Source organism: Corynebacterium jeikeium, assembly GCA_003955985.1.
Lineage (GTDB): Bacteria > Actinomycetota > Actinomycetes > Mycobacteriales > Mycobacteriaceae > Corynebacterium > Corynebacterium jeikeium_D.
This window is the reverse complement of record CP033784.1, coordinates 692,058-1,614,803: the sequence shown is the minus strand read 5'-3', so window position 1 is coordinate 1,614,803 and position 922,746 is coordinate 692,058. Positions and strand designations below refer to the sequence as shown.

The following is a 922,746-nucleotide window of genomic DNA, read 5'->3' as shown; positions in this document are numbered from 1 at the left end:
ACGACTCCCAATTAAGGCTCTCAATGCAACTGTCTAAGCCTCGGACATCTAGCCCGCGCTCGCCGCGGAGTAAGAAAGTCGACTCCACAGAGCTGCTCCAGGCCATGGTGCTGGGAGATGAGCCCAAGTTCGATCCTTTTACCGGCGCCGACCTCGAAGCTGGTGAAGTGCGCGAACGTTCCTATGGTGCAAAGGCTGGACTGGAGGCGCCTCGGTTCTGCCAGCTCTGTGGGCGCCGGATGGTGGTGCAGGTGCGTCCGGACGGCTGGACTGCAAAGTGCTCGCGCCACGGCGAAGTGGACTCCGTTATGTTGGAGCAGCGATAAAGGCGCTGATTGTGCTAGTGCGCCATTCGGGCACGCTAGTACTGGATGTGCGCCGTGAGGTAAGTTAGTCAACTATGACCATGAAAAATACCCGAGTCCCGCACGTTGAAAAGCAGAGCGTGGCAATGGCCTCGGGTATTGTTCTCTTCTCCGTTGTAACGGGAACGATAGCCGGAGTGGCCTGGGCATTCCTGCGCCCCAAGCAGCAGGTGCAAATGCTCCCAGATAACCAACTGGCGATTATTCAGGAAACCGTTGACGCTGGTTTTATCGGGCTGCTCTGGTTTGTTGCTGTCAATGCCATCAGCGGCCTGGTGCTGGGAATTACTACCTTCCGAAACCGTGCCATCACGACTCCTGTGCAGATGCTCACGGCAATTGGATGGGCAGGTTTCTCCGCGTTGATGAGCGCAGCAGTGACGTACCTCGTCGGTCAGTCGGTTGCGGCATTGCTCCAGCCGGATCTGGCGGGAATGCAGCCGGGCGATAAGTTCTCGGTGATTCCAGACTTCAAAACCTATGTAGCACTGCTGGTCGCGCCACTGGTTGCCATGCTCGCACTGTGGTCCCGGGTGCTGTTCCAAACGGACTTCACGGAAGGCAACGAGAGCGCTGCAGACAATGCTGCGGACGCAGATTCGGTCACTAAGTGAGACGGTGAGGTTCTGCGCGGGAGCCGTCGTAAAGCACTAATTCCTACTGAACAGGGGTAGTTATTGGGAAATAGGCTTATACAAGCCTTACAATTTTGGGAAATAGGTTCGTCCTCGATGTCAGTATTCGCCCCGATTAGGGGCTTTTTCGATATTGTGTGGCGAGCTTAGGTCTCTTGCACTTGCCCGTTTGAGTCCGCTGCGAATGCCTCCGGGGACCGTTGCCGGTAACGGTGACGGCGTTTTCTCCGGTCGTAGCCACAGCCCATTGAAGTAAGGACGTAGTTTTCCGTGAATACCAGCCTTGCGGCCAATGCTTCCAGCCTGCCGCGCCTTGAATCGGATCTGTACGAATCGGTAGTCGATAAAGATGGCCGCTACGGTGGCGTAATTGCAGATGAGCGCTGGGCCCAGGAGATTAAGCGCCTCGCCCGCGAACGCAATGCCGTAATTCTTGCGCACAACTACCAGCTGCCGGAGATTCAGGATATTGCCGATTACACAGGCGACTCCCTCGGACTTTCCCGCATCGCTGCGGAAACCGATGCCGACGTCATCGTCTTCTGTGGTGTCCACTTCATGGCGGAAACCGCCAAAATTCTGAGCCCAGAGAAGACCGTCCTTATTCCGGACGAGCGCGCCGGCTGCTCCCTGGCGGACTCCATCACCGCAGATGAACTGGCCGAGTGGAAGGCAGAGAATCCCGGCGCACTGGTAGTCAGCTACGTCAACACCACGGCAGACGTAAAGGCTCTGACCGACATCTGCTGTACTTCCTCCAACGCCGTCGACGTGGTCAAGTCCATCCCGGAAGACCAGGAGATCCTGTTCAACCCGGATCAGTTCCTCGGCGCACACGTCCGCCGTGAGACCGGCCGCGACAAGATCAAGGTATGGGCTGGTGAGTGCCACGTCCACGCCAACATCAACGGTGAGGAACTCGCGCACCGCGCGGAAGAGAACGCCGATTCGCAGCTGTTCATTCACCCGGAGTGCGGTTGCGCGAACTCTGCGATTTACCTCGCAGGTGAAGGCACCATCGAGCCCGAGCGCGTGCAGATGCTCTCCACCGGCGAGATGCTGACCGAGGCGCAGAAGCTGAAGGAGAACAAGCCCAACGGCAAGGTGCTCGTGGCCACTGAGGTGGGCATGCTCCACCAGCTGCGCAAGGCCGCGCCGGATGTCGACTTTGAGCCGGTCAACGACCGCGCTTCCTGCTCGTACATGAAGCTCATCACTCCGGCGGCTCTGCTGCGCTGCCTCGTTGAGGGCACTGATGAAGTCGATGTCGAGCCGGATGTCGCCGACAAGGCGCGCGCTTCTGTCGAGCGCATGATCGCCATCGGTAACCCAGGCGGAGGCGAGTAACACGTTTGGTCTGCGCCCATCATTCGACAGTTGGACACTGACGTGTGACTTCCTCGTCATCGGCGGGGGAGTCGCAGGGCTCAGTGCTGCGCGTCGGGCCCTTGAGCTCGGCCTCGACGTGCTGGTTATCGACAGCGTCGAGTGGCGCGTCGGTGCCCGCAAACAGCTACGTTTCGCCGATGCGGCCACGAATCTCGCACAGGGCGGGCTCGCGGTCGTCGGGCTTGACGACGACCCCAGCGGCCATGTGGCCAATGGGTTCGATGACACCACTGATTCCCACATCGCGGATACTCTCGATGCCGGTGCCGGCCACTGCGATGAAGGGGCCGTGGCTTCTATCATCCGTGCTGGCGCTGCGGCGACCGAGTGGCTGATAGGGCTAGGCGCTACATTCGACCCGGCGCGGGATAACCCGGCCGTATATTCCCGCACCAAAGAGGGCGGACACCACGCGCGGCGCATCATTCATGCCGGCGGTGACGCCACTGGTGCTGAAATCGAGCGCGCCCTAGAAGCCTCAGTTACCGGCGTGCGAGTACTACAAAACGCCACAGCGCGCCAGCTCATCGTTGGCAAAGACGGCCGCGTGCTGGGGGCGCTGGTAGCGGATCCCCGTGGGGGTGGAGCTATTCGAGCAGGCGCCACTCTGCTGGCTACCGGCGGCGTGGGCCATATTTACCGCGCGACCACGGCCCCCTCGGGTGCCCGCGGTGAGGCTATCGGCATGGCCTCCGATGCTGGCGCGGAGATTCGGGACATGGAGTTTATCCAGTTTCACCCGACGGTGCTCTATGACGAGCGCTCGGCATCAGATGGCACCGGCCGACGCCATCTCATCAGCGAGGCTGTCCGTGGTGAAGGAGCCATTCTCGTCGACTCCCGGGGCAACAGTGTGACCGCCGGCGTTGACCCTCGCGGGGACCTGGCTCCGCGCGATATCGTCTCGCGCGCCATCGCGACTCGCATGCGCGAGCTCGGCGAGGACCACGTCTTCCTCGACGCACGTCACATCGACAACTTCGCCGCCCGCTTTCCGACGATCACAGCGGGCCTGACCGCAGCGGAGATTGATCCGACCAAGGACCTCATTCCCGTGGCCCCGGCGGTCCACTACACCTGTGGTGGTATTGCCGTCGACCCATTCGGTGCAACTAGTGTGCCGGGCCTCTATGCGGCCGGCGAATGCTCCGCAACAGGGCTCCACGGTGCCAACAGGTTGGCCTCCAATTCGTTGCTGGAGGGCCTGGTCGTCGGCAAGCGGGTGGTCGAAAAAGTCGCTGAAACACACGCTGTGCCGGTCGGGGACGAGGAATTCGCAGCGGCCGTTGAAAGCCTGCCTCAGCCACGGTCAGAACTGGAACCACGGCAGCTTTTCCGGTTGCAGACGGCGATGCAGGAAGGCGCTGGTGTAACGCGTAATGAGCAGAGCTTGCGGCAGGCGTTGGCGGTTATCGATCGGCTCCCGCAATCGGTTCAGGTCGTGGCCGCAAGGAAAGTCGTCGAAGCAGCATTGGCACGACCATATACTTTGGGGTGCCACACTTGGTTTGAAAAGGATGGGGATTAGCTAACCATGACTCTTGAGAAGGACACTCTGCGCGGGGTGCTGAACGAAAACATCACCCGTGGCCTCATTCGGACGGCACTACAGGAAGACATGAGCTTCGGGCCGGATGTGACCTCGCTGTCGACAGTCTCGGCATCTGCGCAGGCACTCGCCCGCCTGGTGGCCCGGCAAGAGGGCGTTATCGCGGCAATCGATGCGGTGGAGTGGACGCTGCAGGAGGTCATCTCGGGTGAGTTCACCGTCGAAAAGCACGTTGAAGATGGCACCCTGGTGCGTCCTGGCACAGTGCTGGCAACGATTTCTGCGCCGACTCGGGGGTTGCTGACTGCTGAGCGGACAATGCTGAATATCCTCACGCACGCCAGTGGTGTAGCTACTGCGACGCGCCAGTGGGCTGACGCGATTATCGGCACCGGTGCGCGGGTGCGCGATTCCCGAAAGACGCTGCCGGGGCTGCGCAACCTGGAAAAGTATGCTGTGACCTGCGGCGGCGGAATTAACCACCGCTACGCTTTGGGCGATGAAGCACTGATTAAGGACAATCACGTGGTGGCTGTCGGTTCCGTGTCCGGTGCGTTGAAGAGGGTGCGGGATCAGTACCCGGAGCTGCCGTGTGAGGTGGAAGTCGATACCCTCGCACAGCTCGATGAGATCCTGCCGATGAAGCCGGACATCGTCATGCTGGACAACTTCGAGGTCTGGGAGACCCAGATTGCGGTGCAGCGCCGCTCGCAGATTTCTCCGGCCACGCAGCTTGAGTCCTCTGGTGGACTGACCATCGATGTGGCTCGTGAGTACGCGTCCTGTGGTGTCGATTACCTGGCTGTGGGCGCGCTAACCCACTCGGCCAAGGTGTTCGATGTCGGACTCGACTTCGACGAGCAGTAGCTGAATCAGCCCCCGGTATCGCTTCGCAGCTTCGCCTACAAGCGACGGGCGATTTCCGCGCCAATCTCGCTTAGTGCCGACCCCCAGCGCTCCCGCGATTGCTCATCACAGGTTTCCTGTGCGCGGTAAAGCGCCTTCTCTGCAGCAGCGACATCGCCCAAATGCAGGTGGCACTGTGCAATTTGTGCAAGCAGAGGCACGGCCTGGATATTGAGGTTATCGGACTGGAAAAGTCCCGCCGCCAACTCCAGGTGATCAATGGCGCGCCCTTGATGTCCTCGACGAATCTCTGCCTGGCCGTTCAAGGTGTGCCACATCGCCCAGCGCAAGTGGCGCGGAGGGGTGTCCGCAGTCGGCTCGAAGCCGTCTTTCTCCAGGTTATCCAGCAAATCCAACCAGTCCGCGGCCTTGTCCATCAGCTTCGGTGCAGAGCCACGGATGGGGCGCCCCAGACTGTCGGTCTGCGGAGCATCCGCCTCGTCGCCGAGCTCCTCGAACCCCTGCATCAGAGTTAGGGCTGCTTCCCAGAGGTTGTTTTCCTCAGCCAATGCCGTGGCGGCGTCGAAAAGCTGCTGCGGGCTAGAAGTCGCGGAATCACCAGAAGTAGTCATGACCTAACACTCTACTTTGTGCCACCGCCAGCACCGAAGTGGGCGGGGCGCTAGTATTCGTCGTCAAGCGATTGAATGATGATGACGTCAAGGGCATCGAGAACAGGATGGCCTTCCCACACGTCGCGGGGCAGAAGCTCTTCGACGCGCCGGGCGTAGGCGGCGGCACCGTCGGAATCACCCGCGTCGAGACGGTATCGAACCCCCGCCAGCAGCGCGCGGGCGGCTTCCTCGCCATCGCCGGACTGCAGGTAGCCCTTCGCGGCGGCTTCCACATGGTTGATGGCCAAAGTGTCGCGGCCAGCGGAGTAGAAGACGTAGGCGGCATCGTCGTGCCAGTCGGCGAGTGACCAGTCGTCGGAGATGAGCTTCTGAGAACGCAGCAGAAGGTCCTCAGCCTCGTTGAGCGTGTGGTCAATGACGGCGGAAGCGTCCTCGGAGACGATCTCGGCGGTGAATTCGGAGCCCTCTTCGGAAATGACCAGGTCAATGACATGAATGATGGAACGTGCAGCCTGGCGGTAGGCCTTGGCAGCGCCCTTGGTATCGCCGTTGCGTTCAAGGTGCTCGCCGTGTTCGATGAGCAGCTTTGCCGCCTGGCGGGGATTATTGCCGAGACCCGCGGCTGCGGAGGCAATAGAAAAAGCCGCGTCGGTGCGTTCTTCATCGGCGGTAAATGCTGACCAGTGCGCAACTGGTTCGGCAAAGCGCAGCGCCTCGTCAACCTCGTCGGCGTCGAGGAGACTGCGGGCCAGAACGAGCTGGATATCCATGGTGATGGGGTTGACCGGAATGCCTTCGGCGCTGGCGAGCGCGCGGCGGGCAATTGCGGCGGATTCCGCGAAATCGCCGTGGGCGTTGAGAAGCGCACAGAGCAGACGCACGCTGCGAAGCACCGCGACCGTGAGTCCTGCATCGAGACCAGCCTGCACGATTGGGCGTAGCTGGCGGATTGCCTCCGCTTCCTCACCAGCTTCCAGAGAGAGGAAAGCCAGGAATTGGCGAGCTTCAATCGTCGTGGTGACGGGTTCCGACTGAGGGGCTGCCGCGACGCTGGCTGCGATGCGGGCGGCCCTGCGCAGCTCACCACGGCTGTGCGCGAGCTGCGCCTCCAATAGCTTGCGGTCATCAAAACTGCTTCGCTTTGGTGCCCAGCGTGCGGACCATTCAGAGAGTTGACCGGCGATTTCCGCCCGGCGCGCCAGCGATGCTGCGGCACCAGCAACAGCCGCGCTGACCAGGTAGTAATAGGCCTCCCCGGGCTGTGGAGTGGTGGCGACGATGTCCTTAGTAAGCCTGATCAGCTCGGGGATTTCGGAGTCCTCGGGGCGCCGGCCGGTGATGGCATCACCTGGGTTGGCGTCGATGAAGGCCTCTGCCTCGGCGAATGCTCCGTAGGAGCGTGCGTGCAAGATCGCGGGGCGGATGTTGGCCTCAGTTGCCCAGCGCAGCCACTCGGCGCGTGCAGCAGCGGCTTCTTCTACTAATTCCAGTTGGTCGGCGACTGCGTGCCTGAGTGCGTGGAATTCGCCAACGACATCGGGGGAGTTGGTAGGCGCGTCGGCTAACCAATGCGTGTGGGCGAACTTGGTGACAGCGCGCCAACTGGTGACGTGGTCGAGCGTGGCACCGGCCCTGCGGGAAATAACCAGCAGCTCCGGAAGTGAGTCCGGTAATGCCTTTAGCGGATTGGGCAGGGGAGGAAAGTCCAGGGGTTCGGACGAGTTCTCCGTTGCTGATGCGTTTTCTGAATTCCCTGACGCGTAGTCGGCCGCGATGCCGGTATCCCAATCGCCAACTTGAATTCCAGACTCAGAGTTTTCTTCTTCCCACCAGACCATTGGACTATCTTCGCCCGTGGCATCGGGAAGATGCAAAAACTGCTTTGTTTTTCAGACCTGTGCAGTCGGGTGCGCTGTTAAGCCGGGTTTGAAAAGCTACGCATTAGTCCACGAACTTCATCGCGCACCGGGTGATCCGGGCCGACTAGGTCGCCGATGCGAACCGCGAACCGGCGGGCGCGTTCCTCATTGTTATCACTAGCAGCAGCACGCACCGCGATGGTCAGTGTGCGGGCGGCGTCGGCAGGGGCGTGGGCTTCTAAGAAAAGCTCGGCAGCTTCGTCGGCGTACTTGTACACGCCGTCGTTGTCCCACACAGACCAGCACAACAGCGCCTGTGCTTCATGCCACTTGGCCGATTCCCAGGACCCAACCACGTAGCCACGTGAGCGTTCCATCAGGTGGTCAGTCAGTTCACTTGTAGCGCCCACGTTACTGAGTGATAGTGCGGCATCCATCAGAGTTTCCGCAGGCGAAATCGGGGACGAGTATCCGGCACGAATATCGGCCAGTGCGTCGAAGAGTACTGCGGCATGCTCAGTATTGCCCTCTTGGACTGCCGATTCCGCCGCAATGGCACAGGAAAAATCAGTACGTGCGGAATCCTGGGTAGGCTCAGACCACTTTGCAACCGACTCCGCTTCCTGGCCGGCATGGTGGAAATCTCCGAGCTCGTACAGTGCCGTTGCCTTCAGCAGCGCGATTTCCATGGTGACTTCACAGTTGGGGTAGTCTGCCGACACATCCTGGGCGCGCTGAGTTAGCTTCAGCATCTCCCCGGCATCGGGCTTGTTGTGTGCCACCTCGAAGTTGATGTCTGCCATCTCACGAACCGCGAGAATATAGTCAGTGTCCAGTCTGTGCTGGTCCGCGACTGCCACGTTGTTTGACAGCATTCGGAACGCGGTATCGCTATTACCTGTCTCTATCGAGTACCGTGCCAAATTCTGCCTCAGCTCAAGGCCCGCGATTACGGAGCGGTTACCGATTGCATTGAGCTGTGAGGCGCAAAGTCGCGCTGCGTCGACGACTTTCCCGGCTCGGTGCAGCAGTGATGCCTCCGTCAGAGTCTTCGCCAGCGCAATCGACTCAAACTTATCCTCATTTGGCAGTGCACGAATCATCTCGTGCAGCTCCCGTGCCAAGTCCTCGCGGTTGACCTTTCGCAGGGCGCTTGCAATCCGAATCAGCGCGTCAGTCAGTGCCGCCCGCTTCTTCCACTGGCGTGGGCTAAACGGCTCCTCCGCTTCTTCGCTTGCCGACGATTCCTGCGGCCGCGGCCCATCCGCATCCGTGGTCACCGCGCTGTGACTGCTGGTTGGGGCATCCAGATCGTCGGCAAGCACGAGTGCCCGGTACGAGGTGATCTCCCTGCTCATGCGTGCGATGAGTGGGATTTCGGTCTCTGCGGCAGCAGAGGTGGGGCCATCGGCGATAAAGGTGGTGTAGCGGCGGGCTTCATCCGCCGCTAGCCGTGCCCGGGCGCGCCAGTACTCCGGGACGTTGTCGTTATCGGATGCCCATACCATCCAGTTCAGGGCGGCATCGTGCGCAGCCGTCATCATGCCGAGCGATTCGGTGACCTCGCGGACTATGCGGTAAAACGCGCCGACGTGTTCGGTAACGCCGTGGGCTTCCGGGTCAGAAAAGAGCTGTGGGTTGTAGAAATGATGCGCGAAAACTGATTCCAGTTGGCGCGTGGCCAGGGAATTGTCGGCTGCGGTCGCGTCTGCATAGGCTGCGACGAGCTCCGGCAAATCCGGGCTGTTTCCTTCCTGGTTCAACAGCTGACCTTTCTACGACTGGTTACTACTTTCCTTAACACTGTAATGGGTCACTGTGGCGGAGCTAACTTGCGCCACAGTATGAGGGGTTAAATGGGGCAATCGGTATGAACCTAACGTGAGAAAGATATGCTTAGTTCATACTCAAGGGTGCCTTTAAGGGCGAATAGTAGCGAAAACCGTGGATAAAGTCTTTGGCTTTGACCCAGATTTTCAATACTTTGTTGTCATTTCTTTGTCACTCTGAAGTGCTCACGTATGAATCCATCGTGCGAATAGGCGGTTACTAATTAATTATGTTGTCCACTATTGATCTTCGCGGTCAGACTCCCACCACCGCCACTCTGCGTCGAGTGTTGCCGCGTGGTGCGGCAGACGTTGATTCGATGATTCCCACGGTCAAGCCCGTTGTCGATGACGTGGCAGTCCGTGGTGTGGAAGCGGCGATGGAGTACTCCGAGAAGTTTGACCGTATTCGTCCGGCATCCATGCGCGTTCCAGCGGAGGTTATCGATGCCGCGGAAGCTGCGCTGGAAGACGATGTCCGCTCTGCTCTGCAGGAGTCCATCGGGCGCGTGCGCGCGTTCCACGCTGCTCAGAAGCCGAATGATAAGACTGTTGAAATTCTGCCCGGCGGCATTGTCCGCGAGAAGTGGATTCCGGTTTCGCGCGTCGGTCTTTACGTCCCCGGGGGCAACGCCGTCTACCCGTCGTCCGTATTGATGAACGTCATCCCAGCTCAGGAAGCTGGTGTGGAGTCCCTCGTCGTCGCCTCTCCGCCGCAGGCCGACAACGACGGCTGGCCGCACCCGACCATCCTGGCTGCCTGCAAGCTGCTTGGCGTGACCGAGGTGTGGGCCGTCGGTGGTGCACAGGCCGTCGCACTGCTCGCATACGGCGATGAAAACGAGAGCCTCGAGCCGGTCGACATGGTCACCGGTCCGGGCAACATCTTCGTTACCGCCGCCAAACGCCTGTGCCGCTCGGTCGTCGGTATCGACGCCGAAGCTGGCCCGACCGAAATTGCCATTCTCGCAGATAACACCGCTGATCCTGTCTCCGTCGCCTACGACCTGATTTCCCAGGCTGAGCACGACGTCATGGCCGCCAGCGTGCTTATCACCGACGACGCCGATTTCGCCGCCACCGTCGACCGCGAGGTCGAAAACCGCTACGAGGTCACCATGAACGCCGACCGCGTTCGCGAGGCGCTCACCGGCGATCAGTCTGGCATCGTGCTTGTCGACGACATGAATATCGGCATCCAGGTTGCAGATGCCTACGCCGCTGAGCACCTGGAGATCCACACCGAAAACGCGCAGGCCGATGCCGAACGCATTACCAATGCCGGCGCAATCTTCATCGGTCGCTTCTCGCCGGTGCCACTGGGCGATTACTCGGCCGGCTCTAACCACGTGTTGCCGACCTCCGGCACCGCCCGCCACGCCTCGGGCCTGTCAACGCACACCTTCCTCAAGTCGGTCCACATGATTGACTACAACGAGGCCGCGTTGAAGGAAGTTGCCGACAGCGTAGTAGTCCTGGCCAACGAAGAACGACTGCCAGCGCACGGCGAGGCCATCCGTGCCCGCTTTGAGACGCTTCTCGGCTCCGAGGACAATGGCGCAGAAAAGGGGAACAACTAATGAGCAACCAGCCTGAGAATCAGCCACAGCCGTCGGTAGCCAAGTTGGCGCTGGCAGATTTGCCACTGCGCGACGAACTGCGCGGCGAGGAAGCCTACGGTGCCCCGCAGCTCGACGTCGATGTTCGCCTGAACACCAACGAAAACCCGTACCCGCCATCCGATGACCTCATCGCCGACCTGGTGGCGCAAGTGGAGAAGGTCGCCTCTGACCTCAACCGCTACCCGGACCGTGACGCAGTAGCACTGCGCAGCGCACTCGCCGATTATGTCACCCGCCAGACCGGCGTGGACATCACCGTCGACCAGGTATGGGCCGCCAACGGCTCCAATGAGATTCTCCAGCAGCTGCTGCAGGCATTTGGCGGGCCGGGGCGCAGCGCAATGGGCTTTGTGCCCAGCTACTCGATGCACCCGATCCTCTCGTCCGGCACGCAGACGGAGTTCATCGGCATCGCCCGCGACCCGGAGACCTTCGACATCGACATGGATAGTGCGCTCGCGGCCATTGCCGAGCACCGTCCTGACGTCATCTTCATCACGACTCCGAACAACCCGACTGGCAATCTGACCACGCTCGCTGACCTGCGCCGCATTATTGAAGCCGCGCCGGGCATCGTCATTGTCGATGAGGCCTACGCCGAGTTCACTGAGGAGCCGTCGGCGACAACGCTGCTGGCTGAGTTCCCGTCGAAGCTGGTTGTCTCCCGTACGATGAGCAAGGCTTTCGACTTCGCCGGAGGCCGCCTCGGCTACTTCGTTGCTAACCCGGCATTTATTGATGCTGTGATGCTCGTACGTCTGCCATACCACCTGTCGACGTTGACGCAGGCCGCTGCCACGGTTGCACTTCGCCACTCGGATGCGACGCTGTCGACCGTCGCAAAGCTTGCCGACGAGCGTGATCGCGTCGTAGCCGCCCTGAACAGCTATGGCTACGACGTGATTGACTCGTACTCCAACTTCGTATTCTTCGGTCGTTTCGCCGATGCCGCGACGGCATGGCAGAGCTTCTTGGATGAGGGAGTACTCATCCGCGATGTTGGCGTGCCCGGTCGTCTCCGTGCCACTATTGGTCTGCCCAGCGAAAATGATGCGCTGCTGGCGGCGGCCAAGAAATTGGCAGCGACCGCGCTGGCTTAAGCGAAATGCTGCCGGTACATCCCACTACAAGGAGAGATCTGACTTATGCACTTCAGTGATAAGGACCATCTGGAGGCAGAGCGCACTGAGCGCGTTGGCCGTGTCGAGCGCGCCACCCGCGAATCGAGCATCGTCTGCTCGGTGAATCTCGATGGCACCGGCAAGACCGATATTTCGACCGGTCTGCCGTTCTTCGACCACATGTTGACCGCTTTCGGCTCCCACGGCAGCTTCGACCTGACTGTGCACGCCAACGGCGACACCGAGGTCGATGCGCACCACACGGTGGAGGATACCGGCATTGTGATGGGGCAGGCCTTCGCCCAGGCGTTGGGGGACAAGTCTGGTATTCGTCGCTTTGGTGACTGCTATATCCCGATGGATGAAACGCTGGCACACGCAGTGGTTGATGTGTCTGGTCGCCCGTACTTCGTTGGCACTGGCGAACCAGAGCAGATGTTGACTGCCGTCATTGGTGGTCACTACGCAACGGTTATCAACGAGCATTTCTTTGAGTCCTTCGCCCTAAATGCCCGTATTGCGCTGCATGTTCGCTGTCTCTACGGGCGCGATCCGCACCACATCACCGAGGCTGAGTACAAGGCTGTGGCCCGTGCCCTGCGTGCTGCCGTCGAGGACGACCCGCGCGTCCACGGTGTGCCGTCGACCAAGGGCACTCTGTAGGTCGCAGCTGAAGTAGACGGCCACTGTAGGAAACCGGAAAATCCGCCTTAGCTGGCATTTTAGGGGAATCGATGGTAACAACGTCTGTAGACGTGCTTTTAGCGCAGGTGTCTACCGCATCGACGCTGAGCACTTATTTTTTGTTCATTGTCGCTGGTCTGCTGGTGGGCGGAACATGGTCACTCTATAAATCCGGATCGAGGGTCGGAACAATTGTCCTTGGTCTCTTATCTGTGATCGCGCTCGCCGGCGCAATTTTGTGGTTGATAGGAGTGATGGAGTAAATGGCGTCCCGGGTGATGGACCGCAGGCAGTTGGACGAACTGGACAGCATGTGGAAAGCGCCCGGACTAGTACCTACGCTAGTCGCCGTGATGGCCGCCTTCGGTGGCTGGTCACTCCTCATGCCTGTCATTCCGCAGGCAATTCTTGACGATGGCGGTGGAACCTCGCTCGCCGGTGCCTACACCGGTGTTTTTATGGCCGCTACCGTTCTCACACAGACGCAGACTCCACGTATGTGTCGCCGTCTTGGCTACGGCATGACCATGCTGATTTCAGGTCTGTTTCTGGGCTTGCCGACGATTCTGCACATCTTTGGCACCGATGCTGCTTTGGTGCTCATCATTGCGGTTCTCCGCGGTATGGGCTTCGGTGCGTTGACTGTCGCCGAGTCCGCATTGATTGCCGAGCTAGTGCCAATGAAATTTCTGGGTAAGGCCTCTGGCGTTCTCGGTGTGGCAGTTGGTTTATCTGAGCTCATTTTCTTGCCACTAGGACTAATCATTGCGGACAAGACGGGTTCTTACACCCCTGTTTATGTCTTGGGCGCCGTCATCTCGCTTGTCGGTTCGTTGATGGCACTCTTTATCCCGAAGATTAAGCCAGCGCCGAAGGAGGGCAAGGGCGGCAAGGAAGACGTCGGCGATCCTGTGCCCGGATCTGCAGCAACTCAGCCGAGCCCCGTTGAGCACGTTGCCACATGGAAGCTGGTGGCCATTCCCGCGCTCGCAATTTGCACGATTGCGATGGGCTTTGGTGGTATTTCCGCATTCCTTGCCCCGGCAGCTCGCGAAATCGATCTGGTCTCCGGTGCGGTTGTGGCTGGCCTGTCGCTGTCTGTTCTCGGTGGCGCGCAGATGGTGTTCCGTTATTTCGCAGGAATCTACGCCGACCGGAAGTCGGAGGCTGGAATTCTGCTGATTCCGGCATTGATCAGTGGTTTTATTGGTCTGCTGATGATGTCCGGCGTGGTTCTCTTTGATTTGTCGGCCTGGCTGCTGCTGGTTGCGGCCGTTTTCTACGGCGCGGGCTTCGGCATAGTGCAAAATGAGGCTCTGCTGCTGATGTTTGCCCGCCTGCCGCGTGACCGTACTGCTGAGGCCAGTGCCTTCTGGAACATGTCCTTTGACTCGGGCACTGGTATCGGCTCGTTCGTTCTGGGAGCCGTAGCCGCGGCTGCACTCCGTCCGTACCCGGCTGTCTTTGCCTTTGCGGCAGCTCTGCTGGCAGTTGGCCTCATTGGTGCGGTGCTCGACCGAATCATCGGAAAGCACCGCGTGGCGGAGTACCAGAACACCCGCGCTACGCTGCGTCGTCTGGGGGATGCCGTGAAGCGTCGTACGCCGGAGGCCGCTGTGCGTGTTGCCCGCCCGGCAAAGAATGCAGTGACGCGTTTGACGGTTCGGGACCGCAAGAAGAAGTAACTACATACAAAGAGACGTTTGAAAAAGAGTGGCTGCGCAAGTTCTTGCGCAGCCACTCTTTTGGTTATTAGATGCAACCCCCGGTGTGGGGTCAGCCGTGCCTGTTTATGCGACGGCGACGTCCATCTCGGTGAAGAGAGCCCGCAGGCGGGTTTCGATATCGTCGATAAGCGACTGCAGCTCATCGTCTGTGAGACTGTCCGGATCTGCGACATCCCATTCCACGTAGCGGTCGCCGGGGACTGCTGGTGTCTCGTCGATGCCCATGAGCACGACAACATCGGCGCGGTGGGAAACGCGGGGAGTAATCGCCTTTTGGGTGAGGCGTGAGGTGTCCACGCCACGGTCGTGAAGAGCCGCGACGACGCGAGGGTTCAGGCCATCCTCTGGATTGAGGCCGATAGTGCGGATAAAGACTTCGTCACCAACCAGGTGGTAGGCCAGGGCAGTGGCAATCTGGCTACGGCCGGAACCGCGACTATCGGCAAAGAGAATCTCTTGGCGCGGGGCGAAGTCCTTGCATCCGCTCGCGGCCTTGATGCGTTCGGTGGCCTCGCGTTCGGCGAGGACGGGGAGGAAGTTAGTCACCTTCGCAGAGTTGGACAGCTCTGCAATGACATCGTCGAGGATGGAATCGATGGTCGCAGCATCGCAGGCTGCACCGTAGAGCCGGTGAAGGTCCTCGCGGACAATGGCAAATGATTTACTAAGAACGGATGCGGTAGTCATGGCGTCGGAGCCTCTCTGTGAAAAAGTAATCAGGGGTATTAGGGATAAATCAATAACTTAGTTAACCTGTTGTTAACCTTGAGTTTACCAAAGTATTCGGTAGTTGTATACCAGTGCTTCTGCCTATCCAGGCAGTTTTCTTGGGGTAAGTGGCAAACATCGATTCCCAGCGCCTTAAAATGTCCAACTATGGAACAAGTCTCACCTTCGACGAAGACCCCGACCGTTGCCATCCTTGATTACGGCTCCGGTAATTTGCGTTCAGCTGAGCGCGCTGTGGCCACCACGGGTGCCGAGGTTATTGTGACCGCCGATCCGAAGACCGTGATGGAGGCCGATGGTCTGCTCGTTCCCGGCGTCGGCGCCTATGCCGCATGCATGGAGGGTTTGCATCGAGTACAAGGGCCGCGCCTGATCGGCTCTCGACTCGCAGGTGGTCGACCAGTGATGGGAATCTGCGTCGGTATGCAGGTGCTCTTTGACCGCGGCGTCGAGTACGCCGACGGCATCCACGCAGCGGAGACCGACGCATCCGCAGCTGTCACCGGCACCCCGGGTTGTGGTGAATGGCCCGGTACTGTCGAGCGTCTCGAGGCGTCGATTCTGCCGCACATGGGCTGGAACACGGTTGAAGTACCGGAAGGCTCAAAGATGTTTAAGGGACTGGAAGATCAGCGTTTTTACTTCGTCCACTCCTACGGTGTGCGCAAGTGGGACCTTAATACGGATTCTCGCATCGCTCCGCCGCTGGTGACGTGGTCTGCCCACGAATCCGATCGGTTTATCGCAGCCGTGGAAAACGGTCCGCTGTGGGCCACGCAGTTCCACCCTGAGAAGTCTGGTGAAGCAGGGTTGAAGCTGCTGCAGAACTGGGTGGACACGCTGTAGTTGCCCAATCGGTAGTATCTGCCCTAACCGCACTACCTGGTAGGTGGCGGAATTTCGCCACCTAGACCACCTATACTGAGATAACTAGCAACAAGCGTCGTGGTGACTATGGCCACAACGCCCAAAGTCGAAGAGAGTAGAGCCCCCATGAGTTTGACCCTGCTGCCCGCTGTAGACGTAGCCGATGGCCAGGCTGTGCGCCTTGTTCAGGGTGCTGCTGGAACCGAGACTTCCTACGGTGCACCGCTGGAAGCTGCCATGAATTGGCAGAACGCAGGCGCTGAGTGGATCCACCTGGTCGACCTCGACGCCGCGTTTGGTCGCGGTTCGAACTACGACCTGCTTGCCGACGTTGTGGGCAAGCTCGACGTGAAGGTAGAGCTCTCCGGCGGTATCCGTGACAACGCTTCGCTCGAAGCTGCGCTGGCCACCGGCTGCGCCCGTGTCAATATTGGCACCGCCGCACTGGAGAATCCGGAGTGGTGCCGCGAGGTTATCGCCAACTACGGCGACCGTGTAGCCATTGGTCTGGATGTTCTTAACGAAGAGGGGCAGTGGCGCTTGCGCGGCCGCGGCTGGGTCTCCGACGGCGGTGACCTCTGGGAGGTGCTGGAGCGCCTGGATGCTCAGGGTGCATCCCGTTTCGTGGTGACTGACGTCTCCAAGGACGGCACCCTGCAGGGGCCGAATGTGGAACTGCTGCGCGAGGTCGCTGCTGCTACCGATGCTCCAATCGTCGCTTCCGGCGGTGTCAGCAGCCTGGACGACATTGCAGCTATTGCCACACTGGTCGATGAGGGCGTTGACTCCGCAATTGTGGGTAAGGCGCTCTACGCAGGGCGTTTCACCCTGGAAGAGGCCCTGGCAGTAGCTCGCGGCTAAAAAGAACACTTTCGTGGCCGGACCGGGGAGACGTCGTCAAGCGAAAGCGTTAACGAGCAAACGGCACCCCGGCTGAGACGGCGGATGAAGGACTTAGAAAAGTATGGATGCCCTGGAACCGCGGGCGATGCTCGCTATTGCTGAAGCGGCGCTCGATGAGGTTGAAGGCCTGTTCACGCAGCAGGTGGGCGCGGACCCGGTTGTCATGAAGCCGCGCGGAGATTTCGCGACGGAGACTGACCTGGAAATTGAGCGTCGTCTGCGCAAGCTCCTCACGCAGTATTCTGGGCTGCCCGTCTACGGCGAGGAATTCGGTGGCAAAGTCCCCGAGGAACATACCGCCTGGGTCATCGATCCGATTGACGGCACCACGAACTATTCCAACGGTTTTCCGCTGTGTGCCATGCTGCTCACACTCATGCATGAGGGGGAGCCGGTGGTTGGAATTACCTCCATGCCTCTGCTGCGCCGTCGTATCACCGCAGCTAAAGGTGGCGGAACGTTCGTCAACGGCCGTCGCGTCAACATCGACGCCGAGGCCGGCCGCCCGGTTTCGATTGCCTTCGGGTCCGTCATCGCGAGTACCGACGGCACACTCCCGCGCAAGTGGCGTCAACTGCTGCTGTCAAAGGTGGGCGAACGCTATCCGACGATCCGAATTACTGGCTCTGTCGGAGTGGACTTGGGTTCCACCGCGATGGGGGCATTCGGCGGCACCGTGACTTTCTCACCGCATGTGTGGGATAACGCAGCTGGTGTACTTCAGATTTCCGAAGCCGGTGGCGTGGTCACAGACTTGGCGGGCAATCCTTGGCGGCATGATTCCGTAGGCGTGCTGGCGGGAACTCGCGATGTTCATGCCACGCTGCGGTCGATTATTGACCAACTGGGTCGTCCGGAGACTTTCCGGAGCTAAACCGTGGGCGACGTCCCGAGCTGGGTGGTTGCGCAAACCGTCGATCCACAACTTTGAGCTAACACGAGGAGAACTTAAAAACTATGTCTCTGGCAGTACGCGTGATTCCTTGCCTGGATGTCAACAATGGGCGGGTCGTCAAGGGGGTTAACTTTGAGAATCTCCGTGATGCCGGCGATCCGGTGGAGCTGGCTCGCCGCTATGGCGAGGAGGGCGCTGATGAGCTGACCTTCCTGGATGTCACGGCTTCCAAGGATGGCCGTGGCACCATGCTCGACGTGGTGCGTCGCACCGCAAGTGAGGTCTTCATTCCGCTGACGGTCGGCGGTGGCGTGCGCAGCGTCGAGGATGTCGATCAGCTGCTCCGCGCCGGAGCTGACAAGGTCAGTGTCAATACCGCTGCGATCGCACGTCCAGAACTGCTCAGCGAGCTGTCGCGCCGCTTCGGTGCGCAGTGTGTCGTCCTGTCGGTGGATGCCCGCCGCGTTCCCGAGGGAGGCACGCCGCAGCCGTCGGGCTTCGAGGTGACGACGCACGGTGGTTCACGCTCGGCGGGGATCGACGCCGTCGAGTGGGCACGCCGCGGCGAGGAGCTCGGGGTCGGCGAGATTCTGCTGAACTCCATGGACGGCGACGGCACCAAGGACGGTTTCGACCTGGAGCTTCTGGAGAAAGTCCGCGCTGCCGTCGACGTCCCGGTGATTGCCTCTGGCGGTGCGGGCAAGGCAGAGCACTTCCCGCCAGCAGTGCGCGCCGGCGCCAACGCGGTGTTGGCCGCATCCATTTTCCACTTCGGCGAGGTCAGCATTGCTGAGGTTAAGGAAGAGATGGCCCGCGAGGGAATCGAGGTGCGCCAGTGACTGGTCTAGCCCCGGGCGCTGCAGCTCACGGCGCCGGCGACGATCCGCGTGAGTACACGCTCCCAGCAGATATCGCGAACATCGCCAAGTTCAACGCTGACGGCTTGATTCCCGCTATTGTGCAGGAGGAATCCACTGGCCGCGTGCTCATGATGGCGTGGATGGATTCCCACGCACTGGCATATACCATCGCTACCAAGCGCGGCACCTACTGGTCGCGCTCCCGGTCCGAGTACTGGATTAAGGGGCTTACTAGTGGCCATTTCCAGACCGTGACATCGCTGGCGTTGGACTGTGATGGCGATACCGTGCTGATGCAGGTAGTGCAGGACGGCGCGGCATGCCACACTGGCTCGCATAGCTGCTTTGACGTGCATCCCGTGTTCGAGGGCTAATCAGTCGATCCGGGTTGCCGAGGTGGGGAATTCGTCGTCAAGCGCGACTACCTCCGGTGAAGTCCGGGGTTAAGTGATGTGCAATCCGGGGTGCGTGGCACAATAGCGGCTATGACTCGTATCACCATGACCACGCGTGAGCGCTTTCGTGAACTGGCTGCACACCATCGGGTCGTGCCCGTGGTTCGCAAGGTTTTGGCGGACGGCGAAACGGCGCTGTCGGCCTACCGCAAGCTCGCGGCCGATCGTCCCGGCACTTTCTTGCTGGAGTCCTCCGATGTGGGGCAGTCGTGGTCGCGCTGGTCATTTATCGGTTGCGGCAGTCGCGCCGCGCTGACGGTGGATGATGCGGGGGAGGCAACCTGGATTGGCAATGCGCCGTCGGGTGCGCCAGAGGGCGGAAATCCGTTGGATGCTCTGCGTCGTACGCTGGAGCTGCTGCACACGGAACTTCCGCTTGCCGACGATGCCTCGGTGCCCAAGCTCACCTCTGGTCTTGTCGGCTACTTCGGGCATGACATTGTCCGCTACATCGAGCCACAACTGCCGGATACCACTGACAATGATTTGCAGATTCCGGAGCTCATGCAGCTGCTGGTGGAGGACCTGGCTGCTTTTGACCACCACGAGGGTGTGCTGTGGCTGATTTCCAATGCAGTCAACTGGGATGGCTCGGACGAGCGGATTGATCAGGCGTATGACACCGCCTGTGATCGTGTCAATGCGATGGTGGAGCGGTTGTCAGAGCCTTCTGATCTGCGTCCGGCGGAAGTTAGCTTCCCAGAGCCAGTGATTCGTCGCCAGCGCGCCGCCGAGGACCACATGGATCGTATTGAGCGATGCAAAGACCACATCCGAGCTGGTGATGCGTTCCAGATTGTGCTCTCGCAGCGGTTCGAGATGGACACGCAGGCCTCCGCCTTTGATATCTACCGCATCCTGCGGGTTTCCAATCCGTCGCCCTACATGTTCCTGGTCAACGTTCCAACCAAGAACTTCTCCGATACTGCTTTCCAAATTGTCGGTTCCTCCCCGGAGTCACTCGTGGCAGTCCAGGGCAGTGAGGTCATCACCAACCCCATTGCGGGCACACGGCCGCGCGGTGCCACGGTGGAGCAGGACAATGCGCTGGAAGCTGATTTGCTGGCAGACGAGAAGGAAAATAGTGAGCATTTGATGCTCGTCGATCTTGGTCGCAATGACCTCGGACGTGTCTGCCGCCCGGGCAGTGTTGTTGTGCACGACTTCCGTCATATTGAGCGCTACAGTCACGTTATGCATCTGGTCTCTACCGTCACTGGCGAGCTTTCCAGCGACGCCACGGCTGTCGACGCATTCGCGGCCACCTTCCCAGCGGGAACGCTCTCAGGTGCGCCGAAGCCTTCCGCGCTGAGCATTATCGACAAGTTCGAGGACACGCGCCGGGGTGTCTACGGCGGCACCGTTGGATACTTTGACTTCCGGGGCAATACCGATCAGGCAATTGCCATCCGCACGGGTGTGAAGAAGGGTGATACGGTCTACGTTCAGGCTGGCGGCGGAATTGTCAGTGACTCTGACCCGGCGGCAGAGGATGAAGAGACCCGCAACAAGGCCGCGGCCGTGCTGCGAGCTGTCGCGGCAGCTGAGACACTAGTCCCAGCGGAAAGGAGCTAGGTTTTCGATGAAGTCGACAACGATGCTCTCCGGTGGCCTCATTGGTGTGGCCGCGGCGGGAATGTGGTTGTGCAGCCGAAGTGCGTGGCTGACGGTCGATACTGTTGATGACAAGTCTGGTCCGGCGACCACTGATTTGGTGGGCGCTGTCTGGGCTCCAGAGTTGACGTCGATTGCACTGGCAATGGTGGCTGCGCTGTTTGCCACCACCATTTTGGGCGCACTCGGCCGCCGTATCGTCGGTGGTCTCGCGGCGGTGCTCGCAATTGCGGCGTCGTGGACTCCGATGACTTTGCTTGCCAGCGGAGAAGACGGTGTGGACTCCCAGCGGGCACTGGATTTGTTGACATCGGGAAGCGCCTCACAGCGCGCCAGTGATGCGGTGACTGTGGCAGACTGGGCGCAGATCTCAGCGATTGAAGTGCATGCGATGGGGCCAGCCCTGGCCTTGCTGTGCTGCGCATTGGCGCTGGTCGGGGCGGTATTGTTGGTGCGTCGACCGGGTACTGTGAAGAAGCAGAAGTCCAGCGCGTATGAGACCCCGGAGGTACGCCGTCAGCGTATCGCCGAGGACCTGGAGGAAGACCCACAGTCGGGTCGAGTTCTGTGGGATGCTTTGGATGCCGGTGTAGATCCTACGGATCTGGATAAGGAGTAAGGCCGTGGCTAACGTTCTGGACAAGATTATTGAGGGCGTGCGGGAAGATCTCGCTGCTCGGGAAGCCAAGATTTCCTACGGTGAAATCAAGGAGCTCTCGCTGAAGGCGCCGTCGCCGATTGATGCCGTGGCGGCACTGGCTAAGCCCGGGGTGCAGGTGATTGCAGAGGTCAAGCGTGCCTCTCCGTCGAAGGGAGAGCTGGCTGACATCCCTTCGCCGGAGGTCTTGGCGGCAGAGTACGAGCAGGGTGGCGCGGCTGTCATTTCCTGTCTGACTGAGGAGCGCCGCTTCCGCGGTTCGCTCGCCGACCTCGATGCCGTGCGCCGCGCGGTCAACATTCCAGTGCTGCGCAAGGATTTCATCGTCACTCCGTACCAGGTCCATGAGGCCCGCGCACACGGTGCCGACCTGGTGCTGCTGATGTGCTCCGCTTTGGATCAGCCGACGCTGGAATCCCTGCTGGATCGCACCGAGTCGCTTGGCATGAACGCTCTGGTTGAGGCGCACACCGAAGAAGAGGTCGAGCGCGCCGAGGCCGCTGGTGCCAAGATCCTCGGCATCAACGCCCGCAATCTAAAGACCCTCGACGTGGATCTCTCCGTGTACGAACGCCTTGCGCCGATGTTGCCGGATCATGTTGTGAAGGTGGCAGAGTCCGGTGTCAAGGGGCCGGAGGAACTGCGCTACTACGCCTCCCACGGCGCCGACGCGGTACTGGTGGGCGAGGGCCTGGTTACCGCGGGCAAGCCGGGTGAGGCTTGCCGACGTCTCGTTGCCGCCGGTGTCCACCCGACACTCCGCAGCGAGTAGTGATAGACCGCAGTTGCGATAAGCAGCTGTACCGCGCTGCGAACTGCGCCTAGTTTAGTTGCGTGTCACACCTGTTGTGCTGGCACACCACAGTTTCTTAGGCCTTATGTCCCCGCAACCGGTGGGGATAGTCCACAATAGATAACTGTGAGTGACCAAGATTTCAAGAATCATGATGCCCGCGGTGACCGCCTGCCCACGATGGGTGAGGTTATCGCGGAGACAACGAACCACGAATCAGATGCCATTGGGCACTGGGGTAAGTGGGGCGGCCAGTTTGTGCCGGAGGCGCTGATGGCCGTTATCGGTGAGGTCACCGATGGCTACGCGAAGGCCCGCGTTGATCAGGATTTTCTCGATGAGCTCGACCGGCTTCAGCGTACTTATGTCGGACGTCCCTCGCCGCTGTACTACGCGGAGAAGTTCTCCGCTGATATCGGCGCTGACGTCTGGCTCAAGCGCGAGGATTTGAATCACACCGGTAGCCACAAGATTAATAACGTCTTGGGGCAGGTTCTGCTTGCTAAGCGCATGGGCAAGAAGAACATCATTGCCGAGACCGGTGCCGGCCAGCACGGTGTCGCAACCGCGACTGCCTGTGCGCTGCTCGGCCTTAACTGCCGTATCTACATGGGCAAGGTCGACGCAATCCGCCAGCGCCTCAATATCGCCCGCATGCGCCTGCTTGGTGCCGAGGTTATCGAGGTCGAGATTGGTTCGAAGACTCTCAAGGACGCGATCAATGAGGCCATGCGTTTTTGGGTTTCACACGCCGATGACACCTACTACTGCTTCGGCACTGCAGCCGGCCCGCACCCGTTCCCAACAATGGTGCGCGACTTCCAGCGCATCATCAGCGCCGAGGCACGCCAGCAGATTCTCGCGGAGACCGGCTCGCTTCCCGACGCTGTCGTGGCCTGTGTCGGCGGCGGTTCTAATGCGATCGGCGCGTTCCACCACTTCATCGATGATGAATCGGTTCGACTGATTGGCGCTGAAGCTGGCGGTGACGGTGTTGAGACCGGTCGCCATGCAGCACCGATTTCGGCCGCCGGTAATCCGGGTGTGTTCCAGGGCTCCTTCGCAGCCCTGATGCAGAACGAGGACGGTCAGATTACAGAGTCGCACTCGATTTCCGCGGGTCTGGATTACCCGGGCGTGGGCCCGGAGCACTCTTACCTGGCTGATATTGATCGCGCGTCCTACCTGCCGGTGACCGATACCCAGGCGATGCAGGCATTCCAGGATCTGACTCGGATGGAGGGCATCCTGCCCGCTATCGAGTCCGCACACGCGGTAGCTGCCGCCCGACTCATCAGCGATGATCTGAATGAAGAGCTGGGCCGTAAGCCGCTGATTATCGTCAATGTTTCCGGTCGCGGTGACAAGGATGTCGACACCGCTGCTAAGTGGTTTGATCTGATGGAGGAGTCCTAAATGAGTCTGAGTGACGTCTTTGACAAGGTCCGTGAGGAAAACCGCGCAGCATTTATCGGCTACTACCCAGCGGGTTTCCCGACCACCGATAAGTCGATTGAGAACATCAAGGCGATTGTCGACGCTGGCGCCGACATCATCGAGGTTGGTCTGCCTTTCTCCGACCCGATGATGGATGGCCCAACTATTCAGGATGCCGCCAACGTGGCTCTGGATGCGGGCTTCCGTACCCGTGAGATTATGCGGGTGGTTCGCGAAGTCACCGAGCACGGCGGTACCTGTGTGGTCATGAGCTACTGGAATCCGATTCTCCAGTATGGTCCGGAGCGTTTCGCCGAGGACTTGGCCGCCGCTGGTGGTCGGGGCACCATTATCCCGGATCTCATCCCCGAGGAGGCCGGCCAATGGCAGCGTGCAGCTGAGGCCAATGGTCTGTCCAACATCATGTTGGTGGCCCCGTCATCGACCAACGAGCGTCTGCAGCTAACTGCCACCGCGTCGACCGGCTTCGTCTACGCCACCAGCCACATGGGTGTCACAGGTGCCCAGGCTAGCGTCGACTCGGCCGCCGGCAAGTTGGTTGCCCGCACGCGCGAGGTCACCGATACACCGGTGTGCGTCGGTTTGGGTGTCTCCAATGGGGCACAGGCCGCGGAGATTGCCGAGTTTGCGGATGGCGTAATCGTTGGCTCGGCACTGATCAAGGCCGCGATGAAGAGCACCGATGACCTGGTAACGCTCGCCCGTGAACTCGCCGCGGGCGTACGAGGAGAGAGCTAGCGCATTTATGAGTTCCACCCTTGTTCTCGCTGAAACTGCAACGACGTATCTGGCCAACATTCCCTCTCCGCCGCAGGGGGTGTGGCAGTTAGGACCGCTACCACTGCGTGGTTACGCGATTTCCATCTTGGTTGGCGTACTCGTCGGCATTTATTGGATGCAGCGCCGCTACGCGGCCAGGGGTGGAGACCCGGAGTTGGTCCACGACATTGCCATTGCGGTTATTCCTGCGGGCATTATCGGCGGCCGTCTCTACCACGTCGCCACTGACTGGGAGAAGTACTTCGGCCTCGGCGCCAATCCCGCCGATGCACTGAAAATCACCAATGGTGGCCTCGGCATCTGGGGAGCGGTGGCGCTGGGGGTGCTGGCCGCGTGGGCGGTCGCTAAGTGGCGAAAGGTGCCGTTTGCGCCAGTTCTTGACGCGGCCGCACCCGCGATCATCCTTGGACAGGCCATTGGGCGTCTGGGCAATTGGTTCAACCAGGAACTCTACGGTGGCCCAACGTCACTTCCGTGGGGCCTGGAAATTTACCAACGAGTTGATGAGTTTGGCCGGGTTGCCCCCGTCACCGGAACGTCGACAGGCGAAGTGCTGGCCGTGGTGCATCCAACGTTTCTCTACGAGATGGTGTGGAACGTCCTCGCCTGTCTGGTCATTGTGTGGGCGGACCGAAAGTTCAAGATGGGCGGAGGACGCGTCTTTGCGCTCTATGTCGCGGCCTACACTTTGGGGCGTTTCTTCATTGAACTCATGCGCGTCGATGACGCAACGCTGATATTCGGTGTGCGTATTAATAACATCACGTCGCTCGTGGTCTTTTTCTGCGCTGTCATTGCTTTGTGGATTCTGCGGTCCAAGAGCCGCGAAACCGCAGCTGAAGTCGGGGGAGAGCGCGAGGCTGCTGAAGCTCACAGTGCTTCCAACTGACGCATAGCCCGTTAAGGGACTAGGCTGGAGGCCGTGCTTAGACGAACGAAGATTGTATGTACCCTCGGTCCAGCAGTTGCTTCGCTGGAGGGGATTACCGGGCTGGTCAACGCCGGCATGGATGTTGCCCGCCTGAATTTCTCTCACGGTGAGCATGAGGACCACGCTCAGAACTACCACTGGGTGCGTGAAGCATCCGACGCTACGGGACATGCCGTCGGTATTCTCGCCGACTTGCAGGGACCAAAGATTCGCCTCGGTCGTTTTAAGGAAGGCTCGACGTATTGGGCTGACGGCGAGATTGTCCGCATCACCGTCGACGATGTCGAAGGCACGCACGACCGCGTCTCCACCACGTACAAGAATCTCGCTGACGATGCCCGTCCGGGCGATCGCCTGCTTGTCGACGATGGCAAGGTGGGCCTGGAGTGCATCGAGGTAGATGGCAACGATGTGGTGTGCCGTGTCATCGAGGGCGGTCCGGTCTCGAACAACAAGGGTGTTTCCCTGCCGGGGATGAACATCTCGGTGCCGGCTCTGTCAGAGAAGGATATCGCCGACCTGCGCTTCGCTCTGAAGCTGGGAGTCGACTTCATCGCGCTGTCCTTCGTCCGTTCGCCTTCCGACGTCGAACTGGTCCATGCGGTCATGGATGAGGTTGGCCGTCGTGTCCCGATTATCGCCAAGCTGGAGAAGCCAGAGGCAGTCGAGTCTCTCGAGGCCATCATCCTGGCTTTCGATGCCGTGATGGTCGCCCGTGGTGACCTTGGTGTTGAGGTGCCGTTGGAAGATGTTCCGCTGGTTCAGAAGCGCGCTATTCAGATTGCCCGCGAGAACGCCAAGCCGGTCATCGTCGCCACCCAGATGCTCGACTCCATGATTTCGAACTCGCGCCCGACTCGTGCGGAGGCCTCCGACGTGGCCAACGCTGTGCTCGATGGCGCAGATGCCGTGATGCTCTCGGGTGAGACCTCGGTTGGTAAGTACCCGCAGTCCACGGTTAAGACCATGGCTCGCATCGTCACCGCCGCTGAGCGCGAGGGGGAAGTTCCTGCGCTGACCCACATGCCTCGCACGAAGCGTGGTGTGATTTCCTACGCAGCTCGCGATATCGGTGAGCGCTTGAATGCCCGCGCTATGGTTGCTTTCACCACCTCGGGTGATACCGCTCGCCGTGTGGCACGCTTGCACTCTCGCCTGCCGCTGCTGGTATTCACTCCGAATCAGCAGGTTCGTTCGCAGCTTGCGCTGACGTGGGGTGCGGAGACCTTCTTGGTGCGCGAGGTTAACAGCACGGATGAGATCATGCAGGTCATCGATGAGCAGCTCTTGACCATGGAAAACTACAACGCTGGCGACACGCTGGTCGTTGTTGCTGGTACCCCTCCAGGAAATGAGGGCAATACCAACATGATTCACGTCCACGTTATTGGCGAGGACGCACGCTAGCTCTCTGGCGCGTTTGAAAAAGCCGGTAAGTCCTTTTGGGGCTTACCGGCTTTTTGTAAGAGCCTTTCGACCTGGGGGGTTAAGTAGCAAAACTGACAACCCGAAAACTGAGCTGTCTTTTTTGGCGCGGTGCGCGGTGGCAAGCGGCCGGCACACAGCCCTTACTTTGCCAAGTAGGACAGCACGGCGGCAGCGGCGGCAGAAGTCGCGGAGGTAGCCGTCGGCTTGAAATCCGGGAGGAATGTCGGCATGTGGTTCGACGGTACGTCTTCGACCACGCGGTCGGCAGCAACGGCGGCTTCCCACGTATCCCGAGGTGTGGCGCCAACGGTCCAGTAGACATATGGGCAGTTCAGTCCACGCGGCAGGTCTGAGAAGTCCTCCGATGCGGTCCACGGCACAGCGTCGGTGGAATCGTCGCCGAGCACAGCGTCCATGACCGGGCGAATCGTGGCAAACGCCTCCGGATCATTGTCAGTGACTTCGCCGTGATCGGAGTACTCAATCACAGGCTCAACCTCAGTGCCGGAAGCCAGGCATTCGCCACGAACAACGCGCTCAATGCCCGCAATGAGCTTCGCGCGCACATCGTTGGAGTAGTAGCGAATGTTCAGCACAATCTTGGCCTGGCCAGGGATTGTGTTATTCGAATTGCCGGACTGCAGCGTGCCGACGGACAAAACACCAAACTCGTGGGGAGGAATCTCGCGCCCTACAATTCCTTGCAAGCGCAGAACGACTGCGGCAGCCAAGTATGTCGGGTCAATGGCGTTGTGCGGCATAGACCCATGTGCGGAGCGACCTGTCAGCGTGATGCTAATAGTGTCACAACCAGCAAGTGCCGGGCCGGGCATGGTCATTACCTGACCTGCGGGGCCGGGAACAATGTGCTGGCCGAAGCACACATCTGGGGTGGGGATGAGGTCTGCCAGGCCGTCGTCAATCATGGCCTGTGCACCGCAGGCCAGTTCCTCGGCGGGCTGGAACAGGGCAATGTAAGTACCCGACCACTCAGACTTAGTTGCTGCCATCAGGCTAGCCAGACCAAGACCGGCCGTCATGTGCATGTCATGGCCACAGGCGTGCATGACGGCGGTGGCAGAACCATCGCGGGCGGTACCGGTAGCAGAGGAAGCGAAGTCCACACCTGTTTCCTCGAAAACGGGAAGCGCATCGATATCAGCGCGGAACAGCACGGTAGGGCCGGGGCCATTTTCCATGACACCAACGAGGCCGTGACCACCGATTCCCTCATGCACTGTGTAAGTGCCCATGTCGCGAAGAGCACCGGCCAGATACGCGGCAGTTTTCTCCTCCGCCTGAGATAGCTCCGGGTGCTGGTGCAGGTAGCGGTAGATTTCCCACTGCCGGTCCAATGGCACTCGATGGGCGGCGATGAGGTCGCGAATGCGGCTCAGTCGTGCTTCATTGTTGCTCACCTGGTTTAAGACTCCTAACTTCTCTCTACTCTGTGCCAGAGAACTACAGCCGCGACCCGTCTTCAACGAGCGGGTTGTATTTCAGCGAGTTTGGCTGGCACTGGCACTCGGTCGCAATGTGGATGCTGTCCGAGATCTTTCCGGTCTCCCGTAAACGGTACATCTCCGGGACAACGCGGTCTCGCAGATCCCATGGGGAGATGGTGTTCAGATAAATCTTGGTGCCACCTTCAAAGCCGGCCAGGTTCGAGGTGCGCCACTTAATCATTACGCGCCACGGCATGCGGGCATCCAAATCGACAGGGCGGTGGTGCCATTCCTCGTTACACGGAATAGTGGGGCCGGCAGCTGCATGACATGCGTGAATCAGGTCCGACATTGCGTCGATCTCAGCCCGGGTTTGCAGCCACGGTTCGCAGACATCTGACTTCGAGAAGATCTCCAGCGTCGGGTACCGGTGTCCGAATCCTGCGAAAGCCACCGCGTGCTCGTTTTCCGCGATAACCAGGTTGTGGCGGGCCGCATAGTCCACTGCGTATTCGTTGTAGATATTCGGGTTCTTGCGCACCGCCTGTACTTCGCGCTTGAGCTGCTCACCGTGCTCATCGATGGCCACAAGCTGCTTGTGCAAGTGATCGAAGCTTGCGCCTGCCGGTTTTAGCCAGTTTTGGAAAGCGGCCACATAACGCACGTAGCGGTTACGTCGGTACAGGTCAGCAATCGACTCGACGGTAAACGCAATAAGTGCGCGGTGCTCGGCAACACTCAATGTGCCAGAAGAAGCCAGCTGATTATCGTGGGTAGCGCCGTCGACAAAGTGGCGACGGGCAACAATCACATCGTGGCCGCCGGCGAAATAGCTTGGGGCGCGGCGCAGCAATTCCTCGTCGGAAAGCGCGCTGATTTCCTCTTCACTGCGTCCAGCGGCGCGGTAGCGCGTGCGAATGATATTGAGCACGTGCTCGCGGCCCTTCGGGTCATCGAGGTAGGCCTCCATACGTTGCTGAGTTTCGCGGTCGGGCTCGAAGCCATAGTTTTCCGACCAATAGTCATAGGAGACGATCTCGAACAGGTTGGGCACGCGGCGGAACTCCGCGGTGGTGTCGAAGAGCTGGTCGGGCAGTACTCCGGTCACCGTGCTGTAGCCGCCGAATACCGATTCGTCGAGGACAACGCGGGCCTTCTCCGGCGGGGTTTGCAGCAGGTTGTTCCAGCCAAAGGAGTCGCGGGATCCAAAATCCTCCTCGCTCAATGGCTGCGGATCCGTGTGCTTAATTCCCAACGGCCGATTGCCACGACCTGGGACTGTCCACACCTGGGTACCGGAAAAAGGATTGACTTGCTTCACCGTGCCGTCGGCAAGCGTGATGAGGGGATTGCTGAAAGCCTGCATAAGTCCAACACTACGTCTTTGCTGGCGGTCGGCGCGCCAATGTAGGGGGACAGGGCTTGACGACGGTTAGCTATTGTCTGGCCGTCTCGCGTGGCTTAGCCTGTGAAGTTATGTCGAAGATTGTTTTTCACTGCCTGGTGAAGCCGACCGAATCGGAGGCGCTGGCCGAGGCATTTCGTACCAAGTTGAGTGAGTTTGACCGCGCCGGGCGAATTAGTGACGTGGATGTTTCGGTGGCGTCGGCGGACACTGACGCGCAGTTGGTGGAGCAGTGGGAGCGTGAGAACCCGAAGGAGCCGTTGGGGGATAGGAAGGTATTCCGTTATCTCTTGAGCTTCGATCAGCACGGCGGTTCTCTCAATGAACTCGCTATGGACCTCTCTGAGCTACTGACTCCGCGTGCAGAATTGCCCCCGGACCCAGTGCTGCGTGAGTTCGACGAAATGCTCGAATCTGTTGCGACGTATCCCTGGAATGTTGCCGTATTTAGGTAATTTCCTACCTAATTCGTGAAAAGTGTAAGCCTCCACAGAGTCAGTGATTGGCTTGGCCAACGGGTGTAGCGCAAATCGCTACGAGTTTTCCCAGCAATATGCCGTTGTATAATTATGTCCGCTTCAATATCTACAGTTGCCCAGTCCTTGTGCACACAACCTGTGCCACCGAGTTACGGCAACCGGGAAGTGGTTTACAACCGCTGACGGTTTGTTCTTCGTGGGCGCCATAATGGTTTCGCAGAGAGGTTTATTTTGAATATCGAGCAGAAGGTTTCGGGACTCTATGACCAGATTCTCACCCGAAACGCCGGTGAGCCGGAGTTCCACCAGGCAGTGGCAGAAGTTCTGGAGTCGCTGAAGGTCGTCCTGGAAAAGGACCCACACTACGGTGACTACGGCTTGGTTCAGCGTCTGTGTGAGCCGGAGCGTCAGATCATTTTCCGCGTGCCGTGGGTCGATGACCAGGGGAAGGTCCAGGTCAACCGTGGCTTCCGTGTTCAATTCAACTCTGTGCTGGGCCCGTACAAGGGTGGTCTGCGCTTCCACCCGAGCGTGAACCTCGGCATCATTAAGTTCCTGGGCTTCGAGCAGATCTTCAAGAACTCCCTGACCGGCCTGCCGATCGGTGGCGGCAAGGGTGGCTCCGACTTTGATCCGAAGGGCAAGTCCGAGCTAGAAATCATGCGCTTCTGCCAGTCGTTCATGACTGAGCTGCACCGCCACATCGGTGAGTACCGTGACGTCCCGGCCGGTGACATCGGCGTCGGCGGCCGCGAGATTGGCTACCTGTTCGGTCAGTACCGCCGTATGGCCAACCAGCACGAGTCCGGCGTTCTCACCGGTAAGGGCCTGACCTGGGGCGGTTCCCTGGTTCGTACCGAGGCCACCGGTTACGGCTGTGTCTACTTCACTGAAGAGATGATGAAGGCCAACGGTGCTGACATCAACGGTGCCAAGGTCATCGTTTCCGGTTCCGGTAACGTCGCCATCTACGCCATTAAGAAGGCTCAGGAGCTCGGCGCTACCGTCGTCGGTTTCTCTGACTCTTCCGGTTACGTCTCCACCCCGAACGGTGTCGACGTCGAGCTGCTGAAGGAAATCAAGGAAGTTCGTCGTGCTCGCGTCTCCGAGTACGTCGCTGAGGCTGAGGGCGCTGAGTTCCACGAGGGTGGCAACATCTGGGAGCTCAAGGCTGATGTCGCACTGCCGTGTGCAACTCAGAATGAGCTCAATGGCGAGTCCGCCAAGCTGCTGGTCGACAACGGCTGCCGCTTCGTTGCTGAGGGCGCAAACATGCCGTCCACCCCGGAGGCTATCGAGGTCTTCAAGGCCAACGGTGTCCACTTTGCGCCGGGCAAGGCTGCCAACGCTGGCGGTGTTGCAACCTCCGCTCTGGAGATGCAGCAGAACGCTACCCGCGATTCCTGGTCCTTCTCCTACACCGATGAGCGCCTGAAGCGCATCATGACCAACATCTTCAAGAACTGCGAAACCACCGCCGCTGAGTACGATCACGAGGGTAACTACGTGCTCGGTGCCAACATCGCAGGCTTCAAGAAGGTCGCTAACGCAATGCTGGCTCAGGGCGTCATCTAGTCTGCTAACGTTTCCGCTTTACGACGGATCCTCGGCGACCCCGCCCGTCGAATAGCCGAAAAGCCCACGCTGTAAACTCCCTCCCATGGAGTTATCAGTGTGGGCTTTTGTCTTTATCGTGGCAACGATTTTTGTCGGGGCCCTGATGCAGCGAATAGCCGGTATGGGGCTCGGACTGTTGGGAGGTCCGGTCCTCTCACTGGTTGCAGGTCCCGTAGCAGGAATTTTGATTATTAACGTGCTCGCATCGGTCAATGCGATCATGCAGACCATCTCGGTGCGAGAAAACGTCGATTGGAAGAAGTTCTGGCTGATTGGCCCGGTGATGGCTCTCGGCGCGCTCCCCGGCGCTTGGGTGGTTCACAACACGCCCAGCGGTCCACTCCAGGTGCTGGTCGGCGGGCTCGTGCTACTCGCGCTGCTAGTGACATCCGTTATGCCTCAGCGCATGCGTGTCGACGGCCCACAATACGCCGTTGCCTCAGGCGTGGCCGGCGGTTTTATGAATACCCTGGCCGGCATTGCGGGCCCAGCCATTACCGTTTACGCACAGGCTTCCCGTTGGCCAGCGCAGACATTTGCAGCCACCCTGCAACCGCTCTTCTTTGTTTCCGGCGCGTTGTCCTTGCTGTTCAAGGAAATCAGCGGTGACGTATCTGTCTTCGCCACCACACCGGTTATCCTCTGGCCGCTGTGTTTGGTTGCCATGATTGTGGGTATATTTTTGGGCACTCGCGTTTCCCGACGAGTGCCCATTGTGCAAGCCCGAAAGCTCGCGGTCATTCTGGCGACTACCGGCGCGGCAGTCACTATGTTTCGCGGAATCTCCGCAACTTTTGGCGCTTAGGCTTGCTGTTCCGCTTGCCAGCCTCTCCTTGCTGTTACTTCAACAGCGAAGACAGGAAGTTGCGGGTGCGCTCGTGCTGCGGATTACCCAGCACCTCATCCGGGGTGCCCTTTTCCACGACCACGCCGTCAGCCATAAACACGACCTGGTCGGCGACTTCACGGGCAAAGCCCATCTCGTGCGTCACGACGACCATGGTCATGCCCTTATCGGCCAGACCACGCATGACGTTGAGAACCTCACCGACGAGCTCGGGGTCAAGAGCGGAAGTCGGCTCATCGAAGAGCATTAGCTTCGGCTCCATGGCCAGGGCTCGAGCAATGGCAACACGCTGTTGCTGACCGCCCGAGAGCTGAACAGGGTAGGCATCGGCCTTGTGCGCCAGACCAACAGTCTCCAGCAGCTCCATGGCACGCTTTTCAGCCTGCTCCTGAGAGACACCCTTTACCAGCACCGGTGCCTCGGTGATATTTCCCAGCACCGTGCGGTGCGGGAACAGATTGAAGTTCTGGAAAACCATACCGATATCGCGACGCTGACGGGCAGCTTCTGCGGCGGAAATCTCGTAGAGGCTGCCGTTCTTTTCGCGGTAGCCAATCAGGGAACCATCGACGTAGAGACGGCCGGCATTGACCTTCTCCAGGTGGTTGATACAGCGCAGCAGCGTGGACTTACCGGAGCCCGAAGGACCAATGAGGCAGGTAACCGTACCGCGTGGAACTTCCAGGTCGATGCCCTTGAGGACCTCGAGACGGCCGAAGTTCTTCCGAACCTTTTGCGCCTCAACCATCAAATCTTTGGTAGTCATTTACTGCGGATCCTCTCGGTAGAAGTGCTCTTCGTCCTTATCGACAACGCGAGCATTTGCAAGCGGCACACCTTCGGCGTCGGCAAGCGCGGCCAGCTGGCGGGCGGTGAGCTGACGGGTAGCGCCGCGGGCGAAGTAGCGCTCAAGGTAGAACTGTCCGACCATCAGAATTGATGTGATGACCAAGTACCAGGTGGCGGCGACAAGCAGCATCGGCACCGGCAGGAACAGCGCATTGGCGATGTCCGTGGAGCGGCCGTAGAGTTCCAGCGAGAACGGCACTGCGATGACCAGCGAAGTGGTCTTCAGCAGGGAGATGAACTCGTTGCCCGTCGGCGGGATGATGATGCGCATAGCCTGTGGCAAGATGGTGCGGCGGACAGTCTGCCACCAGCTCATACCCAGTGCCTTCGATGCTTCGGTCTGGCCCTCCGGGACAGCCTGGATGCCGGCACGGACAATTTCAGCCATGTATGCGGACTCATTCAAGCCGAGACCGACGAACGCCAACACAAAGGTATTGGACAGGACGGTGCTGAGATCAACCTCGGCAACGCCCAGGTCAATCGTCGAGTAGATAGTGCCGAGGAGGCCCCAAAAGACCAGCTGCACGTAGACCGGAGTTCCTCGGAAAACCCACAGGTAGAACCAAGCAACAGTGGACAGCACGGGGTTGTCCGACATGCGGAGTACGGCGACGATAGCACCGCCGACGATACCGATGAGCATGGCCAAGACCGTCAGTGCAATGGTCCAGCCAGCGGCAGCGGCTATTCGTGTGTCGAACAGGTACTGGAAGTAAACATCCCAGTGGTAGGCCTCGTTGCGGGCGGCACCGATGATGAACCACAGGAAGAGCACCAGCAGCACTGCTGCGGTGATCCAGCGACCCGGGTGCGGCAGCGGTTTGGCCTTAATTTCTTCGTTGAGTTCCGCCTGTGTGGCCTCGTAGCGGGCGCCAGACGCAGATGAGTCGCTCACTTAAAGTTCCTCTCCGTTAATAGTGGCGCGTTCCAAAGCACCGTCTTCCAAACCCCATGTGGTCAGGATTTGCTTGTACTGGCCGTTGTCGATGAGGTACTGCAGTGCCTGCTGCAGCACTGGGCCAAGTTCTGAATCCTTCGGAATAGCGAAGCCGAACGGGGCACCATCGTAGATATCTCCGGCAAGCTCGAGTTTGCCCTCAGAGCGATTGACCGCATAGGCACTGACTGGTGAGTCAGCTGCCAGCGCGTCAGCACGCCCCAGCACCACAGTGGTAGCGGCGGTACCGGCATCCTGGTAGGCCAATTTGTTAATTGGTGGCAAACCGCGATCCAGACAATCCTGATTCTTTACCGGCAGGTCCTCCATGTCCGCGACGGTATTGCGCTGAACGGCGACAGTTTTGCCACAGTAGTTGTCGGAGCTGGCGTCGCTGCCCGGGCGACGTGCCCACTGCAGGCCGGTATCCAGGTAGTCGACGAAGTCGTAGGTCTTGCGGCGCTCCTCATTTGAGGTGAAGCCGGAGGCGCCAACATCAACTGCGCCGGCCGACAGGGCCGGAAGAATCAGTGCGAAATCCTGTTCTTGGATTTCCAGCCGCAAATCCAGGACGCTGGCCATGGCCCGCATAAGGTCAATGTCGAAACCGATGATGGAACCGGCGGAATCCTTAAACTCTGCCGGGGCGAATGTTGGGTTGGTGCCGATGCGCAATACTTCGCGCTTACGAAGATCTGCTGGGACCTGTTTCGCCAGTTCGGGGACCGCTGCCGGTTTGATCTCTGACCAGCCCTCCGGGTTACCGCTTTCGTCATTGGTGACACAGCCTGTAAGCCCTAAGAACAAGGTCGCAGTCAGCGTGGCAGCCGCCAATGCGATGGGTCTTTTCATATCTGAATATGTTACCTAGGCACAGGGATACCTTAAATTCGGTACCCCTATTCAGCTGCGTCTTAGGCTGGTGCAGGAAAACCGCACACTTTTCAGACCTCCCGAGGGATAGTCAGCGCGGGTTTTCTAGTTCGCTTCAGCTGCAGCAAAGCCATTGCCAGTGACATCGAGCGCGCCGACCGCGCCGGAGGCCAGGTCGCTCAGCGCAGCATCGCGGACCGCCTTCGCCACGGCTGGCATGACGCGCGGGTCCAGCGCCGACGGGATAATGCGGTCGGCACTCAGGTCCTCTACGCCAACATTTGCGATGGCCTGAGTAGCAGCCAGCTTCATGGCCTCGGTGATCCGTTTGGCACCCGCCTCCAGTGCGCCACGGAACAGACCCGGGAAGGCCAGCACATTATTAATCTGGTTCGGATGATCCGAGCGGCCAGTGGCCACGACGGCTCCGTACTTGCGGGCGACTTCCATCGGAATCTCCGGAATCGGGTTGGCCAGCGAGAACAGAATCGGGTCAGCGGCCATTTGGCTAATCGCATCCTCGCCGATACGGCCGGCAGAGACGCCGATGAACACGTTAGCGTCGACAAGCGCATCGTTGATCGCGCCGGTGATACCGCGCGGGTTAGTCATGCCGGCGACCCACTGCTTGATGTCGCTCAGTGGCTCGCGGTCTGGGTGGATGATGCCGCGCGAATCGACGACGACGATGTCGGACATGCCAGCGGACAGCAGCATCTTCGTCGCAGCGACACCAGCGGCACCAGCGCCGGAGATGACCACGCGGAGATCCTGGAAGCTGCGACCTGTCAGCTTGCAGGCGTTGATCAGGCCGGCGGCGATGACGATGGCGGTGCCGTGCTGGTCGTCGTGGAAGATGGGGATGTCGAGCTCTTGGTCGAGACGCTGCTCGATCTCGAAGCAGCGAGGCGCGGAGATGTCTTCGAGGTTCACTCCGCCAAACGACGGCGCCAGCGCCTTGACCGTCTGGATGATTTCCTCTGTATTGAGGGTATCCAGGACGATTGGCACAGCGGAGATGCCGGCGAACTGCTCGAAGAGCTGGGCTTTTCCTTCCATCACCGGTAGCGCGGCCTTGGGCCCGATGTCGCCAAGGCCAAGCACGGCGGTGCCGTCGGAAACCACTGCGACGTTCTGGCCGGTCCAGGTGTAGGTGCGGGCCAGAGCCGGATCTTCGTGGATGGCCTCACAGACGCGAGCGACACCTGGGGTGTAGCCGATGGAGAGGTCGCGAATTGTCTCGAGCTTCATGGTGGAGTGGGAGCGGAGCTTGCCGCCTCGGTGTGCCTCAAAGATTTCCGCATCGGTGATGGTCGACGGATCTGTGGGGGCGGTGTCCTCCGGTACTGCGTGAAGTGGCGTCTTAGCGGAGTTCGCGTTCGCAGTGTGGGCGGAGGAGCTAGAGGGGGAATTCGCAGCAGGCATGATGACAGTCCAAAACGTGTTGAGTACTGAGTACTTTGTACTTTGAGAAAACTCGACCGCGGCGTGAGCTGCTGGTGGGCAGTGCGTAAAGCCGGGAGCAAAGCTTGGCAGGTGATACGTAGTGGTGTGCGTAAAAACTAAACCAGTCTTGCTATGCGGGATTGGTATCTCATTATATGGACAGTGGGGTGGAAAATAAAATCTTTGCGGTTGGGGGAGCGGGGATTTGGGAAGTGTCGTGGGGCTGGCGGCCGCGGGCGTGATGCCGGAACCCCGGCTTTTGCCGAGTTCGACGAGTCCTGCCATGGCATCGTTTGTGTTAAGGGCTACTCAGCTGCGTCGTTTGTGATGAAGGTGTGCATCGAGCTTGCTCGGAAGCATCTTTGTTAGGAAGTGCCTTCGGTGGGGTGTCTATGTGCTGTCGGGTTCCATATGGGCGGCTGTCGTTGGAGGGGCTCCATGCCTTGGCCGCTTTTGGCCTTCTATTGGTTTGGAAAATGTTGGCGATATTATTTGCCGATATTGAGTAAGCGCTGGCCGGGGTTGAAGGTTAGTTTTTAAAGAGATTAACCAGTTCCAAGCCCTGTTCTATGGGGTAGAGGCCTGGTTTTTTCTTACCTTCAGTGGTGCCTTATGGTTCGCGAATCGAAAATATTTGTGTAGTGCGGAAAGTTGAATCCGGAGTTCCTGGGATAGTTCCAACTGACGACAGAGAGCTGTTCGTTTATTGCAACTTCTACGCAGGAGGCTTCTTACGATGTCCGATTCCACTTTCCCCCAGAACCCGCAGAGTCCACAGAACCCGTATGGCTCCCAGAATCCGTACGGCTCCCAGAATCCGCAGGATTCGCTGGGGCAGCAGTCCTACCAGCACAGCCCGCAGGATCCGCTCGGCCAGCAGCCCTACCCGCAGGGTCCGTCGGCAGCGGGGCAGATGCCTCCGGCTCCGAAAGAAAAGAAGAAGGGTGGCTGCTTCAAATGGGGTGGTATTGCCGCGGGCGCTGTCGTGGTCCTCGCTGTGGCGGCCAGCTTGACTGGTGGCGGTGACACTGAGTCGGGTTCCGATTCTGAAGCTGCATCTCTCTTTGGTTCGGAGACTGCCGTTGCGGCTGATTCTGGGACTGTTGAGAATGCCGATTTCGCTGAGTCTTCCGAGGCAGGTGTAGATGAGCAGCAAGGTCAGACGGGGGAGCAGCAAAAGCAGGATGAGAAGGTCCCGACCGAATACAAGAATGCTCTCCGCAAGGCAGAGATTTACGCGAATCGCATGCACATGTCGAAGGCCGGTATTTATGATCAGCTGACCTCGGAGTACGGCGAGAAGTTCTCACCGGAGGCAGCCCAGTATGCAATGGACAATCTCGATGCGGACTGGAATAAGAACGCACTGGAAAAGGCGAGAATCTACCAGGATTCGATGGCGATGTCCCCGGATGCGGTTTACGAGCAGCTGACGTCGGAATACGGCGAGCAGTTTACTCCGGAGGAAGCTCAGTACGCGGTGGATAACCTGTAGCAGCGGGCTTCGTTTGTTGATGACGCCAATTGGCCAGAGTCCAGTTGGATGCCTGCTGCAAAAGAACGGCTTCCGCTTCACCAGAATGCATTTGCTGCACACTGAACGGCTGTTGGTGAAGCGGAAACCGTCTCGGCAGTTTTTAATGCGTGACCGGGCAGTTGAGCGAGTGTCTGCAGCACAACTTCGGCGCGGTACAATTCGTGCCGTTTATCAACCGCGCCCGCATCGGCGACCGCGGCGGCAAATCAGAAGTAACCGCGGCACTGCGCCGCTACGCAGTCGCAGCCACCTATCTTGCAGAAGACATCGCTGAGTTTCGAGTCTCCATCATAGAAGAGCAGCGGCAAGCTTTGTTGAGTGGGATGTCCGAGTACGTCGATGGCGATGAAGAAGTTTTCAGAGCGTATGCTCGCCTGTTGAAATCAACGGACTCAAAAGCCATGGAGTAGCCACATTCGCGGGGTGCGAGTCCCCGCCATGGCACTGCCCCGTTCACTCAATCGGTAGTGGCGGGGTTTTCTTATGCCCAAAAACAGATTCACCCAGGAGTTAACGCAGGATTCAGCAGGCAATACGTGGCTCTTTTTTGGCTCATTTTTGGTGCAAAATACCCGTGAAAGTACGTGAAAGTGCGTGAAAAAGAGTGAAAGATAGTGAATACTAACCCAACCAAAAACCCGCCCCCACCAGGCTAAAAGTCAGGTGAAGGCGGGTTTTAAAATCGTGCCCCCGGTGAGACTCGAACTCACACTGGACGGGTTTTGAATCCGTTGCCTCTGCCAATTGGGCTACAGGGGCGCAAAGCCGTCGATAAGCGAAAATGCTCTATCGAAGCGACTTTGACTAGTTTAGTCCATCGACCCCGAATTAGAAAAACGGCGCTGCGCATAAGCGACGACGCTGACGATTGCGGCGCCGAGAATGAACAGTCCGAGGGCGAGTCCCCAGTCGGAGCCGATGCCCTGGAGCTCGTTGTTTTCGGTCTGCCACGGCCAGAGAGCGCGCAGTGAACCGAGCATGAGGCCGGACATGGCGACCAACGTGAGCGCCTGGTGCGTACTCAGCAGCCATTCGAGGAGGCGGATGAACAGGACGATGCCGATCAGCGCGCCGACGAAGAACGTGCCGATGTAGGCGAAGTCACGGTCGTGAATTGCGCCCATGGTCGGTGCGTAGAGTCCGATGACCAGTAGGAAGAAAGAGCCCGAAACGCCCGGCAGAACCAGTGCGCACACGGCAATCGAGGCGGCGATGAGTACGAGCCAGAGAGGCGGCTGCGTCGGTGCGGCCTGTGGCAGGGAAGTAAGCGCGAACAGGGCGATGCTGAAGAACAGGAAGACGGCGATGGCCTTGCCGCGCATGCCCGGCTGACGCAGAGCGCCTGGCGGTAGCTCGTTCAGCGGCATGGTGATCGAGGCGGCGATCATGCCCATGAACAGTGCTCGGGAAGCGACTGGTTGGTTGGTGACGAAGTTCTCCATGACGCCTGCCATGGAGAAGACCATGGCAACCATGCCGATAGCCACCGGAATGAGCAGCCACCAGTCGATCCTGCGTAGGTCCTCCTTGAAGGTGCCCTTCGACATTGCCCGCGGCAGATCGGTGATGCGCTTGGCCGATTCAATCAGGCGTCCGTAGATGCCCGTGATCAGCGCAAGCGTGCCGCCGGAGACCCCCGGAATCGTCTCGGCGAGACCAATGAGGCCACCGCGAACTGCGTTGGCGATGACACCCAGCGGGGTCGGCTTCGGGATTTCAGAGTAGGGGCTCGTGGTCGGCAGCGTGGTCGACTCTGCGCCAGGAGCGCTCGTATTTTCAGTAGACATCGCAGGCCATTGTATGTCTTCCACCTGAGAAGAAGCGTATTTCCGTGTGTGTATTAGTGGCTTCGGGGTGCGATTAAGGACACAAAACAAAAAAGCAGCGCCTGGGGTGGCGCTGCTGATTCAGTGAGTTACGCAGGAGTAGTCGGTGGCAGTGGGTGGTGGCAGTAGGCAGTGGGCAGTGGAGCTGCTTCCTTGGCCGTGCTCAGTTCTTAGCCGTGCTCGATGATTTGCTGCAGGCAGCTGCCCAGGGCCTCAACCGAAATCCTCGGCGCGTTGGCCTCATCAATCAGACCAGTATCAGAAAGAACTAGGTATCCGACGCAGAGGGAAATAGCCATCTGGCTGCGGTGCACAGCAGCGTCGTGGCTAACGTCTTCCGGTCCGTCCTCTTCGACGCGGCGAATCAAGTCATCTGCAACAGCTTCATTGAACCGCTCGGCAATGACTTTTGCGGTTTCCTCGGAGTCGAGGGATCCGACAATCAGCGGAATCATGGACTGTCCGGCCATTCCTTGACCAGTCAAAATAGCGCTGGCCATCCGCTGGCCAAGTTCATTGAAGGGAGCTCGGCTGAGTGTGCCTTTGAACTGGCTGAAGTCAATCAGTTCGGCCATGAGACCTTCTTTGGAGCCGAAGTACTTGATGATGAGCGGCGCGCTAACGCCCGCATCGCTGGCAATTTCCTTCAGCGGCACGCTTCGCAAAGGCTTGCGCGCGAAGTGCCGAGCTGCAGCCGCGATGATGCGCTCGCGGGTGGACTGGGCGCTCCGTTGGAAATCGGTCGAATCGAACTCACTCATGCTGAAGAGTCTAAAGCCATGAAAGCGTAACTACGCCAATTGATTTCAGAGGCATGCGCAGGACGTGGCGATATGTTTTCGCGGCCACCTCAAAGAGGGGGTAATTTCGAGGTGCCTCATTTGGGGCAGGTTCCGTGCATGTTGTTGACCAATCGCTGGAAAATATGGAAAAACTCCAGGAAAATAAGGCGAATATTAAAGTTGGATTACAGCATTTCGGAAACTGAAACCAGGTGCCAAGCGACGCTCGAGAGGCTCACTCTTGCGAATCACTGTTCAGGTGGACTAAGGGGCTGCTGAACTCGTTTCAAAATACAGCCTGATTACCGTAATTATTGTTCACTGAAGCTGACTGGCCAACAGCTCATCCTCCGCAGCTCGCGATTCCTCAGCGCGTATCTCAGTTTTCCTACGCTGTTCAATATTTTCCTACACTGGGATGTCATGAAGAAGACCCTCATGCTTATCGACGGTCATTCCATGGCCTTCCGCGCGTTCTTTGCCCTTCCGGTGGATAATTTCTCAACTACCGGTGGTCAGACAACGAACGCGGTGTACGGCTTCCTTTCTATGCTGTCCAATATCCTCAGCGAGGAAACGCCCACGCACGTGGCGGTCGCCTTCGATGTCGCCCGCGAGACCTTCCGCAACGAGATCTTCCCGGAGTATAAGGCTCAGCGTGAGAAGACTCCTGAGGAATTCCGTGGTCAGGTGCCGCTTATTCAGCAGGTGCTGAAAGAGATGGGCATCGTCACGCTGGAAAAGGACAACTATGAGGCCGACGACATTATCGCGACGTTGGCTACCCAGGCCAAGCCTGAGGGCTTCGAAACGCTCATCGTCACCGGGGATCGCGACTCGTTCCAGTTGGTCAACGACACCACCACGGTGCTTTATCCAATGCGCGGCGTCACCACGCTGCATCGCTTCACGCCTGCTGCTATCGAGAAGAAGTACGGTCTGACGCCGACTCAGTACCCGGACTTCGCGGCTCTCCGCGGCGACCCCTCCGACAACCTCCCGGGCATTCCGGGTGTCGGGGAGAAGACAGCGACGAAGTGGATCGTTCAGTACGGCACGCTGGCAAACCTCATCGACCACGCTGACGAAATCCGCGGCAAAGTCGGCGATAACTTCCGCGAGCGCGTCGCAAACGTCCAGCTGAACCGCGACATCACCGAAATGGTCAAGGACCTGCCCTTGCCGTATGGTCCGAACGAGCTCGAGCTCCGTCCCGCCGACGCCCAGGGCATCATCGACTTCTTCGACCGCCTCGAATTCGGCGACAACCTTCGCGAGCGCGTGTTCCGCACCCTTTCCATCGAAGGCGCGGGCGTCACCGCCTCCACCAGCGACAGTGCGACAAAGCTCGAGGCTGTTTCGCTTGACGACGGCGCCCTGGCTGCCTGGCTCGATAATCTGCACGAGCCGGCCGCGTTGCAGGTCGGGGAGCACACCCTGATGATTGGCTCCGCAGATGAGAAGGGCAAGACCTCCGGCCAGGCTGTTTCTCTCGACTTGGGTGATCTTTCCGCCGAAGATGCCGACGCACTGCGCGAGTGGCTCGCTGGCGACCATCCGAAGCTGGTGCATGACTCTAAAACGGCCATGCATGCACTCTGGAACTACGACTTCGAGCTGGCCGGGGTCATCCACGACACCTTCCTGGCTGCGTATCTGCTGCGCCCAAGCCAGCGCAGCTACAGCTTGGACAACGTCGTCCAGCGTCACCTGGGCCAGACTCTTTCGCAGGCCGAGGGCCAGATGACCCTGCTCGATGGCCCGGCCGAAGACGCTTCCCATGTCGCCGCCGTCATCGACCTGGCTGAGCGATTGGCTGTCGAACTCGACGAGGCCGGGCTCTACAGTGTGTACGCCGACCTGGAAGTCCCGCTCGCCCCAGTGCTGGGTCGGATGGAGCGTGCCGGTATCGCTGTCGATGTTGATGCGCTCGAGGAGCTCCGAAAGCAGGCGCAGGCGGCTACCGATGAGGCGGAGAGTGAGGCTCGCAACCTCGTCGATAAGCCTGAGCTGAATCTCGGATCGCCGAAGCAGTTGCAAGAGGTCCTGTTTGACCAGCTGGGAATGCCCAAGACAAAGAAGACGAAGACGGGCTATTCCACGGCGGCGAAGGAAATTGAGGGGCTGGCGAAGGTCAACCCGCATCCGTTCCTGGATTACCTGTTGAAGTTCCGCGAGTCGCAGAAGATGAAGTCGACCGTGGAGGGGCTGATTAAGGCTGTCGCTGATGATGGCCGTATTCATACGACTTTTAATCAGGCGGTCGCGGCGACGGGGCGTCTGTCGTCGACGGAGCCGAATCTGCAGAACATCCCGGTGCGCACGGAGTTCGGGCGACGGATTCGTGAGGCGTTCGTGGTCGGCGATGGCTATGAGCAGCTGATCACCGCGGACTACTCGCAGATTGAGATGCGCGTGATGGCGCACCTATCGCAGGATCCGGGGCTGATTGAGGCCTACCGCCAGGGCGAGGACCTGCATAACTACGTCGGCTCGAAGGTCTTCGGCGTCGGCATCGATGAGGTTACGCCTGAGCTGCGTCGTCGTGTAAAGGCGATGAGCTACGGATTGGCTTATGGTCTGAGCGCTTTTGGTCTGGCTCAGCAGCTCGACATTCCGCAGCGCGAGGCGAAGAAGCTCATGGAGGACTACTTCGAGCGCTTCGGTGGTGTGCGCGATTATCTGCACAAGGTTGTTGAGCGGGCGCGCAAGGACGGCTTTACGGCCACGATGTTCGATCGTCGTCGCTACCTGCCGGAACTCAACGCCGACAACCGCATCGCTCGCGATAACGCGGAACGCGCGGCATTGAACTCGCCGATCCAGGGCTCGGCGGCAGACATTATTAAGATTGCAATGCTCCGGGTCGACGATGCTTTACGACGGGGCGGGTTGCGCTCACGTGTCCTCCTGCAGGTTCATGACGAATTGGTTGTTGAAGTTGCAGATGGGGAAGAGGCGGCCATCAAGGAGCTGCTGCATCGGGAGATGGACTCGGCGGCTGAATTGTTGGTGCCGTTGGATGTTTCTATCGGTGCTGGTGTGAATTGGGATACTGCTGCGCATTAGTGGTGCGAAGGTCGGGCCGTAGTGCTGGTCGGCGGACTTGTTGCGGGCTTGCCGCGGATGTGTTGCGGACTTGAATGTCGCAGCTCAAATCGGTATTGTTCGCTAGGTATGCATTAGCGTGCCGACTTTGCAGCCTCGAGCTTCATGGACATCGGGTTAACTAATTGCCAATGGTGAGATTCGCCGAAAGCGGATTTGGCCCGGTTGTCCAGGGGTTTCTTTGAGGGGCAAGGCCGAAATTGTCCGTTTTTCGATTTCTATCCGCTTCGGAGCACATCTTATATGTCCACTTCTAACGTCCCTCAGGTTGCCATCAACGACATTGGCACCGCTGAGGATTTCCTGGCCGCTGTCGACTCGACGATGAAGTACTTCAACGATGGTGACATCGTTGAAGGCACCGTCGTTAAGGTTGACCGCGACGAGGTTCTTCTCGACATCGGCTACAAGACTGAAGGTGTCATTCCTTCCCGCGAACTGTCCATCAAGCACGATGTCGACCCTGACGAAGTGGTCGAAGTTGGCGATGAGATCGACGCGCTGGTCCTGACCAAGGAAGACAAGGAAGGCCGCCTCATCCTGTCCAAGAAGCGCGCTCAGTACGAGCGTGCTTGGGGCACCATCGAGCAGCTCAAGGAGAACGACGAACCGGTTACCGGTACCGTCATCGAGGTCGTCAAGGGCGGCCTGATCCTCGACATCGGCCTGCGCGGCTTCCTGCCGGCTTCCCTCGTCGAGATGCGTCGTGTCCGCGACCTCCAGCCGTACATCGGCCAGGAGATCGAGGCCAAGATCATCGAGCTCGACAAGAACCGCAACAACGTCGTTCTGTCCCGCCGTGCATGGCTCGAGCAGACCCAGTCTGAGGTCCGCTCTGAGTTCCTGCACCAGCTGCAGAAGGGCCAGGTCCGCAAGGGTGTCGTTTCCTCCATCGTCAACTTCGGCGCATTCGTCGATCTCGGCGGTGTTGACGGCCTGGTTCACGTTTCCGAGCTGTCCTGGAAGCACATCGACCACCCGTCCGAGGTTGTCCAGGTTGGCGACGAGGTCACCGTCGAGGTTCTCGAGGTCGACCTGAACCGCGAGCGCGTTTCCCTGTCCCTGAAGGCTACTCAGGAAGATCCGTGGCGCGTCTTCGCCCGCACTCACGCAATCGGCCAGATTGTTCCGGGCAAGGTCACCAAGCTGGTTCCGTTCGGTGCGTTCGTCCGCGTCGAGGAGGGCATCGAGGGCCTGGTTCACATCTCCGAGCTGGCTTCCCGCCACATCGACGTTCCGGACCAGATTGTCTCCGTCGACGAGCAGGTCATGGTCAAGGTCATCGACATCGACCTCGAGCGTCGTCGTATCTCCCTGTCCCTCAAGCAGGCTGACGAGGACTTCACCGAAGAGTTCGACCCGACCAAGTACGGCATGGGCGACTCCTACGACGAGCAGGGCAACTACATCTTCCCGGAGGGCTTCGACCCGGAGACCAACGAGTGGATGGAGGGCTTCGAGACCCAGCGCGCAGAGTGGGAGGCTCGCTACGCAGAGGCAGAGCGTCACCACCAGCTGCACGCTGCCCAGATCGAGCGTCACCGCGCTGCAGCTGCCGAGGCTGCAGAGACCGCTTCGAACTACTCCTCCGAGTCCGGCGAGGCAGCTCCGGCTGCTCCGGCCGCACCGGCTGCAGACAATGCAGGCGGCACCCTGGCTTCCGACGAGCAGCTCGCTGCTCTGCGCGAGAAGCTGGCTGGCAACTAAGCTAGACCGCTAAGGGCTTACACGTCCCTTTGAGAAATTGCCCCGGCGAGGTTTTCCTCGCTGGGGCTTTTTCGTGCCTTCTTTGCTTTAGGGTTAAGTAAAGAAAAGTGTGTCTTTTCCGGGCGTGTTGCGGTTATTTGATCCAGCCTTTTTGGATGCCGAGGTTGTGTTGGTAGCTGGTGTCGATGGCGGTGTCGTATTCTGCTGGTGCACCGATGTCATTGGTAGTGGCTGTGGTGTTGTGGGTGATCAGGTCTGTTGCTGTGGAAAGTGCGTCTTGACCCCATCGTTGGTCCCTGGCGATCTTGACTGGATCGTCAGGGACTTCTGTATGTAGATACAGCCACCAATCCATCACTGTGCGTTGATGCGGTAGTGATAGTCCGCGGTGTCTGCGGGCTAGTTCTTTTATGGGGGCGTTGATGCCACCTTCGAGGCTGTTTGTTGTTGCTGCAAGGTTGTCGGGGTCGATGGTTGTTGGTGGGGGTTGCAGGTAGGTAAACAGCAGGTCTCTGCGGTGCAGAGATAGCAATGATTGATAGGCCGCTCGGACGCGTTGGTGGGTGTAGACCTTGGTGTAGGCGCCGGTAGCGGGGTCTTTGATGGTGGTTTTCTCGTTCATCCATTCCCGGTAGGTGTGGTCGAATTCGTGCAGGTGGGTGACCCATGTGGATGCTTGGTCAAGGTCGGTGATGCGAGTGAGTTTCAGGGCTAGGCGGTAGAGGGTTTTGCCGGCATCGGTGCGGGGGTTGCTGGTGGTGTGGCGGCGGACTGTTCGTTGGGCGTGGACGAGGCAGCGTTGGATGCGTGTTGTTGGCCAGCAGTGGTGGATGGCTGATTGGGCACCTTGTCCGCCGTCTGTGACTGCGATTAGTGGTGCGGCAATGGGGCGTAGGAGTTCGGTGTAGGCGGCGGTGGTTTCGTGTCTGGCCCAGGTCCAGTTGATGACGTGGGTTTTACTGGCTGCGATCAGGAGGCATCCGGACTTTAGATAGGTCGCGTCGAGGAAGATTTGGTCATGGATGCGGAATGAGCCGATGGTGGGTGTGGGGATGATCCACCAGCACCATCGGAATCGGTGGTGCATGGTTTGCCTGGTTACGCCATGGTGTGCGGCGAAGGTGGTTAGAGATTGGGTGCCGGTGGCCCATTGGATGAACAAAGCCATGGTGGCGGTGTTTTTGTTGTGGGTTTGGGTGTTGCGGGTAAAGGAGTGTCCGCAGTGGGTGCAGCGCCAACGGGTGGTTGATTTGCTGGTGGTGCCGTTTTTCTTTGTGTTGTTGCCGCATAGTGGGCAGCTGGGGCGGTTGGTGGTCATCCTTTAATCCAACCGGTGTGCGGTTAGCACAAATGTGGCCGGAGGTGCGGGATGGTGTGGGTAATAGCTTTCGGGGAGCTATTCTTTGGTGATTTGTGGTGTGTGGTCTGGGGTTATGGTGGCATGCGGACACACTTTTCTTTACTTAACCCTTGCTTTACGACGGGCACCTGCTCGGCCTTGTTCTTATAGCGGCGGCTTGGGGGCTTGCTGCATTTTTGGTCCTGGTGTTGGGGCTTTGGGCCATAAAGGTGGCGCCGCTGTTGCCTAAAGCGGGCTTACGCTTCACCAGAAGTAGTTTGCTGCACAGTAACCGGCTGCTGGCGAAGCGCAAGCCGTCCTAATGGCCCTAATGACTCTAATGTCCTGGTGGCCCTGTCGATTTTGGTGGCTCTGGCGGTCTTTACTGCCGTTGACAGCCTATCTTTCTGCCCATATGATTGGTGACATGACAACAAAGGACGAAGCCAAGCAGGTAGATAACGCTAACCAGGTAGAGGATTCCTCCCACTCCACCGGTGGTGTGTACTCCCAGGAGGGCAAGGACTTTAACCGCGACACCCGCTATATCAACGACCGCATTGTTAAGAACGGTCGCGAGGTAGGCGACGGAATTAAGACGTGGCCCGTTGAAGCCGGTCGCTACCGCCTTGTTGCAGCTCGCGCCTGCCCGTGGGCGCATCGCACACTTATCGTTCGCAGGCTGCTCGGCCTGGAAGATGCAATTTCAGTCGGAATTCCAGGGCCAGTGCACGATGCCCGCTCCTGGACATTCGACAAAGGCCCAGGTGGCCGCGATGAAGTACTCGGCTACGAGCGCCTGCAGGAGGCATTCCTCAAGCGTTTCCCGGACTACCAGCGTGGCATTACTGTTCCGGCCATCGTCGAGATCGAGTCGGGCGAGGTCGTGACCAATGACTTCCCCCGGATCACCTTGGACTTCATTACCGAGTGGACCGAGTTTCACCGTGACGGCGCCCCGGATCTCTACCCGGAGGAGCTGCGTGCGGAAATGGATGAGCTTATGCAGTTCATCTACACCGAAATCAATAACGGTGTCTACCGCTGCGGCTTCGCGGGCTCACAGGACTCCTACGACAAAGCTTACGACCGACTGTTCAGTGCCCTAGACAAGGTATCTGAGCGCTTAGAGACCCGCCGCTACCTCATGGGCGACCACATCACTGAGGCCGACATTCGCCTTTACACGACCCTCATCCGCTTCGATGCGGTCTACCACGGCCACTTCAAGTGCAACCGGAATAAGATCTCCGAGATGCCGGTTCTATACAACTACCTGCGTGATCTCTTCCAGACTCCGGGCTTCGGCGACACCACTGACTTTGTCGATATCAAGCGCCACTACTACGAGGTCCACCGCGACCTCAATCCCTTAGGTATTGTCCCGAAGGGCCCGGAGCTCTCCGACCTGCTCCAGCCGCACGGCCGTGAGGCCCTTGGCGGCAGCCCATTCGGTAACGGCACCGCGCCGACCCCAGTCAACCCGGATCCCGTCGAAGAGGGCCACCGCATCGAGGATCTCGTCGTAAAGCACTAACGTGCCGGGGCGTGTCCACGTACCCTTAGAGACATGCTCAAAGTAGGACTAACCGGTGGCATGGGCAGCGGAAAATCTACGGTCGCCCGTAGGTTCGCCGAGCTCGGTGCCGTCATCATCGACGCTGATCAGATTGCTCGTGACGTCGTCGAACCCGGCGAACCGGCGCTGGCCGAACTCGCCGAAGCTTTCGGCGAGGGCATTGTGCTTGACGACGGCTCCCTCAACCGCGGCGAGCTTGCGAAGCGGGCCTTCGTATCCGCGGAGAAGACGGAGCTGCTGAACTCCATCACTCACCCGCGTATTGAGCAGCGCACCGAAGAGCAGTTCAACGCGGCAGGTGACGCCATCATTGTTTTTGACTCTCCGCTGTTGATTGAAATGGGGCAGTCGGAAGCACAGGACCTCGTCGTAGTTGTGCATACCCCGGTGGAGGTCCGTCTCGACCGTCTGGTGGAAAGCCGCGGTGTAGACCGAGAGGATGCGAAGCAGCGCATCGCTAAGCAAATCAGCGATGACAAGCGCCTGCAGTTCGCCGACGTGGTTCTGGAAAACTCAGGCACCGAGGAGGACCTCGTGCGCCAGGTCGACCGGATTTGGGAGCGGATTATTCAGCCGCTGAATCAGATTCGCCAGCTGCAGGCCGGGCAGCAAGATAATCCCGCAGCCGGATGATAGCCTCCTCAATCACCTCGGCGCGCTTGCAGAAAGCGAACCGCACCAGGTAGCGGTACTTTTCTGACTCTGGGTCATCCACAAAAGCGGTGACGGGGATGGCTGCGACGCGGCATTCCTTGACCAGGCGGGTGCAGGTCTCCAGGGCGTCGCCAAGCCCCCAGCTCGAGACATCGGCGACGACAAAATACCCTGCCTGCGGCGTGAAGGCATCGGCGCCAAGGCCCTCCAAGCCCTCGGCGAGGAGCCGCATGTTGCCCTCGAGCTGACCTGCCAGCTCGTCCACCCATGGGGCACATTCCTGCAGGCCACGGGCGACTGCGGGCTGAAGGGGAGTGGCGCCGACATAGCTCAAGAACTGCTTGGCCTTGACGACGCCATCGAGTAGCTCAGTCGGGGCGAGCGCCCAGCCAATCTTCCAGCCGGTGACGTTGAAGGTTTTTGCGGCACTGGACACGACAATGGTCCGCTCGCGCATGCCGGGCAGAGCGCTGATGGAAGAGTGTGACAATCCGTTGAAGTACAGGCGTTCGTAGACTTCGTCGGCAAGCACGAGTAGATGGTTTGCGATGGCGACATCGGCGATGGCCTGCAAGTCCTCGTCCGCGAGGACGGTGCCGGTGGGGTTGTGCGGCGAATTGATGATGATCATGGCCGTTTTGGCGGTGACGGCATCGGCAAGCGCGCTGCGGTCGAGCGACCAGGAGCGTGCCGTGCCGGAAGCTGCGGGGATGAGCGGCACCGCGGTATATGTGCAGTTAGCCAGTGCGATGGCGGCTTTGTACGAGTCGTAGTACGGCTCGATGACGATGACGTGGCTGCCGGGTTCGAGATGCCCCAAGGTGGTGGCGGCAATCGCCTCCGTGGCACCGACCGTGACGAGGCATTCGGTGTCGGCATCGTAGACCTGCCCCGTGCGGCGGGCGCGATCGGCGACGATAGCCTCGCGGAGCACCTTCATGCCGCGGCCGGGGCCGTACTGGTTGTTTCCTCCAGCTATCTGATGTCGCGCCTCCGCGAGCACCTCGTCCGGCCCATCCCAATCCGGGAAGCCCTGTCCAAGATTGATCGCCTCGTGCTCGGTAGCGAGGCGGGACATGGTGGCGAAGATGGTCTCGCCGAAGGGGCGCAAGCGGGAAACTGTCATGGTTTCACTGTAGGCGGGAGTTTGCGGGCTTGTTGCGATTCCCCATCGGCGAATCGCGGCTGGCGGCCAGCAGTTGCACCGACTGCCGACCGCCACCTGGTGCGCTAGTACATGTAAATCTTCGCGTTGTTGCCGCCGGTGCACACGACAACGTCGTCTTGTGTGCTGCAGCTGAGGTCGTAGGTCTTCCCGGTCGCGGGGCTCTTGGCCTTGATGTTTGGCTGCAGGCGGTCGCGGATATTGTCCTCCGAGGCGTTAAGCCCCTCGGTCTGCTGGTTGAATACGGCCTTCGCAAAGTCGCAGCTGGTGTTTGGCCCCGCCGCGATGAGGTTGAGGCCGTACCCATCGCCGTAGATGCAGGTGGTTGCCTGTTCGCCCGCCGCCGTGAAGGTGGATCCCGGCGAGGGGTTGTTGTAGATCTCAGCGGTCATGTCCTGACGAAGCTCGCTCCCGTCGCCGTTGTCGCCGCTTTCGCTTGACGACGTCGACGTGCCACCAGTCTCCGCCGTCGTTGTGTCGCCTCCCTGGTCCGGTGCGGAACCGGTTGGGTTAGGCGTGTTGCCCGAACCCTTGTCAGATACGCCATCCTCGGGCTGAGTAACGGTGGTGGTTTCAACCGGAGTAGCAGATTCGGACGCTGCTTCGGTTTCCTGTGTTGAGCAGGCGGTGAAAGCCAATGCGGTGGTGGCGAGGATACCGGCCACAAGGGCTCGGTGTGAGGTTGCTTTTCGAGTGGTGGAACCTGGGCGAGTCGTAGCGTGCGTGTGGACTGGTGTGCGGCGCGAGGTGTTCATAGGCGCCAGGCTAGTTGCTGTGCGGGCAGTTTTCATTACAAAATAAATAACAATTCGGCAAATGGATGGCGGTTTATTTTGCGATATCGGCTGTTTATCGCTGCTTATTGGCGTAGCCAACCGTTGGATTCCATTCCCAAACTTTCTGACAGGCAGGCCATCCTGGTTTATAGTCCACGCGGGGACGGCGCTTTTGTACCCATCGGATTGCCTGCTCGATCTCGTCGAGGACGCTGTCGAGATTCCAATTGATGCATGAGTCCGTGAACCGCAGGACTATCCAGCCGTGCAGCGTGCCGGAGTTGGTCTTCCAGCGATCTGTGATGAACGAGTCCTCGTTGGCGTGGTACTTCTCTGAGTCAACTTCGATGGCTATTTTCCACTGGTCAAGCAGGATGTCGAAGCAGTAGGGGCCGATGTACTGGTTCATTCGGATGCGGTACCCGCGCTTGATTAGTGGACGGGCCAGCTTGCGCTCGAGTTCGCTGCATGAGCCAATCGGCGTGGTAGCGATGGTTTCACGCAGCCATGCAGGGACCTTCCGCATCCGGCTGAGGTCGTGGTTGAGTCGCTTCTCGCCGTCCCGGCCGGCGTAGTGTGTTTCCAGGATTCTGTGTGCATAGTCTTTTGAAGCGCGTGCTGCCCAGAGGGCTTCGACAACTGGTATGCCATCGATTCTGGTGCAGGCCGGCAGGCGGCTGTGCCTAATGGAGAAGGTCTCGGCCTGAACTGATCCCGCGCCCTCTGCCTGGATAGGAAGTGTCAGGGGAAGTCTCAAGTGGATTTGAGCTGCGCTTTTACCGCTTAGCGCAATGCTTTTGTAATGCCCCGTGATTGCTCGGGCGACTGAGGCGGGAGAGTGGTCGTCAATGTAGAGGCCCCGTACCAATTTAGTTAGCCTGCCTTGTTGTAGGAGGGCTCTGGTCTTTTTCTCTCCGATGCCGAGTGCACGCAACTCGGCCGTGGTGAAACTTCCCATGGTCGGGACTCTAAGCTTTTTCGGCCCAGGGACTTCGCTGCGAGAGAGGCTCCACGTCCAATCTGTGGACAACTTTCAGGGTGTGGATAACCCAGGCCTCCCGCAGCCTTGCAGCCTCGCAGCCTCGCAGCCGCAGCCGCGGACCATCGATAAGACGGCTTGCGCTTCACCAGGAGTCAGTCCATGCGCACTAAGGGCCAGCTGGTGAAGCGGAACCCGCCTTTGCTGGCCTGGCACCGACTTTATGCCAGCCTTGTCCAAATCTGTGCCGATTTTAATGTTGGACCGGAACTCGACAGCCGCTCCTAGGCTCTGGACCCTAGCCCTGGACAGCCCAAAGCCCCAGGAAGTAACGTAACCAGCCGCTTTCAAGACAGCCTTCGCTACGCTGGGAACTATGGCATTTGCAGCAGAGCAACCCGTCCTCGCACACTCGGAGTTCCGTCCCGTCGGTGAAGTCGAGCGCGCTGAGGGAAACTTCGAGGTCATCAGCGAGTTCGAGCCCTCGGGCGACCAGCCGCAGGCAATCGCGGAACTGTCGGAGCGCCTAGATAGAGGCGAGCGCGAGGTAGTCCTGATGGGTGCCACGGGCACCGGTAAGTCAGCCACCGCAGCGTGGTTGATCGAAAAGGTGCAGCGGCCAACCCTCGTCATGGCACCGAACAAGACGCTTGCGGCCCAGCTGGCCAATGAGCTCCGCAGCCTGCTGCCAAACAACGCGGTCGAGTACTTCGTTTCGTACTACGACTACTACCAACCCGAGGCCTACATCGCGCAGACCGATACCTATATTGAAAAGGATTCCTCCATCAACGAGGACGTGGAGCGCCTGCGCCACTCGGCTACTTCAGCGCTGCTGTCGCGTCGCGACGTAGTCGTCGTCAGCTCTGTTTCTTGCATCTATGGCCTGGGTACCCCGCAGTCATACCTCGACCGTTCGGTGTGGCTGAAGGAGGGCGAGGAAGTCGACCGCGACCAGTTCCTGCGCCTTTTGGTGGACATTCAGTACGCCCGCAATGACATTGCCTTTACCCGCGGCACCTTCCGAGTAAAAGGTGACGTGGTCGATATCATCCCGGCCTACGAAGAAAAGGCCGTGCGGGTGGAGTTCTTCGGCGACGAGATTGATTCGCTGTACTACCTCAATCCAGTCACAGGCGACGTCATCGACCAAGTCCCTGAGCTGCGCATCTTCCCAGCTACGCACTACGTCGCAGGCCCGGAGCGGATGGAACGGGCCGTCGCGGACATCAAGGCCGAACTCGCCGAACGCCTGGCGGATCTGGAAAACCGGGGCAAGTTGCTGGAAGCACAGCGTCTGCGCATGCGCACGGAGTACGACCTCGAAATGATTGAACAGGTCGGCTTCTGCTCCGGCATTGAGAACTACTCGCGCCACATCGATGGTCGCGCGCCGGGCTCGGCCCCCGCGACGCTCATTGACTATTTCCCGGAGGACTTCCTCACCATCATCGATGAGTCGCACGTCACCGTGCCGCAGATTGGCGGCATGTTCGAGGGCGATGCCTCCCGTAAGCGCAACCTCGTCGACTTCGGTTTCCGCCTCCCATCGGCGTTGGATAACCGCCCGCTGACGTTCGACGAATTCGATGCCCGCGTGGGCCAGGTCGTGTTCATGTCCGCAACGCCGGGTGACTATGAGCTCGAAAAGACCGGTGGCGAGTATGTGGAGCAGGTTATTCGTCCGACTGGGCTGGTGGACCCCAAGATCGTCGTTAAGCCTACTGAGGGGCAGATCGATGATTTGATCGGCGAGATCCGAAAGCGCACCGAGCGTGACGAGCGCGTTCTCGTCACAACCCTGACGAAGAAGATGGCGGAGGATCTGACCGACTACCTGCTCGAAAATGGCGTGCAGGTGCGGTACATGCATTCGGATGTGGATACGCTCAAACGCGTTGAGCTGCTGCGGCAGTTGCGTCTCGGCGAGTACGACGTGCTGGTCGGTATTAACCTGCTGCGCGAGGGGCTGGACTTGCCCGAGGTTTCGCTGGTGGCAATCCTCGACGCCGACAAGGAGGGGTTCCTGCGTTCGGAGCGCTCGTTGATTCAGACGATTGGTCGTGCCGCGCGAAACGTCTCCGGCGAGGTGCACATGTACGCCGACAAGATCACCGATTCCATGCGGTTCGCCATCGACGAGACGGAGCGCCGCCGCGAAAAGCAGATTGCTTACAACACTGAGCATGGCATCGATCCGCAGCCGCTGCGCAAGAAGATCGCGGACATTCTGGATCAGGTCTACGACAACGCTGACACCGATTACGAAGGCAAGACCGGTGCGGCCGCTGATGCGCTGCTCTCGCGTGCCGACGGCTCGGGCGCGGCCGATGGTGCCAGCGGTAAGCAGATGCCGAGGGCGGAGCTCGAGGCGCTTATCGCGGACCTGTCGGAGCAGATGGCCGCGGCTGCGCGAGAGTTGAAGTTCGAGCTCGCGGGGCGCTTGCGCGATGAGATTTTCGACCTCAAGAAGGAACTTAAGGGGATGATTGAGGCCGGTGTCGAGTAGTTTTTTGCTACTGTTGTGGGAAGTAAAACAGTGTATTCGCGAAAGTGGCTCTGGCCAGTGGGTTCGGGGCAACGACGGCGTTACGCACGATGAACTGTTTTAATGCAACTTCCACAGTGAGGGATAGTTTTCATGAGTGATTACAAGACCATTGTTGTCGGCACGGATGGTTCTAAGTCGTCGCTGCTCGCAGTAGAGCGCGCTGCCTCGATTGCCGCGGCTTTCGATGCCACCCTGGTTATCGGCTGCGCTTACTACGAGACTGCAGAGGATGCGTCCAAGACCCTGCGCCAGGATTCGGTTCAGGTCCTCGGTGATGACCCGGCTCAGAAGAACCTGGCTGCTGCTAAGGAGGCCGCAGAGGCCGTCGGCGCTACCAAGGTTGAGACCGAGGTTCGTTCCGGCTCCCCGGTTGAGGCTCTGATGTCTCTGGTCACTGACCGTCGCGCTGACCTGCTGGTGGTTGGCAACCGCGGTATTAACTCGCTGACTGGTCGTCTGCTGGGCTCCGTGCCGGCTGATGTTGCTCGTCAGTCGGACTGTGACGTCATGATTGTTCACACTGTGAGCTAACAAAACGGTGAGCTAGTAAGACCGTCAGCTAACAATTTAGCTTTCGTTTTAAACCGGCATCTCTTAGTTGAGGTGCCGGTTTTTCTATTGTCGGCCGGTGATAACCCCTTCTTCAACTACAAAAGGCCAGCTAATTCCGTTTCTGGTTAAGACCTGGTTGCGAAGGGATTCAGGAAGAACTTCGGTACGGCTGCCATAGCCCATGAGGTACTCGTCAAAAGCGGGCAGTCGAAGCGTCAGTGAAAGCGCGGCTTCAAGCTCGGCCTCAGCTACGTTCTGCTGCCATGCCGGCATGAAGTACTCATTTTGTGCGAGTCCTTCGCCGGTGAATTCTGTGTCAGTTGGCGTGTGCGGAGAGGCAGAGGAATCGAGGGAGAAAGGAGCTATTAAGTGGTCGATAAGCTTAAAGGCCTTTTTCGCTTGAGTTTTCGTCAGCCCCAGCCACCACGCGAAGTCAGCTACACAGATAGGTCCGCGGGAATTAACATAGCGCCAGGCAATGTCGGCCAGCGTGGATTCAGCTGAGTGTTCTGTGCTGGAGCCCTCCGTGGTATTTGCTGAGAGGCCGCCTTTGAAAGTTACGTCGGCAAGCAGGACGAAGGTATCTTCGGATCCTTTTCGTGGCCCTTGGACGACAGCGCCTTCGCCGCCGAATGTGCGCAGTAGGTGAGGACCTCTTTGTTCCGTGGGGTCTATTCCATGATCTGCGAAAACCTCATAGGCTTCAGTCCGAGTCAGCGGGTCGGACAGGCCACGTGAGCGCAATTCGGAATGAAATGCTGCCCTTGCGGTCTGCACATCATCTTGAGAAAGCCCGAGTGTCGTACGACGTCTTGCTGCTGCCTTTTCGATGCGCGGATTCGTCAACCTCATAATTGCTCCCGCGTCTTGCGCTGAAACAAAGTGCAGGGTGCCTCGTTGAGACCAACAGCGAACGATGTCGTAAGAAGAAATGGCTGCTAAAACATCGTCGGTGGTGCTGCCACTGCGTAGGGCGATGGCATTAACACCGTTCGAATAATTCTGCCCTTGTAGAGCGACCATGCCATGCGTTGCTGATAATGCAGGCGAGTTGAGGTTTGTATTCCAATCGCTGCGTGCTTGACTTGCAGCTAACCTCTGGGCAATGAGACGGCGTGCGCGAAGTTCAGCTAGCTGAGGTAGATAGTTTTGGGACATAATGTCTCACTCATTCTGTACGGCACTATCCTCGTCATTCTAACCATTGCAGCTCCGGCAAAACGCTCGACTGCTGAGGCGCCACAACAATTAGCCCCTGGGTCGCACGAGTCAGTGCAACGTACAGGTCCTGTAGCCCCTGTGGGGATTGCGCCACAATCTGGTCGGGCGCAACGACGATGACCTCGTCGAATTCCAGGCCTTTTGAGGTCGTGATGTCGTAGACCGCGCAGTTGGTGAGTTTGCTGGGGCGAGTAGCAGGTGCGTCATCGGCGGCACTAGCCCCGCCAGCACCATCAGGGTCACCATCTCCATCAGCTCCACCACCGAGAAAATCCCGCACCTCCGCGCGCGTGGCTTCGAGCAACTCGGCGGGCGCGATCACAGCGACCAGGCGGTCCGGCTGCGCAACCTGCTCCACATGCGCCAGAGCCTCCGTCACGGTGCGAGCCTGGACAGGCTTGCGGCCGGTCGCGCGGATCGACTGCGGTGCCTCCAGCTCCGGATCAATCTCGGCCAGGACGCTGGCGGCGACCTCCATCACCTCAGCTGGGGTGCGGTAGTTGACGGTCAGCTCGTGGAGATGCCACCTCGAGCCGATGATGGGTTCCAGCACATCATCCCAGGTCGCGGCACCTGCGGGGGAGCCCGTCTGGGCCACGTCGCCGACGAGGGTCATCCAGCCGTTGGGGCTGCGGCGGCGCAGCATTCGCCAGGCCATCGCGGAGAGTTCCTGAGCCTCGTCGACGATGACATGGCCGTAGGCCCACAGGCGATCCGCCGCCGCCCGCTCGGCGGTGGATCGCAGGTCGCGCTCACGGTGGCGTTCGGCCAGTGCCTCGGCATCGATGACGTCATACGCTGACAAGATCTCGGCCTCGAAGCCGTCGTCAAGATCCTGGGACGCAGAACTGGACAGGGTATCCAACGCGCCCTGCGCTTCCTCGACGCGGGCCTGCCAATCCTCTTCATCGGCCTCCGCGTCACCAACTGGGCCGAGGAGTTCCGCCAGCTCGTCGAGAAGCGGGGCGTCGGAAGGCATCCAGTCGGTGCCTTCCGGCCGGTAGAGAGCCTCGCGCGTCAGCTCGTCGTAATCGGTGGCGGCGTAGTCGATGGCCTCGCGAGAGCTCAGCAGCTCCGACAGCACCCGCTCGGGCGTAAGCGCAGGCCACAGCTCATCGAGGATGTCGGCAACTGCTCCGGATTCGTCGATTTCGTCGCGTAGATCGGCAATGTCGGTCACGGACAGGAGGTTTTCGCCGCCCAGCGGATCGGCACCGATGACCTCGGCCATCTGCGCGGCCAGGAGCTCCACCACGTGATCGCGGAAAATCGGCCGGGCCAGATTGTGGGGTTTCCGAGTCCGCCGCGCACGCGTGCGTGCAGCTTTCACCATGTCAGGTGTGATCGTCAGGGTGATGTTGTCGTTCCGGACTTCAAGAGGTTCCGCGGGGAGCTCCTGGTAGGCCCGCACGGCTTCGCGCAGGATAGTGAGCATCTCAATCGAGCCCTTAACTTCCTGCGCAACCAGGGGTTCGGGGTTGTGTCCGTCGATAAGCGCGTTGGAACCGCGCACGCCGGGGTAGAGATCGGCAATGGTGGTCAGTACCACGCCCGTTTCGCCGAGGCTCGGCAGCACGCGCGAGATGTAGTCGAGGAAGGTTGTGTTCGGGCCGATGATGAGGACACCGGTTTTCGCCAGTTGATTGCGGTAGGTGTAGAGAAGCCACGCGACGCGATGCAGCGCCACCGCCGTCTTGCCCGTGCCGGGACCGCCCTGGACGACCAGGGTGCCGCGGGTGGAGTCGCGGATGATGAGGTCCTGCTCGCGCTGAATGGTCTCCACAATGCCGCGCATATGGCCGGTGCGCGCTTGATTCATGACCTCCCGCAGCACCGATTCGCCACCGACGCCCGCTTCAACTTCGGTCTCGTGTGCGCTGTCGGCTTCCTCGCCGGAGAGCCATTCGTCGTCAATGCTGCGGACCTTCCGGCCGTGCGTGCGCAGGTGTCGGCGCAGGCTGACTCCCTCGGGATGCGCGGTCGTGGCCAGGTAAAACGGGCGCGCGCCGTCGGCACGCCAATCCATGATGACCGTGCGGTAGTCGTCGTTTTCATCGGACAGGCCGATTCGCCCGATGTATCGCTTATCGACGGTCGCCCCCGGCCCTTCCTCTGCCAAAGGATTGTCGGGATCTGTGTCATCGATATCGATTCGACCAAAGACCAGGCCAATCTCGGCTGAGCGGTAGCGGTCCAGATTAGCCTGTAGTCGGTGGTATTCCACCTCGCGTTCAACGCGGGCTTGCGGGTCTGGGTCGTCGATGAGCATGACCTGGCGCAGGTACTCTTGGTCGCGCTCGCGTGCCCGGTCGAGGAAGCTGAACGCACGGTCGACGTAGGCCTGTTCGGCAGCGAGGGTACTCTCTTCTTCTCGCTGTGGTGCTGAACTTGCTTGGTCCGGCAGACCTGCCTGGCCAGTGTGGCCAATGCGGCCTGTCTGGTCCTGCCCGGGCTCGGATGCGCGCGACGCCAACCTGGTCTCCTCAACGAATCGCTGAATTAGTGCTAACTGATGTGCTGAATGAATATAAAAATATGAAAACGCTCCCGCACGCGTAGTGGCGTGGGGAGCGTTTAAGTATACCGCCTTAACTGCGGCAGCAAACTTACTGCAGGCGCTTCTGCGCCTTCTTTGCGGACTTCTTGGCCTCCTTGGAAGCCTTGGCTGCGCGCTTGCGCAGTTCCTTGCGCTGCTTGCGAGTGTCCTTCTTGAGATCCTTGCCCAGGTCCTCGGCGTAGTCGCGAGCGTCCTCAGCGAGCTCGGTAGCCTTGGCAATCCAGTCGTCCTTGTTGTCCTCGACGTAGCTCTTAGCGGTGTCGAAGGCGTCGGTGAGCTGCTCGCGCCAGCCGTCCTTGTTGTCCTCGACGTATTCACGAGCCCCATCGGTGGCCTCAGAAGCGCGGTCACGGAGCAGGCCAGCCTTTTCGCGGACGTTCTCGCCGGCGGAAGCGAAGGCTGCGCTGATTTCCTCAGTGCGCTGCTCGGTTTCAGACTTGGTCGGCAGGGCAGCCTGAACCTTCTTGTTCAGCTGCTTGCCTGCCTTCTCAGCGCGCCAAGCGACACCCGGCTTGCCGTCGGTGTCAGCGGTAGCCAGGAAGAGGCCACCCAGCAGACCGATGTCGGTCAGGAAACCAGTGCGGCGAGCTGCCTTCTCCTTCGAATCCTGGGTCTCCCAGAATGCGTGGCGAGCCAGCATCGTCGGAACCTGTGCAGCGACCAGAGCGGTGGCGGACAGGCGTGGAGCCTTACCCAGAGCGTAGAGGGAACCTGCGGCAACCTTGGTGCCAGCGACGACCTGGACAACCAGCTTCTCGCTATTTGGCACGTACTTGTTGTACTGGTTCGGGGTTACGGAGCGGACGCGGGCAATCAGGTCGCGTGCGCCCTCTTCATGATCCTTCTGGTTCATCAGCGTGTCGACACCGTCGGCAACGAAAACCGAGGCCAGCATTGGTCGGGCAAACTTGCGAATCATCTAAATTCCATCTCCTTTGTCGTCCAGGTGAAACCGTGTTTTTGGCCATCTGGTCGCTGTAATTCACTATTAATCCTACGCAGCCCGGCCTATTTATGTCGCGGGAATGACGAGTTTTTCAGAAGCTCCGGCTGCATCCAGCGCTGCCAACCACACTCATCCAGCACTACCGACCACGCTCATCCAGCGCTACCAACCACGCTGGCGCCAGTTCTCGACCTCGGGGCTCTCGACACCAACTGTGGTGTCTTTGCCGTGGCCGGGGTGAATCACCGAGTCGGCGGGGTAGACGTGAAAGAGGCGGCTCTCGACATCGTCGATAAGCTGCGTGAAATCCTCGGGCGAGTACGTTTTGCCGACACCGCCTGGGAAGATGCTGTCACCGACGAAGAGGTGGTGTGACGGGGTGCCCTCGGAAAGCGCGCCGGCTTCTTTGGCGGACAGGTCGAGGCAGAGACCGCCCTTGGTGTGTCCGCGCAGGATGAACGTGGGCAGCGTGATGTCCTCGCCGAACGTGATGGTCTCGCCGCCGTCGAGCTGCTGGTCGGCGGGCTCGGGAATGTCGGCAGCGTCGAGGCTGGACGTGATGTGGCGGGCCGGGAATGACTGCAGGAGCTCGCCGAGCGCCTGAACGTGATCGCCGTGGGAGTGCGTGGTGACAATCGTGCGGACCTGCGCGCCGACGTGCTCAACCAGGCGGATTAGATGGTCGGCGTCGGTGGCGGCGTCGATAAGTAGGGAATTGTCGGGCTCGCGGGAGTCGACCAAAAGGTAGACGTTGTTGTCCATCGATCCGACGGAGGTCTTATAAATAGTGACATTGCCGTAGTCAATGCGCTCAACGCCGCGCGTTCTCGGCGAGTTGGAGTAAGGGCTGATTGTAATGTCGTCGTTCATGCGCCCCAGGGTAATGAGGTGTCTGTCGGCGCGCTAGGAGCGCAACGTAACCACGAGTCTCTGAACACATGTGCGAAAAATTGGTTATGGACTGTAGACTAGTCGGCAGTGAATCGTCGACGAATTGAGGTTTCCCACTGTGGCTGAACGTCTAGTGGTCAGAGGCGCCCGCGAGCATAACCTGCAGGGTGTTGACATCGATTTGCCCAGAGACAAGATGGTGGTTTTCACAGGTCTGTCGGGGTCGGGTAAATCGTCACTGGCATTTGACACAATTTTCGCCGAGGGCCAGCGCCGTTACGTGGAGTCGCTGAGCTCCTATGCGCGCATGTTCCTGGGGCAGATGGAAAAGCCCGATGTAGAGATGATTGAGGGGCTCTCGCCGGCGGTGTCGATCGACCAGAAGTCGACGAACCGCAACCCGCGCTCGACCGTCGGAACCATCACTGAAGTGTATGACTACCTGCGTCTTCTCTACGCGCGCACCGGTACACCGCACTGTCCGACCTGTGGGGAAGTAATCTCCTCACAGACTCCACAGCAGATCGTCGATCAGGTCATGGAAATGCCGGAGGGCACCAAATTCCAGGTCCTCGCACCCGTCGTGCGCACGCGCAAGGGTGAATTCGTCGACCTGTTTGAACGCCTCGCATTCGAGGGTTACGCGCGTGTCATCGTCGATGGTGAAATGCACCGTCTGACGGATCCGCCGAAGCTGAAGAAGCAGGTCAAGCATGACATTGACGTGGTCATTGACCGTCTCCAGGTGAAGGAGTCGCAGCAGCGCAGGCTCACCGATTCCGTCGAAACGGCGCTTCTGCTTGCCGACGGCGTCGTGGTCATCGACGCCGTCGGGCTAGAGGCGGACGACCCGCGTCGAACCCAGCGGTTCTCGGAGAAGATGGCCTGCCCGAATGGGCACCGTATTGCTATCGATGAGTTGGAGCCACGGTCGTTTTCCTTTAACTCGCCGTATGGTGCGTGCCCGGAGTGTGACGGTATCGGTACCAAGCTGGAGGTGGACACGGACCTGGTGATTCCAGATCCGTCGCTGCCGACGATTGAGGCGATTGCGCCGTGGCGGCAGACGCTGAACAAGAAGTACTTTGAAAAGCTGGTTGAAGGCCTCGCCACCGAGATGAGCTTCGACCCGACCACGCCTTTCGAAGACCTCACAGCGCCGCAGCGCAAGGCCCTGCTGCATGGTTCCAGCCACAAGGTCACGGTGCGTTACCGCAATCGCTACGGCCGTACTCGCCAGTACACCGCACCGTTTGAAGGCGTGATGCCGTACCTGCACCGCAAGCTGTCACAGGCGGAGAGCGACTCTCAGAAGGAGCGTTTCCAGGGGTACATGCGTGAGGTGCCGTGCCCGGCATGTAGCGGTACTCGTTTGCGTCCGGAGATTCTTTCGGTGACGTTGGATTCGGCGGAGTTCGGGCAGAAGAATATTGCCGAGCTGACAGAGCTGTCGGTCCACGATGGCTCGGCATTCCTGAATTCGCTGACTTTGGGCAAGCGCGAGGAAATGATTGCCGGGCGTGTTCTGCGTGAGGTGCAGGCTCGTCTGAAGTTCCTGCTGGATGTGGGGCTGGACTATCTGTCCCTGTCTCGTTCGGCGGGCACGCTGTCCGGTGGTGAAGCGCAGCGAATTCGTCTGGCCACCCAGATTGGCTCGGGGCTCGCCGGCGTGCTCTATGTCTTGGATGAGCCGTCGATTGGTCTTCACCAGCGCGATAACAGTCGTCTAATCAAGACTCTGAAGAACCTGCGCGACCTGGGCAATACCCTGATTGTGGTCGAGCATGATGAGGAGACGATTCGCGAGGCCGATTGGCTGGTCGACATTGGGCCCAAGGCCGGTGAATACGGTGGACAAATCGTCTACCAGGGTGAACCGTCGGGCATTGTTGACTGCGAAGAGTCGCTGACAGGTGCGTACCTCTCGGGTCGTCGGGTGTTGGCGGTGCCGGAGAACCGTCGTGCGATTGATAAGTCGCGCATGGTGACGGTCAAGGGCGCTCGCGAAAACAACCTGAAGAAGATTGACGTGAAGTTCCCCCTCGGCGTGTTGACCTGTGTGACGGGTGTTTCCGGTTCAGGCAAGTCCACCTTGGTCAACGAAATTCTGGCCAAGGTGATGAGCAATGAGCTCAACGGTGCTCGTCAGGTGCCGGGTCGACACAGCCGCGTGGAGGGGCTGGATCAGCTGGACAAGCTGGTGCAGGTTGACCAGTCGCCGATTGGTCGCACCCCGCGTTCCAACCCAGCGACGTACACCGGCGTGTTCGACAAAATCCGCAACCTCTTCGCAGAGACGCAAGAGGCCAAGGTTCGCGGTTATAAGCCGGGCCGGTTCAGCTTTAACGTCAAGGGCGGTCGCTGTGAGGCGTGTAAGGGCGACGGCACCATCAAAATTGAGATGAACTTCCTGCCGGATGTCTACGTGCCTTGCGAGGTTTGCCATGGCGCGCGCTACAACCGCGAAACGCTGGAGGTTCGCTACAAGGGCAAGACCATCGCTGAGGTGCTGGACATGCCCATCTCCGAGGCAGCGGAGTTCTTCGAGCCGATTCAGTCGATTGCGCGTTATCTCAATACGCTTGTCGACGTCGGCCTGGGCTATGTCCGTCTCGGGCAGGCGGCAACCACGCTCTCGGGTGGTGAGGCTCAGCGCGTGAAGTTGGCCAGTGAGCTGCAGAAGCGCTCCAATGGCCGGACGGTCTACATCTTGGATGAGCCGACCACGGGGCTGCATTTTGAGGACATCCGCAAGCTCATGTTGGTGTTGCAGGGCCTGGTGGACAAGGGCAACACCGTCATTGTCATTGAGCACAATTTGGATGTCATCAAGTCTGCGGATTGGATCATCGACATGGGGCCGGAAGGCGGCTCCGGCGGTGGCACCGTGGTTGTAGAGGGCACGCCGGAGGATGTCGCGAACTGTTCCGGCTCCCACACCGGGCAGTACCTGAAGCCGCTGCTTAAGTAGCTTAGGTAGTCGGCTCGTTTCCGTCGGAAATTCCAGGACCGTCGGTGCGGGTGATGCCTTCCATTCTGTCAGCAGCGGGGTCGGCATCTGCTGCGCCGCTCGCACCGGCAGCGTCGGCAGCAGCGCCGGCAGCGTCAGTATCGCTGGCGGTGCCGTCACGCTCCGGTGCCGCCGGCTCCTCGGCACTCTTCTGCTTCGCCCCGGAGACCGCCATGGCCAGCAGAATCAGACCACAGCCGAGGAACGCCAAGGCGCGGATAACGCCATCGAGCGTTGCCATGTCGTAGAAGATCAGCTTGACGATAGACAGCGCCGCAATCGTCAAACCCGCTGCCAGTCGCGCCGGAATGTGGTGGAACCTCTTCGATAGCACCAGCATGCCGGCAATCGTGGCCCAGAAAATACTCAGCAACATGTGTGCGGCGTTGAAGCTCACGCCAATAGTCGTGAGCAGCACGATAAATGGCATACCCAGTGCAGCCAGGCCAATCAGTGCAAAAGCTGGCGGTAGCTGCGACCTCGCTGCCGTCACGGCCAGGCCGACATCGGCGCACAGCAGGAACAACAGCGAAAGCGTTTCTGCCCACGTTGCCGAGTAATCAGCTGCGGCACCGGCATTCAACGCTGCGGGCAGGATGTAGAGGTGTACTACCGTTGCGCCGAGCAGCCAGGTCAGTGCCGCAATCTTTGTATATGGTGCCACGGCATCCTGGGTTGGTTCAGGAGCCTGTAGTCGTGCGCCAATCGCGCCGTGCTTCGGTGCTGTGGCCAGCGCCCAGACAAAGAGCGCGGCACCGATGGAGATTGGGATGAGACCCCAAGTGTGGGTTCCAGTATCGGCTCCTGAGCTCCTTTCCGGGCCTGCCACCGCGAGCGCTAGCCAGGGCAGAATTGCCGTGGCCAAGGCCATTGGGGCGAGATAGCGGAAGATGGCACGGTTCCAAAGGAATACTGCAGCAATTGCGATGAACAGCACGAATCCGCCGTAGAACAGCAGCCAGAGGCTGGAGGCGGACTGTGTGGCGTTGACCATTGGGACTGCAGCTACAACCGGAGTCGAGAAGGCAACTACTGACGTGATGGTGACCAGATCGTCTTCCCAGGTGCTGGTTTCCGAAGGCTCGTCGTCAAGCTCGGGAGTGAGTTGGCGAGCCATCGCCAGCGGGCCGAACTGGGCAAACACGAAAAGGGCAATGGTGAGTGCGGCGATTGCGGGCATCACCAGTGCATTGTTGGTCGTGATTACGCCGATGAGAACGTTTGCGCCGAGCAGGAATGCGACTACGTACTTCCGGAAGGGGACGTTCAGGAGGCAGACGATAGCGGCGATGACCATCAGTTGAAGGGTGATTTGCGCGAGCGAGGAGCTCAGCGGGCGGGCGTGGAAGTCGAGGCCGATCGTCGCCCACAGCATTAATCCGGTGTTGATTGTGATGGCCCACGCGGCGGTTGCACTCGACTTTGTCCACCGCGCGCCGTATAGGCCGACGGCGGCGAAAGGCAGCATGATGACCAGCGTCGCCGCCACCGGAATCCAGTCGAGGAGGTAGGACATCGACATCGTTGTCAGGTGCGCAGCGGCTAGCGACGTCGCAATCAATGCCGTTACGCCAGCAAGTGGTGCTTGACGACGGTGCGCTCGCACAGCCGCGACCGCGAGCACGGTGGCCAACAAGTAAGCCAGAACCACACGACCGGCCGGTCCAATCAGACCGGATTGGATTGCAACCGCGACGAAGAACGCGATACCGGCAGCGGTAATGAGACCACCGAAGATGGCAATAATCTTGATGATCGCCTTCTCGTTGCGCCACCAGGGTTCGCGGGGCTCGCGAGGTTCACGCGGTGCCTCCGGCAGCTTCGGCGGCGGGGCCGAGCCGGTTGGGGAAGACTGTGGCGAGGGGGAAGACTGCGGCAAGGGAGAAGACTGCGGCGACTTCGAATCCCGCCGCCACTGGTGGGCAGAGGGGAAGCCGAACATCGGCTGCGCAGTTGCGCCGCTCTGTGGCAGGGGAGCTGGTTGATTCCGCCAGTCCGCTTGTGTTGGCGGTGGCTGCGGATTGTGTTGAGGTGCCCCTTGGGGTGCAACATGGGGCGGCGCTTGAGGTGTCCGCTCAGGCGCCGATTTAGGTACCGCTTTAGGTACCGACGCAAACTCCGTTCCCGTAGTTTGAGGCGCGCTCGGTGCAGTCGGCGCTTGCCCGCTTGCCTGCGAAAGGCGCACCTGCCAGGTACGGGTGAGCTGAGCCAGTCGAAGCGAGCTGGCCTCCAAATCTGCCAGAGCATGGGAAAGCTCTGAGACGGAGTCGCCGGTCAGGACAAAATCGCCGGTCGGAGGCTTGTCGTATCGGGCGGAGTGCTGATTAGGATTGGTGTTCTCGGCTTTAGGGCCAAAGCCGTTGGAGCCAGTATTCATGGTGACGACTTTAATCGTGTTTGGCCTAAAAACTATGGAGAGAATCTACCAATCTGATTACAATTCGGATTGCAATTTTTTTGACGCTTGGTATCGCGTCGGGTGCCGATGGTGAATAACCCGGAGTGAGAGCCGGTTTTGGTATGCGAGAACAGCTGTGTTAACATCTCGTCTACGACCGCCAGAATGCGATGCTTGCTGCCTTCGGGGAGCATTTAGTTGCATTCGGCAGCGAAGAGGATTTAAGTCCCACCCTAGGTGCGCCAAAGAATTACGGTAGCGCCGGGGTCCACCCTAATCGGTGATGTCACATCGCACGATTGGAAGGCGTCCTTATACAGTGTGTAGTAATCCGCTGTAGACGCGTGGCTTTTCTTCCTTTCCCGCTTGCTATCGCGGTTTGAAACGAAGATTGTTCAGGTTCAACCTAGGAGGCCACATCAGCGCTGAAGCTCGTATTAACGAGGATATTCGAGTACCGGAAGTCCGCCTTGTAGGACCGAATGGTGAGCAGGTGGGCGTTGTCCGCACCGGTGACGCACTCAAGCTCGCTTACGAAGCAGACCTTGACCTGGTTGAGGTTGCTCCGCGAGCAAAGCCGCCGGTCGCCAAGATTATGGACTACGGCAAGTTCAAGTACGAACAAGCCCAGAAGGCACGCGAGGCTCGAAAGAACCAGCAGCAGACTGTGGTCAAGGAGCAGAAGTTCCGTCCGAAGATTGATGACCACGACTACGAAACCAAGAAGAACAACGTTGTTCGTTTCTTGGAGAAGGGTTCGAAGGTCAAGGTCACGATTATGTTCCGTGGCCGTGAACAGTCTCGTCCAGAACTGGGATTCCGCCTGTTGGAGCGTCTGGCCGCCGATGTCGAAGAGTACGGCATTGTCGAGTCTCGCCCGAAGCAGGACGGTCGCAACATGACTATGGTCCTGGGGCCGGTTCGGAATAAGGGTAAGAAGTAACCGACCTGACCAGAAATGGTTGTAAACGAGATTTTTGCGCCACGAGCGTCAAAGATCGGTAGGGGAGAGTTTTAACATGAAGCAGAAGACCCACAAGGGCACCGCAAAGCGCATCAAGGTTACCGGTTCCGGCAAGCTGCGCCGCGAGCAGGCTAACCGCCGCCACCTCCTGGAGGGCAAGCCGTCCACTCGTACCCGTCGCCTGAAGGGCACCACGGACGTTGCTAAGTCGGACGTCAAGCGCGTCAAGCGTCTGCTGGGCAAGGCTTAATTTTTCAAGCCTCGTCCCAGGGGCAATCGCCCTCTTAATTTCACTAGTTCTTAAAGACAACGAAAAGGAAGTATCACCGTGGCACGTGTGAAGCGGTCTGTTAACGCTAAGAAGAAGCGTCGCGAAGTTCTCGATTCCGCAAAGGGCTACCGTGGTCAGCGCTCCCGCCTGTACCGCAAGGCCAAGGAGCAGATGCTCCACTCCAAGACCTACGAGTTCCGCGATCGCCGCCACCGTAAGGGTCAGTTCCGTCGTCTGTGGATTCAGCGCATCAACGCTGCTGCCCGCGCTAACGACATCACCTACAACCGCTTCGTCCAGGGCCTGAACCTGGCTGGCGTTGAGGTTGACCGTAAGAACCTGGCTGAGATGGCTGTCAACGACCCGCAGGCATTCGCTGCTCTGGTCAAGGTCGCTAAGGACGCTCTGCCGGAGGACGTCAACGCTCCTGCTGCTAAGTAAAGCAGCTACGAGGTAACTCGTACGTAGCGTCGGCAAGCGCCTGCTTACTGGCAGTGCGCCTGCCAACATCTTTGAAAAACCACCGTCGATTGGGTTAACGAATAACCTCGGCGGTGGTTTTTCGTATCCGCACTGGCTTGCTGGCGGTTATGAATCCCGAGCCGCATCACTAGGATTAATCACTATGAACTCTGCGCTGTACTTCAACGACGAGCCGTTTACTCCCCGCACTCCACGCGTCTCGGCGGCTATTCAGCTCCACCGTGCGGCCAAGCGGAAGAAGTCCGGGCGCTTCCTCGTCGAGGGCTTCAATTCCGTCGATGCGGCTATCCGCGCAGAGGCTGTCGTAGAAATTTTCGTCACCGCTGCCGCCGCCGAGCAGTTCCGCGAGCTGCTCACGGGGTATCTCGAATCGGGGACGCAGCGTAAGTCTGTTTCGCTTATCGACGCCGCCGCCGCCCGCTCTTTAAGTGAAACTGTCACCACCACCGGACTCTTCGCTGTCTGCGACACAGGTGCGGTGTCCATTTCGTTGGAAGAGGCCATTGAGGTTGGAAAGCAGTCCGGCTGTCTGGTGATTCCGGTGGAGTGCAATGACCCGGGTAATGTCGGCACGATTGTGCGTATGACTGATGCTCTCGGAGCTGGTGCGGTTATCCTTGCTGGCGATTCGGTTGACCCGTTGAATTCTAAGGCCGTGCGTTCGTCGGCAGGTTCTGTTTTTCATACCCCTGTCGCACGCGAGCGCGATATTGATGTCGTTATGGAGAAAGTCAGGGAAGCGGGCTTTACCACCCTCGCCACGGCGATGGATGGCGCTCTCACGCTCGGCGTTGATGCGCTTCCCGACGGTCCCGTCGCCTGGCTTTTTGGCAACGAAGCACATGGCCTGTCGGAGGAGATTACGGCCTCGGCGGGGGCGAGTGTGGCCATCCCGATTAAGGGCGAGGCGGAGTCGTTGAACCTCGCCACCGCAGCGGCTATGTGCCTGTGGGAGACGGTTCGGGGTAAGTAGGAAACCTCGATGGTGAGGTGCGTGCACGCGTGCAGTTATCCTCGACTATGATTGTTCCATCACAAGAACTGATAGTCCTATATAGAAGTGGTTGACACGTGAGCGATTCGCCAAATCCTATCGATCTTTCCGAGGACGCCCTCCAGGCGGCTGCGCAGAAGGCCACGGATGCCTTTGACGCTGCCGGCAACCTGGATGAGCTTTCTGCCGCCCGTCGTGAGCACTTGGGGGATGAAGGTTACATTCCGCAGGCTCGCCGCGCGCTGGGCTCTATTCCGAAGGCTGAGCGCAAGGATGCTGGTCGTCGCGTGAATGTTGTTCGCGGAGCCGTCGAGAAGCACTATGCAGAGCGTCTTGCGGTGCTGGAGGAAGAGGAAAACGCGCGCCGTCTGGTCGCGGAGCGCATCGACGTGTCGGTGGACACCACGCGAGGCCAGCGTGGCGGTATGCACCCAATTACTATCCTGTCCGAGCAGATCGGTGACATCTTCGTGGGCATGGGGTGGGAAGTTGCCGAGGGCCCGGAGGTCGAAGCCGAGTACTTCAACTTTGACGCGCTGAACTTCCTGCCGGATCACCCGGCTCGTACCCTGCAGGATACTTTCCACATTGCGCCGGAAGGATCCAAGCAGGTGCTGCGTACGCACACCTCTCCAGTTCAGGTTCGTACTCTGCAGTCGCGTGACCTGCCAATTTACGTTATCTGCCCGGGGCGTACCTTCCGTACCGATGAGCTCGATGCCACCCACACCCCGGTCTTCCACCAGGTCGAGGGGCTCGCTGTGGACAAGGGCCTGACCATGGGGCACCTGCGCGGCACGCTGGATCACATGGCAAAGGCGCTGTTCGGTCCGGAGACCAAGACCCGCATGCGCACCAACTACTTCCCGTTCACTGAACCGTCCGCTGAGGTTGACGTCTGGTTCCCGAATAAGAAGGGCGGCGCAGGCTGGATCGAGTGGGGTGGCTGCGGCATGGTCAACCCGAACGTGCTGCGTGCTTCCGGTATTGACCCGGAGGTGTACTCGGGCTTCGCGTTCGGCATGGGCCTGGAGCGCACCCTGCAGTTCCGCAATGGCCTGACCGACATGCGCGACATGGTCGAAGGCGACGTCCGCTTCACGCAGCCGTTCGGTATCCGCGGCTAATTCACTGACCTACAGATAGGAGTTTTACTTACATGTTCATTCCACAGTCGTGGGTCACTGAAATCGTTCGCGGCCCAGAGAACACCATCAACCCGGACTGGTCCGTTACCCCGGACGAGTTGGATGAGGGCTTTGTCCGCGTTGGTTTTGAAACCGAGGGGCACGAGCCGCTGGAGAAGGTCGAGGGGCCGCTGGTTTTCGGTCGCGTCGACCACATTGAGGAGCTCGAGGGCTTTAAGAAGCCAATTCGCTTCTGTCAGGTCAATGTCGGTGATGCCAATGGCACCGGCGAGCTGCAGGAGATCATCTGTGGTGCCCGCAACTTCGAAGAGGGCTCCATTGTTATCGTCGCGCTGCCGGGCTGCGTGCTGCCGGGTGGGTTCGAGATTTCCGCACGGAAGACTTACGGCAAGATTTCCAACGGCATGCTCTGCTCCGAAGCTGAGCTGGGTATGACCGATTCCTCCGCCGGTATTCTGACGCTGCCGTCGGCCCCAGCTGAGCTGGGTTCGTGCGCCAAGGAATTCATCGGTCTCGATGACGAGAAGTTCGAGGTCAACATCACCCCGGACCGCGGTTACGCGCTGTCGGCCCGCGGTCTGGGCCGCGAGATCTGCTCCGCCTTCAACCTCGACTTCGCCGATCCAGCCAAGGTCAACGAGCTGCCGGTCGAAGGTGAGGTCCTGAACGTCACTATCGACGAGGACACCGACACCCGCCGCTTTGGTCTGCGCCGAGTCACCGGCATCGACCCGAACGCCGAGACCCCGTGGTGGATGCGTCGCCGCCTGCTGCTGGCTGGTCAGCGTCCGGTCAACGTGGCCACGGACGTCACCAACTATGTGATGCTACTGCTCGGTCAGCCGATGCACGCTTTCGACGGTTCCAAGATCGCTGGTGGCCTGCACATCCGCAACGCTAAGGCCGGCGAGACTCTGACCACCCTCGACCACGTGGACCGCAAGCTCGACCCGGCAGACGTTGTCATCTGCGACGACAATGGTATTCAGTCGCTGGCCGGCATCATGGGTGGTCTCACCTCCGAGATCGCCGACGACACCACCGATGTGGTCTTCGAGGCCGCCAACTGGTCGCCGCTGCATGTCTTCCGCAGTGGTCGCCGCCACAAGCTGAGCTCCGAGGCTTCACGACGTTTCGAGCGCGGCGTGGACACCGCTCTGGTCGAGCCGGCTCTGGATCTGGCCTGCCAGCTGCTCGCTGACATCGCCGGCGGCACTATCGACACTGGTCGCACCCTGCTCGGTGAGGTTGCCACCATGCCGACTATTGACTTTGCTGTCAACCGCGCCAGCGAAGTTGCGGGCGTTGATTACCCGCGTGAGACCGTCATTGGACGCCTGCGCGAGGTCGGTTGCGAGGTCGTCGACAACGGTGACCGCCTGGCTGTCACTCCGCCAACCTGGCGCTCGGACCTGACCATGTCCGCTGACCTGGTTGAGGAGATCCTACGTCTGGAGGGCCTGGAAGACATTCCGGTTATCCTCCCAATCGCCCCGGCCGGTCGCGGTCTGACCGAGCGTCAGCTGCGTCGCCGCTTCGTCGGCCACGCGCTGGCTCACAATGGCTACCTGGAGATTCTGCCGACACCGTTCATTGCCAACGATGTCTTCGACGTCTGGGGCCTGGACGCTGATGACCCGCGTCGTAACACCGTCAAGGTCATCAACCCGTTGGAGTCCGACCACGCTCAGCTGGGCACGACTCTGCTGCCGTCCATGCTTGAATCGCTGAAGCGCAATGTTGCTCGCGGCCAGGTCGACCTGTCGCTCTACGGTGTGGAGCAGGTATCCATCGAGCGCGGTAACGGTGTCTCGCCGATGCCGTCTACCGCGGGTCTGCCGAGCGAGGCCGAGCGCGCCGAGCTGCTGGAGTCGCTGCCGGAGCAGCCGCTGCACGTCGCCACTGTCGCCTGCGGTCGTATCCGCCTGGATAGCCCGTGGGGTGACGAGGCCGCGTACACCGTCGCCGACGCCATCGAAGCCGCGCGCATTGTTGCCCGCGCTGCCAACGTCGAGCTGGAGATCCGTAACGCTGAGGTGCTGCCGTGGCACCCGGGCCGCTGCGCTGAGCTGCTTGTCGACGGCGAGGTCGTCGGCCACGCCGGTGAGCTGCACCCGAAGGTGTGCAAGGATGCTGGTCTGCCGGAGCGCACCTGCGCTATGGAGATCAATCTCGATGCACTGCCAGTGACGGAGCACCTGCCGGCGCCGGTACTCAGCCCGTTCCCGGCCGTCCACCAGGACGTCGCGCTTGTTGTCAGCGATGAGGTCTCTGCCGCAGAGGTGGAGAAGACTCTGGTGGAAGGTGCCGGTGAGCTCCTCGAATCCATCCGTGTCTTCGATGTTTACCGTTCCGAGCAGATGGGCGAAGGCGTTCGCTCACTGGCGTACTCCCTGCGTTTCCGCGCACCGGACCGTACGCTGAAGGAAGAGGAAGCTTCCGCAGCTCGCGAGGCGGCCATTGAGTTGGCCACTACCCGTCACGGCGCTCAGCTGCGCGGCTAAAAGGGGAGGCCCCAGGGAGAGATACCCATGATTGGCATCTTGCGGCACCGCGACAACAGGCTGAATAGCGCAGAGGCACGAGAGCAGCGCGTCGGAGCGCGCGCTGTGAGCAGTGCGAAGCCTGCGGCGACTGTGGCTGCAGCTGCTGTCACGGCAGGTCTATTGCTCACCGGCGCGCCGAGTGCGGCTGCGCTGGTTGGTGGGGAGGCTGCTGCGCCCAGTGCGGCGGCGGACTCCGTGGTGTCGGTCATGGTCCGGACCAGTCCCCATACCGGAAACTTTTGCACGGGAACTGCAATCGCCCCGCAGTGGGTAATGACCGCAGCTCACTGCGTGCGTGATGTCCCGCAGCAGGTTGGGGAAGTCGAGGTCGGTTCCGGCCCGGATGCCCGGCGTGTACCGATTGATCGCTGGGAGATTGCGCCCAGCGGTGACGTAGTGCTTATTCACCTTGCGGGCGATGCAGCTCTTCGGGAGTATCCCGCAATGGAACGTCGTCAAGCGTTTTCGGAGCAAGAAACGGCAGGCACGGTCTATGGGCGATCGCTGCTCGGCGATGTTGCGGATGGCGCGCTGCCGATGGCGACCGTCACCGCGTCGATGTGCCCGGTGAAGTATCAGCAGTGCGTGCGGGAAGACTCAGTGTTGGCGCACATGGAGCGACCCGCGGCGTTGCAGGTGGGCGATTCGGGCGGACCACTCTTTATCGACGGCCAGCTGGCCGCGGTGTTCTCGGGTGCGGTGGCTTTTGATGGCAGCGTCGCACCGGAGGAGTCGGGTTACTATCTCTACACCACGACGTCATCGGTGGCGCAGTGGGCAGATGGTGTGATGAGCCAGGAGTCAAGCGTCGTAGTTGAATAGTCCGGCGTTGAGTAGCCCGGCGTTGAGTAGTCCGGTGTGCTGGTTGAGCGAAGTGTATGTACCGACGACGGCGTTATATTCATAAATCACTCACGTCACATTGGTAGGATTCCAGCACTTTGGCAACGAATTCTATGAATATCTTGCAACGCAGTGAATAAAAGTGTTGAATGTTTGACATGAGTATTTCCGTTGCCATTGCCGGTGCGACCGGTTACGCAGGAGGAGAGATCCTCCGCATCCTGCTGTCGCACCCGGCGTACCTTTCCGGCGAGCTAACCATCGGCGCACTGACGGGAGCATCCAACGCGGGTGCTCGTGTGGGCGACATTATGCCTCATGTGGCACCTTTGGCTGACCGTCGTATTGAGCCGACTAATGGTGACACACTCGCTGGACATGACGTGGTGTTCCTCGGGCTGCCCCACGGTCATTCGGCTGCGATTGCAGAGCAGTTGGGGGATGACACGGTGATTATTGACTGCGGCGCGGATTTCCGCCTGCAGGATGCCGCTGAGTGGGAGCACTACTACGGCTCGGAGTACGCCGGTACCTGGACTTACGGTATTCCAGAGCTGCCGGGCAACAGGGAAGTAGTGGCTGCTTCGAAGCGCATTGCTGTGCCGGGTTGTTTCCCCACTGGGGGGACAATTACGGCGCTGCCGGCAGTTGCAAAGAACCTGGTTAAGCCGGACCTGTCCGTTGTTTCCATCACCGGTACCTCCGGTGCGGGCAAGAAGGCGGCTGTGCCCCTGCTCGGGTCCGAGGTTATGGGCAATCTCCGCGCCTACAACACTGCGGGCAGGCACCGCCACACCGCAGAGTTCCTGCAGAACCTCAAGCCGTACGCAGAGGATCTCACCGTCAGCTTCACGCCCGTACTCGCCCCGACGTCGCGCGGCATTCTCACCACTATTACCGCCCCGCTTGTCGACGGGGTTACGGAGGCAGCCGCACGGGAAGCCTACCTCGAGTTCTACAAGGATGAGCCGTTTGTGCAGGTGTTGGCCGAAGGGCTGCTGCCGCAGACACAGTCGGTAATTGGCTCTAACTTGGTTCAGATTCAGGTCGAGGTAGATGAACGCGCCAAGCGCCTGGTGCTGACCTCGGCGATTGACAATCTGACAAAGGGCACCGGTGGTGCCGCAGTTCAGTGCATGAATTTGGTTACTGGACAGGATGAAACTGCAGGACTTCCACTGGTAGGAGTTGCCCCATGATGAAGGAAGAAAAAGAAGGTCTCGTCAACGTCGCCGGTGACGAAGGCGGCGTATGTGCACCTCAGGGGTTCGCGGCCAGCGGTGTCATTGCAGGCATCAAGGTCAGCGGAAACCCGGACATGGCGCTCATCGTAAACCAGGGGCCGGAGAAGACCGCGGCGGCTGTCTTTACCACCAACCGTGTCCAGGCTGCGCCGGTGGCGGTATCCAAGAAGCACATCGCTGACGGCAAGCTGTCGGCAGTGGTGCTGAACTCCGGCAATGCCAACGCCTGCAATGGTCAGCCGGGTATTGCCGACGCCCTCGAAGTCTGCCAAAAGGTCGCAGATGGGCTCGGCGTCGACGTTACCGAGATTGGCGCCTGTTCCACCGGCTTGATTGGTGACCGGTTGCCGATGGACATTGTGCTGGCGGGTGTGCCGAAGCTGATTGAGAAACTGGGCGCCGATGCCGCCGCAGGTACGGCTGCAGCAGAAGCCATCTTGACCACTGACTTGGTGGCAAAGCAGGCCGTTGCGCATGGTGACGGATTCACTGTCGGCGCTATGGGCAAGGGTGTTGGCATGATTAGCCCGTCGATGGCCACGATGCTCGGTGTGATTACGACGGATGCGTCGGTAAGCGCAGAAATGGCGCACGAGGCTATTGCCAAGGCGAGCGAGGTTACGTTTAACCGCCTAGATATTGATGGCTCCACATCCACCAATGACACCGTCATCATTTTGGCCAACGGTGCCTCTGGTGTGAAGCCCTCGCAGGAGGAGCTCGACCAGGCAGTGCTCAGTGTGTGTGATTCCATCGCGCGCCAGATGCAGTCGGACGCCGAAGGCGTGACCAAGCGTGTGTCCGTGACCGTGCGTGGCACCGGTGGTGCTGAAGATGCTCTGGTAGCTGCTCGAATCATCGGCCGCGACAACCTCTTCAAGTGTGCGATGTTCGGTTCGGACCCGAACTGGGGTCGTGTGCTGGCGGCTGTCGGCACTGCACCGGTGGATATGGATCCGGAGCACATCACTGTTTCCTTCAACGGTCATGTAGTCTGTCGCGATACCGGTGGCACGCCTGATGCTCGTGAAGTGGATCTCTCCGGCAAGGACATTGCCGTGGAGGTTGACCTCGGTACTGGTAATCCGGAAGAGGCCACGATTCGTACGACTGACCTTTCCCACGACTACGTTCACATCAACTCGGCATATTCGTCGTAAAGGTTTTGAGGAGACTCTGCAATGGTTCACCAGTTGACCGAAGGGCTGTCCTTCGAACAGCGGGCACATGTGCTGGCGGAAGCACTGCCGTGGCTGCAGCACCACCGCGACAAGATTGTGGTGGTCAAGTACGGCGGTAACGCGATGACCGACCTGAAACTGAAGAAGGCCTTCGCGCAGGACATGGTTTTTCTGCGCACCGTGGGGGTGAAGCCGGTGGTTGTCCACGGTGGCGGCCCTCAGATTTCGTCGATGCTCAAGCGCCTGGGGCTGGAGGGAGAGTTCCGAGGCGGTTTCCGTGTCACGACTCCGGAGGTCATGGAAATTGTCCGCATGGTGCTCTTCGGGCAGGTCGGCCGCGAACTGGTGAACCTCATCAACGCCTACGGCCCCTATGCAGTGGGTACCTCTGGTGAGGACGGTGGCCTGTTCACTGGTACTCGACGAACGGTAAACGTCGGCGGCAAGGAAACAGATATCGGGCTGGTCGGCAATATCACCGAGGTGCACTCGGAAACGCTATTGGACCTGATTGATGCCGGACGTATTCCGGTGGTCTCTACGATTGCGCCGTCCGCTGATGGCAAAGAGGTCTACAACATCAACGCCGACACGGCAGCAGGTGCACTGGCATCGGCAATTAACGCGAACCGTTTGGTGATTCTGACTAATGTCGAGGGTCTCTACACGGATTGGCCGAACCGCGATTCGCTGGTGTCAAGGATTTCCACTTCGCATCTGCGAGAAATCCTCCCGACGCTGGATTCCGGAATGATTCCGAAGATGGAGTCCTGCCTGAACGCAGTGGATCAGGGAGTGCCTGCGGCCCACGTTATCGACGGCCGCCAGCCACACTCGGTGCTGCTGGAGCTGATGACTTCCGGCGGTATCGGCACAATGGTAGAGCCCGGATAAGGCAGAAAAGACGGACAAGAATTTACCGACATACATGTTAGGCAGGTCGAAAGACGACATGAGCGACTTCAAGCAGCAGTGGCAACACACGATGATGAACAATTACGGCACGCCGCGCATTGAGCTTGTGCAGGGTAAGGGCGCTATTGTCACGGATTCCGAGGGCAAGGAATACCTGGACCTGCTCGCCGGTATTGCAGTCAACGCGTTGGGTCACGCACATCCGGCCATCGTGGAAGCTGTGTCCAAGCAGATTTCCACGATGGGGCACGTGTCCAACATCTTCGCCTCTGAGCCACCACTGGCACTGGGCGAGAAGCTCATTGAGCTCACTGGCTGGGACACTGATGACACCCGAGTTATGTTCTGCAACTCCGGCACTGAGGCCAATGAAGCCGCGTTCAAGCTGGCGCGGTTGACGGGGCGCAATCGCATTATCGCTACCCACCACGGGTTCCACGGCCGTACCATGGGCGCACTTGCCATGACCGGTCAGCCCGACAAGCGCACCCCGTTCGAACCGATGCCGGGTGGAGTCGAGTTCGTGCCGTACGGTGACATTGACTTCCTCACCAAGACCATCGAATCCGATCCGTTGGGTGTCGCTGCGGTGATTCTGGAACCAATTCAGGGTGAGACCGGTGTGGTCGCACCGCCAGAGGGATACCTCGCTGCCGTCCGCGAACTGACCAAGCGCTTCGACGTTCTCATGATTGTCGACGAAGTACAGACCGGCATCGGCCGTACCGGCCAGTGGTTTGCCCACCAGCACGATGGCATCGTGCCGGATGTTATGACCCTGGCGAAGGGGCTCGGCGGCGGCCTGCCGCTGGGTGCTGTCATCGCCAACGGCCGCGCAGCGGAACTGTTTACTCCTGGTGCGCACGGCACCACCTTTGGTGGCAATCCGGTCTGTGCCGCTGCCGGCCTGGCCGTCATCGAGACGCTGGAAGAGGAAAAGCTGCTCAACCGAGTCACTGAGAAGGGCAAGGTGCTGGCTCGCAAGCTTGCGTCGTTAAGCCATGTCGATCACGTGCGTGGTCGCGGTTTCATGCTTGGACTGGTGCTGTGCGAGAACCTGGCGAAGGAAGCGGTTAACGCCGGTTATGAACGTGGTGTCATTCTGAACGCTCCGCAGGCGAATGTGCTGCGTATTGTGCCGCCGTTGAACCTCAGCGATGAGGAAGTCAACCGCGCCGTCGAGTTGATTGATGCCTGCCTGAACGACGCCGTTGAGGCTGTCGCCAACAAAGGAAGGAATTAGAAACTGATGCTCCGTCATTTTCTCGCCGATGATGACCTGACTCCACAGGAGCAGGCTGAGGTGCTGCAGTTGGCTGCAGAGCTGAAGGTAGCGCCGTACTCCCGACGTCCGTTTGAGGGGCCACAGTCGGTTGCGGTGCTGTTCGACAAGACGTCGACTCGTACCCGTTTCTCCTTCGACGCTGGTATCGCAGCTCTGGGCGGCAACGCGATTGTGGTCGAAACCGGTAACTCGCAGATGGGCAAGGGCGAAACCTACCAGGACACCGCTGCTGTGCTCAGCCGCTTTGTCTCGGCAATTGTCTGGCGCACCTACGCGCAGTCCGGTTTGGAGGCCATGTCTGAAACCGCGACGGTGCCGATTGTCAACGCGCTTTCCGACGAGTTCCACCCGTGCCAGATTCTCGCTGACCTGCAGACCATCATCGAGCACAAGTGCCCGGAGGAAGGCCAGACGGGACTGCGTGGCAAGAAGGCTGTGTACTTCGGCGATGGTGCCAACAACATGGCCAACTCCTACCTCGTGGGCTTCGCCACCGCAGGTCTGGACGTCACCATCTGTGCACCGGAGGACTTCCAGCCGGAGCAGGTCTACGTCGACCGCGCCAAGAAGGTTGCGGAGCAGACCGGTGCGGCCGTGTCCGTGACCGCGGACGTCGATGAGGCCATTGCCGGTGCCGACGTTGTCATCACCGACACCTGGGTCAGCATGGGGCAGGAGAACGACGGCCTGGATCGGCGTACTCCGTTCCTGCCGTACCAGGTCAACGCTGAGCTGATGGCCAAGGCAAATGAGGATGCCATCTTCCTGCACTGCCTGCCGGCATACCGTGGCAACGAAGTTACTGCCGAGGTCATCGATGGCCCGCAGTCGGTAGTCTTCGACGAGGCGGAAAACCGCATGCACGCTCAGAAGGCGTTGCTGACCTGGCTGGTGGAGAGGCAGTAAGGTCATGACCGCAGCACAACCAGGATCTCGCACAGCTCGGCAGACGCGCATCGCTGACCTGCTGGCGCAGCATCACGTGTCCAGTCAGGTTCAGCTCGTCGAGCTGCTTGCCGACGAAGGCATTGAGATTGCGCAGGCGACGTTGTCCAGAGACCTCGATGAGCTGGGAGCCCGAAAGATTCGCGATGGAGCCAACGGTTCGCGGTATTCCATCGTCGAAGATGCACTCGCTGTCTCCAGCGGGGCAGTGGCCAGGATGCGGCGCGTTTTAGACGAGCTGCTGGTCTCCATTGATCATTCGGGCACCATCGCGGTTGTGCGTACACCACCGGGAGCCGCACAGTATCTAGCCAGTGTGATTGACCGTGCGGGACTCAAAGAAATCGTTGGCACAATTGCGGGAGATGACACCGTAATGTGCCTGGCTAGAGAACCACTTTCCGGCGCTGACCTAGCCCAGCGTCTAGCCGCCGGAACGAACCAGTAAACTATTCCACGAAATGCTTTAAAGCACCGATTAAAGGAGCGCTTACCCTATGACCAACCGGGTTATTCTTGCTTACTCTGGTGGCCTCGACACCACCGTTGCTATTCCGTACCTCAAGGAAATGACCGACGGCGAGGTCGTCGCAGTTTCCATCGATGTCGGACAGGGCGGCGAGGACATGGAGTCCGTGCGTCAGCGCGCTCTGGACGCCGGCGCTGTCGAAGCTGTCGTTGTCGACGCTAAGGACGAGTTCGCCGAGGAGTACTGCCTGCCGACCATCAAGGCCAATGGTCTCTACATGAAGCAGTACCCGCTGGTTTCTGCACTGTCTCGCCCGCTGATTGTTAAGCACATGGCGAAGGCCGCAGAGGAGTTTGGTGGCACTCACGTCGCACACGGCTGCACCGGTAAGGGCAATGACCAGGTCCGTTTCGAGGTCGGTTTCGCCAACACCGCACCGGATCTGAAGATCATCGCACCGGCTCGTGACTTCGCGTGGACCCGCGATAAGGCCATCGCCTTCGCTGAGGAAAAGGGGCTGCCAATTGAGCAGTCCAAGTCGTCGCCGTTCTCCATTGACCAGAACCTCTTCGGTCGCGCCATTGAGACCGGCTACTTGGAGGATCTGTGGAACGCACCGACCAAGGATGTCTACGCGTACACCGAGGATCCGACCCTGAACTTCAACTCTCCGGATGAGGTCATCATCTCCTTCGAGGATGGTAAGCCGACTGCCATCGACGGCAAGAAGGTTTCCGTGCTCGAGGCCATCGAAGAGATGAACCGCCGCGCTGGTGCTCAGGGCATCGGTCGTCTGGACATGGTTGAGGACCGCCTGGTCGGCATCAAGTCCCGCGAGATCTACGAGGCACCGGGTGCTATGGCCATCATGGCTGCACACGCAGCGCTGGAGGACGTCACCGTTGAACGTGAGCTGGCTCGTTACAAGCGTCAGGTCGAAGGCGAGTGGGCCAACCTGGTCTACGACGGCCTGTGGTTCTCGCCGCTGAAGCGCGCGCTGGATGCCTTCATCGAGGAGTCCCAGAAGGGCGTTTCCGGTGACATCCGCATGGTCATGCACGCAGGTCACTGCAACGTCAACGGTCGTCGTTCGAACACCTCGCTGTACGACTTCAACCTGGCTACCTACGACGAGGGCGACACCTTCGACCAGACCCTGGCTCGCGGTTTTGTCGAGCTGCACGGCCTGTCCTCGAAGATGGCCGCAAAGCGCGACTTCAAACTGTAAAGCTTCTCCAGAGCGACTAGAGCGAAAGGCCTATTGGAAAAGACAATGGTCGAAAAGCACGGTACCAACGAAGGCTCCCTGTGGGGCGGCCGCTTTGCCGGTGGCCCGTCCGAGGCGATGGCCGCATTGAGCAAGTCCACCCATTTTGACTGGGTGCTCGCGCCTTACGACGTTCTTGCGTCCAAGGCCCACGCCCGAGTGCTGCATGCCCGTGGGCTGCTCAGCGATGCCGACTTTGACACCATGATCGAAGGCCTTGATCAGCTCGGTCGCGACGTTGCCTCCGGCGAATTTGGTCCAGAGCCGACAGATGAGGACGTCCACGGTGCCATGGAGCGCGGTCTGATTGATCGCGTCGGCCCGGAGGTCGGCGGTCGCCTGCGCGCTGGTCGTTCCCGCAATGACCAGGTGGCAACTCTGTTCCGCATGTGGCTGCGCGATGCCGTGCGCGGCGTTGCACTGGATGTCACTGACCTGGTTGCCGCCCTGGTGGCTCAGTCCAAGGCACATCCGGATGCCATCATGCCGGGCAAGACCCACTCCCAGGCAGCGCAGCCGGTATTGCTGGCCCACCAGTTGCTGGCTCACGCGCATCCGCTGCTGCGCGATCTGGACCGCATCCGCGATCTCGACCGTCGACTGGCTGTGTCCCCGTACGGTTCCGGTGCGCTCGCGGGATCTTCGCTGCACCTGGATCCGGAGGCCATCGCGGAGGAGCTCGGCTTCGACTCTGCCACGGACAACTCCATTGACGGCACTTCTTCGCGTGACTTCGCCTCTGAGGCGGCTTTTGTCTTCGCCCAGATTGCTGTGGACATGTCTCGCCTGGCAGAGGAAATCATCTACTGGGCCACCCCGGAGTACGGCTACGTCACTCTGGCTGATGCCTGGTCGACTGGATCCTCCATCATGCCGCAGAAGAAGAACCCGGACGTGGCAGAGCTGACCCGCGGTAAGACCGGTCGCCTGATCGGTAACCTCGCTGGTCTTATGGCCACGCTGAAAGCGCAGCCGCTGGCCTACAACCGTGACCTCCAGGAGGACAAGGAGCCTTTGGTGGACTCGGTTGAGCAGCTAACCTTGCTGCTGCCGGCCCTGACCGGCCTGGTGGCAACGCTGACCTTCCACGAAGACCGTCTGCGCGAGCTCGCTCCGGCGGGCTACACCCTGGCCACGGACTTGGCTGAGTGGCTGGTCCGCGAGGGCGTACCGTTCCGCGACGCTCACGAGGCATCCGGCCAGTGTGTCCGCATCGCAGAGTCCAAGGGCGGTATCGGTCTGGACGAGCTTTCCGACGAGGACCTCGCCGGTATCCACCCGGCACTGACTCCGAAGGTCCGTGAAGTGCTGACTATTGACGGTGCTGTCGCTTCCCGCGATACTCGCGGCGGCACCGCGGGTGTCCGTGTTGCAGAGCAGCTCGCTCGCGTTGACGAGAAGAATACCGAGCTGAAGCAGTGGGCTGAAAAGCCGGTTCGCGGCTAAAGCTGCTAGAGCTAGCAAACCTGCTAGCCCAGCTAACGCAGCTAATTAATCGGTGTGCGGTCAATCGACCGCACGCCGATTTTTTACAGCCCGGGGAGAAAGTAGAAAAACCAGCAACCCGACAACTGATGACCCGACAACTGGCAACCTCGGTAACTGGCAACCCGAAAAATTACGGGCTCCACGTGCGAATACGGGCTGCAAATGTGAAACTGTGTAAGTTTATGACACTTTCAGGCCATTTTTCAGGCCATTTTTGTCATAAACGTAGTCAGTAACTCGGATTGACCCGCCGCCGCCAGTCATAAACGTAGTCAGTAACTCGGATCGACCCGCCGCCGTCAGTAACCCAGTAATGCCAGGGTGCCCCTGAAGTGACGCAGATTACTGATTATTTCTATATCTGTTGCCAGGTTTGTCCGGGTCTCTTACCATAATTTCATGGTGGAAAGTACGCGGTCGAGCGGTGGAAATCGCAGCTCACGAGATAAAAATAAAAATCAGAGTGGTAGCAAGAAAGGGTGCATGGGCCCGGGGGCAATTCTTGCAGTCATTTTGATTGTCATCGCGGCTGTTGCAGTCTATGTCGGTCGTGGCGGTAGTATTCCAGGTTTTTCTGGTGGCAGCTCCGGAGGAAACCGTGTTTTCTTCGGTGGTGAAAAGACCGTCGTCAAGGCGATTGTTGGCTCTGAGAAAAAGCCCTTCTTCGAAGACAAAGAGGTCCAGAAAGCTCTTGCCTCTCACGGCTATGTGGTGGAAGTAAAGACGGCGGGTTCGCGTCGGATGGCCACGGATGTGGATCTGGATTCCTTCGACTTGGCGTTTCCGTCGTCAGCACCGGCAGCGGAGAAAATTGCCGAGAAAATGAGCGGCGCTGAGCGGTACGACGTCTTCTACACACCGATGGCGATCGCTACTTTCGACAACATCTTGCAGGCATTGGCGCGGGAAAATGTTGCTCGCCAACAGGGCACTACGTGGCAGGTAGATATGGCAGCGCTGGCCACGATGCAGCACGACAATGTCCGCTGGCGTGACTTCGCGGAGAACGATTATCCGTCGCCGCGCACGGTGCAGATGTCCACGACGGACATTCGTTCGTCGAACTCGGCCGCAATGTACTTGTCGCTCATGTCTTGGATTACCAATGAAGGCCGGATTGTGTCCGACAATGGGCAGGTTAATGCGGTCTTGCCAGAGCTCACCCCGCTGTTCACCGGCCAGGGGTACACGGAATCCTCATCAGCTGGGCCATTTTCGGACTACCTCTCGCAGGGTGTCGGTTCAAAGCCAATGGTGATGGTCTACGAGTCGCAGTTCCTGGGGGAGAACAGCGCCCCGAACAGCCGGTTGAAGCCGGAAATGCGCCTGGCGTATCCATCTCCGACGATTCTGAGTACTCACGTGGCGCTGGGCTTTAACGACAATGGAGCTGCGGTCGCACGGCTCCTCGCCGAAGACCCTGAGCTTCAGAAGCTGGCGGCCAAGCACGGTTACCGCTCCAGCCAGCCTGAGGCGATGGAGGAATTCCAGACGCAGTTGAAGACGGGCCAGGAGGTTTCCACCGATTTTGTGGACTCCATTGATCCGCCGAGTTTCGACATCCTCGAGCAGCTTATTGAGGGTGTTTCCCGTGGATACCAGAGCCCGCCGAGGCCGGAAACGGAAGAGGGGTAAAGCCGAATGAACATGTATAAGGCACTAACTGCCCTCCGCAAAATGCTTCTTGGCCTCGTCGGTGTGCTCGGCATCTTCGCTGTCGCGGCCTGCTCCGACGGTGGCCTGAACCTGCCGCTGGGCTCCGACGAGGAGAAGACCAACAAAGTCGACGTCGATTCTGACCTCAAGGGCTCGACCATGCGTATCGCCGGGGCCACGGAGCTTGCAGAGCTCCAGCCACTGGTGCAAAAGGCCTCCGACGACCTCGGTTTTACGATTAACCTCGAGCTTGTCGACGGCACCGTGAAGAACAGCCACGCCCTTGTCGCAGACGAATTCGACAACCAATTTGATGCCACTTGGTTTGCTACCAACCGGTACGTTGATCTGCTCGGTGGGGCTGACAAGCTGGGCGAAGCCAAGAAAGTCGCCACCTCGCCGGTAGCCTTTGGTATCCATTCGGCGAAGGCTCGGGAGCTCGGTTGGGATACCAAGCAGCCGACGTGGGCTGAGATCGCGGAGGCTGCGTCGTCAGGCAAATTGACCTACGGCATGACCAACCCCGCGGAATCGAACTCGGGCTTTTCCGGTGTGGTGTCGGTTGCGACCGCGTTCGCCGACACCGGATCGGCGCTGACTACGGGGGATATCAACCGCACCACGCCTGAACTGCAGAAGTTCTTCGAGGGGCAGAAGATGACCTCGGGTTCGTCGGGGTGGCTGCGTGACAAGTTCCTGGATGAGTCGGACTCCGTCGATGCGCTCATCAACTATGAAGCTGTGTTGCAGCAGATGAATAAAGAGGGCGCTGACCTGGAAGTTGTTGTTCCGAGCGACGGTGTCATCAGTGCGGATTACCCGCTGACGCCACTAGCACAGCCCGCTAATGATCTCGCCGCGCGGCAGACGGAGGCACTCGGACAGTGGCTGGAAGCAAACTCGCAGGTTCTCGCCGACCACTTCCTGCGCCCGGTCTCCGATGACGCCAACCTGCCGGAAAGCATGACCAACAGCGTGATCATCGAGCTGCCTTTCCCGGGTGATCGCGCAGTCACGGATCGTCTCATTGAGGCGTACGACAACGACTTGCGCGTGCCCGGAGAGTCGGTCTTTGTTCTCGACACTTCCGGTTCAATGTTCGGGGAGCGCATCGCCGATCTACAGGCGACGATGCGCGCAATCGTCGACGGCAGTGCACGCACCGAAACGGGAAGCGTGGGATTGCGAAACCGTGAGATCGCGACGATCCTGCCGTTCAGTACGAGCGTCGGCGAGCCCACGACCACGACAATTGACGGCCCGGAATCGCGCGCGCAGCTCACCGCCGCCGTCGATGGTCTGTACGCAGAGGGCGAGACGGCGCTTTACGACGCACTGATTCAAGCCTTCGACCTTCTCGGCAGCTCGGATAAGAACTCCATCCCGTCTATCGTGGTGTTGACCGATGGTCAGGTGACGTCGGGCAAGAGCTTTGCGGAATTCCGTGATTTCTACCAGTCCAAGGGCGGGAATCTGCCGCCGGTATTCGTCATCCGCTATGGAGAGGCGGATCCGGGAGAAATGCAGGAACTTGCGAACCTGACCGGTGGTAAGGTCTTTGAATCCCGTGAGACCGAGCTTGCTGATGTGTTCAAGGAGATTCGTGGCTACCAGTAAATCCTCCGGCACTTCCTCTGGCGGTGGCTTTCTCAACAGTCCCGCCAACATTGTCGGGCTCATCCTTGCCATCGCCGTCGTGCTGCTGCACCTGACCGTGGGGCTTGGTTTCCTGTGGCCGGTTGTTGCGATTGCCGCCTGGGGCGCGTCGGTTGCTTTGTTGCCGAGGCAGAGCAAAGGGGCTCAGAAGTCCGTTAGCTCGGCGCCGAAGCCTGAGATCCCACAGCGTCGCCCGCTCAATCCATCTGAGCTGCGTAGGAATCTTCACCGGACATTGGGCAGGCTTTTCGATGCCCAGCCTGGCGAAGCTCTTGGCAACGCCGCAAATGACCTGGGTGCGACGCTGGAATCCGTCCTGAGCGAGTGGAAGTATCTCAAAGATTATCCCGAGCAGAAGGTAGTCATCGGCGGCATTATCCAGGAGTACTTGCCGCAGACAGTCAACTCCTACCTCGCGGTCCCGGAGCGTCTGCGTCACAAAGCCGAGAATCCGGCTCGGGAGTCCATCGACCTGCTGCATTCCGCGGTGCAGAAGATCCAGGATGCTATCGGCCAGGACAACCTGATTGCTTTGGAAGGTCAGCGTGACACCCTGGCAATTCAGTTCGGTAAGGTAGTGGACTATGAGCCTTGATCCGAAACTCCTTGAAATCCTCGCATGCCCGCGTGACAAGGGGCCGCTTGAATACCTCGAAGACGAGCAGGTGCTGGTCAATACTCGCCTGAAGATTGCCTACCGCATCGACGAAGGCATTCCGGTCATGCTTTCCGACGAAGCTATCGCCTGGGACAAGTAATTGCCTTTCCCGCTTGCCGACGGTTACCGCGCCCTCGACCGCACTGTGCTGTCGGGAGCTCCCATTGAGGCTGCGAAGACACTGCTCGGCTGCGTAATTGTCATCCCCGCTGAGGATGTTATCGCCACCATCACCGAGGTCGAGGCCTATGGTGGCCCAGTTGACCAGCGCTATCCCGACCCGGCCGCGCACTGCTTCATGGGGCCAACCGCACGCAATCGCGCCATGTTTGGCCCGGCGGGACATTGGTATATCTACCGCTCCTATGGCATTCACTTTTGTGCCAACATCACCAGCGCTACGGACGGCACGGGTGGGGGAGTATTAGTCCGCTCCGTACGCATTGAGCAGGGCCTGGATGCGGTGCGCCGTCGCCGCGGTGAAAAGCCAGCAGTTGCGGGTCTCGGACGTGGTCCAGGAAATGTTGGTCAGGCGCTTGGCCTTGACTTAAATGACTATGGGGCAGATGCGCTGGATCCGTCGTCACGCGTGTTTGTGGCGCAGCCAGCGAACGCCGATTCGGTTAGAGACATCCACGCAGGCCCGCGCGTGGGCGTTCGGCGAGCGGCGAATCGGCCGTGGCGGCTGTGGCTTCCGGACGATTCCGTCTCAGCCTATCGGCGCCACAAGAAGGCGGTTGAGGAGTTCTAGGTCACCCTCGCGGTGAACGTCGGCAAGTGAAACGTTACGATAGGGGACGTGACTGAACAGAACATTATCGACGAACTACAGTGGCGTGGCCTGATTAATCAGTCCACCGATGTTGACGCGCTGCGCGAGGCGTGCGAAAACCCCATTACTCTGTATTGCGGTTTTGACCCAACTGGCGATTCGCTGCACGCGGGCCACCTGGTTCCGATGATTATGCTGCGTCGTTTCCAGCTGGCCGGTCACCACCCAATTGCGCTGGCCGGTGGCGCCACGGGCTTCATCGGCGATCCGCGTGATGTCGGTGAGCGTTCGATGCTCAGCCAAGACGCCATTGAGCACAACCTGGAGGCCATCAAGGGCCAGCTGCGTCGTTTTATTGACTTTGAGGGCGATGCCCCGGCGACAATGGTCAATAATGCGGACTGGACTATGAACATGTCCGTCATTGACTTCCTTCGCGATGTCGGCAAGAACTTCTCCCTCAACACCATGCTCGACCGCGACACCGTGAAGCGTCGCCTCGAGTCTGACGGTATCTCCTACACCGAGTTTTCCTACATGCTGCTGCAGTCCAACGACTACGTGCAGCTGCGCCGCAACTACGATTGCGTGCTGCAGATTGGCGGCGGCGATCAGTGGGGCAACATCGTCTCTGGCGTCGATTTGAACAGGCGTATCGACGGTGCCAAGGTGCACGGCCTGACGGTGCCGCTGGTGACCGATGCGCAGGGTCAAAAGTTCGGTAAGTCCACCGGTGGCGGCAAGTTGTGGCTGGACGCTGAGAAGACCTCGCCGTACTCCTGGTACCAGTACTTCCTCAATGCCGGTGATTCGGTTGTTATTGACTACCTGCGTTGGTTCACCTTCCTGTCTCAGGAGGAGATTGCGGAGTACGAGGTCGCTGTTGCGGAGCGTCCATTCAAGCGTGAGGCGCAGCGTCGTCTGGCGCAGGAGATGACCAACCTGGTCCACGGCGAAGAGGCCACCAAGGCAGTTGAGCTGGCAGCGCAGGCCCTGTTTGGGCGTGCTGAGCTGACCGAGCTGGACGAGGCCACCCTGGCAGGTGCCGTCTCTGAGACTGAGGTTGCGGAGATCGCTGAGGGCGAGCCGCGTACTGTTGTCGACCTTCTCGTCGCTGCGGGTCTTGCCAAGTCGAAGGGCGAGGCACGCCGCACCATTAAGGAAGGTGGCGCGTACGCTAATAACCAGCGCATCGAGGACGAAGCGTGGGAGCCAGCTGCCGAGGACCTGCTGCACGGCAAGTGGATCGTGCTGCGCCGCGGTAAGAAGAACTTCGCTGGTGTGAAGTTCGTGTAGGTGCTGGTTGGTCTTTGTGTAGGCGCGCTGCTGATCTCTCAATCAATTGGTGTTTATGCAGCTTGATTCTTTTTAGGTAGCTGGGCTAAGGCTCCGGGCAGGCGAAGGGTTCGATGATTTCAGAATCATCTGCTCCTGGTCAGCTTGGAGCCTTAGTTGTTTTAAAGGGAGCGTAGAAGCCGAAGCAAAGGTGGTAGCGATGAGTCCAAGACATGAAAACCGTGCTGGACGGGGAGGCTCGTTGATGGGTCGGATTATCGCGCGTTTCTCGAAGAAGTCTCAGCGTGCGTCAGAAACGGGCTCCGAACAAGCCCACGATTTTCAGGGTGAGGTTGCTTCTCGGCGGGTGAGCCCGCAGAGCACGCCAGGCCGATTGACGGTTGAAAACCCAAATGTGTTCTACACCGTTGAAGATAGGCAAAATGAAATCGTTATCCGTGAATATGATGCCTTCATCGGTGGCCTTTCCGACATGGTCGGACTGGAGGATGAATTCCAGCGGAATTTTTACGACCGTGAAGTCATTGTCAGGAAAACCACGGACAGTCAGCGAAAGGAGCGAATACATTCTTCCAGAGAAGCCTTCGAGGATTATCACCGAAGACTTCGTGGACAGTAGCTGTAGCTCTTCTTGGGTTTCATCAAAGGAGAGGACTGGCAGCTTCTGGTTAACAACTCTTTTGAACAGATGGGACGTTGATTCACGTCTGTCGACCTGGGGTTTTGTGTCTTTGGGTGGGGTGTGTGTAATGTATTCGGAGGTCAGCGTGGCCAGGCAGTTTATGTGTTTGGTTGGCTGATGTGGGGGAAATGTTTTCGTGCGGTTAGCCGCTGGGAGTCGTTGGTTTGACTTTCTGGTTAATTGTTTGTTAATGTTTTCTCTCGCTGCTCACGTGGTGGTTGCCCTGGTTTGGGGTGGTTGTCTTCGTGGGTGTGTGTTGTGTGAGAACTCAATAGTGTGCCGATGTACTAACTAATACTTTTTTGGGAAAGTGCTTGTTTGGTTGTCGTTTGCGTGTGTGTTGCTGGTGGGTGCCGGGGGCCTTTGTTTGTTTTGGGTCCTTTTGTGCTTGCGGGTGATGGATTGCGTGGCGGCGCCTTTGTTTGGGTGCTTTTCGCGTGGTTTTTTCATTTGTGGGAAAGATCATGGTTGTTCTCTTCTTTTTTGGCCTCGTCGGTTCGAAGGGGAGAACGTTTTATTTTTGGATAACGGCCAGGCCGCATGCATTGTTTGTGTGTGGTGGTTGTTTGTCTGTTTTTGTCAGGTTTTTGGGCCTTTCATTGTTTTTTTGATTCTTCTGATTTGAAGGGTTTTTGATGGAGGGTTTGATCCTGGCTCAGGACGAACGCTGGCGGCGTGCTTAACACATGCAAGTCGAACGGTAAGGCTCCAGCTTGCTGGGGTACACGAGTGGCGAACGGGTGAGTAACACGTGGGTGACCTGCCCTGCACTTCGGGATAAGCCTGGGAAACTGGGTCTAATACCGGATAGGACCGCACCGTGAGGGTGTGGTGGAAAGTTTTTTCGGTGTGGGATGGGCCCGCGGCCTATCAGCTTGTTGGTGGGGTAATGGCCTACCAAGGCGGCGACGGGTAGCCGGCCTGAGAGGGTGGACGGCCACATTGGGACTGAGACACGGCCCAGACTCCTACGGGAGGCAGCAGTGGGGAATATTGCACAATGGGCGGAAGCCTGATGCAGCGACGCCGCGTGGGGGATGACGGCCTTCGGGTTGTAAACTCCTTTCACCATCGACGAAGGGTTTCTGACGGTAGATGGAGAAGAAGCACCGGCTAACTACGTGCCAGCAGCCGCGGTAATACGTAGGGTGCGAGCGTTGTCCGGAATTACTGGGCGTAAAGAGCTCGTAGGTGGTTTGTCGCGTCGTCTGTGAAATTCCGGGGCTTAACTCCGGGCGTGCAGGCGATACGGGCATAACTTGAGTACTGTAGGGGAGACTGGAATTCCTGGTGTAGCGGTGAAATGCGCAGATATCAGGAGGAACACCGGTGGCGAAGGCGGGTCTCTGGGCAGTAACTGACGCTGAGGAGCGAAAGCATGGGGAGCGAACAGGATTAGATACCCTGGTAGTCCATGCCGTAAACGGTGGGCGCTAGGTGTGGGTTTCCTTCCACGGGATCCGTGCCGTAGCTAACGCATTAAGCGCCCCGCCTGGGGAGTACGGCCGCAAGGCTAAAACTCAAAGGAATTGACGGGGGCCCGCACAAGCGGCGGAGCATGTGGATTAATTCGATGCAACGCGAAGAACCTTACCTGGGCTTGACATATACAGGATCGCGCCAGAGATGGTGTTTCCCTTGTGGCTTGTATACAGGTGGTGCATGGTTGTCGTCAGCTCGTGTCGTGAGATGTTGGGTTAAGTCCCGCAACGAGCGCAACCCTTGTCTTATGTTGCCAGCACGTTGTGGTGGGGACTCGTAAGAAACTGCCGGGGTTAACTCGGAGGAAGGTGGGGATGACGTCAAATCATCATGCCCCTTATGTCCAGGGCTTCACACATGCTACAATGGTCGGTACAGTGGGTTGCCAGTCCGTGAGGGCGAGCTAATCCCGCAAAGCCGGTCTCAGTTCGGATCGGGGTCTGCAACTCGACCCCGTGAAGTCGGAGTCGCTAGTAATCGCAGATCAGCAACGCTGCGGTGAATACGTTCCCGGGCCTTGTACACACCGCCCGTCACGTCATGAAAGTCGGTAACACCCGAAGCCAGTGGCCTAACACATTTTTTGTGGGGGAGCTGTCGAAGGTGGGATTGGCGATTGGGACGAAGTCGTAACAAGGTAGCCGTACCGGAAGGTGCGGCTGGATCACCTCCTTTCTAAGGAGATTATTTTTTCTTTGTGTCATGTGTCATCGTGTTGGTGGCGTGTGGCTATTTTTTGTTTTTTGGGTGGAACACCTACTGGTTAGATCACTGAAGTGGTGGTCTGCGCGTGCGTGTGATGACTTTAAGCGTTTGTGCTTTCCTTTTTGTGTTGGTTGGTTGTTGGTGCGCTGTTGGGTGTCTGGGATGACACATGTTGTTGTTCCTGTTTACAGGTTGCTGCGTGCTGCGGGCAGGCTGCTGTTGTGGTGGTTTGTGTGTGGTGTGTGGGTGTTGTGTGAGAACTGGATAGTGGACGCGAGCATCTTGTTTTTCTGTAAGTTCGATTTTGTCAAGCAGTTTTTCTGTTTGTGATTGTTCTTAGTTATTTGTTTGTGTGTTGTGTTGTAAGGGCGCATGGTGGATGCCTTGGCATAGTAGGCCGATGAAGGACGTGAGAGGCTGCGATAGGCCTCGGGGAGCTGCCAACTGAGCGTTGATCCGAGGGTGTCCGAATGGGGAAACCTGGCCGTCGTTGTGGGCGGTCGCCGTTAGATGAATTCATAGTCTAATTGGTGGTTACGCGGGGAAGTGAAACATCTCAGTACCCGTAGGAGTAGAAAACAATTGTGATTCCGTTAGTAGTGGCGAACGAACGTGGATGAGGCTAAACCGCGTGCGTGTGATACCTGGCAGGGTTTGCGTGCGTGGGGTTGTGGGGATGCACTTTGCAGGGTCTGCTAGCCCTGCGTTGTGTTGTGTGGGTGTAGCGGAAGTGGATTGGAATGTCCTGCCGTAGACGGTGAGAGTCCGGTACGTGAAACACCCGTGCGTGCAATTGGTGTGTTGCCCGAGTAGCAGCGGGCTCGTGGAATCTGCTGTGAATCTGCCGGGACCACCCGGTAAGCCTAAATACCTGCTTATGACCGATAGCGGATTAGTACCGTGAGGGAATGGTGAAAAGTACCCCGGGAGGGGAGTGAAATAGTACCTGAAACCATGTGCTTACAATCCGTCAGAGCCCTTTTTTGTGGGGTGATGGCGTGCCTTTTGAAGAATGAGCCTGCGAGTCAGCGGCATGTCGCGAGGTTAACCCGTTTGGTGGGGTAGTCGTAGCGAAAGCGAATACTAACTAGTGTGTTGTCAGTGGCATGTCCTGGACCCGAAGCGGGGTGATCTACCCATGGCCAGTGTGAAGCAGAGGTAAGACTCTGTGGAGGCGCGAACCCACTTAGGTTGAAAACTGAGGGGATGAGTTGTGGGTAGGGGTGAAAGGCCAATCAAACTCCGTGATAGCTGGTTCTCCCCGAAATGCATTTAGGTGCAGCGTCGTGTGTTTCCTCCTGGAGGTAGAGCTACTGGTTGGTTTAGCGGGACTATCATCTTAGCGACATCAGCCAAACTCCGAATGCCGGTGAGGTCAGAGCACGGCAGTGAGACTGCGGGGGATAAGCTTCGTAGTCGAGAGGGAAACAGCCCAGATCGCCGGCTAAGGCCCCTAAGGGTGTGCTAAGTGGAAAAGGATGTGGGATCGCGAAGACAACCAGGAGGTTGGCTTAGAAGCAGCCATCCTTGAAAGAGTGCGTAATAGCTCACTGGTCGAGTGGTTCTGCGCCGACAATGTAGTGGGGCTCAAGTACACCGCCGAAGCCGCGGCAATCACCTTTTGGTGGTTGGGTAGGGGAGCGTCGCGTGACTGCTGTGAAGCGCTGGGGTAACCCTAGTGTGGAGTGTGCGCGAGTGAGAATGCAGGCATGAGTAGCGAATGAGGAGTGGAAAACTCCTCCGCCGAATGACTAAGGGTTCCTGGGCCAGGTTAATCCTCCCAGGGTGAGTCGGGACCTAAGGCGAGGCCGACAGGCGTAGTCGATGGATAACGGGTTGATATTCCCGTACCCGTGTGTCCGCGCCCATGGTGAATCAGGGATACTAACCCACCTGAACACGCGCCGTTTACTAGCCTTTTAGGTTGGTTGGTGTGTGTGATGCTGGGGACCTGAACTGGTAGTAGCCAAGTGATGGGGTGACGCAGGAAGGTAGCCGTGCCACGTGATGGATATCGTGGTGTAAGCGTGTGGCCCGTGTTCTAGGTAAATCCGGAGCACATATAGGGTGAGGCGTGATGCGTACCCGTATTTGGGGAAGTTGGTGATCCTATGCTGCCGAGAAAAGCCTCTAGCGATGTGGATATACGGCCCGTACCCGAAACCGACACAGGTAGTCAGGTAGAGAATACTAAGGCGATCGGGAGAACTGTGGTTAAGGAACTCGGCAAAATGCCCCCGTAACTTCGGGAGAAGGGGGGCCATGACTGGTGACCGACGTGGTTGAGCTGGTTGTGGCCGCAGAGAATAGAGGGAAGCGACTGTTTACTAAAAACACAGGTCCGTGCGAAGACGGGTAAGTCGATGTATACGGACTGACGCCTGCCCGGTGCTGGAAGGTTAAGAGGACCTGTTAGACCCCTTTGCGGGTCGAAGCGGAGAATTTAAGCCCCAGTAAACGGCGGTGGTAACTATAACCATCCTAAGGTAGCGAAATTCCTTGTCGGGTAAGTTCCGACCTGCACGAATGGCGTAACGACTTCCCTGCTGTCTCAACCACAGACCCGGCGAAATTGCAGTACGAGTAAAGATGCTCGTTACGCGCGGCAGGACGAAAAGACCCCGGGACCTTCACTATAGCTTGGTATTGGTGTTCGGTTCGGTTTGTGTAGGATAGGTGGGAGACTGTGATGCCTCAACGCCAGTTGGGGTGGAGTCGTTGTTGAAATACCACTCTGATCGTATTGGACATCTCAACCTCGGCCCGTGATCCGGGTTAGGGACAGTGCCTGGTGGGTAGTTTAACTGGGGCGGTTGCCTCCCAAAGAGTAACGGAGGCGCCCAAAGGTTCCCTCAGCCTGGTTGGCAATCAGGTGTTGAGTGTAAGTGCACAAGGGAGCTTGACTGTGAGACTGACAGGTCGAGCAGGTAGGAAACTAGGGACTAGTGATCCGGCACCGGCTTGTGGAAGCGGTGTCGCTCAACGGATAAAAGGTACCCCGGGGATAACAGGCTGATCTTCCCCAAGAGTCCATATCGACGGGATGGTTTGGCACCTCGATGTCGGCTCGTCGCATCCTGGGGCTGGAGTAGGTCCCAAGGGTTGGGCTGTTCGCCCATTAAAGCGGCACGCGAGCTGGGTTTAGAACGTCGTGAGACAGTTCGGTCTCTATCCGCCGCGCGCGTAGAAACTTGAGGAAGGCTGTCCCTAGTACGAGAGGACCGGGATGGACGTACCTCTGGTGTGCCAGTTGTCCCGCCTGGGGCATGGCTGGTTGGCTACGTACGGAAGGGATAACCGCTGAAAGCATCTAAGCGGGAAGCCTGTTCCAAGATTAGGTTTCTTTTGAGGTCCCCTATAGATGATGGGGTTGATAGGCCGGATCTGGAAGCATCGTAAGGTGTGGAGGTGACCGGTACTAATAGACCAAACATTCAACACACAAAGTGTGAATTACAGGGTTTTTGCTCGCGTCCGTTATTCAGTGTCTGGCATGACACCACCCACCCAAAGTTGTGGTGGGGATGGGTTGTTGCCTGGTTTTTGTCGGTGGTGTTAGCGGTGGGGTCACGCCCGGTCCCATTCCGAACCCGGAAGCTAAGTCCACCAGCGCCGATGGTACTGCACTCGGGAGGGTGTGGGAGAGTAGGTCGCCGCCGGCATAAAAAGTTTATTGTGTGGGTCGTTGTTGCCTTGCCCCTTGTGTGGGGTTGGGTGCTGCGGCCCACTTTTTGTTACCCACGAGTAAACGGGATTAAATAGGGGTTGGTCTGCTCGGTAGCGGAAGGCGGGCTTACCGGTGTCTTGAGGCTTAAGGGGGCAAAGGGTGTCCGGGTTAATGGACACAGGCGTGTCCGCTTAGAGGATCGCCCGGTTGGCACCTTTCGCTGCTTACCTCAATGTGAGTTACTGACTGCCTTTATGGCTGTCATTGGCGGGTGAATGCGGGGTTAGTTCCTGGGTCTATGGCAGCGGCTGTGGGCTAATTAAAGTTACTGACTGCGTTTATGACAGAAATAGCGCGAAAGATCGCTTGAAAGTGTCATAAACTCATACAGTTTCACGTTTGCAGCCCGTATTTATGCCTGCAGCCTGTACTCACACGTATAGCCTCCAATCGCGTGTACAGCCCGTATTCAAGCGCAGCCCATTCTCGCAAGCAAAGCTCGCAAGCTCATTGTCAACTAGGCCCAACTAGGCCCAACTAGGCCCAACTACGCCCAGCGAGACCCAAACATACGTCGATAGTGCACATGTTACCTTCCGTAGGGCACAAGTTACCCCCGTTAGCGAACGCTGCAATTGTGCCTTTACCAGCACAAATTAGCCAACGCTAAGCCAAGTTCGAAATATGCCCTAAATATTGCGTAATTTCATAACGTATTTACTTGTTAAATAGGGAACCCTAAGCTAATGTTTCACAGGTAATGATTACCTAAGTAAGTGATTGGGTAACGGCGTCTAAGTGGCGTTTGTTTAACAATCCTACTGTGACCGAAGGGATGCCTTTAAGTGGCGCGTTCTAACTCCGGCCGTATTCGCAATATCGTAGTTGCATCTGTTGCGAGCCTTGGACTTGTTCTTGGTGCTTGTTCTACTGATGCCGGTAACGAGGATAAGTCTGCAGCTGCAGGCAACGAGTCTACTATTACCGTTACTGATAATCATGGTGAGCAGACCGTACCTGCCGAGATTGACTCTGTTGTGGCCACGGATAACCGTTCCTTCGAGATGCTCGATCAGTGGGGTATTAAGCTGGCTGCAGCTCCTAAACCGATTATCCCGTTCACGGTTTCCGACTACAAGGACAATCCTGACGTTCAGGACATCGGCAATCACCGCGAGCCGAATCTCGAAATTGTTGCTGCTGCTGACCCGGACCTGATTGTGAACGGTCAGCGTTTCGGCAAGTACTACGATGACCTGAAGAAGCTCGCTCCGAACTCCGCGATTGTGGAGTTTGAGCCGCGCGAGGGCAAGCCGCTGGACGAGGAGCTCAAGCGGCACGCTAAGGGCCTGGGCGCCATCTTCGGTAAGGAGAAGGAAGCCGATCAGCTCATCGCAGACTTTGACAAGGCTCTGGAGCGCGCTCGCAAGGCTTACAACCCGGACGTGAAGGTCATGGCGCTGAACTCGTCGGGCGGCACCCTCGGTTACATTGCTCCGACTGTTGGTCGTACCTTCGGCCCGCTGTTCGACCTGATTGGCATGAAGCCGGCGCTGGAGGTCGACAAGGCCAGCGATGACCACCAGGGTGATGAGATTTCCGCCGAGTCCATCGCTGAGGCAAACCCGGACTTCATCATGGTGCTTGACCGCGATGCTGGCACCTCTGTCCGCGGTACCGATGAGTACCGTTCGGCACAGTCTGTGGTCGAGGAGGCTGCTCCGCTGAAGAACGTGAAGGCAGTCAAGGAGGGCAAGATCTACTACGCCCCAGAGGACACCTACACCAACGAGTCCATTATCACGTACACGGAGATTCTGAACGGGCTTGCCGACGCCTTCGAGCAGGCCTAATAGTTCTCTGACCAGTCACAGGAGTACCTCACCAACTCTATGCAGAAGTTACTGGATTCCCGACTAGCCATCGGGATTGCCTTTGTGGCAGTCCTGGTGGCTATGTCGCTGTTTGTAGGCCAATACGACATCCTGGGCGCCGACGACGGCTGGGAGATGTTCGCCACTACGCGTATACCGCGCACCATTGCACTAGTGCTCTCGGGTGCCGCGATGGCGATGTGTGGCTTGGTCATGCAGCTACTTACGCGCAACAAGTTCGTCGAACCCACCACCACGGGAACCACGGAGTGGGCTGGTCTCGGCCTGATTTTCGTGATGTATTTCTTTCCTTCGGCCTCGATGCTTGGTCGGATGGGCGGGGCAATCATCTTCGCTTTCATCGGCACGGCAGTGTTCTTCCTGTTCTTGCGCCGTGTCGCTTTGAAGTCAAGTCTGGTTGTGCCCATCGTGGGCATCATGTTGGGTGCGGTAGTCAGTTCGATTTCGACTTTCTTTGCGTTGCAGACGGACATGCTGCAGTCGCTAGGCGTGTGGTTCGCAGGCTCCTTTACTGCCATTTATAAAGGGCAGTACGAATTCCTGTGGCTGGTCGTCATCGTGGTTGCAATCGTCTTCGTATTCAGCGATCGGTTAACGGTTGCGGGGCTTGGTGAGGACATTGCCACCAACGTCGGTCTGAACTACAAGCGAATCGTGTTCCTGGGAACGGGGCTGATTGCAATCGCAACAGGTTTGGTCACCGTCGTGGTGGGCAACCTCCCATTCCTGGGGCTCATCGTCCCGAATATCGTCTCCATGTTCCGTGGAGATGATCTGCGCTCCAACCTGCCGTGGGTGTGCCTGGTGGGAATTGGCACCGTGACGATTGCGGACCTGATTGGCCGCGTCATTATCGCCCCGTTCGAGATCCCGGTATCGGTGATTCTCGGCATCCTGGGAGCTGCCATCTTCGTCTATCTGATTGTGGAGCGGCGTCGTGCTTAATCTCAGTTCAACTCACACGGTGGCCGACCAGGCCGGGCCGCAAACGACGTCGTTTAGCACGGCCGCCGCGGCGCGCAGGTACTGGATTATCATTGCTGCGCTGGTGGGCCTGGCGGTGTTGTTTACGGCGGGCCTGCTCGCGTGGGATAACCCGTTGCCGTTCGGTACGGATGGTTTTTGGCTGATTGCGCGCCGGCGTCTTGATGCCGTAATTGCCATGATCGTGGTTGCCTGCTGCCATGCCGTCGCGACGGTGGCGTTCCAGTCGATTGCGAATAACCGAATTATTACGCCGTCGATTATGGGTTTTGAGGCGCTGTACGTGGCTATCAGTACCACTGCGGTGTACTTCTTCGGTGCGACCGGCCTGATGAAAGCTGGCTCGGTTGGCGCGTTTGTGCTGCAGCTCGCGCTGATGGTGGGGCTGTCGCTGGTGCTGTATGCGTGGCTGCTGACCGGGCAGGGCGCGGATATGCACAGCATGCTGCTGGTGGGCATTGTCATCGGTGGCGGACTGGCTTCGCTGTCGACGTTCATGCAGCGCATGCTGACGCCTTCGGATTTTGACCTGCTGACGGCGCGGCTGTTCGGCTCTGTCAACAACGCGGACCCGGAGTTTTTCCCGGTGGCGATCCCGCTGGTGATCGCGGCAATCGTGGTGATTGCGCTGCATTCGCGGGCCCTCAATGTCATGTCGTTGGGGCGTGAAGTCGCGACGAATCTGGGCGTGAATTACCAGGTTCGGTCCATCACCGTGCTGGTTGCGGTGTCCGTGCTGATGGCAGTATCGACGGCTATGGTCGGCCCGATGACATTCCTCGGCTTCCTGGTCGCGACCATTGCGTACCAGGCTGCGGATACCTATGACCACCGCTTTGTGCTGCCGATGGCGGCGCTGATTGGCTACGTCACGCTGGCCAGTGCGTATTTCATCCTCAATCACGTTTTCTATGCCCAGGGCGTGGTGTCCATCATTATCGAGCTGGTTGGCGGTTCGATCTTCCTCTACGTCGTTTTGAAGAAGGGACGGCTATGATTCTCCTCGACAGTGTAAGCAAGAGCTATACCAGCGAGGTGTCAATTGGCCCCGTTGACCTGGAAATTCCAACCAACGCAATCACGGCTCTGATCGGCCCGAACGGCGCGGGCAAGTCCACGCTCTTGACTATGATTGGCCGCCTCCTTGCCGTCGATTCCGGTGACATCAACGTCGGTCCATACAACGTGGGGAAGACCAAGTCGAAGGATCTGGCGAAGGTGCTGTCGATTCTGCGCCAGGACAACCACTTCGTCACGCGTCTCACCGTGCGCCAGCTGGTCAGTTTCGGCCGCTTCCCGCACAGCCAGGGGCGCCTGACCGCTGAGGACGAGCGCATCATCTCCCAGTACATCGAGTTCCTCAATCTTGAGGCGCTCCAGGGCCGCTACCTCGACGAGCTCTCCGGTGGGCAGCGTCAGCGCGCGTATGTCGCAATGGTGCTCTGCCAGGAGACGGATTACGTGCTTCTCGACGAGCCGTTGAACAACCTGGATATTTCTCATTCGGTCGACATCATGTCGTACCTGCGCACTGCAGTGCGCGATTTGGGTCGAACCATGGTGGTGGTGTTGCATGACATCAATTTCGCGGCTCGCTACGCCGACTACATCTGTGCGGTCAAGGATGGCCAGATTGTAGAGCACGGCCTTACCGCAGAGCTGATGCGTTCGGAGGTTCTGAGCCCAATCTTCAACACTCAGATTGACATCGTCCAGGGCCCGCACGGCCCGGTCGCCTGCTACGGCTCTTAAGGCAATTCCTGGCCGGACCCACGCAGCCGATACAATCTAGCCTCATGACTATTACTGCTGCCGTTGACGGTTCCGCCCTGCACAACCCCGGACCTGCCGGGTGGTGCTGGTATATCGACGACAGCTGCTGGGCCGCCGGCGGATGGAAAGAGGGAACCAACAACCGCGGGGAGCTCACCGCTCTTGCCGAGCTGCTCCGCGCCACCGCTCACATCCCCGATGAGCCACTGTTCGTCCTGTGCGATTCGCAGTACGTGATTAACTCCGTTACCAAGTGGATGCCGGGATGGAAGCGCAAGGGCTGGAAGAAGCGCGACGGCAAACCCGTCCTCAACGTGGACATCTTGCAGGACATCGACAAGCTGCTCATTGGTCGCAACATTCATCTCGAATGGGTCAAGGGCCACTCTGGCCACGACATGAACGAAGCTGCAGATCAGCGCGCCCGAGCCGCCGCCACCGCGTATCAGAAGGGCACCGCAGTGCCCGAGGGGCCAGGTTTCGCTGGTGCGGGGAGTCGCGGGCAGACGAATGCAGCACAGACGAATGCAGCGCCGACAAAAACCACGCCCGCCACGCCTTCTTCCGACTCCAAGGCACCCAAGACCGCAACCTTCGAGCAAGAAGGCCTCTTTGACCTCGCTGCCGACACCACCGTGACACCCGAGGACGCAGCCAAGGAAGCGCTCACTGTTTTCCGCCGGGCCGCACATCGCGCTGAGCAGGGTAATGCCCGCGCCCTCAAGGCATTGCTTAACGACGCCCTGGGCGCCAACCTCGCCGTGCCAGACGGGCTTTCGGATGCCGAGCATGAGCTCCGCGTCGAGGGAACCACCGCTACTGCGCAGTTCACTACAGACGACTGGGTTGGCCTGGCTGTCTGGGATTTGTCCCAGGCAGTGGGGAAAGCCACAGGTTCTGCGCGTTTGTTGGGCTGGAATGTAGGCAGGTCTTAGCAGTAGTATGAAAGTTTGGTCTTTTAGGTAGACCACCAGGCAATCCGGGGTTACTGGTAGCCTAAAAACACATAAATTCTTTTACTCATTACATATAAGGAGCTCCGACTTCATGGCTGAGCACGAAGGTCCTCGTTCCGGCGAAGGCCGAGGAAATCGCGGAAACCGCGGGTCTAACCGTTCCCATGGTCGTGGCGAGGGCGGCTTTAACGGGCGCAACCGCAACGATCGTCGTGGACAGGGCGGTGGCCCAGGTGGTCGTGGCCGTGGTGGTCACGGTGGTCATGGCGGTAACCGCGATTCCCGTGGTTCGCGGGGCTTCCGTCGTGATGATCGCGACGATCGTGACTTTAACCGCGGTGACCGCAATGAGCGCGGTGGTCGTGGCGGTCGTGGTTACAACCGCAACAATCGCGATGATCGTAATGAGCGTTTTAACCGCGATGACCGTGGTGGTCGCGGTGGCCGCGGTTACGACCGCAATGATCGTAACGAGCGCAACGACCGGGGCGAGCGCAATGATCGTCGCGGCCCGGGCGGACGTGGCGGCCAGGGAGGTCGCAACTTCGACCGTCGTGGTGGCAAGCCACGTCGCTCTAACCGTGGTGGCCGCTTCCAGGATGAGAAGCGTACGCACCGCACCGGCCCGCAGCGCCCAGGTTTCCGCGAGGAGCGCATTGAGGCCCGCAAGAACGAGCCGAAGCTGCCAGATGACATTCGCGCAGACGAGCTCGACCCGAGCGTCCGCCAGGATCTGAAGAGCCTGGCTAAGGACAACGCCGACAAGGTTGCTCGTCACATGATTATGGCCGCAATCCTGATGGCTGAAGACCCGCAGCGTGCCCTGGAGCACGCCCGCGCAGCGAAGGACCGCGCAGGCCGCGTCGGTGTCGTTCGTGAGACAGCTGGTGTCGCCGCTTACCACGCAGGTGAGTGGAAGGAAGCCCTGGCTGAGTTGCGTGCTGCTCGTCGCATCTCCGGTGGTCCGGGCATGCTCGCAGTGATGGCGGACTGTGAGCGCGGCCTCGGCCGTCCGGAGAAGGCCATCGAGCTGGCTCGATCCGAGGAAGCCAAGCAGCTGGATAACGAGTCCAAGACTGAGCTGGCTATCGTCGCCGCAGGTGCTCGCCGCGATATGGGCCAGATTGATGAGGCTCTGGTTGAGCTGGAGACCCAGGATCTGAACCCGGACCGTGAGGATTTCGAAGCAGCTCGTCTGTTCTACGCCTACGCCGATGCGCTGGTGGAGGCCGGCCGTAAAGACGATGCCAAGGTGTGGTTTACCCGCTGCGCCAAGATCGATGTCGACCAGATGCTCGATGCTCGCGAGCGCATCGAAGAGCTGAGCAAGTAAACAGCCCAGCTGCCCGACTCGCAAAACCATCCACCGCTGGCGCGATGCGGCTGCGCATCTACAATTCGTCGTAAAGCGTTCCTATTTTCGTAAAAGGAGAAATGCACCTCATGGCTTCTGTCGCTTCTTCCTATGATGCCGCTCTGTTGGATCTGGATGGCACGATTTACGAGGGCGGCGCGGCGATTCCGAACGCGCTGGAGGGGCTGACCGAGGCAGCGCTGCCGATGGTGTTCATTACGAACAACGCCTCCCGTGCGCCGCAGACGGTGGCGGATCAGCTCAACGGGCTGGGCTATGACGTTCACGCGGACGATGTGATGACGTCGGCGCAGGCGGCCATTGAGATGGCGGCGGAGGTCATTGAGCCGGGCTCGAACGTTTTTGTGTTGGGTGCGGAGTCGTTTAAGCAGCTGGCTCGTGAGGCGGGGTACACGCTGGTGGATTCCGCTGATGACAACCCTGCGGCGGTGTTCCAGGGGCTCAACCGTGAGATGACGTGGAAGCAGATGTCGGAGGCGGCGCTGGCGGTGTCGCGAGGTGCGCGCTTCCTGGTGTCGAATTTGGATACGACGCTGCCGTCGGAGCGCGGTTTTTTGGTCGGCAATGGTTCGGTCGCTGCGGCGATTTCGACGACCACGGGTGTTGCGCCGCTGTCGGCGGGTAAGCCGAAGCCGCCGATGTTCATTAAGGCTGCGGAGCGTATGGGCGCGAAGAGTCCGCTGGCGATTGGGGATCGTCTGGATACCGACATCGCAGGTGGAAATGCTGCGAAGATGGACACGTTTATGGTGGTCACGGGCGTTTCCACGCATATGGATGTCGTCGCAGCGCCGCCCGAGCACCGTCCGACGCTCATCGGTGCTGACATGACCGCGCTGAACCGTGAGCTGGATCAGGCACGCCCGGCTCCGCAGGCTGGTTTCACCGCGCGTTACGACGACGCGGAGGCCGGTGTCATCGTTCTTTCTGGCGGTGACACGGAGGATCCTCGGTTGGCGAACCCAGCGGAGGCCGCGGTGGCGGCGCTGCTGACGGTCGTGGATGTGGTGTGGAACTCTGAGGCTGGTCGTGCTGGCGCAGTCGAGGTTGCGGAGGTCCGCGCGGAGGGCCCGGCTGCTGAGGCGGCGCTGGCTGCCTGGCGGAAGTGATAGCCGATGAGTGAGGTCGCACCGAAGCCAGGGCAGGGGCAGGGGTCTGGTCCTGTGCCGGGGCCGAAACCCGGCCCTGCAATTGCACCCGCCCCTGCCCCCAAACCCGGACCCGGTCCCTCGTCCGCTCCTAGCCCGGCGGCAATGCCCGGAGCGCGCGAGGTAACCCCGGAGGATGTGCGCGGGCAGGTTGCGGCCGCACTGTCCGCGCCTGCGCCGACTCCGCAGGAGAGAGTCGCGCAGTTCGAGCGGGCGCATGAGATTTTGTATGAGGCCCTGGGCTCGTCACGCAGGGAAGGAAAGTGAACGCGGTGGCAAAGAAAGCTCCTAAGCGCAGGCTCGATGCGGAGCTGGTGCGAAGGAAGATCGCTCGCTCCCGTGAAGCGGCAGTGGACATGATTAAAGCCGGCCGAGTGGAGGTCGGCGGTTTTGTCGCCTCCAAGCCTGCGACTGCGGTGACAGGCGACGTGTCCATTCGCGTCAGTGGTCTGGAAGAAGATGAGAACTGGGCATCGCGCGGGGCTCACAAGCTGCTCGGCGCGCTGGAGGCTTTCGAGCCGCAGGGCCTGGACTTGAAGGGCCGGAAGGTGTTGGATGCCGGTGCCTCCACGGGCGGCTTCACCGATGTGTGCCTGCGCCGCGATGTCGAGACCGTCTACGCCGTCGATGTCGGTTACGGTCAGTTGATTTGGCGCTTGCAGGATGACCCGCGGGTGGTTGTGCTCGACCGTACTAACGTCCGCACGTTGACGCCGGAGATTCTCGGTGGCACGGCCGATGTAATGGTCGGCGATTTGTCGTTTATTTCTTTGAAGCTGGTCCTGCCTGCGATTGTCTCCTGCCTCGACGAAGGCGCTGACCTGTTACCAATGGTCAAGCCGCAGTTCGAGGTTGGCAAGGAGCGCCTTGGCTCCGGTGGTGTCGTGCGCAGCGATGCGCTGCGCCAGGAAGTTGTCCAGGAAGTCGCCGAGTACGCCCGCACGCTGGGGTTGTCCTTCCGCGCGGCTGTGGCCAGCCCGCTTCCGGGTCCGAGCGGCAACGTAGAGTTCTTCCTGTGGCTGGTGAAAGACGGCGGCGCCAGCGATATTGGTGATGAGGCTATGGCTGCGGCCATCGCTAAGGCCGTTGAGGAGGGGCCGCACAATGACTAGCTCACCGACTAGCGCGAAGACTCACTCACGGGATAGCAAGCCCAAGACCAGCGCCGGCAAGCGCGAGATCCTGCTGGTCCCGCACACCGGCCGCAGCGCCAACCTGGAAATGGCCGCCGAGGCTGCCGAGCTGCTTGAGGCCGCGGGTATCGATATCCGCGTGCTGGCCGGTAAGAACCCGGAGGCGCTGGCCGCGCACCCAACGCTCGGTAAGTACCCGCGTTACTGGCATTCCCCGCAGGCGGCGTCGGGATGCGAACTCGTCCTCGTCCTCGGCGGTGACGGCACCTTCCTGCGCGCCGCAGATATCGCGCACTCGGCTGACCTGCCGGTGCTCGGCATCAACATGGGGCACGTGGGCTTCCTCGCCGAGTGGGAGCAGGAGTCCATGACGGAGGCGATTAGTCGCGTCATCAAGCGCTCCTGGCGTATCGAGGACCGCATGACCATCCGCGTCACCGTCCGTGACACCACCGGCCGCGTGATTGGCTCCGGTTGGGCGCTGAACGAAGTCAGCATCGAAAACGTCAACCGCCGTGGCGTGCTGGATGTCATCTTGGAAGTCGATGGTCGCCCGGTGAGTTCCTATGGCTGCGATGGCGTGCTGATTTCCACGCCAACCGGCTCCACCGCCTACGCCTTTTCTGCAGGTGGGCCCGTACTCTGGCCGGAGCTCGATGCCATGCTGGTCGTGCCTAACAACGCCCACGCGCTGTTCTCCCGCCCGCTGGTAATCTCTCCGCATTCGACCATCGCTATTGAGACCAACCACGACACCGCCGAGGCGATCGCGGTGCTCGACGGCTTCCGCAACATCACCATGCCGCCGGGCAGCCGCATCGAAATCGAGCGCGGCGCGCAGCCGGTGCGCTGGGTGCGTCTGGACGATCAACCGTTCGCCGATCGTCTGGTGCACAAGTTCCGCTTGCCGACGTCCGGGTGGCGCGGCCCTGCCGAGGCCCAATAGCCCCTAAACACGGCAGACAAGAGCCGTCACGAGACTCCACAACCGGGACCGTGCCCGCGGCCCCCAACTTCAACGGAAGGACTGATTGCAGGCGCCATGCTGACTGAGATTTCCATCCGCGACCTCGGCGTTATCCCCGACGCGACGCTTGAATTCAGCCCAGGCCTGACCGTTCTCACAGGTGAAACCGGTGCGGGTAAGACCATGGTGGTCACCAGCCTCAAGTTGCTCTGTGGCGCGCGTGCCGACGCCGGCCGCGTGCGCACCGGCGCAGACAAGGCCCTGGTGGAAGGTCGCGTTTCCACTGAGCACCTCTCGGAGGAAGAATCAGCCACCATCGATGCTGTGGTTTCTGAGCTCGGCGGCGAGCGCGATGAAAATGATGAGTACCTGCTTGCCCGTCAAGTCTCTGCGAAGGGACGCTCCCGGGCGTGGGTTGGGGGCCGCAGTGCCTCGGCTGCGGCATTGGCGGATGTCTCCACCCGTCTGATTGCCATTCATGGCCAGAACGATCAGCTGCGCCTGCAAAGCGCCGATGAGCAGCGTGCGGCCATCGACCGCATGGATGCCGACACCATCGCACCTACCTTGGAAACTTACCGGCAGCAACGCGCACACTGGCGCACCCTGGTCAAAGAACTGGAAGAGAAGACCTCTAAGCGACGCGAGCTGGCCATGCGTGCCGACCAACTCAGCTTCGCCATCGAAGAAATCGACGCAGTCTCGCCCGAACCAGATGAGGACCAGGACCTGGCCTCCCAGATCCGCCGCATGCAGGATCTGGATGGTCTCCGCGACGCGGCGGCCGTGGCGCTTGCCGCCATCGATGGCGCCGCTGCCGTGAGCACGACCGGCATGGATGCCGCCACCGAGGAATCCGGCGCCGCCGAACTGCTCGGTGCCGCCGCCACTGAGCTTGCCGCCGCAGACGACGAGGAACTCACCGAGTTTTCCAACCAGCTCAATGAGCTGACCAGCCAGCTCTCCGAGATTTCTGCTGGCCTCGGCGCGTTTCTCTCTGGCCTGCCGGAGGAAACCGAGTCCCTGGACAAACTCATGCAGCGCCAGCTGGAGATCAAGAACCTCACCCGTAAGTACGCCCCGAACATCGCAGGCGTGCTGGCTTGGCGGGATAAGGCGGAGCGCAAGCTCGCCACGCTGGATGTCTCCGGCGAAGCCCTGGACAAACTCACCGTGGAGATTAAGACCGCGGAGAAGAAGCTCGGCACCACCGCACGCAAGCTCTCCAAGGCCCGCGCAAAGGCCGCGAAGCACCTGGAACAGGCCGTGACAAAGGAACTCAAGGGCCTGGCCATGCCCCACACATCGCTGGTGGTCGAGATCACCAAGGCCGACACCTTTGGCCCCGCTGGCGTGGACAACATTGAGTTCAAGCTCCGCGCCCACGAGGGTGCCGAGCCACGCCCGCTGGCTTCCTCCGCATCCGGCGGTGAGCTCTCCCGCATCATGCTGGCATTGGAAGTTGTCCTCGCCGAAGGACAGGCCGGACACACGATGGTTTTCGATGAGGTCGATGCCGGTGTTGGTGGGCGCGCGGCTGTGGAAATTGGTAAGCGCCTAAAGCAGTTGGCGGTGAATAACCAGGTGATCGTCGTCACGCACTTACCTCAGGTGGCGGCGTTTGCGGATACCCACTTGGTGGTCAGCAAGGATGCGCGCTCGGGTGCGGTGTCGTCGAAGGTGACGAGCCTGGGCGATGAGGAGCGGATTGACGAGCTCGCGCGGATGATGGCGGGCTTGGACGATTCGGAATCCGGACGCGCGCATGCGCAAGATCTTCTGGATCAAGCTCGGCGCGCCTTCGCGGCCAAGTAGCTGCACTTATGTTTCACTAAGTGCCATGAGTCTGTTCTCTCGGAACGAAAAAGATCTTCCTGGCATTTCGGGGACCGTGCGGGACGGTTCCCGCCTGGATCGTGCGCTAAAGCGCATGGGCGAAGGCGACATCGTGGTGATCGATGCGCCGGATATCTCGCGTCCTCTGGCACAGCAGTTGATTGATGCCAAGGTCGCCGCAGTGGTGAACACCGGCGCGTTTACCACGGGTTTTGTACCGAATTACGGCCCGCAGATGATGCGCGATGCCGACATTGAAATGGTGCAGAACGTCGGCGACGAGGTCTTTGAGAAGCTCAAGGACGGCAAGAACGGCAGGCTTGACGACGGCAAGCTCTACCACGGTGACCGCCTGATTGGTCAGGGCGACGAGGTCGACCAGGACGAGCTCGAGCGCGCCTTCGACGAGGGCCGCACCAGCATGGTCGACCGCCTGGAGGCGCTTTCCGGCAACTTGGTGGAGTTCGCCAAGACCGAGTCTCCGCTTTACATCGATGGCCTGGGCATTCCGGACGAGACGGAGCCGCTGCGTGGCCGCAAGGTCGTTGTTGTTAGCCCTGGTGAGGGACACCGCAAGACGCTGGAAGACTTAAAGAACTTCATCCGCGAGTACGAGCCGCTGCTCATCGGCGTCGACACCGGTGCCGACACGCTCTTCGACCTGAAGTACGAGCCGGACTACATCATCGGTGATCCGGAGAACATCAACTCTGAGGCACTGCGGTCTGCCGGATGCGTGATCCTGCCCGCTGATCCGGACGGTCACGCGGTAGGCCTGGAGCGCATCCAGGACCTCGGCATTGGTGCCATGACCTTCCCGGCGCTGTCCGATTCCGCCACTGACCTGGCGCTGGTATTCGCCGCGCATCACGACGCCGACATGGTCGTCTCCGTCGGCGCCCCGCAGAACATCGACAGCATCTACCACGCTGAGAACCAAAGTGGTGTGCCGTCGGCGTTGCTGTCGCGTTTGAAGGTCGGGGAGAAGCTTGTCGACGGTCGCATGGTCGCCGACCTCTACCAAGTCAATAGCCGTGGTTTTGGCGTGGCCTGGGCAATCCTGGCTATCTTTGTCGCCGTTGCGGTGATTTTCGCTATCGCTGGTACTTCCGGTGATGGTTCTGTCAGCGAGAATCTGATTGATACCTGGAACTCCATTGCACTGTGGTTCCAGGGGCTGTTTAAGTAGTTTTAGCGGTATTCGAGCACTATGAGCGCCTGAGTTTTCAGCTGTCAGTGCTGATTGAGGCGTCGGCGAAAGGAATGAGGGACGGGCGATGGGGAAGAAGCGCAGGAGCGGGAAGTTTACAGCCGGTGTTACAGGTGCTGCCCTCGGTGTGGCGGCAGGTGCTGCACTGGGTGCTTATGTGCTGAACCCCGCTGGTGCTGGCATTGATTTCGGCACCGGTGCCGCCTCTGAGCGCGATGCCGCTGTCGCACGTGCCGATGCGCAGCAAGCGCGTGCCGATGAAGCCAATCGCATCATCGAGCCCATCGTCGGGGAGATCGTCAAGGACTCTTTGAAGGACGTGCCTGTCCTTGTTATCGTGACTCCCGATGCCACCGATGAGCAGCTTGCAGGGGTTTCCGAGACCTTGCGCGCTGCTGGTGCCCCGGATGCCGGCGTGTTGAAGTTGACCGATAAGTTCCTCTCCTCCGCTGGTGCGGACGAGCTGAAGGACACGGTTTCTACGTCGCTGCCGGCTGATGTGCAGCTGGATCCGGAGCGTCGTGAGCCGGGCCGTCAGGCTGGTCAGGCGCTGGCTCCAGTGCTAGAGCTGGATAAGGATGGGGGAGAGCGGGCTACCGCTGCTGACCGAAAGCTGCTGCTGGAGGCTCTGAAGGGCGGCGGGTTCGTCGAGTACGACGAGGGGACTCTGCGCCCGGCTGCTGGCATTGTGATTGTTGGTAATCACGGGACTGTGTCGCGCGCTGCTATTGACAAGGGCGAGGATCCGGAGTTCGGTGCTGGGCTGGTTGCAGATCTGGCGGTGGCGCTGGCTGAGGGCTTTGGTGCTGGTGAGGATGCAGCTGGTCACGTTGTGGTGGGGACTGACAGCTTCGGCCGTGAAGGTGTTGGTGCCTTGCCTGACGAGCGCTTGGGCGCCGACCCTGCCGTGAAGCGTGTGGACGCGGTGTCTGACGCTGCGGGGCAGGTTGGGGTTGTTGGGGACTTGAAAAGGTAAAAACACATGGAAGTTAGTCGGGAAACAGTAGAGCAGCTTTTCAAGTTCTCTTCTGACAGAAAGTGGGAGGTTTTTCATACTCCTGAGAATCTTGCTAAAGCGATCTCAATTGAGTCTGCTGAGTTGCTCGAACTTTTTCAATGGGACGCAAAATACGAAAAAGCCGATCTCGAGGATGAGCTTGCAGATGTGCTGAGCTACTGCCTTTTACTGGCTCGTAGGGCTGAAATCGATCCTAATGAGGCGATTGCGAAGAAAATCGCCTTAAATGAAGTGCGCTATCCGCGTAGTAAAAGCACGGGAAGTTCGCTTAAGCACGACAGGTTGTAACGTGAGCAAGAGAAAACTGCTTCCAGCCCCAAGGGCATTTGTTGAGCGAGTCGACTACGCAAGTAGTGGCATCGACGAGCTAAAAGGCAAAGACATTCCTTACCGCCGTTTTATTATTGACTACCCTACGGTCTACATCATTTCATTGCGGGACAACAAGGGATCCTATCGAGTCTATGTGGGGGAAACGAACTCGATTGTCCAGCGAACGACCCAACATCTCGAGGGGGATACAAAGGCATCTAACTCCAAGCGAAATCTCTGGATTGATTTACGTGATGGCGCTGGGACCCAGATGTACGTGATTGGGCACTCTCTATTTAATAAGTCGTTGACTCTGGATATTGAGAATCGACTTATGCAGTACTTGCCTAGCAACGAATCGGTGAAGTCTGCCAGTGAGACCAGTGTTGCTACTGAGAATGCGCGAACAAATGCGCAAGGTGATTACTTCACCAAAGAGCATTTAGACAAATCTTTCACCCAGATTTGGTCTAAACTACATGCGCTGGATCAACAGCTATTTCCAGCTGAACGTATTATCCGCGAATCTGCACTTTTTAAAGCATCACCTTTCCATGAGCTAACTACAGAGCAGTCTGATGCAAAGTTTGAGATAATTAATGCAGTTGTAGATCAAATGCAATCAATCGGCGACTCTAGGCTGATTATGGTCTCAGGCGCTGCTGGAACCGGCAAAACAGTATTGCTTAGCAGCGTTTTTTATGACTTGAATCAAAAACTCCCAGCTATCGAAGAACATCTTGGGAAATCGACCCTTGACGCGTATATGCTAGTCAACCACGATGAGCAGGTTACTGTTTATCAGCAGGTTGCTGAAAAACTCGGTATTTCGAGTACCAAGAATCTTAAAGTCATGAAGCCGACATCCTTTATCAATCATCGGAATCCTGGGGAAAAGGTAGATGTCGTTCTAATCGACGAAGCTCATTTGCTATGGACGCAAGGAAAACAGTCGTACAGGGGTAAAAATCACCTCAAAGATATTCTCGAACGTGCACATGTAGTGGTAGCAGTATTTGATCCTGACCAGATTCTTGCCGCAAATCAGGTGTGGGAGCCGGCGGATTTGGAATGGATGGAGCAACGAGTCGATAAAAGTATTGATTTAAAGCTTCAGATGAGGATGCTTGCCTCGGAGGATACCATTCAGTGGGTACGCTCTTTTGTCGATGACGGTATTATCCATAAAATTCCGGAGGATAATAAATATAGTATTAAGATTTTCGATGATCCTAACCAGCTTTACGAGTCAATTAAGGACAAAGCGTCGAATGTAGAGGAAGGATTATCTAGGTTAATAGCCACGTATGATTGGCAGTTTTCGAGTGCTCGGCCACCTGCGGAGAATGAACTCTGGCGGGTTCGAGTCGGTGATTTTTCAATGCCATGGAACAATCAAAAGAAGAGTACTGAGAAGAAGACTGCAGGTCTACAGCTGAGCTGGGCAGAGCGCCCACAAACTATTGATGAAATTGGTTCTATTTTTACTATCCAGGGTTTTGACCTGAACTATGCTGGTGTCATTATTGGCCCCTCTGTCAAATATCGTGATGGAAAGATTATCTTTGACCCATCTGAGTCGTGGAACCCAAATGTGAAGAATAAACGAACGTTGAAAGACGGGTCGAAACAGTCCTTCGCTGAAGAACTGTTGAAGAATCAGCTTAATGTCTTACTTACTCGAGGGGTACACGGGCTACATATCTATGCTGTGGATCGCGAGCTTCGTGAAGCGTTGGTTGCTGCCGCATCTGGAATAGCGGATGATTAACCGGGTTTAGTTTCAGTATATTTAATTTTCCAAAAAATGCAGCGTTTCGCTGTTTCATGTTCTCAATTGTTTCGAAGGATGGACTTCCAGGGCTATTGAATAGGGAATTGAAACTGGGATTATAACCCGCTGTTGAATTGCTATTAGAAGCTGTGATTCGTTTTGGATGTTGGTTTTCGAGAATATTTATTGACCACCTATAATCTCTTATCCAATGAAGTCTTTCATTTCAATGCCCTAGAAAAGGTTTTTCGCAGTTCTCCTCTGAGATAGGTAACAGCCTTGGTTGAAATTCTTTCTGTTGCGTACCTTTTCTTTCCAGCGGTTGCTAGGAAAACGTCACAGTCGCTCTCAAATACATATCCTGCACCGCCTCCACCTCCGCAGGCACATCCTCTAGCGCAATTGGTGCCGACACAGCCGTGTCCCAATCAATCTGGGAGTCAGCAAGGAACTCTACTGCCTGCGCAAGATGCCGTGGCTCGTAGTTATGGACACCGGTGATGGTGCGCCAGCCACGGACGAGCCACTCCGGATCGAGGGCATAAGCCGGTGACGTGGCAACACTTCCGGCCAGCACCGCTCGACCACCTATGTCGAGGCTGCCGATGCAGGTAGTGACTCCGAATTCGCTACCGGAGAACTCGAGGGTGATATCGAAAGGCTCTGGTTCGGAATCGGCACCAGCAGCCGACGGGTCGGGCACAACCGCACCCAACTGTCGTGCCCATTCAAGCCGAGTCTGGTTACGGTCCATGGCCACAACCTCAGCGGCGCCACCACAAACAGCTGCCTCAACAGCGATGAGGCCGAGCATGCCGATGCCCATAACCAGGACTCGTTTACCTGCAAGGGGTCCAGCCTGTTCCATACAAGCGATCACTGTGGCGCCGGCGCAGGTCGCGATGGAGGCAGCGACATCGGGAAGCGAGTCGGGGACTACTACCACTGGCTGATGGTTGCGCAGCACAATATGGGAAGCATAGGTCCCTGAAAGAGGCCAGTCGCTATCGAAGGCCTCGTGACCAGTCTTTTTCAAAATCCGGCACTTGGCGGTCATGCCGCGTTCACAGCGGTCGCACTCCATGCATGGCGCGGTGACAGAGAACACAACGCGCTGGCCAACCTGCAAATCTGGGTTGCGGGTAGCGCGGACGACTCCGACTCCCTCGTGGCCGAGGACGCTGGGGCAGGGCGCACTGCGACGACCGAGAGCGGTGTGACGGTCGGAGCCGCAGATGGTGGCGGTGGTGATTTCCACTAAGGTTTCGCCTTCGTGCAAAGCAGGGATAGGAACCTCCTGCATGCGAAAGTCGCTACCGCCGTGCCAGACAAGCGCCTGGGCCTTTTCCGTCGGCGCAGTTGAAGGGGCGGTGGTTGGGGGAGTCGGAGTCGTCATCAGCGTTGTGTACTTACCAGGTTAGGTCTACAGGGCAGATTCTACTTTTCAACAATGTCCAGCAGGTTCGCGGACGAATCCAGGACGTAGTCGGCACCGAGGGACTCGAACTGTTCGCGAGTCAAGTGGCCGGTGAGCACACCCATGCTGGTGACGCCAGCGGCCTGGGCGGAACGGACATCAGCCTCGGTGTCCCCGGAGCTAATGACAGCTGCCTTGTCGGTCACACCGAGCTTCTCCATAACAGCCAGAATCAGGTCGGGCTCGGGGCGGCCGTGCTCGACTTCGTCACCGGCGACAACGGTGTCGATAATCCCGTTGTCCCACCCCATAGAGGAGACAATGATATCGACGATTTCGCGCGCAAAGCCCGTCGTCAAGCCGACTTTGATGTCCTTATCGTGCAGCGCCTTCAGCATGTCTTCGACGCCTGGCAGCGGGGTCGGCGGGTTTTCCTTGTACGTGCGAACAAGCTCGGCGCGGAAGAACTCCCAGGCGTGATTATGGACCTCTGGCGTCGGCTCGATTCCACCTTCACGGAGCAGATTGCCAATCGCCCAGAACTTCTCGGTACCCATGTAGTGCTGGAAAGTCTCATCGGAGTAGCGGGCACCTTCGCGTTCGGTGGCTTCGCGGAGGACGCGGTAGACCTCGTCACGGTCGTCGATGGTGGTGCCAGCCATGTCGAAGATAGCGAGCTGGTAAGTTATGGAGTTTTCCTTTTCGGTAGAAGGGGACGGGGACTGGGGTGGAGGGGACTAGCGGACGGCGGCACGCAGCCGCATGGACAGCGCCTCGACGACGAGGACGACAGCGACCATGAGGATGAGGATGTAGGTCACGACGTCGAACTGGTTGACTCGAGAGGCATTGAGCAGCTGGAAGCCAATGCCGCCTGCGCCGACGACACCGAGCAGCGTGGCCGAGCGGATGTTGGTGTCCAGCAGGTAGAGGCAGTGGGCAATGAAAGACGGGATTGCCTGGCGAACGGTGGCGGCGAAGAAGATCTGCGACTCGGTTGCACCAGTAGTGCGCAGGGCTTCCTGCACGTCAGTGTCGGTTTCTTCCAGCGAGTCGGCGATCAGCTTGGATAGCAGACCAACAGCACCGAGAGCCAGCGCGAGCGTACCGGCGACCGGTCCCAGACCCGAGATGACCACGAAGATGATGGCCAAAATCAGTTCCGGGATGCCGCGGATGATCACGATGAGCACGCGGAAGAAGCCGTGTACCCACTTGTTGGCAACCACGTTGGAGGCGGCCATGATGCCAATCGGGATGGCGAGGATGGCGCCGAGGAAGGTGGCGGCGAAGGCGATCTGCAGGGTATCGAGAAGCAGCTTGAAGATCTCGCCGGCAATACCACCGGAGGACGGCGGCAGGAACAAAGCCATGGTCTCTGGCAGGTTGGCCAGGCCGGTGAAGAAGTTCGAGGCGGAGATTTCTGTCTCGGCAAATGCGGCGATGGTGATGACCACGAGTGCGATGGTGGTCAGCACGCGGGAGACGCGAGCTGCGCTCCATGGCGGGTTAATCGACGGCTTGCCGTCGGTGGCATCCTGCTTGGCTGCCTTGCGCTTGTCCTTGACCTTCGTGCCCCACATGCGGTCCACCCAGGTGCCGCACAACAGGGAAGAGTCGGACTTGCGCATCATATCTCGTGGAAGGCGGCGGGGTTGCCTAATTCAACATCTCGCGACACTCTTCCTCGGAATGGCCAGAGTTCAGGCAATCGGCCCAGTCGATTTGGCCTTGAACCCACGGGGATGGCTCGTTGTTCTGAGGTTCCGGGGCAGTGTTCATGGAAAGACCGTCATAGAAATTGTTGGCGCAATACTGCGTCCAGCCGGAGGTGCCGTCGGTAAACCAGGTGGTGCCTTGTTCGTAGAGTCCCTGCGAGGATTTCGCGCAATGCGAAATCGTTTTGTTTATAGCTGTCGGCTCGCCGTTGGGTGCGCCGGCGTAACCGGTGGGGCTCGAGCTTTCCGTCGTCCGGGTCGGGGGTGTCGACGGGTTAGGGGCCTGGTGGTGGATTGTGTCGTCGATTCTGTGCTGCTTTCTGGGCTGGTGACAGTTTTTGTAACCGTAGTTGGTTCCGGTGCTTTTTCCGGTTCTCCGTTGGAGCAAGCCGAAAGGCATAGCGCTGGAATGGTCAGTGCGAGGGTGAAAACGTGTCGTTTGTGCATGTGAAATACCATACTGTACGGGCAGGTGAGAGGGTGTTCTCTAAGTTCTGCTATTGGTGACTCAGTTTCCTCGCTGACGATATCAAGCGTCCGCATCACTGGTTGTTTGAAATATTCGTGGAGCAGGCGCTTATCCTTAATGGCGATGTCAGTATCAGCGATGCTCCTGTGGTGCTGCGAGGGGGTCTCGCCTCGTTTCGCGCTGTGGTCGATATCACTTTAAAAGCTTGCAGGCCTGTAAATGAATAGCGTTATAGTTATATTTAGTTCACTTTCTATTCACCCTTTTGAGGGGCTTTCATTGATTTCCTTTCAGAGTACGATAACGATTCGTAGCCTGATTTTTGCTCTTGCCCATGTCGTAGTTCTTATTGGAAACGTTTTACTATTCACTGTTCTAGGCAAGGAGTAATCATGGGCACTCATCGAGCATTCGCAAAGCTGGCACGGTCAGCCACAGCACTGTTGGCTGCGGCTGGTGTCGCTCTGGCGGTGGCTCCCATCGCGGCTGCCGCACCGGCTTCGGCAACTGATAATGATCAGGTCCTGTCCTGGACCGAAATGGGTGACTGGGGGCCAAAGGCAAATGATTTCCCCACTGTCATGGTCAACCAGGGGATGACGGAAAACATCAGCCCAGAGGGCACGAATGTGCAGTGTGTTCCTGCTCCTGGTGAGAATCCGGTGGTCATGATCCACGGCATGAACTCGAACTCGTACCAGACCTATGCCCGCATGGCACCGGAGCTAAAGGCAATGGGGAAGTGTCTGTACGCATTTAACGTCGGCAAGCTGGGTCCTGACGAGTTTTCGGTGCTGGGCTCTATTCCAACCATGCGCAACATGACCCCGCTGGATACCGCGTTGGCTGAGCTGACTGCGAAGATTGACACCCTCAAGGCGGAAACTGGTGCTACCGCCGTCGATATTGTTGGTCACTCTGCCGGTGGCGCCTTGGCTGCCGCCTACGCCAAGCAGGAGCAGGGGCGGGGAATCGGCACCGTCGTTTCCCTGGCGGGCGTGCTGCATGGCACAACTCTGCTGGGCGCTTCCTATGGTTTGGAGCAGCTCAACCAGTTCGACAATGCCGGTGACAAAGCTGCGGGGTACATTGTCAGCCCCAGCCTGGTGGATCTGATGCAGCACGGCCAGTTCATGGCCAAGATCAATGAGGGCGGCTTGGAGCAGCCGGGCGTCAACTACGTTGCAATCTCTACTCAGGTTGATGAAGCCGTCACGCCAATGGCTGCAAGCCAGTGGAGCGCACCGACTTCCAACAACATCCTCCTACAGGATGGTTGCTCTGCGGACCTGTCGGGCCACATCGGGCTGACTTTCTCGCCTCGGGCAATTGCACTTGTGGCCAATGCGCTCGGACGTAATGTTGAGGTTCCGTGCGTGCCGGTAACCGCCGTTTTTGAAGGTGGCATCAACGACAATGCCAATGTGCGCCCAGAACACGTCAATGCCGTCTCTGACGGAATCACGGAAATCGACGGACGCATCGCTCAGGCTGCAGGGGCGCGGTAGCGATAGTCGTGAGCAGTAGCTCTTGATAAAAGGCGCGAGTCGACAGCGATAATAGCTAGTCGGATTGCGCCTTTTTCGCCATCAAATCCAGGGCAATGGCGGCACCAATGATCGCCGCGCGCAATTGTGGTGGCAAATCATCCTTGAGCTGCAGCACATAGCGTTCATTGCCGGATAGGAGATTCGCAAACCCCGACCACTTGCGTGACATCTGTGCGACTCTGACGTCATTGATCATAAAAGTGGCGTCGTAATGCCAGACGTCGCCGTCGACCTCGCAATTGGCAAAACCGGGGATGGAAATCTCCAGCCGCCGCTTAAAGAACGCAAACTTTTGCTGAATAGTGGCCAGAAGGCGCGATGACTCTGCTCCACCTTGCTGCTTGCCTTCGGTATCAGTCGCATGCGGGTCGGGGTAATAGACCTCGTAGCGATCAAGGGTGAAATCGGTCGGGTCGGTGATAACGAATACCGGAGTGCCGTCCGGTTCGGACACTGTCAGGCGACGAGAGCCCATAAACATTCGGCTCAGCGTGCTGCCCGTAGTTTCGATCTTTCCGATGCAGTGGCCCTCGGTATCCAAAATGTCGAAATCATCCGCCATGAAGTTTCGAATCTGCTGGATAACGATGCTGTTGTGCGAGAGCAGTCCCTGGTAACGCCCTTGCTGTGGCGGAAGCTGTGCGGCCGCGGGAGGCTGCTCCGGCGCGGAAGGTTGCTCAGGCGCGGCAGGCTGTTCCGGTGCGGGAGGCTGCTGCCCGGAAGCATCTTCCTGATCGTGCTGTGGAATCTGATCCCACAGCGACTTTGGGTTATCCCAATATGAACTCATGACAACAGCCGTCCTTTGGTGGTGCTAAAAGCCGAGTGGCTTAGAAGTTCTCTACGAGTGCCTTGTTGAAAGCCTCAAGGTCGGCCGGGGTGCGGGAGGAAATCAGGTTGCCGTCAACGACAACTTCCTCATCGACCCAGTTGGCGCCAGCGTTAATCAGGTCAGTCTTGACGCTGATGTAGGAGGTAATAGTGCGGCCCTTCAGCACATCCGCATCGGTGAGAATCCAACCGCCGTGGCAAATCACGCCGATTGGCTTGTTAGCTGCGGCGAACCCCTTCACTAGCGCGACGGCATCCTTATCGATGCGAATCTGGTCTGCATTCACGGTGCCGCCAGGCAGAATCAGGGCATCGTAATCATCGGCAGAAACGCTGCTGGTGAGCTTATCGACGTCCACCTTCGTGCCATTCTTGCCCTCAATGGAGCCTTCCTCCGTGGAGATAACGTGCACGGTCGCACCGGCATTCTTCACGGCCTCAGCCGGGCTCGTCAGCTCGGAGTCCTCAAATCCATCGGTGGCCAAAACTGCAATGGTCTTATTCGTTAAATCAGGCATAGCCCCGAGGGTAACGACGTGATCGCGTTTATGCATCCGCCCGAGTATTGTTTTGCGTGCAATATTGAAAAATACTTTAACGGAGGGCGGAAAATGCCTCATTATGAAGTTCTTCAGGTGGTTCTGAAGGAAAAGTTCATCGGTACCGGCTCAGCTAATCTGACAGAGCTTGAGAGGGTAATCAACGACAAGGCTTCGCAGGGGTTTCGGCTGCACACGATTACTACTGCCTCTTCGGGCAGTAAGGGGCTGATGGGCGGGGACCGCATCCAGGCGACCATGATCTTCGAGAGTATCGCGTAGTTCGCATTTGTCGCTGCGTTCCTGCTGGCGGATGGGGCGCAACTCCGAAAAAGTTACCCAAATATGAAGAAATTATCCGCCATTATGAAAAGGCGCTTGCGCTTGCACCTGCGCAAGCGATATTCTGAAGTCCCGTGGTTACGAAATACATCATCGTTACGGGAGGCGTAGCCTCCTCCCTCGGCAAAGGCTTAACCGCGGCTTCGCTCGGCCGCCTGCTCACCTCGCGTGGTCTGAAAGTGACTATGCAGAAGCTCGATCCCTACCTCAATGTGGATCCGGGCACCATGAACCCCTTCCAGCACGGCGAGGTCTTCGTCACCGAAGACGGCGCAGAAACCGACCTGGACCTCGGTCACTACGAGCGCTTCCTCGACCGCAATCTCTCCGCCGGCGGCAACGTCACCACCGGCAAGGTCTATTCCTCGGTCATCGCCAAGGAGCGCCGCGGCGAATTCCTCGGCCAGACCGTCCAGGTCATCCCGCACATCACCGACGAGATTAAATCCCGCATCGTCGCCATGGGGAACGCGGACGCGAACGGCGAAAAGCCCGACGTGGTCATCACCGAAATCGGCGGCACCGTCGGCGATATCGAATCGCAGCCCTTCCTGGAAGCCGCGCGTCAAGTGCGTCACGACGTCGGCCGCGAAAACGTCTTCTACCTGCACGTGTCGCTGGTTCCGTACCTCGGCCCTTCCAAGGAACTGAAGACCAAGCCCACCCAGCACTCGGTGGCTGAGCTTCGCTCGATTGGTCTGGTTCCCGATGCCGTCGTTTTGCGATGCGACCGCGACGTCCCGGACTCCCTCAAGAACAAGATTGCGCTGATGTGCGACATCGACCGCGAGGGAGTGGTGTCCTGCCCGGATGCGCCGAGCATCTACGACATCCCGAAGGTCCTCTATGAAGAGCACCTGGACACCTTCATCATCCGCCGCCTCAACCTGCCGTTCCGCGACATGGATTGGGCCGTGTGGGGAGACCTGCTCGAGCGCGTCCACAACCCGAAGGGCGAGGTCACGGTGGCGCTCGTCGGTAAGTACATCGATCTGCCGGATGCCTACCTATCCGTCGCGGAAGCCGTGCGTGCCGCCGGTTTCGCCCACCGCGTGAAGGCGAACATCCGCTGGGTTGCCTCCGATGACTGCGAAACCCCCGAGGGGCTGAAGCAAAACATGGCCAGCGTGGACGCGATCGTCATCCCCGGCGGCTTCGGCGGTCGTGGCATCGAAGGCAAGATCGCGACCATCCGCTACGCCAAGGAAACCGGCACGCCACTGCTGGGAATCTGCCTGGGTATGCAGTGCGTTGTCATCGAGGCGGCGCGCACCGCAGGCGTTGAAGGTGCGTCCTCGACCGAGTTCGACGAGAACGCGGCCGAGCCGGTCATCGCCACGATGGAGGAACAGCTCCAGGCCGTCTCTGGAGAGGCTGACCTGGGCGGATCCATGCGCCTGGGCTCCTACCCGGCGAAGCTTGCCGAAGACTCCGTTGTCGCCGGCCTCTACGGCACCACCGATGTCACCGAGCGCCACCGCCACCGCTACGAGGTCAACAACGCCTACCGCGCGCAGCTCGAAGAGGCAGGCCTGGTCATCTCGGGTACCTCGCCGGACGGCAAACTCGTCGAATTCGTCGAATACCCCACGGACGTGCACCCATACCTCGTGGCCACGCAGGCGCATCCGGAGCTGAAGTCACGCCCCACCAACGCCCATCCGCTTTTCGACGGCCTCATCGCCGCAGCCCTCAAGCGCGCTTAGCTTAGCTCCGCGAGGGCGAATCCGGCCTACCTATTAGAGTGAAGCTCATGGCGCACCAATTTGACGTTGTTGATTCCGAGATTGTTCTCGAGGCACCTATCATCGCGGTCCGCCGCGACCAGGTGCGAATGCCAGGCGGGAATGTATCCGCCCGCGAGATCGTGGAGCATTTCGGCGCTGTCGCAGTCGTTGCCACAGATGAGGATAACCGCCTCTACCTGCTGAATCAGTGGCGGCAGGCAGCGGGGCAGCGCTTGGTGGAGTTGCCGGCCGGACTTCTCGATGTCGCGGACGAGGACCCACTGGAGGCCGCCAAGCGTGAGCTGGTCGAGGAAGCCGGACTGGAGGCCGAGTCTTGGTCCCTGCTTACCGATATGTTCAGCTCGCCCGGCTTCGCAGAGGAAGCGGTTCGGATCTATCTGGCTCGGGGTCTCCGTGCCGTCGATAAGCCGGAAGCCCACGATGAGGAAGCGGACATGACTGCGTCGTGGATCGCAGTGGATGAGGCAGTGGCGATGGCGCTGCGCGGAGAGATCCTCAACGGCATCGCGCTGTCCGGCATTTTGCTGGCGGCGGAGGTGCTGCTGAGGGGTGCCACGCCACGCTCGGTCGCGGAGCCGTTCGAGATTCGACCGACGGCCCTGGCGAAGCGTCGGGCGGAGCAGCTCGGCACCGGCGCGGACCTGAAACGCATCCGATGAGTTCGATCGATCCGCTTGTCGACGCCTTCGTCACCTACCTCGCGGTGGAAAAGGGGCTGTCGGCGAATACGCTCGCCAGTTATAAGCGCGACTTGGAGAAGTACCGCACCTATCTGCGGGAGATTGGGCGTACGGAATTGGCGCAGGTCACCGAGCAGGATGTGTCAGAGTTCCTGGCGTATCTGGCGCGGGGAGATAAGTCGGCGGGAAGGCCAGCGCTGGCCCCGACCTCGGTGACGCGGTCGCTGTCGGCCGTGCGGAGCTTCCACAAGTTCGCGGTGGGTGAAGGCGCGTTGGATGCGGATGTCGCCAAGCGGGTGGCGCCGCCGAAGCAGCCCTCGCGGTATCCGAAGGCGCTCAGCATTGATGAGGTCACCCGGCTTATCGAGTCCATCCCCGACGATGAGACCGCCGACGTGACGGATTTGCGCAACCGAGCGCTGGTGGAGTTTCTGTACTCGACAGGTGCGCGCGTTTCCGAGGTCACCGGCCTGGATATCGATGACGTGGACCGCGAAACCAACCTCGTGCTGCTGCGTGGCAAGGGCGGCAAGGAACGCATCGTGCCCGTGGGATCGCCGGCCATGGCGGCGCTGGATGCGTGGCTGACACGCGGGCGGCCGAGCTGGGTGCGGGCGAACTCCGGGCCGGCGCTGTTTATTAACTCGCTGGGGCGCAGGCTGTCTCGGCAGTCGGCGGGAAATACGCTGGCGGAGCTAGGCGAGCGCGCCGGGCTGAGCGTGAAAATCTCCCCGCACACCCTGCGCCACAGTTTCGGCACACACCTCATTGAGGGCGGTGCCGATGTGCGCGTGGTCCAAGAGCTGCTGGGGCACGCCTCGGTGACGACGACCCAGATCTACACCATGATTACCGCGGAGAATATGCGACGAGTCTGGGCGGGGGCTCACCCACGGGCTGAATACTCGCGGTAATATGTGGCGGTAATATATCGCGCAGTAGAATTGATGAGAAATCTTCAAGGAAGAGGGATTGACTGTGGCTGAAGAAGGGTTGTTTGAGGCCGATCGAGTTGAACTCGGTCTCACCGGTCGCCCGGCACGTGAGCTGCCGGAACCCGCACCCCTGACCAGTCACGGCCCCGCGGTCATCCTGGCAATGTGTAACCAGAAGGGCGGCGTGGGGAAGACCACCTCGACCATCAACCTGGGCGCGGCACTGGCGGAGTTTGGCCGTAAAGTCCTGCTCGTTGACTTGGACCCGCAAGGCGCACTATCCGCCGGTCTCGGTGTTCCCCATGAGGAACTTGACCTGACCGTCTACAACCTCATCGTCGACGACACCACCGATGTCCGCGACGCCATCCACCACACCAAGGTTTCCGGCCTGGATCTCGTCCCGGCCAACATCGACCTGTCGGCGGCGGAAATCCAGCTTGTCAACGAAGTCGGCCGCGAACAGGCCTTGGGGCGCGCACTGCGCCCAGTGATGAATGACTACGACTTCATCATCATTGACTGCCAGCCGTCGCTAGGCCTGCTGACCGTCAATGCGCTGACCATCTCCGAGGGCGTCATCATCCCAATGGTGGCGGAGTACTTCTCCCTGCGCGGTCTGGCACTGCTCACCGACACGGTGGCCAAGGTCCGCGACCGCCTGAACTTCAACCTGGAAGTCTCCGGCATTTTGGTCACCATGTTCGACCGCCGCACGCGCCACGCCAAGGAAGTCATGGAACGCCTCATCGAGGTCTTCGGTGACAAGGTCTTCGACACGGTCATCACCCGTACCGTCCGCTTCCCGGAAACCTCCGTCGCCGGCGAGCCCATCACCACCTGGGCACCGAACACCCCAGCTGCGGCGCAGTACCGCAACCTGGCCCGCGAGGTCATCGAGCGCAAAGGCCGCAAATAATAGGTGACTTCCCCGGATAGTTACACTCCCGAACCGTCGTCAAGCGAGGGCGTGCAGGAAGAGATCACCGGCTTCCGCGTCGCGCTCGCGAACTTCAACGGGCCCTTCGACCTGCTGCTGCAGCTCATCAGCAGCAAAAAGATGGACGTCACCGAGGTCGCGCTGGCGGCGGTGACGGACGAGTTCATCTCGTACACGCGCAGCCTCGACGCAGTCAGCGATCTCGACGAAATCACCGAATTCCTCGTCGTGGCAGCGACGCTGCTCGACCTCAAGACCGCACGACTTCTGCCGCGTGGCGACGTCGACAGCGAAGAAGACCTCGAACTGCTAGAAGCACGCGACCTGCTGTTCGCCCGACTGCTGCAATACCAGGCGTATGGCAAGGTAGCCGACCAATTCGAGGAGTGGCAGAAGACCGCGCCGCGGCGCTATCCGCGAGCTGTGGGGCCGGACAAGCAGTTCGAGGAGCTGCTGCCGCCCGTGCGCCTGGGCATGACGCTTGGGGAGTTCGCCGAGTTTGCGGCCGTCGTGATGCGGCCGAAGCCGCCGGAGGAAGTCGGCGTCGGGCACATCCACGGTGTGCCCGTGTCCGTACCGGAGCAGGCGGGCAAAATTCTGGACTCGCTGCGGCTGGCCGGCGAGGGGACCTGGTTGACGTTTACGCAGCTGACCTCGGAGTGCCGCGTGTCCATGGAGGTTGTCGGGCGGTTCCTGGCGCTGCTGGAGCTCTACCGAGCCAAGGCGATCGGTGTGGAGCAGGAGGAGGCGCTGGAGGAAATCCACGTGGCCTGGACCGGGCTGGACGTGGACCCGGCCGTCGTGGCGGCGGCGAACTGGGAGTAGGTGGCTGGGGCTGGCTGTTGGGGCTGGGCTTGGTCGGGCGTGGGCTTGGTCGGGCTGGTGCTAACAGCTGATTAGCGCCCGGCCAATTAGCGCCCGGCGCGGGAGGTTGCGTAATCTGACCCGCATGAGCGAAACCAGTTCCGGACCATCCGAGCAGGCCGTGGAGCCCGCGTCTGCTTCTTCGGCTCAGTTGCCGCCCATTGACCCGTTGCGAGCAGGCGTTGAGTCGATTCTGCTGGTAGTCGATACGCCGGTGGCGGCGGAGGATATGGCGCGGGCGCTGGATGTTTCCGCAAGTGATGTCCGTGACGTGCTTCGCGAGATCGAGTACGAATACCGTGCACGTCGCAGCGGCATTGAGCTGCGTGAAACGGATGAGGGCTGGCGCTTCTACACGGCTCCCGCGCACGCCAGCGCGGTGGAGCGATTCTTGCTGGATGGCTCGCAGTCGAAGCTCTCACGTGCAGCTATGGAGACGCTGGCAGTGGTGGCTTACCGACAGCCGGCCACGCGTGCGCAGGTCTCCGGTGTACGCGGTGTCAATGTCGATGGGGTGATGCGCACGCTGGTCGCGCGCGGTCTGATTGCGGAGTCCGGAGAGGACCCGGCAACCGGCGCGCATTTGTACGTTACGACGACGCTGTTCCTGGAGCTTTTGGGGATTGATTCGCTGGACCAGCTGCCTGATTTGGCTCCGCTGCTGCCTGAAGTCGACTTGATCGACGAGCCGTTGGACTAGGTGGGGTTCTGGGGCGGTTGGACAGGGGGCCTAGCTGGGCCGCGGGGCTGCGGGGCTGCGGGGCTCGCTCCATCGGCTAACCCACTTCACGACACGCGTGTCACCTCATGCCACCTCCACAGCTGCCACGAGGTGACGTGGGTGTCGTGAAGTCGCATTCCGGGCTGGGTATGCTGCTCGCTACAGCTCACTGCGAGCCTTTGCACCCACCACACCCACACCGCACACCACACCCACCACACGCATTGTGGATAACTCCCGAAAACTGCAAACTATCCACAGTCGATGCCAAATCGATGCCTCCTGAGTCTCCGTGTGAGCCCAAAAATGAGAACGTAGCACTCGCAAGCACTCGCAAACACTCACAAACCCACAAACACTCACATCACCACCCACCAACCAGCAGTTGCCTGGACCTCAGGAGCGCAATCCGATGCCGCAGTGGATCTACGACGCCGACGACATCATCCGTACCGGCCAGCAGCGCGAATGCGCCCGCCCCAGCACATTCGCAATTTCCCGAATCGGCCAGCACTCCGACCGAGATCTCCTCCGGCGGGCCAAAAGCGGCAGCCTCCTGTGGCTCGCATACGGCGCGTACGTGCCTGTCGACAGGTGGCTCACCCTAAACAGCACCGAACGTTACATCCTGGAAATCAAAGCGCTCGTCCATCGCGGCACCACCACCGTAGTCACCCGCGATGCCGCCGCTGCTCTCCACGGTTTACCTCTACTCACGCACAACACTCCCATCGCAATCGCCAACTCCGGCCGCACGCGCGGGCAATCGCGAAGCACACCGAATGGCCCGTACCAGCCGCACAAACGCCTCATCCGCGTCTCCGGCCGGATTCTCCCCGAGGACATCGTAGAAATCGATGGCCGCCTCGTCACCGATGTCCCAAAGTCCGTCATCGACGTCTGCCGTTCCCGCACCCCGCACAATGCACTAGTGCTTGCCGACGCCGCCCTCCAGCGCCACACCGACACCGAGGAGCTGTTGGCCACGTTGGCTGCATATCCGCGTGCTCCGGGAAATGCACAGGCCAGGAGATTGTTGGGGCAAGCGACAGCGTCGTCGGAAAGCATTGGGGAATCGCTCACTAAAGAAGCAATCGTCCAGGCGGGGCTAGCTTCTGTCGACGATTCTCGTACTCCGTTGCTTCAGCAGGTGTCCTTTCGGGATGATCGTGGCTTCATCGCACGCGTGGACTTCTACCTGCCCGAGCTTGGGCTGATCGTCGAGTTCGATGGCCGTATGAAATACACCGATGGCGGGGTCGCGGACACGCAGGTGGCAATCGCAAAGGAGTTGGAGCGCGAAAAGCGCCTGAAGAACCTCGGGTTGAATGTCATCCGGATCGTCTGGTCACAGCTTTTCGACGGCTCCGCCGTAGCCACCTTGCGGCAAGCGGCCGCAGACATCCGGCGTCACTTGGCAAATGGTGGCAGTTGCTATCGCGGAAACTACGCCTTCGCGCGGCAGCCCATCACAATCACAGGTAAGGCGGCCGAGTTGGCCATGCGTCGCCGACGAGTGTGGAGCCAAGCGGGGCGGCTGTACTAGCTGGCTGGCTCATCGGGCCCACCCCAAAACCCCACTTCACGACACAGGTGTCACCTCATGCCACCTCCGCAGCTGCCACGAGGTGACATGGGTGTCGTAAAGTCGCTGCGACTGTCTGTAATCCTTGCGAGAAGCTCCACCACCAACCCCGAACGGCGTTCAAGTCCGGTGCTGTACAGGTATTATGCTGAGTATCATGACAGCCTCGGAAACCGCCCAGCCGCACACCCCGCAGCACTCCCAACCACCCGCCCAACCACCCACCCAACCACACACCCAGCCAGCCATCGCCAACCTCGCCCAATTCGATGCCGACCACATCTGGCACCCATACGGCCCCATCCCGTCGCCGGTTGCGCCCAAGCTGGTCGAGTCCGCCGAGGGCGTCAACCTCCACCTCGCCGACGGCCGCACCCTCATCGACGGCATGAGCAGCTGGTGGGCCGCCTGTCACGGCCACTCGCACCCGAAGCTGGTCGCAGCCGCGAAGAAGCAGGCCACCACGATGTCGCATGTCATGTTCGGCGGACTCACACACCGTCCGGCCATCGAACTGGCGGAGAAGCTCCTAAAGCTCGCAGGCCCCGGCTTCGATGCCATTTTTTACTCCGACTCGGGTTCGGTCTCCGTCGAGGTGGCGATCAAAATGGCGTTGCAGTATCAGCAGGCCAAAGGCCATCCCGAGCGCACCCGACTGGCCACGTGGCGCGGCGGCTATCACGGCGACACTCGCGCACCCATGACTGTCTGCGACCCCCAGGGCGGCATGCATTCGCTGTGGACGGGGCAGTGGACTCCGCAGGTCTTCGCCGACAAACCGCCCGCCCGCGGCGCAACCGAAGAGGAACGCGCACGCTATCTCGCGCACTTCGATTCGCTTATCGACGACTCCGTCGCCGGCATCATCATTGAGCCGGTAGTCCAAGGCGCTGGTGGCATGCGGTTCCATGACCACGAGCTGCTTGTGGGGCTCCGGAAGCTGTGTGACAAGCACGGCATTCTCCTTATTGCGGATGAGATCGCCACCGGCTTCGGCCGAGCTGGCGACCTGTTCACGACGCAGGCGGCCGGGATTGTGCCGGATATTATGTGTGTCGGCAAGGCGCTGACCGGCGGCTTTATGAGCTTCGCAGCCACCCTCGCCACCGCCGACGTGGCTCGCAACATTTCCAGTGGCGCAGGCGGAGGCATCATGCACGGCCCGACCTTCATGGGCAACCCGTTGGCCTGTGCCGTGGCCTGCGCGCAGCTCGACCTGATTGCAGAGGGGCAGTGGCGTGAGGATGTCCCGCGCATCGAGTCCCGACTCCGCAACCAGCTCCAGCCCCTAGCCAGCAGCGATGCCGTGGCCGATGTGCGGGTTCTTGGCGCAATCGGGGTCGTGGAGATGCAGCGCCCCGTGGACATGGGTCTGGCCACTGCAGCGGCTGTCGATGCCGGGGTGTGGCTGCGGCCATTCGGCAAATTGGTGTACACCATGCCGCCGTACATCAGCACCAATGACGAGGTCGACCGTATCTGCGAGGCCATCGCCGCCATCGTCGCCGCCGAGGAAGAACGCAAGTAGCGCAACCAAAAAGGAGCACCACCCACCATGAGCATCGTCCTTGTCACCGGCACCGGTACCGATATTGGAAAGACCATCGGCACGGCAGCCCTGGCGGCGGCACTTCGCGAGGAGGGAAAGGAGGTGCACGTCGTCAAGCCAATTCAGACCGGTTTTCCGGGCCCAAATGGCGGTGATTTGGACACTGTCGCGGAGCTGACGGGGATTGACAACCTGCATGGCTTCGAGCGTTACCCCGAGCCGATGGCGCCGGTGGCGGCGGCGCAGCGCGCGGGAATGCGCCTGCCGAACGCCACGGAGATCGCGGAGAAGATCAAGCTTATCGACGGGCCGAACCGCGTTGTCCTCGTGGAGGGCGCGGGCGGCTTGCTGGTGCGACTCGGCGAGGACTGGGCGCTGCCGGAGCTGGCGGGGTTGTTGCCGGGTAGTCAGATGGTGGTCGTGACGCGGTTGGACCTGGGGTGCCTGAACGAGGCGGAGCTCACCGTCGAGGTGGCGCGGGGCCGTGGGGTCAATGTCACGGCGCTGGTGGGCGGTTCGTTGCCGGCGGAGGTCGACCCGATCATTGAGACGAACCTGGAGGAACTGCCGCGCATCACCGGGGTGCCGCTGCTGGGGTCGGTGCAGGCGGGAGCTGGCGCGCTGGACCGGCAGGAGTTTGTGGCGAAAGCTACGCAGTGGCTGCCGGGCGTGCGAGAGTGGGCCGCAACGCTGTAAAAGGCGCTGTAGGTGGAGGCCGCGCAGGACGTCGTTAAGCTGGTGTTTTGCGAGAAACGTGCTAAGGTGACTAGACGACAAGGCGCGAGGCTTTCTCTGTAATTCTCTTTATTAACCTGCTTCCACCGGCCATTTTGGGCCCACGGGGGAGAGAACAGCGTCGCCTGGCGCTGAAGTTCTAACAAACAGAACAATCTCCAACGCTTGAAAAGGATGTAGGTCAAGTGGCTAAACCCGCTCGCCGAGAAGGCACACCGGCACACAAGAACCGTAACAATCACTCCAACCGCGCACATGGCTCCACTAACGCCCAGCGCAATCGCAGTCGCCGTGACAGCGGCGCGAAGATGGAGACCTCCAACGTCCACGCGAAGGACATCTACGTATCCAACGCCCGCCCGGCGCGCCACCAGCACGTGGACTCCGACCGTCGTAGTTCGGGCAAGCGCGCTCACAGCCAGGCAGGCGAGGGCGTGCGCTTGCAGAAGGTGCTCGCGCAGGCAGGCGTGGCGTCGCGTCGTATGGCGGAAAAGCTTATCGACGAAGGCCGCGTCGAGGTTGACGGCAAAATCGTGACGCGACAGGGCGTGCGGGTGGACCCGAACACGTCTGTGATTCGCGTTGATGGTTCCCGTGTCATCGTCAATGAGGACATGCAGTACTTCGTCCTGAACAAGCCGCGTGGTGTGCAGTCGACCATGCACGATGACATGGGCCGCCCGTGTGTGGGCGACATCATCGGTGAGAAGATCAGCGCTGGTCAGCGACTCTTCCACGTGGGTCGCCTGGATGCGCCCACCGAGGGGCTGCTGCTGCTCACCAACGATGGTGAGCTGGCCAACCGTCTGATGCACCCGAGCTACGAGGTCACCAAGACATACATGGCCACCGTTGTCGGCGAGGTCGACCCCAAGGTCATGCGTGAGCTGGAAAAGGGCATCGAGCTCGATGATGGCATCGCCAAGGCGGACATGGCGCAGATCATCGACGTTTGGCAGGGCCGCTCTATCGTCCGCATCGAGCTGCACGAGGGCCGCAAGCACATCGTCCGCCGGATGCTCAAGACCGCGGGCTACCCAGTCGAGCGCCTGGTGCGCACTAAGATTCACACTGTCCAGCTGGGCGAGCAGACCCCGGGCGCTCTCCGCGCACTCAACCGCGCTGAGCTGACCTCCCTCTACAACGCGGTGGGGCTGTAAATGGCACTAGTGAAAAAGAACGAAGAAAACCAAGGCGCTGAAGGAGCCCACATGAGCGAGCAGAACACTGACGACATGCTGTTGGTTGCCATCGATGGCCCCTCCGGCACCGGAAAGTCGACCGTCTCTCGGATGGTCGCAACCGAGCTGGGTGCAAAGTACCTGGACACCGGCGCTATGTACCGCGTTGCCACCCTGTGGGTGCTGCGCCAGGGCATCGACCCGACCGACGAGGAAGCCGTGGCCAAGGCGACGGCCGCCCTGCCGCTGGAAGTCTCCGATGACCCGAACTCCACCGCCGTCCTCCTCGACGGCGAGGATGTTTCCGGCGAGATTCGCGGCCCGGAGGTCACCCGCAACGTGTCGGCGGTCTCGGCGATTCCAGCCGTGCGCACCAACCTGGTCGCACTCCAGCGCTCGCTGGCCGCATCGGCGGTGCGTTGTGTGGTGGAAGGCCGCGACATCGGCACGGTCGTTCTCCCGGACGTTCCGGCGAAAATCTTCATGACCGCATCCGCAGAGGTCCGCGCTCGCCGCCGCTACGACCAGGACATCGCTGCTGGTCGTGAGGCTGACTTCGACACCGTGCTTGCCGACGTCATCCGCCGCGACGAACTCGACAGCAACCGTGCGACCTCTCCGCTGAAGCCAGCCGAGGATGCGTTCATTCTGGACACCTCTGAGATGGACATTGAAGAGGTCGTGGAAAACGTCCTCGATGTCGTTGAGGCCGGCTACCCGGGGTCCACCATGGACTGGGACGATGTCGACAACGAGGAGTTCGAGGAATCTTACGAGGGCTCTTACGACGATTCCGAAGACGATACCGCCGGACACCTGGTCGCAAACGTGGAGAGCGAAAACGCGCCGGGCACCGCAGGCAGCCACACCAGCGCAGACGAGTTCATCGACCGCACAATCGCCGACCACGAGACGATCATCTCCGAAGCCATCGAGCGCGCCGAAACCGGTCAGATCGACGACGATGCCGACTGGGAAGAACTGGAAAACGCCTTCGCAGCGCTTGGCGTGAGCGACGAGGAGGAAGAAGCTCTTCCGACCGTGGCCATTGTGGGACGACCGAATGTTGGTAAGTCCACCATGGTTAACAGGTTCATTGGCCGTCGTGAAGCAGTTGTCGAAGACTTCCCGGGCGTGACCCGCGACCGCATCTCCTACCTGGGTGAATGGGGCGGACGTCGCTTCTGGGTGCAGGACACCGGCGGCTGGGACCCGGATGCCAAGGGTATGCATGCGGCGATTGCTCGTCAGGCGGAGACCGCCATGGAGACCGCCGATGTGATTGTCATGGTTGTCGACACCACCGTTGGCATCACGGCTACGGAAGAGGTCATGGCCCGTCGCCTGCAACGCGCGGAGCAGCCAGTTATTCTCGCTGCCAACAAGTTTGAGTCGGATTCGCAGCTTGGCGACGTCGCGGAGTTCTGGGCCCTCGGGCTCGGCGAGCCGCACCCAACCTCGGCCCTCCACGGTCGTGGCAATGCCGACGTGATGGACGAAGTGGTGTCCTCCTTCCCGGAGGTGCCGCGTGCGAAGTCGCTGCCGACCGGGCCGCGTCGTGTGGCGCTGGTGGGCAAGCCGAATGTGGGCAAGTCTTCGCTGCTGAACAAGCTCTCCGGTGAAGATCGCGCAGTGGTCAGCGACGTGGCCGGTACCACGGTTGACCCGGTGGACTCCCTGGTGCAGATGGACGAGGCGCTCTGGCGTTTTGTGGATACCGCTGGTATCCGCAAGAAGACCAAGACCGCCAAGGGCCACGAGTTCTACGCCTCGCTGCGTACCCGTTCGACGATTGACAACGCCGAGGTCGTGATTTTCCTGGTCGATGCCTCCGAGCAGATTACCGAGCAGGACCAGCGCGTGCTGCGCATGATTCTCGACTCCGGCCGCGCACTTGTGGTCGCCTACAACAAGTGGGACCTCATGGATGAGGACCGTCGCGATCTGCTCGAGCGCGAAATTGAAGAGCAGCTGGCACACGTGCCGTGGGCTCGTCGGGTGAACATCTCCGCCAAGACTGGTCGCGCTGTGCAGAAGCTGGAGCCGGCCATGCTGGAGGCCGTGGAGTCGTGGGATAAGCGTATCTCCACTGGTCGCCTGAACACTTGGTTGCGTGCGATCATGCAGCAGAACCCGCCACCGCTGCGTGGTGGCCGCCAGCCGCGCGTGCTGTTTGCCACCCAGGCATCCTCGCGCCCGCCGGTAATTGTGCTGTTCACCACCGGGTTCCTGGAGCACGGCTACCGTCGCTTCTTGGAGCGCAAGCTGCGTGAAGAATTCGGTTTTGAGGGCTCGCCGGTGCGCATCGCGGTGCGTGTCCGCGAGAAGAAGAAGCGCCGCTAGGAAGCTCCGCCAGTTGCGCGTGGCGAGCTGAGAAAAGCCCAAAATGTGATTTAGGCGATTGCATTTTGGGCTTTTCGTTGGCATTTTAGAGTTTCAGTAAATTAGCGATAAGGAGAACTGACAATGGTCAGGCGCGGCAACAACCGTGACGGCTCTCAGCACGATGGCCGAGACAACAGCTACGGACGCGATTCCTCAAGCGCATACGGCGATGACTCCGCGACTCGCTACATTCCGCGGGACGAGGGATACCGCGGATACAACCCAGATGCCGACTTCGCGGGCGAGCAGCCGACCGAATACTTCGGTGGCGACTCCTCTGAGACACAATTCCTGCAGCGTGGCGATGAAACACGTTTTGAGAACTCGCGAGGTGCCGGAGCCGGTGCAGGTGCTGGTGCCGCCGGTGCACAAGGCAGTGGCGCACAGGGTAGCGGCCAGTACTGGGCCCCGCTTTCTGAAGAAGAACGCGGCTATGGTCAGGCGGGCCAGCAGGCAGGTGCAACCCAGCAGTACTCCGCAGGCGGCGCAGGCGGTTACGGCGACATGAATAACGGCAACAACCGCGGTAATAACCGTGGCAACAGTGGCAATGATGACTCTAAGAAGGGCTGGGGCAAGCCTGTCGCCATTGTGGCCATCGCCGCCATGGTGGCCGTAGTCGCGCTGGTAGCCCTGGTCTTGTCCTTTACTTCCGGAACCGAGGACAAAAACGACAATACTGCGGAGCCGACGCAGGAGACGTCGTCAAGCCCGACGCCGACGACAACCTCGCCGGAAGAAACCACGACAAGCCCAACCGATCGTTTGGACCCGTCGGGCACGATTAACGACACCCGTGAGCGCCTTGAGCAGGAGCTCGACCAACTTCGCGAGTCGCCGCCAGCTATCCCTGGCCCCGGTGAGCGCAGCAGCGGTTGGGGCACCATCCCGCAGGGCGTGGTGGGCAAGAGCCCGGCATCGGTTGAGGTGGAATTGCGTACCAACGGCTACCAGAATGTGACTGTCGTCGACGCCGAGGGCAATCCGACCAACTCTGTGGCCGCGATTATGGGTAAGGTTGCCTCGATTGATCCGCCGGAGGGACAGATGGCGGAGACATCCACGCCTGTGACCATCTACCTGCAGTAATGCGGTAGGCAGGGCAGGGGTCTGGGGCGATTTTCGCCTTCAAACTCCAATGATGTAACCTATAGCTCGTTGCACTTTCGTGCACGCGGGCTGTAGCGCAGTTTGGTAGCGCACCTCACTGGGGGTGAGGGGGTCGTCGGTTCAAATCCGGTCAGCCCGACAAAAATAGCCGCCGTCTTCTGGAAGATTCCGGGAGGCGGCGGCTTTTGTTTAGGGTTAAGTGACAAAAAGTGTGTCCGCTCGGTGTGTCGCCGGGTGGGCCCTTTTTATCTCATGGGCCCTTTCCGGATTCCTATGTTGTGTTGGTATTCGGTTGGGATAGCGTTGTCGTAGAAGGCTGGTCGTCCTGTTTCGTGGTCGGCTTTGTTGTGGTCTTCTGGGACAAGATCGTTGACTTTGGCGAGTTGATCTTGTCCGTAATTGCACTGCCTGGCGATCTTTAGCGGGTCGTCAGGCAGCTGCGTTTTCGAGTGCAGGTACCACTCGAGCATTTTGCGTTGGCGCTCCCCGGACCTGCCGCGATGCGCGTCGGCGATGCGTTTGAGCTGGGCGTTGACGCCGCCTTCCAGACTGTTGGTTGTTGATGCCCAGCGCTGTGGTTCGAGTGCTTCTGGTGGTGGCTGCAGGTAGGTAAACAGCCAGTTATTGCGCGATAGGTGCAGCAGTGAGTTGTATGCCTTGCGAACTCGCAGGTGGGTCCATTCCCACTGGTTGTTGAGGGTGCGGCGTTCTTTGGGGAGGGGTGTTTTTTCGTTGAGGAATGCTTTGAATACCTGTCCGAAGTCATGCAGGCGCAGCGTCCACTCCCGTGCCTGGTCGAGTGTGGTGATACGGGTCAGTTTCAACGCCAGGGCGTAGATAGCTTTGCCTGCGTCGGTGCGTGGACGGCTGGTGGTGTAGCGACGGACCACGCGTTGGGCATGGACAAGGCAGCGTTGGATGCGGGTGGTTGGCCAGCAGGTTTTGATTGCTGAGTAGGCGCCTTGGCCACCGTCGAGGACAACGCATAGTGGTGGGGCGATGTTTTTGAGTAGTTGGGTGTAGGCGTGGGCGGTTTCGCGTTGTGTCCAGTGCCATGCGATGACGTGGTCGTGGCTGGCTGCCACAAGTAAGCAGCCAGCGTCGGTGTAGGTGCCGTCGATGAAGATTTGGTCGTAGACCCGGTTGGGATCGGGGGTGTTAGGGACATCGATAAGCCACAATGAGGTGAACCGGCGGTCGAGTGTGCGCCGGGAGACATTCAAGGTGTCGGCCACCTTGGTTAAAGAAGCAGTGCCGGTGACGTAGGTGTGAAACGCTTTGAAATCCCGGGTGTGGGTCTGATCGGGGCGGTGTCGTGTTGTTGAGCATCCGCAGTCAGGGTTTTTGCATCGCCACCTGGTTGTCCCTTTGGTTGTGGTGCCGTTTTTCTTCATTTGCCCAGCGCATATAGGGCATCGGGGTCTGTTTGGAGTCACCCAGAAAGACAACCAGGCCCCTGTTACCACATGCAGGAGCCATTCCGGTGGATTGAGCAAGAAACGGGCCTGAATAAGGTCTGGAACCTTATATAAGCCCGTTTTATGCGGCCTGACCAGCAAATAGGCTGAAAATCAGACACACTTTTTGTCACTTAACCCTTTGTTTACGGCTATTGCTTGCGGTTTTGTCTGCCGTCTAGCGCACAAGCGCACTAGCGCACGACAATACCGTCGGAGTCAGCGTAGAGCGTCTCGCCCGGAACGAAGTCAATGCCGCCGAAGGAGACAACGACGTCGCGCTCGCCCTCGCCGGTCTTGGTGGACTTGCGCGGGTTGGTGCCAAGCGCCTTGCAGCCGAAGTCCATCTCGCCAATCAGCTTGGAGTCGCGAATCGCGCCGTTGACGACCACGCCAGCCCAGCCATTGTCCTTGCCGAGCCCCGCAATAACGTCACCGACCAGAGCCGTGTGCACAGAAGCGTCACCGTCGATGACGAGGACACCGCCTTCAGACGGCTCGGAGAGAACCTTCTTCAGCAGCGCGTTGTCCTGGAAGCACTTGACCGTGGAGATCTTGCCGCAGAACTCCAGGCGACCGCCGAGGTTACGCATCTGGGTATCGCAGGAACGCACGTCCGGGCCGATCTCGTCAACCAGGTCAGCGGTGGGGATGAATTCGATTGCCATAGGGGATTCAAGTCCTTCCGAAAATTGCTCGCATCAAGTGTTAAACCCATTGTTTCAAACTCAAGATGTGACTAAAGACATATGGTGCAAATTCGCTGGCGGCGATTGACACTCCGAAGGCCGGCCCAGATTGATTACTCTGGTGAGTCAGAACGCGCCGACAACCACACGCGCGCAGGAAGGGTAGAAGATGGCTGGGTTTAATTGGTTTTGGAAGGCTCTTAGCGGCAAGCAGGGGCGCAACCAAAAACGCAGCGTAGGGCTGGTGGCACGCGCCGCTGAGCTCGAGTCGCAGGTACAGGCGCTTTCCGACGTCGACCTCGCCGACTTCACCCGCCAACACGCCACCGACGCACCGGAGCTTTTAGCCGCGCTCCGCGAAGTCTCCCAGCGCACCCTGTCCATGCGCCCCTTCGATGTGCAGCTGCAAGGCGCACTGGCGCTCATGGAGGGAGACGTCGTCCAGATGGCCACTGGTGAGGGCAAGACCCTCTCCGGCGCCCTGGCTGCAGCAGGGTTCGCGCTGCGTGGCCACCGCGTGCATTCGGTGACCGTCAACGACTACCTCGCAGGCCGCGACGCGCAGTGGATGCAACCTCTGTTCGGGTTCCTAGGCCTCTCGGTGTCGGCTATTTCGCCGCAGGAGGGACCGGGGGAGCGTCGTAAAGCATATGCGGCAGACATCGTCTACGCCGCCGTCAACGAACTCGGCTTCGACGTTCTGCGCGACCGCTGCGCGCCGACCATCGAAGACCGCGTGCAGTCGCCCGCTGATGTCGCGATCATCGACGAGGCCGACTCCGTGTTGGTCGATGAAGCGCTGGTCCCGCTCGTGCTTGCCGGCAATGAGCCGGGCACAGCACCGACCGGACAGATCACCGACGTGGTGCGCCGCCTGCAGCTCGGCGACGACTACACCGTCGACGAAGGTCGTCGCAACGTCTTCCTCACCGATACCGGCGCCGCACGCGTCGAACGGCTGCTTGGCATCGGCTCACTGTACGACGCCGAACATGTCGGCACCACCCTGGTTCAGGTCAACGTTGCACTGCACGCCCACGAGTTGCTGCAGCGCGATGTCGACTACATCGTGCGCGACGGCAAGGTACAGCTCATCGACGCCTCGAAGGGACGCGTGGCGGAACTGCAGCGCTGGCCGGACGGTCTGCAAGCAGCGGTAGAGGCCAAGGAGGGGCTGCAGGTCTCGGAGGGCGGTCGCATCCTCGACTCCATGACCATCCAGCAACTCGTCGGCCGCTATGACATCACCTGCGGCATGACCGGCACCGCCACCTCCGCAGGAGACCAGTTCCGCGAGTTCTACGGACTTCACGTCTCCGTCATCGAACCCAACGTCCCATGCATTCGTGACGACGAGCCCGACCGCATCTACGCCACCACCGACGACGCGTTCGCCGCGCTTGTCGACGAGGTCGTGGAACTCAACGGCACTGGTCGACCAATACTCGTAGGCACCCGTGACGTGGCGGAATCGGAACGACTAGCCGATGCGCTGGTCCTGCGCGGCATCGAATCCTCGGTGCTGAACGCGAAAAATGACGAGCTGGAGGCCCAGGTCATCGCCAATGCTGGCGATATTGGCCGCGTGACGGTGTCCACCCAGATGGCCGGACGAGGAACCGACATCCGCCTCGGTGGGGCAGATGAATCCAACCGAGATGCGGTGGTCGAACGCGGTGGACTATGCGTTATTGGCCTGGGCAAGCACCGCACTGACCGACTGGACAATCAGCTGCGTGGCCGCGCCGGGCGCCAAGGCGATCCGGGCTCGTCGGTGTTCTTTGTCTCCCTGGATGATCCGGTGATTTCCGAGGGCGCTGCTGGCGAGACGCTGAGCGTGCTGCCCGAGGATGATGGCCGTGTCCGGGATAAGAGGGCATACCAGTTCATCGACCGCGCACAGCGAGTGACAGAGGCGACCATGCTGTCGATTCATGCGACGACGTGGAAGTACAACAAGCTCATCGGTGACCAGCGCGAGATTCTGGATGAGCGCCGGGAGAAACTGCTGACTACTAATGCAGCCTGGGAAGAACTGTCCAAGTTGGCATCGGCGCGGGCCAAGGAAGTCGAATCCGTAGTCGGGCGCGATGTCGCCGAGGATGCTGCCCGGGAAATCATGCTGAGCCACCTGGATCGCGGATGGTCAGACCACCTGGCGGATCTGGATGACCTGCGGGAGTCGATTCACCTGCGCGCGCTGGCTAAGGAAAGCCCCATTGATGAGTTCCACCGCGCCGCCATCGGCGCCTTTAAGAACCTGGTGAACAATGCCGTTACCGAGTCGGTGCAGACCTTCCAGGAGGTCGAAATCGACGGCGAAGGCGCACATCTGGAGGACACGGGTCTTGCTCGCCCGAGCTCGACGTGGACTTACATGGTCAACGACAACCCATTGAGCAATGGTGGTGGCTCGGTCGTCGGCTCGATTGCCGCGATGTTTAGGTAAGCCGTAACCACAAGTTTGGTAACAATTTGAAAATATTTCTCAGGTGACCGGCCTAGGTACACCCACAGAGAAAGCTCTCAGATGTCGGTATTTACGCATATCAATCATGTTGTACATACCCTGTCGGTGAGCTGCGTCACAACATGGTTGGGATTAGATAACAACATGAAAGCGGTTGGGGCGCTATTATCTAAAAAGTAACGAGTAAATCGCCCAAGGTTATCCCGGAGGGAAAGATATGACTAGCAATAGCGGCCAGCCAGAGGCATCGGTCGAGACCACCTCGGTCTTCCGTGCAGATTTGCTGAAGGAAATGGAGTCCGGCTCTAACACGGACTCCACGGTCTCCGGTGTTGAAGGACTTCCGGCGGGCTCGGCACTCTTGGTTGTCAAGCGGGGGCCAAATGCGGGTTCGCGTTTCCTGCTCGATCAGGCAGTCACCACCGCTGGTCGTCACCCGGACAGCGACATCTTCCTCGATGATGTGACTGTTTCCCGTCGTCACGCAGAGTTCCGCAAGAACGGTGACTCCTACGAGGTCGTCGACGTGGGATCGCTGAACGGTACCTACGTTAACCGCGAGCCGAAGAACTCCGCGGTTCTGGCTAATGGTGACGAGGTTCAGGTCGGTAAGTTCCGCCTCGTCTTCCTGATCGGTAACTAATTCGACATCGGTTAATGTCGGCACCTGTCGGCATTAACCCCTTATTTTTGTAAAGGCTCGGAAAAGACCAGTGGCAGCAGTACGCAAATCAGCAGTTTCGCAGCCGACTTCGTCGGAAAGCACTGCGAAGCAAGCACGCTCGGTGGGCAAGAAGAAGACCATCGGTGCTGTGCTGAAGGAAGTCAAGGTTGAGTTCCCTGATGTAACGCTGTCCAAAATTCGTTTTCTCGAGTCGGAAGGGCTGCTGTGCCCGTCGCGTAGTTCCTCGGGCTATCGTCGCTACAGCCAAGCGGACATTGACCGTCTGCGCTACATTCTGACCGTTCAGCGCGATAACTACTTGCCGCTGAAGGTTATTAAAGAGCAGCTCGACGAAATTGATGCGGGCAACGCTGGCGGCGACGGTCTGGCTTCGGTTACTCCACTGGTGACGGCGGATCAGTTCCGCGAAGCTGCAGTGGTCTCGCTGACGCAGGCGGAGCTGGCAGAGCGCACCGGCGCTAGCGAGAAGTTCATCACTGAGCTGGTCCGCGTCGGCCTGATTACTCCGGATACGCTGAACATGTTCGACGGCGATGACCTGCTCATCACTGAGACGGCAGTCAAGCTGGCTGAGTTCGGCCTGGATGCCCGCCACCTCAAAACTGTGCGTACCGCTGCGACCCGTGAGGCTGATTTGGTGTCGCTGGCAGCTAGTCCGCTGAGTAAGTCGCGTGCGGCTAGTGGCAAGCAGAAGGCTGTGGAAATGGGCCGTGAGATGACCGCGCTGATGGTCACGCTGCACGGCACGTTGGTCAAGCGCCAGGTCAACAAAGATCTGGGGAAGTAGTCAGTAGTCGCGCGTGAATAGCGGCTCGCTACAATTATCGCTGTTATGGACGAAAAACTCGTAGAAGTCAAGTTTCTAGACTGGATGGCGCATCCTCCTGAGGACGATCCGGTACTGCTCCTGCATGCCGAAGAGACTAACCGGATTATCCCGATTTGGATTGATTTGGCGACGGCGACGGAGTACTCCGCCCGCGAGACCGGCGCTACGCAGCGTCGCCCGGGCATGCATGACGTCTTTGTCGACACGCTGGACATGGTGGGGCAGAGCGCCCTACGTGGCCAGATTACGGGCGTGCATGAGGGCGTTTTCATCGCCAGCCTGGTGCTCGAAGGTGGCGCAGAGATTGATATGCGCCCCTCCGACCTAATCCTTATCGCCAGCGAGCTTGAGGTCCCGCTGTATGTTGCGCGCGATGTGCTCGACGCCACGTCGGTGTCGGCGCGTCTTGTCGCTACCAATGGCGGTTCGCTTACCGACGATACGGAGACCGACTCTGTCGAGGCATCGGTGTCGGAGTTTGCTGAATTTCTCGACAGTATTGATGCTGACTACTTCGCCGAGCCGCATGGTGATGCGGAGGACAAGAAGTCTGATGGTGAAGCCGACGGTGGCGCCGATTCAGCTTCCGATGGCGACCGTTAAACGTGTGACTGGAGTGAATAACTGGCTACTTTTGGGGTAGTTGTGACGCTTATTTCCTCCGGCGTGTCGCTGAATGACCCCATAAAAGGGGTAACTTTTCGGAAGTTATAGTTTCATCCCGTCCTGTGGTTTTGCTCCAGGGTTGTGCTTGAGCTGGGGAAACTGCGGCTCCAAACTCTAAACCTTAACTTTAGGTTTAGAGATTCGGCGTGTCGTGCTGTGATGTATTGACAGCCGATTAGCCTTGGCGAAAGATAAATAACGGCAGTGAAACTACCTCGGGAGAATTTATATGGTCGACGACAACAGCGGTTCGCTCTTTGGCGACAATGAGCTCCGTGCGTCGGACTCGCAAGAGCCGCGCGCGGTCCAGGAATCCCTGTTCGACATGGGACCGGACGAGCAGGTTGGCTACCGCGTTCCTATCGCATGTCAGGTAGCGGGCATTTCTTACCGCCAGCTGGACTACTGGGCACGCACCAAGCTGGTGGAGCCTTCTATTCGTACCGCCAAGGGGTCAGGTACCCAGCGTCTGTACTCCTTCCGTGACATCCTCGTTTTGAAGATTGTCCGCGGTCTGCTGGACACCGGTATTTCCCTGCAGAACATCCGTCTGGCTGTCGATCGCCTGCGTGACCTCGGCGTCGATGACCTGGCTACCATCACGCTGGTTTCCGACGGTCGCACCGTCTACCAGTGCCGCTCCAATGAAGAGGTCATCGACCTGCTCAACGGTGGCCAGGGAGTGTTCGGCATTGCTGTCCCGGGCATTATGAAGGAACTGACTGGCACCATCGCCTCCTTCCCGTCCGAGCGTATCGACGGTACTCAGGAGAACCCAGGTACTGGCATCGATGAGCTGGCTGAGCGTCGTCGCCGTCGCATCTCCTAACAGGCAATTGTATGGCTGAATAGCGGCGTCGCTGTTATGGCCTCCGCTCAAATAGCCGAAACAAGCTAAACAAAAACCGCCTTCCACAACTGGTTCCGTTTTTCCTCTCCCGAGGTTGGACCAGATGGAGGCGGTTTTTTGCTACTTACTCCGTACCGATAGCCGCAGCCAGCTGAGAGGCCAGGCCAGCGCCGTAGTCGGCCGCAATGCGCAGAGAGCCAGTAGTCATATTTGCCACTTCCTGCAGCTCGGGGCTGGAGCTGTCCCCGTCGGGAAGCACGATGACCTCAATCGTTACCGGGCGGTCCGGGCTAATGAGTTCCTTGATCCTCTCGACAGACTCGGCGGCATCGGCGCCCGAGGCATCGCGACCAGAGGTGAGCACGACGAGACGGTTCGGCTTGTCAGGGGAGTAGGTGTCGCGGGCGGCCTGGTAGGCATCGATAAGCGCTGGCCAGAACTGTGCCTCACCACCAGCCGGAAGTTCGGCCAGCGACCCCTTTACGGCGTTCGCGCCGTTGTTGGCCTCGTCATCGGGCGCGGGAAGTTCCGCGAGACGGTTCACCTCAGGTGCGAATGTCCACAGGCCGTAGCGGCCACCAGGTGCCGCATCGATAGCGCCGGAAAGTGCCGCAGACAGCGCCCCAACATCGACGCCCTCGGAGGTGTCAGCGAGCAGGAGCGCCGAACCCACCGCAGTTGCGGGCTGTTGCGCGTCCGGCTGCTCCAGTGCTGGCGGCAGCGCAAAAGAATCCGTCTGAATCTGCGAGAGCACTCCAAAGTTCTCCGCTACTTCAGGGCTGAAAGTGCTCTCAGCAGCTTCGCCGTCGGCGCCATGATCTGCTGCGAAGTTCCGGAAGTCCTCGGCCGCGCGAGCCGTGTTCTCGTCAATCTTGCCGCCGGAGCCAAAGGTGACAACTGGCGCGTGCAACTGGGGTGCATCCGCAGGGGAGACCAGCTTCAGCCCCTCGCCGGCCATCTGCAGCATGGGCTGGGTCGCGGCCACGCCGTCGAAATCAGCGACGTTCTGGCTGAGCATGGTCAGCAGAGTATTGGAGGTGTAGACCTCACCCAAGCCCGCGCGTTCGCGAGCGACATCCGGGCCACCGCCAAGTCGAGCACTGATCACCGCAGACAGTGCCGCATCGGAGCCACCGGGGGCGGCCACGCGCAATCCCGCAAGCTCTTCCCAAGTGGCGTTGTTCAGCTGGTCAGCACGATTGGTTGTGAAGGCCACGCCGCTGGCAATCGGCGGCAACCACGTCTTGGGGTTGTTGACCTTGACCTTGTCCGAGTTCTTCGCCTGGTCCACGAAAGAGATATCGGCGGGAATCCAGACGCCCGGAGTCATAATTCCGGTACCAGCTTCATCCGCAGCGGGGTCCTCCGGAGCTCCCTCACCAGCTTCAGCACCGCCAGCCTCAGTCAGGGCGTTCACAACCTCCTGCGAGCCCGCCACCGTAATCTGTGGCCGCACACAGAAGTCCCTCACCACGGGATTCGACTCGCCATAGTCCTGCACAAGCTTCTGTGCCGAGCCCACCGCAGCAGGATCAGCGGTCACCACCAGCGTCAGGTCACCCTTCGTACACCGTGCACGGTCAGCATCAATCGACGAATCGTTGCTCTTGCGCAGATTAACCCAGGCAAAAACCGCAGCCACCAGAACAATTACCACCAAGACGGCAATAAAAGGCCCCTTAGCCACTCGATAGTTGTTCTCTCCCGAGGCGTGTCGTCCCATGTCGTTCTAGCCCTTTCTATGCTGAGTGTGCTCGGCACTGTCGACTCGCAGCAGACCTCGTCGTAAAGCACAAACGCGCACGTAACTCCTGCCAACTTTACTGCGTGGACAAGGCGACATCTACCACTTCGAGAAGACGGCCGCGCAGAACATCGGCACGCGCGCTGAGCTCACGCTGGCGGCGGACGTACTCGGCCTTGCCTTCGGGCGTTTCGATGCGAATGGGCGCAAAACCCCAATCCCGCAGATCGTAGGGAGCGGCGCGCATATCCAACTCACGGGCACTGCACGCGAGCTCGAAAGTATCCAGCCACAGGTCGCCGGGGACCGCCTCGCCGAGCTTGGTCGCCCATTTATACAAGTCCATGTTGGCGTGCAGACACCCCATCTGCTCACAGTGCGGCTGTGTCTCGCGCGTCGGGGCAAACTCGTTGAGCGGCACGGCGTCGGGCGTGAAGAAACGGAAGGCGTCGAAGTGCGTACATCGAACCGTGTGGGCCTCGACGACCTCGTCCGTGCCTGCCTGACCCAGCCGCAGGGGCTCCGGGTGACGATGCTCGGGCTGGCGATACACCATCGCCCATTCATGCAGGCCAAAGCAGTCAAAGTGCGCCGGATTCGCGCGCGTCGAACGCAACAGATTGCCGATGTACGCCACCGTCGTACCTCGCTTATCGACGTACGCCGAAACATCCATGCGCGCCGTCCCAGAGGCGGTATCGGTGGGCTCCTTGCGGGCAGGGCTATCGGTAGTGTCGTCCGTGTCGAGGGTAAAGAACTTCAGGTGACTGATGTCTTTGGCCGTCGCACCGGGAAGATCTACGCCGATGCCCGGTGACCAGCGGCGGAGTTGGCCGGGTTTAACGGGGTAGTACTCGAAGATGAAGTCCCAGACCGGGTGGCGCTGGCCGCGACTGCGACGGGACAGGCGGTCGCGGGTCAGGACATCGACGCGGGCGATATGCCTTGCTTTGGCTTCACGCCAATCGAAAGACGAATCGGGCGTAGGCGTCACGGCTGGCGCCCCTGCGTGCTGCCCGGTCGGGTCCGGGGCTGGTTCACGGTCGAGTGCTGCTTTGGCGCACCGCTGCGACGCGGGGAGACCTCGTGGGTCCAGTCGCGCACGACACCGACCTGCTCCTCGATGAGGTCCTCCAGAGCCACGATGCCGATCTGCTCCGCGCCGGAGAAAGCACCAGTCTTCGGAGCGATGCTTGCCGGGGCGTTTGCGCGCAGGTGCGGCTTTGGCATGCGAGCGCGTACAGCCACTGCCATGTGGGCGCTGTAGCGGCGCATGATGCGCAATCCCTCATCCAGCGTGGCATCGATCGGAATCTCAATCATCGGGCGAATCTCGTCATCGGGGATGGCTGTCTCTGGGCCGGAGGCAGGATCCATGACGCGGTCGAGGACATCTTTCACGTGAACATAGCCGCGGTACTCGTTGGGTTCATTGTTGGCTGCAGCGACGGGGAACCGGGAGAATCCAGTTTCGGTGACCGCCGTCTCTAGGTCGCCCACAGTCGGTGCGGTGGGGAGGCGCCGAATTTGCTCGTGCGGAATCAGTACCTCCTCAATGGTGCGCGTGGCCGAAGCCAGTGTGCGACGAAGGCGGACGTGCTCCTCGCTGTCAAGGAGCCCCTCTTGACGAGACTCCGCAATCATCGATGCCAACTCAGTGGAATCGACAGTGGTGTCGAGCTCATCGCGCTGCTCAATGCCGAACAGCTTAAGCGTATGGCGAGCCATCCAGTTAAACAGCAGCAACAGCGGCTTGGTCAAGCGGTAGAAGACCATGTGAACAGGAATAAGCAGCATGGCCATCGTTTCCGGTCCTGCCAGCGCGATATTCTTCGGCACCATCTCACCGAGCATGATGTGCAGCACTGACACCAGCATCAATGCGATGGCAAAGCTCAGCGGGTGCAGCAGCGACTCCGGAATACCCATGGCGTGGAAAGGAGCTTCCAGCAGATGTGCCAGCGCCGGTTCAGAGACCTTACCCAGCAGTAGCGAGGCAATGGTGATGCCCAGCTGTGCGGCGGCGAGCATCATCGACAGGTGCTCAGAAGCATTGATAACTGTGCGTGCGCGCTTCTTTCCCTGAGCCAGCAGCGCTTCCAAACGGTCACGGCGCGCAGCAATAAGTGAGAACTCCGCGCCCACGAAAAACGCGTTGACCAACAACAAGAAGAAAGTCAGGAGGATTCCAAACCAGTCACTCATAGGTTGAACATCTCCTTAGCGCGCTCGTTGGTCACAGGAATCAAAATGGCACGGTCCACGCGGCGGTCATCCATCGCCAGAATGCGGGCGTACCAGCGTCCGGCGATACCCGATTCGAACTCGTCCATGAAGTCGCGTTCGGTCTCTGGCAGCAGGACGACGTCACCGACCTCCGGGATGCGACCGAGCGCAAACATAATCAAGCCACCGAGCGTTTCGAAGCTACCTTCTGGGGCGAAGTATCCGACCTTGGTCGGCAGCTCGTCGGTACGCACAAGGCCAGAGCAGTTCCAACCTTCGATCGCGCGTTTGACTTCCTGCTCGGACTCCTTGTCGTCGTACTCATCCCAGACCTCGCCAAGAATTTCCTCGACGACATCCTCGATGGTGACAATGCCGGCGATGCCGCCGTACTCATCGGCGACCAGCGCAATCTGCGAGCCGGCCGAACGCACGGCCTCCAGTACGGCATCGCCGTCCAGCGACTGCGGCAGCGTCGGCACAGGCCGTGCAATCTCCCGCATGGTGGTGGTTGAGCGCTTCGCCGCAGGCACCGCAAATGCGTCCTTGACGTGGACAACACCGACAGTGGCATCGAGGTCCCCGTCAGTAATGGGGAAGCGGGAATGCCCCGATTCGATAGCGACAGCCAGCAGATCCAGCGCCGTGTCATCGACATCGAGGGAGGTAATCGTCGACCGCGGCGTCATTAGGTCCTCCGCCGTCGTTTCGCCAAAGCGTAACGACGACTCGAGTACAGCGGCCTTCGACTCATCCAATGCACCCTGCTCCGCAGAATTACGTACCAGTGCTTCCAGCTCCTGAGGGGAACGCGCTGAAGCCAACTCATCCGCCGGTTCAATACCGAGCTTGCGCACCAGCCAGTTCGCCGTGGCATTCAGCGAATGGATGAAGCAGTGGAACACCCAGTTAAACGCCATCACCGGACGAGCCGTAACTCGCGCTACTGCCAGCGGCTCTGTAATCGCGACATTCTTTGGCACCAACTCGCCATAGACCATCGACAACATCGTGGCCACGATGAGGGCAAGAATCAGTGCGGTCGGTCCCGCTGCAGACTCGCTGAGCCCCATCCAATGCAACATCGGCGTGAAGTACTGTGCCAGCACCGGTTCCGCGAGGAAACCAGTTGCCAGCGTGGTCAACGTAATGCCCAGCTGTGCACCGGAAAGATGGAAGGACAGTCGATTATGCGCCTTGTGAACGGCCTCAGCAGGTGCATCCGCTGAACGGGCGCGGTCGGCGTCAATCGTAGATCGCTCCAGTCCCGTCAGCGCGAATTCAAACGCCACAAAGAGGCCGGTGCCAGCGGTTAGCGCGATAAAGCCGACAACCGCGACAATATTGAGAACAATATCCACTGATTATCTCTTCTTCTTTTTCCCTCGCTTGGGGCGGTGTACGCGACCGCCAGCACGATTCTTTCCGCTTGCCGACGGACCGCCGCGCCCGCGGTAACCGGCACCACCAGCACCGCCTGCCGATTGGCTCTGATCTTGACGAGCCCGGCGCGGACGCCGTGCGCCCAGTTCCTTGACAAATCGCGGCAGTCCCGGAGCGGCGCGCAGCTCTTCAGCTTCAACGCCGGCCCCTGCCAGCAGCTCGCGGGCCTGATCAACCTGGCGGTCACGCACAATCATCGCTACCGTGCCGGAAGCACCTGCACGAGCCGTCCGACCCGAGCGGTGAATATACGTCGCGGAATCCCTTGGCGGATCCGCGTGCACAACCAAGTCAAGAGCATCGATATCAATGCCACGAGCGGCCACATCCGTGGTGACGAGGACATTGATTTCACCCTCGGCAAAGGCCTTGAGGACCGCGCGACGAGTTGCCTGGCCACGATCGCCGTGGAGGAAACCTAACTTGATGTCGTAGAACTGTAGAAACTTAGCCAGCTGCACGACACGCGCCTTAGAGTTGGCGAAGATGACGCACTGATCCTTGCGGGAGGCAATCCAGGCGACCACTTCGTCGGCTTCGTTGTTGTCCTCCACCCGAAGTAACAGATGCCGCATATTGCGCATGGTCAACCGGGAGGCAGTGACCTTGTGCTTCGCAACTTCAGTGCTACTTGCGCGACGATCGCGAATAAGCCCCGCGGCGTCGTCGTTAATCGTGGCGGAAAAGACCATGCGCTGTGCCGACTTCGGGCACGCACGGACCAGGCCCAGAACATCGGGCAGAAAGCCCATGTCAGCGAGCATGTCCGCTTCGTCGACGACGACAGCGAGGACGTGCTCAAGGCTGAGTAGACCGCGGCGGCGCAAATCGTGTGCGCGACCCGGTGTGACCACAGCGATATCGACTGGTGCCGCGAGCAGAGTCTGCTGCTTGGCCACGGAATCACCGCCGACCAAGCTCAAGACACGCAGACCTGCAGCGGCACCGATGTCAGCCAGGACATCAGCAATCTGATCTGCGAGTTCGCGCGTTGGCGAAATAATTAGCGCGCGCGGGTAACCGGGAAGCGCTGGAGAGGCGTTATTGAGTAACGCGACCAGCGGAATGCCGAATGCGAGCGTTTTGCCCGAGCCTGTAGGGGCCTGCGCAAGAACGTCCTTGCCAGCGAAAGCATCTGGCAAAGTCGCCACCTGCACGGCAGTAGGCGAAGTTATGTGCTGGGCACGCAGAATACTCACAATCGCTTCCGGCGTGCCCAACTGTCTGAAATCACTGGACTCAGCAGGAGGGGGCATGCTTGTTAGAATACCGCTATCCCCGGACAGCCATGCAATAGGCACGTCCGGTGAACTGGAAAACTACCGTCCCATGACATTTACCAACCGCGACCCGGTTGCGCATAGGCCTCGCGCTCGAGAATGGCGGCTCGACGGAAGATGTTGCGGATAGATTTGAGCTCCGCATCGCTGGCCGTAGACATATTCTCTTCAAGGACCTCGAGAGCCTGCTGAACACTGTCAACATACTCGGGGTCGGAATACACCTCCACCCAGTTCGCGATCGCGGAATCCTCATCAACCAGCGATTTTCCTTGCAGAGTCAGCTCGGTTGCAATCCACATTTCGGCGACGATACTGGTTACGGCGACCCGATATGGGTTGAAAGCGCTACAGGAAGAATGCACGTCCAGCAAAAGCTGTGTGATGGTTGTCGGCTCGATGTCCTCGAGCGCCGAAGAAGTCTCTTCCAGCCCGTTATTGCTCAATTCCAACGCACGCACCAGGGCTTCCTGTGCGAGTGACGACCACAGAACCTGTTCCTTCGGGCAGGGTGCTTTGGTTGCCAGATGCGACAGGACTGGGAAAACTTGGTGCAAGTACCAGGCCTCTTGCGCTACGAAGAAGTTGGTTTCGTCCGAGGAAAGGTCGCCGCGGAGCATCGTGGGGACGCTGAACATTCCGCCAATCTCGGCAACGATGTCCTCGATGTCCCGCCACAGCTGGGAAGTAAAAGGACCAGCCGGAGCAATCTGGAGTGAGTGGCCGAAGAAAGATTCCAGCTCCTTCGGCGGCTGCTCAGTATCAGTGCCTTCGACGGCCTCCGGGTAAAAACTGGAGTTCAGATGCACTGGTTGCATTCGGCGAAGCGCGACCTTTTCCAGGCGACGAGCCCTGTGGCCGTGGTCAATGGGGCCGTGCCCCTGGCCGACGTTGAGGTTATCCGCGAAACGAATGGACTCGCTGAGCCAGCGCGTAGTCCAGCGCAGGGCGTCGTTGATCGCTGAGCCCCCACCAATCCGTGTGGCTAGAGCAGCGGACAGCGAACAACCCGTGCCATGGGTGTTCTCAGTGTGAATGCGGGGAGAAGAGCTGAAGAAAACCTGGCCATCGGGGAAGGCCACGGCATTGCCGGCTTCCTCATCACTTAAGTGACCAGTCTTTGCAATCACGATGACATCGTTTTTGCTCGCGAACTCCAGTGCCTGTTCAATCAGCTCAGTGAAGTCGCTGGCCTCCGGGGCGTCGGCAAGCAATGCCAGTTCGGGAACATTCGGCGTGATGACGGTGGCTTCCGCGACCAAGTCGCGCATTGCGTCCATGGCATCTTCGTCAAGCAGACGGTCGCCAGAGGTGGCGACCATAACCGGATCGAGAACAACCACGGCTGGCTTGGTCTCCCGAACCCAGTTGGTGACGGCCTGCGTGAGTTCGCGTGAACCCAACATGCCAATCTTCACCGCGTCGATGGTGACATCCTCAGTTACAGCAGCCAGCTGCTCGACGAGGAAGCCAACAGGTGGGGTGTGGACGGCACGAACGCCCACGGTGTTCTGAGATACCAAAGCGGTGACCACGCCCATGCCATAACCACCGGCGGCGGCGATTGATTTTAAATCGGCATGGAGCCCAGCGCCACCTGTTGGGTCTGTGCCGGCGATGGAAAGAACTCGTGGCACAAAATCAGGCTTTGCCTTCTTGGGAAATGGCATCTCAGACCCCTTTTAACTTCAAGAGCGTGAAGCGACAGACTTCAAGACTACGCTTCAACCTCGGAGCGGTCGCCAGACCAGAGGGTGTGGAAAGCACCCTCGCGGTCAACACGCTGGTAAGTGTGCGCACCGAAGTAGTCACGCTGCCCCTGAACCAGTGCTGCCGGCAGACGCTCCGCACGCAGGCCGTCGTAGTAAGCCAGCGAAGAGGAGAACACCGGAGCCGGGATACCCATCTGTGCTGCAGTGACGACAACGTCGCGCCACGCGTCGAGGCACTCGGTGACCTGGTCACGGAAGTACTCGTCGAGTACCAGCGCCGGCAGCTCCGGATTGCGGTCGTACGCTTCCTTGATGCGGTTCAGGAACTGTGCGCGGATGATGCAGCCACCACGCCAGATGGTCGCCAGCGCACCGCGGTCAATCTCCCAGCCGTACTCCTTGGCACCAGCGTTAATCTCATCGAAGCCCTGCGAGTAGGCAACGATCTTGGAAGCGTAGAGCGCCTTACGGACGCGCTCCACAAAAGCATCGCGATCTTCCGGTGCCTTAGCCAGGCTTCCCGACGGCAGGTTGCGGGCAGCCTCACGCTGAGCAAGGGAAGACGACAGGGCGCGAGCGAACACGGCCTCGCCAATACCAGTTACTGGAATGCCCAAGTCCAAAGCGGCCTTGACCGTCCAACGGCCGGTGCCCTTCTGGCCAGCAGCATCAACGATGACATCCACCAGCGGCTTGCCTGTCTTCTCATCGGCCTGAGAGAGAACCTCAGCGGTAATCTCGACCAGGTAGGAGTCCAGGTCGCCCTTATTCCACTCGCGGAAGATATCTGCAATCTCGGCAGGGGTGAGGCCAGCGGCCTCACGCAGCAGGTGGTAGGCCTCGCCAATGACCTGCATATCCGCATACTCGATGCCGTTGTGGACCATCTTTACAAAGTGGCCAGCGCCATCGGAAGAAATGTGAGTACAGCACGGAACGCCATCAACGTGAGCGGAGATGGACTCCAGCAGCGGGCCGAGGGACTCGTAGGACTCCTTCGTTCCACCCGGCATAATGGATGGGCCAGTCAGAGCACCTTCTTCACCACCGGAAATACCAGTGCCAACGTAGTGCAGGCCACGGGCGCGAATAGCCTTCTCGCGACGGATGGTGTCCGTGTAAAGAGAGTTACCGCCATCAATGATGATGTCGCCGGGCTCCATCACGTCGGCAAGCTGATCGATGACCGCATCAGTAGCGGCACCTGCCTGAACCATGATCAGAGCGCGACGCGGGCGCTCCAGCGAAGCGACGAACTCTTCAATGGTCTCGGACGGGATGAATGAGCCTTCATCACCGTGTTCAGCGATGAGGGTGCGAGTTTTCTCCGGACTGCGGTTGTACACGGCAACGGTGTGTCCCTTGTGGGCGAAGTTGCGTGCGATATTCGAGCCCATGACGGCGAGCCCGACGACACCAATTTGTGCGAGTTCATTGTTATCGGTCATGCCCACCATCTTAAAGCCTGGCCGGGGTTCGTTGTATCTGGGACTCAGAAATTGTTACTGCTTTTAACGTTGAAACTGCCACGAGTGATGGCGTGCGCTGGCACAATGTTTGGCATGACTGACGAGACTATTGCGAATAATGGCAGTTCACAGGACTCTAACTCTGCAGCTTCCGTCGCCGAGCAGGCGAAGAGGAAGGCGCTGCGCGATTATATGACACTGGCGACGAAGGCTAGCCAGGAAGCGCTGAGCGATGAGGAGCTGGCTGTTTTTAACAGCACCTTGGGCGATAACGGAATCGGCGGTCTAGATACCTTGCTGGGCACGAAGTTTGTCCATGTCGGGCCGGAGCGAATTCAGATGGAGCTCGAGGTCGGGCCCGACCACCTGCAACCGTGGGGCCTAGCCAATGGCGGTGTTTATTGCTCGCTAGGTGAGACTGCTGGCTCTATTGCTGGTTTCGTTGCCTGCGGTGCGAAGAAGCCGGTCGTCGGTGTGAACAATAACACCGATTTCTACCGCTCCGCCCGGGCTGGCGAGGTAATCGTTACCACGGCGGAGCCAGAGTACCTGGGGCGCACCATGCAACTGTGGCGCATTGAGCACACCCGCAAGGCAGATGAAAAACTGTTGGCCCGCACCAACCTACGAATTGCGGTACTCGACAAGCCGCTGTAGCAAATCGTTATAGGTGGTAACGGGCCTGGTAGGAAGCTCGCAGGTGGCTTGTCGTGATTAGCTGTTTTCTAATCTGGCCACCTGCAAGTTAACTACTTGTTCCTTTTTGCGCGGTGCTCGCGGCGAGTGTCGCGAACCTCCAGCGGCAGATCCTGCTCAGCCTTGTCCTTGTTGAACTCGGCCAGGCGGTCGATGGCGTTGCGTGCGTACATCTGCTGGCGGGTGGAAACCATCTGCCAACGGTTGCGATCCAGGACGTTCAGGCCCCAGCTGACGCAGGAGACGAGGCGGTTGCGGAAGCCCACCAGGAACATCAGGTGGACGGCCAGCCACAGAATCCAGCCGATGAAGCCGGTAACCTCAACCTTGCCCATCTTCACCACTGCGGAGAAGCGGGAGACGGTTGCCATGGAGCCCTTATCGAAGTACTCGAACGGCTGACGCTCTGCGACATCGCGGCCGTCGGCCTCAGCTGCAATGTTGGCGGCGACGTACTCGCCACCCTGAATAGCAACCTGAGCAACACCCGGCAGGTTCTCGCGGTTGGACATGTCGCCCACGACGTAGACGTTCTTGTAGCCACCAGCTGTCATGTCCTCGTTGACAACGACACGGCCAGCGCGGTCGGTCTCGGCGCCAGTCTGCTCGGCAATCATCTTGCCCAGCGGGGAAGCGGACACGCCGGCGGACCAAATCTTGCAGAACGACGGGATGAACTCCTCGGTTCCATCCTTCATGTTCTTGTAGGTGACTCCCTCTTCATTGACGTCAGTCACCATCGCGCCCAGCTTGACGATGACGCCCATCTTCTCCAGGGACTTCTGAGCCTTGCGGCCCAGACGCTTGCCAAACGGCGGCAGAACCTGTGGTGCGCCGTCGAGCAGGACGACGCGTGCAGCGTGCGGGTTGTAGCTGCGGTAGGACGATGCGAGGGTGCGGTTAGCCAGCTCGGCCAGCTGGCCAGCAAGCTCAACACCAGTCGGACCAGCGCCGACAACAACGAAGGTCAGCAGGCGCTCGCGCTCAGCCGGATCGTTGGTCAGCTCGGCGCGCTCAAACGCGCCGATGATGCGGGCACGGATTTCGAGTGCGTCGTCGATGTTCTTCATGCCCGGAGCAAACTCGGCAAAGTGATCATTGCCGAAGTAGGACTGGCCAGCGCCAGCGGCAACCAGGAGGTGATCGTATTCCCACTTGGAAGTCTGGTGACCCAGTTCCGAAGTCACAACCTGCTTTTCGACGTCGATGTCGGTGACATCGCCCTTGACAACACGAACGTTCTGAACACCGTCGAAGATCGTACGAGTGGACGGAGCGATTTCGCCCGAGGACAGGATGCCCGTTGCTACCTGGTAGAGCAGTGGCTGGAACAGGTGGTGGTTAGTGCGGTCGATGAGAGTGACGTCGACCTCGGCGCCCTGCAACTTCTTCGCCGCGAACAAGCCACCGAAACCCGAACCGATGACGACCACGTGCGGGCGTCCGGAGTGCGGGCGGTACGGAGTCTCGGTCATGTATTTTCTCCTCACAGACTTGAAAGTTCTCGAAGTTTTAGATTCGGCTTTTAGCCGGCAAGCCACAATAGTAATCCTCTCGGTGCGCCACCGCCTATTCTGGGTCCCTGCGCGGTAGGCTGCGAGAGCAAACTCAGTTCGTTATTCGTACCTTTATGCGGCGCGATTGTTAGGAGGTTCGGGCAGGGTGAATTCGGCAAGCCGGCAGGCAATTGACGCAGAGCGATGGCCTCGGGTTGCGCGTATTCCAGAGGGGCGTTTTCTAGCGAAACGTGCCGAAATGATGGAACGCTCTTTTGAGCGACTCTGCCAGGATAACGGCATTGAACTGGTTGAATCCGGTGAGTTTGTCGGGGAGTCTTTCATTACTCGGTCGACGGGTGACGCCGATTTGGCTATCGACGGAGTCGGTGGTGCCAGCTCTAGCGGCGGCAGTGAATCTCCCACTAGTTCTGAATCGTTTCGTCCAGTCGTTTTCAGCGTCATTGATCCTGTTTTCTATTCTCGACTAGCTGATTCAGAATGGCTCGGATTGGGGGAGGCCTATCTCGCGGGCGAATGGTCCAGTGATGATTTGCCAGAGCTTCTCAGCCGACTGCTCAGCGCCGAGCTTGATATTGCTTCGTTGGGGCCGCTGGCACGTGGTCTGATGAAAGTCGCGCGTTCACGTCCGCGTCTCGATGGGCCAGATATGGCGGGAGAGTTGCCGACCTCATTGCTCGAGCTCTATTCCGGCGAATTGCTGATGGGCGGTTCCGGCCTGTTCGCCTCCGGAGTGCGAACCTCGTCGCGGGAACAGATTCAAAACTATGCCCGTGGTGCTGGCAAGGGTGGGGTTCCCTCGCACTGGTCAGTTGACGTGACTTATGTCGATGCCCCGAAATCCGTCGCGCGTGCCGATTTTCTGCATGCCCAGGTGCGCAATATTGAGCACATCCTCGATCTTGCTCGAGTCCGGGCCGGAGACCGTGTCGCCGAATGGCCGTCGGCAGGCGGAGAAATTTCCCTTCGGGCTGCAGAAAGAGGAGCGGGCGCGGAGGTTATTACCGTCTCTGATGACCACACCGAAACGGTGCTGGAACGGGTGGAAAAAGCCGGATTGCGCGGCGCGGTCGATGTGATCCAGATGGATCGCAACATTCCGTCGCCACGCGAATTCGAGTCCGACTTCGAGGCGGTTATCAACGTCGGGCGTCTGGAGACCTTCGGTCGTGCAGGTGCGCTGCGCTGGCTGAAGAGCGCCGAGCGTCTGCTTGTCGACCGCGGCACCATCGTCGTCCAAATGGTGGTAGCGACGGACAAATTCGATGCGCTCGCCGAGCGCAGCTTGGACCTCGTACGCGCTTATGTGTGGCCGCAGCTGCAGCTTTTCACCATGGAAGAGCTGCGCAAGATGGTGGACCGGGAAACCTGCCTGCGCATCGCGGCGGAAGAGTACATTCCGGCGCACTTCGCGACGACCTTGCAGCTCCAGCGAGATTTCTTTGCGGCGCATGCGCGCGAAGCCGCTGGTATCGGCTACGACAGAGTGTTCCGGAGGATGTGGAATTACTATCTGTCGCTGTTTGAAGCGCTCGTGCGCGCAGAGAAAGTCACGCTCGTGCAGGTCGAGCTCGTGCATGCGCCACGCAGGCCTCACTAGCAGTGGGCAGCTCCGGGCGCGTTGGAAATTCGCCAGATAAATAAAGCCTGTAAAAATAAATCACGTTTTTAGGCAAAACCACCTCAAAGGCGATGTTTAGGGTCTAAAAACGAAACTATGAACGCACAGAGCACCACACGTACTGCAGACATTGTTGTCGTCGGCGCCGGACTTGCCGGATTGGTCGCGACGTATGAGGCCACGCAGGCCGGCAAGAAGGTCATCCTTGTCGACCAGGAGAATGCCAACAACCTCGGCGGACAGGCTTTCTGGTCGCTGGGAGGAATCTTTCTCGTCGACTCGCCAGAGCAGCGCCGCCTGGGAGTCAAGGACAACCGCGAGCTCGCTGAAGCTGACTGGTTCAACTCCGCGCAGTTCGACCGCGAGGAAGACAACTGGGGACGCAAGTGGGCCAAGGCCTATCTGAACTTCGCGGCAGGGGAGAAGCGTGACTACCTCCGCAATCTCGGCGTGAAGTTCCTGCCTGTCGTCGGGTGGGCTGAGCGCGGTGAAGGGCGTGCCGACGGTCACGGTAACTCGGTACCCCGATTCCACCTCACCTGGGGCACAGGCCCCGAAATCGTCCGCGTATTCGCAGAGCCGGTCGCTGAAGCTGCGAAGAAGGGGCTGGTGGAATACTGCCATCGCCACCGCGTTGACGAGGTGATTGTCGAAGATGGCCGCGCCGTCGGCGTGCGTGGCAAGATTCTGGTTCCCTGTGAATCTTTAGAGCGAGGAGTGGCGTCGTCACGTGAGGAAACAGGGGAGGACTTTGAGATCCTCGGGTCGGCCGTGTGCATTGCGACGGGCGGTGTTGGCGGCAACCTGGAAGCCGTGCGTAAGTGCTGGCCGACCGAGCGCCTGGGCGAGATGCCGAAGGACATGGTCTGCGGTGTGCCAGAGCATGTTGACGGCCGTGGTATCGAGATTGCAGAGCAGGCCGGCGCAAACCTCGTCAACCGTGACCGCATGTGGCATTACACCGAGGGCATGAAGAACTGGAATCCCGTGTGGCCGAATCACGGTATCCGTATCATCCCGGGGCCGTCGGCCATGTGGTTTGACGCAGAAGGAAATCGCCTGCCAGCGCCATATATTCCGGGCGCGGATACTGTCGGCACGATGAAGCACATTCTGGCCACCGGACACTCGTACTCCTGGTTTGTGCTGAATAAGAACATCGTGGCCAAGGAGTTTATTTTCTCTGGCTCAGAACAGAATCCGGATCTGACCGACAAGGAGATCAAGAAGCTGATTGGCAAGGTGACCTCTGGTGTCGCCGCACCTATTCAGGCGTTCATGGACAACGGCGAAGACTGGGTGGTTGCCGACGATCTGCCAAAGCTGGTCGAGGGGATGAACGAGATTGTGGAGGCGAGCTCGGGCGGAGAGTCCGGAGCCGCAGCGCCGAAGATTGACCTGGAGAAGCTCGAGGAACAGATTCGTCAGCGCGACATGCAGACCGGTAATCCCTTCTCCAAGGACTACCAGGTCAATTACGTCAACGTGGCCCGGAACTTCCTCGGGGACAAGATCATCCGCTCCGTGCCGCCATCACCGATTTTGGATCCGAAGAACGGCCCACTGATTGCTATTCGTCTGCGCATGCTGACCCGCAAGACGCTCGGAGGCATCGAGACCACCCTCGACGGCCAGTGCTTGCACCCGGACGGAACTCCCTTCGAGGGGCTCTACGCCGCAGGCGAGGCCTCTGGCTTCGGTGGCGGCGGCGTCCACGGCAACAACGCGCTGGAAGGTACATTCCTGGGCGGCTGTATTTTCAGTGGCCGCCAGGCAGGCCGCGCGATGGCGGAAGTGGTTAAGTAGCTCCCGCATACCGCACGGCTCGGTGGAAGAAACCGCGCCTACTCCAGCCCGATGGAGAATGCACTTTCCAGGTCGTGCTGAGAGTAGGTGCGGAAAGCCAGCTGAGTCTGGGTGCGAATAACACCGTCGACCTTGCTGATGAGATTTGGAATGATTTCCGCCAAATCATCGTGATTAGTTGCGCGCACCACGACGACCAAGTCCCAGTCACCAGTAACGGAGTAGACCTCAGTCACGCCGTCGATCTCGACGATGGTCTCGGCGGCCTCCGGAATCTTGTCAGCTTCGACATCGATGGACACAATTGCGGTAATCAAACTCATGGCTGCCTTTCCTCGGAGTTTAAACGTGGGGCCCGCTTGAATAGCGTGGCCCGGACCGCAAGGTACGCAAGATTGCTCAAGATACTGCGGCCCGGAATTTCATTTCTGTCACGATTCTACTGATTTCCAGAAAACAGCCTGGAGGATCCGGACGAAAGGCGGTAAAAAGGGCGCTATGACACAAACCGCATTTCAGTCCAACCCAGTCCAGCTTTCCGGAGACCTGCCCGAGGTGGGCAACAAGGCTCCGGAGTTTACCCTCACCGGTGGCGACCTCGGGGAGGTCACCAACGAGACCTTCGCTGGTAAGAAGGTCGTCTACAACATCTTCCCGTCGGTAGACACCGGTGTTTGTGCAGCTTCGGTGCGTCACTTCAACGAGGACGCTGCTGGGCTGGACAACACCGTCGTGGTTAATGTTTCGCGTGACCTGCCGTTCGCTCTCGGCCGCTTCTGCGCTGCAGAAGGCCTGGACAACGTTGAGGTTGCCTCGGACTTCCGCCACGGCTTCGGCGAAGCCTTCGGTGTTGTCCAGCAGGATGGCCCGCTCGCTGGCCTGCTTGCTCGTGCCGTAGTCGTCACTGACGAAGAGGGCAAGGTCATTTACAACCAGCTGGTCGATGAGATCACCACGGAGCCGGACTACGACTCCGCACTGGCTGCACTGAAGTAATTAGCTAACTAGCTTTCAGCAGCAAGTAACCAGCTGGAATCGACGGGGCTCGTCGGCGCGCTCGCTAGGCTGTTGCCTGGCGGACTTCGCCGACGAGCTCTTCTAGTACGTCCTCCAGCGCAACGATTCCGTTGACAGAGCTCTCCGAAGTACTATTTTCCTCCGTCACCAAGGCGAAGTGAGCCTGCTCGCGCTGCATCAGCCGCATGACCGTCTGGAGCTTGGCATCCGGGCTGACGCTTGCAAAGGTGCGAATCAGATTCCGCGGGAAGGGTCGGTTGCGGTGACCGTCGTCAAGCGAGAGCAAATCCTTGACATGAAGGTAGCCGATGAAGCTGCTGTCGGCATCGGTGATGGGGAAGCGGGAAAAGCGCGTGCGTGCGCTGAGCTCTTCGATGTCGGCGACGGTGGCGTCGGAGCCAATGGTGACGAGGGTGTCGAGTTGCATAGTGACATCCGCGGCGGTGAGATGCTCGAAGCCGAGAGCTTTGTGGAGGAGCGCGAGCTCGTCATTGTCGAGAAGGCCCTGACGCCCGGACTCGGCGACGAAATCTTGCACCTGACTAGCGGTGAAGGAGGAATCGACCTCGTCCTTCGGAGTGGCGCGAAGAACCTTGCGAACCACGATGTTCGACGTCGTATTCATCGCCCAGATAACCGGATTGAGCACCCGCACAATCACATACAGCGGAATAGCCACGAACTTCGCCGTCGGGCTGGGAGCCGCAATAGCGATGTTCTTCGGCACCATTTCGCCGACAACCATGTGTAAGAAAGTGACAATCAGCAGCGCCAACGCCAGCGCAACCACGTGGGCGGTGCCCGCGGGGAGTCCCAGTGCTGTCATGTAGGGCTCGAAGAAGTGCGCAATCGCAGGCTCGCCGACGGCACCGATGAGCAGGGAACAGGCGGTAATGCCCAGCTGTGTTGCCGCCAGGGAGACCGACACGTTTTCGATACCGCGCAGCGCGTACTTTGCGCTGGTAGAGCCGCTGACGGCATCCGGTTCAATTTGATCGCGGCGAGCCGAGACCATCGCAAATTCAGCGGCGACAAACCAGGCATTGAGGGCCAACAGCAAAATAAGAGTAAGTAGTGGCATGTTCTAGCCCTCCTTTTCGCTGTTGTGCTCGACGTGGTTGTGACTGGTTCCGTCCTGGTGAGCGCCTTCATCCGTGCGCGTGACCTTGTTGCCGGCGCGGTCCACCTGGACACGAATACGGCCAACGCGGTGACGCGCCATGCGCTCGACTCGAAATGCAACTTCAGCGGTGGTAGGCAAGTTCTCCTCATCGAGGTTTTCGTGGTCGGTGGCTTCGACCGTAATCGTGTCGCCGAAGCGAGGCATGCGATCCAAGCGTTCGGTGATAAATCCACCAATAGTGTCGGATTCTTCGCCCTCCGGCAGGACCAGGTTTAGGATCTCTCCCAACTCATCAGGGCGCATGAGACCGGAAACAATCACCGTATTGGGGCTAATCCGGCTGTAGAGCAACGAACGATCGTCCTGTTCATCGTCAATTTCACCGACGATTTCCTCGACGAGATCCTCCAACGTCACAATGCCGTCCGTGCCGCCGTACTCATCGACAACCACCGCGAACTGGTATGCATCCTCACGCAGTTGACGCATCAGCGGATCAAGTGTGGTCGAGTCATTTACCACGAGTACATCTTTGGCCAGGCTCGCAGCCGACGTCGTCAAGCGTTGTGCGTGTGGCACGCTGAGCAGGTCGGTGTAATGCACCACGCCGCGAATGTCGTCGACGCTATTGCCAACGACGGGGAAGCGTGCATGTCCAGAATCTGCGACGACCGTCAGCATCTCTGCGACGCTCTGATCTTCGATAAAGATGATCTGTGTGCGTGGCGTCATCACATCAGCCGCCGTGCGCTCGCCGAACTCGATCGATCGCGCCACCAACTCGGCGGTCTGCGGGTTAATTTTTCCTTCATCGCTAGAGCGCGTGACGACGGCACGGAGTTCCTCCGCCGTCCTGGCACTGGCGACCTCTTCCTCAGGGGAGAAGCCGAGCCGTTTTAGCACCCAATTAGCCGCGCTGTTGAGTAGCCAGACCAGCCAGCCGAATGCGAACATGAAGGCATTCTGTGGCCTGACCACGAGGTTTGCGACTTTAGTGGGCTCGGCGATGGCCCAGTTTTTGGGGACGAGTTCGCCAAAGACCATTTGAGTGAAAGTCGCGATAATGAAAGCGCCCGTAGTGCTGATTGCAGTGACGGTGGCGGGAGAGATGCTAGTGCCACCAAATGCGGCTTCGAGGAGGACGCCGAGGGAAGGCCCGGTCAGGAAACCAGCGACGAGGCTGGTGACCGTAATTCCCAGCTGTGCGCCGGAGAGGTTTGTAGAGGTGCGTGATAGAGCACGGTCTACTAAATATGCGGACTTTGAGCCGGCGTTTGCGGCGTTCTTGACATCGTTCCTATTAACCGTGAGGTAGGAAAACTCGACAGCAACGAAAATTGCATTGGCGAAAACGAGGAAAAGAAAGACCGCTAATACGATAAGCGCGGATACAATCACGCGGCATCACCTGAAGTGTTCGCTGCGTTCGCTGGGGATGCTGCGGTGATTGCGCTTACTGCGGCTACAGAGAGCCCGTCAACGTTGGCGCGAGGCTCTGGGTCGTCGGACGAGCCAGATCTATCTGATGTGTCGGACGCATTGGGTCTGTCTGAGCTGCTGGATGTGTCTGAGAGTTCAGGCATGCGAGAAATCTTACTAAAAATTCCTTAGACCTGACGGCAATGGCGCATCGGCGGTAATGGGGAGGACGGGATCCTAAGGCCAAAATGTCATAATGTATATTATCGGACAAATAATGAAAGTGGTTGGCCCTGGGGTTTTCTGAATTTCCAGGACTGTCGCCTTTTTCGCCGCCGCTTTTTCTGCTGCCGTGTTCTATCTTGGCGCTTGATCTATGCCGTCGGGATTATTGCTCATTGTCCTTGGCGTTCGCTGCAAGCTCATCCGCGTTGCGGACGGCGATCTCTTCCCGCAGCCGCTTGTTCTGCCATAGCGTCATGCCAATCAGGAGTATGCCGACAGCCACGAGCCACCACACGCCCTTGTAGGCCACGAATGCAATGAAGATAATCAGAAGTACCATTCGCACCTTTCGTGCGAGCAACATTGCTTCGTAGGTGTTCATATCGTTGTGACTCCCAACTGGCCTACCAAAATTGTTTTTGGCAGGACTTCTGTGGTGTGTGGCTAAATGGCTTTATTGCGTCACAGTGACGAATCGAGGTGTATTTTCGCTGGCTATAAGCCTCTTTGGATTAGCGCTACTGCGATTCTCTTTAGAGCGCTACTGCGATTCTCTTTAGATGGCTGTGTCTGCCAGCCGCGAAACCTACGCGTCCTACGCGTCCTGCTTCTCTGCGACAATGCGCAGATTGAGTTCGCCGTTCTCCTCGATAGATGCAGCTACAAACTGTGGCAGGCGCACGTTGTAATCCAGGCGGTTGATTGGCAAAGTGCCCGACAGCAAAACCAGGTTTTCGGTACGAGCGGCCTTCATTGGCACGGTGACATCATTGGTGACACCGCGAATGGTCAGGCGTCCCGGAATCTCGATATTTGCCCATTGGCCGTTATCTGGAATGCTTGAAATATCGAGCGGCTCTGCAAGCTCAAACTTAGCTTCTGGGTACTGCTCAACGCTGAAAATATTGTTGCGGACATTGATGTCACGACGTTCAATATCGCTAGTCAGAGTTGCCATATCAACAACAACGGATGCGTCCTCAAGATTGTTGTTAGCAACCTTCAGCTCGCCGGTGACATCGTGGGTGGAACCGGACGTCGTCCGCCTGCTGCCCGGCAGTACCTCATTAAAAGTAAAACCAACGGAGGTGTTCTGTGAGTTATCGCCACCGACAATCTTCCAGGTGCCATTCGCATCAGTCGTTGCTGCAGGCAGCTCCGTGGCCTCGAAATCCCCAGTACGCACCCCTTCATGCGTGAAAACGCGATACAAAACTGGCCCCACAATAACAATTGCGAGCGCAACAACTGCAACGGCTATCAAAGTAATAATTGACTTACGGACACCAGAATTCATAGTGCTCATCCTATCCTTTTAATCCGCTATGGGATAAACCGTTCCACCTCGCGCGTTTTCATAATCAATTCCTGCGTAATCTCCTGCAGGACGGCAGTCTCCATGCCGTCGTCAAGCGCGGTGCGCAAGTCTTCGGCGAGACAACGTACTTCGAAGAGCCCGTCCCCTATTCGCTTTACGACGTCATCGCCCGCCGGCCTGCTCGTGGCATCGGTGGCGGTCTTTAGCGTGAGATCCGAATTGATTCGCTCGGCAATCGGCCTGGAAGCGCCTTTTGCTACGCCAGTGCGTTTTTCGTACGCGCGCTGCCGGCAGGCTTGGCTGCAGAACTTGCGACGGCGACCGCGGATGGCGACCTCCATTTCGCGGCCACACCACTGGCAATTGGCAGTAGTTGTGCTCGGCTTTTGATCTGACACAGAAGTCAATTATGGCATGAATACAGATTAAGGCGTTATAATGTGTGGTCTAGTATTTCTACCAAAGGGGGCACGTTCCACATGGCAGATCGAGTTCTTCGTGGCAGTCGCATGGGCGCCGTTTCGTATGAGACCGATCGCGATCATGACCTCGCGCCGCGAATGATGGTCCGCTACCGCACTGAATCCGGTGAGATCTTCGAGGTCCCATTCGCGGATGACGCGGAAATTCCAGGTGAATGGCTGTGCAAGAATGGCCAAATTGGTGAGCTGGTTGAAGGCGAAGGCACTGAAGCCAAGCCGGTGAAGCCGCCGAGGACTCACTGGGACATGCTCCGTGAGCGCCGCTCCATCGAGGAGCTCGACGTGCTGCTGGATGAGCGTGTTGACTTGCTGCGCAAGCGTCGTCGTAACGCCGCTCGCCTGCTGAAGGCTCAGAAGGAAGCCGAAGAAGCAGAGAAGAACGCTTAAGGTTTGAGCTGGCTTGCGCTAGTGAGCTTTAGGGCGCTGCAGCTGTGAATTACATGCTGCAAAATGGGTCCGGATAAGGTTTTGCTCCTTATTCGGGCCCGTTTTTTGTTGGTGCCTGGCTGCGGCGGGCCGATCCGAGTTACTGACTGCGTTTATGACAAAAATGGCCTGAAAAATGGCTTGAAACTGTCATAAACTAAGACAGTTTCACATTTGCAGCCCCCATTCATACAGGCAGCCCGTATTCACATTTGCAGCCCGCAGTCATACAGGCAGCCCGTCTCCACACAGGTAGGCCGCAATCTTTGGGGCTGCCCTAGCCCTACTTGCGGAATCGCTGCTTAAACTCGTGACCAGCCAGGCGACCAATCTCCGACCCCAGGTTTTTTACCTGCTGCGAGCGGTGCTTGAATCCCCACTTGGTGACCTGCAGCAGAGACTGCTTCACAAAGCTGCCATCCATCTTGGACTCGCCGTACTCGCGCTCAGTAAAGGTGATCGGAACCTCCTCCACCAAGAAGCCCGCCTGTACAGCCTCAAAAGCGAGCTCGGTCTGGAACAGGTACGCAGCCTTGCCAATGTTCTCGAGGTCAAGGGTTTCGAGAACTTCCCGTCGATAAGCACGGTAGCCAGCGGTGATATCCGAGATGCCCGCGCCGAGCGCCAGCGAGATGTAGAGGTTGCCGCCGCGGGAGAGAACCTGACGGCTCATTGGCCAGTTGACGGTCTTGCCGCCCGGAATGTAGCGGGAACCGATGACGACATCGGCACCGTCCTCGAGCTTCTCCAGCAGCAGATGGAACTGCTCTGGTGCGTGGGAGCCGTCGGCATCCATCTCGCAGAGAACCTCGTAGTCGCGCTCGAGACCCCAAGCGAAGCCCGCGCGGTACGCACCCCAGAGACCGCCCTTGCCCTCGCGGTGCAGGACGTAGATGTGCTCTTCGCCGTTGTCCGACTTGTCAGCGGCAGCGATTTCATCGGCGAGCTCACCGGTGCCGTCTGGTGAAGAGTCATCGACAACCAAAATGTCGACGCGAGGCTCCGCTGCGCGCAGGCGTGCAATCACGCCCGGCAGGTTTTCCCGCTCGTTGAAAGTGGGAATGACAACCAGCGTCGACTCATTTAGGGCAGTCACTCGTGATTCTCCTTAGTGCATGTTCTGCTCAGTATCCCGGCCATCAACTTCATCTGCGCCTGCCCTGGCATCTCCGCCACGGCGACGCAGGACGGCACCAACCACACAAAGAATACCGAATGCGGTCAGTAGACCTTCAATCCACGTCCCGAAGCGGGCTGCAAAAGTCAGGTGGGCGTACTGAGGCAGAGTTTCAGTGAGTACCTTCTGCTCGAAGATTTTGCTCCGCTTTACGACGTCTCCGTGCGCATCCACAATCGCGCTCACACCGCTGGTTGCGGCGACGGCCGTGGAGCGTTGGAACTCCATGGCTCGCATGCGGCTCATGGCCAGCTGTTGGTAGGTCATGTCGGTGAAACCGAAGGTGGCGTTATTTGTGGGCGTGGCCAGCATGGTTGCGCCGTGTTTGACTGCGTTGCGGAAGGCACCATCGAAGACCACTTCGTAACAGGTGGCCACGCCTAGATTGACCTTCTTTAAACCATCGGTGCCTGGCGTTGTAACCACGGCATCGCCGCTGCCCGGAGTCATGTCTCCGGCGTGAGCGACCATGTCGGAAAAGTGACGTAGCAGTTCGCGGAATGGCATGGTCTCGCCGAAGGGCTGGAGATAGATTTTCTCGTGCTGGTCGCCGGGGCCGGTCTGCGGATCCCAGACCACCATGGTGTTTTGCACCCCATTGGTGTAGGTAAAGGTGCCGACCACGATGGGAGCGCCAATATTCATCGCGGCGTTTTCGATAATGCGTGCCGCTTCCCCATCCGTAAACGGGCTGACATCGGAGGAGTTTTCGGGCCAGATGACGATGTCCGGCTGCTCTTCCTTACCTTGGTGGACACGTCGGGCCAGCTCATTGGTGGCATCGGCGTGGTTTTGCAGGACTGCGCGGCGCTGGGCATTGAACTCTAAACCGAGGCGCGGAACATTGCCCTGGATAACCGCGACACGGGTGTTGTCAGCGGCCGTAGGCTCAGGCAGCGGTTGGGTCCACGCAGGAAGAACCCAGCCGACGAATAACGCTCCCACCAAAAGCGCAGCGGAGGTTGCATAGGAACGTAGCGTGAGCGCGACCAGTCCCGCACCAACGCAAGCAGCGAGGAAAGTGACCAATGCAGTGCTGCCGATTGCCACTGCTGGGGCCAGCGGGCCGTCGACCTGCCCCCAGGCAACGCGGAGCCAGGGGAAGCCTCCGAAAGGCCAGCGGGCTAGCAGCGCCTCCCCTGCCACGAGCGCAGCGGCCATGCCAGGGAGCTTCAGCGCGAGGGGGAAACTGGATTGGGCAATCAGCCACATCGCAAGCGCCGCCGGAATTGCGAGCAGTCCCAGCACAATTGAGAGCGCCACGTAGGGGCCAATGCCGACGAAGGAGCCGATCCACGGCAGTGAGAAAAGAGCCGTCGCTGTTGCCCAGCTGAAGCCCACCACTACGCTGGATTTCCAATCGGCTGCGCAGAAGAAGGCAAAAATGAGCAGGGCGAGGCCGATCCAGGCCGTCCACCACCAGCTCATGGGCGCATAGCTTAAGAACTGCAATCCACCAGCGAGGATTGCAATGAAGGCGAGAACGAGGCGCTGCTTTAGTGGGGTAAGCGCGCGAAAGCGCGCCTGCCAGCGATTCGGATTCTCCAGAATGTCTTTCGAAGCGTCTTTCTGAGCGACGTTCCCGTGCTCGCTGGAGCGCGCTTGGCGGTTAGTGTGCACTTGTATAAGAGAACTCTCTACGTTTGCGAGTTTTTGAGTTAGCGCTTGTCGCTGTCGTCCTGGTCATCATCCCAGGCGTTGTCCGGTGCCGGTGGGACGATTTTATCCTGTGGGAAGGCCTTGCCATCCGCACCCGGGAAACCACCAGAGAATCCAGGGAAACCCGAAAAACCGCCAGCACCAGCGCCAGTTCCTGGAGCACCCGGGTTCATGCCGTACTGAGAGACCACCATCATGCTGCGGTCACTGAAGTTGCGGAGTCCGTTGAGCAGTGCCACCGATCCGCTCTTACGAATCAGCCAGCGAGTCGGCGGTAGCACCATGAGGAAACCAACAACCGTGGAGACGACGCCCGGCAGGGCAATCAGCCAAGAGCCAACCAACAGGATTGCCGAGTCAGCCACAAAGTGTCCCGCGCCCTTTGCCGAGCGCTTGATTGCCTCCTCCGGATGCTTCTGTCCGTACTCAGTAAGAGTACGAGAAGTATCCAGCAGCAACTTCTGGTAGATGCGCTTGAACTCGATGGCGGCGAAAACCAATCCCAGAATGAATAGACCCAGAACCAGCAGGACGGTCCAGCCATAGCCAATCCATTCACCAAGTGCGATAAAGGCCGCAATCTCGGCGATGAGGTAAATAATTGTGAACCACTTGCTCATAGTTCCCCAGTGTAACCGCCACTAGATGAGCAAGTGGTTACGGCTATCGGCCGGTTAGACCACGACTAGCGGTCGCCTACCGGTCGCCTAGCGGTTACCTACCGGTCAGCGCGCTCCTCCAAGTCGCCCTCTGTATCCAGGTAGGTCTGGCGCAGCAGATCCATGCGTTCCTGGTCGGGGTTTTCCCACATACCGCGCTCGGCGGCCTCCATCAGGCGCTCGGAAATATCGTGCAAAGCCCACGGATTCGACTGTTCAAAGAACTCGCGGTTTTCCGGGTTCGCAACGTACTCGTCGGTAAGCGTTTCGTACATCCAGTCATCCATGACCTGCGCCGTCGCGTCGTAACCGAAGAGGTAGTCGACGGTTGCGGCCATTTCGAAGGCGCCCTTGTAGCCGTGGTTACGCATGGCCTGCATCCAGCGTGGGTTGACTACGCGGGCTCGGAAGACGCGTCGAGTCTCCTCGTGCAGGGTGCGGGTGCGCACGGCGTCCGGGCGCGTGGAATCTCCCACATACGCCTCTGGAGCGGAACCCGTCAGTGCACGGACCGTGGCGATCATGCCGCCGTGGAACTGGAAGTAGTCATCGGAGTCGGCGATATCGTGCTCGCGGGTATCGGCATTCTTCGCGGCAACCTGAATACGGCGGTAGGCCGTCTTCATGTCGTCAGCTGCCTCTTCCCCATCGACGCCGCGGCCATAGGCGTAGCCACCCCAGGTCGTGTAGACCTTTGCCAAGTCCGCGTCATCGCGCCAGGAACCGGAATCGATCAGCTGCAGCAGGCCAGCTCCATAGGTGCCCGGCTTGGAACCGAAGATGCGACGCGGGCGCTCCTGCTGGTCGGCCTTCGCATGGGCGCGCACGTAGTTGTCCTCATCGGATTCATCAAGCTTGACGACGAGCTGAAACGCGTCATCCAAAAGGTCGATAACATGCGGAAACGCATCACGGAAGAAGCCGGAAATACGGACGGTCACGTCAATGCGCGGTCGGCCCAGCTCCTCCAGCGGAATCGGCTCAAGGCCGACAATACGGCGAGATGCGTCATCCCACACCGGATGCACACCAATCAACGCGAGCACCTCGGCGATGTCATCGCCCGAGGTACGCATGGCGGAAGTGCCCCATACCGACAAGCCAACCGACTTCGGGTACTCGCCGTGGTCGGCGCGGTAGCGTTCAATCAGGCCATCGGCGAGGTTGACGCCGGTTTCCCAAGCCAGGCGCGACGGCACCGCCTTGGGGTCGACCGAGTAGAAGTTGCGGGCAGTTGGCAGCACGTTGACCAGGCCGCGCAGTGGTGAACCGGAGGGGCCAGCCGGAACGAATTCGCCATCGAGAGCGGAAAGAATGCGCGGGATCTCCTCGCTGGTAGCAGCCAGGCGCGGGAGAATTTCGTCGCGGGTGAACTGCAGCAGCTCGACAACCTGATCGAGGCCGTTTGGTGCCGCGATATCGGCGAATTCCTCGGAGCCGAGCACATCAGCCGCGATCTGTGTCACTGGTTGGTCGGGATTCTTCACCACGGCGGTTACCAGTGCCGTAGCCAGTGCATCGATAGAGTCCACAGCGTGGCGTTCATCGGTGCCGTCCTCGGCCAGGCCGAGAGCTTCGCGCAGGCCCGGCAGGGTCTGCTTGCCGCCCCACAGCTGGCGGGCGCGCAACATGGTGGTCACAGTGCCGATTAGAGATTCGTCTTCCGGTGCCTGGCTGAGCACGTGGAGGCCACCGCGGATGGCGACGTCCTTAATCTCGCAGAGCCAGCCGTCGACATGCATGAGCATGTCATCGAAGACCTCCTCGTCCGGGCGCTCGTCCCAGCCGAGGTCGCGGTCCATCTTCGCGGCGGTCAGCAGCGTCCAAATCTCCTGGCGGATGGCCGGCAGCTTGGCCGGATCCATGGCGGAGATGTTCTGGTGCTCGTCGAGAAGCTGTTCCAGACGGGTGATGTCACCGTAGGATTCGGCGCGGGCCATTGGCGGAATGAGGTGGTCGACAAGCGTGGCGTGAGCACGGCGCTTGGCCTGTGTGCCTTCGCCCGGGTCGTTGACCAGGAAGGGGTAGATCATTGGCAGCTCGCCGATGGCAGCATCCGGGCCGCAGGAAGCGGAAAGGCCGACGGTCTTGCCCGGCAGCCACTCCAGGTTGCCGTGCTTGCCCATGTGAACCACGGCATCGGCGCCGAAACCGCCCTCCGCCTGCGGCAGCGACAGGAAGCGGTAGCAGGCCAGGTAATGGTGCGTCGGCGGCAGATCCGGGTCGTGGTAGATACCCACCGGGTTGTCACCGAAACCGCGCGGTGGCTGCACCATGACCACGACATTGCCGAAGGTCAGGCCCGCAATGTAGATGTCCTGGGTATCCGGGTGGACGTACAGGGTGCCCGGCGCGGCACCCCACTTGTCCTGCATGTCGGAGCGAAGTTCTTCCGGCAAGGTAGCGAAGAACTTCTCGTAGGTGGCAGCGGGCAGGCGAAGCTCGGCTGCCTCCATAACCTCTTCGGTCAGCCAGTCCGGGTCCTGGCCGCCGGCCTCGATGATGGCGTGCATGAACGCATCTGGTTCATCGGCACCATCCTCGGCGGTGGCATATCCGGGGATTTTGGTGGTGTCGCCGAGGTTGTATCCGGCGTCGGCAAGCGCGTGCAGCACCTTCAACGTGGATGCTGGTGTGTCCAGACCGACAGCGTTGCCGATGCGGGCGTGCTTGGTCGGGTACGCAGAGAGCATGACGGCGACGCGCTTGTCAGCGTTGTTGATGTGGCGGAGCGCGGCGTAACGGGTGGCGATGCCGGCCAGGCGGTCGCAACGCTCGAGATCCGGGACGTAGGAAATGAGCTCGTCGGAGTCGATTTCCTTAAACGAGAACGCGACCGAGATGATGCGGCCGTCGAATTCGGGGACGGCGACCTGTGTTGCGACGTCCAGCGGCGACAGACCTTCGTCGTTGTCCTCCCATGCCGCCTTGGACGAAGTCAGGGCCAAACCCTGGATGATGGGAATGTTCAGGTCTGCGAGTGCGGCGACATCCCAGCCGTCATCGTCCTGGCCGGCCTGCGCGAGTGCCGGGCGGTTGCCGCCAGCGGCGAGCACCGTGGTGATGAGCGCGTCGCAGGAAGCTAGCTCTGCCAGCAGTTCATCGCTGGCGGTGCGCAGGGACGCGGCGAAGATAGGCTTGGCGACGTAGCCGCGAGCCTCGACCGCGTCAGCAAGCGCCTCAATGTAGTGCGTATTTCCCGCCAGGTGCTGGGCGCGGTAGTAAATAATGCCGACGGTGCCGCGGGAATCTTCCGTGGCCACCTTGGAGTCGCGCTCCAGGAAACCCCAGGCCGGCATGCGAGTGGGCTCTTCAAAGCCAAGACCGGTCAGAAGCAGTGTGTCCGACAGGAAATTGTGCAGCTGTGCGAGGTTCTTTGCGCCGCCTTCCGCCAGGTAAATGTGCGTTTGCGTGGCAACGTTTGCGGGAACTGTCGAATACTCGGTGAGTTCGGCATCGGGTGCCTGCTCACCGGAGACGAGGACGGTGGGAATACCGGAGTTCACAAAGTAGTCGATGCCGGATTCCCAGGCGCGGCGGCCACCGAGAAGTCGGATGATGACGACATCGGCGCCGTCGGCAAGCGTGGGCAAATCATCGTCGAGCAGACGCGCCGGGTTTGCCCAACGGTAGGACACCTCCGGGTTGGCCTGAGCGGCCGCGCGGGCGGACAGAAGGTCGGTATCCGAGGTCGACAGCAGCAGAATCACGGTGTAGTCATTCACTTCCTGGGGAGCAACGCGTCCCCGGTCGGCGGGAGTCTGCCTTCTAACCGATGACGAGGTCTGACTGTGACAGTGGCGCGACCGTGCGGATTTTCACCGAGCTTCTCGTCAGCGGCATGGCAGTGGATTTCTCCATCACTCTACTGCAGGGGCTATTGCTAGAGTTCCAGCGACTGCTCCGCCGGCTGATCTGGGAAGTGGGACCAGAGGAAGTCGGTGGCATTAGTCAGTTCCGCGAGCATCGGAACGATATGGTTAATGCCCGTCTTCGGTAGCACCGGTGAAGTCGTGTTTTCGACGTACTCCAGGTCGGTGAAGCCGAGATTCAGCCAGGAATCGCGCAGCTTGCGAACCTGGTTGATGGGGATGATGTCATCATGCTCACCCGAGTAGAGGTACACCGGCGCATTTGGGACGAAGTTGCCGACGCGCTGGCGTGCGAGTTCCTTCTGTACCGGCTCGTAGCGCTTAATCATCTCGCTGAGTGACTCACCGCTAGTCGTGTACTGGTCAGTGGTTTCAAACGAGTGATGGAAACCCAAGCCACCCGCGCAGTAGTTGCCCACGTTGTCCAGCAGTTCTTTGCCTTCGGGGCTGATTTCTTCCTTGAGGACTCGGCGCAGCTCCGGATCCTTATCCAGGACAGAATTGATTGCGAGTGCAATCGCGGCGGTCAGCGTAGTGCCATCAATCTGGTCGAGGACGTTTGCAAGATCGGACGGCGGGCCACCGGCGGCAGATGCGGCAACGTTGAGCTCCGGAGCGTAGACACTTGCACGCTCAGCAGCTGCAGCGGCTGCGGAGCCACCCTGGGAGTAGCCATAAATTCCCACGGGCGCATTTTTGTCCACGCCGAGCTCGTGTGAGGCAGACACGGCATCAAACAGCGACTGTGCTGAGGCGATGTTGTCGACGTAGTCCTGGTTACCCTGGGCATTGCGGTGGTGGTCGATCATCACCACAGTCGCGCCTCGCTTCAAGTTCGCGACCATCGGAATCGTCTCGTATGGAGCAATAATGTCCAACGGACCGAACTCAATCTTTAGGCCGGTCTGTGAGGAGATTGATGGGTCGCACTTTTCCGCGCCACCCTGCGTGCCCGGAGCGATTGCCACGACCGGACGCGGACCGCTGCCCTTCCACTCCGTCTTCGGAGTCACCACAAGGGCTGTGTCCACACTGGGATTGCCGAGGGAATCCGTGGAGTTGTAGTGAATACGCTTGGCATCCACATTCCACAGCTTGTCGTTCACCATCATCTCGGCATCCTCACTGCTGACCAGCATGCCGGCATTTGCCGTGCGCGACGGGGTCAGCGGCAGAGAATTCAGCGGCGAGGCTGCGGCCACGCGAGCCTGTTCCGGGGTCAGCTGCCTGCCTGCGCCCTCGCTACCAGACTCCTCATCGTCCTTCTCGATGCCGAGTAGCCTCTCCATATTCGGGTTCGGTACATGGCCGAAACCAGGCAGTTCGCGGTTTGCGCTTGACGACGACACCTTATCCGCCAGCCCACTATCCGATAGGCCCGGGATGTTTAGTGGCTGTGCGTTTGCAGGTGTAGCCAGGCCGATGGGCATAAGACCTGCTAGCGCTACCCCGATTCCCGTTCGGATTGTGCGACGGTTTCGTCGTGAAGCAGAGCGTGTCTGTGTCGAGGCACGGCCGGTGCCGACGGTGTCGTGTGCCTCGTGCGTGAGTGCTTCAGCGTCGTGATGTGGCATGAAATCTCCTGAATAACCCCAGATTGAAAACCCAATGAAAACTCCCCTTAATTCAGAGGAAGTTAGGTTATGAAAACAATAAGGTTTTAAAAAGGTAGATCGGTGGATTTTCAGTGAAGAATTTGTATGTTTTTGCGGAGGGGTATGAAAACTCCACTTCAGGATGGTTTCGTTGGGCTGGAAAGGGGCTGGATAATGTGCCCCTGTTTTCGGGGGCTCAGCTCTGTGTGTGTTTGCGTATTCTTGAGAGTATGACTGCATCTGATCAAGGAACCCGCACTCGTCAGGACGGTTGCCCCGGCAGCCGCAAGGTTCATATCGCAGCTGATGGCGCAATTGGTCGTCTGCGCTTCCCCGGAGGCTTTCTTCCCGCGCCGGGCTTCGCCGTACTCGCCGATTTGGCCGAGAATTTCGGCGACGGTGATATTCACTTCACTTCCCGCGGCAATGTTCAGATCCGTGGCATCACCAACACCGGCGCATTCGCCGATGCCGCGGAAGAAGAGAAGCTGGTTCCCTCCACCAGCCACGACCGCGTACGCAACGTTCTTCAGTCGCCGCTGTCCGGTCGCGTTGGTGGTAAAGCTGATGTTCGTGACCTGGTTCAAGAGTTCGACAAGGCTCTCATCGCGGAGCCGTCGCTGGCAACACTGCCAGGTCGCACACTCATGGCTTTCGACGACGGCCGCGGTGACGTGCTCGGTGAGCGCCCCGACTTCGGCGTTGTCGCCCACGATGAGGGCACGTTCGAACTCATCATTGGCGGCGCGACCTCGGGGCTTGTCGTCTCGCGTGACGACGTCGTGGAGGCTCTCATCACCACAGCGAAGGTGTGGAATGACAGCCGTGGTTCAGCCTGGCGCATCGCGGAAGCCAATGCGGCCGAGCGCATTGCCGATGCTGTAATCGAGGAATTGGGCGCCCGAGTCCGTCGCCAGGAGCCGACCCCGGCTGAGAGCTTTGATGCCACCGCCGGGCTGTCCCGCCAGATCGGTTGGATTGACCAGCCGGATGGCCTGGTTAGCCTGGCCGCTGGCCTGCGCTTTGGCGTCCTCCCGGCGCGTCTGGCCCGTGCGATTTCGCATACGCAAGTTCCTGTGCACGTCACTCCGTGGTACTCGCTGATTCTGCACGATTTGGAAGAGGAAGTTGCCGAACAGGTCGTCAAGGTATTGGCGCCCAATGGCCTGATCTTCGACCGGAAGTCCACCTGGCTGCGCGTCAGCGCCTGCACCGGACGCCCCGGCTGCAAAAAGTCTCTGGCTGACACCCGCGGCGATGCTTCTCACGCAATTGCTGATGGCCGACTGCCCGAGGGGCGCGTGCACTTCTCCGGTTGTGAGCGTCGCTGCGGCAAGCCCAAGGGCGGTTACTTCGACTATCTCGCCACCGGGGACGGAGAATACGAAGTCACTGCTGTGGACTAGGCTTTAAGCCTATGAAGCGCTTTGAGTACAACACCGACGGTGCGGATATTTACCGTAACTCGTTTGCCATCATTCGCGAAGAAAGCGATCTTTCCCGCTTCGATGCCGATGAGGAAACCGTCGCTGTCAGAATGATTCACGCAGCAGGTCAGACCGACCTGACCAAGGACATCGTCTTTTCCACGGGAGCTGTGCGCGCAGCTCGCCAGGCTCTCGAGGAAGGCGCTCCTATCTTCACCGATGTCAACATGATCGCCTCGGGTATTACCCGCAAGCGCTTACCTGCTGACAACGAGGTCATCTGCCTGCTGCGTGATGAGCGCGTCCCCAAGCTGGCTCAAGAACTCGGCACCACGCGCACTGCTGCCGCCGTGGAGCTGTGGAAGCCACGCCTAGAGGGCGCGGTTGTCGCCATCGGCAACGCTCCCACCGCCCTCTTCCACCTGCTCAACCGCATTAATGAGGGCTCCTTCCCCATGCCCGCTGCCATTTTGGCCATGCCAGTGGGCTTCGTCGGTGCCGCGGAATCAAAGCAGGTCACTATCGACTCCGGTGCCGAAAACCCAGAGCTGAAGTACATCACCGTCACCGGCCGTCGCGGTGGCTCGGCTATCACCTGTGCTGCCCTCAATGCCATTGCCACCGCAAAGGAGATCATCTAAACCATGTCCGGCTCCTACAGTGCTCAGCCTGGTCATCTCTACGGCGTCGGACTCGGTCCCGGCGACGCAGGTCTCATTACACTCCGCGGTGCCGACATCATCCGCACAGCCGATGTCATCGCCTACCATGCCGGCACTCACGGACGTTCCACGGCGCGCTCAATCGCCGCCGAACTGATTGACGCGCGTGACGACGCTGCCGTGGAAGAACAATTGCAATACCCGGTGACCACCGGGCGCCCAGCCGACTATCGCGAGCAGCTCGCCGGTTTCTATGCAGAGGCCACTGCTCGCCTGCACAAGCACTTGGCCGAGGGACGAAGTGTTGCAGTGCTTTCGCTCGGTGACCCGATGCTCTATAGCTCGTACCAGCATCTGCACCACGCTCTCAGCGAGGGCTTCCCCACTGAGATTGTCCCCGGAGTGGCCAGCATTACTGCGGCGGCAGCAGAGATTGGTCAGCCGCTCGGCGAGGCTACCGAAATCGTCAGCGTTGTCCCAGCCACCGCCGATTCCGAGCGCATCGCTGCGGTTCTTGACGCCTCAGACTGTGTAGTCATTATGAAGCTGGGGAAAAACGTTGAGAAGGTGCGCACAGCGTTGCAGTCCGCAGGCATGCTCGAGCGCGCCTACGTTGTCGAGCGAGCAACGATGAATGAGCACACCAGCTACCCGCTGGTCGATGCAGACCCGGAGAAAGTTCCGTACTTTGCAGTAGCCGTCGTGCCTTCCGCTGTCTACGGCACTGAACGGAGCGTATCTGGAGCATCAGAGCCAGCTAATGATGTGGCGACCGGTGTAGCCACCGATACGGCGACTGAGTCGGCTACCCCAGCGGTCGGTGAAGTTATCGTTGTCGGCCTGGGCCCGGGTGCGGAGCGCTGGACCACCCCAGAAGTCACTGAGGAACTGGCCCGGGCCACGGATCTGGTTGGCTACTCCACCTACATCAACCGGGTTCCTGAGCGCGCCGGGCAACGCCGCCACCTCTCCGACAACCGCGTAGAGGCAGAGAGAGCCACTATGGCGCTGGATATAGCCAAGCGTGGAGGTCGAGTTGCGGTGGTCAGTTCCGGTGACCCGGGGGTCTTCGCCATGGCGGCCGCAGTGCTGGAAGTCGCTGACGACGATATGTGGCGAAACATTCCAGTTCGAGTCGTGCCGGGCATGACTGCTGCTCAGGCTGTCGCAAGTCGAGTGGGTGCTCCCCTTGGCCATGACTTTGCGATGCTCAGTCTCTCCGACAGGTTGAAGCCCTGGGAGGTCGTCGTTAAGCGAGTGCGTGCTGTAGCCGGTGCGGACATGGCGTTTGCTGTCTACAACCCGGCCTCCAAGTCGCGGAGATGGCAGATTCGAGAGCTGCGTGCCTTGGCTTTGGAATACCGCGAGCCGACAACGCCTGTGATTGTGGCGCGGGCAGTCGGCTCGGAGCAGGAACACGTCACCGTGACCACGCTGGCGGAGTTCGACCCGGATGTCGTCGATATGCGGACCATGGTGATTATTGGTTCGTCGTCGACAAAGGCGTATCGTGCCGGCAAGACCACTCGGGTCTACACCGCACGCCACTACGGTGAGGGCGGCACCAGCGGAACTGGCGAGTTGCTGCGTTAGCCGCTATGCCCGGCGGATGACGGCGTTGTACGCCTCATCCACCGTTGTGGCGACGGTGGCGATATCCGCGCCGGGCAGCTGCGGGCGCTGCACGATAACGACCGGCTTCTTCAGGTCGCGGGCTGCCTCAATCTTGGCGTAAGTAGCAGCACCACCGGAGTTTTTGGTTACCACGCAGTCCACGGCGTAATCCCGCATGAGCTTGCGCTCCGCTGCGACATCGTAAGGCCCACGGCTGAGAATAATCTTCCGATTCTTCGGCAGCGGCGGCGCGGGCTGTTCCACACAGCGAATGAGGTAACGGCCGTTGGAATCACCGGCAAATGGAGCAAGCTGCTGACGGCCAATAGTGAGAAACGGGCTGTAGAAACGGTCGGCAACAACGTCCGCGGCCTCCTGCATGGAGGACACCTCAATCCAGTTGTCGCCAGGCTGCTTCTCCCACGCAGGGCGATGCAGCGCAACAAGCGGAATACCGGTGGCTCGGGCAGCTTCAGCAGCAGATTCGCTGATCTGTTCTGCATACGGATGCGTGGCATCGATGATGACTTCAGTGGCATCGGAGATGAGCCACCGAGTCAGTCCTGCGGGACCGCCAAAACCGCCAATGCGGACATTGCCGACGGGCAGCTTCGGGTTAGAAACGCGACCGGCCAGTGAAGAGGTGACAAACCAGCCCTCGCCCACTAAGCGCTTGGCCAGGGCGCGGGCTTCAGCAGTTCCACCCAGAATTAGTGCACGCATGGAATGGTCCGTCCGTGTTCATCGCGTGGACGATCATCGCTGTAGAGGTAGCTATCCGGGAACGCCTCGGCGGTGAGCACCTTGCCGACAATGATGACAGCCGTACGAGTCACACCTGCATCCTTGACCTGCTGCGCGATATCAGACAGCGTGCCGCGGAGAATAACCTGTTCCGGACGGGATGCGAAAGCCACGACTGCCACCGGACCGTGCTCACCATAATGCGGGGTGAGCTCCTCGACCACACGATCGATGTCGTGGGCGGCCAAGTGAATGCACAGAGTTGCGCCCGTGCGGCCGAAGTTCTCCAGGGTCTCGCCCTCCGGCATCTTGGAAGCGCGCCCGGAGATACGAGTCAGCACCACCGACTGGCCAACAGTTGGCACCGTGAGCTCGTGGCCCAGAGCGGCCGCCGCCGCGGAAAATGCCGGCACACCCGGAACGATTTCGTAGTCAATGCCGAGCTCGCTGAGACGACGGACCTGTTCTGCCAGCGCCGACCACACCGACGGGTCGCCGGACTGCAGGCGTGCGACATCCTTGCCCGCCGCATGCGCTGCCTGAATGGTTTCGATGATGGTATCCAGCGGCATTCGCGCGGTGTTGATGATCTCTGCGCCTTCGGGGCAGTGTTCCAGCACCTCAGGCGGGACAATCGATCCCGCGTAAAGGCACACTGGGCAGGAACGAATAAGCCGGTCCGCGCGCAGCGTCAGCAAATCCGCTGCCCCCGGGCCTGCACCGATGAAATACACAGTCATTGTGAGTTACAGAGTCCTCAATATTTTCTAGACAGAGAAATTACGTCTATGGTAGCGCAGGCTCTACTGGCTTCTCCGCCACCCACTGCACCACCGGCAACGTAGGGCGCCACGCAGTGAAACTGCCGACTGCACCTGCGCGCTCCACGGAAAGCCGGGTGACATCCCCGCCATAGTCGCGACGCGCCTGCCACAGCAGAGCCTCCGACTCCAGCGTCACGGTGTTTGCGACGATGGTGCCTCCCGGGGCAAGGCGTTGCCAACAGGTTTCAATCATTCCGTCAGCAGTGAGACCTCCGCCGATGAAAATGGCATCTGGGCGAAGATTCGAGTCCGCCAACACCGCTGGTGCCGCTCCGCGGTGGACGGTCACATTGCCAGACAGAGCCGCCACATTCTTAGCAATTCGCTCTGCACGAACAGCATCGCGCTCGAAAATTTCCGCACGTCCGCCGTGCCGAGCCCACTCAATGCCAATCGACCCCGTGCCACCGCCGACATCCCACAGCAGCGCTCCCGGCCGCGGATCCAACGCAGCGACCGTCATTTGGCGAATCGGCGCCTTCGTCAGCTGGCCATCTGAATCAAAGTCACCGTCGCGCAGCCAGCCGCGCGCGCTTCCCGACGGCTCCACCGCCAGCACCGTGAGGTTGCCAGCTGGAACTGGTGGGTTCGCCACCGTGCCTGCGGCAACGGACTCCGGCAGCCCTGTAGCTTCCGTGCCGCCGAGATTGGTCAGCGCGGTGAGCTTGGTGTCTGGGCGGTCGGCTAAAACCGTAGCGACCTCTTTCACTGAGTCCGCGTTTCGGCACAGCACCAGGAAGGGCCGTAGTGAATCCGCTACCGGTACGACACGCGCGGCACCAGGTAGCCCCGGCTCGCCTGTCACCAGCGAAATCACCGGAGTGTCATGCAAGGGCCAGCCGAGGTAAGCGCAGGCCAATGAGGCTGACGATGGCGCTGGAATAACCTCCACGGCGCCACGGCCGAGCTCCCGGACCAGGGACACGCCGACACCGTGGAACATGGGATCGCCACTGGCGAGGATGACATCGACTGCGGGGTCAATATCTGCCAGGGTGGCCCGCCAATCCTTCCAGAAGCCACCTGGCCAAGGTGAGAGGTCGGCGTCCAGGTTGACGTCGGCAAGCAAATGGAGCTGACGGGGAGAGCCAATGATGCGGCGAGCCGACGACAACGCCTCGACAGCGCGGGCGGATAGGCCAGGGTACCCGTCGCAGCCGATGCCGACGACGCGAAGCTTTGGGCTCATCGGGGCATCTTCCGCCAAATCCAGCGCGGAGTCAGATGTGTGGCGCGTGCGAGCAATGCCAATTTACGCGGCACCCAGACGTGGGGCTTCCGACCGTCGAAAGCAGTGACGGCGGCCTCCGCGACCTCGGCGGGGCGCGAGGACATCGGCGCTGGCTTCATGCCTTCGGTCATGCGGCCGATGACGAAGCCCGGCCGGACAATCGTCAGCTGAATATGGCTCCCGTGCAGGCGGTCCTGCATGCCCTGGAGGAAACCGTCGAGGCCGGCCTTCGCCGAACCGTAGACGTAGTTGGCGCGGCGCACGCGGGCACCTGCGATAGAGGAAAAGGCCATGATGCGGCCCGCGACCTTATCGCGCACAGGCAGCGTGCCGGAGGCGATGTCGGACTCCATGCGCGCGACAATCTCAGTGAGAATCGATGCCTGTGCTGTGAAGTCGGTATGAATGACTGCCGCAGCAGCCTCGCCGGACTCCTCACACTTCCGTTGATCACCGAGGATGCCGAACGCGACAATCACCGTGTCGATGGGACCGTGCTGCCAGGCGTGCTCAACAAACTGACGGTGTGCGGCGATGTCATCGGCATCAAAGTGGATGCGGTGCACCGCGACGGCACCGGAGTCGATGAGCCGACCGGCAATGCCGTCGAGCGCCTCAGTGCGGCGCGCAGCGAGCGTGAAGGTGTTGTGGTTGGCCAGTCGCGCGGCAACTTCCCCGCCGATCTCGCTGGTGGCACCAAGAACGAGTACGTGTCCCATGCGCTAGAAAATACCTTTCCTCTAAGCCTTGATTAGACGGTAATTAAATCGTGCGGACCATTATTGACCGATTCTCCGCCGTCTTCGGTGACAACGATGATGTCTTCCAGGCGCATACCGAACTCACCCGGCAGGTACACGCCCGGCTCCACCGAAAACGCCATGCCAGGCTCGAGCTTGAGCTCATTGCCAGCCATAATGAACGGTTCTTCATGCGTGGACAGGCCAATGCCATGACCAGTGCGGTGAATGAAGTACTCGCCGTAGCCCGCAGCGGTGAGGCTATTACGCGCAATCGCATCGATCTCTGCGGCCGTCACGCCGGGGCGCACCGCCGCCACGGCAGCTTCCTGCGCCTTGCGCAGAGCTGCCCACGCTGCAGCTTCCTTCTCCCCCGGCTTGCCGACGACATAGGTGCGCGTGCAATCGGAGTGGTAGCCAAGCGGCAAGGTGCCTCCGATATCGACGACCACCACGTCGCCTTCCTCGATGACGCGGTCGGAGAAATCGTGGTGCGGATTCGCGCCATTTTCAGCGGAGCCGACAATGACGAAGTCAATGGCGACGTGCCCCTCCTCCAGGATGGCAGCCGAGATCTCGTCGGCGACCTCGCGCTCAGTGCGACCTGCGCGCAGCATGCCCGGCACTCGAGCGTGAACGCGGTCAATAGCGGCGCCGGCCTCGCGCAGCTGATCAATCTCAGCGGCGTCCTTGCGCATGAACAGTTCCTTCAGAAGGTCTCCGGCCAACACAGTCTTGGCTCCGGTGAGATCCTGGATAGGAATCAAGTGGTCAGCGGTCAAAGAGGCTCCCACTGCGAGGGTGCCCACGTGGCCCACCAAGTCGGCGACAATGCGGTGCGGATTCTGGCCGTCTTCCCACAACACCACATCGGCGTTGAGATCACCGATTGCACACAGTGGCAGGTCCCCGCGCTCCACGGCGGGCAGTACCAGTGTGGTGGTGCCGGATGCAGTGACCACCAGCGCGGTGAGACGCTCATGCGAAGTGACCGCAGAACCAATGAGATACTGCAGGTCAGCGCCGGTTCCAAAGACTGCAGCGTCCGCATCGCGGCTGCGGAGTAGCTCCGCAGTGCGATCCAGACGCTGCTGATAGATGTCAAAGCTAAAGATACCGTTGCTCATAGTTGCCAACTGTACCCGTCGGCCTGTGCCCGTCGCCGGTTGAGTGGCCTCGGGGCGGCGAGGCTTCGGCTGACCAACGTAACCGGCAACTAATTGTTCAGCGCCACTACGCCCCTGCGAATTGCCTGAATAGCCTCGGCGGACTTGTCGCGAATGTCCGTGGAGTAGCCGGTCTTCTTGATCTGCTGCAGCAGGTCAATGACCTGACGGCACCAGCGGACAAAGTCGCCCGGGGTCAGCTCCGCGCCACTCTCGGCGGCGGCTTGCAGGCAGTACCCCAGCGGTGCACCCGCAGTCCACTGATGAATTGCGGTGGCAAAAGCCATATCCGGCAAGTCCGTTACCGGCAGCCGGTAACGGCGCTCGTCCTCCGACAGTTCCTCCCAGATGCGGTAGGTGTTCCCCAGCGCCTTGGCCAGCGGCTCGGTAGGCACCTCGTCACTGCCTTGACTGGCCTTGCGGTTTTCAAAGACCAAACTCGACACCGCACCGGCCAGTTCCGCGGGGTCCAGATCATCCCAAATACCGCGGCGCAGACACGTGGCCACCAGCAAATCCGAGCCGTTGTGAATCTGCGCCAGCCGCAGGCCTTCCTCGGTAATTGTCGGCTCCGCGCTCTCCGGCCATTCCACGTAGTCCATTTGTGTTAGCAACTGCAGCATGCGGTCGAATGTGCGCGCCAATGTATCCGAGGCGGAATCGACGCGCTTTTGCAGCTTGGCCACATGCGCCTCGGCCTGCCGTAGCGTATCGGCGTGACGAGCCATCGTCTCCACCGCAGGATCGCCATGTAGCGGATGCTCGCGCAGCTCCTGTCGCAGCTTCCTCACCGCCGGCGAGTTGCCACCAGTGCGACGCTTCAGCCGCTTTGGTCCCTTTAGCCCCTTGCGGCCAATCTCTGCGCGCACAATTCCGAGCGCACGTCGCGGATGCCGGTCCGCATCCCGAGGCAGCTTAATCGCGCCGACCGTCTGCGGCGCCGCTGGGAAGATATGCGGCTCCACACGCCCCACGAACCCGCCGACACTGATGACACCGGGACGTGGATTTGACTTCGAATGGTCCTCTCGGTACACCACCGCCAGCTGCACCTTCTTACCCTTCGGCAGCGGAATAACCTCGCCTCGACGGAGTCTGCGCAGCGCGGTCACCGTTTCTGTGTGGTGGTCTTCAATATTGCGGCGCTTGGCGTTCTTCTCCTCCTGGGTCAGCTTCGCGCGCAGATCCAGGTATTCAAGCATCTGGGTCAGGCGCTCGTCGTCACGCGAACTGCCTTCCTCGCTTGACGACGACGCTTCAGCCTCCGACCCTTCAGCGTGTGCGTCGGCTCCCCTGCCGAGCAATTCCGCACGCAGGGCCGCGGCTTCCTGCTTGGCCTTGGATAGTTCGGCGGCAACTCCGACGATGTCGCCATCCGCCTGGAACTGGGCGAATGAGCGCTCCATGACGCGCTTCGAGCCGTCGTAACCGAGCGTCTGCAGGAGGTTGACGCTCATGTTGTAGCTCGGCGCGAAGGTGGAAATCAGCGGATATGTGCGCGTAGATGCCAGCCCTGCGACAGCCTTCGGATCCATTGCCGGGGCCCACTGCACCACTGCGTTGCCGACAGTGTCGATACCGCGGCGGCCAGCGCGACCGGTCATCTGCGTGTACTGACCCGGCGTGAGATCCACGTGTGCTTCGCCGTTGAACTTGACCAGCTTCTCCAGCACGACCGTGCGGGCAGGCATGTTGATGCCCAGCGCAAGCGTCTCGGTGGCGAAGACAACCTTGACCAGGCCTTCGTTAAAGAGCTCTTCCACAATGTGCCGGAACGCAGGCAGCATGCCCGCGTGGTGCGCCGCAAAACCACGGATGAGAATGCGGCGCCAGCGCAGGAAACCGAGAACCTGCAGGTCTTCCTTCGGAATGTGTGCAACACCGTCATCGATGATCTTGGCGATGCGCTCCTGCTCATCCCGGTCAGTGAGCTCTGCGCGCGTAGCACCGACCTGCGCCAGCGCGCCTTCGCAGCCCGCGCGGGAGAAGATGAAAACGATCGCGGGCAGCATGTTCATGGAGCCGAGCATGCGGATAACATCGCCGCGCTTCGGCGGACGGAACTTGCGCTGCCCCTTATCGCCCCAGCTATACGAGCGCCCACCGCCCTTGTGCTTTTTGTACTGGTAGCGCTCCCTGGCCCCAGCGTCGCCGTAGCCGAACTCGGCACGACGGCACGCCTCCAACAGGTCCTGATTGACCTTGTCCGACTTCGCCTCGAAGAGTGGATAGAGCCGGTTTCCCACCAGCATGTGCTGATGCAGCGGAACCGGGCGCAGATCCGTGACAATAACGTCCGTGTGCCCGCGCACCGTGGAAAGCCAGCGACCGAACTCCTCGGAGTTGGACACCGTCGCCGACAAACCGATGACGGCCACGGATTGGTCGAGGTTCAAAATAACCTCTTCCCACACAGCGCCGCGCTCGCGGTCAGCGAGGTAGTGAATCTCATCCATCACCACATGCGTGAGCTTCTTCAGCGTCGGCGAGTTCGCGTAAATCATATTGCGCAGCACCTCGGTGGTCATCACCACGATGTCCGCGTCGCCGTTAATCGAAGTGTCGCCAGTGAGCAGGCCCACGCGGTCTTCGCCGTAGTCCTCGACTAGGTCGTGGTACTTCTGGTTGCTCAACGCCTTGATAGGTGTGGTGTAAAAGCACTTGCCGCCACGCTCAAGAGCTGCATAAATAGCGAATTCGCCAACAATAGTCTTGCCCGCGCCGGTGGGTGCACAGACGACAACGCCCCGCCCTGCCTCAATTGATTGGCAGGCGCGGAGCTGAAAGTCGTCAAGATCGAAATCCTGTTGGCTGACGAAATCGCCGAGAAGAGTCATGCCTCTAGAGTGTCATAAACCGCGCTAGAGAACATCATCAAAGTCGCTCGTCGGACGATTTCGCAAGTCCTGCGTCGGCATCGGAGTCTCCGGAATCATGCCCTGTGGCCGTGGTGGACGCGAATTGCGAGTAGGACGCATCTGGGATGCCCGCGTCGGCGTCGGCGCGTTCACTGGCGTGGGACCAGAGACCGGAGAGGTCGTCGGGGCCGCTGATGCCGTCGGCATGCCGCCCGGCTGAATCGACGTCGGCGCACTTACTGAAGTCGGGGCGTCAATGCCGCCCACGTCACCGATACCGCCGGCGGAGCCAATCGGGCCGGACGCTGTAATGGGTCCGGAGCCTTGCTCGTCATCGACGTCCAACCAATCAGGTCGCTCATTTGCTTTACGACGGTCATGGAGACGACAAATCTGGATTGCGATTTCCACCAGCAACGTCAGTGCCGTTGCCATTGCGACCATGGATATTGGTTCCTGCCCCGGAGTCATGAAGGCCGCAAAGATGAACAGCGACATAATGATGATGCTGCGCTTGTCCTTGATGCTCTCGTAGGTAACGACACCGGCCATGTTCAGCATGACCAGGAAAAGCGGAACCTCAAAGCTCACGCCAAAGCAGACGATGAGCGCCAAGAGGAAACCGAAGTATTGCGAACCGGTGAGTGCAGAAATTTGCGTCTCTTCACCAATCTGGAGCAAGAACTCCAGACCGATGGCGACAACGTAGTAGGCCAGGACGGAACCCATGACAAACAGCAGCGCGGCGGCAGTCACAACTCTGCGCGTGGTGCGGCGTTCCTTCCGAACCAAGCCGGGAGTGATGTAGGCCCAAATCTGGTAGAGCCACCATGGCGACGACATCACCAGACCGGCCAGCGCACCGACCTTCAGACGCAGCATGAACATTTCAAACGGACTGGTCGCCAGCAGACGACACTCCGCGCCCTCACCGCCGCCGAGACGCATCTCGGGTGGAAGCTGACAGTACGGATCCTTGAGCAACTCACCCAGGGACTTAAAGTGCACAGGGCCAACATTGACCGAGGTAAGCGGTATGCGGAACTGACCAATGGTAAAGGCTGTCTGATACCAGATAAAGCCCACAACAGTGCCAACGGCAATACCAGCGAGGGCGAGAACGAGGCGACGCCGGAGCTCTTGAATGTGCTCGACAATAGTCATCACGCCCTCGGGATTGCGCCTACGCTGGCGCTTCCGAGGACGTGATGTGGATGTAGCTGAAGTCACGCTTCAACCGGCCTTCTACTACTGCTGCGGCTGGCCAGGGTTGTTCTGGCCAGGCTGCGGCTGGTACGGCTGCTGCGGCTGAGCCTGCGGTGCCGGCTGCTGGTACTGCTGCTGCGGCTGGTACGGCTGCTGTGGCTGGGCTTGCGGAGCCTGCTGAATTGCAGCCTGCTCCTGGTGCTCGTCATCGTTGCGCATTTCCTTGACTTCGGACTTGAAGATACGCATGGAGCGGCCGAGCGAACGTGCGGCATCCGGCAACTTCTTTGCACCAAAGAGCAAGACAAGAACGACCAGGATAATGATGATTTCCCAGGGACCTAGGTTCGGCATCCGCTTAGAGACCTTTCGAATGAATACAAATACAAGTGGCAAGTTGCCACATCGTGCGCGATTAAAGCTTTGATTTAAGCCTTGTCGTTTCGACCATACTCTGCCAAAGCTTCGCGGGCTCGCGCAACAACGGCGTTTTTCAATTTTAAGGGCTCAGCGACCGTTACGCTCGGTGAACGGCGGAGCACAAAGGAGACTGTTGCGGCCAAGTCGGACATCGGCACGTCAGCGACATATTCCGACTGCCCTAAGCCTTGGTCAGAGACCAGTTCGGTATCCTCTTCTTCTCCCTCATCTTCGGTAAAGAAGACCGGTTCATAGTCTGCGATCCAGGTGGCGTCGGCGTCGATAAGCACACTTGCCCATTCGGACGTTCCCGTTTCCGCACCAAAGGCGTGGGGATCACGGATATCGAAAGGCTCGGGGCGGTGGAAACCGGCGGGAGTGTCGAGGACCTCGGCGGCCTCCAGGCGGTCGACGCGGAAGCTCTTCTGGCGACGGTCTTCCTGCGCACGGTCCACAGCGCGGAGGTACGTCGTGGATTCAACTGTATAAACGTTGACACAGTCAAGCTCACGGACTGTAATCTGCCCTGAGGCATTCCGGTAGCGCACCTTCAACACCTTGCGCTGATGCAGCGCGGAATAAATCTGCTCAGAAAAGGAAAAGGCCTTGCCATTTTCCGCAGCGGTCGAGTCAATGATGGGGACGTTTATTCCCAGAGCACTGCGTAGTTTTGTCGCGGCCGTCTGCGCGGCCTCGGAGGAAGTGGTGGCTGCGGAGTCCTCGATGGTTTCCAGGATGAGCAGCAAGGTCGCGGTTTCTTCGGCTGTGAGCGCACGTGGCTGGCTGAGCACCGTTGCCTGAGGCCGAATGCGGACATCAAAGCTGTTGCGGTAATCAACTTCAAAAGCCCGCACTCCGAGGAGTCCCGGCTGGTCGATGTCGGCAATCTGCTCCACGATTGCCCGAATTCGGGCAAAAGGTATGGCCAGCTCGGTAGCGGCCTCTGTCATTGAACGGTGCTGCGAAAAGTACGGTACGACCGCCAACAACTCGTCGACACTGACATTCGCGTCAAGTTCCCGGGCTGCATGCACTGTCATTAGTTGCCCTCCAAAGCGTTCTTCGCACCATTCGATCCGCCATGGCGAGCGAGTACCTGCTCCAACCGAGCAATAATCTCCGACCGTGCCTCTTCAGGTGATTCCACAATCAAATCCGGTGCGTAACTCAAACCTGTGGACACAATCTCACTCACAGGTGCCGCTGGCAGCTCGTAGCGCCCATCCCCCAACGCGGTCGCTTTCATCACCACATCAGCGCAGGTATTCGGAGCGATACGAACAACCGCCTGATAGGTCTTGCCACCGCGGTGCAACATGTTTTCCGCAATCTGTTGCAAGTCACCATCGGGCATTGGCTGGGTCGCCGACGTCCCTGTATCCGACACATCGCGGATACGGCTGAGCCGGAACATACGCGCGGCCTCACGCTGCGGATCAAAGCCCAACACATAAAAGCGCCCGCGCAGGTTAATCAGACCCCACGGCTCCAGCATGCGCAGTTCATCATCCACGCCGTACTGGCGGGAGTACCACATCTCCACTGTCCGGCGCGGCGAGGTCATCGCGGTCAGCAGTGTGCTGAAATCCACTCGACTCATATCCACCGCATCGGCCACCACCACCGACTCATCCGGCTTCGCAATGGCGCTGCGCTGCGCAAACGATGCGAGCTTCCGCCACGCCGCCACAGCCGTCGAGCTCAGCTCCTCCGAACCAAACGCCGCATTCGCCGCCTGGAAAACCACCGAAGCCTCCGCTTCAGTGAACTCGGGGTCGTGCTGGGGCCACCGTAGTCTGTTCAGGCGCAGACGTTTGACCTTATCGCCCGCGCTTGACGACGAAACCTCCACCGGGACCCCGGCTGCCAGGAGTGCCGCGGTGTCCGCACGTAAATAACGAGCCCGGGAATCCTCGGAAACACGGGAGTAACCCTCGACATGTTTGGAGATCCACGACTCGCTGACCCACCCGGTGTCGTCGGCAAGCGCCAACAGCAGCTGAACCTGACGTTGGTTCTCACTGATCGCAGCGGATCCGGGGTTTTCCGATACCGGTGAGACAGACACGACTGTGGGGCTCCTTTTCCTGGGGCAGTTTCCGGGGACGGAACTAGTTATTCGAATCCGTATCCGAGGTCTTCTTCGCGGCCGTCAGAATCTCGATCATCTCATTGACCTCATCGTTTTCCGTGGCAAAGGGGTCGCCGAGCATAGTGGAGATGGGATCGTCACCGGAAATCTTCAGGTGTGTCCAGTCCACTACGGTCTTCAAACTGGAGTCTTCAGCTGCAACGAGGAAATCACCGCGCAGCTTCGCACGAGTAGTTGGCGGTGCGATGCGGACTGCCTCAGCGACCTGCTCATCGGTGATCCACCGCGAGGCAATGCCACGGGCTTCCAGCGCACGGAAGATGCCTCGGCCGGGACGGATGTCGTGGTAGGCCAAGTCGATTTGATGAAGCTTGGGGTCCTCCAGCGTTAGACCGCGATCCAGGTAGCGTTTCATGAGCGAGTACTTAATGGCCCAGTCAATGTCGTGCTCAATGAGAGACCAGTCACCGGTTTCCACGGCATCCAGCGCGCGACCCCACAGCTCGACGATGCGGCCCATTTCCTCGTTGGACGTGCCGGCCCCGGCAATGCCCTTGTCTTCATTGACCATGTTTTCTTCGCGGACCTTCAGCCACTCCGTCGCAGCGTCCAGGAACTCGCGTTGAATCTGCAGTGCGGTGGCAGTTTCGCCACTGCGCAGTGGAATCTCGGCCTTGCCGGTCATATCGCGGCTCACCGCACGGATGGACTTGATTTCGTTGGCGACTTCGAAGTCCGGCAACTTCACGCCGGCTTCAATCATCTCCAGTACCAGCTGAGTGGAGCCAATTTTGAGCGCAGTCGTCGTCTCACTCATGTTGGAGTCGCCCACGATGACGTGCAAGCGGCGGAATCGGTTGGAGTCCGCGTGTGGCTCATCGCGAGTGTTAATAATCGGCCGGGAGCGCGTCGTTGCACTGGAGACGCCCTCCCACACATGATCCGCGCGCTGCGAGAAGCAGTACTGAATCGGATCGTTGTGATACGGCGAGGTTGGGTACGGCAGGAAAATCTTCCCCGCGCCACAGATGAGCTGTCGCGTAACCAAGAAAGGTAGCAGCAGCTTGGACAGGGACTTCAGTCCCAGTTCACGTCCAACCAGGTAGTTTTCGTGACAACCGTAGGAGTTACCGACGGTATCAACGTTGTTCTTCAGCAGGTAGACCTTGCCACCGATGCCCTCGTCGGCAAGCTCTGCTTCAGCCTTTTCAGCGAGTTCATTCAAGATGACCTCGCCCGAGCGGTCGTACGCTACCAGCTGCGAGACCGAATCGCACTCAGCGGTAGCGTACTCCGGGTGGCTTCCGACATCGAGGTACATACGACCAGCATTGGGGGTGAAAATGTTGGTTGCCCCGTACTTAGCGATCACCGGGCGGAACATGTAGCGGGCAATCTCATCCGGTCCCAGACGGCGCGAGCCATCCAGCGTCAGAGTGATGCCGAACTCGGTCTCAATACCGGTGATGCGTCGGGTCAACGCCTGTGCCGGTACCGGTGTCGGCGTTGCTTCCGGCTCCTGCTGCCCTACCTGCTGGTCAGTCACTTTTTACTGGCCACCCTTCTGGACATACGAACGCACGAACTCCTCGGCGTTGTTCTCCAGCAGACCATCAATTTCATCCAGCAGGTCGTCAGCAGCTGCAACGTGCTCCTGAGCCTGACCGCCGCCAGCGACCTCGCCGAACTCTTCCTCGTCGCCTCCGCCGGAACCGCCGCCGAAAACCTGAGTGTTACCAGCCATGATATTGCTCCTTAAAAATGAACTTTTGAGTATTACTGCTCTATTACTGCACTATGTGTGCCTATTGTTCGCGGATAGCCCCGAGAGTACGCAGATGCTCAACCACCTTGGCCACTGTCTCCGCAGACTCCAACACGTCACCGCATTCTGCGGCAGTGAAACGGTCAACTTCATCCAGCGTAATGTAGGCCAGCGTAATTCCAGGCGACTCCACGTCACGAGTGCTCCGATACACCCCCGCGGTGTCCACCACCAAGCTGGTCCAACTGCCCGCGACGACATCCTTGCCAAAGCGGCGCAGAATGCCACCGCGTACATACGCACGCGTAGACTCCGGTGCGTATTCAACCGCTCGGTCGACTTCTTCCTCGGTCACGAGTGTGCGCATCGAACCGCGGCGCACCAGCGCATGGTACAGCCCACGAGCAGGGTCAATATCCGAGTACTGAATATCAATCAACGCCAACTTCGGGTGGTCCCAGCCCGCGCCCAGGCGGGTACGCAGGCCCTCCATGAGGTTGTATTTCGCCACCCAATCCAGCAGATGGGCTGCCTTGCGGGGGTCGTCGGAAAGCACGTCGAGCACTTCACGCCAGAGCTTGACGACGTCGCCCTGCTGGTCGTAGCTCTCCACGCGACGCAGGTACTCGTACTGCATTTCCACTGCGGACATCCACGTGACATGGTCTGCCAGCTGCAGCTTCTCGGTGCAAGTCAAGTCTCGGGAGACCTTATGGACGGCCTCGACGGGGTTGCGGAGCTGCAGGTCGTCGAAACGCACGCCGTCCTCGATGGCGTCGATGACCAAACCTGTGGTGCCCAGCTTGAGGAAGGTGGCGACCTCGCTCATGTTGGCATCACCGATGATGACGTGCAGGCGGCGGAAGCGATCGGAGTCTGCGTGTGGTTCATCGCGGGTGTTGATGATGCCGCGGTTCAAAGTGGTCTCCAGCGAGACCTCAGTCTCGATGTAGTCCGCGCGCTGCGAAATCTGGAAACCCGACTCCTGCCCCGTCTGCCCCAGACCTACGCGACCAGCGCCCGTGAACACCTGGCGGGTGACGAAAAACGGCGTCAGACCGGCGACGATGTCATCGAACTCGGTTTCTCGGGAGAAAAGGTAGTTCTCGTGGGCGCCATACGAGGCGCCCTTGCCATCGACATTGTTGCGGTAGAGCTTCAGCATCGGGCCTGGATTGCCCTCAGCATCGGTGGCTTCGGCGGCAAGCTGAGCTGCGCGCAGCATAATCTTGTCACCTGCGCGGTCAGCGATAACCGCCTCGCGGGCGGTTGCCGTCTCCGGTGAGGAGTACTCCGGGTGCGCGTGATCGACGTAGAAACGGGCACCATTTTGCACCAGCAGGTTTGCAGCGCCGACGGCATTCGGGTCAACAATCGGTGGCTGGTGGTAACGGCGCAGGTCGAAACCACGGCTGTCGCGCAGTGGCGACTCTGGTGCGTAATCCCAGCGGATGCGCCCCGACAGGCCCTCCTCCTGCTCATGCGCGAAAGCGAGCACGGCCTGCGTGGAGGTGAGAATTGGGCTGACATCCGGGTTGTCCGGGCTGGAAATGCCGTACTCAATCTCCGTGCCGAAGAAGCGGTTCGACTGTGCAGAACTGGCGGCGGATTTAGCCATGGCGAATCACCTCGACCGAGGCAACGCGCGCCGCTGGACGACCGGAGATGCGAGCCCACTCATCCGGGTTCGAGGTGTTTGGCAGGTCCTCGTTCTGCGCGAACTCCTCCGCCACTGCAGACAGCAGGTGATCCAAGCTAATACCAGCCTCGCCGCCAGCGATAACCGACTTGATGGCGGACTTCTTCGCACGGTCGACGATGTTGGAAATCATCGCGCCGGAGTTGAAATCGCGGTAGTACATAACTTCGCTGGTGCCATCGGCATAGCGAATCCGCACGTACTCGTTTTCTTCCGTCTTGGCGTACATCCGCTCAACAACCTGGTCAATGAGGTGTGCGACATTCTGCTCCACCCCACCGCGCGCTTCCACCTCGGCTGCTTTATACGGCAGCTCTGGAGTCAAGTACTTGCGGAAGATATCCTTCGCCGCAGCCTCATTCGGGCGCTCAATGCGGATTTTCACATCCAAGCGTCCTGGGCGCAGAATTGCCGGGTCAATCATCTCCTCGCGGTTGGTGGCACCAATCACGATGACGTTTTCCAGCCCCTCCACACCGTCAAGTTCACTGAGCAGCTGCGGGACCACTGTGTTTTCCATATCCGAGGAGATGCCCGAACCACGAGTGCGGAAAATCGAGTCCATCTCATCGAAGAAGACAATTACCGGCTTGCCATCCTCGGCAATGTCGCGAGCGCGGTCAAAAATCAGGCGAATCTGACGCTCGGTCTCACCCACGAACTTGTTCAGCAGCTCCGGGCCCTTGACATTCAAGAAGTACGATTGCGCCCGCTGCGCCTCCGCCTCGCTCTTGCCTCGGGATAGCGCAATCTTGCGTGCCAACGAATTAGCCACAGCCTTGGCAATCAGCGTCTTACCATTGCCGGGAGGGCCGTAGAGCAGCACACCCTTCGGCGGACGCAGGTTGTACTGTTCAAACAGTTCTGGCTGCAGGAACGGCATCTCCACGGCATCGTGAATCTGCTCAATCTGACTGTCCAAACCACCGATATCCGTGTAGGTGACATCCGGTACCTCTTCCAGCACCAGGTTTTCCACCTCGGACTTCGGAATGACCTCAAACGCATAGCCCGACTTGCGGTCAATCATCACCGAGTCCCCCGGCTTCGGCGACAAATCCCCCGCCAGAGACACCACGAATTCCTCACCGTGAGTATCCGAGGCCAAAATGCGCTCCCGATCCGGCAGCACCTCACGAACATTGGCGATGTCGCCGCTTTCCGGATAACCGCAGTCCTCCACGATTATCGAGCCCTCATTCAGACGCACCTGCGCACCCGGCCGAAGCGCCCGCTCATTAATCTCCGGCTGCACCCGCAGGCGCATCCGTCGATTTCCGGTAAAAACCTCTGCGGTGCCTTTCTCCGGCCCCGGCTTAAGGAAAATACCGTACGTGCTAGGCGGCTCCAGCATGTCCTCCATGTCTTGGCGCAGTAGCTCTAGCTTGTTACGGGAGTCCCGCAACAGCTCAACCAGGCGATTATTACGAATGCCGAGGTTGTAGTTCTTCTGCTCAAGATCACGGATTTTGTCAGACGGCGTTGTCATGTATCCCAGATTACCCATAGGGCCAGATGCCGTTGTTGCTTGGTCGATTTAGACCGTGTGTCGCATCACGCTTTACGACGGCTACACCTCCCAGCGCGAAGCGGCGGGTCTAGAGCTTCTTTTGATTTCGTCGCTGTGGGCGCGGAGGCACCGTGCCGTCGGCAAGCCTGCGTGCCCACACCAGGAATGCGGTATGCGCCTGCATACGGTGCGCCGGGCGGACGGAGAGATCCTGAACATTCCAGTCGCGGACCAGGGATTCCCAGGCGCGTGGTTCGGTGAAGCACTTCTGCGCGCGGATGCCCTCCATGACTTTCATTAGCTGCGGAACAGTGGCGACATAGACCATGAGCACGCCGCCAGGCTGAAGCACCTTCGAGACGGTATCCAGGCATTCCCACGGAGCGAGCATGTCCAGAATGACGCGGTCGACCGGGCCGCCGAGCGACTCGATGGAGGCCTCGTTGAGATCGCCCAGGCGCAAGTCCCAGTTGTCGGGCTTGTGACCCATGAAGTCGACAACGTTGCGTTCCGCGTGCTCGATGTGGTCCTCGCGGACCTCGTAGGAAATAAGCTGCCCGTCAGCGCCGATGGCGCGGAGCAGGTTGAGGCTGAGCGCGCCGGAGCCAGCGCCGGCCTCCAACACGCGCGCACCTGGGAAGATGTCGCCCTCGACGATGATCTGTGCAGCATCCTTCGGGTAAATCACCGCAGCACCGCGCGGCATGGACAGGACGTAATCGACCAGCAAGTGACGCATGGCCAGGTAGACGGTGCCTTCGCTGGAGGTGACGGTGGTGCCTTCCTTGGCGCCGATGAGGTCGTCGTGGAGGATGGTGCCGCGGTGAGTGAAGAACTTGCCACCCTCCTCGAGGATGACGGTGAAGTGGCGATTCTTCGAGTCAGTCAGCTGGACTCGGTCGCCGACTTGGAATGGTCCGCTCAATGCCATAGGTGTGTGGGCTCCTTTTGGGGTTTGGTTGGGTCGGGTCATGTCGGGTGCAGCCAAATCCGGGCGGTACTCTAACCTGGCTAGTATGCCCGACAATGCCCAAAGTTCTAAGTCAGCAGTTCAACCTTCCCGCCGCTCTAAGTTGGCGCTGTCGCCGTCGAGAGCTAATGACTACCGCCAGTGCCCGCTGAAGTACCGGTTCCGTGCGATTGACAAGATTCCGGAGCCGTCGACTGTCGCGCAGGTCAAGGGCACGTTGGTGCATGCTGTGCTCGAACAGATGCATGCCTGGCCCCGTGAAGAACGCACTTACCCCGCAGCGGTGAAACGGCTGAAGCCGACCTGGGAGGACATGCGTGCAAAGGACGAGGAACTGATTGAGCTAGTTCCGGAGGATGATTACTACGACTTCCTGGTCGAATGCCGCGGCCTGCTCAAGGGGTATTTCATGATGGAAAACCCCATGGGCTTCGATGCGGCCGAGATGGAAAAGTTCGTTCAGCTGGTTATCGATCCGGATGCGGATCAGACTGTGCCATTGTCAGTGCCACTTCGTGGTTTTATCGACCGCGTCGATATTGCCCCGACCGGTGAGGTCCGGATTGTCGACTACAAGACGGGCAAGAAGCCCTCTCCTCGCTTCCAGGATGAGGCGCTCTTCCAGATGCGGTTTTACGCGCTGGTGTGGTGGCGGCTCACCGGTCGTATCCCGGAACAGCTGCGGTTGATGTACCTGAAGGTTGCCGATGACCTGGTGCTCAGCCCCACCTCGGCGGAATTAGAGGCCTTCCAAGCGGAGATTGCCGACTTGTGGTCGGCGATCGTGCGCGACGGTGAAAACGGTGACTTTGTGCCGAAGAAGTCCAAACTCTGCGGATGGTGTTCTTTCCAGGAGCTGTGCCCTGCCTATGGCGGGGTCACCCCGGAGTACCCCGGTTGGCCGGGTGCTGTCGGCGATGGTGGCGCTGAGTAAAAGCTGCGGATGGCGGTGGCTCTCGCGGCGATGTTAGCTTTCGCGGGGTGCCGCCGTCGGCGGTAACGGTGCCAGTAAAAGTTACTGACTAGGTTTATGACAGGTGAATGGAATTCACAGCTTCGATTTTGTCATAAACCTAGTCAGTTTCTCTATGCGGTGTTTTAGGTAGTCCCCCACTACAGCAGTGCGCTGCCGAAGGCGAATCCGAACGCGACGGACAGGGCAATACATAAGGTTCCTGGGATGATGAACGAGTGGTTAAACACGTATTTGCCAATTCGGGTTGTGCCAGTGTCGTCCATCTCCACCGCGGCAAGGAGCGTCGGGTAAGTAGGCAGTACGAATAGCGCGGAAGTCGCTGCGAAGGAAGCAATCGCAGTGATGGGAGAAACTCCCACCGCGAGTGCAGCGGGCATGATGGCCTTTGCCGTGGCCGCCTGCGAGTACAGCAATGCGGCCGCGAAGAAGAGCACGATTGCCAGCATCCACGGCATTGTGGTCAGTAGGCTGCCGGACGCGGCCTTAATGTCGTCGATGTAGTGGTTGATAATTGTGGTTCCCAGCCACGCCACACCGAGAACGCAGACGCTGGCGGACATGCCCGATTTGAACACCGGTGTGTTCAAAATGGTTGCCGCGTCCAACTTGCAGGCCAGCACGATAACGGTGGCGGCGGTCAACATGATTGACATGATTGCCTCGTTTCGTGGGAGCGTGGGATCAGCGATGAGGCCGACCTGTTCAGTGCTGATGGTCGCATAGACCATCACCGCGAGAATCGAGAGTAGGAAAACCGCCACGGACCACTTGGCCGACTTGGTTGGCACGTATTCGCTCATCTGGCCACGTGGCTTGGAGACTAACCCCTTTTCCAAGCGGCTTTGATACTCCGGATCGTCGTCAAGCTCTTTGCCTAGGTGATTCGTGACAAAGGCGGTCGGAAGGATGGCGAGGAACGTCGAAGGAATGACAATCGCCAGGAGTGTGAGATAACCAACGCCGCGGGGTTCCATGAGCGAAGCCATGAGTACCACAGCCGCTGAGATGGGTGATGCCGTAATCGCCAACTGAGATGCGATGACCGCCACGGACAGCGGGCGGGACGGGCGAACGCCTCCCTCCTTGGATACTTCGGCGATAACTGGGAGGGTGGAAAATGCGGTGTGGCCGGTGCCGGCGAGCAGTGTCATCAGGTAGGTGACAACCGGGGCCCAGTAGGTGATGTGTCGCGGATTCTTGCGCAGCAACCGTTCGGCAATGTGGACGAGATAGTCCATGCCTCCGGCCTTCTGCATAGCGGCAATTGCCGCGATTACCGACATAATGATGCCGATGACATCGAACGGAATGTCGTCTTTGGTGACCGGAACCCCGGTGATGCCCAGCGCCAAAACGCCCAGCCCACCGGCGAACCCGATAGCAATTGAACCAAGACGCGCGCCAAGGAGGATCGCTGCTAGAACGATAGAGATTTGGACGGCAACTAACATGTGTATCTCCGAAAAGTCACTCGTTAGACTTGTTGCCGCTTAGGACAAATCGTCGAGGCGAGACTCCCCTGCCACGTAGCGCTTCCCCCGGTATTCCGGGTGCATGAGGTTCTCGGTGCTCAGGACCTGGTTGAGCTCCTTCTCGTCCATCAGCCCGCGTTCGAGGACAATGTCCCGGACGGAGCGGCCAGTGCGAGCGGCTTCCTTGCCAATCATATCGCCCTCGTGGTGGCCAATGACCGGATTCAGGTAGGTCACGATACCGATGGAGTTTTCCACATAGCCGCGGCAAACTTCCGGGTTAGCGGTGATGCCGGTAATGCACTTGTCGCGCAGAGTGTCGGTAGCACTGCGCAGCAGTTCAATCGACTCGAAGAGGCATGCGCCGATGACAGGCTCCATCACGTTTAGCTGCAACTGGCCAGCCTCGGCTGCCCAGGTCAGGGTCACGTCGTTGCCGAAGACCTTGAAGCAGGCCTGGTTCGCGACCTCTGGGATTACCGGGTTAACCTTTGCCGGCATAATCGAAGACCCAGCGGCGCGCTCCGGAAGGTTGATTTCATTCAGTCCGGCTCGTGGACCCGATGCCAGCAGGCGCAGGTCGTTGCACATCTTGGAAATCTTCATGGCCGCGCGCTTCAGGGATGCATGCACGCTGACGTAGGCGCCGGTATCGCTGGTGGCTTCGATTAGGTCCTTCGCAGAGGTCACCTTAAAGCCACTGACCTCACGCAGCGCCTGGGTCACGGCCTCGCGGTAGCCTGCCGGCGCATTTACACCGGTACCGATAGCGGTTGCTCCCAGGTTGATTTGCAGCAGGCGTGCCGACGCAGTTGCGATGGACTCCTGCTCTTCCTCAAGGTTGTGGGCAAATGCGTGGAAAGCCTGTCCCAGGGTCATGGGAACGGCATCCTGCAGCTGCGTGCGCCCCATTGTGATGATGTCGTTGAATTCATCACCCTTGGCGTGTAGAGCCTCAACCAGGGAGTCGAAGTGCTTCTGCAGGCTCAGCAGCGACATGTGGATGGCAAGACGGAAACCTGTTGGGTAGGCATCGTTGGTTGACTGGCACTGGTTGACATCATCGTTGGGGTGAATGACGTCGTATCGGCCCTTTTCCAGGCCGAGCAGTTCTAGAGCGAGGTTAGCGATGACCTCGTTGGTGTTCATGTTGAGACTGGTGCCAGCTCCACCCTGGAAGACATCGATTGGAAACTGATCCATGCAGCGTCCCTTTTCCAGGATTTCATCACATGCGGCGACGATGATGTCTGCAACATCGCTGGGCAGCGTGTGGACGCGCTGGTTGGCAATGGCCGTGGCCTTCTTCACCATCACCATGCCACGAATGAATTCGGGCACGTCGTTGATGGTCTTGGCTGAGATTTGGTAGTTGTCGATTGCGCGCAGGGTGTGGATGCCGTAGTAAGCCTCTGCCGGGACCTCCATAGAGCCAAGCAGGTCGACCTCGGTACGTGTTGCGGACATGTGGAAGCAATCCCTTCTAGCCTTTTAGCAGACCTAGTAGACGCAGCCTTGTGGGCCACATTTAGTGGCGATGATTGGTTACACCGCCAAAACTACAGTGCTGGCGTATGTGCCGCATGTACAGGCATAAAGTTACTGCTTCGGTCCGGCTAACGCCGTGCGCACTCTTAGTGTCAATATTACTACCTACGCTAGCGTAGGTAAAGGGTGGATTCAGCTAGGAAGCTCCCACTGGATAGCGTGTAAGGTTCGCGTGACTTAAATACGCGCGATACGGATATTCGAAGCCAAGATCGCCTCGGCACCAATCTTTGCCAGTGCGTCCATGAGCGGGTTGGCCTCTGCCTTCGGAACTAGCGCGCGAACTGCTACCCAATCCTCGTTAGCCAGCGGCGACACGGTCGGGCCGGACAGCCCCGGGGTGAGCTTGGATGCCTCTTCCAGCGCGGACGCACGGATGTTGTAGTCAATCATCAAGTACGTCTTGGCATGCAGAATGCCGGTCATGCGACGCAGGAACACCTGCTGCTCCTCGGTGACCTCTACGCCCTTGCGTCCGACAACAACTGCCTCAGAGCTGACCAAAACATCGCCGAATGGCTTCAATCCCTGCTTGCGCAGGGTACGACCGGTGGAGACAACATCGGCGATTACGTCGGCAACTCCCAAGCGGATGGAAATCTCCACTGCACCATCAAGGCGAATAACGGTGGCGTTAATGCCACGAGCCTTCAGATCCTCGCGCACCAGGTTCGGGTACGAGGTGGCAATGCGCTTGCCCTCCAGAGCTTCTACGGTCCACTCCTCATCGGCCGGAGCGGCGTAGCGGAAGGTCGAGGCGCCGAAGCCCAGATTCAGAACCTCATCGACCGGAGCCAGCGAGTCAGCGGCCAGGTCGCGGCCGGTGATGCCCAAATCCAGATGGCCGTTGCCAACGTAGATGGGAATATCCTTCGGGCGGAGGAAGAAAAACTCAATGTCGTTGGCTTCGTCGTGGATGGTCAGGCTCTTGGAGTCGCCTCGACCCGGGTAGCCAGCTTCCTTCAGGATTTCGACTGCCGCCTCGGACAGCGATCCTTTGTTGGGCACGGCAATACGCAGCATGGTGTTGATTTCTCCTACAGGTACTTGTAAACATCCTCGGGGCTCAGCCCGCGACCGACCATGACCACCTGCAGCCAGTACAACAGCTGCGAAATCTCCTCTGCGAGGGCTTCGTCAGATTCGTGCTCAGCTGCAAGCCAGACCTCACCGGCCTCTTCGACAATTTTCTTGCCCTGGAAATGCACACCAGCGTCCAGCGCCTTGACTGTGCCCGATCCCTCGGGGCGCGACTGTGCTTTTTCCTTCAGCTCTGCAAACAGGTCATCAAAGTTCTTCACCCGGTCTATTGTTCCATGTCGTCTACTCGCCCGCGAAAGCAGCCCGCAATAAGCCCAAATTCGAGGTATCCAAATTGCCCGAAATGAAGCGCGCCGGGGGTACTAACGTCCCCACATCAGCCTGCGAAACGCTCACATCCGGCATTGGATTCCACACCACCGTGCATCCCGCAGCGAGTGCAGAGCGCACCCCCGTTGAGGAATCTTCGATAGCCAGGCAGTCCTCTGGCGCAAATCCGGCTAGCTCTGCGCCACGCAAGTACGGATCCGGTGCCGGTTTGCCGTTGGCCACCTCATCGCTACACACTGTTGCGGCGAAGTGCTGCTCCCCCATGACATCAATGCAGGGTTGCGCCACGTGCCGACGGGTATTGGTCACCAACACCACCGGAATGTCAGCAGCCCGGGCCTGGTCCAAAATCGCCGGCACACCCGGGCGCCACTCCACCCCATGTTCTAGAACCAATTCAGTGAAGCGACCTTCGACGAATTGGGAGCCCGAGGCAAACAGCTCGTCGTCAAGCGTGCGTCCCGCATGGTCAGCACAAATCGACAGCGTATCCCAGAGTGTGTTGCCGACGCACTGCATGCGCAACTCCGGAGTCAGGCGACGGCCTACGAATTCCGAGAGGTCGTACGTGGCAATCTCCCACAGAGGTTCCGTGTTGATGAGGCTGCCGTCCATGTCCCACAAAATTGCTTTCACACCATGCGACTATGCCAGGCAATCAAGCATTTAGCGATTATGTCAGCAAAACCGTCGGATGAAGGTTTAGAGTTTCAGGAAGGAAAGTATGTTGCGGTGCTGCATGAAATCACCGCATGAACGTGTCCCGCGTGAATGAAAGGCATCGACTCGCTATGACAACCACTGAAGATTCGCTCGCCCAGGCTATCGACCAACCCGAGGCATACTTCATTCCGCTAGGGACGGTCACCGAAGGCGAGCTCAGCTACGAGCGCTTCATGCCCACCAGCTTCACTTATGGGGCGTGGGGGCCGTTTCAGCACGGTGCGCCGCCGTCGGCGCTGCTGACGCGCATGTTGGAGCGCCGCCGTCTGGAAAGCGAGGGGATGCGTATTACTCGCATCGCCGTGGATCTGTTGTCGGCTGTACCGTACACGGAGCTCCGCGCGCGCTCATGGGTCTCGCGCCCGGGGCGGCAGATCGCCAAGGTCGAAGCCGAATTGCTTGCCGACGTCAAGGGTGCCTGGCGACCAGTTGCCACCGCGTCCGCATGGATGATGGCCACTGCGGATACGCGGGATATTGAGCGTGCATTCGACAAGCAGGTGCCCGGGCCCGAGGAATGCAGCGCCGAGTACATTCCGCTTACCGACGATTGGAGTGGCGGCTACATCGAATCAATTGAAGCCCGCGCCGGCGCGACGGAAGAGCTGGCCGAGACGCAAATTCACTGGGTTCGCGCGCAGTACCCAATCGTGCTCGGGGAGGAGCCGACTGCGGTGGAGCGAGTCATGCAGGTAGCTGATACCGCCAACGGTATCGGGGCCACGCTGAGCCCGCACCAGTGGGCGTTTATGAATACCGACTTAGTGGTTCACCTGCACCGACTCCCCCAGCTCGGCGCCTCGGAGAAGTCGGCGGAATCGGAGTTGCAGTCGGAAGACGGCGGCTGGGTGGGCATCGCCGCCCGCGGTTCCATTGGGCCGGACGGAATCGGCATGACCGCGGGCGAGCTCTACGATGTGCACGGCCCCATCGGCCGCAGCATGCAGACCTTGCTGGTGCGACCGCAGGGATAACGCGAAGCTACACGTTAAAGTACTTCGCTTCCGGGTGGTAGAGCACGAACGCATCGGTGGACTGCTCTGGGTGCAGCTGGAGCTCCTCAGAGAGCTCCACGCCGATGCGCTCCGGCTGCAGCAGGTCAATCATGCCCTGACGGAAGGTCAGATCCGGACAGGAACCATAGCCGAAGGAGTAACGAGCGCCGCGGTACTTCAGGTCAAAGAAGTCCTGGGTATCGTCGGAGTCTTCCGCGCCAACACTTGTGCCGTCGGAGAACGCGAGCTCGGAGCGAATGCGCTGGTGCCAGTACTCGGCCAGCGCCTCGGTGAGCTGCACGCCGATACCGTGAACCTCCAGGTAGTCGCGGTATTCGTTCTTGGCGTAAATATCGTTGGCGAAGTCAGCGATGGGCTGTCCCATGGTCACCAGCTGGAACGGCATGACGTCGGTCTGTCCTGCGGCGATGGCATCTTCGCGCGAGCGAATGAAGTCAGCAATGCATAGGAAGCGACCACGCTGCTGGCGCGGGAAGGTCCAGGACACCACTGGCTCTGCCGCGGGGTCGGGCTGCTCCCCTTCCGCAGGTAGCGGCAGTACGTGTACGGTATCGCCCTCAGAAACTGCTGGGAAGTAGCCATAGACGACAGCCGCATGCTGGAGGATGTTCTCGGCGCGCAGGCGCTGCAGCCATGCGCGCAGGCGTGGACGACCATCGGATTCGACCAGTTCCTCGTAACTCGGCCCCTCGTCGCCGCGGGTGCCGCGCAGTCCCCACTGCCCCATGAACAGAGCGCGTTCGTCGAGGGTGGTCAGGTAGTCGTCGAGGGGCAGGCCCTTGACAATGCGGGTTCCCCAGAACGGCGGTGTCGCAACGGGGACATCAGCGGCGACATCGGAACGCTCCGGCACCTCGGGGGCTTCAGCAGCAGCCTTGGCGGCGCGCTGCGCGGCGATGCGCTTGGAGCGCTCACGGCGGGCGCGGCGAGCTTCCTTCTTCTCGCGGGCAGCAATGGCCTCTGGCGAATTCTCGTCTGGGCCGAGGCCCTTCTTAGCTGCCATCAGCTCGTCCATGATGCGCAGTCCTTCGAAGGCATCCCTGCCGTAGTAGACATCGCCGTGGTAGAGCTCGGACAGGTCGTCTTCCACGTAGCTACGCGTCAGCGCGGCGCCGCCGAGCAGTACTGGGAAGCGGGTGGCATCGCCGGCGGAGTTGATCTCCAGCAGGTTGTCCTTCATCACCACAGTGGACTTCACCAGCAGGCCGGACATGCCGATGGCGTCGACATCCAGTTCCTTGGCGGCGGACAGAATCGTAGCGATTGGCTGCTTAATGCCCAGGTTATGCACGGTGTAGCCGTTGTTGGAAAGAATAATCTCCACCAGGTTCTTGCCGATGTCGTGGACATCGCCCTTCACCGTGGCCAGCACAATCGAGCCCTTGGAGCCCGTGGCATCCTCGGCATCCATAAAGCCCTCGAGGTAGCCCACCGCGGCCTTCATCGTCTCGGCCGACTGCAGCACGAATGGCAGCTGCATCTGGCCGGAACCGAACAGGTCACCAACGGTCTGCATGCCACGCAGCAGGTCCTCGTTAACAATCGCCAGCGGTTCCTTTTCCTTCATGCCCTCATCGAGGTCAGCCTCGATACCCGTGCGCTCACCGTCGATGATGCGCTGCGCCAGGCGGTCGAACAGCGGCATGGCGGCAAGCTTTTCGGCCCGGGCGTCCTTCGCGTCAGCGGCGGAGACTCCTTCAAAGAGCTCCATGAATACCTGCAGTGGGTCGTACTCCCCGTCGGGGTGTCCCGCTTCACGACGGCGGTCGTACACCATATCGAGAGCGACTTCGCGCTGCTTGTTGTCAATCTTGTTCATCGGCAAGATCTTGGAGCTGTGGGCAATGGCGGAGTCCAGGCCGGCCTCGATGCACTCGTTGAGGAACACCGAGTTGAGTACCTGGCGAGCCGCCGGGTTCAGACCGAAGGAAATGTTGGACAGACCGAGCGTGGTGTGCACGTTCGGGTGGCGACGCTTAAGTTCGCGGATGGCTTCGATGGTTTCGATGCCGTCGCGGCGAGTTTCCTCCTGGCCAGTGGAAATCGGGAAAGTCAGACAGTCGACAATAATGTCCTGCTCGCGCAGTCCCCACGTGCCGGTGATGTCGGCGATGAGACGCTCGGCGATCTCAATCTTCTTGTCCTTTGTACGCGCCTGACCTTCTTCGTCGATAGTCAAAGCGACCACGGCAGCACCGTGCTCAACAACCTGGCGCATAATGCGCTGGTAGCGCGAGTCCGGGCCATCGCCGTCTTCAAAGTTCACAGAGTTGACCGCGCAGCGACCACCGAGGTGCTCCAGGCCAGTCTTCAAAACCTCCGGTTCCGTGGAGTCCAGCATGACCGGCAACGTCACCGAGGTGGCGATCTGCGATGCCAGGGTTGCCATGTCATCGCGACCGTCGCGCCCCACGTAGTCCACACACAGGTCAATCATGTGTGCGCCATCGGTGACCTGACCGCGGGCGGTGTTAAGGCACTTCTCCCAATCGCCGGCCAGCATGGCCTCGCGGAAAGCCTTGGAACCGTTGGCGTTGGTGCGCTCACCAATCATGGTGATGCCGGTTGTCTGCGTCAGCGGGGCTGCCGAGTACAGAGAAGCGACCTCATCGATTGGCTTTGCATTCGGATCCGTCGATGGGCGTGCTGCCTGAACAGCAGGGCCCTGCTCAGCGTAAGCGCCTGCACCGGTAATAGCATCGCGAACAGCGGAAACATGCTCCGGTGTGGTACCACAGCAGCCACCGACCATCGCCAGGCCAAACTCTTCAACAAAGCCGCGCAGCGCTGTGGCCAGCTCTGGGGCGGTCAGCGGGTAGGTCGCACCGTTCTTACCCAGCACTGGCAGACCCGCATTCGGCATGACCGATACCGGGATGGAGGCGAAGTTGGACAGGTAGCGTAGGTGCTCGCTCATCTCGTCCGGGCCGGTCGCACAGTTTAGGCCAATCATGTCGATACCCAGCGGCTGCAGCGCTGCCAGGGCTGCACCAATCTCCGAGCCCATCAGCATGGTGCCTGTGGTCTCGACAGTCACGTGGACGACAATCGGAATCTTCTTCTCAGCCTGTCGCATGGCGGCCTTGACGCCATTGACTGCTGCCTTGACCTGCAGCAAGTCTTGACAGGTCTCAATCAAAAACGCATCCGCGCCACCGGAAATCATGCCGAGTCCGGCCTCCGTGTAAGCGTCGCGAAGCTGAGCGTACGGAGCGTGCCCCAACGATGGCAGCTTCGTGCCCGGGCCCAGCGAACCGAGGACAAAGCGTCGCATACCCTCGCGCCCCGGCCCCATTTCGTCAGCGACCTTGCGGGCGATTGCGGTGCCCTTGTGCGCTAGCTCCTGGATACGGTCTTCAATGTCGTAATCCGCGAGGTTCGGGAAGTTGCAGCCGAAGGTATTGGTTTCCACCAGGTCGGCGCCGGCCTCGAAATAACGCCGGTGAATCGTCTCGATGATGTCGGGACGAGTGTCATTGAGAATCTCATTACAGCCCTCGTAGCCGAGGAAGTCCGCGTCAACGTCGAGGTCAAAAGACTGCAGCTGGGTACCCATGGCGCCATCGCCAATGAGTACACGGCTGTGCAGTGCGGTGAGGAACTCGGAAGAGTGGCGATCAGTCATGAATAGACACCTTAGTCTACTTTCATAACCGCGCCGTTAATCGGGCTGGTTATTCCATCTCAAAGTAGCTTTCCGCCTTCACCGCAGGCAGGTCCAAACCGACAGCCTTCGTTGCGGAATTGATAATCGCGAGAATCTCGTCGAGCTCCTCATCAAAAATCGAGCCACCGTGCTCATGCTCAATCGCAGCCACGCGCTGTAGGCAGTTCTCTACCGCCTGCGTTGCGGCTTCTTCTCGCTTATCGACGGCCAGTTCCGCCGCCTGATCAATACCAGCGGCGGCCTCACGGAGGGCTTCCCCGACCTGGTCGGCTACCGATTCGTCAAAAAGTGGCTCCCAGAACTCGCGTTCCTCGGGCTGCAGGTAGCTGCCGGTGGCAAACATGCGCAAATCGGCAACTAGCTTATCGATGTTCTCTTGCGTTACTTCGACAGCAGACAGATCTGAGTTGCTCATGCTCAAATTTTAACGCCAAGCAGCGCGTCCAGCGCGGCGGCAACGAATTCTCCGGCACCCGCTGCGCCGGTTACTGTGCCAGCATCTGCCTTGTTGCTGGTATCCGAGGACCACTCCGCAGCCCAGGCATCGATAGCGGCCAGAGCAGCCGGCGTATCCAGGTCATTGGCCAGGCTTGCGCGCACATCGGCAACCAGTGCCGCTGCTGCGCTCACAGCCTTCTCATCGGTGGCAGTCTTTGTAGTTGCGCAAGCCGCACGCCAGGCCTCGTGACGTGCCTTGGCCGCCTCCAGCACCTCGTCCGACCAATCGCGATCAGAGCGGTAATGGCTGGCGAAGACGCCAATGCGAATAGCACTCGGGTCGACGCCGGCGGCCACCAGCTTGGAGACAAACACCAGGTTGCCCAGCGACTTGGACATCTTCACGCCGTCGAGCGCAATCATGCCAGCGTGAACATAATGGCGCGCCATACGTGCACAGCCAGTAGCGGCTTCAGCGTGAGCCGCCGAGAACTCGTGGTGCGGGAACGCGAGATCCGAGCCACCGCCCTGAATGTCGAAGCTCTTACCCAGGCGGTTGGTGGCAATCGCCGAGCACTCAATGTGCCAACCCGGCCGGCCCGCACCAAAAGGAGCCTCCCAGCTTGGCTCCCCGGGGCGAGCGGCACGCCACACCAGCGCGTCCAGTGGGTCCTCCTTGCCCGGGCGATCCGGGTCGCCACCGCGCTCCGCAAAGAACTCCGCCATCTGCTCTGCCGAGTAATTGGACTCGTAACCAAAGTTCTCAGTGGCACTCTTGCGGAAGTACACATCCGGGTACTCGTCATCGGTGAGCTGGTAGGCCGAGCCATTCTCCAGCAGCTTCTCGACCATTTCCACGACCTCGCCCACGGACTCAATGGCGCCGATGTAGTCGCGCGGTGGAATCACCGACAGGTTTTCCATATCCGAGCGAAACAAATCAATCTGCGAGGTGCCCAGCTCGCGCCAGTCCACCCCATCGCGCTCCGCACGTTCGAACAACGGGTCATCGACATCGGTGATGTTCTGCACGTAATGCACCGAGTGTCCATTATCCAGCAGCTGACGGTAAATCAGATCAAAGGTGAGGTAGGTTGCTGCGTGCCCCAGGTGCGTGGCGTCATAGGGTGTGATGCCACACACGTACATGGTCGCCTCCGGTCCCGCTTCCACCTGGGAGACCTTCTGATCCGCGGTGTCGTAGAGGCGTAGGGGTACCGATGTTGAGTTTTCGTCGTCAAGCGAATGCGCCTTACCTGTATTGCTGGCGCGGTTGAACACATCGAAACGCGCATCGCCGAGACTGGGAACCTGTGGTTGGGGCCACGAATGCATTAAATACTCACTACCTCACTAAACAGCGTTGATCGTGCCGAAGCCGAGCAACACCATAACAATCAAACCGACCGGGATGCGGTACGCGGCGAACCAAGCGAAGGAGTGGTTCGACACGAACTTCAGCAGCCATGCAATAGACGCATAGCCGACGACGAAGGCAATCAGCGTACCGATGGCCAATTGCGCTCCACTAGCGGCCTGTCCCGCCGCAGGGTCAAACGCGTCTGGAAGCGAAAAAATTCCAGCAGCGAAAACAGCGGGGATAGCCAGCAGGAAGGAAAAGCGCGTTGCAACCTCTCGGTCCAAGTGCAAGAACAGGCCGGCAGACACCGTACCGCCCGAGCGCGACACACCCGGAATGAGCGCCAGGCACTGCGCGAAACCCATGACGATGGCATCTCGCATGGTCAGCTCTTCATAGTTGCGCTCACGACGGCCGAACTTCTCTGCGGCGATAAAGACAAAGGAGAAAAGCACCAACACAGCGGCTGTAATCCAGAGATTGCGCAGGTTATCGCGGATGAGGTCCTTCCCCAGCACACCGATGATGGCAATCGGCAGCGTACCGACAATCACCATCCAACCCATGCGGTAGTTGAAACCGCGGGCTTCCTTATTGAACAGACCGGCAAACCAGCCAGTGAGGATCTGCCAGATGTCCTTGGCGAAGAACACCAACACAGCCAATTCGGTGCCAAGCTGCACCACAGCGGTGAAGGATGCACCGGCGTCCTGGCCCCACAGCAGCTCGGAGACAATCCGAAGGTGCCCCGAGGAACTCACCGGGAGAAATTCCGTCAGACCTTGCACTACGGACAGGATGATTGTCTGCGCCCAGGTCATACCGGTGCCGGCGGTATCGGCAGCGGTATCTGCTGAGGCGCTTAGTGTCGTCATGATAGTCACGGGTGTATAGGCTACTCGTCCGGTTTGTGTTGTGGCTATAGCGAGGTTTCGGTGCGGCGATAGCGAGACCTCTCCCGCGGAACTTTTCCCGCGACCGCACACGGGTGTCCTAAAGTAAAAATCGTGCAACAACGAATTCTGGGCAACAGCGGTTTACGGGTCTCCGCCTTGGGGCTGGGTACGGCCACCTGGGGTGCGGGTACCAGGCAAGACGAAGCCGGACGCATCCTGACGGACTTCCTCGACGCCGGAGGCAACCTTGTCGACGCTTCCCCACTCCACGGCGGCGACACTGTTGCCGACATGCTGGGTGCAGTCATCGCAAAGCGCGGTGTCGCCGACGAATTGGTGCTCTCGGTCGCATCTGGCATACACCCCGAGCGGCCCGTCGGCAGGCGCGTGGACTGCTCGCGTAAGACACTGCAAAAGGACCTCGACGATACGCTCGCACGCCTCGGCGTCGAACACATTGATCTGTGGTCGCCCGGCTACTGGGATGGGCTGACCCCACCGGAAGAGGTCGCCGATACCCTGGAATGGGCTGTGCTCACGGGGAAAGTACGTTACGCCGGAGTGCGTGGATACAGCGGTTGGCAGGCGGCGGTGACGCATGCCGCCGCGGATCGAATCGCTCCGGTGTTCGCACAGCATGAGTACTCGCTGCTCCAGCGAAGCCCTGAGGCTGAACTACTGCCCGCCTGTGAGCATTTGGGGCTCGGCTTTATCGGTGGCGCCCCACTGGCCCAAGGCGTTTTGACCGCCAAATACCAGCACATCATTCCCGAGGACTCCCGCGCTGCTTCCGAACACGCCGACGCAGAGGTGCAGGACTATCTCGACACGCGCGGCGTCACGGTTGCAGGCGCGCTGACCACCGCAGCCAAGGGGCTCGGCGTCAGTGCTGCCGTCGCAGCGATTTCCTGGGCACGCGATCGGCCGGGCGTCACCTCGATCCTCGTTGGCGCTCGAGACCGCGCTCAGCTACGCGAAAACCTCACCGCCGAACAACTCACGCTGCCACCGCAGATTTGCAACGCGCTTGACGACGTCACGCTGTAATCAGTAACCGCATTCTTATAAAGACTTATAAGGCACAACGAATGCGAGAGCCTCCCACGGCTGGAGGCGTCCACAAAGTAATCAGGCCGGGGTGGTAGTTTCTATAGCGTGAGTGAAAACAGTCGTCGACGTGTCATAACCTCCCTTCTAGCGGGGCTTTCCGCTAGCGCAGTGGTCCTGGCAGGGTGCTCCTCCGATGTGGAAGGAGACATCGATGCCGGAATGGGCAACGCCACGCCAGTGCCGGCCGCTTCACCCGCTGCTCCCGATACTGCTATCGGGAGGGCCAAGAAGATTGATGAGGACGTTACCGATGCCGTGCTTGTCGGCGACCGAGTTGTCCTGAAGGCCGGGGACAAGATCTTTGCCGGTCCGCTGAATAACCCAATTGAGCGATCAATGAAGCTGGACGCGAAGTGTGGTGAGCTCGCGCCGGGCGGCCCTAACGCTCTGCTGCCGTGTGAAGATGGCATCCACGTCATTACTGACCAGGCTACGGAAACGGCCGTTGTCGGCCGTGGCACCAACTACTCCGCCGCAGTTGGACTGGAAGGCGGTCGCATCATCGGTGCCCATGCGGATAGCAATGTCGTCGATGTGTTCGGCGCTGATGGCGAGTTGGCCAGTGACTTCAAGGCTGCCAATAACGGTTCGCAGCTCGTTGAGATTCCCAGAGCGGACAATGACGCGGACGTCAAGCTGTTAGAGGTGAACCGTCCGGAGACTTCGGTGCATGAGCTCAAGCTCGATGAGTCCCGCGCTGGCTCTGCGCTGCGTGCGGGTATCGGCGTCGGCAAGGTAGCTTCCGGTGATCATGTCATTGCTGCCGCAGACACCAAGGGCAACCAGCTTCTTATTTACACTGCCACTGACGTCATTCGCCTCCACCAGGCAGCTCCGGCCCCGGAGGCTCCGTGGGCGGTAGCGGTCGATGAATCGCGCGGAATTGTCTGGGTGACTTCGACGAAGGTGAACAAGCTGACTGGCTACGACATCAGCTCGGGTACCCCAGTCAAGGTCGCGGACATCAACACGGTTGCAGATCCACAGTCGATTGTTGCCACCGAGGATGGCCAGATTGGCGTCTTCTCGGCTACCGGTGACGGGGCCCAGATTTTTGACTCCGCGGACGTCGATAAGGCAATTGCTGATTTCAAGCAGGATGCAGAGAAGATTCGTGAGGAGATGTCGGTTCGGGAACCAGCCGATAAACTACCGACCGGTGCAGGTGACACCAAGGGAGCAGACGACTCCGAGGGAGAGACTAAGTAGATGCCTTCGAAACTTCGCGCCAAGTCCTATCAACTCGCGCTAAAGGCAATGTTCCAGGTCCCACCGGAGCAGATTCACGAGGCCATCTCGAAGACCCTGAAGGGGCTGCAGAAGTCGGAGAGTCTACAGCGGGCGGTGAGCAAGTTACTCGTTGTTGACGATGCTGTGCTGCGTCAAACCGTGTTCGGCGTGGACTTCCCGCGTCCGCTGGGGCTCGCCGCAGGCTTCGACAAGGCTGCTATTGCTCCGGATTGCTGGGGGCCAATTGGTTTTGGCTACGCGGAACTGGGAACCGTGACTGCCAAGCCGCAGCCGGGCAACGATCGCCCGCGTCTGTTCCGTCTGAAGGAAGATCGCGCCATTTTGAACCGCATGGGTTTCAACAACCCCGGCGCCGCTGCTGTAGCGGAGAACTTGCGGGCGCGTCGCAGTGACGACGTGATTGGTATAAACATTGGTAAGACCAAGGTGACTCCGCTGGAAGAGGCCGTCGATGACTATCGAGAATCGGCTAGCCAGCTCGGCGGCTTGGCGGACTACGTTGTTGTCAATGTCTCCTCACCGAACACGCCGGGTCTGCGCGACCTTCAGGCAGTGGAGTCACTGCGCCCGATTCTGGCAGCGGTGACTGAGGAGACCGACTCGCCGGTGCTGGTCAAGATTGCTCCTGATCTCTCCGACGATGATGTCATCGCAGTTGCTGACTTGGCGGTTGACCTGGGGCTGGCGGGCATTGTGGCTACCAACACCACCATTTCTCGCGAGGGCCTGCGTACGCCCGCGGATGAGGTCGCGGAGATGGGGGCCGGTGGAGTCTCGGGTGCTCCTGTGGCAGCTCGGTCACTAGAGGTGCTGAAGCTGCTGCACGAGCGCGTCGGAGACAAACTAGTTCTCATCAGCGTCGGCGGCATAGAAACGGCTGAGCAAGCGTGGGAGCGGATTGCCAACGGCGCTTCCCTACTGCAGGGCTACACACCGTTGATTTATGGCGGTCCGGACTGGATTCGTGACATTCACCAAGGGTTGGCTCGCCAGATTCGAGCTCAGGGATTCTACTCCATTTCGGAGGCAGTCGGCTGTGGTCTGCCGTGGCGTGGTTAATTGCTGAAAGCCGTTGAGGCTTCCTAACCCAATAAACACGTGACCCCGGGGCCAGCGGCCATGAAGGCGCTGGCCCCGGGGTTTTCTGTATGAGTAGCGTGCCCGGTCGGTTGAGTTGCCCGTGTGGGCGTCGTATCCCTACTCCCCGACGTTCTCCCACCACGGCGTGATGATGGCACGCGCAATCGAGTGGAAGTACAGATTGAAGCCAAGCACGGTCGGCGTCGCATCTTCCGGAACTTCAAGCTTCTCCACGTCGACCGCGTGCACCGCATACATGTAACGGTGTGGGGCATGCTGCGCCGGTGGGTTAGCTCCGTAGTGACCACGCATGCCCGAGTCGCCGACAAGCTGGATAGCGCCTTCTGGCAGCTTAGAGCCGTCTTCGGAGCCAGCTCCCTGTGGCAGACCCTTTTCGGTCGCTGGAATGTTGAAGACAGCCCAGTGCCAGAAGCCCGAAGCGGTCGGAGCATCCGGATCGAAGCAGGTCACGGCAATGGACTTAGTGCCCTCCGGCAGATTTGCCCAATCCAGTTGTGGGGAAACATTCGACGGAGCGCGGAATTCATCCGCAATCTTCTCGCCGTCCTTGATATCTGGCGAGGACAGCTCGAAGGTTGGCAAATCCTTCAGCGGTGCGTACGGATCTGGTCCCGGGAAAACCGGAGCATTTGCAGTGTCGTTTGCGGTGTCGTTGGAATTCGTAGTCATAACTACCAGTGTGCCTACTTTATGAGCGCGCTGCAGGGACTTTACAAGACTCCCTATCTGCAGGGCCTGATTCTCAGTGCGAATCCAAGGCGGATGCGGGGCTAACACCGCTGATGTAATTACACCCAGGTTTGGCGCGCTAATGCCCCTCTGACCTGCCAATTTGTGTTTCATTATGTAGTCGGGATACAGTATCACAGGTCAGCACGGAAGTGCTTCCTACCCGGTCCGGGTGGCGGAATGGCAGACGCGCTAGCTTGAGGTGCTAGTGCCCTATTAACGGGCGTGGGGGTTCAAGTCCCCCTCCGGACACAAGATAAATCCCGAGAAACTGCAATTAGTGCAGCTCTCGGGATTTTTGCTTTGTCTGTCGGACCAATGGGACTGCCCTATTGCAGCGCCGAGGTCAAGCGGAAAACAGAGTCCAGGTAGCGCTGACGAAGGGGCCGGTCATTCCATTCCTCCTGGGTGAGCAGGAAAGATTTGTCGCGGTACTCGTCGGCAAGCATGATCAGTTTGTCCACGATGGAACCGGCGGCGGAAAGAAGCGTGATCTCGTAGTTGAGGCCGAACGAGCGCATATCCAGATTGGAGGAGCCGAACATGGCCATGCGGTCGTCGATAACCATGAACTTGGAGTGCAGGACCGCAGGCGCCGGATAGCGGTAGATCTTCACGCCAGCGGTTAGCAGTGCCTGGTAGTAGGACTGCTGCGCGTGGCCGACCATGAACTGATCGGACTCTTCGTTGACGTAGAGCTGGACGTCGATGCCTCCATATGCGGCAGAGGTCAGCGCCATGAGCATGGATTCGTCGGGGACGAAGTACGGGCTGACGGCGATAATCCGCTCGTGTGCCTGGTAGATCATGTTATTGAAGACGCGCAGGTTCGGCTCCGTGCTGAAGCCCGGACCCGACGGCAGCACCTGGACAACGTTGTAGTTGTCGTTGACTTCGGTGTTGTGGAGTGAATAGTCCCTGGTGGCGTCTGGGGTCTTGTATAGCTCGCTGGTCCAATCAACCGCGAAAATTGCGTCGAAGGCCAGCGCAATATCGCCCTCGAGCTCAATCCACGTGTCCACCCAGCGACGGCCGATCTTATGGTTCTTTTTCTTCTGATATTCGGGCTCAATCAAATTCTGCGAGCCCATGAATACAATGTCGCCGTCAACAACTACGAGCTTGCGGTGATTACGCAGATCCAGGCGGCGCCAGGTGAGCTTCAGCAAGCTCACGGGCAGCATCGGGTGCCAGGAGATTTTAGCCTGGTCCAGGCGCTTTTTCAGCTTGTAGTAGCCGGGGTACTTCCACGAACCAATTGGATCGACCAGTACCTTGACCTCTAGTCCCCTGTCGTGCGCGCGTTCAAGAGCCTGTATGAAAGGCTCCGTGCTGGAATCCAGTGCAAAGATGTAGGACTGCACGTGGATTGATTTCTGGGCCGCATCGATGGTCTCAATCATGCGGTCAATGGAGGCGTCGAATTCGGTGAAAAGTCCCTTTTCCGCGCTGGCAATTGCCGGCATTCCCGTGAGCTGGCGCGAGAGCTTGAATACGTTGACAACGTCATCTTCTATCTCGGCATCGTCCGGTACGTCTGGCAGATGCTCGGTACGTTCCGCAATGAGCTCCTGTGCCAGTGCCTGTACCTCATGCCGACGGCCCGTAATCTGCTGCGAGCCCAGGAAGAGGAACAGAGGTAGGCCGATAAATGGAATCAGCAGAATCAGCAGCAGCCACGCCGTCGAAGCCGATGGGCTTCGGTTTTCCGGCACCCACCCAATCGCGATGAACTTAATCGTGTAGTCGAGTGCGAAAAACAGTACTTGCCACCACGTTAAGTCCTCCACCAGCCACGGGAAGGTACCCATCAACCAATCCATGCAGATGATATTACTGAAGGATTTTTCAGTACCTTTGGTCGCTGCCCCTTAGGTGCACTCTCCTTTTTTTCGTGACAGCCTAATGTGACATCTGAAATTGAATACTGGTATCAATACGTAGTAATGTTCAACTTATTGAACATAGTAAGCGTTTGGCATGTCGACTTCGAAAGGACTAACCCCTCCAAATGACTGAGAAGGCTCCTACGAGCACCGAGCTCGACGTTGCCACTAGCGTACTGAAGTTGATGGCAGACAAGACGCGTCTCTCCATCCTGTCGCTCCTTCGTGACGGGGAGATGACCGTCACCGCCATCGCTAGCGCGCTCAATCGCCCCGTCCCCGCGATTTCTCAGCACCTTGCGAAGTTGCGCATGGCCAATATGGTGCAGACCCGCAAGGAAGGCACGTCTAGCTTCTATTCTCAGCCCGACGAGCACCTCACCAACCTGGTGGTCAACGCTCTCCACTTCGCCGAACACACGCTCTACAGCGATCCGCCCCATCACCGCGGTCAGTAGGCGCACACGGATACGCTCGCTTTACTCGCTTTACGACGAAACCCCGCACCCTTCGGAACCTAGTTGGCGAGCCCGGCGTTCGATGCCCTTCCCTGGTCAAATGCCTCCATGATGCGCTGGGCGGCGAGCGTCGGTGTCAGCTGCCCCGAGCGGAGTTGTTTTTCCACCAGGGTGCTCTCTGTCTGCACAGCCTCGTTGGTGTTGAGTCGCTGCAAAAGCGTCTCGTGCACCATGGACCACATCCACTTAATCTGCTGGTTAGCGCGGTTTTCATCAAAGAGATGATTCTCATGCATAGCCTCGACATGGTCTTCGATGGCCTGCCAGAACTTGTCGATGCCGTCGTCTTCCAGTGCCGACATAGTCAGTACCGGTGGCGTCCAGACTTGGTCTGAGGAGCGAACCATCTTCATGGCCGTCATCAGATCACGCGCAGCGCGCTTTGCCGGGCGCAAGTTCTTACCATCCGCCTTGTTGATAGAAATCACGTCGGCCATCTCCAGCACACCCTTCTTGATGCCCTGGAGTTGGTCACCAGCGCCGGCGAGTGCCAGAAACGCAAACGTATCCACCATCTGGGCCACCGCGACCTCGGACTGACCGACGCCGACAGTTTCGACGATGACAATGTCGTAGCCTGCGGCCTCGAGCACCACCATGGCCTCACGCGTTGCCTTGGCGACACCACCGAGCGTGCCCGCAGAGGGCGACGGACGGATGAAGGCCTCATCCGCGGCCGAGAGCCGGGACATACGGGTCTTGTCGCCCAGAATCGAGCCACCGGACTTCGTCGACGACGGGTCGATGGCCAGCACCGCAACGCGGTGGCCTTCCTCGATCAGCTTTAGCCCGAGGGTTTCAATCGTGGTTGATTTACCGACGCCGGGGACGCCGGTAAGTCCGACGCGCATGGCCTTGCCGGAAAATGGCAGCAACTTCACCAGTAGCTCTTGAGCCAGCACCTTATGCGCCGGAGCAGTCGACTCCAGCAGCGTGATTGCCCGAGCCAACTTAGTGCGGTTTCCAGCCCGCACGCCCTCAAAGAGGTCGTCGACATCTATCCGTCGTCGCGCACGACGGACGACTTCGGGGGCTACAGCGGTCTTTCCCTCAACGACCGTGCCAGCGGTAGTGACGAGGGTGCCCAGGTTTTCTTCAAGATACTCGTTCATCGCTAGTTCTCAATTCCGACAACGCGCTGAGCTGAACAGTCAGCCCAGCGCGGATGCGGTAGTTATTTAGGACTCTTCGTCAACGGCAAGGTCGAGGCCCAGCTCGTTAGAGAGCTTGGTCATCATGTCGATTGCCGAATCAGCGATGACAGTGCCCGGCGGGTAAATAGCCGCGGCGCCGGCATCGTAGAGCTCCTGGAAGTCGCCCGGTGGGATAACACCACCGACAACAATCATGATGTCCTCGCGCCCCAGCTTTGCCAGCTCATCGCGCAGGGCAGGAACGAGCGTCAGGTGTCCGGCGGCTAGTGAAGAAACACCGACGACGTGGACATCCGAGTCGACTGCCGATTTGGCGGCCTCCTCCGGAGTCTGGAACAGCGGTCCCACGTCAACGTCCATGCCGAGGTCCGCGTAGGCGGACGCGATGACCTTCTGGCCACGGTCGTGACCATCCTGGCCCATCTTGGCCAGGAAGATACGGGGACGGCGACCTTCCTGCACTTCGAACTTATCGGCCATGGCGATGGCCTTGGAGACGTTGGACACGGCTCCCTCCTTGCCAACTTCGTCCTTGTAGACGCCGGAGAGAGTACGGATCTCGGCCTGGTGGCGGCCAAAGACCTCTTCCATGGCGTCGGAGATTTCACCGATGGAGGCCATGGCGCGAGCACAGTCGACAGCGAGCTTCAACAGGTTCTTGTCCAGGTCCCCCGGTTCACCCGGGTTACGGCAAGCGTCGGTCAGAGCGGCCAGTGCCTTCTGAACCTCTTCCTCGTCGCGCTCGGCGCGCAGGCGAGCCAGCTTGTCAATCTGCTCTTGGCGTACGCGGGAGTTCTCAACCTTGAGAACCTCGATGGCCTCGTCCTCTTCGACCTGGTACTTATTCACGCCGATGAGAGCCTGACGACCCGAGTCAATACGGGCCTGCGTACGAGCTGCGGCCTCTTCAATACGCAGCTTCGGAATGCCTTCGATGGTGGCCTGTGCCATACCGCCGGCCTCTTCGACCTCGTCGATGTGCTGGCGTGCACGCTTGACCAGCTCATTAGTCAGCCACTCGATGTAGTAGGAACCAGCCCACGGATCAACCGGACGCGTGGTGTTGGACTCCTGCTGAAGCAGCAGCTGAGTGTTACGAGCAATACGGGCTGAGAAGTCAGTCGGCAGTGCCAGGGCCTCGTCCAGTGCGTTGGTGTGCAGCGACTGGGTGTGGCCCTGTGTTGCGGCCATAGCCTCAACAGCAGTACGCGCGACGTTGTTGTAGACATCCTGAGCGGTCAGCGACCAACCGGAGGTCTGCGAGTGAGTACGCAGGGACTGCGACTTCGGGTTCTTCGGGCCAAACTTGCCAACTAGCTCAGACCAGAGGATACGGCCTGCACGCAGCTTGGCGATCTCGGTGAAGGTGTTCATCGAGATGCCCCAGAAGAAGGACAGACGCGGAGCGAACTTATCAACTTCAAGGCCAGCGTCAATACCGGCCCGCAGGTACTCGATGCCGTCGGCAAGCGTGTAAGCGAGCTCAAGGTCGGCCGTCGCGCCGGCTTCCTGAATGTGGTAGCCGGAAATCGAAATCGAGTTGAACTTCGGCATCTTTGCCGAGGTGTACTCGAAGATTGAGGAGATGATTCGCATCGAAGGCTTCGGCGGGTAGATGTACGTGTTACGAACCATGAACTCCTTGAGAATGTCGTTCTGGATCGTACCGCGCAGCTGCTCGGTCGAAACGCCCTGCTCTTCAGCGGTGACAATGTAGAAGGCCAGAATCGGCAGCACAGCGCCGTTCATGGTCATAGACACCGAGACGCCGCCCAGGTCAATGCCCTGGAAGAGCTCACGCATGTCGTAAATCGAGTCAATTGCCACGCCGGCCATACCGACGTCGCCGGACACACGCGGGTTGTCCGAGTCGTAGCCACGGTGGGTAGCCAGGTCGAAAGCGACCGAAAGGCCCTTCTGGCCGGCCGCGAGGTTGCGGCGGTAGAAGGCATTGGACTCAGCTGCGGTGGAGAAGCCAGCGTACTGGCGAATAGTCCACGGCTGGTTGGTGTACATGGTCGGGTACGGCCCGCGCATGAATGGGGCGATACCCGGGAAAGAATCTACCGGGTGGCCCTCGGCAGCAGCGGCGTCGCGGTCAGCGCGATCGTAGACGCGCTTGACATCGATGCCCTCTGGAATGGTCCACACTTCACCAGCTTCCGCGGCAGCTGCCTTGTTAGTGGCAGCGGCTGCGTCGTCGGTGTTGCGGGAGATGTCAGCGAAATTTGGGATGGTGGTCATTACTTCCTTCACGCTCCCAGTTCGTTCAGCAGTCGGGACAGCTCCGCGACAGCATCGATGGTCATGTTCAGGTATCCGTCGGGACGAGCGTCCTCAGCGGCATTAGCGAAGCTCTTCTCGGAGCCGGCCACCAAGACCTCCTTAGCGCCGGCGGCGCGGGCGGCCTTGACAGCGTCCTGGCCCGAGGTCTCGTACTCGCTGTCGGCTGCGCACAGCACGACAATCGGAGAGGCCTTCACTGCCTCTTCGAAACCGGCCTCGCCCGGCACAACCTGGCCGGGGTTGGCGACGGCGATACCGCCGGAAGCCAGCAGGTTGGAGGTAAAACCAGTGCGGATGTTGTGCTTGGCCAGCGGACCCAGCGGCAGCATGGCAATCAGCGGACGGTTGCCCTTTTCAGCCAGGAAGTCATCGGAGCGGTTGCGCAGCGCCTCGAAGTCGCTGGCCCAACGGCGAATCGGGTCGCCCTCCGGGCGGGCCTCAGGAGCCAGTGGGGCTTCAGCCAGGTTCGGGAACTCGTTGATAGCGGTGACCTTGGTGCGGCGGTGTGCGATGTCGGCGCGGCGCTTTTCCCAGGTAGCGTCCAGGGCGGCGCGAATATCGGCCTCCGCGGAGGCGAAACCGCCGCCGGCCTCAGTGGCGGTAAAAATCTCCCATGCCTTGTCGGCCATTTCTTCGGTCAGGTCTTCGACGAAGTAGGAGCCACCTGCTGGGTCGGCGACGTAACCAAGGTGAGACTCTTCCAGCAGCAACAGGTTGGTGTTGCGAGCGATGCGAGCCTTGAAAGTCTTGGAGACGTTCGGCATGCCGCCGACAACTGCGTAATCAAACGGCAGAACCTCAACTGAGGAGGCACCGCCGACACCTGCGGCGAAGGAGGCGACAGTCACACGCAGCATGTTGACCCACGGATCGCGCTGGCTGAACATGACCGGGGCTGTCACGGCGTGCATCGGAGCGCGGCCAGCTTCAGGGGCGCCGATAACCTCAGCAACGCGGGCCCAGAGAACGCGAGCGGCGCGGAACTTCGCAATGGTGTCGAACTGGTCGTCGGTAGCGGCAAAGCGGAAAGCGATCTGGCCGAGGGCTTCTTCAGCGCTCAAGCCCGCGTCGGTCAGCGCACGCAAGTAGGCGACACCAACGGCGAGACTGTAGCCAATCTCCTGGATGTTGTTTGCACCCAGGTTGGAGAAAACAACGCCGTCGACAAGCAGGGCACGGACGTCGCCCGGCTGCTTAGCCGCCTTGACGGCCAGCTGCGTGGCCTCGTCGAGAGAAACATCGTCAATACCGGCAAAAGCGGAGGTCAGCGGAGCCGCGGAAAGCTCGACTGCGACGGCGTCCGGATTAGTCGGGTTTGCCTGCTCGATGTAGGACGTCAGTGCTTCCGCAACCTGCGCAGTCTTCTTACCGGCATGCACGGCAATCGGAGCAAGGTCGACGTAGACGTTGTTGAGCAGAGCCGGCACATCAGCGGCTTCGAGGGAGCCGGTGAAGTCCAGGCGGATGTCCGTGGTGCCGTTTTCCAGGGCAGTCAGCAGAGTCTCGTTGACGGCCTTTGGGTCAAGTGCATCCTCACCTGGGTACTGGCGACCGAAGGTTTCCCGAACGCCCCAACCGTTGGTGTTGTCCGAAGTGACCTTTGCGCCACGGACGAATGGGAACTGGCCCGGAGCTGGGCTTTCCGCGAGCTCGTCCGCGCGGGTGTAGAGCGGGCGAACATCGACACCGTCATAGGTGGTCTGAATCAGTCGTTTCCAAATATCGAGCGGTACATCTGCAACGTCTTGCTTGTGCACCCGCGCGAATACCTTGGCCACGCCCTGATACCAGGAATTCTGCAATTCCTCGAAGTTTGGTGGCAGCGTGGAAGGTGATTCGGGGGTCGTTCGGTCAGTCACGACAGACCTTCTCCCTTACATGTTCTAAGCAACGCCCCTATCAATCCACGGCCGAGGAAATTCGGCTGCGACAATTTCCGAATTCTCCGCGACGGAAAGGGATCTAAAGGCGTTGGCTTCCTCCAATAGTCAATAAGAGCCACTAGTCAGACGCTAAGACTCACCCGAGTGTCCATGCACTGAACTTTTCAGCTATTTGTGCAATACCCTTACGTTCGGTTTTGTGCTGACGGGCACGTCAAGTGCTCGAGCTAAGGCATAGTGACCTTGATTCCCATCCTAGTGAAATAATGGGCAAACGCCTTTAGCCGCTGACTAGCCCTCCTCGCAGAGCCTCCAATGCGCAGGTCACACGCTTCCCCGCAATCCCCGGTAACCTCAAATGGGTGAACGTATCCGATGTGCGAATTACCCCTACACTCAAAAAGGTTCTACTGGTGCTAGCCGTAGGTGTGGGGGTCGTCGTCACGCTGTACGTCGATGTTCCCACGGTCGCTACCATCCGGCAGTGGTCCATCGATGCCGGTGACTGGTTCCCGCTCCTCTACTTCCTCGCATACGTTGCACTGACTCAGTTCCCAATCCCCCGCACCGTATTCACTTTGGCTTCCGGAATCCTCTTCGGGCCAGTGCTCGGTTTCCTGCTGGCAATTACTGCGACGACGGTTTCTGCCCTTCTCTCCCTATGCATTGTGCGGTTTTTGGGGCGCGATTGGTTTCGCACGCACCTGACCAACCGCCGTCTTCTCAGTCTCGACCATCGGTTGGAGCAACGCGGCTGGCTCACAGTGCTCAGCTTGCGCATGATTGCTGGCGTGCCATTTTCGTTTCTCAACTACGCCTGTGGGCTGTCGTCGATACGCATCGTGCCGTATATCATCGCCACTGCCCTAGGTTCGGCGCCGAACACACTCGCCGTCGTTCTGCTTGGCGACGCGCTGTTGGTCGGCTTCGACGTGCGCTTTGCGGTGGCCACGGGAATTCTGCTCGTGCTTGGTTTGCTGGGACTTCTTGCGGACGCCAAGTTCCCTGTCGTAACCGGTTCTTCGAAACGTTAAAACACCGCTTGGCGCTCTTGAGCTAGGCGTGAGTTTTTCGGCGAGCTGGTGTTGGTTGCCTGTGAGTTTGCGGAGCGAAGGAACGTGTCTTAGCCCAACTGTCAAGGGGTGGGGCTAGACTAGAGCGTATGTACTCAGTCTTTGCCAGGTATCGCGGTCGATCTACTCGCAGGGCAGATCACGTTCAGGCCTCTGCGCAGGCACTTTCCGGCCTGGAAGGCGTAGGAACTGTTGAGGTTGCAGGTATCGAAGAGCTTCGCGCAGCTCCTGAAAATGCTGTGGGAGTCACCACGCTTGTGCTGGCGCTATTGGCCGCAGGTGACTGGGCGATAGGTATCGGTGTTTGTCCTCAGGACGACATTGAGCAAGCGCATCTGGCATCGAGCTCAGTCGTCGGTAAGGGAGGCAGAGCCGGTACGGTAAAAACCCGCATTCGGACTAACGATCCGCGTGGTAAGGACTACTCGGAGGATATTGGTGCAGCATTCACATTGCTGCACCACGTTATCTCTCGCAGGTCCCCCGAAGGGCGCGAGGCAACTGGTTTGGTTCGCGCTGGTTATTCACAGGTAGAGGCCGCGGAAGAATTGGGAGTTTCTAAGCAGGCCGTCAATCAGCGCCTCGCAGCAGCTGGCTGGCAGGCGGAGCTGGCCGGATGGAACCTGGCCGTCCACCTGCTTCAGCGAGCTGATGAGTTATAAAAGCTTACTGCCCATTTTCTGGGGCGTAAGGGTCACGTGACCATCCTGAAAAATCTGGACGCTCGGCGGAGTGTGTACCGCCGCCTGCATTGGTATTGCCGGTGCCAGGAGCCGAGGGCAGGTCACGTTTGCCGGAAGGAACTGACGGCGCAGCCGGTGTGGCCGGCGCAGCGGGCGCAGCCGGTGTCGCAGGTTCAACCGCTGCCGGGCCGTTCTGGCCACCCAACTGTTCAGGCTGAGCGGGCTGAGCCGAATCAGCGCGGCGATTCTTCTTCCTCTCAGGGGTATTACCAGCTGCTGCAGCTACCGGATCATCAACCGGGCGGTTAGCGACCTCGTTCGCCGCGGCAACTGCACGAGCCAACTCCGGATTAGTCGACATGTCGAACCAGTTCTCGTCGCGGCCCTGCTCAGCCTCTTCCTTGGTCTCTCGGCTCACGGCCGGAGGCTCATAGCGGAAGACACCGTCGGCATCCTTCTTGCCGAAAGCCCTAGCGAAGCTCTCGAGACTGTCGCCAAACTGCGACGGAATCATCCAAACAGTATTGCCGTCCTTATTTGCCAGCTCAGGCAGCTTCTCCAGGTACTGCCAGGCAAGAATCTCAGGTGTCAACTGTGAAGCCTTAACAGCTGCGTTGACCTTCTGGATAGCGCGAGCATTACCCTGTGCCTCAAGGTAGGTAGCGGCGCGAGTACCCTCAGCGCGCAGAATGGTTGCCTGACGCTCAGCTTCAGCAGCCAGAATTGCTGCGTGCTTGTTACCTTCGGCGGCGAGAATCTGTGCCTGCTTACGGCCCTCAGCAGTTTTAATGTCGGCTTCGCGGGTACCTTCCGCAGTCAGAATCATGGCGCGCTTCTCGCGATCGGCCTTCATCTGCTTTTCCATCGACTGCTGAATCGACGGTGGCGGCTCAATGGCCTTCAGCTCCACACGAGCGATACGAAGACCCCACTTGGCAGTGGCCTCGTCCAGCTCGCCGCGCAGACGGCGGTTGATGTAGTCACGGGAAGTCAGTGTCTCTTCCAGTGTCAGGCCACCCACGACGTCGCGAAGCGTTGCGGTGGTGATCTGTTCGACGCCGAAGATGTAGTCGTCGATACCGTAAATTGCCCGATCCGGTTCGTTGACCTGGAAGGTCACGACGGTATCGATAGCCACAGTCAGGTTGTCTTCGGTGATCACTGCCTGTGGCGGGAAGGTAACCATACGCTCACGGGTATCAACCTTCTCGCGCACTCGGTCAATGATCGGGATGATGAAGTTCAGGCCGCTGTTCAGTGTCTGCGTGTATCGTCCCAGTCGCTCTACGATTGCCGCTTCACCCTGAGGAACCAGGACAATCGCTTTGAGAACCAAGGTAACAACCACGAGAATGAAAACGACGAGGATGATAAAGCCTTCCATGAGATTCCCCCGTAGCTAGAAACTGTGTGGTCAGTTATTTAATGGTCAGTAACTAAGAGTGCTCCGAGCGCCCTTTAAGTGAGTTGACTGCTCAGAGCAGCTTGTCCACTACTGCGGTATTGCCCGAAATCTCTACAATCGTGACTCTTTCCTTCGCATCGAAGGTCTGCGCAGTCAGAAGACTGCGCGCGCTCCACAACTCGCCGTTGACCTTAATCAGACCCGCTGACGAAGAAACTGGCTCGATGACCTCAGCATGACGGCCCGCTAGCAGTTCCGGACGCGACTCCAGTTCGGCGGACTTGTCCGGTTTTGCCATCTTTTTGCGCAACACAGGGCGAACTGTCAGCACAAGTGCGGCGGACACAACGGCGAAGATAACCACTGATAGCCAAAGCGGCGCTCCAAGCTGGCTCGCACCGGACGCTGCCAGTGCACCACCTCCGAGCATTAACAGTGCTAAATCTCCGACTGCGAGTTCACCGAGAACCAGTAGGAGGCTTGCTCCGAGCCAAAGGAGAGGAATCACGCCCTCACCCTACCTACTTTGCAGAACAAATGTGGGGCGAGTGGAGCCAGTATTCCGGGGTCAGTACTGCATATGTGGCTCAGTTACGAAGTCGACCAGGCGCTCAACTGCGCCAATCAAATCTGACTCCAGATCACGGTAGGTGTGTACACCTGCGTAGACACGTCGCCAGCCCTCCTTGGGGTCGTCTCCCCAGCCCAAGCGACGGCAGATTCCTGTCTTCCAGTCCTCCCCGTAGGGAACTTCCGGCCATGCCTCGATGCCTACCGACGAGGGTTTGACCGCTTGCCAGACATCGATAAACGGGTGGCCTGTGACCATCACGTGCGGGCCGAGCTGCTGAGTCATGCGGCTTTCCTTACTGCCCTCCACCAAGTGGTCTGCCAGGACTCCGACGCGGCGCTTCGGACCCGGACCAAATTCGGCCAAGCGTTCTGGAAGGTTGTCCAAGCCCTCCAGATACTCCACGACTACGCCCTCAACACGCAGATCGTGGCCCCACACCTTCTCGACGATTGCCGCGTCATGAATACCCTCGACCCAGATACGGCTGGGGAGAGCAACCTTGGCCTTGACGTTGTGGACCTTGCGCGAGCCCGATGCCGACAGATCCTGCGAGGGCTTTTTGGGTTGTGCTTTCGGACGCACCAGAGTCACAGGTTTGCCGTCGATGAGAAAACCGCGCTCGTGCATGGGAAACAGCCGAGACTTGCCGTGGCGGCCCTCCAGCCGGACGCACCAGCCGTCGAAAGTTTTCTCCAACCCGATAATGGCACCGACGAATCCGTCATAGGACGCCTCGACGACAACACCATTTTCTGCTGTCACCTCGCGTGCCGGCTGTGGGATACGGCGGCGGTGGCCACGTGCGCCAGCGAACACGTCCTGATTGCGGTACGGGTCTTGAAAGCTCATGGGTACTGAGATTAACAGCATCGGTTACGGGACCAACGACACGCTGCACTAGGATGAGCTGCACTATGCAGCGCAGTGTTCTCGACCAGGTCTGGAGTCCAACTCAGCACATCGCCCTTTGGCTGGGCGCGTGGTTGTCGGGTTTGGAAAACTACGATCATCTCCTCGACGCGCTAGACTCGCTCGGCGGACCCACGTCAGTTCCGGGGACGTTCGTGCTTGCCGACGCCACGGTTCCGAATGTCATCGATTGCGACGCTGATCTCGATCGAAGCGACATGCTCCGCCTTCTTCGAGCGGTTACTGAAGCGGGAGATTGGCACAGTGACCACCGTCCCCTCGTCCGCCTCATTCTCTCCGGGCCCGGTGATGCACCTGCACTGCCTGCGGGAACCGACGCCGCTGAAGCTGCACGCGCAGCAGGCTCGGCCATTGTGATTGCGGATGCGGAGCCGGGCTGGAACCATGTGCTCATACCAGTGACAACGCCGGTGCCAGGCCTACCGCAGTGGCATTGGTACACACTGGAAGGCCACATTCCCGAGCCGGCCTATCTCTCCCCTGGCGAGGCGGATTTACAGCTGGCAGATGCGGCGCGGGTTGCGGCTGCCACGATTGCGGCGATGCCGCGTTCACCGCTGACGTCGTCAAGCAGTGGTGCCCCGAAAGTGGATCCCCGGCTGATGGTCGGCATGCTCGATGACCACCTGGACATGGCCTTTGTGCCGGATGATGTGCCACGCCGTGCACTGGGAGTGCTCGCCAGAGCTGATCGGGTGTCGTCGATTCTGGCGGTGGCACAGGGCAGCGAGTCGGGGCACGGCAGCGCCGCGTTTGATGCGCAGCTCATCCCGCTGTGGCGGAAGATTCGGCAGGCGCGGATGAGCGCGGTGGAATACGCGATTCAGGAGTGGACTCGCTAGGGATTTGCCTTGCCCCGCGGCCCCATTGCCGCCAAAGGAATCAGTGTGGGCGGCGCTTTGCCGGGGTACAACAGGATGCGGCGCAGGGGGCGCCGTTGCAGGCCGAGCCGAGTAGCGGTTCACTTCCCAGACGGCGGGGCTTGACATCTGCGATGCGCTCTTCGATGAGCTCCACGAGCATGTCGGTGAAAGTAGCCGTCGGACCAGGCGTTGCGACCCGCTCGATGACGATGTCGTGATGAGCCATTTCATCCTGAAGCTCAGCATCCAAATCCCAGGCGACCTCAACATGATCCGAGATGAAGCCAATCGGGCACACTATTGCGGATCGGAGGCCGTTGGCGACCTTCGCTTCAACGTGGTCGACGATGTCAGGCTCCAACCACGGCACGTGCTCCGGGCCAGAGCGGGACTGCCAGACGACGTCAAAGTCGGTGATACCCACTGCGTCGGCGACGAGCCGTGCTGCTTCGTTGACCTGGCGGGAGTAAAGATTTCCGCCGAGCTCTACCGGCCCGGATGCCTTGTCCGCAGAGACCGGAATAGAGTGAGCGGTGAAAATAAGCCGGGTGTCCTCACGGCGGTCATCCGGTAGCTTGGCAAACGCCTCACGCACTGCGTCTGCATAGGCTTTTATAAAGAGCGGATGATCGTAGAAGCTCCGGATTTTCTCCATGTCAAAAGCACGGTCGCCCAGAGATTCGCGCATCCGAGCAATGTCTTCGTGATACTGGCGGCAGCCGGAGTAGCCGCCCCAGGCGCTAGTGGCGAAAACGAGCGCTCGCTTAACACCGTCATCAGCCATCTTTGCCGCGGTGTCTTCAGCCATCGGATGCCAATTGCGATTGCCGAAATAAACAGGCAAGTCATAGCCACGGCGAGTGAGCTCAGCCTTAAGGTTGGAGACAATTTCGCGGTTTAAATCGTTGAGCGGGGACTTACCGCCAAAGTGCGCGTAGTGTGCACCGACTTCGTCCAACCTCTCCGGCGGAATTCCGCGGCCGCGGGTGACATTCTCCAGGAAGGGACGCACATCGGCCATCTTTTCGGGACCGCCGAAAGACAACAGCAAAATAGCGTCAAAATTATCAGAAGACATAGCTAATCATGTTAGTAGCGCAGTCTGAGGACTCCATAAGACGACTGCTCAATGCCCCCGGCGTCTCCTGCCAATCGGGTTCCATACAAATCGCTTTACGACGGCACCCTAACCCAGCCCTACTGCGGAATTCGACGATTGGTCACAAGCAGTGAGCCCACGGTCACTAGCAGCATCGCGAAGGCTGCGATCAGATAGGGCCTCGGATTCTCGGCCCGCTTGAGTTCGTAACCGATGTCATCTTCCAGTGAGCCATAGGCATCGCGGAGCTGCTCGAGGGAACCAGCGCTGAAGAACTCACCTTTTGTTCGACGGGCGATCTCTCGCAGCGAATCGTCGTCGTTAGGCACTGGAATTAATTCGCCCTGAACCGTGATTGCGCCTTGCGCGGTACCGAACGAAATCGTGTTGACTGGCACCCCGGCCTTGGCGGCTTCGGCGGCGGCGGTATATGCGCCGCGGGGATCGTCGAGTTCTTGTGGGACGGTCTGTTTGCCGTCGGAAAGCAGCACGATTGTAGCTGGTGGGGCGCCTTCTCCCCCGCCCTGAACTGAGTCGCTGAACTGATTGATGGCATCGAGCGCGGCTGCGATGGCATCACCGGTCGCAGTCGCCTGATCTAACTCAGCAGCCTGGAGCGCTCGATTCACGGTGTCATGGTTGGTAGTCGGGCTAACAGCAGTGCGAGCGCGACCAGAGAACGTCACCAGGCCGATATTGAGGTCGTCGGGAAGGTTCTCCACGAACTCTTGGCCGGCTTCTTTAGCGGCAGTGATGCGGTCTGGCGCAACATCTGTCGCCGACATAGACAGCGAAACGTCGACCACCAGCATGACCGTCGCTCGGTTGCGGGCGACTTTGGTCTCCGAAATCGGACCAGCCAATGAAATGATGACCAGAACTAGCGACAACAGCGCATTGATAGCCACGACATGGCGCAGGCGTGCCGACGACTTATTCCCCAGTGACCCAACGATGGTGAAGTTGCCAAAGGCAATGGCACGTTGCTTTCGCTGCTTAGTGCTGATCCAATAGGCCACGGCTGCCACGAGAGGCAGAGCGAGTGCGAGCAGCCACCCTGGGTGCGCAAAAGTTGAGTTTAGGAACGTCATCGCGGTATCAGTTTCCTCACATCCAGTCGCCTAAACAGTCGCGTATAAACCAGTGGCTATAGCCGGTTAGTCGGTGGCCCAAAAAAGATAGCACTAACAAGCGGTTACTCAGACGCTAATGTTGGCCAATTTGTCGAGCAAAATCCAGTACCCAATCGGAATCCGTACGCAAGGTAATAACGCGAGCACGGCATTTGCGCAGTTCATTGATTACACGCTCGTGGTGGGCACGAGCCTGAGCTGCATACTCGGCGCGGGTCTTGTCGTTGATGTTGAGTTCAATGGTCTCGCCGGTAGCTGAATCCGCCATGACCACCGGGCCTTCGCCGGGTAAGGCTTCATCGGCTGGATCTACCAGGCGAATCGCCATAATCTCTGTCGAGGCCGAGGCAACGCGCAGCGGGCGCGCCCAATCGAGTGATCCAAGGAAATCCGAGATGACAACCAACAGCCCAGCGCGCGGAGCCTGAGTCATTACTGTGTCAATATCCGCTGCGAGGTTATGCTCAGCAGTCGCGTCAGCCAACTGCTTGAGCAGCATCAAGCTGTGGGCACGGCCCTGGCCCGCGGGCACTGGAGTGCCACCGGCGATTAATCCAGTTCGGGACCCCGGGGCGTCGTTAAGCATAGTCACAGCGCCGGCAGCGGCGGTGAGCAGATGTCGTTTGGTGGTATCGGCCAATCCCGTGGACAGACGTGCGGCGGGTTCGGCGACAATCCAGCACTCCAGCTCACGCTCGGCCTCGGAGGTGCGAACATGCGGCACTCCAGTACGGGCTGTCACTGCCCAGTTCATCTGGCGAACATCATCGCCGATGACATATTCGCGGGAGCCAACCGGCTCAGAGCCATCTCCAGTAGCGGTGGAGAGAAAGCTGCCGCGCAAAAGTCCGTTGAGCTTACGCGTAACAGTTAGCTCTAAGTACGCCAGGACGCGTGGAAGATCGTCTTCACGAGCTGACATTAGGAGGCAGTGCCCTCATCGGAGCCAGTGCTCGCGCCTTGGGGAAGGCGCACGTGAGACAACACGATGTCAATAATCCGTTCGGGAGTAACGCCATCGGCCAGGCCCTCATAGGACAGGACCAAGCGATGACGCAGCACGTCGGGAAGCACGGAAACCACATCGTCCGGCACGACATAGTCGCGACCGGAAAACAGCGCGTGGGCGCGGGCAGCCGCGACAGCACCAAGAGTTGCACGCGGTGATGCGCCATAGGAAAGCCAGCGGTCGACATCCTTCAACTCCGCCCGCATCGGATTGCGGGTGAGTTCGATGACGGCCACGATGTAGTCAATCAGTGTGTGGTGGACAAAGACTTCGCGGGTAGCGCGCTGCAGTTCCCGAACACTCTCTGGGGTGAGAATCTGCTGCGCGACTGGAGGGGTGGCTCCCATGCGGTAGACAATCTCCCGCTCTTCCGCCGGAGTGGGGTAACCCACGAGGACCTTAAATAGGAAACGGTCCCGCTGGGCCTCCGGCAGTGGGTAGACACCCTGGTTTTCGATTGGGTTTTGCGTGGCCAGAACCAAAAACGGCTCCGGTACTGGCGTGGACTCCCCTGCGATGGACACCTGGTGCTCTGCCATGACTTCCAGCAGAGCCGACTGCACCTTCGCCGGTGCGCGGTTGATTTCATCAGCGAGCACGATATTTGACATGACCGGGCCGGGCTCGACAATGAACTCCGAGGTGTCCTGGCGGAAAATCCGGGTGCCGACAATATCTGATGGCACCAAATCCGGAGTGAACTGGATACGGGAGTAGGACCCACCCATCACTGTGGCAAAAGTAGACACTGCCAGAGTTTTCGCAACACCCGGAACACCTTCGAGCAGGACATGACCTCCTGCGAGCATCGCGATGAAGAGCTGCTTAATCAGGTGCTCCTGGCCAACCACAACCTTCCCCAGCTCCGCGTATGCGCGCTCGAGGTCCGTGTGGTCAGTGGGCGTTGGGTAGGTCACAGAGAAACCCTTCTTTAGGTCGGTCGCCCGACCTGTAGAACACGTCGTTAGAAACTAGACGAGGCGGACAACGTTCGGTGTCATTCCGTTATAACGGACTGGCGAAATCTTAACCACAGAACCGGACTGCGGTGCCTCAATCATCTTGCCATCGCCCAGGTAGATAGCGACGTGGCCATGACCATTCGGGCCCCAGAACAGCAGGTCACCACGCTTCATCTGAGATGCCGGGTAGTGCTTTCCGCGCTGGTACTGGTAGCCGGTGTAGTGAGGCAGGTCAATGCCGACAGCGGCGTAGGCGTACAGAGTCAGGCCCGAGCAGTCGAAACCAATCTTGTTGTAGTCGCCGTGGGAGTCAGCTACTCCGCCGTCACGGATGCCCTTGGTCGGGCCGTTGGCGTTGCCGCCGCCCCATGCGTATGGGACACCGAGCTGCCCCATCGCGCGTGCGATGACAGTCTCGACCTTCTGGCTGGAAGAACCCGAGGTGCTCTGACCAGTCTCTGGATTCGTCGGCGCCACAGTCTGCGCCGGGGTGCCGCTTGACGACGAGCTGTCGGTGCTAGAAGATTCCGAGGTCTCGGTGGACTCAGAGGAGTCCGAAGATTCGGTCGTCTCAGAGGAACTGGTGGAGCCAGTGGAGTCGGTCGAGCTGCTAGAACCAGTCGAGCCAGTGGAGCCCGTAGAACCAGTCGAGTCGGTAGAGTCAGTGGAACCAGTCGAGTCAGTTGAGCTAGTGGAACCAGTCGAGCCCGTAGAACCAGTGGTGCTAGAGCTTTCATCTGTGGACTCAGAAGAGGAATCCTCATCAGTCTGGTTCGACTGCGCCTCGGCGCGAGTCTTAGCTGCGGCTTCCTCAGCGGCCTTCTTGGCAGCGGCGTCTTCCGCTTCCTTGCGGGCCTGCTCGTTCTCGTAATTCTGGCGCTGGGAGTTCAGCTCGTTGACCGCGTTTCGGGCTGCATCCAAAGATGCCTTTGCGGCATCGCGATCGACCTGAGCCTGCTGGTAATCAGCTTGCTCCTTTTGAAGCTCCTCGTTTGCCTCGGAGTACGCGTTCTGAGCATCGGTGTTTCGCTGGTTTGCGGTGGCTTCCGCCTGCTGAGCCTCGTCACTCTTCTTGCGAAGCGTGGACTCCTGGTTAGCAGCCTCGGTTCGATTCTTATCCAGGGAGTCAACGGTCTGCTCTTGACGATCAGCTTCGCGACGCAAAGCGGACAGGCGGTTAATAGCCTCGGATGCATCTCGCGCACCTTCGAGAATCGAGCCGCTGGAACGTCCCTGGCGCATGATGGTGCGTGCTAGCTCGTCGAACTGCTTCTGGGCACTAGCGAGCTCAGCGCGGGAACGGTCGAGTTGGATCCGTGCCTCGTCGACCGCCTCGCGCGCACGGTTAGCGGCATCTCGAGCGTTCTCAAGGTCTACCATGGCCTTGTTGACATCCTCGCGGAGAGTGCCCATGCGTAGCTCGAGGTCAGATACCCGGCGCTCGCTGGAAGTTACCTCGGCGACCAGGGACTGCAAGTACGACTCGGCGTTAGAGGCCGCCTCGCGCGCTTGACGGATCTGGGCGTCGCTCGGATTTAGTGGTTGTGCAGCTGCGACCTGAGTGTTCGTCGCCAGAAGACCCGCCGTGATAATACCGGCAATTGGACGAGTCCAATATGATGCACGGACTTTGCGATTACTCGGCACCGCGTTACTCCTACATTTCTCCTATGGGTGCGTTCACGCCTCAGAATCGACACCAGCGACTTCCCCATCGTTGGATATCTTCCTGTTGTTGCCTCCAGGTCTTGAGTGGAACTTCGAAAAACGTCGAACCGAAACCAGAACCAAAAGCAACAGCGGCGCTCCCGCGAGTTTTTCATTGGTCAATACTGGACCCTTGAGTCCACTATTGGCATCACGAAGCACTTTACGGGTCAAAAAGCTCTAAAAAAACATAAGTAACAAAATTACCAACTGTCCCCCTCTTTGTGACCGTTTCGTTATATGTCGTGGCCTGCGGTTATGGTGAGCCCTGGGTTTCTATGTGAATTATGTCACTATTAGATGACTTATCGGCGTGCCGGAGTGTCGTGGGCCTTTACCTGGGGTACCGGACATAAGAAAAGGTCAAGCTTTAATGCTTGACCTTTGTGAAAATCGTTGACACGGTTACGGTGGCTGCAACAGTGTTATCCAATTCAGATAGTGGCTGATTTCTCCACTGCTACCAGTTTTTGGGGCATTTGCCCTGTCTTTCGCCTGGGGGTGGAAAACCGGGGACGGTGAATGTATTCAGTGAGACCGTTAGCTTCAGCGTCCGTCGTAAAGTGAACTCTTAAGCGGTTGGGCGTGTGCGTAGCCAGTAGAACGTCAGTCCGACGAAGAGTGCGACGATAACGACGCCTGCGATGAGGCTGTAAAGAGTCCACGGAACGACGTAGTTAGTGAGCTCGTGCAAATAGGCATCGAGGCCCGCCGGATAGTCTCGTGGAGTCTCCATCATTGCGTGGTCGGCGCGTTCAATGGCTGCGCGGGGGAAATCGGCAGATGCGGTGGCCACATTGCCCGGTGTGCGCACGACAGTGGTGCCGCCGACTTGGTTCGCTACTTGGCGGGCAAAGGAAAAGATGTCGGTGTTCTTTTGTTCGGCGACGGGGTAAATCTTCTCGCTATCTAGGTAGATGATATTGAAATTGGGTACCCCCCGATTTGCTGCATCGTCGACAATTGGCTGGACCGCTTCTCGGAGCTGTGGGTTATTTGTCACGATGTTGTCGGTGCGTAGCTGAGCGACCACCTTCTCGACGGTTTCTTTCGCTGCCTGTGAATCTGCTGGCGTATGCATTAATTGCCTTCCGTATCGTGCTCCTGTTTTGCGTGAGAATGGTTTCCACGCGCCCCAATTTGGCGGAGATGCTGCTTCGTTTGTCCTATCTATAATGGCCTGCTCTGGATGTGAACGGGGGTAGCGTGACTCGGCGCGCCGCGAGCAATCTACATACAGAACGTTCGTACTGTTATTGTTGATGCAAGGACGGTAACGCTTCCTTAAAAACGTGTGTGTGGGCTCGTGTGCCCCGCGTCGTGATTATTGCTTTAATTGGTTGATAAGGGGCGGCGTGATCGCACCTATGCCTTGTGGAGAGCCGAAATTCGAGTGCCGGACTCTTCAGTTAAGGCGACAATTCACCCGAATAGAAATGGAGCTGACTGTGGCTGAAAGCAAGAACTCTTTCAACGCCCTGCGCAAGCTTGAGGTCGGAGACAAGTCTTATGACTACTTCGCTCTTGACGCCGTGCCGGGTATGGAGAAGCTGCCTTACTCGTTGAAGGTTCTCGGTGAGAACCTGCTGCGCAACGAAGATGGCGCCAACATCACTGAGGAGCACATCAAGGCTGTCGCCAACTGGGTTCCTTCGGCTGATCCGTCGATCGAGATTCAGTTCACCCCTGCTCGCGTTATTATGCAGGACTTCACCGGCGTCGCCTGTGTTGTTGACCTGGCTACCATGCGTGAGGCTGTTAAGACTCTCGGCGGCGACCCGGATCAGGTTAACCCGCTGAACCCGGCAGAGATGGTCATCGACCACTCGGTCATCATCGAGGCCTTCGGTAGCGAAGACGCTCTGGCTAAGAACGTCGAAATTGAGTACCAGCGCAATGATGAGCGCTACAAGTTCCTCCGTTGGGGTACTGGCGCATTCTCCAACTTCCGCGTTGTTCCTCCGGGAACCGGTATTGTCCACCAGGTCAACATCGAGTACCTGGCTCGCGTTGTCTTCGAGAACAACGGCCTGGCATACCCGGACACCTGTGTTGGTACTGACTCTCACACGACCATGCAGAACGGCCTGGGCATCCTGGGCTGGGGTGTCGGTGGTATTGAGGCTGAGGCCGCAATGCTTGGCCAGCCAATCTCCATGCTCATTCCGCGCGTCGTTGGCTTCAAGCTGACTGGCGACATTCAGCCGGGTGTTACCGCAACCGACGTTGTGCTCACCGTCACCGATATGCTGCGCCAGCACGGCGTCGTCGGCAAGTTCGTAGAGTTCTACGGCGCTGGCGTCTCCAAGCTGCCGCTGGCCAACCGTGCGACCATCGGTAACATGTCGCCAGAGTTCGGTTCCACCGCCGCAATCTTCCCGATCGACGATGAGACCGTCAAGTACCTGGCCCTGACTGGCCGTGACAAGGAGACCCTGGAGCGCGTCGAGGCTTACGCCAAGGCTCAGGGCATGTGGTTGGACGAGAACACTCCGGAGGCTGAGTACTCCGAGTACCTCGAGCTGGACCTGTCCACCGTCGTTCCGTCCATCGCTGGCCCGAAGCGCCCGCAGGACCGCATCGAGTTGGCTTCCGCCAAGGAGCAGTTCCGCAAGGACCTGCACAACTACTCCGACGGCGAGATTAAGGGCGCTGTCAAGGCTTCCGCACCGACCTCCGAGCTGGCCGCAGACTACAACGAGTCCCGCGAGGGCCACGGCGAGTCCGCCGCTAACGGCGCTGAAGGTCGCCCGAGCTCCCCGATTACCGTCACTTCCCCGAAGGGCGGCGAGTACACGCTCGACCACGGTATGGTCGCTATCGCTTCCATCACCTCTTGTACCAACACCTCCAACCCGTCGGTCATGATTGGTGCTGGTCTGTTGGCACGCAAGGCAGTCGAGAAGGGTCTGCAGGCTAAGCCGTGGGTCAAGACCATTTGTGCTCCGGGCTCCCAGGTTGTTAACGGCTACTTCAAGCGTGCTGACCTGTGGAAGGACCTCGAGGCTCTGGGCTTCTACCTGTCCGGCTTCGGTTGTGCAACCTGTATCGGTAACTCCGGTCCGCTGCCGGCTGAGATTTCCTCCGCCATCAACGAGGCCGACCTGGCTGCTACCGCGGTTCTGTCCGGTAACCGTAACTTCGAAGGCCGCATCTCCCCTGACGTGAAGATGAACTACCTGGCCTCCCCGATCCTGGTTATCGCCTACTCGATCGCCGGTACCATGGACTTCGACTTTGAAACCGACGCCCTGGGTCAGGACGCAGAGGGCAACGATGTCTTCCTGCGCGACATTTGGCCGTCCACCGAAGAGATCGAAGCAACCATCGAGGCCTCCATCTCTTCCGAGCTGTACGACGAGGACTACAAGGATGTCTTCGCTGGTGACGAGCGCTGGCAGAACCTGCCGACCCCGGAGGGCAAGACCTTCGCTTGGGACGACAAGTCCTCCTACATCCGCAAGGCACCGTACTTCGACGAGATGGAAATGGAGCCGGCACCGGTTTCCGACATCAAGGGCGCTCGCGTCCTTGCTGCCCTGGGTGACTCGGTGACCACCGACCACATCTCCCCGGCTTCCTCCATTAAGCCGGGCACCCCGGCTGCTCAGTACCTCGACTCCATGGGCGTTGAGCGCAAGGACTACAACTCCCTGGGTTCCCGTCGTGGTAACCACGAGGTCATGGTGCGCGGCACCTTCGCTAACATCCGCCTGCAGAACCAGCTGCTTGACGGTGTTACCGGTGGCTACACCCGCGACTTCACCCAGGAGGGTGGCCCGCAGGCCTTCATCTACGACGCTGCCATGAACTACAAGGAGGCTGGCACTCCGCTGGTCGTCGTTGGTGGTAAGGAATACGGCACCGGTTCCTCCCGTGACTGGGCAGCTAAGGGCACCCTGCTGCTGGGCGTCAAGGCTGTTATCGCTGAGTCCTTCGAGCGTATCCACCGCTCGAACCTCATCGGCATGGGCGTTGTTCCGCTGCAGTTCCCGGAGGGTGAGTCCTGGAAGTCCCTGGGCATCGATGGCACTGAGACCTTCGACATCGCTGGTCTGGAGGAGCTGAACAACGGCTCCATCCCGAAGACCGTCAAGGTTACGGTTACCAAGGAAAACGGCGAGTCCTTCGACTTCGACGCTGTGGTCCGCATCGATACCCCTGGTGAGGCTGACTACTACCGCCACGGCGGTATTCTGCAGTACGTCCTGCGCAACATGATCAAGGGCAACTAGTTTCCCTTTGACTCGTGCGCGCTAGGGCTTGTTACAAGCAGCGCTTCTAGAGGCCGGTAGGTAGCGCTAGCCCGCGGATTCATACCCCACGGGCTAGCGCCCTGCCGGCCTCGGGTTTCTCTACCCCAACCAAAATGAGGCTTGGGAAGTATAGGAATGGCGCTGCCACGTCATGCAGTGAAACATGTCCCTGGGCGTCGCCGGCAAGAAAAGAGTTTCCTTATGCCAAAAGTGAGTAACCAGGATTTAGCTCAACGGCGGCACGAAATTCTCGACGGCGCTCGGCAGTGCTTTGCAGAATTCGGCTACGACGGCGCAACGGTCTCTCGTCTGGAGTCCGCTACCGGTAAGTCTCGCGGTGCTATTTTCCATCACTTCGGATCCAAAGAAGGTCTGTTCTTAGCATTGGCCGAAGAAGATGCCGCAAATATGGCGGAAGTCGCGGAGGCTTCCGGCTTAGTGGAAGTAATGCGTGACATCGTGGCGAACCCAGACAAGCATGGCTGGCTGGGAACTCGCCTTGAGATTGCCCGTCGCCTTCGCAGCGATCCGGAGTTTAAGGGCCAATGGTTGGGCCATCAGGATCAATTGGATGACGCTGTTGCCCACCGATTGACCCAGACATCCTCATCCGGCTCCCTACGGTCGGATTATTCGGTTCGCACGATGCAGCTTTTTCTCGAGCTGATGCTCGATGGCATCATCGTTCGTCTGGCATCTGGTCGCACTGTCGACGAATTGGATTCCGTGCTTGATTTAGTTGAAGACAGCTTACGGCGCAAGGACTAGCCACTCAGGCTAGGCCTGATAGCGTTACGTACCACCCGCTCCCCTAATACGGGAGCGGGTTTCGGCTTTCTGCCGTGCATTTACCCCGTTTGACCGGTGAAGATGCATAGATTTCACTCAATATGGACTAAGCTGTCTATTTATGAGTGTGGGTAAGTTTTTGTTGGTGGCGCTCCGCCCCGCAGATTGTGCGGGGCAAGCCGAGTACCAGGACTTTCTGGATTCCACCGGGCTTGAGCCCAGCCAGTTGGATCTGTTTACCATCGACGCTGTCGGCGCTAAGTTGCCCGACCTGACCTCCTATGACGGCGTATTCGTCGGAGGCAGCCCATTTAACATCACCGACCTTGAGCATTCGGGGCTGCAGAAGTATTCGCACGATGTGCTTTACGACGTACTTAGGAGTCCTGTCCCCGCACTGCTTATCTGCTACGGCGCTAGCTACACGGCCTTTACTTCGGGCGGTTTGGTTAACCTGCGTCACGGCGAAGTAGCGGGTTCTACCCGGGTAGAGCTCACCGAAGCCGCCACTCAGGATCCAATAGCTTCGGTGTTGCCTCCGGTTTTTTATGCGTTGACTGGCCACAAGGAATCCGTTGCGGAACTTCCAAATCACGCGACTTTGCTTGCCACAGGCCCAACCTGTCCGGTGCAGATGTACTCGATCGGATCGAATAACTGGGTTACCCAATTTCATCCGGAGATGAATGCCAACGGACTGCTCCGCAGAATGTCTTTCTACACCGACGTCGGTTACTTTGACCCGGAGGAAGTCGATGCGATTCGACTAAAGGTATCTGATGTGGACCTCCAGGCCGTCTCGTCAATCATCCCCCGATTTATGCACGTATGTACGCATGCAGCCAATCCGAGCCTGCTAGTGGTGCAGTAGTCTCCGTCCCCCTCTAGCTCCCTTTTTCACGAAATTTGTTCCCGCAAATGTCTACCTCCGCCAAGCCCTTCCTCTTGCTTTCCACACGCGGCGAAGATGCCGCAGCTCACGCTGAACATCTCTCATTTGCCAGGAGGTGTGCATTGGCGCCGGCAAAGTTGCATCAAATTCGCCTGGAACAGTCTCGTCCGGGGAATCTGAATCTAGATAACTACTCGGGCGTAATCGTTGGCGGAGGTCCCTTTAACGCCTCTGATGACGATAAGAGCTATCTACAGAAGGAAGTCGAAACCTGGTTCGAGGATTTGTTGGCAGAAGTGCTCGAACGAGACTTCCCCTTCTTCGGAGCTTGTTATGGCGTCGGCCTGCTCGGTACTGCTGGCCATGGCCGTGTCTCCCGCAAGCACGGGGAGCAGGCAGCTGTAATCGAAGTAGCTGCAACTCCAGATGGCGAATCAGATCCAATTCTTGATGGTTTACCGGCCCACTTTCACGCCATCGTCGGCCACAAGGAGGCCATCGAAGAACTGCCTGGCGACGCTACGTTGTTGGCAACTGGAAAGGACTGCCCCGTACAGATGTTTCGGTTGGGCCGCAATGCATATGCGACGCAGTTTCACCCGGAATTAGATGCCAACACGTTTGCCCAGCGTCTCCAGATTTACGCAAATGAGGGCTACTATTTACCAGGAACAGATCTTGAAGCGGTGTCGGCCGCGCGACAGTTGGATGTTGCTCGAAGTGGGCGTATTCTTCAGAATTTCGCTCGGCTTCATACCGCATGTAGAGACTAATTAGTTTTATCTAGTGGCAATAAGCAAAAGGAATGTGATTGTCGCATGGAGAGGTGGAATCCCGATTCGGCACTTGCCGGACAGTCACCATCAATTGAAATGTCTGTGCTGCGATCCGGCGCGATTATTATTGCCGTCACCGGCTTTTTGTGGCAGGTTGAATCGGCTGTTCGTTCTGTCCCCTTTGAAAACTTTCTGAGCCACTGGTTCCCTTTTGCATCACTGCTCATATTCATTCTCAGCGATATGTTGCTGATTTGGGCTGTGATTAATAATACGCGGCGAGGCCTTATTACCGCACTGCGTGTGCCGATGTACATCATGTTGGTTTTCCTGATGTTGGTTTCAACCTATTGGGATCTCCCTCATAACGTCGTTGGAAATGCGCTCTGGTATAGCCCATTTTCAGGTTTAGCCCTCGCTGCATTTGCTCTGACAGTGCCACTCCACATCAGTTTGTCCGTGATGGTATTTGTTCCCGGACTTATTGCGGTCATTAATTCGTGGTTGCTGGGACACACTTTTTGGCTCGACATGTTGTCGGATGTCGGATTCAATCTCATCAACACTTTTCCATTTGTGATTATTGCGGGCTCTGCACAACCCGTCGCAAGACTTATTGACTTCACCTACGAGAACTCTCGAAAGGTGAATGAGAGAGCGGAGCGCATGCGTGTCCGCGGCGAGGCGATGAGCAGCTTCAACGCCTATGTCCATGACTATGTATTGGCCGCATTGTCTGCAATTGGTAAGGGCTCTAAGATTGACTTCTCGCTAGACGAGCAGACCGGGCTGTTTTTCTCGCCTCGGCAAACAGTAAGCGGTAGAACTTTTGCGGAGTCCGTACGAGCGCAATTGATGTCGGTGAGCCCCGACATTGGGGTAACGCTAGATACCAGCGAAGAAGGCGGTCCAGTTCGGCTGCCAGGAGAAGTTGCTAACACGTTCCTATTAGCCGCAACCGAGGTGGCAAATAATGCCAAGCGTCACGCAGGTGCCGCAGCGGAAAAGAAATGCCACATTCGTGTTGCCTCGGGAGAGGTGTCTATTGATTTTCGTGACGATGGCACCGGGTTCGACCCCGAGGGAATTGACCCGCATCGTGCAGGTATCCGGTTGAGCGTTAAAGGGCGAATGGAGGCCCTTCGCGGTGGAGATGCTCTCGTTAATTCAAAGCCTGGGAAAGGTACTCAGGTTATTCTCAAATGGCACGGTAATACCTCTCCTGTGGAAGAGGAAGATGTAGTCGATTCCTCCGCTCACACGACATCGCTGTATGACCTCATGGGAATGTCAATTGTTTTTTCCTGGCAGTTCTACGGCGCGATCGTCGGCGTGTTGTTCATGGTTCTAGTCAGTAATGGACAATTATTTACCGCGGCCGGGCAAATCAGTCTGGCATTAGCGATCGGCCTTCTCGGGCTGATTATGTATGGCCGCCATTCACAATTGCCGTTAGCCCGTGCAATTGTAACTGGTGTCGCGATCGTTGTATTAGCTGTCGTGGGGCTCTACCAGCCCATTCCAAATAATTTGGAATGGTCGTATTTCTGGCACTTTAGCTTAATTTCTTTTGCATCTGCATTGCTCGCCATCCGCGGCCGCCCCTGGGTTGCGCTGAATTCAGTGCTCGGTGGCGCGATCATGGTGGAACTTCTCAAGTTCTTCCCCTTTGCCCCCTCGGATACGACCCACATCAGTATCTCTGGAGTTGACCTGTTAGTTCGCTCCGTGATGTTGGTCGCGGGAATTTTGACGTCCATCATGGTCCGCTTTTTTATGCGCACCGTTCCGCAGTCTATTCAGGATTATAATCGTGCGCTGTACGCTGCCGGGGCCGCAAAAGAGTACGAAATTAGCAGCCAGAGTAACTACGAATGGCTGCAGCGCCGGGTCGGCCCCATTTTTAGCGCCGCTGCAGTTTTGGAAGAACCGACCCCGCGACTGCAGTTGCGTGCGCGGCTTACAGAGCAGCTTCTCCGAGACGTCCTACGTTCGCCGCATCTAAATGTTGGGTCCCTTCACCAAGCTGTTTGGGATGCCCGCGCAAGAGGTGTTCATGTCCGGCTCCTCGATGACCGCAATCACACGCAGGCCGTTTCCGATAGCACCGATGTGCGCCGTATTCCGCTTGTCGACGACGATTCCGCGGTGGCCAAGTTGATGCCGAACTTCCTCGAAGCAATCGATAACGCCGAAGAAGGATCGGTAACAATTCGCCTATTGCCCCCGGGCAGACGTGCATTTGCATCTATTTCTGATGACAATGGAGTGCAAAGGTTTGATGAAGCCGGTGAGAGGATAGTGATGTCACGTGACTAGGGAGAATATTGCGGGAATGAGCAATGCTTCCATCGACGTCTCGGCTGCAATTGACTCCGACAACATCGGAGATTACAGCGTGCAGTCGGATCGTTTGCTTCGCGTTGCTGCGATTGATGATCATGCCTTGACTCTGCAGGGGCTCGAAACCCTGCTTTCTGCAGAGCCAGACTTTGAGCTCGTCGGCTGTTATCAAACTGTGCCGGAGCTACTGGCCGATGTGGGCACCGATGACCGCCTGGATGTGGTCGTGCTGGATCTACGGCTGGCGGATAATTCAGATCCAGCGCAGAACGTTCTGTCGCTGGAATTGGTTACCGATCACGTGCTCATCCTTTCGTCAGCTGAAAGCCCATACCTTGTCCGAAAGGCAGTGCGTACCGGAGTGATGGGGGTTGTGCAAAAATCGGAAACCCCGGAGACAATCGTGTCTGCAGTACGGCTGGCGGCACTTGGCAAGGGCGCGCTGACTACAGAATGGGCATCGGTAGTTGACTCTGATCCCCTGCTCGACTCTGTCGATTTGTCAGAACGCCAGCGTGAGGTACTGGAGCTTTACGCCTCCGGTGAGTCGACGAAGCGAGTCGCGTCGATGACAGGGCTGACACCGAACACCGTGTTGGACTACTTGGGTCGTATTCGAGCCAAGTATGCGGCAGCTGGCCGGGCCGAGAACAGCCTTAACAAGTCGGAGATGTATAGGCTCGCTCAGCAGGACGGTTACCTGCCAGGGCCAATGGATCCGTCTTAAGCCAGCTCGACGATTTCCATGTAGTCGTCGCTCCAGAGGTCTTCGGTGCCGTCGGGAAGCACGATGACGCGCTCGGGCTCTAGCGCCTTGACCGCACCTGGATCGTGGGTAACCAGAACGACGGCCCCGGTGTAAGTGCGAAGTGCATCGAGAACCTGTTCGCGGGACTGCGGGTCGAGGTTGTTAGTGGGCTCGTCGAGAAGCAGGACGTTTGCGCGGGAGCTAACCAGCGTCGCCAGCGCCAGACGCGTCTTCTCACCACCGGAGAGGGTTCCCGCTGGCTGCTGCAGCTTGTCGCCGGAGAACATAAAGGCACCGAGCAGGCTCCGCAGCTCCGGCTCGTTGACGTCAGGGCAGGCGTAGACGGTGTTTTCCCAGACAGTCTTGTCCGGATCAATCGTGTCGTGCTCCTGGGCGAAGTAGCCGATGCGCAGGCCGTGGCCGGAGACAATGCCGCCTTCGCCATCGGTGCGCTCCACACCGGCGAGTAGCTTCAGCAGCGTCGTCTTACCAGCACCATTGAAGCCGAGGACAACCACGCGGGAACCCTTGTCAATCGCAAGATCAACACCGGCGAAGACCTCCAACGAGCCATACATCTTGGTCAGTCCCGTGGCGTTGAGCGGAGTCTTGCCACAGGGCGCCGGCTCGGGGAAGGAAATGTGGGCGACCTTATCCTCGACGCGGACTTCGTCGAGACTGTCCATCATGCGCTCAGCACGAGCCACCATCTGCTTGGCCGCACGGGCCTTCGTCGCCTTCGCGCCTAGCTTCTCGGCCTGCTTGCGCAGTGCGCTGGCTTTCTTCTCCGCGTTAGCGAACTCACGGCGACGTCGAGCCTCATCGGTCGCGCGTGCCGACAGGTAGTTCTTCCAGCCCATGTTGTACACATCAGCTTCGGCGCGCACCGCATCGAGGAACCAGACTTTGTTACACACGGCCTCGAGCAGCTCGACATCGTGCGAAATCATAATCAAGCCGCCCTCATGCTTACTGAGGAATTCGCGCAGCCAGGTAATCGAATCCGCATCGAGGTGGTTCGTCGGCTCGTCGAGAAGCAGCGTCGTGGCGGACTTGCCCGAGCCTTCGGTAGCGGCGAAGAGAATCTGAGCAAGCTCGACGCGGCGGCGCTGACCACCCGAAAGCGTCTTCAGCGGCTGGTCGAGTACGCGCTCCGGCAACCCCAGCGCGTCGCAAATGCGGGCTGCCTCGGCGTTCGCCTCGTAGCCGCCGAGGTCGTGGTAGCGCTCCTCGAGACGCGAAAACTTCCGAATCGCCGCATCGCGTTTCGTGTCAGTGGTCGCGGTCTCCATGATCTCCTGTTGGCGATCCATGCTGCGGCGGATTTGGTCAAGACCTCGCGCCGACAGCACACGGTCGCGGGCGGAGATGTCGATGTTGCCCTCGCGCGAGTCCTGTGGCAGGTAACCAATCGAGCCAGAGCGCACTACTGAACCGCCATAGGGTTCAGTTTCACCGGAGAGAATACGCATAGTCGTCGTTTTGCCAGCACCATTTCGCCCGACGAGTCCAATCCGGTCTCCCGGCTGGACGCGCAGCTGCTCACCCGGCGCAGTGAGCAGGGTACGGGCGCCGACTCGGACTTCAAGGTCATGGGTCACAATCACGAACGAGTAGCCTACCAGTTATGACTTCATTTCCCGTGACCGCCTCCGTCGTCGGCCTCGGGCCCGCCGGAAGAATCGCCGCCCACCGTGCATCCGCTCGCGGCTGGGATGTCACCGCTTATGACCCAGCCGGTGGCACACTGCCCTCGACGATTGGTCTCTGGTGCGACCAACTCCCCGACTGGTTGCCCAGCGACTTCCTTGCCGCCACCTTTCAACCCAGCGTCATTCTTGCCGACGGCACCGAACGTCAGCTCGCCCGCAACTACGGCGTTGTTAACAAGGACTGCCTGCAAAAACTGGGCGGTTTCCACATCGAACGCCGCGCGCTCACCGATTCCGAAACCACGGGTACTGACATCACAATTGTCACCACCGGGCGCACGCACGCCGCAGTCGGGCGAGGTGGGCAGGTACGGCAGCTCGCCATCGGGCACATCTTTTCGCTTGACGACGTCCCCAGCGCCCACCGCCGCGCAGTTTTCATGGACTTCACTCCGGCTGAACCGGTTGACCCAGCGACAGAGCCGGCTAGTTTCTCCTATCGCATTTTCTTGGATGACAGGACCTTCCTCATTGAAGAGACCATTCTCGCTACTCCGACTCCTATGGTTGACGGGTATCGTGGCGAAGCCGGTGCGCCAGTCGGCAGCGGCGGTGAGGCCGATGACTCCGTACTTCTAGCGCTGTTGCGTAGACGCCAAAGTGCACGGTTGAAGTCCCTGGGGCTTTCGGAAGATCTGGCCATCGACGAAGAAGTGGTGTCCTTTCCCCTACTGGCAAACCTTCCCTCTCGCCGCGGTGACGTGACGCACAGTGGACCATCCATGGGCACTCTCTTCGGCTTTGCTGGTGGTTGGATGCATCCTGCCACTGGTTACTCGGTGGGTTCGGTTATCGAAGATGTCGACCGCTTCTTGGCCGATATGGAAAAGAAGGGAAGCCGGACGCTGGGGACGTCGTTAAGCATGCGATTGCAGCGATGGCTACGCGAACGTGGGCTCGCGGCGTTGCTGGGGTTCGATGCACGACAGACGGGTGCGTTTTTCCGGGCGTTCTTTTCGTTGCCGGAGAAGGACATTTTTGCCTATTTGATAGGGACATCCCCACTGACGACGCTTCGCGCTATGGCGAAAGTGGCCGTGCCTTTGCTGAAAATGAGTCCGCGTACGTGCGGAAAGCTCATCGCTGGGTTTGTGCGGGGACCTGGGAGATGGAGAACTCGTTGACCGGGAGCATATACATCAGCCGATTTGTGGGGTGATACCAACAATTAAAGCGGTGTGGTTTTTGCATTCACCGGAGTACAAACGCTTATGATAAATGAATGACTTCGACGCAATCTGAGGAGACTTCCTCACAAAACCATAAGCTTCAGCGCAGGCTGAGAGCTCGCCACCTGAACATGATTGCCATTGGTGGTGCCATTGGTACGGGCCTGTTTGTTGCCTCCGGTGCGACCATTTCGCAGGCCGGTCCAGGCGGTGCGCTTATCGCTTACGCTCTTATCGGCATCATGGTGTGGCTGGTTATGCAGTCTCTCGGCGAGATGGCCGCTTACCTGCCGGTGCCCGGTTCCTTCCAGGAGTACGGTCGCCGATACGTCTCAGAATCCTTCGGCTTTGCCATGGGCTGGAACTACTGGTTTAACTGGGCGATTACTGTGGCCGCAGAGCTCGTCGCTGCTGCGCTGGTGATGCGCTATTGGTTCCCGGATGTGCCTTCAATCATCTGGTCCGCGCTCTTCCTCGCGATTCTATTCGGGCTGAATGCCCTGTCCGCACGTGCATTCGGCGAGGGTGAGTTTTGGTTTGCGACCATCAAGGTCATTACCGTCATCGTCTTCCTCGTTCTTGGTGTCGGCATGATTTTCGGCATCTTGGGCGGGTCCTCCCCCGGCTTCGAAAACTGGACCACGGGCGACGCCCCATTCGTCAATGGCGGAATGGGACTGTTGGCTGTCTTCGTCGTAGCCGGATACTCCTTCCAGGGCACCGAGATGGTTGGTGTAGCAGCAGGTGAGGCCGAGGATCCTGAGCGTACGATTCCCCGCGCGATTCGCACTATCTTCTGGCGTATCCTGCTGTTCTACATCGGTGCCATCGCTGTTATTGGTTTCCTTATTGCGTACACGGACCCGAATCTTCTGAACGCCGCCGAGGACAACATTTCCATTTCACCGTTCACCCTGGTCTTTGAACGCGCAGGTATCGCGATTGCCGCTGGCCTGATGAACGCTGTCATTCTGACTTCGGTCTTGTCCGCGGGTAACTCCGGTATGTATGTGTCCACTCGTATGCTGTTTTCCCTGGCCCGCCAGGGACACGCTCCGCGTTACTTCGGCAAGCTTTCCGGGCACGGCGTTCCGCTGCGCGCTCTGATTGCCACCGCTGTGATCGGTATGGCTGGCTTCATTACTTCATTGGTAGGCGATGGCGTGGCGTACACCTTCTTGTTGACACTTTCTGCGCTCGCGGGCTTTATCACCTGGTTTGGCATCTCTTACAGTCACTACCGCTTCCGCAAGTGTCTGAAGGCCCAGAACATCCCGTTGGGTTCGCTTCCCTACAAGGCGAACTTTTTCCCTGCCGGTGCTGTGCTGGCACTGATTATGTGCTTCTTTGTGGTGGCCGGACAGGCACTTGATCCGATCCGCACTGGCGAAAATATCTTCGCTATCCTCACTCCGTACCTGGGTATTCCGGTATTCGTCCTGCTGTGGTTCATCCATAAGAAGGTCACGGGCTCCAAGCTCGTTGACCCGGCCACCGCAGACATGAGTCGCGAATAGCTGCGAAGAGCTGTGAATAGATGCGAGTAGCTATGCATCTCGCATCTAACTCTCACAACTTGGATTAGCAGTCGAAGACAATAGCGACCCCGCTTGGCACTTTTCAGCGCCAGGTGGGGTCGTTTTTAGCTCCGAGTCGGACAGCTCGAAAAAATTGCGGGGATGCTCGTGTGAATACGGGCTGCAGATGTGAAACTGTGCAATTTTATGACGCTTTCAGGCCATTTTTTGAGCCATTTTTGACATAAATGCAGTCAGTAACTCGCATCGCCCTACCGATCCCGGCCATAAACGCAGTCAGCAACTCAAAAAACAAACGAAAAAGTGCCTAGCTGAACGAGCCAGGAGCTCGTCGCCAAGCACTTTTAGCGTAGCGGTTCCCTAATCACCGCTGTCACTGATCATCTAGACCGAGAAACCGAGAGCGCGCATCTGCTCGCGGCCGTCCTCAGTGATCATGTGTGGGCCCCATGCCGGGGACCAGACCCAGTTGAGGCGGAAGTCGCGGATACCCTCGACCTTCATAACCTCGGAGGCAGTCTGGTCGGTGAGCATATCGGTCAGCGGGCAGGCCGGGGACGTGAGTGTCATGAAGATAGCGGCAATGTCGCCTTCTTCAATCCAGATGTCATATACCAGGCCCAGGTCCACGACGTTGACTCCAAGTTCCGGGTCAACAACCTCGTACATTGCCTCTTCAACCTGGATAGCCAGCTTGTTATCGGCTTCGGTCTGCTCCGGTGCCGGCGGGACGGTGATGGACTCGTACGCATCCCCCTCATCAATGGGAGCACCAGTAGTCATGGTGTCCTCGTCGACAGCATCAGGCTGTGCGGGCGAGGTGGCGTCATTAGCGATTGGTTCAGTCATGGCGATGGCCTTCCTCGTCATTGGTAACGGTTACAGTCGCGGTACCAACGCCGTTGCCTTCAGCAGCGTTGGCCAGGGCCTCAGCGGTTGCGGCCTGGAAAGCTTTCCATCCGAGAAGTGCGCACTTCACGCGGGCGGGGTACTTAGAAACTCCAGCGAAGGCAATCCCATCGCCGATAATGTCCTCATCGCCCTCAATCTTGCCTCGGGACGTGACCATCTTCTCGAACTCGGCAAGCTTGGCCATGGCCTCGTCGACAGTCTTGCCGACAATCTCCTCAGCCATAACTGAGGTGGAGGCTTGCGAGATAGAACAGCCCACGGCGTCATAGGAGACGTCATTGACGACGGTGAGGTCGTCGTTCAGAGTGACGCGAAGCGTGAGTTCATCGCCACACGACGGGTTGACGTGATGCACTTCCGTATTGAAAGGCTCCCGCAAACCCGCATGCTGCGGATGCTTGTAGTGATCCAGGATAACTTCCTGGTACATCTGCTCGAGCTTCATGTCCTTCTCCTTTCTTAAAGCTACGGGGTGACACCGAAGAACTTCTGTGCATGGCGCACTGCGTCGGCAAGCGCCTGAACGTCCTCTTCCGTGTTGTAGATGTAGAAGGATGCCCGGGCGGTCGACTGGGCGTTGAGGATTTGGTGAATTGGCCACGCGCAATGGTGACCGACGCGGATGCACACGCCCTGGTCGTCTAAAACCTGGCCAAGATCGTGCGGGTGAATGCCCTCGACCTTGAAGGAGACTGCAGAGCCACGCTGTTCTGGAGTAGTCGGACCGATGATGGTCACGCCATCAATTTCCTGCAGCTTCTCCAGTGCGAGCGCGGTCAGGTGGTGCTCATGAGCAGCTACCTTATCCATACCGATGGCATCCAGGTACTTCACCGCAGCACCCAGGCCGACGACCTGGGAGGTCATCATGGTACCCGCCTCGAAGCGCTGCGGAGGCGCCGCGAAGGTGGTCTTCTCCATGGTGACGACCTCAATCATCGAGCCACCAGTGAGGAACGGCGGCAGTGCCTCGAGCAGTTCCCGGCGACCGTAGAGCGCGCCGACCCCGTTGGGGCCGAGCATCTTGTGGCCGGAGAACGCCAGGAAGTCCACATCGAGCTCCTTGACGTCGACAGGCATATGCGGCACCGACTGGCAGGCATCGAGGACTACCAGCGCTCCGACCTCGCGAGCACGGCGCACCATTTCCTTCACATCGGTTACTGCACCGGTGACGTTTGACTGATGGGTAAAGGCCACAACTTTGGTCTTCTCGCTGAGCTCCAGCGAGTCCATATCAATGCGGCCGTCTTCAGTCACGCCATACCAACGCAGTGTCGCACCAGTGCGGCGAGCCAGCTCCTGCCACGGCACCAAGTTCGCGTGATGCTCCAGCTCAGTGACGACAATCTCGTCACCCTCGCCGACCTGGTACTGACCTGCGCGGTCGTCGCCAAGCACGAATGCCACTGTGTTCAACGCTTCGGTGGCGTTCTTGGTGAAGACCAGCTCGTCATAGTCGGCGCCGATGAAGCCTGCAATGGCTTCGCGGGCATCTTCGTAGGCGTCCGTGGCCTCCTCAGCAATCTCGTAGGCACCGCGGTGCACCGGTGCATTGTGGTGGGTTAGGAACTCCACCTCAGCATCGATGACTTGCTTGGGGCGCTGCGAGGTCGCTCCGGAATCCAGGTAGACCAGCCGCTTTCCGTCACGGACAGTGCGCGACAGAATCGGAAAGTCCTCGCGGAGTGATGGGCTGAGTAGTTCGGCGTTAGGCATTGATGTACTTCTCGTAGCCGTGCTCTTCCAGCTCGTCTGCAAGCTCCGGGCCACCGGAGGTGATGAAGCGACCATCGTGGAAGACGTGGACGAAGTCCGGCTTCACGTAGTTCAGGATGCGCTGGTAGTGAGTAATGATCAGAATGCCGCCGTCGTTTTCGTCCTGGTAGCGGTTAATGCCGTCAGAGACAACGCGCAGAGCGTCGACGTCCAGGCCGGAGTCGGTCTCGTCCAGGATGGCGAACTTCGGCTTCAGCAGGTCGAGCTGCAGAATCTCGTGACGCTTCTTCTCGCCACCGGAGAAGCCCTCGTTGACGGAGCGCTCGGAGAACGACGAATCGATCTCCAGGTCAGCCATTGCCTCACGGACCTCCTTGACCCAGTGGCGCAGCTTCGGAGCCTCGCCGCGGACAGCGGTTGCTGCAGAGCGCAGGAAGTTGGACATGGACACGCCGGTGACCTCGACCGGGTACTGCATTGCCAGGAAGAGCCCAGCGCGAGCGCGCTCGTCGACGCTCATCTCCAGCACGTTTTCGCCGTCGAGGAGAATCTCGCCCTCGGTGACTTCGTAACGCGGGTGACCTGCGATGGTGTAGCTCAGGGTGGATTTACCAGAGCCGTTCGGCCCCATCACAGCGTGGGTTTCGCCGGAGTTGATCGTCAGGTTGACGCCCTTCAAAATCTCCTTGGGCTCGGCGGACTCATCGGTCGGCAGCACCTGCGCGTGGAGGTTACGGATTTCCAAAGTGCTCATAGTGAAATCTTTTCCTTTAATCGGTGTAAGTGGCCTGTCCCCGGCACTTCCGGGTTGACAGGACGGAAAGGGTGAGAAAGAAGATAAGCGGTTAGAAGCCAGCGGTGTTGAGCTCTTCGTCAACGAGCTTTTCAAGCTTCTCGCGAACGGACTCGACCGGAATCAGGTTGATGACCTCGCTGAAGAAGCCGCGAACCACCAGACGGCGAGCGGCCAGCTCCGGAATACCGCGCGAGAGCAGGTAGAAGAGCTGTTCCTCGTCGAAACGGCCAACGGTGGCAGCGTGCCCAGCACCGGCAATCTCACCGGTTTCAATTTCCAGGTTCGGAACTGCGTCGGCACGCGCGCCTTCGGTGAGCAGCAGGTTGCGGTTGAGCTCGTAGGTGTCGGTGCCCGTCGCTTCTGCACGAATGAGCACGTCTCCCACCCACGCGGTGCGGGCCTCACGATGAGCGACATTCGGCTCGCCCTGCAGCGCGCCCTTGTACATCACGTTGGAGCGGCAGTTCGGCACAGCGTGGTCGACCAGCATGCGGTTTTCAAAGTACTGACCGGCATCGGCGAAGTACACGCCCAGCAGATCGACGTCGCCGCCGGGTGCCGTGAAAGCAACGCGCGGAACGATACGGACAACCTCGCCGCCAAACGTTGCGACAGTGTGGCGCAGCGTAGCATCCCGGCCGACATGAACGTGGTGCGCCGAACCATGAACGGCATCTTCGTTCCAGTTCACCATGGTCACGACACCCAGCTTGGCGCCGTCGCCGATTACGAACTCGATGTTGTCCGCGAACGTGCCACTGCCTCGGTAGTTAATGACGCAGACGGCCTCGGCGTGAGACTGCACGTCAATGACGATATGGCCGTAGGACACGTTGTCCTCGCCCGGACCGTCGATGTCGATGACGACAGGCTCCTTGGAAACCGAGTTCTTCGCGAAGGTCACGATGTGCGCATCGTCGAAGTTGGAGTACGCCTGTGCTGCCACGCGGTCCGTTGGGGCGCCGGCGCGACCAAGGCGCTCGTCGTCACGCTTGACGACGTCCACAGCGACGCCATCCTGACCAGCAGTCTCGACCGAAATTGAGGCTGCAACCGGCTCTGCTGCGGTGCCGTTGTGGAGACCGCGGAGCTTACGCAGCGGCGTGAACTTCCACTCTTCATCCTTGCCATGCGGCACGGCGAAGTCCTCCACGTTGAAGGATGTGAAAACGTCGCCCTTGTTCGCCAGCACGCGGCGGCTATGAGCAGCCTGGTTTTCGTTGTTAATCGTCGTAGTCATTGGTATTAACCGACCGAACCTTCCATCTGCAGTTCAATGAGGCGGTTGAGCTCGAGGGCGTATTCCATCGGGAGCTCCTTGGCGATGGGCTCGACAAAGCCGCGCACGACCATGGCCATTGCATCTTCTTCCTCGATGCCGCGGCTCATCAGGTAGAAAAGCTGATCGTCAGAGACCTTGGAAACCGTTGCCTCGTGGCCGAGGGTGACGTCGTCCTCGCGGACATCCACGTATGGGTACGTGTCCGAACGTGAAATCGTGTCCACCAGGAGTGCGTCACACTCGACGTTGGAGTGCGAGTGCTTGGCACCCTTGTTGACCTGCACCAGCCCGCGGTAGGCAGCGCGGCCACCGTTGCGGGCCACGGACTTGGACACGATGTTGGAGCTCGTGTGCGGAGCCATGTGCACCATCTTGGCGCCGGTGTCCTGGAACTGGCCCTCGCCAGCCATAGCCACGGACAGCACCTCGCCCTTGGCATGCGGACCGGTCATCCACACTGCCGGGTACTTCATGGTGACCTTGGAACCGATGTTGCCGTCAATCCACTCCATGGTTGCGCCCTCTTCGCACTTGGTGCGCTTGGTAACCAGGTTGTAGACGTTGTTCGACCAGTTCTGGATCGTGGTGTAGCGGCAGCGGCCACCCTTCTTCACGATGATCTCCACAACAGCCGAGTGCAGCGAGTCGGACTTGTAAATCGGAGCGGTACAGCCCTCGACGTAGTGCACGTAGGCATCTTCGTCGACAATAATGAGCGTGCGCTCGAACTGTCCCATGTTTTCCGTGTTGATACGGAAGTATGCCTGCAGTGGGATGTCCACGTGGACGCCCTTCGGCACGTAAATGAAGGAGCCGCCGGACCAGACTGCGGTGTTAAGAGCGGAGAACTTGTTGTCACCGGACGGAATGACGGTGCCGAAGTACTCCTTAAACAGCTCCGGGTGCTCCTTGAGAGCGGTGTCGGTGTCCAGGAAGATAACGCCCTGGGCCTCCAGATCCTCGCGAATCTGGTGGTAGACAACCTCAGACTCGTACTGAGCGGCGACACCTGCGACCAGGCGCTGCTTCTCAGCCTCCGGAATGCCGAGCTTGTCGTAGGTGTTCTTAATATCCTCCGGCAGGTCTTCCCAGGTCTGGGCCTGCTTCTCGGTGGAGCGAACGAAGTACTTAATGTTGTCGAAGTCGATGCCCGACAAATCCGCGCCCCAGGTGGGCAGCGGCTTGCGGTCGAAGATTTCCAAAGCCTTCAAGCGACGTTCAAGCATCCACTCCGGCTCGTTCTTCTTAGCCGAAATATCGCGAACGACCGCTTCAGACAGGCCACGCTTCGCGGAAGCGCCAGCGGTATCCGGGTCGTGCCAACCGAACTGGTAGGCACCAATGGACTCGATAATCTCTTCGTCAGTCTGCGGAGTGGCAGCCTTCGTGGATTCAGCCACGTCGGTGGAGTTCTCATGGGCGAGGGTCATTCTCCGCTCCTTTCTTGTGGCGATTCAGTAAGTGTCTTTGTTACGGGAGTGAGTGGGATATTCGTAGTGCAGATACCGTTTCCATCAGCGATAGTCGCCAACGGTTGGGTGTGCTGACCTAATAATTTACTAACGGCTTCATGCTCCGCCGCGCAGAGCTCCGGAAACTCGGAGGCTACGTGGCTAATTGGGCAATGGTGCTGGCAAATTTGCACGCCGCCAGTGTTCTGGTTGATAGTTGCCGCGTACCCGGCCCGTCGGAAAGCATCGACGACGGCCTCTACGACCTCTTCCTTCTCTGCGTCCTGCCCCACTGGCGTGACGCCGAGCAGAATGTCATCAATGCGCTGACGGGCAAACTGGGCAACTGCCTGCTCACCACCGGCCTTGCGCAGTGCGGTCAGTGCTGCACTGGCAAGATCGTCGTAAGCGTGCCCGAATCTAGCGCGGCCCCGATCTGTCAGGCGATAGGACTTTGCTGGCCTGCCTCGGCCCCGGGGGCCGGTGCTGGGTGCCGGAGCGGTTTCGGCAAGACCTTCGTCCACCAGAATGTCAATATGACGGCGGACGCCTGCAGCGGATAGTCCCAGGGTGTCTGCGATAAAAGTCGCGGACGCCGGGTTGTGTTCCAGAAGCAATTGGAGAATGCGCTTGCGCGTATCACCATCATTGACTGTCGGCTTCCGATCTGCCATGACTGGTGAGTCACCTCCTGCGATTGGACTGCTGGATAATAATGGGTGTCTAGGTGGCTCAGCGAGGCAAGTATCCCACTTGCGCCGCTGGTGTATTAGACAACATAATTGTGTCGTAATTGGGTCACAATGTCCAACGCATTTAAATATCAATGCAACGTCGCTGATTAGAACGCCCTTTCGGCGTGTCGAATCGTCTACTATGTGACCTTGTGAAAACTAACCGACCTACCCCGCGCCGCTCGTCCACCTTCGACGACGCTCTCGGGGTGCGTGACGCCATTCCGAAGATTGGTCTGGCCGGTTCTAGGTCGGCAACCCTCCACCAGGGCTCAGAACAGCCGCTCCAACACCGCATCAATTACCGCGAACTCCGACGCTTCACCTGGCTGCGTTGGCTGGGTGCTCTCGGGGCGGTCTTTATTATGGTCGCCGGGATCGGCGCAGGCGCGACACCGGTGGTTGGAAATGAGTTTTGGGGTACACCACTTGGGCTAATCCTCGGTCGAATGTTGGTGGCAACGACAATCGTCACCTTCGTGGGCATTGGCATGTTAGTCACAGCCTGGTTGGGTGTCGGCGCTTTCGTTCTGGCCGGTGCGCGGACTCGCGTCACCGCAGTGACTACTCCGATGCTCATACGCACCTACGCGGCATGGGTATTGCCCTTGATGTTTACCGCTCCCCTGTTTACGCAGGATATCTATTCCTATTTGGCGCAGGCTGCAATTGTGGAGCGGGGTATGGATCCCTACCTCGCAGGGCCTGTTGACCTATTGGGAGCCAACGACCCACTTGCCCGATCGGTGCCATTGATTTGGTCGCACTCTCCGAGCCCATACGGCCCCACAGCCCTCGCAGTGGCATGGGGTATCGCCAAAATAACCAGCGACGGGGTGATCGCTTCCGTCTTTCTGCATCGACTCGTCGCCATTGTTTCGCTTCTCGTGGTGTCCTGGGCGCTGGTGCAGCTTGGTCGCCGCTGCGGCGTTAGCTCTCAGTTCACGCTCTGGCTGGGCACGCTCAATCCGCTGGTATTGCTGCACCTGGTGGGCGGTATCCACAATGAGGCCCTGCTGCTGGCTCTCCTGCTCGTTGGTCTCGAACTGTGTCTGCGAGCTATCCACGGCCCTGCGCAATCGATGGTGCCCGATGAGCTGCCAGAACCCGGACCGATCGGACACGAGAACCAAAGCCGAGGTAGATCGTGGGCGCTGTATGCAGGCGGTATCGTGCTCATCAGCCTCGCCGGAATGGTCAAAGTCACCGGTTTCGTGGCGCTCGGCTTTGCCGGCATGTGGCTGGCCCGAAAGTTTGGCAGCACCTGGAAGGCCGTTGCTCTTTCCGCGGTAGTGACGGGCGCAATAACCGTCGTCACGGCAGTCGTTGTTTCCTTAGCAACTGGTCTGGGCTTTGGTTGGATCACCGCGCAGGGTGGCGCCGCAACGGTGCGCAGTTGGATGTCGTTGACTACCCTGCTCGGGATTATCGCTGGTTTCTTCGGCAGGCTTCTGGGGCTCGGCGATATCAGCGACAGTGCTTTGCTGTTTACCCGCGGCATTGGCGTAGTGCTGGTGGCTGCCTGGCTCCTGCGCATGCTGTTAGCGACGTTCCGTGGGCGCATTCACCCGCTCGGCGGCTACGGCCTCGCGATGTTCGCTCTAGTAATCCTCTTCCCCGTCGTGCACCCCTGGTACCTGCTATGGGCCATCGTGCCCCTGTCCGCTTGGGCCAACCGGGTACAATTTCGCATTGCCGTGGTTCTGTACTCGGCAATTTTCAGTTTTGTAGTACTACCACGCGGCCTGGGGTTGCCTCCGGGCACCGTCGCTCAGATTTACCTACTGGCGTTGGTATTCTTCGTCGCAGTCATGTTCGTCATCTTGGCGTACTCGACGCGATCTAAGGTATTTCGCCTTCATTAAAACTGTGAGATTAGACTGACTAACCGTGAATAACGCTGCCAATTCTCCTGCTCTGCGCCTTGAGAACGTAACGAAGAAATTCGATGACGTTGAGGCTGTATCAGACCTTTCGCTTTCCCTGGATCGAGGTAGGGTTCTTGCGCTCCTCGGCCCCAACGGTGCTGGTAAGACCACAACCGTTGAAATGTGTGAGGGCTTCATCAAGCCGGATGAAGGGCGAATTCGCATTCTCGATCTCGACCCGGTCGCTCAAACCACAGCACTGCGCAGTCGCATTGGCATCATGCTCCAGGGCGGAGGCGCCTACCCCGGTGTTCGCGTTGGCGAAATGCTGAACCTCGTTGCCAGTTACTCCGCAAACCCGCTGGACACTGATTGGCTTCTTGAAGTCGTTGGCCTAGAACGCCATCGTAAGACGAACTACCGCAGGCTCTCTGGCGGTCAGCAGCAGCGACTGTCGCTCGCATGTGCCCTGGTCGGACGCCCGGAGCTTGTGTTCCTCGACGAGCCGACAGCAGGCCTCGATGCTCAGTCCCGTCTAGCCGTCTGGGATCTCATCTCGTCGCTGCGCCGTGATGGGGTCACCGTGGTCCTGACAACGCACCTCATGGACGAGGCCGAATCGCTTGCCGACGACGTTGCGATTATCGACCGGGGCCATTTAGTTGTGGCCGGTACCACCGAGGAGATCACTAGCGCAGGCGCATCGGCTCTCCAGGGAACGTCGTCAAGCACTGCTATGAAGATCAGCGTTCGAGGCAGCCTTGACTTCGAAGAGGTCAACCGCAACTTCAGCGAGTCCGGTCTTCCACAGCGTCTGCAGCGTTCTGGCGGTGGAGAGTTTTCCCTGATTGGTGAGGCTTCACCGCGCGCCTTGACTGTCTTGGCGCAGAGTTGCGAGCAGCAAGAGGTGTTGATCACCTCGTTGAATAGGGCGACGCAATCGCTTGAAGATGTCTTCTTGCAGATCACTGGAACGGAGATGAGGAGCTAATGACTACCGCACCGAGGGCCGATGCTTCCCGCTTTGCAAAGGGCACTTTCGCCCCAGCGCCACAGCGTTCGGACATGGCGAAGTTGGTCATGTCGCAGGCGTGGTTGGAAACGAAGCTCTTCTGGCGACATGGTGAGCAAATGCTCCTCACCATCATTATCCCGTTGGCGATGCTCATCGGCCTGGTGATGGTGCCGGTGTTGGAGCTCGATGATCCGCTCGAGCGTATCTTCCCTATGGTGCTGGCGATTTCCGTCATGTCTGCAGGGTTTACCGGACAGGCAATTGCCGTGGGCTTTGACCGCCGTTACGGAGCCCTGAAGCGCATCGGCGCCTCAGGCGTGCCACCCTGGGGCATTATCGCAGGCAAGATTGTGTCGGTCTGCACCACCGTCACGTTGCAGTACGTACTGTTTAGTCTCGTGGGGCTCGCCCTTGGCGCAGAGCTGTCGATTGGCGGCTGGCTGCTGGCTTATGTGGGGATGCTTCTGGGAACGTTCGTCTTTACCTCATTGGGCTTGCTCATGGGCGGTACGTTGGGAGCCGAGCTAATCCTAGGTCTGGCCAACCTGATCTGGTTCATCCTCATTGGTGCTACTACGTATGTGGCCGTTGCGCCATCGTTAGATGACATCAGCTCTGTACTGCTACACCTCTTGCCGTCCGTCGCGCTTACCGACGTGATCTCCGCGGCATTGGCCATGTCCGTCCATTGGTCAGCTGTCGGGGTGCTACTCGTGTGGGGCGTCCTTGGCGCTGCATTCGCGGCCCGCTGGTTCCGTTTTGATATGCCGAATGACTAGGAATCTGTCGGGGAATCTGCATAGAAAAGCGCAGCCCAACGCAGGGGTTTCGCTTATTACCATTTTCCGCCAGCATGGGTAGAATTTCTTAATGTGAATACTGCAGATCGAAGTTTGCCCCTATCGTTTTTGCCGCTGACACCAATCGGGCGCCAGAAGCTCTATGCCCTGCTGGTTTTGATTGCACAGGCGGCAATTGCGGTAACCGGTTCTATCGTCCGTGTTACTGGTTCAGGTCTCGGTTGTGCTTCGTGGCCTGAATGTCACCCAGGCAGCTTCGTTCCTGTCGCGGGGGAAGCAGAAATGCTCCATCAGATTATTGAGTTTGGCAACCGGCTGCTCACCTTTGTGCTGGTTGCTCTGACACTTCTGCTCTTCCTTTCGGTTATGCGTGTCGGTCGCCGTCAGGAAATCAAGTTGCTGGCCTTCCTCAACGGTCTCGGCGTTATCGTCCAGGCTGTTATCGGCGGTATCTCCGTTTGGGTTGACCTGAAGTGGTACGCCGTAGCGCTGCACTTCCTGCCTTCGATGATTCTGGTCTGGCTCGCTGGCATGCTTTTCGTCAAGATTTCTGAGCCTGATGACGGCACTGCTACCCGCATGTACCCGCGCTATCTGCGCTATCTGGCTGCCGCCTCCGGCCTGGCCCTGACGATGACGCTGATTACCGGAACTATGGTCACCGGTGCGGGACCACACGCTGGAGATGCTTCGGTGCTCCCGGAGGATCGCCTCCAGCTACCGATTGTTGACCTGGCACATATCCACGCTGGTTTTATGTACCTCTACCTTGGCCTGGTTATCGGCCTCATTTTCGGTCTGCTGGCCTCGGAAGCCTTTGCACCTGTGCGTAAGGTTGCCATCGCACTCGTTGTGTTCATTTTGGCTCAGGGCGTAGTTGGAATGATTCAGTACTGGTCCGGTGTACCGGAGGCATTGGTGCCGGTTCACGTTGCCGGATCTGGTATCTGCACCGCTTTGACTGCAGTACTTTTCCAGCACGGTTACCGCACTGTCGGTGGGAGCGCAGAAGTCACTGGCTCGCTTGAAGGCGATGCGGCTGCCGCCACTGTTGCTTCGGAGAAGAACGTCGAGGTTACCGCGTAGCTAGCTGCCGGTCAGCGGCTGTGTTAACGACTGTGGTTACCGGCCGTTGATTCCTGCTCGAACCGCCTAAACACGCGCTTTGGTTGTGCGTGTTTAGGCGGTTCTGCTGTCTGCTCGGCTCCGTGTGCTCGGATGTGCGTTTCCCAGTGGCTAGCGGGCTGCGCGGGCGGTGCGGGCTGCGCGGGCGGTGCAAGGGGGCGGTCTGCCCACTTATCGATCCGAGTTACTGACTATGTTTATGACAGAAATCGCGCGAAAAATGGCCTGAAAGTGTCATAAACTCGCACAGTTTCACATTTGCAGCCCGTGCCCATCTCCACACACAAAAAGAGACCCTTCCCGCAACCGGAAAGGGCCTCTTCAAAGGAGCTCAGCAACTGCCCTAGAACATGCTCGAAATTGTCTGCAATCCGAGTACGGCATCGAGAGAAAGCGCCACACAGACGATAGACAAGTAGTTGTTCGACATGAAGAACAGCTTCATCGGCTTGATCTTGCCACCGGTCTTAACGTGGCGGTGCAGGTCAATGGCGCCCCACAGGAACCAGGCACCAGCGCCAACGGCGCCAATCAGATAAATCCAACCAGCGTACGGAACCAACAGCAGAGTGGTGATCACGGTCGCGGCGGTGTAGTAAATAATGCGCTTGGAAACGACGATTGCCGGCTTGACCACTGGCATCATCGGCACGCCAGCGGCCTTGTAGTCCTCCTTGTAGCGCAGGCCCAATGCCCAGGTGTGCGGCGGAGTCCAGAAGAAGATAAGCAGGAACAGGATGAATGCCTGCCACCAGTGAGCCAGCCCCGTAATCTCCGGGTTGTTGTCAGTGATTACGGCCCAGCCGACCATCACCGGCATACACCCCGCAGCGCCACCCCAAATTACGTTCTGATCAGTACGGCGCTTCAGCCACAACGTGTAGACGAAGATGTAGAAGGCAATCGTAATCAGAATGAAAACGGCGGCCAGCAGCGAGTTACACAGCAACCACAGCCATAGGAACGACGCAATCATCAAGACAGTGCCGAAAATCGCTGCCGCTCGACGGCTAACCTGGTTGCGCGCGAGCGGGCGACGGCGAGTACGGCGCATCTTCTGGTCAATGTCGTAATCCATGACCATGTTGAAGGTGTGCGCAGCCGCTGCACCCAGCCAACCACCGAACAAGGTGAGAAGAATCAGTCCAACGTGAACATGACCGCGATCAGCCTGAAGCATTGCGGGAATGGCCGCGACGAGCAGGAGCTCGATAATTCTTGGCTTAGTCAGTGCAATATACGCCTTGACTGTTTCCAACAAAGCAATGTCCCTTTCACGCGCCATAAACAAACCCCCCGTTTACAGATAGTCGGATGTAACGGTCGGAAAGTTCCCGACGAGTTTTTCCGCAAAATTAAATGAGGGGCAGGCAATCAGTTTACCGGTAATCATAACGGTTCCAATAATGACCGTCGTAAAGCATGTGCGGCGCGCCCTCTGAGACTTATCTCTCAGCTATTCGGCCCGGTTTGAACCCGGAGCGCGCAATCCTAGTTAGTATGGAAGAGAATTTTACTAATCCATTTGGATACTAGGAGTCATTCACGTGACACTATCGACTGAGCATGAAGCACGGGTTGTGCGCAACTACCCCTCGGACTGGTCTGACTTGGATACGAAGGCCGTAGATACGGCCCGTGTGCTGGCTGCAGACGCCGTTGAAAAGGCAGGTTCGGGGCACCCCGGCACTGCGATGAGCCTCGCACCGCTGGCTTACTCTCTTTACCAGCGCGTTATGCGCCATGACCCGAAGGATACGAAGTGGATTGGCCGTGACCGTTTCATTCTCTCCTGTGGTCACACCTCTCTGACGCAGTACGTCCAGCTGTACCTCGGCGGTTTTGGCCTGGAGCTCGATGACCTGAAGGCGCTGCGTACGTGGGACGCTCTCACCCCGGGTCACCCGGAGTACGGCCACACTGACGGCGTGGAAATCACCACTGGCCCGCTGGGTCAGGGGCTGGCGTCGGCTGTCGGTTTTGCCATGGCTTCGCGACGGGAACGTGGGCTGTTCGACCCGGAAGCTGCTCCGGGTGAGTCTCCGTTTGATCACTACGTGTACGTCATCGCTTCTGATGGTGACGTTCAGGAGGGTGTCACTGCCGAGGCCGGCTCGCTGGCCGGCACTCAGCAGCTGGGCAACCTGATTGTCTTCTGGGATGACAACGGCATCTCCATCGAGGACGACACCACCATTGCTTTCACCGAGAATGTCGCGGACCGCTACCGTGCTTACGGCTGGCAGGTCATTGAGGTCGACGGCGGCGAGGACGTCGCAGCACTCGAGGCTGCTGTCGAGGAGGCCAAGAAGGATACGGAGCGTCCGACCTTCATTCGCGTTCGTACTGTGATCGCTTACCCGGCTCCGACGAAGATGAACACCGGCGCATCGCACGGTGCTGCTCTTGGTGGCGAGGAGATTGTCGGCATCAAGGAAGCTCTCGGCTTCGATACCGACAAGAGCTTTGACGTCGCTGACGAGGTCATTGAGCACACTCGCAAGCTAGTTGAGCGCGGTGCTGAGGCTCATGCACAGTGGCAGGTCAAGTTCGACGAGTGGGCTGCGGCTAACCCGGAGCGCAAGGCTCTGCTGGACCGTCTGACCGCTGGCGAGCTGCCGGAGGGCTTCGACGCTGAGCTGCCGACTTGGGAGCCGGACGAGAAGGGCGTTGCTACCCGCAAGGCCTCTGAGGCCGCGCTGCAGGCACTGGGCAAGACCCTGCCGGAGCTGTGGGGTGGCTCGGCTGACCTGGCTGGCTCCAACAACACCGTCCTGAAGGGTGAGCCGTCCTTCGGCCCGAAGTCCATCACCACCGGTACCTGGACCACCGACCCGTACGGCCGCAATCTGCACTTCGGTATCCGTGAGCACGCCATGGGCTCGATCCTCAACGGCATTCTGCTCCACGGTGGCACCCGTCCGTACGGCGGCACCTTCCTTATCTTCTCGGACTACATGCGTCCGGCTGTCCGCCTAGCATCGCTGATGGGCATCTCCCCTATTTACGTCTGGACTCACGACTCCATTGGTCTGGGCGAAGACGGTCCGACGCACCAGCCTGTTGAACAGCTGGCTTCGCTGCGCGCTATCCCGGGTGTGTCCACTGTCCGCCCGGCTGACGCTAACGAGACCGCTCAGGCTTGGGCCGCTGTTCTTCAGGGCGAGGCAGGCCCGAAGGCTCTGGCCCTGACCCGCCAGAACGTTCCGGTCCTGGAAGGTACCAAGGAGAAGGCCGCTGAGGGCGTCCGTCGTGGTGCGTACGTGCTTGTCGACGGTGCCAAGGAGACCCCGGACGTCATCCTGATGGCTACCGGTTCGGAAGTTCACCTCGCTGTCGAAGCTGCTGACAAGCTGGCTGAGGAAGGCGTCAGCGCCCGCGTTGTCTCCGTTCCGTGTCTTGACTGGTTCGAGCAGCAGGACGATGCCTACCGCGAGCAGGTTCTGCCGAAGTCCGTCCGCGCTCGTGTCTCGGTTGAGGCCGGTATTGCAATGCCGTGGTACCGCCACCTGGGTGATGCTGGTCGCGCTGTCTCCCTGGAGCACTTCGGTGCATCGGCTCCGTACAAGGAGCTGTTCGAGAAGTTCGGCATCACAGCAGAGGCTGTTGTCGATGCCGCCAAGGAGTCCATCGAGGCTGCTAAGTAAGTTTGTTAAAACCTGGCGCTATCGGCCGTTGTCGGGACGGGATTTGTGAAAACCGTACCGCGCTCCGGTAGCGCCAGTATTGTTTGTGACGCACAGTAGTTTAAGGACATACAACTTTTAGCGAAGTCTTTAGGCAACGAAGCGGTATTGACAGAAAGGCGTTAAACACTATGGGAAACACCACGATGGAAGCGCTCGCCAAGGTCGGGACTTCGGCGTGGCTCGACGATCTTTCGCGCCAGCGCCTCACCTCGGGCGATTTGAAAAATCTTATTGAAGAGCTTCGGGTTGTCGGTGTCACTACTAACCCGGCAATCTTCTCTTCGGCGATGACCGCCGGTGAGGATTACGACTCTCAGCTGGCGCAGCTCACTGCAGAGGGTGCGAACCCGGCAGATGCTGTGTTCGCGATGGCAATCGACGACGTCCGCGATGCCTGTGACCTTTTCGCTGGTGTATCCGAAGAAACCGACGGTGTCGATGGCCGTGTTTCCATCGAGGTCGATCCTCGCTACGCCGACAACTACGAGGCCACGATTGCGCAGGCCCGTAAGCTCTGGGAGCGCGTCGGCAAGCAGAACGCGATGATTAAGATTCCGGCGACCGATGCTTCCCTGCCGGCTGTCACCCAGGCTCTGTCCGAGGGAATCTCGGTAAACGTCACCCTGATTTTCTCGGTGGAGCGTTACCTGCAGGTCATTGATGCGTTCATCGAGGGCATTGAGCGTGCGAAGGACAACGGCGTGGACCTGGCTTCGGTTCACTCTGTTGCGTCGCTGTTTGTTTCCCGCGTTGACACCGAAATCGATGCTCGCCTGGACAAGATCGGCTCCGTGGAGGCCCTGGCTCTGCGCGGCAAGGCTGGTCTGGCCAATGCCCGTGCAGCTTACGCCAAGTTCGAGGAGACTTTCTCGGCGCAGAATATTCGCTGGGCACAGCTGGAAAACGCCGGTGCTAAGCCGCAGCGCCTGCTGTGGGCTTCGACCGGTGTGAAGAACCCGGCTTACCCGGACACCCTCTACGTCACTGAGCTGGCTGCACCGCAGACTGTGAATACCATGCCGGAGAAGACGCTGCGTGCTACTGCGGGCTTCGAGGGCGAGGTTCGCGACGCCGTCAGCGGCCAGGGGGAAGCAGCCAATGCCGTTATGACTCAGCTCAGCGAGATTGGCATCGACCTCGATGATGTCTTCGCTGTCCTGGAGCGCGAGGGCGTGGAGAAGTTCGTGGACTCCTGGCAATCCCTGCTTGAGTCGATTGCACAGCGCATGGAGCAGCTGAAGTAAGCCTGCTGATTATCTATGTGCCTGTTGGTAGTGGCTGCGTTTCTGGCTGGCGCCAGCAGGTCGCCTGGCGATCCGAGTTACTGACTGCGTTTATGTCAAAAACGGCCCGAAAAATAGCCTGAAGGTGTCATAAACTTGCACAGTTTCACATTTGCAGCCCGTAACTTTTGGGGTTGTCAGTTTCGGTTCGCCTGTTGTGTTACTTAACCCGCATTTTCAACGTTGGACATGAAAAAGCTCCCCGCGCAGGGGAGCTTTTTTGATGGAGCTAGGACGCGGCGAAGGCGGGGCGCACAGTGGGCAGCGGGCGTTTCTCTTCCTTTAATGCCCAGGCCATCACGAACGCAGAGATTACGGTGATGATTGAGGCAAAGATCGGCACAGCCGGCCAGGGGGCGCCCGGTACGGAGTCGGTCACGTCCAGCAGATAGCTAAAGAGGAAGAGCGTGACCAGGGCCAGGCCAATGGTGATCGATCCTGCACGAGTGCCCTTCGCGCCGGCGACGGTGCCGACTGCGGTGCTCGCCACGGTAGCCATGAGGAAGCTCAAGAAGACGCACAGCGCGGTGAGCAGAACTGTGGTGTAGTTTTGCCCGGAATCCTCAATCATGTACAGCTCCCCGTTAGTGTCCGGAAACAGGGCCGGTCCGGAGGTGACAATGAAGCTATCGAATCCGCGGTAGTAACCGGACTTGTTCTGTTCGATGACCATCGCCGTGACGATGAAGGCGGTAGCCACCAACGATGTGCCCAAGATTGCGATGATTGCGGAGCGTACCCAGCGGGCGGTGCTCACGCCGTAGTCACGCAGGGTGACCGAACGCCGGGCTGTGATGAGGAAGAGGATGCCCAGCGCGATAATGCCAAGCAAGGTGTTGCCGGTTCCGCTGCCTACGAGCATGCGCCCGAAGGCCGAGTACAGGATGGCCACGGCGGCAACACCGAGGAAGGTTTTCTTGTTGGTCGCGATGAAAGCTCCGGTGCTCATTTCTTGCTCCGTTCGATGTAGGAGGAGGTGCTTGCGAGGTCGATGAGGGCCGCGGGGTCGAGGTAGCTCACCTCAACGCCGAGGGCGCGGGCATGCGCAGCGGCAGACGAACTGAGCTCTGTAGCCAGGATTGCCTCGCAGCGCTCGCCGAGGGTTTTCTTAGCGAGCACTGGGCCGGCCACCTGCGCCACGAGATCCGTAGGGCCTCGCAGCACCGGATGGCTAGCGCGCAGCTTATCGACGTCATAGGGCCCGTACGCATCCTGCTTGTGGATGACAATCAAGGTGTCGACTAGGCCGGCTAGATCCTGGGAGTGCTGCGAGGTGACCACAATGTTGGCCGATTCGGCCGAGTCGATAAGCATGCCGCGCAATGTGGCGCGGTGCTCGACATCGAGGCCGTTGAAGGGCTCGTCGAAAAGCAATGCTTCCTTGCCCGATGCCAGGGTGGCAGCGGCGATGAGCAGCTGGCGCTGGCCCAGGCTGAGCTTTTTGATAGGGGTGTCAGCGGGGAAATCGAGGAGGGACTCCGCGTGGGGCACATCGAGCTGATCCCAGCCGGTGCGCAGGATCTGGAAATATTCGCGCGGGGTGGCACCGAAGACCTGGGTGTCGGGTGCAGCCTTCGCCAGGGCCGCCGTAGGCATCTGCGCGAGGGTACGCAGGTAGTAAGTCTTGCCGGCGCCGTTGGGGCCAATCACGCCGTAGATGCTCATTTCTCCTCCTCCAGCATGGCGATGATGTCGTGGAGCGTGAGGCCGAGAATGCCGGCCTCCGCTTTTAACGGCTCGATGTAGGTGCGCTGGAACGCTTCACGACGCTCAGCGCGAATGCGCTCACGGGCATCTGGAGTGACAAACATTCCGAGTCCTCTTTTCTTCTCCACAAGCCCCACCATCGACAGTTCCGTCATGGCCTTGGCGGCCGTGGTTGGGTTGACCTGATAAAACTCCGAGAGCTCCTTGGTTGAAGGGGCACGATCCTCAGCCGAGAGCTCCCCGGACAAAATCATTGATTTCAGATCCTCGGCGATCTGGACGTAGATGGGCCGAGGGTCCGCCTCCTTCGCCTGCATATACACCTCCGTGGTTTATGGGTATACCACCTAGGTCATAAACCTAAGGCAGAAGAAAGGGACCCGTCAAGGCCCCATCGGAGGAATCGGAAACGATTCCACCGGACTTTTCTCGATATGACATTATGTAAACCGTGAGTGATTCTCTGCAACGCAACGATTCGAACTCCCCTACTGCCAGCTCTCCGCACAACGGAGACGACAGCACCAACCACGACGGATACATCAACCCGCTGCGCGACCCACAGGATAAACGCTTGCCGCGTATTGCGGGCCCGGGCGGCATGGTGATTTTCGGAGTGACGGGCGATCTGGCCCGAAAGAAGCTTCTGCCTGCCATTTACGATCTGGCCAACCGCGGTCTGCTGCCTGCCTCCTTCGCGTTAGTTGGCTACGGTCGTCGCGAATGGTCGAAACAGGACTTTGAGGATTATGTGCGCACCGCAGTGGAACAGGGCGCCCGCACAGACTTCCGTGAGAGTGTCTGGCAGCGCCTGGCTGAGGGCATTCACTTTGTCACCGGTACCTTCACCGATGACGAGGCCTTCGATCGCCTGGCCGCACAACTTGAGGAGCTCGATCGCTCCCGCGGCACCGCTGGCAACTGGGCCTACTACCTGTCCATTCCGCCAGCTAACTTCCCCGATGTCTGTCATCAGCTCGATCGTTCGGGGCTGGCGCAGTCGGGCGAGGATTATTGGCGTCGCGTGATTATTGAGAAGCCATTCGGACACGACCTAGCCTCCGCTCAGGAACTCAACCGGATTGTGAACTCGGTCTTCCCAGAAGACGCTGTGTTCCGCATCGACCACTACCTGGGCAAGGAAACCGTCCAGAACATTCTGGCCATGCGTTTTGCCAACCAGTTGTTCGATCCGATGTGGAATTCTCACTACATTGACCACGTCCAGATCACCATGGCCGAGGACATTGGTTTGGGCGGTCGCGCCGGCTACTACGACGGTATCGGTGCAGCTCGTGACGTGATTCAGAACCACCTACTCCAGCTCCTGGCGCTGGTGGCAATGGAAGAGCCCATCGCCTTTACCCCGGAAGAGCTGCAGGCGGAAAAGATCAAGGTTCTGCGTGCCGTCGAGCCAGTGCGTCCGTTTTCGAAATACACCGCTCGTGGCCAGTACACGGCGGATTGGCAGGGCAGCAACTTCGTGCCGGGGCTGCGCGATGAGGAAGGCTTCGACCCCGAATCCACGACCGAGACCTACGCCGCCTGTACGCTGCAGATCAACTCCCGTCGTTGGGCCGGTGTCCCCTTCTACCTGCGCACCGGCAAGCGCCTCGGCCGTCGCGTCACTGAAATTGCGCTGGTCTTTAAGTCCGCACCGCACTTGCCTTTTGCGGAGACGATGACTGCCGCTCTCGGCCAGAACGCCATGGTGATTCGAGTCCAGCCAGACGAGGGCGTGCTCATGCGCTTCGGCTCGAAGGTTCCGGGCTCGGCCATGGAGGTACGCGATGTCAACATGGACTTCTCCTACTCCGAGGTGTTTACCGAGCAGTCGCCAGAGGCCTACGAGCGCCTGATTCTGGATGCGCTTCTCGACGAGGCCAGCCTCTTCCCCACTAATGAGGAAGTCGAGCTGTCCTGGAAGATTCTTGACCCCATCATCGAGTACTGGGCCAAGCGCGGTCGTCCCGAGGGCTACCCCGCAGGTTCGTGGGGGCCTTCCTCCGCTGACCACATGCTCGAGCGCGACGGTCGCGCTTGGCGACGGCCATAGGTTGCCGACCTCTCAGTTCTTAAGAATTTTCTGACAGAAAGAACACTTTCATGATTGTCAATTTGCCAGACACTGACACCGCGAGCATTGCTCGTCAGTTGGTGCAGCTTCGAGAGCAGGGCGGCATCGTCACCACGGGCCGTGTCCTCACCCTGATTGTTTTGGCCAAAAGCGAAGACGACCTGGAAAACATTATTTCCACGGTCAACTCCGTTTCCCGCGAGCACCCATCCCGTGTGCTGGTATTGGTCTCCGATGATCCACGCCTGGACAATCGCCTTGACGCGGAGCTCCGCGTCGGTGGTGATGCCGGTGCCGCTGAGATCGTCGTTATGCATATGTCCGGTGAGATTGGTCAGCACCACAGCTCTGTGGTGACTCCCCTGTTGCTACCGGATACGCCGGTCGTGGCGTGGTGGCCGTCTGAGGCGCCGCAGGTCCCAGCGGCGACACCAATCGGCCGGATTGCCCAGCGCCGTATCACCGATTCACTCTGTGACCCGAATAGCAACGCTATCTACACGCGCCGTACGGGCTACACGCCCGGCGATTCCGACCTGAGCTGGTCGCGGCTGACGAACTGGCGCGGTGTGTTGGCATCCGCTTTCGACTTGCCGCCGCACTCGCCGGTGACCTCCGTGTCCATCTACGGCCCACAGGACTCGCCATCGGTCGAGGTCGCCGCCGGATGGTTGGCAGATCGCCTGGGGCTGCCGGTCAACCGTTACTCCACCGGTGAGAAGAAGATTCCGGTGGACGAAAAGGGCCGCGCCAAGCCACCGGTGACCTCCGTCGCCTTTGAGCGTGAAAATGGCCAGACTTTGCGTATCGATATTGAAAGCGCCACCACTGCATCGGTCACCAACGGAGAAAAGCCCCCGTTCAAGGTTGCAGTATCGCGTCCAACACGCTCCGAATGTTTGGCAGAGGAGCTGCGTCACCTCGACCACGATACTGCCTACGGACGTGCCCTGCGTGGCCTCAGTCAGATTCACACGGTGGGAATGCAATCTCCGACGTCCACAACAACTAGCTTCGCTAACGAACCAGGAGTCTCTGACAAGTGACCACCGATAACGCCTCGAATACCGTCCCTGCCCCTCAGTTCCACCGCGCCGCTGACCAGGCGGGCATCGTCGAGGCTGCACGTCAGCGCTTCATCGATGCGGTTGTCGCCGTCCACCATGGCAACGCCTCTCCGGTCACCGATGACGGTTTCGTACGCGTCGTTCTCACCGGTGGCGGCGCGGGTACCGCTTTGCTCAGTGCGCTTGCCGACGATTCCGGAGACATCGACTGGAACCGAGTCCTGGTGTTCTTCGGAGATGAACGCTTTGTCGCTGCCGACTCGGCAGATCGCAATGCGTTGGCTGCTCGTAAGCGTCTCTTGTCCCCTGTCGGCGTGCCGGAGGAAAACATCTTCGAGTTTGCCGCTGCCGACAGCGGCGTGACCACCACGGAGGCCGCCGAAAGCTACGAAGCGATCGTTCGGGAGAAGGCTCCAAATGGCTTTGACCTTCACCTTCTCGGTATGGGCGGAGAGGGACACATCAACTCGATTTTCCCACATACCGCAGCGCTGGCTGAGCAGGAACGCTTGGTCGTGGACGTGCATAACTGCCCGAAGCCACCGCCGACCCGCATCACGCTGACGATGCCGGCCATCGCCAGCTCTCAGCGTGTGTGGCTACTTGTAGCGGGCGGCGAAAAGGCTGAGGCAATTGCAGCTATCGCTCAGCAGGACGACCCAGCGCAGTGGCCGGCGGCCGGGGTTCGCGGTGTTCAGGAAACCGTTGTCTTTGTTGACGATGCTGCGGCTGCGCAGCTCTAGGCTTCCGCTTCACCGCTAACAGCCCAGAACCAGCAAATTCCCGTCGATAAGCGAAATGCTATCGACGGGAATTTTTATTGCTTAAAGGGGCTCATCGTAAAAATGAGTGTATTTTGGTTCGGAATCCGCCGGTGTCCAGCAGTGCTCTGGTGATGTAGTGGGTGAGGTTGCGGAAGCCTAGGGCGGTACCGCGCAGGTGTTCGATTCTGCCGTTGATGGCTTCGGTGGGACCGTTGCTGGTGCCGATATGATCGAAGTAGGCCAAGATGTCATCAGCCCGGCGTTTCATCGTCCGGCCCAACGTCTGCAGCTCTTTGAGCGTGTTGGGGACCCCGTGGCTGATGGAAGCAATGAGTTTGCGGAACCGTTTTTTGGCTTGCTTCTTGTTGGGGTTGCGGTAGGCGGCGACAATCTTTTGGTAGATGTCATAGGTGGTCTTGACCGGGGCATGGTCCGGGTTGGCAAACACGGCATCCCGGCGGGCTTGTTGTTGTTCGGTCAGATACTCTTTGCCGGTTTTTAGCACTTTGCGGATCCCATACAATGGGTCCCCGTTGCGACCACGCCGGCTCAGGGTGGCTTGTTGGATGCGTTGTCGAACCTTATCCACGGCCTGACCGGCCAGGGCCACCACATGGAAGGGATCCATGACCGTGGTGGCCTCAGGCAGGGTTTCAGCTGCTGCGGTTTTATACCCGGTGAACCCATCCATGGCCACGATCTCAATGCCGGCCCGAAACGCGCTGGTTTGCGCTTCTAACCAGGTGATGAAGGTTTGTTTGGACCGGCCCGGGACCATATCCAATAACCGTGCCGGGCCTGTGCGGTCTGCCACGGGGGTCAAATCGATGACCACGGTGACATACCGGTTACCCCAGCGGGTGTGGCGCCACACGTGCTCATCGACCCCCAACACTCTGACCCCATTGAGCCGGTTGGGATCGTCAATGAGCAACCGCCGACCCGTGGTCAGCACCGCGTCGTTGGCGGTATGCCAGGACACGCCCAGATTGGCCGCCACCCGGGCAATGGATAACCGGTCGATGACTACCGATTTCAACGCCCACAACGCGGCAGCATGCGAGAGTTTGGCCTCTGGAGCCACCACGGATGTGGTGTCTTGTTGCCAGACACGGGCACAGGTATCGCACCGGTAGCGGCGTAACCGCACATGCAAGTGGGTGGGCCGCCAACCCACCGGCACATGCGTGACTTTGCGCACCACACTGCCTCGCACTGTGGCTTCAGCACCGCAATGCCGACAGAACTGATCGGCCTCCACGACTCGACATTCCAGCACGGCTTGCTCGGCGGTGACGTGTTGACCGGTCACGGTGACGCCGGAATTGCTCAGCAGGCAAAAGGCATCAAGATCTGGGCGCGAGAAGGTAAGCTGGTGCATGTCGAGGTCTTTCTTCAGATGTGTGGTTTCGTCACTTCCATCTTCGGAAGACCTCGACTCTTTTTACGCCTTCAACACACCCCGATCACCAAACCCATCTACACCCAAAATTCCGAAGAGCCGGATATCTCGTGGGGGTTTCCTACACCCACTGGGCGGTTTTTGATATCAAACCCGAAACCGATATCTACTGGACGGCCGCCGATATCGGCTGGGTCACCGGGCACTCCTATATCGTCTACGGGCCGCTGGCCAATGCGACCACCTCGGTGCTGTATGAGGGCACCCCGGATACTCCGCATCGGGGGCGCTGGTGGGAGATCGTGCAGAAATACGGCGTGACGATTCTGTACTGTGCGCCCACCAGTATCCGTACGTTCATGCGCTGGGGTCGCGATATCCCGGCCGAATATGACCTGTCGTCGCTGCGGTTGTTGGGCAGCGTGGGTGAACCGATCAACCCCGAAGCGTGGATGTGGTACCGCGAGCACATCGGGGGCAATAACGCACCGATCGTGGACACCTGGTGGCAGACCGAAAACGGCCATATTCTGATCAGCCCGCTACCCGGGGTGACCGCCACGAAACCCGGGGCCGCGATGCGCGCCCTGCCCGGCATTACGGCCGATATCTATGACGAAGCCGGCGTTCCGGTAGAACCCGGCAACGGTGGCTATCTGGTGATCACCGAACCGTGGCCCGGCATGCTGCGCACCCTGTGGGGCGATGAGGAACGGTATCAGAAAACCTACTGGTCACAGTACCCTGGCGTATATTTTGCCGGTGACGGCGCGAAATTCGATAAGGACGGCGATATTTGGGTCCTGGGCCGGGTCGATGATGTGCTCAATGTTTCCGGGCACCGGATGTCGACGGCAGAAATTGAATCGGCGTTGGTCGCCCATGCGATGGTTGCTGAGGCCGCTGTGGTCGGGGCCCAAGATGAAACCACCGGGCAGGCGATCGAGGCGTTTGTGATTCTGCGCGAAAGCGCTCAGCAACTCGACGACGCCGTCGGGGTCCTGCGTGATCATGTTCGTGCCGCGATCGGACCGATTGCGACACCGCGATCAATCACCGTGGTCACTGACCTCCCCAAGACCCGCTCGGGTAAGATTATGCGCCGTCTGCTCAAAGATCTCGCCGAAGACCGCGAGATTGGTGATACCACAACCTTGGCCGATGCTTCGGTCATGGAGACTATCCAGCAGCAGGTTCGCGCCGCTCGGGCCCAATAGCGCTTACCCCAGTTCGACGAGCACCACCCCCGCCATGATCAGCACCAGTCCCAAGATCATGCGCGGGGTTAACGGCTCTTTCCAGATGATCCGCGCCAGCACTGCGATGAGCGCGACACCGATAGCTGACCAGATGCCGTAGGCAATGGCCACCGGCATGCCGTAGGAGATAGTAACCGCTAAGAAAAAGAAAGCGAGCCCGTAGAACACCACGAGTGGCAGGATCCAGATTTTCTTCCGAAAGCCATCCGAAGCACGCAGACTCAGGGTAGCGATAATTTCAGAAACGATCGAAAAGGACAGAAACAGCCAGCTCATGATTCCAACACCTCAGCTTTGCCTGGATCGCGCTGGCCGGTTTGGACAATGAAGACGCCGGCCATGATGGTGACAATGCCGATGATCGCCGTTAAGCTGAGCGTTTCATGGAATAACACGGCACCCAGAACCGCGACCAGGGCAACTCCGGCTGCTGCCCAAATTCCATAGGCAATGCCGATTGGAATACCTCTTCCCAGGGCGAGTCCCAAGAGGGTGAAAGCAATGATGTATCCGATGACCACCCCGATGGCATAGAGCGGTTGATCAACGGCTGCACGCAGGCACATGGTGCCAAGCGCCTCGGCAACAACCGCCCCGATCAGTAACAGCCAGCTTTTGAGCATGTGGGATTTCCAACTTCCGTAATGAGTCCGGGCTTACTCTATCAATCGCGTCCGACCACTTCAACACACCCCGATCACCAAACCCATCTACACCCAAAATTCCGAAGAGCCCTTAAAGGCCTGCGGTGGGGCGTGCTGCGTGCGGAACCTACCAGCCGAAGGTATTGAACAGCAGCAACAGGACAATGCAGAGCAACCAGATAATCACGGTCACGATAGTGACGCGGTCAAGGTTCTTCTCCACCACAGTCGAACCGGACAGATTCGACTGCATGCCGCCACCAAAGAGGCTGGACAGTCCGCCACCCTTACCCTTGTGGAGCAGGATGAACAGCGTCATCAGGATTGATGTGATGACCAGGACAATCTGAATGGCGAGGTACACGCGCACTTCCTTTTGAAACGTCGCTTCTTTAAGAACTCCAACTATACTAGCGCAATTGCTCCGCTGGCTAGGTATCCCTAGCCGTATCCCTAGGCGAATTCCTAGCCGGAGTTGCGCAGTGCAGTTGCCAGACCATTCATGGTCAGCTGAATGCCCCGACGCACCTTGTCGCGATTATCGCCGGCACGGTAACGACGCAGCATCTCCAGCTGGATGATGTTCAGCGGCATAAGGTACGGGAAGCGCATGTCCACCGAGCGCCTGAGCAGCGGGTTGTCCTCCAGCAGGTGCTTGTACCCGGTTACCTTCAGGAACATCTCCAAAGTCAGGTCGAACTCAGCCTTGATGATGCCGTAGATGCGCTCACCGTCGGCCTTATCTTGGCACAGGCTAGCGTAGGCGCGCGCCAGGTTGAGGTCAGCCTTGGACATGACCTGCGCCATGTTCGACAGCACCGAATTGAAGAACGGCCAAATCTCGTTGAGCTGACGGAGCTCAGCCAGGCGGGAACCGTCTTCGTCCTCGCCGATCCACTCCTGCAGTGCAGAGCCGACACCAAACCAGCCCGGCACCATAGAACGCTGCTGCGACCAGGACAGTACCCACGGAATTGCGCGCAGGTCAGAAATGGTCTGGGTCTGCTTGCGTGAGGTCGGACGCGAACCGATGTTCAGGCTGCCGATCTCATCGACCGGGGTCGACGACGTGAAGAAGTCAATAAAGCCCGGGTCCTCGTGCATGAGCTTCGAGTAGGCCTCGCGAGACAGGTCGGAAATCTCCGACATAATCTCGTGGGCGCGAGCCGGGTTCTTCAGATCATCGACGTCGAGCAGAGTCGACTCAATCGTTGCCGAAACCAGCGCGGCGAGGTTCCTGCGTGCCGCTGCAGGGTGACCGTACTTGGCAGAGATAATCTCGCCCTGCTCGGTGATACGCACCGACCCCTGGACTGCGCCGGAAGGCTGCGCCAGGATTGCCTCGTAGGACGGACCGCCACCACGGCCGACAGTACCTCCGCGGCCATGGAAGAGACGCAGGCGAATGTCGTTGTCCTTCGCGGCTGCCACGATTGCGACCTCCGCGTCGTAAAGCGCCCAGTTTGCAGCGAAGTACCCGCCGTCCTTGTTGGAGTCGGAGTAGCCGAGCATGACTTCCTGCAGATCTCCGCGTGCGGACACGTATGCGCGGTAGACCGGAATGTCCCACGCAGCACGCAGCACGTCGGCACCAGCCTGCAGGTCTTCGATGGTTTCGAACAGCGGAATGACGTCAACAGAACCGGTCGGCTGGGAGCCATTCGGGCGAATCAGACCGACTTCCTTGAGCAGAATCATCGGCTCCAGCAGGTCGGAGACCGATGTACACATCGAAATGATGCAGTGCGGTACCGCGTCGTGACCGTACTTGCGCACCGCACGAGATGCCGCACGCATAATGCCTAGCTCGCGAGCCGTAGCTTCGGAAAGATCTGCGGAAGTCGAAACCAGCGGACGGGAGGACTGCAGTTCCTTGGTCAGCAGCTCGACCTTGTCGGCTTCCTTCAATCCCGCGTAGTTGTCCACCACACCGGCAGCGGAGAACAGCTCGGTGAGAATTTCCTCTTGAGAGTCCGAATTCTGGCGGAGATCAATCGAGTACAGGTGGAAACCAAATACCTCCACTGAATCCATCAGGTCGCGCAGGCGGTGATCGGCGATGAGGTCATCGTGGCTGGACCGCAGGGAGTCGTCGATAATCGAGAGCTCTTCAAGTAGCTCCTCGGCGCTGTCATACGGAGTGAATTCCGACCAGTCGCCCTCAATGATGGACTCGTCGAAGAAGTTCACCGCTGTTGCCGCCACGCGACCGCGGATACCGTGAACCGCACGACGGTACGGTTCATCTTCGCGGTTTGGTACGTCATTGTGGCCTCGGCTGGCCAAGGCGACTAGATCCACGGTGACCTTGGTCAGGCGATCACTGAGACTGAGCTCGCGCTCCAGCAGATGCAACTGCGAGAAGTAGTGACGCAGGATGGTACCCGCTGCCCTATCGGAGGCGTAGCGCAGCGTCTCCTCTGTCACGTACGGGTTACCGTCGTGGTCGCCGCCGATCCACGATCCCATGCGAATCGTTGGGTTAGCCGGCAGCTTGTTGCCGCCGAGCTGACGCAAGTGCTTGACGACGTCTCGGTTAATCTGTGGCACAGCTTCCAGCAGAGAAAGCTGGTAGTAGCGAAGACCAACTTCGACCTCGTCGCGAATATCCGGGCGGTTCATGCGAATCAGAGCCGTTTGCCACAGCGTCAGGATCCGGCGACGGATATCGGCATCAATCTCAGCGAGTCGGTCCGCGGTGCGCGCATTCATCGGGGCTGCCTGGATCTCGTGGCGGCGCCGCATTGCAGCCGTGATGTGCTTCTGCACATCGAACACTGTGCGACGACGAGTTTCCGTTGGGTGTGCGGTCAGAACCGGGACGACCTCAATGTGGTCCATCATGTCCGCAATGGCGCTGCCGGAAACCTTGGCGTCGCGAAGCTTCTGCCATGTTGCTTCCAGCGTGGAGTCCTGCGGCGGATCGCCAGCATCGAGAGATGCCTCGATGCCCAGCTCCTCGTGCAAATCCTCAGCGAGGTTAGCTAAAAGTGCGAAGTGCGTGAAAGCACGGATGACAGGGCTTGCCTCGGCAGGGTCAATATCGCGGAAGAGGCCGGTGAGCTTCTCGATGTCGCCATCGCCACGATGGAGTTCGAAGGCTGCACGGCGAGCATTTTCGACCAGGTTAAAGACCTCGTCACCCTCTTGCTCGCGGATTACCTGCCCAAGAATTCGACCCAGGTGGCGAATATCCTCCCAGAGCAAGTCCTGCTGCTTCGCGGTAGCGGTCGATGAGGATTGCTCATTGCTTGCAGTGTGTCGGTCAGTGTCACCATGTACTTGTTCGTTCATTGAGCACGTCCTTTGAAAATTGCCGGGCATTCCAAGTGGAAAGCCTCGGGAAATGTATCGCGCTAAAACATTGCCAGTCGGTGTGCCTGGATTGAGTCCGCCTAAAGGCAATAACCCCGAATCGGTTTTATGAGAATCAATAAAACCAATCCGGGGTCGCGCATGGCGCCTATCTTATCAGTTGTTCTGAATTTATATGCACTTAGGCGTTCTGAGCGGCATCTGCAGCAAGTGCGCAGAGCTTCGCGAATGCTTCACCGTCGAGCGAAGCGCCACCGACGAGGCCGCCGTCGACGTCGGGCTTGCCGACGATCTCAGCGACGTTCTCGGCCTTGACGGAACCACCGTAGAGGATGCGCATCTCCTTTGCGATGTTCTCGTCCGCAATTTCTGCGACGGTCTCGCGGATAGCTGCACAGACTTCCTGCGCGTCTGCAGCCGATGCGACCTTACCGGTGCCGATAGCCCAGACAGGCTCGTAAGCGATGACGGTCTTGGCCAGCTCAGCGTTGGTCAGGTTAGCCAGGGAGCCCTTGACCTGAGAGACAACGTACTCGACGTGCTCTTCGGCCTCTCGGACCTCCAGCGGCTCGCCGACACAGACGATTGGGTTCATGCCCTCGCGCAGTGCTGCCTTGGCCTTCTTTGCGACCAGCTCATCGTCCTCTGCGTGCATATCGCGACGCTCGGAGTGACCGACGACGACCCAGGTGCAGCCGAGCTTTGCCAGCATCGATGCGGAAATCTCGCCGGTGTAAGCGCCGGACTCGTGGACTGAGACATCCTGCGCGCCGTAAGTGACGCCGAGCTTATCGCCCTCAACCAGAGTCTGGACCGAACGCAGGTCGGTAAACGGCGGGATGACAGCGACGTCAACCTTGTCGTAGTACTCCTTTGGCAGAGCGAACGCGAGTTTCTGCACCACACCGATAGCTTCGAGATGGTTCAGGTTCATCTTCCAGTTACCAGCAATAAATGGTGTACGTGCCATAGTGGTGGAATTCACTTCCCTATCAATTAGCGGATTTTTAAGCGATGAAAATCCGGTGGTGGAAAAATCTTAGTCTTCCAGGACGGAGACGCCCGGCAGAGTCTTACCCTCGAGGAACTCCAGCGAAGCGCCACCACCAGTGGAGATGTGGCTGAAGCCGTCCTCGTTCAACCCCAGAGTACGTACTGCTGCTGCGGAGTCGCCGCCACCGACGACGGAGAAGCAACCGTTGTTAGTGGTGGCATCGATGATGGCCTGTGCAACCTCGCGGGTGCCAGCTGCGAAAGCCTCCATCTCGAACACGCCCATCGGGCCGTTCCAGAACACAGTCTTGGACTCAGCGAGCACCTTGCCGAATGCCTCGGCGGAAGCCGGTCCGATGTCCAGGCCCATCCAGCCTTCCGGAATCTCGGTGGCATCGACGACCTTGTTTTCAGCGTCAGCAGCGAACTTGTCGGCCACGACTACGTCGGTTGGCAGAACAATCTTGTCGCCGTAGCGGTCCAGCAGATCCTTACAGGTGTCAATCATCTCTTCCTGCAGCAGGGATGCACCAACGGCGTAGCCCTTGGCAGCCAGGAAGGTGAAGCACATGCCGCCGCCGATGACCAGGGAGTCAACCTTCGGCGCGAGAGCCTCAATAACGCCCAGCTTGTCGGAAACCTTGGAACCGCCGAGCACGACGGTGTACGGCTTCTCCGGGGTCTCTGCAACCTTGCGCAGAACTTCAAGCTCAGCCTGAACCAGGTTGCCGGCGTAGTGCGGCAGCTTCTTAGCGACGTCGAAGACGGAAGCCTGGGCGCGGTGAACAACACCGAAACCGTCGGAAACAAATGCTCCGTCCGGAACAAGTGCGGCCAGCTCGGCTGCGAATTCGGCGCGTTCTGCCTCGTCCTTGGAGGTCTCGCGCGGATCGAAGCGGACGTTCTCCAACAGGAGTACATCGCCCTCGGTCAGGCCATTAGCGCGCTCGTGCGCGTCCTCACCGGAGACATCACCGGCGAGCGCGACGTACTGCTCCAGGCGCTCAGATAGCGCCTCAGCGACCGGGGCCAGGGAGAACTCGGACTTAACCTCGCCCTTCGGGCGACCCAGGTGAGCCATAACAACGACCTTGGCGCCGGCCTCGACAAGCGCGGACAGGGTGGGCAGCGAAGCATCGATTCGACCCGGATCGGTGATAACGCCGTCTTTCAGTGGGACGTTAAAGTCGGAGCGGACGAGGACGTAACGGCCTTCAATACCTTCGTTGATCAGGTCTTTGACAGTCTTAACAGTCATCTCAATGAAATCCTTGTGAAAGTGTGTAAAAAACGGGCCGTGGGTGGCGTGCCCTACTCAGGCACAACCACCCCGGCCCGTTCGGGGTCTGGGATTAACCAGGTGAGTTATTAGAGGCGCTCACCGACGTAGACAGCCAGGTCGACGAGGCGGTTGGAGTAGCCCCACTCGTTGTCGTACCAGGAGACAACCTTGACCTGATCGCCGATGACCTTGGTCAGCGGTGCGTCGAAGATCGAGGAACGCGGGTCGCCCTCGATGTCCTTGGAAACGATTGGGTCCTCGTTGTAGCCCAGAACACCCTTGAGCTCGCCCTCAGCAGCTTCCTTGATGGCAGCATTGACGGACTCGACGGTGACCTCGCTCTTCGCAGTGAAGGTCAGGTCGGTGACAGAGCCGGTCGGGGTCGGAACACGCAGTGCGTAGCCGTCCAGCAGGCCCTTGAGCTGCGGCAGAACCAGAGCGACTGCCTTTGCAGCACCGGTGGAGGTCGGAACAATGTTCAGTGCAGCAGCGCGGGCGCGACGCAGGTCCTTGTGCGGAGCGTCGTGCAGACGCTGGTCACCGGTGTATGCGTGAATGGTGGTCATGAGACCGCGCTCGATGCCGAACTTGTCGTCCAGGACCTTAGCCATCGGAGCCAGGCAGTTGGTGGTGCAAGAAGCGTTCGAAATGATGTTGTGCTTCTCCGGGTCGTAGTCAGTGTGGTTAACACCGACAACGAAGGTTGCGTCTTCGTTCTTAGCCGGAGCGGAGATGATGACCTTCTTGGCGCCAGCCTCGATGTGAGCCTTGGCAGCGTTGGCATCGGTGAAGAAACCGGTGGACTCAATGACGATGTCGACCTCGTGCTTGCCCCACGGCAGGTCCTTCGGGTCGCGCTCAGCGTATGCCGCGATGCGCTTGCCGTTGACGGTGAGGGACTCATCGTCGTAGGTGACCTCTGCGTCAAGCTTGCCCATGATGGAGTCGTACTTGAGCAGGTGAGCCAGGGTCTTGTTATCAGTGAGGTCGTTTATAGCAACGACTTCCAGGTCAGCGCCCGCAGCGAGCAGGGAGCGGAAGAAGTTGCGGCCGATGCGACCAAAACCGTTAATACCTACACGAACCGTCACAATAATCTCCTTAATGGATTGGCGAATCGATGCCACTTGTCAGGGCGCTGATTGCGCTCCAACAGGTTCACTACAGAAGTGTACGTTGGGTTTTTCATTCGCGCAGCGGTGGTTTGGTGCGAAAATCCCAAATAAACGGAGATTTATCAAAAATTACGCACCTGACTAGGCATAACAGGTGCTTTACTCGTCAACTTCTTTGTCAAAAAGTTCGTCTGTAACGACTGCAGTTGTGGGGGGAATTCCGAGTTCGTTTGCTCTTTTGTCCGCCATGGAGAGCAAACGGCGGATGCGTCCTGCGACGGCGTCCTTGGTCATTGGCGGATTTGCCAGCTGCCCAAGTTCTTCCAGTGAAGCCTGCTTGTGCTCGATGCGCAGCTGTCCTGCAGACACCAAATGGTCTGGTACATCGTCACCGAGAATCTCTAAAGCACGCTCTACTCGCGCTGCTGCAATAACGGCCGCACGAGCCGAGCGCCGCAGGTTGGCATCGTCGAAGTTTGCCAAACGAGTGGCCGTCGCTCGCACTTCACGACGCATTCGCTGTTCTTCCCACTGCAGGCGAGTAGTCTGGGCTCCCATTCGCGTCAGCAGCGCACCGATTGCATCGCCCTCCCGGATGATTACACGATCGCCACCGCGGGATTTATTCTCCTTGCTCTTAGCCGTAATTCCGAGTCTACGAGCACATCCCACCAATGCAAGTGCCGCTTCTGCAGAGGGAGCAGTGACTTCCAAAGCTGAGGAACGCCCCGGCTCAGTCAGTGAACCATGTGCCAAAAAGGCACCCCTCCATGCAGCTTCTTGATCGATCTTCTGTCCCATGATCAGCTTGCGTGGTAGCCCACGTACGGGACGTCCTGCAGAGTCGATCAGGCCAGTTTGCCTAACGACGAGTTCCGCGCCATCAGTTACCCGCACGATGTACTTCGAGGTCTTTCGCAAGCCGCCGGGAGACAAGACATTGAGGCTGGCTTTGACATCGTAGAGTTCGGCCAGCATGGAGCGCAGGCGGCGTGCGACAGCGCCGGAATCCAACTCAGCCTCCAGCACAATCGAACCTGCCACCAGGTGGAGTCCTCCTGCGAAGCGGAACAGGGTCGAAATCTCCGCTGCCTGAGCGCTTTCCTGCGAAACTGACACGCGGGCTAGTTCGTCTTTGACCTTCGCCGTCAATGCCACGATGCTGTCCATCCTCATTTCATGTGTGCGAGCTGGGTTTGGGCCTGGTTAATTTAGGTAAAATTAACCCCATTTGAGCTTTAGCAATAAACCTCAAGGATAGTATCCGGTACCAATCGAGTGGCAATTAGTTGATTGTCTATTGCATCCTCGCAGGAGAATGCATTAAAACCCTCGACTGGCCGGACGCTTTAGAGGAACTGACGAAGTGCGACAGCTAGTTTCTCCGGCGAATGCCGACCCGTCAGAGCTCCGTGGTCATCAACTTCTTGCACATCGGCGAAGACAACCTGCGCGTCTAGGCTATCCGCCGCTCGCTGCAGGTATTCTCGTTCGGTATCCGCGAGCGGCGTGTTGTCGTCGACAAGCACGTAATTGAGCTTCAAGTTAGGTGCATGCTGCGTGAGCATATGGATGTGCCGTTCGGAAGAAAAACCGGCGGTCTCCCCCGGCTCGGCGACAAGATTCAGCACCACGACGGTTGTGGCATTGGTTTCTTGCAGAGCATCCCGCAGCCCGGGCACCTGAAGATGTGGCAGAACCGAAGTAAACCACGAACCCGGACCCAGCGTCACCAAATCGGCATTGAGGATAGCTTCAATGGCCTCCTCGGATGCCGGCGGAGTCTCAGGAATCAGCCGGATTCGGCGCACCTGGCCAGGTGTCGTGGCCACTGCGACCTGGCCACGGACCTGGCGCACAACGCGAGCATCCTGCTCCAAGCCAACGACTTCGGCCTCAATCTCTAGCGGGATCGGCGACATGGGCACGACTCGACCCCGGATTTGCAGCAACCGGCCAATTTCGTCAAGCGCGTCGACTTCATTTCCCATCACACTGGTGAGGCCAGCGATAATCAGATTGCCAATCGCATGCCCTGCCAGTGCGCCAGTTCCGCCAAAGCGGTGCTGCAGTGTCTTTTCCCACAGATCGCCTTTTTCCGTATCTGCGGAAAGCGCGGCGAGTGCCATGCGAAGGTCTCCAGGGGGAATCTGCCCCAGCTCACGACGAAGGCGACCCGAGGATCCGCCGTCGTCGGCAACTGTGACCACCGCTGTGACATGGTCCGCAACCTGACGGTCAGCTCTCAGCGTGGCAAATAGACCATGACCGCCACCCAGACTGGTAATTGATGTCAATTTCTACACCTCCACTAAAACCGCTAGTTGCGGTCAATATCGCGGTGGACGACGTTGACGTTGATCCCGGAAACTCCCTCGAGCTTCTTAGCCAGCGCCTCCGACATGGCCACACTTCGGTGATGGCCTCCGGTGCATCCCACAGCGATAGTCATAAAACCCTTGCCCTCACGGCGGTACCCGGGCAAAACCAATTCAATCAAGTTTGTGACGTTGTCCAAAAACCCCTGAGACTCAGGTTGGGACAGCACGTAGTCGGCCACGGCTTTGTTGGTACCGCGGCCCGCACGCAGCTCAGGTACCCAATAGGGATTGGGGAGAAAACGGACGTCGAAAAGCATGTCGGCATCGCGCGGCGCACCGTGCTTAAACCCAAATGATTCGATGGTGATCTGCTGAATCTTGCTAGCGGTATCCGACAACTGATGCTCTAACTCACGGCGCAAATCGTGCACGCTCATGTCAGAGGTATCCACTACTAAATCCGACATGCCCTTTATTGGCAGCAACATCTGACGTTCAGCGGCAATACCCTGTGAAAGCGTGCCATTTTCCTGCAGCGGATGGGTGCGGCGGACAGAGTCGTAGCGGGCGATGAGGGTGTCGTCGTTGGCATCAAAGAAGATGACATAGGGCTGGCGCCCCTCATTGCGGAGTCCGTCGAGCACCTCCCCCAAACTGCCGGCGAACGCGCGCGAGCGCACGTCGGTGACGATAGCGAGGCGCTCTACTGGAGAGTCCGCTTCAAACGACAACTCGACCATGCGCATAATCAACTCCGGGGGCAGGTTGTCTGCGACATACCAGCCCATCTCCTCCAAGACGCTGGCGGCCGTATTGCGTCCGGAACCGGACATGCCGGTAATCAACACAAGTGACTTTTCAGCCTGAGGGGAATAACCCGAAGTAATCATGCCATCACTCTAATACAATTCCGCCCAACCGCTCTCGGTTTTACTAGCGGAAGTAAACCCCCTAGCACTGTTTCAAGTGCGGTTTTAGCCACTTGTTTACCTACTTCTACGCCTACTCTCCCGGACCGACATCCGAGTTTGGCTCTGACGACTTCTCGTCTGGATGGAGGTAATCGTAAACAGTTTTCGCGAGCATCGGCCCGAAACCAGCCACTTCTTCGATCTGCTCGACGCTGGCCTTCTTCAGCGCCGCAACGGAACCAAAGTGCTTGACCAACTCACTGCGGCGTGCTGGCCCCAGCCCCTTAATGCCATCAAGCACCGACGAGCGCATGCGTTTAGATCGCTGCTGACGGTGATAATTAATGGCAAAGCGGTGCGCCTCATCACGAATTCGCTGGATTAGGTACATCGCTTCCGAATTACGCGGCAGAATGAGCGGCTCATCATCGTCGGGAATCCACAGCTCTTCTAAGCGCTTGGCAATTCCCACCAACGTCACATCGGTGACCTCGAGTTCATCGAGGACCGCCTGTGCGGCTGCGACCTGCGGTGCACCACCGTCGACGATGAACAACTGTGGCGGGTAGGCAAACTTGCGGTTACTCCGCGACTGCTCATCGACGGCATCAGTCGTCTCTTCGACGAACATCTCGCTTGCATCATCGGGCATGGCGAGCTTGTCCTCGTTATGGCGCAGAAAACGACGGCGCACCACCTCAGCGATAGAACCGACGTCGTCCGAGCGACCGTCACCCGCTGCATCTTTGATTCGGTACCGGCGGTAGTCGGACTTCTTGGGCAATCCATCCTCGAAGACCACCAACGAGGCCACCACATCGGTGCCCTGAATATGCGAGATGTCAGTGCACTCGATGCGCAGCGGCGCTTCATCCATAAATAGCGCGTCCTGGAGTTCGGAGAGAGCCTGCGATCGAGTAGTTAGATCTCCACTTCGCTTTAGCTTGTGCTGGCGTAGCGCTTCAGCTGCATTTTTCTGCACGGTCTCCATGAGCGTCCGCTTGTCACCGCGTTGTGGGACGCGAATATCTACATTGGTGCCACGAATATCGGCCAAAAATGCAGTAACCTCGTCAAGATCGTCGGGCGTGGCCTGAACGAGAATTTCGCGTGGCACAACCTGGGCGGCAGTGGTTGATTCATCGCCGTCGACATCCGCGTGCTTGGCGGCGTCGCCATAGAACTGTGTCAGGAACTGCGTTAGCAGCCCACCCAAGCTGGGGTCGGTCTCTCCCTCTCGAAACTCCGTAGTCGCGTATTCGCCGGACTTCTCCACTACCCAGCCGCGCTGACCGTAAATACGTCCCGCCCGAACATGGAAAATCTGCACGGCCGCTTCCAGTTCGTCGGTTGCTAGCGCAATAAAGTCGGCATCAGCGGCGTCGGAAAGCACGACTGACTGCCGCTCCATGACCTTGTCGATGGCAGCGAGGTTGTCGCGCAGACTAGCGGCGCGCTCGAAGTCTAACTCGCCGGCAGCTTCCTCCATTTCCTTCTTCAAGCGCCTGGTGACCGGGCCCGTATTTCCCGACATGAAGCTGGTAAAACCACGGACAATTTCGCGGTGTTCCTCGGCACTGACACGGCCGACACAAGGCGCCGAGCATTTGTCGATATAGCCGAGCAAACAGGGCCGCCCCAGGGCTTGCTGCCGGTTGAAGACTCCCTTTGAACAGGTGCGGGCTGGGAAAACTCGTGTAAGCAAGTCGAGCGTTTCTCGGATAGCCCACGCGTGTGAATAAGGCCCGAAATAACGCACGCCCTTCCGGCGCGGTCCTCGGTAGAGAAAGAGCCGCGGGTACAGCTCTCCAACGCTGACGGCCAACATCGGATACGACTTGTCATCGCGGTACATCACGTTGAACCGCGGATTAAAGCGCTTGATCCAGGTGTACTCCAACTGCAGCGCTTCGACTTCATTGTGGACGACAGTCCACGTCACCTTCGAAGCGGACTGCACCATCTGGCGGGTGCGGGGATGAAGCCGAGTTAAGTCCTGGAAATAGTTAGACAAACGCGCACGGAGATTCTTCGCCTTGCCGACGTAGAGAACGCGCCCGGTTGAATCGAGAAAACGGTACACCCCCGGCTCCGTGGGAATGGTGCCGGGGGCGGGACGGTACTGAGAAGGGTCAGTCACTTACGGTGTCCTTAAAACGTGTCCTTGGGTTAGTCCTCCGGCATGAACTCGTCTTCAAGTTCACGGAACCGGCGGATGTCTTCCACGACGCGGCTGCCGTCGGCCGACTGGATCGCGAGCATCGGCACAAACTCAAAGTCAGGCAGCTCCAAGCGAGCCCAGCGGGACTTCTTTGGAAAACTCAGGCCGTAAATATCGACCCACGGGTAAAACTTCGCATTGAGTAGATTGCGGACTTCCACACCCCTGGCATTTACGCGAACGCGAGCCCGAGTCAGCAGCAGGATTACCCCGGCGATGATCAAACCAATCATTGGGAAAGCCAGCTGGTCGATAGCGGTCACCGAAGCTCCGGTGTTACCAAAGTCCACCACGATACCCATGAAGATATGGATAGCGAAAACCACAACTGCAGCGATAATCGCCCACAGACACAGCTTTTGCGAGGTGATTTCCAACAGCCATTTGTCTTCGCTACCGGTGTCGACGGCAGTCGAATTGCTGTGGCGTTCGGAGTTACCCATTCTTACTCAGCTCCACCTTCACGAAGGGACTTCAACACTGCGACGGTGTGCAGCGCTGCGGCCATGGCCTCGCGACCTTTATTCTCCGCGGCGCCCTTACCGCCGGCACGATCAATTGCCTGCTGTTCAGTGTTGCAGGTCAGCACACCATTGCCAACTGGCGTTTCACAGTCCAGTGCGATCCGCGTCAGGCCCTCAGTCACCGAGTCGCAGACATAGTCGAAGTGCGGCGTACCACCGCGGATAACGCACCCCAGCGCCACCACGGCGTCGTGAGTTCGGGCGAGCTGTTGCACCACAACCGGAATCTCCAGAGCACCGACGACAGTCACATCCGTAACTACAGCGCCGACCTCCTCGGCCTGGGCCAGCGCTTCACGACGAAGCTGTCCAGTAATCTCCTCGTTCCAGTGAGAGGTGACCAGACCGACGGTCACACCAGTGGAATCGGGAACGGAAATTTCAGGAAGACCTGCGCCACTCATCTACTGTGCTCCTTCTGTCGAAATGCCGTGGGTCTCCATGTACTCATCCAACCAAGGGAGCTCATGGCCCATGCGTTCGCGCTTTGTCAACAAGTATTTCAAGTTATCCTCGTTGACCTCAACTGGCACCGGTACCCGGCGGCTCATCTCCAGTCCATAACCACCTAGGCCGGCACGCTTGGTCGGATTGTTCGTCAGCAGCGCCATAGTGGTGACTCCAAGATCCTGCAGGATCTGTGCACCAGTGCCGTACTCACGGGCATCCGACGGCAAACCGAGCGCGAGATTGGCATCAACGGTGTCAGCGCCTTCATCTTGCAGATGGTAGGCCTGCAGCTTCGGCATCAAACCAATGCCTCGGCCTTCGTGACCGCGCATGTAGAGGATGACGCCACGCCCCGCTTCGTGAACCATGCGCATGGAGTTGTGCAGCTGCTGACCGCAGTCGCAGCGGCGAGATCCCAGTGCGTCGCCGGTGAGGCATTCGGAGTGCACACGCACGAGGACGTCCTGACCATCGTTGGAAGACACATCCCCCACAACGAGAGCGACATGCTCGACACCGTCGATAAGGCTCCGGTACCCAATGGCACGGAACTCGCCGTAGTCGGTCGGCAGCTTGGTTTCGACAACGCGTTCAATCAAGTGCTCGTTGTGGCGACGGTATTCGATCAGCTGCTCAATGGAGATCAGCGCTAAATCGTGCTTGTCGCAGAAGCGACGCAGTTCCTCCGCGCGCGCCATACCGGTCGGGTCTTCCTCGGAGACAACCTCACACAGCACGCCGGCAGGACGAAGCCCTGCCAGGCGGGCGAGATCGACCGCAGCCTCGGTGTGGCCGGCACGGACTAGGACGCCACCATCGCGAGCTCGCAACGGGACCACGTGTCCTGGTCGGGTGAAATCGTGCGGGCTCGACGTGGGGTCAGCGAGAGTACGAATGGTGTTCGCACGATCTGTGGCGGAAATACCGGTCGTACCGGTGTTGGCATCCACGGTCACTGTGTATGCGGTACCGCGGGCATCCTCATTCTCTGACACCATCGGTGGCAGATTCAGACGCTCGCAGTCCTCGGCGGTCAGCGGCGCGCAGATGTAACCAGAGGAATAGCGAACCATAAAGGCAACAAGTTCAGGCGTTGCCTTCTCGGCGGCGAAGATGATGTCGCCCTCGTTCTCACGATCTTCATCGTCGACGACGACCACGGCCTTACCGGCTGCGATGTCCGCAATGGCCCGCTCTACAGAATCGAACTTAATCACAGTCTTGTAGCTTATCTTTCCAACATTTTCTCGACGTACTTGGCTAGCACATCGACTTCCAAATTGACCTTGGCGCCTACCGCGGTCGAACCAATAACGGAGTCCGTCAGCGTCGTCGGTATCAGGCTGACCTCAAAGAACCCCTCGCCTACTGCAGAGACGGTCAACGAAGTACCATCCACGGCAATTGAGCCCTTTTCCACGACATACTTGGAGAGATGCTCCGGCAGCGAAATCCGCACTACTTCCCAGCGCTCCCCTGGCGTGCGCGAAATAACCTCGCCGGTGCCATCGACATGTCCCTGCACGATATGGCCGCCGAGGCGTTGACCGACTGCGGTTGCACGTTCGAGGTTGACCTTGGAGCCGACCTCAACCTGGCCGAGGCTCGACCTAACCAGAGTCTCTTGCATGAGATCAGCGGTAAAGAAATCATCGCCAAACTCCACGACGGTCAAACAAACACCATTGACAGCAATGGAATCACCGTGGTGCACGTCGTCAAGCACGGTGGTCGCGCGAATGGTCAGAGTAATGGAATCGGCTTCGCGGTGGATTTCGCGAATTTCGCCGAGTTCCTCAACAATTCCCGTAAACATAGTGGTCAGGAAAATCCTTTACCGTTTGTTATAAATTGAAAGATTTTTACAAAATTAACTCTAGCCGGTCTACCCGCGATCTTTGCCACTGCGGAGAGCCGTAATCAAAATGTCATCTCCCAGAGTCTCGACCGCGACGGTACGAAAGCGCGAGATGTCAGTGATGGTGGTCTCATGGTTGGCCGATGTCACCGGCAGACCAGCTCCGAGAAACGCCGGGGCAATGTAAGACTCAATCGCGTCGACAGCATCGGCTTCTAAGAAAGCGCTGGCGAGCCGTGGGCCGCCTTCTACCAGCACGTCAATAAGTCCCATATCCGCCATTGTCTCCAGCGCCACTTCCACATCGTGAGTGCGAATGTGGCGGAAGTTATCGCCGCGGATATTCGCATCGGCGGCGACCTCCGAGGTGCCGATCGCGATGCGCAGGGGTTGCGTTGACAGCTCCTCGCCGTCTGGTGTGCGCGCGGTCAATCGCGGATTGTCAGCGAGCACTGTTCCCGTTCCGACGACAATCGCTTGCCGACGTGCACGATCGATATGTACCCGTGCCCGCGCCTGCTCCCCCGTAATCCACTGCGAGGTGCGGTCGGTAGCGGCGGCGAAACCATCCAGCGTGCCCGCCGTCTTCAGCGTGATGTGTGGGCGCCGAGTGCGCTGCCAGTGTAACCATGGACGCAGATAGCCATCCGCCACACGATTGCGTTGGAACTCCTCGACCACGTCGATTCCCTTGTATCGCAACCACTCGCTGCCGCCAGCGGCCACGGGATTAGGATCGGCGACCGCAAATATGACGCGGGAAACTCCGGCTGCCGCAAGTGCCTCGGTGCACGGTGGTGTACGGCCGATATGATTGCACGGCTCTAGTGTGACCACTGCAGTACCGCCCTGAGCTCGTGCCCCCGCCATTTCTAATGCTTGTGGCTCTGCGTGTCGGCCACCTACCGGCTCAGTTCCGGCCACTCCTACCGCAATCCCTGCGGTATCGAGGATGACGCAACCAATCGGTGGATTGGGATAGGTGGTGCCCCGAACTCGCTGGCCGGCTTCTATGGCCAATGCCATAGCTTGAGCGTCAGTCAGCGGCTGTGCGGAGACGAGATCCGGAAACTGTGCCACCGTGCTTCACCGCCGTCTACTTAGTTGCAGCAGTAGTGGCCAATGCGCGCAGCTCATCGACAGCCGCCGCACGATCATCAGCGCCGAAAACGGCCGACCCTGCAACGAAGGCGTCGCAACCGGCGGCGGCAGCGGATTCGATGGTCTTGGCGGAGATACCACCGTCAATCTCGATCAGAGTATCCAGACCTTCGGCATCAATGCGCTGACGCAGCTTCTCGACCTTGGTTAGCTGATCCGGCATAAAGGACTGGCCCCCGAAACCGGGTTCGACACTCATGACCAGCACCTCGTCGAATTCGGCGAGGTGATCCAGCCACGGCTCAATTGGGGTACCCGGGCGCAGCGAGAACCCGGCCTTCACGCCCTGGGAACGAATGTGGCGTGCCAGTGCGATGGCATCGTCGACGGCTTCCACATGGAAAATAACGGAGCTCGCCCCCGCCTTAATGTAGGTGTCGACCCACTTCTCCGGGTTCTCAATCATGAGATGGACATCCAAGTACTTGTCCGTCACCGCAGCTACGGCCTCCAGCACCGGAGCGCCGAAGGACAGGTTGGGAACGAAGTGGCCATCCATGACGTCGATATGCAGCCAATCTGCATTGGCTACAGCCTCAACCTCGCGGTCGAGGCGAGCGAAGTCAGCAGCGAGAATGGAGGGGGCAATAATTGGTGCGCTCATAACCTCTGAGCCTAGTCGTTCTTGCGCAAAACTGAGAAGAACATCGCATCGGTACCGTGGCGGTGTGGCCACATCTGCACAGATGGATACGGTCCGACATCAGTCATCGGCGCTACCAACTCGTGTGCATTCAGCTCCGTCACCGGCAATTCCGTCACTGCCCTATCGACAATGCCCCTGGTTTCCCGCAGATGCGGAGAACACGTGGAATAGACGATGATGCCACCCGGCCGTGCCAGACGCACAGCTTCACTGAGCAGTTCAAACTGCAGCGCAGTCAAGGAGTTCAGATCGGACGGCGACTTCCGCCAGCGCGCTTCCGGGCGACGGCGAAGCGAGCCCAAACCAGAGCACGGCGCGTCTACCAAAATGCGGTCAAAGCCTGCCTCCAGCCCGGTATCGCGACCATCCGCAACGGTTACAGTCACTGGCAGCCCGGCCGTGGCCTTCTTCACCAGTTCTGCGCGAGTCGCAGATACCTCAACAGCGTCGAGCTTCGCGCCCTCAATAGCTGCGATGCCGCCGATGAAAGCTGACTTACCACCGGGGCCGGAACACAAATCTAACCAGCGGCCGCTGTCTTCACCGGCAACGGGTGCCATGGTGACGGCACGCGCAATGAGCTGAGAACCCTCGTCCTGCACCGCAGCCAAGCCCTGTCGGACCGGCTCCAATTCTCCTGGGGCACCGGAATCCAAGCGCACGCAGTACGGCGACCACGGTCCCTCTTCACCGCCGGTGATCAGTGCCAATTCCTCAGCAGTAATCTCGCCCGGACGAGCGACCAAGTGCACCAACGGGCGCGCATCGTCGGCAGCGAGTGCCTGCTGCAGCTCACCGGCTTGTGCACCGAGTGCGCGGGCAAACTCCATCGCAATCCAGCGCGGGTGGGCATGCTTCATCGCTACGTAGCTAATCGGATCGGTCGCAGGATCCGGCGCGACCTCAGCCACCCATTCGCCTTCGGTCTTCGAGGAAACTTTCCTCAAAATGGCATTGACAAAGCCGCGCGCACCAGGTCCCGCTACCTTCGCCACCGCCCGCACCGAGGTATCGACCGCCGCGTAGGCATCGACGCGCGTACGCAGCAGCTGGTACGTGCCCAGGCGCAACACATCCATCACCGGTCCAGCAATATCGTTTAACGGGCGTGACGACGATGCCTCAATCACGGCATCCAACAGGCCTTCCGCCCGCAGTGTGCCGTACGTCAGCTCAGTTGCAAAAGCAGCATCCCGACCCTTGAGCTTGTGTGCCTTCAGCAACCTGGGCAGCAGCAGGTTCGCGTAAGCATCATTCTCGCGAACGTCGGCTAGTACCTTCAGTGCGACCTTGCGCGGTTGGTCAATGCCACCGCGATTGTCCCCACCTCTGTTGTCACGGTTACGGTTGCGGTCATTGCGGTTCTGTCCGCTGCGGTTGCCGCGCTGCCGTCCGCCACCGGTGTGGCGGGGTTTGTCGTTGCCCATTTACTCGCAGACCTTTCCGCCGGGTTGGCTACCTCGCGCCCAGTCGGACGCATCCATCATCTTCTTACCCTGTGGCTGCACCTTCACCAGCTGCACATAGCCATCGGCACAACGCACAGATACTCGGTGCTTCTCCACTACCAACTCACCCGGTGTGGCGGCTGCCGCCTCCGGAGCAGCTGCCTTTCGCACCTCGTCGACCGCGGCGCTGTCCTCGTCGGAAAGCGGGGTGAGCTCTCCGACCTTCAAACGTGCGCCGTCGAGAGTTGTCCACGCACCTGGGGCAGGCGTGAATGCACGAGCGCGGCGGTCAAGAAGATGTCGCGGCTGAGTCCAAACGATTCGGGCATCCTCCGGCCCGAACTTAGCGGCGTAACTGACATCCTGTTCTGGCTGAGCGGTCGGACGCAACGCACCGGCTTCGATGCCGTCCATGGTGGCGGCTAGAAGATCCGCGCCGGAGTATGCCAGGCGGGTCAAAAGGTCGTCGGCATTATCGGTCGGGCGAATCGCTTCGGTGACGGTACCGAAAACTGGTCCGGTATCCAGACCCTTTTCAATCCGGAAAGTACTGGCACCCGTGACTTCATCGCCGGCAGCGATAGCTGCCTGCACCGGCGCGGCACCTCGCCAAGCAGGAAGCAGTGAGAAATGCAGATTGACCCAGCCGTGCGTCGGTACATCGAGCAATTCCTCCGGCACGAGATTGCCGTAGGCGACCACCGGGATGCAGTCGGCGTTTAATTCGCGGATCTGCTGCTGGATCTCTTCATCGCGCAGGGTCGTCGGGGTGAGCACGGGAATGTCGTGTTCCAAGGCCAGAGCCTTCACCGGCGAGGGCGAAAGCGACTTACCGCGGCCACGGCGGGCATCGGGGCGAGTGAGAACAGCGACGATTTCATGACGGGAGTCTTCGAGCAACTTCTTCAGTGCAACGACAGCAGGTTCCGGGGTTCCGGCAAAAATCAGGCGCACAGTAAGTGGATTCCTTCCTGGTGGACCTAGTTGTTCTAGTTAATCTAGTAATGAAACTCGGGGCGCCACACCCAGGGGTCTAGGCGCAGGTGAGTTAACCGCGGTTGAGGAACCAGTCCTGCTCACGCAGAGAACGCATCGCGGTCTTGCGCTCGTCGCCCTCGAGACGCTTCAAAAACAGCACACCATCCAGGTGGTCGCTTTCATGCTGCACACAGCGAGCCAGCAAATCATCAGCTTCGAAGCTCACCGGTGTGCCGTGGCGATCCTGGCCAGTAACGCGCACACGTGCGTGTCGAGTCACGGGTCCATTAATACCCGGGATAGATAGGCATCCTTCGATTTCGTGGACAGTCTCGTCGCCGATGGCTTCCCATTCCGGATTGACGATGTGCCCGCGGGTGCCGTTGCAGTCGTAGACGAAAACGCGCTGCAGCACGCCGACCTGGTTTGCCGCGAGCCCGACGCCCTGTTGCTCGTCCATCGTGTCGAACATGTCATCAATCAGGTGCGACAGCGTCGCGTCGAAATCAGTGACGGTATCCGCCTTGGACAGCAACACCGGATCGCCGAAAAGACGTACCTCACGAACTGCCATGAACTTAGAGCCTCCAAGAAAACTGGTGTGAATCAAGCGATAACGCGCTCATTTTAGCAGCTAGCCGAAATTAATCGGATCGACGACAACGCGCACCGGCGTCGGGTCCTTCCTGGTCGCTCGAACGACCTGTGCTGCCTTCAACGCCGCTCCCACCGCCCGTGCTTGCCGACGGTCACAGCGCACCAACATCCGCTGAATAGGTGTACCCGGTTCCACGCCTGCTGGTGGTCTGGCGTTGCGGGGAAGGTCTACCGGCCCCAGGATTTCCGCGCCCGATGGAACCTCCAGGGACTCCATGAAGTTACGCAGGCCCTCTTCAGTCCCGTCCACCGCTGCCACGTGAAAGGCCGGAGGCAGAGTGGCGGCTGTACGGTCGGCCAATTCCCTGTTCGCAGCGCCTACCGCGTCCCATGCCAGAAGATCGGCCACAGTCGGGACTGCAGCATCCGCATCGATAACCACTGCCCCTCCTCGCTCCCGCGGTCGCGCAAGCGTGACAGCTCGAGACCAATGCGCATAGGCCTCTTCATGAGCGCGCAAGTCCTGCCGGCCGAGCATCGCCCAAGTGTCCAGCAGCATCACTGCACCGTAGCCCTCCGGCGCATAAGGCTCGGCTCCCGGCGTGGCCACCACGACCCTCGGGCCTTCGGGAATGTCGTCAACAATCCGTTCGCCAGAGGAAGCGACGACTGGGAATGGACTGAAAATACGACCAAACTCTTCCGCCGTACGTTCACTGCCGACCACGACTGGCCGAATCTTGGTGGAACCGCAGCTATGGCAACGGTGGTGGATGTCGATGCGGCCACACCACCGACAGGTCGGCGGCGCCGGATCGTCCGGGTTATCGGACGGTGGAATTCCCAGTGGACCGTTACACCAGCGACAGCGCGCAGGAGCACCACAGGAACGACACGACAATGTCGGTACATATCCCTTGCGGGGTACCTGGACCAGAATCGGAAGCTCTTCGCGCAGCGCGGCTTTTGCCCGTCGAAAAGCGATGGCAGGAAGGCGTCCCCTACTGACGTCATCCGGGTCTTCGGAAGTGTCCGTGGAGGCAATCATCTCCGGCATGGATTCAGCCAGGGCGTCGGCGCCTGCAACCAGATTGTGCGCCCAACCTGAGGAGACCAGCAGCTGCACCTCTGCTGTACGGCTATACGATGCAAAAATAAGAGCGCATCCCTCCTGCGCACTTCGCGTGACCAGCACCTCGCGAGAGTGGACGTAGGGTGCGCGGGGGTCTACGAGGTTGTCATCGCCATCATCGACAATCACTGCTAAACGCAGATTCTGCACTGGGGCGTACGCTGCCGAACGCGTGCCGACGACTATGCGCCCCTGGCCGTGCAGGATATCCAGGTACCGGCGATAGCGGGACTCGGGCCCGAGACCAGCCCCGAGAAGAGTGAGCTGACGGGCAGAAATGAGCTCGCGAAAAGCGCTCTCGAAGCGCGCCTGCATGCGTGCGTCCGGCACAATGATGAGAACACCGCCACCATCGCGGGCGACCGAAACGCTGAGCGCGGCGAGCATGGCTGCCACCTGTTCCCCTGGAACTGGCTGCCACGCTGCGCGTGCCGGGGCGCCCTTGCGGACGGAATCGACAAAGGATTCGCCGAAGACATAGTTGCCCCAAGCGGAAAGATCCGGATCCTCGGTGGCAAGCTTTCCCAATTCCTCCCACGTCGGGGGCATGTTCTCCTTGCGGGCACGTTCGGCCCGTGCATGGCGGGTTGGGATGGCGGAGCGAATGATGTTTGAGCGTGTTGCGCCGTAATACTCCGCCAGAGAATCCACCAACCGTCGAAGCTGTGGCGGATAGACAACCTCAGTGCTGATGACATCCTTGAGATAGGACAGTTTGCCGTCGTGAGTGGGCGTGGCACAGCGCTCCAGCACCAGCGCATTGACCAATTGGCCGTGGAATCGAATCCGCACCCGGCAACCGACAACCGCTTCCTCCGCTAGCGCGCGCGGAACCAGGTAATCGAAGGGGCGATCCAACTGCGGCAGCCCCAAAAGTGGAAGCACCCGCGCGACTGGCAGCTTCTCAGCTGCGGCGGCGGGTGCGAAGGGGGCGTCGGTCATAGAGTCTTACTCTACTTCCCCACCCCAGGGTCATGCTGGCGGGTGGTGTTTATCCCAGGCCAGCGGCTGCGCGGAGCTCTTCAACACGGTTGAGTTGCTCCCACGGCAGGTCCAAGTCAGTTCGGCCGAAGTGACCGTAGGTGGAGGTCTGCGCATAAATCGGGCGCAGCAAGTCCAGGTCACGAATAATAGCGGCCGGACGAAGGTCGAAGACCTTGTTGATAGCCTCGCGGATGGCGTCGTCTGAAACGTGACCGGTGCCGAAAGAGTCGACGTAAAGGCCTACCGGGCGAGCGCGGCCGATAGCGTAGGCGACCTGAATCTCCAGGCGGTCAGCCAGACCCGCAGCCACGGCATTCTTCGCAACCCAACGGGTGGCATAAGCGCCGGAGCGGTCCACCTTTGACGGGTCCTTACCCGAGAATGCGCCGCCACCGTGGCGAGCCATACCGCCGTAGGTGTCGACGATAATCTTGCGGCCGGTCAGGCCGGCATCGCCCATCGGCCCACCGATAATAAATTGGCCAGACGGGTTGACCAGCAGCTTCAATTCATCGGTAACAAAGCGCTCGCGCAAGTTAGCGTCGTCGAGCACCCAATCGACTACGTGAGTCTTAATCTGCTCGGTAATCCACTCCTGGGTCACATCCGGGTCGTGCTGCGTGGACACCACAACAGTGTCCAAGTACACCGGGTTATTGTCTTCGTCGTAAGCGAAGGTGACCTGAGTCTTACCATCCGGTCGAAGCGATGGGACGATGCCTTCCTTGCGTACCTGCGTCAAGCGGCGAGCCAGGCGGTGTGCCAGCGCAATCGGTAGCGGCATGTACTCCGGAGTTTCGTTGGTAGCGTAGCCGAACATCAGCCCCTGGTCGCCAGCGCCCTTGAGATCTTCTGCTTCGACTTCGCCATCAGAGCTGCGTGCTTCCAGAGAAGTGTGCACACCGTCGTGAATATCTGAGGACTGCTCACCGATCGAAACGGAGACGCCGCAGGTCTTGCCGTCAAAGCCCTTTTCAGAAGAATCGAAACCGATCTCCTTCAGTCGACTCCGGACAATACCGGGGATGTCAACGTAGCTCTTCGTGCGAACTTCGCCAACAACATGGACTAAACCGGTAGTCACCACAGTCTCAACGGCGACCATCGATGCAGAATCCTGCGCGAGCATAGCGTCAAGGATGGAGTCCGAAATCGAGTCGCAAATCTTATCTGGGTGCCCCTCGGTAACAGATTCACTGGAAAACAGCCGAAGATTAGAGGCCACGAGCAGTACAACTTTCTTCTAGATCATTTCCCCACGCCTGCGGTGTCGCTGCGGCGTGGGTTTTCGTTTGATTCGATAATTATAGACCAAGCGGTTCAGTCGCCGTAGTAGGCCTCCGCTACTCCGCTGGCTGAGGTTCCTGTCGCAGCTCGGAAACTGCATCCAAAATCGAACCGGCCACCGAGAATTTTGAGCCCCGCGGCACGTCCCACTGCTCGCCATCGAGAGACAACAACCATCCGACATTGTCCGTCGCACCGAAAGTTTGCCCACCTGAGACGTCGTTACACATGAGCAAATCGCAGCCCTTGCGCACAATTTTCTGCTTCGCAAGCTCGAGTGGCGTCGTCGTCTCGTCGCCGGTCTCAGCCGCAAAGCCCACCATCGTCGTGGTTGCCGGAATCTCGCCCGCTTTACGCCGCTCCACAGTGGTAGCCAGAATGTCAGGGTTTTCTACGAGCTGGATGTTGCTCAAAGCGTCGTCTGCGACGCCCTTCTTCATCTTGGCCCCAGCGGTCGATGCCGGACGGAAGTCGGCGACGGCAGCGGCAAAAATGCAGACATCGGCCAACTTGGAGTGTTCGTGGGCGGCCTTGGCCATCTCCAAAGTGGAATCAACCTTTACAACATTCGCGCCCAGCGGTGTCGGCAACTGATCTGTATGTCCTGCCACCACAGTGACCTGAGCGCCACGCTGTGCTGCCATCTCAGCTAGCGCGAAGCCCTGACGCCCTGAGGAGTGGTTGCCGATAAAACGTACCGGGTCGATAGCCTCACGGGTGCCACCGGCAGTAATCATGAAGCGCACGCCCTCGAAGTCGCGGCGGAAGTGGCGCGGATTCTCGACTGCCGCTAATGCCAGCGAAACTATCTGCTCTGGCTCCGGCAGACGACCTGGACCAGTGTCCTTACCAGTCAAACGGCCATGGGCCGGATCGAGGACAATAGTGCCATGGCGACGAAGAATCGCGACATTATCGCGCGTAGCTGGATGGTTCCACATCTCAGTGTGCATGGCAGGAGCCAGAACCACCGGGCAGGTCGCCACAAGCAAAGTTGCGGTGAGAAGGTCGTCGGCACGCCCGTGTGCGGCACGCGCCATAAAGTCGGCAGTCGCGGGAACCACGACGACGAGGTCGGCCTCCTGCCCCACGCGGACATGCTGAACTTCATCGACTGCGTCAAAAACCGTAGTCGACACCGGGTTCCCCGACAGCGCCTCGAAAGTAGCCGCACCTACAAAATTCAATGCGGACTCGGTGGGAACGACGCGAACATCGTGACCGAGTTCCTTGAAGCCACGAACAACGTGTGCGGCCTTATATGCAGCGATGCCGCCGGCAACCCCGACGACAACCTTTAAACATTCGGATACGTCAGCATTACCGGCGGCATGCATACAGATATCTCCCCTTAAGGAAATGCTCTAGCCCTCAGTGTGGTCCAGCAGACCAGCGTTGATTTCACGAAGAGCGATGGACAGAGGCTTCTCAGCGACCCCCGGAGTAACCAGCGGGCCAACGTACTCCAGCATGCCTTCGTCAATCTGCTGGTAGTAGTCATTAATCTGGCGTGCACGCTTGGCAGCGAAGATAGCCAGAGCGTACTTCGAAGAAGCCTTACCAAGCAGCTCATCGATCGGCGGATTGGTAATACCAATTGGCGGGTCGAACACTGCCTCGGTGGCGGTATTTTCCTGGGTCACGAGAAATCTTTCCTCAATAGAACGTGAGTTACTGGGGTGACAATAGAAACCGTCGGAGCAATAGAAACACCATTGCTTGGAAACGATTTCTACTATCGATGATGTGGAGTCGCCCTGTTACTTGCCAGTAGTCAGCGCCTGAGCGATGGCCGCCACAGCATCATCGACATTGTCGTTGACAACAACCTCATCGAATTCGTGCTGAGCATCCATTTCCACTCGCGCGGTTTCCAGGCGACGCTTGACTTGCGCCTCGGTTTCCGTGCCACGACCAGTGAGCCTGCTGACGAGAATCTCCCAGCTTGGCGGAGCCAAGAACAGCAGGTGAGCATTCGGCGCTACCTTACGGATGGAGCGGGCTCCCGCCAGATCCACCTCAACGAGTACCGGACGTCCCTCGGCGAGAGCTTTATCCACCGGGCCACGCGGCGTACCAGAACGCTGCAGACCACCGTGGATTTCAGCCCACTCGAGCATCTCTCCTGCATCAATATGCTGTTGGAACTTCTCCGGGGTCACGAAGAAATAGTCGCGGCCATCGACCTCACCCGGCCGTGCGGCGCGGGTGGTCATGGAAACGCTGAAGTACAGTCCGGGAACCTCGGCACGGAGCCGACTGACAACAGTGGATTTTCCCACACCGGCAGGGCCGGCAAGGACTACCAGCTGACCGTTTTCATTCCCGGCCACTGCGACTAGTCCTCCACTGCGTAGCCGAAGCGCTCCAGCAGAGCGCGACGCTGACGGTCACCCAGGCCACGCAGGCGGCGGGTCTGAGCAATCTCCAGGTCATTCATGATGTCCTGTGCCTTGACCTTGCCGACCTTCGGCAGAGCCTCGAGCAGAGCGGAGACTTTCATCTTGCCGATGATCTCGTTCTCGTCAGCCTGCTTGAGAACCTCTGGCAGGTCGATAGCGCCACGCTTCAGCTTGTCCTTGAGCTCTGCGCGTACCTTGCGGGCCTGAGCTGCCTTCTCGAGTGCTGCTGCACGCTGCTCCGGGGTCAACTGCGGAAGGGCCACGTGTTCCTCCGTAAAAATAGATTGGTTAGCTTCTTATTTACTTGCACGAGCCTCGCGTCCACCAAGGGCAGGCAACGACACCGTGCTTAACGATTGGAGACCGTACCGCACTTACCGGTTGTTGAGGCAAATGCTGACGGGGTGTCGATAAAAATGACACCAGGGCTTTATCCGCCCCACCTTTCGGTCGTGGTCAACCAACTCCGGCGATTGTAGCACCGTTTGCCCAGGAGAATGGAAATTGACCACGGTTTTTGTACGAAATCTCCCAGGAATCGTCACAGTAACTTGCCTATACCTACTCCGCCGCCACCTGAGGCTCATTAGGAAAATCTCGGCAGCTAGGTACGGAAGAAGCCCGCAGGGGCACCTGTTCTATGAGGTGCGCCCTGCGGGCCTCTGCCAAATTGTCGATTCGCTGTTAACTCTCGGATAGGAACGGAGCCGCAGCTTCAATAGTTGCGCGCCGCAGCGCAGCAGGATCAGGCCCAGCGGAGAGAATTGCACGCGAAATACTTGGCAGTGCAAGCCCCTTGGATTCCCCTGCCAGACGATCTACATCGGCCGGGGTTCCACCCTGAGCTCCCACACCGGGCATGAGAATGGGACCACGCAGGTCACTGAGCACCGGGGCGTCGTCAAGCGTTGCGCCAACAACAACGCCGATGCTGCCCGCCTTTGCACCAGCGTCAATCTGGCGGGCATTAATAGCGGCTGCCTGGTTGACCATGGTCTGAGCCAGACTCTCACCCGAAACCGTCGCCTTCTGTACGGACGCACCTTCCGGATTGGACGTTGCGGCCAGCACGAACAGGCCGCGTCCGTTCTCCAACGCCAACGAAAACGCCGGATCAAGAGCACCGAACCCAAGGTACGGAGATACCGTCAGTGCGTCGGCGGCTAGCGGCGAGCTATCCGACAGCCAGGCATCAGCGTATGCAGCCATCGTCGAACCGATATCGCCCCGCTTGGCATCTGCAATCGACAGCGCACCGGCGTCCTTCAGATCCGCCAACGTCCGCTCCAGGACGGCAAAGCCCTTGGAACCGTAGGCTTCGAAGAACGCCACCTGGGGCTTGACGACGGCAACGATGTCACCGAACGCCTCGACGCATGTGGCGGCAAAACGCTCTAGACCGTCAGCCGAATGCGGCAACTGCCAGGCATCCAGCAGCCCCGGGTGCGGGTCGATGCCCACGCAGAGCCGACCGCGCTCGGCGACAACCTCGCTGAGGCGATCGCCGAAACCTTTGACTGTCCGCACTGCGGAACCTTCAGCCTTCGCGGTCATGTTAGGCCTGCTCCTGAGCAGCCAACTCTGCCGGGTGGAGTTCCTGCAGAGCCTTAACGCTCATCTCACCGTTGCGCAGTGCCAGAATGCCCTGCAGTGCGGCGACGGCCCCCTGAGCGGTGGTCACACAAGTTACGCCCTGGCTCACAGCAGCAGCGCGAATCTCATATCCGTCAGAGCGTGCGCCAGCAGAACCGGACGGGGTGTTGATAATGATGTCAACCTCACCGTCGCGAATCATGTCGACGATGTCGCGCTCGTCCGTCGGCGCATCGGAATCAGTCGTACGCTTTGCGACGACCTCACACTCAACACCGTTGCGGCGCAGCATACCGGCCGTACCCTCCGTTGCCAGGATGCGGAAGCCCATATCCGCCAGCGTGAGGATCGGGAAGACCAGAGTGCGCTTATCGCGGTTGGCCAGCGAGACGAAGATCGTGCCCTCGGTCGGCAGCTCACCGAAACCGGCCAGCTCGCCCTTGGCGAAAGCGGCACCAAAGTTGTCTGCCAAGCCCATGACTTCACCGGTGGACTTCATCTCCGGGCTCAGCAGGCTGTCGAGAGCGCGGCCCTCGAAGTCGCGGAAGCGGTTGAACGGCAGGACGGCTTCCTTAACCGCAATCGGAGCGTCAGCAGGCAGAGAGCCACCGTCGAAGTTGGACGGAATCATGCCCTCTTCGCGCAGTTCCGCGATAGTAGCGCCCATCATGACGCGGGACGCGGCCTTAGCCAGCGGAACTGAGGTTGCCTTGGAGACAAACGGTACGGTACGAGATGCACGCGGGTTGGCCTCGATGACGTAGAGCGTCTCGTCCTTGAGTGCGTACTGAACGTTCATCAGGCCCTTGACACCGATGCCGTGTGCCAGTGCCTTGGTGGATTCACGCACCTTGTCGATGATGCCTGCAGACAGAGTCATCGGAGGCAGCGCACACGCGGAGTCGCCGGAGTGAATACCGGCTTCCTCAATGTGCTCCATAACGCCGCCGAGGTAGACCTCTTCCCCATCACACAGTGCATCAACATCAATCTCGATGGCGCTGTCCAGGAAGCGGTCAACCAGTACCGGGTGCTCATTGGACAGCTCGGTAGCGCGGTTGATGTAGTCCTCCAGAGTGGCCTCATCGTAGACGATTTCCATGCCACGGCCGCCGAGGACGTAGGACGGACGGACCAGCACCGGGTAACCGATACCAGCGGCAACCTGGCGAGCTTCTGCGAAGGAGGTGGCGGTACCGAACTCCGGCGCCGGCAGCTTCGCCTCAGCCAGCACCTTGCCGAACTCACCGCGGTCCTCAGCCAGGTCGATTGCCTCTGGGCTAGTGCCGACAATCGGAACGCCTGCGGCCTGCAGACGCTCCGCCAGGCCCAGCGGAGTCTGGCCACCGAGCTGAACAATGACGCCTGCGACCTTTCCGGACTGGCTCTCAGCGTGGTAGACCTCGAGGACATCCTCGAAGGTCAATGGCTCGAAGTAGAGGCGATCTGCGGTGTCGTAGTCGGTGGAAACCGTTTCCGGGTTGCAGTTGACCATGACGGTCTCGTACCCAACCCGGGAGAGCTCGAGCGCCGCGTGGACACAGGAGTAGTCGAACTCAATACCCTGGCCGATGCGGTTAGGACCGGAACCGAGGATGATGACCTTTTCCTTCTCGGTCTGCGGGGCGACCTCGGACTCAGCAGCCGGGTCCAGCTCGTATGCCGAGTAGTGGTACGGAGTCTGTGCTTCGAACTCGGCGGAGCAGGTATCGACAGTCTTGAATACGGGGTGGATGTTCAGGCGCCAGCGCAGCTCGCGCACGCCGTCTTCCCCGGCCAATTCCGGACGCAGCGCAGCAATCTGGGCGTCGGACAGTCCCCAGTACTTAGCCTCACGCAGCAGGTCGGAGGTCAGCACCGGAGCGTCGATAAGCTCCTTGCGGATATCCTGCAGGTTTTCCATCTCGGCGATAAACCACGGATCCAGGCCGGAAGCTTCGTGGATCTGCTCGATGGAAGCACCCAGACGCTGAGCCAGCTCAACGTCGTAGATGCGACCTTCAGTCGGACGCTTCAGATCCTCAAGGACAGCGTTGACATCGTTTGCGCGCTCACCTGCGAAGTCCTCATCCGGAACAGTCCAGAAACCAGCTGGCTTGTTCTCCAGCGAACGCATGACCTTACCGAGCGCGCCGATGTAGTTACGGCCGATAGCCATGGCCTCACCGACGGACTTCATGGTGGTGGTCAGCGTATCGTCAGCACCTGGGAACTTCTCGAAAGCAAAGCGTGGAGCCTTGACAATCACGTAGTCCTGCACCGGCTCAAACGCTGCCGGGGTTTCACCGGTGATGTCGTTGGTGATCTCATCGAGGGTGTAGCCGATAGCCAGCTTGGCAGCAATCTTTGCAATCGGGAAACCAGTTGCCTTGGAAGCAAGCGCCGACGAGCGGGAGACACGCGGGTTCATCTCAATGGTGATGATGCGGCCGTCATTCGGGTTGATGGCGAACTGGATGTTACAGCCACCGGTGTCAACGCCGACCTCACGCAGAATTGCGATGCCTTGGTCACGCATGGTCTGGAACTCGCGGTCGGTCAGAGTCATCGACGGGGCGACAGTCACCGAGTCACCAGTGTGGACACCGAGGGCATCAACGTTTTCAATGGAGCAGACCACGACGACGTTGTCGTCGCCATCGCGCATGAGCTCGAGCTCAAATTCCTTCCAGCCGAGGATGGACTCCTCGATCAGAACATTGGCCTCGGGCGATGCGGCCAGGCCGCCACCTGCAATACGGTCGAGGTCTTCCTGGTTGAAGGCCAGACCGGAACCCAGACCGCCCATGGTGAACGAAGGGCGAACAACGACCGGAAGACCGAGCTCTGCAACAGTCTCATGGACTTCTTCCATGTTGTGGCAGACGCGGGAACGAGCGGATTCGCCACCAATCTTGGCGACGATGTCCTTGAACATCTGGCGATCCTCACCGCGCTGAATGGCCGGAATATCAGCACCAATCAGCTCGACATTGTACTTCTCCAGAATGCCCTCGCGGTCCAGCTGAATAGCTGCGTTCAGTGCAGTCTGGCCACCGAGAGTTGCCAGGACAGCGTCAATCGGGTTGCCCTCTGCAGCTTCCTTGGCCAGAATCTTTTCGATGTACTTGGTTTCAATCGGCTCGATATAGGTGGAGTCTGCGAACTCCGGGTCAGTCATAATCGTTGCCGGGTTGGAGTTGACCAGCGTGACTCTCAGGCCCTCTTCGCGCAGCACGCGGCAAGCCTGGGTGCCGGAGTAGTCGAACTCGCAGGCCTGACCGATAACAATCGGGCCGGAGCCGATAACCAGTACGTGGTTGATGTCTGTACGACGTGGCATGGTGTTAGGTCCCTTAGCCCTTTCCTACTTGTTCGAGTTTCCGGTTGCGGACTTGTTGAAATCGACCTTCTGGATCAGCGCCAGGAAGTCATCAAAGAGAGAGTGCGCATCGTGCGGGCCGGCTGCGGACTCCGGGTGGTACTGCACAGAAAAGGCCATGCCGTTCTTCAGTGCGACACCTTCCACGACGTCGTCGTTAAGGCAGGTGTGCGTAACCTCTGCCTCGCCCCACGGGGTATCGAAACTCTCGCCGGCCTTGCCTTCAAGTGCGAAACCGTGGTTCTGAGCGGTGATAAAAATACGGCCAGTGCGGTGGTCCTTCACCGGAACATTGACGCCGCGGTGACCGAAGACCAGCTTGTAGGTATTCAGGCCGAGTGCGCGACCAAGAATCTGGTTACCGAAGCAGATACCGAATAGCGGCATGCCGTCATCGAGGGCAGCCTTGGCGACCGCAACCATCTCATCAGCAGTTGCCGGGTCACCCGGGCCGTTGGACAAGAAGACACCGTCCGGCTGGTATTCCTTCTTAATATCTTCGTACGGAGTGTTCGCCGGAACAACTACGACTTCCAGGCCACGCTTAGCCAGCTCACGCGGGGTGTTGGACTTGATGCCCAGGTCGTAGGCCACAACACGTGCCTTCTTCTCCCCCTGCGGTTCCACGACATAGGCCTCATCGGTGCTGACCTCGCGAGCCAGATCCGCGCCCTTCATCGCAGGCTGAGCGCGAACGATTTCCACCAGCTTATCGACGGGCTGCTGTGCGTCCTCACCGGAGAAAATACCAGCGGCAATCGAGCCATTGTCGCGCAAATGGCGAACCAGCGCGCGGGTATCAATCTGGCGGATACCGATGATGCCCTGTGCCTTCAGTTCATCTTCCAAGCTGCGCTCCGAGCGCCAGTTGGAGGGAATGCGCGACAAATCGCGGATAATAAAGCCAGCTGCCCAAATCTTGTTTCCGCGGGACTCGTAGTCCTCATCGTTCCAACCGGTGTTGCCGATCTGTGGTGCGGTAGCCACAATCAGCTGGCGGTGGTAGGACGGGTCCGTCAGGGTTTCCTGGTAGCCCGTCATAGCGGTGGTAAAAACTGCCTCACCCAGGGTTGTACCGGTGGCGCCGAAACCGCGTCCGCGGAACACTCGGCCATCTGCCAATACCAGGACTGCCGCTGTAGCGGCCGCGGCCTGCGACTCGTTGCTCACGTTATTGCCTTTCAGTTGGGTAGCGTGCGAGGAATTTACATTAATCATACGGGACGCATGTGAATTTTTATGCGTTGACATGAATATTATCCAGCGACCTCTCCGTTAAGAGCGGTCACCTTACCGCGCAGCACGGTAGCTGCCACGGACACGGCCATCTCCATTTCCTCATATGGAGTGTTCTCAGACTTCGACGCCAGGTCTTCGCCGCGGACCGTCCACTTTTTGCCCGGGTCAACAACGGTCAGGTTGGCAGGCTCACCGACAGCAATCGGACGGCCGTGCCCCGGTAGCTTCACGATTTGAGCGGGACGCTCACTCATGACCTTGGCCAGCCAGCGCCAATCACAATCGCCCTTCAAAACGAACTCTTCGGCGATGATTGGCATCGAGGTCTCCAGACCAAGCATGCCGGGCTTAGCGTGCTCGAACTCGCAGCACTTTTCTTCAGAGCCGTGCGGAGCGTGGTCGGTAGCGACACAGTCAATGATCCCGTCAATCAGAGCCTGACGCAGAGCCAGGGTGTCGCGCTGCTCACGCAGCGGCGGATTGACGCGGTAGACGCCGTCGTAGGTCTCCAACTTCTCATCGGTGAGGATCAGGTGATGCGGGGTAACCTCGGCGGTCAGCGGAATATCATGCTCCTTTGCCCACTTGACCAGCTCAACCGTGCCTTCGGTGGAAGCGTGGCAGATGTGCATGCGTCCGCCGTAGTCGCGAGCCATAATGGCATCTCGGGCCACGATGGACTCCTCAGCTACGCGCGGCCACCCGGTCAGGCCGAGTCGTGCGGCGGTCGGACCTTCGTGAGCCGATGCATCTGCGGTCAGACGCGGATCTTCGCAGTGCTGCGCCAGCAATACGTCTTCGCCGCGGGCGTATTCAATCGCGCGGCGCATAATCAGCGGATTGTCAACGCACTTACCGTCATCGGAGAACATGCGTACCTTCGCCTGCGAGTCTGCCATCATGCCGAACTCAGTCAGCGTCTCGCCCTTCAGCCCCTTAGTAATGGATCCGACCGGGTGAACGTCGCAGAGGTTCAGCGCCTGGCCCTTGAGCCACACCGACTCAGCAATCGAGGGGTCATCGGTTACCGGCGCGGTATTGGCCATAGTGAACACTGCGGTGAAACCACCGCGTGCTGCGGCAGCGGAACCAGTGGCCAGGGTTTCCGTATCTTCACGGCCCGGCTCCCGCAGGTGCACATGGATGTCAACCAGGCCTGGCAAGAGAACGAGGGAGTCGAACTCCAGGACCTCTACCCCGTCCTCGGCCGTGAGATTTTCTCCAATCTCAGCGATAACGCCATCTTCAATCAAGACGTCGACGTCTTCGCCTTCACCGTAGGGACGCACACCCTTCAGCAGCAGCTGTCCCCGTGCGGGTGCTGCCAATGGTCCTACCTCGGGGTACGAGGCTTCGTCATACTCATTGCGATTCGACATTTATGCCTGCCCTTCCAAGTTGGCGGAAACACCTGAGGTCAGCAGTGTGAAAAGAACTGCCATGCGGACGTGGACACCGTTGGCTACCTGCTGCAGCACGGCAGTGCGCGGCAAATCAGCGACGGCATCGTTAATTTCCATGCCACGAAGCATCGGGCCTGGGTGCATCACAATGCAGTCGTCGCGAAGCATCTTCTCGCGAGCCTTCGACAGCCCGTAGCGAGTGGCGTATTCGCGATGGGATGGGAAGAAGCCTCCGTTCATGCGCTCCTGCTGAACGCGGAGCATCATCACGGCATCAGCATCGCGAATCTCGTCTTCCATGCGGTAGGCAACACGCACCGGCCAGGTCTCGATGCCAAACGGCAGCAGCGTCGGTGGCGCGACGAAGACGACCTCGGCGCCGAGCTTGCTTAGCAGATCGGCGTTAGAGCGAGCGACGCGAGAGTGCAAAATATCGCCAACGATGACGACCTTGCGCCCCTCAATTCCACCGAGGCGCTGACGCAACGTCACCGCGTCCAGGAGAGCCTGCGTCGGGTGCTGGTGCTTTCCGTCACCCGCGTTGATGATCGATGGGCCGTTGCCAAATTCCTCAGTCCACTTGGCGATCAGCTGTGCCGCGCCCGACGATGGGTGCCTAACGACGATGGCATCGCCGCCGATAGCATCCAAAGTCAGCGCGGTGTCTTTCAGACTTTCGCCTTTCTTCACAGAGGAAGAGGAAGCCGAGATATTAATAACATCGGCGCTCATCCACTTACCCGCAGTCTCAAAAGAAGAGCGGGTACGCGTGGAGTTCTCGTAAAAGAGGTTATAAATAGTGCGGCCGCGCAGGGTCGGCAGCTTCTTAATTTCCCGACCGCGGATGACCTCCTTGAAACGATCGGCCTCATCCATCAGGCCGACAATTTCATCCTTGGTCAAATCCGCAATGCTAATCAGGTGTTTCACTGTTCCTCCGCCCGGGTGAGAATAACCGCGTCACGGCCGTCAAGTGCCTCTACCAGCACATCGACGTCTTCGTCGCGGGAAGTTGGCAGATTCTTACCGACGTAATCGGCGCGAATTGGTAGTTGACGATGACCACGATCAACCAGCACTGCAAGCTGAATTACTCGCGGGCGACCGATGTCAGCAATAGCGTCGAGTGCGGCACGAATTGTGCGACCTGAGAAGAGGACATCGTCTACGAGAACAACGGTGGTGCCGTCGATTCCGGAGTTTGGAATGTTCGTGGGCTGCAGGGCGCGGTGCGGGCCCTTGCGCAAGTCATCCCTGTACAGGGTGATATCAAGCGATCCAGTTTCCGGGCGAATGCCGGAGAACTGTTCAATCAAATCGGCTAGCTTCTCCGCCAGCGGTACGCCACCAGATGGAATACCGAGGAGAACTACGCGCCCAGCATTTGGGCTATCCAGCGCAGTTTTTTCAATAATTTGGTGCGCGATGCGCGCGATGGTACGTGCAACTTCGTCTGCATTGAGCAGCTCGGTTGTTTGCGGCGTTCCTTCGCTCATCGTGACCTCCTTCCCCGCCTCTCAGTGCGGTCCGTTAAAGGATGTCTTGATTGTGGATATTTGATTATCAGTTTGCATGACTCGCAACTACGGGCGCGGTGCAAACTTCCGCTGACCAGAATAGCACTCACACTTAAATTGCCTCTAAATGCAACAAAACTCCAAGCCCCCAAAAAAGGGACTTGGAGTTTCAGACAATCCGCGAGAACCGACTGTGATCGGCTCGCAGTGAGCCCGGCCGCTTTGATTGGCTAGGACCCGTTCTCGCTCTTAGCCACGTCTTCAGCCACCAGCTTGGCAATATCGCTCATGTCCAGGCCGGTAATCTTAGCCATCTCATCGGAGTCAGCCAGTGCCTTGTCAGCTTCCTCATTTGCAGCAGCCTGTGCCTGAATAGCCTCGTCGAACTGGGACTCGCCCACCGAAGTGCTAACAGCTGCTGCTGCCAGGCGTGCCTGGTCGGCAATCTTGGCCTCGGCATCGAGAACTGCGTTGATGTACGGTGCCGCCACATCAGTGGAGTATTCCGATGCCAGCTCAACGCCTTCCACCACGGCCACACGCGGAGGCACGTCGGAGTTGTAGAACAGCTCCCAGGTGGAAAGACGCAAGATAGCACGGTCGACTGCCGGTAGGCGACGCAGCGGCCACTCCTCCGTCAGGTACGAAGAAATCGTCGAGTCGATACCGATAATTTCCGCAGCTACACCGCGCACGATCTGCTCGGTGTACTCCGCAATTGGATTCACATCCAGATCGGGATTACGGACCATTTCCAGCCGCTCTTCAAGAAGCTTGACGACGTCGACGCCTCGCTGCTCGGCCTCAAATAGCAGATCTACCGCACGACGGCGCGCACGGTAGCGCGCGCCGTGGCGCTTGTAGTTAGGTTCGCGAACTTTCGCGGACTCCTGCGCATCCGGGGTCTCGACGGACTTGTGATCCTTTTCAGTCATGGATGTGTATGTATCGCTCTCAACAAAAGGGTGAACTAGATGAGGGAATTAGTGGTTGACGCGGGACAGGTAGGAGCCGTCACGGGTGTCGACCTTCAGTACGTCGCCGGTTTCGATGAACAGCGGCACCTGAATCTCAGCGCCAGTCTCCAAAGTTGCCGGCTTGGTGCCACCGGTGGAGCGGTCGCCCTGCAGACCCGGGTCGGTCTGCTCAACCTTCAGTTCAACCGAAACAGGCATTTCAGCGAAAAGAACGTTGCCCTCATGGAAGGACACCTGGCAGGTGGTTTCCGGAAGCAGGAACTTAGCACCCTCCGGCATCTGAGCGTCCAGGATGGAAATCTGGTCGTAGGTCTTGTCGTCCATGAAGACGTATCCTTCACCGTCGTGGTACAGGTACGTCATGTCGCGACGGTCGACGGTAGCAGTCTCAATCTTGACGCCAGCGTTGAAAGTCTTGTCAACAACCTTGCCGGTCAGAACGTCCTTCAGCTTGGTGCGGACGAATGCCGGACCCTTACCTGGCTTGACGTGCTGGAACTCCACGATCTGCTGAAGCTTATTGTCGTGCTTGATAACTAGACCGTTTTTAAAATCTGCGGTGGTAGCCAACTAAACTCTCCTGAAATTGTTAAAAAGCTCTCTGACGAAACCACGATACTCCGTATCTCATCGAGAGAAAAATAAAACGCCGTGATGTTAGGCCCGCGGTTTCGGCAGCTGCGTAATAATTTCCGGCTCGGTGTCGGTGATAATCAACGTATCTTCGATGCGCACACCGCCGAACCCCGGCACATAAATACCAGGCTCGATGGTCAACGTCATGCCAGCTGCCAACTTCCCCTTGCCGGTGCGAGCAGCAAATGGAGCCTCATGCACCTCAATACCGATTCCGTGGCCGGTGGAATGAACGAAGTGCTCCCCATAACCAGCCTTTTCAATAATGTCCCGGCATGCTGCGTCTACAGCCACAACATCAGCCCCTGGCACGGCCGCTTTTACGCCAGCCAGCTGGGCTTCCAGCACGACATTGTAAATCTCTCGGGCCTTCTCGTCTGCGAACTCCACCCCGGCAACAATCGCGCCGTCCAAATCTGACGACGTATTGTTCGGATCGTTTTCGCTTGACGACGTTCCCGCCTCACCGGCAAAGAGGGTACGTGTCATATCTGAGTTGTAGCCCCCGGCAAAGGCGCCAAAGTCAATAGTGACCAGGTCACCTGCCTCGATTACGCGATCTTCCGCCCCGTGGTGTGGCTTGGCGGAATTCGGGCCGCTCGCGACAATCGTGTCGAAGCTAGGCCGATCGGCGCCATGCATGCGCATGCGGTACTCCAACTCTGCGGCGACTTCGCGCTCCGTGCGGCCGGCGACCACGATGCCGTCGTGAAGCAAGTCCTCGAATGCGCAGACCGCGATGTCGGCGACATGGCGCAGAGCGACGAGTTCCGTATCGGACTTGACCTCCCGCAGTTTAGAGACGACGCCCGTAGTCGATACCAGCTCGAGTGCCTGTGGCCGGGCATCCTCTAGCTCTTGATAAGCGGCCATAGTGAGGAACTCAGATTCAACACCAAGACGCGAGATATCCAGCTTTCGGCATTGACCGACGAGTGCCACGCCGGTGTTGCGGGCGGTGAGTAACTCCACGTCCGGTGCCTGTTTGCCAGCCTGAACCGTATAGCGGCCGTCGGTGGAAAGCAGCGCTTCCCCACTGGCCGCAACAATCAAACCAGCATTCGAGCCGTGGAAACCTGTAAGCCAACCAACATGCGTCGGATCGACTGTGAGGAAACCGTCGCAGTCGTTGTCGGACAATGCGTCGATAAGAGCGGCTCGGCGGGCGGCGTAGTTCGTGGAGATATCTGTCATAGTTTCGTACTCACCCTTCTCAGTGCCATGGAATACCCATCAGTTCCGCATCCGACGATAACGCCCGCGGCAAGCGCCGACAGGTACGAGTGGTGCCGAAAATCCTCCCGGGCGTGAATGTTTGAAATATGGACCTCGTGGAAGCCCGCGCCGTCGGCAATTTCGGCAAGCGCGTCACGTAGGGCGACGGAGGTGTGTGTCAACCCCCCTGGATTGATAATGACTGGCCAACCGTAGTCGGCAGCTTCATGAACCCACTCGATGAGTTGACCTTCATAGTTGGATTGGCGGCAATCCACCACGACGCCAAGCTCCTTGGCTAGGGTGCGAAGTTCAGATTCGACATCGGCCAAAGTAGTGGCACCGTAAATTTCTGGCTGACGCTTGCCCAGACGATCGAGGTTCGGGCCGTTCAGAACAAGCACGGTCGGAATCGCCGCTGTGGCATCAGTTGCTGCGCGAAGAGAGGTCATGAGCGGGCTGACTCCTCCGATGCGGCGTGCCCATTGTTGCAGAGCAGTTCGTATGCACGCTCGAGGTCATCCATTCCCGGGCCTTCAAGACGGGCTGTTTCACCGGGGTTTTCTAGAATAACGAATCGGATCGCACCGTCGCGGTTCTTCTTATCCCTGGTCATCGCATCGTAGAGCTCGGTAAAACGACCTGTCTGGTAGGTCGTTGGCAGACCAATGGACTCTAGGATGCGACGGTGGCGGTCTACGAGTTCCTGATCAATATGTCCGGTGATCTTGGCCAGCTCGGCAACATAAACCATGCCTACAGCTACGGCATGGCCATGGCGCCAGCGGTAGTTTTCAAAGTGCTCAACGGCATGACCGAAAGTGTGGCCATAGTTCAGGATCTCACGGAGGCCAGATTCCTTCAGATCCTCAGCGACAACGCGTGCCTTGACAGCAATCGCGCGCTCGACCAGTTCTGGCAGGTCACCGTCAACATCGAGGCAGGCCTGCGGGTTTGCCTCGTAAAGATCGAGAATCTTCGTGTCCGCGATAAATCCGGCCTTGATAATCTCTGCCGAGCCCGCGATCAGCTCGGCCTTCGGCAAGGTGCGCAGGACATCAAGGTCACAGAACACCGCGGCAGGCTCGTGGAAAGCGCCGACCAGGTTCTTGCCGGCTGCAGTGTTGATACCGGTCTTACCGCCGACAGCTGCGTCGACCATGCCGAGCAGCGTCGTCGGGACCTGGATAACCTTCACTCCACGCATCCACGCGGCGGCGACGAATCCACCGAAGTCTGTAGCTGCACCGCCGCCAATCGCGATTACCGCGTCACGCCGGCCCAGACCGCGTTCACCAAAAGTGTCCCAAACTGTTTCAGCAACTGCGAGCGTCTTGCCCTCCTCCGCATCCGGAACCTGGATGCTAAAGGCGTCGACTCCTTTGTCCGCCAGAGCCTTGATGACGCCGAAGCTCAGCTCTTGAACGCTCTCCTGGTGAATCACCGCAACCTGGGAGGCAAACGTAGCGGCCTCCGCAATCTGCTCGGTGAGTCCATGCCCCATGGCTACCGTGTACGGGGATGGGCCTTCAACACGGATTGTGCGGGTTGAGTTCATTGTCAGTCCCTAGTCGTTAGCGTAAGAAATGTATGGAGTTGCTGGTTATACGGCAGTGATTAGCTGCCGCCTTTTAAGAGTCGCCAGTTAAGCCTCGTCGCAGGTTTCATCGAGGTAGCTGAGGATCTCGGCCACAACGCGCTGCGGGGAACGTTCGTCGGAACGCACCTTGAAAGTGGCTGCATCTTCGTAAAAAGCTCGGCGAGCCTCATAGAGCGCGCGGTAATGAGCCTCAGGATCATCCGCCTGGAGCACCGGGCGCGAATTGTTACCCGCTGTACGACGGACACCCTCTGCAATGCTGATCTCGAGGTAGACGACGTTATGGTCTGCCAGCAGGTCACGGGTCGCCTGCGAAATCACGGCACCACCGCCAAGTGAGACGATTCCGTCGTGGGTCAGAGCCTCCGCCACGATTTGTTCCTCGATACGGCGGAATTCCGGCTCTCCCAGCTCGGAAAAGACTTCCCCACAAGTCTTGCCCATGCGCTGTTCAATCATCTCATCGGTATCGGTGAGTTTTGTGCTCAATGCACGAGACAGTCGACGACCGATGGTGGACTTTCCCGATCCGGGCGGTCCGACAAGGACAATAGTAGGAACGGACATTCCCCTCGTTTTACCCTTCTTCGTGTGCGCGACTGTGGCGCTATTTCCAATCAAGGCGACGTCGAGTCTGCTCCAAGTAGCCCTCAACGTTACGCTTGGTTTCCTCCAGGCTATCGCCGCCGAACTTTTCCATCACTGCACGCGCCAGTACCAGCGCGACCATTGCCTCTGCGACAACACCGCCGGCCGGGACCGCGCAGACATCAGAGCGCTGGTGGATTGCGGTAGCTGCATCGCCGCTGGCCATATCGACGGTCTTCAGCGCACGCGGAACGGTCGAAATTGGTTTCATCGCAGCACGCACAACGAGAGGTTGAGCATTAGTCATGCCACCCTCCAGGCCACCGGCGCGGTTAGTTTCCCGATCCACGCCGTCGTCGGTACGCACCATTTCATCGTGAGCCTCGGTGCCACGGCGACGGGCTTCCTCAAAACCGTCGCCGAACTCCACGCCCTTGACGGACTGAATTCCCATCAAGGCAGCCGCAAGCTGCGAATCCAGACGGGCATCACCGGAAATGTGCGATCCCAGACCCACCGGCAGACCGTGGACAACGACCTCGACGATGCCACCGAGGGTGTCGCCCTGCTTCTTGGCGGCCTTGATTTCGTCAATCATCGACTCCTCCGCAGCTGCGGAGAATGCACGCACTGGCGACTCGTCAATCTTGTCCTGATCAGCGAAGGTCGGCAGTGGCCCCTCGCAGGGCTCCGAACGACCGATGGAAATAACGTGGCTGACAACTTCCACACCGAGAGTCTCACGCAGAATTGAGCGTGCCACAACCGATGCCGCCACACGTGCTGCAGTCTCGCGAGCCGATGAACGCTCCAGGATGTTTCGAGCATCGGTGTGGTTGTACTTCAGCATGCCGTTGAAATCGGCATGCCCCGGGCGCGGGCGGGTTAAGGTGGCGCCACGAGCTGTATCCAAAACAACTGGGTCAACTGGATCCGGGCTCATGACCTCAGTCCACTTGGGCCATTCGGAGTTGCCGACCATAATGCCAATCGGCGATCCCAGCGTCTCACCATGTCGAATGCCAGTCAGCAGGGTGACCTCATCAGCCTCAAACTTCATTCGCGCCCCGCGACCATAGCCGAGGCGGCGGCGTGCGAGGTGGCGTGATACGTCATCTGTAGTCAGGGGAAGTCCGGCTGGCGCGCCTTCTACGAGAGCGATAAGCGCTTTGCCGTGAGATTCACCCGCGGTAGTCCAACGAAGCATAGGTATCATAATGTCATGTTTGCCGTACTTCTTGTGCATTTGGGGGCATACAAGTTTCAAATATGCCCCAATTCATCGCCCCTGGTCTACCGCTTCAGGGGACTTGTAGGTACCCTCCGCTTATCCCCCACACAATGGCGGTTGCTGCAAGCATCGCAGGCCCATGAGGCACGCTCGCCGGTACAGGCGCTGTTTTTGCTTTACGACGGTCACCCCAGCCCCGCTTTCCCGCGGTGACTCCTGCCATGAGGAGAGTGAGTCCGGCAGCCAACAGAATTGCCACTGCAATCCAAATTGCTGTCGCCACTGGCTCGCCCGATACCAGACCGACACCGCCCCCGAGAATTGCTGCGAGCTTCACATCTCCAGCCCCCATAGAGCGTGGGTTGAAGATGAAGACTGCTACATAGAGGCCAAACCAGAGGCCTATTCCTGTTCCTATGGCTGCGACTGCACTGGCGAGATTGTCAGCCAAGGTGCTCTTTTGCTGGAGCACCATTCCAGTGGTTGCTATCAGACCCACTGCCCCTAGCACTAACCACCAGTTCGGTAGTCTTCGCCGAGTCACATCCAACCAGCAGCCAATACCGCCCCAGCCGAGTACAAGCATCACGACTAGGAAATAGAAAACCCGGTCAAGGTAGACCGGGGCAATCCTGTGCTGTCCAATCGGAGACAGCCCTATCTCAGTTATTCCCCACCCCATAACTTTGGGATTGTAACGGTTGTGAGCTAGTTCGGCAGCGCTGCACGCATCGCCTCGACATCGGGAGTGCGTCCAGTAAACTGCTCAAACTGTCCCACCGCTTGATGTAGCAACATGGACAATCCACCGACCGCCTGTGTCCCTCCGCGTTCCGCTGCTTTCACAAGTGGGGTTGGCCAGGGATTGTAAATGACGTCGAGAATCTTCGGTGCTCGAGCGAGGTAGCCAGCAACCGACTCAATTGCGGCTGACGGCACCGTAGAGACCAGCACGTCGGCATTACCAGCAATATCTGCCAGGTTTGGAACATCAAAAGTCACCCAAACAAATTCCATCCCCAGCGCGGCAGCTAATGGTTCAATGTCATATGCGCGCTCGGAGCGCGCTACCACGGTCACATGATTGACCCCCAGCTGCGACAGCGCCCAAAGTGCCGGCCGTGCTGTGCCACCGGCACCAACAACAACGGCGCGGCCACGTGGTGCGTTCGTGCAGTCTATCTCGCGCAGTGCTCCCAGTACGCCGTCGCCATCGGTGTTGTCGGCAAACCAATCCGAATCGCGACGGACCAGAGTGTTCGCTGAACCTATGAGCCTCGCGCGCTCACTGACTTCATCGGCGAAGTCCAGCGCGGCAAACTTGCCGGGCATCGTGACGGAAAACCCCTGGAAACTGGGGTCTGCGCCACCAACGACGTCGGCAAGCTCTTCGGCGTTGCATCGGATGCGGTCATAGTGCCAGTCATTCATTCCCGCAGCGCGGTAACCGGCGTTGTGAATAGCCGGCGAGTACGAGTGATCAATCGGATCTCCCAGCACGGCTGCGCGATGAGTTATAGGCATAGGAGTTCTACCTCTTAGCGGTTGGAATCCAGCACGCCATTGTTGCGTGACTCGTCGATAGCGGCCTCGTGCTCTTCGAAGGTCGTGCTAAAGACAGTATTTCCTTCCTTGTCCACCGTGACAAAGTACAGCCAGGTGCCGTCAGCCGGATTTTCCATGGCACGAATCGCCTCGATGGAGGGCGAAGCAATGGGGGTTTCCGGCAGCCCCTCCTTGGCGTAGGTGTTCCACGCGGTCTTTCGCGCGCGGTCCTCATCCGTGGTTGCGATTTCCTGATCTGGCAGGTCGTAGTTGACTGTCGAGTCGAACTGCAGCTGCATCGGTTCGTCGAGACGGTTGAGAATAACGCGAGCGACCTTATCGAAGTCGCCATCTGGCGCCTCCATCTGGATCAAAGAAGCTGCGGTAATCAGCTCGTATGGAGTAAGACCAACCATTTCCGCTGAAGCCATGAGACCCGTGTCCTCATAATTCTTCACCGATTCCTTGACCAATTTTGCAAGCATCTGTTCGGGCGTCTGCTGCGGGTCAAGGTGATGAATACCCGGCGTAATGAGTCCCTCAAGACGACGAGGGTCGTTGCCACGCGCAGCTACCGCGTCCCGTGCCCATTCTGGAACACCCAGCGCGGCCAAATCGGCCTCGCCAGCAGCACGTTCGAGATCGGCCTTGGATACGCAGTCATTGTCTTCAACACAAGTGGCCTCAGAAATAAGCGAGAAAATTCCCTTACGTACATCCGATGAGGACACAATGCGGGTATCGGCGAAACGGGCGCCAGTCGGAATGTCAACGGTACCGACCTGATTTTCGACATCCAGAAGAACCTCGACGGTCTCGTCGGCCTTCATCCGCTGATGGAGTCGGTAGAAACCAGGCTGCAATTCACTTGAATGAAAGTTCTCATTCGCGGCCTGGATGAACGCACGGGAAGACTTGACGACGCCGCTTTCCACCAACTGGTTGGACAAATCAGTAAGTGACGTGCCTTCACTGACCTCAACAATCGTCAATGGACCCTCAGCTTTGCCATCGTAATCGTCAACAATGCCGCCACGGTTCCAGACGAGGCCAATCACTCCGAGGACCAACACGCATAACAGGACAGAAGTCACATTGATTGCCACTGCCGTTTGGCGGTGACGAACTCGAGACTTTGTCCCACCGCTGCGAGCACCAGCGCGGTCCCGGTCGGCACCGCCGCTATCAGTGCGGCGCGCAGTCTGCGCGTCTTTACTCATCAATAATCTCCTCGAATGCAGCTCACTCTCCCATCGGTATCAGCAAGGAGTCTTCCCGTTCGGGTACGACACGCGACTGATAACGACTGGTGCGACATAGCTTTACGACGAAGTCGTAGCACTAGGTTGCATTGTAGGTGTGAATCGCCACTTCAACTTTTCAAATCCTATGCACGCGACAAACGTGCTTAGGTATTACACACTTAATAATTGCGCAAAGGTGGGTGAATTGTCACCTTTCGGTAACTTTTGTGTGCCCCCTTAGTCGGTATTTCCGTCCAAAGCTTTTGCCCGTCTGTCCAACCAGGACTGCAGAATTTCTACTGCCGCAACCTGGTCAATAATCTTCCGCCCGGACTTAACATCAATACCTGCTGCGTGCAGCCGTGATTGGGCCATTACCGTCGTCATCCGCTCGTCGGCGTAATGCACTACGACTCGGTCACCGAGTCGGCGCTGCAGCCGGAATCCAACGTCAGTAGCTTTCCGCGCAGAAGTCCCGAACGAGCCGTCGAGCATGAGGGGCATGCCGAGAACAATCTCGACGACCTCAAGTTCAGTGGCAAGTTCCACGAGCCGGTCAATATCCGGCCCGTCAGGATCTTTTCGCCCCGTTGCTCGAGTGACTGTTTCAACCGGGGTCGCCAGGATACAGTCGGGGTCAGAGACCGCGACGCCAACGCGGACATCGCCGACGTCGATTCCGAGCCGTCGACCCCGACCGGGATCATCCTGACCGGGGGTATCAATACGGGGCTTAGCCATTGTTTACTGCTCTTCCGATAGCACAGCCGTTAATTGGCTACTTGGACAGTTCGGCCTCAACCGCGGCCAATGCTGCGTCGATTCCGGAAGCATCAGAGCCGGAGCCCTGTGCCATTGCCGGTTTACCGCCGCCCTTGCCGCCGACCTCAGCGCCCATCAGCTTCACCAAATCGCCGGCCTTAATACCGCGATTGACGGCTTCATCCGAAACCGAGGCCACAAACGGAACCTTGCCGCCAGCGTTGGAAATCAACGCAATGACGCTTGGGCGATCCGCAAGGCGCTTCGCCAAGTCATTAGCCAGCGAACGGATGTCCTTCATCTCCGTACCGTCGGGAAGCTTAAGGCCGAGGTAGGTGACATCGCCGATGGTGCGAGCGGACTCCAGGTGAGACGCGGCATTGGCCAGCAGCTGTCCGGCCTTGAAATCAGCGAGCTGCTTCTCTGCAGCCTTGAGCTTTTCAGCCAGTGCTGCAATGCGGTCTGGCAGCTCAGCAGAAGGAGCCTTGAATTCAGTGGCCAGTCGTTCAGCCAGGAGACGCTCGGTGGACAGGTAGCGGAAGGAATCCATACCCGAGTAAGCCTCAATACGGCGCACGCCCGATCCGACCGAGGACTCGCCCAGCACAGCTACCGGACCAATCTGCGAAGAATGCGAAACGTGGGTACCGCCACACAGCTCAATTGAGAACGGGTCACCGACCTCGACAACGCGGACGATGTCGCCGTAGTTCTCGTTGAACAATGCCATGGCACCAGCTGCCTTGGCCTCTTCCAAAGGCATCTCGGCAGTATTGACAGCCCAGTCGTTGTCGACAGCCTCATTGGTGATCTGCTCAATCTCACGGAGCTGTTCCGGTGTGAGCTGCTCACCGTACTTGAAGTCGAAACGGAGGTAGCCCGGCTTATTCATGGAACCAGCCTGAGTTGCAGTATCCCCCAGTACCTGACGCAGAGCACCGTGAATCAAGTGAGTTGCAGTGTGCGCCTGACGAGCACCGTGACGCCACTGCTCGTCGACCAAAGCTTCAGCGGAGACACCCGGAGTGAATTCACCAGCGGTGACGATGCCCTTGTGCAGCCACAGCTTCTTGCCCACCTTTTGAACATCGTTGATGTGGACCACAGCGCCGGAATCAGTCACGATACGACCACGGTCAGCCAGCTGACCGCCGGCCTCGGCGTAGAGCGGAGTGCGATCGAGGATAACCTCAATCTCATCGCCCTCTGCGGCAAACGCCTGCTTCTGGCCATTGGCAATGATGCCGAGAATCGTGGATTCGTCGGCAAGCCGATCGTAACCAGTGAAGGACGTCGGGTGTTCATCGATGAACTCGCGGTAGACATGCAGGTCGGTGTGAGACTGCTTCTTTGCCTGGCTGTCGGCCTTTGCGCGCGCACGCTGCTCAGCCATCTCGCGATCGAATTCCTCGCGGTCGATGGTCAGGCCGGCCTCTTCGGCCATCTCGATGGTCAGGTCGATTGGGAAGCCGTGGGTGTCATGCAGGGTGAAGGCGTCGTGACCGGATAGAACGGTTTTACCCTCTGCCTTGGCCTTGGTGGCAGCACGTTCGAACAGCTCCTCACCGGCGGACAGAGTCTTGGTGAAGGTCTTTTCCTCGGCGACGGCGACGCGGCGAATACGGTTCCAGTTCTCCGCGATCTCTGGGTACGACGGGGTCATGGTCTCGGCCGCAATACCAATCAGCTTCTCCAGCACTGGACCGTTAGCGCCGAGCAGACGCGCAGAGCGGATGATGCGGCGCAGCAGGCGACGCAGGATATAGCCACGATCGGAGTTCGAGGGGGTGACACCGTCGAGCATCAGCATCAAGCCGGTGCGGCTGTGGTCGGCGATGACGCGGAAACGGATGTTGTCCTGGTGGTTGGAGCTGTACTTCGAACCGGTGAGCCGCTCAGCTTCGTCGATAACCGGACGCAGCAGATCGGTTTCATAGACGTTGTCGACACCCTGCAGCAGAAAAGCAACGCGCTCGATGCCCATACCGGTATCGATGTTCTTCTTCGGCAGCGGGCCAAGAATCTCGAAAGAGTCCTTGCCTGTTCCTTCGCCACGCTCGTTTTCCATGAAGACGAGGTTCCAAATCTCGATGTAGCGATCCTCGTCCGCCTCTGGGCCACCGTCAGCACCGTACTCCGGGCCGCGGTCGTAGAAAATCTCTGAACACGGGCCACACGGGCCAGGCACACCCATGGACCAGTAGTTGTCCGCCATGCCTCGGCGCTGAATGCGCTCTTCCGGCACACCAACCTTCTCGTGCCAGATGTCATGAGCCTCATCGTCATCGAGGAAAACCGTCACCCACAGCTTCTCAGCCGGGATGCCAAAGCCGCCGTCCTCAACAGCACCAGTCAGAAGGCTCCATGCATGAGTGATGGCACCTTCCTTGAAGTAATTTCCGAAGGAGAAGTTACCCGCCATCTGGAAGAAGGTGTTGTGGCGGGTGGTGATACCCACCTCTTCAATGTCCAGTGTGCGCACGCACTTCTGAATTGAGGTCGCGGTGGAGAAGTCCGGAGTCTCATTGCCGAGGAAGTAGGGCTTGAACGGCACCATGCCGGCATTAACGAACAGCAGGTTCGGGTCATCCAAAACCAGGGAGGCACTGGGGACCTCGGTGTGTCCCGCCTTTACGAAATGCTGGATGAAGCGATTTCGAATTTCATGAGTCTGCACGGTGTTCTACTTCCTCGTTTCACGTCGAGCGTCCGAGATGTTTAATACAAAACTAGCAGTCTACCCGCTCGGTTCGAGCAACTTTAAAACCACCCCACCGGCACCCCGTAGATCCCGACCGATCTCGCCTACTTCGATTTCCGGCGGCTCCCCCGGATAATTCGGCGAATGCGTCCGAGGTACTCAGCCATGCCGTTTTCACGACCGTGATTGGATGGAACGAAATAATCAGTGCCCACCAACTGATCTGGTGGATACTGTTGGGCGACGACACCCATGGGGTCATTGTGCGGGTAGATATAGTCCACCGCGTGACCAAGGTCCTTAGCCCCGCTGTAATGTCCGTCCCGCAAATGTGGTGGCACCGGTCCGGTCTTCCCGGAACGAACATCCTTCAATGCCCCGTCGATTGCGCTTATGACCGAATTCGACTTCGGTGCTGTTGCCAAGTGAATCGTGGCCTGCGCCAGCGTCAGCCGGGCTTCCGGCATCCCTATCAAGGCAACTGCCTGCGCCGCGGCGACGGCGGTTTGCAGAGCTGTCGGGTCGGCCATACCGATGTCTTCGCTGGCCAGAATAACGATTCGGCGGGCAATAAACCGAGGGTCTTCCCCACCCTCAATCATCCGCGCCAGGTAATGCAGGGCAGCATCGACATCAGATCCGCGAACGGACTTAATAAACGCGCTGGTGACGTCGTAATGCTGGTCGCCGTCGCGGTCATAGCGAACCACGGCTCTGTTGATCGAATTGGCAAGCGACTCAGCGGTAATCTGCTCACCATCGGCGACGGCTTCTGCGGCTGCCTCGAGGTACGTGAGGGAACGACGAGCATCACCAGCTGCCAGCGCAATGAGCTGTTTACGTGCATCGTCTGTCATACTGACGCGACCATTCAGGCCGCGCTCATCGGTAAGTGCTCGATCAATGAGCGTGCCGACGGCTTCGTCGTCCAGTGACTGCAACTGCAACAGCAGTGACCGACTGAGCAGCGGGGACACCACTGAGAAGGATGGGTTTTCCGTCGTTGCCGCGACGAGAAGGACAATCCGGTTTTCCACGGCACCCAACAGGGCATCCTGCTGGGTCTTGGAAAAACGGTGCACCTCGTCGATGAAGAGCACCGTTTGAATGCCCTGGTTAACGAGCGTGCGACGAGCAGTGTCGATAACCGCACGCACTTCCTTTACCCCGGCATTAAGCGCGGAAAGCGCTTCAAAGTGTCGTCCAGTCGCCGCGGAAATCAAACTGGCGAGAGTGGTCTTGCCAGTTCCGGGAGGGCCAAACAAAATAACGGAGGTGTCGCCGCCACCTTCGACCAGACGGCGCAACGGTGCTCCGGGGGCTAACAGGTGGTCTTGACCAACGACTTCATCGAGGTTTCGCGGTCGCATCCGAACCGCCAACGGCGCGTGTGCACCTGGGTGAAAATAGGCGCTCGCATCGGAGTTCAGGCCAGTGCTTGCTGGCCCCGCACTCCGACCTTGGCTCTTGGCCGCTGTAGGTCCGGCGACCGAAGGCTCGTCGAAAAGCCCTGGAGCGTCATCGGCGGAGCCGTTTGCACCGCCTGACGGCAGCTTATTCGGATCCGCCACGTGTGCCCTAGCCTTCCTCTTGCTCTAAGAAATCGATGACTGCATGCGCGAACTGTTCCAGCTCGTCGGCACGATCGTCCTCACACTTATGGGCGAACTGTGCAATCGCGCGAGCCGTGTTAGCCATGTCGCGCCGCTCCAGTGCTGAGCCGCCAACTTCCGGCTTCAGGTCCGTGCGTCCTTCATGCCCCACCCACAGCGCTTGTTTTGGAGAACCGAAGAAGGAAACCGTTGCGGAGATGAAAAACCAACCGAGCAACGCCGCAGCGATGAACGCCATCAAACGGCGGTCGCTCGTGCCGCGATACCAATGGTCACGAATCTCTTCCATCCAGGCACGGACAAACACGTCGACCTCTGCCTCCGATGGACGCTCCACGAAAACGTGCAGCGGGAAGCCTGCGACGACGCTGGCCACGTCGAAGATGACATCGCGGTAACCAGCCCACTCATAGTCGAGGAACTGGACCTTATCCGCCAGCAGAATGTTGTCCGGGGCGAGGTCAAACGGAGTAAACGCCCTATGCGTGCCCTTCTCAATTCGACGAGCAGCATCCTCACCGAAAGAGCGCACAGCGTCGGGAACAGGAATGCCGGACCCCTCGACAGCTCGCATACCAAAGCGAATCCCCGACACAATGCCGTGGTCACGCGCCTCGAGAGCCTCGCGATCGACCTTGTTCTTCACCCACATACGACGACGCAGGGTCTCAAATCCCTCTTCACGAGTATGCGTGTGAATATGCATCCGACCCAGCGAAGCGCCGAGGCTGCGGAATGCGCGCAATCGTCGCTCTTCATCGCCACGAAAGAGTACGTCCGCAAGAGTGTCCACGACACCGACGTCGCTGAGAACCAATAGCTGCTTTGAAACATCGTAAGCAAGAAGCTGAGGCCCCGGGCGGACGTCGTCAGGCAGTGTATTGATGAACTGGTACGCCACGACTTCCCGTAAAACGGCGGGATCGACGCCTTCAGTCGTCGTAGGAATTTGCTTTACGACGACCGTGCGTTCCTGCATAAAGGGATTTGTGGCGACCCGTACGCGGACAACAAGAGCGTTTGACTGACCTGTAAGTACTTCTGGATCCGACAACACTGGAGTGCCGCCGAATCGTGCGGAAAGCAGTGTCTCTGCATCTTTAACTACGCTGTCAACTTCTGCTGCAGCGTCGTCCGAGTACTCCATTGAATGCCCTTTCAATGAGCCAGTTTCAGTCAGGCGATACGGATGTTGCGTTGTGGCCAGTACCGCCTTGGTTAGGAGGAATTGGCGCCACTCGCGCTGTTCACGCTGGAGTGGCAGATCACATTCCTCGCAATGTGATTTCTTTGTTTACTTGCTGTCGCCTGCGTCGGCTGCTGCCTTAACGCCGTCTGCCTTCTGCTTTGGCTTCGGCTTGAAGTCGATACCGGTCTCCTTGCGCTGCTGAGCGGTAATCGGAGTCGGGGCGTCAGTCAACGGATCAACGCCGCCACCGGACTTCGGGAAGGCGATAACTTCGCGAATGGAGTCAACGCCGGCCAGCAGGGAAACGATACGATCCCAACCGAATGCGATACCACCGTGCGGCGGAGCGCCGTACTGGAAGGCATCCAGCAGGAAGCCGAACTGCTCCTGTGCCTCTTCCTCGCCGATGCCCATAACATCGAAGACGCGCTTCTGGACATCTGGGCGGTGAATACGAATGGAGCCGCCACCAATTTCGTTACCGTTGCAGACGATGTCGTAGGCGTAAGCCAGTGCGTTGCCAGGATCCTTGTCGAAGGTATCCATGTGCTCTGGCTTCGGCGAGGTGAAGGCGTGGTGCACAGCAGTCCACTGCGAGTGGCCCAGGGCAACGTCACCGGAAGCGGTAGCGTCGGCAGCCGGCTCGAACAACGGTGCGTCGACGACCCAGGTGAATGCCCAGTCGCCTTCCTTGATAAGGCCGAGCTTCTTGGCAATCTCTCCACGAGCAGCACCCAGCAGTGCACGGGAGCTCTTAGCGTCACCTGCAGCGAAGAAGATGCAGTCACCCGGCTTCGCGCCTACGTGCGCCGCGATGCCTTCACGCTCTGCGTCAGTAATGTTCTTGGCAACCGGGCCGCCCAGAGTGCCGTCCTCCCCAACAAGGATGTAGGCCAAGCCCTTTGCGCCGCGCTGGCGGGCCCAATCCTGCCAAGCGTCGAGCTGACGACGAGGCTGCGATGCGCCACCGTCCATAACAACTGCACCGACGTAATCGTTCTGGAAGACACGGAAAGTGGTGTCCTTGAAGAACTCGGTGCACTCCACCAGCGGAATGTCGAAGCGCAGGTCCGGCTTGTCAGAACCGTACTTCTCCATGGCCTCCTTGAAGGTCATGCGTGGAATCGGGGTCTGAACAGTGACACCGGCCTCGGCGAAGATAGCAACCAGAATCTCTTCTGCCAGCGCAATGACATCGTCCTGCTCGGCGAAGCTCATCTCAACGTCGAGCTGAGTGAACTCCGGCTGGCGGTCAGCGCGGAAGTCCTCATCTCGGTAGCAGCGGGCGATCTGGTAGTAGCGCTCCATGCCAGCGACCATAAGCAGCTGCTTGAACAACTGAGGGGACTGCGGCAGTGCGTAGAAAGTGCCCGGCTTCAAACGAGCCGGCACCACGAAGTCACGAGCACCTTCCGGCGTAGAGCGAGTCAACGTCGGGGTCTCGATTTCGGTGAAGTCGTGGCTGTCCAGCACCTTACGGGCTGCGCGGTTGACAGCCGCACGGAGACGCATAATCTTGGCCGGGCCTTCACGGCGTAGGTCTAGGTAGCGGTACTTCAGGCGGGCTTCCTCGCCGACAGTGCCAGAAGTTCCAACATCCTCGAGCTGGAACGGCAATGCCGCCGACTCGTTGAGGATGGTCAGCTCCGTAACATTGACCTCAATTTCACCCGATGCCAGGTTCGGGTTTTCGGAGCCCTCCGGGCGCTTCTCAACGACACCGGTGACCTGAATGCAGTATTCGCTGCGCAGGTGGTGTGCACGCTCAGCAACTTCGCTGTTGCGGAACACAACCTGGGCGTAACCGGAGCGGTCACGCATGTCGATGAAGATCACGCCACCATGGTCACGGCGGCGTCCTACCCAACCGGTCAGGGTTACTGTGCTGCCGGCGAGGTCAGCGCGGAGGTCTCCGGCAAGATGCGTACGAAGCACTGCGAATTGGTCCTTCCAAAATTGGTGCTATAGGGATTAACGCTGTGGATAGCGGTTTCGTCCGTGTAGTCTACCTTGAAGCCAGAAAGGTGAGAAGAAGACCCCGGCTATTTTGCTTATTACCGGTCATCGCCTTGGGCCTACCTCGGGCTTCATGTACTCACTTAGACAAAGTTCTCCGTAGATCCTGACGTTGATTTACATGCGGATACTATGACGCAGCGCTATTCAATGGCCCGTTTTCCGCACCTTATGCAATAGTCTTACTCCTATGACCTTCCGGAATGACTTCCAAAAGAGCTCGGCTCGTGCCGAGCGACGCTCGGGTGGTGGCCGCGCTATCGCCGTAGGCGGTGGCGGTATCGGCGGCCTTGTCCTCATCGGCCTGTACTTACTTCTCGGCGGCGACCCGGGACAATTGGGACAGCTGACAGGTGCCCAGAACAACCAGTCCTCGCAGACTGCACAGCAGTCCCCTGGCGAGGATCCCTGCAAGACCGGCGAAGATGCCAACAGCCGCATCGATTGCCGGATGGAATTCACCGGTATTTCGGTCGACCGAGTCTGGGAAGAACAACTCCCCGCACAGGCCGGCATCGAGTACACGAACCCAGGCTTAGTCCTCTTTGAAGGCTCCACTCAGTCGGGCTGCGGCGCAGCGTCCTCGTCCACCGGCCCGTTCTACTGCCCCGCCGATCAAACGGCCTACTTCGACACGGAGTTCTTTAGCACCCTGGAGCGCATGGGCGGAGGCAACGGACCGCTCGCACAGGAATACGTCGTGGCCCACGAATTCGCCCACCATATCCAAAGGTTGGAGGGCACACTCGGCCGCAGTAACTACAACGAACCGGGCCCCGATTCCGACGCTGTAAAGATCGAGCTGCAGGCCGACTGCTACGCGGGTATCTGGGCTCATTACGCGGACAAGGGGCCGGACGCAATCCTCGAACCGCTTTCCGACGAGCAAGTTGCCGATGCCCTCAAAACTACGAAGGCCATTGGCGATGACACCATCCAGCAGCATTCCGGCGGTGGTGTTCAACCGGACTCCTGGACCCACGGCTCGGCCGAGCAGCGTACGAAGGCATTCCTCACCGGCTACAAGTCAGGAAAGATGTCTCAGTGCGACACTCTCGAGCGCGGCGTCTACAGCTAGACTCCGCACTTAACAAATGCGCGTTTCCTAGATGCGCGACTGCAACTCCTGAACCAGTGCATCTAGGGCGACTGCGTGCTGCTCGTGGGACTCAAGGTTCTTCAGCTGAACCTCGCCCGCGGCCAATTCAGACTCGCCGAGGACCAACGCAAATCGGGCTCCAGCGCGATCGGCACCCTTCATCGCGCCCTTCAGACCGCGGCCGCCGTAGGACATATCTGCGCGGATACCCGCTTGGCGCAGCTTATTGATCTGCACCGCCATAGCGTGAGCGGCTTCTTCACCGAGCGCAACACCATACACATCGACGCGTCGACCATCGCTGGCATGCTTGCCCTCTGCTTCCAGTGCGAGCAGCGCGCGATCCACACCCAAACCAAAGCCAATTCCAGACAGCTCTTGGCCGCCTAGCTGCGCCATCAGCCCGTCGTAGCGACCACCGCCGCCGATACCCGACTGAGCACCAAGGCCGTCGTGAACAAACTCGAAGCACGTCTTGGTGTAGTAGTCCAGTCCGCGCACCATTCGAGGATTGATGACATAGGGCACCTTCATGTCATCCAACAGTCCAGTCACAGCTTCAAAGTGACCGCGAGCGCTGTCAGAAAGGTGGTCCAGCATCAGCGGCGCGTCGGCAAGCATTTCCTGCATTTCCGGTCGCTTATCGTCGAGGACGCGCAGCGGGTTGATGTTTGCACGGTGGCGCGTTTCCTCATCCAGAGGCAGGTCAAACAAGAACTCCTGCAGCTTAGCGCGATATTCAGGGCGGCAGGTGTTGTCGCCAAGGCTTGTCAGTTCAAGGCGGAAGCCTTCGAGTCCGATACCGCGGAAGCATGCGTCGGCAAGCGCGATGACTTCAGCGTCCAGCGCAGGATCATCGACGCCGATTGCCTCTACGCCCACCTGCTGCAACTGACGGTAACGGCCTGCCTGCGGGCGTTCATAGCGGAAGAATGGCCCCGCGTAGGAAAGCTTGACCGGCAACTGACCGCGATCCAAATTGTGCTCAATGACCGCGCGCATCACGCCCGCGGTACCCTCCGGGCGCAGGGTGACGGAGCGGCCGCCGCGGTCGGCGAACGTGTACATCTCCTTGGTGACGACGTCCGTCGATTCACCTACGCCACGTGCAAAAAGCCCGGTGTCCTCGAAAATTGGCAGCTCAATGTGCTCATAGCCCGCAAGTCGTGCGCGGTGCTGGAATGAGTTTCGCACCGCCTCGAATTCGCGGGAGACCGGCGGGACGTAATCCGGCACGCCCTTGGGCGCGGAGAATGGCTTCAACTTCTTTGGCTTCTGGCTAGAGTTCACCCCGCTAACTCTACCTGCCAACTCTCACGAGGTGTCAGCCAGGCTAGGTGAGGTTTTGCAGGAACGGGTTGGTCGCGCGCTCCTCGCCTATCGACGATGCGGAGCCATGGCCCGGAAGAATCATGAGGTCATCCGCCAGCGGGAGGACCTTATCCTTCAACGACTGCTGCATGTGCTCCGGACTACTGCCCGGCAAATCTACGCGACCGATAGCCCCCTTAAAGAGGACGTCCCCGCTGAAGACAATCTCATCTTCCCCATCGGAAGCGCGCAGCATCACGCATCCCGGAGAGTGACCCGGAGCGTGAATGACTTCGAAATTCAACCCTGCCCACTTTACTTCGTCGCCATCCTCGAAGAAATCGGCTTCCGTATAAGCCTGCATAGAATCGATGTCAAAGAGGTGTCCGAAAGAAGAACCGCCGAGCTTCGGATTGGCCAGCAACACATTGTCGCTTTCGTGAATGAAGACGGGGATATCCCAGAAGTCGGAGGCCTCCGCGACATCGCGGACATGGTCGATATGACCATGGGTCAGCAGAATTGCTTCCGGCTTCCAATCTCGCTTCTCGACCTCGCCGCGTACTACCTCGAACGCCCCCATGCCCGGGTCAACAATGACGCATGGGGTGGACAGGCCGTCCATTTCCGGAGCGCCTGTTGCCACGTAGCAGTTGGTCTGAAAAGGGCCGGCTGCAAAACCAAATATCTCCATGGCGCTCCATTGTAACGATTGTGTACAGCCCCCGGCAGGCTATTTGCGCCTTCCAACAACGGGAAGAGAGCACCTTTCCCCTTGCTCGTTGGCCTGTCATCTCGCAAATGGGAAGCAATCCCGGGCATAATGGTCGATTGTGTACGCGACGGTGACCGACTGAGCTGTTACTTCAAATGCGGTCACTATCAATGGGCAAAATCGTCCGCTGGTGTTCCGTCACCAGCAATAGATGACTAACAGATACGGAGAAAGACTAGTGGCCAATAATGAGCAAAGGCGCAAAGATGCGATGCGGACGCTCGAGCGCGAACTTAAGCGCCGTGCACGTGCCGAGAAGCTGAAGCCACTGGGCGTTGTCGTAACCACCTTGGCTATCCTGCTCTTTATCGGTGGCGGCATCTACTTGCTGACCACGGCTGGCGGCGCTGACGACAATGAGGCCGCTGATGAATCCACGACTCCAGTCGAACCTGCAGCTCTGACAGCTACTCCTGTCAGCGGTGAAAAGGTTCCAATGAAGCGCTCTTCCCCACTTCCGGAAACCGTGACCTGTGACTACCCGGATGATGGCGAGGCATCGAAGGACATAGATAAGCCAGCTACCGACAACGTTCCCGCCACTGGCACTGTAACCATCACCCTGAAGACTAACCAGGGCGACATTCCGATGGAGCTGGACCGCGCTATTTCACCTTGCGGCGTCAATGCAATTGAGCACATGGCCAAGTCCGACTACTTCAATGACACTGTGTGCCACCGTATTACCGGTGGTGGCCTGAACGTTCTGCAGTGTGGCGACCCGACTGGTACCGGTACCGGCGGCCCGGGCTTCAAGTTCGCTGGCGAATGGCCGGTCAAGGATTCTGGTCTGGATCAGAATACCCCGTTGGTGTACCCGAAGGGCTCTATCGCCATGGCAAACCCGAGCGACCCAGATGCCAACGGCAGCCAGTTCTTCCTCAACTGGGCAGATTCTCAGCTGCCTCCGCAGTACACCGTGCTTGGCTCCATGACTGACGAGGGCACCAAGACGGTTGCGGACATTGCGAAGAACGGTATCGAGGGCGACGGTACCTCTGACGGTAAGCCAGCTAAGGAAGTCCGTATTGAGAAGGCGGAAGTCAAGTAGCTGACTCAACTGACTGATTCAGAAATTAATCAAAAACAGGGCCAAGGTGTTTCACCTTGGCCCTGTTTTAATACCTACGCGGCCTCATCCTTTTTCACATATCGATGGGCTGCTAAACCGCCTACTGACCAGAAGTAATGCGGTAGACATCGAAGACTCCCTCGACACCGCGCAGAATGTTGAAGATATAGCCCATCTGCTTAGTGTCCGAAACCTCGAAGCTAAAACGCATTACGGCAACGCGGTCATCGGAGGTATGGGAGGACGTCGACAGGATTGAGACCTTCTGATCGGAGAAGACGCGAGTAATCTCCGAGAGCAGTCCATGACGGTCAAGTGCTTCGATTTGCACCGTAACCATGAAGACCGCACCGGAGGAATCTGTTGCCCAGGAGACCTCGATAATGCGCTCCGGCTCCTGGTGCAGCTTCTCCGCATTAGTGCAGTCCGTACGGTGCACACTGACCCCACCGCCGCGGGTGACGAAGCCAAAGATGGCATCGCCCGGCACAGGCGTACAGCATTTGGCAAGCTTAGCGGCCATATCCGCGCTGCCTTCTACCAACACACCCGTGCTGTCAGCGCGGCGCGGAGTGTTGTGCACGTTCATCTTTGAAATTGGCGTGCGGGAGACCAACTGCTCTTCGGCATCGTCCGCGCTCGAGAACTGCGCCATCAGCCGGTGAGTCACATGCTGCGCTGAGACCTGCCCCTTACCGATAGCGGTATAGAGCGCATCGACATCCGCATAGTGCAGCTCGGAGGCAATCTGCTTGATGGACGCCGGAGTGAACAGGCGGTGCATCGGCAGACCGCCGCGCTGTACCTCTGCAGCCAGCGCGTCACGGCCGGCATCGAGTGCCTCCTCGCGGCGCTCTTTGGCAAACCACTGACGGATCTTTGCCCGCGCACGTGGAGTTTTAACAAACTTCTCCCAGTCCTTAGACGGACCGGAATCGGCATCCTTGGACGTGAAAATCTCGACGCGGTCGCCAGTTTTTAGCGGTGATTCCAACGCCACTAGCTTGCCGTTGACTTTGGCACCAATACATCGGTGACCTACTTCAGTATGGACCGCGTAGGCAAAGTCGACCGGCGTGGAGTCCGCAGGCAATGTGATGACATCGCCCTTAGGTGTGAACGCAAAAATTTCAGTGACTGAGAGGTCATAGCGCAGGGAGTCCAGGAACTCGTTAGGATCTGCGGCCTCCCGCTGCCAATCCAGCAGCTGACGCATCCACGCCATCTGATCGACTTCGGCGGAATCTCCCTTGTGAGAGCCCTTGGTTTCCTTGTAGCGCCAGTGTGCGGCAATGCCGTACTCAGCGTTGTAGTGCATCTCATGGGTGCGAATCTGCACTTCTAGCGGGGAGCCACCTGGACCGATGACCGTTGTGTGCAACGACTGGTAAACCCCGAAACGCGGCGCGGAAATATAGTCCTTGAATCGCCCCGGCATAGGTTTGAACAGCGAGTGGACGGCACCCATCGCGGCATAGCAATCCTTGGTCGTGTCCACCAGAACTCGAAGTCCGACCAGGTCAAAAATCTCGTCGAACTCATGGCCGCGGACAATCATTTTCTGATAAATCGACCAGTAGTGCTTCGGCCTGCCCTGTACCTCAGCAGCAATGTGCGACTCCTTCAGATCCTTCTGAATCATCTCGGAGACTTCCTGGATGTACCGGTCCCGCTGCGGCGCTCGATCTGCGACCAAACGCACAATCTCGTCGTACTTCTTCGGGTACAAAATGGCGAAGGAGAGATCTTCCAACTCCCACTTCACGCTGGCCATTCCCAAACGATGCGCCAGCGGTGCAATCACCTCGAGGGTCTCACGGGCCTTCTTAGCCTGCTTTTCCGGCGGCAGGAAGCGCATTGTGCGCATGTTATGCAGCCGGTCAGCCACCTTGATAACCAGCACGCGCGGGTCCTGGCTCATGGCGATAATCATCTTTCGCACGGTCTCTGCCTCGGCGGCGGAGCCCAACGCGACCTTATCCAATTTGGTCACGCCGTCGACCAGTCGTGCGACTTCTGGGCCGAAGTCCCGCTCCAGGTCCTCCAGCGTGTAATCGGTATCTTCGACCGTGTCATGTAGCAGCGCTGCCACCAGCGTGGTGGTATCCATGCCGATCTCGGCGGCAATAGTGGCGACTGCAAGCGGGTGAGTGATGTATGGCTCGCCGGATTTCCGGTACACGCCGTCGTGAAGGCGCTCGGCGGTATCGTAGGCACGCTGAAGCACAGCCAAATCTGCGCGCGGATGCACCTGTCGATGCACCGCGACAAGGGGATCTAGCACCGGGCGGGTTTTCGTTCTGTTGCCGGTAAGGCTTCGCGCTAGGCGGGCACCATAACGGCGTGCGGGCCCTTCAGCCATGACTCATTCACCCCTTATTAACCACGTACAAAGGCAGATCAGCAAGCTTCTCCCGAGCTCCCAGCCCTTCAACCTCCAGCACGGTGCACAGCCCGGTTACCTCGACTCCAGCTGTCTCCAGCAGGGCGCGAGCTGCACACAGGGTGCCACCAGTTGCCAACACATCGTCGACAAGTACGGCCTTCTTGCCCTTCAGCTCAAAACCACTAGCCGGAATCTCAAGCGCGGCCGTACCATATTCCAGTTCATAGGTCTCGGTCAGCACAGGCGGTGGCAGCTTACCCTTCTTACGAATAGCGAGCACTCCCAGTCCGAGCTTGTACGCCACCGCAGAACCCAGCAGGAATCCACGCGCATCTAGGCTGCCTATAACATCAGCCCCGAACTCTTCCACCTTGGCGGAAATCTCGTCCACAATCAGGGCGAACGTCGTGGCGTCGGCAAGCGCCGGCGTCAGGTCCTCGAAGAGTACGCCCTCAACTGGAAAATCGGGCACGAACCGAATCTGATCGGCTAATGCCTCACGCGCGTGTGCATACGACACAGGTTTAAGCTCCTTTTCGGCGAAAAGAAAAAGTGCGGGTACCTGTCAACGATACCCGCACAATGCGCTTTTAAAGTAGTTTCACCCGAACCACTGGGAGGCGCTACCTCCTACTGCCCCGGACGCCAGGACAGCGGCTTGTCTTCATCGCCCTCAAGCTTCGGAGTCGTCACCGTTCGTTTCGACGTCGACTGCTCCATCTCGCTTGCCGACGGCTCCTTCGAGCCCGAGTCCTCCGCAACATCAGTGGTGGCGGAATCGGTGCCCGATCCTGCCCCCTCAGAGGCCTTTGCGCGAGCAGACAGTACCGCCTCTTCATGCTTGCGGTATTCACGCTGCCGCGACTTGAGAGACACCAACAGCGACGAAGCCAGGAAGATCGAAGAGAACGTACCTTGAATAATGCCGATGAGCTGAACGAGTGCAAGGTCCTTCAGCGTTCCGACCCCCAGCATGCCCACGGCGATGACCATCAGTGCCAGGATTGGCAGGAGCGTCGACACCGTGGTGTTGATAGAACGCATGATGGTTTGGTTGACCGCCAGGTTCACCAACTCGGCGTAACTTCTACGGGTCGATGAACGATAGCCTGCCGTGTTCTCGTCGACCTTGTCGAAAACCACGACGGTGTCGTACAGGGAGAACGACAGCACTGTCAGCAAGCCGATAATGGTTGCCGGGGTGACGTCAAGACCAATGAGCGCGTAGATTCCCATAATCACGATTGCATCCACAACCAGGGCGAGAATTGCGGCAATGGCCATGTCGCGCTCGAAGTGAATGGTGATGTAGATGAACACCAGACCCAGGAACACCACTGCAGCCAGCAGCATTCGGTTGGTAATCGAAGAGCCCCACGACTCCGACACGGTCGAGTCACCAATGGCATCCGGGGTCTGCTGCCCCTGCACATCGACGGGCTTGAATGCATCATTCAACGCGATACGAGCACTATTAATCTGGTCCTGAGTCAGCTTCTCAGAGGTGATCTCCAGGATTCGGCCCTCACCAGAACCGATAATTTGCACCAGCTCCGGCTTCACGCCGGTCGCCTCGGTGAAAACCTCCTCGGCCTGCTCAGTTGTCACTGAGGCCGGCGGCATAGTCATCTTGGTACCGCCCTCGAAGTCGATACCGAAGCTGAACCCGCGAATCAGCATCGCTGCGAAAGCAACAACGATGATGGCGACGGCAATCTGGTACCAGCGCTTCCGCTTGCCGACGATGTTGATTCCACCCTCGCCGGTGTAGAGGCGGCGGAAGAAGGAGTCGTCATTCACGCTTTCTGGCTCAGTGATTAGCGCCGGATTCGTCTGAGTAGTATTCATGGATTCCTACTTCCCCTCATTCGCGCTGGAGTGAGCTGCACCGGTGTCGGCAGCCGTACTGGCGGAGGCATCGGAGGCTCCGGCCTTCTTACCGGCAGCTACAGTCTTATTCCTCTGTGCAATCTCCATGACCGAGCCGAAGCCGTTCATCGACGGCTTGGACAAAGCTGGCCACTTACGAGTAGCCAGGATGACCAACGGCGCAGTCACGAGGAAAGCCGTCACAATGTCGAATGCTGTGGAGAGACCAAGTGTGAACGCGAAACCGCGGACATCGCCAACGGCCAGGATGTAAAGAACCACAGCCGCAATGATGGACACAAAGTTACCCGATAGGATGGTGCGCCGTGCTCGTCGCCAAGCGTGCGGAACCGCGGAGCGGAAAGTTCTACCCGCGCGGATTTCGTCCTTAATGCGTTCGAAGAAGACGATGAAGGAGTCAGCCGTTACGCCGATAGAGATGATGATGCCGGCGATGCCAGCGAGATCGAGCGAGTAGCCAATCCAACGACCAAGAAGGACAAGGACGCCGTAGACCATCGCTCCAGCTGCTGCCAGCGAAACCAGCGAAATCACGCCCAGGCCGCGGTAGAGAGCAATCGCGTAGACGACAATCAGGGCGATACCGATAATGCCGGCAAGCAGACCGGCTTCCAAGGAAGCCGAACCAAGCATGGCCGGGATAGTCGTGGTGGTGCCGCCCGGCTCGCCGTCCTCACCTGCGAACGACAGCGGCAGTGCACCATAACGCAGGTTATTGGCCAGCCCCTGTGCCTCGTCGATTGAGAAGTCGCCCGTGATGCGGGTGGCAGAACCAACTGGGGTTGCCTCCTGAATCACCGGGGCGGAAATGACCTTCGAGTCCAACACGATAGCGACCTGCCGCTGCAGGTAGTCATTGGTCAACTTGGTCCATGTGCGAGCGCCGGTGTCATTCTTCCCGGACTTGAAGCTAAAGGAGACCTGAATCTGACCAGACTGCTGATCGTAACCACCGTTAATCGGCGCATTGGTATCAATAGCGTCGCCGGACAGACGCTGGCCCTTGGCCTCGTCCTCCTGCCCAATCAACAGCGGAGCCTTGCCCAGGAAGATGGCTTTACCGCCTTCGGGCGCACAGGTCACCAGCGGCTTGGCCGGGTCATCGGCCCCCTGTAGCGGATCAACTGCATCGCGGTTATCGCAGGTCATCAGCGCAGCGGCTGCAAACTGTGTCGTTGGGTCTTCGGACTGGCGAGTCGCCAACAGCACGTCACGAACCTTCGTACGCAGCTCGGCCGCTTCAATTGAGTTCGCCGGCTTTGCCGGAGCTGTTGCGTCCAACTTCGGGGCCTCGCCCAGCGACTTGGACAGCTCCTCGGGAACCGGCTGATCTGGGTTCTGTTCCTTGAAGGCATCAATTGCACGCTTCTGCGTTTCGTTCATGTCCTTGTAGAGGTCATCAACACGCTTGGTGGCGTCCTCCTTCGACAGGACACCGACTGACACCCAATCTTCAGCAGTCTTCTTAACTACCTCGCCAAAGGCAGCTTCATCAGGGCCCTGGGTGGGCTGTTCTACCGGACGGAAGAAGAGCTGCGAAGTCTGGCCGAGCGTACGCGCCTCCTGTGAGTCTTCACCCGGCACGGTAATGACCAGCGTGTCACCGTCGGTGACAACTTGAGCGCCGCTGACGCCCATGCCGTTTACGCGGTTCTCCAGAATCTTGCGAGCCTGGTCCAGCTGATCGCGCGTCGGCTTTTCGCCCTGCGGCACCAAGGTTACTCGGGTACCACCCTGCAAGTCGATGCCCAACTTTGGCTTGGCTGATCCGCCGCCGGTGAAAAAGACGAGTGCGTACGTAAGGATGAGGAAGCCAACAAACAGTGCCAACAGCCACTGCGGCCAGTTCCTCTTGAATGTATTCGCACCGGATCTGGATTTGCTGTTCAAAGCAAAGTCTCCTGAATCGTGACGTTTAGGTACTTAAGCGCTTCGGGTAGAAACGCAGGTCTATAACCGCACCGCGAAATCGCGCGATACCAGGAAGAGGCATTGCGGGCGTCGCTAAGCAAAGCTATAAACACCAACCGCTAGAGAATAACCGATTTAGCGTAGTGCGCCGGTTTTGACTTGTACCTATTTAGTGAAAATCTTGCCCACGCTTGCCGACGGCGAAACCTGGGACGCGCCCGCTAGCCTCACGGCGCACGCTACAGCTTGGATGCATGCAAACCGACGGGGCGTGGGCGTGCAAAAAACTGCTACTGCTTTTCGGTGGAAGTGGAACCGTCTGTACCCGGGTTATCCGGGGTACTCGGAGTATTCGGGTTCTCGACCTGCTCATTGACGTCCGAAGCTGCATTGTCAGCCGGGCCGTGGCCGGTGATTTCTTGGACGTCGCCGACGTGGTCATCTGGCGCATCGGAAACACGGCCACGTCGGTCACGGTGAGCGTAGCTAGCTCCGGTACCGGTGGTGAGGTTGCGGGCAATGGCGCCCTTTTCCCAACGGGTCACGATGCCGTCAGCGATAATCAGGTCGACGGTTGTTTCGGTCGTATCAACGACCACACCATGCATACCGGAACCGGTGATGACCTCTGCGCCCGGGGCCAACTTATCCTGCATGTCCCGAATGGTGCGCACCTGCTTGTTCTGCTTGATGATCTGCCAAATTGGCAGCGCCAGGAACAAGAAAATAAGTAGGAGGAGAATAGTTTGATCCATGTCTGCCGAGTTTAACGAATTGCCAGCTAGCAATTCCACACTGCCCCGGCCGGGTCGATGAGAAAGCTATTCTCCGATAGTTCCCTCCGGCGGCTGCAACCCCAAGTGCCGCCATGCTCGGGCAGTTGCCACGCGTCCGCGCGATGTACGCGCAATCATCCCGGCACGGACCAGGTAGGGCTCGCACACTTCTTCCACAGTCGAGGGCTCCTCACCGACTGCCAACGCCAGGGAATTCACGCCCACCGGGCCGCCACCGTGCCCCTTGACCAGGGCAGTCAGCACTGCGCGGTCCAAGCGGTCCAGCCCAAGCTCATCGACATCGAAGACAATCAACGCCGCCTTGGCCGCACCAAGATCAATAACGCCACCGGAGTGAACATCTGCGAAATCGCGAACGCGACGCAGTAGGCGGTTGGCAATTCGCGGGGTACCTCGCGAACGCGAGGCAATCTCCACTGCAGCCTCTGGGCTGATATCCACCCCGAGGATCCCAGCGGCACGGGTAACCACCTTTGTCAGATCCTCGACCTCGTAGAACTCCATCTGCGCAGTAAAACCGAAACGGTCACGCAGTGGGCCAGTCAGCATACCCGAGCGCGTCGTTGCGCCTACCAGCGTAAAAGGTGGAATCTCGAGTGGAATTGACGTAGCTCCAGGCCCCTTGCCCACGATGACATCAATACGGAAATCTTCCATTGCCATGTAGAGCATTTCCTCCACGGGCCTGGCAATGCGGTGGATCTCGTCAATGAAGAGTACATCGCCCTCGAGCAGGTTCGATAGCATTGCTGCCAAATCGCCAGCGCGAATAAGCGCCGGACCGGACGTCATTCGCAGGGACGACCCCATCTCCTGCGCAATAATCATGGCCATGGTGGTCTTACCCAGGCCGGGAGGTCCCGACAGCAGAATGTGGTCCGGAGTCACATTTCGTCCCCGTGCCCCGGAGAGCACCAAATCCAGCTGCTCGCGGACCTTGGGTTGGCCGATAAACTCCCCTAACGACTTTGGTCGCAGGTTCGATTCCGCATCGACTTCCTCGACCTGAGCGCGGGCATCGACATCACGTTGTGCACCATTTCCCCCACCGCCAAAATGGTCGTTGGCTGCTCCATCTAAAGAGTCCCTGAAGGGATTGCCCGACACGTTAAACTCCGTGCGCTCGATATCGCTCATAGTCCCCTCATCCTAGTGCACTGCCATTTTTCATCATCAATGTAGCTGCAGGTCCTCGACCTGGATTTACTTTTCGCCCAATGTCTTTAGCGCCGCCTTCAGCGCCATTGATGTATCCAAGGTCGGATCAATCCGAACAACAGTCTCCGCTGCCTCATTCGCATCAGCTTCCGGGAACCCAAGCCCGACCAAAGCACCAACGACCTGATCCAGATCTGCCTTCAAAACAATGCCAGGCGCTGCTCCGCTTGCAGCTTCCTCCGGCTGGGATACCGCCCTATCCGCGAAAACCTCGACCTTATCCTTCAACTCAACCAACAGGCGCTCCGCCAATCGCTTGCCGACGCCGTTAGCCGCCTGGAGGGCCTTGGCATTCTTTGAGGCAACCGCATTGGCAATCTCGGCCGGCGACAGTACCGATAGAACAGACATCGCTACTTTTGGCCCCACTGTTGAGACAGTGCGCAAGAGCGCAAACATCTCACGTTCCTGCGAGTTGGCAAAACCAAAAAGCGTAATCGCATCTTCACGAACCGCCATTGTGGTCAACATGAAAGTCTGCTCATGCCTCACCAACTGAGAAGCTAACCTGCCCGTAATGGTGACCAAATGCCCGACACCACCGCACTCGATAACGCAATAGTCCGCACCGAGATCGATAACCTCACCGCGTAGAGATGCAATCACTTCTCACAATTCCTTTCACTACGGCTTCCCGAAAGACACCGAGATAAACGCCGAACTCACAAGTGTGCTCTAGCAGGCTCCCCTACCGCGAGGGATTCTCACGGCGAGAAAGCTCCAACTCCCGCTCCTCGTGTTGCTTAGCAAGCGCAGCCAAGGTATCGCGCTGGCGTTGCAGAACCGGACCACGCCAACAGTGGCAGATAGCGATGGCCAACGCATCCGCTGCGTCCGCAGGTTTTGGCGGAGTTTCCAACCCGAGGATTCTCGTCACCATCATGGTCATCTGCTTCTTATCAGCCCGACCGTTGCCGGTAAGCGCCTTCTTTACCTCCGACGGCGTGTACATATGCACTTCCAAACCGCGTCTCGCCGCAGCGAGGACAAGGACACCAACCGCGTGCGCAGTCTGCATTACGGTGGACACATTGCCGCGCTCGAATACCCGTTCCATCGCAACCACGTCCGGCTCGTACTCATCCATCCACTGCTCCACGGCATTGGAAAGCCGTAGAAGACGATCCTCCAACGATGCCGTGGTTGGTGTGCGGGCGACCCCCACCGCAATGGGAATGACTTTCCTGCCCTGAGCACCTTCCGCAATGGAGAGACCACAACGAGTAAGGCCAGGGTCGATACCCATCACCCGCAGAGATCCAGCTCGATAATTCACCTCTCCACTAATACCACATTTCGAACAGCTGTTTGTATCGTAGCTACACGGGGTACCAACCGTTGATTCTGATAGGTTTAACACCATGAATTCACCGAAGAAGCTCTACGGCGTTCTCGCTGCAGCTGAAATGGTCACGTGGGCTCTGCTGCTCTTGGGGCTGGCACTGAAGTACCTGTTCAAAGTCACTGACATCGCCACCACCATCTTCGGCGGCATCCACGGTTTTACGTTCCTGTGCTACGTAGTCACCACCATCATGGTGTGGATCAACCAGCAGTGGAGCTTTGGCCGCGGTGTCATCGGCCTCGCCTCTTCTATCATTCCATTCGCAACCTATCCGTTTGAACGAAACACCCTGAAGGCAGGCCTCTTGGATCGGCCCTGGCGCTTTACCGACGAATCCGAGGAGCCACAGGACATTTTCGAGTGGGCACTCGCGATGATTATTCGCCGCCCGTTTATCTCGGCATTCGTCATCCTCATTGTTCTCGTCGTGGTCTTCACACTGTTGCTGATGGCCGGACCTCCGACTCAGTGGTTCTCCTAAAACGGTTCAACTAAAGCTTTCAGAAACCAAAATCGGTTTAATAGACAAAAATATGTCCGCCTGGCGTGTCGACCGGCGCGTCGGCGGGCGGGCACCCTTCGCTACTTACCCCAATGCGAGTTACTGACTGCGTTTATGACAAAAATGACCTGAAAAATCGTCTGAAAGTGACATAAACCTGCACAGTTTCACATTTGCAGCCGTATTCACACGCGCAGCCCGTAATTTTTTGAGGTTGCCAGTGTGTCGGGTTGTCAGTTTTTCTCCTTAACCCCAGGGTGTGGAGCTACCCGCAGGCGGGCTCTGACCAGTCGCTATCCTGAGGATCAGACACACTCTTTGACTCTGTCTGTCTCTCTCCCCCCAAAAAAATCCCCATCGGACGACTCTCCGATGGGGATCTTCCATTCACACCAGCTCGCCGCGCAATTCAGCGCTGCAGACTACCCTGCACGAGCATCCTTTAACGCCGGGAAGCCGGTCAGCGGAACCGTCGCCAAGCAAACGCCTAGTCTTCGAGTTCGGCGATAACCTCGTCGCTGATGTCGGCGTTCGAGTAGACGTTCTGCACGTCGTCGGACTCTTCGAGAGCGTCAATCAGACGGAAGAGCTTGCGTGCACCGTCAGCATCGAGAGCCACCGTGGTAGAAGCGCGGTAGTCCTGATCTGCGGAGTCGTACTCCATTTCGGCATCGACAAGAGCGGTGCGGACATTCATCAGATCGGTAAAGGCGGAGACAACCTCGAACTTTTCGCCCAGGTCGTTGACCTCCTCTGCACCAGCATCGAGAACCGCCATAAGCAGGTCATCCTCGGTCAGCTCGCCCTTCGGCAGCTCGACGACACCCTTCTTTTCGAAGAGGTACGCCACGGCGCCGTTGTCTGCCATGTTGCCGTTGTTCTTGTTGAACGCCGAGCGCACATCGGAAGCAGCACGGTTACGGTTATCGGTCAGGCACTCCACAATCAAAGCGACACCGCCAGGTGCGTAACCTTCGTAGACAATGGTCTCCCAGTCAGCACCGCCGGACTCCTCGCCGGAACCACGCTTGCGGGCACGCTCAATGTTGTCGTTGGGAACCGAGGCCTTCTTGGCCTTCTTAATCATGTCATCGAGGGTGGGGTTACCAGCAGGATCACCGCCGCCGGTACGAGCCGCGACCTCGATGTTCTTGATCATCTTTGCCCACTCTTTGGCGCGCTTGGCGTCATTAGCAGCCTTCTTGTGCTTTGTGGTTGCCCATTTTGAATGACCCGCCATGTGCTAGTTCCTACCATTCCTCTCGTCAATACCCATGTAGATGGGAATTCGTCAGGTGTTCATTATACAAACCGGGGATTTAAATGCCGACAAGCTCTCGCAAAAAGAACTCGTGGAGCCGCGTCTCCCCCGTCGACTCCGGGTGAAAGCTGGTGGCCATCGCAGCCCCCTGCCGTACTCCGACCACTGTACCTGCGGTCTCTCCAGCCGATTCTGGCACCCGCGCTAGCACCTCAACATCATCACCGACACGCTCGACCCACGGTGCGCGAATAAAGGCGGCGTGTACAGGCGGCTGGTCACCACTGATCGCCAGCTGCGGAATATCCAAGTCAGTTTCGAAGGAATCCACTTGCCGGCCAAATGCGTTACGACGGTCGGTGATGTCAATCGCCCCCAGGCTAACGGCATCCGGACGGGTATCGAGCACTTCGTCGGCAAGCAAAATCATGCCGGCGCAGGTGCCATATGCCGGAAGGCCATCGCGGAGGGCTTCCCGCAGCGGGTCTTCAAGCTCATTGAAGACCATCAGCTTGCTCATGGTTGTGGACTCGCCGCCGGGCAAAATTAGGCCGCTAAGCCCTTCCAGATCACGGGGCAAGCGCACCTTTCGGTGCGGGACGCCGAGCTGGTCAAGCACATATCCGTGTTCGGCAACGTTGCCCTGAAGAGCGAGGATACCGATTGTTTCCTGTGTCATTAATCTAGGTTCTCACTGCGAGCATCGAAGTTCGTCGCCACTGGCACGGGCTCGACACCCGGGGCCAGGCTTCGGGTCAGCCCTTCCTGCGTGACGACGGCCACGAGCTCGCCCTTTTGGTTAAAGATGCGACCGTGAGTCAATGCGCGACCCGCGTGCGCCGATGGCGAAATCTGGTCGTAGAGCAGCCATTCATCCGCACGGAACGGACGCATAAACCACATCGCGTGGTCGAGGCTGGCTTCCTGGACCTCAACGCCTGGATGCGGAACGAGTGCCGATGACAGCAAAGTCATATCCGACATATACGCCAGCGTGCAGACATGGAAGGTCTCGTTATCCGGCAGGCGATCCTTGCACCGGAACCACACCAGCTGCTGGGACGGGGTGTACTTGTTGTGTTCGAACTGATCATTCGGCACTACCCGGATATCCCAGTCCGCCCACTCGCGCATTAGTAGACGACGTGTGTTCGTCATCTCAGAGGTGTCGGTGACCACGTCTTCAGGATCTGGCACCTTGCGCATCACGTCAGAGTGCTCGAGTCCCTCATCCCCCTTACGGTGGAAGCTGACCTGCATGACGAAAATCGTACGGCCATCTTGCACAGCTTCGACGGATCGGTGGCAAAAAGACCGGCCGTCGCGAATACGCTTGACCATGTACACCGTCGGGATATGGGGGCGGCCCGGGCCTACAAAGTAGGCGTGGAGGGAGTTCACCGCGAAGGTATTACCCACCGTGCGCGTCGCCGCGACGAGGGACTGGCCGGCAACTTGGCCACCGAAAGTGCGCTGCAGGATTGACTTAATGACTGGGCCACGGAAAATGTCCCGGTCAATCTGCTCCAGATCTAATACCTCGCGGATGTTAGCCATTTTTACCAGCCACGCTCAGCGAGTCGGTGCGGCTGCGGAATCTCGTCGACGTTGATGCCGACCATTGCCTCGCCGAGACCGCGGGAGACATCAGCGATGACCTTCGGATCATCGTAGTGCTGGGTTGCCTGGACGATAGCCTTGGCGCGCTTCTCCGGATCACCGGACTTGAAGATACCGGAACCAACAAAGACACCCTCGGCACCGAGCTGCATCATCATTGCAGCGTCAGCCGGAGTTGCAATGCCTCCTGCGGTGAACAGCACGACTGGCAACTTACCGGTCTCAGCGACCTCGCGTACCAGCTCGTACGGTGCCTGCAGCTCCTTGGCGGCAACATAGAGCTCGTCCGGAGCCATAGAACGCAGACGGTTAATTTCAGCGCGGATGGTGCGCATGTGAGTCACAGCGTTGGAGACATCACCGGTACCGGCCTCGCCCTTGGAGCGAATCATGGCAGCGCCCTCGTTGATGCGGCGCAGAGCCTCACCCAGGTTGGTCGCACCACAGACGAAAGGCACGGTGAATTCGAACTTGTCGATGTGGTTCGAGTAATCGGCCGGGGTCAGAACCTCGGACTCGTCAATGAAGTCAACACCGAGGGACTGCAGAACCTGTGCCTCAACAAAGTGGCCGATTCGGGCCTTGGCCATAACCGGAATGGAGACGGCATTGATAATGCCCTCGATCATGTCCGGGTCAGACATACGCGACACGCCACCCTCTGCGCGAATATCGGCGGGGACACGCTCCAGCGCCATCACGGCAGTTGCGCCGGCATCTTCAGCGATCTTGGCCTGCTCCGGCGTAACGACGTCCATAATGACGCCGCCCTTCATCATCTCAGCGAAACCGCGCTTCACGCGTGCGGTGCCCTGCCCGGAGTTGTTCTCAACCGTGCTCAACGAACCCTACTTCCCTAATAAAACTGGTGAATGTGACCGTTTGTAGTCGTTTAACACTATAACGCCTGAACTAGACAGTGCTGTTCATTGAGTCACAAAACACGGCGAACTTCCAGCACAACAGCGAATTTTCCCACAATTAAGCAGTTGTCAGTCCGTCTGCAACATCGAAATATTCCGGTTCGGGTGCAGTGCCCGCCAGCCGCAGCGCGCGTACTAGCGGCCTGGCTCGCAGTGCTTTCGTATCCGTCACCGCATCATTGTAGAAACGGCGGGCGAGCTCGAGCCGCGTGTGGGCGTCAGAAAGCTCAATTGCCATCGTTCGGTCCACGGGCTGTTCCTCATAGAGCGCCACAATTTTCCTAGTCAGTTCGTTTTCCACGTCTGCGCGCTGTCCAGTGTTGTTGGCTCTAAGTGGTGTGGCTTCCACCTTCGTCACTACGCCGGCGAGTTCCGGGTAGGCGGCACGAGCGACTGCGGCCCTTCGCCCCAACGCCGCTTCCAGTGAAGAACGCGCCAAGTCCGTGCGAATGTGCATACGGTTCAAACGCGTCGCTGTCGATGAAGCCACCAAACCGCTAACGAGTACGACAATCAGCGCAATGACTAGGACAACGACCCAGATTGGAACGGTTACGTCCACCGAAAACCCACTTTCACTCCGCTGCGTTTAATCAGCTAACACGACGGAAATCTCTATGGCGCAATGACGACCTTTTCGCCATCCATGCGCACCGTATCGTACACACGCAGAACGCCGTCGGCGACCTGCGACCAGTCATACTCCCAAGCCCGTTTATGCCCGAGTGCGCGAAGCTCCTCCCCCAACTTTGACTGCGTCAAAAGGCGTACGACTGCATCCGCAAGGTCTGCGGAGTTACCGTTTTCAAAGTGAAGCCCGTAATGGCCGTCGTCAAGCACGAGTTTGAACGCATCGATGTCGCTGGAGATCACCGGCGCACCCGCCGCCATCGCCTCTACCAGCACGATGCCGAAACTCTCTCCACCACGCTGCGGGGCAATGTACGCATCCGCATCGGCGAGTATTGACGCCTTAGCATCCTCCGACAGTCTGCCGACGAAATGCAGGACATCTGCGTTTCTGCCCGCTTTACGACGAGCTGCCGCGACATCACCATCACCAACAACACAGACCTCAAGCTGTGGAATCTCTGCACGTATTGCCGGCAGCGCGTCGAGCAACACGTCAAAGCCCTTACGAGATTCGTCGAAGCGTCCGAGGAACACGAGCCGATAGACCCCCTCACGCCGTGGCGGGATCTCAGGCAACGATGAGGCGGCCGGGCAGGACTCAAAATCTCCAACACGGACACCATTGGGAATGAGAACCGGGTCGCCGCCGAGTTGCTCAACCTGCCAGCGACGAGCCACTTCCGAGACAGCGATGCCTCCCCGAATGCGTTCAAGGTACTTCCGCAAAAATGGCGTGGCCAACTTCAATGCTAGGGAGTCCGTCGCCGCAGAGTGATAGGTCGCGACAATTGGCCCGACCGAGTTTACTAACGACAGCATTGAAAAACTGGGCGAATTCGGCTCATGGATATGAAGAATGTCAAAGCTACCTTCCTCGATCCATGTGCGGACTCGACGGCTCGTGCGGGGACCAAAAGACAGCCGAGCGACTGAGCCGTTATACGGAATCGGGATGGCGGCACCACCTCGAATAACGAAATCCGGCACATCCGCCTGCGCGCTAGCCGGGCCGATAAGACTGACCTCGTGGCCGCGGCGGATGAACTCCTCACACAAGTCAATCGCGTGAGCTTGAACCCCACCTGGAACATCGAACGAGTACGGGCACACCATTCCGATTCGCACGGCTACTTTGACCTCTTCTTATCTGCTGGCCACAGTGGCTGCATCATGTGCCAATCCGCTGGATGCTGAGCAATATCAGATTCAAAAACAGTAGCGATGTCTTGGACAATGTCAGCTAGATTGCGCCCCTCAGTCGGCACGAATGGATGCGCTACAAAGCGCCAACCATCGCGCGTGTAGGACAGGCCCGCGGGCATAAGCCGAGCGCCCGTGTCCTGTGCCAGCTTTGCCGCGCCGACCGGCATTGTCGTCTGCTCGCCGAAAAAAGTGACCGGGACCCCGTGGCCGCCGAAGTCACGATCAGACAGCAGGCACACAACGCCACCGTCTTCCAATCGCTTCTGCAGTTCCGGCATCGCGGGTTTGCCACCGGTAAGCGGGAGAATGTGGAATCCGAGGGATTCGCGGTACTCCACGAAAGCGTCGTAAAGCACCTCTGGCTTCAGCCGTTCCGCCACGGTACTGAACCGGCCATGGCGGGAAACGAGCCACATACCTGCCATATCCCAGTTACCAGAATGCGGCAGTGGGATGACGATGGAATCTCCGGCCTCGAGGGCCTCAGCAACTCGTTCGAGCCCATCGCTGGTGGATTCGACCGTGTCTGCCAGCTCTGGAGAGGCGATGGAGGGCAACCGGAATGCCTCCACCCAATAGCGTAGATAGGAACGCATGGAAGCCCGAATAAGCCCTTGCGGCACTTCCTCAGGCGGACAGCCCATAACGCGAGCCAGGTTCTTGCGAAGCTGGCGGGTCGTCGTGGGATTTGCTGCTACCCGATCGGCGGCTATGTTGCCGATGCGGTAGGCCACGCGTTCCGGCAGCAGACCAAAAATCTTCCACCCGGCCATATAGCCGAGCGCAACGAAATCATCTTTCGAGCGAGGCAGGAAGAAACTAGTCATCGTATCCTCCTTTAGTTGTTGGAATCAGCCGAACCCGTGGACTTCGTAGCAGAGTCAGGGTTGATAGATGAACTATCAGCTGCGCCTTCTGGCGGGGCGATGGGATCCAACGCTCCTGGCTGCTTAGCCACCATGTACAAGCGCTGAATGACGGTGAATACCGACCCAATCGCCAGGAGCCACATTGCGACGTAGAGGGCATAGTCCACGCCAAGCCCCTGGAGCCCAATGCCGATTAGACCGATAATCAGGCGCTCCGCACGTTCGACGAGACCGCCGTTGACCTTGAGGCCGCTAGCTTCTGCCCGAGCCTTAACGTAGGAAATGACCTGGGAAGATCCCATAGTGATCAGTGTCAGAATAAGCAGCACTGAATCCGCGTCATGGTGATACACCACCCAATACGCTATCGCCCCGAACAGTGCAGCATCCGTAATGCGGTCACAGGAAGCATCCAGCGTCGCTCCGTATTTCGTTCCCTGCCCTCGAAGTCTGGCCATCGTGCCATCGAGCAGGTCAAAAGCAGTGAAAATAGCGATTGACACCGCAGCTGCGAAAAGATGGTTGGTAGGAATCAGGATTACCGCAAGCAGAACGGAAACTACCGTTCCCACCAGGGTGACCGTGTTCGGGCTAATGCCGACCCGCAAAAGTGCAGCGGCAATCGGTTCAACTACTGGGCGGATTGGAGCCCTGCCACGGACACTCAGCATGCTGCCCCATCCTCTTGATTAAGGGCACGCCAGCCGTCGGCAAGCAACTCGCGAGTCTGACGAAGAGCCTGCGGTAACACTTTGGTGCCATCGATCACGGTCATAAAATTGCTGTCACCCGACCAGCGCGGTACGACGTGCATATGCAGGTGATCGGCGACCGAACCGCCGGAGGCCTTGCCTAAGTTGAAACCTACATTGACGGCGTGCGGGCGCGAAACCGATTTGAGAGTACGAACCGCATGCTTGGCAAATCGCATCATCTCGGCTGTTTCTTCGTCGGTCAAGTCCTCAAGGTTGGCGACTTCGCGATATGGAACCACCATGAGGTGCCCTGGGTTGTACGGGAACAGATTCAAAACGGCGTACACCCACTCGCCGCGAGCGATAATGAGTGCTTCCTCATCGCTTTGCTTCGGCAAATCAACGAAGGGGTTACGAGATGGCTTGGAGTTATGCACACCACGCTTGACGATGTAGTCCAGCCGGTAGGGTGCCCATAAGCGCGTGAGCCGATCCGGTTCGCCGTAACCGCTGTCGACGTATACGCCATCAGACGATTCCTGCTGGCCGGCATTGCCCTGCTGCTGCGGAGGCAACTCTTCACTTCCCGACTGATTCACTGCCATCCCCTTCGTTGCGTGGCCGGGACCCCATTCGAGCCCCGACCACATATATTTCTCTGCTGTAGTTTACGACCTCGCGGTCAACTTCTTTGGATTACCACGCGTGGTTCACCAGTTAAAACAACGCGGTCGAATTAGAGAGCGTTAACGACCTCTAGAGAGCAGAGACATTCTCCTTGTTCGGCTGTTCGTTATTCCGCGAAGCAACCCAATCACAGATGATGTCGACAGCCTTCTCAACTGCCATCCCGTTAATCTGAGTGCCATCGAGGAACCGGAAGCTGACGGCTCCTGCCTCAATGTCGCGGGCACCAGCCAGAATCATGAACGGAACCTTGGCCTGGGTGTGGTTGCGAATCTTCTTCTGCATGCGGTCATCGGACGTATCCACGTGGACGCGGATGCCACGAGACTTCAGCTGTGCAGCAAAGCCCTCCAGGTGTGGGATACAGTCATCCGCAACCGGAATACCAACAACCTGTTCCGGAGCCAGCCAAGCCGGGAAAGCACCTGCGTAGTGCTCCAATAGGACGCCAAAGAAACGTTCGATGGAGCCGAAAAGCGCACGGTGAATCATAATCGGGCGCTTCTTGGTTCCGTCAGGTGCGGTGTACTCGAGCTCGAAGCGCTCCGGCAGGTTGAAGTCGAGCTGTACCGTCGACATCTGCCAAGTACGGCCGATGGCATCGCGGGCTTGGACGGAAATCTTCGGACCATAGAAAGCGGCTCCGCCCGGATCAGGAACGAGCTCGAGGCCAGAAGCATCGGCAACGCGCTGGAGAATAGCTGTGGACTTCTCCCAAATTTCATCCGAGCCGACGAACTTCTTTTCGTCCTTCGTAGACAGCTCCAGGTAGAAGTCATCCAGGCCGTAGTCACGCAGAAGCGAAATGATGAAGTCGAGGACATTAGTGAGCTCTTCTTCCAGCTGATCCTCGGTGCAGTAGATGTGGGCATCGTCCTGCGTAAAGCCACGGGCTCGGGTAAGACCGTGGATAACGCCTGATTTCTCGTAGCGGTAGACGGTGCCGAACTCGAACATACGAATCGGAAGTTCACGGTAGCTGCGACCACGCGATGCGAAAATGAGGTTGTGCATCGGGCAGTTCATCGGCTTGACGTAGTAGTCCTGCGGAGCCTTGGTGCAGTTGCCGTGTTCGTCATATTCGCCGTCGAGCTGCATCGGCGGGAACATGCCATCCGCGTAGAAGTCCAGGTGACCAGACTTCTTGAACAAGTCACCCTTAGTTACGTGCGGCGTGTTCACAAAGTCATAGCCCGCTTCGATATGACGGCGACGGGAGTGCTGCTCCATCTCGTTGCGGATGATGCCACCCTTGACATGGAATACCGGGAAACCAGAACCAATCTCATCCGGGAAGCTGAACAAATCCAGCTCGGAGCCCAAACGGCGGTGATCGCGCTTCTCAGCCTCGAGCATGCGGTCGAGGTACTCGTCTAACGCTTCCTTGGACTCCCACGCAGTGCCGTAAACACGCTGCAGGTTATCTCGAGATTGGTCACCCCGCCAGTACGCAGCGGAAGAACGCATGATCTTAAAAGCAGGGATGTAGCGGGTGGTCGGCACGTGCGGGCCGCGGCAAAGATCAAACCACTCGGTCTCACCGGTACGCGGATTGACGTTGCGGTAGCCGGTCAAGGTCGTGCCTGCACCACCGACGTCGACATTGGCCTCATCATCTTCGGCCACCTTGCCGGCCGACTTTTCAACAATCAGCTCGAGCTTATACGGCTCGTCGGCAAGCGCTTCCTGCGCCTGATCGGCAGACTCGAACGCGAAGCGCTCGAATCGCTGACCAGACTTGATGATCTTCTTCATACGCTTTTCGATGCGCTTGAGATCCTCCGGCGAGAAAGGCTCATCGACACGGAAGTCGTAGTAGAAACCATTGTCGATGGCAGGGCCAATGCCCAGCTTCGTCCCAGGGAACTCCAACTGCACGGCCTGAGCCATCACGTGAGTCGCAGAGTGGCGGATGACATCGCGACCGTCCGGAGTATTCGCCGGAACGGGCTCGAAGACGGTTTCCACTTCTGGCTTAAAGGACAGATCCTTCAAATTGCCTTCAGGGTCGCGGACACAAACGATGGCGTCAACGCCCTTGTTCGGGAAACCCAGGTCTCTCATCGCCTCGCCCGCAGAAACTCCTGCGGGCACGGAAAACGGTGCTGGGGTTGCAAATTCTTCTGACACGGCGTGCGTGTACTCCTTTTCAAAGTGTCTTCGAAAATCACATACCTGGTGACCTTCGTCAGTCGTTCACACACTTTACCGCACGGTCAAAACTCAGGCCCCGAAAAGGTCCTGGGCCCAGTACTCCTCCTCAGAAGTTCCTCGTGGCATAACAAACACGGCGGATCCAATGTGGAAAATCCACTGATTGAGACGGTCGTTCTTGGACAGCCGCTCTTGAATCGGATTGAACTGCTCCAACGGGTCCTTCTGGAAACAAATGAATACCAGGCCGGTGTTGGTCTCGAATCGACCATTCGGTTCCGGTGGCAGGTCATAGTTGTAGACCCGTCGCAGAATCCGCTGATTAGGTTTCTCTTTCGGAGGCATTGACAGCGCAACATGGCTGTTCGGATCCGTCAGAGGCAGACCATATTCATCAGTCTTCGCCAGGTCGACGGTCTCAAACTCGTCCTTACCTCCAATTGGCGCGCCGGTGCCGATATCTCGGCCGGTAATAACAGTGCGGCTTTCGCGGTCCAACACATCCCAGCCTGGAATATCCATTTCGATACGGCGGACAACCATCGCTGTACCGCCCCGCAACCAATCCGGACCACTATCAATCCACACCTGCTTGTCGAATTCTTCACGAGTGCGCGGGTTGACCGTACCGTCCTTCTGACCGAAGAGATTGCGCGGGGTCTCGCCTTCCTGCGTAGAACCATTGGCGTGCTGGAAACCAGCTTGCACCCAGTGAACATCCAAATAAGAACCTGCATTTCGGATCATCATTCGGGCCGCATGGGAGACCATTACTGGGTCGTCCGCACAAATCTGCAGGCACAGGTCTCCGCCGTTCCACTCCGGGCGGAGCTCATCGTTAACGTACTTTGGCAGATCTCCCAGCCACTCAGGCTTCTGGTCTTCCCTATCGATGATTGTGAAGAAATTCTCCCCATATCCAACTGTGATAGTCAGATTGGCCGGACTCCCCATGAGCTCGGGTTCCAAATCCGTTCGAGTAGCCTTGCCGGCTGTCATTCGGCGGGCGTCATCCGTCCAGGCACGCATGAGGTTTTGGAGGCGATTGCGATCGACCCCCTTCTTCACGTTGAAGGCTATTAGCCATAGATTCGCCTGTGCGGGCGTCGCAATCCCCGCCTGGTGAGCGCCATCAAAAGGTACGGTTGCTGTCTGCAAAGGCGGTTTCGGTGGCTCTTCCTGTGGACGTTCCAACCCAATCGCCTGGGCTTCCGGCGCCCCCAGGGCGAGCGCTGAGGCTCCTGCGGCGGTGCCGAGCCCGCCAAGAAAACGTCTTCTGGAAAAGCCTTCGGACATGTTGTGCACTCTTACCTTTCTGATTACTTCGAACTGGAGCACATGAGGTGGCTGGGAATCCGCCAATTTTTCAATGGCTTCAACGCAACCACTGGCCTATCCAATTCGACCGTATCGAAAACCTTTTTCGGAAAAAGAAAAGCGCCGGAGTTCGTTGCATATGCTGCAATAACCTGCCAACTCCAGCGCTTCTGCCACCATTAGATTCCAGTTAGTCAATTCCTCGACGTACCTGAGCTCACGCCCGCTTTACGACGAGCGATTACTTGACCAACTTGTCACAAGAATTAGTGACCCGAGTGATCCATCTCACCGCCGCCCATGTGCTCTGGGTTGTTCAGGTCACCGTCATTACCGTAGTCCTCTTCACCCGCTGGCTGGACGCGAACCTCAACGTCCTGGGTGATGCTAGAGCCGTCGGAAAGCTCAATGACGAGCTTGTATTCAGCTCCCACATCCATAGCTTCATCATTGTCCATAATCATGAAGTGAGTGCTACCCGGTTCGAGAACGAGTTCGCCATTAGCCGGAATCGTCAAACCTTCCGGCACCTCGAACATTTTGCCGTCCTTGGTGTCGTGCTGCTCGAACTTCGTGCCTTCCTTCAGTCCCTCAAGCTTGAAGGAGGAAACCTTGATGTCCTTATCGGTGTTGTTGGTCAGCGTACCGAAGATGGCGGTCATGCCCTTGTCAGCCGGCTTTTCCTTGATGTAGGCATCGGCCAGCTGCACAGCAGCATCGCTCTTCTCCATCTGAGAGGTAGCTTCGGTCGCCGCGGAAGTTGCGGACTCAGTCACCTCAGCAGCAGTGTTATCGTCGGACGAGCATCCTGCCAGAACAAGGGTCAGAGCTGCGGAACCAGCGATCAGTGCAGTTGCAGTGCGATTGAGCTTCATGTGTCTATTTTGCCTTTCGATTAATAACGATGACGACAGCGGCGATGATGACGATGAGTCCACCACCGAGGCCATAAGCCCATAGCGGTATTGACTTCGTTTCCTCGGCGTGCGCACCGGTCTGACGAGATTCTGCCCCGGCTTCGGCTGCGCCAGCAGCATCCGGATCAGCCACTGAGAAAGAGGTCTTTCCTCGGGTGGAGTGACCATCAGAGGAGGTGATTTGGAAACCAATGATGTAGTTACCAGGGCCTGGATTAATATCCTCAGGGATATCCAAAGAGACCTCATTACCCACTACCTCTGGCTCGTGGGAGTACAGGACTTCCTTGGCATCTGCATCACTAATTGCAACGGTGTTGAAATTGTTCTTGGGGTTGCCGGAGAACTTGAGAGAAACGTGGTGCGGAAATTCATCGAGAACCTGCTTGTCGCCTGGGTTAGACGACAGCACGGAATCGTGAGCATGCGCGGGGCCAGCATTAATAACTGACGCACCTGCAAAGACTACAAGCGCCGCAGCGGCGGCTACTGCACGCCGGAAACCCGACTTTGAGAACCGAAACGTTTCGCCTGAAGCGACCCGGGGACTCACTAGAACAGTTCAACTCCTTTAAGCGGGACAGTTCGAGAAGAACAGCAGTAGTCTGACCGCTGCCCTTATACCTATTGTCGGATGGTAGTCCAGAAAAGTTCCCGAGAGGGACGAATATAGTTCAGGTCACACAGCAAAACCCCGGCCGCGCAGTTTTTATACGATGCGTCGACCGGGGTTTTAAATGGTAGTCCCAACTGGGTTCGAACCAGCGACCTTTCCGGTGTGAACGGAACGCTCTTCCACTGAGCTATGGGACTCGGACAGAAAAGCACTAAGCCTTTGCTGCTCTGCGGAATAAGTTAGCACGCGTTTTGGAAGTTTCCCTAATTGGGTTGCATTGCGTTTGCGATTGCGCAGTTCGACGATTTATTACCCCACCGATGGAACTCCATGACGATAGCGACTCGATAGCCCCCAGTAACCAACCCACGAAAGCGAATAAATGACATCGTTGCGATTCAGAGGCATCAAAGGTTGGTCTTTAGCCCTACGCCCACAGGCACAATACAGATGTTCACCTGGTAATTTGTAATCAATCGCACAAGCACGCTAAAGTATCTTTCGCACCGCAAGAGAGCAATTGAGATTCTCCTTCGCTCTCCTTGCAACGTGATGCGGATGTAGCGCAGCTGGTAGCGCATAACCTTGCCAAGGTTAGGGTCGCGGGTTCGAGTCCCGTCATCCGCTCTGGTTTCTCAAGAAGTTAAGCTCTGTGGTATAACTTCGAGGCAACCACTGAGGCGGCAGCCTCACGGTGGAATGGCCGAGTGGCGAGGCAACGGCCTGCAAAGCCGTGTACACGGGTTCGATTCCCGTTTCCACCTCAGCAGAGATTCCTTACCGGTTTCGATGTAATGCGCGTTTAGCTCAGCGGGAGAGCGCTTCCCTGACACGGAAGAGGTCACTGGTTCAATCCCAGTATCGCGCACCACGTAAGCCCTTATGGGCGAGCGTATTTGCGGATGTAGCGCAGCTGGTAGCGCATAACCTTGCCAAGGTTAGGGTCGCGGGTTCGAGTCCCGTCATCCGCTCAGTGCAAAACCCCCTTCTCCTGGAAGGGGGTTGCGCTTGAAAGCTTCTATATAGCTTTTACCCCAGCGCGATTAGCTCAGTGGGAGAGCGCTTCCCTGACACGGAAGAGGTCACTGGTTCAATCCCAGTATCGCGCACCACGTAAGCCCTTATGGGCGAGCGTATTTGCGGATGTAGCGCAGCTGGTAGCGCATAACCTTGCCAAGGTTAGGGTCGCGGGTTCGAGTCCCGTCATCCGCTCCACGCTAACTCCCTTGTGGTCCTCCACAAGGGAGTTTTTTGGCGAATCAAGGAAAAGGATGCTGCAGTGGATAGCTATTGCAGCATCCTTTCGTTTGAAGGATAATCCCTGATTAAACACCTTGTTTTCCGAGAGAAAGAACCACCTGCCATGTCAGAGTTCACAGCACAGGTTCAAGCACTTCGCTCGTTGATCGAGGCCGGAGAGTTTATCTCCGAAGACACTGATGGCCTCATCCAACTTGCTCAACCAGGCGTAACCCTTCCCTACTCCAACAGCACTCCCACCGACCATGGTTCGTACTTCGGTGGCAGGCCGTATCTTCCGGAAGGTGCGACATGGCCCATCGCAAAGAGCGGTCAGCCACTGCTCCACATCATTCAGCTGAATTTTGCGGATATTGTCGGTCATGTGCGTGCGGAGGGGGCGTCGACAAGCGAAGCAACTCTCGACGGATTGATTCCCGAATCAGGAATTTTTCAACTCTTTGTCGGCGCTGATCCCCTCAGCGGCGGATTTACTTCAGATTCGCCAGGAAACGGCATGGAGATTCGCTATATCCCTGAGCCTGCGGAAGGCTTTGGCAACCACAGCTTCCCTGGACCTCATACCGCGGAGCCAGCAGCCTTCGATGAAGAGCACGAGGATTACTGCTCCCCGTTCAACGAGGATATTGGGACGGTTATGAACTCTCCGATTTCCTTGTCTAGTGCAGTGGCAATGATCCCTCCCACTGACCAAGCAGTGTACGAGGCGTTGGAGTCCGAAAAGGACGATGACTTTCTTGATAACGATGACTACTTTGACGAGCTAGTTGAGTTGCGAGCCGCAGCCAGTAACCAAAGCAACATTATGCTTGGCGGTTTCCCCGCTTTCGCGCAAGACCCTTTTCAGCCTGATGGGTACGTTCACTTCCTAGAGATCGATTCCACATATCTCGAAGAAGAAGAGCTCCCCTTCGAGGCCATGTGGGGCGATCTAGGTGTGGCCCACGTATTCCTTCACCCAGACGCGTTGAAGAAGATGCACGCCGGCGAGGCCGTGGTGTACCGCTCCGAAAATACTGGCACGACCGATGGTGCTGTTTTCTACTGGGATTGTGGCTAGGTTTGTTTTCCACAATCGCCCCATTTGGTTTGCCTTTAATCCAAACCACAGTTTCGACCATTACCTGGAGTAAATAAAGTGGTAGGCGACTTTCTTATATTCGCAGTTATTATCGTATTTGTATCCCTTTTAGTATTTTTTGTTGAATTCCGCGGATCCGATAAACCTGTGGAGTGGCCACAGGCGAATATTGGTGTTGGACAGATCGAATCCTTCAGCGTCACCGGCAAGCCCGATAAGAAGGGTTACTACACGGTCATCATGCAGATGGCAGTCGAGGCACAAGATGGGAGCCACTTTAAGTCGGTTTTGACCCGTCAACTACCGGAACATAAGCACTCCCTCCTGCAGCAAGGCATACTCGTCCCTGTGATGTACCGCCCAGACCGACCGGAGAAGGTCAAGATTGCCCGCGGCAGGCATGAGAAACGGGCTCAAGATTTCCTGAACCAAGTCAAGATTCGCGATGGAATTCTTGATCGCGAAATGTTAGAGGCTGATCTACGAGGACGTCCGACTTACTCACAGGTGAAATACATCAAAGACACCGGACGAAAAGTTCGTGGCCTCAATGAATATGAACTTGGACTGTCTGTCTTCCCGGCGCATGGTGAGCCCTACTCTGTCACTAAGACAATGGTGTTAATGAATTACGAGGCGGCAGCGATAACCCCGGGGACCATCCTGCCGACACGATACCTTCCAAATCAACCAAACGCACTGGTAGTTAGCCTGCGTCCTAAGAATGAAAAGGCCGATGCAAAATGACGAACTATGAGTCGTGGGAAAACGAAGAACTAAATGAGCTGGAAAAATATCGGCGAACTGCAGATGTTGGCGGCCATAACCGTACCGGTACAGGTGCGAGCACCGGTGGCGACGGCAGCATTCCGGACTATTTCGACCAGTCGGACTTTGACTGTCCATTCTCTGAAACAGGAAGTTTTACCAACGGTTGGTGCGACGCTCTAAATTTCGGTGACGGCAGCGACAGCGGAGACGGCGGGGACTCGAACAACAACAATAACAATAACAATAACAACAACAATAATAATGGCTAAGACAATACTTCCGTTACCGACGATTCCTACCGTCGGCGTGCCAGCACTTGATGAGACCGCTGCTGCGGACAACGCCACTTTTCAAGCAGCTGTAACCACTAAAGCTGGATTCAGACTTCACCACAAAGCAATTAAGCTGGCCTTTGTTCCTAACCAGTATTGCAATCTTGGGTGCAGTTACTGCTACCTGGGCGATCTCACCGAGAACAAAGACAATCCTTCGGATGTAGTGTCACAATTCAATCGCATTGCGAACCATCTGGATCACCAGGGAATCCTCATCAGCTCGTTACTTTTGCACGGTGCGGAAATTTCGACTTTGCCAGCATCTGTATTGCGCGACCTGTTCAACGCATATACGGAGTATCGCTCTAAGTATCGCTTGCAGCTCAAAGCTTTAGGCAGCAACGGCGCAGCGATCCACATTAAAACCAATCTGTACAACTTCGATAAATTAAGGCCCCTCTACGAGGAGTTCGAAGTTTCCATTTCAGGCAGCTTTGATTTGCCATTTAGCCTGCATGAGAAACTGCGTACAACCAAGGCGGGGAAATCGACCCTCAAGCGAACAATTAACAATGTTTTGCTCCTTGGTGAATATCCATTCCGCAAGCAGATAAGCTGCGTAGTTGGGAAAGAACACCTCGAACGCATCGACGAGTTTATTCATGATATTGAATGGCTCGATGAACATGGTTTTGACATGGTTACCGACTTCTACATCATGTTTGCCTACGATAGCGTGAAGTCGGACTACACTTCCCAGCTCAACCAGCAGGAAATGGTTGAATTCTTCGAAGCTTTGCGGCTCCATTTCGAAGGCACAAAGTTCGAACAAGCCATTTATTATGAGTGGTTCAAGGAATTTACCCACGGTTACTGCACTAATCAGATCAATTGCGGCACCAATAACTTTCTAGTGCAGAAGGACGGGGACGTTTACCCGTGCCACAGAGGTCAGGCAGAACCTGACTTGAAGTTTGGCAATATTCTCCAACTGGGAATGCCTGAGTTGATTACGCGCGGCGGCGATGCCATTCGCGCTTATGAGCGGGCCAATCCTGCTCTATCCAGTGACTGCATTAGCTGTGAGTATTTCTATCTCTGCCATGCCGGGTGTCCAATTCAACGCAACAACACCCAGCAGGACAAGGCCTATACCTGCGGTATCCAGAAGGCGCTTTATCGCGCCCAACCACATCGCTTTCCGCCCAAGCCGGAAGTTTCGCGCCGCCTTGTTGACTCATTCATTCGACAAAACCAGCCGCGTATTTACGATGACCTGTCAGTTCCTCGAGTAATTGAGTTTAATCCCGAGCTCTTCGAAGAGAAGAACTCGATTACATCGATTATCAACCGCGATTCTAATTTGGCAACGTTGTTCCGAAAAGGTGCGATACGTCTCCATGTCAACGAGGCGTCCTGTGACTTGTTCTCCAGCCGACTCTATGGTCGCATCACCCAGGCCAATATTTCGCCTAGCGATAGCATCAAGGTGTTTGTCGCAGACGACCTTTGGGCACTGAATGCAGGCGACGGCGCAATTAACGCGGTCCGGGTACAACTCTTGCGTGACAATCTCGTTGTCTATGGAGACGAGGCCCGAACAAAGATGGAGCACGTCGCCACGACCGATTTTTATGCCGCAGAACTGACTCGCGCGGAAGGTGGTTGGATTTTGGATTTAACCGGGTTTTTCAAGCAGTACGCACACACGTTCCTTCCCGATTATGGCAATCTCTTATCGATCACAACGATCAAAGCTCGTGAATACCACTACGCAAAGCACGCCAAAAACGCGTTCTACCACCTGGAAACGGTGAATCTTCCCTTCCACGAATTTCGGTTTGATTGGAAGCCAGATCCGTCAATTGATATTCAGGCTACATAGAAACGACCGCCCCAGGAACTTCCCTGGAGCGGTCTTCTCTTTTCGAACTCACAAATCGAGTTTGACGTTAAGCTGCGTCGCGAGCGCCAAGCTCCCGGTCGATACGCAGCAGGCCAGCACCGTTGTCGCCAACAATCTCCAGGCGACCGATGATGCCACGCACGGTGTCCTCTTCCTCAATCTGCTCAACCACGAAGCTGTCCAGCAGCGGGCGGGAGTCGAGATCACCCTCGCTATCAGCAAGCTTGCGGAGGTTACGGATAGATGCCGAAACCTTCTCTTCATGCTCGAGAGCAATGCGGAATGCATCGATTGCGGAAGTGACCTTCACCTCCGGTGCGTCGACAGCACCAATCTGCGGGTGGTTGTCGCGAGCATCGAGGTGTGCGATGAACTGGTTCGCGTGATCAACTTCCTCATCCGCCTGTGCACGCATCCACTCTGCCATGCCGGAGAAATCCAGCAGGTCCAGTTCGATTGCCAGCTGGCGGTAGACGTGGGAAGCGGTGAGCTCCATAGTGATCTGGTCGTTGAATGCCTTCTCAAGAGTATCTGTTAGTCGCATGCCCCTACTATAAGTCCAATCCTTATAAATGACAACGATTATAATACTTCCCTTATAAGCCAGGCCTTGCCTATTCTGCAATCGTCGGCTTAACCTCGGCGGTATGGCTACACTCACCTCCGTAAGCCCATCGACCGACGAAATTCTGCAGTTTCTTTCTCGACCTGCGCAAACGACACATGATACAGCGGCGGTGTCTCACAACACCTCCACCGTCACGGCCATCGCCGTCACCAGCTTGGACGGACGCGGCGCCGTCGAAGGCACCTCTGGCCAGCTTGGCAACGACACCGATGCCACGGTTTTCAACACGCTTCGCGCGCTTGCCGACGTCGTTTTCGTTGGTACAGGCACCATCGTGGCTGAGGGTTACGGGCCAGTTGAGATACCGGAGTACCTAGAGACCGTTCGACAGAAGCTAGGTCGCTCCAAGCACGTGACGATGTCCACACTCTCGCGCTCGTTGGATTTAGATATAAAATCCGACTTTTTCGCGAATGCAGAAGTCAATCCTCCGATAATCTTCACCCAGACTGAAGATGCTTTTAATGATGAAGAGGCAAAGACCGCTCACAAGGACAAAGCTAGAAAGATGGAATCGGCCGGGGCTCGCGTCGTTAAGCTCCCTGATCCCTCGGTGAAAGCGGCGTTTGCGTGGCTGGCTGAACATGGGTATCGAGACATTGTCGTAGAGGGTGGGCCGACGATATTTCGAGAAGCATTCAAAAACGGGTGCGTCGACGAACTGTTCCTGACGTTGTCGCCGATGTGGGTGGGTAACGGTCCCCTGACTTTCGGAGAGAACGACCCTGATGAGGACTCGAACTCGACGAACCCGCAGGCTTTTGAAGTGCGGGATATCCTGCATTCCGACTCACACATCTTCCTACGCTATTCCCGCAGCTTCACCCAGTAGGGTGGAGTATTGTGAGTAAACCAAAAATCGACGTGAGCGCAAGCGCAACGGCATTAACGCAAACGTCCAAGGACACGCCAGAGACAAATTCGGTGGCAACACGCCCTCTGTCTCGGCACGTGTCGCGAGGACTCAGCGCTTTCTTGTGGCCTATCGCAGCTGTGGTGGTTTTTCACCGCACCTGGGTTTTGCCGAAAGACGTTTCTGGCACAGATGACTTTACGACGGTCTGGTCGGCAATTAATCGATTCGTATCGCAGGTACCCGTTTATTCGGAAGACTACGTAACAGCCGATCCGCACTATCTGTATTCCCCAGGCGCTACCCTACTTTTAGCCCCGATTGATTTGTTCGGCTCGCTTGAATCGGGCCGAATCTGGTTTGCGGTATTTCAGTCAGCTGCAATCATTGCGGCAATTGTGTTGTTACTCAGGTGGCTTGGTATTGCGCGCTCTGGCCCCATCATTCCAGCGTCGATAGCACTGCTCTACCTCACGGAACCCGTTACCAACACCCTTGATTTTACGAACGTCAACGGTTCACTGTTCCTTGCATTAGTGCTGTTTTTTATTGCACTGACCGAGCGACGCAATATCCTAGCCGGCCTGATTATCGGTATCGCAATCACCATTAAGCCCGTATTCTTGCCAATGCTGTTCCTACCGTTTATGCGCAGGCAGTTCTCTACGGTACTGACCAGTATCGGGGTGGTAATTGCAGCCAATGTCATTGCGTGGCCGCTCATGGTCCAACCACGTGACTACCTAGATATCACTATCCCCTACCTGGGAGTTGTCCGTGACTTTGCAAATGCTTCACTGACTGGACAGCTTGTTTGGCTGGGCGCCCACCCGACACTGATTTTGCTGTGGCAAATCTTTTTCGGCATTTTCGTCTTGGTATCTGTCGTGCTCCTTCTTCGCTGGCTCGAAAGGGATGAGATATTCTGGATTGCTACGACTTCCGGAGTTCTCTTCACCGGCGCGTTCTTCCTTTCCAGCCTGGGACAGCAGTACTACTCGATGACGCTCTTGCCAATGGTTCTCACCGTGCTTCGCCCATTGGTTTTGGCTCGCGACAATGAAGGAAATATTGGTTCGACTGTCATGTTGAATTGGGGCGCAGGACTTGGAGTCGTACTCTGTTTCTTCTACGCCAATTGGTGGATTGATGAAGATGACCTCTTTTTCCCGTGGTTCACGGTTGCAATCGGCGGTATTGGATGGGCCGTTCTTATACTCTCCATCACGGCAGCACTCATTCGAATGACGATTGTGGATGCCGTCAATGGGCGTAGCTTTGCATCCGGCTTCAGCTGGCTGAGCGGCTGGAAGATAGCAGGCAGGAAGCCTAATCACGAATCTGATCTCAAGTCTGAGGAGGCTATTCAGAATGGTTGATTCGCATAGCGAAGACTGGAATCTGAGCGAAGAAGAATGGCGCGAACGCCTCAGTGCCGCGGAGTACCAGGTTTTGCGTCAGGCAGGTACTGAACGCGCCTTCACCGGTGAGTACACCGATACCAAGACTCAAGGTGTCTACCGCTGCCGGGCCTGTGGTTACGAGCTGTTTCGGTCGAACGAGAAGTTCGACTCTCACTGCGGTTGGCCATCCTTCTTCTCTCCACTAGCAGGAGACCGCATTATTGAGCGCCGAGACACGAGTCTCGGCATGGTCCGTACCGAAGTGCTGTGCAGTCGTTGCAAGTCTCACCTCGGCCACGTCTTTGAGGGTGAGGGATACAATACTCCGACCGACCTGCGTTATTGCATCAATTCAATTTCACTCACGCTGGAACCGGACAAGACGGCTGAATAACTAGATAGAGAAGCAGCGCCGCTGGTCAAAATCCCGTCAGTTAACGGGGCTTGACCAGCGGCGCTGCTGATTCTCTCGTTGATTGCGTGAGCTACGGCAGAACGTTGATGATCTCTGCGATGTCATCGACGCGACGTCCCGTGTGGAACGGAATCTCTTCGCGGACGTGCAGACGAGCCTCGGTGTAACGCATCTTCCACATCAAGTCCACAATGCGGTCGAGCTCCGGCCCCTCGAATGCAAGGATCCACTCGTAGTCACCGAGTGCGAACGCCGGGACAGTATTGGCGCGCACATCCGGGTAGTCACGACCGGCCATACCGTGTTCAGCAAGGATGCGGCGTCGCTCGGTCGGCTCCAGCAGGTACCAGTCGTAGGAACGAACGAAGGGGTAAACCGCAATCCATCGTCCCGGCTCTTCACCCATGATGAACGACGGCAGGTGCGACTTGTTGAACTCAGCTGGACGGTGCAGCGCAGCGTTCGACCAGTGCGGAGTGGATGCCTTGCCCAGCGGAGTCTCGCGCAGGAAGGCGTTGTAGAACGCCTGCAGGTCTTCCAGATTCTCTGCGTGGATCCAGAACATGAAGTCGGCTTCAGCACGCATGGCCGAAACATCGTAGAAACCACGGATGATCAGATCAGTGTCTTCGTAACGAGCCAGGAATTCCTTGGTCTTAGCCACTGCCTCTTCGCGGTTATCACCGAGTGCACCTGGGGTCACCTTGAAGGCAGACCACATGGTGTAGCGGATGGTGTCGTTGAGCTTCTTGAAATCGAGCTTGGTCATTAGTTGTCTCCTAGTTCGGTTGAAAGGTTTGTTTAAAAACGATGGGTCAGCGCCAGTTTCGTACTCAGCACCAATCTCGCAGCTTTATGCCAGCTCCGCAGCAATCTTGCTGGCCGCAGCCTTGGCGTTGGAGATACATTCCGGAATGCCCGGGCCACTGAGCCACGCCCCTGTTGCTGCAAGCTTAGGCACCTCGGCCAAATCCTGGCGAGCAAAATCCATCAGGCCTCCATGCCCCATATCGAAGCGTGGAATCCCCGCCCACCAACGCTGGACGAAAACCGCTGTCGGTTCGGCATCAAAGCCAGTCGCCTTAGCCAAATCTGCTTTTGCCCTGGCGATGAGGTCCTCGTCGCTACGATGCACGTGCGAGTCATCATCAAAACGGCCGAAGCTTGCCCTCACAACGGCACCGTAGCGCTCACCAATATGTGGCCACTTCCGGGACGACACTGTAAAAGCTTTCGCGGACAGGTCAGCACCAATCTCGCACAACACGCCGTTGATCTCCGGCAGTCCTTCCGACGAGTCGAAACACATACCGACCACCGCCGAGTTCGACGTGTCTACCCCACCAATGAGCTCGGCCGCCTCTGGCGCAAGATTGCTCAACAGCTCCGATGTGGTTGCAGAAGGTGCCGCCACGACAACACCGTCGACGTCGATAGTGCTAATGCTCGTGCCGCTTTCCGACGGCAGTTCCACTGTCACCTCAAAGCCGTTGTCATGCTGCCGCAGACCAGTAGCCTTCGTCGACAAGAGGAGTTCGGCTGCCGATTCGTCGACAAGCGTGTTGTAGAGAACCTCGAAGCCATCGCGGAACGTTTGGAAGACCACCGGCCGCTTCGTCTTCGTCGAGTCTGTCGCAGCCTCACTGCTCAGACGCGCCTGCTGCGCCTGCTTACGTGCTTCCAGAACGCGCTGGACAGCGCCGGTGAGGCTGACATGATCACCGGCACTGGCCATTTCATCAAGCGCTGCCGCCAGCTGTGGGATGGTCGCACGCAGGCCCAGGTCGTATGCGGTGGTTGAGTAGACGCCTCCGAGCAGCGGGGAGACGATGCGGTCAACGACTTCCTCACCGAGCCGCGCCGCGACCAGCTGGCCGACATTCATGTCGTCTCCCAGTACCCAGTGCAAGGCTGGAGTGAGCTCGGGGTTCGACTCGGCATCAATCTTGGCGAGGCTGGCCTCGCTGAGGAGGTAGCCCAACCCTTCTGAGCTTCCTGGAATACCGGTGACCGTGTTACGCGGAAGGTCCTTGAGTTCACCGCCAATGTAGAGCTTGGAAGGCAGCCCCGAAGGGGCGACTAGCTGATCTGCCAAACCGAGTTCCTTGAAAAACTCGGTGGCATCGTGACGGAACGCAAGGTACGCCTCAGCGCCCGCTTCAAGAGGGCCGTTAGCTCCTGGTCGAGTCTTCAGCTTGCCGCCAACCTGTGAACTGGACTCGATGACAATTATTCTTGCGGCGGGTCCGAGCTCTTTACGCAACTCATACGCTGCGGTCAGGCCGGAGATACCGCCACCTATGACGGCAATGGTAGAAGGTTGTGCAACCACGGTATTTCGTACGCTTTCTCTATGCCCGCGCCTCGAGCGGGCACGGTCGATAAGACTTGTAGGAAATTAGCTAGTGCGTGTTTTACACGCCTGTTGCGTCGGCTTTTACGTTGCGTGAATGATCTCAACGGCGCGCGTAATCGCGTCGGCATCGGTATTCGGTAGCACCCCGTGACCCAAGTTGAAGATATGTCCACGGGCGTCACCACGCTTAATTGCACGGTCCGCCTCAGAGCAGATGCGCTGAATCTCTTGGGTCATTGCATCTTCACCGGCAAAGAGAATCGCCGGGTCAAGGTTGCCCTGCAATGCAAGGCTGTTTTCCGCCGGGTCTGCGCCTCGGTGAACGTCGGAAAGCGTGGCACGAATGCGGTTGGCAGCAACGTCCAGTGGCACGCGCCAGTCGACGCCCATGACTTCTGGGCCGGCTTCAGCCATCGCACCGAGAAGCTCGCCGGTGCCCACACCGAAGTGGATGCGCGGAATGCCGGCGTCGGCGACAGCCTGGAAGATTTCCTTCGAGTACGGCAACACAAAGCGGCGGTAATCACGCTCGGTGAGATAGCCAGCCCAGGAGTCGAAGAGCTGAATAGCGTCCACACCAGCGCCAATCTGCGCGCGCAGGAAAGCAATCACCATCGGAGTGATTTTCTGCATCAGGTGATCCCACAATTCAGGGTCCGAGTGCATCAGCGCCTTAGTGCGCTCGTGATTGCGGGATGGACCGCCTTCAATCAGGTACGACGCCAAGGTGAACGGTGCACCGGCGAAACCAATGAGTGCCTGGGTATCAGTCAGCTCTAGCAGAATGAGGCCGATACCCTCGGCCACCGGAGCGAGTTGCTCTTCCGTGACTTCCGGTAGAGCCTTGATGTCTGCTTCCGAGCGCACCGGAGTATCCATTACTGGACCGCGGCCAGGAACAATATCCAGGTTGACACCCGCAGCCTTCAGCGGCACGACGATATCGGAAAAAAGAATCGCAGCATCAACGTCGTGCCTACGTACCGGCTGCATAGTAATCTCAGCGAGCAGTTCCGGACGGAAACAGGAGTCCAACATACCGATGTCCTTGCGCACCTCACGGTATTCGGGCAGTGAACGACCGGCTTGCCGCATAAACCACACCGGGCGGCGCGAAGGAGTTCGACCGTAAGCTGCATCAAGAATCGGGGCATCAGTCAAAGTGCGACGATTGTTCATACTGACAATCATGCCCCACTTACCTTAAAAATTGATGTGTGGGGTACTAAGAGCAGGGAAATCACTCGCCCTGCTGTGCGTTTTCAACAAACCGCTTGGTCGCTTTCCGCTCTTTTCGGCGCGCCTCCCACTAACGCATGCGTCATATGGCTAAGTTCAGGCGCGTGAATGGAACCGATTCAACGCCACAGAACTTCCGCGCCGCGGTCGAGTCAATGCACTCTGCTGAACTGCGACCTGAGATTGCTCTGGGCACCGTTCGGCCACCGCAGAAGCTGGCACCGTTTAGCCACGCTGTCTCGCTTGAGGTCACGCAGCCCGAAGCTGATATTGTCCCTGAGTCCTCGGACGACGATGCCTTTGGTCGTTTAATTTTGCTCCATGACCCCCGCAGTGAGGAAACCTGGGACGGTGACATGCGCTTGGTTGCATACATCCAGGCGGATATGGACGCCTCCCTCGCGGAAGATCCGCTGCTTCCCCAGGTTGCCTGGCAATGGCTCACCGAGGCTCTGGCTGAGAACAACGCCGAACTGTCGAACTTGGGTGGCACGGTGACTACTACGAACTCTGTCCGCTATGGCGAGATCGGCGGCAAGCCACAGGCCTTTCAATTAGAAATGCGCGCATCGTGGACTGCTCGTGGCACCGACCTGCGCACTCACGTTGAATCCTTCGCTCAGGTACTAGCGAACGTCGCTGGTCTGCCACCCGTCGGCGTTTCTCTGCTGGGCTGATACCGGCGACTGCTGATACCGACGACCGAAGAGGCGTGCGATGAGCTCCGACGTGGAAACTAGTCCCGACGTAGAAGTAAGACTTGCCCCAGCCGAGGGAACTCCACGCGTGCTTTCTGCCATCGACGACATTATTGACGCCGGTGAGCAGCTGGCCAAAGGACACGGTTGGCTCGCAGTCGATACTGAACGAGCCTCAGCATATCGCTACGACGACCGCGCCTTCCTGCTTCAATTTCGCCGCCGTGGAGCGGGCACCTTTCTCATCGATCCCGAAGATGGTCGCAAGGCGATGGCCGTTTTCGGTTCCTCAGTCAACGACCTGACCTGGATTATTCACGCCGCTCATTCTGACCTTCCCTGCCTCGCAGCTCTGGGTCTCTACCCCACCAAAGTCATTGACACTGAGCTGGCCGGCCGCCTTCTCGGCCTGGAGCGAGTCAACTTAGCAGCTCTGACAGAGCGACTCCTCGGAGTTGGACTTGCCAAGGGGCACGGTCGAGAGGATTGGTCTACTCGTCCACTGCCAGCAGATTGGCTGGACTACGCAGCCTTGGATGTCGAGCTGCTCATCGAACTCGCCGAGGTTCTTTGTCAGGCGCTGACTGAGCTCGACCGTTTGGAATGGCTGGAACAGGAATGCGAACGCGAACTCGCTCTAAACCGTAAATACCTCGATGGTCTGCACGTCGGACACTCGTGGCAGGGGCTCAAAGGGATTGGGAAGCTGCGCACTCCCGAACAACTTCACGTCGCCCGTGCACTGTGGACTGAGCGTGACGAAATCGCGCAGCGCCGTGATGTCTCCCCAACACACGTCATGGGGCACAGCGTTCTACGTACAATCGCAGAACAACTCCCCGGTACGCAGCGTGAACTGACTGCAATCCGTGGATTTCCACGTCGCCGTCGCGGTGCTGCGGACGCTTGGTTGAAGGTCGTTAATGAAGCCCGTCAGGAACCTAGGTCGTCATGGCCGAAGCCCCAGAAGCAGGCTCCCAACCAGATGCCCCACTTTCGGCGTTGGGCTGAACATGCCCCACAAGCCGCCGAGATTTTCGAAACCACGCGAGACTGCATCGACAACGTCTGTGCCCAAATACATCTGCGCAAAGACACACTCATCACTTCCGCGCAGACACGTGAACTGGTGTGGTGGATTCACAGCCGCGCAGTCGACTCATTCGTTTTCCGCCACCACGACAACTACGCTGGCGGCCTGCCAGCCGTTACCGAAATCTCCGCTCACCTCAGCGAACAGGGTTTCCGCCCATGGCAGGCACATTTGCTTGCCGACGTGATCGGCGCCAACGTTCTTGCGCCCATGCGGCAGCCACTCTAGCTACAGCTGCTCCAGCACTGCGATGGTTTCAAAGTGATGCGTTAGACCAAATGCGTCCACGACCTCGAGGTGTTTGAACGCGTAGCCGTAGTCAGCCCAGTACCGGGCATCGCGGGCAAAAGTCGCCGGATCGCAACCGAAATGTACAACCACGCGTGGCTTTGCCTCAGCAATAGCGGCAATGGCATCCTTACCAGCACCGGAGCGCGGAGGGTCGAGAACAACGATATCCGGGTTTGGAGTTTCCTCATTAGCAACTTCGCGACGCACTACTTCGGCGACATCCCCAGTAACGAACCGGACTGGTGCCGCAGGCGACGTATTCGCACTGTGGTCAGCTGCAGTGAAGGCCTTGCGCCCCGCCGTCGCTGCCGCTGCAAAACCCTCGACAGAGAGAATTGAGCCCTCTGCGTCAACAAGCTTGCGAAGTGCCGCCGACAGAACGCCTGCGCCACCGTAAAGATCCCAACCACAGGAGAAAGACTGACCAGCCAACAGGTCAATGATGCGCGATCCATAGAACTCAGGGGCATGGCAATGGGCTTGCCAAAAACCGGTAGTCGGCACATCGAAAGTAATTCCGTGAACAGTGTGCTGTGTGGTTGGCTCGCCTTCAATCACCGTTTGCTTGCGGTTCCTGCCGCTGCCGGAAACATACACAGCACTTCGGTTACCCTCCGTGTCCATGGCCACATGGAGTTCTCCTGGCTTCGGCTTCTTGCTCCCTCGACCGCGAGCAGGCTTAGCGGCGGGGATGGTTCCGGCCGTCGAAAAGCCAGCGATGAGATTGGGAACTGTTTGGACGCACTCGGAGCCGATGACGAGCTCGTGGGAACGGGAACGACGTAATCCCGCTCGTCCCTGGGAATCCACACCCAGCCGCACGCGCGTGCGCCAACGGGAGGTCGGAGCCAGTGGAAGAACATCGATAGCTGGCAGCTCGTCGGCGGTGAAACGTCCAAGACGGCGCAGGCAATCGGTCAAGACATCAGCCTTGAGACGCGCCGCGTGCTCAGGATCAATAAAACCCCAGTCGCAACAGCCCGCGCCCTGCTGAGCTGCTTCGCAACGCTGCGAAATTCGATGCTCTGAGGCATCCAAAACCTCAACGACATTGCCGCGCCACAGCTTGGCATCAGGTTTGGCAATTTCGACAACAACGCGTTCGCCGGGGATACCGCCGGTGACGAAACCGATTCGTCCGTCGTAGCTGGCAATGAATTCTCCGCCGGCAGCGGGACGGTCAATAGTCACTTCGATGTTCACGCAGTGTGATACTACCCGCTGACAAGAGAAAAGCCGCCGTCGGGTGACGGCGGCGGGCAGTGCACAGTGGCGCCTGCAGATCCTTTTCTAACTGGTCAAGTAGCTAGCTTCTCTCTGCTGGCGGGTTGACCAAACTAATTGGTGGAGCCATCCGGGTTGATACCAGTAGCGCCTGGCACCTGCCCGGGTTCACCTTCAGCTTGGGCAGCCTGGGTCTGCTGCTGGTATGCCTGACGAATCTGCTCGGCCATCTGGGACGGCAGCGTAACCGGAAGCGGCTGACCTGCTGGCATCGGGTTTTCACCGCGAGAGACGAAGCTACGGGCAAGGAGACCGCGGGCGAGATCTGCGAGTTCCTCCGCCCGATCAGCCGGACCGGAAGCCGTCATGCGAAGCATCCAACGCGGGCCGTCGGCGCCGATGATTCGCATTTCCATATCGGAGGTGCGACCTACGACCTCAGAACCCCACGGCCCCTGCTCGACGTGGACATCGAGGCCATCGGACTCAAGACCGTCCTTGATTTCCTGAGCGGACTCCTCCCAGAGGCCGCCCGACGTCGGAGCAGCGAATGCTACAGGAGTTACGCGGCCATGCTCAGTGGCGACGTGCAGCATGGTTGGACCTGTCGGCCCCATCTCCACCTGAATATCACCAACGTGAGGAATAGGCAGCAGCATCGAACCGAGGTTCAGGCTGGCCTTCGCGAAGTCCGAAAAATCAAACTGCGTCGGGCTAGCGCTGTTGATGTCGAAGGGGCCGTTTGCTGGTGCGTTCTCCGCGGCGGTTTCCGACGCGTCGTCATGCACGGTTGCGGTAGCCTCCTCAGAAGCTGGCGCCGCAGAGTCGGTGGTAACGGCCTCTGCCTCAGCAGCTGGTTCTTCTGGCTGGTTCTTCTTTCCAAATGGCCACATGGTGGTTTATTGACACCTCGCTAAAAAGAAATCTTTGTATACGCTTTTGTAAACGCTTTATTGAGCTCTTCACGCATTGAACCACACTTGGTAGGGTCCCCGCGCTGTCAGAGGCGTTTTAAAGCGTCGTGGACACTCCGGTTGACCCGTGACCGCCCGCGCCGCGTTCAGTTTCATCGAGCTCATCGACTTCCACCAGCGGGCTGAGCTCGACCTTCTGCACAACCAATTGGGCAATTCGATCGCCCTTGGCGATCTCCACCGCGTTGGTGGGGTCCAAGTTGATCAGGCAGACTTTAAGCTCACCACGGTAACCGGCATCAATCGTGCCGGGAGCGTTGACGATGGACAGCCCCTTTTTGAAAGCCAATCCGGAGCGAGGATGAACCAATCCCACTGTGCCCGCCGGCAAAGCAATGGCAATACCGGTTCCCACGAGCGCCCGCTGCCCTGGTGCTAGGATGACATCCTCCACTGAGCTCAAATCCACACCGGCATCATCGGCATGCGCACGCTGGGGAATCACAGCGTCTTTAGCGAGCTTTTTCACTTGCACCGGGGCATAAGTCATCTCTTTGTATATCCTTCGCTGTCGCGTCTTTTAAGAACCGCACTTCGGCCTTGTCAGTACCGAGCATAGCCGTGCCCTAGAATGGATAACCGTGAGTGGAAAAGATAACCTGCAGCCTCGTCGCGACGACAGCTCAGCATCCGTCTCTGAAGGTGCGGCAATAGCAATGAGCTCGAGCGGAGATTCATCGATTGTCTATTCCGAAAAGCTCTGGGTTCCCTGGTGGTTCTGGGTACTCGGCGCTGCTGCCGTTTTTGTATGCACGGCCCAGATTGGCTTTAACCGTTCACCGATTTGGCTTGTCATCGGCGGCATTATTTGTCTGGCCGTGGGCGTGTGGGTGCTGTTGACTATGTCGAAGACCACGGTGTCCGTGGAAGTGGACAGCACTGGTGAACGCTGGCTTCACGCTGGCACGGCAGTTTTGCCAGCATCGGTTGTTGCCAAATCCCTGGTGGTCCCGAAGTCCGCGCAGCGCAATGCGTTGGGCCGTCAGCTCGATCCAGCAGCGTTCCTGGTTACACACACGTGGATTCCCACGATGGTGCTGCTAGTCCTCGACGATCCGGACGACCCCACCCCCTATTGGCTGGTCTCCACCCGCCACCCCGAGGCACTGCTTGACAGTCTCTTCGACCGCTAGGTCAAATCTCTCACCGCCGCTACACGCTTGCCGACGGCCCCAGCGCCGCCAGAACCGTGGTAGTGGCGGTTTTCCTTTTTCCTAGGAAGCTATCCCGGCTGTGCGGGGATTAGGCACAGTCCTGACAGATGGGGAATCCATCGCCGTTATCGATTGCGATCATTGAGCGGTGCATCACCATGAAGCAGGAGCCACAGGTGAATTCATCCTCCCCCTTCGGGGCAACATCCATATCGAATTCTTCACCCGCGATGTCGGCAACCGGCAACTCGAACGGCTCAACAATTTCGCCGTCGTCAGTGTCGTCGATTTCCTTCTCAGCAGATGCAGCCTGAAGGCCCTCGAGGGAATCGGTCTCCAGCTCTTCGGTTTCACGAGTACGCGGGGCATCGTAGTTTACAGCCATGTCCCAAACCTTCTTTCTGGACCTTTGCTAGACATTGTGAACTGACTTTTTCTCGGAGAATACAACGCGTTGAGACGATTGACACCCTGTACTCTCCAGTGCCTTTCTCAGCGGATATTAAGGCAATTCACGCAATCTGTCATCTCTGCAGGTCAGAATAGGTTTCTATGCCTATTAGACGAGGAGACGATAACATGATGGCTATGAGTTCAGGCCCCGCGAGCATTACGAGCGCATCACATCGACGAAAAATTGTTCCCTACGTGGCGGTTTCCGTCGTTGCTGTAGTTATTGCCGCTACGTTGTGGGTGTTGGCATTCCGCAGCCAACCGGCAAGTTATCCGGTGTCCTGTTCCCTCCCCGCGGCTGGGACCCCTGTTTCCTCCACCACGCTAATCGGAGAGCACGTCGTTCCACCGTCGGATGTTCATGTGCGCGTTTATAATGCCAACGGCAAAGTCGGCCAGGCTACAACCGTCGCCGAGCAATTGCGGCAGCTCGATTTTGTCCTCGATGAGCAGGTTCCCTACGGCAACGACCCTATTGTGGAAAACCAAGACCTCGGTTGCTTCGGCCAGCTGCGTTATGGCGAGGACTTCAATGGCCACGCCGCGGCGCTTCACGCTCTTTTCCCCTGCTTTGAGCTCATCCACGATGGTCGGCCGGATGCAACCGTCGATGTGTCGTTGGGTAAGGGGTTTAAGGATCTCGAAGTAGCCAGCCAGGTTGAGGAAACGATGTCCGCATTGAACCGTGGCGAACAAGCCGACCTAGAGGGTTTGAGCTCGTTAGGCTCGAGCACCTGCTCCTAGACCGACGCACTAATTCCTAGCCTTCGCGATAGCACCATCCAATGCCTCGAAGAACGCATCGGCAACTTCAGAGTTCGCCGCACCGACACCAAAGTCGAGCGGGTCTCCCTCCGGCCGGCCAGTAACGTTGGCACACTGAGTGAATTCCGGGACCCTAATCCTTGCGCCTGCTTCAGCCGCAATCAGAGCACCAGCTGCATAATCCCAAACCTTGATGTCGTGTTCGTAATACGCATCAACACGGCCGTGCGCCACCATGCACAAATCCAGCGCCGCCGATCCCATGCGCCGAATATCTCGACACTCCCCCAGCAACTGCGACGCTATCCGGCCCTGCACCTGCCGGAGACTAGCGGAATAGCTGAATCCCGTTGCCACAAGTGTCTTTTCCAGCTCGGCCGTTGGGGAACAACTAAGCGTCTGCACAGTGCCGTCCCGTCGAGAAACCTGAGCGCCCTCTCCCTTAGCTGCACTGTAAATCTCTCCCGAGGACGCATTTGCCACTGCACCCGCCACTACCTCATCGCCTACGGCGCAAGCGATACTCACGGCACAATTGGGCAGGCCGTAAAGGAAATTCACCGTGCCATCAATGGGGTCTACAATCCAGGTCACCGCTTCGCCCTCGTTGGCAGCCTGCGCTGGGGAACTCGCGCCGTCGTCAAGCCCGCCTTCTTCGCCCAAAATGCGGTCAGAGCTGCTAAACGTCTTGATAAGCGAACGAATGAGCTCCTCAGATTCACGGTCGACGACGGTGACGGGGTCAACAGCTGAGGACTTCGTTTCGGAACTTGCTAAAACGCCATCGGAGCCGAGTTCGACCCGACGACTGGCGATGTGCGCCGCGGCTGCGCGGGCGATAAGTACCGCGCGGTCACGCAATTCCCCGACGCTGGGCCGCACGGACCCGGGGCTATTCGGTGCAGCAGACCCCCTATTATCCGCGCTGTTAGCGAGTTGTTCGGTGCCATGCGAGTTATTGCTCATGCCCCCATTGTGTCTGTTTCGTACAATTTGAGCTATGGGACAACGAATTGGATTTGGCATCGACGTGGGAGGCTCTGGAATCAAGGGTGGCCGCGTAGACCTTGAAACTGGGCAGCTTATTGGCGACCGCATTAAAATTTTCACGCCACAGCCGGCAACTCCGGAAGCGGTTGCGGAGACCATTGCAGAAATTGTGGACATTGCGAAGTGGGATTCCGATGTCGGCATCACGATTCCGTCCGTCGTACAGAATCAGATTGCCTTGCTGGCCGCCAATATTGACGGTTCTTGGGTTAATACGAACTGCCAAGAGCTCTTCGCTAAATACCTGCCCAACAACAAGGCGCACGTGCTTAACGACGCTGACGCTGCCGGCCTCGCTGAAGTCCAGTTTGGCGATCCGGGCAATAAGACAGGCGCCGTGTTGTTGCTAACTTTTGGTACAGGCATCGGCTCCGCGCTTATTCATGACGGACTGCTCTACCCCAATTCGGAGTTAGGCCACCTCATCATTGATGGCATGGAGGCCGAACACTTTGCATCCGCGAGAGTTAAGGATGTGGAGGGGCTCGGCTTCGAAGAGTGGGCTGAGCGCGTGAGCAAGGTGCTTAAGACCTACGAGGCGCTGTTTTGGCCGTCACGGATCATCGTCGGCGGCGGAATCAGTCGCGAACACGAAAAGTGGATTCCGCTGTTGACATGTAAGACTCCAGTTGTCCCCGCAAGTTTGGATAATAATGCGGGTATTGCTGGCGCCGCCTTTGCAGCTGACCAGGGGCTTTACCCTTAACCACTTTCATTTCTTATATGGGGATTGGTAGCTACGTGTCGGGCGTGACACGTGCTTGAAGCCATGCCCCGTGGCGGCGATTTTAAGAATTGGTTTACAATAAGAAGTTGACTCACGGCAAGGTTGAATAATCAACAGGCTCGAGGAGGATTGGGAAAATCGAATTCCAGCGCACTGCTTCGATGAGGATTTTCACCGATTACTTCTTCGCTAGGAGCCAGAAAGCAACACTGATGACCGTGGCACGAAAAGGTCAGCTCTGAATGTTTTCCATTCGGCTAGTTGGCTATAGACGAAGTAAAGGCGCACCACTGGCGCGTTGAGCTTCTCTTCGACCGAGAGAAGCTGGCGGCGGCTTTGGCGGCGCACACAACGTACATCGTGAAAGGGCGTTCGTGGCAGGCAACGAACTGGGGCAAGCTCAGGACCAATCCACCGGGAGTGGCACCGGTTCAGCTACTCCTGCAAAGAAGGCTGTAAAGAAGGCCATCAAGAAGGCAGTGAAGAAGACTGCCGCGAAGAAGACTGCTGCCAAAAAGACGGCTGCTACCAAAACTGCGGCGAAGAAGACGACCGCTAAGAAGGCAGCGGCCAAGAAGACCGTGAAGAAGGCGGCCAAGAAGTCCGTCGCTAAGAAGACCACGCGTAAGGCCGCCGCCAAGAAGGCAACTAAGCGGACAACGGCTGCGAAGGCCACCGCGGCCAAGGCTGCTGCAGCGAAGGCGAAGGACGCGCAGGCTCTCGACGCAACTGAGAACGAAGAGCTCGAGGACGAGGAACTCGACCACGACTTGGAGCAGGAGCAGGACTACGACCCGGATCTGGATGATGATCTCGAAGACGATGATCTTCACGACGATCTGGATGATGACGACCTCGAAGACGACGACCTCGACGATGATGAAGAAGAGGACGACGAGGACGAAGACGAAGACGAGGATGAAGAGGACGAGGGCGACGAGGTCTGGAACGAGGACGAGTCCGCTCGTCTGCGTCAGGCCCGCAAAGATGCTGCCCTCACCGCCTCCGCCGACTCTGTCCGCGCCTACCTCAAGCAGATTGGTAAGGTCGCGCTGCTGACTGCCGAGGAAGAAGTCAGTCTGGCAAAGCGCATCGAGGCCGGTCTGTATGCGCAGTACAAGATTGACGAGGCCAAGGAAGCCGGCGAGCGCATCGCTTACGCCCAAAAGCGCGACTTGCGCGAGATTTCTCGCGACGGTCAGCGCGCCAAGAATCACCTGCTCGAGGCCAACCTCCGTCTTGTGGTGTCCCTGGCAAAGCGCTACACCGGCCGTGGCATGGCTTTCCTCGACTTGATTCAGGAAGGCAACCTCGGCCTGATTCGTGCGGTCGAGAAGTTCGACTACACCAAGGGCTACAAGTTCTCCACCTACGCAACGTGGTGGATTCGCCAGGCCATTACTCGTGCAATGGCCGACCAGGCTCGAACCATTCGTATTCCGGTTCACATGGTCGAGGTCATTAATAAGCTCGGTCGTATCCAGCGCGAGTTGCTCCAGGATTTGGGCCGCGAGCCCACTCCGGAAGAGCTCGCTAAGGAGATGGACATCACCGAGGAAAAGGTTCTCGAGATTCAGCAGTACGCTCGTGAACCCATTTCGCTGGACCAGACCATCGGTGACGAGGGCGACTCCCAGCTCGGTGACTTCATTGAGGACTCAGAGGCAGTCATCGCTGTGGACGCCGTCAGCTTCACGCTCCTCCAGGACCAGCTTGGCGACGTTCTGGAGACTCTCTCCGAACGTGAAGCCGGTGTCGTCCGCCTGCGCTTCGGCCTTACCGACGGCATGCCGCGTACGCTTGACGAGATTGGCCAGGTCTACGGTGTGACACGCGAGCGCATCCGTCAGATTGAGTCCAAGACGATGTCCAAGCTGCGTCACCCATCGCGTTCGCAGGTTCTGCGCGACTACTTGGAGTAAAGCTTTAACCTGAAGTTGTTCAGGGGCTAACAGCTAGCCCCAGAGAATCGGGCTTGAATGAGGTTTCACACCTTATTCGGGCCCGGTTTTTCTTTTGGTGTCAGCGCTAGTGAGTTACTGACTGCGTTTATGTCAAAAATGACCTGAAAAATGGCCTGAAAGTGTCATAAACTCACGCAGTTTCACATTTGCAGCCAAAAGCCCCGAACCACCAAAGTGGAACGGGGCGAACGGGCATCTAAGCAACGCTAGGCGGAGAAGCCCGGTGGCGGTTCAGCGCACTGCCCCACCATCCACTACGGGCTACTACCTACCCAGCTAGTACACGACGCCGAATACCCACTGCAGGAGCGTCAGCGATGCCACAGAAATCACGATCAGTGCGACGACGTTCAGCCAGACACCGGCCTTGACCATGTTGTCCATGCTGACGTAGCCGGAGCCGTAGGCGATGGCGTTCGGCGGTGTTGCAACCGGCATCATGAATGCCGAAGTAGCTGCCAGTGCAACTGGAACTGCGAAGATCATCTGGTCGTGGCCCAGACCGATTGCCATCGCACCAACCAGCGGCAGGAAGGTCGCGGCCGTCGCGGTGTTAGAGGTGAACTCGGTCAGGAACAGCACAACGGCGCCGACGACAACCACGAGTGCAGCCACTGGCATCCAGCCGAGAGTAGACAGCTGCTCGCCAATCCAGTCCGACAGCCCAGAGGCACCGAACTGTGAGGACAGCGCCAGGCCACCACCGAACAGCAGCAGCACACCCCACGGCAGCTCCAACGCATTTTCCCAGCGCATGAGCTTCACGCCATTAGGGCCACCCGGAATAAGGAACAACGCAATACCCACGGTCATTGCGATAACCGCATCGGCAATCTTGGTGTCGGGCAGCAGCACCGGAACAAAGACCCACGCCAGTGCCGCCGCGATAAACACCAGGAGCACTCGGCGCTCTCCAGTCGACATACGGCCAAGGCGCTTCAACTCGTCACGCATGAGTTCGCGCCCACCTGGAATATGCGTAATCTCCGGCTTAAACAGAACATTTGTCAGCAAAAACCATGCACAGAGCATGAGCACAACCGCCACCGGGACACCCAGCAGCATCCACTGGCCGAACCCAATGTTGACACCCTGCTCCGCCATGTAGGCCGCCAGCATCGCGTTCGGCGGAGTACCAATAATCGTGCCCAGCGAGCCAATCGATGCCGCGTAAGCGATACCCAGCATCAGCGCGATACCGAAGTTTGACTTTGGCATCGGGTCATAGCTTGACGACGACTCCTCGGCCTCCTCCAGCGCATCCCCACCGGGGGTTTCAGCGACGGATTCACTCGCAGAGCCCGTATCCTCTGCAGGAACCTTTTCATCGTGCAGCATTCGGACAATGAGGCTCAGGACGGACACACCGATTGGCAGCATCATCACGGCCGTGGCCGTGTTGGAGACCCACATCGACAGGAAGCCAGTAGCCACCATGAAGCCGAGAATCAGCATCTTTGGTGACGACCCCATGAGCACCAGAACCCACAATGCGACGCGCTTGTGGAGGTTCCAACGCTGCATCGCCAGCGCCAACAGGAAGCCGCCCATAAAGAGGAAGATGGTCGGGTCTGTGTACTTGCCCGAGAAATCCTTAATCTCCGCGAGGTTGAGAATCGGGAATAGAGCCAGCGGCAGCAGAGCCGTAACGGCAATCGGAATAGCCTCGGACATCCACCACACGGCCATAAGCACTGCTACACCTGCGGTTGCACGCAGGTTGTGATCGAGCTCAGCCGGCATAAAGAAGTACACGAGCAGGGCCAAGATGATACCGAGTCCTAGACCGGTGCGCTTACGGAAAAGCTCCCGGCTCAGGTATCCACGGTCTTGTTGGCCAGGTGACAGTTCCGGGGAGTTGTCGCGCGTAGATGTCGCTGCCACGATTCACGCTCCTATTTAATAATCAGCAGACATCCTGTATTGCACGCATGTTCAAACGTTTACCGCATGTAGGGGATGCCAAATGTGGGTACTTTCTGACACCAATATCATTACCAACACTCGGCCAAATATGAGATTTCACTAAGAAACCCCCGGCCGAAACTGCAGGCAGTTGGGCTTCGGGGGTGGATTACGGGGTTAGCTCATTTCCTGATTGCGTATCTGGCGTTGACCGAAAACTCCGGGCACAAAGTAAGACCGCTATTGATGTCGCTTCCGAGCTCACTCCGATTGCTTCTTTGGCTGATCAGTACCCATCTGCTTAGAGATGCACTCGGCATACTCTCCAGAGGTGCGCTCGAACTTCTCACACTTCGACATCGCATCTGATGTCGACGAATACAGCATCAGCGACACCACGGCGGCTGCAATACCCGTCACAATGCCGACCACGCCCAATCCGAACGAACCGCTGATGACCGCGTCTCCCCCGGCTGCCTGCACGCGTTTCTTGGCACTCATTGCCTTCGCCATCGCGATGATGCCCAGAACAATGCCAAAGACACCGAGGATGCCACCAACAATCATCCAGGACATCAAGAGTCCGCCGACGCCAAAGATCAGTGCCAGCACGCCAATAGTCCGACCGTCATTGCCTGGTACAGCTGACAAACCACCGCCGGTCAATTCCGACGGCCTCGACTTATCACTGCTTGCCGACATTCTTCTCTCCACCATAGATTGCTCAGTTCGTTTGAAACCCTACCAATTACGCAGGTAGCTGATGCGATCACGCAACTGTTCCTCCGTACATAGCGCAGTCGGCGGGCCACCACAGGCGCGCCGAACCTCGTTATGCACTTGACCATGTGGCTTACCGGTTCGCGCCGCTGTCATCGACACCAGCGTATTGAGCTCCTTCCGCAACTTCGGCAACACCTCACTGGCCACCTTCTGCGGCCTTGGGTACGCCGATCCTTCAATGCGGTGCACCGCGCCCCCTTCGCCTCCGCTTGACGACGATTCCCTCGCCTCCTCGCGGGCTTCCTTCTCTCGGGCACTGGCGGCTTTAAGCTGTTCATCCTGCCGCTGACGCAGCAAGAGTCGCATCTGATCGGCGTCGAGAAGCCCTGGCAAACCCAGATAATCGGCCTCTTCGGCGGAACCGGCAACGGTTGCGGTGCCGTAGGAGGAGCCGTCGTAGATGAGGTAGTCAAGTTCAGCATCCGCGCCAATGGATTCGTAGGCCGGCAGCAATTCGTCGGGCTCATCCTTGCGGCGATTGGCCTCAGCGACCAAGTCATCTTCCCAGCCTTCCGAAGGCCGATCCGGCTTGCCGAGCACGTGGTTGCGCTGCACCTCCATCTGCGAGGCCAAGTCGAGCAGCACCGGGATCGACGGCAAGAAGACCGAAGCAGTCTCCCCTGGCATGCGGCTTCGCACGAATCGTCCGATAGCCTGCGCGAAGAATAGTGGAGTCGAGGAACTGGTCGCGTACACGCCGACCGCCAGCCTCGGCACGTCCACGCCTTCGGAGACCATGCGCACGGCCACCATCCACTCATCGGTGGACTCGGAGAAAGTCTTGATTCGTTCCGACGAGCCCGGTTCATCCGAGAGCACCAACGCCACCGGCGTAGAGGCAATCTGCTCGAGAATGCGTTTGTACGCACGGGCAGTTGCCGCGTCGGAGGCGATAACCAGGCCACCCGCGTCCGGGATATGCTGCCTCATCTGCGAGAGCCGGGTGTGCGCTGCCCGCAGCACAGATGGCATCCACTCGCCCTTTGGGTCAAGCGCGGTGCGCCAAGCACGCGTGGTCTCCTCTGGACTCATCACGGTGCCCAGACGCGCAGCAAACTCATCGCCCGCACTATCACGCCAGCGGGCTTCACCGGAATAAGCCAGAAAGACCACCGGGCGGACAACGCCGTCGGCAAGCGCATTGGAATAGCCGTACGTGTAATCAGCGACGGAACGCGAGTAACCATCGCCGTCCGGCGAGTAGCGAACAAACGGAATCGCTGCGTCATCGGAGCGGAACGGCGTACCAGTTAGGCACAGGCGGCGTTCGACATCGCCGTAAGCTTCGGAAATACCGTCGCCCCAGCTCTTGGCATCGCCGCCGTGGTGCACCTCGTCCAGAATCACCAATGTCGGCCGAGCGGTGGCTACGGCATGGTGCTTAAACGGATGCACTGCGACTTGGGCGTAGGTCACAACAATTCCCTGGTAGGAGGGGTTTACCACACCCTTGGCGTTGGTGAATTTGGGATCCAACGCAATCCCCGAACGAGCAGCGGAAGCAGCCCACTGCACTTTCAGGTGCTCAGTGGGAACCACGACGATGATGCGCTCGACGATCCGGCGCGACAGCAACTCACTGGCGATACGCAAGGCGAAGGTCGTCTTACCTGCGCCCGGTGTCGCCACTGCAAGGAAGTCCTTGGGGTTAGTCGCCAGGTATTTGTCGAGGGCCTCCTGCTGCCATTTACGAAGCCCGCTCACTTGCGACGCAGGGACTTGTAAATCCGCTCGCAGTCAGGGCATACCGGTGAACCCGGCTTCGCTGACTTCTTCACAGGGAAGGTTTCACCGCACAGAGCAACGACGTAGGAGCCGTTGACCGCGGAGTTCACGATCTGGTCCTTCTTGACGTAATGGAAGAACTTCGGGGTATCGTCCCTCGTCGACTCATCGACGCGGGTATCGGTGCGTTCAATCGTCTTTGTCGTCTTCAATGGAGTGCTCACAGATTCCAATTGTGCCCCATCGGTCAAATTATGCCCAGTGACCCAGGTGCTGGCCGCTGCTGACTGCTGCCTTCCACAGCCATCCACAACATCGCTACGACTACGCGAGCATGCGGCTGCAACGGACATAGCTAGTTGAGACGACCCCACGCCACAGGCGTATGCTAGACAACCATGGCGCGAATCAATGACCGTCGCGACTCCGCGCTGCCGAAACGCGGAAGTTCCCGGCGACGCAAGAAAGACGCGGCGTTGATTACCGACGCCCGCGGCTCTCGGATTCGCAACTATGACCACCGCCGCCACGTCTACGCGGCTCTGCAATGGTCTCGCATTCCGCTGCTGCTTCTTTCCGGCGCTTTTTATCTGTGGTGGGATGTGCCGTGGATTGCAGCGATTCTCATGGTCGTCTCCGTACCCATGCCGTGGATCGCGGTTGTCATCGCCAATGGCGTTGGAGAACCCGCTGACAAGCGTAAGCCGCGCGTCTACAAGCCTGGAGTTGTACGCGAGCAAAACCGCAAATGGGAGGAGCAGCAACGCCAGCGCGCCCTCAAGGAAGCAGAGATGCGCGCGCTCGGTTCTGCCGCCAGTACCGAAGACACCGACGCACCGACGCAGTCCGGTAACGAGACCACCTCAAATCCCTTCGATGACGCAAATGTCATCGATATGCCGGAAGACGACGATTCGTCGTCAAGCTCCCCTAACTAGCCCCTCCGCCCCGCTTTACGACGAAGGTAGTGCCTACGATGACCTTTTCCCCCTCCACCTTCACCCCACCGACTGATCAGCAGCTTCGTGATTTTGTCGACTGTGCGGAGGAATTTGCCACCGCGCTCAGGCGCCTTGAGTTTTCCAGTGAGTCACTGCGTCGAGTCCTAGGCGCCGAGGGACTGGCCGCGCTGGACCGCGGTGAGCCCGGCGTTGTCGATGTTCTACTTACCGAAACTGAGGGCGTTTCTGCGGACACTGTGACCGCGTTGCGTCTTTTCATCCTGGGCGATTTCGCCGACGCACAGCAGCTATTTGGGGCTGAGCTGACAGCCAAGTTACTGGGCAGCGGCATACTTGCCGGCACCGCCACCAACGCACAGGTGTGTATCGATGTGCGCCCGGTCGAGATTGCGGGAGTCGACCGTATTGTCTTTTCCGACCGCGATGCCTCTATGAGCGATCACGTTCCTGGACCCGATCATGTCTTGGGCGTAGGGCGGGCTTCCCGCTCCCTCCTCGATATTTCGCCGACCTCGGCGGTGGAATCCGTACTCGACCTCGGTGCCGGTTGTGGCGTCCAGAGTCTTGCCCAGCCGGATGCAAAGTCGATTGTCGCGACGGACATTCACCCCCGGGCGCTGTTTTTTGCCCGCGCTACTTTCGCCGCAAATGGCTTCGACCAGGCGCAGGCCGTCGAAGGTTCGTGGTTTGAACCGGTTGCAGGCAAGAAGTTTGACCGCATTGTGGCGAACCCGCCGTTCGTCGTAGGGCTGCCAAGTGTGGAACATGTTTACCGTGACTCAGGATTGAATCTGGACGGTGCCACCGAACTTATGATCCGCGGTCTGGCCGACCATCTCACCGACGGCGGCACGGCGCATCTGCTCGGTGCTTGGGCCCATATCGAAGGCGAAAGTTGGCAACAGCGCATCGCCTCTTGGCTCCCTGCTGAAGGCCTCGAAGTGTGGGTAACACAACGAGATGTCGCCACGCCGGCGGAATACATCGGCACCTGGCTTCGAGACGAGTCCATCGACCCCCGCAGCCCAGAAGGCTGCGAGCGCTCCCGTGCCTGGCTGGAGCACTTCCGCAACAGCGGCGTGACAGGCATCGGGTTCGGCTACATCACAGTCCAACGCATTGCCGGCCCGACTTCCGCCGTGTGCGAAGAAATGCCGCAGCCTTTGGCCGCTCCCTTCGGCGCCGAAGCCCAGGAGTATCTCGGCCGCGCCGAATGGCTTCGCGCACAAACTGCTAACACCATCCTCGAAGCTGCCTTTACTCTGCGCCCTGGCGTCGCCTTAGAACGCGTTTCGCTTGCCGACGTCGACAGCGGCCAGGGCTTCACTGAGTTCGATACGCGCATCTCACGCACCGACGGCCCCGCCTGGACACACTCAATCGATGAGTCCGTGGCAACCATTCTGGGTGCGCTGCATCCCGAAGCTGCTCTGGGCTCCGTCATCGACATCATGGCAATGTTTGGAGCCTTTGATGAGTCCGAAGTCCCTGCAATCAAGGACGCCCTAGTTCCCATCGTCGTTGACCTGGTTCGCCATGGTCTGATTCTCCCCACCGAGCTCTTGGAGGATAAACAGTAAATGAAAGCCGTTCTCACCCTAGTTAAATCCGCGTCAGTCACTGTCGACGGCTCCGTTGTTGGCCACGTTGACGGAGGCGATACCGGCGCCATTTTGGCGCTCGTAGGTGTTGGCCGCGAGGACACTGCCGATGCTTGGGAAACGATGGCCCGCAAGATCGCGGAGCTGCGCATTCTGGATGGCGAGCTCAGCGCTGTCGACGCTGGCGCCCCGGTGCTCGTTGTTAGCCAATTCACGTTGATGGGGGCGACAAAGAAGGGACGGCGGCCGTCGTGGGTAGACGCGGCTCCGGGCCCAGAAGCCGAACCCGTCATAGAAAAAATTGTCGAGAACTTGCGCAATCGTGGCTTGACGGTCGAAACGGGACAATTTGGAGCAATGATGGAGGTCGCATCCGTCAATGATGGACCCTTTACAGTTCTCGTAGAATGCTAGTCGCGGCAGTTTTTCTAAACATTATATTTGCATGGCAAAATTACCCTATTGACATTCATCAACTTTCACGGGAACATTTCCGTAACTCCGTGCGTTGTAGTTATTGAGTCCACTTAAAAATCCAGGAGGCAGATTCATGAAGAGTGCCGATATTCAAAATGACGAACTGGAAGGTCAGCCACGGGACAAGGGGCGCCGCACTGGCAATAACTCCAATCCGTCCGCCGATTTGGTTCGTGTGTATTTGAACGGCATCGGAAAGACTGCTCTTCTCAGCGCTGAAGAAGAGGTGGAACTTTCTAAGCGCATTGAAGCCGGTGTATACGCCGAGCATTTGCTGCAGACCGGCGCGAAAATGACCCGCGCAAAGAAGCGTGATGTCAAGATTTTGGCAAAGGAAGGTAAGGCTGCACGCGCCCACCTACTCGAAGCCAATCTCCGTCTTGTGGTCTCGCTGGCGAAGCGCTACACCAACCGCGGTATGCCTCTGCTGGATCTAATCCAGGAGGGCAACTTGGGCCTCATCCGCGCCATGGAAAAGTTCGACTACACCAAGGGCTTCAAGTTTTCCACTTACGCAACGTGGTGGATTCGCCAAGCTATTACCCGCGGTATGGCTGATCAGTCGCGCACTATTCGCCTCCCCGTCCATTTGGTTGAGCAGGTCAACAAGATTTCTCGTATCAAACGTGAGCTCTACCAGCAGCTCGGCCGTGAGGCTACGAATGAGGAATTGGCAGAGGAATCCGGCATTCCAGAGGCCAAGATCGAGATGCTGCTGCGTCAGTCCCGCGACCCGGTGAGCTTGGACATGCCGGTGGGCACTGATGAGGAAGCTCCTCTGGGAGACTTCATCGAGGACTCAGAGGCAACTGATGCCGAGGAGGCAGTTGTCGCTTCCCTGCGTCACCACGATGTCCGCAAGGTTCTGTCCACTCTCGAGATTCGAGAGCAGGAAGTTATTAAGCTCCGCTACGGTCTCGACGATGGCCTGCCCCGCACGCTGGATCAGATTGGCCGCCACTTTGGCCTGTCTCGAGAGCGCGTCCGCCAGATTGAGCGGGAAGTTATGTCCAAGCTCCGCGAGGGTGACCGTGCTGACAAGCTGCGTGAGTACGCAAACTAACGCCACATGGCGGTGACATCGATAGGGTTCCTAATTTCAGCCCTGAGATAGAGCTGGACTTCAATGCCGACCCCGTGCCGGAGTTTCATCCACACTGGCGGTCGGCGTTTTCGTCTGCACGTCGAACTTTCGACATCGCGTACGCTCCCTTCCGTCTCAGCAGCGCCCACCGAACCAAGCTTTTCGCTGCCTAATCAGCACCAAAGCCACTAGATTTGCGAGCCCTAACATCTTTCTTGCGCAAGTGTGGTTATCCTAATACTTGAGTGAAAACTTTTAAGACTGTGTTATCGGAGGAAAACCGTGAGGGATTTGGTTGACACCACGGAAATGTACTTACGTACGATTTTCGAACTCGAAGAAGAGGGCATCATTCCTTTGCGTGCTCGCATTGCCGAACGCCTTGAGCAGTCGGGGCCGACCGTTAGCCAAACCGTTGCGCGCATGGAGCGCGATGGCCTTCTCGTAGTTGCCCCAGATCGCAGCTTGCAGCTTTCCGACGAGGGCCGCAGGCTGGCCACGGCTGTCATGCGTAAGCACCGCCTAGCTGAGCGCCTACTTACGGATGTCATTGGCCTCGAATGGGACAAGGTTCACGACGAAGCCTGCCGCTGGGAGCACGTAATGAGTGACGAGGTCGAGCGCAAACTTCTCGACGTGCTTGACTCTTACACACGCTCCCCATTCGGCAATCCGATTCCCGGTTTGGGAGACCTCGGTGGGACTCAGTCACCAGAGTCGTTAGAGAACGTTCGCCGACTGTCCGATCTAAACCCCGGCGAGTACACCGTTGAGATCGTCCAGATTAACGAAATCCTGCAGGTCGAGCAGAGCTACATGAAGCGTCTCCACAAGGCTGGAATTATGCCGGGTACTGAGGCACTTGCCGAGGTTGCCGCCGGCCGCGTGACTCTCGCCCGTGGTGATCATTCTCTTGACATTCCGGATACTCTGTCTCACGCAATCATGGTGATTATCAAATGAAACTCCTCGTCACTGGTGGTGCCGGCTACGTCGGTAGCGTGTGCTCGGCAGTATTGATTTCTCTTGGCCACGACGTCACCATTCTGGACAACTTCTCTGTTGGCAACCGTGATGCGGTGCCAGAGGGCGCGACCCTAGTCGAAGGCGATGCGGCGGACAAGGCCTACGAGGTTCTGTCCTCCGACAGCTTCGACGGCGTCGTTCATTTCGCTGCGAAATCGCTTGTTGGCGAGTCTGTTGAGGTTCCTTCCGACTACTGGCACAACAATGTGGGCCAACCCCTGAAGCTACTCGACGCAATGCGTGATACCGGTACGAATAACCTGGTGTTCTCTTCGACAGCTGCAACCTACGGTGAGCCAGAGAAGACACCAATTACCGAAGACATGCCAACCGCACCGACCAACCCTTACGGTGCCACCAAGCTGGCCATGGACTACGCCATCTCGTCTTACGCCAAGGCATACAACATCGGCGCTACCAGCTTGCGTTACTTCAATGTGGCGGGTGCCTGGGGCGGTTTTGGCGAAAACCGTGAGGTGGAAACTCACCTCATCCCCCTGGTACTGCAGGTTGCGCTCGGTCACCGCGACAAGATTATGGTCTTTGGCAATGACTGGCCGACTCCGGACGGCACCGCGGTTCGTGACTACATCCACATCAAAGACCTCGCCGATGCGCACGTCTTGGCACTGGAGTCCAACACGCCGGGAACCCACCGTATCTTCAACCTCGGTTCTGGCGACGGCTTTTCGGTTCGCCAGGTTATTGAGACCTGCCGTAAGGTCACCGGTCACCCGATTCCTGCTGAGGATGCACCGCGTAGAGCCGGTGATCCGGCAACCCTTATTGCCTCTTCTCAGCGCGCCATGGACGAGCTCGGATGGAAGCCCAATCATACGGAGCTGGAAACCATCGTCGCCGATGCATGGGAGTACACCAAGAACCTCGGCGACCGAGCCCACTCGGCGCACCGCTAGGTACTGCAGCACAGCTTGCAGGGTCGCTAATCAATACGCGGCATTTTCACCTTGTATACCCTGCGCAGCACCTCTTGTGCCGCACCAAGAATTGTGCCAACGCACCTCGGCACAATTTGATTGGCGACCGCAATTTCCAGCAACTGAGTCAGTGAATGATTCGGTTGCTCCCCCGCTGCCTCATCGAGAGCTGTTTGCGCATAGTTCTCCAGCCCAGCCGCGAACTTTGCGATGGCAAAACACGCTAAAGCGTTAGCACGCAGGCTGCCGCGGTGGACGATTGCGGCCTCGCGCCAGATTTCTCCCATTGATTGCGCCAACTGCGTAGTAATGAAAATCATGGACATATCGCGCAAGGTGACGTTGGTCAGTGCTGCAGCAATGGCATATCCCGCGGTTTCATCGCGAACCGCCTCATGTGCATCCATCACACCATCGGCCACGTTTTCCACGGCGGCTTTTAGCATGTCGAAATGCTCGATGAGCGCGGGATTGTCCGAACCAATTTTGAGCTTCCTAGGCTGCTCAACGGCTGTCGCTCGTTCCCGGAGGCGTTCAATCAGAGCCCTGTCTTTACTGTCGCGGAATTGGCCACCTCGAAAATAGCTGCGGTACTCCTCATAGTTTTTGAAAATCTGCTCTCCCTGCCGAGAGATTAGATTTGCATTGTCGGTCATCAGACTGTCACCGACAATGCCGACGATCTCTCCCTGCTCGTCCGTGACAACTTCCCCCGCAGCAATAGTGGCAACGCCCGCCAAACGCACCTCATGCAGGCCGCCTTCTCGCAGCCAGCCTGTAATAGGTGTGGAGTCCTTTTCAATCCCCCAGGATTCGTCGATGATAAACACATCTGCGTGAGTGCATCCTTCATCGAGCAGGAAGTCCGCGGCTGCCCGCACCAAGTCAGGATTGTTCTCCATCGAGGCCACATCCTTAATCAGCATCGGGCCAGCATGCGCTGTCGGATCAAACTCGACCTTGCCATCGATGAGATCTTCGACCTGCTGACGATACAACGCCGCAATCACTACCTGCCCCCGCGGATAGAATCCAACGATTCCCGGCAGGTTCGTCAGAAAAACACTCGGCTCAATTTCAGGCTTTTGTCCTGCACCGAAGTTCTGTTTGTTTCCCATTAATTCCTTACCCCTTTTCCCCCATTGGAATAGCTCGACAGCGGACAATCCTCTCGCCATCTGGTGGCTCTCATTGTTATCGAATCCGCAACAGCCTTGCTTGTGCGCGACCGGAAAAATCGGCCCATCTGTGGACTACTTTCTACTTGTGGATAACTGGAATAGTTTCTGCGGTATCGTGGTTGTTTACTTCAAATGACGAAAAATGTGATGCAGGAGGTAGTCGTACGTGAGTGATCCGACCGACAAGCCTCAGGGCAATATGTACGAGGTAGTTTTTCCGGTTCCTGACGTAACGGGAAGCGAGGGCCATCTGACCCTGGTCATTGCACTTAGCGGTTATGCGGATGCCGGTAATGCCGTCTCGGAATCAGCTAGTTTCCTCTTGGATGCTCTCGAGCACCGTCCATTGGTGAACTTTTCTATCGACGAGCTGATTGATTATCGTTCTCGCCGTCCCTCTGTGACGATGAACCACGACCAGATTGTGGATGTATCCGATTTGAACCTGTCACTCAATGTGGTTCGCGACAACGTCGGTAAGCCGTTCTTGCTGCTTTCTGGCCCTGAGCCAGACATGCGGTGGGAGGCTTTCTCGACTGCCGTTGCAGAGTTGGCGGAGCGCTACGATGTCGGTCGGACTGTGTCGCTGTACTCGGCTCCGATGACGGTTCCGCACACCCGACCACTGGGCATCATCGCCCATGGCACAGATAAGCGGAAACTCGGTGATATGCATACCTGGGGAAACCGCGTCACAGTTCCGGGTGCTGCGAGCCTGAACATTGAGTACGAGCTCGCAAGCCGCGGTTGTGATGCCTTTGGTTTCACCGCACAGGTGCCACACTATGTCGCGGCCTCTGAGTATCCGCTGGCGTCACTGCGGCTGTTGCAGGAGGTAGCAAAACTAGCCAAGCTCGAGCTCCCGCTTGAGGCGTTGGAGAAGGAATCCGCGCGGGTGGCGGAGCTGCTCAATACGCAGACGAATGATTCCGGCGAGGTCTCTCAGCTGGTCAATCTTCTCGAGGAACAGTACGACCAGGAAGTTCAACGTCGTCAAGAGCTGGAGACTTCTCCCCTGCTTGGACCTAACGGCGAGATGCCTTCGGCCGACGAGATTGGCGCTGAGTTCGAAAGGTTCCTCGCTTCTCAACCGCTGCGCCCAGTAGAGGATTCTTCCTCGCTTGACGACGAGGCGGAGACCCCGGCCAGCTCGGATTCCTCGGCAACTACATCAGAGGACACTGACGCACACTCGGAAGAATCCGAGTCGGCCTCGGCGGATGATAGGTCTGCGGAGTTTTCTGCAGACGGCACTGCCGAACAGCCTGAGTCAGAACAGCCTCGGGAAGAGCAGGCGGAAAGCGAAGAATCCGGTGAACCGGAACAACCTCGCCGTCGGCGCGGCTGGAAGCCCTGGTTCCGCTTCTAATCCGGGGTTACCGCTAGGGTGGGAAGCGTGTCACTATCTGAAATGCTTCCCGACCTAGCTGAGGTTCCAGAGTCCCTTTTCGACGATGCGATTATGGACTCGTTCATTGCCTGGACCAGGGATCAGGGCATCACGCTCTACCCGGCCCAGGAGGAGGCCGCTATTGGTCTCGCTGGTGGCGACCACGTCATCCTTGCCACTCCGACAGGTTCGGGCAAGTCCATGGTGGCTATTGCTGCCCACTTCTGCGCCCTCGCTCGTGGCCAGCGCAGCTTTTACACAGCGCCTATTAAGGCCTTGGTCAGCGAGAAGTTCTTTGCCCTCTGCGAGGTCTTTGGCGCTGAGAACGTCGGTATGATGACCGGCGATGCCACCGTCAACGGTGGTGCACCCATCATCTGCGCAACTGCGGAAATTGTCGCCAATATCGCCCTGCGCGACGGGGCCGACGCCGATATTGACCAGGTGGTAATGGATGAATTCCACTTCTATGCGGATCCCGATCGCGGGTGGGCATGGCAAGTGCCCTTGCTCGAGCTTTCCCGTTGCCAATTCCTGTTGATGTCCGCCACTCTCGGCGATACTCAAAAGTTTGAGACGGATTTGAAGGAACGCACGGGACTCGACGTCAACCTCGTTACAGGTACGACGCGCCCGGTACCGCTGGATTTCCACTATGTCTACACACCAGTTCATGACACGCTGGCGGAGTTGCTGGAATCCGGCAAAGCCCCAATCTACATCGTCTTTTTCTCCCAGCGCCAAGCAGCTGAACAGGCTCAGGCACTGACCGGTCTGAAGCTGCTGACGAAGGAGGAGAAGGAGCGGATTCGCGAAGAGATTGGCGATTTCCGGTTTACCACGGCCTTTGGTCGAGTTCTTTCCAAGTTGGTGCGCCAGGGCATTGGCGTCCACCATGCGGGAATGCTGCCGAAGTACCGTCGTTTGGTTGAGCGTCTCTCTCAGACTGGTCTGCTGAAGGTCATCTGTGGCACGGATACCCTCGGCGTCGGCATTAACGTGCCTATTCGCACGGTGCTGATTACCGGTTTGGCCAAGTTCGATGGCCGTCGTAGCCGTATTCTCAAGTCACGCGAGTTCCACCAGATCGCTGGACGCGCCGGCCGTGCTGGCTACGACACCGAGGGCACCGTAGTTGTCGAAGCACCTGAACACGAAATCGAAAACGCCAAGCTGCGGCGCCGTGCCGGCCAGGATGAGGCCAAACTGAAGAAGTTGCGGCTGAAGTCCGTTCCCAAGGGCGAAGTGACATGGTCGGAGAAGACCTTCGACAAAATCGTTTCTCAGCCACCGGAGCCGCTGACCAGCCGCTTTGCAGTTACCAACGGTATGTTGCTCAACGTCATTGCACGTGGTGGCGATACCTACGAACACATGCGTCATCTGCTGCGCACCAATCACGACACCCGCCACCAGCAAAATGAGGCTATTCTGACCGCAATTGAGCTCTACCGCGGTTTGGTCAACGCGGGAATCGTCGTCATGCATGGCGAGGGCGATGACTGCCGCCCCGAGCTGACAATGGAGCTGCAGCGTGACTTCGCGCTCAATCAGCCGCTGTCGCCTTTCGCCATCGCCGCGCTCGAACTGCTGGATAAGGACAGCCCGAACTACGCACTCGATGTCATCAGTGTGTTTGAGTCAATTCTGGAAGACCCTCGCCCACTGCTCATCGCGCAGCAGAAAAAGGCACGCGGTGAAGAAATCGCCGCGCTCAAGGCCGAGGGTGTTGATTACACCGAACGTATGAACATCGTCGAAGACATCACATGGCCGATGCCGCTTGCCGACGAGCTGGAGGGCGCATTCGACACCTATGCTCAAGGTCACCCGTGGGTGCGTGAGTTTTCGCTGTCGCCCAAGTCTGTGGTGCGCGAGATGGTGGAAAAGGCCATGGCTTTCTCGGACGTGGTATCTGAGTATGGAATTGCCCGCTCTGAAGGTATTTTCCTGCGCTACCTCACCGATGCCTGGCGCACTTTGCGACACACTCTCCCTCCGGAAGCCGCTAACGAGGAACTCCGGGACATTGTGGAATGGCTCGGCGAGCTCGTTGTGCAGGTGGATAACTCCCTGGTGGATGAATGGGCGCAGATGGCCGATCCGGACAAGCCATTGGACGAGGAAACTCTCAAGGAAGCGGCTTTTGGCACCGACGAGTCGCGGCCCCTTACAGGCAACGAACGTGCATTTACCCGTATGGTGCGCAATCTCATGTTTCGCCACGTGCAGCTCTTTGCCTTTGAAAAGGAGGAGGAGCTGGCCGACCTGGACAACTACCTCGACGATGCGCCAGATTGGCCTGCCGCGATGGATGACTACTTCGATGAATACGATGACCTAGGGATCGATGCAAAGGCTCGCGGCGGCGATATGATTTCGATTGACCGCAAGGCTGGTGAGGGCCTATGGCATGTGATCCAGATACTCGATGACCCTGAGGGCGACCACGGCTGGCGCTTTGAAGCGGGCGTTGACTTGGCTGCATCTGATGAATACGGCGAGGTCAGGTTGGCATCGCTGCGAATTATTCAGGGATAAACGCGAAAAACCGGGCTGGAACTACGGGTTAAGTGACAAAAAGTGTGTCCGCTCGGTGTGTCGCCGGGTGGGCCCTTTTTATCTCATGGGCCCTTTCCGGATTCCTATGTTGTGTTGGTATTCGGTTGGGATAGCGTTGTCGTAGAAGGCTGGTCGTCCTGTTTCGTGGTCGGCTTTGTTGTGGTCTTCTGGGACAAGATCGTTGACTTTGGCGAGTTGATCTTGTCCGTAATTGCACTGCCTGGCGATCTTTAGCGGGTCGTCAGGCAGCTGCGTTTTCGAGTGCAGGTACCACTCGAGCATTTTGCGTTGGCGCTCCCCGGACCTGCCGCGATGCGCGTCGGCGATGCGTTTGAGCTGGGCGTTGACGCCGCCTTCCAGACTGTTGGTTGTTGATGCCCAGCGCTGTGGTTCGAGTGCTTCTGGTGGTGGCTGCAGGTAGGTAAACAGCCAGTTATTGCGCGATAGGTGCAGCAGTGAGTTGTATGCCTTGCGAACTCGCAGGTGGGTCCATTCCCACTGGTTGTTGAGGGTGCGGCGTTCTTTGGGGAGGGGTGTTTTTTCGTTGAGGAATGCTTTGAATACCTGTCCGAAGTCATGCAGGCGCAGCGTCCACTCCCGTGCCTGGTCGAGTGTGGTGATACGGGTCAGTTTCAACGCCAGGGCGTAGATAGCTTTGCCTGCGTCGGTGCGTGGACGGCTGGTGGTGTAGCGACGGACCACGCGTTGGGCATGGACAAGGCAGCGTTGGATGCGGGTGGTTGGCCAGCAGGTTTTGATTGCTGAGTAGGCGCCTTGGCCACCGTCGAGGACAACGCATAGTGGTGGGGCGATGTTTTTGAGTAGTTGGGTGTAGGCGTGGGCGGTTTCGCGTTGTGTCCAGTGCCATGCGATGACGTGGTCGTGGCTGGCTGCCACAAGTAAGCAGCCAGCGTCGGTGTAGGTGCCGTCGATGAAGATTTGGTCGTAGACCCGGTTGGGATCGGGGGTGTTAGGGACATCGATAAGCCACAATGAGGTGAACCGGCGGTCGAGTGTGCGCCGGGAGACATTCAAGGTGTCGGCCACCTTGGTTAAAGAAGCAGTGCCGGTGACGTAGGTGTGAAACGCTTTGAAATCCCGGGTGTGGGTCTGATCGGGGCGGTGTCGTGTTGTTGAGCATCCGCAGTCAGGGTTTTTGCATCGCCACCTGGTTGTCCCTTTGGTTGTGGTGCCGTTTTTCTTCATTTGCCCAGCGCATATAGGGCATCGGGGTCTGTTTGGAGTCACCCAGAAAGACAACCAGGCCCCTGTTACCACATGCAGGAGCCATTCCGGTGGATTGAGCAAGAAACGGGCCTGAATAAGGTCTGGAACCTTATATAAGCCCGTTTTATGCGGCCTGACCAGCAAATAGGCTGAAAATCAGACACACTTTTTGTCACTTAACCCGGAACTACCAGCCCGGTTTTGCTTATTTCATACGCTACTGCGGCATGCGCCAAGAGAGCTTTAGGCAACAGCGTCTATGTAGGCCTGCCGTACCAGTTCAGCAATTCGATTGAACTCGCCGCCGCGTACCGATGATGCGCGGTGAACCAGCCCAATGGTGCGTCCCGGCCGTGCCGGACCTTCGAATCGCGCAACAGCCAGGCCGGGACGGTCGGCCTCAATCTTGACAGCCGATTCCGGTACAAGCGACTGCCCCAACCCACCGGCAACACACTGCACGACGGTCGATAGAGAAGCCGCCCGTGTTTCCAAGCTGGAGGTCTCGCCGTGAACAGCATCGACCTTGCGACAAATATCCAACACTTGGTCGCGCAGGCAATGACCGTCGTCAAGCAGAAGCAAGTCCAAGTCTCTGATTGCCTCAAGCTTTACCTCTTCCTTACCTGCCAGCGGATGATCCTCTGGCACGACGATGTAGAACTCTTCGTCGTAGAGGTAGATCTCTTCAAAGGAAGGCACATCGGACGGCAGTGCCATGATGGCTGCATCAATGGTGCCGGAGCGAAGTGATTCGATGAGGCGCTCGGTCGGCTCTTCGACGATCCTAGGCTTTAGATCTGGCAGCTCGTCACGAACCAACTGGAGGAAGTTGGGCAGCACGTATGGAGCAACCGTAGGGATAACACCAATGGATAGTGGTCCGGACAAATCATCTGTACGGCCAGAGGCGCGAGCAACGATCTCGTCAACAATTTCAGATGCTTGGCGGGCATATGGAATCAGACCGCGACCGAGTGGCGTCACCAGCACTCGGCGAGTCGAACGCTCTACAAGCTGCACCCCCAGTCCCTGCTCAAGGGTGGAAAGCGCTTGTGACAGGCTGGGCTGTGAAATGCCGAGGCGGGCAGCGGCTTGACCGAAGTGACCGGTATCGGCAATCGCGACAAAGGCACGTAACTGAGGCAAAGTGGGCCGATAATCTCTATTACGCATACCTATAAGCCTACACGAGCTTATTAACTTTTTCCTCTTGACGGTTCGGGAATCCATAGGCATAATGGTGGGTGACCCCCAAAAGGAATACATTCAGGAGGATTCCATGGCAATTTTGACTGTTGGCGACAAGTTCCCCGAGTTTTCTCTGACCGCTCTGAAGGGCGGCAACCTGCGTGATGCAAACGCTTCTTCTCCGGATGACTACTTCGAGCAGGTAACCAATGAGTCCTACGAGGGTAAGTGGAAGGTCGTCTTCTTCTACCCGAAGGACTTCACCTTTGTCTGCCCGACTGAGATTGCTGCATTCGGCAAGCTGAATGAGGAATTCGAGGACCGTGACACCGTTATTCTCGGTGGCTCTGGCGACAACGAGTTCTCCCACTTCAACTGGCGTGCAACCCACGAGGAACTGCTGGACATCCCGTTCCCGATGTTCTCCGACATCCGCCATGACCTGATGCGTGCACTCGGCGTCGAGAACGCTGACGGTGTTGCAGACCGCGCAACCTTCATCATTGACCCGGACGGCATCATTCAGTTCGTTTCCGTTACCCCGGACGCTGTCGGTCGTAACGTTGACGAGGTTCTGCGTGTTCTCGACGCTCTTCAGTCTGAAGAGGTCTGCGCATGTAACTGGCAGAAGAATGACCCGACCAAGAACATCGACAAGATGGACGTTCTGAAGCAGGAGCTGAAGTAACTCATATGAGCATCGATAACCTTCGTTCCGGTCTACCGGAGTACGCCAAGGACATGAAGCTGAACCTTGGCACTCTCACCCGTTCTACGGAACTCTCCGAGCAGCAGCTGTGGGGTACCCTGCTTGCATCCGCTGCTGCCACCCGCAACGAGACCGTTTTCTCCGAGATCGCTGAGGAAGCCAAGGAGCACCTGTCTGACGAGGCTTTCGAGTCTGCGCTTGGTGCGGCCACCGTTATGGGCATGAACAACGTTGCTTACCGCACTCGCCACATGCTCGGTGATGACTACGCACAGGTCAAGTTCGGCCTGCGCATGAACATCATCTCCAATCCGGGTGTCGAGAAGGAAGACTTCGAGCTGTGGTCTCTGGCAGTTTCTGCCATCAACGGCTGTGAAGCTTGCGTGACTTCTCACGCAAAGGTCGTCCGCGATGCTGGTCTGACCAAGGAGCAGGTCTGGGAAGCTGTGAAGATTGCAGGCACCGTCTCTGGTGTTGCACAGGCTGTCTTCGCTGAGGCTACCCGCTAAATATTCAGAGCTTAGGTTCGGCTTTTGATAGCCGAACGCTCCCCCGCAGGATTACCTGCTGACGAAATAGCGCCCGAGGAACCAATTTTTATCGGTTCCTTGGGCGCTTTTTCTTGTACGTTTTTGGCTACTGCTGTGGCGGGTAATAACCCGGATTCTCCTGGGCTTCATTAACTACTCGACGGCCACCGATGAGCTGACGGTAGATATGTACTTGCACGAGGAGAGCAAGCGGGACTGTGTACAACATACCGATATAGAAGAGCATTGCACCTGCGGAAGAAACAATTGACGTCAGAATGAATGCAACGAGCATCGTCCAATACTGAGGCTTCACCAAGCGCCATGCGACGACCGGAGCCTCAAGTGCTGTTGCTCGACCATCAAAAACAAGAAGCGGCATAGTCGCTGTGATTGGCATGATGAAGATGGACAGCACAAGTACCAACAGGTAGCCGATGGGAATCATCGCAGCTGCAGCTTCACTGCCGTTGGCAGACAGGGATACTCCAGCGATGAAGAGCACCATCCCCGGAAGCATGGCGAGCAGCCCCACCAGGAACGTGACAATGTAGGCACCGATAAGAGATCCCCACCGGTTTACACGGAAGAAAGTACCGTAGCTCGGCACTCGGCCGTCGACAGCTTCGAATGCACCGCGCAGCATAAATGCCTGCATCGCGAACATGCCCACGGCAAATAGGAGTGCCATCGCGCCGAGAGTCGCGAACATTGACCCTAGATCCTCAAACGGAACATCGCCTGGATAGTTCGGCTCAAAGTCCGGATCGAAGTCACCAGTCGCAAAGAGAATTGCCGCTGCGCCAACAATCAGTGCGACTAGTACGGCGAAGAACGTCAGCATGATGCCAAGCCAGGAAGCAAAATTGCTGTTTAGACTACGAAACGCCGCGGAAAAGGCACTTCCAATGTCGACCTTCGTCGGCCCCTGTGCCACAGGCTTCACCGGCGGCTCATCGCCACCTGGCATGTTGACTCCGGGAGCAAGTGCACCGGCTGCAGAAGCCCCGCTGGACTGGTGCTGCCAGTAGCTCGAGTCCGCACCATAGGGTTGCCCGCCGTAACTATCGCGCGACTCGCCAGTTCCATAAGAAGGAATTTCGCCATAAGCCTGTTCACGGCCGTAAGTCTGATTCCACTGTGGCGAATCCTCTGGTCCACGCGGGCCATGTTGTGCGTCCGAATCGAACCCGTAAGGGTTGTAGTCCTGCGAACCATTGTTGGGAAAACCGTGACTCTGGGAGTCATAGTTATTGGACTCATTGTCCCGGCTGCCGTCACCGTAAGAATCGTTGTTGCTATATGGATCGTTTGAGGTATTCATGAAGCAAATTGCTCCTGCCAAATTGACGGATACATACAAATAACGCGCACAACGGACTATACGTGAGACAAGCCCTTGATGAGTTTTTAAAGGCCGAAGTATAAGTCACATTGTGCGCATGGACGTATTTAATTGGACGTTCTTACACGAGCTCCACCGCGGCGACTCCCTCGAACTCGTTCAGCGAATCACCGGCACCCAACGCGCTACCACGCACGATGATGTCATACTTGCCCGGCGCGACTCCTCCGGTCTCCCAAGTGACCTTGGCGGTGGTGTAATTACCGTCCTTGGCAAATTCAATGACAGTTGCCTGGTCCCAGTCGTCAGAAACGATCTCACCGCGGTCATTCTTGATGAGTAGGTAGCCGTCTTCCAGTCGCAAGTCGTTATTCGGATTTGCCGCGACGAATTGGGCAACGGCCTTCTGCCCTACCGTGACGCTTGCAGTCGATTCGAGCACGTCACCAAAATTCTTGCCCATTGGTGCGGAATCGATAATCTTTCCTCCTGCTGGCGACGGCGGGATGATGCCAGTGAGATCACCTGCAGCACTACCCGGGTCGACAGCCATGCCGTCGGCAAGCGCGTGGGCGAGATCGTGATAGATGGAGATCATCGCACTGAGCGTGTACTTGCCGAAAGCCGTCGCGCCGCCCTCGTAGTCCTGCTGATCGTATTCCTCTGGGGTAACGACGTAGTGTCCATAGCTGTTGGTGTAGCCCTGGCAGATGACAGTGTCGATTGGAACGCCGAGGACTTCGGCGACGTGCTGACGCATGCGGTAACCCGACATCGTGGTGGGTTCAAGGCCGTTGGTGATCAAGGTGAAGCCACCGATGCGGGTGATGGAGAACATATGGGTCTGCTGGAGAAGACCATCGATGTAGCCCACTGGCAGCAGGCACTCTTTCTCGCCCTGAATCTCCCCGATATTTTTCGGGAGTACGACGTTATTGAGCTGACGTACCCACGGTGTGCCTCCACGCTGGCCCTCGTTGAAACCTAGGGCTGGTTCGCCGCCGCCGTCCTCCTGGCTACTGGCTGCGAAGGCCGCACCGAGGATTGCAGGTCCAGTGCGGTGCGGCTGGCCGTCGGGCGTGAATTGGCCGTCAATGTCGACATCGCCGAGGTTGACCCACTTGTGGACGGTAGAGATTCCGCCTCCTGGCAGTGCAATGGTCTGACCCTGGGTAGCGTCAATCTGACGCTGACCGAGAATGCGGGCGGACTCTGCTTCGTCTCCGTTGCCGGGACCCGAATTTGGCACGAGCCCCATGTTCGGGCTGATGTCACCCGGGCACGACATGGTAAATGCGGCGACAAAGGGGGCATCGGCCGGCTCACGGTGGGTAACCCCGCGGTCGACCTCAACCTTCCATGCTGCATAGCCCTTGTTGTCGCCGTCGATGATGGTGTGCTCGGGGCCGAAGGTGGTCGGATGAATTCCATACCAGTTAATGAATCCGACTTCGCGACCACCGCGACTCACGTGCAGTGTATGGCTTTCCGGGTTGACTCCGTCGGGGAAAAGACGCTGTTCTTCCTCGGGGTTACGCCTGAATGCCTCCAGGGAGCGGTTAACACCCGCATCCTTGGCAATCCCCTTGGTCAGGTGGATAGTCGACGGCTGGTAATCAGCGTGTGCACGTTCAATAGCCTTGACCACACCGACGACCACAGCTTCGAAAGTGACGGGACGGAAACCGAGAGTAGTCAGGTCGACCATAAGATGGCCCGATGTACCACCCGGCGCGACATGCGTATGAGATGCGCAGATAAGCACGTTGCCCTCGTGGTAGAGGTCTCCGAAGAGAGCTCGCAGTCGCCGCAGAACTTCCATCTGGATGGACTGGAACATGAGCCCCATATCTGCGGTGACGTGGACGACACGGTTGTCGTTGTCATCACCGAAGATGAATGCACGCGCCATCTGGCGAAGACGCAGACCCGAGGTGGTCTGGTCCATGACCGCATACCCGTTCATGCCAGCGCCGAGTGGCTCGCCTGTCATGTCAGCCATTCCTCGACCGACATTCAAAGTGGTGGTCGAATTCCCCGCGGCGGCAGAAGCCCCGTTTGCAGGAGCGGCGTTTGCCTTTGATGCACCATTTACGGCAGGCATCATACTCGCAGCTGACACGGCAGTTGCTCCGACGAGGAAGCCTCGCCTGCCCACTTGGTACGGGGCGCGTGCGGTTGGTTCTGCCGAATTCGACGATGATGCCATCTGGGGATCGAGCATGTCACATCCTCTTCATATTTCTTTTTGAATATCAATATGTTGGACTTTAATCAGACAATCCCCTACGCGTGGCCTAATAAGCCAAAGTTCCCAAAATTCCCCCCGCGACAGCAGTAACCGATACGACATTCGCAAGGCAGTATCACTACCATGGACACAGTAGAATTTCGCAAGCTTTAGCGCGCTCCTCGCAGACACAACTTCAGAAAGGGCACCATGGCTCAGGCTGTCGGTTTTAACCGCGAAAAGTACATCGAAATGCAATCCGCTCATATTAAGAAGCGGCGCGCAGACATCGCAGGTGAAGGCGGCAAGCTCTATCTCGAAATGGGCGGCAAGCTATTTGATGACATGCATGCCTCGCGCGTGCTCCCCGGCTTCACGCCTGACAATAAAATCGCTATGCTCGATCGCCTCAAAGACGATCTGGAAATCATGGTGTGCATCAATGCCAAGGATTTGGAGCGCCACAAGGTCCGCGCTGACCTCGACATCACTTACGAAGACGATGTGCTGCGCCTCGTCGATGTCTTTCGTGAACGCGGGTTTCTAGTCGACAGCGTCGTCGTCACGCAGCTTTCCGACGACAACACCCTGGCAAAGAACTTCATTGAGCGCCTGCAGCGACTCGGATTGAGCGTAATCCGCCATCGCAATATCGAGGGCTACCCGACAAACACGGAGAAAATTGTCAGTGAAGCCGGCTTCGGGCTGAATGAATGGGCGCAAACGTCGCGGGACTTGGTCGTTGTTACAGCGCCGGGCCCGGGCTCTGGAAAGCTGGCGACCTGTCTATCGCAGATTTATCACGATCACAAACACGGAATTCGTTCCGGTTACGCAAAGTTTGAGACCTTCCCTATCTGGAACCTGGCACTCGAACACCCGGTAAATCTGGCCTACGAGGCGGCAACAGCTGATCTCGATGACATCAATCTCATCGACCCTTTTCATTTGGCCGCCTATGACACCAAGGTCACCAGCTATAACCGTGATGTCGAGGTCTTCCCACTGCTGCGCACTCTGTTGGAGAAGCTCGCGGGCGAGTCGCCGTACAAGTCACCGACCGACATGGGCGTCAATATGGCCGGTTACTGTATCGACGATGACGAAGTGTGCCGAGAGGCATCCAACCAGGAAATCGTTCGCCGTTACTACAAGGCTCTTGTCGACGAACACAAGAACAGCGCAGACGACGAAGTCTCACAGCGCATTGCCATGATTATGAGCAAGGCCAACGTGTCGACAGCCGCCCGCCGAGTCGTCGCACCAGCACTTGAAGTTGAGAAATCTACCGGGGCACCGGGTAGCGCAATCGAATTGCACGACGGCACAATCATCACGGGCAAGACTTCTGAACTACTCGGATGCTCAGCAGCAATGCTCCTCAACGCTCTCAAGAAGCTCGCCAATATCGACCCGGACTTGCACTTGCTCTCCCCAGCTGCCATTGAGCCAATTCAAACGCTTAAGACGCATCACCTGGGCAGCCGCAACCCCCGCTTACATACCGACGAGGTTCTTATCGCCCTTTCCGTGTCGGCGGCCACCAGCGACGATGCCCGCGCAGCCCTCGCCGAGCTGAAGAACCTTCGAAACTGCGATGTCCACACCACCACCATTCTGGGCAGCGTGGACGAAACAATTTTCCGCAACCTCGGTGTGCTAGTGACTTCGGAGCCTAAGTACCAGAAGAAGGCTCTCTATCAGAAGCACTAAGCCATACCAGCAGCTCACGCCGAAAATAGGATAACTGAGAGAGCAGACTAGAATAGTCCCCGTGAGCATCAGCAAGATTCTTCTGTACTACCAGTTCGCCCCACTGTCCGATCCGCGTGCCATCATGCTATGGCAGCGCGATCTTTGCGAGTCGTTAGGGCTCAAGGGCCGCATTCTGGTGTCCGAGCACGGCATCAATGGCACCGTCGGCGGTGATCTCGATGCCTGCAAGAAGTACATCAAGAAAACCAAGCAGTACCCCGCTTTTCACTCCATGCAGTTCAAGTGGAGCGAAGGCGGCGCTGATGACTTTCCAAAACTCTCCGTCAGGGTTCGCGACGAAATCGTCGCTTTCGGTGCTCCGGGTGAGCTGAAAGTCGATGTCGATGGTGTCATTGGCGGCGGCACACATTTGAAGCCGGAAGAGGTCAATAAACTGGTCGAGGAACGCGGCGACGATGTCATCTTCTTCGATGGCCGCAACGCAATGGAAGCCGAGATTGGCAAGTTTAAAAACGCTGTCGTCCCGGACGTAAAGACCACGCACGACTTCATCGACGAACTGGAATCCGGTAAGTACGACTGGATGAAGGACAAGCCGGTTATCTCCTACTGCACCGGCGGCATCCGCTGCGAGATCCTCTCCGCACTTATGAAGAACCGCGGTTTCGAAGAGGTCTACCAAATCGACGGCGGTATTGTGCGCTACGGCGAAAAGTTTGGCAATAAGGGGCTGTGGGAAGGCTCCCTATATGTCTTCGACAAGCGCATGCATATGGAGTTTGGCGATGGCATCGAAGACGAGGACTACGTACAGCTCGGGCACTGCGTCCACTGCGGCAAGCCCACAAACACCTTCCAGAACTGCATCAACGAAGATACCTGCCGTCGTCAGGTGCTTATTTGCGATGATTGCTGGGAGCACACCGAGACACAGCACTGTGGGCGCGAGGACTGCAAGGAAGTTGCCGAAGAGCTAGCAGCCGCAAAGTAGGACGCTCCCTGCTGCCATCGGACTATCTCGAGCACCTCTTAATCAGCACAGATGTGGGTTGTCTCCCCAGACGCGGCTAATCTAGTAGGCAACCATGAGTACTCCTAGCCGTTCTGATAAACCAGCTCCACGTGCCCAGTCGGGAAACCACCACTCCGGCCACCGCAATTCCGCCAGGCCACAGCGCTCTGGCAAACCTGCTAAGGACACGCGTAAAAAGGAGCTCTACCAGCTCGCTGATCAATTGCCGATTCGGGAGGCTCAGTCCTTCCGACGCCGGCTAAAGCGAGCATCCGCGCCGAAGGCGCTGTCTGCAATCTCTGCAGACCTCGACTTTGCGCTGGAGCGGTTAGAAGATCGTCGTAAAGCGATTCCTCGCATCACCTACCCTGCCCAGTTGCCGGTGTCCGCGCGCCGCGACGACATTGCAGAGGCAATTGAAAACAACCAGGTCGTCATTATTGCTGGTGAGACTGGCTCTGGTAAGACTACGCAGATCCCGAAGATATGCCTCGAACTGGGACGCGGCGTGCGGGGCAAGATTGGTCACACTCAGCCACGTCGTATTGCGGCGCGTTCCGTCGCGGAGCGCATCGCTCATGAGCTGGGCGAAAAGATTGGACAGCACGTCGGCTATGCAGTGCGTTTTGACGATCGCGTGGGCAAGGATACCTGCATCAAACTGATGACCGACGGTATCCTGCTGGCCGAAATTGGCCGCGACCGGCTGCTGCGCGAGTACGACACCATCATCATCGATGAGGCGCACGAGCGCAGCCTCAACATCGACTTCCTGCTGGGATATTTAAAGCATATTCTGCCGCAGCGTCCAGATCTGAAAATCATTATCACTTCCGCGACGATTGATCCGGAACGGTTCGCTCGTCATTTCGCGCCTGACGACGAGCACCCTGCGCCCATCATCGAGGTGTCAGGGCGCACCTACCCGGTGGAAATCCGCTATCGCCCGCTGGTGCGGACCGTTGTTGCGAAGAATGGGCAGGAAAAGGAAGTCGCCATCGAGCAGATCGATGGTGTTATCGCTGCGTGTGAAGAGCTGATGCGGCTTGGCGGCGGCGATATCCTGGTGTTCTTTTCGGGTGAGCGAGAGATCCGAGAAGCTGCCGAAGCCATCGAGGGCAAACACTGGAAAGGTGTAGAAGCCGTTCCACTATTCGGTCGGCTATCTAATGCAGAGCAGCATCTGATCTTCACTCCGCATTCCGGGCGTCGCATTGTGCTGGCGACCAACATTGCGGAAACGTCGCTGACGGTCCCTGGTATCGAGTATGTCGTCGATACTGGTACCGCACGCATTTCCCGCTACTCCACCCGCACGAAGGTGCAGCGCCTGCCAGTTGAGGACATCAGCCAGGCATCTGCGAATCAGCGCTCTGGACGCTGTGGCCGTGTAGCTGATGGTGTGGCGATTCGTCTCTACAGCGAAGAGGATTTTCTCTCGCGCCCCGAGTTTACGGATCCGGAGATTCTGCGCACCAATCTCGCTTCGGTTGTACTGCAAATGATTTCACTGCGGCTTGGCGCGATTGAGGACTTCCCCTTTGTCCAGCCACCAGAGCACAAAGCAATCCGCGATGGCATTAACCTGCTCACAGAGCTTCAGGCTATTACCACCACGTCGGGGTCTGATGCCCCCGAGCTGACGGACATCGGCCGACAAATTGCCCGTATCCCAGTCGACCCGCGTCTTGCCCGCATGCTGGTCGAAGGGTACGAGAACACCACTCTTGGGGCGGTAACCGTCATTGTCGCCGCTTTGTCTCTGCAGGATGTTCGCGAACGTCCACTGGAGTTCCAAGCTCAGGCAGATCAGCTACATGCCCGTTTTAAGGACACCACCAGCGACTTCAACTCCCTACTGAAGCTCTGGGAGTACCTGGAGGAAAAGCGTCGCGAGCTTAGCGGTAACCAATTCCGCAAGATGTGCAAGCGCGAGTACCTCCACTATCTGCGCGTTCGCGAGTGGCAGGACTTGGTGCGTCAGCTCCACCAGGCAACGGCCGAGCTGGGCTGGCATCTTTCGGCCCGCAGCTCAACCAACGGTGTCGACAATCCCGACGAGGTGGCAAAGTCACTGTTACCGGGTCTGTTATCGATGATTGGTACGCGCGAGGGCGAGGGCAAGGAATTTACTGGCACCCGCAACACTAAGTTCCTCATTCACCCCTCGTCCGCGTTGGCAAAGAAGCCGCCTCGCTGGGTGATGGCTGCGGAAATCGTCGAGACCTCGCGCACTTTTGCGCGCAACGTCGGCACGATTCAGCCGCAGTGGCTAGAGAAGGTAGCCCCTCATCTGCTCAAGCACCAGTACTCAAAGCCTCACTGGTCTACTAAGCGCGGTGCAGCGATGGCTTACCAGAAGTCGACGCTCTACGGCGTGCCCGTGGTGGTTGACCGTTTGATGCCTTATCACCGAGTCAATGCCGACGCCGCCCGCTCGATCTTCATTCGCTCTGCGCTTGTCGACGGCGAATGGAACACACATCACGAGTTCTTTAAGAACAATCAAGACAAACTTGCCGAAGCCGAGAAGATCGAGGAAAAGCAGCGTTCCCGCGGCATTGTCGTCGATGACGACGTGCTCTACGCGTTCTACGACTCCAAGCTGCCCGCCTCTATCACCACGGCCACCAATTTTGACCGCTGGTGGAAGAAAACTAAGCCCAAGCAGCCAAATCTACTGGACTTTGATCCCAATAAGCTGCTCAACCCCGAAGCCGGCGACATCGACGACAACGCCTTCCCCGAAATGTGGCAGCAGGGCTCGGTCGATTTCTCTCTGTCCTATAAATTCGAACCGGGCGCCCCTGATGACGGTGTGACTCTCCGTGTCCCCGTGCCTCTTCTTGCAGGTCTGCGTGAAGATGGCTTCGACTGGCAGGTACCAGGTCTTCGCGCTGAGCTCGCGGAAGCCTACATTCGCACTCTGCCGAAGGCACTGCGGAAGTCCGTTGTCCCCGCCCCGGATTTCGCACGCCGCGCGCTGGAGACGATGACTCCGTACTCAGGCCGCTTCGTCGATGTTTTTGCCGATGCTTTACGACGACTCGGAGGCTCGGGCATCAATGGTGCAGACTTTGCCCCTTCGAAGCTGCCAGCACACTTGCGCTTTAACTACGCAGTGGTCGACCGCCATGGAAAGATCGTCGATCAGAGCCGAGATCTTGCTGCGCTTCGAGACAAGCATGCCTCGACGGTCTCAACTGCTGTGTCGAAACGTTCGAAGTCTGCAGCACGCGAAGCTGTGAAAAAGTGGACTTCAGAGAACTTGGGCGCCGTCTCATTAACGGTCAAAAGTAATGTCGACGGTCAGTCCGTCACGATGTATCCGACGCTGGTGACCACCAAGGATGGCGTGGCCATTGAGGTCAAACCAACTAAGGCTCAGGCTGAGGCGACGTTGGCGACCACAAACTTGACAATGCTATTGCGGGATTGCCCAGTAAATGGTGCACAAATGACTAAGGGGCTTCCACTCCAGCAACGTGTTGGCGTGGACGCATGGCCACATGGGGGCGCCGATGGGCTTGTCGAGGACTGCCGTGTCGCAGTGATTCGCGACCGTATGATGGCTGCCGGCGGCCCGGTCCGCGATCCGAAGGAATTCGACAAACTACTCGAACACGTTCGTTCTGGAGTCGCCTCAGAGGTGCGCCAATTGGTCGTCGGCGTTGCCCAGGCAATGCCTCGTTATGTCTCGGTGGTAAATCAGCTAAACAAGTGGGAAGGCGATGCTATTGACGATATGCGTCGCCAGCTGGAGTTCATGTTCCCTAAGGGCGCTGTGGCAAGGCACGGTTGGCAGCACCTACGACATTTGCCACGTTATCTCCAAGCGATGGAGATTCGGCTTGAGGAAATGAACCGTGACCCGGACCGTGATGCCGAACGTGAAGATGAGGTGACTGAGGCCCGCGAATACTTGGCGGCAAAGCTTCAGCAGCTGCCTAAGGCACGTTCGAATTCCGCGGAGGTACGGGATATTCAGTGGCTCATTCAAGAGCTGCGCGTCAGCCTTTTCGCACAACGGCTGGGTACCGCCCAGAGCGTATCCCTGACTCGAATAAAGAAACGTGTGGATAAACTGCGTTAGTTCTTTTTAACCTCGTTGCCATTAGCCTGCGGTCCTTTCCCCTTGCGCATGCTGGCAATCTCTTGCGCGAAATCGTCCGCGGAGGAAAAGGACTTGTACACCGAAGCGAAGCGGAGATAGCCAACTTCGTCCAGTTCTTTGAGCGGCTCAAGGATGGCAAGGCCGATATCGTTTGAGTCCACCCGGGGCGTGCCTTTCTCGCGGAGGCTCTCCTCCACTTTTTGTGCAAGTTTCTTCAGCTGAGACTCTGATACTTCGCGCCCCTGGCACGCACGTCGAACACCCTGGATAACCTTTTCGCGGTTGAATTCCTCAGGGATTCCATCCCGTTTAACGACCATCAGCTGCGAGCGTTCAATCGTAGAAAAACGTTTGCCGCAATTCAGGCATTCCCTTCGGCGACGAATCCCCATACCGTTATCTATCAACCGTGAGTCCAAGACTCGTGTCTGATCATGATGACAAAACTGGCAATACACGGTCTCCAGTCTACGTCCCACCCCAACACCGGAAACTGGAATGATTATTGCGCGGAGTAGGAAGCGTACGTAGACGTAAAGGTGCTTTCGACCGCCTCACTTTGTCCCTGTTCAAAGACCATGCTGCCGAAAACTCCGAAGAAAGCACCAAGCCCTAGAGCCCATACCGCCATCAGGCGAGTCAGGTTAGTGCCTGCGGATACATCACTACGATTGGACTGCTGCGCCCTGCTAACGGATAGAGACGGACGCCCGTAGTTGACCGAGACATGACTGGGCCGCGACCTGTCCCTCCGCATTCGCGCCGATGAAGCCCCATTTCGATTGCGCTGTGCAATACGTGCACGCTGACCGGGCCGAACGATGTGCTGTGTGCAAGACGCACTACGTTCACCCCACACCAACGGGGCTTTCCGTGTCGTCCGAGCAGGGAGCTCGGAAACTTGAGAAAAGTCAATATCAGATGTGCTGCTAACACCAAGTGCGGTTGAAACCGTAGACATCATGTTTTCTCCCTTTCCAACGTTGACTCTCCCACCGTTGCCGGCCTGGAGAGAATAAGAGTTGTACGACCGTTTCCCGACGCTGTGGAGACTATGTCCAAGGGCGGATGCGGAGAATCCGTCTAGACCCTTTCATCAAACGACTGTTCGAGTAACTTGTCATGTTCGATTTATAACACCATGTTCGAATATTGTCTACTGCTATCCGGATTTATTTTCGATTTTCGACATCATCACCGCCTCCGAGCACGGATAATGTACACGTTTTCTAAAGAATTCAAGGGCGCACAGTGTTCGATGCTCGACGATTCGAACAGTTTTGAGTTATGATTCATTCGAAAGAGTTTGAGAAGGGATGTTCCATGGCTCAAAAGAAGAAAGCTAACCCTAAAACACTCACCGATCGGCAGCGTCGGATTCTTGACGTCATTTCGGATGCCGTCGTACTTCGCGGATACCCACCGAGCATTCGAGAAATTGGGGATGCTGTGGGCTTGAATTCCACCTCGTCGGTGGCATACCAACTCAAGGAGTTGGAGAAGAAGGGCTTTCTCCGCCGCGACCCACACAAACCCCGCGCGGTAAACGTAAGGGATTCGAAGTCCTCCGCTGGCACTTTCACTCCGGTAAAGCCTGGGCCAAAGGCTACTGGCACCACCCAAACTCCCGAGATGCCAGAGGACATGCCAGAGCCAATCTTCGTTCCTATCGTTGGACAGATTGCGGCTGGCAACCCTATTTTGGCGGAGCAGCATGTGGAAAGTCACATGGCACTTCCGATGGAGATTACGGGCTCTGGTCAGCTATACCTACTCAAGGTCGTGGGTGATTCCATGGTTGACGCGGGCATTCTCGACGGAGACTGGGTGGTAGTCCGTTCCCAAGACGTGGTCGAACAGGGAGATTTCGTTGCAGCCCTGTTTGAAGATGAAGCAACAGTCAAGGAATGGCACGAAGACGCTGCTGGCAAGTGGCTCATGCCCCATAATCGCGCCTTTGACCCACTCCCCGCGGAGCACGCCAAAATCCTCGGCAAGATTGTCAGCGTCCTACGCAGCCTCTAATTTCCCACATTTTCGTTGCCCGAAACAGACATAAACGGGCATACTGGGAACAGATAGTAAAGCTGAAATTTCTTAACAGCTAAGGAGCGGGGAATGTACGCAGAGGAACGCCGCCGGAAGATTGCGTCTTTGACAGCAGTCGAAGGGCGCGTGACGGTCGCTGATCTTGCGGAAGCTTTCGATGTCACAGCAGAGACGATTCGCCGTGACCTAGCTCAGTTGGATGCAGAGGGCGCAGTTCACCGCGTACACGGTGGCGCTGTGGCTACTCGTTCTTTTCAGACTGTTGAGTTTTCAGTTGCCGCTCGAAAGAACGCGCAAAAGGACGCGAAGCTCTCTATTGCCCGCTGTGCTGCGGATTTTCTGCCTGACTCTGGTGGTGGAATTTTTCTCGATGCTGGAACTACCACCGAGGCTCTTGCAGAGCTGATGGTCCACTCCCCTGATAACCGCCGTTGGTCGGTTGTCACAAACTCTCTTCCCAACGCCATCACACTCGCAGGATCGAACCGCATTGAGCTTCAACTCCTTGGCGGCCAAGTTCGCGTCATTACTCAGGCGGTTGCTGGCGATACGGCACTCCGCACTCTCGCGGTTATGCGTGCCGATGTCGCTTTCATTGGTTCTAATGCCTTGACAATTGACCACGGTCTTTCTACTGCTGATCCGCAGGAAGCGGCGGTAAAGCGCGCGATGATTACGAATGCGCGCAAGGTCATCGTTATGGCGGACTCGACGAAACTTGGCCGCGACTTTCTCGTCAGCTTTGCAGCATTGGAAGATATCGACGTCGTGATTACAGATTCCTCTGCCCCGGAACAGTTCGTCAACGATCTCAGGGAGCAAGGTGTCGAGGTTGTGGTTGCTTCATGATCCTGACCTTGACTGTAAATCCGTCAATCGATCGACTTGCTCGACTCGATACGGAGCTCAAGCGAGGTGGCGTGTTCCGCCTACCAATGGCTGAGGACATGGCTGGTGGCAAGGGAATTAATGTGTCCAAGGCGTTGCACTACGCCGGAGAAAAGACGCTCGCGCTCTACCCGGCATCGGACTCCGGAAAATTCACGCGCCTGTTGGAAGTCTCTGGCATACCCCATGAAGCCATCAACACGACTAACGAAGCCCGCGTTAATCTCACACTCGCAGAGCCAGATGGGACGACCACCAAGCTCAATTCCCCTGGCATGACATTGACGAAAGCGCACCGTAGGCGTGTCCTGGAGAAACTTATCCACCATGCTAAACACGCCACGTGGGTAGTTTTCGCAGGTTCATTGCCCCCTGGTGTCCCCAGGGATTTTTACGTTCAATGCACCGAGGCGGTGTATTCGGTCAACCCGAATATTCGTGTTGCTATGGATACGAGCGACGGCCCACTGACTGAGGTCGTTCGCGCATTTCCAAAGGTGCGACCTTTTTTGATGAAGCCGAACGCCTACGAACTTGGTCAAATCATTGATCAGGACGGCGAAGAACTTGAGGCCGCTGCAGCCGAAGGGAACTATCTTCCCGTAGCGCAGGCTGCTCGTGCGCTGAACGAGCTTGGCGTTTCCGAAGTCCTGGCCACTCTCGGCGAAGCAGGGGCGGTGCTTTCAGTGAAGTCAGGCGGTTGTTTCGCTGCTACCTCCCCCTCGATAGTCGCTCAGTCGACGGTCGGTGCTGGAGACTGTGCTTTGGCCGGCTACGTTATGTCCCGCGAACGCGGTGATAGCTACCAAGATGCACTAACCACCGCCGTAGCTTATGGGGCGGCGGCAACCAGTCTTCCCGGTACGACCATCCCCTATCCAGAACAGGTTCACCCCGAGGCCGGCCGGTTATGGCAGCTCGACACTTAGCTTTTCGATGCCTAGATAAGGAGCATTAGAAAACCATGTCTTCTTCGGCAGATTTTTCCGCTATTGCATCAGACCTAGCCGATGAGTCGACAGTGTTCCTTGACCTAGATATCGGTCCGCAAAAGGAGAAGATCCTTAACTATCTCATCGCTAAAGCTGTAGAGACCGGCCGCGCCACCGACAGCAACGGCATCGTCGCAGCAGCCCTCGAACGCGAAGAGAAGGCCCCGACAGGTCTGTCGGGAGGGATAGCCATCCCCCACTGCCGCCATGAGGACTGGTCGAAGCCGACCCTGATGTTTGCCCGCTTAACCAGCGCTACAGAATTCACCACACCAGATGGGCCGGCGGACCTGCTCTTTTTCATTGGTGTCCCATCTAGTAACAGCGATGTCCACGTCGATATTCTGGCCGCACTCGCAAAAGCACTTCGCGATAAGGGGTTTCGCGCAGCTCTTCGCGGTGCTGAAAGCGATGAAGAGACTGCCCGGATCATTAGCGAGCACGTCACCAAAGCGCCTCGTCGGAAAGCGAAAAAACCTCCGGCGAAGACCAATATCGTCGCCATCACGGCCTGCCCCACGGGCATCGCACACACTTATTTGGCAGCCGAAGCGCTTACTGGCGCGGCAGAAAGCATGTCTGATGTCACACTAACTGTAGAGACGCAGGGCTCGGCAGGAACCCAGGAAGCCCCCGCAGAGGCAATTGCCCGGGCCGACGTGCTAGTAATCGCAGCCGATATTGGGGTTACGGGGCTTAAGCGCTTCAGCGATAAACCACAGGTCAAAGTGCCAATTCGTAAGGCAGTCAATGAACCTACTGCGGTTATTGAACAAGCGAAGGCAAAAGCAGAACAATCACGGGTTCGCGCCTACGACCGAAAGGCGCCGCAACCTAAGGATGACCACGACAAGGAGGCCGGTCCGCAAACCGGTACTACCGGCGCGGACCCTTCATCTGAGAGGGTACAAGCAACTACCAAGGTGGGGGCACATAAATCATCCTTAGGCGGTGACAAAGCCTTCGGACACTGGGTTCGTGATGCCATTATGACCGGTGTCAGCTATATGGTGCCGTTCGTGGCCGCATCGGGGTTGTTGATTGCGCTGGGATTCCTCGTCGGCGGTCATCAGGTTGGTGTAGTAGCTGACGCCGTGACTAGGGATTTGCGGCTGCCGGAGATTATCGGACTCGATGCCCCGATTGCTGTGCCGACAAAAGATCTCGGCACCGTGCTAATTGATCGTAGTGGGCTGTGGCTGTATCTCGGCTCGGCGCTTTTTGCCATTGGCAACCACGGCATGCAGGTCATTGTGGCTGTAATGAGTGCTTATATCGCCTTTGGCATGGCTGGCAGAGCCGGCATTGCACCAGGCTTTATTGGCGGTGCCATCGCGGTCACGGTTGGCGCCGGCTTCCTTGGGGGCCTGGTGACAGGCATCCTGGCGGGACTAGTTGTAGCCCTACTGTTGAGGATGAAAGTCCCGGACTGGCTGCGACCGCTGATGCCGGTTGTCGTGATTCCTATGCTCGGAGCTATGGCCGTTGGGCTCACCATGTACCTGCTGCTCGGGATGCCGCTGGCTTGGCTGATGACGGCTCTGCAGCAGTGGCTGCAATCACTGGATACGACGGCGGCGTTCCTGTTCGGTGGTCTTCTCGGCGCAATGATGTGCGTGGATATGGGCGGAATGATCAACAAGGCTGCTTATCTTTTTGCCGTCGCAAACATCGCCTCAGCAGATCCCGCATCATGGAAGGTCATGGCCGCTGTGATGGCGGCGGGCATGGTACCTCCATTGGCTACATCTCTGGCAGTTGTGCTCCGACCAAAGCTGTTCAGTTCGGCGGAGCGTCAAAACGGCAAAGCGGGCTGGGTGCTCGGTGCGGCCTTCATTTCAGAGGGAGTAATTCCCTTCGCCGCCGCAGATCCGCTACGTGTGATTCCGCCGATTGTGATTGGCGGTGCCGTCACCGGTGGCACCTCAATGGCTTTGGGTGCGGCCACACGTGTTCCGCACGGAGGTATTTTTGTGCTGTTTGCAATCGACAACCCTGTCGCATGGCTTACTGCAATCGTCTTGGGCAGCATAGTGGCAGCAATTCTCGTTGTGGCAGCTAAAAGCCTGTGGCCGCGGCAAGTCAGCACCGATAATCAAAACCTAGAAGCGGACGTTTCAGCGGAAGCGTAGTTTTTACCGCACCGGCTGGTTTATCCCAACGAGCATTTCTACGATTTTCAGCAAACATTCCCCAACCCATCCGGGCAACCTATTAAGCTCAGAAATGGCATCGAGGAAATCGAGAAGCAGAAAGGCAGGATGCCGCTCGCATGGTTACTCAACATGTCCACGTCGGCTCCAAGGTGGGTATTCATGCCCGCCCTGCAACGGTCATCGCTGAGCGTGCCTCCCGTTTTCAGGAAGAAATTCTGGTCGAGCTCCTTGACTCAGACGAGCCCGACAACGAACCGGCCGATGCTTCATCCTCGTTGATGCTCATGGCACTCGGTGCCGAATTCGGCGATGAAGTCACTGTGACCAGTAGCAACGCGGTTGCGGTAGAGAAAATCGCCGAACTCATCGCCCAAGATCTGAGCGATTAAAAGCAATCAGCTTAACGACGAAACATTGTGGCAACGGTCACGTGGTTCCGTCGTTAAGCATTCGTGCGAGATTCTGCCCTGGACGGGTGGCCTACGAGCGGTTCTCGCCGATGCGGTTGTAGAGCCAGTTCAAAATTGGATAGCCGATAATAATGCCGACCGACCCCCAAGCAATACCCTCCAGCGTCAGCGAACCAGTGTCGAGGGTGAGGTTGCCGATACCCGCGATCAGCGCGGTAGCGGCAGCGGTGAGATTAACCGGGTTGTTGAAGTCGACCTTTTCGTCCATCCAGATGCGCACACCGAGCAAACCGATTAGGCCGTAGAGCACCATCGTTGCCCCACCGAGCACGCCGGTAGGAATGGTCAAGATGAGTGCGCCGAACTTTGGAATGAAAGCCAGTGCAATGGCGGTGAAAGCTGCCACCCAGTAAGCTGCGGTCGAATAGACACGGGTAGCGGCCATAACACCGATATTTTCAGCGTAGGTAGTGGTACCAGAACCACCAGCTGAACCGGCGATGGTGGTGGCTAGACCGTCTGCAATAAGAGCATCGCCAGCGATGTCATCGAGGTTTCGGCCGGTCATGGCAGCAACAGCCTTGACGTGACCGACATTCTCTGCGATGAGTACTACGATGACGGGCAGACCAATCAGCATCGCATTGAAGTGGAACTCCGGCGCGTGGAATGCGGGCAGACCAATCCAGGCGGCATTGCCGACAGTTTCTGTAGCCTCGGGCGAGAGATTTCCAGTGGCAGCGGCGAAGACCCAGCCGATTAGTACGCCGATAAGGACACCCAGACGGCTGACCATACCGCGGCCAGCGACGGTTGCGAAGACAATGGATGCCATCGTGACAAATGCGACCAACGGCTGAGTGGCGAAGTTCTCCGTGGCGGCAGGCGCCAGGTTAAGTCCGATGAGAGCGACGATGGCACCGGTTACTGCAGGTGGCATCACTGCATCGAGGACACGCTTGCCGGCGAACTTTACAACGCAGCCAACGAGCATGAGCGCGATGCCGGCGCAGAGCACGACACCGAGCTGAACACCAATACCCTGCGCCTGTGTCGCGGTCAGTGGTGCGATGAAGGCAAACGACGAGCCCAGGTAAGAGGGCAAGCGGTTTCGGGTGATTAGCAGGAAGACAATCGTGCCGATACCCGAGAACAGCAGTGTGGTATTGACTGGGAAACCAGTCAATAGCGGCACCAGAAGAGTTGCACCAAACATGGCAATGACGTGCTGTGCGCCAATGCCAATTGTGCGAGGCCAATCGAGGCGTTCGTTGGGAGCCACCACGGCTCCCGGTGCAATCTTTCGACCGTCACCGTGAATATCCCAACCGAAAAGACGGCCACGTTCGGCGTTTTCAGCAGGCGGATTTGCGGAGGTTCCCTGTTGGGTCTCCGCGTCAGAAGTAGAATTCATGGTTGTAATGCTAGTGGATGCCCACCGCAGTTCCCGCTACGGTTCGAAGTGGTATGCCGACAGTTCATCCGCGAGGCTAGTGGGCAAACGCACGTCCATCTGGGTGCCTTGCTCCGTCCATGTTTCCGACAGCACGGTCGCATCTTCGTGGAGCATGGAGACAATATTGCCCTTGTCATAGGGGATCAACATGTGAACGTGAGACTCCAGCTCATTGAGAGCAAGCTCGAGTCGGGTCTCCAGTTCACCAATCCCCTCACCCGTTCGCGCAGAGACAAATATCGCATCATCGAGCTGGTGGCGTAGCTGGGCCAGAGTGATGCCATCGGCCTTGTCAACCTTGTTGACTACCAACAGTTCGGGCGGAATCTCGGCGTTTTCTTCCTCCGCGATTTCGTTGATGACTTTGTTGACAGCCTTAATCTGCTCCAGCGGGAATGGGTCAGAGGAGTCTACGACGTGCATGATGACGTCGGCTTCGAGTACCTCTTCCAAGGTCGAGCGAAAAGCTTCAATGAGCTGCGTCGGCAAGTGACGCACAAATCCGACCGTATCGGTCATAATCACCGTGCGACCGTCGCGAAGCTTGGTGCGACGAGTCGTCGGATCTAGCGTTGCAAACAGCGCGTCCTCCACCAGCACACCAGCGCCTGTCAGTGCGTTGAGCAACGAAGACTTCCCCGCGTTGGTGTATCCGACAATTGCCACGCGCGGCAGGTGACCAGCCTTACGACGTGCGCGCTTAATCTCACGCGCAGTTTTCATGCCAGCCAATTCCTTGCGAATCCGCGCCATATCTTGGCGTAGTCGCTGACGATCGGTTTCAATCTTAGTTTCACCTGGACCACGCAGACCCACGCCGCCGTTGGAGCCCGCGCGACCACCAGCCTGACGCGACAGGTTGCCACCCCAACCGCGCAGACGCGTGTACAGATACTGCATCTGGGCCAGCGAAACCTGCGCCTTGCCCTCCTTGGACTTCGCGTGCTGAGCGAAGATATCCAGAATCAGCATGGTGCGGTCAATAACCTTGGCGTCAAGCCGGTCCTCCAGCGCCACCAATTGGCCAGGAGACAGCTCACCGTCGCAAATAACTGTATCTGCGCCGGTAGAGGCGACAATATCGCGAAGCTCGTTAAGCTTGCCAGATCCCACGTACGTACCAGGGTCTGGCTTATCGCGGCGCTGCAGCACCATCTCTAAAACGTCCGAACCTGCAGTCTCCGCCAGCGCAGCGAGTTCATCCATCGCCACTTCGGCTTCCTGTAGGGTCCCGGATGTCCAGACACCGAGCAGCACAACGCGTTCCAGTCGGAGCTGACGGTACTCGACCATCACCTCTTCAGACTCAGTATGCGCTACTGACCTGGTCAGCCGGCGCAGAGAGGATCGCGCCTCCAGATCCAAGTCACCGACGGTAGGTTCCCTTTGCGTGCCGACGTTCGTCGCGAACGCATCCCCGGAGGCACTATCGGCGCTTTTGTCAGCATCATTAGCGTCGATGAAAAAATCGTCCATCTCGTGCGAGGTGCTGGCTTGCTGCGACATTTCGTCGCTGACCTCATCAAAGCTGTTGGAAAAATTCGTCATACTAGCTGCTATTGTCGCATGACAAGCCAAATTCTCCGCATTGTGTGCGGAGAATACCGAGCCGAAGCTCAAGACTTAGGCTGCAGAAGGTGGCCTGCGAGTCAGAACCAGTGCGACCGGACCACTATTAGAACTACCGCCAGCACACGTACCACTGTCGGACATTCCGCAGTTGGAGCAGCCTCCGCCTGGGCACATGCCGCCGAGGGATTCCCTTCGCAGTTGGCCGGTGTGTTCCATTCGGTCAAGGATGAGGTCTACCGTTGTTCGCTGCAGGCCGGTGATTTCGCAGATTTTGCGTCGGGAGCTAATACCCTGCGCAATTGCATCTTGGACAGCTTCTGAAGGCCGACGAGTAACCGTCGTATTCTTCCTGGCTCTAAAGAGTCCCACGGCGATAGCTCCTTTCCGTATCGGAATTCTTGTTGGACCTGATTTCTAGTTCGCAAGTGTGACTTAGTAGCTTGGCCGAAGCTACTAGGAATTTACGCGGCTTTACAGGAACAGTTTCAACCCTTGGAAAACAATCACGGCCAGTGCCCATGCTACGACCAGCTGCGCTAGCAAACCGAAGCCCGTCCACTTCAAGCCGATCTCGCGACGTTGTGCCGCGAGCGTAGCCACGCACGGTGTGTAAGCCAGCAGGAAGATCATGTATGCCCAGACTGCTGCCAATCCGTGCCCATCGGATGCATTGTCAAAGTCACGTCGAATATTGTCCGCGAGTGGGCTGGAGGCCTGTTCGGTCGAATCCGAGTCGGTGACGTCCTCTACTGCATAGGTCTGTGCCCAGGTAGAAATGACGGCTTCCTTGGCCACAAAGCCCGTCACCAACGGACCTGTCAGGGACCATGTGCCGAAACCTGCCGGGTTAAACACAGGAGCAATAGTTGCGCTGACTGCACCGTATGCGGAGTCCTGCGGTGCCAGGTCTTCATCGGCAAAGGAGTGCCCGGAGACAACCGGGATAGACATCAGTAGCCAAACGACGATGACAGTGCTGACGATGATTCCACTAGCGGTCTGCAGGAAGCCCTTCAGTCGCATCCACATCACAGATAGTGCCAGTCGTGCGGTCGGTAACTGATAGGTTGGCAGGTCAATGACCAGCGGTTCCGACGGCATGGTGCGCCACAGGGTCTTACGCAGTGCAATGCCGGTTAGGACAATCAACAGAATCGAGATCACGTACATAGCGAAGACAACTGTGCCCGCGTGTTCCGGGAAGAACACCGCACCCAACATGACATACACGGTTAGGCGCGCCGAGCAGGAGGTAAACGGAACCAGTAGTGCCGTCAATATACGGTGGCGCGGATTACTCAGCACACGTGTCGCCGAAATCGCTGGCACGTTACAACCAAAGCCGACGATGAGCGGAATAAATGCCTTCCCCGGAAGACCAATTGCACGCATGACACGGTCGGCCACCACGGCTGCACGCGCCATATACCCTGAATCCTCGAGCACCGCGAGGCACAGGAACATGAGTGCCATCAGAGGAACGAAGGTCAGTACCATACCGACACCGCCAATAATGCCGTTGACAAGCAGCCCCGTGACAATCGGATGATTCCATCCCATCGCTTCCAAGCCGCGGGTAACCAAATCTGCGAAGTTACCGGTAATAAGGGTTTCCAAACCGTCCTGGAGCGGAGCCGCTACCGTGGTCGTGATTTGGAAGACTGCCCACATGACCGCCAGGAACACAATCGGTCCGAGCACCGGATGAAGAACCACGTTATCAATGCGGTCGGAGAACGTCTGGCGATCCTCTACCCCGCCTGTTGAGGCCGCGACGGCTGCATCGATAGCGGCAAAGCGTGCCTCGTCCAAGCTTTCAATCGATTCGCCATCCGCCTGACGAATCGGCGACAGCACCGAACTACATCCGTCCAGAGCTGCTGCTACTGCGTCGGCCAACCGTGTCATTCCCGCTTTACGACGGGGATCTAGCGCCACCACCGGCATACCCATAGCTGACTGCAATGCGTCCGGATTCACATCGATGCCCTTGGCCTCAGCCGCATCGAGTTTGGTCAGGGCCAGAACGATGCGCTGAGGCTGTTCCGCCAATTCCGCAGCCATATAGAGACTACGCCCCAAAGCCGTAGCGTCGACCACAACTACGACGAGGTCGGGGCGTTCTCCCTCTGGTTTCTCGATGAGCATCTCGCGAGTGAGCTCTTCGTCCGGGCTCATGGCATCCAGCGAGTAGGCACCAGGGAAATCAATGACATCGTACTCAGCGACATCAGTCTTCCATGCGCCACGGCTGACCTCCACGGTCGTGCCCGGCCAATTGCCCATCTGCGCTTTCGCGCCAGTCAAACTATTAAACAGCGTTGACTTACCGGAATTCGGTGCGCCAACAACTGCGACAACAGGTGCACCATCTTTTGCTGGCGCTCCACCACTACAAGCATGACAGCTCGGCGTGGATGCGAATTTTCGCGTTGAGGAATCCGTAGGTGTTGTCATTGTGAACTTTCAGGAAGAATGTGAGGAAAAGGAATGTAGGGTACTAACCCGCGACGGACATCTTGCGCAGCGTGCTGGCATCGATGGCGTAACGCGTTGCGCCAGCATGGACGATACGTCCACCGCCACTGGTGCTCCGTCCGACAGTGACACTCATTCCGGGGCGAAGCCCGAGTTGTGAAAGCCTGCGGCACAGGCGCTCATCCACATGCGACGCGCCCAGAGTGACGGTTGCCCCCACCGGGACGTCAGCAAGCGACTGAACGTCATCCGACTGTTTTCGAGACCGCAGTCCAAGCATGAGAGACCTCGCTTATATCGATAAGAATTAAGCTAAACAAATGATGTTTATGAAGGCCAGCCTACTCTTAGGTACGCCTAAATGCAATAAACCGGGTACACCTAAGGAAGGTTATTTATCTCACACTTAACATTTGCCTATTTAGGATGGCAGAACCGTTAGCCTCGTTCGAATTGTCGACGCAGTGTGGACGCAGTGTGAGGACTTGGGGCCAGGTGAACTGCGGAACTTAACTTACTCCCATGCGATTCGTTAGTTCGCAGTTGAAGATATGGGAAGTATCATCGGAAGTTATGACTACTGACTTGCGAAGCATTGGCATGGACTACCCAAGCTGGCGAGACGCGATGGAGGCCGCGATTGCCAGCGACAATCTCTCGGTTATCGGCGAGGTACGCGGTGGTCAGCTGGTCCGTTTCGAAGATTCCTCTGGCGCGCGCTTGCACATCCTGGGTGTTGAACCATTTTCTACCTACGCAGGTTTCGCGGGCAGCCCGACCGTCACTGCGCATGTCTCCAGTGTGGACGATGTCCTGGCGCTGGTGGAGATTGTCGAGGATGACCCGTCTTCGGACGATTTTGACAAGGTCATCGAGGTCGCCTGCTGTCTACTGTCGCAGGGACCGATGATCGTTGATGCCGGCACACAGACCTTCGAGCATGTCGCACTGTCCGCGTTGGCAACTGAATTCACTCTCGACGCATCTTCTGAGGATTACGAGAAGCGCACTGGCAAAACTCCGACAACCCTCGACTTTGCAGGTGCCAAGGCGATTGTCGGCGACCAGGTTGGCAAGGCCTCCCCCAGCGCCACTGTCAAGCTGGCTGGTGTTATCAACAACTCTCGCAAGCATGTAAATGAGCTAACTGGAAAGAAGTTCTGGGTGCTCAACCTTGCGCTACCGACTCCCATGGATGTGCTCGTCCCCGGTGGCGACGAAGCGCCTCAGCCGGGCATGGTTGTCTCGGGCACTTTCTTGCTGACGGGTGAAATCATCCCGCCACAGGGCTGCGGTGGCGGTTGCGGTGAAGGTGGCTGTGGTTGTGGCGAAGGCGGTTGCGGCGGACACTAGTTCGCTAACTCGCGCCCGCTTCGACTAACCCGCCAGCCCCGTTGCGCTAGCTACCATTCACAGGGCTTCCAGCTCAATTTTGCCAAGCGTGTGAATCACGCTCGGACCGGTCAAGATCGCCGAGAAGGCGCCATCGGTATTGCTGGCCTCGTGGACATCCACGGTCACCACGCCACCGGGCACCTTGACCGTCACCGCTCCCTCGGTGCGGTCGGCATCGGTCAGCGCAGCAATAGCCGCTGCAACCGTACCGGTTCCACACGAGCGGGTCTCACCCACTCCCCGTTCGATCACTCGCATGGATACCGAATCAGAGGCATCCAGCGGGGTGACAATTTCCAAGTTGAGGCCGTTCGGGAACATGGCTTCGTCGGCACGCACCGGCTTGGTGGCACTACCCGCCGCCTCTAACTCAAGCTGTGCCAAAGTATCGGCATTCAGACCAGGCATAACGCAGGCCAAATGCGGATTTCCCACGTCAACACCAATCCCGGCGAATTTCTGTGCAGTCTCGCCCGAACCAATGAACGCAGTAGCCACACCGAGCACCTCCGGTTGCCCCATGTCTACCCCGACAACCGCGTGCCTGCGGCTGAGCTCATCAATCGAGACAGCGCGCAGCCCTGCTCGAGTGCCCACCCGCAGAGTTCCGTCGACGACACTATCCGGACTGTGAATTGCGGCAACATAGTGCGCAAAGACGCGGACACCGTTACCACACATCTCGGCGATGGAGCCATCGCCATTGCGGTAGTCCATAAACCAATCGTCGGCTTCAACCCCCTCCGGCAGTGCCGCCAAGATACCGGCATCCACGAGTTTCCCCGCACGGGCAACTCGTAGAACGCCGTCAGCGCCAAGACCACGCTGTCGATCGCACACTGCCGCGACCAGCGACTCGGTCAAATCGAGCGACACCGAATCATCTGGGAAAATTAGAAAATCGTTTTGCGTACCGTGGCCTTTGGCGAATGAAACCATGCCCTCGATGCTAGCGGGACAGCCGAACCGGCTAAAGCCCAAGCGCAGAAAAAGCCTGCCCCGGCACATCACCGGCCGCGTCAAGCCACATGATTCGATGATCACGGTTGAACCAGGAACGCTGCCGCCGCACATACCTCCGAGTCCCAGTAATCGTGCGTTCACAGGCCGTATCCAGGTCGTAAACGCCATCGAAATAGTCCAGTACCTGCGCGTAACCAATCGCACGGCTAGCAGTTACGCCTTCGCGCAGCCCCTGTGCAATCAAACCCTCAGTTTCCTCCACCAGGCCGGAGGCAAACATGCCTCTGGTGCGCTGTTCAATCCGCGGATTCAGCCATTCCGCCTGCGTGCGTAATCCCAGGATGCGAGTGTTCCACCGCGGGGGCTTATCTATCGACGGTTTCGACGCCGCAAAAGGTTTTCCTGTTAGCTCGATGACCTCCAACGCCCGGACGGTGCGCCGCGGGTCGTTGGTCTCGATAATCGCCGCCGCATCCGGATCGATCTCGGCGAGCCGGTCATGCAACGCCGCCGGCCCGATCTCGTTCTGCACCGCCTCCCACTTCGCACGCACCTCAGGGTTCGTAGGTGGGAACTGCCAGTCGTCCACCAACGCCTGTACATACATCATCGACCCACCGACAAGGATGGGGACTTTCCCCCGCGCACGAATGGCCTCAACATCCGAGACTGCCTCACGCTGATACGTCGCCACGCTCGCCGGCTGCATCACATCCAGCACATCGAGCTGATGGTGCGGAATCCCCCGCCGCTGGTCCACCGACAGCTTCGCGGTCCCGATATCCATCCCTCGATACAGCTGCATGGAATCGACATTGACGACCTCACCACCAAGCTGCTCCGCGAGCACCAGCCCCAAATCCGACTTTCCCGACGCCGTCGGTCCGACCACCGCAATCGGCACCGGCAAGCTCTCACTCTCGAAAGCCGTCACTACTCAGTTCACACTCCTGCACAAACTTGAAAACGCACGCTATTACTTCGCAACACACAGCCAGCTGGCCACGTGGTAACCGATGCCGTAGGGCGCGCCGTCATAGTACACACGCTTTACGACGGCCATTCCTACCCCATTCCAGCTTTCAGCAGCTTTGCTCAGCTGCAGCCATAACTCGGCCGCGTACTCGCCAGGAGCTGGAAACTCAGCATTTTCCACGTTAACGGTGGAGCACTCCTGACCCGCAATCTGGCTGCACAGCGCATCAACTTCCGCTGCGCCCTCAATTGCGCCGACCGGGGATTCGTCCGCAAGACCGAATGCGCCGTCGACAAGCACGAGCAGACGCGTGTAACCGGCACCGAGCGCCTCAGCGATGGATTCGAAGCACGCTGACTGAAGAATGTGGCCAGTGTGACCGGCAGGAATACGTCGCGCGTAGTCTTCGATGAGCCAGCGTCCCAGCAGCTCTGGCAATTCGGTACCGCCGGACACCGTGACATCAACCCCATACGGGCGGAAACTTCCCGGCTTGTTGGGCTCATGCGATGGCTCCTCCGGCAACGTGCCGGTGATGATGGCGACCGCGCCGGGCTCCGCGGGTTCGTCATGTGCCCACAGCGTTGCGACGGCCTGTCGGGCACACTTCCGCAGTTCCGTGGCAGTGGGTGCAGAACCGCCCAGCTCCTCGACGATGAGGAGCGCACGCGGAACGATAACAAGCCGAGGAAAACGGAAATTCACGTCCTCAACGCTACCGTGAGGGGCTAGCCGATGCCTTATTCCGGCGGGGTTACGCGCGCTGTGCCAGAATTTTTGGGATACTCGAACTGATACCGCAAGTGTTTGATGGCAGCCGTGTCGCGCGGCAGTTCTGCATGAAGATTGGAAGAGGTTTACCTACTATGACCGGTACCAGCAATTCCCCTAAGCCAGGTCCACGCCCGGGTCCACGTCCAGGGCCTCGACCAGGCGCGATGCCGGCTCATCGTAAGGCCCCTGGAGCTGCTGCAGCGCCCGCAGGATCGGCTGTTGCGGCACATACTGTCCACAATGACCCGAAGAAGTTTGGCCGTATTGACGAAGACGGCACTGTTTGGCTAATCACCAGCGCCGGTGAGCGCAATATTGGTTCCTGGCAGGCCGGCACCGTGGAAGAGGGCTATGCCCACTACGGCAAGCGCTACGAGGATCTGGCCACCGAAGTCGAGCTGTTGGAGTCTCGCATTGCCTCCCACCCACAGGAGGCACAGACCATTTCCCACAACGCCGCTGAACTGCGTGAAAGCCTCGCTACTGCCACGGTTCTTGGCGATATCGATGCGCTGGATAAGCGCCTTGCAGAGGTTATCGCCTCCTCCCATGTCGCGGAGGAGAAGGTCGCACATGACAAGGCAGAACGCCGTAAGAAGGCCATCGCTCGCAAGGAGGAGCTCGCTGCAGAAGCCGAAGAATTGGCGGAGAACTCCACCGAGTGGAAGGTCGCCGGCGACCGTATCCGCGAGATTCTCACGGAATGGAAGCAGATCCGCGGAATCGACCGCAAGACTGATGACCAGCTCTGGCGCCGTTACTCCCGTGCACGCGATTCTTTTAACCGCCGCCGAGGTTCCCATTTTGCGGAGCTGGATCGCAACCGTGCTGCAGCTCGCCGCGCGAAAGAGGACATCATTGAGCGAGCTGAAGCGCTAAAGTCTTCCACTGATTGGGGTGGCACCGCTGCTGCTTTCCGCGACTTGATGGCTGAGTGGAAGGCTGCTGGTCGAGCCCCACGCGAGGTGGACGACAAGCTCTGGGCACAGTTCAAGGCCGCCCAGGACGAGTTCTTTGGTGCTCGTAATGCGGTCAACGCCGCCCGCGACAAGGAGTTCGAGGAAAACGCCGCAGCCAAGGATGCCCTGCTGGCCGAGTACGAAGACCGCATTGATCCGTCCAAGGGCCTCGAGCACGCTCGCAACGAACTACGTCATCTGCAAGAGAAGTGGGATGCCATCGGCTTTGTACCGCGCGGTCGTGTGCGCGAGTACGAAAACCGCATTGGCGCACTGGAAAAGCGCGTCTCGGACGCGGCCGATTCGCAGTGGCGCCGCACCGACCCCGAAGCGCAGGCTCGCGTCCAACAGTTCGCCGACCGCGCGGCCGAGTTTGAGCAGAAGGCTGCCGAACTCGAGGCGAAGGGCAAGACTTCTCAGGCCGCCAAGGCCCGTGAACAGGCCGAGCAGTGGCACCAGTGGGCAGAGCAGGCCGCGGAGACTCTCAAGGAGCTCTAACAGAAGCTAGTTGTGTGTCGGGGGAAGCAGGTTCTCGCTCTCCGGCGTCCGCAACAGAATCCTGGCTCAGCTACGCGCTGGCAACGCGTCGATGGTTAAAAGTAAGGGGCTCTCTTCCGGAATGGAAGAGAGCCCCATACTTACTGCGCTAGTTAAAAAGTCTCACTACTCGTCGCTGACCTGTTCGTCCTTTTCGCCGGTCTGCTGAGAGACATTATCCGCGCTACTGCCCTGCTGGACACGATTGCGTCGGCGAGCGCGTTCACGGCGGTCGTCGACGACCTCAACATCCGTAGTCGTATTCGGGGTCAGGCCCGCCCGCAGGTAAACCTGCTGCGCGCGCAGTACCGGATCGGTGTCAGCGTGCTTGCGACGTTTCGTCGCGATTGCGAGCTGCTCCTTACTACGTCGGAAAGCGATGAAAGTCACGGAGATGGCCAGTAGAAAACTGCAGAAAATACCGAGCATCAGGCCGAAGGAAATACCCTCGCCGGCCAGTTCCTGTGGACGAGACTGACGCATCCAACCAGCGAAGACTGAGTAGACCATCTGAATACAGGCAAAAAACCAGGTGACGAATGCGAGAATCGTCGTCCGCGTAATCAGCGTGGCAATAGCTAGCAAGACACCTACCACCACGAGAATGGAGTAAATTCGCTCCGGTCGAGTCGTGAAGTACTGATGCGCAACATCCGTATCCAGCAACACATCAAAGCCCAAAACAACGCCCGAGTGCGGAAGGAAGAAACTCGTAATGAGGCCGATGACGGCAACCATCATCGGAATCTCCGCACGGCCGAGGTCCAGCTCGCCAGCGGCCTTGCGCTCCTGAACCCGCAACGCCTGCGCGGATTCCACCGACTGCTCGCTAGTGGATTCCATATCACTTTCCGGCGAAGCCTTGTCACTACTCACAGCCGCATCCCTCACTTACACTCGTTTTCTCCGGGCGTCCAATCTTTGGCAAGCCCAGACCAACTCCAATCGGAGCGGTCGTCGGAGTCTGACCGACCTCTACATTATCCCCCGCCTTAGTGCGGCGGTGTGTGAGCACACCGGAGTCAGCAATGAGGAAGTGCGGTGCGGAGTCGGTCACACGCACTGTCACGTAATCACCTGGGCGAATCTTGCGGTCGACGACGCCTGGTTCGCTTTCCGACGGGCTGAAGTGCACCAGGCGGCCATCCCGACTCCGACCTGACATGCGATGAGTCTCCGCATTTTTACGCCCATCGGACTGGCTGACCAGCAGCTCAACTTCCCGACCGACGAGCTTGGCGTTTTCTTCCTCGGAAATACGCTCCTGAAGCGCTAGCAGCCGACCATAGCGTTCTTTCACAACCTCTGGTGGAACCTGATCAGTCATGGTCGCCGCCGGAGTTCCCGGGCGAGGCGAGTATTGGAAGGTGAACGCCGAGCTAAAACGAGCCTTTTCCACCACGTCGAGAGTTTGCTGGAAGTCCTCTTCGGTCTCGCCTGGGAAACCGACAATGATGTCAGTGGTAATGGCCGCGTCCGGCATTTTTTCCCTAACCTTCTCCAGAATTCCCAGGAATTTCTTGGTGCGGTAGGAACGGCGCATGTCTTTCAGCACTCGGTCGGAACCGGACTGTAGTGGCATGTGTAGCTGATGAACCACATTCGGTGTCTCCGCCATAGCGTCGATGACATCATCGGTGAACTCAGCTGGGTGCGGAGACGTAAAGCGCACGCGCTCCAACCCCTCAATCTGGCCGCAGGCGCGCAACAACTTGGAAAAAGCCGAGCGGTCGCGTTCCATGTCAGGGTCGGCGAAGTTAACACCATAGGCGTTGACATTCTGTCCGAGGAGGGTGACGTCAGTAACGCCCTGCTCCACGAGTGCCTGTACCTCAGCGAGAATCTCGCCCGGACGACGATCGCGTTCCTTACCACGCAAACTGGGGACGATGCAGAAGGTGCACGTGTTATTGCAGCCTACGGAAATACTCACCCAACCTGCGTAAGTGGATTCACGCTTGGCCGGCAGCACCGAGGGAAATTCTTCCAGCGCGTCCTTAATCTCGACTTCAGCCCGGTCATTATGAGCGGCGCGTTCCAACAAAGCTGGCAACGAACCCAAGTTATGCGTGCCGAAGACTACGTCCACCCATGGGGCCTTCTTTACGACGACGTCCTTATCCTTCTGGGCCAAGCAGCCACCGACGGCAATCTGCATGCCTGGGTGAGCATCCTTGACCGGTTTGAGCTGTCCCAATGTGCCATAGAGGCGATTGTCCGCATTCTCTCGAACGGCACAGGTGTTGAAAACGACCAGATCAGGATTATCGCCTTCTGCAGCCGCTACATAACCGTTTTCTTCCAGCAAGCCAGACAGTCGTTCCGAGTCATGGACGTTCATCTGACAACCGAACGTACGTACCTCATATGTGCGAGGCGAAGACTGCTGCTGAGAGTTCAAAGAAGGGGTAGTCACGGCAGTTTAGGTTAGCTGTTTATGGCCCATTTCCCCAATCAGCGACCCCTTTAAACCTGACGGGTCCGCAGCCGGCGTGCTAATCCGGCGTGCGGTGGCACCGGCGCTAATCTGTGTCCTCTTCGAGTTCCCGGTATCGCTCTTCTAACTGATCCCGAGCAATGCTCATGGACAATTCAGAGGGGAAACCGCGCCGCGCCAGCACACCGACGACTTTGCGTAAATCCTTTTGCTTGGAGTTGAAGTCAGGTGCCACTGTTTTAATAGTGGCCGCTTTCTTCGCCGCTAGCTTCCGGGCGACTTCTTCTTCCGCGTTGTGCGTAATCTGCTCCAACGCATCTGCACGAAGAGAAGCATCAATGCCTTTTTCCTGCAGCTCCCGGTTCAAAACCATCTTCGACTTGCCGCGACTGGCAAAGCGCTGCCGCACCCATTCGGATGCGAAAAGCTCGTCATTAACCAATCCACTTCGGGTCAGGTCATCAACGACTTCTTCAATCATCGAGGTTGGAAACTCCTCGACTGCCTCGAGCCTTTCTACGAGTTCCTTGCGGGAACGCATTCGCTGATCGAGCAAGCGCAGTGCCTTAGCACGAATCGGGGCCTTGGATTCCTCACGACCCGCATCGTAGAGCGAACCACCGTCAGCTTCCGCAATCTGCTGAGCAAGCTTTTCGATAGTCTCCCGCACATCGCGGCCGTTACGATCCTCCACGGTCCTCTCTTTTCGTGTGTCGCGGCACTACGCCGTGAGCTAGCTAGTCTTCCAAATCATCGAAGTCGATGTCCGGCACGACATCGACAGGGGCATCGATATCGGTCTCATCCTCGACCTCCGCGAATTCCCCGACACCGAGCTTCTTCTTAATCTTGACTTCGATTTCCTGGGCAATTTCTGGATTCTCGCGCAGGTGCATACGAGCCTTTTCCTTGCCCTGACCCAACTGATCGCCCTCGTAGGTAAACCACGAACCGGACTTCTTGACAATGCCGTTATCAACGCCCATGTCAATCAACGAGCCCTCACGCGAAATGCCCTCGCCGTAGATGATGTCAAACTCTGCCTGCTTGAACGGCGGCGACACCTTGTTCTTGACTACCTTCAAGCGCGTGCGGTTACCCACCGCATCCTGGCCGTCCTTCAACGTCTGAATTCGGCGTACGTCACAGCGAACGGAAGCGTAGAACTTCAGTGCTTTACCACCCGTGGTGGTCTCAGGAGAGCCGAACATGACGCCAATCTTTTCACGCAGCTGGTTAATGAAGATGGCAGTGGTGCCGGTGTGGGACAGCGCACCAGTCATCTTGCGCAGCGCCTGACTCATCAACCGCGCCTGCAGGCCAACGTGGGAATCGCCCATTTCACCGTCGATTTCAGCCTTCGGAGTCAACGCGGCCACCGAGTCAACCACGATGATGTCAATAGCACCGGAACGCACCAACATATCTGTAATCTCAAGTGCCTGCTCACCGGTATCTGGTTGGGATACCAGAAGGTTGTCCGTATCTACTCCAAGCTTGCGCGCATAAACCGGATCCAGCGCATGCTCCGCATCAATAAATGCGGCAATACCGCCCTGCCGCTGCGCCTCTGCAATAGCATGCAGTGCGACTGTGGTCTTACCTGAGGATTCTGGACCATAGATTTCTACGATACGACCACGCGGGAACCCGCCCAGGCCCAAGGCCACGTCGATAGCGATATTGCCGGAGGGAATAACCTGAATTGGAGGACGATTGTCGTCCCCCAGGCGCATAACTGCACCCTTACCAAAGTCCTTCTCAATGTTCGCCAGAGCTACATCGAGCGCCTTCAGGCGATCATTGCCCTGGTTCGAAGCCGTAGCCTTCTTACGAGCCATAGTTCGTTGTTCTTCCTCATTGTCATTGTCGCGGTCATTGTCGCGTACGGTATCGGGTTCTGGAGCCGTACTCAGAGAATGTGTCTCCCGATTTTCATCCAAAACAGAAACTTCGCTCACACTTAATTAGGCGCGAAACTAGCCGTTCCGGTTCCAAATTGGTCCGCGACACCTCTACTGCCGGTTACACCCGGAAGTTATACCGAATCAGACGGATTGACTTCATCAGCACTTTCGATAATATGCGAAACCCTGTTCGAATGGCAACGACACGCAAGAGCCGTCGGCAAGCATTCACCGTCGTCTACGCCGGAACCTATTCGTCAGGACCGTACCAGCGGTCTTCAGGAATATCGTGTTCCCTACACAGCGCCCACCAGATATCCCGAGGTTCGACCCCGTCCTCGAGCAGTTCCGCGGGAGTTTTTCCATATTCCATCAGTACGTGGGAATGCAACAGCCACGGACCGTGCTGAGGCCCAAATTCGTGGTTGACGAAGTTGTGAAAATCGGCCAATCGCATGAGACCAACGTACAAGATACCTGTCACTGATACCTACCTGGGCGCCTTTTTGCATAGACGAATCCCCGGCCCCCTGCCTGAACAGTGCTCAACTCAGGGGTTTAAGATGAGAGCTGTGAATAATTCCAAGGTGTATGACCTCACTATTATCGCTGCTTTCGCAGCACTAATCATCGTGCTCGGCGGCATTGCCATTCCCGTTGGCGGCCTCGGCGTGCCAATCGTGCTACAGAACATGGGCATCGCACTGGCCGGGATGATTCTCGGATTCAAACGTGGCGGCCTCGCCACTACCCTGTTCCTGGCTGTTGGTCTCGTGGGTGTCCCAAACATGGCGGGCTGGAAACCACTTCTCGCCGCACTCCCCGGCCCTACCGTGGGTTACATTGTCGGCTATTTAATTGCCGGTTTCGCAATCGGCGCGATTGCCCAGCAAGCACCACGGGCGAAGGTTTCACGAATCAGCGTCTTCATCGGCGCAGGCCTCGTCGGAGTTCTACTACAGTACTTCTTCGGATCTGTCGGATTGACTTGGCGTATGGGACTTAGCTTCACCGACGCACTGATTACCAACGTCCCGTTTATCCCAGGCGACGTGGCAAAGGTTGTCGTAGCCGCGCTTATTGCTACTGCCGTACTGCAGGCTTTCCCTGATTTGCTTCCCGACGCTGCCAACCGTAAGCAAAGTCGTTTGGTTAAGGAAGCAGCCACCTCGGGCAATTAACCCCACAGAATTAGAAAGGGTCTCGAGTCGCACTATGCCCACCATCGCTTTTGACCGCGCGTCCGCAACCTATTCGGGACGCCAGATACTGAAGCCGACCACGCTAACTCTCACAGAGAACCGCATTGGCATTATCGGCGAAAACGGTGGCGGTAAGTCCACGCTGGTGCGACTCATTAACGGCCTGGGCCCGGTCACTGGTGGCACGGTCACGTATGAGGGCATGAATGTCGCAAAGCAGGCAAAGGCAATTCGCAAGAATGTCGGCTTCATCTTTTCTGATGCGGATAACCAAATTGTGATGCCGACAGTCGCAGAGGACATTGCCTTTTCACTACGCAAGCGAAAACTGCCAAAGGATGAGCGCAACCAGCTGGTGCAGGAAGCTCTTGAGCGATTTGGGCTCGCCAATCATGCTGACGCCTCGCCACACTTGCTCTCGGGTGGACAAAAACAGCTACTGGCGCTGGCGGCAGTGTTAATTCTTAATCCCACGACCATTATTGCCGATGAGCCCACTACGCTCCTCGACTTGCGCAATCGTCTCCACATTCGGAGTATTTTCGCCCAGCTTGAGCAGCAAATTATCGTGGTCACTCATGATCTGGATTTTCTTATGGACTTCGACCGGGTTATCCGCGTAAGCGCAGGAGAAATCGTCGACGACGGTGCGCCGAAGGAAGTTATTGACCGATACGTCAGCGATATGACTCGTGCGGAAGAAGGCCGCTCATGATTCATCCGGCCGATGTCCCGTTAGGGCTTTACCTCAACCATAAGTCGCCTGCGCACAGGCTCCCGACGGCCCCCAAACTAATCATAGTCATCGCATTTTTATTGCTCACCGGGATTCTCGTGGATACCTGGCTAGGCGGGGCGATTGCCCTGGCAATTGTCACCCTCGCTTATGCGGTGGCCAAGGTGCCACCGATGGTTGCTTTCCGACAGCTCCGTGGAGCCGTAATCATTTTGGCGCTGCTTTCCCTTCTCCTGTGGTGGCGCGCCGGGGGTGAGCAAGCGCTGACGACCTTCCTCGCGCTTCTCGCCGCAATCGCAGCGGCAATATTGCTAACGCTGACGACCCGCGTCAGCGACATCATGGATACTTTGACCACTGCGATGAAGCCGTTCGCCCGTTTCGGCCTACCAGTCGACACCATCGCGCTCGCACTATCGCTGACGCTGCGTATGATTCCGCTTCAGGTTATGGCCGCTGCCGAGGTACTGGAGGCTCGAAAAGCACGAGGGGCTGCCGGCTCAATCATTGCCTTCGGCGTACCTGTGGTCATCCGAACCATTAATCGCTCGAAGGCAATGGGTGATTCGCTAATCGCACGTGGCGAAGGTGAGTAGGAGAATTAATTGCCCTCACGCAGCTGGCGCATGCGCTCAGCAACAGCAGGGTCAACGTTGGAGGCAGCGCTTCCCTCGATGGACTTCTGAGCCTCGCCACCAGAGAGCTCGTTGCCACCGTTCATTTCTGCGCGGATTTGCTCCAGGCGAGAGTGCCCAGCAAGCTGAACGCCTGCGGCCTCTACCTCAGCCATACGCCCCTGAACCGAGTTCTGAGCCAGCTCAGCCTGACCAAGAGCGTTAGCGTAACGACGCTCAATCTTGTCACGAACCTGATCCAGATTAGGTGTAGCCCCCGAAGAAATCTGATTCATCGACTGCAGGGACTCAGAGACCTTCTCCTGCATCTTTGCTTGCTCCAGCTGGCTGAGGAGCTTTGCGCGCTCCGCGACCTTCTGCTGCAGCTGCATGGAATTACGCTCGACGGCCTTCTTAGCCTGGGCTGCCTGCTGCAGCGACTGATCGTGCAGAGCCTTCAAATCTTCTACCGACTGCTCAGCAGTAACCAACTGAGCTGCGAAAGCCTCAGCTGCGTTCTCATACTCCGTAGCCTTGGCGGTATCCCCCTCAGCACGAGCCTTGTCAGCGAGCTGCAATGCCTGACGAGTGTTCCCCTGCAGCTTCTCAATCTCAGCGAGCTGACGGTTAAGGCGCATTTCCAGCTGGCGCTGATTACCAATCACCGCCGCTGCCTGCTGCGATAGTTCCTGGTGCTGCCGCTGGGCATCCTCGATAGCCTGCTGAATCTGCACCTTCGGATCAGCGTTTTCCTCAATCTTGGAATCAAAAGCGGCCATCAAGTAATTCCACAGCTTTACAAATGGATTAGCCATAGCGTCCCATACACCTTTCTTATTGCAACTACCTCAAAGCAGGTCTGTGCTTATCGCGCACCCAATCTTAACTAAAGCCGAGCGTCTTCGGGTGCTAAGTACCGGAGCAATGGAATGAAATTCCACCGCCGCAACCAATTTCTACATCGCTGCCAATTCTGGGCTCGCCGAATGCAGGGCCATCGCTGTGGCTGCTTCCATCATCAAATCCGACACCGTCACACCAAGCGCCGCGCATACCGACGCCAGCAGCTCAGATGAGACTTCTTTCCGTCCACGCTCAAGCTCAGACAAATAACCAGGGCTAATAGCCGCATTTTCAGAAAGCTCACGCAGCGTCTGTCCACTGCGCGAACGGATATCACGCAGCGTCTCCCCCAGTGCCTCTCGCAGGAGTGGCTCACGGGATTCTCCCCGTTCCGCCAAATCCTGTGCCGTTAACTTTGCAACCGATCCAGGCTGCTCCCCTACAGCCACCCGCGCCGACGGTGCTGTGGCATCCATGGAAGCTTCGAAAGCGGCAGCGCTATCTACCTCTGGGTAGCGAATGGTCATAAGTGCAGTATTGTTGGTCATCACTTTCTCTAACGCTTTAGAAGGCCGACCTGTTCCCAATTTTCAAAAATTCTACTCACCGTCGAGATTCTGCAACAACAGTTCTAACGCCAATACCACTGCTTGACGACGAATCTCCGCGCGCGACCCCTCTTTATTCACCGGCAACCTAACAGCAGTTACCCCATCAAGGTACGAAACTCCCGGCGGTTTCAGACCACACCAGACTTCACCTACTGGGTGCCCATCCTGCATCGCTGGACCAGCAACGCCAGTTAGCGAAATCCCCCAGTCCGCCACTGCTTTATTTGCCACTCCAAGTGCCATATACCGGGCCGTCAACTCGGACACGGGGCCATATGCGGCCAAAGCATCCTTTGGCACGTCGGCAAGCAACGCCTTCGTGTCAGTGGCGTAAGTGACCACGCCACCGCGGAGAACGGCGGAGGCTCCCGGTACGGAGGCAACTGTAGCGCAGAGAAGACCTGCGGTAAGTGATTCTGCGGCTGCAAAAGTCTCGCCACGAGCCGTAAGCGTTTGGACGAGTTGAAGCGAAACGCCATCGACACCGTCAGCGTTTTCGTCGCTCTGGGCGAGGCGTTCGACTGTGTTCACAGCTTTACCCTCCACTTAATTTCTCTACGAGACCTTTCGCGCATCCACAATGTACTGGATACCAGTACCGACGGTGACGACAATGGCGGCAACCATCACAATCCAGGACGGCCAGAACAACCAGTCCACTGGCATCAGGAAGAGCCCCACTGCTACAGACTGCAGGACCGTCTTTATCTTGCCGCCCCGAGAAGCCGGAACAACACGCCCCTGACGCAGGGCGAACATACGCCAGATGGTGATACCACCTTCGCGAATCACGATGATGACAGTCACCCACCACGGCAGAATGTCGATGATGTTCATACCAATCAGCGCAGCCAGCATTAGAGCCTTATCGGCAATCGGATCGGCAATCTTGCCAAAGTCGGTAATGAGGTTACGGCTACGTGCGAGGTGCCCGTCCAACTTGTCAGTCGCCATCAGAAGCGCGAATACGACAAACGACCACCAGCGCCAATTGGTGGCTTCGCCGCCCTCCTGAAGAAGTACCCACAGGAACACCGGTACTCCGAGGATGCGAAGCACGGTCAGGAAATTGGGCAAGTTCCAGTTGGAAACACGGCTTGTATCAGCACTTGGAGCAGTCACAGTTGTTACCTTATCTCACAATCGTGTTCGATTAACGCCCAGGCTCGTTCTTACCGGTGTGTGAACCGTTAGTTTCGCTGCCGGCCGACGCTGACCCCTCACTGACAGAAGTAGAGGAAGCGTGAGAGCCGAGGCCATCGCGGCTTCCATCATCATCGTGGTGAACACGCGGAAAGGCAATCGCACCCATGTTTTCATCACGCTTGATCTTGAGCCACGATGCCAGGACAGTCACCACCAGAACGATGACGATGACCGCCAGCGACGCCCAGGTCGATACTTCAGGCACCGACACGTTCTCACCGCTGTTGATAAACGGCAGGTTGTTTTCATGCAGTGCGTGCAACAGCAACTTCACACCAATAAAGGCAAGGATGACACCCAGGCCATAAGCCAGGTACACCAAGCGATCCAGCAGACCGTTGAGCAGGAAGTACATCTGTCGCAAACCCATGAGAGCAAGGGCATTTGCAGTAAAGACAATATATGCCTCATCCGTCAGGCCGTAGATAGCCGGGATAGAGTCAAACGCAAACATCACATCGATAAAACCGATGGACACCAGCGCGATGGCAAGTGGAGTCAAGTAACGCTTGCCGTTTTCCTTAACGGTCAGCTTGTCCTTGTTGTAATGGTCCGAAATTGGGACGATTCGACGCAGCCATTGAATCAGCTTCATATCCGACGGATCGGGTTCCGGCTTATCGACGGCTTCGTCGTACACCGTCTTGATAGCCGTGTAAATCAGGAAGATTGCAAACAGGTAGAAAACGTCAGACCACTTGGCAATAACTGCCGCACCAGCCCAAATGAACAGGCCTCTGAATACCAGCGCCATCGCAATACCGAACAGCAAAACCTTTTGTTGGTACTGGCGCGGAATCTTGAATGCGCCGATGATGAGTGCAAAGACAAATAGATTGTCTACGCTGAGCGCCTTTTCGGTGATATAGCCCGATAGAAACTCAATGCCTCGGTGGTGATCCCATAACAACCACACCATTCCGCCGAAAATTAATGCCAAGACTACGTAGAAAGCGGTCCAGATGCCGGCTTCCTTCATAGTTGGGTTATGCGGCGTGCGAACGTGTGCATAGAAGTCAAAGGCGATAAAACCCATGACGACCACAATGGTGATAATCCATACCAATGCGGGGACATGCATATTAAAAAAGACCTCCGGTCGTGCGAACATGAACCGGAGGTCTCTCCTGCTTCTGCCATAGTGGCAAAAGTGACGGCACCGGGATTCGATGTGCGCAAGACGAGTCTGTGCGTCCAATCCGTGCTGACGATAACCGTCACGGGCTAGCGGAAAACATCCACTTTTACCGGGGATACTCCCCTCCACGTGTGCCGACTATACACGCAATCAGAAACGGCGGTAAGGCTGGGTCGTCCTACGCCATAGACTGATTCGGATCAGCGTCGACTACGTTTACTTCTTCCTTAGGAGCATCCTCCGGGTTTGCGCCCTTGATCATCCACTTAATGGTTTCGAGCTCCTCTGGTTTGACCAGCACCTCACGTGCCTTAGATCCCTCTGACGGTCCAACCACTCCGCGAGTTTCCATCAGATCCATCAGTCGACCGGCCTTGGCGAAACCGACTCGCATCTTGCGCTGCAACATCGAGGTCGATCCGTGCTGTGCGGTGACCACCAGCTCGACTGCCTGAAGCAAATCTTCCAGGTCATCTCCGATATCGGGGTCAATGTTGCGCTCAGCCTCAGCACTCTTATCCTCCGTGACACCCTCGGTGTAATCCGGCTCGGCCTGCGCCTTAGCTGCATCGACTACTGCCTGAATCTCTTCGTCTGTGACGAAGGCCCCCTGAAGACGTCGCGGCTTGCCTGCACCCTGTGGGATGAACAGGCCATCGCCCATACCAATGAGCTTTTCAGCACCGCCCTGGTCAAGAATGACGCGGGAGTCCGTGAGCGACGAGGTAGCGAATGCCAGTCTCGATGGCACGTTCGTCTTAATCAAGCCGGTGACCACATCCACAGACGGACGCTGCGTAGCCAGCACCAAGTGGATACCGGCAGCACGGGCCTTTTGCGTGATGCGCACAATCGCATCTTCGATATCGCGGGGTGCGGTCATCATCAGGTCTGCCAACTCGTCAACGACACAGACAATGTACGGGTACGGACGGTACTCGCGCTCCGAGCCAAGTGGGGTCGTAATCTCACCGGACTTGACCTTACGGTTGAAGTCCTTGATGTGACGGACGCGGGCGGCCTTCATGTCCATGTAGCGCTGTTCCATCTCTTCAACCAGCCACTGCAGAGCCGCCGCGGCCTTCTTCGGCTGAGTGATGATTGGCGTAATCAGGTGAGGAATCCCCTCATATGGAGTCAGCTCGACCATCTTCGGGTCCACCAGAATCAGGCGGACATCCTCCGGGGTCGCACGAGTCAGCAGCGAAACCAACATCGAATTTACGAACGCGGACTTACCCGAACCGGTCGAACCGGCAACGAGAAGGTGCGGCATTTTCTGGATGGAGTGCGAGATAAACTCGCCCTCAATATCCTTACCGAGACCGATCAGCATCGGGTCATCGTTCGCAACGGTCTTGGGCGCGTTGAGTACGTCGGCAAGCCGAACCATCTCACGGTCGTTGTTCGGCACCTCGATACCAACGGCCGACTTTCCCGGAATCGGAGTCAGTAAGCGGACATTGTCGGTCGCTACCGCGTAGGCAATGTTGGACTGCAGGTTCGTGATCTTCGAGACCTTCACGCCCGGGCCAAGCTCGACCTCGTAGCGAGTCACCGTCGGACCGCGAGAGAAACCAGTCACCGCAGCATCGACCTTGAATTCTGCGAATACTTCAGTAATCGCCTCAATCATGCGGTCGTTCGTCGCCGTACGTGTCTTGGGACGCTCACCTGGAATCAACAAATTAGTCGATGGCAGGTGGTAGTCAGATTCCGGCGTGCGTGCCGACGAACCGGAAGTACCCTCGGCATCCTTTTCCAATTCAGACTTCGGAGTTGTGGCCGGAATCTTAGAGGCATCGATACCAGAACGAGCGGCAATGGCATCCATTGTGCGGCGGGTAGCCTCAGACACTGCATCCCGCGAATCATCGACAGACGACTCGCCCTGCGGCGCGCTCGCCGGCTCTACGGCCTCAGGTTGAACAGCGGGCTGTTTCGGAGCTCGGGAATCGGAAACACAATTCCGTTCGCTGTTATTAGCTGCAGCAGCCTCCTGCGTCGGGTACTCGGAGTACTCGTCATAATCCTCGTCGACAGCGTGGTAGTTCGTGCCCCCGACAGCTGGAATAGTCGATTCTGTCTCAGCGGTGTCGCGATGTACTGCATCCGACTGAGCTTCCTCCACGTACTCAGCTGCCGGAAACGCCGGCTCCACTGGGGAAACTCGATTGGAGTGCGGTGCCCCATTCCGGACATCGAACACTGTGGTCTTTGCCGAATCGTAGTCGACATCCTCAACCTGACGGGCACGTCGCGGAGCCTGTCGGTTCCTCTGCGGCTCTTCGTCCAAAAGATCGTAGAGGTTACCGTCAGTATCCGGTTCGTCGTAAGGCGCGGGTTCGGGTGCGGATATACGGCTATCCGCGCCACGGCGGGACGCTCGGTAAGCAGGGCGACCGGTCGAACGAGACGAGGAATGTTGCGTGCGGCTGCTGTGGCTTGGGCGACGCTCAATTAGCTGCGTCGGCTGGTCAAAGTCCTCATCGGCATATGCGGTATCGGAATCCCAGCTCGCACGACGTTCCAGCATGTCATCGACATTGCCGTAGGGATCGTCCGATTCCGGCTCGTCGCCGGCACGACGCGAAGACCACTCGGAAAAGTTGAAGTATTCCTTAGTGGCATCGATAAGCTGGCGCACCGTCGCGCCAGAGAGCACCAGAGCGCCGTAAAAAACGATACCCAGCAACAAAACCACGGCGACCCACGAGGTAAACCCGGCTGCTAGCGGCGAACCGATATAACCACCAATTGCGCCACCAGCTGCACGTCGCCCCTGCCAGTCCGCAGGACGACCCGAGCCGATATGCACAATTGCGAGCAGCCCCACCACGATCAGCGAAGCTCCAGTGATGGTAGGTGTCAGACGTTCACGGCGCGGCATAGCATCCAGCATCATTAATACGGAAACAACACCGAGCAGCACCGGAAGTACAAAAGCGCCGATACCAATGAGCGTGCGCACTGCCGTTTCAATGAACTCCCCCACTGGCCCTGCCAGGTGGAACCATGTCGAGCCAGCGAGCACAATCGCCAACGCCAGCACGAGTAGTGCGAGGCCATCCTTCGATCCCGGTTCGCCACCCTCATCGAAGTCTGCGTCGAACTCGTCAGCTGGCACGGAGGCCGGTGCCGGCGGTTCAATTACATCGTCATAGCCGCTAGCTGCTTTACGACGCTTCCTACGGGGCTTCGTCGAAAAATCGGCGTCTCTTTCGCGCCGCGACATATTCTCCTCTTCGTTTCGCTTATTTTTGCGACCGCTGACCCGCCGGGCAAGACCGGCCACGCCGCGGGCAGTTTCAGTCCAGGCGCTGGCCAAGCTATTGGCCACGAACGACATGGCGCTAGGAGTGCGCTCGAATTCCTCCGTGGCGCTGTGCACGGGGTATCGCCGCGTGGCATCTGTCTCCGCAGAGCGGGAAGATCCACGACGATTGTCAGTTCTGGTTCGGCTGGTCGCAGACATGACCATTACCTTACAGCTAACACCGGATCGTTTTCACATTAGTCACACGCGTGTCATTGTTTAACAGGCGTGCTGTCGCGACCGTCCAGAACTGAGAACGTGATTTTAAAGACTGTTGCGCTTGATGCCCGATTCGTCACCGTCGATGGTGACGCGTACCTCGTCACGGCCATAGAGCCACAGCACCAGTTCCCCGACGCTTCCGCGGACAGTCACAACTGGAGCACCTTTAGCACTGTTGTCGATTAGGGTCACCGCAACTCCGTCGTCACGCATTAGCACCACGGTCGAGGTCGAACCGCGCAACATCATACGGCCGGCAGTAGTGACCAGACGCCACAGGTCCGACACTCCGGAGGGCGGCAGCTGACGAACGGTCCAGCCTTCCTGGGCACGACGGACATCCTCGTGATGGACGAAGTTCTCCGCAGCGTTGACGTAGCGGTCTGCCCAGTTCATTGGATTCCATCGCGGAGCACCACTACCCCACTTCCCCACCACTTCGACGTAGGGCATTCGATTGACCTCAGCGGTAACAGCATCGAGGCGGTCCGAAAGCGCCTTGACGAACATCCCGCCCGCGGCATCCAGACGGTTTTCACGAATGTACAGGTGGTTGGCAAGATCCCGGGTCGTCCACCCCTCGCACAAGGTCGGGGCGTCGGGGCCGACGCTGAGCAGTAGATTAGCTAGGTCTTCACGTTCCCGTTCAGCAAAAGTCATAGCTCCAGCCTAGACCAGGCACGGAGAAGCCCGCATCCACACGGTTGTAGGTGGATGCGGGCTCTTACGCTAAAAGACGCTCTAGAAATTTAGATACTTTCGCGCGACTCCTGGATTTCCTCATCGGTAACCTCTTCGGCTGCCTCAGAGGACATCGGCACGATTGTCGGAACAACCATCGGGCTGCGACGCCACTTCTGGTTAATGACACGCTCGGTGCGGCGACGAACTTCCTGAGCCATACGGTACGGGTTGTTCTCGCCACTGCCAGCCAGGTCAAAGAGAGTATCGTCAACGACCTGCTCGACGGTTTCGAGCACTTCCTTGGCGTCGTCCGAGTAACCGCGAGCCTGAGCCCGTGGCTTCTCCAACGGGCGGCCAGTGCGGTTATCAATGACGGCTGTGACGGTGATAAGACCACCTTCACGCATTTCAGCACGGTCTGCCAGCACGTCAGCGTCGACGTCACCCATGGTGACGCCATCGACGTAGAGGTTACCGACCGGAACCTGGCCAACTACACGAGCGCGGCCATCAACGAGGTCGACTACCACACCGTTCTGAGCCAGGACAACGTTCTCTGGCTTCACGCCAGTGGACACAGCCAGCTCCTTGTTGGCACGGAGGTGGCGCCACTCACCGTGAATCGGCATGACGTTCGACGGACGAGCTGCGTTGTAGAGGAACAGCAGCTCGCCGGCAAAGCCGTGACCGGAGGTGTGAACCTTCGCATCCTTACCGGTGATAACCGTGGCACCAATTTGGGCCAGCATGTTGATAACGCCGAAGACTGCCTCTTCGTTACCGGGCACCAGCGAAGAACTGAGGATAATCAGGTCGCCATCACGGACGGTGATCTGACGGTGCTCACGGCGGGCCATGCGAGACAGCGCAGCCATTGGCTCACCCTGCGTACCGGTAGTCACCAGCACGACCTTGTGGGGCGCCATGCGAGCGGCCTCGTTCATTTCCACAATGGTATTTTCCGGAGCGGTCAGCAGCCCCAATTCCTGCGCGATGCGCATGTTGCGAATCATAGAGCGACCGTTGAAGGCAACCTTGCGGCCAGCCTTAACAGCTGCGTCGATGACCGCCTGCACGCGGTAAACATTCGATGCGAAGGCCGCGACGATAACGCGCTGCTTGGCATCCATAATCAGACGGCGCAGAGTTGGAGCCAGCTCCGCCTCGGATCCCGAGAAGCCCGGAATCGTAGCGTTGGTGGACTCACACAAGAAGAGGTCGATTCCCTCATCACCGTAGCGGCTCAGCGCCGGCAGGTCAGTCGGCTTTCCGTCCGGCGGGGTCTGATCCATCTTCACGTCACCGGTGTGGACGACCATGCCGGCTCCGGTCTTAATGACGATGCCAAGGCACTCCGGAATCGAGTGGTTGACATTGAAGAAACGCAGATCGAACGGGCCACGCTGAATGTGGCTGGTGTCGTTGACCTCGATGACCTTCGGGCGCTGACGGTGTTCCTGTGTCTTGGCCTGAATCAGTGCCAGGGTAAAGCGAGAAGCAATAATCGGGATGTCCGCGCGCTGCTTGAGCAACCAAGGGATAGCACCGATGTGGTCCTCGTGACCGTGGGTGACCACGAGAGCTTCCACGCGATCCCACTTGTCTTCCATGTAGGAGAAGTCAGGCAGGATCAGGTCAACACCCGGCTCATCCGAGCTCGGGAACAGCACGCCGCAGTCGACGATGATCAGGCGGTTCTTGTACTCCAACACGGTCATATTGCGACCGATTTCGGAAATACCGCCCAGTGCAACCACGCGCAGGCCGTCCTTGGGGGCCTTCGGCGGTGCAGGAAGACGCTGGGTCAAGTCCGCACCCTGCATCGACTGGACTACGTTACGACGGTTGCCACCGCGTCCGCCACGGCCACCCCTCGAACTATTTCCGCGATTACCTCCACGGCCACCGCGACCACCGCGGGAACCGCGGTTGGAAGAATTCGAGGAACCTTGGGACTTCTTAGCGTTACCGGAGTTCTTACGCTCACCGGAACGCTGCGAGGACTTCGAGCCGTTGGATTTAGCTCCACCCTTGTCGGAACCCTTGGATGCAGAGTTATTGGACTGCTCTGCTGCAGCCACGTCGGACTCGGAAGGCGGACCAGCCTTACGAGTTACCTTGCGGGCGCGATTGCGTCCTTCAGCCACTACAGAACACCTGCCTTCCGCATAGCTTCTTCAAGCACCTCAAGCTGCTGGTCATTTGCTGCAATTTGCGGCAAGCGTGGATCTCCTATCTCAATGCCCTGCAGACGCAGAGCGGATTTAGCAAAACTTACACCACCAAGTGCAGCCTGAGCGGCAAACAGCGGAGTCATCTTCGCGTGGGCAGCCTGCGCACCAGCAAGGTCTCCCTTGTCAAAGCAAGAGCGCACCTCAGCCAGCAGCTGCGGGGCTGCATGTCCAATAACGGAAATAAACCCGGTGGCGCCAATAGACAGCCACGGAAGGTTCAGCACATCGTCACCGGAGTACCACGCCAAATCAGTATTAGCGATAATGCCGGCGGCAGCTCCCAAATCCCCCTTGGCGTCCTTAACAGCCTGGATTCTCGGGTGCTCCGCCAACCGGTAAATGGTATCAACTTCAATCGGAATAACCGAACGCGGTGGAATGTCATACAGACACACCGGCGCCTCGGTTGCGTCAGCCACTGCCGTAAAGTGACGGTACAGCCCCTCCTGGGACGGCTTGGAGTAATACGGCGTGACGACGAGCAGCGCATCCGCGCCCGCCTCCACAGAAGCCTTTGCCAGCTCGATGGACCCGGCCGTGTCATTGGTGCCGGCACCGGCCACGAGCTTAACCTCGTCACCCATCTCTGCACGGACAGCTCGGAGAAGCTCAAGCTTTTCCTCAACCGTCGTAGTAGGCGACTCGCCGGTAGTACCGGCCAGAATGAGTGCATCGCAGCCACCGTCTACAAGATGACCAGCGAGCTGCACACCCGCCTTGACATCGAGGTTTCCGTCCTTATCAAAAGGGGTCACCATAGCTACGGCGACGGTGCCGAAAATGTCAGCACCGCGAGTTGACGCAATTCCTGTGCTCATTGTTGACTACCTTTTCTTAAAAATCTCAATCGACTATATCTTCACACTGTACGTGCGATTACCCCTCGAAGGCGTAAGGACTCGACGCGACGACCGACCCATCCTTCAGAGTGTTAATCTCAAAATCCCCAAAAGCAACAGGAGCACAGCGCTGCAGCTCCCGCAGGCAAGCCACTGCCAACTCCCGAATTTCAGCATCGGCATGCTCAGTCGCACGCATCGAAATGAAGTGGCGCCAAGACCGGAAATTACCAGTAACCACGATTCGAGTTTCGGTGGCATTGGGCAAAACCGCCCGGGCTGCCTGGCGTGCCTGCTTTCGCCGCAAGATAGCGTTGGGCTCGTCGGCCCACTTCTCTTCCAGTGCGTCTAATAACTCACCATAGGCGAAACGGGACTGATCAACCGCGCTTTCGAAAACTCGCAACAGATCCGGGTCCTCCGCAATTGCGGGAGGAACCACAACATTGTTGGAACTGGCCGGCACAAACCGCTGCGACAACTGCGAAAAGGAAAAGTGGCGGTGCCGTGTGAGTTCATGTGCACACGAGCGCGACAGCCCACGAACATAGATGCTTGCACTTGCGTGTTCAAAAAGTGAGGTGTGGCCTACCTCAAGCACATGTCGCAGATATCCCCTATTCGTCGCCGTTCGTGGATTGGGCTTGTCCCACGTTTCATAACAAGCCCTGCCGGAGAACTCAATCAATGCTTCCCCACCATCGGCATCGGTATCAAAGTCGATGTCCTCCGGCGGGAAGAAGTTGGTCGCGGCGATTAGCTGCGCCTTGAGAGTGACATTTTCAGACATTTTCAGTTAACTCCCGGCCATTAAAGTCCCAGGAACGGCTCCAGTCCCACAGTCAGGCCCGGAAAATCCTCAATCTTGCGCACACCCAGCAGAACGCCTGGTACGAAGCTGGTGCGCGAGTAGGAGTCCTGCTTGATGGTGAGCGACTGCCCTTCTGCACCAAAGATAACGGTCTCGTGAGCCACCGAACCGGTCATACGGACTGCGTGCACCGGAATGCCCTCGACCTCAGCACCGCGAGCACCATCGAGAGTTTGCTCAGTGGCGTCCGGCTGCTCCCCCATGCCGGCTTCCTTGCGAGCACGAGCAATAGCCTCAGCAGTGTGGATAGCGGTGCCCGAGGGGGCATCCTTCTTAAAAGGGTGGTGCATTTCGATAACTTCAGCGGAATCGAAGTACGGAGCGGCTAGCTCCGCCATCTTCATCGTCAGTACCGCGGAGATTGCGAAGTTCGGTGCAATAAGAACATTGGCCTCACCGGCGGCGTCGTCAAGCCAGCGCTGCACCTGATCGAGGCGCTCCTTGGTAAAACCCGTAGTACCCACGACGGCGTTGATGCCATTCTTAATGCAGAACTCAAGATTGCCCATCACAGCGTCGGGCTGAGTAAAGTCAACAATGGTCTGCACACCAGCGGTGACAAGTTCATTCAGGTCATCGCCAGAGTCGAGACCCGCTGCCAGCTCCAAATCGTCGGCGGCTTCGACTGCCTCGCAGATGGTGGACCCTACCTTGCCCTTGGCGCCAAGTACGCCGACCTTGATATTGCTCACAGCTATTGTCCTTTCCCAACGGGTTTATCTTTCTCCCTTACCTTAGAATGTGTTGGCCAACTTGTGTGCCAATGCCCCCGTCCGCTTTGCCTTTTTGTCGACTTACGACGGGGTTTTTGTTGCGCTAAGATTCCATATCTTCGACAATTACCTATTTCTGTACCGATATATAGAAAGAGACTTCAATTGGTTTCTGAATCTGAAGATTCCGAACTCAGCCCAAGTTCGGAGGCACCACAGGCCGATGCGCCCAAAAGTGCTTATATGGCCATTTACGTGCTACTAGCTGCGGCATTCATGGCTATCTTGAACGAGACGGTCATGAGCGTCGCAATTCCCGTCGTCAAGGCGGACCTCGGAATCAGCGCAGCTACCGCAGGCTGGCTGACAACATCGTTCCTACTGACCATGGCAGTTGTCATTCCGGTCACTGGATTTCTCATTTCGGCAGTGCCGTTCCGCATTCTTTTCGCGGTCAGTCAAGGACTATTCGTCGTGGGCACTCTCATCGGTGCTTTCGCGCCAAACTTCGCGATCGTTCTGCTCGCACGCATTGTCCAAGCGTCCGGTACCGCAGTGCTGCTGCCGCTGCTGATGACCACGGTGCTCAACGTAGTACCGGAGCATGAGCGCGGGCGCATGATGGGACGAATGAGCGTGGTCATCGCTGTCGCGCCTGCTATCGGACCGACCATCTCCGGTCTCATTCTGGAGATTGCCAATAACAATTGGCATGCGCTTTTCGACACGATGTTGCCGCTCGGCCTAATTGTGCTGGTAGTGGGCGTCATCCTCGTTCCCAATATTGAGGAAAACTCCGCGAAGCCCATCGATATCCTCTCGGTGTTCCTCAGTGCCGGCGCATTCGGCCCGCTGGTGTACGCGCTGAGCCGCGTAGGCGCAGAGTTTTCGCTTATCGACGGAATCCTGTGCGCAGTCGGCATCGTGCTGTTGGTGTTCTTCATCATGCGCCAGCGCCGTTTGGCACCGCACAACCGAGCTCTGCTGGATCTTCGAACCTTCCGCACAAAGAGCTTTAGGCTGTCCACAATCATTCTGACCATTGGTTTCATGCTGATGTTCGGTGTGATCATCATTTTGCCGCTCTACCTCAATCTGCGAGGTGTCGACGTCAAGACTATTGGTTTGATTGTGATGCCTGGTCCACTGGTTATGGGTCTGATGGGACCGGCTGTCGGCCGGCTCTTTGACAGCTATGGTCCGCGCCCACTGGCAATTCCCGGCTCCATTGTCCTTGCCCTCGGTCTTTTCGGGCTCGGCTTCATCTCAGCATCGACTCCGCTATGGTGGATTGTCGCCTGCCACATCGTCCTTGAGATTGGCCTGGGGCTGCTGTTTACTCCGCTGTTCACATTCGGTCTTGGTGATCTTCCGAAGCGCCTCTACCCGGATGGCTCAGCAATCATGAACACGCTACAGCAGGTTGCCGGCGCTGTCGGTACCGCACTGTTTGTGGCGCTGTCAGCTGTTATTGCCACTGGCCTGTCCGGCACTGGTGCAGCAGCTCCTGCCGCCGACGACTTGATTCGTGGCTATAGCATTGCGATGTTTACCGCCGCGGGATTTGCCGTGGTGCTAATCTTCCTCACCACGCTGCTCAAGCCGCAGCGGAAGAAGATTGCATTACAGTAGCCCCCCCCAAGACCGGGGGGAATACCGCCTAAACTAGGCGGCTTGCTCCCGGCCCGGGATTTCCAACGAAAAACTCCGGTTCCGGCATTCCTCTGTCACGGAAGGCCGACGCAACTGCATTCGCTGCAGCACTGACACGGTCGTGTGGCAGCAGCGCAATGGCACTGCCGCCAAAGCCACCGCCAGTCATTCGGGCACCAAGCGCCCCCTGCTCAAGCGCTACGTCCACAGCAAGATCCAGCTCTGGACAGGAAACTTCGTAGTCATTCCTCAGCGAAAGATGGCTTACCACCATCAACGTGCCAAAGGCCTCGAAGTCCCCCTCGGAAAGCTTTTCAATCGCCTGTGCCGTCCGGTCAATTTCGGTAACAACGTGACGTACTCGGCGCGCCACGGTATCAACCCATTGATCCCTATCTGCCTCAGCTGGGACGTTCTCCTTCGCCCAATTGATAGCAGCACCAACTGCATCATCCAGACCGCGGAAATCAGATACCCCAAGACCATTTGTCACGGCATCGATGATTCCGCGACGCGTCGCATACTGACCATCCGAGAGACTATGCCGAACGTTGGTGTTGATTACCAAAACCTCTAGGTCCTCGTCTGCGAAAGCAGCCTTTACAAGCTGGTCAGAACTCTTCGCAAAATCAATGACCAGTGCGTGGTTTTCCTTGCCCTTGATGGAAATACGCTGATCCAGACCGCCGGTAGAGGCACCAATGACCTCATTTTCTGCGCGGATAGCCGCCTCAACAATTCCCTGCTGCTCTTCATCGTTTGGTGCGCGCCCGTGGACGAGCTCAAAGGCTGCAACGCCGACAGAACACTCCAGAGCGGCGGAGCTGGAGAGCCCGGAACCGATCGGAACATCGGAGGAAATCGCAATGTCAAGGCTTGGACAATCCGCGGGCAACAGCCCTGCCTCACGCATAGCCCAGATAGTGCCAACTGCGTATCCCGTCCAATTTGCAGGAGAGTTCGGACCGACATCGGACATTGCGATAGCAACCGGCTTGTCACCGTCTGCGGCGTCGTCCTTGTCCATCAAGTCCGAAACAACTCGCACTGTCCACGAGTCACCAGCAGCCTGGGCACCCACCGCTGCGAAAGTACTCTGTGCCAACGCGAATGGCAGACAGATACCACCGGCATAATCGACATGCTCGCCAATCAGGTTGACTCTGCCTGGGGCGCGGAAGACGCCCTGTGGTTCCGAACCGAAACTGCGGCGGAATTGCTCAGTTACGTCAGATACCGCCTGTTTATGGGAGCGAGTGGGAAGCCAGCGAGTCTGGCCAACTTCCCGGAAGCGGTCAGCGATTGCCTCCGGGGTCGTGTCCGAAATCCAGGCTCCTTGCCCGGACTCTGAACCCGCGAGGAACTTCATGCGTCCTGCAGAGCGCATCATGGAATAGAGCTGCAGGTGGAGGCGGCCAAACTGGTGATCCTCGCCTACCGGAGCTTGGTTCCATGCTGCGATGTACGGCGTTTTGTCGATGCCGGGGAAGAATCGGTCAATACGTCGCAGCAGGTCAAGGTACATTGCTGTCAGTTCGTCCTTCTCCGCATCGGTCAGCTCCTGAAAACTACCGACAGCGCGGTTAGCCATAATCATGACTTCGACTGGCCACTTAGCTGCAGCTGGGACGAATGCGGTGAAGTACTCCCCTTCTGCGATGATCCGTCGACCTGAAGCCTTTTCGGCCTCCAGGACATCCTCAAAGAGGTCACGACCGGTGGTTTCGAAGTGGGCTTTCGCGCGTGAAACAATGGCTGCCGCACGTGGGGGCAGATACGGGTACGAGTAAATCTGCCCATGAGGATGCTGCAGCGTTACCCCAATTTCCTTGCCCCTGTTTTCAAAGGGGAACACCAACCTCACACCTTCGAGCTTGCTGAGTTCCGCAGTGCGGTGCGCCCACGCTTCAATAACGGTGCGAGCACGAGTAAAGGTCAGATCCCGGAAGGAGTCCGAAACATTCGGGGTAAAGCAGACAACCTCGCACCGAGCCAAGGCCGGCTTCCGCGGGAAAATCTCGGCGCCGTCGACAGTTTGGGCAAAGTCATCCGGAACTTCCATGTGCATGGAAAGCGAAGGGAAGCGGTTTTCAAAAACCACCACGTCGTAGTCACTGGCAGGCACCTCTGTGGGAAGTTGTTCCGGCAGCGTCGGAGCTAGTGGGTTCTCACCAGCAGGAGGCATAAAGGTGCGGTTCATGCGGTGCGCCGCGTAGCAGTACCAATCACCTGTCAGCGGATCTTGGCGCAGCTCCGACTCCGTAATCGCCTGTGGCAAATCACGTTCGTCGGTTAACTTTCGAGTCTTTTTGCCCGAGACATAGTCCGGTTCATCGTCGAAGTAGATTAGCTCGCGACCGTCGGCAAGCGTAGTGCGCGTTACCGAAAAAGCGTGAGAAGGCTGGTCATCGGTTGTCATTTTTACTCCTTATGATTCTTCGACAACCGTTGGGCGCAGTTTTGCCCAGGCATAGAAAACGATTGCAAAGAGAAGCAGGGCTATGCCGCTGTACAGGTTATACATCGGCTCTTTGGCAACACTGGTCTCCGGGTTAACTCCAGGATCGAGGAACAGCCACGACAGCAACAAAATGATGCCGTAAAGACCAAGCAGCGCCCCAATGACATTGCGAATGTCAAAGGCACCTGCTTTCTTATTACCGGTGCTGATAGTCGCTTCTACAGTTGAATTGTTGTGTGTCCGTGACATGATTTCTCACTAGCTCCTATGCGAAAACGATGTTAAGAACTACGGCCATCACCAGGCACAAAATACCCAGCGGAACAGTTCGCTGTAACAATGGCAGCTCTGCCTCAGCAGCGTCTGTGAAGTGAGCCTTCGGCGTGACGGACTTGACGAAGCCCACCAGCTCCTCATCGGGTTTCGGCGTTGTCATGAGCGAAACGACCACAGCCACCACAATATCGACGACGAATGCCACGGAGGCGGCAGCGAACGCAGTGCCTTGCCCCGGCAGCTCAAAGATGGTTGCGCTTGCCGACGTGAACTCGGAGATGTACCAGTACAAAATCGCAGCACCCGTTCCTGCGAGCAGAGACGTCCAACCTGCTGTCGGCGTCATGCGCTTCCAGAACATACCGATAAGGAAGGTAGCGAACAACGGTGCGTTGAAGAAGCCGAATAGCGTCTGCAGGTAGTCCATGACGTTGCCGAAATTATCGGCAATCAATGCGGTGAACACTGCGATGCCGGTCGCGCCAATGGTAGCGATACGACCAACCTTGAGGTAGTAATCATCTGCTCGATTTTTGACGACGTAGGTCTGCCAAATGTCGTAGCTAAAGACTGTGTTGAACGCGGAGATATTCGCCGCCATACCTGCCATAAAGGCTGCTAGTAGCCCTGCAATAGCGATGCCCAGCAGGCCGTTGGGAAGCAAATCTCTCATTAGGTACAGAATTGCGTCGTTAGGCTTGGCAGTCTGATCCATGATGGGTGCGACAGTCGCGCCGGCGATCATGCCCGGCAGCACCACGATGAACGGAATGAACATCTTTGGAAACGCGCCGATAATTGGAGTCTTGCGTGCGGCCGACAGCGAATCGGCTGCCATGGATCGCTGAACCTCCACGAAGTTCGTTGTCCAATAGCCAAAGGACAGCACGAATCCCAAACCGAATACCAATCCGATGACTGAAACTACCGGGTTGTCAAAACCAGAAATATCCGTGCCCGGCCAGGTGTGGAAGTGCGATTCAGTGGCAACTTTTTCCTTAAGCCCCGACCAGCCGCCGACGCTGTGCAGACCGATTAGAGTCAGTGGCATTAGAGCTGCGACAATCACGAAGAACTGAAGTACCTCGTTGTAAATCGCTGCGGACAGTCCGCCCAACGTGATGTAGGACAGCACAATGACTGCAGCGACGACCAATGTCAGCCACAGTGGCCAGCCGAGTAGCGCATTGACCACTTTGGCCAGCAGCAAAAGGTTGATACCCGCGATGAGCAGCTGCGCGACGGCGAATGAAATCGCGTTGACAAGGTGCGCTCCGGGACCAAAACGACGCAGCATGAATTCTGGTACTGAGCGAACCTTGGAGCCATAGTAAAAGGGCATCATGACAATGCCCAGGAACACCATGGCGGGAACCGCACCAATCCAGAAGTAGTGCATGGTCTGGAAACCGTATTCCACACCATTTGCGGACATACCGACGATTTCCACTGCGCCTAGGTTGGCTGAGACGAACGCCAACCCTGTCACCCAAGCCGGCAGTGAGCGCCCAGAGAGGAAGAAGTCAATGGAGCTGGACACTTTGGCTCGTGCAGCCCAGCCAATGCCTAGGACGAATAGGAAGTATAGGGCAACAATGGAGTAATCCACCCATGATGCCTCGAGCCGTAGGGCTGATTGCGCCACTATCACGACGGCCTCCTCACAATTAGGGAGTCAAAACGTATTCAGGAAATGCACGAATTGGGATTTCTTTTTCTCGGCACCTGGCTGGTGCACGCCCATCAAGGCCGTGAAAGTGGCTCGACCTACCCCGAAGTGTGGGGCCAGATAGCCACTATCCGGAACAAAAGGAAGACCTATTCTTTTACATTCGTCCCCAAGTGTATTTTCCATTCTTAATTCCAGGTGAATTAATTAAGAAGGTTTTAACCCGATTGAGGGGGCTGCACTCTTCTGCGCTGGGAAAACTATTTTCCGCCCGTTTCCGCGCGCAGTCCCATGGCAAGAGTTGTTGTCTCTCCAGCCTGAACTCGCAGCAAACCGGTACCGGAGCGTAGCGCATCCGGCGGACATGTCATTGGCTCCACCGCAATCGCATTCCCGTGCCCAGGAAATCCTTCTCGTCGTCCAGCGTCGGCAACATAGACCTGGAAGAAGCGGAATTCATCATCGGCCCAGAGCACAGCACCCTTGCCATTTGGTCCAACCAAATGTGCTTCACGACGGCACGGTGAGTGACTCCCCGCTGCCTCCGCGGCAGCAAAGAAGCAGTGATCCAGCCACAGTCCATCCAGGGATACCCCCTCTCGAAGGCTGGGAACCACTGTCTCCGCTGGCACCGCTGGGCCGGCGGGCAAGTTTCGAATTGGCTCCAGTGGCAGGTTGTTATCAACGGGCAACCGTAGTGTGCAACTGCCGAAGTCAGCGCCCAACGCGCTTAAATAGGGATGCCAGCCCAGACCAAACGGGCACTCCCTATCGCTGCGATTATGCACTGTGAACTCCGCCGATAGGCCATCTGCAGACGTGACTTGCCAGCGCACGGTCATACCGAGTTCCCAAGGCCAGCCCGGTTGCGGCTCAACTTCCACGCCCAAGGTGACGCTGCTGTCATCAGAATCGACCACAGACCAAACGCGATCTGCAACAAATCCGTGAATAGCATTCGCCCGGGACGGCTCCGAAATATCTAGTCGATGGACTTCCCCATCAAAGATGAATACTCCGTCAGCGACCCTGTTCGGCCACGGAGCCAGGAGCGTACCTGCGGACAACGGTGGATTGAACCCTTTGGGATAGTCAGTCAGCAGTGGCAGGCCACAGTACTCCAGTGATCTCGGTCCACCACCGAACTGGGAAATACTTGCGACATAGCCACCGGCCGCAATGTCGATGAATTCATGATCGTGCGCGACAAGTTGCATGCGCAAATTACCTTCCACGTGGGTTCGAAAATTAATCCCTTCGAAACCCGAGATTAACCCAAAACAAAAGCGCGGTTAGGTCAATTTGTGACCTAACCGCGCCATCGCTACACGCGTTGTTGGAGGCTACCTAAAGCACATCCTCCGTCGCCAAGCATTAATCGTCTTCGACCGGAACCAGCGAGATCTTGCCGCGGTTGTCGATATCAGCGATTTCGACCTGAATCTTGTCGCCGACATTGATGACATCCTCGACCTTCTCGATGCGCTTGTCGCCACCGAGCTTGGAGATGTGGATCAGACCGTCACGGCCCGGAGTCAGGGAGACAAAAGCACCGAAAGCGACAGTCTTCACGACAGTGCCCAGGTAGCGTTCGCCGACCTTCGGCAGCTGCGGGTTAGCAATGGCATTAATCTGCTCGATTGCAGCGTCCGCGGCCTTACCGGAAGTTGCCGAGACAAATACGGTGCCGTCGTCCTCGATAGAGATATCAGCACCGGTTTCCTCGGTGATGCCGTTGATGGTCTTGCCCTTCGGACCGATGAGCTCACCGATCTTCGAAGCCGGAACCTTAACGGTGGTGATCTTCGGAGCGAGACCACTCATCTCGTCCGGAGACTCGATGACCTCAGCCATGGTGGACAGGATGGCCAGACGTGCATCACGAGCCTGGGACAGAGCATCGGCCAGAACCTTCGACGGAATACCGTCGAGCTTGGTGTCCAGCTGCAGTGCGGTAATGAAGTCCGCAGTACCAGCGACCTTGAAGTCCATGTCACCGAATGCGTCTTCGGCACCGAGAATATCGGTCAGTGCGACGAAGCGGTTCTCACCGTCAACCTCGCCGGAAACCAGGCCCATGGCGATACCGGCAACCGGAGCCTTCAGCGGCACACCGGCGTTGTACAGCGACAGAGTCGAAGCACAGACCGAGCCCATGGAGGTCGAACCATTGGATCCAAGAGCCTCGGAGACCTGGCGAATGGTGTACGGGAATTCCTCGCGGGACGGCACGACCGGCAGCAGAGCGCGCTCAGCCAGTGCCCCGTGACCAATCTCGCGGCGCTTCGGAGAGCCAACACGACCGGTCTCGCCGGTGGAGTACGGCGGGAAGTTGTAGTGGTGGATGTAGCGCTTGGAGGTAACAGGAGTCAGCGAGTCAATCTGCTGCTCCATCTTCAGCATATCCAAAGTGGTGACACCCAGAATCTGGGTCTCGCCGCGCTCAAACAGCGAAGAGCCGTGGGCACGCGGAATCAGACCGACCTCAACGCCCAGGTCACGAATGTCGGTGACACCGCGACCATCGATGCGGAAGCCCTCAGCCAGAATCTTCTCACGGACAATCTGCTTCATCACTGCGTTGTATGCAGCGCGAATCTGCTTAGATGCAGCTTGCTCGTCGACATCATCGGATACGAAGCGCTCCAGCAGCTGCCCCTCGACGTCCTCCATGTACTCATTGGTGGCGTCATCTCGTTCCTGCTTACCCGGAATGGTGAGCAGCTTGGCCAGCTTCTTAGCGGACTTCTTCTCGACTGCGTTAAAAATCTCATCGCTGTATGCCGGGAACAGCGGGAACTCCTGCGTTTCCTTCGCTGCGCGCTCAGCCAGACCCTTCTGTGCCTCACACAGAACCTTGATGTGCGGCTTTGCTGCCTCGAGGCCAGCGGCGACGATGTCCTCGGTCGGCGCCGGTGCACCGTCAGCAATACGCTTGACGACGGTCTCCCCTGCTCCGGCCTCCACCATCATGATGGCGACATCTTCGACGTTCTTGCCGCGACGCTTGCGGGTGACGATACGGCCAGCGACGACCATCTCGAACAGAGCCTGCTCGTGCTGCTCCTCGGTCGGGAAAGCGACCCATGCACCCTCTGGGTGCTTGTCATCAGCAACAAGCGCGATGCGGACGCCACCGACAGCGCCGGAGACCGGCAGCCCGGAAAGCTGAGTTGCAGCTGACGCGCCGTTGATTGCGACAACGTCGTAACGGTCCTTCGGATCCCAGGACATGACGGTGACAACAACCTGTACCTCGTTGCGCAGGCCCTTGACGAAGGTCGGACGCAGCGGACGGTCAATCAGACGACATGCCAGGATGGCATCGGTAGACGGGCGGCCCTCACGGCGGAAGAACGAACCCGGAATCTTGCCCGCAGCGTACATACGCTCTTCAACGTCGACGGTCAGCGGGAAGAAATCAAAGCCCTCGCGGGGCTGGTTGGAAGCGGTGACGGTGGACAGGAGCATGGTCTCCTCGTCCAAGTAGGTGGTCACCGAACCATCGGCCTGACGAGCCAGCTGGCCCGTTTCAAAGCGAATGGTGCGGGTGCCGAAATCACCATTGTCGATGGTGGCAACGGCCTCGGTAATACCGAAATCCTCATCAAAGAAAAATTCAACAGCCTTGCTGTTGGCCATAGGTTTCTTACTCCTAGAAATAGCGGCGATCATCGATGTCGCCTGTAAAAGATCGAATGAACTTCGTTTGCGTCACGCATTCTACCAGCTAACGCGGAAAGTTCTCGTATTGGACGGATCGGAGATCTCTCACTGCATCTGGGTTCTTGCACCTACGCGGGGTTCTAGGAGTTTGCGGGGCGGGGGGCACTTATCGATGACTTTTCTTGACTCATCGATGGTTTACCGTGTCTTATCGACGAATTACCGTGTCTTATCGATGGTGCCCCGGCACTTATGCGCACGCTTTCGATCAGCCCCTCCACCTGTCGATGAGGTATTCACTTGTGGCCACGCTACAGCGCATCGATGAGTGAATACCACAACGACAAGTGATCAAAAAAAAAGACCCGCCGTGAGCTTCCATCCAATGGAAACCCAAACGGCGAGTCTAAAAAGCTTAAAAGCCTTGAATTAACAGAGCAACTTACACCAATGAAGCTCTGACAAACAGGACCTTAAGGAGAACCTTAGCGACGCAGACCCAGGCGCTCGATCAGCTTACGGTAGCGCTCAACGTCGTTGTCCTGCAGGTACTGCAGCAGGCCCTTGCGGCGACCGACCAGCAGCAGCAGACCACGACGGGAGTGGTGATCGTGCTTGTGGAACTTCAGGTGCTCGGTCAGCTGACGAATACGTGCGGTCAGCAGTGCAACCTGAGCCTCCGGGGAACCGGTGTCGGTCTCGTGCAGGCCGAACTCCTTGAGAATCTCAGCCTTTTCTGCAGTGTTCAAAGCCATGTAAATCTAACTCCTTGAATCAAATTATGGTCGTTTTTTCAGTCCACATTCTCGGCTTTCCCGGAACCAAACAGCGTCTGGCAACTGGTTCCTCGCAACTGCTTGTGGACCGCAGTCACAGCCGACGTTTTACTTTAACAGCTAATCGGTCTTAGCCAAAATGGCTTCGGTGTCTGCCACGTCCTGGTTCATCCGGTCAATGAGCTCCTCGACCGAGTCGAACTTCTCCATGCCGCGAATCCGGTCGACAAACTCAACCTGCCCAGCGGTGCCGTAGAGGTCCGCATGACGGTCAATCACGTAGGCCTCGACCGTTCGATCAGTGTCTCCAAAGGTCACATTAGTGCCCACCGACACGGCCGCTGGGTAGCGCACCCCAAACTCGATATCGCCCTTCGGGTCCGGCTCCGGGCGGGCTGCCGTCGGCTGAACCGTGAACCATGCCGCGTAGACACCATCAGCCGGGATTGCCAGGCCCTCAGCGAAGTCAATATTGGCGGTCGGAAAGCCCAGCTGCGCTCCTCCACGCCCCTGACCTGGAAGAACATCACCATCGACACGGTAGAAGTACCCGAGACACGAGGCGGCTGCGGACACCGCACCGTCGGCAAGCAAACCGCGAATACGTGTCGACGAAACACGTTCGGTCGAGTCCGCGGCAGTGACGTCGAGAAGGTCGACGATGGTGACGTCGACCCCACACTTACAGCCGTGCTCCGGCATAGTCTCGGCGGTACCTGCGGCCTTCTGCCCATAGGTGAAGTTCTGGCCAACGAAGACGGCCTGTGCATTCAGCTTGTCGCGGACAACGGTGCGTACAAAGTCTTCTGCGGGGATGCTGGAGAAGTTCTTGTCGAAAGGCACGACAAGCATGGCATCGATTCCCTCCGCTTCTGCCAGCTCGGCGCGACGGGACACGGTGGACAGTGCCGGCGGCACCTTATCCGGGGCAAACAGCGCTACGGGATTGGGATCGAAAGTCATCAACAGCGACTTCACGCCACGAGCGCGAGCGTCACTGACCGCAGCAGCTATCAGGCGCTTATGCCCAAGATGAATACCATCGAACACTCCGATGGTTACGACCGTGTCCCCCAGGTCTTCGGGTGCATTGTCCAAGCCATACCAAATCTCCACAAAGAGCCAGTGTAACTGGTCACCGTTTAACACACCGCATATAGCGCAACATAGGATTGCGTCTATGACCGACTTCGATCCGATTGCAGACTCCGGCATTGTTATCGTCGACAAGCCCCAAGGCTGGACAAGCCACGATGTAGTGGGCAAACTCCGTCGCATCTTCCGCACCAAGAAGGTCGGCCACTCCGGTACCCTCGACCCAATGGCCACCGGTGTGCTCGTCCTCGGCATCGGCCGCGGCACCCGTTTCCTGCCACATGTCCACGCCGACACGAAGTCCTACCAAGCCACCATTCGACTCGGCGCTGCCACGCTTACCGACGACGCCGAAGGCGAGTTGCTCTCCGAATCCTCGGCGGCATCGGTGACTGATGAAATGGTTCGAGCGGAAATTGCGAAGTTCACCGGCACAATCATGCAAAAACCCGCGGCGGTATCAGCGGTGAAGATTGACGGTGTCCGCGCCTACGAGCGCATCCGCCGTGGTGAGAAGGTCGATATCCCTGCGCGCCCAGTGACGATCACCCGCTATGAGGTTCTGGACATCCGCCACGACTCCGATCCTTCGCGCCCCGGGGAGTGCATCGATATCGACGTGGAGGTCGACTGCTCTGCCGGCACTTTCATCCGCGCCCTAGCTCGTGACTTGGGGGATGCACTGAGAGTCGGTGGTCATCTCACTGCTCTGCGGCGTACTGCCGCCGGCGTTTTCACTATTGATGAGGCGTTGACTATCGACGAGCTCACGGCGAAGGCCGAGCAGTTCGACACCGCCCATCCAGAAATTGCGGAGATGCGACGCCCAGTCCCGGAGCGCGCCGCTTCCTTGCTGCCGATGAGTCTGGACGAGGCCTGCCTGCGTTGCTTTGATACCCGCGAAATTACTGAACAGCAGGCGGCTGATTTGGCTCAGGGCAAGTGGCTGGAGCCGATCGGAAAACCTGGAGTCTATGCGGCGGTGTCACCAACGGGAAAGGTTCCGGCGCTGCTCACAGAATCTGGCAAACGGGCTAAGACGGTCTTCGTGGTGCGCCCGGCCACGCTGTGACTACCTCTCAAGGATTTTAAGACTGCTCGAGCCACACCGCGGTTGCAACGATGCCTGCACCGCGAGCCCAGAAGCCTTTTACTCCGCAGAAGGCGTCGGGAATCTCACGGTGAAACGTTAGCTGTAAAGGTCCGCCTGTGAGTCCTCGGGAAAAACCTCGCGCTGCTATCCGTTTCTTTCGCAGTTGGACGGAGACTTCGTCGAAGTCTAGCCACTGCCCGACTATCGGCTCCCAGAGTTTGTACATTGATTCCTTGGCGCTAAATTGCACCAGCGGGTCAAGGCGTGCTTCGTCAGTGCGCAAGACTGCCTCGATGATTCCTAACTCTAGAGTCTGCTCGACCTCGACATCGATGCCAATCCCCTGCAGCTGTTCAGCGCTCGCGGACACGGCTGCCACGGCCCCGTCGCAATGGCTAATTGACCCCACGACTCCTCGCGGCCACAGCGGCGCTCCGGTGGTCGACATGCCAATCCCATGTGGGGCAGGCTCTCCTAGCCGTTGCACCGCCTCATGCGCAGCGAGGCGCCCTCGGGTGAAATCACGGATTCGAACAGGTGCTGCACTATCAGACAGCCTCAACTCAGCGCTACGGAGCTGCTGCAATTCCGCATCACTAAACGGACGCTCGGCATTGGAGTCAATAACTAGCCGGCTACCGGCGGGCAAATGCCTGGCCAGATACTCCTGGACGTCGGCAAGCACACTCATGCGCTGATGCCGTACCATTTCTCTCCACGGAAACGGGTAGCGACAAAGATTAGTCGCAGAATCATGAAGGCCAAGAGACCGCACCACACGCCGGTCAGCCCCCAGCCAAATGCCTGCGCCAGCCAGACCGGTGGGAGGAATCCGCACAGGACCGCGCTAACGGTGGCGTTACGGAGGAAGGCTGCGTCGCCGGCGCCGAGCAACACGCCATCGAGCGCGAAGACGACACCGCCGATAGGAATCATTGCGACAAGAATCCACCATGGTCCGGCGGTGACTGCGTCAATCACGCCTGTTGCGTCGGTAAAAATGCGGACGATGCTGGCATTACCTACTGCGAAAACAGCCGCTAGGCCGAGGGCAATGACGCTTGACCAGACCGTCACGCGCTTGCCAGTCCAGCGGGCAACGGCCGTGGAGCTACCGCCCAACGCTGCACCGACGAGCGTCTGTGCAGCAATCGCTAGCGAGTCGAGCACCAACGAAATCAGATTCCACAGTTGCAGCATGACCTGGTGCCCACCGAGCGTGGTCGGCCCAACGCGGCCAGCAACCGCTGCGGCGGAGAGGAACGCTACCTGGAAGGACAAGGAGCGAACGATGAGATCGCGGCCGAGGACCAGCTGGCTTTTGATAATGGCGCCATTCGGGCGCATGGAAAGCTTGCGGCTAGAGCACTCTTTGAAAAGACTGCGGAGGAACAGTCCGCCGGTAATCAATTCGCCGAAGAGAACGGCCAGCGCAGAGCCCTCGAGACCGAAGGCGCGGACCAGCGGCACAATCACAATGGCGGCCGGAACAAGGCCTGAGAGCACAAATAGCAGCGGCGCGCGGGTGTTTTGGATACCGCGCAACCAACCATTTCCAGCCTGCGCAATCAACGTCAGCGGAATGGCGAAGGCAGCAACTCGCAACCACTGCCCGGCATCATGAGCGACCTCCGGATGAGGAGCTAACCAACCGGTAAATACTGGTGCCAACCCCACGATGATGGCAAAGAGGCTAAGGCCCACAAAGATGGCGACCCACGTCGCTTGCAGTCCCTCTTCAACCGCCTCGTCCACGTTGCCCCTGCCAAAGGCTCGCGCTGATCGGGCGGTCGTGCCGTAAGCCAAGAAAGTAAGCTGCGTAGTTACCACAGAAAAAACCGTCGAACCAGCGGCAAGCGCCGCAAGCTGAACAGCTCCAAGCCGACCGATGACAGCCGTATCCAGCAGCACATAGAGTGCGGGCGCGGCAAGAACACCCAACGCTGGCAGCGCCAGCGAAACGATTGCGCGAAGGCTGACATCTGACTTCGCACTGTGCCCGGTTCGCTCTATGCCGGTTCGCTCTATGCCAGTTTGCTCTATGCCAGTTTGCTCAATCTCAGTGCGCTCCTGAGCTTCTCGCGAGTCCGACAATCCCCTAGGCCTCGCTCGTGCCTCGGCGTGCCTGGGCTGCGACATCGCTGGTGTCCAGGATGGCCTGCAGCAGCTCATCCTTGCTGCACTCCCGAGTCAGACCGGCGGCACGCTCGTGGCCACCGCCGCCAATTTCCAGGGCGACCTGGGAGACATCGACAAGCTCGCGAGAACGCAGCGAGACGGCCCACTGGTTTGGCTCATACTCCTTAAGCACGGCACAGACGTCGGCCGCATTAGTCGTACGCACAATGTCCACGACCGATTCAATCTCATCGTGGCCAACTTCGGCGGTCTGGTCGTGCTCAATGACGACGTGGATTAGGCCAGCGCCGTCGCCCCACTCGGGCACCAATGTCGCGGTGGAAAGCACCTTGCCCAGGAATGGAAGGTAGGCAAACGGATGTTCTTCCAGCAGCTGTGCACCAATCGTGCGCGGATTGAGCCCCTTATCCAGCAGGCGCGCCGCTGCAGTGTGCATGCGGGAATGGCCGAACTGGAACGATGCGGTGTCCGTCAACAGCCCTGCATAGAGAGCATGAGCCATCGGCGTGGTCAGCTTGATACCCCAGACACCAAAGAAGTCCAGGAGCACCATGGTCGAGGACTCTGCGCGTTCGTCAACCATGTTGACGGACCCAAAGCGAGTGTTGGTCGCGTGATGGTCAACATTGATAACGCGGTCGGAGGCCATCACGCGATCTTCCAGCGCACCGAGGCGCCCCGGGCTTGCGCAGTCGACAGTCACCCACGTGTCAATGTCTTCATCCAAGTCCGTGTACTCGACAAATCGCTCCCATCCGGGGATGGTCAACAGCGACTTGGCTGGCAAATCGCTCTCACCGTAGCTGGCTACAGCCGAAATGCCACGCTGTACAAGTGCCATGACCATCGCAGATGCAGCACCAATCGCATCCGCATCGGGGTGAACATGGGCAATGACGCCGACCTTCTTGGCGTCGGCAAGCATATCCTGCATCTGCTGAATCGGCTTGGACATGCGGCGATTAATCGCCTGGGAAAGCTGGTGAGCTGCCTGCTCCTGAGCCTGCGGAGAAGTGGTCACGTGGGTGCCCCTTTCATCGATAGATGTGGCCGGTGGAGAGTTTTACTCCTCGTCGCGGTATGGGTTGGCATCGCCTGCGGGCTTTGCGTTTCTCGCCTGCTCAGCCAATTCCGCGTCGCGCGCGCGAGTCTTATCGAGCAGCTCCTCAAGGTGCGCGGAAATCTCCGGCACCGTGTCAACCTCAAAAGCCAGCGTCGGTGTGTAGCGCACACCAGTGCCACGACCGACCAGGGAACGCAGCTGCCCCTTCGCCTTTTCCAGCGCTGCTGCTGCCGACTCGTAGTCCGGTTCCTCGTCGAGCGTACGTCCGCGCACAGTGTAGAAAACTGTGGCGTCGTGCAAATCGCCGGTGACGCGGCAGTCGGTGATAGTCACAAACTCTAGCCGCCGGTCCTTAATCTCACGCTCAATTGCGCTGGCGACAATCTCCTGAATACGCTTGGACAGCCTGCGCGCGCGTGCTGGATCTGCCATTTTTGGCTACTCCCTATCTATCTCTACCTGTGCGTAACGATTCGTAGCTAGACCCCATTTAGCGTGGGGCTTGAAGTGCCCCTTCGCTGACAAAGACCCATTTGGGATCCGGCAAAACGGTTCAATACAAAGGACTGCTAATACTAACACGCAAAACACTACTCAACTTCGAACCGCATGTTTCGCGACTTCGCCCGCACCCGTTTACCGAGTGCAGTCAATTGCTTCGCCGCACGCTCGCCCTTTGTTATTAACCCATTAATCATCACGACAACACTGCCACCACCATCGATGTCATCGACGGCATGGGGAGTCGCTACTACGGAATTGCGCAGCTGAAACGCAGCCTACCCGTACGCTCTTAACGGCGCTCCACGAAGTTGTACATCGGTAACCCATTAACATGGGAGCAGTCAGGCAGTGAATCCATCACACTGTCCTGCAATGGTGTTTCTCCCTCGATGCCGAAAATCCATTTAACCGCAGCATTACCTAGCTCCAGCGGATGGAAAAGGTAACTTACCTCACCATTTTTATCCTTGGGCGCCACACTGCCATGGGTTTGTTCCCATTCAGCCACATCCGTCGGATGTAGTACCTCGACGTGTTCACCGTTAGCGAACGGTACCTCAAAATCCAACAGTCGTCCAGAGCTGAAAAACCGCTGCATGTCAAAATCATAGTCTTCGCAGCTTGCTTCTAATTCCCTGGTAGGAGTCTTATAGTGGCAGAAATCGACAACACTATTGATGCACAGTGACCAACTTTCGCGAGGATCGTTCGCCAACGCTGGGTCCTCAATAAGGTCGTATACGTCGTCGGTCCCGAAAAGCAGCGTTGGCCCAAACGCTACCGCGTGGAAGTACCAATTATGACCATCCTCAATGGTTTCTTCGGAATCAAAGGCGAATTTCCCTGGCCAAATCTTGTCCAATTGCGCAAGAGTCTCCTCTGCGCTCGCAGGAGGATAATTCAAAATATTCGTTCGCGGCAGTTCATCTGAGAGTGCAAAGAGATTAGTTTTGAAGCCCATAACGAACACGATACGCAAAAAGGCGCTCCCCGAAGGGAGCGCCTTATCAAAGTTCACGCAGTGTTTAGCTTACGTTGCTACGTGCGCGGAACCTCGACCATCTCGTAGACCTCGATAACGTCGTCCACCTGGATGTCCGGGTAAGACAGCACCATACCGCACTCGTAACCGGCTGCGACCTCGGTAGCATCGTCCTTCTCTCGCTTCAGCGACTCGATAGTCGCCGAATCCGTAATGACGTTGCCGTCACGAACCAGGCGAGCCTTCGCGTTGCGGCGGACCTTGCCGGACTCGACCATACAGCCGGCGATGAGGCCAACTGCGGAGGACTTGAAGATGGCGCGAATCTCTGCACGACCAATCTCCTTCTCCTCGTAGACCGGCTTGAGCATGCCCTTCAGAGCAGCCTCAACATCCTCGATAGCACGGTAAATCACCGTGTAGTAGCGGATGTCAACGCCCTCAGCGTTGGCAACCTCTGTGGCCTTACCCTCGGAGCGAACGTTGAAGCCGATGATGACGGCGTCAGACGCAGCAGCCAGCGTGACGTTGGTCTGAGTAACAGCACCGACACCACGGTCGATGATGTTCAGTGCGACCTCGTCGTCGACCTCGATCTTGAGCAGGGCTTCTTCCAGTGCCTCGACGGTACCGGCGTTGTCGCCCTTCAGGATCAGGTTGAGGGTGTTGGTCTCCTTCAGGATCTCGTCCAGGTTCTCCAGGGAGACGCGCTTGCGACGACGTGCTTGCAGCGCATTACGACGACGTGCGTCGCGGCGGTCTGCAATCTGGCGGGCCGTACGATCCTCGTCAACAACCAGGAGGTTGTCACCAGCACCCGGTACGGAGGTCAGGCCGAGCACCTGAACCGGACGGGAAGGACCGGCCTCATCGACGTCGTTGCCGTACTCATCGACCATGCGGCGAACACGACCATATGCGTCACCGACAACGATGGAATCACCGACGCGCAACGTACCGCGCTGAACGATAACGGTTGCCACCGGACCACGGCCACGGTCAAGGTGAGCCTCAATGGCGACACCCTGAGCGTCCATATCCGGATTGGCGCGCAGATCCAGCGAAGCATCGGCAGTCAACAGCACTGCTTCGAGAAGCTGATCGATGTTGAGACCTTGCTTAGCGGAGATATCGACGAACATAGTGTCGCCGCCCCACTCTTCGTCAGTGAGACCGTATTCAGTCAGCTGACCACGAATTTTCTGCGGATCTGCAGTTTCTTTATCAATCTTGTTGACTGCAACGACAATCGGCACATCAGCGGCCTTGGCGTGGTTAATAGCCTCAACCGTCTGCGGCATGACGCCGTCATCAGCTGCAACAACCAGAATCGCGATATCGGTCGACTTGGCACCACGAGCACGCATGGCGGTAAACGCCTCGTGACCCGGGGTATCCAAGAAGGTAACCTTGCGCTTCTCACCGTCGAGCTCCACCGGCACCTGGTAGGCACCGATGTGCTGGGTAATACCACCGGACTCGTGGCCACCGACGTTGGCCTTACGAATCGTGTCCAACAGGCGCGTCTTACCGTGGTCGACGTGACCCATCACAGTTACCACTGGCGGGCGCTGCTCCAGGTCCTCATCGTCGCCCTCGTCCTCACCGAACTGGAGGTCGAAGGACTCGAGGAGCTCGCGGTCCTCATCCTCAGGCGAGACGACCTGGACCTTGTAATCCATCTCGTCGCCGAGCAGCTGCAGGGTCTCGTCGGAGACCGATGCAGTTGCCGTCACCATTTCGCCGAGGTTGAACAACGCCTGGACCAGCGATGCTGCATCGGCGTTAATCTTCTCAGCGAAGTCAGACAGGGATGCACCACGTGCGAGGCGAATGGTCGTGCCCTTACCGTTGGGCAGCTTAACGCCGCCTACCACGGATGGTGCCTGCATTGCCTCGTACTCGTTGCGCTTCTGACGCTTCGACTTACGTCCGCGACGCGGGGCGCCTCCTGGTCGCCCGAATGCACCTGCAGTTCCACCGCGACGTCCGCCGCGACCACCGCGCGGTCCGCCACCCGGGCCACCCGGGCCGCGACCACGGCCGCCGAAGCCACCGCCACCGCCACCGCGGCTTGCCTTTGCAGGCATCTGCCCCGGGTTCGGGTGCGAAGGCATCATTGCCGGAGTCGGACGATTGCCGCTCGGCTTATTACCGCGGCCCTGTCCACCCTGCGGGCGAGGGCCACCCTGGCGTGCTCCCGGTTTCGGGCCCGGACGGCCGTTTCCACCCTGCGGGCGAGGGCCACCCTGGCGTGCTCCCGGCTTCGGGCCCGGACGGCCGTTTCCACCCTGCGGACGCGGCATGTTGGACGGCCGCGGTGCCGGACGGGAGGATCCGCCGGTCGAGAATGGGTTGTTCGCCACACGCGGTGCGCGTGCGCCTGGCTTCGGCCCTGGCTTCGGGCCAGCAGGCTTCGGCGGGCGTGGCATTTCTTGTCCCGGCTTCGGCGAACGGGACGGTGCAGCTGGCTTGGCACCCGGCTTTGCCGCCGCTGGTGCAGCAGGCTTAGCGCCTGGCTTAGCTGCTGGCTTGGCACCCGGCTTTGCCGCCGCTGGTGCAGCAGGCTTGGCACCTGGTTTTGCAGCTGGCTTGGCACCCGGCTTTGCCGCCGCTGGTGCAGCAGGCTTAGCGCCTGGCTTTGCAGCTGGCTTGGCACCCGGCTTTGCCGCCGCTGGTGCAGCAGGCTTAGCGCCTGGTTTTGCAGCTGGCTTGGCACCCGACTTAGCAGCAGCCTTGGTAGTTGGGGCCTGGGCAGACGCGTCAGCACCTGCGCCAGCATTCTTCTCTTCGTAGACCTTCTTCATCTTCCTGACGACGGGTGGTTCCACCGTCGAAGAAGCGGTCTTAACAAACTCGCCCTGAGCCTTCAGCTCGGCGAGTAGTTCTTTGCTGGTGACCCCGAGCTGCTTAGCGAGCTCATGGACACGTAGCTTTCCGGACACTGCTCTCCTCACTAGTGGGGGCCGAGCAGCGCCCGATGGCGGATTTGTCCGCGCACCGAGAGCGCCTGCAGGGCTCCCTCTTATCTATTGCCGTTCATCGCTGATGCTTCATCGTGTGCTCATCAGTGTTCAGGTCTTTCTGTTGTCATTTTTCCTGCCTCCCTGCTTAGCGACACGCACATCGTCAGCGGGGGCGAAACCCTCCGCCGCTTCGTAGTGCGTGGCGATAAACTGTTTAACCGGAAACGCATCTACCTGCGTAGATACCTTCAGTGCGCGGCCAAATGCACGGCGCTTGTCGGCGATCTCCCAAGCCTTTAGTGTTGGGGTGATCCAGGCACCTCGCCCCTGCATCCGACGATGCGGATCAGCAACGACGGCTACTGAGCCATCTGAACGGGTGGTGGCGACAATGCGTAGCAGCTCCGAGCAATTGTGGCGCTGCTTAGTTGCAATACAGGTACGTGTGGGTGCAGGCGTATGAGTTGTCGAATTCGGGTTTAGCACCCGCGAAGTCGTCATACTCCTGACGCACCCACCTTCCTGCTAAGAAATTCAGCGCGAAAATTCGCATAGGAAAATCACGCCTTGTCGTTTGGCCACCTCCCAGCATAACCCGAAAAGGCGGAAAAGTGCCAACCCCCTAGGCACTTTCCCGCCACTTTCGCAACCGCTGGGACGCTGACGTTGTGTCTACTCCGCGTCGGAGTGGATATCGATTCGCCAGCCGGTCAGACGAGCCGCCAGACGGGCATTCTGTCCCTCCTTGCCGATAGCAAGAGAGAGCTGGTAGTCGGGCACCACAACGTGTGCACGGCGCTCGTCCATGTCCAGAATCTTGACACTAACTACCTTGGCGGGCGCCAGCGAGTTACCAACGAACTTCGCCGGATCCTCGTCGTAGTCGATGATGTCAATCTTCTCGCCCTTGAGCTCATTCATAATCGAGTTCACACGCTGACCGCGGGGCCCAATGCAGGCGCCCTTAGCGTTGAGGCCCTTGACCGTGGGGCGTACAGCAACCTTGGTGCGGTGACCGGCCTCGCGCGCAATGGAAATCAATTCCACTGCCCCATCGGCAACTTCCGGAACTTCAAGTTCGAAGAGCTTACGAATGAGCTCCGGATGCGTGCGTGACAGGTGAATCGCAACACCGCGCGGTGTCTTGTTCACACCGACGACGTAGCACTTGATGCGGTCACCGTGCTTGAGTTCCTCACCTGGCAGCTGCTCAGCCGGCATCAGAATACCGTCTCGGCCGTTGGCCTCCGAACCGATGTGGACGACGACAATGCCCTTTTCATTGGCATAGACATCGCGCTGGACCACGCCGGAAATGACCTGATTAGACAGGTCTGCGTATTCGTCGAGAACCTTATCGCTCTCCGCATCCCGCAGACGCGAAAGGATGGTCTGACGAACAGCGAATGCAGCGGTACGCTCGAAGTCCTCCGGAGTGTCGTCCCATTCGGAGATGAGATTGCCCTCGTCGTCTCGCTCCTGGGCAAAGACTATGACGTCACCGGTCTCACGGTCGATTTCGACGCGCGCATACTGTGCCGGTGCGGTGGTGTTACGGTAGCTTTCACGCAATGCTCGGGCGACCAGTCCCAGCATTTCGTCGACAGGAATACCCTTTTCCTTTTCCAAGGTTCGCAGGGCAGCTAGTTCAATCTTCACTTGTTATCCTCCAGCCTGGTCAAGGCATCGTCATAGTCTAGTCCCGCAAAATCCTTCTCGGCTGCGGGCGGATTAGAGAATTCAACTTGTACCACTGCACGGGCCACATTGGTTAATTGGACACGCTGGCCAACAGCCTTCAAACGTCCCTTTGGCCCCTTAGAGGTAACGAGAATGATGGATTCTTCATCCGGCGACAGCGCACCAATGCGGGCTGCAATCGCGGAACCGTCGGCAAGCGAAATCTCCGCAATACGACCACGGTTACGACGCCAGTGCCGAGGCTGGGTCAGCGGTGCGTCAATACCAGGAGTGGAAACTTCCAAGGTGTAGCCCTGAGCGCCGAAGTCCGCTTCACCACGTGCCTCCGCGGCATCCAGAGCCGAAGATACTTCATACGTGGCCTGTTCCAGAACATCGAGGTCAGGACGCTCATCTGCGTCAACTAACACAATGACCTGTGACTTTGCGCCGGCGCGAACGACCTTGACATCTTCCACATCCAGGCCGATTTGTGCGAGCGCCGGGCTCACAAACTGTTCAATTTTCTCGGGTGCGGGTATCGCCATAGTCGTAGAGTCTACAGGTCAAGTACTAGGAATTGCGCACCTGGGCGCTTTCCACATACCGCATTGACACAAAGTGCCGCCCGCCGTGGCACCATAGTGAGGTGATTGTTGAACCTCCCTCCCCCAGTTTTGCTTCCGCATCGCATCGCACTCGTACTCTCTCGCGCCGTGGCTTCCTCGCTGCTGCCCTCGCCGTGGGATCACTTCCTGCGCTTTCCGCGTGCTCGCATCTGGTGGCACCGCGCCCCGATTACGCCATTGAGGTTCTCCATGCGCTGGCGGCGCGCGATGCACAGTCGCTTAGCGACGCCAATCCTGACCTCGCAGCGGTGCGCTCCGCGCAGGTTACCGAACTGGATAAGGAAATCACACGCGCCTGCGGCACCCACAAGGACGGTAAACCTGTCGATGAATGTGGCTCGGACGTAGCAGTCCCAGGATCCCTGGTTACCGGTTCCGACGCGAAGCTACTGCTCACGGACTCGCGAAACAATCCCGTACTGACGAATGCCCTGGATTCACGCACTGCATTGCGGGAGGAGCACACTGCGCGCCTCGCCACGGCTGTCGATGGCGGTATCGTCCTCGCTCTGCGTGTTGCGGGCGCTGAGTGGGAGGAGCTTGTCCCATTGATTCCCAGTGACAGGGATGAAATCTCGGGTGCCGAAGAACAGATGACTAAGGCACTGCAAGCCGAATACATGATGATTTACGGTGTCGGCGTAGCCGCACCACGTGTCGGAGGCGATACCACTACTGCACTTTTGGCCCGTGGCGAGCGCCACCGAATTTTGCGCGATCGTGCCCGACTAATTTTGGAGGATTCCGACGTTGAGGTGCCGGAGAGCGCACCTGGCTATATGCCGGAAGGCGCTCCTTCGCCAGATACGGCACCCGTCGATTACATGATTGCATTGGAGCGCTATTGTGCCCAGGCGTGGGAAGACGTATTGCTCGCTGCTAATAACCCTCGGATGCGTATGTTCGCGCTGCAGGCAGCTGGCGTGGCTGCCGCCGGAGCGGCAGCGCTAGGTGGCAACAACTTGGAGCCGTTGCCCGGGCTCTAAGCCTTGCGAACCAGCTCCGCGACGTGAGCTGCAATGCCGTCAGCGGCGACCTCGTCGGTCTCGTTGGTCAGGCGGTTACGCAGCTCCACCTTGCCGTCCGCGTAGCCACGGCCAAAGATGACCACAAACGGCATACCCAGCAGCTCGGCGTCCTTGAACTTCACACCGGGGCTGACCTTCGGACGGTCGTCGAAAAGCACCTCAATGCCCTGCTGGCTGAGGTCTTCCGCCAGCTGTTCAGCGGCCTCAGCTGCTTCGGCGTTCTTGCCGGCCACAGCGATGTGAACCTTGTACGGTGCCGCGGCAACTGGCCACTTGAGGCCCTTTTCATCCAACTGCTGTTCCGCGAGGACAGCGACCAGGCGGGACACGCCAATGCCGTAGGACCCCATCGTCGGACGAGCACGCTTACCGTTGACATCGAGGATGTCGATTTCAAAGGCGTTGGTGTACTTGCGGCCCAACTGGAAAATGTGACCGATCTCGATTCCGCGCTCGATCTTTAGCGTGCCATGCCCCTCCGGAGCCGGGTCGCCGTCACGCACCTCTGCGACATCGCAAATACCATCAATCTGGAAGTCGCGACCAGCGACCACATCGACGATGTGCTTGCCTTCCTCGTTGGCTCCTGTAATCCAATTTGTGCCCTCCGCCACGCGGGGGTCAGCTAGGACCTTCACACCGCGATCGGCGAGCCCCTGCGGGCCGACGTAGCCCTTGATCAGGAAGTCATTGGCTGCGAAGTCCTTGTCCTCCAGCAAGCGCGCCTCACCCGGTTCAAATGCGACTTCAAGACGCTTTTCATCGACCTCACGGTCACCGGGAACCAGGATTGCGGTGAGCTGTTCCGGCAGGGCGTTGCCCTCCTTATCGACCTTCTTCGGGTCGACGGCGACGAGAACGCACTTCAAAGTATCGGCAGCAGTGACCTCGCGTCCGAGGTCCGCACCATTGGCCCAATCAACAAGTGCTGCGATTGTGGTGCAGTTCGGAGACTCGTAAACCTTCGCCTCCGGTTGTCCCTCAATCGGCTGCGGTTCAACTGCCGGAATCTTCACGGCTTCCACATTGGCGGCGTACTCACCGTCGGTGGAGACTACGAAGGAGTCTTCGCCACTTTCGCTAACAGCCAGGAACTCCTCGGAGGCCGAACCGCCCATAGCGCCGGAGGTGGCGTGGCAGATTTCGTACTTAATGCCCAGCCGGTCAAAAATTCGCTGGTAGGCACCGCGGTGCTGCTGATAAGAATTCTCCAGCCCCTCGTCGTCCATGTCGAAGGAATAAGAGTCCTTCATCACGAACTCGCGGCCACGCAGAATACCAGCGCGCGGGCGAGCCTCGTCGCGGTACTTGGTCTGAATCTGAAACAGCGTCGTCGGGAAATCCTTGTAGGAGCTGAAAAGATCCTTGACAGCCAGCGCGAACATCTCTTCGTGCGTCGGCCCCAGCAGGTAGTCCGCGCCCTTGCGATCCTTCAGACGGAACAGCTCGGGGCCGTATTCGGTCCACCGATTCGTCGCCTCGTACGGTTCACGCGGGAGCAGTGCAGGGAATGCCAGCTCCTGTGCGCCAATGCCTTCCATCTCCTCGCGCACAACCTTCTCTACGTTGCGCAGAACCTTCAAGCCCAGTGGCAGCCAGGAGTACACACCAGGGGCAGTTCGCCGGATGTAGCCGGCACGGACGAGCAGCTTGTGGCTAGGGACCTCGGCGTCAGCTGGATCCTCGCGCAGTGTGCGCAGGAACAGCTGGGACATTCGCGTAATCATGAATGCTGATTTTACCCGTCGATCATTCTTCGCAACATGCGGGGCATTACTATTGTGCCCATGCTCGTAGTCCTACCCCCCTCTGAAACCAAAGCCACTGGTGGCAGCCATCCCGCAGTAGACTTTTCCTCGCTGAGCTTCGGCTCCCTCAACCCCATCCGCGAGCGCATTGCAGCCGATCTCGTGGCGCTAAGTGCGAACAGGGAAGCCGCGATGGAAACACTGAAGCTGGGGCCACGGCTTGCTGACGAAGTCACAGCTAATGCCGCGCTCCTAGAGTCGCCGACCATGCCGGCTCTCGAGCGTTATACCGGGGTGCTCTACGACGCACTCTCCCCCAGCGATTTGCCGGAAACCGGCCGTGCTCGACTCGCCATCGGGTCAGCGCTCTTCGGTGTCATTGGCGGGGACGACCTCATCCCCCACTACCGTCTCTCTGGTACGGTCAAGCTCCCCTTCGCGGATCAGCCTGCCGACGCGGCTCCCACAATGAAGCGCCGTTGGGGTACCGCCATCACCGAGGCTCTCAATGATGTCGACTTCCTCATCGACCTTCGTTCCGGCACCTACGCCAATTTGGGCAAAGTCAAGAGCGCGACAACGATGACCGTGCTCACCGCCGAGGGCAAAATCGTCAGCCACTTCAACAAGCACTACAAGGGCCTATTTGCCCGCGCCATCGCCCTTTCCGACACGACACCGACCTCCCCCACAGAGGCCGTCGACATCGCACGCGCCGCAGGATACGACGTCTCGCTTGACGACGACACCCTCATCTTCCGCGTCCCGGAAAACTAAATGTCGTCGTTGTAGCGCTTTCGGCCTGCCACAATGGCGGCAATCAGAGCGATAATAGCGATGAAAATGCTGTCGTATCGCGATCCTTCTCCGCCGAGGAGAAGGAGTCGGAAGATGATCATGGTTCCGAGGTAGAACACCAGGAAGGTCGCAGCGCCCATCCAGATGGCGCTACGCAGCTGATCGTCGGCAAGCAGTCGGGTAACAAGCCCTGCCTTTTGCTGCTCTGGCTCACGCTTCCTCGACTTGTTGTTGCTCAACTTGTTGTTCTTACTCATCGCCCTCATCCAGACCGGCGACTTCACCGATGACGATAACCGCGGGCGGCTTGATTGCCTCTTCGACCATTTTCTCGCCAAGCTCGCCGAGTGTGCAGCGTAGCGACCTCTGATTCGGCAGCGTGCCGTCCTGGATGACCGCAGCCGGAGTCTTCGGGCTGCGGCCGGCCTTCATCAGAGCCTCGGCAATCTTTGGCCCGTTCTTAACTCCCATAATGATGGCAATAGTGCCGTGCATCCGGCCCAGCGCATCCCAATTGACCAGCGATTTCCTGTGCCCCGGTGGGACGTGACCGGACACAACAGTGAATTCATGGTTGACGCCACGCATAGTAACTGGGATGCCAATCGTCCCCGGTACCGCCAGTGCTGAAGTAATACCCGGCACAACGCGAACCGGTACCCCAGCCTTCTGCAGCTCCTGAAGCTCTTCAAAACCGCGGCCGAAGATGTACGGATCGCCACCCTTGAGCCGGACCACAAAGTAGCCCTCACGGGCACGATGAACTAGCAGTTCATTGATGCGCTCCTGAGCCATGGCGCGGCCGTAAGGAAGCTTGCCGGCATCAATAATCTCGACATCCGGCTCCAAGTCACCGAGCAGCGACAGTGGACCGAGGTGGTCTGCAACGACAACGTCGGCAAGCCGGAGCAAGCGACGCCCCTCAACGGTAATCAGACCGGGGTCGCCCGGGCCACCGCCTACGAGTGCGACCTGACCAGCGAGGTCCCCAGCGCGCGACGCGCGACGGCCGGTCAGCGCCACAGGAGTAAGCGGGCTGGAAGCCCCGGTTTCATCGTCGACGAGAATACCTCGGCGGTGTCCCTCTAGAGTCACCTCACGCAGCAACGCCTCGTCACAGCAGACCATGAGAGCCTTGCCCCAGCTCATCGCCTCGGTAAAGCCGGTGCGGGTCAAAGTAATACGGCCGTCTGCAGCCCAGGCCTCAATCGCAGTTGTTACTTCCCCACCTTCACACACAGTGACATCAGCGCCAGAGTCCAACAGCCGAGGAATCACGCGCTCTGCAGCCGTGGAACCGCCAATCACCAACACACCGTAGTCTTTGAGAAGCAAACTCATAGCTAACACTTTACCCGGCGCACGAAGCGACAAAGCGACTGACGTTCCCCGGCGCACCCGCCGGATGAACATGCAGGTAACCGGCATGAATCCGCCCAGACTCGGAAACGAAGCCGTCGCGAACTGTTTCGCCTTGATATCCACGCCAACCCCAGGCTGGTTGCCACCCGGCCGCAGCAGCGACACTTGCGGTGTCATCGGTTAGGGCTGTCTTGTGGAACTCGTGACCGCGCACGCGCGTTCCTACCGGGCACAGCACAGAATCAGTCAGCGCCACAGCCTCCCGGTACCCCAGCTTCAACCGTGCCATGTGCGCTCGCCCCGGGATGATGCCACACATACGGCGCCCACCGAGATCTTCAAGCAGCCAGAGCAGCCCCGCGCATTCGCCGTGGATCAGCGCACCATCGTCGGCAGCCTGACGTAGATCGCGGCGAATGTCATCACGAATAGATAGCGCGTCGGCATGCTCTTCTGGGAATCCACCGGGCACGATGTAGCCTTCGGCTTCCGGCAGTTCGTCAACCAATGGGTCGAAATCCACGACCTCGGCTCCAGCGGCCTGCAATAGCTCACGGTGCTCTGCATAGGTAAACGAGAACGCAGGACCCGCCGCGACCGCTACACGCACGCGGCGCTGAGTAGCCAGCGGTGCAACGAACTGTGCAGGGTCCCATGGTTCAGCTGGATAGGGCTGCCGGGCAAGCTGGATAATCCGGTCGATGTCGATGTAGGTTTCCACCAAGTTGGCCATCGATTCAATGACCGCTTCTAGCTGCTCCCCCTGCTCGACTGCAGTGACCAGCCCCAAATGCCTGCTGGGCACCTCGATATCAGTCACTCGCGGAATAGCGCCGAGCACCTCGACCCCCATGGCCTCCACAGAACGGGTAATGATGTCCGCATGCCGCGGGCTGCCCACCTGATTAATAATCACGCCACTGACACGGACGTCAGTGCGAAGCGTGGAGAAACCGTGGACAACAGCCGCAGCCGACTGCGACATATGCCGGGCATCAATCACCAACACCACCGGAAGTCCCAACAGTGAGGCAATCTCAGCCGTCGAGCCCTCCACCGATAGCGGGTCGTCACCAATGCGGCCGTCGAAAAGCCCCATAACCCCTTCGACCACCGCAATATCGCTGTCGGCAGCTCCATGTGCGTAGAGCGGCCCAATCATCTCAGGCGCGCACATAAAGGAATCCAGATTGCGGCCGGGACGACCAGCGGCTACCCCGTGATAGCCAGGATCAATATAGTCGGGTCCGACTTTGAAAGGTGCCACCGCGTGACGGCGCGACAGTGCACGCATCAGGCCCGTGGAGATTGTCGTCTTTCCCGTGCCTGAAGCTGTCGCCGCGATGACAATTCCAGGCGCTACCACTCGATGCCCTTTTGTCCCTTACGTCCGACATCCATCGGGTGCTTAATCTTGGTCATCTCCGTCACCAGATCCGCGACCTCCACGAGCTTCGGATCCGCATCGCGGCCAGTCATCACCACATGCTGGCGGCCGGGACGGTTCCTCAATGTCTCCACCACATCGTCGACATCAATCCAACCCCACTTGATTGGGTAGGTGAACTCGTCGAGGACGTAGAAGTCGTGCACCTCATTTTCCAGGCGCCGTTTAATCTCCTGCCATCCCTCGGCAGCAGCTGCCGCATGGTCCTCCTCAGTGCCCTGCTTACGCGACCAAGACCAACCTTCGCCCATCTTGTGCCATTCGACCGGGCCGCCTTCCCCCGTGTCGTCGTGAAGCTCGCCCAATCGGCGCATGACAGCTTCCTCGCCAACCTTCCACTTTGCCGACTTCACAAACTGGAAGACACCGATATTCATCCCCTGATTCCACGCGCGCATCGCCATACCGAATGCCGCGGTGGACTTGCCCTTACCTGGGCCCGTATGCACCGCAGTAATCGGAATCATGCGACGCTGCCTGGTGGTCAGTCCATCGTTGGGAATTGATTTGGGGTCAAGCTTTCCTTGTGCCATGGTCTCGATGATAGGCATGGACCACGCCCGCCACGGCTTCGGCATTGAGTTCGGAGAGATTTATGCAGGTCGCACCCAATTCCACGCTGAGTTCCTGTGCCAGCCCCAGCCGCACGCGAGAGCGCTCACAGTCGATAACCACCGTCGCCGCCAACGCTTGACGACGGATCTTTGCGGCCACAGCCCTCGCCTGCTGCAGGCCATTTTTACCCGTTGCTCGGCCGTCGGAGAGCAAGACCATGATTGCGCGCCGTGTGGGCTCCCTATGGGCTTCCCGAACTACCACTTCGTGTGCCTTCAGCAGTCCTTCGGCCAATGGAGTTCGGCCACCAGTGCGGACATCTGCGAGGCGACGTACTGCGGTGTCGATAGACTTCGTCGGCGGTAAAACTAATTCGGCGTTATTTCCGCGGAAAGTAATGACAGCGACTTTATCGCGGCTTTGGTAGGCATCACGCAGCAGCGATGTGACTGCGCCGGTGACGGCTGCCAGACGGTCGCGTGCTGCCATGGAACCCGAGGTGTCCACGACAAAGACGACCAGATTGGACTCCGTTCCCTGTCGGATAGCGCCGTGAACGTCCGCCGGTTCCAGGGGAATCATGGAGTCGCCCATGCGGACGCCACGATTGGCCGCCGCCAGCACTGTCGCCGGCACGTGAAGACCATGGCCTCCCCGCTCGGCACCAATGGTGCTGCCCCGCGGGCCAATGGCCTTGGAACGCCGACCGGAATCCCCTTGGCCGACACCGTCGACGCTGATTTTACGAACGGCGAAAGGGGGCGCCTTCAGCGGCGCGACCTCCCTTCGATCCCGAGGAATTCGACTGTTGTGGCTCCTGAGGTTCGGAGTTGGAGTCGAACTGGGAGACCTGCTCAGCATCGGGCTCTGGATCCGACTCCGGACTCGACTCTGGCTGATTCTGGTCATCCCGGAACTGCTCCTCTGCATCCTGCAGAGCATCGTCGAGCTGCTCCTGGTCCAGTCCTGGTTCATCAAAGGGGTCACGGCGACGACGGTGCGGCAGTGCCATTTCCGCAGCTACCTTAATGTCTTCCGCAGTGATCTCAATTTGATTGTCGGGTGCCGGCTGCGCCGACTCGTCCCCGGCTACTCGCCAGGCAGCGTGAGCGCGGGCGGTACGTGCAATGACGATGTCGGCACGCATCCCATCCACATCAAAAGCAGCGCACACAGTGGCAATTTGACCGAGAATGCTGGGAGTTAATTCGACGTCGTCAAGCAGTGCGCGTGCGCGATCGATGCGAGCGTGTAGCGCATCGTCGTCGGCGGCGAACCGCGTGACAAAGCTCTCCGGGTCGGCGTCAAAGTCGAGGCGGCGGGCGACGATTTCCGCGCGGACAGCCGGATCCTTGGATGCGGTGACGTCGATGGCGAGACCAAAGCGGTCGAGAAGCTGGGGACGCAATTCGCCCTCTTCCGGGTTCATCGTGCCGACCAACACGAACCTGGAGGTTGCGGAGTGCGAGATACCATCGCGTTCAACAACCACGCGACCGGTGGCTGCGGCATCGAGCACGGAGTCAACGAGATGATCCGGCAGCAGGTTAATCTCGTCGACATAGAGAATGCCACCGTCAGCCGCGCTGAGTAGTCCCGGATTGAACTGTGCGTGTCCGGTAGTCAGGACGGTCTCCACATCGATGGAGCCTACGACTCGATCTTCCGTAGCGCCGAGTGGCAGGTTTACCAACGATCCGCTGAGAAATGGCGCCAACGCGCGAACCGTAGTGGTCTTGGCTGTGCCCTTCTCACCGCGGATGACGACACCACCAATCTCCGGGGATAGCGCGGTCAGAATCAACGCAAGCTGTAGTCGCTGCTGCCCGACGATCGCAGTAAAAGGAAAAGTGGGCTCTGTTTGTGCAGTGGTCGCTGACGTGATTTTTTCCATAAGCACAGTTCTACCCCACTGCAAGCGGATGGCTCACAGCGGGGTAGAACAATGTTGGCTTAATTGAACTCTTTGAAGCTCTTCAGCGAGTTACTAGCGCTCCAGCTTCAGGGCCTTCTGGGAAGCCTCCCAGACCTCCTTGAACAGAGCCGGGTCATCAGCCAGGTGCGTACCGTAGGACGGGACGAGCTCCTTCAGCTTCGGAGCCCACTTGCCCATGTGGCGACCGAAGCAGCGCTCAATCAGGCTGATCATCACGGCCGGAGCGATGGAAGCGCCCGGGGACGCACCCATCAGGCCGGCAATGGTGCCGTCCCACGAGTTGATGACCGCGGTACCGAACTCGAGGGTACCGAAGACCGGAGCCTTCATCGGCTTAATGACCTGGACGCGCTGACCAGCGACGATCAGCTCCCAGTCCTCTGGGCGAGCGTTCGGGACGTACTCACGCAGGGACTCAATACGTGCGTCGAAGTCCTTCAGAACCTCAGTAATCAGGTACTTGGTCAGCCCCATTTCCTGGACACCAACACCCATCATGGACGGCAGGTTGGCCGGACGCAGGGACTTAATCAGGTCCAGGTTGTTACCGTTCTTGAGGAACTTCATGTTCCAACCGGCGTACGGGCCAAAGAGCAGGCCGCGCTTGCCGTCGATAACACGGGTGTCCAGGTGCGGAACGGACATCGGCGGCGTGCCGACGGAAGCCTTACCGTAGACCTTGGCGTCATGCTTAGCAATGACTTCCTCGTTGGTGCAGCGCAGCCACTGACCGGAGACCGGGAAGCCACCGAAACCGCGAATCTCGTTAATACGAGCCTTCTGCAGCAGCGGCAGTGCGTCACCGCCGGCACCGACGAATACGAAGTTGGCAACCAGGGTGCGAACGTCCTTGGTGTGCAGGTTCTTCACGGTGACGATCCACTTGGAACCGTCGCGCTTCAGACCGGTGACCTCGTGTCCGTAGCGAATCTCAGTACCCATATCGGACAGTGCGGCCAGGTACTGCTTGGTCAGTGCACCGAAGTTAACGTCCGTACCATTCGGGTTACGAATAGCGGAGACCGGCTTGGAGAAGTCACGACCCTCGGACATCAGCGGAAGGTACTCAGCGAAACGGTCCGGATCCTCAATGAGCTCCTGACCGTGGAACAGTGGTTCCTTCTCAAGTGCCTCATAGCGACGACGCATGAACGCCATCTGCTCCGGACCCTGAGCGAAGGTGGTGTGATCAACTGGGTTGATGAATTCCTTCGGGTCAGTCAGGGTGCCGTTTTCAATCAGCGAGGTCCACAGCTGGCGGGAAACCTGGAACTGCTCATTAATGAGCTTAGCCTTGGTGACATCGACCTTGCCGTTCTTCTCCGGCGTGTAGTTCAGCTCACACAGAGCAGAGTGGCCGGTACCAGCGTTGTTCCACGGGGAGGAAGACTCCTTGGCGGGCTGATCGAGACGCTCGAACAGAACCTGTGACCAGGATGGCTCGAGCTCCTTGAGCAGCACACCCAGCGTCGCACTCATTACACCTGCACCAATGAGGACGACGTCTACCTCGTCGCCACTGGAAGCAGGAAGCTTGTTATCAGCCATTTTGCTGTCAACATCCTTACTAACTTGATTAGTGATTCAAACTAGCGCTCGCTCACATGCGCGCACACAACTAAAGACGCAAAAGAGAGCTACCGTCTCAGTCCATAATCTATTGTGGCACACATTCCCACTACCCCCGGTAATCGGCGCTAGGCTTGACCCTGTGACTACCGATATTCCCGATTTCGTTACCCCCACCTTTAACCCCGATAACCTAGGCGAAGACTACAGCCAACATGTCATCGAACTCGGCCAGGACCCCGACGGTGAGGGATCCGTACACGCGGTATTGGTCCGCTACTGCCCCGACTCGTCGGCAAGCGACTTCCAAAAACGTCCGGCGGTTCTATGGATTCACGGGATGTCGGACTATTTCTTCCAGAAGCACGTGGCGGAGCGGTACCACGCCGAAGGCTACGCCTTTTACGCTATTGACCTGCGTAAGTGCGGGCGCGCGCACCAACCGGGGCAGACTTGGCATGGCTGCAGCGATTTAACGAATTACTTCGAGGATCTCAACAGGGCACTCGCAGTGTTAGACCACGCCGGTCATACAACTGTCACAGTTAATGCGCACTCCACTGGTGGTCTCATTGCCGTGCTCTGGCTCGATTGGTTACGAAGCACAGGCGGCCATTGCCCGCAAGCACCCAATATTTCCGTCACAGCTGCCGTCTTGAACTCACCGTGGCTGACTCTGCACGTTTCCCGGGCAAAGGCTCCCGTGTACTCGCTAGTGACTCGCGTTATGTCGCGGATTCGCCCTAACAGTCTCATTCCGATGCAGTCTGCGGGCGGCTATGGCAAATCCATTAGCGCCGACCACCAGGGACGCTGGGAGTACAACCGCACTTTCAAGCCGCTGGCTGGCCATGACAAGAACTGGCGTTGGCTCAATGCCATCATCGTCGGCCAGCAACGTGTCAGCCGCGGTATCGATACCGGCGTGCCGACGCTCGTCCTCCACTCGGACAACTACCTTCTCGGCTCCGACTACACCCCGGAGCTCAGCCGCGTTGACTCTGTCCTCAACACTGAGCAAATTGCCGATGCCACTGCCCACTTGGGACCGCAGGCTCGCAACGTCGCGATTCCGGGTGCTCTCCATGATGTCTACCTTTCCGCACCCGAAGCACTTGACCGCGCTTTTAATGAGACCTTTCAGTTCCTTGCCACAGTCAATCCAGGAGACAGCTCAAAATAGGAGCACAGAATAGGAACTCGGAATAAATCAGCATTCAGTACGGTTGAACCAAACTAGTTTGACCAGAATGCTAGGAGTGCTTGTGACCACTGAGAATTCGCCTGAGACTACCCCACGCCACTACGACGTCATCATTATCGGAACCGGGTCCGGCAATTCCATTCCAGCCCCAGCCTACGACAATGTCCGTATCGCTCTGGTGGAGGAAGGACGCTTCGGCGGTACTTGCCTCAACGTTGGGTGTATTCCCACCAAGATGTTCGTTCTGGCCGCTGATGCCGCCCGCAACATCCGCGAGGCCAGCCGCCTGGGTGTGCACGGCACCTTCGACTCCGTTGATCTCAAGCAAATCCAGGATCGCGTTTTTGCCCAGCGCGTCGACCAGATTGCCGACGGCGGCGAGGCATACCGCCGCGGGGACGAGACTCCCAATATCGATGTCTACGACCGGCACGCAACGTTCGTCGGCCGCCGCACTATTCGCACTGGCATCGGCGAGGAAACCGTCGACATCACAGCCGACAACATCATCATCGCTGCAGGCTCCCGCCCTCACGTTCCGGGCCTCATCGCAGACTCCGGGGTCGATTACTACACCAACGAGAACATCATGCGCGTCGACAAGCTCCCGCGCGAAATGATCGTCGTCGGCGGCGGCTACATCGCTAGCGAGTTCGCGCACGTCTTCGCCTCCTTCGGTACGAAGGTGCACATGCTGGTGCGCTCCGATGTCATGCTGCGTGGCTCAGACGCCGCTATCTCCGAGCGCTTCCACGAGGTTGCCGCCCGCGACATTGACATCCGCATGAACACCTCCATCACTGAACTCTCCCAGGAGGGCGAGATCGTCACGGCCACGCTTGACGACGGCACGGAGATCGCAGCCGATGCCCTGCTCGTGGCAACCGGACGCATTCCCAACGGTGACCGTATGGACCTTGCAGCCGGTGGTGTGGAGATGCACGACGATGGTCGCATCAAGGTTGACCAGAACGGCCGCACCTCTGCCGAAGGTGTGTGGGCGCTGGGCGATGTCTCTAGCCCGTACCAGCTGAAGCATATTGCCAACCATGAGGCCAAGGTTGTCTTCCACAACGTGCTGAACCCGTCGGACCTGCGCGAATTTGACCACCGCTACATTCCGTCGGCAGTCTTCTCACATCCGCAGATTGGTCAGGTCGGTATGACCGAGGATGAAGCTCGCGCCTGGGCTGCGGAAAATGGCACGGAGATTACCGTGAAGGTACAGAACTACGGCGATGTCGCCTACGGCTGGGCGCTGGAGGATCGCGACGGCTTCGCTAAACTGATTGCGGACCGCTCCACCGGCCGCCTGCTGGGTGCGCATTTCATCGGCGAGCAGGCTGCCACCCTAGTGCAGCAGTGCATCCAGATGATGAGCTTCGAAATGGATGTGCGCGAAGTTGTCAAGGGCCAGCACTGGATCCACCCAGCACTGCCAGAGCTGATTGAAAACGCAATCCTGGGCCTGGAGTTCGATAACTAGCCCAGCTGTTCAATACCTGTGGCCTGGGCCAATGCGGGCCCAGCCAGGTACTTCTCGACTGCATTGGCCAACAGGTCGACCTGCAGCAGCCGTTCTCCGGCAAACAAAGTATTAGGACTGACCTCAAAGCCGTCCCGACCGACGGCAACTGCAACTTCCATCAGCAACTCACGGCGCGCCTGATCATTTTCCAGGTAGCCGTGGCGGTGCGTGCCCATCACCATGCCACGCCGCGCCCCTTCTTCAGGCTCAGTGATAAAAGGCGCCTCGCTGCTTCGCACAACCTGTCCATTGTGGACTTCGTAAGAGCCATCCGGGTGGCTCACCAGCGTCTTCGTCCCCGCGAATTCAATGTCGGTATCGAACACGCCAAGCCCGTTCACTGTCCCGGCTACCGACTCCACCGAGTCAGTGATGGTGGTGCAGAGCATTTGGAACCCACCGCAGATGCCAATCAGCGGCAGCCCTCGGGCGGCTCGGTTCTCCAGTACGTCGTCAAGCCCACGCTCGCGCAACCACTTGAGATCGGCGACCGTCGACTTCGTCCCGGGCAACACGACCAGGTCGGCGCGAGCAACGACCGACGGATCGACCGTCCACTGCACGTGTACCCCTGGTTCACAGGCAAGCGCTTCGATATCGGTGGCGTTGGACACGCGCGGCAAGCGAATGGCGGCCACGGACAACGTTTCCGTACCCAGCGGTGCGTTCGCCGGCCCTACCGACGCACCAGCGACTGTGCCGAGCGAATCCTCCGCATCGATCCACAGCCCCGGAATAAAAGGCACCACGCCGAGTACGGGCACGCCGGTGTGCTCGCGCACCACGTCCAATCCCGGTGTCAACAGCGAAACATCGCCCCGGAACTTGTTGACGATAAAACCGGTAATCCGCGCGCGGTCTTCGGGGCTCAAAATTGCATGCGTGCCGACGAAATGTGCAAGCACCCCACCGCGGTCAATGTCACCGGCGACCACAACCGGCAGATCAGCGAGCTCTGCCAACCCCATGTTGGCGATGTCTGACTCTCGCAGATTGACCTCGGCAGGACTGCCAGCGCCTTCGCACAGGACGACATCGAACTGCCCCCGCAGCTCTTCCAATGTCTCCGCAACTACTCCGCGCAGCGCTTTTCTCCGCGACCGGTACGTCAGAGCGCTCACATGCCCATCGGCCTTGCCCTTCACCACCACCTGACTAGTGTGGTCCGAGCCCGGCTTGAGAAGCACCGGGTTAAAGGAGACATCCGGCTCCAGACCACAGGCGAGCGCCTGCAGAGCCTGCGCGCGCCCAATCTCGCCGCCGTCGAGCGTGACAGCGCAATTGTTGGACATGTTCTGTGCTTTGAAGGGTGCGACCTTCACGCCGCGGCGCGCGAGCAGCCGACACATGCCGGCGACCAGAACCGACTTACCGGCATCTGAGGTGCAGCCGGCAATCAGAGCTGCAGGGGCCTGCACGGGTTAGGCCTCGGGCTTCCAACCAGTTTGGAACTGACCTGGCACGTTCTGCTCATCCGGCAGAGTGAGGATTTCATAGCCGTCGGAGGTCACCAGCACCGTGTGCTCGAACTGGGCGGTGAACTTGAAGTCATCATTCTGCACAGTCCAGCCATTATCCCAGATGTGGTACGGCAGCTCACCGAGGTTAATCATCGGCTCGACAGTCAAAGTCATGCCCGGCTCGAAAATGGTGTCCTGGCTCGGCTCATCGTAGTGGAGAACGATCAAACCATTGTGGAACGTGGTACCGACACCGTGACCGGTGAAGTCACGAACGGTGTTGTATCCAAAACGCTTAGCGTAAGACTCGATTACGCGGCCGATGACATTAATCTCACGGCCTGGCTTAATGACCTTAATGCCGCGCATGGTGGCGTTGTAAGTGCGCTCCACCAGCTGACGGTGCTGCTCCGAGACATTGCCCGCGAGGAAAGTCGCGTTGGTGTCACCGTGGACGCCGTTCTTGTATCCGGTGACATCGACATTGACGATATCACCGTCTTCAATAACCTGAGTATCCGGAATACCGTGGCAGACAATCTCATTAAGAGACACACAGCACGACTTCTCGAAACCGCGGTACCCCAGCGTGGACGGGTAGGTGTCGTGATCCAACAGGTACTCGTGCACCACCCGGTCAATCTCATCCGTGGTCACGCCCGGAGCTACGGCCTTGCCGGCCTCCACCAACGCGTTGGCAGCAATGCGAGAGACCTCTCGCATATTTTCAATATCTTCCGGAGTCTGTACCAGCGGCTCGCCGACGCCTTCCTGAACCTCGTCCTTCCAGGCGTACTCCGGCCGTTCAATATGTGCCGGAACAGTGCGAATTGGCGTGGACTTTTGCTGAGTAAGTGGAGAACGCTGAGTCATGGAACATACTCTACCCCTACCCCCGGATTAGCCTTTCGGCCTGTGCCGGTTTCGAAGCCAGAAATGCTCTAGCCCTCGTCCCCCGACCCTTCATCCATATTGGCGAAGAAGGCATCGGTAATCGCCACGGCATGCTCCGAACCACCACCTCCGACGATGAGCGTGGCAAAGGCCAAATCATCGCGGTAGCCAGTAAACCAAGCATGCGAGCCGCCTGCGTACTCGGCCTCACCGGTCTTTGCGTAGACTTCACCTCGACCAGCAATGGCCGAACCAGTACCAGAGGTCACCACCGCCCGCATGAGTGAGCGAACCTCGTTCAAAACCTCAGGTGGAAGCGGTTTCGATGTCTGGGACTGCCACGTTCCCGCGCTTGGCACGAGTGACGGCGTCGGAGTGCGCCCGGCCGCCACCGTCGCGGAAACCAGCGCCATGCCAAACGGGCTGGCCAAGTCATTGCCCTGTCCATAGCCCGCATCGATACGCTCGACTTCATCACTACCGTCAGACACGCTGCCGGTAATAGTGTCGAGGCCCGCGATGTGATAGTTGATTCCGATGCCGAAGTTCTTGGACTCCTCCTTGAACTGCCCTGGTTCCAACTTGTGGGAGATGTTGCCGAACGTGGTGTTGCAAGACCGCGCGAAGGCATCGCTCAGCGAGGTATCCCCGACACCACTTCCGTTGTAGTTGGTGACAATTCGCGGCCCGATTTCCATCGAACCTGGGCACGGCACAGTCGATCCCGCATTTAGCCCCTCGTGCTGCACACCTGCAGCGGCAGTGACAATCTTGTACGTCGATCCCGGCGGGAACTGTCCCATCAGCGCAAGGTCACCGTCCTTGTCTGCTTCCGCCGTCTGGGCTACCGCCAGAATCTTGCCCGTAGACGGCTGCACAGCCACCAGCATAGCCTTCGCATCTTGCCGCGTATCGACTGCCTTCTGCGCTGCGTCCTGCACCTTTTTACTAATCGATGCCTGCACCGCCGGGGCTACATCCGGAGACACCTCATAGAGCGTGCCGACGACTGCTCCGCCCTCGTTGGCCGCCACGATATTCCAGCCATCGGCACCGTGGTCACCAGTGTCCACTAGCCTTTCCACACGGCTCATCAAATCAGGCGCAAACCCCGGGTCGGGTCGCACCATCGCTGCTTCATCGTTAACAGAAATTCCGTCAATGTCCGCGAGCTCATCCTTGACTCGCTGCGGCGTGGATGCCGGCAGCACAATCAGCGAAAAGTTACCCTTCCCACCAGCTGCCTGCTCCCCCACTGCTCGGGCGTCGAGCTTCGGACCATCTTCCGGCATTTCATTATTGATGACCGTCGCCGCCCGGTTAATCGACGACTGCACATTCTCCGCCCCATCACGGTTGAGAATTACCCGGTGCACAGTCCCTGGCTCGAGCAGGGCCGCACCGTCCGAACCAACCACAGACGGACGTGGAGCTGCGATAGTGCGCAATTCTGGGTGCTGATTACGCCCCAGCTGTGGATGCAGGGATGCTGGCGACCAGCGCAGTGCCCAATCACGCTGCCCCGACTCGGTCTTGGTCAGCGTGAAAGTGGTGTCATATCCCCAGCGTCGCTGATGCGGCAGCTGCCAATTCATGGTGACTTCGGCCGAGGACTGATTCGAACTGGAATCGATACCCGCAATTTCATACTCAAGCCCCTCCGGCTGGAGGCCGGCAGTGGCCGCCTTCAGATCTCCTTCAGCGGAATCCGGATGATCGGTCAGCGCCGCCGCCTTAGCGACATCCCCTCCCGCCAGCGCCCCCAGGAATTCCTCAAGCACCTCGCGCCCGGTGTCAGGCCGCGGCGTACACGCGGCGGACGACAACACCAGACCCGTGATTGCCACAGCCGAGATACTGCGAAGCAGGGGCTTGCGGCGCGAAGTTTGTTCCATGTGGGCTGACGTTAGCACCGCTTTGCTTTACGACGACGCTGGCGCGCCGCAACCTGCTATCAGCGGTTCAGCACAATTGGATTGACCACGTCAGCAGCCATAACCAGAACGCCGAAGACCAGCAAGACTGCGGTAAAGGCCATAGTAATTGGCATGAGTTTGGTGTAATCGGCAGGCCCAAGCGCAGGCTTACCGAACGCCTTGCGAATCAGGTCGCGGATGCGCTCATAAATAACAACGGCGATGTGGCCACCGTCGAGTGGCGGCAACGGCACGAGGTTGAACACGGCCAGGAAATAATTGAGGTTAGCCAGCAACAGAAAGAATGAAGGCCACTGGTTCATCTCCACCAATTCACCACCGGCACGCGACGCGCCGACGACACTCATTGGGCTGGCCGGGTCACGCTGAGCACCAAAGATAGAGGCGACCACGCCGGGAACCTTCTCCGGAATGGAGAGCAGCCCGTTCCAAACCGCCCCGAAAAGGCTGCCTGTGAAGCTGGCCGCACCGCCGATGGCAGTCACTGCGTTGTACTCGTGAAGGATGGTCTCTGGTCGCTGGAAGGCGATACCAATTGCTGGCTGGTCGATGTCCTGCCCGTCGTTAGTCTTGCGCTTGACGACTTCCGGGGTGACCGTGACCGTCTGGGTGCTGCCATTGCGGTCGATGGTCATTTTGATGTCGCCACCTGCAGAGCTACCGATGAGAGACACAGCCTCGGGGTAGGACGTGATCTTGGTGCCATTGATCTTCTCAATCACATCTCCGGCACGTAGCCCTGCGCGCTCTGCAGGACCGGAACCAGTGCAGGGCTCCAGCGTGCCGTCGGCACGCTGTGCCGGCGAGACGCACTGCACCGCCTGAATGCGTGGCGCCATTTCCTTACCCATGTTGGGCAAACCCCACGTCACGGCAATGAAGTAAAGAATGATGAATCCAACGATGAGGTTCATTGCCACCCCACCGAGCATCACGATAATGCGCTGCCACCACGGCTTCTTGTACATGGCGTAGGGTTCTTCGGCAGGAGCGATGGGATCCATTGCCGTCATGCCTGCGATGTCGCAGAATCCGCCAAAGGGAATTGCCTTTACTCCATACTCGGTGTCATGCCCACCTGCCGCAGCGTGATGCCGCTTGAAGGAAAACAGCGTTGGGCCGAAGCCAATGAAGTATCGACGCACTCGCATTCCACACAGGCGAGCTGCGGTGAGATGGCCCCATTCGTGAAGGGCGATTGTCACCGCGATGCCGATTGCGAAGAGTAAAACTCCAAGAAGAAATGTCACGAGTGCTCACCCTACCCCCACTTTGGGCAAACGAGCACACCGGCGAACAGTTTCCGGCCGGGCTAAGTCCCAATTTCAGCAAGTTCTAAGGTATCCTTACACCCGATACTCAAGATTGTCTGAAAATGCGCTCAGTCGCTTTCAGCAAAACCGCAGATAGACTGAAGTGCATATAGAGTGCAATTCGCCGAAAGTGTTAACAGGAGGACTTTCAAGTGAGCAACCACGAGCCAAAGGAAGAAATTTACCGCGGCGTCAGCACCCTCGACGAGCCGTCGGCGAAGTGGGGCTGGCACGGCATTAGCAAGAGCGCTATGCAGAAGGCCGGCTGGATTTCCGTAATCTTCCTGCTGGGCATGACCATTGGTAACCACAAGGGCAACGTCGAGAACTGGTGGCTGGTCGTCATCGCCGCCCTGATTGCTATTGGCCTGCTGTTGCAGTTGTTCGCCCCGCAGGGTTCTCAGGTTCGCACCGTTACCGGTCACAACAAGCCGGAAGGCCACATTGAGCCGGAGTGGGCACGCGACCAGGTAAACGGCACTGGCGTCTACGCTAACCTGACCGACTCTCAGCTGCGCTCCTGGAACCGCCTGCCGGAAGGCCAGAACCAGTAGAGTTAGCCACTTTTGCTGAAAGTCTGGCCTAACAGCTCTATAGCAACAGCTCTATAGCGCTACAGCGCACAAAAAGATCCGCACCGAATTCGGTGCGGATTTTTTGCTATTTGTCGGCTAAACCTCTTCGGCCGCCAGCTGACCACACGCTGCCGCAATCTCGTTGCCACGGGTATCGCGGACCGTGCACGGTACCCCCTGCGCCTGTACGCGGCGGACGAACTCCTCCTGCTGCTTCTTCGGAGAGGCATCCCACTTCGAACCCGGAGTTGGGTTGAGCGGAATGAGGTTGACGTGGACACGTGAGCCCAGAGCATTATGGAGCTTCTTACCCAACAGGTCTGCACGCCAATCCTGGTCGTTAATATCGCGAATCAAAGCGTACTCAATAGATACGCGACGGCCTGTCTTGTCTGCGTAGTAGCGAGCTGCATCAAGTACCTCGGCCACTGTAAAGCGATTGTTGATTGGTACCAGCTCGTCGCGAAGCTCGTCATCTGGAGTGTGCAGAGACACCGCGAGGGTGACTGACAGGTCCTCGTCGGCAAGCCGTCGGATGTTCGGCGCGAAACCGACCGTAGAGACGGTGACATTGCGCATCGAGATGCCGAATCCCTCCGGCGACGGCCGCGTGATGCGATGGACGGCGGCGAGAACGCGATTGTAGTTCGCGAGCGGCTCACCCATGCCCATGAATACGATGTTAGTCAGACGACCGCCCTCAGCTGCCATCGTGGCAGCGGCCTCACGAACCTGGTCGACAATCTCCGCGGTGGAGAGATTACGCTGCAGACCGCCTTGACCCGTCGCACAGAATGGGCATGCCATACCGCAGCCCGCCTGCGAGGAAATACAGAGGGTCGCACGCCCCGGGTACTTCATCAGCACGGATTCCAGCAGCGTACCGTCACCTGCACGCCACAGAGTCTTACGCGTTTCGCCGTCGTCACAGGTGATGTGCCGCACGGGGGTCAACAGAGGTGGGAAGAGACTGTCTTTGACCTTTTGACGGTCTGCTTCCGGCAGATCAGTCATCGTCATAGGGTCAGCCTCAAGCCGACCGTAATAGTGCCGGGCAATCTGATCGGCGCGGAAGGCCGGCAGGCCCAGTTCCTTGACCGCAGCCTTCCGTTCCTCAACATCGAGGTCCGCAAAATGGGTCGCGGGCATGCCGCGACGTGGAGCTTTAAGAACGATTGGAAGTGAAGATGCCATGATGGCACCCATTTTCGCATGTAATAACGGTTTTGGCCTAATGAGCGACTAGGCAGCCGCAACTAAGTGGACCTTTACAAGTGGTACATACCTGCCAAAACGTGTTGAATGATAGGTATGACTAACGCTAATCAGCCGAATAACGACAGTCCGCTTTTCGACGATGCTCCGTCGTACTCCCCAAATCATTCTGTGGCTCCTGCACCTGAGCAGGACAACCTTCCAGAGCCAGTCGTTGACGCGCCGACAGAGAAGGACTCCACACCGGAGCCAGCGCCCGCTCCTGGCCGGCGCAAGGTGAAAAAGACTACCGCGGGCTCGATGTGGATTGGCCTGGTCATCAGTGCAGTTTTGCTGATCGTATTGCTTGTATTCATTCTGCAGAATCAGCAGGAGACCACACTAAACCTGTTCGGCTGGGCCTGGAACTTCCCGGTCGGTGTCGGAATGCTGTTCGCTGCTATCCTCGGCGCCCTCATCACTGCGCTAATCGGTGGCTGGCGAATGTTTGATCTGCGCCGCCAGATTCGTAAGGGCGACAACTAAAGCCCGACTGAACCAGCCAAATTAAACCAGGCTGAAAAGCTGCAATATCAGCCACGTCATCGCGGCTGATGGCAGCATGCCATCCAGGCGGTCCATCAGACCGCCGTGGCCCGGCAATATCGAGGACATATCCTTAATCCCCAGATCGCGTTTGAACTGGGACTCCATCAGGTCACCAAGCGTGGCGGAGATAACCAAGGCAATGCCCAGCACGATGCCCTGCCACCACGGCGCGTGCAACATAAAGATTGCACAGAGCGCTCCAGTAATAGTGGCGAGTACGAGAGAGCCGCCGAACCCTTCCCAGGATTTTTTAGGGCTTACCTTCGGAGCCATCGGATGCTTTCCGAACATGACACCGGCGGCATAGCCTCCGACGTCATTGGAAATCACCCCGATCATGAAGGTCACAATGACCAGACGGGGATCGACTTCCCAGGGATTGTCCATGTGCACCAGCTGCACAGCTAGCGCCGCAAAGAACGGAATCCACATCACCACGAAAACTCCGACTGCGACATCCCGCAGCCAGTTCCGTGGTGCTTCAGCCATCCCGTGCAAAAACAGACGGGTGACTAGTAAAAGCATCAGGGTAACAGTCAGGCCCATGACCAGACCGTCAATCCCCCAGTAGGCGGACAGCCACACCATCAGCTGTCCGCCGAAAATCAGAACCGGGCGAGGGACCTGCCAATCGGACTCGCGGAGCCGCTCGCAGACCTCCCAGGTTGCAAGGCCAACCGCCGCGGCGACCAGAACGGTCCAGGCGAGCGCCCCCAGCAGCAAGCCGATGATGACGACTGCACCAAGTGCTACGCCCACCGTAATTGCAACCGGCAGGTTCCGACCTGCCGAGTTACGCGGCTTAATAAGCCGTAGCTCGTCTAGAACACGTTCCTTATTGGACGCTGGCTTCGACGTTGGCATTGGCGCCTCAAATCCCCTCTCCCGGTTGAATATGAAGGCCTAAACCTCCATCAGTTCCGCTTCCTTGCGCTCAACCAAGGAGTCCACCTGCTCGACGTAGTTCTTGGTGACCTGGTCCAGCTCCTTTTCGCCTGCCTGCACCTCGTCCTCGCCAGCGTCGCCGTCCTTCTGAATCTTCTTCAGAGTTTCCATGCCCTTACGACGGACATTGCGAATCGCAATCTTGGCGTCTTCACCCTTCGAACGTGCGACCTTGACCATCTCACGACGGCGCTCCTCGGTCAGCTGCGGGATAGTTACGCGCAGAACCTGGCCATCATTAGTCGGGTTCACGCCCAGGTCGGAGTTGCGAATCGCGTTCTCGATGTCGCCCATAACGCTCAGCTCATACGGCTTAATCAGCAGCATGCGCGGCTCCGGAACCGAAATGGTAGCCATCTGGGTAATCGGAGTCGGAACACCGTAGTACTCCGCAATAACGCCATTGAACATCGCCGGGTTCGCACGACCAGTGCGAATGTGCGTCAGCTCCTCGCGGCAGTGCTCTACGGAGCTACCGTACTTTTCTTCACAGTCAAGCAGGACTTCATCAATCATTGTGTTTTTAACCTCGGGTTTCTACTCGGGTTCTAGATAGTTCTAGAGCGCTCTGTGGAAAGAACGTATTACGAACAAATTTATCAGCTGTGGACGAGAGTACCGATTTGCTCACCGGCTACCGCGCGCGCAATGTTTCCGTCGGTAAGCAGATTAAACACGAGAATCGGCATGTTGTTGTCCATGCACAGGGAGAAGGCGGTGGCATCAGCAACGCGCAGGTCCCGTTCCAGAACCTCACGGTGGGTGATGTCATCGAACAGCTCTGCGTCCGGCACCTCACGTGGGTCGGCCGAGTAGACACCGTCAACGGCCTTTGCCATCAGCAGCACCTCGCAGCCGATCTCCAGGGCGCGCTGGGCGGCAGTGGTGTCGGTGGAGAAGTACGGCATACCCATACCTGCACCGAAGATGACCACGCGGCCCTTCTCCAGGTGGCGCTTAGCACGCAGCGGCAGGTACGGCTCTGAGACCTGTGCCATGTTGATAGCAGTCTGCACACGGCAGTCCACGCCCTCCTGCTCGAGGAAGTCCTGCAGAGCCAGGCAGTTCATGACCGTGCCCAGCATGCCCATGTAGTCAGAGCGTGCGCGGTCCATGCCGCGCTGCTGAAGCTGTGCGCCACGGAAGAAGTTACCGCCGCCGATGACGACACAGACCTCGACGCCCTTTCGGGAAACTTCCGCAATCTGTCGGGCAACGTTTTGCACCACGTCCGGGTCAACGCCAACCTTGCCGCCACCGAACATCTCACCACCGAGCTTGAGCATCACACGCTTGAAGCCATTGCGCTCGACAGATTCTGCCATGACCATGCACCTTTCTCACACCGTTTAAAAAGTCGCAGACGAGTCTACCCGGTCACGACAGCAAGGCGCACTTGACGCTCCGCATTATCGGCTACAGGACAGCAAAATGCCCCGCCCGGGTTCCCGAGCGGGGCATTTAAACTAGCTCACAGCTAGAGGCTTATGCACAAATTACAGGGAATTAGTGCTGGCCAACCTCGAAGCGAACGAAACCGGTCAGGGTAACGCCAGCCTCTTCCATGAGCTGCTTAACGGTCTTCTTGCTGTCGGCGACAGACGGCTGCTCCAGCAGAACAACGTCCTTGTAGAAGCCGTTCAGACGACCCTCGACAATCTTGGCGATAGCCTGCTCCGGCTTGCCCTCTTCGCGGGTGATCTTCTCGTAGACAGCGCGCTCTGCCTCGACGCGGTCGGCCGGGACATCCTCGCGGGACAGGTACTGAGCCTTCAGAGCAGCAACCTGCATAGCTGCTGCGTGAGCAGTCTCTGCAGCGCCCTCGCCCTCACCGGTGTAAGCAACCAGAACACCGACAGCTGCCGGCAGGTCTGCTGCACGGCGGTGCAGGTAGACAGCGATGTTGTCGCCCTCGAGAGTAGCGGCGCGACGCAGCTCCAGCTTCTCACCGATCTTTGCGGAGAGCTCCTGGGTAGCGTCAGCTGCGGTCTGACCGTCGAGGTCAGCTGCTGCGAGCTCTTCCGGGGAGTTTGCCTTGACTGCTGCGGCAGCGTCGGCGACCTTGTTGGCGAAGTCAATGAACTCCTGGTTCTTGGCAACGAAGTCGGTCTCGGAGTTGACCTCGACCATGGTGTTACCAGAAACAGCGATCAGGCCCTCGGCGGCGGTGCGCTCTGCACGCTTGCCGACGTCCTTTGCGCCCTTAATACGCAGGATCTCGACAGCCTTGTCGAAATCTCCGTCGGTCTCGACGAGTGCGTCCTTACAAGCCTTCATGCCGGAGCCGGTCAGCTCACGGAGCTTCTTGACGTCAGCAGCAGTGAAATTCGCCATGCTGGGCGTTCCTCCTTGTGGTGGTTAGAACTTGTGGTGGTTAGAAAGTTCAGCTTTACTCAGCGGATGCCGTCTCAGTTGCAGTGGAGCCCTCGGCGTCCATCTCTGCAGCCTGGTCGGTGTTCTCAGCGGCGGACTCGATCGGAGCGTCGCCTGCTGCCTCGCGAGCAGCGTTGGCCTCGCGCTCAGCGCGAGCCTTGCGGCCCTCTTCAACAGCGGTGGAGATGATGCGGGTCAGCACGGAAGCAGCGCGGATTGCGTCGTCGTTGCCCGGGATCGGGAAGTCAACGTCATCCGGGTCGCAGTTGGTGTCCAGGATGGCAACAACCGGAATGCCCAGCTTCTTAGCCTCGGCGACAGCGATGTGCTCCTTGTTGGTGTCAACAATCCACAGTGCGGACGGAACCTTGGACATGTCGCGAATGCCGCCCAGGGTGCGCTCCAGCTTGGTGCGCTCACGGGTCAGCATCAGGATTTCCTTCTTGCCGCGACCCTCGTAGCCGTTCTCAGCAGCGTCCATTGCCTGAAGCTCCTTCAGGCGAGCCAGGCGCTTGGAAACGGTGGCGAAGTTGGTCAGCATACCGCCGAGCCAGCGGTGGTTGACGTATGGCATGTCAACGCGCTCTGCCTCGTTCTGAACGGCTTCCTGAGCCTGCTTCTTGGTACCGACGAACAGGATGTTGCCACCGTGAGCGACAGTCTCCTTGACGAACTCGAAAGCCTCGTCGATGTAGGTCAGGGTCTGCTGCAGGTCGATGATGTAGATGCCATTGCGCTCGGTGAAGATGAAACGCTTCATCTTCGGGTTCCAACGACGGGTCTGGTGACCGAAGTGGACACCTGCATCGAGCAGTTCTCGCATGGATACAACAGCCATGTCATATTCAGGGAAGATCCTCACGTCCAGCCTGACTAGGGCTGCGGCTGCTTCCCTTCCTTTCTTATCCGATATAGGTGGTTACAGTTCACGCACAGGCTTTCCCTGTGCCCTAGCGCTCCCCCGCTGCCTCACACCCGACAGATATTCTTGCCGAGCACCCGTGAACCAGCCGGAATGGGTCGCGCGCGTAGTCTTTGTGCTAATGACCGCCCGATTAAGGCAGACACCGCGAGCGTCATCTTATCTGATACATCGCGCAGGTCGCAATATCTGACACGCCCTGCTATCCACAGGACAAAAAGTCATCCACAGCTAGAACCGTTTGCAATGCACTGCCGCTTGTCGACGGGTGTAGCGTCCGCCACACTATCGCGCATGACAACCAAGCAGAGTTTCAGGCGCTCGCTAATGCGCACATTAGCGCTATTCGTGCTCGCTGTCGCGCTAACAACACCCCCAAGCCCACCTGCAGCTACCGGCGAGCCAATATCCGCTATTGCACATACCTTCCCTGTGCACGGCAAAGTTCTACGCGACTACGCCCCACCGGAAAAACGCTGGCAGCCTGGACATCGCGGAGTAGACCTGAACGCCTCCCCGGGTCAGCCAATCCGCGCCTCAGCTCCCGGTGTGGTGCATTTCGCCGGTTCAATCGCCGGAATGACGTCCGTGTCAATCATGCACGCCGATGGCATCCGCACAACCTATCAGCCCATAGATACCGCGTTAGAAAAGGGAGACCACGTGGCCGCTGGCCAGGTGATTGGTCATCTTGTGGTCAACGCCAAACATCCCGAACCGGGCCTGCATTGGGGCGCACTGCGCGGCAAAGACTATCTCAACCCACTGGATTTGATACAGCGGAGACCAATCGTGCTCAAGCCTGTACGCAATTAAACAACCCTGCGCGATTAAGCGCGCGGATGTGCCCGCTTGTGTACTTCACGGAGGCGGTCCGCTGAGACGTGGGTATAAATCTGCGTGGTCGCCAGACTCGAATGACCGAGCATCTCCTGCACCACACGCAAGTCAGCGCCACCTTCCACCATGGCTGTGGCCGCAGAGTGCCGGAGCGAATGCGGTGAAACATCAGCCCATTTATGAATCACTCGGCGCGCCTGACGAGGATTCAATCTACCTCCACGCACACCGAGAAAAAGCGCATGTTCGGCCTGTGCGGAAGCATGAAAGCTTCCACGCACCTGGAGCCAGCCTTTGAGTGCCGCCTCCGCTGGTACACCGAAGGGCACGATGCGCTGCTTGTTCCCCTTACCCACTACCGAGATGATGTGGCGGGAAAAGTCCACATCAGAGACGTCGGCCTTGCACAGCTCCTCTACACGCATCCCAGTGGCATACAACAGTTCCACAATGGCCAAGTCGCGAGCCGCAACTGCGCTGTCCTCGGAGGAGACTTTCTCGATTGCCTCCTCAACCCTCTCCGGCGAGAGCACTTCCGGAAGATGCTGATGTTTCTTCGGCGTTGACAGCCGCAGCGACGGATCAGCATCGAGAATTTGCCGAGCTACGAGCCAACTACAGAACTGGCGAATGGACGTCGTTAAGCGAGCCAGCGATGACCGCGCAGCACCCTCCGCATGCTTCGCGCCGAGGTGCGCACGGATGACAGGGGTGGAGAGTTCACTGATGTGGTCCAGGCCGGCGAGGAGGGGGATGAGATCGGCTCGATAGGCACGGACGGTTGCGTCAGAGAGTCTGCGGGAATAAGTCAGCTCATCGAGAAAATCCATGAGCACGGCCTCAATATTGGCGGATAACCCGAGATCCGGCTCAGTCCTGTCGTCGTTATTGGTTGCGCGCTTCACGGTTCTGACCTTAGTAGATGCAGGGTTAAACGACAGAAAGTGTGTCTGGATTCGGTGATTTGTAGTGGTTGACCTCTAGGTTTCAGAGAAATATATGCTCCGGGAGCATATATTTGGCTCCGGGACGGTAAATCCGCGGTGTGGCAGCAGTGATGTGCTACACGCGGCGTGGTGTGGTGTCGCAATGTCAAAGAACCAACCACGCTGCCACTGCGGCGATGAGATGAAACGCAACGGCACTACCAGCAAAGGAACTACGAGGTGGCGATGCAAACACTGCGGCGCGTCGAGTGTGAAGCGCCGCAGCGACATCACCAATTCCACGGTTTTTGCCGCCTTCATTGACCACCTGACCACTGGCGCCAGCCTCGATACCGTTGCCAGTCGTGTGGGATGCTCACCGCGCACACTGCAACGCCGCTTCGAACCCTTCTGGCTCGTTGACGTACCAGATCCCACCATCGGACATATCGGGCGGGTTTACGACCAGGTGTTTCTAGACGGCACATATACCGCCGGCGGCTGTTTGATCATTGCCGCAACTATCGACCATGTCATCGCCTGGCACTGGTGCAAACACGAAACCACGCGCGACTACCAACGACTTCTCGAGCGCATCGAAGCCCCACTTATCGCCGTTATCGATGGCGGCCAGGGAGCGTTTAGCGCGATCAAAAAGTGCTGGCCCACCACGAAAATCCAGCGTTGCCTCGTCCACGCCCAACGCGTTGTACGCCGCTACACCACCTCACGGCCCCGGACTGATGCCGGGCGCACCATCTACCGACTGGCGCTGAAACTGACCCGGATCACCACCCTGGACCAAGCAGCAGCATGGGGTGCACAACTGCACGAATTCTCCACGATCTACCGTTCCTGGATGGACGAGAAAACCACGGTCAAAGACCCTAAAACAGGTACATGGACCCGCACGTGGACACATCACAACGTGCGCAAGGCCTACAACAGCCTCAACCACCTCTGGCGCTCCGAACTGCTGTTTGTCTACCTCACCCCACCAGAAGGTGTGCTGGAGAAAAACCGGATTAAATCCACCACCAACAGCCTTGAAGGCGGCATCAACTCCCAGATCAAACTACTTGCCAGAACACACCGCGGCAGATCAGGCGAACGACAACGCCGAATGCTGGATTGGTGGCTCTACTTAAAAACCGAACTGCCCGACGATCCAGCACGAATCGCCAGGCAGTCCAACTGGGGCCAGGACCAACTCGCCAAAGTTTCCACCCTGACCCAACACGAGAACCAAGCCGACCACGAAACAGGACGACCAGCCCTCTACGACAACGCTATCGACACCGACTACACCCACTCAATCGGCATCCAGAAAGGCCAAATCTAACCCCCGCGCGACACGCCGAGCCAGACACACATTTTGTCGTTTAACCCTAGATGCACACCGCGAGACCTCACCAGACAGCGGAAAAAGGCAGTGACTCCGACTTTCGCCAGAGCCACTGCCCTATTGCCTCACCCATGTCACAAGCCCGTTTCCGTAACAGTTACTTAGGCTTGCCTTGCCTATATTACTGAGCGTACAGAGAATTGCAATACCTAATTCAAGATTTTTTCGAGATTCTCTGCAGAAGGCTTTATTAGCGCCTCACTAACGCTTCTGTTCCTGGCGCAACCACCCACCCTCCACCCGACTGGTCAGCCCCCGTCCCTGCAGCTCCAGCAACAAATGTGTCGTAAGCGCCACGGCCAATCCCGCCTGCGCTGCGACTTCTCCCACCGGCGTTGGCTCCGCAGAATTCAGAGAGTCGTAGACAGCGAGCTCGTTTCGAGAAAGCTTCTGCACCGCCGACTTTTCCCACAACAATTCAAGCTGAGCATCCTCATTCACTGTGCCAACTGACCGATACAGCGACCGCACATTATCGGCACTACACACCAGGACAGCCTCGCCACTGCGGATTAGGTCATGACAGCCAGAGGTAGTTTGCAGCGTCACCGGTCCCGGCACTGCTCCCAAGGGCTTGTTTAGCCTCACTGCCCAGTGCGCTGTGTTGCGCGCCCCTGAACGCCAGCCCGCCTCGACGATTGTGGTTGCTCGCGATAGGGCCGCTACCAGCCGATTCCTAGTCAAAAACCGATGCCGTGCTGGTCGCACCCCCGGTGGATACTCCGTAATCAGCGCACCCCGCTCTGCAATCCGGTCGAAGAGCTCTGCATGCGCCCGCGGATAGTCAACCCCTACACCACCGGCTCCGACCACAACCGTAGTGCCGCCAGCGTCGAGCGCAGCTCGATGCGCCGCGGCATCAATACCCAACGCACCACCACTGATGACACTAACCCCCGCATTCGCGAACTGCCCCGCGAATTGGGCCGCCACTTGTGTCCCGTAGCTGCTGGCCATCCGCGTTCCGACAATCGCCACCGCTTCACTGACCACGTCCCGCAAGTCACGGCCACGCACCCACAGCGCAAGTGGTGGTGCATCGGCGCGGTCACGGACTTCGAGCGTCGTAAAGCAGGACAGCAGCTCCCCCGGCCACTCTGGGTGCCCCGGATAAATAAGACGCCACCCCATCGCTGCCGCCAGCTCCAAATCGTGGCCGCTCTGGTCAACGTCTGCCCGTGCCTGCGTCGTATTGAGCAGACCTTCCGGCAGCCCGGCGCGAGCCTTGATCCTCTCTGCTACCTCTACCGGCCCAAACTCCGTCACGAGCCGCACAATCTGCGGATGCGTCGCCTCTACCACACGATTCAGGTAAGCCCACGCGTGAATTTCGTCCATTTCTCCCCCTTGATAATGGTTCGGTTGTATTAGCCGCCCTCGCGGTCATGCAGCTGGCAGGCGCGTTGCACGTGCTCGAAGGTAAACGCGTCTACTCCCCCGAGATCTGCGAGCGTCCACGCCACTGCGATTACTTTGTCCACTCCCCGCTGGGTAATCTCTCCGTTCCTCAACTGGAAGTCCAATAACGCCATCGCTTCTTCGTCTAAGCCCGCGTGACGACGGAGAAGCGAGCGTGGCACACTCGCGTTGGTGACGGCTGCTTCGTCGGCAAGCCCCAGGGCCTGCCACCTATGGCGGGCACGGTCACGTGCGGCCTGTACCCGATCGCGAACGGCCGCGGAGGGCTCATTGTGTGCTTTGTTTTTAATTCCCAGCTTGGCCCCGGCAGGACTGAGCGTGACGTTGAGATCCATGCGATCGCGTAGCGGGCCCGATAATGCGCGACCATGCTTGGCTCGCTCGGTACTAGAACAGGTGCATTCGCTGGCATACGCCGCCCCACACCGACAGGGATTGGTCGCCATGACTAGTTGTGTTCTCGCCGGAAAAGTCACTCGATGGTGCGTACGCAGGTGGACGACCACCCCGTTTTCCATCGGCATCCGCAACGCATCCAATACCGCCGGGCGCATGAGGGTGATTTCGTCCAAGAACAGCACCCCATGGTGGGCAAGGCTAATCGCGCCGGGCTTGGGCACAGCACCGCCGCCGACTAACGCTGCCACAGTCGCGCTGTGATGTGGAGCCACAAACGGCGGATGTTGAATAAGAGTGTCCGCAGTATCGAGCGCTCCGGCCACCGAATGCAGCGCGGTGACCTCCAGCTGCTGCCACTTCTGCAATGGCGGCAGAATTGTGGGCAAGCGCTCAGCGAGCATGGACTTCCCAGTTCCCGGAGAACCCTGCATGAACAGATTGTGCCCACCTGCTGCGGCTACCTCGAGGGCGAAGCGGGCCTCAGGTTGGCCATCGACATCGGCCAGGTCTACCGAGAAGGCTTGTTCGCTGGGGTCGTCGTTAAGCGCGGTCGTCAAACCTGAGCCGGTGAGTACCCAGCCCCATAGCTGTGTGAGGTCGGCTGCGGTGCAGACTGCGATGCCGTCGACGAGCGCGGCCTCGGCGGCGTTGGCGGCGGGGACGACAACCCAACGGGCACCGGCCTCGCGGGCGGCAAGAACTTGCGGCAGCACTCCACGCACCGGTCGAATGGAACCGTCGAGCCCAAGTTCGCCAATGAGAACCGTGTGGCGGAGACGACCTCGGGCCTCCATGTCATCGCTGGTTGCGATAAGGATGGCGCAGACGATGGCGAGGTCAAAGCTAGTGCCGTGCTTGCGGATATGCGCCGGAGACAGACTCACCACGACCTTTGTCTTCGGCCAGGGCAACTGCGAGTTAGCAACCGCCGTGCGCACGCGATGTTTGGCTTCTCCGACGGCGGCATCGCCGAGCCCACCGATATACATTCCTGGCAAGCCACGCCCAACATCGGCTTCCACCTGCACAATAGTTCCTTCAATGCCGCTGAGGCTGACTGCAAGAGCTGTACCGACAGTCATCTAGCAGTCCCACATGATCGCGTCGCTGATTGCGGGAATGTACGTAACTGCAACGACTGGAGGACCGGACGAAGGGCTGGACACTGTGACTTCTGCGCAGTCGATAACTACGGACTCTAACCAGTTGGTAGAACTCTCTGACAGCCACTGTGCCGCCGCCTTGCGCAAATGACGAAGCTTGGCTGCTGTGATGGACTCTCTGCCGTCCCCAAACTGACTACTTCGCGAGCTGCGCCGCGTTTTTACCTCCACAAAATGCAGCCTGCCGTCAACATCTTCAGCAATAAGATCGAGCTCATAGCGCCCCACCCGCTCATTCCGAGCAATAACTTCCCACCCCTGATCCTCCAACATCTCGGCGACGAAATCCTCCCCAAACGCGCCGAGCTGTCTCGTGGTTAGTTCTTCAAAGCTCTGTGTCATAGCCCCGGTCCCCCTGGTTCCCCGTTGAATTGTGCCTTGGCGGTTTACTGCCTAGACTTTTGCCGCCTTGGCGGTTCGGAAACACTCTTGCACAGCGGGCATGACAAAGGCCCTCCGATAAATGCTCAGAGGGCCCTAACTGTGGATAATTTTTCGACTGTGGATAACTGTTAGCAGCTAGCCATAACAAGTGATGACAGGCGACGATAACCTACGGCAGTCGCAAGTCCGGCTTATCCAGTTCCTCGATATTGACATCCTTGAAAGTGATAACGCGCACGTAGCGGACAAACCGAGCCGGGCGATGGACATCCCACACCCACGCATCCGACATCCGCAGCTCGAAATAGACCTCGTTTTCGCTGTTGTGCGGAATCAGCTCCACAGCATTAGCAAGGTAGAACCTGCGCTCCGTCTCAACAACGTACGAAAACTGACTAACGACATCGCGGAACTCCTTGTACAGGGATAGTTCAACGTCGGCCTCGTAGTTTTCTAGATCTTCTGCGCTCACGACCGCGACGGCTCCTTCGAGTGTTTACATGTTGCTCTTTTTGTACATGTTGGTCTATTCGGGGTGCTCAAGATACTCCGCGTGTGCCAAGCGCACATTGCGGTATGACCACCGATGCTCCGGGGTTGCGCCATGGCGTGAAATCGCTTCCATATGCGATGCCGTGCCGTAGCCCTTATGCCCCGTCAGACCATAGTCCGGATACTTCTCCGATAGGTCAACCATAATGCGGTCGCGGGTGACTTTGGCTAAGACACTCGCAGCAGCAATACATCGGCAAGCGGAATCACCACCAATCACGGGCAAATAGGGTGCCGTGAAGCCAGACACTTTGAGTGCGTCGGTAAGCACATAGCCAGGGCGCTTCCCCAAACCGGCTACCGCGCGGCGCATTCCAGTGACATTCGCGTCCTGAATGCCGAATTGGTCGATGTAGGACGCGGGAATCGTCGTCACGCAAAAAGAGGTGGCGAAGCGTTGGATGAGCGGAAAGAGCCGTTCGCGTGCGGCCGGCGTGAGCTTTTTAGAATCGGTGAGCTTATCCAGCTCTGCGATAGGGCGTTCGGGAAGGCAGCAGGCGGCGATGACTATCGGGCCTGCACAGGCGCCACGGCCAGCCTCGTCGACCCCAGCTACAGGCCCAAAGCCACGCTTTGCCAGCGCGACCTCTATCGTGCGCGACTGCTTCAGCCTCCGCAGTTTCGGCGCCGGCGGCGTGAGCAGACTGTGCTGACTAGTTGTGCTGGATGTCCGGATCATCGACGCCACCGATGCGGTTAAACGGCAGGATGATTGCCTGCACCTTGCCGACGACGTTATCCAGCGGCACAGTACCCTGCAGCTCGTCGCCCATGTGATAGCGAGAGTCCGCAGAGTTGGTGCGGTTATCACCCATGACCCACAGATGCCCCTCCGGCACTGTTACCGGCCCGAAGTACGGGCCACCACACTGCTCTGAGCCAAGATTATCCACCACCGGCTTGTCTGCCGGAGTTTTAATGAAATCCTGGTCTGTCATCTTGCCGTCAACCATGATGCCGGGATCTCCTGGGCGACACTGCACAGTCTGCCCACCCGTGGCAATCACACGCTTGACCAACGCATTTTCATCCGGGGCGACAAGGCCAATCCAGGAACCAACCGTCTGCAGCGAGTTCGCCACTGGGTTGGTTGAACGCTGTGACACGTAGTTACTATTCCAGGACTCCGGGCCATTAAAGACGACAACATCGCCGGGCTTGGGATCTGAGAACTGGTAGGAAACCTTATCCACCCAAATGCGGTCACCGGTGCACCCGACACATCCGTTGAGCGTCGGCTGCATCGACTCGGATGGAATCACGTAGACGCGGCCGATAAAGGACTGCACACCGGCACTGATGAGCAGGGCAATCACGATAATGATTGGAATCTCGATGTACCACGGAGTGTGCTTTTCAGGCTCCTCGTCAAGTTTCCGGAAGCCTTTCAAGCCTTCAGTACGGTCTTCTTTTTGGCCGTCAGTCTGTTCGCGAGAATCGTCGTCGGTCATGGGAAAAGACTATACGCGATAGAAAAATCCCCACCGAGCTCAACACTCGATGGGGATTATTTTGCGCCAAAAGACTAGCGGCGCTCCTTGATGCGTGCAGCCTTACCGCGCAGGTTGCGCAGGTAGTACAGCTTCGCACGGCGAACGTCGCCCTTGAAGACAACGCGAATCTCGTCGATGTTCGGGGAGTGCACCGGGAAGGTACGCTCAACAGCGATACCGAAGGATACCTTGCGGACGGTGAAGGTCTCGCGGACGCCGCCGCCCTGACGACGGATAACGACGCCCTTGAAGACCTGAATACGCTCGGTCTTACCCTCGACAATCTTTACGTCGACCTCGACGGTGTCACCAGCGCGGAACTCCGGAATGTCGTCGCGCAGGTATGCTGCATCAACCTTGTCAAGAATGTTCATGGAAACTTATTCCTTTACTTTTTGCATAGACAGAGGACCCTGGCGGCGCTTTCCCACAGAGGGACGCTCGGCCGGTTCATGCCCGAAACAGGTAAAGCTGCCTATAAAGACAACCTGGAAATTATTACACACCCCCTGGTCAGAAACCAAACTCTTCCATGTTCGGCGGGTCTTGCGGGTCTTGTGGGTCCTGGGGGTCTTGCGGTTTAAGAGTATCGGCGTCTTCTCCCCTGCGCGCTTCTTCGACCAGCTTCCGTGATTGCTCTATCAACTCCTGGCGATACTCGTTATATTCTGCCAGTGCCTGCGCCATTCGCAGTCCCCGTTTGTCAAAGGTGTAGCGTCCGTGCCCGGCGAGCGGCCCATCTTCCAGGCTCACCGCCTTTTTGCCCGTGCTTGACGACGTCCACAGTTCCACCCCATCCCGATCACGTGCAACATTCCACAGACCAGCTGTTTTCATGTTGTGGTGCCGGCGGCAGAGGCAGTGGAGGTTCGGCGTTTCTGTTGCCCCGCCCTCCTCTGGGTGCTCTTTGTCGTACGGCTCAATATGGTCAATGTCGCAGAGCTCCGCGGGTACATCACACCCCGGAAAGCGACACGTTCCGTCCCGACCTTTAACGAAGGCTCTCTGACTTTCGGTTGGGGCGTAGCCCTCCGCGGTTTCGTCGGCAAGCATACGAATATGCGTGACCTTATCAATCCACGCCTGCGTAGCTAACTGCGAGATCCAGCCAACGCCGCCAAGCCAGGCGGTGCGGGGACGCTCCTCTGTGGCAGGACAGTATAGGTTGAGTACGATTTTTGCCTCGGCGGTGCCGCGGATGAGGTGTGTCAAAGCTTCGACTCGAGTGCAGCCAGCTGAGCTGGAGATGGACTCGAGGGTGGTTTTGAATTCGAGAGCGCGGGTCTTTTCCAGCTCCATAAAAACTTCCGCGAAGTTGTCGCTCTCTTCAAAACCGATACTCTCTCCTACTATTTCGCGTTCTCCTGCAGGAAGCAGCGGATCGACATCACCCGGAAGGTTTTTGGGGCGAAGCTGAGGTTCAATTTCTTCGATAACCCGTTGCAGGAATTTATGTAGGCTGCGAACTCCCCGGAGTGCCTCGCCATGCTTTCGGGGAATGACAAAGCGGGCAATTTCTTCTTCAACAGCTGCACGCACCTCTGGATCGTGGAGCGGCGCTGTCGCGCGAGCAATGGTGATCAGATGCGCAAAGGGCAAATGAGCTCGAGCTTTAATAAAGGCACCCAGCCGGGGCATACGCGCTAACTGAATGCCGACCTCTACATACTCGAGCGCCTTACCGCGGGAAATACCCAACTCGGGTGCGATTTCAGCAATGTATGCATCCACATCAATCTCAAGCGACTTCGGCGTGCAACCGCAAGCTATACCCAGTTCCAGGCGATTGCGTTGGATACCCGCCACCGCCAACTGGTTCGTGGATGACTCGTGGAAAAACTGCGGCGCTTCAGGCAGCAGAGCCGCTTGGTAAACATCGGACGGTTGTTTGGCCGGACTATCTTTTTCAGACATTGTTCCCCCAAAGCCCCAACCCCGCTCAGTGTCGATAACCAGTGAATACCACTAGCCCAACGCCAAGAAGAGAAGCTCAAGCACTTTGTTCTTGATGCCTCCATTTTAGCACACCCATTCGATTGCGCAACCCCTTTAATAAAACTTTTTCGCTTGTACATTCGAGTGAATTGTTGAGCGTGTTATCAAATGTCACGAGGTGCATCTTCTGGCGAAACTCCGCGCACACTAAGACGGCACGCTACAACCGCTCGCTACAACGTCACGCTGATACAGCACTCCAATAACGACCGCTGCCGACCGTTGCTACAAAGCCCCCCCCCAACTGCTAGATTGTCTCCATGCAGCAGATTCCACGCTTTGACCCCTGGATTGTTCGAGGAACAATCATCGCCCCGTGCGTTCTGGCGATTGCACAGCTTCTGTGGGTAATTGCCATTTCCGACCGACTACCGGAGCAGTTAGCAACGCATTGGAGCGGTAGCGGCACTCCCAACGGTTTCATGCCGCCAATTCAAAGCACATTGATTATGGCCATCATCGTCATCGCATGTGCGCAGATCGGTTGGCTCGGTGCAAAGACCAGCACGCCGCTTGTCGTGCGCAAGCCAATTGCAATAACCAACCTCGCCCTCTGCGGCTTCTTAATCGGCATTGAATTCGCGATTATCATCCCGCAGATCGGCACGACGGACCCTACGACCGCCCGAATCGGCTGGATCTATGCAATAGCCGGCGTCATCATCGGCCTAGTAGCGGCCCTGCTCGTGACGCGCCGCCTCAAGGACTACTCCTCGCTTACCGACGCCACGGTCACCGAGCCGACATCGCCACAGTTGCCCCATCGAGAAGGAGCCCCGACTCCCATCGATGTCAGTGTGGCCATCTCTAAGGGGGTCAAGGTCACCCTCGCAGTCTGGTGCGTGGTGTCTGTAGCGCTCGCAGTGTTCCTGCCAAGCCTCGGCATTGTTTTTCTGCTGTGCACGCCGCTATTCCTCATCGCATATGAAACCGGCATGACACTAGACACGGACCCGAAGACAGATTCCATTACCGTTTTTAACGGCTGTGGACCGCTGAAGATGAAACACCCCATTGAGCTTCGAACCATCAAATATGCGAAGCCGGCCACTTATAACTGGGCCGACGGTGGCGGTATTGGGCTTCGACTTGGCAATGATGGCCGCATCACCGTGGCGGCACGGTCAGGCGAGGCAGTCAAGATTGAGACCTCGGGGTCCGATTACACCATCGTCGTACCGGATGGAATGGCTGCGGCTGTCGCGGGTGAGATCAACAGCCGCATCGACGCTATGCGCCAATAGGCTATGCGCTAATAAATCAAGCGCTAACAGATCAGGAGCTAAAAGCCTGCCCTGCGCAGCGCGTCAGCCATGGAACCGCCGCCTCCACCGCGGTTGGCTCCACCGCGCTTCTTATTCTGGGAACCACGCTTTCGGCCGCCTCCACGGCCTTCTCCGCGACCGCCGTCACGCTTTGGCTTGGCATCCGAGGCGTCGTCGTCAAGCCTGAGCGATAGACCGATGCGGTTGCGTTCGACGTCAACGTCGAGAACCTTCACCTTGACCACCTCGCCCGAGCGGACGACCTCGTGCGGGTCGGAGACGAAACCGCGGGCCATGTTGGAGACGTGGACGAGGCCGTCCTGGTGGACTCCGACGTCGACGAAGGCGCCGAAGGCCGCGACGTTGGTGACGGTGCCCTCGAGAATCATGCCGGGCTGAAGATCGGAGACCTTCTCCACGCCTTCCTTGAAGGTGGCGGTGACGAACTCGGGACGCGGATCGCGGCCGGGCTTGTCCAGCTCGGTCAAGATGTCCTGGACGGTGGGCAGGCCGATACCTGCGGACTCGTCGACGAAGTCTGCAGCACGCACCTTGGACAGGACACGGGAGTTGCCGATGAGCTCCTGGACACTAACGCCGGTCGAAGCGGCGATGGCATCGACGACGCGGTAGGACTCCGGGTGCACGGCGGAGGCATCCAGCGGGTTGTTAGCGCCGTGGATGCGAAGGAAGCCGGCGCACTGCTCGAAGGCCTTCGGGCCAAGACGCGGAACCTTCAGCAGCTCCTTGCGGGAGGTGAAAGCGCCGTTTTCGTCTCGGTAAGCGACGATGTTGTCCGCAACAGTCGAGGACACGCCAGCAACGCGACCGAGCAGCGGCGCAGAGGCGGTGTTGACCTCCACGCCGACAGCGTTGACGGCATCCTCGACCACGGCATCGAGAGAGTGCTCGAGCTTGGTCTGGGAAACGTCGTGCTGGTACTGGCCGACACCGATGGACTTCGGATCGATTTTGACGAGCTCAGCAAGCGGGTCCTGCAGGCGGCGGGCAATCGATACGGCACCGCGGAGAGATACATCCATGTCCGGGAACTCAGCTGCTGCCAGGGACGATGCGGAGTAGACGGAAGCACCGGCCTCAGAAACCACCACAGGGGTCGGCTTCTTGCCACCGGCCTGAGCTATCAGGTCAGCGATTTCGCGGGCCAGGGTTTCGGTCTCGCGGGAAGCGGTGCCGTTGCCGATGGCCATGAGCTCCACGCGGTGCGTGGCGCAGAGAGTGGCCAGTTGCTCCTTGGCGCCGGACCAGTCATTGCGCGGCTGGTGCGGGTAGACGATGGCAGTGTCGAGCACCTTGCCAGTGGAGTCGACAACGGCGCACTTAACACCATTGCGGTATCCCGGGTCCAGGCCGAGAGTGGCGCGCTGGCCAGCCGGTGCGGCCAGCAGCAGGTCACGCAGGTTACGGGCGAAGACATCCACGGCTTCGGCCTCGGCGCGCTCCTTCAGTCGAGTGCGGGCATCGAGGGCAGCGGACACCTCCAACTTGGTGCGCCAACCGAAACGAACGGCCTGGTCAATCCACTTGGAGGTACCGCCGTCGGGAAGCTCAAAGGCCTCACGGATCATGTGCTCGTAGGTCTCATCCTCACCCGCATCGATGTTGAGCGTCAGGATGCCCTCGGCCTCACCGCGCAGCACGGCCAACACGCGGTGGCTAGGCATGGTGTCCAGAGGTTCGTTGTGCTCGAAGTAGTCACGGTACTTCGCACCCGCAGTCTCCTTGCCCTCCACCACGGCAGCGGCGGCGGAACCGGAGGACCACACCTGCTCACGGACAGAGCCAACCAAATCAGCATCGGTAGCGAAGCGATCGACCAAGATGGCACGGGCACCGGTCAGAGCGTCCTTCGCATCCTTACCAGCTGCCTCGCCGTACTTAGTGGCCAGAGTCTCGGGGTCCGCGGCTGGGTCGGCCAGCAGCTCCTCCACCAGCGGTTCGTACCCGGCCTCACGTGCAATATCGGCCTTGGTCTTGCGCTTCTTCTTGTACGGCAGGTAGAGATCCTCCAACCGCGCCTTAGTGTCGCAGGCGAGGATGGCGGCCTTGAGATCGTCGTTAAGCTTTCCCTGCTCTTCAATGGCGGCGAGAATCGTTTGCTTGCGCTCTTCTAGTTCGCGCAGGTAAACGACGCGTTCCTCGATGAAACGCAGCTGTGTGTCATCGAGCCCGCCGGTTACTTCCTTGCGATAGCGGGCGATGAAAGGCACGGTGTTGCCTTCGTCGAGAAGCTTGATAGCGGCGGCGACGGCACTTTCGGCAACGTCCGCACCAGTGGCGGCGAGTTCTCGGGCAATTACTGATGAAATCACCCGGGCAACTTTACTATCGTGGAAGTACCAATTGGCGAACGCCCCACAGAAGGCTCGCAGTAAACACCGGAAAAGGAGCCCCATGAAGCAGAAACTCTGTGCCGAATACCTGCGCATTTCCGATGAGGAGGCAGCGCGGTTAGTTGAGGTCGCAGCACCTGCGGCGACCAGCGACGGCGGCACGGCGGGGCTTGTTACCGACGGCGCGGAGAAGATTATCCTGCAGCACTTCGTCGACGTTCCGGACGAAGATGCCCTGGACATCGACACGGACTGGGAGTCCCTGCTGCGCACGTTGACCGGCAATCCCATCGACGGCCAGGCACTCGGCGACCCGCTGGCGGAGGCCATCCTCGGCGCCGACCGCGTCTGCCGCAAGCCGCTGTCTGCAGTCATCCGCGCCGATCGCGTCGGCGACGTGCACCAGACGCTGGCAAGCATCGATCTTGCCGCCCGCATCACGGACAATGGTTCGCTTATCGACGAAGCCACTGCGACACAGCGGTACCGCGAACTCGTGGCCTTCTACGAGGAGACTAAGGCAGCGCGTAGCGCCGTGCTCGTGGCCATCTCCTAAGAACTAGCAGCGCAACTGCTAAGCCGATAACTCCGGCGATGAGGCCGCCGATAACATCGGTGAGCCAGTGTGCCCCGACCCACACGCGCGACAGTGCCACAGCGCCGATAAGCGCGATGATGGCCAAGTCGAGCAACTTGCGGGCTGTACGGCGCAATACGGGGATGGCAAGCTGCATCGCGGCCATACCGCTGGAAGTAACCGCTGCCACATGTGCAGAAGGAAACGCCGCATCGTGCAGGTTGACCAGTGAGAACTCCTCACCCGGTCGGTCGCGGCCCAAAAACCACTTCATGGCATAAGTCACCGCAATCGACGAACCGAATGACGCCGGCAGTAGCAACGCCCACGCACGGAAGCGGAACCACAGGAGTGCCGCAGCAACAAGCGTGACCGGCGCGATGTAAATCGGCCGGATAATCTCGCTCAAAGCCAGCATCACACTATCGACGCGGCCATCCCGCGCCCCATGCAGGTCACTGACCCAGCCCGCAAACGACTGATCCACGCTCCCCGCCAGCTGCGTCTGAGTGAACCACGCCAGTGCACCTAGGACAGCTAACCAACCAATGACATGCCGGGGTCGCGCAATTCGAACACGTGCCACTAGCAGTTCTCCTCGGTTACTTCCCCAATGACTCCTTGGATTATTTCCCGGTCACGGGCGCTGAGGTCGACGTCGGCAAGCAAATCGGGACGACGTTCGGCCGTGCGGATTAGTGACTGGTCGCGCCGCCAACGGTCCACCAGCGCGTGATTGCCGCTGAGGAGAACGTCCGGCACGGCCAGTCCACGCCACTCGCGCGGCTTGGTGTAGGACGGCCCTTCGAGCAGACCGTCAGAGAAAGAGTCCTCCTCGTGGCTTTTTCGATTGCCCAACACACCCGGGATCAACCTCACGACGGACTCCGCAATCACCAGTACCGCCACTTCCCCGCCGATCAGCACATAATCCCCAATAGATACCTCACGCACGCGGTAACGATTAGCGGCATCATCAATAACTCGCTGGTCAATGCCCTCGTAGCGCCCGCACGCGAACACAATGTGCTCCTCGTGTGAGAACTCCTGCGCCATCTGCTGCGTAAACGGCTCGCCCGCCGGGGTCGGGACGATCAGCAGGGGCTTCGCTGAATCTTCTTCGCTTAACGACGGCACTTCCGCTGCAGCATAGGAAGATTCCTCGGCCAAACCCAATTTCTGATCATGGCGGACATTGTCCAAATGTGGCACCGCGGACGTGAGCGACTGCTCCGCTTTCAGCGCCGCTACCTCGTCGAGGGCGGGACCCCAGACATCCGGCTTCATAACCATGCCGGGGCCACCGCCGTAGGGCGAGTCATCCACAGCCTGGTGTACACCTGGCGCCCAGTCGCGCAGGTTGTGTACGCCGACACTCAAAATGCCCTGCTCAATTGCCTTGCCCAGCAGCGCATGACGCAGTGGCTCGAGGTACTCCGGGAAGATTGTGACTACATCGAGACGTAAGCTCACAGCTCCAACAGTCCTTCCGGCGGGGTGATGGTGACAGTAGAATTCTCAAGGTCAACTTCCGGAACGATGTCCTCTACCAGAGGGATGAGTACCTCCCGGGCCCCGTCGTCAAGCGTGACTTCAAGGAGACGATGAGCGGGCGCGCGGACGATAGAAGTGACCTCGCCTATATCGGTGCCGTTATGGACTACGCGCAGGCCTTCAAGTTCAAAGTCATAAAAGTCCCCGTCTTCGAAGACGGGCTCGGCATAAAACTGCATGCCCCGATGGCGCTCGGCCTCATTGCGGCCCGGAATCTCCTCGAAGCGAACCAGCAAACGCCCCTGGTGCGGGCGTGCCGTTTTCACAGTCAGCTGTTCCTCACGGCCGGCCTGTACACCCAACAGCGTGGTCCCGACTGCGAAACGCCCTTCCGGGTCATCCGTTGTCGCATCGACGACGACTTCCCCGCGCACACCGTGGGGCTTGATCACTCGGCCAATAAGCACCATGTCAGCTACCGACACGCGCACACTCCCTCTCTTATAAAGGCTCTGTAAAACACCCCGCGTAAAGCAAAAAGGCGCCACCCAACACTTCGTCTTGAAGTATAAGGTAGCGCCCGGATTAGCTAAGCGGCGTACTCAGCGTCCTTATTACTCGGCGTCCTCGGAAGCCTCGGACTCAGCAGCCTCAGCCTCGGCAGCCTTTGCGGCCTCCTCAGCTTCCTTAGCAGCCTTAGCTGCTTCCTTGGCCTCGCGGCGCTTAGCGGTGATGGCCTCAGCGGACGGGCCATTGTTGGCCTCTTCCAGAGCCTTGTTGAACAGCTCGAGCTTGGTCGGCTTCGGCTCAGCAACCTTCAGAGTGCCCTCTGCACCCTCGAGGCCCTTGAACTTCTGCCAGTCGCCGGTGACCTTCAGCAGAGCCAGAACCGGCTCGGTCGGCTGTGCACCGACGCCCAGCCAGTACTGAACGCGCTCGGAGTCAATCTTGATGATCGACGGCTCTTCCTTCGGCTGGTAGATGCCCAGGTTCTCAATGACCGCACCGTTGCGACGGGTACGAGCATCAGCAACGACAACGCGGTACTGAGCGGTACGAATCTTACCCAGGCGCTGCAGCTTAATCTTGACTGCCATGAGGAGTTCCTCTTTCTTCTATGTCACTGGACAATACTTATGCATCCGAGCTCACGAGTAATTACTAACGAAGTGCCTCGGACCGGTTTTGCCCTTGGGATATTTACACTGCGCGTGACCACCGGGCGGCCGTGGCCGGATCCGATGAATTCGCAGTCGTGCCTCAGTTGAGGATTCTCATTGAGACAACTCGAGGTATGTTACCAGCAGTTTTTGGAAATTAACAAAACTGCGCACTCGAAACGCTGCATACCCACTAAAGCTGAACGTCGTTGACAGTGCGGTAACGTAACATTCTATGAAAACCACCGGCACCCAATATAGGTATGACTTGGACGGACTACGGGGCATTTCGATTGCCCTCGTAGTCCTTTTCCACGTTTACGTCGGCCGCGTTTCCGGTGGTGTGGACGTATTCCTCTTGCTCTCCGGGTTTTTCTTCTTCGGCGCGCAGTACCGCAATGCCATCAATCCCCGGCAGTCCATCAATCCATGGTGGAGCATCTGGCGCACGCTGCGTCGCCTAATCCCGACACTGGTGCTGGTCCTCTTCGCGACAACCCTGTTTGTCATTTACTTCATTCCATCGCTTCGCACCATCGACATTGCCCAGCAACTCCGCGCCAGCCTGCTCTACTACCAAAATTATGAACTGGCACTCCAGGGCTCGGACTACGCTGCCGCAGAGAGCGAAACTTCCCCACTGCAGCACCTGTGGTCAATGTCGGTACAGGGCCAGTTTTATCTCGGCTCCATTTTGCTCATCTCCCTACTCGCCTGGATGACGCGCTCACCCCAGATTGTCGGCGCGGTTACCTCACCGGTGGAGGCGAAGCGCACCGACGCTACCGGCGGTAAACTCCGCCGAATCCTCACCCCTTTGCTGGCAGTTATCACTCTCGGCTCGCTTGCCTATGCCTTCTATATGCACTCCGAAAACCAGGGCTGGAACTACTACTCCACTGTCAGCCGCCTCTGGGAGCTCTGCCTCGGCGCACTACTCGGACTGATTCTTGTCCGGGGCTCCATCCCCATGCCCAAGCCACTTCGAGTGCTGTTAGCCAGCATCGGCCTCGCACTGGTAGTCTCCACCGGTTTCATCTTCGACGGCGCCGCACAGTTCCCAGGCCCTTGGACCCTATGGCCCCTCGGTGGTGCTGCGCTGATTATTATCGCCGGCCCTGAGGCGGGCTGGATCTCCAAGTTCCTGGCCAGCCGCCCAATGCGCGAAGTAGGCCAGAGCGCCTACGCGCTCTACCTGTGGCACTGGCCTCTTCTCATCCTGGCCATAAACTACCTCAACCGCGATACTCCGGGGCTGAAGCTTGGCACCGCAGTGATCGTCGTTTCCTTTATTTTGGCCAAACTCACCAACAAGTATGTCGAGCTGCCGCTGGCTCAATCGACTCGCCGACCGACCCGGACTCAGCCCGTCGTCGGCGATGCAATCCACGCAATGAAGCATCGTCGCCCGGCTCGTCGTCTAGCGGTAGTCGGCACTGTTGTCGTCATTGCGTTGGTCGGCATGTCCAGCCTTGTCAACGTGCAACAGGTGCGCGTCGATCGCGCCTCCGCCACCAGCCTAGATCCAGAGGTCTATCCAGGTGCACTCGCGCTTACCGACGGGTACGAGGTCCCCAAGGCAGCCACAAAGCCGAATTCCGATTTCATCACGGACCTTTGGCCGGAACCTGCCCTCGATGGCTGCCTTGCGACAGGCGGTGAGGACGTCGGATACTTCCCGCCGAATCGCCGTTGGCGCGATGAGACCCAGCCGTGTGTCTACGGTGATCCAGATGCTAGTGACTCGATTGTCATCGTCGGCGGCTCGCACATGGAACATTGGTTTGCCCCGATTGATGCCTACGGCAAAAACAACGGGTACCGAGTGGTGGTTCTTCTCCGACAAGGCTGTCCAGCGACCTTAGAACCGATCCACGGAGTCGGCGATATCTGCGTGGCCTGGACTTTCGAGGCTCTGCAGAAAATTGACGAGATTCAGCCAGAGATGGTTTTCACCACTTCAACCAGACCCCTGTTCCAGGCGGACCCACCGCAGCCCGGCGACTACACACCGGATGGTTACGTTTCGTTTTTCGCTGCTCTGCAAGAACGCGGAATTGATTTCTTCGCCATCCGCGATAACCCATGGGCGCTACGGGAGGACTTGGACCAATTCTCCCCCAGTGTATGCGAAGAAGCGGAAGAAGACTGCACTATCCACCGCAAAACTGCCCTAAATGCAGAAAATCCCGCTGAGGAGATTCTTGCGAACTTCCCCAACGGGCACAGTCTAGATTTCTCCGACATCTTCTGCGGTCCGACCACCTGCCGTAAAGTTATTGGCAATATCTACGTCTACCGCGACAGCAATCACATCACCGATGAACTAGCGGCCACTTTCAGTCCTGAAATGGACCGCCAGATTCAGAAGGCTCTGCGGGACTAGCTACTTCTAGTCCCCGCTACTTCTTGCCCTGTCCGAAGTCGAGATTGTTGAGGTCAAAGTCCTCCATACCTTCTGGCAGCTGATTACCCATCTGCTTCTGCAGCTTCTGCAGTTCAGCCATGCTAGGCATACCCGGAATGCCCTGCATACCTGGCATTCCAGGCATACCGGGCATTCCGCCACCGCGCATTGCCTTCGGCGGCGTTGGACCACGGTTAGCGCCCTTGCGCTTATTCTTGCCCTTGCCCTTTCGACCACGCTTGGCCTTGCGGTTCGATGGGCGACCACCGCCCATACCAAATCGGCCGGCCATCTGCGCCATCATCTTCCGCGCCTCATTGAAACGCTCGATGAGCTGGTTAACCTCTGAAACGGACACACCGGAACCGTTGGCGATACGACGACGTCGTGAAGCATTCAGAATCTTCGGATTCTCGCGCTCTTCCGGAGTCATACCGCGGATAATCGCCTCGATGCGGTCAAGCTGCTTTTCGTCGACCATCTCGGCGGCCTTGGACATTTCCGCGCCGCCGGGGAGCATCTTGAGGATGTTGCCGATTGGGCCCATCTTGCGGACCATCATCATCTGCTCGAGGAAGTCCTCAAGAGTCAGTTCGCCGGAACCAATCTTCTGGGCGGACTTGGCAGCCTGCTCATGATCGATTTCCTTGGAAGCGACCTCAACCAACGTCTTTAGGTCACCCATCCCCAGGATGCGGCTGGCCATACGGTCTGGGTGGAAGACGTCAAAGTCCTCCAACTTCTCGCCCGTGGAGGCGAACAGAATCGGCTTACCGGTGACCTCACGGATAGACAGTGCAGCGCCACCGCGCGCGTCGCCATCGAGCTTGGTCAGTACAACGCCGGTGAAGTCAACGCCGTCTCGGAAGGCCTTGGCGGTCTCTACCGCGTCCTGACCAATCATGGAGTCGATGACAAACAGAACTTCATGCGGGTTGATGGCATCGCGAATGTCGCGGGCCTGCTTCATCAGAACCTCATCGATACCCAGGCGACCTGCGGTATCGATAATCACCACATCGTGGCGATGCTGGCGAGCATAAGCGAGGCCACGGAACGCGGCGTCAACTGGATTGTCCTCGCTGGTGCCCATTTCATGGGTGGAATCGAGGCTGGTGCCCGGGAACGGTGCGAAGCACGGCACGCCTGCACGCTCAGCGACAATTTCCAGCTGCTGCACCGCGCCCGGACGCTGCAGGTCACAGGCGACGAGGACCGGGGTGTGCCCCTGATCCGTGAGGTACCTGGCCAATTTACCGGCCAAGGTGGTCTTACCAGCGCCCTGCAGACCGGCCAGCATGATAACCGTTGGTGGCTGCTTCGACATATTCAGCCGTCGAGTCTCGCCACCGAGGATGTTAATCAGTTCCTCATTGACGACCTCAATAATCTGGTTTGCCGGGTTGACAGTCTGGCTGCCAATAATTTCGTTAGCGCGTTCCTTGATGCGCTTGATGAAGGTACGGACAACCTCGAGGGAGACATCGGCTTCCAGAAGAGCCAGCCGAATCTCGCGGGCGGTGGCGTTAATATCCGCCTCAGTCAGGCGGCCCTTCCCGCCCAGCCCCCGCAGGGCACCCGTCAAACGATCGGAAAGAGACTCAAACAAGTTTCCAGCTCCCCTTTTGCCTTGTTTTTTCTTAACTGTTCTACCGTACCCGCTGGATACTCCATTTGGCACATATCTACAGCTTCGCCTATCGACAACGATTGCAGCCCACCCACCCTAAATGCCCCGATTCGGGTGTAACCAATAGGAAGTAAGAAATAGCAATAGGATGAAGCTCTTTTGTACTCAAGGACGTTAGATTACTGTTCGTTATTTTAACGTGACAATTAAACGAGCCTCCAGATATGAATGCCCTACTGCATAAAGAACGTTTATCCAACCCAGTTACCACCAGCTAGGTAACAGAAAGATAACGCCAGTGGCTAGCTTTTACTAAGGCCACCCTTAGTAAGAACCTCCCCCGGAATGGTGTAAGCCAAATAGCAAACCGGCGGCATTGCAGCAGGTCAAAGCACGCCACTGCGCACCTGATGTTATTCCTATAACTACCTCCAATACCGTTCATATATCAACCAGTTTATGGTTAATCATGAACCTAGTTAACCGCAGTTGGCCTGGTTTTATTTTCCGCCGTGCACGATGAGGGATGAACGGCGAAATCATATTCATTGGTCTCTGACCGTTTGACTCCTTGAGAGGTTTTCATGAAGAAGTTCACCACGGCTATCGCCGCCGCTGCCTTCTCCGCCAGCATGATTGCAAGCGCAGGCACCGCTACTGCACAGATTCCGGACTCAATGCCGACCGAGTGCCCCGCCGGCCAGCACTTTGAGAACGTCGGAGGCACTTTCCAGTGCGTCGCAGACCAGCCTGAGCAGGATTCCACTGACGGAATTCCGGCCCCAATGCCGGACAAGTGCCCAGACGGCCAGCACTTTGAGAACGTCGGCGGAACCTTCCAGTGCGTCGCGGACCAGGAAGCTCCTAAGCCCGAAACACCGGGCGACAATGAGTCCCAGCCGGGCGACCCCGGAAACCCAGGCATTTCTGATAAGCAGTGCCCGGAGGGCGAGCACTTCGACATGAGCAAGCCAGTTCCAGGCAACCCGAATGTCTTCGGTGTCTGCGTCAAGGACGAGGCGAAGCCGGACACTGACAAGCCAGGCACGGACAAGCCGGACACCGAGAAGCCAGGCACGGACAAGCCGGACACCGAGAAGCCAGGCAAGGACGGCAAGGACGGTAAGGACGGTAAGCCAGGCAAGGACGGTAAGCCGGGCAAGGATAGCAAGGACGGTAAGCCAGGCAAGGACGGTAAGCCGGGCAAGGACGGCAAGGATGTCAAGGTAAACGTTGACATCAAGATCTCTGCTGAGTGCAAGAACGAAAACAAGTGCACGAAGGAAGAGAAGAAGGCCAAGGAAAAGGCCGAGAAGAAGGCTTCCGAGTCCAAGAAGACGACCTCTTCCGAGAATGTAAAGAAGGTTTCGGACTCCAAGAAGTCTGAGCAGAATACCTCGGAGTCCAAGAAGGCTTCTTCGACTCAGAGCACTGGCCTGGCAGCCACCGGCGTTGACGCCACCACCCTGGGCGGAGCCGCTCTGGTTCTCCTTGTCGGCGGTGTCGCCGCTACCCGCATCGCCCGCAAGAACCGCTAAGAAGCTTGGGGTTCTACCCCGGTAACGAAACATAAAATGCTCCTGATGCCTATTTAGCATCGGGAGCATTTTTGTGCGCCATACCTCCGAAAAGTCATAGCTCCTATAGCCCGAAGCATAAAACCTCACAGGCACCGATTTTTTACCGAACCTCTACGCCCCATCCACCTTTCACCACCCGACACAATCAGGTACCACGCTTCGCTAGCGAAGACAGAAAAGCCCCCTACCGAGTCGACAGTGACTGGTTCTATAAACGCCCTACCCACAACGGGTGTACACACTCAGCGTTGTAAATATAAGTTCCCACTTCCCCTTACTGGGGTTTGGACAAGTCAACAATTTCTCTTTACCCCCCCCCTTCCCAAACCCATACCACCAAAGACTGTAATTAGTTATTAGAATCAAAAGTGTGAACAGTGTTCCCCCTTAAGTCCTTTGATTGCAGGGCTTTCCTATAGACATTGTGAGGTTTCCAAATGAAGAAGCTCTCTTCGACCATGGTGGCCGCTGCCGCTTCAGCCGGCATGCTCATCGGCGTTGGCGCCGCCACCGCACAGATTCCTGACCCCGCCCCGTCGGAATGCCCCGCCGGTCAACATTTTGAAAATGTTGGCGGTACTTTCCAGTGTGTAGATGACGCTGCAAATCCGGATCCAGGAGGTTCATCGAACGATGGCATTCCACCGGGCGTTGAGGACACCCAGACCTGTCCCGACGGTTCCCCGCGTGACATGAGTAAGATTGACCCGGCAACCGGGGCTTACGGTGCTTGTGGCACTTCAGATGATTCCGGCCCAACTCCGGAGCCTGATGAAGATGCCCCAGAAAATGACGGAATTCCGCCGGGAGTTGATGACACCGCAACGTGCCCCGACGGTTCCCCGCGTGATATGAGCAAGATCGACCCGGCAACCGGAGTCTACGGCTACTGTCCGACCTCCGATGACGAAACTCCGGGCGACGATGAGAACCCAGGCGATGACGCTCCGGGCGACGATGAAAACCCAGGTGACGAACAGCCCGGGGAGGACGAGAATCCTGGGGAGGAAAATCCAGGCGACAAGCCCGACACCCCTAAGAATGACGGTAAGCAAACCGGGACCAAGAACACTGGGCTAGCAGTCACTGGTGTTCAGGCGACTGCCCTCGGCGGTGCCGCTCTTGCACTCTTGGTCGGTGGCGTGGCAGCTACCCGCCTCGCACGCAAGAATTCTAAGGATTCCTAGCACAACTCTCCGCTAGATTCCTAGCACCTCAACATTAAAGGCCCCGGAGCCCCGCGTATCCTCTACAGAAATCTACGCGGTGGCTCCGAGGCCTTTATTTTTGCCGGGGGCAACGGGCGACGCTGTACTCACCAATCGATGGAAAATTCACTCATCGATGTTAGTTACTATTTGCGGCCGCCGAGCAGTGCGTCTACGAAGCTCTCCGGCTCAAACGGCGCCAGGTGGTCAGCACCTTCACCAAGGCCAACCAACTTCACCGGCACACCGAGCTCGTTTTGCACCTGGAATACAATGCCGCCCTTCGCGGTACCGTCCAGCTTGGTCAGGGCAACGCCGGTGATGTCTACTACATCCCGGAACGTACGAGCTTGCAGTAGACCATTTTGGCCAACCGTCGCGTCCAAAACCAGGATGACTTCGTCAACCTGAGCCTTCTTCTCCACCACGCGCTTAATCTTGTCCAGTTGGTCCATCAGACCGACCTTGGTGTGCAGGCGGCCGGCGGTGTCGATGAGCACCACATCAGCGCCGGACTCGATACCGTGAGCAACTGCCTCAAATGCAATAGAAGCAGGATCGGCGCCTTCAGCGCCGCGAACGGTCTCCGCGCCAACGCGTCGCCCCCAGGTCTCCAGCTGGTCGGCTGCAGCAGCACGGAAGGTATCCGCTGCGCCGAGAACAACACGGTGGCCACCGGCGACCAGTACACGAGCCAGCTTGCCCGTCGTCGTGGTCTTACCTGTGCCGTTGACACCGACTACCAGAATCACTGCGGGCTTGCCCTCGTGCGGAAGTGCGCGGATGGAGCGGTCCATCTCAGGCTTGCACTCCTCAATCAACACCTCACGCAGCAGGGCGCGCACTTGCTCTTCCGTGCTCACCTTCTGGCTGGCAATACGCTCGCGCAGCTTATCGACGACACGCTGCGTCGCAGCCGCACCGAGGTCAGCCATAACCAGGATGTCTTCAACCTCTTCCCACGCGTCCTCATCAAGGTCACCCGCGCCCAAGATGCCGAGCACAGACTGGCCAATTGCATTCTGCGACCGTGACAGACGACCGCGCAGGCGGCCCAGACGTCCCTCAGCCGGGTCGATGGAGTCAATCTGCTGTTCTGCTTCTGGCTCTGGCGTCGGCTCCGGCGCAGCTTCCGGCTCCGGCTCTGGCGTCGGTTCTGGTTCGGGAGTCGGCTCCGGCTCCAGCTCCGGTTCAGGAGCAGGAACTACCTCTACCTCAGGCTCTGCTTCGGGCTCTGGTTGTGGTTCCGGCTCGGGCTCTGATTCCTCTTCCCCGGCCGTTGGCAAATCGATTGGGATTTCCCGCATTACGCGGTCATAATCCCCCTCCATTTCGGTGGGGTTATCCGGAATAACCAGTCGACCTTCTGGTTTCAGCAGTGAACCGTCCGGCTGATCGGCAGGTATATCAGCCTGCTTTTCCTCTGGCTCCGGGGCCTGCTTTTCAATCGGCTTTTCCGCCGGTTTCGGCATCGGTTTTTCAACCGGCTGCTTCTCGCGGGTATCAGTCCCACCACCGGCCGGAGCGAAGTTAAAACCACTAGTGGCCTGGTAATTTCCAGACTTCTCCTGCTGGGTGAGTTCCTTAGTATCTTCCTTCGCAAAGGAAATGCGCTGGTTCTTCCTGCGGACATAGCCCACAACAAAGAGCAGCGCGATAATAACGACAATCGCGACGACAAGGAGTATCCACTGAGTTGGAGTCATAACTCTCATTATGCAGTATCAACGACTCTTCCTCACTTACTCCGCGCTTACTCCGCTCCTGTCGACGGAGTTGCGGATGCCGGTGACATTCGCTGCGAGATTACTCGAGTCACACCATCGCCCCGCATGGTCACGCCGTAGAGCACATTCGCAACGTCCATTGTTGGCTTCTGGTGCGTAATGACAATCAGCTGACTGGTCGCGCGGAGTTCCTCGAGCAGCGCAATAAGGCGACGCAGGTTAACGTCGTCAAGCGCGGCTTCCACCTCGTCGAGTACGTAAAAGGGACTCGGGCGCGCGCGGAAAATAGCGACGAGCATTGCCAGCGCCGTCAGCGACTTCTCGCCGCCGGAGAGCAACGACAGCCGCTTAACCTTTTTGCCCGGCGGGCGGGCTTCAACCTCGATACCTGTCGTGAGCAGGTTGTCCGGCTCGGTGAGAACCAGTCGTCCGTCGCCGCCCGGGAAAAGCGTTTGAAAGACTGCGGGGAATTCTGCCTCGACATCGTTCCACGCGTCTGTGAAGAGCTGCAGGATCGTGGCATCGACTTCATCGACAACATCGGTGAGGTCCTGGCGGGCCTTGAGGACATCATCGAGCTGCGTGGATAGGAAAGAGTAGCGCTCCTCCATCGCCTTATACTCCTCCAGCGCCAACGGGTTGACGCGGCCGAGCACACGCAGATCCTTCTCCGCCTGTTTGAGCTGCTTCGTCACGGCTGCGCGGTCGAAGTTCTCATCAGGAGCAAAGTCCGCGAGCAGGTCATCGACAGACAGCCCCAACTGGTCGACGATGCGCTCTGCAGCCTCGGTCACGCGGACCTGCGCCTGCGCACGGGCGATGTCGCCCTGGTGCGCGGAATCCGTTAGCTGTGCCAGCTCACGTTGCGCCGCATTTGCCTCCGTCCGGGCCGCTGATAGTGCCTGCGACACTGTCTTCTTCTGCGCCTCGGCATCGTCGCGATCGGCCTCTGCCCGCGCCAACGACACGTTGACCTTCGCATGCAAATCCTCAGCCAGCTCCGCGACAACTTCTGCCAATTCGCGCTGGGCAACCTTCGCCATCTGCGCCTGCTCATGGCGGGCCTTCGCTACGCGCTCCGATGCAGCCTGGCGACGGAGCCGCTCGGCCTTGCCTCGTACACTCGACAGTCGCTCCTCTGCCGTACGCAGCGACAGACGCGCCTCTGTTTCCATGGCGCGCACAGCCGTCAGCGCCTCCGAGGCACGGTCACGTTCGCTTGTCGACGGTTCCCCCTCCTCGGGGTCACGGTCAACGCGAGCTAAGCGGTCTGCGACCACCGCCAACTCCTTCTGGAGCTTCGTTACTCGGTCCGCGGCTTCGGCTCCGCGCTGCTCAGCGCGTTCGGCATCATGCACCACGCCGGACAGCTGCGCTGTGGCCCGAGTTCGGGCATCCGTGAGGACCTTCATACGACTCTGGTGTTCACGCAGCGCAGCACGGGCGGCCGCCGCGTCCGTGCGGCGGTCCTCTTCTTCGGCCTGTGCACCGGAGAGCACACCACCGAGGTCACTCAAACGCACCTGTGCTTCTGCTAGTTCTTCGCGAGTCTTAGCAATGTCGGCGGCGATTTCCACACCTGATGCAGTGCCACCAGCACCGCCAGCTACCCAACCAGAGCCACGCAGCACACCATCGCGGTCAACAACGCGCAGTCGAGTATCCTGGGTCACCAGCTCACGGGCGACGTGCTCGTCGTCGCAGGCCACGACGTCAACGAGCAGAGAGGTCAACGAACCCGAAAGCTCCGCGGGCACTGTCACATGATCGAGCAGCCAGGATGCCTGTGCGGGCAGAGTGATGTCCAAGCGCCAAGAGTCGGATGCATCCGCAGAATTGATAACAACGGCACTGCCCTTGTCCGTGGCCACAAGCTCGTCGATAAGCGAATCTCCACTGCCCTCGCTGACCAGTGCTTCGGCGGCCGCGCCGAGGGCGGCAGTGAGCGCTTTTTCCCAGCCAGCGTCGACATCGATGACTTCAGAGAGAACGCCGAGTTCGTGTTTTTCACGTAGCCACGCGGTGCCGTCGTTGGCAGCGGCGGTGCGGGCGGTCTCCAGAGCTTCGATGCGGGCGGACAGACCTGAGACACTGCGTTCGAGGTCGCGCTCGTCAGCGCGGAGTTCTTTCAACCGTGTAGAGGCCAGCTCTGCTTCTCGGTTGGCCTGTTCATAAGCACTCTGCAGCTCGGGACCTTCGAATTCTGCCTCGGCTAGCTCCTGCGCGGCGTTTTCCACGGCTTCGGTGGCATCGGCACGGCGTTCGTCGGCCTCATTGGTTTGCTCGGCAAGGCGTGCAGCTTCGGCTTCGGCGGCTTCCAAGCGGGTGCGCAGAGATTCTTCTGCGGAAATGAGACGAACCACGCCTTCGCGACGGTCGGCGATTGCGCGAACGGCCGCGAGGTGCTCCGCTTCGGCTTCACGGAAAGTCTCCTCGGCGTCGAAGAGCGTTTCGCGAATTTCCTCCAGTTTCTCGCGGGCCTCTGCCTCAGCCTCAGCAAGCGTGGCTTCTTCGGTCGCGGCGTCGTCGGCCCGCTGCTCCAGGAAGTCCGGGTCTGGGCCTACCCACGGCGCGACGGAGTGGTCGGCCGCACGATCGGCGGCGATGCGGGCCGTCGCTTGAATACGCTCACCGAGTGCGGAGAGACGGAACCACAAATCTCGGGCAGCATCAGCTGCTGGAGTGATGTCTTCCAGTTCCGCTTCAAGCTCTGCAGTGCGCTCAGCGGCAATCTCGGCTCGCTCAGTGGCGGCCTCCACCTTTTCCTCAATGAGCTTGGCTTGACCAGCAATGTCATTGAGGCTGTCCTGCAAATCCACAAAATCCGCAGCGGCCAGGCGCAACTTGGCGTCGCGCAGGTCCGCCTGCACAGTCTGGGCGCGAGAGGCGGCCTCAGCCTGACGCTTCAGCGGTTTGAGCTGACGGGAAAGCTCACCTGTCAGATCCTGCAGACGGTCGAGGTTAGCCTGCATCGACTGGAGTTTGCGCTGCGCTTTCTCCTTGCGGCGGCGGTGCTTGAGCACACCCGCTGCTTCTTCGATAAACGCACGACGCTCCTCTGGCCGCGACTCCAGAATCTGCGAAAGCCGGCCCTGGCCGACGATGATGTGCATCTCGCGGCCAATACCGGTGTCGCTGAGGAGCTCTTGGACATCCATGAGGCGGACGCGAGAACCGTTGATTTCGTACTCACTTGCGCCGTCGCGGTACATGCGACGCGTGACAGAGACTTCCTTATATTGAATGGGAAGTGCCCCATCGGAATTGTCGATGGTAAGAGTAACCTCCGCGCGCCCCAAGGGCTTTCGCCCGGAGGTACCCGCAAAGATGACATCTTCCATTTTGCCGCCACGGAGGGTCTTGGCGGAATGCTCACCCATAACCCACGCGAGGGCATCGACGACATTCGACTTTCCGGATCCGTTCGGGCCGACAACTGCGCAGATGCCGGGCTCAAATTTCATCGTCGTCGCCGAAGCGAAGGATTTAAAGCCCTTCAGAGTCAGCGATTTCAAATACATGGGGCAATATCTTACCCGTAGTTACGGTTTGGAGCTGAATTACCCCAAGCACTCACTCATTTACACAGCCTTGTTTACACGGCGCCGTTTACACAGCCGCCTGCTTGGCCGACGTGTAGGCCGACTCACCGTGCTGAGCGACGTCAATACCAGAATGTTCCTGCTCGCCGTGGATACGCCAACCGACAGTTGCCTTCAGGACTCGGGCAATGATGTACGTCAGCACGCCTGAGAACACCGTCGCGATGACAGCAATAATGATCTGGATGGCAAACAATTTCAGGCCGTCGATGCCACCACCGGTAAGCAGTCCGCGATCATTAGCCAGCAGGCCAACACCAATCGTTCCCCACATAGCTGCAACCAGATGTAGACCAACCACATCCAGGGAGTCATCGAAGTTGAACTTGTACTTTAAGCCAACGCCCCAGCAAGCCAGCGCACCGCCGATATAGCCCAGAATGATTGACGTCACTGGGTTCATATCTCCTGCGGCCGGAGTAATAGTCACAAGCCCTGCGATGACACCCGAAGCGGCGCCCAGCGAGGTGGGATGTCCATCACGAATACGCTCGAGTGAAATCCAGCCGAGCATACCCACGCACGCTGCCACCGTCGTATTCAGCCATGCCAGACCAGCGACACCGTCGGCCGCAAATGCCGAACCGCCGTTGAAGCCGAACCAGCCGAACCACAGCAGTGCAGCACCCAGCATGACGAGTGGCAGATTGTGCGGGCGATGCTGGCTGCCATCGATGGACTTGCGCTTACCGACGATAATCGCCAGCACCAAAGCGGCAGTACCAGCAGCAATGTGCACAACCGTACCGCCAGCGAAGTCAATTGGAGCGATCAATGCTTCACCGTCAGCGGTACCGAACAGCTTTGCCGACAGCCCCTCTGCCGAGTGGCTCAGCAGGCCACCGCCCCAGACCATGAAGGCCATTGGGAAGTACACCAGCGTCGTCCAGAAGCCGACGAAGATCAACCAGGTGGAGAACTTCACACGTTCAGCCAGCGCACCGGAAATCAGCGCCACCGAGATAGAGCAGAACGTGAGCTGGAACCCGATGTCGATGATGTTCGGGTACCCGTTCGCACCTGCGATGTAGTTGCCGTCGCCATCCGTAATCGAGTTACGCAGACCGAAGAACTCGAATGGGTTGGCAAAAACACCACCGATCGACTGCGATCCGTAGGACATCGACCAGCCCCACAGCACGTAAATGGCACCGACAACGCCGACCGCACCAAAACTCATCATCATCATGTTGAGCACCGACTTCTGTCGCGACATGCCGCCATAGAACAGCGCGAGCGCCGGTGTCATCAGCAAAACCAACGAAGCCGAAATCAGCATCCACGCTGAGTTTCCCGACTGTGCAATTACTTCTTCAGGCGTCATATGTGCCTCCCCTGTCTGTCAGTAGGTAGTTATTAACTTAAACCACCCGACTTCCGTATTTACGTATTCTTTTTCTCACTTGCGTAGTTGTTCAGCGCTCTAAGACCTCTTCAGCGCCCCAATTGACTACCTGGAGACACGAAAAAATCCCCCGCCAACTGCGTAAAAACAACGACGCAGAGCGAGGGATAGAACGTATTCGAATTTTTCGGATTCCTACACCGACATGGGGGGGGGAGAGAAGGCAGTTGGCACCCGCTTAACGACGGTCAAATGCGCTCAATGCACCCTTCGGTTCCTGCCATAACGGCACCACTGCCGTCACATCGCCCGGAGTATTCGGCCCCTCAAGCCAAGCGAGCAAACTCTCACAGTCTGCCCGTGGCCCTTCAGCAACAACTAACACCCGACCATCCGGGTAGTTCTGGGCATAACCAACCAGGCCTAACTCCAGAGCCGTCGCGCGGGTGTACCAGCGAAAACCGACACCTTGAACACGACCGTGTACCCACGCGGTGAGGCGGACGTCGTTAAGCGACATCGGACTCACGCACTGTCATCGGGTCGGAACCGTCCCAGCACTCAATCTTGTCGTGGCCGCGGACGTTAGGCAGATCATCGCGGTGGAATACCGGATTAAGCCCCTTGGACTTCTGCTCGGAGTAATTCTTTAGTAGGGCGACAGCTACGCCGCCCAGCGGCAGAATGGCGATGATATTGATGGTGGCCATGAGTGCGGAGAAGGTGTCCGCAAGCGACCAGACCAGCGGCACGGAACCGACAGCTCCGCCAATAACGCACAGGATGACCAGCACGCGCACGGTATTCAGGACAGCCTTGCTCTTAGACAGGAATGGGATATTTGCTTCGGCGTAGTAGTAGTTACCCACCAGGGAGGAGAACGCCAGGAAGAAGATGATGACCGTAACCGCGTGGATTGCCCACGTGCCCACCTGCGCCGACAGCGCGGCCTGAGTCAGCGCGGTGCCCTCTGCATCGCCGCCGAAAGTAGGGTCGGACAGCAGGATGATCACTGCGGTGATGGTACAGACGACCCAGGTGTCGAAGTAGACACCCATCGTCTGGATGAGACCCTGCTTGACCGGGTGTGACACCGACGCCGTCGCCGCCGCATTCGGAGTGGAACCCATACCAGCCTCGTTGGAGAACAGGCCGCGGCGAATACCCTGCATCATGGCAGTACCGACAGCGGCACCGGCAATCTCGCGGATACCGAAGGCGTGCTCAAAAATCAGCTTGATCATGCTCGGCACCTCGGTGATGTTGAGAGCCAAAACAATCAGGCCGAGGATAATGTAGGCGACGGCCATAATCGGCACGACGATCTGCGTCACCGCCGAAATACGCTGCACACCACCGAAGATGATGACGCCGGCCAAGATTGCCAGCACAATGCCGACACCGAACTTAAAGATCGGCGCGTCTTGACCGGTCGACTCCGCCACAGCCGCCGTAATCGAGTTGGACTGCACCGCGTTGAACACGAAACCGTAGGTCACCGTGATAGCGATGACGAACAGCGAGGCCATCCAGCGCCAGTTCTCCCCGAGCCCCTTGGTGATGTAGTAGGCCGGGCCGCCTCGGTAAGAGTCCTTATCCCGCACCTTGTACAGCTGTGCCAGCGTAGACTCCACGAAGCTGGTTGCGCCACCAATCGCGGCGAGCAGCCACATCCAAAACACGGCGCCAGGGCCACCGGTGGTGATCGCCACCGCCACACCTGCGACGTTTCCGGTACCCACGCGTGAGGCCGCCGAAATTGTGAAGGCCTTAAAGGCCGAGATGCCCTTGACACCTTCAGAGATATCAGAGGGCTTTTCAGTGATGGCCCTGAACATCTCCGGGATGTACCGGAGCTGCACCATGATGGTCCGCCAACAGAAGTACAAACCTGTACCAACTAGCAGAACAATCATGAGCAGCCAGTACTTGTCATTCCAAGCATTTACCCAGTCGGTTGCTTGCTCCATGAAACTCATAAGGAAATTCTAGCGCTGACAGGTGGGACACAGATAACTCGATCTATTCCCAAATGGCAGACGGACAATTGCGCGCCCACACCTCGGGCACGGCTCCCCCGCTTGTCCATAGGCGTTCAAGCTCCGCTCAAAATAGCCGCTTTCGCCGTTGACATGCACATATAACGCATCGAAGCTCGTGCCGCCGGCCGCTAGCGCCCGTTCGAGCACGGATTGTCCCTCGCGCAAAAGCTTCGCTAAACGACGGACCGAAAGGTCACACGCCGGCACGCGACCATCGACCTTCGCCGCCCAAAGCATTTCGTCGGCATAGATGTTGCCGATACCCGACACAATGTTCTGGTTGAGCAATACGGCCTTGATCGGTGAACGCGACTTCATCATGCGGTGTGCAAGTGCAACCACATCGACGGTGGGCTCCAATAGATCGGGCGCGATCTTGGCTGCGGGTTCCGGAACCACGCGTCCATGGGATTCGACCATTTCACAGGCCCAGACCCAACCAAAGGTGCGCTGATCGTTGAAGTTGATTAGGTGCCGAGCGCCGTCCGGCAGGGCGATGTCGAAAGCGGCCCTGGTGTGGCGTCCGGGCAGCGTATCGGGAGTGTACGGAGCTTCCACGCGCAATTGGCCGCTCATGCCCAGGTGGATGGCGATTGCGGAGTCGTCGTCAAGCGTGAGCCACATGAACTTGCCACGACGATCCGTAGCGACAACCGTCCGCCCGCGCGTACGACCGGTAAACTCTGCGGCACCACCGGGTTGGCGCCGCACGGCACGAGCGTTGTAGACGAAGGAATCGTCGATGCGGCCACCGACGACGTAAGTGTCGAGACCGCGGCGTACGGACTCGACTTCAGGAAGCTCGGGCATTATGCCAGTGCAGTATGTGCCTGATGCGCGGCGTGCATCTCGGCTTCCTTCTTCGTGGCGCCGGTACCGCTGCCCTTAACCACGCCGTCAACCAGCACGTCGACGTAGAAAGTTAGGTCATGGTCGGGGCCGGTGGTGCGCACAGTGTACTCGGCAGCCGGTAGTTGCTTGGCCGCCAGGCGCTCCTGCAACAGCGTCTTCCAGTCCCGACCGCGAGACTCCGTCGGGGCATCGTCAATCATCTGGTTGAACAGGCGAAGCACGGTCTCGCGGGCAACCTCGAAGCCATGCTGCAGGTAAATAGCACCCAGCAGCGCCTCGGTGGTGTCAGCGAGAATCGAGTGCTTATCCGCGCCACCGGTGGCCTTCTCACCGCGGCCGAGGAGAATGTGCTCTCCCAGCCCGATACTGCGGGCCAGGTCAGCCAGCGCGTACATGTTCACGACACCTGCGCGCATCTTGGAAATATCCTGCTCAGCGCGGTCCGGGAAGCGACGGTAGAGTTCTTCAGCAACGCACATGCCCAGCACGGCGTCGCCCAGGAACTCTAGCCGCTCGTTATTGGTAAGCATGCCATTTTCATTCGCGAAACTGCGGTGGGTCAAAGCGAGCTTCAGGGACTCCTCTGGTAGCTCAACACCGAGTTTTTCCAGCAGCGGGGCGTGATCGACGGCCTCGAAAGCCGCCTTTCTAGCCGCCTCACCGGTTAGCCGACGCTTGCGGCTCATCCGTTATATCTCCTTTAAAGTCTTCGTCTAAGTCGTCGTCGATTACTTCTCGTCGCCGAGCGAGCCAAACTTTTCCGCCAGGCCAGCCCAACGCGGATCAATGCGCTCCTCTTCACCCGAGATGCCGTCTGGCTCCGGCACTTCTGAGTCCGACTCAGCACAGCTGGAATCGAAATCCAGACAGGTCGGATTGAAGGGCAGATTCAAGCCCGCCTCATCGATGACGGCTTGAGTGATATCCACCGTATTGTCGACGATCTGGCCAACTTCGTCCTCGAGGTCTTCTTCCTCGGCATCGTCGCCTGTGATGAAGTCCTCGTTGTTGGAAAAGACAGCCGAAATGTGGAAGCTGAGCTCCGGATTCAGCGGGGCTAGGCAGCGCACGCACTCGCCGGTGGCCTTGGCAGTCACAGTCGCGTCAACCATGACACCGCTGCCGAGGTTCGTGACAATGCCGTCAACGACAACCTCCTCGCCAGCGGCGATGCCAATCATCTCGACACCAACGCGGACAGGGCTATCGCCTACCTTGCGGAACTGCTCGGGCATGCCGCCCTGCAGACATGTCGAAACGTCCAGAACAAATGGGGATGAGTCAGTCATGATAGACCTCAGTCTACCCCGAAGATGCGCTAACGCTCGTACCGGCGGCGTTCCTGTCCCTCGGAGAAGGAAGACGGCGCGTTCTGAGCCCCTGCACCACCGCCGACGGCACCGGCTCCCGAACGCAGTACCGAGCGATTGCGACCGACATTGCGCAGGGTCTCCTGGAGAGTCTGTTCAAACTCGGCGAGCTTGGAATCGACGTAGCGGTCACACTCTTCGCGGAGGCGAGAGGAATCCGCGTGCGCGTCAGAAAGCAGACGATTCGCCTCGTCATTGGCTTCGCGGACGACCGTCGACTCAGCGACCAGGCGAGCCTGCTCCTCACGGCCTTCCGCAACGGAACGCTCGTAGGATTCGTTACCAGCGTGAATCAGGCGATCGGACTCGGCAGAAGCACGATCCACAATGCTGTCGTACTCGTGCTGAGCATCCTCGCGGAGGCGACGGGCGTCGTCCTCAGCGGCCGCGACGGTGCCAGCTGCGTGGGCATTGGCATCCTCGACGGTGTGGTTAGCGCGGGCCTCGGCCTCGTCGACAATGCGATGGGCTTCTTCATCCGCAGTCGAAATGGTGTTGTTCGCCCGGGCTTCAGCATCGTTGATAATCTCATCCCGCTGGTCCAAGACATCCTGCGCGTCATCGAGCTCAGCCGGGAAAGCATCCCTCAGCTCATCGAGCAACTCGAGAACACGCTGACGCGGAACCATACAATTGGCCGACAGTGGCACGCCGTGTGCCTCTTCTAGGATCTGGACCAGTTCATCAAGAGATTCGAAGACGCGAAACATGACTTACATGCTACTTCAGTCGGCGCTGCAGGGCGTGCAAGACAGGCTCAGGAACTAGCCCTTCCACCGAACCGCCGTAGCGAACAACTTCCTTCATCAGTGTCGACGACACATGACCGTACTTCGGATCAGCTTCCACAAAGAGAGTCTCAATGCCCGTCATGCGCCGATTCATCTGCGCCATGGGAGCCTCGTACTCGTAGTCCGCCGCCGAGCGCAGCCCCTTGACCAGGCAGGAGATGCCCTGCGCGGAGGTGTAGTCAACCAACAGCTTCGACCAGGAGTCCACCTGCACATTGTCCAAGTGCTGCGTGCACTGCCGAATGAGGTCCATGCGCTCTTCGACATTGAACATGCCCTGCTTATTCGGGTTGTGGGTAACCAGCACGGTCACCTGATCGAATTGGCGCGCGGCACGCTCAATCACATCGAGGTGACCAGAGGTCATGGGATCGTAGGAACCGGGGCAGCATGCGTGAGTCATAGAGGTCAAACCACCTTTGGCCGTCGTAAAGCGTAAAGAAGAACGTTAAGCGTTGTAGATAGCGGTGTCGAAGCGCGCCAAACCGTGAATGCGACGCTTCAGCTTCTGCTGGAGCTGTTCGTAGCCCTCGGGCCACTGCGTCTCCTCGTCATCGCGGTGACGCTCCACAGTCACGACCGCGCCCGGCGCGAGGAAACTGCGCAGCGCCTCCAGCATCTCTGTAACGGCCTCCCCCGCCAGCTCATAGGGCGGATCCGCAATAACGCGGTCAAAAGGCTCGCCCGGCGCGCCCGCAAGGTACGACGACACTTTCATCGGAGACACGGCCACATCAGGATGCCCCACGGTGCGAATGTTCTTTTCAATAGCGGCAATGGCGTTCGGATCGTTTTCCACCAACACGACGGAACGCGCGCCGCGAGAAGCCGCTTCCAAACCGAGCGCGCCCGAGCCAGCAAACAGGTCGAGAACGCGAGTTCCCTCTAGCCCAAAGCGTGTTGACCAGGAGGAAAAGATGGCTTCCTTCGCGCGGTCACTAGTTGGCCGAGTGGTCTCTCCCTTAGGCGCGACTAGCCTACGACCGCGTGCCTCACCTGCAATAATGCGGGTCATCTACTTCCCTTCGTGCGATGTGTTCTCGTTGCCGTTGTGCTGTGCCGTGGCGCTGTGAGTTGCTGGCGTGATTCTTGCCAGCAGCTGACCGCCTTCGACATCCACAAATTGATCTGCCGCCACCTCCGCGACCGTGCCCGGGCAGGGCGCTAAAACCGGCGCTTCTAGCTTGACGGCCTCCACGACCGCAATGACCTGACCGGTCGTCACCGAGTCTTTCTCGGCGACCTCCCAGCGGACTACTCCTGCAAAAGGTGCACAGACATTTACCATGCCCAACAGTCTACTTTGGTCTTACTAGGAGCGGTCCAAGTAGTTCGACTGCTCTTCATCGATATCGGAGATAAGCTCTCCCACAAGCCTTTCATCACTGTCGAGGAGAGCCGTGGCATCGTGTCGGGTGCGCTCGATGATCTCGCCGTCGGTGGTGAGGTCCACCAGGCCGAGGCCTGTTGCCAGTCCCGATTGGTCATCGCCGAGCAGATCGCCGAAACTACGCGTGGCCAGGTCCAACTCCGCCAGTTGAATGCCGTCGGTGGTGGCGGCAATGCGGTCTAGCCGGGTGCGCTCTGGTGTCTGTGAATGCGTGTGTGTACACAGGAAGCACAGTCCACCACGGTCACCACGGCCGACACGACCGCGCAGCTGGTGGATCTGCGAGATGCCGTAGCTCTCGGCGCGGCGAATCATCATGATCGTGGCCTCTGGTACATCCACGCCGACTTCGATAACTGTGGTGGACACCAGCACATCCAGCTGTCCTGTGGCAAAGGCCTGCATCACGCGGTCTTTGTCCTCCGGTGCCATATTGCCGTGCAACTGACTGATACGTACACCGGGAAGTTTCTTCCTCGCTCGGTCGAACACCGCCTCCACGGACTCGTCGAGGAACTGTTCCTCGTCGCGGGTAATGCGGGGACAGACAATGAAGGCGCGGTTGCCCTTGGCCACTTCTTCCCCAATCCGCTCCCAGGTTCGTGCCTCCCAGCGCGGCTTTTCCAGCGTCGGTACGACAAAAGATTGGATCTCCTGACGTCCCCGTGGCAATTCCGTCAACTGCGAAACTGCGAGGTCGCCAAAAATGGTCATCGCTACCGTGCGCGGAATCGGGGTTGCCGACATCACCAACAGATGCGGTGTCATTCCACCCCGTCCCCTGCTTCGCAGCTGATCGCGCTGGCGCACACCAAAGCGGTGCTGCTCATCGACGACCACCAGCCCGAGATCGAAGAACTCCACGCCCTCACTGAGCAGGGCATGCGTGCCGACGACAATGTCAGCCTCCCCGTTGACTGCCTCCAACAGGGTTGCCCGGCGCTCCTTCGTCGACATCGATCCCGTCAACAGTCGTACAGTCACTGCTACTCCGGCTTGCTCCAGCATCGCTGTCAGCGATCGGTAGTGCTGTTGGGCCAGGACTTCCGTCGGCGCCAGCATCGCGCACTGCCTGCTGGCATCGACTGCTTGCAGCATTCCCAGCAGGGCCACCACGGTTTTACCCGAGCCAACTTCACCTGCTAGCAGGCGGTTCATTGGGTTAGGCCTCGCCATATCGTGCGCAATATCGGCTGCGACCGCGACCTGACCGTCGGTAAGCGAAAACGGCAACCCCCGGCGTAGCTCGTCGCGAAGTCCCCCGGCGACTTCCATGCAGGCCGGCGCGGTGAGGCTCGCTTGAGTACGCTTGCGTGCACCAACGGCGAGCTGGAGCTCAAGCGCTTCGTCGTACTTCAGACGGGCAAGCGCAATATCGGGGCCCGCGATGGAGGGAAAGTGTGCGCCACGCAGTGCGGAGTCGAAATCGGTAAGTCCCTCCGGCGTGGCGGGCAATGGGTCTGGCTGCAGCGGTAACCATTCGAGGATGCGCTGCATGTACAGAGCCAGGTGAATACCCGCTACTCCTTTACGGCCACGGTAAATGGGCAGATAGGGGCGCGTGAGCAGCCGCTGCATCTCCGCAATCCCCTTGGCTGTCTTCGTCAGTGTGGCCAGCTTGCCAGTGGCTGCGCCTACCGAACCATCGGCTTTAAGCACCATGCAATCAACATTCTTCAGCTGTAGCTCATTGCGGAACTCGCTGAGCGTGCCAACAATGAGTAGACGCACACCGGGGTGCAGCATATTGCGCAGCCATTCGGCACCGAAAATCGCGGCCGGAAGAATGCGCACGCCGTCGCTGACATAGATTTTCAGTGGCTTGCGTCGGTCGGCGAAGGCGGGCGCTGGCGAAATGCTGTGCACCTCCACGACTGTGGTGATGGTGTCGCCAATGTCGGAAAATGACACATCTAAGCTCTTACCCTGCGCCACGTAGCGCTTCGGGAAATTCGTCAGCGCATCCGAGACGGTCTCCATACCAAAAGCCGTATGCAGCTTTTTTGCAGTCTTTGGCCCCACCACGATATTCAGGGGCGTGCGCGCATAATCCGAGCCGAGCCATCCGAGCATCGCGCTACTCGATTCCTACCTGCACCAGCTCATCGATGCCGGTCGCATCATAGGCTACGACCTCCACAGGCTTGTCCAGCCGCGCCCGCACTTGCGCTATGTCCACGCCCTCAGCTCCGCGCCCGAGCAGCAGAGTCACTAGTTCCCCGCCGCCAGCCAACAGGTCTGAGATGGTCTCTGTGAGCGCGTCAGTCAGGGGCTTATCGACGTCCGCAGCGACTACAGCCGTTCGCGTGCCATTGGCAGCCTCTCCCATCGCATACGCAGCAACCGCCAGCGGCAGCTCAGCCGAATGCACGGCCAAGGCAGCAAGGCCAGCCGGAATGGAGTCTGTGGACACTACCGCGAGCGTCGGATTAGCCGCGGCAGCAGCGAATTCGATATCCGCCAATTCCTGGTCGCTAACCAGCCCATTTGGCAGCAGGATTACCTCATCCGCACCCCGCATGGCAGTCAGCGCCTTGGTGACCACATTGTCAGCGAACTCCTGGTCGGCGATAGCTGCTCGATCTGTGGGAATGGATGTGGGAGTCGGAGCGGGGGTCGGGCTGATAGCAATCGCCCCAGAGGAGGTGATGAGATCATTCAGCGGACCGTCCGGCACTACCGCAATGAGGATGCGAGTGGACTCAGGTGTTGTCTCCGGCTCATCGAGCACCTCGATACGGATGCGTTTTGGACGACCGAAGTCGAGTGCCGCCTCAATAACTGCGCCCGGCTCCACTGTGTGGATATGCACCATGTACTGCGTGGTCTCCGCATTACCAGCATCACCTGCGATGATGAGCGAATTGCCCAGCGGGTTCAACCGCTCTCGCAGCGCTTCCACCGCCTGGGTATCCGCCAAGGAAATCAGGTACATGACCTCCATTTCAACGGTGGCTACGTGTGGCGCGTCGACATGCAAATCGACCGGTGCGGCTGCGCGGCCGCTGACTTCGTCGGCAAGCGCGTCGAGCAGAATGACCAACCCTGCGCCACCGGCGTCGACCACGCCCGCCTGCTGCAGTGCCGGGAGCTGGCTGGGGGTTTTCGCCAGCGCATCGCGAGCGGCATCCGCGATCGTGTCGGCGAGCTCCTCAATCGAGTCGCCCTCAAATTCCTCCGCGGCAATCGCGGCGTGTCGCAGGACTGTCAGAATCGTGCCCTCCACCGGATTGGCAATCGCTTGGGAAACATGTTGCACAGCTAGCTTTAGCGAGTGTTGTACCGACTCAACGCCAATGCCACTACCGGAGGCAGCCTCAGCCACCGCGCGAAAAACCTGCGAGAGCACAGTGCCCGAATTACCGCGGGCGCCGCGCACTGCACCGGCAGCTAGGGCCGCGGTGACTGCGCGAACATCGGAAGCGTCAGCCTTTTGCGCTTCCTCATAGGCCGAACTCAACGTCGCGAGCATATTCGACCCGGTATCGGAATCCGGTACTGGGAAGACATTGAGACTGTTGATCTCATCGCGGCGGGATTGAAGCGCGTCAATCCCCCGGGCAACCCAGCCGACAATGGCGGCAGAACCAATCTGCAAAGACATGAATTCCTATTCTAGCGTCCAGTCGATAGGGGTAGCTCCCTGACGAATCAGCGACTCATTGGCCCGGCTGAACGGACGCGACCCGAAGAACCCACGGGATGCCGACAGCGGTGACGGGTGCGGCGAACAGATGCAGTCCACGCCGGGGAGCCAACGCTGCAAACTCTGCGCGTCGCGTCCCCACAGAATGGCCACGAGAGGCTGATCACGGGCGACCAATGCTTTGATGGCATGCTCCGTGATTGCCTCCCAGCCCTTACCGCGGTGCGAGGCAGCAGCACCCGGGCGCACGGTCAGTACACGGTTGAACAGGGCCACGCCCTGCCTACTCCACGGAGTGAGGTCACCGTTGGAGGGAGCCGGGAGCCCCAGGTCGGAGGAGTACTCCTTAAAAATATTCGCCAACGACCGCGGTACCGGCTTCACATCCGGCTGGACCGAGAAGCTAAGCCCCATCGCATGCCCCGGGGTCGGGTACGGGTCCTGACCGATAATGAGCACCTTGACCTCATCGAATGGATAAGTAAAGGCGCGCAGCACATCGGTGCCCGCGGGCAGGTAACCGTAGCCGGCCGCGTTCTCCTCGCGCAGGAACTGCCCCATCCGGTGGATGTCATCGGCCACTGGCTCCAGCGCCTTCTGCCACCCTTCTTCGACCGGCAACGGATCCATGTCATGCAGCCTTTCTTCTCAAAACCTCTTCGAACTCTTAAAAGGAAACCCAACCGGCATCGCGGGCAGGAGGTTTGCCGTCGATAAGCACCGAATCGAACTTTTCCTTCGACACCGTGCCGATAGCGCGGAACCCCGTCGGAGGCTCCCCCGGCGTCGAACCGATCAGTGTGTGGTCCTCCCCGCCGGTGAGCACCCACTCCCACGGGTCGATGCCCAGGTATTCACCAGCGGCAATCTGCAACTCATCGGGCGCAATGGCACTGCTGTCAACTTCCAAAGTAACCCTGGAGGCCTGCGCAATAGCGCGGAGATCCACCACCAGTCCATCGGAATTGTCCGTCAGTGAACGCACACCTGTAGCTCGCGCCGTGGCACCCCTGCGGTATTCGAATTCGGGCGTACAGTGTGCTGCCACCAGCTGCGCAAACTCACTTGGAACCCTCGCCGGGCTTCCGCAGTGCTGCAGCAGAGCAAGGCCCGCCGCAGAGTAGCCGATGCGTCCCGACGCAATCACCGTATCCCCCGCGCGTGCCGCTGAGCGCAGCAGCGGCCGCCCAAGCCCACCGAGTTCGCCCATCGCACTGATGGAAATCACCAGAGAATCTCCGCTGACCATGTCACCACCGACGAGCTCCGCCGGACATTGCTTGCCTTCCTGCCACAACCCCTCGGCGATACCGGTGACCACACTCACCGGAGTATGCAACGGTGCTGAGATGGCGAAAAGCATGGCCGTTGGACGCGCACCCATCGATTCGATATCGGCGAAATTCTGTACTGCGGCCTTAGCTCCAACTTGCTGAGGTGTCGACCAGTCCAGGCGGAAATGGCGCCCTTCCACCAACATGTCGGTGGAAGTGACAAAACGGGCGTTAGGGGTTGTCTGCGTCAAGACGGCGGCATCGTCGCCATTGCGTGCCGACGGGGCGATAGCCCGGATGGCCTCAATGACCCCAAACTCGCCAATATCGCCAATGGTCAATTCAGTCACAGTGTCGAGTCACATTCCTAATAGTCGATGGTTAACCGTTAATAGCGGAACCCGTCTCGGTATTGCCCCCACCAATTGGAGTTGGTACCGGACAACGTAGAATCAGGCCCATGGTAGACGCACCCCGATCGGGAGAAACAGTTCAGTCCAAGGGTAGCCGGACACGCGCGGGCATCGCACTCGCTATCGCCATTATCTCTATCCTCGGCATCATTTTTGCCGCAAAGATTTACCAGGATAATCAGGCGACAAAGCCAGTTGCGATTTCCAATCCGGAGCTTCCCGCCAATGACTCGCCCGAGTGTGCGGAACTGCTCGACCGACTGCCAGATCGCGCCGCAGGTCTGGTTCGCGCCGACATTGCAGAGCCAGCTCCAGAAGGTGCCGCTGTGTACCGAAACTTGGAACAAGACCGCATCACGCTGCGCTGTGGCGCGAACGTACCTAGCCAGTACAACGAACTGGCTAAGACCGAAGAGGTCAAGGGCATTTCGTGGCTGCGTGTTGTCGACAGTACCGACGAGTCTTTGGCGACTTGGTTCACCGTCGGGCGCGAACCGGTTGTTGCGATTACCGCCGAAGGAAATGCAGAGGCGGAGGATGCCCTGAGTGACCTCGCCGAGGCGCTGCGCCCGGACTCCGAGTACAAGAACAAGCCGGAGCGCGGCGGCGTCCCACTGGTAGAACTGGCAGCTCCGGAAGCTGATAAGCGCTGCAGCGGCTTGGAGGCTGCCCTCCCCCGCGAGCTTGGCAACCGTCACCGTCTGAGCGCAGAGGAAATGCCGGCTGACATGCCGAAGGACATGGTCATTTGGGGCGGCACCCCATCCGATCCGGTGGTGCTGCGCTGTGGTGTCGACGAGCCGGCTGGCTATAGCACCACCACGCAGCAGCTGACGCAGGTTGGCGACATTGTCTGGTTCAACGAACCAACGCTTTCCTCCGGTACCTCCGCCACCTGGTACGCCATGGGCCGGGAGCGCTTCGTCGCCGTTGAAATGCCGATGTCGGAGGCCAGCTCACTGATGCCGGTGCTCTCCTCGGTCATCGCCGACAACCTGGAGAACATCTCGCCGAGCGAAGAAAAGTAAGAACCAACTTCTATCGACGAGCTACCAGCGCCCGCTCAATCAGGGCGCTGAGCAGCTCCTCGTAGGCTACACCTGAGGCCGCAAACATCTGCGGGTACATCGAAATCGGGGTAAAGCCCGGCATGGTGTTGACCTCATTGATAATCGGGCCATTATCCGTGACAAAAAAGTCCACGCGAGTCAGCCCATCAGAGCCCAGTGCCCTGAACGCCCGACGAGCATCCGTGTCCAGTGCCTTCAAAACATCCTCCGGCAGCTCAGCCGGGATCTGCGCCGAGACGACATCATCCAAGTACTTGGTCTCAAAACCGTAGAAGCCCTCGTCGGAGTCCTCCGTGCCACGCAGCAGGGACGGGACAGAGACCTGAAGGCTGCCGTCAGCGCGCTGCAGCACGCCAATCTCCACCTCGGCGCCGTCTACACCGGCCTCTACAATGACCTTCCAGTCGTGCTCTCGGGCCAGCTCTACCGCCGCATCCAGATTCGCCCAATCATCCACGCGGGAAATGCCAATCGACGATCCACCACGGGCAGGTTTAACGAACACCGGCAGGCCAAGGGTCTCCTTGTCCTCGTCGGAAAGCGACTCGCCAACATGCAAAACAACCTGCTTGCCAATAGGAAGCCCCGCTGCCTGCAAGAGATTCTTCGTGCGTTCCTTATCCATTCCCGCAGCGGAAGCGAGCACGCCCGGGCCGACATAAGCAATGCCGGAAAGCTCAAAGAGCCCCTGAATCGTGCCGTCCTCGCCGTGCGGACCGTGGAGGACCGGGAAGATGACGTCGACGGTGTCGAAAACCTCGCCGGCGCGATCACCGGTGACGAAGCGGAATTCACCGCGGCGTGACGGCGAGGTGCTCAGCGCAACTTCCTCGCCCGGGATGACCTCCGGCATCGTACGCCCCTGTGTGCGCAGCGTATCCGTCTCACGCGTCCCGACGGTCCAGACACCATCCTTGGTAATACCAATGGGAACCACTCGGAAGCGGTCCTCATCCAGGTGATCCATAATTGCGCCGGCCGAGACACAGGAGACGCTGTGCTCAGGGCTTGCGCCACCGTAGATGACGGCGACGGAAATGCGATCTGCAGACGAGCTATTCGACGAAGTCATGGTGACTTAGTTTAGCCCCGACCTCGTTGAAGTGGTTACTCCGACTTGCGGCTTCGCCCCATCAGCTTGCGAATTGTCTCATCGACCTTCGCGCCTTCGTGGCAGACGGCGTAAACGGCCTCAGTAATTGGCATTTCCACGCCATTGCGACGAGCGAGGTCACGGACCGAGATTGAAGAAATCACACCCTCAGCCACCTGACCGCGCGTAGCGTGCTGCGCCTGCTCCATCGTGTCACCGCGACCGAGACGGTCACCGAAGGTGCGGTTACGCGACAGCGGCGAGGAACAAGTGGCCACCAAGTCACCGAGGCCCGCCAATCCCGCGAAAGTCTTATCTTCTGCACCAACCGCGTCGCCCAGACGCGTGATTTCCGCCAAGCCACGGGTGATAATGGTTGCCAGCGTGTTCTCACCCAATCCTTGACCAGCGGCCATACCGCAGGCCAACGCAATGACGTTCTTGCAGGCACCGCCGATTTCGCAGCCGATCACATCGGTGTTGGTGTACGGGCGGAAGTAATTAGTGGCAACTGCCGCCTGAATCATCTTGGCGTTGTTCTCATCGGCGCAAGCAATCACCGTTGCCGCTGGCTGCTCCATCGCAACCTCGCGGGCGAGGTTCGGGCCGGACAGCACCGCAATACGCTCTGCTGGCAGGTCTGTGACCTCCGCAATGACCTCACTCATGCGCAGATGTGTCTCGCGCTCCACACCCTTAGCAAGGCTGAGCAGAATCGTCTCCGGCCCGATGAAGTCCTTCCAGACCTTGAGGTTGTCACGCAAAGTCTGCGAGGGCACGCCCAGCACCACCACATCCGCGCCCTTCAGTGCGGCCTCTGCATCCGAGGTGGCCTCGATGTTGCGCGGCAGCCCCAGACCAGGCAGGTAGTCGTGGTTTTCGCGGCTGATCTGAATACGCTGTGCCTGCTCCGCACGTCGCGACCACAGCCGTACAGGATTGCCCGCATCAGCAAAAACCTTGGCGAGCGTCGTGCCCCACGAGCCCGCACCCATCACTGAAACCTGCACCATCGCCGCGACCTTCCTCCGTTAGTCTCTAATCTCCAACAAGTCTAGCGAGACGTTCTCACACTGCGATACTAAACTAGGTCGGCGACAAAGGATTGAAAGGGAATTCACGATGATGCACGAAGAGGACAAGGACCTCAAGGGCGATACCTCCGTGACCGGTCGCCTGCGCCAGATTCCAACGAAGCCAGGTCAGGATGTCACCAAGCCGACCTTCGCGGCTGGCGCGGTTCTATGGCGCGGCGATGTCCACAACCCTGAAATCTGCGTGATTCACCGTCCTTCCTACGACGACTGGTCGCTGCCGAAAGGCAAGCTCGACGCCGGCGAGAACCTCATTGCCACCGCTGTCCGCGAAATCTGGGAAGAGACCGGCTACCGCGTCCGTCTGGGCAAGCTCGTCGGCAACGTCTCTTACCCTGTCGCCGGACGCACGAAGCTGGTCTGGTACTGGACCGCTGAGGTTCTAGACGGCGAATTCGAACAGAACTCCGAGGTCAACGAGCTTCGTTGGGTCTCCTGGGACGAAGCCGAGGAGCTGCTGTCCTACGACCTCGACCGCGACGTGCTGGTCAAGGCCCGCAAGCGCATGAACAAGGAACCGGACACCCGTCTCATTCTGGTTCGCCATGGGCGTGCGCACCGTCGCACCAACTGGAACGGCAATGATGCACTGCGGCCACTGGATAAGAAGGGACGTCGTCAAGCGGAACTGCTCGTCTCTGCCCTGGAAGGCTTCCGCCCCGAGCGGATCTACTCCGCCGAGCCCGTGCGTTGCCAGGACACCGTCGCGCCACTCGCCGCAGAGCTGGGCATGCAGGTCACAGTCGACGAACGGCTTGGCGACGAGCACTGGATTGCCAACCAGGTTGAGTCCAAGAAGGCATTCGAAGACATTGTCGCGCTAGGCGGAGTCAGCGTCATCTGCTCTCAGGGCATCACCATCCCAGACCTGCTTGCCGCCTGGTCCGCTGAGGGCACCCTGCCCTTCGACGAGGAAATCCTGTGCAAGAAGGGCTCTGCCTGGGTGCTGGGCTTCAACGACGGTGTGATGACCACGGCTGATTACTACGCCTCGGCGCTGCCGGTGAAGTAGCCCCTACAACCTCGGATCCATCGGCTCTGACTCCAGCGCCAACACGCCGAAGACAGGGACGTGGATTCGATGCAGAGGCTCGCCCGCCGCTAGACGTTCCAGCGACTCAATGCCGAGGGCATACTCGCGCAGCGCCGATGACTGCTTGTGCTGCAGATTTCGCCGCTTCAACTGCTCTTGACGCTGCGGGTGCAGGTAGTCATGCCCATAAATCATGCGCAGATACTCCCGCCCCCGCACCTTCATACCGGGCTGCACCTGGCGGTCCACTGCCGCGTTTTCCATTGGCTTGACGACGGCCCCCTCCCCGCCCGACTCTGTCAGCTGCAACCACCACTGCGATGCGGCCTCTACCTGTTCCGGGTCACTGGGGTCGAGGACGAAGCAGCGCGTCTGCTGGTAGATCTCACTGTCAGCTGCTACCAGCTGGTTCGCGATATCCAAGTGCCATGAGTGCGGCTTGTGGTGCCAGGTGGCATCCTCACTTGCCAGCACTTGGAAGGGTGCGAACTGAATCTTGTTGTCGCTGTCGACATAGCGGTTGTAAGCAGCGCGGAACTTCTCGAGTTCGTCCAGAGTCTGTTCTGGAGCGGGACCGCCGACCTCTACTCCCCTATCGGTTGCCGCCTGCAGAGCGACCGCGAGCTGTCTGGCAGCACCAATACCGGCGGCAGCGGTGGGTGCATAGATGTCGTCGATAAGCCCTTGTGCCTTGAGATTCCAAGGCAACATTTCACCGTCGAGCAGGACCCAGTCGCCGAATTGATCGAAAAGCCCGGCGCGCTCTGCGGCCTTGGTCATTTCGTCGAGTGCTGGATTCTTACCTTCGAAGAAGGCGCGTCCGGTACGGGTATATGCGTAGGTGCTAGCACCGAAACGGGTCTTTGCCCCTGGCCGGATCAGGCAGAGCACAGCTCGGGAACCCATGTGCTTCTCCTGACAAATGACCTGGTCAGTGTGCGCTGCGTAGTAGCGGAATGCCTCCTCCGGGTGTTCCAGGAATCCCTCTCGCTGCGAGGTCGGCGCCGGTGACATTGTCGGTGGCAGGTACGGAATTTTCTCCGGCGCGAGCGTAAAACGACTAATTGTTTCCAGCGCTGCAGCCGCGCGGTCACTATCAATGCGGATGCGGCCATGGCGCCCGGTCTGGATACCATCGACATCCAACACGTCAGTGATGCGCAGCTCGGACTCCGTGCGATTGGTGGTCTTGCGGGATGGGGCCTCCCACCAGGTGTGCTTTGCATCAACCTGCACAGTCTCTAGCTCGGGATAGCGCAGCGCAGAGAGCTTGCCGCCAAACACGCAACCAGTGTCGATGCACATGGTGTTATTGACCCAGCGCAGACGGTCCGCTTCCATGTGGCCATAGACCACACGGGCGGAACCGCGGTAGTCCGCTGCCCAATCCAAACGTTCTGGCAGGCCATTTTCATCACGCTTGCCAGTAGTCGCACCGTAGAGCGCGAACTCGCGGACCTTGCCGGAGGCCCTGCCATGGAGGTGCTCAGGCAGTCCCGCGTGGGCTACGACCAGGGCGCCGTCATCCAGCACATAGTGCACCGGCAAGTGGTCGATGAAGTCGCGGACGTCCTTCCGGAATTCCTCACTTTCGTCGGCGAGCTGAGTGAGCGTTTCGGCCAGCCCGTGGCCCGTGGTGACGTTGTGGCCGTCGAGGGCGCGCACCAACTTAGAGTCGTGGTTTCCGGGCACGCAGAGAGCATTGCCGTCCGAGACCATCCCCATGACCAGCTTCAAGACGGCTGGGCTATTGGGGCCGCGGTCAACGAGGTCACCAACGAAAATGGTCTTGCGGCCATCTGGGTGATGAGCATTGCTGCCATCCGCCGAGAGCTCGTAGCCGAGCTTCTCCAGCAGTGCGGTCAGCTCGTCGAAGCAACCGTGGACATCGCCGATGATGTCGAAAGGGCCGTGGAGATCGCTGCGATCGACCTTCAGCGGCACACGTTCAATGGTGACGTTGTCGATTTCCTCCGCGGAATTCAAGATGAAAACGTTGTGAATCTTCTCGCGCTTCAGGTGCTTGAGCCCTCGGCGCAGGTCACGGTGCTGGCGCTCCAACACCTCTACTCCGAAGTTGCGGTCAGTGCGCTGCCTGTGCCGCTCCTTCACCTCCGCCAACGGAAGATTCAAAACGATAGCAGCACTGAGCGCATGGTGTCTGCGCGCCAGCTTCACGAGCCGGGCGCGGTCCTGCGGTTTCACATTCGTCGCATCGACCACGGTGAGTAAGCCTGCTTCCAGCCGCTTGCCGACGATCGTCTCCAGCAGCTCAAAAGCAGGCGCCGTCGCCGCCTGGTCATTCGGATCGTTGGAAACAATGCCGCGACAGGTATCCGAGGAAACGACCTCAAATGGACCAAAGTGTCGTGCCGCAAAGGTCGACTTTCCAGCACCGGAGACACCGACCAGCATGACCAAGCTGAGGTTAGGAAGTGAGATGGTACTCATAATTAGCTCTCCTCTGCTCCGGTGAAGTCGTAGGAAAAGACCGCCATTTCTGTCGGTTGTCCATAGGTTTCGTGCACGTCCCCAATACCGTCGAAGTCCACCAGATAACCGAACTTCTCAGCCACGCCCTTCGCCCACTGTCGAAACTCCACGCGACTAAACTCGAAACGGTGATCCAGGTGTCGGAACTGCCCGGGCGCTAGGTTTGGATAGCACGCGTTATAGTCGCTGTTCGGCGTGGTGACGATGACGTACTGTGGCCGGGCTGCTCCAAAGACGTTGTTCTCCAACGCGGGCAGTCGGTCGGCATCAACATGCTCGATGACCTCCATCAGGATCGCCACGTCCATGTTCGCGATGCGCTCATCGGCATAGGTAACCGAGGATTGGAAAAGCTCAACCCGCGCGGCTTGGCGCTCCGGCATACGATCTAGGTTCAGCGCCTTGTGCGCCTTACGAAGCTCCCCCACAGAAACATCGGTACCAACGATCTGCGCGATTCGCGGATTCTCCAGCATCGGCCCCAGCAACACGCCGGAACCACAGCCGATGTCCACAACGCTGCGCGGGCGCAGGCTAAATACCTCACGCAGGACCCGCTCTTGACGCTGTCGATTTAGTGGGTTGGCTGGCTGGTCACCGCTGAACAGTTCGATTGCACCGGCTTCCCCGGCTTCCCCAGCAAGCTTCACGACGGCCTCGTTGACCAGGCCTTTTTGATCCGCAAGGTAGCGCCCCAGGATTCTCTCCCGCTGTGGGTGCTCCGGTAGCCAGTCCTGCGCACGCGCGGCGAGCTTGTCGATTTCCCGGTCATCGACCCAATAGTGTTTCCCACCGTCGAGGACAGGAAGCAGAATATACAGGTGATTGAGCAAATCGCGGACGGTTGCTCTACCCGAAAGCGTTACCGTCGGTGAGAACTTCTGCCCGGCAACATTGTTCGAAAAATCGCAGGCAACGTTCCACCCCAGCGGCTCGAACAGAGCGCGAATCTCTTCCTCGGTGCCGGGTACCGCGGCGACCGTCGCGGTGAGGTCGCTTGGCACTTCGTCGTAAGGCGAGGGCTTCTCCATGACCATCGCTGTGGAGAAGACGGACTTCAGCGCCACTGTCATAATCGATGACGCGGCCCATTGCCGGTCATTGATGTAGCCGGTCAGATTGAACGTATCAGCGCGGTACTGCTTGAGTTTCAGCAGCTCGTCGCGGTCAATATCAACCCAGAGAACTGCCGTGCATTCGGCATCGGTAGCCGTGGGGAAAAAGACTCTGGCAACACCGAACTTTAACTCGGACTCATGCACGCGATCGGGATGCTTTCGCAAAATAAATCCCAAATCGCGTGCCGATTCAGCAGGCGAAGATTCACCGAGCCGAGAGTGTTTAGTGATTGCCAGATACATACGGCAAGTCTAACGCCTACCGCGGATTGGACTAGAGCATTTTTTGACCTACAGCGTCTTCGGCTTGTGGGCCGGACGACTCTCCTCGTAGGTCACAATGTCCGCTTCGTTGCGCAGAGTCAGGGAGACGTCGTCAAGCCCTTCCATCAGACGCCAGCGGGTGTAGTCGTCCACCTCGAACGGGAAGACCTGCTCACCTGCCTCGACGGTGCGGGTCTCCAGGTTGACGGTGAGCTCCATGCCGGGGTTAGCTTCCAGCAGCTTCCACAGCAGCTCGACATCGGACTGCTGCATCTGTGCGGCGAGCAGCCCCGCCTTGCCGGCATTGCCACGGAAGATATCGGCGAAGCGGGAGGAGATGACGACGCGGAAACCGTAGTCCATCAGGGCCCACACGGCGTGCTCGCGGGAAGAACCGGTACCGAAGTCCGGCCCTGCTACGAGGACGGAGCCCTTTGCGTATTCCGGACGGTTGAGCACGAAGTCGGACTCGTTGTTGCGCCAGTTGCTGAACAGGCCATCCTCGAATCCGGTGCGGGTGACGCGCTTTAGGTAGACAGCCGGAATGATCTGGTCAGTGTCGACGTTGGACCGCTGCAGGGGAACGCCGACGCCGGTGTGTGTATCAAACTTTTCCATGGTGAAAGGTCCTTAGAAGTTCTGCTTGGGTCTGTTGTACAAAGATCGGCAGTGAGAGTCAGTTAGAGATCAGCCGGTGCTGCGAAGTGACCGGCGACGGCAGTGGCTGCGGCGACAGCCGGGCTGACCAGGTGGGTACGACCACCCTTGCCCTGACGGCCCTCGAAGTTACGGTTGGAGGTCGAAGCGCAACGCTGGCCGGGGGTCAGCTGATCCGGGTTCATGCCCAGGCACATGGAGCAGCCCGGCATACGCCATTCAGCGCCTGCCTCTTCGAAGATCTTGCCCAGTCCCTCTTCCTCAGCCTGCGCACGGACCTTTGCGGAGCCCGGCACGATGAGCATCTGGACGCCGTCGGCAACCTTGCGGTCCTTCAGGACGTCGGCTACGGCGCGCATGTCCTCGATGCGGCCGTTGGTGCAGGAACCGACGAAGACAACGTCGACCTTAACGTCGCGCATCGGGGTGCCCGGCTTCAGGTCCATGTACTCCAGCGCGCGCTCGGCGGCGATGCGGTCGGAGTCCTCAGCGATGAACTCCGGGTCCGGCACGGTCTCACCCAGCGGCACGCCCTGGCCAGGGTTGGTACCCCAGGTAACGAATGGAGTGAGCGCGGAACCGTCAATTTCGACGACCTTGTCAAAATGCGCGTCCTCGTCAGTAACCAGGGACTTCCAGTATTCGACTGCCTCGTCCCACTGCTCGCCCTGCGGCGCGTGCGGGCGCCCCTTCAGGTATTCGAAGGTGGTCTCGTCCGGAGCAATCATGCCGGCGCGGGCACCGGCTTCGATGGACATGTTGCAGATGGTCATGCGAGCTTCCATCGACAGCTTCTCGATGGCCTCGCCGCGGTACTCAATAACGTGGCCCTGACCACCGCCGGTGCCAATCTTGGCGATAATCGCCAGAATCAAATCCTTGGCGGTAACACCATCCTGCAGTTCGCCGGTGACGCTGACCGCCATGGTCTTGAAAGGCTTCAGCGGCAGGGTCTGGGTAGCCAGAACGTGCTCAACCTCGGAGGTACCGATACCGAAGGCCATAGCACCGAAAGCCCCGTGGGTGGCGGTATGCGAGTCACCACAGACGACGGTGGTGCCCGGCTGAGTCAGGCCCAGCTGTGGGCCGACGACGTGCACGATACCCTGCTCGCGGTCGCCCATCGGATGCAGGCGGATACCGAACTCCTCAGCGTTCTTGCGCAGTGTGGCAATCTGGGTACGAGAGGTCGGTTCCTCAATCAGATTGATTTTGCCGCCGGCGACAGTAGTCGGAACGTTGTGGTCCTCGGTTGCGATGGTCAAATCCGGGCGGCGCACCTTGCGCCCTGCCAGACGGAGGCCATCAAAAGCCTGTGGCGAGGTAACCTCGTGGACGAGGTGCAGATCGATATAAATCAAATCTGGTTCGCCGTTGTCGCCTTGCTTGACTACGTGGTCATGCCAGACTTTCTCGGCCAGAGTCTTCGGGCTGGTGTCCGTGGTGCGCATAGTGGGTGAGCCGCCTTCCGGATATATCTCTTTTATCTCAAGGAATGAGATGTTAATATCATGGCATGGGACAGATTAGCACATCCGAGACGCCAGCTCTAAGTGGCATTAAGGTTCTCGACCGTTCGGTACTCATTCTCAAGTCTGTTGCAGAAACTCCACGCACCCTCGCCGAGCTCTGCGACGACACCGGCCTGCCCCGCGCCACCGCCCATCGGCTGGCCACGGCGTTGGAAGTACACCGCCTTGTCACCCGCACTCCGGACGGCCGCTGGACGACGGGCCCCGGCCTCACCGAGATCACGCCTGTCACAAACGACCTGCTTGCCGACGCCGCAGCGCACATCCTGCCGAAGCTAGTAGAGGTAACCGGAGAGTCCGTGCAGCTCTACCGTCTCACCGGCGATACCCGCACCTGTATTGCCTCCATGGAGCCCGCCACCGGACTGCGCAACACCGTGCCAGTTGGCTCTCGCATGCCGCTAACCGCCGGCTCCGCCGCACGTGTTCTCCTGGCCTTTGGCCCGGCCAACCTCGCTGAGCGAATGCTTCCCGACGCCGACTTCAACCAACAGGACCTCGACGACTGCCGACGTCTCGGCTGGTCCGAGTCCATGGGTGAGCGCGACCCCGCACTCGCCTCTGTCTCCGCCCCGGTTTTCGACGGCAACCACCGCATGATTGCAGTCCTGTCCGTCTCCGGCCCCGTGGAGCGCATGACTCCGTCGCCCTATGAATGCTGGGGCGCAAAGGTTCTCGCCGCCGCTGAGGAGATGAGCTCCCGACTGTAATGCCCGCTTACCGTCACCTTGTCCTACTTCTGTCCATGTTCGCGGCGGTCGGTTCGTCCGTCGTTCACATGGGTGTGCCTTTTCTCATCCCATCCCTGCAGGAAAACGGTTTAAGCCTCTCCGCCGCCGGTCTCGTCGCAGCAATGCCGGCGGCCGGTATTGTTTTCACACTCATCGCCTGGGGCTGGTTTGTCGACCGCTACGGCGAACGCGCAGCTCTGTTCGCAGGCTTGACTTCTACCGCCTTGACGACGGGGCTTGCGGCGCTGGCTTCGTCGTCAAGCCCGGCCCTGCTCGGGGCTGCGCTCTTCCTCGCTGGATGTGCGGCGGCGAGCGTGAATTCTGCATCCGGCCGCGTGGTGTCGGGCTGGTATCCGCCGCATCAACGCGGTACTGCGATGGGCATTCGCCAAATGGCTCAGCCCCTTGGCGCTGCACTATCAGCGGTAACCCTGCACCCTCTCGCGCAGAACTACAGCATCGGTGTCGCACTCGCGATGCCTGCAATCCTGTGCGCCGTGCTGGCGTTACTTGTGTTGATAGGCGTAAAGAATCCCCCTCGCCCTGATGCCTCGAACCCCACCGTCACGGCCAGCCCTTACCGCGACGGCAAATACCTTGTGCGCATCCATATCGCCTCGGCGCTGCTGTCTTGGCCGCAGTCGATGATGGGCGCCTACATTCTGGTGTGGCTGTTGTCCGTGGGTTATGCCGATAGCACGGCGGGCACGATTGTGATGGTCTCACAGCTGCTCGGTGCCGGATCGCGAGCACTGATGGGTGTGGTCTCCGACCGCGTTCGGTCCCGCATCCGCCCCTACCGCTGGGTCTCGGGTGCGACTTTTATCCTGGCTGTCACAATGATGATTGCCAGCTGGGCTGATTGGCGCACACTTGGCACTGTGCTGGTCTGCGCACTGGCCGTTGCCGTGGTCAGCCCGAATGGTCTTGCCTTCACCGCAGTTGCTGAATACGCAGGCCCCTTCTGGTCCGGACGCGCTATGGGTACGCAGAACACGTTCCAGAACATTATCTACGCTGCAACGCCTCCGGTTTCGGGTGCGATTGTGGCCGCTGCGGGCTTCCCCGCGCTGTTTGCCGTCACGGCTCTGTTCCCCGCCGCCGCGCTGGGTATTGCGCCACGAGAAGACCAGAACCGCAACGGGCGGGTGCGGGTCGAGCTTGACTAGCTAGCTCCGCGCCCAACAACCAAATCGAGCCACGCACGCGCACCAGTGCACAGCCAGCAAACACAGCAGCCCAGCGCTGGCCACGTATAGCCACTGCACGCCGGTAATGTCACCCAGGCTGTGCGTACCAAGACTCAGAGTGCCCACGGGGAAGGTTGCACCCCACCAACCAGGGCTGTATCCGGCCCAACTGATTACGGCGCGGGTGAATCGTCGTAAAGCGATGGCGGCGAGGAAGACACCGACAATGAGCACAGCGGTGCCGTAAGCGACAGCGGAGGTTCGGTTGAAAAGCAGCTGCGCAGCGGCCGTGGACTGACCGACCAGCCCGAGCGGAATCCAGGCAGTACCGGCGATGGAATCGGGGATGCGCATGGCGCCAGAGAACAGCGCGACGTAGCAGCGTACGAAAACCGGCAGAACCGTAATCAGCGCCATCCAAAAGAGTATTTGTGCGCAGACGTGATAGAACGTGCCGTAGTCAACGCTCAGCTGTGCGCCACTTGTCGCCGCCACCATCGGGGCGACTAGCGCGAGGCCCCACTGAAAAGTTGGTTCGCCTTCGAATCCTCGCAGTTGGCGAAGGCTGACGTAGATTGCCAGCGGCGCACCGATCCACCAGGACATCAGCTGCCACGATGAGTTACTAGCTAGCGCAGTCGCAGCACTACCGAGAGCCATGATGCCCATCGAGAGCATGCCCCACGGCGCCATCAGCTTCGAGTGGAAAGGCGGGTTTCGAAGGCGCAGCCAGCCGACCACCATAAAGCCGAGAATGCCCACCGCCATGACTAGAAGAAGCTCCGGAATCACCGGCACCTCATGGATGTGCGCAAGTGTGGCGAAGATGGACGTACCCATCAGAGATCCTGCCCACGCGGGCCCGGCGGGTGCCAGCACATCACGGCGAGAAGAGTTGGTCATGCTCATACCGTATTTGTTCTTGCCACAGCTACAGCTATCACCAAACTCTGTGAGGGGTACCATAAATGCATGTACCCCTCCGCTGTGGCCGAACTCGAAGCACTTCTCACCGCCGCCCGTGCAGGCTCGATCTCCAAGGCCGCGCGTGAGCTAGGCATCAATCAGCAGACCATGTCCGCACGCATCGCGCGGGCGGAAAAAGCGCTGGGAATCACCGTCTTCGAACGCTCCCCCTACGGCGTATCTCCCACGGAAAACGGGCAAGTGCTTATCGACGCACTCCCAGACCTCCTCGCCGCCTGCCACAGGTTTTCGGGCATTGCCGCCAGCTTGCGTTCCGACGATGTTCCCCGCCACCTCACCCTTGCGGTGTCCAATACTGTCGCTGAGCTCTACTACCCCGGCTGGGCCGCCGAGTTCCACCGGCAACATCCCGCAGTCAAACTGTCAATGGTGCAGGCAAACTCCCGGGAGGTCCGGCAACTAGTAGCCGACAGTGCGGTGGACTTTGGTCTGGTAGAGGGCGAGGCTGGTCGGCACGACCTCGAAGAGCAGATCATCGGCACCGATGAGCTGGTCCTCGCCGTGCCGACGGGGCACCCGTGGACTGAGCGGGCCGAGATATCCATCGAGGAACTGCGCACTACCCCGCTGGTTATTCGCGAACCCGGTTCCGGCAGTAGACAGGTCGTGGAAGATGCACTGGGGAATCTCGCCGAACCCGCGGGAGAATTCGGATCCCTGTCAGCACAGCGTGCTGGCATGATTGCGCTGGCAGCGCCAACAATCATCGCCCGCGGCGCAATTCGCGATCAGGTAACGCTCGGGCGCATCGTCATCGTCCCCACCCGCACCCGTTTTACTCGCAATCTCAGCGTGGTTATGCGTCGTGGCAGTGAAGCTAGTGGGGACATTTCGGAATTTATCCGCATTGCTAGTCCTATACTTAGCAAGCATGAGCAATCCCAATGATGAACTCTTTTCCTCTGACCGCTATGATGCCGGCATCCAAATTCGCCGCGAGGTAATGGGCGACGAATTCGTCGATGCCGCCCTCTCTCGCAACGCCGGCTCCGATGGAGAGACCCTGCAGAAGCACATCACCGCCACAGTCTGGGGTTCTGTCTGGAGCCGCGAAGGACTGGCCAAGCGTGATCGCTCCCTGCTCAACATTGGAATGCTCGTCGCTCTGCGCGCCACCGAAGAGCTGCGCGGCCACATCAAGGGTGCCCTCGCCAACGGCCTGACCCGCACCGAGATCACCGAAGCCATCGTCCACGCTTCTGGTTACTGCGGCGCACCAGCTGCACTGTCCGCGATGAAGGTCGCGCAGGAAGTGCTCGTCGCTGAGCTTGGCCCGCTTGACGACGACGATCAGTAGGCAGCCCACGGGCTCTCAGGCCCTGGTCTCCGCGTGAGCACATCGGTGATGCGTCGCAGCAGCCACGACAGCGGTAAGGCGATGGCAGTGGTGACGATTGCCACTGCCATCATCGACCCTTGGAAGGTCTGATAGCCCATCAACGTCATCACCCAGTCCATGACCAGCACGTGGACGAGGAAGAACTCGTATGAGACCTCTCCCAACCAAATCATGGCTGGATGACGAAGCCACCTGACCTCCGTACCCAGCGCAATCGGGGCCACGAATGCACCAGCGGACAGGCCATACAGCGTGGTCTTCCACAACGCCTGGTCGACATCATCCGGCACCAAGGTTGCTGGCCCGACATGCGTAGTTGTGGATAGGACAAATAACCCTAGAGCCACCAGCCAACTGGCCGCTAGATTCACGCGCCATCCGACCTTTCGCCCGTAGGCCAGCAGCATACCGATGGCGAACCAGTCGAAATACGCCATCGGCCACAGCCGTGACACTACTGGCAGTAGCTCTTCCTGATGCGACAGCACAGTCCAGACCGGGCCAATAAGGCCAAAGCCAATAATGATGGCCAACGTTGGACCAGGCCGCAGCCTCCCCTTCGTGATTGTCCAGATGCCAAGCCCCACCAGTGGCAACACCAGGTAGAAGCCGACTTCCACCACCATCGACCACATCTGCGGCAAGCCCGGGTGAATCCAGCCGAATTGGAGCGTCTGAGTAAACGACATCGTGCGCAACCAGCCCTGCAAACCCCCACCCGATGGTGGCGGGTCATCTGCGGCATGAATGAGGAATGCCGCAGTAACCACAATCCAGTAGGCCGGCAGAACTCTCTTCGCGCGACTGGTGAAGTACTTCCGCAAGTCCGGTCGATTCGCAGGGACGTCGTCAGGCGAACCGAGCCAACGCCCTGTGAGCAGAAACGCACTGAGCACGAAGAAGATGGTGACGCCAATTTCGAATCGACCGTTGAGACGCCCCCCACCAATCGTCCGTGTAATGTCCAGTCCAGAACGCGGCATGCGTAAGCAGGACACCGAACGCACCGATGGCTCGAATGCTGGTCAGCTCCGGAACGTAGGAGGACTTGGCCGAATTCATGCCAATATTTTATGACTGCAAACTACTTGGCGTGCTCGTTTTGGCACAAGCCCGGTCTACAAAATCTTGCTACCTCAGTACACACCCCGGAAACTGTTCTGTGACCAGCGAGGTTCAAATATTGATGCGGAAGGTCTGGTTCCCCTACCGTGCTCAGCAATCCTATCCAGCTAGCGGGGGCATTGTCCCAATCGCGAGTTGGAAATAAAAGTCGAAGTGCTTCTGCTTCTCGTAGAAGCGGAGGAAACACTCATGCTGAAAGCGGGTTACTTTTTGGGTATCCGTATGTCTATATACGGTAACGGGAATTGGGTTCTTGCCGTTTTTAAGACAGATCTAGACGATCATCATGTGAAGAAAGATTATGGTTTTTCCCATATTTTCTCTCGATAAGAACCATCGCTTCGAGAATTTTTACGATAACTCTATTAGTCGAGATGGAAGCGCATTTTTCTTCAGCTCGTCTTAGCTCTGGAAGGGTAGACTTTATCCATACTTTTGCTGCTGGAGCATTGTCTATCTCTTCTTCACGGAGAACTGACTCCAGGATGTCAATGACATCGTGGAGCGACAAGTCCGTTTCAGGAGGAAATTTTGCCATTGCATCTCTCCAGAGTTCGTGTTTCTTTAATGGTGAACCTAGTTGAGGGAAAAGCATGAAGAGAATAGCAGTTGCATCTATCGCTTCCTTTTTTCGCTGTGTTTTGGCCTAAGCGGAGTTGCTGCGGCATCGCCTTCTGCCGAAACAGCAAATGGCATGGCTGCCACTACTCTAGCCGGGAATGACCTATACGGAAGAGTAATCAGTGTGCACTTATCAGCGAACGACTGTGAGACGGCTAAGTTTCGGTACTGGCTTGTAACCGATGCATTTGGCTCAGTTACGTGCATCCCAGACCCTAATAACGATGGAGATTGGTTACTCATCACTACGTAAGCACGTTATACGCGTTATACGCGAGATTCTTCACTCGCGTATCTATGAACTGTGCCAACGAAGTACCCAGTTTCCTGTGCTATCGCTCGGATGGTTAGGCTCCTGGCACGTAGCTCGCGTACGCGTTGGCGTTTTTCAACTGCTCGAGCGAGATAGCTCGCTCTTGGCTCGCTTGTACAATTAGAAATTGCACGGGTAAATACTCCGGTTTTTCAGCAAGTTCCCGAACTGACCACCCCTTTCGTGGATAACCCGGATATCTATTTCTTGGATCCCTACTCATGGCCAGCCTCAATCCATTTGTCGGTTTCAGCTCTTCTTCCTTGACGTTTGCTACGAGATTCTCTCCCTCGTGCGCTTTGGATGGTGCTAAAGGTTTCTTCGTAGATTGCTGAGCCGTCTGCTCACATGCGTGAGCGGTTGACGATCCATCAGTGGATAGATCGGGCAATCTGGTCGACTTCGCGTGTGGAAAGTGGTCCGCTGAAGAGTTCTGGTTCATGGATTGCGCTGCGGTTTGGATAGCGAGACCAAGCCCATCGGGGTCGCCGAGGTGGTGGCGGATTTCGAGATAGGCTCAGGTGCGTGCTGATTCGAATAGTGCGCAGTTGCGGCCTAGCCCGACCAGATTTTGCAGCGGGTTTTCTTCCAGGACTTCGGTGGCATGAAGCCGGTTTCGGTCAGCCAGAAGGCTAGTTCATCAAGTGTGTAGAGTTCGACAGCGCTCAGAATATACTGCGCAAATGCGTGCACCGGCTGCAATCTCAGAGTCGAAGGTCGGACAAGAAGTACTCCTCGCTGAGCTCAGCTCATTTGAAGACAGCAATGAGTAGTGAGTCCACGGACTCGTAAGTTGACCTTCACATGCACGGTGCTACAGAAAAATCATCCGTGAAATTCACCGTCGGGGAACGCGTCAGCCCACGTGCTTTCATCCCTGCCAAGCGCATCAATAATCTTTTCAATGAGCCCGGCATGAGCCTTGATGTCGAGCGCAGGTGGATCCGGCATCGTAATACAGTCTCTCGGATTGAACGTATCGAGATACTTCTCAGCCCACGAGATCCACGGGCTGTCAGGCTCAATTCGCTTCACATATTCGAGATAGGAACACACCGCTTCAAACTTTTTTAACTCCTGAGAGCGCTGATACAACGCGTTGAAATAGAAATCCTTCGCGACAGTCTTCGCAGCGATTGGCTTAGCGAACTCATATTGCTTCGCTCGGAGCGCCCTCTCTCTGCCCGCAATCTCATAATCTGTCTTCTTCCAGAATTCTCGAATTTGATGCCACTTGAAATAGGCCTCAATGCCGTCGGCAAACGCTTCTGAGTTCTTCTTCGAATCACGAGCGGACATCCCTCGAAATTCAAGGACAAGTTGACCATTCGGGATTTTTTCCCAGAAGCGCCTCATCTTTTCGCCCTCGTGCCAACGGTTGTGATAATCGATTTCATCTTGTGTTGGCTCACGCTGCACACGGTTATATCTCTCGCGGAACTTGAGATCTTGAAGATCGAAATCAAAGCCGAGCTTAACTGCACGAAGCACTTTCTCTTTAGACCATGAGTCGTACCAAGTCTCTAGTTCTATCCGGCCACCGTTCAGTTCAATCTCTGTGAAGAGCACATGCAAAACTCGCTTAATCCGCAATTGCACATCGGAACTAAACTGCCTCTTGTAGTATCCAAACGCTTCGACAGCTTTCTTATTGTATTTCGCCACGCGTTTATCGCCACGTAAAATCTCCCTCCACCCAACCAGTTTCATTGGCTCAATAGAGATAACAGCGGCCTTGAATCGGGGCTTCTCCTGGCCATATACGTAGGTACTTCCTGCGTAGTCAAAAACGTGGCCATCTTCCAACCAAGACCTATCACGGGATAGTTTCGCCGCCGCCGGTAACCAGAAGTCGCGAATCTCACCGGCCGAGGCCACGATTGTGAAAACGTCGAGGTCTGACTCTCCAATACCATGGCGTATTCGAGCCATGTAAGGAGTTAAATCAACTTCAGGCTCGTCGGGTTTGGCGTTGGTTTTGGTTTTCTCAATGTGGAGGGTACCGGTGGCTCCTTCGCCGCCGTGTTCTTCCGCCGCTTCTTATTGACTACAAGCGCTTCGGTACCGGCGTAAACCCTCTCACCACGTTTTGTAGCTACAGCCTTCCACTTATCACCGTGACCTGAAATCTTGACTAACTTGTGCCCCTCTAGCATGCGCGCTGTATTCTTATAAAATTCATGCGGAGGGTCACCGGCGCAACCATCCACGATCCATCCAAGAATCTTCTTCTGTCTGCTGGTTAGCTCTTTCGCAGCCATACCTCTATTGTCACCCACCCCAATAGCAGCGAAAAAGAGTTTCTTGCTGCTAACCCTGTAATTGTCATGGAATAGGGTTGAAGGACATTTGAAAAGGCAAAATCCCGATTCGCATTCAGCCGAATCGGGATCCCGTGTCGCAAATTCCGTTTTCATGAACTGTCTAGGTCAGAAAAGCGAAACTGCCACTTTGTACCCCGTACGGGATTTGAACCCGTGTTACCGCCGTGAGAGGGCGACGTCCTAGGCCGCTAGACGAACGGGGCTTAGAACTTTTCATCCGCGCGCTGCGGACTTGTTAAACAATACACTAGACGTGGATAGTAACTGCAAATCCGCAGGTTAAGGCATTAAATCCCTAGCGTTTTCGCATTGTTGGCCAGCTCGTTTGCAAGCTCCGCTTCATCCATTTTTCGCAAGGCCGCAACCTCGGCGACAGTTTCCCGCAACGCAGCGACTACCTCTGCAGCGACCGCTTCCACCGCGTCACCGCTTCCAGGCTCGCGCGGAAGGTCTGTCTCCAGCAAGAGCCTATCGACGGGCACCTGCGACACATAGGCCCGTCCGCGCTTTGTCCGCAACATGAGCGGGTTGACGGAGATATAACCACCGGCGCGGATCAGCCGCGTCAGTTCATCGCTAGTGCCACCGAAGCGGTGAAAGATGGGCACGAAGGTCTCGCCTGGTGCGACGCTGGAGCTGGTGTCCAAACGTGGTTCGATTAGGCCAAGCACCACACCAGCACTCCGAACCGTGTGAATGGACAGGATATGTGACAGGCTCGAGGCTTGGACAGCATCCAGGATGCTGGTAAAGACATGGATTTGAGTCTCGGCAGAAACGTCGTCAAGCCTGCGGGGCGCGAAGTCCAAGCCAATCTCGCCGATGAAGCGAGTGCGAGGGAGGGCCGCGCGAAAAATCTCGAGCTCTCGCTCATAGTTGCCATCGATGTACCACGGGTGATAGCCCACGGCGGCCATGGGCAAGCTTTCACTCTCTAGCTCGACAAAGCCGGAGGGCCGGACTGTCTGCGCGATGATCTCCACGCCTTCCTGCGCAATATCGGCTTTGAAGCACTCGCGCGAAGCCGGTGGCAGGAAATCGTAGTGAAAGTGGGTATCGATGAGCCGCATCATTTTTCCGTTGGTGGCTGGTTTTCGTCGGCCGGACCGCCGATGCGCGGGGCCAGCGGGGTTTCCTCGAACCCGAGCAGACGGCGAATGACCTTTCCGGCCAGCATCTGCCCCATGATTGGCGGTATGTAGCTCATGGTACCGAGGGTTTCCGCCTTGGTACCGCTGCCCTTGTCCGCAATTCTCACTGGCTCTTCGGATGAGTACAGCACCTCAAGACCGCGAATGCGTCGGCGGATACACACCTGACGGACGACCTTCGCCAGCGGACAGACCTTTGTCTTATTGATTTTCGAGAAGGTCAGCCGAGCTGGGTCGAGCTTATTTCCGCCGCCCATAGCGGAAATGAGGTGGACACGATTTTCCGCGCACCACTGCGCGATCTCAATCTTGCCGGTGACATCGTCGATAGCGTCGATGATGTAATCCGGACGCGGGAACTGCTCGAAGGTCTCCGCCAGGTTTTCGCGTGTGAGAAAAATCTGGCGGGCATAGGTCGTACAATCCGGGTTGATATCGGCAACCATCGCCTCCATGACCTCGGCTTTGACCCGGCCAATCGTGGAGACAAAAGCCAGCGCCTGACGGTTGAGATTGCTCGGCTCCACGACATCACCGTCGATCAAGATGAGGTTGCCCACGCCGCCTCGGGCAAGAGCTTCGGCACAACTCGACCCCACGCCTCCGAGTCCGACAACCATGACGGTAGATTCAGCTAACGTTTCTAGCCCCTCCTCCCCTAGGAGAAGCTTCAGTCGTGCGAAACGTTCACTGGTCATAGTCGCCCCTGGTCATAGTCGCCTCGATTCTTAAAAAACAAAAACTCCCCAGCCGACTGACTGGGGAGTAACTTTGTACCCCGTACGGGATTTGAACCCGTGTTACCGCCGTGAGAGGGCGGCGTCCTAGGCCGCTAGACGAACGGGGCTTAGAACTGAATTCAACTCAACTAATCAAGTTAGTTAAGCAAGCGAATTCCGCTGGCCTACCAGGACTCGAACCTAGAATGACGGTACCAGAAACCGTTGTGTTGCCAATTACACCATAGGCCAATAAAGACTGGCGCTTTCGCGCTGTCTTTGTACCCCGTACGGGATTTGAACCCGTGTTACCGCCGTGAGAGGGCGGCGTCCTAGGCCGCTAGACGAACGGGGCTTAGAACCTTGCAGTTAGTGAATACATTCAACAATGAACTTCTTCACTGCTGGCCTACCAGGACTCGAACCTAGAATGACGGTACCAGAAACCGTTGTGTTGCCAATTACACCATAGGCCATCGCTGCTGAACGCAACGAGGAATAATATAGCCAATTGGCGTGAACAAGAGCAAATCACCTGGTCAAAGGTTCGTTGTCAAAGGTTCGTTTAAATTCGCGAGTTCCCCACAGCCCACCTCAGCAGAGCGCATAACTAATGCATAACCAATGCAGTGCATCTAACTAACGCAATCCCAGATCGAAAGCCCATTCGATCGCAGCTCAAAGTCGATCCGCCCTTCAGGAGACACTTCGTGGTGAAGCGGCTGGCAAACAGCCGCCACACACCACAAACCATCCCTGAAAGGCAAGCATCATGACTTCCCCCACAACAACGGCAACAGCAACCGCCCCCATCACACTCGAGCTGGAGTTCTCCGACATCACGGAGCAAATGAACGGCACCATCGGCCGCGTCATCGGCACTGTCACTATCCGTCAGTTCGCGAAAATCATCTCGGGCCTCAACCTCGATGCCAACCCACGCGTGTCCCGCACCGGCCGCATCACCGATGCCATCATGGAAACCATCGACACCACGCCGGAGCTCTTCGCCTACAAGTCCAAGGGTGTGCTCCTGGCCTCCACTCAGTTCACCAGTGAAGACAATCTCTACCGCTTCACCTTCAGCAACCGTCGCATCGAAGGCATCCTCGACGGCGGCCACAACTCGCTGGCTATTGCGCTGTTCGTCCTGGGCAAGCTCACTCCACCGCCTAGCCGCAAAATCAAGACGTGGTCCGAAATGAAGGAGGTCTGGATGGAGCGCTCCGAGGAAATCGAGGAATTGCTTGCCGACGAAAGCCTCACCGAGCTCGATGCCAAGGTTCCGGTAGAGGTACTCGTTCCCGGTGCTCGGGACGAGGACACTGTGCAGGACTTCTCCGATGCTCTGCTCGATATCTGTGCCGCCCGCAACAACAATGCGGAGCTCAAGGCGGAAGCAAAGCTCAATCGCGCCGGCTACTTTGACGATCTGAAGCATGCTCTGCCGCAGGGAATTAGCGACAACGTGCAGTGGCGCACCAACGGTACTGGTCGACTAAAGGTGGGCGATGTCATCGCTATGGCGTGGATTCCACTGTCCTGTATTGACCTGCCGAAGGATGCCGACGGCAAGCAGATTGAAGCACCGACCCCCACCAGCCTCTACTCCGGAAAGGCCAAGCTGCTTGACCGCTTCGAGGATGTCATGAGTTCCCCAGAGGTCACTAAGCCCAGCACTGAAAGTATCAATGAGCGCACCGAAGAGGTCGTTCTCTACAACGAGAAGGTCCGCAGTGCCTTGAACCTCACGCGTGACTTCATCGATATTTTCGAGCGCATCAACGCGGAGCTACCCGATCTCTACAACAAGAGTGGCGGCAAATTCGGCGGCATTGATGCTGTTGACAAGGCCAACAAGAAGAATCCGCGGACTGGCAAAACTCCACAGAAGTACTCGAAGTTCTACCGCCAGCCCATCGGCTACGCGATTCCGGACGGGTTCATCTACCCACTCGTGTACGCCTTTGCCGCACCGCTCAAGCAAAACGAAGACGGCACGGTCTACTGGGGAACCGACTGGCACGAGTTCTTCAATAACCACATGGGGTCGCTGGTCAAGGACTACCGCGAAACCTCCATGAATATGCTGAACCGCGACCCGCAGAAGGTGGGCAAGGAAGCGGGCTCTTACACGAACCTGCTTCGCTCAGCCCAGCTCGCACTCTTTACTGAGCAGCAGTAAAAGGAGTGACCTCGAGAGCCTTGCGCAGTCGGCTCAGGCTGCGGCTGCGGCCAAGCAGCTCCATGGACTCGAACAGCGGCGGCGATACCTGAGCACCAGTTACAGCCACGCGCACCGGGCCGAAGGCCTTGCGTGGCTTCAGCTCCAGGTCCTCGATGAGGGCCTTCTGAAGTGCAGCTTCGAGCTTCTCGGTGATGAAGTCCTCTTCGCTGAGCGGCTCCACAGCTGCAATGGTGGCCTCCAGGACAGCAACAGCGTCTTCCTTGAAGTTACGGCGTGCCGAGCGCTCATCGAAGGTGAACTCGTCCTCTTCCACAACCAGGAACTTCGAGAGGTCCCAGGCGTCGGAAAGCGTCTTCACACGAGTCTGCAGCAGCGTTGCCAGGAAAGCGAACTTATCCGCCGGGTAGTCGGACGGGAAGTCAAAGTGGCTTTCCAAATACGTGCGCAGACGCTGTTCGAAGTCCTTCGGATCGAGCATGCGGATGTGGTCGGCGTTGATAGCGTCGGCCTTCTTCTGGTCGAAGCGGGCCGGGTTGGACAGCACATCGTGGATATCGAAGGCCTTAACCATCTCGTCCATGGTGAAGATGTCCTGATCGCCGTCCATAGACCAACCCAGCAGAGCCAGGTAGTTCAGCAGACCCTCGCGGATGAAACCGTTATCGCGGTGGATGAAGAGGTTGGACTGTGGGTCGCGCTTGGACAGCTTCTTATTGCCCTCGCCCATAACGAACGGCAGGTGACCGAACTCCGGGGTGAACTTGGCGACACCGATACGCTTCAGCGACTCGTAGAGAGCAATCTGGCGCGGGGTCGATGGCAGCAAATCCTCACCACGCAGGACGTGAGTAATCTCCATCAGAGCGTCATCGACCGGGTTAACCAGGGTGTAGAGCGGTTCACCGTTGGAGCGGGCGATGACAAAGTCCGGAACCAGGCCGGCCTTGAACTCAATGCGACCGCGAACGAGGTCCTCGAAGACAATGTCCTCGTCCGGCATGCGCAGGCGGATCACCGGCTTGCGACCCTCTGCACGGAAGGCTTCCTTCTGCTCCTCGGTCAGGTTGCGGTCGTAGTTGTCGTAGCCCAGCTTCGGGTCACGGCCGGCGGCCTTGTGGCGCTCCTCAACCTCTTCAGCGGTGGAAAAGGCCTCGTAAGCTTCACCAGCGTCAATGAGGCGCTGCAACACATCGGCGTAGATGTCCTTGCGCTGCGACTGGCGGTACGGGCCGTGCGGACCACCGACATCGATGCCCTCGTCCCAGTCAATACCGAGCCAATTCAGGGCCTCGATGATTGCCTGATAGGACTCTTCGGAGTCGCGAGCGGCATCGGTATCTTCGATGCGGAAGACCAGCTTGCCACCAGTGTGACGGGCATATGCCCAGTTGAACAGGGCGGTGCGGATGAGGCCAACGTGCGGGGTACCGGTTGGCGACGGGCAAAAGCGTACGCGAACATCTGACATGCTTTCCCACGATACCCGCCCTCCCACCTGCAGGCATGCATAGGGTTTTACATAGGGTTACAGAGTCCATTCCCCAGTCACTTCACCGGCGTATCCAGCGGCGCGCAGCCGCTCAACCCAGCTGCGCAGTGGCGCCTCACCGGTGCCCGGCACGCCGCGGCCTGGGAAATCGGCAATCTGGACGTGCGCCGGCAGGCTCACTCTTCCGGCCTCCACATCGGTGAGCCAGGCATCCACGTCCACGCCATTGGCCGCAAAGTGGTAGAAGTCGGCGAGCACGCCAGCACCAGTCTGTTGCGCTAACTCCTCGGCCTGCCAAGGATCGGTAATGGGGTAATCGTCCATCCCGGACAGCGGCTCAATCAACGCGCGGACACCGCTGAGCTCCAGCTGGGCAGTGATCTCAGTCAGTCGGTGCACTTGCAGGTCCGCCAGTTCCCCAGACCGCCCCAGCAGCACGTTAGAGCATTTCAGCCCCGTGGCTCGCGCGATCTGGCTCACTGCTTCCAGGTGCCCCGTGGGCAGCCCGTCTGTATCGAGCACTCCTCGCTGCCCCGCTGTCATGTCCCCTCCCCACAGGTTCATGGCATAAAGACCAAGGCTGTCGTCAAAGAGGTCACAAAAGGCGGAAACCTCATCGGGTGCGGGCACTGCGAGGTCAAATGGCCACCAGAATTCCACGGCCGCGTAGCCGTCGTCACGCGCGGCGTTGACAGCATCGTGCGGGGACATGTGTGCGTAGACCGTAGAACAGTTAATAATGGTGCTCATGACCAAAACGGTAGTAGTAACTGGTGGCGGCGCGGGCATTGGTCGCGAAATTGCTCTGGCTTTCGCCGCCGATGGCTGGCACGTGCATATCTGCGGCAGGCGTATCGACGCGCTCGAGACTGTTGCCGCCGAAGCGGACAACATCACCTACTCCAGGTGTGACATCACCGACCCCGAACAGGTCCGTGCGATGTTTGAGAACGCGCAGGTGGCTACGGGAACCATCGATGTTGCAGTGCTCAATGCGGGGCTGCCCGGCACGCCCGCGGAGTTCGGAGAGACCGGCATTGAAGACTTCCGGGCGGTCATCGATACGAATGTGGTCGGCTCGTACCTGTGTGCACGCGAGGCTTTTTCGCGGATGAAGGCGGGGTGCGAGGGGAAGACAGAGCAAGCGGGCGGCCGAATCCTGGTCAATTGTTCTATCGCAGCGCAGGTGCCGAGAGCACACACGGCGGCGTACGCGACGTCGAAAAGCGCGCTTGCCGGAATGACCCACGTGCTTGCCCTCGACGGACGCGAGTATGGCATCACGGCAACGCGCATTGATATTGGCAATGCGCAGACTGACCTGTTGGGGACGTTCACAGGCAGCGAGCCGATGTTCGATGCCAAGCAGGCTGCGGAAACTTTCCTCTACGCCGCGAATCTGCCGGCAGGTGCCGTCATCGATCAGCTTACGATTACCGCTGCGGGTATGCCCTTTTTGGGCAGGGGTTAGCCTGCCCCTTAAACTGGAGCACAACTGGGTTTAGATTGAGGAGGCGGGTTAGGGCTATGTCCATGGAAAACCACCCCTCTCTGGGCGGCGGAAACGAAGAAGAGCAGCAGGAAAAGTCTCACCCGTCGAACGAGCCTGCAGCGACTCCGAAACGTTCGACGCGCTGGGACACGTCCCGCCCAACCACCGCTCCTGATTTTTTGCTCTCCCGTGCGCACGGCTCCATCCGCACGCAAGGTATTGAAGAGCAGATTTCCGACCCCTGGCTCGCAGCCGAGGGACTGCACTCGGGCATTCACAAAATGGTGGTCGGCGCCCTGCCCTTCGACTTGGACAAGCCCGCCGCCCTGACCGTTCCCCGGGAAGTCATCCGCTCCTCGCAGCCGCTGGAGCCACCCGCGCACTACCGCTGGAACGCACCCAAGCCTCACGCCAGCATCGTCGCTTACGATCCCCCGCTCGATGAGCACGCTGAGCGCATCGCCGCAGCAATCCGCACCATCGAGTACTCGGCGCTGGAAAAGGTCGTGCTCGCGCGCGCTGTGGAACTCGAAATCGATCCCCCGATTGACCCGCTCCTACTCGCATCGCGGCTTATCGACGGATCCCCCAACCGCGATGGCTTTGTCGTGGATCTCTCTCCCGCCGGTTCCGATTATGAGGGCAAGTTGCTCATCGGTTCCTCCCCGGAGATGCTGGTCCGCCGTACGGGTGACATCGTTGAGGCATTTCCCTTGGCCGGGTCGCTGCCGAGATCCCGGAATGAAGAGGTGGACCGGGCGTCGGCTCGTCGTTTAGCGGACTCGCGCAAGAACCTGGATGAACACGCCTTCGTTGTCGATGACATCGCCGACAACCTGGCGCCGCTGTGCAGTTCGCTGGATGTTCCGGACAGCCCCGAGCTGATGAGCACTGCCGAGATGTGGCACTTGGCCACGCATATCCGCGGTCGATTGAAGGATCCGTCGCTGTCCGCGCTGGATTTGGCACTGGTGGTGCACCCAACACCAGCCATTTGTGGCACGCCGACGGAATCCGCCTTCGGCGTCATTCAGGCCGTAGAGACTGACCGCGGCTTCTACTCCGGCGCTGTCGGCTGGTGCGATGAGAATGGCGATGGTGAGTTCGTGGTCTCCATTCGCTGTGCCGAAATCGACACTGAGGGGTCCGTGGCACGACTATGGGCCGGAGGCGGCATTGTGTCGCACTCCGCCCCAGAAGAAGAAGTCACGGAAACCAGCGCCAAAATGGGCACTGTGCTCCGCGCTTTTGGAGTTAAGGGCGCTTAAGCCCCTAGCGGCTTAAGCCCGCTCCACCGGGTTGGCCAGCTTGCCAATACCCGGAATCTCGATTTCGATGCGGTCGCCCGGGAACATCGCAGCGGTACCGGCCGGGGAGCCGGTGCAGATGACGTCACCCGGCAGCAGCGTAATCGAGGCGGTGATGAACTCGATGACCTCCGGGATGGACATAATCATCTGGTTGGAGTTGGAGTCCTGCTTAGTCTCGGTAACACCCTCGTGAGTCAGGTGCGCCTTGATTGGAAGCTCGTTGTAGTCCAGCTCCGTCTGGATCCACGGGCCCAGCGGGCAGAAGGTATCGATGCCCTTTGCGCGCGCCCACTGACCGTCGGCGAACTGCAGGTCACGGGAAGAAACATCATTGACGATGGTGTATCCGAAGATCACATCGTGAGCGTTTTCCTTCTTGACGTTCTTGCACGGCTTACCAATAACCAGTGCCAGCTCGCCCTCAAACTCGACGTTAGTGGCGAAATCCGGAATGCGAATCGGCGCTTCCGGACCAATAACGGCCGTCGGCGGCTTAATGAACATCGTCGGCGGCAGCGATTCTGCCGACTTCTTGAACACCTCGGCGACGTGGTCAGCGTAGTTACGACCAATAGCGATGACCTTCGACGGCAGCATCGGGGCAAGCAGACGTACGTCGGCAAGCGGCCAGGAACGACCAGTCTTATTCAGCTGACCGAAAGGGTGCCCTTCGATCTCGTGCAAAGTAACTTCATTGCCTTCGCCCTCGACGAGCGCGAAGCACATGCCCTCTGGGTGGGCGATTCGAGCAATACGCATAAAAATAGGGTACACGTCACATTGCAATAACTATGCAATGACCCCCACTCTCAAACATGTACGATTTAAACTCCGCGCGATTCCTGCGCAAGCCACACCAACGCACAAGCCAGCGCATCGTTGAACGCATGATGGGCCTTAAAACGGGGAATGCCGTACTTGTCGCACAGTGACCACAACCGCAGCTCATCACGGACCGGCTCGCGGTTGGCTCGCAGAATTGCGTCGTACTCGCGTGTCATCGTGTCCGCCACCGGCACATCAAAGCGCGCATCAAAGTACTTCCGGCACAACGGATCCAGGAAACCAACTTCCATCCGCGCGTAGTGCGCCAGCAGCTTCCGTCCCCGTAGAGCTTCTAACAGCTTGCCGACGGCCACCTCTGCCTCTACCCCGGTTGCGACCATGTCGTCGGTAAGCCCATGCACCGTCGCCGACTCGCCGACGCTCACCTCCTCGCGCTCTGGGCGAATGAGAAGGTGACCCGACTCTTCCAGCACGATGTCGCGGCCTTCGACGGCAACCCAACCGATGGAAAGCAACTGATCTTTGGAGGGATCCAGACCGGTGGTTTCCACATCGACCGCGAGCCAAGCATTGTCGCGGATAGGTGCGTCCAAGAGTTTCTTGCGGGGTCTAAAAAACTTCAACATTGCGCGCTCCCACAGCTAACTCACACAGCTCACTCACACAGCTAAACTACGACATCGCCCGGATGGGATACTTCGCCCCGAGACTCTGCTGCAACTTGCGGATAACACCAAACGCATCGCGCAGGTGCTCGCGTTCCAGGCTGGAGAGACGCTTCGGGTAGATGTGGTTATTCGGCTGCTCGCCAGCGTTGAACTGGGCCTGCTGGTGATGAAGCTGCACCGTGCACAGGAACTCGAACGCATCCGCCAGATCCTGCGCACCCTGACGGCTCACGCTTCCGGCACCCGCACTCGCCGCCAAGCGTTCACGCGTCGACAGCTGTGGCAGGCCGGCCGCCACAGTAAATAGACGCGCCATCTGCACCACAGCAGCAGTTCCCCCCTTCTTGATGTCCAGGGTCTCTGCGTGCTCGCCGCCCTTTTCCAGCACCAGGCCACGGAAGAAGCCGAGCGGCGGCTCCCGCCAGGCCGCGAGCTTGGCCAAGTGCGCATGCAGGCGCTGCGACCCCTGAGCCAGCGGCAGGTAGGCCGCACGAAGGCTCTCTACCAGTTGCACGTCGCCCGCTACCCCACGCATGTCGAAGAAGGTCTGTGCATGTAACAGGGCCTCTGCCTCCGGTGCCGTAATCCACCCGTGGAACGTGCGCAGCCACTGCGACTTGGTCATCCTCCACGCAGGATTGCTGGCCATCATGTCCCCTGGACAGAGCGGATAACCGACTCGGTCGAGGTTGGTGCAAATCTCGTCGCTAAGCGCGGCGAAATAGTCAGCATGAGCGTCGGCGTCGTAGTCGTCGGCGAGAACAAGCGCATTGTCCTGATCGGACGCGAGCCCCATCTCCCCGCGCCCATGCGAACCCAGTACCGCAAAGGCGTAGCTGACTGGTGGCGGCCCAAGCTTTTCCTCCGCCAGCGCAACCAGGCGTCGGGTGACAGCATCGGCCACGGCAGTCAGCAGCTTGGCGACCTCCTCCCCCGAATCACCTCGGTCAATAAACCGGCCGACAATCCGCCGCGCGTTCTGAGCAATCTCCGCAATCTCCGAGATATCGCTCTTTCGCGCCAGCGTCGCCGTCGCGTACACGGGATCGGTGTGCAGACTGCGCAGGAGGTCGCCAATGACAATCATGCCGACCACCCGCGTCCCATCGTGCACCGGCAGATGATGGTAACCGCGCTCGGCCATCAGCAGCATGGCCTCGAAGACCAGCAGGTCGGGACTGATAGTTTCCGGGTTCCCGGTCATCACTTCGCTTACGAGACTCTCCGCCGGCTTGGCTTCTGCCAGCACTCGACGACGGAGGTCACGGTCAGTGATGATGCCGACGAGCGAGCTCTGGTTGGCGCCTGCAGACTCCATCACGAGCAGACTGGAGACATTCCGCTCCGTCATAATCTGCGCCGCCTCTTGTACTGTCGCATCAGCACTGCAGGTCACCAGCGATGTTTCCATCAGGTCCGCAACCCGTGTGCGCAACGACTCCGATGCCGCAGTACTCCGCAGCTTCGATGCCACTGCGCGAATGCGCGCGTTTTCACCGCCGTAATAGCGCCGGACCTCTACGAACTGGTCATTGAGCTGGTCAAAGACCTCCTTGGAGATCACTAGGAATACGCAGTCCTCCACTGCCGTCATCGTGTATAGCGAAGGGTCACTGCTCAGCAGCGTCGAATAGCCGAAATGATCTCCCACATCTCGCCTGTCCAACAGCGTGCCAGCTGGGTCAAAGAGATCCACCATGCCGGAGCGAATAATGAAACAGCTGTTGTTATCCGCACCCGCCCGGATAATCTCCGTTCCACGACGGGCATAGCGCATGGTCAAAAGCGGTGGGATAGTCGCGCGCTCTTCATCGTTGAGGTCCGAAAAGGGGCGAGTATGGCTGAGGAAGTCTGCGATTTCCGCAAGCTCGACGGTCATGGGGTCAATTATCCCCTATTTTTGCTCCCAATAGGACTGATTTGCGGGAATACTCGACCTTATGACCAATTCCACACACAGCGCTTCAATAAATCCCGAATGGCCGCTCGACGCCCACATCCTCGGCAGGATGGACAAGCTCGCGGCACTCGTCGCCACGCTTGACGACGACACCTTCAACGCAACCCTCCCCATCCCAGCCATTAACTCCCTGGCCGTGCTGTTACGACATGTGACCGGATCCGCGAGGTACTGGCTCGAGCGCGTCTGCCTTGGGCGTGATTATGTCCGTGATCGCGATGGGGAGTTTTCTGCTCATTGCAGTGTTTCGGAAGGGCTGGAGATTTACCACCGTGACCGCGCGGCCATTGAATCCGCGCTGGTGGAGTTGCAAGGCGTGGACCGCGCTGGTGCTCCTGCTGTTATTCCTACCGATAAGGACCGTTGGTGGTGCGGCAGCATCGAAGGCGTGATTGTGCATGTCTTCCACGAGGCGGCTCAGCACCTGGGACATGCGGAGATTACGAGGGATGCGTTGGTGGCAGGGCTGGGAGGAAATGGTTCCAATGGCGGCGCAGGAAGCTCATCCCCACACACCCTTGACACCATCATCAATGTGCTTGCCCAGGTAGGACATGCGTCGGACTTCATCGAGCACACCGCCGACGGTAAGACTCACATCACTACCGTCGATGGCAAAACTGTGATTGCCTAGCCCTCTCCCCCCCCCCTATTTTTTACTGCGCTACTTCAAAGCAGCAGCAATGCGGTCGCCAACCTCAGCGGTCTTGATCGGGCCACTACCGCGAGTAGCCATGTCAGCTTCCACAGCAGCCTCGATGCGCTGAGCGTCTTCCTCACGACCCAGGTGGCGCAGCATCATGGCACCCGACAGAATGGCTGCGGTCGGGTCAGCGATCCCCTTGCCAGCAATGTCGGGAGCGGAGCCGTGAACGGGCTCAAACATGGACGGGTTGGTATTAGAGGCGTCAATGTTGCCGGACGCCGCCAGGCCGATACCGCCCGACACTGCACCAGCCTCATCAGTAATGATGTCGCCGAAGAGGTTGTCGGTGACGATGACGTCGAAACGCGAAGGATTAGTGACGAGGTAGATTGTCGCAGCGTCGATGTGCGAGTAATCGACATCTACCTCTGGGTATTCCTTAGCGACCTCATCGACCGTGCGCTGCCACATACCGCCACCGTGCACCAACACATTGGTCTTGTGGACAAGGGTCAGCTTCTTACGACGGGTCATAGCCAGCTCGAAGGCGTAGCGAACAACGCGCTCAGCACCGAAGCGGGTATTGACGGAGGTCTCGTTGGCAACCTCGTGTGGCGTGCCGACGCGAATCGCACCGCCGTTACCGGTGTAAGCACCTTCGGTTCCCTCGCGGACGACCACGAAATCAATTTCGCCCGGGTTCTTCAGCGGTGACTCGACACCCGGGAAGAGCTTGGAAGGACGCAGGTTGACGTGGTGATCCAGCGCGAAGCGCATCTTCAGCAACAGGCCGCGCTCGAGAACACCCGGAGGAACGTTCGCCGGGTCACCGATAGCACCGAGCAGAATAGCGTCGTGCTCACGCAGGGAGTCGAGATCGGCGTCGGTAAGCAGTTCGCCATTGCGCAAGTAGCGACGCGAGCCGAGGTCGTACTCGGTGGTGTCGAACTCGCCGATAGCAGCCTTGAGCACCTTCAGTGCCTCTGCCGTAACTTCCGTGCCGATGCCATCACCCGGGATGACGGCGATCTTCAGCTTTCCTGCCTCAGTCATTTTTTGAGATACCCTTCTCACTATATGGACACAAATGAGTGTAGCAGAACCTAGCGCTCACCCCCGTCACTGTCTGCGCGATTTTTACCATCTCCATCGTTTTCACAATCCACCCCGCCTACTGCTCTCTCCTTTTCCATATCCCGCCGCACCTTATCCACTAGGCCGCGGAGATTGTCATGCAATTTGCGACGTTTCTCATTGTGCTCAGCCAGCGCAGCGGTCTTCTTTTCAGTCTGCGAGGCAAAGGTGTAACGACCATGCCCAGTGTGCTCTTTTTCCGACTGCGCAAACGGCCCTTCATCACAAGAGAGGAACGTCCAAGCTTCGATCCCATCATCACCTCGAACAACTCGCCACATACCGGCAGTTTTGAGGTTGTGGTGCCTTCGACAGAGACAATGGAGATTATCTGTGTGCGTGACCCCTTCCTTTTGCCGCTCACCACCGGAAAGGCTGTGATCAAATTCCACAATATGGTCGATATCGCACTTTTCCGCGGGGACATCGCATCCAGGAAAACTACACACACCGTCACGGGCACGCACGAATGCACGCTGAGACTCGGAGGGCCGATACCCCTCAACCGCACTATCCCCCAGCACCCGCAATGTCGATACCCGCTTCAGCCAAGACTCGGCCACCAGCGAAGAAAGCCAACCTGCGCCAGCGAGCCACACTGGAGTGTTTTCCGGTTCGCCATCCTCCCCGGGAGAGAGCACTCGGAAGAGTTCCAGATTCACCTCCACCTCACAAGTACCGCGTAACGCATGCATGAAAGCTGCCGCGCGACTCACTTTCATCTTCTTAGCCACTGCGTCGATAATTGCAAGGGCTTCCACTGCATGATGCCGCTCGAGGACAGTAGTCAGTGTCGTAACTCCAGCGTCACCATGTTCATCAACTGCGATAAACTCCTTAGCCGTCATACGATCGCCGAAGTAGTCGAGAGCCGCAGCTTGAACCTCCCGTACCTCCTCCGACTCCACGGGATTATCCGCCGACTCTCCATCCGCCTCGACCTGGTATGCCGCCGCATCAATTGCAGCATCTACGGTCGCCTCCACATTCCGGGCCAGGACCCTATCAGCCTGCAACCCAGCGACATCCACATCACGTGGCCGCACTTCCGGAGCACACTCACCAATCACTCGCTGCACCCGCGTTGCCATCGCACGCACGCCACGGAGTGCCTCCCCGTCGCGCCTAGGCTTAACGACGTCCACGAGACCCGACTCCACTGCGTCAACCTTGTCATCGGCTACAGGTCGGGTATGTTTACCAAGCATTGCTAAATGCCTCATCGACAAATGCCCGCGCTCCTGACACATTTCCGCTAGTTGCGGCATACGTCCAAGCATGTAGCCAATTTCCATATATTTGTTCACTTCGGCGCGTGAGATTCCAAGCACCACCGACCAATAAGCCAAATGAGCTTCGACATCGCCATCATCTGGTGGTGCGACCCGCTGAGCGATAACCATCTGCAGACGATTAATCTCGCGCATCACTTCAGCGAGCGAATGAGCCCTCACCTCATGGCTGAACCGAAATTCCCCACACGATTCCAACTCTGACATTGCACTGTCCCCTCCCTAACGAGGTCCCCTAACGAACAGTTCTTTATCAATTCGCCCACACCATATCCCCCACCCCGGATTCAAACCGCTGCGCACCCCAAAAATCTCCACATTATTCGAACACTATTTCGAACTAAAGCCGAAAGAAAATCCCGCCCTACGACGCAAACTTCGTCGTAAAGCGGGAACCGCACTAGAAACCTAGTCGACCGGCTTCATGGAACCGTTTTCGAGGAAACGACGGTGGAAGTCATAAGAAGTACCCAGGTCATGCGGAGTATGCAGGTACGGGGTGGCCCTCTCAGCACGCTCAACGTATTCGAGCAGCGCCTCCTTGTACATCGGGTGCGCACACTTCTCAATGACAACACGGGAACGCTGACGCGGCGCCAGCCCACGGAGGTCAGCCAGACCCTGCTCAGTGATGATGACCATCACGTCATGCTCAGTGTGGTCAACGTGAGAGACCATCGGCACGATTGCGGAAATGTCGCCATTCTTAGCCAGCGACGGGGACACGAACGTAGAGATGTAGGCGTTTCGGGTGAAGTCACCGGAACCGCCAATGCCGTTCATCATGCGGGAGCCAGCCACGTGAGTGGAGTTGACGTTGCCGTAGATGTCAGCCTCAATCATACCGTTGGTGGTAATCAGCCCCATGCGGCGGACCAGACCCGGGTTATTGGAGATGTCCTGCGGCCGCAGAACGATCTTCTCGCGGTAGTCAGCAGCATTCTCGTTCATACGAGCTGCATATTCAGGAGACAGCGAGAATGCAGTACCGGAAGCCACGGTCAGCTTGCCAGCATCCATCAGGTCGACCATGCCGTCCTGGATAACCTCAGTGAAGGAGGTCAGGTTCTCATACTTGGAGTCGAGCAGACCTGCGAGAACGGCGTTCGGAATGTTACCGACACCCGACTGCATCGGCAGCAGGTTCTCCGGCAGACGACCGGCCTTGACCTCGCCATCGAGGAAGTCGAGCAGGTAGCCAGCAATAGCCTTGGAGTCATCGTCCAGCGGCTTGAACGGCGAGTTACGGTCCTCGGCGTTCGTCTCGACGACAGCGACAACCTTATCGACATCGATCTGAACATCCGGAGTGCCGATGCGGTCCCCCGGGTTCACAATCGGAATCTCCTTACGGTTCGGAGGCAGGCCGACACTGTAGATGTCGTGCATACCCTCGAGGTCCTCGGACTGCCAGGAGTTGACCTCAATAATGATCTTCTCTGCAGCATTGAGGTAAGAAATGCTGTTACCAACCGAAGAGGAAAGAATCAGGGAGCCATCGGCCTTAATGCGAACAGCTTCGACCACGGCAACATTGACCGGACCAAAGAAGCCCTGCTCAGTCATCGGGCCAGAGTGCGACAGGTGAATATCACTATAGAAGGCATCGCCTGCATTGATACGGTTACGCATTCCCGGGTCGGACTGGTACGGCATACGCCACTCAACACCATTGGCCTTCGCCAGCGCACCATCAAGTTCCGGAGCGGTAGACGCGCCGGTCAAGACCTTAATCTTGAACTCGTCGCCACGCTCGTGAGCGGCCTCCATGCGCTCAGCGAGAGCCGGCGGGACAACCTTCGGGTAGCCAGCACCGGTAAATCCGGCAAAGCCCACCATGTCTCCGTGGTTGATGAACTGCGCCGCCTCCTGCGCGGTCATCACCTTGGATTTGAGACCAGCATGGGCAATACGATCTGACATGAATTCACCTTTCTATATCCCCCAACGCGACTATCGGGGGTAGCACTTCGAACACCAAAGCACACCCCCAACCCTATCAACGAAGCGGTTAGCGCCTTTCATTCAGATGCCCGAAAGCGCCCCCATTTTAGGCACATTCCATACGCCACTAAAGCCGACTACAACACCGTTTTATGCCCTACGTCACAACCAGTCGACAATCAGCCATGCGACACATTTACAACCCCTCACATAGCCCAATTCATGCACTAGTTATTGATAATCATTTTCAGTACGCTAATCTTGTCGGGTGACTTCTACCGAATTTTCTGATAGCACCACCCAGACCACTCCCGTCACCGTCCTGTCCGGATTCCTGGGCGCCGGCAAGACCACCCTCCTCAACAACCTCCTGGCAAACTCACAGGGGCGAAAAATCGCGGTCATCGTCAATGACTTCTCGGAAGTCAACGTCGACGCCGCCCTCATCGAGCAGGGCACATATCTCGAGCGCGGCGAGGACCGTTTCATCGAAATGTCTAACGGCTGCATCTGCTGCACGCTGCGAGATGACCTCGTGGAAAACGTCGGCAAGCTCGCGCGCAGCGGCAAGTTCGAGCACATCGTCATCGAATCCACCGGCATCTCCGAGCCCATGCCAGTCGCCGCTACCTTCGAGTGGGAATTCGACGACGGCCGTCGCCTCGCCGACATCGCCCCCATCGACACGATGGTCACGCTCGTCGACGCCTCTACATTCCTCGACAGTCTCCGCCAGGGACGCGCACTGCCTGACGACGAACGCACGGTCGCCGACCTCCTCGTCGACCAGGTGGAATTCGCCGATCTCATCCTCATCACCAAATCCGACCTCGCCGGCGAAAAGCTCACCGGCGGTACCGAGGAAACGATCCGCGCAATGAACCCCCGCGCACGCATCGTCCGCGTGACTAACGGCGAAATCGCCACCTCTGCCATTCTCGACGCATCGCTTTACGACGAAGGTACCGCGGCCACTTTCCACGGATATGCAGAAGAACTTGCGAATCCCCACACGCCGGAGACTGAAGAATACGGCATTTCTTCGGTTGTTTTCCGAGGCAATCGACCCTTCGACCGCGAACGACTAATCAAGGCTCTCCGCGGCACAAAGGGGCTCGTACGATCCAAGGGGCACTGCTGGATTTCCGACCGCCTCGAAGTCGCCCACGTGTGGAGTCAGGCGGGGCCGAACCTGAAAATCACCCCTGCCGTCATGTGGGCGCAGACCGATGTCCCACCATCCAATGAGGTCGTACTCATCGGTGTGAAATTTAACCCAGAGGCCACACTGCAAGCGTTCGAGGATGCCATGCTGACCGACGAAGAAGTGCGGGAATTGCTGTAACAAAGCCCCTGGAAGAGCGCCGATAAACGACCCGCTGAAGCGATCAGAGTGTCATAAATCACTTCTCAACCTGCGGGTGTGGCAACACACTGTTAGCGCATGCTAGGTTAGGCGACAAAACTAAAGTCGAACAGTCTATCTAGGAGATGACATGTCTGATCGCATCGCACATGCCGGTTTGCGCGGCAAGGTAATGACCGCCGACGAGGCTGCACAGTTTATCAATCATGGTGATGCCCTCGGCATCTCTGGCTTCACCGGTGCTGGCTACCCGAAGGCTCTGCCGACTGCGCTGGCAAACCGCGGCAAGGAACTCCACGCCAAGGGTGAAGAGTTCGCTGTCGACATCTACACTGGCGCTTCCACTGCCCCGGACTGTGACGGCGTGATGGCAGAAGCTGACATCATCCGCTACCGCATGCCGTACCAGGGCGATCCGGCACTGCGTAAGTCCATCAACTCGGGCAAGGCGAAGTACCAGGACATCCATCTCTCCCACTCCGCGCTGTACATCGAGCAGGGCTTCCTGCCGATTGACGCCGCAATTGTTGAGGTCACTCGTATTACGGAAGATGGACACCTCGTTCCGTCGTCAAGCGTTGGCAACAACGTCGAGTGGATGGACAACGCTGACAAGATCATCATTGAGGTCAACTCGTGGCAGTCCGAGGAACTCGAGGGCATGCACGACATCTACCGCATTCAGCACCTGCCTAACCGCACGCCGGTGCCGATCAACGCTCCGGGTGACCGCATTGGCACCCCTTACATCGACATCAACCTGGACAAGGTTGTCGCAGTTGTCGAGACCAACGCGCCGGACCGCAACTCCCCGTTCAAGCCGTTGGATGAGACCTCGAAGGCCATTGCCGGCCACTTCCTCGACTTCCTCGAGGGCGAAGTTCGCGCGGGTCGCCTGGCTTACGACCAGTACATCATGCAGTCGGGCGTCGGTAACGTTCCGAACGCCGTGATGGCGGGTCTGTTGGACTCCAAGTTTGAGAACATCAAGGCCTACACCGAGGTTATTCAGGACGGCATGATTGACCTGATTGACGCAGGTAAGATGACCGTCGCTTCGGCTACCTCCTTCTCCCTGTCTCCGGAAGCTGCCGAGCGTATGAACAACGAGGCTGCTCGCTACCGCGAGAACATCATTCTGCGCCCGCAGCAGATTTCTAACCACCCGGAGGTTGTCCGTCGCGTCGGCCTGATCGCCACCAACGGCATGATTGAGGCCGACATCTACGGCAACGTCAACTCCACCCACATCAACGGCTCCCGAATGATGAACGGCATCGGTGGTTCCGGTGACTTCACCCGTAACGCCTTCGTTTCTTCGTTCATCTCGCCGTCGCTGGCGAAGGACGGTGCGATTTCGACTATCGTTCCGTTCGCTTCGCACATTGACCACACCGAGCACGACGCCATGGTCATCATCACCGAGCGTGGATTCGCTGACCTGCGTGGCCTGGCACCACGTGACCGCGTGGCGAAGTTGATTTCCGTTGCACACCCGGAGTACCAGCCACTGCTGGAGGAGTACTACGAGCGCGCGCTGAAGACCGCTCCGGGCATGTCTACCCCGCACGATCTGCGTACTGCTTTCGACTTCCACGTCAACATGATTGAGAAGGGCTCGATGAAGGGCTAGGCAGTAGGGCTACGGCTGCATAGATCAGCTGGGAAACAAAAATCCCCTCCATGCGGAGGGGATTTTTCATGCAGTAGAAGCTGCGCTAGAGACTAGCTCTAAAACGCCTAGGCGCTCAGAACTAGTCCAGCTCGAGCTGCAGAGCGTGGGTAGCGGAGATCTCCTCGGTAATCTTTCCGACGAGCTCCTCCGGAACCTCCTTGGAAACGCGCAGCACCAGGATGGCAGTCTGATCTGCTTCCTGCGGAGACAGAGCAGCAGCCTCGATGTTGATGCCGGACTCACCCAGGGTGGTAGCAACGCGACCCAGAGCGCCCGGAACGTCGTTGTACAGCAGGAAGAGGTTACGGCCCTGAGCGCGCATGTCGATGCCGCGGCCATTGATACGGACAATCTTCTCGACGCGGTTCAGGCCAGTGAGAGCACCAACGACGGTAGCGGTGGAGCCATCAGCACCGATGACCTTGACCTCGAGTACGGAGCGGTGGGAGACGGACTCCGGCTCGGTCTCGACAGTGAAGGTCACACCACGCTCTTCTGCGATACGCGGAGCGTTGACGAAAGTGACCGGTTCTTCCACCATGAGAGAGAACAGTCCACGGATTGCTGCCATACCCAGAACGTTAACGTCCTCAGTGTGCAGCTCACCGCGAGCGGTGACCTCAACAGCAGCCGGAGCGCCCTCGAGCAGACCGCCAGCAACCAGACCCAGCTCACGAGCCAGCTCGAGCCACAGGGCCACCTCTTCGCCGACAGCGCCACCGGAAACGTTGACTGCATCCGGGACGAACTCGCCAGCCAGGGCCAGCAGTACGGACTTAGCGACATCGGTACCTGCACGGTCCTGCGCCTCGACGGTGGAGGCACCCAGGTGCGGAGCACAAACAGTTTCCGGCAGGCCAAACAGCGGGGAATCCGTGCACGGCTCGGTCGCGTACACGTCGAAGCCAGCACCGCGGATGTTGCCAGCCTTGATTGCGTCGGCAAGCGCCTGCTCGTCGACGAGACCGCCGCGGGCAGCGTTGATGATGATCTGGCCCTTCTTGGCCTTGCCCAGGAGCTCAGCATCGAACATGCCGGCGGTTTCCTTGGTCTTCGGCAGGTGGATGGTCACGAAATCAGCGCGAGCCATCAGGTCTTCCAGCTCAACCAGCTCAACACCGAGCTGAGCAGCACGGGCCGGGTTCGCGTACGGATCGTACGCAATGATGTTGGTCTCGAAAGCAGCGAGACGCTGCGCAAACAGCTGACCGATGTGACCGAAACCGACGATACCGACGGTCTTGCCGAAGATTTCGACACCCTTGAAGGAAGAGCGCTTCCACTCCCCTTCACGCAGGGACGCGTCCGCAGCCGGCAGCTGGCGAGCGGTGGCCAGCAGCAGTGCGATTGCGTGCTCACATGCAGAGTGAATATTGGAGGTCGGAGCGTTGACAACCATGACGCCGCGCTTGGTAGCGGTATCGATGTCGACGTTATCCAGGCCAACGCCGGCGCGACCGACGATCTTCAGATTCGGAGCAGCCTCGAGGACTTCCTGATCCACGGTGGTAGCGGAGCGGACGAGAAGTGCGTCAGCATCACCAACCGCAGCCAGGAGCTCAGCGCGGTTCGGGCCATCTACCCAACGGACCTCAACGGAATCCCCCAATGCGTCCACAGTGGACTGTGCCAGCTTGTCGGCGATGAGGACAACGGGGCGAGCGTTCTGGCTCACAAGCATCTCCTGGTTTGTCTCGAAAAGTTTATGCAGTATGTGCGGTGTCACTTAAGAAAACTACTAAAGCGTGCACGCGCATTACGTCTCATCATAAACTCTGGGGGTGAGACACGGGGGGACTTACCTAAGCAAAACGGCGCTTACTACCCTTTGTTTAGGGAGTAAGCGCCGTTGCCCCCGACATTCAAGTCGGCAAATATTTCGCGTTATATTTTTATTTCTGCTGGTCTATAACCTACTGGTACGTAACCAACCACGGACGCGGCTCGATGTTCATGGTCTCCTCAGGAGTAAACATCGGCTGATCCTCGTCGATGAAGTTCTTCCACGCCTCGAAAATCTCCGGCTGCAAATCCTGCAGCATGACGTTCCAGGTCTCAAACTTCTCCTGCGCGGTGCCATGGCCGTCGGCATGCAGAACGAATGCGAGCTCCGGGTGCGACAGATCCAGCGTCTCACGGTCGCGAATCATCTGTAGCTGGAACTGGTGCAGCATCAGCATCTTCTGCGGAAGGTTGTTCTTACGAGTCAGCTCAGCCAGCCAATCAGCAACGCGGTTGACTTCTTCAGCCTTAACGTGACCAACCTGGGTCGCCGGAACCTGCCCCGGTTCCATCTTCCACTCCGGGTCCAGCGCCAGACCGACGTTTGGCATCTTCAGCAGTTCTTCGTAGAACTTGGCCTGGTCCAGGAAGTCTGCACTACCCGGCTGCAGGTCGATGATGACGTAGCCGCCGGCCTTGGTCATGGCCTCGACGTACGGCTTCAGAGTCTCAACCGGAGCTGGCTCGGAGTAGTCACCGCGTGGACCCGGGTCAGCCTGCGCGACCGAAGCGATAATCTCGAAGGCCGGCAGTACCGGGTCATCAGCGAACTTCTCGTACTGCTTGACGTAGTCCTTCGCACGTGCGACGGCATCCTCCGGATCATCCTCGCCCATCACGCCCAATGGAGCGACACCTGGGTGACCATACGTTGCAATCAGATGACGACCGGGGAACAGCAGTGTGCCTCCACCTGGCAGCTCCTTAACCTTGTCATCTTTGGCAAGCTCGATGGACTGATCAAACTTGTCCTTATCGCCGAAAACCTTACCCAGAGCAATCAGGGACTCGCCGTCGCGAGCAGCGGAAATCGACTCAGAGGTAGCACGCGCGTCGCCCACCGGCAACCAACTGACCTTCAGGCCAGCGGCACGGGCCGTAGCAATGGAGGCCAAACCGGTACCCGGTGCGGCCAGTGCCAATGTGTCCTTGACCTCCTTCGGAGATCCCTTCGGCAGGGTGACGCTCTCCTGTCCCTTGTCGTCCTGCCCATCGCTGGCGCGATCCTGAGCCTCCTGGTTGGCTGCCCCATCCTTCGTTGCATCGCCCTCGACGACAGTTGGCTTCTCCGGATCCATCTCAACGACAGCGCGAGTCGGCTTCGACTCCGTCTCCTTGAGAACCTTAAACTCGGTACCGACGAGCTCCTTAAGGCCATCGGTCGTACCCGGATCCGCAATGATCTGACGGCCCTCTTCCCCAGTCAGGTCAACTGCCCCCACAGTAAGGACTGTCTTTGCGCCCAGGCGGTCAATCTCTTTTTCCACATCGGCGATATCGGCGCCGGTATCACGGCCACGAGCATCCTTCTTCGGGCTCTTGGCGGTACTGTCATCTTCCGCATCTTCGGCAGAACCAGCCACTAGCATCGGCAGACCAGCAGCAACCGCGATGCCTGCCGCCCTACGCTGCTCAGCAGAGCCTGCCGAGGAAACGACAACCGCTTCCGAACTGTCGATCAGGCTTTCCGACGCTGCGATGTCGTCGCTAAGCACCGTCGATTCAGCGTCCACCTTCTTCGTGGAAACAGCGCTGTCGGAATTTCCACACGCGACCAAGGCGCTTGACCCCAACGCCAGGCTGACCGTCAGGGCAACGGTTGCCGTCACGCGCCGCGTCATTGCGGATACTCGCACATTTACCTCCGTGAAATGATTTGATTTCAACGATTAGACTATCGAACGTCTTTGTTGAGGGAGACCTTTCAACCCAGATTAGAACCCCGGATAGGACTGGGGCTACACCCGTTTGGCAGTAGTTGCTTTTGGCTCAGACGTTTATTCCACACGTCTACCCCACACGGTTCAGTGAAAGAATACTAGTGAGAGAGATACGAAAAGGGCCTCATCACGGCGGTGAAGCTCAGTGATGAAGCCCTACTTCGCGAACAAGCGAGGGATTCGCTTAAGCAACAAACTTAGGCAGTCTCAGCGCGAGCGTCGACCTTAACCCAGCTCATCAGGTCGCGCAGCTTGGAGCCGACCTCTTCAATCTGGTGGTTGTTGTAGGAAGCGCGCAGGTCCTCGAGCTCCTTGTTGCCGCCCTCGACGTTGGCAATCAGGCGCTTGGTGAAGGTGCCGTCCTGAATGTCAGACAGAATCTCGCGCATGTGCTGCTTGGTATCAGCGGTAATAACGCGCGGGCCAGACAGGTAGCCACCGAACTCAGCGGTGTCGGAGACCGAGTAGTTCATGTTGGCAATACCGCCCTCGAACATCAGGTCAACAATCAGCTTCAGCTCGTGCAGGCACTCGAAGTATGCCATCTCCGGCTCGTAGCCAGCTTCAACCAGAACCTCGAAACCGACCTTGACCAGTTCCTCGGTGCCACCACAGAGAACAGCCTGCTCACCGAAGAGGTCGGTCACAGTCTCTGCCTCGAAGGTGGTCGGGATAACGCCAGCGCGGGCGCCACCGATAGCTGCAGCGTAGGACAGAGCCAGGTCGCGGCCCTCGCCCTTCGGGTCCTGGTCAACGGCAATCAGGCACGGAACGCCCTTGCCATCGACGAACTGACGACGAACCAGGTGACCCGGGCCCTTCGGAGCAACCATACCGACGGTGATGTTGTCAGCCGGCTTGATGAGGTCGAAGTGGATGTTCAGACCGTGGCCGAAGAACAGCGCGTCGCCGTCCTTCAAGTTCGGCTCGATGTCCTCGCTGTAAACCCTTGCCTGGGTGGTGTCCGGAACCAGCACCATAATGACGTCTGCCCATGCAGCGGCATCTGCGTTGGACTTAACCTCGAAGCCAGCTTCCCGAGCCTTCACAGCGGACTTGGAGCCTTCACGCAGACCGATAACAACCTCGACACCGGACTCGCGCAGGTTCTGAGCGTGAGCGTGGCCCTGGGAACCGTAGCCCAGGATGGCAACCTTACGTCCCTGGATGATGGACAGATCAGCATCGTCGTCGTACAGCAGTTCAATAGCCATTAAAGTTAGCCTCTTTTCGAATCGGATTCGTTAAAAATCTTAGCGTTTAGTTGTTAGCGGGCCTGGAGCATCGGCTTCGGCCCACGTGCCATTGCGACGGTACCGGACTGAATGAGCTCACGGATACCAAACGGCTCGAGGACCTCCAGCAGGGCTACAAGCTTCGAGCGCTCACCCGTCGCCTCAATGATGACAGACTCTTGAGAAACGTCCACCACACGGGCACGGAAGAGATTGGCGGCATCGACTACCTGCGGACGATTGGTGTTGTCGCAGGAAACCTTCACCATCAGCAGTCCGCGCGACACCATGGTCTCTGGGGGCTGGCGGACCACTTTCAGCACGGGCACCAGCTTGTTCAGCTGCTTAGTGATCTGTTCGATCGGCAGCGTCTCCGTCTCAACCACGACGGTGATGCGGTTGACTCCCTCGGTCTCAGTTTCACCCGAGGTAATCGACTGGATGCTGAAACCTCGACGGGTGAACATGCCCGCAATGCGGACCAGAATACCCGGCTCATCGAGGGTCAACACGGATAGAGTGTGCAGTTCAGCCATTTTGGGACTCACTTCCTGTTGCTTCGGATCCCGATTAGCGGGTCTTCATGGACGGGTGGTTAGCGTCGGGCTGCTTCGCGGCGTCCTCGGCGTTGTCCACAACAGTGCCGTGGATGTCAGCCGGGGCCTCAGCTGCTGAATTCTCATCGTTGAACAGCGGGCGCAGACCGCGGGCGTATTCGACCTCATCATTGGACTTGCCAGCTGCCACCATCGGCCACACCTGAGCATCCTCACCGACAATGAAGTCAATAACCACCGGTCGGTCATTAATCTCGCGTGCCTTCTTAATCGCCGCCGCGACATCTTCCTTCTTGGTCACGCGGATCGCCACGCAGCCAAGCCCCTCGGAGAGCTGGACGAAGTCCGGCAGGTAGGAGTTATCCTCCGGGCGCAGCTTGGTGTTGGAGTAGCGCTGATCGTAGAACAGCGTCTGCCACTGACGAACCATGCCCAGATTACCGTTGTTAATCAAGGCAACCTTGATGGGAAAACCTTCCATTGCACAGGTGGTCAGCTCTTGATTGGTCATCTGGAAGCAACCATCACCGTCGATGGCCCAGACTTCCTTTTCTGGAGCAGCCGCCTTGGCACCCATCGCAGCCGGGATTGAGTAGCCCATCGTGCCGGCACCACCGGAGTTAAGCCAGGTGCGCGGGTTCTCGTACTGGACGAACTGCGCTGCCCACATCTGGTGCTGGCCGACGCCAGCGGCATAGATGGCCTCTGGACCAACGATGTCGGACAGAGTCTGAATTACAAACTGCGGAGCGATTGCACCATCAGCGGGCTCTTCCCACCCGAGGGGGAACTCGTCGCGGAGACCGTCGAGAAGCTTCAGCCAGTCGGCAATCTGCGGGCGACTAAGACCGAGCTTGGTGTAGGACTCGCTAAGTGCGGCAAGGACCTCGCGGGCATCGCCGACGATGGGAACATCAACTTCGCGGAGCTTGCCAATCTCTGCCGGGTCAATGTCGGCGTGGATTACCTTCGCGTTCGGCGCGAAGGAATTCAGATCACCGGTAACACGGTCGTCGAAACGCGCGCCGATAGTGATGAGCAGGTCGGACTTCTGCAGAGCAGCGACGGCTGACACCTTGCCGTGCATGCCCGGCATACCCATGTGCAGCGGGTGCGAGTCCGGGAATGCGCCGCGAGCCATCAGCGTGGTCACGACCGGAACCCCAGTCTGCTCGGCGAACTCGACCAGCTCCTTGGAAGCATCGGCCTTAATGACGCCACCACCGATGTAGAGCACCGGACGCTTTGCCGCAGCAATCATCTCAGCGGCTTCGTCGATCTGTCGCTGGTGCGGGGTTGTCACCGGACGGTAACCCGGCAGGTTGATCTCCGGTGGCCAGGTGAAGTCGATCATCGTGTTCTGGAGGTCCTTCGGGACATCGACCAGAACCGGACCTGGACGACCAGAAGAAGCCAGGTGGAATGCCTCAGCGAGCGCGCGCGGGATGTCCTCAGCTTCGGTGACCATGAAGTTGTGCTTCGTAATCGGCATGGTCACACCGCGGATGTCAGCCTCCTGGAAAGCGTCAGTACCCAGCAGCGGGCGACCGACCTGACCAGTGATAGCGACAACCGGAACGGAGTCCATCTGAGCATCCGCGAGCGGGGTCACCAGGTTAGTAGCACCCGGGCCGGAAGTCGCGATACAGACACCAACCTTGCCGGAAACCTGCGCGTAACCAGTGGCAGCGTGGCCAGCTCCCTGCTCGTGGCGCACCAGGACGTGGCGGAGCTTTTCCGAGTCATAAATCGGATCGTAGAGCGGAAGCACTGCACCACCGGGAATACCGAAGGCTACCTCGACGCCGAGCTCTTCAAGGGATCGGACAATGGCTTGTGCACCAGAAATTCGCTCGGGGGCGCTGGTGCGCGCCTTAGCCGCGAATTGGGCGGGCGATGGGGTGTGCTGCTCGTGCGCGTTCACGATTTCGCTCCTGGATCATGGTGGGCAACTACTCAACACACATTCACGCAAAGAAGCTACGAATGTGGCGTTGGCTACAACCCTAACGTCCACATAGTGAGAAGTCAATCCCGTCAATTGGACACGCCACCCGTATCACACCCCGAGCACCCACCCGATTCCAACGAGAACCCCGCCCCAACTTTGGGAATCACTCTACCCAGAAACTCCCCGACCACGACCCCGGGGACACCCAAGCCTGCACACCCGAGCCCTACACGCCCGAGCCCCGCAAGCCCCAAGTCCAAAGCTCGTCTTTATGCATAATTCTTTACCTTTAAACTCAGCGCATATTAAGGCGAACGACCTACGGTGGATGGCATGGAATTCTTGCAATACATGTTGTTACGGACATGGCAATGGGTGGCCAATAACGGCCTTGCCATCGCATGTCTGGCCATTCTGCTAATTCTTGTTCCCCGTATCCGACGTTTCGTTCTGGCAATTGCGGACGGAAACATCTCCTCTTCAGAGGAGCAGTCCAAGGGACGGCGCGCACTGATTGGCGCTGTGGTTTACATCGTCGAAGTCATTGCATACTTCGTCTTAATCATCGCGATTCTGTCGAAATTCGGAATCTCACTGACCGCCGCCGCTATCCCCGCGACGGTTGTTTCCGCCGCTGTTGGTTTTGGCGCACAGGGAGTCATCGCCGACTTCCTTGGCGGACTGTTCATCATCGCCGAGAAGCAGTACGGCATCGGAGACTGGGTAGAGTTTCACTCCCCTTCGGGCACTGTCCAAGGTGACGTAGTCAATATGACATTGCGCGCCACCACGATCCGAACCCTCAACGGCGAGGAAATCATCGTGCCGAACTCCGAGGCACGCATGTGTATCAACTACTCCTCACAGTGGTCCCGTGCTGTTGTTGAAGTTCCCGTACCGATGACCGCCGGTGGCTCCATTAAGGACCTGGAAGAGCGCACTGTCGCCGCCGCCAAGAGTGCCATCGCACTGGACTCCGTCAAGGATGCAGTTCTCTCCGAGATCAAGCTGCAGTCCTCCACGGAGCTCAATCCGCCGACGGTTATGGGCCTGCCGTGGACCGTCACTATGCGCTTGATTGTCGACTGCAAACCGGGCGACCAATGGCTCATCGAGCGCGCCATCCGCGCCGCAGTCATCGACACTTGGTGGGATGACTACGGCGAGCGCGCCCAACAGACCCCGTTTGCTCCCGCCGAAGAAATCACCGGTCATGTCCGCGATGACACGATGATCGAACAGCTCAGGCAGGCCGATGCTAAGCAAGAGAAAAAACAACAGCTTGACGACGGCGACAGCGCTCCAACCGAAGTTGTCGAAGCGGTAGCGGACACTACTGCCCAGCCGGATACCGCAGAAACCAAACTGATGGAAACTCAGACCGTCGATAAGCAAGACGGGAACGAGCGATCCGACCTGCCGCATGCGGGTGCTGACCTCGATGATGCTCGACGCGAGCAAGAGGACAGCGGAAGCAACAACGCCATCCGCAAGCTGGTTAGCCACCCTGACTGGAAGACGCTCACGACGCGCCAGAAAATCCGGCGAATCCTCTCTGCAGGTGGACGTGCTCGCGTTTCGACAATCATGCTCTTGGCAACCCTAATTGTCCTCGGCGTTTTGAATCTCATGACGGTCGAGACCGAGGGCGGCCCATCCGGATGGCTAGCACCGAGCAGGTGGAGCGATCGGGTAACGACACAGGAAGAGGACTCGGAAGAGTCGTCAGCTCCGCAATCATCGAACCAGCCGACTAGTACCACACAGAGTGTGCAGCCCACCGAGACTTCACAGCAGACTCAGACATCACAGAATCAGCCGTCCGAGACTTCACAGCAGCCTCAGAGCACGCAGAACCGCGCACCTTCGACCGCCACCTCCACCGAGCCAGACTCTACTCAGAGCAACACCGACAACGAGAACACTGGCGGATCACAGTCGACAGACTCCACTAACAACGCAGAACCAAACTCGGTCGGGGCGCAATAACGCGCAACTGCCTACCGCGCATTAACCAATCCGAACTACCCGCTACAATCAAAGGCCATGACTGACTCGACTCCACAGCTAAAATTTGCGACGCAGCGATTTCGCCCACAGAAGACGCATCTGTTCATCGTTGCGTTCATGCTCGTGCTGTGTGTAATTGCCACCGGTTTTGCCCCGTGGCTGGCCATTACCTTCCTGGCACCGTTGATTTATACGCTTTGGATTTTCCGAGTACGCACCACCGTAGGGCCACGCGGCATCACTGCGGTGTACCTATTGTCCAAGCGCCGTTCGGTGCCCTGGAGCGATTTTGCGGGCATCTTCTTCAACAAGGGCGGCCGCGCCTTTGCGGTAACCAAGTCAGATGAGCGCATCGCCCTGCCGGCCATCTCTTTTAATTCGCTGCCGGAGTTGAAGGAAGCCACTGGCGGTCTGATTCCAGATCCGATCGCTTCGGCTCGTATGGCGGAAAATGACAAGGTCGAGGTTTTCGACCGCGATGGCCACTCCGTAATGAAGAAGGTCAGTGAGGTTGAGGCTGATGCCAAGGCTAAAGGTGACGCCTCTGCCGAGTAACATATAAGCAGTCCACAAAGCCCCTAAATCTCATTATGCGGACACCAGTGACCACGAAATGAGACATTAGGGGCTTTTTGTGATTAATATGGATAATTAATTACCTTGCACCCTATCTAGGAAGGGCAGCCCCCATGATTCCCCTTCGCTCTAAAGTCACCACTGCCGGCCGTAATGCTGCAGGTGCGCGTTCGCTATGGCGCGCAACTGGCATGACCGATAACGACTTCGGCAAGCCGATTATCGCAATTGCCAACTCTTACACTCAGTTCGTTCCCGGTCACGTGCACCTGAAGGACGTTGGCGACATCGTCGCAGAAGCTGTAACCGCAGCCGGTGGCGTCCCCCGTGAGTTCAACACCATTGCTGTCGACGACGGAATTGCGATGGGCCACGACGGCATGCTCTACTCGCTGCCGTCCCGTGAGATTATTGCTGACTCTGTCGAGTACATGGTCAACGCTCACACCGCTGACGCATTGGTCTGTATTTCCAACTGTGACAAGATCACGCCGGGCATGCTCAATGCGGCTCTGCGTCTGAATATCCCGGTGGTCTTCGTTTCCGGCGGGCCGATGGAATCGGGATCGTCGATTGTTATCGATGGCGTCGTCAAGCCCGGCTCTGACCTCGTCTCGGCTATTTCTGCATCCGCGAACGACAAGGTCGATGACAAGAACCTGCTCGACATCGAGCGCTCGGCATGCCCGACCTGCGGATCGTGCTCGGGCATGTTCACTGCAAACTCGATGAACTGCCTGACCGAGGCCCTCGGCCTGTCCCTGCCGGGTAACGGTTCTACCCTGGCAACTCAGCAGGCGCGTCGCGATTTGTTCACGCGCGCCGGTGAACTGATTGTGGACCTGGCGAAGAGCTACTACCACGATGGTGACGAGTCCGTGCTGCCGCGCAACATCGCCAACCGCGACGCGTTTGTCAACGCAATGACGCTCGACGTTGCCATGGGCGGTTCCACCAACACGGTGCTGCATATTCTCGCTGCCGCCCAGGAGGGCGAGATCGACTTCGACCTCTCCGACATCGACGCGATTTCCCGCCGCGTGCCTTGTCTGTCCAAGGTGGCACCGAACTCGGACTACTACATGGAGGACGTCCACCGCGCCGGTGGTATTCCAGCCATCCTCGGCGAACTGCGCCGCGCGGGCCTGCTGCAAATGAATGTCCGCTCCGTTCACTCCCCATCTCTGGAGGAGCACCTGGACAACTGGGATATCCGCGGCGGCAAGGCCACTGACGAAGCGATTGAACTGTTCCACGCAGCCCCTGGCGGCGTGCGCACCACCGAGCCGTTCTCCACATCCAACCGCTGGGAGAGCCTGGATACGGACTCCGAAAATGGCTGCATCCGCGACTTCGACCACGCCTACACGAAGGAAGGCGGTCTGTGTGTCCTGCGCGGCAACATCGCCGAGGACGGCGCTATCCTGAAGACCGCCGGTATCGGCGAGGATCAGTTCCACTTCGAGGGCACCGCTCGCGTCGTAGAAAGCCAGGAAGAGGCTGTCTCGGTCATCTTGAACCGCACCTTGCAGCCGGGCGAAGTTCTCTTTGTCATCTACGAGGGTCCTTCCGGCGGCCCGGGCATGCAGGAGATGCTGCACCCGACCGCATTCATCAAGGGCGCTGGCCTGGGTAAGGTCTGTGCACTGGTCACCGATGGTCGCTTCTCCGGGGGTTCCTCCGGACTGTCTATCGGCCACGTTTCCCCGGAGGCCGCTGCCGGCGGCGCAATCGGTCTCGTCCGCAACGGCGACCCGGTGTACATCGATGTCGCTGAACGACGCCTTGAGATTCAGGTGTCCGACGAGGAGCTGGCCGCTCGTCGCGATGAGGAGCTCAAGCGCGATAAGCCATTTACTCCGCACAAGCCGCGTCCGCGCAAGGTCTCCAAGGCGCTGCGCGCATACGCCAAGATGGCGTCCAGTGCGGATAAGGGCGCGATCCGCATTGTCGACTAGCTAGATCAAACCCGTTTAAAGGCCTGTGCTTACCGCACGGGCCTTTGGCGTTTCTAGAGTGGCTTTGCGCCCAGTCTTCTGCGTGGGCTTCACCAAATCCCGGTACTCGACGTCGGCAATCCCCTCAGCGACGTCCTCGGTGTGTGCATATTTGCCGCCCTCGGTAATGGCCGCCATTACATATCCGGGGCCAAAAACAACGGAAGAGTGCCACGAACGCCGGTTGGACCAGCCCATTTTCGCGCCTTCAGAGCCGGGCAGCCCGGCAAGACCAAAATTCTGTCGATAGCCATCGGCAGCAATCGGCGACCAGTGTCGCATCGCCTCGAGCACCTCAGAATTAGGATGCTTCAGACGAAGCTGGGAAATAAAAGACACCACATCTTCCGCGGTGGTCCTCGATACTCCCCACTTTTCTCCGCCGGAAGTGTTGAACAGGCCGTACTCGGTCGCAATGGAATCGACCGATTCCGGGTACTTCCGGTAAAAGTCGGCGGCCAAATCGTCGTCGGAACGCGAAATCATCTTTTCGACGCGCTCGGCATCGTCGGCAGTGCCGTGTTCGAGCACATACTGACCGATATACAACTTAATCAGGGATAGCGCCGGCAGCGGGCGTTGCGATGCCTGGCTGCTGTACCCCACGCCCACCGGCTCGTAGCTCACCGCCATTTGCGTGCGCGGGTCAGTCTCAATCAACCCTTCGGCGTTGAGGTTCATGCGCGGCAGACTCACCTCATGAGTCGGCCAGGCGCTTGCCGACGAGACGGAGGCTGCAACCTCATTGTGCTCGCCGGCAGCGGCTGTCGAAGGTGAGTGAATCGACGTTGTAGCGCCTATCGAAGACATGAAAAAGACCACCGCGAGGGTGGTCTTTAGTACGTGTCTCGACTTTGGCATAGGGGGCATTGTACCCCGGCCCTAACGGAGAACCTAGTTTAGGTCGCTCGACTGTTTGTGCAGCTGCGAGCCGCCTTAGCCAACAAACGGCAGCGTGCTGGTCGTCAGCCACCACAGGCCAATTGCTGCGGCGATGGACAGAATTCCGAAGATCCACGACGATGCCAGTGGTCGACGAGCCCAGCCGCGTCCGAAATCGATGCCGATACGGCCCGGGCCGGTGAACTGCAAGCCAAGCGCCATGGCGGTCATCAACAGCTGTAGTTGGAGGTTACTGGAGTCCTGGCCAACGATATTCACACCATTGGCAGAGGTAGCCACATCAAACATGCTGAGGTAGGCGGACAATGCCAGCGCCAACGCCGCGGCCAGCGGTGTCGCGAGACCCAAGATAAGCAGGGCACCCGCGATAAGCTGAACCGTTGGGATGGCAGTGGCCATTACAGGGCCGAGGGCAAAGTTGTTCTGGCTAAACTGTGTCTCCAGCGCAGTGGTGCCACCGGAGTTGCCCCAGCCGAGCAGCGTTGTCAGACCATGGACCAGCAGTAGCGCACCCAATCCAAGACGCAGCAGCAGGAGGCCGAAGTCAGTGGTACCGCGACGGAACTCCGGTTCGTTGTCGTCGTAGAAGTCCGTGTCTTCATCGTCGTCAGCAGCGGCGGTAGTCGTAGCAGCAGTTGCCCCGGCGGCTCCTACGCCTGCTCCTGCAACACCAGCGGCGCCAGCTGCACCAGCGGTATCGCGGGACGCAGCCGGTTCAGCGAAATCCGATTCATCGAAATACTGAGTCTCAGCTGCGGAATTGCGTGAAGAGTCATAGGTCGGCTCCGCCTCATCGTCGAATGCTGGCTGTGCTTCCGACTTATTTGCAGTAGCTCCCGCTGCGGACGCTCCTGCCGCTTCAGAAGCCGAGAAGGCTTGCGTCGGCTGGCTGAAATCCTCGTCTGAATCAACGCGCTCACTACGAGCCGGCTGCTCAAAGATTTCGGTTGCCTCCGACTCCGGGGCCACCTCCGACTCTTTATCAGCCGCGGGCGCTGACTCAGTTTCAGCCTGTTCATCCCGCGGCGAAGGCTTACCGGCAGGGCTAATCACCTGAGGTGCCGTGCGGCCTGCAGCGGCGTAGGCGTCGTAGCGCTTCTTCGGGGCTTCCTGAACTTCAGGCTCCGGCTCGGGGCTCGGCTCAGTCACTGTTTCTGTTTCAGACTCGGTTTCCACCTCGGCTTCAGCACCGCTATCGGTCTCGGCTTCCGGCGGCAGGTTTTCTTGGTCTACCTCCGCCTCCGACTCCTCCTCTACGCGCTTTTCCGGCACACCCGGAAAAATCTGCGTTGCGGTGTTGTCGCTGTCGTCACGGTTTGTTTCTTCGTTCATTGGCTCAGCGAGCTTGCGGTAGGTCGGGACGTCGAGATCGTCATCGAATCCGTCCTCCACATTCTCGAGGGCGCGGTCGTTCGGGTACTTCTCTGAGTCGCTCACATCGTCCACATTAAAACTACTGCCTCACTTTTGGTCGCAGGCGTGGCCGGGAAACGAGGCTGTATTGTGTATGCCTATGGGATTCCACCTCGTCCACACCAGCAGTGCACAGGCTCGCGCTCGCGGGCGGCGTCGTCGTGCTGCGCTCGCCGCTGGTGTCGTCGGGATGGTCTCTCTTTCCGGCTGCATGAGTGCCTCGAGCGCGCTTGAGTCACCGTTTACTGAAGACAAGTCGGAACCGACAGGCATTGCCATGCCGAAGTTTTCCTCCCCTGATTTGCCCTCTACCCCGGTCCCAACCACGGAAAGCAAAGCCAAAGACAAAGGTCCCTGCGACCTCGACGATGTCACTCTCGCGGCCTGCCTACCGCTTACCACCGCGCTAGCCTCAACCGGCCCTGGGGAGGCTCTCGTCGCCACCGACGACGGTGCACTCACCGTTGTCGCACCGGGTAAGACACCGCGTGAGGTCGCACGGCTCGGCGCCCCTGCAAAACAACTGCTGCCCAGTCCCTCGGTTGAAGAGGACCGTCAGGTCTTTGTTTTGCGTAACGACGACACCATTGCGCGCGTCACCCTCGTGGAGGGCAGCACCGCTGATGTGCGCGAACTTCCGGACCTCAGCGAGCCCGGCATTCTCGGAATCTATTTTGACCGAACTTCGGACACCCTGTCCCCGCGCAAATTGCTCGTGGGAGATCCAGGCATTGAGTTTCAGCAGTTCTGCCATGGTCCGGACGGAATGCCGCCGTTGGCAACCGCCATTCTCGACGGCACCCCACAGCTGGTTCAGCTCACCGGCCCTGTGATTAATCCCCTCGGCGGTGTGGACCTGAACGATTCCATCGGTGGATGCGCAGTGATGGGTGACCGCGTGGTCATTGCCATCCCAGACGCGCAGAAGGTCATCTCCATGCCGGTGGGTCCGAAGTCAAGTGGGCCCGACGCGGCGTGGGAGGTCAAGGGTTCCCCTGAAGTGCTTGTCGACGGCGACTTCGGCCACATCTCGTATGTAGCGGCTGTCGCAGCAAATCAGGGTATTGAAGTTTGGGGTGCCACGACCAACAAAACCGCCGGGGCACAACCGTCGGAGTCCGACGAGCGCGTCGTCAGACTGCCGAGCGATGGTGCCGCCGGCGGTTCCCCGGATTAGCTTTCAGGGAGGCTAGCTCAGCTTCTTCGCAATCAGCTGGTTGACCTGAGCCGGGTCTGCCTTGCCGCGGGTGGCCTTCATGACCTGCCCCACGATGGCACCGACGACCTTCTTGTTGCCAGCTCGGTACTTCTCGACGATGTCCGGGTTAGCAGCCAGTGCATCGTCGACGGCCTTCTCAATAGCACCGTCGTCGCGAACGACCTCCAGGCCACGGGCAGCAACGACCTCATCAACATCGCCCTCGCCTGCGAGCACGCCGTCAACGGCCTTACGGGCCAGCTTGTTGGTCAGCTTGCCCTCTTCAATCAGTGCAATCACACGTGCAACCTGTGCCGGGGTAATCGCGAGCTCAGCCAGCTCCACGCCTGCCTCGTTGGCCTTCTGCGCCAGGTAAGCGACCCACCAGGAACGAGCCTCAGCCGGGCCGGCACCAGCCTCAACGGTGTCGACAATCAGGTCGAGAGCGCCGGCGTTAACCAGGTCGCGCATTTCCTCGTCCTTCAGACCCCACTCTTCCTGAATACGGGCACGACGCACCCACGGCAGCTCCGGCAGAGTTGCGCGGATTTCCTCCACCCACTCACGCGGCGCAATCACAGGTGGCAGATCCGGGTCGTTGAAGTAGCGGTAATCCGACTGCGATTCCTTCGGGCGGCCCTTGGAGGTCGTGCCGTCGGTCTCCTGGTAGTGGCGGGTTTCCTGAACGATCTCCTCGCCATTAGTAATCGCAGCAGCCTGGCGCTGCATCTCGTAGCGAACAGCCTGTTCAACCGACTTCAGGGAGTTGATGTTCTTAGTCTCGGTACGAGTGCCGAACTCCTCCTGGCCGATTGGGCGCAGGGAAACGTTGGAGTCCACACGCATCGAGCCCTGGTCCATGCGGGCATCGGAGACACCGAGGGACTTCACCAGGTCACGCAGCGCAGAAACGTACGCACGAGCAACCTCTGGGGCACGCTCCCCTGCACCGAGAATTGGCTTAGTAACGATCTCAATCAGCGGAATACCTGCGCGGTTGCAGTCCACCAGCGAACGCGTGGCGCCGTGAATACGACCATCGGCACCGCCCAAGTGCGTCAGCTTGCCGGTGTCTTCTTCCATGTGAGCGCGCTCGATTTCGACACGGAACTCCGTGCCGTCGTCAAGCTGAACGTCAAGATATCCGTCGTAGGCGATTGGTTCGTCGTACTGCGAAATCTGGTAGTTCTTCGGCTGGTCCGGGTAGAAGTAGTTCTTGCGCGCGAAGCGGGAGGACTCAGCAATCTCGCAGTTCAGCGCCAGGCCAATCTTGATGGCCCACTCAACGCCCTGACGGTTAACCACAGGCAGCGCGCCAGGTAGGCCGAGGCTGCAGGGATCGACGTTGCTATTCGGCTCGGCACCAAAGTGCGCCGAGGAGGAGGAGAACATCTTGGTATTCGTCGAGAGCTCGACGTGAACCTCCATGCCCATTACCGGGTCAAAACGTTCGAGGACCTCATCAAAGTCCATCAAGTCATCAGCGTATGCAGCGGTCATGTTTGTAGAGTCTACTAGCGATGGCCCCGCAGGCGTGCCCTAGGGTATAAGTCGTGCCCGGAGTTAACGAACACCCACCGATTCCACCGACGTCAGCACGCGATACGCCAACGTTCCGCGACGCCGCTGACCGCCACCGCGCAGGCGCTACTTTCGACAACGACCTGCAGGAAAGCGCCGACGGAGCCACGGGCTACCACCGCGTGCGCCCCGGATATCCTCCAACCGTCATCGAAGCGCTTACCCGTCTCGCACCGCACCCACAGGTAGTCGCCGATATCGGCGCCGGCACTGGGAAGCTCACCGCCTCGCTTGCCGACGTCTACCGCGATGCCACCCTGCTGGCACTCGATCCCTCCACCGCGATGCGGCAAGCACTGATGCACAATGTGCCAGCGGCGGAATGCCTGGAAGGCACTGCGGAGCGCACGGGACTGGAGTCCAACAGCGTCGATGTAGCAACATGTGCGCAGACATGGCACTGGGTGGACCCGACAGCTGCAAGTAAAGAACTCACTCGGGTGCTACGCGCGGATAGCGTGGCTATGTTGGTGTGGAACACCTTGGATGTTTCCGTACCGTGGGTGCATCGGCTCAGCCGCATAATGCACGCCGGCGACGTGTTGCGTCCCGGCTTCTACCCCGAGGTTGGCCCGGAGCTGGAGCTAGTCGATGAGGTGCGTCTGGCCTGGGAGCAGACACTGACCATCGAGGACATCGTGCTGCTGGCACGAACCCGTTCCTATTGGCTTCGTTCCAAGCCCGCCACTCGCGCCAAGGTGGAGGCGAACTTGCATTGGTATCTCCACGAACACTTGGGGCACACATACGAAGAAGGCATCGCCCTTCCCTACCGGTGCGATGCCTTCTATTTTCGAGCTGCCTAAATTTTCGAGCTGCCTAGTCGCGCTAGTTACTTTTCTTTCTTCGGCTTAGGGTGAGCCACGCGCTTGAATGCATTCTTAGTCTGTCCGGCAAGCTTCTTCGGCGCAGTGGCTGTGGCCTCGCCTGGGAAGGAGTCCCTCGCGGTCTCGCGAGGATTGTCATCATCGGAGGCTTCCTCGATTTCGGAAAGTTTCTCCAGGCGCTCATTATCCTTTTCTACGATGCGCTCGGCGTCATCCTCGGTGAATTCAACATTATCGTCGCTGACCAGTTCCTCGACGATGTCGTCGCGGACGCTCTCCTGAAGATCGACGTTGGAAATGTTGGAGTTGGCCAAAGCGCGGTCGAGCTTCTTCTGATCGGCGGTGGTGAACTTCTTGTTCGGGTGCATCTTCCGGCGTGCGAGCTTACGGATACGGCCGCGACGCTTCGACTCCTCCATCAGCTTGTTACGTCCAGCCAGGTACGCACCACACAGAATCACGATAAGAGCGATACCGACGTAGCCAAGGGCCGGGTAGATGGAGCCAACCAGGGCCTTGAACCCAAAGAAACTTAGGCCAAAACCAATCAGCACCGTCACGATGAATACCAGGCGGAAACGCTGCGGGGTATTGCGTGTTAGGCGGCGGCCCAGCGCGTAGAACATGCCAATGGCCGTGTTGAAAATCATGGCGTAGATGATGATTGCCATCACGGTACCCAGGACCGGGTGGATGTCATTGACGATTGCCAGGGTCGGCATATCTTCGTGGCCAACATCCTTGACCTTGAAGAAGAGGGCAAAGGTCACCAGCGTCAGCAGACCTGCATAGATGCTCCCGCCCATGAGACCACCGATGCCAGCTTCACGCGGGTTCAGGTAGCTACCGCCGATGACAATCGACATCGATACGGCCACCATCACACAGAAACCGACATAGTTCAGGGCAGAAATAGACCAGTGTGGCAGCGATGTCGACAGTTCATTGGTGTACTGCGCGGCCTCCGACATCGACGTGTCGGTGGTGAACAAAGTGTAGATACCGGCTCCAAGCAGGAACACGATAATGAATGGAGTGATCATGCCAATCACGCGGCTGACCTTGTCGGCATCCAGCATGCCTACACCCAAAGTCAGGGCAACCATGATGACGGCGCCAATCCACACCTCAAGTCCGAACTGCTGGTTCAAGTTCGCACCGGCACCGGCGAACATGACGAAGCCGGTACAGAACAGCGTGATCATCACGGCGATATCCAAAATCTTCGAAACCCAACTGCGGGTGATTACGTCGAAGACCTCGGAGTGCTCATCAGCCTGCAAGTAGCTGGCAATTGACAGCACTGCCAGGCCACTGGCAATCATCACGACGGAGGCAAGTACCACGCCCCACAAGCCGTTAGTGCCAAATGCCACGAAGTACTGCATCATTTCCTGGCCGGATGCGAATCCGGCACCGACAGTTAGGCCGACAAAGGCCATCGCGATTGTTGTGGCTCTTTTCCACATAACGAGAAAATCCTAAATATAAGTCTATTTTTCAAAAACCGGAACCTTACAAAGCATACTGCCCGAGCTGGTGATTGATACACCAGCTCGGGCAGTATGCCTATTTTGTTACGAAGATGTGCCTAAATGTTTAGCAACGCGTGCTTAACCGACGCGTTTAACCAAACAGCGCAGCAGCTGCGCGGTAACGGCCATCCGGCACAACCTTCAACTCAGCAACCGCATCGTCGATGTCGATACGCTCGATGTTCTCACCGTGCAGAGCGACGATCTTGCCGAAGTCCCCCTCGTGTACTGCTCGGGTGGCGTGGACACCGTAGCGGGTAGCAAGCACGCGGTCGTACGCAGTCGGCGTACCGCCACGCTGAATGTGACCCAGCACCGTGGTGCGAACGTCGTACCCGGTGCGCTTCTTAATCTCCGCACCAATAACCTGACCAATGCCGTTGAAGGTTTGGTGGCCGAACTGGTCGACACCGCCCTCTTCGTACTCCATGGTGCCCGGCTTCGGGGTGGCGCCCTCAGCGACGACGATAATGCCGTACTTCTCACCCATCTGGAAACGGCGCTCCATCGACTTCACAATCTCGTTGATGTCGAATGGCTTTTCCGGAATGACAATGTGGTGAGCACCGCCGGCCATACCCGCATGCAAAGCGATCCAGCCCACGTGTCGACCCATGACCTCAACAATCATGACGCGCTGGTGGGATTCCGCAGTGGTGTGCAGACGGTCAACCGCGTCGGTGGCAACAGCCACAGCCGTGTCGAAACCGAAGGTGTAGTCCGTACCGTTGACGTCATTATCAATAGTCTTCGGAACACCGACGACCGGCACCCCATTGTCCGAAAGCCACTTGCCGGCCTTCAGCGTACCTTCGCCACCGATTGGGATCAGGGCATCGATGCCCGCATCAGAGAGATTTTCCTTGATGCGGTCGAGGTTAGACATGAGAATGTCCGGATGCACGCGGCCGGTGCCCAGCATCGTGCCGCCACGCAGCAGCATACGGTCAATCCGCTCATCGTCGTAAAGCTGGACCCTACGGTCTTCCATAAGACCAATCCAACCGTCCTCAAAACCGACGACGGTTGAGCCGTACTCGCTCGAGCTGGTACGGACAATTGCACGGATAACGGCATTCAGACCGGGACAATCTCCACCGGAGGTAAGGGTCGCAATTCGCATGATGCCCACCTTAGTCGCGTTAGTCAGTTCGTGCTTGACGGCCTTGGTCGAAACTACTTCTGCAGGTACTCCTGCCCTGGTAGCTCAGACGGTAGCTCCATCTTCGTCGTCACCTCCGACGCCGGCACAAGACCATATTCCTCGAGCGCCTTGCGCACGTACTCTGCGGCATCGACGTTCAGCGGAGACTCCGTCCACAATGCAATCGGCAGGTTAATAAAGCGGTTCTCCTTGACCGCCTCGAGATCCTTCGTTGCCGGATTCGTGCGCAAAACCTTGATTTTCTCTTCGAAGGTCTGACCTGGGTAGTCCACAAGCGCGATGAAGTCAGGATTCATCTCCGCGACATGCTCCCAGGAGGTCGTAGTCCAAGTGTCCTTAATCGACTCGGTCGCATTGATTGCACCGGCCTTTTCCAGGATGCCCTGCGGTGCGCCAAAGGAACCCGAGGTAAATAGTGCTTCACCGACAGAATCAAAGAGGAAGCCCACTGGCTTCTTATCTCCCTTTGGCGCGGCATCCAGGGCTTGCAGTCGGTTATCAATATCTGCAATAACCTTGTCGCCCTCACCGTCGTGTCCGGTCAAGGTAGCGATATTCTTCAAATCAATTTTGACAGCTTCCCACGGATCCACCAGACCACGAGTATGCCCCGGGTCGCCACTGCCTTCCTTGCCCGCCGAGGCTGCGTCACCAGTACGACAAGATTCCGTCAGGGTGTAGGCACCGATACCGTGCTCGGAAAGCGATTCCGGGGTAATGCCCTTGTCTTCACTAAAGCCATAGCCCCAGCCCGCCAGCATCACATCCGGTTCGGCCGCAATGACCTGCTCCAGATTCGGGTATTCCTTCGCAACTTCTGGCTTCTGCGCAATTGCATCGCCATAAGCTGCGGTCAACACCGGCAGATGCGAGGCCATAGAGCTCACCGCTGTGATCTCATCCGCAGCACCGACAGCCAGCGCCAGCGAAGCAATATTGCCGTCATTAATCAGCAGCTTTTTAGCTACACCCGGGTAGTTGACTTCTTCACCGCAGTTGGTGAGGGTAAGGCCTGACGACGAGGCCTGCGTTCCCTCATCAGAGCCACAGGCGGCGGCTCCGAATGCCAGAGCAGCCACAGCGATACCAGCTGCTGAGGCACGAAGGGGACGTCGGAAAGCATGTGCGTTATTCAAGGGAGTACTCCTAGTTGATGGTGGCAGCATCCAGCTCGCTATCGATTGCGAGGTGGCGGCGGCCAGCGGGGGAATTGAGCTGACAGGATTCAACCTGAAAGATTTGGGCGACAAAGTCGCGGGTCAGCACTTCTGCGGGAATGCCGTCGGCCGCGATACCGCCGTCCGCGACCACGATGACGCGGTCGAAGTGGTTCATCACCAGGTCCAAGTCGTGGATCGCGGCAATGACACACGCTCCGCTGGAGCGGGCCAGACGGAGGACGGATTGTTGATGGCGCACGTCGAGGTGGTTAGTGGGCTCGTCGAGAAGCATGATTGGCGAGTCCTGGGCGATGGCACGCGCCAGACACACGCGACGACGTTGCCCACCCGAGAGTTGCCCACACAGGCGTTGCGCGACCGTTTCCAGACCTACGAGCTCCAGCGCACGGTCGACGTGGGAATTGTCCTCGGCGGTGTTGCCACCAAAAAGGCGCTGGTAGGGCAAGCGCCCCAGGGAGACAAAGTCGCGCACGCGCATTTCGGCGGGTGGAACCTCGTTTTGCGCGACGAAAGCCAGATCGCGGGCGCGGTGCTTCGAGTTGATTGAGCTCATCGATTTGCCGTTAATCTCGACCTCGCCCGTGGCCGGTTTCGTGATTCCACCGAGCGCACGCAGCAACGTGGATTTACCCGCGCCGTTAACACCAATGATGGCGGTCATGGGTTCTGCACCGAAGTTGAGGTTGACTCCGCTGACAATGGTGCGCCCAGCGATATCACAGCGCATATCTTTAGCGGCGAGTACAGATTTTGGTAGAGCGCTCATTTACTCAGCACCTCCGTAGCTGTAGTGCGAGCGGCTCATGAGGTAGAGGAAAAGTGGTGCGCCAACCAATCCCGTGACTACTCCCAGCGGCATTTCCTGGCTTCCGCCCACTACGCGCGCGATGATGTCCACCCAGATGAGAAACAGTCCACCCATGAGGGCAGCAACCGGTAGGACAACGCGGTGCGTGGCCCCTACCAAGATGCGGGTCAAGTGTGGAATCACCAGGCCGACAAACCCGATGCCGCCAGAGACCGCAACGAGCGTGCCAACGAGGACAGCCTGGAGCACAAATACCTGTGTGCGTAGCCGAGAAACATCAATACCTACGGCCGCTGCGGTGCTCTCACCAGTTGCCAGCGCATCCAGATGACGGGCTTTGACCAGGAAAAACAACAGTACTGCGATGAGGACAATGAGCGGGAAGAGCGTCTTCAGCCATGTCGCACCGGCAACAGAGCCCAGCATCCAAAACATCACGGACTGCGCGGCCCTCGGGTCTGGCCCAGCGAAGACCATGAAGCTACTCAGCGCGGAAAACGCAGCGGAGAGCACAACGCCGGAGAGCACCAAACGCAGCGGAGTCAGCCCACCGCCTGCAGTGGCGAAAGCACCGACCGCGAGGGTGGCCATTACTGCACCGAGGAGTGCACCGAATGTCAGCGGCGCGATGGGGCTACCGGAGAAAGCACCAAAGATAATCACCGCGGTCGCACCGGCACCGGCGCCGGCGGAAATACCTAGCAGATATGGGTCTGCCAACGGGTTACGGACCAATGTCTGCATAGCCACACCGGAGACAGCTAGCCCCGCCCCTACAATCGCTGCGAGAATACCCCGGGGAGCGCGGAGATTCCAGACGATGGTGTCCGAACTGGCGGGCACAGATTCATCGAGCTCAATGCCGAAGATGTGATGCGAAATGACCTGTGTCGTGGTGGACCAGGTGATATCCGCCGAGCCGAAGACCACCGCAGCGACCAGACTGACGGCAATGGCTATGACAATGACCAGCCCATAGATCCAAGGCATAAACCGCGGTGGGTTTTTAAATCTAACTCTCTCCATGTTTGCGTTCCTGCGTATGTATGAAACTCTCCCCGACACGACAACAACCGCCGCTCTCCCACTTCAGTGAGAAAACGACGGTTGCAGAAAACCGACTAAGGCTTATTGAGCGTCTTTATGCAATCGAGCCGCGAACCTTTTCGTAGGCAGCGCCGACCTTGTACAGACGATCGTCACCGTGGCGCGGAGCCATAATCTGCAGGCCTACCGGCAGGCCGGTGTCTTCAGCCAGGCCCGACGGCACGGACATGCCACACATGCCGGCCAGGTTGAGCGGCAGAGTACACAGGTCGAACATGTACATGCTCAGCGGGTCGTCAACCTTCTCGCCCAACTTAAACGCAGTGGTCGGAGTGGTCGGCGAGATCAGGACATCTACCTGTTCGAAGGCCCGCTCGAAGTCCTGCTGAATCAGGGTACGGACGCGCTGTGCCTGGATGTAGTAGGCATCGTAGTAACCGACCGATAGCGCGTAGGTACCAATGATGATGCGTCGCTTAACCTCATCGCCGAAACCAGCGGCACGGGTCATAGCCATGACCTCATCGGCCGAGTGCGAACCGTCATCACCAACACGCTGGCCGTAACGCATGCCGTCGAAACGAGCCAGGTTGGAGCTGACCTCACACGGCAGAATCAGGTAGTACGCGCTCAGTGCGTGGTCGAAGTTCGGGCAATCGACCTCGACCACCTCTGCGCCAGCTTCCTTAAGCTTGTCGACGGCCTCGTGGAAGCTGTCCAGTACGCCGGCCTGGTAACCCTCGGTGCGGTCGAACTGCTTGACGATGCCGACCTTAACCCCCGTGAGGTCACCGGTAGCACCTTCCTTGGCAGCAGCAACCACATCGGCAATCGGCTGCTCCGTGGAAGTCGAGTCATTCTCGTCGTGACCAGCAATGATTTCGTGCAGCAGCGCGGTGTCCAGAACGGTTCGCGCGGTCGGCCCACCCTGATCCAACGAGGAGGCGCAAGCGACCAGGCCGTAGCGGGATACCGTGCCATAGGTCGGCTTCACGCCGACCGTTGCGGTCAGAGCTGCTGGCTGACGAATCGAGCCACCGGTGTCAGTACCGATAGCCAGCGGAGCCATACCGGAGGCCAGCGCCGCGGAAGAGCCACCGCCGGAACCGCCTGCGGTGCGCTCAACATCCCACGGGTTGTGAGTCGGGCCGTAAGCGGAGTTTTCAGTCGACGAGCCCATGGCGAACTCATCCATGTTGGTCTTACCCAGGATTGGGATGCCAGCTGCACGCAGCTTGGCAGTAACCGTTGCGTCGTAAGGGCTCATGTAGCCCTCGAGCATCTTGGAAGCGCAGGTGGTCGGCGCATCGGTGGTAGTGAAGACATCCTTCAGCGCCAGCGGAACACCGGCCAGCGCGGAAGCCGGCTCCTCGCCAGCATCCAGCGACTCATCGACCTTGCGAGCTGCAGCCAGGGCCTCTTCGGCACCGACGTGCAGGAATGCGTGAATGTCCTCATCAATTGCCGCGATACGGTCGAGGAACGCCTGGGTGACCTCTACCGAGGTCAGCTCACGAGCGTGAATCTTCTGTGCGAGCTCGAAAGCGCTCAGCCCCAGAATCGGGTCCTCAGCAACAGCGGCATGCAGGTTCGGGTTAGCTGCAGTCATTTCTTCCACGTACTCCTACTCGCCGAGAATCTGGGGAACTTCAAAGCGCTGGCGGTCCTGCGACGGCGCCTGGTCCAGCGCCTGCTCCGCAGTCAGCGTCGGCTTGACGACGTCCTCGCGCATCACACCGGACAGCGAAGAGGGGTGACTCATCGGTTCCACATCATCCGCAGCCACCTTTTGAACGGCCTGGACGTGGTTAATAATGCCGTCGATCTGACCGGCGAACTCGTCGAGTTCCGCGTCAGTCAGAGCCAGACGGGACAATCGCGCTAGGTGTGCGACCTCATCGCGTGAGATAGCTGGCACGCTAGTACCCCTTTCATTTCTTCGTACGAAGCTAGTGCACAGAAGTTTAGTTGAAACTGATTTTGAACCGCGCGAGCGGGCTGTACTTGCCAACAGTAGTCGTTGTCGCCAAGCAGTTGTCCGCAGGGTCTTACATTTCAAAGGTTTACCCTGTAGCCTAAATCACTACTTCTATAGTTACACCGCAAGAATCACTCTCAATTATTCGAAAGGTTGTACACACAGCCATGAGTTACCTCCTTCGCATCCAGCTTCCCGACGAACCAGGCGCACTTGGCTACGTCGCGGCTGCCCTGGGCGAAGTAGAGGGTGATATTCGCAGTGTCGATGTCGTAGATTACGGCGCTAATGGCGTTGTTGTCGACGACATCGTGGTTGACCTGCCCATGGGCCTGCTCCCAGACACACTGATTACGGCGGCTCAGTCCATTAGCGGAGTGGAAGTCGATTCAATTAGGCCTTTTTCCGGCTCGGTCGACCGCCGCGGACAGATTGCGCTGCTGGCCAAGTTCTCACAGCACACGAAGAATTTGGATCGTGCCCTCGGAGATGTCGTCGACGGCCTGCCTCAGACTATGACTGCCGGCTGGGCTATCGTCCTCGGCGAACAGAGCGATGGCCGGTGGGTACGTCGCGCTTCCTCTACCGCTGCTCCAGAGGATAACGGCCGGACTCTGCCGGAAGCCCCGATTGACTCGCCACGAAACCTGGATCCGGACGAAGAAACGTGGCTTCCGGAGGACTGGACGGTTATGGACTCCTCCATTGCCGCTACCCCAATGGGCAAGGGCCTCGTTCTCGTTATTGGCCGGCCCGGCGGGCCAGACTTCCTGCCAAGTGAGGTTGAGCACTTGGGACGTATTGGCACGATTGTCGGTGCGATTATCGACTAGCAGCGGCTAGTGGGCTGCTCCCTTCTGTGGGCTGCTCCCTTCTGCTCGAAGCTCTTACCCTATGGCTCCTCCCCTATGGAGCGCAGTGATTCACGCTTAGCGGTAAAGTCTGGAAATGATACCAGTCAATAAGGAGCTTCTTTGATGTCGAACTTGAGTGACCTCGTCGGATCCCACGTGCGTGCCGAATCCGGCCGTGTCCCCCAGTCGTCCACTGAGATGGAATTCTGGTCCGGTCTGTCACGGGTTGTTGTCGATGACCTAGCGGACAACTGGCAGCGCACCACGGAGGCATACGCTGCTACCCGCCAGCAGCACTACTTCTCCGCCGAGTTCCTCATGGGTCGCGCCCTGCTGAACAACCTGCTCAATGCAGGCCTCGTGGATGAGACCTCTGCTGCCGTGAAAAAGTACGGCAAGAATCTGACAGACGTGCTCGAGGCCGAACATGACGCCGCTCTCGGTAACGGTGGCCTGGGTCGTCTGGCCGCCTGCTTCCTGGATTCCTGTGCCACGCAGAATCTGCCGGTGACCGGTTATGGCATCCTCTACCGCTACGGTCTGTTCAAGCAGACCTTCGAAGATGGCTTCCAGGATGAGCACCCGGACCCGTGGATGGAAGAGGGCTACCCCTTCGTCATTCGTCGCGAGGAACTGTCCAAGATTGTCACCTTTGATGACTTGGTGGTGCGCGCTGTTCCATATGACATGCCAATTACCGGCTACGGCACCGATAACGTCGGCACGCTGCGCCTGTGGCACTCGGAGCCGATGCGTGAATTCGACTATGACGCCTTCAACTCGCAGCGCTTCACCGACGCCATTGTCGAACGTGAACGCGTCCATGACCTGTGCCGCGTGCTCTACCCGAATGACTCGACCTATGACGGCAAGGTCCTGCGTGTCCGCCAGCAGTACTTCTTCGTCTCCGCTTCGCTGCAGACGATGATCGATTCTTACATCGAGAATCACGGCGAGGACCTGCGCGATTTCCACAAGTACAACTCCATTCAGCTCAATGACACCCACCCGGTGCTCGCTATCCCAGAGCTGATGCGTCTGCTCCTGGATGAGCACGATATGAGCTGGGACGACGCCTGGAACGTCGTGTCCAACACCTTCGCCTACACCAACCACACCGTTCTGGCAGAAGCGTTGGAGACCTGGGAATACTCCATTTTTGACCGTCTCTTCGGCCGCGTTCTGGAGATCACCCGCGAGATTGACCGCCGCTTCCGCGAAGACCTGGCGGAGCGCGGCTTCGACCAGGGCAAGATTGACTACATGGCGCCGATTTCCCACGGCCGCATCCACATGGCGTGGATCGCCTGCTACGCCGCGTACTCCATCAACGGTGTTGCTGCCCTGCACACGGAAATCATTAAGCGCGAAACGTTGAAGGACTGGCACGATATCTGGCCGGAGCGCTTCAACAACAAGACCAACGGAGTCACCCCGCGCCGCTGGCTCAACCAGTGCAACCCGCGCCTGTCGGCACTGCTGACTCGCCTGTCGGGTTCGGACGCCTGGGTCACTGACCTGGACAAGCTCGCTGAGCTCGAAAAGTTTGCTGACGACGAGGCCGTGTTGCGTGAGATTCTCGACATCAAGCACGAGAACAAGAAGGACTTCGCCACCTGGCTGGAGCACCGCCAGGGTATTTCGGTGAACCCGGACGCCATCTTCGATACCCAGATTAAGCGTCTGCACGAGTACAAGCGCCAGCTTCTCAACGCGCTCTACATCCTCGATCTCTACTACCGCATCAAGGAAGACCCAGCGCTGGACGTGCCACCGCGCGTGTTCATCTTCGGTGCCAAGGCCGCCCCAGGCTACGTTCGCGCGAAGGCCATCATTAAGTTCATCAACGCTATCGCAGACAAGGTCAATAACGATCCGGACATGGACGGTCGCCTGCAGGTCGCTTTCGTTGAGAATTACAACGTCACCCCGGCAGAGCACATCATCCCGGCCACCGACGTCTCCGAGCAGATTTCCACTGCCGGTAAGGAGGCTTCGGGTACCTCGAACATGAAATTCATGATGAACGGCGCACTGACGCTGGGCACCATGGACGGCGCAAACGTCGAAATCGTCGACGCCGCCGGCGAAGAGAACGCCTACATCTTCGGTGCGCTGGAAGAGGAACTGCCGGAGCTGCGCCGCACCTACAGCCCGCGTGGCACTTACGAAACGGTGCCGGGGCTCAAGCGCGCTGTCGATTCGCTTGTCGACGGCACTTTTGCTGACGGTGGCAGCGGAATGTTCCACGACCTGCACTTCTCGCTGCTGGAGTCCAACGGGTACGAGCCAGCCGATGTCTACTACGTCCTCGGCGACTTCGCTGACTACCGCGAGACCCGCGACCGCATGGCGGAAGACTACCGCGACGAGCTGGCATGGGCCAAGAAGTGCTTCCTGAACATCATCCGTTCGGGCCGCTTCTCCTCCGACCGCACCATCCGCGATTACGCCAATGAGGTCTGGAAGCTGGAAGAGACCAAGATTTAGGCCTGACCAGTTTCCAGCAACCGCTTGAACCCATCCTCGTCGAGGATGGGCAAGCCCAGCTCCTCGGCCTTTGTGGCCTTGGAACCGGCGTTTTCGCCAACCACCACGTAGTCGGTCTTCTTCGACACCGACCCTGCGGCCTTACCGCCACGGGAGATAATGGCTTCCTTCGCGCTGTCGCGAGTGAAGTCCTCCAAAGAGCCGGTGACTACCACGGTCAATCCCTCTAGCACCTGATCTGGACGATCGGCGACCTCATCGGCCATACGCACACCGGCAGCTTCCCAGCGCTCGACAACCTCGCGGTGCCAGTCCACCTCGAACCAGTCAGCCACGGAATCGCCGATGATCTCGCCAATGCCATCGATGGCCGAAATCTCCTCGCGGCTCGCAGCGCGCAGCGCCTCCATCGAGCCGAACTTCTGTGCCAAGGTCCGCGCCACTGTTGGGCCCACATGACGAATGGACAGGCTGACCAATACGCGCCACAGCTCTTTATCCTTAGCTGCCTCGATGTTGGCCAACAGTTTCTTACCATTGGCGTTCAGGGTTTTCCGCAAAGCCGTAGTGTAGACCTCAGTGCCGAGCAAATCTTCCTCGGTGAGGTCGAAGAGGCGGGACTCGTCGTCAAGCACGCCGCGATGAATCAAATCGGCAGCGCCCCTCTCCCCCAGGTTTTCGATATCAAACCCGGAGCGGGAGGCGAGGAATTCAATTCGACGACGCAGCTGACCTGGGCAGTAGCGGGTATTGGGGCAACGCCAATCGGCATCGCTGTCCTTTGCCGGAGCCAAACGAGTACCGCACTCGGGGCAGAGAGTCGGGTAAATGTACTTTCGCTCGCTACCATCTCGGAGATCGGCTACGGGGCCGAGTACCTCTGGAATCACGTCACCGGCCTTGCGGATAGTCACACGGTCCCCGATGAGCACACCCTTTCGGTGCACTTCAGAAGGGTTATGTAGCGTCGCCATCTCGACAGTTGACCCGGCCACGAAGACCGGCTTCATCACGGCATATGGCGTCGCACGACCAGTTCGGCCGATGGAGACTCTAATGTCCAGCAGATCAGTCGTGACCTCTTCCGGCGGATACTTGTAGGCAATCGCCCAGCGCGGCGCCCGCGAGGTCGCGCCCAGCGCGCGCTGCTCGGAAAGGGAGTCAACCTTGACCACAAGCCCGTCCATCTCGTGGATGGCATCGTGACGGTGCTCGCCCCAGTACTGCATCTGCTTGACGACGTCATCCGCGGAATGAACCTGCTTTGTATACGGCGACACGTGGAAACCCCACTCGTCCAAGGCACGATAGGCCTCGTGCTGAGACTGTGGACGCCAGCCCTCGATATGACCAATTCCATGGCAAATCATGGACAAGCGACGCTTCGCCACTTCTGCAACATCCTTCTGTCGCAGGGAACCGGCGGCGGCGTTACGGGGGTTGGCAAACGGCTTCTGGCCTGCGTCGACGCGATCGGCGTTGATGCGTTCGAACTCTTCCAACGAGATAAAGACTTCACCACGCACCTCGAGCACGTCGGGGATGTTCTCGCCGCTGATTTCATGCGGAATATCTTCGATGGTGCGCGCATTGGCGGTGACGTTCTCCCCCACGCGGCCGTCTCCGCGGGTGGCCGCCCGGACAAGGCGGCCCTTCTCATAGACCAGGTCGATAGACAGGCCATCGATTTTCAGCTCGGTCAGATACGTGCTGGCCGGGGTGCGGGCCAGCCAGCCGCGCAACTCCTGCTCATCGAAAACATTGTCCAAGCTGTAGAGGCGTTCGAGGTGCTCAACGGGCTCGAATACTTCCCCGTCGGCAGGCGTGTCGACCTGCGCACCGACCTGCTGCGTGGGGCTGTCCGGCACCACCAGATCGGGCCACTGCTCCTCTAACCGCTGCAGTTGACGGAACATCTCGTCATACTCAGCATCGGAGATAACCGGCTGCGCGGTGTAGTACAGCGCAGCGTTCTCACGAATGCGAGTTGCTAGATCTTGCCACTTCTCCCGGACGTCCGCCGGCGCTGGCTCGGAGGCGGGGGCGCTGGAAAACGAAGACAAATCGGAGGTTGACAGGTCGGAGTTCTCATCGATCGAGGAAGTCACGTCGCTCATTCTATGTCATTGCCCGGATGCGCCGGGGGACACGGAAATTCTCTTGACCTTGTTCCTGCCCCTCAGCGAATCCGCACTCTCCGCTACAGTTGAGACATGCATAATTTCGATCCGCGACGCATGCTCGCGTTTGATCTGGAGACTACCGGCACGGATCCTCGCACCTGCAAGATTGTCACTTCCGCACTGGTCCGACTGACTGAGCAGGGCAAAGATTCCACCATCATGCTCGCTAATCCCGGTGTCGAAATTCCGCAAGCTGCGTCTGATGTGCATGGCATCACCACTGAAAAAGCTCGCGCGGAGGGGCGCCCGCACGATGAAGTGCTAGCGGATACCATTGCCGGCCTTCGAGCTGCCTGGCGCGATGGTCTGACCGTAGTGGCCTATAACGCGGCTTATGATCTGACGGTACTGCGCTCGCAGGATTCCAGTTTTACCGTTGACGGGCTCGTGGTCGACCCCTTTGTGCTGGACCACTATTTTGATCCGGAACGTCGTGAAAAACGCACATTGACTGATGTCTCCCGCCATTATCAGGTGCGCCTGGACGGGGCACATGATGCCACCGAAGATGCTCTGGCGGCTGCGCGCATCGCATGGGTGATGGCGCACCACTACCGGGAGCTAACCGAAAAATCGGGAGAAGAGCTGATGGAGCTGCAGGCCGTCGCGTACTACCAGTACAAGAAGAACCTGCAGCAGTACCTGACCGAAAAAGGTAAGGATACGTCGGACTTCACCTTCGGGTGGCCGATGGACTGAGCAGCGCCCCCTCACCCTCCCCGGCTCTCCCAATATCCAGAGTTTTGTGATTATCCAATGGAAATCGAATATCCAAAATTCGGCGGAATATCCAAGTTATCCAAGCCGATGTGGATTATCCATTGCTATGATTGATGCGTGACCACTCGCGGCGACAAGGCCATCTCCATCCCACGCAATCCTTTCCACCCCACATTCGGCCGATCCCCGGCCATCATCGGTGGGCGCGATGTCGAGCTGGACTCGTTTGAGCTGGCTCTGGCGGAAGGCCCCGGTAATCCCTGGCGAACCGCGCTAATTTCCGGTACCCGCGGAATCGGTAAGACGGTACTTCTCAACGAGTTTGAAGCCGCAGCAAAGCAACTGGGATGGATTGTGCTGCGTGCTCACATCGGCTCTGAAATGATTTCTGAACTCACCGATGTCACCATTCCGCGCACTTTCAGTGCCATTGACAGTGCACCGATGGGCAAGGGCCGTCACCTCACCGGCCTGTCCATCGCCGGCATTGGCGGGTTTAAGACGGAAGTCAGCACTTCTCAGCCCGAGCCCGGCAGGAATCTGCTCAGCCAACTTCAGGATCTCTCGGCTCTCCTCATGCCACAGGGATCCGGCATCTTGCTCACTCTCGACGAGGTTCAAAGTGCAGACCCCGCACAGCTCAACGAAATTGCCCATGCAATCCAGGACCTAAATCGCGACGATGCGGAGATTGCCTTTGTCGCAGCCGGGCTGCCCAGCGGTATCGAAGACTTGCTCCAGCTAGAGGGCGCAACATTCTTACGCCGTGCCGAGCGCGTGTCTCTGGGCCGATTGGACGTGGAGACCACCAAGGACATCATTCGCAGAACTGCAGAACTCGGCGAACGCGCGATGACCGAGGATGCCGTCGAGCTGGCCGCTGAACTCAGCCACGGCTACCCGTATCTCATACAGACCATTGGCTCAGTCGCTTGGGCTAAGGCCAGGTTGGCCCACTCGGACACCATTACCGCTCAGCATGTCTCGGATGCCGCAGCGGAATCCATCCGCCGCATCGGGCTGCAAGTTCATGCGCCCAGCCTGCGGAAAGTGCCACCTCGCCAGATTGATTTTCTCAAAGCGATGGCGCGCCTCTCCCCCAATGGAAAGCCCGTGGCCACGAGCGCCATCGCAGAGACCATGGGACGCAAACTCTCTGGCATCTCACAGCTTCGCCATGACCTGATTTACCGCGAGTTGATTGTGTCAGCGTCGACGGGATACGTGGAATTCACACTTCCCTACTTCGCCGACTACCTCAATACGCTGGTGGAATAAGGTCGCTATTCGTCGCGAGCCAAGTCACCGGCTGCCCGACGAAGAAGTTCCGTGGCATTACGGCCTGCGCCGAGTTGCGCCTGTGCTTCTTCATTGGAGCTGGCAGCAAAGCCGCCCATCGGCGCCAGATTCAAGCTCTCAGCAATCTGTAGGCGCGAATAGCCCAGCTCATCCCAGAACAGCGCTGCTTGCTCAGCGAGTGCTCGAGCCGGTGTCGCCACCGGGACGCCCGTGTGCTCTTCTCGCTCCGTGACCGTCACTGGCACAATACCCAGCTCCAGGGACATATCGGCACCGACCACGGCAGCCGCAAAATCCAGTTGCTGCGTGGTGGTCAGTTCTTTGCGAGGTAGCCACACTCCGGCCGCACCGGAATCCGCCAAGGCCTGAACAGCCAGGCCATCGGGGCTCGACAGCGCGATGGTCACTTCGATGTCGTCGTCACGCAGCGGCCCCGTGACCTCGAGGAAGATCTCCGCGATCTCGCGGTGCCCCTGGGCGGGGAGATAGCCCGCGTTGCCCATCAGCATGGACGGAGCCTTGATCTTGCCCTGTACGACTGCGCCGAGTGCGGGTTCTGCCAGAAGTACCTCGATGTCGCTGTCGAAACGCCGACGGACATCGGCGATGTGGGAAGCCAATCCCGCGGCCAGCGACTGCGCGAAGTACTTCACGGCGCCGCGGTCAACGGCGATGAGATGGCCTGCGGCATTTTCCACCGAAGTCGCCATCGTCCATGGGCCGAGAGCGGTCAGGCGAATCTTCTGCGGGGTGCGTCCCCACGCTTCCTCGCACGCGTCGATGTCTCGGTGGAGATAATCAGTGGCCAAGGCACTCACGCGACCACGACGGTCGGCGACTTTCCAGGAGCGCGCTCCCCTGTCCACGACGAGGTCAGCCATGAGGGCGGCCGTGCGACCGACGGCATCGGCGCCGAACCCACGGGCGGGCAACGTCGGTAGCGTGAGGTGACCTTCCAGGCATTCGCCAATGACAATCTCTGCCGCCTCGTGTGGATTGCGGCCCGGCATCGGGCCAAGGCCGACAAAGGAGGTCACGACAAGTCCTCTTCACGGGCGGTCGAGACAATCGTGCCGGAGCCCAGCACGTAGTCGCCCGCAGTGTCAGTGTGGTACAAAACAGCGGCCTGGCCAGGAGCGACACCACGGAGCGGATCGCTCAGGCGCAGCCGGAAGGCGCCACCGCGTCCGGTGATGTCATCGTCAGGTCCTGCCAGCACTTCAATACGGCAGTCGATGGGGCGACCGTGCGCACGCACCTGCACCTGCAGCTTGCCGGCCTCCGAGGCAGCGAGTACTTCATCCGGGTTGGCCAGCCAGATGGCACGGTCGGCCTCGAGCACGTTGACATTCAAGTCCGCAGCCGTGCCGATTGTCACCGTGCCGGTCTCTGCATCAATGCCGGTGACATAGCGCGGCTTGCCATCCGGCATCGGCCCCGCCAGGCCAATCCCCTTGCGCTGACCAATGGTGAAACCGTAGACACCGTCGTGCTCAGCGACGGTGTCGCCAGTTTCCTTATCCACAATGGTGCCCGGGCGACGGCCAATCTTCGCGCCCAGGAACGCCTTGGTATTGCCATCCGGGATGAAGCAGATGTCGTAAGAGTCCGGCTTGTTGGCAGTGCCTAGTCCCATCCCGCGGGCTTCTTCACGAATCTCTGGCTTCTCGGTGTTTCCTACCGGGAACATCGAGCGCTGCAGCTGCTCGCGATCCAGCACGCCCAGGACATAGGACTGGTCCTTCTTCGCATCGCGGCCGCGGCGCAACAGGCCGTCGTCGCCAAGCAAAGCGTAGTGCCCCGTGACCACAGCGTCGAAGCCGAGCGCGATGCCGCGCTCTAGTAGAGCGGCGAACTTGATGCGTTCATTGCAGCGCAGGCATGGGTTCGGCGTCTCGCCGCGCTCGTAGGAGTCGTAGAAGTCATCCATGACCTCTTCCTTGAAGCGCTCGGAGAAATCCCAGACGTAGAAAGGAATGCCCAGCTCATCGCAGACGCGGCGGGCATCGCCGGAGTCCTCTAGCGAACAGCAGCCGCGGGATCCGGCGCGAACGGACTGCGGATCTTTCGACAGCGCCAAGTGCACGCCGACGACCTCGTGACCTGCGGCCAATGCACGCGCCGCAGCCACGGACGAATCCACACCACCGCTCATTGCTGCAAGAACTCGCATTGCGTTGCAACCTTTCCCCTCTAGATTTTGTGCACGTGTCACCGTACCACCACGGGGCAAAAACTAAGCCATGCCAGCACGCCGCGCCCGCTCGACCGTTTCCGGCAGCGCCGAAATGACGGCGTCGACATCCGCCTGCGTCGAGGTGTACCCCAGCGTAAAACGAATCGACGACCGCGCTTCCGGCTCCGAAACGCCCATCGCCATCAGCACGTGCGAGGGACGATTAACGCCCGCGCTACATGCCGATCCCGTAGAGCAGTCAATTCCCGCCGCATCGAACAGCATGATCAAACTATCGGCCTCCGCGCCCGGGAAGCTAGCGTAGACGTGCCCCGGCAAAGCGAGCTCGCTGGTGTGGATAATCGCACCGTCGATGTGCACGATTGCCCTGATGAGCTGCTGCGTCAGACCGCGGATTCGCTCATTGTCGGCCGCCATCGCGTCCACCGCCGCGCGCAGTCCTGCCGCCATGCCCGCCGCCGACGCCACGTCCTGCGTGCCCGAACGCAGTCCGCGTTCCTGCCCGCCGCCGTTGTTATGCGGGGTAAGTTTCGCTTCACGACGAACAAGCAGCGCCCCAATCCCACGGGGACCGCCGAACTTGTGCGCGGAGATGGCCATTGTAGTGGCGCCACTTGCGTGGAAATCAATGGGCAGATGTCCGGCTGCCTGCACAGCATCGATATGGAAAGGCACGCGAGCATCCTTCGCCCGCTTGGCAATCTCCTCCACCGGCTGGATGGTGCCGGTCTCATTGTTCGCCCACATGCACGTCACCAGCGCGGTGTTCTGCCGACTCATCTCCGGGAACTGCACCATGTCAACGCGACCATCAGCACCTACAGGAGCCTCAACAATCTTGGCCCAGTGTTCCTTTTCCAGATGGTGGCATGTCTTCAACACTGCATCGTGCTCGATTGGTGGAACCACAATGTCCGAGCCAGAGGCCTTGAAGTACAGGCCTGAAATCGCTAGATTGTCGGCCTCAGTTCCACCGGAAGTAAAAACTACCTCGATGGGATCGGCACTGAGCAGCTCTGCAATTTCTTCTCGGGACTCTTCCAGAACCTTTTTCGCAATGCGTGCGGTGGCGTACTGCCCCGAGGGGTTGGCCAGACCTAGGTTCTCGACCATTGCCGTGCGCGCTTCTGGGCGCAATGGTGTAGTCGCGGCATGATCCACAAAGTAACGGGTCTTCGCAGCAGACTTCATTTCACTCTTCTCGTCCGGAGCGGCAACGATGTGGTCATTAAGCATGCAGGCAGTATAACGCTGCGTGCGCCTTATGCTCACTATCCGCCATAGTTAAACCTCACTGTCTGCACGAACAGATGAGTAGGACCAAAAAATGCTCGGGGCGGGAACAGACAGGAAATCTGTGCCCACCCCGAGCGGGTAGTTGCTAGCCGAGTTGACTCTCGGCCAGCAGCCTTACGCAACTAGCAGCCTTAAGGCAAGTGCGTATTACTTCAGGTTCTCGATAGCCTGCGGGACAACGTCGAACAGGTCACCGACGACACCAAAGTCAGCAATCTCGAACAGCGGAGCCTCTTCGTCCTTGTTGACCACAACGATGGTCTTGGAGGTCTGCATACCTGCCTTGTGCTGGATAGCACCGGAAATACCCAGAGCAACGTAGAGGTCCGGGGAAACGGTCTTACCGGTCTGGCCAACCTGGAACTGACCCGGGTAGTAGCCAGCGTCAACAGCAGCACGGGAAGCACCAACAGCTGCGCCGAGAACGTCTGCCAGCGGCTCAACAACGTTCTTGAAGCCATCCTCGGATGCGACACCGCGGCCACCGGAAACAACCAGCTTAGCCTCGGTCAGCTCCGGACGGTCGCCGCCCTCAGCCGGTGCGAAGGAAACGATCTCGACAGCGTTGTTGCCGATCTCTGGGAATGCAATCTCGGTAACGTCAGCGGAACCGGACTTCTCCTCCGGGTCAACGGAGCCCGGACGCAGAGCGTAGACCGGGGATGCGCCGTAGCCGACACCGTCGACGATGTACTCGCCACCGAAGATGGAGTACTTAACGGAAGCGTCATCGTTGATAGCAACAACGTCGGACAGCAGACCGGAACCGGTCAGCGCAGCGACGCGGCCAGCGATTTCCTTGCCGGTTGCGGAAGCGGAAACCAGCACCGGAACCTCACGCTCGGAGGCCAGGCCGACGAGAACGTCAACCTCAGGGGTGATCAGGTACTTGTCGGCATCGTCGGACTCAGCAGCGAGAATCTCGCCAGCGCCGTAGGAGGCCAGGGTGTCTGCGAAGCCAGCAGCGGTACCCGGGGTACCCACGACAACTGCGGCCGGGGTGCCGAATGCGGAAGCAGCGGTCAGCAGTTCAGCGGTGGTGTTCTTCAGCTCGCCATTTGCGTGCTCGACGAGAACGAGGACGTCGGTCATAGTGATCTTTCTCCTACTTGTATCTCTATTTGTCTTCTATTCGCGTCAAGCGCCTTAGATGAACTTCTGGGCCTTGAGGTACTCGGCCAGCTTGGCGCCGCCGTCTCCCTCATCGTTAATGCGCTCACCAGCGGTCTTAGCCGGCTTCGGAGTGGAGCCAGTGACACCGGTAGCAGCGTTTTCGAGACCAACCTGCTCTGCCTCAGCAGCAACATCGTCCAGAGTCAGCTCGGTGACCGGCTTCTTCTTAGCGGCCATGATGCCCTTGAAGGATGCGAAGCGCGGGCTATTAGCCTTCTCAGTGACGGAAACGACTGCCGGCAGGGATGCCTTGAGCTGGTAGATGCCGTCTTCGACCTCGCGCTCACCGGTGATGGAGTCACCGTCGATAGCGACGGAACGCAGGTGAGTCAGAACCGGGAGGTCGCGGTAGACACCGAGGATAGCCGGGACGGAAGCGGTGCCACCGTCGGTGGAGGCGTTACCGGTGACGATGAGGTCAACATCTTCGAGGGTGTCAATGACGTTGGACAGAGCCCATGCGGTCTGAACAGCGTCGGAACCTTCAAGTGCGTCGTCCGAAAGAATGACGGCGTCGTCTGCGCCCATGGACAGAGCCTTGCGCAGTGCCTCGATGGCACGATCCGGGCCAACAGTTGCGACGGTAACGTTTCCGCCGTGCTCTTCCTTCAGCTGCAGGGCAGCCTCAACAGCGTTCTCATTAATTTCGTCGAGAACTGCGTCTGCAGACTCACGATCGAGGACAAACTTGTCATCGGTGAGCTTACGCTCGGACCAGGTGTCCGGAACCTGCTTGACCAGAACCACGATGTTCGGCATTTTTCTGTCGTCCTTACTGGTTGATTACTGGTGAACGTTTATCTGACCTTACTTCGCAAGCCGCCTCACAATAAAGTGAACCAGGCCACGCTCTAGGTCGTCTGTGTTGAAGATAACAGAACCTATCGCCAATGCGAAGGTGATCCAGATAACAATGTCGTTATTTTTTTAAATTTTTTTCTACACCACGAGCACAGCCTGCCCGCCAACATGCCATTTCCGCATGTCAGACGTTAATAGTACGCAATCAACTGCAGCTGTCTCCGCAGTATTCGCCGACAGCAAACACCGATCCCCAACGGGCTACCCCCACCAGTTTTCCGTCGTAAAGCGGTCCTTAACCGATCTCCCGGGGCTGACAGATAAACGCCGTCGCGCTCCGTCCGATGCGCGTGACAACCACCGCCAATGCCCTGGAGCCCTTAAGTTTCCACTGCTTGCGCAACGCGTCGGGGTTGACGTCTACGCCGCGCACGAGAATCTCCACCGATCCGCAATCCAACGCTGCCAGTGCCTTGCGAACCTGCTTCAACCCCACTTGCTCAATAACTTCGAACCCGGCAATCCCCTGCGGCAAAACATCGCCACTGACGTGCGCAATCCGCTCATCGAGCTGCCAGAGCCCATGCGCCGCCGCAAAATGCCGCACCAGCCCGGCGCGCACAATCGCCCCATCCGGATCAATGATGTACCGGCCGGCAGCGCGCACATCGACGTCGTCAGGCATGGTGTCGTCGTATGTCTGCACGTCCACCGCCGACAACTCTAACGGCCTGTGCTTATCGACGGTCTGGATAACCATCGCCGATCGCGTTACGGATTGCCCATCGGTAACTCCGGCCAGCCCCGGCGTATATAGACATGCCTCCTTGACCGCACCGTCCACCGAAGTGACAGCCACTTCCCCGCTCCACTCGCTGAAGTCGAGGCCTGGCGCGCATTTGATAGCTAGTTCTTTGTCGGGCCAGGCAGCTATGAGCGCCGGCAGCGATGGGAGCAAGTCCTCCGGGTTGGTGATTCTACGCCCACCGGAGCGGCGGGCAGGGTCAGCGACAATGACAGGTGCGTCAAAGGCCGGTTGCAAAGCATCGGCCTGCGCGAAGATGTTCTTGCCGACGTTATGCCGCGCCATGGCCAGCCGTGCAAGGTCGAGATCAGACCCGACAACGGTCAGGCCCTCGTGGTCAATTGCTGCCACTTCAGTACCAATGGAGCAGGTCACATCGGCCACTGCTTCGACACCGAGATGCGCAAGCCTACGAGCACGAGCCAGCGCGACGACAAAGGGCGTGGCCTGTTGCGCTGCTTCGGAAGAGAAGATCCAGTCCCCTGGCAGTTTGCTGACCGCCGAACGCCGAGCTGCCGCGACTTCAATGACCGCGCGACCAAACTCGCCACAGTGTTGGCGTAGATGCGCGGAGTCTGCAATCAGAGATTTTTTAGTGAGCGCGAGCTGGTCGGCCTCATCTAGCCACTCCGGGTGAGCAGCAACAGCGGCCACCTCTGCAGCGGACAGGGACACTCGTTATCTCCTTCCAACTAGGGATCAGCCGGTTAACGGGGGTTGAGTAGTCGGCTAACGGTTCATACCTTTGCGCAAATGCCCCATGTGGGTGGCAACGGCAAAGTACTCATCCATAAAAGGTTCCCCGAGGAAGTCACTACTGGTGCGTCGCACCGGAGTGTTTCTGGCCGCCTCGAGAGCCTCCGCCACAGTACTGACACCGTCCAAGCGAGTCAGTTGCGCCCAGGTCGGAGGCATGAGGCCAAGTAGCCCACGGCGCCATCCATCCAAAATCGTAGTCGGGCGGAACCAGCCTGAAGATGATGCCTCAGAGGTGTCACCGTCGGCCCTTTGACCGTCGGGAAGCGCGGCGAGGAAGAAATAGGTGTCGTAGCGAATGGGGTTGGATTCGGGTGTCACCCAGTTAGCCCAAGGACTGACGAGTTCGGCATCGAGCGCCAGATTTTCATTGCTAAGGAAATCCGTCAACGACAACTCGTGGGCTTCCAACTGTCGTCGCTGACGGTGGAAGCGGTGGCCATCTGCGACAATCTCACCGCCAGCATCGCGAACCAGCAGAGTGCCTGTTTCCTCAAAGGTCTCACGCACGGCCGCGCAGGTGAGCGCGTGCGCCCGCGCGCGACCGACGTTAAAAGCCTGCGCGATCCGCGACTCGGGGTCGGCTTCCGACGGTCCGGTCACGGCCATGACCTCATTCGCGACAGCTGGGAAATCACGCCGGTCTACTCCACCGCCAGGAAACACGGTCATGTTGGCCGCAAAGCGCATTGAGGATACGCGTTCTTGAACGTAGACCTCGAGCCCGCAGTGGGTGTCGCGGAGCAGCAACACGGTCGCTGCCAGTTTCGGCGACGCGGGCGTATTCGGGGTTTCAGGTGTCGGAACCGCCATGAGCGTCTACTTCTTCCGGTGCTTTCCAGCAGGCCGTGCCCGGCGCGCAAAGTAGCGATCATCGATGCGATCGACGACGATTTCCTGGTGGAAAGCCCTGGTCAGGTTCTCGCTGGTCAGGACGTCGTCAATAAGCCCCTGTGCGATGACATTGCCTTCGTCGAGGAGCATCGCATGGGTGAAGCCGTACGGAATTTCTTCCGGGTGGTGCGTAATCATCACCATCGCCGGCGCATCCGGGTCGAGTGCGAGTTCGCCTAAGTAACCGACCAGGTCCTCGCGACCGCCCAGGTCGAGCCCGGCTCCCGGCTCGTCGAGAAGCAGCAATTCGGGGTTGACCATCATGGCTCGTGCGATGAGTACGCGCTTGCGCTCTCCCTCGCTGAGAGTGCCCCAGGTGCGGTCTGCAAGATGCTCAGCGCCCATGCGCTCGAGAATCTCGGAGAGCTGTTCGAAATCCATCTCTTCATAGGTCTCACGCCAGCGCCCCAGGACGGAGTAACTGGCGGAAATAACAAGGTCCGCGACCTTTTCGTCATTGGGAATGCGGTGAGCAATCGACGATGATGTCAAACCAATCATGGTGCGCAAATCACGCATGTCGGTGCGCCCAATCTGCTCGCCCATCACATGGGCCACCCCTGAAGACGGGAATTCCTCCGCTGCAGCAATGCGCATCAAAGAAGTTTTGCCTGCACCGTTCGGCCCCATGATGACCCAGCGCTCGTCAAGTTCTACTTGCCAATCGACCGGCCCGACCAGCGTACGGCCACCACGGATGAGGTTTACGTCGCGAAAGTCGAGTAGCAAATCTTCGTTAAAGTCTTCTTCCAATTCAGCCACACATCCATGGTGCCCTAACTTTGCCCAAATGTGCGCTTGGACATTCTCATCTATCCTCGGTAGAGAGCAAATCGAGTTCACTCGAGATGGTTTTGCTTCGATTTTCACCTAGCTCGCCGACAATTAGGAGAACGTCTTTTATGACTGGTCGAATCGGTATTGATGACATCCGTCCTCAAATCAACGGTGGTGCAACTCCATCGAAGGCCGTAGTGGGTGAAGTCGTCCCAACCTTTGCCGTCATTTGGCGAGAAGGCCATGACGCGATGAACGCCACGCTCAACGTCAAGGGACCGAAGGAATCAGCTTTTGCTTCCCGCTCACAGCGCATTCCAATGCACTTTTCTGACCATGATCCAAATCAGGTCAACGCCACCTTCGTCCCAGACGTTCCCGGGCTGTGGACCATTCGCATTGATGCCTGGTCCGACCCGATGGCAACGTGGCGCAACGCTATCACCAAGAAGTTCGAGGCGGGTCAGAGCGAAGCTGAACTCGCTAATGATCTAGAAATTGGCGCCGCTCTCTTCGACCGCGCCGCCGCTGGTGCCGCTGCTATCCACCGCAACCACCTACGCTCCATCGCCGCAGGTCTGCGCGGCGACGGCGATCTTCGCGCCCGCATTGCAGCCGCGCTTTCCGACGAAACCCGCGCCATTTTGCAGGCGCACCCGGTGCGCGACCTTTTGACCCGCGGAAAGACCCGCAAGATCAAGGTTGACCGCCGCGAAGCCCTGTACTCCTCTTGGTATGAGTTCTTCCCCCGTTCCAACGGTGGTTACGGCGAAAATGGCGAGCTGCTACACGGCACATTCAAGACTGCGGTTGCACAGCTTGATCGCGCTCAGCGCATGGGCTTCGACACGGTCTATCTGCCTCCGATTCACCCAATCGGTGAAATCAACCGCAAGGGTCGCAACAACACCCTGACCCCGGAACCGGGCGATGTCGGATCTCCGTGGGCTATCGGCTCCGCAGAAGGTGGCCACGACGCCATCCACCCGAGCCTCGGTGACGAAAAGGACTTCAAGGAATTCATCAAGGCTGCTAAGGAGCGCGACCTCGAGGTCGCTATCGACCTAGCGCTCCAGTGTGCACCGGACCACCCCTGGGCTAAGGCTCACCCGGAGTGGTTCACCGTGCTGCCGGACGGCACCATTGCCTACGCCGAGAATCCGCCGAAGAAGTACCAGGACATCTACCCGCTGAATTTCGACAACGATGCCAAGGGCCTGTACGCAGAGGTTCTGCGTGTAGTGAAGTTTTGGGTCAAGCGTGGAGTCAAGGTCTTCCGCGTGGATAACCCCCACACCAAGCCGGGCAACTTCTGGGAATGGCTGATTGAAACCGTTCACGAAACCAACCCGGAGGTCATCTTCCTCGCCGAGGCCTTCACCGCCCCGGCCCGCCTCTACGGCCTGGCCAAGGCTGGCTTCACTCAGTCCTACATCTACTTCCCGTGGAAGACTACGAAGGAAGAGCTGACCGAATTCGGCGAGGAGATTACCCGCCATGCGGACATCGCTCGCCCATCCCTATGGGTCAATACCCCAGATATTCTGCATGACTTCCTGGTCAAGGGCGGCCGTGGCGCCTTCGCCATCCGCGCCGCGCTGGCTTCAACCCTATCTCCGCTGTGGGGCATGTACTCCGGCTTCGAGCTGTTTGAAAACGTTCCGGTCAAGGAGGGCTCCGAGGAGTACCTCGACAGCGAGAAGTACCAGCTCCGCAGCCGCGATTACGACCAGGCACTGGCCACCGGCAACTCGCTGGAGCCGTTCATTGCCACGCTGAACAAGATTCGCCGCGAGCACCCTGCTCTGCAGCAGCTGCGCAACCTGCACTTCCACGACATCGACAATGACAACCTACTGGCTTACTCGAAGCTCGATCCGGTCACCGGCGATGCCATCCTCGTTGTCCTCAACCTCGATCCATGGAATGCCCAGGAAGCTACCGTGCACCTCGACATGGATCGCATTGGGCTCCGCAACCATGACCGCATGGATGTCACTGACTTGATTACCGGCAACCAGTTCAACTGGGGCAAGGACAACTACGTCCGCCTGGCACCGTGGGAAAACGTCGCGCACATCATCAAGCTGCCGGAAATCGATGTCAAGCTCCGCCACAAGTTGGCTTGGCGCGACGTCCCCGACTACGAGGGCTAGGACGCTTGCTGGGAACTTTCGGGGTTAGTGGGCCGCTGACCTGACCACTGTCGCAACGATTCGTCGTTAGGCTGGCGGGTGAGTTAGCAGCCCACTGTCCCCTACCTCCCTCTATTTCTTTAGAACTGAACTCAACAACTTCACATTCACCTACCTAGAAACGCTTCGGAAGGACCTTCCATGGGAGCCCACACAGATCCCCGCCTCGCAATTGATTCCGGCGATATGGATCGCCTGCGCTACTGCACCCATCACGATCCGCACAGCATCTACGGCGCACACGTCGTGGACGGTGACACGGTTATTCGCACGAGGGTCTTCGGCGCTCAGGCAGTTACTGTCGTCAGCACGCGCGGCGAGTTTGAAGCGGAGAACCTGGGCGACGGTTTCTTCACCGCCCTCGTCCCAGGCGGCGATGACTTCGACTACCGCCTGCGCATTACGTGGGACTCCGGCGAAACCGTAGAGCGTGCCGACGGCTACCGTTTCCTCCCCACTATTGGCGCTGGTGACCTGCACCTAATCGGCGAAGGACGTCATGAGGAACTGTGGAAGGTTCTCGGTGCTCACCTTCGCAGTTACGACACAGAGCTGGGTACGGTCGAAGGCACCTCGTTTACGGTCTGGGCTCCGAACGCACGTGGCGTAGCCGTGGTCGGTGACTTCTGTATGTGGAACGGCGCGCAGTACCCAATGCGCTCTATGGGTGGCGCAGGTATCTGGGAACTGTTCATCCCGGGTGTGGGTGAGGGCGATGTCTATAAATTCGCCATCACGACACCGGAAGGACAGCGCCGCGATAAGGCCGACCCGATGGCGCGTGCTGCTGAGCTCCCACCGGCTACTGGGTCGATTGTTGCGACCTCCGACTACGCCTGGGGCGACCAAGCGTGGATGGAAAAGCGCGCCAACACAGACTGGACCGAAGAGCCCATCTCTATCTACGAGGTCCACTTGGGTTCCTGGAAGCAGGGCCTGAGCTACGAAGTTATGGCGGAGAAGCTGGTGCGCTACGTGGTCGACATGGGCTACACCCACGTGGAGTTCATGCCAGTATGTGAGCACCCGTTCACCGGTTCCTGGGGTTATCAGGTTTCCGGCTACTACGCTCCGACCAGCCGCTTCGGCACCCCAGATCAGTTCCGCGGTCTAGTTGATGCCTTCCACGCCGCTGGCATCGGTGTCATCATGGACTGGGTTCCGGGGCACTTCCCGAAGGACGAGTTCGCACTTGCCCGCTTCGATGGCACGGCTTGCTACGAGCACCCGGACTGGCGCCGCGGCGAGCAGCGCGACTGGGGCACCTACGTTTTCGACTTCGGCCGCAACGAGGTACGCAACTTCCTCTACGCCAACGCACTGTACTGGGCGGAAGAGTTCCACATCGACGGTCTGCGCGTCGACGCAGTGGCTTCCATGCTGTACCTGGACTACTCCCGCAATGAAGGCGAGTGGCTGCCGAACCAGTACGGTGGCCGTGAAAACCTCGATGCTGTTCAGTTCCTGCAGGAATTCAACGCCACGGTACACAAGCACAACCCGGGCTTCCTCACCGTGGCCGAAGAATCCACTTCTTGGCCGGGTGTGACCGCACCTACCGAGCACGGTGGCTTGGGCTTCTCTATGAAGTGGAACATGGGCTGGATGAATGACACGCTGGAGTACTTCAGCAAGGAGCCGATTTACCGCTCCTACCACCACCATGAGCTCACTTTCGCTATGGTCTACGCCTACTCGGAAGAGTTTATTCTGCCGATTAGCCACGATGAGGTCGTGCACGGCAAGGGCTCGCTGTGGGAGCGCATGCCGGGCGGCGATTGGGATAAGGCCGCAGGCCTACGTACTTTCCTGACCTTCATGTGGGCGCACCCGGGCAAGCAGCTTCTATTCCAGGGTCAGGATCTTGGCCAGAACCACGAGTGGAACCACGATGAGTCCGTGGCTTGGGACAACCTCGAAGGTTGGAGCGGCGAATTCCACCGCGGCATTCAGCTGCTGGTTAAGGACATCAACGCCATCTACAAGGAAAACCCGGCGTTCTACACCCAGGATGACCGCCCAGAGGGCTTCCAGTGGATTAACGCGGATGATTCCACAAACAATGTTGTGTCCTTTGTCCGTTACGGCACCGATGGATCGGTCGTCGCCTGTGTCTATAACCTGTCGGGAACCACGCAGGAAATCTACAAGATTGGCGTACCGCGCGGTGGCCAATGGACGGAGATTCTGAACACAAACGCATCGCGTTACGAGGGCTCCGGCTACGGTGAAAACGGTACTATGACCGCGGTTGAGCACGGTTGGAACGGCCAGGCTCACTCGATTGATTTGGTGCTGCCGGCCAACACCGCCGTTTGGCTGAAGTGGCAGGGCTAGTCCCGAATCAAGCCAAACAAAAGACAATCTCATAGGAATTGCCCGTGCGGGTTAAGTGACAAAAAGTGTGTCTGATTTTCAGCCTATTTGCTGGTCAGGCCGCATAAAACGGGCTTATATAAGGTTCCAGACCTTATTCAGGCCCGTTTCTTGCTCAATCCACCGGAATGGCTCCTGCATGTGGTAACAGGGGCCTGGTTGTCTTTCTGGGTGACTCCAAACAGACCCCGATGCCCTATATGCGCTGGGCAAATGAAGAAAAACGGCACCACAACCAAAGGGACAACCAGGTGGCGATGCAAAAACCCTGACTGCGGATGCTCAACAACACGACACCGCCCCGATCAGACCCACACCCGGGATTTCAAAGCGTTTCACACCTACGTCACCGGCACTGCTTCTTTAACCAAGGTGGCCGACACCTTGAATGTCTCCCGGCGCACACTCGACCGCCGGTTCACCTCATTGTGGCTTATCGATGTCCCTAACACCCCCGATCCCAACCGGGTCTACGACCAAATCTTCATCGACGGCACCTACACCGACGCTGGCTGCTTACTTGTGGCAGCCAGCCACGACCACGTCATCGCATGGCACTGGACACAACGCGAAACCGCCCACGCCTACACCCAACTACTCAAAAACATCGCCCCACCACTATGCGTTGTCCTCGACGGTGGCCAAGGCGCCTACTCAGCAATCAAAACCTGCTGGCCAACCACCCGCATCCAACGCTGCCTTGTCCATGCCCAACGCGTGGTCCGTCGCTACACCACCAGCCGTCCACGCACCGACGCAGGCAAAGCTATCTACGCCCTGGCGTTGAAACTGACCCGTATCGCCACACTCGACCAGGCACGGGAGTGGACGCTGCGCCTGCATGACTTCGGACAGGTATTCAAAGCATTCCTCAACGAAAAAACACCCCTCCCCAAAGAACGCCGCACCCTCAACAACCAGTGGGAATGGACCCACCTGCGAGTTCGCAAGGCATACAACTCACTGCTGCACCTATCGCGCAATAACTGGCTGTTTACCTACCTGCAGCCACCACCAGAAGCACTCGAACCACAGCGCTGGGCATCAACAACCAACAGTCTGGAAGGCGGCGTCAACGCCCAGCTCAAACGCATCGCCGACGCGCATCGCGGCAGGTCCGGGGAACGCCAACGCAAAATGCTCGAGTGGTACCTGCACTCGAAAACGCAACTGCCTGACGACCCGCTAAAGATCGCCAGGCAGTGCAATTACGGACAAGATCAACTCGCCAAAGTCAACGATCTTGTCCCAGAAGACCACAACAAAGCCGACCACGAAACAGGACGACCAGCCTTCTACGACAACGCTATCCCAACCGAATACCAACACAACATAGGAATCCGGAAAGGGCCCATGAGATAAAAAGGGCCCACCCGGCGACACACCGAGCGGACACACTTTTTGTCACTTAACCCGCCCGTGCTGCACGGTTTTCAGTGATCTGAGTTTCGGCCTGAAAACCTGACACACGGGCAATTTTGTTTTGGGGAGCGTATCCAGGTTTTATCCTCGGAACGGATTGAACCAGTCAGGTTCCAAAGATTCGTTGTAATTCGCAGAATCTGAATCATCGGTGTACGCGGATCCATCCATGCTGTCGGTTCCGATGCGATCCGGAATGCCGTCGCCATCCTCATCCGCGCTCCACGTCGCAGCCTGCTTGGCAGTCAGTGGCTTGCCATCCTTACCAAGGCGATTGTAATCCGGCAGAAGCGGGGCTATTTGGGAACCCAGCTGGCCGAGCAGGCCGTCGGTAAGCTCATTGAGCGGCACCTCATCAAAGCGCGTCGTAATGGCGTAAGCGATGGGTCCGGCTGCGGTGTACAAAATACCGTGGTCATTAACGCCCTCGGCAGTGTCACCGGTCTTCTGGACTGCGGAGCCGACGTACATCACAAACTTCTGCGAACCACCGTAAGTGAGGTAGGTCAATGCAGTTTGTGCCGTGTCCTTGGTAATGAAGTTGTGCTTTGAGGTGCCATCGGCCACTTCCTGGAGACGTGCCATGAACAGCGCAGCTTGAGAGGGAGTAAACCAGGACCGATCACCGCTGGGATTGGGGATGTTGAACTTGTTGCCCAGGTGGTAGCGCTTGTCATCAACACCGGCTTCCTTGATGGTTTTGTTGACCTCGTCGAAACCAGCGACAGCGTCAATCAACCCATTCGCCGCGGTGTTGTCCGAATACCGCATCACGTACTGCAACAGCCCGTCGAGCGTGTATTGGCCAGGGCCAATCACGCTTCCGCCAACACCATTGTCCCAATCGACCGTCACCGTCTTGTCTAGGTCATCGCCGAATTTCTTCAGCGCAGTAACCACTAACGGAGCCTTGATGGTCGATGCGGAGTACTCCTTCGTATCCTCGCCTACCGACGCCGTGAGCCCTTTGTATGGACCGTCAATGACACGCAAATAGACACCTAAATCAATGCCATAGTTGTCGGAGAAACTCTTAGCCGCAGTATCGAGGACGTCCTGTGCATCAGACCAGGTGACTTCCTCGGAAGCATCCCAACCGTTATCTGGAGCATTAGGTTTTGTGGTAGCAGTGGTGGCCTTGGACCCGGTGGTGCTTGGGACATCGATGGTGCACCCCGCCAACAGAGTCGAGGCCGAAAGCGCAACAATGACCGAGGCGGAAGTAGCGCGAAGGGCTTTGGGGCGAAGTCGCATGCAAAACTCCTGGCTGCAGAAAACTGAAGACCAAAGGCACCTAGCGCAGTATGAACTGTCTGAGGTGAACAGGTGGATGAGATGCAGTGGTAACTGCTGTAAACCACTGAGAACTGTTGGAAGATTACCACCTTCCGAAAAATCTCGTTGCACTGGGGCGCAGCTTTTGTGCAACAATGGATTAAATATAGACATGATTAAAAGAATCAATGTCCAACGGTGCACCCAGGCAGTTGAGCTGCACATTTGATGCTTAATGCTTCAACGATGCCTCGTCCGAGACCGCTGCTAGAAATAGCGCACGGCACCGAAAATCGGAGGAAGTGAATCGCAATGAAGGAAAAGGTACATCGCTTGATGGACCGCATGCAGATTCGCCATGCCCATATGCGCAACACCTGGTATGGGCCGGTACTCTCCCCGGTTCTTCTCGTCGCAGGCTTCGTATTGCTCATTGTTGGCATTATCATTTTGCCAACTCCTGCTCCCGGATGGCTCTGCATCTTTGTTGCACTGGGAATTCTCTCGTTGGTGCATCCGCCGACACGTCGCCTGAACATCTGGTTGGCAGCAAAATTGGACGCCTTTTACGCCTGGTATGCGGAGCGTCATGTGGCAATGAAAGCAACACTTTTCCTGTTGCTAATGGCGTTTATGGCCGCTGTAATGGGCAGCGTCTACTACTTCATGGCTCCGGATGACTGGCCATACACCGACGCTTCAAGCTAGGAGCCTGAGCGCTTTCCAGGCTCCTAGTACAGTGCCCCTAGTCCAGTACTCCTAGTACAGTGCGCTAGCCATCCTCCGGCGTGCATCCAATGCCACTGGATCTGCGGTATCGAATAGCACAAGCAGCTCTAGTAGACGCGACTTGATGGCCTCACGGTCATCGCCAAACACCTGCGGGAGCAACTTCAACAAACGATCGAGCGCCTTCGCTGGATCGTCGACAAGCATCGTGACATCCGCGGCATCGAGGGCGAGCGCGACGTCCTTCGGCGCAGCGTCGGCCTTTGCAATTGGATCTGCGCTGCGATCGATTTTGGCAGCGCGGGCGAAGAAGGACACATTCGCGTGAGCGCGCTTCAGCCCCTGATTTGCGGGCTCGGACTGCAGCATAGCGTCATACAGCTCCAACGCTCCGTCGAAATTGCCCTCCTCGAGCAACTCTTCGGCCTGCTCCAAACGCGGGTCATCGGTGGGTACGGGATTGCCGAAGAAGTCAGTAGGCTCCGGAGCCTCCGGCCCGCTGCCCTCCCCAGCCATACGAGTTCCCGCCGGCAACCCCTTGAGACGCCCCCGAGTGGCCTCCATAACCTGCGCCAGCCACTGCTCCAGCCAATCCCTGGTTTTCTCACCCACAAACATGCCAATGGGACTGCCCATAGCCACAGCCGTGACTGTCGGCACTGCCTGCACACCGAATGCCTGGGCCAGCTGTGGATGCTCCTCAGCATCTGCCCACGCCAGGATCCAGTTCAAATTGGCCTCACGAGCCATGCCTTCTAGCTCAGCCCGAAGACGCAGCGAATCAGCTGCTCCAGCCATGCCGATCAAGACAATTACCGGTACCTGCTCCGAGCGCAGAACGACTTCTGCCTCAAGAGTCTGCGGGGCAATCTCAACTACAGGAGGAAGCCCATTTCCCTGATCACTGGTTGCCCGCTCGATCTCCTCTCGGCGTTTACGTTCGGCTTCGGCGCGCTGGTGGAGCTGCTCCAAATCAACCGTGCCGGGCGGTGGTGGCGGAGTCGAGCACTCGCGGTGACCGTGTGCTCCATGCGAGTGACCATGAGAATGGCCATGGGCGTGACCATGTCCAGCTGGCATCGTAAAAGGGTTCCTCTCCAGTGTCGTCGTAAAGCCTATGTGAAGACCTATGTAGAGCCTACGTGTCCAATCCGAACAAGAGACTAGTCGGTGGCTTTCAGCGCATCCTCGACCGCATCCACTTTCGCACGCAGCTGCCCGGTATATCCGTTGCGAATGTCCGCCTTGATGACCAGAGAAGTGCGCGGACTGACACGGCTGACTGCTTCCGTGGCTCGCTTAATGACATCCATCACCTCATCCCATTCGCCTTCAACAAGGGTGAACATGGCATTGGTCTCGTTGGGCAGGCCAGATTCGCGCACAACACGCACGGCTTCAGCAACGGCCTCAGCCATTCCCTGCTCAGGATCGGAGAAAGTGGGGGCAACAGAAAATGCGACAATCATGGCGCCGATAATAGCGAGTACCCTGGAAACTATGAGTGAGACACAGATTCCCGTTCCCCATAAGTACGTAGTCGCTGTCGATCACGTCGGCGTCGCAGTCCCGGATTTTGATGCCGCTATTGAGTGGTACCGCGCAAACCTTGGTTTCATCAACTACCACGATGAAGTCAATGAAGAGCAGGGCGTCCACGAGGCCATGGTCGGCCCGGCCGACAAGGTTGAAGGTGGCACTCTGGTTCAGATTCTCGCGCCACTGAATGACCAGTCCACGATTGCAAAGTACCTGGACAAGAAGGGTCCAGGAATCCAGCAGTACGCAGTTCGCGTCACTGATCTGGAGGCACTGATGGCGCACCTGAAGGAGCAGGGCACCCGGGTGCTGTACCCGGAGCCGAAGATCGGTACCGCAGGTTCGCGCATCAACTTCATCCACCCGAAGGATGCCGGCGGCGTCCTGCTGGAGCTCGTTGAGCCGGCTAAGTAAATCTATCCCCAGCGGCGCGTGATAGTGCGGTGAGCTCTATTGCGCCAGCAGTTAGTGTGCCAATGGCGCCGGTCATCGGCGCCTGCACCATAATCCTGCGGCCAAGCTACGATGTGCGAGGTCCCGGGCATGATTTCCTGGTCGCACCCTGGACAGCGATAAACCTTGTTCGACTGGCCAGCGCTGATGTTACGCACCGCAAAGTCCACGTCCTGCCAACCGGCAGGCCCGGATTCAGTGCGGGTGTTTTGGAAAGAACTGCCAAATGCGGGCAGGCTGCCGCGATTCTGGCCGTGGTTATTACGCCCGCCGCGTTGGTTGCCTCGTTGATTACCGCGCCGCTTGTGGTTTCGCCTAGGCATGGCTAGAATAACCGCAATTCATTGGACTCCAGGCCACGCAGGGCGTCGTAATCCACGGTCACACAGCGAATCCCACGATCCTCTGCCAGAGTCTTGGCCTGTGGCTTAATCTCCTGGGCAGCAAAAATCCCTTCCACCGGTGCCAACAGCTCATCGCGGTTCAGCATCTCCAAGTAACGGGTTAGCTGCTCAACACCATCGATACCGCCCCGACGCTTAACCTCTACTGCAACAGTGGCGCCGTTTTCGTCGCGGCCAAGCAGATCCACCGGCCCAATCGGGGTTGGGTATTCGCGCCTAATCAGGGTGTAGCCCTCGCCGAACGTTGTGAACTGATCTGCAAGCAGTTCCTGTAGATGCGCTTCTACCCCGTCCTTCTCCAGGCCAGGGTCCTCTCCCAGTTCGTACGTGCTATCAGCCAGCACCTTGCCGATAGTGATACGAAGCTGCTCGCCCTTCTTATTCTCAACGACCCAGAGCTTTTCACCAGTGTCTTCACCCGACTCGTCGAGAATATCCTTCTCCGTCAGCGTGCACGGCGGTGTCATCCAGTTTAGAGGCTTATATGCACGGTCGTCGGCATGCACAGAAACAGACCCATCGGCTTTCACCAACAGCAAGCGCGGGGCATGAGGCAGATGGGCATTCAAGCGACCGACATAGTCAACGGTGCATTCAGCAATCACAAGGCGCATTCCCCTACCCTAACGTGACTGCCGCGCGGGAGAAAACAATACCCACTAGAGCCTTAGCAATAGCCTCTCGTAAGAGACTAGTACTGACTTCCCCGGCCACGGTTATAAGCCGAACGGAAACGGCGCTCAATGTCTGTAGGAAACTCACGAGTCTGGCGTGACGACGGCTTCGACTCCACCCACGCCACCAGCGCAGTGTCCGAGGACGAGTCCACAGCAAACTCCCATTCGGTATTTTTCCCCGTTTTAATCCTGACTACCCGAAGCCCGGGCGCGAAAAAACCCGCCTCGATGTCAGTCGGATCTCGGCGATCCACAATAGTGACATCGTGACGGGCAAATTCGGCATCACAGCCAGGACGCAGCGAACGTAGCTTGTACATCTTCAACGTCGACTCGGAATAAACAATGACACCATGGCGCCAATGACTGCCATCACCTGCAGGAAGGCGACGAGCAATAACAGGAGTACCTTTTGCATGCAGGCTGGCGAAACGCCACAGGGCAAGGACCCCGCCGACGATCAACATCGCACCGATAATCATGAACATGATTGACATCATGGTTACGCTTGAAAACACTATCTGCCAGCCTCGCATCCGGGTGAATAGACGACGAACCTTGGTTCAAAAGCGCATTAGAGGCTTTTTACAAACCCTACCCGATTGTTGCACTGACATGAAAAATAACTAAGAAAAACGGGGCGGGAAGCTGGCAAGATTTCTCTTGCGAGCTCCCCGCCCCGTTTAAAGAAGCAGGAAGAATACGGTCGTGCGACCGGATGTTCAGGCGAACAGACTAGTTGGTGGAAGCGCGACGAGCCGCGCGGACCTCCGACTCAGCCTGAGCCTTTACTGCAGGGTCATCCGAAGTCAGGTTGGACTCGGCCTCGGAGAGGTTAACCTCGTCAGCCCAGACTGCCTTATCCGCGAGGATCGAAACCTTCGAGGTAGACACGGAAATGAACCCACCCTGTACCGAAGCGACAAGAACCTTGCCGTCTGCGGTCTTGATGGTCACCGTGCCGTTGTTGACCAGCTGGCCAAGCAACGGCTGGTGTCCGGGCAGCACGCCGATCTCACCCTCGGTGGTCTGGGCAGAGACCAAAGTGGCCTTGCCCTTCCAGAGCGGTCGCTCAACGGCAACCAGTTCAGCGGTGATTTCAGCCATGAGGATGCCCCTTACTTCTTCTGCATTTCAGCGTACTTCTTCTCGACATCGTCGAGGCCACCCAGGCCGTCGAAGGCCATCTCCGGGTAGTTGTCGAAGTCGCCCTTGCAGATGCGGTCGAAGGCAACGATGGTGTCCTTCAGCGGGACGTACGAACCAGGCAGACCCGTGAACTTCTCAGCAACGAAGAAGTTCTGACCCAAGAATCGCTGGATACGACGTGCACGCTGCACGGTCACCTTGTCCTCCTCAGACAGCTCGTCCATACCGAGGATGGCGATGATGTCCTGGAGTTCCTTGTTCTTCTGCAGGATGTTAATAACCTGCTGAGCAACTCGGTAGTGCTCCTCACCGACGATCGACGGCTCGAGGATACGAGAAGTCGAAGTCAGCGGGTTCACTGCCGGGTAAATACCCTTCGATGCAATCGAGCGGTCGAGCTCGGTGGTTGCATCGAGGTGGGCGAAGGTCGTTGCCGGAGCCGGGTCGGTGTAGTCATCGGCAGGCACGTAGACGGCCTGCAGTGAGGTAATCGAACGGCCCTTGGTGGACGTAATGCGCTCCTGCAGAACACCCATCTCGTCAGCCAGGGTCGGCTGGTAACCCACGGCGGAAGGCATACGACCCAGCAGGGTCGAAACCTCAGAACCGGCCTGGGTGAAACGGAAGATGTTGTCAATGAAGAGCAGCACGTCCTGGTGCTGAACATCGCGGAAGTACTCTGCCATGGTCAGACCCGACAGCGCGACGCGCATACGGACTCCCGGAGGCTCGTCCATCTGGCCGAAGACGAGGGCGGTGTCCTGGAGAACGCCCATCTCTTCCATTTCCAGGAAGAGGTCGGTGCCCTCACGGGTACGCTCACCAACACCGGCGAAGACCGAAGTACCGGAGAACTCGCGTGCAATACGAGTAATCATCTCCTGGATCAGAACGGTCTTACCGACACCGGCACCACCGAACAGACCAATCTTGCCGCCCTTAACGTACGGGGTCAGCAGGTCGATGACCTTAATACCGGTTTCCAGAATCTCGGTCTTGCCCTCGAGCTGGTCGAAGGCCGGCGGCTCACGGTGGATGCCCCACTGCTCACCATCGCGACCCAGGCCCGGCTCATCCAGGCAGTCGCCCATTGCGTTAAAGACGTGACCCTTGACGACGTCACCAACCGGAACCGAAATCGGCTTACCGGTGTCCTTGACCTCTGCACCGCGGACCAGGCCGTCGGTCGGAGCCATAGCAATGGTACGAACCATGTTGTCACCGAGGTGCTGTGCAGTCTCGAGGACAATGGTCTTGGCGACCGAAGGAAGGGTAACTTCCACGGTCAGCGCGTTGTAAAGTGCCGGCAGTTCGTTACGCGGGAACTCCACGTCGACGACGGCACCGATGACACGCACAACACGGCCCACAGCCGTGGTGGTGTTCTGCTCACTTAGAGCTGTGCTCATATCTAGTCACTTTCTCCGCTGTCGTCGAGCGCACCGGCGCCACCGACGATTTCTGTGATTTCCTGGGTAATCTGTGCCTGACGTGCCTGGTTAGCAACACGCGAGAGGTCCTTGACCAGCTCGGTAGCGTTGTCCGTCGCGGACTTCATAGCGTTACGACGGGCAGCGGACTCAGAGGCAGCGGCCTCGAGCATCACTGCGAACAGAGTGCGGGACACGTACTGCGGCAGAAGCTCTGCCAACAGGGTGTCTGCATCAGGCTCGAATTCATAGTCCGGCTTGAGGTCATCTGATCCATCGGACAGCATGTCCTCGCCCTGAGCAATCTCGACATCCTCGTACACAGGCTCAATCGGGAGCATCTGGTGTGCACGCGGAATCTGAGAAAGCATCGACACGAATTCCGTGTAGACAACGTGGACCTGGTCGAAGCCCTGAACGGCCTCGCCGTTGGTGCCACGCAGGCCTTCGCGGTACTTGGCAGTGCCCTCGGCCGTAGCGTTGAAACCATCAATGAGGTGACGACGCACGTCGTGGGTTGCGGCGTAGTCCGGATCCTGGGAGAAGCCCTCCCACGTACCGGCGAGCTCGACACCACGGAAGTCGTAGTAGTCGGTGCCCTTACGGCCAGTCGCGTAGAGAACGACCTCATGCCCCTGCTCTTCCAGAGCGGTACGCAGTTCTGCAGCCTTCTTCAGGACGTTGTGGTTGTAGCCGCCACACATGCCGCGGTCACTGGTGACAACCAGGACAGCAACACGCTGGTTACCCTCACGCTCTACGAGCATCGGGTGATCCAACGACGAAGCCGATGCGAGACGTCCGATGACCTTCTCGATTTCGTCGGCGTACGGCTGGGAGTCTGCCACGCGACGCTGCGCCTTGGTAATGCGCGAGGTTGCGATAAGCTCCTGGGCCTTGGTGATCTTCTTGGTCGAGTTCACCGACTTGATTCGGGCTCGAAGTTCACGAAGATTCGCCATGTCCTATTCCCTCCCTTCAATTGCGAAAACGGTCATTGAGTAGCTCAACCTGCCTAGTTCTGGGCAGTCTTGCGGGAGACCGAAATCTGCTGCTTCTTGAGCTCGCCCTCGTCGAGTGCCTCGACCGGAGCCTCGGAAGCCAGCGGTGCGCCCTCAGAAGTCTGGAAGGACTTCTTGAAGTTAGCGGTAGCGGACTTCAGAGCAGCCTTGGACTCGTCAGAGAAGGCGACGCCGCCGTCAATCTGCTCGAAGACTGCAGGCTGAGTGTCCTGCAGGTGCTCAAGCAGCTCGGCCTCGAAGCGACGGACGTCCTCAACCGGGACATCGTCGAATTCGCCCTCACCAGCGAGGTAGATGGAGGTCATCTGGTACTCGACCGGCTGCGGGTGGTTTTCCTTCTGCTTCAGCAGCTCAACCAGACGCTGACCGCGCTCCAGCTGACGCTTGGAGGCATCGTCCAGGTCGGATGCGAACATTGCGAATGCTTCCAGGTCGCGGTAGGACGCGAGGTCCAGACGCAGGTTACCGGAAACCTTCTTCATGCCCTTGGTCTGTGCGGCACCACCAACACGGGAAACCGACACACCGACGTTAATAGCCGGACGGACACCCTGGTTGAACAGGTCGGACTCGAGGAAGACCTGGCCGTCGGTAATGGAAATGACGTTGGTCGGAATGAAGGCCGACACGTCGTTTGCCTTGGTCTCGATGATCGGCAGTGCGGTCAGCGAGCCTGCACCCATGTCGTCGGAGAGCTTCGCAGCACGCTCCAGCAGACGGGAGTGGAGGTAGAAGACGTCACCCGGGTAAGCTTCGCGTCCCGGCGGGCGACGCAGCAGCAGCGAGATGGCACGGTATGCCTCTGCCTGCTTAGTCAGATCATCGTAAATGACCAGGACGTGCTTGCCCTGGTACATCCAGTGCTGACCCAGTGCGGCGCCTGCGAATGGTGCAAGCCACTTGAAGCCTGCGGCATCCGACGCCGGGGCAGCAACGATGGTGGTGTACTCGAGTGCGCCCTGCTCCTCGAGGGTCTGGCGCACACCAGCAATGGTGGAGCCCTTCTGACCGATAGCAACGTAGATGCATCGCACCTGCTTGCTCGGGTCACCGGACTCCCAGTTAGCCTTCTGGTTCAAGATGGTGTCCAGGCAGACCGCGGTCTTACCGGTCTTACGGTCACCAATGATCAGCTGACGCTGACCACGACCAATTGGGGTCATTGCGTCGATGGCCTTAATACCAGTAGCCATCGGCTCTTCAACCGGCTGACGCTGCAGCACGGTCGGTGCCTGCAGCTCGAGGACGCGGTCCTCTTCAGCCTCAATGTCGCCCAGGCCGTCAATCGGCTGGCCCAGGGGGTTAATTACGCGACCGAGGAACTTGTCCCCGACCGGAATCGAAAGGACGTCACCCGTCCGCTTTACCTCGTCACCCTCTTTAAGCGACTCGAAGTTACCCAGCACCACAACGCCGACCTTGTCGGTGTCGAGGTTCTGAGCGACGCCAATAACGCCGCCCGGGAACTCCAGAAGCTCATTCGTCATGACCGACGGCATTCCCGAAACCTGGGCGATACCATCAGCTGCACTGATAACAACGCCAACCTCCTCGCGGGAGGCCTCCGGGGAGTAGCTCGAGGTGTAGTTCGCAATCGCGCTACGGATCTCGTCGGAGGAGATCGTCAGCTCCGCCATGTTCTTCCTGCTCTCGGTAATATTCTTCCAGTGATTAATCGTCTAAACCATCCGTCAGCCGAGGCCGACGCGCAGCTTCTCAAGCTTTGTTGAAAGGCTACCGTCGATGACCTCGTCGCCAACCCGGATGACCAGTCCACCGAGAATCGACTTATCGATCACGGTGTGGATGGACATCGCCTTGCCGTAGACTCGGCCGAGCTTGTCCGCCAGTGCTCGCTCTTGCTCGTCAGAGACGGCCGTGGCACTGGTCACGCGAGCGACGACGTGGTTCCGCAGGCCGGCGGCTAGCCGGGACAGGGAGTCAATGTCGTCCGCGGGGCGCTTGGATGGGCGGCCAACAGCCTGCAGTGCGAGGGTTTCGGTCACGGAAGTGACCTTGCCGTACAGCACAGAGGCGAGGAGCCCACGCTTGGCTTCGGGGGTTGCGGCCTTGTCGGCCAGCAGCTGTTCAAGCTGCGACTGCTCAGCCAGGATGTGTCCCAGTTGGAACAGCTCAGACTCAACAGTCTCAAGCTGTCCCTGGCCTTCGGCAGAGCGAAGGAGGGCTCGACGGCCCAGCTCTACCAAACCCTCACGCATTTCACGCGGGGTGGACCATACCTGCGCGGCAGCATCCACGACGAGGTTAAGAGTCGTCTCAGATACCTTGCCCGCGAACAGGCTCCGGACAAGGCCGGAACGCTGTTCCGCAGTCGCCGAGGTGTCGGCGACAGCGACACGCAGGCCGCGGTCGGAGTCCAGGACCTCGACGATGTCGAAAAGCTCGGAACCAGTCTGAGCAGCCTGAGCAACAGCGACATTGTCGCCACCGATAGCGGCGTCCAGTCGCTGGCTAAGGGCTGCCAGGGATTCGCGGCTTGCTGCGTGCATGTCGCCTACTTTCCGGCCGGGGCCACGGTGTCAAGGTTGGACAAGAAGTTGTCAATCGTCGACGAGTTACGAACGTCGTCGGAAAGCTGCTCGCCCAGAAGGCGCTCAGCGAGATTGATGGAGTTCTGGCCCATTTCCTTGCGCAGCTCTGCGACTACCTGCTCACGCTGGGCAGCGAGCTGCTTCTCACCGGACTCGATGATTCGTGCGCTCTCGTCATTAGCCTTGGTCGTAGCGTCTGCAATGATGCGCTGACCCTGTGCACGGGCTTCGTCGCGAATCTTTGCTGCTTCAGTACGGGCCTCTGCGAGCTGACTGTTGTACTTTTCCAGAGCGGCCTTGGCTTCAGCCTGTGCAGCTTCAGCGCGTTCAATGCCGCCCTCAATCCGGTCCTCCCGCTCGGTCAGGACCTCCTGGAACTTCGGAAGAACGAGCTTCCAGAAGAGAACCAGGATAACTACCAGCGGGACAACGGACCAGACGATGTCATAGGTCTTTGGCAGCAGCGGGTTAATGGACTCTCCCATCGGGAGGTCACCCGCCGCTAGCAAAAAGGTGAAATCTGTCATGGTTTACGTGTTCTCCGCTTGAAGGTCCGGACTTAGAAAACGAAGCCTGCGACCAGGCCGATCAGGGCGAGAGCCTCAGTGAAGGCGATACCCAGGAACATGGTGGTACGCAGCTGGCCGGCCATCTCAGGCTGGCGTGCCATACCCTCAACGGTCTTGCCGGCGACGATGCCGATACCGAGGCCCGGGCCCAGGGTGGACAGACCGTAACCGATGGTCTTCAGGCCAGCGTTGGTGTCGACAGCCTGGACAGCGTCCTGGGCGGAGAGGATGACGTCGTTCATTATGAACCGTTCCCTTTCTTAAAGGATGGCCCCGGATTAAAGATTGTTCTAAGTAGGCCCGGGGCTTTTGTGGGTCAAGTGGGTCTTGCTATTAAGTTTGCGAGGCCTTGTTGCCGAATTTGCGGCCTCATTAGTTATGGGTTAGTGCTCGTCTGCGTGCAGCGACAGTTCGATGTAGACGGCGCTCAGCAGGGCAAAGATGTATGCCTGCAGGAAAATCACCAGCATCTCGAACAGCGTGAATGCTACCGCAGCGACAAGGGTCAACCCGGACAGGGCGGTCCAACCATTCAGCTGCCAGAAGAAGAAGTTCGTGGCACCGAAAAGCAGGACTAGAACCATGTGGCCCGCCAGCATGTTGGCCATCAGACGGATGGTCAGCGTAACTGGGCGGAGAACGAAGTTGGAGAAAATCTCGATCGGCACCACGATGAGGTGGAGTACCGGTGGCAAGTTCGGAATAACGACTGCCGACTTCACAAACTTGAAGAAGCCCATCTTCTTCGAGCCCGCGTAAATGAAGGCAACGTATGCGAACAGGGCCAGAACCAGTGGCATACCGATTCGGGCGTTCGGCGAAATATTGAGGCCAGGAATAATAGCCGCAATATTCATCGAGATAACAAGGAAGAAGATGGTGGCCAGAACCGGAAGGAAACGACGCCCCTCCTTCTTACCCAGAATCTCCTCCGCGATGTGGATGCGGACGAAGTCCAGCATCAACTCCGCAACGTTCTGCAGACCAGTCGGCACGAGCTTCGGACGACGCATTGCGACGACGAAGAACACGGCGACGATCACGGCCATCAAAAGACGAACAATCATCAGGCGGTCCATGGCGTACCAGTCGCCACTGCCACCTAGAATGAAGTCGCCAAATTGTTCACCCGGGAAATACTCCTCCTGCAAGTTGGGTGAGTGAAACTCACCCCGCATCTCGGCAAGTGTTGTAACGCTCAGCGTTCTCTCCCGTGATTGGGCCGCTAGAACTATTGTCAAGCGGTGCGAAGGACGTCATTTAACGTGTCGCGCCGCGGATTCCATTCGCTCATCAGCACGGCGCTCACGGGGACCGTACCTGTGGAAATGATAGTTATTTCGCTACAGGCCGTCTTACCCGAAACTCAGGATAACAGTTCTGACTCATTTTCCCCACCCGGTACACCCCCGCGTTTCCGACCCCGAATCCAACAAAGAGGCCGACCCCCTCTGTGGGTTTCGGCCTCTATTTGTGGCATCTTCTGCACAAACTGGACAATATGCTTATTACCTGCGGTTTTAGAAGCGTATTGCAGCCTCTCAGCAGGTCAACAAGTTATTAACGAGCTATTCGTCCTTCATTGGTTGCACATAAGTGAGGTTAGATTGCGACATTCCCCACACTTCTGCACCGAGTGTCACCATCAGAGTGAGTACAACAGTGACGAAGAAAGTCATGTTGTCATAAAACTCAAGATTTCTAATAACAACCAGGACACCGATTAGTACGACAATCTTCAACAACCAACCACCCAGTACAACGGCAAGCGTAACGGACGGCGAAGTTCGAGCAGTAAAGAGGATGCCTAGAACGGTAAGCAATACGAAGCTTCCGCTAATGCCCGCTCCAAGGAGTACGCCCCAGACACCGGGCATACCGTTTTTGCCACCCCAGACCAGCAGCGAAAGCACGGTAATCACAGCGAGCGCGATTGCGCCCGAGCGAGCAGCAGCCAGCAGCGGTCGCCGCGAATCATCGTATTTAGACTCGGGCTCCGGAGTTGTTTTTTCAGTCACGGTCGAAGATTGTACCTTCTGCGTCCACGTCGACGTCTTATAACCTGCCGGACCCCACTTCCACTTCTGGGACGCGCTCCCCTTGAACGGTCGTCGGCAAGCGCATTGCGACGACGGAGGGTGAAGACAACCGCGATGATAAGCAGGACCCCGAAGGTGAGAGCGACGAATTCAAAGGGGAAAATGGTGGTGGCAACGGCGGCGTACGCGACGACCGACACCCATAGGTAAAGCACTAGCACCACGCGGCGATGACTGTGCCCCATCGACAGGAGGCGGTGGTGAATATGCATTTTGTCGGGCGAGAAGGGTGACTTACCCTGGCTGACGCGGCGAACAACAGCGAGAAGTAGGTCGAGCATTGGCACGCTAATTGCTGCGATGACGACCACAATCGGCGAGATCAGAGCGATGACGTCGGCAGTGCCGTACATGGAGGGCGCGATGCGACCCGACGCCGACACCGATGCAGCAGCGAGCAGCAAACCGATCATCATGGCGCCGGAATCGCCCATGAAAATGCGTGCGGGTTCGAAGTTGTGTGGCAAGAAGCCCAGACAAGCGCCGAGGAGACACGCGGAAATCATCGCGGGTGGATAGGCAGAGACAGTACCGCCTTGGTCATGGAGCATGACCATCGAATAGACAAGGATTGCAGCTGCGGCGATCATGCCGAGTCCAGCTGCGAGACCATCGATGCCGTCAACAAAGTTGAAGGCGTTAATCAATGCCACAGTAAATAGGACAGTCAAGACTGTGGACATGATTGGATCGAGAATGAGCGTAGTACCGCCACTAAAAGGGATATAGAGCAGATACCAGTTGACGCCCATAAATGACATCAAAAGTGCCGCCGCGACCTGCCCCACCAACTTCGTGAGGGCATCTAAGTCAAAGAGGTCATCCCAAATACCGACGATTAGCAAGAGCGACGCGGCCGCCACAACTGCCCTCATATCTGGAGTCATGGGCGGAAAACCACGGTTGAGGGCCGGCATCACCGAGGCAAGGGCGATAGCTGCGACCACCCCGGAGTACATCGCCACGCCTCCGAGCCTGGGCTTCGGAATATCGTGGACATCGCGCGTGCGGGGCGCATCCAACCAGCCCGAGCGAACCAGCACATAACGCACTACTCCAGTGAGCAAATAGCTGACAGCAGCGGAAACTAAAACGAGCATGGCGAGCTCGCGGATGGGCACACCTGCCCCACCCGACTGGGCTGCCAATAAGCTCATAACCGCCACTAGGTACTACTCACCCACACAATCGCTGCAGATACTAAACAGGAAAGACTTTAAGTAGCCAAGACTACTGCCCCAGCAGTCGCTCGGGCGTAGTACTCAATACCTCGGCAACCGCCGCTGCTGACACAGCGCCTTCGCGCAGAATCCGCGGCACTGGAGTCGAGATATCGACAATCGTCGATGGGGTGCCAATCGTGGCTTCGCCGCCGTCGACGTATACAGCCGCTTCCCCACCCAACATCTGCTTGGCACGCACGGCATTGGTGGCCGGTGCCTGGCCGGAGATGTTCGCACTGGACACTGCCATCGGACCGGTGCGGCGCAGAATCTCGATGGCGATTGGGTGCAGCGGCATGCGCAGCATGACCGTACCCGCAGTATCACCAAGGTTCCACGGCAAGCTCGGTGCCTGGTTCACAACCAGCGACAGTCCGCCCGGCCAGAAAGCCTCCACCAGCGTGCGAGCAGCTGGTGAGTATTCGCGGACGAGCCCCTCAATCGTGTTCCAGGAACCCACCAGCACCGGTACCGGCATATCCGGGCCGCGGTGCTTGGCACGCAGCAAGGAGGCAACGGCTTGGTTATCGAAGGCATCACAGCCAAGGCCGTAGACGGTATCGGTAGGCATAACGACCAGCCGTCCTGCCTTCACAGCATCTACTGCTGCTGCAATTGCGCGTTCGCGGTTTTCATCTGTGCTGCAGTCCATAATCCTGCTCATCAGATTTGTGCTCCTGCTTCAAAGTTTGCTTTTAAGATGAATTCTTGCGTCCCACCGTAAAACGATCACGGCCTGCAAAGTCACGGCGGACCTCTACATCAGCGTAATCCCAGGTGTCCTTCAGCAGTGAACTGACATCGTCTCCCGAAGAGTCATCGTGCTCAATGCCGATGACTCCGCCCGACCGCACCAGCGCATCCACTAGGTTCATCATAGGTCGAATGACATCTAGCCCATCGTCGCCGCCAAAGACCGCAGAGTGCGGATCAGCTCTCACCTCGGGGGTAACCTCGGTGTCTTCGGGCACATATGGAGGGTTGGACACAACAATGTCGGTCTCGCCTACCCAATCTGCGAGCTCAGCGCCATCATCAATCAGCTGAACATCCGTGACATCGCCAGCAATCAGACGCACACGCCCATCGCCGTACGTCTCGATATTCTTCGCAGCCCACGCCCGTGCCCGCTCAGAGAGCTCCACAGCCACCACGTCCGCTTCGGGTACGGCATCGGCGATCGCCAACGCCAACGCACCGGATCCAGTACACAAGTCAACGATTTTCGGCTTGACGACGCCACTTGCGACCAGTTCACGGGCTCGATCGATTGCCCACTGCGCGAGCAGTTCCGTCTCCGGCCGGGGTACAAAAACACCGGGCCCGACCTGTAGTTCCAGGCTCATCATCGGCGCCGTACCGAGGATGTGCTGCAGTGGCTCACGAGCCACTCTGCGGGCCAGTATCTCGGCCAGATACTTGCGACCGTCCTCATCGGTGTACGGTTCGTCTCCGCGGAAGATAATGTCTGCCGATCCCGCATCGACTGCGGCTGCAAATAGCGCCCGTGCGTCGGCATCCGGAGAAGCCAGCGCCGCGTCGTCAAGCGTGCGACGCGCATAGCGAAACAGCTCGCCGAGAGTACGGACGGAATCCGGTAACGTCGGCGAGCTATTTTCTGCGGGCGTGGGGCTACTCGGCTTCAAGACGCTCAGCGCGCTCCGCGTCGTGGAGGGCCTTGAGCAGGTCATCCATGTCGCCGCCCAGCACCGAGTCCAGGTTGTGAGCCTTGTAACCGATGCGGTGATCGGAAACGCGGTTCTCCGGGAAGTTGTAAGTGCGGATGCGCTCGGAGCGATCCATGTTGCGCACCTGAGACTTACGCTGGTCAGAGGCAGCCTCGGCGATCTCCTCTTCCTTCATCTGCTGCAGTCGAGCAGCAAGGACCTGCATAGCGCGGGCCTTGTTCTGAATCTGCGAGCGTTCCTTCTGACAGGTAACAACGAGACCAGTCGGAAGGTGCGTCAGGCGAACGGCGGAGTCAGTCGTGTTAACACCCTGACCGCCCTTACCGGAGGAGCGGTAGACGTCGACACGCAGATCCTTTTCATCAATCTGGATGTCTTCGACCTCGTCGGGCTCCGGGTAGACCAGCACACCAGCGGCGGACGTTTGAATACGGCCCTGAGATTCGGTAACCGGCACGCGCTGCACGCGGTGGACGCCACCTTCAAACTTGAACACGCTCCACGCACCGTCGCGGGACGGAGTCTTGGCTCGGATGGACATAGTCATGTCCTTCACGCCGCCGAGATCAGACTCGGACAGACCGAGAATCTCGGTGGTAAAGCCGTGCTTTTCTGCATAGCGCTGGTACATGCGAGCGAGCTCACCTGCGAAGAGCGCAGCCTCCTCACCGCCGGCACCGGACTTGAGCTCCATAACGATGTCATCGCTGTCGTGCGGATCGCGCGGAGCCAGCAGGTCGGCGAGCTTCTCCTCGAGTTCCTCTGCCTCGGCAGTGAGACGCTCAGCCTCAGCTGCGAACTCGGAGTCCTCGTATGCCATCTCGCGAGCTGCCTCCAGGTCATCCTGGACCTCAGTCAGCTTCTTGTGAGTCTGAATGACCGGCTGCAGCTCATTGAAGCGCTTGCCGACCTTACGGGCAGCCTTCGGGTCGTTGTGCAGCTCGGGGTCAGCCAGCTGCGCCTCGAGCCCGTGGTATTCGGAGAGGATGTCGTCAACTGCGGAAACCTGATTAGCCATTGAATATTCCTTCAGATTGTGATGGGTGAAATGCTGGTTGGTGCTGTGGTTTGCGGCTAACCCCAGCTAAAGCATGTCGTCCACATCAACGTCGGCGGCCATTGGTGCAGAAGAAGCCACCTGCATCAGGAATTCCTTATTGTTCCGGGTCTTCTTCAGCTGCTTAATCAACAGGTCAATAGCAGCCTGCGACTCCAGCGCGGAGAGGATGCGGCGCAGCTTGTGCATAATGCGAGCCTCCTCCGTGCTGAGCAGCAGCTCATCCTTACGAGTACCCGACGGGTTGACATCCACTGCCGGGAACACGCGGCGCTCGGAGATTTTACGGTCGAGCTTCAGCTCGGCGTTACCGGTGCCCTTGAACTCCTCGAAGATGACGGTATCGCCTGCGGAGCCGGTCTCCACCATCGCGGTGGCGATGATGGTGAGGCTGCCGCCTTCCTCGATGTTTCGGGCAGCACCCAAGAAGCGCTTCGGTGGGTACAGAGCGTTGGAGTCCACACCACCGGAGAGGATTCGTCCCGATGCCGGCGAAGAGTTGTTGTACGCACGGCCAAGGCGGGTAATGGAGTCCAGCAGTACGACGACGTCCTGCCCCTGTTCCACCAGACGCTTTGCACGCTCAATAGCCAACTCGGCCACTGCCGTGTGATCTGACGGCGGGCGGTCGAAGGTAGAAGCAATAACCTCGCCACGGACACTGCGCTGCATGTCGGTGACTTCCTCCGGGCGCTCGTCGACAAGCACGACCATCATGTAGCACTCGGGGTTGTTCGTCGCGATAGCGTTCGCGATGTTCTGCAGGATCGTGGTCTTACCGGCCTTCGGCGGCGAAACGATGAGCGCACGCTGACCCTTACCAATCGGCATAATCAGGTCGATGACGCGAGTGGTGAGGATCTTCTGCTCGGTCTCCAGACGCAGGCGACGGTTCGGGTACAGCGGGGTGAGCTTAGCGAAGTTCGGCCGCTGCTTTGCCTGCTCCGGATCGATGCCGTTTACAGTTTCGACCTTGACCAGCGGGTTGTACTTGCGGCGATTACGGCCGTTGCCATGAGTGACCTGGCCCGAGCCATTCTCACGCGGCATGCGGACCTGACCAGTGACGGCGTCGCCCTTGCGCAGACCGTATTTACGAACCATTTGCGCGGACACCAGCACATCGTTAGAGCCCGGCAGGTATCCGGACGTGCGCACGAATGCGGTCTTGTTATCTAGCACATCGACGATGCCAGCCACCGGCTGGAGAACGTCATCCTCGCGGATCTCGTCCTGACCGCCGTGTCCCCCACCGTTGTTATCGCGTCCGCGACGGTCGCGGCGATTGCGACGGTTGCGGCGGTTACGGTTGCCACGACCGTCATCGTCATGGTTATTGCGGTCGTTATTGCGATTGTTGTTGCGACCGCGGCGGTTGTTGCGGTTGCCGCGGCCTTCATCGTCGTTGTCTCGATCGTGGTTGTTGCGATCGTTGCGGTTATTACGGTCGTTGCGATCACCGCGGTCATTACGATCATTACGATCGTTGCGATTGTCGTTGCGATCACCGCGGTCGTTGCCGTTATCGGAATCGTCGCGGCTATCGTTGCTGCGATCGTCCTGATTCTCCTGCTCGCGCTGACGAGCACGGTTACGACGATTTCGACGCTGCTGAGAACGGGACATCTCCTCGCGACCATCCGCGTTGGCGTCGTCTCGCTTGTCGTTGCCCTTGTCGCTCTTGTCGGCGCTCTTACTGGAACCCTTATCCGCGCTTTCCGACGGCGATTCCTTGGCATCCTTCGCCTTGGAGCCGGTATCCGCAGCCCCAGCCGCAGCCTTCTTCGCGCGAGATTTCCGAGCTGGAGCGGAACCAGCAGCCGGGGCACCATTCTTAATGGCCTCAATCAGCTCATGCTTGCGCATGGCGGAGATGCCGCGAATGCCCTTGCTGGAAGCGATTTCACGCAGTTCTGCCATTCGGAGGGCCGCAAGATTCTCTGGGCCGCCTGCCGTGGCAGTGGTGTCCGTATCGGTCACGGATGTCCTTTCATCGACCTTCCCTGCAGTCACTCTCTACAGGGGGCTATGTCATTGACACTTTTTCGCTCTTACTGCCCGCCACCGCGTGTGCTCCGTCGTCGAACCTTTACCACGTGCGGAAAAGTAGCCGCAGCTGACGGGAAACTATCGAAAAAGCCAGGCAAAAGACCTCGACGTTGAAACTAAACCGAGGCATCTTGCCTACATTATTTCCGCATCTCAAACCCGAGCGTCCGGGCTGAAGATGGTTAGGAAATTTTAGGTCCACAGCACCGCAAGACTATGTAGTCGCACTACTGATTTATGTGTTTTCAATGTCACGTTGCGCCATCGCGTTGTGTGAACAACTGCGAAGGTCAACGGCATGCGGAGTACATGAAGAAGTACGTATCTAGCCGCGTATTGAAAACGACCTATTGCCCAAGGATAGTCACCAAATAGTCAGGTAGCAACACTAGTTCTCACCTGCGTTTCGCTAGGTCGCGGGGCTGTGAGTCGGTACTGTAGAGCTCATGCGCAGTACGATGCCTCATATTCCTCTCAATATCGCTCAGATTGTGGAATACGGTCGCACCATTCACGGTCGGACTCCGGTGACCTCCTGGAACAGTGACGGCCCCGAGACCACCACTTTTGCCGCCATCGCCGCACGCGCTAGTGCGCTGGCACATGCACTTCGCGATGAGCTCGGCATCGACGGGGATCAGCGCATCGCTACCCTGATGTACAACTGCGCCGAACACTTCGAGGTCTTCCTCGGCGTCGCCTCCATGGGCGCGGTATTCCAGCCGCTGAACAAGCAGCTCATGCCGGATCAGATTGTGCACATTATCAATCACGCCGATGACCAGGTCATCATCGCGGACCCGACCGAGATCGAACTGCTCGCCGAGGTTCTTCCGCACTGCCCGCGCGTCCGCGCTGTCATCATTATCGGTATCGGTGATCTGTCTGACGTGGCTGAGCAACTGCCGGATGGTATCCCGTGGTACTCCTACGAATCGCTCATCGACGGACGCCCCAGCCGCTTCGACTGGCCTGAGCTCGATGAAAACTCCGGTGCAGCCATGTGCTATTCGACGGGCACCGAGGGCGCACCTAAAGGTGTCGTCTACAGCCACCGTTCGCTGTACTTGCACAGCCTGAATATGCGCACCACTGACTCCTTTGCCATCTCGCATGGAAACCCGTGGCTTTGCTGTGTGCCCATTTATCACGTCCTGTCCTGGGGCGTGCCGCTGGCCTCCTTCATGTGCGGGGCGTCGCTAATCTTCCCCGGCGCGGACCTGTCCGCACCGCGTCTGGCAGAAATCATCGAAACCTCAATGCCGCGCGTAGCTCAGGGCGTGCCGACGCTGTGGATTAACCTCATGGCACACTACCTCAGCAATCCTCCGAAGCGCATGAGTCTGCAGGAGATTTTCTCGGGCGGTTCTCCTGTCCCACCTGCATTGATTCGGCTATGGGAAGAGCGCTACGGTGTCGATGTCATCCACTTCTGGGGCATGACCGAGACTTCGCCTATCGGTACCGTGGCACGACCTCCGTACGGCGCCTCCGGTGAGGCCCGCGAACGCTACCGTGTCAGCCAAGGACGTTTCCCGGACATCATGCAGTTCCGCATTGTTGATGACAACGACCGCGTGCTCGACCTGCATGACCGCAACCAGGGTGAGCTGCAGGTGCGCGGCAACACGGTCACCGGAGGCTACTACAGCTCTCCGGAGGCTCAAGATGGAGGCACCGCGCACTTCTTCCGCGGTGCGGAGGTCGACGAGGCTAGCGAACAGTTCACCGAGGACGGGTGGCTCCGCACTGGCGATGTCGGCTCGATTACTCACGACGGCTACCTGACTATTCATGACCGTGCTCGCGATGTCATTCGTTCCGGTGGTGAGTGGATCTACTCCGCTCAGCTGGAAAACTTCGTAATGGAAAGCCCACAGGTACTCGAGTGCGCGATTATCGGCATGCCAGATAAAAAGTGGGGTGAGCGCCCACTGGCCATTACGGTGCTGATGCCGGAAGTTGAACAGAGCAAGGAGACCGCTGAAATGCTCCGCGATGAACTGCGGCCAAAGCTGCCAAAGTGGATGCTGCCGGAGTACTGGGCCTTCGTGGACTCAATCGATAAGACCTCAGTGGGCAAGTTCGACAAGAAAGACCTGCGCTCGCACTTGAGCGCAGGTCAGTACAGCATCGTGAAACTGAAGGGGCCGGGCGAAAAGTAGGTAGCAGGCTAAGCCACTGGCCCGGCACCTGGCCGCAGCTGCGGCTTAGCCGTCGACCACGACCTTAACCGGCTCACCGATTCCCAGCTCCATGACCTTGATGCCAGCCTCGCGGGCATCGTCCAAGATCTTCTCATCTACTGCAGTAGTTCCCAGAACCATACAGGTCGGACCAGCACCCGAGAGGAATGCCGCGTAGCCACGGTTGCGCAGGCGGTTGACCCACTCTGCGGTCACCGGCAGCACGTCGGAGCGGTACGGCTGGTGCAGGCGATCTCGCGTTCCCTCCCACAGCAGTTCCGGGTGGGACTGCAGCGCTGCGGTCATAACCGCAGTACGGGAGACATTGAAACGAGCGTCGACATGCGAAACATCGCTCGGCAGCACCTGACGGACTGCATTCGTGGAGGCGTGGAATGCCGGTACGAGTGCGGTCGCCTGAATGGACTCATGCACCGGAATGCTCACTGCTCGGTACTGAGGTGCGGTGCGACCATCGACAGGCTTGTCAGTCCAGCTGACCACTGCCCCGCCGAGAACGGATGCGCCAGCGTTATCCGGGTGGCCTTCGAATACCGAGGATTCTTGGATTACCTGGTCATCGGTAAGCGGGAAGCCCGCCAGACCGTTAGCGGCAGCGACACCAGCAACGGCGGCGGCTGCGGAAGAGCCTAGACCGCGCGACTGCGGAATGGTGTTGTGGCAAATAACCTTCAGCCCCGGTGCCTCGACTCCTGCGGCGCGAAGGCCCGCGCGAATCGCGCGCAAAACCAGATTAGATTCGTTGCGCGGCAGGTCGACTTCGCCCTCGCCGTGAATTTCAACGACGACACCGGACTCGATGACCTCGACCTCGACGATGTCGTAGAGCGCAACTGCCAACCCCAGGGTGTCGAAGCCCGGGCCCAAGTTCGCTGACGAACCTGCAACCGTGACGGTGACCTTCTGACCCGGGAAAAGCTCCTGTGCCATTTAGATATCCATTCCTTCGATACGAATGACGTTGTTGACGGCCAAAACCGCGTCGTTGGCGCGCAATTCATCGACCGTTGCTTCCAAATCCTTCTCCAGTGCCTTGTGGGTCACGATGACCAGGCGAGCGCCGTTGGCGCCCTCTTCCTGGCGGACGGTGCGCAGGGAGATGTTGTGATCAGAGAAGGTACGAGCGACATCGGCAAGCACTCCGACGCGATCGTCGACGTGCAGGTCGATGTGGTAGCGGGTGCGAACGTCACCGAAGTCGAGAATCGGCAGGTTAGCGTAGGTGGAATCTCCCGGTGCGCGACCACCGTGGACAATGTTGCGAGCAGCTGCAACGAGGTCACCGAGCACTGCGGAGGCGGTCGGATTACCACCAGCGCCGTTGCCGTAGAACATCAGGCGACCAGCGGCCTCGGCCTCAATGAAGACAGCGTTGAAAGACTCACGCACAGTTGCCAGCGGGTGACGACGTGGAATCAGCGCTGGGTACACGCGGGCGGAAATGGACTCCTTGCCATTTTCGTCCGTAACCCGCTCACAGGTAGCCAGCAGCTTAATGGTGCAGTCTGCGCTCTTGGCGGCTGCGATGTCGTCAGCGGTGATCTCGGTAATACCCTCGCAGTGAACATCATCAGCAGTCACGCGGGTGTGGAATGCCAGGCTGGCCAGAATAGCTGCCTTGGAAGCGGCATCGTGGCCCTCGACGTCTGCAGTCGGGTCGGCCTCGGCGTAACCCAGGCGGGTGGCCTCTGCCAGCATCTCGTCGTAGTCCGCACCAGTGGAGTCCATCGCATCAAGGATGAAGTTGGTAGTGCCGTTGACAATACCCATGACCTTATTGACAGTGTCACCGGCCAGCGAACGGCGCAGCGGCCCGACGACCGGGATAGCTGCAGCCACAGCTGCCTCGAAGAAAAGGTCGACACCCGAGGAATCGGCAGCCTCAGAGAGCTCCTCGCCGTGAGCGGCGACGAGTGCCTTGTTGGCGGTCACGACCGACTTGCCGGCACGCAGTGCCTCCAGCACAACGCGACGTGGGTAATCAATGCCGCCGATGACCTCGACTACCAGGTCAACGTCATCGCGCTGAACCAGCGAAAAAGCATCGTCGGTAAGAAGATCCTGATCCACATTCGGACGCGGCTTGGTCTTGTCGCTCACAGCAATACCAACGACCTCGACCGGTCCGCCGATGCGGCGCTCGAAGTCCTCAGCCTTCTCGTTGAGCAGGCGGTAAACCTCAGTACCGACTGTGCCAAGACCTAAAATAGCGACACCAACTTTGTGGCCCTCGCCCTTTCCAGGATTATTCGTTGCGGCAGTCATCGTGGCGTTTCACACTCCAGGCTTAGTAAGTCTTGTACGGTTTCTCGTCTTAATATTTGGGTCACTTGACCATCGCATACCGACACTACTGGTGGTCGCGTCAGCATGTTGTAGCGGCTGGCCATTGCGTAACAGTATGCCCCAGTAGCAGCGAGCGCGAACAGATCACCCTCGACAATGTCGTTCGGGTAGTTCGCATCGTTAATCAGAATGTCTCCCGATTCACAGTGCTTTCCGACGACGCGGGTGGGAATCCTGGAACCGGACACCTCGCGATTAACAACGCGACCATCATAGTTCGAGCCGTAAAGCGCCGGACGAATATTGTCGCTCATGCCGCCATCGACCGATACGTAACGACGGGTCATGCCGTCATCGATGGTCACATCCTTCAAAGTGCCCACTTCGTACACCGTGACCATGGACGGGCCAACGATGGCACGACCTGGTTCAACAGCCACTGTCGGAGTCGCAATGCCGATACGCTGCGCAAGCTTGTCTACGGCAGTGAGGATCTCGTCGGCAAGCGGAGCAACGTCGAGGGGCTGCTCGCCTGCGGTGTAGGCGATTCCGAAACCGCCACCGAGGTCGAGGGTGTTGAAGTGTTCCGAGATTTCAGTGCCGTGGCGTTCGACCAGCTTTTCCACCAGTGAGAACACGCGCTCGGCGGCGAGAATGAAACCGTCGGAATCGACAATCTGGGAGCCGATGTGGCAGTGCAGACCAACCAGGCGCAGATTGTCGTCCTCTTCTACGAGGTTGGCAGCTTCCAGCGCCGAACCGGACGCGAGGGAAAAGCCGAACTTCTGATCTTCATGCGCAGTAGCAATGAACTCGTGGGTGTGCGCTTCCACACCGGGCTTCACGCGAACGAGCACGTCCTGCACCACGCCTGCTTCAGCCGCCACCTGGGACAGGCGACGCAGCTCCGAACGGGAGTCAAGCACAATCTTGCCCACGCCAGCGGAGATAGCATCACGCAGCTCAGCGGTGGACTTGTTGTTGCCGTGGAAGGTCATGTCCTTGGCTGGGAAACCCGCCGCCAGAGCGATAGCCATCTCGTTGCCCGAGGCGACATCGAGATGCAGCCCCTCCTCCATTACCCAGCGGGCAATGGTCTTCGACAGGAAAGCCTTGGATGCGTAGTGGACATTCTCCGCGCCGCGGAAGGCCTTGGCCATCGAGCGGCAGCGAGAGCGGAAGTCCTGCTCATCGACGACAAAAACCGGAGTGCCAAACTCCTTGGCAATGTCGACCAGGCTCACGCCACCAATTTCCACCGAGCCGGGATTCTCTTCGTCATCGCCCCGACGACGGGCGGTAGTTGGCCAGACATGCGCTGGTAGTTCATTAAATTGGGTGGAATCGGGTCGAGTGTAGCCACCCAGTTCGAAACCATTGCCGTCGATAGGCACGAAACAGCTCTCTTTCTCCGTTACCCGGGCGGAGCAACGGGGTGTAGTTTTACGGGCGCGTTCGACTACATGCGCTCAGGTGCGGTAACACCGAGCAGCTGCAGAGCATTGGCCAGCGTCTGGCGGGTAGCCTCAGCCAGGCCGAGACGAGCACGGTGTAGCTCGGATACCTCTTCGTCTGCCTTTGGCAGAATCTGGCAGGTGTCGTAGAAGCGGTGGAAGACACCGGCGAGCTGCTCAGAGTAACGGGCAATGCGGTGTGGTTCCCGCAGGTCAGCAGCAGACTTGATGATGGCCGGGAACTCACCGATAGTGCGGATGAGCTCACCTTCACGGTCCTCTACCAGCAGGGAGAAGTCAGCGCCTTCGCTGGTCACACCGGCCTCTTCGGCACGGCGGCCGATTGAGCACAAACGAGCGTGGCCGTACTGGACGTAGTAGACCGGGTTGTCGCTGGACTGCGAAGCCCACAGCCCCAGGTCGATATCCAGGCTGGAGTCCACAGAGGAACGGATTAGCGAGTAGCGAGCAGCATCGACGCCGATTGCCTCAACCAGGTCGTCCAAGGTGACCACTGTGCCCGCACGCTTCGACATCCGGACAGCCTTGCCGTCGCGAAGCAAGTTGACCATCTGACCGATGAGCACCTCGACGCCATCGGCGTTGTAGCCGAGCGCTGCAGCGGCCGCGCGCAGACGTGCGATGTAGCCGTGGTGATCGGCACCCAGCATGTAGATGCACAGGTTGTGGCCGCGGTCGAACTTGTTCTTAACGTAGGCGATGTCACCTGCGATGTAGGCTGCGTCGCCGTCGGACTTGATGACCACGCGGTCCTTGTCGTCACCGTAATCGGTGGACTTCAGCCACCATGCGCCGTCAGCTTCGTAGAGCTTGCCGTTTTCCTTCAGGGAATTGACAGCTGCTTCCACCTGACCGGACTCGAACAGCGAGTTTTCGTGGAAGTAAACGTCGAAATCGGTGCCGAACTCGTGCAGAGACTTCTTGATGTGCTCGAACATCATGTCCACGCCGATGGCGCGGAAGTGCTCCTGGACCTCTTCCTCAGAGCCCTCGAGTGCCTGCGGGTTCTTCTCCAGCACAGCAGCGGCGATGTCCTGGATGTACTCTCCGCCGTAGCCATCTTCCGGAGTCGGCTCGTTGCGAGCGGCTGCAACCAAGGAGTCGGAGAAGCGGTCAATCTGGCGACCGTGGTCATTGAAGTAGTACTCGCGGGTGACCTTGGCACCGGTGGCAGACAGGACACGACCGAGAGCGTCACCGACTGCTGCCCAGCGAGTACCGCCCAGGTGGATCGGCCCGGTCGGATTCGCGGAGACGAACTCCAGGTTCACGTCGAGGTTGGAGTTGAAGTCGGCATGGCCCCACTTCTCCCCCGCTGCCAGGACGTCCTCGACGATCTTGCCCTGGGCATCGGAGGCCAGGCGGATGTTAATAAAGCCCGGGCCTGCGATGGTTGCTTCATCGATGCCCTCAGAAGCGCCGAGCGCTGTGGCAATTTCAGTTGCCAAGTCACGCGGCACCATGCCGACGCGCTTGCCCAGCTGCATGGCGATATTGGTTGCGTAGTCGCCGTGCTCAGGGTTACGCGGACGCTCGACGGTCGGGTTTTCCGGCACGATAGAGACATCGGCATCGTGGGCAGTCAAAACCTCGACGGTGACTTTTCGGACTAGTACAGCAAGATCAGCAGGATTCACGATTGCCTATCCTATTAGGTCAATCGCAGTCGTGGAAACATCAGCCACCAAAAGATTGATTTGAGGGGTATCTGCAGGCCACCGCCTCCGGCTGTCCTGCGCCCCTTTCACGATCCAGCCGAATTCAGGTTGAGAACAGATTTAATCCGGGGCTAGGCGTAGCATTCAGGTAGGAAATTATTGCCTTACCCCTCAACCCTTTTTGGAGCGACCGTGAAAGTAGCACTTTTCGCGACCTGCATCGGGGACATGATGTTTCCAGATGCAGTGAGTGCGACCGCCAGAGTTCTCACGCGCCTAGGATGCGATGTGGTCTTTCCACCACAACAAACCTGCTGCGGCCAAATGCACGTCAACACCGGGTACCAGAAGGAAGTCCTTCCTCAGCTGGACACCTACGCTGATGCTTTTGCAGATTCCTCGATTGATTACGTTGTCGCCCCGTCCGGTTCCTGCGCCGGCGCCGTTCGCCACCAGCATCCGATGATTGCGGGCCGCTACGGTACCCGTGCCCAAGTCCACGCGGCACAGGCCTGCGCGAACAAGACGCTGGATCTCTCCGAGTTCATCACCGATGTCGCTGGTGTGACTGACGTCGGTGCTTACTTCCCCCACTCAGTGACCTACCACTCCACCTGCCACAGCTTGCGGGTACTCAAGGTGGGCGACCGTCCGTGGCGGCTGCTCAGCGCAGTCGATGGAATCGATCTGCGCGAGCTGCCCGGCGCGGCGGAGTGCTGCGGTTTTGGCGGCACCTTCTCGGTGAAGAATGCGGAGACCTCCGCTGCAATGGTTGCCGACAAGACAGCCAATATCCGCGCTACGGAAGCGGAGTTCGTCACCGCTGGCGATGCTTCCTGCTTGCTCAATATCGGTGGCGCGTTGCGTCGCCAGGACTCTGGCGTGCACGCCATCCATATGGCCGAGATTCTGGCCTCCACCAAGGAGACCCCGTTTGATGTGCACAACCGCCAAGAGGCTTCCCTGCGAGGTGAACAGTAATGGTCGCAATTAACGTCGGCATGCCAGCCCTTCCTCCCCGCGCGCCGCACAACGTCGGGCATCTGCGCGGTACGCGCGGGTTCACGGCCGCAGCGCACGAGGAGCTCAAGAACACTCGCATGCGCGAAAATGTCGGTCATGCCACGCGTTCGATTCGTCAGAAGCGCGCGCATGTCGTAGCCGAGAAGAATGACTGGGAGCAGCTGCGGCTCGCGGGCAGCCACATCAAGCGCGATGTTATGGCGCGTCTGCCGGAACTGCTGGAGCGGTTTGAAGAGTCAGTTACGAATGCCGGCGGTCACGTCCACTGGGCGCGCGATGCCGCCGAGGCAAACCGCATCATCACGGACTTGGTGAAAGAGACCGGTGAAGAAAAGGTCGTCAAGATTAAGTCGATGGCCACACAGGAAATCGGCTTGAACGAAGCACTTGCCGACGCCGGCATCACCGCCCGCGAAACCGACCTGGCGGAACTCATCGTTCAGCTTGCCGACGACATGCCGAGCCACATCCTGGTTCCTGCTATCCACCGCAATCGCGAAGATATCCGCGAGATCTTCCTCAATGGAATCCCCGGAGTCGACCCGGACCTGAAAGCCAATCCGGCCGATCTGGCCGAGGCATCCCGTAAGTTCCTGCGCGAGCAGTTTATGGAGGCCAAGGTTGCGATTTCTGGCGCCAACTTCGGTGTAGCCGAAACCGGCACGGTAGCCGTCGTCGAATCTGAGGGCAACGGCCGTATGTGCCTCACACTGCCGGAAACACTGATTTCGGTGATGGGTATTGAGAAGCTGCTTCCCACCTTCCAGGATCTGGAAGTCTTCTTGCAGCTACTGCCACGGTCGTCGACAGGCGAGCGTATGAATCCCTACACCTCTCTGTGGACGGGAACGACCGACGGCGACGGCCCGAAGAATTTCCACATTGTGTTGCTGGACAATGGGCGCTCGGCCACTCTTGCAGATCCGATTGGGCGTGAAGCGCTGAAGTGCATTCGCTGCTCGGCATGCCTGAATATCTGCCCTGTTTATGAGCACGTGGGCGGTCACGCTTACGGTTCGGTCTACCCGGGCCCGATTGGTGCGATTTTGTCCCCGCAGCTCACTGGCATGGATTCCTACGATGATCCGAATGCTTCGCTGCCCTATGCGTCTTCGCTGTGCGGGGCTTGCTTTGAGGTCTGCCCGGTGCGAATTGACATCCCTGCGGCACTGCTGGAGCTGCGCCACCGTAAGGTCACGGAACACCGCCCGCCGGTGGAGGGCAAGCTGTTTGCCACGCTCGGGTTCATCATGGGCAATCAGAAGCTCTGGAATATGAGCGCAAAGATGGCCTCCCTCGCCCGCGTACTCGGTTTGAAGGACGGCGAGATTCACGCCCTGCCGCTCTTCCTCAGCGGGTGGTCGGATGCGCGTGATACCCCGGTTCCGCCGAAGAAGCCGTTCCGCTCACTGTGGGGTTCGGAGGATCTCTCCGCTCAGTTGGCGCGTGAATCGGCGCATCAGGTACCGACCAAGATCAATGGCCAAAGCGAAAAGGAGTCCTAGCGATGACCAACTCTGGCGCCAAAAACGACATTCTCGGCCGCATCCGCAACGCGCAGAAGATTGCCTTTGAGGGCCGCGATTTAGCCTCTGACGTTGGCATTATCACCGGCGAGCCCGGCGCGCACTTCTCCGTTCCACGCGACTATGAACGAAGCTCGGAGCTGCCCCACAAGGACATCGTTTCGCTTGCCGACGAACGCATCGCCGATTACAAAGCCGATGTGCGCCGTTGTGGCAGCTCGGCAACTGAAATCAATGACGCAGTGAAGAAGGCTATTGCGGATGTTGGGGCCTCGCTGATTGGTATCCCCGAGGGCTTGGACCGCGACTGGGTTGCGGGGCTTGGCTCTGGCGAGACTGCTGAAGGGGCGACCGAAATCCGCGTCGATACCGGTTTCAACGCCCGCGAACTGGACGAACTCGATGCCATTGTCACCAGCTCTGCGGTTACCTGCGCGGAGACCGGCACCATTTTCCTGGACGGCTCCGCTACCTCCGGGCGCCGAGCCCTGACCTTGGTGCCGGATAAGCATATTTGTGTCGTCCCAGCAGAAACGATTGTCTCTGGCATTCCGGAGGCCATTTCCCGCCTGCGAGAGGTTGACCCCACGGCTCCAATCACTATGATTTCCGGGCCTTCTGCGACCTCGGATATCGAGCTTTCCCGCGTCGAAGGTGTCCACGGCCCGCGCACCTTGATTGTGATTATTGCTGGGTAGGGGCGAATACTCCCTGTTATCGCCCTGGCCAGTACCTTTTGACTGACACGAATAGCATCACCGCTACCGCCACGATTGTCACCGCAGCGGTAGCGCCAACATGGTGCCGCGGCACATTTGATGCAACTACCAGCACAATAACCAGCGCAAGGACTGCAGCCCAACCTTGTCGCGCCCTTTTATCCCATTTGAAGGCATTGTCCTCCCAGTCCGGGTCAAAGACCCCTTCCCTATTGCGGTAATCAAAAACGAACTGAACCGCGATTAGTAGCAACACACCGGGAAAAATCCACTTAGTTGTCAATCCCGCCCATGCAATGACTCCGATTAAGAACCCGAAAATGGCAGCATAGATAACTGCTTGTCCCCATACTGCACTAGGGCTTTTGGGTCTTTTCAGCGCAACTTCGGTTTCCGTCATAGATTCCAGGCTAAACCTCAAATCGAAGCTCCACAGCGGTTTCAACCAAACCTCGGAATATTGACATGACAACAATGCGTTATGGAAAATGAAACAACCTAGCTAAAGGAGCCTTCCATGAGCGCAATCATTCAAAAGTTCTCAGTAGCCGACAACCCACAGCTCCCCGGCATGGATCCCTTCCTGTTCGCGGTCCACCATTACGACCTATACCCGCAGGCCAAGGGCACAACCATGACACCAGATGCCTCGCTGCTCGGCCGTAATATCGGCATGGACTTTTCCGGCAAGGACGGCTGGTCCATGTACCACGGCACAACCGTCCCCGGCTTCCCCTCCCACCCACACCGCGGCTTTGAAACTATCTCGATTGTCGAGGAAGGTTACGTCGACCACACCGACTCCGAAGGTGCACAGGCTCGTTACGGCGACGGCGACACTCAGTGGCTGACCACCGGCGCAGGCACTGCGCATGCTGAAATGTTCCCGCTTCTGCATAACGACGGCCCCAATCCTCACCACATGTTTCAGATTTGGCTGAACCTGCCGCCCGAAGGCAAGGAGGCAAAGCCGCACTTCCAGATGTTCTGGGCAGAAGACACTCCGCATGTCACCGGCACTGATGACAATGGCCACGGCTACGACGTAAAGGTCATCGCGGGCGCATTCGGCGATACTCAGCCGCTTGCTCCGCCACCGGAATCCTGGGCCGCTGCACCAGATTCCGATGTAGCCGTGTGGGTGCTGCGCCTGCAGCCGGGCGCACAGCTAACGTTGCCACCAACCAATTATGCCGAGACAATTCGGACTCTCTACTCTCTACGCGGCAGGCTCACTATCGAGGGCGAAACGCTGGTGCAAGAGGGCGCAGTGCTGCGCTCAACCGAGGCACTGGACATTTCTGCAGGTGACGAGGGGGCCTTCGCGCTCATCCTCCAAGGCCGACCAATTGGCGCTCCCGTGTATCAGCATGGCCCGTTTGTCGCGAATAGCCGCGAAGAGCTCGTTGAGGCATTCGATGCCTACCAGCGTGGCGAGTTCGGCGCATGGCGGTTTGATTCCAACGATCCGGTTGCACCCTTTGAAGAGGGGCGCTTTGCCCGCTATCCGGACGGTACGGTTCGTCGCCCGGTCAATTAACCGGGATCCCCCGACGGGCTGCACATGTGAAACTGTGTGAGTTTATGACACTTTCAGGCCATTTTTTGGGTCATTTTTGTCATAAACGCAGTCAGTAACTCGGATTGGCCCGCTTCCGCCAGGTACACCCGAAACAAAAATCCCTCAAGCAACCAGGCGAATCTAATCGAACCTAACCGCTTAAGGGATAAGACGTGCCCCCGAGAGGAGTCGAACCTCCGACCTTCGGTACCGGAAACCGGCGCTCTATCCACTGAGCTACGGGGGCGTGTGGCACAAGCACAACAAGTGCAACGAGAAAAGATGTTACCACTTGGCTGGGGCGATTAGCGAAATGCCCCGCACCCCAGCCAAATCCGCACTATGCGGCCTCAGAAACCTGGTCTTCCTCAATAGGACACACCACAGGAACGCCTCCATCATTAAGCACGCGGGCTCGAATTCCATAGACGCGGGCCAAAAGATCCGGTGTGAGAACGTCAGCAGGACTCCCCTGGGCAACCACGTGGCCGTCGTGAAGCATGACAAGCTCATCGCAGTAGCGGGCTGCGAGATTGAGATCGTGGATTGCGACGAGCGCCAAGGAGCTCCGTGAGGCGACCTCCGCGCGGACGAGCTGTAGGAGTTCCACCTGGTGGCGCAGGTCGAGGGCGGAGGTGGGTTCGTCGAGAAGCATGACCTCGGGATCACGGACAAACATCTGCGCGACGGCGACGAGCTGACGCTGACCGCCGGAGAGCTCGCCGACGAAGCGGTCGGCAAGGTGCTCAATACCAACCTTCCGGAGAACCGCCGCAGTGTGCTCAATCTCGGAGCCGCGCACGCGCAGACGCCCGGCGCGCCGGCCAGAGACCAGTACCGATTCGAATGCGGTCAGCGAGGCGCTAGCCGGCAGATCCTGCGGCACGTAGCCGACGACATCGCGCAGTTCGGAGCCGACGACCCGCTCATTGTCACGGGTCAGAACAATCTCCCCGGACATGGGCTTTCGAATCCCCGCCAGCGTGGTCATCAGTGTGGACTTGCCCGCAGCGTTTGGCCCGAGCAAACCCGTCACCGTACCTGGCTTCAGCGTGCGTATTGACGCCCCGCGCAGCACCTTTCGCTTGCCATAGCCTGCAGCTACGTCATTGACATCGAGAAATACGCCCATTAGTTCCACACCGTCCTCTTACGCAGAAAAACCAAGCCGACAAAGAATGGGACACCGACGATTGCGGTAATGATGCCAATCGGCACTGCCACACCCGGCACCACCGTGATGGATACCGCATGAGCTGCCGCAAGCAGCGCCGCGCCCGCCGCCATCGATGCCGGGGCAAAGAAGCGCTGTTCTTCACCGACCAGCATGCGTGCAATGTGTGGGCCGACCAGTCCGATGAAGCCGATGATGCCGGCGAAGGCCACTGCGGTTGCTGCCAGCAGCGAGGCTACAATCAGCGTCGCAATGCGCAGCCTATCCACATTGATGCCCACGGCTTTTGCGCGGGCATCGCCAAGCCGCAACACCGTCAGCGCCCACGCATAGCGGATAGTGAACGGAATAGCGATTAGCAGCGCCGCCGCAATGATACCGTTGGCCACCCAGTTCGCGCGCTGTAGCGAGCCCATCGTCCAGAACACAATCTGCTGGAGCGCCTCGGTAGTCGCGCGGTATTGCAACAGCGCCAACAGCGCTTGGAATAGAAACACCAGACCAATGCCGAGCAGAATCATCGATTCCTTACCCGAGCCGCGCCATACCGACGCCGCCGCCACAATCGCCACAGCGACGACGGATGATACCCAGGCCACGGCCGCCAGGTTGAACTGCGCATGCGGAATAATCACCCAGCCCAGCACAATCGATGCCGCCCCACCGAACGCCGCTGCAGCCGAGATACCGAGCGTAAACGGCTCCGCCAGAGGGTTATCGAGGATTGTCTGCATCTGTGCACCGGCAAGCGACAGCGCTGCACCAATCAGCACTGCCATCACCGATGCAGGCAGACGCAGCTTCCACAGCACCGTACGAGTGGTTTCGTCCACATCATTCGGGCTCACGATGCCACGGACGACGTCCCCCACGCTCAGTGCCATCGGCCCCACAATCGTCGCCACCACAAACGCGCACACGGCCAGCCCCACCAGCACCGCAATGATGGCGATTTTCCGTGCCGAGCGTCGTCGGTACTGTCGCGCAGAGTCGTAGGTCGTGCTTGACGACGGACACTCGTGCTGTTCGGTGGCGGGCTGCGACTCTTGACCTCCACTGCCGTTGGTGGAGGTGGACTCGCGGGGTTCGTCGTCAAGCCCTGACGCGGGAGCGTGCAGATTGGTGTAAGTCATCGGATTCCTTCTTCGATGGTGGAAGATGGGTTACTTGGTCGGCTCCAGCGCGGTGAAGAAGGTGCCGCTGAGTTCGAAGGGCAGGTAGTCCTTGTGGAACTTGGCGAAGTCAGCGACCGGGTCGAGGTCAGCGAACTCCTCTGGGTGAATCCACTTGGCGAATTGCTCGAGCGCGAAGACGTTGTACGGCGAGTCGTAGAACTGGTGGAAGGCGGCGTACAGATCCCCCTTCTTCGGCGCGGTCAGGGTGTCAAAACCCGGAGTCTTCAGCAGGCCTTCCAGAGTGCGCTGTGCGGTCTCTGGGGTGGCGGTGTAGCCGAGTTCGACGTGTGGCAGCACTTCCGGCTTCTTCGGATCGAGCGCCCAAGAACCACCGGTGGCGATGATCTTCTCCGGCTGGACGGACAGGACCTTCTCTGCGGTCACGTCGCCCGATTCGGTGTCGAGGAGGCTGTCTCCGAGGTTCTCACCGCCGGCTGCTGTGACAAGGTCACCGAGGTTGGACTTGTTGACGGTCGAGCAGCAATCCTTGAGACCGGCTGCTCGCCAGACGAAGGTCTTTGGCTTGTCTTCGAGCTTGGCGGCACGTTCGGTGATCTCGTTGACGCGCTTTGTGTAGAAGTCGGTGAACTTCTTGGCATTGTCCTGCTCATCGACGATCTGGCCGAGGAGCTCGACGGACTTGGCGGTATTCTCCAGGGGCTTTTGCCGGAAGTCGGTGAATACGTACTTCAGACCTGCCTGATCGAGCTTGGTGAGGAAACCGGACTGCTCCGCGGCCTTCTTGTGGTCAAGGGTCATGACGACCACGTCTGGGTCGTGGGAGATGAGGTTTTCAACTGTGACATCGCCCTTGGCGATATTGCCGATGGTCGGCATGTCTTTCAGCTCGGGGTTCGTCTCGAAAAGCTTGGTTTCAAACGACGGTGCGCCCGAATGCAAATCGCTGCCCATGGCGACAACGTGGTCACCCGGGTTTTCTTGGTCAAGCATCGCGGTGACAAACATGGCGCGGCCTTCACCGAGCACGACTCGTTCTGGCTGCTTGTCGAAGGTCACAGTGCGACCTGCGACATCAGTGACAGTGAGTTCTCCTTTGTTGTCGGCAGCCTCGTTCGACTCTGCGTCCGCACCGCATGCTGTAGCGACGAAGCTCAGCGCTGCACACCCGATTGCGGCCAGAGTTTTGGTCTTTGGCGCGGTTTTAGCCTTGGCGAAAATATTGACTCTCATGCGTTTCAGTTTCTGCCTTGTTTATTTCTGCGTAATTTTTGGTACTTAGGGTGCACAAAGAGAAGTGAACAGTCACCCCTTTGCTTTAGGCACGCCTTACCTTACAGCTTGAAACGTAGAGAAAAAAGCGCCCTGCTAGTGGTTGTTTTACTAGCAGGGCGTGGAAGTCTTACTTCCTTTCGAGAACCGACTGGAAGCACCTCAGCATCACTTCGCGGTCTTCATTAGCAAGTGGTGAAATTACTTCCTGGCGAACAGTGTCTACATAATCCGGCGCCGCCTCGGCAAACACGTGCCGACCAACGCCTGTTAAGACGACGACATAATCCGAGTCCGGGTCTTCGCCGTGGTCTTCGGTGTGAATAAATCCGCGCTTTTCCAACCTGTTGGTATGCAGCAGCGCGCGGGGATGGTTCCACTTCAGTCGATCACAAATCTTGTCAACATGCAGAATCCCATCCTCTACCTCATGCAGAGCGATGAGCAGGGTAAAGTCCGCGAACGTCAGCCCGGTTCGAGTGCGTAGGCTTCGCTCGATATTGCGCTCTACCTCGCGAAAAGCAGCTACCATCGACTGCCAAAAGAGCTGTTCATCATCACTCAGCCATTCAAATGAGTTCATACTGCTCTAGGCTAATGGTGAGAGCCTCGTAGCGGAGACAAATGAGAAAACACTCACAAAAAACTTCTGGCTACTCTGCTTTTCCGTCGACTGAATCGGTGACCGTAGCATTGGCGGTCTCTGCAATCTTATCGAGCACAGCGGAAATCCCCTGATAGTCGATATTCTCACCGAGCACATCAAACAAAACATGGCGCACAAGCTTCACATGGTTCGGCGCCGCCTTCTCAATCACGGTTCGACCGTGTTCAGTAAGCGTGACATCAATACCACGGTTATCGCAGGCGCAGCGTTCCTTAGTTACTAGCCCGCGTCGCTCCATGCGAGTAATTTGATGCGACATTCGGCTGCGGTCCCATTCCAGGGATTCGCACAGGGTGCGCATGCGCACTACATTGTCTTCAGCCTCGGAGAGAACAACCAGAACCGAAAAATCTGCAGTGGAAATATCGAGAGAATCTTGCAGCTGAAGGTCGATTGACCTGTCAACGGCCCGTTTAGCGTTCAGAATTGAGCGCCATAACCGCTGCTCTTCATCACTTAACCACGGAACATCTTGCATATGTACAGAGCCTACTATCTTGAAACCAAATCCTGAATTTTCATAAACTCCGCTCCCGTCACACGATCAAACCGGGCTTCATCGCACGTCAGGACTAATACCTGCATATCGCGCCCCGCTTTGGCAAGAGCATTATTCATCCGCCGCAAACGGTGTTCGTCTGAATAACCTAATGCATCATCAATAATCACCGGAGCGCCTTGCCCGCCCTCCATGACACCGGCAACGGCCAAGCGCAGCAGAATGTCCAGCTGCTCCTGCGCTCCACCAGATAGCTCATCGACATCGAACTTGCCATCGGCATTGGACCGTGACTCAATCTGCAAGTCCTCATTCATCGTGAACTGGGTTCCCGCACCGAACACACCGCCGCCGTACTCTTCGAGCTTGCGGAGCAAGGGGTCAGCCAGCGCATTCCGCGATGCCGCGCGTGCCTGTGTCATTACCTCCATAAGAGTCTTGGCGGCGGCTGCACGGCGACGCATCGAGTCCCGATCTCGCTGTGTTCGCTCCACTACCCCCTCAGCAGCTGCCAGCTTCTCATTCGCGCTGTCGAAATAGTCCAAGTGCACCCGAATCTCTTGCCGGCGCTTTTCCAGCTCAGCCAGGCGATTCTCAACTGCATCCCGTCGCTGCTTAGCGCCCGCGAGCGATGCTTCCACGTCGTCGGCATCCCGCTGCGCCAGCTCTTTCAGAGCCGTAGCCAGCTGCTCTTCTGCCGCCTCATAGTCCTTGCCTCGGTTTTCCACCGCAGCAAAGATCTCGGCATCCGAGGCTTTTTCTCGCGCCGTCGTGAGCGAATCTTCGCGGACCTTCAGGACGGACCGAGCCCCTTCAAGCTCGCTGCTGGCCTTCGTATAGTTGGCGTGTGCAGGACGCTTTTCCAGCTTCGACAAGCGCATATCGGCATTGTCACGCTTCGACTCGGCATCCCTACGCCCCGCTGCAGCTTCTTCCAACCGCGCCTTCGCCGCTACCAAGTCAATCTCCGTCGGCGCATCCTCGCCCGCAAGTACCCGATACCGCTCGCCCTGTACTCGTGCTTCTTCCTTCGCATCGTCCAGCTCTGCGTTGAGCTGGTGATACTCCACACCGTCGGACACCGCAGTTATGGATGTCTCCACCTGGAATTTTGCTTTTTCCGCTTCACGACGTCGTGCGTATGCCTTTTGTGCTTCCGCGACAGAATCAGCGCCTGCCGCCTCAAGCTGTTCCTTGAGCGATATCTCTGCTTTTTCTAGCTTGCGCTGCTGCGAATCTGAGCCGTCTCCGGGCTGGATAGCAACCGTGACGTCGCCAACTTCGATGGCCAACGGCTTAGTAACCGCACGTTGAACTGTCTCAGCCTCCGGAGCTAGCCCCACTTTCTCGCCGTCGACTGTGACCTCCTGCGCACTACTAGCCGAGAGCTGCACACTCGGGCTCGACGCCTCCAGCACAGCGGTGGCTGTTGCAACTTCGCGTTCGCAGGTCAACAGTTTTTCCATTACCTCCTCGGTAACGGAATTCCGAGCAATTACCTCCTTTTGCTCTGCCAATTGCGCGCGGAGCGCATCGAGCTTCTCCACTCGATTCGACAAGGCTTCAACCAAGCCGCGCTTCTCCCCCAATGCGACTTCAGCTGCAGCCAGCTCTTCTGCTTTTCGAACTTCGCGGTACGCGGTCACAACCGCATCGCGATCTTCCTGTGCCTTCTTTAAAGCTGCGACCTCCTTATCGAACGCTTCCTTAAGTTCAGCAACTTTCTTCTCTGTGGCGGAATGCTGATCCCTGGCATCTTGTGCCTGCTGAATGAAGGTTTCGCGCTCTTGCTGAGCCTGTTTAGCTAAGTCGAGCTGCTGCTTCGCCGCTGCAGAGACCTCCTGTGCCTGGGACACGGCAACCCTGAACTTTTCGAGTTCTTCGAGCGCCTGCGCCCAATGCTCGACTTCGTTTTTGGCTTCTGGCAACGATGCCCGCTGCGTGTGTTGGCTTTCTTCATTACGAGCAGCTTCCTCATTGAGCGCTTCGAATTCCCGGACCTTTTTCGCCGCTTCGTCGCGCACCCGCTGGGCTTCCGCCAGCTCCTTGTCTACGTCGGTAAGCTGCTTGCGCTCTTTGCCATTTTTTTGGAAATAGTTGCCGTATTCAGCTTCAACGGCTTCAAACAGACCTACCTCTTCTGCGGTTTCCGCGCGCTGCCCCGATGCCGACTGCAGTGCGCTTGTGACCTGCGCATACCCGCCCAAGGAGAGTGTCTTTTGCGCTTGTCCCTGTTCAGCAACGAAAACCTGCCACAGGTTCTTGGTGTCCGCATTGTGCATTCGGGCGGCCAGCCACTCTTCCGCCTGGTCATCTTTAAGAACCTCGGCTGTCGGAGAGTGGACGGTGACGATTGTGCCGGTGTCCTTGGTGCTACCAAAGACCTTGTCCAGCGTAAATTCGTAGCCGTCAAGCTCCAGCCGGAGCTTAACCTGCGGCTTTTCCTGGCTGGAGTGACTGTTCAGACTAAGCGCTTCGCTTGACCTGGACTTCCATTTTGTCGTCAGCGCAACGTGAATAGCTTTGGCAATTGTCGTCTTACCTGACTCGTTTTCACCGGAAATCACTACCACGCCACGCTCGGCGAGCCCTGTGATTGAGAGTGAATCAATCGCACGTACATTGTGTAATTCGATGTCGTGAAAACGCATGATTTATTCCTTCTCTCCGGCCAGGCGCGCCAGCAAGCGAAGCGCATCGGCTGCTGCGGTGGTTTCAGATTCTGATAGGGGGCTGCCGCTCTCGGTTCGCCCTTTGCTCAAGACCGTTAGTTTTTCTGCAGCTATGAGCGGATAACCGGTGAGATTGAGATTAGAGATATCCCCCTCGGACGGAACCACCGTCAAATCGGAGCCACTTTCCCGGCGATAAAGTGCAGCGAAAAGCTGTTGATACTGCTCAAGTCGATTTTCAAAGGTAGTCGACTCCGACAGTGTCACGGTTCCTCGCAATGAATACTTCACCGCTGTGTCTGTCTTCGCCTCGATACCGTCCAGTTCAGCAAAGAACTCATCGAGGTCTTCCGCACCAGTGATATCCATGTCGATGGCATGAAAAGCCCACTGCCCCACTCGGTGGGAGGCCACGGTAACTGAGTCCTTTTCGGGGCCGCTCTCTACAATGTCGACGACGAGTGCATTGCCGGAATCCCGTTCTTTGTCGTCGTACGCTGTGGTTTCGTGTGCGCCGGAGAAATAAACTCTGCCAGCATGATCGAGTTGGCTCGTGGAGTGGGAATCCCCCAGCGCAACATAGTGCAACGCCCCGCGGTCAATAGCTTGTTCCAAGCTGGTCAGATCAATGGTGGCTCCTGCATCAGCACCAAAGCCTTCTACTTGGCCGTGTGCGACCATCACTCGGATTCCATCGGCGGGCTCAAGCTCCGTGGCTATTTCCGCCACGATGTCGTCTGCCGAATACTTGCCGCGCACTGGCACACCGATGAGTTCCACCCCGTCACGGATTGCAATGGGCGCGCTGTCGCGAATTACGTAAACTCCTCGGTCTTCCAAAGATTCGAAAGCACTACGTCGATAAATGGAAGAAGCATCAAGCGCATCATGGTTGCCGGGTAGGAAATACACCGGCACGGGTAGCTTGGCGATTCGCTCAAGAGCCCGCAAAAACACCTTGTCCGGCAATGTGTTGGAATCGAACACGTCTCCAGCGACGACAATGAACTCAGCGCCTTCGCTAATCGCCAACTCGCCGATGCGATCGATGGCGTTGAGTCGACTTTCGTGGAACCTAGCTTGGGCTTCACCGCCGTCGAGCTCTAGGAACCACCGAGTCATTCCCAGTTGCCAATCTGAGGTGTGAATGAATTTCATGACTAGCGCTCCTTTTGTCCCAGGCTCAGCGATTCCTGCAGATGTTGCCAACAATCTTCCAAATCAGCGACTGCACGAATGGTCTCTCTCGAAATTACGCAGGTTGGCTGCAATGCTTCATGCAGCAAACTGCGGTCGGTAACTGTTAGTGGGTCAATAACCTCGAGCGAAGGAACACTGACTCGTTCCAAATCATTGCCCCAGTAGTCGGCTTCGACAGCGAAAAGTTCGGCAACCTTCTTCTGCTCGTTGTCACCGCTATCTTTTCCACCAGCGTCATTCGACTTCTGGGCGGTTTTATTGGGATTCTCCCGAACCGCGCCACCAAGCCCGAGGCGCTTCGGCGCAGTCCGGTTTCGCAGCTGTGTTAGTTCCTGAAGCCGGCGTTGCAATTCGCGCTGCGGATAATCGCGCAGCTGTAGTAGCGACAGCGGATCGCGGTCGATATCAGCGACAAGTTGAGCGGCAACTGCAACGGTGTGCTTACACACAGGTGCCGGGTCCGGGCAGGTGCATTCGCTGTAAATGTGCTCTTCGCCATCGCACAACAGCATTTCCATCTGCTCATACGGCAACTCGCCGTGCTCAAACTCTGTGAAGGCCGACGGATTGTTCACCAACCACCGCAGTACGTCGTCAGTTTGTTTCTGCTCCCGCCGTGGGAACCGAATAAAGACTGAAAATGGTTCCGGCTGGCTGCCCTGCACTTCACCGATGATGTAGCCATCCGCGATTCGAAGCCCCAGCACATTGCCGTCGAACCTGTACTTCTCACCTCTGTGAACACGACCCGAATCAGCGCCACGGATGATGAACTCCCACACCCACCGGGCAAAAGTAGTACGTGGCTCGACCGCCACGCGCGCTGCGGTTCCACGTCGCTGCTGTCCGGTAAATGCACCAGCCCAGTCCTGGGTGGCCAGGAGCTTTTCAATCGTCGAGCTGGTTGCTGGCGCGCTTCGCGCCGTAGTCCTTTTACGACCACGCTTTCCAGAGGGCCCCTTGCCAAACTCGGCAAAGATGACATTGTCGCCCCATGTCACGTCTCCGTCACCGGCCATCAGTACCACCTCTTCTGGACCCTAAACGGGGTCACATTGTTGGGAATCGAATCGTCATCCGAGATTGTGGAGTCCGATGCCGTGCCCTCCGGGTTCACCCCATCGGTCACCGTCCCACCGGACTTTGACTCCGCTGCGTCCATCGATTCACGCAGTGACTGAATCTTGTCCTTGTCCAATTGCCACAGAGACCGCAAACGGTGAAAGTCCATCTCCGTCAGCTTGGTTTCACCAGCGCGCACAACCGCATCCGCCAATTCTGCCTTCTCGAAAATCAGCTCGTCGATACGCTCTTCAAGCGTTCCCACACTGACCAGCTTGTGCACGTGTACGTCTTTACGCTGACCGATGCGGTAAGAGCGGTCCGTGGCCTGGTTTTCAACTGCTGGATTCCACCACCTGTCAATGTGAATGACGTGGTTGGCGGCAACCAGGTTGATGCCAACACCTGCCGCGAGAGTAGACAGCAAAATGATTGGTGGGCCGTCCGGGGCATTAAACTCTGCCACTACTTTCTCGCGCTGTGCCGGAGTCATTGCCCCTTGGATAAACGGAATGTCCACGCCCAGGCGCTTGCTGAAATGAGGGGCGAGCATCTTGCCGAACTCCACGAACTGCGTGAACACAAGCGCGCGTTCACCGTTTTGGACAATCTCATCGACGAGCTCTTCCAGCCGTGCAACCTTGCCCGAGCGATGCTGCCCATGATTAAGCAGCCCTGAGCCGTCGTGCTGGTAGTGCGCTGGGTGGTTGCAAATCTGCTTCAACTTCATGATGCCGCCGAGGATGATGCTCTTTCGCCCGAAGTTGCCAGAGCGATTCCGCTTCGAGCGCTTGAGCTTGTCCTCGATGTCCTTCACAGCTTCCTGATACAAGAAAGCCTGCTCCGTCGTGAGAGGAACCATCTCCACCTGCTCATTCTTCTTGGGCAGGTCCGGCGCAATAGCTGGATCCGACTTGAGTCGGCGCAGAATAAAAGGTGCTGTAATCGACTGCAATTGCAGTAGCATTTCCGCATTCCCATCACGCTCGATGGGAATCGCAAACTTGTTGCGAAATGCATTCGCCGACCCCAGCATGCCTGGATTACAGAAATCCATGATGGTGCGCAGCTCGCCCAAGTCGTTTTCCACCGGAGTACCAGTCATGGCGATGTTGTGCCGCGAGCCCAGGCTCCGCAGCGCTCTGGATACCTGGGCGTTGGGGTTCTTAATTGCCTGTGCTTCGTCAGCAATCACATGATCCCACTGCACTTGGGCGAGTTCGTTCACATCGCGGGTAGCAACACCATAGGTCGTCACAACAACATCGTGTTTTCCGATAAATTCTTGTAGTTCCCCACCATGAGGGCGGTTTGAACCATGCAGCAGCCCAACCTTAAGCTCTGGAGTGAACTTTGCCGCTTCTGCTGCCCAGTTGCGCAACACACCTGTCGGAACCACCAGCAGCGAAGTCTTGTGCCCTTGAGCCGTAGCATCTGCTTTCCGACGGCAGCGCTCATACTCCAACAGCGCCAGAATTTGCACAGTCTTACCGAGCCCCATGTCATCCGCGAGAATGACACCAAAGCCGCGGTTGGACATATCCGCCAGCCACTCCACACCGCGCTGTTGATACTCCCGCAGCTCACCGACAAAACTCGGTGGCACCTCGACCGACTCTGCGAGGGCCGTGGAACCGTCTGAGTACTTCGACACCAACGCCTTGAGCCAAGAGGGGTCCCTGGGGGCGACTGGCACTGCTGCTGGAGCTTGCGACTCTAAGCCACCGTCGAAGACCAGCTCTTTCAGGGTGGCTTGCCCCTTACCGGTTTCCTCCCCGGCCTTGGTCTGCTCCACCAAAAACTTCAGGGCTTCCCTAGCTACCTCTGGGTTCGCGTGCACCCAATGGTCTCGCAGATGCACTAGCCCCGTACTCGATGCAGCGAGCTCACGCATTTCCGCTTCCGTCAGTACGGCATCCCCCACGGCCAGCTTCCACTCGTAATCAACCAGTTGGTCAAATCCGAGTTTCGGTTCCGAACGGCGCCCAGCAGGCCCCGTCGGATCTAACTGGACGACTTCAGTGTGCAACTGCAGGGTGGTCTCCACTGACTTCCAGTTCGGCGGCAGCATCACATCGATATCAACCTTTGCCAGCTGCGAGATGCCATCAGTCATAAGCTCTATCAGCTGCTCTGAGGTCAGCAGCAGATCCAAGCCCGGGTGTCCCGCTGCTTTCGCATATTTGAGCGTTGGGAATGCCTCCTGTGCCGCCAATAGCTGCGGGCGAAGCAGCGACAGCACGGACCGGCGACACATTTCTGGATTCAGGCGCTCCGGAGCTGCGACGCCGATGCGGTAGTACATCCGCAATGGCCATAGAGTCTCATGTTCCACCGCAGCTGAACGAGGATTGAAGCGAGTTACTGAGCCGCCTTCTTCATCCGCTCGATTCCGCAACTCCAACAGCTGCGGAAGATCCACATCCGGCAAGTCTTCCAGCTGGCCTTCAAAACCAACAGGTTCCTGCACCATTAGCTGCAGACGAACATCCTCACCATCGGCCGACAGCCTCCACTTTGCCAGTGACTGCGCCACCCCCGGCGTCGCACGCCCCAGGGACTGAGACTGCAACAACGACCGCACGAAACTCTGCCGCTGTTCTGCCGGTTCATCCAGATCGGCCAGAAGCGCGTTGGTGACCCAATGAAACATCCGATTGATGAAATCCTCAGCCACCGTGGCGCCTCCGTTATCAATCAATACCGGTGGTGTACGAGAAATGACCTGACTCTGCCAAGCAATCTCACTCAGCCCCTCCGACATCCGCCACGTCGGCCACCACTCATTGTCTTCCCACGTCAGCGCCACCAATGCCCGCCCAGAGCGTGCGAAAGCATCCAATCCCTGTACAACATCCACAAAGAACCGAAGATCCGGTGCCATCGCCGCCGAGGAAACTTCCTCCTGCAATTGCACCAGTGCCGTCACCGCAGCCCATGGCGGGAACACCCATGTGGGTACCGCTTTCTCTACTGCCCGCCCCTTCGGTGTGCGCAGTTTTAGCGTCAGTTGCGCTCGACTCCCCTGGTCCAGCACTGCAAAAAGCCGACGCTGATGCGCCGGGACTTCCAGCAAATCCACGTCCGCAATAATCCGGTGCCCCTCTGGCCGCTCCACCCATAGGTGAAGACCCGAATCATCTTTCCAGACCGCGTGCAGCAGCAACGGCACCGCTGACTTAGCAACTTGGTCCATTACTTCCTCCCCACTGCTTGCTCAGTCATCACCGTCTAATCACCCGGCGACTTCGCCACCAGATATTTGTTCAATGAAGATTCTGCCACGCACCCCGGATCAGCTTTTCCACCACACCACAACATTAGCACGCATGTTCGAATTATGTATCTTGCAAAAATTACTCCTCCTCTACCCAAATACCCCTTTTCCCAGGTAATTTGTCGCACTTAACCGATTTTTAAAAGCTTTTTCAACGCTTCTTATCTTGCAATGCAGCGCATCACATGAAAACGTCGTATAGGCCACAAGAATTAAAAATGTGTGACTCGTGCAATAGTTCTGCCATGGTTCGCATGTGCCAGTAGGCTCCGCTGACTGTCGAAGATAGTCCGGAAGCTGAAGCTGTGCTGAATCGCGAACCGCAGGTTCCACCGTGGACGTCGGCCACTTTTTGGCTCGATGCTGCCGCGGCGCTGTGAACGTCGTCAAGCAGACTTGATTAAGCGAAACTGAGTTGTGCGCCGAAAATGCTTTTTGGTGCGCTAGGTAGTGCGCGAGTCCGACTGTACGACTAATAAATAATGAGGAGTTGCCCTGTGGACCAACACACATGGTTCATCATCGCACTAGTCATTTATCTGCTGTTGATGGTCTACATCGGTTGGACCGGATGGAAAAAGACTGCAGAGTATGACGAATACATGATTGGCGGCCGCGGCCTACATCCGTTCGTCGCGGCACTGTCAGCGGGTGCATCGGACATGTCCGGCTGGCTGCTGATGGGTCTGCCCGGCGCGATTTACCTTTCGGGTCTGAACCAGACCTGGATTGCAATCGGCCTGGTCGCAGGAGCATGGCTGAACTGGAAGTTCACCGCACCACGCCTGCGTAGTTACACCAAGATTGCTCGTAACTCGATTACCGTGCCGTCGTTCCTGGAGAATCGTCTGCACGATACGTCGAAGGTGCTGCGCGTTGCCGCAGGCCTGATTATTTTGCTGTTCTTCACCTTCTACGTCTCCTCGGGCATGGTGGCAGGTGGCCGTTACTGGGAGTCGACGTTCGGTGGCAACTACCTCGTCGGCATGCTGTTGGTAGCGGCTATCACTGTCGCGTACACCCTGTTCGGTGGCTTCCTGGCGGTGTCTTACACAGACACGGTGCAGGGCATCATTATGTTCATCGCACTGCTGGCGGTTCCGACTGTCGGCATCATCTACCTAATCAACAATGGCAACTCCGCCTCGGACATCTTCAGCTTTGCTGCTAACAACCCCTACCCGGGCAGCGAGGGACAGCCGGTTGAGGCCTTCTTCGATCCGTTCGCTGGCATTCCGCTAATCACGATTATCGGTCTGCTCGGCTGGGGTCTGGGCTACTTCGGCCAGCCGCACATTATCGTTCGCTTCATGGCTCTGCGTAGTGCAAAGGACGCAACCGAGGGCCGCCGCTGGGGCGTTGGCTGGCAGGCACTGTGCATGCTCGGCTCCGTCCTCGTGGCGCTGACCGCAACTGTTTTCTTCGCTACGAACCCAGATGCTTCGGTCACTGATGCGTCTTCCTACGAGACCATCTTCCTGGACATGACCCGCATCCTGTTCCACCCGCTGATTGCAGGCCTGATTCTGACTGCAGTACTGGCAGCAATCATGTCCACCATTTCCTCGCAGCTGCTGGTGTCTTCCTCCGCGCTAATCGAGGACCTGTTCAAGGCAACGGTCAACAAGTCCCTGCGTCCGAAGACCTACATGGCTCTCTCCCGCGTCGCCGTCGCGCTGATCGCCATCATCGCCGCAATCATCGCTGCTAACCCGAACAGCTCCATTCTGGATCTGGTTGGCTTCGCGTGGGCTGGCTTCGGCTCGGCATTCGGCCCGGTGCTGCTGGCCGCCCTCTACTGGTCGCGCCTGAACACGCCAGGTGCTGCTGCCGGCATGATCACCGGTGCGGTTGTCTCCTTCGCATGGGGCATGAGCTCGCTCAGCGACACTCTCTACGAGATCGTCCCGGGCTTCGCCGCTGCAACTGTCGTGATGATCATTGTCACGCTGCTTACCAAGGAGCCGAACGAGAAAATCAAGGAAGAGTTCGACCACGCAGCAAAGCAGGCTCTGGTCTAACGCTTTGATCTAGGCTTGGCCTCCGCTAGCCCCGCAGGCTAGCCCCGGCGCATACCTACAAGGGAACCGAAAAAGTATTTTTCGCGCCCAACTAGGTATGCGCCCTTTTTTATTTGCCATCCTGGCCGCCGCCCTGACTGCCGCCTTTGTCTCATCCTTTGCGCTTACGCGAGTTCTCGTCACCTCCTCCCCCGCGGGGTCGGAGACGGAAGCCGTCGTCAAGCAACTGCGCACCGTGCGCGTCGTCGCCGACCGCCCCACCGTCACCGGATACAAACGCGAGCGCTTCGACGTCTGGGCAGGTTCTGCCGATTGCAATACACGCCATAAAGTGTTGGCGGCGTGGTTCGGGGGCTCTGCATGTTCGCTTGACGACGGCTCCCCGCGCGAAATCCCCGACCCTTACACGGGTGACCCGGTTGGTGCGCATGAGGTCGATATCGACCACATTTATCCGTTGGCAGCGGCGTGGGATTTCGGAGCCTACGCCTGGGATTCCGAGAGGCGTCGGCAATTTGGCAACGATATCGAGACCAACCTCGTGCCCACGCGAAGCGCGGTCAACCGGGATAAAGGAGATGCCAGCCCGGCGGAATGGCTTCCCGAGGATGCGAAGGCGTGTGACTATTCGCATCGTTACTTAGCGGTGGCTATTAAATGGGACCTGCCCGTATCCTCGGCAGACTGGAAGGCGATGGCGAGTGCGTGTGGGATTCGCGCGGGAAAAGGCACGAAATAGAGAAAATAGTGCGAGCACGTTAAGTTAAGGACTGGTCTTAATAAAGAAATATCCAGGCCACTCCTCGCTTGAACGCGAGGCCTACATTCAGTCGTGGAAAGGTAATACGTGCAAAACGTAGTTCTTATGGTTCACGTCCTGGCGGCAATTCTGCTGCTTGGACCGGTGACTGTCGCAATTTCGATGTTCCCGAAGCTCGCGCTTGCAGCCCGCGGCGGAGAGGCAGGAACGGTCGGCGCCGCGCGCACCATGCACGCCATTTCGCGCACCTACGGCATGTGGTCGCTGCTCGTGCCGCTGCTCGGCTTCGGTGTCATGTTCACCGATGTGTCGACCTACATGAAGTCCGGGGCAATGCACGCCGCAATCCTGCTGGCTATCATCGCCTGGGCACTGCTGTTCTTCCTGGTCATTCCGCGTCAGCGTCTGATGATGGCCGGCCTCGGCATCGCCGACGAAGACGAGGATGCTGACGATCCGGAGTTCATCGAGCGTCGCAAGAAGGCTGAAGAGCTCGACTGGGACAAGCAGAAGGGCCAGCTGGCTATGTTCTCCGGCATCTTCTCCCTGCTGTGGGTTGTCGCCGGCATCCTGATGTTCTTCATCTAGAGCTCACGCTCAGACACAATAAAACTGCCGGTGCGTCTGTACGTTTCGGCCCGACTAATCGGGTTTGAAAGTACATGCGCACCGGCAGTTTTTTGTTTTCTAGGTCAGCGCCAAGGGCGGTAGTCGATAGTCGCCTGACGACGACCACCCCCGCTCACCTCACCTAGCAGGTTTAGCGGCGTCCGCCTCGGTAACCACCGCGACGGTCATCACGGTCACCACGGTAGCCACCACGACCGCGACCGCCGCCACGACGGTCATCGCGACCACGACCACGGCCACCGAAACCGTCACCGTCATCGAAGTTTCCACGGTAGCTACCCCGGCCACGTCCGCCACCACGGCGGTCATCGCGGCCACGACCACCACGGTATCCTCCGCGACCGCGACCGCCATCACGACGATCGCCACGGTAGCCACCACGGCCACCGCGGTAGTCATCGCTGTCGTCGACCGAGGTGCCGTCGTCAAGCTTCAGCCCAATGAGCTGGCCGGAAATGCGGGTATCGGAGAGGTTGTTGATGACTTCTTGCGGCAGGTTGGCCGGCAGTTCGACCAGGGTGTGGTCGCCACGGATGTCGATGTGTCCGAAGTCCTTTGATGACAGGCCGCCCTCGTTGGCGATGGCGCCGACGATGGCACCCGGGCGGACGTGCTGGCGACGACCGACGCTGATGCGGTAGGTTGCGGTGCCTTCGCGGTCGAATTCGACCAGGTCAGCGCGCTTGCCCTGACCGCGCTCACCACGGGAGCGACCATCGCGGCCACGGTTGCGGTCGCGGTCGAAACGATCACGGTCACGATCATGACGACGGCCACGCGGTGGCTCCTTCATCAGGAAGTCGCCCGACTGTGCCTGCGCAGCGATAGCAGCGGCGATATCGACCAGCGGAGTGTCGTGCTCTTCTGCGTACTCCTCGATGAGCTCGCGGAAGACCGGAACCTGCGAATCGGCAAGTGCCTCAGTCAAATCATCAGCGAACTTCTGCTTACGGGAGTCGTTGACCTCATCGACGGTCGGCAGCTTCATCTCGTGCAGCTGCGACTTGGTTGCACGCTCGATCGAGCGCAGCAGGCGTCCCTCACGCGGGGTGACAAAGAGCAGCGCCTCGCCGGAGCGGCCAGCGCGGCCGGTACGACCGATGCGGTGGACGTAGGACTCGGTGTCGTGCGGAATGTCGTAGTTGACCACGTGGGAAATGCGGTCAACGTCCAGGCCACGAGCAGCCACATCGGTTGCCACCAGGATGTCCAGGCGGCCGTCCTTGAGCTGATCAATCGTGCGCTCACGGAGAGTCTGCGGGATGTCGCCGTTGATGGCAGCAGCGGAGAATCCGCGGGCACGCAGCTTCTCGGCGAGCTCCTCGGTCTCGTGCTTGGTGCGCACGAACATGATCATCGCTTCGAATTCCTCGACTTCGAGGATGCGGGTCAGCGCGTCCAGCTTGTTGCGGTGGCTGACCATCAGGAAGCGCTGGCGAATGTTGTCCGCAGTGCGAGTCTGGGACTTGACGGTAATCTCTTCCGGCTCCGTCAGGTACTGCTTGGACAGGCGACGAATCGCAGCCGGCATGGTAGCCGAGAACAGCGCGACCTGCTTGTCATCCGGGGTGTCGGCAAGAATGCGCTCGACATCCTCCTGGAAGCCCATCTGCAGCATCTCATCGGCCTCGTCCAGCACCAGGAAACGCAGGTCGGAAATGTCCAGCGAGCCCTTCTCCAGGTGGTCGATGACACGACCAGGCGTGCCGACGATAATCTGCGCACCTCGGCGCAGACCCGACAGCTGCACTCCATAGGACTGACCACCGTAGATTGGCAGGACCTGAATCTTGCCCAGGTGATCAGCAAACGACTGGAAGGAGTCCGCAACCTGCAGCGCCAGCTCACGGGTCGGAGCAAGCACCAGAGCCTGAGGTGCGCGGACGGAGCGATCAATGCGAGCCAGAATCGGCAGCGCAAACGCCGCGGTCTTACCGGTACCAGTCTGAGCCAGGCCGACGACGTCGCGGCCGCTCATCAGAGTCGGGATAGTAGCAGCCTGAATTGGGGACGGAGTCTCAAACCCAACCTTGCGAACTGCATTGACAATGTCATCCGGCAGCTCAAGCTCATCGAAGCCGACGGTGTCGTCGTTGTCGTCTTTGTTCTTTTCGGCCTTCTTCTCAGCCTTTTCGGACTTTTCCTTGACCTCGGCCTTTTCGGTCTTTTCCTCAGCGGCCTTCTCTTCGACCACCGGTGCTTCCTCGGCCACTACATCCTCGGCCTTCACAATTGCGTCCTCGCGGTTTTCGCGCTGATCCTCGCGGTTTTCCTCGACGCTGCCATTCATTTCATTATTAGCCATTTGGGGCTCTTCCTGGGCCTTTTCGCCCGCACACTCAATATTCAACAGTTGATTACTCACAGTTGGGTCGCACATACATGACCCGCCCAATTTACGTTCTTGTTTTTCAGTGCTCTCACGTCGGAATTGCGATGACATCGCTTCTCTTGCACATACTTCGAAAAATTGCGCCCAAACCCAATTCAGCTTTTACTTCCGAGGAGGGGCGCCCATCATGCACTATGCACTTTCAAGCGTTTCACCAGCGAATTTATACCGCTGCCAGATTCTCTGCGACATTGTCGTCAGGATTTCACACCGACTGCCCAGACTACGCCACCGTCGGTCAAAAAACCATTTCCTGTCCGCAAGGTCACAACACTAGGCGGTCGTTTTCTTGGATGAGGCCCCGGCGCTGGGGCCGTCGTTAAGCGAGCGCATTGCACCCACTTCGGGGTGCCTATTTTGTAATTTCCTGGGGTGAGGTGGCTAACATTTTCCCTACAAGTTTGTACACATATCAGCTATTTTCCGCCGTGGAACACCCACCGTTCGGCGGACTTTTGCAACTACACAACGTATAAACCCAAGGTCGCTCGAAAATGCCCAGCAATAGTAATTCATCTGAACCGCAGCCGTCGTCGCCCCGGCAGCCCCCGCTAAAACCACATTCTCCCGACGAGGTTTCTGGGAATGGCGGGCAGGCGGATAAGGAGCCGTCGAAGCTCTCGGCAATGATTGAGGTTCTCGGATTTCCGGGCTTTATTTTGGCGGGTTCGGCGCTGGCATTCTTCTTCCCCGCCCCGTTTACTCCGCTGACGGATTACATCACGTACTTCCTGATGATCATCATGTTCGCGATGGGCCTCACCCTGACCATCCCGGACTTTAAGCAGGTCGTTAAGCGCCCGTTGGCGATTCTCTTCGGCGTCATTGCGCAGTTTGTCATCATGCCGCTGCTAGCGATTGCCGTGGCGAAAGCCCTCGGGCTCAACCCGGCACTCGCCGTCGGCCTGCTGATGCTGGGATCCGTCCCCGGCGGCACCTCGTCGAACGTCATCGCTTACCTGGCACGCGGTGACGTCGCGCTGTCCGTCGCTATGACCAGCGTGTCGACGCTAGTTTCGCCAATCATGACGCCGTTTCTCATGCTCGTGCTTGCCGACGCGCACACGGAGGTCGACGGCCTCGGGATGGCGTGGAGCCTCTGCCAGACAGTCCTCCTGCCTGTGGTTGGTGGCCTGGTTATTCGCGTTGTGGCCGATACCTTTATTAACAAGATCCTGCCGATTCTGCCGTGGATTTCCATTCTCGGTATCGGTGGCGTGGTCTTCGGTGCCGTGGCCAAGAACGCTGAGAGCCTGGCGAACATTGGCCTGATTGTGTTTGTGGCTGTGATCATCCACAACGTCCTGGGCTACGTGCTCGGCTTCTTTGCAGGCCAGCTGGTGGGGATGCCGACTGCGGGCAAGCGCACGGTGGCCGTGGAGGTCGGTACACAGTCCGCTGGCCTGTCCTCCGGTATGGCAGCGAAGTTCTTTACCCCGGAGGCAGCGCTTCCAGGCGCGGTGGCCGCTGTGGTGCATAACATTACTGGCGCTATCTACGTGGCTATTTGCCGAAAGCTCGATGAAGGCAAGGAAACTAGCAAATCCGCTTCTGCTTAAGCTGTTTTCGCTTCGGCTTGTTTGGCTCCGCTGTTCGACGAGTGGGCTGGTAGAGTCTCGCGCCCGAAGATCCAGCCCACCATTGCGACCAGCGAAATGACACCGCAAACAAAGAAACCGGCCTTGAACCCTGCGGCATCCACGATTGCGCCGACAATCAGCGGGCCGGAAATCGCTCCGAAGTCCTGAGCCATCTGGAAATTGGCGAGCACCTTTCCACCTTGGCGGTTGGCGCCGATGACGTCGGCAAGCACAGCCTGCTGCGATGGATTGATCATGCCAGCGCCGAAGCCCGCGAGGACGGAGAGAATCAGTAGCGGAATGGCACCGCTGCTAAATCCGATTGCGCCAGTGAACACGCCGTTGATAAACAGGCCTGTGATGAGCAGTGGACGACGGCCGATGCGGTCGGAAAGACGGCCGGAAAACTGCAGTGCCGTGACATTGCCGAGCGCGAAGGCCGTCAGCGCGAAACCAGCTGTGGCAGTGGCGGCTACTGCCCCATCGCTGCCCGGTTCTGGGGCGCCAACATGGGAAAACGTTGCCGCGGCGAACAGCGGGACAATCGCGACGCGCACGCCGAAGTTCGACCAACCGTTGGCGAAGGCTCCGACTAGTGCGCTTCGATATGCCGAGTCACGGATTGCTTCGGAGAACCTCAGCACCGGGGTTGTGCGCTTGGGCACTACATGGCGAAGATGCTCCGCACTCAGCGACATGCCGACCACAATCGTTGCCACAATCAGCGCGCCACCGTAGATGAAAAACGGCACCCTCATGCCCCATGCGCCCATTGCAGCACCAATGATTGGGCCAAAGACATTGCCCAACAGGAAGGCTGTGCCGTAGGCGGCCGAGCTCTTACCGCGGATCTCCGGCGGTGAAATCCGCACAATCAGCCCCATTGCCGAGACCGTAAACATCGTCGAACCGATGCCTCCGAGCGCACGAAACGCCAGCAGTTGCCAATATGTCTGCGCAACACCGACAAGCAAAGTCGAGAGCGCGACGATGCTGATGCCGGTTAGGTACGTGCGCCGATATCCGAGCTTCTCTACCAGTGAGCCCGATGCCGGCGCGAAGATTAGCCGGAAAATGGAGAACGAACTGACCACGAAGCTGGCCGCGAACACCCCCACATCGAAGCTGCGCGCGTACTGCGGCAAGATTGGTGCAATCAGACCGAAGCCCAGCGCAATGATGAACGCAGCGCTGACCAGAATCCAAATCTCTCGCGGAATCGGCTGTTTAGTCCCGTCTAATTCACCCTGCCGAGGATCCAGACCTTGTGGTTTGCTTCCCACCTCCGATGCGATATCCGGCTGAGATTCGCACTTTGCTTTACGACGAAGCAGGTCGCGCGAACGGGAAGCTGACAAGGTAACGGTCCTTTCTACTGTGCAAAAGCGAAAATAAGAAGCCCAAGAGTTCACCATAGCCCGATCTGCAAACAGTGACGATTACTAGAATGAGGCGCAATGACAGAACGCGGAGTTGAGATGAAAAAACGAATCGAAGTTGTAGGTGCCGTTCTTACCTACGAAGGAAAAATCTTCGCCGCCCAACGCGGCCCAGGTCGCTCGATGGAAAACTATTGGGAATTTCCCGGTGGAAAGATCGAAGAAGGCGAGTCCCCTCGTGAGGCTCTAGCCCGTGAACTAAGAGAAGAGCTAAAACTTGACGCTGAGATTGGGAACCACATTCTCACTGTCGACCATGAGTATGACTTCGCCGTTATCTCACTTGCGACATACTTTTGTTCCGTTTCTTCTCCCAAAATCAAGCTAACGGAGCACACTGAATATCGTTGGTTAGAACCGGCCGAGCTTTATTCCGTTGATTGGGCGCCAGCGGACATCCCTACAGTCGACATTCTTGTAAACGAACAGTAATCAATACAAGCGACGCAGGGTGCATTTAGTATGCTAAAACAATGATGAATTCCCTGGTCGGAGACCTACGCTACGGCTTCATCGATAAAAAATTCGTTGCCGACAAAAAATACAATCCTCGGCTCATCCGAAATGATGAGTCCGCCACTATGTACAATGCGCTCCGCGAGGAGCTTGGCACTGCAACAGGCTTTGTTTTTTCGGTTGCTTTCATTTCCGCAGAAGCCTTGGCCATGTTGAAGAATGAACTCCTTGAGTTTTCTGGCCCAAAGACGATCATTACTTCGACCTACCTTGACTTCAATACACCATCGATGTTCAGGGAACTCCTTCAGATTAAGGGACTCAATGTTTATATTTACCCCGATGATCATCACCGCGGATTTCACCCTAAGGGATACCTCTTTTACAACGACATCGGGCTCTCAGCCATCGTTGGGAGTGCGAACCTAACGAAGAAGGCGCTGCAACAAAACGAAGAATGGAATCTACACTTTTCGAGTCACCAAAATGGCGATATCACGTTCCAAATTGAGACGGCCATTGATATGCAACGTAAGCGCTGCATTCCATTAACTCACCAATGGGTCAATGAGTACGAACAGCGCCGCATCCCTCCACGTTGGAAAAACTCGAGCACCAAATTGTTGCCTGACGGCCCAATTATCGCTAATCAAATGCAGCAAGTGGCGCTGTCGAATATCGCTGACTTGAGGCAGTCAGGCGAGCGGAAAGGCCTCATAATTTCCGCTACCGGCACGGGGAAAACGATCCTTGCTGCACTAGCAGTTAAAGAAGCACAGGCCAAGCGCGTCTTGTTCGTTGCCCACCGGGAACAAATTCTGGAAAAGACAATGAAGGAGTTCCAGAAAGTACTTGCCTACTCCGGCACTGATCTTACAGACACAGACTTTGGCCTTTTAGTTGGTGGGAAAAAAGAAACTGATGCACGATACCTTTTTGCCTCAGTGCAATCCCTGTACTCCCAATCGACATACAAGACCTTTTCTCCTGATGCCTTTGACTTCATCATTATCGATGAGGTTCATCGTGGCGTTGCTAATTCCTACAAGCCAGTCTTTGAATACTTCAACAGTGAGTTTGTTCTCGGCCTAACAGCGACACCCGAGCGTCCAGATTCAGGAGACATCTTTCGGCTCTTTGATTTCAACGTTCCTTACGAAATCCGGCTGAAAGCCGCCCTTGAAGCCGACATGCTTGCACCATTCCATTATTTCGGTGTCACCGATTTTGATGATGGAGAGCGGGCTATCGGTGACAAAACCGCCTCCATTGAGGCCTTGGTCGCTAAAGATCGTATCGACTATCTCTTGGAGAAGCTCCGTGTCTATGGGTTTCCTGAAGGAGTTAAGGGACTCATATTTTGCAGTCGGAAAGACGAAGCGAAAGCGCTGTCCGAGCAACTCAACCAAGAGCAGCTTTTTGGGCGGCAGCTGCGAACGAAAGTTCTTCTTGGCGAGGACTCAATTTCAACGCGAAATGCTGTCGTCGCGGAGTTATCTGCAGGCGAACTTGACTACATCATTACTGTTGACATTTTCAATGAGGGCATTGATATTCCAGCAGTCAACCAAGTAGTAATGCTGCGAGCCACGCAGTCAAGCATCATCTTTACGCAACAGCTGGGGCGAGGCCTTCGCAAAGCCCCGGAAAAGGATCATCTCCGAGTAATTGATTTCATCGGAAATTACAAGAACAATTACCTGATTCCAATGGCTCTTTTCGGCGATTCTTCTAGAAATAAGTCGAACATGAAGGGCAAAGTCGTTGACCCATCCCCTATCCCATCAGGCTCGACTGTGAGCTTCGATGAAATCGCTAAAGAAAAGATCCTTAAGGCCATTGATACTGCCTCGCTAGACACGATTGCTGAATTTAAGAAGGATATTCAACTACTTCAGTACCGCCTTAACCGAGTTCCGCGACTAATGGATTTTGCACGGTTCGACCTCGTTGATCCCGTAGTGATCTCGACCAGACGCACCAAGAATTATTGGGAGCTCCTTCACCGAGTGGGAAAAGCCGAAACAGAGCCGACGCAAAGGCAAAGTGAATACTTGAAGTTTTTGTCCCGCGAGCTATTACCTGGGAAGCAACCGCAAGAGCTGCTTCTACTTGAGCAGCTTATTAAACATGGTTCGCTTACGCGTGGAGAGTTTTCAGATCTTCTCGGCACTAAGAGTGTTTCCAATAGCGACCAGGATCTCTCTGTTGTCGAACGAGTGCTCAACCTCGAGTTTTATCCGAAGCGGGCTTACGAGGAAATCAGTTTGGTCCATTATGATGACGAAACTTCGCGGTACAGACTGACTGATGAATTCTTGGCTTTGTACAACCAGTGGGACACGTCATATCCAAACAGTTTTCGAGAGCATGTCGACGACATTATTCAAACTGCTCTTTTCCGATCCCGAGAAAATGGTTATTTCGCAGGCGCGCTTCGTCGCAATCACCGCTACTCGAGGAAGGACGTTTCCCGCCTGTTACGACTCGAATCCGATCAGTCAGGAACGCTTAACGGCTACAAAATCGATTCCCACTCGCAGACGATTCCAATCTTTGTAAACTACCGAAAGCACAAAGGGCTTGCTCCTCGCATCGCATACGAGGATGAATTCATTGACCATTCGACGATGCGTTGGTTTACACGTTCGAATAGGACGCTAAAGAGTCAGGAAGTCCAGAGCATCATCCAACATAAATTCCCTATCCATTTGTTTGTACGCAGGGATGATTTACCAGATGAAGGATTCACCTACCTTGGCGAAGCCACTCCAAGTGATCCCCAGCAAGCAAAAATGAAGGGGGTTAAGGGAAAAGACTCGAATGTTGTCACAATGAAGCTTCACCTTGAACATCCCGTTCCCGACACATTCTTCGAGTACCTTCACGCAAAGCCGATTGACTAACGAAAGCAAACCCCCTACCCCGCCACTGTGGCGGAATAGGGGGTTGGACGGAGCGTCGTAAAGCGAACGCCCTATCTACGAGACTGCGGTGACCTGATTAGAACAGGCTCGGCAGGTTCGCCTGCGAGGAAATGTTGCTGGCTGCCTGCGTTGCCTGAGCGGTCGCACCCGACAGCTCCGGAATCGGCAGCTCCGGGAGAGACGGGCTCTCCGAGATGATGTCGGCAATCTCCGGCGGGACCTCGACGCCCTCTGGGAGCAGCTCGCCAATCGGGCCCAGCTCCGGCTCTTCCTGTGGGACGTGCTGCTTGGTGTACTGGGAGTCCTCGTCAATCGTGCGGAACTCGGACTGCGGTTCAGTGGAGGTCTCTACCTTGAAGCGCTCGTTGACCTGGCCGTCCGGGATGTCGTACTGCTCTTCAAGAGCAACGTCAATCGGCTGGAAGCGACTCAGCGGGCCGATGCCCATGGAGTTAACGCCAATGGCCTCGCGAGTCTCCGGGTTGAAAGCGTTTCCGCCCGAATCGCCGTGGTCAATCGGAGCGATAGCCCAGACACCATTGCGGACTCGGAAGACCTGGAAGCCGCAGCCACGGCCGGTACGGGAACCGTCGGTGCACACAGGCTCACCGAAGTTGTCGACAGAAATCTCCATCGGCTCGAGAGTGCGCTTGTCCTCGATACCGACGATCTGAACCGGCTCGCCGTGGACGTTGCCGAACTCATCAACAGAGTGGGACATAGAGGTGGTCTTGATGTCGTCCTGAACCTCAATGATGCCGTAGTCACCGCTATTGAAGAGGTCGTTGAAGAACTCCGGCATAGTGGTGTTTTCGTCGAAGTCACCCTCTTCCGGCATGATATCGGTGCCCATGTAGTCCTTGTTGACCAGCTTGTCGCCGTCCTTGGTTGGGATGAAGAACTGGCCGGTGACCTCTTCGCCGGTTTCAGTATCCTTCGCCACAACACAGTGACCGGCAGTCATGATGACACGATGCGAAACGCCATTCTGATCCACAACGGTGCCGGGAACTCCCAGAGAGCACATCGGGGACTGAACATGCCGTCCGTCGATGTTCTTACTGCTCGGGAACGGCATTCGCAACGGCGAGCCCGGGCCGATGACAACATCCGAGTTTGCCGGTGCAGCCTCAGCTACCGCGATTCCGGGCACAAAGCCACCCGCAGCTACCGACAGTGCAGCCGTGAGTGTGGCGACCTTCTTTGAACTGGCCATAGTGTGCGATACTCCATTTCTGTACAGAAAACTTGTCCCACTCAGTGTATTAGGGACACCTTTACAAAGCTCTCCAAAAATGGAACCTAGGGTGAAATTCTCAGTCGAGGAACCGTTCATTCGCCTTCACGGCACGCGCATTACACATCAAAAGGTTTGTTCAACAGCAATGCAAGAGCCAGAACCATCCGCCTTGGATGATTCTGGCTCTCTTAACGGTTCGGGGGTGATTTTTGTCAGATTCTCAGACTGGTGCTAGCCCTCAAAGCTTGGAAGCTGAATTTCTGCCAATTGAGGCAGCTCAAACGGCTGTGACGATTGTGGCAATTGGGGCGATTGTGGCAGTTCAGGGAGCTGCGGTGACTGCGGCAGCTGGTCCACAAGATCAGCTAACTGCGGTACAGAAGCTTCCTGCGAAGCCTGCGAATCCTGCGCCCGGGCATACTCCTGATCCGCCGCCATATCCTCATTGAGGGTGCGGTAGGAGGAGTCGCGCTGAGCCGTGGAATCCGATACCTCGAAGTGGTCATTTACCTGACCATCGGGAATGCCGTAGGCCTCCTGAATGGCAATATCCGCGGGCATCACACGCGAGACCGGACCGAAGGTCATCGAATTTACGCCAATAACTTCGTTAGTGGTCGGATCATAGGCATTTCCGCCGGAGTCACCATGGTCAACGCCAATACCAACCGTCCAAATGCCGTTTCGAGCCCGAAATACCTGATAGCCACAGGCACGTCCAGTACGCATGCCGTCCTTACAGATAGGTTTGCCAAAATTATCGAAGGAGACCTCGCCACGCGGCAGATCTTCATTGTCTTGAATGCCAGTCATCGCTACAGGCTCCCCGTAGCTCTGACCATTTTCATCGATGGAGTAACTTGCGCCGGTAGTTTCTACGTCCGGATCAAGGTTGATTACTCCATAGTCTGCACCATTAAAGGCCGCCGGCAACGACTCCAGTCCGACATCTTCCTGCGGCACTTCCCAACGGTGAGCACCTGTCGTACCAATGCGCTTATCGCCTTCGGTGGTTGGCACATACACCTCACCGGTAACGATTGGCAGACCCACATCCGGAGCATCATTCACACAGTGCCCTGCGGTCAACATGACCCGATGCTTTTCCCCATTGCGGTCCGTCACCGTCCCAGGAACACCCGCCGAACACATCGGCGAGTTGACATTTCGGTGCCCATCCCACGGGCTTCCCTCCATGGGAGTTCGAATCGGGTCACCCGGGCCAACCACGACAGCATGTGCCGCGACCGGGGCTGCCAAGGACAAAAGTGCTGCGAAAGCCGATACCGCCATTCGACTTCTTGCGTGCTTCATTGAGACGAATCTTTCAAATTTTTAGTTTTCCTTTAGGACCATCCCCCACACTAATCCACCACCCCACCCCCAGAAATAGCGTTTTCTCAGACTCTTGGACTTTTACAAAAGTCGTTATCGAATCGTTTCCACAACCCCACATGTCCCTGCAATAACACCAGGCACCTAGCCAATTGACTACCCCCACTTGGGTAGCCAATTGATGCTAAACATATCTCGAACATTAGTTCTATATGTTCGAAAATGTGAGTCCGGGGTGTTCGATAACTTGTGAGCCATGAACACAGCAGACGAGTTTCCCATTCATCGCCGCCTAGCTCTTCCCCGACTATCCGCTACCTACCGTGCAGAATGTTTCGAAGACCTCGACCTCATCCGCACAATCCTCTGCCACCCCACCATCGGCCGTAGGCATTCGCCCGGCGCGCTAGATCACACCTTCTCGCTTCCCGACGGGCCTGTGGTCACCGTCCGCGCGTCACGGATAGCGCTTCCTCGCGCACTGGTCTCTCAGCTTGCCGACGTGCACGCGGAATACTTCATCCTGAAGGATGAGCCCATGTTCATGTACTCCGTTTCCGTCAAGGTGGAATCCTCATCGGAGGTAGTCCTCCGCGGAATTGGCGGTTCGAATCGGACGCGGGAAGAAAACCGCCGACGTACTCGGGCTGTGGCTGAGGCACTCCATCGTGCGCAGGACTGCAGCAAGATACACGAAAACGGCACTGACCTCGCACTCCCCGGGCGCCGTTATAGCTGGATTGGCACCAGGGACGCGCGGCCACTGCCGTGTCCTAACGAGCTCTTTTCTTCTCGCCCATCAGCGGCTTAGCACTGTTCACAGTGCTGCCACAGTACGGCTACTCGCTGTCGTCGCCTTCTTCGTCGTCCTCGTCGTCATAGTCGCCATCGTCATAGAGGTCATCATCGTCGTCATCGTCATCATCATCCCCGTCCAAGGAGGCAACGTGATCAGAGTAGATATACTCCGCGTACCCGTCATCGACGGGTGCCAGCTGATCTTCCCATTCCTCTGCGCGGTCTACCACGAGCGCAAGGACATCCATCAGCTTGTCAAAGTCCTTGAAGGTGCCCAGCGTCAGAACCTCATTGCGCAAGGTCTGGATGTCAGAGTAGAGGTCAGCGAACATCTTGCGACGGTCATCATCGGTGAGAACCGTTTCGGTGTCCGAGTCCCAAAACTCTGCGATGGCCTGGTCGACAATGTCGTCCAAGTTCGCGTCCTGAGAGATGAAGCGGACGTGTGCGCTGGGCTCGTTGTTGTGGGCAGTTACCAAAACCTGAACCAACGAGGAGGTACCAACTTCGGAGGTGACCAAGGTTGCCTCTTCGGGGTCCTGTTCAAACTCCAGGTCAGCAATGCGGTCATCATCACCATCGAGCAGAGTGCGCAGCAGGCCAACAACCTGGTCAGTAGCTACATGGTGGGCGACTGCCGCGACGGCGTCTTCGACGGAGAATACAGCGGAGACCAGAACAGCTTCGAACTCGTCGTCCTCATCATCCACATCGGCAGCGGCTACGTAAACTTCGGCAGCCGGGATGTCCTCATCAATGGTGACGAACTGAACCTCCAGGTCAGAGGTAATGGGAACGAAGAGGGTGTCATCGTTGACACGGCTTTCAATGCCCTCGCGGTCCAGTGCCGCAGCAATCTGCTCGAAAAAGCTCATGGGTGGAATCCTCCCTTGAAAGATAATTGGCCTCTACCCGCAGCCAATCGTAGCGACAAACGCGCAATCATGGGGTGGCTCATGCCCCCGGCAATTGCTGCGAAAGATCGCGCCGGCAGAGTGCGTGCTGCTGCAAAGCCGCCAACGCGGTCGGTTGAGGAGCAGGCCGCCAGCTGTCGATTCTCGAAAACAGAGCGCTCAGTAGCGTGCCCAGAGTTGATGGCGTTCCTCACGAGAACGTTTTGGACAGGAGACACACAGATCGGCATCTGGGCTGTGATAAATCATGCAGCAAGTAGCTCTCTCCAGGTGAGTAACTACATCGAAGTCCGGTTCTTCTCCCGCCTCAGCAGCAGCTTCATCCCAGGGGAGCACCTCGCCTCCGCAGGAATCCATGAAACGAGGAAGAGGGACCCGATGTACTCGCTGTATTCCCTCAACGACATGTTTGCCAATAAGCGCTCCGCGCCAGGGCTCCATCAGCTCATTACCGGCGGATATTGCGGCGTTAGCTACGGCATCGGCAGCCACGGCCCAAAGAGGGGCAGGCTTGATTTCCCCGACTTCTCCAACAACCTGAGCCAACGGATCCAAGAAATGAGCCAGTGCTTCGCCGGAATCCTTCAGCTCATCCGCATCCTCAGCGGAAATGCTTTCAAACTGTTGAGCTTGGAACCCAACCCAATAGTCATCTCGGAGAAAGGCGAACCAAGAAGACCACTGCCACACCGGAACTCGATCGGACACCAACACGCATGCCAGCGATGGCCCTACCAATGCTCCGCACATGGACCACCACCACAACTGGGCCTGGAAACGGGTATCCCCCGCAACCTCGGGCATGGGAAACAGCTTTCTCCCAGCCTCAATTCCGGCGGCTACAGCTTCGGTAGAAAGGTGCCACTCGGCAGCGCCGTCGTGAGGCATAACATCTGCGGAAAACCGAGGAAAGTCCGCCAAAAGCTGGGAGTACTCGGGAGGCAATGCGGCACCCCGCGTGACATCGTTCACCAGCCTCATCCTTCTATCGACTGTGTTAATCGCCGTACACCTGTCTATTTTTCCACCGACTACGGAATTTCCCCACAGCTCAGTAGTGTTTATATGGGCATATGGCTCTCAACGGACCCGTTTAGGAGGTCTACTACTTTGTTCCAAAAGACGAAGAAGGATTCAACTCGCACAGTAACTGATGCGGTGAACTCAACCCCCGAAGCGATCGAACGTGATGCCGGAAAACTGGGAACCCTTCTTATCCAAACCCTGGATAAGACCATGAGCTGGCAGTCGTCTGCCATCACCGGGTACGTCAGTTCCCTACACAAGCGCAAAAAAGATGAAACTCCGGCGCAGGTACAGGAACGTATTGATTCCCACTACCTCAACCTGGTCACCGGCACCGGTGGTGCCGCCGGCGGCAGCGCGGTTCTCCCCGGCGTCGGCATGATTACGGGCTTGGCTGCGGTTACCGGTGAATCTCTGCTGTTTCTGGAAGCATCAGCCTGGTACACACTGGCCTCAGCGACCCTGCGCAATATTGACATCACCGATCCGCAACGCCGTCGCACGCTGATTCTTGCGGCCATGAGTGGTTCTGAGGGGACAGCTATTATGGCCTCTCTTCTTGGCGAGGAATCGCTGCGGAAGCAGACCAAAACTTCCGTGAATTCTCTACTGCCACGGCTTGGCGTTCCGCAGCTGGGTGCAGCAAACCGCCTGCTGATTCGCGAGGCACGCAAGCGCTTGATGAAGAACGCTCGTCTGGCCATCATCGGTAAGATTTTGCCATTTGGAATTGGCGCCGTGGTTGGGGCCTCCGCCAATCGCAAGCTCGGTGGCATTCTTATCAGCTCCACTCGCGCATCTCTGGGCCCGCTTCCCCAGGATTGGTCGGACTTTGAACGAAAGCTACCGGCTAAATCCAACACCTCTGAGGACTCGAAGAAGGGCTCAAGGTCATCGAGGTTCTCTATCCCCTCGGCGCTGAAGTGGCCGAAGAAAAAGAAGAATAAGTAGTTCCTCTTACCCGATTACCCTTCAGCGACTTACCCTTCAGCGACGTTTTTCAATGGAAGAGCGGTACCCACCATGGCCCAGAGCAAACCCCTCAGAACCTCTCCCATGAAGTTCTTGTGGAAACAGTCTCTTCACAGGCCACTACCGCTCTATGGTGTCGTTGTCGCAGCGCTAATCGTTGTCGGGCTGGAGTCCGTACTTCCACTTCTCACTAGAGATGCCATTGATGTGGCAACGGGCACTTCCGATGGCGGTGTCCCCGCACGCCTACTGCCTTCCCTAACTCCCCTGCAGGCAGTCATTTCTGTATTTCTGACCATCGCGTTAGTACGCTTCGTCGCCCAGATGGGGCGCAGATTCTTCTCCGGCAAACTCTCCATTGATGTTCAGCACGACCTGCGACTAAAGATCCTTCGCTCCCTACAAAACCTCGATGGTCCAGCACAAGACCGAGTCAACACCGGCCAGGTTGTGTCACGGTCAATTTCTGACCTCCAGGCAGTGTCCGGACTACTGGCGATGTTGCCGTTGACGCTGGGATCCGTCGTCAAGCTGTTCATCACAATCGGCATCATGCTCGCCCTCTCGCTGCCCCTGACACTGGTCGGCCTCGCCGTGGTGCCAGCGATTGTCTACATTGCAGTGAATTCGCGTGACAAACTCCATGCCGCAACCTGGGCTGCCCAACAGCAAGCAGGCGAGATCGCCGGACAAGTCGAGGAAACCGTTTCCGGCATCCGCGTTGTCAAGGCGTTTGCGCAGGGTGACAACGAAGTTGCGAAGATGGAGCGTAACTCGTCGCTGCTCTACTCCCTCCGCCTGCGAGCGGCAAAACTCAGCGCTCGATTCCAACCGGCGCTACAGTCGTTGCCGCAACTGTCCCTCGTCGGAAATATCGCGGTCGGTGGCTGGCTCGCGATTAACGGACACATCACCCTAGGCACGTTCGTAGCTTTTGCCACGTATCTCACCAGCCTGACTGCCCTGTCGCGTCTGGTCTCCAACATGGTCATCTCGATACATCTGACGTCGGCAAGCATCGACCGCATTTCCGATGTCATCGACGCCCGACCAGACAACCCCGAACCCACCGACGCGCTTCCTCTCCCCGACGGCCCCGTTGGCATCAGCTTCAACCACGTCACCCACAGCCGTGGCGGACGCACGCTTATCGACGATGTCTCATTCTCCGTCGCGCCAGGGGCGACCTTAGCGTTGATTGGCCCACCGGGGTCCGGAAAGACTATCGCCACGGAGTTACTCGGCCGTCACTATCTGCCGGATTCGGGAACCATCACTATCGATGCGCCCAGCCACGGCACATCCACAGATACGGCGCGCATTCTCTCCAGCGATGTGTATGACGCTATTACTGTCGTTCCGGACACTCCTTATCTATTTGCGGGCACGTTGCGTGAGAACATCGCATTCGCCAATCCCGCGGCGTCCCAGGAAGAGATTAACGCCGCAGCGACCGCCGCCCAGGTCAACTTCGTCGACGACCTGCCTCAGGGGTGGGACACAGCCATCGGTGAGCGCGGGCATAATCTCTCCGGCGGACAAGCTCAACGCGTGGCGTTAGCACGGGCATTCCTCGCCCGTCCTCGGGTTTTGGTTCTCGATGACGCGACCTCAGCAATCGATGCCGCGACAGAGTTGGAAATCTTCAGCGCGCTGACCTCACAGCTGGCGGATACGACTATCGTCATCGTGGCGCATCGATCTTCCACTCTCGAGCAGGCGGACCACATCGCCATTTTCGAAGACGGTGCCATCACTGGCATTGGCACCAAGGCCGAACTGATTGCTTCTCATCCGCGCTTCACCGAGCTGATGGACATCGACCAGAACGCCTACCCCGAAATCGAAAACCTCGTTCTCGACCCCATTGGCAGTGAGGACCCCAGCCCCGAGGAACTCTGGCCCGACGAAACCGCGCCAACCTCCGACAACTCCACGCCAGACACCGCTGCGCGGCTTCCCGGAGGTGCCACTTCTCAAATGAGCCGCGGGGTTGGCCGAGCCGGAGGCGGTCCAGGTGGCCGCGGCGGCGGTCGTGGTGGCATGGGGGCGGCTCTCGCCAATGCTCCTGCGACGCCTGAGCTTCTCGAGCGTGTGCGAAACCTCCCACCCGCTACCGAAAAACCGCGTGTGCCCGCTGCGGCACTCGACAACTCCGAGCTTTTTTCTCTACGCCGGCTGCTCTCCTATGTCCGCGGCCTATTTATAAGTGTCATCGCGCTGCTCGCCCTCATTGCCGTTGCCGATCTGGCGTTCCCCATGCTCGTGCGCTACGCCATTGACCACGGCATCAGTGAGCACAATGAGGCCGTGCTGTGGGCCTGCGCCGCAGGTGGCTTGGCGACGGTCCTCATCAGTTGGCTTGCCGTAGCCACAAATGCTGTTATTACTGCGCGCACTGGTGAGCGGCTGCTCTATGCCCTGCGTGTGCGCTGCTACCGTCACCTGCAGTCGCTTGGCATTAACTACTTCGAGGCCAATCGCTCGGGCGCCATCATGACGAGGATGACAACCGACATCGATGCGCTCTCCTCTTTCCTGCAAACGGGACTGGCAGAGGGGGCAATCGCCGCGTTTACTCTGCTCGGTGTCACGGCGCTGTTGCTTGCCACACAGGTGTCACTCGCCGCGGTGGCGTTGGCATCGCTTCCCATCATTGTGGTGTCCACTCTGGTATTCCGCCGGATCTCCTCGCGCCTATACAAGGCTGCGCGAGAGCAGCTCTCCTTGGTCAACGCTGATTTTCAGGAGACTATTGGTGGGCTTCGCGAGATTCAGATGTACCACCGCGTCGCCGATATCGAATCTTCCTTTGCCGAGGAATCCAACAAGTACCGCGCAATTCGTCAGAGAGCACAGCTGGCCGTGGCTCTATTCTTCCCCGGCATCAACTTCGTCTCTGAGTTGGCAACAGCCGCGGTATTGGCTGTCGGTGCCCAACAGGTTGCTTCGGGAACCACGACACCCGGCGTACTCGTCGCCTTCACGCTGTACCTAGGAATGCTCTTTGGCCCGATTCAGCAGCTGTCCCATGTTTTCGACGGCTACCAGCAGGCGAAGGTCGGCCTCAATCGCATTGATGACCTCCTACAGACCGCCCCCATGCCAGATCACGGCACTACTGACGGCGCGTCCCGCGCAGCTGCTGGCGACCTGCGCTTAGACAAGGTAACTTTCTCCTACTCCGCCGCCGACTCTGAGCACGAACGCCCGCAGGTTCTCGATGCTCTCGATTTGCAGATTCCTGCCGGAGAAACAGTCGCAATTGTCGGATCCACGGGCGCCGGAAAATCAACAATCATTAAGTTGTTTGCTCGGTTCTACGATCCAGTTGACGGTGTGGTGCGAGCCTCCGAAACTGACATCCGCGACTTCCCTCTTAACGATTGGCGACGCACCCTCGGCTATGTCCCCCAAGAATCACACCTGTTTTCGGGGACAGTAGCAACAAATATTTCCTACGGTCTACCGGACAGCAGTCATGCTGAAATTCAGCAGGCCGCGAAAAACGTCGGTGCCCTCAGCACCATTGCCAGCCTGCCCGGTGGCTTCCACCACCCCGTCGGCCCAGATGGCCGAGGGCTCTCCTCCGGACAGCGTCAGCTCATCGCACTCGCTCGTGCCGAAATGATGCGTCCTGAACTGCTGCTTCTCGACGAAGCCACCGCGACACTCGACCCTGCAACAGAGTCGGCAATCCTTGAAGCCACTGACCGTGCGTCGCGTCAACGCTCGGCAATTATTGTGGCCCACCGCCTGGCTACAGCGGCTCGGGCCAACCGGATTTTGGTACTTGACCACGGGCGTATTGTCGAGGACGGCTCCCATGACGAGCTCCTAGCGGCGGGTGGCCAATACGCAGAGCTTTGGAGCAAGTACCATATGGGGAGCGCGACGGTGTAGTAATTCAGAATTTTCGTTATCCTTGAATGACACTTTGACACTTGCGCTAATTAGAATAAACGTGAGTTAGTAAAACTAAGACGAAAAGAGGCGAGTACCTGCCGTGAGCAGCGACATGAGCTTCGGCCAGAACGAATGGCTGGTCGACGAGATGTACCAGCAATTCCAGAAGGATCCACAATCTGTGGGTCAGGAATGGCGCGAATTCTTCGCAACCCACACCCCGTCCCAAAAGGGCGAGGACCTTTCCAATATGGCAAAGCCAGCAGCAGCCACGAAGGAGGAAGCTAAGGCAACCGGACGTCGTGAATCCAAGGGGGTCGAACCCACTAAGACCCCGAACAAGCCGGCGTCCCCGAAGCCAAAGAAGTCCCCAATGGATGCAGCAGCCAAGGTTTCGGCTGTTGAATCCGGCGAGGAGCCTCTGAAGGGCGTCGCACGGGCTATCGCTAAGAACATGGATGTCTCCCTGGAGATGCCGACCGCTACGTCGGTTCGCGATATGCCGGCACGTCTGATGTTTGAAAACCGCACCCTGGTTAACAATCATCTGGCACGCGCCCGCGGCGGCAAGATCTCCTTCACCCACATCATTGGTTACGCCATGGTGAAGGCTGTCATGCTCCACCCGGACATGAACAACAACTACAAGGTGGTTGACGGCAAGCCAGTTCTGGTTACCCCGGAGCACATTAACCTCGGCCTGGCCATTGATATGCCAGCTAAGGACGGCTCTCGTTCGCTCGTAGTTGCTGCTATCCGCGAGTGTGAAACCCTGACCTTCAAGCAGTTCGTCGACGCCTACGAGGACATCGTCGTTCGTGCTCGCCACGGCAAGCTGACCGGTAAGGACTTCCAGGGCGTCACCATTTCCCTGACCAACCCGGGCGGTATCGGTACTCGCCACTCCGTCCCGCGCCTTACCAAGGGGCAGGGCGCGATTATCGGTGTCGGCTCCATGGATTACCCGGCTGAGTTCGCCGGTGCTTCCGCGGACCGTCTGGCAGAGATGGGCATCGGCAAGCTGGTGACCATCACCTCTACTTACGATCACCGCATTATCCAGGGTGCAGAGTCCGGTGAGTTCCTGCGCACGATGAGCAACCTGCTCGTCGACGACAAGTTCTGGGACCACATCTTCCAGACCATGCGCGTCCCCTACACCCCAATCCGTTGGGCACAGGATCTGCCGAACACGGGTATCGACAAGAACACCCGCGTTATGCGTCTGATTGAGGCCTACCGCTCCCGCGGTCACTTGCTGGCTGATATCGACCCGCTGCGTTCTGACCAGCCGAATGATTCCGCTCCGAACCACGCTGACCTCGATATTGAGGAGCACGGTCTGACCCTGTGGGATCTGGACCGTACCTTCAACGTCGGTGGTTTCGGCGGCAAGGAGACGATGACGCTGCGCGAAGTTCTCTCGCGCCTGCAGAACGCATACTGCCTCAAGGTCGGTTCCGAGTACGCTCACATCCTCGACCGCGAAGAGCGCGAGTGGCTGGAAGAGCGCATTGAGGGCGGCCAGCCAAAGCCGTCCCACGCTGAGCAGAAGTACATTCTGCAGAAGCTGAACGCCGCTGAGGCATTCGAGAACTTCCTGCAGACCAAGTACGTCGGCCAGAAGCGCTTCTCCCTTGAGGGCGCAGAGTCGCTGATTCCGCTGATGGACTCCGCCATTGACACCGCTGCTGGTGCTGGCCTGGATGAGGTCGTCATCGGTATGCCACACCGCGGTCGACTGAATGTGCTCGCAAACATCGTCGGCAAGCCACTGCGCCAGATCTTCACCGAGTTCGAAGGCAACATCGACCCGGCACAGGTCGGCGGTTCTGGTGACGTCAAGTACCACCTGGGTACTACTGGCCGTCACATCCAGATGTTCGGCGAGGGCGAGATTGACGTCACCCTGACTGCGAACCCGTCCCACCTCGAGGCCGTCAACCCGGTCGTTGAGGGTCTTGCTCGTGCACGCCAGGACAAGATCAACAAGGGCGAAGAGGGCTACTCCGTCATGCCGCTGCTGCTGCACGGTGACGCATCCTTCGCCGGCCTGGGCATTGTCCAGGAGACCCTGAACCTCATGTCCCTGCGTGGTTACAAGGTCGGCGGTACCGTCCACATCGTGGTGAACAATCAGATCGGCTTCACCACTTCGCCGGACTCCGGTCGCTCCTCCTACTACGCAACCGACATCGCCAAGGCATACGGCTGCCCGGTCTTCCACGTCAACGGTGACGACCCGGAGGCTGTCGTCTGGGTCGGCCAGCTGGCTGTTGAGTACCGTAACCGCTACGGCAAGGACGTCTTCATCGACCTGGTTTGCTACCGCAAGCGCGGCCACAACGAGGCCGATGACCCGTCCATGACTCAGCCGCTGATGTACAAGGTCATCGACGAAAAGGAAAGCGTCCGCGCTCAGTACACCGAGGACCTGATTGGTCGCGGTGACATTTCCGAGGAAGAGTACGAGGCAGTTCGCCGAGACTTCCACGACCAGATGGAAGCTGTCTTCAACGAGGTCCGCGCAGCACAGGACGCAAAGCCGGGCGAACAGTCCGGTATTGCAGGCTCTCAGCCGCTGCCGCATGGTCTGAAGACCGGCATCGAGAAGGCTGAAATCGTCGAGATTGGTCAGTCTTACGTCAACCTCCCTGAGGGCTTCAAGATTCACCCGCGTGTTGCGCCGGTCGCTAAGAAGCGCGCGGAGATGACTCAGGAAGGTGGCATCGACTGGGGTATGGCCGAGCTGCTGGCAATCGGCTCCTTCACCGGTGCTGGCATCGACGTCCGCTTCGCAGGTGAGGATGTCCGCCGCGGTACCTTTACCTCTCGCCACGCAGTTCTGATTGACTCCGAGGACGGTTCGGAATACAACCCGATCGACGCCTACGGTAAGTCCAAGAACGGCGGTCGCTTCATGATTTACAACTCGGCTCTGACCGAGTACGCAGGCATGGGCTTCGAGTACGGCTACACCCTGGGTAACCCGGACGCAGCAGTGTTCTGGGAAGCACAGTTCGGTGACTTCGCCAACGGCGCTCAGACCACCATTGACCAGTACGTTTCCTCCGGCGAGGCCAAGTGGGGTCAGACCTCCAAGCTGATTCTGCTGCTGCCGCACGGCTACGAGGGCATGGGCCCGGACCACTCTTCGGCACGCATCGAGCGCTTCCTGCAGCTGGCAGCCGAGGGCTCCTACACCGTTGCTCAGCCGTCCGAGCCGGCTAACTACTTCCACCTGCTGCGTCGCCACGTCCTGTCCGACCTGCACCGTCCGCTGGTTGTGTTCTCGCCGAAGTCGATGCTGCGCAACAAGATGGCAGCGTCTGCTGTCGAGGACTTCACCAACCCGAACAAGTTCCGCTCGGTCATCGATGACCCGAACTTCGAGTCCAAGGACAAGTCCGGCATCAAGACCCTGCTGCTCTGCTCCGGCAAGATCTACTGGGAGCTGGAGAAGAAGCGCAAGAAGGACAAGCGCGACGATCTTGCAATCGCTCGCCTGGAGATGCTGCACCCGCTGCCGCACAACCGCCTCCGCGACCTCTTCGAGTCCTACCCGGATCTTGAGGAAGTCCGCTGGGTTCAGGATGAGCCGGCTAACCAGGGTCCATGGCCGTTCCTGGCACTGAACCTCCCAGAGGTTCTGCCGGATATGCCGAAGCTGACCCGCGTTTCCCGCCGTGCACAGTCCTCCACCGCAACTGGTGTGGCTAAGGTCCACCAGATTGAGGAGAAGGCTCTGCTGGAAGAGGCTCTCAAGTAGGTCTCATTGACTGGTCTTCGCCAGTTGGCATGTAAACGCTAAGGGGCTCCAACCGTTCGGTTGGAGCCCCTTTCTTGTTGCTTAGGCGATCGTTGCCAGGCATCAAGGGCGAATAGTCAAAAAGCGTGTCCGGTCGGCGTGCCACCGGGTCGGCACCATTTACTACTTAGTCCTCAATGCGAGTTACTGACTACGTTTATGACAAAAATGTCCCGAAAAATGGCATGAAAGTGTCATAAACTCGCACAGTTTCACATTTGCAGCCCGCATTCATGGGTTAATCAACAAACTTGGCGGCAGCCAACAGCAGATACACGTCCGATACCGCCACAACTAGCCCCCGCCACCCCGACTACGCCTTGTCCAGCCACTCTTGAGCGACCAACTCAGGGCTGGCGCCACCAGCCACAGCCCGGGTCATCAGCTTCAAGTCCTCAGTGCTCAGCGAACCCGCAATCTCATTGAGCACTCGGACTCGATCATCTCGGTCCAACGCTGGCTTGACGTAGAAAGGCACAAGCCATTGCGGCAAGTCAGCCCCAGCATTGTCAGCTGACACATCCGCGCAGCCCTGTGCCATGCCCGCGTCGGTGGCCATAACTTCACCCGGCAGCGACCGCGAAAATGCGTCGTACACACGGTCGCGCCACTCGCCGCTGAACTGCTTGTCCGGGGTGGAGTCGTCCGCGTATTCCTCCGCCAGTGAAGCCGCCGACGCAGGGTCGCTCAGGCCGAGTAGCTCACCTGTGCATCCGAAGGAGACCAGGACCGCTTCATTGCGTACGGCCCGCAACCGGTCGTCAGCATCGCGAATGCCGACGACCTCCGCTTGCCGCCCTATCCTCTCAAAGCTCTGCGCATACACGTACGCAAGAGCTGCTTGCTCAGGGTTGCGTAGGTCTGCCCCGACAGTCACCACCGCCTCCTGCTCGGGAGGAACGGGCATCTGCGGATCCAAATCAGAACATGCGGCAAGACCGAACCCCGTCGCCCCAGTGACCAATGCCAGGGCGGTAAAAGTGCACGCAGTAGCCGTGGAGCTACCCTTGCACCCCATTGAGCGGATGCGAAAGTGGAACCCGGCGTTCGCACGTCTAAAATCAATCATCGACACCAGCGTAACCTACGAACGGATTGTGAGGTCACCCAGAATGGGCGAAGAGAAAAGCCGCAACATCAGCGCTTCGGCGAAGGCTCGCAATCCGCGAACTAGCTCGGCCAGTCAAAGCCAAAAACCGTCGGCCACAGGAAAACCCGGTAAAACCGCTCGGGCGACGAATGCGGCTAAATCCGCAGCGAAGTCGGCTGTCTCGAAGGTGACGCGCACCAACGGCTCGTCGTCAAGCACAGGAACAGGACAGTCGAGGGCGGTGCGCGATGCCCTGCGCGATTGCGGCGTCTACATCGGCGGCAAGCGGTTGCCCGGCACCTACGACCACTTCTCCGGGCTGTCCGAGGTACGGAATTTTGGCGAGGGCTTCACGTGGCTGTCGTTGTCGCGCCCCAACGCGACACAGATGGATGCCATCGCTGAGCTTTACGGGCTGGATGAGCTGACGGTGGAGGACGCACTGACTAACCGCCAGCGCCCCAAGATTGAGATCCACGATGATCACGTTGTTTTTGTTATTCGCTCGATTCACTACTCCCCGGAAGGTCTCGCGGATGACGAAAATGAGATTATTCGCTCCGGCCAGCTGATGATTGTTATCGGCCCGGAGTACGTCATCACCATTCGCATGGGCATGCCTAGCTCGGATATGCAGCGCATTAGCGCACGCGTGGAGAACACCACCGACGCCATCGACTACGGCCCCGCGGGCGTGCTGTGGGCACTGACGGACAACCTCGTCGATGCGTACCTGCGCATCGCTATGCAGCTGGAAGATCGCGTGGAGATCATGGAAGACGAAGTCTTCGAGCCGAACTTGGATTCGGATATTGAGGACATTTACATCCTCAAACGAGAGATTCTGGAAATGCGCCACGCGATCGATCCGCTGACACCGGCACTGCGCTCCCTGATGAATCTGCGGGAAGACATCATGCCTAAGGACGTCAGCCGTTATCTTTCCGATGTTCTCGACCACCAGCTCGCCGCCGCGGACCTCGTCTCCGGACTCGACGAACGACTCTCCGCCCTCATCGACGCCGCCGCCGTGAAAATCCAGCTGCAGCAGAACCAGGATATGCGTACCATCTCGGCGTACGCGGCTATTCTCGCCGTCCCGACCGCCCTGGCCGGCATCTACGGCATGAACTTTGACCACATGCCCGAGCTGCACTGGGAGTACGGCTACTTCATCGTCCTCGCCATCATGTTCGCCATCGTGGCGTTTTTGGTGTGGGTCCTGCGCCGCAACAAGTGGCTATAGGCTCTGCTTCTGGCAGGCATCGCTTTACGACGGATACAGCAACCTACCCACGGTTCCCACCGAGCGCCCGCTGCGCCAACAGGTCACGGGCCCGCTCAGCATTGCGGGGATTGCACAGGACATCGTAGCGACGGGCAACAATCTCCGTAGTGCTCGAGAAATCCCGCTTGCCGTTTTGCATTGCGTACGGAACTGCGGCCAGCACGATGCCGAAGATGGCGCCCATACCGAGGCCAACAATCAGCGGACTAACCCAATCCTCCTGGAAAAGCCCCAGAATCAGGCCGAAGAACAGGCCCATCCACAGCCCGTACAGCGCGCCGCCGCCGAGCACCTTCGGCCAGGTCAGCCTGCCAACCACGCGCTCCACCTGCATCAGGTCAACACCGACGATGGTGAGGTCGGAAACCGGGAACTCATCGCGATCACTGAGCGAATCCACCGCCGCCTGCGCGTCGGAGTAGTTGGTGAAACTGCCCACCGGCCACCCCTCGGGTACCTGGCGCTGAGGCAACCGGGACTTCATGCTCTGTTCCCGGCCGCTCCCCCAACCGCTGCCCGCTTCCCCATTTGCCATCGGTACTCTCACCGTTCCCTTGCAGTTGTTGTCACAGTAAAAGGTGACTCAGTTGCTGAAAATATTGCTAAAACTATCGCCAAAAGGCGTTCTATCAAGGACAACGTCAGACGATTGGCAATTGTTCCACCGACTGGTCCGCCGCCCATTCCACCGCCACCGCTCTTGCCGGAAGGGTTGGTCGCTGTGACCGTCGTAAAGCGGCAAACTACTGATTTTGTCAGTAGTTCTTTGTCTTGCGGGGTCTCACGATAAGATTCACTACATAATGTCTACGATTACTGAAGCTGAAGTTCGCACCGCCCTGGCGCAGGTCGAAGATCCTGAGGTACGTCGCCCGATTACCGAGATTGGCATGGTCAAGTCCATCTCGGTGGCGGACAACAATGACGTGGCCGTGGAGATTTACCTCACCATCGCCGGTTGCCCCATGAAAAACACCATCATCGAGCGCACCGAAGAGGCGCTGAACGGTATCGAGGGCGTTGGCAACGTCACCGTCACCACCGATGTGATGAATGACGAGCAGCGCCGCGAGTTCCGCAACGCCGTCCGCGGCACCGCCTCCGAGCCGGTGATCCCATTCGCCCAGCCGGACTCCCGCACCCGCGTGTTCGCCGTCGCCTCCGGTAAGGGTGGCGTCGGTAAGTCCTCCGTGACCGTGAACCTCGCCGCCGCGCTGGCCGCGAAGGGCCTGTCTGTCGGTGTCCTCGATGCCGACGTCTACGGACACTCCATTCCGCACATGATGGGCTCCGAGGAAAAGCCACACCAGGTCGACGACATGATCATGCCTCCGCAGGCGCACGGCGTGTCACTGATTTCTATCGGACACTTCGTCGACGACAACGCACCGGTTGTCTGGCGTGGGCCAATGCTGCACCGCGCTATCCAGCAGTTCCTCGCGGACGTGTTCTGGGGCGACCTGGACGTCCTGCTATTCGACCTGCCCCCGGGAACCGGCGACATCGCCATCTCCGTGGCGCAGCTCGTGCCGAACGCTGAGCTGCTGATTGTTACTACCCCGCAGATGGCCGCCGCCGAGGTCGCAGAGCGCGCCGGCACCATTTCGCTGCAGACCCGCCAGCGCATCGCCGGTGTCATCGAGAACATGAGCTGGATGGAGATGCCGGACGGCTCCAAGATGGAGGTCTTCGGCGCAGGTGGCGGCGAGACCGTTGCCCGTCGTCTTACCCAGATCACCGGCGGAAAGGTCGAGCTGCTCGGCCAGGTGCCGCTGGACACAGAGCTACGCGAAGGCGGCGACAAGGGCACCCCGATTGTCCTGTCCAAGCCGGATTCGGGCGCGGGCGAGGCCCTGAACGCCATCGCTGACAAGCTGGTTGTTCGTCGCGAGTCGCTCGCAGGCAAGTCGCTCGGCCTGGGCGTGACTCCGAAGTAGGCCTTCGCTTTACGACGATCACAGCGACGCCCCCTCCCCGGTATTTTCGGTGCCGGGAAGGGGGCGTCTGCTTTTGCGGCTGCGGTGTCTGGGGCGTATGTGTTGTGGGCGCTTTCGGTGGTGCATCCATCAAAGCGGCTGCGTGCACTTACTGACTAGGTTTATGACACTTTCGTGGCAAAATTTGTGCTCAAAGTGTCATAAACCTAGTCAGTAACTTGCGGTCGGGAACGGTTTGCAACCTCTATAGGTTGTCGTCGTCGACCCAGGCCTGCACCCCACGGGGCTGCTGAGGTTGTTGCGGCTGCTGTGGTGTTTGCTGTGCTTGCTGTTGGCGGGCCTGGGCAACTGGATCCTGCCACGTCCCCGGCTGCGGGAGCGGCTGCTGCGACGGAGCCGGCTGCACTGGCTGGTTCGTATTGGACTGCTGGTACTGCTGACCCGCAGGCCCGGCCGCTCCTGCAGCTCCGGCTGCACCAGTTCCGCCACCACCCGCTGCGGGCTTACCGGAGAGCATGTCCAGGTAGGTGTCATCGCCGTCGAAAAGCGTCCTGGTGATGGCGGTCTTCGGGTTGAGACGACGGAGATCGTTGAGCTCCTGCAGCGGCTTGCGAAGATCGTCGAAGTCTTCGCCGAACTCGTCCGAGAGGTTATCGCGTGCGTCATTGATTGCGGTGCGCGCAGCCAAGAGCAATGCGCGGACGTCCTCAATTACCTTCGGCAACCGCTCAGGTCCGATGAGAATTAGTCCGAGGATAAAGAGGACAAGAATCTCGCCCCAGCCAACATTAGAAAACACGTTATACCACCTTAGTTACAGTGCACCTCGCATGCAGCATTGCGTGGCCAAATCCACCAAATCTGCTAAATCCGCAGAAACCAGCGCCCCCTACTCCGGCGTGATCTTCGCCTCCAGCTCGGCTCCGTGGCGAACGATCTTCAATACCGCCTCATTACCAGCGCCAACAGTCCACAGCGCCACCGTGAGCTCATCTGCGGACGATACCGCGCGGTCTCCCACAGCCGTAATCACATCGCCTTCCTGCAGGCCTTCCCGGTCGGCAACGCCTCCCGGCAGGATGCTGGCAATCTCGGCACCAGTCAGTGCGCCATTGGAAACCGTGCGCGCTGTCACGCCAATCCCCGGATGAACCGGCTGCTCACCGGCGATGAGCTGCTCCGCGATGGCAACGGCTGAATTGATTGGAATCGCAAAGCCCAACCCCTGTGAGCCACCCGAACTACTGAAAATCACCGTATTAATACCGATAATGGCACCGCGGATATCCACCAGTGGACCACCCGAGTTACCCGGGTTGATGGAGGCATCGGTCTGAATCGCATCGGCGTAACCGTCCGTGTCGGTCCCCTCAGCAGCCAGGCGCACCGGGCGATTGAGCGCCGAGACAATGCCCGAGGTCACCGTGCCGCCAAGCCCCTGCGGCGAGCCCATCGCAATCACTGTGTCACCGACCGCAACCGCGTTGGAATCACCAAGCTGCGCCACAGTCAGCCCCGCAACATCTTCGACCTTAATCACAGCGAGGTCGGTCTTCGGGTCGCGGCCAATAATCTTGGCCGGCACTTCCTTCAGCTTTCCGCCGTCCCAAAACGTTACGGAGACCTGCATATCCTGCCGGTCCGCCACCGCCGAAACGACGTGGTTATTCGTCAAAATATGACCGTCACCATCAATGACAAACCCCGAGCCCACGCCCGAGACCTCACCGGCACTGACCGCAATCGACACCACCGCGGGACGAAGAGCCTCCGCCACCTTGCCGATTTCAGTCAAATCACCGTTGCCCGGCCGCCCCTCGATCTGCTGCAGCTCCACACGCTGGTAGTCCGAGCGGAAAGACTTGCCAGCCCAACCGCCAACAAAGCCGCCAACACCGCCAATGAGCAGCACCACGGCCGACGATGCCGCAATCACACGCCACGGCACCTCGCGGCCAAAAATCACTTCCCGCGCGCTGACGCGGGGAGCCGTCTTCGGGCGAGGCTTCTTTTTCGCTTCGGGTTTGCGGGCTGGACGCCCCGTCGTCATGCGTGACGACGAATCCTGCCACGGCGAATACTCTTGGGCGGTCGCACTGGTGTCGTCGTCAAGCTTCTGCCCTGGAGCACGCTGTAACCCGCCAGTTGCGGCGGCACGATCGGAGTCCGGGGCGAACGCGGAATCATCGAAAGAGCGATGTTTGCCCACTAGTGACTACCACCTTTACGAAAACCGCGAACGATCTGCTCCAACGCGGCACTCAGCGACTCCGGCGGACGGTGCGTGAGATGCCGCGCCGACCGATGGGGCTCTGAGTCCTCGCAACTGCCTGCGAAATCAGCAATACGAGCGCGCAGCTCAGCTGGAATGTGCAAGGGCGCACTATCACGCAGACGCTTGGCTGCCTGCCGCTGCTTCGCGACCTCCCGGCGACACTCCGGGCATGCCATCAGGTGCGCCTGCGCACGACGCTCAGCTACGACCGACAACTCGCCGTCAACAAAAGCGGCAATTGCCTCGGTGCCGAGATGCTCCGTTGACAAAAAACGCTTGTCATCGCCCTGCTGAATCACAGACTGCAGCACCTCCAGAAATCGCACCTATTTAACTAGCCCCACAATAGCCGCTCCCGCGGATTGAGTGCGGGAAATCTAGCCTGCGGTGACCGACTCCGGCAGCTCCTGTCGTTCCTTCTCCAGGCGCTCCAACGTCGCCCGCAAGCTGGAACGTGCCCGGTGAATACGCGAACGCACAGTGCCCATCTTGAGCCCAAGGGTGCTGGCAATTTCCTCGTAGGTCAGCCCCACCACATCACAGAGGACAACCACCGCGCGATAGTCCGGCTGCAGCTCAGCCAGCGCGATTTCCAAATCCGGGTCGAGCATCGCGTCATCGACGGCCTGCTCCGGGGTCTTCAGCGTACCCGGGACACGGTCGTAGTTCTCCGGCAACGCCTCCATCCGGATGACCTGCCGATGCCGGACCATATCCAAAAACAGGTTAGTGGTAATCCGATGCAGCCAGCCTTCAAAAGTGCCGGGACGGTATGACTTCAGCGAGCGGAACACACGCATGAATGTCTCCTGCGTCAGGTCTTCCGCGTCCTGCTGGTTACCAGTCAACCGATATGCGAGCCCATAAACACTATCCGCGTGGGCCTGGACCAGCTCCGACCACGACGGCATCTCCCCCACACCTGCGTCAAAAGCCGCGGTGCCGGACAGTTGCTCAGTTACGTCAGCGGACGCGGCGTCCTCGCGGCTGGCGCCTACGCTGACTCGTTCGGACTTGACTCGTTCGGGCATGAGGTTCAGTGTTCCTTACCAACCTTAGGTTTGTAGTGACCTTACCCTGAAAATAGTTTGAGAGTCCAGACAAACTTGAGGCTTGTTTACCCACCTAGTCCGGCACTGACCGGCGCGCCCCGCTGCCCTGCCCGAAGTTTTTTCCTACGCTATAGAACGTGTCCGAAACGAGTTCTTCTGCTACCCCGCTATCCGCACGTGACGCTATTGCACAGCACGTCAACAACACGACCGTAGTCTCCGAGGCCCTTGAAAGCGCCCGAGAGAGCGCTCGCGAATACGGAGTTGCCGTCCCCGATACGATGACCGGCGCCGCTTTGACCTCGCTCATGGCTCTGACCAGTGCCCGCCGCGACGGTCACCCCGCCGCTGTCATCGCATCGCCTGCGGCAGGCGTAGTCGGTTTGCACCTGGCCGCCGGCCTCGGCGATGACGGCGTTCTCACCTGCATCGACCCGGAGCTCGAGCACCAGTCTCTGGCAAAGTCCGCTTTCCGAGCCGCAGGCATCCGCCCCAACCGACAGCGCTTCCTGCCTTCGCAGCCGCTGGAGGTCATGGATCGACTGGCCGCCGACTCCTACGACTTGGTCTACTTGGACGTCGCCCCGGCGATCCTCCGCGCCGCCCAGGAAAAGGCCTGGCCGCTGCTTCGCTCCGGTGGCGCGCTCGTCCTGACCGGCGCGCTCCTCGACGGCACTGTCGCTGACTCGTCACGCACTGACCGTGACACCGTCGCTGCCCGCGAAGCCGACGAATATATGCTCCAGCTTGACGACGCTTACGTGATGCGCCTACCTCTAGCAGCTGGCACCACTGTGCTGGTGAAGAAGTAGTTTTCTACTGTTGGCCGGCCGGCTAGCGGCAGCGGTGGGCCACTGCGACTTACTGACTGCGTTTATGGCTGGTGGCGGCGGGTCGAGCCGAGTTACTGACTGCGTTTATGACAAAAATGGTCCGAAAAATGGCTTGAAAGTGTCATAAACTCACACAGTTTCACATTTGCAGCCCATGCCCGTATTCACATGCGCACCCCATATTCACAGGTGCAGCCCGCAACTTTTAGGGCTGCCAGTTTTGGGGCTAGGTAGCAACTAGGTAGCAAAAAGGGTTAAAGGCAAAAGGCACGTACCCCACGGTACGTGCCTTTTCAGCCGGTCGGACTCAGACAGTCTAGATAACCTGGTTCTTACCAACGGCCACAACGCCACCAGCGCTGACCTTGAAGCGCTCTGCGTCCTTCTCCGGATCGACACCGATAATGGCGCCGTCGGAAACTACAACGTTCTTGTCCAAAATCGCATGGCGAACCACTGCTCCGCGGCCGACGCGAACGCCTGGGAAGAGAACCGAGCCCTCCACCGTCGCGCCATCCTCGACCACAACGTTGGTACTAATCACCGAGTTGCGGACCGTACCACCGGAGACAATCGAACCAGCACCGACCATCGAAGCCTGAGCAATACCGCCCTGGACGAACTTGGCCGGAGGCAGGTTCTCCTCCGAGAAGGTGTGGATTGGCCACTTCTTGTTGTAGAGGTTAAACACCGGGTGGACGGAAATCAGGTCCATGTTGGCCTCGTAGAAGGCATCGATGGTACCGACATCACGCCAGTAGCCCTTGTCACGTTCGGTCTCACCCGGAACGTAGCTGTCCTTGAAGTCCCAGACGAAAGCTTCGCCCTCCTCTACCAGCATCGGAATGATGTTTCCGCCCATGTCATGGTCGGAGTTTTCATCTTCCGAGTCACGCTTAATAGCGTCGATAAGCGCGGAGGTAGTGAAGATGTAGTTACCCATCGACGCGAACGTCGAGTTCGGATCATCCGGGGTGCCGGGCGGATCAGCCGGCTTCTCCAGGAACTCGGTGATTCGGTTGTTGTCATCGGCATCGATGACACCGAATGCGCTGGCCTCAGAACGCGGGACGCGGATACCAGCGACCGTCACGCCAGCGCCAGACTCGATGTGGGCCTCCAGCATCTGCTGCGGATCCATGCGATAGACGTGGTCGGCACCGAAGACGATGACGTACTCCGGATCCTCGTCATAAACCAAGTTCAGCGACTGCAGAATCGCGTCCGCCGAACCGGTGAACCAGCGCTTGCCCAGACGCTGCTGAGCCGGCACCGGGGTGACGTACTGGCCGGTGATGCCGGACAGCTGCCACGCCTGCGAAATGTGACGGTCGAGCGAGTGGGACTTGTACTGGGTCAGCACACAGATCTTCAAGAAACCTGCGTTGACCAGGTTCGACAGCACGAAGTCGATAAGCCGATAGCTACCACCGAAAGGCACGGCGGGCTTAGCGCGGTCTTCCGTCAGCGGGAAGAGACGCTTGCCTTCGCCACCGGCAAGGACAATGGACAAAACATGTGGTTGACTCCTCACACCAACCAACCTATATGCGATTTACGTTCCTCGCTGCCAGTCTCCCCTCCCCGCTACCCACACCCAGGCATATCAAGCGACGGAAATTGTCAAATCTGGTTACGCTGGAACTATGCGTGTTGCCATGATGACCAAGGAATACCCTCCGGAGATTTACGGCGGAGCAGGTGTTCACGTAACTGAACTGACTCGTTTCATGCGCGGCCTCGACGGCGTTGACGTCGATGTGCACTGCATGGGTGCTCCTCGCGATGAGGCGGATGTATATGTCCACGGCGTTGACCCGGAGCTGAAGGATGCCAACGCCTCGATTAAGACGCTGTCCACGGGGTTGCGCATGGCAAATGCCGCCGCGGCAACCGACATTGATGTCGTCCACTCTCACACCTGGTACTCAGGCCTGGGCGGTCACCTCACTGGTCTGCTCAAGGGCATTCCGCATGTGGCCACCGCGCACTCACTGGAGCCGCACCGCCCGTGGAAGCGCGAGCAGCTCGGCGGCGGTTACGACGTTTCCAGCTGGTCCGAGCGCAATGCTATGGAGTACGCAGACGCTGTCATTGCTGTTTCCGCGCGCATGAAGGACGCCATCCTGGATGCCTACCCGCGTATCTCCCCCGACAAGGTCCACGTTGTCCTGAACGGTATCGACACCGAGCTGTGGTACCCGCGGCCGACATGGGAAGAGTCCAAGGAACAGAACGGCTGGTCTGTCCTGGAGGAGCTCGGCGTTGACCCGTCTCGCCCGATGGTTGCATTCGTCGGCCGCATCACCCGTCAGAAGGGTGTCGCTCACCTGGTCAAGGCCGCATCGCTTTTCGACGACGGTGTGCAGCTCGTTCTGTGCGCCGGCGCTCCGGACACCCCGGAGATCGCGAAGGAGACTGAGCAGCTCGTCCATGACCTCCAGGAGAAGCGCGATGGCATTTTCTGGGTGCAGGACATGCTGCCGAAGGAGAAGATCCAGGAGATCCTGACGGCCGCGGATTCGTTCGTCTGCCCGTCCATCTACGAGCCGCTGGGCATCGTTAACCTCGAGGCTATGGCCTGTGGCACCGCCGTTGTCGCCTCTGATGTCGGCGGCATTCCGGAGGTTGTCGTCGATGGCGAAACCGGCACTCTGGTTCACTACGACGAGTCCGATCCGGAGGGCTTCGAACGAGGCATCGCTGCCGCTGTCAACAACATGGTCGCCGACCGCGACCGCGCTGCCAAGGTTGGCCAGGCGGGTAAGAAGCGCGCTGAAGATGTGTTTAGCTGGGAGAACATCGCTCAGCAGACCGTCGACGTCTATAAGTCTTTGATGTAACAGGCTGATTGCCGCGCGCTATTGCCGTGCATAGTGACCGTCCATCGAGACTGCACACCACGGCTGTGCAGTGGACGGTGTGTCCTCATAAGGCCCATCGCTTCCAAAGAGGAAGCGGTGGGCCTTTTAGCCTTTTTGCTAACCCCATTCAGGACGTTTATTTATGCGTTTGCCCACTTTTCTGAACCTAATTTGCGTTTTGGATGAATTTATCATTACTGGTCAATAGCATATTCAGTATGAGATTCACTAAGAAGGTGGCAGCAGTTGGTGCCGCCATTGCCATAGCGCTAGCGGGGGCGGTACCGCATCAGGCGCTCGCTACAGAAGTAGCCCCATCCCCTAGTACCGCTACCATCACCGAGCGTGGTCCCCTTGGACAGTCCGGTCGCTGGTTTACCGACGGTGATGGCCGTGCTTTCCTCACTCAGGGGTCGAACATCGTCTACAAGCACGATCCTTACACCCCAGAGGCCGGAGGCTTTAACGAGGACGATGCTGACTGGCTCGTGCAGCAGGGCTTCGACTCCATGCGAGTCGGCATTATCTGGAAAGCAGTAGAGCCAAAGCCCGGCAAGTACAACGACAAATACCTGGATTCCATTGCCCGCACTATCTCCATGCTCACTGAGCGTGGAATCGCGGTCTTGGTCGATGCCCACCAGGACATGTACAACGAGAAGTTCGAAGGCGAATTTGCCCCGGATTGGGCTGTCATTGACGACGGCGTTCCCAGCCTCTTGAAGGTTGGCTTCCCCGCTAACCAGGCCCTCAATATCGGCCTCATTAGGGCATACGACAACTTCCTGAATAACCGCGAAGGGCCGGGCGGTGTTGGGTTGCAGGAGCGTTACGCAGCCATGTGGGGCCATGTCGCCAAACGCCTTGGCGACATGCCGGGACTGATGGGCTACGACATCATTAATGAACCGTGGCCAGGCTCGGCATACCCACTGTGCTATCTGGCTCTCGGCGACTGCGGCCCGGCTAAGGAAAAGCTCGATGAACTGCACCAGAAGGCTGCCAATCAGATTGTCAACAAGGACCCGGACGCTATTGTCCACTACGAGCCCTACTCCATGTGGAACACCGGATTGAACACGAATCCGGCAGCCCCGGAGGTTCCTGAAACCGCTGGTACGGCTCTCAGCTGGCATGTCTACTGCACCACGAATGCCCTGTTCAACACCTACACGGGCTGTGATTTCTTCGATGGTCGTACCTTCGACAATGCGGAAATCGTCTCATCCGGTAACGGCTCGGCCACACTGCTTTCCGAGTTCGGCGCCACCGACGATGCCGATACCCTCAATGGCGTAATTTCGCTTGCCCGCCGCCACATGGTCGGCTGGCAGTACTGGTCCTACTGCGGATGCGACGACCCGACGACGCAGAACCAGAAGGAACAGGGCATGGTCTTCGACCCGACTGTTCCAGGACCCGTAGGTGCCGATGCCTTCAACCGCGACAAGATGACCATCCTCGCCGCTCCACACCTGCGGGCGGTCGCAGGCACCCCGCAAGCTACTGACTGGAACCACGACACCCGTGTCTACCAGGCCAGCTGGAACAATAGCCGCGTCGACGGCACCGGAGTTTTCGCACCTGGTTCCACCAGCGAGCTCGTTGTGCCCTCAATCAACTTCCCGAATGGGTTCACAGTGAATGTCGAGGGTGGCCACGCCACTGTCGCTGCCGATGGCCAGACGGTTCATATCGTCTCCACTGCTGACCACGTATCAGTCACCATCCAGCCGAAGTAGAACCAACCGCTCGATTCACCAAATAACGCCCTGTGGATTCTTCCGCAGGGCGTTTTTCGTGCCGCAGGGTCCTCCCACACCATCGGACCGAAAACCCACCTCAGCTTGGGCTACAAATATCGGGAATATAATGGCTTCCATGACCACTCACGAGAATTTTCCAACGGTCCGACACACAATTTTCCAAAACTCACTGATGTCCGCACTGCTCGATGGCATCTACGACGGCGAGATGACCATTGGCGAAATCCTTGGTCATGGAAACTTCGGCATCGGCACCTTCGACGGTCTCGATGGCGAAATGGTAATCCTCGACGGTGTCTGCTGGCAGGTGCGTCACGACGGCTCCGCGACCCGGGCCACCATGGATCAGCGCAGCCCCTACACGGTGGTCACCAACTTCGTTCCCCACACGGTGATGGATGCGCCGGAAAACCTGACTCGCAAGGAAATTAGCCCCATCATCGATTCCCTGGTGCCGAGCCAAAACTTTATGTACGCACTGCGGATTACCGGCGAATTTGAGTGGGTGAAGACTCGAACCGTCGTAAAGCAGGAAAAGCCGTATCAGAAGATGGTTGATGCGACGGAAGAAGACGCGTCGGTTGATTTCGAGAACCTGCAGGGCACGATTGCGGGCTTCCGCACGCCGGTCTATGAGAAGGGAATTTCGGTGCCCGGCTGTCACGTGCACTTCCTCGCGGAAGGCGGCACCGGCGGCGGGCATGTGCTGGACTTTAAGCTGCGCTCGGGCACTATCGAACTGTGCCCGGGCACTGACCTGCAGCTTCGCCTTCCGCTAACGGCGGAATTCTCGGATGCTGACCTGGATCCGGAAGACCTGGATGAGCAGATTCACAAAACCGAGGTCAAGGAGTAAACGCTAGTCTCCCGGGCGGCCAAGACGAGTGACGTAGGCACGGGCGGTGACGTGCATCTCTGCAGGTAGCGCCGCAATGCGTTCCTGCAGCACCTCCGGGTGAATATGGCGTGCCGACGGGCTCATACCGATCTGCGCGGCGATTGCACCCTGGTTGAGGTTCATACCGAACTCCACCAGCTCCGGGTCGCCAACAGGCACGAGGTGCCCCTCTGCCTGGGAAATCATGCGCTCGACCTTGCCGCGCTCGACATCAATGATGCCCAGTGGCTCACGAAGCTCACCCAAGTGACCAGTGGTGGCAGTCAGAACCACAACCTGGCCGCCCGGCTTGAGCACGCGAGCGAACTCCTCCGCGTTGCGAGGTGCGAAGACGACTGTAAGCGCATCGATGGAGCCATCACGCAGCGGCAACCGTGCCCACGCATCGGCCACAACCGCACCGAGGCGCGGGTGGCTCTTGGCCAGGTGCTTGGCGGCCGGCACAGACACATCAATGCCTACGCCACGAGAATTGGGAATGCTGTCCAGCGTGTGTGCGAGGTAATAACCAGTGCCCGCACCGACTTCGCAGATGACTGGGCTGGCGGCTTCGGACACGTTGGCGTCGTCAAGCACGTCCTGGACGTTGCCTGTAACTGCCTCAACGAATGGAGCATAGTGGCCACCAGAGAGGAACTCCTCGCGGGCGGTAATCATCTTGGCGTCATCGCCGGTGTAGCGCAGGCCAGCCCCACCGGCGAGCGTAACGTAACCCTGGCGGGCGACATCATAGCTATGTCCGGATTCGGACTTCAGAGTCATTCGTTCGGCATCACCAAACTTCAAATCAGTGCCATCGATGGGGTCAGCAAGCACATCAATGATGTCAGCTAGCACGTCGGTCACTCCTCAAACTGAGCTAGAAAAATAATTTTCACTATCTTAGCCCGTGTCGAGCTCAGCCAAGTAACTCCAATGCGAGTTACTGACTACGTTTATGACAAAAATTGCCCGGTAGGGTCAGGCGGTCATTGCATCATGGATAACACCAGAGATTACCTCCCGGGGAGTTAACCCGTCGAGCACTACCCGCGGCCGGTTATTCAGCAATGCTTCCGCCTCGGCGACCTCTTGGTCGGTGACATCGGTAAAGTTGGTGCCTTTGGGGAAATAAAACCGGATATCCCGATTCATCCGCTCATTGCTACCTCGCTGCCACGGCGAATGCGGATCGGCGAAAAACACCTGGATATTCTCCGCGACAGAAAACTCCGTGTGTTTGGCAAACTCCACTCCCTGATCCCAGGTCAACGTCGAAATCGTGGTGTCCATCGACTCTTTGAGCCGACGAATCATCCGTACCATCACCTCATTGACACTGGCGGCAGTATGGTCAGTGCCGAGCCTGCCGAGCAGCACAAACCTGCTGCGGCGTTCCACCAACGTCGCTAAAGCACTGGTGCCATCTGCGCCAATAATCAAATCGCCTTCCCAATGACCGGGTACCGCACGATCATTGGCTTCGGCTGGGCGAAGTGAAATATTGGCATCATGAGTCCAGCGTTTTCCACGTGGCTTGGGCACCCCTGCGAGAAGCGAGCGGGGTTTACGCCCTGGCCGGGTAGTCCGGCAGGACTTTTCAAACACAAGTTCTTTGCGCAAGCTGCCTGCCCCTTGTACGTAAAGGGCCTGGTAAATCGACTCGTGGCTAATAGTCATGGACGTATTATCACCCCACAGTGCAGCCAACCTGCCACTGGCCTGACGCGGCGAGGCGCCACGGTTGAGCAGATTGACAACCTGGGCGCGCAAAAACCGATTGTCATCGAGTTTGCGCGGCTTTGGACGAGCAAGACGCCCGCGGCTGGCCTGATCAGCGTGATAGGCATCGTAGATACCATCGACGCTGTTGCGTGCGATTTCACGACTGATAGTGGATTGACTACGACAGACTATCTGGGCGATACGCCGGTGCGAATGACCTGCCCGCAGGCAATCGGCAATAAGTAAGCGTTCGGCCAGCCCTAGCCGCCGACCAGTACCAACACGAGATACATCACCAGGTGTTATCCGACTGCGGGTATTCATAGTGGTTAAACTAGCCCGCCGGTTGTACACCGTGGTTGTGCACACCCCAGCCTGTGCAGCAATCTGGGCAACACTATATGAGCCGGCCATAAGCATCTCGTAGATCACGCGATGCTTATCCATCATCGATAACTTCGGGCAGTGCGATTGGTGCTGAATCGCAATTCCGGCTTGTCGCGCCCACCGCCTGACAGTTGGTGAGGGTATCCCTAACTCACGTCCAACTGCGCTTGCTGATGCCCCGTTGGCGATGTGTTGAAGCGCAATGGGTTTGATGGCACTGTATTTCGTTCGGCGGGTTTGCTTCACTACTTCTCCTGGTCGAAAGTGGTGATGCATTCACCGCCTGAACCTACCCCCGAAAACTGGCTTGAAAGTGTCATAAACTCCCACAGTTTCACATTTGCAGCCCGTACTTTTTGTTCATAACCCCTCCATTCGAGCCGTTATCACCTGAAGAAGAAAAGGCGACCTACACCACCTGTGTAGGTCGCCGCTGGGTCAAAACCGGACAGGCTCGCCTCTACCCGGCCTCTACCCGATACCCCACTACTCTGCTACTCCACTACTGCTACAAGCTCTGCACCGAGCTCCTTGGCTTCCTCCGGGGACAGTTCCACCACCAGGCGCCCACCACCATCTGCGGGGACGCGCATTACAATCTTCTTGCCCTCTTTAACTGCCTCCAGCGGACCATCACCGGTACGCGGCTTCATTGCTGCCATGTGAACTCCTTCGTTCTAAGACAATGTCGATGCAGGAGACGACCAGCCACCCCAGCTCGGCTGTGGTAGCCAGGAGATTGACAATCCCGGTTCAAGACCTCGGTCTACGACCCCGGCTCAAGATCCCGGTTTAGAATCCCTGTCGGCATTTTCGACTACTTCTCTTCATCATAGTCCTTTGTTTCACGCAGCGGCATGGGTGAAGCGCCTCAAACTACGCCCCTTACACCAGCCCACGCACCGGATGCAGTGGCGCAAAATCACCGGAAATAGCCAGAGTCATACGGCAAACATCAAGGGTTTCGGACACCTGATGCGAACGGAACACCGCAACGCCGGCAGCTGCCGCATGGGCGGTCGCAGCCAAGGTGCCGGGCACACGCTGCTCGACCGGGCGGTCCAAAGTCTCACCGACGAAGTCCTTATTCGACAGCGCCATGAGCACCGGCCATCCTGTAGCCACGAGCTCATTGCAGCGCCGCAGAAGTTCGAGGCCGTGGTAGGTGTTCTTGCCGAAGTCGTGGGTGGGATCGATGAGGATGCGGTCCTCCGGCACGCCAGCGTCCACTGCCCTCTGGGCGAGCTTGCCGGTTTCTGAGATGACATCGTCCACGACGTCGTCGTAACGCACGCGAACCGGATTGGTGCGTGGCAGTGCTCCACCGGTGTGTGAGCAGACGTAACCCATCCCGTGGGCGCCAGCGACTTCCAGCAGCTCCGGGTCATGGCCTGCCCAAGTGTCGTTGATGAGGTTGGCGCCAGCTTTGATGGCGGCCTCCCCGACTTCGGCGCGCCAGGTGTCGACGCTGATGTGCAGGTCAGGATAGCGCTCGCGGACCTTCGCGATGGTCGGCACCACGCGCTCAATCTCCTCGGCAACAGTTACTTCCGCACCGATACCAGCCTTGACGCCGCCAATATCGACAATGCCTGCGCCGGTAGCTACAACTTCGTCGACGCGAGCAAGCGCGGCCTCCTCCGCAGCCGTTGCGCCACGGTCATAGAAGGAATCCGGGGTGCGATTGACGATGGCCATCACCGTCGGCACCGCGGAGTCCTGATAAAAACTCCGCACAGCGTCTTACCTCTCGCTGAAGCGACGGACTCGGCGGAGCTTTTCGGGAACGTCAGAGGTCGGCTCGCACTCTTCCATCAACTTTTCGTGCGCGGCCTCGATGTACTCGACCGCTTCTTCAATGGAGTCGGTGACCAGGAAAAGGTCCATATCAGTCGGAGAAATCAGCTCCATGGCCACCAGTTTCTCGCGCATCCAATCGACCAGCCCCGACCAGAACTCAGTGCCCAGCAGCACGATTGGGTGATTTTCCACCTTCTCGGTCTGCACCATCACCAGTGACTCAAAGAGTTCATCGAGCGTGCCGAATCCACCCGGCAGACAGATAAACGCCTGCGAGTACTTCAGGAACATGGTCTTGCGAACGAAGAAGTAGCGGAAGTTCATGCCCAGGTCGACCCAGTCATTCAAGTGCTGCTCGTGCGGCAGCTCAATGCCCAGCCCAATGGAAAGGCCGTCGGCGTCGTAACAGCCGCGGTTGGCGGCTTCCATGATGCCCGGGCCGCCACCAGTGATGGTCGCGTAACCCGCCTCCGCCAGTGCTTTGCCCAGGTCGAAGCCCCACTGGTAGTACGGGCTGTCCTCTGGCAAACGCGCCGAACCATACACCGTCACCGCCGGCGGAATCTCCGCCAACGCACCAAAGCCGTCAACGAATTCCGATTGAATGCGCAGCACACGCCAGGTGTCGTTGTGCAGCCAGTCCGTGTTCGGATTGTGTGACAACAGCCTGCGGTCGGTCGTAGACGCCTGCGGTTCGCCCGCCTGTCGAATCGCGATTGGGCCGCGGAGTGCGCGGCGCTTAGCTGGGGACGGAGTACGTACAGGTTTCATAACCTCACAATGTATGCCAGCAATGACATACGCGCACCCGCTCAGCGAGGGCAGGGTGTGATTCTAGGCTCACCCAGCCACCGGCGCGGTGGTCAAGTACCGCCGCAGGTCCTCCCACAGTGCCGTAATGCACTCGACCGGAATCTGCTCATCCTTCTTGTGGCAGTACGCCGGATCACCCGGGCCAAAGTTCACTGCAGGAATGCCGAGCGCGGAAAAACGCGCCACATCGGTCCACCCAAACTTGGGCTTTACGACGTCGCCTGCGACCGCAACCAACTCCTTCGCAGCAGCCGCATGCAGTCCCGGTAGTGCCCCAGGGCTCACATCCTCGACATCGACGGTGAGGTCCTCGGCCGCAAACTCGTCGAGTCCCAGCACCTCGCGGAAGTGTGCCATGGCCTCATCGGCGCTGCGGTTGGGCGCGAATCGGAAGTTGACTCGCAGCACCGCCTCGTCGGGAAGCGTATTGGTGGCAACCCCGGCCTCCAGCCAGACGACGTTGAGCCCTTCGCGGTAGGCCAAGCCGTCGATATCCACGGTCTGCGGTTCATAGGCGGCAATGCGTGACAGCACCGGTGCTAACTTGTGCACGGCGTTGTCGCCGAGCCACGCCCGAGCCGAGTGTGCACGTGTGCCGTGAGCGGTCAGACGCAGGCGAATAGAGCCCTGGCAGCCGGCTTCGATGACATTGCCGCTGGGCTCGCCCAGCAAAGCGACATCGCCAGCCAGGAGCTCCGGATGCGACTCACTCAAGTGCCGCAACCCGTTGAACTCCGCGGCGATTTCTTCGCATTCGTACATGATGAGTGTCAGGTCGCGCTGCAACTCCTGGCTTGCCGCCAGCGTCGCAAAAGCATGCAGGTAGACTGCGTCACCGCTTTTCATATCCACAGTTCCACACCCAAACAGTGTGTCTCGCCCCTGCGCGTCTACCCCACGCGTCGAGGGCACATTGTCCGCAGTCGGCACCGTATCCAGGTGTCCTGCCAAAATCACGCGCTGCGGCAACCCCCGATGGGTCCGCGCAATCACGTTGTTGTCAATGCGCAGGACCTCAATCGACTCATTTGCCTGCGCGACCTCACGCAATGCCGCCTCGACGGCATCCGCAATCGCGGTCTCATTGTGGGACACCGATTCGATGTCCACCAGTGCCGCCGTGAGGTCTACAGGATCTTGGAGCAGATTTAACTTCGATTTCACATCAATTAAGCGTACAAACCATTGTGCGCCAGCGAAACCAGAATTTTGTGATGAATATGCGCCGCACGACCATTGATCGCATCCCCATTGGCGGGCGCGCCACCACCGAGGAACAACGCCAGCTCATGCGGTTCGGCGGAGGTCACACCAATTCTCCCCTCCGCCGAGCGCTTAAGCCCATCAGCCACCTCAAAGACCAGGGTTTTCGCTCCTTCCGGGAGAGTTTGGGCAATGATTGCCTCCGGAGTTTCGCTTGTCGACGACCCCGGCGCCCGCTCCTCCCCCGCAGAATCGGTCGCCTCTCCGTTGCCGCTTTCTTCCTCGACAACCCCCGCGCCGGGTCCATAGACCACAGCCACACGGGAGCCATAGACCGCAATCACCGGACGCAGCTCATTCGTGCTGACAATCACCGTAGAACCGGCCAACGGCTTGCAGACGGCCGCGACAATCTTGGCCGTTGCATGTGGCAGCTGCACTGGAGTGGGATCGATGTCTCGTCGATAAGCAGGACGAAGCGTTTCGGCGACATCGCCCAGCTCATCGCGCTCCCACATCGGCAGGGCATCGATGCGTGCCTGCTGATCGCGGTTCTTGCGCTCCAGCAGAAGACGGGCGATCATGCCACCACCGAGCCCCACTGCGATGGCAACTGCGATAACCAGCACCAGACGGTTCGGCGCGATGAGCGCAACCACTGCGGCAATCACCACACCGACTGCGCCAATTGGCATTGCTCGCGGCGGCAAAACGAAACCAAAGAAGCTGGCTACGGCAAGAATCCAAGCACTCAACAGTGCGAATCCGACATAGAAGACCACCGGCAGGGCCAGGACGAAGCCGAGTCCGAGCACACTGACAGCAATGATGAGGCTAACTAAGAACCACTGCTTCATTTTCTGTGTGCTTTCAAGGCCAGCTAGGGGCATAGTTCATCCTTCCGCGAAGATTCCTTAAAGGGATACTAATATTAAGAATCATGATTACATCTGGTGCTGTCGCTACGGGAATCGCCAACATCGCAATGGACGGTACAGTTCTCGATACTTGGTTTCCCGCACCTCAGTTAAGCGATGAGGTCGTAGAATCGAGCACTCACCGGCTCGGCGCCGCTGATCTGACCCCACAGTTGCTTCGTCAGGTGATTTTGGACGAGGATCGCCGCGTGGAGCAGGTGGCAGTGCGCACGTCCATTGAGGATTTGTCCAAGCCGGCTGTCGACCCGCACGATGCCTACCTGCGCCTGCATCTGCTCTCCCACCGCTTGGTCAAGCCGCACCAGCTCAACACCAAGGGGCTCTACGAGCTGCTCCATGTCGTGACGTGGACCAACAAGGGGCCATGCCTGCCGGACAACTTCGAGCAACTGCGTACCCACTTGCGCGTCCGCGGCCTGATTCACGTCTACGCCATCGACCGCATGCCGCGCATGGTCGACTATGTGCTGCCCGCAGGTGTCCGCATTGCAGAGGCCGAGCGCGTGCGGTTGGGCGCTTATCTGGCACCGGGTACGTCAGTACTGCGCGAGGGATTTGTCTCGCTGAACTCGGGCACTCTGGGCCCATGCAAGATTGAGGGACGTCTATCCTCCGGTGTCGTCATTGGCGCGCACACGAAGGTGGGACTGTCGGCCTCCATCATTGCCGCTCACGACGATTCCGGTCAGCGTAAGCCGCTCACGGTTGGCGAGCGCTGCCACATCGATATCGCGGCCGGCACCGTCGGCGTCAGCCTCGGTAATGACTGCATTATTGACCGAAGCATCCTCATTGCCCCCGATACGCCCATCGATGTCCCCGCGGAGAACCGCCGTATTCAGGCATGGGAAATCTCCGGCCGCAACAATATGCACTTCTACCATCACCCGGACCACTCGGCAGTGTGCGTCCGCCGCACGGAACGCCCGGGCAATGACGAAGGTGCCGCTACTTTCACTCAGCTTGCCGACGTGCCGGATGAGCTGGCCGGATAACCTACTTTAGGTGTCTTGAAGGCACATTAATGGGCCCCGAAACGGTGAATGGGGGTAAACCCGTAATACGGTTATTGCCCCTGTTATCAGCGAGGTAATGTTTGCGACATGACCGAATCGCAAATTACCTCCACCTCCGGCGAGACATCTCAGCTGGGCAAGGGGCTGCAGGTTCGACACCTGACCATGATGGGTCTTGGCTCCGCAATCGGTGCCGGTCTTTTCCTTGGTACGGGCGTCGGCATTAAGGCAGCTGGCCCGGGTGTTCTCATTTCCTATGTCATCGCTGGCTTCATTGTCGTCCTCGTCATGCAGATGCTCGGCGAGATGGCCGCTGCCCGCCCGACACCGGGTAGCTTCTCCACCTATGCCGAGATGGCCTTTGGTTCCTCGGCTGGCTTTGTCCTCGGCTGGCTCTACTGGTTCATGCTCATCATGGTGCTCGGCGCTGAAATTACCGGTGCCGGTGCCATCATGGGTGCGTGGTTCGGTATTCCGGGCTGGATTCCAGGCCTGATCTGTGTTGTCTTCTTCGCTGTAGTGAATTTGGCGAATGTGCGCGGTTTCGGCGAGTTTGAGTTCTGGTTCGCGTTCATCAAGGTCGCGGTGATTATCGCGTTCCTGGTCATTGGCGTTCTTCTTTTCTTCGGTCTGCTGCCAGGCACCAGCTTCGTCGGTACGACGCATATTGCCGAATCCGGATTCCTCCCGAATGGCGTTTCCGGCATTGCCGCTGGTCTGTTGGCCGTGGCCTTCGCCTTCGGCGGTATCGAGATTGTCACGATTGCCGCTGCTGAGGCCGAGGATCCGCAGCGCTCCATCGCTGCTGCTGTCCGCTCGGTAATCTTCCGCATCTCTGTGTTCTACCTGGGCTGCGTGACCGTCATCATCCTGCTGTTGCCGTACTCCCAGATCGACGGCGCTGACTCCGCAGCTGAGTCGCCGTTCACCCAGGTTCTAAAGCAGGCGAACATTCCAGGTGCGGTTGGCTTCATGGAGGCCATTATCGTTCTGGCGCTGCTGTCCGCGTTCAACGCTCAGATTTACGCAACCTCTCGCCTGGTCTACTCGATGTCCACCCGCGGTGAGGCACCGCGCTTCTTCGCCCACACCAATGAAGGCGCAGTTCCGAACCGTGCGGTCATCATGTCGATGGTCTTCGCCTTCGTCTCCGTGGGCCTGCAGGTTGTCTTCGACGGCTCGAGTGTCCTGGTCTTCCTACTGAACGCTGTCGGCGGCTGCTTGCTGGTGATCTGGCTGGTCATCGCCCTGTCTGAGATTAAGCTGCGCCCGCAGATGGAGGCCAACAACGAGCTTTCCGTTCGCATGTGGGCCTACCCGGCACTGTCCTGGGTAGCGGTCATCCTGATTCTGGGCCTCGCTGTTGGCATGCTCACCGATTCTGGTGCTCGCCAGCAGGTTATCGCCGTTGTGTGTGTCACTGCGTTCCTCGCGGTGCTCGCTGCACTGACTAAGAAGAGCCGCACCGCGGCCCGCGAGGCTCTCGAGTCCAGCGATAGCAACTAGCCGTTAGCAACTGGCTGCAGGGCCTAACCACCCTGCTACCCCTATCCGAACATTTCCTTGCTACACATTTGCGGAACACTTTTCATAGATAGGGATATGCCGGTAGCCTGTTTTCCATGAAATTTGGAGCACAAGCTACCGGCATTGCCACTTTTAACAACGATACTGTTCTCGACGTCTGGTTCCCCGCCCCCAAGCTCATCGAAGAGGGCGTGGCAACCTCCACCACGACCGGAACCATCGACGCCGACGCACTGCCTGAAGATTTCACCTACCTCACAGATCTGGCCGTAGCCGATGCGGACCGCGGCACCACCCGCCATCTGGTCACAGCTACCATCGCTTCACTCGATGACGCACCAGTTGACACCATCGATGCCTACCTGCGCCTCCATTTGCTGTCCCACCGCCTGGCCACCCCCAACAGCATCAACCTGGACGGCATCTTCGGCAAGCTCAACAATGTGGTGTGGACGAATTTTGGCCCCTGTGCTGTCGAAGGCTTCGAGGTAACCCGAGCCAAGCTGTCGCGCCGCGGGCCTGTCACCGTCTACTCCATCGATAAATTCCCCCGCATGGTCGACTACGTCACTCCCACCGGAGTCCGCATCGGTGACGCTGACCGCGTACGCCTAGGCGCCCACCTCGCAGAGGGCACCACAGTCATGCACGAGGGCTTCGTCAACTTCAACGCAGGCACGCTTGGACACTCCATGGTGGAAGGCCGTATCTCTCAGGGGGTCGTCGTCGACGACGGCTCCGATATCGGCGGTGGTGCGTCCATCATGGGCACACTATCCGGTGGAGGTAAGGAAGTTGTGTCCGTCGGCAAGCGATGCCTACTCGGTGCGAACGCTGGACTCGGCATCTCGCTCGGCGATGACTGCGTACTCGAAGCCGGGCTCTACATCACTGCCGGCACCAAGTGCCACGTTGCCCTAGACGGTGTGAAGAAGACGCTCAAGGCCCGCGAGCTCTCGGGCGGATCGAATATGCTCTTCCGCCGCAACTCGCTCTCTGGTGCAGTCGAGGTTGTGCCGTGGGCTGCCGAAAAGGTGAAGCTCAGCGCGGAGCTGCACGCTAACTAAGGGGTCGTCGGCACGTCTGCCGGGGCCGCGATAGTCCGCGCGCTCCGGTAGGCACGTCGCTCACCAGTGACGGGGTCGACAAAGGCCAGCGCGGTCGCCGTCAATCGCAACTGCGGCGTGTACTTTGGCACTCCACTCGCGCTTGCCGACGGCCCCTGCGCCCCCGCTTCCCGGCCATAGGTATCCTCACCGAGGATGGGATAGCCTAGCCAGTCCATCGTCGCCCGCAGCTGATGCGTGCGGCCCGTATGGGGCTGTAGCCGCCAGTGCCCCACCTGCATGCGGCTGCCGCAATGCCCACAACCACAGCCGACTGCGTGCAGCGGAATGCTGGTGCTGGTCGCACCACCGCCATGGCTGTTCGCCAGCACATCGCCGATGTCCGCGGCTACTCGGCCGAGGAAGGTCACGGTTGTGCGTGCGAGCTTGAACTTGGGATTCTTCGCGGCAGCGCGAGCGAAATCGTCGGTCTCCACGACTTTTACTCCGCGCCCCGCCGGGTTGGGATCGAGCAGAAGCGTGACATCCCTGGTTTCCCCCACATGCCAATCATCGGGCATCACGGTGAGGCATTCGTATTCTTTGGTGATTTCCTGGTTTTGGAAAAGCTGCTGGTAGCGCGCACGGGTAGCCGGATTCCGGGAAAGCAACAGCAGCCCACTGGTCAGAAGATCCAGGCGGTGAACGGCCACTATCTCCGGTTCCCCGAGACTACGTCGCAGTCGCTCCTGCACGGTATTGGCCACGATGCGGCCATTGGGAGTCGCCGGCAGAAAAGGTGGCTTGTCTACGACCAGAAACTCATCGGTGTCGGCCACGATTGCCGGCTCAAAGGGGATGTACTCCTCGCGCTCGTGAGCGGCGGCATCGACTTGCGCTGCCTGACGGTTCTTCTCAAGGCCCCACCACGCATCTCGATTGCCTGCGGCACGTCCCACGGCACACTCCCTTTTTCATGATTTGGTCTATGCCGATGTCGGCACCGTTTGCAGCATTCGGCCTACGCGGGCCAGCACATCTGGCCGGGGCTAGCCGCGAATACGCGCCGCCGCCACTTCGATGTCGTTGAGCGTTGCTGTGAGCCCCACCCGCACGTGCTGCGCACCCTTGGGGCCGTAGAAGCTACCCGGCGCGACCAAAATGCCGCGTTCGGCCAGCCAATCAACGGTCTGCCAGCAGTCTTCCCCGCGCGTAGCCCACAGATAGAGCCCGCCCTCGGAGTCATCGATACGAAAACCTGCGGCTACCAGTGCATCATGCAGAATCTCACGGCGGTCACAGTATCGCTGCTTTTGTTCGGCCTCGTGGGAGTCGTCGTTAAGCGCGGCGATCGTGGCGTGCTGGATGGGTCCCGGCATCATCAGCCCCATGTGACGGCGCACGGAAACCAGCTCGGCGATGAGGTCCGCGTCGCCAGCGAACCAGCCGGTGCGGTACGACGCCATGTTCGACGTCTTGGACAGCGAGTGAATAGCCAGCAGGTTGGTGAAATCACCGTCGCACACTCGCGGGTCGAGAATACTGACTGGCTGTTCAGTCCAACCGAGCCCCAGGTAGCACTCGTCAGAGGCGACAACGACGTCCCGAGCACGCGCCCACTCAACCACCTTGCGCAGGTGTTCAACACCGAGGACCTTGCCGTTGGGGTTGCCCGGGGAATTGATGAACATCAGCGTCGGCGAGGCGGGGCCGATTTGCGTCAGCGAGTCCGCACGCAGCAGCTCAGCGCCTGCGATGCGAACGCCGACCTCGTAGGTGGGATATGCCAGCTCGGGGATGACGACGGTGTGCCCCGCGCCTACGCCGAGGAGGAAGGGAAGCCAGCCAATCGCTTCCTTGGTGCCGATGACCGGAAGCACATTGCCGCCATTGACCGCTGACTCCAGTCCCGTCACGCCGTAGCGCCGCGCCATCGCTGCAACAATCGCAGCACGTAGCTCAGGCGTGCCGACGGTCTGAGGGTAACCCGGTGCGGCAGCACCTTCGGTAAGGCCCTTCCGAATTATCGGAGCGACTTCATCGACCGGTGTGCCGACCGAGAGATTGACCATGCCCTCTTCATGCGCAGCCGCAGTGGCTTTCGCCTGCGTGAGAGAATCCCACGGAAACTGAGGCAAAAGAGAACCGGGAGTTACGCGCTTACGGGCAGCTGACATGGGCGGTGATGAAGTCCTTCCCGGGAAAAGAAATAGGTTTAATCATCTGTGGTTTTATTCTTCTGCCTGCGGCGGCAGAGCTGCCACGAATGGCACATCGAAGTCCTGGGGGCCGAGCTTGGCGGCACCACCCGGGGAACCCAACTCATCGAACCAGTCGACATTCGCATCGATGAATTCAACCCACTCATCCGGAACATCGTCCTCGTAGAAGATGGCCTCGACTGGGCAGACCGGTTCACAAGCGCCACAGTCCACGCACTCATCAGGATGAATGTAGAGCATGCGCTTGCCCTCGTAAATGCAGTCAACCGGGCACTCTTCAACACAGGCACGGTCGAGGACGTCAACACATGGCTGGGCAATGATGTAAGTCATGGTTTTAGGTTTAAGAACCTTTCTCACAAGATATGGGATGAGGCTTTCGCTATCTGTCGATTATGCCGTTCCGACGAGAAACAGAGCAAAATAGACAGAGCGGTATATTCAGATTGGAGTCTACACCCAACGTGGGTGTTGTTTTCAACTGGCTCCAGAAAGAGCCACATTGATGCGGGCCTGCCCTGTATCAATTCCTCACCGTCTCCTGCAGTATCCGCTGCGGTTTTCGCTAGAGTGCCCGCAGATGGCGCAGTGGCCAGGCACCGCCCAGCACACCGCAAACAAGCAGCAGCACTGTTCGCAACCACTGCCCCATTGCCAAGTCCCCACCGAAGGGCAGCACTGCCCACAGCAGAATGCCTGCAAAGCCCAGCACCCAGATGACAGTCGGAATTGCAGCTTTGGAGCGATCGCGTGTCCACAGCAACGCTGTGTTGGTGATAATCAGATTGGCAATATAGGCCAGCGGAATGGTCCACGGCAACGGAATAGCAACCGAGCCGATGGTAATCCACACTCCGAGGAAAACTACTTCAATCACCAACGCTGCCAACGCAGCCAGCGACAGCCAGACTAGCGCTACTGTGACCTCCCCCTGATGGAAGTTCTCGCGTGGCTGCGAACGTTCCGGGTCACCCCAATAGCGCTCATCCCCGAATGTGCGCTTTTCAATACTCAAGCGCTCGTTCTTCAACTTTCCGCCAGCAGCGTTAATCAAGTCTTCGCTTTCGTGAGGCTGAGGGTTACTCATCGTCCGCACTCCCCTCCGCTTCCAGATCCACGCTCGGTACAGAGTCGACGCTCGCTACCGGCTCTGGCGGTAATTGGATATTCACCAGCTCCCCCAGCTCTTCCAGGGACGCAGCGGTCGCCGTACCAAAACGGTATGCCTCAGTCGGTGCCACCGGCTGACACAGCAAATTGGAAAACGCCCAGACGGCTCGCGCACGACCAGAGCCATCGGTCTGCCCATAGACAGCATCCGGATTAACCTCGCTGACGGAACCATCGGCGAACCACACCTGCGTCGCATGCGCGCGCATGGCCTCAACCTTGGCAGCCACAGCGGCGTCATCCAGCTGAACCTCGAAATGGCCAGTCACGGTGGCGAAGTCGTCGACATCGCACGACTGCCAGCTCTCCGGTACCACGGTAATGGCATCCAGCCCCGCCGCCATTGCCTCACGATCGGTGACCGCCCACAGCGTCGGAAAGCGATTTCCGCACGCCGCGACAGTGATATCGTGCGCACGAATGTGGTCCGGATGCCCATAGCCACCATCGGCGTCGTAGGTAATGACCAGGTCTGGCTGCAGCTCATCGAGGATGGTGCGAAGCTGGGCGACCGCCTCATCACCTGAGTTCACGAAGGCACGCGGATGCTCATTGCCCTTGTCACCGGCCATCCCGGAGTCACGCCAACGTCCAGCGCCGCCGAGGAACCGCGGCGCGTTATCAGGACCGTTGGCGCCTAACGCACGCAGCGCCGAGCGCAACTCGGCGACGCGGAAACCGCCCAACTGGTCGGCTTCATCAGCAACTAGCCCCTGGTACGGCGCACCGATGACCTCTCCCAGCTCGCCCATCGTGCAGGTCACTACGCTTACCGACGCTCCGGAACGCGCGGCAGCCGCAATCAAACCACCTGTCCAAATGGACTCGTCATCTGGATGTGCGTGAACAAAAAGTAACTTCACGGACTTTCTTACTTCCCCTTGTTCTCCTGGTCGATGTTATCGCGGCCATCTTGGTTCTGACCCGAACCGTCCTGCTCTGTATCTTCGCGCGGATTATCTCTCGTCTGAGAATTCTCAGACGATTCTCGAGCCCCACTCTGTGTCGAGACACGGCGAACCTCGCCCAGAACACCGAGGCGGCCCAACACTGGGTCATCGGTCCACTGCGAAGAGTCCCTCCTCCCGGTAATTGTAATTTCCGGGCTGACCACCGTCAGCAAGCCGTCTTTCACCAAGGTCAGCTCGATACTGTGGCCAGCAATGATATCGGCGAGTTCAGCGGGCAACGCAGAACTGTCGGGAGCGAGCAGCTCATCAATCTGTGGGTCACAAAGACCGGAGAGATTCTCGCTCCGAGCAGCCGATTTCGGAGCAACTGGTACTCCATTTAGGTCAGCCGGCTCCGCTGAGGTAGAAGATTTGGACTGTTCAGATGGTGTTGTCCCGTCCAACGAGCCCTGCTCTTCAGCACTCTTTTCCCGATCTCCACTTGGCGCAGGCCTTGTCGAACTATCGACGAGCTCAGAATCAGACTCGGACTCAGACTCAGCAGCCGACTCTGCGCCCGCTTCGTCCAGGTCCTTCGGCGGCAGCGAACTGACCGAGCCTTCCGTACACACATAGCGTTCCCGGGCCGCCTGGACAGAATTGGGCTGCTCTGCCCATGCCACCACGGCATCGACAGTTCCGTAGGGCAACGAAGACCGCAGCATGTCCGCCGGAGAATACGAAACAACGGTGGCGGGGATACCAGCTGCAGTCAACTGGTCAGCGACCGCAAAAGCCGCAGCGCGTGCCGCTATACCGTCGCTGATGATGCCAATTCGTAGCGGATTGTCCTCAGTAAAACCAGCCTGTGGTGTCTCGAATCGCTCCTGGTCACCACCGTCACCAGAACCACCCGCAATTCGGCGCCCGGTGGCCACCTCTGAGACCTCTGCAACGTTGATGGTGCTCAGAATGGCCCGGCGGACGGATTCGTCGGCAAGCCTGCTCGACGCGAGATTGGTACTGAAAACCAGTTCCCGGTTCGGCTCATGGAAGAACTCAGCAACACCGGGGACCAGACCGTACGTCAGCTCAGAGGTCTCCGTCGGACGGACCTGCACGGCATGGATCTGCTTCGAACGCAGTTGCTCCGCACCATCGATGGCACTACGCATGGCACGCAGCGTAATAACCTCCGAGGCTGCTGGCTGCTCACCCCAGTAGCGGTCATTTCGAACCAGTCGAATGATGTTGCGGCCGACATCCATCGACTCGACGGTGTACTGCCCACCGGAGGCCGGGAAACGGCTGGCCAGCCCTTCGGAAAAACCATCAGTGTTCGACCGCATCAAATGCGCTGGCAAGAGATGTGCAAACAGGCGCTGCCAATGCGTAATCGGCTGAGTGAACGTCACGTCAATCTGACGGCCACCATCGGAGACATCAATGGATTTAATCAGCTCATAAGTCGCCGTATCCAGCGATCCTGGCGTGGACGTGACTTGGGAAAATAGGTAGCGGAAGTCCTCGCCACTGATTGGCGTGCCATCGCTCCACTGCGCCCCTTTTCGAATGCGGTAGCGGACATGCTCTGCCGCTACCGTCGGATCCGTGATGTCAACATCGGCCGCTTTTCCGTTTCCAGCTCCGTTTCTGGCGTCACCGTCTTTGCTGTCATCACTCTCGATGACCTGCACGGAATCCAGCAAGTCGGAGTTGAGCAGCCACTGGGGAGCTCCTGCCGAGCGAGCGTTGGCAGCGTTATCCACCACTCCGGGAGCTTGCGCGGAGGCACTAGCGTCACCAGCCTCGCCCTCTACCGGCGCAGGGGTGAAAACACTAGGCAGTGTCAGTCGCGCTACCAGGCTGGTCACCGGGGAGACGTCGGCAAGCAAATGCGGATTGAAGCCTTCGACAAACTCGTCGACACCGACCGTGACTTCACGCATCTTTTTAGCCTGGTCAGCGGTGTCTTCCTGCTGCACCGGCACTTCCTGCTGCCCGGGCACAGTCGGAGCGTCCGACGGGCGAGCCATGCACGAAGACGCCAAAGCCGCCGTCACGCAGAGTGTCGATGCTACGAAAAATCGACGAGAAGCTGCGTGACGACGGCTGCGAATAAACATATCCACGAGATTACTCGACACCTGGCCGAGTCAGTTACCCCGAGACTGGTTTTCAGGTGGCCCAGTCCCCTAGCAACCCGAATTACTTCTTATTCATGGCCTTCGCGCGGGAACGAGCGCGAGCGCGATCGGTGGCGCTGAGGATCTGCTTGCGTACGCGAATGCCCTCCGGGGTGACCTCAACACATTCGTCAGCGCCACAGAACTCCATAGCCTCATCGAGGGAAAGCTTGTGCGCCTTCTCCAGAGTCACGGTCGCATCAGCCGAGGCTGCGCGCATATTGGTCAGCTTCTTTTCCTTGGTGATGTTGATGTCCATGTCCTCATCACGCGGATTCTGGCCAACGACCATGCCCTCGTAAGCCTGGTCACCCGGCTCGACGAAGAAGGTGCCGCGGTCAGAAAGCTGAATCAGTGCGTAAGCGGTGATCTGGCCGGTACGGTCAGCCACCAACGATCCTGTCGGACGGTCCTTAATCTCACCAGCCCACTCGCCGTAGCCGGCCGAGTAGTGATTGGCGATACCGGTGCCCTTGGTCTCCGTCATGAAAGTAGTGCGGAAGCCAATCAGACCGCGGGACGGAATGAGGAACTCCATGCGCACCCAACCGGTGCCCTGGTTACCCATCTGCTCCATGCGCCCCTTACGAGCCGCCATCAGCTGAGTGACAGCACCCAGGTGCTCTTCTGGAACATCGATGGTCAGGTGCTCGTACGGCTCCTGAACCTTGCCGTCGACGGTCTTGGTAACAACCTGCGGCTTACCGACGGTCAGCTCAAAGCCCTCACGACGCATAGTTTCAACCAGAACGGACAGCGCCATTTCACCACGGCCCTGCACCTCCCAGGCATCCGGGCGCTCGGTCGGCAGCACGCGCAGCGAGACGTTACCAATCAACTCCTGGTCCAGGCGGGCCTTGACCATACGAGCGGTCAGCTTATCGCCACCACCCTGGCCTGCCAGTGGCGAGGTGTTCACGCCGATCGTCATAGAAATAGCCGGCTCATCGACCAGGATGCGCGGCAGCGGGTCCGGATGCTCGGCATCACAGAGAGAGTCACCGATCATGACCTCGTCGATACCGGAGATAGCGGCGATGTCACCAGCAATGGCCTCTTCAGCAGGTACGCGGGTCACGCCGACGGTACGCAGCAGCTCCGCGACCTTCGCATTCTTGACATGCTCATTGCCCTCGGAGTCGTAATGAATCCACGAAATCTGCTGTCCCTTGCGGATACGGCCCTTGTGGATACGAATCAGACCAATTCGACCAAGGAAGGAGCTGGAGTCCAGGTTGGTCACCTGCGCCTGCAGCGGGGCATCGATCTCAGCGGACGGCTCCGGGAGCACCTCGGTGATGACGTCGAACAGCGGCTGCAGGTTCTCGGACTCCGGCAGGTTGCCGTTACCCGGGTTCTCGGTCGAAGCCTTACCGGCACGACCAGAGGCATAGAGAACCGGCAGCTCAAGGTTGCGCTCAGCGACCTCTGCAGCTTCCGGGTCTTCCAGGGTGGAGGCTAGCTCGAGCAGCAGATCCTGTGCTTCCTCGACAACCTCGTCGATACGCGCATCTGGGCGGTCAGTCTTATTGACCACAATAATCACCGGCATGCAGGCAGCAAGCGCCTTGCCCAGGACGAAGCGGGTCTGCGGCAGCGGACCTTCAGAGGAGTCGATCAACAGCACGACGCCGTCAACCATGGACAGTGCGCGCTCCACCTCGCCACCAAAGTCGGCGTGACCAGGGGTGTCAATGACGTTGATGATGAGGTCTTCGCCGTTCTTGCCCTCACCTTTTCGGCGAATAGCGGTGTTCTTCGCCAAGATGGTGATGCCCTTTTCCTTTTCAAGGTCACCAGAGTCCATCACTCGGTCTGCAACTTCTTCGTGGTCGCTGAAAACGCCGGACTGCTCCAGCATGGCGTTCACGAGAGTGGTCTTGCCATGGTCGACGTGTGCGACAATGGCGACATTACGGAACTCGGTATCGCTCACAGGCGGATAGCTCCTAACAAGCTAAGAGGACTAAAAGAAAAAGATACGGCCTTGCTCTAAAGGACTGTCTTTACGACTGCCTTTAACGCCCCGCATCAACGCGTAATAAAGCGTTCTACAGTGTACTCCTTCTTAATGCCCCTGCACATCTGGCAGAGATTCTCGCAACCCCGAGCACCTATCCGTCATGCAAAGTGGCACTGCCGCGCCACCCTTAGGGATAAATCACCCCCTTACTGCACCCCCGCTTTACCGACAGCCATAACGGCATATCCGCCAGCGCCACAACGCTTCACGACGGCAATCTCTCAGCCCACCATGTGATAGATGTGACCAAATGCCATAGTTGTAACCCCACGGGATGAGACTTGACTTCACCCGCTTACACACTGCGAAACACCATTAACCCCATACATACACATTTCGCCTCAATTTTCACAATCATCTCGTTCTACATCAAAAATCACTCTAATTAACTTGCGACACACGGGAATCCGTGCGTTAATCTCCTGAGAAGATTCTGAACATTTCTTTTTCAAATCTTTCCATTTCACGTTGGAGTCGTTCTAAGATGAGCAACGATTCCGAAATTTTGATTCCGACTCCAATAGCCCACGAATGAGAGGTTCTTCACCGTGGTTTCGACTGGACGCTCCTTCCTGCGCCGTGCCGCAGCGACCTTGGGTGCAGCTGCAATTCTCACTGCGGGCATGACTCCCGCCGCTTCTGCTTCCCCGTCGCTGGACTCCCTGAACATCGCTTCGCCGAATCTCTACGGCAACGCGCGCGACATCATTAACTCCCCAGGCGTTCCTGAGGAAATTTCCAGCGCACTGAACAAGGGAATTGACTTCCTGACTGGTGAGGGCGAGGGCGAGCCGGGCTTCAAGGTTCCGGAAGGTGCCCCGAAGACCAACCAGTTCCTGCTGCCTACTGTTGCCGACAAGTGCATCGGCGGCGAAGGTCGTTCCTTCGGCCTGGCCACTACCGTTCCGGGCCCGGCAGACCTGCCTCTGCCAGGTGTTCCAGAAAACCAGCTTGGCTTCATTTTCACTGGCCTGGGCACCAAGCAGCTGGCTAAGCAGCAGGACACAGAGATGAATGTCTACTGGGTCAACGTTGCTAACGGCAAGTACGGCAAGACCACCCTGGAGAACAACGGCATCAACGCCGAGGAGGGCCCGGGCGCTGTCAACGGCACCGCTGACACGGGCAAGGGCGTGGTCATCGCTGTCATGCAGGGCGGTATCACCACTCAGGAAGAGCCTGGTCCGACCAACTGCAGCTACACTCCGACCGCCGGTGTCTTCCCGGTCGGCCTGAACTAAGTTTTTCTAGTTCTCCCCTAGCCCTTTTTGCATCACGTATGCAGAAAGGGCTTTTCTATGCCCAAAAAGGCAACCCCTACACGTTAAGGTATTCGCATGTCCACTTCACCGGCCACTTCGGCTTCGACCGCGGCAGCTCCTGCACTCTCCCCAATTCGCTCGAGTCAGGACACACATCCTCCGAAAGTCGAGACCTTTGACCTACGTGAAATGGTCAACACCGACCCCAAGGGCTTTCGGCGCAATGTCGACGAGTTCCGAACTCTCACTCCCAGCCGCCTTTATATGCGCCGTGGGATGGATCATCCAAAGTTTGGATATCTTGAGTCATTCCTGCTTGCCGACGAGGGGTTGCGCATCAGCATTTATCACTTCCGCCCGGGCGTGAAGGTGGAACACCAACGCTACGTCGATATTGTCAGCATCGACCGGACTGATCCGCAGTGCTGGCGTATGACCGATTTGTATCTCGACATCCTGCAGGCACCGACCGATCCTGAGGCCATAGCTCCCCTACCTGTCGATGCGACCACACAGATTCGCGTTGAAGATGTCGACGAGCTCGTCGCGGCCCACACTCAAGGGCTGATTAGCGATGAACTCACCGAATTCGCTATCGAGACCACGCTGACTGCACGCGCCGCAATCGCTGCACACGGTGACAACATTGATACGTGGATGCAGACTTTGAACCTCGATGCGACGTGGGCTGATGCTGTTGAGCTTTCGCCCGCAACCTAAAATGACCACCTCAACAAGGAGTACCGCCCGTGTTCGATAACTTAACCGGCCCCATTCCTCCCGCCGGCCCTGATAGCAATGCGATCATCAAAGCCGTCCGAGCAGCATTTACCTCCTACTTTGAAGAGTCCAAACCCGGCGAAGCCCAGCTGACCTTCCTTGGCTCTGCGCCACTGAAGATGCTGCGCTTCGGACCTGACACAGACCGGATTGTCACCTATGCAACACTCGGCTGCAGTGCCGAGGCGATGCAGGATCCGTCCGCAATGGTGGTGGACACCAACTCTGGCCCGCGCGCCGAGCTCATCTTGCCTATTCGTGGTGGACTGGACGAAGTCATCCGCCCGCTGGGTATTCTTGCCGCTTCCCCAAGCATCGAAGGCCTCATCCTCACCGAGGGGGCACTAATCGACTTCGGCCAGCCACTGTGGGATCAGTCGCGCTTCACCGGTTTTGTGCTGCTCAAGGCAGAAATCCCGCCGGTCGCGATAGAGGAAACCGAAGTCACAATCTTCCAGCCGGTCCCCGCCACGACCAACGAATTTGCCCTTGCTCGCGCTAAGGGCGTTGACGAACTGCGTCGCGTGTGGGAAACCCAAGGTGTCGACTTCACCGACCCGCACCGCACCAGCGCTGTATAAAAGTTAGCTTTTGTGGTGGTTGCCGGTTATCTGCTCGTCGGCAAGCGATAAGTTCAACCTAGCAGTGACGTTTCGCGCCGCGACAGCGTGGTTTAGAGTATGGAATTATGGCAGTCAATTCGGCTAAAGACGTTCCTTTCCATGCGGCGCAGTCCTTTAGGTGGTGGCGGCTCGCGGTATATGTTTACGTCCCAGCGCTAATCCTCACCGTGGTCAGTTCCCTATTGAAATGGGACGCGACTGTTACGGAAGCGGCAAAGGCCAACAACATCGAGGTTTCTGCTGCGCAGACCAGCTTGGCCGTGAGCTTCGCGTTCGCGATTATCGCGCAGACGGCAACGGCGATTGCGTGCTGGTGGCTTGCCGGCAAACTCCTTGAAGGATCGACTGCAGCGCGCACGGTGCTGTCCGTGGCGGCGGCAGTTTTTGTCATTAATGCATCAATGACGCTGGTCGGAACGATTTCCCAGGTACGCTCCGGAGACTCGTCGGTGCTCGGTTTGATTACAGCTGGCCTGCTGATCGTTGCCTCTATCATCGCCGCAACTGCAACCGCCCAGTCCTACCGCGGCGAGCGTAACCAGAAGTTCTTTGTGACGACGTAGGCAGCTCTTAGAGGTTTGGGGCGGGACGGGGATGCCTTCCAGGGCCTCCACCGTCCGCTTTAGGTCGGCGTACATTTTAGGTATGCGCACTAATACTGAGAGCGCCAGAAAGATTCTGAATGGTCTCGCGTCCACCCAGTCCCAGCGCGAGGAACTGTACAAGTATTTCCACCAGCACCCTGAGCTTTCCATGCAGGAGCACAGCACTGCGGACCGGATTATTCAGGAGCTCGAATCTTCGGGTATTTCCACACATCGCGTCGGAGGCACCGGCGTCGTTGCCATTATTGAGAACGGTGCCGGGCCGATTGTGGCTATGCGCGCAGACATTGATGCGCTACCGGTGAAGGAGACTTCCGGCAAAGATTACGCCTCCACGGCAACGCAGATTGATGAAAAGACCGGCACAGAGGTCCCCGTCGCCCACGCTTGTGGCCACGACTTCCACCTGATGTCTTTGCTCACAGCGCTGCAGGCTTTCAACGAAAACCTTGATCAGTGGTCTGGCACATTCATCGGTATCTTCCAACCCGCTGAAGAAACCGCCGAAGGTGCACGCGCAATGCTGGCGGCAGATCTGGAGAAGGCTATTCCGCGTCCCGATGTTTATCTCGGTCAACACGTACTAGCTAGCTTGCCCGGCGGCTATGTGGGCACTCGCCGCGGGCCAGTTCTCTCCTCTGCATTCTCGGTCAAAGTCACTGTGCACGGTAATGGCTCCCATGGATCCATGCCGGAGCTCAGTGTCGATCCCGTTGTCTTGGCATCCACCATTGTGATGCGCCTTCAGACGATTGTCTCGCGTGAGGTAGCAGCCACCGAGACCGCAGTGGTGACCGTTGGCGCGATTCAGGCGGGAACTAAGTCCAACATCATCCCTGACTCCGCAGAGCTGCTCATCAACACTCGTGCCTACAACAGCGCCGTGACCGAACACCTCAAAGAGGCAATCGAGCGCATTGTACGAGCAGAGTGCGTTGCTGCCCGCAGCCCTCAAGACCCGCAGTTCACTTACTACGACCGCTATCCCCTCACGAACAATGACGGGGACGCCACGAATACTGTGCGCGAGGCATTCGACGCGTACTTCGGTGATGAAGTCTCCGACTTGGACGCAGTGCCCGCCTCTGAAGATTTCTCAATCATCCCCGATGCGCTTGGCGTGCCATATACGTACTGGGGGCTCGGCGGCTTCGCGGATGAGAGCAGCGCTGTTGGCAACCACAACCCAGCTTTTGCCCCTGACCTCCAACCCACTCTTGACCGGGGCGCAGAAGCAATCGTTGTAGCTGCCTGTGCTTGGTTGGCGAAATGAGGGTGTGATTAGCGAGGCTGATGCGTGCGGCTGCAGGCGAGCTGGTGGATGGTGTAGTGCCGGACTCGTGCGGGGCTGGAGTGCCGGACTCGTGCGGTGCTCGTGCGGGACGGCCGAAAAACCGGGGGTTAAGAGAAAAGTAGACCCCGGTGCACGCCGATTGGACACGCTTCTTGCTACTTAACGCAAAATTTACGGGCTGCAAATGTGAAACTGTGTGAGTTTATGACACTTTGAAGCCGTTTTTCGGGCCATTTCTGTCATAAACGCAGTCAGTAACTCGCATCGCCCCACCGCCGCCGACCATAAACGCAGTCACTAGCGCGCGTTGGGGTTAAGAGACAAATTCTGAGTGATGTGGCAGCATGAAAAAGCCCCCGCCATTTCAGCGAGGGCTTAGAGTTTGCGCTGGTGATTAGCGCTTCTGTGCGTCTGCGAGGATCTGGCGACCTGCGACCATGCGGCAAATCTGGTTGGTGCCCTCGTAGATCTGGGTGATCTTGGCGTCACGCATCATGCGCTCAACCGGGAAGTCACGGGTGAAGCCGTAACCACCGAGCAGCTGCACGGCATCAGTGGTGACCTGCATAGCAACGTCAGAGGCGAAGGTCTTGGCGTTTGCGGCCATCAGACCCAGGCGAGCGCCGCCCTCAGCAGTGCCACGCTCAGCGTTAGCGGCTGCGGTGTAGACCATGAGACGAGCAGCGTCAATCTTCATACGCATGTCAGCCAGCATGAACTGGGTGTTCTGGAAAGCAGCGATCGGCTTGCCGAACTGCTGACGCTCCTGCACGTAACCAACGGCGTAGTCGTACGCACCCTGCGCGATGCCCAGTGCCTGTGCACCAATAGTCGGGCGAGTGTGGTCCAGGGTCTCCAGGGCAGTCTTGAAACCGGTGCCCTCTTCGCCGATGATGCGGTCAGCCGGGATGCGGCAGTTTTCGAAGTACAGCTCCGCGGTCGGGGAACCCTTGATACCCAGCTTGTGCTCCAGGCCACCGACGCGGAAACCCTCGTCGTCCTTGTGGACCATGAATGCAGAGATGCCGTTGGCACCCTTCTCCGGGTCGGTGACAGCCATGACGGTGTACCAGGTGGAGCGGCCACCGTTAGTGATGAAGCACTTGGAGCCGTTGAGGACCCACTCATCGCCCTCACGGACCGCGCGGGTCTTCATGGAACCGGCATCCGAACCGGCCTCACGCTCAGTCAGTGCGTAGGAAGCCATTTCACCGTTGGCGATGTCCGGCAGGACCTTGCTCTTCAGCTCGTCGGAGCCCTTGAGGATCAAGCCCATGGTGCCCAGCTTGTTCACAGCCGGGATAAGAGAAGCCGAGCCACAGACACGAGCAACTTCCTCAATGACAATGCAGGCCGCAACCGAGTCCGCACCCTGACCACCGAACTGCTCCGGCACGTGGACGGCGTTGAATCCAGCCTCGTTGAGAGCCTTCAGGGCCTCCTCCGGGAAACGCTCGTTCTCATCGACGTCCGCTGCGTACGGAGCAATCTGCTTCTCCGCCAGATCACGGATAACGGCGCGGAGCTCCTGGTGCTCCTCTGGCAGCTGGAACAGGTCGAATCCTGGGGTCAAAGCCATGTGGGTGTTCCTCCCGATTTAATGATTCCGATGTCGTGTTCGATATCGCGCTCTACGCATTTCTACGCAGCACTATCACCGCACGACGTATTTATCTTCGTTCGATACTAGTGGCTAACGCTTCGCCCTACCCGCGAAATTCGTAAAATTCTCGCGTTGCCGCTCGGCGCCCACAGAATAAACTGCGCGAGGAATTCCCGCAGCAGCGATGTCGCCCAGTACCTCAACGGCGTATAGGCGCCGACGACACACCAGGGTTCCAGCCCCCGTTCGCGCATGAGCTTCGCTACCCGTGGCGCATGAAAATCACTGGTCACAACAACCGTTCCAGCGCTCAACGCACCGTCCATGCCGCGCATCAATTCGCACGCATAGTCAATGTTTTCCGACGTATTCGTCGATTGGTCCTCGGGGATCAACTCGATGTCGCCGCGCTTTACGACGTCCCCAGCGTTCGCCTCCAACCACTCCACCATGGCGTCCGCTTCGGAGCAGGTGGCATCTGTCACCGCTTCACTGCCGACCCCACCGGAGCAGATGATTCGCTCGGTACGCTCATCACACGCTGAGACTGCTCGCTGTAATCTTCTGGCCAGCAGGGCCGAGGGCCGATTGTTCTTCAATCCGCATCCCAGTACAACCACGGTGTGTGGCGGCAGAGTTGGTTTTTGGGCTGCACATCGAAGGCGAACGGCCTCGAAAACGATCGCTGCGGCTCCTGGTACTGCGAGGCCGGCGAGCAGGGGCGTCGTCAAGCGATGCGATGCGCGAGCGTAGTAGGCGCGGCAGCTGGCCAGTGTCCACGCGGCACCTACTGTGGGAAGAACCCACCGCGGAGGTCTGCGATTGGGCAGGCGTGGTGGGCGTAGCTCCGAATTAGCGGCGACGCGTAGTCCGCCGACGAGGAGCATGGAACCGAAGCCTGCACCGAGGCACGCGAGTGTTTTTCTCATCAGAGCTTCCACGTTAACTGTTCTGGGACGTTGATGGTCCAGTCGACGAGCTGTTGCGGATTGTGCTTCGCCATATGCTGGGATTCCTGCTCGGCCCACATGTCCCAGTGTTCCTCGAAGTGGTCGTCGCGAGCCATGGCACGGGCAAATCGAGTCTGTGTGTCCAGCTCTACCCAGACTCCCCAGGCGTTGCCGTCGCCGATGGCGCGGGCAGCGGCAAGATTAGCTTCAGTGACAGCGCCGCAGCCTTCGACGATGAGAGAGCAGTCCGGTGGCGTCGGCACCCACTCAGCGAATTCGCCGGCGTACCAGTCCCAACGGCGATAACCACGCTCATCGGCCGGTAGCGCGGGGTTCAAAATGGTCTCCGCGACTGCGGCCGATGCTTTGTGCAGGCCGGACCAGCCCGGATAGACATCCTCCAAGTGGATAACTGGCCAGCCGAGGATACTGTGCAACTTTGCCGAAAAGGTGGTTTTGCCACTGCCGGAACGGCCGTCGATAAGCAGAATCATCGTGATCGAAACGCCTTTACTACGCCACGCCCAGGAAGCGGAACTCCCCGGCCCACACGGAAATACCGATTGCTGCGACGGCGATGGCGAGGCAGGCAGCCATGGTGACATAGTCACGCGCGGCCAATGTCGAGGTGTGCCACCACGTACGCTTAATCGGCGCGCCAAAACCGCGGGCTTCCATGGCGGTGGCCAGCTTGGTGCCGCGGCGCAGCGCAAACACCAGCAGAGCGAACACCTGGGAAATAGTGCGGCGAATTGCGCCGTGGTCACCCAAACCGCGTGCGCGACGGGCTCGGGTCAGCGCCTGCCAATCACTGATGAACAGACCGACGAGCCGCAGACTCGCCACCGTTGCCAGCACAAACCGGCTGGGCAGCTTGAGAACCTGCGCCAGCCCATTGCCCAGATCGGTGGGATCGATATTAGCTGTCAGCACGATAACTGGAGTACCGATAGCCAGCACACGCAACATGATCGCGATGGCCAGGGAAATGGAATTATCCGTCACATGCGCAAGCAGAAAGGAGAAATACTCTTTGCCCTCCGGGTTGCCGTAGAGCGCCATCGAGATGCCCGAGATGGGCGCGGCGATAAGAAGCGGCAGGCTGCGTCCTAGAAAACGACGAAAACCCAAACCCGACAGTGGCACCAAGAAAAGCGTGCAGACAAGTGCCACCACTGCGGAGACCCAGTCGATGGAAATCAGCAGCGGTGTGGTGAGCAAGAATAGGCCCAGAACTCTCGCCACCGGGTTGACCGTCGCGAGGAAAGGCTGCTTGCTCTGCTCGGCGCTCTGCGTACCTTCAGCCGTACCGGCGGAACCGACTTCAGTCACGATTTCCCTCCTACTTCGCCCTGGCCGCGCGAACCGCTATTGCTGCTCGGACCGGCCTGCTCCCCCGAACCACGCTGTCCCGGCGCCGCACGGCCTGACCGCTCCGGATGAAACGCATCCATGTCGACGACGTAGTCCCCCATTGCTTGGACCACCAACGGATCGTGGGTAATCGAAATAACAGTTCGACCGTCGTCTGCAAGTTGGCGAAGCAAAGTGAGCAGCTCGGTGAATGTCCGGCGGTCTTGGCCGAAGGTCGGTTCGTCGAGAAGCACAATATCCGGCGCTGTCGCCAGCATGGTCGCCACCGACAGACGTCGCTTCTCACCGCCGGAAAGCGAGAATGGATTCGCCTTGGTCAGGGCGGTTAGTCGCAGCCGCTCAAGTAACTCCTCGATGCGCTGATCAGCGTTGACACCGACAAGCTTGGGGCCAAGCTGCAACTCTTCCAGCACTGTGCCGGTGACGAATTGATGCTCGGGGTCCTGGAATACCGTGCCAATCCGAGTAGCCAACCTCTTCGATGGCCATTTCCACGGCGCGCTACCGCTGCCTGCCACTTGGACCGTGCCCGCCATCGGCTCAAGCAGACCGCCGAGCGTCAGCGCTAACGTGGACTTGCCGCTGCCATTGTGACCAACAATGCAGGTGGAAGCTTGAGATGGGATTGAAATTGATACACCGCGAGCAATCGGTTCAACAGTTTCGCCACCGCTGAACCAGGACTTCTTCGCGCCATAGCCGATGGCCAACTCGCGGGTTTCAATCGCGATGTCACCGCTAGGGTGCCCGTCCTGGTCGCAGGCAACGGAACGGGCGCCCGGCAGCGCGGGCGGCGCATTCGGAATCCACACCCCAGCATCCGTCAGAGCCTGCCCGTGGTCTTCCAAGACTCGATGAGGCGCACCATCGGCAATCACACCTTCGCGGCCCAGCACGATGATGCGGTCAACCACATCGACCCACGCATCCACTCGATGCTCGACCACGATCAGCGCCGCACCGGTTCTCTCCGCCGCGGTAATCGCCGCATCGCGCAGTACCGGCACACCGGCCGGATCGATGTTGGCCGTCGGCTCGTCCAAGCAAATGACCCGTGCGCCCATCGCCAGCACACCCGCCAATGCGAGGCGCTGTTTCTGTCCCCCGGAAAGCCGGTGCGTGGGATGGTCCAGCGGCAAATCCAGTCCCACCACATCCAGGCTGGCGCGCACTCGGTTGCCAATCTTAGCTGGGGAAACGCCCAGGTTTTCCGCACCAAAGGCAACATCGTCGCCAACGCGAGCACTAATCGTCTGCGAGTCAGGGTCTTGCAGCACCAAGCCCACCGAACCCCGTGCGGAAGCAGGAGTACGACCTTCAATCAGGAGCTTTCCGGTGGCTTCGCCATCGGAGTCGTCGCCAAGCACGCCAGCAATAGCGGCGAGCAGCGTCGACTTCCCCATCCCCGACGCGCCGAGCAACAGCACCTTTTCACCGCGCTCGATGTCCAGCGTGATGTCGTTCAGTACCGCAGCTTTGCGCCCCGCGTGCCGATATCCGAACCCCCGCGCGCTCACCGCAGGGACATTTCCGCTTGACGACGGCCCCCGCGTCAACGCCTCATCTGTCATCGATTTTCCTAGACGTCGTCGTGCCGCTCTCGCCCGATGGCAAAACGATCCAGCGCTCCAGTTGCCGCCAGTGCCTTAGCCAGGAAGTAAGCCAGCAGACCGGCGAGGACGGCACCCGACAGCGCCGTGGAGATCAGGTAGATGACGTTGAATTCGAAAGTCTTGGCCAGGTTGCCGGTGAAAAGCTCGAAAGTCCACGCGCCGACACCTGCCATGAGACCCGAGATAACCACGGTGACCAGGTTGTAGCTCTTATACGCCAAAATGAGGAACACCAGCTCCGCGCCGAGCCCCTGCGCCAAACCTGAGTACAGGGTGGAGATACCCCACTGGTTACCGATCAGTGCTGAAACCGTCGCTGCGATTACCTCGACGAAGATAGCGGCACCCGGCTTGCGAATGATGTACGCGCCGAGCGGACCACCGAGGAACCACATACCAGCGACCAAACCGCCAAGACCAGGAGTAAGCGCGTTGACTGCTTCATAGCCCGCACCGCCGATGATGTTCCAGATAACAAAAATCAGGCCAACGGCCACGCCGATAACAGCTGCAATGATGATGTCAATATTGCGCCACGAGAAGTTAGCGCGCGCTGCACTCGCCGATTGCGTCATCCCACTTGCTCCTATTTTTCTTTAACTCGAGCGGTATTGCTCAAACATTATTGATGTATTCATTAGCGGCGTATGAAGCCTGTGTCGACACGCCCTAAGCACTAACTTTTGCCTACCCTACCGCGCCCAGCAGATGGCCTAGATAACATAAGGAACCATGACTAAAGCCGAGCGGTCATCTACAGGAGATACCCCAACTGCCCAAACCCCTCATACGCCGCCAGTCGGCGATGAGGGGACAGCCGCGGATTCCGCAGTGAACACTGCCGAGGCCCCTGGTGCTGACAACACCGCTGAGCAGGAAAGTTCTCGCCCATACTACATGCCCACATTGACGTGGGGCGAGCGACTTGACCTGTCTGCGAAGCAGTGGTGGCCACTCATCGGAGTTGTTATTGCGATACAGCTTGTCGCTCGCATTCTGGTGCTGACTAGCCATGGTTTTTACTGGGATGACTTCATCATTGTTGGCCATCTTTACGACACCCCACTGCTGAGCAAGGACTACCTGCTTCAGGATCACGACGGGCACCTTGCACCACTGGCCTTCTTGGTGCAAGGCCTCTATCACCTCATCGCGCCGTGGAACTGGTGGCTACCGGCTATCACCATGGCCGTGATGTCGGTAGTGCTGACATACGCCACAGCTAAACTCTTTGAGCTTCTCACCGGCCGCACGCTGGTATCGCTCTTCCTCATCACGGTCGTCGCCTGGACTCCGCTGATGCTTCCGGGCGACACCTGGTGGTCGGCCGCGGCCAATTCCCAGCCGTTCCACCTAGCATTCGTGGTTTTCATGATTGTCGCTATTCGCACGACTATGCGTCGTTCCTTCGGCCCTCGCCCGGGGGAGGCCGTAGGCCTGTTCGTGCTGCTGGCCGTGGCGCTCGGGTTCTTTGAGAAGTCCCTGGCTATCGCGCCGATTTCCATGCTGGTTGTCGTCACGTTGGCTTACATGGAACGCAGAAATATCCTGCAGGTTCTCCGCCGTGGCCTCGTCATCTGGATCCCATCGATGCTGCTGACCGGCGCCTGGGCACTGTGGTACTACTTCGGCCCCGCCGAAACCACTGGCTTCATTTCCGACAAGCTACAGCCCGAACTGTTCTTCAACGGCCTCGGCCAGATTTTTGCCGGCATCATCGGCGGACCAACAAGCTGGGAACGCTGGGCTCCGGGACAGCCGTTTGCCTCCGCTTCGTCTCAGCTGATTACTCTCGGCGGCATTATCCTGTTGATTCTGTCCGCCACCCTCATCGGCCGCGATTACCGTGGCTGGGCTCCGTGGACGCTATCGGTGGCGTACATGTTCACCACCTTGTTCGCCATCACCCTGTTCCGCTCGGGAGAGAACACCTCTGGCGTGCTGGCGCACACTTTGCACTACTACTCTGATGTCGCGCTCGTGATCGTAATCTGCGTCGCGATCTCCCTGGCTGGACTCCCACCGAAGGACGAGGCGCCAGCGCTGCTACCGGCTCGTACGCACATTCTGATTTGGTCGCTGGGCATCGCGCTGGCTGTCACCTCCACGATTTCCGTGGTCACTTACCGCAATGCCTGGTCTGATGGCATCGCAATGGAGTGGATCGGCAACACCAAGGCGTCGCTGTCCGCGCTGCGCGAGGAAGCCGATGCCGCTGGCCCCGACAAGGCGATCGACTACAATCTCATCGACCAGCCCGTCCCCTTCGAAGTTCTCGTGCCCGTCGCCGCTCCGATGAACATGTACTCGCGGGTGTTTGATGCGGTCTCCGATCGCCCGCCGTTTGAGCGCGTCACCGGTCACCCGCGCATGTTCAATACAGACGGTTCGCTTATCGACGCCAAGGTCTCCGAGGTCACCCGTGTCACTGACGGCCCTGTCGAGCAGTGTGGCCATCGCATCACAGTTGGCGAGGACGGCACCGCGTCGGAGGACATCAAGTTGGAGAACATCATCAAGCTCGGTGACTGGGTGCTTGAGTTCCCGGCCACCGCCTCCGAGGACATGGATGTGCGCCTGTCGCTCCCCAATCCTTTCGAGACCGAAGAGCAAACCCGCGGTGGTTCCACAGTCGTGAAGATGAACAACGATCTGCGACCGCGCTATGTGTACCTCAACGGTGGCGGAAATACTCTCCATGTCGATGTGGAAAAGGCGACTCCGGGGGCAACCCTATGCATCGGCGCGGGGGCGATTGGCCCCTTGGTTCCCGCAAGCCGTTAAGAATCCTCTAAGATATTGCTTTAAGATAATGTGAGAAAAGTTTATTAGCCCCTTGTAGCTATTGTTTTTCCGACAGAGGAGCCACATCCATGCGTAACCGCATCGCCGGCGCTATCGCCGCATCCGCCATTGCCGCAGCAGCCCTGGTCGCTTGCTCTCCCCCGAATCAGGTTGACTCGGACGTGAAGGTCGGCGACCAGGCCAACCCGTCGGAGACCTTCGAGCAGAAGGCCACCACTCCGGCATCCTCCGACGAGATGACCCCTGCTGAGACCGCAGAGATGTAATCACTGCATCTGCGAAAACAGGGGTAGCCAGCAAACATAAACGCAGTCACTACCCCTTGTGCCCACTCATCGATGGGGCACGAAAGAATTACCGCCTGGACATTGTGTCCGGGCGGTTTTGGTTCTCCGAGGGCAGCCTAGAGCCGCCAAGAGAGCCTAGGAAAACTCAAATTCCACGTGGTCACCATCACGGATCACGGCGCTGGTTGCGCCGTTTTCCAGGTTCAGCTCGACAACGAGCGAGGGCATCTCGCCGGAAGCTCCAGTCTCGCCCAAGGCCTCGGCAGCATCGTCCACGAGCGCCGCGTCGGTTGCGGTCACGCGGTAGCGAAGAAAACCATTGCGCAATTCATCAGTCTCCACGCGAGCGGAGTGCAACCATGGGAACCGGCGTCGCACCGCAACGAGCTGCTGGTAAGCGCGGTAGAGATCCGCGCCAAGCGTAGAGAGTTCCTCCGGACTATCCGGGAACACTGGACGAATCTGGTCGTCACCGCCGATGCGTTCCTCTTTGAGACCGGTGTAGCCCTGTTCGTCGCCGTAGTAGACCAGCGGCACACCGGCCACGGTAAACAGCACCGTCGCCGCCAGCACGGCCTTGTCGGCCCCTACCTGCGTCGCAATGCGTGAAACATCGTGGTTTCCCACAAACGTCACCGGCACAAAAGACTCCGCGAAGGTGTTATGGCGCTTCAGAGTCCAGTCCAACTCGAAGAAGTTTTCCTCCTTCAGCGCAGACCAGGTCGCTTTCCACAGCTCGTACTCCGTCACCGAGTCCATGCCGGACACCGACACAATCTCCGCATAGTCACCGTGGATGACCTCGCCGTAGATAAAGGCGTGCGGGTGCTCAGCACGCACTCGCGGCAAAACCTTGTGCCAGAACTGTGGGTCCACTGCGTAGGCCGCATCCAGTCGCCAGCCATCAATCCCCCGCGCCAGCCAGTAATTCATCACGTTGACGACAAAATCAACAGTCGCGTCACTGGTGTGATCGAATTCGACCAAACTCTCATGGCCCTCAAACACCGGCGCGGTCATGTCGCCATCTGAGTGAGTAAACGCAAAGAGCTGTGCTTCTTCAGAGTCAGGGTTTTCCTTCGCGGTCTTCAACGCGGGTGCCTCTGCCCCGATGTGGTTGAAAACGCCGTCGAAAAGCACTTTGATGCCACGCTCATGGGCAGCTTCGATGACAGCCTTCATGTCCTCTTCGGTACCCAGGCGCGAGTCAATGCGGTAGTAGTCCTCGGTATCGTAGCCGTGGCTAGTCGACTCGAATACTGGCGCCAGCTGCAGCACGTTGAGCCCGAGCTCCTGGACGTACGGAAGCCAGTCAATCAGTTTGTGAATTCGATTGCCCGGCGCGGCGCCTCGATCCTTCTCACGGATGGGCGCTCCCACAAACCCCAGTGGATAGACGTGCCATCCAATCGCCCACTTCGACCACTCAGGTGCGGCAGCGAGCGTCTTATTAGGGGCGTTGGGGGTCGTGGACATTGTCCTATGCATCCTCTCTAGGTGCCTGAGGCTGATTGGAATTATCTGATGCCGCCGCCTCAGGACTCGGTGAGGTCTCCCCCGCCGATTCGCTTGACGACGCCCGCGCCTGGCCCGCATGCGACTGTGGCGTGCCAAGGCCTGCCTTCCGCGGCCGTGGAGGCACGGAACCTGCTGCGGGCATGGTCGGAGATGTGGCAGGGCGCTCCGGCGGATGATTCTTCGACGGGTTCAGTGCGTCGAGCGCGATTTGGATTTCCGTGCGCATGCCATTGACCATGGCTCTCTCCACAATTTTAAACTTGGAATTGTGGAGAAAGAAGGGATTACCCGCTTCCGGGCCACCGGTGCCGAGAAACATGTAACAGCCCGGCGCTTCACGGGAAAAATAGGAGAAGTCATCCGAAGGAGCCCACGGATCGGCGGCGAACACCTTGGAGTTGCCAACTGCCTTCGTCGCCGCATGCCAGGCGCGATTGACTGCAATGTCGGCGTTGACCACCATCGGGTACGGAATCTGCCAGTCAAAAGTCGCCTGTGCGCCGTGAGCTTGGCAGACGCCGTTGACGACGGCCTCGATACGCTGGCAGACAATCTCCCAGTCGGCCTCATCCACCGAGCGGATGGACACTTCCAGGTTGGCCGTATCCGGGATCACGTTGCCGGCCTCACCTGAATGCAGTGAGCCGACGTTGACGATGTTCATGTGCTTTGGATCCACATCGCGGGAGACAATCGTGTTCAGCATGAGAGTCACCTCGCTGGCGATGAGCACCGGGTCAATCGACAGCTGCGGGTTCGAAGAGTGTCCGCCACGGCCACGAATCGCGATGGAGACGATGCCCGACATGGTTGTCACTCGCCCAGCGCAAATTCCCACATGCCCTACCGGATGCGGCGCGACGTGGAAGGCGTAGACCTCATCCAAGTCATCGGCGGCACCCTTGTCGACCAGCTCACGAGCACCGCCCGGCAGCATTTCTTCGGCGTGCTGGAAGATGCACAGCACCTTGCCGTGCAGTTGATCGCGCATTCCAGAGAGCACCTTCGCCGTGCCCAGCAGCATCGCCGTGTGCACATCATGACCACAGGCGTGCATCACACCCGGCGTGCGCGAGGCGTACGGCAATCCCGTTTCCTCCTGAATCGGCAGGGCGTCAATATCCGCGCGGTAGCCAATCACACGGCCAGTGCTGGGGTCGCCCGCTGTACCCTCGATGACGCCAATCACGGACGTCGGGGTTAACCGGTACGTCGGGATGTCCCATTGATTGAGCAGATCCTCAATCATGTCCGAGGTCCTGTACTCCCGGAAGCTCAGCTCCGGATTCTGGTGCAGTTGGCGACGCCATGCCACCGCCTCTTCGATAGGTACTTCAAGGCGGTGCGACGGCAGGGTGTCGTTAGCATCAGTCATGGTTCATAGCATGACAGAAAATAGGCTCCACGACGAGCAGCTACGGAAATTCCCTCACCCATTTTCGCTTCACGACGGCCACAGCGCCCCGACATCTCCCCTGCTAGAGGCGACTTCAGCGCTGCCAGCGAGCTGCTAGTGTCCGGCACCCCAGAAATCCACGGTGAGTTCGGCCAACCACCATGGGTCAATCGTGCCGCACATCTCACGCGCCGAGTGCATGGAGACCATCGCAGCTCCGATATCGATGGTGTCGATACCCAGTCGCGTTGCAGTGATCGGGCCGATAGTGGAGCCGCATGGCTTGTGGTTCGCAGAGACAAAATACTGCACCGGCACTTCCTGGCCAATGCGCTTGGAGGTTTCCGCTGCGATTCGGACAACCTCCGCCTGACCGGCCGCCGTGGTGGCGTAGCGCTGGTTGGCATTGATCTTCACCACCGGGCCGGCATTGAGTTCCGGCTGGTGCCCCGGCTCGTGTTCGCCTGCATAGTTCGGGTGCACACCGTGTGCGCCGTCAGCAGAGAGACAGATGGAACCGCGGTAGAGCTGCTGAGTGCGTTCCAGGTCAGCGCCCGTGGCCGCTGCGATGCGGGACAGAACGTCGGCAAGCAGTGGCCCTGCAGCGCCCGTGGTGGAGGCGGACCCAACTTCCTCGTGATCGAAAGCGACCATGACGGGGATGGTGGTTGACGTGCAACAGTTTTGACGGAGCAAGGTCTCGAAGGCGACCAGGGAGGAGTGGACGCTGAGCAGGTTGTCGAGTCGACCTGAAGCCAGGAACTCATCGTGAGCACCGAAGGTGCGCGGCTGCTGGGTGTCGAAGGAAATGAGGTCCCAGGCGACGATGTCGTCGATAGACAGGCTCGCAGCATCGGCGATGACCTGGTGCACATCGGTGCCGAAGGTATCCAGTCCGATGATTGGTGCAGTGTGATTCTGCTTGTGGAGCTTCAATCCCTCTTCATTAACTGCACGATTGAGGTGGATAGCCAACTGCGGGATACGCGCAACCGGGCCAGTGCGAGCAAAGTGCTCATTGCCGCTTTTATCAATTACCCGACCGGCGAACTCAATTTCGCGGTCGGTCCAGCTTCCCAACAACGCGCCGCCGTAGACTTCAACGGCGACCTGCGCATAGCCTGCGGCGGAGGTGCGCGCGTTGGGCTTCACACGAAAACCGGGCGAATCCGTGTGGGAACCCACAATACGGAAACCGGTGAAATCGGCAGCCGGCGTCTCCGGGACGATCCAAGCAACGGCAGCGCCATCGCGACGCAGGACGTAGGCACCGGGTTTACTTGGCCACTGTTCGTGCTCATCGATGACCGTGGCACCGGCTGCACTCAGACGGTCAACGACCTGTTGTGCCGCATGAAATGAGCTTGGCGACGCAGCCACAAAATCAATTAAATCCTCAACGTGACTGAGCGCTGCCGCCGGAACGCTGCGCGATGCCACGTCCGAGGTATCCGCCGAATCCGGGGACTCAGGGGTGGGTGCCGAAGAAATAGCCATAACCAAACTCCTACTTCACATTTGATTCCGGATTTCATTGTATTGGAGCCCACAACTGACCGTGACCGAGCATTGAGCCGGTCCACAGTGTGATGCAGCTTTCATGTTGGGAACGGTATCCACTTAGTCACTTTTGCCCGTTTTAACTCGATATCGGGCATATTCAGACATATAGTGGCAACCGCATCAAAGAAAACCATTTGAATACAGAACCTCTCAAACCGGAGTCCCGACCGGATTCCGACCACAGAAAGGGTTTATACCGTGAGCCTTGAAAACCTGTTCCCCCGCTCTTTCACTACCAAGCGCGCCTTTTTCTCTCAGCCGCTGCGCGAGGCTCTTACCCGCGACACCAGCAGTGACGCTAACGCAGTCCACTTCGGACACCAGGTTAAGAGCGCCCGAAACGAGATTTACAGCGACATGTCTGCCCGTGACATCGTCTCTATGCTGAGCCGCTAAATCTAGCGCTTCCTCAAGTCGAATAAGACCATTGGCTCTGGCTGAGGAAATTTCAATGTCTCCGCGGCAGCTAATTCACTGCCCAATCCAGCTCCAACCTCGCCTGCATCACCATCGCCGTACCGATGTACCGCAAACGCGTGGCAGCCACCAATAATGAGCATCAATGCCAGCGTCAAGAGCATCGCAGTAATCCCCGAGTACACAAATCCGCCGGTATACGGCGTAGCAGCAATCGGGTTTGTCACAGGGAACGTCAGCAGGACCACTAGCAACGCAATACCGATATACGGCCACTGTCTGGTCAATCGGGTCCGCGCCATGGCGGCCAAACCGAACACAGGCGTGACCAGCATCAACATGTAGTGGGTCCAAAGAATCGATGAGAATGTGGCTGCAATAAGCCACGCGCCGGTGATTAGAACCTCAAACCGGTAGACCGGGTTCAACCACGCAACTGCCGTGACCATCAACACCACGCCAAGCGCAATACACAGTGGAATCGTTTTCACGTGACTCGGATAATCACGAACCACTGTTACTAATAAATCAGGATTGCCCAGATCTGTGGCTAAAGTCGACGCCAACGACTGATTCGCACCACCGACCAAGACCGACGCACCAATGTCGTCGATTCGATCAATCCAGTCCGAAATAACCGGTATGTCAATGCGGATAAACATCCAGACCGCCAGTACCGCCGTGGTGGCCAGCGACCAGAGGGCTGCGCGCCGTCGATAAGCGAAAAAGAGCATCACGGCGATGAGCGCATACGGAGTCAATTTAATGGATGCGACGATGCCGAGGACGATGCCCGCGAGCCAAGGACGAGTGCGCGAGGCGGCAAGCCCATAGGCGACGCCCGCGACAATCAGCGGTGTCGTCTGACCAATCCAGAACGAATTAAGAGTGGTCGGCAGGGCGAATACGCATGCGGTAACCAGCGCTGCGATACCCCAGGGCATGGTCGACCGAAACCACAGGTGGTAGGAAGCTGCGACCAGGACCACAACGGCCATTCCGGAAAGAAACAGCAACCAAGCAACCGAGGTTTCAAAGCTCATGACGTGGGATATCGCTCCCAGAGCCTTTGCAAACAAAGGGTTTTGCACAAAGGGATGCGTAAATGGCGCAGACACTTCCTGCGCCAGGCGTGGCCAGACCTCTCCGCTCATGGCGGTGAAATCGATTGGATCGGCATCATAGAGATGGGACTCAAGTCCCCTGTCCATCAGTAGCCCGCCCACCCAGAGCGACGCCCAATCGTCCGGCTGGGTGCGGCCATTCCAGGCCAGCAGCGAGGCAAGACCACCGAGCAGCGAGACCAGCATAAGAGGCCAGCTCATCACAGGCGATTGCGTCAGCGCAGGGGCCTGATTGGGTTTGCGAACCCATATTTTTCGCGAGGCCCGCGACGGAGACTCCGCAACAGCACGTTGCGACTCCGCAACCTGTGACGATGCCCCATCCTGTGACACCGGTCCTTCTGCCCGACTATGCCGTCCCACGTTCCTCCTCATCGCTGGTAAGCGCCTCTATCTAATGTAGTGATTCCAATACGGCAGTGGTTACAACCCCACAAGAACCCGCAAGGTATGACGGCTTACTTTGAACGAAGTGCCAGGTGGACAACAATTGGCGGCCATGATGACCGGAGGGACTACCGGAACTGCGAGATAGTGCCGATGGTCGTGATCAGCTGATCGCCATCACTGTTGACAACAGCGGCTATGGGCATACGCTCCATCTCATCCGGACCGACATCGTAGCCCTGCGAGACCTCTGCCGTAATAATCTTTCCAGTCGGGCCGTCCTCAATGCGCGGATTACGAACGACCACATGAACCAGACTGAACTTCGCGGTGAAGTGAACTTCTCCGCGGTAGCTCTCCCCTTCGGCATCGCTGTTGTCATTGTCGCGGGTGAATGAGACAACACCGTCCTCAGGCTCTAGAGCACCGTTCTTAGCAGTGACTCCGCCACCCAGTGCGCCGAATACCTTCTCCAGCGCAGATACAGAAATTACTAAATCCTCGCTGGAGGGAGCCGGGGCATTCTTGCCCGGAGCATCCGAATAATTCAACGGAATATAGATTTCCTCGGCCTCATTAATAGAGCCGGCTGCCGGATAGACGTAAATACCCCAGTTATCACCAGCTGGGGTCTCTGGCGGGTCAACAACAATGCGGGCTTCAAAACTGCCGTCATCTGTCATCGGGGTAGCCTGACGAGCGATAGAACGCCGCATATCGACGCCCTGGTTCGGTATCGCCTCGAGAGTTCCAGCCGGCGTGACCCAGGCAATGTTGTCGTGCGGATGTTTCCGCGACGAGGACGGAGCACCTTCACTCGGCTTCCACGAGTCCGGGAACGCACTGTAGAGAACGTAAACACCATTGGGCACACCCGGAGGAATTGGCAGCGGGTAACCACCACGGTTGGCCGACGGATTGAAACCACTGCCGCGAACAATAAGAACATCGCCGCGATGAACCGTGGCACCTTCAGCTGGTGTGCCGTCCTCAAAAGTAACGGTAACTTCCGGAGATTCGGCATACTGCGAATCCTGCGGCTGGAAGTTCTCCGCTGGATTAATCACATTGGGAAAATTGTCCGGCACGATTGGCTTCGCAGTGTCAGCCATTGCCGGAGACACAAACGCCGAAAGGACCATGGCGCCGGACAGCGAAACCGCAGTAGCAGCTCTGCGCGCACTCCGCCCCACCGGTCGACGCACGTCTTCTCCAACCGTGGATGATTCAGAGCTGAATGAACGGCGAGTGTTGCGAGTGTTGCGAGCACCTGCGAGATGGCGGTGGGAATTATCGAAAGTCAGGAATCTCAGGCTGTGCATATAAGCAATGTACATCCCACTAGTTAGGGTTCCCTAATCCCTTAATTAAGGCGTGCCTTACCCACCCCCATTTGAGGCTCAACACTGAGGCCGGCAGAAATAGGTGAGATCAAAAGAAAACCGCGGCCAAGCCCAATAGAGCTAGACCGCGGCTTACTTCAGCATCTTCTAAGACAACCAACTACTCCGCGGTAATCGGCAGGTAGACGCGGCTGCCCTGATCAGCGAACTCCTGGGACTTCTCAGCCATGCCGGCCTCGATCGCTTCAACGGAGTCCAGGCCGTGTTCCTTCGCGTAGTCCTGTACGTCCTTGGAAATACGCATGGAGCAGAACTTCGGACCACACATGGAACAGAAATGCGCGGTCTTTGCCGGCTCTGCAGGCAGGGTCTCATCGTGGTAATCCAGCGCAGTGTCCGGATCCAGAGCCAGTGCAAACTGGTCATGCCAACGGAATTCGAAGCGGGCCTTCGACAACGCGTCGTCACGCTCCTGAGCGCGTGGCAGGCCCTTTGCCAGGTCAGCGGCGTGCGCAGAAATCTTGTAAGTAATCACGCCGACCTTGACGTCGTCGCGGTTCGGCAGACCCAGGTGCTCCTTCGGCGTGACGTAGCAAAGCATGGCGGTGCCAGCCTGCGCAATGATGGCCGCACCGATAGCCGAGGTGATGTGGTCATAGCCCGGCGCGATATCGGTTGCCAGCGGGCCGAGGGTGTAGAACGGAGCTTCCTCACACCACTCCTCTTCCCACTTCACGTTGTCGGCGATCTTGTGCATCGGAACGTGGCCTGGACCTTCGATCATGACCTGGCAGCCGCGGGACTTGGCAATCTTGGTCAGCTCACCGAGGGTGCGCAGCTCAGCCAGCTGAGCCTCATCGTTAGCGTCGGCAATGGAGCCCGGACGCAGGCCGTCACCGAGGGAGAACGTGACATCGTACTGCGCCAGAATGTCGCACAGCTCAGCGAAGCGCGTGTAGAGGAAGCTCTCCTGGTGATGCGCGAGGCACCATGCGGCCATGATTGAGCCACCGCGGGAAACAATGCCCGTCACGCGATTGGCGGCCAGCGGCACGTAGCGCAGCAGCACACCCGCGTGAACGGTCATGTAATCCACGCCCTGTTCACACTGCTCAATGATGGTTTCGCGGTAGATTTCCCAGGTCAGCTTGGCCGGGTCACCCTTGACCTTCTCCAGCGCCTGGTAAATCGGCACCGTACCAACCGGCACCGGGGAGTTACGCAGAATCCACTCACGGGTTTCGTGAATGTCCTTACCAGTGGACAGGTCCATGATCGTGTCCGCGCCCCAACGGGTTGCCCACACCATCTTCTCCACCTCTTCAGAGATGGACGAAGTCACGGCCGAGTTGCCGATATTTGCGTTGATCTTGGTGGCAAAACGCTTGCCGATAATCATCGGCTCAGTCTCCGGGTGCTTGTGGTTCGCCGGAATCACGGCACGACCCGCAGCGACCTCTTCGCGCACAACTTCCGGATCCACATCTTCACGAGCAGCAATGAAAGCCATCTCCGGAGTGACAATTCCCGCGCGCGCCCAAGCCAGCTGGGTCTTGACCTTCGGAGCCTCCTCAGAACCCGCAACCGCTGGCACCGCCGGAGCCTTCGGCCACGAGTCACGAGTCTTAGCCAAACCCTCCTTCAGGTTCAGCTCCGGGTTTTCCTCGGTGTAGATACCCGAGGTGTCGTACGCATCGAAGTGAGTACCGTCCGTCAGATTGATCCGACGAACTGGAATCCGCAGGTTCGCCTCACCGAAATCGTTGCTGAACGCAACCTCGTCGTAATGCTTGTTGCTGCGGTAAATCGGGCCAGTTGTAACCTCGCCCTCTTTCGGCGGAGCGGATACAGATACACGTGCGGCCATGAAGCAACACATCCCTTTCCTACGCTGGTATTACCCAGATTCAGGTTCGTCCGGTCGACGCTCGATCCCTAGCGTCCTCTCAGTGCCGGAATTTCGGTTGGCACTCCCGTGGTTTTGTAATGCGCCTCATAGTCTAACCAATCGTTCGGATTACTTCGGTCATTACACCCACGTTTGCCGCCAACGCTTAACGACGGCACGGAGAACACACTCTAAAGGTGCAGGTTGCGGCTGTGCAGAGGCGTGGTTCTGCGCATCGACCGCGTTGTCCACACCCCTAAAAAGTTATCCACAGTCGCTCTATTTTTCGGCTTCTCAGCAAGCGCGAGTGTGATCGCAGTGTTATATCTTTCTCACACAAATTCTTTGGGGAGGGAAAATTGAAAAAGGCGACTACTGCCGCCCTAGTGTCAGCACTTCTATGGGGAGTAACGGGGACTAGTTGCGCATCGACCGAGGCATCCGGCGAGGACGTTCAACCTGTCGGCGACAATGCGACAACCATCACTACTGACTCGGGCGTGACGTTACCCGCGGGTGTGCTTCCACCCAACAATCCGCCGAAGCCCGGTGATGCTCCACTTGGTCCCGATGGGCACTACAACTACGACGCACCCGAATTCGTCCTGACCAATCCGTGTGACGACCCTGAGATTATGGGGCGCTTAGACAGGCTGGGGTTCCGGGAGCAGACGTACATGGAGGGCCGAATCGAAGGTAATAAACAGATCGGCTGCGTTATCGAATCCGACGCTTCCGGCCTGCTGAGCATCTGGCATGCTGCGGTCGCTCATTCACAACTCGAACGCTACAGTGCCGAGCCTTTGGCTCATCACAAAGGGATTTTCAATTGGGTGACATTCACTCAAACAGAACCGCTAGGAAGTTCCGCCTGTATTGCTTCTGTCGAAACAGAGCAAGGGGCCCTCGGATTCGTTATCGACACAACCGGACAAGATAGCCCTGACCCACAGCACCAACTGTGTGCTCCCGTAAATGAGCTGTTAATTGATTACTTGGGGGAAGAATCATGATGCATGCCGTAATTCCAACAATCGACTCTGCAATCCAGAAGTTCAGTATTACGAATGTTCTAGCAAGCGGTTCCAGATTTATGCAGCCCAACTTGGCCGGCTACTCACAGGTTCCGTCACTCCAGCTGGTGGCGACAGAACACAGTCTCGCAATTTCCGGCAGTACGGGAAGCTCTGCCGCCGTCGGATTATCTCTGGGCAAACAGCTCACGTGGGCGCAAACAAATCTCGCTGACTTCCGTCGCGTGATTACTGAGCACGAATCCACCATGAATCGGATCCTTCGAAGCATTAACCCGTTCAATGGTGACGGTGCTTCCATTGCCGAAGTAGCGCGAACAAGCGGTGTATTTCAGCGTCGGCCAATGTTTGAAGCTGGAAGTCTCACTTTCGCGCCAGTCACACTTTCTGCGGAACTCGGTCTTGATGCGAAGTCCCTACTATCCATGTTTTCCTCGACAAACGACGGTGCCGTAGCCGAGGCAATCGCCTACTGGAACAACTTCGCCGAAACTATGACCACGTTGGCCAGCAATCTAACCTCCATCTCATCCGGCTTGGTGTCGAGCAACAGCGGTGCTGTCTTCTCTGCTGCTGACTCAACAATGAAAGGTCTGGCCGCACGCGCAACCAGCATCGCCACCGCATCTGAGGTCATGGCCGGACACCTTGCCGTTTTGCCGTCCGTTAAGGCAATGGCCGTCAATGCACTATCTGCGATTGAGGCCGAGTCCAAGGCACTCCCAAACCCTGGCGCGCAAAAGGCTTTTGAACAGGCCGAGGTAGCAGCCTTTCTCTCTGGCCCGTATACCGCACAGCTACAGACCGCTATTCCTCGAATTCCTAACCTGGTTTCTGCCGATGCCGGAAGTGGTGTGACTGCCGAGGTTTCCGTTGGGGCCACAGTCGCCGGGCGTTCTGGAACTAGTCAGTTCGGTCTTTCGCCTGCGGGGATGACTGGAAGCATGCAGGCCGCCAGCGCACCAGTTGGCGCCACCTCAACTGTTCCGGATTCTCCAACACCACAATCCACAGCCGCGAGTGCTCCCGCTCCTTCGCAGGCTCAACCGAGCACTTCGACTTTGTCGAACCCTACTAATCCGTCTGCTACCCCTGTGCACCCCGCATCACCTAGCAGCCCAACGAGCTCCACAATCTCGCCAACTTCCCCGACCGGTACATCAGGCATGGCTCAATCGAACGCGGCGAATCCAGCCATGGTCGCTCCTTCGGGCGCGAGCGCCCCACTTCAACGCACATCACCGCAAGCATCTTCACCTTACGGAGTTCACGGCAACCGACCGGCTGGCTCCCTCGGTGCAGGACGCACTCCGGGGCTCACACCAGCGGGCAATATCCCGCCCCTGCCGTCTTCTGGAAACGCAAGCTCCCGCCCACCAGCCTCGGGAGTTCTGACTTCGAGCCCCAGTCGTATGCCAGCACCAACAGCGGGTCGCGGGATGGGAACCGGCTTGGGTGTCGGGGTAACTGGTTCTGCCTTGCCAAACACCTCGAATAGCACTGCACAGCGCGGAAGTGGATTGATGAATTCCCTAATCAGTGCGCGCAACAGTGCTACTACCGGAGCTACGGGTGCTGCTGGCGGAATCGCGGGTACCGCTGCTGGAAACCGTGGTGCAGGGACTTTCGCGGCCACCACTGCGGGCAACCGTGGCGGACTGCTCCAAAAGGACTCCGCACCGTCGGCACGCAAACTGACAAATGTGGCCACCATCAGGGATAACGATGCCGGCGCTTTCGAGCAGAACGAATACCAGAAGGAGCTTTTCGGGGATGCGCCAATCACTATCCCGGCGGTGATAGGCCACAACGTCCGAGCGTAAAGCTCCGAGCGTAAAGTCACCGCGTCCAAGCTGATCCTTACCCGCTCGGGCGCCACGGGGGGGATCGAACGGTGTCCGTGAATTCGTACCTCAATAACGCCTTCAACTTAGACACTTTTTCACCGGCCCTTTGGGCGGGATTGGCGTACTTTTGTTGAAGTTCTAGGCCTAAATCGTCGCTCTCCAGAAGTTGTAACTAAACCGAACGTTCGTTACAGTTACTGGAATGACAAGTACCGACCACGCCGCTTCCACGAGGGCTAATCCGTCCACTCCAGTCACCCACAGGTGGGTCTTCCTCGCTATCATCAGCGCCGGCCTACTACTCATCGGCATAGATAACTCGGTGCTCTACACTGCCCTGCCAGTTCTGCGCGAGCAGCTCCACACAACCGAGCTGGAGGGCCTGTGGATCATCAACGCCTACCCACTGGTGATCTCCGCACTCCTCCTCGGCACAGGCACTCTGGGCGACCGCATCGGTCACCGCAAGATGTTTCTTGTGGGCCTGACGATTTTTGGCTTATCTTCCCTGGCCGCGGCCTTTGCGCCGCACGCCTGGGCGCTGGTCATCGCCCGCGGCTGCCTGGGACTGGGCGCCGCGACCATGATGCCGGCCACTCTCGCACTGCTACGTGAGACCTTCCACCACCCTCGTGAACTTGCCACGGCTATTGGCATTTGGTCAGCCACGGCAACACTGGGTGCCGCTGCTGGCCCCGTCGTCGGCGGTTTCCTGTTGGAGCACTTTTGGTGGGGCTCAATCTTCCTTATCAACATCCCTGTCGTAGTTTTCGCAATCATTGGCACGCTGATTTTCGCTCCACCAAATCAGCCCAACCCAGCCAAACACTGGGACTTCCTCACCAGCCTCTACGCGATGCTGGCCATGCTGGGCCTGGTTTCACTCATCAAGGAACTCGCCGGCCATCGCTCCTCCACCGTCATCGTCGCAGCTATCGCCTGTGGGCTAGTGGGCGCGGCACTGTTTCAGCGTCGTCAGGCACGTCTTACCGAACCCCTCATCGACTTTTCGGTCTTCCGTTCGCCGATGTTTTCCGGTGGCGTGCTGGCAGCAGCGCTTGCCATGTTTGTCCTGGCAGGCGCCGAATTGATGACGACGCAGCGCTTCCAGATTTCCGTCGGATACACACCACTCGACGCGGGCTTGCTAGTTGCCACCGCGGCACTGGCATCCTTGCCAGTTGGTGTCATCGGCGGCATGGTGCTCCATCGAGTGGGTTTCCGCACACTCATCACCGGCGGCTTCCTCCTCAACGCCGTCGGACTGGCAGGCATGTACTACGGCGTTTCCTCGGGCAATTTCTCGCTCATGATCGCGGGATTGATACTGCTCGGCGCGGGCGCAGGTTCTGTGATGTCGGTGTCGTCGACTGCGATAATCGGCTCAGCGCCGAGGTCAAAGGCAGGTATGGCGGCGGCGATGGAATCCGTGTCCTACGAATTCGGCACACTGATTACCGTCGCAATCACAGGCAGTCTCCTGCCTATGTTCTACACCCTGTTTACGCCTGTCGACGCCAGCATCTCACTCACCGATGCACTTCACACGCCAGCGCTTAACGACGGCGCCCGCGCCGGCCTCGACAGTTCCTACCTGGCCATTTTGATTATCCTGGCTGTCGTTGCTGTCATTGCAGCGATTGCGACTGCGGTGACATTCCGCGGCAACCCGAAGGAGACTGAATATGCGCACGAGTAAGCGCACTGCCATCCTCGACACAATCGTTGAGATTATCGAGACAAGCGGTTTTTCCGAGGTCACCTACGAAAATGTCGCAACTCAATGCGGAATGAGTAAATCAGGGTTGATTTACCACTTCCCCTCCCGTGAAGACATGATCCGCAGCGTCCATGAGCACATGGCGCAGTTATGGGAGGAGGAGCTTATCGAAGCCGCAGGAGGACCTGCGGAGGAGGTATCCCCCGCCAACCGCCTACGCGCAAACCTCCAAGTCTCACTGGATACGGCAACGAGGGCCGAGCTACTCATGTCCATCGACTCCGCCGCCGAGCCGGAGCTGCGCGAGATTTGGACGCGCCTTTTGCGCCGGTGGAATCCGCCGGCGGAGAAGATTGCCACCGATGAGGAGGCCTGCATGGCCTACGTTGTCCAAATGATTTCCGATGGCCTCTGGGCTAACGACTACCTCAACGGCAATCAGCTCACGAAAGCGCAGCGCAAGGCAATCGCCGAAGCCGCGGCAAAGCTAATTCCAGAGTCGATGGAGTAGCCAGCTCTAGACGCCCTTGCGCTGAACGTCCTTGAGCTCGGAGTCAGTGGCCAGGCCATAGTTGGCACCCTCATAGACAGCCTTTGCTCGACTCGTTCCGTCGAGCACATACTCGCTAAAGGACAGCACCATCGAGCCGAGCACATTCTTGGACGGATCATCCAGGTAGGTGCCGTGGTAGGAACCGGTGACTACCGCTTCCCAGGCGGGCCCTGCAGCATCGCGGTAACCACGTCGATCGGCATCAAAAGGAACGATGTCCTCGTGCTCAGCAATGGCCACCAGGCTCGGAATCTCCGGAGGGGTGGAGATCAGTCCAGCGTCGGAAGGCCCTGGGTTGATAGCAACCAGACCACGGGTGACCATATCGATGCCCGCAGCCTGGAAGGCCTTATCCATCCTGTTGTTCAGGAAGATTGCGGAGCCGCCACCTGCAGAGTGCCCGACCAGCATCGTCCGGGAGAAATCGATCTTGCCTGCAAGTGGCGTGGACTCGTCCTCATTGGCCGCTGCGGCCACGGAAGCTGCCAGCACCATCTGCGGCGCGAACCAGTTGGTGAAGTTGTAGCCAAGAGCCACGACATATCCGTGGCTTGCATAGAGTCGCGCTTGCGCGTCGTACATACCTGGCTCAGTACCAATGCCAGGGCTCAGAACCATCAGCGGCGCGGACTCCATGGAGTCGATATCCGCCGGGTAAATGAGCTGCGCGCCAACTGGGGAGGCGTTGGCCGATTCCGGCAACACGTCATAGCAGCCGGTGGTGCCGTGGAGACCGTGGAGGTCCCGCAGTACGCGGTTGTAGATGGTGTAGACGACACCGTCACATGGCATTGCTTCACGGGTTGCGGCAACTGGGTGGGAGCCCATCGCTCCGAACTCCTTGCGCAGGTGCCCCGCCTCTGGGGCGAACGGCTCGGTGATATGGCCACTTTCACCACCGGAGATGGCGCGGTTTACGCCACCCATGACATCCACCAGACCACCGCCAATTCTGTCCACGGTTTCCGAGTTCTGGTAGTCAACAGTGCTTTCACGTGCAGTGATGTCCGGCAGCTGACCAATGCGCGGTGCCGCCTGCGCTGGCACCTGCCCGCCGAGAACTACACCAGCTGCGAGCGAAAGAGCAACCACCTTCGAGAACTCACGCCCCTGCCCTTGACGGGATGCCGACACGGTCTTTCCGGCCGCCCTTAGTGAACCAATCATCGTTTTCCTTAACTCTTGCCAAGAACCTAGGAATACGAATTTACCTAATACGTAAATACATACGTAAAGAAAGAAATAGCCTCCCCCATCTTTCACCCCTCAAACAATCATTCAGAGCGCTGAAAATGTTCACTCTCGCCCAAAATTAACACCACCACCCCCATTTCCTACCCCCTTTCCACGAGTGCACAAATTCAGAAAACCCACCTCACCACCGTTACCCACATATTTTTATTACCTTTTTCCACAAACGCCTCCGCTGCCTCCCTACCAGCGCATACCTTATTGACACCAAGGACAAAGTGGCCACGCCCACACTCACTGTTAACCGACAACCGAGTGCGCATGGCCCTTAATAAAACCCCGAACAGAAAAGAACTCCCACAATGAGAATCGGCATCCCTTTAGAACCCGATCCCCAGCAAACAATTGTGGCTGCGACCCCGGAGACCGTCGGCAAACTCGTCAAGCTTGGCTACGAGGTCGCCGTGCAGGCTGACGCCGGCCTGGCTGCTAAGTTCACCGACGCGGACTACGAATCCGCCGGTGCCACCATTGTCGACGAGTCTGTCTGGCACAGCGATATCGTCGTAACGCTCGACACTCCGCCGGAGCAGTTCCGTGCACTGCTTAACGACGGTGCCATGCTGATCAGCCGACTTGCGCCAGGCCGAAACGAAGAACTGGTCGAAGAACTCGCGCAACGCAACATCACTGCCCTTGCTATGGACGCAGTTCCCCGCATTTCCAGGGCACAGTCGATGGACGTGCTGTCGTCGATGGCCAACATCGGCGGCTACCGCGCAGTAGTCGAAGCGGCTTCTGCATATGGTCGCCTTTTCACTGGTCAGGTGACTGCCGCAGGCAAGATGCCACCAGCTACCGTTTACGTCATCGGCGCTGGTGTCGGCGGACTTGCGGCGATCGGTACGGCCAACTCGATGGGCGCGATTGTCAAGGCAACAGACCTGCGCCCTGAAGCCGGTGAACAGGTCGAATCGATGGGTGCAGAGTTCATCCCGATTCCGGCCGCCACCGAGAAGTCCGAAGATGGCTACGCCAAGGAAATGACCAATGATCAGGCTGCCGCTGCCGCGAAGCTCTACTCCGAGCAGTCCGCGCAGGCTGACATTGTCATTACCACCGCGAATATCCCTGGCCGTCGCTCTCCACTGCTGCTGACTGCTGCCGATGTTGCAGCTATGAAGCCAGGCAGCGTCATCGTCGACATGGCTGCCGCCGGTGGCGGCAACTGCGAGATGACCGTTCCAGGCAAGACCATTGTCACTGACAACGGTGTGACCATCATCGGTTACACCGACCTTGCAGGACGTCTGCCCGCGCAGGCATCGTCGCTGTACGGCCAGAACATTTTCAACCTGTTCAAGCTGATCACGCCGGAAAAGGATGGCTCTCCAGTTCTCAATCTCGAGGACGAGATTATCCGTGGCATCACGGTGACAAAGGCTCGCTCACAAAATGGCGCCGGCGCTACCGGAGCTGAGATTCTCTGGCCACCACCGCCAATCAAGGTCGCTGTCACCCCTGCTGCCCCACTGCAGGAGCAGCAGGCTCACCAGGCCGCATTAGAAGAGAATGCGCCGGAGAAGGTTTCCTTCATGGGATCTGGCCTGGGCTCGAAGATTGCTCTGGGCCTGACGGCACTGCTGGCAATTGTGGTTATGCTCAGCGCACCGCACAGCGTGAGCGCCAACTTCATGGTTCTCACCTTGGCTATCGTGCTTGGCTTCTACGTAATCTCCGCGGTCACGCCGCGCCTACACACACCGCTGATGTCTGAGACCAACGCGATTTCCGGCATTGTTCTGGTGGGTGCGATTCTCCAGGTGGGAAGCTCCAACCTGCTGGTTTCCGGTCTCGCGTTCGCGGCCATCGTGGTTAGCTCCATCAATATCTTCGGCGGTTTCGCCGTCACCGACCGCATGCTTGGCATGTTTGTGAAAGAGGAGGCATAAAGTCTAATGGCTAGCATTGATACTGCTTCGCTTCTGGACTGGACCTACCGCCTGTCCAACGTCGGCTACATTGTCGCCGCCGTCCTGTTCCTCGCTGCCCTCTCGGGCCTGTCCAAGCCGGAGACCGCTCGCCGCGGTAACTCCTTCGGTATCGCCGGTATGGCTGTAGCCGTCGTCATTGCCATCTTTCAGGCACTCGTCACCGCTGACACCAAGCCGGATACTCACTTCTCCCCGCTGATTACCCTGATTCTCATCGCTGTCGCTATCGGCATCGGTGGTGTCATCGGTATCACCCGCGCACGCAGCGTTGCCATGACTGGCATGCCGCAGCTGATTGCACTGTTCAATGGTCTGGTCGGACTCGGCGCTATCTTCATCGGCTTCAACTCCTACATCTTCGCCGAAGATGTCGCCCCCGATGCCCTGAAGTTCCACTTCGGCGAGGTCTACATTGGCGTCTTCATCGGCGCTGTGACCTTCACTGGTTCCATCGTCGCTGGCCTGAAGCTGTCTGAGAAGATCAAGGGCTCGCCGCTGCTGCTGCCAGGCCGCAATGCTCTGAACATTGCCATTCTGGTGGTCACTCTGGTTCTCCTGGCTGTCTTCATCGCAACCGGCACCGAGGGCGGCACCATCGCATGGGCATGCATGGTTGCTGTGACTGCTTTGGGCCTGTTTTTGGGCTGGCACTTGGTCATCGCCATCGGTGGCGGCGACATGCCGGTTGTCGTGTCCATCATGAACTCGTATTCCGGTTGGGCCGCTGCTTTCACCGGTCTCATGCTTGGCAACCCGCTGCTCATCATCACCGGTGCGCTGGTTGGTTCCTCCGGCGCCTACCTGTCGTACATCATGTGTGAGGCCATGAACCGCTCCTTTGCCAACGTTATTCTGGGTGGCTTTGGCTCCGAAGCTACGTCGGCAAGCGCTGTGGAAGGCTCCCACACTGAGGTCAACCACGAGGACACTGCAGAAATCCTGCGCAACGCGGACAAGATCCTCATCGCTCCGGGCTACGGTATGGCTGTGGCACAGGCTCAGTACGCCGTCGCCGATCTGGTACGCAATTTGCGTGCCGACGGTAAGGAAGTGGTCTTCGGTATCCACCCAGTCGCTGGCCGCCTGCCGGGTCACATGAACGTGCTGCTGGCTGAGGCCAAGGTTCCCTACGACATCGTGCTGGAGCTGGACGAGGTCAACGATGATTTCGCTGATGTGGATGTCACCCTGGTCATCGGTGCAAATGACACCGTCAACCCGATGGCAGAGCAGCCGGGCTCCCCGATTGCGGGTATGCCGGTGCTGAAGGTGTGGGAATCTGAGCGCGTGATTGTTCTCAAGCGGTCGATGGGTTCGGGCTACTCGGGCGTGCAGAACCCGCTGTTCTTCAACGAAAACACCGACATGCTTATCGGCGATGCGAAGGCCAGCATCGACTCCCTGAATCGCATCCTGGCGGATTCGAAGGTCAACGCTTAAACCCGAAAGTAAGCAACGCCGTACAAACCGGAGTCTAGGCGATTAATTCCTAGGCTTCGCCACGGGCTGCATCACGAACCATGGTGATGTGCTCAATGCCGGCTTCCATGAAGGTCTCCCCGACCTCATGGAAGCCGGCTTTTTCGTACACACCTTTCGCCTGCGTCTGGGCATGCAGAATTAGCCCCGTATCCGGGTGGTCAGCGATGACCTGCTGCAGCAGTTTCGAGGACAACCCCCTACCCCGGCTCGCAGCATCGACGACAACTCGGCCGATGGTGCGCGGGTAGCTTGAAGAGTACTCATCGAGCGTGTCAATTACACGCAAGTACGCAATAATCTTGCGGGAGTCATTGTCGTCGCGGATGAAATAGTGCTCTGCGGTATCTTCCAGGTCGCGCCAATCCATTTCCGGCTCCTCACAGGACTGCTCAAGATAGAACACGTCGGTACGCAGCGCCGAGATGGCATACGCATCGGTCGCGCTGAGTTGAGAAAAGGAGGCGTGTTCAATCATGGTGGCTGATTTTACTGCGAAGAACGGTGTGACGCTCATAGCTGGCAAACGTAGTGGCGCACCATCGCGCAGAATGAAGCCGCAGACCTATACCGCCCGCACCCGGCGGAATTGTACCTTCGCGCCGGGCACCAATTGCCCGGCCCTCGACAATGACGGCTCCGTCAACACACCAATGACCGGATATCCACCCGTCGCCGGATGATCAGGACCGAAAATAATCGGCTGCCCCGATGCGGGCACTTGTATCGCACCGGGGACCATTCCCTCGCTTGCCAACTCATGGGTGACCTGGCGCTCAAGAGTAGTCCCATTCAGCCGAAGTCCGACGCGGTTGGCCTCTTGCGTCACGGTCCATGTCTCGTGAAAGAAATCACTGACGCTTTCCCGCGTAAACCAGTCCGCCCGAGGGCCAGGAACAACATCTAAGCGCGCAGCCTCGCTCGACCAATGAGGCGCGGGATAAATTGCGATTGACGACCCCGTCGAATACTCCGGGTCGCCGACCTGCAAGACCTGACCGGCCTGCAAAGGCGCTGGGCCGAGCTTGCCGAGCGTATCGTATGACCTCGAGCCCAGCACTTCCGCGACATCGATGCCCCCTCGAATCGCGACGTACCCGCGAAGACCTGCATCGAAGGTACCAAGCCGCACAATTGCCTTCGCCCCGACCACAATTCGACTATTCATCGAGGTCTTGATGACCTTGCCATCCTGCTCGACAGTCACCTCACCGTGGGCTCCTGCGAAGGATATGATTGCTCCCTCCGCTACTTGGAACTCCAACCCGCCGACGACGCACTCAAGCACCGCCAGGCTTTCTTCGTTGACAACCATCCGGTTAGCAGCTGCCGCGGACTCGTGGTCGAACGCACCGGAAGTACTCACGCCCAGGCTGCCTTGCCCTGCACGGCCCAAATCCTGAATCGTCGTCAATATGCCGGGTCGAATAATCTCGATAGAATTCTTCATCTCTTCCGCCCCCTTTTTCTACGCCGCACTCACCGTAGAAGTCGCTTCAAATTGCACCTCAACCCCGGGCTCAAGCAGCGCCGGATTAGGCCGATTCAAGTCCCACATCTCCACATCTGTATGTCCCAAGAGCTGCCAGCCACCGGGCGAATCGATGGGATATACACCTGCGAATTGGCCCGCAAGTCCGACGGAGCCCTTGGGAACTCGAGTGCGCGGCGTCGTAAGGCGGGGAATATCAAGCGGCTCTGGCCACCCCTGACCGCTCCCGCGCACCATGTAATAAAAGCCCGGCGCGAATCCACCGAACGCGGCCGTCCAAGGGCGTTCGCAGTGCCAATCGATTAACGCTTGAGGGCTCATCCCAAGGCTTTGTGCCAAGGACTCAAGGTCCGCGCCGTCATAGTGAACGGGAATCGTCATTGTTTTTCGCTTGTCGACGGTCTGCCTCTGCGCATTGTTGCCCCGCAGCGCGGTTTCTACTGCGCCGAGGTAACGACGAGCCGGTCCGCGAAAGCGAAGAAGGAGCGTTTGGGCTGCAGGTACCCTGTCAACGAGTCCCTCAATCTCAGCCGCAGCAGAGTGTGCACGAAGTACCTTCGCCAACGGATTGGCCGATGATGAATAGTCGATAAGCAGCGCATTTGTTCCCATAGGGCGAATCTCGGCCATGGCGGTGCTGATCCTTTCTTTCTTGCGGGGTTGAAAAACTGCGGTTGATAAGACCGGTGTGCGAGTCCGCGCTATACGTGGGCAGCGACGGTGACTCCGGCGTCGACGAGCCCTTGGCGAATCATACGGGAGAGTTCGACCGCACCAGGGGTGTCTCCGTGCAAACAAATAGAGTCAGCCTGCACGGTCAACGGTGAACCGTCGTAGGCGACGATTGGTTCCCCGCTAGCCATTGCAATGACGCGTTTGACGACGGCATCGGGTTCTACAATGACCGACCCCTCGAGTACTCGGGACACCAGAGTTCCATCGGAGTTGTAAGCGCGATCTGCAAAAGCTTCCCTAATCACAGGGAGGTCCGCGTCGAGGCTGAGCCGTTCGATGACCGACCCCGGCTGCGCCATAATGGCAAGCTCATCTCCGCAGGTGGAGCGAGCGAGCAGGAGCGCCTCCACCACTGCAGCGGCCTGATTTTCATCCACTGCGATGCGGTTGTAGAGGGCACCATGGGGCTTGACGTAGGAAACTTCGGTACCCACCGCCCGTGCACATGCCGAAAGTGCACCAATCTGGTAGACGGTTTCGGCTCGCAATTCTCGATGTGCGTAATCCATGCGACGTCGTCCAAACCCGGGGAGATCGCGGTAGGCGACGTGCGCGCCGATGCGAATTCCGCGCGCAGCAGCTGCCTCACAGGTCTCCATCATGACGCTAGCGTCACCCGCGTGATACCCGCAGGCAATATTGGCACTGGTCACAATGTTCAGCAGAGCGATATCATCACCCATCTTCCACGAGCCGAACGCTTCCCCAAGGTCAGAGTTGAGATCGATAGTGGCGCCCATAAACGTCACCGCTCCTTCCAAGTAATAATGCTGGTCTTTGTACCGTTGTTATGTTGGTTCTCATCTGAGCTGTGCGAGAAACCGGGGGGGGGATTAGCCGAGCATTTCAAACACACCGCCGAATGAGCGCCACGCCAAGAACCAGGCGACTGCGACACCCAAGATTCCGATAGCCGCCAACCACTTCGGGTACTTGTAACCATTCATGAGATCCGCACGGAACAGCGCGATGTAAATCAGCACAGTAACGCCAATTGGAAGAACCAAACCATTGAAGGCTCCGGCGAAAACCAACAGCGTCGCTGGAGCCGTACCGATGAGACCGAAGAGCAGCGTGGAGATTGCAATTAGGACAATGGTGATCGTGTTTTGAGTCTTGGCTCCAGCACCCGAGGAACGAGTCAGAAATGTTGCTGAGGTGTAGCTGGCACCCACAATCGACGAGATTCCCGCAGCCCACAGGACAACGCCAAAGAAGCGCATACCCCAATCTCCTGCCGCAGCTTGGAATGCCTCTGCAGCGGGGTTTCCATCCGTATTGAGGACCACGCCACCCGCAACCACTCCCAAGACAGCTAGGAAAAGGAGGAAACGCATGATGGCTGTGACGATGATGCTCGTAACAGATGAGCGAGTGGTCTGTGCGAGGTTCTCTACACCGCCGGCGCCAGCATCAAGCATGCGGTGAGCGCCAGCGTAAGTAATGTACCCGCCAACAGTGCCACCGACGAGCGTGATGATTGCCAACAAGTCAATCGTGTCGGGCATGACCGTGTTCTTCAGTGCTTCCCCTACTGGCGGGTTAGAACTGAACGCCACAATTCCAGTGACCAGAATCATCACGACACCGAGCACAACGAGTGCCTTGTCCAGCGCCATACCCGCCCGCCGGGAGAGGAAGAAGCCAATGGCGAGGATTGCAGTAACAATGCCGCCAATCTTTGCGTCCACGCCCAACATCGCGTTCGCACCAAGTCCAGCACCGCCGACGTTGCCAATATTGAAGACCACACCACCGATGACAATGAGAATTGACATTAACCAGCCCAGCCCCGGAAGCACGGCGTTGCCGAGCTCCTGCGCGCGGCGTCCAGAGACAGCAATCACTCGCCACACGTTGAGCTGAATCGCGATATCAAGAAGCACCGAGATCACAATGGCAAAGGCGAAAGCCGCGCCAAGCTTGGCCGTAAAGGTTGCGGTCTGGGTGAGGAAGCCCGGCCCGATAGCACTGGTCGCCATCAGGAATACGGCGCCGAGGAGTGCCGTTCGCCGCGCCTTATGGGCAGATGTTGAAGCGTCCATAGCGTAAGGCCTTTCCCTACAAGTCTGACGATTCCCACGTTGAAGGATTCCTACGTTGAAGATCGCCTGCACAGAGATTGTTGAACAATGTCTCGTATGTTAATTGGTGATGGCCGCCACACAAAAGTGCTTTAGTAGTCTGTATTACATGACTACCCCCGGAAGCATCCTCGACGATCAGACCCACACGTCCTCTGGGGAAAAACAACAAGACGTTTCAGTAGCGGATGTCACCGCAACTGTCCTGCGCCGAGAGATTCTCGCCGGAAAGCACTACAGTGGCGAGCAGCTCCGTGAAACCCAACTTGCTGCGCGACTGCAGGTCAGTCGCAACACCATCCGACAGGTCTACCGCAAGCTGGAATCTGAGGGGCTACTTACTCACATCCCTCATCACGGCGTGTTTATCGCTTCCTTCGACAAACAACGCATCCGCGAACTGTATGCCTTTCGCCATGTCGTCGAATGCGGAACACTGCGATCGCTAAGCAAGAGCCAGGCAAAGCTCCTCGGCGAAGAGATTCTTTCTATTTGTGGTTCACAGTCATCATTGAACCTTCCCGAACGGAATAATGCCTTTCACCTCGCCATCGTCAGAGCTTCCGGGTCCCCCGACCTGTTAGCCACCGCCGAATCAATTCAGGCCCAACTCCGTCTTTGCTTCCTCTCCTACCCCCAAAGCATCGAACTCCATGCCCGATACGCCGATCGCCACATCAGTATCGCCAAAGTTCTCATCGAGGACACCCCAAACCACGCCGCCGACCTCCTCAGCGCCTACCTCAATGAGTCGTTCAGTGCCGTCACCGCTGCCCTCCCGCTTGCCGACCGTTGATAATTAGCTGCTAGGACTACAGTGATGGACATGGCAGCAAATTCAGGCAACGCATACGCAATGATCATCAATCGCTTTGGCGACCCCGATGAGTTCACGCAGGTTTCCCGCACCCCTGCGGAGCCCGGTCCCGGCGAAATCCTGGTCAAAACCACAGCCATCGGCGCGAATCCGCTGGATTACAAGATGCGCGATGGCTCTTCCGGTCTGTGCGCAAAGTTCACCCCTCCCGCCGTCCTCGGACGCGAAGCCGCTGGCGAAGTCGTTGCCGTCGGCGAAGGTGTGGACAACTTCCACCCCGGCGACCGAGTCTTCGGCATGCGCGGCTTCGATGACTTCCGCGGCACCTACGCAACGCACAACGTCTTCCCCGCCGACGGTGTGGTTCGAACACCCGATTCGCTTGACGACGTAACCGCTGCGGGCCTTGCCCTAGTGGGAATCACGGCGACCGTGGCTGTCGATCAGCTAGCGAAGGTAAAAAGCGGTGACACCGTACTCATTCATGGTGCCGGCGGCGGCGTTGGCCAGCTGATGACGCAGCTGGCAGTTGCCCGTGGCGCAACTGTGTTGGCCAGTGCGTCGTCACGCCATCATGAAAAACTAGTGGGCTTTGGCGCGCAGCATCTTGATTACACAGCGGAAGATGTATTCGAGGTTGTGCGTCGACGGTTCCCCGAGGGCGTAGATGTTGTGCTCGATGGCGTGTACTTCGACACCTTCCTGCCCTCGCTGGATGTGTTGCCATCGGATGGTCGGATCGTGGCGCTACCTTCACTGGCCGATCTGGCACCGGCGAAGGAACGTGGCATTGAGGCGCACATTCCGGCTATTTCGAATGACACGACTATTTACGCCGACCTGGCCGACCGCGTGGTTGCCGGTGAGATTTCACTTCCTATCGGACTGACTAAGAATCTCACCGAGGTCGCGGAGGTCCACCGAGTATTGGAAGACGGGCACGCTGACGGCAAGATTGTGATGACCGTCGAGTAAACCAGGTGCGTTACTACAGCTCGCGACGAGCGTTCTGATACGTCTTCGTCAGCGAGCACCACAGCGCGTCGGCATCAGAGATGGCTTCCACCAGCTCCCGGTTGGTCATAGTTTCACGCTGCTCGCGCAGTCGGTTGTTTAGCTTCCGAGCACGAGAGAGCTCACCGCGTAGCTCGATGAGCTCCGGCGTAGCCTCACCGGAGGCAAATACATCTTTGTAGATGGTGCCGACACCCATTGTGGTGTTCACGTTGTCCCAGGCAGAGAGGATTGCGGTGAGCTGGTACTCGGTGTCCATGGCAATCTGTTGCAGCTCAGCGTGATTACGCTCGGCGAGCTCGTGCGCCTCAGCGCTGCGGCGCACACCGACCCACGCCTGGTATGCAATGAGAATCGCAAGCACCAAGCCCGCAACTGGCAATGCATATTGCAGAATCCACAGCGTGACACCGAAGAGCTGAACAATCAGGCCGAAGAAGAAAAATACGACAATGACCGTCGCGCACCCGTTGTCGGAGCCTGAGCGTTTACTCATCGCGGCGTCACCTCCGCCGCAGCATTCAAAATCGCATCGGCCCCCAGGTGGCTGGCGTAGCCAAGTCCAATGGCTGCTGCCAGAAGGAGTATTGCCAGCAGCGTATAGACGATTGCCTCTTTGACAGTGCTAGTAACCGCAATGCGCTGCTCTTCGTAGTCAACCAGGGCACGCATGTCTTTGGTCGAGGCATTCAATCGACGTTCGAGGTCAACCATGTGTTCCTGCTGCTCGGCGCGTGAGATAGCGATGGCATTCAACGGCACATCAACACTCTCGACACTGGCATATGCCTGCCGACGAGCACTCTTCACGCTGTCGAACGACACTGACGGTGCGGGTGGCACTTTCGTCGGCCCAGTGAGATTCCGCGACACCTTATAGTAAGAGCGCGCTGCGGCTCTCGTCAGTTGGTTGTTGGAGTCGCCTTGATTGCCCATAGTGCCGAGTCTGCCACATGAATTTTCTTTGGCTCGTTATCGCCCACCTCATCGATGATGGCGAAGACATGCATACCTGCATATGGTGCGGCTTCGGCTCGGAGCACGGTCCCCGGGCCTACCCCTGATGTAGCCAAATAGCGCAGCAATTCAGGATCGGAGTCGTTAATACGATCGACTACCACCATCGCGCCAGCTTCGATATCCGTCAGGTCAGTGCGCACTGCGCTGGCGATGGTACCGCTGGCGCTGGGAATTGGATCGCCATGCGGATCGCGCTCAGGGAATCCCAGCATTGCATCAATGCGACTAATGAAATCATCCGAGACCGCATGCTCAAGCTTTTCAGCTTCCTCGTGAACCTCATCCCAGGTGTATCCCAGAGTCGAGACCAAGAAGCTTTCAATAAGCCGGTGGCGACGCACCATGATCAGCGCAATATCCCGCCCACGGTCCGACAGGCTAATGCCCCGGTACGGCTCGTGGTTGACAAGTCCACGTGCAGCTAGCTTCTTCACAGCTTCGCTGGCGGTGGGCTTCTTTTCACCCATCCGCTCAGCGACGTCGCCTAGTGCCACTTTTTCACCGGTGCGCTCGTGCAAATCCCAAATGACCTTGAGGTAGTCCTGGGTCTTTGCTGGTAAATCCTCCACGTGCATTCTTTAAACTCTAGCGTTATTGCGTGTTGCCGCAATCTTGAGGGGGACATAGAAACAACCGGCGCACACGCCAATACAGCCACCAACTGACAAGTTCGCCGCCACCGCAATGAATAGCCCCACCAGGCCAATCGCGATACCCATCAATGGTGCTAACACGAATAGCAAACGGGTATCGTTCACTACCCCAACCAGCGCAGCTGCCGGGGCAGCCAACAGCGCGATGGATAAAATCGTGCCGACAGCCGGAATCAGCGCCACCAGAGTCAACACAATCAGCCCGCTGATGACCAACTGTGCTCTTCTCCTCGAATGCGCGACCCCGAAAGACTCCGGATCGAATGTGAAGTAAATCAGCTGGCGCCACCGAGCCACCAGCACCAACGCCACCAGCAGCAAGAGGCCACCGGACAGCACAATATCAATCTTGTTCACGTTAAGTACGCTGCCGACCAGGAAGCTTTCTACCTTCACCGGCAACGGGGCGAACCACTTGTTCAGGAAGTAGCCCAGTGCGAACCCAAATGTCAGCACAATTCCTGCCGCCGAGGACGTCGTTCCCACCTTTGACAGACCGAACAGTGCCCCAATCGGAATACACATCAGAAATGCTCCGATAAAGAGGAACACCGAAATCCACGAGTGGCTCAGGCCGAGCGCTGCCGCAATAACAACGCCCACAACCGCGCCGGGAAAAGTCGCATGTGTAATCGCTTCTGCGAAGAACACTTGTTTTCCCAGCACCGCGAGCACCCCAACTACTCCAGCCAGGGCTCCTACCAGTATCAGTTCGATAATGGGCAAAATCAGGATGCTAGACACGGTCTCCTCCCAGCACGACGCGCAGCCCCAGTGCCATGAAATACAGTCCCACCGAGGTCAGCGCGACGACTGCCTGAGGCGACACCGGCCCCAAAGGCACCAGTGCCAAACCAACGATTCCGCTGAGGCAGCCCACTGCAATCGCAATCGGCACCATCACATGAACTCGGCGAGTCAGCAGTCTCGCCGCCGCTCCCGGCACGACCAGATATCCGACTACCAGAAGCACGCCCACAGCGCTTGCCGACGACACCACGACCGCAGCAATCGCCGCGTTAATGGTGAGGTCGATGCCCCACACATTGACGCCTGCGGCTTTGGCACCGAAGCGATCAAAGGCAACAAACACCTGCCGGCGCCAGGTCACTGCGATAAGAACCAAGGCGATGGCACAGACAATCAGGGCGCTGGTGAGACGGGAGTCAGTGACTTCCAGCAGTCGCCCGAACATGAGCGCTTCCAGCTGTCCTGACTGGTCACCTTTCTTCAGCGAGAGAATCACACCGATGGAAAAGAAGCTGGTCAGTACAACTGCCACTCCGGCTTCCGACATGTGCGAGCGCGATACCAAGGTCAGTGCTACTGCCACTACCACCGCAAATGCTGCAGCCACCGGGATAATCATGTCGATGCCGCCGAATACGGCACCGGCCACAATTCCGGGAAAAATCGAATGCACCATGGCCTCGGCATTGAACTCGAGGCCACGCAGGTTCACGATGACACCGACCAGGCCAGAGACCGCCCCGAGGGCAATCAGCAGCACTAGTGGCCTGAACATGAAAGGCGCTACCCCAAGCTCATTCGCAAGCTCAGTCCACATAGGCTGGCACCAACTTCGAGGTCGCACCAAAAGCCGGCTGCTCCGCCACAATTAATGTGTTTTCGCAGGTCTCCTCAGCAAGAACAAGATCATGGGTGGCCGCGATAATTGCCGTGCCATTTTCCTTCAGTTCGTTGAGGAGATTCAGCAGCATCGCCCGATTTTCAGTGTCGAGGCCGTTGAACGGCTCGTCGAGAAGCACGAGTTGCGGACGTGCGACGATGGCACGCGCCAACAGAACGCGTTGCTGCTGACCACCGGAGAGGTTGCCGAAACGTTCACTGGTGCGGTCGGCAAGCCCGACTTTGGCTAGCGCTGCGTGGATGCGTTCTTTGCGGTGTCCAAGCGGTTGGAAGGGGCGCAGTTCGTGCAGCACCCCCATGGCGACGACATCGAACGCCGTGACCGGAAAAGTGCGATCGAGGTCTGCCGACTGCGGGACGTAGGACACAATCTTCGCGTTGTTGTGCATCTCACCAGCGAGAAGACGAGTCCCACCTAGGATTCCGCGCAGCACAGTCGTTTTTCCAGAGCCATTGGCGCCGATGAGTGCAAGCCCGGTACCCGGCGCGACATTGGCGGTGATGTGATTGACGATGGGTACCGCCGTGTAGCCGAATGAGGCATCGCGGAGCGTGACTATGGGGTCAGCAGACATGGGGTTAGCTAAGCGGTTACGGCTCACTTGATGCCCTCTGGCAGCGGCGCGACAGTTCCGTCCCATGCCGTCACAACCTGAGTGACGTTGTGGATGATGGAACCGATGTAGGTCTCGCCGGCACTGCCAGCCGGACCAAGGGAGTCGCCGTAGAGTGCGTCCTCACCAACGATGGCCTTGACACCTGCGGCCTTGGCGATCGCCTCAATTGATTTCGAGTTGTTCGAGTTCTCCGCAAACAGCGCGGTTGCACCCGAGTCCTTCACGGTCTTTGCCGCCTCGGCGATATGCGCGGCCGTGGCATCCTGCTGCTCGTTGAAATCAGACAGCGCTGCGCCGATGAAGTTGATATTGAACTCGTGGGAGAAGTATCCAAAGGCATCGTGGCTGGTAAACAGCACAGGGTCCGACACGGTGGCGATGGACTTATTTGCCCACTCATCCAGCTGATTCAGCTTCTCCTGGTAGGCCGCAACGTGGTCGGCGATGGTGGACTTCAGCTCATTGTCGCCACGTTCCTCAGCGACCTGTTCCAGGGCATAGCCGATATTGGCAACCTGGATCTTGGCGTTCTTCGGTGAGGTCCATACATGCGGATCGAAGCGGAATTCCGCCTCCTCACCGGGTTCTTCCGGCGGGAATGGCCATGGGGCGACATCAATCTTTTCCACCCCTCGGTCGATGGTGTAGTTACCATTCTTCGCCTTCTCTGGTGGCAGTGGCTTTGTTTTGTCCGTGTCCTTGGCTGCCTTCATGGCATCTACGTCACCTGCAGTGAGAACGCCACTGGTTACTGCCATCGTTCCGGAAAAGCCCGAGGACTCAATCGCCTGATCCAGGAAGTGCTCCAGGTCAACGCCGTTGACGAACAAGAGATCGGCGTTACCAGTCTTGGTCAGCTGCTCGTGGGTCATTTCCAGCTCATGTGCTGTTGCATTCGGCGCCAACAGGCAGGTCAAATCAACTGCATCGATGTCCAGTTGCTTCACGTAATCACAAATCTGCGTCGTGGAAGCCACGACGTTGATTGGGTTCTCGCCGCTGGCTCCCTCACTGCTATCGCCACACGCTGCAAGGCCAGCGCCCGCTAGCAAAATCGAAAGACCCGCACACATGGACTTGGCTGATCGCGAAAGTTTTCCGGAAATTGTCATGTTGGTGTCCGCTCTTGATTGTTTGTTCCTGCTTTACGACGGCTACGCTGACCGGCCGCTTCAGTAAATCGGGTCACCTTAGGGGCGGTTGGGGCGCACTTCGCCGTTCATCTATCACATGTGAGAGTAAACCTAACGACAGCGATTTTCAACCTATTGAACTTAAGTGTTTTCGGTATGACATTTTTTAAGGATAAACATTGAACAAACCCTATCCGCAGGCCGTCACTCCACAGCGCCAACCCTTACGCCACAACATCGGCCATGATGGAGACATGGAAGCGAAGATTTATCACAACCCCCGCTGCTCAAAGTCCCGCCAGGCTCTCGCCGTACTGCGCGAAGCCGGAATCGAACCGGAAATCATCAAATACCTGGACACTCCCCCAACTAAGGCCGAGCTGCGCTCACTAATTAAGGCGGCCAGCCTGAATGTCATCGATGCTGTGCGTACGAAGGAAGCGGAGTTCAAGGAACTAGGGCTTTCCAGGGATTCCAGTGACGATGAACTCCTGGACGCAATGGTCGCGCACCCACGCCTGATTGAGCGCCCGTTTGTTGTCACTGACAAGGGGGTAAGGATAGCGCGTCCCACCGAGGCTATTAACGACATTCTTTAGGTGGCGACAAGCATTAATTGCTTTTACGCCAACCCCTCTCAAAGGCCTCCAAGACCGAGAGGTTAACAACCCGTTAACAAGGATTGACGCCACTGTAAACTCATCGCTGAAACGATAAAGCTCTCCGCCCGCTGCCCTAGCTCCCCACCCGGGTTGCATTAGAGGAAACGGCGGCCTTCAGCGAAAGGACTGTCATTATGAGCAGTCAGAGGCTCGGCTGGCTCAGCGCACCCGGCCCAGCAGCTCCCCTCCCCGAGGAAAAGATTGCCCCGACCTACCGGACCTGGCGATTCAACGTCTTCATGGGCATCTTCATCGGCTACGCGGGCTTCTACCTCATCAGAAATAACATCCCCCTGGTGTCCGCCGTACTGGAAAAGCACGACCTACTGGGCGCAGCCGGAATTGGCATCGTAGCCAATGCCGTGCTGTTCTCCTACGGCCTATCCAAATTCTTCATGGCCATGCTCTCCGACAGAGCCAATGCCAGGTACTTCCTCCCACTTGGCCTAGCACTGTCCGCGGTCGTAAACCTCTTTGTTGCGTTCGTCCCGGCCATCAGCGCTTCTGTTGCAGTATTCGCGACAGTCATGTTCATCAACGGTTGGTTCCAAGGCATGGGCTGGCCTCCCTCTGGACGAGTTGTCGTCCACTGGTTCTCGACATCCGAGCGTGGCACTTTGATGTCGATCTGGAACACTGCCCACAATGTTGGCGCCGCCGTCGGCGGTGCTCTGGCAGCCTGGGGCTTGCATTCGTTCGCCACTTCCGATGCCGACTGGACTCCCGCATTCTGGCTACCGGCGATTGTCGCGCTCGTGATTGCTGCCATCGCATTCCTGCTGATTCGAGACAACCCGCAATCCATGGGACTGCCTCCGGTAGAGGAATACCGTAACGACCCAGACAAGGTCGAAGGAACTAATGACGAGGCACAAGAACCCTGGTTCACAATCGTCAAGAACCATGTTCTTACCAATCCGGTTATCGTCATGTTGGCGCTGGCCAATGTGTTCGTCTACGCACTTCGTTACGGCGTTCTCAACTGGATTCCGATTTACCTGACAAACGAATTGCACAAGACCAACGTCACGGGCGGAATCATCGGATTCATGCTCTACGAGGGCGCAGCAATTGTGGGCACCCTGCTGTGCGGATGGGTCTCCGACAAGGTCTTCAAGGGTTGGCGCTCAGGCGCCGGCATGCTCTTCCTGATCGGCACCGGCATCACCATTTTCGCATACTGGCAGCTACCCGCTACGGCACCATTGTGGATGTTCTATGTACTCATCTCCCTGATCGGCGCACTCATTTACGGCCCAATCATGCTCATCGGACTGCAGGCCATCGACCTCTCGCCTAAGTATGTTGCGGGAACCGCAGCTGGTTTCACCGGATTGTTTGGCTACCTTCTCGGCGCAACACTCGCCTCCACTGGTGTCGGTCTCTTGATCGACTTCGCAGGCTGGAATGTCACATTCGCAACCCTCATTGGCGTTGTCGCTATTGCGTTTGTCCTTATGATCTTCGTCGGCAAGTACGAGCGCGATGTCATGCACAAGGCAGATGAAGCCCGCACCAAGACAGCTTAATAGCCACTCAATAGCCGTCAGTCACGGTGTTGCCAGTCGAATCCCGGATCCGCTCCGTGAGTCCAAAACGGTCGCAACGTCGCCAATTCATCGGTACACTCTATGCCGCAAACGAAAAAAACGCGAATAGACATTAAAAATGGAAGGAGTCTTCACCATGGGACTTATGGACAAGGCCAAGGAAGCACTGAGCAACGAAGAGAACACCGACAAGGTTCTGGACAAGGCTGAGCAGCTGGGCAAGGACAAGCTCGGCGAGGACAAGGCCGACCAGATCAAGAAGGTTCGCGACATGGCAGACGAGCGCCTGGGCGACAAGAAGTAAGCTACAGAGCTTCTTCACCCCGCATTAGCACCCTGTTTTCACAAGGGAGCTGGTGCGGGGTTTTGCTGTTCTTAGGGGACCCCACAGCCTCACCGACACGCCTTTATTGACAATTATTTTCAAATTGCGCATCATTAACCAAGTGAAAACTATTGTCGATAGAGCTTCTCTTCCGCGCACTCGAAAACAAAAACTTCGAGCCCGGCTCTTCGGCTTTCTACTTTTCCTGGCCGTCCCCGCCACAATCCTCTTGGCGATCTCCATAGGCCCCGCGGGAACAGGTTTCAGCAACGGCATCGTCGCGCTGCTCACCCCGCTCATCAAGACGCTTTCCGACGACCTCCCGGCTCTCAACCACCTTCTGCCAGAGATATCCCCTGCCACGCAATCACTTGTCTGGAGCATCCGGCTGCCCCGTGTCCTCCTTGCTGGACTGGTCGGTGCCTCGCTCGCTGTCGCAGGTGCAACTATGCAGGCAGTTTTTCGCAATCCGCTGGCCGAACCCGGTGTTACCGGTGTCTCCTCCGGTGCAGCAGTGGTAGCCGTCATTCTCATCGTCACTGGCGTGGCCGCGAAAGCACCGTGGGTTCTTTCGGCTGGCGCATTCATAGGCGCGTTGCTGGCTGTCATATTTGTCCAAATCGTCGCCGGTCTCAATGGCGGCAGTGGAGCCACCCTGTTGCTCGTCGGTATTGCACTCAACGCGTTCCTCGGCGCAGTCATCTCCGCCACCATCGCGAACGCGCCACACAGCGATGACGCTCAACAGGCCATGTTCTGGCTCAACGGCGATTTAACTGCTTCGAATTGGCAGGACATTGCACTGGCAGTCGGCCCCATTACCGTCGGCACGGTTATCTTGATGATGCTCATTCCCGAACTCAACCTGTTCCTCCTCGGCGAAGAACAGGCCGCTGCCACTGGTATGCGCACAGTGTGGATCCGGCAACTGCTGCTCGCCCTGGCTGCGTTAGTCACGGCAGCGGGCGTCGCTGTCACTGGCGTTATTTCCTTTGTCGGATTGGTCGTCCCGCACCTGATTCGCCTTGCCATCGGCCCCGATCACCGCAGCCTGCTGCCCATTTCTATGTGCCTCGGCGCAGTGTTTCTAATTCTCGCCGACCTCGTCGCCCGCAGTCTCTTTTCCCCAGTTGCTCTGCAAACTGGCACAGTCACCGCGTTCCTTGGCGCACCGGCGCTACTCGCGTTGATTCTTCGGCAAGGTGGCCGCCAGTCATGAGTCAGCAGACACAAAACCTCAGCGACCACGTCACTAAGCCAGACGCCGATAGCACCGCGCTGCTGCGGGCTACCGACCTCAGTGTCGGTTACCGCAATCGGACCGTCGTAAGTGGCGTGAACCTCGCTATTCGACCTGGCGAGGTCCACGGCATCATCGGTTCCAATGGCACCGGAAAATCCTCCTTGCTCCGTGCTATGGCGGGCATTGTGACACCGAGTTCGGGGCAGGTTGAGCTCCTCGGTGCGCCGCTGACGAAGCTTCGTGCCCACGAACGCGCCACCCGGTTGGCGTACCTGCCGCAGCACACACCGGCCGATGCCGCTATTGACGTTCGAACTGTCGTGGCACTCGGCAGGTACGCGCACCACCGTCGGCGTGACCGTTTCCACAGCTCACTGAACTCCACGGACCACGACATCGTCGCCTATGCCCTCGACCGCGTTGGTGTCACCGCACTCGCCGACCGTCCCATCACGGGTCTGTCCGGCGGGCAGCGGCAATTGGTGTTCATCGCAAAGCTATTGGCACAACAGGCCAAGGTCATGCTTTTCGACGAACCCACTGCGGCCTTGGACATCGGGTTTCAGCTGGAAATCCTCGAGCTGCTCGGCGAGCTTGCCGACGAGGGCCACGGTATCGGAGTCGTCCTTCATGACCTCAACCTCGCGGCCCGCAGCTGCCACCGGCTCAGTGTGATTCACAACGGCGGATTGGAAGTCACTGGTTCCGCCGAAGAAGTGCTGACGCCTCCCCGAATAGATGCGATTTATCGCATCTCCAGCGCTGTCGATACCGATCCACATACCGGTTCGGTGCGAGTGACGGCGTTGGCTCGGGCTCGCCCGGCTGACTGATTGCAGTTGGCTGTTTCAGACTGTCTGACTCACACTGTCTGATTCCAGCTAGCACCAACGCAACCGAAAACTCCCCAACAATCAAAACTCAACACTCAAGGAAGTACTTTCGTGTTTTCACCAACTTCTCCTATCTCTGCCTTGAAGCGAAACTCTAAAAAGGCCGTCACTCTGCCGTTGATTGCAGCACTCCCGCTCGCTGCGGTGGTCGCTTGTTCTTCCTCGGAGGAGACGGCGCAGCAGCCGTCGTCAAGCGAAACTTCGACAAACCAGCAGGCGCAGTGGCCGCGTACTGTGACCGTCGGCGATCACGACGTTACGGTGCAGAGCCAGCCGAAGCGCATCGTTGCACTGTCGACTGAGGTTGCGGATCTGGCGTTGGAACTGGTTGGGCCAGAGCGTGTCGTAGCCGTGACGAAGAATGCGCTCGATGAGAGCTCGGGTAATCAGGTTGGGCTGGCGCGTCAGGTTCCCAACGCGATTGCCAACTCCACGAAGCCGGATCCGGAGCAGATTCTGTCCTATGAGCCGGACATGGTGTTGATGACCAGCCGCCATGATCAGGAGCAGTCGGCAAGTGAGCTGCTGGGGGCCAGCGATGTTCCGACCGCGGCGTTTGCCAGCAGTGATTTCGCCTCGCCGAAGGCGCTGGCGGAGTCGGTGACCAAGCTCGGCAAGTTGCTCGGAGCCGAAGACAAGGCGGCCGAGATGGTTGCCAAGATTGAATCGGAAACCGAAGAGATTCTCTCGGAAATTGATTCCACAACTAAGCCAAAGACGCTGGTCCTGTTTGCCCGCGGTGGTCAGAAGATGATTATGGGCATGCAGTCGGCGACGACGAATCTCGTTGAGCTGGCCGGTGGCGAGCCGATTTCGCCAAAGGGTAAGCGCCCGGGTGCCGTTCCCGCTGATCCGGAAACAATTGTGCAGCTGAATCCGGATGTCATTTTGATTCAGGATTTCCACGGCCAGGGCAAGGCTCCATTCCAGGAGTTGCTGGATAATCCGGCGCTTGCCGACGTCGCTGCGGTCAAGAATGATCGAGTGCAACTAATTGATGCGAAGACGACCTCTGGCACCGCCGGAATGCACATGCCCGATGGACTGCGTGAGATCGCTGACGCACTGGCTAAATAGAAAATAGGTTTTCACGTCGCTATGTGGATTCATGAAGCACTGACTTCCCCACCCCGCCGAATGCACTGGGTTTTGTTATCCAGCTGGGGGCGCAGCTTTTTCTTCGCTCTCAGCGCCGTGTCTCTTGGATACACGCTCGATGCTCTAAGCAGTTTGTACGGCGGTGTCGCAGACACCAGTGGCGGCAACTGGTTTGGGCAGTGGGGACTTCATGAATCCCTGTCCGCTGCAATTGTGGCGGTCATTCTGGGAAGCCTCTGTGCTTATGTCACCGAGGCATTGCCACCACGGCTTGCTGGCGAGCAGGAAAAGCTGTGGCGCTCACATGTGGTTGGCAGTGTGCTGAAGCCGGAGTTTTCCGCTCCTGAACAAGCCCCGAAGCACGCGCATGGAAGAGGGCACGGTGGCGGGAAATCCGGTCACTCACACCGAAGCGCGTCCAACACTGGCGAAGGCCTACTCTTCGATGCCGCGACCACAAGCGTCGAACAGACCGCGAACTACCGAGCGACATTTCTCGCTCCCACGTTGGCCTCGTTTAGTGCTCCACTGATCATTTTGGCGGTCTGGGCTTTGTGGGTGGATACGAAAACCGCCTTGTGGCTGGCACTATTTTTCATTTCCACGCCGCTGATCATTATTGGTGCGGGAAAGATTCTGCGGAAATCCAATGCGACGTATCGCCGAAAGCAAGCGAAGGCCACGCATGCCTACTTGGAGATGCTCGAAGGGCTGGGAACATTCAAAGTTCTTGGAGCAATTGATCGAGTCATGGCACGTTTTGCCAGCCAAACTCGCACTGCGATGTCTGAGCTCACCGCCCTACTCGCCCGCAATCAGCTGATGATTATTGTCAACGACGCGGTTTTTGGTATTGCAATGTCGACGACCGCAATCGGTCTTGTCTTGCTGCGTTTGCAGGCAGATGCAATCAGCGTTGGCACAGCTCTCGCAGGCGTTTTCCTATCCGTTCTGCTCTACGAGCCCGTCAATCGCGTCGGCCGCACTTTCTACATCGGACTCGGCGGGCGCACGCATCGAAACGGAATAGTGGAGGTATTCGGTGAGCCTGCCGCTAAAGCGTTCACAACCGGAACAGCGCATTCCGCCAAAGCCTCCGCACCGCACGCACCGGAGATTTCCCTCCGCGATGTGAGCGTTGACATCGGCGAAAAGCGCATTCTCTCCGATATCAACCTGACAATTCCAGCCGGCAGCAGAGTCGGCATCGTTGGCCCCAGCGGTTCCGGAAAGAGCACACTCCTGCGTGTACTCGCAGGCCTACAGCCGCATTCCGGGGAAGTCTGCCTTGACAGCCACGCGCTTTCAACCCCGGAGTTGCTCGCCAACTCGCTGCTCATCTCCCAGCAACCAGCCATCTTCGGCACCACCGTCGCGGACAATCTTCGCATCGCATGCTCGGACGCAACGGCCGTCGATATGCGAAAAGCACTTCGCGACGTGCACTTACTCACCGAAATCGAGCAGCGCCCTGGTGGTCTCGATTCGGAGGTCGGCGATCAGGGCAATTGGCTCTCAGGCGGGCAACGACGCCGCCTGGCCATTGCGCGTGGTCTGCTCGGCGCCGCTCCGATTGTGCTTCTCGACGAGCCGACAGCGGACATCGATCGTCGGACGGAAGGTCTCATCAAGGAGTCCTTGACCCGCCTTGCTGAAGGACGAACGAGCATCATGGTCGCTCACCGCATGGAAGCGCTATCGGACGTTGATCTGGTCATTGTCGTCGCCGAAGGCCGGATCGTGGCTGCGGGCAAACCCGACCAACTGAGCACAAGCAATGAGTATTACGCACGAGCGCTGACCGAGGAGAGCTGACATGAACAACATCATCTGGTTGCTGCGCTTTTCCGCACAGGCTCGCGGAGCGCTCAGTACATCTATCCTCGCACGCGTGGCTGGGCACATTCTGGGTGCATTGATGCTGGCTGTGCCCGCCTGGGCAATTGCCACAATTGCGCTGTCGAAGTGGGACGCAACCGACTCGTCGCAAAGCTTGAGCATGCAGTGGACGTGGGCGGTCATTGGCGTGGTTGCAGGGCTGGCGCTGTTGAAAGCGATTCTGCGGTATGTCGAGCAGTACCTCGGGCATCTGGCTGCATTTCGGCTGCTCGGCGAGCTGCGGCTGTGGATCGTCGAGCGTCTTATCCCGCAGGCGCCCGCGGTAACCGATGGGCTGGGTACTGCCAGAATCCACACGATTGCGATTCGTGATGTTGACCGTGTGGAAGTCTTCTTCGCGCACACAATTGCGCCCGCGGTGACGGCCGTACTAATTCCGCTTATGGCGGTCATGACAGCGGCATTGACTGCTGGAGCCCTGCCTGCGATTGCTCTGACGCTGACCTTCGCGGTTGGCTTTGTGATTGCACTCGCGGGCTCTAAGAAGGCGACTGCGGAGGCTTCCGCAACGAACTCCACACGCACGGACATTGCACAGTACATTGCCGATACGCTGCGCCTTCGGGAGGAAATCCTCATCTACGGCGCAGCCGAGCAGCGGCTGCGGGGATTGCGTGAGCTCGATGAACAGCTTGCTCAGAAAATGCGTGCAGGTGGCAAGCGGGCTGGACTGCGCTCTGGCGCGACCGGACTTCGGATTTGGGGTGGCAGCATTGCCGTCTTTTGTGCTGGTATCCCGGCGCTTTCAGCCGACTACCGTATGCTCCCTGCTGTTTTGGTGACGACGTCCCTGGTGGCGGGAACTGCTTCATCAATGGATTCGATCGAGCGCCTGGCATCTTCTCTGCCAGCGGGACTCAATGCAGTCACTCGGATCAGGGAGCTGGCCGCGCAGCCGCCGACTGTGGAAGAGCCGAAGCAGCCGGAGTCGCTGGACCTGCACCACGCGCAGACCGCGAGGGCCAACTCCGGCGACTCAGTCCCTGCCCTCGAACTGAGCGATGTCAGCTACCGCTACCCTGGCGCCGATAACCCTGCACTGACCAAGATCAATCTGCGCATTGCCTCAGGCCAGTTCATCGGTGTGGTCGGCCCAACTGGTTCGGGCAAGTCCACACTCTCCCGGCTAATCCAGCGGCATGTCGATCCGGATGTCGGCGAGGTCATCATCAATGGCCACAATGCCCGTGACCTCGGCTCAACCAATGTCTGCCGAACGGTTGTTGTCGCAGATCAGAATCCCTTTCTCATGGAGGCCACCATCGCTGAGAATCTATGTCTCGGCGCGCCTGATGGCTGCGAGGTTCCCGAATCACTGATGCACTGGGCGCTCGAACTCGCCGCCATCAACCCTGCTGAGATGCCGCTGGACAGGCCCATTGGCCGCCGCGCGCAGCGGCTCAGCGGTGGTCAGCGTCAACGTCTGGCGCTGGCCCGCACCTACTTACGCGCGGTACTAGCCGACGGCACTAAGCCCAATGACCTCGCTGCACACCTCGCCGGAAAGATTGTTATTTTCGACGAAGCCACCAGCCACCAGGATCCGCTGACACAGGCTCGTATCGTCGACAATGCCCGCGCATGTGGCGCGACTTGCATCTTCATTGCACACCGGCTTCAGACTTTGACCGAGGCCGATGACATCCTGGTCATTGAAAACGGCCAGCTCATCGAACGTGGCACTTATGACAACCTCTTGAGCGCCGACGGTGCCTTTGCTCGACTTGCGCGCGCAGAGGTCTAGGCTCGGTCTAGCTCTCTGCGCAGGTCTTCCGCAGCACCACCACGGTGTCGACAACGTTCTTGCCATCGATTTGCTTGACGACGTCACGCTGCGCCACCACCGCTTCGAGACTCTGCGGCTCGTGCGCAAAGAAATCAGTGACCTCATCCGCGCTGTAGAGCAGCTCGGGGTCTCCCGGGCCGTGGACTTCGTTGTCCGGATGGTGTGAGACTGAGACAAAGTAGCCACCCGGAGTGAGAGCCTCAGCGACGGCTCGCCAGAGGTTCTCCCTGTCCCTGCGCGGCAGGTGAATAAATGCGGCGACTACCAGCTCAAAGCTTCCTGCTTCCGGCTGCCAGTCTGTTAAGTCTTGCTGGACCAGGTTCGCAGAGAGCCCTTCAGCTGCCAACGCGGCTCCAGTATGTTCGAGCCCGACGCTGGAGAAATCCATGCCGGTGACATCCCAGCCCTGGCTGGCTAACCACACCGTGTGACGGCCACGGCCACAGCCTAGGTCGAGCGCACGTGAGGGGTCGGAGAAACCTTTCCAGATTACCTCAACATGCTGCGCGATTGTCGGATTCGGTTCGCCGCCAAAGAAAGAGCGCGAACCGTCACTTGCGGCCTCGCGATCTGCGGTGAATTTCCCATCCCAGAACTCTGCTGTCGACATGCTCACCAGGATAGACGGCACCGAGAGGCAATGCTGGACTACATGAGGTTCTGCGGAGGTTTGAAGTTCTACGGGGAGAGAATCTCCACCGGCAAACTGGCATCCTAGTGATCCTCGACGAGCTCGCGGAGCCGGGCAAAGATTGCCGCACCATCGTGGCGAATGCCGTCATGCTGGAATGCATTGGTCACATGTGGCCGCAGGTCCCGGTAGCAGTTGGCTGTCTCCATGGAGTACTCGAACGGCACGAAAATATCGTCGAGGTAAACCGCGGCTGCCGAGGTCGGGGCGTCGGCAAGCAAGCGTGCGGAATCATACGGCGAGCTTTCCCAGGTGTGCTGCGCAAATGCTTCCGCCTTTTCCTTGAAAGGAACGAGCGCGGGGTCCTCGTCGAATTGCCAGGGGAAAACGTGCTCACCGGTGAGATAAAACGGCTCGTCTCCTGCAGGATTGGCTTTTTCTTCAAAACCTGGGATTTCCTCGCGAATACGGTGAGCTGCCCAATTAGTTGTGGGCTGGTTCCCGACGCCACCATAAATGGATTCATGAATCGCGGCGTATAGCGGACCGTCGGCGAAACTCACGCGGGTCCCTACATCGGCCAGAAAATCGGTGCGCAATTGCTTTTCGCCATTGCGAATGTGGAATGGCTCTTCCAACAAATACGCCAGATTGTGGAATCCATCTCCGCGGCCTAATTCAATTCCGATGGTGCGGAATCGGCGAGAACTCAGTCGCTCACCGGTGGGGAGAGTTTCTGCAGATTGCTCGAGGTGCGCGCAGATTTCTCGAATTCGGTTTTCGACCCACGGATACTCGCGATAAAAACGCTCGTGACGGGTGCGCAGCTTCGCATACGTCGTGCGATAAAGGTCGTCAGCACCACGGTCCAGAACAGGTAAACCGCCTGTGAGATAAGCGTGCTCCACGGATTCCGGATAGCAGCTGAGATACGAAGTAATACAAAACCCGCCAAAAGACTGGCCATACAGCGACCATTTGGCAATGCCCAAATGCTTTCGCAATGCCTCCGCGTCTTCGACGATGTATTCCTGACGCAATTGGGCAAGCCGCTCGGCCGGAACATCTGCAATATTGGCCGCATCAATTCGATGCGAGCGCCCAGTGCCGCGCTGATCCAGCAGGATGACGCGGAATTCCTTCAGCGCCTCACCGATTACTCCGCTGGCACCTACCGGACGCGGTGCCGGAAATCCCGGGCCGCCCTGCAAATAGACAATTGCCGGCGCATCCTCATTTCCTGGCGCATAGATTTCCCTGGCGAAAAGCTCAAATGTCGCGGCATTCGCAGCTTCGGTAAAAGGATCCCAGGGCACCTCAACGGTGTGTTCCTTAATAATGTACCCAAAATGCCTGCTTGCAGTACTCGTCGATGCCATGTCTCTGCCGCTCCTCTAATCCCGCTGCTCGTATTTCTTCATCAGCTTTGCGACGAGTAAATCGGTCGCCTCATCGTCCGCAAGAATTTGATCCAACATCTCCCGGTATTCCCGCTGCCGCAGTGCCGTATCTTCTCCGTAGTCATCATAGGAATCACCGGATAGGTCCACACCGAAATCGGATTCGTCGCTGTCATCCTGCACTGTCTCCTGCTGCGCCGTCGGCATGTGCAGATCCGCTGGGAAGTCCGCATTGAACTCCTCCAGGAATTCCTCCGCGTTGGCCTCGGCGTCGGAACGCGACACTCCCCTATCAACCTCAGCCTGAATGCGACGCTGCAGCGCTTTTTCCATCTGTCGGTGACGCCAGCTGCGGAGGCGTGCGGGCTCGAAACGTCGACCAACCTCGCGGCTCTTGCCCTCTGCTCGACGTGCGAGGACCGCAATCTGCGCCGCGGTGTCGTTCAGTGGCGCCCACTCCGAGTGTGCCGACACTCGCCAATTACCCCAGTACCCCAGCAGCGACAGCAGAATGCTGACGACGGGACCAATGACCATGGACACGGCCATAAATCCCAAATGGTGGCCTCCGATGACAATGACCGCGCAAGCCACGGCCGGGATGACCGTGGGCTGGTTGCCGCCGAAAACAGCGGGTACTCGCCCGGTCACAATGTCGCGGATCATGGAACCACCAGTGGCGGTGAAAACGCCCATCATGATGCACGGCAGAATGGGCAGACCATACGTGACGCCTTTGACCGTTCCCGTAGCTGCCCAGAGTCCCGAGACCACAGCGTCACCGTGGACCTGAACGTATTCCCAGGTCTTTCCTTTGAAATAGAAAAATCGCGCAATGAGCGCACCAGTAAACGCCAGGATTAGGTACTCCGGCTGGCTCATTGCGGCGACGGTGCCCTGGTTAATCAGAACATCGCGAATCATGCCGCCGCCCAGTGCGGAGAACAGCGCAATAAAGAAGAACCCGATGATGTCGTAGCCTCGTTGCCGGGCGATGGTGCCACCAATGATGCCCATGAGCAGGACACCACTGACATCGGACCACCGGTACATCGACTCGATGAGCGGATCTACTTCTGCGACGTTCATGATGTTCAAGCTTAGACGCTGCTATTTTTCAAGCATCAACGAAAGGTCGGGATACCCATGGAAAACGCTGACACCTTTGCTTCGGCACGCCCTAGCGACAGGCTCATGCGCGGCATCGCTATCGCCTCTCGCGCGCACGATGGGCACTACCGAAAGGGCTCGGGCGTTCCCTATATCAGCCATCCGATGTCGGTGATGTTGATTGCGGCGAGCGTGACTAACGACGAAGACGTGCTGTTGGCAGCCCTCTTCCACGACATTTTGGAAGACGTGCCGGAAAACTACTCACGTGCCGAGATGGAAGATGAGTTCGGGCCTCGCGTGGTTGAGATCGTCGAGGGCGTCACCAAAGACTCTTCCCTGCCCTCGTGGCAGGAGCGTGCCGATGCCTACCTGGAGCAGCTTTCTCATGGCAGCGAGGAATCTGTCATCGTGGCCGCTGCGGATAAGTTCCACAATCTCAGCCAGACTCTGGAGGATTTAGACCGCGATGGCCACGCTCTGTGGGAACGCTTTCGTTCAACTCCGAGCCAGCAACTGTGGTGGTACACAAGCGTCCGCAACGTGATCGCCGAACGACTGCCCGGCATGCCTCTGCTGGACGATTTGGACGTTCTAATTGAGCGCCTCGATTCCTGGGTACAAGCGGCATAACCTGCGTTTTTCCAATCGCTTTAAGTTATAAAAACATGTCTAGGCATAGCCTGAACCACTCCGGCAACGGTACAGTGGCAGCCTACGTGGCTCGGATATCTATCACGATATAGAGGCCACGCAACAACAATCTGACAATAGATCCAGAAATACGCAACAGGAGAAAAACAGTGACTTCCACTGATGCATCGTCCACAACCGAACTGCCCACCACCACTCAGCAGTGGGTTCTAGCTTCCCGACCGACCGGCCTGCCGACTGACGAGAATTTCCGCCTCGAGACCGTCGATTTGCCAGAGCTTAACGACGGCGACATTTTGGTAGCCAACTCGGTCGCTACCGTCGATCCCTACATGCGTGGCCGTATGAACGACACCAAGTCGTACGTTCCTCCTTTTCAGCTTGACCAGCCAATGACTGGCGGCGCTGTGGGCACTGTCCTTGCGTCCAAGTCGGATAAGTTCCAGGTTGGCGACGCTGTCCGCCACTCTTATGGCTGGCAGACCAATGCTGTTATTGCCGATTCCGAGGCAACACCGGTTGACCTGAACGTTGCACCGGCTGCTGCCTACCTGGGCATCCTTGGTCTTACTGGCCTTACTGCTTACGTTGGCCTGACTGCTGTCGGAGAGATGAAGGAAGGCGACGTCGTCTTTATCTCTGGCGCTGCTGGTGCGGTCGGCTCGGCTGCTGGTCAGTTTGCCAAGCAGATGGGCGCATCCCGTGTCATTGGTTCCGCCGGCTCGGACGAAAAGGTTGAGCGCCTACTCGAACTCGGCTTTGATGCCGCCTTCAACTACAACGACGGCCCGGTTGCAGAACAGCTGGCACAGGCAGCGCCGGAGGGCATCGACTTCTACTTCGACAACGTCGGTGGCGACCATCTCGAGGCAGCCATCGGCGCGATGCGCACCTTTGGCCGCGTTGCTATGTGTGGCGCAATCTCCCAGTACAACAACACTGGAGCGCCGACCGGACCACGTAACTTGGCTCTGGCGATTGGCAAGTGCATTACGCTGCGCGGCTTCGTCTTGGGCAAGTACCTGCACCTGGCAGGTGAATTCCAGGAGCGAATGGCTCCGCTGGTCGTCAGCGGTAAGGTCGCCTACGATGTCACCACTCGCCACGGTATCGAGAACATGCCAGCTGCATTCCTCGAACTGTTTAGCGGAGGCAATACCGGCAAGATGGTCGTAGAGTTCTAAATAACTGTCATCGAGTTTGGAGCTAATTCGTGAACACACAGAAACCTCGACTGCTTACGACCGACACACTGCTGATTCAAGAAACACGCAACGTTATGCGCAGTGAATACTCCATTTTCGATGACAACGGCACCCAGATTGCCCAAATTGCCCAAGCGGGATCACTGGGTCGCCGCATGTTGGGCATCGGTGTCAAGTACGACATCTTCGATGTGGACGAGGATGGCAAAGAGGGCGACAAGCTCCTCACCATCACCGACCCCGCGAACGTTTTCGGCGACACATACAAGGTTCTCACACCCAACGGCGCTAAGATCGCCACAGCCAAGACCAAACGATTCAGCCTAAAATCACGGCTAACTTTGTCCGTCAAAGGGCTTTCCGACGTCGATGTTGACGGCGGCTTCCGCGGTAAAAATTACGCACTGACCAGCAAGGGACGCCCGATTGCGAAGATTGACCGGAAGTACCGTGGTCTCAAAGGCGCTATTACCGGCAAGGACACGTACGCTCTGCATTTGGAGCCGAACTTGAACGAGGAAACGCGGGCTGCGGTGATCGGTACTGCGCTGGTTATTGACATTGTCAGGCGCAAGAACGATGAGGCTGTAGCGGTTAGTGTGAGCTAGTGCTTCCGCCTTGTTAAAGAACTGCCCTGCTAAGGCGTCACCTTGTGCGGCGCCGAGACTTCCTTCAGCCTGCTGGACATAGCGACACCAACCAGTCCCATTAGTGCCAGGAAGATTAAAGCTGCCGCAGGGCCGAAGCTGGCGATAACACCCGAAAGCGCACCGACGATGAGCAGGACAACGCCCATGATGGTGTTGGCTGCTCCGACATACTCGGTGCGCTTGTCGCCTTCTGCCATGTCCACAACATAGGTCGAACGAGCCACGCGAACACCGGCGTGGACGACGGACATCGCGAAGAAGCCGAGCGGGAAAATCCAAGCGTTCGCACCGGCGGAAAGCCAGTGAGCACTTGCGACCAACAAAAAGAGAACAATAGAACCGACCAGCGAAGAGTAGGTCAACACCTTCTTCGAGGATTTATCCGACCAGATTCCGGCGACTTTTCCACCAACCAAAGAGGCGAAGCCTGCGGCGAGCATGAAGATACCGACATTGGCGCTTACTCCCCCGCCGCTACCGTCAGAGGCTTCCAGATCAGCTCCCACCTGTGCACTTAGGGTTACGATGAACGACGTGGATAATGCTGTGACCAGCAACAAACTACGGACGATCACAAAGTCGCGGAAGTTCTTATCCTCTTTAAAGAGCCGCCAGGTGTCCTGCCACCAGGTTTTATTCGGTTCTTCCTTGTCCCCCTCGTTGGTGGGCTCAACAATCCCACGGAAAATCAAAACTGCTGCTACCCACGACAGTGCCGCAACAAAGATGAGCCCCGCCACGATTGGTTTGGTGACGTTGTCGCGGATAATCCACAACACTGCACCAACAATAATTGCGGCGACACCGCCCAACATCGCAGCTCGGCCACTAATCTGCCCGCGCTGCCCCTTCGGAATCGTGCGGCCCTGGACATCCTTTGAGGCCATCGAGCACAGGGCTCGGGCCGTCGCAAAGCCTGCAAGCGCGACGATGACAGCGACGCCGAGCGCGGTGCCTTCTAGGAACAACGCAGCCAGACCAATCAGCGCTGCTGCGATGGCTTGCCCCAAAGCACCAGCGATCCAGACGGTTGTGCGGCGCGGGCGAGATTTCACCCAAGGTGTGAGGGCGGCCTGCGGAAGCATCGAACCGGACTCGCGCACCGGCACAAGCATGGCGATGAAGAAGCCCGGCGCGCCAGCCGAATGCAGCAGCCATGGCAGCAGCGTCTTGGCCGCAACAATCTGGTCGCCGATATTCTGTAGTCCGTTCGCCCAGACGTAGCGCTTGGCATTCGCGCGGGCGTGTTTTTGCACCGACTCTGGGTTGTTCCCTGCGTCCGTGGGTTTGTCAGCTTCCGAGCTATCAGTCATGCCTCTCACGCTACCTTCCTGCAGCAACGGCGCTACCGCACACGGTCATTTGCCCCAGGCCGTTCCAGGAGCGAATCGCGCTGTCTCATCTGCCGCTACACTCGCGGGAAGAGCACCCAACTTCTCAACGAAAGTAGAAATATGCCCGCTGACCTTTATCGACGTCTCTCCAACCTCGATGGCAAGAGCTACGGCGCATACAAATCTCTTCGTGGCTCCCACGACCTGCCGGATCTGGACGCGACGCTGTTTGTCGACAAGGTCCAATCCGACCCTTACGCTCCAGCATCACGGGCACGCGTCCACATTCCGCTGTCAGTGCTGGACTATCGCGGAGCCTCCCGCTCACAACCCGGCAGGTTCAGCACGGCAGAGCTCGATTTGTTGAACCGCAGCCTCGTGCGAGCTTTTAAGAAGTATGGCCGCGGGCTGTTTATCGATTCTCCGGGGCAGCAGGTCTTGCGCCGAACAGCTGTCGCTGAGCTCCGTGGGGATGCGCACGACGTCGATAAGCATGATGATGCCCTCCAGATCTGCCTGGAAATCCAGCTGCCCGCCCGCGGCCGGCGCATTCTCGGGCGTGAGGCGGCGCGCTTGATCTGTGAGGATTTGTTGGACGCGCTTGACGACGCCATTGTAAACGCACCCATCGATGCGCTCGAGGCAGCCGCGGAATTGGAGTATGACCAGCTCTTTTTGCGCCGTGCGGTAGCGGACGCGGACCTGATTGGGTTTGTGACAGACGGGTCGGTGTTGCCCCGTCAGGCGGGCAATAGCCAGCTGCCGAAGCCCGGCGCGACTGCGTTTACCTCGCCGGAATCGTTGCAGCACAGTTTTCAGTTGCCGTCGGGTAAAATGGTGCACGGCATGGGCATTCCGCGGGGCGTGACGTTGATTGTCGGCGGTGGCTACCACGGCAAGTCCACGCTACTGTCCTCCCTGGTCACTGGCGTGTATGACCATGTCGCTGGCGACGGCCGCGAGTTTGTGGTCGCTGACGAGACTGCGGTTGCGCTGCGTGCCGAGGACGGCCGGGCCATCACTGGTGTGGATATCTCGCCGTTTATCAACGGTCTTCCCTCCGGTGATGACACGACCCGGTTTTCCACGGCGAACGCGTCGGGGTCGACCTCCCAAGCTGCGGGTCTGATGGAGGCGCTGGGTTCCGGTGCGCGCGTGTTGCTCATCGATGAGGACACCTCCGCAACTAACTTCATGATTCGTGATGAGCGCATGCGCCGACTCATCCCCGATGACCGGGAGCCGATTACTCCACTGGTCGCACGGGTCCGCGAGCTCTGGGAGGACCACGGGATCTCCACGGTCATCGTCGCTGGTGGTTCTGGTGCGTTCATCGATGTCGCGGACACCGTGATTGCTATGGATGCGTACACGCCTTACGACGTCACCGAGCGCGCCCGTGAGCTCCGAGAATCTGCCACTCCGGCTGCACCTTCGCCAGCTTTTGCGCAGATCGGTGAGCGTTTTCTGCAGGCTGACTTCCCCGCCGGCGAGAGCCGCGGACGTGGCGGTCACGGTGGCCGTGGTGGACACGGTGGTCGCGGTGGTCGCGGTGGTCGTGGCCGAGGCTCGAAACCACCTAAGCCACCGCGTGCGCGTGGTCTCGAGCTGATTCAGGTGGGCAAGGACAATCTTGACTTGCGTGCTGTCGGCCAATTGATGGATTCCTCCCAAACAGAAGCCATTGCCCGAATTCTGGGGGCCGTCGTCAAGCAGCTCGATGGGCGTACTGACCTCACCGAGCTGATCCAGCGCGAATACGACAACTTTTGTCATTCGCTCTTCGATGCGACAGCTGCGTCCACCAACTCTGGTCATCTCGCGGAACCGCGTTTCCAGGAGGTTGCGGCGGCAATCAACAGGCTTCGGCTCTTGCGGTAGCGGCTCGAAGGTTCGTGGACCAGCCCCGCCCCTGCGGCTGCCGCGGCTAACTTCCTCAATTGATTTCGGCGTCAGGGCTTGACCTTGACGCGACGTCAAACAGAAAGATGATTCCCGTGAGCAACAACGACAACGAGTACACCATCGGTGAAACGGCCGAACTCCTGGGCGTTACCACGCGCACGCTGCGACATTGGGACGCCATCGGACTACTCAGCCCGCAGTATCGCACGTGGTCCGACTACCGCCTCTACACCGACGAGGACATCGACACCGCGCTGGAGATTCTGATCTACCGCGCCGCTGGTGTGCCGTTGAAGACTATCGAGGAGTTCATCCACGGCGATTCCTCCCCGAGAAGTCGAAAAGATCGTTTGCTCGCACAGCGAACTGTTCTCACCGAAAAGATCGCTGACCTGCACCACATGGTGCAGTCTTTGGACAAACTGATTGAGGAAGGACACACGATGGAAGCAAAGACGAAGGCAGAGCTTTTGGGCCGTGACTGGCAGAAACTCGAAGCCGAAGCTGAGGAGCGCTGGGGCGACACTACTGAGTGGGAGCAGTCTCAGCAGGCTCAGGAAAAGATGAAGGACAGCGACTGGGCCGAGCTTGAAGCAGAGGCTAAGGATTTTGCCGATGCGCTTGCCGACGCCGCCGAGCGCCACGTCGAGCCAGGCTCCACCGAGGCGGCCGAGCTAGTTGACCGTCACTTAGCCACTATTACCCGCTTCTACGAGGCTGGCCGAGAAAAGCAGATTCTGCTGGCTCGCATGTACGTCGCTGATTCCCGGTTTGATCGGTACTACCGCGGCAATGCTGGCTACCTGCTGGAGCTGATTGAAGCTCAGGCTCGTAAGGAAGGCATTGACCCGGCTACTGCCGAGTGGCGGTAAGTGGCAGGTGGCGGGTGACGCTAGGCGGCGGGCGGCAGCCGTTCATCCAGGCCTTTCCACCCGGGCCTGAATCCGCTTAGAATTGACTCATGAAATTCTCTCGCTCTTTCGCCGCTGTCGCCATCGGTGCCGCTACTGTGCTGGGCGCTGTTGCTGCCTCTCCGGCTGTCGCACAGGCTATTGGCTGCCCTTTTGCACCAGTGCACAAGTATGAAGAACACCGTTTCTCCGGTTCTTCGACTTCAGCAGATGCTTTCAAGGTTTGGTTTAACGGTGGCGTCTACATTGAACCAATCGTCGAAACGCTGGATTTGGTTGAGCTTCAGGTTAATGACACCCAGGTCGCTCACGCTGGCGACATCATCTACAAGGATGAAGACGGCAAGTTCTGGGTGAAGTAGCCTACGCAGGAAAAACAGGGCTCAATTACAGGTCTAACCCCATGGCAGATTAACCTCATCTGAATAGGGCTATAGCGCTTAGCGTTGTGGAGTCACTGGTACTCTGTCTCGCACCTTTTGCAATTTCTGCCAAGAGCCCTCGTTTTCAGGAGTGTTCCACCATGGAAATCATCATCGTCGATTCTGAGGCCGAAGTCGCAAGCATCGCTTCGGACTACCTCGCGTACTACGCCAACAAAGGTGGAAACCTCGGTGTAGCAACAGGATCGACCCCGCTTGCGACGTATCGAGAACTGATTCGTCGCCATCGGACTGGTGAAGTCACCTTCAAGGACTGCAGTTTCTTCGCACTCGACGAGTATGTGGGCCTGCCCATCGAGCATGAGCAGAGCTACTACCACGTGATTCACAACGAGTTTTCCGATCACGTGGATGTCGACCCGGCGCGTGTCCATATTCCCGATGGCCTCGCGGATAACATCGGCGCGGCCTGCGAGGACTACGAACGCAAGATTATCGAGGCCGGCGGCATTGACATTCAGTTGCTGGGCATCGGCACCAATGGGCATGTCGGGTTTAACGAGCCCTCCAGCTCTTTTAGTTCTCTGACCCGCATTAAGACCCTCCACCCGCAGACCGTGCTGGATAACGCCCGCTTCTTCGACTCCGCGGACGACGTGCCGTACCACGTGGTCACCCAGGGGCTTGGCACTATTTCACGTGCGGGGCACCTCCTGCTGCTGGCCACAGGTTTTGCAAAGGCGCATGCCATTGCCGCCTCCATCGAGGGCCCGCTGAGCGCCTCGATGCCCGCGTCCGTATTGCAGCTGCACCCACGGGCCACGGTTGTGATTGATCAGGCCGCAGCAAGTGAGCTGAAGAACAAGGAATACTACGAGTTCACCTACGCCCATAAGCCGCAGTGGCAGAAGGATATGTGGAAGTAGGCCCCAGCCTCCTCCCCTGCCCGACCTCACTATTCCCCAGCCCACGCACACGACTAGTCGGCACTAGTCGTCGTCATCATCATCCATCTCTAGCTCGGGGTCTTCGGCGCGCGCCTGCTCGTAGACTTCTTTCGCGGCCGTGAGGTTAATAACGCCGATGACAAGCCCCACGACGATATCCGGCCATGCGCTGAACCAGAAAATGGTGACCACTCCGGCGGCGAGGATGAGCAGGTTCGCCAGGACGTCGTTACGCGCCGCCAACCACGCGCCACGCATGAGAGCACTGTCAGCCTTGCGCAGATTCATCAGCAAAATCGCGCAGACTAGGTTGATGACCATCGCAATAATTGCCGTTACCGACAGCGTTAGTGGCTCTGGCGGCTCACCGCTAATCATCTTCCAGATGGCGGTGCCGAACGCTGCAATCGCCGGGATCAGAATCAGCCCGGCAAGGCCGAAGCTTGCTTTACGACGGCTCGCCAGCGACCAACCCAATGCGGTGAGAACCAGCAGGTTGATGAGGAAATCTTCAAGAAAGTCTGCAGCGTCGGCGAACAGCGCTGCGGAGCCAATAATTGAGGCAACAACTAATTCAATAAAGAATCCGAGAAGATTCAGGCCTGCTACCCACGCAACAATTTTGCGGGCGCGTTGATCCAAAGTTGATGAGGTAAACACGGAGGACATCGTAACGCTCGGCGCGAGTACCATCGAAACCTATGACCTCCGCACAGAAGTTCCACTCAGAAATGAAGGTTCCCGGCGGCAAATTGGTTGTCGCCGACTGTGAGACCACCGGTGACACGATTTCGTCGATAAGCATTTCGGGCGATTTTTTCCTCGAACCCGATGAAGCCTACGACATTATTAATGACGCCCTGCTCGGTGCACCTGCCGAGGACAATACAGAGCGCCTGCAGGCTCGCCTCGATGCGGCACTGAAGGATTTTGAGGATCAGTCTGGTCGCGACGTGCGGCTGCACGGTTTTGATACCCACGTCATTGCGCAGGTCGTTCGACGTGCACTGACACAGGCTGTCGACTTCACGGATCTGGAGTGGGAGGTGTTGCAGCCGGGTGTCCTGCCGACGGTGATGAATGTTGCTCTCGACGAGGTCCTCCTTGACCAAGTCAATTCCGGACAGCGCGGACCAACTCTGCGTTTCTGGGATTGGGATGATCGTGCCACCGTCATCGGTTCCTACCAGTCCTATGTCAATGAACTCGAACCCGAGGGCGTAGAGAAGCACGATGTGCAAGTGGTGCGTCGTCTCTCCGGCGGTGGCGCGATGTTCATGGAGGGTGGCAACTGCGTCACCTACTCGCTCTATGTGCCGGAGAAGTTGGTAGCAGGCCTCAGCTACGTTGAATCCTATGAATTCCTGGACCGCTGGGTCATCGCTGCGCTCGCGCAGCTCGGCGTCAATGCGTGGTACGTCCCCATCAATGACATCACCTCCGATGGCGGCAAGATTGGTGGTGCCGCACAGAAGCGCCGTGGTTCGACTGTGCTCCACCACGTCACCATGAGCTATGACATCGACGCTGACAAAATGATGGAAGTCCTGCGCATCGGCAAGGCCAAGATTGCCGACAAGGGCCTGCGCAGCGCGAAAAAGCGCGTCGACCCGCTCCGTCGTCAGACCGGTGCCAGCCGCGCGGAAGTCATTGACACGATGAAGCAGACATTCATCAACCGCTACGGCGCCACCGAGGCATCGCTTTCCGACGAGGACTTCGCTGCGGCGCAGCATCTTATTGACACCAAATACGGCACGGAGAGCTGGACTCACCGAGTCCCCTAAACGTCGCACTGCTTACTTGTATACGACAGCTGGTCGGGAAAAGGAGTTAACTAAAAGAGACAATTAAACAAAGGAGAGTCGACGTGGGCGGCGAGCGTGCAATTGGGTCCTATCCTGCGAATATGCACCAAAACCTGGTGAAGGGTTCGGCGCGCGCCGTAACAACACCGCCGTGGTGGTCTCCCCGATATCGAAGGCACCGGAATTGTGATTCACGGGCGCCCACTACAGAGCTTGAATAGCGTCGGCGAATTCACTGAGGCACCGGCCACAACGCCGCTACAGCCCCCGCGAGAGGTTCCAGCGCAGAACCGCAGGCCGGTCATGGTAGCGACCAAGCACTGACAGGGACGCAGTATTCAATGGGAAGGACTGGCCAAGTTCAATGGGCAGTTCCAACCAGGCCGTAGTGAGCGCACGCAGCGAGTGACCGTGGGCGAATAGAATCGCCTTGTCTTCACCCGATTCACGAACCCTTTTGACTACACGTTCAACGCGCTTGCGGACTTCTTCCGCGGTTTCGCCATTGGGCACACCGTGAGTCCAAATCTGCCAGTCGGGAACAGTCTTCTGCACTTCCTTCGAGGTAATCCCCTCGTAGTCGCCGTAGAACCATTCCGCGAGATCCTCTTCGACTTCGAAGTCGTGGAATCCTGCCAATCGAGCGGTCTCTTGGGCACGCTGGCGGGGTGATGCCAGCACTAGCCCAAAGTCCTTCGGATCCAGCCAGCCGTTCAGGGCCTCGGCTTCTTCCCGACCGTTGTCAGTCAGAGGAAGATCAGTTACCGATGTGTGCTGTCCAGTGCGCGACCACTCAGTTTCGCCGTGCCGCACGAGATATAAATCAGTCATAGTTCCAGCTTAGGCTTATCTGAAAGTGCGGTTAGCCGTGGCAGCCCTGCTAGCCCATCACGGGGTCACGGATCCGGCTACGAACGCTGCTTAAGTGTTTCCACTGCGCGGTCGGCAAGCTCCTCGCCAGCACCGTCATAAAGGTAGACGGCCATGTCGGCACCAACGTTGAGAAGCTGATCCTTAAACCTCTGCACCTTAGTGGTGGTAGCAACCACGGCTTCGGTGTCCTGCTTACGGATGTTCTGAATCATCGCGTAGGTCTCAGCGTGCTCAGACAGCGCCAACACGTACAGCGCTGGTTTCTTCTCCAACTCGATGTGGTGCCACAGCTCTGGGTCTGTCACATCACCCGGGATAACCTGGTAGCCCTGCTCACGCAGCTCTTCGATGCGATCCTCATCGAAGTCAACGCCGAAGACGTTCATGCCGTACTCATTAACCAACCTGCCGTAGACACCGACGCCGACGCGCCCCATACCCATGATGAGGGCATCAGCGTTATCAATAATGACCGTTGCCTCTTCTGGGACCAGGCGGTCCTCTGGGGTTTCTGGGACGAACTTCTGCAGGAAGCTGACCAGCTTGTCCTCATGCGGGACCATCAGCGAGCTGGCAATGAAGCTACCCGCCACGGCGACCGCCATGATCGAGGTCCACTCATCGGGCAGAATGTCCTGTTGCGTCGCCGCAGCCATGACAATGAGACCGAACTCCGAGTAGTTACTCAGCGTCAGGCCCGCCAACGCGCTAGTGCGCAGGGACAGTCCGGTGCGCTTGAGGATCCCGATGAAGATAGTGACCTTGAACACCAGGAACAGGACCATAATCGCGGCGATAACGTAGCCGCCAGCACTTGGCAGACCACCGAGGCCAATTTGGATAAAGAACGCGACCAGCAGCAGCTCGCGGATACTAATCAGAGCTTCCGACAGACGGTCAGAAATTGGGTGCGAGGACAGCAGAATACCGGCGACCAGGGACCCCAGCGAGCCGGACAACCCTGCCAACTCAAATGCCGAATACGAGGCAACCGCAATGCCGATACCGGTGAGAACCAGCAGCTCAGTGCGGAACATGCGGTTGGGAAGCCGCGCTGCCAGCGGGCGAATGAAGAACAATAGCGGAAGCGCCAGCGCCCACAGCTCCGGGGTCTTACCCGACGATGCCACCAGCACGCCGACCGCAATGATGTCCTGCAGAATGAGCACACCAATCGCGATGCGTCCGATGGCCGAAGCACCGCGGTTCTGCTCCTCCAAGTGGCTCATCACAAACACCGTCGACGAAAATGAAGTCGCGATGCCGATGTAAATTAGCGCGGTCACCGACAGTCCCGTGAGTTCACGCAGCGGCAGGAAACTGGCGACACCGAATAGGACGGCAAAAACTACCGTGTTTAAAAATGCGTGGCCCAACCCTGAAAAGACCACTCGCGGCGCCACGATATCCTTCGGATTTAGCTTCAGACCAATCGTGAACAGCAAGGTGGTAACACCGAGCTCGGCCAGCGAATCAATAAACGGGATTTCCTCAAGCCCCATTGCATGAACGGCAAAACCGGCCCCAAGGAAACCAATCAGCGGCGGCAGCCGAAGCAAAGAAGCACCGAGTCCGCCGATAATCGAAAACAGTATTGCTGTTAGGTATACGGATTCCACTCATCAAAGATAACGTCTGACACAACTGATAAATGCAGAGGTTGGCCATTAACCGTTCTTTGCCACCCGACTGGGGCTAGCGTCTTGGGAGCTAGCGTCGGTACGGAACCTCGCCCAATGCAATCGGCTGCGGGTGCTCTGCCACCCACGCGACCGCCGCTGCCGTCAACGCATCAATGTCCGCCTCACCAGCTTTGCGCTGCTTTACGACGGCCATTGCATCCTCGGCAGCCCCAACCGTCTCCAGCCAAAAGTCGGTCATCGCGACAAAGTCTTCGTCCCAGTTGACGTAGCCCATCTCCAGGGCCTCGTACCCGAGCCGGCCCACGATGCGAATAACCTCGCCCTGCACAGTCGCGGCTGCGCCACCACCCGGCACCAGGTAGTTCCAGAGGTATCGGAACTGACCGTTGGTCGACTTGCCTGCGGGGACAATGATGTCGCTGTGGCCATCGTGAGGTGTAATCACGTCCGGACGTTCCGCACCGATGCGCTCGTAGAGGCGATCCATAACTGGCTGGTAGTTGTCGCGTTGCTTCTCTGACATGCGGTTGTAGCGGCGACCGAACTTGGTGAACTCTTCGCGCACTTCGTCGTCGATTTCCGAACCAGCGTCCAGAAGCACCTCGATGCTGTCTAGGACTCGACTGAGGGAATCGGTATCGGCAGCAGCAACCGCCTCTTTGAACGCTGTCCGGCCGTGACCGAGGCGGTTCTCGCGGTGAAGGTCAGCACCATTTTCCAACAGCAACGCAATCGCCTTGGGCTGATGGCTCTTCGCTGCCATGAAAAGCGGAGGATACTTACCGGCTTCGATGTCGGCACCGCATTCGAGCAGGATTTTCATCTTGTCGGTATCGCCCCGGCTTGCATGCTCTGCCAGCGCGGTCTTACCGAAGTGGTTCTCAGTGTTGACGTCGATCCCCTGGTCGATTAGCCAGCGCATGAGCTCTGGCGGGGTGCCACGGAGCGCCAGTGCAGTGTCCTTGCTGTAGCCAAAGACTGCGTCGAGAGCGCAAGTGTCATAGACGGCCTTCAGTGCATCCATGTCACCGGCTTCGAGCAGCTCTTCGAAGTTCTCGACCAGTTTCTTCCGCTTCCGTGGCATGCAGTTTCCCCTTTACTTACCGCCCTCGTCGGTGGACAGCGCAGCCACGAATGCCTCCTGCGGCACCGAAACCGAACCGATGTTCTTCATACGCTTCTTACCGGCCTTCTGCTTCTCCAGCAGCTTGCGCTTACGGGAGATGTCACCGCCGTAACACTTAGCAAGGACGTCCTTGCGCAGTGCACGAATGTTCTCGCGGGCAATAATCTTCGAACCGATTGCGGCCTGAACCGGGACCTCGAACTGCTGGCGAGGAATCAGCTCGCGCAGCTTCTTGGTCATCTTGTTGCCGTACCACTGCGCATTGTCGCGGTGGACGATAGCGGAGAAAGCATCGACTGCTTCGCCCTGCAGGAGGATATCCACCTTGACCAGATCCGCAAGCTGCTCGCCGGCATCTTCGTAGTTCAGCGAGGCATAACCCCTGGTACGGGACTTCAGCATGTCGAAGAAGTCGAAGATGATCTCGCCCAGTGGCATCTTGTAGCGCAGCTCCACGCGGTCTTCCGACAGGTAGTCCATACCGCCCATCTCGCCGCGCTTCTGCTGACACAGCTCCATGGTGGGGCCAACGAATTCACTCGGCACAACGATGGTGCACTTGACCATCGGCTCGTAAATTTCGCGGAGCTTGCCCTCCGGCCAGTCACTCGGATTGTGAACAGTGACCTCGGTGCCGTCCTCAATGACAACGCGGTAGACAACGTTCGGAGCCGTCGAAATCAAATCCAGGTCGAACTCGCGCTCGAGGCGGGCACGGGTAATCTCCATGTGCAGCAAGCCCAAGAAGCCACCGCGGAAACCAAACCCGAGGGCAACCGAAGTCTCCGGTTCGAATGTCAACGAAGCGTCGTTAAGCTGGAGCTTTTCCAACGCATCACGCAGGTCGGGATAGTCCTGCTGAGAGATTGGGAACAGACCGGAGTAGACCATCGGCTTGGGCTCTTCGTAACCTTCCAGAGGCTCCTCAGCCGGTGTGGCGTTCAGCGTGACGGTGTCACCGACCTTGGACTGACGGACATCCTTCACACCAGTGATGAGATAACCGACCTCGCCGACGCCAAGGCCCTTACACTTCTTCGGCTGCGGCGAAACAATGCCGATTTCCAGCAGCTCGTGCTTGGTGCCGGTGGACATCATCTGAATGACCTCACGCGGCTTGAGCTGACCATCAACAACACGGATGTAGGTGACCACACCGCGGTAGGTGTCGTAGACGGAGTCAAAGATCAGCGCACGGGCAGGTGCCTCCGGGTCGCCGACCGGTGCCGGGACGAGCTCACAGACTCGGTCGAGCATCTCCTCAACGCCCTCACCGGTCTTACCCGAAACACGCATGACATCCTCCGGCTCACAGCCGATGATGTGCGCGATTTCCTCCGCGTACTTATCCGGATCCGCGGCCGGCAGGTCAATCTTGTTCAGAACCGGAATGATCTCCAGGTCATTTTCCATGGCCAAGTACAGATTGGCCAGCGTCTGCGCTTCGATGCCCTGAGCGGCGTCGACAAGCAGAATCGCGCCTTCACACGCCTCTAGCGCACGCGAGACCTCGTAGGTGAAGTCAACGTGACCAGGCGTATCAATCAGGTGCAGGACAATCTCTTCCCCCGCGTGCTGACCTGTGCTCGGAACCCACGGCAGGCGCACGTTCTGAGCCTTAATGGTAATGCCGCGTTCGCGCTCAATATCCATATTGTCGAGGTACTGATCGCGCATGTCGCGCGCCTCCACAACACCCGAGAGCTGCAGAATTCGGTCCGCCAGGGTGGACTTACCGTGGTCAATGTGCGCAATAATGCAGAAATTTCGAATCCGTGAGGGGTCCGTAAAAGTCTGCTCCGCAAAATTCTTGGTCACGTTGGGTCTACTCCGAAAAATAAAGACGTTATGGGCATTGGGGCGCGGCGTTGGCCGACCCATATGCGCCGGCCTCGAAAACCGACCAGCCGGGCTTAAATACAATCACGCACAATCTTACCTATCGATTCCCTCCGCACTAAACCTCTAGACTTAGATTCCATGAGCTCCACTTCGTCCACCGATAAAAATGAACGCGAAAGCTGGCCACGCCGCCTGCGTAATCGCATCAGCGCGCGTCTTTTCGCCGGTACCGAGTGGTTCCGCGGCCCCGACACCCTCGATGAGGCACTGTTTAAGCTCAACACGCAACTTGGGCTCGCTCAGGACACCTCGCTTTCCGACGAGTCCAAGGAGGCTCTACTTCGACTGCGAGATTCGGTGACCATCGCGCGCCCAACCGCGGAGTTGGCCCGCACAATCGTCTACAGCCCCGACATGGATGGTCAGGCCGACCCCGGCGAAGTGGTATGGATTCCGCTGCAGCTCGAAGGTGAAAATGCTGCCCTGCGCGAGCGCGCTGTGGTCGTGGTTGGGCGCCATGACCAGTACCTATTGGGCATGCTGATTTCCACCCGCAGCGAGCACAGTGAGCACCCGGAGTGGCTGTTTATCGGCAGCGGGTTCTGGAATGAAGACCCCAAGCCATCGTGGGTTCGCATGGACCGTATCTTGCTCATCCCAGAATCGGGTATTCGCCGCGCAGGTGCGATGATGCCCCGTAGGCGCTTTGAGCTCATCGCCGCCCGACTTCGCGGAGATTACGGCTGGAATTAGGCAGTAGCTGGAGTTAGGCAGCGGCTGGTATTAGGCAGCGCTGTTTGCTAGAATTCTGCAAGTTGTTTACCGTTGCGTTCCTTTGCGGCGAGCGCGGGCAGGACCTTGGGTTCGCGTTTTCATCGTCGTATAAGCGCAGTGGGCGGTTTTAACTCGCTGGTTAATTAGTTTGACCAGCAGAGGTTCGACCCGAAATTTGCACTGTGATCAGGACTTTTCTTGGTGGCGGGCGGTAACAATTCCAACTACTACGGATACAAGAGGTATTCACGATGGCAAACATCAAGTCCCAGATCAAGCGCAACAAGACCAACGAGAAGGCTCGCCTGCGTAACCAGGCTATCCGCTCCGCAGTCCGCACTGAGATCCGCAAGTTCCAGGCTGCTGTTGAGGCTGGCGACAAGGCTGCTGCTGAGGCTCAGCTGCGCGTTGCTTCCCGCAAGCTGGACAAGGCTGTCACCAAGGGCGTCTTCCACCGCAACACTGCGGCTAACAAGAAGTCCGGTATGGCTAAGGCTTTCAACAAGCTGGAGGGCTAATTCCCTTTTGGCGCTGTGCCGTTCTTGTGGCGCTTGTGCCGTGAAATTAACCGCTTCCTGCTATTTTCCGATTTCATTTCGGATGTGGCGGGAGGCGGTTTTTATTATTTAACCCCAACGCGAGTTAGTGACTGCGTTTATGGCTGGCGGCGGTGGGGCGATGCGAGTTACTGACTACGTTTATGACAAAAATGGCCTGAAAAATGGCTTGAAAGTGTCATAAACTCACACAGTTTCACATTTGCAGCCCTTTGAGCAGGGCCTGGGCCCCGCCTCCCACACTGTTGGTTGTTGATTTCCATCGCTTCGGTTCCAGCACACCGACATGCAGCCACCAACACACGGCCAGCGAATGCGGTTGCGACTCCGGTGGATTGACCGGAAAACGGGTTTGAATCAGGCCCAGACACGTATTCGCAGAACCGAGCCCCTATTCAAGCGCGATTTACATAACGTGACCTGCTGGAATGTCTTGAATCTGACAGACTTCTTGTCTATTAACCCTAAAATTGCTGCGCATTATCTGAGTATCCACGAGAATCGACTACGCCAGCACAATTTCTACAGGAAGGAACGTCATGCCGAAGACAACTTTCACAACGGTCGCGCATGCCCCAACCAACCTCGAAACCACGGTGACCTCTCGAGACATGAGCTTCACTTTGGACGAGCCTACTGACCTCGGGGGAACCAACGCGGGCATGAACCCGGTCGAGGCGCTGCTCGGAGCCCTCGGCGCCTGCAAGTGCATCGTTGTCCGCTCATTCGCCGCTGCCCACGGCATCAAGCTCAACGATGTCAAGGTTGAGTGCTCCGGTGTGCTCGATCCAGACGGTTTCATGGGGAAAAACCCGGAAGCAAAGATCGGTTTCTCCGAGATTCACACCCGCTTCCACATTGATGCAGACAACACGAGGGAGGAACTGGTCGCATTCCTCGGCTTTGTTGAATCCCACTGCCCGGTTCAGGACACGCTGTCTAACCCTGCGGCCTCGTCCTTCGAACTCGCATAGCGGAAAATCGCTGGTTTTCGCCACGGCCTCTCAAGGCTTAACGCCTATGGGACGAATGGGCCAGCTCCGCGATACGAAGCACCGACTGTTCCAGCGATAGTTCCGGCGTCGATGAGGCTCCCTTGGTGTCCGCATCCAGCTGTGCCGCAACAACCACAGCGCGAGCGACCGCCGGAGTTGACCAGGCCGAAGCCAACCGCTGAGTTTTCTCCAACTTCCACGGCGGCATGCCATAGCGGTGGGCATCCCTGCGAGCATTAACGCCACGTGCGCCGTGGAGCCGAGCTACATCACCGACCATTCCCGTGATTGCAGCCGACAGCAGTGCCGGTGCCATTCCCAGCTGCAAAGCACGGCGCATCTTCGCCAACGCTTCCCCACCCCGACCGCGCAGTGCGAGCTCGGCAATCTCAAAGCCCGAGACCTCCGCCGAAGCACCGTAGTAGGTGCGCACTGCTTCCGAGGTGACCTTGCCCGCGGTGTCTGCACAGAGCTGGGAAATAGCGGTGGCTAGTTCGCGGAGGTCTGAACCGACCGCATCCAGGACGGTATCGATGACGTCGCGACGCACCTTAACCCCGTGTGAGGCGAATTCTTCGCCAACAAAACCGGGCAAGTCGTTTCGCTTAAGCGGTTGAGCTTCGAAAAAGCGGACCCCCAACTTACGCAGGTCAGCGACCATCTTTTTCTGACGCCCCTCACCGCTGTGAAGGAGAATCAACGTGATGCCCGGCGCGGGATCCTTAACCGAATCCATCAACAGCTTGGCAGGCTCTTTGCCGGCGTCTTGGCAGTCGGTAACAACCACGATCCGGTCATCCCCAAACAATGAGGGGCTGAAGAGCTCCACCGCGTCAACAGTGGTCATGTCCCCTGCACGGATGGTGGTCACAGGCACCGAGCGTCCGCCCGGATCGGACTCCGTTGCTGCCTGCGCGCGGACGGCAGCGACAATGGCGAGGCGGGCGCGGTCTTTCAGCAGTTCCTCTTTGCCCACAATCAAATTCACGGGTGCGACGGCGCTCAATCCCGACCTCTTTTCCGCGTTGATTCCTGCGACTGTTGTTTCTAGCCTACGGGACAGCCCGGATTTCACCTTCCTCGCCAGACTTCGCCATTCGAATAGAGAGCTTGCGGCCCATCTCGCTGTGGGCACACCACAGGAATGTGCTCGGGTGTCATTACGGTTTCTCGCACGCGCGGACCACACTCGCGGGCGATAAACCACTGGGGTGAGCGGTGCGATTGGAGCGGTTGGCCGCTCACGGCTTCAGCGATATACGACGGGGATTCCACCACCACGGTTTCTGTCGTGGTGTTATCTGCGGCAGTATCCAGTACCTGGGTATGCCACGTCATTTGCTCGGTGAGTCCGAGCGCAATTCGGCACTGCCGGCTGAGCGGGGTCGGTGCAGGGTAACCAACCGATGCAACATGGTTGGCGGGTTCTCCGGCAGTACCCGCGTGAATGAGAACGATCTGGTTCTTCTCAGCGCAGGCTGCAAGCTTCCACCCCTGTGGGGCACGCGCAATGTCGAGGCCGAACACCCAAATAACGGCATAACTACCGGCTGCCAAGACAGCAGCGAAGGCCCCAGCGCGGAGCGCAAGACGGGGCCACGCCCAGAGCGCCGTCAAGCATGCGAACGTGAGCGTGCAGGAGATGACCAACGTGACCGTCCCAGTGGCGGGCGCGACGATTCCCGCAGCGAGGCGTGCGACCTGATGAATCCACCATGCGCACGGCGCGGCGCACCAGAGCAGCGCACTGACCAGCCAATTGAGATGCAGTGCGGCGGCAACGGCAGCGAGCGAACCAGCGATAGTAACCGGTGCGACGGCGGGCGCGGCGAGGAGATTGGCGAGCAGTGAGACGTGACTAATTTCGCCGATGAGAAGCGCCAATACGGGCATGGTGACCACGTGTGCGGCAATCGATACGGCGACGGCGCGGACTACTGGGGCGGGCCAGGTACCCATAACGGTGGTGGCGGACAGGCGTCTGGCAAGGGGCTCGGCAAGAAGGACTAACCCAGCGGTGGCTGCGACCGACAGGGCGAAGCCCACTGATACCGATAGGTCTGGTGCCAGGAGAATCAACCCAATAATGCCAGCCGATAGCGCCGCGATGGCTTGGCCAGCTCGTCCTACGAGAATCGCCAACAGCCCAATGCAACCGGTGACCACTGCGCGTAGCACTGACGGTTCTGTGCCCACAATTGCCACGAAGCCGTACAGGGCAAGTGCGGCGACTGCGACCCGCACCCGCGGCCCAGCCCACGAGAACACGGTTACAACAGCCCCGATAACAAGCGCAACGTTCGCTCCAGAGACTGCTGATAGATGTGAAAGCCCAGAGGCAGTCATCATGTCGCCGTCGTTGAGGCTAAAGCCGCGCTCATCGCCGATGGCCATGGCGGGAATCAGGCGGTCGGGACCAACGGGAAGATTCTGCGCCGAGTCAAAGAGCTGCTGGCGCACCTGAGCTGCCAGCCCCTGCGGTGGCGCGATGACCTCAATATCGCCGCGCAGATTCAGCTGGATACCACTAATGCAGGGTTTGCTGGCCACACGTATACCGGCTGTGGATTCAACTACGGCGTCTCTCGTGACCGCCAACAGTTGCTCGTCTCCGAAAACCGACACCTGCCCCGGAAGGCCCTCGATGCGGGCCTTCGCGCTGGCCCCGAACTCGGTAGCTTTCGGCTCGGTGACGAGGCGCAATTGCACTTTCGACATCCCGCCAATGTCGTCATAGAGCTCGTGGGCTCGGGCTTGCGCTATGCGGATTCGCGTGGCCACCGCAACACTGGCCACCGCCACAGCTGGCACCACGATAGTGACGATTGCTCGCCAGCCGGAGGTCACCGCACCTCTTCCCCATCGCCACGACCAACGCTGCCACGCCCACGGCAACACCACCGCAGTCACGATTGCGGTTGGTGCCACAACTATCGCCCATTCTGGGCGCATGATCACTGCCACCGCAGTCGCCCACGCCAACACCGCTGCTGGCACTAGCCGCACGTCGAGCCCAGCACGAGCGCGCAGGTCAGACGGTGGCGGCATCGCGCAGAGCCTCTACCTTAGCCGGGCCGATTCCCGGAACCTCCTCAAGTGCGTCGATACTCGCAAAAGGCCCGTTCTTTTCACGAAAGTCGATGATTTTGGTCGCCGTTGCGGGTCCAATTCCGGGCAATTCCTCCAGCTGCGTAGCAGTGGCGGTGTTGATGTTGATCTTTCCGTCAGAGCCACCCGGGCCAGCCCCGCCTGCAGCACCGGCGCCAGAACCGCCAGAAACATCGGAACCGCCCTCCGCCGTCCCTGCTGGCAGCGCCTCTGTCCCAACCACAATCTGTTGACCATCTACCAACGGTGCCGCCAGGTTCACGCTGGCAGGATTAGCCTCCGGCAAAAGCCCACCCGCACGCTCAATTGCCTCCACCACCCGCGCACCCACTGGCACCTCCACCACGCCTGGATTCACAACCAATCCCACCACCGACACAATCAACGGCCCCATCTGTGCCTGAGCGTTAGTCTCCTTTCCCGCACCGGCTGGCGTCTCCGCTGGGGTTTCGGTCGTCTCCGGTGTCGTCCCCGCGACAGCCGCGTCCTGCACCGCAGGCATCTCCACCTGCGGCGTCGACGGCCACACCACCGCAGCGATTACTCCCAAGGCCAACACCGCAATCACAATGCACGCAGCCATCGCCACCCGCGGCGTCACCACCGCCCGGCGCGTGGAAAAGTCCACCGCCATGCGCTTGTCTTGATCAATCGGTTCCAGATAGTCCGCCAGCCGATTCCGCAAATTCGTCACGATGCGCACACTAGCGCCCCGCCCCACATGCCACCTCGACGAAAGCACTCATCGAGGCGCCATCTGTGGATAAAAATTGGCCTGTGGGGGTTATCCACAGGCCACATCATCTTCGCAGTTCAGCAACTACTTCTTCTTCTCGTCGCCGTCATCATCACGCTTGTTGCTTGACGACGACTCCCGCGATTTCTCCCCTTCGGTGCCAAATACAGCTCCCTCGGGATCGGACTTATCGCGCAGCGCCAAATCAGAGATAGCCTTCGCCAGACGCTCAGCTTTATCCAGAGCTGCTTGGCGATTCTCACTCCACGTTGGCAATTTAGAAACCGCCGTGGTGAAAAGCGGAATTCCCTGTTCATTAGTCACGACTGTGCGATGGATTCGTTTATTGCGGTTGCGACTGGCAGCCGGATTCTCAACTACTTTCACCGCAGCCTGGTCGGTGATTGGCTCACCTGGGTCCGTGGTGCCAGCGTTTTCAGCCGAACCATCCGTGTCAGCAGAGTCACCGGAATCGACTAAGTTCCCGGAATCGTGTTCCACCGTGTCCGCAGCCTCAGCATCAACAGCAGGCGCGTCACTCTCCTCCACGCTGTGGAGCAGCGCTGTCACGCCCATCTCTGTTTCAAAATCCATGGCATCCGAATCAATCGAGCCACCGGAGACCATGCCAACTGCATAGGCTCCCTGTCCGACATGAGCGGTAAGAGACTCCGGCAAATCGAGGATTCTAAACCGGGTATCGTCGGGTAGCTCTTCGGCAAGCATGGCCTGGAGCTCGTGAACGTCGTCAAGCGCGTCGGAATGATGCAGCAATACCGCAGGCGGACGGTTCGCCGATGACGCGGACCGCACCATCTTCGTGGCGAAATCCACCATGCGCTGCTTGACCTTCGCTTCTGTCCGGCACTTGGCGACGAGCGCCAGTGAGCCATCTTTGATGCCGACGATGGGCTTGATAGCGAGAGCCGTGGAAAGCATCGCTTGGCCCGCGGAGATGCGACCACCACGGCGCAGCGAATCAAGCTTTGGTACGAACAACCAGAGTCGATAGCGCTGCAGCACATCACGAGCAACATCGGCAACCTCATCACGACTGGCCCCGGCCCTCGCAGCCTTGGCCGCCGCGATGGCAGCGGCACCGACTCCGGCTCCGACTGTGTCGGTATCGATGACGGTCACACGGTCAAGCGCACCAGCAGCTGTGACAGCGTTAGACCAGGTCGCGGACATTCCCTTGCCAAGATGCAGGGCGACAACGCCAGCGTCAGAACCATCCTTGTTGGAGCGTTCCAGCGCACGCGCATATGCGGCGCACAACTTCAGTGGACTGACTGCCGACGTGGTGACGGCGTCTTCATTGATGTCATGGCCGATGGGAACCACGGTGATGTCGAGCTTGCGGGCAACCTCGGGCATCAGGCACGCGGTGTCATCAACAACAATGCGAACGCGACCGTCACCGGGCATGGCGGCCTCCTGAAGAATCAGAAACCTGCGACTCCCGCTCACGGACCTTCGCGTTAAAAGCATTCAGGTACCAGGAGGTCTCACCATTGACGCGCGTGCGCTGCTCCATTTCGACCCACGCAGTGTTGCCCAGGCCGTTGAACGTGCTGAAGTAGTCGCGCGGCATCTGCAGCAGGGCTGCGGTAGCGGCAGCAATGGCACCACCGTGGGATACGAGCACAAAGGTATCCAACTCCCAATCGGGGTTGGCCGCTAGCTCAGCAATGACCGCCAGCATTCGGTTGGAAACCTCAAAGCGGGTCTCGCCGCCCTTGGGAGCCCAGTTGAGATTATGGCGCCAGTGGTCACGCATACCGGGAAACGCGGAGTCAATCTCGTCGTAGGTGCGCTCTTGCCATTCACCGAGGTTGGTCTCACGCAGGCGCTTATCAAAACTCAACTCTGCACCGGTGGCCTCGGCTAGCGCGCGGGCGGTGTCGGCTGCCCGGGTCAGGTCAGAGGACACGATTTTTGTGATTCGCGGTTCAGCCTCCGCCAGGTACTGCGCCGCAGTACGGGCTTGCTCGCGACCAACGTCGGAAAGCTGCGTGTCCAGCTGTCCCTGAATGCGGCCGGTAGCGTTATACGAGGTCTGCCCGTGCCGCAGCATAATCAGGCGACGTCGAGCGGCAACATGTGCCTCGCGTGAGCCCGCCACAATTAAAACTCGTCCGTGTCCGGGTTTTCGGCAGCCAGCGGAATCTCGTCGATAGAACGAGCATTGCGGGCGGAATCTTCGCCGTCCTCGTTGCTCGGCTGCTCGATGCCCTCGACCTCGATGCGCGGGCAATCGCGCCACAGTCGATCCAGGCCGTAGAAGTCGCGTTCTTCACTGCGGAAGACATGCACGACAATGTCGCCGTAATCCAGCAGCGCCCAACGTCCCTCACGGACACCTTCGCGGCGAACCGGCTTTGCGCCGAGGTCACGCAGATCGTCCTCAATTTCGTCGACGATTGCGGCAACCAGACGCTCATTGTCAGCACTGACCAGGACGAATGCGTCCGTAATCACCACCGGGCCAGAGACATCGAGAACAACGACGTCCTCACCCTTTTTGCTATCGGCGGCCTTCGCCGCGGCGGTCGCCAGCTCAATGGCGCGTGGTTGTGCAGTCACGAAAGACTTCAGCTCCTTGTGATTAAAAGTCGTGAAAAACAGCGTTTGTACTTGTAACTTACCGTCTCAGCGGGATTTTGCTAACTTTCAGTCCGCGGTATCGGACTTCGCATCCACCGATGCCGCATCCTCGGAGGTCGAGTTCACCGATGCGGGGCCCACAGAACCAACCGTGCCCTCAGCAGACTGGTACAGACCCCGCTTAGCGATGTACTGCACCACGCCATCCGGCACCAAGTACCAAACAGGGCGTCCTGCCTCCGCACGCTTTCGACAATCGGTAGAAGAAATAGCCATGGCGGGAATCTCGATGAGGTGCAACCGTGAAGCGTCGATTCCTTCCAGGTCCTCTGCCCGCAGGTGAACCCCTGGACGAGTGACACCGACGAACGTTGCTGCGTCGAACATCTCCTCCCAGTCCCGCCACGTCATAATCTTCTGCAGCGCATCGGCACCGGTAATGAAGAACAGATCCGCGTTGGGATAGATGACCTTCAAATCCCGCAGCGTATCGACGGTATAGGTCGCACCCGGCCGATCAATATCAACCCGCGAGACCGAAAACTGCGGGTTCGACGCAGTGGCAATGACCGTCATCAGGTAGCGGTCTTCGCTGTGAGAGACCTTCCGGCCGCGTTTTTGCCACGGTTCACCCGTGGGCACGAAAAGCACAAAGTCGAGGTCAAAACGGTCTGCCACTTCGCTCGCGGCAACCAGGTGACCATTGTGAATGGGGTCAAAAGTGCCACCCATTACGCCAATGCGCTGCCGGGGCGCTTCCGCCGACTTCGCTGTCAACGCGGCGTGTACTCGCGACCGCACACTTTTCTTGCGCTTAATCATGACTGGCACTTTACCCGGGCACTACGGACGAGTCTGTCCACGACCAGCCAGAACCCACTTGCTGCTGGTCAACTCCGGCAGCCCCATGGGCCCACGGGCGTGCAGCTTCTGGGTGGAAATACCAATCTCTGCGCCGAAACCGTACTGCTCACCATCGGTGAACGCAGTGGAGGTATTGACGCTGACAGCGGCAGCATCAACACGGTCGACGAACTCCTGGCACACGCCCCAGTCACGTGCAGAGATAGCTTCCGTGTGACCCGAGGAGTACTCAGTGATGTGATCCGTCGCGGCCACCACACCGTCGACAATGCGTGCGGCAATGTCTAGCGAAAGGTACTCATCCGACCAGTCTTCTTCCGTCGCAGGAATGACCTCACCGGTCCACCCAGAGGCCGCCAGATTATCGACATCGCCGTGGACCGCAATGCCCGCGTCGGCAAGCGCGTCCAAAATGCGGACCTGATCCTGCGCGGACAGCGCCGAGTCAATGAGAACCGTTTCAGTGGCGTTACAGACGCTCGGACGGCGGGTCTTGCCGTTAATCATCAGCGCAATCGCCTCGTCGATATCGGCGGAAGCATCGATGTAGATATGGCAGTTACCGGTACCGGTCTCAATGGTCGGCACCGTTGCCTTCGTCACGACGGCCTCAATCAGACCGGCACCGCCGCGCGGAATCACTACGTCAACCAGGCCGCGGGCAGTGATGAGATCCTGCACGGAATCGTGGGTCTCACACGGCAGCAGCTGAACAAGGTCCTCCGGTGCATCGTGGTTGGCCAGCACCTCACGCAAAACCGCGACCAGCTGCGTGTTGGAGTGGACGGCGGACTTGGAGCCACGCAGCAAGGCCACGTTGCCCGACTTCAGCGCCAGACCAAAGGCATCGACAGTAACGTTCGGGCGAGCCTCATAGACCATGCCCATCACGCCCAGCGGAACGCTGACCTGGGAAAGCTTAATGCCGTTAGGAAGAGTGCTTCCCCGCAGCACCTCGCCTACCGGATCCGGCAGGGCCGCAACCTGGCGCAGCCCACCGGCAATACCCTCAACACGATTGGCGTCAAGACGCAGGCGATCCAGCAGGGAGTCACTAAAACCACGGGCCTTACCGGCCTCGATGTCCTTGGCGTTGGCTACCAGAATCTCTTCAGTACGGGCGACCAGCGCATCTGCTGCGGCCAGCAGGAGCTCGTTCTTGCGTGCCGACGTAAAGCGAGCCAGCTCTCCCGCGACAGCCTTGGCACGCTGTGCCTTATCTAAAACCTCGGCGCGCTCAGCAGCACGCTCCGGGCTAAGAGCCGAATCCTCGGCAATGCCCTGTTGAATGGTGTTAGCAGTTTCGTTCGTTTGAGCAGTCATGCCTACCAGCATAACTAGAGTGAGACATCATTTGAAGGAATTAGCTCAGCAACCCAAGGAAAGATGTAATTCATCAACAGCAGGAACACGATGACGGCAATCACGATGGTGATGATCGCTTTCACCCACCACGGACCCGGCAGGGATCGCCAAAAAGCTGCGTACATCTAGTTGACCTCCTTGGTCTCAACACCGGCGAGAACCGCGTGAATAATGAGCCGATGAGTGTTGTCCCACTGCGGATGGCAGGTAGTCAGCGTAAGTAGAGTCGCGTCACCGACCGGATTGAGGACATCGGCGCGGTCTGGAGTGACAATGTGCTGGCCGGGAATCTCGGGGACGTTAGTTCCTTCTGGCACGCAGTCGAAGCTTTCCCCTGCGCCAGCCATACCGTCGACCGGCAATACCTTGTAGCGGTAAATAGCATCACGCGTCTCTACGGTGATGTCATCGCACGTCTGCAGGCGGTCAATGTTGTCAAAGGGAGCTCCGTGGCCGTCACGATGGGCGGCATAAGAGCTGTTGCCCACCTGCCCCGGAAGGGCTGTGCTCGGATAATGGCCGGGGCCACCGCGCAAAACTTCCTGAGAGACACCTTCGAATACGACCAAATCGCTAAAACCGGCCTTAGGAGCGGAAATCATCGCCACCGCAGAGCCAGGCACCCAGGAGCCCTCAACAGCTGGCTCCGTGCCTTCTGGCGCCTGAGCTGCGGCCGATGCCGGTGCGGACCATGCCTGCTGCAGCTCATCACGAGCCTGCTGCTGAGCTTTCCCAGTTTCAAGACCAGACCAGTACAGCAGATAAAAGGCGAAGAGCGCCACCAGCACTCCAGCTGTCAAGAGCAACTCGCCGATGACGCCAATAATTTTCGATAACACACTTAGGATTATGCCCGAAAGTTCCTCATCCAGGCAGTCCGCGCTCAGGCGCTCCTCCCCCCAGCCAGTCCGCACTCAGCTAGTCCCCACTCAGCCGGTCTTTGCCGAGGCACCTCTGTCCGGGCGCGCCCAGGTGCGCGTCTTTAAGCGCTGCAGCTCTCAGCGCAACGCTCTCCTAAGCGCGGGAGGCGAAATCCGACAGGTAGTCGGCATGGACGACAGGCTTCTGCATGTCATTCGGCAATTCCTCGGTGTGGTAGCCGATCATGCCCAGCAATTCTTCAGAGTCATAGTTGACCTCGCCGCGTCCGATGACCTCACCGCTCGGGCCAATCAGGTCGACGATGTCACCAGCGGAGAACTCACCGTCAACCGAGGTGATACCGACCGGGAGCAGCGACTTGCGCATGCGGGTCACAGCGTCGACCGCGCCGGCATCCAGGCGAAGCAGGCCCGAGCTATCCGCTGCGTAGAGCATCCAGAACTTCCAGGCGCTCAAGCGGTTGTCCTTCGCGGCGAAAGCGGTTCCCACATCTGCCTGGTCCAGTGCTCGCTCAATGTTGGACGCCGAAGTCAGCAGCACCGGCACCCCAGCACGCGAAGCCAGGCGTGCGGCAGACACCTTCGAGGCCATTCCACCGGTGCCCAATGCCCCACCGTCACCGGCGATAACACCACGCAAGTCGTTACCGCTGCGCACCTCTGGCACAAAGGTTGCACCTGGATCGGCCGGGTTGCGGTCGTAGAGGCCGTCGACGTCGGAAAGCAGAATCAGTGCATCGCAGTACGCCAGGTGACTGACCAGGGCGGCCAGGCGGTCGTTGTCGCCGAAGCGGAACTCCGAGGTCGCGACCGTGTCATTTTCGTTGACAATTGGCACTGCACCCAGCTGGCGCAGGCGGTCGATAGTGCGCTGAGCGTTGCGGGCACGCGAACGCACACCTGCATCGTCCGAGGTCAAAAGCACCTGCGCAGAAGTGCGGCCATAGCGCAGGAAGGAGCGTCCCCACTCCTGTGCCAGGCGCACCTGCCCCACCGCTGCAGCCGCCTGCTTGGTCGCCAAATCAGTGGGACGCGAAGTCAGCCCCAGCGGCCCCATTCCGGATGCCACCGCGCCGGAGGACACGACAATGACATCGCTAAAGCCCATCCGCTTTTCCAGGGCATCGGCAATGAAGTCGATGCGTTCGGGATCGGTACGACCGTCAGATCCGGTCAACGAGGAAGAACCAATCTTCACCACGACACGCTTCGCGGTCCGAATTGCCTCACGAGTCTCGGAATCGAAACCGCCTTTGGTTCCCGGAGATAAATTCTCAGTCGCCTTTTCAATCTCAGCGACGGTGGACTCAGGATTGTTGTGAAGCAGCTCGTCGACCTCCTCACGGGAAATCGGCGCGTCCGATTCAGACTTCGGGGTAGCTACCGGGGCATCTAATGCATCTGCTCCAGTGACGTCAACATCGTTGGCAACGGTGTCGGAAGGGATAACTGACTCACTCATTTCACTAATGGAAAACATGACGGTCTAATGTAATTCTGACTATATAATTGTTTAAACAATTAATGGCAAAATGCAAGTTTGAAGTCTTCGCTTGCCGACGACGCTGGCGCCCGCGACTATGAGTACCGGTCGCGAATAGCCTCTTCGCCATCTCCGAAATCGTACTCGTCAATCAGACCACGGCGGGCCTGCGATGCACGCTTACGCTGCTCAGCGCTAGTGCGCTCGTTGACGTAGAGACGATCGTCGGTACCACGGCCACTCGGCACGAAGTCATCGGTGCCCGCGACCTGCTGCGGGTACCACTCGAAGGTGAGATAGGAAATCGTCACCGGGCAGCCAACCGTTGCCCCAGCCTTTGCCAGGGCATCTTCTACACCAAGCTTGGCCAGGCGGTCAGCCAAGTAGCCGACTGCCTCGTCGTTTTCGAAGTCCGTCTGGTTAATCCAGCGTTCCGGCTTACGGCCACGCACAATGAACCCATCTGGGGTATTCGGATCGCGCTCGATGGTGAAGTCCGCGCCTTCGCGCTTCTTGCCACGCACACCTTCCGGACGGATGACCGCACGGGGCTCCTGCTCTGTTGGCAACGGATGCGCCTTGCGGTAGGCGGCAATCTGATCCTTCAGGCCGTAGGTCAGCTCCTTGAGTCCCTCGTGCGTCACCGTAGAGATCTCATAAATCGGCCAGCGGAACTTCTCCAACTCCTCGCGCTGCATGTCAATCATCTCGCGAGCATCGGGCAGGTCAATCTTGTTCAGCACGATGACGCGCGGACGCTCTGCGAGGTCCCCAAGCCCCACGTCGGCCTTCAGCACCGACTGGTAGTTGGCGAGTTCCGCCTCCAACGCCTTGATGTCAGAGACCGGATCGCGGTCGCCCTCCAGCGCAGCAGCGTCCACCACATGCACCAGCACAGCACAGCGCTCAATGTGACGCAGGAAATCCAACCCAAGACCACGGCCTTCAGACGCCCCCGGGATAAGGCCCGGCACATCTGCGATGGTGAAGGACTCGTAGCCAACGTTGACCACACCCAGGTTCGGCTGCAGCGTGGTAAATGGGTAGTCACCAATCTTCGGCTTAGCAGCGCTCAAGGTGCTGACCAGCGAGGACTTTCCGGCTGACGGGAAGCCCACCAGTCCAACGTCTGCCATGGATTTGAGCTCCAAGACAAGATCCTTGGCCTCGCCAGGCTCACCGAGGAGAGCGAAGCCCGGCGCACGGCGGTTCTTGTTCGCCAGCGCTGCGTTGCCCAGGCCACCGTAACCGCCTTCAGCGGCGATGAAGCGGTCCCCCTTACCGGTCATGTCCGCCAGCACTTCCCCATCCTCGGTCATCACAACCGTGCCCTCCGGCACTCCGAGAACCAGGTCCTCGCCGCGAGCACCATTGCGGTGATCACCCGCGCCGGGCTTACCGTTGGCAGCCTTGATGTGGGGATGGAAGTGGAAGTCCATCAGAGTGTGAATCTGCGGGTCGACGACCAGCACAATGTCGCCACCGTGGCCACCGTTGCCGCCATCGGGCCCGCCGAGTGGCTTGAACTTTTCACGCAGCACCGAGTTACAGCCGTGACCACCGTCGCCGGCCTGCAAATGCAGTACGACACGATCTACAAAACGAGACATAAAATCACACACACTTCCGAGCGGAGAGCCATCTTCTAGTGCCTGGAGTAATGCCCTAATTTAAGCGAGCCGACGGGCAGAAGTCTAGGCGGTAACAAAACGCTGCCTCGCAACCTAAAAGCGCGAAACAGTAATAAACAACAAAAGAGCCGATTACCTTTCGCAGTGGGAAAGGAATCGGCTCTTCTGCAAGGCAGTTAAACCTGCCTCAAATTCAACGTTGCAGTAATCCTATGTGGACAACCGAGGGTTGTTCTTAGGAGTTATTCTCAACGATGCTGACAATGCGGCGGTTACGGCGGGTACCGAACTCGACTGCGCCTGCCTTCAGAGCGAAGAGAGTGTCGTCGCCGCCACGGCCAACGTTCTCACCCGGGTGGAACGAGGTACCGCGCTGACGAACGAGAATCTCGCCTGCCTTAACCTGCTGGCCGCCGAAGCGCTTCACGCCGAGGCGCTTAGCTTCGGAGTCGCGGCCGTTGCTGGTGCTGGATGCACCCTTCTTAGTAGCCATGATTTTCTCCTAGGGAAAAGCTAATTGGAATTTCGGCGGTTTACTTGGAGACGCCGGTAATCTTCAGAACAGTGAGCGGCTGACGGTGGCCGTAGCGGCGCTTGTAGCCAGTCTTGTTCTTGTAGTGCATGCCGCGGATCTTCGGGCCCTTAGCGGCCTCGACGATCTCTGCGTTAACGGTAACGTTGGCAAGCTTGTCGGCATCCGCAATGACATCTGCGCCATCGACGAGCAGAACCGGGGTGAGAGCCACGGACGAACCCGGCTCACCCTCGATCTTCTCGACCTTGACGAGGTCACCTTCGGCAACCTTGTACTGCTTGCCGCCGGTCTTGACGATCGCGTACATAGGAGGGCTACCCCTTTATCTGAGAAACTCGACTCAAGGAATCTTTGTAATTCCTTGACTGGACAATGGAATTGCGATTAGTTGCGTGTGCAGAACACTTCAGGGACATACCCGAAAGCCAAATCCGAGTAGATTTCCCCGCTCTGGCCGTTTCCTTACCACCAGCGCCTCAAGCACCAGTGGGCATGACCAGATACGCCTACTAATCAGCGACTGGTCAAGAGTAGCGAAAAATCCCCCTAAATTACAAACTGCCCGAGTAAGACCCTGTCCCCCATTGGTTTTCACGGTCTTCCCGGGCAGTTTCCGAAGCCACTTTCCACCCCCTGCTTTAGGGAACGGAAAACAGCCTTCTATCTGGTCTTACTCCAGGTTTCCAATACCTAGTTCTGGCCACTTCGGCGCACCGCACGACGCACGCGGCGACGACGATTGGCCGGTTTCGTCTCCGGCGCCGCAGCACCGCGATTAGCCTGCTTCTGCTCTGGCTTAGTAGCGCGGTTTGAAGCGCCCTGTCGCTGCTTCGGCGCAGTCGCTCCGGCATCGCTTTGCGACGAGACCCTGCGCACCGCCCGACGGCGATTACGGCGAGCTCCCGTGCCCTGGACCGCTACGACCTCAACCCGTGACTTGCCCGAGCGGCGTCCACCGCCACTGCGGTTGGCGCTGCGGTTGGTGCTGCGGTTGCTGTCATCGCGGTTGTCTTTCGCACGATCTCCGCCCTTGCTGCCTTCAGCGTCCGCCTTTGGCTTAGTGGACTCGAAGTCCTCGCGGCGCGGTGCGCGATCCGAGCGAGAGTTACCGCGCGTCGGACGACGACGGCGTGGAGAACGCTCGAACGCCTCCTTCGCCTCCTCATAGGTCTGGGACTCCTCGGCCACAGCCTTACCGGTCTTGTTAGCGTTGCCGCCCTTGCCATTCCTGGCTGGCTCCCTCACATCTGTGGTGGAAGCTGCCTGAGACCCAGCCTGAGGCGCAGTGGTTTCATCCACAGCAGTACGACGCACAGCGCGACGACGGCGATGTCGAGCGCTAGCGCTGCTGGAGCGTTCAGCGTCGCCACGGCCTCCACCGTTATCGGTGCGCTCGGCACGCTCAGCACGGGTCGGGCGCTCCGAACGCTTGCGACGATCACCATATTCTTCGTCGCGGTCATCAGCGTCGCGTGCAGCCGAATCAACGGCAACATGCTCCGCTACACGGCGACGCGTAGCCCGACGGCGGCGGCGCTGCCCCTCCTGCGGCATGTAACGGTCATCCGACGGCTCCTCTGGGTCCTTCTCACGGGCTTCCGCAACAGCTGCGGCAGCCAGAGCAGCCAGGTCATTGGAGTTCTCCGATTGCTCAGTACGCTCGCGGCGCTCCTGACGGCCACGGCCGTTCTGTCGCTGCTCATCGTTTCGGCCCTGGCTCTTACGAACCCGGCGACGACGCGGCGGCTTCGGCTCATCGTTCTCAGAAGAGACGATGACAGCTTCGACAGCAGCTGCGACACGCTTGTCGGCTGCGTCCTTATCGCGCTGGTTGGTCTCCGTGTCGTCGTCACGCGTTGCCTTGGAAGAGCCTGCCTGGTCGCTCTGATCGCGGTGCATGGCCAGCGCGGCCGGGTGGTTGGCCGGATTGTGCTCCGAGCGCGACTTGTTGCGGCGCTTGGACTTGTCCTGCTCGTCGTTGCGACGGCCATTCTTGTGGCCACGGCCCTGATTGTCCTGCTCAACCGGATCGATGTGGATAATCAGACCGCGGCCATTGCAGCAGCTACACGGCGTGGAGAAGGTCTCCAGCAGGCCTGTGCCCAGACGCTTGCGAGTCATCTGGACGAGGCCGAGCGAGGTGACCTCGGAGACCTCGTGACGCGAGCGGTCGCGGCCCAGGGCCTCCTTCAGACGGCGCAGCACCAAGTCCTGGTTTTCCGGCAGCATCATGTCGATAAAATCGACGACAATCATGCCGCCCAGATCGCGCAGACGCATCTGGCGGACGATTTCCTCAGCGGCCTCCAGGTTGTTGCGAGTGACCGTCTCTTCCAGGTTTCCGCCAGCGCCGGTGAACTTACCGGTGTTGACGTCGATGACCGTCATGGCCTCGGTGCGGTCGATGACCAGCGTGCCGCCCGAAGGCAGCCAGACCTTGCGGTCGAGTGCCTTGGCCAGCTGCTCATCGATGCGGAAGTGCTCGAAGACATCAGCGCCGCCGTGCTCCTTGGCGAAGTAGCGCTGCAGTCGCGGCTCCAGCTCTGGTGCCAGGTCGCCGATGTAGTCCGTCACTGTGTTCCACGGGCGATCGCCCTCCACCACGAGACGCGAGAAGTCCTCGTTGAAGACGTCGCGGACGACCTTGACCAGCATGTCTGGCTCTTCGTACAGCGCAATCGGCTTTGCTCCACGCTTCGCCTTCGCTGCCTCGGAGGCTTCCCAGATCTCCTGCCACTGCGACTCCAAGCGCTTGATGTCGGCCTCGATGGCCTCCTTGGACACACCCTCGGCTGCGGTACGGATAATCGTGCCCGAGCCCTCCGGCGTAACCTCGCTCAGAATCGACTTCAGGCGCTTGCGCTCCGGCTCCGGCAGCTTGCGGGAAATACCCGCGCTCCGGCCGCCCGGCACGTACACCAGGAATCGACCAGCCATCGAAATGTGGGTGGTCAGACGCGCACCCTTGTGACCAATCGGGTCCTTGGACACCTGGACCAAAATCTGGTCGCCGGCCTTCAGCGCATGTTCAATCTTGCGCGAACGCGACTTCGTGCCCAGCAGCTTCCAGTTCAGGTCACCTACGTAAATGACACCGTTGCGGTCGGTTCCGATATCGATGAACGCCGCTTCCATGCTGGGCAGGACGTTCTGCACGCGACCGAGGTAGATATTGCCGATCTGCGTGGTCTGCGTGTCAGAGGTAACGAAGTGCTCGACCAGCAGGTCATCTTCCAGCACACCCACCTCAGTGACAATGCCCGCGTGGTCATGGCGCTTGCGCTCACGCACCACCATCGTGCGCTCCACCGACTCACGACGAGCCAGGAATTCCGCCTCCGAGATTACATGGCGCTTGCGCGATTCCTCACGACGCTCGATACGGCGACGTCGCTGCGCCTCCAGGCGAGTCGATCCCTTAATCGCCTGCGGTTCCTCGACCTCTTCGCGGGTTTCCTCTTCCTCGCGCTCTGTGTTTTCGGTGGTCTTCTCCGCCTGTTGCGCGTCATCATTACGACGCCCACGTCCACGACGGCGACGACGCGGGCGCGGCTGACGCTCCGTTTCGCTTGACGACGAGCCGTCCTGCCCCTCCCCCGCGTTGTCATCGGTGCCCTGGTTGGAGGCCCCGTTGTCAGCTGAAGCTGCATCCTCGGTGGCCGAATTCTTGGCCGTAGCCGGGACAGCCTGCGGCGCCAGGAAGATAGGCGCAAACGCGGTCTGCTCTTCCGCAACCGGCGGCTCCGGGACTACCGGCGGCTCGATGTCTTGCAGGGCTTCGCTCTGAGTTGCCTGCGTATCCTGCGGCTCTTGCGTTTTCTGCGGCTCTTGCGCTTCCTGAGCTTCCTCTGCCACTGGAGCGCTGGTCGTGCGGACCGCACGGCGAACTCGGCGGCCACGACGTGTGGTCACTGCAGCGCTCTTTGCAGCAGGTGCTTCGGCGGAAGCTTCCTCAGCGGAGGTTTTCTCAGCGGTCTCGGCTACGGTGTCGGCAGCCTTCTTATCGGAAGCATTCTTGTCTGCAGCCTTCTTCGACGACGACTGAACGACAGCCTCAACAGCTTCCTCGACGACCGAGTTCGAGTCCTTCTGCTCGTCCTTCGCAGCGGTTTCTTCCGGAGCGCCAGCGGTCTTCTTCACAGCCCGCTTACGCGTTGCTCGCTTCTTAGTCGTGCTCTGCTTCTCTGCGCTCTGCTTCTCTGCGCTCTGCTTTGCCGAGGATTTTCTAGCCGAGGCCTTCTTGGTGTCCTTCTTCTCGGTCACTTCCTCGGCAGGCGCTGCGTCCGACTCCGCTTCGCTCTTGGCTGCCTTCGGCGCAGCCTTCTTTGTGGCCTTCTTCGCAGCCGACTTCTTGCCGCTCTTCTTCGCAGCTGGCTTCTTCTCGGACTTAGCTGCAGTTTGCTCGTCCGACTTCTCATCTGCCGCGTTCGGCTTACCTGCCGACTGTTTTTCCTTCGCGGCTGGCTTTTCGCCGGTTGGCTTGGTCGCAGCGGATCCGTCGTCAAGCGAGGCATCCTCTGGATGATCACCGATGAAATTCAGCACTGCGTCGAGCTGATTTTGATTAATGGTGGACGCAGCGGACTTTACGACGATCCCCGCGTGCCCCAGTGCTTCGATGGTTTCCTTCGAGGTCAACCCCAAGCTCTTGGCCAGGTGGTGGACTCGGGTTTTCAGAGCCGCTGACTCACGATCAAATTCGCGTGCCTTAGCGACAACATCCTGGCTGAAATTTGCCACTGTATTTGTTTCTCCTTGACACCCCACCACGCAAAACCCGACAACAGGAAGCACACTCTTTGTCATTCCATGTGCGCCTACATCCGTTGTGGCCTTGGAAACCAGGCGGAGCAACGATGTTGCGACAGCCACTTCATTTGCGCCAAATGCGCAGATAGAGGGCCGAAAACGATGAACAATTATGAAAGTCTTATTGGCAGGCCTACCGGCTGACTCGGGGATTCAGCGATCACATGCGGCATATTTCATCCGCCGGAGCGAACTCCCGGGCACTACTGCTGCTGTCCATTGTCGCACATATCGAGCAGGTGGCGCGCACCGACATTGGTGGCGGCGGGCCAATCCGAGTTACTGACTGCGTTTATGACAGAAATGGCCTGAAAAATTGCCGGAAAGTGTCATAAACTCCTACAGTTTCACATTTGCAGCCCGTGCCCGCATTCACACGTGCAGCCCGCTGAAGGGCCGCCCCACGGTCGTCGACAAGCAAAAAGCGCCGAACCGGCAAACAATTGCTTGCTCAGTTCGGCGCCAGTTCAACGCTCACGGGTCAATGCTGAACCGTCAACGTTTAGAGGTTCGGGAACCAAATACCAATCTCGCGCTCAGCGGACTCCGGAGAATCGGAACCGTGAACAACGTTGTTAGCAACCTCAAGTGCGAAGTCACCGCGAATGGAGCCCGGAGTTGCGGCCTCAACCGGGTTGGTGCCGCCAGCAAGCTGACGCCAAGCAGCGATTGCGTTCGGGCCCTCGATAACACCAGCGACCAGCGGTGCAGAGGTGATGAAATCAACCAGCTCACCAAAGAACGGCTTATCGACGTGCTCTGCGTAGTGCTCCTTCGCAGTTGCCTCGTCAGCAACACGGAGGTCAAGCGCGACCAGCTTCAGGCCCTTACGCTCAATGCGGGAGATAACTTCGCCGACCAGACCGCGGGAAACGCCGTCCGGCTTGATCAGAATAAGAGTACGTTCAGTCATGGTGAGCATCATACTATGACAAACCCCGCTGCACCGGAGTGGTGGTGCAGCGGGGTGAAAGTCGCGACTACGAGCGCGGGAGATCTACGAGTGCTGGGTGGTCAACAGACCGCGCTCCATACGCTGGATGAGGTTCTTCCGCAGGTGCAGAATGTAGGCCCACACTAGTGCGAAGAAGATACCCACCACGCCCATCGACACGTGTGTGAAAATAGCCAGCACACCAAAGACCTGCAGTACAATGTTGGCCTTCAGCGCCCAGGGCTGCTTCTGCAGGAAAGCCATCGCAATCAGAGCCAGGCCCAGGATGGTGATGTACGTAACCGAGAAGGTCTGGTTAATCTGACCGTCGGGAATGCGCGTGACCACAGTCAGACCAAGCAGCACCGAGATAGCCTGCATAATCAGCGTGCCGGACATAACACCGCGCAGACCCTTCAGCGGGTCCTTAGCCGGATCGTGTCCCGCACCGAGCGGGCCATACTTGCCGCCCTCACTCAGGTCACGCCCCTCGCGGTAGGCGCGCAGGGCCTCGCGGTCGGCAGCGGTGTAATCCTCCGCGCCATTGCCCTGTGGCTGGCTCGCCTGAGATTCGCTCATTGCGGGTCCTTTCCAAATAGTGTCCGGGCTTCGCCCGCAGTGACAACAGATCCAGTGACGATCACACCGGAACCAGAGACAATACCGTCTCCGGTGTCGGTTTCCTCAGCCAGCGCTACAGCTAGCTCAACGGCGGACGGCAGAGTCGGTACGCGATGCACGCGCTCCTCGCCGAAAATCTCCTCCGCGAGGTCAGCCAGGTCGTCGTAGTGCAGCGCACGCGGCGATGTGTTCTGGGTAATAACCACTTCTTCGAAGTAAGGCTCCAGCTCCACCAGCAGCCCACGAGCATCCTTCTCCCCCAGCACCGACAGCACACCAATCACACGGCGGAAGTCGAACTCAGCGGAGAGGGCCGTGCGTAGCGCACGGGCACCGTGCGGATTGTGGGCGGCATCGATAAACACCGTCGGGGTCGAACGCACGCGCTCCAGGCGGCCGGGCGATGCGACCGTCGCAAAGCCTTCGCGAACCGCATCAATGTTGAGCGGACGCCCCGGACCTGCGCCGAAGAACGCCTCCACCGCAGCCAGTGCTGTGGCTGCGTTACGCGCCTGATGCGGACCGTGCAGCGGCAGATGGATGTCGTCATACTCGCCGGCCAGGCCCTTGAGCGTCAGGTTCTGCCCGCCGACCGCCAGCTGATGACTGACGACGCCGTACTCAACTCCAGCGCGGGCGACGGAGGCGTCCATTTCCACGGCACGTCGCAAAACGACGTCCATTGCTTCCGGCTCTTGCTCGCCGACAATGGCGACATTGTCCGGTGGCGTGAGCAAGTCGTCCTTGTTCCACCGCGACTTGATGATGCCGGCCTTCTCAGAAGCGATTTCAGCCAGGGTATCGCCGAGGTACTCCGTGTGATCGAGACCGATTGGGCAGATGACTGCCACGTCGGCCTCCACCACGTTGGTCGCATCCCATGTGCCACCCATGCCGACTTCCACCACGGCGACATCGACAGGAGCGTCGGTGAAGGCAGCGTAGGCCATGGCCGTGAGGACCTCGAACTTACTCATCTGCGGGCCGCCCTTTTCGGCGGACTTGGCGTCAACCATTTCCACGTAGGGCTGAATCTCGCGCCAGATGCGCACGTAATCGCGTGGATGAATGGGCTGGCCATCGATGGCGATGCGCTCGGTAACCAGCTGCAGATGCGGACTGGTGGTGCGGCCGGTGCGACGACCGAGAGCGCGCACCAGCGACTCAATCATGCGCACAGTGGAAGTCTTGCCATTCGTGCCGGCAACGTGAATGACCGGAGTGGCACGCTCAGGATGGCCAAGGATGTCCATCAGCATCTCGATTCGCTCGAGCGACGGGTCAATCTTGGTCTCCGGCCAGCGCTGATCCAGCTCGGCTTCCACCTCTGCGAGCTCGCGCAGCTCCTCGGCGGTGGCCTCCAGCGGAGCCGGCTCATTGACTGGGCGATCCACATCCACCGGCAGGCTCAGGCCTTCCTCGGACACGGAGACCTCACCGAGGCGCATGTCATCGGGCATGCGGTCATCAGCCATCACACCGGCGATTTCGCGAGGTTCGAGGTCCTCGACGATCTGGGAGTCAGCCGGATCGAATTCGAACTCAGGCGCTGCAGTGGACTCCTCTCGCAGCGCAGACTCTTCCTGCGTCACCGAATCGTCGCCGCCACCAAGATTCAAACGAATCTCCCCTGCAATCTCATCGTGTGATTCAGCACCCCGAGGTTCGATATCCCGTGGTTCGGTCATGCCTGCGGAAGTCCCTCCAAACGAGCCTTAATGCGGTCAATTTCCTCCAGTGCGAACTGGTGGCGAGTCTTGATCTTCTCCACGACCTGCTCCGGAGCCTTGGACAAGAAGGCCTCGTTGCCGAGCTTCTTTTCGGTGCCGGCCAGTTCCTTCTCGGCCTTGGCCAGGTCTTTTTCCAGGCGCTTGCGTTCAGCGGCCACGTCGACGGTGCCGGAGGTATCCAGCTCGATCAGGACCGTGGCCTGAGACAGGCGCACCTCAATGGAAGCGGTAGCGGTGAAGCCGTCCTCCGGTGCCTCAGCACGAGCCAGCGAACGAATCATCTCTTCCTGAGCAGTCAGATCAGCATCCGCCAGGTTCATGCGTGCCGGCACGCGCTGCGACGGCTTCACACCCTGGTCATTGCGGAAACGACGCAGCTCGGTGACCAACTTCTGGGCATCGGCAATACGACGTGCGGCAACCTCATCAACAGCAGCGCCGTCGGTGGTCATGGTTGCATCCGGCCAGGCGGAAATAACCAGAGAGTCCTCGAAGCCCTCCGCGCCGTCGGTAAGCGCCTTCCACAGCGTCTCCGTGACGAACGGCATGGACGGGTGTAGCAGACGCAGTAGCGTATCCAGCACGCGGCCTAGAACCAGACGAGTGGAGGCGGCTCGGGCGGCCTGCTCCTCGGTCATGGTCTCGCCGTCATTCAGGCGTGGGAAGTCAACCTTGGTCATCTCCAGGTACCAGTCACAGACCTCGTCCCATGCGAAGTGGTAGAGGGCCTCGTTGGCCTTGGAGAACTCGTACTTATCCAGCGCAGAGTCGACTTCGGCGCGGACCTGTTCCAGGCGGTCCAAGATCCAGCGGTCGGTGTCGGTGAGCTGGTCACGGTCCGGCAGCTCGCCCACGTGGGCACCGTTCATCAGTGCAAAGCGGGTGGCGTTGAACAGCTTGGTAGCGAAGTTACGGGAGCTCTGTGCGGCGTCGTTACCGACCGGCAGGTCAGAGCCCGGGTTAGCGCCACGAGCCAGCGTGAAGCGAAGTGCGTCCGCACCGTAATCACGCACCCAGTCCAGCGGGTCAATGCCGTTGCCGAGAGACTTCGACATCTTGCGACCCTGCTCATCGCGGACCAGACCGTGCAGGAAGACATCCTTGAACGGCACCTGCGGACGACCGTCGCGACCCTTGCCCAGCGGTGAATCAGGCAGGGTGGCAGCAAAGGTCGAGAACATCATCATGCGCGCGACCCAGAAGAACAGAATGTCGTAGCCGGTGACCAGCACGGATGTCGGGTAGAACTTCTCCAGCTCTGGGGTGGCGTCCGGCCAACCCATCGTGGAAAACGGCCACAGCGCAGAGGAGAACCAGGTATCCAGCACATCCGGATCCTGCGTCCAGCCGTCGCCCGTCGGGACCTCATCATCCGGGCCGACACAGACGACCTCGCCATTCGGGCCGTACCAGATCGGGATGCGGTGGCCCCACCACAGCTGACGGGAAATACACCAGTCGTGCATGTCATCGACCCAGTCGAACCAGCGCGGCTCCTGCGAAGCCGGGTGAATAACCGTGTCGCCCTCGCGAACAGCATCGCCGGACATCTTGGCCAGCTCATCGACCTTAACGAACCACTGCAAGCTCAGCAGCGGCTCAATCGGCTCACCCGAGCGCTCCGAGTGACCAACCGAGTGAACATACGGGCGAATCTCCTTGACAATGCGTCCCTGCTCACGCAGCGCCTCCGTCAGCGCAGTACGGGCCTCTGCACGATCCATGCCGTCGAAACGCGTGCCAGTGTTGAAGATACGGCCAGTGGTGTCGATGACCTCCGGCATATCCAGGTCGTGGCGCTGGCCCATAGCGAAGTCATTCGGATCGTGCGCCGGCGTGATCTTCACCGCGCCGGTACCGAACTCGCGGTCCACGTAGTCATCGGCGATGACCTGAATCTTCAGGTCCTCGCGGAACGGGTGGTCCAGAACCTTGCCCACCAGGTGCGTGTAGCGCTCATCCTCCGGGTGCACGGCAATTGCCACGTCACCCAGCATCGTCTCCACACGAGTCGTCGCCACAACAATGGAGTCCTCCCCATCGCCGTAGCGGAAAGACACGAGCTCGCCTTCAGCGTCCTCGTACTTGACCTCAATATCCGAGATTGCAGTCTGCAGCACTGGCGACCAGTTGACCATGCGCTTGGCGCGGTAAATCAGGCCGCGGTCAAACAGTTCCTTAAAAATCGTCTGAACCGCACGGGACAGGCCCTCGTCCAGAGTGAAGCGCTCACGTGACCAATCCAGGGAGTCACCAATCTGGCGCATCTGGTTGCCGATACGTCCGCCGTAATCGTGCTTCCACTCCCAGACCTTCTCCACGAATTCCTCGCGGCCGTAATCGAAGCGGTCCTTACCTTCGGACTCCTTCAGCATCGCCTCGACCTTGGTCTGCGTTGCGATACCCGCGTGGTCCATACCCGGCAGCCACAGCACCTCGTAGCCCTGCATGCGCTTACGGCGCACCAGCGCATCCATCAAAGTGTGGTCCAGTGCGTGGCCCATGTGCAGCTGACCCGTCACATTCGGCGGGGGCAGCACAATAGAGTAAGCCGGCTTGGAGCTAGACGGATCAGCCTCGAAATAGCCAGCGTCTACCCAGCCCTGGTACAGGTCCGACTCCACGTCAGCCGGGTTCCACGACTTGGGCAACTTATCTGCTCTGTTTAGGTCCACGTTGTTCTCAGTCACGCGTCACATCTTAGCGCCTTGCCCGGATTTGGTTTTCCAGGGGCTTTACGACGGCCCTTGCGCCCCACCCATATCTGCCATCAGCGACTTATACACCGCCTAATTCAAGCCTTTCTCCCGCTCCGAGCCAAACCGCGATTACCGCGCAAAATAAAAACGCTCTCTTGTGAAATCATCACAAGAGAGCGCCTCTAAACGGCCGTTGAACAGCTCTTAGACCAGCAGGTCCTTAACAGCCTCGCGCTCTTCGCGCAGTGCCTTGACGTTGCGCTCGATGCCAGCGCGCTGAACCTCGGAGAGATCCAGGCCCTCAACGCGAACCCACTCGCCGTCCTTGGCGTAGCACGGAACACCAGCGACCAGGCCCTCGTCGATGCCGTAGGAGCCATCGGACGGAAGGGCGACAGAGACCCACTCGCCCTCTGGGGTACCCGTGACCCAGTCACGCATGTGGTCAACTGCGGCTGCGGCAGCGGAAGCTGCGGAGGAGGAACCACGGACCTCGATGATTTCTGCGCCACGCTTGGCGACACGCGGAATGAAGTCCTGCTCGACCCACGCAGCGTCCACCTTGTCGGAGACCTTCTCGCCTGCAATGGTGGCGTAGGTGATGTCCGGGAACTGGTCTGCGGAGTGGTTACCCCAGACAATCATGTTCTTGATCTCAGTGGTCGGAACACCAATCTTTTCCGACAGCTGAGACAGGGAACGGTTGTGGTCCAGGCGCATCATGGCGGTGAAGCGCTCTGCCGGGATGTCCTTAGCGTGGGATGCGGCAATCATGGTGTTGGTGTTGGCCGGGTTGCCGACAACCAGAACCTTGATGTCGTCTGCTGCGTGATCATTCAGTGCAGCACCCTGCGGGCCGAAGATCTTGCCGTTGGCGCCCAGCAGTGCGGAGCGCTCCTCGCCCTTGCCGCGCGGCTTTGCACCGACCAGGAAGGCGGCGTTGGCACCGTCGAATGCCTTTGCCGGATCATCGGTGATGTTGATGCCAGTCAGAAGCGGGAAGGCGGAGTCAAACAGCTCCATGGCGACGCCTTCGGTGGCGTGCAGCGCCGGAGTGATCTCCAGCAGGTTCAACTCAACCGGGGTCTCAGGGCCGAAAACCGAACCGCTGGCAATGCGGAAGAGCAGGGAGTAAGCGATCTGTCCGGCGGCGCCGGTAACTGCAACCTTTACGGGAGTCTTGTTCACTTCAGGCCTTTCTCGAGAGAGAATCAATTCGCTGCCCACTCTAATGCGACTACAGAATTGGCGCAGACGGGGGCGATGCGCTCAGGCCATTTCTGAAAAACGGATAGCATTAGGCATGACTTACGGTCGTGTACTCATTTCACTAGAAAGAAGTCCGCGACTGACCAATTTCACCCCCGTTAGATAGCCAAAACCCCTTAGTCTCTCTCTAGTCCAAGCAAAGGATTTTCATGAAGTCTCCAGGCTCCTCTGATGCAATCCCCCATGCAGTCTTGGTGGCAGCACTTCAAGAATTCACCGCAAAGGGGTATGCAGATGCCCGTTTGGATGCCATTGCTGCCGCCTCTGGTGTCTCCAAGCGCATGCTTCACTACCACTGTGGTGACAAGTTGGGACTCTACAGGGCGACGTGGGCACATGTGCTGGAGACCGTAAGGCCTGACGACGACGACCTGCGCCCGCACTCCAATGTGCCGGTGGAAGCCCTGCAGCATGTGGTCGGTGTTATCTATGACTACTTCTCGGCGAACCCGCTCGCCGTGCGGTTCATCATCCAGGAAAACCTACATCCGGTCCTGCCGCTAGAAGGCGTGACTGGGCTTGGTGGTCAGAGCCCAATTGTTTTGGAGTTTGACCGCATCTTGTTGCTCGGCCGCGATTACGGTGCATTCCGCACTGACATTTCCGCACTTGATCTTTATATTCTCGTGCTCTCACTGGCCACCTTCCCCACCCTGCACCAACGGACTTTTGAAAACCTCTACGGCATTGAAATGCAGTCGACGGTGCTGTCGGACAAGCTGCGTGAGTTCGCACAGGACACCGTGACCAGCCTGTTGACATCCTCGCCTCGCAACGAACCGGGAAGCTCGTACACTTCCTTGCTGGCCTCCCATGGCGCGAACTCGTCCGCGCTTGGCGCAGAGGTCTATGGCGATCAGCCCAACCCAGAGACTCAGGACTTGGCTGCTGATGATGCCCCGGATTACCGCGACATCTACGGCATGGACGACTAGGGCTCCACACAGACATCAAAACCCGGTTAGAGCAGGCGCTCTAACCGGGTTTTCAGCTACCTTTACGCAGTCTTCTTGTCCGCGCTGCGTTCAACGAGTTCTGGCGCTGCACCGTCCGTGATGCATTCCTTGTGGACAATGACCTCCGCAACGTCGTCACGCTCTGGTACGTCGAACATCACGGGAACCAAGATTTCTTCCATGATGCCGCGCAGACCACGGGCGCCGGTATTGCGGCTAATCGCCTTGGCAGCAATGGCGCGCAGTGCCTCGTCGTCGATGGTGAGGCGCACACCATCCATGTCGAACAGGTGCTGGTATTGGCGGACCAGGGAGTTCTTGGGCTCGGTGAGTACGCGAACCAGCGCGTCCTCATCGAGGTTGGTGACCGATGCGATGACGGGCAGGCGACCAATGAACTCAGGGATCAGGCCGAATCGAACGAGGTCCTCCGGCAGCACGTCGCGGAATGGATCCTTCATATCCGCGTCGTTAGCCGAGGTGACATCTGCGCCGAAGCCCAGCCCCTTCTTACCGACACGCTCCTGCACGACCTTCTCCAGACCGGCAAACGCACCGGCGACGATGAACAGGACATTGGAGGTGTCGAACTGAATGAACTCCTGGTTTGGCAGCTTGCGCCCACCCTGCGGGGGCACGGCGGCTACGGTTCCCTCGAGAATCTTCAGCAGCGCCTGCTGCACACCTTCACCGGAGACATCGCGAGTGATAGAGGTGTTTTCAGACTTACGCGAGATCTTGTCAATCTCATCGACGTAAATGATGCCGCGCTGCGCCTTCTCGACGTCGAAATCAGTAGCCTGCAGCAACTTCAGCAGGATGTTCTCCACGTCCTCACCGACATAGCCGGCCTCGGTCAGGCTGGTGGCGTCAGCGATTGCGAACGGCACATCCAGCTTGCGAGCCAGCGTCTGTGCCAGGTAGGTCTTGCCACAGCCTGTCGGCCCCAGCAAGAGAATGTTCGACTTCTGTAGCTCGACGTCGTTGTCCGACTTGGTCTCTGCAGCACGAAGGCGCTTGTAGTGGTTGTAGACCGCGACGGCTAGGGTGCGCTTTGCCATGTCCTGGCCGATGACGTACTCATCGAGGAAGTCGCGAATTTCCATCGGACGCGGCAGGCGGTCGTCGTTGCCAGTTGCCTCGCCGCCGGTGTTGAGCTCCTCTTCAATAATCTCGTTGCAGAGCTCGATGCACTCATTACAGATGTACACACCAGGTCCGGCAATCAGCTTTTTGACCTGCTTCTGACTCTTTCCACAGAAAGAGCACTTCAGCAAATCCGCACTTTCTTGCATACGCGCCATGAGGCTCCCGCCGCCGCCTTTCCGCTTCGTTGCCAATAACTGCTTCAGACCAGCCTACCGTGAGTGTGCGCAAATACCGGCTTCCACGCCAGGGGCGAGGCGAATTTCACGCGATCTCGCCCGGTGCTTTACGACGGCCAGTGCGCAGCACTCCAAAGAGACCATGTCCCCATTTAGGCGTTGTGCTTGCGGTACTCGAAGACCTGGTCGATGATGCCGTACTCGACGGCCTCTTCAGCGGTCAGGATCTTGTCACGGTCGGTGTCCTTGCGGATCTGCTCTGCAGTGCGACCGGAGTGGCGAGCCAACGTCTCCTCCATCAGCTTGCGCATGCGCTCGATTTCGTTCGCCTGAATCTCCAGGTCGGAAACCTGGCCCTGGATTCCCTGGGTAGCCGGCTGGTGAATGAGCACGCGCGCATTCGGCAGAGCTGCACGCTTACCCGGTGCACCCGCAGCGAGCAGCACGGCTGCCGCGGAGGCAGCCTGGCCCAGGCACACGGTCTGCACGTCGGGACGCACGTACTGCATCGTGTCGTAGATGGCCATCAGCGAGGTGAAGGAGCCGCCTGGGGAATTGATGTACATCGTGATGTCACGATCCGGGTCCAGGCCCTCAAGCACCAGCAACTGCGCCATGATGTCGTTAGCGGCGGTGTCATCGACCTGGGAGCCGAGGAAGATAATGCGCTCTTCGAAGAGCTTGTTGTATGGGTTGGATTCCTTAGCACCAAAGCTGGAGTGCTCCACGAAAGAAGGAAGCACGTAGCGCGACTGCGGCATCTGCATATTGTTCATCTCCATGTTGATTAAATCGCCTCTAATTATTCGCTACTGTCCGCTTTTAGCGTGCGGTGTCCTTGAGAGCGGTCACGACGTGGTCAACCAGGCCGTATTCCTTAGCCTCAGCTGCGGTAAACCAGCGGTCGCGGTCCGAGTCTTCCTCAATGCGCTCGACCGGCTGACCGGTGTGCTGCGCAATCAGACGAGCCATCTCCTTCTTGGTGGCAGCGAACTGCTCAGCCTGAATGGTGATGTCGGATGCGGTACCGCCAATACCTGCAGATGGCTGGTGCATCATAATGCGGGCGTGCGGCAGTGCGTAACGCTTGCCCTTAGCACCTGCGGCGAGCAGGAACTGACCCATGGAAGCTGCCAAGCCCATGCCGTAGGTAGCCACGTCGCACGGAACAAACTGCATGGTGTCGTAAATGGCCATGCCGGCGGTGACGGAGCCACCCGGGGAGTTAATGTACAGCGAGATATCCGCCTCCGGGTCCTCAGCTGCCAGGAGCAGCATCTGACCGCAGAGCTTGTTGGCAATCTCGTCGTCGACCTGCTCACCCAGCCAAATAATGCGCTCCTTGAGCAGCTTGTCGAAAACCGTGTTCGTCGACATCTGGGCGTTATCGCTCATCTGTGTACTCCTTCTTCGTACGTGTGCGAGTTTGTCGTTCACTAGAGGGTAACGAAAAGGGCCGTCCCTTTGTTTCAGGAACGGCCCTTGTTCGCTATAAGCGTTGCAGCATAAGGAATGCGTCGCGCTAACGGCGGGGCTTACTCAGCCGAGTTGTCCTCAGCCTTGTCGGACTCAGCCTTCTCAGCCTCAGCTTCGACCTCACCGAAGTACTCGTTCAGATCGATTTCGTTGCCCTCAGTGTCCTTGGCGGAAGCCTTCAGGATCGAGGTGGCCAGAGCCTTGCCGCGGCGAACGTCTGCAAACAGGTTGCCGAGCTGGCCGGACTGCTGAATCTGCTGGATGAACTGGTTCGGGTCCATGCCGTAGGACTGAGCAGTGAACAGGATGTGGTCGGTGAGTTCCTGCTGGGAAACGTCCGGCTGGATCTCCTCAGCCAGTGCATCCAGGAACAGCTGGGTGCGAACAGCTTCCTCAGCGGACTTCTTGGAGTCCTCGTCGAACTGCTCGCGGGTGGTGCCCTGAGCCTCCAGCATAGAGTTCAGAACCTTCTCGTCGCCGCCGAACTGCCCCAGCAGCTGCTGCAGCTGGCCCTCGACCTGCTCCTTGACAACGCCCTCCGGCAGAGCGATGGTGGTCTGCTCCATAGCGGCAGCCAGAACCTTGTCGCGAACCTGCTGAGCCTGCTCACCCTTCTTGGTGTTCTCGACCTGGCGGGCCAGGTCTTCCTTCAGCTCGTCGATGGTGTCGAACTCGGAAGCCATCTGAGCGAAGTCGTCGTCAGCTTCCGGCAGCTCGCGGACCTTGACGGACTGAACGGTAACGGTGACCTGAGCGTCCTCGCCCTCGTGCTCGCCAGCAACCAGCTTGGTGGTGAACTCCTTGGACTCGCCCTGGGACAGGCCGACAACAGCGTCATCCAGGCCGTCAATCAGGTCATCGGAGCCAACCTGGTAGGACAGCCCCTCGGTGGAAGCCTCTTCCAGCTCTTCGCCGTCGATGGTGGCGGACAGGTCGATGGAGACGAAGTCGTCCTTCTCGACTGCGCGCTCGACGCCGGTCAGGGTGCCGAAGCGAGCGAGCAGATTCTGCAGCTCAGCCTCAACAGCTTCCTCGTCGGCGACCAGTGGGTCAACCTCAACTGCGATGTCCTCGAACTTCGGCAGCTCGATCTCCGGGCGGACGTCGACCTCAGCGGTGAACTCAACGAGCTCGCCATCTTCCAGCTTGGTGATGTCAACCTCAGGCTGACCGATAACCTTCAGGTCCTCCTCGCGAACGACCTCGTCGTAGCGGGACGGAACCATGTCGTTGAGCACCTGCTCCAGGATTGGGCCGCGGCCGAAGCGGGCCTCAATCAGCTTTGCCGGTGCCTTGCCCTTACGGAAGCCTGGAATCTGGACCTGCTGAGCCAGTGCCTTGTAGGCATTGTCGAACTCTGGCTTCAGCTCATCAAACGGGACCTCGACGGTAATCTTCACTCGGGTCTCATTGAGCTTCTCAACGGAAGACTTCACTGGTGCACTCTCCTGCAACTCGATGATTAATTCATAGACCACGGGAGTGCCCGTGATACTGGTCGGGGTAGCGGGATTTGAACCCACGGCCTTCCGCTCCCAAAGCGGACGCGCTACCAAGCTGCGCCATACCCCGTATGCGTCATTCGAAACCTAGCAGAAACCCCTTTGGAGCATCTGCACCGGGGCCCTCATAGTCGCGAAATCGCGTTTCCACAACGGACCCGTATAGATTTACCTGACGATTAATGAAATCACAAAACCACGCGTTCAACCAGGCTAATGCTCTGTCTGAAAACGCTTTACGACGCCATCGAGAGCCAACCTGCCAACTACTACCGGTTTCATGAAAACCATGCATATCACAGGGCGTTTGCATCACCTCGGCACTGCTTTTGGCGGCCTCGTTTACTGCAAACACTCCATTCGTCGGCCGACTCCCCAAAGAAGCCTCTCAAACGACTGCCCCTTTGTTGAGTCGTGTGACAGTGTAATCAACGGCTATACGCCTGTTTCACATACCCCACGTTGCTTTAGCTTCATTTTCTGTTTTTCCCGGCCACAGCCACTTTTCTTTAAAGCCTTCGAGAAAAACCTGGCATCGATTTTTGTATGTGCGCATTAACGGGTTAATATGCCTTGTACCAAGACACGGTCTGGTGGAGATGATTGAGCGTCTAAGCCGGAATTCTGTCTATGGGGATGTCGTATAGTGGCTAATACCTCAGCCTTCCAAGCTGAAGACGCGGGTTCGATTCCCGTCATCCCCTCCATGTGAAAGCACCCTCCGGCCAGCGTCGGAGGGTGTTCTTCTTTTTGACGGGATCCGTCCCGAAATCGGGTTAAGTGACAAAAAGTGTGTCCGCTCGGTGTGTCGCCGGGTGGGCCCTTTTTATCTCATGGGCCCTTTCCGGATTCCTATGTTGTGTTGGTATTCGGTTGGGATAGCGTTGTCGTAGAAGGCTGGTCGTCCTGTTTCGTGGTCGGCTTTGTTGTGGTCTTCTGGGACAAGATCGTTGACTTTGGCGAGTTGATCTTGTCCGTAATTGCACTGCCTGGCGATCTTTAGCGGGTCGTCAGGCAGTTGCGTTTTCGAGTGCAGGTACCACTCGAGCATTTTGCGTTGGCGTTCCCCGGACCTGCCGCGATGCGCGTCGGCGATGCGTTTGAGCTGGGCGTTGACGCCGCCTTCCAGACTGTTGGTTGTTGATGCCCAGCGCTGTGGTTCGAGTGCTTCTGGTGGTGGCTGCAGGTAGGTAAACAGCCAGTTATTGCGCGATAGGTGCAGCAGTGAGTTGTATGCCTTGCGAACTCGCAGGTGGGTCCATTCCCACTGGTTGTTGAGGGTGCGGCGTTCTTTGGGGAGGGGTGTTTTTTCGTTGAGGAATGCTTTGAATACCTGTCCGAAGTCATGCAGGCGCAGCGTCCACTCCCGTGCCTGGTCGAGTGTGGCGATACGGGTCAGTTTCAACGCCAGGGCGTAGATAGCTTTGCCTGCGTCGGTGCGTGGACGGCTGGTGGTGTAGCGACGGACCACGCGTTGGGCATGGACAAGGCAGCGTTGGATGCGGGTGGTTGGCCAGCAGGTTTTGATTGCTGAGTAGGCGCCTTGGCCACCGTCGAGGACAACGCATAGTGGTGGGGCGATGTTTTTGAGTAGTTGGGTGTAGGCGTGGGCGGTTTCGCGTTGTGTCCAGTGCCATGCGATGACGTGGTCGTGGCTGGCTGCCACAAGTAAGCAGCCAGCGTCGGTGTAGGTGCCGTCGATGAAGATTTGGTCGTAGACCCGGTTGGGATCGGGGGTGTTAGGGACATCGATAAGCCACAATGAGGTGAACCGGCGGTCGAGTGTGCGCCGGGAGACATTCAAGGTGTCGGCCACCTTGGTTAAAGAAGCAGTGCCGGTGACGTAGGTGTGAAACGCTTTGAAATCCCGGGTGTGGGTCTGATCGGGGCGGTGTCGTGTTGTTGAGCATCCGCAGTCAGGGTTTTTGCATCGCCACCTGGTTGTCCCTTTGGTTGTGGTGCCGTTTTTCTTCATTTGCCCAGCGCATATAGGGCATCGGGGTCTGTTTGGAGTCACCCAGAAAGACAACCAGGCCCCTGTTACCACATGCAGGAGCCATTCCGGTGGATTGAGCAAGAAACGGGCCTGAATAAGGTCTGGAACCTTATATAAGCCCGTTTTATGCGGCCTGACCAGCAAATAGGCTGAAAATCAGACACACTTTTTGTCACTTAACCCCCGAAATCCGTCACAGGCATGTCACGACCGCGTGCGCGCGTCACGGTTTCATACAGCGTCGGTAACAAGTCGGTGGCACTGTCATGTCGGGTCTTTTGCCGTCGTCACGCACAACTAGTCCCGGCGGCATGAATCCTCGCATCATCGACAAGGACACCGGCGTCGAGCTGTGGACCGTCGCCGAATGCGCGGAGTTCACCGGTACCGCGCGCGGCACGTTCACCAGCTATGCGGGCCGTGGCAAAGCGCCGGTGCCGGCGGCGAAGCTCCACGGGCTGAACCCGCGGAACTCCGACGACGTGCGCGAGTGGCAGAAAGGCCACGAGGCGAAGGGCAAGTAGCCGGCCCAATCTCGGACCGGTCAGCCCGGCATGACCGGTCAGCCCAAGTAGTGGGCGGCGACGACGTTGGCGATCTCGTCGGCGTCGTTGTGGGCGACGAGCACGCCGTGGCCGTGGCCCGGCAGCTCGATGAGCTCGCCGCCCATGACCGCCTGCATCGCGCGGCCGCCCGTGCCGGTCACCGCCGCATCGCGGTCGTAGTGGAGCAGCAGCGGCTTCGACTCGAGGGCGTCGCCGCTGAGTTCCACGGCAGCGCCCTGCCCCGGCCAGCCGAGGCATAGCTGCCCCGACGACAGCGCATCGGCGTTGAGGCGGAAGATGTCGCCGCCGGTGAACTGGTCGAGGTACGTGCGGGGAATGCGGGACGGGTCGGCGGCGGTGACGTTGTCGTTGCAGATGATCGCCCGCTCGATGGTTCCCATCGCCTCGGTCTGCGCCATCATGTCTTCCGGGGTCACGCCCTCGGGTAGTTCGGGGGTCTCCACCTCGCCGGTGACCACGGCGTCGGCGATGTCGGGCCACATGCTCTCCGAGTACGTCGCCGCGAAGGTCTGCTGCAGCAGCACCGACTGATTGCCGGCGCCGGGGCGCATCAGGTTCGCCGCGAAGGAATGGCTGCGCCACGCGACGGGCAGAACGCCGTCGGCCAGCTGCATGAACGCCTCCGGGTCGTCGGCGAAGGCGGCGGGCACGTCGCCCACCTGCGTCGGCGGCGGGTAGACCTGACCCGGCGCGCCAACCTCCTCGTTGATGCGCTGCGACCAGCGCGCGTACACCTGCAGGGCGGTGGTGCCCAGGCCGTACTCGTCGTCACGGTCGGCGATCCACTGGAACATCGCGTTGAGAGCCTCGCGGCGCCACGGCTCGCGCGAGTCTCCGAGCCGAAAGTAACGGTCGGCAGGATCGACCGAGGAATCCAGCACCATCCGGCCCGTCTTGTCCGGGAACAGGGTCGCGTACGTGCTCATCAGATCCGTGCCGTAGGACAGGCCGTAGAGGTGCATGACGTCCTGGCCGAGCACGTCGCGGACATGGTTGAGATCGCGAGCGGTGTTCTCCGTGGTGATGGTCGCCGCGTATCCCGGTTCATTGGCTTCGCAGGAGGCGTACATCGCGCCGACCTGCCCGGAGAGCAGACCCGTCATCGGGATGTCCGCCACGTTGCAGTTCAGCGGGGTGCCCCAGGCCAGGCCGCGCGGCTCGACGGCGATGAGGTCGAAGTGCTCCCGGACGGCGGTCGGCATCCTCACGGCCTCGTCGGAGAACATTCCCAACGCGTCGCCGCCGGGGCCGCCCGGATTGCCTGCGATGACGCCACGGCGCTCCCCCGTCGCCGGAACCCGGCTGACAGTGAGGGAAATCGTCGCGCCCTCCGGGTCGGAATAATCACGTGGCACGTCGATGTCCGCGCACACGGTGCCCGGCGCGGTCATCGCCGCGGTCGGGCACGCGCCCCAGTCCAACCCGCCGAGATCGGCCGGACCGGCGGAGCCGCCGGCCGACGCCTGCGGCACCGACAGCAACGTGCCCGCCAGCGCGAGCGCCGTGACCGGGGCCAACGCCCTGCGGACGAAGGACGTCCGGGACGACGGGGCCGCTGAGACTCGGCTCGCGGACCGGGCCTCGGCACCGGTCTCCACAGAGGAGACGGCGGGGGACGCTGCGCCGAATGCGGCGGGGGACAACTTCTTCGTGGGGCGCACGGGGATAAACACCTTTCATCGACTGCAACGAACGGTATCAAACCGTAACGCCGACCGCACGCCGTTCAAGGCACGAAGATTAAGGCACCGGCCGCACGCTGTTCAACGCACGGAGATCAGGGCACGGACCGCACCCGGTACACCAGCACCGCACCGACGGCGGTGAGCGCGCCCGCGAAAACGTACAGGCCGGGGTACCCGCCGAGGTTCGCCAACGCGAAGGCGGCGAGCACCGGGGCGGCCATGTTCGGGCCGGCGACGGCGAGGTTCATGACGCCCACGTCACGCCCGCGCTCATCGGCCTTGGGCAGCACCTGGTTGATCAGGGCCTGATCGACGGCCATGAACACGCCCCACGACAGACCCAACAGCACCGCCGCGCCGACGACCATGGCGAAGCTCCCGGCGAACGCCATGATCGCGCAGGCCCCGGCGACGCCCATCGACGACAACGCCACGAACACCCGGCGCTTGCCCATCTTGTCGGACACTTTGCCCGACAGGATCGCGGTGACGATGACGCACAGGGCATACGCGCCGGTGAGGACGAGTACGCCGGCATCCGGATCGGGGTGGCCGATGTGATCGCGCAGGTAATAGAACAGGTAGAACAACGCGACCGAGTTGCCCGTGGTCACCAGGAACCGGGCGATGAACACCCACGTGAAGTCGCGGTAGAGCCCTCCGGGCACCTCGGCGACGGCGGGCACCACGGCGTCAGCGTCCCCGCCGGCGTCGTCAAGCACCGGAGATGCGGCCGCCTGCGACCGCACCCGGGACACGTCGCGGAAGCCCGGCAGGAACTGGCCGATGAGCACCAGCAGCAGCGCCGCGGTGACGATGTACGCCAGCCCCAGGTCGAACACCGTGGCCACGACGGTGCCCAGCACCACGCCGAGGGTGTACGTCAGCCCCAGCACACCCGAGACCACGCCGTACTGATTGTCCGGCACCGTATCCGGCGCCACCGCCTGGGCCGCGTTGATTGACGCCGCGATGGCCAGCTGGAACACCGCCCACCCGATGGTCAACGCCATGAAGCCCGGCGCGGCGCCCAGGAACACCAGCGACCCGGCCGCCGCCAGCCCGCCGAAGAGGATCCACGGGGCGCGGCGGCCCCAGCGCGTGTCCGTGCGGTCCGACAACCACCCGGCCAGCGGATGCCCGATGATGGAGAAGAACCCGCCGACCGCCATGAGGAGCGCGAACTTCTCCTCCTTCTCCCCCGGATGCCAGATGAGGATCTGCTGCGCCAACAACAGCTGCGTCGGCGCTGCCCACGAGATGTTCTGCCCCAGGTACAGCAGGCCGTACCGCACGATCCAGCCGGTGGTCACCGGCGTGCGCTGGGCGGGGTCGGCGGTGAAACGCCCGACGTCGGAGATGGCGCGTTCGGAGGAGCCGGCGTGTTCGGAGGAGCTCATCCCTGCACCCCATCCGGCTCCGGCGGCTGCGCCCGCACGTTGGGGTCGGTGTGTTCGTCCGCGACGGGGTAACGACGGCCTGCGGTGTAGCGCCGGTGCAGCTCCGGGGTGATCCGCCCGGTGCGGGCCAGCTCGGCCAGCAGGTGGCCCGACGGCTTCATCGTCCGTTCCTGCGTCTCGTAGTCCAGGTGGACGATGCCGAATCGCGGCTCTTCGCCGTCGGCCCATTCCCAGTTGTCCACGAAGCACCAGTGGTACCAGCGCTCGATGGGCACGTCCGACTCGGCGATGGCCCGCAGGTGCTCCAGGATGAACCGCGGCCGGAACGACTCCAGCCTGCGGTCGGCAGCCCCGGCGTCCGGGTTGGCGTAGTCCCCGGCCGGATTCGGCTTTTCGACGCCCGCGTCCACGCCACCGACCGACAGCTCCAGATCGCCGAGATCGCAGGTGCCGTTTTCGGTGATCCAGACCGGTCCGCCGAAACGCTCGTTCAGGTCGCGGGCGCATTCGACCAGGCCCTCGGGGTGGATTTCCCACCCGAGGTCGTTGACCGGAGCCCCGACGAAGGTGCCGTCGTCGAACTTGTCGACGGCCGTGCGCGAGTAGTAGTTCAGGCCCAGGAAGTCGTGGTGGCGGCCCGACGGCAACCCGCGGCCGACCTTCGCCCCGCCCAGCAGCGGATGGAACTTCCCCGCCAGATGCGCGTCGGCGACGATGTCCTGGAACAGATGCCGATTGATCCGCGCCAGGCCGCGGTGGATGGGGTTGCGCGGATTGCGCGGCGCGAACGCCCGTGCGTGGTGGGCGATGCCGACCTTCGCCCGATCCCCCTGGATGCCGTGGATGACCTCGTAACCGCGGATGTGGGACACCGCCATGTTGCGCAGCACGGCCATCGTGTCGCCCCACGAGCGGTTGCCCGGCGGGCCCGAGCGGAACATGTGCGCCTGGGTGGCGTACACGTTCGGCTCGTTGACGGTGATCCACTCGTCGACGAGGTCGTCGAGCGCCCGCACGGTCGTCTCCGCATAGCGCAGGAAAGCCGCCGGCGATTCATCGGAGGTGAAGCCGCCGCGCCGAGCGAACCAGAGCGGATTGACGAAGTGATGGAGCGTCACCAGCGGACGAATCCCCTTGTCCCGCAGGTCGGCAATCTCCTCACGGTAGCGATCCAGCACCGCATGGTCGAACTCCCCCGGCCGCGGTTCGATACGCGCCCACTCCACGCCGATGCGAGCGATGGGCAGACCCAGCGACGCCATGAGCTCGTTGTCCTCCCGCCACCGGTTCCAGTGGTCGGTGGCGCGCAGCGGGGTCGAACCATCGGCGATGTTGCCGGGCTCGCGGGCCCAATCGAACCAGTCGTTGTTCTCGTCACCGCCCTCGATCTGCCCGGCGGCCGACGCCGTGCCGATCAGCAGACCCCGCAGATCGACGTCGTGATGCAACGGCTTCGCGAGCGGCGACGTGCGCGGCTGAGGATGGAGAGTTCGGTCATTGGCAGGCACATTGGTTGACATGCCGACATCCTATGTCACACATCACGCCTAGTTTTTGGTTTTCAAACAAAATATTATGGGTTTCGCGCGTCGACGGGGTCGTCGTAAAGCAACCGAGTAGAGCAACCGGATCGTTCGCGAAAAATCCGCTCCCCCTGGAACGAATCGGAGCCCCGGCCCGTTGTTGACGATGTCCCCCCCCCAAAAAAAAATCAAAAATCACGTTAGGAACCCCACTTGTCAGCCTTCTAAGCTGAAGACGCGGGTTCGATTCCCGTCATCCCCTCCACGCAACCGGGCGCATTGCTCCCGGTTTTTACTTTCTGAGCCGACGTCCGGGGACCAGAAATTCTTCTGACCTCTGTTCAGGATCCAGTGCTACGGGTACTCTGGGCACCATGAAGCCCACCATTATCGATGCCGATACTGGACACGAACTATGGACCGCGGTCGAATGCGCTGCTTTTTCCGGCACCGCACGTGGCACTTTCACCAGCTACGCTGGCCGCAAGAAGGCTCCTGAACCCGTCGCGAAGCTTCATGGGTTGACCCTGTGGGATTCCGAAGAAGTTCGCGCATGGCACGCCAATCGGAAGAGCCGCACCAAGAGCACCGACTCCGCCGAATCATAGATACCTACCCATACCCAATCATTTCCTGGTTCCCGAGCTACATCTGTCGGACAGATATGTAAGCTCGGGAACTTTTTTCGCTCTACATGCGTTATCTCAAGTAATTACAAGCAGTACCCGCAATTTCCTTTTTGGAGGCCTAGCCCATGGGGGCTTTAATCCTGATCGCGATCACCGTCGGCGGCGCAATTATCATCGCGTCGATGGCTCAAAACCGCTCTAACAGGGCCTTTGATGCTCGCCAGAACAATCAATTGGAAGACGCCGTCGCAGACGCCCGCCGATGGATTGAGCGACTGGGCTCACAGGTATTGAACCTGGCTGGCACCGATTCGGCTTCCACGCAGGCTCTTGCTGACGCATCCGAGCGCTACAATGCCGCTTCCTCGCAGATTTCTACTGCGCGCACCCCGGCACAGGCGCGAATGGCCCGCGAATCGGCGCTGGAGGGCCTGCACTACATCAATGCGGCTCGCGAAATTATGGGCCTGCCGGCGGGGCCGACACTGCCACCGCTGGAGGGGCAGAAGGCCGCTGGTTCTGTGACCGAAACTCGCACCATTGAGCACGAAGGCCACTCGGTTACCGCCTCTCCATACGCCACCCCGGAAACTCCGAACTACTACCCCGGTGGTCGTGTCGCTGGCCGTCCGGTTCCGGCCGGTTGGTACTCCGAGCCATGGTGGAAGTCCGCGCTCCGCACCGGTGTCTGGACCGCAGGCTCGATGCTGCTGTTCTCTACCCTCTTCCACGGTATGGCCGGTGTTGCCTACGGCGCTGATGAGTTCGCCAGCGGCATGGGCACCGGCGCTGACGACTTCGGCGGCACCGAGGACTTTGGAGCCGAAGACTTCGGTGGCGACGATTTCGGTGGAGATGACCTTGGCGGCGACTTCGGTGGCGGCGGTGCAGATGCCGGTGACGCAGGCGACGGCGGAGGCTTCTTCGACGGCCTCTTCGGTGGCGGCGACGGCGGCGGCGACGGCGGCGGATTTTTCGACGGCGGATTCGACGGTTTCGATATTTAGAAAAAGCCCGGCGCCGCTATTTCGCTAAATCCGCAAAAGGATCGACAGTGCCGTCTGTCTGAGGCCGATACTCAATTTTTCTGGCGGCGAATCGACCAGCTTCCTTGCCAAGGATGCTGCTAATTAAAGCAACAGCCATATCCATACCTGCTGCGACTCCTGATGAGCTCCAGCGATCTCCGTCTTCAACCCATCGAGCCGCTTTCACCCACGTCACTTCGTTTCCGAACGAGGTAGCCCAATCAAAAGCCAACTTATTACTAGTTGCCCGCTTTCCTTCAAGAAGCCCAGCCGCAGCAAGCAGTGCGGAACCTGTGCAAACCGATGCCACTAACCGCGCCCGGGATCCGAGGTTGTTGAGCCAGTCCAAAAACTCTGCATCGTCAACTAGTGTTCTACTCCCGGCTCCACCAGGAACTAGAAGAATATCGACCGTTTCGAGGTCAGTGGCACAACGTGTGGCGATAACCTGCGCCCCCTGAGCGCTGGTTATCGGACCAGCAATGTTGGCGACATATTCGACCTCAATCTCTGGGACATGGCCAAAAAGGCCAACCGGTCCAAATACGTCCAAGAGCTCGAACCCGGGGAATAGCACAACAGTTACTCGGCGATGCGCTTCTTGATTTGTCATACGACAATTCCTACTCCGTCTACACATGAAAAAAGGTCTGGTCCCAGAGTTTTCTGGAACCAGACCCCTTTTTTATTCCTATCAACAGATAGCGAACAGCAATCCCTTTAAGCTTCTGGCAGCTCCGGGGCAACGCCAGTCTTTTCGTACTCTGCCAGAATGTCGATGCGGCGCTGGTGACGCTCCTCCTCGCTCCACGGCTGGGAGACGAAAGCATCGACGATAGCCAGGGCCTCTTCCTCAGAGTGCATACGACCGCCGAGGCCGATCAGCTGAGCATTGTTGTGCTCGCGGGCGAGCTTTGCGGTCTCCACCGACCAAGCCAGCGCACAACGAGCGCCCTTGACCTTGTTAGCAGCAATCTGCTCGCCGTTGCCGGAACCGCCGAGCACGATGCCCAGGCTGCCCGGATCAGCGACGGTACGGGAAGCCGCCTCAATGCAGAATGCTGGGTAATCATCTGCAGGGTCGTAGGTGTGAGCGCCGCAATCAACGACGTCGTGGCCAGCCTTCTCCAGGTGGGCCTTAATCAGGTTCTTCATCTCAAAACCGGCGTGGTCTGCACCAAGGTAAATACGCATGGCAGCAAGTTTAGCGGTTCCCACGGATTCCACGGCGCCTGCACCCGTTTTAGGTATTGCTTGACGACGTCTCCTGCGCAGCCGAATAGGGTGAAAAGTGACTGTATTTGCGTTTCAGCACGCCTTCGAAACCGGAAATTGGGTGCTTTTACCGTGTCTCCTGCGCCGCAAGCTCACTTCCAAGTCGATCCTGAAGCCCATGGCTCCCATGGGAATCATCACGCACCGGTGGTGCGAACGGTTCGGCATGACATCAACAAGAAACCATTTATTGTCATTTGGGAGGTCACGCGGGCTTGTGGCTTAGTCTGCAAGCACTGCCGTGCAGATGCGCAGCACGAGCCGCATCCTCACCAGCTTTCGACCACCGAGGGCAAGATGCTGCTGGAGACCTTGGCGTCGTATAGCAAGCCGAAGCCGCTTGTAGTGCTCACCGGCGGTGATCCTTTTGAGCGTGATGACCTGGAAGAATTGGTGCGATTCGGCACGGAGCAGGGCCTGAATATGTCGCTATCTCCATCGGTGACGCCGCGGCTCACGCCAGAGCGGATTCAGTCACTGCGTGAGGCCGGTGGCAAGGCGATGTCCATGTCGCTCGATGGCGCGACTGCCCAGACCCATGACAAGTTCCGTGGATTTTCGGGCACTTTTGAAAAGACGCTCGAAATGGCTCCGCACATCAACGAGGCCGGTTACCGGCTGCAGATTAACTCGACCCTGACCAAGGGAAATATTCATGAGGCGCCAGCGCTGCTGAAGACCGTCATGGAGATGCAGGCCAAGATGTGGTACGTCTTTTTCCTCGTTCCCACTGGTCGCGGTGCGGATTTGGGCGCATTGTCACCGGAGGAACGCGAGGATGTTCTGCACTGGTTGTCTGATGTGTCCAACCGAATTGCCATTAAGACGACGGAGGCGCCGCAGTATCGGCGCGTCGTCATGCAGCAGGAGGAAGCGAAGGAAAAGGGGCTGCCACCCTATGAGGGCGGCGAGCTCTACCGTTACTTGACCGAGGAAACGACAAAGCTGCTCGGTGCTGTGCCGGAAAAGCCACGTCGCCCGCGCTCCCCCATGGCCGTCAATTCCGGGTCAGGTTTTGCCTTCATTGACCACATCGGCGACGTCTACCCCAATGGCTTCCTGCCGCTTCACTGCGGAAATGTGAAGGCCACGCCATTCCAGGAAATCTATTCGAACTCGCCGGCGTTCAAGGCCCTTCGCGATCCGGACAATTGGCATGGAAAGTGCAGCGTCTGTGAATACCACAGCGTATGCGGTGGGTCCCGGTCGACAGCGTACGCGTTGACCGGGGATTACACCGCATCCGACCCGACCTGCATCTACATCCCGCCACGGTGGGCTGCCATGAGCGAAGAAGAACGGCAGGCCTCTACCGGGCAGAATGCTGGAGCCGGAGCGGGTCAGCTCTCCTAACTGCGCGCCCCAGCTGCTACTGCTTTCTTAGTCGAAGCGCGGGTCCTCAGTCCGGGAGCGCTTAATTTCGAAGAAGTACGGGTAGCTGGCGACGGCAACCGAGCCGTCGAAAATCTTGCCGGCTTCTTCGCCGCGTGGGATACGGGTAAGCACCGGACCGAAGAAGGCAACGTCGTTGAGCTTGACCACCGGAGTGCCGACGTCGTTGCCGACCTCCTTCATGGCCTCTGCGTGGTTTTCACGCATGAGCTCATCGAACTCGGTAGTCAGGGCCTGTGCCAGGCGCTCTTCCGGCAGTCCAACCTCTGCGAGGGCTTCCTTAATCAGCTCGTCGAATGCGTGCTCCGGCTCGTCGACATGCGCATGGCGATCGATGCGGTTTTCGTTGTGAATCTTCGTGCCCAGCGCGGTGTAGAGCTTGTCGACGGCCTCCTGGCCATCCTGGGAGAACACGGCGTTGAACAGGCGTGCCGGGGTCCAGTTGCACTGCATCATGAACTTGTAATCTTCCGGCAGTTCATCGCGGCCTTCATTGAGCACCGACAGGCTCATCGGCTTCCACTCGATCTCGATGTCGCGGACCTTTTCGACTTCCTTAATCCAGCGCGACGTCACCCAGCAAAACGGGCAGGAAACGTCGAAGTAAAAAGTGACCTTGTCTCGATTGCTCATGTGAAAGTCCTCCTAAAGCATTGATTGACTTATCAACGACTATAGGGCGGATTTTTTCGGCTCGCATTCATGAATTCGGATGGGTCCGAAGTTCTACCGGACCTGGTGTTAACTGGCTCCCCCATCGGGCGCCGTCTAAATCGCCTACCTAACCGTTCCAGGGCAAGCCCGTAGCCTCCAGGGAATCAGCGGCAGCCTCCAGGTAGGCAGGCCAGTCGGCGTAGTCCAGGAACTCCGAGCCCACCTCGTGGTCCATGGAGACCATCTTCCCCGAGCGCATGTCCAGACAGTAGTTGTTTCCGCCGAAGTCCATGACCAGTGGAATCCATGCCTCGTGATACCACTTGCCATCCGAGTCGGCGCTGTCCATGCTTTCGGCTTCAAAGTCATCGAACTCGCCGTCGGCCTGCAGCTGAGTCCACAGCTTGTAGTCATTCAGAATCGACTTAGGCGGTGCAATCCAGCCACCGTCCCACGGCTCACCGTCCACAGACGCGTGCCGCAGCCACGAAGCTCGCACGTAGTCTGGCAGCTTTACTCCGAGGTCAGCCTCAAGCTGATCCAGTTCCGCTTCTGTCGCCGGGGCCTCCAAAGCATCGTCGCCAAGCTTTGCTTCAATGCGATCCCACGCCGCGTTGACCCGTTCAACCTTGCTTGCATCATCACTGAGTTCGTACATGAAACGAAGTGTATTCACGTTCGGCTTTGCTCGCATGCCAAAGAAGCCAAAATCTCGCTCAATCGACCGCCAATCGACCGCCAATCGACCGCCCGAATCGACACGCAATGAGCGAGGAAGTCGAGGTCACCCCGCCCACCACGCTACTGCCCGATTCCCAATCCGGGGTCGTGGTTACACTTGTCGCATGACTTCCACGAACCTAACCAGGACCGAGGCCGCCGACCGTGCGGCCATGCTCGAGGTGTCCCACTACGACATCTCCCTCGACCTTACGACCGCACCGGTCGGTGGGCAGCACAGCGCACCAACATTCGCTTCCAAGACCACAATTTCTCTGAAAGCGAAGCGCGCTGGTTCCACCTTTATTGACCTGCGTGATGCGGTTGTCAAGAGTGTGACCATCGACGGCGTCGATGCCACGGAGGCCGCTCGCTATGACAGCGAGACCGGCATTAACGTAGACCTGACCGAAGGTGACCACACCGTCGTTATCGATGCGGACTGTCGTTACACCAATAACGGCCAGGGCATTCACCGCTTCCAGGATCCCGCCGATGGCGAAACCTACCTGTACTCGCAGTTTGAAACTGCCGATGCCAAGCGCGTGTTCGCCTGCTTTGACCAGCCGGATTTGAAGGCGACGTACTCCATCCACGTCGTGGCGCCGAAGGGCTGGAAGGTTATTTCCAACTCGGTAGCCAAGACCGGCACCACCACCGATGTCCACGGCAATGAGGCCGACACCTTCGACTTCTCAGTGGATGTTCCGCTGTCGACGTACCTCGTCGCAGTCTGTGCGGGCCCGTGGCACGAGGTCACTGACTCGTGGACCGGCACTGTCGCACCGCACCCGGAAACCCCTGCCGAGCACCAGCCGGACGGCGAGCTGACCATTCCGCTAGGAATCTACTGCCGCCAGTCCATCGCCGAGTACCTCGATGCCGACACTCTGTTCAAGGAGACCAAGGAAGGCTTCGACTTCTACGCCAAGCACTTCGGCGAGCCCTACCCGTTCGGCAAGTACGACCAGATCTTCTGCCCGGAATACAACATGGGTGCGATGGAAAACGCCGGCTGCGTGACCATCCGCGACGAGTACGTCTTTCGTTCCAAGCCCACCCATTACCTCTACGAGCGCCGCAACGACACCATCCTGCACGAGATGGCTCACATGTGGTTCGGCGATTTGGTCACCATGCAGTGGTGGGATGATCTCTGGCTCAACGAGTCCTTCGCTACCTGGTCGGCTGCCGCCGCACAGGTTGAGGTTTCCGATTACAGCCACGCCTGGACCACCTTCGCCAACGTAGAGAAGGCCTGGGCCTACAAGCAGGATCAGCTGCCGTCGACGCACCCGATTGCCGCCGATGCCAGCGACATTGACACCGTCGAGCAGAACTTCGACGGCATCACCTACGCCAAGGGCGCGTCCACCCTCAAGCAGCTGGCCGCCTACGTTGGTCAGGACGCCTTCCTCGCCGGTGCTCGTCTTCACTTTTCCCGCCACCGCTTTGGCAACGCCACCTTCGCGGATCTGTTGGAGGCGCTCTCCGAGGCCTCCGGTCGCGATCTGTCTGGCTGGGCCGATCAGTGGCTGACCACCACCGGCATCACCACCCTGGCGCCAGAGTTCCATCAAGAGGACGGCAAGTACACCTCCTTCGCAGTCACGCAGGAAGGCGCCGAGCCGGGTGCCGGTGAACTCCGTGATCACCGAATCGCAGTGGGCATCTACAACCTGCGCGGCACCGGCGCGGACGCTGTACTTGAGCGCACCAAGCGCGTGGAAATCGACGTCCGCGGTGCCCGCACCGATGTCCCAGATCTGGTCGACACACCAGTTGGCGACGTCGTGCTGGTTAACGACGACGACCTCACCTACAGCATGATTCGCCTGGACGAAGGCTCGCTTGCCACCGTCATCGACAACATCGGCGCTTTCACCGATTCGATGGCGCGCACACTGTGCTGGTCCGCCACCTGGCAGATGGTTCGCGCAGGCCAGATGCGCGCTCGCGACTTCGTCAACCTGGTGCTTCGCGGCATCCCGGGCGAGGATAAGCTCTCCGTCTTGGAGCGCGTCATCGCTCAGGCGGTCAGCGCCGTCAACGTCTACGCCGATCCTCAGTGGGCCGAGTCCACCGGCCGCGATCTGCTGGCTCAGGGTCTGTTGGACTACGCGAAGAAGGAAACCGACGCCGACCGCGCCCTGGTTTTCGTTAACGCTCTGGCTACCGTGGGCTCGTCGAATAGCGACGTCGCCGACGCACTGCGCGCCATCTACGCCGGCGACGCCGACAAGGCTGGCTTCCCCGCTGTCACTGTCGACACCGACATGCAGTGGCGCGCCTTGAAGGCTCTGGTTTCCGCTGGTCTCGAAGGCGAGGAGGCCATCGCAGAGCTTGAAAAGACCGACAATTCAGCACTCGGCGCACAGGCCGCCATCGCCTGCCGCGCCTCCGTGCCGACGCTCGCCAACAAGTCCCGCGTCTGGGCTGAGGCGACTGTCTCCGGCGACGACGCCCCATCGAACCTTGTCATTCGCCACCTGCTGGCCGGCTTCAACGCGCCGGGCTCGGGTGCAGTGCTCGCGCAGGCGCTTGACGACGACTCCCGCGCCACCATCAACGCGGAGCAGTCGGCAACCTCACTGTCGGAGCACTTCTTCGCTGTTGCCAACAGCTGGTGGAAGCAGTTCTCATCCGAGACGGCACAGACGCTGCTCGAGGGCTTCTACCCCACCTGGGAGATCAGTGATGAGGCAATTGCAGCCGCTCAACGTCTGCTCGACAGCGACGAGACTGCATCGCCGGTCAAGCGCATCATCTCTGAGCAGCAGTTCCTGGTGAAGCTCGCTCTTCGCGCCCGCGAGTTCGACGCGAAGTAACAAGTGATTTCGGCCGGCACTTTGGCCGTTATCGTTTTCGTGGCATCAAGTCGATAGACTTGGTGCCATGACAACTTCTCAGACGCTCTTTGACTCCGTCGGCGGCGAGGATGTCTTCAATCGCATCGTCCATGGTTTTTACACGCGCATGCGTTCCGATGACCTCATCGGCCCGATGTACCCCAGCGATGACTGGGAGGGCGCCGAGGATCGACTACGTATGTTTCTCGTCCAGTACTGGGGCGGGCCGCACACCTACAGCGAACAGCGTGGTCATCCGCGCCTGCGCATGCGCCACATGCCGTTTTCCATCGGCGAGGCCGAACGCGACCGCTGGCTGGAAATCATGAGCGCCTCACTCGCAGACATTTCCGATGACGAGCTCCCCCGCCCCCAGCGCGAAGCCATGTGGAACCACATGGTGCAGGTTGCTGACATGCTCATCAACCGCTTCGACGCCCAGTAGGAATTAGGCCCTGCGCCGCTAGTTCAGCAGCGGCAGTACGCCAAAGGACTCGAGCGTAAAGATCGAGCCAAACCGCCCATCCAGCCGGTGCCACCGTCCCTTTGCGGACACGCGCACCGGCTCTTTTTCATCCGGTTGCTCCGGGATGAAGCCCATCGTGCACAGCGCAAACACGTCCCGCATGGTCACGTCCACGACGCTTTTCGACGTCGCCTGCGACTGCCCCTCCCCTGTATCAACAGTGGCTTCACCGGTACCGCCGCTGACAGTGAGAACCTTTTGGTCCAGCAGAGACGGTGGCATGCCCATCGGGCCGGAAGATTCGACGGCGACCGCGCGCCCCTGCTTCTCGAGAGTCCGGAAAGCAGTCGCTGGAACATAGTCGACAACCTGCCATCCTTCCGGCACTGGCAGGAATCCCGGCCAGGAGGACGCCGACTGCGCATGCACGCGGTATGGCATCGCGGTGAGCGAAGCTTCTTTCTCCTCTTCGTCCTCAGCAGTTTTTGCCTGCGCAAAGGCACGCACTGCGATGTCTTTAATCTCCGCGGCGGTGACGATGATGTCGTCGGGAAGCGCGTGCAGCGCAATCGTGCGCATGGCGAGCGGGCCGATTGGGGTCTTCACCCATACCTGCGACATTGCGGGCGCAGCGTTAGGTGCCGACGAGGAACTGATACCAGCGGCGGCGGTCTTACGTGCTCGGATGCGTAGCAACGTGCTCTCGTCGAGGGCGTAGGCCTTATGGGCCAGGACACCCAGATTCTTCAGGGCATCGGGAGTGCCAAAGGTCAGCTCGGCAGCGGGATGAGAAGTGGTCACGGCGAATTACTTGTCCTGGTCTTCCTTGTTGTCTTCGATTGCGGGAGCTGCAAAACGCTCCAGTTCACGGCGGGCAGACGGGGAGAGCTCGACTGCCTTCGCAGTCTTGAGATCAAACATCACCATCACGGTTTCGAGCACAGCAACGATGTGATCATGCTGGTCGGAGATTGTCTGGCGAAGTGTGAAAGAGGTGCGACCGAAGTTGATGATCTCGGTCTCAACCACAACTTCCTGGGTGTCCGGCAAAATAGCGCGGACGTAGTCAATCTCCAGGCGACGCACCACTGCCGCAGGCATCCCTGCCCCGCCGCCGAGACCGCGCATCACAAAGTCCAGACGAGCCTGCTGGGCGTATTCCAGGAAAGCGGTGTTGTTGGCGTGGCCATACTGATCGAAATCAGACCAGCGGATAGCGACGTTGGTACGAAATGGTGCTGATTCAGTCATACCCAGAACTATAGGCGTTTTCTGGAGCTACGAGCCTGCGAATACGCGAAAGCCCGGGACCTGTGCACTGGTGCGAGCCAGTCCACAAGGTTCCGGACTTTGCCGTTGGCAAAAATCAGATTCGCGCGAAACAGATTATCGGGTCAGGCGACGGTGCGTGACGCGCGACGGGCGTGCAGCCTCCTCGCCGTAACGCTCAATCTTGTTCTTCTCGTAGCCCTCGAAGTTGCCCTCGAACCAGAACCACTTGCCCTCTTCGAAGTTGCCTTCCCATGCGAGGATGTGGGTACAGGTGCGGTCCAGGAACCAACGGTCGTGGGAAATGACCACGGCACAGCCCGGGAAGTTCTGCAGTGCGTTTTCCAGCGAAGACAGGGTTTCGACGTCAAGGTCGTTAGTCGGCTCATCCAGGAGGATCAGGTTACCGCCCTGCTTCAGGGTCAGCGCGAGGTTCAGACGGTTGCGCTCACCACCGGAGAGAACCTTCGACGGCTTCTGCTGGTCCGCACCCTTGAAACCGAATGCAGACAGGTACGCACGAGACGGCATCTCGTTCTGGCCGACCACGATGTAGTCGAGACCATCAGAGACAACCTCCCAGACGGTCTTTTCCGGATCGATGTTTTCACGACCCTGGTCAACGTAGCTGAGCTGAACAGTCTGACCGACCTTGACCTCACCGGAATCCGGCTGCTCCAGACCCACGATGGTCTTGAACAGGGTGGACTTACCCACACCGTTCGGGCCAATCACACCGACGATGCCGTTACGCGGCAGGGTGAACGACAGGTCCTTAATCAGGACGCGGCCATCGAAGCCCTTCTCCAGGTCCTTGACCTCAACAACCTGGTTACCCAGGCGCGGCGGGGTCGGAATCTGGATCTCTTCGAAGTCGAGCTTCTTGTACTGCTCGGCTTCCTCCACCATCTGCTCGTAGCGCTCCAGACGGGCCTTGTTCTTGGCCTGGCGAGCCTTCTGACCCGAGCGGACCCACGCCAGCTCGTCCTTCAGGCGCTTCTGCAGCTTGGCGTCCTTCTTACCTGCAACCTCGAGGCGCTCAGCCTTCTTCTCCAGGTAAGTCGAGTAATTGCCCTCGTACGGGTAGAGCTTGCCGCGGTCGACCTCACAGATCCAGCCAGCGACGTGATCCAGGAAGTAACGGTCGTGGGTCACGGCCAGGACGGCACCCGGGTACTTAGCCAGGTGCTGCTCGAGCCACAGCACAGACTCGGCGTCCAGGTGGTTAGTCGGCTCGTCGAGAAGCAGCAGGTCCGGCTCGGAGAGCAGCAGCTTTGCCAGTGCTACACGACGACGCTCACCACCGGAGAGGTGAGTAACCGGCTCGTCCGCCGGCGGGCAGCGAAGCGCATCCATTGCCTGCTCAATCTTGGAATCCAGCTCCCAAGCATCAGCGGCGTCGAGCTCCTCCTGGAGCTTGCCCATTTCTTCCATGAGCTCGTCGGTGTAATTGGTGGCCATCTCCTCGGCGATGGCTTCAAAACGAGCCTTCTTCTCGAAGATGTCGCCGAGGCCCTCCTCGACGTTGCCGCGAACGGTCTTCTCCTCATTCAGCGGAGGCTCCTGCAGCAGGATGCCGACAGTGGCGCCCGGCTCCAGGAAAGCTTCACCGTTACTCGGCTGATCAAGGCCAGCCATAATCTTCAGAATCGACGACTTACCTGCGCCGTTCGGACCGACCACGCCGATCTTTGCGCCCGGGTAAAACGCCATGGTGACGTTGTCGAGAATAACCTTATCGCCGTGCGCCTTGCGCACGTTTTTCATCTGGTAGATGAACTCACCCATGGTGGAATTTCGTCCCCTCGTAGAAAGGAAATAAGCAATCCCTGTAGAGGTTACGCATAGGAACCAAAAGGCACAATCTACATGGGCGTACCCGCAATCCTTTCCCACCAAAATCTCTGCCAGGCTCCTAGCAAAACTAGCTGCGAGATAACGCTGCCGAATCGTATGCGATCCCTCCCCTTTCTCAGCAGCGTCACCTCACGTGCAGTAATTACCCCTCCCCTCTTTCCGCTCTTTCAGCGGCTCCCCCTCATTCCGCTCTACAACGATGTACTGGCTCCTGGGTTAGAACGGCGCACTGACTCCTGCATCAGCCATTTCTCGCTGCTCCGAACTAGCTGCACCTGTGTTCCCCGCCTCACCAGCGCCGCCCGTACTAGCAGTGAAGGTGCGCACGGCCCCGGCCTGAGACGCAACTGTCTCAGTAACCGAAGCTTCCGAATCCCCAGTCGATGACTCACCAAGACCAGTCGGCGACTCATGCGGCTTCTCAGTCATAGTCTTCACCGTTGCCAGGTGACGGCGCAGATTCGGACCTACCGCCTTAGCAATGATCTTCTGGCGCTGATGCTTCGTACCATCATCGCCCTCCCAGCGATCCGTACGAACGTGACCGTGGACAATGACGGCTTGGCCCTTCCACACCGTGTTATTCACGTTCTCGGCGAGCTTGCCCCAACATTCAACATCAAAATATGACGTCTCCGACTGCTCCCAACCATTCTCCCCCTTCCATGACTTGCTGGATGCCACAGAAAACTTGCAGACCTTTGCCCCAGAATTGGTATTTCGATTTTCCACATGATGGACCACATTGCCCACCACGGTAATAACTGCCTCAGACATCGGGCTCCTCCCCCAAAGAAAGCGTTTACCTACTGCGGCCGAATAATTCGAAGGTGTCTCATTCGTGCCGTGCCAATTACTTTTCCGGCTTCGAGAAACAAATGAAAGAGGTACATAAAAAGCCTGTGGATAAGTTTGTCGAAAAGACAACTATCCACAGGCTACGTATGAAGTTGAGGGGCGAAGTCGCGGCAATCCTCGTCGTCAAGCATGCAAAATCAGCTTAACGACGCTACCTTCCGCGCCTCTTCGAGGCATCGATCGGATTATCCATGTGCACCGGATGCTGCGCGTCAACCTCCGAGGTGTAGTAATCGCGCTCATCCTCGCCACCAACACCGACCTGCTGGCTCATGCGAGCGAGCATTTCGTTGTAAGCGGCCAACTCCTCATCATTGTTGCGGTCTGCGACGCGGTCGTAGCGGGCTGCATCCTTTTCATCGGAACGCCGCCACTGTACAAACAGCGCAACGGTGACGATGTAGAGCGGAACCTCACCGGCAGCCCACGCGACGGCACCACCAACGTTCTGATCTTCCAGGAGATTCACTGCCCAAGGGAGATCCAGGCTGGCGTAGTAGGTCTCGGCAAGCACCTGCTGCGACTGCATCAGCGAAATACCGAACCAAGCGTGGAACGGCAACGACCCCATCAGCGTGACCAGCTTGACCGACGGCTCAATCTGCTGTGGTGCAGCATCGACACCGATAATGACCCAGTAGAAGATGTAACCGGAGATCAAGAAGTGGATGTTCATGAACACGTGGCCCGCGTGCTCATCAGCCAGGAAGTCGTAAATCGGTGTCATGTAGAGCAGGTAAAAGCCCGCGACGAACTGCACCGTTGCCACAACCGGGTGCGTGAGGAAACGCGACACCGGGTTGTTGATGAAGACCACCAGCCACTCACGAATACCAGGCAGACCATCGCGGCCGGCCGGCTTCAGCGCACGCAGCGCGAGCGTAACTGGACCGCCCAGGACCAGCATGACCGGAATGCCCATGGAGTAAAGCATGTGGGCGATCATGTGAACCGAGAACAGAGCCGGCATGTACACGCCCAGCGCGCTGCACGAAGTAAACAGCAGCGTGGCACAGCCGGCGAGCCACCACAGGGTGTTGGACAGCGGCCAGGTACCGCCGCGCTTCTTCAGCAAGTAGAGCCAGTACAAGTAAATCCACGCGGCAATGATGGCGGCAGAGCCGAAGAAGATGTCAAAGCGCCACTGCGTGAACATGGCCTCCCAACCGAATGGGATCTCCAGGTTGTAACCGAGCTTGACCTGCATCTGCGTAATCGACGGCAGGCCCTCACCGCCGGCCTGCTCAGAGAAATTCGGTGGCGGCGGAGTACGGCCCAGAGCTACGGCAACGCCGATTGTCAGCGCCATGATGATGACCTCGACAATGGCCAGACGCCAGAATGGACGATTCGACTGAGCGCGCTCAATCTCCGGAATGGTGATCTTGCGGTGCACATAGCCGCATAGGCCCAGCAAGATAGTGAGAACGGCCTTGACCAGCACCATGATGCCGTAGTTGTTGCTGACCAGGTCAGACCAGTCAATGTTGATGGCTGCGTTAATGAAGCCGGAGGCAGACATGGCGATGAAAGCCACCAACGCCACGAAAGAATAGCGCTTCACTACCTCTGGCATCCATTCACCGCGACGACGCGCGTGGCCAACCAGCGCCATCAAACCGCCGACCCAAAACACAGTGAAGGTCAAGTGCCAGATGTAGGAGTTAGTGCCGTAGTCATGGGCACCACCGGAGGCATTGTGGCTTACAACCGCCAGCGGCATCATCGACACCAAGCTGATGGCGAAGAACACCGGCTGCCAAATCCACTTACGAGTCAGCGATGAACCAAGCGCCACAATGCCCGCAAAAATAGCTACCCACAGCCACGCCAAGCCCTCCTTGGTCTGCTCCAACGACACAGCCCAGTTACTCAGCTGAATCGTCGTCGACAGCGGCTGGCCCGACACATCGGAGAGCACCAGCGGAATCTCCATCAAGGCCATGAGGCCCCAGCCGAGCATGGCCCACATACCCGTGCGGGATGCCGTGTAGCCGTCAAGGCCTAAAGTGCCGTCGGCACGCTGCTTCGTACCGAAAGCGGCGAGCATAAACGAACCGACACCGAGGCATGCGAGCAGCTCACCGGCCGCCTTCGCGAACGGGAACCCGAAGGTGGTGATTGTGCCGGGATCGGGAATACCCAACGTGGCGCGCGAATCCATGTTGAACGCCATCGAGAGCAAACCAGCTAGAACGCCGCCGATAAGTACAAAAACAACGTACCAACCAGCAGATTTACGGACTTTCTTATCCTTGCTAACAGGCGGAGAGGTCTCGGCCTTGGTCGTGGCAGTCATAGCCCTAAGCTTAGCGACCAAAGTCCCTAGAACAGAACCGGTTGTGATTGGCTACATTAGAGACGCTACAATGCTTTTCTTAGCTAGCCTCCATAGCTCAGTGGACAGAGCAGTCGGCTTCTACCCGATTGGTCGAGGGTTCGAATCCTTCTGGGGGCGCGTTTTCTACCCCCGTCTTGAACTGGTGTTTTACGAGTTCAGGCGGGGGTTTACCCTATCTAACTACCCCCGCTAATGTAGGCTCAGATTGGCTCTTGTTGGTTTAAATGCAGCGGAAATGCAGCGGATTTTGGGCATGAAAAAGGTGCCCCACCGGCCAGCTGTTCGGAAATCCCGAACAGCTCAAACCAGCGGGGCAACGGCTCTTCATTAGTTCTCGGTCGGTGGATTCCTGGCTGTCGGTAGCGCCTGCGAATCTCCCACACTTGGTGCCGCAAACCGGCGCTACATCCGAGCCCGTGAACTGGCTCAAGCACCCCGCTCTGGTAACCCGCATTCGACACCAGAGCAGAATATTCCGCAGCCCAGATAGCTGCCGGGCTACTCATCTCCCATACCAAGTACGCTGCAGCGGAAGCAATCTACGAACCAGCCACTGGGGCCATAGCCCGGGAATTTGATGTCGCCACTCAGCTACTGCCAGTGTGGCGAGAACTGCTCGAGAGAACACGAACATGCGGCGGGCGACGTATCGGGGGTGTTTTACACTAGGTTTTGAGGTCAAATTTACCCCCGTCGTGTGGTCAAAGATTGAAAACCATTCACCTTAACGCAGAATAAGGGCAGTCATAAAGAACGCCAAGAAAGGAATCATGCGATGGCCGCCCACACCGCCAAACGAGTCCTCATCATCGCAGCCTGTGTTGCAATTCCGTTCGCCGCTGCCTGCGGATCAAACAACGACCCCTCCCCATCAAGCAGCAACATGTCGACCAGCTCGACATCAACGCCCTCGCCGTCAAGCACCACGTCCACTGAATCCACCACTGATTCTCCGTCTGAATCATCAAGCCCAAAGAACAGCCCCAACCCCACCCTCGAGCACACCACCGAACCTACCTCTTCGCCCCGTGGAGGTGAGTCCACGTCCGCACGCCCAACCGGGTATACCGAAGCCCCAGGCCAAGCAGAACCATCTGAAATGAACAAAACCGTGGCATCCTGCGGCGACCCCGCTTTGCATGAGACCGGGACAACATTCTTCACCGACGGTTCAAGCGGCTGGACGCAGCAGTGCGCCTCCCAGATGATGGCGCAGCAGCCGGCGGCGACACCAGAACCAGCTCCGGCTCCCGCCGCGCCGGCTCCTGAACAGCAAGAATACTACGTAACCCCAGGCGCTTACTGTTCAGGAGGAGGAACAGGAGTCAGTAAGAACGGCACACCTATGACCTGCTCCGCCGGCCCGGACGGCCAAGCCCGCTGGCGCTCTCAATAAACAAAGGAAACGCAATGACTTTCGAAGACCGCACTACGCAAGCCGCCGCAAGGAAGCCGTTCTATAAGCGCTGGTGGTTCATCTTACTGACGGTGCTAATCGTTCTCGCCCTCGTATTTTTCGGTGTGGTGTTATACGAGGCAAAGCGCATCGCCGGTGATATCGACGCCTCAGTTGATGATTGCAAGGAGCAGGTCATCAACCGCGCTAAATACCCTGGGGGCGCGAGAATCGTTGACTACGACGTGGAACATTCTCCTGTAGAAAATTCCAACCACGCTGTTCGTGTAACTGGTGAAGCTGACTTCCCAAATGGATTCGGGACACCGGTGCGGATGACGTTTGAATGTCCAAACATCATCGTATTCGGCTCCGACGGATACAAAGTGCTCGATGTATATGTCCACGAAAAGTAAGGCCGTCTCTCTCCCCCCCCCCTTCCCTTATCTAGAATGACGATTCACATGAATAAGAAATTCCTCGCAGGCGCATTATTAACCACGATTCTCGTCAGCGCCTGTGGCACTGACGAATGGGCAAGCGCTGAAGACGAACGCGATGCATACGCATCTCTTCTATGCAGCCGGGCACTTAAGGATGACGCGGCAGCACAGCAGGTGTTTACAGAGATCCTTACTAACAAAGATGATTACTCGCATGCAGATTACAAGGCTGCGATGAAGGGGATGCTGCATCTGGAGGGCGCCGAGGCTATCGGCGGAGAGAACCTGGAGATTGACGCTGCGGGTGACGGGTCATGCAGTGGGTGGCTGTGGAATAAGTACCGGGAGCAGAATTGGGATGACGAGCAGATGCGGAATTTTAAGCCGTCTGATGCTCGTGAATTGGGTTTGCTTGAGGATTAACGGTAATGGGAAGAGGCGCTCAATCCGATACAGCATCAGGGAGCGCCCCACTCCTACGCCCCCGCAGTATCGACGGAAACAAATAGTGCGCTCAACAAGGTGAGATCCCATTGGCAAAACGTGTCTATCTTTACGCTGACGAAACAGGAAACCTCGACTACACAGGAACACCTAACCCCCAGGGTGGTGGCGCCTCAACATACTTCGGTTTCGGCACCGCAACCTTCAGCACAGATCATCACGGCGACAATCTGCTCCAGGGGCTTCATCTAAGGGCTCAGTGCGCAAAACAAAATATGAAGCTCACTAGGGGCTTCCACGCTGTCGATGATTCCGCGCGGACCCGCAATGAAATGTTTCAAGAAATCAAAAGACAAGCGCCACGGTTCGACACAACCTTTCTCTACAAATCCAACGCTTACGAATCTGTTAAGCAAGCAGGACCTATGCGTTTATACAAGATGGCGTGGTACCTGCACTTAAAGGAGATTGCACTACAGGTATCCCGACCTGAGGATGAGCTTTTCGTAATCGTGGCCGAGTTCGGAACCAAAGGAATTCGAAAGGCCGCATTCGAGGCGGTCCACGACGTCTGCCAACAAATTAAACGAAACATCACCTTGTGTGTATGGACATCACAATCAGCCTGGGGGCTCCAAGTTGCTGATTACGGATTATGGGCAGTGCAGCGACATCTTGAAGGCAAAAAATGCTCTTGGTACAAGCCGTGTATCGAGCCAACTCTTGCTAGTACTTTCACGCCCTGGGGAATGCCTTAGACATGCTGAAACCGGCTATCTCACCTATCAGGGTGGGAAGTCCTCCCCTGGAGGACTTATCGCCGGTTTCAACCTCATTTTACCCACACCAGAAAAACTACGCAAAGGACACCACCTAACGCGCCCCAACATGACCGATGCAGACTCCGCCTGCGAACCCTGGCGCGTAACAGACTGAGCCCCAGTAGTGACATCAGTCCGCGCACGGATCAACTACGTAGCGAACGGACGCACCTCAAGAACCATCCCACTGCCCTCGGCAAGCGTGAACAATACAGAAAGCAAAAAGGCTCAGTGCCGAAGGACCACTACCGCGCACCAGACGGCACTACCCAGCCAGATCAAGGCTTCCGCAAGAGATGAACGCGTCGCGTGTTCATGTGGAGCCGTACTGAGGTTTAGCAGTTTGGCCAGATTAAACGCTCGGATGTGCAAAACCTGCCGTCAACTTTCAGCGTTGGGGCGGCCACGGTGAGGAAAGCTCATAGCTGTCTGCAAAAAGTTCTCGATGTCGCAGCCGGTGAAATGGCGCTGGCCGTGGTGTGGGCCTGCCGAGCAAACCGGAAGCTGCCAAGATGTACCTGGCCGCTGAGCGGGTCAAGAAACTAGACAAAGACTCCAAGCGCGCTGAGCCCATCTCGCTTCTGGCAACCGCCGGACTGTAGTAGAGCAAGGTGACGGTACTGCGAGTACGTGACGTTTTTGTTCTGCGCGGTCGTATGCATGTGGAGCGAAGCGCCGTGACAGTTCGGTGAGAGGTCATTACCGGCACGCCGAAGATCTATGAGCAGCTGATGGTGGCGGCGCCGAAGCGGATCACGCGGAGGCTAAAGCCACATTTGAAGGATGAGTTTCCGGATGCGTTTCTGTGGCTTGCGATTGATGGTGACCCGTTGCCGACGCCGAGTGAGCCGGATTGGTATTACTGAGATCTTGAGCGGGTGATGAAGGAATACGGAACGCGTATGTGATGCCGCACGGCCTGCGGGGGACTGACGAAAGGCAGCGGCGCTAACCCAAGGATTGAACAGCGCCAGCCCGGCCACCACTCTGCCGCAATGAGCCTAGATATCTACGTAGAACTCAAGGAAGACAACCTCGATACTGTCGCATAAGGTATCGAATCTGCTTGGTGATAGCCAGGTAGGTTAAATCTGCCCGTCGCTTTCTAGTTCAGGTGTCGTGGGAATGTCGTGGGGTGGCGCCTATTTGCCCTGTTCATACAGGTAGTTGGGGTTTTCCAGGTGGGTTCGAATCCTTCTGGGGGCGCAAAAATAACCCGCCTGAACTGGTTTTATACCAGATGCAGGCGGGTTTTTACTTCTTAGTTCTTCTTGTTATCCGCAGGATCCGGGCGCAAGTAGCGGTCAACCATGTCGACGACCTCTTCGACAGATTCCTTGTCTAGCGTCGCGTCCTTGCCATCCGGGCGCCACACCAGCACCATCGTCTGAATCAGACGGTAAATGTTGCGCGCCAGCAGATATGGATCGTGCTCGCGAATAGTGCCGTCTTCCTGCCCGTGACGGACACCGGGGAGAATGAATTTCTCCACAATTTCCAGCTGTGTATCGCTCATCTCTCCAGTGAGCGCTTCTAAGACACGGTCGGGATCTGTCTTGACCAGGCCAGGGAAAAAGTCACTTTCGATGATGCGTTGAACGACGATTCGAATACGCAGCAACATGCGAGCGCGCGAATCGCCAGGGACATAGCGGAGCCCCTCAAGCATGTGCAGGATTTCGCGGTTGGTCACTTCCCCCAGAAGCTCACCAATGTCAGCGTATCGACGATATACGGTCGGACGCGAAACTCCTGCCTTGCGAGCAATTTCTGCAATCGAAGTCCTACGCAAGCCCACAGTCATTACGCTTTCGCGCGCAGCGGCAATGATGACATCATCGACGGATGGTTTCTGTGCCGCGGTGGTGCTTTGAGCAGCGTCGCCAACACGCCTCGTCTCATCCATGTAACTATTTCTCCCGTTGGAATCCGAACTCAGAAGTAATTTTATCAGGCAAATAGGTCGATTTAGTTCATGCCCCGTTGCCCAATTCTAAGATCTTTCGTTCCAGTTAATTTCGTTTCCCCCACAATTCGCTCCACAAACCACACGGCAATCCACACGCCCGACCACAGCACAATCCACATCGCTAAGCTGGGCGTAGTCAGCGTGTGCCCACAGCCCAGTCCGGGCACAAAATGAGGCGCACTGCCGAATCATGCCGAATCTCAGCGAAAGGTGAAATCATGGCTCAGCCCGATCCCGATCTCAAGCTCTCCCCTGAGCTCGACCGCATCGTGTGGATTGACTGTGAGATGACGGGCCTCGAACCCGAGCGCCACGTCATTGTCGAAATCGCGGCTCTCGTCACCGATGCCAACCTCAACGTCCTCGGGGAAGGCGTGGACATCGTCGTGCACGCGTCCGAGACCGAATTGGCGCAGATGGATGATTTCGTCACCAAGATGCATGCGAAGTCCGGCCTGGATCAGGAAATTCGCGACAGCAAGACTAATGTCGCCGACGCCGAACAGGCTGTTTTGGACTACATCCGTCAGTGGGTTCCCGAGCCGCGCACCGCCCCACTGGCAGGCAACTCGATTGCCTCCGACCGCAAGTTCATCCACCGCTACATGCCAGAGCTCGACCAGCACCTGCACTACCGCATGATTGATGTCTCTTCCTTCAAGGAACTTGCCCGCCGCTGGTACCCCCAGGTCCTCAAGGGCGCTCCAGAAAAGGGTCTCGCTCACCGAGCTCTTGCAGATATCAAGGAGTCGATCCGCGAGCTGGACTACTACCGCCGCGCCATGCTTCTGCCCCACCCCGGCCCCGAAGGCGACGCTATTTCTGCCGCAAGCAAGGAATCGACGGAAAAGTACGGTGAGATTCGCGGCTAGCTCGCTTTACGACGACCCAAACCCCACCCTTTCCCAAATTTATCCGGGTTGACCTGCTGTTTTTGTTTCCAGCCCACTGTGGGCTACCATATAGTTCGCTGCAGAGATGAGCTGAGAATACAGCTCCTTTAATGCGGTAATGGTGACTGTAGTTCAGTTGGTAGAGCACCAGGTTGTGATCCTGGGTGTCGCGGGTTCGAGTCCCGTCAGTCACCCCAAGTAGAACCCTCGGCCAGGTTTTTCCGGGCCGAGGGTTTTTGTGTTTCCGCCTTAGCAACTGCGTTTATGGTGGGTTAAGTAGCAAAAAGTGTGTCCGCTCGGTGTGTCGCCGGGTGGGCCCTTTTTATCTCATGGGCCCTTTCCGGATTCCTATGTTGTGTTGGTATTCGGTTGGGATAGCGTTGTCGTAGAAGGCTGGTCGGCCTGTTTCATGGTCGGCTTTGTTGTGGTCTTCTTCGACAAGATCGTTGACTTTGGCGAGTTGATCTTGGCCGAAATTGCACTGCCTGGCGATCTTTAGCGGGTCGTCAGGCAGCTGCGTTTTCGAGTGCAGGTACCACTCGAGCATTTTTCGTTGGCGCTCCCCGGACCTGCCGCGATGCGCGTCGGCGATGCGTTTGAGCTGGGCGTTGACGCCGCCTTCCAGACTGTTGGTTGTTGATGCCCAGCGCTGTGGTTCGAGTGCTTCTGGTGGTGGCTGCAGGTAGGTAAACAGCCATCCTTTCCGTGAGAGGTGCAGCAGGGAGTTGTATGCCTTGCGAACTCGCAGATGGGTCCATTCCCACTGGTTGTTGAGTGTGCGGCGCTCTTTTGACACGGGCGTTTTCTCGTTGAGGAATGCTTTGAATACCTGTCCGAAGTCGTGCAGACGCAGCGTCCACTCCCGTGCCTGGTCGAGTGTGGTGATACGGGTCAGTTTCAACGCCAGGGCGTAGATGGCTTTGCCGGCGTCGGTGCGTGGTCGTGATGTGGTGTAGCGGCGGATGACGCGTTGCGCATGGACGAGGCATCGTTGGATTATCGCGTTCGGCCAGCAGGCTTTAATCGCAGTAAGTGCGCCTTGTCCGCCGTCGAGGACGACGCAGAGCGGCTCAGCGATTTTGCGGAGTAGCTGCGTGTAGGCGTGGGCGGTTTCGTGTTTGGTCCAGTGCCATGCGATGACGTGGTCGTGGCTGGCTGCGACGAGCAAGCATCCGGCGGCGGTGTAGGTACCGTCGATGAAGATCTGGTCGTAGATGCGCTGTGGGTCACCGTCGTTGGGGATGTCGATGAGCCAGAACGGTTTGAATCGGCGGTCAAGTGTCCAACGGCTTACCCCTTGTTGCTGGGCGAGTTCAGACAACGTTGCTGTGGAGGTGGCATAAGAGACGAAGGCTTTAAAGTCGCGGGTCTGCGTGCGGTCGGTGCGGGTTCGTGTCGTGGAACTGCCGCAGTTCGGGTCCTTGCATCGCCACCTGGTTGTGCCTTTAGAAGTGGTTCCGTTTTTCTTCATTTGCCCAGCGCATATCGGGCATCGTGGTCTGTTTTTACTCACCCGGAAAGCACACCAACCCCCGATTAGCACATGCGGGTGCCATTCCGGTGGATTGAACACTAATCGGGCGGATATAAGGTCTTGATGCTTATATCCGCCCGATTTACCCAGCCTAATCAGCAGTAATGCTGAAAGTCAGACACACTTTTTGCTACTTAACCCTTTATGGTTGGCGGCGGCGGGCCAATCCAAGTTACTGACTGCGTTTATGACAAAAATGGCCTGGTAGGGTCAGGCGGTCATTGCATCATGGATAACACCAGAGATTACCTCCCGAGGAGTTAACCCGTCGAGTACTACTCGCGGCCGGTTATTCAGCAATGCTTCCGCCTCGGCGACCTCTTGGTCGGTGACATCGGTAAAGTTGGTGCCTTTGGGGAAATAAAACCGGATATCCCGGTTCATCCGCTCATTGCTACCTCGCTGCCACGGCGAATGCGGATCGGCGAAAAACACCTGGATATTCTCCGCGACAGAAAACTCCGTGTGTTTGGCAAACTCCACTCCCTGATCCCAGGTCAACGTCGAAATCGTGGTGTCCATCGACTCTTTGAGCCGACGAATCATCCGTACCATCACCTCATTGACACTGGCGGCAGTATGGTCAGTGCCGAGCCTGCCGAGCAGCACAAACCTGCTGCGGCGTTCCACCAACGTCGCTAAAGCACTGGTGCCATCTGCGCCAATAATCAAATCGCCTTCCCAATGACCGGGTACCGCACGATCATTGGCTTCGGCTGGGCGAAGTGAAATATTGGCATCATGAGTCCAGCGTTTTCCACGTGGCTTGGGCACCCCTGCGAGAAGCGAGCGGGGTTTACGCCCTGGCCGGGTAGTCCGGCAGGACTTTTCAAACACAAGTTCTTTGCGCAAGCTGCCTGCCCCTTGTACGTAAAGGGCCTGGTAAATCGACTCGTGGCTAATAGTCATGGACGTATTATCACCCCACAGTGCAGCCAACCTGCCACTGGCCTGACGCGGCGAGGCGCCACGGTTGAGCAGATTGACAACCTGGGCGCGCAAAAATCGATTGTCATCGAGTTTGCGCGGCTTTGGACGAGCAAGACGCCCGCGGCTGGCCTGATCAGCGTGATAGGCATCGTAGATACCATCGACGCTGTTGCGTGCGATTTCACGACTGATAGTGGATTGACTACGACAGACTATCTGGGCGATACGCCGGTGCGAATGACCTGCCCGCAGGCAATCGGCAATAAGTAAGCGTTCCGTCAGCCCTAGCCGCCGACCAGCGCCAACACGAGATACATCACCAGGTGTTATCCGACTGCGGGTATTCATAGTGGTTAAACTAGCCCGCCGGTTATACACCGTGGTTGTGCACACCCCAGCCTGCGCGGCAATCTCGGCAACACTATATGAGCCGGCCATAAGCATCTCGTAGATCACGCGATGCTTATGCATCATCGAGACCTTCGGGCAGTGCGATTGGTGCTGAATCGCAATTCCGGCTTGTCGCGCCCACCGCCTGACAGTTGGTGAGGGTATCCCTAACTCACGTCCAACTGCGCTTGCTGATGCCCCGTTGGCGATGTGTTGAAGCGCAATGGGTTTGATGGCACTGTATTTCGTTCGGCGGGTTTGCTTCACTACTTCTCCTGGTCGAAAGTGGTGATGCATTCACCGCCTGAACCTACCGCCCGAAAAATAGCCCGAAAGTGTCATAAACTCACACAGTTTCACATTTGCAGCCCGTAATTTCTGGGGTTAAAGGCCAAAAATGTGAGCCTTTCCGGCGGCGTGGTTATCTGACCCAGCCTTTTCGATGCCGCCTCCTCCCCCATAGTCACTACCGAGTAGCCACCAAGCCTGCATCCGCGGACTGCAGCTTGCCGTCAACCATCTCCACGATTCGGTCGGCACCGTGGAGCTGCCCCAGGTCGTGGGTGATGTACAGGGTGGCCACACCCATCTTCCGCGTCACATCCATAATCAGTCGCGTCACCGCCCCTGCACTCTTCTGATCCAAAGCCGCGGTCGGTTCGTCGACTAGCAGCACTTCCGGCTCATTCATCAGTGCGCGCGCAACATTGACGCGCGCCTGCTGACCACCGGAAAGCTGGCTCACGCGACGTTCTCCCAGCCCAGCCAGTCCGACTGCCTCTAGCAGCTCATCCGCGCGCTTCTCCGCTTCACGACGGCCACCCGCGGGCCACCCGAAAACACGGCCCAGTCGCCGCATTGCGATGAGCTGCTGCTTAACCGTCAGCGCTGGCAGAAGATTCGGCTGCTGGAAAACAATACCGATGTGTTCGCGACGAATCTTGGCAGCATCCGCGCCGCGAGCGCTCAAATCAATGGCCTTCCTTTCCGCACTCTCGTCCGCGCCTGCACCGTTCGCGTCCTGTTTGTTGGAGTACAGCGTGACATGTCCGGTATCGGCACTCTTCAAACAACCTGCGATGGTCAACAGAGTCGACTTGCCGGAACCCGATGGTCCGACCAGTCCCACTACCTCGCCTGCCCGGATCTTCAGCGAGATGTCATCCAAAATGGTGCGTTTGTTGTCGCCATCTTGGACGGTCAGCGAGATGTTCTTTAGAGCGAGTGCCACGGGAGCCTGGTTGTCGATGTAGGTAGTCATTTTGTCCTCAATTCCTCAATTCCTCAGTTGCAGGTTGTGCATGATTAACGCGATGTGAGTGTTCTGTGGGAAGCCGCCGTGCTAGGCCGTACTAACGAGCCACTACGCATTCGCCAATGCGGTGGTCGGATCGACGCGGAATACCGGCACCAGTGCCAGCAGCGCACCAACTACGCCGGTCACGGCCAGAATGAGCCCCGGCACGACGGTCGTGGAAGCATCGACCACAATTGGCATGACGTCGCCGCTCTGCAGAGCCCAGCCCGCCGCTGCAGTCACCGCAACACCGCCGCCGACTCCGATTGCCAGCACGGCCAGGACCTGCGCCAGAGAGTCAGCCACCAGCACGGAGCGGGACGCACCGAGCGCCGAGGAAATGGCCACACCACGCAGTCGTTGAACAGTCCACACTGTGAAGAACGCGCCTACCACCAGCGCAGAAATCACATACAGCATCGAGGTCATCGCGTTCAGCGAGGTCTGCTCGCCCTGATAGGAAGCCGACAGGTTATTGCGCTCGCCGTCGCGCAGAATTGTTCCTTCCGGGACATTCGGCAGCTGCGTCGCAGACTCGTCGACAACCATCGCCGCCGGCACCATCTGCCCCGGTGTCAGGTCTTCCATCACACCGCGCCCGGCATAAATGACCGCTTGGTGGTCCAACCACTTATCCCCCGCCACGCGCGCAACGGTGGCCTCGTGCTCGCCCATCGCGCCAGACAGGGTCAGCGAGTCACCTTCCGCAATGGCGGTTTCACTGACACCGTCGGTGACGGCCACCTGGTCGTCGTTAAGCGAAAAGTCGGAGATGACGGTGACGGGCGTTTCATCGACGCGCGCACGACTGACGTAGACATCGCGGATGGTGGCGTTGTTATCGTTCGCCCACGTCTGGACGCTCTTTCGCGCCGTCTCGCCGATGCTTGACGACGACAGCGACGTAGCCCCCTCCGAGATGACGACGGCGTCGTTTTTGCCGTAGACCTCGTCAAGTGCGGAGACGGACTGGGCTGACAGTCCGGCAGCCAAAGCCGAGAGGAACGTGACCATCACAGCAATCATGCCGACGGTGATGGTGATCAGTGCGGCACGGCCTGGAGCGGCTCGAAGTTCTTTCATTGACTGGTACATACTCATTATGGTCGTGGATTCAAAGGCGGATTTAATCGCCAGGGAGGTTGAACTTCGTCTCCAACTTTCGGTTGATGTTGACAATTCCGGCTTGTCAGCGGTGTTTTGGCAGGTGGAACTGCCCTAAGCTCGAGAGCGTGGATACTCCTGAGACCCTGAATCGCAGCTGGCAATTACTGCGGTTTGCCCTGGATGTTTTGGTGCTGGTGCTGCTGGCGGTATGCGTGGTTCCGGATCCGCAGTGGCGAATCATCACCTATGCGGCGTGCTTTCTAGCGGTGTACATCGCAGGTTCGGTCGGGCCGATTGGTCGGGCTCGGCATGGCAACGTAGCCAACGAGGTCGCGCTGACTAAGCCGCGTGGCCTGCTGTTGGGCTGGCTTGTGATTCTGCTGCTGTGCTGGGCGGCGTTGGCGTTTGCAACGCTGGACGCCTCGTTCCTGGTTTTCCCACTGTTTTTCGTAATTTTGCAGGTAACCGGCGGCCTTATGGCCGTAATCATGGTGGCGGCGACAACGGCGACGGCAATTGGCGCCATCGCTATCCATACTCCGCTAACATTTGGTGGTGTCCTCGGCCCCATTCTGGGTGGGACGTTTGTACTCACGGTGGGGCTGGGGTTCCGGCTCCTGCAGAAGGAGACTATCGAAAAGACCAAGGCGCTGGAGGAGCTCTCAGCTGCCCGCGCCCACTCGGAAGCACTGTCCCGTCGTGCCGGTGAGCTGGACGAACGCGCACGCCTCGCAGCCGATATTCATGACACCGTGGCGCAGGGGCTTTCCTCCATCCAGCTGCTGCTGCATTCGGTGGAGTCCCGCATGAAAAGTGCTCCCACTCAGCATGACCAGACCTCGGTGGATTCGCTACAGCTCGCCCGCAAGGTTGCGGCCGACAATCTCGCCGAGACCCGGCGCATCATCGCAGCACTTCAGCCGGCTCCCCTCGAAGGCGCAGACCTATCCGGTGCGTTGGAGAAAGTCTGCTCCTCCACGGTGCTGGGCGATGCTGTCAGCTTCTGCGTCGACGGCACACCCACGCGGCTGCCGGCCACCGTCGAAGCAACCATCATCAGGGTGGCCCAGGCGAGCTTGGCGAACGTCGTCAAGCATGCACACGCCACGCGTTGCCGTGTCACCCTGACCTACCAGCCCGACGAGATTCTGCTCGACTGCGTCGACAACGGCATCGGCTTCGACCCCACCGCACCAACTAACGACGACAGCGTGGGGATCGCCAACGCGCGCCGACGCGTGGAGAAGCTCGGCGGCACCTTCACCATCGAGTCGGAACCGGGGCGTGGCTGCGGTGTCAGCGTCAGCATCCCGCACGAGCTCGCCTCTTAAAGTCCCGCGCCTGGTATGCAGGTAGGAAACGACCATTCACATCACCCGAGGAGTTAGCCAGGTGACCAAGCCCATCGGAGTCCTCATCGCCGACGATCACCCCATCGTCCGCGCTGGTCTTCGCGCAGTCGTTGAATCGGCGCCGGATATCGTCGTGGTTGGCGAGGCGGCCAGCGGCGACGAGGCGGTCGAGAAGGTGCGCGCATCGCTTGACGACGACTCTTGCGACCACATCGATCTGGTACTCATGGACCTTCGCTTTGGTGAGGCCCCTGGCACTGCTACCCGCGCAGGCGGAGTTGATGCCACCGCAGCCATCCGCGCACTGGCCGGGCGCGGCGCAAAGGCCCCAGAAGTGTTGGTGGTGACCAATTATTCTTCGGACTCCGATGTGCTCGGCGCTGTCACCGCAGGCGCAGTTGGTTATCTGCTGAAGGATGCCGCTCCGGAGGAGCTCATCGATGGTATCCGTCGTGCCGTTCGCGGCGAGACCGTGCTGAACACACAAGTGGCCGGGCGCTTGATGGGGCGGATGCGCAACCCCAATACAGCACTAACCCCGCGCGAACTCGAAGTGCTCGAGTTGGTCGCGCGGGGTATGTCGAATAGAAAAATTGCAGAACAGCTGGTGCTCACCGAAGCGACTGTGAAATCGCATCTGGTACATATTTTCACCAAGCTAGGCGTCAGCTCCCGCACCGCGGCTGTTGCTCGCGCGCAGGAGCTGGGAATGTTGGGTGATTAGGAACGGACTAACCCGTATGACTTAAGTGATGGCCTCACTAAGAGGACATGAGCTACCAGGAGCTGGTCTCGTCGGCGTTGCCCTTCTTCCAGGTCTCCCACGGGATGTTCCAGTCACCGAGTCCATCAACACCGGAGAGCGTCTCACCAATCGTATTCTTCACGATCACGATGTCACCGCGCTTAGTGTTGTCCAGGAACCACTTAGCGTTAGCATCAGTGACGTTGATGCAGCCGTGAGACTGGTTGACGCTGCCCTGTGCCCACGTTGACCACGGTGCACCGTGGACGTAGATGCCGGAGTAGGACATCTGCGTTGCGTAGTTAACCGGCGTGACGTAGCCACCGTTTTCCAGAGACAGGCCGTAGGTACGGGAGTCCATCACCATGGTCTCGTTGCGATCACCGATGATGTACTGGCCATTCGGAGTCGGGTGAACATTCGACCCCATAGAGATAGGCATGGAGTTTACGACTTCACCGTTCTTCTTAATGACCATGGTCTTCGTCGCATCATCAGCGATAGCAATGACTTCATCACCGATAGTGAAGCTGGTTTCGGCGGACTCCGCACCGTACATATCGTCACCAAGATCCGTGCCGTAAATATCGGACTTCACGGTAACCTTGGTCCCCGGCTTCCAGTACTCCTTTGGACGCCAGCGCACCTCACTGTTATTCAGCCAGTAGAAAGCGCCTTCCACCTTAGGCTCGGTGGTCACCTTAATTGCTTCCTCAGCAGCCTTGCGGTCCGAAATACTCGCGCTGAACTTCACAGCAATAGTCTGACCGACACCCACGGTGGAACCATCCAGCGGGGACAGGTAACCATTTACCTGAGAAATCGGCTCGATGGTGGTGAAAGAAGTAGCCAGCTTTTCTGTGCCCGAGGTGGCGTTAATCTCATAGGTCTTTGAGTAGCCCAGGGGTTCTGCAGTGGTCCACTTGGTACCACTGGAGTCGAGCTTGCCCTTGACCTCTTTGCCCTCAGGGTTGGTCATAACAACCTTGTCCAGGCGATGTCCCTCTTCCACCTGAACCGAAATCGGGTCAACCACCGAAACATCGGTGGCGTCGTCCTTCACACTGGCGACAAGACCAACGTCTGGCTTCTCCGCCTCTTGCTGCTCGGCATTATCTCCGCCGACGGTACAAGCAGCTAGCGAGATGGTGGTCGCAAATGTCACCACCGCCATCGACAGGCGCTTAAAAGATTGCCGCATGATCGTGCTTCACTCCAACAGTGCAATTATTAAGTAGTAAGTCCCGGGGACACACTGCGACACACAGCGGAGTCCTGCTACAGCCCCTGGTGCGCCCTCGAAAAAGGTCAGACTGCCCTGCAGCGGCACTAGCCACCGATAAAACGCTCGCCCTAACTGAAAAGCCTTATTGACTGCCCAATCGCAGTCATCAACCCCTCACAGGGCGCAGCACGCAAAGTAGCCCAACGGTTCCTACAGTTAACCCTCTGGAAAATTGCTGTGCAACCCCAAAAAACCGGGGCACTTCAACCGACCTGGGAAAACAGCGCCCCCTTGAAGCTGCGTTACCGAAAAGTAATCAGTTCGCTATTCAAAAGTGCCACCGGACGCTTCCGGACGTTACTGAACACTGTCGAACGTAACTCCGACATCTATGCACACTCCCAACGTCGATGGCATTGATACAGGCCCTACCCCACTTTGAGGATTTCCAAACTTTTTTTGAACTTTTTTCAAACGGTTGCGCAAAACCTTTCAAAAAACATGCAAAAACATCAATTCAAAAACAGCATCTGACCAGCCGATTTTACAAACAATCAGAAACCTGGTTATATATCTTCTCGTTGCCGGCGAGGAGCTCACACAGAGAGCACCAAGCAGGAAACAGTAAGCGCCATTAGCTCAACTGGCAGAGCAGCTGACTCTTAATCAGCGGGTTCGGGGTTCGAGTCCCTGATGGCGCACAATACAGACCGGGAAGGTAGAAATACCCTCCCGGTCTTTTTGTTGCATAACAAGCGTAGGCGCCAACTTGCAGCCCTCGCTCGCACCCCACGCCTGACTCAAACAAGGGTTAGATACGCAAAAGCGCACGGCCCCAGGTAACTACCCGAAGCGCGTGCGCTAACTACCGAAAAACTACTTAGCAGCAGTCTCAATCATCTCGCGAATGCGGTCGATTTCCTTGCTGCGGTTACGGTTGCGACGAATGCCCATTGCGATGCCGCCAACAACAAGTGCGGCAACGACACCCAGTGCTGCCTGCACCTTCGGCTCATTCAGAGCATCGAGAACGCGGGTCTTTGCGTCATCCGCAACGTTCTTCGGATTCGTTCGCACGGTTAGCTCATCCAGAGTACGGGCGAGCTGGTTACGGTTACGCTCAATATCGCGCTGGATATCTTCAATGCTGCGAGCCACGTAAACTCCCTAAAAAGTTGAATATCTAAAGTGATTGTTCGCCTAAAAGACTAACACTTCCACTACAGCAACGTGGGCGAGCACGGGGAAAAACTCAACGCATTGCTTCAGAGTCGCCACGCACCGCTCCAGAGTCGATACGATTAAGCCATGACTACTTCTTCCTCCAGCGACAAAGAATACGGCCAGAACAACATCCGACTGGAACCTGGCAATCCCGCCCCAGCGTTTACTCTTCTCAACGACGCCGAAGAGCAGGTTTCTCTGTCGGACTACGCGGGCAAGCCCGTGCTGATTTACTTCTACCCGCGGGCCAACACTCCAGGCTGCACCACTGAGGCATGCGACTTCCGCGATGAATCCGCAGCCCTGAATGATGCCGGCATTCCTGTCGTAGGTATTTCTCCGGACAAGCCGGCGAAACTCGCAAAGTTCCGTGAGGACCACGGCTTGAACTTCACCCTCCTGTCCGATCCGGACAAGGAAACCATGACCGCGTTCGGCGCTTTCGGCGAGAAGAAGAACTACGGCAAGATTGTCCAGGGCGTCATCCGCTCGACTTTCCTGGTCAATGCCGATGGAGAAATTGAAAAGGCCTGGTACAACGTTCGCGCCAAGGGGCACGTCCAGCGCGTACTGCGTGACTTGGGTGTGGAATCACAGGCTTCCGAAAGCTAACTAGCCGCAAGGCCTACTCTGACCCTGGCCCCAAACTCTCCTCCCACATCATCCCGATTAGACGGTTTCGTAGTAGTGACTCAATCCCAGGACGCACCGAATATTCTTCGTCCCCGTCGCACTCCGGCTCAGCAACGCAGCCGAGAGCGGTACGCACGCATGCTCAGCTCGGCACGCACAGTGCTCATCGAGCACGGGTTTGAGTCTTTCACTTTCGACGAAGTCGCTCGCATCGCAGATATCCCCATTGGCACGCTCTACCAATTCTTCGCAAACAAGTATGTGATGATCTGCGAGCTCGACCGTCAGGACACTGAGGCCGTCATCGAGGAAGTCTCACGTTTCGGAGAAACAGTCCCCACCTTGAAATGGCCGGAGTTTCTCTCGGAGTTCATCGATCACCTGGCAAAGCTCTGGCGCGAGGACGTTTCTAGAAGAGCCGTATGGTTGGCTGTTCAATCAACGCCCGCCACACGCGCAACTGCAGAAGATACGAAGTCACGCCTGGTCAACGAGATTTCAAAGGTGCTGCGCCCGCTGGTGCCGTCGTCAAGCGATGCGGAACTGAACTTCATCTCCGACCTCATGATTAACGCCACGTACGCCCTGCTGAATTATGCGGTGGACCATCCGGGAAGCGATGCTGAGCGGGAAGCTCATTACGAGCTGACGGTGCAGGAAATCAAACGCATGACAATCTCTTATCTCATGAGCGTCGCGGAGGCCGCAGACTAGAGAGCGCCCCTCGCCCACCTCGGCAGGGGCATTTATTGCCCTTATCAATACGCGGAGGGTAGGCTTGCCTTAGTTTACGCTTTACTCTGGTCAGCGCGGTGGGGTTCCCTGTTTTTCGCCGCGCCTGCGCCGGAACTCCCAAACAGAATCAGAGGTTCACATGTCCACGACGCAGGGCGCTTTCCGACGGAGCCTGCTTCCCCGCTCTATTGTTTTAGCTTCGGCAATCGTAGTGAGTACGGGATTTTTACCCGCAGTCCCCGCATCGGCACAGTCACTGCCATCGATTGGACAGCTCGGCGGTTCGCTCCCCGGCATCGGCGACCTTCTCGGCGGCAGCACCGATCAGTCTGAGCGCCAGCTCTCCGTGACCCCTGCCACCGATCTGTCCGACGGCGCCACCGTGACCATCAAGGGAGTCGGCTACCCCGCTAACGCAAATATTTACCTGGCCCAGACAATCGAGAAGCCAAAGTCGGGCTACCCTTCGACCTACGGCGAAGCGGCCAAGGTCACGGTTGGCGCGGACGGAAGTTTTACGCAGGAGATGAAGGTCGCGACCAGCTTTGGCGATGTCGACTGCACCTCTACCCAGTGCTACGTAGCCTCCTTTACTGCGTTCCCTAATCTTTCTGACCGCAGCAATGACCAGTGGGTCCCCATCACCTTCAAGGCGGGTGCTACTTCCCAGGCTGCTCAATCGCAGGGTTCCACCGGCGCGGCGCCGAGCGGTGGCCAGAGCGCTGGTTCGGGCTCCCAGTCACAGTCGGGCTCGCAGTCACCGTCGCAGTCACGGGGTAACGCATCGGTGAGCCTGTCCAAGACCTCAGACTTGAACCCGAGCGGCGACACCATTCGAGTCGAAGGCAAGGGTTTCAAGACCTCTGGACCGGGCATCTACGTCGGTATCGCGCAAAATGACCAGATGGATGTGACCAACGCCGATTCCTTCGGCCCGGATACCAAGTTTGTGTCTACCTCTCGCGGCAACCTGAAGTCCGACGGCAGCTTCAGCGTGGATCTTCCGGTCAGCGCGAAGTTCGGCACGGCAGACTGCATGCAGAACGCTTGCTCGGTCTACACCATTGCTGCTCACGGTTCTTCTGACCGCAGCCAGGACACGGCGACCGCGGTATCGTTTGCCGGCGGAGCTGCCAAGCAGGACGCTACCCTGCCCTCCGGCGGTGGCTCCTCACAGTCCGCAGGCAGCGCAAGCTCCGGCACCAGTGGCAGCACAGGGTCTAGTGGAACGAGTAGCACCAGCGCCTCCAGCGGCTCCAGCAGCTCCAACGGCAGCAGCTCCTCGACCGGCACCCCGTCGGTAAGCCTGTCCACCACGGAACTGAATCCATCGGGCAGCACCCCAATTACCGTCTCCGGCACCGGATTCAAGACCAGTGGCAACGGCATCTACGTCGCAGTGGCTGAGAAGAACAAGTTCTCCACCACCAACGCTGATGCTTTCTCCGCCGCTGAGTTTGTCCGCACCTCCCAGATGTCCTCCGACGGCAGCTTCTCCACAACGCTCAATGTCGAGGCCGTCACATCGGCCGCCAACTGCGTCGAAAATGACTGCGCACTCTACACCTTTGCTGCTCACGGTTCCTCCGACCGCAGCCAGGACACGGCCACGGACCTCAGCGTCGGCGGCTCCGCCAAGGAACGCGAAGAAGCTGTGAAGACCGGTGCCTCCAAGACCGGAGAGTCCAAGGCCAGCGGCTCATCCAAGGCATCTGGCAAGGCTTCCGCAAAGTCCAACGCTTCCGGCAATGGCCTCGACGAAGTTGATGTGCAGACTCAGCAGGCCGCGACCAACTCCCCGCTCCAAACCGCCGCAGTCGCCGGAACCGGCGCAATCCTGGGCGCGCTAATCTTCGGTGCCGGCATCTTGGTCGGTCGCCGTCAGAAGTCCGTCGATTAGCACGGCGCCGGGCTAGTCCAAGCGTACGACGGCGATTGCGTAGTCGCCGTCGTGCGAGATGCTTAACGACGGCCCCAGCTGCCACTCCTGATCGTGGAAATGGCGGCTCACAGCCCCGTGGAGACTGATGCTCACGCGACCGTAGGCATCCGGCTGCACCTCTATTTCCCGCCAGTCCAGCTGATCGCGCGCAATCGGCGGTTGGCTGCCGAAGAGAGTCTGCGACCAGGCCTTGATGAAGGCTTCCTTCGCAGCCCAGCGGCCCGCTAAGTGACGCGCCAGAGCGCCGCCGACTGCTCCGCGGCGCCTAGCTACCAGTAGCTCCGCAGGTGTGAAAACAGCCTGCGCGAACTGACTTCCTGGCATATTCAGCTGCTCTTCGAAGCCCGGAATATAGACGAGGTCTACGCCAATCATGGCTGGAGGACACCATCGATCAGACGGGCGCCGTCGGAAAGCAGAACTGCCTTTTCCAATGCAGCGGGTGAACCGAACCGACCACCGTCCGCCAGGTTTCGCTCGCGTGGACGCTCGTAGAGAGCTTCCCCACCGTAAATAGCCTCATCAATGCGACGCAGACCAGCCGCTTCGCGGTTGTGCGCCGCGGACCGCCAACGCTCCGCAGCCTCAGCGCCATCGTGCTGCACTATCGCTTGGTAGAAAGCTTCCGGATGGACGACTGCCACCAGTGCCGAGACATGTCCGAACCCGAGCGAGGTAACAAAGCCAGCCTTCAGCGGCAACGTATTGCCGAAATTGACTGCCTTCGTTGGCCATACCAGACGCGAATGCGCAGCCAATGCGGGATCGACGCAGTCCAGCGATCGATTACCTGGCACAATGCCGCTGCGCAATACCTGGGTCAGACCAATGATCTGGAACGCTGCAGCACCACCCTTAGCGTGTCCCGTCAGCGATTTCTGAGAGACCACCAACAGCGGGTTAGAGCGCTCGCGACCGAGTTCATCTGCAATGCGTTCATGCAGTTCGGACTCATTTGGGTCGTTGGCATTGGTCGAGGTGTCGTGCTTGGACAACACCGCGACCTGATCCGCAGTGACATCGAGTACTGCAAGTGCGCGAGCCAATCGAGACTTCTCGCCGCCCTGAGCGGCCGCTAGCGCACCCAAACCCGGCGCCGGAATGGACGTGTGCGCGCCGTCGGCGAAGGACTGGGCGTATGCGACGACACCGAGCACGGGGAGCCCCATGTCACGAGCGATGTCTCCGCGAGCCAACAGCACCGTGCCACCGCCTTGCGATTCCACAAAGCCTCCGCGTCGACGATCGTTCGGCCTGGAGAAGTACTCATGGTCGATGCCTTTGTCTTCCATGGTGGCGGAGTCAGCTGTGGCGGCCATGTCGCCGAAACCTGTAATTCCCTCTGTGGATAGGTCATCGAAGCCACCTGCGACAACGAAATCTGCCTTACCCAGGGCAATCTTGTCGACGCCCTCCTCCACCGACACCGCTGCCGTCGCACAGGCTGCGACAGGGTGAATCATCTGCCCGTAGCCACCGACATAAGACTGCATAACGTGGGCGGCAATAACATTTGGCAATGCCTCCTGCAGGACGTCATTGGCTCGCGGTTGCCCCAGCAGGCCGTCGATGTAGAGACTGCGCAGCGACTCCATCGCACCAATACCTGTGCCCTGGGTCGACGACACTCGCGCCGGGTTGACCGCTTCCAGCAGTTGCGCTGGGCTGAAGCCCGATGACAAGAAGGCATCGACAGTACAGACAATGTTCCACAAGCTCACGCGGTCCAGATTGTCCATCATGTCTGCCGGAATACCGTATCGTGCCGGGTCAAAGCCCTGCGGAATTTGACCGCCAACATAGCGGCTCATCGCCATTCGGCGCGGAACCTGCACTGGTGTGCCAGCGGCTCGTGTCACAAGCCACTGCCCTGTCTCGGCATCGAAGCTCGCAGTGGTGTTGTCCGGGTTGGAACTGACAAAAGTCTCCGCTGCCGCGCGGTCACGCACAGCAAAGCTCAACGCACGATCCAGGTAGACCGTGGTCAGCTCAGTCATCGTATTATCAACCAAATCGCCATCATCGGCGTAACGACGCACACCAACTCGCGCCAGCACTTCATCGCGGTAACGCGAAGCAATGTCGCTTTCTGCCAACGGTTGCCCGTCGGCGTCACGCCAGCCACCCTCATAGGAAATCAACCCCATTGACCAGGCTAATTCCACAATTCCTGCTGCAGAAATATCATCAACTTCAGCCTCAAAGCGCGTCCGGGAAGAACCGTACGGCCCAAGCTCACCGGCGCCCACGATGACCACCATGTCCTCCAGAGCCGCTGCGATGTCACCAAAGGTCGGTGTTGTCTGCGCAATTGGTCGGCGTGGGCTTGGCAGGCCGCTCAAAGCACGGCTTGACGACGGCTCCTGCGAGCGCGCCCCGCTAGAGATCTCAGAGTTTTGAGCTGCTGGGGCAGCCGCCTGTGCAGCCTCCTGCGCCAATTGCGCAATGTTGAGGTCGACGTCACCCAATCCGCCGGTGAGATCGGCCTGAATCGGGCGGGTTTGTGCCTTCTTCCGAGCCTCCGAGCTCGCGAGCTCAATGAGTTCAGCTGCCATTTCTTCGGTGGAGAAGGTGCGTACTCCCTTTGCTTCCACTGCAGCAACCAATGGGTCGTTTCCACCCATCAGGTTGGTGCCTCGAACCCACCCAATCTGTGCATGAGCCAGAGTGGTGCGGGTGCGCCAAGCGTCCTCCACATTCCAGCGCGCCACCACGGCGTCGAGTGCGGCCTTGGCTTCCCCATAGGCACCATCACCGCCGAAGCGACCACGGTTCGGTGAACCCGGCAGCACCACATGCAAACGATGCTGCAGATTATTGTCCCCGCCGAGTGCTGACATCCCTGCGATGAGTCGTTCCACCGACCACAGAAGCAGACGCATTTGGGTCTCGGACGCAGGACCGGCATCGGCAAGCGAGCCTGAGACCGTAGGCGCCGCGAACGGGAATAGCAACGTCGGTGACAGTGCAGGCTTGGTCACAACCACTTCCGCACCAATCGTCGTAGTCTGCTCGGTTCCGATCCAGTCGATAAGGGAATCCAGGTCCTGGAAGCTGGACAGGTTCGCCGGTACCACCCACAGCTTCGCCTCGCCCTGCGCATGCATACGGTAGAGCTGCTTGTAGAAGCTCAGGCGCTCATGTCCCAGGCGTGAGGTAGTGACAACAACGGTTGCTCCCTGAGACAGCAACTGTGCAGTCACAGCGGAGCCAATCGAATTTGGCGATGCGCCGGTCACAACAGCGATGTCGGCATTCATCGATAGTTCGTCCACATTCGTGATGGACTCATCCGCCAGCTGTCGGTAGATACTCGCCAACTGTGTCCGCCCTGCCGCGTCTGCCTTGGCAGCCCACCACTGTGCCTGCTCGACTGCGGTTTCATGGATACTGCCCGGCGCGGTTTCAGCCACGTCTTCATCAGCGGCTGCCCAGAGGCGCGCTAGGTCATCGCGGGAGGTGGCCCAGCGGTCGTCGAGCAGCACTGCCTTGGTGGGCGTAAACGTCGGGGTGACCAGCTTCGGCCAGTCCGCACCGAGTTCAGCAGTGACGAGATTTACCAGGTTGCTGTCGGCGTCTTCGGCATCGAAGTCAATGGCACCGGTAATCTCGTGGCCGAGTTGCTCCAGAATCGTGCGTGCAGCGGTGGCAAGAATTCCTCGTTGACCAGTCAGTTTATCTGCAAACTCAGTGAGTGCAGCCGAGTCGACCATCCCAGCACTACTGTCGCTTGCCGACGGCTTAGCGACAGATACACCTCGTTGCGAGGCGACCGCGAGGATTGCTTCATCGATCAGCTGGTTGAGTTCAGCAGTACTGGTTGGGGCGGCCGGCGCCAGATGCGCAAGATCACCACCGCGCAGGGATGCGCCCTCGCGAGTACCGAGCATGATCTCGGCGCTAACTGCGGTTGCCCACCCCTTGCCGAGCTGCCATTCATCGGCCACATAGTCATCGATGTAATTCGCGCCTGCACCGGCAGGACCGGTAATCCGGCGAATACCGTCGGCAATGGCTTCGGAGAGAATCGGGCCGAATGCGGAATATCCACTGGCCAAGCTATCAATCTTGTCCTTTAGATCAGCCAGTTCCGCATCTGCGGCCCCTTCGATTGAACCGAGGTCGAATTCGACTCCGAGATCGAGCAGCAGTTGATTGCGTCGAGATGAGACTCCATCGACCAGAGTCTCAATGGAGTCGGCGGCACCGAGCTGGTCGGGACGTACCTTCGTCCATTGGCAAATAAGAACTTCCAACGCTTCTGCCGGGCTGACTGCGATATCAGCAACTTCGGCAGCCGGAGTGGCAGCACTCGTGATCGTGGTTGCCTGTTCGGTCGCCGCGAGTTGGTCGACAGATACTGCCGGCTCCGCTGCTCCTGCTGCTCCTGTTTCTCCCGCTGCTCCAGATAGAGCCTGCGCCGTGTCCTGCTCCGGTGTCACCTCCGACTCGAGCTCAGTCTTTTCCGGCTGAATTTGGTCGCGCATAAACACTGCATCAGCATCACGTTCGAGATTGAGTACTCGAATGTCACGGCTTCGGTGACGGGGCAACTGGCAGGTGCGGGCAGCCAGGTTTGCCAGTGTGGGCGCTGTACCTACACCAACTTCAATAATGCGGCTGACGCCGAGATCCTCAAGCAGCAGATCCTGCGTTTCGATCCACCTCACCGGTGAGCAGAATTGCCAGGCCAGTAACTCGACCAGCAACATGCGGGCCAGGCGCGCCGGGTTTTCAGCGGCAGTATCAAAGTCGGCAAGGATTTGTTCCAAAATGTCTGAGTCGACGACTGCAGCCATCTGGCGGACGAACTTCTCAGTCAGCTCAAAAGAGGTCGCGGTGAGATTCGGGATATAGCGTCCCACCAGGCGCTCTGGAGTGATTTCCGCTGGCAGCAGCCGCTCCAAGTGTTTACGGAAGGAATCCACACCGTCGCGTAGGACACTGGAGTGGAATGGCACATCAATACCTGGGATACGCACGTATCCCTTGCCGTCCGAGCTGCGGCGCTCGCACTGTTCAGCCAGTGCCGCAAGACCCGCGACGGTGCCGGCGACGGCGTACTGCTTGCCTGCCAGGTTGAGATTTACGACTTCGAGGAACTCACCGGTTTCCTGCGACAACCGATTAACAAACTCAGTGACCTCGTCCTCGCGTACGCCGATCTTGTCCGGACGCAGGGCGCACAAACCATAGTTGGACCTCCCCTGCTCATCACGTTCGACCAGTTCATGCATGGTCAAACCGCGGCGGTAGACAACCTCCAACGCGGCATCTGCGTCAAGCGCACCAGCGAAAGCCGCCAGCGCGTTGTACTCACCGACAGAGTGTCCCGCAAAGTGAGCTGTTTCATCCAGCAGCCCTGCTTCACGGAGCTCCGCAACCTGCGCCAGCCCCAACGTCGCCATCGCAACCTGGGTGAACTGAGTCAGATTCAGGACACCTTCTGGGTGGAAATAGCGCACACCATCCACAACCACCTCTACCGGGTTGTCCCGAACAATAGCCAGTACGGAAAAGCCAAGCTTCTCTCGGGTCATCGCATCCGCCTGGTCCCACACGCGGCGGGCCGCTACGCTGCGAGTCCGGGCAGACAGCCCCATCCCCTGTGATTGAATTCCCTGGCCAGGGAAGACATATGCAGTCGTCGGTGCGGCAATTACAGCAGTGGCAGTCAGTACCAGCTCGCCCTCTACTGTGGCCGTGACTTCACGGACTTCACCGGCGCCTGGACGGTCATCAAAACCACGGCGTTCGACAGAGAATTTCACTTCCTGACCAGGTAGAACCGGACTCAGCATAGTCGCAGTGAACTCAATCACCCGATTGCCAATGCCGGCATCCGACGTGGCAACAGCCGCATGCTCGGCCATCGCCGACAGCCACATTCCATGGACAATAACCCCTGGTAGACCAGCTAGCGCTGCTGCCCGGGAATCGACGTGGATAGGATTGCGATCGCCCGTGACACAGCTAAATGGCTCCATCGCCTTAGGCGCTTCCACGGTCAAGGCACCGCGGAAACTCCGTGGCGTATCCGTGACCGTTGGAAATGGCACAGTATTGGTCCGCGCTGTCTCGCCGCCGTTTCGGCCACGAATGGCAAAGCGTTCACTCAAGGTGGCGAGCAGCGTATCGCCATCACGAACCTCCGCGCGCACCACAACTAGTCGCCCTAAGTCCGTATCAACGGCCTCGTCGACACGCGCACTAATCCGCAACGTTGTGGTTTCCTGCGGCAGAGCTCCAATCATACGAATGTGATGCTCAAGGTGAACAAGCGCGAGCATGCCCTCAACAACATCAATGCCGGTCTCAGTACGCGCCTGCGCGACTGCCGCAAAAATCGCTGGCCAAGCATGCCCGACCAACGCGTCCGGCACCGTCGCCTGTGACTCATCGCCGGCAGCTGCAATAGTGACCGCATCGTAGTCAGCCATCGCCATCGGATCCCACACGGATTCCCACTCCGCGACCCCATCGACGATGTTTGCAAGCTCACCGCCAGCCGCGATTCGCGTCAGCTCCCGCATCGCGGCTGCCGCATCCTCATGCTTGACGACGGGCACTGCGCCCACCGCTGCACTCTGGCACAGGCGAATTCGCAGTTGCGTATTCTCCCCCGCAGCATCGGGCAGCGGAACGGTCAGCTGTGCCCAGACGAGCTCCTCCCCGCCCTCATCATTGCTGCCATCAGCTCCAATGGTCTCCAAAATGGCACCAGTACCTGGGTGCTCCAGGCGTTGTGAACGAGAGACATCACTTGCGTCAGATACACATACCCACTCATGTTCCGCGCCAAGTGCCAGCGCCGGATTCGGCTGCTGTCGACCAGCCCACCAAATCACAGGTGCTGCGAGCATCCGGCTGAGGGCGTCAACAGGTGCCTCCGGCAGGTAGCCGGTATCCGTCAATGCCTGTGCAGTAGCTTTTTCAAACCGACCCAGAATTTCCGCTACTGGCTCATTCGCGCGGGTAATGCCCGAAACAGCCTGCGGCCCTGGGATGATGCAGACTTGATCCGCATCGTAGCGAGAGTCATGCGCCTGCCATAGGGAGTCCGATCGCCACCAGCGACGAACCTCATCATCGATAACCGGAACGAATGGCACAGGTTTGCCAGGTGTGCGGCAGAGCTCAGAGATAAAGAAGGTGACATCTGCTGGGTGGAGCTGGGTATCCAGATCCAGCAGGCCGGACAGTCGCGAGATTTCGTTCTGCGGCTGGGTGTGCAAGCTGTCGCCGTCGGCAAGCGCGTCAAACGTGCCCGCGTCGACTGCATTCAGTCGTGCCTCTACGCGGTCGACGAGTGCGACGAAGCGCGTCGACCACGTTGGATCGAGGAACGTCCCTTCGGGCGCACACAGTTCGAGATAGCGGTTCAGCACCTCGGCATACGTCATGGTGCTGACATCTCCGAAGTACGGCTTCGCGGTGGCGTTAATCGCCTCGATGATCTCTGCGCGTCGTTCAGTCACCTTAGTGAGGTCACCTGCGACTTCGTCAAGCAATCTGCCTGCGCGTGCTGCGGCGTTATCAATTTCGTGGATATCAGCACCCAACTGGCTGCGCCCCGACGCCATGCCATCCATGGCGCTACCAGCGGGAATCCAGTTGTCAGTGCCGACGGTGTCGACCAACATTTGTTTCACGGACTCGGAGGCGGTCGACTCCTTTGCTGCCATCGCAGCTGTGCCGATGATGACAGCATCTACCGGCATCGGCGCCAATCCGCACCGTGTCGACCACGTGCCCATCAGATAATCACGGGCCTGCTCTGGCTTGCCGATACCGCCGCCAACAGCAAGCACCACATCTCGCTTGCGGATCTTTGCGTAGGTGTTAATTAGCAGGTCATCGAGATCTTCCCAGGAGTGGTGGCCGCCGGCACGCCCACCTTCAACCTGCATGATGATTGGATACGGTGTGCCCTGCTGCGCCAAGGTGTCTGCAATTTCGAGCACCGACTCGATTTGTGCGATTGTGCCCGGTTTGAAGGAGATATGCGGAATCCCGCCCTCACGCAGCTGCTTTACTAGCTCAACTGCCTCGTCCACCTCGGGGATTCCCGCGGAGATGGTGACTCCATCAATCGGTCGCCCCGCTGCCACTGCGCGCGGGAGCAAACGGCGGCTTCCAATGTGCAAACCCCACAGGTACGGATCCAAAAACATGGTGTTGAACTGTGCACTGCGCCCCTCCTCGAGCAGATCGGAGAGTCGCGCCACATTAGCCTCGAAGATTTCCGGCGTGACTTGGCCGCCACCGGCCAGCTCCGCCCAGAACCCCGCATTCGCAGCAGCCGCCACGATCTCAGGGTCAACGGTTGTCGGGGTCATACCGCCGAGCAGAATTGGCGAGCGCCCGGTCAACTTGGTGAACTTCGTCTCGACACGGGGCTTGTCTCCAGTGACCAGACGCGGCGCAAACTCCAGCCACGATGTCGGATGCTCAATGTCGCTCTCAGACAGGACGCCCCTACCCGCAGCTGTCGCCGCAGGAATCACCGCCACGCCATAGCCTTCAGCGTTACGTTCTGTCAGCTTGACGACGCCTGTGTTCGGCCCCAAATCCAAAATGGTGGTTGCTCCTTGGTCGATGAGCCCCCGTACCTCGGCGCTCCAGTCACTGGGGTCAACCAAGATTGCACGCGCAAGCCGGTCCGCCGTTTCCGCATCTAGCCCAATGCGCTCAGCTCGCTCCACTACCCATGCCACAGCAGGTACCAGCGCTGGGTGATGGAATGCGCCACTAACTGGCAGAACTGTACATTCGACTTTCCGACCCTTCGGCTGCTGCGTTGTGAGCTGCTCTGCCAGCTGGTCTAGTTCATCCTGCTTGCCGATAACTACGCTGGTAGTCTGCGTATTCTTCAGACCGATGACACAGCCCTGGGGGAGGAAAGGCTCCAACTCCTCGACCGTCAGGCCAGAGATACTCATCATCGGCGCGCGCCCAAATCCGGCTACTCGGCTTCCGCGCGCACACGCCACACCGATGAGGCGAGCTAGCGCCAGAAGCTCTGCTGCCTTCTCTGGGCGAGCGACAATCTCAGCGGCAAGAACACCTTGCGAATGACCGGTTACCGCTACCGCTTCGGTGATATTAATTCCCTGCTTTTCCAGCAACTCGACAATGCCCAACTGTGCCAAGACGATGCCCGGGACGCTGACCGCAGGGTTGGTTGTATCTCCGGTAAATGGCTCGTCTGTAACGAGTGAGATTGCCCAGCCGAAGGGGTCGAAACCTGCGGGAAGCTGGCCGATGAGATCGTCGTCAAGCGGTGCGAGCAGTTCCTCAGCGCGAGTGAAAACTTCCCGTAGTTTCTTTGAGTTGCCACTGGCCATGACGCTGGATAGAGTGTCCAGCCATGGTTGCGATTGACCGGCGAAAGTGACTGCAAAAGTGCCCAGGTCTGGAGCAGTTACGACGTTGGTCTGCAAAGTGGCGAGTTTTTCGTATTTCACGTGGCTGAGGTCCTTGTCTTGTGGAGTACGAAATGAAAACATCTTTTGTTTCCAAATCCTTGCCAGGACACTATGCCATAAATCATGAGGAATCCATCATGTTTTTCTCGCGCAGTTTCGCGGCGCCATCAACGCGAAGATAATTTGCAGCCCCAAAACGAGAGGCTGAACACGGCTGCGAAATCAGCGAGCACAACGCTTCGAAAGCGCAAGAACTTCGCAGGTAGGAAACAGTGTTCCCCTGTCGAGAAGTTGCTTGCGCTTCACCACCCTGGCAGCGCCGGCGGTGGAAAATAAAACCCGGAAGACCGAGCCAATTTATGCCCAATCGGTGATGAACATCACACCCGGAATGCGTGTCAATGGGCGCCGAGAACGCTCAATCTTTCCTCGATTAATCGCCTAGCATATCCAGAATTGTGGACTCCGCTTCTTCTAAGCGCCGCTCTGACTCTTCAAGGTCCTGCTGCGACTTACCATCGCGCTCGACCTTGCCGTCGAAGATTGCGCAGGGATCATCGTTGACCACAGTGTCGTCGGGAACTATGCCACGACGCGCCATGTACTCATCCAGATGCATCGAAATGCTCATGTTGCCTCCCTGCTTCCACCTTACGATTCAAGATACGATTCGATCAGCGTCATTGTATCGACAGATTCGATTGCCCTACGCAGTGGAATGAGCGGACAGAGGTTTCCCAGAATGGTACTCACGCGCGCTGTGCGGCTGCCCCGTCTTGCGTTCCCGCTAAAAGAGGCAGGACTGTCGCAGGTCTACAACTGGTCTGGTGGCCAGGGCTTTCCGTCAGGGAAGTATCTGTCATATTTCCAGCCCAGACGGAAGGGGAGGACGTACTTCTGGGGACTGTTGTTCGCTTCCCACATTGACTTTGGTTTGGTTGCCCGCTCGGCTTCTTCCCGGTCGGTGTACACCCCGTAACAGATAGGGTCCCAGAAGTTGCTATCGGTGATTTCGAGAGTGGGGGTGCCGGTGAATACTCCATAGAGGAGTTGGTCGCGGCTTTCGACCTCGACCTCGAAATCTTCCCAGGTACCAATCATGTCGCCAGGTTGTGCACGCCACCAGTCGTCTATCTTGCGGGCGGTCTCCTCGGACTCGACGAACCCGCCGAGAGGTTCAGTGTTATCCGGATAGCGGGGATAAACGACGCAGACAACAATTTTCATAGTCATGGTTCTACACCGTGCACGGGAGATTAGCGACCTTGGAATAGCTTCGGGCGGGAAATGGGGCAGATTTTGGGCACGCAGCGTAATGAGGGCGAAAAATCTGGCGGGCTGGAGAACGAAAACACCCCGTGACCTGCATAGTCACGGGGTGTTTATGTGTGCGCCTGGGGAGACTTGAACTCCCACGCCCTAAGGCACTGGAACCTAAATCCAGCGCGTCTGCCAATTCCGCCACAGGCGCCCGTCGCGAATCCGTGACAGTTACGTACAGTCCCCGTAAGCATGGACTACCTATTAGCCACCTACAGGCACAACGAACTTTCACAGCTCATTTGGACTGTACACACTTTAACGGGTTTGCCGCAGATTTCCTAATGTCCCATCCCCTGCCTATCCAGCGAGCGCGCTAGCTTGGCAGGTCACGGACTAGCTATGGTGGTTATGTGTCCACTTCACAGCATTCCAATACCACTGACAAGCCAGCGAAGATTCCCACTCGTACCCGCGTGGTGCAACTAATCTTCTTGGCTCTTGCAGTCGGCGCCACTCTTGCACTCGCCTACTGGCAGCTCAGCAGGTGGAACACAACCAGCTCATTCCAAAACCTGGGCTACGCACTGCAGTGGCCAGCTTTCGGCCTGTTCTTTATTTGGGCCTACCGCAAATACATGGAGTACGAACGCGAACGCCTGAGCGGCAATAGCGAGGCCGCATTTGAGGCTAAAGACGATGTCATGACGGAAATTCCAGACGAATTCCTGCCGACCAACCCAGATGGCTCGCGAAAGGTGCAGCGTGTGGATGAGACACAATCGACGGATTCTGGCACCAACGCCTAGGCGATAACTGCTTATTCGAGAAAAGGACTTTTAGTGACCAACATCAATCCAGATCGTCAAGAGCGCGTAAGGAAGGCACTGACGTACTTCTCCGTCACCGCCTACTTCACGGGTGTGATGCTGCTCTTGCTGTGTGCCGAGATGATTTACAAGTACCTCATCCTCGACAACTCCGCCGACGCGCCGCGGTGGTTCTTCTACACCGCCCAGATTCACGGCTTCGGCTACATGGCATTCCTCATTGCCACCGTAAACCTGGGTACCAAGGCCCGCTGGGAACCAGCAAAGTGGATTATCACCGCGCTCGGTGGCGTGGTCCCGTTCCTCTCCTTCTTCGTCGAGAAGAAGCGTCGTGAGGAAGTCGAGACCGCTTTCCAGCTGAAGTAGCGGGCTCTCGGCAGCCCGAGGGCTACCCCTTAGCCTCAACCTCAGCCAGAATTTTCAGCGCCGGAGTCAAGGCACGCAGTGCACGCCCCCTGTGGCTAAAAGCGTCCTTGTCTTCGGCGCTCATTTGTGCCGCAGACAAGGCCCCCTCAGCTTCGTTGCCCTCCCCAACTGCGGGCGCGAACACCGGATCGTAGCCGAACCCATTGTCCCCAACAGGCTCGCGCAGAATGGCGCCAGGCCAGCGGCCCTCTACAACCAGCAGCAGATTACCGGCTTCATCGAGGACGGCTGGGAAACCGCCGTCGGCAAGCGCGGACGGCACCTCCTTGACACCGGGGACGACCAACGCGCAGGCGGTACGGAAGGACGCCGTACGACGCTCATCTGGGCAGTCCCCCATCTGGGCGAGCAGCAGCTCGTAGTTAGCGACATCGTCGCCGTGAGTGCCGGACCAGCGCGCCGAGAGCACACCCGGCATGCCGTTTAGCTCATCGACGCTGAGCCCCGAATCGTCTGCCAAGCACGCGTAGCCGGTGTGTGTCGCACCATCGAAAGCCTTGATGTAGGCGTTGTCCGCAAAAGTGCGACCGGTTTCGGGGCGCTCTGGGTACTCCGGGACGTCGCTAAGCGAAAGAAGTTCCACCGAATCAATACCCGCCGCACGCAGGATGCGGTCGAGCTCGACTAGTTTTTTAGAATTTCGGGTAGCGACGAGGAGCTTCACGGCAGCTCACCCGGGTACGGCGCACGCAGAACTTCCTGCTGCAGGGCAACGAGCTCACGCAGACCCTTTTCCGCCGAGTCGAGCATGTCATTCAGCTGACCTCGGTCAAAGGTGCCTTCCTCGCCAGTGCCCTGGATTTCGACGAACTTACCCTCTGCGGTCATCACCACGTTGAGGTCGACCTCAGCGCGAGAGTCCTCCTCGTAAGGCAGATCCAGGCAGACACGGCCATCAATAATGCCAACCGAAACAGCTGCGACTGGTGCCTTCAGCGGGGTGCCCGGAACTGCACCCGCTGCATGCAGGTAGGTCAGGGCATCAGCCAGCGCGACGTACGCACCGGTGATGGAAGCGGTTCGGGTACCACCATCCGCCTGCAGAACATCACAGTCGATGTTGATGGTGTTCTCACCGAGTTCCTTCAAGTCGATAGCAGCTCGCAAGGAGCGACCGATCAGACGGGAAATCTCGTGAGTGCGACCCTTGACCTTGCCGCGCATTGACTCGCGGGGCATGCGCTCGTGGGTAGAGGCCGGCAGCATGGAGTACTCAGCGGTCAACCAGCCCTCGCCGGAGTCACGCTTGAATCGTGGCACCGACTGTTCGACGGAAGCGGTGCACATTACACGCGTATTACCGAAAGTAACCAGCACAGAACCGGCCGGATTGTCGGTGAAGCCGCGAGTGATGGTCACCTTGCGCATTTCATCAACCGCGCGTCCATCGGCACGGCGAAAATCGGAATTAGCTGTAGTCATGCCAACTACCCTACCGCCCGGCGCGGAAGCGGTGCGACAGCTGTACGGAAACCCGATAGTCGCTGTGACTAGCCGCCTAGCTCCATGCCCAGGTAGGCCAATTCAACGTCACCGGCAAAGGTGCTCTTCGCAGCACGTAGTGCTTCTTCACCGTCGGCGTATGGCGGAATGTGAGTCAGCACCAGCTTCTTAACCCCCGCCAGCGTCGCTGCCTTTCCGGCCTCAAAGCCTGTCAGGTGCATGTCCGGTGGGGTGCCCTCTTCGTTGCTGCACCATGTGGCTTCGCAGATGAAGATATCCGCATCCCGCGCCAGCTCCACCAATTCATCGGTCCACGCAGTATCTCCGGTGTACGCAATGGTCAGACCATCTGCTTCAATGCGATATCCAACAGCTGGCACCGGGTGGACCATGTTATACGGCGTGACGACGGCGCCTCCGTCCGCTTCGCCCCCACCGACTAACAGTGGCTCACCGGGGTTACTCACAACCTGATCAAAAGTGTCTTCCAGGTTGGCATCTTCTTCACTTCCCAGTGCTTTGCACATGGTGCCTATCCGGTCGTGAATGTCTCCGGGGCCAACCAGGAGATTCCGGGAACTCGCCGGGGCTGTCGGGTGGAAGCGACGCCAGACGAGCAGCCCTGGAATGTCTGCAGTGTGGTCTGGGTGCACATGAGTTAGTAACAAATCACAAGCTGCAGGATCAGAGATCTTCTGCAATTCGGCGAGGACACCGGGACCCAAATCAATGACAAAGGTTCGACCGTTATCCAGCTCAATGAGGTAGCCAGATGCTGGCGCCGATGGGCCACCCATGCTGCCTGTACATCCCAGAACCTTCAATCGCATACTTCAAGCTTGCCATGTAATTGATCAAAAACGAGCAAAAAACCAATGGAGTGTCTGGATTTAATAAGAAAGGTCACATTTGGGAATGCATAGTGACCTGGCTAATACCCGGCCCAAGGAAGCGCTTTGCCAGGGATGCAAAAACTTGCGGATCTCCAGTGGATTCGAATGTGCGCACAGGGTTCGGATTACTCTCCGGGTCAGCGAGCATGTCGGTCTTTGTGAGGATGCGCAGAACATCCTTCGACGTCTCCTCCGCCGACGACACTAGGGCGACGTCCTCCCCCATAGCCAGCTGAATCACACCAGACAGCAGCGGATAGTGGGTGCAGCCCAGCACGAGGGTGTCCACACCATCGGCCTGCAATGGCGCGAGGTAGCCCTCTGCAAGTCCCAGAATCTGGCGACCGGAGGTAATTCCTCGCTCGACAAAGTCCACGAATCGCGGGCAGTCGACCGCGGAGACATCCACGCCGGGCACTGCATCAAAGAGATCTTGGTAGGCACGGGAGCGAATTGTGGCGGCGGTACCGATTACGCCGACTTTTCCGTTCCTGGTGGTCGAGACCGCACGGCGCACAGCGGGCAGAATGACCTCGACTACTGGGACTGGGTAGCGCTCGCGGGCATCACGCAAAAATGCGGCCGAAGCCGTGTTGCAGGCAATGACAATCATCTTGCAGCCGCGTGCAACCAGTTCATCGGCAATCGCTTCAGCGTGCTGACGAACCTCGGCGATGCGCAGCGGCCCGTAAGGGCCGTTGGCAGTATCGCCGATGTACATAATCGACTCGTGCGGCAGCTGATCCATGATGGCACGTGCCACTGTCAGCCCACCGACGCCGGAGTCAAAGATGCCAATCGGCGCTGTTCGGTCGGGGAAGCCGCTATCCTGCGCTGTCAGCTGATTGACTGCCTGAGTTTCTGCTCCTGCTCCCACCGCTATCTGGACTCCTCATATCGTTGGTCAAACACCGAAGCTCCTATTCTAGGCCGATTTCGTCAGGAGCTGATGCCACGTACCTCGGGCTCTTAGCGACGTGCACTCTTAGCCACGTGCACGACCGCGCTTAAACATCACCGCAGCCCAGATGCCCGCAAGCCCACCGAAGAGGTGCATCTGCCAACTAACAGCCATCTGTGTTGGCAGCACTCCCCAGATAAGACCCGAATACATCGATGCCAGAATCACGCCCAAAATAATCTGCATCACCCGACGATTCACGAAACCGCGTACGACCAAAAACGCCAGCCAGCCGTAAATCAGGCCGGACGCACCGATGTGGACGGTATTTACACCGCCGACCAGCCAGGTCAGACCGCCGCCAACGACCGTAATCAAGAGTGTGACCTGCCAAAATAGCCGCTTCGACGACATTGCAATCAAACCGGCGAACAACGCCCCGGGCAGAGAGTTCGCCACAATGTGCCCGTAATCTGCGTGCAGCAGCGGTGCGGTCAAAATTCCCCACAGCGTCGAGGTTTCGCGTGGGCGCACACCGAAGTTGTTCAGCGCCCCACCAAAGATGAATTCGTTGACAAGAAAGACCGTCCAGATAAGTGCCAGGTACCCAATAGCCGTACTGATGGCCGCCCCGAGCCCGCCGTCGCGATCCTGTGGAACAATCTGATTATTCCGCCGCGTCTGCACGGGACCGCCCATCGGGTACTGCGCATAGTTCTGGTAATTCTGCTGTTGTCCCGAGCTCCATTGCGGATTCATTGGCGAACTTCCTTCACTACTTGTCCAGCATCTCTGACAGCGCGGCTACTTCCGCGCGTCCCGTTGCACTCATCACGGCATCGACAATAGCCATCTGCACCGCATCGGCCGCCATCGCAGCCAACAGGGCCACCACATCCGAGCCCACGGGTTCAGCGTTTCCGCTATCCGCCGCCTCGGCCGAGCTGAGGGCAAACAGCGTGTCACCGTCCATCGGCGCATGAGCCGGCCGAATCGCTCGCGCCAACCCGTCATGACCGCACATCGCCAACCGCTTCAACTGCGCAGTTGTCACCGGCGCATTGGTTATCAACGTGCCAATCGTTGTGTTTCGCGTGCTTGCCGACGATTCCCCGTGTCCAGCCGCATCGGCGAGAATCTTGGTCCTACCGACGAAAACCTGGTCCAGCTGCGCCAATGCCTCCTTGCTGGCACCGGCAGCCGCGGGCATTCCGTAAAGGTGTCCCTCCGGGTCAATGACCGCACCAAAGGAGTTGACAACCATTGCGGCAGCCACAAAGTACTTACCATCGGCGGAGGTCACACGGGCTTGTCCAAAACCACCCTTGATTGCCCCGGCCATAGCGCCGACACCGGCACCTACTGTCCCGGAGGGAGTGTCCTCCGGGACGTCGTCAAGCGCGTGAGACAACGCCTCGCGCCCGAGTGCAGCGGTGGGCAGCGTCGGCTCCCCCAACAGCAAGTCGAAGATGACAGCACCGGGAACGATGGGCACGAGGATATCCGGACGAGTTGGGGTGACCTCAAAGCCAATGCCGCGGTCGCGCAGTTCGCGCATAGCTCCGTCGGCAGCTGCGAGGCCGTACGCGGAGCCGCCAGCCAAAACGACAGCGTGGACGCGTTCGACGGTATTCTCCGGTGCGAGCAGGTCGGTCTCGCGGGTGCCCGGACCGCCGCCGCGGACATCGACAGCGCCGACAGCGCCGCCTGGAGCGGCGATGACGGTGACTCCGGTATCCCCCTCAGCAGCATGGCCGATGGAGATGCCGTCGATGGAGTCGAGACAGCCTGCGCCGATGTCGATGCTCGTGCCCAGCGCAGCACTGCTGGCTTGGTGTCGAATGTCGGTGGGGCTGATTGCGAAGATCTCAGAATTCATTGTCGACCACGGCACCTTTCACCACAGTTCATGGCAGCTAACCTCAGTTGATTACTGCATCTTTTCGGGGTTTTGCTCGGATTCGCTACTCACCCATGAGCTGGTCCAACAGTGACTCTTGGTTGTAGGACAGCCACTGGTACATCGCGTCGGTCTGCTCAATCTGTTCGATGGAGCCATTGAGGTTCTCCATGGAAACATGCAGGTAAATACGTAAGTCATTGATACCCGCCACCCAGGCATGGGCATCACTTTCGGAAATGGATACCTGCCCCGACTCGGCGGGCTCCAGGGCGTCGATAATCGCACGCAGGGAATGGAGCTTGCTCTCTACAATCTCCGATTCATGCAGCTGGCGCATGAGGGCGTTTTCCCCCTCCACGCTCTCCTCACCCGGCTTGGTGAAGTCCGGCAACAGGCGCGCAAGCTTCGGATCGGATGGGGCCTCGGAGTGTCCGACAGGCATTCCCGTCATTTCCGCGAGCTCATCCTTCGGTGCCGACCGGGCTCGCTCCATCAGCGAGTCCGCCACAGTAGCAGCCAGATTCAGCAGCAAATCCCGCTCCGTGCCTTCAAAAGCCGTGACGTACTTGACGCCACCGCCGAGAAGGGATCGCTTGCGCTTCCAAGGACGCATGTAAATTCTCTCCCGCTGTCGAATATCGGCTTAGTCAGCCTGCTCCATTGTTGCCCACAAGCCTGCCTTGTGGAGCTTCTTCACATCGGCCTCCACCTTGTCACGCTCACCGGAAGACACGATTGCCTTGCCCTCCGTGTGAACCGTCATCATCAGCGCGTGCGCCTTCTTTCGGTCCATGCCGAAGAGCATCTGAAACACGTAGGTGACATAACTCATCGAATTAACCTGGTCATCCCACACAATGCACTGCCAGGGTCGGTTCGATTCCGTCACGACATCGGCATCCATAGTGGGCATCGGTGTTGCTGCTGGCATGCTCATAGGCACCAGGATAGTACGGAGTGGCGCGCGCTCGCCGGAACCGACTGCCCCGGCCCGCTTCAGCCGACTAGACTGTTGACCGTGATTGATAAGCATTCCTCCACCGCCCTTCTCACCGATAAGTACGAGCTGACGATGCTGCAGGCATCGCTTGCCGACGGATCCGGCGAGCGCCAGGTCGCCTTCGAGGTGTTTGGCCGTCGCCTGCCGAATGAGCGTCGCTATGGCGTTGTCGCTGGTACAGCGCGTGTGTTGGATGCTATCCGCAACTTCCGCTTCACCGAGGAACAGCTGGCTTCGCTGGACTTCCTCGATGACAGGACGCTGGATTACCTGCGTAACTATTCCTTCAGTGGCCAAGTCGACGGCTACCGCGAGGGAGAGCTCTACTTCCCCGCCTCGCCCATTTTGACGGTGCGAGGCACTTTCGCCGAGTGCGTCATTTTGGAGACTGTTATTCTCTCCATTCTCAATGCGGACTCCGCCATCGCCTCGGCAGCAACCCGAATGGTCACGGCTGCCGGTGGGCGCCCGATTATTGAAATGGGTTCGCGTCGCACTCATGAAGAAGCAGCTGTGACTGCTGCCCGCGCCGCTTACCTGGCAGGTTTTAGCGCCACCTCCAACTTGGAGGCAGCGGCACGGTACAACATCCCAGCCTCCGGTACCGCTGCGCACGCGTGGACTCTGTTGCACACCAACCCAGATGGCACGACGAACGAGGCTGCGGCCTTCAAGGCTCAGATTGACACACTGGGAACCGACACCACTTTGTTGGTGGATACCTACGACATCACCGAGGGCGTCAATACGGCTATTGAGGTCGCGGGTCCGGAACTCGGCGGTGTACGTATTGACTCCGGCGACCTCGGAGTTCTCGCTCGCCAGGTGCGTCAGCAGCTCGACTCGCTGGGGGCGCACAACACCAACATCGTAGTGTCCTCTGACCTCGACGAGTTCGCCATTGCGGCGCTGAGGGCAGAGCCGGTCGATGTCTACGGCGTGGGCACCTCTGTAGTCACTGGCTCCGGCGCACCGACTGCGGGCCTGGTCTACAAGATGGTCGAAGTTGATGGGGTGCCCGTCGCCAAGCGCTCGTTGGACAAGCGAAGCCACGGTGGCGTGAAGGCGGCTATTCGTACCTGCCGTCGTTCCGGTACCGCCGTGGAGGAAATCGCTTTCCCGCTCGGCTCAGAAATCCCGGATGTGGGCAACCTGCACTACCGCGATCTGACCATTCCGATGATGCGCGATGGCGAGGTCGTCGATGGTCTACCGACCTTGGAGGAGTCCCGCGATCACTTGGTTAAAGCGCTGGTCAGCCTCCCGTGGGAGGGACTTGCACTTTCCCGTGACGAGCCGGTACTGTCCGTCCGTTTTCACGGCGTTTAGGCGGCGGGGAACTGTGTCGGACAGTATCGGGCACGCAGATTTTGCTGAGCTATCGGACGACTTTGAGGACTTTGACGATGTTGACGAGCTAGCTTCACCGAGAGCCAGCGTCCATAACGCGGATAGCATCGAAGCTCTTCTCGATGCGGCAGTGAAGGGACTCGGCGGAACGACTCGACCGAATCAGGTCAAAATGTCCCGGTCGGTGGCCTCCGCCTTTGCGCGCGAGCGGCACCTAGCGGTACAGGCAGGCACCGGTACGGGTAAGTCGCTGGCCTACCTGGTGCCTGCCATTGTGCAAGCAATGGAGTCCGACGAGTCTGTAATCGTTTCCACGGCGACCATTGCGCTGCAACGCCAGCTGGTCGAACGCGACTTGCCGCGGCTAGTCAGTTCGCTAGAGCCACACTTGTCCCGCACGCCAACCTTCGCAATCCTCAAGGGCCGCTCGAACTACCTGTGCAAGTCCAAGGTCGGAAATGTCATCAAAGATCCCGTCATGGACGGTGATGAATCCGAGCAGGCCAGCTCAGGTGACGCCGTTGGCCCCACTGCCCTCCTCAGCGAAGCGCAGCTCAGCCGAACCGCTGCCGAGGTCATGCGGCTACGCGAGTGGGCCAATGACACCGACACCGGCGACCGCGACAGCCTGGACAAGGGCGTTTCCAACGAAGCCTGGCGGCAGGTCTCCGTCACGGCTCGCGAATGCGTCGGTGCCATTTCCTGCCCTTTCGGCGAGGAGTGTTTCGCCGAACAAGCCCGCCGCGAGGCCTCCAACGTTGACATCGTTGTCACCAATCACGCACTGTTGGCCATCGATGCGCTCTCCGACGCCATGATTTTGCCGCAGCACGACTGCGTTGTCATTGACGAGGCTCACGAGCTCGACGGTCGAATCACCTCTGTTGCCACCGACGAGCTCTCCCCTGCCGGTATCACCATGATGGCCCGGCGCGCCCGCAAATTCGGAGCCGCAGAGCAGGTGGATGATGTCACCGATGCCACGGATCTACTCGGCGAGACCGTCGCATTGCTTGCCGACGCCTACAGCGGCGCACTCGAAGAAATTCCCGGTGAGCTTGGAGCGGCGCTAGCTTCGCTCCGCGATAGCCTGTGGCAACTACAGACCACGCTAGGCACCTCTAGTTCAGGCAGCTCTGGCGGGTCGGGCTCCGGTGGTTCGAGTTCTGACTCTGACAACACTGAGCGCCAGACCGTCCGCGCTGCCGTGGAGAATATGCACGACACAGTCGTGCGAATTCTAGAGTTCAGTAGCGACGATGTCGTATGGCTTGGCGAGAACAAGACAGTTTATGTCGCTCCCCTGTCCATCGCAGCACTGCTTCGCGAACGCCTCTTCGGCGAATCCACCGTCGTTTTGACCTCAGCAACACTTGCTCTTGGCGGCAAGTTCGATGCCATGGCCGCCGCTTGGGGGCTTCCCTCCGGTGGGTGGGATGGCTTGGACGTCGGCACGCCCTTTGACCCGCAGAAATCTGGCATCCTCTACGTCGCACGCGACCTGCCACGACCTGGACGCGACGGCGCCACACCGGAGCAGTTCGCGATCATGGAGCGCCTCATCCGCGCCGCTGGTGGGCGAACGCTCGGGCTGTTTTCTTCTCGCCGAGGCGCCGAGGCAGCGGCGGAGGAAATGCGCAAGCGCCTGCCTTACGACGTGCTGTGCCAAGGCGATGACTCTATCGGTGCTCTGGTTGATCGCTTCGCAGCTAATCCGCAGACATGCTTGTTTGGCACGCTGACGCTGTGGCAAGGCGTCGATGTTCCTGGCCCATCGCTATCGTGTGTCATCATCGATCGCATCCCGTTCCCCCGCCCCGACGACCCGCTTTTGTCCGCGCGCTCCGATGCGGCTAATGCCGCTGGCCGAAACGGTTTTATGGAGGTCTCAGCGACACATGCAGCGCTGCTGATGGCGCAGGGTTCTGGTCGTCTGCTACGCCAAGTCGATGACCGCGGGGTTGTTGCGGTACTGGATTCACGGTTGGCTACTGCACGCTATGGTTCCTGGATTGCCGCGTCGATGCCTGACTTCTGGCGGACGACCAACCTGGATATTGCGGCTGGAGCGTTGCAGCGGCTGACCCAAAGCTGATTCAGAGGGGGCTGTCTGGGCTCACGAGGTGACGCTGGATTAGGCATAGTTTCTGGAAAAAATCCCACGCTTTTCTATCCAATACATTATTGTGATGTGAAACACAGCACTGCTACAGTGCCCGAGCTAATGAAGCAGGACACTTGGCAGCCGTGCACGAGATTAGAAAGGCGATTTCCTGCATGCCCCTTTCCAGCAACCTCCCCGACATCGACATCCCGGAGACCTCACTCTTTGAGTTCCTCTTCGGAGAAATTGAGCCACGTCACCAGGACAAGCTTGCAATCGTTGACTCAGGCTCCGAGGTCACCTTCGGTGATCTGAAGGCCAGCATTGAGAAGTTTGCGGGTGCGCTGGCAGCACGTGGGATTAAGAAGGGCGACGTTGTGGCTCTCCACTGCCCCAACTCGACAACCTTCGCGGTCGCTCTTCACGGTGTCCTACGCGCGGGGGCTGTCTGCACGACGGTCGCATCGCTGGCAACTGCGGAGGACATTGAAAACCAACTCCGGATGTCTGACGCGAAGATGATGCTAACGACCTCCTCAATCGGTTGGGCTGGCGCCCACGGCGCTGAGGCTGCTGGTCTGCCGGAAGAGATGATTATCGGCCTGACGGGTCTCCACGGCATGGGCGAGCTGCTTGCCGAGGGGCACGGCGCCCCGGACGTCGACGTATCACCCGATGACGTTGCCGTGATTCCGTTTTCCTCGGGAACCACCGGTGTACCGAAGGGCGTCCAGCTCACTCACCGCAACTTGGTGGCCAACGTCGCTCAGGCGGGTGGAGCTACAGTCAACGCGCTGACCGAGGACACCCCGGCTGTCACTATCCTGCCGTTTTTCCACATCTACGGCCTGACTGCGCTGCTGAATCTGTGCCTGTGGCGCCGCACGACGCAGTACACCATGGGCAAGTTCGACCTCGTCGATTTCCTGTCCATCATCGCCGAGCACAAGGTGAAGTTCGCGTTCATCGCACCACCTGTAGCTGTGGGCCTGGCCAAGCACCCAGCTGTCGATTCCTTTGACTTGTCCAGCCTGGAGACAATCTTCTCGGGTGCCGCTTCTCTCCAACTTGACCTCGCGGAACAGGTGGAAAAGCGCCTTGACTGCGTGGTCGCACAGGGCTTCGGCATGACCGAGTCCTCGCCAGCAGCCCACATCCGCATCGGCCACGATAGTCCGCTGGACTCGATCGGTCGCGCAGTCCCCAACACTCAGTACAAGATTGTCAACCTCGACTCCGACAGCTTTGAGGAAATCCCGGTTCCCGCCGAGGGGCGCTCGGAGGCAGGTGAGCTATGGATTCATGGTCCACAGGTGATGAAGGGCTACCTCAACAACCCGAAGGCGACGGCAGAGACGCTTGTCGACGGTTGGCTGCGTACCGGCGACGTTGCGGAACTCGACGAACACGGGAATGTGTACATCGTCGACCGCTTCAAGGAACTGATTAAGTACAAGGGCTACCAGGTTCCGCCGGCCGAGCTCGAGTCCGTGCTGCTCAGCCACCCGGATATTGCCGATGCCGCCTGCAGTGGTGTCGTTCGCTCCGACGGCGAGGAGATTCCTAAAGCTTACGTCGTCATCAAGGCGGGCGAGCAGGTGACTGAAGACGAGATTATGGACTACGTCGCCGACCGCGTCGCACCGTACAAGAAGGTGCGAGCAGTCGAGTTCATGGATGAAATCCCGAAGTCGGCGACGGGCAAGATTCTGCGCAAGGATCTCAAGGCCATGGAGGCAGCACGCGCTCAGTCGTGAGTTACTGCCCCAGGGGTCACCGCCACGGTGACTGAACCGGGAGCAATCTCGGTAAACCCGGCATCCTGAACCTCAACCGCGCGGAGCTCTGGCGCTGGCCACTGCTCCCGCGGTACTTCTTTCACATCTAACGCATAACCACTTTGCGCCCACGCCCAAGCGTCCTCGACCGACAGACTGGCCGCATAGAGCATTGAGCCGTGTCCAACTTGCGCGGCCACCTTTCCTACGGACATATTCAGGTTTTTGTCCACCCAAATCACTGGCGGAGCAAAGGTGTCAGCGCTCTCATGGTCGCCCGGGGCGCCGGGAGATGTGTTCTCCGGGTCGTCGTAAGGCAAATCGGTGCCGGAAATTTGTAGTTTGGCAATCTCCGGGTAGGTTTCGTCGACAGGAGTTGGCACTAGTGCGCGAGCTTGCGCGCCGTCGACGTCCACGGTGACACCCGGTGCAAGCTGAGCGCGTTGCCAGCCGATATTGCGAGCGCGACGTGTGAGCTTGCGGATGCGCGCACCGTACCAAGACGCCAGACCTTGTTGATAGGCAGAAGTGTCATCGCCTGCGCGTTCGTCCAGGCAACAAGCAACAACAGCCATCGCGGCAGCGCGGAGCAGCGCAGTGCGCGAGGGGCGTTCCTTCTTCGGAACCTCAAGCACAATAGCCATTGCCCACGGCACATCCTCGCCGTGGTCTTCCCTATCAGGTTGCGGCAGGAGATTATGGGCGATACGGAACCACTCCGGTACCGATGATGCGTCCGTGACAGCTGGATCCTTGTGATCCTCGCGTTGCACTACTGCTCCAACGGCACGCGGCGGAAGGTGCCATCTTCGCGGTCGGCATCGTCGATTTCATCGCGGGAAATGCCCAGCATGAACAGAATCGAGTCCATGAATGGAACGTTGACGGACGTGTCAGCGATTTCCTTCAGCGCCGGCTTGGCATTGAAAGCAATACCAAGGCCTGCGACCGACAACATATCGATGTCATTGGCCCCATCGCCGACCGCAACGGTCTGATGCATCTGAAGCCCCGACTCTGCGGCGAACGTCTTGAGGCTGCGGGCCTTCTCCTGCCTATCGACGACATCGCCGACCACGCGTCCAGTCAGCTTTCCGTCCTCGACCTCGAGGGTATTCGCCTTGTAAAAGTCCAGACCGAGATCCTTTGCCAGCGGCTCCAAGATCTGGATAAAGCCACCGGAGACAGCACCACACTTGTAACCGAGGCGCTTCAGCGTGCGGATCGTGGTGCGGGCGCCTGGAGTCAGCTCGATGGAGTTAGTGACTTCCTCTAGGACACTGACCGGCAGGCCAGCCAGAGCCTTAACTCGCTCATGCAGTGACTCGGCGAAGTCCAGCTCACCGCGCATAGCGCGCTCTGTAACCGCTGCAACCTCCGCCTCGCGACCAGCATGGGCGGCCAGCATCTCAATGACCTCACCGGTAATCAAGGTCGAGTCCACATCGAAACAAATCAAGCGCTTGGAGCGGCGTTGCAAACCAGCGCGTTCAATTGCGATGTCAATGTCCTGGTCCTGTGCAAGCTCGGCCAGTGCCTTACGCAGCGGAATGCCCGCACCCGGCTTCGGGTCCGGAATAGAGACCAGCAATTCCAGGCCAGTGACTGGGTAGTCAGCAATACCGCGAATGGAATCGATGTTTGCACCGTAATCAGCAAGAGTGCGGCCGATACGGGAAATATCCTCAGCGTTGACCGGATTGCCCAACACGACAAGTGCGTGGGTGGAGCCATCGCTGCGCTCAATCGGGGCATCCAGCTGGAAACTGACAGTCATGCCGTGAGGCTTCAGTGTTTCAATGAGTCCCTCACGGAGAACACCGACCTTTTCTTCTGTGACACCAACAAGCGCACCGAGGCTCAGATTAGAGCGGAACACCGACTGTTCCACATCCAAAATTTGAACTCCGTGGGCCGCGAGCACGCGGAAGAAAGCTGCGGAGACACCCGGGCGGTCTCGGCCAACAGCGGTAATAAGCACCGGAGCTAGTCCCGGTGCCAACGAAACCGATAGAGCATCGGTATCTACAGACTGACTGGGAGAGGTAATTACCTGTTCATTCACCAATCCAGTATCGCATGAAGCCCCGGCAGAGCGCTCATCGCATAGTGGGATTCCGCACTTCAGTGGGTGGCCAGCGACAGGCGCTAGCCATCGCCTTGCTCTCTTGCCCTTCTGGCGCTCCCTGCGCCCCCCCTGCTCTTACTGCGCTCTCTTACTGCCTCTTCCCTAGGAAAGACTCTCAAAGACAAGACTAAGGCCCCATCACGGAGAACCGTGATGGGGCCTTAGCTTCGCGTAGTTATTAACTCAGAGTTGCATCAGCCATGTAGCCACTAGCTCTTAGAGCTGACGACCAACGTGGGCCTCTGCGCGCTGACGCTCAACCATGTGCGGGTAGTGCAGCTCGAACGCCGGGCGCTCCGAGCGGATGCGCGGCATCGAGGTGAAGTTGTGGCGCGGCGGCGGGCAAGAAGTAGCCCACTCGAGGGAGTTACCGTAACCCCACGGGTCATCAACAGTGACGACCTCACCGTAGCGCCAGGACTTGAAGACGTTCCAGACAAACGGGATAACAGACAGACCCAGGATGAACGCACCAACGGTGGAGATCATGTTCAGGGTGGTGAAACCGTCAGTCTCGAGGTAGTCGGCGTAACGACGCGGCATACCCTCGTTACCCAGCCAGTGCTGGACCAGGAAGGTCAGGTTGAAGCCGATGAAGGTCAGCCAGAAGTGAACCTTTGCCAGCTTCTCGTCGAGCATACGACCAGTCATCTTCGGGAACCAGAAGTAAACGCCCGAGTAGGAAGCGAAGACCAGGGTACCGAACAGGGTGTAGTGGAAGTGCGCCACGACGAAGTAAGTATCAGAGACGTGGAAGTCCAGCGGTGGGGAAGCCAGCATAATACCGGTCAAACCACCGAACAGGAAGGTCACGATGAAGCCGAGAGCGAAAGTCATCGGAGCCTCGAAGGTCATGTGGCCACGCCACATGGTGCCCATCCAGTTGATGAACTTAACACCGGTCGGGACCGAAATCAGGAAGGTCATGAACGAGAAGAACGGAAGCAGAACGCCACCGGTCACGAACATGTGGTGTGCCCACACAGCCATGGACAGACCTGCAATAGACAGGGTTGCGAAGACCATACCTGCGTAGCCGAACAGCGGCTTACGGGAAAAGACCGGAACGACCTCGGTGATGATGCCCACGAACGGCAACAGCAGGACGTAGACCTCTGGGTGACCGAAGAACCAGAACAGGTGCTGCCACAGCATTGCGCCACCGTTTGCCGGGTCGTAAATGTGACCGCCCAGCTTACGGTCGTACAAAACACCAAGAGCAGCTGCAGTCAGAATCGGGAAGATCAGCAGAGCCAGGATCGAGGTAACCAGGATGTTCCAGGTGAAGATTGGCATACGGAACATGGTCATGCCTGGTGCACGGAGGCACAGGACAGTGGTGGTCATGTTAATGGCGGAAGCGATGGTACCGACACCACCAACACCGACACCGACAATCCACAGGTCAGAACCGACACCCGGAGAGTGAATCGGGTCAGACAGCGGGGAGTACATGGTCCAACCGAAGTCAGCAGCACCACCCGGGGTCAGGAAGCCCGACAGCATCAGAATGCCACCAATGGTGGTCAGCCAGAAGCCGAAAGCGTTCAGACGCGGGAAAGCCACGTCCGGAGCACCAATCTGAAGTGGCAGAATGTAGTTAGCAAAACCCCAAACAATCGGGGTACCGAACAGAAGCAGCATCACCGTGCCGTGCATGGTGAACATCTGGTTGAACTGCTCGTTAGAAAGGAACTGAAGTCCTGGGGCGAAGAGCTCAGCACGGATAAGCAGAGCCATCAGACCGCCGACAAAGAAGAACGAGAAGGACATAATGATGTACATGATGCCCAGCTTCTTGTGGTCGGTCGTGGTCAGCATTTCCCACGCCCAGCTGCCCTTACGCTCATGTCCGAACGGCTGCGGCCGTTCCGGCGCTACAACGCCATGATCTGGACGAGGCGCTACTGCAGTCATTCTTCCTCCTTACTACGCGAAGATTTCCTGTAACTCACTACAGGGATTTTAAGTTTTGTCCTTGTGAGAATAGTGCAGGCGAGTACGCGACGGCGAACCCACCTACCGCTATGTGCCAGATTCTAGTCTGAACCTTGGAAAAAGTTAAGGCTAAGGGATTTTCCGGCTCACTTCCCCACTCAGCTAAGCACACTATTAGTTTCCTGAGAATTGTCTTAACCTGGGCTAACGCCTATTTAGCAGGAACCGTCGAGGCTAGGACTACTACCCCCGTGTGTGTGCTGTCACCAGAGTGAGGCTCGATGCGGAATGTTCCCTACACCTGTGCTTTTAGAAGTCCCAGTCCTCATCCTCGGTTACTTCAGCCTTACCCATGACGTAGGAAGAGCCGGAACCCGAGAAGAAGTCGTGGTTTTCGTCAGCATTCGGCGACAGGGCCGACAGGATCGACGGCGAAACGCGAGTCTCGTCGGCCGGGAACATACCCTCATAGCCCAAGTTGTTCAGAGCCTTGTTGCCGTTGTAACGCAAGAAACGCTTGACATCCTCGGTCCAACCGAGTTCGTCGTACATCTCTTCGGTGTACTGAATCTCGTTGTCGTAGAGATCAAACATGAGGTCGAAGGTGTAATCCTTCAGCTCGTCACGTTCGGCCTGGGTCAGACGCTCCAGGTTGCGCTGGTACTTGTAACCGATGTAGTAACCGTGAACTGCCTCATCACGAATGATTAGGCGAATAATGTCCGCGGTGTTGGTCAGCTTGGCGTGGCTGGACCAGTACATCGGCAGGTAGAAGCCCGAGTAGAACAGGAAGGACTCCAGCAAAGTGGAAGCAACCTTCTTCTTCTGCGGATTATCGCCCTCGTAGTAGTCGAGGATAATCTTGGCCTTCTTCTGCAGGTACTCATTCTCCTCGCCCCAACGGAACGCATCCTGAATCTCAGGAGTCGACGCCAGCGTCTGGAAAATCGACGAGTAGCTCTTTGCGTGCACCGATTCCATGAAGGCGATATTGGTGTACACAGCTTCCTCGTGCGGAGTCAGCGCATCTGGAATGAGTGATACTGCACCTACCGTGCCCTGGATGGTGTCCAGCATGGTCAGACCAGTGAACACGCGCATCGTGGTGCGCTGCTCCAGTGCGTTGAGCGTATTCCAGCTCTTGATGTCATTCGACAGCGGCACCTTTTCCGGCAACCAGAAGTTACCGGTCAGACGATCCCAAACCTCGAGATCCTTATCATCAGGAATCGTGTTCCAGTCAATAGCCGCAACTGGGCATGCACGCGACTCTGGATTCTTCTCACGGTGGGCCGGAGTCGAGGGTGGGCAATCATCGAAACTCACGTGGAAACCTCTCCCTTTTTCATTGATATTGCCGTTTTTCGAACACACCTTATATATAAGGAACGTCCTTCACTCTTTACGAGTTCAAACAGCGACTGCAGCGGTGGCTATTCCAGCCTTGTCCCACTACAAAACGTCAGGCTCCCGATGAAAGGAGCCACTACCCTTAGCAGCTTACCCACACCCGCATTATTAAGCACGCGGCCTAGAAGAAATCGCCCCACTTGCCGAGTCTTGTTCCCGGTGCCCCTCCCCTAACCCCACGTCACACAAAGAAAAAGGTGCTTGACGACGCAATGTCCGTCGTCAAGCACCAAGCGCAAGATGTTGCGCGAGCCTAGGCGTGAACCTTCTCTCGGTTTTCCGCGGTGTCGTTGATGATGCGGTCGGAGATGACGTACACCAGCAAACCTACGACAGCCATGAGCGCGAGCAACCAAGCGATGGTAGCGGAGACCCCTTCTGCTTCAGACTGCGCGATGGAGAGGGTGCTGAAGAAGGCCGGTCGAGAATCAACAAGCATGGCCGTTAACGCGATGCCAACCGGGACGGCAATATTGATCGTCAGATTGTAGAAACCGATTGCAACACCGGACTTGGCGGCAGGAATGTTCTGCAGTGCGGTCGCGACCAACGGCGCATACATGAGCGCGAACCCTGATGGGAACAGAATCATGGAGACGATAACCGTGGCAACACCGGCCCCCGGCAGCACTGCGGGGATGAGCAACGCCACGATGATGATGCTGATGGCTGCGACAATGGCCTGCTTCGAGGGCAGGAACTTGGCAACCTTGCCAGACATTACACCGACGATGACAGCGCAGAGGTAGCCCGGCGCGAGGATATAGGCAGCACCGTCGAGGTTGATGCCATAGAGCTCGTCGACCATGTACGGCAACAGAATGGCCGAATACCCCAACTGGACCATGTAAACCACGAGCACAACAATCAGCGCGCAAACGTAGCGAGCATTGGTAAAGAACGACGGGCTGACCACGGCGTTGTCATGTGTCCGGATGTGCCAGACAAAGAGCGCGACGCCCAGCGCAGCGGCAACCAGCCACCACCATTGGAACTGCTGCATGAACAGCATCACCGCAGTGGCGATGACCGCGATGAGGAACAGGCCAAAGATATCCAGGTGACTCTTCTGCTGCTGCTCCTCCGGAACTGTCTTGATCAGGAACGGAATGGCAACAATCAGAATGAGCGAAATCAGGAACATAGCCGGCCAGGAAATGTAGGTAGCCACGATTCCCGAGGTCAACGTTCCAATCAGCAGCGCGGCTTGGAAGGCCGCGGTGGAAAAGCCGAGGTAGGTTTTCTGATCTTCTGGGCTTAGGTACTTGGTGACATAGATGACGTAGAGTGTCTCAGCCGCCGCCAGGCCCGCAGTTTGAATAATGCGGGCAGTAAGCACGATTGGCCATACTCCCTGGAAGAAATAACCCAGTAGAGAGCCCACGGCGACGAAGCCGATACCGACAATCATCAATTTGCGGATACTGATGCTGTCCGCCAATGCGGCGTACACCACCGCTCCAATGCCAATCAAGATACCGGCGAGTGTCGCCTGCAGACTGGCCGTGGAGACACTGAGGTCCAGAGATTCCGCAATCGGCTTGGTCATGAACTTAAAGCCATTGTCCAAGACCAAACAGAATACAAAGGAAAACAGCAAGACCGGGACTGCGGCCTTAGGGTTTGGCGCGGCAGCCTTGGACGCTGCGCTTTCACGGGGATTCACGTTCAAGCTGGTATTGCTGGCGGGATTGCTCATCGCACTGTACCTATTTCACACTTCAAGCCAATTGATTGCGGACCAGGACACTAGAGTCGAGCCAGCGGCAATGCCAGCTCCATCATCGTCGTGAAGGCCTTCTCACGTTCTTCCGGAGTGGTCTTTCCACCGGTGACGATGTTGTCCGACACAGTGAAGATTCCCATGGCCTCCACACCGGCCTCGGCGGCAGTGGCATAAAGGCCAGCTGATTCCATCTCCACCGCCAGCACACCCATGCGTGCCCAACGGTCGTTCACATCATCCTGGAAGTTGTAGAAAATATCGCTGGACAAGATGTTGCCGACGTGCGTAGTGATGCCCTGCTCACGGGCGCGATCGCGAACATCTTCAATCAGACGGAAAGATGCGGACGGGGCGAATGTCCCCGGCAAGTTGTACTGCGATAGAAAATTGGAGTCCGTCGACGCCGTCTGGCCGATAACCACGTCATACAGGTCCAGCTCCGGCTGCAACGCGCCGCAGGAACCGACGCGAATCAGCTTCTTGCAGCCGAAAACATGGATAAGTTCCCAGGAGTACAGCGAGATAGACGGAATGCCCATACCGGATCCCATGACGGACACTTCCTGCCCCTGGTAGGTGCCGGTAAAGCCCAACATGTTGCGAACTTCGTTGAACTGAACGACATCATCCAAATAGGTCTCCGCAATGAACTTGGCACGCAGCGGGTCACCTGGCAACAAAATGGTTTCTGCAATCGGCGCACCCTTTGGGTTGATGTGTGGTGTGCTCTTACCAGTGGTATCGGACATGGCTTCCAGCCCCTTCCCCCACTAGCCGTGGGTGAAAATTATGCGAACATTGGTGTACCACTGCCCAGGTTAATTACCTGGATTACAACCGTCAATAGTGATATTTACATTTGTTCCCAATTGGGTGGAGCGACGAAAAAGGCGCGAGAATCTCCCGGCAAAACTCGGGGAAATTCTCGCGCCTTCAATGCGCTACAACTGAAGTACTAGATGCCTAGCCCTCAAGCACGCTTGCTTAAAGCATGCAGGATACGCAACCCTCGACCTCAGTACCCTCCAGCGCAACCTGACGCAGGCGGATGTAGTACAGAGTCTTAATACCCTTGCGCCATGCGTAAATCTGCGCACGGTTGAGGTCACGAGTGCTCACCGTGTCCTTGAAGAACAAGGTCAGCGACAGTCCCTGGTCAACATACTTGGTAGCGACCGCGTAAGTGTCAATGATCTTCTCGTAGCCGATTTCGTAGGCATCCTGGAAGTACTCACGGTTGTCATTGTCCAAGTGCGGAGCCGGGTAGTAAACGCGACCAATCTTGCCCTCCTTGCGGATCTCAATCTGAGATGCAATCGGGTGAATCGACGAGGTCGAGTTGTTGATGTAGGAAATCGAACCGGTCGGCGGCACTGCCTGCAGATTGCGGTTGAACAGGCCGTACTCCATGACGTCGGCCTTCAGTTGCGCCCAGTCCTCAGCGTCCGGAATGTGCGCGGTGGAGTTCTCGAAGATCTCCTTGACGTGCTGAGTCTTCGGCTGGAACTCTGCCGGATCGAAGTTATCGAAGTACTTGCCGCTAGCGTAGTCGGAGTTCTCAAAGTTGACGAACTTCTGACCGCGCTCGCGAGCAATCTTGTTGGATGCGCGCAGGACTGCGTAGAGCACTGCTGCGAAGTAGGCGTTGGTGAAGTCCAGGCCTTCTTCCGAGCCGTACATAATCTTCTCGCGACCAAGGTAGCCGTGCAGGTTCATCTGCCCCAGGCCGATGGCGTGAGATCCGTCGTTGCCCTTGCGAATCGATGGCACCGAGTCAATAGAAGTCTGCTCACTGACCGCAGTCAGGCCACGGATGGCAGTCTCGACAGTGCGACCAAAGTCCGGCGAGTCCATGGTCATCGCAATATTCAGCGAACCAAGGTTACAGGAAATGTCCTCACCCACGTGCTCGTAGGACAGGTCCGCATTGTAGGTCGACGGGGTGTTGACCTGCAGAATCTCCGAGCAGAGGTTCGACATGTTAATGCGGCCCTCAATCGGGTTCGCGCGGTTAACCGTGTCCTCGAACATGATGTACGGGTAGCCGGACTCAAACTGAATCTCAGCGATGGTCTGGAAGAACTGACGCGCGTTGATCTTCTGCTTACGAATACGCGGGTCCTCGACCATATCCGCGTAATTCTCGGTGATGCTAATGTCCGCGAACGGCTTACCGTAGACACGCTCGACATCGTACGGGCTGAAGAGGTACATGTCGTCGTTACGCTTGGCCAGCTCGAACGTGATGTCCGGAATGACAACGCCGAGCGACAGCGACTTGATGCGAATCTTCTCGTCCGCGTTCTCACGCTTGGTATCCAGGAAGCGCATGATGTCCGGGTGGTGCGCGTGCAGGTAGACAGCGCCTGCACCCTGGCGAGCACCCAGCTGGTTAGCGTAGGAGAAGGAGTCCTCCAGCAGCTTCATAACCGGGATGACACCGGAAGACTGATTCTCGATGTGCTTAATCGGAGCGCCCTGTTCACGCAGATTGCTCAGCAGCAGCGCAACACCACCGCCGCGCTTGGACAGCTGCAGCGAGGAGTTGATGGCGCGGCCAATGGACTCCATGTTGTCCTCGATACGCAGCAGGAAGCAGCTCACCGGCTCGCCGCGCTGGGCCTTACCGGAGTTGAGGAATGTAGGAGTAGCAGGCTGGAAACGTCCGGCGATGATCTCATCAACCAGGTGCTGCGCGAGCCCCAAGTCGCCGTCGGCAAGCGTGAGTGCAACCATGCACACACGGTCTTCGTAACGCTCCAAGTAACGCTTGCCGTCGAAAGTCTTCAGCGTGTACGAGGTGTAGTACTTGTAAGCACCCAGGAAAGTCTGAAAACGGAACTTGTGGGCGTAGGCCTGCTTGAACAGTGCCTTGACGTCCTCAAATTCGTACTTCTCCAGAACCTCAGCCTCGTAGTAATGGTTCTCTACCAGGTAATCGAGCTTCTCCCGCAAGTTATGGAAGAACACAGTGTTCTGATTGACATGCTGCAAGAAGAACTGTCGCGCAGCCATGCGGTCCTTATCGAACTGAATCTTGCCGTCTTCACCGTACAGATTCAGCAGCGCATTGAGCGCGTGGTAATCCAGCTTGTCCTCGCCCACCGGCTCCGCGACCTGCTTGCCCATTTCCGACACGTTGACTCCTTTAATATTCATTTGCCTGCGCAGGGTCTGTTCAATCACTGCCCAGAGCAATCCAATCTAGCTTTTTTCCTCGCGCACCGCTTTACGACGGCTTCCGCGAGCGCACCCATTCGGTTGTCTCAGTGCCCCTTCCCTCGACACTGAGGCTAGCCAACTTAAGCGCTGGCTCTACCGTGGAAGAACTCCTCTAGCCCTTCTCGGACTCGCTGCACATCATGGTCGGTTCCCATCAGCTCGAAGCGATATAGATATGGAACCTTGCACTTGTAGGAGATGACATCCCCTGCTTTACAGAAGTCCTCACCGAAGTTGAGATTGCCGGCAGCAATCACACCTCGGATGAAAGAGCGGTTGTGCTCATTATTAAGAAATTTGATGACCTGCGGAGGAACTGGCCTTGAGTTACCGCCGCTGATGGAAACGCCACCACCATAAGTCGGACAAATGAGGACATAGGGCTCATCAACGATAAGCTCCGGCTCATTACGACGGATGGGAATGCGGGCATTTTTGATACCTAGCTTTTCAACAAACTTGTGTGTATTCCCCGTCGCCGAGGAGAAATACACCACCAGCATGAGAGCTTCACCCTTTACATCGCAAAACCCCCGAAATCTCCGTTTCCTGTGCGGTTAACGAAATCTGCGGGGAGGTGTGTGATTCTTACGCTGCCTGGAGAGCCTTGATGCGATCCGGACGGAAACCCGACCAGGTCTCAGTGCCAGTGTCAACGACCGGCGCCTGGAGGTGACCGAGAGCCATGACGTAGTCCCGAGCCTCATCGTCCATGGTGATGTCGACGATATCGTAGGCAATTCCAGCCTTATCGAGGGCACGAGTGGTAGCGCGGCACTGGACACATGCAGGCTTGCTGTAAACGGTAACCATGACTCTCACAAACTTTCTGGCTTTGGGTAAGACCAATGAATCGGATCGACTTCGTACAAACAACGGAAGCGGCCGAGGAATCAGCGGATTGGTTGAATGACCGAAAGCTCCCAGGGTTCATGAGAAACCGAGTACGGGTGGCAGACAGGTCCTTTTAGCTCTCCTTGACTCGACATCGAAAACACTACACTTGGTGCCTAGAAAACTCTAGTCATACTAGATGTAGTACTCACAACCATGGTATTCCCTGTTCGGAGATCTCTGGCGCACAAGATGTTGTACACAGACGCACCACAACCTTGTAATTTCACGCTAAAAATTCTAGAAAATCGTAGAAAAACAACTATCGGTCCATTTTGGTTAAACCAATTACTGCAAGACGCCCCGCAGCCGACCACACCGATTCCAGGCGCCGCAGTGTCCCCGCCCTGCCCCTGTCCCTCCCCTACCCAACTTCGGATTCCGCAGCGATCTCAAAAATCGCGGGCTGCACATGTGAACATGGGCTGCACAAGTGAAACTGTGTAAGTTTATGACACTTTCAAGCCATTTTTCGAGCCATTTCTGTCATAAACGTAGTCAGTAACTTCCATCGCCCCACCGCCGCCAGCCATAAACGCAGTAACCGCCTGAACCTCCCCTCCCTAAAAACCAAAAACCGCAACCTTTAGCCACAGTAAAACTGCGACTTCAGATTGCGGTTTTGGCAATAAATGAGGAAGCTATTTGCTTCGCGCTAGCCTAAATAAGGCTTAGCCCTGGCGGGCCTTGAAGCGCGGCTCCTTCTTGTTGATCACGTAGACCTTGCCACGACGGCGCACGACCTGAGCGCCCGGCTTGTTCTTCAGCGACCGAAGGGACTTGCGGACCTTCATTCGGGCGCTCCTTTCTACTCGGCTCCGAAACGGGAATGTGCACACTGCACTCTCCCCGGACAATCACCCCAGTGACTGCCTGGCAACGCACCCTTCCTGATAATCCGAAGAAATATCAAAGAGTATGCGTTACGACACGAGTTGCCATACTACCTAATAAGCGGAATAACTCCAAAAATCCGGGGGAAACATGTCCTTTGACGGTCAACCCCAAGATTGCAACTCCCCACGTTGCAACTGCCTCCGCTTCTCTATTTGGCAGCGGCAATCATGTACTCGCGGACCTCGGCAAGTGTCTTGCCAGAAGTCTCCGGCACCGCCTTGATGGTGAATACCAGCGCAATCGCACCCGTGATGGCAAAGAAGAAGAATGACCACGCACCACCGACAGCATCCACCATCGGGAGAAATGCCTGCGCCACAAACCAGTTCGCAACCCAGAGCGCGAGCCCTGCCAGCCCCATACCCAGGCCACGGGCTTCTGTCGGGACAATCTCGGAAATCAGGAGCCAGGTCGCCACCGACACAGCCGCCTGCTGAAATACGATAAATACAGTCATCAGCAGAAGCGACATCATGGCACCCGTCGAAGAGTTACTCGACAGGCCATAGACGGGCGCCAGCACGAGCAGCGAGCTTGCACAGCCCACCAAACCGATAATCAGCATTCGCCGGCGACCAACGCGGTCAATAATGCTCATACCGATTGCACACGAGATCACCGAGGCGATACCGATGATGATGGAGGTGTAGACAGAGCTTTCCGTCGACAAGCCAACCTTGTTCATCATCGTCGGCGCGAAATACATAATCGCGTTCGCACCCGTGACCTGCTGCGTCACGCCAATCAGCATCGCAATGATGACGGTGCGTCGCACCCACGGGGTTTTCACAGCCAGACGCTCTGCTGCACGCTGATCGGCGCTTGACGACGCCTCACCAACGGCAACCTCAGCCAAGGTCGCCTCATCTCCCTGCATCTGACGCAGCACGGCCAGCGCCTTGCCCTCCTGTCCTCGACGGACGAGGTAGGCCGGTGTGTCCGGCAGAACCAGCATGCCGATGAGCAGCACGATGCCGGGGACAGCGCCGAATCCAAGCATGAGTCGCCAGTTACCGGAGGAGGCTAGGGCGGAGTTGGTGAGGAACGCCACCAGCTGACCAATCACGATCATCAGCGAGTTCAGGCTGACCAGGCGTCCACGCACATGCGGTGGTGCCATTTCGGAGATGTACATCGGTACGACGATGGAAACACCACCGATACAGACGCCGAGCAAAGTACGCGCAGCACCCAGCGAAAAAGCACTGGTAGCGAAAGCGCACCAGATACTGCCGATGATGAAGCCGACCGCTCCGAGCAGGATGGTGCCACGGCGCCCCAGGGAGTCCGCTACGCGACCGCCCAGGAACGCACCGATAGCCGCACCGACCAAGAGCATGGCGGTGACAGTGGACTCCTGTCCTGGAGTCAGCTCAAAAGAGCGCTGGATATACAGCAGCGCGCCCGAGATGACACCGGTGTCGTAACCAAAGAGGAGGCCGCCCAGAGCGGCGATGATAGCCACGGCTATCGACCGAGATGTGGTGGTTTCCCGGTTCGGTCCAGTCTTATTCTGTTCGGTTGTACTCACGCTGGAAATCTTGCCACCGTCCAGGCAAAGACCCCCTATCCGAACAGCACTTACTCGATAAAGATGAGAGTTTTGGCACTCTTCTGGCAGGAAAATCATCCCTTTTCCCATCCGGAACTAGCGGTAGAGTGAGGCTCATGACACCAGTAGGCACACAGGATTTCCCGCATCCCCTCCAGTCGGAGATTATTAACGACCTCCACGTCCAGCCCACCATCAATGCCGCCGAGGAAATCAGCCGCCGAGTCGATTTTCTCTGCGATTATTTCCGCACCGCGCACGCCAAGGGATTCGTGCTCGGAATTTCTGGCGGCCAAGACTCCACGCTGGCCGGGCGTCTAGCGCAGTTGGCCGTCGAAAAGCTTCGCGACGGCGGTGAGGATGCCACTTTCATTGCCATTCGCCTCCCCCACGGCGTGCAGGCCGATGAGGACGACGCACAGGTGGCACTGCAATTCATTCAGCCTGACCAAAGGCTAACTATCGATATCGCACCGGCCACTGCTGCGATGACCGCCCAGGTCACTGATGCCCTGGCCGGCAGCGCTATCAGCGACTTCAACAAGGGAAATATTAAGGCCCGCATGCGAATGATTGCCCAGTACGCAGTGGCGGGTGTTGACGGCGCTTTGGTCATCGGCACAGATCACGCCGCGGAGGCGGTCACCGGCTTCTACACCAAGCACGGCGACGGCGCCTGCGACCTCGTTCCGCTGCAGGGGCTGAGCAAGCGCCAGGGCGCGGCCTTACTCCGTCACCTCGGCGCACCAGCCAGTACGTGGGAGAAGGTGCCGACGGCCGACCTGGAAGAAGACCGCCCTGCGCTTCCCGACGAAGTTGCGCTCGGGGTGACCTATACCGCCATCGACGACTACCTCGAAGGCAAGGCCGTCTCAGATGAGGATGCCGCGCGAATCGAGTATCTCTACTCCATTTCCCGGCACAAGCGAGCCGTCCCTCCCGGACCGGCCGATTCCTGGTGGCGCTAGGCTACTGCCCCGGGCCACCGATCCAGCGTCCCGGACAGAGCAGCAAACCCCTTAAGAGAAGGCCTCCGCGCCAGCGTCCCAAATAGCCCCAACTGCGGCCAAGCTGTCTGCCGCACCGGCTTCAGCGCTGGGTTCCAGCGCAGGTGAACCATCCTGGACGAGCTCGGCGGTCACCAAACCGTGGGCGAACGCCCACATAGCCAATCCCTTAGGCTCATCGCCGGCAACCTTAATGAATGCATCGCGAATCCAGGCATCCAACGACGAAGGCGAGACGACATTCACGAAATTAGTGCGACTCATCAGCCGGTAACCATGCGGATCGTCGAGAACTGCCTGGCGGTACGCCTGCAGCAGAGACGCCGAAGTGCATTCCTCATCAATGGCAGCATGAATACGCTTGCCCAGATTCTCGAGGCTCTCGGTCAACAACAGCTGAAGGAGCTCTTCTTTACCGCTGATGTGCTTGTACAGCGATGGCGCCTTCACATCGAGCCGCGCCGCTAGGCGGCGCATGCTGATAGCACTCCAGCCCGATTCGCGCAGCATCGCGCGCGCTTCATCTACGATCTTCTGCATACGTGGAGACTGCCTGCGCACATCGGGCTGCGCTGGCACCCCATCGGTCGATTCTATGGTGCACGTCACATTTGCGACTGTAACGGGTTGAATCTCACTTAGGGCGCTTTTGGGTAATTTAACCCAACAATTTTTAAAAAACAGCTAACGGCGGTGCTCAGTCACTAAAAGCTGCCTTTGCACGCTACAAGCTTTGCTTCACGACGGAGCCCCCACCGTCGTAAAGCAAAAGTGCCGTATGCCACCGCTACACTTCGTAGCGATTCGGCTCCTCCCCGAGGTGGAAATGGCGACCCGAAACATCGTTCGGGGTAATGCGCACGTAGTTGTACTTTAACGTCGGCAGCCAGGGCTTCAGCGGCAGCTCATCTGCAGCGTTAATATCCGCGCGGGAGGTGAGAACCTCTGCGTCACCCTTTACGATGACCGACCAGGCCTTCTGAGCATCCTTGTCAACAAAGTCGGCCTCAAAAAGAACATCGTGGTTCAGAGAAACAGTAAAGAGCTTCGACCCCTCGGCAGTGCGGAAGTAAATGCTTCCCTCATGAACGACGTAGTTCAGCGGGAAAAGGTCCATATCGTCTTTACGACGAACAACCAGTCGCCCAAAAGTCTGCGTAGCCAGCAGCTCAAGGGATTCTTCGGTGGACAGTTTCTGAATAACGGAGTCGTTGTTTGCCATACCCCCAGTATTCCACCGTTCAGACAAAGTTGCTACAGCCATACGGATTACCAATCACTGAGGTAAATCGCAGACGCATGGCACGAGAACAACTCACGGCCAGGGTTTCCCCATTCATCGACTTCTACCGCGCCCCATCCCGGCAGGCAGCCCCCCGGCACACTTTTGTCGTTTACCTTCCCCTAATTTTCCCTTTCCCCCTCCCTCCCCGTTACCTTGTGAGTGTCCCCGATAATGGGGATAGTCGCTGGTCCCGGTATGGCTTACCTGCCCTGTAGTTTCCATAATCCGGGGGGGTGTTGCCGCCGGGTGCCAGGACTTTCGATGACAGCTGATAGGGACACGGCCAGTTTTAAACTAGGTCTCTTTGTAACGTGGGTGCTTGCAACGAAGGTCATGACACCAGCGACTGGAACAACGCCATACCCATCTCGTTTTCTAGGAGCTCATCATGTCTCCGGAGCATTCCATCGACATATTCCTTGGGTTAGACGTCGGCAAATCTGAACACCACGCCTGCGCCTTAGACCGTGATGGCAACAAGGTCTTCGACAAACCGTTGCCTCAACTCGAATCCGAACTAGCAGGCGTTTTTCACCAGCTTCAGAAGCTTGGCACCGTGCTCGTGATCGTCGACCAACCCAACACCATCGGCGCACTACCGATTGCTGTAGCCCGGGACTGCGGTTGCGAAGTCGGATACCTGCCAGGTCTTGCGATGCGCAAAGCTGCAGATCTCTATCCGGGACGTGCAAAAACAGACAAACGCGACGCATTCATCATCGCCGACACCGCCCGCACAATGCCCCACACGCTACGTGCCGTCGACCGCAATGATGAGGTACTCTCCGCCCTAAAGATGCTGTCCGGCTTCGATGATGACATCGCCCGCGATTGCACTCGCACTGTCAATCGGCTTCGCAGTGTCCTCACCCAGATCTACCCCAGCCTGGAACGAGTTTTTGCTGGTAGCACCCTGACTCGCACGCCGATCCTGGAATTATTGATCCATTACAAGGGACCGCAGGGGCTAAAAAGAGCCGGATACCAACGAGTGTTGAACTGGATGATCAAGCGCACACGTAAAGACCCCACCCCGCTGGTAGACGACATTTTTACAGCGCTGAAAGCTCAAACAGTCACCGTGCCTGGAAGCGATGCCGCCGAGTTAGTAATTCCTCAACTGGCTGCAAACATCCAGGCCCTCAAAGAGCAACGAAACACCATTGCTGAGCAGGTTGAAGAGATGCTCGCTGATTTCCCTCTTTGTGAGGTCTTGATGAGTATGCCCGGAGTCGGCATCAAGACCGCAGCGCAGATCCTTCTTGCGATCGGTGATGGCTCCGACTTCGCTAGTGCTGGCCACTTAGCTGCTTATGCTGGAATAGCACCCGTGACTAGACGATCCGGTTCGTCGATCAGAGGTGAATTCCCGGCACGGTCAGGCAATAAACGACTGAAAAACGCCTTGTTCTACTCCGCATTCGCAGTTATCCGCAGCCACGAACCGTCACGGCGGTATTACGAACGCAAACGCGCTGAAGGAAAACGCCACAACGCAGCAGTCATCTGCCTGGCACGACGCCGATGCAATGTCATCTACGCGATGCTGAAAAACAAGGAGTTCTTCCGCGAAATCCCGCCACGCCCCGTCGCCGCATAAAGCCCCAAAGACGAAGCCGACCAGCACACGCTGGCCGGCTCCTAGGCACGCCTAAGAAACTACTCCCAAGACTGTGCTCGTCAACATCGGTCTGGCACTTGACAAAAACATAGGGACACCCCCCCCCGGGGTGAAGGATAAAAAGTGTGCCCGCATCAGCAGTGGGAGTTGGGCATAAGAAATTCCCCCGGTCAAACGACCGGGGGAATTTGTTCCTTGTTACTTAGACGCTCATTTTGATACAAGACTCTGGGTGGGTGCATGGAGCAGCAAGGTGGGTGCAGTTGGCGCGAGGGTGGGTGCACAATCGACCTTTCCCAGGCACGCGGGGCTGTCAGCTCTAAACGGTGCCGACTAGCAACAGATGTCAACTAGAGATGAGTCCCGACAGAATCTGCTCGAGGAACCGTACGTTGACGTTCCCTAAGTTCTCAGGGGTTTCATTACTAAGTTGCCCCATGAGGCCAACTGCTCGCTCTTTGTTTGTTTCAAAGACATCACGGATATCAGAGGTGAGCTTAAGGGAAATGAGCATGCCCATCATATTGATAGAGATCGCCAGCATTCTCGAAGCCATTTCTACCACTGCTTTGTCAGGTGGTATGTCGCCGGTCTGCCTTGCCTTCGAGAAGAACAACTTCACGAATTTATCGGCAGTTCCGAACGCTTTGTCTGCCTCGTCAATATTGCCAAGCCTCCAGTAGCATGACCCCAAGTTCATGTAGGCACGGCTGAGGATACCTAGATACAAGGCCCAGTGTTCCGGTATTTGGTCAAAGATCCTTTCGGTATCGCGAATCACAGCTACCTGATTGGCGATTTTGGGGAACTCTCTCCCGCCTTCGATGAACCAAAGTGGGTCACTGTCTACTCCAGTTCCGCTCAGGCGTCCGAAACGACCGTTCTTCTCTTGCACCAGAGGGTAGAAGTCAATATATTCCATTTCACTGTTTAGTTCACGCAATCGTGCATCGACCAAATCGATAAGTGTATATCCATTACTTGAATCAATAGTCAACGCTGCGCGTACCCTCATAAGTCGCTCAATAGCTTTAGCACCTCGCCCTTGAATTTGGTAGATCCAGGAGAGAAGGACTTCCGCTCGCACTGTGCTGCTTCCTGTAGCACCGACCGCGATGCGCGCGTTCTCTGTCAACGTTTCCAAAACAGACCGCGCCTCATCGAATTGCTCGAGTTGAAGCAACGCGTATCCAAGCTGGTGCGCGGCACGCAGGCCCAGTGGATCATAGGCTCCGTGGTGCCGATGGACGATGGAAAAGCAGGCAGATAGCCATTGCTGAGCATCGGCGAACCTCTTCTCGTTGAGAGCAATGCCTCCCGCCCAGATATACATATCGGCCCGGAGAGTTGCATGATTTCTCGACTCTGGGATTCTCCCATCCAAGTCACGGAACGCCTGCTCGACATCCGTAATCTGATTGGCATAATATCCAAAAACGATCACATCCGCTTCCACCTCGAGCGCAGCAGGCGAATCCTCGCCGACTGCTTTTCGGATTCTTGCTAGAAGTGCTTTCCCTTGGTCAAAGGCTTCATCGCTAGAGGAATTTCGTGCATTCACCGCCCTAAGTCGCTTCATCTGAAGCATGAGAGTCTTAGGAGAATCCTCCCCGAAAATCTCTGTCGCCGCACCGATACCTTCCTCGTAAAATTCGATGGCATCCTCGTATGCCCAATTCTCGAAGGCTACATCTCCCTTTAGCGTTACCAACGGGATGTATACAGCTTCCACAACATCCGCTGAAACTGGTTCGTCCGAGTACCTTTCTAAGAGCATCGCTGTGATGTGCATCAGGACTGGCATGGCTTCCAGCGGGTCTCCGCTCCTCAGCAGGAGTCTCGCGTGGAGGAGCTTGACCACCAATGTGTCAGGATGGTTTTGTCCATCCAATTTAATCTGTAACGGTAGAAGCTTCGAAAGGATCGCTTCGGCATCAGTAAACTCAGACATTGCGTAATAACAATCCGCAATTTGCCTGAGCACGAAAATCTGATCGCGTACGTCAGCGTCCCCGCCAAGAGCGCCAAGAGCAAAGTTGAAATGCTCGATCGCCTTTGAAAAATCAAATGCCGCTATGTTGCGTCTCGCAACGTGGATGTGCGCCGCCGCTGTTGTGAGAGGTAGCCCCTCCCCACCGAAGGTAAGATACCAGTCCACCACTGCATCTACTTGAGAGCTGCTGGGGAGATCGAGATGCTCACGCTGATCATCAAGCCAATGTGTGCAAGCTTGTTGCGCGAATCTTTGTGCATGCTTCTTTAAGGTGGACCGGTCTTGAACGGTTTTCCTCACGTGTCGGGTCAACAAGGGATCGGCGAAGTGGGCTACCTCTGTTGATCCCTTGCACCATCCGATGGGATTTCGAGCTTTATTAATCGCATCGTGAGCGCTTTCCGGTGACTCTTGGTAAATCTCGTTGATGACCTCGGCGATGACTGTCGGCACGAATCGATTAAGTATGTCCTGAGCTGGATCTGAGGGGTTTCCTGCGACCGCTGCCGTCAGCGCGTTTCTCACACCTTCAGGCAGAGCCTTCCAGCGGCTCTCGACTACTCGTTCGACACTGTCTGGTAGCTTGAAATCATCGGAAAGAAGAATTTTGTGACCTGATAGTCGAATCTCAATCGCAACGTTGGGGTCGGTAATCCAAAGAAGGAGAAACAATGGCGTATTAAGTTTCTCCACCACCTGTTTCGCAACGTCGGCAGACGTTTCTGGGGCATAGCGCAATAGGAGTTCGACGAGTGAGTTCTCCTTGAGAGAAGGGACATCCACATCAATAAGTTGCGCTTGAACATCCGAGTTTTCTTGCATGTCTGAATGCCATTGTTCGAAGTCGTCCTCGACCATTCCCTCAGGCCAGGCAGTACCAATCACCATCACGGGCCGCTTCAGGTCAGGCTCGCTGAGCACTGTCAGAAGCGAACGGAGTTCCGGCCCCATCAGGTGCATATCCTCGATGACGACAATTCCGGGGAGGCCTTTTGCAGTCAAGGATCGAATGGCTTCAGCTAGTTCCGCACCAGCGTCCTTCTTCGACTTGAGGTGCTGTTCCCCCATGTATACGTCTCGGTGAAGATTCTTCGAGTTCTTTCGTCTCTTGCCAAACCAACGAAATACATCGCCTAGCCACGATGTGAGAGTAGCTGGAAGCGGAATACCGATACTCAACGCTTCAAGAGAATACTCAAGCAATGTATCGGCTGCATCAGCCTGCAAGTCCTTGCGGACCCGAGGAACTACTTCAGAGAGCACTTTCCCAGCACGAGCGAGAGCTCCAGAGGCATCCCACCACGCCAACGACAAGGGGGCCAGGTGGGTCGCCATCTGTTTCTTACCCGTTGCCACGACATCGAGTTTTTGGTTGTTCCGCAGCTCTTGACAATTGAATGACCACCAACCAAACGTCGGGAGCGTGTCTTCCTTCCAAATGAAGGAATCCAAATCAGGGGAAAGAACCGCGCGGCCTCGTAGTGGGTCGGCTTCACCATCTGCGAAAGTCAGCTCGGGCCAGTATTGCCCATATCCGTCCTTGGATTTTTCCGCCTTATCCAAGCGAAGTAACTCGTAAAGGCGCTGAATGATAGCTGTCTTCCCAACACCGGATGCCCCCCGAAGCATCAAAACAATAGGACCGTCATAGCAACCGCCGGAAAGAGCCTTCACCCGATCATGCAGGTCTCGCGCGATCGATTCGTGTTGTCCAAGGAGCTCAGGCACCCTAGTTCCTCCCACAAAAAACGCATGGCCCAAAACCACAGTCACGTGACGTCACCGTCAAGATAAGGAGACCTAGAATAATCGCCATGTCAACTGCCAAGCTACATTCCATTCTCACCGAACATCGAGTGCTTCTCAACCGATCCTCTGAAACTGGCATCCTTAAACCCGATTCTGAGGGTGCCGTCCGTGTCGACCTCGGCGTGGTCGACGAGGGTGTTCCATGCTTGGTCGCTGTATTCGAGGGGTGGCTGGGTGGTGAGGAAGTCACGGACTTCTACGGCCTGGGCGCGGCGGCGACGCAGATCGTCAATCTGTTCAGTGATGTGCTGGTATTGGTTCTCCAGCTCGCTGTGCCGGGCTTCGAGTTGATGGTAGCGGTAGGTCGTAGTCGTCAGGGTCATGGGCTGTTGCCGCTGCAGACGCGATGAGTTGGTTCATCAGCGTAAGGGTTTCTTCGATCCGCTCTGTTAGGTCGGCCTGCTGGGTTTCCAACTCGTGGGTGTTGTAGACCGTTTCATCGAGCAGACGCATGGTGTCATCGGGCACGGCGTGGTCGGTGACGCGCCCGGTCAGGGCTTTGACGAAGGCTTCTTTGATTTGGTCGTCAGTGACGTGGGGCGTGGCGCAACGGTGAGTTTTCTTGTATTTGTTGTTGCAGCGCCAGATATGGTGGCGGCATTTGCTAGTGGAGTGCCAAACTTTCCGTCCAAACCAGCCGCCGCAGTCGGAGCACTTGATGCGGTTGGCGAACGGGTTGCTGTTGGCGGTTCCCCGGCCTGCGCGGCGTGCAATCCCTGCTTGAACGGCGTCCCAGGTAGCGGGATTGATGATGGGTTCGTGGTTACCGGTTACGTAGTACTGAGGACTTCGCCTTCGTTGACTTTCATGGTTTTGGTCAGAAAGTCAGTGGTGAAGCTCTTTTGCAACAGCGCATCGCCTTTGTATTTCTCATTGACAAGAATCGACCGCACAGTGGAGGGCGGCCACACTGTCTTGTCGCGCGGGGTGGCGATTCCATCGGCTGTGAGTTCGAGAGTGTCCGATAGTTTGTGTGCGGGGGTTTGGTTTACAAGTAGTCTGCGAATCGGTCTGGGTATGCCACGGCTAGTTGGTTGATGGCTTGTTTCCACCCGGTGGCTTTCGCTCCTTCAATATGGCAGTCACACTCAACGCAAACTTGGCAACGTCGTCCCAATGACTCGAATCGCAAGAGATTTAGCAAGGACACTCGTTGCAACTAATGTCAACTACTCAACTACATTCAAGCCTCATGAAGTTTCCGAGCTAAAGAAACATTATAATATTTACCTACGCGCCTACATTGAATTAATACTGGCTACTGAGCATGAACTCCGTCAGGCATGGGCTCTCTCTAAAACATTTACATTTCTTGAAAAAGATGATGACAACAGCGCGATAGAGTCCCTGAGTACGAGCCTAATTCAGGCCATTGCCACTTTCCAGGTACGCGGCAGCTTTACTGCATCACTAGGTCACGTGAACGAGGCTACGCTGAGAGAGAAGCTGCTCCTACTAGGGCTTGTTGCTGATGTTGACTTTAACCGAAATGATGTCGATGTTTCAGCAATACTATCTGCTACCGAACCAGAAGAGGTCAGCGCCCCAGAAGATGTGCCAGTAGGCAAAGTGCGTGCTTACGACTTCATCCTGCCCTTCCGAGTCCCTGGCTGGGGAGAGAAACCTCGCCTTTTTATTCAGTCTCAGTTCTATGAGGGCGACAGCGGAAGCGTCTCGCACAAGGTCGTCGATCAGACTAGTAGTTCCCGGATACAAACCCGAGAAAGTTACCCAAACTCGGCATTTCTCGAATACCTTGACGGCGCAGGGTACGCAGGCGCTTTGCGTGGCGATCTTGGACACATGCTTAAGTTTGAATCCACTGAGGATTTCATACAAGTAAAGTCCATTTTGGTGCGCCTACGTAGGGCACTTCAGCAGATCGGCTTCCTGACGCCTCTCGAAATCGAGCACGCGGTGCTGCTCTCACCAGACGGGGATCTACAAGGAGTCCGGCAGTACTTGGAGAACGACGGTTATTCTCCCGACGAGATCACTCGAGCTATTCAATCTGCAATTGTCGGTGGAAACATCCACAGCGAAGAAAACCGGCTCACCATTGCGCCAGAGAGGTTACCGATCGCACGTGCCCGCCTTCTCCTAGATCTTGTCGTTCTTTCGGCGCAGCTCCTTAATGTTCCACATGAGGACGCAGAAACAGTCTATATAGTCCCTGGGTACGGAGCCGACTTTGGCTGTACCCCAAGGTGAGCTGGTGCAGATGGTTGACCAAGCTGGTGCAAGCACCTTGTGGCCCGACGAAGCAACCCTTCAAGATGATCTTGAGTGGCTATTAGTCGAGCAAACGATTAGTAAGCGCCCAATCGATAACGAGTAGTGTCTTGGGATTTCTCAAACCGGGTGCGCGCACCTTTTGACGTCAGCCCGGACACTTTTGACGATGCCCTATAGATTTTGACGCCTGTCCAGAACAGCCCCACTACCCCGCTAGCCAACACCTAATCACGTCACACGAAACACCCTGAAACGCCGATGATCGCGCCTACTCAACGCCCTATCCACTCAAGAAACCACGTTTGACAAGACAAAACACACTCCACGTAAGGCAAACAATAAGACGCCCACTTTGTATCAAAATGAGCGTCTAAATGGTGGAGCTAACGGGGCTTCACAAACTAAGGGCATTTACCCAGGTAGACGGCTTAACCGAAAAAATAACCGTTCGGGCGTGCCAGATATGTGCCAGATTTTCCAAAAAGCGCCCCCAAAAACACCTAGAAAGGACCGCCACATTTGACCGTCTACACCGAACACACATACAGCCCACACGCTACCAACCACTAGACCAAAAGAACGGAAAACCACTATGTCCACCTACACCGCCCACGCACTCCGAGAACTACAGGAACTCACCGCAAGCATTGTTTGCCCCGAGCTCCCGTTAGCCGACGAGATCAACGACGGCACGCCGCTCACCATTGAGCATGTGAACACCCTCACCGACACACTTAGCCGCATTGCCGGCCGTGACACACACAAGGAAGTTCAAATGGCTCTTGAAGCTGCCCGTGACGCGCACCGAGCCGCGCCGGGCGATACCAACAACAGCTAAGTCATTAAGCGACCGGCCCGAGCCTGCTAAGTGTAAGAATCACCCGGTTTTTACATAATCGCAGGTTGGGGCCGGTGCTGTAGAACGCCCTGTAAGCGATTAAGGGGTGTTAGGGTACGTGCTCCCGTCGTTTAACCGCTTAGAATCGATTTGCGAACAGGGGTTTTGCGCAGGTCAACGAGGGTAAGCCCCACATGCGCACGGAAGCTAACTCGACTGGGGAAATTCCCCAGTCGGAAACGAGGGTAAGCCCCACATGCGCACGGAATTTTTACACCGGCGTAAAATTCACCGAGACAAAAGCGCCCTACCACCAGCACGCAGGGGGGGGGGAGTGCGCCGCCAGCAGTAGGGCTATCGCCACAGTCTCACAGTCAACAGGGGCACCGACAGAATAACCCGGCATGCGGATTACCGCGCGCTAATCCCCGTACTCCCCTACCCACGCTGGCCCAATATCTTCAACACGCACACCAGTAGGCAGAACAGCCCAAAACACCCGAGACATAACCGGCCGCTCAATCACCGAGCCGCCACCATACCGTTCATTCCAGACCTGAATAGTAACCCGCACCTTGTCCGGGTAATGCTCTTCTCCCCAGCGGTCCGTATAGCGGGGCACCCAACCTTGTAGCTGCTCTTCCGCCGCAACCACAGCCCGCCGTACAGCCCCCTGGTCAATGATCTCTAGCGGGATACGGTCACGGCCCGGCGCGGTACGTCGCTTAGTGGGCACCCATTCACTCCATGACAGAGAGGATTCAACTAGCCCCCGCTTTTCTAAGCTCTCCATAGTCTGCAGCACTTGCCGGGGTGAACGGTTTACGGCTTTTGCCACCTCAGTGGTCAACATGGGCAACAGAAACACGTCTTGCCTGCCAGGGTGGGCCGTTATCCATTTTTGCAGCTCTGCGTAAGTGTGTGTGCGTAGTGCTGTCAGTATTGCCCGCTGAGTAGTGCCTAATCCCTTGCCCATGCTCTAACCATACCGACTAGAGGGAAATCTAACACTAGGAAGAATACTTAGGGCTAAGCGCCGTCCGCCTGTTAGCGCTTGCCGAATGGCGATTTTTCCAGGGCCTCAATCGCACGCGCCCGCTGCGCATACGCCGCCACAATCTCTTTCGCAGGCTTAGGCTCCATTGCTTCCAGCGACCGGATCAGCGCCGTGAGCTCATCAAACTGCAGTTGCCACTTACCAGCTTCCAACTTCATGCAAACACCTCACATACCCTTTACGTTTTGACACCGATAGTTTACGGCAACCCCCACCCTTAAAACAGCCCGCCACCTGCAGCAACCGCCACCGAGTAGCAGCGACCCGCCCCCTGTTCTTGGGCCTGTTCACCACCACAAGCCACCGGGGGAGGTACCGCAACAACGCAGTGCCCTTTAGCGCCATGGACACCGCCAGGGATACCTCCCCACCCGCTAATTAGCACCACAAAACAAAAGGAGAGAGAGACAAGCAAGCACAGCGAACCGAGAGAGTCGCTGGCTAGGCACCGCCCTAAGATTTCCGGGGGGCCGCACACCTCAAGGACACATGCACCGAGTACAGACTGCAGCACACGCCCGGATTATCTAGCACCGACTACCCTGCCCGGCGCGCCGCCATTTCTTCTTTCACCCTCAGCACGTCGCTAGTCCTGTAGGTCCACTTTTTGCCGTTCCAGAATCCTTGTAGTTTTCCAGCGCGCCGCCAATTGCGGACCGAGGTAGCGGACACGCCGCACCAGGTTGCGACCTCTACCGTGCTGCCTGCTGGTGGGTGCTTTTCAGGTGGATTAATGGCGTTCTGCAGGGTATCGGCATACAGCTCTATCTCATCGAGCCAACTAACGCCGTTACTGCCTGAACGCAAAGACCACCAGGAAGCTGAGGTAACCCACTGCTGCGCTGCCAGTTGACTGCTGTGACCTGCTAGCCACCAAGCAAGTGCCCCACCGCTGCGATCGCGTGGAACGCCTGCAATGCCGTCAGCACGCGCCTGCAGCACACCGCACTTGAGTAGATCTTGCAGCTCTATCGACAACTGCAGCCAAGACAGATTACACGGTGGTGTTGAGCGTGGATTACGCCGCCTGATTTCCCCGAACCGAGCGACACGGCCATGACCGCCGATAAGGTCATTAAGGTTTTCCGCCATGCGCGCAATAGTGGTTAATGCTGTGGCGAGTCGCGTTTCTATCGCCTGCAACTCAGATGTGTTTGACGTGTGAACCATCATGTTTTCATACTAGTTCACTTCACAAACGTTTTCGTGTGATGTTGAGCCGCCCCACACTGCCACCTGATGCCACTCACCGGAAAAATGCGAAAACGGTCAAACCCGTACACGAACAGCGCAGCAACGCCCTCCGGCCGACAAGGCAGACTGGGGAGGGGGGGGGCACCCCCTGGGCCTGGAATCCCACGGCCAGGCGCAGCCCTAGCGCCATTGCCAACCGGGGGCCATGCGCCCCGGGGGAGGGGGTTGCCCCCTGGGGTATAAAACTCCAGACCTGTAACCGCCCCTCACACCTACGCCACCGGGGGCCGGGACCAGCTTCACGGAGGGGATAGCCCCCAGGGGTCTTTCACCACAGGACCGCCCGGCGCGCCGGGCTGCTCCCTTTAGGCTAGGACGTCCTTTTTTCTTACCCCCTGTCCTAAGTGTCCTAAGTGTCCTATGTGCTGGTCAGGGCGTTTTTTGGTGTCCTATGTGGTGTCCTATGGTGTCCTATCTTCGTGTCCTAGGTTAGGACGGGTTAGGACGGTGGTTAGGACGCTGGAAACCACCGCCTACCTGGGGTTAGGTCGGTTAGGTCACTTAGGACGGGGTGTTAAGTGAACTCACAAAGTCCTGCCATGTTTCGCCCTTGCCGATAATCCAACACTGCTTATCGACGTAGCGAATAGCTTTAGCGTGTACCAGTTCCGCTAGCATGTCTTCCGCGTCTTTACGCCACCTGCGCTGAGGATTAGTAATCTCACTTACACGCACCTGCTCACTACCCTTTAACGCCTCGTAGACCAATTGGTGAATGCGCTTCCTACGTGCTGCATACTCTGCTTCTTCACGTGTCATCTGCTTGACCACGGCTGAGGCCTGCAGGCGTTCGTTACAGGACTCACGTACTTTCTTTGAGTACGCTATGAGCGCGCCCGCACGCCGCCAATCATCATCGGTAAAGCCGCGCTCTTCCGCATGCCCTCTAAACACGGCCAGCAGTGCAGCGATACGCACCCGAGTTAACAATAGGTGCGAGTCAAGCCCGCCTGTATAGCCTTTAGTGAGCCGCAACCTGCTGCGCTGCTTCACCTGCCTACTGGCCTTATCGCACGCGCGGATTACCGTCCCCGCCTTAGGGAATTGCACCGCGTCCAACTCTGGCCCAACCTTAGGCAACTGGCTAGGCACGTTCGGATCTAGCAGCTCCGTCCACATGAACCGGTGGGGCAATCCATCATCGGGGTTATCCAGCAGCGCCCCTACCCTGCCCCGTTGGGCTCCGATAATCAGCCCGGTGGAATACGTGCCCCCGGCTATGGTGTCCACACTGTTTTTCGTCGCATTGCCGACCGTGCTGCCGCTGTAGAGCTTCAGCAGGTTTTGCCTAAGCGTGGCACCGTCGCGCTTCATCAATGTTTCGGCGTTGCTGATTTCCGTCTCCGTGAACAGCACCCGGGGGTTAGGTTTAGGGGCCGGGTCATCTTTGTCCGGCGCGGGTGGCATAAACGCGGATACCAGTGATTCACCCGAGCCTAGCGGCCGCTCTTCCAGCCCCGCGGGGAAACTGGTGCGGACCAGTGGGTAGGCCTTAGTAGACCGATTGATTACCGTGTCCTTGCCCATACCGGAATCACCAACCAGCACAAGATAGGCGTTCAGTGGTGTGGGGCCCAGCCCAGCGTTAACGGTAATAGGGTGGCTTGCCGCCGCAATCCTGGTCAGCGTCACAAGTAGGAATGCGATCGGTGGCACGTAGTGAGCGCGGGCGTAATCCTGTAGGTGCTCGAGCGCGTCTGAGCCGTCGAATACGTCCCTATGTAGCTGCGTCCACTCTTGTGCGGTTAGTACCGAGTCCAGCGGAATATCCGCGCCGACCCTAGCCGCGGTTGCTTCCGCGCGCTGCATTGTCTGCTTCACGTCGCTTGCAGTCATCTTAGGCATTAGGCCACCCCCTGAGCTGGAGAGTAAGCCCGGACCTGCTGCCCGTTGATCAGCGCGCGTTGCCCTGCTGCCTGCGCATACAGAACGCGGTCCACCACTTCACCAGTGCCGACCAAAGTTGCTTCGTCTAAGCAGCGTTGGATACCCGCCTGGGCTTGCACCAGGGACGCAAAACCAGACTGTTCAACCAGCAGGCAGGCCGCAACATTAATCAGCCCAAGCTCAGCGAAACACAGTGCTTTATCGGCGCGGTAGCAGCCACTTCCGGTAATCCGCTGCATTACCCGGACGCTCACCGGGCCTTGCCGCTCATGCAGCCGCTGGCCGAACTGCACAATGTTGATAGCCTCCTGGCCCCGGCCCGTCTCCAGCAGCTCCAGGACACCACCTAGCAGCACCTCAAACGCCGGTTGATACAACCTAGGGAACGCCTGCACGGTTAAGCCGCGCCGGGCGATAGCGAACTGCGCGGTTTCCGCCGTACTGGAGACAAGATAGGCAAGTGTTTGTACCGCAAAGGACTCCCACACGCTAGGTGTTCCCTGCCCTACTGGGTTAGTATGGCGGTAGAAACTTGCTTGATTGTCCCCGTGCTGGCCCGGCGCGGGGATATTCTTTTCAGCCATGGGTTACGCCACCTCCCCGCCGTTGTCGATAGCCGGGTGGGTTACCGCACCACTGGGGTGCATACAGGTGGTGAACGGACGTACTCCCGTATGCCGCACGCCGTCGGTATCGACTTCTTCATACGGCTCTAGCCCGGTAACACGCAGGGGGATGTCATTGCTGTAGTGCGTGGCTGTATCAAGCCGGTGTACCCGGACTTCATACGCAAGGATCTTCTTCAGGGTCTCCAGAACAGTTACCGCAAGGTCTGCCTGTTCGGGCGCGCTCATATCGTCTGAGAGTGTGTACAGCGCTTCTATGGCCGCGTCGATTAGACCATTTTCATTGATGTAGGCCAGCGAATCGGCTGGGGCGTAGTTGGTAGTCATTGTTACGCCACCACCTTGCGGGTGGCGCGGGACTCCATGAGGGCATCGAGCTCGAGCATGTCCACACGCAGGGTGCGGGGCGTCGGATAGTAGCCGACGAGCTCCCCGGCGTTGATCATGCGCCGGATAGTCTTTTCGCTGATTGCCCAGCGGCCTGCAGCGTCTTTTACGCTACCCATAAGCCGGGGCTTCAAATTACGCGCCAGGCGCGCGTTGGATGTGGCGGTGTTCGCTGTGGTGCGAGACACATTAGACATGAGTTCTACACTCTTTCCCACGTACCTATTTTGGGTACGAGTAGTAATCCCCAACGAATCGGGGCTTTACTACAAAGCGCCGCATTTAGGCGCTAGGGACAGTAGAAACTCTGCCATCCACCGTCTTAGTCCCGTTCTTAACGGCCCTGCACTCCGGAATCGGAGTGGACTGGCTTCACTACAGTGATACGGCTCAAACCAAATGTGAAGAACTTCTTTCACCTTATCATGGCCTCACATGCTCGCGTCAGGACTGCACTGGCCGCTACATTCCGAGCGCACGCCTTAGAGCCGAATACTGAACCTCATAAATGTCCTCGCGTATTAGCGCGTCTAGTATCGGCGCCAGCTTTTCCTCACGAATGCGGAAGTCAGGGAACACCACATACCAGGACTTCTTAGGCCTCCCAGAACCCCGGTCAATATGGTAGTCCCTCCAGAGCTGTGAAGTCCGTTGACGGGGGCCCACCACCCAATCTGGGATGAAATCATCCCCCCAACGGTTCACAACTGAGATTCTCCACGACACGCGCCCTCCAATGAGTCGAAGCCCACATATTAGGTCTCCCATGATGTACCGCCCATCAAGTACGCGAATAGTCAAACCGTCAAGCCGGTGCCGCTCACTTTTCTTTTCAGCCATATCTCTACTCCTGCCCTGCCCGACGCGCCGCCGTAACCGACACGTCCACCACGTCCATAAGCTCCGTTGTCCGCTCAGCCCGAACCTGCATATAAATGCCCATAATCACACTCAAATCATCATCACCGAGAATGCGGCCAATCTCTTTAACATGCGCACCCTCTTCCGCAAGCCGAGTCACCAACCAGCGCCTACCCGAATGCGGTTTAATCCGCTCAGACACACCCGCCCGCTTAGTAGCACGATCCAACACCGACCGGTAAGACGTATCCATAACAATTTCGCCCGCCCCGGTGGTGGTGAGCAATCGCGCCGGACGCGTGCCGCCGCCGAGCTCATCAGCCAGATTAAGCGCCACCGAGTCCGGGACTACATGCTTAGCCAGGTGCTCCCACAACAGCGGCACCATTGACGGCATAAAGGGGACCTCCCTGTTACCCGCCTGGCTCTTAGGCTTTTGCACCAGCATGTACGTGCTACCGCCGTCCGGTGTAATCCGCTGAGCATTCTGCCTAACCCGAATCGAGTACCGAGGGGCATACGGCACCGGCACATCGCAAATAACATCGTCCACTTCCAGAGCGATTGCTTCACCGATACGCAAGCCGTGGAACAGACACAACACGGTTAGCAGTTTGTAAGACGGCTTCATTGCAGACACCACGGCATGCAGCTCTTCCGTGGTGGGCAGATACGGTAATTCCCGCTCTCTACGCCGTTTAGCGGCCGCAATCTCTACCGGGCTGCGGTCTATCAACTCACGTCGCTGAGCTTCATCACACGCCGCTTTAAGCCGCACATAGGCCTTGTGGTTGGTTTCCGGGGTGTCATACACGCGGGTGATACCGTCCCACCACGAATAAACATCGGCTTTAGTCAGTTCCACAAGGGGAATACCAGCAAGCCGGGTAATGTCCGGGTCCACATCACCAGGCGGCCGCGGGTCAGTAATGCGGTTGCGGACGGTACGCCGGTAGATCTGCAGCGTGGACGCGCGGACCGTAAGGCCGTCGTGATACTGCTCTAGCCATGCTTCCACGGTAAGGGCGTGGCGCTGCTGCGCTAGCTGCTCTTCCGCCGCGCGCTGCTCTGGTGGTGTCCACTCATTGAAACTGATTAGCTTTTCTTCTTCATTGAGCCAACCCTGAGCAAGGCCGCGGGTTTTGAAAGTGTCAGGGGCTTTACACTCCTGCCCCCGGTAGGTGTAGCGAGCCTGGAATCTTCCAGACTTGAGTTTTCGGATACTGCCGAATGCCATTGTTTCCGCCTGTGGTGGTCATGTCGGGCGTGCCAGATTTGTGCCAGATATGCCAGATTTGTGCCAGATTCCAGTCTATCCGAGTCCACAACAGGACATTAATCATGTAGACTGAAACCAGTCGCTACCAGGGTAGATACAAGAAAACCCCCGGTCATTTCGACCGAGGGATTTCATACTGGTGGAGCTAACGGGACTCGAACCCGTGACCCCCACACTGCCAGTGTGGTGCGCTACCAGCTGCGCCATAGCCCCAGAATCAACACCGAAGCGGCTTACACCCTCCGTTGTGGACTCCTCAAAGGCTACATGGCGCTGTCATATATCACCAAATCCGCATGTAGAACACGCTTTTACATATCCTTCTGGCGCATCCAACAACATGACTTAAAGCTGAACTTCACAAAGCCCACAAGAGAACTAGCGCAGAGCCAGCTCGACCCACTCTCCCAGGCGACCGTCTTCGGAGATGTCTTGCAGAATGTCCTTACCATCGACAAAGACGTGCGGCGAGGAAACCTTGCCCAAGCGCTTCTCAAGGTCATCGAAGTTGGCGTTTGCACTTGCCTTGGCCTCGGTGGTGTCGATGCCGGAGCGGACTTCGCTGACAATATTGTCAGCAACACCGAGCTGCTCCAGACGGTCAGCCAGCTCATCATTGTCCCACGTGACGGAGTTCTGCTGGTCAGCCATCATCATTGTGTGGAAGTTCCAATATGCGCGAGCATCCCCGGTCTCAGCAATCTTGCGGGCAATCGCGAAGGCGCGAGTGGAGTGGCCGTCACGCTGCTCCTTCTCCTGACCATCCAGGAAGTTCAGCGTGCGGTATTCAGCGACTAGCTTGCCGTCGTTTAGTGCCTTGAGCTCATCATCGTGGCCCTCTTCGCTCATTTGAGCACAGTAGTGGCACGAGAAGTCCTCAAAAATCGTGGCTGTTTTAGCCCCTTCGGCGCCGTCCTTGCTCAGTCGGATGACATCGCCGTCGAGTGCGACGGAGAAGTCGACGTCCTCATCTGGCAGCCCCTCAATCGGCTGCGACCGGCCGATGTAGATAACGCCACCAATAACAACTGCAACGACAGCAAGAAGAGCAATCAGGCCGACGACGAAGCCACTGCCCTTTTCATTTGGGTTCTTAATCTTCTGACTCACACCGCTTACGATAGCGGTGTTTTCTTGCCAATGACACAATTGCGCCTGAGAAAACGGAAATGGTTACTAGGCCTATCACTAGACCCACCGCCTTGACCCCAGCCCCTTGTCCCTTCCCTCAGACTTCAACCTCTAGCGCGCGGGCTAGGCGTAAATGGCAAACTTCTTCCACGGCCACACGTACACAAATGCAGCCAAGGCCAGAAAACCTATATCTCGGGCGATTTCCGTCAGATACGTAGCGGGGCCAGCGTTCTCATCGTAGCCACCGCCACCAAAGCAACCGCAGTCAATCTGCAGGCCGCGCGCCCACGCCGAGATAATGCCGCCGATGAACGCCAGTAAGAGCAACCCCGACAGCACTGCTACCGGACGCAGGAAAAGCCCCAATACCAGTAAGAGTCCGAGGATGACTTCGAAGGCGGGCAGCGCAACCGCTACCATCGGCACCAAATCGCTCGGCAACAGCTCATAAGCTTGCACTGCCTGACGCGATTCCAGCGGGTTCAGCAGTTTGATAAGACCCGAGTACAACCAAACTGCAGCCAGGCCGAATCGTGCCACCACGCCTACGAAATTCTTCATGCACAGAAATGTTAGTACAGGCTAACTGTTTACAGCTAGCCCAACGGCTATCAATTACCCGTTCAGAACCGCGGAGACCACGTCCTGTGCCTCAGCCTGAACCTGGGCCAGGTGGTCCGCGCCCTTGAAGGACTCCGCGTAGATCTTGTACTTATCTTCAGTACCCGACGGACGTGCCGCGAACCATGCGTTTTCCGTAACCACCTTGAGGCCACCAATCGCAGCGCCGTTACCCGGTGCTTCGGTCAGTTTGGCTGTGATGGTCTCCCCAGCCAGGGTGTCGGCCTTGACCTGCTCTGGCGAGAGCTTCTTCAGGATTGCCTTCTGCTCACGGGTTGCGTCGGCATCGGTACGGGCGTAAGCCGGGGCACCGTACTTATCGGCGAGCTCTGCGTAGAGCTGCGATGGAGTCTTCTCGGTCACAGCCCTAATCTCGCTGGCCAGGAGGTCCAGGATGATGCCGTCTTTATCGGTGGACCACACAGTGCCGTCGTGACGCAGGAACGATGCACCAGCGGATTCCTCGCCACCGAAACCGATGGTGCCACCGAGCAGACCAGGGACGAACCACTTGAAACCGACCGGCACTTCCACGAGCTGGCGACCCAAATTGGCAACGACGCGGTCAATCATCGACGAAGACACCAGCGTCTTACCGACCGCGGTCTCCTGCGACCAGCCCGGACGGTGCGCGAAGAGGTAGTCAATGGCAACGGCCAGGTAGTGGTTCGGGTTCATCAGACCCGCGTCCGGGGTAACAATTCCGTGGCGATCCGAGTCCGCGTCATTACCTGTGGAGATGTCGAACTTATCGCGGTTACCAATCAGGGACGCCATCGCATTCGGCGAGGAGCAGTCCATACGAATCTTGCCGT

General features: G+C 58.5%; 785 protein-coding genes, 23 tRNA genes, 3 rRNA genes, 5 pseudogenes and 1 riboswitch (2 of these 817 running past the window's edge). Of the genes and pseudogenes, 306 read left to right on the top strand and 510 right to left on the bottom strand.

Annotated features, from left to right (window positions below; all coding sequences use genetic code 11):
• The 6 genes from bioB to EGX79_07110 all read left to right on the top strand — a co-directional run.
• Window positions 1-37, top strand: partial view of a biotin synthase BioB gene (gene bioB / locus EGX79_07135; GenBank protein AYX81975.1) — the 3' portion only. The gene continues 971 nt to the left of window position 1, outside the view; only the last 37 of its 1,008 coding nucleotides appear in the window; its start codon lies off the left edge, out of view; it ends in the stop codon at window positions 35-37.
• Window positions 24-326, top strand: a complete 303-nt coding sequence (locus tag EGX79_07130) for a hypothetical protein (GenBank protein AYX81974.1) — start codon at window positions 24-26, stop codon at window positions 324-326. Before bioB ends, EGX79_07130 begins: the two co-directional genes overlap by 14 nt.
• A gap of 74 nt (window positions 327-400) precedes the next feature.
• Window positions 401-979, top strand: coding sequence for a hypothetical protein (locus tag EGX79_07125; protein AYX81973.1), 579 nt, complete (start codon window positions 401-403; stop codon window positions 977-979).
• 291 nt (window positions 980-1,270) lie between these two features.
• A complete protein-coding gene (gene nadA / locus EGX79_07120; protein ID AYX81972.1) occupies window positions 1,271-2,347 on the top strand; it encodes a quinolinate synthase NadA in 1,077 nt (358 codons plus the stop codon).
• Between the two features lie 10 nt (window positions 2,348-2,357).
• A complete protein-coding gene (gene nadB / locus EGX79_07115) occupies window positions 2,358-3,917 on the top strand; it encodes an L-aspartate oxidase (GenBank protein AYX81971.1) in 1,560 nt (519 codons plus the stop codon).
• A gap of 6 nt (window positions 3,918-3,923) precedes the next feature.
• A complete protein-coding gene (locus EGX79_07110) occupies window positions 3,924-4,805 on the top strand; it encodes a carboxylating nicotinate-nucleotide diphosphorylase (protein AYX81970.1) in 882 nt (293 codons plus the stop codon).
• A 35-nt stretch (window positions 4,806-4,840) separates the two neighbouring features.
• Here EGX79_07110 and EGX79_07105 read toward each other — a convergent pair whose 3' ends face one another.
• The 3 genes from EGX79_07105 to EGX79_07095 form a co-directional block, all read right to left on the bottom strand.
• Window positions 4,841-5,416, bottom strand: a complete 576-nt coding sequence (locus EGX79_07105; GenBank protein AYX81969.1) for a hypothetical protein — start codon at window positions 5,414-5,416, stop codon at window positions 4,841-4,843.
• A gap of 50 nt (window positions 5,417-5,466) precedes the next feature.
• Window positions 5,467-7,257, bottom strand: coding sequence for a hypothetical protein (locus tag EGX79_07100; protein AYX81968.1), 1,791 nt, complete (start codon window positions 7,255-7,257; stop codon window positions 5,467-5,469).
• A gap of 77 nt (window positions 7,258-7,334) precedes the next feature.
• Window positions 7,335-9,041, bottom strand: a complete 1,707-nt coding sequence (locus tag EGX79_07095) for a hypothetical protein (GenBank protein AYX81967.1) — start codon at window positions 9,039-9,041, stop codon at window positions 7,335-7,337.
• A gap of 296 nt (window positions 9,042-9,337) precedes the next feature.
• Here EGX79_07095 and hisD point away from each other — a divergent pair, with 296 nt between their 5' ends.
• From hisD to EGX79_07070, 5 genes are all read left to right on the top strand, one after another.
• Window positions 9,338-10,687 (top strand): histidinol dehydrogenase, encoded by a 1,350-nt coding sequence (gene hisD / locus EGX79_07090; protein ID AYX81966.1) that lies wholly within the window; start codon window positions 9,338-9,340, stop codon window positions 10,685-10,687.
• Window positions 10,687-11,829 carry a histidinol-phosphate transaminase gene (locus EGX79_07085; GenBank protein ID AYX81965.1) on the top strand — a complete coding sequence of 381 codons (1,143 nt, stop codon included), beginning with the start codon at window positions 10,687-10,689 and terminating at the stop codon, window positions 11,827-11,829. Before hisD ends, EGX79_07085 begins: the two co-directional genes overlap by 1 nt.
• A 45-nt stretch (window positions 11,830-11,874) precedes the next feature.
• Window positions 11,875-12,513: an imidazoleglycerol-phosphate dehydratase HisB gene (hisB, locus tag EGX79_07080; protein ID AYX81964.1), complete on the top strand. Its 639-nt coding sequence runs from the start codon at window positions 11,875-11,877 to the stop codon at window positions 12,511-12,513.
• A gap of 92 nt (window positions 12,514-12,605) precedes the next feature.
• Window positions 12,606-12,797: a hypothetical protein gene (locus tag EGX79_07075; protein AYX82761.1), complete on the top strand. Its 192-nt coding sequence runs from the start codon at window positions 12,606-12,608 to the stop codon at window positions 12,795-12,797.
• Entirely contained in the window at window positions 12,798-14,219 is a 1,422-nt protein-coding gene (locus tag EGX79_07070) for an MFS transporter (protein ID AYX81963.1), read from the top strand.
• 105 nt (window positions 14,220-14,324) lie between these two features.
• On the opposite strand, the gene EGX79_07065 is transcribed toward EGX79_07070, so the two are convergent.
• On the bottom strand, window positions 14,325-14,948 hold the full coding sequence (locus EGX79_07065) for a protein tyrosine phosphatase (GenBank protein ID AYX81962.1): 624 nt from the start codon (window positions 14,946-14,948) through the stop codon (window positions 14,325-14,327).
• 189 nt (window positions 14,949-15,137) lie between these two features.
• On the opposite strand from EGX79_07065, the gene hisH reads away from it, so the two are divergent.
• The 12 genes from hisH (at window position 15,138) to pyk (ending at window position 26,611) form a co-directional block, all read left to right on the top strand.
• Window positions 15,138-15,836 (top strand): imidazole glycerol phosphate synthase subunit HisH, encoded by a 699-nt coding sequence (gene hisH / locus EGX79_07060; protein AYX81961.1) that lies wholly within the window; start codon window positions 15,138-15,140, stop codon window positions 15,834-15,836.
• Window positions 15,837-15,944: 108 nt separating this feature from the next.
• Complete coding sequence (priA, locus tag EGX79_07055; GenBank protein AYX81960.1) at window positions 15,945-16,718, top strand: bifunctional 1-(5-phosphoribosyl)-5-((5-phosphoribosylamino)methylideneamino)imidazole-4-carboxamide isomerase/phosphoribosylanthranilate isomerase PriA; 774 nt, start codon at window positions 15,945-15,947, stop codon at window positions 16,716-16,718.
• A 103-nt stretch (window positions 16,719-16,821) separates the two neighbouring features.
• Window positions 16,822-17,634 carry an inositol monophosphatase gene (locus tag EGX79_07050; GenBank protein ID AYX81959.1) on the top strand — a complete coding sequence of 271 codons (813 nt, stop codon included), beginning with the start codon at window positions 16,822-16,824 and terminating at the stop codon, window positions 17,632-17,634.
• A gap of 83 nt (window positions 17,635-17,717) precedes the next feature.
• Window positions 17,718-18,494 carry an imidazole glycerol phosphate synthase subunit HisF gene (gene hisF / locus EGX79_07045; GenBank protein AYX81958.1) on the top strand — a complete coding sequence of 259 codons (777 nt, stop codon included), beginning with the start codon at window positions 17,718-17,720 and terminating at the stop codon, window positions 18,492-18,494.
• Window positions 18,491-18,889, top strand: a complete 399-nt coding sequence (gene hisI, locus EGX79_07040) for a phosphoribosyl-AMP cyclohydrolase (protein ID AYX81957.1) — start codon at window positions 18,491-18,493, stop codon at window positions 18,887-18,889. The genes hisF and hisI overlap by 4 nt, the downstream gene beginning before the upstream one ends.
• Window positions 18,890-19,000: 111 nt before the next feature.
• A complete protein-coding gene (locus tag EGX79_07035; GenBank protein ID AYX81956.1) occupies window positions 19,001-20,545 on the top strand; it encodes an anthranilate synthase component I in 1,545 nt (514 codons plus the stop codon).
• Between the two features lie 7 nt (window positions 20,546-20,552).
• The gene (locus EGX79_07030) at window positions 20,553-21,203 is read left to right on the top strand and encodes a TIGR02234 family membrane protein (protein AYX81955.1); all 651 of its coding nucleotides are present in this window, start codon (window positions 20,553-20,555) and stop codon (window positions 21,201-21,203) included.
• Window positions 21,204-21,207: 4 nt separating this feature from the next.
• A complete protein-coding gene (trpC, locus tag EGX79_07025) occupies window positions 21,208-22,014 on the top strand; it encodes an indole-3-glycerol phosphate synthase TrpC (GenBank protein ID AYX81954.1) in 807 nt (268 codons plus the stop codon).
• A 147-nt stretch (window positions 22,015-22,161) separates the two neighbouring features.
• The gene (trpB, locus tag EGX79_07020) at window positions 22,162-23,451 is read left to right on the top strand and encodes a tryptophan synthase subunit beta (protein AYX81953.1); all 1,290 of its coding nucleotides are present in this window, start codon (window positions 22,162-22,164) and stop codon (window positions 23,449-23,451) included.
• The gene (locus EGX79_07015) at window positions 23,452-24,231 is read left to right on the top strand and encodes a tryptophan synthase subunit alpha (GenBank protein ID AYX81952.1); all 780 of its coding nucleotides are present in this window, start codon (window positions 23,452-23,454) and stop codon (window positions 24,229-24,231) included. It abuts the gene before it with no gap.
• A gap of 7 nt (window positions 24,232-24,238) precedes the next feature.
• A complete protein-coding gene (locus EGX79_07010) occupies window positions 24,239-25,162 on the top strand; it encodes a prolipoprotein diacylglyceryl transferase (protein AYX81951.1) in 924 nt (307 codons plus the stop codon).
• 33 nt (window positions 25,163-25,195) lie between these two features.
• Window positions 25,196-26,611, top strand: coding sequence for a pyruvate kinase (pyk, locus tag EGX79_07005; protein AYX81950.1), 1,416 nt, complete (start codon window positions 25,196-25,198; stop codon window positions 26,609-26,611).
• Window positions 26,612-26,772: 161 nt separating this feature from the next.
• Here the strand turns inward: pyk and EGX79_07000 are convergent, their stop codons facing one another.
• Window positions 26,773-28,050 (bottom strand): amidohydrolase, encoded by a 1,278-nt coding sequence (locus tag EGX79_07000; GenBank protein ID AYX81949.1) that lies wholly within the window; start codon window positions 28,048-28,050, stop codon window positions 26,773-26,775.
• Between the two features lie 43 nt (window positions 28,051-28,093).
• Complete coding sequence (locus tag EGX79_06995; GenBank protein AYX81948.1) at window positions 28,094-29,443, bottom strand: DUF4921 family protein; 1,350 nt, start codon at window positions 29,441-29,443, stop codon at window positions 28,094-28,096.
• 110 nt (window positions 29,444-29,553) lie between these two features.
• On the opposite strand from EGX79_06995, the gene EGX79_06990 reads away from it, so the two are divergent.
• From EGX79_06990 to EGX79_06980, 3 genes are all read left to right on the top strand, one after another.
• Window positions 29,554-29,937 (top strand): hypothetical protein, encoded by a 384-nt coding sequence (locus tag EGX79_06990; GenBank protein AYX81947.1) that lies wholly within the window; start codon window positions 29,554-29,556, stop codon window positions 29,935-29,937.
• A gap of 255 nt (window positions 29,938-30,192) precedes the next feature.
• Entirely contained in the window at window positions 30,193-31,536 is a 1,344-nt protein-coding gene (locus tag EGX79_06985; protein ID AYX81946.1) for an NADP-specific glutamate dehydrogenase, read from the top strand.
• Between the two features lie 85 nt (window positions 31,537-31,621).
• Entirely contained in the window at window positions 31,622-32,383 is a 762-nt protein-coding gene (locus EGX79_06980) for a sulfite exporter TauE/SafE family protein (GenBank protein AYX81945.1), read from the top strand.
• Window positions 32,384-32,417: 34 nt separating this feature from the next.
• On the opposite strand, the gene ehuA is transcribed toward EGX79_06980, so the two are convergent.
• The 4 genes from ehuA to EGX79_06960 form a co-directional block, all read right to left on the bottom strand.
• Entirely contained in the window at window positions 32,418-33,191 is a 774-nt protein-coding gene (ehuA, locus tag EGX79_06975; protein AYX81944.1) for an ectoine/hydroxyectoine ABC transporter ATP-binding protein EhuA, read from the bottom strand.
• Entirely contained in the window at window positions 33,192-34,172 is a 981-nt protein-coding gene (locus EGX79_06970) for an amino acid ABC transporter permease (GenBank protein ID AYX81943.1), read from the bottom strand.
• Window positions 34,173-35,066 carry an ABC transporter substrate-binding protein gene (locus tag EGX79_06965; protein ID AYX81942.1) on the bottom strand — a complete coding sequence of 298 codons (894 nt, stop codon included), beginning with the start codon at window positions 35,064-35,066 and terminating at the stop codon, window positions 34,173-34,175.
• A 126-nt stretch (window positions 35,067-35,192) separates the two neighbouring features.
• On the bottom strand, window positions 35,193-36,512 hold the full coding sequence (locus EGX79_06960) for an NADP-dependent malic enzyme (protein ID AYX81941.1): 1,320 nt from the start codon (window positions 36,510-36,512) through the stop codon (window positions 35,193-35,195).
• A gap of 757 nt (window positions 36,513-37,269) precedes the next feature.
• On the opposite strand from EGX79_06960, the gene EGX79_06955 reads away from it, so the two are divergent.
• Together EGX79_06955 and EGX79_06950 are read left to right on the top strand one after the other, a co-directional pair.
• Window positions 37,270-38,028, top strand: a complete 759-nt coding sequence (locus tag EGX79_06955) for a hypothetical protein (protein ID AYX81940.1) — start codon at window positions 37,270-37,272, stop codon at window positions 38,026-38,028.
• Between the two features lie 149 nt (window positions 38,029-38,177).
• Complete coding sequence (locus tag EGX79_06950; protein ID AYX81939.1) at window positions 38,178-38,480, top strand: hypothetical protein; 303 nt, start codon at window positions 38,178-38,180, stop codon at window positions 38,478-38,480.
• Between the two features lie 272 nt (window positions 38,481-38,752).
• On the opposite strand, the gene EGX79_06945 is transcribed toward EGX79_06950, so the two are convergent.
• The 3 genes from EGX79_06945 to EGX79_06935 form a co-directional block, all read right to left on the bottom strand.
• Window positions 38,753-38,829: transfer RNA gene (locus tag EGX79_06945), tRNA-Leu, on the bottom strand.
• 50 nt (window positions 38,830-38,879) lie between these two features.
• Window positions 38,880-39,857 (bottom strand): DUF368 domain-containing protein, encoded by a 978-nt coding sequence (locus EGX79_06940; GenBank protein ID AYX81938.1) that lies wholly within the window; start codon window positions 39,855-39,857, stop codon window positions 38,880-38,882.
• Between the two features lie 209 nt (window positions 39,858-40,066).
• Entirely contained in the window at window positions 40,067-40,657 is a 591-nt protein-coding gene (locus EGX79_06935) for a TetR/AcrR family transcriptional regulator (protein AYX81937.1), read from the bottom strand.
• 459 nt (window positions 40,658-41,116) lie between these two features.
• On the opposite strand from EGX79_06935, the gene polA reads away from it, so the two are divergent.
• Together polA and EGX79_06925 are read left to right on the top strand one after the other, a co-directional pair.
• A complete protein-coding gene (polA, locus tag EGX79_06930) occupies window positions 41,117-43,747 on the top strand; it encodes a DNA polymerase I (GenBank protein ID AYX81936.1) in 2,631 nt (876 codons plus the stop codon).
• A 282-nt stretch (window positions 43,748-44,029) separates the two neighbouring features.
• Complete coding sequence (locus EGX79_06925; protein ID AYX81935.1) at window positions 44,030-45,493, top strand: 30S ribosomal protein S1; 1,464 nt, start codon at window positions 44,030-44,032, stop codon at window positions 45,491-45,493.
• 133 nt (window positions 45,494-45,626) lie between these two features.
• On the opposite strand, the gene EGX79_06920 is transcribed toward EGX79_06925, so the two are convergent.
• Window positions 45,627-46,811: an IS256-like element IS3503 family transposase gene (locus EGX79_06920; GenBank protein AYX81934.1), complete on the bottom strand. Its 1,185-nt coding sequence runs from the start codon at window positions 46,809-46,811 to the stop codon at window positions 45,627-45,629.
• 436 nt (window positions 46,812-47,247) lie between these two features.
• On the opposite strand from EGX79_06920, the gene EGX79_06915 reads away from it, so the two are divergent.
• On the top strand, window positions 47,248-48,369 hold the full coding sequence (locus tag EGX79_06915) for a glutathione-dependent reductase (GenBank protein AYX81933.1): 1,122 nt from the start codon (window positions 47,248-47,250) through the stop codon (window positions 48,367-48,369).
• Between the two features lie 33 nt (window positions 48,370-48,402).
• Window positions 48,403-49,044, top strand: coding sequence for a dephospho-CoA kinase (locus EGX79_06910; GenBank protein ID AYX81932.1), 642 nt, complete (start codon window positions 48,403-48,405; stop codon window positions 49,042-49,044).
• Here the strand turns inward: EGX79_06910 and EGX79_06905 are convergent.
• The 3 genes from EGX79_06905 to EGX79_06895 all read right to left on the bottom strand — a co-directional run bounded on the left by EGX79_06905 (window position 48,977) and on the right by EGX79_06895 (window position 51,964).
• A complete protein-coding gene (locus EGX79_06905) occupies window positions 48,977-50,191 on the bottom strand; it encodes an aminotransferase class I/II-fold pyridoxal phosphate-dependent enzyme (GenBank protein ID AYX81931.1) in 1,215 nt (404 codons plus the stop codon). The two genes, EGX79_06910 and EGX79_06905, sit on opposite strands and share 68 nt — an antisense overlap.
• Window positions 50,192-50,295: 104 nt before the next feature.
• Window positions 50,296-50,895: a hypothetical protein gene (locus EGX79_06900; GenBank protein ID AYX82760.1), complete on the bottom strand. Its 600-nt coding sequence runs from the start codon at window positions 50,893-50,895 to the stop codon at window positions 50,296-50,298.
• Window positions 50,896-51,079: 184 nt separating this feature from the next.
• Complete coding sequence (locus EGX79_06895) at window positions 51,080-51,964, bottom strand: DUF559 domain-containing protein (GenBank protein ID AYX81930.1); 885 nt, start codon at window positions 51,962-51,964, stop codon at window positions 51,080-51,082.
• 397 nt (window positions 51,965-52,361) lie between these two features.
• Here EGX79_06895 and uvrB point away from each other — a divergent pair, with 397 nt between their 5' ends.
• Together uvrB and EGX79_06885 are read left to right on the top strand one after the other, a co-directional pair.
• The gene (gene uvrB, locus EGX79_06890; GenBank protein AYX81929.1) at window positions 52,362-54,494 is read left to right on the top strand and encodes an excinuclease ABC subunit UvrB; all 2,133 of its coding nucleotides are present in this window, start codon (window positions 52,362-52,364) and stop codon (window positions 54,492-54,494) included.
• A 132-nt stretch (window positions 54,495-54,626) separates the two neighbouring features.
• Window positions 54,627-55,067, top strand: a complete 441-nt coding sequence (locus EGX79_06885; GenBank protein AYX81928.1) for a universal stress protein — start codon at window positions 54,627-54,629, stop codon at window positions 55,065-55,067.
• 84 nt (window positions 55,068-55,151) lie between these two features.
• Here EGX79_06885 and EGX79_06880 read toward each other — a convergent pair whose 3' ends face one another.
• The 4 genes from EGX79_06880 to EGX79_06865 form a co-directional block, all read right to left on the bottom strand.
• Window positions 55,152-56,246, bottom strand: a complete 1,095-nt coding sequence (locus EGX79_06880) for a winged helix DNA-binding domain-containing protein (GenBank protein ID AYX81927.1) — start codon at window positions 56,244-56,246, stop codon at window positions 55,152-55,154.
• Between the two features lie 34 nt (window positions 56,247-56,280).
• A complete protein-coding gene (locus tag EGX79_06875; GenBank protein AYX81926.1) occupies window positions 56,281-58,782 on the bottom strand; it encodes a helicase in 2,502 nt (833 codons plus the stop codon).
• 133 nt (window positions 58,783-58,915) lie between these two features.
• Entirely contained in the window at window positions 58,916-59,785 is an 870-nt protein-coding gene (locus EGX79_06870) for a DoxX family protein (GenBank protein ID AYX81925.1), read from the bottom strand.
• Between the two features lie 189 nt (window positions 59,786-59,974).
• Window positions 59,975-60,682: an MBL fold metallo-hydrolase gene (locus EGX79_06865; GenBank protein ID AYX81924.1), complete on the bottom strand. Its 708-nt coding sequence runs from the start codon at window positions 60,680-60,682 to the stop codon at window positions 59,975-59,977.
• Window positions 60,683-60,821: 139 nt separating this feature from the next.
• Here EGX79_06865 and uvrA point away from each other — a divergent pair, with 139 nt between their 5' ends.
• Window positions 60,822-63,674: an excinuclease ABC subunit UvrA gene (gene uvrA, locus EGX79_06860; GenBank protein ID AYX81923.1), complete on the top strand. Its 2,853-nt coding sequence runs from the start codon at window positions 60,822-60,824 to the stop codon at window positions 63,672-63,674.
• 1 nt (window position 63,675) lies between these two features.
• Here uvrA and EGX79_06855 read toward each other — a convergent pair whose 3' ends face one another.
• Window positions 63,676-66,090 carry a hypothetical protein gene (locus EGX79_06855; protein AYX81922.1) on the bottom strand — a complete coding sequence of 805 codons (2,415 nt, stop codon included), beginning with the start codon at window positions 66,088-66,090 and terminating at the stop codon, window positions 63,676-63,678.
• 400 nt (window positions 66,091-66,490) lie between these two features.
• On the opposite strand from EGX79_06855, the gene EGX79_06850 reads away from it, so the two are divergent.
• From EGX79_06850 to EGX79_06750, 21 genes are all read left to right on the top strand, one after another.
• Window positions 66,491-67,054 carry a translation initiation factor IF-3 gene (locus EGX79_06850; protein AYX81921.1) on the top strand — a complete coding sequence of 188 codons (564 nt, stop codon included), beginning with the start codon at window positions 66,491-66,493 and terminating at the stop codon, window positions 67,052-67,054.
• A gap of 76 nt (window positions 67,055-67,130) precedes the next feature.
• Window positions 67,131-67,325, top strand: coding sequence for a 50S ribosomal protein L35 (locus tag EGX79_06845; GenBank protein ID AYX81920.1), 195 nt, complete (start codon window positions 67,131-67,133; stop codon window positions 67,323-67,325).
• Between the two features lie 78 nt (window positions 67,326-67,403).
• Window positions 67,404-67,787, top strand: coding sequence for a 50S ribosomal protein L20 (locus EGX79_06840; GenBank protein ID AYX81919.1), 384 nt, complete (start codon window positions 67,404-67,406; stop codon window positions 67,785-67,787).
• 184 nt (window positions 67,788-67,971) lie between these two features.
• On the top strand, window positions 67,972-68,802 hold the full coding sequence (locus EGX79_06835; GenBank protein AYX81918.1) for an RNA methyltransferase: 831 nt from the start codon (window positions 67,972-67,974) through the stop codon (window positions 68,800-68,802).
• A 98-nt stretch (window positions 68,803-68,900) separates the two neighbouring features.
• Window positions 68,901-69,950, top strand: coding sequence for a phenylalanine--tRNA ligase subunit alpha (locus tag EGX79_06830; GenBank protein AYX81917.1), 1,050 nt, complete (start codon window positions 68,901-68,903; stop codon window positions 69,948-69,950).
• Window positions 69,951-69,982: 32 nt separating this feature from the next.
• Window positions 69,983-72,475, top strand: coding sequence for a phenylalanine--tRNA ligase subunit beta (locus tag EGX79_06825; GenBank protein ID AYX81916.1), 2,493 nt, complete (start codon window positions 69,983-69,985; stop codon window positions 72,473-72,475).
• 27 nt (window positions 72,476-72,502) lie between these two features.
• Window positions 72,503-73,339, top strand: a complete 837-nt coding sequence (locus EGX79_06820; GenBank protein ID AYX81915.1) for a trypsin — start codon at window positions 72,503-72,505, stop codon at window positions 73,337-73,339.
• Between the two features lie 170 nt (window positions 73,340-73,509).
• The gene (locus tag EGX79_06815) at window positions 73,510-74,559 is read left to right on the top strand and encodes an N-acetyl-gamma-glutamyl-phosphate reductase (protein ID AYX81914.1); all 1,050 of its coding nucleotides are present in this window, start codon (window positions 73,510-73,512) and stop codon (window positions 74,557-74,559) included.
• Window positions 74,556-75,764 (top strand): bifunctional glutamate N-acetyltransferase/amino-acid acetyltransferase ArgJ, encoded by a 1,209-nt coding sequence (gene argJ / locus EGX79_06810; protein ID AYX81913.1) that lies wholly within the window; start codon window positions 74,556-74,558, stop codon window positions 75,762-75,764. The genes EGX79_06815 and argJ overlap by 4 nt, the downstream gene beginning before the upstream one ends.
• Before the next feature lie 21 nt (window positions 75,765-75,785).
• Window positions 75,786-76,679, top strand: coding sequence for an acetylglutamate kinase (gene argB, locus EGX79_06805; protein ID AYX81912.1), 894 nt, complete (start codon window positions 75,786-75,788; stop codon window positions 76,677-76,679).
• Between the two features lie 58 nt (window positions 76,680-76,737).
• Window positions 76,738-77,943: an acetylornithine transaminase gene (locus EGX79_06800; protein AYX81911.1), complete on the top strand. Its 1,206-nt coding sequence runs from the start codon at window positions 76,738-76,740 to the stop codon at window positions 77,941-77,943.
• 6 nt (window positions 77,944-77,949) lie between these two features.
• Complete coding sequence (gene argF, locus EGX79_06795) at window positions 77,950-78,891, top strand: ornithine carbamoyltransferase (GenBank protein ID AYX81910.1); 942 nt, start codon at window positions 77,950-77,952, stop codon at window positions 78,889-78,891.
• 4 nt (window positions 78,892-78,895) lie between these two features.
• Window positions 78,896-79,378 (top strand): arginine repressor, encoded by a 483-nt coding sequence (locus tag EGX79_06790; protein AYX81909.1) that lies wholly within the window; start codon window positions 78,896-78,898, stop codon window positions 79,376-79,378.
• Window positions 79,379-79,427: 49 nt separating this feature from the next.
• Entirely contained in the window at window positions 79,428-80,627 is a 1,200-nt protein-coding gene (locus EGX79_06785) for an argininosuccinate synthase (GenBank protein AYX81908.1), read from the top strand.
• 45 nt (window positions 80,628-80,672) lie between these two features.
• Entirely contained in the window at window positions 80,673-82,112 is a 1,440-nt protein-coding gene (argH, locus tag EGX79_06780; GenBank protein AYX81907.1) for an argininosuccinate lyase, read from the top strand.
• A gap of 525 nt (window positions 82,113-82,637) precedes the next feature.
• Window positions 82,638-83,789, top strand: coding sequence for a hypothetical protein (locus EGX79_06775; GenBank protein ID AYX81906.1), 1,152 nt, complete (start codon window positions 82,638-82,640; stop codon window positions 83,787-83,789).
• A 6-nt stretch (window positions 83,790-83,795) separates the two neighbouring features.
• Window positions 83,796-85,427 (top strand): VWA domain-containing protein, encoded by a 1,632-nt coding sequence (locus EGX79_06770; GenBank protein AYX81905.1) that lies wholly within the window; start codon window positions 83,796-83,798, stop codon window positions 85,425-85,427.
• The gene (locus EGX79_06765) at window positions 85,414-86,061 is read left to right on the top strand and encodes a hypothetical protein (GenBank protein ID AYX81904.1); all 648 of its coding nucleotides are present in this window, start codon (window positions 85,414-85,416) and stop codon (window positions 86,059-86,061) included. The genes EGX79_06770 and EGX79_06765 overlap by 14 nt, the downstream gene beginning before the upstream one ends.
• Window positions 86,051-86,224 (top strand): Trm112 family protein, encoded by a 174-nt coding sequence (locus EGX79_06760; protein ID AYX81903.1) that lies wholly within the window; start codon window positions 86,051-86,053, stop codon window positions 86,222-86,224. The genes EGX79_06765 and EGX79_06760 overlap by 11 nt, the downstream gene beginning before the upstream one ends.
• Window positions 86,225-86,875, top strand: coding sequence for a DNA-3-methyladenine glycosylase (locus EGX79_06755; protein AYX81902.1), 651 nt, complete (start codon window positions 86,225-86,227; stop codon window positions 86,873-86,875).
• Window positions 86,876-86,923: 48 nt separating this feature from the next.
• A complete protein-coding gene (locus EGX79_06750; protein ID AYX81901.1) occupies window positions 86,924-88,192 on the top strand; it encodes a tyrosine--tRNA ligase in 1,269 nt (422 codons plus the stop codon).
• A 289-nt stretch (window positions 88,193-88,481) separates the two neighbouring features.
• On the opposite strand, the gene EGX79_06745 is transcribed toward EGX79_06750, so the two are convergent.
• A complete protein-coding gene (locus EGX79_06745; protein ID AYX81900.1) occupies window positions 88,482-88,760 on the bottom strand; it encodes a hypothetical protein in 279 nt (92 codons plus the stop codon).
• A gap of 745 nt (window positions 88,761-89,505) precedes the next feature.
• Between EGX79_06745 and EGX79_06740 the strand changes: the two genes are divergently transcribed.
• The 18 genes from EGX79_06740 (at window position 89,506) to EGX79_06655 (ending at window position 111,106) form a co-directional block, all read left to right on the top strand.
• A 16S ribosomal RNA gene (locus EGX79_06740) occupies window positions 89,506-91,039 on the top strand.
• A 374-nt stretch (window positions 91,040-91,413) separates the two neighbouring features.
• Window positions 91,414-94,509, top strand: a 23S ribosomal RNA gene (locus EGX79_06735).
• 97 nt (window positions 94,510-94,606) lie between these two features.
• Window positions 94,607-94,723 (top strand): 5S ribosomal RNA (gene rrf, locus EGX79_06730).
• The 16S, 23S and 5S rRNA genes sit together here, the layout of an rRNA operon.
• Window positions 94,724-95,573: 850 nt before the next feature.
• The gene (locus tag EGX79_06725; protein AYX81899.1) at window positions 95,574-96,581 is read left to right on the top strand and encodes an iron ABC transporter substrate-binding protein; all 1,008 of its coding nucleotides are present in this window, start codon (window positions 95,574-95,576) and stop codon (window positions 96,579-96,581) included.
• A gap of 39 nt (window positions 96,582-96,620) precedes the next feature.
• Window positions 96,621-97,568: an ABC transporter permease gene (locus tag EGX79_06720; GenBank protein AYX81898.1), complete on the top strand. Its 948-nt coding sequence runs from the start codon at window positions 96,621-96,623 to the stop codon at window positions 97,566-97,568.
• Window positions 97,561-98,604 carry an iron ABC transporter permease gene (locus tag EGX79_06715; GenBank protein ID AYX81897.1) on the top strand — a complete coding sequence of 348 codons (1,044 nt, stop codon included), beginning with the start codon at window positions 97,561-97,563 and terminating at the stop codon, window positions 98,602-98,604. The genes EGX79_06720 and EGX79_06715 overlap by 8 nt, the downstream gene beginning before the upstream one ends.
• Window positions 98,601-99,359, top strand: coding sequence for an ATP-binding cassette domain-containing protein (locus EGX79_06710; GenBank protein ID AYX81896.1), 759 nt, complete (start codon window positions 98,601-98,603; stop codon window positions 99,357-99,359). The genes EGX79_06715 and EGX79_06710 overlap by 4 nt, the downstream gene beginning before the upstream one ends.
• Before the next feature lie 44 nt (window positions 99,360-99,403).
• Window positions 99,404-100,315, top strand: coding sequence for a ribonuclease HI (locus EGX79_06705; GenBank protein ID AYX81895.1), 912 nt, complete (start codon window positions 99,404-99,406; stop codon window positions 100,313-100,315).
• Between the two features lie 112 nt (window positions 100,316-100,427).
• Window positions 100,428-101,669, top strand: a complete 1,242-nt coding sequence (locus EGX79_06700) for a hypothetical protein (GenBank protein ID AYX81894.1) — start codon at window positions 100,428-100,430, stop codon at window positions 101,667-101,669.
• Window positions 101,670-101,779: 110 nt separating this feature from the next.
• A complete protein-coding gene (locus EGX79_06695; protein ID AYX82759.1) occupies window positions 101,780-102,820 on the top strand; it encodes an HAD-IIA family hydrolase in 1,041 nt (346 codons plus the stop codon).
• Between the two features lie 6 nt (window positions 102,821-102,826).
• Complete coding sequence (locus EGX79_06690; GenBank protein AYX81893.1) at window positions 102,827-103,126, top strand: hypothetical protein; 300 nt, start codon at window positions 102,827-102,829, stop codon at window positions 103,124-103,126.
• Window positions 103,127-103,131: 5 nt separating this feature from the next.
• The gene (locus EGX79_06685) at window positions 103,132-103,971 is read left to right on the top strand and encodes a TlyA family RNA methyltransferase (protein AYX82758.1); all 840 of its coding nucleotides are present in this window, start codon (window positions 103,132-103,134) and stop codon (window positions 103,969-103,971) included.
• Window positions 103,964-104,938, top strand: coding sequence for an NAD kinase (locus EGX79_06680; protein AYX81892.1), 975 nt, complete (start codon window positions 103,964-103,966; stop codon window positions 104,936-104,938). The genes EGX79_06685 and EGX79_06680 overlap by 8 nt, the downstream gene beginning before the upstream one ends.
• 96 nt (window positions 104,939-105,034) lie before the next feature.
• Window positions 105,035-106,774, top strand: a complete 1,740-nt coding sequence (gene recN, locus EGX79_06675) for a DNA repair protein RecN (protein AYX81891.1) — start codon at window positions 105,035-105,037, stop codon at window positions 106,772-106,774.
• A 25-nt stretch (window positions 106,775-106,799) separates the two neighbouring features.
• The gene (locus tag EGX79_06670) at window positions 106,800-107,984 is read left to right on the top strand and encodes a thiamine pyrophosphokinase (protein ID AYX81890.1); all 1,185 of its coding nucleotides are present in this window, start codon (window positions 106,800-106,802) and stop codon (window positions 107,982-107,984) included.
• An 88-nt stretch (window positions 107,985-108,072) separates the two neighbouring features.
• A complete protein-coding gene (locus EGX79_06665) occupies window positions 108,073-108,981 on the top strand; it encodes a hypothetical protein (GenBank protein AYX81889.1) in 909 nt (302 codons plus the stop codon).
• Window positions 108,982-108,987: 6 nt separating this feature from the next.
• Window positions 108,988-109,311 (top strand): nucleotide pyrophosphohydrolase, encoded by a 324-nt coding sequence (locus tag EGX79_06660; GenBank protein ID AYX81888.1) that lies wholly within the window; start codon window positions 108,988-108,990, stop codon window positions 109,309-109,311.
• A complete protein-coding gene (locus tag EGX79_06655) occupies window positions 109,250-111,106 on the top strand; it encodes a DUF2075 domain-containing protein (GenBank protein AYX81887.1) in 1,857 nt (618 codons plus the stop codon). Before EGX79_06660 ends, EGX79_06655 begins: the two co-directional genes overlap by 62 nt.
• Before the next feature lie 328 nt (window positions 111,107-111,434).
• On the opposite strand, the gene EGX79_06650 is transcribed toward EGX79_06655, so the two are convergent.
• The 3 genes and pseudogenes from EGX79_06650 to phnE all read right to left on the bottom strand — a co-directional run bounded on the left by EGX79_06650 (window position 111,435) and on the right by phnE (window position 114,160).
• A complete protein-coding gene (locus EGX79_06650; GenBank protein ID AYX81886.1) occupies window positions 111,435-112,505 on the bottom strand; it encodes a dehydrogenase in 1,071 nt (356 codons plus the stop codon).
• Between the two features lie 41 nt (window positions 112,506-112,546).
• Window positions 112,547-113,188, bottom strand: a complete 642-nt coding sequence (locus tag EGX79_06645) for an HAD family hydrolase (GenBank protein AYX81885.1) — start codon at window positions 113,186-113,188, stop codon at window positions 112,547-112,549.
• A gap of 75 nt (window positions 113,189-113,263) precedes the next feature.
• A pseudogene (gene phnE / locus EGX79_06640) lies at window positions 113,264-114,160 on the bottom strand (phosphonate ABC transporter, permease protein PhnE).
• 945 nt (window positions 114,161-115,105) lie between these two features.
• Here phnE and EGX79_06635 point away from each other — a divergent pair.
• Entirely contained in the window at window positions 115,106-116,221 is a 1,116-nt protein-coding gene (locus EGX79_06635; protein ID AYX81884.1) for an alpha/beta fold hydrolase, read from the top strand.
• A 55-nt stretch (window positions 116,222-116,276) separates the two neighbouring features.
• On the opposite strand, the gene EGX79_06630 is transcribed toward EGX79_06635, so the two are convergent.
• Window positions 116,277-117,053 (bottom strand): scramblase, encoded by a 777-nt coding sequence (locus EGX79_06630; protein AYX81883.1) that lies wholly within the window; start codon window positions 117,051-117,053, stop codon window positions 116,277-116,279.
• 40 nt (window positions 117,054-117,093) lie between these two features.
• Window positions 117,094-117,612, bottom strand: coding sequence for a type 1 glutamine amidotransferase (locus EGX79_06625; GenBank protein ID AYX81882.1), 519 nt, complete (start codon window positions 117,610-117,612; stop codon window positions 117,094-117,096).
• Window positions 117,613-117,705: 93 nt separating this feature from the next.
• Between EGX79_06625 and EGX79_06620 the strand changes: the two genes are divergently transcribed.
• From EGX79_06620 to EGX79_06555, 14 genes are all read left to right on the top strand, one after another.
• Window positions 117,706-117,915, top strand: coding sequence for a DUF4177 domain-containing protein (locus EGX79_06620; GenBank protein ID AYX82757.1), 210 nt, complete (start codon window positions 117,706-117,708; stop codon window positions 117,913-117,915).
• A gap of 134 nt (window positions 117,916-118,049) precedes the next feature.
• Window positions 118,050-119,681: a CTP synthase gene (locus EGX79_06615; protein ID AYX81881.1), complete on the top strand. Its 1,632-nt coding sequence runs from the start codon at window positions 118,050-118,052 to the stop codon at window positions 119,679-119,681.
• 47 nt (window positions 119,682-119,728) lie between these two features.
• A complete protein-coding gene (locus EGX79_06610) occupies window positions 119,729-120,382 on the top strand; it encodes an NUDIX hydrolase (protein ID AYX81880.1) in 654 nt (217 codons plus the stop codon).
• The gene (locus EGX79_06605) at window positions 120,379-121,317 is read left to right on the top strand and encodes a site-specific tyrosine recombinase XerD (protein AYX81879.1); all 939 of its coding nucleotides are present in this window, start codon (window positions 120,379-120,381) and stop codon (window positions 121,315-121,317) included. The genes EGX79_06610 and EGX79_06605 overlap by 4 nt, the downstream gene beginning before the upstream one ends.
• A gap of 64 nt (window positions 121,318-121,381) precedes the next feature.
• A complete protein-coding gene (locus EGX79_06600; GenBank protein ID AYX81878.1) occupies window positions 121,382-122,257 on the top strand; it encodes a ParA family protein in 876 nt (291 codons plus the stop codon).
• A gap of 51 nt (window positions 122,258-122,308) precedes the next feature.
• Window positions 122,309-123,103 carry a segregation/condensation protein A gene (locus EGX79_06595; protein AYX81877.1) on the top strand — a complete coding sequence of 265 codons (795 nt, stop codon included), beginning with the start codon at window positions 122,309-122,311 and terminating at the stop codon, window positions 123,101-123,103.
• A 190-nt stretch (window positions 123,104-123,293) separates the two neighbouring features.
• Complete coding sequence (gene scpB, locus EGX79_06590) at window positions 123,294-123,842, top strand: SMC-Scp complex subunit ScpB (GenBank protein AYX82756.1); 549 nt, start codon at window positions 123,294-123,296, stop codon at window positions 123,840-123,842.
• 433 nt (window positions 123,843-124,275) lie between these two features.
• Window positions 124,276-125,409 carry a hypothetical protein gene (locus EGX79_06585; GenBank protein ID AYX81876.1) on the top strand — a complete coding sequence of 378 codons (1,134 nt, stop codon included), beginning with the start codon at window positions 124,276-124,278 and terminating at the stop codon, window positions 125,407-125,409.
• 286 nt (window positions 125,410-125,695) lie between these two features.
• Window positions 125,696-126,976 (top strand): adenosylmethionine--8-amino-7-oxononanoate transaminase, encoded by a 1,281-nt coding sequence (locus EGX79_06580; protein ID AYX82755.1) that lies wholly within the window; start codon window positions 125,696-125,698, stop codon window positions 126,974-126,976.
• Window positions 126,977-127,003: 27 nt separating this feature from the next.
• A complete protein-coding gene (bioD, locus tag EGX79_06575) occupies window positions 127,004-127,693 on the top strand; it encodes an ATP-dependent dethiobiotin synthetase BioD (GenBank protein ID AYX81875.1) in 690 nt (229 codons plus the stop codon).
• A gap of 224 nt (window positions 127,694-127,917) precedes the next feature.
• Window positions 127,918-128,892, top strand: a complete 975-nt coding sequence (locus tag EGX79_06570; protein ID AYX81874.1) for an rRNA pseudouridine synthase — start codon at window positions 127,918-127,920, stop codon at window positions 128,890-128,892.
• Between the two features lie 51 nt (window positions 128,893-128,943).
• Entirely contained in the window at window positions 128,944-131,256 is a 2,313-nt protein-coding gene (locus EGX79_06565; protein AYX82754.1) for a bifunctional cytidylate kinase/GTPase Der, read from the top strand.
• A gap of 123 nt (window positions 131,257-131,379) precedes the next feature.
• Window positions 131,380-132,387, top strand: a complete 1,008-nt coding sequence (locus EGX79_06560; GenBank protein ID AYX81873.1) for a hypothetical protein — start codon at window positions 131,380-131,382, stop codon at window positions 132,385-132,387.
• 86 nt (window positions 132,388-132,473) lie between these two features.
• Window positions 132,474-132,550, top strand: a tRNA-Pro gene (locus EGX79_06555).
• A 103-nt stretch (window positions 132,551-132,653) separates the two neighbouring features.
• Here the strand turns inward: EGX79_06555 and EGX79_06550 are convergent.
• Window positions 132,654-133,904: an IS1249 family transposase gene (locus EGX79_06550; protein AYX82753.1), complete on the bottom strand. Its 1,251-nt coding sequence runs from the start codon at window positions 133,902-133,904 to the stop codon at window positions 132,654-132,656.
• A gap of 155 nt (window positions 133,905-134,059) precedes the next feature.
• Entirely contained in the window at window positions 134,060-134,533 is a 474-nt protein-coding gene (locus EGX79_06545) for an RraA family protein (protein AYX81872.1), read from the bottom strand.
• Window positions 134,534-134,723: 190 nt separating this feature from the next.
• On the opposite strand from EGX79_06545, the gene secA2 reads away from it, so the two are divergent.
• The 5 genes from secA2 (at window position 134,724) to EGX79_06520 (ending at window position 140,033) form a co-directional block, all read left to right on the top strand.
• A complete protein-coding gene (gene secA2, locus EGX79_06540; protein ID AYX81871.1) occupies window positions 134,724-137,003 on the top strand; it encodes an accessory Sec system translocase SecA2 in 2,280 nt (759 codons plus the stop codon).
• 238 nt (window positions 137,004-137,241) lie between these two features.
• Window positions 137,242-137,667, top strand: coding sequence for an FHA domain-containing protein (locus EGX79_06535; GenBank protein AYX81870.1), 426 nt, complete (start codon window positions 137,242-137,244; stop codon window positions 137,665-137,667).
• A 70-nt stretch (window positions 137,668-137,737) separates the two neighbouring features.
• A complete protein-coding gene (locus EGX79_06530) occupies window positions 137,738-138,496 on the top strand; it encodes a MerR family DNA-binding transcriptional regulator (protein ID AYX81869.1) in 759 nt (252 codons plus the stop codon).
• 45 nt (window positions 138,497-138,541) lie between these two features.
• Window positions 138,542-139,141: a bifunctional nuclease family protein gene (locus EGX79_06525; protein ID AYX81868.1), complete on the top strand. Its 600-nt coding sequence runs from the start codon at window positions 138,542-138,544 to the stop codon at window positions 139,139-139,141.
• Between the two features lie 292 nt (window positions 139,142-139,433).
• A complete protein-coding gene (locus EGX79_06520) occupies window positions 139,434-140,033 on the top strand; it encodes a MerR family transcriptional regulator (protein AYX81867.1) in 600 nt (199 codons plus the stop codon).
• A gap of 145 nt (window positions 140,034-140,178) precedes the next feature.
• On the opposite strand, the gene EGX79_06515 is transcribed toward EGX79_06520, so the two are convergent.
• The 7 genes from EGX79_06515 to gndA form a co-directional block, all read right to left on the bottom strand.
• Complete coding sequence (locus tag EGX79_06515) at window positions 140,179-141,777, bottom strand: hypothetical protein (protein AYX81866.1); 1,599 nt, start codon at window positions 141,775-141,777, stop codon at window positions 140,179-140,181.
• Window positions 141,778-141,874: 97 nt separating this feature from the next.
• Window positions 141,875-142,792 carry a 3-methyladenine DNA glycosylase gene (locus tag EGX79_06510; protein ID AYX81865.1) on the bottom strand — a complete coding sequence of 306 codons (918 nt, stop codon included), beginning with the start codon at window positions 142,790-142,792 and terminating at the stop codon, window positions 141,875-141,877.
• Window positions 142,789-144,003, bottom strand: coding sequence for an HlyC/CorC family transporter (locus tag EGX79_06505; GenBank protein ID AYX81864.1), 1,215 nt, complete (start codon window positions 144,001-144,003; stop codon window positions 142,789-142,791). The genes EGX79_06510 and EGX79_06505 overlap by 4 nt, the downstream gene beginning before the upstream one ends.
• Window positions 144,000-145,385: an HlyC/CorC family transporter gene (locus tag EGX79_06500; GenBank protein AYX81863.1), complete on the bottom strand. Its 1,386-nt coding sequence runs from the start codon at window positions 145,383-145,385 to the stop codon at window positions 144,000-144,002. Before EGX79_06500 ends, EGX79_06505 begins: the two co-directional genes overlap by 4 nt.
• Window positions 145,386-145,388: 3 nt before the next feature.
• Complete coding sequence (locus EGX79_06495) at window positions 145,389-146,768, bottom strand: DEAD/DEAH box helicase (protein AYX81862.1); 1,380 nt, start codon at window positions 146,766-146,768, stop codon at window positions 145,389-145,391.
• A gap of 35 nt (window positions 146,769-146,803) precedes the next feature.
• Window positions 146,804-148,417: a bifunctional hydroxymethylpyrimidine kinase/phosphomethylpyrimidine kinase gene (locus tag EGX79_06490; GenBank protein ID AYX81861.1), complete on the bottom strand. Its 1,614-nt coding sequence runs from the start codon at window positions 148,415-148,417 to the stop codon at window positions 146,804-146,806.
• Window positions 148,418-148,464: 47 nt separating this feature from the next.
• Window positions 148,465-149,916: an NADP-dependent phosphogluconate dehydrogenase gene (gene gndA / locus EGX79_06485; protein ID AYX81860.1), complete on the bottom strand. Its 1,452-nt coding sequence runs from the start codon at window positions 149,914-149,916 to the stop codon at window positions 148,465-148,467.
• Between the two features lie 96 nt (window positions 149,917-150,012).
• On the opposite strand from gndA, the gene EGX79_06480 reads away from it, so the two are divergent.
• Window positions 150,013-150,585, top strand: a complete 573-nt coding sequence (locus EGX79_06480; GenBank protein ID AYX82752.1) for a PaaI family thioesterase — start codon at window positions 150,013-150,015, stop codon at window positions 150,583-150,585.
• A gap of 92 nt (window positions 150,586-150,677) precedes the next feature.
• On the opposite strand, the gene EGX79_06475 is transcribed toward EGX79_06480, so the two are convergent.
• The gene (locus EGX79_06475) at window positions 150,678-152,099 is read right to left on the bottom strand and encodes an NAD(P)/FAD-dependent oxidoreductase (GenBank protein ID AYX81859.1); all 1,422 of its coding nucleotides are present in this window, start codon (window positions 152,097-152,099) and stop codon (window positions 150,678-150,680) included.
• 187 nt (window positions 152,100-152,286) lie between these two features.
• Between EGX79_06475 and EGX79_06470 the strand changes: the two genes are divergently transcribed.
• Together EGX79_06470 and EGX79_06465 are read left to right on the top strand one after the other, a co-directional pair.
• Window positions 152,287-153,741 carry a cyclopropane-fatty-acyl-phospholipid synthase gene (locus EGX79_06470; GenBank protein ID AYX81858.1) on the top strand — a complete coding sequence of 485 codons (1,455 nt, stop codon included), beginning with the start codon at window positions 152,287-152,289 and terminating at the stop codon, window positions 153,739-153,741.
• A gap of 117 nt (window positions 153,742-153,858) precedes the next feature.
• On the top strand, window positions 153,859-155,568 hold the full coding sequence (locus EGX79_06465; GenBank protein ID AYX81857.1) for an FAD-binding dehydrogenase: 1,710 nt from the start codon (window positions 153,859-153,861) through the stop codon (window positions 155,566-155,568).
• 38 nt (window positions 155,569-155,606) lie between these two features.
• On the opposite strand, the gene EGX79_06460 is transcribed toward EGX79_06465, so the two are convergent.
• Complete coding sequence (locus tag EGX79_06460) at window positions 155,607-155,891, bottom strand: Lrp/AsnC family transcriptional regulator (GenBank protein AYX81856.1); 285 nt, start codon at window positions 155,889-155,891, stop codon at window positions 155,607-155,609.
• Window positions 155,892-156,066: 175 nt separating this feature from the next.
• Here EGX79_06460 and EGX79_06455 point away from each other — a divergent pair, with 175 nt between their 5' ends.
• Window positions 156,067-156,564 carry a thiol peroxidase gene (locus tag EGX79_06455; protein AYX81855.1) on the top strand — a complete coding sequence of 166 codons (498 nt, stop codon included), beginning with the start codon at window positions 156,067-156,069 and terminating at the stop codon, window positions 156,562-156,564.
• Between the two features lie 64 nt (window positions 156,565-156,628).
• Here EGX79_06455 and EGX79_06450 read toward each other — a convergent pair whose 3' ends face one another.
• From EGX79_06450 to EGX79_06430, 5 genes are all read right to left on the bottom strand, one after another.
• Window positions 156,629-157,666 (bottom strand): HlyC/CorC family transporter, encoded by a 1,038-nt coding sequence (locus EGX79_06450; GenBank protein AYX81854.1) that lies wholly within the window; start codon window positions 157,664-157,666, stop codon window positions 156,629-156,631.
• Between the two features lie 3 nt (window positions 157,667-157,669).
• Window positions 157,670-159,106, bottom strand: coding sequence for an HlyC/CorC family transporter (locus tag EGX79_06445; GenBank protein AYX81853.1), 1,437 nt, complete (start codon window positions 159,104-159,106; stop codon window positions 157,670-157,672).
• 409 nt (window positions 159,107-159,515) lie between these two features.
• Window positions 159,516-159,734, bottom strand: a complete 219-nt coding sequence (locus EGX79_06440; GenBank protein AYX81852.1) for a hypothetical protein — start codon at window positions 159,732-159,734, stop codon at window positions 159,516-159,518.
• 213 nt (window positions 159,735-159,947) lie between these two features.
• The gene (locus EGX79_06435; protein ID AYX81851.1) at window positions 159,948-160,658 is read right to left on the bottom strand and encodes a YceI family protein; all 711 of its coding nucleotides are present in this window, start codon (window positions 160,656-160,658) and stop codon (window positions 159,948-159,950) included.
• A 17-nt stretch (window positions 160,659-160,675) separates the two neighbouring features.
• On the bottom strand, window positions 160,676-161,077 hold the full coding sequence (locus EGX79_06430) for a hypothetical protein (GenBank protein AYX81850.1): 402 nt from the start codon (window positions 161,075-161,077) through the stop codon (window positions 160,676-160,678).
• Window positions 161,078-161,149: 72 nt separating this feature from the next.
• Here EGX79_06430 and EGX79_06425 point away from each other — a divergent pair, with 72 nt between their 5' ends.
• A complete protein-coding gene (locus EGX79_06425; GenBank protein ID AYX81849.1) occupies window positions 161,150-161,539 on the top strand; it encodes an RNA polymerase-binding protein RbpA in 390 nt (129 codons plus the stop codon).
• 322 nt (window positions 161,540-161,861) lie between these two features.
• Here the strand turns inward: EGX79_06425 and EGX79_06420 are convergent, their stop codons facing one another.
• The 5 genes from EGX79_06420 to EGX79_06400 all read right to left on the bottom strand — a co-directional run bounded on the left by EGX79_06420 (window position 161,862) and on the right by EGX79_06400 (window position 170,519).
• Window positions 161,862-162,674, bottom strand: a complete 813-nt coding sequence (locus EGX79_06420) for a polyprenol monophosphomannose synthase (protein AYX81848.1) — start codon at window positions 162,672-162,674, stop codon at window positions 161,862-161,864.
• Between the two features lie 12 nt (window positions 162,675-162,686).
• Window positions 162,687-164,375 carry an apolipoprotein N-acyltransferase gene (gene lnt / locus EGX79_06415; protein AYX81847.1) on the bottom strand — a complete coding sequence of 563 codons (1,689 nt, stop codon included), beginning with the start codon at window positions 164,373-164,375 and terminating at the stop codon, window positions 162,687-162,689.
• Between the two features lie 38 nt (window positions 164,376-164,413).
• Complete coding sequence (locus EGX79_06410) at window positions 164,414-165,034, bottom strand: FxsA family protein (protein ID AYX81846.1); 621 nt, start codon at window positions 165,032-165,034, stop codon at window positions 164,414-164,416.
• 98 nt (window positions 165,035-165,132) lie between these two features.
• On the bottom strand, window positions 165,133-168,783 hold the full coding sequence (gene cobN / locus EGX79_06405) for a cobaltochelatase subunit CobN (protein AYX81845.1): 3,651 nt from the start codon (window positions 168,781-168,783) through the stop codon (window positions 165,133-165,135).
• Between the two features lie 173 nt (window positions 168,784-168,956).
• Window positions 168,957-170,519: a lipase gene (locus tag EGX79_06400; GenBank protein AYX81844.1), complete on the bottom strand. Its 1,563-nt coding sequence runs from the start codon at window positions 170,517-170,519 to the stop codon at window positions 168,957-168,959.
• Between the two features lie 113 nt (window positions 170,520-170,632).
• Between EGX79_06400 and cobG the strand changes: the two genes are divergently transcribed.
• From cobG to cobJ, 3 genes are read left to right on the top strand one after another with little or no spacing between them, the layout of a single operon-like run.
• On the top strand, window positions 170,633-171,946 hold the full coding sequence (gene cobG, locus EGX79_06395) for a precorrin-3B synthase (protein AYX81843.1): 1,314 nt from the start codon (window positions 170,633-170,635) through the stop codon (window positions 171,944-171,946).
• 11 nt (window positions 171,947-171,957) lie between these two features.
• Window positions 171,958-172,608 (top strand): precorrin-8X methylmutase, encoded by a 651-nt coding sequence (locus EGX79_06390; protein AYX81842.1) that lies wholly within the window; start codon window positions 171,958-171,960, stop codon window positions 172,606-172,608.
• 3 nt (window positions 172,609-172,611) lie between these two features.
• Complete coding sequence (gene cobJ, locus EGX79_06385) at window positions 172,612-174,222, top strand: precorrin-3B C(17)-methyltransferase (GenBank protein AYX81841.1); 1,611 nt, start codon at window positions 172,612-172,614, stop codon at window positions 174,220-174,222.
• Window positions 174,223-174,225: 3 nt separating this feature from the next.
• On the opposite strand, the gene EGX79_06380 is transcribed toward cobJ, so the two are convergent.
• The 15 genes from EGX79_06380 to EGX79_06310 form a co-directional block, all read right to left on the bottom strand.
• Entirely contained in the window at window positions 174,226-174,966 is a 741-nt protein-coding gene (locus EGX79_06380; protein ID AYX81840.1) for a cobalt-precorrin-6A reductase, read from the bottom strand.
• The gene (gene cobM / locus EGX79_06375; GenBank protein AYX81839.1) at window positions 174,954-175,727 is read right to left on the bottom strand and encodes a precorrin-4 C(11)-methyltransferase; all 774 of its coding nucleotides are present in this window, start codon (window positions 175,725-175,727) and stop codon (window positions 174,954-174,956) included. The genes EGX79_06380 and cobM overlap by 13 nt, the downstream gene beginning before the upstream one ends.
• A 46-nt stretch (window positions 175,728-175,773) precedes the next feature.
• Entirely contained in the window at window positions 175,774-177,000 is a 1,227-nt protein-coding gene (locus tag EGX79_06370) for a bifunctional cobalt-precorrin-7 (C(5))-methyltransferase/cobalt-precorrin-6B (C(15))-methyltransferase (protein AYX81838.1), read from the bottom strand.
• Window positions 176,997-177,761 carry an SDR family NAD(P)-dependent oxidoreductase gene (locus EGX79_06365; GenBank protein ID AYX81837.1) on the bottom strand — a complete coding sequence of 255 codons (765 nt, stop codon included), beginning with the start codon at window positions 177,759-177,761 and terminating at the stop codon, window positions 176,997-176,999. The genes EGX79_06370 and EGX79_06365 overlap by 4 nt, the downstream gene beginning before the upstream one ends.
• Before the next feature lie 32 nt (window positions 177,762-177,793).
• Complete coding sequence (locus tag EGX79_06360; GenBank protein ID AYX81836.1) at window positions 177,794-178,918, bottom strand: aminopeptidase P family protein; 1,125 nt, start codon at window positions 178,916-178,918, stop codon at window positions 177,794-177,796.
• An 80-nt stretch (window positions 178,919-178,998) separates the two neighbouring features.
• Window positions 178,999-181,785: a DEAD/DEAH box helicase gene (locus EGX79_06355; GenBank protein ID AYX81835.1), complete on the bottom strand. Its 2,787-nt coding sequence runs from the start codon at window positions 181,783-181,785 to the stop codon at window positions 178,999-179,001.
• A gap of 24 nt (window positions 181,786-181,809) precedes the next feature.
• The gene (tatC, locus tag EGX79_06350) at window positions 181,810-183,036 is read right to left on the bottom strand and encodes a twin-arginine translocase subunit TatC (GenBank protein ID AYX81834.1); all 1,227 of its coding nucleotides are present in this window, start codon (window positions 183,034-183,036) and stop codon (window positions 181,810-181,812) included.
• Window positions 183,037-183,054: 18 nt separating this feature from the next.
• Complete coding sequence (locus tag EGX79_06345) at window positions 183,055-183,366, bottom strand: Sec-independent protein translocase subunit TatA (GenBank protein ID AYX81833.1); 312 nt, start codon at window positions 183,364-183,366, stop codon at window positions 183,055-183,057.
• Window positions 183,367-183,440: 74 nt separating this feature from the next.
• Window positions 183,441-184,472 (bottom strand): WYL domain-containing protein, encoded by a 1,032-nt coding sequence (locus tag EGX79_06340; GenBank protein ID AYX81832.1) that lies wholly within the window; start codon window positions 184,470-184,472, stop codon window positions 183,441-183,443.
• Entirely contained in the window at window positions 184,472-185,500 is a 1,029-nt protein-coding gene (locus tag EGX79_06335; protein ID AYX81831.1) for a WYL domain-containing protein, read from the bottom strand. Before EGX79_06335 ends, EGX79_06340 begins: the two co-directional genes overlap by 1 nt.
• A 43-nt stretch (window positions 185,501-185,543) precedes the next feature.
• Window positions 185,544-187,070: a Pup--protein ligase gene (gene pafA / locus EGX79_06330; GenBank protein ID AYX81830.1), complete on the bottom strand. Its 1,527-nt coding sequence runs from the start codon at window positions 187,068-187,070 to the stop codon at window positions 185,544-185,546.
• A 3-nt stretch (window positions 187,071-187,073) separates the two neighbouring features.
• Window positions 187,074-187,268: a ubiquitin-like protein Pup gene (locus tag EGX79_06325; GenBank protein AYX81829.1), complete on the bottom strand. Its 195-nt coding sequence runs from the start codon at window positions 187,266-187,268 to the stop codon at window positions 187,074-187,076.
• Window positions 187,269-187,329: 61 nt separating this feature from the next.
• Window positions 187,330-188,907, bottom strand: coding sequence for a proteasome accessory factor PafA2 (locus EGX79_06320; protein ID AYX81828.1), 1,578 nt, complete (start codon window positions 188,905-188,907; stop codon window positions 187,330-187,332).
• Complete coding sequence (arc, locus tag EGX79_06315; GenBank protein AYX82751.1) at window positions 188,900-190,477, bottom strand: proteasome ATPase; 1,578 nt, start codon at window positions 190,475-190,477, stop codon at window positions 188,900-188,902. Before arc ends, EGX79_06320 begins: the two co-directional genes overlap by 8 nt.
• A gap of 109 nt (window positions 190,478-190,586) precedes the next feature.
• A complete protein-coding gene (locus tag EGX79_06310; GenBank protein AYX81827.1) occupies window positions 190,587-191,429 on the bottom strand; it encodes a tRNA (adenine-N1)-methyltransferase in 843 nt (280 codons plus the stop codon).
• 85 nt (window positions 191,430-191,514) lie between these two features.
• Between EGX79_06310 and EGX79_06305 the strand changes: the two genes are divergently transcribed.
• Complete coding sequence (locus EGX79_06305) at window positions 191,515-192,402, top strand: RecB family exonuclease (GenBank protein ID AYX81826.1); 888 nt, start codon at window positions 191,515-191,517, stop codon at window positions 192,400-192,402.
• A 179-nt stretch (window positions 192,403-192,581) separates the two neighbouring features.
• On the opposite strand, the gene EGX79_06300 is transcribed toward EGX79_06305, so the two are convergent.
• The 5 genes from EGX79_06300 to EGX79_06280 form a co-directional block, all read right to left on the bottom strand.
• Window positions 192,582-193,895 (bottom strand): anaerobic C4-dicarboxylate transporter, encoded by a 1,314-nt coding sequence (locus EGX79_06300; GenBank protein AYX81825.1) that lies wholly within the window; start codon window positions 193,893-193,895, stop codon window positions 192,582-192,584.
• A gap of 39 nt (window positions 193,896-193,934) precedes the next feature.
• On the bottom strand, window positions 193,935-195,383 hold the full coding sequence (gene aspA, locus EGX79_06295; protein AYX81824.1) for an aspartate ammonia-lyase: 1,449 nt from the start codon (window positions 195,381-195,383) through the stop codon (window positions 193,935-193,937).
• A gap of 258 nt (window positions 195,384-195,641) precedes the next feature.
• Window positions 195,642-196,487, bottom strand: coding sequence for an ATP phosphoribosyltransferase (locus tag EGX79_06290; protein ID AYX81823.1), 846 nt, complete (start codon window positions 196,485-196,487; stop codon window positions 195,642-195,644).
• A 14-nt stretch (window positions 196,488-196,501) separates the two neighbouring features.
• Window positions 196,502-196,765, bottom strand: coding sequence for a phosphoribosyl-ATP diphosphatase (locus EGX79_06285; protein ID AYX81822.1), 264 nt, complete (start codon window positions 196,763-196,765; stop codon window positions 196,502-196,504).
• A 22-nt stretch (window positions 196,766-196,787) separates the two neighbouring features.
• Window positions 196,788-197,471, bottom strand: coding sequence for an HAD family phosphatase (locus tag EGX79_06280; GenBank protein AYX81821.1), 684 nt, complete (start codon window positions 197,469-197,471; stop codon window positions 196,788-196,790).
• Between the two features lie 155 nt (window positions 197,472-197,626).
• On the opposite strand from EGX79_06280, the gene EGX79_06275 reads away from it, so the two are divergent.
• A complete protein-coding gene (locus EGX79_06275) occupies window positions 197,627-198,532 on the top strand; it encodes a thioesterase family protein (GenBank protein AYX81820.1) in 906 nt (301 codons plus the stop codon).
• 7 nt (window positions 198,533-198,539) lie between these two features.
• Here the strand turns inward: EGX79_06275 and metH are convergent, their stop codons facing one another.
• The 4 genes from metH to EGX79_06255 are packed head-to-tail and all read right to left on the bottom strand — an operon-like array spanning window position 198,540 to window position 204,914.
• Entirely contained in the window at window positions 198,540-202,199 is a 3,660-nt protein-coding gene (gene metH, locus EGX79_06270; GenBank protein AYX81819.1) for a methionine synthase, read from the bottom strand.
• A gap of 49 nt (window positions 202,200-202,248) precedes the next feature.
• Entirely contained in the window at window positions 202,249-202,662 is a 414-nt protein-coding gene (locus EGX79_06265) for a hypothetical protein (GenBank protein ID AYX81818.1), read from the bottom strand.
• Window positions 202,659-204,014, bottom strand: coding sequence for a cysteine--1-D-myo-inosityl 2-amino-2-deoxy-alpha-D-glucopyranoside ligase (gene mshC, locus EGX79_06260; GenBank protein ID AYX81817.1), 1,356 nt, complete (start codon window positions 204,012-204,014; stop codon window positions 202,659-202,661). Before mshC ends, EGX79_06265 begins: the two co-directional genes overlap by 4 nt.
• Window positions 204,015-204,032: 18 nt before the next feature.
• Window positions 204,033-204,914: an undecaprenyl-diphosphate phosphatase gene (locus EGX79_06255; protein AYX82750.1), complete on the bottom strand. Its 882-nt coding sequence runs from the start codon at window positions 204,912-204,914 to the stop codon at window positions 204,033-204,035.
• Window positions 204,915-205,046: 132 nt separating this feature from the next.
• Between EGX79_06255 and EGX79_06250 the strand changes: the two genes are divergently transcribed.
• From EGX79_06250 to EGX79_06240, 3 genes are all read left to right on the top strand, one after another.
• A complete protein-coding gene (locus tag EGX79_06250; protein AYX81816.1) occupies window positions 205,047-205,982 on the top strand; it encodes an aldo/keto reductase in 936 nt (311 codons plus the stop codon).
• Window positions 205,983-206,204: 222 nt separating this feature from the next.
• Window positions 206,205-207,254: a hypothetical protein gene (locus EGX79_06245; protein ID AYX81815.1), complete on the top strand. Its 1,050-nt coding sequence runs from the start codon at window positions 206,205-206,207 to the stop codon at window positions 207,252-207,254.
• A complete protein-coding gene (locus EGX79_06240; protein AYX81814.1) occupies window positions 207,255-208,355 on the top strand; it encodes a quinone-dependent dihydroorotate dehydrogenase in 1,101 nt (366 codons plus the stop codon).
• Between the two features lie 138 nt (window positions 208,356-208,493).
• Here the strand turns inward: EGX79_06240 and EGX79_06235 are convergent, their stop codons facing one another.
• Window positions 208,494-209,066 (bottom strand): YbhB/YbcL family Raf kinase inhibitor-like protein, encoded by a 573-nt coding sequence (locus EGX79_06235; GenBank protein ID AYX81813.1) that lies wholly within the window; start codon window positions 209,064-209,066, stop codon window positions 208,494-208,496.
• A gap of 226 nt (window positions 209,067-209,292) precedes the next feature.
• Between EGX79_06235 and EGX79_06230 the strand changes: the two genes are divergently transcribed.
• Window positions 209,293-209,381, top strand: a tRNA-Leu gene (locus tag EGX79_06230).
• 74 nt (window positions 209,382-209,455) lie between these two features.
• On the opposite strand, the gene cls is transcribed toward EGX79_06230, so the two are convergent.
• Window positions 209,456-210,949, bottom strand: a complete 1,494-nt coding sequence (gene cls / locus EGX79_06225) for a cardiolipin synthase (protein AYX81812.1) — start codon at window positions 210,947-210,949, stop codon at window positions 209,456-209,458.
• A 188-nt stretch (window positions 210,950-211,137) separates the two neighbouring features.
• Between cls and EGX79_06220 the strand changes: the two genes are divergently transcribed.
• Entirely contained in the window at window positions 211,138-211,470 is a 333-nt protein-coding gene (locus tag EGX79_06220; protein AYX81811.1) for an ArsR family transcriptional regulator, read from the top strand.
• A 59-nt stretch (window positions 211,471-211,529) separates the two neighbouring features.
• On the opposite strand, the gene meaB is transcribed toward EGX79_06220, so the two are convergent.
• From meaB to EGX79_06205, 3 genes are all read right to left on the bottom strand, one after another.
• Window positions 211,530-212,642: a methylmalonyl Co-A mutase-associated GTPase MeaB gene (gene meaB, locus EGX79_06215; protein ID AYX81810.1), complete on the bottom strand. Its 1,113-nt coding sequence runs from the start codon at window positions 212,640-212,642 to the stop codon at window positions 211,530-211,532.
• A 66-nt stretch (window positions 212,643-212,708) separates the two neighbouring features.
• Window positions 212,709-214,928 carry a methylmalonyl-CoA mutase gene (locus EGX79_06210; GenBank protein AYX81809.1) on the bottom strand — a complete coding sequence of 740 codons (2,220 nt, stop codon included), beginning with the start codon at window positions 214,926-214,928 and terminating at the stop codon, window positions 212,709-212,711.
• A gap of 8 nt (window positions 214,929-214,936) precedes the next feature.
• Window positions 214,937-216,829, bottom strand: a complete 1,893-nt coding sequence (locus tag EGX79_06205; protein AYX81808.1) for a methylmalonyl-CoA mutase — start codon at window positions 216,827-216,829, stop codon at window positions 214,937-214,939.
• A 386-nt stretch (window positions 216,830-217,215) separates the two neighbouring features.
• Between EGX79_06205 and EGX79_06200 the strand changes: the two genes are divergently transcribed.
• Together EGX79_06200 and EGX79_06195 are read left to right on the top strand one after the other, a co-directional pair.
• Window positions 217,216-217,887 (top strand): TVP38/TMEM64 family protein, encoded by a 672-nt coding sequence (locus tag EGX79_06200; protein ID AYX81807.1) that lies wholly within the window; start codon window positions 217,216-217,218, stop codon window positions 217,885-217,887.
• Window positions 217,888-218,015: 128 nt separating this feature from the next.
• Complete coding sequence (locus EGX79_06195) at window positions 218,016-218,588, top strand: DNA-binding protein (GenBank protein AYX81806.1); 573 nt, start codon at window positions 218,016-218,018, stop codon at window positions 218,586-218,588.
• 4 nt (window positions 218,589-218,592) lie between these two features.
• Here EGX79_06195 and EGX79_06190 read toward each other — a convergent pair whose 3' ends face one another.
• The 3 genes from EGX79_06190 to EGX79_06180 all read right to left on the bottom strand — a co-directional run bounded on the left by EGX79_06190 (window position 218,593) and on the right by EGX79_06180 (window position 221,437).
• A complete protein-coding gene (locus EGX79_06190; protein AYX81805.1) occupies window positions 218,593-219,993 on the bottom strand; it encodes an SPFH/Band 7/PHB domain protein in 1,401 nt (466 codons plus the stop codon).
• Between the two features lie 91 nt (window positions 219,994-220,084).
• Window positions 220,085-220,522 (bottom strand): NfeD family protein, encoded by a 438-nt coding sequence (locus EGX79_06185; GenBank protein ID AYX81804.1) that lies wholly within the window; start codon window positions 220,520-220,522, stop codon window positions 220,085-220,087.
• 60 nt (window positions 220,523-220,582) lie between these two features.
• Window positions 220,583-221,437, bottom strand: a complete 855-nt coding sequence (locus EGX79_06180) for a DUF3097 domain-containing protein (GenBank protein AYX81803.1) — start codon at window positions 221,435-221,437, stop codon at window positions 220,583-220,585.
• A gap of 65 nt (window positions 221,438-221,502) precedes the next feature.
• Between EGX79_06180 and EGX79_06175 the strand changes: the two genes are divergently transcribed.
• Window positions 221,503-222,360, top strand: coding sequence for a hypothetical protein (locus EGX79_06175; protein ID AYX81802.1), 858 nt, complete (start codon window positions 221,503-221,505; stop codon window positions 222,358-222,360).
• A gap of 40 nt (window positions 222,361-222,400) precedes the next feature.
• Here EGX79_06175 and EGX79_06170 read toward each other — a convergent pair whose 3' ends face one another.
• From EGX79_06170 to EGX79_06145, 6 genes are all read right to left on the bottom strand, one after another.
• Window positions 222,401-223,459 (bottom strand): ferrochelatase, encoded by a 1,059-nt coding sequence (locus tag EGX79_06170; GenBank protein ID AYX81801.1) that lies wholly within the window; start codon window positions 223,457-223,459, stop codon window positions 222,401-222,403.
• Window positions 223,460-223,578: 119 nt separating this feature from the next.
• The gene (locus tag EGX79_06165) at window positions 223,579-224,571 is read right to left on the bottom strand and encodes a VWA domain-containing protein (GenBank protein ID AYX81800.1); all 993 of its coding nucleotides are present in this window, start codon (window positions 224,569-224,571) and stop codon (window positions 223,579-223,581) included.
• Window positions 224,572-224,686: 115 nt separating this feature from the next.
• Window positions 224,687-225,535: a DUF58 domain-containing protein gene (locus tag EGX79_06160; protein ID AYX81799.1), complete on the bottom strand. Its 849-nt coding sequence runs from the start codon at window positions 225,533-225,535 to the stop codon at window positions 224,687-224,689.
• The gene (locus EGX79_06155; protein ID AYX81798.1) at window positions 225,535-226,539 is read right to left on the bottom strand and encodes a MoxR family ATPase; all 1,005 of its coding nucleotides are present in this window, start codon (window positions 226,537-226,539) and stop codon (window positions 225,535-225,537) included. The genes EGX79_06160 and EGX79_06155 overlap by 1 nt, the downstream gene beginning before the upstream one ends.
• A gap of 54 nt (window positions 226,540-226,593) precedes the next feature.
• The gene (locus EGX79_06150) at window positions 226,594-228,231 is read right to left on the bottom strand and encodes a cell wall hydrolase (GenBank protein ID AYX81797.1); all 1,638 of its coding nucleotides are present in this window, start codon (window positions 228,229-228,231) and stop codon (window positions 226,594-226,596) included.
• A 631-nt stretch (window positions 228,232-228,862) separates the two neighbouring features.
• A complete protein-coding gene (locus EGX79_06145; GenBank protein ID AYX81796.1) occupies window positions 228,863-229,372 on the bottom strand; it encodes a hypothetical protein in 510 nt (169 codons plus the stop codon).
• Between the two features lie 367 nt (window positions 229,373-229,739).
• Between EGX79_06145 and acnA the strand changes: the two genes are divergently transcribed.
• From acnA to EGX79_06115, 6 genes are all read left to right on the top strand, one after another.
• The gene (acnA, locus tag EGX79_06140; GenBank protein ID AYX82749.1) at window positions 229,740-232,526 is read left to right on the top strand and encodes an aconitate hydratase AcnA; all 2,787 of its coding nucleotides are present in this window, start codon (window positions 229,740-229,742) and stop codon (window positions 232,524-232,526) included.
• Between the two features lie 222 nt (window positions 232,527-232,748).
• On the top strand, window positions 232,749-233,315 hold the full coding sequence (locus EGX79_06135; protein ID AYX81795.1) for a TetR/AcrR family transcriptional regulator: 567 nt from the start codon (window positions 232,749-232,751) through the stop codon (window positions 233,313-233,315).
• Between the two features lie 142 nt (window positions 233,316-233,457).
• Window positions 233,458-234,207 (top strand): glutamine amidotransferase, encoded by a 750-nt coding sequence (locus tag EGX79_06130; protein AYX81794.1) that lies wholly within the window; start codon window positions 233,458-233,460, stop codon window positions 234,205-234,207.
• 47 nt (window positions 234,208-234,254) lie between these two features.
• The gene (locus EGX79_06125) at window positions 234,255-235,001 is read left to right on the top strand and encodes a glutamine amidotransferase (GenBank protein ID AYX81793.1); all 747 of its coding nucleotides are present in this window, start codon (window positions 234,255-234,257) and stop codon (window positions 234,999-235,001) included.
• Window positions 235,002-235,046: 45 nt separating this feature from the next.
• The gene (locus EGX79_06120; protein AYX81792.1) at window positions 235,047-237,323 is read left to right on the top strand and encodes an ATP-binding protein; all 2,277 of its coding nucleotides are present in this window, start codon (window positions 235,047-235,049) and stop codon (window positions 237,321-237,323) included.
• A gap of 16 nt (window positions 237,324-237,339) precedes the next feature.
• Window positions 237,340-238,074, top strand: a complete 735-nt coding sequence (locus EGX79_06115) for a DNA-binding response regulator (protein AYX81791.1) — start codon at window positions 237,340-237,342, stop codon at window positions 238,072-238,074.
• On the opposite strand, the gene EGX79_06110 is transcribed toward EGX79_06115, so the two are convergent.
• Window positions 238,071-239,702, bottom strand: coding sequence for an ABC transporter ATP-binding protein (locus tag EGX79_06110; GenBank protein ID AYX81790.1), 1,632 nt, complete (start codon window positions 239,700-239,702; stop codon window positions 238,071-238,073). The genes EGX79_06115 and EGX79_06110 overlap by 4 nt on opposite strands.
• A 20-nt stretch (window positions 239,703-239,722) precedes the next feature.
• Here EGX79_06110 and EGX79_06105 point away from each other — a divergent pair, with 20 nt between their 5' ends.
• Both EGX79_06105 and EGX79_06100 read left to right on the top strand, forming a co-directional pair.
• A complete protein-coding gene (locus EGX79_06105) occupies window positions 239,723-240,931 on the top strand; it encodes a lycopene beta cyclase (protein ID AYX81789.1) in 1,209 nt (402 codons plus the stop codon).
• A 98-nt stretch (window positions 240,932-241,029) separates the two neighbouring features.
• A complete protein-coding gene (locus EGX79_06100; GenBank protein AYX81788.1) occupies window positions 241,030-242,493 on the top strand; it encodes an amino acid permease in 1,464 nt (487 codons plus the stop codon).
• Between the two features lie 405 nt (window positions 242,494-242,898).
• Here the strand turns inward: EGX79_06100 and EGX79_06095 are convergent, their stop codons facing one another.
• The 7 genes from EGX79_06095 to EGX79_06065 all read right to left on the bottom strand — a co-directional run bounded on the left by EGX79_06095 (window position 242,899) and on the right by EGX79_06065 (window position 249,348).
• Window positions 242,899-243,363: a metal-sulfur cluster assembly factor gene (locus tag EGX79_06095; protein ID AYX81787.1), complete on the bottom strand. Its 465-nt coding sequence runs from the start codon at window positions 243,361-243,363 to the stop codon at window positions 242,899-242,901.
• Window positions 243,356-243,871, bottom strand: a complete 516-nt coding sequence (locus EGX79_06090; protein ID AYX81786.1) for an SUF system NifU family Fe-S cluster assembly protein — start codon at window positions 243,869-243,871, stop codon at window positions 243,356-243,358. The genes EGX79_06095 and EGX79_06090 overlap by 8 nt, the downstream gene beginning before the upstream one ends.
• Before the next feature lie 20 nt (window positions 243,872-243,891).
• Window positions 243,892-245,145: a cysteine desulfurase gene (locus EGX79_06085; protein AYX81785.1), complete on the bottom strand. Its 1,254-nt coding sequence runs from the start codon at window positions 245,143-245,145 to the stop codon at window positions 243,892-243,894.
• Window positions 245,138-245,899, bottom strand: a complete 762-nt coding sequence (gene sufC, locus EGX79_06080; protein AYX81784.1) for a Fe-S cluster assembly ATPase SufC — start codon at window positions 245,897-245,899, stop codon at window positions 245,138-245,140. Before sufC ends, EGX79_06085 begins: the two co-directional genes overlap by 8 nt.
• 91 nt (window positions 245,900-245,990) lie before the next feature.
• Window positions 245,991-247,181, bottom strand: a complete 1,191-nt coding sequence (sufD, locus tag EGX79_06075; protein AYX81783.1) for a Fe-S cluster assembly protein SufD — start codon at window positions 247,179-247,181, stop codon at window positions 245,991-245,993.
• Window positions 247,182-247,186: 5 nt separating this feature from the next.
• A complete protein-coding gene (gene sufB / locus EGX79_06070) occupies window positions 247,187-248,653 on the bottom strand; it encodes a Fe-S cluster assembly protein SufB (protein ID AYX81782.1) in 1,467 nt (488 codons plus the stop codon).
• Entirely contained in the window at window positions 248,650-249,348 is a 699-nt protein-coding gene (locus EGX79_06065; GenBank protein AYX81781.1) for a transcriptional regulator, read from the bottom strand. The genes sufB and EGX79_06065 overlap by 4 nt, the downstream gene beginning before the upstream one ends.
• A 185-nt stretch (window positions 249,349-249,533) precedes the next feature.
• Between EGX79_06065 and EGX79_06060 the strand changes: the two genes are divergently transcribed.
• The 4 genes from EGX79_06060 (at window position 249,534) to EGX79_06045 (ending at window position 254,177) form a co-directional block, all read left to right on the top strand.
• Window positions 249,534-251,273 carry an alpha 1,6 mannopyranosyltransferase gene (locus tag EGX79_06060; GenBank protein AYX81780.1) on the top strand — a complete coding sequence of 580 codons (1,740 nt, stop codon included), beginning with the start codon at window positions 249,534-249,536 and terminating at the stop codon, window positions 251,271-251,273.
• A 25-nt stretch (window positions 251,274-251,298) separates the two neighbouring features.
• The gene (locus tag EGX79_06055) at window positions 251,299-252,267 is read left to right on the top strand and encodes an ABC transporter ATP-binding protein (protein AYX81779.1); all 969 of its coding nucleotides are present in this window, start codon (window positions 251,299-251,301) and stop codon (window positions 252,265-252,267) included.
• A complete protein-coding gene (locus EGX79_06050) occupies window positions 252,267-253,070 on the top strand; it encodes a multidrug ABC transporter permease (protein ID AYX81778.1) in 804 nt (267 codons plus the stop codon). Before EGX79_06055 ends, EGX79_06050 begins: the two co-directional genes overlap by 1 nt.
• A 93-nt stretch (window positions 253,071-253,163) precedes the next feature.
• Window positions 253,164-254,177, top strand: a complete 1,014-nt coding sequence (locus EGX79_06045; protein AYX81777.1) for a heme A synthase — start codon at window positions 253,164-253,166, stop codon at window positions 254,175-254,177.
• A 382-nt stretch (window positions 254,178-254,559) separates the two neighbouring features.
• Here the strand turns inward: EGX79_06045 and EGX79_06040 are convergent, their stop codons facing one another.
• Window positions 254,560-255,501 carry a protoheme IX farnesyltransferase gene (locus EGX79_06040; GenBank protein AYX81776.1) on the bottom strand — a complete coding sequence of 314 codons (942 nt, stop codon included), beginning with the start codon at window positions 255,499-255,501 and terminating at the stop codon, window positions 254,560-254,562.
• Between the two features lie 262 nt (window positions 255,502-255,763).
• Here EGX79_06040 and EGX79_06035 point away from each other — a divergent pair, with 262 nt between their 5' ends.
• Together EGX79_06035 and tal are read left to right on the top strand one after the other, a co-directional pair.
• Window positions 255,764-257,863 (top strand): transketolase, encoded by a 2,100-nt coding sequence (locus EGX79_06035; GenBank protein ID AYX81775.1) that lies wholly within the window; start codon window positions 255,764-255,766, stop codon window positions 257,861-257,863.
• Between the two features lie 170 nt (window positions 257,864-258,033).
• Window positions 258,034-259,149 carry a transaldolase gene (gene tal, locus EGX79_06030; protein ID AYX81774.1) on the top strand — a complete coding sequence of 372 codons (1,116 nt, stop codon included), beginning with the start codon at window positions 258,034-258,036 and terminating at the stop codon, window positions 259,147-259,149.
• A gap of 268 nt (window positions 259,150-259,417) precedes the next feature.
• Here the strand turns inward: tal and EGX79_06025 are convergent, their stop codons facing one another.
• From EGX79_06025 to EGX79_06015, 3 genes are read right to left on the bottom strand one after another with little or no spacing between them, the layout of a single operon-like run.
• Window positions 259,418-260,137 carry a hypothetical protein gene (locus EGX79_06025; GenBank protein ID AYX81773.1) on the bottom strand — a complete coding sequence of 240 codons (720 nt, stop codon included), beginning with the start codon at window positions 260,135-260,137 and terminating at the stop codon, window positions 259,418-259,420.
• Window positions 260,134-260,853 (bottom strand): hypothetical protein, encoded by a 720-nt coding sequence (locus EGX79_06020; GenBank protein AYX81772.1) that lies wholly within the window; start codon window positions 260,851-260,853, stop codon window positions 260,134-260,136. Before EGX79_06020 ends, EGX79_06025 begins: the two co-directional genes overlap by 4 nt.
• Window positions 260,850-261,212, bottom strand: coding sequence for a GntR family transcriptional regulator (locus tag EGX79_06015; GenBank protein ID AYX81771.1), 363 nt, complete (start codon window positions 261,210-261,212; stop codon window positions 260,850-260,852). Before EGX79_06015 ends, EGX79_06020 begins: the two co-directional genes overlap by 4 nt.
• A 134-nt stretch (window positions 261,213-261,346) precedes the next feature.
• Here EGX79_06015 and EGX79_06010 point away from each other — a divergent pair, with 134 nt between their 5' ends.
• From EGX79_06010 to pgl, 3 genes are read left to right on the top strand one after another with little or no spacing between them, the layout of a single operon-like run.
• A complete protein-coding gene (locus tag EGX79_06010) occupies window positions 261,347-262,951 on the top strand; it encodes a glucose-6-phosphate dehydrogenase (protein ID AYX81770.1) in 1,605 nt (534 codons plus the stop codon).
• A gap of 50 nt (window positions 262,952-263,001) precedes the next feature.
• Window positions 263,002-264,018 carry an oxppcycle protein OpcA gene (locus EGX79_06005; protein AYX81769.1) on the top strand — a complete coding sequence of 339 codons (1,017 nt, stop codon included), beginning with the start codon at window positions 263,002-263,004 and terminating at the stop codon, window positions 264,016-264,018.
• Complete coding sequence (gene pgl, locus EGX79_06000) at window positions 264,015-264,782, top strand: 6-phosphogluconolactonase (protein AYX81768.1); 768 nt, start codon at window positions 264,015-264,017, stop codon at window positions 264,780-264,782. The genes EGX79_06005 and pgl overlap by 4 nt, the downstream gene beginning before the upstream one ends.
• A gap of 91 nt (window positions 264,783-264,873) precedes the next feature.
• Here pgl and EGX79_05995 read toward each other — a convergent pair whose 3' ends face one another.
• The gene (locus EGX79_05995) at window positions 264,874-266,184 is read right to left on the bottom strand and encodes an ISL3 family transposase (GenBank protein ID AYX81767.1); all 1,311 of its coding nucleotides are present in this window, start codon (window positions 266,182-266,184) and stop codon (window positions 264,874-264,876) included.
• 20 nt (window positions 266,185-266,204) lie between these two features.
• Here EGX79_05995 and EGX79_05990 point away from each other — a divergent pair, with 20 nt between their 5' ends.
• Window positions 266,205-267,422: a hypothetical protein gene (locus EGX79_05990; protein AYX81766.1), complete on the top strand. Its 1,218-nt coding sequence runs from the start codon at window positions 266,205-266,207 to the stop codon at window positions 267,420-267,422.
• 3 nt (window positions 267,423-267,425) lie between these two features.
• On the opposite strand, the gene EGX79_05985 is transcribed toward EGX79_05990, so the two are convergent.
• The 47 genes from EGX79_05985 to aspS all read right to left on the bottom strand — a co-directional run bounded on the left by EGX79_05985 (window position 267,426) and on the right by aspS (window position 320,082).
• The gene (locus tag EGX79_05985; GenBank protein ID AYX81765.1) at window positions 267,426-267,740 is read right to left on the bottom strand and encodes a multidrug efflux SMR transporter; all 315 of its coding nucleotides are present in this window, start codon (window positions 267,738-267,740) and stop codon (window positions 267,426-267,428) included.
• Entirely contained in the window at window positions 267,737-268,087 is a 351-nt protein-coding gene (locus EGX79_05980; GenBank protein AYX81764.1) for a QacE family quaternary ammonium compound efflux SMR transporter, read from the bottom strand. The genes EGX79_05985 and EGX79_05980 overlap by 4 nt, the downstream gene beginning before the upstream one ends.
• A gap of 148 nt (window positions 268,088-268,235) precedes the next feature.
• On the bottom strand, window positions 268,236-268,472 hold the full coding sequence (gene secG / locus EGX79_05975; protein ID AYX81763.1) for a preprotein translocase subunit SecG: 237 nt from the start codon (window positions 268,470-268,472) through the stop codon (window positions 268,236-268,238).
• A gap of 101 nt (window positions 268,473-268,573) precedes the next feature.
• Window positions 268,574-271,402 (bottom strand): phosphoenolpyruvate carboxylase, encoded by a 2,829-nt coding sequence (locus EGX79_05970; protein AYX81762.1) that lies wholly within the window; start codon window positions 271,400-271,402, stop codon window positions 268,574-268,576.
• A 202-nt stretch (window positions 271,403-271,604) separates the two neighbouring features.
• Window positions 271,605-272,393 carry a triose-phosphate isomerase gene (locus EGX79_05965; GenBank protein AYX81761.1) on the bottom strand — a complete coding sequence of 263 codons (789 nt, stop codon included), beginning with the start codon at window positions 272,391-272,393 and terminating at the stop codon, window positions 271,605-271,607.
• A gap of 69 nt (window positions 272,394-272,462) precedes the next feature.
• Entirely contained in the window at window positions 272,463-273,674 is a 1,212-nt protein-coding gene (gene pgk, locus EGX79_05960; protein ID AYX81760.1) for a phosphoglycerate kinase, read from the bottom strand.
• Between the two features lie 110 nt (window positions 273,675-273,784).
• On the bottom strand, window positions 273,785-274,789 hold the full coding sequence (gap, locus tag EGX79_05955) for a type I glyceraldehyde-3-phosphate dehydrogenase (GenBank protein ID AYX82748.1): 1,005 nt from the start codon (window positions 274,787-274,789) through the stop codon (window positions 273,785-273,787).
• Window positions 274,790-274,972: 183 nt separating this feature from the next.
• A complete protein-coding gene (gene whiA / locus EGX79_05950; GenBank protein ID AYX82747.1) occupies window positions 274,973-275,971 on the bottom strand; it encodes a DNA-binding protein WhiA in 999 nt (332 codons plus the stop codon).
• A 191-nt stretch (window positions 275,972-276,162) separates the two neighbouring features.
• Window positions 276,163-277,110, bottom strand: coding sequence for a uridine diphosphate-N-acetylglucosamine-binding protein YvcK (gene yvcK / locus EGX79_05945; GenBank protein ID AYX81759.1), 948 nt, complete (start codon window positions 277,108-277,110; stop codon window positions 276,163-276,165).
• 23 nt (window positions 277,111-277,133) lie between these two features.
• Window positions 277,134-278,024, bottom strand: coding sequence for an RNase adapter RapZ (gene rapZ, locus EGX79_05940; GenBank protein ID AYX81758.1), 891 nt, complete (start codon window positions 278,022-278,024; stop codon window positions 277,134-277,136).
• A gap of 112 nt (window positions 278,025-278,136) precedes the next feature.
• The gene (gene uvrC, locus EGX79_05935; GenBank protein ID AYX81757.1) at window positions 278,137-280,185 is read right to left on the bottom strand and encodes an excinuclease ABC subunit UvrC; all 2,049 of its coding nucleotides are present in this window, start codon (window positions 280,183-280,185) and stop codon (window positions 278,137-278,139) included.
• A 29-nt stretch (window positions 280,186-280,214) separates the two neighbouring features.
• Complete coding sequence (locus EGX79_05930) at window positions 280,215-280,709, bottom strand: PH domain-containing protein (protein AYX81756.1); 495 nt, start codon at window positions 280,707-280,709, stop codon at window positions 280,215-280,217.
• Window positions 280,710-280,711: 2 nt separating this feature from the next.
• Window positions 280,712-281,194, bottom strand: a complete 483-nt coding sequence (locus EGX79_05925) for a 6,7-dimethyl-8-ribityllumazine synthase (protein AYX81755.1) — start codon at window positions 281,192-281,194, stop codon at window positions 280,712-280,714.
• Window positions 281,195-282,457 carry a bifunctional 3,4-dihydroxy-2-butanone-4-phosphate synthase/GTP cyclohydrolase II gene (locus EGX79_05920; GenBank protein AYX81754.1) on the bottom strand — a complete coding sequence of 421 codons (1,263 nt, stop codon included), beginning with the start codon at window positions 282,455-282,457 and terminating at the stop codon, window positions 281,195-281,197.
• 11 nt (window positions 282,458-282,468) lie between these two features.
• Entirely contained in the window at window positions 282,469-283,056 is a 588-nt protein-coding gene (locus tag EGX79_05915) for a riboflavin synthase (protein ID AYX81753.1), read from the bottom strand.
• 69 nt (window positions 283,057-283,125) lie between these two features.
• Complete coding sequence (ribD, locus tag EGX79_05910; protein AYX81752.1) at window positions 283,126-284,178, bottom strand: bifunctional diaminohydroxyphosphoribosylaminopyrimidine deaminase/5-amino-6-(5-phosphoribosylamino)uracil reductase RibD; 1,053 nt, start codon at window positions 284,176-284,178, stop codon at window positions 283,126-283,128.
• Window positions 284,179-284,194: 16 nt separating this feature from the next.
• Window positions 284,195-284,863 carry a ribulose-phosphate 3-epimerase gene (rpe, locus tag EGX79_05905; protein ID AYX81751.1) on the bottom strand — a complete coding sequence of 223 codons (669 nt, stop codon included), beginning with the start codon at window positions 284,861-284,863 and terminating at the stop codon, window positions 284,195-284,197.
• Between the two features lie 11 nt (window positions 284,864-284,874).
• Window positions 284,875-286,332, bottom strand: a complete 1,458-nt coding sequence (locus EGX79_05900) for an rRNA small subunit methyltransferase B (protein AYX81750.1) — start codon at window positions 286,330-286,332, stop codon at window positions 284,875-284,877.
• The gene (locus tag EGX79_05895) at window positions 286,333-287,307 is read right to left on the bottom strand and encodes a methionyl-tRNA formyltransferase (protein ID AYX81749.1); all 975 of its coding nucleotides are present in this window, start codon (window positions 287,305-287,307) and stop codon (window positions 286,333-286,335) included.
• Between the two features lie 94 nt (window positions 287,308-287,401).
• The gene (gene def, locus EGX79_05890) at window positions 287,402-287,905 is read right to left on the bottom strand and encodes a peptide deformylase (GenBank protein ID AYX81748.1); all 504 of its coding nucleotides are present in this window, start codon (window positions 287,903-287,905) and stop codon (window positions 287,402-287,404) included.
• Between the two features lie 60 nt (window positions 287,906-287,965).
• Window positions 287,966-290,002, bottom strand: a complete 2,037-nt coding sequence (locus tag EGX79_05885; protein ID AYX81747.1) for a primosomal protein N' — start codon at window positions 290,000-290,002, stop codon at window positions 287,966-287,968.
• Window positions 290,003-290,051: 49 nt separating this feature from the next.
• Window positions 290,052-291,269, bottom strand: coding sequence for a methionine adenosyltransferase (locus tag EGX79_05880; protein ID AYX81746.1), 1,218 nt, complete (start codon window positions 291,267-291,269; stop codon window positions 290,052-290,054).
• 118 nt (window positions 291,270-291,387) lie between these two features.
• Window positions 291,388-292,668, bottom strand: coding sequence for a bifunctional phosphopantothenoylcysteine decarboxylase/phosphopantothenate--cysteine ligase CoaBC (gene coaBC / locus EGX79_05875; protein ID AYX81745.1), 1,281 nt, complete (start codon window positions 292,666-292,668; stop codon window positions 291,388-291,390).
• Between the two features lie 27 nt (window positions 292,669-292,695).
• Entirely contained in the window at window positions 292,696-292,974 is a 279-nt protein-coding gene (locus EGX79_05870; protein AYX81744.1) for a DNA-directed RNA polymerase subunit omega, read from the bottom strand.
• 117 nt (window positions 292,975-293,091) lie between these two features.
• Window positions 293,092-293,664: a guanylate kinase gene (locus tag EGX79_05865; GenBank protein AYX81743.1), complete on the bottom strand. Its 573-nt coding sequence runs from the start codon at window positions 293,662-293,664 to the stop codon at window positions 293,092-293,094.
• Window positions 293,665-293,669: 5 nt separating this feature from the next.
• Complete coding sequence (locus tag EGX79_05860; GenBank protein ID AYX81742.1) at window positions 293,670-293,996, bottom strand: integration host factor; 327 nt, start codon at window positions 293,994-293,996, stop codon at window positions 293,670-293,672.
• A 421-nt stretch (window positions 293,997-294,417) separates the two neighbouring features.
• Entirely contained in the window at window positions 294,418-295,287 is an 870-nt protein-coding gene (gene pyrF, locus EGX79_05855; GenBank protein AYX81741.1) for an orotidine-5'-phosphate decarboxylase, read from the bottom strand.
• A 1-nt stretch (window position 295,288) separates the two neighbouring features.
• The gene (locus EGX79_05850) at window positions 295,289-298,648 is read right to left on the bottom strand and encodes a carbamoyl-phosphate synthase large subunit (protein ID AYX81740.1); all 3,360 of its coding nucleotides are present in this window, start codon (window positions 298,646-298,648) and stop codon (window positions 295,289-295,291) included.
• 24 nt (window positions 298,649-298,672) lie between these two features.
• Window positions 298,673-299,857, bottom strand: a complete 1,185-nt coding sequence (locus tag EGX79_05845) for a carbamoyl-phosphate synthase small subunit (GenBank protein AYX82746.1) — start codon at window positions 299,855-299,857, stop codon at window positions 298,673-298,675.
• 86 nt (window positions 299,858-299,943) lie between these two features.
• A complete protein-coding gene (locus tag EGX79_05840) occupies window positions 299,944-301,305 on the bottom strand; it encodes a dihydroorotase (protein AYX81739.1) in 1,362 nt (453 codons plus the stop codon).
• The gene (locus EGX79_05835) at window positions 301,306-302,259 is read right to left on the bottom strand and encodes an aspartate carbamoyltransferase catalytic subunit (GenBank protein ID AYX81738.1); all 954 of its coding nucleotides are present in this window, start codon (window positions 302,257-302,259) and stop codon (window positions 301,306-301,308) included.
• Complete coding sequence (gene pyrR / locus EGX79_05830; GenBank protein AYX81737.1) at window positions 302,256-302,825, bottom strand: bifunctional pyr operon transcriptional regulator/uracil phosphoribosyltransferase PyrR; 570 nt, start codon at window positions 302,823-302,825, stop codon at window positions 302,256-302,258. The genes EGX79_05835 and pyrR overlap by 4 nt, the downstream gene beginning before the upstream one ends.
• Before the next feature lie 251 nt (window positions 302,826-303,076).
• Window positions 303,077-303,781: a transcription antitermination factor NusB gene (gene nusB, locus EGX79_05825; GenBank protein AYX81736.1), complete on the bottom strand. Its 705-nt coding sequence runs from the start codon at window positions 303,779-303,781 to the stop codon at window positions 303,077-303,079.
• A 48-nt stretch (window positions 303,782-303,829) separates the two neighbouring features.
• Entirely contained in the window at window positions 303,830-304,393 is a 564-nt protein-coding gene (efp, locus tag EGX79_05820; GenBank protein ID AYX81735.1) for an elongation factor P, read from the bottom strand.
• A gap of 87 nt (window positions 304,394-304,480) precedes the next feature.
• A complete protein-coding gene (locus EGX79_05815) occupies window positions 304,481-305,653 on the bottom strand; it encodes an aminopeptidase P family protein (GenBank protein AYX81734.1) in 1,173 nt (390 codons plus the stop codon).
• Complete coding sequence (gene aroQ, locus EGX79_05810; GenBank protein ID AYX81733.1) at window positions 305,650-306,126, bottom strand: type II 3-dehydroquinate dehydratase; 477 nt, start codon at window positions 306,124-306,126, stop codon at window positions 305,650-305,652. Before aroQ ends, EGX79_05815 begins: the two co-directional genes overlap by 4 nt.
• On the bottom strand, window positions 306,123-307,232 hold the full coding sequence (locus EGX79_05805; protein ID AYX81732.1) for a 3-dehydroquinate synthase: 1,110 nt from the start codon (window positions 307,230-307,232) through the stop codon (window positions 306,123-306,125). Before EGX79_05805 ends, aroQ begins: the two co-directional genes overlap by 4 nt.
• Before the next feature lie 87 nt (window positions 307,233-307,319).
• Window positions 307,320-307,841, bottom strand: coding sequence for a shikimate kinase (locus tag EGX79_05800; GenBank protein ID AYX81731.1), 522 nt, complete (start codon window positions 307,839-307,841; stop codon window positions 307,320-307,322).
• 40 nt (window positions 307,842-307,881) lie between these two features.
• The gene (locus tag EGX79_05795) at window positions 307,882-309,078 is read right to left on the bottom strand and encodes a chorismate synthase (GenBank protein AYX82745.1); all 1,197 of its coding nucleotides are present in this window, start codon (window positions 309,076-309,078) and stop codon (window positions 307,882-307,884) included.
• An 85-nt stretch (window positions 309,079-309,163) separates the two neighbouring features.
• Window positions 309,164-309,775 carry a hypothetical protein gene (locus EGX79_05790; protein ID AYX81730.1) on the bottom strand — a complete coding sequence of 204 codons (612 nt, stop codon included), beginning with the start codon at window positions 309,773-309,775 and terminating at the stop codon, window positions 309,164-309,166.
• 26 nt (window positions 309,776-309,801) lie between these two features.
• Window positions 309,802-310,617, bottom strand: coding sequence for a shikimate dehydrogenase (locus EGX79_05785; protein ID AYX81729.1), 816 nt, complete (start codon window positions 310,615-310,617; stop codon window positions 309,802-309,804).
• Between the two features lie 14 nt (window positions 310,618-310,631).
• A complete protein-coding gene (gene mltG / locus EGX79_05780; protein ID AYX81728.1) occupies window positions 310,632-311,858 on the bottom strand; it encodes an endolytic transglycosylase MltG in 1,227 nt (408 codons plus the stop codon).
• Window positions 311,859-312,119: 261 nt separating this feature from the next.
• A complete protein-coding gene (gene ruvX / locus EGX79_05775; GenBank protein ID AYX81727.1) occupies window positions 312,120-312,623 on the bottom strand; it encodes a Holliday junction resolvase RuvX in 504 nt (167 codons plus the stop codon).
• Between the two features lie 37 nt (window positions 312,624-312,660).
• Window positions 312,661-315,321 carry an alanine--tRNA ligase gene (locus EGX79_05770; protein ID AYX81726.1) on the bottom strand — a complete coding sequence of 887 codons (2,661 nt, stop codon included), beginning with the start codon at window positions 315,319-315,321 and terminating at the stop codon, window positions 312,661-312,663.
• Between the two features lie 128 nt (window positions 315,322-315,449).
• The gene (locus tag EGX79_05765) at window positions 315,450-316,916 is read right to left on the bottom strand and encodes a replication-associated recombination protein A (protein ID AYX81725.1); all 1,467 of its coding nucleotides are present in this window, start codon (window positions 316,914-316,916) and stop codon (window positions 315,450-315,452) included.
• A gap of 7 nt (window positions 316,917-316,923) precedes the next feature.
• Window positions 316,924-318,105 (bottom strand): hypothetical protein, encoded by a 1,182-nt coding sequence (locus EGX79_05760; protein ID AYX81724.1) that lies wholly within the window; start codon window positions 318,103-318,105, stop codon window positions 316,924-316,926.
• A gap of 147 nt (window positions 318,106-318,252) precedes the next feature.
• On the bottom strand, window positions 318,253-320,082 hold the full coding sequence (gene aspS, locus EGX79_05755) for an aspartate--tRNA ligase (protein AYX81723.1): 1,830 nt from the start codon (window positions 320,080-320,082) through the stop codon (window positions 318,253-318,255).
• A gap of 271 nt (window positions 320,083-320,353) precedes the next feature.
• On the opposite strand from aspS, the gene EGX79_05750 reads away from it, so the two are divergent.
• Entirely contained in the window at window positions 320,354-321,241 is an 888-nt protein-coding gene (locus EGX79_05750; protein AYX81722.1) for a metalloprotease, read from the top strand.
• 27 nt (window positions 321,242-321,268) lie between these two features.
• Here EGX79_05750 and EGX79_05745 read toward each other — a convergent pair whose 3' ends face one another.
• Together EGX79_05745 and EGX79_05740 are read right to left on the bottom strand one after the other, a co-directional pair.
• Window positions 321,269-322,552, bottom strand: a complete 1,284-nt coding sequence (locus tag EGX79_05745; GenBank protein AYX81721.1) for a histidine--tRNA ligase — start codon at window positions 322,550-322,552, stop codon at window positions 321,269-321,271.
• A 43-nt stretch (window positions 322,553-322,595) separates the two neighbouring features.
• On the bottom strand, window positions 322,596-323,267 hold the full coding sequence (locus EGX79_05740) for an MBL fold metallo-hydrolase (protein ID AYX81720.1): 672 nt from the start codon (window positions 323,265-323,267) through the stop codon (window positions 322,596-322,598).
• A 292-nt stretch (window positions 323,268-323,559) separates the two neighbouring features.
• On the opposite strand from EGX79_05740, the gene EGX79_05735 reads away from it, so the two are divergent.
• Complete coding sequence (locus EGX79_05735; protein ID AYX82744.1) at window positions 323,560-324,399, top strand: peptidylprolyl isomerase; 840 nt, start codon at window positions 323,560-323,562, stop codon at window positions 324,397-324,399.
• Window positions 324,400-324,520: 121 nt separating this feature from the next.
• Here EGX79_05735 and EGX79_05730 read toward each other — a convergent pair whose 3' ends face one another.
• The 8 genes from EGX79_05730 to ruvC all read right to left on the bottom strand — a co-directional run bounded on the left by EGX79_05730 (window position 324,521) and on the right by ruvC (window position 333,868).
• Window positions 324,521-326,782, bottom strand: a complete 2,262-nt coding sequence (locus EGX79_05730) for a bifunctional (p)ppGpp synthetase/guanosine-3',5'-bis(diphosphate) 3'-pyrophosphohydrolase (GenBank protein ID AYX81719.1) — start codon at window positions 326,780-326,782, stop codon at window positions 324,521-324,523.
• A gap of 7 nt (window positions 326,783-326,789) precedes the next feature.
• Window positions 326,790-327,326: an adenine phosphoribosyltransferase gene (locus EGX79_05725; GenBank protein ID AYX81718.1), complete on the bottom strand. Its 537-nt coding sequence runs from the start codon at window positions 327,324-327,326 to the stop codon at window positions 326,790-326,792.
• Between the two features lie 110 nt (window positions 327,327-327,436).
• On the bottom strand, window positions 327,437-328,654 hold the full coding sequence (gene secF / locus EGX79_05720) for a protein translocase subunit SecF (GenBank protein AYX81717.1): 1,218 nt from the start codon (window positions 328,652-328,654) through the stop codon (window positions 327,437-327,439).
• 6 nt (window positions 328,655-328,660) lie between these two features.
• The gene (secD, locus tag EGX79_05715) at window positions 328,661-330,586 is read right to left on the bottom strand and encodes a protein translocase subunit SecD (protein AYX81716.1); all 1,926 of its coding nucleotides are present in this window, start codon (window positions 330,584-330,586) and stop codon (window positions 328,661-328,663) included.
• A gap of 311 nt (window positions 330,587-330,897) precedes the next feature.
• On the bottom strand, window positions 330,898-331,362 hold the full coding sequence (gene yajC / locus EGX79_05710) for a preprotein translocase subunit YajC (protein AYX81715.1): 465 nt from the start codon (window positions 331,360-331,362) through the stop codon (window positions 330,898-330,900).
• A 66-nt stretch (window positions 331,363-331,428) separates the two neighbouring features.
• Entirely contained in the window at window positions 331,429-332,541 is a 1,113-nt protein-coding gene (ruvB, locus tag EGX79_05705) for a Holliday junction branch migration DNA helicase RuvB (protein ID AYX81714.1), read from the bottom strand.
• Between the two features lie 66 nt (window positions 332,542-332,607).
• Window positions 332,608-333,228, bottom strand: a complete 621-nt coding sequence (ruvA, locus tag EGX79_05700) for a Holliday junction branch migration protein RuvA (GenBank protein ID AYX81713.1) — start codon at window positions 333,226-333,228, stop codon at window positions 332,608-332,610.
• Window positions 333,229-333,310: 82 nt separating this feature from the next.
• Window positions 333,311-333,868, bottom strand: a complete 558-nt coding sequence (gene ruvC, locus EGX79_05695) for a crossover junction endodeoxyribonuclease RuvC (protein AYX81712.1) — start codon at window positions 333,866-333,868, stop codon at window positions 333,311-333,313.
• 115 nt (window positions 333,869-333,983) lie between these two features.
• Here ruvC and EGX79_05690 point away from each other — a divergent pair, with 115 nt between their 5' ends.
• Complete coding sequence (locus EGX79_05690; GenBank protein AYX81711.1) at window positions 333,984-334,448, top strand: DUF3817 domain-containing protein; 465 nt, start codon at window positions 333,984-333,986, stop codon at window positions 334,446-334,448.
• A 508-nt stretch (window positions 334,449-334,956) separates the two neighbouring features.
• On the opposite strand, the gene EGX79_05685 is transcribed toward EGX79_05690, so the two are convergent.
• From EGX79_05685 to EGX79_05620, 14 genes are all read right to left on the bottom strand, one after another.
• Entirely contained in the window at window positions 334,957-335,709 is a 753-nt protein-coding gene (locus EGX79_05685) for a YebC/PmpR family DNA-binding transcriptional regulator (GenBank protein ID AYX81710.1), read from the bottom strand.
• A 79-nt stretch (window positions 335,710-335,788) separates the two neighbouring features.
• A complete protein-coding gene (gene pdxT, locus EGX79_05680; GenBank protein ID AYX81709.1) occupies window positions 335,789-336,409 on the bottom strand; it encodes a pyridoxal 5'-phosphate synthase glutaminase subunit PdxT in 621 nt (206 codons plus the stop codon).
• Window positions 336,409-337,287, bottom strand: coding sequence for an acyl-CoA thioesterase II (locus EGX79_05675; GenBank protein ID AYX81708.1), 879 nt, complete (start codon window positions 337,285-337,287; stop codon window positions 336,409-336,411). The genes pdxT and EGX79_05675 overlap by 1 nt, the downstream gene beginning before the upstream one ends.
• Before the next feature lie 2 nt (window positions 337,288-337,289).
• A complete protein-coding gene (gene pdxS, locus EGX79_05670; GenBank protein AYX81707.1) occupies window positions 337,290-338,192 on the bottom strand; it encodes a pyridoxal 5'-phosphate synthase lyase subunit PdxS in 903 nt (300 codons plus the stop codon).
• Between the two features lie 139 nt (window positions 338,193-338,331).
• On the bottom strand, window positions 338,332-338,835 hold the full coding sequence (locus EGX79_05665; GenBank protein AYX81706.1) for an NUDIX hydrolase: 504 nt from the start codon (window positions 338,833-338,835) through the stop codon (window positions 338,332-338,334).
• Window positions 338,836-338,888: 53 nt separating this feature from the next.
• Window positions 338,889-340,031: a glycosyltransferase family 1 protein gene (locus EGX79_05660; protein ID AYX81705.1), complete on the bottom strand. Its 1,143-nt coding sequence runs from the start codon at window positions 340,029-340,031 to the stop codon at window positions 338,889-338,891.
• 2 nt (window positions 340,032-340,033) lie between these two features.
• Window positions 340,034-340,936: a phosphatidylinositol mannoside acyltransferase gene (locus tag EGX79_05655; GenBank protein ID AYX81704.1), complete on the bottom strand. Its 903-nt coding sequence runs from the start codon at window positions 340,934-340,936 to the stop codon at window positions 340,034-340,036.
• Window positions 340,937-340,947: 11 nt separating this feature from the next.
• The gene (locus EGX79_05650) at window positions 340,948-341,649 is read right to left on the bottom strand and encodes a CDP-alcohol phosphatidyltransferase family protein (protein ID AYX81703.1); all 702 of its coding nucleotides are present in this window, start codon (window positions 341,647-341,649) and stop codon (window positions 340,948-340,950) included.
• A complete protein-coding gene (locus tag EGX79_05645) occupies window positions 341,643-342,278 on the bottom strand; it encodes an HIT domain-containing protein (GenBank protein ID AYX81702.1) in 636 nt (211 codons plus the stop codon). The genes EGX79_05650 and EGX79_05645 overlap by 7 nt, the downstream gene beginning before the upstream one ends.
• A gap of 151 nt (window positions 342,279-342,429) precedes the next feature.
• Entirely contained in the window at window positions 342,430-344,490 is a 2,061-nt protein-coding gene (locus EGX79_05640; protein ID AYX81701.1) for a threonine--tRNA ligase, read from the bottom strand.
• Window positions 344,491-344,583: 93 nt separating this feature from the next.
• Window positions 344,584-345,810: a Dyp-type peroxidase gene (locus tag EGX79_05635; GenBank protein AYX81700.1), complete on the bottom strand. Its 1,227-nt coding sequence runs from the start codon at window positions 345,808-345,810 to the stop codon at window positions 344,584-344,586.
• Window positions 345,811-346,097: 287 nt separating this feature from the next.
• A complete protein-coding gene (locus EGX79_05630; GenBank protein AYX81699.1) occupies window positions 346,098-346,706 on the bottom strand; it encodes a copper chaperone PCu(A)C in 609 nt (202 codons plus the stop codon).
• A gap of 4 nt (window positions 346,707-346,710) precedes the next feature.
• Complete coding sequence (locus EGX79_05625) at window positions 346,711-347,301, bottom strand: copper resistance protein CopC (GenBank protein AYX81698.1); 591 nt, start codon at window positions 347,299-347,301, stop codon at window positions 346,711-346,713.
• A gap of 185 nt (window positions 347,302-347,486) precedes the next feature.
• Window positions 347,487-347,561, bottom strand: a tRNA-Val gene (locus EGX79_05620).
• A gap of 357 nt (window positions 347,562-347,918) precedes the next feature.
• Between EGX79_05620 and EGX79_05615 the strand changes: the two genes are divergently transcribed.
• From EGX79_05615 to EGX79_05570, 10 genes are all read left to right on the top strand, one after another.
• Window positions 347,919-347,991, top strand: a tRNA-Gly gene (locus EGX79_05615).
• Window positions 347,992-348,057: 66 nt separating this feature from the next.
• Window positions 348,058-348,128, top strand: a tRNA-Cys gene (locus EGX79_05610).
• Window positions 348,129-348,160: 32 nt separating this feature from the next.
• Window positions 348,161-348,235, top strand: a tRNA-Val gene (locus EGX79_05605).
• Window positions 348,236-348,262: 27 nt separating this feature from the next.
• Window positions 348,263-348,335, top strand: a tRNA-Gly gene (locus EGX79_05600).
• Window positions 348,336-348,401: 66 nt separating this feature from the next.
• Window positions 348,402-348,476, top strand: a tRNA-Val gene (locus EGX79_05595).
• 27 nt (window positions 348,477-348,503) lie between these two features.
• Window positions 348,504-348,579 (top strand) — tRNA-Gly (locus EGX79_05590).
• Window positions 348,580-348,727: 148 nt separating this feature from the next.
• Window positions 348,728-349,684: a DUF1963 domain-containing protein gene (locus tag EGX79_05585; protein ID AYX81697.1), complete on the top strand. Its 957-nt coding sequence runs from the start codon at window positions 348,728-348,730 to the stop codon at window positions 349,682-349,684.
• A gap of 78 nt (window positions 349,685-349,762) precedes the next feature.
• A complete protein-coding gene (locus EGX79_05580) occupies window positions 349,763-350,452 on the top strand; it encodes a hypothetical protein (protein ID AYX81696.1) in 690 nt (229 codons plus the stop codon).
• Window positions 350,449-350,745 carry a hypothetical protein gene (locus tag EGX79_05575; GenBank protein AYX81695.1) on the top strand — a complete coding sequence of 99 codons (297 nt, stop codon included), beginning with the start codon at window positions 350,449-350,451 and terminating at the stop codon, window positions 350,743-350,745. The genes EGX79_05580 and EGX79_05575 overlap by 4 nt, the downstream gene beginning before the upstream one ends.
• On the top strand, window positions 350,738-352,636 hold the full coding sequence (locus EGX79_05570; GenBank protein ID AYX81694.1) for a radical SAM protein: 1,899 nt from the start codon (window positions 350,738-350,740) through the stop codon (window positions 352,634-352,636). The genes EGX79_05575 and EGX79_05570 overlap by 8 nt, the downstream gene beginning before the upstream one ends.
• Window positions 352,637-352,703: 67 nt before the next feature.
• On the opposite strand, the gene EGX79_05565 is transcribed toward EGX79_05570, so the two are convergent.
• Window positions 352,704-353,201 (bottom strand): ferritin, encoded by a 498-nt coding sequence (locus EGX79_05565; GenBank protein ID AYX81693.1) that lies wholly within the window; start codon window positions 353,199-353,201, stop codon window positions 352,704-352,706.
• Window positions 353,202-353,346: 145 nt separating this feature from the next.
• On the opposite strand from EGX79_05565, the gene EGX79_05560 reads away from it, so the two are divergent.
• From EGX79_05560 to msrB, 3 genes are all read left to right on the top strand, one after another.
• Entirely contained in the window at window positions 353,347-354,117 is a 771-nt protein-coding gene (locus EGX79_05560) for a riboflavin biosynthesis protein RibD (GenBank protein ID AYX82743.1), read from the top strand.
• A 92-nt stretch (window positions 354,118-354,209) separates the two neighbouring features.
• Entirely contained in the window at window positions 354,210-355,517 is a 1,308-nt protein-coding gene (locus EGX79_05555) for a DUF2029 domain-containing protein (protein ID AYX81692.1), read from the top strand.
• Window positions 355,510-355,935, top strand: a complete 426-nt coding sequence (gene msrB / locus EGX79_05550) for a peptide-methionine (R)-S-oxide reductase (protein AYX81691.1) — start codon at window positions 355,510-355,512, stop codon at window positions 355,933-355,935. The genes EGX79_05555 and msrB overlap by 8 nt, the downstream gene beginning before the upstream one ends.
• A gap of 91 nt (window positions 355,936-356,026) precedes the next feature.
• Here the strand turns inward: msrB and EGX79_05545 are convergent, their stop codons facing one another.
• The 3 genes from EGX79_05545 to hemE all read right to left on the bottom strand — a co-directional run bounded on the left by EGX79_05545 (window position 356,027) and on the right by hemE (window position 359,503).
• Window positions 356,027-356,725 carry a hypothetical protein gene (locus EGX79_05545; protein AYX81690.1) on the bottom strand — a complete coding sequence of 233 codons (699 nt, stop codon included), beginning with the start codon at window positions 356,723-356,725 and terminating at the stop codon, window positions 356,027-356,029.
• Between the two features lie 84 nt (window positions 356,726-356,809).
• A complete protein-coding gene (gene hemG, locus EGX79_05540; GenBank protein AYX81689.1) occupies window positions 356,810-358,288 on the bottom strand; it encodes a protoporphyrinogen oxidase in 1,479 nt (492 codons plus the stop codon).
• Window positions 358,289-358,393: 105 nt separating this feature from the next.
• Complete coding sequence (hemE, locus tag EGX79_05535; protein AYX81688.1) at window positions 358,394-359,503, bottom strand: uroporphyrinogen decarboxylase; 1,110 nt, start codon at window positions 359,501-359,503, stop codon at window positions 358,394-358,396.
• A gap of 134 nt (window positions 359,504-359,637) precedes the next feature.
• On the opposite strand from hemE, the gene EGX79_05530 reads away from it, so the two are divergent.
• Window positions 359,638-360,228, top strand: a complete 591-nt coding sequence (locus tag EGX79_05530; protein AYX81687.1) for a DUF3000 domain-containing protein — start codon at window positions 359,638-359,640, stop codon at window positions 360,226-360,228.
• Between the two features lie 40 nt (window positions 360,229-360,268).
• A complete protein-coding gene (locus tag EGX79_05525) occupies window positions 360,269-361,570 on the top strand; it encodes a ribonuclease D (protein AYX81686.1) in 1,302 nt (433 codons plus the stop codon).
• Here EGX79_05525 and EGX79_05520 read toward each other — a convergent pair whose 3' ends face one another.
• From EGX79_05520 to EGX79_05510, 3 genes are all read right to left on the bottom strand, one after another.
• Complete coding sequence (locus tag EGX79_05520; protein AYX81685.1) at window positions 361,571-362,836, bottom strand: class I SAM-dependent RNA methyltransferase; 1,266 nt, start codon at window positions 362,834-362,836, stop codon at window positions 361,571-361,573.
• 134 nt (window positions 362,837-362,970) lie between these two features.
• The gene (locus tag EGX79_05515; protein ID AYX81684.1) at window positions 362,971-363,750 is read right to left on the bottom strand and encodes a DUF3710 domain-containing protein; all 780 of its coding nucleotides are present in this window, start codon (window positions 363,748-363,750) and stop codon (window positions 362,971-362,973) included.
• A gap of 118 nt (window positions 363,751-363,868) precedes the next feature.
• Window positions 363,869-364,321 carry a dUTP diphosphatase gene (locus tag EGX79_05510; GenBank protein ID AYX81683.1) on the bottom strand — a complete coding sequence of 151 codons (453 nt, stop codon included), beginning with the start codon at window positions 364,319-364,321 and terminating at the stop codon, window positions 363,869-363,871.
• Between the two features lie 166 nt (window positions 364,322-364,487).
• On the opposite strand from EGX79_05510, the gene EGX79_05505 reads away from it, so the two are divergent.
• Window positions 364,488-364,964: a DUF3093 domain-containing protein gene (locus EGX79_05505; protein ID AYX81682.1), complete on the top strand. Its 477-nt coding sequence runs from the start codon at window positions 364,488-364,490 to the stop codon at window positions 364,962-364,964.
• Window positions 364,965-365,073: 109 nt separating this feature from the next.
• On the opposite strand, the gene EGX79_05500 is transcribed toward EGX79_05505, so the two are convergent.
• Complete coding sequence (locus EGX79_05500) at window positions 365,074-365,370, bottom strand: DUF4193 domain-containing protein (GenBank protein ID AYX81681.1); 297 nt, start codon at window positions 365,368-365,370, stop codon at window positions 365,074-365,076.
• Window positions 365,371-365,537: 167 nt separating this feature from the next.
• On the opposite strand from EGX79_05500, the gene EGX79_05495 reads away from it, so the two are divergent.
• A complete protein-coding gene (locus EGX79_05495; protein ID AYX81680.1) occupies window positions 365,538-366,182 on the top strand; it encodes a LytR family transcriptional regulator in 645 nt (214 codons plus the stop codon).
• A gap of 9 nt (window positions 366,183-366,191) precedes the next feature.
• On the opposite strand, the gene EGX79_05490 is transcribed toward EGX79_05495, so the two are convergent.
• Window positions 366,192-367,253, bottom strand: coding sequence for an inositol monophosphatase (locus EGX79_05490; protein AYX82742.1), 1,062 nt, complete (start codon window positions 367,251-367,253; stop codon window positions 366,192-366,194).
• On the opposite strand from EGX79_05490, the gene EGX79_05485 reads away from it, so the two are divergent.
• Window positions 367,204-367,959: an ROK family protein gene (locus EGX79_05485; GenBank protein ID AYX81679.1), complete on the top strand. Its 756-nt coding sequence runs from the start codon at window positions 367,204-367,206 to the stop codon at window positions 367,957-367,959. The two genes, EGX79_05490 and EGX79_05485, sit on opposite strands and share 50 nt — an antisense overlap.
• A gap of 395 nt (window positions 367,960-368,354) precedes the next feature.
• Complete coding sequence (locus EGX79_05480; protein ID AYX81678.1) at window positions 368,355-369,902, top strand: RNA polymerase sigma factor; 1,548 nt, start codon at window positions 368,355-368,357, stop codon at window positions 369,900-369,902.
• Between the two features lie 318 nt (window positions 369,903-370,220).
• Here the strand turns inward: EGX79_05480 and EGX79_05475 are convergent, their stop codons facing one another.
• The 4 genes from EGX79_05475 to EGX79_05460 all read right to left on the bottom strand — a co-directional run bounded on the left by EGX79_05475 (window position 370,221) and on the right by EGX79_05460 (window position 374,581).
• Window positions 370,221-371,828 carry an SLC13 family permease gene (locus tag EGX79_05475; protein AYX81677.1) on the bottom strand — a complete coding sequence of 536 codons (1,608 nt, stop codon included), beginning with the start codon at window positions 371,826-371,828 and terminating at the stop codon, window positions 370,221-370,223.
• A gap of 282 nt (window positions 371,829-372,110) precedes the next feature.
• Window positions 372,111-372,551, bottom strand: coding sequence for a hypothetical protein (locus tag EGX79_05470; protein ID AYX81676.1), 441 nt, complete (start codon window positions 372,549-372,551; stop codon window positions 372,111-372,113).
• Between the two features lie 39 nt (window positions 372,552-372,590).
• Window positions 372,591-374,336, bottom strand: a complete 1,746-nt coding sequence (locus EGX79_05465) for a DEAD/DEAH box helicase (GenBank protein ID AYX81675.1) — start codon at window positions 374,334-374,336, stop codon at window positions 372,591-372,593.
• Window positions 374,333-374,581, bottom strand: coding sequence for a DUF3039 domain-containing protein (locus EGX79_05460; GenBank protein ID AYX81674.1), 249 nt, complete (start codon window positions 374,579-374,581; stop codon window positions 374,333-374,335). Before EGX79_05460 ends, EGX79_05465 begins: the two co-directional genes overlap by 4 nt.
• A 174-nt stretch (window positions 374,582-374,755) precedes the next feature.
• On the opposite strand from EGX79_05460, the gene EGX79_05455 reads away from it, so the two are divergent.
• The 6 genes from EGX79_05455 (at window position 374,756) to galE (ending at window position 380,424) form a co-directional block, all read left to right on the top strand.
• The gene (locus EGX79_05455; GenBank protein ID AYX81673.1) at window positions 374,756-375,295 is read left to right on the top strand and encodes a DUF3099 domain-containing protein; all 540 of its coding nucleotides are present in this window, start codon (window positions 374,756-374,758) and stop codon (window positions 375,293-375,295) included.
• A 38-nt stretch (window positions 375,296-375,333) separates the two neighbouring features.
• Window positions 375,334-376,899 (top strand): class I SAM-dependent methyltransferase, encoded by a 1,566-nt coding sequence (locus tag EGX79_05450; protein ID AYX81672.1) that lies wholly within the window; start codon window positions 375,334-375,336, stop codon window positions 376,897-376,899.
• Complete coding sequence (locus EGX79_05445) at window positions 376,900-377,334, top strand: D-tyrosyl-tRNA(Tyr) deacylase (protein ID AYX81671.1); 435 nt, start codon at window positions 376,900-376,902, stop codon at window positions 377,332-377,334.
• A 136-nt stretch (window positions 377,335-377,470) separates the two neighbouring features.
• Window positions 377,471-378,460, top strand: coding sequence for a sigma-70 family RNA polymerase sigma factor (locus tag EGX79_05440; GenBank protein ID AYX81670.1), 990 nt, complete (start codon window positions 377,471-377,473; stop codon window positions 378,458-378,460).
• Window positions 378,461-378,763: 303 nt separating this feature from the next.
• A complete protein-coding gene (locus tag EGX79_05435; GenBank protein ID AYX81669.1) occupies window positions 378,764-379,444 on the top strand; it encodes a metal-dependent transcriptional regulator in 681 nt (226 codons plus the stop codon).
• Window positions 379,441-380,424 (top strand): UDP-glucose 4-epimerase GalE, encoded by a 984-nt coding sequence (galE, locus tag EGX79_05430; protein AYX81668.1) that lies wholly within the window; start codon window positions 379,441-379,443, stop codon window positions 380,422-380,424. Before EGX79_05435 ends, galE begins: the two co-directional genes overlap by 4 nt.
• A 26-nt stretch (window positions 380,425-380,450) precedes the next feature.
• On the opposite strand, the gene EGX79_05425 is transcribed toward galE, so the two are convergent.
• Window positions 380,451-381,623, bottom strand: coding sequence for a DUF4192 family protein (locus EGX79_05425; protein AYX81667.1), 1,173 nt, complete (start codon window positions 381,621-381,623; stop codon window positions 380,451-380,453).
• A gap of 169 nt (window positions 381,624-381,792) precedes the next feature.
• On the opposite strand from EGX79_05425, the gene EGX79_05420 reads away from it, so the two are divergent.
• Both EGX79_05420 and EGX79_05415 read left to right on the top strand, forming a co-directional pair.
• Window positions 381,793-382,995 (top strand): PAC2 family protein, encoded by a 1,203-nt coding sequence (locus EGX79_05420; GenBank protein ID AYX81666.1) that lies wholly within the window; start codon window positions 381,793-381,795, stop codon window positions 382,993-382,995.
• Between the two features lie 42 nt (window positions 382,996-383,037).
• Window positions 383,038-385,557, top strand: a complete 2,520-nt coding sequence (locus EGX79_05415; GenBank protein AYX81665.1) for a DUF3516 domain-containing protein — start codon at window positions 383,038-383,040, stop codon at window positions 385,555-385,557.
• A gap of 78 nt (window positions 385,558-385,635) precedes the next feature.
• Here the strand turns inward: EGX79_05415 and EGX79_05410 are convergent, their stop codons facing one another.
• On the bottom strand, window positions 385,636-386,886 hold the full coding sequence (locus EGX79_05410) for an IS1249 family transposase (protein AYX82741.1): 1,251 nt from the start codon (window positions 386,884-386,886) through the stop codon (window positions 385,636-385,638).
• Between the two features lie 162 nt (window positions 386,887-387,048).
• Complete coding sequence (locus EGX79_05405) at window positions 387,049-387,981, bottom strand: hydrogen peroxide-inducible genes activator (protein ID AYX81664.1); 933 nt, start codon at window positions 387,979-387,981, stop codon at window positions 387,049-387,051.
• A gap of 106 nt (window positions 387,982-388,087) precedes the next feature.
• Between EGX79_05405 and EGX79_05400 the strand changes: the two genes are divergently transcribed.
• Window positions 388,088-388,684, top strand: coding sequence for a peroxiredoxin (locus tag EGX79_05400; protein ID AYX82740.1), 597 nt, complete (start codon window positions 388,088-388,090; stop codon window positions 388,682-388,684).
• Between the two features lie 5 nt (window positions 388,685-388,689).
• Window positions 388,690-389,214 carry an alkyl hydroperoxide reductase gene (locus tag EGX79_05395; protein AYX81663.1) on the top strand — a complete coding sequence of 175 codons (525 nt, stop codon included), beginning with the start codon at window positions 388,690-388,692 and terminating at the stop codon, window positions 389,212-389,214.
• Window positions 389,215-389,341: 127 nt separating this feature from the next.
• Here EGX79_05395 and EGX79_05390 read toward each other — a convergent pair whose 3' ends face one another.
• Complete coding sequence (locus EGX79_05390) at window positions 389,342-390,559, bottom strand: hypothetical protein (protein ID AYX81662.1); 1,218 nt, start codon at window positions 390,557-390,559, stop codon at window positions 389,342-389,344.
• 142 nt (window positions 390,560-390,701) lie between these two features.
• Window positions 390,702-392,804, bottom strand: a complete 2,103-nt coding sequence (locus tag EGX79_05385) for an N-acylsphingosine amidohydrolase (GenBank protein AYX81661.1) — start codon at window positions 392,802-392,804, stop codon at window positions 390,702-390,704.
• Window positions 392,805-393,020: 216 nt separating this feature from the next.
• On the opposite strand from EGX79_05385, the gene EGX79_05380 reads away from it, so the two are divergent.
• The 3 genes from EGX79_05380 to hrpA all read left to right on the top strand — a co-directional run bounded on the left by EGX79_05380 (window position 393,021) and on the right by hrpA (window position 399,631).
• Window positions 393,021-394,523 carry a DUF1846 domain-containing protein gene (locus EGX79_05380; GenBank protein AYX81660.1) on the top strand — a complete coding sequence of 501 codons (1,503 nt, stop codon included), beginning with the start codon at window positions 393,021-393,023 and terminating at the stop codon, window positions 394,521-394,523.
• A 61-nt stretch (window positions 394,524-394,584) separates the two neighbouring features.
• Complete coding sequence (locus EGX79_05375; protein AYX81659.1) at window positions 394,585-395,517, top strand: rhodanese-related sulfurtransferase; 933 nt, start codon at window positions 394,585-394,587, stop codon at window positions 395,515-395,517.
• A 94-nt stretch (window positions 395,518-395,611) separates the two neighbouring features.
• On the top strand, window positions 395,612-399,631 hold the full coding sequence (hrpA, locus tag EGX79_05370; protein ID AYX81658.1) for an ATP-dependent RNA helicase HrpA: 4,020 nt from the start codon (window positions 395,612-395,614) through the stop codon (window positions 399,629-399,631).
• Here the strand turns inward: hrpA and nrdR are convergent.
• On the bottom strand, window positions 399,628-400,110 hold the full coding sequence (nrdR, locus tag EGX79_05365; protein ID AYX81657.1) for a transcriptional repressor NrdR: 483 nt from the start codon (window positions 400,108-400,110) through the stop codon (window positions 399,628-399,630). The two genes, hrpA and nrdR, sit on opposite strands and share 4 nt — an antisense overlap.
• Window positions 400,111-400,975: 865 nt before the next feature.
• Here nrdR and lexA point away from each other — a divergent pair.
• The 5 genes from lexA (at window position 400,976) to EGX79_05340 (ending at window position 406,126) form a co-directional block, all read left to right on the top strand.
• Complete coding sequence (lexA, locus tag EGX79_05360) at window positions 400,976-401,677, top strand: transcriptional repressor LexA (GenBank protein AYX81656.1); 702 nt, start codon at window positions 400,976-400,978, stop codon at window positions 401,675-401,677.
• Between the two features lie 93 nt (window positions 401,678-401,770).
• A complete protein-coding gene (locus EGX79_05355; GenBank protein ID AYX81655.1) occupies window positions 401,771-402,550 on the top strand; it encodes a DeoR/GlpR transcriptional regulator in 780 nt (259 codons plus the stop codon).
• Entirely contained in the window at window positions 402,547-403,518 is a 972-nt protein-coding gene (locus EGX79_05350) for a 1-phosphofructokinase family hexose kinase (GenBank protein ID AYX81654.1), read from the top strand. The genes EGX79_05355 and EGX79_05350 overlap by 4 nt, the downstream gene beginning before the upstream one ends.
• 35 nt (window positions 403,519-403,553) lie before the next feature.
• On the top strand, window positions 403,554-405,713 hold the full coding sequence (locus EGX79_05345) for a PTS lactose transporter subunit IIC (protein ID AYX81653.1): 2,160 nt from the start codon (window positions 403,554-403,556) through the stop codon (window positions 405,711-405,713).
• A gap of 140 nt (window positions 405,714-405,853) precedes the next feature.
• On the top strand, window positions 405,854-406,126 hold the full coding sequence (locus tag EGX79_05340) for an HPr family phosphocarrier protein (protein ID AYX81652.1): 273 nt from the start codon (window positions 405,854-405,856) through the stop codon (window positions 406,124-406,126).
• A gap of 91 nt (window positions 406,127-406,217) precedes the next feature.
• Here the strand turns inward: EGX79_05340 and EGX79_05335 are convergent, their stop codons facing one another.
• The 5 genes from EGX79_05335 to EGX79_05315 form a co-directional block, all read right to left on the bottom strand.
• Window positions 406,218-407,468: a nitrate reductase gene (locus EGX79_05335; GenBank protein AYX82739.1), complete on the bottom strand. Its 1,251-nt coding sequence runs from the start codon at window positions 407,466-407,468 to the stop codon at window positions 406,218-406,220.
• Between the two features lie 129 nt (window positions 407,469-407,597).
• Window positions 407,598-409,079 carry a GTPase HflX gene (hflX, locus tag EGX79_05330; GenBank protein AYX82738.1) on the bottom strand — a complete coding sequence of 494 codons (1,482 nt, stop codon included), beginning with the start codon at window positions 409,077-409,079 and terminating at the stop codon, window positions 407,598-407,600.
• Between the two features lie 147 nt (window positions 409,080-409,226).
• Entirely contained in the window at window positions 409,227-409,544 is a 318-nt protein-coding gene (locus EGX79_05325) for a hypothetical protein (protein ID AYX81651.1), read from the bottom strand.
• A 102-nt stretch (window positions 409,545-409,646) separates the two neighbouring features.
• Window positions 409,647-411,632, bottom strand: a complete 1,986-nt coding sequence (feoB, locus tag EGX79_05320) for a ferrous iron transport protein B (protein ID AYX81650.1) — start codon at window positions 411,630-411,632, stop codon at window positions 409,647-409,649.
• Window positions 411,633-411,675: 43 nt separating this feature from the next.
• Entirely contained in the window at window positions 411,676-411,933 is a 258-nt protein-coding gene (locus EGX79_05315) for a ferrous iron transport protein A (GenBank protein ID AYX81649.1), read from the bottom strand.
• 293 nt (window positions 411,934-412,226) lie between these two features.
• Here EGX79_05315 and EGX79_05310 point away from each other — a divergent pair, with 293 nt between their 5' ends.
• Window positions 412,227-413,006, top strand: a complete 780-nt coding sequence (locus EGX79_05310; GenBank protein AYX81648.1) for a hypothetical protein — start codon at window positions 412,227-412,229, stop codon at window positions 413,004-413,006.
• Window positions 413,007-413,063: 57 nt separating this feature from the next.
• Here the strand turns inward: EGX79_05310 and EGX79_05305 are convergent, their stop codons facing one another.
• From EGX79_05305 to EGX79_05295, 3 genes are all read right to left on the bottom strand, one after another.
• Window positions 413,064-413,987 (bottom strand): diaminopimelate epimerase, encoded by a 924-nt coding sequence (locus EGX79_05305; protein AYX81647.1) that lies wholly within the window; start codon window positions 413,985-413,987, stop codon window positions 413,064-413,066.
• A gap of 31 nt (window positions 413,988-414,018) precedes the next feature.
• Window positions 414,019-414,921: a tRNA (adenosine(37)-N6)-dimethylallyltransferase MiaA gene (gene miaA, locus EGX79_05300; GenBank protein ID AYX82737.1), complete on the bottom strand. Its 903-nt coding sequence runs from the start codon at window positions 414,919-414,921 to the stop codon at window positions 414,019-414,021.
• Window positions 414,922-414,987: 66 nt separating this feature from the next.
• Window positions 414,988-415,692: a hypothetical protein gene (locus EGX79_05295; GenBank protein ID AYX81646.1), complete on the bottom strand. Its 705-nt coding sequence runs from the start codon at window positions 415,690-415,692 to the stop codon at window positions 414,988-414,990.
• A gap of 161 nt (window positions 415,693-415,853) precedes the next feature.
• Between EGX79_05295 and EGX79_05290 the strand changes: the two genes are divergently transcribed.
• Window positions 415,854-417,218, top strand: coding sequence for a DUF349 domain-containing protein (locus EGX79_05290; GenBank protein ID AYX81645.1), 1,365 nt, complete (start codon window positions 415,854-415,856; stop codon window positions 417,216-417,218).
• 165 nt (window positions 417,219-417,383) lie between these two features.
• On the opposite strand, the gene EGX79_05285 is transcribed toward EGX79_05290, so the two are convergent.
• From EGX79_05285 to EGX79_05265, 5 genes are all read right to left on the bottom strand, one after another.
• Window positions 417,384-418,100 carry a hypothetical protein gene (locus EGX79_05285; protein ID AYX81644.1) on the bottom strand — a complete coding sequence of 239 codons (717 nt, stop codon included), beginning with the start codon at window positions 418,098-418,100 and terminating at the stop codon, window positions 417,384-417,386.
• Between the two features lie 25 nt (window positions 418,101-418,125).
• The gene (miaB, locus tag EGX79_05280; GenBank protein AYX81643.1) at window positions 418,126-419,673 is read right to left on the bottom strand and encodes a tRNA (N6-isopentenyl adenosine(37)-C2)-methylthiotransferase MiaB; all 1,548 of its coding nucleotides are present in this window, start codon (window positions 419,671-419,673) and stop codon (window positions 418,126-418,128) included.
• Window positions 419,674-419,779: 106 nt separating this feature from the next.
• Complete coding sequence (locus EGX79_05275; protein AYX81642.1) at window positions 419,780-420,388, bottom strand: regulatory protein RecX; 609 nt, start codon at window positions 420,386-420,388, stop codon at window positions 419,780-419,782.
• Between the two features lie 43 nt (window positions 420,389-420,431).
• Complete coding sequence (gene recA / locus EGX79_05270; GenBank protein ID AYX81641.1) at window positions 420,432-421,535, bottom strand: recombinase RecA; 1,104 nt, start codon at window positions 421,533-421,535, stop codon at window positions 420,432-420,434.
• 316 nt (window positions 421,536-421,851) lie between these two features.
• A complete protein-coding gene (locus tag EGX79_05265; GenBank protein AYX81640.1) occupies window positions 421,852-422,085 on the bottom strand; it encodes a DUF3046 domain-containing protein in 234 nt (77 codons plus the stop codon).
• A gap of 79 nt (window positions 422,086-422,164) precedes the next feature.
• On the opposite strand from EGX79_05265, the gene EGX79_05260 reads away from it, so the two are divergent.
• The 3 genes from EGX79_05260 to EGX79_05250 are packed head-to-tail and all read left to right on the top strand — an operon-like array spanning window position 422,165 to window position 424,135.
• A complete protein-coding gene (locus EGX79_05260; protein AYX81639.1) occupies window positions 422,165-422,782 on the top strand; it encodes a biotin transporter BioY in 618 nt (205 codons plus the stop codon).
• Window positions 422,783-422,816: 34 nt separating this feature from the next.
• Complete coding sequence (locus EGX79_05255) at window positions 422,817-423,518, top strand: ABC transporter ATP-binding protein (GenBank protein AYX81638.1); 702 nt, start codon at window positions 422,817-422,819, stop codon at window positions 423,516-423,518.
• Window positions 423,515-424,135, top strand: a complete 621-nt coding sequence (locus EGX79_05250; protein AYX81637.1) for an energy-coupling factor transporter transmembrane protein EcfT — start codon at window positions 423,515-423,517, stop codon at window positions 424,133-424,135. Before EGX79_05255 ends, EGX79_05250 begins: the two co-directional genes overlap by 4 nt.
• 5 nt (window positions 424,136-424,140) lie before the next feature.
• Here the strand turns inward: EGX79_05250 and EGX79_05245 are convergent, their stop codons facing one another.
• The 11 genes from EGX79_05245 to EGX79_05195 form a co-directional block, all read right to left on the bottom strand.
• Entirely contained in the window at window positions 424,141-424,968 is an 828-nt protein-coding gene (locus EGX79_05245) for a PspA/IM30 family protein (protein ID AYX81636.1), read from the bottom strand.
• Window positions 424,969-425,109: 141 nt separating this feature from the next.
• Window positions 425,110-425,544: an XRE family transcriptional regulator gene (locus tag EGX79_05240; GenBank protein AYX81635.1), complete on the bottom strand. Its 435-nt coding sequence runs from the start codon at window positions 425,542-425,544 to the stop codon at window positions 425,110-425,112.
• 51 nt (window positions 425,545-425,595) lie between these two features.
• The gene (locus EGX79_05235) at window positions 425,596-426,138 is read right to left on the bottom strand and encodes a nicotinamide-nucleotide amidohydrolase family protein (protein ID AYX82736.1); all 543 of its coding nucleotides are present in this window, start codon (window positions 426,136-426,138) and stop codon (window positions 425,596-425,598) included.
• A 24-nt stretch (window positions 426,139-426,162) separates the two neighbouring features.
• Complete coding sequence (gene pgsA, locus EGX79_05230; GenBank protein AYX81634.1) at window positions 426,163-426,729, bottom strand: CDP-diacylglycerol--glycerol-3-phosphate 3-phosphatidyltransferase; 567 nt, start codon at window positions 426,727-426,729, stop codon at window positions 426,163-426,165.
• A gap of 31 nt (window positions 426,730-426,760) precedes the next feature.
• Window positions 426,761-427,894 carry a TerC family protein gene (locus EGX79_05225; GenBank protein ID AYX82735.1) on the bottom strand — a complete coding sequence of 378 codons (1,134 nt, stop codon included), beginning with the start codon at window positions 427,892-427,894 and terminating at the stop codon, window positions 426,761-426,763.
• A 235-nt stretch (window positions 427,895-428,129) separates the two neighbouring features.
• Window positions 428,130-431,426, bottom strand: a complete 3,297-nt coding sequence (locus tag EGX79_05220) for a DNA translocase FtsK (GenBank protein ID AYX82734.1) — start codon at window positions 431,424-431,426, stop codon at window positions 428,130-428,132.
• A gap of 105 nt (window positions 431,427-431,531) precedes the next feature.
• Complete coding sequence (locus EGX79_05215; protein ID AYX81633.1) at window positions 431,532-432,149, bottom strand: TIGR03085 family protein; 618 nt, start codon at window positions 432,147-432,149, stop codon at window positions 431,532-431,534.
• A gap of 89 nt (window positions 432,150-432,238) precedes the next feature.
• The gene (locus EGX79_05210; protein AYX81632.1) at window positions 432,239-434,320 is read right to left on the bottom strand and encodes a ribonuclease J; all 2,082 of its coding nucleotides are present in this window, start codon (window positions 434,318-434,320) and stop codon (window positions 432,239-432,241) included.
• Complete coding sequence (gene dapA, locus EGX79_05205; protein ID AYX81631.1) at window positions 434,320-435,225, bottom strand: 4-hydroxy-tetrahydrodipicolinate synthase; 906 nt, start codon at window positions 435,223-435,225, stop codon at window positions 434,320-434,322. The genes EGX79_05210 and dapA overlap by 1 nt, the downstream gene beginning before the upstream one ends.
• 58 nt (window positions 435,226-435,283) lie before the next feature.
• Window positions 435,284-436,036, bottom strand: coding sequence for an FAD-dependent thymidylate synthase (locus EGX79_05200; protein AYX81630.1), 753 nt, complete (start codon window positions 436,034-436,036; stop codon window positions 435,284-435,286).
• A gap of 20 nt (window positions 436,037-436,056) precedes the next feature.
• A complete protein-coding gene (locus EGX79_05195) occupies window positions 436,057-436,809 on the bottom strand; it encodes a 4-hydroxy-tetrahydrodipicolinate reductase (protein ID AYX81629.1) in 753 nt (250 codons plus the stop codon).
• A gap of 186 nt (window positions 436,810-436,995) precedes the next feature.
• Here EGX79_05195 and EGX79_05190 point away from each other — a divergent pair, with 186 nt between their 5' ends.
• Complete coding sequence (locus EGX79_05190; GenBank protein ID AYX81628.1) at window positions 436,996-438,462, top strand: DHA2 family efflux MFS transporter permease subunit; 1,467 nt, start codon at window positions 436,996-436,998, stop codon at window positions 438,460-438,462.
• Window positions 438,463-438,490: 28 nt separating this feature from the next.
• On the opposite strand, the gene galK is transcribed toward EGX79_05190, so the two are convergent.
• The 7 genes from galK to EGX79_05155 form a co-directional block, all read right to left on the bottom strand.
• Window positions 438,491-440,902 (bottom strand): galactokinase, encoded by a 2,412-nt coding sequence (galK, locus tag EGX79_05185; protein AYX81627.1) that lies wholly within the window; start codon window positions 440,900-440,902, stop codon window positions 438,491-438,493.
• Between the two features lie 9 nt (window positions 440,903-440,911).
• On the bottom strand, window positions 440,912-441,193 hold the full coding sequence (locus EGX79_05180) for a cell wall anchor protein (GenBank protein AYX81626.1): 282 nt from the start codon (window positions 441,191-441,193) through the stop codon (window positions 440,912-440,914).
• Between the two features lie 16 nt (window positions 441,194-441,209).
• Entirely contained in the window at window positions 441,210-442,865 is a 1,656-nt protein-coding gene (locus EGX79_05175) for a Na+/galactose cotransporter (protein AYX81625.1), read from the bottom strand.
• Window positions 442,866-443,149: 284 nt separating this feature from the next.
• Window positions 443,150-444,106: an aldose epimerase gene (locus EGX79_05170; GenBank protein AYX81624.1), complete on the bottom strand. Its 957-nt coding sequence runs from the start codon at window positions 444,104-444,106 to the stop codon at window positions 443,150-443,152.
• A 157-nt stretch (window positions 444,107-444,263) separates the two neighbouring features.
• Window positions 444,264-446,531 (bottom strand): polyribonucleotide nucleotidyltransferase, encoded by a 2,268-nt coding sequence (locus EGX79_05165; GenBank protein AYX81623.1) that lies wholly within the window; start codon window positions 446,529-446,531, stop codon window positions 444,264-444,266.
• 509 nt (window positions 446,532-447,040) lie between these two features.
• Window positions 447,041-447,310 carry a 30S ribosomal protein S15 gene (locus EGX79_05160; protein AYX81622.1) on the bottom strand — a complete coding sequence of 90 codons (270 nt, stop codon included), beginning with the start codon at window positions 447,308-447,310 and terminating at the stop codon, window positions 447,041-447,043.
• A gap of 141 nt (window positions 447,311-447,451) precedes the next feature.
• Window positions 447,452-448,447, bottom strand: a complete 996-nt coding sequence (locus tag EGX79_05155; protein ID AYX82733.1) for a bifunctional riboflavin kinase/FAD synthetase — start codon at window positions 448,445-448,447, stop codon at window positions 447,452-447,454.
• A gap of 64 nt (window positions 448,448-448,511) precedes the next feature.
• Between EGX79_05155 and truB the strand changes: the two genes are divergently transcribed.
• Window positions 448,512-449,498, top strand: coding sequence for a tRNA pseudouridine(55) synthase TruB (gene truB, locus EGX79_05150; GenBank protein ID AYX81621.1), 987 nt, complete (start codon window positions 448,512-448,514; stop codon window positions 449,496-449,498).
• Window positions 449,499-449,514: 16 nt separating this feature from the next.
• Here truB and EGX79_05145 read toward each other — a convergent pair whose 3' ends face one another.
• From EGX79_05145 to rimP, 9 genes are all read right to left on the bottom strand, one after another.
• On the bottom strand, window positions 449,515-450,210 hold the full coding sequence (locus EGX79_05145) for a 4-phosphopantetheinyl transferase (protein ID AYX81620.1): 696 nt from the start codon (window positions 450,208-450,210) through the stop codon (window positions 449,515-449,517).
• Window positions 450,207-451,613, bottom strand: coding sequence for an MATE family efflux transporter (locus tag EGX79_05140; protein AYX81619.1), 1,407 nt, complete (start codon window positions 451,611-451,613; stop codon window positions 450,207-450,209). The genes EGX79_05145 and EGX79_05140 overlap by 4 nt, the downstream gene beginning before the upstream one ends.
• 4 nt (window positions 451,614-451,617) lie before the next feature.
• Window positions 451,618-452,679 (bottom strand): phosphoesterase, encoded by a 1,062-nt coding sequence (locus EGX79_05135; protein ID AYX81618.1) that lies wholly within the window; start codon window positions 452,677-452,679, stop codon window positions 451,618-451,620.
• Between the two features lie 42 nt (window positions 452,680-452,721).
• Window positions 452,722-453,153: a 30S ribosome-binding factor RbfA gene (gene rbfA, locus EGX79_05130; protein AYX81617.1), complete on the bottom strand. Its 432-nt coding sequence runs from the start codon at window positions 453,151-453,153 to the stop codon at window positions 452,722-452,724.
• 361 nt (window positions 453,154-453,514) lie between these two features.
• On the bottom strand, window positions 453,515-454,243 hold the full coding sequence (locus EGX79_05125; protein ID AYX81616.1) for a hypothetical protein: 729 nt from the start codon (window positions 454,241-454,243) through the stop codon (window positions 453,515-453,517).
• 20 nt (window positions 454,244-454,263) lie between these two features.
• Window positions 454,264-457,152: a translation initiation factor IF-2 gene (locus tag EGX79_05120; GenBank protein AYX81615.1), complete on the bottom strand. Its 2,889-nt coding sequence runs from the start codon at window positions 457,150-457,152 to the stop codon at window positions 454,264-454,266.
• Between the two features lie 129 nt (window positions 457,153-457,281).
• The gene (locus EGX79_05115) at window positions 457,282-457,674 is read right to left on the bottom strand and encodes a YlxR family protein (protein ID AYX81614.1); all 393 of its coding nucleotides are present in this window, start codon (window positions 457,672-457,674) and stop codon (window positions 457,282-457,284) included.
• Window positions 457,675-457,845: 171 nt separating this feature from the next.
• Window positions 457,846-458,832, bottom strand: coding sequence for a transcription termination/antitermination protein NusA (gene nusA, locus EGX79_05110; GenBank protein AYX81613.1), 987 nt, complete (start codon window positions 458,830-458,832; stop codon window positions 457,846-457,848).
• Entirely contained in the window at window positions 458,829-459,401 is a 573-nt protein-coding gene (gene rimP / locus EGX79_05105) for a ribosome maturation factor RimP (protein ID AYX81612.1), read from the bottom strand. The genes nusA and rimP overlap by 4 nt, the downstream gene beginning before the upstream one ends.
• Window positions 459,402-459,502: 101 nt before the next feature.
• Between rimP and EGX79_05100 the strand changes: the two genes are divergently transcribed.
• The gene (locus tag EGX79_05100) at window positions 459,503-460,468 is read left to right on the top strand and encodes a DUF4439 domain-containing protein (protein AYX81611.1); all 966 of its coding nucleotides are present in this window, start codon (window positions 459,503-459,505) and stop codon (window positions 460,466-460,468) included.
• Here EGX79_05100 and EGX79_05095 read toward each other — a convergent pair.
• A complete protein-coding gene (locus EGX79_05095) occupies window positions 460,465-462,237 on the bottom strand; it encodes a proline--tRNA ligase (GenBank protein AYX81610.1) in 1,773 nt (590 codons plus the stop codon). The two genes, EGX79_05100 and EGX79_05095, sit on opposite strands and share 4 nt — an antisense overlap.
• A 60-nt stretch (window positions 462,238-462,297) precedes the next feature.
• Between EGX79_05095 and yaaA the strand changes: the two genes are divergently transcribed.
• A complete protein-coding gene (gene yaaA / locus EGX79_05090; GenBank protein AYX82732.1) occupies window positions 462,298-463,035 on the top strand; it encodes a peroxide stress protein YaaA in 738 nt (245 codons plus the stop codon).
• Here yaaA and EGX79_05085 read toward each other — a convergent pair.
• The 7 genes from EGX79_05085 to mqo form a co-directional block, all read right to left on the bottom strand.
• Window positions 463,032-463,322: a hypothetical protein gene (locus EGX79_05085; GenBank protein ID AYX81609.1), complete on the bottom strand. Its 291-nt coding sequence runs from the start codon at window positions 463,320-463,322 to the stop codon at window positions 463,032-463,034. The genes yaaA and EGX79_05085 overlap by 4 nt on opposite strands.
• On the bottom strand, window positions 463,306-464,397 hold the full coding sequence (gene cobA, locus EGX79_05080; protein ID AYX81608.1) for a uroporphyrinogen-III C-methyltransferase: 1,092 nt from the start codon (window positions 464,395-464,397) through the stop codon (window positions 463,306-463,308). The genes EGX79_05085 and cobA overlap by 17 nt, the downstream gene beginning before the upstream one ends.
• 10 nt (window positions 464,398-464,407) lie before the next feature.
• On the bottom strand, window positions 464,408-465,784 hold the full coding sequence (locus tag EGX79_05075) for a cobyrinate a,c-diamide synthase (GenBank protein ID AYX81607.1): 1,377 nt from the start codon (window positions 465,782-465,784) through the stop codon (window positions 464,408-464,410).
• Window positions 465,778-466,398 (bottom strand): cob(I)yrinic acid a,c-diamide adenosyltransferase, encoded by a 621-nt coding sequence (cobO, locus tag EGX79_05070; GenBank protein AYX82730.1) that lies wholly within the window; start codon window positions 466,396-466,398, stop codon window positions 465,778-465,780. The genes EGX79_05075 and cobO overlap by 7 nt, the downstream gene beginning before the upstream one ends.
• Window positions 466,379-467,161 (bottom strand): VWA domain-containing protein, encoded by a 783-nt coding sequence (locus tag EGX79_05065; protein ID AYX82731.1) that lies wholly within the window; start codon window positions 467,159-467,161, stop codon window positions 466,379-466,381. The genes cobO and EGX79_05065 overlap by 20 nt, the downstream gene beginning before the upstream one ends.
• A gap of 1 nt (window position 467,162) precedes the next feature.
• Window positions 467,163-468,314, bottom strand: coding sequence for a magnesium chelatase (locus tag EGX79_05060; GenBank protein ID AYX81606.1), 1,152 nt, complete (start codon window positions 468,312-468,314; stop codon window positions 467,163-467,165).
• A gap of 93 nt (window positions 468,315-468,407) precedes the next feature.
• Window positions 468,408-469,904: a malate dehydrogenase (quinone) gene (gene mqo / locus EGX79_05055; GenBank protein AYX81605.1), complete on the bottom strand. Its 1,497-nt coding sequence runs from the start codon at window positions 469,902-469,904 to the stop codon at window positions 468,408-468,410.
• A gap of 163 nt (window positions 469,905-470,067) precedes the next feature.
• Here mqo and EGX79_05050 point away from each other — a divergent pair, with 163 nt between their 5' ends.
• Window positions 470,068-471,108 carry an alpha/beta hydrolase gene (locus tag EGX79_05050; protein ID AYX81604.1) on the top strand — a complete coding sequence of 347 codons (1,041 nt, stop codon included), beginning with the start codon at window positions 470,068-470,070 and terminating at the stop codon, window positions 471,106-471,108.
• Between the two features lie 82 nt (window positions 471,109-471,190).
• Complete coding sequence (gene mtr, locus EGX79_05045; GenBank protein ID AYX81603.1) at window positions 471,191-472,615, top strand: mycothione reductase; 1,425 nt, start codon at window positions 471,191-471,193, stop codon at window positions 472,613-472,615.
• On the opposite strand, the gene EGX79_05040 is transcribed toward mtr, so the two are convergent.
• The 4 genes from EGX79_05040 to EGX79_05025 form a co-directional block, all read right to left on the bottom strand.
• Window positions 472,612-474,075 carry a cobyric acid synthase gene (locus EGX79_05040; GenBank protein AYX81602.1) on the bottom strand — a complete coding sequence of 488 codons (1,464 nt, stop codon included), beginning with the start codon at window positions 474,073-474,075 and terminating at the stop codon, window positions 472,612-472,614. The genes mtr and EGX79_05040 overlap by 4 nt on opposite strands.
• A 3-nt stretch (window positions 474,076-474,078) precedes the next feature.
• On the bottom strand, window positions 474,079-474,990 hold the full coding sequence (gene map, locus EGX79_05035; GenBank protein ID AYX81601.1) for a type I methionyl aminopeptidase: 912 nt from the start codon (window positions 474,988-474,990) through the stop codon (window positions 474,079-474,081).
• Between the two features lie 68 nt (window positions 474,991-475,058).
• Entirely contained in the window at window positions 475,059-476,906 is a 1,848-nt protein-coding gene (locus EGX79_05030) for a penicillin-binding transpeptidase domain-containing protein (GenBank protein ID AYX81600.1), read from the bottom strand.
• Window positions 476,907-476,965: 59 nt separating this feature from the next.
• The gene (locus tag EGX79_05025; protein AYX81599.1) at window positions 476,966-478,198 is read right to left on the bottom strand and encodes an RIP metalloprotease; all 1,233 of its coding nucleotides are present in this window, start codon (window positions 478,196-478,198) and stop codon (window positions 476,966-476,968) included.
• Between the two features lie 215 nt (window positions 478,199-478,413).
• Here EGX79_05025 and EGX79_05020 point away from each other — a divergent pair, with 215 nt between their 5' ends.
• Window positions 478,414-478,815, top strand: a complete 402-nt coding sequence (locus tag EGX79_05020) for a DUF2631 domain-containing protein (protein ID AYX81598.1) — start codon at window positions 478,414-478,416, stop codon at window positions 478,813-478,815.
• Between the two features lie 117 nt (window positions 478,816-478,932).
• On the opposite strand, the gene rlmN is transcribed toward EGX79_05020, so the two are convergent.
• On the bottom strand, window positions 478,933-480,030 hold the full coding sequence (gene rlmN / locus EGX79_05015; GenBank protein ID AYX82729.1) for a dual-specificity RNA methyltransferase RlmN: 1,098 nt from the start codon (window positions 480,028-480,030) through the stop codon (window positions 478,933-478,935).
• A 108-nt stretch (window positions 480,031-480,138) separates the two neighbouring features.
• On the opposite strand from rlmN, the gene EGX79_05010 reads away from it, so the two are divergent.
• On the top strand, window positions 480,139-480,576 hold the full coding sequence (locus tag EGX79_05010; GenBank protein ID AYX81597.1) for a DUF1049 domain-containing protein: 438 nt from the start codon (window positions 480,139-480,141) through the stop codon (window positions 480,574-480,576).
• Window positions 480,577-480,597: 21 nt separating this feature from the next.
• On the opposite strand, the gene EGX79_05005 is transcribed toward EGX79_05010, so the two are convergent.
• From EGX79_05005 to rpsB, 5 genes are all read right to left on the bottom strand, one after another.
• Window positions 480,598-481,503 (bottom strand): phosphatidate cytidylyltransferase, encoded by a 906-nt coding sequence (locus EGX79_05005; GenBank protein ID AYX81596.1) that lies wholly within the window; start codon window positions 481,501-481,503, stop codon window positions 480,598-480,600.
• A 39-nt stretch (window positions 481,504-481,542) separates the two neighbouring features.
• Window positions 481,543-482,100 carry a ribosome recycling factor gene (locus tag EGX79_05000; GenBank protein AYX81595.1) on the bottom strand — a complete coding sequence of 186 codons (558 nt, stop codon included), beginning with the start codon at window positions 482,098-482,100 and terminating at the stop codon, window positions 481,543-481,545.
• Between the two features lie 83 nt (window positions 482,101-482,183).
• On the bottom strand, window positions 482,184-482,909 hold the full coding sequence (locus EGX79_04995) for a UMP kinase (protein ID AYX82728.1): 726 nt from the start codon (window positions 482,907-482,909) through the stop codon (window positions 482,184-482,186).
• Between the two features lie 181 nt (window positions 482,910-483,090).
• Window positions 483,091-483,918 carry an elongation factor Ts gene (locus EGX79_04990; protein AYX81594.1) on the bottom strand — a complete coding sequence of 276 codons (828 nt, stop codon included), beginning with the start codon at window positions 483,916-483,918 and terminating at the stop codon, window positions 483,091-483,093.
• A gap of 55 nt (window positions 483,919-483,973) precedes the next feature.
• Window positions 483,974-484,795, bottom strand: a complete 822-nt coding sequence (gene rpsB / locus EGX79_04985; protein ID AYX81593.1) for a 30S ribosomal protein S2 — start codon at window positions 484,793-484,795, stop codon at window positions 483,974-483,976.
• Window positions 484,796-484,972: 177 nt separating this feature from the next.
• On the opposite strand from rpsB, the gene EGX79_04980 reads away from it, so the two are divergent.
• Window positions 484,973-485,695 carry a M23 family metallopeptidase gene (locus EGX79_04980; GenBank protein ID AYX81592.1) on the top strand — a complete coding sequence of 241 codons (723 nt, stop codon included), beginning with the start codon at window positions 484,973-484,975 and terminating at the stop codon, window positions 485,693-485,695.
• Between the two features lie 14 nt (window positions 485,696-485,709).
• Here EGX79_04980 and EGX79_04975 read toward each other — a convergent pair whose 3' ends face one another.
• Window positions 485,710-486,624: a tyrosine recombinase XerC gene (locus EGX79_04975; protein AYX81591.1), complete on the bottom strand. Its 915-nt coding sequence runs from the start codon at window positions 486,622-486,624 to the stop codon at window positions 485,710-485,712.
• 184 nt (window positions 486,625-486,808) lie between these two features.
• On the opposite strand from EGX79_04975, the gene EGX79_04970 reads away from it, so the two are divergent.
• Window positions 486,809-487,987 (top strand): IS1249 family transposase, encoded by a 1,179-nt coding sequence (locus tag EGX79_04970; GenBank protein ID AYX82727.1) that lies wholly within the window; start codon window positions 486,809-486,811, stop codon window positions 487,985-487,987.
• A 264-nt stretch (window positions 487,988-488,251) separates the two neighbouring features.
• On the opposite strand, the gene dprA is transcribed toward EGX79_04970, so the two are convergent.
• From dprA to EGX79_04930, 8 genes are all read right to left on the bottom strand, one after another.
• Window positions 488,252-489,388 (bottom strand): DNA-protecting protein DprA, encoded by a 1,137-nt coding sequence (gene dprA, locus EGX79_04965; GenBank protein ID AYX81590.1) that lies wholly within the window; start codon window positions 489,386-489,388, stop codon window positions 488,252-488,254.
• A gap of 29 nt (window positions 489,389-489,417) precedes the next feature.
• Entirely contained in the window at window positions 489,418-490,950 is a 1,533-nt protein-coding gene (locus tag EGX79_04960) for an ATP-binding protein (protein AYX81589.1), read from the bottom strand.
• Complete coding sequence (locus EGX79_04955) at window positions 490,951-491,373, bottom strand: YraN family protein (GenBank protein ID AYX81588.1); 423 nt, start codon at window positions 491,371-491,373, stop codon at window positions 490,951-490,953. It abuts the gene before it with no gap.
• 211 nt (window positions 491,374-491,584) lie between these two features.
• The gene (locus EGX79_04950; protein ID AYX81587.1) at window positions 491,585-491,887 is read right to left on the bottom strand and encodes a DUF2469 family protein; all 303 of its coding nucleotides are present in this window, start codon (window positions 491,885-491,887) and stop codon (window positions 491,585-491,587) included.
• A 54-nt stretch (window positions 491,888-491,941) separates the two neighbouring features.
• On the bottom strand, window positions 491,942-492,586 hold the full coding sequence (locus EGX79_04945) for a ribonuclease HII (protein ID AYX82726.1): 645 nt from the start codon (window positions 492,584-492,586) through the stop codon (window positions 491,942-491,944).
• 34 nt (window positions 492,587-492,620) lie between these two features.
• Window positions 492,621-493,418: a signal peptidase I gene (gene lepB / locus EGX79_04940; GenBank protein AYX81586.1), complete on the bottom strand. Its 798-nt coding sequence runs from the start codon at window positions 493,416-493,418 to the stop codon at window positions 492,621-492,623.
• 74 nt (window positions 493,419-493,492) lie between these two features.
• The gene (locus EGX79_04935; GenBank protein AYX81585.1) at window positions 493,493-493,834 is read right to left on the bottom strand and encodes a 50S ribosomal protein L19; all 342 of its coding nucleotides are present in this window, start codon (window positions 493,832-493,834) and stop codon (window positions 493,493-493,495) included.
• Between the two features lie 139 nt (window positions 493,835-493,973).
• Window positions 493,974-495,374, bottom strand: coding sequence for an HNH endonuclease (locus tag EGX79_04930; GenBank protein ID AYX81584.1), 1,401 nt, complete (start codon window positions 495,372-495,374; stop codon window positions 493,974-493,976).
• Between the two features lie 341 nt (window positions 495,375-495,715).
• Between EGX79_04930 and EGX79_04925 the strand changes: the two genes are divergently transcribed.
• Entirely contained in the window at window positions 495,716-496,699 is a 984-nt protein-coding gene (locus tag EGX79_04925; GenBank protein AYX81583.1) for a DUF1648 domain-containing protein, read from the top strand.
• Between the two features lie 38 nt (window positions 496,700-496,737).
• Here EGX79_04925 and EGX79_04920 read toward each other — a convergent pair whose 3' ends face one another.
• The gene (locus tag EGX79_04920) at window positions 496,738-499,038 is read right to left on the bottom strand and encodes an RNA-binding transcriptional accessory protein (protein ID AYX82725.1); all 2,301 of its coding nucleotides are present in this window, start codon (window positions 499,036-499,038) and stop codon (window positions 496,738-496,740) included.
• Between EGX79_04920 and EGX79_04915 the strand changes: the two genes are divergently transcribed.
• The gene (locus EGX79_04915; GenBank protein ID AYX82724.1) at window positions 498,941-499,630 is read left to right on the top strand and encodes a DUF1877 family protein; all 690 of its coding nucleotides are present in this window, start codon (window positions 498,941-498,943) and stop codon (window positions 499,628-499,630) included. The two genes, EGX79_04920 and EGX79_04915, sit on opposite strands and share 98 nt — an antisense overlap.
• Here the strand turns inward: EGX79_04915 and EGX79_04910 are convergent.
• From EGX79_04910 to EGX79_04895, 4 genes are all read right to left on the bottom strand, one after another.
• A complete protein-coding gene (locus EGX79_04910) occupies window positions 499,590-500,237 on the bottom strand; it encodes a phosphatase PAP2 family protein (protein AYX81582.1) in 648 nt (215 codons plus the stop codon). The genes EGX79_04915 and EGX79_04910 overlap by 41 nt on opposite strands.
• Window positions 500,237-501,124, bottom strand: a complete 888-nt coding sequence (trmD, locus tag EGX79_04905) for a tRNA (guanosine(37)-N1)-methyltransferase TrmD (protein ID AYX81581.1) — start codon at window positions 501,122-501,124, stop codon at window positions 500,237-500,239. Before trmD ends, EGX79_04910 begins: the two co-directional genes overlap by 1 nt.
• Window positions 501,121-501,630, bottom strand: coding sequence for a ribosome maturation factor RimM (rimM, locus tag EGX79_04900; GenBank protein ID AYX81580.1), 510 nt, complete (start codon window positions 501,628-501,630; stop codon window positions 501,121-501,123). The genes trmD and rimM overlap by 4 nt, the downstream gene beginning before the upstream one ends.
• A 129-nt stretch (window positions 501,631-501,759) precedes the next feature.
• The gene (locus EGX79_04895; protein AYX81579.1) at window positions 501,760-502,242 is read right to left on the bottom strand and encodes a 30S ribosomal protein S16; all 483 of its coding nucleotides are present in this window, start codon (window positions 502,240-502,242) and stop codon (window positions 501,760-501,762) included.
• A gap of 298 nt (window positions 502,243-502,540) precedes the next feature.
• On the opposite strand from EGX79_04895, the gene EGX79_04890 reads away from it, so the two are divergent.
• Window positions 502,541-504,691, top strand: coding sequence for an acyltransferase (locus tag EGX79_04890; protein AYX81578.1), 2,151 nt, complete (start codon window positions 502,541-502,543; stop codon window positions 504,689-504,691).
• Window positions 504,692-504,707: 16 nt separating this feature from the next.
• Here EGX79_04890 and EGX79_04885 read toward each other — a convergent pair whose 3' ends face one another.
• On the bottom strand, window positions 504,708-506,321 hold the full coding sequence (locus EGX79_04885) for a signal recognition particle protein (protein AYX81577.1): 1,614 nt from the start codon (window positions 506,319-506,321) through the stop codon (window positions 504,708-504,710).
• A 1,121-nt stretch (window positions 506,322-507,442) separates the two neighbouring features.
• Here EGX79_04885 and EGX79_04880 point away from each other — a divergent pair.
• Together EGX79_04880 and EGX79_04875 are read left to right on the top strand one after the other, a co-directional pair.
• Window positions 507,443-507,562, top strand: a pseudogene (locus EGX79_04880) (polyphosphate kinase 2).
• A 797-nt stretch (window positions 507,563-508,359) separates the two neighbouring features.
• Window positions 508,360-509,109, top strand: a complete 750-nt coding sequence (locus EGX79_04875) for an intestinal mucin (protein AYX81576.1) — start codon at window positions 508,360-508,362, stop codon at window positions 509,107-509,109.
• A 167-nt stretch (window positions 509,110-509,276) separates the two neighbouring features.
• Here EGX79_04875 and ftsY read toward each other — a convergent pair whose 3' ends face one another.
• The 16 genes from ftsY to EGX79_04795 form a co-directional block, all read right to left on the bottom strand.
• Complete coding sequence (ftsY, locus tag EGX79_04870) at window positions 509,277-510,836, bottom strand: signal recognition particle-docking protein FtsY (GenBank protein ID AYX81575.1); 1,560 nt, start codon at window positions 510,834-510,836, stop codon at window positions 509,277-509,279.
• A 47-nt stretch (window positions 510,837-510,883) separates the two neighbouring features.
• The gene (gene smc, locus EGX79_04865) at window positions 510,884-514,378 is read right to left on the bottom strand and encodes a chromosome segregation protein SMC (protein AYX81574.1); all 3,495 of its coding nucleotides are present in this window, start codon (window positions 514,376-514,378) and stop codon (window positions 510,884-510,886) included.
• Between the two features lie 88 nt (window positions 514,379-514,466).
• Window positions 514,467-515,783 carry an ammonium transporter gene (locus EGX79_04860; GenBank protein AYX81573.1) on the bottom strand — a complete coding sequence of 439 codons (1,317 nt, stop codon included), beginning with the start codon at window positions 515,781-515,783 and terminating at the stop codon, window positions 514,467-514,469.
• Between the two features lie 259 nt (window positions 515,784-516,042).
• Window positions 516,043-516,324: an acylphosphatase gene (locus EGX79_04855; GenBank protein AYX81572.1), complete on the bottom strand. Its 282-nt coding sequence runs from the start codon at window positions 516,322-516,324 to the stop codon at window positions 516,043-516,045.
• On the bottom strand, window positions 516,314-517,774 hold the full coding sequence (locus tag EGX79_04850) for an alanine:cation symporter family protein (GenBank protein AYX81571.1): 1,461 nt from the start codon (window positions 517,772-517,774) through the stop codon (window positions 516,314-516,316). The genes EGX79_04855 and EGX79_04850 overlap by 11 nt, the downstream gene beginning before the upstream one ends.
• 18 nt (window positions 517,775-517,792) lie before the next feature.
• Window positions 517,793-518,656 (bottom strand): bifunctional DNA-formamidopyrimidine glycosylase/DNA-(apurinic or apyrimidinic site) lyase, encoded by an 864-nt coding sequence (locus EGX79_04845; GenBank protein AYX81570.1) that lies wholly within the window; start codon window positions 518,654-518,656, stop codon window positions 517,793-517,795.
• On the bottom strand, window positions 518,656-519,384 hold the full coding sequence (locus EGX79_04840) for a ribonuclease III (protein AYX81569.1): 729 nt from the start codon (window positions 519,382-519,384) through the stop codon (window positions 518,656-518,658). Before EGX79_04840 ends, EGX79_04845 begins: the two co-directional genes overlap by 1 nt.
• 42 nt (window positions 519,385-519,426) lie before the next feature.
• Entirely contained in the window at window positions 519,427-519,987 is a 561-nt protein-coding gene (locus EGX79_04835; protein ID AYX81568.1) for a DUF177 domain-containing protein, read from the bottom strand.
• Window positions 519,988-520,016: 29 nt separating this feature from the next.
• Window positions 520,017-520,778, bottom strand: a complete 762-nt coding sequence (locus tag EGX79_04830) for a DivIVA domain-containing protein (GenBank protein AYX81567.1) — start codon at window positions 520,776-520,778, stop codon at window positions 520,017-520,019.
• Window positions 520,779-520,788: 10 nt separating this feature from the next.
• Window positions 520,789-521,262 carry a pantetheine-phosphate adenylyltransferase gene (locus tag EGX79_04825; GenBank protein ID AYX81566.1) on the bottom strand — a complete coding sequence of 158 codons (474 nt, stop codon included), beginning with the start codon at window positions 521,260-521,262 and terminating at the stop codon, window positions 520,789-520,791.
• Window positions 521,263-521,307: 45 nt separating this feature from the next.
• Window positions 521,308-521,874 (bottom strand): 16S rRNA (guanine(966)-N(2))-methyltransferase RsmD, encoded by a 567-nt coding sequence (rsmD, locus tag EGX79_04820; protein ID AYX81565.1) that lies wholly within the window; start codon window positions 521,872-521,874, stop codon window positions 521,308-521,310.
• Window positions 521,875-522,147, bottom strand: coding sequence for an acetyl-CoA carboxylase biotin carboxyl carrier protein subunit (locus EGX79_04815; GenBank protein ID AYX81564.1), 273 nt, complete (start codon window positions 522,145-522,147; stop codon window positions 521,875-521,877).
• 24 nt (window positions 522,148-522,171) lie between these two features.
• A complete protein-coding gene (locus EGX79_04810) occupies window positions 522,172-524,322 on the bottom strand; it encodes an ATP-dependent DNA helicase RecG (protein ID AYX81563.1) in 2,151 nt (716 codons plus the stop codon).
• Window positions 524,323-524,326: 4 nt separating this feature from the next.
• Window positions 524,327-525,853, bottom strand: a complete 1,527-nt coding sequence (locus EGX79_04805; protein ID AYX81562.1) for a DAK2 domain-containing protein — start codon at window positions 525,851-525,853, stop codon at window positions 524,327-524,329.
• 6 nt (window positions 525,854-525,859) lie between these two features.
• Complete coding sequence (locus tag EGX79_04800; GenBank protein AYX81561.1) at window positions 525,860-526,525, bottom strand: uracil-DNA glycosylase; 666 nt, start codon at window positions 526,523-526,525, stop codon at window positions 525,860-525,862.
• Window positions 526,526-526,562: 37 nt separating this feature from the next.
• On the bottom strand, window positions 526,563-527,519 hold the full coding sequence (locus EGX79_04795) for a thiamine-phosphate kinase (GenBank protein ID AYX81560.1): 957 nt from the start codon (window positions 527,517-527,519) through the stop codon (window positions 526,563-526,565).
• A 110-nt stretch (window positions 527,520-527,629) separates the two neighbouring features.
• Between EGX79_04795 and EGX79_04790 the strand changes: the two genes are divergently transcribed.
• Window positions 527,630-528,610 carry a DUF3515 domain-containing protein gene (locus EGX79_04790; GenBank protein AYX81559.1) on the top strand — a complete coding sequence of 327 codons (981 nt, stop codon included), beginning with the start codon at window positions 527,630-527,632 and terminating at the stop codon, window positions 528,608-528,610.
• Window positions 528,611-528,620: 10 nt separating this feature from the next.
• On the opposite strand, the gene EGX79_04785 is transcribed toward EGX79_04790, so the two are convergent.
• The gene (locus EGX79_04785; GenBank protein ID AYX81558.1) at window positions 528,621-529,724 is read right to left on the bottom strand and encodes a D-alanine--D-alanine ligase; all 1,104 of its coding nucleotides are present in this window, start codon (window positions 529,722-529,724) and stop codon (window positions 528,621-528,623) included.
• Between the two features lie 35 nt (window positions 529,725-529,759).
• Window positions 529,760-530,758, bottom strand: coding sequence for an NAD(P)-dependent glycerol-3-phosphate dehydrogenase (locus EGX79_04780; protein ID AYX81557.1), 999 nt, complete (start codon window positions 530,756-530,758; stop codon window positions 529,760-529,762).
• A 109-nt stretch (window positions 530,759-530,867) separates the two neighbouring features.
• Between EGX79_04780 and EGX79_04775 the strand changes: the two genes are divergently transcribed.
• A complete protein-coding gene (locus EGX79_04775) occupies window positions 530,868-531,851 on the top strand; it encodes an NUDIX hydrolase (protein ID AYX81556.1) in 984 nt (327 codons plus the stop codon).
• Window positions 531,852-531,854: 3 nt separating this feature from the next.
• On the opposite strand, the gene EGX79_04770 is transcribed toward EGX79_04775, so the two are convergent.
• The 4 genes from EGX79_04770 to leuC all read right to left on the bottom strand — a co-directional run bounded on the left by EGX79_04770 (window position 531,855) and on the right by leuC (window position 537,855).
• Window positions 531,855-534,323 (bottom strand): polynucleotide kinase-phosphatase, encoded by a 2,469-nt coding sequence (locus EGX79_04770; GenBank protein AYX81555.1) that lies wholly within the window; start codon window positions 534,321-534,323, stop codon window positions 531,855-531,857.
• Window positions 534,324-534,325: 2 nt separating this feature from the next.
• A complete protein-coding gene (locus tag EGX79_04765) occupies window positions 534,326-535,726 on the bottom strand; it encodes a 3' terminal RNA ribose 2'-O-methyltransferase Hen1 (GenBank protein AYX81554.1) in 1,401 nt (466 codons plus the stop codon).
• A 48-nt stretch (window positions 535,727-535,774) separates the two neighbouring features.
• Complete coding sequence (leuD, locus tag EGX79_04760; GenBank protein ID AYX81553.1) at window positions 535,775-536,365, bottom strand: 3-isopropylmalate dehydratase small subunit; 591 nt, start codon at window positions 536,363-536,365, stop codon at window positions 535,775-535,777.
• 62 nt (window positions 536,366-536,427) lie between these two features.
• Window positions 536,428-537,855: a 3-isopropylmalate dehydratase large subunit gene (leuC, locus tag EGX79_04755; protein ID AYX81552.1), complete on the bottom strand. Its 1,428-nt coding sequence runs from the start codon at window positions 537,853-537,855 to the stop codon at window positions 536,428-536,430.
• 65 nt (window positions 537,856-537,920) lie between these two features.
• Here leuC and EGX79_04750 point away from each other — a divergent pair, with 65 nt between their 5' ends.
• Window positions 537,921-538,646: an IclR family transcriptional regulator gene (locus tag EGX79_04750; GenBank protein AYX81551.1), complete on the top strand. Its 726-nt coding sequence runs from the start codon at window positions 537,921-537,923 to the stop codon at window positions 538,644-538,646.
• On the top strand, window positions 538,646-539,836 hold the full coding sequence (locus EGX79_04745; protein ID AYX81550.1) for an MFS transporter: 1,191 nt from the start codon (window positions 538,646-538,648) through the stop codon (window positions 539,834-539,836). The genes EGX79_04750 and EGX79_04745 overlap by 1 nt, the downstream gene beginning before the upstream one ends.
• Here EGX79_04745 and EGX79_04740 read toward each other — a convergent pair whose 3' ends face one another.
• Window positions 539,837-540,823 carry a hypothetical protein gene (locus tag EGX79_04740; protein AYX81549.1) on the bottom strand — a complete coding sequence of 329 codons (987 nt, stop codon included), beginning with the start codon at window positions 540,821-540,823 and terminating at the stop codon, window positions 539,837-539,839. It lies immediately after the preceding gene.
• 6 nt (window positions 540,824-540,829) lie between these two features.
• Between EGX79_04740 and EGX79_04735 the strand changes: the two genes are divergently transcribed.
• Window positions 540,830-541,732, top strand: a complete 903-nt coding sequence (locus EGX79_04735; GenBank protein AYX81548.1) for a LysR family transcriptional regulator — start codon at window positions 540,830-540,832, stop codon at window positions 541,730-541,732.
• Window positions 541,716-542,141 (top strand): 4-carboxymuconolactone decarboxylase, encoded by a 426-nt coding sequence (locus tag EGX79_04730; GenBank protein AYX81547.1) that lies wholly within the window; start codon window positions 541,716-541,718, stop codon window positions 542,139-542,141. The genes EGX79_04735 and EGX79_04730 overlap by 17 nt, the downstream gene beginning before the upstream one ends.
• On the opposite strand, the pseudogene EGX79_04725 reads toward EGX79_04730, so the two are convergent.
• The 11 genes and pseudogenes from EGX79_04725 to EGX79_04675 form a co-directional block, all read right to left on the bottom strand.
• Window positions 542,135-543,245, bottom strand: a pseudogene (locus EGX79_04725) (acyltransferase). The gene EGX79_04730 and the pseudogene EGX79_04725 sit on opposite strands and share 7 nt — an antisense overlap.
• Before the next feature lie 1,031 nt (window positions 543,246-544,276).
• Complete coding sequence (locus EGX79_04720; GenBank protein ID AYX81546.1) at window positions 544,277-544,684, bottom strand: hypothetical protein; 408 nt, start codon at window positions 544,682-544,684, stop codon at window positions 544,277-544,279.
• 383 nt (window positions 544,685-545,067) lie between these two features.
• Window positions 545,068-546,174, bottom strand: coding sequence for a hypothetical protein (locus EGX79_04715; GenBank protein AYX81545.1), 1,107 nt, complete (start codon window positions 546,172-546,174; stop codon window positions 545,068-545,070).
• Between the two features lie 8 nt (window positions 546,175-546,182).
• Window positions 546,183-546,659 carry a hypothetical protein gene (locus EGX79_04710; GenBank protein AYX81544.1) on the bottom strand — a complete coding sequence of 159 codons (477 nt, stop codon included), beginning with the start codon at window positions 546,657-546,659 and terminating at the stop codon, window positions 546,183-546,185.
• Between the two features lie 34 nt (window positions 546,660-546,693).
• Window positions 546,694-546,769, bottom strand: a tRNA-Glu gene (locus EGX79_04705).
• A gap of 84 nt (window positions 546,770-546,853) precedes the next feature.
• Window positions 546,854-547,636, bottom strand: coding sequence for a TatD family deoxyribonuclease (locus EGX79_04700; GenBank protein AYX82723.1), 783 nt, complete (start codon window positions 547,634-547,636; stop codon window positions 546,854-546,856).
• Window positions 547,636-548,415, bottom strand: a complete 780-nt coding sequence (locus EGX79_04695; protein AYX81543.1) for a tRNA threonylcarbamoyladenosine dehydratase — start codon at window positions 548,413-548,415, stop codon at window positions 547,636-547,638. The genes EGX79_04700 and EGX79_04695 overlap by 1 nt, the downstream gene beginning before the upstream one ends.
• 73 nt (window positions 548,416-548,488) lie before the next feature.
• Window positions 548,489-548,564 (bottom strand) — tRNA-Glu (locus tag EGX79_04690).
• Between the two features lie 52 nt (window positions 548,565-548,616).
• A tRNA-Gln gene (locus tag EGX79_04685) sits at window positions 548,617-548,688 on the bottom strand.
• A gap of 27 nt (window positions 548,689-548,715) precedes the next feature.
• Window positions 548,716-548,791 (bottom strand) — tRNA-Glu (locus tag EGX79_04680).
• 49 nt (window positions 548,792-548,840) lie between these two features.
• Window positions 548,841-548,912: transfer RNA gene (locus tag EGX79_04675), tRNA-Gln, on the bottom strand.
• A 500-nt stretch (window positions 548,913-549,412) separates the two neighbouring features.
• Here EGX79_04675 and EGX79_04670 point away from each other — a divergent pair.
• Window positions 549,413-550,621, top strand: coding sequence for a hypothetical protein (locus EGX79_04670; protein AYX82722.1), 1,209 nt, complete (start codon window positions 549,413-549,415; stop codon window positions 550,619-550,621).
• On the opposite strand, the gene EGX79_04665 is transcribed toward EGX79_04670, so the two are convergent.
• Together EGX79_04665 and EGX79_04660 are read right to left on the bottom strand one after the other, a co-directional pair.
• Complete coding sequence (locus EGX79_04665) at window positions 550,605-552,092, bottom strand: glutamate--tRNA ligase (protein ID AYX81542.1); 1,488 nt, start codon at window positions 552,090-552,092, stop codon at window positions 550,605-550,607. The genes EGX79_04670 and EGX79_04665 overlap by 17 nt on opposite strands.
• A 57-nt stretch (window positions 552,093-552,149) precedes the next feature.
• Window positions 552,150-552,824 carry a xylose isomerase gene (locus EGX79_04660; GenBank protein ID AYX81541.1) on the bottom strand — a complete coding sequence of 225 codons (675 nt, stop codon included), beginning with the start codon at window positions 552,822-552,824 and terminating at the stop codon, window positions 552,150-552,152.
• 37 nt (window positions 552,825-552,861) lie between these two features.
• On the opposite strand from EGX79_04660, the gene EGX79_04655 reads away from it, so the two are divergent.
• Together EGX79_04655 and EGX79_04650 are read left to right on the top strand one after the other, a co-directional pair.
• Complete coding sequence (locus tag EGX79_04655) at window positions 552,862-553,584, top strand: SDR family oxidoreductase (protein ID AYX82721.1); 723 nt, start codon at window positions 552,862-552,864, stop codon at window positions 553,582-553,584.
• Window positions 553,585-553,640: 56 nt separating this feature from the next.
• A complete protein-coding gene (locus EGX79_04650) occupies window positions 553,641-554,873 on the top strand; it encodes an isochorismate synthase (protein AYX81540.1) in 1,233 nt (410 codons plus the stop codon).
• A 12-nt stretch (window positions 554,874-554,885) separates the two neighbouring features.
• Here the strand turns inward: EGX79_04650 and EGX79_04645 are convergent, their stop codons facing one another.
• The 3 genes from EGX79_04645 to EGX79_04635 all read right to left on the bottom strand — a co-directional run bounded on the left by EGX79_04645 (window position 554,886) and on the right by EGX79_04635 (window position 558,248).
• Complete coding sequence (locus tag EGX79_04645) at window positions 554,886-555,674, bottom strand: FAA hydrolase family protein (GenBank protein AYX82720.1); 789 nt, start codon at window positions 555,672-555,674, stop codon at window positions 554,886-554,888.
• Window positions 555,675-555,739: 65 nt separating this feature from the next.
• Window positions 555,740-556,327, bottom strand: coding sequence for a 3'-5' exonuclease (locus tag EGX79_04640; protein ID AYX81539.1), 588 nt, complete (start codon window positions 556,325-556,327; stop codon window positions 555,740-555,742).
• A gap of 46 nt (window positions 556,328-556,373) precedes the next feature.
• Window positions 556,374-558,248 (bottom strand): cyclic nucleotide-binding/CBS domain-containing protein, encoded by a 1,875-nt coding sequence (locus EGX79_04635; GenBank protein AYX81538.1) that lies wholly within the window; start codon window positions 558,246-558,248, stop codon window positions 556,374-556,376.
• A 61-nt stretch (window positions 558,249-558,309) separates the two neighbouring features.
• Between EGX79_04635 and EGX79_04630 the strand changes: the two genes are divergently transcribed.
• Window positions 558,310-558,963: a DUF664 domain-containing protein gene (locus EGX79_04630; GenBank protein ID AYX81537.1), complete on the top strand. Its 654-nt coding sequence runs from the start codon at window positions 558,310-558,312 to the stop codon at window positions 558,961-558,963.
• A 30-nt stretch (window positions 558,964-558,993) separates the two neighbouring features.
• Here EGX79_04630 and EGX79_04625 read toward each other — a convergent pair whose 3' ends face one another.
• The 3 genes from EGX79_04625 to EGX79_04615 form a co-directional block, all read right to left on the bottom strand.
• On the bottom strand, window positions 558,994-560,010 hold the full coding sequence (locus tag EGX79_04625; protein ID AYX82719.1) for a 3-isopropylmalate dehydrogenase: 1,017 nt from the start codon (window positions 560,008-560,010) through the stop codon (window positions 558,994-558,996).
• Between the two features lie 68 nt (window positions 560,011-560,078).
• The gene (locus EGX79_04620; GenBank protein ID AYX81536.1) at window positions 560,079-561,608 is read right to left on the bottom strand and encodes an HNH endonuclease; all 1,530 of its coding nucleotides are present in this window, start codon (window positions 561,606-561,608) and stop codon (window positions 560,079-560,081) included.
• 201 nt (window positions 561,609-561,809) lie between these two features.
• On the bottom strand, window positions 561,810-563,324 hold the full coding sequence (locus tag EGX79_04615) for an acetyl-CoA hydrolase/transferase family protein (GenBank protein AYX81535.1): 1,515 nt from the start codon (window positions 563,322-563,324) through the stop codon (window positions 561,810-561,812).
• Window positions 563,325-563,613: 289 nt separating this feature from the next.
• Between EGX79_04615 and EGX79_04610 the strand changes: the two genes are divergently transcribed.
• Window positions 563,614-564,690 carry a GTP-binding protein gene (locus tag EGX79_04610; GenBank protein AYX81534.1) on the top strand — a complete coding sequence of 359 codons (1,077 nt, stop codon included), beginning with the start codon at window positions 563,614-563,616 and terminating at the stop codon, window positions 564,688-564,690.
• 151 nt (window positions 564,691-564,841) lie between these two features.
• The gene (locus EGX79_04605) at window positions 564,842-566,344 is read left to right on the top strand and encodes an acetyl-CoA hydrolase/transferase family protein (protein ID AYX81533.1); all 1,503 of its coding nucleotides are present in this window, start codon (window positions 564,842-564,844) and stop codon (window positions 566,342-566,344) included.
• Between the two features lie 121 nt (window positions 566,345-566,465).
• On the opposite strand, the gene EGX79_04600 is transcribed toward EGX79_04605, so the two are convergent.
• From EGX79_04600 to EGX79_04580, 5 genes are all read right to left on the bottom strand, one after another.
• Window positions 566,466-568,061 carry a phosphoglycerate dehydrogenase gene (locus EGX79_04600; GenBank protein ID AYX81532.1) on the bottom strand — a complete coding sequence of 532 codons (1,596 nt, stop codon included), beginning with the start codon at window positions 568,059-568,061 and terminating at the stop codon, window positions 566,466-566,468.
• Window positions 568,062-568,299: 238 nt separating this feature from the next.
• On the bottom strand, window positions 568,300-570,024 hold the full coding sequence (locus EGX79_04595) for a hypothetical protein (GenBank protein ID AYX81531.1): 1,725 nt from the start codon (window positions 570,022-570,024) through the stop codon (window positions 568,300-568,302).
• Between the two features lie 281 nt (window positions 570,025-570,305).
• Window positions 570,306-571,322 carry a ketol-acid reductoisomerase gene (ilvC, locus tag EGX79_04590; protein ID AYX81530.1) on the bottom strand — a complete coding sequence of 339 codons (1,017 nt, stop codon included), beginning with the start codon at window positions 571,320-571,322 and terminating at the stop codon, window positions 570,306-570,308.
• A 53-nt stretch (window positions 571,323-571,375) separates the two neighbouring features.
• On the bottom strand, window positions 571,376-571,879 hold the full coding sequence (gene ilvN / locus EGX79_04585) for an acetolactate synthase small subunit (GenBank protein ID AYX81529.1): 504 nt from the start codon (window positions 571,877-571,879) through the stop codon (window positions 571,376-571,378).
• 34 nt (window positions 571,880-571,913) lie between these two features.
• Window positions 571,914-573,824 carry an acetolactate synthase large subunit gene (locus EGX79_04580; GenBank protein AYX81528.1) on the bottom strand — a complete coding sequence of 637 codons (1,911 nt, stop codon included), beginning with the start codon at window positions 573,822-573,824 and terminating at the stop codon, window positions 571,914-571,916.
• A 360-nt stretch (window positions 573,825-574,184) separates the two neighbouring features.
• Between EGX79_04580 and EGX79_04575 the strand changes: the two genes are divergently transcribed.
• The 3 genes from EGX79_04575 (at window position 574,185) to EGX79_04565 (ending at window position 578,395) form a co-directional block, all read left to right on the top strand.
• On the top strand, window positions 574,185-575,840 hold the full coding sequence (locus EGX79_04575) for a mechanosensitive ion channel family protein (protein ID AYX82718.1): 1,656 nt from the start codon (window positions 574,185-574,187) through the stop codon (window positions 575,838-575,840).
• Window positions 575,841-575,897: 57 nt separating this feature from the next.
• Entirely contained in the window at window positions 575,898-576,416 is a 519-nt protein-coding gene (locus EGX79_04570; GenBank protein ID AYX81527.1) for a PH domain-containing protein, read from the top strand.
• 134 nt (window positions 576,417-576,550) lie between these two features.
• Window positions 576,551-578,395 (top strand): dihydroxy-acid dehydratase, encoded by a 1,845-nt coding sequence (locus tag EGX79_04565; protein ID AYX81526.1) that lies wholly within the window; start codon window positions 576,551-576,553, stop codon window positions 578,393-578,395.
• Window positions 578,396-578,410: 15 nt separating this feature from the next.
• On the opposite strand, the gene EGX79_04560 is transcribed toward EGX79_04565, so the two are convergent.
• Entirely contained in the window at window positions 578,411-579,304 is an 894-nt protein-coding gene (locus EGX79_04560; protein AYX81525.1) for a hypothetical protein, read from the bottom strand.
• Window positions 579,305-579,370: 66 nt separating this feature from the next.
• Window positions 579,371-580,783, bottom strand: coding sequence for a DoxX family membrane protein (locus tag EGX79_04555; protein ID AYX81524.1), 1,413 nt, complete (start codon window positions 580,781-580,783; stop codon window positions 579,371-579,373).
• A gap of 61 nt (window positions 580,784-580,844) precedes the next feature.
• Between EGX79_04555 and EGX79_04550 the strand changes: the two genes are divergently transcribed.
• Window positions 580,845-581,927, top strand: coding sequence for a glucose dehydrogenase (locus tag EGX79_04550; protein AYX81523.1), 1,083 nt, complete (start codon window positions 580,845-580,847; stop codon window positions 581,925-581,927).
• A 12-nt stretch (window positions 581,928-581,939) separates the two neighbouring features.
• Here the strand turns inward: EGX79_04550 and gatB are convergent, their stop codons facing one another.
• On the bottom strand, window positions 581,940-583,448 hold the full coding sequence (gene gatB / locus EGX79_04545; GenBank protein AYX81522.1) for an Asp-tRNA(Asn)/Glu-tRNA(Gln) amidotransferase subunit GatB: 1,509 nt from the start codon (window positions 583,446-583,448) through the stop codon (window positions 581,940-581,942).
• Between the two features lie 53 nt (window positions 583,449-583,501).
• Here gatB and EGX79_04540 point away from each other — a divergent pair, with 53 nt between their 5' ends.
• Entirely contained in the window at window positions 583,502-584,335 is an 834-nt protein-coding gene (locus EGX79_04540; GenBank protein ID AYX81521.1) for a class I SAM-dependent methyltransferase, read from the top strand.
• A 26-nt stretch (window positions 584,336-584,361) separates the two neighbouring features.
• Here the strand turns inward: EGX79_04540 and EGX79_04535 are convergent, their stop codons facing one another.
• The 7 genes from EGX79_04535 to gatC all read right to left on the bottom strand — a co-directional run bounded on the left by EGX79_04535 (window position 584,362) and on the right by gatC (window position 592,010).
• Window positions 584,362-585,825, bottom strand: a complete 1,464-nt coding sequence (locus EGX79_04535) for a hypothetical protein (protein ID AYX81520.1) — start codon at window positions 585,823-585,825, stop codon at window positions 584,362-584,364.
• Between the two features lie 157 nt (window positions 585,826-585,982).
• On the bottom strand, window positions 585,983-587,014 hold the full coding sequence (locus EGX79_04530) for a 6-phosphofructokinase (GenBank protein ID AYX81519.1): 1,032 nt from the start codon (window positions 587,012-587,014) through the stop codon (window positions 585,983-585,985).
• Window positions 587,015-587,067: 53 nt separating this feature from the next.
• Entirely contained in the window at window positions 587,068-588,192 is a 1,125-nt protein-coding gene (locus EGX79_04525) for an iron transporter (GenBank protein AYX81518.1), read from the bottom strand.
• Window positions 588,193-588,202: 10 nt separating this feature from the next.
• Window positions 588,203-589,003, bottom strand: coding sequence for an ABC transporter ATP-binding protein (locus EGX79_04520; protein AYX81517.1), 801 nt, complete (start codon window positions 589,001-589,003; stop codon window positions 588,203-588,205).
• Window positions 589,004-590,035 (bottom strand): iron ABC transporter permease, encoded by a 1,032-nt coding sequence (locus EGX79_04515; protein AYX81516.1) that lies wholly within the window; start codon window positions 590,033-590,035, stop codon window positions 589,004-589,006.
• A 151-nt stretch (window positions 590,036-590,186) separates the two neighbouring features.
• Window positions 590,187-591,701: an Asp-tRNA(Asn)/Glu-tRNA(Gln) amidotransferase subunit GatA gene (gene gatA, locus EGX79_04510; GenBank protein AYX81515.1), complete on the bottom strand. Its 1,515-nt coding sequence runs from the start codon at window positions 591,699-591,701 to the stop codon at window positions 590,187-590,189.
• A gap of 15 nt (window positions 591,702-591,716) precedes the next feature.
• A complete protein-coding gene (gene gatC / locus EGX79_04505; protein ID AYX81514.1) occupies window positions 591,717-592,010 on the bottom strand; it encodes an Asp-tRNA(Asn)/Glu-tRNA(Gln) amidotransferase subunit GatC in 294 nt (97 codons plus the stop codon).
• Between the two features lie 227 nt (window positions 592,011-592,237).
• Here gatC and EGX79_04500 point away from each other — a divergent pair, with 227 nt between their 5' ends.
• Window positions 592,238-592,903 (top strand): amino acid-binding ACT domain protein, encoded by a 666-nt coding sequence (locus tag EGX79_04500; protein AYX81513.1) that lies wholly within the window; start codon window positions 592,238-592,240, stop codon window positions 592,901-592,903.
• A gap of 144 nt (window positions 592,904-593,047) precedes the next feature.
• Complete coding sequence (gene glgP, locus EGX79_04495) at window positions 593,048-595,414, top strand: glycogen/starch/alpha-glucan family phosphorylase (GenBank protein ID AYX81512.1); 2,367 nt, start codon at window positions 593,048-593,050, stop codon at window positions 595,412-595,414.
• Here glgP and ligA read toward each other — a convergent pair.
• Window positions 595,411-597,531: an NAD-dependent DNA ligase LigA gene (gene ligA, locus EGX79_04490; GenBank protein AYX81511.1), complete on the bottom strand. Its 2,121-nt coding sequence runs from the start codon at window positions 597,529-597,531 to the stop codon at window positions 595,411-595,413. The genes glgP and ligA overlap by 4 nt on opposite strands.
• Window positions 597,532-597,627: 96 nt before the next feature.
• Between ligA and EGX79_04485 the strand changes: the two genes are divergently transcribed.
• Together EGX79_04485 and EGX79_04480 are read left to right on the top strand one after the other, a co-directional pair.
• A complete protein-coding gene (locus EGX79_04485) occupies window positions 597,628-598,296 on the top strand; it encodes a 3'-5' exonuclease (GenBank protein ID AYX81510.1) in 669 nt (222 codons plus the stop codon).
• A gap of 138 nt (window positions 598,297-598,434) precedes the next feature.
• Entirely contained in the window at window positions 598,435-599,595 is a 1,161-nt protein-coding gene (locus EGX79_04480; protein ID AYX81509.1) for an ATP-binding protein, read from the top strand.
• A 5-nt stretch (window positions 599,596-599,600) separates the two neighbouring features.
• Here EGX79_04480 and EGX79_04475 read toward each other — a convergent pair whose 3' ends face one another.
• The 8 genes from EGX79_04475 to EGX79_04440 all read right to left on the bottom strand — a co-directional run bounded on the left by EGX79_04475 (window position 599,601) and on the right by EGX79_04440 (window position 608,300).
• Window positions 599,601-600,653 carry a methionine synthase gene (locus EGX79_04475; GenBank protein ID AYX81508.1) on the bottom strand — a complete coding sequence of 351 codons (1,053 nt, stop codon included), beginning with the start codon at window positions 600,651-600,653 and terminating at the stop codon, window positions 599,601-599,603.
• On the bottom strand, window positions 600,650-601,789 hold the full coding sequence (gene mnmA / locus EGX79_04470) for a tRNA 2-thiouridine(34) synthase MnmA (protein ID AYX81507.1): 1,140 nt from the start codon (window positions 601,787-601,789) through the stop codon (window positions 600,650-600,652). Before mnmA ends, EGX79_04475 begins: the two co-directional genes overlap by 4 nt.
• 63 nt (window positions 601,790-601,852) lie before the next feature.
• On the bottom strand, window positions 601,853-603,049 hold the full coding sequence (locus EGX79_04465; GenBank protein AYX81506.1) for a cysteine desulfurase: 1,197 nt from the start codon (window positions 603,047-603,049) through the stop codon (window positions 601,853-601,855).
• Window positions 603,050-603,256: 207 nt separating this feature from the next.
• A complete protein-coding gene (locus EGX79_04460; protein AYX81505.1) occupies window positions 603,257-604,201 on the bottom strand; it encodes an electron transfer flavoprotein subunit alpha/FixB family protein in 945 nt (314 codons plus the stop codon).
• A 54-nt stretch (window positions 604,202-604,255) separates the two neighbouring features.
• Window positions 604,256-605,041, bottom strand: a complete 786-nt coding sequence (locus EGX79_04455; GenBank protein ID AYX81504.1) for an electron transfer flavoprotein subunit beta/FixA family protein — start codon at window positions 605,039-605,041, stop codon at window positions 604,256-604,258.
• Between the two features lie 337 nt (window positions 605,042-605,378).
• The gene (locus tag EGX79_04450) at window positions 605,379-606,563 is read right to left on the bottom strand and encodes an SAM-dependent methyltransferase (protein ID AYX81503.1); all 1,185 of its coding nucleotides are present in this window, start codon (window positions 606,561-606,563) and stop codon (window positions 605,379-605,381) included.
• A 54-nt stretch (window positions 606,564-606,617) separates the two neighbouring features.
• Window positions 606,618-607,457 carry an NUDIX hydrolase gene (locus EGX79_04445; protein ID AYX81502.1) on the bottom strand — a complete coding sequence of 280 codons (840 nt, stop codon included), beginning with the start codon at window positions 607,455-607,457 and terminating at the stop codon, window positions 606,618-606,620.
• Between the two features lie 6 nt (window positions 607,458-607,463).
• Window positions 607,464-608,300, bottom strand: a complete 837-nt coding sequence (locus EGX79_04440; GenBank protein AYX81501.1) for an ABC transporter ATP-binding protein — start codon at window positions 608,298-608,300, stop codon at window positions 607,464-607,466.
• Between the two features lie 140 nt (window positions 608,301-608,440).
• Between EGX79_04440 and EGX79_04435 the strand changes: the two genes are divergently transcribed.
• From EGX79_04435 to EGX79_04425, 3 genes are all read left to right on the top strand, one after another.
• Window positions 608,441-610,471 (top strand): alpha-1,4-glucan--maltose-1-phosphate maltosyltransferase, encoded by a 2,031-nt coding sequence (locus tag EGX79_04435; GenBank protein AYX81500.1) that lies wholly within the window; start codon window positions 608,441-608,443, stop codon window positions 610,469-610,471.
• A 180-nt stretch (window positions 610,472-610,651) separates the two neighbouring features.
• Window positions 610,652-612,847, top strand: a complete 2,196-nt coding sequence (glgB, locus tag EGX79_04430) for a 1,4-alpha-glucan branching protein GlgB (protein AYX81499.1) — start codon at window positions 610,652-610,654, stop codon at window positions 612,845-612,847.
• A 150-nt stretch (window positions 612,848-612,997) separates the two neighbouring features.
• Window positions 612,998-614,248, top strand: a complete 1,251-nt coding sequence (locus EGX79_04425; protein ID AYX82717.1) for an IS1249 family transposase — start codon at window positions 612,998-613,000, stop codon at window positions 614,246-614,248.
• A 141-nt stretch (window positions 614,249-614,389) separates the two neighbouring features.
• Here EGX79_04425 and EGX79_04420 read toward each other — a convergent pair whose 3' ends face one another.
• Entirely contained in the window at window positions 614,390-615,562 is a 1,173-nt protein-coding gene (locus tag EGX79_04420; GenBank protein AYX81498.1) for a serine hydrolase, read from the bottom strand.
• Window positions 615,563-615,895: 333 nt separating this feature from the next.
• On the opposite strand from EGX79_04420, the gene EGX79_04415 reads away from it, so the two are divergent.
• On the top strand, window positions 615,896-616,291 hold the full coding sequence (locus EGX79_04415; GenBank protein ID AYX81497.1) for a TIGR02611 family protein: 396 nt from the start codon (window positions 615,896-615,898) through the stop codon (window positions 616,289-616,291).
• 51 nt (window positions 616,292-616,342) lie between these two features.
• Here EGX79_04415 and EGX79_04410 read toward each other — a convergent pair whose 3' ends face one another.
• On the bottom strand, window positions 616,343-617,392 hold the full coding sequence (locus EGX79_04410) for a co-chaperone YbbN (GenBank protein ID AYX81496.1): 1,050 nt from the start codon (window positions 617,390-617,392) through the stop codon (window positions 616,343-616,345).
• A gap of 83 nt (window positions 617,393-617,475) precedes the next feature.
• Window positions 617,476-617,781, bottom strand: a complete 306-nt coding sequence (locus EGX79_04405; protein AYX81495.1) for a thiamine-binding protein — start codon at window positions 617,779-617,781, stop codon at window positions 617,476-617,478.
• A gap of 31 nt (window positions 617,782-617,812) precedes the next feature.
• Between EGX79_04405 and mce the strand changes: the two genes are divergently transcribed.
• The gene (gene mce / locus EGX79_04400; GenBank protein ID AYX81494.1) at window positions 617,813-618,265 is read left to right on the top strand and encodes a methylmalonyl-CoA epimerase; all 453 of its coding nucleotides are present in this window, start codon (window positions 617,813-617,815) and stop codon (window positions 618,263-618,265) included.
• A gap of 2 nt (window positions 618,266-618,267) precedes the next feature.
• On the opposite strand, the gene EGX79_04395 is transcribed toward mce, so the two are convergent.
• The 17 genes from EGX79_04395 to EGX79_04315 form a co-directional block, all read right to left on the bottom strand.
• Window positions 618,268-618,627, bottom strand: a complete 360-nt coding sequence (locus EGX79_04395; GenBank protein AYX81493.1) for an ATP/GTP-binding protein — start codon at window positions 618,625-618,627, stop codon at window positions 618,268-618,270.
• Window positions 618,628-618,629: 2 nt separating this feature from the next.
• Complete coding sequence (nucS, locus tag EGX79_04390; protein AYX81492.1) at window positions 618,630-619,322, bottom strand: endonuclease NucS; 693 nt, start codon at window positions 619,320-619,322, stop codon at window positions 618,630-618,632.
• A 77-nt stretch (window positions 619,323-619,399) separates the two neighbouring features.
• Window positions 619,400-619,903 (bottom strand): DUF2550 family protein, encoded by a 504-nt coding sequence (locus EGX79_04385; protein AYX81491.1) that lies wholly within the window; start codon window positions 619,901-619,903, stop codon window positions 619,400-619,402.
• A 217-nt stretch (window positions 619,904-620,120) separates the two neighbouring features.
• A complete protein-coding gene (locus EGX79_04380) occupies window positions 620,121-620,492 on the bottom strand; it encodes a F0F1 ATP synthase subunit epsilon (GenBank protein ID AYX81490.1) in 372 nt (123 codons plus the stop codon).
• Window positions 620,493-620,503: 11 nt separating this feature from the next.
• On the bottom strand, window positions 620,504-621,943 hold the full coding sequence (gene atpD, locus EGX79_04375; protein AYX81489.1) for a F0F1 ATP synthase subunit beta: 1,440 nt from the start codon (window positions 621,941-621,943) through the stop codon (window positions 620,504-620,506).
• Between the two features lie 2 nt (window positions 621,944-621,945).
• On the bottom strand, window positions 621,946-622,926 hold the full coding sequence (locus EGX79_04370; protein ID AYX81488.1) for a F0F1 ATP synthase subunit gamma: 981 nt from the start codon (window positions 622,924-622,926) through the stop codon (window positions 621,946-621,948).
• A 53-nt stretch (window positions 622,927-622,979) separates the two neighbouring features.
• Window positions 622,980-624,623, bottom strand: coding sequence for a F0F1 ATP synthase subunit alpha (locus EGX79_04365; GenBank protein AYX81487.1), 1,644 nt, complete (start codon window positions 624,621-624,623; stop codon window positions 622,980-622,982).
• Window positions 624,624-624,677: 54 nt separating this feature from the next.
• Window positions 624,678-625,496: a F0F1 ATP synthase subunit delta gene (locus EGX79_04360; protein ID AYX81486.1), complete on the bottom strand. Its 819-nt coding sequence runs from the start codon at window positions 625,494-625,496 to the stop codon at window positions 624,678-624,680.
• A 5-nt stretch (window positions 625,497-625,501) separates the two neighbouring features.
• Window positions 625,502-626,065 carry a F0F1 ATP synthase subunit B gene (locus EGX79_04355; protein AYX81485.1) on the bottom strand — a complete coding sequence of 188 codons (564 nt, stop codon included), beginning with the start codon at window positions 626,063-626,065 and terminating at the stop codon, window positions 625,502-625,504.
• Window positions 626,066-626,097: 32 nt separating this feature from the next.
• On the bottom strand, window positions 626,098-626,349 hold the full coding sequence (locus EGX79_04350; GenBank protein ID AYX81484.1) for an ATP synthase F0 subunit C: 252 nt from the start codon (window positions 626,347-626,349) through the stop codon (window positions 626,098-626,100).
• A gap of 141 nt (window positions 626,350-626,490) precedes the next feature.
• On the bottom strand, window positions 626,491-627,285 hold the full coding sequence (atpB, locus tag EGX79_04345; GenBank protein AYX81483.1) for an ATP synthase F0 subunit A: 795 nt from the start codon (window positions 627,283-627,285) through the stop codon (window positions 626,491-626,493).
• A gap of 390 nt (window positions 627,286-627,675) precedes the next feature.
• Window positions 627,676-628,125 carry a hypothetical protein gene (locus EGX79_04340; protein ID AYX81482.1) on the bottom strand — a complete coding sequence of 150 codons (450 nt, stop codon included), beginning with the start codon at window positions 628,123-628,125 and terminating at the stop codon, window positions 627,676-627,678.
• Window positions 628,122-629,363, bottom strand: coding sequence for an undecaprenyl/decaprenyl-phosphate alpha-N-acetylglucosaminyl 1-phosphate transferase (locus EGX79_04335; GenBank protein AYX81481.1), 1,242 nt, complete (start codon window positions 629,361-629,363; stop codon window positions 628,122-628,124). The genes EGX79_04340 and EGX79_04335 overlap by 4 nt, the downstream gene beginning before the upstream one ends.
• 73 nt (window positions 629,364-629,436) lie before the next feature.
• On the bottom strand, window positions 629,437-630,093 hold the full coding sequence (locus tag EGX79_04330; protein ID AYX81480.1) for a threonylcarbamoyl-AMP synthase: 657 nt from the start codon (window positions 630,091-630,093) through the stop codon (window positions 629,437-629,439).
• Between the two features lie 31 nt (window positions 630,094-630,124).
• Window positions 630,125-631,075, bottom strand: a complete 951-nt coding sequence (prmC, locus tag EGX79_04325) for a peptide chain release factor N(5)-glutamine methyltransferase (protein AYX81479.1) — start codon at window positions 631,073-631,075, stop codon at window positions 630,125-630,127.
• The gene (locus EGX79_04320) at window positions 631,062-632,135 is read right to left on the bottom strand and encodes a peptide chain release factor 1 (protein AYX81478.1); all 1,074 of its coding nucleotides are present in this window, start codon (window positions 632,133-632,135) and stop codon (window positions 631,062-631,064) included. The genes prmC and EGX79_04320 overlap by 14 nt, the downstream gene beginning before the upstream one ends.
• Before the next feature lie 66 nt (window positions 632,136-632,201).
• On the bottom strand, window positions 632,202-634,154 hold the full coding sequence (locus EGX79_04315; protein AYX81477.1) for a transcription termination factor Rho: 1,953 nt from the start codon (window positions 634,152-634,154) through the stop codon (window positions 632,202-632,204).
• Between the two features lie 515 nt (window positions 634,155-634,669).
• Between EGX79_04315 and EGX79_04310 the strand changes: the two genes are divergently transcribed.
• On the top strand, window positions 634,670-636,388 hold the full coding sequence (locus EGX79_04310) for a long-chain fatty-acid--CoA ligase (GenBank protein ID AYX81476.1): 1,719 nt from the start codon (window positions 634,670-634,672) through the stop codon (window positions 636,386-636,388).
• Window positions 636,389-636,433: 45 nt separating this feature from the next.
• Here the strand turns inward: EGX79_04310 and EGX79_04305 are convergent, their stop codons facing one another.
• The 4 genes from EGX79_04305 to EGX79_04290 all read right to left on the bottom strand — a co-directional run bounded on the left by EGX79_04305 (window position 636,434) and on the right by EGX79_04290 (window position 641,828).
• Entirely contained in the window at window positions 636,434-637,360 is a 927-nt protein-coding gene (locus tag EGX79_04305) for a homoserine kinase (protein AYX81475.1), read from the bottom strand.
• The gene (locus tag EGX79_04300; protein AYX81474.1) at window positions 637,361-638,695 is read right to left on the bottom strand and encodes a homoserine dehydrogenase; all 1,335 of its coding nucleotides are present in this window, start codon (window positions 638,693-638,695) and stop codon (window positions 637,361-637,363) included. It abuts the gene before it with no gap.
• Window positions 638,692-640,110, bottom strand: coding sequence for a diaminopimelate decarboxylase (gene lysA, locus EGX79_04295; GenBank protein ID AYX81473.1), 1,419 nt, complete (start codon window positions 640,108-640,110; stop codon window positions 638,692-638,694). The genes EGX79_04300 and lysA overlap by 4 nt, the downstream gene beginning before the upstream one ends.
• A 65-nt stretch (window positions 640,111-640,175) precedes the next feature.
• Entirely contained in the window at window positions 640,176-641,828 is a 1,653-nt protein-coding gene (locus EGX79_04290; protein ID AYX81472.1) for an arginine--tRNA ligase, read from the bottom strand.
• A gap of 213 nt (window positions 641,829-642,041) precedes the next feature.
• Here EGX79_04290 and EGX79_04285 point away from each other — a divergent pair, with 213 nt between their 5' ends.
• Genes EGX79_04285 through EGX79_04275 form a run of 3 tightly spaced genes read left to right on the top strand, consistent with a single transcriptional unit; the run spans window position 642,042 to window position 645,096 of the window.
• Complete coding sequence (locus tag EGX79_04285; GenBank protein AYX81471.1) at window positions 642,042-642,830, top strand: (Fe-S)-binding protein; 789 nt, start codon at window positions 642,042-642,044, stop codon at window positions 642,828-642,830.
• The gene (locus EGX79_04280; protein ID AYX81470.1) at window positions 642,830-644,377 is read left to right on the top strand and encodes an iron-sulfur cluster-binding protein; all 1,548 of its coding nucleotides are present in this window, start codon (window positions 642,830-642,832) and stop codon (window positions 644,375-644,377) included. The genes EGX79_04285 and EGX79_04280 overlap by 1 nt, the downstream gene beginning before the upstream one ends.
• Window positions 644,378-644,379: 2 nt before the next feature.
• Window positions 644,380-645,096 carry a lactate utilization protein C gene (locus EGX79_04275; GenBank protein ID AYX81469.1) on the top strand — a complete coding sequence of 239 codons (717 nt, stop codon included), beginning with the start codon at window positions 644,380-644,382 and terminating at the stop codon, window positions 645,094-645,096.
• Between the two features lie 16 nt (window positions 645,097-645,112).
• On the opposite strand, the gene EGX79_04270 is transcribed toward EGX79_04275, so the two are convergent.
• Entirely contained in the window at window positions 645,113-645,517 is a 405-nt protein-coding gene (locus tag EGX79_04270) for a hypothetical protein (GenBank protein ID AYX81468.1), read from the bottom strand.
• Window positions 645,518-645,634: 117 nt separating this feature from the next.
• Here EGX79_04270 and EGX79_04265 point away from each other — a divergent pair, with 117 nt between their 5' ends.
• Window positions 645,635-646,657: a pirin family protein gene (locus EGX79_04265; protein ID AYX81467.1), complete on the top strand. Its 1,023-nt coding sequence runs from the start codon at window positions 645,635-645,637 to the stop codon at window positions 646,655-646,657.
• A gap of 195 nt (window positions 646,658-646,852) precedes the next feature.
• On the opposite strand, the gene EGX79_04260 is transcribed toward EGX79_04265, so the two are convergent.
• The 10 genes from EGX79_04260 to EGX79_04215 all read right to left on the bottom strand — a co-directional run bounded on the left by EGX79_04260 (window position 646,853) and on the right by EGX79_04215 (window position 659,553).
• A tRNA-Arg gene (locus tag EGX79_04260) sits at window positions 646,853-646,925 on the bottom strand.
• 93 nt (window positions 646,926-647,018) lie between these two features.
• Window positions 647,019-647,810, bottom strand: a complete 792-nt coding sequence (locus tag EGX79_04255; GenBank protein ID AYX81466.1) for an ABC transporter ATP-binding protein — start codon at window positions 647,808-647,810, stop codon at window positions 647,019-647,021.
• Entirely contained in the window at window positions 647,810-648,985 is a 1,176-nt protein-coding gene (locus tag EGX79_04250; protein AYX81465.1) for an iron ABC transporter permease, read from the bottom strand. Before EGX79_04250 ends, EGX79_04255 begins: the two co-directional genes overlap by 1 nt.
• Before the next feature lie 30 nt (window positions 648,986-649,015).
• On the bottom strand, window positions 649,016-650,218 hold the full coding sequence (locus tag EGX79_04245) for a ferrisiderophore receptor Irp6A (GenBank protein AYX81464.1): 1,203 nt from the start codon (window positions 650,216-650,218) through the stop codon (window positions 649,016-649,018).
• Between the two features lie 169 nt (window positions 650,219-650,387).
• Window positions 650,388-650,840: a MarR family transcriptional regulator gene (locus tag EGX79_04240; protein ID AYX81463.1), complete on the bottom strand. Its 453-nt coding sequence runs from the start codon at window positions 650,838-650,840 to the stop codon at window positions 650,388-650,390.
• A 70-nt stretch (window positions 650,841-650,910) separates the two neighbouring features.
• Window positions 650,911-651,402: a MarR family transcriptional regulator gene (locus tag EGX79_04235; GenBank protein ID AYX81462.1), complete on the bottom strand. Its 492-nt coding sequence runs from the start codon at window positions 651,400-651,402 to the stop codon at window positions 650,911-650,913.
• A 14-nt stretch (window positions 651,403-651,416) separates the two neighbouring features.
• Window positions 651,417-654,074, bottom strand: coding sequence for a hypothetical protein (locus EGX79_04230; protein ID AYX81461.1), 2,658 nt, complete (start codon window positions 654,072-654,074; stop codon window positions 651,417-651,419).
• A 3-nt stretch (window positions 654,075-654,077) separates the two neighbouring features.
• Window positions 654,078-655,253 (bottom strand): DNA repair exonuclease, encoded by a 1,176-nt coding sequence (locus EGX79_04225; GenBank protein AYX81460.1) that lies wholly within the window; start codon window positions 655,251-655,253, stop codon window positions 654,078-654,080.
• Window positions 655,254-655,255: 2 nt separating this feature from the next.
• Window positions 655,256-656,314, bottom strand: coding sequence for a hypothetical protein (locus EGX79_04220; GenBank protein AYX81459.1), 1,059 nt, complete (start codon window positions 656,312-656,314; stop codon window positions 655,256-655,258).
• Window positions 656,314-659,553: a DEAD/DEAH box helicase gene (locus EGX79_04215; GenBank protein ID AYX81458.1), complete on the bottom strand. Its 3,240-nt coding sequence runs from the start codon at window positions 659,551-659,553 to the stop codon at window positions 656,314-656,316. Before EGX79_04215 ends, EGX79_04220 begins: the two co-directional genes overlap by 1 nt.
• Window positions 659,554-660,131: 578 nt before the next feature.
• Here EGX79_04215 and putP point away from each other — a divergent pair.
• From putP to EGX79_04200, 3 genes are all read left to right on the top strand, one after another.
• Window positions 660,132-661,655: a sodium/proline symporter PutP gene (gene putP / locus EGX79_04210; GenBank protein ID AYX81457.1), complete on the top strand. Its 1,524-nt coding sequence runs from the start codon at window positions 660,132-660,134 to the stop codon at window positions 661,653-661,655.
• 97 nt (window positions 661,656-661,752) lie between these two features.
• On the top strand, window positions 661,753-662,394 hold the full coding sequence (locus EGX79_04205; protein ID AYX81456.1) for an HNH endonuclease: 642 nt from the start codon (window positions 661,753-661,755) through the stop codon (window positions 662,392-662,394).
• 108 nt (window positions 662,395-662,502) lie between these two features.
• Window positions 662,503-663,003: a DUF2269 domain-containing protein gene (locus EGX79_04200; protein ID AYX81455.1), complete on the top strand. Its 501-nt coding sequence runs from the start codon at window positions 662,503-662,505 to the stop codon at window positions 663,001-663,003.
• Between the two features lie 172 nt (window positions 663,004-663,175).
• Here the strand turns inward: EGX79_04200 and EGX79_04195 are convergent, their stop codons facing one another.
• Window positions 663,176-665,350, bottom strand: coding sequence for a DEAD/DEAH box helicase (locus EGX79_04195; GenBank protein ID AYX81454.1), 2,175 nt, complete (start codon window positions 665,348-665,350; stop codon window positions 663,176-663,178).
• A 581-nt stretch (window positions 665,351-665,931) separates the two neighbouring features.
• Between EGX79_04195 and EGX79_04190 the strand changes: the two genes are divergently transcribed.
• Window positions 665,932-666,996, top strand: a complete 1,065-nt coding sequence (locus EGX79_04190; GenBank protein ID AYX81453.1) for a bile acid:sodium symporter family protein — start codon at window positions 665,932-665,934, stop codon at window positions 666,994-666,996.
• Here EGX79_04190 and EGX79_04185 read toward each other — a convergent pair.
• Window positions 666,993-668,375 carry an MFS transporter gene (locus tag EGX79_04185; GenBank protein ID AYX81452.1) on the bottom strand — a complete coding sequence of 461 codons (1,383 nt, stop codon included), beginning with the start codon at window positions 668,373-668,375 and terminating at the stop codon, window positions 666,993-666,995. The genes EGX79_04190 and EGX79_04185 overlap by 4 nt on opposite strands.
• Before the next feature lie 120 nt (window positions 668,376-668,495).
• On the opposite strand from EGX79_04185, the gene EGX79_04180 reads away from it, so the two are divergent.
• Window positions 668,496-668,888 carry a (deoxy)nucleoside triphosphate pyrophosphohydrolase gene (locus EGX79_04180; GenBank protein AYX82716.1) on the top strand — a complete coding sequence of 131 codons (393 nt, stop codon included), beginning with the start codon at window positions 668,496-668,498 and terminating at the stop codon, window positions 668,886-668,888.
• A gap of 41 nt (window positions 668,889-668,929) precedes the next feature.
• Window positions 668,930-671,818, top strand: a complete 2,889-nt coding sequence (locus tag EGX79_04175; GenBank protein ID AYX81451.1) for a DUF3427 domain-containing protein — start codon at window positions 668,930-668,932, stop codon at window positions 671,816-671,818.
• Window positions 671,819-671,915: 97 nt separating this feature from the next.
• On the opposite strand, the gene EGX79_04170 is transcribed toward EGX79_04175, so the two are convergent.
• Window positions 671,916-673,175, bottom strand: a complete 1,260-nt coding sequence (locus EGX79_04170) for a hypothetical protein (GenBank protein ID AYX81450.1) — start codon at window positions 673,173-673,175, stop codon at window positions 671,916-671,918.
• A 135-nt stretch (window positions 673,176-673,310) separates the two neighbouring features.
• Window positions 673,311-674,372, bottom strand: coding sequence for a hypothetical protein (locus EGX79_04165; GenBank protein AYX81449.1), 1,062 nt, complete (start codon window positions 674,370-674,372; stop codon window positions 673,311-673,313).
• A gap of 298 nt (window positions 674,373-674,670) precedes the next feature.
• Between EGX79_04165 and EGX79_04160 the strand changes: the two genes are divergently transcribed.
• Entirely contained in the window at window positions 674,671-675,225 is a 555-nt protein-coding gene (locus tag EGX79_04160; protein ID AYX81448.1) for a hypothetical protein, read from the top strand.
• Between the two features lie 28 nt (window positions 675,226-675,253).
• On the opposite strand, the gene EGX79_04155 is transcribed toward EGX79_04160, so the two are convergent.
• Both EGX79_04155 and EGX79_04150 read right to left on the bottom strand, forming a co-directional pair.
• Entirely contained in the window at window positions 675,254-676,087 is an 834-nt protein-coding gene (locus EGX79_04155) for a hypothetical protein (protein AYX81447.1), read from the bottom strand.
• Between the two features lie 198 nt (window positions 676,088-676,285).
• The gene (locus tag EGX79_04150; protein ID AYX82715.1) at window positions 676,286-677,098 is read right to left on the bottom strand and encodes a (2Fe-2S)-binding protein; all 813 of its coding nucleotides are present in this window, start codon (window positions 677,096-677,098) and stop codon (window positions 676,286-676,288) included.
• A 138-nt stretch (window positions 677,099-677,236) separates the two neighbouring features.
• On the opposite strand from EGX79_04150, the gene EGX79_04145 reads away from it, so the two are divergent.
• The 3 genes from EGX79_04145 to EGX79_04135 all read left to right on the top strand — a co-directional run bounded on the left by EGX79_04145 (window position 677,237) and on the right by EGX79_04135 (window position 685,799).
• Entirely contained in the window at window positions 677,237-678,103 is an 867-nt protein-coding gene (locus EGX79_04145; GenBank protein ID AYX81446.1) for a hypothetical protein, read from the top strand.
• A 72-nt stretch (window positions 678,104-678,175) separates the two neighbouring features.
• Window positions 678,176-682,027, top strand: a complete 3,852-nt coding sequence (locus EGX79_04140; protein AYX81445.1) for an ABC transporter ATP-binding protein — start codon at window positions 678,176-678,178, stop codon at window positions 682,025-682,027.
• 103 nt (window positions 682,028-682,130) lie between these two features.
• Entirely contained in the window at window positions 682,131-685,799 is a 3,669-nt protein-coding gene (locus EGX79_04135) for a multifunctional oxoglutarate decarboxylase/oxoglutarate dehydrogenase thiamine pyrophosphate-binding subunit/dihydrolipoyllysine-residue succinyltransferase subunit (GenBank protein AYX81444.1), read from the top strand.
• A 352-nt stretch (window positions 685,800-686,151) separates the two neighbouring features.
• Here EGX79_04135 and EGX79_04130 read toward each other — a convergent pair whose 3' ends face one another.
• Window positions 686,152-686,907 carry a hypothetical protein gene (locus EGX79_04130; protein ID AYX81443.1) on the bottom strand — a complete coding sequence of 252 codons (756 nt, stop codon included), beginning with the start codon at window positions 686,905-686,907 and terminating at the stop codon, window positions 686,152-686,154.
• A gap of 43 nt (window positions 686,908-686,950) precedes the next feature.
• Here EGX79_04130 and EGX79_04125 point away from each other — a divergent pair, with 43 nt between their 5' ends.
• Window positions 686,951-688,174 carry a magnesium and cobalt transport protein CorA gene (locus EGX79_04125; GenBank protein ID AYX81442.1) on the top strand — a complete coding sequence of 408 codons (1,224 nt, stop codon included), beginning with the start codon at window positions 686,951-686,953 and terminating at the stop codon, window positions 688,172-688,174.
• 43 nt (window positions 688,175-688,217) lie between these two features.
• Here EGX79_04125 and EGX79_04120 read toward each other — a convergent pair whose 3' ends face one another.
• Complete coding sequence (locus EGX79_04120; GenBank protein ID AYX81441.1) at window positions 688,218-688,700, bottom strand: magnesium transporter; 483 nt, start codon at window positions 688,698-688,700, stop codon at window positions 688,218-688,220.
• A gap of 319 nt (window positions 688,701-689,019) precedes the next feature.
• Between EGX79_04120 and EGX79_04115 the strand changes: the two genes are divergently transcribed.
• Complete coding sequence (locus tag EGX79_04115) at window positions 689,020-690,153, top strand: iron-sulfur cluster carrier protein ApbC (protein ID AYX81440.1); 1,134 nt, start codon at window positions 689,020-689,022, stop codon at window positions 690,151-690,153.
• A gap of 244 nt (window positions 690,154-690,397) precedes the next feature.
• Here the strand turns inward: EGX79_04115 and tatB are convergent, their stop codons facing one another.
• The 4 genes from tatB to sigE all read right to left on the bottom strand — a co-directional run bounded on the left by tatB (window position 690,398) and on the right by sigE (window position 693,459).
• Window positions 690,398-690,952, bottom strand: a complete 555-nt coding sequence (tatB, locus tag EGX79_04110; protein ID AYX81439.1) for a twin-arginine translocase subunit TatB — start codon at window positions 690,950-690,952, stop codon at window positions 690,398-690,400.
• A 90-nt stretch (window positions 690,953-691,042) separates the two neighbouring features.
• Window positions 691,043-692,362 carry a PDZ domain-containing protein gene (locus EGX79_04105; protein ID AYX81438.1) on the bottom strand — a complete coding sequence of 440 codons (1,320 nt, stop codon included), beginning with the start codon at window positions 692,360-692,362 and terminating at the stop codon, window positions 691,043-691,045.
• Window positions 692,362-692,697, bottom strand: coding sequence for a hypothetical protein (locus EGX79_04100; GenBank protein AYX82714.1), 336 nt, complete (start codon window positions 692,695-692,697; stop codon window positions 692,362-692,364). The genes EGX79_04105 and EGX79_04100 overlap by 1 nt, the downstream gene beginning before the upstream one ends.
• 108 nt (window positions 692,698-692,805) lie before the next feature.
• A complete protein-coding gene (sigE, locus tag EGX79_04095; GenBank protein AYX81437.1) occupies window positions 692,806-693,459 on the bottom strand; it encodes an RNA polymerase sigma factor SigE in 654 nt (217 codons plus the stop codon).
• 158 nt (window positions 693,460-693,617) lie between these two features.
• Here sigE and EGX79_04090 point away from each other — a divergent pair, with 158 nt between their 5' ends.
• Complete coding sequence (locus tag EGX79_04090) at window positions 693,618-694,292, top strand: O-methyltransferase (protein ID AYX81436.1); 675 nt, start codon at window positions 693,618-693,620, stop codon at window positions 694,290-694,292.
• Window positions 694,293-694,629: 337 nt separating this feature from the next.
• On the opposite strand, the gene glgC is transcribed toward EGX79_04090, so the two are convergent.
• The gene (glgC, locus tag EGX79_04085; protein ID AYX81435.1) at window positions 694,630-695,847 is read right to left on the bottom strand and encodes a glucose-1-phosphate adenylyltransferase; all 1,218 of its coding nucleotides are present in this window, start codon (window positions 695,845-695,847) and stop codon (window positions 694,630-694,632) included.
• Window positions 695,848-695,959: 112 nt separating this feature from the next.
• Between glgC and glgA the strand changes: the two genes are divergently transcribed.
• The 3 genes from glgA (at window position 695,960) to budA (ending at window position 699,799) form a co-directional block, all read left to right on the top strand.
• Entirely contained in the window at window positions 695,960-697,156 is a 1,197-nt protein-coding gene (gene glgA / locus EGX79_04080) for a glycogen synthase (GenBank protein ID AYX81434.1), read from the top strand.
• Window positions 697,157-697,395: 239 nt separating this feature from the next.
• On the top strand, window positions 697,396-698,919 hold the full coding sequence (locus EGX79_04075) for an endoglycoceramidase (protein ID AYX81433.1): 1,524 nt from the start codon (window positions 697,396-697,398) through the stop codon (window positions 698,917-698,919).
• Between the two features lie 130 nt (window positions 698,920-699,049).
• On the top strand, window positions 699,050-699,799 hold the full coding sequence (gene budA / locus EGX79_04070; GenBank protein ID AYX81432.1) for an acetolactate decarboxylase: 750 nt from the start codon (window positions 699,050-699,052) through the stop codon (window positions 699,797-699,799).
• Between the two features lie 3 nt (window positions 699,800-699,802).
• Here the strand turns inward: budA and EGX79_04065 are convergent, their stop codons facing one another.
• The 7 genes from EGX79_04065 to EGX79_04035 form a co-directional block, all read right to left on the bottom strand.
• Window positions 699,803-700,678 (bottom strand): methyltransferase domain-containing protein, encoded by an 876-nt coding sequence (locus EGX79_04065; protein ID AYX82713.1) that lies wholly within the window; start codon window positions 700,676-700,678, stop codon window positions 699,803-699,805.
• Window positions 700,679-700,801: 123 nt separating this feature from the next.
• Window positions 700,802-702,178, bottom strand: a complete 1,377-nt coding sequence (locus EGX79_04060; GenBank protein AYX81431.1) for an IS30 family transposase — start codon at window positions 702,176-702,178, stop codon at window positions 700,802-700,804.
• 248 nt (window positions 702,179-702,426) lie between these two features.
• Window positions 702,427-702,594 (bottom strand): DUF3117 domain-containing protein, encoded by a 168-nt coding sequence (locus tag EGX79_04055; protein AYX81430.1) that lies wholly within the window; start codon window positions 702,592-702,594, stop codon window positions 702,427-702,429.
• A 223-nt stretch (window positions 702,595-702,817) separates the two neighbouring features.
• Window positions 702,818-703,630 carry a dihydropteroate synthase gene (folP, locus tag EGX79_04050; GenBank protein AYX81429.1) on the bottom strand — a complete coding sequence of 271 codons (813 nt, stop codon included), beginning with the start codon at window positions 703,628-703,630 and terminating at the stop codon, window positions 702,818-702,820.
• Between the two features lie 45 nt (window positions 703,631-703,675).
• Window positions 703,676-704,503 carry a TIGR00730 family Rossman fold protein gene (locus EGX79_04045; protein AYX81428.1) on the bottom strand — a complete coding sequence of 276 codons (828 nt, stop codon included), beginning with the start codon at window positions 704,501-704,503 and terminating at the stop codon, window positions 703,676-703,678.
• Between the two features lie 69 nt (window positions 704,504-704,572).
• Entirely contained in the window at window positions 704,573-705,709 is a 1,137-nt protein-coding gene (locus EGX79_04040; GenBank protein ID AYX81427.1) for a succinyl-diaminopimelate desuccinylase, read from the bottom strand.
• 5 nt (window positions 705,710-705,714) lie between these two features.
• On the bottom strand, window positions 705,715-706,638 hold the full coding sequence (locus EGX79_04035; protein ID AYX81426.1) for a hypothetical protein: 924 nt from the start codon (window positions 706,636-706,638) through the stop codon (window positions 705,715-705,717).
• A 50-nt stretch (window positions 706,639-706,688) separates the two neighbouring features.
• Between EGX79_04035 and EGX79_04030 the strand changes: the two genes are divergently transcribed.
• The 3 genes from EGX79_04030 (at window position 706,689) to dapD (ending at window position 710,296) form a co-directional block, all read left to right on the top strand.
• Window positions 706,689-707,681: a succinyltransferase gene (locus tag EGX79_04030; GenBank protein ID AYX81425.1), complete on the top strand. Its 993-nt coding sequence runs from the start codon at window positions 706,689-706,691 to the stop codon at window positions 707,679-707,681.
• Between the two features lie 108 nt (window positions 707,682-707,789).
• Complete coding sequence (locus EGX79_04025; GenBank protein ID AYX81424.1) at window positions 707,790-709,208, top strand: amino acid permease; 1,419 nt, start codon at window positions 707,790-707,792, stop codon at window positions 709,206-709,208.
• A 116-nt stretch (window positions 709,209-709,324) separates the two neighbouring features.
• Entirely contained in the window at window positions 709,325-710,296 is a 972-nt protein-coding gene (dapD, locus tag EGX79_04020; protein AYX81423.1) for a 2,3,4,5-tetrahydropyridine-2,6-dicarboxylate N-succinyltransferase, read from the top strand.
• On the opposite strand, the gene EGX79_04015 is transcribed toward dapD, so the two are convergent.
• The 7 genes from EGX79_04015 to typA all read right to left on the bottom strand — a co-directional run bounded on the left by EGX79_04015 (window position 710,293) and on the right by typA (window position 718,679).
• Window positions 710,293-711,234, bottom strand: coding sequence for a pseudouridine synthase (locus EGX79_04015; protein ID AYX81422.1), 942 nt, complete (start codon window positions 711,232-711,234; stop codon window positions 710,293-710,295). The two genes, dapD and EGX79_04015, sit on opposite strands and share 4 nt — an antisense overlap.
• Window positions 711,235-711,324: 90 nt before the next feature.
• The gene (gene dapC / locus EGX79_04010; protein ID AYX81421.1) at window positions 711,325-712,452 is read right to left on the bottom strand and encodes a succinyldiaminopimelate transaminase; all 1,128 of its coding nucleotides are present in this window, start codon (window positions 712,450-712,452) and stop codon (window positions 711,325-711,327) included.
• A 54-nt stretch (window positions 712,453-712,506) separates the two neighbouring features.
• Window positions 712,507-712,830 (bottom strand): ferredoxin family protein, encoded by a 324-nt coding sequence (locus tag EGX79_04005; GenBank protein AYX81420.1) that lies wholly within the window; start codon window positions 712,828-712,830, stop codon window positions 712,507-712,509.
• Between the two features lie 232 nt (window positions 712,831-713,062).
• Window positions 713,063-713,584 (bottom strand): hypothetical protein, encoded by a 522-nt coding sequence (locus EGX79_04000; protein AYX81419.1) that lies wholly within the window; start codon window positions 713,582-713,584, stop codon window positions 713,063-713,065.
• Complete coding sequence (gene mshB, locus EGX79_03995; GenBank protein AYX81418.1) at window positions 713,577-714,530, bottom strand: N-acetyl-1-D-myo-inositol-2-amino-2-deoxy-alpha-D-glucopyranoside deacetylase; 954 nt, start codon at window positions 714,528-714,530, stop codon at window positions 713,577-713,579. The genes EGX79_04000 and mshB overlap by 8 nt, the downstream gene beginning before the upstream one ends.
• A gap of 8 nt (window positions 714,531-714,538) precedes the next feature.
• The gene (locus tag EGX79_03990; protein ID AYX81417.1) at window positions 714,539-716,683 is read right to left on the bottom strand and encodes an ABC transporter family substrate-binding protein; all 2,145 of its coding nucleotides are present in this window, start codon (window positions 716,681-716,683) and stop codon (window positions 714,539-714,541) included.
• A gap of 82 nt (window positions 716,684-716,765) precedes the next feature.
• Window positions 716,766-718,679 carry a translational GTPase TypA gene (gene typA, locus EGX79_03985; GenBank protein ID AYX81416.1) on the bottom strand — a complete coding sequence of 638 codons (1,914 nt, stop codon included), beginning with the start codon at window positions 718,677-718,679 and terminating at the stop codon, window positions 716,766-716,768.
• A 635-nt stretch (window positions 718,680-719,314) separates the two neighbouring features.
• On the opposite strand from typA, the gene EGX79_03980 reads away from it, so the two are divergent.
• From EGX79_03980 to EGX79_03960, 5 genes are all read left to right on the top strand, one after another.
• The gene (locus EGX79_03980; protein AYX81415.1) at window positions 719,315-720,007 is read left to right on the top strand and encodes a hypothetical protein; all 693 of its coding nucleotides are present in this window, start codon (window positions 719,315-719,317) and stop codon (window positions 720,005-720,007) included.
• 96 nt (window positions 720,008-720,103) lie between these two features.
• Window positions 720,104-720,748: a DUF402 domain-containing protein gene (locus EGX79_03975; protein AYX81414.1), complete on the top strand. Its 645-nt coding sequence runs from the start codon at window positions 720,104-720,106 to the stop codon at window positions 720,746-720,748.
• Between the two features lie 29 nt (window positions 720,749-720,777).
• Window positions 720,778-721,389 (top strand): suppressor of fused domain protein, encoded by a 612-nt coding sequence (locus tag EGX79_03970; GenBank protein ID AYX81413.1) that lies wholly within the window; start codon window positions 720,778-720,780, stop codon window positions 721,387-721,389.
• A gap of 107 nt (window positions 721,390-721,496) precedes the next feature.
• The gene (locus EGX79_03965; GenBank protein AYX81412.1) at window positions 721,497-721,994 is read left to right on the top strand and encodes a hypothetical protein; all 498 of its coding nucleotides are present in this window, start codon (window positions 721,497-721,499) and stop codon (window positions 721,992-721,994) included.
• An 82-nt stretch (window positions 721,995-722,076) separates the two neighbouring features.
• Window positions 722,077-723,309 carry an amidohydrolase gene (locus EGX79_03960; protein ID AYX81411.1) on the top strand — a complete coding sequence of 411 codons (1,233 nt, stop codon included), beginning with the start codon at window positions 722,077-722,079 and terminating at the stop codon, window positions 723,307-723,309.
• Between the two features lie 415 nt (window positions 723,310-723,724).
• Here EGX79_03960 and EGX79_03955 read toward each other — a convergent pair whose 3' ends face one another.
• From EGX79_03955 to EGX79_03930, 6 genes are all read right to left on the bottom strand, one after another.
• Window positions 723,725-724,909 carry an acyl-CoA dehydrogenase gene (locus EGX79_03955; GenBank protein ID AYX81410.1) on the bottom strand — a complete coding sequence of 395 codons (1,185 nt, stop codon included), beginning with the start codon at window positions 724,907-724,909 and terminating at the stop codon, window positions 723,725-723,727.
• A gap of 107 nt (window positions 724,910-725,016) precedes the next feature.
• Window positions 725,017-725,862 carry a YdcF family protein gene (locus tag EGX79_03950; GenBank protein ID AYX81409.1) on the bottom strand — a complete coding sequence of 282 codons (846 nt, stop codon included), beginning with the start codon at window positions 725,860-725,862 and terminating at the stop codon, window positions 725,017-725,019.
• Complete coding sequence (locus tag EGX79_03945) at window positions 725,862-726,377, bottom strand: hypothetical protein (protein AYX81408.1); 516 nt, start codon at window positions 726,375-726,377, stop codon at window positions 725,862-725,864. The genes EGX79_03950 and EGX79_03945 overlap by 1 nt, the downstream gene beginning before the upstream one ends.
• Before the next feature lie 19 nt (window positions 726,378-726,396).
• Window positions 726,397-727,215, bottom strand: a complete 819-nt coding sequence (locus tag EGX79_03940) for an energy-coupling factor transporter transmembrane protein EcfT (protein ID AYX81407.1) — start codon at window positions 727,213-727,215, stop codon at window positions 726,397-726,399.
• On the bottom strand, window positions 727,212-728,828 hold the full coding sequence (locus EGX79_03935) for an ABC transporter ATP-binding protein (protein AYX81406.1): 1,617 nt from the start codon (window positions 728,826-728,828) through the stop codon (window positions 727,212-727,214). The genes EGX79_03940 and EGX79_03935 overlap by 4 nt, the downstream gene beginning before the upstream one ends.
• A gap of 8 nt (window positions 728,829-728,836) precedes the next feature.
• Window positions 728,837-729,445, bottom strand: a complete 609-nt coding sequence (locus tag EGX79_03930; protein ID AYX81405.1) for a hypothetical protein — start codon at window positions 729,443-729,445, stop codon at window positions 728,837-728,839.
• A 157-nt stretch (window positions 729,446-729,602) separates the two neighbouring features.
• Between EGX79_03930 and EGX79_03925 the strand changes: the two genes are divergently transcribed.
• Both EGX79_03925 and EGX79_03920 read left to right on the top strand, forming a co-directional pair.
• Entirely contained in the window at window positions 729,603-731,654 is a 2,052-nt protein-coding gene (locus EGX79_03925; protein AYX81404.1) for a hypothetical protein, read from the top strand.
• An 89-nt stretch (window positions 731,655-731,743) separates the two neighbouring features.
• The gene (locus EGX79_03920) at window positions 731,744-731,941 is read left to right on the top strand and encodes a hypothetical protein (GenBank protein ID AYX81403.1); all 198 of its coding nucleotides are present in this window, start codon (window positions 731,744-731,746) and stop codon (window positions 731,939-731,941) included.
• A 156-nt stretch (window positions 731,942-732,097) separates the two neighbouring features.
• Here EGX79_03920 and EGX79_03915 read toward each other — a convergent pair whose 3' ends face one another.
• From EGX79_03915 to EGX79_03905, 3 genes are all read right to left on the bottom strand, one after another.
• Entirely contained in the window at window positions 732,098-733,438 is a 1,341-nt protein-coding gene (locus EGX79_03915) for an alpha-amylase (GenBank protein ID AYX81402.1), read from the bottom strand.
• A gap of 4 nt (window positions 733,439-733,442) precedes the next feature.
• On the bottom strand, window positions 733,443-734,855 hold the full coding sequence (locus EGX79_03910) for an amidohydrolase (GenBank protein AYX81401.1): 1,413 nt from the start codon (window positions 734,853-734,855) through the stop codon (window positions 733,443-733,445).
• 135 nt (window positions 734,856-734,990) lie between these two features.
• Window positions 734,991-736,373 (bottom strand): M18 family aminopeptidase, encoded by a 1,383-nt coding sequence (locus EGX79_03905; GenBank protein ID AYX81400.1) that lies wholly within the window; start codon window positions 736,371-736,373, stop codon window positions 734,991-734,993.
• 264 nt (window positions 736,374-736,637) lie between these two features.
• Here EGX79_03905 and EGX79_03900 point away from each other — a divergent pair, with 264 nt between their 5' ends.
• Window positions 736,638-736,835 (top strand): hypothetical protein, encoded by a 198-nt coding sequence (locus EGX79_03900; GenBank protein AYX81399.1) that lies wholly within the window; start codon window positions 736,638-736,640, stop codon window positions 736,833-736,835.
• 2 nt (window positions 736,836-736,837) lie between these two features.
• On the opposite strand, the gene EGX79_03895 is transcribed toward EGX79_03900, so the two are convergent.
• The 3 genes from EGX79_03895 to thiC form a co-directional block, all read right to left on the bottom strand.
• Window positions 736,838-738,166, bottom strand: coding sequence for a DUF2029 domain-containing protein (locus EGX79_03895; protein ID AYX81398.1), 1,329 nt, complete (start codon window positions 738,164-738,166; stop codon window positions 736,838-736,840).
• 329 nt (window positions 738,167-738,495) lie between these two features.
• Entirely contained in the window at window positions 738,496-739,560 is a 1,065-nt protein-coding gene (locus EGX79_03890; protein AYX82712.1) for an HtaA protein, read from the bottom strand.
• A gap of 310 nt (window positions 739,561-739,870) precedes the next feature.
• Window positions 739,871-741,577, bottom strand: coding sequence for a phosphomethylpyrimidine synthase ThiC (gene thiC / locus EGX79_03885; GenBank protein AYX81397.1), 1,707 nt, complete (start codon window positions 741,575-741,577; stop codon window positions 739,871-739,873).
• A riboswitch (TPP riboswitch) is annotated at window positions 741,576-741,697 on the bottom strand. Its footprint overlaps the gene before it by 2 nt.
• A gap of 260 nt (window positions 741,698-741,957) precedes the next feature.
• Between thiC and EGX79_03880 the strand changes: the two genes are divergently transcribed.
• From EGX79_03880 to EGX79_03865, 4 genes are all read left to right on the top strand, one after another.
• Window positions 741,958-742,611, top strand: coding sequence for a hypothetical protein (locus EGX79_03880; protein ID AYX81396.1), 654 nt, complete (start codon window positions 741,958-741,960; stop codon window positions 742,609-742,611).
• Entirely contained in the window at window positions 742,608-744,455 is a 1,848-nt protein-coding gene (locus tag EGX79_03875) for a hypothetical protein (protein ID AYX81395.1), read from the top strand. Before EGX79_03880 ends, EGX79_03875 begins: the two co-directional genes overlap by 4 nt.
• Before the next feature lie 226 nt (window positions 744,456-744,681).
• Complete coding sequence (locus EGX79_03870; protein AYX81394.1) at window positions 744,682-746,178, top strand: MFS transporter; 1,497 nt, start codon at window positions 744,682-744,684, stop codon at window positions 746,176-746,178.
• Window positions 746,165-746,710 (top strand): TetR family transcriptional regulator, encoded by a 546-nt coding sequence (locus tag EGX79_03865; GenBank protein ID AYX81393.1) that lies wholly within the window; start codon window positions 746,165-746,167, stop codon window positions 746,708-746,710. Before EGX79_03870 ends, EGX79_03865 begins: the two co-directional genes overlap by 14 nt.
• A 6-nt stretch (window positions 746,711-746,716) precedes the next feature.
• On the opposite strand, the gene EGX79_03860 is transcribed toward EGX79_03865, so the two are convergent.
• Window positions 746,717-747,919, bottom strand: coding sequence for an alpha/beta hydrolase (locus EGX79_03860; protein ID AYX81392.1), 1,203 nt, complete (start codon window positions 747,917-747,919; stop codon window positions 746,717-746,719).
• 386 nt (window positions 747,920-748,305) lie between these two features.
• On the opposite strand from EGX79_03860, the gene EGX79_03855 reads away from it, so the two are divergent.
• Together EGX79_03855 and EGX79_03850 are read left to right on the top strand one after the other, a co-directional pair.
• Window positions 748,306-749,895 (top strand): Re/Si-specific NAD(P)(+) transhydrogenase subunit alpha, encoded by a 1,590-nt coding sequence (locus tag EGX79_03855; protein ID AYX81391.1) that lies wholly within the window; start codon window positions 748,306-748,308, stop codon window positions 749,893-749,895.
• 6 nt (window positions 749,896-749,901) lie between these two features.
• Entirely contained in the window at window positions 749,902-751,377 is a 1,476-nt protein-coding gene (locus EGX79_03850) for an NAD(P)(+) transhydrogenase (Re/Si-specific) subunit beta (protein AYX81390.1), read from the top strand.
• A gap of 49 nt (window positions 751,378-751,426) precedes the next feature.
• On the opposite strand, the gene EGX79_03845 is transcribed toward EGX79_03850, so the two are convergent.
• The 5 genes from EGX79_03845 to EGX79_03825 all read right to left on the bottom strand — a co-directional run bounded on the left by EGX79_03845 (window position 751,427) and on the right by EGX79_03825 (window position 755,688).
• A complete protein-coding gene (locus EGX79_03845; GenBank protein AYX81389.1) occupies window positions 751,427-751,894 on the bottom strand; it encodes a GNAT family N-acetyltransferase in 468 nt (155 codons plus the stop codon).
• 87 nt (window positions 751,895-751,981) lie between these two features.
• On the bottom strand, window positions 751,982-752,866 hold the full coding sequence (locus EGX79_03840; GenBank protein ID AYX81388.1) for a biotin-dependent carboxyltransferase family protein: 885 nt from the start codon (window positions 752,864-752,866) through the stop codon (window positions 751,982-751,984).
• 18 nt (window positions 752,867-752,884) lie between these two features.
• The gene (locus tag EGX79_03835) at window positions 752,885-753,538 is read right to left on the bottom strand and encodes an allophanate hydrolase subunit 1 (GenBank protein AYX81387.1); all 654 of its coding nucleotides are present in this window, start codon (window positions 753,536-753,538) and stop codon (window positions 752,885-752,887) included.
• A 71-nt stretch (window positions 753,539-753,609) separates the two neighbouring features.
• A complete protein-coding gene (locus tag EGX79_03830; protein AYX81386.1) occupies window positions 753,610-754,383 on the bottom strand; it encodes a LamB/YcsF family protein in 774 nt (257 codons plus the stop codon).
• A gap of 93 nt (window positions 754,384-754,476) precedes the next feature.
• Window positions 754,477-755,688: a divalent metal cation transporter gene (locus EGX79_03825; GenBank protein AYX81385.1), complete on the bottom strand. Its 1,212-nt coding sequence runs from the start codon at window positions 755,686-755,688 to the stop codon at window positions 754,477-754,479.
• Window positions 755,689-755,836: 148 nt separating this feature from the next.
• Here EGX79_03825 and EGX79_03820 point away from each other — a divergent pair, with 148 nt between their 5' ends.
• On the top strand, window positions 755,837-756,523 hold the full coding sequence (locus EGX79_03820; GenBank protein AYX81384.1) for a GntR family transcriptional regulator: 687 nt from the start codon (window positions 755,837-755,839) through the stop codon (window positions 756,521-756,523).
• Window positions 756,524-756,547: 24 nt separating this feature from the next.
• Complete coding sequence (locus EGX79_03815; GenBank protein AYX81383.1) at window positions 756,548-757,519, top strand: NADP-dependent oxidoreductase; 972 nt, start codon at window positions 756,548-756,550, stop codon at window positions 757,517-757,519.
• A gap of 13 nt (window positions 757,520-757,532) precedes the next feature.
• Here EGX79_03815 and EGX79_03810 read toward each other — a convergent pair whose 3' ends face one another.
• From EGX79_03810 to EGX79_03780, 7 genes are all read right to left on the bottom strand, one after another.
• Window positions 757,533-758,054 carry a hypothetical protein gene (locus tag EGX79_03810; protein ID AYX81382.1) on the bottom strand — a complete coding sequence of 174 codons (522 nt, stop codon included), beginning with the start codon at window positions 758,052-758,054 and terminating at the stop codon, window positions 757,533-757,535.
• Complete coding sequence (locus EGX79_03805; protein AYX81381.1) at window positions 758,051-758,383, bottom strand: hypothetical protein; 333 nt, start codon at window positions 758,381-758,383, stop codon at window positions 758,051-758,053. The genes EGX79_03810 and EGX79_03805 overlap by 4 nt, the downstream gene beginning before the upstream one ends.
• 77 nt (window positions 758,384-758,460) lie before the next feature.
• Entirely contained in the window at window positions 758,461-759,153 is a 693-nt protein-coding gene (locus EGX79_03800; GenBank protein ID AYX81380.1) for a metal-dependent transcriptional regulator, read from the bottom strand.
• Window positions 759,154-759,156: 3 nt separating this feature from the next.
• The gene (locus EGX79_03795; GenBank protein AYX81379.1) at window positions 759,157-759,975 is read right to left on the bottom strand and encodes a metal ABC transporter permease; all 819 of its coding nucleotides are present in this window, start codon (window positions 759,973-759,975) and stop codon (window positions 759,157-759,159) included.
• Complete coding sequence (locus EGX79_03790) at window positions 759,968-760,798, bottom strand: metal ABC transporter permease (GenBank protein AYX81378.1); 831 nt, start codon at window positions 760,796-760,798, stop codon at window positions 759,968-759,970. The genes EGX79_03795 and EGX79_03790 overlap by 8 nt, the downstream gene beginning before the upstream one ends.
• Entirely contained in the window at window positions 760,788-761,456 is a 669-nt protein-coding gene (locus EGX79_03785) for an ATP-binding cassette domain-containing protein (protein AYX81377.1), read from the bottom strand. The genes EGX79_03790 and EGX79_03785 overlap by 11 nt, the downstream gene beginning before the upstream one ends.
• A 23-nt stretch (window positions 761,457-761,479) precedes the next feature.
• Window positions 761,480-762,610, bottom strand: a complete 1,131-nt coding sequence (locus EGX79_03780; protein ID AYX81376.1) for a zinc ABC transporter substrate-binding protein — start codon at window positions 762,608-762,610, stop codon at window positions 761,480-761,482.
• 275 nt (window positions 762,611-762,885) lie between these two features.
• Between EGX79_03780 and arsC the strand changes: the two genes are divergently transcribed.
• The 8 genes from arsC to EGX79_03740 all read left to right on the top strand — a co-directional run bounded on the left by arsC (window position 762,886) and on the right by EGX79_03740 (window position 772,045).
• Window positions 762,886-763,230, top strand: coding sequence for an arsenate reductase (glutaredoxin) (arsC, locus tag EGX79_03775; protein ID AYX81375.1), 345 nt, complete (start codon window positions 762,886-762,888; stop codon window positions 763,228-763,230).
• A 197-nt stretch (window positions 763,231-763,427) separates the two neighbouring features.
• Window positions 763,428-764,822: an MFS transporter gene (locus EGX79_03770; protein ID AYX81374.1), complete on the top strand. Its 1,395-nt coding sequence runs from the start codon at window positions 763,428-763,430 to the stop codon at window positions 764,820-764,822.
• Window positions 764,823-764,979: 157 nt separating this feature from the next.
• Window positions 764,980-765,147 carry an antitoxin gene (locus EGX79_03765; GenBank protein AYX81373.1) on the top strand — a complete coding sequence of 56 codons (168 nt, stop codon included), beginning with the start codon at window positions 764,980-764,982 and terminating at the stop codon, window positions 765,145-765,147.
• 52 nt (window positions 765,148-765,199) lie between these two features.
• Entirely contained in the window at window positions 765,200-766,387 is a 1,188-nt protein-coding gene (locus EGX79_03760; GenBank protein AYX81372.1) for an iron ABC transporter permease, read from the top strand.
• Window positions 766,384-767,244: an ABC transporter ATP-binding protein gene (locus tag EGX79_03755; protein AYX81371.1), complete on the top strand. Its 861-nt coding sequence runs from the start codon at window positions 766,384-766,386 to the stop codon at window positions 767,242-767,244. The genes EGX79_03760 and EGX79_03755 overlap by 4 nt, the downstream gene beginning before the upstream one ends.
• 111 nt (window positions 767,245-767,355) lie before the next feature.
• Window positions 767,356-768,381, top strand: a complete 1,026-nt coding sequence (locus tag EGX79_03750; GenBank protein AYX81370.1) for an ABC transporter substrate-binding protein — start codon at window positions 767,356-767,358, stop codon at window positions 768,379-768,381.
• A 21-nt stretch (window positions 768,382-768,402) separates the two neighbouring features.
• A complete protein-coding gene (locus EGX79_03745) occupies window positions 768,403-770,217 on the top strand; it encodes an ATP-binding cassette domain-containing protein (protein AYX81369.1) in 1,815 nt (604 codons plus the stop codon).
• 1 nt (window position 770,218) lies between these two features.
• The gene (locus EGX79_03740; GenBank protein ID AYX81368.1) at window positions 770,219-772,045 is read left to right on the top strand and encodes an ABC transporter ATP-binding protein; all 1,827 of its coding nucleotides are present in this window, start codon (window positions 770,219-770,221) and stop codon (window positions 772,043-772,045) included.
• A gap of 7 nt (window positions 772,046-772,052) precedes the next feature.
• Here EGX79_03740 and EGX79_03735 read toward each other — a convergent pair whose 3' ends face one another.
• The 3 genes from EGX79_03735 to EGX79_03725 all read right to left on the bottom strand — a co-directional run bounded on the left by EGX79_03735 (window position 772,053) and on the right by EGX79_03725 (window position 775,207).
• The gene (locus EGX79_03735; protein AYX81367.1) at window positions 772,053-772,697 is read right to left on the bottom strand and encodes a class I SAM-dependent methyltransferase; all 645 of its coding nucleotides are present in this window, start codon (window positions 772,695-772,697) and stop codon (window positions 772,053-772,055) included.
• 104 nt (window positions 772,698-772,801) lie between these two features.
• Window positions 772,802-774,097: an alpha/beta fold hydrolase gene (locus tag EGX79_03730; GenBank protein AYX81366.1), complete on the bottom strand. Its 1,296-nt coding sequence runs from the start codon at window positions 774,095-774,097 to the stop codon at window positions 772,802-772,804.
• Between the two features lie 15 nt (window positions 774,098-774,112).
• Window positions 774,113-775,207, bottom strand: a complete 1,095-nt coding sequence (locus tag EGX79_03725; protein AYX81365.1) for a trimeric intracellular cation channel family protein — start codon at window positions 775,205-775,207, stop codon at window positions 774,113-774,115.
• 57 nt (window positions 775,208-775,264) lie between these two features.
• Here EGX79_03725 and EGX79_03720 point away from each other — a divergent pair, with 57 nt between their 5' ends.
• The 3 genes from EGX79_03720 to EGX79_03710 all read left to right on the top strand — a co-directional run bounded on the left by EGX79_03720 (window position 775,265) and on the right by EGX79_03710 (window position 777,695).
• Window positions 775,265-775,861, top strand: coding sequence for a bifunctional (p)ppGpp synthetase/guanosine-3',5'-bis(diphosphate) 3'-pyrophosphohydrolase (locus EGX79_03720; GenBank protein AYX81364.1), 597 nt, complete (start codon window positions 775,265-775,267; stop codon window positions 775,859-775,861).
• A gap of 203 nt (window positions 775,862-776,064) precedes the next feature.
• Window positions 776,065-777,066 (top strand): NADP-dependent oxidoreductase, encoded by a 1,002-nt coding sequence (locus tag EGX79_03715; GenBank protein ID AYX82711.1) that lies wholly within the window; start codon window positions 776,065-776,067, stop codon window positions 777,064-777,066.
• A gap of 95 nt (window positions 777,067-777,161) precedes the next feature.
• A complete protein-coding gene (locus EGX79_03710) occupies window positions 777,162-777,695 on the top strand; it encodes a histidine kinase (GenBank protein AYX82710.1) in 534 nt (177 codons plus the stop codon).
• Between the two features lie 29 nt (window positions 777,696-777,724).
• Here the strand turns inward: EGX79_03710 and EGX79_03705 are convergent, their stop codons facing one another.
• Window positions 777,725-778,993, bottom strand: a complete 1,269-nt coding sequence (locus EGX79_03705; GenBank protein AYX82709.1) for an MFS transporter — start codon at window positions 778,991-778,993, stop codon at window positions 777,725-777,727.
• Window positions 778,994-779,191: 198 nt separating this feature from the next.
• Between EGX79_03705 and EGX79_03700 the strand changes: the two genes are divergently transcribed.
• The 4 genes from EGX79_03700 (at window position 779,192) to nagB (ending at window position 783,196) form a co-directional block, all read left to right on the top strand.
• Window positions 779,192-780,952, top strand: coding sequence for an ATPase (locus EGX79_03700; protein ID AYX81363.1), 1,761 nt, complete (start codon window positions 779,192-779,194; stop codon window positions 780,950-780,952).
• Between the two features lie 107 nt (window positions 780,953-781,059).
• On the top strand, window positions 781,060-781,848 hold the full coding sequence (locus tag EGX79_03695; GenBank protein ID AYX81362.1) for a MerR family transcriptional regulator: 789 nt from the start codon (window positions 781,060-781,062) through the stop codon (window positions 781,846-781,848).
• An 89-nt stretch (window positions 781,849-781,937) separates the two neighbouring features.
• A complete protein-coding gene (locus EGX79_03690; protein ID AYX81361.1) occupies window positions 781,938-782,249 on the top strand; it encodes a hypothetical protein in 312 nt (103 codons plus the stop codon).
• Between the two features lie 161 nt (window positions 782,250-782,410).
• Window positions 782,411-783,196 (top strand): glucosamine-6-phosphate deaminase, encoded by a 786-nt coding sequence (gene nagB / locus EGX79_03685; protein ID AYX81360.1) that lies wholly within the window; start codon window positions 782,411-782,413, stop codon window positions 783,194-783,196.
• Between the two features lie 63 nt (window positions 783,197-783,259).
• Here nagB and EGX79_03680 read toward each other — a convergent pair whose 3' ends face one another.
• Complete coding sequence (locus EGX79_03680; protein ID AYX82708.1) at window positions 783,260-783,886, bottom strand: cation transporter; 627 nt, start codon at window positions 783,884-783,886, stop codon at window positions 783,260-783,262.
• A gap of 32 nt (window positions 783,887-783,918) precedes the next feature.
• Between EGX79_03680 and EGX79_03675 the strand changes: the two genes are divergently transcribed.
• On the top strand, window positions 783,919-785,004 hold the full coding sequence (locus EGX79_03675; GenBank protein AYX81359.1) for a lipoate--protein ligase family protein: 1,086 nt from the start codon (window positions 783,919-783,921) through the stop codon (window positions 785,002-785,004).
• Between the two features lie 279 nt (window positions 785,005-785,283).
• On the opposite strand, the gene EGX79_03670 is transcribed toward EGX79_03675, so the two are convergent.
• The 4 genes from EGX79_03670 to EGX79_03655 form a co-directional block, all read right to left on the bottom strand.
• The gene (locus EGX79_03670) at window positions 785,284-785,856 is read right to left on the bottom strand and encodes a histidine phosphatase family protein (GenBank protein AYX81358.1); all 573 of its coding nucleotides are present in this window, start codon (window positions 785,854-785,856) and stop codon (window positions 785,284-785,286) included.
• 77 nt (window positions 785,857-785,933) lie between these two features.
• Window positions 785,934-787,517: a portal protein gene (locus EGX79_03665; protein ID AYX81357.1), complete on the bottom strand. Its 1,584-nt coding sequence runs from the start codon at window positions 787,515-787,517 to the stop codon at window positions 785,934-785,936.
• A gap of 91 nt (window positions 787,518-787,608) precedes the next feature.
• Window positions 787,609-788,625 (bottom strand): ankyrin repeat domain-containing protein, encoded by a 1,017-nt coding sequence (locus EGX79_03660; protein AYX81356.1) that lies wholly within the window; start codon window positions 788,623-788,625, stop codon window positions 787,609-787,611.
• A 12-nt stretch (window positions 788,626-788,637) separates the two neighbouring features.
• Complete coding sequence (locus EGX79_03655) at window positions 788,638-790,485, bottom strand: elongation factor 4 (protein ID AYX81355.1); 1,848 nt, start codon at window positions 790,483-790,485, stop codon at window positions 788,638-788,640.
• A gap of 162 nt (window positions 790,486-790,647) precedes the next feature.
• Between EGX79_03655 and EGX79_03650 the strand changes: the two genes are divergently transcribed.
• The 3 genes from EGX79_03650 (at window position 790,648) to EGX79_03640 (ending at window position 792,814) form a co-directional block, all read left to right on the top strand.
• The gene (locus tag EGX79_03650; protein ID AYX81354.1) at window positions 790,648-791,262 is read left to right on the top strand and encodes a hypothetical protein; all 615 of its coding nucleotides are present in this window, start codon (window positions 790,648-790,650) and stop codon (window positions 791,260-791,262) included.
• A gap of 272 nt (window positions 791,263-791,534) precedes the next feature.
• Window positions 791,535-791,801, top strand: coding sequence for a 30S ribosomal protein S20 (locus EGX79_03645; GenBank protein ID AYX81353.1), 267 nt, complete (start codon window positions 791,535-791,537; stop codon window positions 791,799-791,801).
• Window positions 791,802-792,379: 578 nt separating this feature from the next.
• Entirely contained in the window at window positions 792,380-792,814 is a 435-nt protein-coding gene (locus EGX79_03640) for an OsmC family peroxiredoxin (protein AYX81352.1), read from the top strand.
• 37 nt (window positions 792,815-792,851) lie between these two features.
• Here the strand turns inward: EGX79_03640 and holA are convergent, their stop codons facing one another.
• The 19 genes from holA to EGX79_03545 all read right to left on the bottom strand — a co-directional run bounded on the left by holA (window position 792,852) and on the right by EGX79_03545 (window position 818,026).
• The gene (holA, locus tag EGX79_03635; protein AYX81351.1) at window positions 792,852-793,910 is read right to left on the bottom strand and encodes a DNA polymerase III subunit delta; all 1,059 of its coding nucleotides are present in this window, start codon (window positions 793,908-793,910) and stop codon (window positions 792,852-792,854) included.
• Window positions 793,907-795,883 carry a ComEC/Rec2 family competence protein gene (locus EGX79_03630; protein ID AYX81350.1) on the bottom strand — a complete coding sequence of 659 codons (1,977 nt, stop codon included), beginning with the start codon at window positions 795,881-795,883 and terminating at the stop codon, window positions 793,907-793,909. The genes holA and EGX79_03630 overlap by 4 nt, the downstream gene beginning before the upstream one ends.
• A complete protein-coding gene (locus EGX79_03625) occupies window positions 795,867-796,664 on the bottom strand; it encodes a ComEA family DNA-binding protein (protein AYX81349.1) in 798 nt (265 codons plus the stop codon). Before EGX79_03625 ends, EGX79_03630 begins: the two co-directional genes overlap by 17 nt.
• A gap of 99 nt (window positions 796,665-796,763) precedes the next feature.
• On the bottom strand, window positions 796,764-798,107 hold the full coding sequence (locus EGX79_03620) for a DegV family EDD domain-containing protein (GenBank protein ID AYX81348.1): 1,344 nt from the start codon (window positions 798,105-798,107) through the stop codon (window positions 796,764-796,766).
• Window positions 798,097-798,804, bottom strand: coding sequence for a histidine phosphatase family protein (locus tag EGX79_03615; GenBank protein ID AYX81347.1), 708 nt, complete (start codon window positions 798,802-798,804; stop codon window positions 798,097-798,099). The genes EGX79_03620 and EGX79_03615 overlap by 11 nt, the downstream gene beginning before the upstream one ends.
• Window positions 798,805-798,806: 2 nt before the next feature.
• A complete protein-coding gene (gene rsfS, locus EGX79_03610) occupies window positions 798,807-799,265 on the bottom strand; it encodes a ribosome silencing factor (protein ID AYX81346.1) in 459 nt (152 codons plus the stop codon).
• An 87-nt stretch (window positions 799,266-799,352) separates the two neighbouring features.
• The gene (locus tag EGX79_03605; protein AYX81345.1) at window positions 799,353-800,108 is read right to left on the bottom strand and encodes a nicotinate-nucleotide adenylyltransferase; all 756 of its coding nucleotides are present in this window, start codon (window positions 800,106-800,108) and stop codon (window positions 799,353-799,355) included.
• Window positions 800,109-800,129: 21 nt separating this feature from the next.
• Window positions 800,130-801,485 (bottom strand): glutamate-5-semialdehyde dehydrogenase, encoded by a 1,356-nt coding sequence (locus EGX79_03600; protein AYX81344.1) that lies wholly within the window; start codon window positions 801,483-801,485, stop codon window positions 800,130-800,132.
• Between the two features lie 155 nt (window positions 801,486-801,640).
• Complete coding sequence (locus EGX79_03595; GenBank protein AYX81343.1) at window positions 801,641-802,354, bottom strand: class E sortase; 714 nt, start codon at window positions 802,352-802,354, stop codon at window positions 801,641-801,643.
• A gap of 175 nt (window positions 802,355-802,529) precedes the next feature.
• Window positions 802,530-803,876 carry a glutamate 5-kinase gene (locus EGX79_03590; protein AYX81342.1) on the bottom strand — a complete coding sequence of 449 codons (1,347 nt, stop codon included), beginning with the start codon at window positions 803,874-803,876 and terminating at the stop codon, window positions 802,530-802,532.
• Between the two features lie 98 nt (window positions 803,877-803,974).
• Window positions 803,975-805,489 (bottom strand): GTPase ObgE, encoded by a 1,515-nt coding sequence (gene obgE / locus EGX79_03585; GenBank protein AYX81341.1) that lies wholly within the window; start codon window positions 805,487-805,489, stop codon window positions 803,975-803,977.
• A 256-nt stretch (window positions 805,490-805,745) separates the two neighbouring features.
• Window positions 805,746-806,003: a 50S ribosomal protein L27 gene (locus EGX79_03580; protein AYX81340.1), complete on the bottom strand. Its 258-nt coding sequence runs from the start codon at window positions 806,001-806,003 to the stop codon at window positions 805,746-805,748.
• A 40-nt stretch (window positions 806,004-806,043) separates the two neighbouring features.
• Complete coding sequence (gene rplU, locus EGX79_03575; protein AYX81339.1) at window positions 806,044-806,352, bottom strand: 50S ribosomal protein L21; 309 nt, start codon at window positions 806,350-806,352, stop codon at window positions 806,044-806,046.
• Between the two features lie 383 nt (window positions 806,353-806,735).
• Complete coding sequence (locus tag EGX79_03570) at window positions 806,736-810,785, bottom strand: Rne/Rng family ribonuclease (GenBank protein AYX81338.1); 4,050 nt, start codon at window positions 810,783-810,785, stop codon at window positions 806,736-806,738.
• A 571-nt stretch (window positions 810,786-811,356) separates the two neighbouring features.
• Window positions 811,357-811,767 carry a nucleoside-diphosphate kinase gene (locus tag EGX79_03565; protein AYX82707.1) on the bottom strand — a complete coding sequence of 137 codons (411 nt, stop codon included), beginning with the start codon at window positions 811,765-811,767 and terminating at the stop codon, window positions 811,357-811,359.
• Window positions 811,768-811,851: 84 nt separating this feature from the next.
• Window positions 811,852-812,367 (bottom strand): DUF4233 domain-containing protein, encoded by a 516-nt coding sequence (locus EGX79_03560; protein ID AYX81337.1) that lies wholly within the window; start codon window positions 812,365-812,367, stop codon window positions 811,852-811,854.
• Window positions 812,364-814,097, bottom strand: coding sequence for a bifunctional folylpolyglutamate synthase/dihydrofolate synthase (locus EGX79_03555; protein ID AYX81336.1), 1,734 nt, complete (start codon window positions 814,095-814,097; stop codon window positions 812,364-812,366). Before EGX79_03555 ends, EGX79_03560 begins: the two co-directional genes overlap by 4 nt.
• Window positions 814,094-816,829, bottom strand: a complete 2,736-nt coding sequence (locus EGX79_03550) for a valine--tRNA ligase (GenBank protein AYX81335.1) — start codon at window positions 816,827-816,829, stop codon at window positions 814,094-814,096. The genes EGX79_03555 and EGX79_03550 overlap by 4 nt, the downstream gene beginning before the upstream one ends.
• A gap of 213 nt (window positions 816,830-817,042) precedes the next feature.
• Window positions 817,043-818,026 (bottom strand): malate dehydrogenase, encoded by a 984-nt coding sequence (locus EGX79_03545; protein ID AYX81334.1) that lies wholly within the window; start codon window positions 818,024-818,026, stop codon window positions 817,043-817,045.
• 230 nt (window positions 818,027-818,256) lie between these two features.
• Here EGX79_03545 and EGX79_03540 point away from each other — a divergent pair, with 230 nt between their 5' ends.
• Window positions 818,257-819,042, top strand: a complete 786-nt coding sequence (locus tag EGX79_03540; GenBank protein ID AYX81333.1) for a TetR/AcrR family transcriptional regulator — start codon at window positions 818,257-818,259, stop codon at window positions 819,040-819,042.
• Window positions 819,043-819,104: 62 nt separating this feature from the next.
• Here the strand turns inward: EGX79_03540 and clpX are convergent, their stop codons facing one another.
• The 5 genes from clpX to EGX79_03515 all read right to left on the bottom strand — a co-directional run bounded on the left by clpX (window position 819,105) and on the right by EGX79_03515 (window position 823,436).
• Window positions 819,105-820,367 (bottom strand): ATP-dependent Clp protease ATP-binding subunit ClpX, encoded by a 1,263-nt coding sequence (gene clpX, locus EGX79_03535; protein ID AYX81332.1) that lies wholly within the window; start codon window positions 820,365-820,367, stop codon window positions 819,105-819,107.
• A 173-nt stretch (window positions 820,368-820,540) separates the two neighbouring features.
• Entirely contained in the window at window positions 820,541-821,170 is a 630-nt protein-coding gene (locus EGX79_03530) for an ATP-dependent Clp protease proteolytic subunit (GenBank protein ID AYX81331.1), read from the bottom strand.
• Between the two features lie 40 nt (window positions 821,171-821,210).
• A complete protein-coding gene (locus tag EGX79_03525) occupies window positions 821,211-821,783 on the bottom strand; it encodes an ATP-dependent Clp protease proteolytic subunit (protein AYX81330.1) in 573 nt (190 codons plus the stop codon).
• A 140-nt stretch (window positions 821,784-821,923) separates the two neighbouring features.
• Window positions 821,924-823,387 (bottom strand): trigger factor, encoded by a 1,464-nt coding sequence (locus tag EGX79_03520; protein AYX81329.1) that lies wholly within the window; start codon window positions 823,385-823,387, stop codon window positions 821,924-821,926.
• Window positions 823,360-823,436, bottom strand: a tRNA-Pro gene (locus EGX79_03515). Before EGX79_03515 ends, EGX79_03520 begins: the two co-directional genes overlap by 28 nt.
• Before the next feature lie 562 nt (window positions 823,437-823,998).
• Between EGX79_03515 and EGX79_03510 the strand changes: the two genes are divergently transcribed.
• Window positions 823,999-824,073: transfer RNA gene (locus EGX79_03510), tRNA-Gly, on the top strand.
• 119 nt (window positions 824,074-824,192) lie between these two features.
• Here the strand turns inward: EGX79_03510 and EGX79_03505 are convergent.
• Complete coding sequence (locus tag EGX79_03505) at window positions 824,193-825,443, bottom strand: IS1249 family transposase (protein AYX82706.1); 1,251 nt, start codon at window positions 825,441-825,443, stop codon at window positions 824,193-824,195.
• Between the two features lie 230 nt (window positions 825,444-825,673).
• Between EGX79_03505 and EGX79_03500 the strand changes: the two genes are divergently transcribed.
• Entirely contained in the window at window positions 825,674-825,886 is a 213-nt protein-coding gene (locus tag EGX79_03500; GenBank protein ID AYX81328.1) for a hypothetical protein, read from the top strand.
• Window positions 825,887-825,924: 38 nt separating this feature from the next.
• Here the strand turns inward: EGX79_03500 and EGX79_03495 are convergent, their stop codons facing one another.
• From EGX79_03495 to EGX79_03485, 3 genes are all read right to left on the bottom strand, one after another.
• Entirely contained in the window at window positions 825,925-827,589 is a 1,665-nt protein-coding gene (locus EGX79_03495; GenBank protein AYX81327.1) for an alpha/beta fold hydrolase, read from the bottom strand.
• Between the two features lie 116 nt (window positions 827,590-827,705).
• Window positions 827,706-829,013, bottom strand: a complete 1,308-nt coding sequence (locus EGX79_03490) for an MFS transporter (protein AYX81326.1) — start codon at window positions 829,011-829,013, stop codon at window positions 827,706-827,708.
• On the bottom strand, window positions 829,010-830,533 hold the full coding sequence (locus EGX79_03485; GenBank protein AYX81325.1) for a glycoside hydrolase family 1 protein: 1,524 nt from the start codon (window positions 830,531-830,533) through the stop codon (window positions 829,010-829,012). The genes EGX79_03490 and EGX79_03485 overlap by 4 nt, the downstream gene beginning before the upstream one ends.
• Before the next feature lie 377 nt (window positions 830,534-830,910).
• Here EGX79_03485 and EGX79_03480 point away from each other — a divergent pair, with 377 nt between their 5' ends.
• Both EGX79_03480 and EGX79_03475 read left to right on the top strand, forming a co-directional pair.
• The gene (locus EGX79_03480) at window positions 830,911-831,144 is read left to right on the top strand and encodes a hypothetical protein (protein AYX81324.1); all 234 of its coding nucleotides are present in this window, start codon (window positions 830,911-830,913) and stop codon (window positions 831,142-831,144) included.
• Between the two features lie 146 nt (window positions 831,145-831,290).
• The gene (locus EGX79_03475) at window positions 831,291-832,172 is read left to right on the top strand and encodes a DUF1542 domain-containing protein (protein ID AYX81323.1); all 882 of its coding nucleotides are present in this window, start codon (window positions 831,291-831,293) and stop codon (window positions 832,170-832,172) included.
• Window positions 832,173-832,188: 16 nt separating this feature from the next.
• Here the strand turns inward: EGX79_03475 and EGX79_03470 are convergent, their stop codons facing one another.
• Window positions 832,189-832,806: a DJ-1/PfpI family protein gene (locus EGX79_03470; GenBank protein AYX81322.1), complete on the bottom strand. Its 618-nt coding sequence runs from the start codon at window positions 832,804-832,806 to the stop codon at window positions 832,189-832,191.
• A gap of 107 nt (window positions 832,807-832,913) precedes the next feature.
• Window positions 832,914-833,387: a ribose-5-phosphate isomerase gene (locus tag EGX79_03465; protein AYX81321.1), complete on the bottom strand. Its 474-nt coding sequence runs from the start codon at window positions 833,385-833,387 to the stop codon at window positions 832,914-832,916.
• Window positions 833,388-833,615: 228 nt separating this feature from the next.
• Here EGX79_03465 and EGX79_03460 point away from each other — a divergent pair, with 228 nt between their 5' ends.
• Window positions 833,616-834,821, top strand: coding sequence for a radical SAM/SPASM domain-containing protein (locus EGX79_03460; GenBank protein ID AYX81320.1), 1,206 nt, complete (start codon window positions 833,616-833,618; stop codon window positions 834,819-834,821).
• A gap of 27 nt (window positions 834,822-834,848) precedes the next feature.
• Here EGX79_03460 and EGX79_03455 read toward each other — a convergent pair whose 3' ends face one another.
• Both EGX79_03455 and EGX79_03450 read right to left on the bottom strand, forming a co-directional pair.
• Entirely contained in the window at window positions 834,849-835,493 is a 645-nt protein-coding gene (locus tag EGX79_03455) for a disulfide bond formation protein DsbA (GenBank protein ID AYX81319.1), read from the bottom strand.
• 148 nt (window positions 835,494-835,641) lie between these two features.
• Window positions 835,642-836,208 (bottom strand): glucan synthase, encoded by a 567-nt coding sequence (locus EGX79_03450; protein ID AYX82705.1) that lies wholly within the window; start codon window positions 836,206-836,208, stop codon window positions 835,642-835,644.
• 151 nt (window positions 836,209-836,359) lie between these two features.
• On the opposite strand from EGX79_03450, the gene pepN reads away from it, so the two are divergent.
• On the top strand, window positions 836,360-839,062 hold the full coding sequence (gene pepN, locus EGX79_03445) for an aminopeptidase N (GenBank protein AYX81318.1): 2,703 nt from the start codon (window positions 836,360-836,362) through the stop codon (window positions 839,060-839,062).
• 67 nt (window positions 839,063-839,129) lie between these two features.
• Complete coding sequence (locus EGX79_03440; GenBank protein AYX81317.1) at window positions 839,130-839,528, top strand: globin; 399 nt, start codon at window positions 839,130-839,132, stop codon at window positions 839,526-839,528.
• A gap of 18 nt (window positions 839,529-839,546) precedes the next feature.
• Here EGX79_03440 and EGX79_03435 read toward each other — a convergent pair whose 3' ends face one another.
• The 5 genes from EGX79_03435 to EGX79_03415 form a co-directional block, all read right to left on the bottom strand.
• The gene (locus EGX79_03435; GenBank protein AYX81316.1) at window positions 839,547-840,350 is read right to left on the bottom strand and encodes a hypothetical protein; all 804 of its coding nucleotides are present in this window, start codon (window positions 840,348-840,350) and stop codon (window positions 839,547-839,549) included.
• A gap of 6 nt (window positions 840,351-840,356) precedes the next feature.
• Window positions 840,357-840,800 (bottom strand): acyl-CoA thioesterase, encoded by a 444-nt coding sequence (locus tag EGX79_03430; GenBank protein ID AYX81315.1) that lies wholly within the window; start codon window positions 840,798-840,800, stop codon window positions 840,357-840,359.
• Between the two features lie 135 nt (window positions 840,801-840,935).
• A complete protein-coding gene (ettA, locus tag EGX79_03425; GenBank protein AYX81314.1) occupies window positions 840,936-842,606 on the bottom strand; it encodes an energy-dependent translational throttle protein EttA in 1,671 nt (556 codons plus the stop codon).
• A gap of 285 nt (window positions 842,607-842,891) precedes the next feature.
• Entirely contained in the window at window positions 842,892-843,452 is a 561-nt protein-coding gene (ssb, locus tag EGX79_03420) for a single-stranded DNA-binding protein (GenBank protein AYX81313.1), read from the bottom strand.
• A 232-nt stretch (window positions 843,453-843,684) separates the two neighbouring features.
• Window positions 843,685-845,832, bottom strand: coding sequence for a copper resistance protein CopD (locus EGX79_03415; GenBank protein ID AYX81312.1), 2,148 nt, complete (start codon window positions 845,830-845,832; stop codon window positions 843,685-843,687).
• A gap of 86 nt (window positions 845,833-845,918) precedes the next feature.
• Between EGX79_03415 and EGX79_03410 the strand changes: the two genes are divergently transcribed.
• From EGX79_03410 to EGX79_03390, 5 genes and pseudogenes are all read left to right on the top strand, one after another.
• Window positions 845,919-845,991: transfer RNA gene (locus EGX79_03410), tRNA-Arg, on the top strand.
• A 943-nt stretch (window positions 845,992-846,934) separates the two neighbouring features.
• Window positions 846,935-847,126, top strand: a pseudogene (locus EGX79_03405) (hypothetical protein).
• A gap of 158 nt (window positions 847,127-847,284) precedes the next feature.
• A complete protein-coding gene (locus EGX79_03400) occupies window positions 847,285-847,686 on the top strand; it encodes a hypothetical protein (GenBank protein AYX81311.1) in 402 nt (133 codons plus the stop codon).
• Window positions 847,687-847,734: 48 nt separating this feature from the next.
• Window positions 847,735-848,136 carry a hypothetical protein gene (locus EGX79_03395; GenBank protein ID AYX81310.1) on the top strand — a complete coding sequence of 134 codons (402 nt, stop codon included), beginning with the start codon at window positions 847,735-847,737 and terminating at the stop codon, window positions 848,134-848,136.
• Window positions 848,137-848,246: 110 nt separating this feature from the next.
• On the top strand, window positions 848,247-848,915 hold the full coding sequence (locus EGX79_03390) for a hypothetical protein (GenBank protein AYX81309.1): 669 nt from the start codon (window positions 848,247-848,249) through the stop codon (window positions 848,913-848,915).
• A 1,324-nt stretch (window positions 848,916-850,239) separates the two neighbouring features.
• On the opposite strand, the gene EGX79_03385 is transcribed toward EGX79_03390, so the two are convergent.
• Window positions 850,240-850,884, bottom strand: coding sequence for a TetR/AcrR family transcriptional regulator (locus EGX79_03385; GenBank protein ID AYX81308.1), 645 nt, complete (start codon window positions 850,882-850,884; stop codon window positions 850,240-850,242).
• A 281-nt stretch (window positions 850,885-851,165) separates the two neighbouring features.
• On the opposite strand from EGX79_03385, the gene EGX79_03380 reads away from it, so the two are divergent.
• Complete coding sequence (locus EGX79_03380) at window positions 851,166-851,819, top strand: oligoribonuclease (protein AYX81307.1); 654 nt, start codon at window positions 851,166-851,168, stop codon at window positions 851,817-851,819.
• Between the two features lie 142 nt (window positions 851,820-851,961).
• Window positions 851,962-852,037, top strand: a tRNA-His gene (locus tag EGX79_03375).
• Between the two features lie 125 nt (window positions 852,038-852,162).
• On the opposite strand, the gene EGX79_03370 is transcribed toward EGX79_03375, so the two are convergent.
• The 4 genes from EGX79_03370 to EGX79_03355 form a co-directional block, all read right to left on the bottom strand.
• Window positions 852,163-853,413, bottom strand: coding sequence for an IS1249 family transposase (locus EGX79_03370; GenBank protein ID AYX81306.1), 1,251 nt, complete (start codon window positions 853,411-853,413; stop codon window positions 852,163-852,165).
• Between the two features lie 171 nt (window positions 853,414-853,584).
• Complete coding sequence (locus EGX79_03365; GenBank protein ID AYX81305.1) at window positions 853,585-854,961, bottom strand: IS30 family transposase; 1,377 nt, start codon at window positions 854,959-854,961, stop codon at window positions 853,585-853,587.
• A gap of 199 nt (window positions 854,962-855,160) precedes the next feature.
• Complete coding sequence (locus tag EGX79_03360; GenBank protein ID AYX81304.1) at window positions 855,161-855,955, bottom strand: ABC transporter ATP-binding protein; 795 nt, start codon at window positions 855,953-855,955, stop codon at window positions 855,161-855,163.
• Between the two features lie 102 nt (window positions 855,956-856,057).
• Window positions 856,058-857,074 (bottom strand): ABC transporter permease, encoded by a 1,017-nt coding sequence (locus EGX79_03355; protein AYX81303.1) that lies wholly within the window; start codon window positions 857,072-857,074, stop codon window positions 856,058-856,060.
• Window positions 857,075-857,160: 86 nt separating this feature from the next.
• On the opposite strand from EGX79_03355, the gene EGX79_03350 reads away from it, so the two are divergent.
• On the top strand, window positions 857,161-858,429 hold the full coding sequence (locus tag EGX79_03350) for a sensor histidine kinase (GenBank protein AYX81302.1): 1,269 nt from the start codon (window positions 857,161-857,163) through the stop codon (window positions 858,427-858,429).
• A gap of 61 nt (window positions 858,430-858,490) precedes the next feature.
• The gene (locus tag EGX79_03345) at window positions 858,491-859,174 is read left to right on the top strand and encodes a DNA-binding response regulator (protein AYX81301.1); all 684 of its coding nucleotides are present in this window, start codon (window positions 858,491-858,493) and stop codon (window positions 859,172-859,174) included.
• A gap of 52 nt (window positions 859,175-859,226) precedes the next feature.
• On the opposite strand, the gene EGX79_03340 is transcribed toward EGX79_03345, so the two are convergent.
• Window positions 859,227-860,396: a hypothetical protein gene (locus tag EGX79_03340; protein AYX81300.1), complete on the bottom strand. Its 1,170-nt coding sequence runs from the start codon at window positions 860,394-860,396 to the stop codon at window positions 859,227-859,229.
• Between the two features lie 652 nt (window positions 860,397-861,048).
• Here EGX79_03340 and EGX79_03335 point away from each other — a divergent pair.
• A tRNA-Lys gene (locus EGX79_03335) sits at window positions 861,049-861,124 on the top strand.
• 172 nt (window positions 861,125-861,296) lie between these two features.
• On the opposite strand, the gene EGX79_03330 is transcribed toward EGX79_03335, so the two are convergent.
• A complete protein-coding gene (locus EGX79_03330) occupies window positions 861,297-861,578 on the bottom strand; it encodes a DUF3618 domain-containing protein (GenBank protein ID AYX81299.1) in 282 nt (93 codons plus the stop codon).
• 150 nt (window positions 861,579-861,728) lie between these two features.
• Between EGX79_03330 and EGX79_03325 the strand changes: the two genes are divergently transcribed.
• The 3 genes from EGX79_03325 to EGX79_03315 all read left to right on the top strand — a co-directional run bounded on the left by EGX79_03325 (window position 861,729) and on the right by EGX79_03315 (window position 864,912).
• Window positions 861,729-862,256 (top strand): thioredoxin-dependent thiol peroxidase, encoded by a 528-nt coding sequence (locus EGX79_03325; protein AYX81298.1) that lies wholly within the window; start codon window positions 861,729-861,731, stop codon window positions 862,254-862,256.
• Window positions 862,257-862,331: 75 nt separating this feature from the next.
• A complete protein-coding gene (locus tag EGX79_03320) occupies window positions 862,332-862,991 on the top strand; it encodes a TetR/AcrR family transcriptional regulator (protein AYX81297.1) in 660 nt (219 codons plus the stop codon).
• 160 nt (window positions 862,992-863,151) lie between these two features.
• Window positions 863,152-864,912, top strand: coding sequence for a hypothetical protein (locus EGX79_03315; protein ID AYX81296.1), 1,761 nt, complete (start codon window positions 863,152-863,154; stop codon window positions 864,910-864,912).
• A 12-nt stretch (window positions 864,913-864,924) separates the two neighbouring features.
• On the opposite strand, the gene EGX79_03310 is transcribed toward EGX79_03315, so the two are convergent.
• From EGX79_03310 to EGX79_03290, 5 genes are all read right to left on the bottom strand, one after another.
• Window positions 864,925-865,329 carry a holo-ACP synthase gene (locus tag EGX79_03310; GenBank protein ID AYX81295.1) on the bottom strand — a complete coding sequence of 135 codons (405 nt, stop codon included), beginning with the start codon at window positions 865,327-865,329 and terminating at the stop codon, window positions 864,925-864,927.
• Entirely contained in the window at window positions 865,326-874,421 is a 9,096-nt protein-coding gene (locus EGX79_03305; protein AYX82704.1) for a DUF1729 domain-containing protein, read from the bottom strand. The genes EGX79_03310 and EGX79_03305 overlap by 4 nt, the downstream gene beginning before the upstream one ends.
• Before the next feature lie 394 nt (window positions 874,422-874,815).
• Window positions 874,816-875,013, bottom strand: a complete 198-nt coding sequence (locus EGX79_03300) for a hypothetical protein (protein ID AYX81294.1) — start codon at window positions 875,011-875,013, stop codon at window positions 874,816-874,818.
• Window positions 875,014-875,195: 182 nt separating this feature from the next.
• Window positions 875,196-875,615: a hypothetical protein gene (locus EGX79_03295; GenBank protein ID AYX81293.1), complete on the bottom strand. Its 420-nt coding sequence runs from the start codon at window positions 875,613-875,615 to the stop codon at window positions 875,196-875,198.
• A gap of 156 nt (window positions 875,616-875,771) precedes the next feature.
• A tRNA-Leu gene (locus tag EGX79_03290) sits at window positions 875,772-875,853 on the bottom strand.
• Between the two features lie 202 nt (window positions 875,854-876,055).
• On the opposite strand from EGX79_03290, the gene EGX79_03285 reads away from it, so the two are divergent.
• The gene (locus EGX79_03285; GenBank protein AYX81292.1) at window positions 876,056-876,451 is read left to right on the top strand and encodes a hypothetical protein; all 396 of its coding nucleotides are present in this window, start codon (window positions 876,056-876,058) and stop codon (window positions 876,449-876,451) included.
• Window positions 876,452-876,484: 33 nt separating this feature from the next.
• The gene (locus EGX79_03280; GenBank protein ID AYX81291.1) at window positions 876,485-876,838 is read left to right on the top strand and encodes a DUF3817 domain-containing protein; all 354 of its coding nucleotides are present in this window, start codon (window positions 876,485-876,487) and stop codon (window positions 876,836-876,838) included.
• 22 nt (window positions 876,839-876,860) lie between these two features.
• Here EGX79_03280 and EGX79_03275 read toward each other — a convergent pair whose 3' ends face one another.
• The 8 genes from EGX79_03275 to clpS all read right to left on the bottom strand — a co-directional run bounded on the left by EGX79_03275 (window position 876,861) and on the right by clpS (window position 882,975).
• A complete protein-coding gene (locus EGX79_03275; protein ID AYX81290.1) occupies window positions 876,861-877,562 on the bottom strand; it encodes a non-canonical purine NTP pyrophosphatase in 702 nt (233 codons plus the stop codon).
• On the bottom strand, window positions 877,559-878,320 hold the full coding sequence (locus EGX79_03270; GenBank protein ID AYX81289.1) for a ribonuclease PH: 762 nt from the start codon (window positions 878,318-878,320) through the stop codon (window positions 877,559-877,561). The genes EGX79_03275 and EGX79_03270 overlap by 4 nt, the downstream gene beginning before the upstream one ends.
• 68 nt (window positions 878,321-878,388) lie before the next feature.
• Entirely contained in the window at window positions 878,389-879,171 is a 783-nt protein-coding gene (locus EGX79_03265; GenBank protein AYX81288.1) for an MBL fold metallo-hydrolase, read from the bottom strand.
• Between the two features lie 73 nt (window positions 879,172-879,244).
• Complete coding sequence (locus EGX79_03260; protein AYX82703.1) at window positions 879,245-880,075, bottom strand: glutamate racemase; 831 nt, start codon at window positions 880,073-880,075, stop codon at window positions 879,245-879,247.
• A 144-nt stretch (window positions 880,076-880,219) separates the two neighbouring features.
• Window positions 880,220-880,894, bottom strand: coding sequence for a rhomboid family intramembrane serine protease (locus EGX79_03255; GenBank protein ID AYX81287.1), 675 nt, complete (start codon window positions 880,892-880,894; stop codon window positions 880,220-880,222).
• Between the two features lie 16 nt (window positions 880,895-880,910).
• A complete protein-coding gene (locus EGX79_03250) occupies window positions 880,911-882,014 on the bottom strand; it encodes a peptidase S58 family protein (protein AYX81286.1) in 1,104 nt (367 codons plus the stop codon).
• Window positions 882,015-882,099: 85 nt separating this feature from the next.
• Window positions 882,100-882,651 carry a DUF2017 domain-containing protein gene (locus EGX79_03245; GenBank protein AYX81285.1) on the bottom strand — a complete coding sequence of 184 codons (552 nt, stop codon included), beginning with the start codon at window positions 882,649-882,651 and terminating at the stop codon, window positions 882,100-882,102.
• A 30-nt stretch (window positions 882,652-882,681) separates the two neighbouring features.
• Window positions 882,682-882,975 (bottom strand): ATP-dependent Clp protease adapter ClpS, encoded by a 294-nt coding sequence (gene clpS, locus EGX79_03240; protein ID AYX82702.1) that lies wholly within the window; start codon window positions 882,973-882,975, stop codon window positions 882,682-882,684.
• An 81-nt stretch (window positions 882,976-883,056) separates the two neighbouring features.
• Between clpS and EGX79_03235 the strand changes: the two genes are divergently transcribed.
• The 3 genes from EGX79_03235 to EGX79_03225 all read left to right on the top strand — a co-directional run bounded on the left by EGX79_03235 (window position 883,057) and on the right by EGX79_03225 (window position 888,249).
• Complete coding sequence (locus EGX79_03235) at window positions 883,057-884,367, top strand: nicotinate phosphoribosyltransferase (protein AYX81284.1); 1,311 nt, start codon at window positions 883,057-883,059, stop codon at window positions 884,365-884,367.
• Between the two features lie 13 nt (window positions 884,368-884,380).
• A complete protein-coding gene (locus tag EGX79_03230; GenBank protein ID AYX81283.1) occupies window positions 884,381-886,483 on the top strand; it encodes an ATP-dependent DNA helicase in 2,103 nt (700 codons plus the stop codon).
• A gap of 182 nt (window positions 886,484-886,665) precedes the next feature.
• A complete protein-coding gene (locus EGX79_03225) occupies window positions 886,666-888,249 on the top strand; it encodes a 4-coumarate--CoA ligase family protein (protein ID AYX81282.1) in 1,584 nt (527 codons plus the stop codon).
• Here the strand turns inward: EGX79_03225 and EGX79_03220 are convergent.
• From EGX79_03220 to EGX79_03170, 11 genes are all read right to left on the bottom strand, one after another.
• Window positions 888,240-889,043, bottom strand: a complete 804-nt coding sequence (locus tag EGX79_03220; protein ID AYX81281.1) for a peptidyl-tRNA hydrolase — start codon at window positions 889,041-889,043, stop codon at window positions 888,240-888,242. The two genes, EGX79_03225 and EGX79_03220, sit on opposite strands and share 10 nt — an antisense overlap.
• Entirely contained in the window at window positions 889,043-890,335 is a 1,293-nt protein-coding gene (serB, locus tag EGX79_03215; protein ID AYX81280.1) for a phosphoserine phosphatase SerB, read from the bottom strand. The genes EGX79_03220 and serB overlap by 1 nt, the downstream gene beginning before the upstream one ends.
• A gap of 279 nt (window positions 890,336-890,614) precedes the next feature.
• Entirely contained in the window at window positions 890,615-892,315 is a 1,701-nt protein-coding gene (gene ctaD, locus EGX79_03210; GenBank protein AYX81279.1) for a cytochrome c oxidase subunit I, read from the bottom strand.
• Window positions 892,316-892,645: 330 nt separating this feature from the next.
• Entirely contained in the window at window positions 892,646-893,662 is a 1,017-nt protein-coding gene (gene nrdF / locus EGX79_03205; GenBank protein ID AYX81278.1) for a class 1b ribonucleoside-diphosphate reductase subunit beta, read from the bottom strand.
• A 337-nt stretch (window positions 893,663-893,999) separates the two neighbouring features.
• Window positions 894,000-895,445, bottom strand: coding sequence for an MFS transporter (locus EGX79_03200; protein ID AYX81277.1), 1,446 nt, complete (start codon window positions 895,443-895,445; stop codon window positions 894,000-894,002).
• Between the two features lie 50 nt (window positions 895,446-895,495).
• Window positions 895,496-896,221 (bottom strand): purine-nucleoside phosphorylase, encoded by a 726-nt coding sequence (deoD, locus tag EGX79_03195; protein AYX81276.1) that lies wholly within the window; start codon window positions 896,219-896,221, stop codon window positions 895,496-895,498.
• Between the two features lie 235 nt (window positions 896,222-896,456).
• Window positions 896,457-898,610 carry a class 1b ribonucleoside-diphosphate reductase subunit alpha gene (gene nrdE / locus EGX79_03190; GenBank protein ID AYX82701.1) on the bottom strand — a complete coding sequence of 718 codons (2,154 nt, stop codon included), beginning with the start codon at window positions 898,608-898,610 and terminating at the stop codon, window positions 896,457-896,459.
• A gap of 164 nt (window positions 898,611-898,774) precedes the next feature.
• A complete protein-coding gene (nrdI, locus tag EGX79_03185) occupies window positions 898,775-899,197 on the bottom strand; it encodes a class Ib ribonucleoside-diphosphate reductase assembly flavoprotein NrdI (protein ID AYX81275.1) in 423 nt (140 codons plus the stop codon).
• 85 nt (window positions 899,198-899,282) lie between these two features.
• The gene (gene nrdH, locus EGX79_03180) at window positions 899,283-899,507 is read right to left on the bottom strand and encodes a glutaredoxin-like protein NrdH (GenBank protein AYX81274.1); all 225 of its coding nucleotides are present in this window, start codon (window positions 899,505-899,507) and stop codon (window positions 899,283-899,285) included.
• 752 nt (window positions 899,508-900,259) lie between these two features.
• The gene (locus EGX79_03175; GenBank protein ID AYX81273.1) at window positions 900,260-900,382 is read right to left on the bottom strand and encodes a 50S ribosomal protein L36; all 123 of its coding nucleotides are present in this window, start codon (window positions 900,380-900,382) and stop codon (window positions 900,260-900,262) included.
• Between the two features lie 251 nt (window positions 900,383-900,633).
• Complete coding sequence (locus tag EGX79_03170) at window positions 900,634-902,115, bottom strand: sugar porter family MFS transporter (protein AYX81272.1); 1,482 nt, start codon at window positions 902,113-902,115, stop codon at window positions 900,634-900,636.
• 38 nt (window positions 902,116-902,153) lie between these two features.
• On the opposite strand from EGX79_03170, the gene EGX79_03165 reads away from it, so the two are divergent.
• Window positions 902,154-903,005, top strand: coding sequence for an ammonia-dependent NAD(+) synthetase (locus EGX79_03165; protein ID AYX81271.1), 852 nt, complete (start codon window positions 902,154-902,156; stop codon window positions 903,003-903,005).
• A gap of 51 nt (window positions 903,006-903,056) precedes the next feature.
• On the opposite strand, the gene EGX79_03160 is transcribed toward EGX79_03165, so the two are convergent.
• Together EGX79_03160 and EGX79_03155 are read right to left on the bottom strand one after the other, a co-directional pair.
• On the bottom strand, window positions 903,057-903,584 hold the full coding sequence (locus EGX79_03160) for a TetR/AcrR family transcriptional regulator (protein ID AYX81270.1): 528 nt from the start codon (window positions 903,582-903,584) through the stop codon (window positions 903,057-903,059).
• A gap of 247 nt (window positions 903,585-903,831) precedes the next feature.
• Complete coding sequence (locus tag EGX79_03155) at window positions 903,832-904,266, bottom strand: pyridoxamine 5'-phosphate oxidase family protein (GenBank protein ID AYX81269.1); 435 nt, start codon at window positions 904,264-904,266, stop codon at window positions 903,832-903,834.
• Window positions 904,267-904,343: 77 nt separating this feature from the next.
• Here EGX79_03155 and EGX79_03150 point away from each other — a divergent pair, with 77 nt between their 5' ends.
• On the top strand, window positions 904,344-904,544 hold the full coding sequence (locus EGX79_03150) for a hypothetical protein (GenBank protein AYX81268.1): 201 nt from the start codon (window positions 904,344-904,346) through the stop codon (window positions 904,542-904,544).
• Window positions 904,545-904,717: 173 nt separating this feature from the next.
• Window positions 904,718-905,929, top strand: a complete 1,212-nt coding sequence (locus EGX79_03145; GenBank protein ID AYX81267.1) for an IS110 family transposase — start codon at window positions 904,718-904,720, stop codon at window positions 905,927-905,929.
• Window positions 905,930-906,296: 367 nt separating this feature from the next.
• Here the strand turns inward: EGX79_03145 and EGX79_03140 are convergent, their stop codons facing one another.
• The 3 genes and pseudogenes from EGX79_03140 to EGX79_03130 all read right to left on the bottom strand — a co-directional run bounded on the left by EGX79_03140 (window position 906,297) and on the right by EGX79_03130 (window position 910,705).
• Window positions 906,297-909,671 (bottom strand): tetratricopeptide repeat protein, encoded by a 3,375-nt coding sequence (locus EGX79_03140; protein ID AYX81266.1) that lies wholly within the window; start codon window positions 909,669-909,671, stop codon window positions 906,297-906,299.
• Between the two features lie 318 nt (window positions 909,672-909,989).
• Complete coding sequence (locus EGX79_03135) at window positions 909,990-910,505, bottom strand: hypothetical protein (protein ID AYX82700.1); 516 nt, start codon at window positions 910,503-910,505, stop codon at window positions 909,990-909,992.
• A gap of 17 nt (window positions 910,506-910,522) precedes the next feature.
• Window positions 910,523-910,705, bottom strand: a pseudogene (locus tag EGX79_03130) (recombinase family protein).
• A gap of 163 nt (window positions 910,706-910,868) precedes the next feature.
• On the opposite strand from EGX79_03130, the gene EGX79_03125 reads away from it, so the two are divergent.
• Both EGX79_03125 and EGX79_03120 read left to right on the top strand, forming a co-directional pair.
• Window positions 910,869-911,963 carry a hypothetical protein gene (locus tag EGX79_03125; protein ID AYX81265.1) on the top strand — a complete coding sequence of 365 codons (1,095 nt, stop codon included), beginning with the start codon at window positions 910,869-910,871 and terminating at the stop codon, window positions 911,961-911,963.
• 616 nt (window positions 911,964-912,579) lie between these two features.
• Window positions 912,580-912,825: a hypothetical protein gene (locus EGX79_03120; protein AYX81264.1), complete on the top strand. Its 246-nt coding sequence runs from the start codon at window positions 912,580-912,582 to the stop codon at window positions 912,823-912,825.
• A gap of 421 nt (window positions 912,826-913,246) precedes the next feature.
• On the opposite strand, the gene EGX79_03115 is transcribed toward EGX79_03120, so the two are convergent.
• The 12 genes from EGX79_03115 to EGX79_03060 form a co-directional block, all read right to left on the bottom strand.
• Window positions 913,247-913,801 carry a hypothetical protein gene (locus tag EGX79_03115; GenBank protein ID AYX81263.1) on the bottom strand — a complete coding sequence of 185 codons (555 nt, stop codon included), beginning with the start codon at window positions 913,799-913,801 and terminating at the stop codon, window positions 913,247-913,249.
• Window positions 913,802-914,419: 618 nt separating this feature from the next.
• A complete protein-coding gene (locus EGX79_03110) occupies window positions 914,420-915,055 on the bottom strand; it encodes a DNA-binding protein (protein AYX81262.1) in 636 nt (211 codons plus the stop codon).
• A gap of 582 nt (window positions 915,056-915,637) precedes the next feature.
• Window positions 915,638-916,981: a hypothetical protein gene (locus EGX79_03105; GenBank protein AYX81261.1), complete on the bottom strand. Its 1,344-nt coding sequence runs from the start codon at window positions 916,979-916,981 to the stop codon at window positions 915,638-915,640.
• Window positions 916,981-917,607 carry a hypothetical protein gene (locus EGX79_03100; protein AYX81260.1) on the bottom strand — a complete coding sequence of 209 codons (627 nt, stop codon included), beginning with the start codon at window positions 917,605-917,607 and terminating at the stop codon, window positions 916,981-916,983. Before EGX79_03100 ends, EGX79_03105 begins: the two co-directional genes overlap by 1 nt.
• Before the next feature lie 3 nt (window positions 917,608-917,610).
• Window positions 917,611-917,976, bottom strand: a complete 366-nt coding sequence (locus EGX79_03095) for a hypothetical protein (GenBank protein ID AYX81259.1) — start codon at window positions 917,974-917,976, stop codon at window positions 917,611-917,613.
• A gap of 2 nt (window positions 917,977-917,978) precedes the next feature.
• Window positions 917,979-918,233, bottom strand: coding sequence for a DNA-binding protein (locus EGX79_03090; protein AYX81258.1), 255 nt, complete (start codon window positions 918,231-918,233; stop codon window positions 917,979-917,981).
• Window positions 918,234-918,498: 265 nt separating this feature from the next.
• The gene (locus EGX79_03085) at window positions 918,499-918,876 is read right to left on the bottom strand and encodes a hypothetical protein (protein AYX81257.1); all 378 of its coding nucleotides are present in this window, start codon (window positions 918,874-918,876) and stop codon (window positions 918,499-918,501) included.
• A 4-nt stretch (window positions 918,877-918,880) separates the two neighbouring features.
• Complete coding sequence (locus EGX79_03080) at window positions 918,881-920,134, bottom strand: site-specific integrase (protein AYX81256.1); 1,254 nt, start codon at window positions 920,132-920,134, stop codon at window positions 918,881-918,883.
• 179 nt (window positions 920,135-920,313) lie between these two features.
• Window positions 920,314-920,389: transfer RNA gene (locus EGX79_03075), tRNA-Ala, on the bottom strand.
• Window positions 920,390-920,554: 165 nt separating this feature from the next.
• Window positions 920,555-921,286, bottom strand: a complete 732-nt coding sequence (locus tag EGX79_03070; protein AYX81255.1) for a hypothetical protein — start codon at window positions 921,284-921,286, stop codon at window positions 920,555-920,557.
• 144 nt (window positions 921,287-921,430) lie between these two features.
• Window positions 921,431-921,871: a DoxX family membrane protein gene (locus EGX79_03065; protein ID AYX81254.1), complete on the bottom strand. Its 441-nt coding sequence runs from the start codon at window positions 921,869-921,871 to the stop codon at window positions 921,431-921,433.
• 54 nt (window positions 921,872-921,925) lie between these two features.
• On the bottom strand, window positions 921,926-922,746 hold the 3' portion of the coding sequence (locus EGX79_03060; protein AYX81253.1) for an alpha-D-glucose phosphate-specific phosphoglucomutase. It continues 835 nt past the right edge of the window; 821 of the gene's 1,656 nt are visible here — the last part of the coding sequence; its start codon lies beyond the right edge, outside the window — the gene reads right to left on this strand; the stop codon is at window positions 921,926-921,928.

Coding starts and splice junctions, on each gene's coding strand:
- EGX79_07130 (AYX81974.1), top strand. CDS start 24: ATGCAACTGTCTAAGCCTCGGACATCTAGCCCGCGCTCGCCGCGGAGT.
- EGX79_07125 (AYX81973.1), top strand. CDS start 401: ATGACCATGAAAAATACCCGAGTCCCGCACGTTGAAAAGCAGAGCGTG.
- EGX79_07110 (AYX81970.1), top strand. CDS start 3,924: ATGACTCTTGAGAAGGACACTCTGCGCGGGGTGCTGAACGAAAACATC.
- EGX79_07105 (AYX81969.1), bottom strand. CDS start 5,416: ATGACTACTTCTGGTGATTCCGCGACTTCTAGCCCGCAGCAGCTTTTC.
- EGX79_07100 (AYX81968.1), bottom strand. CDS start 7,257: ATGGTCTGGTGGGAAGAAGAAAACTCTGAGTCTGGAATTCAAGTTGGC.
- hisD (AYX81966.1), top strand. CDS start 9,338: ATGTTGTCCACTATTGATCTTCGCGGTCAGACTCCCACCACCGCCACT.
- EGX79_07085 (AYX81965.1), top strand. CDS start 10,687: ATGAGCAACCAGCCTGAGAATCAGCCACAGCCGTCGGTAGCCAAGTTG.
- hisB (AYX81964.1), top strand. CDS start 11,875: ATGCACTTCAGTGATAAGGACCATCTGGAGGCAGAGCGCACTGAGCGC.
- EGX79_07070 (AYX81963.1), top strand. CDS start 12,798: ATGGCGTCCCGGGTGATGGACCGCAGGCAGTTGGACGAACTGGACAGC.
- EGX79_07065 (AYX81962.1), bottom strand. CDS start 14,948: ATGACTACCGCATCCGTTCTTAGTAAATCATTTGCCATTGTCCGCGAG.
- hisH (AYX81961.1), top strand. CDS start 15,138: ATGGAACAAGTCTCACCTTCGACGAAGACCCCGACCGTTGCCATCCTT.
- priA (AYX81960.1), top strand. CDS start 15,945: ATGGCCACAACGCCCAAAGTCGAAGAGAGTAGAGCCCCCATGAGTTTG.
- EGX79_07050 (AYX81959.1), top strand. CDS start 16,822: ATGGATGCCCTGGAACCGCGGGCGATGCTCGCTATTGCTGAAGCGGCG.
- hisF (AYX81958.1), top strand. CDS start 17,718: ATGTCTCTGGCAGTACGCGTGATTCCTTGCCTGGATGTCAACAATGGG.
- EGX79_07035 (AYX81956.1), top strand. CDS start 19,001: ATGACTCGTATCACCATGACCACGCGTGAGCGCTTTCGTGAACTGGCT.
- EGX79_07030 (AYX81955.1), top strand. CDS start 20,553: ATGAAGTCGACAACGATGCTCTCCGGTGGCCTCATTGGTGTGGCCGCG.
- EGX79_07015 (AYX81952.1), top strand. CDS start 23,452: ATGAGTCTGAGTGACGTCTTTGACAAGGTCCGTGAGGAAAACCGCGCA.
- EGX79_07010 (AYX81951.1), top strand. CDS start 24,239: ATGAGTTCCACCCTTGTTCTCGCTGAAACTGCAACGACGTATCTGGCC.
- EGX79_06995 (AYX81948.1), bottom strand. CDS start 29,443: ATGCAGGCTTTCAGCAATCCCCTCATCACGCTTGCCGACGGCACGGTG.
- EGX79_06990 (AYX81947.1), top strand. CDS start 29,554: ATGTCGAAGATTGTTTTTCACTGCCTGGTGAAGCCGACCGAATCGGAG.
- EGX79_06980 (AYX81945.1), top strand. CDS start 31,622: ATGGAGTTATCAGTGTGGGCTTTTGTCTTTATCGTGGCAACGATTTTT.
- ehuA (AYX81944.1), bottom strand. CDS start 33,191: ATGACTACCAAAGATTTGATGGTTGAGGCGCAAAAGGTTCGGAAGAAC.
- EGX79_06965 (AYX81942.1), bottom strand. CDS start 35,066: ATGAAAAGACCCATCGCATTGGCGGCTGCCACGCTGACTGCGACCTTG.
- EGX79_06960 (AYX81941.1), bottom strand. CDS start 36,512: ATGCCTGCTGCGAATTCCCCCTCTAGCTCCTCCGCCCACACTGCGAAC.
- EGX79_06955 (AYX81940.1), top strand. CDS start 37,270: ATGTCCGATTCCACTTTCCCCCAGAACCCGCAGAGTCCACAGAACCCG.
- EGX79_06940 (AYX81938.1), bottom strand. CDS start 39,857: ATGTCTACTGAAAATACGAGCGCTCCTGGCGCAGAGTCGACCACGCTG.
- EGX79_06935 (AYX81937.1), bottom strand. CDS start 40,657: ATGAGTGAGTTCGATTCGACCGATTTCCAACGGAGCGCCCAGTCCACC.
- polA (AYX81936.1), top strand. CDS start 41,117: ATGCTTATCGACGGTCATTCCATGGCCTTCCGCGCGTTCTTTGCCCTT.
- EGX79_06925 (AYX81935.1), top strand. CDS start 44,030: ATGTCCACTTCTAACGTCCCTCAGGTTGCCATCAACGACATTGGCACC.
- EGX79_06920 (AYX81934.1), bottom strand. CDS start 46,811: ATGACCACCAACCGCCCCAGCTGCCCACTATGCGGCAACAACACAAAG.
- EGX79_06915 (AYX81933.1), top strand. CDS start 47,248: ATGATTGGTGACATGACAACAAAGGACGAAGCCAAGCAGGTAGATAAC.
- EGX79_06910 (AYX81932.1), top strand. CDS start 48,403: ATGCTCAAAGTAGGACTAACCGGTGGCATGGGCAGCGGAAAATCTACG.
- EGX79_06905 (AYX81931.1), bottom strand. CDS start 50,191: ATGACAGTTTCCCGCTTGCGCCCCTTCGGCGAGACCATCTTCGCCACC.
- EGX79_06895 (AYX81930.1), bottom strand. CDS start 51,964: ATGGGAAGTTTCACCACGGCCGAGTTGCGTGCACTCGGCATCGGAGAG.
- uvrB (AYX81929.1), top strand. CDS start 52,362: ATGGCATTTGCAGCAGAGCAACCCGTCCTCGCACACTCGGAGTTCCGT.
- EGX79_06885 (AYX81928.1), top strand. CDS start 54,627: ATGAGTGATTACAAGACCATTGTTGTCGGCACGGATGGTTCTAAGTCG.
- EGX79_06880 (AYX81927.1), bottom strand. CDS start 56,246: ATGTCCCAAAACTATCTACCTCAGCTAGCTGAACTTCGCGCACGCCGT.
- EGX79_06870 (AYX81925.1), bottom strand. CDS start 59,785: ATGATTCGCAAGTTTGCCCGACCAATGCTGGCCTCGGTTTTCGTTGCC.
- EGX79_06865 (AYX81924.1), bottom strand. CDS start 60,682: ATGAACGACGACATTACAATCAGCCCTTACTCCAACTCGCCGAGAACG.
- EGX79_06855 (AYX81922.1), bottom strand. CDS start 66,090: ATGAATACTGGCTCCAACGGCTTTGGCCCTAAAGCCGAGAACACCAAT.
- EGX79_06845 (AYX81920.1), top strand. CDS start 67,131: ATGAAGCAGAAGACCCACAAGGGCACCGCAAAGCGCATCAAGGTTACC.
- EGX79_06835 (AYX81918.1), top strand. CDS start 67,972: ATGAACTCTGCGCTGTACTTCAACGACGAGCCGTTTACTCCCCGCACT.
- EGX79_06825 (AYX81916.1), top strand. CDS start 69,983: ATGTTCATTCCACAGTCGTGGGTCACTGAAATCGTTCGCGGCCCAGAG.
- EGX79_06820 (AYX81915.1), top strand. CDS start 72,503: ATGATTGGCATCTTGCGGCACCGCGACAACAGGCTGAATAGCGCAGAG.
- EGX79_06815 (AYX81914.1), top strand. CDS start 73,510: ATGTTTGACATGAGTATTTCCGTTGCCATTGCCGGTGCGACCGGTTAC.
- argJ (AYX81913.1), top strand. CDS start 74,556: ATGATGAAGGAAGAAAAAGAAGGTCTCGTCAACGTCGCCGGTGACGAA.
- argB (AYX81912.1), top strand. CDS start 75,786: ATGGTTCACCAGTTGACCGAAGGGCTGTCCTTCGAACAGCGGGCACAT.
- EGX79_06800 (AYX81911.1), top strand. CDS start 76,738: ATGAGCGACTTCAAGCAGCAGTGGCAACACACGATGATGAACAATTAC.
- argF (AYX81910.1), top strand. CDS start 77,950: ATGCTCCGTCATTTTCTCGCCGATGATGACCTGACTCCACAGGAGCAG.
- EGX79_06790 (AYX81909.1), top strand. CDS start 78,896: ATGACCGCAGCACAACCAGGATCTCGCACAGCTCGGCAGACGCGCATC.
- EGX79_06785 (AYX81908.1), top strand. CDS start 79,428: ATGACCAACCGGGTTATTCTTGCTTACTCTGGTGGCCTCGACACCACC.
- argH (AYX81907.1), top strand. CDS start 80,673: ATGGTCGAAAAGCACGGTACCAACGAAGGCTCCCTGTGGGGCGGCCGC.
- EGX79_06775 (AYX81906.1), top strand. CDS start 82,638: ATGGGCCCGGGGGCAATTCTTGCAGTCATTTTGATTGTCATCGCGGCT.
- EGX79_06770 (AYX81905.1), top strand. CDS start 83,796: ATGAACATGTATAAGGCACTAACTGCCCTCCGCAAAATGCTTCTTGGC.
- EGX79_06760 (AYX81903.1), top strand. CDS start 86,051: ATGAGCCTTGATCCGAAACTCCTTGAAATCCTCGCATGCCCGCGTGAC.
- EGX79_06745 (AYX81900.1), bottom strand. CDS start 88,760: ATGTATTCGCTCCTTTCGCTGACTGTCCGTGGTTTTCCTGACAATGAC.
- EGX79_06720 (AYX81898.1), top strand. CDS start 96,621: ATGCAGAAGTTACTGGATTCCCGACTAGCCATCGGGATTGCCTTTGTG.
- EGX79_06710 (AYX81896.1), top strand. CDS start 98,601: ATGATTCTCCTCGACAGTGTAAGCAAGAGCTATACCAGCGAGGTGTCA.
- EGX79_06705 (AYX81895.1), top strand. CDS start 99,404: ATGACTATTACTGCTGCCGTTGACGGTTCCGCCCTGCACAACCCCGGA.
- EGX79_06700 (AYX81894.1), top strand. CDS start 100,428: ATGGCTGAGCACGAAGGTCCTCGTTCCGGCGAAGGCCGAGGAAATCGC.
- EGX79_06695 (AYX82759.1), top strand. CDS start 101,780: ATGGCTTCTGTCGCTTCTTCCTATGATGCCGCTCTGTTGGATCTGGAT.
- EGX79_06690 (AYX81893.1), top strand. CDS start 102,827: ATGAGTGAGGTCGCACCGAAGCCAGGGCAGGGGCAGGGGTCTGGTCCT.
- EGX79_06680 (AYX81892.1), top strand. CDS start 103,964: ATGACTAGCTCACCGACTAGCGCGAAGACTCACTCACGGGATAGCAAG.
- recN (AYX81891.1), top strand. CDS start 105,035: ATGCTGACTGAGATTTCCATCCGCGACCTCGGCGTTATCCCCGACGCG.
- EGX79_06670 (AYX81890.1), top strand. CDS start 106,800: ATGAGTCTGTTCTCTCGGAACGAAAAAGATCTTCCTGGCATTTCGGGG.
- EGX79_06665 (AYX81889.1), top strand. CDS start 108,073: ATGGGGAAGAAGCGCAGGAGCGGGAAGTTTACAGCCGGTGTTACAGGT.
- EGX79_06660 (AYX81888.1), top strand. CDS start 108,988: ATGGAAGTTAGTCGGGAAACAGTAGAGCAGCTTTTCAAGTTCTCTTCT.
- EGX79_06655 (AYX81887.1), top strand. CDS start 109,250: ATGAAGTGCGCTATCCGCGTAGTAAAAGCACGGGAAGTTCGCTTAAGC.
- EGX79_06650 (AYX81886.1), bottom strand. CDS start 112,505: ATGACGACTCCGACTCCCCCAACCACCGCCCCTTCAACTGCGCCGACG.
- EGX79_06645 (AYX81885.1), bottom strand. CDS start 113,188: ATGGCTGGCACCACCATCGACGACCGTGACGAGGTCTACCGCGTCCTC.
- EGX79_06635 (AYX81884.1), top strand. CDS start 115,106: ATGGGCACTCATCGAGCATTCGCAAAGCTGGCACGGTCAGCCACAGCA.
- EGX79_06630 (AYX81883.1), bottom strand. CDS start 117,053: ATGAGTTCATATTGGGATAACCCAAAGTCGCTGTGGGATCAGATTCCA.
- EGX79_06625 (AYX81882.1), bottom strand. CDS start 117,612: ATGCCTGATTTAACGAATAAGACCATTGCAGTTTTGGCCACCGATGGA.
- EGX79_06620 (AYX82757.1), top strand. CDS start 117,706: ATGCCTCATTATGAAGTTCTTCAGGTGGTTCTGAAGGAAAAGTTCATC.
- EGX79_06610 (AYX81880.1), top strand. CDS start 119,729: ATGGCGCACCAATTTGACGTTGTTGATTCCGAGATTGTTCTCGAGGCA.
- EGX79_06605 (AYX81879.1), top strand. CDS start 120,379: ATGAGTTCGATCGATCCGCTTGTCGACGCCTTCGTCACCTACCTCGCG.
- EGX79_06585 (AYX81876.1), top strand. CDS start 124,276: ATGCCGCAGTGGATCTACGACGCCGACGACATCATCCGTACCGGCCAG.
- bioD (AYX81875.1), top strand. CDS start 127,004: ATGAGCATCGTCCTTGTCACCGGCACCGGTACCGATATTGGAAAGACC.
- EGX79_06565 (AYX82754.1), top strand. CDS start 128,944: ATGAGCGAGCAGAACACTGACGACATGCTGTTGGTTGCCATCGATGGC.
- EGX79_06560 (AYX81873.1), top strand. CDS start 131,380: ATGGTCAGGCGCGGCAACAACCGTGACGGCTCTCAGCACGATGGCCGA.
- EGX79_06545 (AYX81872.1), bottom strand. CDS start 134,533: ATGGCAATCGAATTCATCCCCACCGCTGACCTGGTTGACGAGATCGGC.
- secA2 (AYX81871.1), top strand. CDS start 134,724: ATGGCTGGGTTTAATTGGTTTTGGAAGGCTCTTAGCGGCAAGCAGGGG.
- EGX79_06535 (AYX81870.1), top strand. CDS start 137,242: ATGACTAGCAATAGCGGCCAGCCAGAGGCATCGGTCGAGACCACCTCG.
- EGX79_06525 (AYX81868.1), top strand. CDS start 138,542: ATGGACGAAAAACTCGTAGAAGTCAAGTTTCTAGACTGGATGGCGCAT.
- EGX79_06520 (AYX81867.1), top strand. CDS start 139,434: ATGGTCGACGACAACAGCGGTTCGCTCTTTGGCGACAATGAGCTCCGT.
- EGX79_06515 (AYX81866.1), bottom strand. CDS start 141,777: ATGGGACGACACGCCTCGGGAGAGAACAACTATCGAGTGGCTAAGGGG.
- EGX79_06505 (AYX81864.1), bottom strand. CDS start 144,003: ATGAGTGACTGGTTTGGAATCCTCCTGACTTTCTTCTTGTTGTTGGTC.
- EGX79_06490 (AYX81861.1), bottom strand. CDS start 148,417: ATGCCATTTCCCAAGAAGGCAAAGCCTGATTTTGTGCCACGAGTTCTT.
- gndA (AYX81860.1), bottom strand. CDS start 149,916: ATGGTGGGCATGACCGATAACAATGAACTCGCACAAATTGGTGTCGTC.
- EGX79_06480 (AYX82752.1), top strand. CDS start 150,013: ATGTTTGGCATGACTGACGAGACTATTGCGAATAATGGCAGTTCACAG.
- EGX79_06475 (AYX81859.1), bottom strand. CDS start 152,099: ATGACCGAGACTCCGTACCGCCCGCACTCCGGACGCCCGCACGTGGTC.
- EGX79_06465 (AYX81857.1), top strand. CDS start 153,859: ATGAACGCACAGAGCACCACACGTACTGCAGACATTGTTGTCGTCGGC.
- EGX79_06460 (AYX81856.1), bottom strand. CDS start 155,891: ATGAGTTTGATTACCGCAATTGTGTCCATCGATGTCGAAGCTGACAAG.
- EGX79_06455 (AYX81855.1), top strand. CDS start 156,067: ATGACACAAACCGCATTTCAGTCCAACCCAGTCCAGCTTTCCGGAGAC.
- EGX79_06450 (AYX81854.1), bottom strand. CDS start 157,666: ATGCCACTACTTACTCTTATTTTGCTGTTGGCCCTCAATGCCTGGTTT.
- EGX79_06440 (AYX81852.1), bottom strand. CDS start 159,734: ATGAACACCTACGAAGCAATGTTGCTCGCACGAAAGGTGCGAATGGTA.
- EGX79_06435 (AYX81851.1), bottom strand. CDS start 160,658: ATGAGCACTATGAATTCTGGTGTCCGTAAGTCAATTATTACTTTGATA.
- EGX79_06425 (AYX81849.1), top strand. CDS start 161,150: ATGGCAGATCGAGTTCTTCGTGGCAGTCGCATGGGCGCCGTTTCGTAT.
- EGX79_06410 (AYX81846.1), bottom strand. CDS start 165,034: ATGAGCAAGTGGTTCACAATTATTTACCTCATCGCCGAGATTGCGGCC.
- EGX79_06400 (AYX81844.1), bottom strand. CDS start 170,519: ATGCCACATCACGACGCTGAAGCACTCACGCACGAGGCACACGACACC.
- EGX79_06390 (AYX81842.1), top strand. CDS start 171,958: ATGAAGCGCTTTGAGTACAACACCGACGGTGCGGATATTTACCGTAAC.
- cobJ (AYX81841.1), top strand. CDS start 172,612: ATGTCCGGCTCCTACAGTGCTCAGCCTGGTCATCTCTACGGCGTCGGA.
- EGX79_06380 (AYX81840.1), bottom strand. CDS start 174,966: ATGCGTGCACTAATTCTGGGTGGAACTGCTGAAGCCCGCGCCCTGGCC.
- cobM (AYX81839.1), bottom strand. CDS start 175,727: ATGACTGTGTATTTCATCGGTGCAGGCCCGGGGGCAGCGGATTTGCTG.
- EGX79_06370 (AYX81838.1), bottom strand. CDS start 177,000: ATGAGCCCAAAGCTTCGCGTCGTCGGCATCGGCTGCGACGGGTACCCT.
- EGX79_06365 (AYX81837.1), bottom strand. CDS start 177,761: ATGGGACACGTACTCGTTCTTGGTGCCACCAGCGAGATCGGCGGGGAA.
- EGX79_06355 (AYX81835.1), bottom strand. CDS start 181,785: ATGACTCTTCTCGGCGATTTCGTCAGCCAACAGGATTTCGATCTTGAC.
- EGX79_06345 (AYX81833.1), bottom strand. CDS start 183,366: ATGCCGAACCTAGGTCCCTGGGAAATCATCATTATCCTGGTCGTTCTT.
- EGX79_06340 (AYX81832.1), bottom strand. CDS start 184,472: ATGACAGTGCATGCAGCCCGGGAACTTGACGCGAATGTCAGTGTCGAC.
- EGX79_06325 (AYX81829.1), bottom strand. CDS start 187,268: ATGGCTGGTAACACTCAGGTTTTCGGCGGCGGTTCCGGCGGAGGCGAC.
- EGX79_06320 (AYX81828.1), bottom strand. CDS start 188,907: ATGGCTAAATCCGCCGCCAGTTCTGCACAGTCGAACCGCTTCTTCGGC.
- arc (AYX82751.1), bottom strand. CDS start 190,477: ATGACAACGCCGTCTGACAAAATCCGTGATCTTGAGCAGAAGAACTAC.
- EGX79_06310 (AYX81827.1), bottom strand. CDS start 191,429: ATGGCATTGAGCGGACCATTCCAAGTCGGCGACCGAGTCCAGCTGACT.
- EGX79_06305 (AYX81826.1), top strand. CDS start 191,515: ATGCCCGACAATGCCCAAAGTTCTAAGTCAGCAGTTCAACCTTCCCGC.
- EGX79_06300 (AYX81825.1), bottom strand. CDS start 193,895: ATGTTAGTTGCCGTCCAAATCTCTATCGTTCTAGCAGCGATCCTCCTT.
- aspA (AYX81824.1), bottom strand. CDS start 195,383: ATGTCCGCAACACGTACCGAGGTCGACCTGCTTGGCTCTATGGAGGTC.
- EGX79_06290 (AYX81823.1), bottom strand. CDS start 196,487: ATGCTGCGTATTGCCGTGCCCAACAAAGGATCGCTGTCCGAGGCGGCA.
- EGX79_06275 (AYX81820.1), top strand. CDS start 197,627: ATGACAACCACTGAAGATTCGCTCGCCCAGGCTATCGACCAACCCGAG.
- metH (AYX81819.1), bottom strand. CDS start 202,199: ATGACTGATCGCCACTCTTCCGAGTTCCTCACCGCACTGCACAGCCGT.
- mshC (AYX81817.1), bottom strand. CDS start 204,014: ATGCATTCGTGGCCCCAACCACAGGTTCCCAGTCTCGGCGATGCGCGT.
- EGX79_06255 (AYX82750.1), bottom strand. CDS start 204,914: ATGACGACACTAAGCGCCTCAGCAGATACCGCTGCCGATACCGCCGGC.
- EGX79_06245 (AYX81815.1), top strand. CDS start 206,205: ATGGGCAACGCCACGCCAGTGCCGGCCGCTTCACCCGCTGCTCCCGAT.
- EGX79_06240 (AYX81814.1), top strand. CDS start 207,255: ATGCCTTCGAAACTTCGCGCCAAGTCCTATCAACTCGCGCTAAAGGCA.
- EGX79_06235 (AYX81813.1), bottom strand. CDS start 209,066: ATGACTACGAATTCCAACGACACCGCAAACGACACTGCAAATGCTCCG.
- cls (AYX81812.1), bottom strand. CDS start 210,949: ATGGATTGGTTGATGGGTACCTTCCCGTGGCTGGTGGAGGACTTAACG.
- EGX79_06220 (AYX81811.1), top strand. CDS start 211,138: ATGACTGAGAAGGCTCCTACGAGCACCGAGCTCGACGTTGCCACTAGC.
- meaB (AYX81810.1), bottom strand. CDS start 212,642: ATGAACGAGTATCTTGAAGAAAACCTGGGCACCCTCGTCACTACCGCT.
- EGX79_06210 (AYX81809.1), bottom strand. CDS start 214,928: ATGACCACCATCCCAAATTTCGCTGACATCTCCCGCAACACCGACGAC.
- EGX79_06195 (AYX81806.1), top strand. CDS start 218,016: ATGTACTCAGTCTTTGCCAGGTATCGCGGTCGATCTACTCGCAGGGCA.
- EGX79_06190 (AYX81805.1), bottom strand. CDS start 219,993: ATGGAAGGCTTTATCATCCTCGTCGTTTTCATTCTCGTGGTTGTTACC.
- EGX79_06180 (AYX81803.1), bottom strand. CDS start 221,437: ATGAGCTTTCAAGACCCGTACCGCAATCAGGACGTGTTCGCTGGCGCA.
- EGX79_06175 (AYX81802.1), top strand. CDS start 221,503: ATGCAGCGCAGTGTTCTCGACCAGGTCTGGAGTCCAACTCAGCACATC.
- EGX79_06170 (AYX81801.1), bottom strand. CDS start 223,459: ATGTCTTCTGATAATTTTGACGCTATTTTGCTGTTGTCTTTCGGCGGT.
- EGX79_06165 (AYX81800.1), bottom strand. CDS start 224,571: ATGACGTTCCTAAACTCAACTTTTGCGCACCCAGGGTGGCTGCTCGCA.
- EGX79_06160 (AYX81799.1), bottom strand. CDS start 225,535: ATGTCAGCTCGTGAAGACGATCTTCCACGCGTCCTGGCGTACTTAGAG.
- EGX79_06145 (AYX81796.1), bottom strand. CDS start 229,372: ATGCATACGCCAGCAGATTCACAGGCAGCGAAAGAAACCGTCGAGAAG.
- EGX79_06135 (AYX81795.1), top strand. CDS start 232,749: ATGCCAAAAGTGAGTAACCAGGATTTAGCTCAACGGCGGCACGAAATT.
- EGX79_06130 (AYX81794.1), top strand. CDS start 233,458: ATGAGTGTGGGTAAGTTTTTGTTGGTGGCGCTCCGCCCCGCAGATTGT.
- EGX79_06125 (AYX81793.1), top strand. CDS start 234,255: ATGTCTACCTCCGCCAAGCCCTTCCTCTTGCTTTCCACACGCGGCGAA.
- EGX79_06120 (AYX81792.1), top strand. CDS start 235,047: ATGGAGAGGTGGAATCCCGATTCGGCACTTGCCGGACAGTCACCATCA.
- EGX79_06115 (AYX81791.1), top strand. CDS start 237,340: ATGAGCAATGCTTCCATCGACGTCTCGGCTGCAATTGACTCCGACAAC.
- EGX79_06105 (AYX81789.1), top strand. CDS start 239,723: ATGACTTCATTTCCCGTGACCGCCTCCGTCGTCGGCCTCGGGCCCGCC.
- EGX79_06100 (AYX81788.1), top strand. CDS start 241,030: ATGACTTCGACGCAATCTGAGGAGACTTCCTCACAAAACCATAAGCTT.
- EGX79_06095 (AYX81787.1), bottom strand. CDS start 243,363: ATGACTGAACCAATCGCTAATGACGCCACCTCGCCCGCACAGCCTGAT.
- EGX79_06090 (AYX81786.1), bottom strand. CDS start 243,871: ATGAAGCTCGAGCAGATGTACCAGGAAGTTATCCTGGATCACTACAAG.
- EGX79_06085 (AYX81785.1), bottom strand. CDS start 245,145: ATGCCTAACGCCGAACTACTCAGCCCATCACTCCGCGAGGACTTTCCG.
- sufC (AYX81784.1), bottom strand. CDS start 245,899: ATGAGCACTTTGGAAATCCGTAACCTCCACGCGCAGGTGCTGCCGACC.
- sufD (AYX81783.1), bottom strand. CDS start 247,181: ATGACTACGACGATTAACAACGAAAACCAGGCTGCTCATAGCCGCCGC.
- sufB (AYX81782.1), bottom strand. CDS start 248,653: ATGACCCTCGCCCATGAGAACTCCACCGACGTGGCTGAATCCACGAAG.
- EGX79_06065 (AYX81781.1), bottom strand. CDS start 249,348: ATGGCAGATCGGAAGCCGACAGTCAATGATGGTGATACGCGCAAGCGC.
- EGX79_06050 (AYX81778.1), top strand. CDS start 252,267: ATGACTACCGCACCGAGGGCCGATGCTTCCCGCTTTGCAAAGGGCACT.
- EGX79_06040 (AYX81776.1), bottom strand. CDS start 255,501: ATGGCGCGTGAAAGGGACATTGCTTTGTTGGAAACAGTCAAGGCGTAT.
- tal (AYX81774.1), top strand. CDS start 258,034: ATGGGAAACACCACGATGGAAGCGCTCGCCAAGGTCGGGACTTCGGCG.
- EGX79_06025 (AYX81773.1), bottom strand. CDS start 260,137: ATGAGCACCGGAGCTTTCATCGCGACCAACAAGAAAACCTTCCTCGGT.
- EGX79_06020 (AYX81772.1), bottom strand. CDS start 260,853: ATGAGCATCTACGGCGTGATTGGCCCCAACGGCGCCGGCAAGACTTAC.
- EGX79_06015 (AYX81771.1), bottom strand. CDS start 261,212: ATGCAGGCGAAGGAGGCGGACCCTCGGCCCATCTACGTCCAGATCGCC.
- EGX79_06005 (AYX81769.1), top strand. CDS start 263,002: ATGATTGTCAATTTGCCAGACACTGACACCGCGAGCATTGCTCGTCAG.
- EGX79_05995 (AYX81767.1), bottom strand. CDS start 266,184: ATGCACCAGCTTACCTTCTCGCGCCCAGATCTTGATGCCTTTTGCCTG.
- EGX79_05985 (AYX81765.1), bottom strand. CDS start 267,740: ATGAGCTGGCTGTTTCTGTCCTTTTCGATCGTTTCTGAAATTATCGCT.
- EGX79_05980 (AYX81764.1), bottom strand. CDS start 268,087: ATGCTCAAAAGCTGGCTGTTACTGATCGGGGCGGTTGTTGCCGAGGCG.
- EGX79_05970 (AYX81762.1), bottom strand. CDS start 271,402: ATGAACGAACAAGTACATGGTGACACTGACCGACACACTGCAAGCAAT.
- EGX79_05965 (AYX81761.1), bottom strand. CDS start 272,393: ATGGCACGTACACCATTTATTGCTGGTAACTGGAAGATGAACCTGAAC.
- pgk (AYX81760.1), bottom strand. CDS start 273,674: ATGACTGTTAAGACTGTCAAAGACCTGATCAACGAAGGTATTGAAGGC.
- rapZ (AYX81758.1), bottom strand. CDS start 278,024: ATGATTACTTCGGGTTATTCCCCTCAGGCTGAAAAGTCACTTGTGTTG.
- EGX79_05930 (AYX81756.1), bottom strand. CDS start 280,709: ATGGGTAACTCCGAACGCCACAGCAATTCGACTGCCGTCGACACCGGT.
- EGX79_05925 (AYX81755.1), bottom strand. CDS start 281,194: ATGAGTGGCGCAGGTCTTCCTGAAATTTCCGTTCCCGATTCCACTGGT.
- EGX79_05915 (AYX81753.1), bottom strand. CDS start 283,056: ATGTTTACGGGAATTGTTGAGGAACTCGGCGAAATTCGCGAAATCCAC.
- rpe (AYX81751.1), bottom strand. CDS start 284,863: ATGAGCGCACCAATTATTGCCCCCTCCATTCTCGCTGCTGACTTCGCT.
- EGX79_05900 (AYX81750.1), bottom strand. CDS start 286,332: ATGGGCAACGACAAACCCCGCCACACCGGTGGCGGACGGCAGCGCGGC.
- def (AYX81748.1), bottom strand. CDS start 287,905: ATGGCAGTTCGTGAGGTACGTCTTTTCGGCGATCCGGTGTTGCTGTCC.
- EGX79_05885 (AYX81747.1), bottom strand. CDS start 290,002: ATGACCGACGCCCCCTTCGCACCCGCCGCCGCAGCTGAGAAGCTGCCA.
- coaBC (AYX81745.1), bottom strand. CDS start 292,668: ATGCATGCCGCCGGTAATGCTGACGTATCCGAATGTTTAAAGGTTGTC.
- pyrF (AYX81741.1), bottom strand. CDS start 295,287: ATGACCGCGAAGGCTGAAGGTTCCGCAGTGCGGACAGTCAAAGGTTTC.
- EGX79_05850 (AYX81740.1), bottom strand. CDS start 298,648: ATGCCACGTCGTACAGACATCAACCACGTACTGGTTATCGGCTCCGGC.
- EGX79_05840 (AYX81739.1), bottom strand. CDS start 301,305: ATGTCGAATCGCAATGAGTATGACGAAGCCTCGTACCCCGAGGTAGGA.
- pyrR (AYX81737.1), bottom strand. CDS start 302,825: ATGAGCGAAGGAACGCCGCAAACAACCGAGCTGCTCAATGCAGACGAA.
- nusB (AYX81736.1), bottom strand. CDS start 303,781: ATGACTGAAAAGGATCACAAGTCCGTCGAGACCCCGGATGCGCAGGAG.
- EGX79_05815 (AYX81734.1), bottom strand. CDS start 305,653: ATGACAGATATCTCCACGAACTACGCCGCCCGCCGAGCCGCTCTTATC.
- aroQ (AYX81733.1), bottom strand. CDS start 306,126: ATGACCTCTCTTCGCGCAGCAACTGATGCCACAGCGGCGATTCCGACC.
- EGX79_05805 (AYX81732.1), bottom strand. CDS start 307,232: ATGAACTCAACCCGCACAATCCGTGTTGAAGGCCCATCCCCGTACACG.
- EGX79_05800 (AYX81731.1), bottom strand. CDS start 307,841: ATGTCCGTTCCTACTATTGTCCTTGTCGGACCGCCCGGATCGGGAAAG.
- EGX79_05795 (AYX82745.1), bottom strand. CDS start 309,078: ATGATACCTATGCTTCGTTGGACTACCGCGGGTGAATCTCACGGCAAA.
- EGX79_05790 (AYX81730.1), bottom strand. CDS start 309,775: ATGGGGTGGGGAATAACTGAGATAGGGCTGTCTCCGATTGGACAGCAC.
- EGX79_05785 (AYX81729.1), bottom strand. CDS start 310,617: ATGCCTATAACTCATCGCGCAGCCGTGCTGGGAGATCCGATTGATCAC.
- mltG (AYX81728.1), bottom strand. CDS start 311,858: ATGAGTAAAGACGCGCAGACTGCGCGCCGCACTGATAGCGGCGGTGCC.
- ruvX (AYX81727.1), bottom strand. CDS start 312,623: ATGGCTAAGCCCCGTATTGATACCCCCGGTCAGGATGATCCCGGTCGG.
- EGX79_05760 (AYX81724.1), bottom strand. CDS start 318,105: ATGGAGTACTCGGACGACGCTGCAGCAGAAGTTGACAGCGTAGTTAAA.
- EGX79_05750 (AYX81722.1), top strand. CDS start 320,354: ATGACCTTCCGGAATGACTTCCAAAAGAGCTCGGCTCGTGCCGAGCGA.
- EGX79_05740 (AYX81720.1), bottom strand. CDS start 323,267: ATGGAGATATTTGGTTTTGCAGCCGGCCCTTTTCAGACCAACTGCTAC.
- EGX79_05735 (AYX82744.1), top strand. CDS start 323,560: ATGCGGACGCTCGAGCGCGAACTTAAGCGCCGTGCACGTGCCGAGAAG.
- EGX79_05730 (AYX81719.1), bottom strand. CDS start 326,782: ATGGCTGAAGGGCCCGCACGCCGTTATGGTGCCCGCCTAGCGCGAAGC.
- secF (AYX81717.1), bottom strand. CDS start 328,654: ATGAATACTACTCAGACGAATCCGGCGCTAATCACTGAGCCAGAAAGC.
- yajC (AYX81715.1), bottom strand. CDS start 331,362: ATGGATCAAACTATTCTCCTCCTACTTATTTTCTTGTTCCTGGCGCTG.
- ruvB (AYX81714.1), bottom strand. CDS start 332,541: ATGAGCGATATCGAGCGCACGGAGTTTAACGTGTCGGGCAATCCCTTC.
- ruvC (AYX81712.1), bottom strand. CDS start 333,868: ATGGGTATCGACCCTGGCCTTACTCGTTGTGGTCTCTCCATTGCGGAA.
- EGX79_05690 (AYX81711.1), top strand. CDS start 333,984: ATGAATTCACCGAAGAAGCTCTACGGCGTTCTCGCTGCAGCTGAAATG.
- EGX79_05685 (AYX81710.1), bottom strand. CDS start 335,709: ATGGCGGGTCATTCAAAATGGGCAACCACAAAGCACAAGAAGGCTGCT.
- pdxT (AYX81709.1), bottom strand. CDS start 336,409: ATGACACAGGAAACAATCGGTATCCTCGCTCTTCAGGGCAACGTTGCC.
- EGX79_05675 (AYX81708.1), bottom strand. CDS start 337,287: ATGGCTAACATCCGCGAGGTATTAGATCTGGAGCAGATTGACCGGGAC.
- EGX79_05655 (AYX81704.1), bottom strand. CDS start 340,936: ATGACTAGTTTCTTCCTGCCTCGCTCGAAAGATGATTTCGTTGCGCTC.
- EGX79_05650 (AYX81703.1), bottom strand. CDS start 341,649: ATGCTGAGTGTCCGTGGCAGGGCTCCAATCCGCCCAGTAGTTGAACCG.
- EGX79_05645 (AYX81702.1), bottom strand. CDS start 342,278: ATGGCAGTGAATCAGTCGGGAAGTGAAGAGTTGCCTCCGCAGCAGCAG.
- EGX79_05635 (AYX81700.1), bottom strand. CDS start 345,810: ATGTCCGAAGGCTTTTCCAGAAGACGTTTTCTTGGCGGGCTCGGCACC.
- EGX79_05630 (AYX81699.1), bottom strand. CDS start 346,706: ATGAAGCTCAATCGCACTGCAACTGCACTGATCGCTGGTTCCGCAGCT.
- EGX79_05585 (AYX81697.1), top strand. CDS start 348,728: ATGTCAGAGTTCACAGCACAGGTTCAAGCACTTCGCTCGTTGATCGAG.
- EGX79_05575 (AYX81695.1), top strand. CDS start 350,449: ATGACGAACTATGAGTCGTGGGAAAACGAAGAACTAAATGAGCTGGAA.
- EGX79_05570 (AYX81694.1), top strand. CDS start 350,738: ATGGCTAAGACAATACTTCCGTTACCGACGATTCCTACCGTCGGCGTG.
- EGX79_05565 (AYX81693.1), bottom strand. CDS start 353,201: ATGCGACTAACAGATACTCTTGAGAAGGCATTCAACGACCAGATCACT.
- msrB (AYX81691.1), top strand. CDS start 355,510: ATGGTTGATTCGCATAGCGAAGACTGGAATCTGAGCGAAGAAGAATGG.
- EGX79_05545 (AYX81690.1), bottom strand. CDS start 356,725: ATGACCAAGCTCGATTTCAAGAAGCTCAACGACACCATCCGCTACACC.
- hemE (AYX81688.1), bottom strand. CDS start 359,503: ATGATTGTCAGTATGAACAATCGTCGCACTTTGACTGATGCCCCGATT.
- EGX79_05530 (AYX81687.1), top strand. CDS start 359,638: ATGGCTAAGTTCAGGCGCGTGAATGGAACCGATTCAACGCCACAGAAC.
- EGX79_05525 (AYX81686.1), top strand. CDS start 360,269: ATGAGCTCCGACGTGGAAACTAGTCCCGACGTAGAAGTAAGACTTGCC.
- EGX79_05515 (AYX81684.1), bottom strand. CDS start 363,750: ATGTGGCCATTTGGAAAGAAGAACCAGCCAGAAGAACCAGCTGCTGAG.
- EGX79_05510 (AYX81683.1), bottom strand. CDS start 364,321: ATGACTTATGCCCCGGTGCAAGTGAAAAAGCTCGCTAAAGACGCTGTG.
- EGX79_05505 (AYX81682.1), top strand. CDS start 364,488: ATGAGCTCGAGCGGAGATTCATCGATTGTCTATTCCGAAAAGCTCTGG.
- EGX79_05500 (AYX81681.1), bottom strand. CDS start 365,370: ATGGCTGTAAACTACGATGCCCCGCGTACTCGTGAAACCGAAGAGCTG.
- EGX79_05495 (AYX81680.1), top strand. CDS start 365,538: ATGCCTATTAGACGAGGAGACGATAACATGATGGCTATGAGTTCAGGC.
- EGX79_05485 (AYX81679.1), top strand. CDS start 367,204: ATGGGACAACGAATTGGATTTGGCATCGACGTGGGAGGCTCTGGAATC.
- EGX79_05470 (AYX81676.1), bottom strand. CDS start 372,551: ATGTCGGCAAGCAGTGATAAGTCGAGGCCGTCGGAATTGACCGGCGGT.
- EGX79_05455 (AYX81673.1), top strand. CDS start 374,756: ATGGCGCGAATCAATGACCGTCGCGACTCCGCGCTGCCGAAACGCGGA.
- EGX79_05450 (AYX81672.1), top strand. CDS start 375,334: ATGACCTTTTCCCCCTCCACCTTCACCCCACCGACTGATCAGCAGCTT.
- EGX79_05445 (AYX81671.1), top strand. CDS start 376,900: ATGAAAGCCGTTCTCACCCTAGTTAAATCCGCGTCAGTCACTGTCGAC.
- EGX79_05440 (AYX81670.1), top strand. CDS start 377,471: ATGAAGAGTGCCGATATTCAAAATGACGAACTGGAAGGTCAGCCACGG.
- galE (AYX81668.1), top strand. CDS start 379,441: ATGAAACTCCTCGTCACTGGTGGTGCCGGCTACGTCGGTAGCGTGTGC.
- EGX79_05425 (AYX81667.1), bottom strand. CDS start 381,623: ATGGCGAGAGGATTGTCCGCTGTCGAGCTATTCCAATGGGGGAAAAGG.
- EGX79_05415 (AYX81665.1), top strand. CDS start 383,038: ATGCTTCCCGACCTAGCTGAGGTTCCAGAGTCCCTTTTCGACGATGCG.
- EGX79_05405 (AYX81664.1), bottom strand. CDS start 387,981: ATGCGTAATAGAGATTATCGGCCCACTTTGCCTCAGTTACGTGCCTTT.
- EGX79_05400 (AYX82740.1), top strand. CDS start 388,088: ATGGCAATTTTGACTGTTGGCGACAAGTTCCCCGAGTTTTCTCTGACC.
- EGX79_05395 (AYX81663.1), top strand. CDS start 388,690: ATGAGCATCGATAACCTTCGTTCCGGTCTACCGGAGTACGCCAAGGAC.
- EGX79_05390 (AYX81662.1), bottom strand. CDS start 390,559: ATGAATACCTCAAACGATCCATATAGCAACAACGATTCTTACGGTGAC.
- EGX79_05385 (AYX81661.1), bottom strand. CDS start 392,804: ATGCTCGATCCCCAGATGGCATCATCGTCGAATTCGGCAGAACCAACC.
- EGX79_05380 (AYX81660.1), top strand. CDS start 393,021: ATGGCTCAGGCTGTCGGTTTTAACCGCGAAAAGTACATCGAAATGCAA.
- hrpA (AYX81658.1), top strand. CDS start 395,612: ATGAGTACTCCTAGCCGTTCTGATAAACCAGCTCCACGTGCCCAGTCG.
- lexA (AYX81656.1), top strand. CDS start 400,976: ATGGCTCAAAAGAAGAAAGCTAACCCTAAAACACTCACCGATCGGCAG.
- EGX79_05355 (AYX81655.1), top strand. CDS start 401,771: ATGTACGCAGAGGAACGCCGCCGGAAGATTGCGTCTTTGACAGCAGTC.
- EGX79_05350 (AYX81654.1), top strand. CDS start 402,547: ATGATCCTGACCTTGACTGTAAATCCGTCAATCGATCGACTTGCTCGA.
- EGX79_05345 (AYX81653.1), top strand. CDS start 403,554: ATGTCTTCTTCGGCAGATTTTTCCGCTATTGCATCAGACCTAGCCGAT.
- EGX79_05340 (AYX81652.1), top strand. CDS start 405,854: ATGGTTACTCAACATGTCCACGTCGGCTCCAAGGTGGGTATTCATGCC.
- hflX (AYX82738.1), bottom strand. CDS start 409,079: ATGGACGATTTTTTCATCGACGCTAATGATGCTGACAAAAGCGCCGAT.
- feoB (AYX81650.1), bottom strand. CDS start 411,632: ATGACAACACCTACGGATTCCTCAACGCGAAAATTCGCATCCACGCCG.
- EGX79_05315 (AYX81649.1), bottom strand. CDS start 411,933: ATGCTTGGACTGCGGTCTCGAAAACAGTCGGATGACGTTCAGTCGCTT.
- EGX79_05310 (AYX81648.1), top strand. CDS start 412,227: ATGACTACTGACTTGCGAAGCATTGGCATGGACTACCCAAGCTGGCGA.
- EGX79_05305 (AYX81647.1), bottom strand. CDS start 413,987: ATGGTTTCATTCGCCAAAGGCCACGGTACGCAAAACGATTTTCTAATT.
- EGX79_05290 (AYX81645.1), top strand. CDS start 415,854: ATGACCGGTACCAGCAATTCCCCTAAGCCAGGTCCACGCCCGGGTCCA.
- EGX79_05285 (AYX81644.1), bottom strand. CDS start 418,100: ATGGAATCCACTAGCGAGCAGTCGGTGGAATCCGCGCAGGCGTTGCGG.
- recA (AYX81641.1), bottom strand. CDS start 421,535: ATGGCTCGTAAGAAGGCTACGGCTTCGAACCAGGGCAATGATCGCCTG.
- EGX79_05260 (AYX81639.1), top strand. CDS start 422,165: ATGAGAGCTGTGAATAATTCCAAGGTGTATGACCTCACTATTATCGCT.
- EGX79_05255 (AYX81638.1), top strand. CDS start 422,817: ATGCCCACCATCGCTTTTGACCGCGCGTCCGCAACCTATTCGGGACGC.
- EGX79_05250 (AYX81637.1), top strand. CDS start 423,515: ATGATTCATCCGGCCGATGTCCCGTTAGGGCTTTACCTCAACCATAAG.
- EGX79_05245 (AYX81636.1), bottom strand. CDS start 424,968: ATGGCTAATCCATTTGTAAAGCTGTGGAATTACTTGATGGCCGCTTTT.
- EGX79_05240 (AYX81635.1), bottom strand. CDS start 425,544: ATGACCAACAATACTGCACTTATGACCATTCGCTACCCAGAGGTAGAT.
- EGX79_05225 (AYX82735.1), bottom strand. CDS start 427,894: ATGCATGTCCCCGCATTGGTATGGATTATCACCATTGTGGTCGTCATG.
- EGX79_05220 (AYX82734.1), bottom strand. CDS start 431,426: ATGTCTGCGACCAGCCGAACCAGAACTGACAATCGTCGTGGATCTTCC.
- EGX79_05215 (AYX81633.1), bottom strand. CDS start 432,149: ATGACTTTTGCTGAACGGGAACGTGAAGACCTAGCTAATCTACTGCTC.
- dapA (AYX81631.1), bottom strand. CDS start 435,225: ATGAGCACAGGAATTGCGTCAACTCGCGGTGCTGACATTTTCGGCACC.
- EGX79_05200 (AYX81630.1), bottom strand. CDS start 436,036: ATGTCTGAAAATGTCACTCTCAAGGCGCAGCTAATCGCCGCGACCAAC.
- galK (AYX81627.1), bottom strand. CDS start 440,902: ATGACAACCGATGACCAGCCTTCTCACGCTTTTTCGGTAACGCGCACT.
- EGX79_05180 (AYX81626.1), bottom strand. CDS start 441,193: ATGTCACGGACACACAACAATTCAACTGTAGAAGCGACTATCAGCACC.
- EGX79_05170 (AYX81624.1), bottom strand. CDS start 444,106: ATGCAACTTGTCGCGCACGATCATGAATTCATCGACATTGCGGCCGGT.
- EGX79_05165 (AYX81623.1), bottom strand. CDS start 446,531: ATGGCCAACAGCAAGGCTGTTGAATTTTTCTTTGATGAGGATTTCGGT.
- EGX79_05160 (AYX81622.1), bottom strand. CDS start 447,310: ATGGCTTTGAACACTGCAGAAAAGGCTGAGATTCTCAAGGAGTTCGGC.
- truB (AYX81621.1), top strand. CDS start 448,512: ATGACCGACTTCGATCCGATTGCAGACTCCGGCATTGTTATCGTCGAC.
- EGX79_05145 (AYX81620.1), bottom strand. CDS start 450,210: ATGAGTGTGCTTGCCGACGTCCAGGAGTATCTGGCCAGGCATTTGCCC.
- rbfA (AYX81617.1), bottom strand. CDS start 453,153: ATGGCAGATCCAGCACGCGCGCGCAGGCTGTCCAAGCGTATTCAGGAG.
- EGX79_05115 (AYX81614.1), bottom strand. CDS start 457,674: ATGACGACTTCGCGGGTGCTAAACCCGAATTCGACAACTCATACGCCT.
- rimP (AYX81612.1), bottom strand. CDS start 459,401: ATGGCGATACCCGCACCCGAGAAAATTGAACAGTTTGTGAGCCCGGCG.
- EGX79_05095 (AYX81610.1), bottom strand. CDS start 462,237: ATGATTACGCGAATGTCCCAGCTGTTCCTGCGCACACTGCGCGAGGAT.
- yaaA (AYX82732.1), top strand. CDS start 462,298: ATGCTCGTAGTCCTACCCCCCTCTGAAACCAAAGCCACTGGTGGCAGC.
- EGX79_05085 (AYX81609.1), bottom strand. CDS start 463,322: ATGAGGGCGATGAGTAAGAACAACAAGTTGAGCAACAACAAGTCGAGG.
- cobA (AYX81608.1), bottom strand. CDS start 464,397: ATGAGTTTGCTTCTCAAAGACTACGGTGTGTTGGTGATTGGCGGTTCC.
- cobO (AYX82730.1), bottom strand. CDS start 466,398: ATGGCACAAGGAAAGCTTGACCCCAAATCAATTCCCAACGATGGACTG.
- EGX79_05060 (AYX81606.1), bottom strand. CDS start 468,314: ATGGAAAAAATCACGTCAGCGACCACTGCACAAACAGAGCCCACTTTT.
- mqo (AYX81605.1), bottom strand. CDS start 469,904: ATGGCTGATAACAAGCTTCCTGCTTCCAGTGGCGACGAGGTAGACGTC.
- map (AYX81601.1), bottom strand. CDS start 474,990: ATGACTCAGCGTTCTCCACTTACTCAGCAAAAGTCCACGCCAATTCGC.
- EGX79_05030 (AYX81600.1), bottom strand. CDS start 476,906: ATGGAACAAACTTCGCGCCGCAAGCCCCTGCTTCGCAGTATCTCGGCT.
- rlmN (AYX82729.1), bottom strand. CDS start 480,030: ATGGCATCTTCACTTCCAATCGTTCTTAAAGCTCCACGTCGCGGCATG.
- EGX79_05010 (AYX81597.1), top strand. CDS start 480,139: ATGATAGGTATGACTAACGCTAATCAGCCGAATAACGACAGTCCGCTT.
- EGX79_05005 (AYX81596.1), bottom strand. CDS start 481,503: ATGCCAACGTCGAAGCCAGCGTCCAATAAGGAACGTGTTCTAGACGAG.
- EGX79_05000 (AYX81595.1), bottom strand. CDS start 482,100: ATGATTGATGAAGTCCTGCTTGACTGTGAAGAAAAGTACGGTAGCTCC.
- EGX79_04995 (AYX82728.1), bottom strand. CDS start 482,909: ATGGCAGAATCTGTCGAGCGCAATGGCTTCAAGCGTGTGATGCTCAAG.
- EGX79_04990 (AYX81594.1), bottom strand. CDS start 483,918: ATGGCGAATTTCACTGCTGCTGACGTCAAGAAGCTCCGTGAGCTGACC.
- rpsB (AYX81593.1), bottom strand. CDS start 484,795: ATGGCTGTTGTATCCATGCGAGAACTGCTCGATGCAGGTGTCCACTTC.
- EGX79_04980 (AYX81592.1), top strand. CDS start 484,973: ATGGGTCGCGCGCGTAGTCTTTGTGCTAATGACCGCCCGATTAAGGCA.
- EGX79_04970 (AYX82727.1), top strand. CDS start 486,809: ATGTCAAAGAACCAACCACGCTGCCACTGCGGCGATGAGATGAAACGC.
- dprA (AYX81590.1), bottom strand. CDS start 489,388: ATGGACGAAATTCACGCGTGGGCTTACCTGAATCGTGTGGTAGAGGCG.
- EGX79_04960 (AYX81589.1), bottom strand. CDS start 490,950: ATGACTGTCGGTACAGCTCTTGCAGTCAGCCTCAGCGGCATTGAAGGA.
- EGX79_04955 (AYX81588.1), bottom strand. CDS start 491,373: ATGACACAGAGCTTTGAAGAACTAACCACGAGACAGCTCGGCGCGTTT.
- lepB (AYX81586.1), bottom strand. CDS start 493,418: ATGACCGACGACGATTCTCGCGAACAGACTGACGGCCAAAAAGAAGAC.
- EGX79_04935 (AYX81585.1), bottom strand. CDS start 493,834: ATGAACATTCTTGACAAGGTTGATGCAGCATACCTGCGCGACGACATT.
- EGX79_04930 (AYX81584.1), bottom strand. CDS start 495,374: ATGTCTGAAAAAGATAGTCCGGCCAAACAACCGTCCGATGTTTACCAA.
- EGX79_04925 (AYX81583.1), top strand. CDS start 495,716: ATGCAGCAGATTCCACGCTTTGACCCCTGGATTGTTCGAGGAACAATC.
- EGX79_04915 (AYX82724.1), top strand. CDS start 498,941: ATGAAAGGCACGGTGTTGCCTTCGTCGAGAAGCTTGATAGCGGCGGCG.
- EGX79_04895 (AYX81579.1), bottom strand. CDS start 502,242: ATGGCAGTCAAGATTAAGCTGCAGCGCCTGGGTAAGATTCGTACCGCT.
- EGX79_04890 (AYX81578.1), top strand. CDS start 502,541: ATGAAAACCACCGGCACCCAATATAGGTATGACTTGGACGGACTACGG.
- EGX79_04875 (AYX81576.1), top strand. CDS start 508,360: ATGAAGAAGCTCTCTTCGACCATGGTGGCCGCTGCCGCTTCAGCCGGC.
- ftsY (AYX81575.1), bottom strand. CDS start 510,836: ATGACTCCAACTCAGTGGATACTCCTTGTCGTCGCGATTGTCGTTATT.
- smc (AYX81574.1), bottom strand. CDS start 514,378: ATGTATTTGAAATCGCTGACTCTGAAGGGCTTTAAATCCTTCGCTTCG.
- EGX79_04860 (AYX81573.1), bottom strand. CDS start 515,783: ATGACGCCTGAAGAAGTAATTGCACAGTCGGGAAACTCAGCGTGGATG.
- EGX79_04855 (AYX81572.1), bottom strand. CDS start 516,324: ATGTCGCTTAACGACGTCCGCCTCACCGCGTGGGTACACGGTCGTGTT.
- EGX79_04850 (AYX81571.1), bottom strand. CDS start 517,774: ATGGAGCAAGCAACCGACTGGGTAAATGCTTGGAATGACAAGTACTGG.
- EGX79_04845 (AYX81570.1), bottom strand. CDS start 518,656: ATGCCCGAGCTTCCTGAAGTCGAGTCCGTACGCCGCGGTCTCGACACT.
- EGX79_04840 (AYX81569.1), bottom strand. CDS start 519,384: ATGAGCCGCAAGCGTCGGCTAACCGGTGAGGCGGCTAGAAAGGCGGCT.
- EGX79_04835 (AYX81568.1), bottom strand. CDS start 519,987: ATGACTGACTCATCCCCATTTGTTCTGGACGTTTCGACATGTCTGCAG.
- EGX79_04830 (AYX81567.1), bottom strand. CDS start 520,778: ATGTTTCGCGTCTTCGAATCTCTTGATGAACTGGTCCAGATCCTAGAA.
- EGX79_04825 (AYX81566.1), bottom strand. CDS start 521,262: ATGACTCACGCATGCTGCCCCGGTTCCTACGATCCCATGACCTCTGGT.
- rsmD (AYX81565.1), bottom strand. CDS start 521,874: ATGACCCGCATTATTGCAGGTGAGGCACGCGGTCGTAGGCTAGTCGCG.
- EGX79_04815 (AYX81564.1), bottom strand. CDS start 522,147: ATGGTAAATGTCTGTGCACCTTTTGCAGGAGTAGTCCGCTGGGAGGTC.
- EGX79_04810 (AYX81563.1), bottom strand. CDS start 524,322: ATGCTCGGATGGCTCGGCTCGGATTATGCGCGCACGCCCCTGAATATC.
- EGX79_04805 (AYX81562.1), bottom strand. CDS start 525,853: ATGTCTTTGCAGATTGGTTCTGCCGCCATTGTCGGCTGGGTTGCCCGG.
- EGX79_04800 (AYX81561.1), bottom strand. CDS start 526,525: ATGGATCCGTTGCCGGTCGAAGAAGGGTGGCAGAAGGCGCTGGAGCCA.
- EGX79_04790 (AYX81559.1), top strand. CDS start 527,630: ATGGTAGACGCACCCCGATCGGGAGAAACAGTTCAGTCCAAGGGTAGC.
- EGX79_04785 (AYX81558.1), bottom strand. CDS start 529,724: ATGACTTCGTCGAATAGCTCGTCTGCAGATCGCATTTCCGTCGCCGTC.
- EGX79_04780 (AYX81557.1), bottom strand. CDS start 530,758: ATGGTGCAGGTTTCAGTGATGGGTGCGGGCTCGTGGGGCACGACGCTC.
- EGX79_04775 (AYX81556.1), top strand. CDS start 530,868: ATGATGCACGAAGAGGACAAGGACCTCAAGGGCGATACCTCCGTGACC.
- EGX79_04770 (AYX81555.1), bottom strand. CDS start 534,323: ATGAGTACCATCTCACTTCCTAACCTCAGCTTGGTCATGCTGGTCGGT.
- EGX79_04765 (AYX81554.1), bottom strand. CDS start 535,726: ATGTATCTGGCAATCACTAAACACTCTCGGCTCGGTGAATCTTCGCCT.
- leuD (AYX81553.1), bottom strand. CDS start 536,365: ATGGAAAAGTTTGATACACACACCGGCGTCGGCGTTCCCCTGCAGCGG.
- leuC (AYX81552.1), bottom strand. CDS start 537,855: ATGCGCACCACGGACACCAGCCCGAAGACTCTGGCCGAGAAAGTCTGG.
- EGX79_04750 (AYX81551.1), top strand. CDS start 537,921: ATGGGACAGATTAGCACATCCGAGACGCCAGCTCTAAGTGGCATTAAG.
- EGX79_04745 (AYX81550.1), top strand. CDS start 538,646: ATGCCCGCTTACCGTCACCTTGTCCTACTTCTGTCCATGTTCGCGGCG.
- EGX79_04740 (AYX81549.1), bottom strand. CDS start 540,823: ATGGTACCCCTCACAGAGTTTGGTGATAGCTGTAGCTGTGGCAAGAAC.
- EGX79_04735 (AYX81548.1), top strand. CDS start 540,830: ATGTACCCCTCCGCTGTGGCCGAACTCGAAGCACTTCTCACCGCCGCC.
- EGX79_04730 (AYX81547.1), top strand. CDS start 541,716: ATGAGCAATCCCAATGATGAACTCTTTTCCTCTGACCGCTATGATGCC.
- EGX79_04720 (AYX81546.1), bottom strand. CDS start 544,684: ATGAACCAGAACTCTTCAGCGGACCACTTTCCACACGCGAAGTCGACC.
- EGX79_04715 (AYX81545.1), bottom strand. CDS start 546,174: ATGGCTCGAATACGCCATGGTATTGGAGAGTCAGACCTCGACGTTTTC.
- EGX79_04710 (AYX81544.1), bottom strand. CDS start 546,659: ATGAAAACGGAATTTGCGACACGGGATCCCGATTCGGCTGAATGCGAA.
- EGX79_04700 (AYX82723.1), bottom strand. CDS start 547,636: ATGCGGCTCATCGATACCCACTTTCACTACGATTTCCTGCCACCGGCT.
- EGX79_04695 (AYX81543.1), bottom strand. CDS start 548,415: ATGACCAGTGAACGTTTCGCACGACTGAAGCTTCTCCTAGGGGAGGAG.
- EGX79_04670 (AYX82722.1), top strand. CDS start 549,413: ATGGAAACCATCGACACCACGCCGGAGCTCTTCGCCTACAAGTCCAAG.
- EGX79_04665 (AYX81542.1), bottom strand. CDS start 552,092: ATGTCAGATGTTCGCGTACGCTTTTGCCCGTCGCCAACCGGTACCCCG.
- EGX79_04660 (AYX81541.1), bottom strand. CDS start 552,824: ATGTCCCCGCACGATGCTGTCAACGCCGCGCGTGACGACGGCTACGCG.
- EGX79_04655 (AYX82721.1), top strand. CDS start 552,862: ATGACCAAAACGGTAGTAGTAACTGGTGGCGGCGCGGGCATTGGTCGC.
- EGX79_04650 (AYX81540.1), top strand. CDS start 553,641: ATGTCCATGGAAAACCACCCCTCTCTGGGCGGCGGAAACGAAGAAGAG.
- EGX79_04645 (AYX82720.1), bottom strand. CDS start 555,674: ATGCGTATTGCTCGAATCGCCCACCCAGAGGGCATGTGCTTCGCGCTC.
- EGX79_04640 (AYX81539.1), bottom strand. CDS start 556,327: ATGTTGAAGTTTTTTAGACCCCGCAAGAAACTCTTGGACGCACCTATC.
- EGX79_04635 (AYX81538.1), bottom strand. CDS start 558,248: ATGACCGTCGAGCTTGCGGAAATCGCAGACTTCCTCAGCCATACTCGC.
- EGX79_04630 (AYX81537.1), top strand. CDS start 558,310: ATGACCAATTCCACACACAGCGCTTCAATAAATCCCGAATGGCCGCTC.
- EGX79_04620 (AYX81536.1), bottom strand. CDS start 561,608: ATGTCAGAGTTGGAATCGTGTGGGGAATTTCGGTTCAGCCATGAGGTG.
- EGX79_04615 (AYX81535.1), bottom strand. CDS start 563,324: ATGTCAGATCGTATTGCCCATGCTGGTCTCAAATCCAAGGTGATGACC.
- EGX79_04605 (AYX81533.1), top strand. CDS start 564,842: ATGTCTGATCGCATCGCACATGCCGGTTTGCGCGGCAAGGTAATGACC.
- ilvC (AYX81530.1), bottom strand. CDS start 571,322: ATGGCTATTGAACTGCTGTACGACGACGATGCTGATCTGTCCATCATC.
- ilvN (AYX81529.1), bottom strand. CDS start 571,879: ATGGCTGAACTGCACACTCTATCCGTGTTGACCCTCGATGAGCCGGGT.
- EGX79_04575 (AYX82718.1), top strand. CDS start 574,185: ATGGAATTCTTGCAATACATGTTGTTACGGACATGGCAATGGGTGGCC.
- EGX79_04570 (AYX81527.1), top strand. CDS start 575,898: ATGACTGACTCGACTCCACAGCTAAAATTTGCGACGCAGCGATTTCGC.
- EGX79_04565 (AYX81526.1), top strand. CDS start 576,551: ATGATTCCCCTTCGCTCTAAAGTCACCACTGCCGGCCGTAATGCTGCA.
- EGX79_04560 (AYX81525.1), bottom strand. CDS start 579,304: ATGCCCCCTATGCCAAAGTCGAGACACGTACTAAAGACCACCCTCGCG.
- EGX79_04550 (AYX81523.1), top strand. CDS start 580,845: ATGCCTATGGGATTCCACCTCGTCCACACCAGCAGTGCACAGGCTCGC.
- gatB (AYX81522.1), bottom strand. CDS start 583,448: ATGACCGCTGCATACGCTGATGACTTGATGGACTTTGATGAGGTCCTC.
- EGX79_04535 (AYX81520.1), bottom strand. CDS start 585,825: ATGTGGAAAAGAGCCACAACAATCGCGATGGCCTTTGTCGGCCTAACT.
- EGX79_04530 (AYX81519.1), bottom strand. CDS start 587,014: ATGCGAATTGCGACCCTTACCTCCGGTGGAGATTGTCCCGGTCTGAAT.
- EGX79_04520 (AYX81517.1), bottom strand. CDS start 589,003: ATGAGCGCTCTACCAAAATCTGTACTCGCCGCTAAAGATATGCGCTGT.
- EGX79_04515 (AYX81516.1), bottom strand. CDS start 590,035: ATGCCTTGGATCTATGGGCTGGTCATTGTCATAGCCATTGCCGTCAGT.
- gatA (AYX81515.1), bottom strand. CDS start 591,701: ATGACTGCAGCTAACCCGAACCTGCATGCCGCTGTTGCTGAGGACCCG.
- EGX79_04500 (AYX81513.1), top strand. CDS start 592,238: ATGAGTTACCTCCTTCGCATCCAGCTTCCCGACGAACCAGGCGCACTT.
- glgP (AYX81512.1), top strand. CDS start 593,048: ATGTCGAACTTGAGTGACCTCGTCGGATCCCACGTGCGTGCCGAATCC.
- ligA (AYX81511.1), bottom strand. CDS start 597,531: ATGAGCGACGTGACTTCCTCGATCGATGAGAACTCCGACCTGTCAACC.
- EGX79_04485 (AYX81510.1), top strand. CDS start 597,628: ATGCATAATTTCGATCCGCGACGCATGCTCGCGTTTGATCTGGAGACT.
- mnmA (AYX81507.1), bottom strand. CDS start 601,789: ATGCGAGTTCTTGCAGCAATGAGCGGTGGTGTGGATTCGTCCGTGGCT.
- EGX79_04465 (AYX81506.1), bottom strand. CDS start 603,049: ATGCTTAATGACCACATCGTTGCCGCTCCGGACGAGAAGAGTGAAATG.
- EGX79_04460 (AYX81505.1), bottom strand. CDS start 604,201: ATGACCGACGTCCTCGTTCTCGTCGAGCACGCAAATGGCGAGCTGAAG.
- EGX79_04455 (AYX81504.1), bottom strand. CDS start 605,041: ATGCCGAACATCGTGGTTCTGGTCAAGCAGGTTCCGGACACCTGGTCC.
- EGX79_04445 (AYX81502.1), bottom strand. CDS start 607,457: ATGGCGGTTCCGACACCTGAAACCCCGAATACGCCCGCGTCGCCGAAA.
- EGX79_04435 (AYX81500.1), top strand. CDS start 608,441: ATGACTGGTCGAATCGGTATTGATGACATCCGTCCTCAAATCAACGGT.
- glgB (AYX81499.1), top strand. CDS start 610,652: ATGGGAGCCCACACAGATCCCCGCCTCGCAATTGATTCCGGCGATATG.
- EGX79_04420 (AYX81498.1), bottom strand. CDS start 615,562: ATGCGACTTCGCCCCAAAGCCCTTCGCGCTACTTCCGCCTCGGTCATT.
- EGX79_04415 (AYX81497.1), top strand. CDS start 615,896: ATGAAGGAAAAGGTACATCGCTTGATGGACCGCATGCAGATTCGCCAT.
- EGX79_04410 (AYX81496.1), bottom strand. CDS start 617,392: ATGCCAGCTGGACATGGTCACGCCCATGGCCATTCTCATGGTCACTCG.
- EGX79_04405 (AYX81495.1), bottom strand. CDS start 617,781: ATGATTGTCGCATTTTCTGTTGCCCCCACTTTCTCCGATCCTGAGCAG.
- mce (AYX81494.1), top strand. CDS start 617,813: ATGAGTGAGACACAGATTCCCGTTCCCCATAAGTACGTAGTCGCTGTC.
- EGX79_04395 (AYX81493.1), bottom strand. CDS start 618,627: ATGCCTAGGCGAAACCACAAGCGGCGCGGTAATCAACGAGGCAACCAA.
- nucS (AYX81492.1), bottom strand. CDS start 619,322: ATGCGCCTTGTGATTGCTGAATGCACCGTTGACTATGTCGGTCGCTTG.
- EGX79_04380 (AYX81490.1), bottom strand. CDS start 620,492: ATGGCTGAAATCACCGCTGAACTGGTTGCCGTTGAGCGACCGCTCTGG.
- atpD (AYX81489.1), bottom strand. CDS start 621,943: ATGAGCACAGCTCTAAGTGAGCAGAACACCACCACGGCTGTGGGCCGT.
- EGX79_04370 (AYX81488.1), bottom strand. CDS start 622,926: ATGGCGAATCTTCGTGAACTTCGAGCCCGAATCAAGTCGGTGAACTCG.
- EGX79_04365 (AYX81487.1), bottom strand. CDS start 624,623: ATGGCGGAGCTGACGATCTCCTCCGACGAGATCCGTAGCGCGATTGCG.
- EGX79_04360 (AYX81486.1), bottom strand. CDS start 625,496: ATGCACGCAGCAAGCCGCGAATCCCTGGCAGCCCTTAGCCAGCGACTG.
- EGX79_04355 (AYX81485.1), bottom strand. CDS start 626,065: ATGACAGATTTCACCTTTTTGCTAGCGGCGGGTGACCTCCCGATGGGA.
- EGX79_04350 (AYX81484.1), bottom strand. CDS start 626,349: ATGAACGACGTCATCCTCTCCGCCCAGGACGCTGTCCAGGCTGTCGAC.
- atpB (AYX81483.1), bottom strand. CDS start 627,285: ATGCGGGGTGAGTTTCACTCACCCAACTTGCAGGAGGAGTATTTCCCG.
- EGX79_04335 (AYX81481.1), bottom strand. CDS start 629,363: ATGAGCTTATTGGCAGCCCAGTCGGGTGGGGCAGGTGTGCCCATCCGC.
- EGX79_04330 (AYX81480.1), bottom strand. CDS start 630,093: ATGAGCAGGATTATGGACTGCAGCACAGATGAAAACCGCGAACGCGCA.
- EGX79_04320 (AYX81478.1), bottom strand. CDS start 632,135: ATGGCTAATCAGGTTTCCGCAGTTGACGACATCCTCTCCGAATACCAC.
- EGX79_04310 (AYX81476.1), top strand. CDS start 634,670: ATGCGCAGTACGATGCCTCATATTCCTCTCAATATCGCTCAGATTGTG.
- EGX79_04305 (AYX81475.1), bottom strand. CDS start 637,360: ATGGCACAGGAGCTTTTCCCGGGTCAGAAGGTCACCGTCACGGTTGCA.
- EGX79_04300 (AYX81474.1), bottom strand. CDS start 638,695: ATGACTGCCGCAACGAATAATCCTGGAAAGGGCGAGGGCCACAAAGTT.
- EGX79_04280 (AYX81470.1), top strand. CDS start 642,830: ATGGTCGCAATTAACGTCGGCATGCCAGCCCTTCCTCCCCGCGCGCCG.
- EGX79_04275 (AYX81469.1), top strand. CDS start 644,380: ATGACCAACTCTGGCGCCAAAAACGACATTCTCGGCCGCATCCGCAAC.
- EGX79_04270 (AYX81468.1), bottom strand. CDS start 645,517: ATGACGGAAACCGAAGTTGCGCTGAAAAGACCCAAAAGCCCTAGTGCA.
- EGX79_04265 (AYX81467.1), top strand. CDS start 645,635: ATGAGCGCAATCATTCAAAAGTTCTCAGTAGCCGACAACCCACAGCTC.
- EGX79_04255 (AYX81466.1), bottom strand. CDS start 647,810: ATGGGCGTATTTCTCGATGTCAATGACGTAGCTGCAGGCTATGGCAAG.
- EGX79_04250 (AYX81465.1), bottom strand. CDS start 648,985: ATGACTTACACCAATCTGCACGCTCCCGCGTCAGGGCTTGACGACGAA.
- EGX79_04245 (AYX81464.1), bottom strand. CDS start 650,218: ATGAGAGTCAATATTTTCGCCAAGGCTAAAACCGCGCCAAAGACCAAA.
- EGX79_04240 (AYX81463.1), bottom strand. CDS start 650,840: ATGAACTCATTTGAATGGCTGAGTGATGATGAACAGCTCTTTTGGCAG.
- EGX79_04235 (AYX81462.1), bottom strand. CDS start 651,402: ATGCAAGATGTTCCGTGGTTAAGTGATGAAGAGCAGCGGTTATGGCGC.
- EGX79_04230 (AYX81461.1), bottom strand. CDS start 654,074: ATGCGTTTTCACGACATCGAATTACACAATGTACGTGCGATTGATTCA.
- EGX79_04225 (AYX81460.1), bottom strand. CDS start 655,253: ATGAAATTCATTCACACCTCAGATTGGCAACTGGGAATGACTCGGTGG.
- EGX79_04220 (AYX81459.1), bottom strand. CDS start 656,314: ATGGCCGGTGACGGAGACGTGACATGGGGCGACAATGTCATCTTTGCC.
- EGX79_04215 (AYX81458.1), bottom strand. CDS start 659,553: ATGGACCAAGTTGCTAAGTCAGCGGTGCCGTTGCTGCTGCACGCGGTC.
- EGX79_04205 (AYX81456.1), top strand. CDS start 661,753: ATGCGCCCTTTTTTATTTGCCATCCTGGCCGCCGCCCTGACTGCCGCC.
- EGX79_04195 (AYX81454.1), bottom strand. CDS start 665,350: ATGGCTAATAATGAAATGAATGGCAGCGTCGAGGAAAACCGCGAGGAT.
- EGX79_04190 (AYX81453.1), top strand. CDS start 665,932: ATGCCCAGCAATAGTAATTCATCTGAACCGCAGCCGTCGTCGCCCCGG.
- EGX79_04180 (AYX82716.1), top strand. CDS start 668,496: ATGAAAAAACGAATCGAAGTTGTAGGTGCCGTTCTTACCTACGAAGGA.
- EGX79_04175 (AYX81451.1), top strand. CDS start 668,930: ATGATGAATTCCCTGGTCGGAGACCTACGCTACGGCTTCATCGATAAA.
- EGX79_04170 (AYX81450.1), bottom strand. CDS start 673,175: ATGAACGGTTCCTCGACTGAGAATTTCACCCTAGGTTCCATTTTTGGA.
- EGX79_04165 (AYX81449.1), bottom strand. CDS start 674,372: ATGGCGGTATCGGCTTTCGCAGCACTTTTGTCCTTGGCAGCCCCGGTC.
- EGX79_04160 (AYX81448.1), top strand. CDS start 674,671: ATGAACACAGCAGACGAGTTTCCCATTCATCGCCGCCTAGCTCTTCCC.
- EGX79_04155 (AYX81447.1), bottom strand. CDS start 676,087: ATGAGCTTTTTCGAGCAGATTGCTGCGGCACTGGACCGCGAGGGCATT.
- EGX79_04140 (AYX81445.1), top strand. CDS start 678,176: ATGGCCCAGAGCAAACCCCTCAGAACCTCTCCCATGAAGTTCTTGTGG.
- EGX79_04130 (AYX81443.1), bottom strand. CDS start 686,907: ATGATTGATTTTAGACGTGCGAACGCCGGGTTCCACTTTCGCATCCGC.
- EGX79_04125 (AYX81442.1), top strand. CDS start 686,951: ATGGGCGAAGAGAAAAGCCGCAACATCAGCGCTTCGGCGAAGGCTCGC.
- EGX79_04120 (AYX81441.1), bottom strand. CDS start 688,700: ATGAAGTCCCGGTTGCCTCAGCGCCAGGTACCCGAGGGGTGGCCGGTG.
- EGX79_04115 (AYX81440.1), top strand. CDS start 689,020: ATGTCTACGATTACTGAAGCTGAAGTTCGCACCGCCCTGGCGCAGGTC.
- sigE (AYX81437.1), bottom strand. CDS start 693,459: ATGCCCGAACGAGTCAAGTCCGAACGAGTCAGCGTAGGCGCCAGCCGC.
- glgA (AYX81434.1), top strand. CDS start 695,960: ATGCGTGTTGCCATGATGACCAAGGAATACCCTCCGGAGATTTACGGC.
- EGX79_04075 (AYX81433.1), top strand. CDS start 697,396: ATGAGATTCACTAAGAAGGTGGCAGCAGTTGGTGCCGCCATTGCCATA.
- budA (AYX81432.1), top strand. CDS start 699,050: ATGGCTTCCATGACCACTCACGAGAATTTTCCAACGGTCCGACACACA.
- EGX79_04055 (AYX81430.1), bottom strand. CDS start 702,594: ATGGCAGCAATGAAGCCGCGTACCGGTGATGGTCCGCTGGAGGCAGTT.
- folP (AYX81429.1), bottom strand. CDS start 703,630: ATGGCCATCGTCAATCGCACCCCGGATTCCTTCTATGACCGTGGCGCA.
- EGX79_04045 (AYX81428.1), bottom strand. CDS start 704,503: ATGAAACCTGTACGTACTCCGTCCCCAGCTAAGCGCCGCGCACTCCGC.
- EGX79_04035 (AYX81426.1), bottom strand. CDS start 706,638: ATGCCCCTAGCTGGCCTTGAAAGCACACAGAAAATGAAGCAGTGGTTC.
- EGX79_04030 (AYX81425.1), top strand. CDS start 706,689: ATGATTACATCTGGTGCTGTCGCTACGGGAATCGCCAACATCGCAATG.
- EGX79_04025 (AYX81424.1), top strand. CDS start 707,790: ATGACCGAATCGCAAATTACCTCCACCTCCGGCGAGACATCTCAGCTG.
- dapD (AYX81423.1), top strand. CDS start 709,325: ATGAAATTTGGAGCACAAGCTACCGGCATTGCCACTTTTAACAACGAT.
- dapC (AYX81421.1), bottom strand. CDS start 712,452: ATGTCAGCTGCCCGTAAGCGCGTAACTCCCGGTTCTCTTTTGCCTCAG.
- EGX79_04005 (AYX81420.1), bottom strand. CDS start 712,830: ATGACTTACATCATTGCCCAGCCATGTGTTGACGTCCTCGACCGTGCC.
- EGX79_04000 (AYX81419.1), bottom strand. CDS start 713,584: ATGAGTAACCCTCAGCCTCACGAAAGCGAAGACTTGATTAACGCTGCT.
- EGX79_03990 (AYX81417.1), bottom strand. CDS start 716,683: ATGTTTATTCGCAGCCGTCGTCACGCAGCTTCTCGTCGATTTTTCGTA.
- EGX79_03975 (AYX81414.1), top strand. CDS start 720,104: ATGTCCACTTCACCGGCCACTTCGGCTTCGACCGCGGCAGCTCCTGCA.
- EGX79_03965 (AYX81412.1), top strand. CDS start 721,497: ATGGCAGTCAATTCGGCTAAAGACGTTCCTTTCCATGCGGCGCAGTCC.
- EGX79_03960 (AYX81411.1), top strand. CDS start 722,077: ATGCGCACTAATACTGAGAGCGCCAGAAAGATTCTGAATGGTCTCGCG.
- EGX79_03955 (AYX81410.1), bottom strand. CDS start 724,909: ATGGCTTTGACCCCAGGATTCGACCTGTTCCAGCTGCCAGAGGAGCAC.
- EGX79_03950 (AYX81409.1), bottom strand. CDS start 725,862: ATGAGAAAAACACTCGCGTGCCTCGGTGCAGGCTTCGGTTCCATGCTC.
- EGX79_03945 (AYX81408.1), bottom strand. CDS start 726,377: ATGATTCTGCTTATCGACGGCCGTTCCGGCAGTGGCAAAACCACCTTT.
- EGX79_03935 (AYX81406.1), bottom strand. CDS start 728,828: ATGACAGATGAGGCGTTGACGCGGGGGCCGTCGTCAAGCGGAAATGTC.
- EGX79_03930 (AYX81405.1), bottom strand. CDS start 729,445: ATGACGCAATCGGCGAGTGCAGCGCGCGCTAACTTCTCGTGGCGCAAT.
- EGX79_03925 (AYX81404.1), top strand. CDS start 729,603: ATGACTAAAGCCGAGCGGTCATCTACAGGAGATACCCCAACTGCCCAA.
- EGX79_03920 (AYX81403.1), top strand. CDS start 731,744: ATGCGTAACCGCATCGCCGGCGCTATCGCCGCATCCGCCATTGCCGCA.
- EGX79_03915 (AYX81402.1), bottom strand. CDS start 733,438: ATGTCCACGACCCCCAACGCCCCTAATAAGACGCTCGCTGCCGCACCT.
- EGX79_03910 (AYX81401.1), bottom strand. CDS start 734,855: ATGACTGATGCTAACGACACCCTGCCGTCGCACCGCCTTGAAGTACCT.
- EGX79_03905 (AYX81400.1), bottom strand. CDS start 736,373: ATGGCTATTTCTTCGGCACCCACCCCTGAGTCCCCGGATTCGGCGGAT.
- EGX79_03895 (AYX81398.1), bottom strand. CDS start 738,166: ATGCTGGTCTCGCTGCTCGGTGGTCTTGCCTCGCTGCTGGCCTGGAAT.
- thiC (AYX81397.1), bottom strand. CDS start 741,577: ATGGCCGCACGTGTATCTGTATCCGCTCCGCCGAAAGAGGGCGAGGTT.
- EGX79_03875 (AYX81395.1), top strand. CDS start 742,608: ATGATGCATGCCGTAATTCCAACAATCGACTCTGCAATCCAGAAGTTC.
- EGX79_03870 (AYX81394.1), top strand. CDS start 744,682: ATGACAAGTACCGACCACGCCGCTTCCACGAGGGCTAATCCGTCCACT.
- EGX79_03865 (AYX81393.1), top strand. CDS start 746,165: ATGCGCACGAGTAAGCGCACTGCCATCCTCGACACAATCGTTGAGATT.
- EGX79_03860 (AYX81392.1), bottom strand. CDS start 747,919: ATGATTGGTTCACTAAGGGCGGCCGGAAAGACCGTGTCGGCATCCCGT.
- EGX79_03855 (AYX81391.1), top strand. CDS start 748,306: ATGAGAATCGGCATCCCTTTAGAACCCGATCCCCAGCAAACAATTGTG.
- EGX79_03850 (AYX81390.1), top strand. CDS start 749,902: ATGGCTAGCATTGATACTGCTTCGCTTCTGGACTGGACCTACCGCCTG.
- EGX79_03845 (AYX81389.1), bottom strand. CDS start 751,894: ATGATTGAACACGCCTCCTTTTCTCAACTCAGCGCGACCGATGCGTAT.
- EGX79_03840 (AYX81388.1), bottom strand. CDS start 752,866: ATGAAGAATTCTATCGAGATTATTCGACCCGGCATATTGACGACGATT.
- EGX79_03835 (AYX81387.1), bottom strand. CDS start 753,538: ATGGCCGAGATTCGCCCTATGGGAACAAATGCGCTGCTTATCGACTAT.
- EGX79_03830 (AYX81386.1), bottom strand. CDS start 754,383: ATGGGCGCCACTATCGATCTCAACTCTGACCTTGGGGAAGCGTTCGGC.
- EGX79_03825 (AYX81385.1), bottom strand. CDS start 755,688: ATGGACGCTTCAACATCTGCCCATAAGGCGCGGCGAACGGCACTCCTC.
- EGX79_03820 (AYX81384.1), top strand. CDS start 755,837: ATGACTACCCCCGGAAGCATCCTCGACGATCAGACCCACACGTCCTCT.
- EGX79_03815 (AYX81383.1), top strand. CDS start 756,548: ATGGACATGGCAGCAAATTCAGGCAACGCATACGCAATGATCATCAAT.
- EGX79_03810 (AYX81382.1), bottom strand. CDS start 758,054: ATGAGTAAACGCTCAGGCTCCGACAACGGGTGCGCGACGGTCATTGTC.
- EGX79_03800 (AYX81380.1), bottom strand. CDS start 759,153: ATGCACGTGGAGGATTTACCAGCAAAGACCCAGGACTACCTCAAGGTC.
- EGX79_03790 (AYX81378.1), bottom strand. CDS start 760,798: ATGTGGACTGAGCTTGCGAATGAGCTTGGGGTAGCGCCTTTCATGTTC.
- EGX79_03785 (AYX81377.1), bottom strand. CDS start 761,456: ATGTCTGCTGACCCCATAGTCACGCTCCGCGATGCCTCATTCGGCTAC.
- EGX79_03780 (AYX81376.1), bottom strand. CDS start 762,610: ATGACAATTTCCGGAAAACTTTCGCGATCAGCCAAGTCCATGTGTGCG.
- arsC (AYX81375.1), top strand. CDS start 762,886: ATGGAAGCGAAGATTTATCACAACCCCCGCTGCTCAAAGTCCCGCCAG.
- EGX79_03770 (AYX81374.1), top strand. CDS start 763,428: ATGAGCAGTCAGAGGCTCGGCTGGCTCAGCGCACCCGGCCCAGCAGCT.
- EGX79_03765 (AYX81373.1), top strand. CDS start 764,980: ATGGGACTTATGGACAAGGCCAAGGAAGCACTGAGCAACGAAGAGAAC.
- EGX79_03755 (AYX81371.1), top strand. CDS start 766,384: ATGAGTCAGCAGACACAAAACCTCAGCGACCACGTCACTAAGCCAGAC.
- EGX79_03745 (AYX81369.1), top strand. CDS start 768,403: ATGTGGATTCATGAAGCACTGACTTCCCCACCCCGCCGAATGCACTGG.
- EGX79_03740 (AYX81368.1), top strand. CDS start 770,219: ATGAACAACATCATCTGGTTGCTGCGCTTTTCCGCACAGGCTCGCGGA.
- EGX79_03735 (AYX81367.1), bottom strand. CDS start 772,697: ATGTCGACAGCAGAGTTCTGGGATGGGAAATTCACCGCAGATCGCGAG.
- EGX79_03730 (AYX81366.1), bottom strand. CDS start 774,097: ATGGCATCGACGAGTACTGCAAGCAGGCATTTTGGGTACATTATTAAG.
- EGX79_03725 (AYX81365.1), bottom strand. CDS start 775,207: ATGAACGTCGCAGAAGTAGATCCGCTCATCGAGTCGATGTACCGGTGG.
- EGX79_03720 (AYX81364.1), top strand. CDS start 775,265: ATGGAAAACGCTGACACCTTTGCTTCGGCACGCCCTAGCGACAGGCTC.
- EGX79_03710 (AYX82710.1), top strand. CDS start 777,162: ATGCGCAGTGAATACTCCATTTTCGATGACAACGGCACCCAGATTGCC.
- EGX79_03700 (AYX81363.1), top strand. CDS start 779,192: ATGCCCGCTGACCTTTATCGACGTCTCTCCAACCTCGATGGCAAGAGC.
- EGX79_03695 (AYX81362.1), top strand. CDS start 781,060: ATGATTCCCGTGAGCAACAACGACAACGAGTACACCATCGGTGAAACG.
- EGX79_03690 (AYX81361.1), top strand. CDS start 781,938: ATGAAATTCTCTCGCTCTTTCGCCGCTGTCGCCATCGGTGCCGCTACT.
- nagB (AYX81360.1), top strand. CDS start 782,411: ATGGAAATCATCATCGTCGATTCTGAGGCCGAAGTCGCAAGCATCGCT.
- EGX79_03680 (AYX82708.1), bottom strand. CDS start 783,886: ATGTCCTCCGTGTTTACCTCATCAACTTTGGATCAACGCGCCCGCAAA.
- EGX79_03675 (AYX81359.1), top strand. CDS start 783,919: ATGACCTCCGCACAGAAGTTCCACTCAGAAATGAAGGTTCCCGGCGGC.
- EGX79_03670 (AYX81358.1), bottom strand. CDS start 785,856: ATGACTGATTTATATCTCGTGCGGCACGGCGAAACTGAGTGGTCGCGC.
- EGX79_03660 (AYX81356.1), bottom strand. CDS start 788,625: ATGCCACGGAAGCGGAAGAAACTGGTCGAGAACTTCGAAGAGCTGCTC.
- EGX79_03650 (AYX81354.1), top strand. CDS start 790,648: ATGAGCTCCACTTCGTCCACCGATAAAAATGAACGCGAAAGCTGGCCA.
- EGX79_03645 (AYX81353.1), top strand. CDS start 791,535: ATGGCAAACATCAAGTCCCAGATCAAGCGCAACAAGACCAACGAGAAG.
- EGX79_03640 (AYX81352.1), top strand. CDS start 792,380: ATGCCGAAGACAACTTTCACAACGGTCGCGCATGCCCCAACCAACCTC.
- EGX79_03630 (AYX81350.1), bottom strand. CDS start 795,883: ATGCCGCCACCGTCTGACCTGCGCGCTCGTGCTGGGCTCGACGTGCGG.
- EGX79_03620 (AYX81348.1), bottom strand. CDS start 798,107: ATGCCCGGTGACGGTCGCGTTCGCATTGTTGTTGATGACACCGCGTGC.
- EGX79_03605 (AYX81345.1), bottom strand. CDS start 800,108: ATGATTAAGCGCAAGAAAAGTGTGCGGTCGCGAGTACACGCCGCGTTG.
- EGX79_03600 (AYX81344.1), bottom strand. CDS start 801,485: ATGCTGGTAGGCATGACTGCTCAAACGAACGAAACTGCTAACACCATT.
- EGX79_03590 (AYX81342.1), bottom strand. CDS start 803,876: ATGTTTTCCATTAGTGAAATGAGTGAGTCAGTTATCCCTTCCGACACC.
- obgE (AYX81341.1), bottom strand. CDS start 805,489: ATGTCTCGTTTTGTAGATCGTGTCGTACTGCATTTGCAGGCCGGCGAC.
- EGX79_03580 (AYX81340.1), bottom strand. CDS start 806,003: ATGGCTACTAAGAAGGGTGCATCCAGCACCAGCAACGGCCGCGACTCC.
- rplU (AYX81339.1), bottom strand. CDS start 806,352: ATGTACGCGATCGTCAAGACCGGCGGCAAGCAGTACAAGGTTGCCGAA.
- EGX79_03565 (AYX82707.1), bottom strand. CDS start 811,767: ATGACTGAACGTACTCTTATTCTGATCAAGCCGGACGGCGTTTCCCGC.
- EGX79_03560 (AYX81337.1), bottom strand. CDS start 812,367: ATGAGCGAATCTCAGGCGAGCCAGCCACAGGGCAATGGCGCGGAGGAT.
- EGX79_03555 (AYX81336.1), bottom strand. CDS start 814,097: ATGACCGAACCACGGGATATCGAACCTCGGGGTGCTGAATCACACGAT.
- EGX79_03540 (AYX81333.1), top strand. CDS start 818,257: ATGAAGTCTCCAGGCTCCTCTGATGCAATCCCCCATGCAGTCTTGGTG.
- clpX (AYX81332.1), bottom strand. CDS start 820,367: ATGGCGCGTATGCAAGAAAGTGCGGATTTGCTGAAGTGCTCTTTCTGT.
- EGX79_03530 (AYX81331.1), bottom strand. CDS start 821,170: ATGGAGATGAACAATATGCAGATGCCGCAGTCGCGCTACGTGCTTCCT.
- EGX79_03525 (AYX81330.1), bottom strand. CDS start 821,783: ATGAGCGATAACGCCCAGATGTCGACGAACACGGTTTTCGACAAGCTG.
- EGX79_03500 (AYX81328.1), top strand. CDS start 825,674: ATGAATCCTCGCATCATCGACAAGGACACCGGCGTCGAGCTGTGGACC.
- EGX79_03490 (AYX81326.1), bottom strand. CDS start 829,013: ATGAGCTCCTCCGAACACGCCGGCTCCTCCGAACGCGCCATCTCCGAC.
- EGX79_03485 (AYX81325.1), bottom strand. CDS start 830,533: ATGTCAACCAATGTGCCTGCCAATGACCGAACTCTCCATCCTCAGCCG.
- EGX79_03480 (AYX81324.1), top strand. CDS start 830,911: ATGAAGCCCACCATTATCGATGCCGATACTGGACACGAACTATGGACC.
- EGX79_03475 (AYX81323.1), top strand. CDS start 831,291: ATGGGGGCTTTAATCCTGATCGCGATCACCGTCGGCGGCGCAATTATC.
- EGX79_03470 (AYX81322.1), bottom strand. CDS start 832,806: ATGACAAATCAAGAAGCGCATCGCCGAGTAACTGTTGTGCTATTCCCC.
- EGX79_03465 (AYX81321.1), bottom strand. CDS start 833,387: ATGCGTATTTACCTTGGTGCAGACCACGCCGGTTTTGAGATGAAGAAC.
- EGX79_03455 (AYX81319.1), bottom strand. CDS start 835,493: ATGAGCAATCGAGACAAGGTCACTTTTTACTTCGACGTTTCCTGCCCG.
- EGX79_03450 (AYX82705.1), bottom strand. CDS start 836,208: ATGCGAGCAAAGCCGAACGTGAATACACTTCGTTTCATGTACGAACTC.
- pepN (AYX81318.1), top strand. CDS start 836,360: ATGACTTCCACGAACCTAACCAGGACCGAGGCCGCCGACCGTGCGGCC.
- EGX79_03440 (AYX81317.1), top strand. CDS start 839,130: ATGACAACTTCTCAGACGCTCTTTGACTCCGTCGGCGGCGAGGATGTC.
- EGX79_03430 (AYX81315.1), bottom strand. CDS start 840,800: ATGACTGAATCAGCACCATTTCGTACCAACGTCGCTATCCGCTGGTCT.
- ettA (AYX81314.1), bottom strand. CDS start 842,606: ATGGGTGAGTTCATCTACCAGATGAAAAACGTGCGCAAGGCGCACGGC.
- ssb (AYX81313.1), bottom strand. CDS start 843,452: ATGTCTGAGGCAGTTATTACCGTGGTGGGCAATGTGGTCCATCATGTG.
- EGX79_03415 (AYX81312.1), bottom strand. CDS start 845,832: ATGACTGCCACGACCAAGGCCGAGACCTCTCCGCCTGTTAGCAAGGAT.
- EGX79_03400 (AYX81311.1), top strand. CDS start 847,285: ATGACTTTCGAAGACCGCACTACGCAAGCCGCCGCAAGGAAGCCGTTC.
- EGX79_03395 (AYX81310.1), top strand. CDS start 847,735: ATGAATAAGAAATTCCTCGCAGGCGCATTATTAACCACGATTCTCGTC.
- EGX79_03385 (AYX81308.1), bottom strand. CDS start 850,884: ATGGATGAGACGAGGCGTGTTGGCGACGCTGCTCAAAGCACCACCGCG.
- EGX79_03380 (AYX81307.1), top strand. CDS start 851,166: ATGGCTCAGCCCGATCCCGATCTCAAGCTCTCCCCTGAGCTCGACCGC.
- EGX79_03360 (AYX81304.1), bottom strand. CDS start 855,955: ATGACTACCTACATCGACAACCAGGCTCCCGTGGCACTCGCTCTAAAG.
- EGX79_03355 (AYX81303.1), bottom strand. CDS start 857,074: ATGAAAGAACTTCGAGCCGCTCCAGGCCGTGCCGCACTGATCACCATC.
- EGX79_03350 (AYX81302.1), top strand. CDS start 857,161: ATGTTGACAATTCCGGCTTGTCAGCGGTGTTTTGGCAGGTGGAACTGC.
- EGX79_03340 (AYX81300.1), bottom strand. CDS start 860,396: ATGCGGCAATCTTTTAAGCGCCTGTCGATGGCGGTGGTGACATTTGCG.
- EGX79_03325 (AYX81298.1), top strand. CDS start 861,729: ATGACTACTTCTTCCTCCAGCGACAAAGAATACGGCCAGAACAACATC.
- EGX79_03315 (AYX81296.1), top strand. CDS start 863,152: ATGTCCACGACGCAGGGCGCTTTCCGACGGAGCCTGCTTCCCCGCTCT.
- EGX79_03310 (AYX81295.1), bottom strand. CDS start 865,329: ATGATTGGCGTAGACCTCGTCTATATTCCGGGCTTCGAAGAGCAGCTG.
- EGX79_03300 (AYX81294.1), bottom strand. CDS start 875,013: ATGAGCATTTCGATGCATCTGGATGAGTACATGGCGCGTCGTGGCATA.
- EGX79_03295 (AYX81293.1), bottom strand. CDS start 875,615: ATGACTATGAAAATTGTTGTCTGCGTCGTTTATCCCCGCTATCCGGAT.
- EGX79_03270 (AYX81289.1), bottom strand. CDS start 878,320: ATGACTACAGCTAATTCCGATTTTCGCCGTGCCGATGGACGCGCGGTT.
- EGX79_03265 (AYX81288.1), bottom strand. CDS start 879,171: ATGCGATTGAAGGTTCTGGGATGTACAGGCAGCATGGGTGGCCCATCG.
- EGX79_03255 (AYX81287.1), bottom strand. CDS start 880,894: ATGAATCCGCAATGGAGCTCGGGACAACAGCAGAATTACCAGAACTAT.
- EGX79_03250 (AYX81286.1), bottom strand. CDS start 882,014: ATGAATTCTGAGATCTTCGCAATCAGCCCCACCGACATTCGACACCAA.
- EGX79_03245 (AYX81285.1), bottom strand. CDS start 882,651: ATGCGTCCTTGGAAGCGCAAGCGATCCCTTCTCGGCGGTGGCGTCAAG.
- clpS (AYX82702.1), bottom strand. CDS start 882,975: ATGAGCATGCCAGCAGCAACACCGATGCCCACTATGGATGCCGATGTC.
- EGX79_03225 (AYX81282.1), top strand. CDS start 886,666: ATGCCCCTTTCCAGCAACCTCCCCGACATCGACATCCCGGAGACCTCA.
- ctaD (AYX81279.1), bottom strand. CDS start 892,315: ATGACTGCAGTAGCGCCTCGTCCAGATCATGGCGTTGTAGCGCCGGAA.
- EGX79_03200 (AYX81277.1), bottom strand. CDS start 895,445: ATGAGCAATCCCGCCAGCAATACCAGCTTGAACGTGAATCCCCGTGAA.
- deoD (AYX81276.1), bottom strand. CDS start 896,221: ATGTCCGATACCACTGGTAAGAGCACACCACACATCAACCCAAAGGGT.
- nrdI (AYX81275.1), bottom strand. CDS start 899,197: ATGCTGGTGGTGTATTTCTCCTCGGCGACGGGGAATACACACAAGTTT.
- nrdH (AYX81274.1), bottom strand. CDS start 899,507: ATGGTTACCGTTTACAGCAAGCCTGCATGTGTCCAGTGCCGCGCTACC.
- EGX79_03175 (AYX81273.1), bottom strand. CDS start 900,382: ATGAAGGTCCGCAAGTCCCTTCGGTCGCTGAAGAACAAGCCGGGCGCT.
- EGX79_03170 (AYX81272.1), bottom strand. CDS start 902,115: ATGATTTTCCTGCCAGAAGAGTGCCAAAACTCTCATCTTTATCGAGTA.
- EGX79_03165 (AYX81271.1), top strand. CDS start 902,154: ATGACACCAGTAGGCACACAGGATTTCCCGCATCCCCTCCAGTCGGAG.
- EGX79_03160 (AYX81270.1), bottom strand. CDS start 903,584: ATGCAGAAGATCGTAGATGAAGCGCGCGCGATGCTGCGCGAATCGGGC.
- EGX79_03155 (AYX81269.1), bottom strand. CDS start 904,266: ATGGCAAACAACGACTCCGTTATTCAGAAACTGTCCACCGAAGAATCC.
- EGX79_03150 (AYX81268.1), top strand. CDS start 904,344: ATGGCACGAGAACAACTCACGGCCAGGGTTTCCCCATTCATCGACTTC.
- EGX79_03145 (AYX81267.1), top strand. CDS start 904,718: ATGTCTCCGGAGCATTCCATCGACATATTCCTTGGGTTAGACGTCGGC.
- EGX79_03125 (AYX81265.1), top strand. CDS start 910,869: ATGACTCGAATCGCAAGAGATTTAGCAAGGACACTCGTTGCAACTAAT.
- EGX79_03120 (AYX81264.1), top strand. CDS start 912,580: ATGTCCACCTACACCGCCCACGCACTCCGAGAACTACAGGAACTCACC.
- EGX79_03115 (AYX81263.1), bottom strand. CDS start 913,801: ATGGGCAAGGGATTAGGCACTACTCAGCGGGCAATACTGACAGCACTA.
- EGX79_03110 (AYX81262.1), bottom strand. CDS start 915,055: ATGATGGTTCACACGTCAAACACATCTGAGTTGCAGGCGATAGAAACG.
- EGX79_03105 (AYX81261.1), bottom strand. CDS start 916,981: ATGCCTAAGATGACTGCAAGCGACGTGAAGCAGACAATGCAGCGCGCG.
- EGX79_03100 (AYX81260.1), bottom strand. CDS start 917,607: ATGGCTGAAAAGAATATCCCCGCGCCGGGCCAGCACGGGGACAATCAA.
- EGX79_03095 (AYX81259.1), bottom strand. CDS start 917,976: ATGACTACCAACTACGCCCCAGCCGATTCGCTGGCCTACATCAATGAA.
- EGX79_03090 (AYX81258.1), bottom strand. CDS start 918,233: ATGTCTAATGTGTCTCGCACCACAGCGAACACCGCCACATCCAACGCG.
- EGX79_03085 (AYX81257.1), bottom strand. CDS start 918,876: ATGGCTGAAAAGAAAAGTGAGCGGCACCGGCTTGACGGTTTGACTATT.
- EGX79_03080 (AYX81256.1), bottom strand. CDS start 920,134: ATGGCATTCGGCAGTATCCGAAAACTCAAGTCTGGAAGATTCCAGGCT.
- EGX79_03065 (AYX81254.1), bottom strand. CDS start 921,871: ATGAAGAATTTCGTAGGCGTGGTGGCACGATTCGGCCTGGCTGCAGTT.